General features: G+C 70.5%; 875 protein-coding genes, 16 tRNA genes, 1 other RNA gene, 6 pseudogenes, 2 riboswitches and 1 other annotated feature (2 of these 901 only partly in view). Of the genes and pseudogenes, 548 read left to right on the top strand and 350 right to left on the bottom strand.

Going from position 1 to position 896403, the window contains the following annotated elements; genetic code table 11:
- The 4 genes from EXE58_RS08585 to EXE58_RS08570 all read right to left on the bottom strand — a co-directional run.
- Window positions 1–54: the beginning of a sulfotransferase family protein gene (locus EXE58_RS08585; protein WP_135267493.1), read on the bottom strand. The gene continues 969 nt to the left of window position 1, outside the view; only the first 54 of its 1023 coding nucleotides appear in the window; its start codon is at window positions 52–54; its stop codon lies off the left edge, out of view.
- Between the two features lie 241 nt (window positions 55–295).
- Window positions 296–1681, bottom strand: coding sequence for a GH1 family beta-glucosidase (locus EXE58_RS08580; RefSeq protein ID WP_135267492.1), 1386 nt, complete (start codon window positions 1679–1681; stop codon window positions 296–298).
- Window positions 1678–2142, bottom strand: coding sequence for an LIC_13387 family protein (locus tag EXE58_RS08575; protein WP_135267491.1), 465 nt, complete (start codon window positions 2140–2142; stop codon window positions 1678–1680). The genes EXE58_RS08580 and EXE58_RS08575 overlap by 4 nt, the downstream gene beginning before the upstream one ends.
- Complete coding sequence (locus tag EXE58_RS08570; RefSeq protein ID WP_135267490.1) at window positions 2139–3302, bottom strand: FAD-dependent monooxygenase; 1164 nt, start codon at window positions 3300–3302, stop codon at window positions 2139–2141. Before EXE58_RS08570 ends, EXE58_RS08575 begins: the two co-directional genes overlap by 4 nt.
- A gap of 59 nt (window positions 3303–3361) precedes the next feature.
- Here EXE58_RS08570 and EXE58_RS08565 point away from each other — a divergent pair, with 59 nt between their 5' ends.
- The 3 genes from EXE58_RS08565 (at window position 3362) to EXE58_RS08555 (ending at window position 5414) form a co-directional block, all read left to right on the top strand.
- Window positions 3362–3958 carry a TetR/AcrR family transcriptional regulator gene (locus tag EXE58_RS08565; RefSeq protein ID WP_135267489.1) on the top strand — a complete coding sequence of 199 codons (597 nt, stop codon included), beginning with the start codon at window positions 3362–3364 and terminating at the stop codon, window positions 3956–3958.
- Window positions 3955–4635 (top strand): pirin family protein, encoded by a 681-nt coding sequence (locus EXE58_RS08560; protein ID WP_135267488.1) that lies wholly within the window; start codon window positions 3955–3957, stop codon window positions 4633–4635. The genes EXE58_RS08565 and EXE58_RS08560 overlap by 4 nt, the downstream gene beginning before the upstream one ends.
- Window positions 4636–4847: 212 nt before the next feature.
- A complete protein-coding gene (locus tag EXE58_RS08555) occupies window positions 4848–5414 on the top strand; it encodes a YceI family protein (RefSeq protein ID WP_135267487.1) in 567 nt (188 codons plus the stop codon).
- Between the two features lie 233 nt (window positions 5415–5647).
- Here the strand turns inward: EXE58_RS08555 and EXE58_RS08550 are convergent, their stop codons facing one another.
- Window positions 5648–7378, bottom strand: coding sequence for a DEAD/DEAH box helicase (locus tag EXE58_RS08550; protein WP_244242495.1), 1731 nt, complete (start codon window positions 7376–7378; stop codon window positions 5648–5650).
- A 115-nt stretch (window positions 7379–7493) separates the two neighbouring features.
- Here EXE58_RS08550 and EXE58_RS08545 point away from each other — a divergent pair, with 115 nt between their 5' ends.
- The 4 genes from EXE58_RS08545 (at window position 7494) to EXE58_RS08530 (ending at window position 11663) form a co-directional block, all read left to right on the top strand.
- Window positions 7494–8414 carry a GNAT family N-acetyltransferase gene (locus tag EXE58_RS08545; RefSeq protein WP_135267485.1) on the top strand — a complete coding sequence of 307 codons (921 nt, stop codon included), beginning with the start codon at window positions 7494–7496 and terminating at the stop codon, window positions 8412–8414.
- A gap of 128 nt (window positions 8415–8542) precedes the next feature.
- Window positions 8543–9355, top strand: coding sequence for a response regulator transcription factor (locus EXE58_RS08540; protein ID WP_135267484.1), 813 nt, complete (start codon window positions 8543–8545; stop codon window positions 9353–9355).
- A 134-nt stretch (window positions 9356–9489) separates the two neighbouring features.
- A complete protein-coding gene (locus EXE58_RS08535; protein WP_208544177.1) occupies window positions 9490–11007 on the top strand; it encodes an SDR family NAD(P)-dependent oxidoreductase in 1518 nt (505 codons plus the stop codon).
- A gap of 17 nt (window positions 11008–11024) precedes the next feature.
- Entirely contained in the window at window positions 11025–11663 is a 639-nt protein-coding gene (locus tag EXE58_RS08530) for an HIT family protein (protein ID WP_135267483.1), read from the top strand.
- Between the two features lie 33 nt (window positions 11664–11696).
- On the opposite strand, the gene EXE58_RS08525 is transcribed toward EXE58_RS08530, so the two are convergent.
- From EXE58_RS08525 to EXE58_RS08515, 3 genes are read right to left on the bottom strand one after another with little or no spacing between them, the layout of a single operon-like run.
- Window positions 11697–12077, bottom strand: coding sequence for a PRC-barrel domain containing protein (locus EXE58_RS08525; RefSeq protein WP_135267482.1), 381 nt, complete (start codon window positions 12075–12077; stop codon window positions 11697–11699).
- Between the two features lie 44 nt (window positions 12078–12121).
- The gene (locus EXE58_RS08520; RefSeq protein WP_135267481.1) at window positions 12122–12763 is read right to left on the bottom strand and encodes a LuxR C-terminal-related transcriptional regulator; all 642 of its coding nucleotides are present in this window, start codon (window positions 12761–12763) and stop codon (window positions 12122–12124) included.
- Window positions 12715–13863: a sensor histidine kinase gene (locus EXE58_RS08515; RefSeq protein WP_167288753.1), complete on the bottom strand. Its 1149-nt coding sequence runs from the start codon at window positions 13861–13863 to the stop codon at window positions 12715–12717. Before EXE58_RS08515 ends, EXE58_RS08520 begins: the two co-directional genes overlap by 49 nt.
- Window positions 13864–13999: 136 nt before the next feature.
- Between EXE58_RS08515 and EXE58_RS08510 the strand changes: the two genes are divergently transcribed.
- The gene (locus EXE58_RS08510; protein WP_135267479.1) at window positions 14000–16144 is read left to right on the top strand and encodes an MMPL family transporter; all 2145 of its coding nucleotides are present in this window, start codon (window positions 14000–14002) and stop codon (window positions 16142–16144) included.
- A 142-nt stretch (window positions 16145–16286) separates the two neighbouring features.
- Here the strand turns inward: EXE58_RS08510 and EXE58_RS08505 are convergent, their stop codons facing one another.
- The 3 genes from EXE58_RS08505 to EXE58_RS08495 form a co-directional block, all read right to left on the bottom strand.
- On the bottom strand, window positions 16287–16703 hold the full coding sequence (locus EXE58_RS08505; RefSeq protein WP_135267478.1) for a VOC family protein: 417 nt from the start codon (window positions 16701–16703) through the stop codon (window positions 16287–16289).
- A gap of 130 nt (window positions 16704–16833) precedes the next feature.
- Entirely contained in the window at window positions 16834–17490 is a 657-nt protein-coding gene (locus tag EXE58_RS08500; RefSeq protein WP_135267477.1) for an FMN reductase, read from the bottom strand.
- Window positions 17487–18611 (bottom strand): LLM class flavin-dependent oxidoreductase, encoded by a 1125-nt coding sequence (locus tag EXE58_RS08495; RefSeq protein ID WP_135267476.1) that lies wholly within the window; start codon window positions 18609–18611, stop codon window positions 17487–17489. The genes EXE58_RS08500 and EXE58_RS08495 overlap by 4 nt, the downstream gene beginning before the upstream one ends.
- A gap of 148 nt (window positions 18612–18759) precedes the next feature.
- Between EXE58_RS08495 and EXE58_RS08490 the strand changes: the two genes are divergently transcribed.
- From EXE58_RS08490 to EXE58_RS08460, 7 genes are read left to right on the top strand one after another with little or no spacing between them, the layout of a single operon-like run.
- Window positions 18760–19146: a tetratricopeptide repeat protein gene (locus EXE58_RS08490; RefSeq protein ID WP_208544176.1), complete on the top strand. Its 387-nt coding sequence runs from the start codon at window positions 18760–18762 to the stop codon at window positions 19144–19146.
- 37 nt (window positions 19147–19183) lie between these two features.
- Window positions 19184–19489: a metal-sensitive transcriptional regulator gene (locus tag EXE58_RS08485; protein ID WP_135267475.1), complete on the top strand. Its 306-nt coding sequence runs from the start codon at window positions 19184–19186 to the stop codon at window positions 19487–19489.
- A gap of 25 nt (window positions 19490–19514) precedes the next feature.
- Complete coding sequence (locus EXE58_RS08480) at window positions 19515–19718, top strand: heavy-metal-associated domain-containing protein (RefSeq protein ID WP_135267474.1); 204 nt, start codon at window positions 19515–19517, stop codon at window positions 19716–19718.
- The gene (locus EXE58_RS08475; protein ID WP_135267473.1) at window positions 19715–20605 is read left to right on the top strand and encodes a hypothetical protein; all 891 of its coding nucleotides are present in this window, start codon (window positions 19715–19717) and stop codon (window positions 20603–20605) included. Before EXE58_RS08480 ends, EXE58_RS08475 begins: the two co-directional genes overlap by 4 nt.
- Window positions 20595–22823: a heavy metal translocating P-type ATPase gene (locus EXE58_RS08470; RefSeq protein ID WP_135267472.1), complete on the top strand. Its 2229-nt coding sequence runs from the start codon at window positions 20595–20597 to the stop codon at window positions 22821–22823. Before EXE58_RS08475 ends, EXE58_RS08470 begins: the two co-directional genes overlap by 11 nt.
- 22 nt (window positions 22824–22845) lie before the next feature.
- Entirely contained in the window at window positions 22846–23205 is a 360-nt protein-coding gene (locus EXE58_RS08465) for a hypothetical protein (protein ID WP_135267471.1), read from the top strand.
- A complete protein-coding gene (locus tag EXE58_RS08460) occupies window positions 23202–23609 on the top strand; it encodes a hypothetical protein (RefSeq protein WP_341869543.1) in 408 nt (135 codons plus the stop codon). The genes EXE58_RS08465 and EXE58_RS08460 overlap by 4 nt, the downstream gene beginning before the upstream one ends.
- Here EXE58_RS08460 and EXE58_RS08455 read toward each other — a convergent pair.
- The gene (locus tag EXE58_RS08455) at window positions 23603–24643 is read right to left on the bottom strand and encodes a DNA polymerase IV (RefSeq protein ID WP_208544175.1); all 1041 of its coding nucleotides are present in this window, start codon (window positions 24641–24643) and stop codon (window positions 23603–23605) included. The two genes, EXE58_RS08460 and EXE58_RS08455, sit on opposite strands and share 7 nt — an antisense overlap.
- Before the next feature lie 46 nt (window positions 24644–24689).
- Between EXE58_RS08455 and EXE58_RS08450 the strand changes: the two genes are divergently transcribed.
- Window positions 24690–24905 (top strand): hypothetical protein, encoded by a 216-nt coding sequence (locus EXE58_RS08450; protein WP_135267469.1) that lies wholly within the window; start codon window positions 24690–24692, stop codon window positions 24903–24905.
- Between the two features lie 24 nt (window positions 24906–24929).
- Here the strand turns inward: EXE58_RS08450 and EXE58_RS08445 are convergent, their stop codons facing one another.
- The gene (locus tag EXE58_RS08445) at window positions 24930–26120 is read right to left on the bottom strand and encodes a RimK family alpha-L-glutamate ligase (protein ID WP_135267468.1); all 1191 of its coding nucleotides are present in this window, start codon (window positions 26118–26120) and stop codon (window positions 24930–24932) included.
- 54 nt (window positions 26121–26174) lie between these two features.
- On the opposite strand from EXE58_RS08445, the gene EXE58_RS08440 reads away from it, so the two are divergent.
- The 3 genes from EXE58_RS08440 to EXE58_RS08430 all read left to right on the top strand — a co-directional run bounded on the left by EXE58_RS08440 (window position 26175) and on the right by EXE58_RS08430 (window position 28232).
- The gene (locus EXE58_RS08440; RefSeq protein ID WP_135267467.1) at window positions 26175–27227 is read left to right on the top strand and encodes a glucose 1-dehydrogenase; all 1053 of its coding nucleotides are present in this window, start codon (window positions 26175–26177) and stop codon (window positions 27225–27227) included.
- A 127-nt stretch (window positions 27228–27354) separates the two neighbouring features.
- Window positions 27355–27738: an ArsR/SmtB family transcription factor gene (locus EXE58_RS08435; RefSeq protein WP_135267466.1), complete on the top strand. Its 384-nt coding sequence runs from the start codon at window positions 27355–27357 to the stop codon at window positions 27736–27738.
- A 5-nt stretch (window positions 27739–27743) separates the two neighbouring features.
- Complete coding sequence (locus EXE58_RS08430) at window positions 27744–28232, top strand: SRPBCC family protein (protein WP_135267465.1); 489 nt, start codon at window positions 27744–27746, stop codon at window positions 28230–28232.
- Here the strand turns inward: EXE58_RS08430 and EXE58_RS08425 are convergent, their stop codons facing one another.
- Entirely contained in the window at window positions 28233–29243 is a 1011-nt protein-coding gene (locus tag EXE58_RS08425) for an aldo/keto reductase family protein (RefSeq protein ID WP_135267464.1), read from the bottom strand. It abuts the gene before it with no gap.
- A gap of 40 nt (window positions 29244–29283) precedes the next feature.
- On the opposite strand from EXE58_RS08425, the gene EXE58_RS08420 reads away from it, so the two are divergent.
- Both EXE58_RS08420 and EXE58_RS08415 read left to right on the top strand, forming a co-directional pair.
- The gene (locus EXE58_RS08420) at window positions 29284–29781 is read left to right on the top strand and encodes an ATP-dependent zinc protease family protein (RefSeq protein WP_135267463.1); all 498 of its coding nucleotides are present in this window, start codon (window positions 29284–29286) and stop codon (window positions 29779–29781) included.
- On the top strand, window positions 29781–30728 hold the full coding sequence (locus EXE58_RS08415; RefSeq protein WP_135267462.1) for a succinylglutamate desuccinylase/aspartoacylase family protein: 948 nt from the start codon (window positions 29781–29783) through the stop codon (window positions 30726–30728). The genes EXE58_RS08420 and EXE58_RS08415 overlap by 1 nt, the downstream gene beginning before the upstream one ends.
- A 29-nt stretch (window positions 30729–30757) precedes the next feature.
- On the opposite strand, the gene EXE58_RS08410 is transcribed toward EXE58_RS08415, so the two are convergent.
- Both EXE58_RS08410 and EXE58_RS08405 read right to left on the bottom strand, forming a co-directional pair.
- A complete protein-coding gene (locus EXE58_RS08410) occupies window positions 30758–33535 on the bottom strand; it encodes an ABC transporter permease (protein ID WP_135267461.1) in 2778 nt (925 codons plus the stop codon).
- A 4-nt stretch (window positions 33536–33539) separates the two neighbouring features.
- The gene (locus EXE58_RS08405; protein ID WP_135267460.1) at window positions 33540–34328 is read right to left on the bottom strand and encodes an ABC transporter ATP-binding protein; all 789 of its coding nucleotides are present in this window, start codon (window positions 34326–34328) and stop codon (window positions 33540–33542) included.
- Between the two features lie 91 nt (window positions 34329–34419).
- On the opposite strand from EXE58_RS08405, the gene EXE58_RS08400 reads away from it, so the two are divergent.
- Window positions 34420–35019, top strand: a complete 600-nt coding sequence (locus EXE58_RS08400) for a LysE/ArgO family amino acid transporter (protein ID WP_244242494.1) — start codon at window positions 34420–34422, stop codon at window positions 35017–35019.
- Here EXE58_RS08400 and EXE58_RS08395 read toward each other — a convergent pair.
- Entirely contained in the window at window positions 34939–35181 is a 243-nt protein-coding gene (locus tag EXE58_RS08395) for a hypothetical protein (RefSeq protein WP_135267459.1), read from the bottom strand. The two genes, EXE58_RS08400 and EXE58_RS08395, sit on opposite strands and share 81 nt — an antisense overlap.
- A 29-nt stretch (window positions 35182–35210) precedes the next feature.
- Here EXE58_RS08395 and EXE58_RS08390 point away from each other — a divergent pair, with 29 nt between their 5' ends.
- Window positions 35211–35876 carry a hypothetical protein gene (locus EXE58_RS08390; RefSeq protein ID WP_135267458.1) on the top strand — a complete coding sequence of 222 codons (666 nt, stop codon included), beginning with the start codon at window positions 35211–35213 and terminating at the stop codon, window positions 35874–35876.
- Here the strand turns inward: EXE58_RS08390 and EXE58_RS08385 are convergent.
- Window positions 35845–37143 carry an SGNH/GDSL hydrolase family protein gene (locus EXE58_RS08385; protein WP_135267457.1) on the bottom strand — a complete coding sequence of 433 codons (1299 nt, stop codon included), beginning with the start codon at window positions 37141–37143 and terminating at the stop codon, window positions 35845–35847. The two genes, EXE58_RS08390 and EXE58_RS08385, sit on opposite strands and share 32 nt — an antisense overlap.
- A 130-nt stretch (window positions 37144–37273) precedes the next feature.
- Here EXE58_RS08385 and EXE58_RS08380 point away from each other — a divergent pair, with 130 nt between their 5' ends.
- Complete coding sequence (locus EXE58_RS08380) at window positions 37274–38107, top strand: mechanosensitive ion channel family protein (RefSeq protein WP_135267456.1); 834 nt, start codon at window positions 37274–37276, stop codon at window positions 38105–38107.
- Window positions 38108–38179: 72 nt separating this feature from the next.
- On the opposite strand, the gene EXE58_RS08375 is transcribed toward EXE58_RS08380, so the two are convergent.
- Complete coding sequence (locus EXE58_RS08375) at window positions 38180–38647, bottom strand: GNAT family N-acetyltransferase (RefSeq protein WP_135267455.1); 468 nt, start codon at window positions 38645–38647, stop codon at window positions 38180–38182.
- Between the two features lie 54 nt (window positions 38648–38701).
- Here EXE58_RS08375 and EXE58_RS08370 point away from each other — a divergent pair, with 54 nt between their 5' ends.
- A complete protein-coding gene (locus EXE58_RS08370; protein WP_244242493.1) occupies window positions 38702–39292 on the top strand; it encodes a dienelactone hydrolase family protein in 591 nt (196 codons plus the stop codon).
- A 24-nt stretch (window positions 39293–39316) separates the two neighbouring features.
- On the opposite strand, the gene EXE58_RS08365 is transcribed toward EXE58_RS08370, so the two are convergent.
- Complete coding sequence (locus tag EXE58_RS08365) at window positions 39317–39952, bottom strand: DUF4396 domain-containing protein (protein WP_244242492.1); 636 nt, start codon at window positions 39950–39952, stop codon at window positions 39317–39319.
- Window positions 39953–40000: 48 nt separating this feature from the next.
- The gene (locus tag EXE58_RS08360) at window positions 40001–40642 is read right to left on the bottom strand and encodes a hypothetical protein (RefSeq protein ID WP_135267454.1); all 642 of its coding nucleotides are present in this window, start codon (window positions 40640–40642) and stop codon (window positions 40001–40003) included.
- A gap of 48 nt (window positions 40643–40690) precedes the next feature.
- Between EXE58_RS08360 and EXE58_RS08355 the strand changes: the two genes are divergently transcribed.
- Together EXE58_RS08355 and EXE58_RS08350 are read left to right on the top strand one after the other, a co-directional pair.
- The gene (locus tag EXE58_RS08355; protein WP_135267453.1) at window positions 40691–40927 is read left to right on the top strand and encodes a nuclear transport factor 2 family protein; all 237 of its coding nucleotides are present in this window, start codon (window positions 40691–40693) and stop codon (window positions 40925–40927) included.
- Between the two features lie 3 nt (window positions 40928–40930).
- The gene (locus EXE58_RS08350) at window positions 40931–41581 is read left to right on the top strand and encodes a hypothetical protein (protein ID WP_135267452.1); all 651 of its coding nucleotides are present in this window, start codon (window positions 40931–40933) and stop codon (window positions 41579–41581) included.
- A 1-nt stretch (window position 41582) separates the two neighbouring features.
- On the opposite strand, the gene EXE58_RS08345 is transcribed toward EXE58_RS08350, so the two are convergent.
- On the bottom strand, window positions 41583–42350 hold the full coding sequence (locus tag EXE58_RS08345) for a TetR/AcrR family transcriptional regulator (protein ID WP_135267451.1): 768 nt from the start codon (window positions 42348–42350) through the stop codon (window positions 41583–41585).
- A gap of 79 nt (window positions 42351–42429) precedes the next feature.
- Between EXE58_RS08345 and EXE58_RS08340 the strand changes: the two genes are divergently transcribed.
- Complete coding sequence (locus EXE58_RS08340; protein WP_135267450.1) at window positions 42430–42843, top strand: VOC family protein; 414 nt, start codon at window positions 42430–42432, stop codon at window positions 42841–42843.
- 27 nt (window positions 42844–42870) lie between these two features.
- On the opposite strand, the gene map is transcribed toward EXE58_RS08340, so the two are convergent.
- Both map and EXE58_RS08330 read right to left on the bottom strand, forming a co-directional pair.
- Window positions 42871–43641 carry a type I methionyl aminopeptidase gene (map, locus tag EXE58_RS08335; RefSeq protein ID WP_135267449.1) on the bottom strand — a complete coding sequence of 257 codons (771 nt, stop codon included), beginning with the start codon at window positions 43639–43641 and terminating at the stop codon, window positions 42871–42873.
- Between the two features lie 10 nt (window positions 43642–43651).
- Window positions 43652–45109 carry an FAD-dependent monooxygenase gene (locus EXE58_RS08330; protein ID WP_135267448.1) on the bottom strand — a complete coding sequence of 486 codons (1458 nt, stop codon included), beginning with the start codon at window positions 45107–45109 and terminating at the stop codon, window positions 43652–43654.
- Window positions 45110–45219: 110 nt separating this feature from the next.
- Here EXE58_RS08330 and EXE58_RS08325 point away from each other — a divergent pair, with 110 nt between their 5' ends.
- The 4 genes from EXE58_RS08325 (at window position 45220) to EXE58_RS08310 (ending at window position 49800) form a co-directional block, all read left to right on the top strand.
- Window positions 45220–46296: an alpha/beta hydrolase family protein gene (locus EXE58_RS08325; RefSeq protein ID WP_244242491.1), complete on the top strand. Its 1077-nt coding sequence runs from the start codon at window positions 45220–45222 to the stop codon at window positions 46294–46296.
- Between the two features lie 59 nt (window positions 46297–46355).
- Entirely contained in the window at window positions 46356–47162 is an 807-nt protein-coding gene (locus EXE58_RS08320; protein ID WP_135267447.1) for a hypothetical protein, read from the top strand.
- A gap of 86 nt (window positions 47163–47248) precedes the next feature.
- A complete protein-coding gene (locus EXE58_RS08315; protein ID WP_135267446.1) occupies window positions 47249–47893 on the top strand; it encodes a fasciclin domain-containing protein in 645 nt (214 codons plus the stop codon).
- Between the two features lie 248 nt (window positions 47894–48141).
- Window positions 48142–49800, top strand: a complete 1659-nt coding sequence (locus tag EXE58_RS08310) for a PP2C family protein-serine/threonine phosphatase (RefSeq protein WP_135267445.1) — start codon at window positions 48142–48144, stop codon at window positions 49798–49800.
- Window positions 49801–50175: 375 nt separating this feature from the next.
- Here EXE58_RS08310 and EXE58_RS08305 read toward each other — a convergent pair whose 3' ends face one another.
- Both EXE58_RS08305 and EXE58_RS08300 read right to left on the bottom strand, forming a co-directional pair.
- Window positions 50176–51039, bottom strand: a complete 864-nt coding sequence (locus EXE58_RS08305) for a DODA-type extradiol aromatic ring-opening family dioxygenase (RefSeq protein WP_135267444.1) — start codon at window positions 51037–51039, stop codon at window positions 50176–50178.
- A gap of 7 nt (window positions 51040–51046) precedes the next feature.
- Window positions 51047–51298 carry a DoxX family protein gene (locus EXE58_RS08300; protein WP_208544173.1) on the bottom strand — a complete coding sequence of 84 codons (252 nt, stop codon included), beginning with the start codon at window positions 51296–51298 and terminating at the stop codon, window positions 51047–51049.
- Here EXE58_RS08300 and EXE58_RS08295 point away from each other — a divergent pair.
- A complete protein-coding gene (locus EXE58_RS08295) occupies window positions 51253–51639 on the top strand; it encodes a MarR family winged helix-turn-helix transcriptional regulator (RefSeq protein WP_244242490.1) in 387 nt (128 codons plus the stop codon). The two genes, EXE58_RS08300 and EXE58_RS08295, sit on opposite strands and share 46 nt — an antisense overlap.
- On the opposite strand, the gene EXE58_RS08290 is transcribed toward EXE58_RS08295, so the two are convergent.
- Window positions 51636–51992, bottom strand: coding sequence for a winged helix-turn-helix transcriptional regulator (locus tag EXE58_RS08290; protein WP_135267443.1), 357 nt, complete (start codon window positions 51990–51992; stop codon window positions 51636–51638). The two genes, EXE58_RS08295 and EXE58_RS08290, sit on opposite strands and share 4 nt — an antisense overlap.
- Before the next feature lie 117 nt (window positions 51993–52109).
- Between EXE58_RS08290 and EXE58_RS08285 the strand changes: the two genes are divergently transcribed.
- Window positions 52110–52964, top strand: coding sequence for an SDR family oxidoreductase (locus EXE58_RS08285; RefSeq protein ID WP_135267442.1), 855 nt, complete (start codon window positions 52110–52112; stop codon window positions 52962–52964).
- Between the two features lie 231 nt (window positions 52965–53195).
- Here the strand turns inward: EXE58_RS08285 and EXE58_RS08280 are convergent, their stop codons facing one another.
- The 5 genes and pseudogenes from EXE58_RS08280 to EXE58_RS08260 all read right to left on the bottom strand — a co-directional run bounded on the left by EXE58_RS08280 (window position 53196) and on the right by EXE58_RS08260 (window position 60413).
- Window positions 53196–54482: a Fic family protein gene (locus EXE58_RS08280; protein ID WP_167288751.1), complete on the bottom strand. Its 1287-nt coding sequence runs from the start codon at window positions 54480–54482 to the stop codon at window positions 53196–53198.
- Between the two features lie 94 nt (window positions 54483–54576).
- Window positions 54577–55816, bottom strand: a pseudogene (locus tag EXE58_RS08275) (IS3 family transposase).
- Window positions 55407–55535 (bottom strand) — a sequence feature (AL1L pseudoknot). (Overlaps the previous pseudogene by 129 nt.)
- A gap of 1111 nt (window positions 55817–56927) precedes the next feature.
- Window positions 56928–57248 carry a hypothetical protein gene (locus EXE58_RS08270; protein WP_135267440.1) on the bottom strand — a complete coding sequence of 107 codons (321 nt, stop codon included), beginning with the start codon at window positions 57246–57248 and terminating at the stop codon, window positions 56928–56930.
- A 79-nt stretch (window positions 57249–57327) separates the two neighbouring features.
- Window positions 57328–58557: a hypothetical protein gene (locus EXE58_RS08265; RefSeq protein WP_135267439.1), complete on the bottom strand. Its 1230-nt coding sequence runs from the start codon at window positions 58555–58557 to the stop codon at window positions 57328–57330.
- Window positions 58554–60413, bottom strand: coding sequence for an AAA family ATPase (locus EXE58_RS08260; RefSeq protein ID WP_135267438.1), 1860 nt, complete (start codon window positions 60411–60413; stop codon window positions 58554–58556). Before EXE58_RS08260 ends, EXE58_RS08265 begins: the two co-directional genes overlap by 4 nt.
- 72 nt (window positions 60414–60485) lie before the next feature.
- On the opposite strand from EXE58_RS08260, the gene EXE58_RS08255 reads away from it, so the two are divergent.
- From EXE58_RS08255 to EXE58_RS08245, 3 genes are read left to right on the top strand one after another with little or no spacing between them, the layout of a single operon-like run.
- Window positions 60486–62540, top strand: coding sequence for an Eco57I restriction-modification methylase domain-containing protein (locus EXE58_RS08255; protein ID WP_135267437.1), 2055 nt, complete (start codon window positions 60486–60488; stop codon window positions 62538–62540).
- The gene (locus EXE58_RS08250) at window positions 62537–63394 is read left to right on the top strand and encodes a site-specific DNA-methyltransferase (RefSeq protein WP_135267436.1); all 858 of its coding nucleotides are present in this window, start codon (window positions 62537–62539) and stop codon (window positions 63392–63394) included. The genes EXE58_RS08255 and EXE58_RS08250 overlap by 4 nt, the downstream gene beginning before the upstream one ends.
- A gap of 2 nt (window positions 63395–63396) precedes the next feature.
- A complete protein-coding gene (locus tag EXE58_RS08245; protein WP_135267435.1) occupies window positions 63397–63888 on the top strand; it encodes a hypothetical protein in 492 nt (163 codons plus the stop codon).
- Between the two features lie 533 nt (window positions 63889–64421).
- On the opposite strand, the gene EXE58_RS08240 is transcribed toward EXE58_RS08245, so the two are convergent.
- The 5 genes from EXE58_RS08240 to dnaB all read right to left on the bottom strand — a co-directional run bounded on the left by EXE58_RS08240 (window position 64422) and on the right by dnaB (window position 68336).
- The gene (locus EXE58_RS08240) at window positions 64422–64652 is read right to left on the bottom strand and encodes a hypothetical protein (RefSeq protein ID WP_135267434.1); all 231 of its coding nucleotides are present in this window, start codon (window positions 64650–64652) and stop codon (window positions 64422–64424) included.
- Window positions 64653–64868: 216 nt separating this feature from the next.
- Window positions 64869–65096: a helix-turn-helix domain-containing protein gene (locus EXE58_RS08235; protein WP_135267433.1), complete on the bottom strand. Its 228-nt coding sequence runs from the start codon at window positions 65094–65096 to the stop codon at window positions 64869–64871.
- 110 nt (window positions 65097–65206) lie between these two features.
- Window positions 65207–66331: a DUF4062 domain-containing protein gene (locus EXE58_RS08230; protein WP_135267432.1), complete on the bottom strand. Its 1125-nt coding sequence runs from the start codon at window positions 66329–66331 to the stop codon at window positions 65207–65209.
- On the bottom strand, window positions 66328–66627 hold the full coding sequence (locus EXE58_RS08225; protein WP_135267431.1) for a hypothetical protein: 300 nt from the start codon (window positions 66625–66627) through the stop codon (window positions 66328–66330). The genes EXE58_RS08230 and EXE58_RS08225 overlap by 4 nt, the downstream gene beginning before the upstream one ends.
- A gap of 296 nt (window positions 66628–66923) precedes the next feature.
- Complete coding sequence (dnaB, locus tag EXE58_RS08220) at window positions 66924–68336, bottom strand: replicative DNA helicase (RefSeq protein ID WP_135267430.1); 1413 nt, start codon at window positions 68334–68336, stop codon at window positions 66924–66926.
- A gap of 427 nt (window positions 68337–68763) precedes the next feature.
- On the opposite strand from dnaB, the gene EXE58_RS08215 reads away from it, so the two are divergent.
- The 3 genes from EXE58_RS08215 (at window position 68764) to EXE58_RS08205 (ending at window position 75736) form a co-directional block, all read left to right on the top strand.
- A complete protein-coding gene (locus tag EXE58_RS08215; protein WP_244242489.1) occupies window positions 68764–70113 on the top strand; it encodes an MATE family efflux transporter in 1350 nt (449 codons plus the stop codon).
- A gap of 177 nt (window positions 70114–70290) precedes the next feature.
- Complete coding sequence (locus EXE58_RS08210; protein ID WP_135267428.1) at window positions 70291–75288, top strand: S8 family serine peptidase; 4998 nt, start codon at window positions 70291–70293, stop codon at window positions 75286–75288.
- 85 nt (window positions 75289–75373) lie between these two features.
- Window positions 75374–75736 (top strand): hypothetical protein, encoded by a 363-nt coding sequence (locus tag EXE58_RS08205; RefSeq protein WP_135267427.1) that lies wholly within the window; start codon window positions 75374–75376, stop codon window positions 75734–75736.
- Window positions 75737–75797: 61 nt separating this feature from the next.
- Here the strand turns inward: EXE58_RS08205 and rplI are convergent, their stop codons facing one another.
- From rplI to EXE58_RS08180, 5 genes are all read right to left on the bottom strand, one after another.
- Window positions 75798–76244 carry a 50S ribosomal protein L9 gene (gene rplI, locus EXE58_RS08200; RefSeq protein ID WP_135267426.1) on the bottom strand — a complete coding sequence of 149 codons (447 nt, stop codon included), beginning with the start codon at window positions 76242–76244 and terminating at the stop codon, window positions 75798–75800.
- 17 nt (window positions 76245–76261) lie between these two features.
- Entirely contained in the window at window positions 76262–76498 is a 237-nt protein-coding gene (rpsR, locus tag EXE58_RS08195) for a 30S ribosomal protein S18 (protein ID WP_057322350.1), read from the bottom strand.
- Between the two features lie 83 nt (window positions 76499–76581).
- Window positions 76582–77187 (bottom strand): single-stranded DNA-binding protein, encoded by a 606-nt coding sequence (locus EXE58_RS08190; RefSeq protein ID WP_135267425.1) that lies wholly within the window; start codon window positions 77185–77187, stop codon window positions 76582–76584.
- 105 nt (window positions 77188–77292) lie between these two features.
- On the bottom strand, window positions 77293–77583 hold the full coding sequence (rpsF, locus tag EXE58_RS08185; protein ID WP_135267424.1) for a 30S ribosomal protein S6: 291 nt from the start codon (window positions 77581–77583) through the stop codon (window positions 77293–77295).
- Between the two features lie 140 nt (window positions 77584–77723).
- Window positions 77724–78239, bottom strand: coding sequence for a hypothetical protein (locus tag EXE58_RS08180; protein WP_135267423.1), 516 nt, complete (start codon window positions 78237–78239; stop codon window positions 77724–77726).
- A 160-nt stretch (window positions 78240–78399) separates the two neighbouring features.
- Here EXE58_RS08180 and EXE58_RS08175 point away from each other — a divergent pair, with 160 nt between their 5' ends.
- Window positions 78400–79341, top strand: a complete 942-nt coding sequence (locus EXE58_RS08175; RefSeq protein WP_244242488.1) for a serine/threonine-protein kinase — start codon at window positions 78400–78402, stop codon at window positions 79339–79341.
- 33 nt (window positions 79342–79374) lie between these two features.
- Window positions 79375–80169: a deoxyribonuclease IV gene (locus tag EXE58_RS08170; RefSeq protein ID WP_135267421.1), complete on the top strand. Its 795-nt coding sequence runs from the start codon at window positions 79375–79377 to the stop codon at window positions 80167–80169.
- 18 nt (window positions 80170–80187) lie between these two features.
- Here the strand turns inward: EXE58_RS08170 and EXE58_RS08165 are convergent, their stop codons facing one another.
- A complete protein-coding gene (locus EXE58_RS08165; protein WP_244242487.1) occupies window positions 80188–80823 on the bottom strand; it encodes a class F sortase in 636 nt (211 codons plus the stop codon).
- Window positions 80816–81868 carry a hypothetical protein gene (locus EXE58_RS08160; RefSeq protein ID WP_135267420.1) on the bottom strand — a complete coding sequence of 351 codons (1053 nt, stop codon included), beginning with the start codon at window positions 81866–81868 and terminating at the stop codon, window positions 80816–80818. Before EXE58_RS08160 ends, EXE58_RS08165 begins: the two co-directional genes overlap by 8 nt.
- A gap of 290 nt (window positions 81869–82158) precedes the next feature.
- On the opposite strand from EXE58_RS08160, the gene EXE58_RS08155 reads away from it, so the two are divergent.
- Window positions 82159–83340 carry a lipid II:glycine glycyltransferase FemX gene (locus EXE58_RS08155; protein ID WP_279638266.1) on the top strand — a complete coding sequence of 394 codons (1182 nt, stop codon included), beginning with the start codon at window positions 82159–82161 and terminating at the stop codon, window positions 83338–83340.
- Entirely contained in the window at window positions 83337–84419 is a 1083-nt protein-coding gene (locus EXE58_RS08150) for an alanine racemase (RefSeq protein ID WP_135267419.1), read from the top strand. Before EXE58_RS08155 ends, EXE58_RS08150 begins: the two co-directional genes overlap by 4 nt.
- Window positions 84420–84459: 40 nt before the next feature.
- On the opposite strand, the gene EXE58_RS08145 is transcribed toward EXE58_RS08150, so the two are convergent.
- Window positions 84460–85536, bottom strand: coding sequence for a hypothetical protein (locus EXE58_RS08145; protein WP_135267418.1), 1077 nt, complete (start codon window positions 85534–85536; stop codon window positions 84460–84462).
- A gap of 16 nt (window positions 85537–85552) precedes the next feature.
- Window positions 85553–87967 carry a transglycosylase domain-containing protein gene (locus EXE58_RS08140; protein ID WP_167288749.1) on the bottom strand — a complete coding sequence of 805 codons (2415 nt, stop codon included), beginning with the start codon at window positions 87965–87967 and terminating at the stop codon, window positions 85553–85555.
- Window positions 87968–88052: 85 nt separating this feature from the next.
- Between EXE58_RS08140 and EXE58_RS08135 the strand changes: the two genes are divergently transcribed.
- Both EXE58_RS08135 and EXE58_RS08130 read left to right on the top strand, forming a co-directional pair.
- Window positions 88053–88622: a PadR family transcriptional regulator gene (locus EXE58_RS08135; RefSeq protein ID WP_135267416.1), complete on the top strand. Its 570-nt coding sequence runs from the start codon at window positions 88053–88055 to the stop codon at window positions 88620–88622.
- A gap of 74 nt (window positions 88623–88696) precedes the next feature.
- Window positions 88697–89782, top strand: a complete 1086-nt coding sequence (locus EXE58_RS08130; RefSeq protein WP_135267415.1) for an inositol-3-phosphate synthase — start codon at window positions 88697–88699, stop codon at window positions 89780–89782.
- A 117-nt stretch (window positions 89783–89899) separates the two neighbouring features.
- Here the strand turns inward: EXE58_RS08130 and EXE58_RS08125 are convergent, their stop codons facing one another.
- Window positions 89900–90433 (bottom strand): SRPBCC family protein, encoded by a 534-nt coding sequence (locus EXE58_RS08125; RefSeq protein WP_135267414.1) that lies wholly within the window; start codon window positions 90431–90433, stop codon window positions 89900–89902.
- Window positions 90434–90493: 60 nt separating this feature from the next.
- Window positions 90494–91969 carry a CCA tRNA nucleotidyltransferase gene (locus tag EXE58_RS08120; protein ID WP_425271674.1) on the bottom strand — a complete coding sequence of 492 codons (1476 nt, stop codon included), beginning with the start codon at window positions 91967–91969 and terminating at the stop codon, window positions 90494–90496.
- 60 nt (window positions 91970–92029) lie between these two features.
- On the opposite strand from EXE58_RS08120, the gene EXE58_RS08115 reads away from it, so the two are divergent.
- From EXE58_RS08115 to trxB, 6 genes are all read left to right on the top strand, one after another.
- Window positions 92030–94210, top strand: coding sequence for a DUF6049 family protein (locus EXE58_RS08115; protein WP_135267413.1), 2181 nt, complete (start codon window positions 92030–92032; stop codon window positions 94208–94210).
- Window positions 94207–95841 carry a murein biosynthesis integral membrane protein MurJ gene (gene murJ, locus EXE58_RS08110; RefSeq protein ID WP_244242486.1) on the top strand — a complete coding sequence of 545 codons (1635 nt, stop codon included), beginning with the start codon at window positions 94207–94209 and terminating at the stop codon, window positions 95839–95841. Before EXE58_RS08115 ends, murJ begins: the two co-directional genes overlap by 4 nt.
- 49 nt (window positions 95842–95890) lie before the next feature.
- Window positions 95891–97774 (top strand): protein kinase family protein, encoded by a 1884-nt coding sequence (locus tag EXE58_RS08105; RefSeq protein ID WP_135267412.1) that lies wholly within the window; start codon window positions 95891–95893, stop codon window positions 97772–97774.
- 10 nt (window positions 97775–97784) lie between these two features.
- Window positions 97785–98462, top strand: coding sequence for an RNA polymerase sigma factor SigM (gene sigM / locus EXE58_RS08100; protein ID WP_135267411.1), 678 nt, complete (start codon window positions 97785–97787; stop codon window positions 98460–98462).
- Between the two features lie 49 nt (window positions 98463–98511).
- Window positions 98512–99204 (top strand): hypothetical protein, encoded by a 693-nt coding sequence (locus EXE58_RS08095; RefSeq protein ID WP_135267410.1) that lies wholly within the window; start codon window positions 98512–98514, stop codon window positions 99202–99204.
- 85 nt (window positions 99205–99289) lie between these two features.
- Window positions 99290–100318, top strand: a complete 1029-nt coding sequence (trxB, locus tag EXE58_RS08090) for a thioredoxin-disulfide reductase (RefSeq protein ID WP_135267409.1) — start codon at window positions 99290–99292, stop codon at window positions 100316–100318.
- On the opposite strand, the gene EXE58_RS08085 is transcribed toward trxB, so the two are convergent.
- The gene (locus EXE58_RS08085; RefSeq protein WP_135267408.1) at window positions 100287–100922 is read right to left on the bottom strand and encodes a hypothetical protein; all 636 of its coding nucleotides are present in this window, start codon (window positions 100920–100922) and stop codon (window positions 100287–100289) included. The two genes, trxB and EXE58_RS08085, sit on opposite strands and share 32 nt — an antisense overlap.
- The gene (locus EXE58_RS08080; RefSeq protein WP_135267407.1) at window positions 100919–101368 is read right to left on the bottom strand and encodes a MarR family winged helix-turn-helix transcriptional regulator; all 450 of its coding nucleotides are present in this window, start codon (window positions 101366–101368) and stop codon (window positions 100919–100921) included. The genes EXE58_RS08085 and EXE58_RS08080 overlap by 4 nt, the downstream gene beginning before the upstream one ends.
- Before the next feature lie 145 nt (window positions 101369–101513).
- Between EXE58_RS08080 and trxA the strand changes: the two genes are divergently transcribed.
- On the top strand, window positions 101514–101837 hold the full coding sequence (gene trxA, locus EXE58_RS08075) for a thioredoxin (protein ID WP_135267406.1): 324 nt from the start codon (window positions 101514–101516) through the stop codon (window positions 101835–101837).
- A 10-nt stretch (window positions 101838–101847) separates the two neighbouring features.
- Here trxA and EXE58_RS08070 read toward each other — a convergent pair whose 3' ends face one another.
- The gene (locus tag EXE58_RS08070) at window positions 101848–102504 is read right to left on the bottom strand and encodes a GNAT family N-acetyltransferase (protein ID WP_135267405.1); all 657 of its coding nucleotides are present in this window, start codon (window positions 102502–102504) and stop codon (window positions 101848–101850) included.
- A gap of 43 nt (window positions 102505–102547) precedes the next feature.
- Between EXE58_RS08070 and EXE58_RS08065 the strand changes: the two genes are divergently transcribed.
- The gene (locus EXE58_RS08065) at window positions 102548–103762 is read left to right on the top strand and encodes a pyridoxal phosphate-dependent aminotransferase (RefSeq protein ID WP_135267404.1); all 1215 of its coding nucleotides are present in this window, start codon (window positions 102548–102550) and stop codon (window positions 103760–103762) included.
- A gap of 22 nt (window positions 103763–103784) precedes the next feature.
- A complete protein-coding gene (locus EXE58_RS08060) occupies window positions 103785–104555 on the top strand; it encodes a lysophospholipid acyltransferase family protein (RefSeq protein ID WP_135267403.1) in 771 nt (256 codons plus the stop codon).
- A 113-nt stretch (window positions 104556–104668) separates the two neighbouring features.
- Here EXE58_RS08060 and EXE58_RS08055 read toward each other — a convergent pair whose 3' ends face one another.
- The 8 genes from EXE58_RS08055 to rpmH form a co-directional block, all read right to left on the bottom strand.
- Entirely contained in the window at window positions 104669–105685 is a 1017-nt protein-coding gene (locus EXE58_RS08055) for a ParB/RepB/Spo0J family partition protein (protein WP_135267402.1), read from the bottom strand.
- Window positions 105682–106473, bottom strand: a complete 792-nt coding sequence (locus tag EXE58_RS08050; RefSeq protein WP_167288747.1) for a ParA family protein — start codon at window positions 106471–106473, stop codon at window positions 105682–105684. The genes EXE58_RS08055 and EXE58_RS08050 overlap by 4 nt, the downstream gene beginning before the upstream one ends.
- Window positions 106474–106848: 375 nt before the next feature.
- Window positions 106849–107535, bottom strand: a complete 687-nt coding sequence (gene rsmG / locus EXE58_RS08045) for a 16S rRNA (guanine(527)-N(7))-methyltransferase RsmG (RefSeq protein WP_135267401.1) — start codon at window positions 107533–107535, stop codon at window positions 106849–106851.
- Window positions 107536–107612: 77 nt separating this feature from the next.
- Complete coding sequence (locus EXE58_RS08040; protein ID WP_425271673.1) at window positions 107613–108131, bottom strand: Jag family protein; 519 nt, start codon at window positions 108129–108131, stop codon at window positions 107613–107615.
- A gap of 68 nt (window positions 108132–108199) precedes the next feature.
- Window positions 108200–109129 carry a membrane protein insertase YidC gene (yidC, locus tag EXE58_RS08035; protein ID WP_244242532.1) on the bottom strand — a complete coding sequence of 310 codons (930 nt, stop codon included), beginning with the start codon at window positions 109127–109129 and terminating at the stop codon, window positions 108200–108202.
- A gap of 36 nt (window positions 109130–109165) precedes the next feature.
- The gene (gene yidD, locus EXE58_RS08030; RefSeq protein WP_135267398.1) at window positions 109166–109420 is read right to left on the bottom strand and encodes a membrane protein insertion efficiency factor YidD; all 255 of its coding nucleotides are present in this window, start codon (window positions 109418–109420) and stop codon (window positions 109166–109168) included.
- The gene (gene rnpA, locus EXE58_RS08025; protein WP_135267397.1) at window positions 109417–109782 is read right to left on the bottom strand and encodes a ribonuclease P protein component; all 366 of its coding nucleotides are present in this window, start codon (window positions 109780–109782) and stop codon (window positions 109417–109419) included. Before rnpA ends, yidD begins: the two co-directional genes overlap by 4 nt.
- Window positions 109783–109806: 24 nt before the next feature.
- On the bottom strand, window positions 109807–109944 hold the full coding sequence (gene rpmH, locus EXE58_RS08020; protein WP_135267396.1) for a 50S ribosomal protein L34: 138 nt from the start codon (window positions 109942–109944) through the stop codon (window positions 109807–109809).
- A 545-nt stretch (window positions 109945–110489) separates the two neighbouring features.
- Here rpmH and dnaA point away from each other — a divergent pair.
- The 12 genes from dnaA (at window position 110490) to EXE58_RS07965 (ending at window position 122653) form a co-directional block, all read left to right on the top strand.
- On the top strand, window positions 110490–111983 hold the full coding sequence (gene dnaA, locus EXE58_RS08015) for a chromosomal replication initiator protein DnaA (RefSeq protein ID WP_135267395.1): 1494 nt from the start codon (window positions 110490–110492) through the stop codon (window positions 111981–111983).
- 371 nt (window positions 111984–112354) lie between these two features.
- Complete coding sequence (dnaN, locus tag EXE58_RS08010) at window positions 112355–113488, top strand: DNA polymerase III subunit beta (protein WP_135267394.1); 1134 nt, start codon at window positions 112355–112357, stop codon at window positions 113486–113488.
- Window positions 113489–113589: 101 nt separating this feature from the next.
- The gene (gnd, locus tag EXE58_RS08005; RefSeq protein ID WP_135267393.1) at window positions 113590–114588 is read left to right on the top strand and encodes a phosphogluconate dehydrogenase (NAD(+)-dependent, decarboxylating); all 999 of its coding nucleotides are present in this window, start codon (window positions 113590–113592) and stop codon (window positions 114586–114588) included.
- 7 nt (window positions 114589–114595) lie between these two features.
- The gene (recF, locus tag EXE58_RS08000) at window positions 114596–115756 is read left to right on the top strand and encodes a DNA replication/repair protein RecF (RefSeq protein ID WP_135267392.1); all 1161 of its coding nucleotides are present in this window, start codon (window positions 114596–114598) and stop codon (window positions 115754–115756) included.
- Complete coding sequence (locus EXE58_RS07995) at window positions 115749–116324, top strand: DciA family protein (protein ID WP_135267391.1); 576 nt, start codon at window positions 115749–115751, stop codon at window positions 116322–116324. Before recF ends, EXE58_RS07995 begins: the two co-directional genes overlap by 8 nt.
- 287 nt (window positions 116325–116611) lie before the next feature.
- Entirely contained in the window at window positions 116612–118687 is a 2076-nt protein-coding gene (gene gyrB, locus EXE58_RS07990; RefSeq protein WP_135267390.1) for a DNA topoisomerase (ATP-hydrolyzing) subunit B, read from the top strand.
- 50 nt (window positions 118688–118737) lie between these two features.
- A complete protein-coding gene (gyrA, locus tag EXE58_RS07985) occupies window positions 118738–121452 on the top strand; it encodes a DNA gyrase subunit A (protein ID WP_135267389.1) in 2715 nt (904 codons plus the stop codon).
- 3 nt (window positions 121453–121455) lie between these two features.
- Window positions 121456–121989, top strand: coding sequence for a DUF3566 domain-containing protein (locus EXE58_RS07980; protein ID WP_135267388.1), 534 nt, complete (start codon window positions 121456–121458; stop codon window positions 121987–121989).
- An 84-nt stretch (window positions 121990–122073) separates the two neighbouring features.
- Window positions 122074–122147, top strand: a tRNA-Ile gene (locus EXE58_RS07975).
- A gap of 26 nt (window positions 122148–122173) precedes the next feature.
- Window positions 122174–122299 carry a DLW-39 family protein gene (locus EXE58_RS20005; protein WP_244242483.1) on the top strand — a complete coding sequence of 42 codons (126 nt, stop codon included), beginning with the start codon at window positions 122174–122176 and terminating at the stop codon, window positions 122297–122299.
- A gap of 13 nt (window positions 122300–122312) precedes the next feature.
- Window positions 122313–122388: transfer RNA gene (locus EXE58_RS07970), tRNA-Ala, on the top strand.
- A 49-nt stretch (window positions 122389–122437) separates the two neighbouring features.
- Window positions 122438–122653 (top strand): hypothetical protein, encoded by a 216-nt coding sequence (locus EXE58_RS07965; protein ID WP_135267387.1) that lies wholly within the window; start codon window positions 122438–122440, stop codon window positions 122651–122653.
- 35 nt (window positions 122654–122688) lie between these two features.
- Here EXE58_RS07965 and EXE58_RS07960 read toward each other — a convergent pair whose 3' ends face one another.
- From EXE58_RS07960 to EXE58_RS07950, 3 genes are all read right to left on the bottom strand, one after another.
- Entirely contained in the window at window positions 122689–122916 is a 228-nt protein-coding gene (locus EXE58_RS07960) for a biotin/lipoyl-binding carrier protein (RefSeq protein ID WP_135267386.1), read from the bottom strand.
- Between the two features lie 163 nt (window positions 122917–123079).
- Window positions 123080–124069 (bottom strand): hypothetical protein, encoded by a 990-nt coding sequence (locus EXE58_RS07955; RefSeq protein ID WP_244242482.1) that lies wholly within the window; start codon window positions 124067–124069, stop codon window positions 123080–123082.
- A gap of 161 nt (window positions 124070–124230) precedes the next feature.
- Window positions 124231–125007 carry a carbon-nitrogen hydrolase family protein gene (locus EXE58_RS07950; protein ID WP_135267384.1) on the bottom strand — a complete coding sequence of 259 codons (777 nt, stop codon included), beginning with the start codon at window positions 125005–125007 and terminating at the stop codon, window positions 124231–124233.
- 56 nt (window positions 125008–125063) lie between these two features.
- On the opposite strand from EXE58_RS07950, the gene mobA reads away from it, so the two are divergent.
- Genes mobA through EXE58_RS07930 form a run of 4 tightly spaced genes read left to right on the top strand, consistent with a single transcriptional unit; the run spans window position 125064 to window position 127641 of the window.
- Window positions 125064–125642 carry a molybdenum cofactor guanylyltransferase gene (mobA, locus tag EXE58_RS07945; protein WP_135267383.1) on the top strand — a complete coding sequence of 193 codons (579 nt, stop codon included), beginning with the start codon at window positions 125064–125066 and terminating at the stop codon, window positions 125640–125642.
- A gap of 46 nt (window positions 125643–125688) precedes the next feature.
- Window positions 125689–126015, top strand: coding sequence for a DUF6457 domain-containing protein (locus EXE58_RS07940; RefSeq protein WP_135267382.1), 327 nt, complete (start codon window positions 125689–125691; stop codon window positions 126013–126015).
- A gap of 2 nt (window positions 126016–126017) precedes the next feature.
- On the top strand, window positions 126018–126986 hold the full coding sequence (locus tag EXE58_RS07935; RefSeq protein WP_135267381.1) for an NAD(P)H-quinone oxidoreductase: 969 nt from the start codon (window positions 126018–126020) through the stop codon (window positions 126984–126986).
- Between the two features lie 10 nt (window positions 126987–126996).
- A complete protein-coding gene (locus EXE58_RS07930; RefSeq protein WP_135267380.1) occupies window positions 126997–127641 on the top strand; it encodes a bacterial proteasome activator family protein in 645 nt (214 codons plus the stop codon).
- Between the two features lie 64 nt (window positions 127642–127705).
- Here the strand turns inward: EXE58_RS07930 and EXE58_RS07925 are convergent, their stop codons facing one another.
- From EXE58_RS07925 to serS, 4 genes are read right to left on the bottom strand one after another with little or no spacing between them, the layout of a single operon-like run.
- The gene (locus tag EXE58_RS07925; protein WP_135267379.1) at window positions 127706–128302 is read right to left on the bottom strand and encodes a hypothetical protein; all 597 of its coding nucleotides are present in this window, start codon (window positions 128300–128302) and stop codon (window positions 127706–127708) included.
- Window positions 128303–128331: 29 nt separating this feature from the next.
- Window positions 128332–129159, bottom strand: a complete 828-nt coding sequence (locus EXE58_RS07920; RefSeq protein WP_135267378.1) for a Cof-type HAD-IIB family hydrolase — start codon at window positions 129157–129159, stop codon at window positions 128332–128334.
- A 10-nt stretch (window positions 129160–129169) separates the two neighbouring features.
- Entirely contained in the window at window positions 129170–130012 is an 843-nt protein-coding gene (locus tag EXE58_RS07915; protein ID WP_135267377.1) for an HAD family hydrolase, read from the bottom strand.
- Window positions 130005–131273 (bottom strand): serine--tRNA ligase, encoded by a 1269-nt coding sequence (gene serS / locus EXE58_RS07910; RefSeq protein ID WP_135267376.1) that lies wholly within the window; start codon window positions 131271–131273, stop codon window positions 130005–130007. Before serS ends, EXE58_RS07915 begins: the two co-directional genes overlap by 8 nt.
- A 43-nt stretch (window positions 131274–131316) precedes the next feature.
- Between serS and EXE58_RS07905 the strand changes: the two genes are divergently transcribed.
- Entirely contained in the window at window positions 131317–132891 is a 1575-nt protein-coding gene (locus EXE58_RS07905) for a bifunctional phosphatase PAP2/diacylglycerol kinase family protein (RefSeq protein ID WP_244242481.1), read from the top strand.
- A gap of 40 nt (window positions 132892–132931) precedes the next feature.
- Window positions 132932–133273 carry a DUF2200 domain-containing protein gene (locus EXE58_RS07900; protein WP_135267374.1) on the top strand — a complete coding sequence of 114 codons (342 nt, stop codon included), beginning with the start codon at window positions 132932–132934 and terminating at the stop codon, window positions 133271–133273.
- Between the two features lie 16 nt (window positions 133274–133289).
- On the opposite strand, the gene EXE58_RS07895 is transcribed toward EXE58_RS07900, so the two are convergent.
- Window positions 133290–133691, bottom strand: coding sequence for a DUF4446 family protein (locus EXE58_RS07895; RefSeq protein ID WP_244242480.1), 402 nt, complete (start codon window positions 133689–133691; stop codon window positions 133290–133292).
- 70 nt (window positions 133692–133761) lie between these two features.
- Between EXE58_RS07895 and EXE58_RS07890 the strand changes: the two genes are divergently transcribed.
- From EXE58_RS07890 to EXE58_RS07850, 9 genes are all read left to right on the top strand, one after another.
- Window positions 133762–134619 carry a prephenate dehydratase gene (locus EXE58_RS07890; protein ID WP_135267373.1) on the top strand — a complete coding sequence of 286 codons (858 nt, stop codon included), beginning with the start codon at window positions 133762–133764 and terminating at the stop codon, window positions 134617–134619.
- 18 nt (window positions 134620–134637) lie between these two features.
- A complete protein-coding gene (gene larB / locus EXE58_RS07885; RefSeq protein ID WP_244242479.1) occupies window positions 134638–135348 on the top strand; it encodes a nickel pincer cofactor biosynthesis protein LarB in 711 nt (236 codons plus the stop codon).
- Window positions 135345–136535: a nickel pincer cofactor biosynthesis protein LarC gene (gene larC, locus EXE58_RS07880; RefSeq protein ID WP_244242478.1), complete on the top strand. Its 1191-nt coding sequence runs from the start codon at window positions 135345–135347 to the stop codon at window positions 136533–136535. Before larB ends, larC begins: the two co-directional genes overlap by 4 nt.
- Window positions 136536–136547: 12 nt before the next feature.
- Entirely contained in the window at window positions 136548–137153 is a 606-nt protein-coding gene (locus tag EXE58_RS07875; RefSeq protein ID WP_135267372.1) for a TMEM165/GDT1 family protein, read from the top strand.
- The gene (locus tag EXE58_RS19705) at window positions 137135–138304 is read left to right on the top strand and encodes a GNAT family N-acetyltransferase (RefSeq protein ID WP_208544171.1); all 1170 of its coding nucleotides are present in this window, start codon (window positions 137135–137137) and stop codon (window positions 138302–138304) included. Before EXE58_RS07875 ends, EXE58_RS19705 begins: the two co-directional genes overlap by 19 nt.
- Window positions 138305–138314: 10 nt before the next feature.
- A complete protein-coding gene (locus EXE58_RS07865) occupies window positions 138315–139538 on the top strand; it encodes an arginine deiminase (RefSeq protein ID WP_135267371.1) in 1224 nt (407 codons plus the stop codon).
- Window positions 139539–139637: 99 nt separating this feature from the next.
- On the top strand, window positions 139638–140006 hold the full coding sequence (locus EXE58_RS07860; protein WP_135267370.1) for a Crp/Fnr family transcriptional regulator: 369 nt from the start codon (window positions 139638–139640) through the stop codon (window positions 140004–140006).
- Window positions 140007–140010: 4 nt separating this feature from the next.
- A complete protein-coding gene (locus EXE58_RS07855; protein ID WP_135267369.1) occupies window positions 140011–141003 on the top strand; it encodes an adenylate/guanylate cyclase domain-containing protein in 993 nt (330 codons plus the stop codon).
- Window positions 141003–141317, top strand: coding sequence for a DMT family transporter (locus tag EXE58_RS07850; RefSeq protein ID WP_135267368.1), 315 nt, complete (start codon window positions 141003–141005; stop codon window positions 141315–141317). The genes EXE58_RS07855 and EXE58_RS07850 overlap by 1 nt, the downstream gene beginning before the upstream one ends.
- A gap of 165 nt (window positions 141318–141482) precedes the next feature.
- Here the strand turns inward: EXE58_RS07850 and EXE58_RS07845 are convergent, their stop codons facing one another.
- Window positions 141483–142922: a SulP family inorganic anion transporter gene (locus tag EXE58_RS07845; RefSeq protein ID WP_208544170.1), complete on the bottom strand. Its 1440-nt coding sequence runs from the start codon at window positions 142920–142922 to the stop codon at window positions 141483–141485.
- 323 nt (window positions 142923–143245) lie between these two features.
- Between EXE58_RS07845 and EXE58_RS07840 the strand changes: the two genes are divergently transcribed.
- Both EXE58_RS07840 and EXE58_RS07835 read left to right on the top strand, forming a co-directional pair.
- Window positions 143246–143611 carry a MerR family transcriptional regulator gene (locus EXE58_RS07840; protein ID WP_135267366.1) on the top strand — a complete coding sequence of 122 codons (366 nt, stop codon included), beginning with the start codon at window positions 143246–143248 and terminating at the stop codon, window positions 143609–143611.
- A 274-nt stretch (window positions 143612–143885) separates the two neighbouring features.
- A complete protein-coding gene (locus EXE58_RS07835) occupies window positions 143886–145595 on the top strand; it encodes a hypothetical protein (RefSeq protein ID WP_135267365.1) in 1710 nt (569 codons plus the stop codon).
- A 308-nt stretch (window positions 145596–145903) separates the two neighbouring features.
- Here the strand turns inward: EXE58_RS07835 and EXE58_RS07830 are convergent, their stop codons facing one another.
- The 6 genes from EXE58_RS07830 to EXE58_RS07805 all read right to left on the bottom strand — a co-directional run bounded on the left by EXE58_RS07830 (window position 145904) and on the right by EXE58_RS07805 (window position 150559).
- Entirely contained in the window at window positions 145904–146833 is a 930-nt protein-coding gene (locus EXE58_RS07830) for a DUF5926 family protein (protein ID WP_135267364.1), read from the bottom strand.
- Between the two features lie 47 nt (window positions 146834–146880).
- A complete protein-coding gene (locus tag EXE58_RS07825; protein ID WP_135267363.1) occupies window positions 146881–147699 on the bottom strand; it encodes a glycerophosphodiester phosphodiesterase in 819 nt (272 codons plus the stop codon).
- A 2-nt stretch (window positions 147700–147701) separates the two neighbouring features.
- A complete protein-coding gene (locus tag EXE58_RS07820) occupies window positions 147702–148373 on the bottom strand; it encodes a PilZ domain-containing protein (protein ID WP_135267362.1) in 672 nt (223 codons plus the stop codon).
- Between the two features lie 123 nt (window positions 148374–148496).
- Window positions 148497–148838, bottom strand: coding sequence for a UBP-type zinc finger domain-containing protein (locus EXE58_RS07815; RefSeq protein WP_135267361.1), 342 nt, complete (start codon window positions 148836–148838; stop codon window positions 148497–148499).
- A gap of 68 nt (window positions 148839–148906) precedes the next feature.
- Window positions 148907–150112, bottom strand: a complete 1206-nt coding sequence (locus EXE58_RS07810; protein ID WP_135267360.1) for an ATP-binding protein — start codon at window positions 150110–150112, stop codon at window positions 148907–148909.
- A 189-nt stretch (window positions 150113–150301) separates the two neighbouring features.
- Window positions 150302–150559 (bottom strand): hypothetical protein, encoded by a 258-nt coding sequence (locus EXE58_RS07805; RefSeq protein WP_208544169.1) that lies wholly within the window; start codon window positions 150557–150559, stop codon window positions 150302–150304.
- A 136-nt stretch (window positions 150560–150695) separates the two neighbouring features.
- Between EXE58_RS07805 and EXE58_RS07800 the strand changes: the two genes are divergently transcribed.
- Window positions 150696–152111 (top strand): choice-of-anchor L domain-containing protein, encoded by a 1416-nt coding sequence (locus EXE58_RS07800; protein ID WP_135267358.1) that lies wholly within the window; start codon window positions 150696–150698, stop codon window positions 152109–152111.
- A gap of 38 nt (window positions 152112–152149) precedes the next feature.
- A complete protein-coding gene (locus EXE58_RS07795; protein WP_135267357.1) occupies window positions 152150–153031 on the top strand; it encodes an Fpg/Nei family DNA glycosylase in 882 nt (293 codons plus the stop codon).
- A gap of 134 nt (window positions 153032–153165) precedes the next feature.
- On the opposite strand, the gene EXE58_RS07790 is transcribed toward EXE58_RS07795, so the two are convergent.
- Window positions 153166–153630 (bottom strand): hypothetical protein, encoded by a 465-nt coding sequence (locus tag EXE58_RS07790; RefSeq protein ID WP_135267356.1) that lies wholly within the window; start codon window positions 153628–153630, stop codon window positions 153166–153168.
- A 9-nt stretch (window positions 153631–153639) separates the two neighbouring features.
- Complete coding sequence (gene aat / locus EXE58_RS07785; RefSeq protein ID WP_135267355.1) at window positions 153640–154326, bottom strand: leucyl/phenylalanyl-tRNA--protein transferase; 687 nt, start codon at window positions 154324–154326, stop codon at window positions 153640–153642.
- Window positions 154327–154486: 160 nt separating this feature from the next.
- Between aat and EXE58_RS07780 the strand changes: the two genes are divergently transcribed.
- On the top strand, window positions 154487–155167 hold the full coding sequence (locus EXE58_RS07780) for an EcsC family protein (RefSeq protein WP_135267354.1): 681 nt from the start codon (window positions 154487–154489) through the stop codon (window positions 155165–155167).
- Here the strand turns inward: EXE58_RS07780 and EXE58_RS07775 are convergent.
- The 8 genes from EXE58_RS07775 to EXE58_RS07740 form a co-directional block, all read right to left on the bottom strand.
- A complete protein-coding gene (locus EXE58_RS07775) occupies window positions 155128–156330 on the bottom strand; it encodes a hypothetical protein (protein ID WP_135267353.1) in 1203 nt (400 codons plus the stop codon). The genes EXE58_RS07780 and EXE58_RS07775 overlap by 40 nt on opposite strands.
- Window positions 156327–157430, bottom strand: coding sequence for a hypothetical protein (locus EXE58_RS07770; protein WP_135267352.1), 1104 nt, complete (start codon window positions 157428–157430; stop codon window positions 156327–156329). The genes EXE58_RS07775 and EXE58_RS07770 overlap by 4 nt, the downstream gene beginning before the upstream one ends.
- 50 nt (window positions 157431–157480) lie before the next feature.
- Window positions 157481–158569, bottom strand: coding sequence for a hypothetical protein (locus tag EXE58_RS07765; protein ID WP_135267351.1), 1089 nt, complete (start codon window positions 158567–158569; stop codon window positions 157481–157483).
- Complete coding sequence (locus EXE58_RS07760; protein ID WP_135267350.1) at window positions 158566–159537, bottom strand: hydroxymethylglutaryl-CoA lyase; 972 nt, start codon at window positions 159535–159537, stop codon at window positions 158566–158568. Before EXE58_RS07760 ends, EXE58_RS07765 begins: the two co-directional genes overlap by 4 nt.
- Complete coding sequence (locus tag EXE58_RS07755; protein ID WP_135267349.1) at window positions 159534–161369, bottom strand: acetyl/propionyl/methylcrotonyl-CoA carboxylase subunit alpha; 1836 nt, start codon at window positions 161367–161369, stop codon at window positions 159534–159536. Before EXE58_RS07755 ends, EXE58_RS07760 begins: the two co-directional genes overlap by 4 nt.
- A 58-nt stretch (window positions 161370–161427) precedes the next feature.
- Window positions 161428–162975, bottom strand: coding sequence for a carboxyl transferase domain-containing protein (locus EXE58_RS07750; RefSeq protein WP_135269488.1), 1548 nt, complete (start codon window positions 162973–162975; stop codon window positions 161428–161430).
- A gap of 82 nt (window positions 162976–163057) precedes the next feature.
- Window positions 163058–164242, bottom strand: a complete 1185-nt coding sequence (locus EXE58_RS07745) for a sensor histidine kinase (protein WP_135267348.1) — start codon at window positions 164240–164242, stop codon at window positions 163058–163060.
- A gap of 10 nt (window positions 164243–164252) precedes the next feature.
- Window positions 164253–164942 carry a response regulator transcription factor gene (locus tag EXE58_RS07740; protein ID WP_135267347.1) on the bottom strand — a complete coding sequence of 230 codons (690 nt, stop codon included), beginning with the start codon at window positions 164940–164942 and terminating at the stop codon, window positions 164253–164255.
- Between the two features lie 204 nt (window positions 164943–165146).
- Here EXE58_RS07740 and EXE58_RS07735 point away from each other — a divergent pair, with 204 nt between their 5' ends.
- Window positions 165147–165728, top strand: coding sequence for an SACE_7040 family transcriptional regulator (locus EXE58_RS07735; RefSeq protein ID WP_244242476.1), 582 nt, complete (start codon window positions 165147–165149; stop codon window positions 165726–165728).
- Window positions 165725–166234 carry a ferritin gene (locus tag EXE58_RS07730; RefSeq protein ID WP_135267345.1) on the top strand — a complete coding sequence of 170 codons (510 nt, stop codon included), beginning with the start codon at window positions 165725–165727 and terminating at the stop codon, window positions 166232–166234. Before EXE58_RS07735 ends, EXE58_RS07730 begins: the two co-directional genes overlap by 4 nt.
- Window positions 166235–166326: 92 nt before the next feature.
- On the opposite strand, the gene EXE58_RS07725 is transcribed toward EXE58_RS07730, so the two are convergent.
- Both EXE58_RS07725 and EXE58_RS07720 read right to left on the bottom strand, forming a co-directional pair.
- Window positions 166327–167025 carry an SWIM zinc finger family protein gene (locus EXE58_RS07725; RefSeq protein ID WP_244242475.1) on the bottom strand — a complete coding sequence of 233 codons (699 nt, stop codon included), beginning with the start codon at window positions 167023–167025 and terminating at the stop codon, window positions 166327–166329.
- Window positions 167025–169784 (bottom strand): DEAD/DEAH box helicase, encoded by a 2760-nt coding sequence (locus EXE58_RS07720; RefSeq protein ID WP_135267343.1) that lies wholly within the window; start codon window positions 169782–169784, stop codon window positions 167025–167027. The genes EXE58_RS07725 and EXE58_RS07720 overlap by 1 nt, the downstream gene beginning before the upstream one ends.
- Before the next feature lie 123 nt (window positions 169785–169907).
- On the opposite strand from EXE58_RS07720, the gene EXE58_RS07715 reads away from it, so the two are divergent.
- Together EXE58_RS07715 and EXE58_RS07710 are read left to right on the top strand one after the other, a co-directional pair.
- Window positions 169908–171482, top strand: coding sequence for a DHA2 family efflux MFS transporter permease subunit (locus EXE58_RS07715; RefSeq protein ID WP_244242474.1), 1575 nt, complete (start codon window positions 169908–169910; stop codon window positions 171480–171482).
- Between the two features lie 77 nt (window positions 171483–171559).
- Complete coding sequence (locus EXE58_RS07710) at window positions 171560–173143, top strand: DHA2 family efflux MFS transporter permease subunit (RefSeq protein WP_341869541.1); 1584 nt, start codon at window positions 171560–171562, stop codon at window positions 173141–173143.
- A 96-nt stretch (window positions 173144–173239) separates the two neighbouring features.
- Here the strand turns inward: EXE58_RS07710 and EXE58_RS07705 are convergent, their stop codons facing one another.
- Together EXE58_RS07705 and EXE58_RS19475 are read right to left on the bottom strand one after the other, a co-directional pair.
- Window positions 173240–175402, bottom strand: coding sequence for a RecQ family ATP-dependent DNA helicase (locus EXE58_RS07705; RefSeq protein WP_135267342.1), 2163 nt, complete (start codon window positions 175400–175402; stop codon window positions 173240–173242).
- Between the two features lie 77 nt (window positions 175403–175479).
- Window positions 175480–175650, bottom strand: a complete 171-nt coding sequence (locus EXE58_RS19475; RefSeq protein WP_167288745.1) for a hypothetical protein — start codon at window positions 175648–175650, stop codon at window positions 175480–175482.
- Window positions 175651–175817: 167 nt separating this feature from the next.
- Here EXE58_RS19475 and EXE58_RS07700 point away from each other — a divergent pair, with 167 nt between their 5' ends.
- The 4 genes from EXE58_RS07700 to EXE58_RS07685 all read left to right on the top strand — a co-directional run bounded on the left by EXE58_RS07700 (window position 175818) and on the right by EXE58_RS07685 (window position 179497).
- Window positions 175818–176987, top strand: coding sequence for a sensor histidine kinase (locus EXE58_RS07700; protein WP_244242473.1), 1170 nt, complete (start codon window positions 175818–175820; stop codon window positions 176985–176987).
- Entirely contained in the window at window positions 176984–177637 is a 654-nt protein-coding gene (locus tag EXE58_RS07695) for a response regulator (RefSeq protein WP_135267340.1), read from the top strand. Before EXE58_RS07700 ends, EXE58_RS07695 begins: the two co-directional genes overlap by 4 nt.
- A gap of 145 nt (window positions 177638–177782) precedes the next feature.
- Window positions 177783–178703 (top strand): ABC transporter ATP-binding protein, encoded by a 921-nt coding sequence (locus EXE58_RS07690; RefSeq protein WP_135267339.1) that lies wholly within the window; start codon window positions 177783–177785, stop codon window positions 178701–178703.
- Window positions 178700–179497, top strand: coding sequence for an ABC-2 transporter permease (locus tag EXE58_RS07685; RefSeq protein ID WP_135267338.1), 798 nt, complete (start codon window positions 178700–178702; stop codon window positions 179495–179497). The genes EXE58_RS07690 and EXE58_RS07685 overlap by 4 nt, the downstream gene beginning before the upstream one ends.
- A gap of 112 nt (window positions 179498–179609) precedes the next feature.
- Here EXE58_RS07685 and EXE58_RS07680 read toward each other — a convergent pair whose 3' ends face one another.
- The 7 genes from EXE58_RS07680 to EXE58_RS07650 all read right to left on the bottom strand — a co-directional run bounded on the left by EXE58_RS07680 (window position 179610) and on the right by EXE58_RS07650 (window position 188915).
- The gene (locus tag EXE58_RS07680; protein WP_135267337.1) at window positions 179610–180674 is read right to left on the bottom strand and encodes an Ig-like domain-containing protein; all 1065 of its coding nucleotides are present in this window, start codon (window positions 180672–180674) and stop codon (window positions 179610–179612) included.
- A gap of 58 nt (window positions 180675–180732) precedes the next feature.
- Window positions 180733–181254 (bottom strand): GNAT family N-acetyltransferase, encoded by a 522-nt coding sequence (locus EXE58_RS07675; RefSeq protein ID WP_208544168.1) that lies wholly within the window; start codon window positions 181252–181254, stop codon window positions 180733–180735.
- 80 nt (window positions 181255–181334) lie between these two features.
- Window positions 181335–184229, bottom strand: coding sequence for an AfsR/SARP family transcriptional regulator (locus tag EXE58_RS07670; RefSeq protein WP_167288743.1), 2895 nt, complete (start codon window positions 184227–184229; stop codon window positions 181335–181337).
- A gap of 59 nt (window positions 184230–184288) precedes the next feature.
- Complete coding sequence (locus tag EXE58_RS07665; protein WP_244242472.1) at window positions 184289–185074, bottom strand: 2-phosphosulfolactate phosphatase; 786 nt, start codon at window positions 185072–185074, stop codon at window positions 184289–184291.
- 17 nt (window positions 185075–185091) lie between these two features.
- Window positions 185092–185553, bottom strand: a complete 462-nt coding sequence (locus tag EXE58_RS07660; RefSeq protein WP_135267335.1) for a universal stress protein — start codon at window positions 185551–185553, stop codon at window positions 185092–185094.
- A 169-nt stretch (window positions 185554–185722) separates the two neighbouring features.
- Window positions 185723–186754, bottom strand: a complete 1032-nt coding sequence (locus tag EXE58_RS07655) for a hypothetical protein (protein WP_135267334.1) — start codon at window positions 186752–186754, stop codon at window positions 185723–185725.
- A gap of 205 nt (window positions 186755–186959) precedes the next feature.
- Window positions 186960–188915 (bottom strand): M13 family metallopeptidase, encoded by a 1956-nt coding sequence (locus EXE58_RS07650; protein ID WP_135267333.1) that lies wholly within the window; start codon window positions 188913–188915, stop codon window positions 186960–186962.
- A gap of 158 nt (window positions 188916–189073) precedes the next feature.
- Between EXE58_RS07650 and EXE58_RS07645 the strand changes: the two genes are divergently transcribed.
- The 5 genes from EXE58_RS07645 (at window position 189074) to EXE58_RS07625 (ending at window position 199457) form a co-directional block, all read left to right on the top strand.
- Window positions 189074–190483, top strand: coding sequence for a hypothetical protein (locus tag EXE58_RS07645; RefSeq protein WP_135267332.1), 1410 nt, complete (start codon window positions 189074–189076; stop codon window positions 190481–190483).
- Between the two features lie 117 nt (window positions 190484–190600).
- Window positions 190601–195601: an nSTAND1 domain-containing NTPase gene (locus EXE58_RS07640; RefSeq protein WP_135267331.1), complete on the top strand. Its 5001-nt coding sequence runs from the start codon at window positions 190601–190603 to the stop codon at window positions 195599–195601.
- Window positions 195602–195655: 54 nt separating this feature from the next.
- Entirely contained in the window at window positions 195656–197521 is a 1866-nt protein-coding gene (locus EXE58_RS07635) for a DUF11 domain-containing protein (protein ID WP_135267330.1), read from the top strand.
- Between the two features lie 59 nt (window positions 197522–197580).
- Window positions 197581–199065, top strand: coding sequence for a hypothetical protein (locus tag EXE58_RS07630; protein ID WP_135267329.1), 1485 nt, complete (start codon window positions 197581–197583; stop codon window positions 199063–199065).
- Entirely contained in the window at window positions 199062–199457 is a 396-nt protein-coding gene (locus EXE58_RS07625) for a hypothetical protein (protein WP_135267328.1), read from the top strand. The genes EXE58_RS07630 and EXE58_RS07625 overlap by 4 nt, the downstream gene beginning before the upstream one ends.
- On the opposite strand, the gene EXE58_RS07620 is transcribed toward EXE58_RS07625, so the two are convergent.
- Window positions 199454–200434: an NADPH:quinone oxidoreductase family protein gene (locus EXE58_RS07620; protein ID WP_135267327.1), complete on the bottom strand. Its 981-nt coding sequence runs from the start codon at window positions 200432–200434 to the stop codon at window positions 199454–199456. The genes EXE58_RS07625 and EXE58_RS07620 overlap by 4 nt on opposite strands.
- A 92-nt stretch (window positions 200435–200526) precedes the next feature.
- On the opposite strand from EXE58_RS07620, the gene EXE58_RS19470 reads away from it, so the two are divergent.
- Complete coding sequence (locus EXE58_RS19470) at window positions 200527–201168, top strand: hypothetical protein (RefSeq protein WP_167288742.1); 642 nt, start codon at window positions 200527–200529, stop codon at window positions 201166–201168.
- Window positions 201169–201176: 8 nt separating this feature from the next.
- Here EXE58_RS19470 and EXE58_RS07610 read toward each other — a convergent pair whose 3' ends face one another.
- The 3 genes from EXE58_RS07610 to EXE58_RS07600 are packed head-to-tail and all read right to left on the bottom strand — an operon-like array spanning window position 201177 to window position 204350.
- Window positions 201177–202379 carry a M15 family metallopeptidase gene (locus EXE58_RS07610; protein WP_135267326.1) on the bottom strand — a complete coding sequence of 401 codons (1203 nt, stop codon included), beginning with the start codon at window positions 202377–202379 and terminating at the stop codon, window positions 201177–201179.
- A gap of 9 nt (window positions 202380–202388) precedes the next feature.
- Window positions 202389–203771: an MFS transporter gene (locus EXE58_RS07605; RefSeq protein ID WP_135267325.1), complete on the bottom strand. Its 1383-nt coding sequence runs from the start codon at window positions 203769–203771 to the stop codon at window positions 202389–202391.
- A 6-nt stretch (window positions 203772–203777) separates the two neighbouring features.
- Window positions 203778–204350 (bottom strand): TetR/AcrR family transcriptional regulator, encoded by a 573-nt coding sequence (locus EXE58_RS07600; RefSeq protein ID WP_135267324.1) that lies wholly within the window; start codon window positions 204348–204350, stop codon window positions 203778–203780.
- A gap of 136 nt (window positions 204351–204486) precedes the next feature.
- On the opposite strand from EXE58_RS07600, the gene EXE58_RS07595 reads away from it, so the two are divergent.
- The 3 genes from EXE58_RS07595 (at window position 204487) to EXE58_RS07585 (ending at window position 208118) form a co-directional block, all read left to right on the top strand.
- Window positions 204487–205650: a GGDEF domain-containing protein gene (locus tag EXE58_RS07595; protein ID WP_135267323.1), complete on the top strand. Its 1164-nt coding sequence runs from the start codon at window positions 204487–204489 to the stop codon at window positions 205648–205650.
- A gap of 11 nt (window positions 205651–205661) precedes the next feature.
- Window positions 205662–206825, top strand: coding sequence for a GGDEF domain-containing protein (locus tag EXE58_RS07590; RefSeq protein WP_135267322.1), 1164 nt, complete (start codon window positions 205662–205664; stop codon window positions 206823–206825).
- Window positions 206826–206954: 129 nt separating this feature from the next.
- The gene (locus tag EXE58_RS07585; protein WP_135267321.1) at window positions 206955–208118 is read left to right on the top strand and encodes a GGDEF domain-containing protein; all 1164 of its coding nucleotides are present in this window, start codon (window positions 206955–206957) and stop codon (window positions 208116–208118) included.
- Window positions 208119–208157: 39 nt separating this feature from the next.
- Here the strand turns inward: EXE58_RS07585 and EXE58_RS20470 are convergent, their stop codons facing one another.
- Window positions 208158–209633, bottom strand: coding sequence for a fatty acid desaturase (locus tag EXE58_RS20470; RefSeq protein WP_135267320.1), 1476 nt, complete (start codon window positions 209631–209633; stop codon window positions 208158–208160).
- Window positions 209634–209776: 143 nt separating this feature from the next.
- Here EXE58_RS20470 and EXE58_RS07575 point away from each other — a divergent pair, with 143 nt between their 5' ends.
- From EXE58_RS07575 to EXE58_RS07565, 3 genes are read left to right on the top strand one after another with little or no spacing between them, the layout of a single operon-like run.
- Entirely contained in the window at window positions 209777–210514 is a 738-nt protein-coding gene (locus EXE58_RS07575) for an AIM24 family protein (protein ID WP_135267319.1), read from the top strand.
- 17 nt (window positions 210515–210531) lie between these two features.
- Complete coding sequence (gene ppgK / locus EXE58_RS07570; protein ID WP_135267318.1) at window positions 210532–211311, top strand: polyphosphate--glucose phosphotransferase; 780 nt, start codon at window positions 210532–210534, stop codon at window positions 211309–211311.
- Between the two features lie 4 nt (window positions 211312–211315).
- Window positions 211316–213799: a hypothetical protein gene (locus EXE58_RS07565; protein ID WP_135267317.1), complete on the top strand. Its 2484-nt coding sequence runs from the start codon at window positions 211316–211318 to the stop codon at window positions 213797–213799.
- On the opposite strand, the gene EXE58_RS07560 is transcribed toward EXE58_RS07565, so the two are convergent.
- Window positions 213796–214281 (bottom strand): MarR family winged helix-turn-helix transcriptional regulator, encoded by a 486-nt coding sequence (locus tag EXE58_RS07560; RefSeq protein ID WP_208544167.1) that lies wholly within the window; start codon window positions 214279–214281, stop codon window positions 213796–213798. The two genes, EXE58_RS07565 and EXE58_RS07560, sit on opposite strands and share 4 nt — an antisense overlap.
- 111 nt (window positions 214282–214392) lie before the next feature.
- Between EXE58_RS07560 and EXE58_RS07555 the strand changes: the two genes are divergently transcribed.
- On the top strand, window positions 214393–216543 hold the full coding sequence (locus tag EXE58_RS07555; protein WP_135267316.1) for an MMPL family transporter: 2151 nt from the start codon (window positions 214393–214395) through the stop codon (window positions 216541–216543).
- 9 nt (window positions 216544–216552) lie between these two features.
- Here the strand turns inward: EXE58_RS07555 and EXE58_RS07550 are convergent, their stop codons facing one another.
- Window positions 216553–217035: a glutathione peroxidase gene (locus EXE58_RS07550; RefSeq protein ID WP_135267315.1), complete on the bottom strand. Its 483-nt coding sequence runs from the start codon at window positions 217033–217035 to the stop codon at window positions 216553–216555.
- 122 nt (window positions 217036–217157) lie between these two features.
- On the opposite strand from EXE58_RS07550, the gene EXE58_RS20375 reads away from it, so the two are divergent.
- On the top strand, window positions 217158–217733 hold the full coding sequence (locus EXE58_RS20375) for a LysM peptidoglycan-binding domain-containing protein (RefSeq protein WP_208544166.1): 576 nt from the start codon (window positions 217158–217160) through the stop codon (window positions 217731–217733).
- Between the two features lie 29 nt (window positions 217734–217762).
- Here EXE58_RS20375 and EXE58_RS07540 read toward each other — a convergent pair whose 3' ends face one another.
- The 5 genes from EXE58_RS07540 to EXE58_RS07520 form a co-directional block, all read right to left on the bottom strand.
- Window positions 217763–218683: a hypothetical protein gene (locus EXE58_RS07540; protein ID WP_135267314.1), complete on the bottom strand. Its 921-nt coding sequence runs from the start codon at window positions 218681–218683 to the stop codon at window positions 217763–217765.
- A gap of 69 nt (window positions 218684–218752) precedes the next feature.
- Entirely contained in the window at window positions 218753–219433 is a 681-nt protein-coding gene (locus EXE58_RS07535; RefSeq protein ID WP_135267313.1) for an NADPH-dependent F420 reductase, read from the bottom strand.
- A 50-nt stretch (window positions 219434–219483) separates the two neighbouring features.
- Entirely contained in the window at window positions 219484–221169 is a 1686-nt protein-coding gene (locus tag EXE58_RS07530) for a SulP family inorganic anion transporter (protein ID WP_135267312.1), read from the bottom strand.
- A 28-nt stretch (window positions 221170–221197) separates the two neighbouring features.
- Complete coding sequence (locus EXE58_RS07525; protein WP_135267311.1) at window positions 221198–222400, bottom strand: glycoside hydrolase family 16 protein; 1203 nt, start codon at window positions 222398–222400, stop codon at window positions 221198–221200.
- 214 nt (window positions 222401–222614) lie between these two features.
- Window positions 222615–222697: transfer RNA gene (locus EXE58_RS07520), tRNA-Leu, on the bottom strand.
- A gap of 142 nt (window positions 222698–222839) precedes the next feature.
- Here EXE58_RS07520 and EXE58_RS07515 point away from each other — a divergent pair.
- From EXE58_RS07515 to pknB, 7 genes are read left to right on the top strand one after another with little or no spacing between them, the layout of a single operon-like run.
- Entirely contained in the window at window positions 222840–223556 is a 717-nt protein-coding gene (locus tag EXE58_RS07515) for an FhaA domain-containing protein (protein ID WP_135267310.1), read from the top strand.
- Window positions 223549–224022 (top strand): FHA domain-containing protein FhaB/FipA, encoded by a 474-nt coding sequence (locus EXE58_RS07510; protein ID WP_135267309.1) that lies wholly within the window; start codon window positions 223549–223551, stop codon window positions 224020–224022. The genes EXE58_RS07515 and EXE58_RS07510 overlap by 8 nt, the downstream gene beginning before the upstream one ends.
- A 10-nt stretch (window positions 224023–224032) precedes the next feature.
- Complete coding sequence (locus tag EXE58_RS07505; RefSeq protein WP_135267308.1) at window positions 224033–225295, top strand: PP2C family protein-serine/threonine phosphatase; 1263 nt, start codon at window positions 224033–224035, stop codon at window positions 225293–225295.
- A 17-nt stretch (window positions 225296–225312) separates the two neighbouring features.
- Window positions 225313–226722, top strand: a complete 1410-nt coding sequence (locus tag EXE58_RS07500) for an FtsW/RodA/SpoVE family cell cycle protein (protein WP_135267307.1) — start codon at window positions 225313–225315, stop codon at window positions 226720–226722.
- Window positions 226719–228179, top strand: a complete 1461-nt coding sequence (locus tag EXE58_RS07495; RefSeq protein ID WP_135267306.1) for a peptidoglycan D,D-transpeptidase FtsI family protein — start codon at window positions 226719–226721, stop codon at window positions 228177–228179. Before EXE58_RS07500 ends, EXE58_RS07495 begins: the two co-directional genes overlap by 4 nt.
- A complete protein-coding gene (locus EXE58_RS07490; protein WP_135267305.1) occupies window positions 228176–229618 on the top strand; it encodes a serine/threonine-protein kinase in 1443 nt (480 codons plus the stop codon). Before EXE58_RS07495 ends, EXE58_RS07490 begins: the two co-directional genes overlap by 4 nt.
- Window positions 229615–231426: a Stk1 family PASTA domain-containing Ser/Thr kinase gene (gene pknB, locus EXE58_RS07485; protein ID WP_135267304.1), complete on the top strand. Its 1812-nt coding sequence runs from the start codon at window positions 229615–229617 to the stop codon at window positions 231424–231426. Before EXE58_RS07490 ends, pknB begins: the two co-directional genes overlap by 4 nt.
- Before the next feature lie 32 nt (window positions 231427–231458).
- On the opposite strand, the gene EXE58_RS07480 is transcribed toward pknB, so the two are convergent.
- Complete coding sequence (locus EXE58_RS07480) at window positions 231459–232211, bottom strand: DUF881 domain-containing protein (RefSeq protein ID WP_135267303.1); 753 nt, start codon at window positions 232209–232211, stop codon at window positions 231459–231461.
- Between the two features lie 73 nt (window positions 232212–232284).
- On the opposite strand from EXE58_RS07480, the gene EXE58_RS07475 reads away from it, so the two are divergent.
- Complete coding sequence (locus tag EXE58_RS07475) at window positions 232285–232740, top strand: cell division protein CrgA (protein WP_135267302.1); 456 nt, start codon at window positions 232285–232287, stop codon at window positions 232738–232740.
- Between the two features lie 60 nt (window positions 232741–232800).
- Here EXE58_RS07475 and EXE58_RS07470 read toward each other — a convergent pair whose 3' ends face one another.
- Window positions 232801–233736, bottom strand: a complete 936-nt coding sequence (locus tag EXE58_RS07470; RefSeq protein WP_135267301.1) for a rhomboid family intramembrane serine protease — start codon at window positions 233734–233736, stop codon at window positions 232801–232803.
- 1 nt (window position 233737) lies between these two features.
- On the bottom strand, window positions 233738–234250 hold the full coding sequence (locus tag EXE58_RS07465; RefSeq protein WP_135267300.1) for a peptidylprolyl isomerase: 513 nt from the start codon (window positions 234248–234250) through the stop codon (window positions 233738–233740).
- A 124-nt stretch (window positions 234251–234374) separates the two neighbouring features.
- Here EXE58_RS07465 and EXE58_RS07460 point away from each other — a divergent pair, with 124 nt between their 5' ends.
- Entirely contained in the window at window positions 234375–235067 is a 693-nt protein-coding gene (locus EXE58_RS07460; protein ID WP_135267299.1) for a hypothetical protein, read from the top strand.
- Between the two features lie 56 nt (window positions 235068–235123).
- On the opposite strand, the gene EXE58_RS07455 is transcribed toward EXE58_RS07460, so the two are convergent.
- On the bottom strand, window positions 235124–235522 hold the full coding sequence (locus tag EXE58_RS07455) for a DUF3817 domain-containing protein (RefSeq protein ID WP_135267298.1): 399 nt from the start codon (window positions 235520–235522) through the stop codon (window positions 235124–235126).
- A 24-nt stretch (window positions 235523–235546) separates the two neighbouring features.
- Window positions 235547–236284 carry an SURF1 family protein gene (locus EXE58_RS07450; RefSeq protein ID WP_167288740.1) on the bottom strand — a complete coding sequence of 246 codons (738 nt, stop codon included), beginning with the start codon at window positions 236282–236284 and terminating at the stop codon, window positions 235547–235549.
- Between the two features lie 118 nt (window positions 236285–236402).
- Here EXE58_RS07450 and EXE58_RS07445 point away from each other — a divergent pair, with 118 nt between their 5' ends.
- The 3 genes from EXE58_RS07445 to EXE58_RS07435 all read left to right on the top strand — a co-directional run bounded on the left by EXE58_RS07445 (window position 236403) and on the right by EXE58_RS07435 (window position 239560).
- Window positions 236403–237140 (top strand): hypothetical protein, encoded by a 738-nt coding sequence (locus tag EXE58_RS07445; RefSeq protein WP_135267296.1) that lies wholly within the window; start codon window positions 236403–236405, stop codon window positions 237138–237140.
- Window positions 237141–237216: 76 nt separating this feature from the next.
- The gene (locus EXE58_RS07440; RefSeq protein ID WP_167288738.1) at window positions 237217–237927 is read left to right on the top strand and encodes a YcnI family copper-binding membrane protein; all 711 of its coding nucleotides are present in this window, start codon (window positions 237217–237219) and stop codon (window positions 237925–237927) included.
- Between the two features lie 10 nt (window positions 237928–237937).
- The gene (locus EXE58_RS07435; protein WP_135267294.1) at window positions 237938–239560 is read left to right on the top strand and encodes a copper resistance CopC/CopD family protein; all 1623 of its coding nucleotides are present in this window, start codon (window positions 237938–237940) and stop codon (window positions 239558–239560) included.
- A gap of 86 nt (window positions 239561–239646) precedes the next feature.
- On the opposite strand, the gene EXE58_RS07430 is transcribed toward EXE58_RS07435, so the two are convergent.
- The 4 genes from EXE58_RS07430 to EXE58_RS07415 form a co-directional block, all read right to left on the bottom strand.
- Window positions 239647–239733 (bottom strand) — tRNA-Ser (locus EXE58_RS07430).
- 42 nt (window positions 239734–239775) lie between these two features.
- Window positions 239776–241263 carry a M20/M25/M40 family metallo-hydrolase gene (locus EXE58_RS07425; protein WP_208544165.1) on the bottom strand — a complete coding sequence of 496 codons (1488 nt, stop codon included), beginning with the start codon at window positions 241261–241263 and terminating at the stop codon, window positions 239776–239778.
- A 111-nt stretch (window positions 241264–241374) separates the two neighbouring features.
- The gene (locus EXE58_RS07420; RefSeq protein WP_135269480.1) at window positions 241375–241806 is read right to left on the bottom strand and encodes a nucleoside deaminase; all 432 of its coding nucleotides are present in this window, start codon (window positions 241804–241806) and stop codon (window positions 241375–241377) included.
- Between the two features lie 44 nt (window positions 241807–241850).
- On the bottom strand, window positions 241851–242336 hold the full coding sequence (locus EXE58_RS07415; protein ID WP_135267293.1) for a tRNA adenosine deaminase-associated protein: 486 nt from the start codon (window positions 242334–242336) through the stop codon (window positions 241851–241853).
- Between the two features lie 116 nt (window positions 242337–242452).
- On the opposite strand from EXE58_RS07415, the gene upp reads away from it, so the two are divergent.
- From upp to pntB, 5 genes are all read left to right on the top strand, one after another.
- On the top strand, window positions 242453–243094 hold the full coding sequence (gene upp, locus EXE58_RS07410) for a uracil phosphoribosyltransferase (RefSeq protein WP_135267292.1): 642 nt from the start codon (window positions 242453–242455) through the stop codon (window positions 243092–243094).
- Window positions 243095–243149: 55 nt separating this feature from the next.
- A complete protein-coding gene (locus tag EXE58_RS07405; protein ID WP_135267291.1) occupies window positions 243150–243758 on the top strand; it encodes a TetR family transcriptional regulator in 609 nt (202 codons plus the stop codon).
- A 70-nt stretch (window positions 243759–243828) separates the two neighbouring features.
- A complete protein-coding gene (locus tag EXE58_RS07400) occupies window positions 243829–246138 on the top strand; it encodes an MMPL family transporter (protein WP_135267290.1) in 2310 nt (769 codons plus the stop codon).
- A 91-nt stretch (window positions 246139–246229) separates the two neighbouring features.
- Window positions 246230–247756, top strand: a complete 1527-nt coding sequence (locus tag EXE58_RS07395; RefSeq protein WP_135267289.1) for a Re/Si-specific NAD(P)(+) transhydrogenase subunit alpha — start codon at window positions 246230–246232, stop codon at window positions 247754–247756.
- Window positions 247757–247759: 3 nt separating this feature from the next.
- The gene (gene pntB / locus EXE58_RS07390) at window positions 247760–249208 is read left to right on the top strand and encodes a Re/Si-specific NAD(P)(+) transhydrogenase subunit beta (RefSeq protein ID WP_135267288.1); all 1449 of its coding nucleotides are present in this window, start codon (window positions 247760–247762) and stop codon (window positions 249206–249208) included.
- Window positions 249209–249213: 5 nt separating this feature from the next.
- Here the strand turns inward: pntB and EXE58_RS07385 are convergent, their stop codons facing one another.
- Window positions 249214–249942, bottom strand: coding sequence for a VIT1/CCC1 transporter family protein (locus tag EXE58_RS07385; RefSeq protein ID WP_135267287.1), 729 nt, complete (start codon window positions 249940–249942; stop codon window positions 249214–249216).
- A 66-nt stretch (window positions 249943–250008) separates the two neighbouring features.
- On the opposite strand from EXE58_RS07385, the gene EXE58_RS07380 reads away from it, so the two are divergent.
- Window positions 250009–250902: an NAD(P)H-binding protein gene (locus EXE58_RS07380; protein WP_135267286.1), complete on the top strand. Its 894-nt coding sequence runs from the start codon at window positions 250009–250011 to the stop codon at window positions 250900–250902.
- Window positions 250903–250913: 11 nt separating this feature from the next.
- On the opposite strand, the gene EXE58_RS07375 is transcribed toward EXE58_RS07380, so the two are convergent.
- The 3 genes from EXE58_RS07375 to EXE58_RS07365 are packed head-to-tail and all read right to left on the bottom strand — an operon-like array spanning window position 250914 to window position 253328.
- A complete protein-coding gene (locus tag EXE58_RS07375) occupies window positions 250914–251603 on the bottom strand; it encodes a CPBP family intramembrane glutamic endopeptidase (RefSeq protein WP_244242471.1) in 690 nt (229 codons plus the stop codon).
- A 4-nt stretch (window positions 251604–251607) separates the two neighbouring features.
- On the bottom strand, window positions 251608–252186 hold the full coding sequence (gene thpR, locus EXE58_RS07370; RefSeq protein WP_135267285.1) for an RNA 2',3'-cyclic phosphodiesterase: 579 nt from the start codon (window positions 252184–252186) through the stop codon (window positions 251608–251610).
- On the bottom strand, window positions 252183–253328 hold the full coding sequence (locus EXE58_RS07365; protein WP_135267284.1) for an acyl-CoA dehydrogenase family protein: 1146 nt from the start codon (window positions 253326–253328) through the stop codon (window positions 252183–252185). Before EXE58_RS07365 ends, thpR begins: the two co-directional genes overlap by 4 nt.
- A 145-nt stretch (window positions 253329–253473) precedes the next feature.
- Here EXE58_RS07365 and EXE58_RS07360 point away from each other — a divergent pair, with 145 nt between their 5' ends.
- The 3 genes from EXE58_RS07360 to EXE58_RS07350 all read left to right on the top strand — a co-directional run bounded on the left by EXE58_RS07360 (window position 253474) and on the right by EXE58_RS07350 (window position 257985).
- Window positions 253474–255276 (top strand): sensor histidine kinase, encoded by a 1803-nt coding sequence (locus EXE58_RS07360; RefSeq protein ID WP_135267283.1) that lies wholly within the window; start codon window positions 253474–253476, stop codon window positions 255274–255276.
- Between the two features lie 71 nt (window positions 255277–255347).
- The gene (locus EXE58_RS07355; protein ID WP_135267282.1) at window positions 255348–257066 is read left to right on the top strand and encodes a sensor histidine kinase; all 1719 of its coding nucleotides are present in this window, start codon (window positions 255348–255350) and stop codon (window positions 257064–257066) included.
- 52 nt (window positions 257067–257118) lie between these two features.
- A complete protein-coding gene (locus EXE58_RS07350; protein WP_135267281.1) occupies window positions 257119–257985 on the top strand; it encodes a M15 family metallopeptidase in 867 nt (288 codons plus the stop codon).
- A 24-nt stretch (window positions 257986–258009) separates the two neighbouring features.
- On the opposite strand, the gene EXE58_RS07345 is transcribed toward EXE58_RS07350, so the two are convergent.
- The 4 genes from EXE58_RS07345 to EXE58_RS07330 all read right to left on the bottom strand — a co-directional run bounded on the left by EXE58_RS07345 (window position 258010) and on the right by EXE58_RS07330 (window position 261785).
- On the bottom strand, window positions 258010–258744 hold the full coding sequence (locus EXE58_RS07345; RefSeq protein ID WP_135267280.1) for a hypothetical protein: 735 nt from the start codon (window positions 258742–258744) through the stop codon (window positions 258010–258012).
- 85 nt (window positions 258745–258829) lie between these two features.
- Window positions 258830–259591 carry a hypothetical protein gene (locus EXE58_RS07340; RefSeq protein WP_135267279.1) on the bottom strand — a complete coding sequence of 254 codons (762 nt, stop codon included), beginning with the start codon at window positions 259589–259591 and terminating at the stop codon, window positions 258830–258832.
- Window positions 259592–259622: 31 nt separating this feature from the next.
- Entirely contained in the window at window positions 259623–260339 is a 717-nt protein-coding gene (locus EXE58_RS07335; protein ID WP_135267278.1) for a hypothetical protein, read from the bottom strand.
- 108 nt (window positions 260340–260447) lie between these two features.
- Window positions 260448–261785 carry an aminotransferase-like domain-containing protein gene (locus EXE58_RS07330; RefSeq protein ID WP_135267277.1) on the bottom strand — a complete coding sequence of 446 codons (1338 nt, stop codon included), beginning with the start codon at window positions 261783–261785 and terminating at the stop codon, window positions 260448–260450.
- A gap of 111 nt (window positions 261786–261896) precedes the next feature.
- Between EXE58_RS07330 and EXE58_RS07325 the strand changes: the two genes are divergently transcribed.
- Genes EXE58_RS07325 through EXE58_RS07270 form a run of 12 tightly spaced genes read left to right on the top strand, consistent with a single transcriptional unit; the run spans window position 261897 to window position 274897 of the window.
- Window positions 261897–262745 carry a nitrilase-related carbon-nitrogen hydrolase gene (locus tag EXE58_RS07325; RefSeq protein ID WP_135267276.1) on the top strand — a complete coding sequence of 283 codons (849 nt, stop codon included), beginning with the start codon at window positions 261897–261899 and terminating at the stop codon, window positions 262743–262745.
- A gap of 10 nt (window positions 262746–262755) precedes the next feature.
- Complete coding sequence (gene hydA, locus EXE58_RS07320; protein ID WP_135267275.1) at window positions 262756–264186, top strand: dihydropyrimidinase; 1431 nt, start codon at window positions 262756–262758, stop codon at window positions 264184–264186.
- A gap of 26 nt (window positions 264187–264212) precedes the next feature.
- Complete coding sequence (locus EXE58_RS07315; RefSeq protein ID WP_135267274.1) at window positions 264213–265241, top strand: TIGR03842 family LLM class F420-dependent oxidoreductase; 1029 nt, start codon at window positions 264213–264215, stop codon at window positions 265239–265241.
- 32 nt (window positions 265242–265273) lie between these two features.
- Complete coding sequence (locus EXE58_RS07310) at window positions 265274–266119, top strand: ABC transporter permease (protein WP_244242470.1); 846 nt, start codon at window positions 265274–265276, stop codon at window positions 266117–266119.
- A 38-nt stretch (window positions 266120–266157) separates the two neighbouring features.
- Entirely contained in the window at window positions 266158–266994 is an 837-nt protein-coding gene (locus tag EXE58_RS07305) for an ABC transporter ATP-binding protein (protein ID WP_135267273.1), read from the top strand.
- Window positions 266991–267800 (top strand): ABC transporter permease, encoded by an 810-nt coding sequence (locus tag EXE58_RS07300; protein ID WP_135267272.1) that lies wholly within the window; start codon window positions 266991–266993, stop codon window positions 267798–267800. Before EXE58_RS07305 ends, EXE58_RS07300 begins: the two co-directional genes overlap by 4 nt.
- 46 nt (window positions 267801–267846) lie before the next feature.
- Complete coding sequence (locus tag EXE58_RS07295; protein ID WP_135267271.1) at window positions 267847–269013, top strand: ABC transporter substrate-binding protein; 1167 nt, start codon at window positions 267847–267849, stop codon at window positions 269011–269013.
- Between the two features lie 13 nt (window positions 269014–269026).
- A complete protein-coding gene (locus EXE58_RS07290; RefSeq protein WP_135267270.1) occupies window positions 269027–270355 on the top strand; it encodes an aspartate aminotransferase family protein in 1329 nt (442 codons plus the stop codon).
- Window positions 270352–271869, top strand: coding sequence for a CoA-acylating methylmalonate-semialdehyde dehydrogenase (locus tag EXE58_RS07285; RefSeq protein WP_135267269.1), 1518 nt, complete (start codon window positions 270352–270354; stop codon window positions 271867–271869). Before EXE58_RS07290 ends, EXE58_RS07285 begins: the two co-directional genes overlap by 4 nt.
- Window positions 271870–271905: 36 nt before the next feature.
- Window positions 271906–272694 carry an N-formylglutamate amidohydrolase gene (locus tag EXE58_RS07280; protein WP_135267268.1) on the top strand — a complete coding sequence of 263 codons (789 nt, stop codon included), beginning with the start codon at window positions 271906–271908 and terminating at the stop codon, window positions 272692–272694.
- Window positions 272694–273860: a peptidase MATCAP family protein gene (locus EXE58_RS07275; RefSeq protein ID WP_135267267.1), complete on the top strand. Its 1167-nt coding sequence runs from the start codon at window positions 272694–272696 to the stop codon at window positions 273858–273860. Before EXE58_RS07280 ends, EXE58_RS07275 begins: the two co-directional genes overlap by 1 nt.
- Window positions 273857–274897, top strand: a complete 1041-nt coding sequence (locus EXE58_RS07270; protein ID WP_135267266.1) for a glutathione synthetase — start codon at window positions 273857–273859, stop codon at window positions 274895–274897. The genes EXE58_RS07275 and EXE58_RS07270 overlap by 4 nt, the downstream gene beginning before the upstream one ends.
- A 27-nt stretch (window positions 274898–274924) precedes the next feature.
- On the opposite strand, the gene EXE58_RS07265 is transcribed toward EXE58_RS07270, so the two are convergent.
- From EXE58_RS07265 to EXE58_RS07255, 3 genes are all read right to left on the bottom strand, one after another.
- Entirely contained in the window at window positions 274925–275617 is a 693-nt protein-coding gene (locus tag EXE58_RS07265; RefSeq protein WP_135267265.1) for a hypothetical protein, read from the bottom strand.
- A 64-nt stretch (window positions 275618–275681) separates the two neighbouring features.
- Window positions 275682–276365, bottom strand: a complete 684-nt coding sequence (locus tag EXE58_RS07260) for an NAD-dependent deacylase (RefSeq protein ID WP_135267264.1) — start codon at window positions 276363–276365, stop codon at window positions 275682–275684.
- The gene (locus EXE58_RS07255) at window positions 276362–279163 is read right to left on the bottom strand and encodes an FAD/NAD(P)-binding protein (protein ID WP_135267263.1); all 2802 of its coding nucleotides are present in this window, start codon (window positions 279161–279163) and stop codon (window positions 276362–276364) included. Before EXE58_RS07255 ends, EXE58_RS07260 begins: the two co-directional genes overlap by 4 nt.
- 121 nt (window positions 279164–279284) lie before the next feature.
- Between EXE58_RS07255 and EXE58_RS07250 the strand changes: the two genes are divergently transcribed.
- On the top strand, window positions 279285–280439 hold the full coding sequence (locus EXE58_RS07250) for an ROK family protein (protein WP_135267262.1): 1155 nt from the start codon (window positions 279285–279287) through the stop codon (window positions 280437–280439).
- A gap of 32 nt (window positions 280440–280471) precedes the next feature.
- Here EXE58_RS07250 and EXE58_RS07245 read toward each other — a convergent pair whose 3' ends face one another.
- The 8 genes from EXE58_RS07245 to EXE58_RS07210 form a co-directional block, all read right to left on the bottom strand.
- Window positions 280472–280981 carry a flavin reductase family protein gene (locus tag EXE58_RS07245; RefSeq protein ID WP_135267261.1) on the bottom strand — a complete coding sequence of 170 codons (510 nt, stop codon included), beginning with the start codon at window positions 280979–280981 and terminating at the stop codon, window positions 280472–280474.
- Window positions 280978–281502 carry an NADPH-dependent FMN reductase gene (locus EXE58_RS07240; protein ID WP_135267260.1) on the bottom strand — a complete coding sequence of 175 codons (525 nt, stop codon included), beginning with the start codon at window positions 281500–281502 and terminating at the stop codon, window positions 280978–280980. Before EXE58_RS07240 ends, EXE58_RS07245 begins: the two co-directional genes overlap by 4 nt.
- Window positions 281495–282832, bottom strand: coding sequence for an LLM class flavin-dependent oxidoreductase (locus tag EXE58_RS07235; RefSeq protein ID WP_135267259.1), 1338 nt, complete (start codon window positions 282830–282832; stop codon window positions 281495–281497). The genes EXE58_RS07240 and EXE58_RS07235 overlap by 8 nt, the downstream gene beginning before the upstream one ends.
- Before the next feature lie 15 nt (window positions 282833–282847).
- Window positions 282848–284209 (bottom strand): LLM class flavin-dependent oxidoreductase, encoded by a 1362-nt coding sequence (locus tag EXE58_RS07230; protein WP_135267258.1) that lies wholly within the window; start codon window positions 284207–284209, stop codon window positions 282848–282850.
- Between the two features lie 62 nt (window positions 284210–284271).
- On the bottom strand, window positions 284272–285114 hold the full coding sequence (locus tag EXE58_RS07225; RefSeq protein WP_135267257.1) for an ABC transporter permease: 843 nt from the start codon (window positions 285112–285114) through the stop codon (window positions 284272–284274).
- Complete coding sequence (locus EXE58_RS07220) at window positions 285107–285937, bottom strand: ABC transporter ATP-binding protein (RefSeq protein ID WP_135267256.1); 831 nt, start codon at window positions 285935–285937, stop codon at window positions 285107–285109. Before EXE58_RS07220 ends, EXE58_RS07225 begins: the two co-directional genes overlap by 8 nt.
- Window positions 285938–286093: 156 nt before the next feature.
- Entirely contained in the window at window positions 286094–287128 is a 1035-nt protein-coding gene (locus tag EXE58_RS07215) for an ABC transporter substrate-binding protein (protein WP_167288736.1), read from the bottom strand.
- The gene (locus tag EXE58_RS07210) at window positions 287125–288525 is read right to left on the bottom strand and encodes a multidrug effflux MFS transporter (RefSeq protein ID WP_135267254.1); all 1401 of its coding nucleotides are present in this window, start codon (window positions 288523–288525) and stop codon (window positions 287125–287127) included. Before EXE58_RS07210 ends, EXE58_RS07215 begins: the two co-directional genes overlap by 4 nt.
- A 131-nt stretch (window positions 288526–288656) precedes the next feature.
- Here EXE58_RS07210 and EXE58_RS07205 point away from each other — a divergent pair, with 131 nt between their 5' ends.
- Window positions 288657–289064 (top strand): hypothetical protein, encoded by a 408-nt coding sequence (locus EXE58_RS07205; protein WP_135267253.1) that lies wholly within the window; start codon window positions 288657–288659, stop codon window positions 289062–289064.
- 40 nt (window positions 289065–289104) lie between these two features.
- Here EXE58_RS07205 and EXE58_RS07200 read toward each other — a convergent pair whose 3' ends face one another.
- Together EXE58_RS07200 and EXE58_RS07195 are read right to left on the bottom strand one after the other, a co-directional pair.
- Window positions 289105–290049 (bottom strand): 1,4-dihydroxy-2-naphthoyl-CoA synthase, encoded by a 945-nt coding sequence (locus EXE58_RS07200; RefSeq protein WP_135267252.1) that lies wholly within the window; start codon window positions 290047–290049, stop codon window positions 289105–289107.
- A gap of 29 nt (window positions 290050–290078) precedes the next feature.
- Entirely contained in the window at window positions 290079–290969 is an 891-nt protein-coding gene (locus EXE58_RS07195) for a LysR family transcriptional regulator (RefSeq protein WP_135267251.1), read from the bottom strand.
- Between the two features lie 71 nt (window positions 290970–291040).
- Here EXE58_RS07195 and EXE58_RS07190 point away from each other — a divergent pair, with 71 nt between their 5' ends.
- Window positions 291041–291955, top strand: a complete 915-nt coding sequence (locus EXE58_RS07190; protein WP_135267250.1) for an EamA family transporter — start codon at window positions 291041–291043, stop codon at window positions 291953–291955.
- 82 nt (window positions 291956–292037) lie between these two features.
- Window positions 292038–292694 (top strand): response regulator, encoded by a 657-nt coding sequence (locus EXE58_RS07185; protein WP_135267249.1) that lies wholly within the window; start codon window positions 292038–292040, stop codon window positions 292692–292694.
- A 147-nt stretch (window positions 292695–292841) separates the two neighbouring features.
- On the opposite strand, the gene csrA is transcribed toward EXE58_RS07185, so the two are convergent.
- Genes csrA through flgN form a run of 5 tightly spaced genes read right to left on the bottom strand, consistent with a single transcriptional unit; the run spans window position 292842 to window position 296326 of the window.
- Entirely contained in the window at window positions 292842–293090 is a 249-nt protein-coding gene (gene csrA, locus EXE58_RS20305) for a carbon storage regulator CsrA (RefSeq protein ID WP_135267248.1), read from the bottom strand.
- A gap of 33 nt (window positions 293091–293123) precedes the next feature.
- On the bottom strand, window positions 293124–293546 hold the full coding sequence (fliW, locus tag EXE58_RS07175) for a flagellar assembly protein FliW (protein WP_244242469.1): 423 nt from the start codon (window positions 293544–293546) through the stop codon (window positions 293124–293126).
- On the bottom strand, window positions 293543–294439 hold the full coding sequence (gene flgL, locus EXE58_RS07170) for a flagellar hook-associated protein FlgL (RefSeq protein WP_135267245.1): 897 nt from the start codon (window positions 294437–294439) through the stop codon (window positions 293543–293545). Before flgL ends, fliW begins: the two co-directional genes overlap by 4 nt.
- On the bottom strand, window positions 294439–295839 hold the full coding sequence (gene flgK, locus EXE58_RS07165; protein ID WP_135267243.1) for a flagellar hook-associated protein FlgK: 1401 nt from the start codon (window positions 295837–295839) through the stop codon (window positions 294439–294441). Before flgK ends, flgL begins: the two co-directional genes overlap by 1 nt.
- 1 nt (window position 295840) lies before the next feature.
- Window positions 295841–296326, bottom strand: a complete 486-nt coding sequence (flgN, locus tag EXE58_RS07160) for a flagellar export chaperone FlgN (RefSeq protein WP_135267241.1) — start codon at window positions 296324–296326, stop codon at window positions 295841–295843.
- Between the two features lie 254 nt (window positions 296327–296580).
- Between flgN and EXE58_RS07155 the strand changes: the two genes are divergently transcribed.
- From EXE58_RS07155 to EXE58_RS07005, 31 genes are all read left to right on the top strand, one after another.
- Complete coding sequence (locus EXE58_RS07155; protein ID WP_244242468.1) at window positions 296581–297423, top strand: sigma-70 family RNA polymerase sigma factor; 843 nt, start codon at window positions 296581–296583, stop codon at window positions 297421–297423.
- Window positions 297424–297570: 147 nt separating this feature from the next.
- Window positions 297571–298749 carry a flagellin N-terminal helical domain-containing protein gene (locus EXE58_RS07150; protein ID WP_135267238.1) on the top strand — a complete coding sequence of 393 codons (1179 nt, stop codon included), beginning with the start codon at window positions 297571–297573 and terminating at the stop codon, window positions 298747–298749.
- A gap of 115 nt (window positions 298750–298864) precedes the next feature.
- Complete coding sequence (fliD, locus tag EXE58_RS07145) at window positions 298865–300220, top strand: flagellar filament capping protein FliD (protein WP_135267236.1); 1356 nt, start codon at window positions 298865–298867, stop codon at window positions 300218–300220.
- A 12-nt stretch (window positions 300221–300232) separates the two neighbouring features.
- The gene (gene fliS / locus EXE58_RS07140; protein ID WP_135267234.1) at window positions 300233–300610 is read left to right on the top strand and encodes a flagellar export chaperone FliS; all 378 of its coding nucleotides are present in this window, start codon (window positions 300233–300235) and stop codon (window positions 300608–300610) included.
- Complete coding sequence (locus EXE58_RS07135; RefSeq protein ID WP_135267232.1) at window positions 300607–300924, top strand: hypothetical protein; 318 nt, start codon at window positions 300607–300609, stop codon at window positions 300922–300924. The genes fliS and EXE58_RS07135 overlap by 4 nt, the downstream gene beginning before the upstream one ends.
- A gap of 195 nt (window positions 300925–301119) precedes the next feature.
- Window positions 301120–301455 (top strand): flagellar basal body rod protein FlgB, encoded by a 336-nt coding sequence (gene flgB, locus EXE58_RS07130; RefSeq protein WP_244242467.1) that lies wholly within the window; start codon window positions 301120–301122, stop codon window positions 301453–301455.
- Window positions 301455–301850: a flagellar basal body rod protein FlgC gene (locus EXE58_RS07125; protein WP_135267228.1), complete on the top strand. Its 396-nt coding sequence runs from the start codon at window positions 301455–301457 to the stop codon at window positions 301848–301850. The genes flgB and EXE58_RS07125 overlap by 1 nt, the downstream gene beginning before the upstream one ends.
- The gene (fliE, locus tag EXE58_RS07120) at window positions 301847–302164 is read left to right on the top strand and encodes a flagellar hook-basal body complex protein FliE (RefSeq protein ID WP_135267226.1); all 318 of its coding nucleotides are present in this window, start codon (window positions 301847–301849) and stop codon (window positions 302162–302164) included. The genes EXE58_RS07125 and fliE overlap by 4 nt, the downstream gene beginning before the upstream one ends.
- Window positions 302161–303756 carry a flagellar basal-body MS-ring/collar protein FliF gene (gene fliF / locus EXE58_RS07115; RefSeq protein WP_135267224.1) on the top strand — a complete coding sequence of 532 codons (1596 nt, stop codon included), beginning with the start codon at window positions 302161–302163 and terminating at the stop codon, window positions 303754–303756. The genes fliE and fliF overlap by 4 nt, the downstream gene beginning before the upstream one ends.
- Complete coding sequence (fliG, locus tag EXE58_RS07110) at window positions 303753–304766, top strand: flagellar motor switch protein FliG (RefSeq protein WP_135267222.1); 1014 nt, start codon at window positions 303753–303755, stop codon at window positions 304764–304766. The genes fliF and fliG overlap by 4 nt, the downstream gene beginning before the upstream one ends.
- Window positions 304750–305403 carry a FliH/SctL family protein gene (locus EXE58_RS07105; RefSeq protein WP_135267220.1) on the top strand — a complete coding sequence of 218 codons (654 nt, stop codon included), beginning with the start codon at window positions 304750–304752 and terminating at the stop codon, window positions 305401–305403. Before fliG ends, EXE58_RS07105 begins: the two co-directional genes overlap by 17 nt.
- Window positions 305400–306701 (top strand): FliI/YscN family ATPase, encoded by a 1302-nt coding sequence (locus EXE58_RS07100; RefSeq protein WP_135267218.1) that lies wholly within the window; start codon window positions 305400–305402, stop codon window positions 306699–306701. Before EXE58_RS07105 ends, EXE58_RS07100 begins: the two co-directional genes overlap by 4 nt.
- Window positions 306701–307171 carry a flagellar FliJ family protein gene (locus EXE58_RS07095; protein ID WP_135267216.1) on the top strand — a complete coding sequence of 157 codons (471 nt, stop codon included), beginning with the start codon at window positions 306701–306703 and terminating at the stop codon, window positions 307169–307171. The genes EXE58_RS07100 and EXE58_RS07095 overlap by 1 nt, the downstream gene beginning before the upstream one ends.
- The gene (locus EXE58_RS07090) at window positions 307168–308163 is read left to right on the top strand and encodes a transglycosylase SLT domain-containing protein (RefSeq protein WP_244242466.1); all 996 of its coding nucleotides are present in this window, start codon (window positions 307168–307170) and stop codon (window positions 308161–308163) included. Before EXE58_RS07095 ends, EXE58_RS07090 begins: the two co-directional genes overlap by 4 nt.
- A complete protein-coding gene (locus tag EXE58_RS07085; protein ID WP_135267213.1) occupies window positions 308160–309425 on the top strand; it encodes a flagellar hook-length control protein FliK in 1266 nt (421 codons plus the stop codon). The genes EXE58_RS07090 and EXE58_RS07085 overlap by 4 nt, the downstream gene beginning before the upstream one ends.
- A gap of 11 nt (window positions 309426–309436) precedes the next feature.
- Window positions 309437–309937: a flagellar hook assembly protein FlgD gene (locus EXE58_RS07080; RefSeq protein ID WP_167288734.1), complete on the top strand. Its 501-nt coding sequence runs from the start codon at window positions 309437–309439 to the stop codon at window positions 309935–309937.
- Between the two features lie 25 nt (window positions 309938–309962).
- Window positions 309963–310802 carry a flagellar hook-basal body complex protein gene (locus EXE58_RS07075; protein WP_135267210.1) on the top strand — a complete coding sequence of 280 codons (840 nt, stop codon included), beginning with the start codon at window positions 309963–309965 and terminating at the stop codon, window positions 310800–310802.
- 146 nt (window positions 310803–310948) lie between these two features.
- Window positions 310949–311221, top strand: a complete 273-nt coding sequence (locus EXE58_RS07070; RefSeq protein ID WP_135267208.1) for a flagellar FlbD family protein — start codon at window positions 310949–310951, stop codon at window positions 311219–311221.
- A complete protein-coding gene (locus tag EXE58_RS07065; RefSeq protein WP_135267206.1) occupies window positions 311221–311991 on the top strand; it encodes a motility protein A in 771 nt (256 codons plus the stop codon). The genes EXE58_RS07070 and EXE58_RS07065 overlap by 1 nt, the downstream gene beginning before the upstream one ends.
- Window position 311992: 1 nt before the next feature.
- Complete coding sequence (locus EXE58_RS07060; protein WP_135267204.1) at window positions 311993–312892, top strand: OmpA/MotB family protein; 900 nt, start codon at window positions 311993–311995, stop codon at window positions 312890–312892.
- On the top strand, window positions 312889–313329 hold the full coding sequence (locus EXE58_RS07055; RefSeq protein ID WP_244242465.1) for a flagellar basal body-associated FliL family protein: 441 nt from the start codon (window positions 312889–312891) through the stop codon (window positions 313327–313329). The genes EXE58_RS07060 and EXE58_RS07055 overlap by 4 nt, the downstream gene beginning before the upstream one ends.
- 69 nt (window positions 313330–313398) lie before the next feature.
- Window positions 313399–314355, top strand: a complete 957-nt coding sequence (locus EXE58_RS07050; protein ID WP_244242464.1) for a flagellar motor switch protein FliM — start codon at window positions 313399–313401, stop codon at window positions 314353–314355.
- Entirely contained in the window at window positions 314352–315107 is a 756-nt protein-coding gene (fliN, locus tag EXE58_RS07045) for a flagellar motor switch protein FliN (protein WP_135267201.1), read from the top strand. Before EXE58_RS07050 ends, fliN begins: the two co-directional genes overlap by 4 nt.
- Before the next feature lies 1 nt (window position 315108).
- Entirely contained in the window at window positions 315109–315546 is a 438-nt protein-coding gene (locus tag EXE58_RS07040; protein ID WP_135267200.1) for a FliO/MopB family protein, read from the top strand.
- Window positions 315543–316406 carry a flagellar type III secretion system pore protein FliP gene (fliP, locus tag EXE58_RS07035; protein ID WP_244242463.1) on the top strand — a complete coding sequence of 288 codons (864 nt, stop codon included), beginning with the start codon at window positions 315543–315545 and terminating at the stop codon, window positions 316404–316406. The genes EXE58_RS07040 and fliP overlap by 4 nt, the downstream gene beginning before the upstream one ends.
- A gap of 6 nt (window positions 316407–316412) precedes the next feature.
- The gene (fliQ, locus tag EXE58_RS07030; protein ID WP_135267199.1) at window positions 316413–316682 is read left to right on the top strand and encodes a flagellar biosynthesis protein FliQ; all 270 of its coding nucleotides are present in this window, start codon (window positions 316413–316415) and stop codon (window positions 316680–316682) included.
- A gap of 3 nt (window positions 316683–316685) precedes the next feature.
- Complete coding sequence (locus EXE58_RS07025; RefSeq protein WP_244242462.1) at window positions 316686–317459, top strand: flagellar biosynthetic protein FliR; 774 nt, start codon at window positions 316686–316688, stop codon at window positions 317457–317459.
- Between the two features lie 3 nt (window positions 317460–317462).
- Window positions 317463–318665, top strand: coding sequence for an EscU/YscU/HrcU family type III secretion system export apparatus switch protein (locus tag EXE58_RS07020; protein ID WP_135267197.1), 1203 nt, complete (start codon window positions 317463–317465; stop codon window positions 318663–318665).
- A gap of 76 nt (window positions 318666–318741) precedes the next feature.
- The gene (flhA, locus tag EXE58_RS07015; protein WP_135267196.1) at window positions 318742–320787 is read left to right on the top strand and encodes a flagellar biosynthesis protein FlhA; all 2046 of its coding nucleotides are present in this window, start codon (window positions 318742–318744) and stop codon (window positions 320785–320787) included.
- Complete coding sequence (locus EXE58_RS07010; protein ID WP_135267195.1) at window positions 320784–321035, top strand: hypothetical protein; 252 nt, start codon at window positions 320784–320786, stop codon at window positions 321033–321035. Before flhA ends, EXE58_RS07010 begins: the two co-directional genes overlap by 4 nt.
- A 40-nt stretch (window positions 321036–321075) precedes the next feature.
- The gene (locus tag EXE58_RS07005) at window positions 321076–321516 is read left to right on the top strand and encodes a nitroreductase family deazaflavin-dependent oxidoreductase (RefSeq protein ID WP_135267193.1); all 441 of its coding nucleotides are present in this window, start codon (window positions 321076–321078) and stop codon (window positions 321514–321516) included.
- 68 nt (window positions 321517–321584) lie between these two features.
- On the opposite strand, the gene EXE58_RS07000 is transcribed toward EXE58_RS07005, so the two are convergent.
- The 6 genes from EXE58_RS07000 to EXE58_RS06975 form a co-directional block, all read right to left on the bottom strand.
- Window positions 321585–322193, bottom strand: a complete 609-nt coding sequence (locus EXE58_RS07000) for an ACT domain-containing protein (RefSeq protein ID WP_135267192.1) — start codon at window positions 322191–322193, stop codon at window positions 321585–321587.
- A gap of 10 nt (window positions 322194–322203) precedes the next feature.
- Complete coding sequence (recD, locus tag EXE58_RS06995; RefSeq protein WP_135267191.1) at window positions 322204–323982, bottom strand: exodeoxyribonuclease V subunit alpha; 1779 nt, start codon at window positions 323980–323982, stop codon at window positions 322204–322206.
- Window positions 323979–327356 carry a UvrD-helicase domain-containing protein gene (locus tag EXE58_RS06990; RefSeq protein ID WP_135267189.1) on the bottom strand — a complete coding sequence of 1126 codons (3378 nt, stop codon included), beginning with the start codon at window positions 327354–327356 and terminating at the stop codon, window positions 323979–323981. Before EXE58_RS06990 ends, recD begins: the two co-directional genes overlap by 4 nt.
- A complete protein-coding gene (gene recC / locus EXE58_RS06985; RefSeq protein ID WP_135267188.1) occupies window positions 327356–330724 on the bottom strand; it encodes an exodeoxyribonuclease V subunit gamma in 3369 nt (1122 codons plus the stop codon). Before recC ends, EXE58_RS06990 begins: the two co-directional genes overlap by 1 nt.
- A gap of 65 nt (window positions 330725–330789) precedes the next feature.
- Window positions 330790–330963 (bottom strand): CsbD family protein, encoded by a 174-nt coding sequence (locus EXE58_RS06980; protein ID WP_135267187.1) that lies wholly within the window; start codon window positions 330961–330963, stop codon window positions 330790–330792.
- 87 nt (window positions 330964–331050) lie between these two features.
- The gene (locus tag EXE58_RS06975; RefSeq protein WP_135267186.1) at window positions 331051–332769 is read right to left on the bottom strand and encodes an NAD-dependent malic enzyme; all 1719 of its coding nucleotides are present in this window, start codon (window positions 332767–332769) and stop codon (window positions 331051–331053) included.
- A 313-nt stretch (window positions 332770–333082) separates the two neighbouring features.
- Between EXE58_RS06975 and EXE58_RS06970 the strand changes: the two genes are divergently transcribed.
- From EXE58_RS06970 to EXE58_RS06955, 4 genes are all read left to right on the top strand, one after another.
- Window positions 333083–334519: a DUF4389 domain-containing protein gene (locus EXE58_RS06970; protein ID WP_135267185.1), complete on the top strand. Its 1437-nt coding sequence runs from the start codon at window positions 333083–333085 to the stop codon at window positions 334517–334519.
- 59 nt (window positions 334520–334578) lie between these two features.
- A complete protein-coding gene (locus tag EXE58_RS06965; protein ID WP_135267184.1) occupies window positions 334579–335694 on the top strand; it encodes an alpha/beta fold hydrolase in 1116 nt (371 codons plus the stop codon).
- 71 nt (window positions 335695–335765) lie between these two features.
- A complete protein-coding gene (locus EXE58_RS06960) occupies window positions 335766–336575 on the top strand; it encodes a hypothetical protein (protein ID WP_135267183.1) in 810 nt (269 codons plus the stop codon).
- 17 nt (window positions 336576–336592) lie between these two features.
- The gene (locus EXE58_RS06955) at window positions 336593–337090 is read left to right on the top strand and encodes a hypothetical protein (RefSeq protein WP_135267182.1); all 498 of its coding nucleotides are present in this window, start codon (window positions 336593–336595) and stop codon (window positions 337088–337090) included.
- Here EXE58_RS06955 and EXE58_RS19695 read toward each other — a convergent pair.
- Window positions 337044–337600, bottom strand: a pseudogene (locus EXE58_RS19695) (polyphosphate kinase 2 family protein). The gene EXE58_RS06955 and the pseudogene EXE58_RS19695 sit on opposite strands and share 47 nt — an antisense overlap.
- A gap of 232 nt (window positions 337601–337832) precedes the next feature.
- Here EXE58_RS19695 and EXE58_RS06945 point away from each other — a divergent pair.
- Window positions 337833–338288, top strand: a complete 456-nt coding sequence (locus EXE58_RS06945; RefSeq protein ID WP_135267181.1) for a DUF4383 domain-containing protein — start codon at window positions 337833–337835, stop codon at window positions 338286–338288.
- A 199-nt stretch (window positions 338289–338487) separates the two neighbouring features.
- Window positions 338488–339294, top strand: a complete 807-nt coding sequence (locus tag EXE58_RS06940; RefSeq protein ID WP_135267180.1) for a patatin-like phospholipase family protein — start codon at window positions 338488–338490, stop codon at window positions 339292–339294.
- A 12-nt stretch (window positions 339295–339306) separates the two neighbouring features.
- Here the strand turns inward: EXE58_RS06940 and EXE58_RS06935 are convergent, their stop codons facing one another.
- Both EXE58_RS06935 and EXE58_RS06930 read right to left on the bottom strand, forming a co-directional pair.
- The gene (locus tag EXE58_RS06935; RefSeq protein ID WP_135267179.1) at window positions 339307–339510 is read right to left on the bottom strand and encodes a YgaP family membrane protein; all 204 of its coding nucleotides are present in this window, start codon (window positions 339508–339510) and stop codon (window positions 339307–339309) included.
- A gap of 81 nt (window positions 339511–339591) precedes the next feature.
- Complete coding sequence (locus EXE58_RS06930; RefSeq protein WP_135267178.1) at window positions 339592–339774, bottom strand: hypothetical protein; 183 nt, start codon at window positions 339772–339774, stop codon at window positions 339592–339594.
- 139 nt (window positions 339775–339913) lie between these two features.
- Here EXE58_RS06930 and EXE58_RS06925 point away from each other — a divergent pair, with 139 nt between their 5' ends.
- A complete protein-coding gene (locus EXE58_RS06925; RefSeq protein ID WP_135267177.1) occupies window positions 339914–340309 on the top strand; it encodes a hypothetical protein in 396 nt (131 codons plus the stop codon).
- 65 nt (window positions 340310–340374) lie between these two features.
- Here the strand turns inward: EXE58_RS06925 and EXE58_RS06920 are convergent.
- A tRNA-Arg gene (locus EXE58_RS06920) sits at window positions 340375–340447 on the bottom strand.
- 182 nt (window positions 340448–340629) lie between these two features.
- On the opposite strand from EXE58_RS06920, the gene EXE58_RS06915 reads away from it, so the two are divergent.
- The 5 genes from EXE58_RS06915 to EXE58_RS06895 all read left to right on the top strand — a co-directional run bounded on the left by EXE58_RS06915 (window position 340630) and on the right by EXE58_RS06895 (window position 347639).
- A complete protein-coding gene (locus EXE58_RS06915) occupies window positions 340630–342462 on the top strand; it encodes a phosphoenolpyruvate carboxykinase (GTP) (RefSeq protein ID WP_135267176.1) in 1833 nt (610 codons plus the stop codon).
- A gap of 140 nt (window positions 342463–342602) precedes the next feature.
- Window positions 342603–344843 carry a putative bifunctional diguanylate cyclase/phosphodiesterase gene (locus EXE58_RS06910; protein ID WP_167288730.1) on the top strand — a complete coding sequence of 747 codons (2241 nt, stop codon included), beginning with the start codon at window positions 342603–342605 and terminating at the stop codon, window positions 344841–344843.
- Window positions 344844–344900: 57 nt separating this feature from the next.
- Complete coding sequence (locus EXE58_RS06905; RefSeq protein ID WP_135267174.1) at window positions 344901–346328, top strand: glycosyltransferase family 2 protein; 1428 nt, start codon at window positions 344901–344903, stop codon at window positions 346326–346328.
- Complete coding sequence (locus tag EXE58_RS06900; RefSeq protein WP_208544162.1) at window positions 346325–346537, top strand: hypothetical protein; 213 nt, start codon at window positions 346325–346327, stop codon at window positions 346535–346537. Before EXE58_RS06905 ends, EXE58_RS06900 begins: the two co-directional genes overlap by 4 nt.
- An 88-nt stretch (window positions 346538–346625) precedes the next feature.
- Window positions 346626–347639: a TrmB family transcriptional regulator gene (locus EXE58_RS06895; protein WP_135267173.1), complete on the top strand. Its 1014-nt coding sequence runs from the start codon at window positions 346626–346628 to the stop codon at window positions 347637–347639.
- 161 nt (window positions 347640–347800) lie between these two features.
- Here the strand turns inward: EXE58_RS06895 and EXE58_RS20300 are convergent, their stop codons facing one another.
- The 3 genes from EXE58_RS20300 to EXE58_RS06885 all read right to left on the bottom strand — a co-directional run bounded on the left by EXE58_RS20300 (window position 347801) and on the right by EXE58_RS06885 (window position 348744).
- On the bottom strand, window positions 347801–347923 hold the full coding sequence (locus EXE58_RS20300) for a hypothetical protein (protein WP_279638264.1): 123 nt from the start codon (window positions 347921–347923) through the stop codon (window positions 347801–347803).
- Window positions 347924–348129: 206 nt separating this feature from the next.
- A tRNA-Ser gene (locus tag EXE58_RS06890) sits at window positions 348130–348220 on the bottom strand.
- 74 nt (window positions 348221–348294) lie between these two features.
- Window positions 348295–348744 carry a hypothetical protein gene (locus tag EXE58_RS06885; protein WP_135267172.1) on the bottom strand — a complete coding sequence of 150 codons (450 nt, stop codon included), beginning with the start codon at window positions 348742–348744 and terminating at the stop codon, window positions 348295–348297.
- A gap of 224 nt (window positions 348745–348968) precedes the next feature.
- Between EXE58_RS06885 and EXE58_RS06880 the strand changes: the two genes are divergently transcribed.
- The 7 genes from EXE58_RS06880 to EXE58_RS06850 all read left to right on the top strand — a co-directional run bounded on the left by EXE58_RS06880 (window position 348969) and on the right by EXE58_RS06850 (window position 355915).
- On the top strand, window positions 348969–349247 hold the full coding sequence (locus EXE58_RS06880) for a hypothetical protein (RefSeq protein WP_208544161.1): 279 nt from the start codon (window positions 348969–348971) through the stop codon (window positions 349245–349247).
- Between the two features lie 99 nt (window positions 349248–349346).
- Entirely contained in the window at window positions 349347–349871 is a 525-nt protein-coding gene (locus EXE58_RS06875) for an RDD family protein (RefSeq protein ID WP_135267170.1), read from the top strand.
- Entirely contained in the window at window positions 349868–351478 is a 1611-nt protein-coding gene (locus EXE58_RS06870; RefSeq protein WP_135267169.1) for a hypothetical protein, read from the top strand. Before EXE58_RS06875 ends, EXE58_RS06870 begins: the two co-directional genes overlap by 4 nt.
- 10 nt (window positions 351479–351488) lie before the next feature.
- Window positions 351489–353453 carry a calcium-binding protein gene (locus tag EXE58_RS06865; protein WP_135267168.1) on the top strand — a complete coding sequence of 655 codons (1965 nt, stop codon included), beginning with the start codon at window positions 351489–351491 and terminating at the stop codon, window positions 353451–353453.
- 44 nt (window positions 353454–353497) lie between these two features.
- A tRNA-Ser gene (locus EXE58_RS06860) sits at window positions 353498–353585 on the top strand.
- 51 nt (window positions 353586–353636) lie between these two features.
- Complete coding sequence (locus tag EXE58_RS06855) at window positions 353637–354521, top strand: AAA family ATPase (protein WP_135267167.1); 885 nt, start codon at window positions 353637–353639, stop codon at window positions 354519–354521.
- Window positions 354518–355915 (top strand): VWA domain-containing protein, encoded by a 1398-nt coding sequence (locus EXE58_RS06850; RefSeq protein ID WP_135267166.1) that lies wholly within the window; start codon window positions 354518–354520, stop codon window positions 355913–355915. Before EXE58_RS06855 ends, EXE58_RS06850 begins: the two co-directional genes overlap by 4 nt.
- Before the next feature lie 138 nt (window positions 355916–356053).
- Here EXE58_RS06850 and EXE58_RS06845 read toward each other — a convergent pair whose 3' ends face one another.
- Genes EXE58_RS06845 through EXE58_RS06835 form a run of 3 tightly spaced genes read right to left on the bottom strand, consistent with a single transcriptional unit; the run spans window position 356054 to window position 358792 of the window.
- The gene (locus EXE58_RS06845; RefSeq protein WP_135267165.1) at window positions 356054–357427 is read right to left on the bottom strand and encodes a hypothetical protein; all 1374 of its coding nucleotides are present in this window, start codon (window positions 357425–357427) and stop codon (window positions 356054–356056) included.
- Window positions 357424–358356: a hypothetical protein gene (locus EXE58_RS06840; protein ID WP_135267164.1), complete on the bottom strand. Its 933-nt coding sequence runs from the start codon at window positions 358354–358356 to the stop codon at window positions 357424–357426. The genes EXE58_RS06845 and EXE58_RS06840 overlap by 4 nt, the downstream gene beginning before the upstream one ends.
- Window position 358357: 1 nt before the next feature.
- Window positions 358358–358792: a hypothetical protein gene (locus tag EXE58_RS06835; protein WP_208544160.1), complete on the bottom strand. Its 435-nt coding sequence runs from the start codon at window positions 358790–358792 to the stop codon at window positions 358358–358360.
- 148 nt (window positions 358793–358940) lie between these two features.
- Between EXE58_RS06835 and EXE58_RS06830 the strand changes: the two genes are divergently transcribed.
- Complete coding sequence (locus EXE58_RS06830; RefSeq protein ID WP_244242461.1) at window positions 358941–360455, top strand: potassium/proton antiporter; 1515 nt, start codon at window positions 358941–358943, stop codon at window positions 360453–360455.
- Here EXE58_RS06830 and EXE58_RS06825 read toward each other — a convergent pair.
- Both EXE58_RS06825 and EXE58_RS06820 read right to left on the bottom strand, forming a co-directional pair.
- Entirely contained in the window at window positions 360443–360961 is a 519-nt protein-coding gene (locus EXE58_RS06825) for a LytR C-terminal domain-containing protein (protein WP_135267163.1), read from the bottom strand. The genes EXE58_RS06830 and EXE58_RS06825 overlap by 13 nt on opposite strands.
- Window positions 360958–361257 (bottom strand): type II toxin-antitoxin system VapB family antitoxin, encoded by a 300-nt coding sequence (locus tag EXE58_RS06820; protein WP_135267162.1) that lies wholly within the window; start codon window positions 361255–361257, stop codon window positions 360958–360960. The genes EXE58_RS06825 and EXE58_RS06820 overlap by 4 nt, the downstream gene beginning before the upstream one ends.
- A gap of 27 nt (window positions 361258–361284) precedes the next feature.
- Between EXE58_RS06820 and EXE58_RS06815 the strand changes: the two genes are divergently transcribed.
- Window positions 361285–362847 carry a helicase HerA-like domain-containing protein gene (locus tag EXE58_RS06815; RefSeq protein ID WP_135267161.1) on the top strand — a complete coding sequence of 521 codons (1563 nt, stop codon included), beginning with the start codon at window positions 361285–361287 and terminating at the stop codon, window positions 362845–362847.
- A gap of 34 nt (window positions 362848–362881) precedes the next feature.
- On the opposite strand, the gene EXE58_RS06810 is transcribed toward EXE58_RS06815, so the two are convergent.
- Both EXE58_RS06810 and eccCa read right to left on the bottom strand, forming a co-directional pair.
- Window positions 362882–363475 (bottom strand): MOSC domain-containing protein, encoded by a 594-nt coding sequence (locus tag EXE58_RS06810; RefSeq protein WP_135267160.1) that lies wholly within the window; start codon window positions 363473–363475, stop codon window positions 362882–362884.
- A 17-nt stretch (window positions 363476–363492) separates the two neighbouring features.
- Window positions 363493–367497 (bottom strand): type VII secretion protein EccCa, encoded by a 4005-nt coding sequence (gene eccCa / locus EXE58_RS06805; protein WP_244242460.1) that lies wholly within the window; start codon window positions 367495–367497, stop codon window positions 363493–363495.
- Window positions 367498–367561: 64 nt separating this feature from the next.
- Here eccCa and EXE58_RS06800 point away from each other — a divergent pair, with 64 nt between their 5' ends.
- From EXE58_RS06800 to EXE58_RS06765, 8 genes are all read left to right on the top strand, one after another.
- Window positions 367562–368992 (top strand): EsaB/YukD family protein, encoded by a 1431-nt coding sequence (locus EXE58_RS06800; RefSeq protein WP_244242459.1) that lies wholly within the window; start codon window positions 367562–367564, stop codon window positions 368990–368992.
- 125 nt (window positions 368993–369117) lie between these two features.
- Complete coding sequence (locus EXE58_RS06795; protein ID WP_135267157.1) at window positions 369118–369429, top strand: WXG100 family type VII secretion target; 312 nt, start codon at window positions 369118–369120, stop codon at window positions 369427–369429.
- Window positions 369430–369475: 46 nt separating this feature from the next.
- Window positions 369476–369772 carry a WXG100 family type VII secretion target gene (locus EXE58_RS06790; RefSeq protein ID WP_135267156.1) on the top strand — a complete coding sequence of 99 codons (297 nt, stop codon included), beginning with the start codon at window positions 369476–369478 and terminating at the stop codon, window positions 369770–369772.
- Between the two features lie 175 nt (window positions 369773–369947).
- On the top strand, window positions 369948–370343 hold the full coding sequence (locus EXE58_RS06785; protein ID WP_135267155.1) for a hypothetical protein: 396 nt from the start codon (window positions 369948–369950) through the stop codon (window positions 370341–370343).
- A 4-nt stretch (window positions 370344–370347) separates the two neighbouring features.
- Window positions 370348–371775: a splicing factor U2AF large subunit gene (locus tag EXE58_RS19685; RefSeq protein WP_208544159.1), complete on the top strand. Its 1428-nt coding sequence runs from the start codon at window positions 370348–370350 to the stop codon at window positions 371773–371775.
- A 108-nt stretch (window positions 371776–371883) separates the two neighbouring features.
- Entirely contained in the window at window positions 371884–373266 is a 1383-nt protein-coding gene (eccD, locus tag EXE58_RS06775) for a type VII secretion integral membrane protein EccD (RefSeq protein WP_135267154.1), read from the top strand.
- Window positions 373267–373270: 4 nt separating this feature from the next.
- On the top strand, window positions 373271–374701 hold the full coding sequence (locus EXE58_RS06770) for a type VII secretion protein EccB (RefSeq protein ID WP_135267153.1): 1431 nt from the start codon (window positions 373271–373273) through the stop codon (window positions 374699–374701).
- Window positions 374698–375945, top strand: coding sequence for a S8 family serine peptidase (locus EXE58_RS06765; protein WP_135267152.1), 1248 nt, complete (start codon window positions 374698–374700; stop codon window positions 375943–375945). Before EXE58_RS06770 ends, EXE58_RS06765 begins: the two co-directional genes overlap by 4 nt.
- Window positions 375946–376016: 71 nt before the next feature.
- On the opposite strand, the gene EXE58_RS06760 is transcribed toward EXE58_RS06765, so the two are convergent.
- The 5 genes from EXE58_RS06760 to EXE58_RS06740 form a co-directional block, all read right to left on the bottom strand.
- Window positions 376017–376790 (bottom strand): hypothetical protein, encoded by a 774-nt coding sequence (locus tag EXE58_RS06760; RefSeq protein ID WP_135267151.1) that lies wholly within the window; start codon window positions 376788–376790, stop codon window positions 376017–376019.
- Window positions 376774–377955: a hypothetical protein gene (locus tag EXE58_RS06755; RefSeq protein ID WP_135267150.1), complete on the bottom strand. Its 1182-nt coding sequence runs from the start codon at window positions 377953–377955 to the stop codon at window positions 376774–376776. The genes EXE58_RS06760 and EXE58_RS06755 overlap by 17 nt, the downstream gene beginning before the upstream one ends.
- A 4-nt stretch (window positions 377956–377959) precedes the next feature.
- The gene (locus tag EXE58_RS06750) at window positions 377960–378673 is read right to left on the bottom strand and encodes an ABC transporter ATP-binding protein (protein WP_135267149.1); all 714 of its coding nucleotides are present in this window, start codon (window positions 378671–378673) and stop codon (window positions 377960–377962) included.
- Window positions 378670–379785: a hypothetical protein gene (locus tag EXE58_RS06745; RefSeq protein WP_135267148.1), complete on the bottom strand. Its 1116-nt coding sequence runs from the start codon at window positions 379783–379785 to the stop codon at window positions 378670–378672. Before EXE58_RS06745 ends, EXE58_RS06750 begins: the two co-directional genes overlap by 4 nt.
- A gap of 268 nt (window positions 379786–380053) precedes the next feature.
- Window positions 380054–380142 (bottom strand) — tRNA-Ser (locus EXE58_RS06740).
- Between the two features lie 83 nt (window positions 380143–380225).
- On the opposite strand from EXE58_RS06740, the gene ffs reads away from it, so the two are divergent.
- From ffs to EXE58_RS06715, 5 genes are all read left to right on the top strand, one after another.
- Window positions 380226–380315: signal recognition particle sRNA small type (gene ffs, locus EXE58_RS06735), an RNA gene on the top strand.
- 81 nt (window positions 380316–380396) lie between these two features.
- Window positions 380397–382487 carry a DNA polymerase III subunit gamma and tau gene (locus EXE58_RS06730; RefSeq protein WP_135267147.1) on the top strand — a complete coding sequence of 697 codons (2091 nt, stop codon included), beginning with the start codon at window positions 380397–380399 and terminating at the stop codon, window positions 382485–382487.
- A gap of 54 nt (window positions 382488–382541) precedes the next feature.
- Window positions 382542–382892 carry a YbaB/EbfC family nucleoid-associated protein gene (locus EXE58_RS06725; RefSeq protein ID WP_135267146.1) on the top strand — a complete coding sequence of 117 codons (351 nt, stop codon included), beginning with the start codon at window positions 382542–382544 and terminating at the stop codon, window positions 382890–382892.
- Window positions 382893–382901: 9 nt separating this feature from the next.
- Window positions 382902–383501, top strand: a complete 600-nt coding sequence (gene recR, locus EXE58_RS06720) for a recombination mediator RecR (RefSeq protein ID WP_135267145.1) — start codon at window positions 382902–382904, stop codon at window positions 383499–383501.
- Window positions 383494–384087, top strand: coding sequence for a DUF5063 domain-containing protein (locus EXE58_RS06715; RefSeq protein WP_135267144.1), 594 nt, complete (start codon window positions 383494–383496; stop codon window positions 384085–384087). The genes recR and EXE58_RS06715 overlap by 8 nt, the downstream gene beginning before the upstream one ends.
- Here EXE58_RS06715 and EXE58_RS06710 read toward each other — a convergent pair.
- From EXE58_RS06710 to EXE58_RS06700, 3 genes are read right to left on the bottom strand one after another with little or no spacing between them, the layout of a single operon-like run.
- A complete protein-coding gene (locus tag EXE58_RS06710; protein WP_135267143.1) occupies window positions 384084–384854 on the bottom strand; it encodes a MerR family transcriptional regulator in 771 nt (256 codons plus the stop codon). The two genes, EXE58_RS06715 and EXE58_RS06710, sit on opposite strands and share 4 nt — an antisense overlap.
- Before the next feature lie 4 nt (window positions 384855–384858).
- Window positions 384859–385647 (bottom strand): ABC transporter permease, encoded by a 789-nt coding sequence (locus tag EXE58_RS06705; protein WP_135267142.1) that lies wholly within the window; start codon window positions 385645–385647, stop codon window positions 384859–384861.
- Window positions 385644–386423: an ABC transporter ATP-binding protein gene (locus tag EXE58_RS06700; RefSeq protein ID WP_135267141.1), complete on the bottom strand. Its 780-nt coding sequence runs from the start codon at window positions 386421–386423 to the stop codon at window positions 385644–385646. The genes EXE58_RS06705 and EXE58_RS06700 overlap by 4 nt, the downstream gene beginning before the upstream one ends.
- 198 nt (window positions 386424–386621) lie before the next feature.
- Here EXE58_RS06700 and EXE58_RS06695 point away from each other — a divergent pair, with 198 nt between their 5' ends.
- The gene (locus EXE58_RS06695) at window positions 386622–387908 is read left to right on the top strand and encodes an aspartate kinase (protein WP_135267140.1); all 1287 of its coding nucleotides are present in this window, start codon (window positions 386622–386624) and stop codon (window positions 387906–387908) included.
- Window positions 387905–388969, top strand: a complete 1065-nt coding sequence (locus EXE58_RS06690) for an aspartate-semialdehyde dehydrogenase (protein WP_135267139.1) — start codon at window positions 387905–387907, stop codon at window positions 388967–388969. Before EXE58_RS06695 ends, EXE58_RS06690 begins: the two co-directional genes overlap by 4 nt.
- Window positions 388970–388978: 9 nt before the next feature.
- Here EXE58_RS06690 and EXE58_RS06685 read toward each other — a convergent pair whose 3' ends face one another.
- The 4 genes from EXE58_RS06685 to EXE58_RS06670 form a co-directional block, all read right to left on the bottom strand.
- The gene (locus tag EXE58_RS06685; RefSeq protein ID WP_135267138.1) at window positions 388979–389791 is read right to left on the bottom strand and encodes a hypothetical protein; all 813 of its coding nucleotides are present in this window, start codon (window positions 389789–389791) and stop codon (window positions 388979–388981) included.
- A 4-nt stretch (window positions 389792–389795) separates the two neighbouring features.
- Window positions 389796–390434 (bottom strand): hypothetical protein, encoded by a 639-nt coding sequence (locus EXE58_RS19680; protein ID WP_135267137.1) that lies wholly within the window; start codon window positions 390432–390434, stop codon window positions 389796–389798.
- A gap of 204 nt (window positions 390435–390638) precedes the next feature.
- Window positions 390639–390715, bottom strand: a tRNA-Pro gene (locus tag EXE58_RS06675).
- A gap of 98 nt (window positions 390716–390813) precedes the next feature.
- A complete protein-coding gene (locus tag EXE58_RS06670; protein WP_135267136.1) occupies window positions 390814–391752 on the bottom strand; it encodes a metallophosphoesterase in 939 nt (312 codons plus the stop codon).
- Between the two features lie 26 nt (window positions 391753–391778).
- Here EXE58_RS06670 and EXE58_RS06665 point away from each other — a divergent pair, with 26 nt between their 5' ends.
- On the top strand, window positions 391779–392237 hold the full coding sequence (locus tag EXE58_RS06665; protein ID WP_208544158.1) for a GatB/YqeY domain-containing protein: 459 nt from the start codon (window positions 391779–391781) through the stop codon (window positions 392235–392237).
- Here EXE58_RS06665 and EXE58_RS06660 read toward each other — a convergent pair.
- Entirely contained in the window at window positions 392234–394639 is a 2406-nt protein-coding gene (locus EXE58_RS06660; RefSeq protein ID WP_167288728.1) for a transglycosylase domain-containing protein, read from the bottom strand. The two genes, EXE58_RS06665 and EXE58_RS06660, sit on opposite strands and share 4 nt — an antisense overlap.
- A 192-nt stretch (window positions 394640–394831) precedes the next feature.
- Between EXE58_RS06660 and EXE58_RS06655 the strand changes: the two genes are divergently transcribed.
- Window positions 394832–395119, top strand: coding sequence for a WhiB family transcriptional regulator (locus EXE58_RS06655; RefSeq protein WP_135267134.1), 288 nt, complete (start codon window positions 394832–394834; stop codon window positions 395117–395119).
- Here EXE58_RS06655 and bagB read toward each other — a convergent pair.
- From bagB to EXE58_RS06640, 3 genes are read right to left on the bottom strand one after another with little or no spacing between them, the layout of a single operon-like run.
- Window positions 395109–396257, bottom strand: a complete 1149-nt coding sequence (bagB, locus tag EXE58_RS06650) for an ArsA family ATPase (protein WP_208544157.1) — start codon at window positions 396255–396257, stop codon at window positions 395109–395111. The two genes, EXE58_RS06655 and bagB, sit on opposite strands and share 11 nt — an antisense overlap.
- Window positions 396254–397273, bottom strand: coding sequence for an ATPase BagA (gene bagA / locus EXE58_RS06645; protein WP_244242458.1), 1020 nt, complete (start codon window positions 397271–397273; stop codon window positions 396254–396256). The genes bagB and bagA overlap by 4 nt, the downstream gene beginning before the upstream one ends.
- Before the next feature lie 45 nt (window positions 397274–397318).
- The gene (locus EXE58_RS06640; RefSeq protein ID WP_135267133.1) at window positions 397319–398074 is read right to left on the bottom strand and encodes an IclR family transcriptional regulator; all 756 of its coding nucleotides are present in this window, start codon (window positions 398072–398074) and stop codon (window positions 397319–397321) included.
- A gap of 137 nt (window positions 398075–398211) precedes the next feature.
- On the opposite strand from EXE58_RS06640, the gene EXE58_RS06635 reads away from it, so the two are divergent.
- The 3 genes from EXE58_RS06635 to EXE58_RS06625 are packed head-to-tail and all read left to right on the top strand — an operon-like array spanning window position 398212 to window position 400636.
- Complete coding sequence (locus EXE58_RS06635) at window positions 398212–399024, top strand: CoA transferase subunit A (protein WP_135267132.1); 813 nt, start codon at window positions 398212–398214, stop codon at window positions 399022–399024.
- A 1-nt stretch (window position 399025) separates the two neighbouring features.
- Window positions 399026–399694, top strand: coding sequence for a 3-oxoacid CoA-transferase subunit B (locus EXE58_RS06630; RefSeq protein WP_135267131.1), 669 nt, complete (start codon window positions 399026–399028; stop codon window positions 399692–399694).
- Between the two features lie 36 nt (window positions 399695–399730).
- Window positions 399731–400636, top strand: a complete 906-nt coding sequence (locus EXE58_RS06625) for a haloalkane dehalogenase (protein WP_135267130.1) — start codon at window positions 399731–399733, stop codon at window positions 400634–400636.
- A gap of 12 nt (window positions 400637–400648) precedes the next feature.
- Here EXE58_RS06625 and EXE58_RS06620 read toward each other — a convergent pair whose 3' ends face one another.
- The 3 genes from EXE58_RS06620 to EXE58_RS06610 form a co-directional block, all read right to left on the bottom strand.
- Window positions 400649–401263 carry a GyrI-like domain-containing protein gene (locus EXE58_RS06620; RefSeq protein WP_135267129.1) on the bottom strand — a complete coding sequence of 205 codons (615 nt, stop codon included), beginning with the start codon at window positions 401261–401263 and terminating at the stop codon, window positions 400649–400651.
- A 21-nt stretch (window positions 401264–401284) separates the two neighbouring features.
- Window positions 401285–401521 (bottom strand): hypothetical protein, encoded by a 237-nt coding sequence (locus EXE58_RS06615; RefSeq protein ID WP_135267128.1) that lies wholly within the window; start codon window positions 401519–401521, stop codon window positions 401285–401287.
- Between the two features lie 472 nt (window positions 401522–401993).
- A complete protein-coding gene (locus EXE58_RS06610) occupies window positions 401994–403448 on the bottom strand; it encodes a hypothetical protein (RefSeq protein ID WP_135267127.1) in 1455 nt (484 codons plus the stop codon).
- 167 nt (window positions 403449–403615) lie between these two features.
- On the opposite strand from EXE58_RS06610, the gene EXE58_RS06605 reads away from it, so the two are divergent.
- Entirely contained in the window at window positions 403616–405901 is a 2286-nt protein-coding gene (locus EXE58_RS06605) for a putative bifunctional diguanylate cyclase/phosphodiesterase (RefSeq protein WP_135267126.1), read from the top strand.
- A 34-nt stretch (window positions 405902–405935) separates the two neighbouring features.
- Here EXE58_RS06605 and EXE58_RS06600 read toward each other — a convergent pair whose 3' ends face one another.
- Together EXE58_RS06600 and EXE58_RS19675 are read right to left on the bottom strand one after the other, a co-directional pair.
- Window positions 405936–406850: an MFS transporter gene (locus EXE58_RS06600; RefSeq protein ID WP_208544156.1), complete on the bottom strand. Its 915-nt coding sequence runs from the start codon at window positions 406848–406850 to the stop codon at window positions 405936–405938.
- Between the two features lie 83 nt (window positions 406851–406933).
- On the bottom strand, window positions 406934–407296 hold the full coding sequence (locus EXE58_RS19675) for an MFS transporter (RefSeq protein ID WP_208544155.1): 363 nt from the start codon (window positions 407294–407296) through the stop codon (window positions 406934–406936).
- A 107-nt stretch (window positions 407297–407403) separates the two neighbouring features.
- Here EXE58_RS19675 and EXE58_RS06595 point away from each other — a divergent pair, with 107 nt between their 5' ends.
- On the top strand, window positions 407404–408438 hold the full coding sequence (locus EXE58_RS06595) for an LLM class flavin-dependent oxidoreductase (protein ID WP_135267125.1): 1035 nt from the start codon (window positions 407404–407406) through the stop codon (window positions 408436–408438).
- 5 nt (window positions 408439–408443) lie between these two features.
- Here the strand turns inward: EXE58_RS06595 and EXE58_RS06590 are convergent, their stop codons facing one another.
- From EXE58_RS06590 to EXE58_RS06575, 4 genes are all read right to left on the bottom strand, one after another.
- Entirely contained in the window at window positions 408444–410861 is a 2418-nt protein-coding gene (locus EXE58_RS06590; protein ID WP_135267124.1) for an ABC transporter permease, read from the bottom strand.
- Window positions 410861–411628 carry an ABC transporter ATP-binding protein gene (locus EXE58_RS06585; protein ID WP_135267123.1) on the bottom strand — a complete coding sequence of 256 codons (768 nt, stop codon included), beginning with the start codon at window positions 411626–411628 and terminating at the stop codon, window positions 410861–410863. The genes EXE58_RS06590 and EXE58_RS06585 overlap by 1 nt, the downstream gene beginning before the upstream one ends.
- Window positions 411629–411735: 107 nt before the next feature.
- Window positions 411736–412398, bottom strand: coding sequence for a response regulator (locus EXE58_RS06580; protein WP_208544154.1), 663 nt, complete (start codon window positions 412396–412398; stop codon window positions 411736–411738).
- 11 nt (window positions 412399–412409) lie between these two features.
- The gene (locus tag EXE58_RS06575) at window positions 412410–413573 is read right to left on the bottom strand and encodes a sensor histidine kinase (protein WP_135267122.1); all 1164 of its coding nucleotides are present in this window, start codon (window positions 413571–413573) and stop codon (window positions 412410–412412) included.
- A 128-nt stretch (window positions 413574–413701) separates the two neighbouring features.
- Between EXE58_RS06575 and sp36 the strand changes: the two genes are divergently transcribed.
- The 5 genes from sp36 to EXE58_RS06555 are packed head-to-tail and all read left to right on the top strand — an operon-like array spanning window position 413702 to window position 416593.
- Entirely contained in the window at window positions 413702–413860 is a 159-nt protein-coding gene (gene sp36, locus EXE58_RS19460) for a Sp36 family protein (RefSeq protein ID WP_167288726.1), read from the top strand.
- A gap of 1 nt (window position 413861) precedes the next feature.
- On the top strand, window positions 413862–414323 hold the full coding sequence (locus EXE58_RS06570) for a RidA family protein (protein WP_135267121.1): 462 nt from the start codon (window positions 413862–413864) through the stop codon (window positions 414321–414323).
- 6 nt (window positions 414324–414329) lie between these two features.
- Window positions 414330–415205, top strand: coding sequence for an NUDIX hydrolase (locus tag EXE58_RS06565; RefSeq protein WP_135267120.1), 876 nt, complete (start codon window positions 414330–414332; stop codon window positions 415203–415205).
- Window positions 415202–416011: an MBL fold metallo-hydrolase gene (locus EXE58_RS06560; protein ID WP_135267119.1), complete on the top strand. Its 810-nt coding sequence runs from the start codon at window positions 415202–415204 to the stop codon at window positions 416009–416011. The genes EXE58_RS06565 and EXE58_RS06560 overlap by 4 nt, the downstream gene beginning before the upstream one ends.
- 39 nt (window positions 416012–416050) lie before the next feature.
- A complete protein-coding gene (locus EXE58_RS06555; RefSeq protein ID WP_135267118.1) occupies window positions 416051–416593 on the top strand; it encodes a TIGR03086 family metal-binding protein in 543 nt (180 codons plus the stop codon).
- 22 nt (window positions 416594–416615) lie between these two features.
- Here the strand turns inward: EXE58_RS06555 and EXE58_RS06550 are convergent, their stop codons facing one another.
- The 4 genes from EXE58_RS06550 to EXE58_RS06535 all read right to left on the bottom strand — a co-directional run bounded on the left by EXE58_RS06550 (window position 416616) and on the right by EXE58_RS06535 (window position 420180).
- Window positions 416616–417911, bottom strand: coding sequence for a WD40 repeat domain-containing protein (locus EXE58_RS06550; RefSeq protein WP_135267117.1), 1296 nt, complete (start codon window positions 417909–417911; stop codon window positions 416616–416618).
- Window positions 417908–418414 (bottom strand): SigE family RNA polymerase sigma factor, encoded by a 507-nt coding sequence (locus tag EXE58_RS06545; protein ID WP_135267116.1) that lies wholly within the window; start codon window positions 418412–418414, stop codon window positions 417908–417910. The genes EXE58_RS06550 and EXE58_RS06545 overlap by 4 nt, the downstream gene beginning before the upstream one ends.
- Before the next feature lie 72 nt (window positions 418415–418486).
- Window positions 418487–419506, bottom strand: coding sequence for an aminotransferase class V-fold PLP-dependent enzyme (locus tag EXE58_RS06540; protein ID WP_244242457.1), 1020 nt, complete (start codon window positions 419504–419506; stop codon window positions 418487–418489).
- Window positions 419503–420180 carry a Crp/Fnr family transcriptional regulator gene (locus EXE58_RS06535; protein ID WP_135267115.1) on the bottom strand — a complete coding sequence of 226 codons (678 nt, stop codon included), beginning with the start codon at window positions 420178–420180 and terminating at the stop codon, window positions 419503–419505. The genes EXE58_RS06540 and EXE58_RS06535 overlap by 4 nt, the downstream gene beginning before the upstream one ends.
- Window positions 420181–420328: 148 nt before the next feature.
- On the opposite strand from EXE58_RS06535, the gene nth reads away from it, so the two are divergent.
- From nth to EXE58_RS06515, 4 genes are read left to right on the top strand one after another with little or no spacing between them, the layout of a single operon-like run.
- Window positions 420329–421045 (top strand): endonuclease III, encoded by a 717-nt coding sequence (gene nth / locus EXE58_RS06530; protein ID WP_135267114.1) that lies wholly within the window; start codon window positions 420329–420331, stop codon window positions 421043–421045.
- Window positions 421042–421659: a TlpA family protein disulfide reductase gene (locus tag EXE58_RS06525; RefSeq protein ID WP_135267113.1), complete on the top strand. Its 618-nt coding sequence runs from the start codon at window positions 421042–421044 to the stop codon at window positions 421657–421659. Before nth ends, EXE58_RS06525 begins: the two co-directional genes overlap by 4 nt.
- Window positions 421656–422414 carry an NUDIX hydrolase gene (locus EXE58_RS06520; protein ID WP_135267112.1) on the top strand — a complete coding sequence of 253 codons (759 nt, stop codon included), beginning with the start codon at window positions 421656–421658 and terminating at the stop codon, window positions 422412–422414. The genes EXE58_RS06525 and EXE58_RS06520 overlap by 4 nt, the downstream gene beginning before the upstream one ends.
- 55 nt (window positions 422415–422469) lie before the next feature.
- Entirely contained in the window at window positions 422470–423645 is a 1176-nt protein-coding gene (locus EXE58_RS06515; RefSeq protein WP_135267111.1) for a MarP family serine protease, read from the top strand.
- A gap of 7 nt (window positions 423646–423652) precedes the next feature.
- Here EXE58_RS06515 and EXE58_RS06510 read toward each other — a convergent pair whose 3' ends face one another.
- A complete protein-coding gene (locus EXE58_RS06510) occupies window positions 423653–424051 on the bottom strand; it encodes a phage holin family protein (protein WP_135267110.1) in 399 nt (132 codons plus the stop codon).
- Window positions 424052–424163: 112 nt separating this feature from the next.
- Here EXE58_RS06510 and nhaA point away from each other — a divergent pair, with 112 nt between their 5' ends.
- Window positions 424164–425537, top strand: coding sequence for a Na+/H+ antiporter NhaA (gene nhaA / locus EXE58_RS06505; protein ID WP_135267109.1), 1374 nt, complete (start codon window positions 424164–424166; stop codon window positions 425535–425537).
- Here nhaA and acs read toward each other — a convergent pair.
- From acs to EXE58_RS06490, 3 genes are all read right to left on the bottom strand, one after another.
- A complete protein-coding gene (acs, locus tag EXE58_RS06500) occupies window positions 425497–427473 on the bottom strand; it encodes an acetate--CoA ligase (protein WP_135267108.1) in 1977 nt (658 codons plus the stop codon). The two genes, nhaA and acs, sit on opposite strands and share 41 nt — an antisense overlap.
- A 177-nt stretch (window positions 427474–427650) precedes the next feature.
- A complete protein-coding gene (locus EXE58_RS06495; RefSeq protein ID WP_135267107.1) occupies window positions 427651–429258 on the bottom strand; it encodes a solute symporter family protein in 1608 nt (535 codons plus the stop codon).
- Window positions 429258–429635: a DUF485 domain-containing protein gene (locus EXE58_RS06490; RefSeq protein WP_135267106.1), complete on the bottom strand. Its 378-nt coding sequence runs from the start codon at window positions 429633–429635 to the stop codon at window positions 429258–429260. Before EXE58_RS06490 ends, EXE58_RS06495 begins: the two co-directional genes overlap by 1 nt.
- A gap of 246 nt (window positions 429636–429881) precedes the next feature.
- Here EXE58_RS06490 and EXE58_RS06485 point away from each other — a divergent pair, with 246 nt between their 5' ends.
- From EXE58_RS06485 to EXE58_RS06470, 4 genes are read left to right on the top strand one after another with little or no spacing between them, the layout of a single operon-like run.
- On the top strand, window positions 429882–431366 hold the full coding sequence (locus tag EXE58_RS06485) for an MFS transporter (protein ID WP_135267105.1): 1485 nt from the start codon (window positions 429882–429884) through the stop codon (window positions 431364–431366).
- Window positions 431366–433420, top strand: a complete 2055-nt coding sequence (locus EXE58_RS06480; protein ID WP_135267104.1) for a molybdopterin oxidoreductase family protein — start codon at window positions 431366–431368, stop codon at window positions 433418–433420. The genes EXE58_RS06485 and EXE58_RS06480 overlap by 1 nt, the downstream gene beginning before the upstream one ends.
- Complete coding sequence (locus tag EXE58_RS06475; protein ID WP_135267103.1) at window positions 433413–434804, top strand: FAD-dependent oxidoreductase; 1392 nt, start codon at window positions 433413–433415, stop codon at window positions 434802–434804. Before EXE58_RS06480 ends, EXE58_RS06475 begins: the two co-directional genes overlap by 8 nt.
- 16 nt (window positions 434805–434820) lie before the next feature.
- Entirely contained in the window at window positions 434821–435591 is a 771-nt protein-coding gene (locus EXE58_RS06470) for a thioesterase family protein (protein ID WP_135267102.1), read from the top strand.
- Window positions 435592–435671: 80 nt separating this feature from the next.
- On the opposite strand, the gene soxR is transcribed toward EXE58_RS06470, so the two are convergent.
- On the bottom strand, window positions 435672–436148 hold the full coding sequence (soxR, locus tag EXE58_RS06465) for a redox-sensitive transcriptional activator SoxR (RefSeq protein WP_135267101.1): 477 nt from the start codon (window positions 436146–436148) through the stop codon (window positions 435672–435674).
- Window positions 436149–436203: 55 nt separating this feature from the next.
- On the opposite strand from soxR, the gene EXE58_RS06460 reads away from it, so the two are divergent.
- The 7 genes from EXE58_RS06460 to EXE58_RS06435 all read left to right on the top strand — a co-directional run bounded on the left by EXE58_RS06460 (window position 436204) and on the right by EXE58_RS06435 (window position 441269).
- On the top strand, window positions 436204–436887 hold the full coding sequence (locus EXE58_RS06460; protein ID WP_135267100.1) for an SDR family NAD(P)-dependent oxidoreductase: 684 nt from the start codon (window positions 436204–436206) through the stop codon (window positions 436885–436887).
- A complete protein-coding gene (locus tag EXE58_RS06455) occupies window positions 436887–437936 on the top strand; it encodes an S-adenosylmethionine:tRNA ribosyltransferase-isomerase (RefSeq protein ID WP_135267099.1) in 1050 nt (349 codons plus the stop codon). Before EXE58_RS06460 ends, EXE58_RS06455 begins: the two co-directional genes overlap by 1 nt.
- Window positions 437937–437981: 45 nt before the next feature.
- Complete coding sequence (locus tag EXE58_RS19975; protein WP_244242456.1) at window positions 437982–438293, top strand: ArsR/SmtB family transcription factor; 312 nt, start codon at window positions 437982–437984, stop codon at window positions 438291–438293.
- A complete protein-coding gene (locus tag EXE58_RS19970) occupies window positions 438290–438793 on the top strand; it encodes an SRPBCC family protein (RefSeq protein WP_244242455.1) in 504 nt (167 codons plus the stop codon). Before EXE58_RS19975 ends, EXE58_RS19970 begins: the two co-directional genes overlap by 4 nt.
- Window positions 438793–439302: a nucleoside deaminase gene (locus EXE58_RS06445; RefSeq protein WP_135267098.1), complete on the top strand. Its 510-nt coding sequence runs from the start codon at window positions 438793–438795 to the stop codon at window positions 439300–439302. The genes EXE58_RS19970 and EXE58_RS06445 overlap by 1 nt, the downstream gene beginning before the upstream one ends.
- Before the next feature lie 69 nt (window positions 439303–439371).
- The gene (locus EXE58_RS06440; RefSeq protein WP_135267097.1) at window positions 439372–440886 is read left to right on the top strand and encodes a S8 family serine peptidase; all 1515 of its coding nucleotides are present in this window, start codon (window positions 439372–439374) and stop codon (window positions 440884–440886) included.
- 83 nt (window positions 440887–440969) lie between these two features.
- Entirely contained in the window at window positions 440970–441269 is a 300-nt protein-coding gene (locus EXE58_RS06435; protein WP_135267096.1) for a hypothetical protein, read from the top strand.
- Window positions 441270–441275: 6 nt separating this feature from the next.
- On the opposite strand, the gene EXE58_RS19455 is transcribed toward EXE58_RS06435, so the two are convergent.
- Window positions 441276–441419, bottom strand: a complete 144-nt coding sequence (locus EXE58_RS19455; RefSeq protein ID WP_167288724.1) for a hypothetical protein — start codon at window positions 441417–441419, stop codon at window positions 441276–441278.
- Between the two features lie 9 nt (window positions 441420–441428).
- A complete protein-coding gene (locus EXE58_RS06430; RefSeq protein ID WP_135267095.1) occupies window positions 441429–442418 on the bottom strand; it encodes a YihY/virulence factor BrkB family protein in 990 nt (329 codons plus the stop codon).
- Window positions 442419–442538: 120 nt separating this feature from the next.
- Between EXE58_RS06430 and EXE58_RS06425 the strand changes: the two genes are divergently transcribed.
- Genes EXE58_RS06425 through EXE58_RS06415 form a run of 3 tightly spaced genes read left to right on the top strand, consistent with a single transcriptional unit; the run spans window position 442539 to window position 444676 of the window.
- The gene (locus tag EXE58_RS06425) at window positions 442539–443039 is read left to right on the top strand and encodes an anthrone oxygenase family protein (RefSeq protein ID WP_135267094.1); all 501 of its coding nucleotides are present in this window, start codon (window positions 442539–442541) and stop codon (window positions 443037–443039) included.
- A gap of 24 nt (window positions 443040–443063) precedes the next feature.
- A complete protein-coding gene (locus tag EXE58_RS06420) occupies window positions 443064–443684 on the top strand; it encodes an NAD(P)-dependent oxidoreductase (protein ID WP_135267093.1) in 621 nt (206 codons plus the stop codon).
- A 47-nt stretch (window positions 443685–443731) separates the two neighbouring features.
- A complete protein-coding gene (locus EXE58_RS06415) occupies window positions 443732–444676 on the top strand; it encodes an AraC family transcriptional regulator (protein WP_135267092.1) in 945 nt (314 codons plus the stop codon).
- On the opposite strand, the gene EXE58_RS06410 is transcribed toward EXE58_RS06415, so the two are convergent.
- Together EXE58_RS06410 and EXE58_RS06405 are read right to left on the bottom strand one after the other, a co-directional pair.
- Complete coding sequence (locus EXE58_RS06410; RefSeq protein WP_135267091.1) at window positions 444666–445118, bottom strand: GNAT family N-acetyltransferase; 453 nt, start codon at window positions 445116–445118, stop codon at window positions 444666–444668. The genes EXE58_RS06415 and EXE58_RS06410 overlap by 11 nt on opposite strands.
- A 35-nt stretch (window positions 445119–445153) precedes the next feature.
- Window positions 445154–445351 (bottom strand): hypothetical protein, encoded by a 198-nt coding sequence (locus tag EXE58_RS06405; RefSeq protein ID WP_135267090.1) that lies wholly within the window; start codon window positions 445349–445351, stop codon window positions 445154–445156.
- 117 nt (window positions 445352–445468) lie between these two features.
- On the opposite strand from EXE58_RS06405, the gene nirB reads away from it, so the two are divergent.
- Genes nirB through EXE58_RS06390 form a run of 3 tightly spaced genes read left to right on the top strand, consistent with a single transcriptional unit; the run spans window position 445469 to window position 449561 of the window.
- Window positions 445469–448069 carry a nitrite reductase large subunit NirB gene (gene nirB / locus EXE58_RS06400; RefSeq protein WP_208544152.1) on the top strand — a complete coding sequence of 867 codons (2601 nt, stop codon included), beginning with the start codon at window positions 445469–445471 and terminating at the stop codon, window positions 448067–448069.
- Window positions 448066–448455, top strand: coding sequence for a nitrite reductase small subunit NirD (nirD, locus tag EXE58_RS06395; RefSeq protein WP_244242454.1), 390 nt, complete (start codon window positions 448066–448068; stop codon window positions 448453–448455). Before nirB ends, nirD begins: the two co-directional genes overlap by 4 nt.
- Window positions 448452–449561, top strand: a complete 1110-nt coding sequence (locus EXE58_RS06390; protein ID WP_135267089.1) for a uroporphyrinogen-III synthase — start codon at window positions 448452–448454, stop codon at window positions 449559–449561. Before nirD ends, EXE58_RS06390 begins: the two co-directional genes overlap by 4 nt.
- Window positions 449562–449594: 33 nt before the next feature.
- On the opposite strand, the gene EXE58_RS19965 is transcribed toward EXE58_RS06390, so the two are convergent.
- Entirely contained in the window at window positions 449595–450155 is a 561-nt protein-coding gene (locus EXE58_RS19965; RefSeq protein WP_135267088.1) for a GrpB family protein, read from the bottom strand.
- A 117-nt stretch (window positions 450156–450272) separates the two neighbouring features.
- On the opposite strand from EXE58_RS19965, the gene EXE58_RS19960 reads away from it, so the two are divergent.
- The 3 genes from EXE58_RS19960 (at window position 450273) to EXE58_RS06370 (ending at window position 453510) form a co-directional block, all read left to right on the top strand.
- Window positions 450273–451223 (top strand): class II glutamine amidotransferase, encoded by a 951-nt coding sequence (locus EXE58_RS19960; RefSeq protein ID WP_135267087.1) that lies wholly within the window; start codon window positions 450273–450275, stop codon window positions 451221–451223.
- 90 nt (window positions 451224–451313) lie between these two features.
- A complete protein-coding gene (locus tag EXE58_RS06375; RefSeq protein ID WP_135267086.1) occupies window positions 451314–452849 on the top strand; it encodes an alpha/beta hydrolase in 1536 nt (511 codons plus the stop codon).
- Between the two features lie 31 nt (window positions 452850–452880).
- Window positions 452881–453510 (top strand): LysE family translocator, encoded by a 630-nt coding sequence (locus EXE58_RS06370; protein WP_135267085.1) that lies wholly within the window; start codon window positions 452881–452883, stop codon window positions 453508–453510.
- A gap of 276 nt (window positions 453511–453786) precedes the next feature.
- On the opposite strand, the gene EXE58_RS19450 is transcribed toward EXE58_RS06370, so the two are convergent.
- The 5 genes from EXE58_RS19450 to EXE58_RS19445 all read right to left on the bottom strand — a co-directional run bounded on the left by EXE58_RS19450 (window position 453787) and on the right by EXE58_RS19445 (window position 455725).
- On the bottom strand, window positions 453787–453960 hold the full coding sequence (locus EXE58_RS19450) for a hypothetical protein (RefSeq protein WP_167288722.1): 174 nt from the start codon (window positions 453958–453960) through the stop codon (window positions 453787–453789).
- A 96-nt stretch (window positions 453961–454056) separates the two neighbouring features.
- Window positions 454057–454530 (bottom strand): VanZ family protein, encoded by a 474-nt coding sequence (locus EXE58_RS06365; protein ID WP_135267084.1) that lies wholly within the window; start codon window positions 454528–454530, stop codon window positions 454057–454059.
- Window positions 454531–454559: 29 nt separating this feature from the next.
- Window positions 454560–455192 carry a hypothetical protein gene (locus EXE58_RS06360; RefSeq protein ID WP_135267083.1) on the bottom strand — a complete coding sequence of 211 codons (633 nt, stop codon included), beginning with the start codon at window positions 455190–455192 and terminating at the stop codon, window positions 454560–454562.
- A gap of 1 nt (window position 455193) precedes the next feature.
- Window positions 455194–455523: a PadR family transcriptional regulator gene (locus tag EXE58_RS06355; protein WP_208544150.1), complete on the bottom strand. Its 330-nt coding sequence runs from the start codon at window positions 455521–455523 to the stop codon at window positions 455194–455196.
- Between the two features lie 46 nt (window positions 455524–455569).
- Window positions 455570–455725: a hypothetical protein gene (locus EXE58_RS19445; RefSeq protein ID WP_167288720.1), complete on the bottom strand. Its 156-nt coding sequence runs from the start codon at window positions 455723–455725 to the stop codon at window positions 455570–455572.
- 158 nt (window positions 455726–455883) lie between these two features.
- Here EXE58_RS19445 and EXE58_RS06350 point away from each other — a divergent pair, with 158 nt between their 5' ends.
- On the top strand, window positions 455884–456597 hold the full coding sequence (locus EXE58_RS06350) for a DUF72 domain-containing protein (protein ID WP_208544149.1): 714 nt from the start codon (window positions 455884–455886) through the stop codon (window positions 456595–456597).
- 30 nt (window positions 456598–456627) lie between these two features.
- Entirely contained in the window at window positions 456628–457941 is a 1314-nt protein-coding gene (locus EXE58_RS06345; protein WP_135267082.1) for a PP2C family protein-serine/threonine phosphatase, read from the top strand.
- A gap of 11 nt (window positions 457942–457952) precedes the next feature.
- Here EXE58_RS06345 and serA read toward each other — a convergent pair whose 3' ends face one another.
- Both serA and EXE58_RS06335 read right to left on the bottom strand, forming a co-directional pair.
- Window positions 457953–459146, bottom strand: coding sequence for a phosphoglycerate dehydrogenase (serA, locus tag EXE58_RS06340; RefSeq protein ID WP_135267081.1), 1194 nt, complete (start codon window positions 459144–459146; stop codon window positions 457953–457955).
- Between the two features lie 113 nt (window positions 459147–459259).
- Window positions 459260–459790 (bottom strand): 2'-5' RNA ligase family protein, encoded by a 531-nt coding sequence (locus EXE58_RS06335; protein ID WP_135267080.1) that lies wholly within the window; start codon window positions 459788–459790, stop codon window positions 459260–459262.
- Between the two features lie 43 nt (window positions 459791–459833).
- Here EXE58_RS06335 and EXE58_RS06330 point away from each other — a divergent pair, with 43 nt between their 5' ends.
- Window positions 459834–460325, top strand: coding sequence for a DUF427 domain-containing protein (locus EXE58_RS06330; protein ID WP_244242453.1), 492 nt, complete (start codon window positions 459834–459836; stop codon window positions 460323–460325).
- A gap of 39 nt (window positions 460326–460364) precedes the next feature.
- Here the strand turns inward: EXE58_RS06330 and EXE58_RS06325 are convergent, their stop codons facing one another.
- The 5 genes from EXE58_RS06325 to EXE58_RS06305 form a co-directional block, all read right to left on the bottom strand.
- On the bottom strand, window positions 460365–461891 hold the full coding sequence (locus tag EXE58_RS06325) for a sodium/solute symporter (protein ID WP_135267078.1): 1527 nt from the start codon (window positions 461889–461891) through the stop codon (window positions 460365–460367).
- Window positions 461888–462295: a hypothetical protein gene (locus tag EXE58_RS06320; protein WP_135267077.1), complete on the bottom strand. Its 408-nt coding sequence runs from the start codon at window positions 462293–462295 to the stop codon at window positions 461888–461890. The genes EXE58_RS06325 and EXE58_RS06320 overlap by 4 nt, the downstream gene beginning before the upstream one ends.
- A complete protein-coding gene (locus EXE58_RS06315) occupies window positions 462292–463005 on the bottom strand; it encodes a LytR/AlgR family response regulator transcription factor (protein ID WP_135267076.1) in 714 nt (237 codons plus the stop codon). The genes EXE58_RS06320 and EXE58_RS06315 overlap by 4 nt, the downstream gene beginning before the upstream one ends.
- Window positions 463002–464126 carry a sensor histidine kinase gene (locus EXE58_RS06310; protein WP_135267075.1) on the bottom strand — a complete coding sequence of 375 codons (1125 nt, stop codon included), beginning with the start codon at window positions 464124–464126 and terminating at the stop codon, window positions 463002–463004. The genes EXE58_RS06315 and EXE58_RS06310 overlap by 4 nt, the downstream gene beginning before the upstream one ends.
- 99 nt (window positions 464127–464225) lie before the next feature.
- Window positions 464226–465770 carry a calcium-binding protein gene (locus tag EXE58_RS06305; protein ID WP_167288718.1) on the bottom strand — a complete coding sequence of 515 codons (1545 nt, stop codon included), beginning with the start codon at window positions 465768–465770 and terminating at the stop codon, window positions 464226–464228.
- A gap of 156 nt (window positions 465771–465926) precedes the next feature.
- Between EXE58_RS06305 and EXE58_RS06300 the strand changes: the two genes are divergently transcribed.
- Genes EXE58_RS06300 through EXE58_RS06285 form a run of 4 tightly spaced genes read left to right on the top strand, consistent with a single transcriptional unit; the run spans window position 465927 to window position 468553 of the window.
- Window positions 465927–466556: a hypothetical protein gene (locus EXE58_RS06300; protein WP_135267073.1), complete on the top strand. Its 630-nt coding sequence runs from the start codon at window positions 465927–465929 to the stop codon at window positions 466554–466556.
- A gap of 16 nt (window positions 466557–466572) precedes the next feature.
- A complete protein-coding gene (locus EXE58_RS06295; RefSeq protein WP_135267072.1) occupies window positions 466573–466926 on the top strand; it encodes a hypothetical protein in 354 nt (117 codons plus the stop codon).
- On the top strand, window positions 466926–468137 hold the full coding sequence (locus EXE58_RS06290) for a hypothetical protein (protein WP_135267071.1): 1212 nt from the start codon (window positions 466926–466928) through the stop codon (window positions 468135–468137). The genes EXE58_RS06295 and EXE58_RS06290 overlap by 1 nt, the downstream gene beginning before the upstream one ends.
- Window positions 468137–468553 (top strand): hypothetical protein, encoded by a 417-nt coding sequence (locus EXE58_RS06285; RefSeq protein WP_135267070.1) that lies wholly within the window; start codon window positions 468137–468139, stop codon window positions 468551–468553. The genes EXE58_RS06290 and EXE58_RS06285 overlap by 1 nt, the downstream gene beginning before the upstream one ends.
- Before the next feature lie 12 nt (window positions 468554–468565).
- On the opposite strand, the gene EXE58_RS06280 is transcribed toward EXE58_RS06285, so the two are convergent.
- Both EXE58_RS06280 and EXE58_RS06275 read right to left on the bottom strand, forming a co-directional pair.
- Complete coding sequence (locus EXE58_RS06280; protein ID WP_135267069.1) at window positions 468566–469591, bottom strand: glycosyltransferase family 2 protein; 1026 nt, start codon at window positions 469589–469591, stop codon at window positions 468566–468568.
- 21 nt (window positions 469592–469612) lie between these two features.
- Window positions 469613–470482, bottom strand: a complete 870-nt coding sequence (locus EXE58_RS06275; RefSeq protein ID WP_135267068.1) for a class I SAM-dependent methyltransferase — start codon at window positions 470480–470482, stop codon at window positions 469613–469615.
- A 28-nt stretch (window positions 470483–470510) separates the two neighbouring features.
- On the opposite strand from EXE58_RS06275, the gene EXE58_RS06270 reads away from it, so the two are divergent.
- Complete coding sequence (locus tag EXE58_RS06270) at window positions 470511–471230, top strand: Fic family protein (RefSeq protein ID WP_135267067.1); 720 nt, start codon at window positions 470511–470513, stop codon at window positions 471228–471230.
- A gap of 247 nt (window positions 471231–471477) precedes the next feature.
- Here the strand turns inward: EXE58_RS06270 and EXE58_RS06265 are convergent, their stop codons facing one another.
- Complete coding sequence (locus EXE58_RS06265; protein WP_135267066.1) at window positions 471478–472275, bottom strand: HAD family hydrolase; 798 nt, start codon at window positions 472273–472275, stop codon at window positions 471478–471480.
- Between the two features lie 133 nt (window positions 472276–472408).
- Here EXE58_RS06265 and ssd point away from each other — a divergent pair, with 133 nt between their 5' ends.
- The 7 genes from ssd to EXE58_RS06230 all read left to right on the top strand — a co-directional run bounded on the left by ssd (window position 472409) and on the right by EXE58_RS06230 (window position 477082).
- Window positions 472409–473473 carry a septum site-determining protein Ssd gene (gene ssd / locus EXE58_RS06260; protein ID WP_135267065.1) on the top strand — a complete coding sequence of 355 codons (1065 nt, stop codon included), beginning with the start codon at window positions 472409–472411 and terminating at the stop codon, window positions 473471–473473.
- On the top strand, window positions 473470–474624 hold the full coding sequence (locus tag EXE58_RS06255; RefSeq protein WP_135267064.1) for a TadA family conjugal transfer-associated ATPase: 1155 nt from the start codon (window positions 473470–473472) through the stop codon (window positions 474622–474624). Before ssd ends, EXE58_RS06255 begins: the two co-directional genes overlap by 4 nt.
- A complete protein-coding gene (locus EXE58_RS06250) occupies window positions 474621–475328 on the top strand; it encodes a type II secretion system F family protein (RefSeq protein WP_135267063.1) in 708 nt (235 codons plus the stop codon). The genes EXE58_RS06255 and EXE58_RS06250 overlap by 4 nt, the downstream gene beginning before the upstream one ends.
- A 451-nt stretch (window positions 475329–475779) precedes the next feature.
- Window positions 475780–476019 carry a type II secretion system F family protein gene (locus tag EXE58_RS20465; protein WP_167288716.1) on the top strand — a complete coding sequence of 80 codons (240 nt, stop codon included), beginning with the start codon at window positions 475780–475782 and terminating at the stop codon, window positions 476017–476019.
- Between the two features lie 147 nt (window positions 476020–476166).
- Window positions 476167–476346 carry a DUF4244 domain-containing protein gene (locus EXE58_RS06240; RefSeq protein WP_135267061.1) on the top strand — a complete coding sequence of 60 codons (180 nt, stop codon included), beginning with the start codon at window positions 476167–476169 and terminating at the stop codon, window positions 476344–476346.
- Window positions 476346–476720 carry a TadE family type IV pilus minor pilin gene (locus EXE58_RS06235; protein WP_135267060.1) on the top strand — a complete coding sequence of 125 codons (375 nt, stop codon included), beginning with the start codon at window positions 476346–476348 and terminating at the stop codon, window positions 476718–476720. The genes EXE58_RS06240 and EXE58_RS06235 overlap by 1 nt, the downstream gene beginning before the upstream one ends.
- Window positions 476717–477082 carry an Rv3654c family TadE-like protein gene (locus EXE58_RS06230; RefSeq protein ID WP_208544148.1) on the top strand — a complete coding sequence of 122 codons (366 nt, stop codon included), beginning with the start codon at window positions 476717–476719 and terminating at the stop codon, window positions 477080–477082. The genes EXE58_RS06235 and EXE58_RS06230 overlap by 4 nt, the downstream gene beginning before the upstream one ends.
- 12 nt (window positions 477083–477094) lie before the next feature.
- Here the strand turns inward: EXE58_RS06230 and EXE58_RS06225 are convergent, their stop codons facing one another.
- The 3 genes from EXE58_RS06225 to EXE58_RS06215 form a co-directional block, all read right to left on the bottom strand.
- The gene (locus EXE58_RS06225) at window positions 477095–477388 is read right to left on the bottom strand and encodes a LapA family protein (RefSeq protein ID WP_135267059.1); all 294 of its coding nucleotides are present in this window, start codon (window positions 477386–477388) and stop codon (window positions 477095–477097) included.
- A 66-nt stretch (window positions 477389–477454) separates the two neighbouring features.
- Entirely contained in the window at window positions 477455–477862 is a 408-nt protein-coding gene (locus EXE58_RS06220; RefSeq protein WP_135267058.1) for a VOC family protein, read from the bottom strand.
- A 147-nt stretch (window positions 477863–478009) separates the two neighbouring features.
- Window positions 478010–480343, bottom strand: a complete 2334-nt coding sequence (locus EXE58_RS06215) for a DEAD/DEAH box helicase (RefSeq protein ID WP_244242452.1) — start codon at window positions 480341–480343, stop codon at window positions 478010–478012.
- Between the two features lie 170 nt (window positions 480344–480513).
- On the opposite strand from EXE58_RS06215, the gene EXE58_RS06210 reads away from it, so the two are divergent.
- From EXE58_RS06210 to EXE58_RS06180, 7 genes are all read left to right on the top strand, one after another.
- The gene (locus EXE58_RS06210) at window positions 480514–480849 is read left to right on the top strand and encodes an anti-sigma factor antagonist (RefSeq protein ID WP_135267056.1); all 336 of its coding nucleotides are present in this window, start codon (window positions 480514–480516) and stop codon (window positions 480847–480849) included.
- A gap of 125 nt (window positions 480850–480974) precedes the next feature.
- A complete protein-coding gene (locus EXE58_RS06205) occupies window positions 480975–483299 on the top strand; it encodes a sodium-translocating pyrophosphatase (RefSeq protein WP_135267055.1) in 2325 nt (774 codons plus the stop codon).
- A 302-nt stretch (window positions 483300–483601) separates the two neighbouring features.
- The gene (locus EXE58_RS06200) at window positions 483602–488956 is read left to right on the top strand and encodes an Ig-like domain repeat protein (protein ID WP_135267054.1); all 5355 of its coding nucleotides are present in this window, start codon (window positions 483602–483604) and stop codon (window positions 488954–488956) included.
- A gap of 103 nt (window positions 488957–489059) precedes the next feature.
- The gene (locus EXE58_RS06195) at window positions 489060–490535 is read left to right on the top strand and encodes a DUF7059 domain-containing protein (RefSeq protein WP_135267053.1); all 1476 of its coding nucleotides are present in this window, start codon (window positions 489060–489062) and stop codon (window positions 490533–490535) included.
- A 58-nt stretch (window positions 490536–490593) separates the two neighbouring features.
- Window positions 490594–490935 carry a DUF3140 domain-containing protein gene (locus tag EXE58_RS06190; protein ID WP_135267052.1) on the top strand — a complete coding sequence of 114 codons (342 nt, stop codon included), beginning with the start codon at window positions 490594–490596 and terminating at the stop codon, window positions 490933–490935.
- A gap of 160 nt (window positions 490936–491095) precedes the next feature.
- Window positions 491096–493801 (top strand): type I DNA topoisomerase, encoded by a 2706-nt coding sequence (gene topA, locus EXE58_RS06185; RefSeq protein ID WP_135267051.1) that lies wholly within the window; start codon window positions 491096–491098, stop codon window positions 493799–493801.
- Window positions 493802–493838: 37 nt separating this feature from the next.
- Window positions 493839–494558, top strand: a complete 720-nt coding sequence (locus tag EXE58_RS06180) for a hypothetical protein (protein ID WP_135267050.1) — start codon at window positions 493839–493841, stop codon at window positions 494556–494558.
- A gap of 188 nt (window positions 494559–494746) precedes the next feature.
- Here EXE58_RS06180 and EXE58_RS06175 read toward each other — a convergent pair whose 3' ends face one another.
- Window positions 494747–495181: an Hsp20/alpha crystallin family protein gene (locus EXE58_RS06175; RefSeq protein WP_135267049.1), complete on the bottom strand. Its 435-nt coding sequence runs from the start codon at window positions 495179–495181 to the stop codon at window positions 494747–494749.
- 128 nt (window positions 495182–495309) lie between these two features.
- Here EXE58_RS06175 and EXE58_RS06170 point away from each other — a divergent pair, with 128 nt between their 5' ends.
- The 5 genes from EXE58_RS06170 (at window position 495310) to EXE58_RS06150 (ending at window position 500007) form a co-directional block, all read left to right on the top strand.
- Window positions 495310–495579 carry a MerR family transcriptional regulator gene (locus tag EXE58_RS06170; RefSeq protein ID WP_135267048.1) on the top strand — a complete coding sequence of 90 codons (270 nt, stop codon included), beginning with the start codon at window positions 495310–495312 and terminating at the stop codon, window positions 495577–495579.
- 50 nt (window positions 495580–495629) lie between these two features.
- A complete protein-coding gene (locus tag EXE58_RS06165; protein ID WP_135267047.1) occupies window positions 495630–496508 on the top strand; it encodes a GerMN domain-containing protein in 879 nt (292 codons plus the stop codon).
- Window positions 496509–496590: 82 nt separating this feature from the next.
- Window positions 496591–497244 (top strand): dTMP kinase, encoded by a 654-nt coding sequence (gene tmk / locus EXE58_RS06160; RefSeq protein ID WP_135267046.1) that lies wholly within the window; start codon window positions 496591–496593, stop codon window positions 497242–497244.
- On the top strand, window positions 497241–498425 hold the full coding sequence (locus EXE58_RS06155) for a DNA polymerase III subunit delta' (protein ID WP_244242451.1): 1185 nt from the start codon (window positions 497241–497243) through the stop codon (window positions 498423–498425). Before tmk ends, EXE58_RS06155 begins: the two co-directional genes overlap by 4 nt.
- Window positions 498426–498438: 13 nt before the next feature.
- On the top strand, window positions 498439–500007 hold the full coding sequence (locus EXE58_RS06150; protein ID WP_135267045.1) for an alpha/beta hydrolase: 1569 nt from the start codon (window positions 498439–498441) through the stop codon (window positions 500005–500007).
- A gap of 11 nt (window positions 500008–500018) precedes the next feature.
- On the opposite strand, the gene EXE58_RS06145 is transcribed toward EXE58_RS06150, so the two are convergent.
- Complete coding sequence (locus EXE58_RS06145; RefSeq protein ID WP_135267044.1) at window positions 500019–501059, bottom strand: saccharopine dehydrogenase family protein; 1041 nt, start codon at window positions 501057–501059, stop codon at window positions 500019–500021.
- Between the two features lie 71 nt (window positions 501060–501130).
- On the opposite strand from EXE58_RS06145, the gene EXE58_RS06140 reads away from it, so the two are divergent.
- Window positions 501131–502102: a GlxA family transcriptional regulator gene (locus EXE58_RS06140; protein WP_135267043.1), complete on the top strand. Its 972-nt coding sequence runs from the start codon at window positions 501131–501133 to the stop codon at window positions 502100–502102.
- Here the strand turns inward: EXE58_RS06140 and EXE58_RS06135 are convergent.
- On the bottom strand, window positions 502078–502995 hold the full coding sequence (locus EXE58_RS06135) for a LysR family transcriptional regulator (RefSeq protein WP_135267042.1): 918 nt from the start codon (window positions 502993–502995) through the stop codon (window positions 502078–502080). The two genes, EXE58_RS06140 and EXE58_RS06135, sit on opposite strands and share 25 nt — an antisense overlap.
- 91 nt (window positions 502996–503086) lie before the next feature.
- Complete coding sequence (locus EXE58_RS06130) at window positions 503087–503293, bottom strand: hypothetical protein (protein WP_135267041.1); 207 nt, start codon at window positions 503291–503293, stop codon at window positions 503087–503089.
- Between the two features lie 17 nt (window positions 503294–503310).
- Here EXE58_RS06130 and EXE58_RS06125 point away from each other — a divergent pair, with 17 nt between their 5' ends.
- From EXE58_RS06125 to EXE58_RS06115, 3 genes are all read left to right on the top strand, one after another.
- A complete protein-coding gene (locus EXE58_RS06125; RefSeq protein WP_135267040.1) occupies window positions 503311–503520 on the top strand; it encodes a DUF6767 domain-containing protein in 210 nt (69 codons plus the stop codon).
- Between the two features lie 235 nt (window positions 503521–503755).
- Window positions 503756–503828, top strand: a tRNA-Thr gene (locus EXE58_RS06120).
- A 288-nt stretch (window positions 503829–504116) separates the two neighbouring features.
- Window positions 504117–505094, top strand: a complete 978-nt coding sequence (locus EXE58_RS06115) for a hypothetical protein (RefSeq protein ID WP_135267039.1) — start codon at window positions 504117–504119, stop codon at window positions 505092–505094.
- A 445-nt stretch (window positions 505095–505539) separates the two neighbouring features.
- On the opposite strand, the gene EXE58_RS19435 is transcribed toward EXE58_RS06115, so the two are convergent.
- Window positions 505540–506400 carry a site-specific integrase gene (locus tag EXE58_RS19435; RefSeq protein WP_167288714.1) on the bottom strand — a complete coding sequence of 287 codons (861 nt, stop codon included), beginning with the start codon at window positions 506398–506400 and terminating at the stop codon, window positions 505540–505542.
- A 590-nt stretch (window positions 506401–506990) separates the two neighbouring features.
- The gene (locus EXE58_RS06105) at window positions 506991–507176 is read right to left on the bottom strand and encodes a helix-turn-helix transcriptional regulator (protein ID WP_135267037.1); all 186 of its coding nucleotides are present in this window, start codon (window positions 507174–507176) and stop codon (window positions 506991–506993) included.
- A gap of 385 nt (window positions 507177–507561) precedes the next feature.
- Between EXE58_RS06105 and EXE58_RS06100 the strand changes: the two genes are divergently transcribed.
- Window positions 507562–508119 carry a hypothetical protein gene (locus EXE58_RS06100; RefSeq protein ID WP_135267036.1) on the top strand — a complete coding sequence of 186 codons (558 nt, stop codon included), beginning with the start codon at window positions 507562–507564 and terminating at the stop codon, window positions 508117–508119.
- Between the two features lie 2494 nt (window positions 508120–510613).
- Window positions 510614–511576 carry an HNH endonuclease gene (locus tag EXE58_RS06095; protein ID WP_167288712.1) on the top strand — a complete coding sequence of 321 codons (963 nt, stop codon included), beginning with the start codon at window positions 510614–510616 and terminating at the stop codon, window positions 511574–511576.
- Between the two features lie 30 nt (window positions 511577–511606).
- On the opposite strand, the gene EXE58_RS06090 is transcribed toward EXE58_RS06095, so the two are convergent.
- Window positions 511607–512221, bottom strand: a complete 615-nt coding sequence (locus tag EXE58_RS06090; RefSeq protein WP_135267034.1) for a recombinase family protein — start codon at window positions 512219–512221, stop codon at window positions 511607–511609.
- Between the two features lie 42 nt (window positions 512222–512263).
- Window positions 512264–513844 (bottom strand): AlbA family DNA-binding domain-containing protein, encoded by a 1581-nt coding sequence (locus EXE58_RS06085; RefSeq protein WP_135267033.1) that lies wholly within the window; start codon window positions 513842–513844, stop codon window positions 512264–512266.
- Window positions 513845–514031: 187 nt separating this feature from the next.
- Between EXE58_RS06085 and EXE58_RS06080 the strand changes: the two genes are divergently transcribed.
- Window positions 514032–514523, top strand: coding sequence for a hypothetical protein (locus EXE58_RS06080; protein ID WP_135267032.1), 492 nt, complete (start codon window positions 514032–514034; stop codon window positions 514521–514523).
- A 25-nt stretch (window positions 514524–514548) separates the two neighbouring features.
- Here the strand turns inward: EXE58_RS06080 and EXE58_RS06075 are convergent, their stop codons facing one another.
- The 4 genes from EXE58_RS06075 to EXE58_RS06060 all read right to left on the bottom strand — a co-directional run bounded on the left by EXE58_RS06075 (window position 514549) and on the right by EXE58_RS06060 (window position 518242).
- Window positions 514549–516018 (bottom strand): ApeA N-terminal domain 1-containing protein, encoded by a 1470-nt coding sequence (locus EXE58_RS06075; RefSeq protein ID WP_135267031.1) that lies wholly within the window; start codon window positions 516016–516018, stop codon window positions 514549–514551.
- Between the two features lie 34 nt (window positions 516019–516052).
- Window positions 516053–517063 carry a DUF4917 family protein gene (locus EXE58_RS06070; protein ID WP_167288710.1) on the bottom strand — a complete coding sequence of 337 codons (1011 nt, stop codon included), beginning with the start codon at window positions 517061–517063 and terminating at the stop codon, window positions 516053–516055.
- Between the two features lie 174 nt (window positions 517064–517237).
- Window positions 517238–517609 (bottom strand): hypothetical protein, encoded by a 372-nt coding sequence (locus EXE58_RS06065; protein WP_135267029.1) that lies wholly within the window; start codon window positions 517607–517609, stop codon window positions 517238–517240.
- A 318-nt stretch (window positions 517610–517927) separates the two neighbouring features.
- Complete coding sequence (locus EXE58_RS06060; protein WP_135267028.1) at window positions 517928–518242, bottom strand: hypothetical protein; 315 nt, start codon at window positions 518240–518242, stop codon at window positions 517928–517930.
- Between the two features lie 333 nt (window positions 518243–518575).
- Here EXE58_RS06060 and EXE58_RS06055 point away from each other — a divergent pair, with 333 nt between their 5' ends.
- From EXE58_RS06055 to dcm, 5 genes are all read left to right on the top strand, one after another.
- Complete coding sequence (locus EXE58_RS06055) at window positions 518576–519154, top strand: hypothetical protein (protein WP_135267027.1); 579 nt, start codon at window positions 518576–518578, stop codon at window positions 519152–519154.
- Window positions 519155–520440: 1286 nt separating this feature from the next.
- Window positions 520441–521445: a hypothetical protein gene (locus EXE58_RS06050; protein WP_135267026.1), complete on the top strand. Its 1005-nt coding sequence runs from the start codon at window positions 520441–520443 to the stop codon at window positions 521443–521445.
- A 43-nt stretch (window positions 521446–521488) separates the two neighbouring features.
- Window positions 521489–522148: a hypothetical protein gene (locus EXE58_RS06045; RefSeq protein ID WP_135267025.1), complete on the top strand. Its 660-nt coding sequence runs from the start codon at window positions 521489–521491 to the stop codon at window positions 522146–522148.
- Window positions 522149–522537: 389 nt separating this feature from the next.
- The gene (locus tag EXE58_RS20460; protein ID WP_425271672.1) at window positions 522538–522900 is read left to right on the top strand and encodes a nucleotidyltransferase family protein; all 363 of its coding nucleotides are present in this window, start codon (window positions 522538–522540) and stop codon (window positions 522898–522900) included.
- A gap of 78 nt (window positions 522901–522978) precedes the next feature.
- A complete protein-coding gene (gene dcm, locus EXE58_RS06035) occupies window positions 522979–524454 on the top strand; it encodes a DNA (cytosine-5-)-methyltransferase (RefSeq protein WP_135267023.1) in 1476 nt (491 codons plus the stop codon).
- Here dcm and EXE58_RS06030 read toward each other — a convergent pair.
- Window positions 524380–525168 carry an HNH endonuclease gene (locus EXE58_RS06030; RefSeq protein WP_208544146.1) on the bottom strand — a complete coding sequence of 263 codons (789 nt, stop codon included), beginning with the start codon at window positions 525166–525168 and terminating at the stop codon, window positions 524380–524382. The two genes, dcm and EXE58_RS06030, sit on opposite strands and share 75 nt — an antisense overlap.
- Before the next feature lie 52 nt (window positions 525169–525220).
- Between EXE58_RS06030 and EXE58_RS06025 the strand changes: the two genes are divergently transcribed.
- Window positions 525221–525637, top strand: a complete 417-nt coding sequence (locus EXE58_RS06025; RefSeq protein ID WP_135267022.1) for a very short patch repair endonuclease — start codon at window positions 525221–525223, stop codon at window positions 525635–525637.
- On the opposite strand, the gene EXE58_RS06020 is transcribed toward EXE58_RS06025, so the two are convergent.
- Window positions 525634–526887 (bottom strand): hypothetical protein, encoded by a 1254-nt coding sequence (locus EXE58_RS06020; RefSeq protein WP_135267021.1) that lies wholly within the window; start codon window positions 526885–526887, stop codon window positions 525634–525636. The genes EXE58_RS06025 and EXE58_RS06020 overlap by 4 nt on opposite strands.
- A 475-nt stretch (window positions 526888–527362) precedes the next feature.
- Between EXE58_RS06020 and EXE58_RS06015 the strand changes: the two genes are divergently transcribed.
- The 7 genes from EXE58_RS06015 (at window position 527363) to EXE58_RS19430 (ending at window position 531339) form a co-directional block, all read left to right on the top strand.
- Window positions 527363–527860, top strand: a complete 498-nt coding sequence (locus EXE58_RS06015; protein ID WP_208544145.1) for a DUF3846 domain-containing protein — start codon at window positions 527363–527365, stop codon at window positions 527858–527860.
- 292 nt (window positions 527861–528152) lie between these two features.
- Window positions 528153–528362: a hypothetical protein gene (locus EXE58_RS06010; RefSeq protein ID WP_135267020.1), complete on the top strand. Its 210-nt coding sequence runs from the start codon at window positions 528153–528155 to the stop codon at window positions 528360–528362.
- Entirely contained in the window at window positions 528359–528727 is a 369-nt protein-coding gene (locus tag EXE58_RS19955) for a hypothetical protein (RefSeq protein ID WP_244242450.1), read from the top strand. The genes EXE58_RS06010 and EXE58_RS19955 overlap by 4 nt, the downstream gene beginning before the upstream one ends.
- A 351-nt stretch (window positions 528728–529078) precedes the next feature.
- Window positions 529079–529774, top strand: a complete 696-nt coding sequence (locus EXE58_RS06000) for a GAF and ANTAR domain-containing protein (protein ID WP_135267018.1) — start codon at window positions 529079–529081, stop codon at window positions 529772–529774.
- 49 nt (window positions 529775–529823) lie between these two features.
- A complete protein-coding gene (locus EXE58_RS05995; protein ID WP_135267017.1) occupies window positions 529824–530636 on the top strand; it encodes a TspO/MBR family protein in 813 nt (270 codons plus the stop codon).
- A complete protein-coding gene (locus tag EXE58_RS05990; RefSeq protein WP_135267016.1) occupies window positions 530633–531115 on the top strand; it encodes a DUF3253 domain-containing protein in 483 nt (160 codons plus the stop codon). The genes EXE58_RS05995 and EXE58_RS05990 overlap by 4 nt, the downstream gene beginning before the upstream one ends.
- Before the next feature lie 77 nt (window positions 531116–531192).
- Window positions 531193–531339 carry a hypothetical protein gene (locus tag EXE58_RS19430; RefSeq protein ID WP_167288708.1) on the top strand — a complete coding sequence of 49 codons (147 nt, stop codon included), beginning with the start codon at window positions 531193–531195 and terminating at the stop codon, window positions 531337–531339.
- Here the strand turns inward: EXE58_RS19430 and EXE58_RS05985 are convergent, their stop codons facing one another.
- The 3 genes from EXE58_RS05985 to EXE58_RS05975 form a co-directional block, all read right to left on the bottom strand.
- Window positions 531340–531534, bottom strand: coding sequence for a hypothetical protein (locus EXE58_RS05985; protein ID WP_135267015.1), 195 nt, complete (start codon window positions 531532–531534; stop codon window positions 531340–531342).
- A gap of 10 nt (window positions 531535–531544) precedes the next feature.
- Window positions 531545–532030 carry a GNAT family N-acetyltransferase gene (locus tag EXE58_RS05980; protein ID WP_135267014.1) on the bottom strand — a complete coding sequence of 162 codons (486 nt, stop codon included), beginning with the start codon at window positions 532028–532030 and terminating at the stop codon, window positions 531545–531547.
- A gap of 144 nt (window positions 532031–532174) precedes the next feature.
- On the bottom strand, window positions 532175–533386 hold the full coding sequence (locus EXE58_RS05975) for a matrixin family metalloprotease (RefSeq protein ID WP_135267013.1): 1212 nt from the start codon (window positions 533384–533386) through the stop codon (window positions 532175–532177).
- A gap of 135 nt (window positions 533387–533521) precedes the next feature.
- Here EXE58_RS05975 and EXE58_RS05970 point away from each other — a divergent pair, with 135 nt between their 5' ends.
- On the top strand, window positions 533522–534766 hold the full coding sequence (locus EXE58_RS05970; RefSeq protein WP_135267012.1) for an FAD-dependent oxidoreductase: 1245 nt from the start codon (window positions 533522–533524) through the stop codon (window positions 534764–534766).
- Window positions 534767–534781: 15 nt separating this feature from the next.
- On the opposite strand, the gene EXE58_RS05965 is transcribed toward EXE58_RS05970, so the two are convergent.
- The 6 genes from EXE58_RS05965 to EXE58_RS05940 form a co-directional block, all read right to left on the bottom strand.
- Window positions 534782–536029 carry an RNA polymerase sigma factor gene (locus EXE58_RS05965; protein WP_135267011.1) on the bottom strand — a complete coding sequence of 416 codons (1248 nt, stop codon included), beginning with the start codon at window positions 536027–536029 and terminating at the stop codon, window positions 534782–534784.
- Window positions 536026–536412 (bottom strand): YciI family protein, encoded by a 387-nt coding sequence (locus EXE58_RS05960; protein WP_135267010.1) that lies wholly within the window; start codon window positions 536410–536412, stop codon window positions 536026–536028. The genes EXE58_RS05965 and EXE58_RS05960 overlap by 4 nt, the downstream gene beginning before the upstream one ends.
- A gap of 5 nt (window positions 536413–536417) precedes the next feature.
- Window positions 536418–536834, bottom strand: a complete 417-nt coding sequence (locus EXE58_RS05955; RefSeq protein ID WP_135267009.1) for a YciI family protein — start codon at window positions 536832–536834, stop codon at window positions 536418–536420.
- A 98-nt stretch (window positions 536835–536932) separates the two neighbouring features.
- Complete coding sequence (locus EXE58_RS05950; RefSeq protein ID WP_208544144.1) at window positions 536933–537208, bottom strand: hypothetical protein; 276 nt, start codon at window positions 537206–537208, stop codon at window positions 536933–536935.
- Window positions 537205–538488 carry a TFIIB-type zinc ribbon-containing protein gene (locus EXE58_RS05945; RefSeq protein ID WP_135267008.1) on the bottom strand — a complete coding sequence of 428 codons (1284 nt, stop codon included), beginning with the start codon at window positions 538486–538488 and terminating at the stop codon, window positions 537205–537207. Before EXE58_RS05945 ends, EXE58_RS05950 begins: the two co-directional genes overlap by 4 nt.
- A gap of 11 nt (window positions 538489–538499) precedes the next feature.
- Complete coding sequence (locus tag EXE58_RS05940; protein ID WP_135267007.1) at window positions 538500–539693, bottom strand: SHOCT domain-containing protein; 1194 nt, start codon at window positions 539691–539693, stop codon at window positions 538500–538502.
- Window positions 539694–539921: 228 nt separating this feature from the next.
- On the opposite strand from EXE58_RS05940, the gene EXE58_RS05935 reads away from it, so the two are divergent.
- Complete coding sequence (locus EXE58_RS05935) at window positions 539922–540389, top strand: YqeB family protein (protein WP_135267006.1); 468 nt, start codon at window positions 539922–539924, stop codon at window positions 540387–540389.
- 6 nt (window positions 540390–540395) lie between these two features.
- Here EXE58_RS05935 and EXE58_RS05930 read toward each other — a convergent pair whose 3' ends face one another.
- Window positions 540396–541778 (bottom strand): HNH endonuclease signature motif containing protein, encoded by a 1383-nt coding sequence (locus EXE58_RS05930; protein WP_135267005.1) that lies wholly within the window; start codon window positions 541776–541778, stop codon window positions 540396–540398.
- Between the two features lie 126 nt (window positions 541779–541904).
- Between EXE58_RS05930 and EXE58_RS05925 the strand changes: the two genes are divergently transcribed.
- The gene (locus EXE58_RS05925) at window positions 541905–542390 is read left to right on the top strand and encodes a methyltransferase family protein (protein WP_135267004.1); all 486 of its coding nucleotides are present in this window, start codon (window positions 541905–541907) and stop codon (window positions 542388–542390) included.
- On the opposite strand, the gene EXE58_RS05920 is transcribed toward EXE58_RS05925, so the two are convergent.
- The 3 genes from EXE58_RS05920 to EXE58_RS05910 are packed head-to-tail and all read right to left on the bottom strand — an operon-like array spanning window position 542360 to window position 544495.
- Complete coding sequence (locus EXE58_RS05920; protein WP_135267003.1) at window positions 542360–543193, bottom strand: NAD-dependent epimerase/dehydratase family protein; 834 nt, start codon at window positions 543191–543193, stop codon at window positions 542360–542362. The two genes, EXE58_RS05925 and EXE58_RS05920, sit on opposite strands and share 31 nt — an antisense overlap.
- Window positions 543194–543236: 43 nt before the next feature.
- The gene (locus tag EXE58_RS05915; RefSeq protein ID WP_135267002.1) at window positions 543237–543452 is read right to left on the bottom strand and encodes a PLD nuclease N-terminal domain-containing protein; all 216 of its coding nucleotides are present in this window, start codon (window positions 543450–543452) and stop codon (window positions 543237–543239) included.
- A gap of 53 nt (window positions 543453–543505) precedes the next feature.
- Window positions 543506–544495 (bottom strand): NAD(P)-dependent alcohol dehydrogenase, encoded by a 990-nt coding sequence (locus tag EXE58_RS05910; protein WP_208544143.1) that lies wholly within the window; start codon window positions 544493–544495, stop codon window positions 543506–543508.
- 144 nt (window positions 544496–544639) lie between these two features.
- On the opposite strand from EXE58_RS05910, the gene EXE58_RS05905 reads away from it, so the two are divergent.
- The 9 genes from EXE58_RS05905 to EXE58_RS05865 all read left to right on the top strand — a co-directional run bounded on the left by EXE58_RS05905 (window position 544640) and on the right by EXE58_RS05865 (window position 551977).
- The gene (locus EXE58_RS05905) at window positions 544640–545251 is read left to right on the top strand and encodes a rhomboid family intramembrane serine protease (RefSeq protein WP_208544142.1); all 612 of its coding nucleotides are present in this window, start codon (window positions 544640–544642) and stop codon (window positions 545249–545251) included.
- A complete protein-coding gene (locus EXE58_RS05900) occupies window positions 545241–545837 on the top strand; it encodes a DinB family protein (RefSeq protein WP_135267000.1) in 597 nt (198 codons plus the stop codon). The genes EXE58_RS05905 and EXE58_RS05900 overlap by 11 nt, the downstream gene beginning before the upstream one ends.
- A gap of 44 nt (window positions 545838–545881) precedes the next feature.
- Window positions 545882–546877: a hypothetical protein gene (locus EXE58_RS05895; RefSeq protein WP_135266999.1), complete on the top strand. Its 996-nt coding sequence runs from the start codon at window positions 545882–545884 to the stop codon at window positions 546875–546877.
- Window positions 546870–548525 (top strand): hypothetical protein, encoded by a 1656-nt coding sequence (locus tag EXE58_RS05890; protein ID WP_135266998.1) that lies wholly within the window; start codon window positions 546870–546872, stop codon window positions 548523–548525. The genes EXE58_RS05895 and EXE58_RS05890 overlap by 8 nt, the downstream gene beginning before the upstream one ends.
- A 30-nt stretch (window positions 548526–548555) precedes the next feature.
- The gene (locus tag EXE58_RS05885; protein WP_167288706.1) at window positions 548556–548939 is read left to right on the top strand and encodes a hypothetical protein; all 384 of its coding nucleotides are present in this window, start codon (window positions 548556–548558) and stop codon (window positions 548937–548939) included.
- Window positions 548940–549044: 105 nt separating this feature from the next.
- Window positions 549045–549434, top strand: coding sequence for an STAS domain-containing protein (locus tag EXE58_RS05880; RefSeq protein WP_135266996.1), 390 nt, complete (start codon window positions 549045–549047; stop codon window positions 549432–549434).
- Between the two features lie 78 nt (window positions 549435–549512).
- A complete protein-coding gene (locus tag EXE58_RS05875; RefSeq protein WP_244242449.1) occupies window positions 549513–550286 on the top strand; it encodes an alpha/beta fold hydrolase in 774 nt (257 codons plus the stop codon).
- Between the two features lie 242 nt (window positions 550287–550528).
- Window positions 550529–551461: a PP2C family protein-serine/threonine phosphatase gene (locus tag EXE58_RS05870; RefSeq protein WP_135266994.1), complete on the top strand. Its 933-nt coding sequence runs from the start codon at window positions 550529–550531 to the stop codon at window positions 551459–551461.
- A 90-nt stretch (window positions 551462–551551) separates the two neighbouring features.
- Entirely contained in the window at window positions 551552–551977 is a 426-nt protein-coding gene (locus EXE58_RS05865; protein ID WP_135266993.1) for a hypothetical protein, read from the top strand.
- On the opposite strand, the gene EXE58_RS05860 is transcribed toward EXE58_RS05865, so the two are convergent.
- A complete protein-coding gene (locus EXE58_RS05860; protein ID WP_135266992.1) occupies window positions 551967–552965 on the bottom strand; it encodes a hypothetical protein in 999 nt (332 codons plus the stop codon). The two genes, EXE58_RS05865 and EXE58_RS05860, sit on opposite strands and share 11 nt — an antisense overlap.
- 400 nt (window positions 552966–553365) lie before the next feature.
- Here EXE58_RS05860 and EXE58_RS05855 point away from each other — a divergent pair, with 400 nt between their 5' ends.
- Window positions 553366–553806 carry a hypothetical protein gene (locus EXE58_RS05855; RefSeq protein WP_135266991.1) on the top strand — a complete coding sequence of 147 codons (441 nt, stop codon included), beginning with the start codon at window positions 553366–553368 and terminating at the stop codon, window positions 553804–553806.
- A 1-nt stretch (window position 553807) separates the two neighbouring features.
- On the opposite strand, the gene EXE58_RS05850 is transcribed toward EXE58_RS05855, so the two are convergent.
- Together EXE58_RS05850 and gabT are read right to left on the bottom strand one after the other, a co-directional pair.
- Entirely contained in the window at window positions 553808–555262 is a 1455-nt protein-coding gene (locus EXE58_RS05850) for an NAD-dependent succinate-semialdehyde dehydrogenase (protein ID WP_135266990.1), read from the bottom strand.
- A 26-nt stretch (window positions 555263–555288) separates the two neighbouring features.
- Window positions 555289–556683 (bottom strand): 4-aminobutyrate--2-oxoglutarate transaminase, encoded by a 1395-nt coding sequence (gene gabT, locus EXE58_RS05845; RefSeq protein ID WP_244242448.1) that lies wholly within the window; start codon window positions 556681–556683, stop codon window positions 555289–555291.
- Between the two features lie 86 nt (window positions 556684–556769).
- On the opposite strand from gabT, the gene EXE58_RS05840 reads away from it, so the two are divergent.
- The gene (locus tag EXE58_RS05840) at window positions 556770–557672 is read left to right on the top strand and encodes a LysR family transcriptional regulator (RefSeq protein ID WP_135266988.1); all 903 of its coding nucleotides are present in this window, start codon (window positions 556770–556772) and stop codon (window positions 557670–557672) included.
- A gap of 30 nt (window positions 557673–557702) precedes the next feature.
- On the opposite strand, the gene selB is transcribed toward EXE58_RS05840, so the two are convergent.
- The 3 genes from selB to EXE58_RS05825 form a co-directional block, all read right to left on the bottom strand.
- On the bottom strand, window positions 557703–559472 hold the full coding sequence (gene selB / locus EXE58_RS05835; RefSeq protein WP_135266987.1) for a selenocysteine-specific translation elongation factor: 1770 nt from the start codon (window positions 559470–559472) through the stop codon (window positions 557703–557705).
- Window positions 559473–559475: 3 nt separating this feature from the next.
- On the bottom strand, window positions 559476–560846 hold the full coding sequence (gene selA, locus EXE58_RS05830) for an L-seryl-tRNA(Sec) selenium transferase (RefSeq protein ID WP_135266986.1): 1371 nt from the start codon (window positions 560844–560846) through the stop codon (window positions 559476–559478).
- 41 nt (window positions 560847–560887) lie between these two features.
- A tRNA-Sec gene (locus EXE58_RS05825) sits at window positions 560888–560982 on the bottom strand.
- A 44-nt stretch (window positions 560983–561026) separates the two neighbouring features.
- On the opposite strand from EXE58_RS05825, the gene selD reads away from it, so the two are divergent.
- From selD to EXE58_RS05795, 6 genes and pseudogenes are all read left to right on the top strand, one after another.
- Window positions 561027–562070, top strand: a complete 1044-nt coding sequence (gene selD, locus EXE58_RS05820; RefSeq protein ID WP_135266985.1) for a selenide, water dikinase SelD — start codon at window positions 561027–561029, stop codon at window positions 562068–562070.
- A gap of 97 nt (window positions 562071–562167) precedes the next feature.
- On the top strand, window positions 562168–562755 hold the full coding sequence (locus tag EXE58_RS20540; RefSeq protein WP_135266984.1) for a dehydrogenase: 588 nt from the start codon (window positions 562168–562170) through the stop codon (window positions 562753–562755).
- A 12-nt stretch (window positions 562756–562767) separates the two neighbouring features.
- Window positions 562768–565515: pseudogene (gene fdh, locus EXE58_RS05810) on the top strand (formate dehydrogenase); the annotation flags it as partial.
- Entirely contained in the window at window positions 565512–566462 is a 951-nt protein-coding gene (locus EXE58_RS05805; protein ID WP_135266982.1) for a 4Fe-4S dicluster domain-containing protein, read from the top strand. The pseudogene fdh and the gene EXE58_RS05805, both read left to right, overlap by 4 nt.
- A complete protein-coding gene (gene nrfD, locus EXE58_RS05800) occupies window positions 566459–567601 on the top strand; it encodes an NrfD/PsrC family molybdoenzyme membrane anchor subunit (RefSeq protein ID WP_135266981.1) in 1143 nt (380 codons plus the stop codon). Before EXE58_RS05805 ends, nrfD begins: the two co-directional genes overlap by 4 nt.
- Window positions 567601–568881, top strand: a complete 1281-nt coding sequence (locus tag EXE58_RS05795) for an L-lactate MFS transporter (RefSeq protein WP_135266980.1) — start codon at window positions 567601–567603, stop codon at window positions 568879–568881. Before nrfD ends, EXE58_RS05795 begins: the two co-directional genes overlap by 1 nt.
- 21 nt (window positions 568882–568902) lie before the next feature.
- Here the strand turns inward: EXE58_RS05795 and EXE58_RS05790 are convergent, their stop codons facing one another.
- Complete coding sequence (locus EXE58_RS05790; protein ID WP_244242447.1) at window positions 568903–570285, bottom strand: aspartate aminotransferase family protein; 1383 nt, start codon at window positions 570283–570285, stop codon at window positions 568903–568905.
- Between the two features lie 112 nt (window positions 570286–570397).
- On the opposite strand from EXE58_RS05790, the gene EXE58_RS05785 reads away from it, so the two are divergent.
- Together EXE58_RS05785 and EXE58_RS05780 are read left to right on the top strand one after the other, a co-directional pair.
- Window positions 570398–571786, top strand: a complete 1389-nt coding sequence (locus tag EXE58_RS05785) for an NAD(P)/FAD-dependent oxidoreductase (RefSeq protein ID WP_135266978.1) — start codon at window positions 570398–570400, stop codon at window positions 571784–571786.
- Window positions 571787–572261: 475 nt separating this feature from the next.
- Complete coding sequence (locus EXE58_RS05780) at window positions 572262–572750, top strand: pyridoxamine 5'-phosphate oxidase family protein (RefSeq protein ID WP_135266977.1); 489 nt, start codon at window positions 572262–572264, stop codon at window positions 572748–572750.
- Between the two features lie 38 nt (window positions 572751–572788).
- Here the strand turns inward: EXE58_RS05780 and EXE58_RS05775 are convergent, their stop codons facing one another.
- Both EXE58_RS05775 and EXE58_RS05770 read right to left on the bottom strand, forming a co-directional pair.
- Window positions 572789–574147 carry an NAD(P)/FAD-dependent oxidoreductase gene (locus EXE58_RS05775; protein WP_244242446.1) on the bottom strand — a complete coding sequence of 453 codons (1359 nt, stop codon included), beginning with the start codon at window positions 574145–574147 and terminating at the stop codon, window positions 572789–572791.
- Complete coding sequence (locus EXE58_RS05770; RefSeq protein WP_208544141.1) at window positions 574132–574611, bottom strand: Lrp/AsnC family transcriptional regulator; 480 nt, start codon at window positions 574609–574611, stop codon at window positions 574132–574134. Before EXE58_RS05770 ends, EXE58_RS05775 begins: the two co-directional genes overlap by 16 nt.
- A gap of 159 nt (window positions 574612–574770) precedes the next feature.
- Between EXE58_RS05770 and EXE58_RS05765 the strand changes: the two genes are divergently transcribed.
- The 7 genes from EXE58_RS05765 to EXE58_RS05735 all read left to right on the top strand — a co-directional run bounded on the left by EXE58_RS05765 (window position 574771) and on the right by EXE58_RS05735 (window position 583378).
- A complete protein-coding gene (locus tag EXE58_RS05765) occupies window positions 574771–576012 on the top strand; it encodes an ABC transporter substrate-binding protein (RefSeq protein WP_244242445.1) in 1242 nt (413 codons plus the stop codon).
- A gap of 5 nt (window positions 576013–576017) precedes the next feature.
- The gene (locus tag EXE58_RS05760; protein ID WP_135266976.1) at window positions 576018–577175 is read left to right on the top strand and encodes an ABC transporter ATP-binding protein; all 1158 of its coding nucleotides are present in this window, start codon (window positions 576018–576020) and stop codon (window positions 577173–577175) included.
- Complete coding sequence (locus tag EXE58_RS05755; protein ID WP_135266975.1) at window positions 577172–578083, top strand: ABC transporter permease; 912 nt, start codon at window positions 577172–577174, stop codon at window positions 578081–578083. Before EXE58_RS05760 ends, EXE58_RS05755 begins: the two co-directional genes overlap by 4 nt.
- The gene (locus EXE58_RS05750) at window positions 578080–578892 is read left to right on the top strand and encodes an ABC transporter permease (protein WP_135266974.1); all 813 of its coding nucleotides are present in this window, start codon (window positions 578080–578082) and stop codon (window positions 578890–578892) included. Before EXE58_RS05755 ends, EXE58_RS05750 begins: the two co-directional genes overlap by 4 nt.
- Before the next feature lie 7 nt (window positions 578893–578899).
- Window positions 578900–580570: an amidohydrolase gene (locus EXE58_RS05745; RefSeq protein WP_135266973.1), complete on the top strand. Its 1671-nt coding sequence runs from the start codon at window positions 578900–578902 to the stop codon at window positions 580568–580570.
- Between the two features lie 107 nt (window positions 580571–580677).
- The gene (locus EXE58_RS05740) at window positions 580678–582114 is read left to right on the top strand and encodes a gamma-aminobutyraldehyde dehydrogenase (RefSeq protein ID WP_135266972.1); all 1437 of its coding nucleotides are present in this window, start codon (window positions 580678–580680) and stop codon (window positions 582112–582114) included.
- Window positions 582115–582118: 4 nt separating this feature from the next.
- Window positions 582119–583378: a saccharopine dehydrogenase family protein gene (locus tag EXE58_RS05735; RefSeq protein WP_135266971.1), complete on the top strand. Its 1260-nt coding sequence runs from the start codon at window positions 582119–582121 to the stop codon at window positions 583376–583378.
- Window positions 583379–583408: 30 nt separating this feature from the next.
- Here EXE58_RS05735 and EXE58_RS19665 read toward each other — a convergent pair whose 3' ends face one another.
- Window positions 583409–584770, bottom strand: a complete 1362-nt coding sequence (locus EXE58_RS19665; RefSeq protein ID WP_208544140.1) for a TolB family protein — start codon at window positions 584768–584770, stop codon at window positions 583409–583411.
- Window positions 584771–584830: 60 nt separating this feature from the next.
- Window positions 584831–585478, bottom strand: a complete 648-nt coding sequence (locus EXE58_RS05725; RefSeq protein ID WP_135266970.1) for a DUF305 domain-containing protein — start codon at window positions 585476–585478, stop codon at window positions 584831–584833.
- Window positions 585479–585594: 116 nt separating this feature from the next.
- On the opposite strand from EXE58_RS05725, the gene EXE58_RS05720 reads away from it, so the two are divergent.
- On the top strand, window positions 585595–586593 hold the full coding sequence (locus EXE58_RS05720; protein WP_135266969.1) for an NAD-dependent epimerase/dehydratase family protein: 999 nt from the start codon (window positions 585595–585597) through the stop codon (window positions 586591–586593).
- 4 nt (window positions 586594–586597) lie between these two features.
- Here EXE58_RS05720 and EXE58_RS05715 read toward each other — a convergent pair whose 3' ends face one another.
- Window positions 586598–587011: a DUF6632 domain-containing protein gene (locus EXE58_RS05715; protein ID WP_135266968.1), complete on the bottom strand. Its 414-nt coding sequence runs from the start codon at window positions 587009–587011 to the stop codon at window positions 586598–586600.
- Window positions 587012–587049: 38 nt separating this feature from the next.
- Complete coding sequence (locus EXE58_RS19425; RefSeq protein ID WP_167288704.1) at window positions 587050–587775, bottom strand: thermonuclease family protein; 726 nt, start codon at window positions 587773–587775, stop codon at window positions 587050–587052.
- A 90-nt stretch (window positions 587776–587865) separates the two neighbouring features.
- Here EXE58_RS19425 and EXE58_RS05705 point away from each other — a divergent pair, with 90 nt between their 5' ends.
- Both EXE58_RS05705 and EXE58_RS05700 read left to right on the top strand, forming a co-directional pair.
- Window positions 587866–588732 (top strand): putative periplasmic lipoprotein, encoded by an 867-nt coding sequence (locus tag EXE58_RS05705; protein WP_135266967.1) that lies wholly within the window; start codon window positions 587866–587868, stop codon window positions 588730–588732.
- 33 nt (window positions 588733–588765) lie between these two features.
- On the top strand, window positions 588766–589419 hold the full coding sequence (locus tag EXE58_RS05700) for a class I SAM-dependent methyltransferase (RefSeq protein WP_135266966.1): 654 nt from the start codon (window positions 588766–588768) through the stop codon (window positions 589417–589419).
- A 476-nt stretch (window positions 589420–589895) separates the two neighbouring features.
- On the opposite strand, the gene EXE58_RS05695 is transcribed toward EXE58_RS05700, so the two are convergent.
- From EXE58_RS05695 to icmF, 3 genes are all read right to left on the bottom strand, one after another.
- Window positions 589896–591026, bottom strand: a complete 1131-nt coding sequence (locus tag EXE58_RS05695) for a hypothetical protein (protein ID WP_135266965.1) — start codon at window positions 591024–591026, stop codon at window positions 589896–589898.
- A 558-nt stretch (window positions 591027–591584) separates the two neighbouring features.
- Window positions 591585–592958, bottom strand: coding sequence for an HNH endonuclease signature motif containing protein (locus EXE58_RS19950; protein ID WP_135266964.1), 1374 nt, complete (start codon window positions 592956–592958; stop codon window positions 591585–591587).
- 206 nt (window positions 592959–593164) lie between these two features.
- A complete protein-coding gene (gene icmF / locus EXE58_RS05685) occupies window positions 593165–596395 on the bottom strand; it encodes a fused isobutyryl-CoA mutase/GTPase IcmF (RefSeq protein WP_135266963.1) in 3231 nt (1076 codons plus the stop codon).
- Window positions 596396–596549: 154 nt separating this feature from the next.
- Between icmF and EXE58_RS05680 the strand changes: the two genes are divergently transcribed.
- Together EXE58_RS05680 and EXE58_RS05675 are read left to right on the top strand one after the other, a co-directional pair.
- Entirely contained in the window at window positions 596550–597209 is a 660-nt protein-coding gene (locus EXE58_RS05680; RefSeq protein WP_244242444.1) for a nitroreductase, read from the top strand.
- Window positions 597210–597225: 16 nt separating this feature from the next.
- Window positions 597226–598563: a hypothetical protein gene (locus EXE58_RS05675; protein WP_135266961.1), complete on the top strand. Its 1338-nt coding sequence runs from the start codon at window positions 597226–597228 to the stop codon at window positions 598561–598563.
- 22 nt (window positions 598564–598585) lie between these two features.
- On the opposite strand, the gene EXE58_RS05670 is transcribed toward EXE58_RS05675, so the two are convergent.
- A complete protein-coding gene (locus EXE58_RS05670; RefSeq protein ID WP_135266960.1) occupies window positions 598586–599086 on the bottom strand; it encodes a MarR family winged helix-turn-helix transcriptional regulator in 501 nt (166 codons plus the stop codon).
- A gap of 10 nt (window positions 599087–599096) precedes the next feature.
- Window positions 599097–599843 carry a helical backbone metal receptor gene (locus EXE58_RS05665; RefSeq protein ID WP_135266959.1) on the bottom strand — a complete coding sequence of 249 codons (747 nt, stop codon included), beginning with the start codon at window positions 599841–599843 and terminating at the stop codon, window positions 599097–599099.
- A 24-nt stretch (window positions 599844–599867) separates the two neighbouring features.
- Here EXE58_RS05665 and EXE58_RS05660 point away from each other — a divergent pair, with 24 nt between their 5' ends.
- On the top strand, window positions 599868–600521 hold the full coding sequence (locus EXE58_RS05660) for a YdeI/OmpD-associated family protein (RefSeq protein WP_135266958.1): 654 nt from the start codon (window positions 599868–599870) through the stop codon (window positions 600519–600521).
- 3 nt (window positions 600522–600524) lie between these two features.
- Here EXE58_RS05660 and EXE58_RS19420 read toward each other — a convergent pair whose 3' ends face one another.
- Entirely contained in the window at window positions 600525–600674 is a 150-nt protein-coding gene (locus tag EXE58_RS19420; protein WP_167288702.1) for a hypothetical protein, read from the bottom strand.
- 106 nt (window positions 600675–600780) lie between these two features.
- Here EXE58_RS19420 and EXE58_RS05655 point away from each other — a divergent pair, with 106 nt between their 5' ends.
- Together EXE58_RS05655 and EXE58_RS05650 are read left to right on the top strand one after the other, a co-directional pair.
- A complete protein-coding gene (locus tag EXE58_RS05655; protein ID WP_244242443.1) occupies window positions 600781–601323 on the top strand; it encodes a type 1 glutamine amidotransferase domain-containing protein in 543 nt (180 codons plus the stop codon).
- A 54-nt stretch (window positions 601324–601377) separates the two neighbouring features.
- Window positions 601378–602436: an MBL fold metallo-hydrolase gene (locus EXE58_RS05650; RefSeq protein WP_135266956.1), complete on the top strand. Its 1059-nt coding sequence runs from the start codon at window positions 601378–601380 to the stop codon at window positions 602434–602436.
- Here the strand turns inward: EXE58_RS05650 and EXE58_RS05645 are convergent.
- Genes EXE58_RS05645 through EXE58_RS05635 form a run of 3 tightly spaced genes read right to left on the bottom strand, consistent with a single transcriptional unit; the run spans window position 602433 to window position 604467 of the window.
- The gene (locus EXE58_RS05645) at window positions 602433–603080 is read right to left on the bottom strand and encodes a hypothetical protein (protein ID WP_135266955.1); all 648 of its coding nucleotides are present in this window, start codon (window positions 603078–603080) and stop codon (window positions 602433–602435) included. The two genes, EXE58_RS05650 and EXE58_RS05645, sit on opposite strands and share 4 nt — an antisense overlap.
- 41 nt (window positions 603081–603121) lie before the next feature.
- Window positions 603122–603574, bottom strand: a complete 453-nt coding sequence (locus EXE58_RS05640) for a GNAT family N-acetyltransferase (protein ID WP_135266954.1) — start codon at window positions 603572–603574, stop codon at window positions 603122–603124.
- Window positions 603571–604467, bottom strand: a complete 897-nt coding sequence (locus EXE58_RS05635) for an alpha/beta hydrolase (RefSeq protein WP_135266953.1) — start codon at window positions 604465–604467, stop codon at window positions 603571–603573. The genes EXE58_RS05640 and EXE58_RS05635 overlap by 4 nt, the downstream gene beginning before the upstream one ends.
- A 54-nt stretch (window positions 604468–604521) precedes the next feature.
- A riboswitch (TPP riboswitch) is annotated at window positions 604522–604631 on the top strand.
- Here EXE58_RS05635 and EXE58_RS05630 point away from each other — a divergent pair.
- The 5 genes from EXE58_RS05630 (at window position 604621) to EXE58_RS05610 (ending at window position 611225) form a co-directional block, all read left to right on the top strand.
- On the top strand, window positions 604621–605709 hold the full coding sequence (locus EXE58_RS05630; RefSeq protein ID WP_244242442.1) for a thiamine ABC transporter substrate-binding protein: 1089 nt from the start codon (window positions 604621–604623) through the stop codon (window positions 605707–605709). Its footprint overlaps the riboswitch before it by 11 nt.
- Before the next feature lies 1 nt (window position 605710).
- Window positions 605711–607357, top strand: a complete 1647-nt coding sequence (locus EXE58_RS05625; protein ID WP_135266952.1) for an ABC transporter permease — start codon at window positions 605711–605713, stop codon at window positions 607355–607357.
- Window positions 607357–608376: an ABC transporter ATP-binding protein gene (locus tag EXE58_RS05620; RefSeq protein WP_135266951.1), complete on the top strand. Its 1020-nt coding sequence runs from the start codon at window positions 607357–607359 to the stop codon at window positions 608374–608376. Before EXE58_RS05625 ends, EXE58_RS05620 begins: the two co-directional genes overlap by 1 nt.
- Before the next feature lie 21 nt (window positions 608377–608397).
- Window positions 608398–609444 (top strand): phosphatase PAP2 family protein, encoded by a 1047-nt coding sequence (locus EXE58_RS05615; RefSeq protein ID WP_244242441.1) that lies wholly within the window; start codon window positions 608398–608400, stop codon window positions 609442–609444.
- Between the two features lie 230 nt (window positions 609445–609674).
- On the top strand, window positions 609675–611225 hold the full coding sequence (locus EXE58_RS05610; protein WP_135266950.1) for a C40 family peptidase: 1551 nt from the start codon (window positions 609675–609677) through the stop codon (window positions 611223–611225).
- A 64-nt stretch (window positions 611226–611289) separates the two neighbouring features.
- Here EXE58_RS05610 and EXE58_RS05605 read toward each other — a convergent pair whose 3' ends face one another.
- The gene (locus tag EXE58_RS05605; RefSeq protein WP_135266949.1) at window positions 611290–612165 is read right to left on the bottom strand and encodes a sulfotransferase domain-containing protein; all 876 of its coding nucleotides are present in this window, start codon (window positions 612163–612165) and stop codon (window positions 611290–611292) included.
- A gap of 54 nt (window positions 612166–612219) precedes the next feature.
- Between EXE58_RS05605 and EXE58_RS05600 the strand changes: the two genes are divergently transcribed.
- From EXE58_RS05600 to EXE58_RS05580, 5 genes are read left to right on the top strand one after another with little or no spacing between them, the layout of a single operon-like run.
- A complete protein-coding gene (locus tag EXE58_RS05600) occupies window positions 612220–614250 on the top strand; it encodes an acyl-CoA dehydrogenase family protein (RefSeq protein ID WP_135266948.1) in 2031 nt (676 codons plus the stop codon).
- Window positions 614247–614912, top strand: a complete 666-nt coding sequence (locus EXE58_RS05595) for an SDR family NAD(P)-dependent oxidoreductase (protein ID WP_135266947.1) — start codon at window positions 614247–614249, stop codon at window positions 614910–614912. Before EXE58_RS05600 ends, EXE58_RS05595 begins: the two co-directional genes overlap by 4 nt.
- Entirely contained in the window at window positions 614909–615583 is a 675-nt protein-coding gene (locus EXE58_RS05590; RefSeq protein WP_135266946.1) for a class I SAM-dependent methyltransferase, read from the top strand. Before EXE58_RS05595 ends, EXE58_RS05590 begins: the two co-directional genes overlap by 4 nt.
- A 52-nt stretch (window positions 615584–615635) precedes the next feature.
- Window positions 615636–616211 carry a carboxymuconolactone decarboxylase family protein gene (locus EXE58_RS05585; RefSeq protein ID WP_135266945.1) on the top strand — a complete coding sequence of 192 codons (576 nt, stop codon included), beginning with the start codon at window positions 615636–615638 and terminating at the stop codon, window positions 616209–616211.
- Entirely contained in the window at window positions 616208–617098 is an 891-nt protein-coding gene (locus tag EXE58_RS05580) for an RNA polymerase sigma-70 factor (protein WP_135266944.1), read from the top strand. The genes EXE58_RS05585 and EXE58_RS05580 overlap by 4 nt, the downstream gene beginning before the upstream one ends.
- A 10-nt stretch (window positions 617099–617108) precedes the next feature.
- On the opposite strand, the gene EXE58_RS05575 is transcribed toward EXE58_RS05580, so the two are convergent.
- The gene (locus EXE58_RS05575; RefSeq protein WP_244242440.1) at window positions 617109–617621 is read right to left on the bottom strand and encodes an inorganic diphosphatase; all 513 of its coding nucleotides are present in this window, start codon (window positions 617619–617621) and stop codon (window positions 617109–617111) included.
- A gap of 101 nt (window positions 617622–617722) precedes the next feature.
- On the opposite strand from EXE58_RS05575, the gene dacB reads away from it, so the two are divergent.
- The 12 genes from dacB to EXE58_RS05515 all read left to right on the top strand — a co-directional run bounded on the left by dacB (window position 617723) and on the right by EXE58_RS05515 (window position 628714).
- Window positions 617723–619183, top strand: coding sequence for a D-alanyl-D-alanine carboxypeptidase/D-alanyl-D-alanine endopeptidase (dacB, locus tag EXE58_RS05570; RefSeq protein WP_167288700.1), 1461 nt, complete (start codon window positions 617723–617725; stop codon window positions 619181–619183).
- A gap of 32 nt (window positions 619184–619215) precedes the next feature.
- Window positions 619216–620226, top strand: a complete 1011-nt coding sequence (locus tag EXE58_RS05565) for a zinc-dependent metalloprotease (protein WP_135269450.1) — start codon at window positions 619216–619218, stop codon at window positions 620224–620226.
- Window positions 620223–621188, top strand: coding sequence for a tRNA lysidine(34) synthetase TilS (tilS, locus tag EXE58_RS05560; protein ID WP_135266942.1), 966 nt, complete (start codon window positions 620223–620225; stop codon window positions 621186–621188). The genes EXE58_RS05565 and tilS overlap by 4 nt, the downstream gene beginning before the upstream one ends.
- A 164-nt stretch (window positions 621189–621352) precedes the next feature.
- Window positions 621353–621904, top strand: a complete 552-nt coding sequence (gene hpt, locus EXE58_RS05555) for a hypoxanthine phosphoribosyltransferase (RefSeq protein ID WP_135266941.1) — start codon at window positions 621353–621355, stop codon at window positions 621902–621904.
- Between the two features lie 124 nt (window positions 621905–622028).
- Entirely contained in the window at window positions 622029–624086 is a 2058-nt protein-coding gene (gene ftsH / locus EXE58_RS05550) for an ATP-dependent zinc metalloprotease FtsH (RefSeq protein ID WP_341869536.1), read from the top strand.
- Between the two features lie 29 nt (window positions 624087–624115).
- Window positions 624116–624691 (top strand): GTP cyclohydrolase I FolE, encoded by a 576-nt coding sequence (folE, locus tag EXE58_RS05545; RefSeq protein ID WP_244242528.1) that lies wholly within the window; start codon window positions 624116–624118, stop codon window positions 624689–624691.
- Window positions 624691–625548 carry a dihydropteroate synthase gene (folP, locus tag EXE58_RS05540; RefSeq protein ID WP_135266938.1) on the top strand — a complete coding sequence of 286 codons (858 nt, stop codon included), beginning with the start codon at window positions 624691–624693 and terminating at the stop codon, window positions 625546–625548. Before folE ends, folP begins: the two co-directional genes overlap by 1 nt.
- The gene (folB, locus tag EXE58_RS05535) at window positions 625545–625919 is read left to right on the top strand and encodes a dihydroneopterin aldolase (protein WP_135266937.1); all 375 of its coding nucleotides are present in this window, start codon (window positions 625545–625547) and stop codon (window positions 625917–625919) included. The genes folP and folB overlap by 4 nt, the downstream gene beginning before the upstream one ends.
- Window positions 625912–626484 carry a 2-amino-4-hydroxy-6-hydroxymethyldihydropteridine diphosphokinase gene (folK, locus tag EXE58_RS05530; RefSeq protein WP_135266936.1) on the top strand — a complete coding sequence of 191 codons (573 nt, stop codon included), beginning with the start codon at window positions 625912–625914 and terminating at the stop codon, window positions 626482–626484. Before folB ends, folK begins: the two co-directional genes overlap by 8 nt.
- A gap of 10 nt (window positions 626485–626494) precedes the next feature.
- Window positions 626495–626974, top strand: a complete 480-nt coding sequence (locus tag EXE58_RS05525; protein WP_135266935.1) for a DUF3180 domain-containing protein — start codon at window positions 626495–626497, stop codon at window positions 626972–626974.
- 9 nt (window positions 626975–626983) lie between these two features.
- The gene (locus tag EXE58_RS05520) at window positions 626984–627601 is read left to right on the top strand and encodes a hypothetical protein (RefSeq protein WP_135266934.1); all 618 of its coding nucleotides are present in this window, start codon (window positions 626984–626986) and stop codon (window positions 627599–627601) included.
- Window positions 627602–627646: 45 nt separating this feature from the next.
- Complete coding sequence (locus tag EXE58_RS05515) at window positions 627647–628714, top strand: GNAT family N-acetyltransferase (RefSeq protein ID WP_208544139.1); 1068 nt, start codon at window positions 627647–627649, stop codon at window positions 628712–628714.
- Window positions 628715–628716: 2 nt separating this feature from the next.
- Here EXE58_RS05515 and EXE58_RS05510 read toward each other — a convergent pair whose 3' ends face one another.
- On the bottom strand, window positions 628717–629709 hold the full coding sequence (locus EXE58_RS05510; protein ID WP_135266933.1) for an ABC transporter ATP-binding protein: 993 nt from the start codon (window positions 629707–629709) through the stop codon (window positions 628717–628719).
- Between the two features lie 4 nt (window positions 629710–629713).
- Between EXE58_RS05510 and EXE58_RS05505 the strand changes: the two genes are divergently transcribed.
- From EXE58_RS05505 to EXE58_RS05495, 3 genes are read left to right on the top strand one after another with little or no spacing between them, the layout of a single operon-like run.
- Window positions 629714–630424: an ABC transporter permease gene (locus EXE58_RS05505; RefSeq protein ID WP_208544138.1), complete on the top strand. Its 711-nt coding sequence runs from the start codon at window positions 629714–629716 to the stop codon at window positions 630422–630424.
- Entirely contained in the window at window positions 630421–631155 is a 735-nt protein-coding gene (locus EXE58_RS05500; protein ID WP_135266931.1) for an ABC transporter permease, read from the top strand. The genes EXE58_RS05505 and EXE58_RS05500 overlap by 4 nt, the downstream gene beginning before the upstream one ends.
- 54 nt (window positions 631156–631209) lie before the next feature.
- On the top strand, window positions 631210–632154 hold the full coding sequence (locus tag EXE58_RS05495) for an ABC transporter substrate-binding protein (protein WP_135266930.1): 945 nt from the start codon (window positions 631210–631212) through the stop codon (window positions 632152–632154).
- A 6-nt stretch (window positions 632155–632160) separates the two neighbouring features.
- Here the strand turns inward: EXE58_RS05495 and EXE58_RS05490 are convergent, their stop codons facing one another.
- Window positions 632161–633312 (bottom strand): glycosyltransferase family 2 protein, encoded by a 1152-nt coding sequence (locus EXE58_RS05490; RefSeq protein WP_135266929.1) that lies wholly within the window; start codon window positions 633310–633312, stop codon window positions 632161–632163.
- Between the two features lie 115 nt (window positions 633313–633427).
- Here EXE58_RS05490 and EXE58_RS05485 point away from each other — a divergent pair, with 115 nt between their 5' ends.
- From EXE58_RS05485 to EXE58_RS05435, 11 genes are all read left to right on the top strand, one after another.
- Complete coding sequence (locus tag EXE58_RS05485; protein WP_244242439.1) at window positions 633428–634561, top strand: sulfotransferase family protein; 1134 nt, start codon at window positions 633428–633430, stop codon at window positions 634559–634561.
- A 13-nt stretch (window positions 634562–634574) separates the two neighbouring features.
- A complete protein-coding gene (locus EXE58_RS05480; RefSeq protein WP_135266928.1) occupies window positions 634575–635522 on the top strand; it encodes a glycosyltransferase in 948 nt (315 codons plus the stop codon).
- A gap of 295 nt (window positions 635523–635817) precedes the next feature.
- Window positions 635818–636783, top strand: coding sequence for a Rossmann-like and DUF2520 domain-containing protein (locus EXE58_RS05475; RefSeq protein ID WP_135266927.1), 966 nt, complete (start codon window positions 635818–635820; stop codon window positions 636781–636783).
- Entirely contained in the window at window positions 636780–637715 is a 936-nt protein-coding gene (panC, locus tag EXE58_RS05470; RefSeq protein WP_135266926.1) for a pantoate--beta-alanine ligase, read from the top strand. Before EXE58_RS05475 ends, panC begins: the two co-directional genes overlap by 4 nt.
- Window positions 637715–638131 carry an aspartate 1-decarboxylase gene (gene panD, locus EXE58_RS05465; RefSeq protein ID WP_135266925.1) on the top strand — a complete coding sequence of 139 codons (417 nt, stop codon included), beginning with the start codon at window positions 637715–637717 and terminating at the stop codon, window positions 638129–638131. Before panC ends, panD begins: the two co-directional genes overlap by 1 nt.
- 9 nt (window positions 638132–638140) lie before the next feature.
- Entirely contained in the window at window positions 638141–639802 is a 1662-nt protein-coding gene (locus EXE58_RS05460) for an L-aspartate oxidase (protein ID WP_135266924.1), read from the top strand.
- Entirely contained in the window at window positions 639799–640719 is a 921-nt protein-coding gene (nadC, locus tag EXE58_RS05455; protein WP_135266923.1) for a carboxylating nicotinate-nucleotide diphosphorylase, read from the top strand. Before EXE58_RS05460 ends, nadC begins: the two co-directional genes overlap by 4 nt.
- Window positions 640716–641486 (top strand): type III pantothenate kinase, encoded by a 771-nt coding sequence (locus tag EXE58_RS05450; RefSeq protein WP_135266922.1) that lies wholly within the window; start codon window positions 640716–640718, stop codon window positions 641484–641486. Before nadC ends, EXE58_RS05450 begins: the two co-directional genes overlap by 4 nt.
- A gap of 75 nt (window positions 641487–641561) precedes the next feature.
- Window positions 641562–643538: a hypothetical protein gene (locus EXE58_RS05445; protein ID WP_135266921.1), complete on the top strand. Its 1977-nt coding sequence runs from the start codon at window positions 641562–641564 to the stop codon at window positions 643536–643538.
- 150 nt (window positions 643539–643688) lie between these two features.
- Entirely contained in the window at window positions 643689–644024 is a 336-nt protein-coding gene (locus EXE58_RS05440; RefSeq protein WP_135266920.1) for a histone-like nucleoid-structuring protein Lsr2, read from the top strand.
- 222 nt (window positions 644025–644246) lie between these two features.
- Window positions 644247–646820 carry an ATP-dependent Clp protease ATP-binding subunit gene (locus EXE58_RS05435; protein ID WP_135266919.1) on the top strand — a complete coding sequence of 858 codons (2574 nt, stop codon included), beginning with the start codon at window positions 644247–644249 and terminating at the stop codon, window positions 646818–646820.
- A gap of 73 nt (window positions 646821–646893) precedes the next feature.
- Here the strand turns inward: EXE58_RS05435 and EXE58_RS05430 are convergent, their stop codons facing one another.
- On the bottom strand, window positions 646894–647760 hold the full coding sequence (locus EXE58_RS05430; protein WP_244242438.1) for an HhH-GPD family protein: 867 nt from the start codon (window positions 647758–647760) through the stop codon (window positions 646894–646896).
- 152 nt (window positions 647761–647912) lie between these two features.
- Between EXE58_RS05430 and EXE58_RS05425 the strand changes: the two genes are divergently transcribed.
- Window positions 647913–648710: a hypothetical protein gene (locus EXE58_RS05425; protein WP_135266917.1), complete on the top strand. Its 798-nt coding sequence runs from the start codon at window positions 647913–647915 to the stop codon at window positions 648708–648710.
- 71 nt (window positions 648711–648781) lie between these two features.
- Here EXE58_RS05425 and disA read toward each other — a convergent pair whose 3' ends face one another.
- Window positions 648782–649864, bottom strand: a complete 1083-nt coding sequence (gene disA, locus EXE58_RS05420) for a DNA integrity scanning diadenylate cyclase DisA (RefSeq protein WP_135266916.1) — start codon at window positions 649862–649864, stop codon at window positions 648782–648784.
- Between the two features lie 71 nt (window positions 649865–649935).
- Window positions 649936–651327 carry a DNA repair protein RadA gene (gene radA, locus EXE58_RS05415; RefSeq protein WP_135266915.1) on the bottom strand — a complete coding sequence of 464 codons (1392 nt, stop codon included), beginning with the start codon at window positions 651325–651327 and terminating at the stop codon, window positions 649936–649938.
- Window positions 651328–651488: 161 nt separating this feature from the next.
- On the opposite strand from radA, the gene EXE58_RS05410 reads away from it, so the two are divergent.
- Both EXE58_RS05410 and EXE58_RS05405 read left to right on the top strand, forming a co-directional pair.
- Entirely contained in the window at window positions 651489–652004 is a 516-nt protein-coding gene (locus tag EXE58_RS05410) for a SigE family RNA polymerase sigma factor (RefSeq protein ID WP_135266914.1), read from the top strand.
- Window positions 652001–653215: a hypothetical protein gene (locus EXE58_RS05405; RefSeq protein ID WP_135266913.1), complete on the top strand. Its 1215-nt coding sequence runs from the start codon at window positions 652001–652003 to the stop codon at window positions 653213–653215. The genes EXE58_RS05410 and EXE58_RS05405 overlap by 4 nt, the downstream gene beginning before the upstream one ends.
- On the opposite strand, the gene EXE58_RS05400 is transcribed toward EXE58_RS05405, so the two are convergent.
- The 3 genes from EXE58_RS05400 to EXE58_RS05390 all read right to left on the bottom strand — a co-directional run bounded on the left by EXE58_RS05400 (window position 653212) and on the right by EXE58_RS05390 (window position 655376).
- Complete coding sequence (locus tag EXE58_RS05400) at window positions 653212–653910, bottom strand: class I SAM-dependent methyltransferase (protein ID WP_244242437.1); 699 nt, start codon at window positions 653908–653910, stop codon at window positions 653212–653214. The two genes, EXE58_RS05405 and EXE58_RS05400, sit on opposite strands and share 4 nt — an antisense overlap.
- Window positions 653897–654535, bottom strand: a complete 639-nt coding sequence (locus EXE58_RS05395) for a VOC family protein (protein WP_135266912.1) — start codon at window positions 654533–654535, stop codon at window positions 653897–653899. The genes EXE58_RS05400 and EXE58_RS05395 overlap by 14 nt, the downstream gene beginning before the upstream one ends.
- 64 nt (window positions 654536–654599) lie before the next feature.
- Window positions 654600–655376, bottom strand: coding sequence for a DUF3109 family protein (locus EXE58_RS05390; RefSeq protein WP_135266911.1), 777 nt, complete (start codon window positions 655374–655376; stop codon window positions 654600–654602).
- 206 nt (window positions 655377–655582) lie between these two features.
- Here EXE58_RS05390 and EXE58_RS05385 point away from each other — a divergent pair, with 206 nt between their 5' ends.
- The 16 genes from EXE58_RS05385 (at window position 655583) to EXE58_RS05310 (ending at window position 668581) form a co-directional block, all read left to right on the top strand.
- Window positions 655583–656527 (top strand): Ppx/GppA family phosphatase, encoded by a 945-nt coding sequence (locus EXE58_RS05385; RefSeq protein WP_135266910.1) that lies wholly within the window; start codon window positions 655583–655585, stop codon window positions 656525–656527.
- The gene (locus EXE58_RS05380; protein ID WP_135266909.1) at window positions 656524–657312 is read left to right on the top strand and encodes a sugar phosphate isomerase/epimerase family protein; all 789 of its coding nucleotides are present in this window, start codon (window positions 656524–656526) and stop codon (window positions 657310–657312) included. Before EXE58_RS05385 ends, EXE58_RS05380 begins: the two co-directional genes overlap by 4 nt.
- Window positions 657309–657905, top strand: coding sequence for a TetR/AcrR family transcriptional regulator (locus EXE58_RS20290; RefSeq protein ID WP_135266908.1), 597 nt, complete (start codon window positions 657309–657311; stop codon window positions 657903–657905). The genes EXE58_RS05380 and EXE58_RS20290 overlap by 4 nt, the downstream gene beginning before the upstream one ends.
- A 57-nt stretch (window positions 657906–657962) precedes the next feature.
- Window positions 657963–658673 (top strand): ABC transporter ATP-binding protein, encoded by a 711-nt coding sequence (locus tag EXE58_RS05370; protein WP_135266907.1) that lies wholly within the window; start codon window positions 657963–657965, stop codon window positions 658671–658673.
- The gene (locus EXE58_RS05365; RefSeq protein WP_135266906.1) at window positions 658670–659407 is read left to right on the top strand and encodes an ABC transporter permease; all 738 of its coding nucleotides are present in this window, start codon (window positions 658670–658672) and stop codon (window positions 659405–659407) included. Before EXE58_RS05370 ends, EXE58_RS05365 begins: the two co-directional genes overlap by 4 nt.
- Window positions 659408–659446: 39 nt before the next feature.
- Window positions 659447–660106 (top strand): nucleoside/nucleotide kinase family protein, encoded by a 660-nt coding sequence (locus EXE58_RS05360; protein WP_135266905.1) that lies wholly within the window; start codon window positions 659447–659449, stop codon window positions 660104–660106.
- Window positions 660103–660762 (top strand): HAD family hydrolase, encoded by a 660-nt coding sequence (locus EXE58_RS05355; RefSeq protein ID WP_208544137.1) that lies wholly within the window; start codon window positions 660103–660105, stop codon window positions 660760–660762. The genes EXE58_RS05360 and EXE58_RS05355 overlap by 4 nt, the downstream gene beginning before the upstream one ends.
- A 91-nt stretch (window positions 660763–660853) precedes the next feature.
- Window positions 660854–661804 carry a proline dehydrogenase family protein gene (locus EXE58_RS05350; protein ID WP_244242436.1) on the top strand — a complete coding sequence of 317 codons (951 nt, stop codon included), beginning with the start codon at window positions 660854–660856 and terminating at the stop codon, window positions 661802–661804.
- 12 nt (window positions 661805–661816) lie between these two features.
- On the top strand, window positions 661817–662632 hold the full coding sequence (gene proC, locus EXE58_RS05345) for a pyrroline-5-carboxylate reductase (protein WP_135266904.1): 816 nt from the start codon (window positions 661817–661819) through the stop codon (window positions 662630–662632).
- 163 nt (window positions 662633–662795) lie between these two features.
- Entirely contained in the window at window positions 662796–663830 is a 1035-nt protein-coding gene (locus tag EXE58_RS19415; protein WP_167288697.1) for a hypothetical protein, read from the top strand.
- An 18-nt stretch (window positions 663831–663848) separates the two neighbouring features.
- On the top strand, window positions 663849–664508 hold the full coding sequence (locus EXE58_RS05335; RefSeq protein ID WP_135266903.1) for a class F sortase: 660 nt from the start codon (window positions 663849–663851) through the stop codon (window positions 664506–664508).
- A 10-nt stretch (window positions 664509–664518) separates the two neighbouring features.
- Window positions 664519–665700: an acetoin utilization protein AcuC gene (locus EXE58_RS05330; RefSeq protein ID WP_135266902.1), complete on the top strand. Its 1182-nt coding sequence runs from the start codon at window positions 664519–664521 to the stop codon at window positions 665698–665700.
- Between the two features lie 181 nt (window positions 665701–665881).
- A complete protein-coding gene (locus EXE58_RS05325) occupies window positions 665882–666088 on the top strand; it encodes a helix-turn-helix domain-containing protein (RefSeq protein ID WP_135266901.1) in 207 nt (68 codons plus the stop codon).
- A 143-nt stretch (window positions 666089–666231) separates the two neighbouring features.
- A complete protein-coding gene (locus EXE58_RS05320; protein ID WP_008356322.1) occupies window positions 666232–666333 on the top strand; it encodes a 30S ribosomal protein bS22 in 102 nt (33 codons plus the stop codon).
- A 15-nt stretch (window positions 666334–666348) separates the two neighbouring features.
- Window positions 666349–667359, top strand: coding sequence for an SDR family oxidoreductase (locus EXE58_RS05315; protein ID WP_135266900.1), 1011 nt, complete (start codon window positions 666349–666351; stop codon window positions 667357–667359).
- On the top strand, window positions 667352–668581 hold the full coding sequence (locus EXE58_RS05310; RefSeq protein WP_244242435.1) for a lysophospholipid acyltransferase family protein: 1230 nt from the start codon (window positions 667352–667354) through the stop codon (window positions 668579–668581). The genes EXE58_RS05315 and EXE58_RS05310 overlap by 8 nt, the downstream gene beginning before the upstream one ends.
- Window positions 668582–668775: 194 nt before the next feature.
- Here the strand turns inward: EXE58_RS05310 and EXE58_RS05305 are convergent, their stop codons facing one another.
- From EXE58_RS05305 to EXE58_RS05295, 3 genes are all read right to left on the bottom strand, one after another.
- Window positions 668776–670062, bottom strand: coding sequence for a DUF5667 domain-containing protein (locus EXE58_RS05305; protein ID WP_135266899.1), 1287 nt, complete (start codon window positions 670060–670062; stop codon window positions 668776–668778).
- An 88-nt stretch (window positions 670063–670150) separates the two neighbouring features.
- On the bottom strand, window positions 670151–670885 hold the full coding sequence (locus EXE58_RS05300) for a sigma-70 family RNA polymerase sigma factor (protein WP_135266898.1): 735 nt from the start codon (window positions 670883–670885) through the stop codon (window positions 670151–670153).
- A 15-nt stretch (window positions 670886–670900) separates the two neighbouring features.
- Window positions 670901–671788 carry an HAD family hydrolase gene (locus EXE58_RS05295; protein WP_208544136.1) on the bottom strand — a complete coding sequence of 296 codons (888 nt, stop codon included), beginning with the start codon at window positions 671786–671788 and terminating at the stop codon, window positions 670901–670903.
- Window positions 671789–671866: 78 nt separating this feature from the next.
- Here EXE58_RS05295 and EXE58_RS05290 point away from each other — a divergent pair, with 78 nt between their 5' ends.
- The 8 genes from EXE58_RS05290 to hemB all read left to right on the top strand — a co-directional run bounded on the left by EXE58_RS05290 (window position 671867) and on the right by hemB (window position 680118).
- Window positions 671867–673435, top strand: coding sequence for a class I adenylate-forming enzyme family protein (locus EXE58_RS05290; protein WP_135266897.1), 1569 nt, complete (start codon window positions 671867–671869; stop codon window positions 673433–673435).
- A 4-nt stretch (window positions 673436–673439) separates the two neighbouring features.
- The gene (locus EXE58_RS05285; RefSeq protein WP_135266896.1) at window positions 673440–673679 is read left to right on the top strand and encodes a glutaredoxin family protein; all 240 of its coding nucleotides are present in this window, start codon (window positions 673440–673442) and stop codon (window positions 673677–673679) included.
- A complete protein-coding gene (locus EXE58_RS05280; RefSeq protein ID WP_135266895.1) occupies window positions 673676–674368 on the top strand; it encodes a class I SAM-dependent methyltransferase in 693 nt (230 codons plus the stop codon). The genes EXE58_RS05285 and EXE58_RS05280 overlap by 4 nt, the downstream gene beginning before the upstream one ends.
- 178 nt (window positions 674369–674546) lie before the next feature.
- Window positions 674547–675224, top strand: a complete 678-nt coding sequence (locus tag EXE58_RS05275) for a redox-sensing transcriptional repressor Rex (protein ID WP_135266894.1) — start codon at window positions 674547–674549, stop codon at window positions 675222–675224.
- Window positions 675221–676507, top strand: a complete 1287-nt coding sequence (locus tag EXE58_RS05270) for a glutamyl-tRNA reductase (protein WP_135266893.1) — start codon at window positions 675221–675223, stop codon at window positions 676505–676507. The genes EXE58_RS05275 and EXE58_RS05270 overlap by 4 nt, the downstream gene beginning before the upstream one ends.
- Window positions 676504–677466 carry a hydroxymethylbilane synthase gene (gene hemC / locus EXE58_RS05265; protein WP_244242434.1) on the top strand — a complete coding sequence of 321 codons (963 nt, stop codon included), beginning with the start codon at window positions 676504–676506 and terminating at the stop codon, window positions 677464–677466. Before EXE58_RS05270 ends, hemC begins: the two co-directional genes overlap by 4 nt.
- On the top strand, window positions 677463–679106 hold the full coding sequence (locus EXE58_RS05260) for a bifunctional uroporphyrinogen-III C-methyltransferase/uroporphyrinogen-III synthase (protein ID WP_135266892.1): 1644 nt from the start codon (window positions 677463–677465) through the stop codon (window positions 679104–679106). Before hemC ends, EXE58_RS05260 begins: the two co-directional genes overlap by 4 nt.
- Before the next feature lie 10 nt (window positions 679107–679116).
- Window positions 679117–680118 (top strand): porphobilinogen synthase, encoded by a 1002-nt coding sequence (gene hemB / locus EXE58_RS05255; protein ID WP_135266891.1) that lies wholly within the window; start codon window positions 679117–679119, stop codon window positions 680116–680118.
- 118 nt (window positions 680119–680236) lie between these two features.
- On the opposite strand, the gene EXE58_RS20285 is transcribed toward hemB, so the two are convergent.
- Window positions 680237–681442, bottom strand: a complete 1206-nt coding sequence (locus EXE58_RS20285; protein ID WP_135266890.1) for a lytic transglycosylase domain-containing protein — start codon at window positions 681440–681442, stop codon at window positions 680237–680239.
- A 132-nt stretch (window positions 681443–681574) separates the two neighbouring features.
- Here EXE58_RS20285 and hemL point away from each other — a divergent pair, with 132 nt between their 5' ends.
- Genes hemL through EXE58_RS05210 form a run of 7 tightly spaced genes read left to right on the top strand, consistent with a single transcriptional unit; the run spans window position 681575 to window position 688042 of the window.
- A complete protein-coding gene (hemL, locus tag EXE58_RS05245; protein ID WP_208544135.1) occupies window positions 681575–682933 on the top strand; it encodes a glutamate-1-semialdehyde 2,1-aminomutase in 1359 nt (452 codons plus the stop codon).
- A 2-nt stretch (window positions 682934–682935) separates the two neighbouring features.
- Window positions 682936–683616 (top strand): histidine phosphatase family protein, encoded by a 681-nt coding sequence (locus EXE58_RS05240; RefSeq protein WP_135266889.1) that lies wholly within the window; start codon window positions 682936–682938, stop codon window positions 683614–683616.
- Window positions 683617–683618: 2 nt separating this feature from the next.
- Window positions 683619–684197, top strand: coding sequence for a TlpA family protein disulfide reductase (locus EXE58_RS05235; protein ID WP_135266888.1), 579 nt, complete (start codon window positions 683619–683621; stop codon window positions 684195–684197).
- A complete protein-coding gene (locus EXE58_RS05230; protein ID WP_135266887.1) occupies window positions 684190–684954 on the top strand; it encodes a cytochrome c biogenesis CcdA family protein in 765 nt (254 codons plus the stop codon). Before EXE58_RS05235 ends, EXE58_RS05230 begins: the two co-directional genes overlap by 8 nt.
- Window positions 684951–686552, top strand: coding sequence for a cytochrome c biogenesis protein ResB (gene resB / locus EXE58_RS05225; RefSeq protein ID WP_244242433.1), 1602 nt, complete (start codon window positions 684951–684953; stop codon window positions 686550–686552). The genes EXE58_RS05230 and resB overlap by 4 nt, the downstream gene beginning before the upstream one ends.
- Window positions 686549–687769: a c-type cytochrome biogenesis protein CcsB gene (gene ccsB, locus EXE58_RS05220; protein WP_208544134.1), complete on the top strand. Its 1221-nt coding sequence runs from the start codon at window positions 686549–686551 to the stop codon at window positions 687767–687769. The genes resB and ccsB overlap by 4 nt, the downstream gene beginning before the upstream one ends.
- Before the next feature lie 9 nt (window positions 687770–687778).
- Window positions 687779–688042, top strand: a complete 264-nt coding sequence (locus EXE58_RS05210; RefSeq protein WP_135266886.1) for a DUF4229 domain-containing protein — start codon at window positions 687779–687781, stop codon at window positions 688040–688042.
- Here the strand turns inward: EXE58_RS05210 and EXE58_RS05205 are convergent.
- The 7 genes from EXE58_RS05205 to EXE58_RS05175 form a co-directional block, all read right to left on the bottom strand.
- On the bottom strand, window positions 688039–688518 hold the full coding sequence (locus tag EXE58_RS05205; protein ID WP_135266885.1) for a DUF1707 SHOCT-like domain-containing protein: 480 nt from the start codon (window positions 688516–688518) through the stop codon (window positions 688039–688041). The genes EXE58_RS05210 and EXE58_RS05205 overlap by 4 nt on opposite strands.
- A 34-nt stretch (window positions 688519–688552) precedes the next feature.
- Window positions 688553–689821, bottom strand: a complete 1269-nt coding sequence (locus tag EXE58_RS05200) for a GNAT family N-acetyltransferase (protein WP_135266884.1) — start codon at window positions 689819–689821, stop codon at window positions 688553–688555.
- A gap of 9 nt (window positions 689822–689830) precedes the next feature.
- Complete coding sequence (locus EXE58_RS05195) at window positions 689831–690703, bottom strand: 1,4-dihydroxy-2-naphthoate polyprenyltransferase (protein WP_135266883.1); 873 nt, start codon at window positions 690701–690703, stop codon at window positions 689831–689833.
- A gap of 77 nt (window positions 690704–690780) precedes the next feature.
- Window positions 690781–692295: an HNH endonuclease signature motif containing protein gene (locus EXE58_RS05190; RefSeq protein WP_135266882.1), complete on the bottom strand. Its 1515-nt coding sequence runs from the start codon at window positions 692293–692295 to the stop codon at window positions 690781–690783.
- 264 nt (window positions 692296–692559) lie between these two features.
- Window positions 692560–692991 carry an STAS domain-containing protein gene (locus EXE58_RS05185; protein ID WP_135266881.1) on the bottom strand — a complete coding sequence of 144 codons (432 nt, stop codon included), beginning with the start codon at window positions 692989–692991 and terminating at the stop codon, window positions 692560–692562.
- A gap of 85 nt (window positions 692992–693076) precedes the next feature.
- On the bottom strand, window positions 693077–693820 hold the full coding sequence (locus EXE58_RS05180) for a GAF and ANTAR domain-containing protein (protein ID WP_135266880.1): 744 nt from the start codon (window positions 693818–693820) through the stop codon (window positions 693077–693079).
- Window positions 693821–693916: 96 nt separating this feature from the next.
- A complete protein-coding gene (locus EXE58_RS05175) occupies window positions 693917–695284 on the bottom strand; it encodes an MFS transporter (protein ID WP_135266879.1) in 1368 nt (455 codons plus the stop codon).
- 82 nt (window positions 695285–695366) lie between these two features.
- Here EXE58_RS05175 and EXE58_RS05170 point away from each other — a divergent pair, with 82 nt between their 5' ends.
- From EXE58_RS05170 to menD, 3 genes are read left to right on the top strand one after another with little or no spacing between them, the layout of a single operon-like run.
- Entirely contained in the window at window positions 695367–696416 is a 1050-nt protein-coding gene (locus tag EXE58_RS05170) for an AMP-binding protein (protein ID WP_244242432.1), read from the top strand.
- Window positions 696416–697351, top strand: coding sequence for an o-succinylbenzoate synthase (locus EXE58_RS05165; RefSeq protein WP_135269437.1), 936 nt, complete (start codon window positions 696416–696418; stop codon window positions 697349–697351). Before EXE58_RS05170 ends, EXE58_RS05165 begins: the two co-directional genes overlap by 1 nt.
- Window positions 697352–697358: 7 nt before the next feature.
- Complete coding sequence (menD, locus tag EXE58_RS05160; protein WP_135266878.1) at window positions 697359–698963, top strand: 2-succinyl-5-enolpyruvyl-6-hydroxy-3-cyclohexene-1-carboxylic-acid synthase; 1605 nt, start codon at window positions 697359–697361, stop codon at window positions 698961–698963.
- A 15-nt stretch (window positions 698964–698978) separates the two neighbouring features.
- Here the strand turns inward: menD and EXE58_RS05155 are convergent, their stop codons facing one another.
- Window positions 698979–699908, bottom strand: coding sequence for a glycoside hydrolase family 16 protein (locus EXE58_RS05155; RefSeq protein WP_135266877.1), 930 nt, complete (start codon window positions 699906–699908; stop codon window positions 698979–698981).
- 133 nt (window positions 699909–700041) lie between these two features.
- Here EXE58_RS05155 and EXE58_RS05150 point away from each other — a divergent pair, with 133 nt between their 5' ends.
- Complete coding sequence (locus EXE58_RS05150) at window positions 700042–700680, top strand: MBL fold metallo-hydrolase (RefSeq protein ID WP_135266876.1); 639 nt, start codon at window positions 700042–700044, stop codon at window positions 700678–700680.
- 20 nt (window positions 700681–700700) lie between these two features.
- On the opposite strand, the gene EXE58_RS05145 is transcribed toward EXE58_RS05150, so the two are convergent.
- The gene (locus EXE58_RS05145) at window positions 700701–701954 is read right to left on the bottom strand and encodes an isochorismate synthase (protein ID WP_425271671.1); all 1254 of its coding nucleotides are present in this window, start codon (window positions 701952–701954) and stop codon (window positions 700701–700703) included.
- A 37-nt stretch (window positions 701955–701991) separates the two neighbouring features.
- The gene (locus tag EXE58_RS05140) at window positions 701992–703182 is read right to left on the bottom strand and encodes a cytochrome P450 (RefSeq protein WP_135266875.1); all 1191 of its coding nucleotides are present in this window, start codon (window positions 703180–703182) and stop codon (window positions 701992–701994) included.
- 78 nt (window positions 703183–703260) lie between these two features.
- Between EXE58_RS05140 and EXE58_RS05135 the strand changes: the two genes are divergently transcribed.
- From EXE58_RS05135 to EXE58_RS05055, 17 genes are all read left to right on the top strand, one after another.
- Window positions 703261–703950 carry a demethylmenaquinone methyltransferase gene (locus EXE58_RS05135; RefSeq protein ID WP_135266874.1) on the top strand — a complete coding sequence of 230 codons (690 nt, stop codon included), beginning with the start codon at window positions 703261–703263 and terminating at the stop codon, window positions 703948–703950.
- A 171-nt stretch (window positions 703951–704121) separates the two neighbouring features.
- On the top strand, window positions 704122–704481 hold the full coding sequence (locus EXE58_RS05130; RefSeq protein ID WP_135266873.1) for an NADH-quinone oxidoreductase subunit A: 360 nt from the start codon (window positions 704122–704124) through the stop codon (window positions 704479–704481).
- Between the two features lie 12 nt (window positions 704482–704493).
- Window positions 704494–705048, top strand: a complete 555-nt coding sequence (locus EXE58_RS05125; protein ID WP_135266872.1) for a NuoB/complex I 20 kDa subunit family protein — start codon at window positions 704494–704496, stop codon at window positions 705046–705048.
- Window positions 705045–705803 carry an NADH-quinone oxidoreductase subunit C gene (locus tag EXE58_RS05120; protein ID WP_135266871.1) on the top strand — a complete coding sequence of 253 codons (759 nt, stop codon included), beginning with the start codon at window positions 705045–705047 and terminating at the stop codon, window positions 705801–705803. Before EXE58_RS05125 ends, EXE58_RS05120 begins: the two co-directional genes overlap by 4 nt.
- Window positions 705803–707146, top strand: a complete 1344-nt coding sequence (locus tag EXE58_RS05115) for an NADH-quinone oxidoreductase subunit D (RefSeq protein ID WP_135266870.1) — start codon at window positions 705803–705805, stop codon at window positions 707144–707146. Before EXE58_RS05120 ends, EXE58_RS05115 begins: the two co-directional genes overlap by 1 nt.
- Window positions 707143–708057 (top strand): NADH-quinone oxidoreductase subunit NuoE, encoded by a 915-nt coding sequence (gene nuoE, locus EXE58_RS05110; protein WP_135266869.1) that lies wholly within the window; start codon window positions 707143–707145, stop codon window positions 708055–708057. Before EXE58_RS05115 ends, nuoE begins: the two co-directional genes overlap by 4 nt.
- Window positions 708050–709360, top strand: coding sequence for an NADH-quinone oxidoreductase subunit NuoF (gene nuoF / locus EXE58_RS05105; protein WP_135266868.1), 1311 nt, complete (start codon window positions 708050–708052; stop codon window positions 709358–709360). Before nuoE ends, nuoF begins: the two co-directional genes overlap by 8 nt.
- The gene (locus EXE58_RS05100; RefSeq protein ID WP_135266867.1) at window positions 709357–711792 is read left to right on the top strand and encodes an NADH-quinone oxidoreductase subunit G; all 2436 of its coding nucleotides are present in this window, start codon (window positions 709357–709359) and stop codon (window positions 711790–711792) included. The genes nuoF and EXE58_RS05100 overlap by 4 nt, the downstream gene beginning before the upstream one ends.
- 2 nt (window positions 711793–711794) lie before the next feature.
- Window positions 711795–713171, top strand: coding sequence for an NADH-quinone oxidoreductase subunit NuoH (nuoH, locus tag EXE58_RS05095; RefSeq protein WP_244242523.1), 1377 nt, complete (start codon window positions 711795–711797; stop codon window positions 713169–713171).
- Entirely contained in the window at window positions 713168–713722 is a 555-nt protein-coding gene (gene nuoI / locus EXE58_RS05090; protein ID WP_135266866.1) for an NADH-quinone oxidoreductase subunit NuoI, read from the top strand. The genes nuoH and nuoI overlap by 4 nt, the downstream gene beginning before the upstream one ends.
- 23 nt (window positions 713723–713745) lie before the next feature.
- Entirely contained in the window at window positions 713746–714546 is an 801-nt protein-coding gene (locus tag EXE58_RS05085) for an NADH-quinone oxidoreductase subunit J (protein ID WP_135269434.1), read from the top strand.
- Entirely contained in the window at window positions 714543–714836 is a 294-nt protein-coding gene (nuoK, locus tag EXE58_RS05080) for an NADH-quinone oxidoreductase subunit NuoK (RefSeq protein WP_135266865.1), read from the top strand. The genes EXE58_RS05085 and nuoK overlap by 4 nt, the downstream gene beginning before the upstream one ends.
- A 52-nt stretch (window positions 714837–714888) precedes the next feature.
- Window positions 714889–716847, top strand: a complete 1959-nt coding sequence (nuoL, locus tag EXE58_RS05075) for an NADH-quinone oxidoreductase subunit L (RefSeq protein WP_208544225.1) — start codon at window positions 714889–714891, stop codon at window positions 716845–716847.
- Window positions 716844–718388: an NADH-quinone oxidoreductase subunit M gene (locus tag EXE58_RS05070; protein ID WP_135266864.1), complete on the top strand. Its 1545-nt coding sequence runs from the start codon at window positions 716844–716846 to the stop codon at window positions 718386–718388. Before nuoL ends, EXE58_RS05070 begins: the two co-directional genes overlap by 4 nt.
- Window positions 718385–720004, top strand: a complete 1620-nt coding sequence (nuoN, locus tag EXE58_RS05065) for an NADH-quinone oxidoreductase subunit NuoN (RefSeq protein WP_135266863.1) — start codon at window positions 718385–718387, stop codon at window positions 720002–720004. Before EXE58_RS05070 ends, nuoN begins: the two co-directional genes overlap by 4 nt.
- Window positions 720001–721008: a polyprenyl synthetase family protein gene (locus EXE58_RS05060; protein ID WP_135266862.1), complete on the top strand. Its 1008-nt coding sequence runs from the start codon at window positions 720001–720003 to the stop codon at window positions 721006–721008. Before nuoN ends, EXE58_RS05060 begins: the two co-directional genes overlap by 4 nt.
- A gap of 39 nt (window positions 721009–721047) precedes the next feature.
- The gene (locus EXE58_RS05055) at window positions 721048–721623 is read left to right on the top strand and encodes a histidine phosphatase family protein (RefSeq protein WP_135266861.1); all 576 of its coding nucleotides are present in this window, start codon (window positions 721048–721050) and stop codon (window positions 721621–721623) included.
- Between the two features lie 116 nt (window positions 721624–721739).
- On the opposite strand, the gene EXE58_RS05050 is transcribed toward EXE58_RS05055, so the two are convergent.
- Both EXE58_RS05050 and rarD read right to left on the bottom strand, forming a co-directional pair.
- Complete coding sequence (locus tag EXE58_RS05050) at window positions 721740–723221, bottom strand: HNH endonuclease signature motif containing protein (protein ID WP_135266860.1); 1482 nt, start codon at window positions 723219–723221, stop codon at window positions 721740–721742.
- A gap of 259 nt (window positions 723222–723480) precedes the next feature.
- Window positions 723481–724410, bottom strand: coding sequence for an EamA family transporter RarD (rarD, locus tag EXE58_RS05045; protein WP_244242429.1), 930 nt, complete (start codon window positions 724408–724410; stop codon window positions 723481–723483).
- 104 nt (window positions 724411–724514) lie between these two features.
- Here rarD and EXE58_RS05040 point away from each other — a divergent pair, with 104 nt between their 5' ends.
- Window positions 724515–724976: a hypothetical protein gene (locus tag EXE58_RS05040; RefSeq protein WP_135266859.1), complete on the top strand. Its 462-nt coding sequence runs from the start codon at window positions 724515–724517 to the stop codon at window positions 724974–724976.
- 16 nt (window positions 724977–724992) lie between these two features.
- On the opposite strand, the gene EXE58_RS05035 is transcribed toward EXE58_RS05040, so the two are convergent.
- Together EXE58_RS05035 and EXE58_RS05030 are read right to left on the bottom strand one after the other, a co-directional pair.
- The gene (locus EXE58_RS05035) at window positions 724993–726102 is read right to left on the bottom strand and encodes a 2-oxoacid:ferredoxin oxidoreductase subunit beta (RefSeq protein ID WP_135266858.1); all 1110 of its coding nucleotides are present in this window, start codon (window positions 726100–726102) and stop codon (window positions 724993–724995) included.
- On the bottom strand, window positions 726099–728060 hold the full coding sequence (locus EXE58_RS05030; RefSeq protein ID WP_135266857.1) for a 2-oxoacid:acceptor oxidoreductase subunit alpha: 1962 nt from the start codon (window positions 728058–728060) through the stop codon (window positions 726099–726101). Before EXE58_RS05030 ends, EXE58_RS05035 begins: the two co-directional genes overlap by 4 nt.
- 227 nt (window positions 728061–728287) lie before the next feature.
- Between EXE58_RS05030 and EXE58_RS05025 the strand changes: the two genes are divergently transcribed.
- The 6 genes from EXE58_RS05025 to EXE58_RS05000 are packed head-to-tail and all read left to right on the top strand — an operon-like array spanning window position 728288 to window position 733986.
- Window positions 728288–729316 (top strand): sulfate ABC transporter substrate-binding protein, encoded by a 1029-nt coding sequence (locus EXE58_RS05025; RefSeq protein WP_135266856.1) that lies wholly within the window; start codon window positions 728288–728290, stop codon window positions 729314–729316.
- Entirely contained in the window at window positions 729313–730161 is an 849-nt protein-coding gene (gene cysT / locus EXE58_RS05020; RefSeq protein ID WP_135266855.1) for a sulfate ABC transporter permease subunit CysT, read from the top strand. Before EXE58_RS05025 ends, cysT begins: the two co-directional genes overlap by 4 nt.
- Window positions 730154–731020, top strand: coding sequence for a sulfate ABC transporter permease (locus EXE58_RS05015; protein WP_135266854.1), 867 nt, complete (start codon window positions 730154–730156; stop codon window positions 731018–731020). The genes cysT and EXE58_RS05015 overlap by 8 nt, the downstream gene beginning before the upstream one ends.
- A gap of 11 nt (window positions 731021–731031) precedes the next feature.
- The gene (locus EXE58_RS05010; protein ID WP_135266853.1) at window positions 731032–732009 is read left to right on the top strand and encodes a sulfate/molybdate ABC transporter ATP-binding protein; all 978 of its coding nucleotides are present in this window, start codon (window positions 731032–731034) and stop codon (window positions 732007–732009) included.
- A gap of 17 nt (window positions 732010–732026) precedes the next feature.
- Entirely contained in the window at window positions 732027–733310 is a 1284-nt protein-coding gene (gene ilvA / locus EXE58_RS05005) for a threonine ammonia-lyase IlvA (RefSeq protein ID WP_244242428.1), read from the top strand.
- A 46-nt stretch (window positions 733311–733356) separates the two neighbouring features.
- On the top strand, window positions 733357–733986 hold the full coding sequence (locus EXE58_RS05000) for a cobalamin B12-binding domain-containing protein (RefSeq protein ID WP_135266852.1): 630 nt from the start codon (window positions 733357–733359) through the stop codon (window positions 733984–733986).
- Window positions 733987–733989: 3 nt separating this feature from the next.
- On the opposite strand, the gene EXE58_RS04995 is transcribed toward EXE58_RS05000, so the two are convergent.
- Window positions 733990–734892, bottom strand: a complete 903-nt coding sequence (locus tag EXE58_RS04995; protein ID WP_135266851.1) for an SCO6745 family protein — start codon at window positions 734890–734892, stop codon at window positions 733990–733992.
- 168 nt (window positions 734893–735060) lie between these two features.
- On the opposite strand from EXE58_RS04995, the gene EXE58_RS04990 reads away from it, so the two are divergent.
- The gene (locus EXE58_RS04990) at window positions 735061–735414 is read left to right on the top strand and encodes a hypothetical protein (protein ID WP_135266850.1); all 354 of its coding nucleotides are present in this window, start codon (window positions 735061–735063) and stop codon (window positions 735412–735414) included.
- Between the two features lie 11 nt (window positions 735415–735425).
- On the opposite strand, the gene EXE58_RS04985 is transcribed toward EXE58_RS04990, so the two are convergent.
- Window positions 735426–735851, bottom strand: coding sequence for a DUF309 domain-containing protein (locus EXE58_RS04985; protein WP_208544132.1), 426 nt, complete (start codon window positions 735849–735851; stop codon window positions 735426–735428).
- 2 nt (window positions 735852–735853) lie between these two features.
- Complete coding sequence (locus EXE58_RS04980) at window positions 735854–736345, bottom strand: YajQ family cyclic di-GMP-binding protein (RefSeq protein WP_135266849.1); 492 nt, start codon at window positions 736343–736345, stop codon at window positions 735854–735856.
- 104 nt (window positions 736346–736449) lie between these two features.
- On the opposite strand from EXE58_RS04980, the gene EXE58_RS04975 reads away from it, so the two are divergent.
- Window positions 736450–736532 (top strand) — tRNA-Tyr (locus tag EXE58_RS04975).
- A gap of 23 nt (window positions 736533–736555) precedes the next feature.
- Here EXE58_RS04975 and EXE58_RS04970 read toward each other — a convergent pair.
- The gene (locus EXE58_RS04970; protein ID WP_135266848.1) at window positions 736556–738955 is read right to left on the bottom strand and encodes an ATP-binding cassette domain-containing protein; all 2400 of its coding nucleotides are present in this window, start codon (window positions 738953–738955) and stop codon (window positions 736556–736558) included.
- A 53-nt stretch (window positions 738956–739008) separates the two neighbouring features.
- Between EXE58_RS04970 and EXE58_RS04965 the strand changes: the two genes are divergently transcribed.
- Together EXE58_RS04965 and EXE58_RS04960 are read left to right on the top strand one after the other, a co-directional pair.
- On the top strand, window positions 739009–740352 hold the full coding sequence (locus EXE58_RS04965) for an MFS transporter (protein WP_135266847.1): 1344 nt from the start codon (window positions 739009–739011) through the stop codon (window positions 740350–740352).
- Window positions 740353–740354: 2 nt separating this feature from the next.
- Entirely contained in the window at window positions 740355–740993 is a 639-nt protein-coding gene (locus EXE58_RS04960) for a cation efflux transmembrane domain-containing protein (RefSeq protein WP_135266846.1), read from the top strand.
- Window positions 740994–741089: 96 nt separating this feature from the next.
- Here EXE58_RS04960 and EXE58_RS04955 read toward each other — a convergent pair whose 3' ends face one another.
- The 6 genes from EXE58_RS04955 to EXE58_RS04930 form a co-directional block, all read right to left on the bottom strand.
- Window positions 741090–741626 (bottom strand): hypothetical protein, encoded by a 537-nt coding sequence (locus tag EXE58_RS04955; protein ID WP_135266845.1) that lies wholly within the window; start codon window positions 741624–741626, stop codon window positions 741090–741092.
- A gap of 39 nt (window positions 741627–741665) precedes the next feature.
- On the bottom strand, window positions 741666–742424 hold the full coding sequence (locus EXE58_RS04950) for a hypothetical protein (RefSeq protein WP_135266844.1): 759 nt from the start codon (window positions 742422–742424) through the stop codon (window positions 741666–741668).
- A 384-nt stretch (window positions 742425–742808) separates the two neighbouring features.
- A complete protein-coding gene (locus EXE58_RS04945; RefSeq protein WP_135266843.1) occupies window positions 742809–743480 on the bottom strand; it encodes a histidine phosphatase family protein in 672 nt (223 codons plus the stop codon).
- Window position 743481: 1 nt separating this feature from the next.
- Window positions 743482–744402: a metallophosphoesterase gene (locus tag EXE58_RS04940; protein ID WP_135266842.1), complete on the bottom strand. Its 921-nt coding sequence runs from the start codon at window positions 744400–744402 to the stop codon at window positions 743482–743484.
- A 10-nt stretch (window positions 744403–744412) separates the two neighbouring features.
- On the bottom strand, window positions 744413–745594 hold the full coding sequence (gene fahA / locus EXE58_RS04935; RefSeq protein ID WP_135266841.1) for a fumarylacetoacetase: 1182 nt from the start codon (window positions 745592–745594) through the stop codon (window positions 744413–744415).
- Complete coding sequence (locus EXE58_RS04930; RefSeq protein ID WP_135266840.1) at window positions 745591–746439, bottom strand: hypothetical protein; 849 nt, start codon at window positions 746437–746439, stop codon at window positions 745591–745593. The genes fahA and EXE58_RS04930 overlap by 4 nt, the downstream gene beginning before the upstream one ends.
- A gap of 65 nt (window positions 746440–746504) precedes the next feature.
- Between EXE58_RS04930 and EXE58_RS04925 the strand changes: the two genes are divergently transcribed.
- The 3 genes from EXE58_RS04925 to EXE58_RS04915 all read left to right on the top strand — a co-directional run bounded on the left by EXE58_RS04925 (window position 746505) and on the right by EXE58_RS04915 (window position 749819).
- On the top strand, window positions 746505–747737 hold the full coding sequence (locus EXE58_RS04925; RefSeq protein ID WP_135266839.1) for a homogentisate 1,2-dioxygenase: 1233 nt from the start codon (window positions 746505–746507) through the stop codon (window positions 747735–747737).
- 30 nt (window positions 747738–747767) lie between these two features.
- The gene (locus EXE58_RS04920; RefSeq protein ID WP_208544131.1) at window positions 747768–748994 is read left to right on the top strand and encodes a multidrug effflux MFS transporter; all 1227 of its coding nucleotides are present in this window, start codon (window positions 747768–747770) and stop codon (window positions 748992–748994) included.
- A gap of 81 nt (window positions 748995–749075) precedes the next feature.
- Window positions 749076–749819, top strand: coding sequence for an AAA family ATPase (locus EXE58_RS04915; RefSeq protein WP_135266838.1), 744 nt, complete (start codon window positions 749076–749078; stop codon window positions 749817–749819).
- Between the two features lie 22 nt (window positions 749820–749841).
- Here the strand turns inward: EXE58_RS04915 and EXE58_RS20280 are convergent, their stop codons facing one another.
- Complete coding sequence (locus EXE58_RS20280) at window positions 749842–750504, bottom strand: oxidoreductase (protein WP_279638274.1); 663 nt, start codon at window positions 750502–750504, stop codon at window positions 749842–749844.
- Between the two features lie 155 nt (window positions 750505–750659).
- Window positions 750660–750869 (bottom strand): annotated as a pseudogene (locus tag EXE58_RS20275) (oxidoreductase); the annotation flags it as partial.
- Window positions 750870–751070: 201 nt separating this feature from the next.
- Between EXE58_RS20275 and EXE58_RS04905 the strand changes: the two are divergent.
- Together EXE58_RS04905 and EXE58_RS04900 are read left to right on the top strand one after the other, a co-directional pair.
- Window positions 751071–752066, top strand: a complete 996-nt coding sequence (locus tag EXE58_RS04905; protein WP_135266837.1) for a pirin family protein — start codon at window positions 751071–751073, stop codon at window positions 752064–752066.
- 44 nt (window positions 752067–752110) lie between these two features.
- Window positions 752111–752701: a DNA-3-methyladenine glycosylase I gene (locus EXE58_RS04900; RefSeq protein ID WP_208544130.1), complete on the top strand. Its 591-nt coding sequence runs from the start codon at window positions 752111–752113 to the stop codon at window positions 752699–752701.
- Between the two features lie 26 nt (window positions 752702–752727).
- On the opposite strand, the gene EXE58_RS04895 is transcribed toward EXE58_RS04900, so the two are convergent.
- Window positions 752728–753099 carry a hypothetical protein gene (locus tag EXE58_RS04895; protein ID WP_135266835.1) on the bottom strand — a complete coding sequence of 124 codons (372 nt, stop codon included), beginning with the start codon at window positions 753097–753099 and terminating at the stop codon, window positions 752728–752730.
- A gap of 122 nt (window positions 753100–753221) precedes the next feature.
- Between EXE58_RS04895 and EXE58_RS04890 the strand changes: the two genes are divergently transcribed.
- The 7 genes from EXE58_RS04890 (at window position 753222) to EXE58_RS04860 (ending at window position 757008) form a co-directional block, all read left to right on the top strand.
- Window positions 753222–754622, top strand: a complete 1401-nt coding sequence (locus tag EXE58_RS04890; protein WP_135266834.1) for an amidase — start codon at window positions 753222–753224, stop codon at window positions 754620–754622.
- A 69-nt stretch (window positions 754623–754691) separates the two neighbouring features.
- A tRNA-Thr gene (locus tag EXE58_RS04885) sits at window positions 754692–754764 on the top strand.
- Window positions 754765–754807: 43 nt separating this feature from the next.
- Window positions 754808–754881 (top strand) — tRNA-Met (locus tag EXE58_RS04880).
- A gap of 49 nt (window positions 754882–754930) precedes the next feature.
- Complete coding sequence (rpmG, locus tag EXE58_RS04875; RefSeq protein ID WP_135266833.1) at window positions 754931–755101, top strand: 50S ribosomal protein L33; 171 nt, start codon at window positions 754931–754933, stop codon at window positions 755099–755101.
- Between the two features lie 68 nt (window positions 755102–755169).
- A complete protein-coding gene (locus tag EXE58_RS04870) occupies window positions 755170–755565 on the top strand; it encodes an FAS1-like dehydratase domain-containing protein (RefSeq protein ID WP_135266832.1) in 396 nt (131 codons plus the stop codon).
- On the top strand, window positions 755565–755954 hold the full coding sequence (locus tag EXE58_RS04865; RefSeq protein ID WP_135266831.1) for a MaoC/PaaZ C-terminal domain-containing protein: 390 nt from the start codon (window positions 755565–755567) through the stop codon (window positions 755952–755954). Before EXE58_RS04870 ends, EXE58_RS04865 begins: the two co-directional genes overlap by 1 nt.
- On the top strand, window positions 755947–757008 hold the full coding sequence (locus EXE58_RS04860; RefSeq protein WP_135266830.1) for a UDP-N-acetylmuramate dehydrogenase: 1062 nt from the start codon (window positions 755947–755949) through the stop codon (window positions 757006–757008). The genes EXE58_RS04865 and EXE58_RS04860 overlap by 8 nt, the downstream gene beginning before the upstream one ends.
- 59 nt (window positions 757009–757067) lie before the next feature.
- Here the strand turns inward: EXE58_RS04860 and EXE58_RS04855 are convergent, their stop codons facing one another.
- Window positions 757068–758093: an adenosine deaminase gene (locus tag EXE58_RS04855; RefSeq protein WP_135266829.1), complete on the bottom strand. Its 1026-nt coding sequence runs from the start codon at window positions 758091–758093 to the stop codon at window positions 757068–757070.
- Between the two features lie 156 nt (window positions 758094–758249).
- Between EXE58_RS04855 and EXE58_RS04850 the strand changes: the two genes are divergently transcribed.
- From EXE58_RS04850 to EXE58_RS04825, 6 genes are all read left to right on the top strand, one after another.
- Window positions 758250–758322, top strand: a tRNA-Trp gene (locus tag EXE58_RS04850).
- A 49-nt stretch (window positions 758323–758371) separates the two neighbouring features.
- A complete protein-coding gene (gene secE, locus EXE58_RS04845) occupies window positions 758372–758629 on the top strand; it encodes a preprotein translocase subunit SecE (protein WP_135266828.1) in 258 nt (85 codons plus the stop codon).
- On the top strand, window positions 758626–759519 hold the full coding sequence (gene nusG, locus EXE58_RS04840; protein WP_244242427.1) for a transcription termination/antitermination protein NusG: 894 nt from the start codon (window positions 758626–758628) through the stop codon (window positions 759517–759519). Before secE ends, nusG begins: the two co-directional genes overlap by 4 nt.
- A 125-nt stretch (window positions 759520–759644) precedes the next feature.
- Window positions 759645–760073: a 50S ribosomal protein L11 gene (gene rplK, locus EXE58_RS04835; protein WP_135266827.1), complete on the top strand. Its 429-nt coding sequence runs from the start codon at window positions 759645–759647 to the stop codon at window positions 760071–760073.
- Window positions 760074–760135: 62 nt separating this feature from the next.
- The gene (gene rplA / locus EXE58_RS04830; RefSeq protein WP_135266826.1) at window positions 760136–760858 is read left to right on the top strand and encodes a 50S ribosomal protein L1; all 723 of its coding nucleotides are present in this window, start codon (window positions 760136–760138) and stop codon (window positions 760856–760858) included.
- A 166-nt stretch (window positions 760859–761024) separates the two neighbouring features.
- Window positions 761025–761873 (top strand): SCO4651 family lipoprotein, encoded by an 849-nt coding sequence (locus EXE58_RS04825; RefSeq protein ID WP_135266825.1) that lies wholly within the window; start codon window positions 761025–761027, stop codon window positions 761871–761873.
- 81 nt (window positions 761874–761954) lie between these two features.
- Here EXE58_RS04825 and EXE58_RS04820 read toward each other — a convergent pair whose 3' ends face one another.
- Window positions 761955–762947 carry a DnaB-like helicase C-terminal domain-containing protein gene (locus EXE58_RS04820; RefSeq protein WP_135266824.1) on the bottom strand — a complete coding sequence of 331 codons (993 nt, stop codon included), beginning with the start codon at window positions 762945–762947 and terminating at the stop codon, window positions 761955–761957.
- Window positions 762948–763231: 284 nt separating this feature from the next.
- Here EXE58_RS04820 and rplJ point away from each other — a divergent pair, with 284 nt between their 5' ends.
- The 15 genes and pseudogenes from rplJ to EXE58_RS04745 all read left to right on the top strand — a co-directional run bounded on the left by rplJ (window position 763232) and on the right by EXE58_RS04745 (window position 783547).
- Window positions 763232–763906, top strand: a complete 675-nt coding sequence (gene rplJ, locus EXE58_RS04815; RefSeq protein WP_135266823.1) for a 50S ribosomal protein L10 — start codon at window positions 763232–763234, stop codon at window positions 763904–763906.
- Window positions 763907–763985: 79 nt separating this feature from the next.
- Window positions 763986–764378 carry a 50S ribosomal protein L7/L12 gene (gene rplL / locus EXE58_RS04810; protein ID WP_135266822.1) on the top strand — a complete coding sequence of 131 codons (393 nt, stop codon included), beginning with the start codon at window positions 763986–763988 and terminating at the stop codon, window positions 764376–764378.
- 245 nt (window positions 764379–764623) lie between these two features.
- Window positions 764624–765580, top strand: a complete 957-nt coding sequence (locus EXE58_RS04805) for an ABC transporter ATP-binding protein (RefSeq protein WP_135266821.1) — start codon at window positions 764624–764626, stop codon at window positions 765578–765580.
- A 6-nt stretch (window positions 765581–765586) separates the two neighbouring features.
- Complete coding sequence (locus EXE58_RS04800; RefSeq protein WP_135266820.1) at window positions 765587–766372, top strand: MlaE family ABC transporter permease; 786 nt, start codon at window positions 765587–765589, stop codon at window positions 766370–766372.
- A gap of 10 nt (window positions 766373–766382) precedes the next feature.
- A complete protein-coding gene (locus tag EXE58_RS04795) occupies window positions 766383–767201 on the top strand; it encodes an MlaE family ABC transporter permease (protein WP_135266819.1) in 819 nt (272 codons plus the stop codon).
- Between the two features lie 4 nt (window positions 767202–767205).
- A complete protein-coding gene (locus EXE58_RS04790) occupies window positions 767206–768501 on the top strand; it encodes an MCE family protein (protein ID WP_135266818.1) in 1296 nt (431 codons plus the stop codon).
- Entirely contained in the window at window positions 768498–769532 is a 1035-nt protein-coding gene (locus EXE58_RS04785; RefSeq protein ID WP_135266817.1) for an MCE family protein, read from the top strand. The genes EXE58_RS04790 and EXE58_RS04785 overlap by 4 nt, the downstream gene beginning before the upstream one ends.
- On the top strand, window positions 769529–770491 hold the full coding sequence (locus EXE58_RS04780; RefSeq protein WP_135266816.1) for an MCE family protein: 963 nt from the start codon (window positions 769529–769531) through the stop codon (window positions 770489–770491). Before EXE58_RS04785 ends, EXE58_RS04780 begins: the two co-directional genes overlap by 4 nt.
- Window positions 770492–770493: 2 nt before the next feature.
- The gene (locus tag EXE58_RS04775) at window positions 770494–771636 is read left to right on the top strand and encodes an MCE family protein (protein ID WP_135266815.1); all 1143 of its coding nucleotides are present in this window, start codon (window positions 770494–770496) and stop codon (window positions 771634–771636) included.
- The gene (locus EXE58_RS04770; protein ID WP_167288695.1) at window positions 771633–773063 is read left to right on the top strand and encodes an MCE family protein; all 1431 of its coding nucleotides are present in this window, start codon (window positions 771633–771635) and stop codon (window positions 773061–773063) included. The genes EXE58_RS04775 and EXE58_RS04770 overlap by 4 nt, the downstream gene beginning before the upstream one ends.
- A complete protein-coding gene (locus tag EXE58_RS04765) occupies window positions 773060–774349 on the top strand; it encodes an MCE family protein (RefSeq protein WP_135266813.1) in 1290 nt (429 codons plus the stop codon). The genes EXE58_RS04770 and EXE58_RS04765 overlap by 4 nt, the downstream gene beginning before the upstream one ends.
- A complete protein-coding gene (locus tag EXE58_RS04760; RefSeq protein WP_135266812.1) occupies window positions 774313–774930 on the top strand; it encodes a hypothetical protein in 618 nt (205 codons plus the stop codon). The genes EXE58_RS04765 and EXE58_RS04760 overlap by 37 nt, the downstream gene beginning before the upstream one ends.
- Window positions 774927–775721 carry a hypothetical protein gene (locus EXE58_RS04755; protein WP_135266811.1) on the top strand — a complete coding sequence of 265 codons (795 nt, stop codon included), beginning with the start codon at window positions 774927–774929 and terminating at the stop codon, window positions 775719–775721. The genes EXE58_RS04760 and EXE58_RS04755 overlap by 4 nt, the downstream gene beginning before the upstream one ends.
- A gap of 303 nt (window positions 775722–776024) precedes the next feature.
- Window positions 776025–779579 (top strand): annotated as a pseudogene (gene rpoB / locus EXE58_RS04750) (DNA-directed RNA polymerase subunit beta); the annotation flags it as partial.
- A 92-nt stretch (window positions 779580–779671) separates the two neighbouring features.
- Window positions 779672–783547, top strand: coding sequence for a DNA-directed RNA polymerase subunit beta' (locus EXE58_RS04745; RefSeq protein WP_135266809.1), 3876 nt, complete (start codon window positions 779672–779674; stop codon window positions 783545–783547).
- A gap of 66 nt (window positions 783548–783613) precedes the next feature.
- Here EXE58_RS04745 and EXE58_RS04740 read toward each other — a convergent pair whose 3' ends face one another.
- Entirely contained in the window at window positions 783614–784297 is a 684-nt protein-coding gene (locus tag EXE58_RS04740) for a winged helix-turn-helix transcriptional regulator (RefSeq protein WP_135266808.1), read from the bottom strand.
- Window positions 784298–784423: 126 nt separating this feature from the next.
- Between EXE58_RS04740 and EXE58_RS04735 the strand changes: the two genes are divergently transcribed.
- Both EXE58_RS04735 and EXE58_RS04730 read left to right on the top strand, forming a co-directional pair.
- Window positions 784424–784786, top strand: a complete 363-nt coding sequence (locus EXE58_RS04735; RefSeq protein WP_135266807.1) for a DsrE family protein — start codon at window positions 784424–784426, stop codon at window positions 784784–784786.
- Between the two features lie 69 nt (window positions 784787–784855).
- Window positions 784856–786136, top strand: coding sequence for a geranylgeranyl reductase family protein (locus EXE58_RS04730; RefSeq protein ID WP_135266806.1), 1281 nt, complete (start codon window positions 784856–784858; stop codon window positions 786134–786136).
- On the opposite strand, the gene EXE58_RS04725 is transcribed toward EXE58_RS04730, so the two are convergent.
- Window positions 786129–787139: an acyltransferase family protein gene (locus tag EXE58_RS04725; protein ID WP_279638262.1), complete on the bottom strand. Its 1011-nt coding sequence runs from the start codon at window positions 787137–787139 to the stop codon at window positions 786129–786131. The two genes, EXE58_RS04730 and EXE58_RS04725, sit on opposite strands and share 8 nt — an antisense overlap.
- Window positions 787140–787170: 31 nt before the next feature.
- On the opposite strand from EXE58_RS04725, the gene EXE58_RS04720 reads away from it, so the two are divergent.
- The 5 genes from EXE58_RS04720 to EXE58_RS04700 all read left to right on the top strand — a co-directional run bounded on the left by EXE58_RS04720 (window position 787171) and on the right by EXE58_RS04700 (window position 792427).
- Window positions 787171–788100 (top strand): NUDIX hydrolase, encoded by a 930-nt coding sequence (locus EXE58_RS04720; protein ID WP_135266804.1) that lies wholly within the window; start codon window positions 787171–787173, stop codon window positions 788098–788100.
- Window positions 788093–789334, top strand: a complete 1242-nt coding sequence (locus tag EXE58_RS04715) for a hydroxyacid-oxoacid transhydrogenase (RefSeq protein ID WP_244242426.1) — start codon at window positions 788093–788095, stop codon at window positions 789332–789334. Before EXE58_RS04720 ends, EXE58_RS04715 begins: the two co-directional genes overlap by 8 nt.
- Window positions 789335–789561: 227 nt before the next feature.
- Window positions 789562–790224, top strand: coding sequence for a hypothetical protein (locus tag EXE58_RS04710; protein ID WP_135266802.1), 663 nt, complete (start codon window positions 789562–789564; stop codon window positions 790222–790224).
- 84 nt (window positions 790225–790308) lie between these two features.
- Window positions 790309–791565 carry a class I SAM-dependent methyltransferase gene (locus tag EXE58_RS04705; RefSeq protein ID WP_208544129.1) on the top strand — a complete coding sequence of 419 codons (1257 nt, stop codon included), beginning with the start codon at window positions 790309–790311 and terminating at the stop codon, window positions 791563–791565.
- Window positions 791558–792427, top strand: coding sequence for a hypothetical protein (locus EXE58_RS04700; protein ID WP_135266801.1), 870 nt, complete (start codon window positions 791558–791560; stop codon window positions 792425–792427). The genes EXE58_RS04705 and EXE58_RS04700 overlap by 8 nt, the downstream gene beginning before the upstream one ends.
- 3 nt (window positions 792428–792430) lie before the next feature.
- Here the strand turns inward: EXE58_RS04700 and EXE58_RS04695 are convergent, their stop codons facing one another.
- Entirely contained in the window at window positions 792431–793120 is a 690-nt protein-coding gene (locus tag EXE58_RS04695) for an aspartate/glutamate racemase family protein (RefSeq protein ID WP_135266800.1), read from the bottom strand.
- A gap of 35 nt (window positions 793121–793155) precedes the next feature.
- The gene (locus tag EXE58_RS04690) at window positions 793156–793905 is read right to left on the bottom strand and encodes an SDR family NAD(P)-dependent oxidoreductase (RefSeq protein WP_135266799.1); all 750 of its coding nucleotides are present in this window, start codon (window positions 793903–793905) and stop codon (window positions 793156–793158) included.
- 27 nt (window positions 793906–793932) lie between these two features.
- On the opposite strand from EXE58_RS04690, the gene EXE58_RS04685 reads away from it, so the two are divergent.
- From EXE58_RS04685 to EXE58_RS04670, 4 genes are all read left to right on the top strand, one after another.
- Window positions 793933–794823, top strand: coding sequence for a ribonuclease HI family protein (locus EXE58_RS04685; protein ID WP_135266798.1), 891 nt, complete (start codon window positions 793933–793935; stop codon window positions 794821–794823).
- Between the two features lie 49 nt (window positions 794824–794872).
- Window positions 794873–797368, top strand: coding sequence for an AMP-binding protein (locus EXE58_RS04680; RefSeq protein WP_135266797.1), 2496 nt, complete (start codon window positions 794873–794875; stop codon window positions 797366–797368).
- A 64-nt stretch (window positions 797369–797432) separates the two neighbouring features.
- Complete coding sequence (mshA, locus tag EXE58_RS04675; RefSeq protein WP_244242425.1) at window positions 797433–798689, top strand: D-inositol-3-phosphate glycosyltransferase; 1257 nt, start codon at window positions 797433–797435, stop codon at window positions 798687–798689.
- Window positions 798686–799204 (top strand): type III secretion system chaperone family protein, encoded by a 519-nt coding sequence (locus tag EXE58_RS04670; RefSeq protein WP_135266796.1) that lies wholly within the window; start codon window positions 798686–798688, stop codon window positions 799202–799204. Before mshA ends, EXE58_RS04670 begins: the two co-directional genes overlap by 4 nt.
- Here the strand turns inward: EXE58_RS04670 and EXE58_RS04665 are convergent.
- A complete protein-coding gene (locus tag EXE58_RS04665) occupies window positions 799197–800150 on the bottom strand; it encodes a DMT family transporter (RefSeq protein ID WP_244242424.1) in 954 nt (317 codons plus the stop codon). The two genes, EXE58_RS04670 and EXE58_RS04665, sit on opposite strands and share 8 nt — an antisense overlap.
- A gap of 169 nt (window positions 800151–800319) precedes the next feature.
- On the opposite strand from EXE58_RS04665, the gene EXE58_RS04660 reads away from it, so the two are divergent.
- Entirely contained in the window at window positions 800320–800532 is a 213-nt protein-coding gene (locus EXE58_RS04660; protein ID WP_135266794.1) for a hypothetical protein, read from the top strand.
- Window positions 800533–800548: 16 nt separating this feature from the next.
- On the opposite strand, the gene EXE58_RS04655 is transcribed toward EXE58_RS04660, so the two are convergent.
- Together EXE58_RS04655 and EXE58_RS04650 are read right to left on the bottom strand one after the other, a co-directional pair.
- Entirely contained in the window at window positions 800549–801229 is a 681-nt protein-coding gene (locus EXE58_RS04655) for a response regulator transcription factor (protein WP_135266793.1), read from the bottom strand.
- Complete coding sequence (locus tag EXE58_RS04650) at window positions 801226–802392, bottom strand: sensor histidine kinase (RefSeq protein WP_135269425.1); 1167 nt, start codon at window positions 802390–802392, stop codon at window positions 801226–801228. Before EXE58_RS04650 ends, EXE58_RS04655 begins: the two co-directional genes overlap by 4 nt.
- A gap of 129 nt (window positions 802393–802521) precedes the next feature.
- Between EXE58_RS04650 and phoU the strand changes: the two genes are divergently transcribed.
- Complete coding sequence (gene phoU / locus EXE58_RS04645; protein ID WP_135266792.1) at window positions 802522–803172, top strand: phosphate signaling complex protein PhoU; 651 nt, start codon at window positions 802522–802524, stop codon at window positions 803170–803172.
- Window positions 803173–803178: 6 nt separating this feature from the next.
- Here the strand turns inward: phoU and EXE58_RS04640 are convergent, their stop codons facing one another.
- From EXE58_RS04640 to EXE58_RS04630, 3 genes are all read right to left on the bottom strand, one after another.
- Entirely contained in the window at window positions 803179–803922 is a 744-nt protein-coding gene (locus tag EXE58_RS04640) for a phosphoglyceromutase (protein WP_135266791.1), read from the bottom strand.
- The gene (locus tag EXE58_RS04635) at window positions 803919–804410 is read right to left on the bottom strand and encodes a hypothetical protein (RefSeq protein ID WP_135266790.1); all 492 of its coding nucleotides are present in this window, start codon (window positions 804408–804410) and stop codon (window positions 803919–803921) included. Before EXE58_RS04635 ends, EXE58_RS04640 begins: the two co-directional genes overlap by 4 nt.
- 79 nt (window positions 804411–804489) lie before the next feature.
- Window positions 804490–805227, bottom strand: a complete 738-nt coding sequence (locus EXE58_RS04630; protein ID WP_135266789.1) for a UbiA family prenyltransferase — start codon at window positions 805225–805227, stop codon at window positions 804490–804492.
- Window positions 805228–805418: 191 nt separating this feature from the next.
- Here EXE58_RS04630 and EXE58_RS04625 point away from each other — a divergent pair, with 191 nt between their 5' ends.
- Window positions 805419–805904: a CarD family transcriptional regulator gene (locus tag EXE58_RS04625; RefSeq protein WP_135266788.1), complete on the top strand. Its 486-nt coding sequence runs from the start codon at window positions 805419–805421 to the stop codon at window positions 805902–805904.
- A 92-nt stretch (window positions 805905–805996) separates the two neighbouring features.
- Complete coding sequence (locus EXE58_RS04620) at window positions 805997–806503, top strand: 2-C-methyl-D-erythritol 4-phosphate cytidylyltransferase (RefSeq protein ID WP_244242423.1); 507 nt, start codon at window positions 805997–805999, stop codon at window positions 806501–806503.
- Here the strand turns inward: EXE58_RS04620 and EXE58_RS04615 are convergent.
- The gene (locus tag EXE58_RS04615; RefSeq protein WP_135266786.1) at window positions 806490–807185 is read right to left on the bottom strand and encodes an IspD/TarI family cytidylyltransferase; all 696 of its coding nucleotides are present in this window, start codon (window positions 807183–807185) and stop codon (window positions 806490–806492) included. The genes EXE58_RS04620 and EXE58_RS04615 overlap by 14 nt on opposite strands.
- Window positions 807186–807211: 26 nt before the next feature.
- Window positions 807212–807706 (bottom strand): 2-C-methyl-D-erythritol 2,4-cyclodiphosphate synthase, encoded by a 495-nt coding sequence (gene ispF / locus EXE58_RS04610; RefSeq protein ID WP_208544221.1) that lies wholly within the window; start codon window positions 807704–807706, stop codon window positions 807212–807214.
- Window positions 807707–807732: 26 nt separating this feature from the next.
- Between ispF and EXE58_RS04605 the strand changes: the two genes are divergently transcribed.
- A complete protein-coding gene (locus EXE58_RS04605; RefSeq protein ID WP_135266784.1) occupies window positions 807733–809250 on the top strand; it encodes a molybdopterin-dependent oxidoreductase in 1518 nt (505 codons plus the stop codon).
- Between the two features lie 24 nt (window positions 809251–809274).
- Here the strand turns inward: EXE58_RS04605 and EXE58_RS04600 are convergent, their stop codons facing one another.
- Both EXE58_RS04600 and EXE58_RS04595 read right to left on the bottom strand, forming a co-directional pair.
- Window positions 809275–810090 carry an alpha/beta fold hydrolase gene (locus EXE58_RS04600; protein WP_135266783.1) on the bottom strand — a complete coding sequence of 272 codons (816 nt, stop codon included), beginning with the start codon at window positions 810088–810090 and terminating at the stop codon, window positions 809275–809277.
- A gap of 138 nt (window positions 810091–810228) precedes the next feature.
- Window positions 810229–811434, bottom strand: coding sequence for a C39 family peptidase (locus EXE58_RS04595; protein WP_135266782.1), 1206 nt, complete (start codon window positions 811432–811434; stop codon window positions 810229–810231).
- A 111-nt stretch (window positions 811435–811545) separates the two neighbouring features.
- Between EXE58_RS04595 and cysS the strand changes: the two genes are divergently transcribed.
- The 4 genes from cysS to EXE58_RS04575 all read left to right on the top strand — a co-directional run bounded on the left by cysS (window position 811546) and on the right by EXE58_RS04575 (window position 816127).
- Window positions 811546–812955: a cysteine--tRNA ligase gene (cysS, locus tag EXE58_RS04590; RefSeq protein WP_135266781.1), complete on the top strand. Its 1410-nt coding sequence runs from the start codon at window positions 811546–811548 to the stop codon at window positions 812953–812955.
- Window positions 812955–813905 (top strand): 23S rRNA (guanosine(2251)-2'-O)-methyltransferase RlmB, encoded by a 951-nt coding sequence (gene rlmB, locus EXE58_RS04585; RefSeq protein ID WP_135266780.1) that lies wholly within the window; start codon window positions 812955–812957, stop codon window positions 813903–813905. The genes cysS and rlmB overlap by 1 nt, the downstream gene beginning before the upstream one ends.
- Window positions 813906–813924: 19 nt before the next feature.
- Window positions 813925–815400: a metallophosphoesterase family protein gene (locus tag EXE58_RS04580; RefSeq protein ID WP_244242422.1), complete on the top strand. Its 1476-nt coding sequence runs from the start codon at window positions 813925–813927 to the stop codon at window positions 815398–815400.
- Between the two features lie 79 nt (window positions 815401–815479).
- Window positions 815480–816127, top strand: a complete 648-nt coding sequence (locus EXE58_RS04575; RefSeq protein ID WP_135266779.1) for a sensor domain-containing protein — start codon at window positions 815480–815482, stop codon at window positions 816125–816127.
- Between the two features lie 12 nt (window positions 816128–816139).
- Here the strand turns inward: EXE58_RS04575 and EXE58_RS04570 are convergent, their stop codons facing one another.
- Window positions 816140–817348 (bottom strand): DUF4032 domain-containing protein, encoded by a 1209-nt coding sequence (locus EXE58_RS04570; protein WP_135266778.1) that lies wholly within the window; start codon window positions 817346–817348, stop codon window positions 816140–816142.
- A gap of 19 nt (window positions 817349–817367) precedes the next feature.
- A complete protein-coding gene (locus EXE58_RS04565; RefSeq protein WP_135266777.1) occupies window positions 817368–819158 on the bottom strand; it encodes a glycoside hydrolase family 13 protein in 1791 nt (596 codons plus the stop codon).
- Between the two features lie 54 nt (window positions 819159–819212).
- Between EXE58_RS04565 and EXE58_RS04560 the strand changes: the two genes are divergently transcribed.
- From EXE58_RS04560 to EXE58_RS04550, 3 genes are all read left to right on the top strand, one after another.
- A tRNA-Thr gene (locus tag EXE58_RS04560) sits at window positions 819213–819287 on the top strand.
- Between the two features lie 102 nt (window positions 819288–819389).
- Window positions 819390–819707, top strand: coding sequence for an HNH endonuclease signature motif containing protein (locus tag EXE58_RS04555; protein ID WP_208544127.1), 318 nt, complete (start codon window positions 819390–819392; stop codon window positions 819705–819707).
- A gap of 90 nt (window positions 819708–819797) precedes the next feature.
- Window positions 819798–820385 (top strand): hypothetical protein, encoded by a 588-nt coding sequence (locus EXE58_RS04550; RefSeq protein WP_135266776.1) that lies wholly within the window; start codon window positions 819798–819800, stop codon window positions 820383–820385.
- Between the two features lie 5 nt (window positions 820386–820390).
- Here the strand turns inward: EXE58_RS04550 and EXE58_RS04545 are convergent, their stop codons facing one another.
- From EXE58_RS04545 to EXE58_RS04515, 7 genes are read right to left on the bottom strand one after another with little or no spacing between them, the layout of a single operon-like run.
- A complete protein-coding gene (locus EXE58_RS04545; protein ID WP_135266775.1) occupies window positions 820391–820570 on the bottom strand; it encodes a hypothetical protein in 180 nt (59 codons plus the stop codon).
- A 3-nt stretch (window positions 820571–820573) separates the two neighbouring features.
- Window positions 820574–821437 carry a pyridoxal kinase PdxY gene (gene pdxY / locus EXE58_RS04540; RefSeq protein WP_135266774.1) on the bottom strand — a complete coding sequence of 288 codons (864 nt, stop codon included), beginning with the start codon at window positions 821435–821437 and terminating at the stop codon, window positions 820574–820576.
- Between the two features lie 35 nt (window positions 821438–821472).
- Window positions 821473–822261, bottom strand: coding sequence for a dioxygenase family protein (locus EXE58_RS04535; RefSeq protein WP_244242421.1), 789 nt, complete (start codon window positions 822259–822261; stop codon window positions 821473–821475).
- Between the two features lie 26 nt (window positions 822262–822287).
- The gene (locus EXE58_RS04530) at window positions 822288–822980 is read right to left on the bottom strand and encodes a uracil-DNA glycosylase (protein ID WP_135266773.1); all 693 of its coding nucleotides are present in this window, start codon (window positions 822978–822980) and stop codon (window positions 822288–822290) included.
- Entirely contained in the window at window positions 822977–824434 is a 1458-nt protein-coding gene (locus EXE58_RS04525; protein ID WP_135266772.1) for a pyridoxal phosphate-dependent decarboxylase family protein, read from the bottom strand. Before EXE58_RS04525 ends, EXE58_RS04530 begins: the two co-directional genes overlap by 4 nt.
- Window positions 824427–825785, bottom strand: a complete 1359-nt coding sequence (locus EXE58_RS04520; protein ID WP_167288691.1) for an MFS transporter — start codon at window positions 825783–825785, stop codon at window positions 824427–824429. Before EXE58_RS04520 ends, EXE58_RS04525 begins: the two co-directional genes overlap by 8 nt.
- A 38-nt stretch (window positions 825786–825823) precedes the next feature.
- Window positions 825824–827131: an alpha/beta fold hydrolase gene (locus EXE58_RS04515; RefSeq protein ID WP_135266771.1), complete on the bottom strand. Its 1308-nt coding sequence runs from the start codon at window positions 827129–827131 to the stop codon at window positions 825824–825826.
- 128 nt (window positions 827132–827259) lie between these two features.
- Between EXE58_RS04515 and EXE58_RS04510 the strand changes: the two genes are divergently transcribed.
- The 4 genes from EXE58_RS04510 to EXE58_RS04495 are packed head-to-tail and all read left to right on the top strand — an operon-like array spanning window position 827260 to window position 830933.
- Window positions 827260–827898, top strand: a complete 639-nt coding sequence (locus EXE58_RS04510) for a fasciclin domain-containing protein (protein ID WP_135266770.1) — start codon at window positions 827260–827262, stop codon at window positions 827896–827898.
- Window positions 827899–827937: 39 nt separating this feature from the next.
- Window positions 827938–828585: an RNA polymerase sigma factor gene (locus EXE58_RS04505; protein ID WP_135266769.1), complete on the top strand. Its 648-nt coding sequence runs from the start codon at window positions 827938–827940 to the stop codon at window positions 828583–828585.
- Window positions 828572–829318 carry an anti-sigma factor gene (locus EXE58_RS04500; protein WP_135266768.1) on the top strand — a complete coding sequence of 249 codons (747 nt, stop codon included), beginning with the start codon at window positions 828572–828574 and terminating at the stop codon, window positions 829316–829318. Before EXE58_RS04505 ends, EXE58_RS04500 begins: the two co-directional genes overlap by 14 nt.
- A 58-nt stretch (window positions 829319–829376) precedes the next feature.
- On the top strand, window positions 829377–830933 hold the full coding sequence (locus tag EXE58_RS04495) for an FMN-binding glutamate synthase family protein (protein ID WP_208544126.1): 1557 nt from the start codon (window positions 829377–829379) through the stop codon (window positions 830931–830933).
- 21 nt (window positions 830934–830954) lie between these two features.
- Here EXE58_RS04495 and EXE58_RS04490 read toward each other — a convergent pair whose 3' ends face one another.
- On the bottom strand, window positions 830955–832373 hold the full coding sequence (locus tag EXE58_RS04490; protein WP_135266767.1) for an alpha,alpha-trehalose-phosphate synthase (UDP-forming): 1419 nt from the start codon (window positions 832371–832373) through the stop codon (window positions 830955–830957).
- 178 nt (window positions 832374–832551) lie between these two features.
- Between EXE58_RS04490 and EXE58_RS04485 the strand changes: the two genes are divergently transcribed.
- The 5 genes from EXE58_RS04485 (at window position 832552) to EXE58_RS04465 (ending at window position 836029) form a co-directional block, all read left to right on the top strand.
- On the top strand, window positions 832552–832845 hold the full coding sequence (locus EXE58_RS04485) for a nucleoid-associated protein NapA (RefSeq protein ID WP_135266766.1): 294 nt from the start codon (window positions 832552–832554) through the stop codon (window positions 832843–832845).
- A gap of 10 nt (window positions 832846–832855) precedes the next feature.
- Window positions 832856–833329 (top strand): LytR C-terminal domain-containing protein, encoded by a 474-nt coding sequence (locus EXE58_RS04480; RefSeq protein ID WP_135266765.1) that lies wholly within the window; start codon window positions 832856–832858, stop codon window positions 833327–833329.
- Window positions 833330–833352: 23 nt separating this feature from the next.
- The gene (gene otsB / locus EXE58_RS04475; protein ID WP_135266764.1) at window positions 833353–834201 is read left to right on the top strand and encodes a trehalose-phosphatase; all 849 of its coding nucleotides are present in this window, start codon (window positions 833353–833355) and stop codon (window positions 834199–834201) included.
- Window positions 834202–834286: 85 nt separating this feature from the next.
- A riboswitch (SAM riboswitch) is annotated at window positions 834287–834433 on the top strand.
- A gap of 12 nt (window positions 834434–834445) precedes the next feature.
- Window positions 834446–835717 (top strand): threonine synthase, encoded by a 1272-nt coding sequence (thrC, locus tag EXE58_RS04470; protein WP_135266763.1) that lies wholly within the window; start codon window positions 834446–834448, stop codon window positions 835715–835717.
- A 36-nt stretch (window positions 835718–835753) separates the two neighbouring features.
- A complete protein-coding gene (locus EXE58_RS04465; RefSeq protein ID WP_135266762.1) occupies window positions 835754–836029 on the top strand; it encodes a MoaD/ThiS family protein in 276 nt (91 codons plus the stop codon).
- A gap of 1 nt (window position 836030) precedes the next feature.
- On the opposite strand, the gene EXE58_RS04460 is transcribed toward EXE58_RS04465, so the two are convergent.
- Window positions 836031–836519 (bottom strand): GDYXXLXY domain-containing protein, encoded by a 489-nt coding sequence (locus EXE58_RS04460; RefSeq protein WP_135266761.1) that lies wholly within the window; start codon window positions 836517–836519, stop codon window positions 836031–836033.
- The gene (locus tag EXE58_RS04455) at window positions 836516–837739 is read right to left on the bottom strand and encodes a DUF2157 domain-containing protein (protein ID WP_135266760.1); all 1224 of its coding nucleotides are present in this window, start codon (window positions 837737–837739) and stop codon (window positions 836516–836518) included. The genes EXE58_RS04460 and EXE58_RS04455 overlap by 4 nt, the downstream gene beginning before the upstream one ends.
- Window positions 837740–837847: 108 nt before the next feature.
- Here EXE58_RS04455 and EXE58_RS04450 point away from each other — a divergent pair, with 108 nt between their 5' ends.
- The 10 genes from EXE58_RS04450 (at window position 837848) to EXE58_RS04405 (ending at window position 848577) form a co-directional block, all read left to right on the top strand.
- Window positions 837848–838714 (top strand): class I SAM-dependent methyltransferase, encoded by an 867-nt coding sequence (locus EXE58_RS04450; protein ID WP_135266759.1) that lies wholly within the window; start codon window positions 837848–837850, stop codon window positions 838712–838714.
- On the top strand, window positions 838711–839571 hold the full coding sequence (locus EXE58_RS04445) for an ATP-grasp domain-containing protein (RefSeq protein WP_135266758.1): 861 nt from the start codon (window positions 838711–838713) through the stop codon (window positions 839569–839571). Before EXE58_RS04450 ends, EXE58_RS04445 begins: the two co-directional genes overlap by 4 nt.
- Window positions 839572–839636: 65 nt before the next feature.
- Window positions 839637–840152, top strand: coding sequence for a SigE family RNA polymerase sigma factor (locus EXE58_RS04440; RefSeq protein WP_135266757.1), 516 nt, complete (start codon window positions 839637–839639; stop codon window positions 840150–840152).
- Entirely contained in the window at window positions 840149–841321 is a 1173-nt protein-coding gene (locus EXE58_RS04435; RefSeq protein WP_135266756.1) for a hypothetical protein, read from the top strand. Before EXE58_RS04440 ends, EXE58_RS04435 begins: the two co-directional genes overlap by 4 nt.
- A 25-nt stretch (window positions 841322–841346) precedes the next feature.
- A complete protein-coding gene (locus EXE58_RS04430; protein WP_135266755.1) occupies window positions 841347–842390 on the top strand; it encodes a tellurite resistance/C4-dicarboxylate transporter family protein in 1044 nt (347 codons plus the stop codon).
- Window positions 842391–842689: 299 nt separating this feature from the next.
- The gene (locus tag EXE58_RS04425) at window positions 842690–843067 is read left to right on the top strand and encodes a TadE/TadG family type IV pilus assembly protein (RefSeq protein ID WP_167288689.1); all 378 of its coding nucleotides are present in this window, start codon (window positions 842690–842692) and stop codon (window positions 843065–843067) included.
- Complete coding sequence (locus EXE58_RS04420; protein ID WP_135266753.1) at window positions 843067–844518, top strand: VWA domain-containing protein; 1452 nt, start codon at window positions 843067–843069, stop codon at window positions 844516–844518. The genes EXE58_RS04425 and EXE58_RS04420 overlap by 1 nt, the downstream gene beginning before the upstream one ends.
- Before the next feature lie 199 nt (window positions 844519–844717).
- Entirely contained in the window at window positions 844718–846343 is a 1626-nt protein-coding gene (groL, locus tag EXE58_RS04415; RefSeq protein ID WP_135266752.1) for a chaperonin GroEL, read from the top strand.
- A gap of 169 nt (window positions 846344–846512) precedes the next feature.
- Window positions 846513–846947, top strand: coding sequence for a pyridoxamine 5'-phosphate oxidase family protein (locus EXE58_RS04410; protein ID WP_135266751.1), 435 nt, complete (start codon window positions 846513–846515; stop codon window positions 846945–846947).
- 31 nt (window positions 846948–846978) lie between these two features.
- The gene (locus EXE58_RS04405; protein ID WP_135266750.1) at window positions 846979–848577 is read left to right on the top strand and encodes a GAF domain-containing sensor histidine kinase; all 1599 of its coding nucleotides are present in this window, start codon (window positions 846979–846981) and stop codon (window positions 848575–848577) included.
- Window positions 848578–848588: 11 nt separating this feature from the next.
- Here the strand turns inward: EXE58_RS04405 and EXE58_RS04400 are convergent, their stop codons facing one another.
- The 3 genes from EXE58_RS04400 to EXE58_RS04390 form a co-directional block, all read right to left on the bottom strand.
- On the bottom strand, window positions 848589–849233 hold the full coding sequence (locus tag EXE58_RS04400) for a response regulator (protein ID WP_135266749.1): 645 nt from the start codon (window positions 849231–849233) through the stop codon (window positions 848589–848591).
- A gap of 93 nt (window positions 849234–849326) precedes the next feature.
- Window positions 849327–850724 carry an MFS transporter gene (locus tag EXE58_RS04395; protein WP_135266748.1) on the bottom strand — a complete coding sequence of 466 codons (1398 nt, stop codon included), beginning with the start codon at window positions 850722–850724 and terminating at the stop codon, window positions 849327–849329.
- Window positions 850721–852136 carry an MFS transporter gene (locus EXE58_RS04390; RefSeq protein ID WP_135266747.1) on the bottom strand — a complete coding sequence of 472 codons (1416 nt, stop codon included), beginning with the start codon at window positions 852134–852136 and terminating at the stop codon, window positions 850721–850723. The genes EXE58_RS04395 and EXE58_RS04390 overlap by 4 nt, the downstream gene beginning before the upstream one ends.
- 228 nt (window positions 852137–852364) lie before the next feature.
- Here EXE58_RS04390 and EXE58_RS04385 point away from each other — a divergent pair, with 228 nt between their 5' ends.
- From EXE58_RS04385 to EXE58_RS04355, 7 genes are all read left to right on the top strand, one after another.
- Window positions 852365–856066, top strand: coding sequence for a nitrate reductase subunit alpha (locus tag EXE58_RS04385; protein ID WP_135266746.1), 3702 nt, complete (start codon window positions 852365–852367; stop codon window positions 856064–856066).
- A 1-nt stretch (window position 856067) separates the two neighbouring features.
- Window positions 856068–857729 carry a nitrate reductase subunit beta gene (gene narH, locus EXE58_RS04380; protein WP_135266745.1) on the top strand — a complete coding sequence of 554 codons (1662 nt, stop codon included), beginning with the start codon at window positions 856068–856070 and terminating at the stop codon, window positions 857727–857729.
- Window positions 857729–858409: a nitrate reductase molybdenum cofactor assembly chaperone gene (narJ, locus tag EXE58_RS04375; RefSeq protein ID WP_135266744.1), complete on the top strand. Its 681-nt coding sequence runs from the start codon at window positions 857729–857731 to the stop codon at window positions 858407–858409. The genes narH and narJ overlap by 1 nt, the downstream gene beginning before the upstream one ends.
- Window positions 858406–859131, top strand: coding sequence for a respiratory nitrate reductase subunit gamma (gene narI, locus EXE58_RS04370; RefSeq protein ID WP_135266743.1), 726 nt, complete (start codon window positions 858406–858408; stop codon window positions 859129–859131). Before narJ ends, narI begins: the two co-directional genes overlap by 4 nt.
- Entirely contained in the window at window positions 859131–859463 is a 333-nt protein-coding gene (locus EXE58_RS04365; protein ID WP_135266742.1) for a cupin domain-containing protein, read from the top strand. Before narI ends, EXE58_RS04365 begins: the two co-directional genes overlap by 1 nt.
- Before the next feature lie 37 nt (window positions 859464–859500).
- Entirely contained in the window at window positions 859501–860736 is a 1236-nt protein-coding gene (locus EXE58_RS04360; protein WP_208544125.1) for an NAD(P)/FAD-dependent oxidoreductase, read from the top strand.
- Between the two features lie 87 nt (window positions 860737–860823).
- Window positions 860824–861327: a hypothetical protein gene (locus EXE58_RS04355; protein ID WP_135266740.1), complete on the top strand. Its 504-nt coding sequence runs from the start codon at window positions 860824–860826 to the stop codon at window positions 861325–861327.
- A 17-nt stretch (window positions 861328–861344) separates the two neighbouring features.
- On the opposite strand, the gene EXE58_RS04350 is transcribed toward EXE58_RS04355, so the two are convergent.
- Entirely contained in the window at window positions 861345–861962 is a 618-nt protein-coding gene (locus EXE58_RS04350; RefSeq protein WP_135266739.1) for an alpha-ketoglutarate-dependent dioxygenase AlkB, read from the bottom strand.
- 137 nt (window positions 861963–862099) lie between these two features.
- Here EXE58_RS04350 and EXE58_RS04345 point away from each other — a divergent pair, with 137 nt between their 5' ends.
- Window positions 862100–862828, top strand: coding sequence for a GntR family transcriptional regulator (locus EXE58_RS04345; RefSeq protein ID WP_244242420.1), 729 nt, complete (start codon window positions 862100–862102; stop codon window positions 862826–862828).
- Between the two features lie 25 nt (window positions 862829–862853).
- On the opposite strand, the gene EXE58_RS04340 is transcribed toward EXE58_RS04345, so the two are convergent.
- From EXE58_RS04340 to EXE58_RS20455, 3 genes and pseudogenes are all read right to left on the bottom strand, one after another.
- A complete protein-coding gene (locus tag EXE58_RS04340) occupies window positions 862854–863741 on the bottom strand; it encodes an oxygenase MpaB family protein (RefSeq protein ID WP_244242419.1) in 888 nt (295 codons plus the stop codon).
- A gap of 24 nt (window positions 863742–863765) precedes the next feature.
- Window positions 863766–864542, bottom strand: coding sequence for a hypothetical protein (locus EXE58_RS19930; RefSeq protein ID WP_244242418.1), 777 nt, complete (start codon window positions 864540–864542; stop codon window positions 863766–863768).
- Between the two features lie 71 nt (window positions 864543–864613).
- Window positions 864614–865003: pseudogene (locus tag EXE58_RS20455) on the bottom strand (tetratricopeptide repeat protein); the annotation flags it as partial.
- Window positions 865004–865141: 138 nt separating this feature from the next.
- Between EXE58_RS20455 and EXE58_RS20450 the strand changes: the two are divergent.
- Entirely contained in the window at window positions 865142–866104 is a 963-nt protein-coding gene (locus EXE58_RS20450) for an ATP-binding protein (protein WP_135269418.1), read from the top strand.
- Window positions 866105–866110: 6 nt separating this feature from the next.
- Here the strand turns inward: EXE58_RS20450 and EXE58_RS04325 are convergent, their stop codons facing one another.
- Both EXE58_RS04325 and EXE58_RS04320 read right to left on the bottom strand, forming a co-directional pair.
- On the bottom strand, window positions 866111–867775 hold the full coding sequence (locus tag EXE58_RS04325) for a DNA repair helicase XPB (protein ID WP_135266738.1): 1665 nt from the start codon (window positions 867773–867775) through the stop codon (window positions 866111–866113).
- Between the two features lie 23 nt (window positions 867776–867798).
- Window positions 867799–870084, bottom strand: a complete 2286-nt coding sequence (locus EXE58_RS04320; RefSeq protein ID WP_244242416.1) for a helicase-associated domain-containing protein — start codon at window positions 870082–870084, stop codon at window positions 867799–867801.
- Window positions 870085–870176: 92 nt separating this feature from the next.
- On the opposite strand from EXE58_RS04320, the gene EXE58_RS04315 reads away from it, so the two are divergent.
- The 3 genes from EXE58_RS04315 (at window position 870177) to EXE58_RS04305 (ending at window position 873314) form a co-directional block, all read left to right on the top strand.
- Window positions 870177–870992 carry a PP2C family protein-serine/threonine phosphatase gene (locus EXE58_RS04315; RefSeq protein ID WP_135266737.1) on the top strand — a complete coding sequence of 272 codons (816 nt, stop codon included), beginning with the start codon at window positions 870177–870179 and terminating at the stop codon, window positions 870990–870992.
- Complete coding sequence (locus EXE58_RS04310; RefSeq protein WP_135266736.1) at window positions 870989–872116, top strand: FHA domain-containing protein; 1128 nt, start codon at window positions 870989–870991, stop codon at window positions 872114–872116. Before EXE58_RS04315 ends, EXE58_RS04310 begins: the two co-directional genes overlap by 4 nt.
- Window positions 872117–872213: 97 nt before the next feature.
- Window positions 872214–873314: an RDD family protein gene (locus EXE58_RS04305; protein WP_167288683.1), complete on the top strand. Its 1101-nt coding sequence runs from the start codon at window positions 872214–872216 to the stop codon at window positions 873312–873314.
- A 1-nt stretch (window position 873315) separates the two neighbouring features.
- Here EXE58_RS04305 and EXE58_RS04300 read toward each other — a convergent pair whose 3' ends face one another.
- Window positions 873316–875454: a S8 family serine peptidase gene (locus tag EXE58_RS04300; RefSeq protein ID WP_135266734.1), complete on the bottom strand. Its 2139-nt coding sequence runs from the start codon at window positions 875452–875454 to the stop codon at window positions 873316–873318.
- Between the two features lie 60 nt (window positions 875455–875514).
- On the opposite strand from EXE58_RS04300, the gene larE reads away from it, so the two are divergent.
- Window positions 875515–876393, top strand: a complete 879-nt coding sequence (larE, locus tag EXE58_RS04295) for an ATP-dependent sacrificial sulfur transferase LarE (RefSeq protein ID WP_135266733.1) — start codon at window positions 875515–875517, stop codon at window positions 876391–876393.
- 87 nt (window positions 876394–876480) lie between these two features.
- Window positions 876481–876876 (top strand): cold-shock protein, encoded by a 396-nt coding sequence (locus EXE58_RS04290; RefSeq protein ID WP_135266732.1) that lies wholly within the window; start codon window positions 876481–876483, stop codon window positions 876874–876876.
- Window positions 876877–877137: 261 nt separating this feature from the next.
- On the opposite strand, the gene EXE58_RS04285 is transcribed toward EXE58_RS04290, so the two are convergent.
- Window positions 877138–878571, bottom strand: coding sequence for an MFS transporter (locus tag EXE58_RS04285; protein WP_244242415.1), 1434 nt, complete (start codon window positions 878569–878571; stop codon window positions 877138–877140).
- 64 nt (window positions 878572–878635) lie between these two features.
- On the opposite strand from EXE58_RS04285, the gene EXE58_RS04280 reads away from it, so the two are divergent.
- Window positions 878636–879427 (top strand): DUF3027 domain-containing protein, encoded by a 792-nt coding sequence (locus EXE58_RS04280; protein ID WP_244242414.1) that lies wholly within the window; start codon window positions 878636–878638, stop codon window positions 879425–879427.
- Here EXE58_RS04280 and EXE58_RS04275 read toward each other — a convergent pair.
- Together EXE58_RS04275 and EXE58_RS04270 are read right to left on the bottom strand one after the other, a co-directional pair.
- Complete coding sequence (locus tag EXE58_RS04275) at window positions 879424–880044, bottom strand: class I SAM-dependent methyltransferase (RefSeq protein ID WP_135266729.1); 621 nt, start codon at window positions 880042–880044, stop codon at window positions 879424–879426. The two genes, EXE58_RS04280 and EXE58_RS04275, sit on opposite strands and share 4 nt — an antisense overlap.
- Window positions 880041–880325, bottom strand: a complete 285-nt coding sequence (locus EXE58_RS04270; RefSeq protein ID WP_244242413.1) for a DUF2530 domain-containing protein — start codon at window positions 880323–880325, stop codon at window positions 880041–880043. The genes EXE58_RS04275 and EXE58_RS04270 overlap by 4 nt, the downstream gene beginning before the upstream one ends.
- A 68-nt stretch (window positions 880326–880393) precedes the next feature.
- Here EXE58_RS04270 and EXE58_RS04265 point away from each other — a divergent pair, with 68 nt between their 5' ends.
- The 22 genes from EXE58_RS04265 to rplE all read left to right on the top strand — a co-directional run.
- A complete protein-coding gene (locus EXE58_RS04265; protein WP_135266728.1) occupies window positions 880394–881863 on the top strand; it encodes an NCS2 family permease in 1470 nt (489 codons plus the stop codon).
- 75 nt (window positions 881864–881938) lie between these two features.
- A complete protein-coding gene (locus EXE58_RS04260) occupies window positions 881939–882400 on the top strand; it encodes a MarR family winged helix-turn-helix transcriptional regulator (protein WP_135266727.1) in 462 nt (153 codons plus the stop codon).
- Window positions 882324–883727, top strand: a complete 1404-nt coding sequence (locus EXE58_RS04255; protein WP_244242412.1) for an MFS transporter — start codon at window positions 882324–882326, stop codon at window positions 883725–883727. Before EXE58_RS04260 ends, EXE58_RS04255 begins: the two co-directional genes overlap by 77 nt.
- Window positions 883728–883862: 135 nt before the next feature.
- Complete coding sequence (gene rpsL / locus EXE58_RS04250; protein ID WP_135266726.1) at window positions 883863–884234, top strand: 30S ribosomal protein S12; 372 nt, start codon at window positions 883863–883865, stop codon at window positions 884232–884234.
- The gene (gene rpsG / locus EXE58_RS04245) at window positions 884234–884704 is read left to right on the top strand and encodes a 30S ribosomal protein S7 (protein ID WP_135266725.1); all 471 of its coding nucleotides are present in this window, start codon (window positions 884234–884236) and stop codon (window positions 884702–884704) included. Before rpsL ends, rpsG begins: the two co-directional genes overlap by 1 nt.
- A gap of 86 nt (window positions 884705–884790) precedes the next feature.
- Complete coding sequence (gene fusA, locus EXE58_RS04240) at window positions 884791–886908, top strand: elongation factor G (RefSeq protein WP_135266724.1); 2118 nt, start codon at window positions 884791–884793, stop codon at window positions 886906–886908.
- A 76-nt stretch (window positions 886909–886984) separates the two neighbouring features.
- The gene (gene tuf, locus EXE58_RS04235; RefSeq protein ID WP_135266723.1) at window positions 886985–888178 is read left to right on the top strand and encodes an elongation factor Tu; all 1194 of its coding nucleotides are present in this window, start codon (window positions 886985–886987) and stop codon (window positions 888176–888178) included.
- A 115-nt stretch (window positions 888179–888293) separates the two neighbouring features.
- Window positions 888294–889016 (top strand): tRNA (guanine(46)-N(7))-methyltransferase TrmB, encoded by a 723-nt coding sequence (gene trmB / locus EXE58_RS04230; RefSeq protein WP_244242411.1) that lies wholly within the window; start codon window positions 888294–888296, stop codon window positions 889014–889016.
- A gap of 427 nt (window positions 889017–889443) precedes the next feature.
- Window positions 889444–889752, top strand: coding sequence for a 30S ribosomal protein S10 (rpsJ, locus tag EXE58_RS04225; RefSeq protein ID WP_008360994.1), 309 nt, complete (start codon window positions 889444–889446; stop codon window positions 889750–889752).
- A 7-nt stretch (window positions 889753–889759) separates the two neighbouring features.
- Entirely contained in the window at window positions 889760–890437 is a 678-nt protein-coding gene (gene rplC / locus EXE58_RS04220) for a 50S ribosomal protein L3 (RefSeq protein WP_135266722.1), read from the top strand.
- A 2-nt stretch (window positions 890438–890439) separates the two neighbouring features.
- Window positions 890440–891357 (top strand): 50S ribosomal protein L4, sunset domain variant, encoded by a 918-nt coding sequence (gene rplD / locus EXE58_RS04215; protein WP_135266721.1) that lies wholly within the window; start codon window positions 890440–890442, stop codon window positions 891355–891357.
- A complete protein-coding gene (gene rplW, locus EXE58_RS04210) occupies window positions 891354–891656 on the top strand; it encodes a 50S ribosomal protein L23 (protein ID WP_135266720.1) in 303 nt (100 codons plus the stop codon). Before rplD ends, rplW begins: the two co-directional genes overlap by 4 nt.
- A gap of 24 nt (window positions 891657–891680) precedes the next feature.
- Complete coding sequence (gene rplB, locus EXE58_RS04205) at window positions 891681–892517, top strand: 50S ribosomal protein L2 (protein WP_135266719.1); 837 nt, start codon at window positions 891681–891683, stop codon at window positions 892515–892517.
- A 5-nt stretch (window positions 892518–892522) separates the two neighbouring features.
- On the top strand, window positions 892523–892804 hold the full coding sequence (gene rpsS / locus EXE58_RS04200; protein WP_135266718.1) for a 30S ribosomal protein S19: 282 nt from the start codon (window positions 892523–892525) through the stop codon (window positions 892802–892804).
- The gene (gene rplV / locus EXE58_RS04195) at window positions 892801–893214 is read left to right on the top strand and encodes a 50S ribosomal protein L22 (protein WP_135266717.1); all 414 of its coding nucleotides are present in this window, start codon (window positions 892801–892803) and stop codon (window positions 893212–893214) included. The genes rpsS and rplV overlap by 4 nt, the downstream gene beginning before the upstream one ends.
- The gene (rpsC, locus tag EXE58_RS04190) at window positions 893214–894044 is read left to right on the top strand and encodes a 30S ribosomal protein S3 (protein WP_135266716.1); all 831 of its coding nucleotides are present in this window, start codon (window positions 893214–893216) and stop codon (window positions 894042–894044) included. Before rplV ends, rpsC begins: the two co-directional genes overlap by 1 nt.
- Before the next feature lie 3 nt (window positions 894045–894047).
- Complete coding sequence (gene rplP / locus EXE58_RS04185; RefSeq protein WP_135266715.1) at window positions 894048–894467, top strand: 50S ribosomal protein L16; 420 nt, start codon at window positions 894048–894050, stop codon at window positions 894465–894467.
- Entirely contained in the window at window positions 894467–894697 is a 231-nt protein-coding gene (gene rpmC / locus EXE58_RS04180) for a 50S ribosomal protein L29 (protein WP_135266714.1), read from the top strand. Before rplP ends, rpmC begins: the two co-directional genes overlap by 1 nt.
- Window positions 894694–894963, top strand: coding sequence for a 30S ribosomal protein S17 (gene rpsQ, locus EXE58_RS04175; protein WP_135266713.1), 270 nt, complete (start codon window positions 894694–894696; stop codon window positions 894961–894963). The genes rpmC and rpsQ overlap by 4 nt, the downstream gene beginning before the upstream one ends.
- 142 nt (window positions 894964–895105) lie before the next feature.
- Window positions 895106–895474 (top strand): 50S ribosomal protein L14, encoded by a 369-nt coding sequence (gene rplN, locus EXE58_RS04170; RefSeq protein WP_135266712.1) that lies wholly within the window; start codon window positions 895106–895108, stop codon window positions 895472–895474.
- 3 nt (window positions 895475–895477) lie between these two features.
- Window positions 895478–895834 (top strand): 50S ribosomal protein L24, encoded by a 357-nt coding sequence (gene rplX / locus EXE58_RS04165; protein WP_208544122.1) that lies wholly within the window; start codon window positions 895478–895480, stop codon window positions 895832–895834.
- A 1-nt stretch (window position 895835) separates the two neighbouring features.
- Window positions 895836–896403 carry the 5' portion of a 50S ribosomal protein L5 gene (gene rplE / locus EXE58_RS04160; RefSeq protein ID WP_135266710.1) on the top strand. It continues 2 nt past the right edge of the window, so the window shows 568 of its 570 coding nt (coding positions 1–568); the start codon lies at window positions 895836–895838; the stop codon is cut by the window's right edge — 1 of its three bases falls inside, at window position 896403.

The raw sequence follows: 896403 nt of genomic DNA, 5'->3' as shown, positions 1-896403 counted from the left end.
GCTCGTGCCGGACCGGCCCGAGCCGACCACGAAGACGACCCGTCGGCTGCTCATGGGGCGAGCCTATCGGTGCTGCCGCCTCGTCGCCGGGTCACCGTCGGTGCCTCGGACCCATCCCGCAAACGGTCGTCGGCGTGAAATCAAGGTTACTTTCACGACGAGAGGCACGCGCTGGGGTCGGGGGGCCTGCGGGTCCGCAGCCGAGGTCAACACATCGCCGCACGGCAAGGCCTTCGATCAGGGCATGCACCGCCTCGAGTGCACGCGGACTCAGTGACCGGTCTCCCAGGAGCTCTCAGCCCCGCGGCTGCTCCTGCCGGGGCTGGGCGGCGATCATGTCGGCGTACCACTGGAACGACTTCTTGGGAGTCCGCTCCTGGGTGTCGCGGTCGACGTGGACCAGGCCGTAGCGCTGGCTGAGGCCTTCGGACCACTCGAAGGTGTCGAGCAGCGACCAGCAGTAGTAGCCGCGGATGTCGACTCCACGCCTGATCGCCTCGCCGACGGCGCGCAGGTGGGCGTCGATGTAGTCGATGCGCGGCTGGTCGTCGACCGTGCCGTCAGGCCCCGGCTCCATGTTGTAGGCCGCGCCCGACTCGGTGATCATGATCGGCGGCAGCGCGGCGCGGTAGCGCGCGCGGAACATGATGAGCCACTCGCGCAGCGCGTCGGGCACGACGGGCCACCCGCGGTCGGTGGCCGGGTAGCCCAGCACGTCGCAGAAGTCGAAGGGCAGGTCTGCGTCCTCGTGCGCAGCCGCGATGCGCATCGGGTTGTAGTAGTTGACGCCGTAGAAGTCGAGGGGCTGGCGGATGGTGGCCATGTCGCCGGGCTCGGCGAGTCCCTCGAGCAGCGGCATCAGGTCGGCCGGGTAGCGCCCGAGCAGCATCGGCTCGAGGAACATGCCGTTCCACAGCGCGTCGAAGATCTTGCTGGCGCCCACGTCGGCGTCGGCGTCGGTGGCCGGCCACACCGGACCGTGGTTGTTGGCGCAGCCGATGCTGACCTCCCGGTCGGCCGACCCGGCGGTACGACGCAGCTCGATCGCGGCGCGCCCGTGGGCCAGCAGCAGGTGGTGGGCCGCCCACAGCGCGTCGAACATGAGGGTCCGGCCCGGTGCCTGCTGGCCGTTGCCGTAACCGAGGAAGGTGTGGACGTTGGGCTCGTTGACCGGGACCCAGTGCTCGACCCGGTCGCCGAACCGCTCGCCCACGATGGCGGCGTACTCGGCGAAGCAGTCGACGGTCCCCCGGTTGATCCAGCCGCCCTCGTCCTCGAGCGCCTGGGGCAGGTCGGCGTGGTAGAGCGTCACCATGGGGGCGATGTCGTTGCCGAGCAGGGTGTCGATGAGCCGGTCGTAGAACGCGAGGCCGGCCGGGTTGGGACGCCCGCGGCCGGTCGGCTGGATGCGCGACCAGCTCATGGAGAAGCGGTAGCCGCTGGCGCCGAGCTCCTTCATGAGGGCGACGTCCTCGCCGACCCGGTGGTAGTGGTCGGCCGCGACGGCCCCCGTGGTGCCGTCGACGATCCGCCCCGGCTGAGCGCTGAACGTGTCCCAGATGCAGGGACCCCTGCCGTCCTCGGCCACTGCGCCCTCGACCTGGTAGGCCGCGGTGCTGGTGCCGAAACGGAAGCCCGGCGGGAGCAGCGGAAAGCCGCCGGCCGGGGAAGAGGCGCTCACATGTCGAAGATATCCGCAGGAACCGGCTGCTGTACGCGGGTTGGGCGAGGTCGCAGGACCGCGGCGGACACCACCGCCACGGCCGCTGCTCCGAGGAGCACGATCGGCGGAGGCGGCAGCAGAAGCGCGCTGATCGCCCACGCGGGGACGAGCACGAGGGCCAGCAGGACCACCATGCCTCTCGCCACCAGCTCGGGGGCGCGGCGCAGGACGAGGAGCACCAGCGCCCCCAGCCCGACGAGCATCAGGGCCATCATCAGGCTGAAGCCGACGTAGAGGTCCCAGTAGCTGCGCTCCAGGCCCGCGACCGTGACCGGGGCGGCGGCCATCGCGTCACGGATCGCGGTGTCCGCCGGCGAGGTGGTTGCGGCGCTGCTGATCGCGACGAGCGTCGTGTGGCCGACGCCGGTGATGACGAGCAGCCAGCCTGCGACGGTGGCGGCGACGGTCCTGGTCCTCATGCGGGCTCCTGTGCTGTGGGGTGGGTGTGGACGTGCGGGGTGGCCGGCGGCCGCCAGTCATGGGCGGCGGCGGAGGCTCGTCGGGTCGCCCGGTCGGGAGTCATCCGCATCGCCGCGTCCCGCAGGGCGACCAGGTGGGGCTGCGTGAGCCGCGACAGCTGGCCGATGCGCCGGGACTGGCGCGCCAGCGAGGCGACCCGGGGCGCCCGGTGGTCGTCGTACGTCGACAGGGCGCCGGCCACGCTGGGCTCGACGGTCAGGGCGTGGGCCAGCACGACCGCGTCCTCCAGGGCGAGTCCGGCCCCCTGTCCGAGGTTCGGCTCCATCGCGTGGCCGGCATCGCCGACGAGTGAGTACCTGCCCCGGTGCAGGGGCACGCGCCCCGGCGGCAGGTCCGCGACGTCGTGGCGCAGGAGCGTCGAGGGCTCGATCGCCCGCAGCAGGGCGGGGACGGGTGCGTGCCAGTCGGCGAAGCGACGCCGGAGCCAGGCCAGCTCCGTCTCAGCGGTCCGGGCGGGACCGGCGGCGGACAGGGGCGCCGACGCATAGAGATAAGTGCCTCGCCCGCCGAGCGGCACCGTCCCCACGCGGACGCCCGCGCCCCAGGTCTCGCAGAGCTCACGAGGGTCCGCGAGGGGACCGACGCCCGGGGGCACGACGGCACGCCACACCGTGTAGCCACGGCTCGCCGGCTCGACCGCGACGCCCAGCGCGCGTCGCACGGTCGAGCGGAGGCCGTCCGCCCCGACGACGAGGTCGCCCGGCAGCGACTCGATGTCGCTCACGGTCGCGTCGAGGGTCAGCACGCTCGGCTCGAGAGCGCCGGCCAGGGCGTCGACCAGGTCGGCTCGCAGGATCGCCAGCGGACGCCGGGCGCCGGGCTCGGTCACGAGGCTGGAGACCGGGCGTCCGTCGGGCCGTCGGATCGCCACGCCGTCCAGGGCCGTGCCGGCCTGCCGCACGGCGTCCCCCACGCCCAGGAGATCGAGGCAACGCAGCGCGTTGGGCCACAGGACCAGCCCGGCCCCACCGCGATCCAGCGACGTCCGGCGCTCGCGCACCGTCACCTCCCACCCCGTTCGCTGAAGGGCCAGGGCGGTGGCGAGGCCGCCGATACCGCCCCCCACGACGGTGGCGGGGCGTCTCGTGAGCGGGTCCATGCGCCGGACACTACAGGTGTAGAGCCTACCGCGCCACTCTACGCCGGTAGAGTGGCCGGATGGAGCAGCCCGACCGTCGCACCCACATCGCGCGCACGGCACTGCACGTGCTCGCCACCGAGGGAGGGCGCGGCCTGACCCATCGAGCGGTCGACTCCGCCGCCGGCGTCCCAGCGGGGTCTACCTCCTACTACTTCCGCACGCGGGCCGCCCTCCTCAGTGCCTGCCTCGACGACCTCGTCGCCCAGGACCACGACGACCTGGACGTCATGGCACCCCTGCTCACCGCCGACGATGCCGACGGGATGGTCGCGGCGCTGGCCGGGCTCCTCGAGAAGTGGCTGACGAGCGGCCGCGAACGACACCTCGCCCGCTACGAGCTCTCCCTCGAGGCGCTGCGGCGGCCCGAGGTCGCCGCGGTCCTGCACCGTGGCGGCACGGCAGTGCGGGCCCGCGTCGCCGACGTGCTCGCAGGGCTCGGCGTCGAGGACGCGGTCGACAGCGCCGGGTGGCTGGTCGCGGCCCTCGACGGCATCCTGTTCGACCGGCTGGCCGGCGCCAACGCCGCGCTCCCCGTCGACCGAGGCGAGCTGCTCGGCGTCTCGCGCCGCCTCCTCGCAGGGGCGCTCGATCTGCCCCGGGGCGCCACGCCGTGAACGCTCTGCACCGCGGGGCCGCCCGCGCCACCACCACCGCGCCGGGCCGCACGACACGGCACTCCTTCTCCTTCGGGCCCCACCACGACCCGGCCAACCTCGGCTTCGGGCCGATGGTCTGCCACAACGACGACGAGCTGGATCCCGGCGCCGGCTACCCCGACCACCCCCACTCCCACCTGGAGATCGTCACGTGGGTGCTCGAGGGGGCGCTCGTCCACACCTCCTCCGACGGCGCGCGGTCCGTCGTGCAGGCCGGGCAGGCGCAGCTGCTCTCGGCCGGCAGCGGCGTACGCCACTCCGAGATCGCCGACGCGGCCTCGGGGCGCTGCCGGTTCGTCCAGGCCTGGCTTCGGCCCGACGGGCCGGGAGGTACGACGTCATACTCGCTCGGGGAGGCGCCGGCGGGCGCCGACGGCCTGGTCGAGGTGGTCGGCGGGTCCGCCCTCCCGATCCGTGTCACCGGCGCGCGGCTGCTCGTCGCCCGGCTCGCCGCGGGTCAGGCCGTCGCCCTGCCGGAGGCACCGCTGCTGCACGTCTTCGCGGCCACGGGCAGTGCCCGTGTGGGTGGCCTCGACCTGTCCGCCGGCGATGCGGCGCGCCTCTCCGACGACTCCGCGCGCGAGGTCTCGGCCAACGGGCCCAGCGAGCTGCTGGTGTGGTGCTTGCCTCGTTGACCGGGTGATTTCGTCCGGTTCTTCCAAGTTTTCCATCGATCCGCGGACAGGTCGGCGGCCTCATGCGAAGGTTTGCCTCGGCCCCTTGCTGACCCCATGCAGCAAGGGGCCTCGGACTTCTGCGATCTTTTTTCTCCCCCTCGGGAATGTCTGGGCGAGGACCCTCGTTACAGTAGTTGAATCTTCACCCAACTGACTGACCAGGAGTTCACATGAGCGAGTTCGACACCCCCACCACCCTTCTCTCCGACATCGCCGGCGACTACGCCATCGACGCCTCCCACTCACGCTTCGGCTTCGTGGCCCGCCACGCGATGGTGACCAAGGTCCGCGGCCAGTTCAAGGACTTCGAGGGCAAGGCCCACGTCGACACCGCCAACCCGTCGGCCTCGAGCGTCGAGGTCATCCTCGACGTCGCCAGCATCGACACCGGCAGCGCCGACCGCGACGGCCACCTCAAGTCGGCTGACTTCTTCGACGTCGAGAAGTACCCGACCATCAAGTTCGTCGGCACGAACGTCGAGCGCGACGGTGACGACTGGAAGCTCACCGGCGACCTCACCATCAAGGACGTCACCAAGCCCCTCACGATCGAGCTCGAGCAGACCGGCTCGGCCCAGGACCCCTTCGGCAACGTCCGCGTCGGCTTCGAGGGCGACGTCACCGTGAACCGCAAGGACTGGGGCCTGACCTGGAACGCTGCTCTCGAGACCGGCGGCGTGCTCGTCTCCGAGAAGATCAAGCTCGAGTTCGACGTCTCCGCGATCAAGAGCGCCTGACCCCCTGACCGCGAGTCGGCGCCAACCTCCCCCGAGTCGGCGCTGACTTCGCCTCGAGCTGGCGCCAGTCCCTCCCTCAGTCGGCGCCAGCCAACCATCGAGTCGGCGCATCCGTGACCCCCCGTGGCGGATGCGCCGGCTCGGTGCAATTTGGCGCCGACTCAGCGGCACCTTTGCGCCGGCTCGGCGCAATTTCACGCCGACTCGGCGTGATGTTGGCGCCGACTGGGCGATCAGTCCTTGTGGCGGGGCTTCCGTGCGCGCTCGCCACCGGAGTGGGTACGACGCTGCGGCGGGCCGGCGTCGGGACGGATCTCGATCAGCTTGCCCGAGATGCGCGTGCCGGCGAGCCGGTCGAGCGTGCCGGACGGCAGGTCGGCCGGGAGCTCGACCAGGGAGAAGTCGGGCTTGATGGAGATGTAGCCGAAGTCGCCGCGCGAGAGACCGCCCTCGTTGGCCAGCGCGCCCACGATCTGGCGCGGCTCGACCTTGTGGCGCTTGCCGACCGCGATGCGGTAGGTCGCCATCTGCACGTCGGTGCGTCCGGTGCGGGGGGCGCGCTCGCGCTGGGCCTTCCCGCCGTGGGTGGGCCGGTCGTCGAAGCTGCGGGTGGACCGCTCGGGCTCCGGCTCGAGCAGCAGCGGCTGCTCGCCGTGCATGACGGCCGCCAGGGCGGCGGCGACGTCGACCTCGGACACGTCGTGCTCGCTGACGTAGTGGGAGACGACGTCGCGGAAGAAGTCGATGCGCTCGGGCTGGGTCAGCGCCTGCGTGATCTGGTCGTCGAAGCGCGTCAGGCGGGTGGCGTTGACGTCGTCGACGGTGGGCAGCTGCATCTGGGTCAGCGGCTGGCGGGTGGCCTTCTCGATGGCCCGCAGCAGGTGGCGCTCGCGCGGGGTGACGAAGGCGATCGAGTCACCCGTGCGGCCCGCTCGACCGGTGCGGCCGATGCGGTGGACGTAGGACTCGGTGTCGGTGGGGATGTCGTAGTTGACGACGTGGCTGATCCGCTCGACGTCGAGGCCACGGGCGGCGACGTCGGTGGCGACGAGGATGTCGAGCTTGCCCGACTTGAGCTGGTTGATGGTGCGCTCGCGCTGCACCTGCGCGACGTCGCCGTTGATGGCCATCGCGGAGTAGCCGCGGGCACGGAGCTTCTCGGCCAGCGTCTCGGTCTCGTTCTTGGTCCGGACGAAGACGATCATCCCCTCGAAGTTCTCGACCTCGAGGATGCGGGTCAGCGCGTCGACCTTCTGCGGGTAGGACACGATCAGGTAGCGCTGGGTGATGGAGGAGACCGTCGACGTCTTGTTCTTGACGGTGATCTCGACGGGGTCGTGGAGGTACTTCTTCGAGATGCGTCGGATCTGGGGCGGCATGGTGGCCGAGAAGAGCGCCACGTGCTTGGTGTCGGGGGTGTCGGCGAGGATCGTCTCGACGTCCTCGGCGAAGCCCATCTTGAGCATCTCGTCGGCCTCGTCGAGCACGAGGAAGCGCAGCTCCGAGAGGTCGAGCGTGCCCTTCTCGAGGTGGTCCATGATGCGGCCGGGGGTGCCGACGACCACGTGCACGCCGCGGCGCAGGGCCGACAGCTGCACGCCGTACCCCTGGCCGCCGTAGATCGGCAGCACGCGGACGCCCTTGAGGTGGGCGGCGTACTTCTCGAACGCCTCGGAGACCTGCAGCGCGAGCTCGCGGGTCGGGGCGAGCACCAGCGCCTGCGGCGTCTTCTGGGACAGGTCGAGCTGGGAGAGGATCGGCAGGGCGAACGCGGCGGTCTTCCCGGTGCCGGTCTGGGCGAGGCCGACGACGTGGCGGCCCTCGAGCAACGGCGGGATCGTCTGCGCCTGGATGGCCGAGGGCGACTCGTAGCCGACGTCTGAGAGGGCCTTCAGGACCGCAGGGTCGAGCCCCAGCTCGTCGAAGCCCTGGACCTGCTCGTGCGGGGAAGTCGTGTCGCTCACGCCACCACGGTAGATGGCGCGGAGGCGGCGTGGGGATTCCACGCTGCGGCGACGTTGGTCACCACCGGCGGAAACTCCCGCGACAGCCGACCTCCACCTCGGCAGACTCCGGGACATGGAGCTGCCACCGGGTCTCGCCACCCGCCCCGTCCGGCTGGAGGACGCGCCTGCCGTCCACGCCATCATCGCCGCCCAGGAGAGGTACGACATCGGGGTCCCGCAGGTCGAGGAGGCCGACCTGGTCGCCGACTGGACGCGGCCCAGCCATGACCTGGCCGCCCGCTCGGTGTGCGTCCTCGAGGGTGATCGGATCGTCGCCTACGCCGAGCTGATGGGCGCCGACCGTGCCGACGCCGCCGTGCATCCGCAGTGGCGCGGACGCGGCATCGGCACGTGGCTGGCCGCCTGGCTGCGAGCCAAGGGCCGTGAGGTCGGCTCGACCGTGGTGGGCATGCCCGTGCCGCAGGGGTCGGCCGGCGACAGGCTGCTCGAGGGCCTCGGCTACCACGTGCGGTGGACCAGCTGGCTGCTGCAGCTCCCCGCCGGCGTCGACGTTCCTGAGCGACGCCTGCCGCCCGGGTACGCCGTCGGCACGGCGACCGAGTCGCAGCAGGCCGAGGCCCATGCGGTCGTCGAGGACGCGTTCCTGGAGTGGTCGGTGCGGGAGCGTGAGTCGTTCGAGGACTTCCGCGCGTCGGTTCTCCAGCGCCCGGGGTTCGAGCCGTGGAACCTGCGCGTGGTGACCGGTCCCGGCGACGACGTCGTCGCTGCTGCGGTCGTGCTCCTGGGCGAGGACGCAGGGGCGGGTCGGGTCGGCTACGTCTCGCGGTTGGCGACCCGCAGGGACCAGCGCAACCAGGGGCTGGCCCAGGCCCTGCTCGTCGACTCCTTCGCAGCAGCACGCGCCGCGGGTGCCGTGGTCTCCGAGCTCGCCACCGACTCCCGCACGGGAGCGCTCGGTCTCTACGAGAAGGTCGGCATGGTCACGACGTCCGTCTGGGTGAACCGCGCGGTGAATCTCGGACAACCTGTCTAGACCAGCACTCCCAGGTTGTGGAGTACTGGTCGGAAAATTATGGGTACGCCTAAGATCTGCACAACGTTCCGCGAGGGCGTCGCCGGAGCCGGGGGGCTCCGACAGGGGGAGAAACGTGGGGTTGGGACATGGACAGTTCGCGAGCGCTCGTCGTCGAGGACGACGCAGACATCTCCAGCGTGCTCGTGGAGACGCTGCAGGCAGCAGGTTTCAAGGTCGACATCGCGCGTGACGGACGCAGCGCCATCAGCGCGTGCCAGGCCAACGAGCCCGACCTGGTCACCCTCGACCTGACGCTCCCGCAGATGGACGGCATCGAGGTCGCTCGCCGCATCCGCGAGCAGAGCGACTGCTACATCATGATCGTCTCCGCGCGGGCCGACGAGATCGACCGCCTCATCGGCCTCGAGGTCGGCGCCGACGACTACATGCTCAAGCCCTTCTCGCCCCGCGAGCTGCGGGCCCGCGTGGCCGCGCTGTTCCGCCGTCCGCGCACCGGCGTCGAGACCTCCGCCGCCGGCTCCGCCGACTCTCCGGGCGCCTCGCCCGAGACCCGGTCGTTCATCGCGTGCGGTGCGGGTCTGGTGGTCCACCCCGAGCGCCGCGAGGTCGAGATCGCCGGCAACGTCGTCGACCTGACCCGCATCGAGTACGACGTCCTCGAGCTGCTGGCGCGCAACCTCGGCCGCGTCTGCACCCGCGAGGAGATGGTCCGCTCCATCTGGAGCAGCGAGCTCGCCCACGACCAGCACCTCGTCGACGTGCACGTGGCGAACCTGCGCGCCAAGCTGCGCAAGCACGACCCGGTCACCTGGATCCACACCGTCCGCAGCATCGGCTACCGCCTCGACTACGCCGGTGACTCCAACGGGTCCCGCCCCTCCGGCGGCGCCTCCCCCACCGCCCGGCTCGACTGGGCGAAGGAGCAGTTCAGGCCCTGAGGGCCGCACGCCTGCGAAGCAGTGGGCAGTTGGCGGCGTCCCGAGACGCCAGATCCAGCTCCGACTGCCCACTCGCCCTTCTGGCCGGGCTGAACGATGCGGTGACTACTCCCAGCCCGACCTACTCTTCTCCGGTGAGCCAGACCGATCCCCTCCCCGAGTCCTCGGGCGGCATCGACCCTGACGACCTGGCGACGACGCTGCGGGTGCTGCAGACGCTCCACCACCTGCCCGGCGACCACCCGGACCACGTCGCGGTCAAGCGCGCCGCGTCCCACATGTACAAGGCGATCAAGTCGGAGCGGAAGCTCCGCAAGCGTGCCGAGGAGCTCGCGCACGACCGGGCGGTCACCGAGCTCACCGCGACCGGCTCGCCGGTGCGCATCGACGACGAGACCGCCGGCATCCCGCTGGTCTCCACGGCCCCGGGTGCGTTCGCGGGCGAGCTCATCAACCCGCGCGGGTGCTACATCTGCAAGACCGACTACACGCTGGTCGACGCGTTCTACCACTGGCTCTGCCCCAGCTGCGCCGCGATGAGCCACACCAAGCGCGACCAGCGCACCGACCTCACCGGCAAGCGCGCCCTGCTCACCGGTGGCCGCGCCAAGATCGGGATGTACATCGCCTTGCGCCTCCTGCGCGACGGCGCCCACACGACGATCACGACGCGGTTCCCGCGCGACGCCGTACGCCGCTTCTCCTCCCTGCCCGACGCGGGCGACTGGATCGACCGCCTCAAGGTCGTCGGCATCGACCTGCGCGACCCGACGCAGGTGGTCTCGCTGGCAGACGACGTCGCGGCTGCGGGCCCGCTCGACATCGTCATCAACAACGCCTGCCAGACGGTACGACGCTCGCCCGGCGCCTACGCCCCGCTCGTCGAGGGCGAGTCGCAGCCGCTGCCCGAGGGTGTCGCCCTGCCGGAGCTGGTGACCTTCGACCGGATCTCCTCGGCCCACCCGGCGGCGATCGCCGGGGCGCTCGCCGAGACGGCCGTGGCCCACCACCTGGGGGAGAGCGAGGACCACGCCGTCGCGGCCCACAACGCGGCCTCCATGACGGCGCTCGCGCTCAAGGCCGGACACGCCTCCCTCGACGCACACCTCGCCGGCACGGCCGTGGACGCCGGCGGCCTGCTGCCCGACACCCAGACCAACAACTCGTGGACGCAGACCGTCGACGAGGTCGACCCGCTCGAGCTCCTCGAGGTGCAGCTGTGCAACTCGATCGCGCCGTTCCTGCTGGTCTCCCGGCTCCGCCCGGCGATGGCAGCGGCGGCCGCGCAGGCGCCGTCCAACCGTGCCTACGTCGTCAACGTGTCGGCTATGGAGGGCCAGTTCTCGCGGCGCTACAAGGGCGCCGGCCACCCGCACACCAACATGGCCAAGGCCGCTCTCAACATGATGACCCGGACGTCGGCGGGCGAGATGTTCGAGACCGACAGGATCCTGATGACAGCCGTCGACACCGGATGGATCACCGACGAGCGCCCCCACCAGGACAAGCTCCGCATCGCCGCCGAGGGCTGGCACGCACCGCTCGACCTGGTCGACGGCGCAGCCCGTGTCTACGACCCGATCGTGCTCGGCGAGGCCGGCACGGACCTCTACGGCTGCTTCGTGAAGGACTACCAGCCCTCGCCCTGGTGACCTGCAAGACTCCCGACGTGAGCAACCTCGAGACCGCCGAAGAGTTCCACGCCCGGGTCGCGGCAGCGACCGACGCGGAGGGCCGCCTGCCGGTCGCCATCGAGCTGATGCCGGGCTGGGACATCTTCCCGTTCGAGCTCGACGGCCTGCGGATCAAGCCGCTCGAGCCGCTGGCCGACAGCGAGCCGCCTCGCGAGGGCGAGGACCCGGCCGACTGCTTCTGCCGGCAACCCCTCACCGACAAGCAGGCTCTCCGGGTCGCCTGGAGCAACGAGCGGTGGACTCTGAAGCTCCTCGCCATGCGGCTGCCGGTGGCGTTGATGCTCGTCCCTCGCGAGCACTACGACCTCGCCGACCTGCCCGACGACCTGGCCTCGGAGATGGGGCGGCTGACGGTGGCCATCACCGCGGCGGTCGAGGAGCTCCCCAGCGTCGGACGCTGCCACGGCGCCCGGATCGGCGACGGCGGCGCCCACCTGCACCCGTTCTTCTTCGGCCGGCCGGCGCGCATGCCGCAACTGCGGGGGTCCACCCTGCTGGACTGGGAGGAGAACCTTCCCGAGGTCCCCGAGGAGGTGCGTCGAGCCAACGGCGGCCACGTCGGTCGGCGGCTGGTCGAGCGGTTCGGCGGCGACGGCCCTGCGTGGGACGCCTGACGGCCGGCGCTCGTCAGCGCACGGGGCCCAGGCTCAGGACAGCGGTCGTGGCCCGCGGACCTCGTCGTCCTGACCCTCGATGAACTCGCGGTAGTGATCGGCATGGCGACCCTGGATCGCCGCGTCCCACTCGTCGCTGTCGTGGTCGGGGGCCGCCTCGATCGCCGCCTTGCTCATGTTGACGATCACGAGCTCCTTCTCGTGGTCGACCCCCGCGACGGTGCCGGCCGGGATGAGCCGCTTCTTGCCGAAGATCCACATTCCCGTGTCGACGACCAACCAGGAGGCACCCACGTCGGTGCTCATCTCGTGGATCTTGCCGATGGGGCCGTCCTTGGCGTTCACGGTGTAGCCGACCAGGTCGGCGTCCTCGATCCACTCGGAGTTGCGATAGCTCCAGATGATGTCGTTCATGCCTCGGGAGGTACCCACTCGACGCCGGGGCACCCGGTGGTGGCTCAGGAGTCCAGCCAGGCGAGCACGGCGAGGACGCGGCGGTTGTCGTCCGGGGCGAGCGGCAGGTCGAGCTTGGTGAAGATGTTGTTGGCGTGCTTGTCCACGGCCTTCGGCGTGATGAAGAGCGCGGCGGCGATGGCTGCGTTCGAGCGACCCTCGGCCATCAGGCCGAGGACCTCCCGCTCGCGCGGCGACAACCGGTCGACCGCCCTGGCACGCGGGCGCGCCATGATCGCCGACACCACCTCGGGGTCGAGCGCGGTGCCGCCGTCGGCCACGCGGCGTACGGCATCCACGAACTCGCGGACGTTGCCCACGCGGTCCTTCAGCAGGTAGCCCACCCCGCCCGCACCACTGGCCAGCAGCTCGCGGGCGTAGAGGTGCTCGACCCACTGCGAGAGCACCAGGACGGGGAACCCGGGACGGGTGGCACGCACCGCGACGGCGGCGCGCAGCCCTTCGTCGGTGAGCGTGGGCGGGAGGCGCACGTCGAGGATGGCGGCGTCGACCTCGGGGTCGGCGAGCGCCGCGTCGAGGGCAGGGGCGTTGTCGACGGCATGCCTGATCTCGAAGTCGTGCGCGAGCAGGATCCTGGTCAGGCCGTCCCGGAGGAGGGCGTTGTCCTCGGCGAGGACGATTCGCACGGCACCTCCAGGGTCACGAGGGTGGGGCCACCCGCCGGGCTCGACACTCTCACGCTCCCGTCGAACGCCGCCAGCCTCCTCGCCACCCCGTGCAGCCCGGTCCCGGCGCCCGGGTCGGCACCACCACGCCCGTCGTCACCGACCAGAGCCGTGACGACACCGTCTCGGTGGGACAGCTCCACCCACGCGTGATCGGCCTCGGCATGCTTGCCCACGTTGGCCAGGCACTCGACCACGGCGAAGTAGACGGCCGACTCGACGGGCGCGGGCAGCCGACCGAGGTGGTCGTGGGAGACCGTCACCGGGACGGCCAGGTCGAGGGCGAGAGCGTCGACCGCACCTGACAGGCCACGGTCGGCCAGCACGGGCGGGTGGATGCCGCGTACGACGTCGCGGATGTCGCCCAGCGCCGAGCCGGTCGTGGCGGTCGCCTCGGCCAGCAGCGCGCGCGCGGCGTCCGGGTCGGAGTCGACCAGCTCGTGGGCGAGGCCGAGGTTCATCTGCAGCGCCACCAGCCGTGCCTGGGCACCGTCGTGGAGGTCGCGCTCGATGCGCCGCAGCTCGGCCGCGGACCGGTCGACGGAGTCGGCACGAGTCTCCGTCAGGACCTGGACCCGCTCCTCGAGAAGCTCGTGGTGACCGCGGCTCAGCAGTCGGGCGTCGAGGCGGGCGCGCAGGGCCATCAGGTGCGGGGTGGCGTACCACCAGAGGACCCACGTCACGACGGGGAGGAAGAGGATCAGCACCGCCAACGCGATCGCGAGCCCCACGGTCACCGAGGCGACCGCCCAGGCGAGCTCGCGCCAGGTCGCCGGGTCCACCGCCCAGGTCGTCAACCGCTTCGCCACCGACTGCCCCTGTGTGCTGCGGTGGGCGGCCGGCACCTCGTGGCCCAGCGTCGCGGCCGCCATCTGGCGGTGCGCCCCGGAGATCCACCGGAGCATCGGGAGGCCGACCAGCAGGACAGGGATCCCGACCACGAGCAGCGAGGTGGCGCCGCCGACGACGGCAAGGACCAGCGCGACGATCGTGGGCGCGACCAGCAGCAGCTGCACGGCCGCGAAGCCCGTGAGCCGCCAGGGTCCCGCCTTCTCGATCATGCCCCCATCCTCGCCGACGCGCCTCGCCGAGCAGGTGGGGTCAACCCCACTCCTGGGCGGGAGATGCCACCCCTGACGCGCGGTCCCGCCGGCGAGAGCGTGGGAGCAACCCATTCTCGACCGAAGGAGCACGGCGATGGCCGCCGACCTGATCACCCGTATCCCGCAGCGCGCTGCACGCTGGAGCGCCGAGCACCCGTGGCGCGCCATCCTCACCTGGCTGGTCCTCGTGGCGGCCGCGACGAGCCTCGCGGTGCTCGTCCCCACCCACGAGGCGGAGGACGCCGACTACCGCATCGGGGAGTCGGGGCGCGCCGACGCGATGATCGAGGAAGCCGGCCTGGCCGAGCCCGGCAGCGAGATGCTGCTGCTGGAGGGCTCGCCCGCGGAGCTCGCGGCGGCCGCCGCGGACGCGGCGACCCGGCTGGGCGACGTCGAAGGAGTCACGGAAGTCTCGCCGCCGATCTGGAGCGCCGACGAGTCGGCCGTGCTCGTCTCCGCGTCCCTGGCCGACGACGCAGAGGAGGTCGAGCCGTTCGGCGAGGTGCGGGCGGCGGTCTCCGAGGCCCACCCGGACGTCACGGTCCGGCAGACCGGTGACCTCAGCCTCGACGAGGGGATCAACGGCCAGGTGGCGGACGACCTGCGCGCTGCCGAGGGGATCAGCATCCCGGTGACGCTCGTGCTGATGCTCCTGGCCTTCGGTGCCCTCATCGCAGCCGGCATCCCGGTGCTCCTGGCGCTGGGCAGCGTCGCCGCCACCATGGGGGTCTCCGCGGTCCTCTCCCACGTCGTGCCCGCGGAGCCGACGGTCGGATCGATGATCGTGCTGATCGGGATGGCGGTGGGCGTCGACTACTCGCTCTTCTACCTCAAGCGCGAGCGCGAGGAGCGGGCTGCGGGACGTACGACGCTGGACGCGGTCGAGATCGCCGCCAGGACCTCGGGCCACGCGATCCTGGTGTCGGGCTTCGCGGTGATCGCGTCGATGGCCGGGCTCTACCTCGTCCAGTCGGTCACCTTCAGCTCCCTCGCCACGGGGGCGATCGTGGTGGTCGCGGTCGCCGTGGCCGGCTCGATCACGGTCCTGCCGGCGCTGCTGGTCAAGCTCGGCCGCTGGGTCGACCGGCCCCGCGTGCCTCTGCTGTGGCGGCTCAACCGGCGCATCGGGGCGGGTGGCCTGAGCAGCCGCATCCTGGCGCCCGTCGTACGACGTCCCGTCGCCGCGCTCGTCGGCTCGGTGGTGGTCGTCGGTGCCCTCGCGGCACCGGCGCTGACCATGTCGATGCATGCGGCCACGCTGGAGACGCTGCCCGGATCGATCCGCGCGGTCGCCACGATGCGGACCGTCGCCGCGGAGTTCCCCAGCGAGGGGACCACCGTCGCGGTGGCGGCGAAGGGCGACGGCGCCGACGCCGCCCTGGAGCGACTGGCGGCCGGTGCTGCCTCCACCGGCGCGTTCGGCGAGGTGCCCGAGGGGCTCGCGACCTCTGCCGACGGCCAGACGTCCGTCCTGACGCTGTCCCTGCCCTGGAGCGACTCAGACGACCGCACGACCGACGCGATCGTCGACCTCCGCGACCGGGTCGCTCCCGAGGCGCTCGCCGGGCACGACGTCGAGTGGGCGGTCGGCGGCGGGGCCGCGTGGAACCTCGACTTCCGCGACCACCTCGCCAGGTGGATGCCGGCGGTGATCGGGTTCGTCCTGCTGCTCACGCTGGTGATGATGGGGACGGCGTTCCGAAGCATTCCCATCGCCCTCGTCTCGACCACGCTCAACCTGGTCTCCGTGGGGGTGGCCTTCGGGATCCTCACCCTCGTCTTCCAGCACGGCTGGTTCGAGGGGGCGCTCGACTTCACCAGCCCCGGGTTCGTCATCGACTGGATCCCGTTGTTCGTCCTGGTCGTGCTGGTCGGGCTGTCGATGGACTACCACGTGTTCGTGATGAGCCGGATCCGCGAGCTGGTCGGCAGGGGCCTGCCGACGCGGGTGGCCGTGGAGAAGGGCATCACCGACAGCGCCTCGGTGGTCACCAGCGCCGCCGCCGTCATGGTGTCGGTGTTCGCCATCTTCGCGACGCTGAGCATGCTCGAGATGAAGATGATGGGCGTGGCCCTCTCGGCCGCGATCCTCATCGACGCGACGCTGATCCGGCTGGTCATGCTCCCGGCTGCCCTCGTCCTGCTCGGGGACCGGGTGTGGTGGCCGAGCGTGCCCGCACGACCCGTGGGGGGCGTCGTACCGCCGTCGGTCGAGCAGGAGCCCGTGACGGTCGGCTGACCGTCGGCGCCGGCGTCTGACTGGCGGCACACGACATCGGACCCGGCACCCTGGCGGCACACGACATCGGAACCCGCGGCGGTGTCGTCCGCCGCCACCCTCGGGGCGGCGGCGTCGTGTGCCGCCACCCTCGAGGACGCGGTCACTCGCCGGTGATGTTGACCATCCAGCCGATGCCGAACTTGTCGACCAGCATGCCGAACTCGTCACCCCACGGGGCGGGCTCGAGCGGCTGGCGCACCTCGCCTCCCTCGGCGAGTGCGGCGAACCAGCCACGCAGCGACTCGGCCTCGGCCTGGTCGCCGGAGATGCTGATCGAGATGTTGTCGCCCATGGTGACCGAGACCATCTCCGGGGGCGCGTCGGCGATCATGAGGGTGAAGCCTGCCGGCGTCTCGAGCTGGGCGTGCATCACCTGCTCGGCGACTGGGCCCTCGGTGCCCATCTCGCCGAAGGTGCTGATCGCCAGGTCGCCGCCGAGCACCGACTGGTAGAACTCCGCGGCCTCTCGGGCCTTGCCGTCGAGGACGTTGACGTAGGGGTTGAGCTTGCTGGCCATGGCTGCTCCTGCCTTCGGGAAGACCTGACGACCCAAACTAGCCCCGGGAAGCGCCGACTCGGCAGCCCCTTTGCGCCGACTCGGTGGAGCTTTGCGCCGACTGGGCGGGGGGTTTGCGCCGACTCGGGGATCAGCCGGAGTGGCCCTTGAGCAGGTCGGCGAAGGGCGTGACGTCGCTGTCGACCTGGGTGCCGGAGGTACGACGGGGGCGCGCGGCGAGGTCGGGCCCGAAGCCCTCGAGCGCGTAGTCACCCTGCGCCAGCACCGAGGTCGCGAGCTCGGCTGCCGCCCGCGCGATGCGCTCGGCCAGGCCGGAGGAGCCGAAGTCCTCGGTCGCCGCGAACACCGCCGTGGGAGCGACGACTGCGCGCAGGTAGGCGAAGAGCGGTCGCATCGCGTGCTCGAGGACGAGCGAGTGGCGTGCCGTACCGGCCGTGGCGCCGAGGAGCACCGGCATCCCGGAGAGGGACGTGGGGTCGAGGGCGTCGAAAAACATCTTGAACAGCCCGCTGTAGGAGGCGCTGAAGACCGGGGTGACGGCGATCAGGCCGTCGGCGCCGGAGACCTGCTCGCGCACCCGCGTGAGGGTCGGGGTGGGGACGCCGCCGCTCGTCATGAACGTGGCGAGCTCGCCCGCCAGCTCACGGAGCTCGATGACCTCGACCGACACCTCCTCGCCGCGGGCGCTGACCTGGGTGGTCACAGACTCGGCGAGCTGGTCGGCGAGCAGCCGGGTGGAGGACGGGACGGTGAGGCCCGCGGTGACGACCACGATGCGGTGGCTCATGCGTCGACCTTCGGTCGAGCCGGCTCGACCAGGTGGTGGGGGCCGTCGGGGCCGGCCGCGACCAGCGAGGCGTGGGTCGGCGGGTCGCTCGGCACGTGGGCCGGGCGGCGGCGCTCGAACTCCGCGCGCAGCACCGGCACGACCTCCTTGCCGAGGATCTCCATCTGCTCGAGCACGACCTCGACCGGCAGGCCGGCGTGGTCGATGAGGAACAGCTGGCGCTGGTAGTCACCGGCGTAGTCGGCGAAGCCGAGCGTGCGCTCGATGACCTGCTCGGGGGTCCCGACGGTCAGCGGGGTGAGCTCGGAGAAGTCCTCGAGGGAGGGGCCGTGGCCGTAGACGGGCGCGTTGTCGAAGTAGGGGCGGAACTGCCGCTTGGCCTCGGCCTCGGTCGTCCCCATGAAGACCTGCCCGCCCAGGCCGACGATCGCCTGGTCGGCCGCGCCGTGGCCGTAGTGCTCGAAGCGCTGGCGGTAGAGGCGCACCATCTGCTCGGTGTGCTCCTTGTTCCAGAAGATGTGGTTGTGGAAGAACCCGTCGCCGTAGTAGGCCGCCTGCTCGGCGATCTCGGGGCTGCGGATGGAGCCGTGCCAGACGAAGGGCGGCGTGCCGTCGAGCGGCGCGGGCGTGGAGGTGTAGCCCTGCAGGGGAGTGCGGAACTCGCCCTGCCAGTTGACGACCGGCTCGCGCCAGAGCTTGCGCAGGAGGTGGTAGTTCTCGACCGCGAGCTCGATGCCCTTACGGATGTCCTTGCCGAACCACGGGTAGACAGGGCCGGTGTTTCCGCGGCCCATCATCAGGTCGACGCGTCCACCGGAGAGGTGCTGCAGGAAGGCGTAGTCCTCGGCGATCTTGACGGGGTCGTTGGTCGTGATGAGCGTCGTCGCGGTCGAGAGGAGGAGCTTCTCGGTCTTCGCCGCGATGTAGCCCAGGTGCGTGGTGGGCGAGGACGCGACGAACGGCGGGTTGTGGTGCTCGCCGGTCGCGAAGACGTCGAGGCCGACCTCCTCGGCCTTGAGCGCGATCCGGGTCATCGCCTCGATCCGCTCGCCCTCGGTGGGGCGCTTGCCGGTGGTCGGGTCAGCCGTGACGTCGCTGACGCTGAAGATGCCGAACTGCATGGCTGCCATCCTGACTGAACGAGGTGCCGAGACTCTATTGAAGATTGAACTACCTGCCCAACACGCCCTCCTCACAGGGTATTCCGCGGAATCGAGCGGGCGGCGAGGGCGTTCTCGAGGGGACACGAATCAGCAGGCAGGAGGAGCCATGACCGACTTCACCCCGTTCGAGGAGATGCTCCGCGGCCACGCCGGGCTGTTCGAGGACACCGCCCACGACAGGTGGGTCCGCGCGCAGCGGCTCTTCGAGGAGCGCGCCTACCGCGAGGCCGCCGTACTGCTCGCCGAGCTGATCTCCGAGGCCGGCGACGTGGGCCACGAGCTCACCGACGCCCGGCTCCTGCTGGCGCGTGCCTACTTCCACTCCGCCCAGCTCGACAGCGCGATCCGCGTCTCCACCGAGCTGCTCGAGCACGACCCGCACGAGCCCTACGCACACCTGCTCATCGGTCGCGCCCTGCAGCGCCAGGGCAAGCGCGACGAGGCCGCCCGCCACCTCAAGCTGGCCGACCTCCTGGGCGGCTACCGCACCTGACCTTGCGTCTGATACCCCCTAGGGGTATGGTGGCCGCATGAGCGAGCACGAGCACGAGCACAGCTACATCGCCCACGGCACCAAGGACGCCCACCTCAAGCGCCTCAAGCGCATCGAGGGGCAGGTCCGCGGGATCGCCCGGATGGTCGACGAGGAGAAGTACTGCATCGACATCCTCACGCAGGTGTCCGCGGTGACCCGCGCCCTCCAGGCGCTCTCGCTCGGCCTGCTCGACGAGCACATGGAGCACTGCGTCGTCGAGGCGGTCCGTCAGGGCGGCGACGAGCAGGAGCGCAAGCTCAAGGAAGCCAGCGACGCCATCGCTCGCCTCGTGAAGTCCTGATCAACCAACGATCGAAGGAGCACCCATGGACACCCAGACCCTCACCGTCACCGGCATGACCTGCGGCCACTGCGTCGCCTCCGTCACCGAGGAGATCTCCGAGCTCGACGGCGTCGAGAACGTCGACGTCACCCTCGAGACCGGCCAGGTCGTCGTCACCAGCAGCCAGCCCCTCGACCCCGCGGCCGTCAAGGCCGCCGTCGAGGAAGCCGGCTACGCCGTGGCATGAGCACGACAGCCCGCATCGCCGCCTTCGCGGTCGGCCTCCTCGTCGCCTTCGCGGCGGCGTGGGGGGCCGGCGCGGCGGTGGCGCCCGTCCTCGACGAGCCGGTCGCCTCGCACGACATGGGCGACGAGTCCGAGGGCGAGGCCCACACCGACGACGCCCCCCACGCGGCGGAGGAGGCGACGCACCTCCCCGGCGGCCTCCTGGTCAGCCAGGACGGCTACACCCTCGAGCTCCCGGGGACGACGCAGCGCCCGGGTCGCGCGACCCTCCGCTTCACGATCACCGGTCCCGATGGCGCGCCCGTGACGTCGTACGACGTCGAGCACGAGAAGCAGCTCCACCTCATTGCCGTGCGACGCGACTTCAGCGGCTACCAGCACGTCCACCCCACCCTGTCGCAGGACGGCGTGTGGACCACCGACCTCGGCCTCACCCCCGGCAGCTGGCGGGTCTTCGCCGACTTCAGGCCGACCGGGGGCGAGGCCGTCACGCTCGGCACCGACCTCCAGGTCACCGGCCGGTTCCGGCCCGCGTCGCACCCGGGATCCGTCACCTCGAGCGAGGTCGACGGCTACACCGTGGAGCTCATCGGCAGCCTCGACGAGGGCGCCGTCTCGGTCAGGGTGAGCCGCGACGGCGAGCCCGTCACCGACCTCCAGCCCTACCTGGGTGCCTACGGCCACCTGGTCGCGCTGCGGGAGGGCGACCTGGCCTACCTCCACGTGCACCCCGAGGCGACCGACGCCGGCCCTGAGGTCCCCTTCGGCGTCGAGCTCCCCTCTGCGGGCGGCTACCGACTGTTCTTCGACTTCAAGCACGACGGCGTGGTCCGTACGGCGCAGCTCGCCGTGCGTGCCCACGCGGGAGGCGGCAACCATGGCCACTGACATCGAGCTCGCGATCAGCGGCATGACCTGCTCGAGCTGCGCCAACCGCATCGAGCGCAAGCTCAACAAGCTCGACGGGGTCACCGCCACGGTCAACTACTCCACCGAGAAGGCCCGGGTCTCCTACCCCGAAGACGTCTCGACCGACGTGCTGCTGAAGACGGTCGCCGACGCGGGCTACGCCGCCGTTCTTCCGCAGGCCGCGCCCGAGGCTGCGGACGGGGCTGAGGACGACGAGCAGCGCGATCCCTTGCGCGACCGCGTCGTCATCTCCGCGCTGCTGTCCGTGCCCGTCATCGCCATGGGCATGGTGTCGGCCTGGCAGTTCACCTACTGGCAGTGGGCCTCACTGGCCCTCGCGGCCCCCGTGGTCGTGTGGGGTGCCTGGCCGCTGCACCGCGCCGCCCTCGTCAACGCCCGCCACGGCGCCGCGACGATGGACACCCTGGTTTCGGTGGGCGTGCTGTCCGCCTTCGGGTGGTCGCTCTACGCGTTGTTCCTCGGCACGGCCGGCGAGACCGGCATGGTCCACCCCTTCGAGCTCACCATCGACCGGGCCGACGGCGCCTCCAACATCTACCTCGAGGTCGCCGCCGGGGTGACGACCTTCATCCTGCTCGGGCGCTGGCTCGAGGAGCGCGCCAAGCGCCAGTCCGGCGCCGCGCTCCGGGCACTGGCGACCCTGGGCGCCAAGGACGTGGCCGTGCTCCGCGGTCCCGACGGCGACCGCCGCGAGGAGCGCATCCCGGTGGAGCAGCTCGCGGTGGGCGACGTGTTCGTCGTACGCCCCGGCGAGAAGGTCGCCACCGACGGCGTCGTCGTCGAGGGCAGCTCGGCGGTCGACGCGTCCATGCTGACCGGCGAGTCGGTCCCGGTCGAGGTCGGCGTCGGCGACTCCGTGGTCGGCGCGACCGTCAACGCCGGTGGCCGGCTGCTGGTCCGGGCGACGCGGGTCGGGTCCGACACCCAGCTCGCGCAGATGGCGCGACTGGTCGAGGAGGCCCAGCACGGCAAGGCGCAGGTGCAGCGGCTCGCCGACCGCATCTCCGCGGTCTTCGTGCCCACCGTGATGGCGCTGTCCGTCGCCACCCTGGGCTTCTGGCTCGGCAACGACGCGGGGCCGACGGCAGCCTTCACCGCGGCGGTGGCGGTGCTGATCGTCGCCTGCCCGTGCGCCCTGGGCCTGGCCACCCCGACCGCGCTGATGGTCGGCACCGGCCGCGGCGCCCAGCTCGGCATCCTGATCAAGGGACCCGAGGTGCTGGAGTCCACCCGCCGCGTCGACACGGTGGTGCTCGACAAGACCGGCACCGTGACCACCGGCGTGATGACCGTGCAGAAGGTCGTCGCCGCCGAGGGCGAGGACGCCGACGAGGTGCTCCGACTGGCCGGAGCCCTGGAGCACGCCAGCGAGCACCCGATCGCCCGCGCCATCGCGACCGCCGCCGGCGACGAGTTGCCGATGGTCGAGGACTTCACGAACCTCGAGGGGCTCGGGGTCCAGGGGGTCGTCGACGGGTACGCCGTCCTGGTCGGCCGTCCGCGGCTCCTCGCCGAGTGGTCCCAGCACCTCTCCCCCGAGCTCGAGGCCGAGATGACGGCGGCGCAGGCCGAGGGCAGCACCCCCGTGGCGGTCGGCTGGGACGGCAGGGCGCGTGGCCTCGTGGTCGTCGCCGACGCCGTCAAGGACACCTCCGGCGAGGCGATCCGCCGCCTGCGCGACCTCGGCCTCACGCCGGTGCTCCTCACGGGCGACAACGAAGCGGCCGCGAGGCGGGTGGCCGACGAGGTCGGCATCGAGACCGTGATCGCCGACGTCCTGCCCGCCGACAAGGTCGCCGAGGTGCAGCGACTCCAGGCCGAGGGCCGCGTCGTCGCGATGGTCGGTGACGGGGTCAACGACGCTGCGGCGCTCGCGCAGGCCGACCTCGGGCTGGCCATGGGCACCGGCACCGACGTCGCCATCGAGGCCAGCGACCTGACGCTGGTCAGCGGCGACCTGCGGGTGGCGGCCGACGCGATCCGCCTTGCACGCAGGACGCTGGCGACGATCAAGGGCAACCTCTTCTGGGCCTTCGCCTACAACGTGGCCGCGATCCCGCTGGCTGCCGCCGGGCTGCTCAACCCGATGCTGGCCGGTGCCGCCATGGCGTTCTCCAGCGTGTTCGTCGTCACCAACAGCCTGCGACTGCGCGGCTTCCGTTCGTCGCTCACGTAGGCCTCTGCGAGAATCGGCGCTCGTGGACGGACCGCTGCCCCTCGTGCTCATCGCCGGCTCGCTCGTGTTCGCACTGGTGGTGCTGGTCTACGTCGCCCTGGACCGCACCCCCGACTGGGGCCTGCTGGGCCTGGCCGGGCTGGTCGAGGCCGGGGTGCTCGTGATGCTGGTGGTCGCCGCGGTCCAGGTCGGCGGCGCCGACCTCTCGGGTCCCGACGCGATCACACTGTTCGGCTACCTCGTCGCGGCGCTCGCGATCTTGCCGCTCGGCTTCGCCTGGTCGCTGGTCGAGCGCAGCCGCGGCGCGACTGCGGTGCTGGCGGTCGCGGGGCTGACCGAGGCGTTCATGATCGTCCGGGCGCTGCAGATCTGGCAGTCGTGAGCTCGACCAGCAGCGGCGCCGGCCGCCTCCTCGTCGCGGTCTACGGCGTCTTCGCCCTCGCTGCCACGGCGCGCTCCCTCGTCCAGCTCGGCACACGGGCCGGCGAGGCACCCCTGGCCTACGGCCTCTCCGCCATCGCCGGTCTCGTCTACGTCGCCGCCACCCTCGGCCTGGCCGAGGTGGGGCCCGACCCGCGCCGCCTGGCATGGGCGGCGGTCGGCTTCGAGCTGGTCGGCGTGCTGACCGTCGGCACGCTGACGGTCCTCGACCCGGACCTCTTCCCCGACCAGACCGTCTGGTCGGAGTACGGCGCCGGCTACGGCTGGCTGCCCCTGGTGCTGCCGTTCGCCGGCATCGCGTGGCTCTGGCACACCCGCCCGACCGGAGCAGGGACCGCTCAGTAGCCGCCCTCCGGCGGCACCATCTCCCCGCGCACGCCCAGCAGGCGGATCGGCCGGTCGTCGTCCAGGCCACGCAGCAGGTCGAGCGCGGTCGCGGCGACGACCGAGGCGTCGTACGTCGGCTCGGTCAGCTTGCGGATCCGGGTGAAGGTGAAGAACGGCGCGAACCTCACCTTGAGGTGGACGCGCTGGCAGGCCCGGCCCTCCCGGCGCAGGTCGGCGACCACGGCAGCGGCCAGGTCGTGGACCGCCGCCTCGACCTCGGCGACGTCGACGAGGTCGGTCTGGAAGGTCCGCTCGTGGCCGTGAGCGCGCGCCACCCACGGGGTGTCGTCGACCGTCGAGCGCCCGCCGCCTCGGCCCAGGCGGCCGTAGTGCGGCCCCATCGACGGACCGAACCCGCCCACCAGGACGTCCTCCGGGGCTGACGCCAGCTGCGCCACCGTCTCGATGCCGACCGCGGAGAGCCGCGCCGCGATGCGCTTCCCGACACCCCACAACGCCGTCGTGGGGCGGTCGCCCATCACCTCGAGCCAGTTGTCGCGCGTGAGCATGAAGGTGCCCTGCGGCTTGCCGAAGTCGGTGGCGATCTTGGCGCGCACGAGCGTGTCGCCGACGCCCACCGAGCAGTGCAGGTCGGTGGCGGCGAGCACCTCGGCGCGCAGCGCGTGGGCCGTCGCCACCGGGTCGTCGGTCTCGACGCCGACGAACGCCTCGTCCCAGCCGAGCACCTCCACCACCGCACCGGGATGGGCTCGGAGCGTGGCCATCACACGCTCGGAGGCGGCTTCGTAGACCGGGAAGTCGACCGGCAGGAACACCGCGTCCGGACACCGCTTGAGGGCGGTTCGCAGCGGCATGCCGGAGCGCACGCCGAACTCCCGCGCCTCGTACGACGCCGTGCTCACCACCCCGCGCTCGGTCGGGTCGCCGCGACCGCCCACCACGACGGGCATCCCACGCAGCTCCGGCCGGCGCAGGAGCTCGACCGCAGCCAGGAACTGGTCCATGTCGACGTGGAGCACCCAGGCGGTCATGCGTCCATCATGGGTTGAACGCAGCGTCACGGGGTACAGGACGGGCATGGGACGACTCATCAGCCTGCTGCTCGTGATCTGGCTCGTCATCGGAGCCTTCGCCGCCTACCAGCGCGACTACTTCTCCGACGCGAAGACCAACTGCTCCGAGACCAGCGACGCGGTGCTCACCGTCGTCGCCGGCCCGCTCAACTACATGGGCGTCAACCCCAAGGTCGACTGCAAGGACGTCGACGTCGACGTGCCGGAGCCCTCGAAGTAACCGAGCCGTCGCAGGAGGCGCGCCTCACGACCCGTCGATCGGGTTCTTGGGCAGCCGCTTGACCTTGCGGCTGCGCCCGCGGCGCGACGGGATCATCGAGCGCATCTCCTCCAGCTTGCCGAAGCACAGCAGCCGGTCCTCCGGCTCGAGCACGTGGCTGGCGCGGGGGTTAGGGATCACCGTGATCCCCCGGTGGAGCGTGAGGACGCTGATGTCCTTCTCGCGGAGCCCTGACTCACCCAGCGTCTTGCCGACCAGGTCGGCGTCGCCGTGGACGACGATCTCGGCCACGCCGTAGCCCGTGGAGACGCTGAGCCGCTGTCGTACGTCGATCTCCGGGAAGGCCACCTGGTTGTCGATGTAGTCGATGATCGCGCCGGCCACGTCGAGCTTGGTCGCCGTCTCGACACCCTGGAGGCCCGGGGAGGAGTTCACCTCCATCACCTGAGGACCCCTCCGGCCCTCGAGCATGTCGACGCCTGCGACCCGCAGGCCCATGATCTGCGCCGACCGGACCGCGACCCGCTCGAACTCCGGGTCGAGGTCGACGGGCTCCACGGACCCACCGCGGTGGACGTTGGAGCGGAACTCGTCGCCCTGGGCGACCCGCCGCATCGCCGCCACGACCCGGTCGCCGACGACGAGTGCGCGGATGTCACGGCCCTTGCTCTCCTTGACGAAGCGCTGGATCAGCACGTTCTGGCGGGTGCTCTGCAACGTCTCGATGATCGCCTCGGCGACCTTGATCGTCGGCGCGAGGATGACGCCGATGCCCTGGGTGCCCTCGAGCAGCTTGATGACGACGGGCGCCCCACCGACGCGCTCGATCGCCGGGATCACGTCCGCGCGGTCGCGGACGAACGTCGTCGGCGGCATCGGGATCTCGTGGCGCGAGAGGATCTGGGTGGCGCGCAGCTTGTCGCGCGCGCTGGTGATGCCGTAGGCCGTGTTGGGCGTGTAGACGTCCATCTGCTCGAACTGCCGCACGACGGCGGTGCCGAAGTAGGTGATGGAGTTGCCGATGCGCGGGAGCACGGCGTCGTACGTCGACAGCTGCTTGCCACGGAAGAGCAGGTCGGGCTCCTCGCCGGAGAGGTCGATGCCGAAGCGCAGCGTGTTGAGGACCTTGACGTCGTGGCCACGCTGGACGGCGGCGTGGCGCAGTCGCTGGGTGCTGTAGGAGTGCGGGGCCCGGGACAAGATCGCCAGCTTCACGGCGTCACGGTAACCCGGTGGCTCCCTGACGACCGATCGGGTACGTCGGTGGGTGTGCGAGCACTCACCGTGAAGCCCCTGGAGCCCGGAACCGTCCGCGTCGAGGAGCTGCCCGACCCGAGTCCCGGCGACGGCGAGCTGCTGGTGCGCGGCGTCGCCGTGGGCGTGTGCGGCACCGACAAGGAGATCGTCCGTGGCGAGTACGGCTGGGCGCCCCCCTCGAGCGAACGGCTGGTCCTGGGCCACGAGTCCCTCGGACGCGTCGAGCGGGCTCCCGAGGGGAGCGGCTTCAGTGTGGGCGACCTCGTGGCGGGTGTCGTACGACGACCGGACCCCGAGCCCTGCGGGGCGTGCGCGCACGACGAGTGGGACATGTGCCGCAACGGCAGGTACACCGAGCGAGGCATCAAGGAGCTGCACGGCTACGCGAGCGAGCTGTGGACCGTCCCGACCGGCTTCGCCGTGAGGGTCGAGTCCCGACTGGGCCTGGCCGGGGTGCTCACCGAGCCGGCCAGCGTGGTCGCCAAGGCGTGGGAGCAGGTCGACCGGGTGGGTGCGCGCGCGTGGTTCGAGCCGGAGACGGTCCTCGTCACCGGCGCCGGGCCGATCGGCCTGCTGGCCGCGATGATCGGGGTGCAGCGCGGGCTCGACGTGCACGTGCTCGACCTGGTGACCGACGGCCCCAAGCCCGACCTGGTGCGTGACCTCGGGGCGACCTACCACTCGAGCAGCATCGAGGAGATCGCCCGGACGCACCGCCCGGACGTCGTGGTGGAGGCGACGGGGGTCGCCAGCCTGGTGTTCGCCGCGATGGCCGAGACGGCGCCGTACGGCATCGTCTGCCTCACCGGGGTCTCGAGCGGAGGGCGGCACATCCACGTCGACGCCGGCAGCCTCAACCGCGACATCGTGCTCGAGAACGACGCGGTCGTCGGCTCGGTCAACGCGAACCTCCGGCACTACGAGCAGGGCGCTCAGGCGCTCGCCGCCGCCGAGGGCGACTGGCTGGCGCGGCTGGTGACCACGCAGGTCCCGCTCGACGACGCACCTGAGGTCTTCGACCGGGACGGCGGTGACGACGTGAAGGTGGTCATCACCCTCGACTGACTGCCCCCACAACCCCCGATAGTCCGTATCAAGAAGCTCCTCCCCCACGCCTCAGGAGAAGCTTTTTAATACGGAGTATCGGGAGAAGGCTTGACAACGTACAACTGATTGGTTGTACGTTAGTCCCATGAGCGAGCGCGACCGGCACCAGGCCGACGCCCAGGAGGACCGGGCCGACGCCATGTTCCACGCGCTGGCCGACCGCACGCGGCGCGACATCCTGCGCCGGGTGCTGGCCGGGGAGCACTCGGTCTCGACGCTCGCGTCGTCGTACGACATGAGCTTCGCGGCCGTGCAGAAGCACGTCGCCGTGCTCGAGAGGGCAGGCCTCGTCACCAAGCGACGCCAGGGCCGTGAGGCGCTGGCCAGCGGCGACGTCGAGGCCGTCCGCTCGGTGGGCTCGATGCTCACCGAGATCGAGGCCGTCTGGCGCGGCCGCATCGCCCGGATCGACGAGCTCATCGCCGAGCCGGCTCCCACCACTTCAGAGACCCCGAACCGAGAGGAATGAGTGACATGCCCGTCACCGACGTCACGCACGACCTGGACAACCTGACCCTGACCATCGTGGCCGACTTCGCCGCCCCGCCGAAGCGCGTGTGGGAGGTGTACGCCGACCCGCGCCAGCTCGAGCGCGTCTGGGGCCCGCCGACCCACCCCGCAACGTTCGTCGACCACGACCTCGCCCCCGGCGGTCGGATGAACTACTTCATGACCGGCCCCGAGGGCGAGCGCTACTACGGCTACTGGGAGGTCGAGGACGTGGAGGAGCCCGGCCGCTTCACGTTCGTCGACGGGTTCGCCCTCGACGAGCAGTTCACCAAGAACACCAAGCTCCCGGAGGGGCAGAGCACCTTCTCGTTCGCCGAGCACGACGGCGGCACGCGAGCGACCTACACCAGCACCTACGCGTCGGCCGAGGCCCTGCAGAAGGTGCTCGACATGGGCATGGTCGAGGGCGCCACCTCGGCGATCAACCAGATCGACGAGCTGGTCGCTGCCTGATCAGGCCACGCGGCCCTTCGGCGCGGTCTCGGCCGTCTTGCCGGGATCGCGCTCGACCACGTCGCCGAGCGCCTCGTCGATCGCTGACATCACGTCGGCGTCGAGACGCACGCCGGCAGCCTTGACGTTCTCGCCGACCTGCTCGGGGCGGGACGCACCGACGAGCGCCGCGGCGACGTTGTCGTTCTGCAGCACCCAGGCGATCGCGAGCTGGGCCATCGTCAGGCCGGCGTCGTCCGCGATCGGCTTGAGCGCCTGGACGCGGGTGAGCACGTCGTCGCGCATGAACCGCTTGATCATGTCGGCGCCGCCCTTCTCGTCGGTGGCGCGCGAGCCGGCCGGGGGCGCCTCGCCGGGGAGGTACTTGCCGGACAGCACGCCCTGCGCGATCGGGCTCCACACGATCTGGGAGACGCCGAGCTCGGCGGACGTGGGCACGACCTCGTCCTCGATGACGCGCCACAGCATGGAGTACTGGGGCTGGCTCGAGATCAGCTGGAAGCCCATCTCCTTCGACAGTCGCACGCCCTCGCGGATCTGGTCGGCCGTCCACTCCGAGACGCCGATGTAGAGCGCCTTGCCCTGGCGGACGACGTCGGCGAACGCCTGCATCGTCTCCTCCAGCGGGGTCTCGGTGTCGTAGCGGTGGGCCTGGTAGAGGTCGACGTAGTCGGTCTGCAGCCGCTGCAGCGAGCCGTTGACCGACTCCATGATGTGCTTGCGGGAGAGACCGGTGTCGTTCTTGCCGCGCGGGCCGGTCGGCCAGTAGACCTTGGTGAAGATCTCCAGCGACTCGCGCCGCTCGCCCTTGAGGGCCTCGCCGAGCACCGTCTCTGCCGCGGTGTTGGCGTAGACGTCGGCGGTGTCGAAGGTCGAGATGCCCGCGTCCAGGGCCGCCTGCACACACTTGGTGGCGGTCTCGTTCTCCACCTGTGAGCCGTGGGTGAGCCAGTTGCCGTAGGTGATCTCAGAGATCTTCAGTCCGCTGTTGCCGAGGTATCGAAACTCCATGCTTCCCAACCTAGAGGGGAGTCCCTGAGAAGATGGCGCCGTGCCGCCCACCCACGAGAGCTCGTCCCCCACGGTTGCGGGCCAGACGATCGCCGGGTGGCGTGAGTGGGTCTCCCTGCCGGACCTCGGGGTCGAGTGGGTCAAGGCCAAGCTCGACACCGGCGCGCGCTCCTCGGCGATCCACGCCTTCGACCTCACCGAGCTCGAACGGGACGGCCGGTCGTGGGTGCGGTTCTCGATCCACCCGTGGCAGCGGTCGACCGACGACATCGTCGAGGTGGAGCTGCCGGTCCACGACCGCCGGACCATCCGCTCGTCGACCGGCCACGAGCAGGAGCGCTACGTCGTCCTCATGGACGTGCGCCTGCTCGACCGCACCATCCCCGTCGAGATGACCCTGAGCCGCCGCGACGAGATGGGCTTCCGCCTGCTGATCGGCCGCGAGGCGCTGCGCCAGGGCTTCCTGGTCGACAGCTCGCGGTCCTACCTCGGCGGGCGACCCAAGCGTCGTACCCGTCGCAAGAACCGGGGCATGTGATGGCACGGGAGTCCTTCGCGATCGGCACCGTCCGCATCCGACCCGGGTCCGCGCGCGCCCTCGAGCTGCCGATCACGCGGCTGGTCACCGGCGCCGACGTCACGCTGCCGGTGCGCGTCGTGCACGGCCGCGACGACGGCCCGACCGTGTGGCTCGACGCGGCGATCCACGGTGACGAGGTCGTCGGTGTCGACGTCATCCGCCAGGTCATGGGCAGCCTCGATCCCAAGGCCTTCCGGGGCACGCTCGTGGCCGTGCCGATCGTCAACGTCCTCGGCTTCATGACCGGCGACCGCTACCTCCCCGACCGCCGCGACCTCAACCGCTCCTTCCCGGGCTCCGCGCGCGGGTCGCTCGCCGGCCGGATCGCCCACCTCTTCATGACCGAGGTCGTCGCCAAGTGCGAGGTCGGCATCGACCTGCACACCGGCTCCGACAAGCGGTCCAACCTGCCGCAGGTGCGGGCCGACCTCGACGACCCACGCACCCGCGAGCTGGCCGAGGCGTTCGGAGCGCCGGTCATGCTGCACGCCGGCATCCGCGACGGCTCCCTGCGCCACGCCGCCCGTGAGCGCGGCGCGATCGTGCTGGTCTACGAGGCGGGCGAGCCGCTGCGCTTCGACTCCTACGCCGTCGAGGCCGGCGTGATCGGCGTACGACGCGTGCTTGCGACACTGGGCATGACCGACGAGGTCTCCGAGCCTCCTGCGCGGCCGTCGCGGGAGTGCCGCTCGAGCGGGTGGGTGCGGGCGCGTCGTACGGGCATCCTGCACCTCGACGCCCGGCTGGGTCAGGAGGTCGCCGACGGCGAGCGCCTCGGCACTCTCTTCGACTCCTTCGGCAAGACGCTCAACGCGGTCTACGCCAACCGCGACGGGATCGTCGTCGGTCGCACCGAGGCGCCCTTGGTCAACTCCGGCGACGCAGTGGTGCACATCGCCAGCTGATCTGACCCATCGCGTGTCACAACCCAGCCCTACTCCGTCGCGATGGCCTCGAGCACCTTCATCCGGGAGGCTCGCACCGCCGGGATGATCGCCGCGAGGACGCCGAAGACCACCGCCACGAGCAGGAAGAGCCCGAGGCTGCCCCACGGGAGCCCGAGTGCGGTGAGGTCCTCGGACAGCGAGCGCTGCAGGAGCACCCCGATCGTCACGCCCAGCGCCAGGCCGAGCACCGCGCCCATCAGCGAGATCGTCACGGACTCCAGGGTGATCATCCGGCGCAGTCGCCGCCGCGACAGGCCGACCGCGCGCAGCAGGCCGATCTCGCGGGTGCGCTCGATGACGCTGAGGCTGAGCGTGTTGACGATGCCGATGATCGCGATCACGACCGAGAGGGCGAGCAGGCCGTAGACGATGTAGAGCAGCTGGTTGACCTGCCCCTTCAGGGTCTCGGCGAACTCCTCCTTGTCCTGGACGGCCACGATGGGCAGGTCCTCGGCGATCTTGTCGAGCTCCTTCTTGACCGCCGCCTTGTCCGCACCCGGCTCGGTGTTGATGCTGAGGGAGTAGTCGACGCGCGAGGCACCGGCCTGCTCCAGCAGCGACAGCGGGATGTTGATGCCGCCGGTGACGTTGCTGTCCTCGGCGATGCCGACGACCTCGACCTTCAGGGGGTCGACGCCGGGGATGCGCAGCTCGACCTTCGACCCGACCTCGAGCTGGAAGTCCTCGGCCGCCTGCTCGGTGACGAAGGCAGTCCGGCCGGAGATCTGCTGGGTCCCCTCGACCATGGGAAGGTCGTAGATCTCGGCGAACGCGCGGTCGACGCCGAAGATGTACTCGATGTCGTCGAAGCCCTTGACGTTGGCGCCCGAGAGCTGCTGGCGCGAGAGGCGCTCGACGCCGTCGACCTTGCTCATCCGGTCACCCAGGGTCGTGGAGAAGGGCTGGAAGACCGATGACTGCACCAGGAAGTCGGAGGTGAACTCCTCGTCGACGACGTCGTCCAGCGTGGCGCTCATCGACGCGGCGAGGACACCCACCGCCGACACCAGGGTCAGGCCGATCATCAGGGCCGAGGCCGTCGCGCCGGTACGGCGCGGGTTGCGGATCGCGTTGTCGCCGGCCAGCCGGCCCGGCGTGCCGAAGACCTTCGCGAAGACCGCCCTGCAGGCCGCGAGCACCGGACGCCCCAGGACCGCGCTGATCGCTGCCACGGTGAGCACCCAGATGACGGCGCCGACGCCGATCCAGAGCGCGTCGTTGCCGGGGGCGCCCGTCGCTCCGGCTGCGGCGAACCCGGCACCGATGACGAGGAAGATGGTGCCCACGACGGTACGACGACGCAGTCCCCGCTCCGTCATGGTGGGGTCCTCGCGCATCGCCGCCACCGGCGCCACCCGCGCCGCCCGGCGAGCCGGTAGGAACGCCGAGACCATGGTCACGACCAGCCCGATGGCGTAGGCCGCCGCGATCGTGGTGGGGCTCAGGTTGAGGACCGAGCCGTCGATCACGAGCCCGAACTCCCCGAACAGCGCCGCGAGCGCACGGGCCAGGCCGAGGCCGACGAACAGCCCGATCGTCGACCCGATGAGGGCCATCAGCGCTGCCTCGAGCAGGACGGAGCGACGCACCTGACGGCGGCTGGCGCCCAGGGCGCGCAGCAGTGCCAGCTCGCGGACGCGCTGGGCCACCAGGATCGAGAAGGTGTTGGCGATGATGAAGCCGCCCACGATCACCGCGATGACGGCGAAGACGCCCAGGAAGACGGTGATGAAGCCCAGGAGCTCGCCCACGGCGCTGTCGAGCTCCTCGACGACCGCGTCGCCGGTGACGGCCTCGAAGCCCGGGGGGAGCACCCGGCCCGCGGCCTCGGCGAGCTCCTCCTGGGTGACCCCCTCGGCGGCGGTGAGCTGGATCGTGGTGAAGCCGTTGCCTCCGCCCACGAAGAGCTGCTGCGCGCCGTGGGTGTCGAAGACGACCAGGGTCGCCCCGGCGACTCCACCGCCGGCGAAGTTCATGGTGCCGACCAGCTCGAACTCCGTCTGGAGAGTCGGCACGCCGGTCGGTTGCGAAGCGCCCTCGGAACCCTCGGGCCGCTCGGCGCCCTCGGGCACCTCAGCTCCCTCCGACACCTCCGCTCCCTCCGGCACCTCCGCACCCTCCGGCACCTCCACGCCCTCCGGCAGCTCGGCACCCTCCGGCAGCTCGGCCCCTTCAGGAACCTCCGGCGCCTCGCCTCCGTCGCCGGAGCGCTCGCGCTGGTCGGGCCGCAGCGACGCCGGCAGGATCGCCTGGACGGTGTCCCCGACCTCGTAGCCGGCGCGCTCGGCGCTCGCGACGTCGAGGACGATCTCCTTGTCCTCGGTCGGCCAGCGACCGTCCTCCAGCTCCAGGGGCTGCTCCCCCAGCATGTTGGGGGTGTCGGTGTAGTTGAAGGCGATCGTGGGCGCGCCCCCCAGGCCGACGAGCTTGCCGTCCGGGTCGAGGATGGTGAGCGAGACGCCCTCCACCGAACCGTCGGCCTGCGCCACCTCCGGCAGCGCCTCGAGGCGTCGGACGTGCTTGGGTCGCAGCACCCTGTCGGAGCTGGACGTGTCGCCCTGGGTGGGCTGCACGTTGCTGGAGTCGGCGACCCGCGCGACGCCGTCGGGCGTCGACCCGGTGCTGATGCCGTCGAAGGTGCTGGAGAGGCCGCCGCTGAAGGTGAGCACGCCGGCGAGGAATCCGACGCCGAGGATGATGGCCAGCGCACTCATCAGCAGGCGCATCTTGCGCGCCAGCAGGTTGCGCCAGGTCAGGCGGAACACGGCGTCAGCCCGCCTGCGTGGCGCGTGAGAGCGCGGCGTCCTGCAGCGAGCCCATCCGCTCGAGGATCGAGTCGCGGTCGGGGCTGCGCAGCTCGTCGACGATCTTGCCGTCGGCGAGGAACAGGACGCGGTCGGTGTAGGCGGCCGCCACCGGGTCGTGGGTGACCATGACGACCGTCTGGCCGAACTCGTCCACCGAGCGGCGCAGGAACGCCAGCACCTCGGCCGAGCTGGTGGAGTCGAGGTTGCCGGTGGGCTCGTCGGCGAAGACGATCGACGGGCGGCTGACGAGGGCGCGCGCGCAGGCCACGCGCTGCTGCTGGCCGCCGGACATCTCGCTCGGCCGGTGACCGAGCCGGTCGCGCAGCCCGACCGAGTCGACCACCGAGTCGAACCACTCGGGATCGGCCTTGCGGCCGGACAGGCTCAGGGGCAGCAGGATGTTCTCCTGGGCCGTCAGCGTCGGGATGAGGTTGAACGACTGGAAGACGAAGCCGATGCGCTCGCGCCGAAGGGTCGTCAGCGCCTTGTCCTTGAGGCCGCTCAGCGACGTGCCGTCGACGACGGCGTCGCCCGCGGTCGGGGTGTCGAGGGCCGCCAGGCAGTGCATGAGGGTGGACTTCCCGGACCCCGAGGGGCCCATGATCGCGGTGAACTCACCCGCCATCAGGTCGACGGTCACGCCGTCGAGGGCGCGCACCTGCGCCTCGTCCTTGCCGTAGGTCTTCACCAGGTCGTGCGCACTGGCCGCGACCTCATGGTCGACGGTTCCCCCGCCCTCGTTCCGAGTCATGACGAAAGTCTTGCAGGGTCGACCAGACGCGATCCATGGGAGATCGCCCTGGTGGACCCCTGACGGGTGTCAGGGGTCTAGGTTTCGTCGCGTGCTGCACGTCCTGGCCGGCCTGCTGACCGGGTTGTCCCTCATCATCGCCATCGGCGCGCAGAACGCCTTCGTGCTCCGGCAGGGCCTGCATCGCCGCCACGTGGGCGTGGTGGTCGCGATCTGCGCCGTCTCCGACGTGGTCCTCATCGTCGCGGGCGTGGCCGGCATCGGCACGATCGTCGAGCAGGCGGCCTGGCTCCTGGAGGTCATCCGCTGGCTCGGGGTGGCGTTCCTGACTTGGTACGGCGTCAGCTCGCTGCTGCGGGCCCGTGACCCCGAGGCGCTCCGCGCGGAGGCCGCGGCCGAGGGATCGGTGCGGGCGACGGCAGCGCGCGCCGTGGCACTCACCTGGCTCAACCCCCACGTCTACCTCGACACCGTCCTCCTGCTCGGGTCGGTCGCCAGCACCCACGGCACTCCGGGGCGTTGGTGGTTCGCGGTCGGCGCGTGCGCCGGGAGCGTCGCGTGGTTCAGCGGGCTGGGGTACGGCGCCCGGTTGCTGGCTCCGCGGCTCGCGTCACGACGTGCCTGGCAGGTCCTCGACGTGGCGATCGGCGTGGTCATGCTGGGGATCGCGCTCAAGCTCGCCGTCGGCTGAGGCGGGGCGGCCGAGCGCCTCGTCGTACCGCTGGTGCAGGCGGGTCCGGATCTCGTCGGCCGTGTAGTGCTGCCGCTTGCGCTCCTCCCGCGCGATCACGGCACCCGTCGCGGCGACGCCCGTGACCCCGGCGAGGCCGAGGAGCTTCCAGATGATGCGCATGAGGACGAGCCTAAGTGCAGAATTCATCCATGTCGTCGCAGCCGAGCTCCCCGCTGAGCATGGATGAAGCCGTCCACCTGACCCGATCCGGTGACATCTGGCTCTTCCGTGGACGGCGCGCACCCGACCGCGTCATCCGTGCCGCGACCAACGCCCCGGTCAACCACGTGGGCATGGCCGTGGTGGTCGACGACCTGCCGCCGCTGCTCTGGCACGCCGAGCTCGGCAAGCAGCAGCGCGACGTCTGGACGGGTGGCCACCACCGCGGCGCCCAGCTCCACGAGCTTGCCGAGGCGGTCGGCCGCTGGCAGTCCGACTACGACAACCAGGCGTGGTTCCGCCAGCTCCACCCCGAGGTGGGCACGGTCGAGGAGGACGGCATGCTCCACGCCATCGCACGGCTCAACGGTGTCCGCTTCCCCAGCATGCGCCGCTTGGCGGTCAAGTGGCTGCGGGGTCGCGACGGCTACGTCGCCCGACGCAAGCGAGGTGTCCACACGACCCCGGCTGCCGCGTTCTGTGCCGAGGTCGTCGCCCAGACGATGGTGCAGATGGGCGTGCTCCACGACGACCGGCGCGCCACGTGGTACGACCCCGGCAAGTTCTGGAGCGGTGACTACCTCCCGCTCCGGGACCGCTGGGAGCTGGGCAAGGAGATCGCCGTCAGTGCAGGCAGCCGGCGCGCCGGACCTTGAACATCCGGCTCGCGGTCACCTCGCCGTTGCGCACGGTGACCCGGGCCTTCACCCGGCCGTCCAGCTTGGCCATCCTGGCCGCCCGGCGCTCGACGACGAAGGGGGCAGCACGGTCGGTGCCGACCTTCTTCGGGCCGACGCGGAAGACCACGCGGTCGATCATGCCCGCGCCCCGACGCGCCTTGAACCGCACGACGCGAGCGCCCTTGGCGGTGTAGCAGGTCGACCTGGTCACGACCTTGTCGAGCGCGGCCTCGGCCTGGGCGAGCAGCGTCTCCTGCGAGACGGGCGCGGGAGCAGCGGGCGGTGCGGGCGAAGGCGCCGTGGTCGGGCTCGGCTCCGGCGACGGCAGCGGGAGCACTCCCGGCGCGATCGGGTGGATCGGGCTGGCGTCCCAGATGGGCTCGAGCACGCTGAGCACCTGGCCGGCCATCGCGGCCATGCCGGCGGTGGAGGGGTGGAGGGTGGCGCCGTCGCCGTAGGTGTTCAGCCCGCGGATCCACTGGTCGCCGGGGGCCGCGCACGCCGTGTGGTCAGCCGCACCGGGGATCTCGCGCATGTCCACGAACGGCACGCCCTGGGCGGTGGCGACCTCCTCGATCACGTCGGAGAGGGAGTCGATGACGCCCTGCAGGAAGTCGGCCTCAGCCGGGTCCAGGATCGGGAGCGTCGCGGGGCAACCGCCCGGGGGGAGGTAGGTGCCGTAGCCGACCGCGAGGACCACCGCGTCGGGTGCCCGGGTCTTCACCGCTTCGATGCCGGCGGTGAGGCTGGCGCGTGTCGCCTCGACCCGGGCCGCCACCGAGCCGTCGGGGTCGGCGCACACGGCGCCCACGCAGCTGAGGGCCAGGTCGATGAGGCCGACGTCGTTGCCGCCCATCATCCCGAACGTCACGAGCGTGGTGTCCGCGGTGACGGCGTCGAGCTGCGGCGGGTTGGCGCCCTGGGCGTTCGAGAAGTGGGTGGTCCTCGCGCCCGAGCAGCTCGCGTCGATGAACGACTGCACGTCGAGCTCGGTCGCGACGAGGGTCGGGAAGTTGTGGTCGCTGCGCGCGCACGCCTTGGGGCTGGGCTCGGGGCGCGGGTTGAGGATGCCGGGTCCGGCGACGAAGGAGTCGCCGAGGGCGACGTACCGCTCGCCCTCGGGTCCGTTGTCCCAGATCGGGACGTGTCCCGAGTCGGCCGCCTGGCCGGCGGGGATGGGGGCGAGCAACGACAGGCAGAGGGTGGCAGCGGCCGCACCGGCCGCGCTCAGGGTTCGACGCATCCGCGGACGCTAACAGCGACGCGACGGTGGCGTACCGCTTTTCCGTGTGACTGCACTCGTGTCGATGGGGTACCGCCCTGTCCCCCCGCCGCGGCCGTGATGACCGCGGGACCCTGCTTGAGAGGACGTCATGGACATCGAGGAAAGCTTCGAGAACGCATTCGACAGGATCGTGGGGTTCCTCCCGAACCTGCTCGCCTTCCTACTGATCCTTCTGGTCGGCTACATCATCGCCAAGATCGTCGCCGCCGTCGTGGGCAAGCTGCTCGACAAGGTCGGGCTCGACCGCCGCCTCAAGGAGTCCGACTCCGCCCGGCACGTCGACGCCGTCCTGCCCGGCGCATCCGTCTCGCGCGGCATCGCGGCCGTCGTCTTCTGGCTGATCTTCATCTTCTTCATCGTGACTGCTGTCGGAGCGCTCGGCATCGACACGGCCACCGAGTTCATGAACCGTGTACTGGCCTTCCTCCCCAACGTGATCGTGGCGTTGCTGATCTTCGTCATCGCCGCGCTGCTCTCCGGGGCCGTCGCCGGCATGGTCGCCAAGTTCATGGGAGACACCCCGACGGGCAAGGTCGTGGCGACCGTCGTGCCCGCACTCATCATGGTGATCGCGTTCTTCATGATCCTCGAGCAGCTCCAGATCGCTCCCGAGATCGTCCGCATCGCCTTTGCTGCCGTGATGTTCGCCCTCGCACTGGGCCTCGCCCTCGCCTTCGGGCTGGGCGGTCGCGACGTCGCCGCCCGCATGCTCGAGAACGCCGAGGCCAAGGCCGGCGACGCACGCCGTCAGGCCGAGCAGGACATGCGCACCGGCAAGGCTCGCGCCGAGAGCGAGTACGGCGACCACTCGTCGTCGTCGACCGCGGCCACCTCGACCGGCTCGGCCACGACCACCACGAGCGCGCCGACGTCGACGACCGACACCCCGGGCAGCGCGACCCAGCAGTTCCCGCCTGCCTGACCCTCCTCCCTGACGGACCGTCGGACGCCTTCGCGGGCGTCCGGCGGTCCGTCCGCGTGTGCGGTGGCGGTGCTAGCGGGCCAGCTCCCGGATGTAGCAGAGCATCCGGTAGTCCTCGCCCGGCTCGATGTTCACGAAGCCGTGGCGCTCGTAGAACCTTCGGGTGTCGGTGTCGACCTCGTCGACGTTGATGTGCATCTCGGCGCCGCCTCGCTCACGCACGATCCGCACGGCCTCGGTGAGCAGCGCCGTACCGATGCCTCGATCACGGAGCCACGGCACGACGTAGAGCTCTTCGAGCTGCGCGAGCCGACCGTCGTAGTAGGGCGTCGGGCGCAGGGTCAGGTAGGCGAAGCCCGTCCAGGCACCCTCGGAGCCGGCGAGCAGGACGAGCACGTCCTCCCGCTCCAGAAGCGCCCGGAACCGTCGGGCCAGGTCGGCCGCCGGCGGCCCGGCCGTCTCGAACTCGTCGTTGAAGTCCCGCAGCAGCTGGCCGACGACCTCCGCGTGGGAGGGACGGGCGACGAGTAGCGTCTCCATCCTCCGACCGTAGACCCGCTCTGGTCTCTCTGATCGTGCCAAGACATTCGACCCATGACCGAGGAAGCTCCTGACATGGCTGACGTGCTGCTCTACCACCACATCCAGGGCCTCACCGACGGGGTGCGCGCCTTCGCCGACGACCTGCGGCAGGCCGGACACACCGTCCACACACCCGACCTGTTCGACGGGCGCACGTTCGACAGCATCGAGGAAGGATTCGAGTTCGCCCGCCGCACGGGGCTCGACGAGGTACGCGAGCGTGGCGCCGCGGCAGCAGCGGATCTCGGTCCCGGGCTCGTCTACGCCGGCTTCTCCTTCGGCGTGACGATCGCCCAGCGGCTCGCACAGACGCGGCCCGGCGCGCGCGGGGCACTGCTCATGTACTCCTGCATCCCGGTCGCCGAGTTCGGACAGGCATGGCCGGAGGGCGTGCCGGTGCAGATCCACGGGAAGGAGGGCGACGAGTTCTTCGACGAGGACCTGCCGGCCGCCCGCGAGCTCGCCGCCTCCACGACGGCCGCCGAGCTGTTCGTCTATCCCGGCGACCAGCACCTGTTCGCCGACCCCTCGCTCGACGCCTACGACCCCGAGGCGGCCGGGCTGCTCATGGAGCGGGTGCGCGCCTTCCTAGCCTCGGTCTGATCGGCGTGCCCGGATCGGCCGGCGTCAGTGGCCGACCACCGCGACCTCGGGCTCGGTGATCTCGGCCGCGACGGAGACGACCAGCCCGCCGATCATGAACGCAGTGATCGCGGCGACCAGGACGGGAGTGGGCAGGGCCGGGATGAAGCGGCGGAGGCCGGCGGCCTCGCTGGCCTGGCCGTGGAACTCGTGGGTCAGGGCGTGGCCCTTGCCGCGGGCGAGCAGGTAGCGGTTGACGGGGTAGGCCGCGAAGAAGGCGACGGTCAGCGCCAGCATCATCGAGGCCCAGAAGACGGGATTGACCAGCCCGGCCTCCATCGCTCCGGGGATCACCGCCATGACGAGGTTGTCGACGACCTCCATCGTCGCGATGGACAGGGTGTCGGCCGCGAGGACGACGCTCAACGCGGCACCGATCCCGAGGCCGGCCTTGAGGAGGGGCAGCGTCGAGAGCAGGTAGCCGAAGAGGAACGCGAGGCCGACTGCCAGCGCGATCGTCCATCCCGTGCCCAGGCCGATCGCCGTGCCGATCATCAGGCCGAGGATCTCGCCGATCGCACAGCCGGTGAGGCAGTGGAGGGTGGCGCTGACCGCCATCGCGGCCGACGAACCGTGGGAGGTGCCGTGTTCCTGGGTGTGCTCCATGTGCTGGTGGTCCATGTGTGCAACATACCCCTAGGGGGTATGTAGGACAAGGGGTGCAGGAGGTCAAATGTCCTGTTTCTGTCGAGCGGCCCGACCAGCCAGGGCCTCGGCGGCTCGTCGTACGACATCAGCCTGCTCGGGATCGGCGGCCACCTCGTGCGGGACCTCGCCCCCCAGCAGCGCAGCCGGCTCGGTCAGCCACCCCCACACCCGCCACGGGTCCATGCGCGCGGCCAGCAGCGGACGGAGCACCGGCTCGAGCTCGGGCCGCAGCTCGCCGTCGGCCCTCAGCTGGAAGGCGGGTACGACGACCCGCTCGGCGTCGGTGACCACCAGCAGCGCGTGCTGGTCCCGCGCCTTGTGGACGGCGAACCGGGTCGCGTTGAGCGTCGTACCGCGCCGACGGGCCAGCCCTTGGTAGTCAAGCACCTCGCTGTCGAGCAGGCGCTCGCGCACCCGCGCCAGCCGGCGCAGCCGGACCAGCGCCAACGGCACGGCGTGGACCGGGTCATCGCCGTCCTGGTGGAGCAACCGGTCGAGGTCGTCGAGCTGGTCGGGGGTCAGTGGCTCGCCAGTGCCGGGGTCCGTCCACGACACATTTCCGTCCTCGCCGCGGGCGAAGGTGGGGAGCCCCGCGGGGCCGAGCTGCTCGGCGAGACCGAGTCGGTCGATCCAGTTGGCGAGGCCTGTCGCTGTGTCGTCCACGTGACCAATCTTCCACGGTTGGGCTAGACCACCCCCTAGTCTCTTGACATGGCCGAGCAGGTGGCAGCGGTCGGGAACATCCTGACCCATCTCGAACGAGGTGACTGGTCACGCCTGCGCCGCGACCTGTCCCCTGCCGTCCACTGGACGACTGCGGTCGAGGAGGAGCTGCACGGGATCGACGCCGTCCTGGAGTGCCTGGCCCGCGACCCGGTGCCCGGGCCTCCCGCCTACCACGAGGTGCGCGACGGCCTCGTGGTCCGTTGGATCGACAAGGTCGGCTGAGGCATGCAGCTCCAGGCCATCCTCCTGCCGCCACCCGAGGTGATCGACGGGGTTCTCACCGCTGCCAAGAGCGTCGCGATCGCCCGGCCGGCGGACGAGGAAGCCGCCGGCAAGGGTGTGGGCCGGCTCTTCAAGAAGGGCTCTCGCCTCCCGCCGCTGCCGCCGCTGGAGATCGTGCCCATCGCGACGCCGAGCGTGAAGGTCGTCCGGTTCGGCAACGTCACCAACGACGACGCCGAAAGGCTGGGCGAGGCCCTGGCCAAGGCCGCGGGCGAGTGGCGCGCGCTGAATCTCCACGTCGTCGGGATCCGGGTCGAGCAGACGTCCACCCAGTTCCTGCTGACCGCCGAGCTCGGCGGCGACACCGACCTGGCGTGGAGCCTCTTCCGCAGCGTTAACGACGTGGCCCGCACCCAGCGCTTCTTCCTCGACCGCCGCAGCTTCCAACCGGCCTTCGCCTTCGCGAGCATGACGATCGGCGGCGAGCCCAACCCGACCCAGCTGGCGACCGTGCCGGAGTTCGCCCTCGGCGACGCCGAGAGCTACACCGGGCCTCGCTGGCACGCCACCTACCTCGACCTCGTCAGCGTCCCCTTCGCCCCCAACGCCCCGCTGGAAGCGGTGAGCGAGATCCCGCTCGTCACCGACGACTGACTCACCCCTCGATCAGGACGCCCAAGCCGTCGAGTGTCCGCGCCAGCCCGAACTCCCAGGCACGATCTGCGTCCCAGGCACTCCCCTGCGCCTCTCCTGCTGCAGCACCCACACGGACGGCGAGCGGGAACTCCTCGGGGTCGAACACCCTGGCCAGAACCGGCTGGTTGGCAGCCCACCAGTCTGCGTCGCTCATGGCGGAGTCCGTGGTCACCCGCCGGGCGTCGTGGGTCGCCCGGCAGTGGGACTGGACGAAGCCGAGGAGGTGGCTGAGGGCAGCGTCGATGTCGACGTCGCCGAGGCCGGTGTCCACGAACGCCCCGAGCTCGTGCTCGTACTTCGCCATCAGCCCCGGCCCGAGCGGAGGCCGGCTGAGCGCGGCGACCTCGGTGAGCCAGGCTCGGGTGGTCAGCAGCTCGCGGTTGTCCGCGGCAACGGTCGCGGCGCGCTTGCGCCACGACTGCGTGGCCCGCCACGGCGTACGGCGCATGCGCTCGTAGCAGGCGTCGACCATGAGGTCGAGCAGCTCCGGCTTGCCCGGGACGTAGGTGTAGACCGACATCGCGGAGACGCCCACCCGGTCCGCCACGGCGCGCATGGTGACCGCCGCGAGGCCTTCCTCGTCGGCGATCTCGAGGGCGGAGTCCACGACCTGCATGACGCTGACAGATCGCGCCGGCCCCTTGCGCGGGGTGGTGGTTGCCGGCTCGTTCCACAGCAGGGCCAGGGTGCGGCTGGGCTCTCCGGCTCCGGTGCTGTTCGACGTCACGGCCGAATTCTTGCACGGCTTCGTTCTACGCTGTACGGTGTACGCCGTACAGAGTTCGATGATCTTGAGAGGGAACTGCATGCGCATCACCGAGACCGCCATCTCGCTCAACGTGCCTGACGTCGCGGCGTCCGCCGCTTGGGCCTCGAAGCACCTCGGCTTCAGCGAGGTCATGGCCGCCGAGGGATTCAGCTCGTTGGCCCACCCCGACGCCGGGTTCAACCTGATCTACCTCCGCACCGGCCTTCCGACGTTCAAGCCGTCGACGGCGGCGGGTCGCGCGGACGGCCTGCTGGTCGTCTTCACGGTCGAGGACGTCGACGCCGACTATGCCCAGCTGCAGGAGCAGGGGGTCGACATCGTGACGCCGATCGAGACCGAGCCGTGGGGCGAGCGCTACTTCCAGATGACCGACCCCAACGGCGTGGTCTACCAGCTCGTCCAGTGGGTCGAGCCCACTGATCCGCAGTACGCCGCGGGAGATGACGGATGAACGCCGGAGCGTCGAGGGTCGTGACGGCTAGCCGGCGCGGAGGGTGAGGACGATCGGGTCGCCCTCGGTGATGGCGACGGTGTGCTCGGAGTGGGCGGTGCGGCTGCCGTCCTTGCTGCGCAGCGTCCACCCGTCGGGGTCCATGACCAGCTGGTCGGTGCCGTGCATGAACCACGGCTCGATCGCGATCACCAGGCCGGGGCGCAGGCCGTAGCCGCGTCCGGGCCGGCCGGCGTTGGGGATGTGGGGGTCGCCGTGCATCGTGCGCCCGACACCGTGGCCGCCGAACTCGGTGTTGACCGAGAGTCCGGCCTCGGTCGCCACGGTCGAGATCGCGTGGGAGATGTCGCCCACCTTGTTGCCGGCGCGGGCCACGGCGATGGCGGCCTCGAGCGCCCGCTCGGTGACGGCGATCAGCTCGAGGTCCGCCTCGTCGGCCCGGCCCACCACCAGGCTCACCGCGGAGTCGGACACCCAGCCGTCGACGCTCGCGGCGAAGTCGAGGCTCAGCAGGTCCCCGTCGCGCAGGCGGTAGTCGTGCGGGCGACCGTGCAGGACTGCGTCGTTGACCGAGGTGCACAGGACGTTGCCGAACGGTCCACGACCGAACGACGGGGCGTAGTCGATGTAGCAGGACTCCGCCCCGCGCTCGCGGATCAGCTCGTGGGCGAAGGCGTCGAGCTCGAGCAGATTGACCCCCACCGCCGCCCGCTCCTTCAGGGCCGTGAGCGTCGACGCGACGAACTCGCCGGCAGCTCGCATCTGCTCGATCTCGGCGGGGGTGCGCAACTCGATCATGGTCCAAAGGCTAGTCCCGGGCCGGGCCGAACCACGCTTCCAGCGCCTCGCGCAGCCCGGCGTCGGACCCCTCGCCCACCCAGGCCACGTGGCCGTCCGGCCGGACGAGCACGGCGGTGGGCGCCGGCACGATCCCCAGCACCGGCAGCTCCCACGTGCCGTCGTACGACGCCCGCACCAGGTCGACGCGGTCGGCCCACCCGGCGAGGTCGAGACGCCCCTCGACACCGAGGTCGATGAGCAGCGGCCGGGCCGCGTGGAGGAAGGCGTAGGCACGGCGTGGCCCCTCGGGCGTGTCCAGGTCGACGTCGGGCATGCGCCTGCCGAGCAGCGGGTGGCCCGCCCCGAGGTCGTAGTGGACGTCCAGGCCCGAGAGCAGCCCCGTGACGTGACGTCTGGGTTCGTCGAAGGCGGCCAGCTCGCCCACCAGGTCGCGCACGGCGGCGATCCGGCTGTTGCCGCCCTGCAGGCCGGTCTGCGCCATCGTGTGCTGCAGCACGCGCGCGTCGGCCGGGTGTCGCTCGGCGTGGTAGGTGTCGAGCAGGGAGTCGGGGGACGTGCCGCGCACGACCTGGGCGAGCTTCCAGCCCAGGTTGACCGCGTCCTGAACCCCGAGCCCGATGCCCTGCCCGCCCGCAGGGAAGTGCACGTGGGCGGCATCGCCCGCGAGCAGCACGCGCTCGGTCCGGTAGGACTCCGCCTGGCGGGTGGCGTCGGTGAACCTCGAGACCCAGGTCGGGTCGTGGACCCCGAAGTCGGTGCCGAACACCGCGGTCAGGGCCGCGGACAGGTCCTCCAGCGTCGGTTCGGCCGCCGGGCCGACCCTGCCCTCTCCGACCACGACCCGCACAGTCCGCCCGTCCTCCATCAGGTGCAGCCCGTGGATGCCGCGCTCGTCGTGCCGAACGCCACTGGGGATCTCCTCGGCGACCTGGACCTCCGCGATGAGCGCGCTCCGGGTGGCCGACTCACCGGCGAAGACGATGCCGGCAGCACGTCGTACGACGCTGCGCCCGCCGTCGGCACCGACGAGGTAGCGGGCCGGCACCGGGGACCCTCCCTCGACGTGCACCCCGACCCCGCCGTCGTCCTGCTCGAACCCGGTGACCTCGACGCCGCGGCGGATCGGGACACCGAGCTCCTCGACCCAGCCCAGCAGGATCCGCTCGATGTGGTTCTGCCACAGGCCGAGCGTGTAGGGGTGGCGGGTCGGGAAGTCGGTGAGGTCGAGGGCGGTGGCGCCGAGGGCGAGGACCTGCACGGTCTGCCCCTCGTCGAGGAACCGCTCCACGATGCCGCGCTGGTCCAGGACCTCGAGGGTGCGGGCGTGGAAGCCGCCCGCCCGTGACCCGACCAGCTCCGCCGTCTCGCGCCGCTCCAGGACCAGCACGTCCACGCCGGCCAACGCCAGCTCCCCGGCCAGCATGAGTCCCGTCGGGCCGCCGCCCGCGATGACCACGTCGTGCATCTCGTCTCCCCCTCGGCAGGCCGGCAGGGTGCCGGTCGTCTCGCCAGCGGACGAGTGTGGGTCATGCCCGGGGCCTTGCCGCAAGCCCCGGGTCCGGCTATACCTTGGAAGTGGAGAGGCGGACCGGGGCACGCAGCGCGGCCCTGGCGCTCGTCGTCCTCGTCGCAGTCGGCTGCACCGTCGATCCCAGCCCCGAGGCCGCGCCCACCCCGACCTCGGACTCCGCGTCGACGACCGAGCCGACACCCAGCCCGGAACCCACGTCCTCGCCCTCCGAGAGCGCGAGCCCTCCGCCGCACCCGATCTCGATGGCGGCGCTGGCCGCGGCCGAGCTCACCGGCGGCGACCTGCGGCTCGGCCGGGTCCGCGAGCAGACGGCGAGCTTCACGTCGTACGACGTCACCTTCTCCTCGACGACCGCCGGCGCCGGCACGCGCCCGCTGACCATCAGCGGGGTGCTCAACGTCCCCCGTGGGCGCGGCCCGTTCCCCGCCGTCGTGCTGGCCCACGGCTACATCGACCCCGCCTACTACGTGCGCGGCCAGGGCATGACGCGCGAGCGCGGCTTCCTCGCCGACCGGGGGTTCGTGGCCCTGCACGTCGACTACCGCAACCACGCCGAGTCGAGCGACGACCCTCGCGTGAACACCGCCGTGCGCCTGGGCTACGCCGCCGACGTCGTCGCCGCGGTGCACGCGCTGCGGAAGTCGCCCGACGTGGGGGTCGACCCCGACCGGATCGCGCTGTTCGGTCGGTCGATGGGCGGCGGCGTCGTGCAGAAGGTGCTCGCCGCCGAGCCGGGACTCGTGGTCGCCGGCGTGGCCTGGGCGTCGGTGTCGAGCCTGGAGGCCGAGAACTTCCTGCACTTCAACGCCCGTGACGCCGCCGATGCAGAGCTGCGGGCCGAGCTGCGCGACCGCCACGGCCTCCCTGCGGAGGACCCGGAGTTCTGGCGGAACCTCTCGGTCCGTCCGGCCTTCGACGAGATCACCGAGCCGGTGCTGATGGTCCACGGCAGGTACGACGACACCTGCCCGCCCCGCTGGGCGCGCGCCACCCAGCGCGCCATGGTTGAGGCAGGCGTCGACTCCACCCTGGAGTGGTACGACGACGGGCACGCCTTCGGGCCCGCGTTCTTCGCGGCGATGGACCGCACGGTGCGGTTCCTGCGTGCGCGGATGGGCTGAGTAGCGCCGGCGCGGTCACCGCGGGGAAGGTGTGCGTTCCTGTGACAGGGTGACGCCTCGTGACGTGGGACTGGGAGCGCCTGAGCACCGTGCTGCGCCGCCTCAAGCTGCCGGCCGAGGAGTACGCCGTCGGCACCGTGGGTCACGGACTCTCCCGCGATCGTGCGTCGACCGCCGACCGGGTCGAGCTCCTCGTCACCGAGACGGGGTGGCGACGCCTCAAGGAGCGGGCCTGGCGCGAGGCGGCTGGAGGGAGCCTCCTGCGGCATCCGAAGGAGCGCTCCCTGACCGCTCGTCTCGTCCTGCTGGACAGCGTCCGTCACGAGGTCGTCGAGGTGGACGGGATCCCGGTCGTCGGTGTCGAGCCAGACGTCCCGGAGGAGCGCCGCCAGTCGTGGAGCGAGCGGACGGCCACGGCAACGTCCGGTGTCCTGCTCGCGATCGCCATCGGCGCGGTGGTCTACGGCTCGGTGTTCTTCTACCCCACGACCGAGCCCGCGACGATCTGGCAGCACCTCACGTTCCGGACCGAGAAGGTGGAGGCGACCGTCGAGGGTTGGAACGAGGGCAGCACCTGCACCGGCCTGCCGACCTACGACATCTCGCCGCGGATCGGTGTGACCCTCACCTGGACCGACGAGGGGCAGACGCGCTCGGGCTACTACACCGGCTGCGGCGCCTCGGTGGACAGCCCGCAGGACATCTGGGTCACCGCGGAGGGTGAGGTGGCGAGCCAGAGCTCACCCTGGGTCGACCACCTGTGGCCGGCGATCGTGGTCGGGATCGTGCCGTACGCCTTCGTCGTCTGGCCGGTCGTCGATCGCCTGCGAAGTCGCTGGTGGCGTCGACGCACCAGCCGAAGGTAAAGCTTCGACGGCTCTGCATCCACTGGTCTCCATCGGACAGAGAACCCGGTGATCGCACCTCGCGATCACTAGGAGAGGACGAGACCATGAGAATGTTCCGACGCCTGGCACTCACCCTGGCCCTGCCGCTCGCTGTCGTCGCACCCGCGGCGACCGCCTCGGCATCAGTGAGCGAGCCCTCGGGAACCCGCAGCCTCGCGGAGGTCCTGACGGCCGACGGCAACCAGTTCGACCGCAATGCCTACGACTACGACATCGTGACCGAGGCCGTCCTGGCCGTGATCGCCGCAGACACCGACGGCAACAGCCCGGTGCGTCTGCTGGCCGACGGAACCGTGCCGCTCACCGCCTTCATCCCCAACGACCGCGCCTTCCAGGTGCTCGTCAAGGACCTCACCGGACGCTGGGTGCGCGACGAGGCCGCGGTGTTCTCCGCCGTCGCCGGTCTGGGCATCGACACGGTCGAGAACGTCCTGCTCTACCACGTCGTCCCCGGGGCCACCCTCACCTCGCGTGACGCCGTCGGCGCCAACGGCGCCCAGCTCACCACGGCCCTCGGCCCCACCATCGGCGTGCGTGTGCTCAGCCGGTGGCTCCCGATCATCCAGCTCCGCGACCAGGACCCCAGCGACGTCGACCCCTTCGTCAACCCCTTCGCTCTCGACGTGAACCGCGGCAACGCGCAGATCGCGCACGGCATCACGTTCGTGCTGCGCCCGGCCGACCTCTGACCTGACCCACCTCGAGGCCCGGTCCGAGAGGCACCCCGACATCCAGGAACTGCGGCGGCGAGCCGACCTGCCCGCCGGGTCACGCTGCCGCAGTCGCCTCCTACCGTGCCGGGGTCGGTGACTCGCCCGTCATCTCGCGGGCGACTACCTCGGCTTCCCGTGGACCGACTCCGCCGCAGCCACCAAGCCACAACTGTGTGGTCATTGCACCCTCGGCGACGAGCCGGCGAACCTACACTGACGCGACCATGACAGCGAGCGGCGCGGCATCGTTCGAGGCGGCGGGGCCCCTCCAGTCCCACTACAAGGCTGTCGACTGGCAGGCGACGTCGTTGGGACCCGTCGAGGAATGGACACCGGCGTTGCTGGCCACGGTCGACCTCATGCTCAACACCAACTTCCCGATGGCAGTGCTCTGGGGCCCGGATTTCGTCGTGCTCTACAACCAGGGCTACACCGACCTGATCGGGGACAAGCACCCCAGCGCTCTCGGGAGTACAGCGGCACAAGTGTTCCCCGAGGCCATGGACTTCATCGGTCCCATGATGGAAGGGGTCCTGGCCGGTCGGGGCAACCACTGGTACGAGGACGCCGCCGTGCCGCTGCACCGCCGCGGATATCTCGAGGAGTGCTACTTCACCTTCTCCTACTCGCCCGTGAGTGGCGGGGGCGGTGAGGTGGAAGGGGTCCTGATCGTCGCCACCGAGACCTCCGTCCGCGTGGTGACGTCCCGCAGACAGACGCTGTTGGCGCACCTGCTGGAGCGGCTTGTCGGTGTGCGAGACCTCGACGAGCTTGCCGAGCAGACGTGCGCAGCGCTGCGCACCGACGCTGCCGATCTGCCTGTCGTCGACCTGTATCTCGACGGGGTCCGGGCCCGGTCGACAGGCTCCGACCTCTCCCTTGACCCGGTGCCGCCCGCCGGCGCCTCAGGCGAGCGCCTCGTCGCCGACACTCATGACGGCACCACGACTGTCTGGCTCCCCCTGGAGCGGCGCGAGGACGAGCCCTCACTCCCCTCCGACATCGAGAGCCCTCCCAGCGGGATGATGGTGGCGAGGTGCAGCGACCAGCTGCCCTTCACCCCCGGGTACGAGCTGTTTCTCCGGCTCGTGGCAGACGCGGTTGCGCACAGCATGAGTCGGCTGGCCGCTCGCGCCGCCGAAGTCGCCCTCCATGAGCAGGAACACGACTTCTCGACGGCACTGCAGCGCAGCCTGCTGAGCGCTCCACCCCAGTCCGACGACATTCGAGTAGCGGTGCGCTACGAGCCAGCGACTGCGGCGGCTCAAGTGGGGGGCGACTGGCACGACTGCTTCGTACTCCAGGACGGTGCGTTGGCGGTGACCATCGGTGACGTCGCGGGTCACGACCGGGACGCTGCGGCCGGTATGGCACAGGTCCGCAACATGCTGCGCGGTATCGCCTACACGCTGGAGGAGCCCCCCGCGGCCATGATGCGTGCGCTCGACAAGGCGATGGACGGGCTGGGCATGAACACCATCGCCACCGCCATCATGGGTCGCATAGATCGTGAGTCCACCGACGGCCGCCAGCGGCTGGTGCTGCGGTGGACCAACGCCGGGCATCCCCCGCCGGTGCTCATCAGCCCTGAGGGGGAGGTCGAGCTGCTGACCGGCACCCCTGACGTCCTCCTGGGAGTGCTGCCTGAGGGCGATCGCGTCGACCACGCACGAACCTTGGAACCAGGGTCCTCCGTGGTCTTCTACACCGACGGCCTCGTCGACAGACGTTCCCAGGACCTTGACCACGGCTTCGACTGGTTGACCCGCACCTTGTCGCATCACGCGGGCCAGGACCACGAGCAGTTGGCCGACACCCTCCTCGCCGAGCAGATGCCCGACAGCGATGACGACGTGGCCATTCTCGTCCTCCACGTGTCCTGACGACGCTCGGACAGACGGCTGTCGAGACGCAGGAAAGATTGACGAACTCCCCGCGGGGAACCTTGAGGAAGCGGGGTCAATCAGCAATCCCTCGTCAAAGTGCGACCGTCGGCCGTCCGGTCGTCACGGGTGTGCCCCGCGAGACGCTCCCGTCCCGGACAGTGCTCCGGACAGGGCCTACGGGAGGCGAGCATGCCTGTGCGGCCGTCTATCATCGGGGTTCCCGCGTGAGGATGGGCTATCGGTGAGCGCGTCCCGTTTCCCAGACCCCAGCGGAAGCGGGTACGTGCCGCGCCCTCACGGCACTGACCGCGTCCGCACTCGGTTCGTCAACCGGTACGTGCGCTGGCGTTGTGGGGCAAGGGTGTGAGCGGGTCAGGCCACCTGCAGCGATCGGATTGAGTTGCCGAAGGTGATCCGCTCGATCGCGTTGGTGACCCGGTGCGGGGCGGCGGCTCCGAGGGTGAGCAGCAGTGGCACGAAGTGGTCGGCGGTGGGGTGCGCGACGCCGGCGCCGGGTGCCTTGTGCTGGTAGTCGGTGAGCGCGTCGACGTCGCCGCGGGAGAGGGCGTCGGCAGCCCACTCGTCGAAGGCGGTGATGTGGCCGAGCAGCCGCGGGTCGCGCATCACGGCGAAGCTGTGGGTCATGAAGCCCGACCCGATCACCAGCACGCCCTCCTCGCGCAGGTGGCGCAGGCGCTCTCCCAGGGTGAGCAGCGCCACCGGGTCGAGGCTGGGCATGCTGAGCTGGATGACCGGGACGTCGGCGGCGGGGTACATCGCCATCAGCGGGATGAAGGCGCCGTGGTCGAGTCCGCGGTCGACCCAATGGTGCAGGGGCCTCGTGTCGGCCAGTGTCCCGGCCACCTGGTGGGCGAGAGCGGCCGCGTCGGGCGTGGCGTAGGGCAACGTGTAGTAGCGCGGGTGGAAGCCGCCGAAGTCGTAGTAGAGCGGTGTCCCGGCGGCGGAGCCGGAGATGGCCAGTGGTGCGTTGTCCCAGTGGGCGGAGACCACCACGATCGCCCGTGGCTCCGGCATCGACTGGCCCCAGGCGAAGAGGTCGGCGAGCCATTGCGGGTCGTCGAGGGTCGGCGGGGCTCCGTGGCTGACTAACAGCGCCGGCAGCGGCCCGTCGGACGGCTCCCAGGAACGCTGCGCGCGGGCCTGGAGAAGGGCCCGGGCCAGGAGGTCGTCGTACGCGCCGGCCGGGACGGCGGGGTTGAACGGGTCGGTGGTCACTGTGGTGTCACAGGGCCTGGGCGCCGACCGCAACCGTGGCAGCCAACGCGAGCAGGACTACGTTCGGCACGATCTTCTGCTTCTCGCCGCGGCGGAAGTGCACGACAGCGGCCAGCAGCATCGTGATCGCCAGGCCGATCGCAGCCAGGACCGCCAGGACAGGCGCGGTGCCGGTGGCAGCGGGCAGGATCAGGCCGAGGGCGCCAAGGATCGTTGACGCACTTCGAGTACCTCGTGTTGGCGATGCTCTCCGAGGCACCCGAGCACACGTTGCGGATGACGGCTCTGGCGGCCCGCACGAACGCCACCCTGCCTCGGCTCTCCCACGTCGTACGACGATTGGAGGACCGCGGCCTGGTGGCGCGGTTCGCCTGTCCCGATGACGCCCGCGCCACCAACGCGTTTCTGACTCCGGCGGGGTGGGACAAGATCCGCGATACTGCGCCCGGGCACGTTGCCAACGTCCGTGCGCACGTCCTGGACGCGCTAACCACTGAGCAGATCGATCACTTGTCCGCCATTGGCGACGCCATCTTGAGCAGATTGGACCCAGGCGGCAAGCTGACCTCCCGGCTGCCGCCGGGGCAGCAGCGTGGCTAGCCTTCGCGCGCGATGATCCGATCCGCGTTCGCGCCGACCCACTCCATCAGTGGCAGGAGGCGATCGTGGACCTCTTGTCCCGATTCGGTGAGGTTGTACTCGACGTGTGGTGGTACGACGGGCTGGGCGACGCGGCGTACCAGCCCGTCGGCCTCAAGTGTCCTGAGGGTCTGGGCGAGCATCTTTTCGCTGATGCCTTCGATGCGCCGGCGTAGTTCGCTCCAGCGCATCACGTCGACGCCGAGTGCCAGCAGCACCAGCACGCCCCATTTGCTGGTGACGTGATCCAGGAGGGTCCGGCTCGGGCACTGAGCCGGAAAGACGCCGTCCTGCTGGCTCGGAATCTCGATCAACCGTCTAGTACTAACCGTCACGCCAGTACCTTACCTGAAAGTGCGTACTGCGGATTGGGAAGTATCCACGCCGATCGCCAGTTCGAGTAGACGAAAGCATCCACCGAAAGGGAATCCATGTCTTACATCGTCATCGGCGCCACCGGCCACCTCGGCACACTGACTGTGGAATCGCTCCTCGAACGCGACATCGCGGCCACCAACATCGTGGCCGCCGGCCGCAACCCGGATAGGCTCGCGGCGCTGGCAGAACGCGGCGTAAGGACCCAGCGGATCGACCTGGATGATCCGACCAGCCTCGACGGCCTGTTCTCACCCGACGACACCGTGTTGCTGATCTCGGGCAACGAGATCGGTCGGCGAGTGGCACAGCACGGCCATGCGATCGACGCCGCGAAGTCCGCCGGCGTGAAGCGCATCGTCTACACGAGCGCGCCGAACGCCGACACCTCGGCCCTGGTCCTCGCCCCGGAGCACAAGGCCACCGAGGAGCTCATCGCTGCCTCCGGCCTGCCGGCCACGATCCTGCGCAACGGTTGGTACACCGAGAACTACCTCCAGGCCGTGGAGCAGGCGCGCCAGACCGGCACCCTGCTGACCAGCGTCGGGGATGGCCGCGTCGCCAGTGCCAGCCGACATGACTTCGCCGAGGCCGCCGCGGTCGCACTGATCGACGACACCACCACCGGCAAGACCTACGAGCTCTCGGGCGACGAGTCCTGGGACCAGCAGGAGCTCGCCGACGCCATCAGCAAGGCGATCGGCCGTGACGTCAACCTCGCGAACGTCACGTCCGAGGAGCACCAGCGCCTTCTTGTTGCCGCAGGTCTCGACGAAGGCACGGCCGGATTCGTCGTCGCGTTGGACGCCAACGCACGCGACGGCCTCCTCGGCGTCACCAACGGTGAACTGAGCACCCTAATCGGCCGCCCGACAACGCCGCTCATAGATGGACTGCGCGCAGCGGTCTGACGGCCGAACGCCCAGCGGGCGGGGCGCGCGTTTCGCCCGGTAGTGCACATGAGCGAATTTGAAGGCTCACCACTCCGACCTTTAGCGGATCGTCACGCGGAGCGTGACCACAAGCCGATAGACGCATCATCGCGGCATAGGACGTTCGCGTCGCAGGCTGCGGAGCTACGTCGAGCCGTGGGTTCAAACGGCGATGGGAGGAGTCCAGCGGCGACGAGTGCGGTGCGACAATTAGGACGGCCAGCCGATGAGCTGACGATGAGCGCGAGCGAGATGTTCTGCTGCCTTGTTCGCGGCCTCGTGGACTGGATAGCGGTTGACCGCTGCGTTGCGACGGATGAGCACCTCGCCTGTGTCGACGAGTGGATGGAACTCGTAGGCGAAGGACCCTTGGCTGCCGACTGGGAGGTACTGGCGTGCGTCGAGCGGTCGGGTGTTTCTGATGCTCACGAAGATGGACGGGGAGGGCGCGGTGGCGGCGGTGCTGCGGCGCGGTCGGATGGTTGCAGCGGCGACGTGGAGCAGCAGGTCGCGGCTGGTGGCGTCGGTGGCGATCTTGGCGACCCAAGCGTTCTCGAGTCTTCCGCGGCCGATGCGTGTGAGGTCTGCTGCGGTGATGTCGCCGATGAGATACGTGTTGAGACGGTGGAGGAGGAGGTGGGGTGCGAGCTCGGTGAGGAACTCGGTGAGTATGTCGCTCCATCGAGCTTGCACGGACTCGGGACTGGGTTGCGTTTCGGTCTTATAGACCTGCGTTGCGAGCGCGGGGTCGGCAAGGTCTTGTACGCCTCGGCTGAGGACGTCGCGGAAGACGCGGGCGAGGGGGAGGATGTCGCCGCCCTCGTCGGAGGAGGCGAGCGCGTCGAGGTATGCGCCCCGGTCTGAAGCGGCGCTGACGATCAGTGGCGGCATTCCGTTGCGGATGAGGACGAGGTTGGCGAGTAGTCGTGCGACTCGGCCGTTACCGTCGTGAAACGGGTGGATGTGGGTGAGCCAGGCGTGTGCGACGGCGGCACGCCAGAGCGGCGAAAGTTGCGTGTCGGCGAGCCAGGTGACGAGGTGGGACATGGCCGCCGGGGTGTCGGATGGCAGGAGCGGGATGTGGCTTGATCCGCCGATCTCGTTGGTGAAGGCCTTGTAGCTTCCGCCGCGTCGGTCGCCGACGAGGATGAGTTCGTGCAACTCGCGGATGTCGCTGCCGGTGAGAGGCCTGGTCGGGTCGGCGCAGAAGTGTTCGGCGAGTAGTCGTGCCGCGCCGAGGCCGACGACGTCTCTGATCTTCGGCTCGGCGTTGAGGCAGCGCTCGATGGCGCGTTCGGCCGCCCACACGCCGGTCGTCGCCCGCAGCAGGTCGTGGTCGTGCAGGACCTGGTCGGTGGTGGCGAGGTCTGGTCCGAGGCCTTCGATCTTGTTGCTTTCGTAGATCTCGGTCGAGCGGGCGATGCGCTTGAGGCGTGCGGTTCGGGTTGTCGCTATCCGGCTCTGTTCACGTTGCGCACGGAGGGACAGCGCTGCCACGCGTGGGAGGAAGTTAGTGGTGAGGTAGGTGGCTTGCTCGTCCGGGAGGGAGTAGTGAACCGCCCCGGCGTTTCCGGAGGCTGGTTTTGGTGGCTCAGCCGGTCGGCGTGAGCTGGTTTCTTGCAGCGTAGTGAAGTTCTTCGGCCTCGACGGAGGTCAGGTCGTCGATGGCCTCGTGCGGGCGCTCGTTGTTGAAGAAGTCGACCCAGTTGAGGGTCTCGAGTTCGACGTGCTCGACTCCGCGCCAGGGTCCTTCGGGTCGGATGAGCTCGGCCTTGTAGAGCCCGATCTGGGACTCGGCGAGCGCGTTGTCGTATGCGTCCCCAACCGACCCGACGGACGGGTCGACGCCCTCATCGACGAGCCGTTCGGTGAAGGCGAAGCTGACGTACTGCGACCCGGCGTCGGTGTGTGGACCAGCCCGGACAGGTCGGTGATGCCGGCCTGCTGACGGGTCCAGATCGCGTGCTCGAGGGTGTCGAGGACCAGGTCGGTCGTCATCCTCGTCGCTGCCCGCCAGCCCACGATGCGTCGGGAGAAGACGTCGAAGATGAACGCGACGTAGACCGTGCCGGACCAGGTCGCGACGTAGGTGAAGTCAGCGACCCACAGCTGGTTCGGACGCGCGGCCCAGAACTGCCGGTCCACCCGATCCAGTGGCCGCTCGGCCGCGGGGTCGGCGATGGTGGTTCGGACCTTCTTCAGTCGTAGCGCACCTTCCCAGCCCTGCTGACGGTAGAGCCGCTCGACCGTGCACCTGGCGACGTCGTGGCCCTGCCGGCGTAGGTGGAGCCACATCTTGCGTGACCCGAACCGTGCCAGCAGCCGTTGCCGGCTGCGCTCGGCCGCGATCACTGCAACGATCTCGGCGTCGCGCCGCTCGCGTCGAGACGGTCGCCTGGACCTGGCTTCGTAGTAGGTCGACGGGGCGATCTTGATCCCGTGCTCGGTGAGCACGCGGCAGATCGGCTCGATCCCGTAGTCGGCCTTGTTGGTGTCGATGAAGTCGATCAGTACCTGTTGGGGCGGTCGAGCTCCGCCGCGAAGAAAGCCGAGGCGCCCTTCAAGATCTCGTTCGCTCGACGCAGCTCAGCGTTCTCCCGCTTCAGCGCCTTGATCTCGGCCAGCTCCTCGCTGGTCTTCCCAGCCCGGACACCGCCGTCGATCTCGGCCTGCCGGACCCACTTGCGCACCGACTCGGTCGAGGTGATCCCGAGCTTCGCCGCGATCGACCTAATCGCTGCCGCCTCGTGCGGATAGTCCGCACGCGACTCCATCACCATCCGCACCGCGCGCTCACGCAGCTCGGGCGGGTACTTCGAGGGACGTGCCATGAGAGTGATCCTTCCAACGAATCGGCTCTCCGGACATCCCGGGGCGGTTCAAGGAGTTCGTCCAGCGGCAACAGTGCTGGATCTTGCACGACCAGCGGCCCATTCTTGGTCGCAGCGACGATGCGTGGGGGATGTTGCTCCTCATCAGGACGGGCTGCTGGGAGTGGGACAGTCGTGCCCCACCTCGGCCGGGGGCGACGGTGTGCCTGACCCATCGTTCACGCTCAGTGCGGGTGGGCAGGCCGTGGCAGAGGCCCACCCACCCTCGATGCGCGGTCGGCTAGCGGGCATGTTCGCTCAGCGCCGTCCCCTGATAGAGAACGTAGCGAGCGGTCGCCTGGTCGCGTCCGCCTCACGGCACCGCCTGAGTCGCCGTGACGTGCTGGACGACCCGAGGTCGCCCCACCCGTCGGCGAAGTGGCAGGATTGCGCATAGGGCACTCCCGTATTTCCTTGATACTCCGGGAAGTGCCTATGAGAGCGCCTCGACGTCACTCGGGGCGCTCTCGCACTTTCCCATCCTTCTCAGATCCTGCCACCGGATCGCCTGGACTTCAAGTCTTTTCTCAACAGGCAGCCGGGCACTCGACCGGCTTGGCGTCGTCCACCCAAGGACGCATACGCCCTGTCAAGCGTGCCACAGAGGTCGTTCGAGCCATCGGACCATAGGGTATTCCGTGCCGAAGGGGCTATTTTCCAAACATCTATGCAGGTAGCACGTAGAATTGCGAGGATGCCCAGCCTGGAGACGCTCATGGATCAGTTCGTTGGTGAAGTCGCGCGCTCCTGCGCGTGGCCTCGTTGCCAGGAGCGCGCAAGCCAGCGGATTCTTCGCCTGCATCTGGGTGACAACGCGAAGCAAGGACGCCCACGGCTGTACTGCAGTGAGTCCTGCCGGATCGCTGCGCAGAAGCGTCGCCGAACGCTGCGGGCCGCCTTGGACAAGATCGACGACGCACTCGCGACAGGGCGACACCGCGTTCCTCGTTCGCAGGTAGCCCGCTGGCGAGACCTCATCGAGTGGGAACTGGCCGCACTAGAGGTGGCCGCGATCCCAAGGCCCCCAGACCACGCGTAGTCGGTCGACGCTTGGACTCCGTGAGTCGGCCGCTCAGAGTCGGTCGATCCAAGTCTCCTCGTCGCGGTTGTCCCACGCGCTGCCGGTGCTGGCCTCGGTGGTGGTCCTGCGGGCAGACAGTTTCTCGTCAATGGTGCGTGCTTCGACGATCGTGAGGTCTCGAAGCGAGGCGACCGAACGTCCTGCGAGTTCCTCGATAAGCGCCTGTCGTTCTCCCATGGCGACAAGGCCAAGAGCGTCGAGGCCCTTGCGTAGACGGTCAATCTGCCAGTCAGGGAGCGTTTCTCCGGCCGACGGGGTGGGCCGCTGCGGTAGCGGGCGGGGGTCGCCGAACAGTGCTCCGTCCTCGTGCATGCCGAGGATTCTAGATGTCCAAGGTTGGTAGTCGTGCGTGCTCAATGGAGGAGTTCGGGCCTGCGCACTCGGCTAGCCGTTAGAGAGACAGCGCCGCTGTGGCGAGGCTAGACGCAACGTCGTCCGAGGAGACGACCCACAATGCTCTGCCCTCCGACGGACGGGTCACGTAGCCGCCTTCGGGTGGAGCAACCAGCCACCCGGACGCGGGCCAATTCGTGTACGCGGGCCGATCCCGAAGATAGCCCAGCAACTGGGAGAAGCCGCTGCCGAGATACTCCGACGCACTGGACGCCTTCAATTCAAGGACGACGGTCCTGACGGTCGTCCCTTGTTTCAGCAGTTCCACTGTGATGTCGGGTCGGTTTGTGGCCTTGACCCCGTAGTAGGTCGCCGCCTCCCGAAGTTCGGACTTCTCCTTCGTGTCCGGCCACGCCTGATACCAGATACGGACCTCCCGCCCTTCAGGCAAGCGGTGATGTGAGAACTGCCTAGCGTCGAAGTTCGCTCTCCGATGAACGCGCTCCCCAACCCGGTCCAACTCGCAGCAGAGTCGCATCAGTACGCCGATCTCGAACAACTTCCAATCCTGCGTGGGTTCAAAGAACCTGTTGCACAACGCGTCCACCTGGGTCTGAGGACTGGGGTTGTTCAAAACCGCGCGCAGTTGGCGTGCCGTATCGGTGACGCGCGTGCGGTAGAACCCGAGCCGATCAGCGGCGAGCCGTTGGTAGACGGTGTCCCCCGGCCACTTGGCGGGAACGGCTTCAAGCCACGCCGTCCGCTTGCTGGAACGCACCCGCGCTTCTGCTTCCCGTATCTCCTGTGCCCAAGCAGGCAGGGACCCCTCGTGGCTCGGAAGGGCGACCTGGGCGCGGTCCTGCAGTGTCGCGAGCACCCAGGCAAGCGCCTGGTTCTCGGGCAGATCGAACATTCGGTTCGCCGGGCGAGTGACCCACTCGCCGCCCGCCGGGTTAGCCGTGGCTTGATGGCGGACGGTAGCGGCCCAGTCGATTCCTGATGTGACGGTCCGGCCCGCAATCCGTGGACGGATGGACTCTGTCACGGGCCGTCGGATGCCGTTTGGGAGGTCAGCAATGAAGGCCCGCGTCTCATCGGAGAGCATCAGATGGACAGCGAGCGCGCGGTTGAGGGAGGCAGGGGGTATGTCAAGTAGATCGCTCGTCGCGGCAACCGGATCGGCGCGTTCGCGGGTTTCGCTTGAGAGGAATGCCGGAAGGTATGCCTTTACCTCTCCGACGAGTGTCTCTCGAAGACCGGACGACATGCTGGTGTCGATGTGGCTCACTGCAACGCGACGTCCTTCAAGGCGCTCCGCAGCAGCGCGAACTCTTCGTCGTTGACCTTCGGCAGTACGGCCCGCAGTGACTTGGCGAGTTGCTCACCGGACGGCTCCGGCTGGCCCTCGTATTGAGGCACGACGAAGAGTCGGACTGCGGTGAGAAACGCTGTCTCGATGTCTTCGAACGCCTCTGAGTCGGAGGAGGTCTTCGCGATGCCCTGCGCGACGAAGGATGCGATGTCGGCGCTGATGGCAGGACCGATTTGCACGGGTCCCCTTGCCAATCCCATGCCCGCGTCGACCAGGCTGTCATAGCCCGTGATGCCTGCCGCGTCGTACCAGTGCTTCAGGAGGGCACGGTAGTCGCCGTCTTCCGGCAGAGGGACGTCGATCACTGCGAACCGGCGCAGGAATGCGAACGAGAGTCGGAACAGGCTGGCTTTGTCGGACACGTTGAGTGTCCCGATAAGCCGCCACGAGGGGGTGAGCGGGTAGATGTTGGCCTTGTCCTCGACCTTGTCGGTCCATTTGATTGTCACGGGACCGTCGGTGGTTTGGTACGGGAGGACGGAGGTCCGGCCCGCCGCGTCGTCACCGCCGGACAGGACCGTGAACAGTGGTCCGAAGGCTTTGTCGATGTCGGCTCGGTTGACCTCGTCAATGATCAGCCAACCGGCGTTACGCAGTGAACGGAGCACCACACCGGGTGTGAACCGGAGGCCCTTTTCGTCTGGCAGATATCCGCCGATGGTGTCAAACGTCGTCCAGTCAGCCGTAGCGGTGGTGACGTCGTAGTTCAGCCCGACGACCGCTCTGCACAGGGCCTCGGCGAGGGTTGTCTTCCCTGTGCCGGGAGGCCCTCCCAGGAGCAGGTGCTTGCCTGCCCGCAACGCCGTAACGGCAGCGGCGACGACCTCGCGCTGGATCTTGAAGCCGTTGGGTAGTTCTGCGAGCACGGCTTCGACAGTGAGCCCCGCGATGTTAACTGTGTCCGCCGGAGGGGCCGTGGTTGGCGACGATGCCGCATCGCCTTCGGACGGTGTCACTGGGGCTCGGCTGAGCAGTGGCAGCGCGGAGTTGATGGTCTGGAGGATCTTCGTGAATGGGTAGAAGGACGCGTAGTCATCTACCGCCACCACCACCGATTGGTCCTGGAGCGCGACGACCACCTTCTCAAGTGCCTGGATCGCCGGTTCGGGAACGAATACATCGCTCGCAGTCGCGCGGGCTTGCGCGTCGACGAGGATGGTCAGGGCCTCGCCGGGCGAGTGCGCGATCGGCTGGCCTTTCACCACCAGGTCCCCGCTCTGGTTAGCGGTGGCCGTGCCGACCATCGCGGCGTTCGTGAACATGAACACCCCGTCGCCAGGAAGCGGAGCACGTCCGTGATCAGTCAGCAGTTGCGTCGCATCGTTGACGTTCTGCGTCTGCACTAGCGAGAAGCGGCGGAAGACCAATGCGTCGTCTCGGTCCTTCGCTCCAGCGGCGAGGACCAGGCTAGCGAGCGGTGATGACGTCTCCATCATCGCCTTCGGGGGTGTCGTAAGTTGGAACGCCGCTGCGATCGGGTCGTCAAGCCCGCGAAGCCTGAGAAACTCCGCGACGCTCAGCGGCTGCTCCAGGTCGGCCGTGTCGCAGAGAACGGTCACCACCGGATCGCCGTCTTGATTCCCCTCACGGGCAGCATGAGTCACGCGAAGGATGAAGGCGACACCGTCGGAGTCGCCGCCGCTGTGCACGAGTGGGACGATCCTGTCACCTACGGAGACGAGCCGCAGGGTGTCGGCTCTTGGCGTCCCGTCTTTGAAGGTGAGTTTCCCATCCATCACGGGCGCAGCCACGAGCAGGGCATAGTCGGTCACGGAGTCAAGTTACCCGGGGGGCAGGGCGCGCCGAGGCCAAAAGTGTCGGTGCCACGACATACCGTTTGATTCATGACTCGCCGCACAACGCCTCCCGACTGGGTCGCGCTGTCGTCACCGAGACTCAATCGACCACTCGTCCCTTCGGTCGAGCGCATCGCGAAGCCCATTCGGGATTACGCAGAGACGTTGGCCCAGGCCGTTAGCCACGACCGGTTCGAGGACCTGTACGCACCTGACCGCCAGGGACTCGGGTTCACGCTCCAACCCGATGAGCGAGGACGGCGCACCGCATGGGCACTCATCGGTCAGTGGCTCGTCGCCTACAGCGTTGGTCATCCCACAGCAGCCGCGGGCTTGGCCGCCGCGCACGAATGGTTCTGGAACGGCAACGACATCGCGGACACGATCGCGGTCCCCAACGCGGTCGTACCGCTTCCGCCGGACACTCCCGCTGTGGAGGTCCGCGCGCTCCTGCCTTACTTACTCGACTCGATGGCTGCGGCAACTCGTCGCGACGTGCTCAACGCTCGCAGCACCGTCGAGCAGCGCGCAATCCGCAAGAAGGCCGGGGTCTACTACACACCTGGGGACGTTGCGCACCTGATGGTTGACCGTGCGCTATCGGCAACGACCCAGGACCATGAACTGTGGCTGGACCCGGCACACGGCAGCGGGGTGTTCCTGCGCGCCGTCTTGTCCGCGTGCCTCGACGACGGTGTTCGCGACTGCCTGTACGGGGTCGATCTCGACCCGATGGCTGCGGAGACCACGTCATTCGTTCTGACCAGCGAAGACCTGCATCTCCGCACCCAAGGATCAGCACCGTGGCACCGCTGGCATCACTTTAGGCGCAACCTTGCGACTGGGGACGCGCTCCTCATCGACGCGGCCCACATCCGTCATCCTCCCGACTGGGAGAAACCGACTCTCCATGAGCCTGGCCGTCCCCTGGGATACCGGGACCCGTGGAGGCTCGAAGCCGCGTTCCCCGAGATCGCGGGGCGGGGGTTCAGTCGGGTCGTCGCGAATCCGCCATACGCTGCACTGCAGCCCACAGCAAGCACGTTCCACATCCCGTCACTGCATCCCGTGACTGGGGCTTCAACTGCCGCCGACATTTCGCCGATATTCGTCGAACTAGCGGCGGCGGTACTGACCGACGACGGTGCCCTTGCAGTGGTCACACCGCTCTCGGAGGTGACCTCCACGCGTGCTCCGTTTCCCCAACTGCGACAGCATCTGGCAGCGATGCCGGGATCGGTCGAGTTTCTGGCATTTGACCGCGTGCCGGACGCGCTGTTCGGCGATGACATCAAGACCAGGAACGCCATCATCCACGTCGACAAGGCCGCGACTCCAGGAATCGCAGTGAGCCCGCTGTACCGATGGACCAGCAAGACTCGTCATCGTGCCCTCGCGGAGATTCCGACCGTTCCGGTAGCCGACGTTCCCGGTGTCCCTGTCTCGTTGCCGAAGGTCAGCACCGATTGGGAGCACGACCTCTACCTCGCGTGTCTGCGGCACACGCGACGCGTCGACTCGTGGCTCACGCGGAGAACCGCCCAGCCTCTCGACCGGATTCAGCGTCCGGCAGCACACGCAACGTCGGACGTGGTCGCGGTCGCGCCGACGGCGTACAACTTCCTCGGTGTCACCCGCGACCCATATCGCGCGGTGACCGACGGACACGACTCCAAGAACCCTCTGTCTATTCTGCAATTTCGAAGCGAAGCACATGCTTCCGCTGCATACGCCGTGCTCTGCAGCCGCGTCGCCTTCTGGCTGTGGCACGTAACTGGCGATGGGTTCCATGTCACGACTACGCTTACCCGGCTCTGTCCGGTGCCGAACGAAGCGGGTGCGGTCTTCAACGCTCTCGTTGAACTCGGGGACAGGCTCTGGAAGGAAGCCCTGCAACAACCCGCCGTGTCGACGAATCGCGGCCGCACCACCGTGACATATCCAACCTGGGGACACGGCGACCTGCTCGACAGCATCGATGAGCAGGTTCTCAGCCTCGTCGGCTGTCCAAGTACGACATCATTGGCCGATTGGCATGAGTCTCTGGTCGTCGTCGACCCAGACTCTGACCGACGTAACATCATTCGAAGGAACACCCTGTGACGCTTGTTGTAACCCGTGAGCAGCGCGACGCTAGCGCGATCACCAAGGAAGAGTGGCGCGAGTACACCAAGACCGTCTGGAGCATCGCGAACACCTCGGATAGCGACCACCCGGCTGTGTTCCCGCCGGAACTTCCCAAGCGACTCATCAAGATGTTCTCGTTTGTCGATGAGACCGTGCTCGACCCCTTTGGAGGTACTGGCACAACCGGTCGGGTAGCAGCAGAACTCGGTCGCCGTGGCGTCTGCATCGACCAGTCGTCCGTCTACGTGGACCGCATGCTCCGCGACAAGGCAGCCCTGAACGGCTCCGGACATCTGTTCGAGCCCACCTTGGGAGATGCGCGCAGGATCGACCTCCCCGACGATTCGGTCGGCCTGGCGGTGACCTCTCCGCCGTACTGGAACAAGGCTGACTACGGCGACGGCGAGAGCAACTTGGGCAACGTTGAGGGCTACCTGGAGTTCATTGAGTCCCTGCGCCCCGCTTTTGCGGAGGTTTTTCGTGCGCTTGCGCCCGGTCGCAAGTTCTGCGTCAATACCGCGAATGTCAACCAGCACACTGAACACGGCCTGTTGACATTCCCGCTCGCTACTGACCTCGTCATCCTCCTCCGCGAACTCGGGTTCGTTCTTGTAAACGAAATCATCTGGAACAAAGACGGGACAGGGGGAAAGTGGGGGTCAGCGAACGGGCAGCGGCCCATCTTCGGGTCGTACCCTTACCCGCCGAACCTGTTGTTCAAGAATGTGCACGAATACATCATTATCGCGGCCAAGCCGCCGACTAAGAAGTCGACCGGCAAGACCGTCCTGCCGTACGACAACATCATGCGCTTGCCGCAGAAGGTGTAGTGATGACCGCCCTGAAGATGCCTGCATTGCTGACCGGTACTGAACCGGCCCTTGTTGCCGAGGTGCCCGGGGCCGGAGGGCGTTGGAGTCAGGTTCACTTCAACGTTCAGGTGACCCGCAGGTTCTTCGGGCTCACGGAAGGCTCCACGCGCTCCATCACTCTTGAACGGATCGGCAGCACTGGCACCGTTGTGGCACGAATCGCTTCACGACTCGTCATGCCCGAAAGCAACCGAAACTCCCGCATCGAGTTCGACTTTCATCCGCTGCCGAAATACCCGAGCAAGGACACCAAGCCGATCGTAGTGGTGATTGACGCAGGAAACCTCACATACCGCTATCGGCTACTCATGCCTAGTGACAGTGGCTATCAGCCGATGAGGGACCTGCTAGCGGCTGGCCCGTCCGAAGGCCGAGGCGTGAACCGCCGAATCGTCACACTCGATGAGGTCGAGGGCTTCTGGCCTCAGGCCATGCTTCGTGGCGGCCTCTGACTCAGCACCGGTCCTGGTGACCACAACATTATCCGCCGAGGAAACGTGCCACCCAGCGCTTCATCTGCTGTGGGGGATTGGTGACCACGAGGTCAGCGCGTCGCGGCATCGACTCGCGAACGTAGGCCAAGAAGTCCGGTTCATGGAAATGCCGCTGGACTCATGGCCGAACTCTTGAATCGACGTCGTTGATCGTGGCCGGTTCGAGACTGCCTTCGGGGCACTCCCCTTCCGCTCACCCGGCTCGACGATCAATACTGTCAACGTCCGTGAAGGCCCTGGTGCGCGGTGATCAGGTGGACCGGGCCACCGGGCGGGATGGTCGCGAGGGGTGTTGACAGGCTCCTCGACCCAGCCCGAGCAGGTCTGGTTCGCGGTGAACAGGCGAACCAGAGGTTGACGATGTGGCCCGAGCCGTGTTGCAGACGGCTCGGGCCACAGCCACGCCGAGGGTGGCGTGATCCCTTGCGGGTCCCAAGCCGCACCGAGACCTGGGGCGTTGTCCCGTTGCGAGAGAAGTTGCTCGCAGGGTCTCATCCCTCGTTGAGTTCCTCGGCGACCTCGGCTGCTGTTACGCGGCGACCAATCGTGAGCGTGGGCAATCCGCTCACCGCGTCCACGGAAACCGTGGACTGCTCCCTGAGCCCGAGCAAGCCCCTGTTGATGAGGTCGGCGAGCGTGTCCGAGAGCGACTCGCCACGGTTCGAGGACAACCGCGTGGCACGTTCATACACCCCTTGGGGCAGGTCCACGATCGTCCTCATGGTTCGCATTTTGCCTGCATCGAAGTGATCCACGCTAGACATGAACGAGGTCTCGCCGACGACGGCGGCCCTCGGCCCGGCACGAAACGGTCACGTCGGCTGGTGAACAGGCGGACCGGCGATCGACGGCGTGGCCCGAGCCGTACTGACAGACGACTCGGGCCACAGTCGCCTCGGCTCGCTACTCGGTGAGGCCGAGTTCGTTCTGTAAGGACGTCAGGTGATGCATCGCTGCGCGGCTGCGCCGTCGTTCGGCCTGCTGAAAGTGCGGATGGATGAGACCCGGATTCGCTGGTCTCCCGGTCGGCCGGTTTCGGTGAGCAGGCCCTGGTTGACCAGTGCGCGCACCTGCTCGCGACTCAGTCCGAGCATCGTGGCCGCCTCAGCCAGCGTGGCCGTGGCATGCGGGAACGCGGCCTCACTCGACTGTCGTTGGTGGTCCATCCCACCCCCCTCGCCTGCGCCAAGGACGTTACCCGCCCCCGACGGGAGGCGCTTGGTCGTTTACCCGTCGGCGCGCCCTGCGTCCGCGCTCTATGCACGCGGTGTGGCTGTTAGCGGCCGTTGCTGCGCAGCGCGTGTATGAGCCGCGCGGCTAGATCACGGGCAACCTCGTGCAGGTGCGGGGCGAGCGAGGTGGTGGCGATCTGGTCGGCTGGTCCGGCCCGCAGAGCGCTGTCTCTCCCGAATCCCATGTGCCCGGAGTTGCGGTTCCCGACGGTTTGCGGGTCGCCCACGACGACCGTGTCGGCGGGGTCGATGGCAGCCGCTGTGGTGATGCTGGCTGCTTCGGGCAGGTACGGGGTGAGGTGGCGCAGGAGGACGGTCAGGCGCTGGATCAGGTCGGCCTCGTTGACCAGGGAGCCGAGCATGTCGCGCGGAAGGGCTTGGAAGGCGCTCAGGGTGCCGTCGCGTCGGGTGTAGACACCGGCGAAGGGGTCGGTGCTCGCTTCGTTCCAGCCGCTGCGGTGGTTGGGGTCATTGCGGATAGCCCAGGCGTTGTCGGTGTCGGCGTTGATGTCGAGCGCGTCGCCGTGCCCGAAGAAGCCCTGCTGGCGGGCATCGGTTGCCAGCCGGGTAGCCAGGTCGCCCAGTGTTGCGACCGGACGCAGGATGGTCTGCTCGATCGGCACGACGTGCACTTCGAGGACGGCGATGTGGTCTCTCGGCTGCGGCAGCGTTGCCTGCTCACGACGCCACGGCACCTCCACCGCACGGGAGAGTGACTGCTGCGCGAATGGCGGCGCTGGTTCCCGGTGGCCTTGGAGCGCCTTGGTGACCGCGACACCGAGTTCGGCGTTGTCGGCGAACTCGGTCCAGAAGCGGCCCTCCTGGTAGTTCCCCACGCGGGACAGGAACGCCTCCTGCGCCGAGTCGGGGGTGATGTCGCGCTTCTTGAACACGTAGATGGGCAGCCCGCGCCCGGCTGCGGTGTTGAACTCCTCCTCGGTGGCGGACAGGCGAGAGTCATCCATCTCGCCGCCGTAGGTGGGGCCGAGCAGCAGCAGGTACACGTCGGCTTCCTGAACCCCGCCAAGGCAGGCTCCCCTGCTGGTCAGATCCTGGGCCCCGAAGTCCTCGAACCGCAGTGGCTGGTGACCGAGCGCTCGGACTAGGTCCGGAAGGTAATCCCGCTCGGCTTCGAGTCCACGCCGGACAGACGAGATGAACACCTTCATGGGGCCTCCAATCCGCAAAGCAGGGTGACGGCACCCTGCCGTTTCCACTCGGGCAGGTTCCGATGCAGGGAACCCTCGGCCATCTTGGTGAGGTCGTCTCCGTCGACGCGCCACAGGCAGCGGCACTGCTCGCACAGGATGTCGCCGGACCCGTCCTTGGGTACACCGCCGTGGTTGTCATGGTCGCACCGCAGGAAGTCGGGCACTCCGATGCGCACCGGGACGCACATCATGACGGAGTAGCCACACCTTCGGCATTCAAGACGACACTTCACCGCTTGCGGGTTCTTGCTCATCTCAACCCCCGTTGATCGGCTATCGGGACGGCCACGCGGGACGCGCTGGTCTAGTCAGAAGGTAAGTCGGGGCACCGACAACTGGTTGACCGAACATCACCGTTGCGGGTGCTCGATCAACGCCAGCCGTCGGGATTTGGTCAGTTGCCAAGACGCGACCGGACCGAGTTTGGGACGGCGTCCCAAGATCCCCCGGTCACCCCAAATCGACGGACGTCGGCAGGTCTCGGAGGAACTCAGCACCGCGCGATCTGAAACGAAACAGTCTCTGTTTCATCTGTCCGCGAGATTCGCACTCAGCCCTGCGCCATGTCGACGAAGCGGGAGTAGTGGCCCTGGAAGGCGACGGTGAGGTCGCGGGTGGGGCCGTTGCGGTGCTTGGCGACGATGAGGTCGGCCTCGCCGGGGCGGGTCGACTCCTTCTCGTAGACGTCGTCGCGGTGGAGGAGGATCACCATGTCGGCGTCCTGCTCGAGCGAGCCGGACTCGCGCAGGTCGGACATCATCGGCCGCTTGTCGCCGCGCTGCTCGGGGCCACGGTTGAGCTGGGAGAGCGCGATGACCGGGAGCTCGAGCTCCTTGGCGAGGAGCTTGATGTTGCGGGAGAACTCCGAGACCTCGAGCTGGCGGCTCTCGACCTTGCGCCCCGAGGTCATCAGCTGCATGTAGTCGATGACGATGAGCTTGAGGTCGTGGCGCTGCTTGAGCCGGCGCGCCTTGGCCCGGATCTCCATCATCGTCATGTTCGGCGAGTCGTCGATGAACATCGGGGCCCCGGAGACCTGGCCCATCTTGCGCGCCAGCTTGTCCCAGTCCTCGTCGCGCATGGAGCCGTTGCGGATGTGGTTGAGCGGCACCTTCGCCTCGGCAGACAGCAGCCTCATCATGATCTCCGAGCGCGTCATCTCGAGGCTGAAGAAGACGCTGGTGAGGTTGTTGTGGATCGAGGCCGCCCGGCAGAAGTCGAGGGCGAGGGTCGACTTGCCCATGGCGGGGCGCGCGGCGACGATGATCATCTGCCCGGCGTGGAGGCCGTTCGTCAGGTCGTCGAGGTCGGCGAAGCCGGTGGGCACGCCGTAGAGGCCGGCCTCGCGGTTGCCGATCGCCTCGATCTCGTCGAGGACGGGGTTCATGATGTCGGACAGCGGCGCGTAGTCCTCAGACGAGCGCCGGTCGGTGACCTTGTAGACCTCGGCCTGGGCGCTGTCGACCAGCGTGTCGACCTGGCCCTCACCGGCGTAGCCCATGGAGACGATGCGGGTGCCGGCCTCGACGAGGCGGCGCAGGATCGCCTTCTCCCGCACGATCTCGGCGTAGTAGCCGGCGTTGGCGGCGATCGGCACGTTGGCCGAGAGCGTGTGGAGGTAGGGGGCTCCCCCCACCCGCTGGAGCTCGCCGCGGCGCTGGAGCTCGGCCGCCACGGTGATGGGGTCAGCGGGCTCGCCGCGGCCGTAGAGGTCGACGATCGCCTCGTGGATGATCTCGTGGGCGGGGCGGTAGTAGTCGACCGCCGCAACCGCCTCGACGACGTCGGCGATCGCGTCCTTCGAGATGAGCATCGAGCCGAGGACGCTCTGCTCGGCCGCGTTGTCCTGCGGAGGCGTGCGGTCGTTGGGTTGGCGCGGCGCGTCACCGGGCTCGTAGGCCGCCGGGCCGTCACCCCACTCGGGACCGCCGTCGGTGTGGCGGCTCTGCTCGGTGATGCTCACGCGTCTCCCTGCTCGTAGTCCATGCCTTGGTGACGCTAGGTCCCACCACTGACATCGCCCGCGAAAGTACGTCCCGAAGGGGCCTGACCACCAGTCGGTGACACCGAGTTATCCACAGACCCTGGGGATAACCGGGCCTGGCCCGTGGACGACACGCGGCATGGTGTGCACTTGCTGGGGAGCATTCTGTGGACAAGACCTGACAATCTGCCGCCGACCCCCCTCTGACCTGCGGGAATGCGTTCCACACACTGTGGACGAAAACTACTTGGGTCCATCCGTCCGACATCTGGAATCGCGCGGTTGCTTTGTCGACACGGCGGTTTCTCCACGTTGTGCCGCCACAATCCACAAGTCATTCACAGTCACCCGAACGGACCATTTACTCCTGGCGGGTCGGTGCTGTACGGACCACTACGCTGGCGCGGTGCGCTGGAAGGACGTGGACCGGGAGATCCTCCGGCTGGCCGTTCCCGCGTTCCTCGCGCTGATCGCCGAGCCGCTGTTCCTGCTGTCCGACGCCGCCATCGTGGGGCACCTCGGCACCCCCGAGCTCGCCGGTCTGGGCATCGCGGCGGTGGTGCTGCAGACCGCCGTCGGGCTGTGCGTCTTCCTGGCCTACGGCACCACGGCGTCCGTGGCGCGCCTCCTGGGTGCCGGCGACGTGCGTGCAGCCCTCGCCCAGGGCATCGACGGGGTGTGGCTCGCAGTCATCATCGGGGTCGCCACCACCGCCGCGGGCGTCCTGCTCACCGAACCCCTCGTCGGGGCGTTCGGCGCGGGCGCCGAGGTCACCGACCACGGCGTGACCTACCTGCGGATCGCCTTCCTCGGCACGACACCGCTCCTGGTCATGCTCGCGACCACCGGAATCCTGCGCGGGCTCCAGGACACCCGCACCCCACTGGTGGTGGCCGTCCTCGGCAACGCCCTCAACATCGCCCTCAACTTCCTGCTGGTCTACGGCCTCGGCCCGGTCCCCGCACTGGGGATCGCCGGGTCCGCCATCGGCTCGGTCATCGCCCAGGTCGCCTCGGCGGCGGCGCTGCTCCTCGTCGTCGTACGCGCCGCCCGCGCCGAGGGGTCGCCGATGACGCCCGACCTCCACGGCATCCTCGGCGCCGCCCACGCAGCCGTCGCCCTGGTCGTGCGCACCGTGGCGCTGCGCGCCGCACTGCTCGTCAGCACGTACGCCGTCACGGTCGCCGGCCCGGACACCGAGGTCGACCTGGCCGCCCACCAGATCGCCATGACGATCTGGACGTTCCTGGCCTTCGCGCTCGACGCGATCGCCATCGCGGCCCAGGCGCTCACCGGGCGGGCCCTGGGTGCGGGTGATGCGGAGGCGACCCGCGCCCTGACCCGCCGGATGGTGGCGTGGGGGATCGGCAGCGGCGTGGTCACCGGGCTCGGGCTGGCCGCGCTGTCGCCGTACCTCGGGGTGCTGTTCACCCCCGACCAGGACGTGCGCGACCTGCTGGTGCCCGTCCTGCTCGTCGCTGCGCTGGGCCAGCCCGTCGCAGGCGTGGTCTTCGTGCTCGACGGGGTCCTCATCGGTGCCGGCGACGGGACCTACCTGGCCTGGACCGGGCTGGTCGTCCTCGGCGTCTACGCCCCTGCCGCGCTCGTCGCCGCGACGGCCGTGCACGGCCTGGTGGCGGTGTGGGTGGCGATGGCGGTGGTCTTCATGGGAGCCCGGGGCGTGGCCCTGTGGGTCCGCGCCCGGGGCGATCGCTGGTTGCTCACCGGGCGGGGGCCGGAGGTCGTGCGGCGCTGACCCCGACGCCACGGATGACTTGCGGTGAGCGGTCGTTCCCCCGAGCCGATGCATTGACATCGGCACGTCTGTGACTTAGACAACACCCACACCATTTTTCTCATCTCCCTCTCAGCATGCCTCGCGTATCTCGGTCGTCGCTCGGGGGAGCCGACACTCTGTAGGGGAGATCCTCCGTTGATCAGACGCACCCTTGCGGCTGCATGCACAGCCGCGCTCGTCATCGCCCTCGCGCCGTCCACGCCGGCCAGCGCCAAGGACGAGCCGCTTCCTGAGTTCAAGTCGGCGCAGGCCTCCCCGGCCAAGGCGCTGTCGAAGGGCACCGTGCTCGAGCTCGGCACGGCCTCGGGCCCCGAGACCTACATCGTCCAGCTGGACGCGCCCGCTGTGCCGACGCGTTCGACCGCCTCGGATCGTGGCGACCGGATGCCCCAGGGAGCAACCGCCTACGGCAAGGAGCTCAAGTCCGAGCAGGCCGACCTCACCGCCTCCATCGCCCGGGTCACGGGGTCCACCCCCAAGGTCCTGCGCTCCTTCACCCACGCCATCAACGGCATCACGGTGAAGCTGACGCGGAAGCAGGCCCAGCGGGTCGCGCGCATCGACGGCGTCAAGGCCGTCCAGGTCGACTTCAAGCGCCAGCTCGACACCGACAACGGCCCCGAGTGGATCGGTGCGCCGACCATCTGGGACGGCTCGAACGTCCCCGGCGGCGTCGGCAGCCAGGGTGAGGGTGTCATCGTCGGTGTCCTGGACACCGGGCTCAACCCGGCCAACGCGTCGTTCGCCGACGTGGGTGGAGACGGCTACGACCACGACCTCCCGGCCGGCTGGACGGGTCCCGTCGGTGTGTGCGACCCCGAGAACGAGGACTACATCCCCGACTGGGGCTGCAACGACAAGGTCATCGGCTACTGGGACTTCGACGTCGCCAACAACGACGACGGCAACTACGACGACGACGGTCACGGCAGCCACACCGCCAGCACCGCCGCCGGCAACCAGGTCGACGCAACCGCCTACGCAGAGGGTGGCGAGTTCTCGGTCAACCGCACGATCAAGGGCGTGGCCCCCCACGCCAACATCATCGGCTACGACGTCTGCGACGGCGCCGGCTGCCAAGGCTCCTCCATCGTCGCCGCGATCGAGCAGGCCATCGTCGACGGCGTCGACGCCCTCAACTACTCGATCGGTTCGAGCAGCCCCTCCAACCCGTGGAGCGACGCCGACGCGATCGGCTTCCTCAACGCGCGTGCCGCCGGCATCCACGTGGCGACCTCGGCCGGCAACGACGGCCCCGGTGCGTTCACGCTCGGCAGCCCCGGTGACGTGCCGTGGATGACCACGGTCGGCGCCACGACCCACGACCGCAAGTACGTCGCCTCGGTCACCGACATCACCGCGACGGACGCCTCGACCCTTCCCGACATCCCCGGCTCGGGCCTCTCCGGCCCGACGGACGGTTCCTACCCGCTGGTCTACGCCGGCGACGCGCCGTACGACAACCCGACCTGCGAGACCGAGTACGACGAGACGTCCGGGGACCCGCTGTGGACCCCCGACCTCACCGGCCTGATCGTCGTCTGTGACCGCGGCGGCAACGGTCGCGTCGAGAAGGGCGAGATCGTCGCGTTCAACGGTGCCGAGGGCATGATCCTCGCCAACGACGAGGCCAGTGGCGACTCCCTCAACGGCGACGCCCACGCGCTGCCGGCAGCACACATCACCTACGCCGACGGCGTGGTCCTGAAGGACTACATGGAGGCGCACCCCGGTGCGGAGGCTGCCCTCTCCGGTTCGCAGATCGACATCGACCCGGCCAACGGCGACATCATGGCCGCCTTCTCGAGCCGCGGTCCGAACCGGTCCGTGTCCTCGATCAGCCCGTCCGTCTCGGCCCCCGGCGTGGACATCCTCGCAGCGGCCGGCACCGACAACGCCGAGGAGTGGCACTTCATCTCCGGCACCTCGATGGCCAGCCCGCACACGGCTGGTGCCCTGGCGCTGCTGAAGGGCGTGCAGCCCGAGTGGAGCCCGGCCGAGGCGCAGTCGGCGTTGATGACGACCTCCGAGCGAGACATCACCGACTCCGACGGCACCGACGCCGACTGGTTCGACATGGGCTCGGGACGCGTCGAGCTGCGACGCGCTGCCAAGGCCGGTCTCGTCCTCGACGAGGACTTGACGGGCTACCAGGGCGCTGACCCCAGCGCCGGCGGTGACGTGCGTGCCCTCAACACGGCCAGCATGGCCGACGACGAGTGCCTGCAGTCGTGCGAGTGGACCCGGACCTTCACGGGCACCTCGACCGGCGTCGGCTCCTGGACCGTCTCGGTGGAGAACCTCTCCGACGGGCTCACGCTCGACGCCGACGTCGACACCATCGCGCTGACCGACGGCGGTACCGCCGACGTGACCGTCACGGCCGAGATCGCCTCCGGCACGCCGACCGACACCTGGCTCTTCGGCACCCTCGTGCTGACGCCGCCCGACGGTTCCGACGCGCCGGTCGCGCACCTGCCGGTGGGCGTGCTGCCCTCCGCGGGCGTGCTGCCGTCCGAGATCGACATCACGACGCGTCGTGACGCCGGCTCGCAGGTGTCGACCGACCTGGAGGCCATCGAGATCACCGACCTCCAGATCGACGCGAGTGGACTCGTCCCCGAGCAGAGCAAGCAGATCTCGGTCGTCGAGGACTCCACCAACACCAACCCGTTCGACGGCAACGGCGTGCACGTCGAGCAGATCGAGGTGCCCGAGGGCGCCGCGAGCCTGCTCGCCAGCCTGGGCAACCCGACCGCTCCGGACTTCGACCTGTTCGTCGGAACCGGTGAGGTCAGCGAGGCCAACGTCGCCTGCGCAAGCGCCACCGGCGGCTCGGACGAGCACTGCGAGATCGCAGAGCCGGAGGCCGGCACCTGGTGGGTGCTGGTCCAGAACTGGGAGGCCTCGACGGCCGGTGGGTCCGACACCACCGACCTCCGCACGGCCGTCGTGGCCGGCGACAAGGGCAACCTCTGGGCCGAGGGCCCCGAGGGTGCGCTTCCGGCCGCCACCCCGTTCGACATCCGCACGTTCTGGGACGAGCCGGAGCTGGACGCCGGGGAGACCTGGCACGGCGCGCTCACCCTCAGCACGGCTCCAGGTGCCGACGGTGACATCGGTGTGGTCCCGGTGACGGTCCACCGCATCGAGGACGACGTGACCAAGACGGCCGACAAGGAGACCGCGGCTCCCGGTGAGACCATCACCTACACGGTCGAGGTCGCACCCAACGTCACTCCTGAGGACCTCACCTACACCATCGAGGACACCCTCCCCGAGGGCACGACGTACGTCGACGGCTCCGCCACCGACGGCGCCACCTTCGAGGACGGTGTGGTCTCGTGGTCCGGTGAGCTGGTCTCGACCTTCGGGGACGAGGGCAGCTACACCATCACGACGAGTGCTGACGACGACTCCTGCGTGACGCCGTTCGGTCCCGGCTACGTCGACCTCTACGCCGTCTCGAACGGGGCCATCACGCCCCAGGCGACCATCGGCGTCGACGAGGAGACCGGGGACACCGTGACCTACTCGGCGTTCACCAGCACGCAGTTCGGCTTCTCGGGGCAGAACTACAGCGGTCTGGAGTTCAGCGACGACGGATTCCTGGTCTACGGGTCGGGATACGCCGGAGAGCCCTGGACCCCCCAGGACGTCCCTGACACGGCGGCGCCCAACAACCTCGCCGCGATGCTGTGGCAGGACATGCAGTTCCGTTACGACGCCGCCAGCAACTCCGGTGTCTCCCTGGCCACGGCCGGGGGCGGGACGGTCGCCGTCGTGGAGTACGACAACATGCGAATGTACGGCGACGACGCCGGCGCTGCCGGGTCGCTGGACATGGAGGTCTTCGCCGTCGCTGGCAGCAACGACCTCGTCTTCGCCTACGACAACATCGACGCAGGACCCATCCTCGGGAGCGACCCCGGGGCGCCGGTCACGATCGGCACGGAGAACGCCGAGGGCACGGTGGGTGCTGCGCTGGTCAACGCCGGTGACGCCACCACGGTGCTGGAGGACGGGCTGAACGTCTGTGCCAGGTACTCCGAGCCGGAGGCGCCGACGGCCAGCTTCAGCTACCAGGTGACCGTGGACGAGGATGTCCACGAGCGCCAGGAGCTGGTCAACAAGGCCGTGCACACGACCAACGACCCGGGCGCCAAGCCCGAGACGGCATCCGCCATGGTCAAGGTCGCGGGCTCCCTGGAGCGCAGCGAAGTCGCCCTGGCGGTCTCGCCGGACCAGATCGGGACCAACGGCACCACGACCGCCACGGCCACGGTGTTCTCCGCAGGTGAGTCCACTCCGACCGGTCAGGTCGAGTTCTGGGTGGGCGACCGGCTGGCAGGCACCTCGGACCTCGACGCTGACGGCAAGGCCACGGCCACGCTGGGTGGCTTCGACACCGCCGGGACCTTCCCGGTGACGGCGAAGTACCTCGGTGACGCCGCGACCAGGCCGAGCACCTCCGCACCGGTCAACGTCGTGGTCACCAAGCCGGGGACGCCTCCGGTCGAGCCCGTGGACTCGACGACCGGACTCTCGGTCGACCCGTCCCAGTTCGGGGTCGGAGGCACGCCGACGGCCACGGCGACGGTGACGTCCACCGGGGACGCCACCCCGACAGGGGACGTGCAGTTCCTCGTCGGTGACCGGCTTGCCGGCACCGCGCCGGTGGGCGCCGACGGCAAGGCCACGGCCACGCTGACCGGCTTCACCACGGCCGGGACCTTCCCGGTGACGGCGAAGTACCTCGGTGACGCCGCGACCAGGCCCAGCACCTCGACACCGGTCAACGTCGTGGTCACGGGTCCGAAGGTCGACCCGAGCATCATGATCGTCACCGACCGCAACGTCCGAGAGGGCACGCGCCCGAAGGTGAAGATCATCGTCACCGCCCCGGACGTCACCCCCACCGGAACCGTGGAGGTGAAGGTCCGCGGGGCCGTCGAGCGGAACAAGACCTACACGGTCACGCTGGACAGCTTCGGGGTCGCCAAGCTCCGCCTGCCCGAGGCCGACCTGAAGAAGCGCCAGAAGAAGGGCAAGATCAAGGTCAAGGTCTCCTACAGCGGTGACGCTGCGGTGCTCCCCGACAAGGAGAGGGTCACGATCCGCGTGAGGCGCTGACGTCTCACGACAACCTGATGGGGTCGGGGGCCAGCGGTGGCGACACCGCTGGCCCCCGACTTCTCTGCGCTGACACACTGGAGAGATGAAGGCCCTCGTCACGCTCACGCTGCTGCTCGCGCTGGCGGGCTGCGGCGAGCGTGCAGACGACGAGAGGGCCGAGGAGCCGGAGGCGACCATGACCGAGGAGTCCCAGCCCGCCGTCGTGCGCGACGCCATCGCCGACCTCGCCGAGCGTCAGGGGGTCGACGCCTCGGCGATCAGCCTCGTCGCCCGCGAGGAGGTCACCTGGCGCGACGGGAGCCGAGGCTGCGCCCAGCCGGGGATGTCGTACACCCAGGCACTCATCGACGGCAGTCGCATCACCCTGCGCCTCGATGGCAAGGACTACGAGTACCACTCCGGGGGCTCGCAGCCACCGTCCCTGTGCGAGAAGCCCACGCAGTAGAGGCAGAAATGGCGAACGGCCCGCCGCCCCCGGAGGGACGACGAGCCGCGAGCGGGATGCGTCAGGCAGGCACCACGTTGAGCGAGACCGAAGCGGACACGCCCTCGTGCAGCTTGACCGACACGTCGTGCGCGCCGAGCGTCTTGATCGGGTTGGCGACCACGATGGTGCGGCGGTCGACCGACTCGCCCGAGGTGGCGGAGATCGCGTCGGCGATCTCGGCGGTGGTGACGGCGCCGAAGAGGCGACCGCCCGCACCGGCACGGACCTTGACGTTGACCGCGTTGGCCTCGAGCTTGGTCTTGACCTCCTGCGCGTGGCCCTCGTCGCGGACGGCGCGGGCAGCGCGGGCGGACTTGATCGACTCGATGGTCTTCTCGCCGCCGCGCGTCCACTTGATGCCGAGGTTGCGGGGGATGAGGTAGTTGCGGCCGTAGCCGTCCTTGACCTCGACCACGTCGCCGGGGGCGCCGAGTCCGTCGACTTCCTGGGTCAGGATGAGCTTCATGAGTTGTCCTTCCCCTCTCAGCGACCGGTGGAGGTGTAGGGCAGCAGGGCCAGCTCGCGTGCGTTCTTGACGGCGATGGCCACGTCGCGCTGGTGCTGGACGCAGTTGCCGGTCACGCGACGGGCGCGGATCTTGCCCCTGTCGGAGATGAACTTGCGGAGGAGCGTGGTGTCCTTGTAGTCGACACCGGTCGCCTTCTCCTTGCAGAACTGGCAAACCTTCTTCTTCGGCTTGCGAATCACTGCCTTGGCCATTGTGGTGCTCCCTTTCAGTGAGCCCGGCCCTGAAGGCATTCAGGGACGGAATGGATGTGGATGTCTTGCTCTGGAACTTCGGATCAGAACGGGGGCTCTTCGGCGCCGCCGACGCCGGGGGCACCCCACGGGTCGTTGGCGGGCCCGCCCTGGGGCTGACCGCCGCCCTGCTGGCCTCCCCAGCCGCCGCCGCCCTGCGCCGGAGCGCCGGGGGTGGCCCAGGGGTCGTCGGCCGGAGCGGACTGCTGCCCGCCCTGCTGGCCGCCTCCGCCGGCGTAACCGCCACCGCCACCGCCGCCGTAACCGCCGGCACCGCCGCTCTGGCGAGTGGTCTTGGCGACCTTGGCCGTGGCGTACTTCAGCGCGGGACCGATCTCGTCGACGTCGATCTCGAAGACCGTGCGCTTCTCACCCTCGCGGGTTTCGTACTGGCGGGACTTCAACCGGCCCTGGACGATCACCCGCATGCCGCGCTGGAGGGACTCGGCGACGTTCTCCGCCGCCTGGCGCCACACCGAGCAGGAGAGGAACAGCGCGTCGCCGTCCTTCCACTCGTTGGTCTGACGGTCGAAGGTGCGCGGCGTCGACGCGATCCGGAAGTTGGCCACGGGAGCACCCGAGGGGGTGAACCGCAGCTCCGGGTCGTCGACGAGGTTGCCGACCACCGTGATGACTGTCTCGCCTGCCATGTCAGGTCTCCTCAGGTTGATCTGTCCGGGTGCTGTGAGGCTCCATCAAAGCGTGGAGCGCCGACAGCGGGAAGGTCTTTCCACAGGCCCGTGCGGGCCGAGTGGTCAGTGTGCGTCGGGACGCATGACCTTCGTGCGGAGGATCGACTCGTTCAGCCCGAGCTGGCGGGCGAACTCCTTGACCGTGGCGGGCTCGGCCGACAGCGTGATGACGGCGTAGATGCCCTCGGCGTTCTTCTGGATCTCGTAGGCCATCCGGCGACGTCCCCAGACGTCGACGGACTCCACGGAGCCACCGTCCTTGCGGATGACGTTGAGGTACTTGTCGAGCGAAGGCTCGATGGTGCGCTCGTCGAGACTGGGCTCGAGGATGACCATGACTTCATAAGCACGCATAGCGGTCTCCACCTCCTCTGGGCTTGGCGGCCACGGACGTTCCGTGGCAGGAGGGCTGTGCGTCACGGCGCTGCGACATTTGGTCGCGGGCCGTGTGGGTGGAACTCGTTGCCGCGAGGCAACCGGGAAAGACTATCGGCTCACTCCGCGCCACGCCGCATCGCCGCGAGCGCCGTACCGGCACCCACGCTGAGCAGCGCCAGCCAGTAGCCGATGCCGTGGCCCTGGTCGATCATGTCGCACACCGAGTCAGCCATGAACGTGCCGTCGTCGCAGCCGCCCCCTGGGAACACGAAGAGCGCGAGGATCGTGCAGGCGGTGGCGAGGCCGAACAGGCCCAGGACGAGGGTGCGCACCGGCACGGGGAGCGCGATGCCCACGATCTTCAGGACCAGCACGATGGCGGCGGCGAGGGCGCACACGGCACCGAACCACCCGAAGAATCCGTGCCAGGCGGTGGCCGAGTCGCCGCCGAAGCCCTTCACAGACACGGTGTAGTAGGGCATCAGCGAGGCGACGAACGCCACCAGGCCCGCGGCGACGGTCGCGAGGTCGAGCCTGTCAGCACCCTTGAGTGCCTCGGCGGCCCTCGCGGCGTCGGGGGTCGAGCGGGTGCTCGGGTCGGGCGTGGTGGCTTCAGGGTCGTGCTCGGACATCGGGGCTCCCGTCTCGCGGCCCCCGTGGCAGGCGCCGACCAGGGCGAGGATGTCGGACGGCCCGGGGCCCGGCAAGCCAGTGGTCCAGACCGCCCACCGCCTGGGGCCGCCTGTGGATGGGCCGGACGTACGACGCCGCCCCCGGCTAGCGTCGGCGGTCGTGACCACTCCACGCCTCCCGGGTGCCGACGCCTCGCGGCGCCAGGCCGTGGTCGCCGGACGCTACGTGCTGCAGGAGCAGATCGGCATGGGCGGCATGGGGTCGGTGTGGCGGGCACGCGACCAGAGGACCGGGTCCGACGTGGCGGTCAAGGTGCTGGGCCAGCACAGCGGCGCCCTCCTGGCCCGCTTCGTCAGGGAGCAGGCGATCCGCATCCGCCACCCGCACGTCGTGGCACCGACCGGCTGGGCGGCCGAGGACGACCTGGTCGTGCTCGTGATGGACCTCGTCCCCGGGGGCTCGGTCGCCGACCTCCTGCGCGAGCACGGGCCGCTCCCGGCCGGGTACGCAGCCGTGCTCGTCGAGCAGCTGCTGCTGGGCCTGGCCGCGGTGCACGGCGCCGGACTGGTGCACCGTGACGTGAAGCCCGCCAACCTCCTGCTCGAGGCGACGGGCTCAGGTCGGCCACACCTGAGACTGGGCGACTTCGGGGTCGCGGGCCCGATCGCGGACCGCCGGTTCACGACGGTCCCGGGCGCGATCGGCACCGACGGCTACATGGCACCGGAACAGGCTCGGGGCGCCTCACCCGACCCGTGCCAGGACCTCTACGCCGTGGGCCGGGTCGTCCTCCAGATGGTGACCGGGCAGACGGCGACGCGCCAGATCGCGCCCCAGGACGACCCGCTGCCGTCGCATCCGCTGCGCCCGCTCATCGAGCGGCTCCTCGTGCCCGACCCCGAGCACCGGCTGGCGACCGCCGAGGCCGCGCTGCGCCTGCTGCGGCGGCTGGACATCCCCGCGGAGGCCGGGCCAGCGGTGCCCGACCGGCTCGGCACCGCCCCCCGCCGACACACCGACTGGTGGGGCTGGGCGGCGGTGGCGGGTCTCTGCGTCGTCATCGCAGTCAGCCTCGCGGTGCTGGTGGCGGTCGTGCGGTGAGGTGTGTCGGTCTGCGCGCCTATCGTGGGCGCCATGAGCCTCAGCATCGGAGCCCACGTCGACCAGGCCGACCCGGTCGCCCAGGCGCAGGCGCGCCAAGCCCCCTTGGTGCAGTTCTTCCTGGGAGACCCCCAGGGCTACAAGGGTCCAGAGATCAGGTTCCCCGGAGGCGCCGTGGCCCTGCGTGAGGCGGCCGCAGCAGCCGGCGTCGACCTCTACGTCCACGCGCCCTACATCATCAACGTCGCCACGACCAACAACCGCATCCGCATCCCCAGCCGCAAGCTCCTCCAGCAGCACATGGACGCCGCCGCCGAGATCGGCGCCAAGGGTCTCGTCGTCCATGGCGGGCACGTCAACAAGTCCGACGACCCCCAGGTGGGCTTCGACAACTGGCGCAAGGCGGTCGAGGCCACCGATCTCAAGATCCCCCTCCTGATCGAGAACACCGCCGGCGGTGACAACGCCATGGCCCGCCGCCTCGACCGGATCGCCGGGGTGTGGGACGCCATCAGCGCGGCGTCAGGCAGCGAGCAGGTCGGGTTCTGCCTCGACACCTGTCACGCCTGGGCCGGCGGGATCGAGCTCGGCGATGCCGTGGCCCGGGTGCGCTCGATCACCGGTCGGCTCGACCTGGTGCACGCCAACGACTCACGTGACAGCTTCGACTCCGGGGCCGACCGCCACGCCAACTTCGGCGCCGGCAACCTCCCGCCGGACGAGTTCGCCGCCATCGTGCGGGAGGCGGGGGCTCCGGTCATCTGCGAGACGCCGGGTGGTCCCGAGGAGCACCTCGCCGACTTCGCCTGGCTGCGCGAGCGGGTGTGACGGACCAGGAGCGTTCGGTCAGTCGCCCTCGCGCGGCTCGGCCATCACGACCACGCTGCTGAGATAGGTCTCGCCGTCCCAGTCCTCGCACGTGACCAGCATCAGGCGAGGGGCCCCGCCCTGCCTGAAGAGCCGGCGGTGCTGTCGCGCCACCTCGTCGGTGGAGTAGATCCGGACCGAGGTGACGTCGTACGACACCTGCGTGCGACCGTCGGCCACGATGACCTCGTCACCGGGCTGCAGGTCCTCGAGGTCGTCGAGCGCCCCTCCGCCGGTGTGGACGGTGTGCCCGGTGATGACGGCCGTGCCGGGGTCGCCCGGTCGAGCGCCGCCGCGCCACCAGCCGAGGCGCTGCGGGTCGGCCGGCGGGACGATGGTGCGGTCGACCGCCTTGATGGCGTCGACCTGGGCTCGCACGTCGAGGCTCGGGATCAGGACGCGTCGCGGAGCGCCGGGTGGCGGGGGCGTCTCGACCGCGGCTGGAGCGGAGCTGATCGGCTGCAGCCGAGGTGGTGCCGGGACGTCCTCCGCGCGGGGGGCCCCGCCGTCTCCGCGCTGGAGTGCCAGCCCGGAGAGCACGAGAGCGGGCACGGCCGACGCCAGCACCACGTGGGTGAGGCGTCGGCCGCGCCGTGCGCGGGTCAGGTCAGCCACGAGCCTGTCGGTACCAGGCCGCGCCACCGAGGGCGCCGCTGAGGAGCACCAGGAGCATGGCCATCAGCGATCGGGTGGCCTCGTCCTGCTCGGCCAGGGGGCCGGCCGCGACAGCCTCGTCGGCAGCGTCGCTCCCGGCTGCGACTGCGAGCGGCAGGGCAGCGGCGGGTGCCTGGGCAGGAGCACTGGCAGCCTTCTGCGGCTGGGGGGCAGATGCCTGGACGCCGAGCACCTCGGCCTCGGGCGCCTCGACCTGGGGCTGCTCGGCCTCTTCCTCCTCACCCAGCACCTCCGGGGTGGGAGTCGTGGTCGGCGACACGGCGGTCGTCGGCGCCACCTCGGTGGTCGGCGTGACGGACGGCGTGACCTCCGGGGTGACGCTGGGCGTCACGGACGGCGTGACGGAGGGGGTCACCGAGGGGGTCTCGGACGGCTTCTCCGTCGGCTTCTCCGTCGGCTTCTCGGTCGGCTTCTCGGTGGGCGTCTCGGTCGGCGTCTCGGTCGGGGTGGGGGGGTTGCAGCCCTCCACCCAGAAGACCTTGTGCTTGACGTCGGCGCCCTGCGAGCCGGGAGTGTTGATCGTGAGCTTCACGTGGTAGCCCTGCTGTGCGTGGGGCGCGCCGGTGAAGGAGAGCGTGTAGACCTGCGTGCCGTCGTGGCCGGAGTCGGTGCCGGCGCCGCTCTGCGGGTCATCCCCGACGAAGACGGACGAGGGTCCGTTGACGGTCATGCCGACACCGGTGGTGGGTGCCTGCTCCTCGAACGTGACCTGCGAGATGATCCCGGGTCCCTCGTCGAAGCCGTACCACTCGACCTGGAAGACGCATCCCACGTGCGGGGTGTTCTGCGGGATGCCGTCCATCTCGCCGTAGGGGGCGATCTTCACGGTTCCGTTGTTGCCGCGGGGGTCCCCGGCATTGCCGTTGCCGTTGCCGGGCACTGCGAACGCCGGCACGGCGGCTGCGGCGAAGGTAGACCCGAGGACGAGGGCCGCGACAGCAGCCAGGCTGCTGCGGGCTCGAGTGGCGCGATGCGGGGCAGACATGGTGGGGCTCCTCCGTTGGGGCTGACCGACCGGGTTTCGGTGGCAAGGGTGATAAACGACGAGGAGGCGGCTAGGTCACGCCCACGCGTCACGGGAGTATTGCCCGAATGGGGGATGGCACACCCCCCAGATGGGCTATTCCTAGTGGTTCCTAGGGACTATCCCAACCAAAGCAAGACGAAACGTTGTACTTCGACACCGTCGCAACCATTTCCCCGGTCGATGCGTCTCCTGTGTGCAGGGGCCAGACGCGCGCGGGGGGTGCGTCTGGCCCCTTGTAGCCTCGCCCTGTGTCCAGCCCCCGCAAGACCACCCCTTCCCCCATCTCTTCCCCGACCGCCCCACTCACCGTGCGGACCATCTCCACGCAGGAGCACCGCGACTTCGTCGAGAGCCGCCCTTGGGCGAGCTTCCTGCAGACGCCCGCGTGGGCCGAGGTCAAGCCGGAGTGGCGCGCCGAGTCCGTGGGCTGGAGCCGGGACGGCGTGCTCTGCGGCGCCGGGCTCGTGCTGCTCCGCCAGCTGCCGAAGGTCAAGCGCTACCTCGCCTACCTCCCCGAGGGACCCGTCATCGACTGGGACGACCCCGACCTCGGGGCGTGGCTCACCCCGCTGACGGCCCACCTCCGCGCGCGTGGTGCCTTCGCCGTGCGGATGGGTCCGCCCGTCGTCACCCGCCGGTGGTCGGCGGAGCAGGTGAAGGCCGGGATCGCCGACGACTCGGTGCGTCGCCTGGGCGACGTACCTCCCTCGGAGCGGTCGCAGACCGGCGCGCGAGTGGTGTCGCAGCTGCACGAGCTCGGCTGGCGGCCCCAGGCTGTCGAGGGGGGCTTCGCAGCCGGCCAGCCCCAGTTCAACTTCCAGATCCCGCTGGTCGACGGCGACGGCAGCCCCCGCAGCGAGGACGACGTCCTCAAGGGCATGAACCAGCTGTGGCGGCGCAACATCAAGAAGGCCGCCAAGGCAGGGGTTGAGGTGACGCGCGGGAGCCACGCCGACCTCGCCGCGTTCCACGACCTCTACGCCCACACCGCCGAGCGCGACCACTTCACGCCGCGCCCGCGCTCCTACTTCGAGACGATGTACGACGCCCTCAACGGCGAGGCCGACGACCGGCTCACGCTCTGGCTCGCCCACCACGAGGACGACCTGGTGGCCGCCACCATCTCCATCCGTGTCGGGACCCACAGCTGGTACTCCTACGGCGCCTCCTCCACCGAGAAGCGCGAGGTGCGCGGCTCCAACGCGGTCCAGTGGGAGATGATCCGCGACGCGCTCCGGTCCGGCGCCCACGTCTACGACCTGCGCGGCATCACCGAGACCCTCGATCCGGACGACCCCCACATGGGCCTCATCCAGTTCAAGGTCGGCACCGGCGGCGAGGCCGTCGAGTACGCCGGCGAGTGGGACCTCGCCCTCAACAAGCCGCTCTACAAGGCGTTCGAGCTCTACCTCCGGCGGCGGTCGTCGTGACCCTGACCCTGACCGTCGACGGGGAGCGCTGGCGTCGCCACCTGCTCGAGGTGGTCGGCCGCAACCCCGGGATCGTCCCGGTGGCCAAGGGCAACGGCTACGGCTTCGGCGTCGGCCGGCTGGCCCGTCGTACCCAGTGGCTCTCCGAGCACCTCGAGCCCTCCGCGCCTCCGGTCGACCTGCTGGCTGTCGGCACCTACTCCGAGGTCGCCGACGTCGCGACCCGCTTCCACGGCGACGTGCTGGTCCTGACGCCGTGGCGGCCCCGGGGTGCCGCCGAGGACGCGCCCTCGACCGTGGCTGCTCGCCTCGTCCACACGGTCAGCCGGCTGGACGACCTGGTCGAGCTCACCGACCGCGACCCGGGTGCACGCTTCGTGCTCGAGCAGCTCACCTCGATGCGGCGCCACGGGATGACCCGGCGCGAGCTCGAGGAGGCAGTGGGCGTGGTCGCGCAGCGTCGCCTGCGCGGCCTGGTCGGGGTCGCGCAGCACCTGCCGCTGCGCGCCGGGTCCCACGTGGGCGAGGTGACGCGCCTGTTGAACGACGTGGTCGCGACCGGAGCCACCACCCGCACCGTCCTCGTCAGCCACCTCACCCCCGACGAGCTCGCGCGGTTGCGGGCCAGCCACCCCGACTTCACTATCCGGCCGCGGATCGGCACCGACCTGTGGCTGGGCGACCGCGGTGCCCTGCGGGTGACGGCGACGGTCCTCGACGTCCACGCCCTCGAGCGGGGTGAGACGTTCGGGTACCGCGGCCGGTCCGCACCCAAGGGCGGACACCTCGTCGTGGTCAGCGGAGGCACCGCGCACGGCATCGGGCTCGAGGCTCCGACCGGCGACCAGTCGCTGCGCTCCCGCGCGGCCACGATCGCCAGGGGCGGCCTCGACGCCGTGGGCTTCGTGCGGTCGCCGTTCTCGTTGGACGGCAAGCAGCGCCTCTTCGCCGAGCCGCCCCACATGCAGGCCTCGATGCTCTTCCTCCCACAGGGGGCGCGGGTGCCCCAGGTGGGCGAGGACGTCGAGGTGAGGGTGCGGTTCACCGCGACCCACTTCGACAGGGTCGACGTCAAGTAGAGCGACAGGCTCGACGTCAGCCCGCGCGACAGGGTCGACGTCAAGTGGCGCGAGCCCGGAGCGCGGCCACGGCCAGCCAGATCAGGCCGGCGCACCGGATGACGACCGCCACCCAGTAGGCACGGGGGTCACCCCCGTCGCTCGGGGCGAGCAGCCCGGCGAGGTACCACCCCGTGATCGCCCACGACACGAGCTCGCACCCCTGCCACAACAGCAGGTCGCGCCAGCCTAGGTCGGCGGCCGCTGCCAGCGGCAGCAGCAGGAGCGCCGCCTCCGGCGGAGCCGACGGCGCCAGCAGCAGCACCGCGACTGCGGGCACCAGCACCGTCCGGGCGGCGACCGCCGCCCCGTCGAGCTCGTGCCGGCGTACGACGACCCGTGCGGCGACCGCGGCGAGCGCGACGAGGACGGCCATCAGGACGAGTCGCGCCGCCCTGCCCTGCTGCGCACCGGCAGCCTGCTCAAGCACCAGCCACACGGACCCGGTGTCCGGGGTGGAGGTGGTGAGCACCGGATGGGCGAAGGTGACGAGGAGGAACCCGCCCACTGCCGTGGCGAGGAGGGCGGGGGTGCCCCGGTCACGCACGGTCCAGGCCCACAGCACCAGGCACACGCCGAGCGCCGCGACGAGGTCCCAGGAGAGCCAGTGGACCGCGAGCACGGGCGCCGCGGCCCAGCCGGCCGCGGCCCACGGGCTCGAGCCGTCCAGGCGCGCGAGGAGCACGGTCGCCACCAGCGCCAGGGCTGCGAGCAGGAGCCCCAGGACCGCGACCGTGGCGACCTGGTCCCCTCCGGGCAGCGGGGCCGCGAGGCGTTCCGCGGCCCGGGTGAGGCCCGACGCGGGCCACGGCGCGGAGCCCCGGGACGCAGGCACGCCCGCGAGCTCGGTCCAGCACAACCGGGCGTAGGGCTGGGTGTCGCCCGACCACGACGAGGTGGCGCAGGCCGTCCGCGATGCCATCCCCGCGGCGAGCACGACCGCCGTCGTCGCCAGCAGCACCCGCTGGGGGGACCACCAGGGATGGTGCCCCGCGTGGCTGCCGAGAGGCCCGCCGACCACCTCGCTCAGCGTCGCGACGACCGGGTCGACCTGCGTCGGGGCGTCGTCCGCGCGCATGGCGGGAGGCACGGGATCAGTGCCGGTCCGCGCCCGAGCGGGCGGGCGTGGCTGCAGTCGGCGTCGCCGTGGACGTGGGTGTCGGAGTCGGGCTCGACGGAGGCGGCGAGGCCGTGGGGGTGGCGGTCGGCGTCGGCGTCGGCGTGGGCGTCGGTGTGGGCGTCGGCGTGGGCGTCGGTGTGGGCGTCGGGACCACGGTCGGCGGCACGGTCGGCGGGACCGTCGGAGGCACGGTCGGCGGGACCGTCGGGGTCTCGGTCGGGGTCTCCGTCGGGGTCTCCGTCGGCGTCTCGGTGGGGGTGCCGAACGTCGGCGACTTGGTCGGCTTGCTGGGGCGCTTGGTGGGCGAGGGCTGCGACGGCGGCGGGGTGTACTCGTGACCGTCGTCCGGGGCGTCGCCGTCGACGTAGGCCGGCTCGGGGAACTCCTCGACCTCCATGCCCTCCATCACCCGCTGCATGAGCGCCGTCCACGTCTTGGCGGGGTAGTTGCCGCCGAAGTAGCCGGACTTGCCGTCGGAGCTGGTGGGGAGCCAGAGGTCGGCACCGTCGGGTCTCGGCACGTCGAGCGGACCGCGGCCGTTGCCGCGGACGTACATCACCGCCGTCGAGACCTGCGGCGTGTAGCCCACGAACCACGACGACGTCACGTCGCCATCGTCGTTGGTCGCGGTGCCGGTCTTGCCCGCCGCGGGTCGCTCGAGGGCGAGCGCCTCGGTCCCGGAGCCCTCCTCCACCACCTGCTGGAGGGCGTAGGTGACGTCGGAGGTGATGTCCTCGTCGATGGTGCGCTCGCTCGTGTCGGAGACCTCGTAGAGGGTCTCCCCCGACCGGTCGACGACCTTCTGCACCACGTGAACGTCGTTGCGGACGCCGCCGTTGGCCAGCGTGGCGTAGGCGTTGGCCATGTTGATCGGGCTGACCTGGGCCGTGCCCAGGGTGACGCCGACGTTCTCCTGGATGTCCACCGACTTGTCCGGGATGCCGAAGCCGGCAGGCTCTGCTCCGGGGATGCCCATGTCCTCCGCGGCCTGGATGACCTTCTGCGGGCCGTCCTCCATCGAGTCGACCATGTCGACGAAGGCGGTGTTGATGGAGTTCTCGGTCGCGGTGATCATCGAGACGCCCGAGCCGTAGTCGGTGTCGCCCTGGTTCTCGAACTCGGTGCCGGCGATGTCGATGGGGCTGTTGCCCTCGAAGGTGTCGTTGAGCGAGAAGCCGTCGCGGATCGCGGCGACGTCGGTGGCGGCCTTGAAGGTCGACCCGGCCATGCCGCCGGCGACGGCCCAGTTGATCTGCGACTTGAGGTAGTCCTGACCGCCGTAGAAGCCGAGCAGGGCGCCATTGCTGGTGTCGACCGAGGCGGCCGCGACGTGCAGCTCGTCGTTGCCGGGATCACCGGGCATGCCGGCGTCGGGGCGCTGCTCGGTGACCGACTCCTCGACCTCCCGCATCACCTCGGGGTCGAAGGTCGTGGTGATCTGGAGGCCGCCGCCGTCGATCTGGTCCTCGGAGGCGATCCCGCGGTCGAGGATCTCCTTCTTGACCAGGGCGAGCATGTGGCCCTTCTGGCCGCCGTACTGGCTCTGGGCCGCGATCTTGGGGAACTTGGGAAGCCGCTTCGCCGCCTTGGCCCGCTGCTCCTCGGTGATCGACTCCATCTCCGCCATCTGGGTGAGCACGTTGTCGTAGCGGACCCGTAGCTCCTCCTTGGCGTCCTTCCCACCAGCCGGGTCGAACCGGCTGGGGTTGTTGAGGACCGCGGCGAGCACGGCGGACTCACGAAGGTTGAGGTCCTGGGCGTCCTTGTCGAAGTAGGCCTGTGCCGCGGCCTGGATGCCGTAGGCGCCGCGACCGAAGTAGATGGTGTTGAGGTAGCCCTCCAGGACTTCCTTCTTGCTCATCTGCTGCTGGATCTTCAGCGAGACGATGGCTTCCTTGATCTTGCGCTCGTAGCTCTGCTCGCTGGTGAGGTAGAGGATCTTGACGTACTGCTGGGTGATGGTCGAGGCCCCCTGGGTGGTGCCCTGGGAGGCGTTCTGGAACGCCGCGCGGAGGATGCCGCGGGGGTCGATGCCCTTGTCGCTCCAGAAGGTCTGGTTCTCCGCGGCGACCACCGCGTCCTGGATGGTCTGCGGCATCTCGTCGTAAGGGATCGAGACGCGGTTCTGGTCCTCGTAGTAGGTGCCGAGCTGGGTCTTGCCGTCCTGGTAGTAGACGAAGGTCGTCTGCGCCTGGAACGCCGAGTTGGGCTGGGGGATGCCGATCGCCTGGTAGAGCACGACGAGGACGCCGGCCAGCACGAGCACGCCCACGGCACCGAGGACGAGGACCGTCTTGGCAGCGCTGCGCAGGCGCTCCTTGGTCGTACGAGGCTTCTTCGGCCGCCGCTTCACCGGCGGGCCCGACGCCCTGCGCTTCTTGGCACTCACGGCGGCAAGAGTACGCACCATGCGCTCGAACTCATGGTTTCGCCCGGAGTTCACGCTCAGTGGATATATCGCTACGATAGATCGCGTGGCACGCCGTGGAGACACCATCGAGCTCGCAGTCCTCGGACTGCTGCACGAGGGACCCATGCACGGCTACGAGCTGCGCAAGCGGCTCAACCTGATGCTCGGCTGGGGTCGGGTGCTGTCCTACGGCTCCCTCTACCCCGCGCTGAAGAAGATGCTGCGCACCGGGCTGCTGTCCGAGGTCACCACCACGACCGCGGTCACCAGGCGACCCAGGATCGTCTACGAGGTCACCGAGGCAGGCCACGCCGAGTTCGAGAGGCTGATGTCCGAGGTCGGGCCCTCCGCGTGGGAGGACGACAACTTCGACATCCGGTTCGCCTTCTTCGGGCGCACCGACATGGAGATCCGGCTCCGGGTCCTGGAGGGGCGTCGTACCCGCCTCCAGGAGCGGCTCACCCGGGTCCAGGCCGAGCTCGAACGCACCCAGGAAGAGGTCAACCGCTACGCCGCCGAGCTCCAGCGCCACGGAGTCGAGTCGGTCGAGCGGGAGGTCCGCTGGCTCTCTGACCTGATCCAGGCCGAGCGCGGCGAGCGCCCCGCCTCTCCGGAGGCACCAGCACAGTCCTGAGCACGACCTCCACAGTCCTGAGCAAGACCGCAAGACCACACGAAGTTTCCGACACACCAGACAAGGAGACCCCCATGGGTTCCGTACGAGTGGCCGTAGTGGGAGTGGGCAACTGCGCCACCTCCCTGATCCAGGGCGTCGAGTACTACAAGGATGCAGACCCGGCCGGGAGCGTCCCCGGCCTCATGCACGTGGTCTTCGGCGACTACCACGTCAAGGACGTCGAGTTCGTCGCCGCCTTCGACGTCGACGACAAGAAGGTCGGCAAGGACCTCTCCGAGGCCATCAACGCCTCCGAGAACAACACCATCAAGATCACCGACGTGCCGACCCTCGGTGTCGAGGTCCAGCGCGGCCCGACCCTCGACGGCCTCGGCAAGTACTACCGGCTGACCATCGAGGAGTCCTCGGCCGAGCCGGTCGACGTCGTCCAGGTGCTCAAGGACCGCGAGGTCGACGTGCTCGTGTCCTACCTCCCGGTGGGCTCCGAGGAGGCCGACAAGTTCTACGCGCAGTGCGCGATCGACGCGGGCGTCGCCTTCGTCAACGCGCTGCCCGTCTTCATCGCCTCCGACCCCGAGTGGGCCAAGAAGTTCGAGGACGCCGGCGTCCCGATCGTCGGCGACGACATCAAGTCCCAGGTCGGCGCCACCATCACCCACCGCGTGATGGCCAAGCTGTTCGAGGACCGCGGCGTCACCCTCGACCGCACCTACCAGCTCAACGTCGGCGGCAACATGGACTTCAAGAACATGCTCGAGCGCGAGCGCCTGGAGTCAAAGAAGGTCTCCAAGACCCAGGCCGTCACGTCCAACCTCACCGGCGCGCTCGCCGACGTCGGCGCCGATGACCGCAACGTGCATATCGGTCCCTCCGATTACGTCGCCTGGCTCGACGACCGCAAGTGGGCCTACGTCCGCCTCGAGGGTCGCGCCTTCGGCGACGTCCCGCTCAACCTGGAGTACAAGCTCGAGGTCTGGGACTCCCCCAACTCCGCGGGCATCATCATCGACGCCGTGCGCGCCGCCAAGATCGCCAAGGACCGCGGCATCGGCGGCCCGATCCTCGGTGCGTCGGCCTACCTGATGAAGTCCCCGCCCGTGCAGATGGCCGACGACGACGGCCGCGCCGAGCTGGAGAAGTTCATCCGCGGCGAGTGAGTCGCTGGCGGCCGCTGGAGTGGTTCCAGCGAGTCGCCGACGAACTGCGGCCGTACGACGACCCGGAGCGATCCGGGGGCGTCGTACGGCCGCAGTTGCTTTTTGGGGATCCCCCGATCAGGCCTCGGCCTCGGCCTTGATGCGCCCGAGGGTCTGGCTCATGCCCTCACGGAGCTCCTGCTGGAAGATCCGCTGCCCGCCGAGGACCCGGTCGACGAGGACGTGGGAGATCCGCGAGGTGCCGTGCGGCGCCTCCCGCCGCTGCACGAGGCGCGTGCCACCTGCCATCGGCTCGAGCGTGAACGACCACACGGTGTTGTTCTCACGGACCTTGAAGGCGACCTCGACGGCCGGCTCGAACCGCACCACCTTGGTTGACGTCGGCCACAGGAGGAGCCCGCGTCGGTTGAGGTTCACCATCGCCGAGCCCAGCCGCACGGGGCGACCGCCACGGAGGAAGGTGCGCACGACCTGCGGGCTCCACTCCGCCATCCGCGGCAGGTCGGAGACGAGCGACCACACCTTCTCGACAGGCGCCATGATCTCGATGCTGTCCTCGAGCAGGGGCTCGACCTCGTGACCGGCAGCCGGTGACTGGGCCTCGCCGGAGGTCGGAACGGACGGGGGCGGGGTGGCGGTCTGCTCTTCCATGCGCCAGAGACTAGGGGTGGGGCGGCAGGAACTGCGGCCGGGCGACCGCGGCCCGGTCGCTCAGGCCTGGCGGTCGGCCCACCACTGACGCAGCGCGGCCTCGGCCTCGGCGGCTGACTTCGGTCCCTCGTCCATCCTCAGCTCGAGGAGCCAGGAGTAGGCCTCGCCGACCTCGCGGCCGGGACCGATGCCGAGGATCGACATGATCTGGTTACCGTCGAGGTCGGGCCGGATCGCGGCGAGCTCCTCCTCCTCGGACAGGCGCGCGATGCGGGCCTCGAGCTCGTCATAGGTACGACGCAGCCGCGCCGCCTTGCGCTCGTTGCGGGTGGTGCAGTCGGCCCGGGTGAGGATGTGCAGCCGCTCGAGCTGGTCGCCGGCGTCGCGGACGTAACGGCGCACGGCCGAGTCGGTCCACTCTCCGGAGCCGTAGCCGTGGAACCGGAGGTGCAGCTCGACGAGCCTGGCCACGGCGTCGATCTCGGCGTTGGCGAAGCGCAGTGCCCGCATCCGCTTGCGGGTGATCTTGGCGCCGACGACGTCGTGGTGGTGGAAGGTCACCACCCCACCGCTCTCGAAGCGTCGGGTCCGGGGCTTGCCGACGTCGTGCATGAGGGCGGCGAAGCGGGAGACGAAGTCGGGCTCGCCGCCCAGGCGCTCCTCCTGGTCGATCGTCTGCTCGAGGACCGTCAGGGTGTGCTCGTAGACGTCCTTGTGGCGGTGGTGCTCGTCGCGCTCGAGGGCGAGGGCCGGCAGCTCGGGGAGGACGTGCTCGGCGAGGCCGGTCTCGACGAGGAGGGTCAGGCCCAGCCGCGGGTGCGGCGCGCAGACCAGCTTGACCAGCTCGTCGCGCACGCGTTCGGCGGAGATGATCTCGATGCGCCCCGCCATCCGGGTCATCGCGGCCACCACCTCGGGAGCGACGGTGAAGCCGAGCTGGGCGGCGAACCGCGCGGCACGCATCATGCGCAGCGGGTCGTCGGAGAAGGAGTCCTCGGGGCGGCCCGGAGTGCGCAGGGTCCGCTCGGCGAGGTCGAGCAGCCCACCGTGGGGATCCTCGAACACCCGGCCCGGGACGCTGACCGCCATGGCGTTGACCGTGAAGTCACGGCGACCGAGGTCACCGGCGAGCGAGTCGCCGAAGTCGACGTCGGGCTTGCGGGAGGAGGGGTCGTAGCTCTCGGAACGGTAGGTGGTGATCTCGACCTGCCAGGGGCCGAACCGTGCGCCGATGGTGCCGAAGTCCCGGCCCATGTCCCAGATCGCGTCGGCCCATCCCTTGAGGAGGCGCTCGGTGACGTCCGGCCTCGCGCTCGTGGCGAAGTCGAGGTCGTTCTGGAGGCGACCCAGCATGGCGTCGCGCACGGGACCCCCGACCAGGGCGAGCTCCTCGCCGGCGTCGGCGAACCGGGCCCCCAGCTCGTCGATGACGGGGCCGAGGCGGTCCAGCTCGGCGGCGACCCGGCGCTGGACCTCCGCCAGCTGGAGAGGCGGGTGGAGCGGAGGCTGCGGAGAGGGATGGGGCGCGTCGGACACGACGAGCGAGTCTACGTGCCGGGCCGGGGGGTACTGCCAGGGAGCAACTAGAGTCGCCCCGTGCCTGACCCGTCCTCGCTGCGCCGTGCCCTGGCGGGGGTGGTGACGTCGCTGGTGGTGCTGGTCACGGCCGCGACCGGAGCCACGGCTCACGGGCAGCCGGGCGCCGCCGAGGACGCCGATCTCCTGGTGGTCCACCTGGACACGATCACGCCCGTGGCTCGCGAGGGCCGCAGCGTCCGGATGACCGGGACGGTCACCAACACGACGGCGGAGCCGTGGACACGGGTCAACCTCCACGCCTTCGGCTCAGAGTCCCCGATCCTCGACGCCTCGCAGCTGGCCGTCTCCGCCGAGACCGATCCGCACGCGGACGTCGGTCCCCGCGTCACCGAGCCGGGCACGTTCGACACCGTCGACGTGCTCGAGGCCGGGCAGACCGCGGAGTTCTCGCTCTCGGTCCCGGTTGCGGAGCTGGGCTTCGAGTCGAGCGGCGTCTACTGGGTCGGCGTCCACGCGTTGGGCGACAGCTCGGTGCCTCGCGACACCGCTGCGGACGGTCGCGCGCGCACCTTCATCCCGTTCCTGTCGCGACCACGGGCGACCGTGCCGGTGTCGGTGGTTCTCACCCTGCGCGGGCCGGTGCGGCACTCGCCCGACGGGAGGCTGGCCGGCACCGGACGCTGGAGCCGTGCTCTCGCCGAGGGCGGGCGGTACGACGCACTCCTCGACGCGGCCGAGCAGGCCGGCGCCACTCCCCACAGCATGGTGGTGGATCCCGCGGTCCTCGTCGCCATCAGCCGCCTGACCATCGGCAACCCGCCCCGCACGCTGGCCCCCGACCCCACCGTGCCGGGCCAGGAACCCCCGCCTCCGGAGGAGGAGGGGACCGGAGGCACGCCGGTCGTGCCCCCGGTCGCGACGACGACCCCTCCCACCCCGGACTCCGAGCTGGGTGAGGAGGAGCTCGCGCTGGCCAACCTCGCGCGGACGTGGATGGCCCGGTTCCTCCAGGAGGCCCGCACCGCTGACGTGCTGGCGCTGCCGTTCGGCGACCTCGACGTCGCCGCGGCGGCGCGGCTCGCCCCGGACCGCTACACCCAGGCCGTCGAGCGCAGCCGCGCCGTGATGGAGTCGCTCGAGCTGGCGCACCTCCCCGTCGTCGCACCGGTGAACGGCTTGATGAGTCCCGAGGGCCTTGCGGTGGTCGAGCCCGGCACCACCGTGATGCTCGGCGACACGGCGTTCTCCGTCCCCCCTGAGTCCGACACCTCGCTGGTCCGGCTGCTCGGCCATCGCGTGCTCGTCACCAGCACCGGCGCCGCCACCGGCGGCCCCGGACCCACCGACGGCGCCGACCCGCTCGCCGTACGCCAGCGCCTGGTGAGCGAGGCAGCGCTCCGCCTGCCGGAGGCCGGAGCGGACCGCACCGGTCAGCCACTCGTGCTGGTCCTCCCCCCGTCATGGCGGGCTGAGCAGGCCGGCACGCTGCTCGACGCGCTCGAGCAGCCGTGGATCGAGCCGGTGACGGCGACGGAGCTGGCCAGCGGGCAGGCCACCGCGTCGTCCGCGGCCTCCCTGGTCTACACCGAGGAGGACGCGGCCGCCGAGCTCGACGCCGACAACTTCGCCCGCGCCGAGGACCTCACCGACGCCGCGTCGGTGATGGAGGCGGTCCTCACCCTCGAGACCACGGTCGAGCAGCAGGTGCTCGACGAAGCACTCACGACGCTCTCCCTCCAGCGTCGTCGGCGACCACGTGAGGCCGCCCGTTCGGCGGCCGCGATCGAGGAGTTCCTGCGCGACGAGCTGGACAGCATCCGGATCGACACCCGCTACCCCACGGCCGTGACGCTGTCGAGCGACAGCGGTCCGTTCGGGGTCACCCTCACCAACGGGCTCGACCAGCCCGTCACGGTGGCCCTCCGGGTCGCGTCCGACGACGAGATCAGCCTCGACGGGACCGGCGTACGCCAGCTCGCGGCCGGCTCGCGCACCCAGGCCAGGCTCCAGGCCAGGACGACGCGTCCGGGTGTCCACACCGTGCGGCTGTTCCTCACCAGCGAGGAGGGCACGCCCCTCGGCTCCTCGCGTGAGCTGCCGATCCGGGCCGCCCAGGTGAGTGGCCTCATCTGGCTCGCCATGGCCGTGGGAGCGGTCCTGCTCTTCGGCGCCATCGCGCTGCGCCTGTGGCGACGGGTGCGTCGGGCCGCCCGCGAAGCACGGTCGGCGCACGCGTGACCGACCAGCGCATCCTCAGGTCCTCGGCGGTGATGGCCGCCGGCACGGTGGTCTCCCGGCTGTCGGGCTTCCTGCGCAGCGTCCTGCTCGTGGCGGCCCTGGGTGGCGTGCTCCGCGCCGATCTGTTCTCGATCGCCAACACCCTGCCCAACATGGTCTACATCCTGCTGGCCGGCGGAATCTTCAACGCGGTGCTGGTCCCGCAGCTGGTCCGCCGCATCAAGGACGACCTGGACGGAGGTGACGCCTACGCCAGCAGGGTGATCACCCTGTCGGCGCTCTTCCTGGGCGTCGTCACGATCCTCCTCGTCGTGGTCGCACCGGTGCTGCTGCGGCTCTATCTCGACTCCGCGTTCCTCGAACCCGACCGGGCCGACCACCTGGAGTCGATCGTCGACCTCACCCGCTGGTGCCTGCCACAGGTTTTCTTCTACGGGATGTTCGTCCTGGTCGGCCAGATCCTCAACGCGCGCGGCAGCTTCGGCCCGATGATGTGGGCGCCGATCGCCAACAACGTCATCGCCGTGGCGATGCTCCTGACCTATCTGCTGGTCTACGGCACGGCGACCGAGGAGACCCGGTACGACGCCCTCGACACCGGGCCCGAGGTGCTGCTGGGTCTCGGCTCCACGCTGGGGATCGTCGCCCAGCTCCTCGTCCTGCTGCCCTACCTGCGCCGCGCGGGGTTCACCTACCGTCCACGGTTCGACTTCCGCGACCCCGAGCTCAAGCACACGCTCTCCCTCGGGGTGTGGACGGTCCTGTTCGTGGTGGTGACCCAGCTGGCCTACCTCGTCGTCGTCAAGCTCGCCTCGAGCGGGACCGCCGCGGGGGGCGAGGGAACGGGCTACACCGTCTACTCCAGCGGCATGCTCCTGATGATGGTCCCGCACTCCGTGGTGACCGTCTCGTTGGCGACCGCGGTCCTGCCCCGGCTCTCCCGCCTCGCCCACGACGGCGAGCTCGGTGAGGTCGGCGCGATCCTGGCGTCGACGATGCGTACGGCGCTGGCGCTGGTGCTGCCGTTCGCCGTGCTGCTTCCGCTGCTCGCCCCCGACGTGGCCACCGCGCTCTTCGGCTGGGGCGCGGGCGAGGGTGATCTCTTCGCCCCCACCATCGCGATGTTCGGACCCGCCCTGGTCTTCTTCACCGTCCACTACCTCATGCTGCGCGGCTTCTACGCGCTCGAGCAGACCCGCCGGGTGTTCTTCATCCAGGTGGCGGTGTCGGTGACCAACGTGACGGTCGCGCTGGCGCTGGTGCCTTCGCGGCCTCCTGCCGAGACCGCCCCCCTGCTGGTCGTGGCCTACCTGTCGTCGTACGTCGTCGGCTCGGCCATCAGCTTCTGGGTGCTGCGTCGCACCCTCGGCGGCCTGCACGTGCGACGCCTGGTCCGCTTCCTGGTGCGGATGGCGGTCGTGCTCGCCCTCGCCGCCGGCGCGACGTGGGTCGCGTTGTGGGCGATGGCCGGCCTCGGGGAGGACCCGCACCCCGCCGTGGCGATGCTGCGCGCTGGCGTCGCGGGCCTCGTCGGTGGAGTCGTCGTGCTCCTGGGCGCTCGCACCCTGCACGTCCGCGAGGTCACCAGTCTTCTCGACACCGTCGCGGCACGCCTCTCGCGAGCGCGATAGTCCCTACGATGGTCGAAGGGGGCCGCGGTGCGCGGCCTGGGGTAGCGAAGTGAGGTGGGCGGTGCCGGGAGCCATGCAGGCCGGCGAGCTCCTTGCCGACCGCTACCGCCTCGAAGACCTGTTGACGGAGAGTCGCGGCGGGCGGTTCTGGCGCGCCACCGACACCGTGCTCGACCGGCCGGTCGCAGTCCACGTGATCCCCCGGGACGACGAACGGGCCGACGGCCTGGTGGAGGCGGCGCGGCTGGTCGGCCCGCTCTCCGACCGGCGGATCCTGCGCGTGCTCGACGCCGAGGTCGCCGACGACGCGTGCTACGTCGTCAACGAGTGGGGCCAGGGCGTCTCGCTCGACATCCTGATCCAGCGCGAGGGCCCCCAGCCGCCGCGCAAGGTCGCCTGGCTGGTGTCCGAGGTCGCCGAGGCGCTCGCGCACGCCCACCACAAGGGCCTCGCACACGGCCGTCTGGTGCCTGAGAACGTGCTGATCGACGACCACGGCCACGTGCGCATCATCGGCTTCGGGGTGGACGCGGCGCTGATGGGCCTTCCTCCGGGTCGACGCTCCGCGGACGTCACCGACCTGGTCTCGCTGCTCTACTTCTCCCTGACCGGCAAGTGGCCCGGGGTCTCGAAGTCCGCCATGCCACCCGCGCCCCTGGCCCACGGACACGTGCTTCGGCCGCGTCAGGTCCGGGCCGGGATCCCCCGTCCCCTGGACGCCCTGTGCGACCAGGTGCTCAACCCCGTCGGCCTCGCCCGCTCCCCGAAGTTCGAGCAGGACCTGACGACGGCCCTCGGCATCTGCGAGGTGCTGCTGGAGTTCCTGGGCGACCCGACGCCCGTCGGCAACGGCACGGCCCACGGCACCGCCGTCCCGCCGACCGACCCCCCGACCGATGCGCAGCAGCAGACGACCTTCGTGGGACCGGTGGAGCCGCCCGCCCCCGCGAAGGCGCCGCCCCAGGCGCCCACCCCGGCCGCCAGCGCGGACCTGCCGACCCAGGCGGGCATGCCCGTGTTCCACGACGACTCCGACGACGTCGAGTGGCTGCGCGCCCGGAGCGAGAAGCCTGCTCCCCCGCCGCCGCTCGAGGAGATCCCCGCCAAGCCGCTCTTCGCACCCGAGCCCCCGGAGGGTCAGCCGCAACGCAGGCCGCGGCCCGGGGCTCGTGCGGCCCCAGCGGACTCGGGGTTCTGGCCCTGGGACTCCTCCAGCGCCGGACAGTCCTCCTCGGGCATCCACGCGGCCGGCCACACGGGGTCGTGGGGCACGGGGTCGTGGGGCACCGGGTCATGGGGCGTCGAGGAGACCTTCGACGAGCCCGATGACCGCGTGCCCGGCCGTTCCTGGATCCGGCTGGCGATGATCGTCGGCCTGCTCGCGCTCATCCTGGTCGCCGCGGTCGCCGCCTACCAGTTCGGACTGCCCGACCCCGATCCCGAACCGCCCGCGCCCAGCACCGGCACCTCGCAGAGCCCTGCGTCGCCGCAGCCCTTCACCGACATCACCGCCACCGACTTCGACCCCCAGGGCGATCCGCCGCGCGAGGAGTACCCCGAGCTGGTGCCGCTGGCCCTCGACGGTGACCCGAGCACGGTCTGGCGGACCTCGACCTACAAGCAGGACTTCGGCCCCGCCGGCCTGAAGACGGGCGTCGGCCTCGTCCTCGACCTCGGGGCGACCAAGGGCGTCAGGGAGATCGAGGTGACCACGGTCGGTGGCGAGACCGCGGTCGCCGTCTACGTCACGGGCACGCCGCCGACGGGCGTGGCAGACCTGACTCCCGTCGGGACGGCCCTGGGAGAGGGTGTCCTCACCGTCGCGCTCGACGAGGCGGTCTCCGGGCGCTACGTCACCGTCTGGCTCACCTCGCTCCCCGAGGTGGACGGTGGCTTCCGCGGCACGATCGCCGAGGTGCAGGTCCGCGGGTGAGGCCGACCCCATGGACACCGACCCCATGAGCAGCGAGCCGCATCCCAGCGACGTCGAGCTCCTGAGGGCCCACGTCGCCGGCGACCCCGACGCCTTCGGCGAGCTGTTCGGGCGCCATCGCGACCGGCTGTGGGCCGTGGCGCTCCGCACGATGGGCAACCCCGAGGACGCCGCCGACGGTCTCCAGGACGCCATGATCGCCGCATTCCGGCGCGCCGGGTCCTTCCGCGGCGACTCCGCGGTCACCACCTGGCTGCACCGCATCGTCGTGAACGCCTGCCTCGACCGGCACCGTGCCGCCAAGGTCCGACGCGTCGAGGCACTGCCCGAGGACGTCGAGGACCGCGGCAGTCTCGTCGCAGCGGCGACCCCGGCCGACGGCCCCGAGGCCACCGCACTGGACCGCGAGCGACGGCAGCGGGTCCTCGACGCGCTGGCGACGCTGCCCGTCGAGCAGCGCGCGGCGCTGGTGCTCGTCGACATGGAGGGACACAGCGTCGCCGAGGCCGCCGAGATGCTGGGTTGCGCCTCCGGCACCGTGAAGTCCAGGTGCTCGCGCGGACGCGCCAGGCTCGCTCCCCTCCTGCTCGACCTCGACGCGACCCCCAGCGCGCCCGGTCCCGGGAACCCGCCGGGGCCCGGCACCGTCCAATCCCCGAGGTCACCTCGCGGACCACCCGCGTCCTGATGCCCCTGCGCCCGAACCCCGACCGTCTCCACACCTCGAGGAGGTGACCATGACCCGCCCCGACCACGACGCCGAGCAGGATGCCGTACGCCGTCTGCTCGCCGAGTCGCGCCACGACGCCCCGCTGCCCGACGACGTCCGCGCCCGCCTCGACGACGTGCTGGCCGGGCTCACCGCCGAGAGACGGGAGCTGCGTGCCACGGAGCCGGTGGTCGACCTCTCTGCCCGCCGGCGCCAGCGGCGTCGCGGTGCCCTGCTTGCCGCAGCGGCCGTCGTCGTCGCCGGCGTCGGGCTCGGACAGGTCCTCGAGGGCTTCGGCGGGTCGGACCAGATGGCCGGCGACGCGAGCTCCGCCACGGACGGTTCCGGAGCCAGCGAGAAGCGTGCCGAGGAAGGGTCCTCGGCGGCCGACCCGGAGGCGCCGTCGGCGATGACCGAGTCGCGCAGCCTCGGCGCCGAGAGCGACGCCGCGCTCCCCACGGTGCGGTCCACGCACCTCAGGGAGGACCTGCGACGGCTCCGGACGGATGCACTGTCTGCGCGACAGTCCACCCCCGACCTGCTGGCCGGCCGCGCCTGCTCGGTGACGCTGACCGGTCCCGGCCGGCAGGTCCAGGTCACCCTCGACGGGGACCCGGCCCTGGCAGTGTTCCGTCCGGCCATCAGCGGTCGACAGGCGGTCGAGGTCTACGCGTGCGCGGACGGCGAGGAGACCCACCGCCTGCGGCTGCGCGTGCGCTGAGCCACGGCGGCCACGGGAACACTGCTGGCCTACGATCGGTTGAGACGGGCACACCCACGATCGATCACCAGGAGCCACCGAAGCCATGAGCGAGACGACCGCCCCGACCGACGCGACGACCCGCAACGTGATCATCATCGGCTCCGGCCCCTCTGGCTACACTGCCGCCGTCTACGCCGCCCGGGCCGCGCTCGAGCCCCTGGTCTTCGAGGGCTCGGTCACCGCAGGCGGTGCGCTGATGAACACCACCGAGGTCGAGAACTTCCCCGGCTTCCGTGACGGGATCATGGGTCCCGCGCTGATGGACGAGATGCGCGCCCAGGCCGAGCGGTTCGGCGCCGAGCTCGTGTCCGACGACGTCCTCGAGGTCGACCTCACCGGTGACGTCAAGGTCGTGAAGACCGCCACCGACACCTACACCGCGCGCTCGGTGATCCTTGCGACCGGCTCGGGCTACCGCAAGCTCGGGCTGCCCCGCGAGGAGGAGCTCTCCGGCCGCGGCGTCTCGTGGTGCGCGACCTGCGACGGCTTCTTCTTCCGCGAGCAGGCCATCGCTGTCGTCGGCGGCGGCGACTCCGCGATCGAGGAGGCCACCTTCCTCACCCGTTTCGGCTCGAGGGTCTACCTGATCCACCGCCGCGACGAGCTGCGCGCGTCCAAGATCATGCAGGAGCGCGCCTTCGCCGACCCGAAGCTCGAGATGGTCTGGAACTCCGAGGTCGCCGCCATCAACGGCGACGAGCGCGTCGAGTCCATCACGCTGCGCGACACCGTCACCGGCGACGAGCGAGAGCTCGCGGTCACCGGCCTGTTCATCGCCATCGGCCACGACCCCCGCTCCGAGCTGCTCACCGGTCAGGTCGACCTCGACGACGACGGCTACGTCCTGGTCAACCACCCCTCGACCGCCACCAACCTCCCGGGCGTCTTCGCGGCGGGTGACCTGGTCGACCACCACTACCGCCAGGCGATCACCGCCGCCGGCACCGGCTGCGCGGCCGCGCTGGACGCGGAGCGCTACATCGCCGCCCTCGACCACGCTGCCTCCACCGCGGGCTCCGCCGAGGCGACGGCCGAGGTCATCACCGAGACGGTGCAGACCGCCGGAGCCTGAGGGTTGCGGCGACCCCCCGCGGGTCGTCCACCCACACGGCGACCCGAGTGGCGGTGACGGCGCCTCCCGAGGTCTCGAGGACCGTGGGGCCGCTGAGCACGAGCTCGAGGTTGGTCTGTGAGCTGACCCCCACGAGGACGAGACCCTCCTCGACGTGGAGCGACCTGATCACCCCCGGCAGCTCGTGCTCCACCGTCCGGGTGGACTCGACCGCCCCGAGGGGTACGACGACGCGGGTGCGTGCCCCGCTGCGGGCGATGAGCCGGTCGTCCAGGAGCAGGTGCGGCCGCACCCGGTAGGACGCAAGCATCCCCAGCATCCACAGCACTCCCCACACGCCCAGCACGAGCAGCGGCGTGCGCAGGGCCGAGGTGACCGGGTTGTCCCAGTGGCGCATCAGCACCTCGACGACGATCACCTCGGTCGCCGAGCCGAAGATCCACAGCCACATCATCGGCGCCGCGAGCTGTCCGTAGCCCACCGGCGTCGCGCCGGCCGGTACGTCCGGTCGGCGCGCCAGCCATCGGGCCAGGGAGCGGTAGAGAGCCACCTCGAGGAGCAAGGCCTCCCTCGCGGGCGCCAACAGTCGTCGTACGCCGGTCATGGTGCGTGATCGCCCATCAGGCTGGTGAAGGTCTCGATGGTCTGGTCGAGGGTGGCGGAGAACGCCGCCAGGCGCGTCGCGGGCAGGTCGCCGAAGAGCTCATGGGCCAGCTCGGCGTGGCTTGAGACGAGGTCGACGATCACCCGGGCGCCGTCCTCCGTCGGTGTGACCAGGGTTGCCCGCCGGTCGGTCGGGTGCGGCTCGCGTGTCACGTGGCCGCTGCTTACGAGCCCGTCGACCAGGCCGGTGACGTTGCGCGGAGTCACCCCCAGAGCAGCTGACAGCCGCTGCTGCGTCGTGGGGCCCGTCTCCCCGAGGACCCACAGCAGGTGCACCCGGGGCGTCGTGAGACCCGACTCCCTCTCGAAGCGCGACAGGTCGCGCTGGACCAGCGCCGCGAGGTGCAGCACCCTGTCCAACGCAGCGGTCTCCTCCGGACTGTGCATGTAGTGAAGGTACTACACTGTTTGCTGGGTTCACGAGTTCACCGTCGGACGCGACGCTTCCCCGCGTCGGCGCGTGGGGAATACAGCGTCCGAGGCGTGGTGTTCACTTGTCACAGACCCACCACCCGAGTTGAAAGGTCCCGCCGTGGCCAACATCGCCGCAGTGACCGACGCCGAGTTCGAGGCGCAGGTCCTCAAGTCCGACAAGCCCGTCCTGGTCGACTTCTGGGCGGAGTGGTGCGGCCCCTGCCGCCAGGTCGCCCCCATCCTCGACGAGATCAACGCCGAGCACGGCGAGAAGATCACGCTGCTCAAGATGAACGTCGACGAGAACCCCGTCACGCCCTCGTCCTACCGCGTGACCGGCATCCCGACGATCAACGTCTACCAGGGCGGCGAGGTCGTGAAGTCGATCGTCGGCGCCAAGCCCAAGGCCGCGCTCCTCAAGGAGCTCGCCGACTTCATCTGAGCCGCGTGGCTCAGCCACCAGGCTTCGAGGCGGTCCGCACCGATCCACCGATCGGGCGGGCCGCCTTCTGCTTGGCCGGGCGTACGACGCCCCACACCTTCTCCAGCGCCAGCTCGACCTCGTCCTTCCACGAGATCGCCGACCGCAGCTCCATCCGCATCCGGGGTGTCGTCGCGTGGGCGCGCTGGGTCTTGAACCCCACGCTCCCCCAGAAGTCCGAGGGCAGGACGCACCCCGAGGTGCGGCCGCGCGTGTCGCCGTACGTCTCCACCGCGGTGAAGCCCCGCTCCACCAGGTCCGCCGCCACGCCCTGCACGAGCAGCCTGCCGATCCCGCCTCCTCGGGCGAAGGGCTCGACGTAGACCGACGCCAGGACCACCGCGTCGGGCGTGCTCGGCGACGTGGGCAGACTCGCGGCACCCGGCAGCCAGGACGCGGGTGCGTAGATGGCATGGCCCAGCTGGCGCCCGTCGGCCATCGCGACGCGTCCGCAGGATCCCCACTCGCGCAGGACGGCGGAGACCCAGCGCTCCTTCTCCACCGCGCGCTCCTCGGCGTCGAGGCGGCCGGCGTCGACCGGCGTGAGCTGCCAGTAGACGCACGAACGTTGCGGCTCGGCCATCTCCTGGAGGTGGTCGACCGTCAGGCGGACGGTCTTGCGTGACACATATTGGATGTTAGCCACTGCAGCGGCCTGCGAGGATGAGGCCATGCGCCAGATCCGCCAGAGCCAGAAGCTTCGAGGTGTCCGCTACGACGTGCGGGGGCCGATCCTGGTCGAGGCACAGCGGCTCGAGGCCGAGGGACACCGGATCCTCAAGCTCAACATCGGCAACACCGCGCCGTTCGGCTTCGACGCCCCCGAGCAGATCCTGGCCGACATGATCCACCACCTCCCGGAGTCCCAGGGCTACAGCGACTCCCAGGGCATCTGGTCGGCCCGCACCGCCGTCATGCACTACTACCAGTCGCACGGGCTCCGTGAGGTCGGCGTCGAGGACATCTACATCGGCAACGGGGTGTCCGAGCTGATCTCGATGGTCCTGCAGGCCTTCGTCGACGACGGCAACGAGATCCTCATCCCGGCGCCCGACTACCCGCTGTGGACCGGGGCGGTGACCCTGGCGGGCGGCACGCCGGTCCACTACCTGTGCGACGAGTCCAACGACTGGAACCCCGACCTCGCCGACGTCGAGGCCAAGATCACCGAGAACACCCACGCGATCGTGATCATCAACCCCAACAACCCCACCGGAGCGGTCTACAGCGAGGAGACCGTGCGGGCTCTCGTCGACATCGCTCGACGGCACCGGCTCGTGGTGATGGCGGACGAGATCTACGAGAAGATCCTCTTCGAGGACGCAGTGCACCACCACGCGGCCACCTTCGCCGGCAACGACGTGCTGTGCCTGACCTTCTCAGGTCTGTCGAAGGCCTACCGGGTGTGCGGCTATCGCGCAGGGTGGGTGATGATCTCGGGCCCCAAGGAGATCGCCACCGACTTCCTCGAGGGGCTCACCCTCATCGCCAACATGCGGATGTGCGCCAACGTCCCGGCGCAGCACGCGATCCAGACCGCCCTGGGCGGCTATCAGTCCATCGAGGAGCTCATCGGTCCAGGCGGACGCTTCTACGAGCAGTCGATGCTCGCCCACCGACTGCTGAACGAGATCCCCGGGGTCACCTCCGTGAAGCCCTCCGGGGCGCTCTACTGCTTTCCGCGCCTCGACCCCGACGTCTACGCGATCGAGGACGACCAGGACTTCGTGATCGAGCTGCTGCGCGCGAAGAAGATCCTCGTCACCCACGGCACCGGCTTCAACTGGCCCGCGCCCGATCACTTCCGGCTGGTCACCCTTCCCGAGGCGGCTGTCCTCGAGGAGGCCATCGGCCGGATCGGTGAGTTCCTCGCGACGAGGCGCTAGCGACGCTGGCTAGGCTGCGCGCATGCGCGACCTGACCTACCCCGCGATCATCCGCACTGCCCTGGCCGGCTTCAAGCTGCTGGGCCAGCGGTTCGAGATGACGGGGACCGAGCACGTGCCCACCCACGGTGGTGTGCTCCTGGTCTGCAACCACGTGGGCTACCTCGACTTCATCTACGGCGGGCTCGCGGCCCACCCCTCGCGACGGTTGGTGCGCTTCATGGCCAAGCGCGAGGTCTTCGACCACGCCGTGGGTGGTCCGGTGATGCGCTCGATGCACCACATCTCCGTGGACCGCGGCGAGGGTCTCCAGTCCTTCCAGGACGCGGTGTCGTACCTCCGCTCGGGCGAGGCGGTCGGAATCTTTCCCGAGGCGACCATCTCGCGGTCCTTCGAGCTCAAGGAGTTCAAGACCGGTGCGGTGCGGATCGCCGCCGAGGCCGGGGTGCCCCTCGTGCCCGTGGTCCTGTGGGGCACGCAGCGCCTGTTCACCAAGGACCATCCCCGGGACTTCTCCCGCGGCAAGACCATCGCCATCTCGGTCGGTGAGCCCCTGCACCCGACGGGGGCCGATCCGGTCGCCGAGACCGCCGAGCTGAAGTCGCGGATGGCCGTGCTCCTCGACGAGACGATCGCTCGCTACCCGGCCGAGGAGCAGCCCGCCGGTTCGTGGTGGCTACCCGCACGGCACGGTGGCACCGCACCCACCCTCGAGCGTGCGGCCGAGCTCGACGCCGAGGAGAAGGCCGAGCGGGCGCGCCGGCGCGCTGCGCGGGCTGCAGGCGACTCGTAGCTAGATCGCTTCGTCGCTATATGGCTTTATCTCTTTGTCGACTTATTCGGGTGTTGGCTCCCCCTCGCGCGCCAAGCGTCCGAACGTCCGTTCCGGTGATCGCAACCTCTCCGTCAGATGGGCCGGTCGTCGCGGTTGCGGGGGTCCATGACGTCCACGATGCGGCGGAGGTCCTCGAGGCTGGCGAACTCCACGGTGATCTTGCCCTTGGACTTCCCCAGGTCGACCTTGACGCGGGTCTCGAGCCGGTCGGAGAGCCGCTCCGCGAGGTCGGCGAGCCCGGGAGCGGTCGGCTTGCTGCGCTGGAGCCTGGTGGGCCGCTCGGGTTCGGTGCCGAGGGAGACGATCTCCTCGAGGCCGCGGACGCTGATCCCCTCGGCCGTCACGCGGCCGGCGAGACGGTCCTGGACATCGGGATCGTCGACGCTGAGCAGGGCGCGAGCGTGGCCGGCGGAGAGGACGCCCGCGGCCACGCGGCGCTGAACCGCGGGTGAGAGCTTGAGCAGGCGAAGGGTGTTGGAGATCTGGGGACGCGAGCGCCCGATGCGCTGGGCGAGCTCCTCGTGGGTGCAGCCGAAGTCCTCGAGCAGCTGACCGTAGGCGGCGGCCTCCTCGAGGGGGTTGAGCTGGGAGCGGTGGAGGTTCTCCAGGAGGGCGTCGCGCAGCATGTCGACGTCGTCGGTGTCGCGCACGATCGCGGGGATCGTGTCCCGGCCGGCTTCCTGCGACGCCCGCCAGCGCCGCTCCCCCATGATGAGCTCATAGTCGTCGTCACCGCGCTTGCGTACGACGACCGGCTGCAGCAGTCCGACCTCCTTGATGGAGTGCACCAGCTCGGCCAGCGCCTCCTCCTCGAACACCTGTCGAGGCTGGCGGGCGTTCGGGCGGATCGAGCCGATGGGCAGCTCAGCGAACCAGGCTCCGTCGATGGTCGCCGGCGAGCCCGGACCCTCGACCGTCGTCCCGGGTGCTGGGTGCGGGGCTCCCTCGCCCCGAGATGGGGACTCCCCCTCGGTACCAGTACCGGTCGGTGCCGTGCCGGCACCGTCGCGGGTCTGCGCGGGTGCGGTCGGGATCAGTGAGCCCAGGCCCCTGCCCAGACCGCGGCGTGGCGGGTTGGTGGCGTTCATGCGGGGGCTCCCTTGCTGGCGATCTCACGAGCCGCCTCGAGGTAGGAGAGCGCGCCCGGAGAAGCGGGGTCGTAGGTCATCACGGTCTGTCCGTAGGACGGAGCCTCGGACACGCGCACCGATCGGGGCACGGCCGTCTTGAGCACCTCGTCTCCGAAGTGGCCTCGCACCTCCTCGGCGACGCCGGCTGCGAGCCGGGTGCGGGCGTCGTACATCGTCAGGAGGATGGTGGAGACCACCAGGCGAGGGTTGAGGTGCTGGCGCACCATCTCGACAGTCTCGAGGAGCTGTCCAAGACCCTCGAGGGCGTAGTACTCGGCCTGGATCGGGATGAACATCTCCCGACCGGCCACCAGGGCGTTCAGGGTCAGGAGCCCCAGTGATGGCGGGCAGTCGATGAAGACGTAGTCGAAGCGGTCGTCGCCGACGTCCTCGGCGCGTCCCACGAGGGGGTGTGCCTCGATCGCCCGGTTGAGCCTGTTCTCGCGTGCCACGACACTGACGAGCTCGATCTCCGCGCCGGCGAGGTCGATGGTGGCGGGGACCACCCAGAGGCCGGGAAGATCAGGTGATTCGGTGACGACGTCGGCGAGAGGTGAGCCCTCCACCAGCATGTCGTAGGTCGACGGCACGCCGCGGTGGTGCGGCACGCTCAGCGCCGTGGAGGCGTTGCCCTGGGGATCGAGGTCGATGACCAGGACCCGCTGTCCTAGCTGGGCCAGGCCCGCAGCGACGTTGACTGTGGACGTGGTCTTGCCGACCCCGCCCTTCTGGTTGGCCACGACCATCACCCTGGTGCGATCAGGACGAGGGACTCCCTGGCGCCGCAACCCACCACTGCGCGCGAGGACTGAGTGCTCGGCGGCTTGGGCCAACGGAGTGCTGTGGTCGACCAGGGGCGACTCCGCGTCGGCCAGGTCACCAGCCGTGCGGACCTGCCAGCCTGGGGTCGGCGCATCCGTTTCACGTGAAACATCGTCCTGCGATTCGGTTTCACGTGAAACAGCGATAGTTTCCCCATCCTGTGGAGAGAGAGCACCATCCTGTGGATAACCCCGCTCAGGGAGCGGCGCGTCACCGGTGGATAAGGGTGGGGAGAACGGGTCCGACGAGCCGCTGGTCGGACGTTCGAGGTGGTCCTCGGACACGGGCAAACCTTCCAGTCAGGAGTCGCGTGGGCGTCGGGAGCCCTTCTTGCCGGACTTACGGGCCGAGGCGCGCGACGTCGACGCAAGAGGCCAACCTACCTGCGTCGGATCCGCCCAGGCCACCCGTACGACCCGGGTAGGGGGATCGACGACCTCCGCGCCCAAGGTCAGTACCTCAGGTTCGCCACACCTGTAACGCTTCAGCACGGGTCCGGCCTCGACGATCTCGTCCTCGACGGACTGCCCCTTCATGGCCAGCAGCGCACCTGATGGACCCACCAGGGGCATCGACCACTCGAGCAGACGAGTCAGGGGAGCCACTGCGCGCGAGGTGACCACGTCGTAGGCGCGCTCGCCGTGAAGTGAGTCGGCACGGCCTCGCACGACCTCGACCTGGTCGAGACCGAGCTGTCCCGCCACCTCGTCCAGGAAGGTGGTACGTCGCAGCAGGGGCTCCACGAGAGTCACGCGGAGGTCAGGACGTGCGATCGCCAACGCCAGGCCGGGGAGGCCCGCACCGCTACCGATGTCGCAGACGGTCGAACCCTCAGGGATGGCCTCGCTCAGCACCGCAGAGTTCAACAGGTGGCGCTCCCACAACCGCGGAACCTCACGAGGCCCGATGAGCCCGCGAAGCACCCCCTCGGTGGCGAGGAGTGCGGCGTACTCCTCGATCGCGGTCAGGGCATCAGACGAGAACACCCTCCGCGCCGCAGCCGGCGCGGAGGGTGCTGTTTCACGTGAAACGTCGGCACGGGGCGCCGACTCGTGCTGGTCCCTCACGCCGGGAGGATCACCACGTGACGGTGGGGCTCGGTGCCCTCGGACTCAGACGTCAGCCCGGCAGCGGCGACTGCGTCGTGCACGACCTTCCGCTCGAAGGACGTCATCGCCTCGAGCGAGAGGCTCTCGCCACTGGCCCGCACTTCCTCGATGGACTTCTCGGCCAGCGCGACGAGGCGACGGCGCTGCTCCGCGCGGTGCCCGCCGATGTCGAGCATGAGCCGCGATCGCTCACCCGTCTCCCGGTAGACCGCCAGCCGGGTGAGTTCCTGCAGCGCGTCGAGCACCTCGCCCTTGGCGCCGATGAGCTGGCTCAGGTCAGCGCCGACGATGGACACGCTCGCGCGGTCCCCGTCGACGTCCATGTCGAGGTCGCCGTCGAGATCAGCGATGTCGAGGAGCTCCTCGAGGTAGTCGGCAGCGATGTCGCCCTCCTGCTCGAGGCGCTCTACCTTGCTCGGTCGATCGGTCTGCGGTGCGTCGAGGGCCGGGTCGTGCTTCAAGTCTTCGCTCACGTGCATCTCCTGCTGGTCGTGGGGGAGCTCCCCTCACGGGGAGCAAGAAACTGTGGGGCCCGAACGGGCTAGCGCTTCTTCTTCTTGTTCTTGCTGCGCTGGGAGCGGGGCTGTCGCTGCGGCTGTTGCCGCGCCGGACGCAAAGGCTCCGCGGCGGCGATCTCGGCCTGGGCGACCTCCGCCTCGGGGAGCTTGCCCTTGCGGATGGCCTTCGCCCTGTCGCGGTCGGCCTTGGCCTTCGCAGCGGGGGTACCGGGCGCGGGGTTGTTGCGGATCACGTAGAACTGCTGGCCCATGGTCCAGATGTTCGAGGTGGTCCAGTAGAAGAGGACTCCGACCGGGAAGGCGATGCCGCCGACCGCGAAGACCAGGGGAAGCACGTAGAGGAGCAGCTTCTGCTGCTGGGCGTAGGGGCCGGAAAGGGCGTCGGCCGGCATGTTCTTGCTCATCAGCTGGCGCTGGGTGAGGAAGGTCGTGACCGTCATCGCGACGACCAGTGCTGCAGCAAGCACCCGCACGCTGAGGTCGTTGGTGTCCAGGAACGTGTCGGAGATCTTCGCACCGAGGAAGACGGCGTCACCGAACTGCTCGTTGAGCTTGACCGTCATGAGGCCGCGCACGTCCTCGGGGTGCTTGGCAGCCTGGTCGATGAGCCGGAAAAGGGCCAGGAAGATCGGCATCTGCAGCAGGATCGGCAAGCACGAGGCGAACGGGTTGCTGCCCGACTCGCGGTAGAGCTTCATGGTCTCCTGGGCCAGCTTCTCCCGGTCGTGACCGTACTTCTTCTGGAGCTCGCGGACCTTGGGCTGGATCAGCTGCATGTTGCGGCTGGACTTGATCTGCTTGACGAACAGCGGGATGAGGGCCGCGCGGATCACGAGGGTCAGGCCGACGATCGACGCCACCCAGGCGATCCCGCTGGCGGGGCCGAAGATGTCGCCGAAGAGCTTGTGGAAGCCCAGCAGCACCGCAGAGATGACGTAGTAGAGCGGAGCCATGATGGCGCCGCCGATGTCACCGAAGAAGTCGAGCACTCAAGCTCCTCGTGTCGGGGTGGGTTTCGCGGCCGTGTCGGCACGCGAGGGAACGGGGTCGTAGCCACCAGCAGCCCACGGGTGGCACCGCGACAGCCTGCGGAGAGCCAGCCAGCCCCCGCGAGCCGCACCGTACTGGGTGACTGCATCGAGCGCGTAGGCCGAGCACGTCGGGTGGTAGCGACAGACCTGCCCGTAGAGCGGACTGATGGCGAAGCGCCACGCACGCAGCAGGGCGATCACCACGTGCTTCACGCCGGCACCCGCGCACCGAGCAGGCGGCCGAGGCTGTGCTGCAGGTCGTTGCCGAGCTCGGCGCTGGTCGCGGTCGCCGACGCGGGCAGAGCCCTGACCACCATGGTGACTCGACCCGGCAGCTCCTCGAGCGTGCTGAGGTGCTCCCTGGTCAGGTGGCGGAGCCGGCGCTTCACCCGGTTGCGCACGACGGCGTTGCCCACTGCCTTGCTGACGGTGAACCCCACCTGCGCGGGCTGTTGGTCCGCAGATTCCTCCACGAGCAGGTGGACCACCAGCAGACGGGTCCCGGCACGACGGCCCGACCGCACAGTGAGGCGGAACGCGTCGCTGTCGGTGAGTCGGTGGGCGGCAGGCAGCACGGCAGGCGCCGTGAGCTCAGACCGTCAGACGGCCAGGCTCTTGCGGCCCTTGCGGCGCCGAGCCGACAGGATCGAGCGACCCGCGCGGGTGCGCATGCGGAGTCGGAAGCCGTGCACCTTGTGGCGACGACGGTTGTTCGGCTGGTAAGTGCGCTTGCTCACGGCTTTGTCTCCGTTGGGTATTCGAGGGTGTCCACTCCACGACAGGGGATGGTGTCCTGTGCCCGTGGTCTGTGAACCAGGGGCTGGCCTTCGGCCGGCACCGCCCACCCACGAGGCACCATCGAGGTGATGGATCGTGGACATGCGGCAACCGTCGACACGGAGTGACCGGTCAACGGTACGCGGTGCCCGGGAGACCGGTCAAACCAGCGAGGCCGGCACGAGGGCTACCCTGTGGATGAAGTGTTGCTCGGTGCTCTTCATGCTTGTTAGGTTCAGGCTTCCAGCAGGCGTCCGTACGGCCGTCGCCACCAGGTTCCAGAGGGCTGTGAGACCCACGTCACATCTCCGGAAAACCGGCTCTGACCTGCACGAACTCGGGGCGGGGGACGACGTCGGACACCGGCGGCGGACCAGATGGACCATCTGGACGCCACCGTTCACAACATGTGGAAAAGTCTGTGGACACGTTTCACCGGTCCGACCTGACCGGACCGTGGCAGCGCCGAACCACCCGTGAAACCCAGTGAAAGCGAGCATGGCCTGTGGACGACCTCAACGACACCGGCCACCGCCCACCCGGAGCCGACGGGCTGCCGGGCGAGGCCGACCTCGGCCAGGTGTGGCGTGCGATCGTCGAGGACCTCCAGCCGAACCAGCGCGCCTGGCTCAGGGCCAGCGAGCCCGTGACGCTCCACGAGAGCACCGCGATCATCGCGGTCCCCAACGACTTCACCCGAGGGCAGCTCGAAGGGCGCCTGCGCGGCCAGCTGGAGGACTCCCTCAGTGAGCGCTTCGGCCGCGAGATCCGGATGGCCGTCAGCGTCAATCCCTCCCTCGAGGACACCGCGCCCCCAGCTCTCGACGAAGAGACAAGTCAACTTGTCGACATATCGACTGCAGGGCTGGACACTCCACCGGAGTCCACGGTCCAACCCGATCTCGTGGCACCGACGCGCGACGTCGACGCGTCGAGCAGCGAGCGGCGCGGGTCTGCGCTCGAGACCAGGCTGAACCCCAAGTACACCTTCGAGACCTTCGTCATCGGCTCCTCCAACCGGTTCCCGCACGCGGCCGCCGTCGCCGTCGCCGAGGCTCCCGGCAAGGCCTACAACCCTCTGCTGGTCTACGGCGAGTCCGGGCTCGGCAAGACGCACCTGCTCCACGCCATCGGCCACTACGTGCGCAGCCTCTACAGCAATGCCAAGGTGCGCTACGTCTCGAGCGAGGAGTTCACCAACGAGTTCATCAATGCGATCCGCGACGACCGGCAGGACCGGTTCAAGCGGCGCTACCGCGACGTCGACGTCCTGCTCATCGACGACATCCAGTTCCTCGAGGGCAAGACGCAGACGCAGGAGGAGTTCTTCCACACCTTCAACACCCTGCACAACGCCAACAAGCAGATCGTCCTCACCTCCGACCGGGCGCCCAAGCGCCTGGAGGCCCTCGAGGATCGACTCCGCAACCGGTTCGAGTGGGGGCTCATCACCGACGTCCAGCCTCCCGACCTCGAGACCCGCATCGCGATCCTGCGCAAGAAGGCTGCGATGGACCGCCTCACCGCCCCACCGGACGTCCTGGAGTTCATCGCCTCCAAGATCCAGACCAACATCCGTGAGCTCGAGGGTGCCCTGATTCGCGTCACGGCGTTCGCCAACCTCAACCGCCAGGAGGTCGACATGACCCTGGCCGAGATCGTGCTGAAGGACCTGATCCCCGAGGGTGGCGAGCCCGAGATCACCCCGGCCCTCATCATCGCCCAGACCGCCGCCTACTTCGGGGTCTCCATCGAGGACCTCACCGGCCCCTCCCGAGGACGCCACCTCGTCATGGCACGCCAGATCGGCATGTACCTGTGCCGCGAGCTCACGCAGCTCTCGCTTCCCAAGATCGGCGCTCAGTTCGGCAACCGCGACCACACGACGGTGATGTACGCCGACCGCAAGATCAACCAGCTGCTCGCCGAGCGGCGCGCGGTGTTCAACCAGGTGAGCGAGCTGACCAACCGCATCAAGATGCACTCGCGCCAGGGCTGACACCACTCCGCCTCAAGGCCGCACACCCTGTGGAGAACGTGTGGTTCGAGACGGAGTGTCGTCAACAGGGCCTGTGCGCCACGAGCGACACAATGCGCCGGCGCGGTCGTCGTACACAACGGAGTGCGAGTTTCCGACAGCTCGTCCACAACCCCTGTGCACGACGAGTCCGGCGGCTGACCTGCGAGAACGCGAGTTGTGCACAGACTCCACACACCCTATGACTACGACGGACCTCCATATGTCCCTCGAATCCCACAACCTCTGAACATCCGACCTTCTGGGGACAACCCGCGCGGTTCGTGGCGGCGTGGCAGGATGCACTTCCCGAACCACACCCTCATGCAGTTCTTCAAGCACAGGAGCGCCTTGTGAAGTTCCGCGTCGATCGCGACGTCTTCGCCGATGCTGTCGCCTGGGCGGCTCGCAGCCTGCCGGTCCGTCCCAGCTCACCGGTCCTGGCAGGGCTCCTCATCGAGGCGAGCGACGAAGGCCTGGTCCTGTCCTCCTTCGACTACGAGACGTCTGCACGCGCGACGCTCAAGGCCGAGGTGAGTGCCGAGGGGAAGGCCCTGGTCAGCGGTCGGCTGCTCGCAGACATCTGCCGCAGCCTGCCGGCCAAGCCGGTCGAGGTCACCCTCGAGGGCCCGCGTGCCTCGCTGGTCTGCGGCTCGGCGCGCTTCAGCCTCCAGACCATGCCGGTCGAGGACTACCCGACGCTGCCACAGATGCCGGCCGCCACCGGCACGGTGTCGAGCTCGGAGTTCGCCCACGCCGTGGCCCAGGCGGTCACCGCCGCCGGACGCGACGACATGCTCCCCGTGCTCACCGGTGTGCGCATCGAGATCGACGGGTCCTCGATGGCGCTGCTGGCCACCGACCGCTTCCGCCTCTCCCACCGCGAGCTGACCTGGAACCCGCGCACCCCCGACGAGTCCGTCGCCGCACTGGTGCCCGCGAAGGTCCTCGGCGACACCGCCAAGTCGCTCACCTCCGGCGAGGAGGTCACCATCGCGCTCAGCGCCGGCGGAACCGGCGAGGGCCTGATCGGCTTCGAGGGCAGCGGCCTCGGGGGTGTTCGCCGTACGACCACCCGTCTCCTCGACGGCGAGTTCCCCAAGGTCCGCTCCCTGTTCCCGTCCGAGCACCTGACCGTCGCCAAGGTCAACAAGGCCGAGCTCGTCGAGACCGTCAAGCGCGTGGCGCTGGTGGCCGAGCGCAACACCGCGGTGCAGCTGAGGTTCGAGGACAACTCGCTCGTCCTCGACGCAGGCTCGGGCGACGAGGCCCAGGCGACCGAGGTCATCGAGGCCGACCTGCAGGGCGAGGGACTGACCACGGGCTTCAACCCGCAGTTCCTCCTCGACGGCCTGACCGCGATCGACGGCGAGATGGTCGACCTCGCCTTCACGCAGGCGACCAAGCCCGTGGTCATCTCCGGCACCGATGCCGACGACGGCAGCTCCTTCCGCTACCTCCTGATGCCCAGGCGCCTCCTGAGCTGAGCTCGCCTCGCCTGCCGCCCGAGGCGTGCACCACTTCCACCCCTGACCGCCGGGATGGTTGAGTGGAGGCACCGCACACCACGACACCAGGAGCTGCTGGCATGCACATCGGACTCGTCGGACTGGGCAAGATGGGCGGCAACATGCGCGAGCGGATGCGGCGCGCCGACCTCACCGTCACCGGCTACGACCGCAACCCCGACGTCAGCGACGTCGACTCGCTCAGCGCCCTGGTCGAGGCGCTCCCGAGCCCCAAGGTCGTCTGGGTGATGGTCCCCGCGGGCGACGCGACCCGCAGCACGGTCGAGGAGCTCGCCGAGCTCCTCGGCGAGGGCGATGTCGTGGTCGACGGCGGCAACTCCCGCTGGACCGATGACCTCGCCAACGCCGAGCTCCTCGCGAGGAAGAAGATCGGCTACGTCGACTGCGGCGTCTCCGGCGGCGTCTGGGGCCTGGAGAACGGCTATGCCCTGATGTACGGCGGCGACGCGGCCGACGTCGAGAAGGTCCAGCCGGCCTTCGACGCGCTCAAGCCGCACGAGACCGACGAGGGCCAGTTCGGCGCCGTCCATGCCGGCAAGGTCGGCGCGGGCCACTTCTCCAAGATGGTCCACAACGGCATCGAGTACGCCATGATGCAGGCCTATGCCGAGGGCTGGGAGCTGCTCGAGAAGGTCGACCTGGTCGACAACGTCACCGAGGTGTTCCGCTCCTGGCGCCAGGGCACCGTCATCCGCTCGTGGTTGCTCGACCTCCTCGTCGAGGCGCTCGACGCAGAGCCCGGCCTGGAGGGGATCCGCGGCTATGCAGAGGACTCCGGCGAGGGCCGCTGGACCGTCGAGGCAGGCATCGAGCACGCGGTCGCGACTCCCGCGATCACCGCTGCGCTCTATGCCAGGTTCGTCTCGCGCCAGGACGACAGCCCGGCCATGAAGGCAGTGGCCGCGATGCGCAACCAGTTCGGCGGCCACGCCATGCAGACCGTCCCCCCCAAGGGTGGAGACGTCGAGGCCGGCGAGTCCGGACAGGGCCGGCCCGAGGAGGCCGGGGCGGCGCGGCAGGCCGGCGTCGGCACCGAGTCCGAGCCCTCGGAGAGCTAGCTGCCCCGTGCACGTCGCCCACCTCACCCTGCACAACTTCCGCTCCTACGCCGACCTCGACGTCGCGCTGGAGCCGGGAGCGACGGCGTTCATCGGCCGCAACGGTCAGGGCAAGACCAACCTGGTCGAGGCGATCGACTACCTTTCGCGGCTCTCCTCCCACCGGGTGGCGACCGATGCACCGCTCGTCCGTGCGGGGACCGACCAGGCGATCGTGCGCGCGGCGGTGGTGAAGGACGGTCGTACGGCGGTGCTCGAGGTCGAGCTGAACCCCGGGCGCGCCAACCGCGCCCGCATCAACAAGTCCCCGCTCTCGCGACCCCGCGAGATCGTGGGACTGGTGCGGACTGTCGTCTTCGCACCCGACGACCTCACGCTGGTCAAGGGCGACCCGTCCGACCGTCGACGCTTCCTCGACGACCTGGCGGTGCTCCGGGCGCCACGCCTGGCTGCGGTCCGCGCCGACTACGACCGGGTGCTGCGCCAGCGCAACAGCCTGCTCAAGACGGCAGCCTTCGCCCGCGGATCTGCCCGCGACTCTGCTCTGGCCACCCTGGTGGTGTGGGACGAGAACCTCGCCCGGGTCGGCGCCGAGCTGCTGGCCGCGCGGCTGCGCCTGGTCGCCGATCTGGGTCCCTACCTCGGCAAGGCCTACGAGGCGGTCGCGCGCGGCGCGAGCCGTGACGACGCCGACCTGGAGTACCGCGCGAGCATCGACCTGGACTTCGAGGAGCAGCCGTCACGGGACCAGCTCGAGCAGGCGCTGCTGACGGCGATCGAGGCCCGGCGCAAGGACGAGCTCGACCGGGGGGTCTCCCTGGTCGGCCCCCACCGCGACGAGCTGCTGCTCACCCTCGGCACGGGCCACCAGGACGGCGACCTCCGCCTGCCGGTGAAGGGCTATGCCAGCCACGGTGAGTCGTGGTCGTTCGCCCTGGCCCTGCGGCTGGCCTCCTACGACCTGCTCCGCGCCGACGGTGACGACCCGATCCTGGTCCTCGACGACGTCTTCGCCGAGCTCGACACCGAGCGTCGGGCCCAGCTGGCCGAGCTCGTCGCCGGAGCAGAGCAGGTCCTGGTCACCGCCGCCGTCGCGGCCGACGTGCCCGAGGCCCTGCAGGGTGTGCGGTTCCTCGTGGCCGACGGGGAGGTGACGCGCGATGCCTGACGAGCCGACGTCTGACGAGCCGATCCCCTCGGACGAGGCAGCTCACCGACCCGACCCGACCCCCACCGAGCACCAGCCCGACGGCCTCGAGCTGGCGCGAGCGGCGGCCAAGGCCGCCGCGGCCGGCCCGGGCCGGGCTCCGAAGTCACGCAGCCGTCAGCAACCGAGGCGTCGTACGACACCGAAGTCGGCAGGCGCACACCCCGACGACCGCGACCCGCAGCTGCTCGAGGCCGGCATGGAGCGCCTGATCGCCAGTCGCGGGTGGGAGCTCGACCTCAAGGTCCAAGGGGTCTTCGGTCGCTGGGCCGAGCTGGTCGGCGACGAGGTGGCGACCCACAGCGTCCCCGAGTCCTTCGCCGACGGGCGTCTGGTCGTGCGCACCCACTCCACCGCCTGGGCGACCCAGCTCAAGCTCCTCGCTCCCTCGATCCTCAAGCGCCTCAACACCGAGCTCGGGCACGGCACCGTGACCGTGATCGAGGTCGTCGGACCCCACCTGCCGACGTGGAAGAAGGGTCGCCTCTCCAGCAGGGACGGCCGCGGGCCGCGCGACACCTACGGCTGATCGTCGCCTGCGGCGGTCTGGCGATCTGGCAGCCGCCCAGCCATATGGGGACACATCTGCCTCCCTGATCGGCGCTCAAGGACGGCCTCTGTGAGCGCTCAGCGGCATCTCTCATCCACAATCCTCCCCCGCTCGAGGGCTGCTGCGTGATCTGAGGCGCTCAGACGGCTATCATGGCCGGTGGGTCGCAGGCTCACATCCGTCGACGGGATTCGACGCGTGCAGTCGCGACCCCTTGCATGTCATCGGCCCCACCCCGACCACCGGCGTGGCCCAACCACCAGAGGATGCGCGTGAGCGACGAGAACCCTGTCGAGAAGCCCAACGGCGTGGAGTACGACGCCTCCGCGATCCAGGTCCTCGAAGGACTCGAAGCGGTCCGCAAGCGCCCGGGCATGTACATCGGGTCCACCGGCGAGCGGGGGCTGCACCACCTCATCTGGGAGATCGTCGACAACTCCGTCGACGAGGCGATGGCGGGCTACTGCGACCGCATCGTCCTGACCCTGCAGGCCGACGGCTCGATCAAGGTCGAGGACAACGGGCGAGGCATCCCCACCGGGACGGCGCCCGGGCAGGAGCTGCCGGCGCTGACGCTCGCCCTCACGGTGCTGCACGCCGGAGGCAAGTTCGGCGGGGGCGGCTACAAGGTCTCCGGTGGTCTCCACGGTGTGGGTGTCTCGGTGGTCAACGCGCTGTCCACGCGACTGGTCGCCGAGGTCCGCAACCGCGACCACCTGTGGCGCCAGACCTTCACCCTCGGCGTGCCCGACGGTGAGCTGGAGCAGGTTCGTCCGCTCGAGGCGGGCGAGCGGACCGGCACGTCCATCACCTGGTGGGCCTCGCAGGACATCTTCGAGACCGTCGACTACAACCTCGAGACGATCACCAACCGCATCCGCGAGATGGCCTTCCTCAACAAGGGCCTCCAGATCGTGGTCCGCGACGAGCGCGAGCACGCCGCCGAGATCGCCGAGGCCGTCGAGGACCCCACGATCGACCCGCAGCTGGACCAGGCGAGCTCCGACGCCATCCAGCGCACCGAGACCGGCCTCGAGCGGGTGTTCAAGTACGACCGCGGCCTCGTCGACTACGTCGAGCACCTCAACCGGCGCAAGGACAAGGCCAACCCGACGGTCATCTCCTTCGAGGCCGAGACCCCGCCCGGGGCCCCCAGCCTGATGAGCCTCGAGGTCGCGATGCAGTGGAACACCAGCTACACCGAGTCGGTCCACACCTTCGCCAACAACATCAACACCCCCGAGGGCGGCACCCACGAGGAGGGCTTCCGTGCGGCGCTCACCTCCTTGGTCAACCACTGGGGCGAGGAGTGGGGCCTGATCAAGAAGAAGGAGGACAGGGTCTCCGGTGACGACATCCGCGAGGGTCTGACCGCCATCATCTCGATCAAGCTCGGCGAGCCGCAGTTCGAGGGCCAGACCAAGTCCAAGCTCGGCAACACCGAGGCCAAGGGCTTCACCCAGCGGGTCGTCAACGACCAGCTCGGTGCCTTCTTCGAGGAGAACCCCGCCGAGGGCAAGGACATCGTCCGCAAGAGCCAGGCCGCCGCGAGTGCGCGCATCGCCGCCCGCAAGGCGCGCGAGCTCGCCCGCGGCCGCAAGGGCCTGCTCGGTGGCGGCAGCCTCCCCGGCAAGCTCAGCGACTGCCAGTCGACCAATCCCGAGGAGTGCGAGGTCTTCATCGTCGAGGGAGACTCGGCCGGCGGATCCGCGCGACAAGGCCGCGACCCCCGCATCCAGGCGATCCTCCCGATCCGGGGCAAGATCCTCAACGTCGAGAAGGCCCGCATCGACAAGGTGCTCGCCAACGCCGAGGTCCAGGCGATCATCTCCGCGCTCGGCACCGGCATCCACGAGGAGTTCAACCTCGAGAAGCTGCGCTACCACAAGATCGTGATGATGGCCGACGCCGACGTCGACGGCCACCACATCAACACCCTCCTGCTGACCCTGCTGTTCCGCTTCATGAAGCCGCTGATCGAGCACGGCTTCGTCTACATGGCGCAGCCGCCCCTCTACCGCCTGCGCTGGAACAAGCCCCACGAGCACGAGTTCGTCTACTCCGACGCCGAGCGCGACGCCCTGATGAAGGACGGCCTGGCCCAGGGCAAGAAACTCCCCAAGGAGAACCCCGTCCAGCGCTACAAGGGTCTCGGCGAGATGAATGCCGACGAGCTGTGGGAGACCACCATGGACCCCTCCCAGCGCCTGATGCTCCAGGTGGGGCTCGAGGACGCGGCGCAGGCCGACGAGATCTTCTCGATCCTCATGGGCGAGGACGTCGAGCAACGCCGCTCCTTCATCCAGCGCAACGCCAAGGACGTCCGATTCCTCGATATCTAGGTGTATCGCACCAGTCCTAGACATCGATAGATTCGCAGAGAGAGCCCCAGATGACCGAGATCCCCACCACCACCACAGACGGCGGAGACGGCGGCGACCCGCGCGTCCAGGCAGTCGAGCTGCAGACGGTGATGCAGCAGTCCTACATCGACTACGCGATGACCGTCATCGTGGGACGCGCCCTGCCCGACGTGCGCGACGGCCTCAAGCCCGTGCACCGTCGCATCCTCTACGCGATGTACGACGGCGGCTACCGCCCCGACCGCGGGTTCTCCAAGTGCAGCCGCGTCGTCGGTGACGTCATGGGTCAGTACCACCCCCACGGCGACACCGCGATCTACGACACCATGGTGCGCCTGGCCCAGCCGTGGGTGCTGCGAGCGCCGCTCATCAACGGCCAGGGCAACTTCGGCTCGCCGGGCAACGACTCGGCCGCGGCGATGCGTTACACCGAGTGCCGCATGGCGCCGCTGGCCATGGAGATGGTCCGCGACATCGACGAGGACACCGTCAACTTCCAGCCCAACTACGACGGCCGCTCCCAGGAGCCAACGATCCTGCCCGCCAGGTTCCCCAACCTGCTGGTCAACGGCTCCGCCGGCATCGCGGTCGGCATGGCCACCAACATCCCGCCCCACAACCTGCGCGAGGTGGCCGAGGGCGCGACCTGGGCGCTCGAGCACCCCGAAGCCACTCGCGAGGAGCTGCTCGACGCGCTGCTCGAGCGGATCAAGGGCCCCGACTTCCCGATGGGCTCGCTGATCGTCGGCCGCCAGGGCATCGAGCAGGCCTACCGCACCGGGCGCGGCTCGATCAGCCAGCGCGCTGTCGTCGAGATCGACGAGGACAACAAGGGCCGCACGGTGCTCGTCATCTCCGAGCTGCCCTACATGGTCAACCCCGACAACCTGGCGCTCAAGATCGCCGAGCTCGCCGACACCGGCCGTATCCAGGGCATCGCCGACGTCCGCGACGACACCTCCTCGCGGACCGGTCAGCGGCTGGTCGTGGTGCTCAAGCGCGACGCCGTGGCCCGAGTCGTGCTCAACAACCTCTTCAAGCACACCGAGCTGCAGACCAACTTCTCGGCCAACATGCTCGCGCTCGTCGACGGCGTGCCCAGGACGCTCTCGATCGACCAGTTCATCAGCAACTGGGTCGCCCACCAGATCGAGGTCATCCAGCGCCGGACGCGCTACCGCCTGGCCGAGGCCGAGAAGCGCGCCCACATCCTGCGTGGTCTTGCGAAGGCGCTCGACCAGCTCGACGAGGTCATCGCCCTGATCCGGCGCTCGCCCGACGTCAACGAGGCCCGCACCGGCCTCATCGCGTTGCTCGACATCGACGAGATCCAGGCGACCGCGATCCTCGACATGCAGCTGCGTCAGCTCGCCGCGCTGCAGCGCCAGAAGATCATCGACGACCTGACCGCCATCGAGGTGCGCATCGCCGACCTCGAGGACATCCTCGCCAACGAGATGCGACAGCGACAGATCGTCATCGACGAGCTGGCGGAGGTGGTGGCCAAGCACGGGAACGACCGCCGTACCCAGATCATCGCGGCCGACGGCGACCTCTCGATGGAGGACCTCATCCCCGACGAGGACCTGGTCGTCTCCATCACGCGCGGCGGCTACGCCAAGCGCACCCGGGCCGACCAGTACCGCCTCCAGAAGCGCGGCGGCAAGGGCGTGCGCGGTGCGACGCTGCGTGGCGACGACGTCGTACAACACTTCATCGCGACCACCAACCACCACTGGCTGCTGTTCTTCACCACGGCCGGACGGGTCTACCGCACCAAGGCCTACAACCTCCCCGAGGCCGCGCGCGACGCCAAGGGCGGCCACGTCGCCGGGCTGCTGTCCTTCCAGCCCGACGAGGACATCGCCCAGGTGCTCGCGATCCGCGACTACGAGCAGGCGCCCTACCTGGTGCTGGCCACCAAGAAGGGCCTGGTCAAGAAGACCCGCCTGGGCGACTACAACAGCCCGCGCCAGGCCGGCGTCATCGCGATCAACTTCCGCGACGAGGACGACGAGCTGATCGGCGCCGAGCTGGTGAGCTCCGAGGACCACATCCTGCTCGTCTCCCGCAAGGGCCAGGCGATCCGGTTCCCCGCCGACGACTCGCAGCTTCGGCCGATGGGCCGGGCCACGTCTGGCGTCACCGGGATGAAGTTCCGCGACGGCGACTCCGTGCTGTCGATGTCGGTCATCCGCGCCGCCCAGGTGGCCGCGGAGGAGGAGGCCGAGGAGGCGACCGAGGGCGAGGTCGCGGACAGCGAGATGACGCAGCTGTTCGGCGTCCACCCGCAGTACGTCTTCACCATCACCGACGGCGGCTTCGCCAAACGGACCCGCATCACCGACTACCGCACCCAGTCCCGCGGCGGCCTGGGAATCAAGGCGATGTCGCTCTCCAACGAGGACCGCGGCGGCCTGGTCGGCGCCTTCATCGTCGAGGAGGGTGACGAGGTCCTCTCGATCACCGAGATGGGCCAGGTCGTGCGCAGCCCGATCAACGACCACTTCCGCGCGACCGGCCGCTCCACGATGGGCGTGAAGTTCGTGACGCCCAAGAAGGGCGACTCCGTCGCCGTGGTGGCCAGATCGGTCGAGGCAGCGGTGGAGGCCGAGGTCGAGGAGGCCGCCGAGGCAGCGGAGACCCCGACCGCGGAGCCGCAGGCCGACGATTCCGCCGAGTCGCCGGAGGTTGCCGAGGGTGCAACAATCGAGGCTCCGACCACCGACGACGCGGAGGAGTGATCCATGGCGGAGCGCACCACGACCTCCCGGTCGTCGACCGGACGTGACGACTCGAAGCCCTCGTTCGGGGAGCGGGTCCAGGCGACGCTGACCAACGCCGCCCAGGAGCACCGCGCCAGCTCCGACTCGGCACCGGTTCGCAAGAGCCGCCCGGCGAAGGCTCCCCGGCGCGCGCGGTTGCGACTGACCCGCATCGACCCCTGGTCGGTGATGAAGACGTCGTTCCTGCTCTCGGTCGCCTTCGGCGTTGTCACGTTCGTGGCGATCTTCATGGTGTGGTCGGTGCTCGGAGCAGCCGGTGTCTGGGACTCCATCAACTCCGCGGTCGCCAGCGTCGTCGAGGGCGACAACAACACCAGCGAGTTCGACATCACCGCCTATGTGGGGATGTCGCGGGTCCTCGGGTTCACGCTGCTGGTCTCCGTCCTCGACGTCATCCTGCTGACCGCGCTAGCCACGCTCTCGGCGTTCCTCTACAACCTCGCCGCCGCCCTGCTCGGCGGCATCGAGGTGACCCTCTCCGAGGACGAGCACTGAGCCAGACCCACCTCGATTGGCTCCCCCTCGGGCGGGTCAGGTAATCTTCGGCGTCGCCGCACGTCGCGGCGCCAGCACCACCCCGGGCCTATAGCTCAGACGGTTAGAGCGCTTCCCTGATAAGGAAGAGGTCAGAGGTTCAAGTCCTCTTAGGCCCACCCAGCTCGCTCCAAGGAGAAGTCCATTGAAGAAGATCCTGATGGTCCTGCTCACTGCCGCCGGCGCAGCCTTCGCCAAGAAGAAGCTGGAGCAGAGCAAGAACGAGCAGGCCCTCTGGGCCGAGGCCACGGACAACGTCCACAAGGCCTGAAGCTCCACCACCGGGGGCCTTGGCGCAATTGGTAGCGCACCTGCTTTGCAAGCAGGGGGTTAGGGGTTCGAGTCCCCTAGGCTCCACCACTCTTCGGACTCCATGGACGCCGTGGCATCGCCGGTGAATGATGGGTTCATGTTCTGGCTGTCTGTCGGCTCGGTCCTCGGCGCGATCCTGTTCGCCGGCTGGCGAGTCGACCAGCGCCGGAAGCGCAGCCCCTACGTGCACGGATCCCACGCCGGCGGCGGCGACCCCAGCGTCGGGGCGATGTACTTCCAGGCGATGCAGGGGCCGGGAGGACACGATCCCTACACGGCCGCGAGCCTCGACCGCAAGAAGAGCACCGACTGAGCGAGCTCAGATCTCGCGGTTGGGCCTGGTGGCGTTCAGTCGAGCACGACGAGCACGTCGCCGTCCTGCACGACGTCGCCGACGGTGACCTTGATCGCCGACACGCGCCCGGCTCGCTCGGCGAGCATCGGGATCTCCATCTTCATCGACTCCAGCAGCACGACGGTCTGACCGGCCTCGACCTCGTCGCCGACCGCGCACTCCAGGGAGAGGACGTTCGCGACGAGCTCGGACACGATCTCGAGAGGACGGTGGCGGGCCATGGTCCTCGACGCTAACGGTTACCGATCCGTAGGCCTCGATCGCTGGGAGCTGGGTCTCGTGACAGGACTTCGTCCTTCCTCGACCAGCGGGGACGGGGAAATCGTTGCGCGACGAGCGGGGATGCGAATTCTTGCGTGACCCGCGGGAGGGCGTCGGGGTACGTCAGAGCTCGGCGAAGCGGGACGGCTCGGGCCGCAGCGCCTCGGCCTCCTCGGCCCGCCGCGCCCCGGCCCCGCGGGACCCGGTGAGGGCCAGGTCTGCGCGGATCACCAGGTAGCCAAGGCCCAGGCCCAGCAGCAGGGAGTAGGCGGCACGCAGGGCGGCCTCGAGGTAGGAGCTGTCGGCGGCCACCAGCCCGGCCGCCATCGGGACGGTCGCCGCGACACCGAAGGTGCACACCCACCAGCCCTGCCGCCGCCGGGCGCGCAGGTGGGTGCCCCACACGAGGGCGGGGATGCCGAGCAGCACGACGAGCGGGCGGGGGAAGGCGATGATCCGGTCGCGGGTGGCGTCGACGAAGTCGAGGACCGTGGTGATCATGTCCTGGCTGCCATAACGCTGCAGGAGCTCGGCGTAGGCCACCGTCGCGACCATCACCCCGAGCGCGAAGGCGACCGCGATCAGGCCGCGCCGCCCCAGGCCGTGCAGGCCCGCGCCGAGCCGGAAGACGATCGCGACGGCGAGGACGAGCGCGAGCAGCACCGAGGCGATGTCGTACCGCTCGACCGAGACCGACGGCTCGAAGCCGACCGCCGCGAGCGCGGTGATCACCGAGATCCCCGAGGCGATCAGCGTCTCCCGCACGGCCCGGCCGAAGGTCACGGCAGGCACGGTCGCCATCACGGCGTAGACGCCCCCGACCACGCACGTCATCAGCGACGCCCCGGAGAGCAGCACCTCGCCGCCGACGACCACAGCGGTCGTCGCGAGCCCGAGCGCGACGAGCGCCGAGACGAAGGCACGACCGGCCGCACGCGTGGCGAGCAGCCACGAGAAGGCAGTCACCACGCCGACCGAGGCGGCGCTCGACATCCACGCCGGACCGACGTCGAACGCACTCAGCAGCAGGGCGACGGTCCCCGCGCCGATGACGACCCACCACGCGGTGAGCAGCCACGCCGGTGGCGTATAGGCCTCGGCCGGCTGGGTCACTCCTGGCGCGGTCTCGGTGGCTGCAGCCGGTGCGGCCTCTGTCGGCCGAGGTGAACGGCGGGGGGCGGCCGGTCGGACGCGGGTCAGTCGAGAAGGGGGTCGTTCCGCCGCGCGCTTGCCGCGAGCGCGGTCTGCGGGACGGGGGGACACGAGGATGGAGGCTACAGCCGGCGGTTGGCCAGGGAGGGGTTGGTGCGGCGCGCCCCGGCGAGGGCTTCGCGGCTCAGCGTGGCCTCCAGCGCGGTCTCCTCGGCTCCGGCCTCGGCCAGCACCTCGCCGAGCGGCGAGAGCACGAGCGAGTGGCCGCAGTAGCGGGGGGCAGGCTGTGCGGCTCCCACGACGTAGACGGTGTTCTCGATCGCTCGAGCCGTCAGGAGGGTGCGCCAGTGGTCGACCTTGAGCGGACCCGGCAACCACGCGGCGGGTACGACGAGCACCTCGGCGCCGTGGTCGACCAGCCGCCGCGCCAGCTCTGGGAAGCGCAGGTCGTAGCAGGTCATCAGCCCCACCCGCCAGCCCTCGACCTCCACCACCACGGGGTCGAGGGCGCCCCCTGTGAGCCGGTCGGACTCCCGGTAGCCGAAGGAGTCGTAGAGGTGGATCTTGCGGTAGTCCGCCTCGGCGCCGCCGCGGACGACCAGCGTGTTGAACGGCCGGGCGGGGTCGTCGCTGGTCTCGAACATGCCGGCCACGACGGTCGTGCCGCCCTGGCCCGCGAGCCGGCCGACCTCGGCGGCGAAGGGGCCGTCCAGCGGCTCGGCGAACTCGCTGACGTCCGAGCCGGCCTCGCCGAAGTCGCGGGCGAACGCCTCGGGGAAGACCACCAGGTCCGCGTCCCGCGACCCGTTGGTCACGCCGTCGGAGAGGCGCGCTCGGTTGACCGCTGGATCAAGCCCACTCGCCCACTGGAGCACGCGCACGCGGAGGTCGTCGGTCATGGCACCAGCCTGCCACCTGAAACCCCGCCCGCGAGCCGGGTGGGAGGATCACCGGCATGAGCGTTGACATGTCGGCGGCCGGATTCTGCGGCGTGATCCTCGCGGGCGGCACCGCGGCCCGGATGGACGGCATCGACAAGTCGAGCATCGAGCTCGACGGGCGCACCCTCCTCGAGCTGGCCATCGACGCGTTCCTCGACGCGGACGAGGTCGTGGTCGTGGGGCCCGAGCCCGTGCGCACCATCCGCCCGGTGACGACCGTCCGGGAGGACCCGCCGCGCGGCGGCCCGGTCGCCGGACTGCTCACCGGCGTCGACGCGCTGCTGCGCAGGCCGCGCCTGGTCGGCGTCCTCGCGGTCGACATGCCGCGGGTGACACCCCACACCTTCAGGCGGCTGCGCGAGGCGAGCGTCGGGTGCGACGGGGCGTTCCTCGTCGACCACGACGGGCGACGGCAGCTGGCCGGCGTGCTCGACGCCCAGCGCCTGCGACTCGAGCGGCCGGGTCTCGAGGAGCAGCACGGGATGAGCCTGCGGAGCCTGCTGGAACCCCTCGACCTTGCCGACGTCCCGTGCGTGGGCGAGGAGGGCATCGACATCGACACCTGGTCGGACCTGCGCGACCTCTCCCAATGAGCGGACCCGGTTGCGGACTTGCCGCAGGTGATGAAGATTGGGCCTTGTGAACCTCCACGACTGGATCGACGAGCTCTGCGACACGCTCGACATCGAGGCCGAGATCGACGAGGCGCTCGTCCTCGACCTCGCACGGGTGGCGGCCCACAACGTCGAACGGCCCGCGGCGCCGATCACGACCTACCTCCTCGGAATCGCAGCGGGTCAGAAGTCGGCCAGCCCGGAGCGGATCGAGGGACTCGCCGCGAAGGCGCAGTTCCTCGCCGAGAACTGGGACCGACCGGCTGACGCGCCCGATCCCGACGACATCGACGACGACGTCCCCGACGACTCCGAGGTCGACCACACGCTCGACGCCCTCGAAGAGGAATGAGCATGCGCGCTGTCGTGGTCTCCGGCACCGGAGGCCCCGAGGTCCTGGGCGTCACCGACCTCCCGGCCCCCGAGCCCGGCCCCGGCGAGGTCCTGATCGACGTCGTGGCCACCGCGGTCAACCGGGCCGACACGCTGCAGCGACGCGGCTTCTACCCCCCACCGCCGGGGGCGAGCGACATCATCGGGCTCGAGTGCAGCGGTCGCGTCGCCGGGCTCGGCCCGGGCGTCGATGCATGGAAGGTCGGCGACGAGGTGTGCGCCCTCCTTGCCGGAGGCGGGTACGCCGAGCGGGTCGTCGTACCCTCCGGACAGGTGATGCCGCTGCCCGGCGGGGTGTCCCTGGTCGAGGCGGCCGCTCTGCCCGAGGTCGCGGCGACGGTGTGGTCGAACGTGTTCATGACCGCCCACCTCCGCGACGGGGAGCGGTTCCTCGTGCACGGGGGTGCCGGCGGCATCGGCACGATGGCCATCCAGCTCGCGACGGCGCGTGGCGCCGAGGTCTACGCCACGGCCGGGTCGCCCGACAAGCTCGCACTGTGCCGGGAGCTGGGGGCAGTGGCGGCCATCGACTACCGCGAGGAGGACTTCGTCGCGGTGCTGACGGAGGCCGGCGGTGCCGACGTCGTCCTCGACAACATGGGCGCCAAGTACCTCACCCGCAACGTCGACGCCCTGGCCACCGGCGGGCGGCTCGTCGTGATCGGCATGCAGGGCGGCACCAAGGGCGAGCTCGACATCAGCACCCTGCTGCGCAAGCGCGGGTCGGTGACCGCCACCTCGCTCCGGGCGCGCCCGGTCACCGAGAAGACCGCCATCTGCTGCGGCGTCGTCGAGAACGTCTGGCCACGGGTCGCCGACGGGTCGGTCAAGCCCGTCATCCACGAGACGATGCCGATCGAGGACGTCGCCCGCGCGCACCAGCTGATGGAGGACGGCGCCCACACCGGCAAGCTGGTGCTCACCTTCTAGGGTGGGGACCATGACGTCCCCCCAGCAGCCCGGCCCCCAGCAGCCCGAGCAGGCTCCCGAGGAGCAGGTCGTCGTGGTCGGCCCTGACGGCCAGCCCGTCGGCACCATCCCGGCGAGCGCGCTCCCCGGGATGATGGAGAGCTCCGGCGAGGGTGACGCGGAGGACGGCGACGGCGAGCGCCACGTGACCGACCTGGTCGAGCAGCCCGCCAAGGTGATGCGGATCGGGTCGATGATCCGCCAGCTCCTCGAGGAGGTGAAGGCCGCGCCCCTCGACGAGGCCAGCCGTGCTCGCCTCAAGGAGATCCACGCAGCCTCCATCAAGGAGCTCGAGACGGGTCTGGCGCCCGAGCTGGTCGAGGAGCTGGAGCGGCTCTCGCTGCCCTTCACCGAGGACGGCACGCCGTCCGAGGGTGAGCTGCGCATCGCCCAGGCCCAGCTCGTCGGATGGCTCGAGGGCCTCTTCCACGGCATCCAGACGGCCATCTACGCCCAGCAGATCGCGGCCCGCAGCCAGCTCGAGGAGATGCGCCGGGCGCTGCCGATGGGCGGCGGGCACGGCATGCAGCAGCCCGGGCCGGGCCGGCACGCCCAGCCCCAGGACGGACCGGGTGACGAGACGGCACCCGGTGGCTCCGGGGGGATGTACCTCTAGCCCCCGGATACTCCGTATCAAGAAGCTCCCGCGAGGCAGGCCCGAGCGAGCCGTTTGATACGGACTATCGGGCGCGGCGGGCCATGCGGCGTACGACGAGCAGGCCGAGCAGGCCGACCAGCACGGCCGCCGCTCCGGGCGCGGCCGCCCGTGCCAGCCCGATCGGCGGGTCCTCCTCGACCTTGGTGCGCACGGCCTTCGGAGGCGGTGGAGGCTCGATGGCCGTGCCTGCCCCGACGACCGCCTCGACGGCGGTGACGCGCTTGGTGATGGCGGGGCCGCTCCCACCGCACGCATTGGCGTCGAAGGGCGCGGCGCTGCCGGCCGCGAGGAAGACGTAGTCGCGGCCGACCTGGAGGGCACCCAGCCCGCAGGCGCTGGTCTGCTGCAGCGAGGTCACGCTGGTCTCGCGCTCGACCTCGCCCTTGTAGGTCCGGGAGGCCGTGATGTCGTAGACGAAGCGACGACCCTCCTCGGCGATCGCGTCGACGCTGCCGACGAAGACGACGTCAGCCTGGTCGACGAGCTTCTTGACGTCGACGCGGGCGCAGCTGCACGCGAGCGCGGGGCTCTGGGTGGTGAGCACCAGCCCGAGCGAGACCACGACGAGCGCCAGGACGGCGCCCAGCAGACGGCCGAGCGAACGGCGGAGGCGAAGCATGCCGGTCAGCCTAGCGAGCGGCCCGACACTCACTCGCCCAGCCCGAAGACCTCGGTGAGCACCGAGGCGACGCCGTCCTCGTCGTGCGGCGGAGCCACGTGCTCGGCGAGGTCGAGGACGCTCTGGTGGGCGTTGGCCATGGCGTAGGACGTGCCGGCCCACTGGAGCATGGCCAGGTCGTTGGGCATGTCGCCGAAGGCGATGACCTCGTCGGGGCCGACGCCCATCTCGGCCGCGAGCATCGCCAGCGTCGTCGCCTTGGTGACGCCGGCGGCGCTGATCTCGACCAGGGCGAAGGTCGAGGACCACGTCGTGGTCACGACCTCGCCGACCGTGGCCTCGACCTGGCGCCAGAACTCCTCGGGGTCCATCGACCGGTGGACGGCGAGCAGCTTGGCGACGTCGTCGCGGTAGATGTCGGCCAGGCTGCCCTGGGGCCGCTCGGTGTGGTCGTCGGGATGACTCGGGAAGCCGGGCTCGGTGGCCCAGCCCTCCGCGTGCTCGATGGCGAAGGTCGTGCCCGGGATCGCTGACCTGACCTGCTCGGCCACGGTGAGTGCGGCCTGACGGGGCACGGCCCGGACGTCACGCACCCGCCGCTGCGCGACGTCGTACACGATCCCGCCGTTGGAGCAGATCGCGAGGCCGTGGCCGCCGACGTGGTCCCACAGCTCCTCCATCCAGCGGACGGGGCGACCGGTGGTGAACACGACGGGTACGCCGAGGGCGTCGAGCTCGGCTAGCACCGCGCGGCTGCGGTCGGTCACGGTCCCGTCGGAGTGGAGCAGCGTGCCGTCGAGGTCGGTGGCGACCAGGCGAGGCCGGCCGGTGGTCGAGGAAGGACGAAGTCCTGTCACGAGATCGTCCTCACGCGGGGAACCATCGCTCCATCTCCACCGCGGCACCCTCGTCGTGGACGGTGGCGGTGACGTCGTCGGCAGCGTCGATGACCTCCTGCACGGCCTGCCCCATCGCCACGCCACGACCGGCCCAGCCCAGCATCTCGATGTCGTTGCGGCCGTCGCCGATCGCGAGGACGTCGGCAGCGGTGAGCCCCAGCTGGTCGCAGACGTGCTGCACGCCGGACGCCTTGGAGACGCCCACCGGCGCGAGGTCGAGCCACGCCGTCCAGCCGACGACGTAGTCGGTGCCGTGGAGGCCAAGGCGGGCAGCCAGCTCGACGAAGTCCTCGGCGGTGGCGTCCGGGTCGCGGATGACGACGCGGCTGACGGGCTCGCCGATGATGTCGGCGACGTCGGTGATGACCTGCTCACCCGAGAGCTCGCCCTCGGGGAAGTGGCGGTTGACGAGGTAGCCGGCGATCCCGCGCTCCTCGACGGCGACGAGCGCCTGCGGGTGGTGCTCGAGGACGGCCGCGACCGCCGGGGCCGCGTCGAAGGTCTCCTCGTGGACGACCTCCATCGGCGGGTAGCGGAAGATCACCGCACCGTTGGACGCGACGATCCACAGCCGGTCGGCGCCGTCACGGGGGATGTCGAGGAGGTCGGCGATGCCGGTCATGCCGTGCGGCGACCGCCCGCTGGCGAGCACGATGTGCGCCCCCGCGTCGAGCGCGCGGTGGACCGCGTCGTAGATGCGAGGCGGGATGGTCTCGTAGGGCGCGCTCTGGCCGTCGACCCACTTCAGCAGGGTGCCGTCGATGTCGAGGGCGACGACCCGGGGTCGCCAGCCTGCGTCAGTCTCAGCCACCGACGGGCTCCAGGACCTCCAGGCCGCCGAGGTAGGGGCGCAGCGCCGCGGGCACGGTGACCGAGCCGTCGGCGTTCTGGTGGGTCTCGAGGATCGCCACGATGGCGCGCGTGATGGCGGTCAGGGTGCCGTTGAGGGTGGCCACCGGGACGGTCCGCTCGTCGACGCGGGTGCGGATGTCGAGGCGCCGGCTCTGGAACTCGGTGCAGTTGGAGGTCGAGGTGAGCTCGCGGTACTTGCCCTGGGTGGGGATCCACACCTCGCAGTCGAACTTGCGCTGGGCGCTGAGCCCGAGGTCGCCGGCGGCGACGTCGATGACCCGGTAGGCGACCTCGAGCTTGTCCAGGAACTCCTTCTCCCAGCCGAGCAGCCGCTGGTGCTCGGCGTAGGACTCCTCGAGCGTGGTGTAGACGAACATCTCGACCTTGTCGAACCAGTGGACCCGGATGATGCCCTTGGTGTCCTTGCCGTGGGAGCCGGCCTCCTTGCGGAAGCACGGGCTGAACGCGGCATAGCGACGAGGGAGCTCGGCGGCCTCCAGGATCTCGTCGGAGTGGTAGGCCGCCATGGCGACCTCGCTGGTGCCGACGAGGTAGAGGTCCTCGCCCTCGATGCGGTAGACGTCGTCGGCGGCCTGGCCGAGGAAGCCGGTGCCCTCCATCGCCCGCGGCTTGACCAGCGACGGAGCGATCACCTGGGTGAAGCCGGCGTTGCGCGCCTGGTCCATCGCCATGTTGACCAGGGCGAGCTCGAGCTGGGCGCCGACCCCGGTGAGGAAGTAGAACCGCGAGCCGCTCACCTTGGCACCGCGCTCGAGGTCGATCGCGCCGAGCATCCGGCCGAGCTCGACGTGGTCGCGCGGCTCGAAGTCGAACTCGCGGGGAGTGCCGACGTGCTCCAGCACGACGAAGTCGTCCTCACCGCCCGGCGGCGCCTCGTCGGCCGCGACGTTGGGGATGGCCCGGATCGCCTCGTCCCACTCGGCCTCGGCGGCGTTGCGCGCGGCCTCTGCCTCCTTGACGCCGGCGGCGAGCTGCTTGACCTGTGCCAGGAGGGCCTGCTTCTCCTCGCCCTGCGCCTTGGCGACCAGCGCGCCGCTGGACTTCTGCTCTGCCCGCCGGGCCTCGAACGTGGCGATCGCCCCGCGCCGCGCCTCGTCCGCCGCAAGAGCCCGGTCGACCACGTCGTCGGACAGGCCGCGCTTGGCCTGGGCCGCCCTCACGCGGTCGGGATCGTCACGGAGCAGGCGGGGATCGATCATGCGGTCAGGCTATCCGCTGCGACCGGCAGGCATACTTCTCGGCGTGCTGGACGCCCCTCGCCGAGTTCCCCTGCAGTGGGCCGCGCTGTGCCTGCTCGTCTTCGCCGCGCTCACCTGGGCGGTGACCGGTGACCGGTCCCCGCTCGACGGCTTCGACCAGTGGGGACGCCGCAGCGAGGACTGGGCCGACGAGAACGCCCCCCTCGTCGAGGTGCTCCGCGCGATCGAGCTGGGCTTCAACACGATCGGGATGACGGTCCTGACCTCGCTGGCCGCCGTCTGGCTGTTCGTCCGCGGGCAGCGCCGGGCCGCGGCCTTCGCCGTCTTCGTCATGGTGGTGACGGCGCTGGCGACCACCGTGCTCAAGCTCTGGCTCGGTCGCGACCGCCCCCAGTGGCAGGACACCGTCGGGCTCCACGACACCCACAGCTTCCCGTCGGGCCACGCGTCGTCCGCGGCCGCGTTCGCCGGCATCCTCATCGTCCTCGCACTGCTCTTCGTACGCCGCTCCCAGCTGCGCCGCCTCGCCACCGGCGTGGCGCTGCTGTGGTGGCTCCTGGTCTGCGCCGACCGCGTCTTCCTGGGCCGACACTTCCCCAGCGACGTCGTGGGTGGGTCGCTGCTGGGTGCGGCCGTCGTGCTCCTCGGGCTCGCGGTCCTCGACCCGCGCCCGCGCTCGATCGCGGCACGCAACCAGCCCCTGCCGGAGGTCTTCGTCTCCCAGCGGCGCCTCGCGGTGGTGCTCAACCCGATCAAGGTCGAGGACGTCGGTCAGTTCCGCGCGATCGTCGGTGACCTCGCCCGTGAGTCGGGCTGGTCGGAGCCGGTCTGGCACTACACGACCGTCGAGGACCCCGGGACCGGCATGGCGGAGAAGGCGTCGGTCGAGGGCGCCGACCTCGTCATGGTTTGCGGCGGCGACGGCACCGTCCGCGAGGTCTGCGCGGAGCTCGCCGGCACGGGCATTCCGGTCGGGATCGTGCCGGCCGGCACCGGCAACCTCCTCGCACGCAACCTGGGCATCCCGCTCTACATCCGCTCCGCCATCGACGTCGCCCTCAACGGCCAGGACCGCGCCATCGACCTGGTCGAGGTCAGCGGCGACGGCATCGAGAAGACCCACTTCATGGTGATGGCGGGGATGGGCTTCGACGCCGCGATCATGGAGGGAGTCAACGACGACATCAAGAAGCGGATCGGCTGGGTGGCCTACGTCCTGTCCGGGCTGAAGTCCCTGATGTTCCCGGCGGTGAAGGTCGAGATCGCCATCGACGACGAGGAGCCGACGATCCACCGCGCCCGCACCGTCGTGGTCGGCAACGTCGGCTACCTGCAGGCGGGGATGCCCCTCCTCCCGGACGCTGCCATCGACGACGGCCTCCTCGACGTGGTGATCCTCCACCCCAAGAAGTTCCTGTCCTGGATCCCGCTCGCCACCCGGGTGCTGGCCCGCAGCACGCGGGTCGACGAGCTGATCGACCGCCGCACCGGCCAGCGCGTGGTCCTGCGCGCCCACACGGACACCCCGCGCCAGCTCGACGGCGACTCGATCGGGCCGGGCCGCGAGCTGCGCATGGAGTGCATCCACGGGCGACTGCTCGTGCGGGTGCCGCGCTGAGCCCTGTCCCGCGGCACGAGCCACGCGTAGGCTCCTACGGGTGCACCGCATCTTCGACGTCAGCGTCGCCTCGGTCTACCCCCACTACGTCACCAAGGTCGAGAAGAAGGGCCGCAGCAAGGCCGAGCTCCACCAGGTCATCTGCTGGCTCACCGGCTACGACGAGACCGAGCTCGCACGCCACCTCGCCAACGAGACGACCTTCGCCGACTTCTTCACCCAGGCGCGGCTGAACCCCCGCGTCGACCAGATCACCGGCAGCGTGTGCGGGGTGAAGGTGCAGGACGTCGAGGACCCGCTGATGCGCCGGATCCGCTACCTCGACAAGCTCGTCGACGAGCTCGCCCGTGGCAAGGCCATGGAGAAGGTCCTGCGGTCCTGACTCTCCTGCCGGGTCGTCACGCAGGCCGGGCGTGCTCGATCGCCTCCTCCTCCTCGGGCGAGAGGGGCTGCTCGCACGCCCAGCCGCTGATCGACTTGGCGTAGGTGCGGGCCTCGCTGCGCCCGTGGATGGAGGTGAGCACGACTCCGTGCCCGGCGTCGTCGAGCATCGCCAGGCTCCAGCTGAGGTGGCCGCCGACGTCGCCGAAGGCGTCGTACCTCACCACCGACAGGTGGCGCAGGGCGTCGGCGTTCTCGGCCTGGAGGGCGGCGACCTCCTGACGCAGGCCCACGACGTCCTCGGGGAGGGCGTCGGCACTGCCGCGCGCAGGCGGCTGCTGGGCACGGCGCAGGGCGACGGCGGCCATCGCTGCGGCGGCCAGGGCGACGGCCAGGGCGAGGAGGGCGACGATCAGCACGTCGCGACCCTATGACCGATCACCGGGCGGGGGCGGGTGGACGCGGCCGGGCGTGCCAAACTCGACGACCGTGAGCGGGACGACGAACTCCGCGACCGGGAGGATCGCCTACCAGGGCGAGCCCGGCGCCAACAGCCACCTGGTGTGCCAGCAGGCCTACCCGGAGTGGGAAGCCGTCCCGTGCGCATCGTTCGAGGACGTCTTCGCCGTCGTCGAGAACGGCGACGCCGACCTCGCGATGATCCCGATCGACAACTCCCTCGCGGGGCGGGTGGCCGACATCCACCACTTCCTGCCAGCCTCGAGCCTGCACATCGTGGGCGAGCGGTTCCTCCGCATCCAGTTCGCGCTGATGGGCCTGCCGGGCACCGACGTCTCCCAGCTGCGCACGGTGCACAGCCACGTGCACGCCCTCGGCCAGTGCCGTCGGGTGATCCGAGAGCTCGGGCTGGTCCCGGTCGTCGCGGGCGATACCGCCGGGGCGGCTCGCGAGGTCGCCGAGGCCGGCGACCCGACCCAGGCCGCGATCTCGCCGCCGCTTGCCGCCGAGATCTACGGCCTCGAGGTCCTGCGCGACGAGGTCGAGGACGAGGACCACAACACGACGCGCTTCATCGTGCTCTCGCGCGACTTCGACAAGGCTCCCCGTGGCAACGGCCCGGTGGTCACCTCGTTCATCTTCAACGTCCGCAACCTCCCGGCCGCGCTCTACAAGGCGCTCGGCGGGTTCGCGACCAACGGCGTCAACATGACCAAGCTCGAGAGCTACATGGTCGGCGGTCACTTCACGGCCACCCAGTTCCTTGCCGAGGTCGACGGCCACCCCGACGACCCGGCGGTGCGCAACGCGCTCGAGGAGCTCGCCTTCTTCACCACCGAGGTCAAGGTGCTCGGCGTCTACCCGGCCGACGAGTTCCGGAGCGCCTGACCGGGGTAGGTTCGGAGCGTGACCGACGACCGCATCGCCGACCTCGGCTTCGCGCGCGTCGACCTCGACCGCGAGGCGCGGACGGGTGACCCCGAGGTCGTCTACGGCGCCGGCAAGACACCCGAGCAGGTGGCCGCGATCCTCACCGCGCTGCACGCCAAGCACCCGGAGCGTGCGGTCCTGGCGACCCGGCTCTCGCCGGAGGCGATGGCGGCCGCGCGCGCAGTCGGGGCCGAGGTCCACGAGGTGGCGCGGGCCGCCACGCTCGGCCCGACTCCTGAGCACCACGGCCGCGTCGGCATCATCAGCGCCGGCACCTCCGACGCGCCGGTCGCGGCCGAGGCCGCCCTCACCGTCGCCACCCACGGCGCCGCACCCGTCGAGATCCGGGACGTCGGCGTCGCCGGGCTCCACCGCCTCCTCGCCGTGCGCGACGAGCTCGCCACCCTCGACTGCGTCATCGTGGTCGCCGGCATGGAGGGCGCGCTGCCCTCGGTGGTCGGCGGGCTGATCGGCGTGCCCCTGATCGCCGTGCCGACCAGCGTCGGCTACGGCGCCTCGTTCGGCGGCCTGGCGGCGCTGCTGGGAATGCTCAACTCCTGCGCGCCGGGCATCACCGTGGTCAACATCGACAACGGGTACGGCGCCGGCGTGGCCGCCGCGCGCATCGTGCGGGTGTCCCAGCGGGTGTCCGAGCGGCTGTCCGAGCGGGACGCGACCGGCCGGTGACCATCTGGGTGGATGCCTCCGGGGGCGCCAGCGGCGACATGCTGCTCGGTGCGCTGCTCGGTGCCGGGGCGGATCTCTCCGTGATCCAGGCGGCCGTCGACGCGATCGCGCCCGAGCCCGTGTCGCTGCGGGTCGAGCAGGTCCAGCGCAACGGCTTCGCCGCGACCCGCTGCCACGTGGAGATCGAAGACTCCGAGCACCACCGCACCTGGCGCGACATCCGCACGCGCCTGCTGGCCGCCGAGCTCCACGAGGACGTCCGGGCCCTCGCGCTGCGGGTCTTCGAGCGGCTCGCCGCCGCCGAGGCCCGGGTCCACGGCGCAGACCCCCTCGACGTCGCCTTCCACGAGGTGGGTGCCCTCGACGCGATCGCCGACGTCGTCGGGGCGTGCGCTGGCTTCGTCGAGCTCCGGCGAGCCGCCGGGAGCACGATCACCGTGTCGCCCGTCGCGGTGGGCTCGGGCACCGTCCGCGGCGCCCACGGCCTGTTGCCCGTCCCCCCACCGGCCGTGGCCGAGCTGCTGCGCGGCGTGCCCTCGCTGGCGGGACCGGGCGAGACCGAGTCGTGCACGCCCACCGGCGCCGCGCTCCTGACGACGCTGGCCGACACCTGGGGGCCCCAGCCGGAGATGACCGTGCGCGAGGTCGGCGTGGGTGCGGGCGGCCGCGACCCCGACACCCACGCCAACGTCCTGCGGATCCTCGTGGGCGAGCCGGTGGGCGCCGACGTCGACCGGCGCCAGCCGTTGCTGATCGAGTCCAACATCGACGACCTCGACCCGCGGGTGTGGCCCAGCGTGATCGCGGCGCTGCTCGAGGCGGGTGCCAGCGATGCCTGGCTCACCCCGATCCTGATGAAGAAGGGTCGCCCTGCCCACACGCTCTCGGTGCTGGTCTCGGCTGCGGACGCCGAACGGGTGCGGGCGGCCATCTGGCGTCACACCTCCACCATCGGGGTGCGTGAGGTCCCGCTCGGCAAGCATGCGCTCGACCGCGAGATGGTCGCCGTCGAGGTCGACGGCCACGGCATCGACGTCAAGCTCGCCCGTCACGAGGGCGAGATCGTCAACGCCCAGCCGGAGTGGGACGACGTCGCGCGAGCTGCGAGCGCCCTGGGCCGACCCGCCAACGACGTCCTCGCCGAGGCGGTCGCAGCGACCCGGGCCCTTCTGCGCGAGCGCGGCTGAGAGGATGGGTCGGTGCTCGATCTGGTGGTGGTGGTCCTGACGTTCGGCTCGATCTTCGTCGTCGAGCTGCCCGACAAGACCTTCATCGCGACGCTGGTCATGTCGACCAAGATGCGCCCGCTGTTCGTCTGGATCGGTGTCGGGCTCGCGTTCCTGGCCCAGACCCTTGTCGCCGTGGGGCTCGGCAAGGCGGCGTCCTTCCTCCCCGACGACGCCGTCCACGTCGCCGCCGCGGTGATGTTCTCCATCGGCGCGGTGATCCTCGTCCGCGAGGCCCGGTCGGCAGATGCGCACGAGCCCGAGCAGGAGTCGGAGTACGCCGAGAAGGCCGACCCCACCGCCCACGGACTCAAGGTGGTGCTGACCAGCTTCCTGGTGCTCTTCGCCGCCGAGTGGGGCGACCTCTCCCAGCTGCTCACGATCTCCCTCGTCGCCAAGTACGACGACCCGGTGAGCGTCTTCCTGGGTGCCTGGGGCGCGCTGCTCGCGGTGTCCGGGCTCGCGGTCATCGTCGGGCGCGTTCTCCTCAACCACGTCCGCCTCTCGGTGCTCCATTACGTGGGTGCGACCGTGTGCGTCCTGATGGCAGGGTTGACCCTGTGGGAGCTGATGACCTGACGCCGCTGGATCCCGACCTCCTGGCGGACGTGCGCCGGCGCTACGTCGCGACCAACGGCGAGCACGCGATGACGGCCGGTGACGACGCCTACGTGCGCGAGCACTTCGTCGAGGTGGGCAGCGACGCCGTGCTGCGCGACATGCTGGCCGGCCGCCTGCCGCTGCCGTCGTACCTCCTCTCCGACGGCACCCCCATGGTGCCCGCTGACCACGCCCGGCTCGCCGAGGTAGCGGGTGGGACCGATCGGCTGCACGACTGGTTCGTGTCCTTCTGGCCCGACGACCCTGCCACCGCTGAGGACGAGTGGGGCCATTACCTCTCCGGCCGCTACGTCTGCCTGCGTGACGTCACGCCGGTGCGCATCACGCAGAAGGCCGCACGGGTGGCCCAGGCTCAGGCCGCCGTCGACGCGCTGCGCCGCGATCGACGCGACCCGGTCGCGCGCGGGATGCTGGGTGAGGCGGTCAACGGGGTCGTGGGCGTGCTCGGCCTCGACGAGCTCCTGCTGCCGATGACCGACCACGACCGACTGCGGTTCGGTGGACCGACCGTGCGGGAGACCTGGGTGGAGGCGCCCCGGCGTGAGTTCCTGACGCCGGTGGCCCCCGACGTCCGGATCCGCACCGAACGCCTCGTGCTGCGCCCGTTGCAGTACGGCGACGAGGCCGCGTTCTTCGAGGCGTGGGCCTCGGAGGAGTGGAGCAGCCTGCTGCTCAGCCTGCCCATGAACCCGGCCGAGGTGACCGCGTGGGTGCGCCGCAACGTCGAGGAGCCGGACCCCTTCTTCCTCCGCCTCGTCGCCGAGACCGTCGCGGACGGGACGGTCGTCGGCGACGTGATCCTGATCCTCGGCGGCACGGGGCTCACCGAGGGTGAGATCGGGTGGACCATCGTCCCGGGGCAGGGCGGCCACGGCTACGCCACCGAGGCAGCCCGCGCAGTGCTCGAGATCGCCTTCGAGCACTACGGCCTGCGGCGGGTCGTCGCCAACCTCGACGCCCGCAACGACCGGTCGGCGGCGCTCTGCGAGCGCCTCGGGATGCGGCGTGAGTCGCACCGGATCGGCGACTTCTGGTCCAAGGGCCGATGGACCGACTCCCTCGACTACGCCCTGCTCGCCGACGAGTGGCGCGCGGGGCGGGGACGTTAGAGTCGACGCCATGTCCACCCCGCACGGCGCCGACAGCGAGGTCGGCCGCCTGACCACAGTGATGCTCCACCGGCCGGGCAACGAGCTCAAGAGGCTCACCCCGCGCAACAACGACAAGCTCCTCTTCGACGGGATCCCGTGGGTCAACCGGGCCCAGGAGGAGCACGACGCGTTCGCCGAGACCCTGCGCGGTCGGGGGGTGGAGGTGCTCTACCTGAGCGAGCTCCTCACCGAGACCCTCGAGAGCGAGCTGGCGCGCAACCACGCGATCACCAGCGCGCTGAGCGGGCTCCACCTCGGCGACACGATGCGGCGCTACCTCGCGACCGCGCTGCGCGACAAGAGCCCGGTCGAGCTCACCGAGATCCTCATCGCCGGGATCCGCAACGACGAGGTGCGCGGCGGCCACGGCCTGGTCACCAGCCTCCTCGACCCCCACGACTTCCTGGTCGACCCGCTCCCCAACCTGCTGTTCACGCGCGACTCCAGCGTCTGGATCCGCGACCGGGTGGCCGTCACGAGCCTGGCGATGCCGGCCCGCAAGCGGGAGACCCAGCTGACCGAGCTGATCTACACCGAGCACCCGCGTTTCGCCGGCACCCGCCGGATCCACGGCTGGCACAACGAGCACGTGGAGGGTGGCGACGTCCTGCTGCTCGCCCCGGGCGTCGTCGCGGTCGGCGTCGGGGAGCGTACGACGCCCGCAGGCGTCGAGCGGCTGGCCCGCCAGGTCTTCCACGCCGACCTGGCCCACACGGTCCTCGCGGTGCCGATCGCCCAGGAGCGGGCCACCATGCACCTCGACACCATCTGCACGATGGTCGACGTCGACAAGGTGGTGATGTACCCCAACATCGCCCACACCCTCGAGGCCGTCACGGTCACCGTCGCTGATCACGGGTCCGACGAGAACGACCTGGTGCTCGACGTCAGCCAGCACGCGCCGTTCCTCGTCGCTGCCGCCAAGGCGATGCAGATCGACACCCTCCACCAGATCGACACCGGCCTCGACCCGGTCACCGCCGAGCGGGAGCAGTGGGACGACGGCAACAACACCCTGGCCCTCGCACCGCGCGTCGCGGTCGCCTACGAGCGCAACGACGAGACCAACGAGCGCCTCGAGGAGGCCGGCATCGAGGTCGTCCGCGTCGCCGGGTCCGAGCTGGGTTCCGGTCGGGGCGGCCCGCGCTGCATGAGCTGCCCGATCTCCAGGGACCCGCTGCCGCAGGACTGACCGCTCAGGTGCTGGCCGCTCGTGGACTGGGCATCACGCACGGCCACCCCGATCGTTGGACAGACTGTCCCCACCACCACCGAGCACCAAGGACCCTTCATGGCCGAGATCCTCGACTCCCTCGATCCCCAGGACGCCAAGCGCGTACTGGCCGCCGGCACCAGACTGACGCTCCCGCAGGGGTGGTCGCCGATCGGCGAGGGCACCCCCGCCGACAAGGCCTACCTGATCCTCGAGGGCGAGGTCTCGGTGCGCCGTCACGGCGAGGAGGTCGCGCGGCTCGGGGCCGGCAACGTCGTCGGCGAGTCCGCCATCGTCAACCACACGCTGCGCTCGGCCTCGGTCGTCTCGCTCACGCCGCTCAAGGTCGTCCACTTCACCAGCGAGCAGCTCGAGCGCCTTGCCGACGACGTCCCCGCCTTCGGTGAGGCACTGCGCTCCGCGGCCGCGGAGCGGATCGAGGGCTGACGTCTTGGGTGACCTCTCCCGCACGGTCGAGGACCTCGAGGCGTTCCTCCTCGGCGAGTCGCCGAGCCTGACCAGGGTCGAGGTCTCCGAGCGTGCCGGGGTTCCCCTCGACCTCGCCGAGGAGCTGTGGCACCACCTCGGGTTCCCCCACCACAGCGACGAGGACATCGCCTTCGCCCCCAGCGACGTCGAGGCCCTGAAGACCTCCGTCGAGCTCGTCGCGCTGGGCATCCTCAGCGGTGACTCGCAGGCTGCGCTGGTGCGCACGTGGGGTCGCAGCTACGCACGCCTGGCCGACTGGCAGGTCAGCCTGCTGGCCGGCATCGCAGTGGAGGGGCCCGACCCCGACGCACGGCTCACCGAGCTCGCGTTGGAGGCGCTGCCCCGTGTCGAGCAGCTCCAGGCCTACGTCTGGCGACGCCATCTCGCCAGTGCGGCCAGCCGGCTGCTCAGCGAGACCGACTCGCTGGTCGAGGGCGAGGCCCGGATGGCCGTGTGCTTCGTCGACATCGTCGGCTACACCGCACAGAGCAAGGCGCTCGACGAGCACGAGCTGGTCACCTGGATCGAGAACTTCGAGCGTGAGACGACCGCCACGGTGGTCGACCACGGTGGCCGTGTCATCAAGACCATCGGCGACGAGGTGCTGTTCACCGTCGACGACCCGGCGGCCGCCGTGGACGTGGCTCTCGAGCTCACCCGCCGCGGTGCCGACGACGACGACCTCTTCCCCCAGGTGCGCGCCGGCATCGCCTACGGCCCCGTCGTACGACGCCTCGGCGACGTCTACGGCTCGACCGTCAACGTCGCTGCGCGCCTGACCTCGGTCGCCCGTCCCGGGGCGGTCGTGGTCGACCACGGCACCCACGACGCGATGGTCGACGAGACCGAGGACAAGGACGAGGAAGGCCCGCGCTGGCGGCGGCTCCGGCGGGTCTCCGTCAAGGGCTTCTCGAAGCTCGAGGCCTGGGTGGTCAGAAGCCCCGGGGGCCAGTGATGCCGTGGTTGGTGCTCGTCCTGTCGGGCGTCCTCGAGGCAGTGTGGGCCACGGCGCTGGGTCGCTCCGAGGGGTTCACGCGGGTGGGACCGTCGGTCACCTTCGTGGTGGCGCTGGTGCTGAGCATGGGCGGCCTGGCCTACGCGATGCGCGACCTCCCCGTCGGCACGTCGTACGCCGTGTGGGTCGGTATCGGCGCCTCCCTCACGGTCGCCTTCGCGATGCTGACCGGCGACGAGCCGGTCTCGGTGGCGAAGGTGCTCCTCGTGCTGGGCATCATCGGCTGCGTCGTGGGGCTCAAGGTCATCCACTGACCCCTGGTGGCTGAGCGCCCTGGAAATGTAAGAAGACCTACGTGGAAAACCTCAAAGGCCGAGGTCAGCGACGCGCGTCTTTCGGAGCGGTAACGCGTACGTCGGTTCGCAGTAACGCGGACGACGAGCGAAAGGGACACCGCCGCCCCCACGAAGGTTGAGTGGTCAGTGAGACGACAACTGCCCAGTGAGCCGCTCGTGGCGTTCTGCGCTGGCGTCGTTGAGGCCGACGATGTCGACGGTCTTGCCCTTGCGCTCGTACTTGTTGGTGATGGCGTCGAGGGAGGCGACGGTGGAGGCGTCCCAGATGTGGGACTGGGTGAGGTCGATGACGACCTGCTGAGGGTCGTCGGCGTACTCGAACTGGGTGTAGAGGTCGTTGGAGGAGGCGAAGAACAGTTCGCCGGTGACGTGGTAGACGGCGGTCGCGACGCCGTTGCGGTCCTCGACCAACTCGCGGCGGGTCTCAGTGAGGTGCGCGACCCGGCGAGCGAACAGGGTCATCGCGACGAGGACGCCCACCACGACGCCGATGGCGAGGTTGTGGGTGGCGACGGTGACGCCAACGGTGGCGACCATGACGATGGTCTCTGACTTCGGCATCCGGCGCAGGGTGGCGGGCTGGATGGAGTGCCAGTCAAAGGTGCCAACGGCGACGATGATCATGACCGCGACCAGTGCAGCCATCGGGATGATGGCGACAACGTCGCCGAACCCGACGACGAGGATGAGCAGGAAGACACCGGCGAGGAACGTGGAGATACGGGTGCGGGCACCCGAGACGTTCACGTTGATGAGGGTCTGCCCAATCATGGCGCAGCCGCCCATGCCGCCGAAGAACCCGGTGATGACGTTCGCTACGCCTTGACCCCACGACTCGCGGGTCTTGTTCGAGTGTGTGTCAGTGATGTCGTCGACCAACTTGGCGGTCAGGAGCGACTCCAGCAGACCCACCAACGCCATCGCCAGGGCGTAGGGGGCAATGATTTCGAGGGTGTTCAGGTTCAACGGCACGTTGGGGATGAACAGGGACGGGAGGCTGTCGGGCAGTTCGCCTTCGTCGCCGACGTTGGGGACGGTGAGTGCCGCGAGAACGGTGAACCCGGTGAGGGCAACAATGGCAACCAACGGGGCGGGGACGACCCTCGTGACGCGCGGGAGGCCAACCATGATGGCGATGCCGACGGCAATCATCGGGTAGACCAGCCACGGCACGTTGACCATGTACGGGATCTGCGCCATAAAGATGAGGATGGCGAGGGCGTTGACGAACCCGACCATGACCGAGCGGGGAATGAATCGCATCAACTTGCCGAAGCCGCCCAGCCCGAGCGCGACCTGAATGAGGCCACCGAGGAGCACGGTCGCAATGAGGTAGTCGTAGCCGTAGTCGCGCATCACCGGTGCGATGACGAGTGCGATGGCACCGGTCGCAGCAGAAATCATTGCCGGACGTCCGCCGAGGAACGCGATGGACACCGCCATCGTGAACGACGCGAACAGCCCGACCCGGGGGTCCACTCCGGCGATGATGGAGAACGAGATGGCCTCAGGGATGAGAGCCAACGCGACGACGAGGCCAGCCAGGACCTCGGTGCGCAGCATCTTGGGTGACCGCAACGCTTCGCGAACCGATGGTTCACGGTGGGTCACCGGCGCATGCGTGGTGGGCGTGCTCAAAGAAGGGCTCCGTTCAAGGGGGAGCCGGTGGGGCCTGTCGCTGCGTGAGGACAGGCCCGACCGACTTGGCTGAGGGGGTTGATGGTGCGCACCATGACGGTTGCGCGTGCTGGCGTCGTCGCCAGCGGAAGTCTGAAAACAACCGTACCCTCACATCGCGTTAGGGTTGCAATCCGTCCGGAGTGAGAGGGGCCACTGTGCCGAACGAAGCAGCGCCCGGTGCCCGCCCAGGAGGCGAGCCGCCCGCCATGCACATCGGTGAAGTCGCCGCCCGTACCGAACTGTCGCTCCGCAGCCTGCGCCACTGGGAAGAGGTCGGCCTACTCCGCCCTTCCGGTCGCACCGACGGCGGCTTCCGGCTATACACCGAAGCCGACGTCGACAAGATTCTCCTCATCCGCCGCATGAAGCCGCTCGGGTTCTCCCTCGACCAGATGAGCGCAGCCATGCGCGACATCGAAACCCTCCAGCAAGCCAGTACGCCCGACTCTGAGCACGCCCGAGAGCGGCTGACCGGGGTTCTCGGTGAGGCTGCCGGACGACGCGAACAACTGGTCCGTCAACTCGCCATGGCGGATGAGTTCATCCACCTGCTGGGCGAGCGACTCGCTTGAAGGGTCTCCTCGACGGATGCCTCTAGCAACGGGCCGTTCAGGCGGCTCGTGGCAAGTACATGATGGTCGCCTCTTCCGTTGAACCGGCTCGGCGATCAACACTGTCGACGTGCGGGTGGGCTGGTACGCGAGCCGACACCGGAAGCCTTGAAGAAGTTGCCCGCCGCCTTGGCATGTCGAGCCTTGACGGTGCTGCCCACGTCGTCGGTCACAACTGGCTCATCTCCGACGACCCTGACCACCAGCCGCCCGCCCACCGTGTCGGGGACCAGTCATGACTGCGCTCCGGGTCACGCCCGACGACCGGTTCGCGTCCATCCCCACCGAGAAGGTCAACGAAGCACTCTCAGGGTGGGAAGACCCCGAGGCCCTGTTCGCGATGCGTCAGACCCGCGACGGTGAGGAACTCCAAGGCGTCGCCATGAGCGCCCAGGTGCGTGCCCTCTACTGCAGCGACTGGTTCTGGTTCTTCTGCGAACAGGTCTTCCCCCACAACAACCTGTTCGCTGACGAACAGCGTGGCAGCGGCGCTCCGCAGCACTTCCCGGACTGGTTCCTGTTCCTCCTCGTCTGCGCATCCGGAATCGCCGGGAACGCCTCCGTCAAGAGGGCCGTCGACCACATCAGCGACGAACGCAACCGGAAAGACTTCGTTGCTGACGTCGACGCCTACGTTCCAGAGAACATGACGCTGCTGCGCGACCTCCCTTGTCGTAAGCCCGGCGCGCAGCGCCAGCCGATGGCGAAGCCCGGAACGCAGAAGTCAGAGCGCACGAAGGCGCGCCAACGCAACCTCAACGTTGTTGTCCCTCTCCGTCCCCGCCCGCACAGCGACGCCCCCAGCAGGCACCACCTCGACCACTTCAAACTCCGCTGGCGCGGCATCGAGAAGAAGGGCAAGTACCGGGGACCCATCCCCGTCGGGCACCCCGACTACGGCATGCGCGACAAGGCGTTCCACGCCTTCCGCCGCCTCGGCATCGACCAGGCCCACGCCATGGGCATCCTGCACCCCGAAGCCGTGTGGGCGTTCCGTCGACCGGACCGCAACTCGTGCGCGGCTGGCGATGGTGTCGTCTTCCCCTTCTCACGGAAGTACGTCATCGGCTCCGCCGACAAGCACTTCACCGGCGACAAGCGGGAGGTCTACGGCTCCAAGTTCACGATCATGTCTGCCCGCATCAACGGTCAGTACCTGTCCCGGCTCATCCTCGACCTGATTCACACCCACAAGGACCTCCCCGGCTCCGCGAACGACGAAAGCGCGGCGGTCCTCGACTCCCTGCCCGAACTGGCCGACCTCGCCAAGGGCGGCATCCGAGGGCTCCTGTTCGACTCCGCCATCCGAGGCAACGCCGTCACCAAATTGCAGCGCGACGGCATCCACGTCATCAACTACCCGCACGCCGCCAGCAACCCCGACGGCGGAGCAGGCAAGCGCCTCAACCCCTCCCGCAAGGAGAAGAGCAAACTCCGCCACATCCACACCCACACCGACCAGTTCGGGTTCCAGTGCGAGCACCCCATCTACGCCGTCGGCGGTGAACTCATCGAAGTCATCACCAAGGCAGACGGCGAAGACGCACCCCGACTCCTCATCGCCGACGGATACGAACGACGCGGCAAGCCCGGCAAGTACCGCGACTACCTCCTTGTGACGCTCGACTGCCAACGCGAACAGGTCAAGGTCCGCGTCCCCCTGTTCCACACCGACGGCCCGAGCACCAGCCCCGGCAACACCAACTGGGGCGAGGTGTCGCGCGTCTACTCGCCCGGCTCACCCCAGTTCAAGTACCTCTACGGTGCCCGCAACGACACCGAAGCCCGGCACGCCGACCTCAAGGCACGCGTCAAGTACCTGCCCCGCGACGTGCTCGGACAAGAACTGCGGCTTCTCGCATCAAGCATCGCGATCAACGCAGCGGCTTGGCAGGTACACCTCCAAGCGCACGGTGAACCCAACGTCATCGACGACACCGCGTAGCGCCCCCGCGTCCCGGCCCACCGCCTCGGCTCCCAGCCCTTCGGCGGTTACAGCCATGCCCGCACACCGAAATCCGGCCTGAACAGGTCCGTAAGCGACGCGATTCTGGCCCGGATGCGCCTCGACTGGCCCCCGGAACGCCAAAACCGGCCCGCTCGGGGCCGGTCTGGGGTTTTCCGCACGGTTTTCACCGTAGGTCTGTAAGAACCCGGCCGTTGTCGACGGGGGAGACAACAACGACCGGGCTGGGCGCAATCTACCCGCCGTAGTCGGTCCTTCCAAGCCCGGACCAGTCTGTGACACCGATCTCACCGAATCGTGACCTGACGGTTCGCCAGCCCGGCGCGGGCCGACCGCTCGGCTGCGGTGAGCTCGCCACCCTCGAATGCCTCGGCGAGGTCGGCGGCGAAGCGCGCAGCCGGCTCCTCCAGCACCTCGGCGCCGGTGCCGAGGGGGAGGTCCCAGACCGGGGCGAGCAGGCCGTGGGCGCGGAACATCCCCACGAAGCGGGACCCGTCGGCGAGGGAGTCCTGGCCGGCAGCGTGCAGCCGCGCGAGCGCGTCGAGGAGCTCGTCCTCGGCGTGCGGCATCACCCAGCGCAGGTGCTCCTTGGTGGAGACGTCGGTCCAGTAGGCCGCCTCCACCGACTCCAGCCGACGGGTCGGGAACGCCGCACCGTTGGCCTGGTCGAGGGCCGCCTCCATGGTGGCGTCGCGCTCGGCGACGTCGGCCAGCCAGAAGCCGAAGCCGTCGTGCACCGTGATGTCGAGCGAGTCGTTGCTGATCAGGTCCTGCAGCCTGGGGCCCTCGCCCGGCTCGACGGTCAGCCCGATGTGACCCGGCTCCTCGGTGGCCAGTGCAGCCTGCAGCACGGCGCCGAGGTCGCGGGCCGGGTCGCCGTACTGGTGGTGGACCTGGAGGCCGAGCCAGACCTCGCCGCTGTCACGGACCAGGGCGGGCGCCGCGCCGGGCAGCAGGGTGCAGAGCTGGACGGTGCGATCGCCGTCCTTGAGGCTCAGGGGCGCGGTCGCGGCCGGCACCAGCTCGCGCAGCGCGATGACGTCGCACTCGCTCGGCATGCCCTCGAAGGGGCGGGCCACGAAGGTCGGGGCGCCACCGGCAGAGCCGTGGCACGCCTTGTAGCGCTTGCCCGAGCCGCACGGGCAGGGCTGGCGGGGGCCGACCTCTCCGTCGGCGGCGGGCGTCGTCTGGTTGCGCGTGCGTGACTTCTTGGCCATGCGCGGGAGCCTATCCGGGGGGTTTCGAGACCGGACTCCGTCCTTCCTCAACCAGCGGAGTCCAGCAGCTCGAGCATGTGCGCCGGATGGTCGCTGATCACCGCGGTCACGTCGAGGTCCAGGCACAGCTGCAGGTCGTCGGCGGTGTTGACGGTCCACACGTGGATCTCGCGGTCCGCCTTGCGCAGGTGCTTGCCGAGCCCGGGGTGGTCGCGCAGCTCCTTGATGCCCGGCCCGATGATCCAGTCGGGGCCGACGACCGGCCGCAGCAGCGGCCAGTGGTGGGCCTTCTCCACCAGCATGACGACGCGCAGGTCGGGCGCCAGGCGCTGCACCCGGTTGATGGCGTTGTAGGAGAAGCTCATGACCCGCGCGGGCGACTTCTTGCCGCTCCAGCCGAAGTCGTCGAGCAGCTCCACGAGGCGGCGCTCGACCAGGCCGCCGTACCTGGTGGGGTGCTTGGTCTCGATCGCGAGCTCGACGCGGCGGTCGAAGTCGGCGACCGTCTCGAGGAGCTTGCGCAGCGTGAGCACCTTCCCGGTCTCCGGATCCACCTCGGGCGCCTCGTCGTCGAGGTCGGCCCACGGGTTCTTCCACGACGCGAAGTCGAGCTCGTCGAGCTCGGCGAGGTTCATCGTGGAGACGGCGCCGCGGGTGGACGCCGTACGGCGCAGGTCGCGGTCGTGGACGCAGACGAGGTGCCCGTCGGCGGTCAGCCGCACGTCGCACTCCAACCCCTCGGCACCGACCTCGAGCGCCCGCAGGTAGGCGCCGAGAGTGTGCTCGGCCGTGTCGTGACTGCTGCCACGGTGGGCCACGACCTGGGGCCTCGGTGCCGAGCCTCTCAGGCGCACGGTGCCGGCCATGGTCAGTCGATCCGGCGGGCCAGCTGGGTGCGCAGCTGCACGAACACCTGGGCTCGCACCCGGTCGGCGTCCTTCTCGGAGAGCCCGACGAACTTGAACGTCACCTCGGGGCGGTGGTCGGGGCGCTGCTGGAACCGGCGGACGACCTCCGCCCGACAGGTCATCTCGCCCTCGTCGAAGCCCAGGCGCACCGTGACCGGGTCGCCCGGCTCGAGGTCCTGGACGAAGATGCTGTCCGCGTCCTCCACGTCGGTGGGGGTCGCGAAGACCCCGCGAGCGCCGCCCTCGCTGACGTCGATCGTCGTGCCGGCCGCCTCGTCGGTCTTGAAGCGCAGCGAGAACGGCACGGCCAGCTCGGCGCGGACCGCTGATCGGCGCTGACCCCGGCTGGACGGGCCCACGGGCCGCAGCTGCCACAGCGGCGTCTCGCCTGGCAGCAGGGCGACGATCTCCACCGGGAGGGACCGGAGGTCCTCGGGACCCTTCCAGACCAGCTCGAGCCGCTCACCGACGGGCAGCGGCAGCCGACGCTGGTGACGCGTCTCGCCGACCGTCACCACGATGTCGGCGTCGGCGCCGGTCTCCACACGGCTCAGCAGCACCTCGCCGCGCCCGGGAACCATGACGTCGACCACGTCCCGCGCCTCGGGGAAGTCGACACCCGGCACACCCACGTCGGGCCCTTCCTGGTCTGGTGAACACGGAGCGGTCCTCGGACCGAGGCCACCGTAACCCGCCGGCGGACGACGAGGAGGCAAGACCCGGGCCTTCGTCGGTGGGGGACTGCCGCGGGGGTCTCAGCGAACGTGGTCGCGCCAGTCCTCCGGGAGGCGTTCCGCGGGACCGGGTGCCGATTGCTCGTCAGGGTGACCCTGCGGGTCGCTCAGTCGAGGACCCTCGACGACGGACTCCGAGGGGTAGTCCCAGAACCAGTCCTCACCGGGCTCGTAGCTCTGCACCACCGGGTGGCCGGTCTCCTCGAAGTGGCGCGTCGCGTGCCGACCTGGGCTGGAGTCACAGCAGCCGACATGGCCGCACTGGGCGCACCGACGCAGGTGCACCCACCATTCTCCGGCGGCTTCGCACTCCACACAGCCTGGCCCCGAGGGGGCGACGCTGGGGTCGATTCCTGTGGTCATGTGACCACTCAACGCCTCGGGTCGTCCCGCGGCAAGGCCCTTCACCTCGCCCCGAGGTCCCCGTGGTGTCAGCCGCGCTCGCGCAGGTAGCGGCCGAAGTGAGGGACGGTGAAGGCGATCCGGCCGCGCTCGCCGGAGTAGATCAGGCCCTTCTTCAGCAAGGCGTCCCGGGCCGGACTGAGGGACTGCGGCTTCTTGCCGAGCGCGGCCGCCACGTCGGCGGTGGGTACGGCGTCGGCGTCGGCGCCGTCCGCCGGCTCGGCCGCAGCCGCCACGTCCGCCATCGCCATCAGGTAGTCGCGCTCCCCGGGCGTGGCCCGCTCGTAGCGCGACCCGAAGAACCCGACAGCCAGCTCCGACTCCGCCTCCGGCGCCGCGACGGCGACGTCGTCGGCGGTGATGGGGCTGCGGGGAGCGCGGTCCCACACCGCCTTGCCGTAGGCCTGGATGAAGTAGGGGTAGCCGCCCGTGGCGTCGTACATCGCAGCCAGGGCGGCATCCTCGTAGGACGCGCCCTCGTCGTCGGCGGGGGCGCTGAGTGCGCGGTCGGCGGCCTCGCGCGAGAGCCGGTCGATGCGCTGGTAGCGGAAGAGCCGCTCGGAGTAGGACTTGCTCGCCGACAGCACGGCTGGGAGGTGCGGCAGGCCCGCGCCCACCACGATGACGGGCAGCCCGCTCTGGCTGAGCTCGTGGCACGCGGCGCAGAGTGCGGAGACGTCGTCGGGGCCGAGGTCCTGCATCTCGTCGATGAAGACCGCGACGCCCTTGCCGACGTCGGCGGCGAGCCCGCCGAGGTCGGTGAACAGCTCGACCAGGTCGATCTCGATGTCACCCGAGTCGGCGCGTCCGCGCACCGCTGGCGCGTCGATGCCCGGGCTCCACTGGTCCTTGAGCCTCGCGCCCGCGCCTGCGTCGCGCTGGGCGAAGGAACGGACCACGCCGAGGACGTGGTCGACGGACTCCTCGTCGCGGTGGCCGAGCTCGCGCACCGCCTGGTGGAGCGCGCTGCTCAGCGGTCGCCGCAGGCCTTGGTCGGGACGCGCCTCCAGCTTGCCGGTGCCCCAGCCCTTGCGCACGGCGGTACCGCGCAGTGCGTTGAGCAGCACGGTCTTGCCGACGCCGCGCAGCCCGGTGAGGACGAGCGAGCGCTCCGGTCGCCCCTTCGCCACGCGCTCGAGGACGATGTCGAAGGCGGCCAGCTGCTCGTCACGACCGGCGAGCTCGGGCGGGCGCTGGCCCGCACCGGGCGCGTAGGGATTACGGATCGGGTCCACGATCCGACGGTATCGGCCGGTCTAGGAACTTCCCTAGACACCCCGATACTCCGCGAGTCCGCGCGGACGGGAGAGTCACCGGATATCACCCAGCTCTCCCGCCTTGCACCCAATGCTTCGGCCACAAAGCGGGAGAGTCACCGGATATCCCCCAAGTCAGGAGAGGGGGAGAGGGGGAGAGGGGATCGGTCAGCCGGCCTGGCTGCCCTCCGCACGGTCGCGTCGCCGACGGGCGATGTCGTACGACGTGTCGAGACCCGACCGCAGCAGGGCGATCAGGTCGGGCACCTCGTCGAGGGCGAGGCGGAAGGTGCCGGTGCAGACGTTGTCGCGCCACAGCGAGAGCACCACGAGGTCCGCCTCGCTGTGCCAGGACACGCGCAAGGATCGTTCCTCGCCCCGCGGGTCGAGGAACACGCCCCCGGTGCGGGGCAGCGGCCGTGCCATCGCCATCCCCCATTGTGGCCCCGACGGACTGCACTGGTCTAGAGCACCTTGAGCACCAAGGTGACGTGTGCTTCGCCGACGCCTAGCGTTTGTCGCCGGCCGTGACTGCCACGGCCTCTGAACACGGGGTTGACACATGAAGAGAATCACCAGACTGGGCATCGTCGGAACTGCCTCCGCGGCACTGGCACTGAGCGGCACCGCCGCCTTCGCCGCCGTGACACCGACACCTGACGCCGGCACCTTCACCGACGCGATCCTGGGCAACGCCTCGAGGACGGCCGCATCGTTCGTCCAGAGCAGCGCCTGCGAAGAGGACTCCGACGGGTCCACGGCCTGTCCGACCGGCGTGGCGACCACGCCCTTCGCCGGGTTCCCGACCGCAGGCGACACGTTCGGCGTGCTGACCTCCGGCAGCGCCGTCTACGCCGACCGGCCCAACGACGACGGCAGCACCAGCTACGACTACGGCACCGAGTCGCCCATCGCCCCGCAGGTCAACGACGAGCAGACCGTTCGCATCGACCTCGGTGCGGCGAGCGCGTCGTGCCTGGCCTTCGACTTCCGCTTCCTCTCCGAGGAGTTCCCCGAGTTCGTCAACTCGGGCTTCAACGACGCGTTCGTGGCGCAGCTCAACACAAACTCGATCAGCGTCGACGGGGCGACCCAGCAGATCGTCGCTCCCGGCAACTTCGCCGCGGGCGCCGGTGACCAGGTCTCGGTCGACGGGGCTGGTCCCAGCGCGATGAACCCCGCCAACGCCGCCGGCACGACCTACGACGGTGCGACCCTGCCGCTCGTGGCCCGCACCCCGGTGGCACCCGGTTCGACCAACACGCTCTACCTCACGGTCTTCGACCAGGGCGATGGCATCCTGGACTCCGCGGTGTTCCTCGACAACCTCCGCTACGAGGAGCTGCCCGCCGGGCAGTGCAAGTCGCTCGCTCTCGACCCCGACGAGGGGACGACCAGCGTGACGCTCGCGGCACCAGCGGCCCTCACGGCCACCGGAGTCACCCTGCCGATCGCGTGCAACCTGCCGCCCGGCCCGATCGGTTGCGAGGCCAACGTCTCCATCGTCGCCAACCCGACGCTGGCTTCCGGGCGCACCCCGGCGCGCTCGGCTGACCCGAGGGCCGACCTCGTCCCGACGCAGATCGCGGCGGGCAGCTTCGCCGTCCCGCCCGGCACCGTCACCCACGTGTCGATCCCGATGACGGCCGCAGGTGCGGCGTTCCTGGCCGAGGCCCGGGCGCTCCCCGGCCAGCTGCGGGCCACCGCGAAGACCAAGCTGAAGAAGGCCAAGAAGCTGAAGAAGAAGGCCAAGAAGCTCCTCAAGAAGGCCGCCAACGCCAACGGCAAGAAGGCCAAGAAGCTGAAGAAGAAGGCCAAGAAGCTCCTCAAGAAGGCCAAGAAGCTCGTCAAGCAGGCCCGTGTCCTGCGCGCCCAGGCCGACGCCCTCGAGACGAAGCCGCTGGCCACCGCGACGATCACCTTCGCCAACCCGCGCAACGGGGCGACGAGCGTGGCGTCGATGACCATCCCGCGCTGAGCCGGGACCGGGAGCTCGGGCACGCCTAGACTCTGGGCGTGCCCGAGCTTCCCGAGGTCCAGGCCCTCGCCGCGGACCTCAAGCAGCGCCTGGTCGACCGCGCGATCACGCGGATCGACCTGGCGGCGTTCAGCGCCCTGAAGACCTTCGACCCCCCGCTGCACTCGCTGCACGGGACCCTGGTCGAGGACGTCACGCGACACGGCAAGTTCCTCGACATCACCGCCAGCGGCACCCACTTCATCGTCCACCTCGCCCGCGCCGGGTGGATCCGGTGGCGCGACGAGGTGCCGGCCCTCCCTGCACGGCCCAACAGCAAGAACCCGCTCGCGGCGCGCGTCGTGATCGACGACCCCGAGACAGACAGGCAGGCCGGCCTCGACATCACCGAGGCCGGGACCAAGAAGAGCCTGGCGATCTACGTCGTCCGCGACCCCCGCGAGGTGGAGGGGATCGCCCGCCTGGGCCCCGATCCCCTCGCCGACGAGTTCACCATCGACGCCCTGAAAGCCATCCTCGAGGCCGAGGGCCGCAAGCAGATCAAGGGCGTCCTGCGCCACCAGGGCACCATCGCCGGGATCGGCAACGCCTACTCCGACGAGATCCTCCACGCCGCTCGCATGTCGCCGTTCAAGCCGGCCAGCAGCCTGGAGGAGGCCGACGTGCAGACGCTGTACGACGCCATCCGCGACACCCTCGGCGACGCGGTGGCCCGCTCCTCCGGGCTCGCCGCCAGTGAGCTGAAGGGGGAGAAGAAGAGCCACCTCGCGGTGCACGGCCGCACCGGTCAGGCCTGCCCGGTCTGCGGCGACGTCGTGCGCGAGGTGTCCTTCGCCGACTCGAGCCTGCAGTACTGCCCGACCTGCCAGACCGGGGGCAAGCCGCTGGCCGACCGGCGGATGTCGCGCCTGCTGAAGTAGCCCGCGAAGCTCCGTGAAATCGAAGACACCGCCCTGGCGTCTCGGGTCACCAGGGCGGCGTCAAGGACAAGGTTGCCCCAGCCGCGGCCCGGTGTCAGCGGAATCGACGAAAAGGCATCCAGTTTCTTGGGGTCTCACGGGTTCTCGGAGAGCTCCGGCACCTCGGGCAGGTCGAGGTCACCGAACACGTCACCGCACGTCTCGCCGACGTAGCGGTTGAACGCCTCGGCCTGCTTCTCGGCCTCGCCCGAGAGGTCCTCGCCGAGCTTGTCGAGGTTGTCCTGCTCGAGGTCCTCGGCGGAGATGTCGCGGGCCTGCTCGAGCGTGGTCTCGAAGCCCGCCCGGGCGTCCTCGGGGATGTCGTCGGGGGTGCCGATCTCCTCGACCTCGTCGGCCCAGTCCTGGATCAGCTCGGCCAGCTCGGTCGGCTCGGGCGTCTTCTGGGCACTCGTCGCCAGGTCCTGCATGAGGCTGGACTGTCCCTCGCAGAAGTCCTTGTCGGAGGCGTTCGTGGGTGCGTCGTCGCTGCCGCCGCAGGCGACGGCCGTCGCAGCCAGGAGGACGCCGACGAGCGGCAGGGCGAGGTGGCGACGGCTCATGCACGCACCCTACCGAGCAGGTGCGACGAGCCCCAGCGGCTCCGGGAGCTCCAGCGCACGTCGGAGCGAGGCGAGGTACGACGCCCGCGACCGCGCGACGACGCCGAGGGTGGCCAGGTGCGGGGTCACCCACTGCACGTCCAGGACCCGGTCGGCGGCGTGCTCGTCGGAGAGCAGGTCGACCAGCCCCACCAGCGCCACCTTGGAGGCGTCGCGCTCGGTGTGGAACATCGACTCGCCCGCGAACAGCCCGCCAACGGCGACGCCGTACAGCCCGCCGGCCAGTCGCCCGTCGCGCCACGCCTCCACCGAGTGGGCCCACCCCATCCGGTGGAGCAGCCCGTAGGCCTCGCGGAACTCGGGGGTGATCCAGCCGTCGGGCCGGTCGGGGTGGCCGCACTCGGCGACCACCTGGTCGAACGCGGTGTCGACGCGGATCTCGAAGGTGCGCGCCGAGCGGCGCAGCGAACGCGTCACGCGGAGGTTGTCGAGCGGCAGCACGCCGCGGCGGGTCGGGGAGAACCAGCCCATCGCCTCGCCGTCGAAGTCGGTCGGCATGGGGAACAGACCGGCGCGGTAGGCCGCCAGCAGCGTGCCGGGAGCCAGGTCGGCGCCCAGGGCGACCAGGTCGTCGCTGGGATCCCAGCGATCGGGGGGAGGGAACGCCCACGGCGTGGGGTCGGGCTCGACGGGCACGATGGCACGCTAGACCACGATCCCGCCGGCGATCGTCGTCGAGAGCCGAGCTACCGAACAGTCGCGGGGTCCGCGGCGCCCATCGGCCCCCGTACCGTTCGGTAGCGGCCGTGGCGGGAAGAGCGAGGGGCCGCTGGGAGCAACCCCTAGGATCGGATGCATGGGAATCAAGGCGACCGTCGCACGTCAGCTGGCACCCAGGATCCAGGACCTGGCACCGGGGATGACCACCGGATTCGTCCGCGAGGCGCTCAACCGCGCGATCGACGGGGTGGGTCCGCTGCCGGGCGCAGCCAAGGCGGCCGACAAGCAGCTCGCCGAGCAGCACGGTGACGTCGATCGGGCTATCCACGAGGTCATCGAGAACAACGTCCGCATCGCCGGCGCTCAGGGTTTCATCACCAACATCGGCGGCCTGGTCACCGCGGCCGTCACGATCCCGGCCAACGTTGCCGGCCTCGCGGTGATCCAGTGCCGCATGGTGGCCGGCATCGCCCACCTGCGGGGCTACGACCTCGCCGACCCGCGCGTGCGCAACGCCATCCTCGCGCTGCTGCTCGGCGAGGACGAGGTCGACGGCCTCATCAAGCAGAAGAAGCTCCCCGCGCGGCCGCTGGCCCTGGCCACCGCCCCCGAGGCCGACGCCCGGTGGGACGAGGCGATCGCCGCCGTCGTGGCCACCCAGCTCATCACCCGCGTCGCCGGCAAGCGCCTGGCGGTCACCATCGGCCGCAAGGTCCCGGTCGTCGGTGGCGTCGTCGGCGCGAGCGCCGACGGCATCGCGACCTGGCGGATCGGGCGCTACGCCGACCGCGAGCTCCTGCCCCGCAACCGCCGGTAGAAGTCGAGCGCTCCTCGCCCCGCCGCGCTGCCCTCCAGCGACGCGACGACCTTGCGCCGCAGGCGGTGGGACACCGTCTGCCGGGCCCGGTCGAGCTCACCCCTCAGCTCCCGGATCTCGCCGTGGAGCCGCTCCTCGACGTCGCGCAGCCGGGCGCCCTCCACCAGCAGCGCCCCGATCGCGTCCACGGCCGGCGGGAGGAGGTCCCTGGCTGCCACGGCATCGGGGTCGTTCCACTCCCCGGCCGGGGCGCCGATCAGGTCGGTGAGGTCACCGACGACGTCGTACCCTTGGCGTTCGATCTCGGCGATCCAGCTGCGGGAGAGGTCCTGGGCCCACTCGTGGGCGAGCGGCGGCAGCGTGAGCCGGGCGGCGCTCTCACGGTGCGACAGCGTCTGGTGGGCGAGCACCTCGCGCACCAGGTGGCGGTAGTCGGGCGGCGCCACGATCGAGGTGAACCGCGCGTTGACGCGGCGCAGCAGCGCCGTCTCCGGGACACCGAGCGAGGGGTTGGCCCGCTCGGGGGTCAGGTCCAGCGGCAGGTCGTCGAGCCCGAAGGTGCGGCTGAAGCGACGCCACAGCTCGTCGCGCTCGGCGCCGGGCGGCGGCACGGTGACGACGTGGACCCGCTCCGGTGGCAGCGACGACCCCCACCGGGCCAGGATGTCGGGCACCTCCTGGGCGCCCCAGAACCACGAGCCGATCCGCGTCTCGCGACCGGGGTCGCGGATCTGCTCGAGGAACCGCGCGTAGGTGACGTGGCTGCGGTGCTTGACGTTCTCCTGCCACTCGGCGGGGATCTGGCGCACGAGGTCCCGCGCAGACAGCACCAGGTGGACCTCGGCGTCGCCGAGCGAGTCGATCGCCTGCTGGGCCTGGGTGGCCGAGGCGACCGCCAGGATCTCGTGGCTGATGATGGACGTGCCCGGCCAGTCGCGCACCTGGTCGGCCAGTCGCTCCCAGGCACCGACGGCCTGCGTCTCCAGGCCGCCCCACGGAAGCTTCATCAGGTCGAGAGCGGCCAGGAAGTGGGCGTCGAAGCGATCTGCGGGGTAGAGGATGCCGTGGTCGCGCAGGAGGTGCTGGTGGCGGAAGAGCACGTCCTGGAGGTGGGAGGTGCCGGTCTTGGGGGAGCCGACGTGCAGCAGCACCTTGCGCGTCATCGGCCCTCCCTCCCCTCGGTGTTGCCCTCGATCAGCATGCGCACGGCCAGGTCGAGCACGCGGCCGTCGAGCTCTCGCGGATCGAGCCCAGCGTCCGTGACGGACGTGGCCGAGAAGCGCGGCGCGAGGTCGGCCAGGTCGCCCACGACAGGGTAGCCAGCGCGGCGCACCTGACGAGCCACCCGGTCCGCCGCCCGCTCGATCCACTCGCGCTCGCCGGGGGGTACGACGACCGGCGCGGTGTCGGTGGGCGGGATCCGGGGGAGCCACGTCCGCGACATCAGCGCGGGCCGCCGGTCGGCGGGCACGAGCAGCCCCACCAGGGCGGCGACCCTGCGGGAGAGCTCGGCGGCATCGGCGCCGGGGAGGGTCACCGGCGGGACGCGCCGCACGCCCAGCTCGCTGGCCAGGCGGGAGCGGTCGGTCACGATGCGCACCTGCCGGGGCTGGTGGGTCCAGCGGGCGGCGGCGGTGGCGAGGTCGAGCCGCGGCGGCAGCTGGTCGCGCTCGCGCCAGTAGCGCAGCCAGTCGAGCCACGGCATGGTGCCGTGCTCGAAGCACCGCTGGGTCCAGGTGTGCGCGAGCAGCTCGTCCATCGGTCCGGCCGCGACCACGACGTGGGGGAGCGGCCCGCCCTGCGGACGACCGCGGGCCTTGAGCACCGGGGTCAGGCGCCCGACGACGAAGGGGTCGCCGATGAGCCGGTGGCGTCGCCGCCACGGCCTGCCGAGCGGCTCGCGCTCGGGGGCCACGCCGAGCGCCACGAGGTCCTCGGCGAGCAGCGTCGTCGCGACGCGGACCAGCTCCCGGGCAGGGAGCTCCCCGGGATCGACCGGGCGGGGGCCGAAGTCGTGGGTGCCCACGCCGGCGAGGGCGAGGTCGGGCTTGCCCCGGCCGGCGGCGGGGGCGCTCAGCACCCTGTCGGCGAGCCGCGTCGATGCCTCGGTGGACGCGTCCGCGGCGTGGCCGGTCGCCAGCGACTCGTTGACGCGGCGGAGCAGCTCGAGCTGCTGGGCGCCGGGCAGCACGCGCCCGGCAGCAGCTGCCTCGCCGCTCCACCGCGACCAGGGTGTCGTACCTCCGGAGCGCAGGTGGGCCACCCAGCCCCATGCCCGAGTCGCACCGGCTGCTCGGACGGCTGTCGGGCCGGTCAACGGTCGCGCAGCCGGCGGGCGGTGTCGCGCAGCCGACCGCCGAGGCCGTCCTCGGACCGGCTTGCCGCGGCCTCCTGGGTCATCACCGTCAGGGCGTCGAGGGCGGCGCCGAGCTCGAGCTTGGCGCGCACCCGGTCGGGGTTGTGCCACTTCTCCTCGGGGCCGGGCCGGCGCGGGCGCAGGTCCTCGGGGTCGCCGATGACGTCGACACCGCTGCCCTTGATCCACTCGATCCAGTGCTCGGCGCGCTCCTCGGCGAAGTCGTAGCGGTCAGGGGGCAGGCGCACCGGCAGGGTGTTGCGGGCGACCAGCACCTCCTGGGCGAGCAGCTCGCGGATCAGCGAGTCGTAGACCGGCTCGCGCCAGACGCCGAGCTCCAGGCGTCGGTTGAGCCGGCGCAGCAGGGACGTCTCGGCGATGCCGAGGGAGCGGTTGTCGCGCTCGGAGTCGAGCGGCGCCCAGGCGGGGTCGATGCCGAAGGCGCGGCAGAACCGAAGCCACAGCTCGTTGCCGGTGGGGCCGCGGTCGTGGGGCACGGTGACGACGTGGATGCGCTCGGGAGGCAGCTTGGCCCCCCACTGGGAGAGGACGTTGGGGAGGTCCATCGCCCGGCTGAACCACGGGCTCGATCGCTCGACCTTGTTGAGGAAGCGGGCGAACGACCACTTGCGGCCCTGCTTGATGGACTCCTGCCAGGCGGCGGGGAGCTGACGACCGAGGTCGCGCGCGGAGTAGACGATGTGGATCTCGTTGCCGGCGAGGTCGTTCATCGCCTTGGCGATCTTGTCGGGCTTGGCGGGGGCGAGGATCTCGTGGCTGATCACGACCGAGCCGCGGGCCCGGTTGACGCGCTTGACCATGGCGTCCCAGGCCCCGCGGGCGTGCCCGGGCGGACCGCCCCAGTCCTGGTCGAGGAGGTCGAGCGCCGCGCGGAAGTGGAACAGGTCGGCATCGACGAACCGGTTGGGTGCGGGGATCACGAGGCCGTGCTGGGCGAGCGTGGGGGCGTTGAGCCTCAGCCTGTCCTGCAGGTAGGTCGTCCCGGTCTTGGGAGCGCCGATGTGGAGGTGGACGACGCGGCTCATGCGGGTGAGTCTAGGGGCGCGCCTCCGAGGGCACGTACGACGGCGCTGGGGCTCGGGCGGCCGAGCTCACCGGCCATCCACACGCTCGTCTCCACCACGGCGCCGAGGTCGACGCCGTGGTCGATCCCGAGCCCGTCGAGCATCCACACGAGGTCCTCGGTGGCGAGGTTGCCGGTCGCGCTCTTGGCATAGGGACAACCGCCCAGGCCGCCGGCGCTCGCGTCGTAGGTCGTGACTCCCGACCGGAGGGCGGAGTAGGTGTTGGCCAGCGCCTGCCCGTAGGTGTCGTGGAAGTGCATGGCCAGCCGGTCGCAGCCGATCCCGGCGTCGCCGAACGCCTCGAGCAGGGCCGTCACGTGGCCGGGGGTGGCCACACCGATCGTGTCGCCGAGGCTGAGCTGGCTGGCGCCGAGGTCGAGGAGCCGCTTGCCGACCGTGACGACCTGCTCGACCGGGACCGCTCCCTCCCAGGGGTCGCCGAAGCACATGGAGACGTAGGCGCGGACGTCCATCCCGGCCTCGAGTGCCCGGGCGACGGTCGGCTCGAACATCTCGAGCTGGCCGTCGAGGCTGCGGTTGAGGTTCTTCTGGGCGAAGGTCTCGGTGGCGCTGCCGAAGATCGCGATGCGCTCCATGCCCAGCTCGAGGGCGCGGTCGAGGCCGCGCTCGTTGGGCACGAGCACCGGGCAGGCACGACCACCGGAGCCGAGCATCGGGATGAGCTCGGCGGCATCGGCGAGCTGCGGCACCCACTTCGGGTGCACGAAGCTCGTCGCCTCCACGACCGGCAGCCCGGCCGAGAGCAGGCGAGCGACGAACTCGGCCTTGACCTCGACCGGGACGATCGTCTTCTCGTTCTGCAGGCCGTCGCGCGGGCCGACCTCGTAGATCGTGACGCTGGTCGGCAGCCCCTGGGCCGGGACGGTCATGGGCAGTGGGCGCGATCCGTCATGCGATGTCGAGCTCATAGCTCACCTTCTGCATGACGGAAGTCGGCCGGCTCCACCACGAACAGGGCCGCGCCGAGCTTGACCTGGTCACCCGCGGCGGCGCCGACCTCGGTGACGGTGCCGGCGAAGGGAGCCTTGAGCGCGAGCTCCATCTTCATCGCCTCCATGGCCCCCAGCGTCTCACCCTCGGCCACGTCCTGCCCGACCTCGACGGCCACGGACAGCACGGTGCCGGGCATCGGCGCGGTGATCCTCCCGTCGCCCACCCCCGCCGCGGTGTCGGCAAAGGGGTCGTGACGGTCGAAGACGAAGCGGTGGCCGGCGTCGATGACCTCGACCGCGGCCGACGTCACCGCGACGTACTGGTGGGGCCCGGGGCCGGTGCGGGAGACCTCCACGAGCTCGTCGCCGACCACGACCATGACCGGCGCCGGGTCACTGCCCAGCCGCCACCCGTCTGCCTGCCACGGACCCGCTTGCACGGACGGGAGCAGCGCGGCCGCCGCTGCCATCCGGGCCTGCGCGTCGTCGGGCGGGGGTACGTCGTGGTGGTCGAGCCAGGCGGTGTCGATCCTTGCGTCGCGGAACTCCTCGGAGCTTGCCAGCACCCGCAGGAAGCCGGTGTTGGTCGTCAGGCCCGCGATCTCCGTGCGGTGGAGGGCGCGAACCAGCGTGCGTCGGGCGATCTCCCGGTCCTCGCCCCACGCGATCACCTTCCCGAGCATCGGGTCGTAGGACGTCGACACGTCCTGGCCGGTCTCCAGGGCGTGGTCGACACGGACACCCGAGCCCTGCGGCCAGGCCACGTGCGTGGCCCGGCCGGCCTGCGGCAGGAAGCCGTTGAAGGAGTCCTCGGCGTAGACGCGCGCCTCGATGGCGTGGCCCTCGAGAGTGATGTCGTCCTGCGTCATCGGCAGGGCCTCACCGGTCGCGACCAGCAGCTGGAGCTCGACGAGGTCGACGCGCTCGCCGCGGGCCCGGGCGACCTCCTCGGTGACCGGGTGCTCGACCTGGAGGCGGGTGTTCATCTCCAGGAAGTAGAACTCGCCGGTGGCGTTGTCGAGGAGGAACTCGACGGTGCCCGCGTTGGTGTAGCCGGCCTGCTGGGCGAGCGCTACGGCGGCGCGCGTGATCTCGCCGCGCTGCTCCTCGGTGATCGTCGGCGCGGGTGCCTCCTCGAGCACCTTCTGGTGGCGCCGCTGCGTGGAGCAGTCGCGCTCGAAGAAGTGCAGGACGGTGCCGTGGGAGTCACCCATGACCTGGACCTCGATGTGGCGGCCGGACTCGACGTACTTCTCGATCAGCAGGGTGTCGTCGCCGAAGGAGCTGGCGGCCTCGCGGGCCGCGGCGGCCTTGGCGTCGGCGAGGTCGGCGGCGCCGCGCACGACGCGCATCCCCTTGCCCCCGCCCCCCGCCGCTGCCTTCACCAGGACCGGATAGGCGAGAGACGCCGCGTCGTCGTCGAGGGAGTACGACGGCACGACGGGGACGCCGGCTGCGACGGCGATCTCGCGGGCGGCGTCCTTGCGTCCCATCGCGTCCATCACGTCCGCGCTGGGCCCGACGAGGGTGATCCCGGCGTCGGCCAGCGCGCGGGCGAAGGGTGAGCGCTCGGACAGGAACCCGTAGCCGGGGTGCACGTGGCCGGCCCCGGACTCGCGGGCGGCGGCGACGACCTCGTCGACGTCGAGGTAGGAGCCGACGCGCACCGCGCGGTCGGCCTCCTGCACGTGCAGCGCCGCGACGTCGAGGTCGGTGTGGATCGCGACCGTCTGCCAGCCGAGGCGGCGAGCGGTGTGGATGACGCGGCGCGCGATCTCGCCACGGTTGGCGATGAGGACGGTGTTCAAGCGGAGCTCCTTGTCCGGTGGTCGAGGAAGGACGAAGTCCTGTCACGAGACCGAGGTACTACATGCGGAAGATGCCGTAGGAGGGCTCGGGCACGGGGACGGTGGACGTCACCGTCAGCGCCATGCCGAGGACCCGGCGGGTGTCGGCGGGGTCGATGACGCCGTCGTCCCACAGCCGCGCGGTGGCGTAGTAGGGGTTGCCCTGGGTCTCGTACTGCTCGCGGATCGGCGCCTTGAACTCCTCGTCGTCCTCGCGGCCCGCGACGGTCGACAGCACGCCGGCGGCCTGCTCGCCGCCCATCACCGAGATCCGCGCGTTGGGCCACATCCATAGGAACCGCGGGTCGTAGGCGCGACCGCACATGCCGTAGTTGCCGGCGCCGAACGAGCCGCCGATGACGATGGTGAACTTGGGTACGACGCTGCACGCCACCGCGGTGACCAGCTTGGCGCCGTCGCGGGCGATGCCCTTGTTCTCGTACTCGCGGCCGACCATGAAGCCGGTGATGTTCTGCAGGAAGACCAGCGGGATCTTGCGCTGGTTGCACAGCTCGACGAAGTGGGCGCCCTTGAGCGCGGACTCGCTGAACAGGATCCCGTTGTTGGCCACGATGCCGACCTCGTGGCCGTGGATCCGCGCGAAGCCGCACACCAGGGTGTCGCCGTACAGCTTCTTGAACTCGTGGAACCGGCTGCCGTCGACGACGCGGCGGATGACCTCGCGCACGTCGTACGGCGTGCGGGTGTCGGCGGGCACGACGTCGTAGAGCGACTCCGGCGGCTCGTGGGGCTCCTCGACGTCGCCCCCGATGGTCGAGGAAGGACGAAGTCCTGTCACGAGACCCCGGGCGGGGAGCGTGTCGATGACGCTGCGCAGGATGGCGAGCGCGTGGGCGTCGTCCTCGGCGAGGTGGTCGACGACCCCGGAGGTGCGGGCGTGGACGTCGCCGCCGCCCAGCTCCTCGGCCGTGACGACCTCGCCGGTCGCGGCCTTCACCAGTGGCGGGCCTCCGAGGAAGATCGTGCCCTGGTTGCGGACGATGACCGTCTCGTCCGACATCGCCGGCACGTAGGCGCCGCCGGCCGTGCAGGAGCCCATCACGGCAGCGAGCTGCGGCACACCCTTGGCAGAGAGGTTGGCCTGGTTGAAGAAGATGCGCCCGAAGTGCTCGCGATCGGGGAAGACCTCGTCCTGCATCGGCAGGAACGCCCCGCCTGAGTCGACCAGGGCGATGCAGGGAAGGTGGTTCTCCGCCGCGATCGTCTGCGCCCGGAGGTGCTTCTTGACCGTCATCGGGTAGTAGGTGCCGCCCTTGACGGTGGCGTCGTTGGCGATGACCATCACGGGTCTGCCGTGGACGAGCCCGATGCCGGTGACGATGCTCGCGCTGGGGACGGCGTAGTCGTCAGCGGCGTCCTTGCCGTACATCCCGAACGCCGCGAGCGGGCTCAGCTCGAGGAAGGGGCTGCCGGGGTCGAGGAGGCGGTCGACGCGGTCGCGGACCAGGAGCTTGCCCCGGTCGGTGTGCTTGCGCCGCGCGCTCTCGGAGCCACCGAGGCGTGCTCGCTCAAGGCGGGCGCGCAGGTCGTCGACGAGCTCGCGCATCGTGGGGGGAAGGGTGTCGGCCACACCGTCAGGTTAGCGATCGTTAACCTCACCGTCCAGATCGATCAGCCGTCCAGGTGGGTCAAGCGTCCAGGTCAGCCGGGAAGCGTCCGTGCAGCGTCGTGCCCCTGCCCGGCGCGGACATGACGTGCAGCACCCCCTGGACCGCCTCCATCCTCGCCTCCATGCCCAGCAGGCCGTTGGGGGTCGACACCGCGGCCGGGTCGAAGCCACGGCCGTCGTCGGCGACGAAGAACTCCAGGCCCGGGTCGGCACGCAGCGTGATGACCACCTCGGTGGCGCTGGAGTGCTTGATGGCGTTGGTCAGCGCCTCGAGGATGCAGAAGTAGGCGGCGTTCTCCACTGCCATCGGGGGCCGTTCGAAGTCGTCGGCGTGCAGGGTGACCGGCAGCGCGGCGCGCCGGGCCGCAGACTGCAGCGCGGCCACCAGGCCGCGCTCGGCGAGCAGGGGCGGGTAGATGCCGCGCGCGAGCTCTCGCAGCTCGCGCGTGGTCTCGTGGTTGTCGTCGGCGAGCTGGCTGATCAGCACGGCGGCGTCCTCGGTCTGTCCGGCGGCAACCGCCTTGCGGGCGCGCTCGATCGTGACGCTCATCGCCAGCAGGCGCTGCTGGGCGCCGTCGTGCAGGTCGCGCTCCATGCTCCGCCTCGCCGCGTCCGCCACCTCCCCGACTCGGCGGCGGGACTCGCGCAGCTGTTCGGACTGGCTGTTCAACCGGTGGAAGGTGTCGCGGACCAGGAACACCACGATCAGCGACGCGCTGGGCATGAAGGTGCCGATGACGACCGCGCCCACCAGCCAGGTGTCGGTGGGCATCGCGTCGCGGCGCCACTCGGCCAGTGCGGCCACGGCGGCCCCGCCGAGCACGGCATGGACCATGAGTCCGTTGATCCAGCGCCGCGACAGGTGGTTCACAGCCACCAGGAGCGGCAGCAGCATGATCATCACGCACAGGGGGCTCAGGTAGGGGCTGGCCCACGTGGCCGCCACGGAGAACAGCGTCGCTGCCACCGTCAGCCCCAGCACCGTGATGCCCGGCCCCCACCGCTTGGCGACCAGCAGCGTGCTGAGCATCACCACGACCGAGGCCGCCAGGGCGAAGATGTCGTTGCGCACCGAGCCGTGCCGGTAGCCGCCGGAGTAGACGAGCACGAGGATCGCGAGCGACACCGTCATCGCGGTGAGGTTCCAGCGCAGGATCCGCTGGAGCGAGGGCTCGAGGGTGCTCCATCCCGAGAGCACCGTCATCGGGGCCCCTTCACAGGAGCCGGTTCCTGCCGCCGACTCCCGCCTCGCTGAGGAACACGAGCGTCGCTGCCACCCTGCGGTGCACCGGGGAGTCCGCCGGGAGGTCGAGCTTGCTGAAGATCGAGTTGATGTGCTTCTCGACCGAGCGCTCGCTGATCACCAGCGCTGCGGCGATCGAGCCGTTGGTCATCCCGCGCGCGACCATCGCGAGGACCTCGAGCTCGCGCTTGGTCAACCGGTCGAGGACGGAGTCGTGCCGCCGGGTGCTGGTGGCGACCAGCGCGTCGACGACGAGCTGGTCGATGACCGATCCACCCGCGGCGACCGTGCGGATGGCGGCGACGAGCTCGTCAACGGCGGCGACCCGTTCCTTGAGGAGGTAGCCGCGACCGTCGCTGCCGTCGCGCACGAGGTCCAGGGCGTACTCGACGTCGCTGTACTGCGTCAGGGCGATGACGCCGGTGCCCGGATGGGTCTGGCGGAGCTGGTTCGCGGCACGGATGCCCTCGTCGGTGAAGTCGGGAGGCATCCGGATGTCCGTGAGCACGACGTCCGGCTCGTGCTCGGCGACGGCCGAGAGCAGCTCCGGCAGGCTGGTGGCGGTGGCGACGATCTCGAGGTCCTCGTAGGACTCCAGGAGCGCCAGGATGCCCGCACGCAGCAGGTCGCCGTCCTCGGCGAGCACCAGTCGGATCCCCATGGCCGGAGCCTAGTGCGCCCGTCGTCTCCCGAGCGTTGGTGCTGGCACCACCGTGGAACAGGTGGCTGCACCGCTGCAGACCCCGCCGCACGGCCGCACACTGTCTGCGGGGCATTTGTGGGGTGAAGCATGATTCCGTTTCCGCGTCTCGATCACGGGACACAGGGCCAGCACTTGAGGTTAGTGACCACTAACCTCAGTGGGGTGACCCGTCGTCAGCAGATCCTCGACATCGCCGCCGAGCTCTTCGCCGAGCGCGGCTTCCACGGCGTGTCGGTGGCCGACCTCGGCGCTGCCTGCGGCGTCAGCGGGCCCGCGCTCTACAAGCACTTCCCGTCCAAGGACGCGATGCTGGCCGACATGCTCGTCTCGATCAGCGAGGAGCTGCTCAGCGAGGGTCGCGTGCGGGTCCGGGAGTCCACGAGCCCGGTCGAGGCCCTCGAGGCGCTGATCGACTGGCACATCGAGTTCGCCCTCGGCCACCGCGCGCTCATCGTCGTCCAGGACCGCGACTGGGCATCCCTGCCGGCGCCGGCCCGCGAGCGGGTGCGGGCCCTCCAGCGCGACTACGTCGACGTGTGGGCGAGCCAGCTGCGTCGCGTCGACCTGTCGCTCCGTCCCGAGACCGCACGGGCCACCGCCCACATCGCGTTCGGCCTGATCAACTCCACCCCCCACAGCGGGCTGCTCCCGGACGACCAGATGCGCGAGCTGCTCCGCACGACCGCGCTGCGTGCGATGGGGGTCCCGACTGATCCGAGGGTGTCGCTACGCTCGGAGTCATGAAGCTCTCCGCCACTCTCGAGGACGCGTTCAACGACCAGATCACCCTGGAGTTCGAGGCTTCGCTGGTCTACCGGCAGCTCGCGATCGAGCTGGAGCTGCGGGACCTCCCCGGGATGGCGGCCTGGCTGCGCCACCAGGCGGACGAGGAGATCGTCCACGCCAACAAGTTCATCGACCACCTCGCCGACCGCGACAACCACCCCAGGATCGGGGCCATGAACGCTCCGCAGGTGACGGTGACCTCTGTCCTGGACGCCTTCAGCGCGGCCCTCCAGCACGAGCAGCGGGTCTCCGAGTCGATCCGCAACCTCTACCGTGCCGCCGAGGCCGAGGGCGACCTCGACGCCCGACCGCTCCTCAACTGGTTCCTGGAGGAGCAGGTCGAGGAGGAGGCCACCGTCCGCGAGATCGTCGGACGCGTGGAGATGATCAACGACGACGGTCCCGGCCTGCTGCGCCTCGACGAGGAGCTCGGCGCCCGCCCGCTCGCCACCACCGAGGCCTGAGCCTCGTGCGGGACGTCTGACGATCCGGCGGCCCGGGCAGCCGAGACAGCACACGTCCTGAACGACGTACGACGATCCGGTCGTCGCGCGGCCTAGAGGGTGAGGTCGTCGGCGCGGCCCTGCTCGAACAGCTCCACCGCCCGGGCCGCGCGGTCCGCGGCGTCGACGGCGACCGCGAGGTCGTCGTCGGTGCGACCCAGTGCCTCGTCGGATCCCGTGGCCGCGCCGTCGCCCGGTCGGAGCGTCATGTCGTGGAGCCGTTGCAGCACCACCTCGCGGGAGAGCCCGCGCAGGTGCGTCAGCACGAACGGCTCGGCCTGGATCAGCCAGGCCACCTGGGTGAGCACCGCCAGCGCGTGGGGGCAGGGGTCGAGCCAGGCGTCGCAGGTGCAGGCGGCACCGAGCTCGCCGCCGTACGGCAGCAGCTCGACGCCGGCCTCCTCGATCGCCTCGACGAACGGGTGCGGCAGCTGACCGGCGAGCAGCGCGCCGATCCGGCCGGACTCGGCAGCAACGACCTCGACGAAGGTCGCGGCCCCGACGTCGTCGAGCACCGGGACCGTGACGGTCACCGTGAAGGTGTCGTCGCGCTCGTGCACCGCGGCCACGGCGCTGCCCTCGGTGACGGAGATGCTGCCGACGGCACCGGCGCGGGCGAGCGCGCGGCCGCGCTTGAGGTCGGTCTGCGAGAAGGCGGCCTCCTCGACGGCACGCAGCACCGCCTTGCTCCACCACGTGCCGCCGGTCGCCGACCGGCGGGGTGCGAGGCGGGGATGGCTCACCGAGCCCATCAGCGGCCGCCGGCCGGATCGGGTCGCAGCTCCACCAGGTCGCGCAGGTCGTCGTTGCTGAGCTCGGTGAGCGCCGTCTCCCCGCGAGCCAGCACGGAGTCGGCGATCGACCGCTTGCGGGTCAGCAGCGCCGCGATCCGCTCCTCGATGGTGCCCTGCGTGACGAACCGGTGCACCTGCACCGGCCGGGTCTGCCCGATGCGGTAGGCGCGATCGGTCGCCTGGTCCTCGACGGCGGGGTTCCACCAGCGGTCGAAATGGATGACGTGGTCAGCCTGGGTGAGGTTGAGCCCGGTGCCACCGGCCTTGAGGGACAGCAGGAAGACCGGCACGTGCGCCGGGTCGCCCGGCCCCGCCTGGAACCGCGCGACCATCGCCTCGCGCTCGCGCACCGGGGTGCCGCCGTGGAGCAGCTGGTGCGGGATGCCGGCGGCGGCGAGGTGGTGCTCGAGCAGGCGAGCCATGGCGACGTACTGAGTGAAGACGAGGACGGCGCCGTCCTCGGCGAGCACGGTGCCGAGGAGCTCGTCGAGCAGGTCGAGCTTCTCGGAGCGGCCGCGCAGCCGTGGGTTGGCCTGACGCAGGTAGTGGGCCGGGTGGTTGCAGATCTGCTTGAGCCCCGTCAACAGCTTGAGGACCAGACCGCGACGCGTCTCCTCGTCGGCCTCCTCGATGCGCCGCATGGAGTCGCGGACCAACGTCTCGTAGAGGACGACCTGCTCACGGGTGAGCCCGATCAGGTGATCGGTCTCGGTCTTGGCCGGGAGCTCAGGCGCGATGCCGGGGTCGGACTTGCGGCGACGCAGCAGGAAGGGGTCGATCAGGGCAGCGAACTGCCGAGCCTTCGCCGGGTCGACGCCCGCCTCGATCGGCGCCGCCCACGCCTTGCGGAAGGCAGCGCGGCTGCCGAGCAGTCCGGGGATCGCCCAGTCGAGGATCGACCAGAGCTCGGAGAGGTCGTTCTCGACGGGTGTCCCGGTCAACGCCACCCGGGCCCGACTCGGGATGGTGCGCAGCGCGCGCGCAGCCGCGGACCGGGAGTTCTTCACGTGCTGTGCCTCGTCGGCGACGACGAGGTCCCACGGCACCTCGGCCAGCAGTGCCGCGTCGTTGCGCATGGTGCCGTAGGTGGTCAGCACGAACCCGAGCTCGGCGCCGTCGAGGTCGCGGGCCGAACCGTGGTGACGGCGCACGGGCACGCCGGGAGCGAACCTGCGGATCTCGGCCTCCCAGTTGCCGAGCAGCGAGGCAGGGCACACCACCAGCGTCGGTCCGCCTCCTGTCTCGAGACCCCGCCGGTGCAGGTGGAGCGCGATCACGGTGATGGTCTTGCCGAGTCCCATGTCGTCGGCGAGGCACGCGCCCAGCCCGAGCGAGGTGAGCTCGGCGAGCCAGGTGAGGCCGTGACGCTGGTAGTCGCGCAATGTCGCCTGCAGCCCCGGCGGCACGTCGACGGGCTCGTTCGTCGCGGACGTGAGGAGGCGGTCGCGCACCCTGAGCAGGCTCGCGCCCACCACCGCCTGGTAGCTGCCGTCCTCGACCTCGACGACCTCGGTGAGCGCCGCCGCCAGCGCCTGCGCCGGGGTGACCGTGCGGAGCAGGCGCTTGCGCGCACGCTTGAGGACACCGGAGTCGACCGCGACCCAGTTGTCGCGGAGCTTGATGATCGGCGCCGTGCTGTGGGCGAGGGCATCCATCTCGTCCTCGGTGAGGGGATCGCCGTGCAGGGAGAGCTGCCACCGGAAGCCGAAGAGCGCCTGCGGCCCGAAGAGACCCTCCTGCAGGGGCTCCTCGCGACCGCTCTGTGCCCGGGTGCTCGGCGCAGCACCCAGCTCCACGCGCTGGGTGACGTCGCGGTCGAGGTAGCGCGGCCACAGCACCGGGCAGCCGGCAGCCTCCAGCGCCACCGCGCCCGAGTCGAGGAGCGAGAGGAGCTCGTCGGAGTCGAGCGTGATCTGGTCGGGGACACGCAGGTCGAGGAGGCGGTCGAGCACCGGCCACGCGTCGGCGGCGGCGCGCAGGGCGATCGCCGCGTGGGTGCGGGCGCGCTCACCGAACCCGTGGGTGGCCTCGGGTCCCGCCTCGGCCCAGAGGACGGCTGCGTCAGCGAGGTGGGAGGGATTGTCGAGCGCGTGCACCTGCAGGACCAGGCGGACGGCTCCGGCGACCAGCTCCTCCTCGTCGGCCTCGACCCGCAGCGAGAGCGACACCAGGTGTGGCCGGTCGTCGCTGTGGCGGGCACGCATCCGCGCCAGGCGCTGCTGGAGCTGGTGGCTGAACTCGTCGGGCTCGGCGGGAGCGGCGGTGACCAGTCGCAGCCGCGGCGCTGCGCGGGGTGTCGTACGTCGAGCGGCGAGGGGGGCGGTGCGGGGAACGGTGTCGACGATCGCGTCGAGCAGCGCCCGCACCACGCCCTCGGCGGTGGCGACGTCGAAGCCGTCGTGGGACCGGGCGGTGGCCAGGTCGAGGATGCGCTGCTCGTCGGCGGGCTCGAGGCCGGCGACGCGCCAGTGGTCGCCGCCGGGGTCAGGGGCGAACCGGCCGGCCGCGACGAGCTGGAGGCCGAGCAGTGCGGTGCCGGCCATCAGGGCCACCGACGGGTGGGCGTCGAGGTCTCCCCGCGCCCCGGCCAGCACCGGCAGGGCGCCACGCACCGGCAGCACGATCCGGCGCCGGTCGTCACTGAACTCGATGGCCCCCTCGCGAGGAGGCTCGGCCGCGATGAATCTCGCGGGTCCGGTCACCGGGACGAAACCCATGCAGCACACCCTCCCTCGACCGACCTCGAACCTAACGCGGAGCACCCACAGCGAGTTCCCGGCATCGCCAGCCCGCCGCGAGACGGACCGGCCGGTGGCCTGTCGCGCCAATAGCCTCCATCGGTGACCACCACCGACGCGACCCCCGCCGAGCACACCCCGGAGCGCCCGCCGGAGCACAGCGACCGGCTCGACAAGCCGGTGCTGCTCGTGGCCGGCGTCGTCGTCCTGGGAGCCATCATGTCGATCCTCGACATCACGGTCGTGTCGGTGGCGCTGGAGACCTTCCAGAACGAGTTCGAGGCGACGTCCGCCCAGGTCGCCTGGACCATGACCGGCTACACCCTCGCCCTGGCGTCGGTGATCCCGCTGACGGGATGGGCGGCCGACCGCTTCGGGACCAAGCGCCTCTACCTCCTGGCGGTGTTCCTCTTCACGGTCGGCTCCGTGCTGTGCGCCCTCGCCGACTCGCTGCAGGTGCTCGTCATGTTCCGGGTGCTGCAGGGCCTCGGGGGCGGCATGCTGCTGCCGCTCGGGATGACGATCCTGACCCGGGCTGCCGGACCGAACCGCATCGGGCGGGTGATGGCGGTGCTGGGCATCCCGATGCTGCTCGGCCCGATCTTCGGGCCCATCCTGGGCGGCTGGCTCATCGAGACCGCGTCGTGGCCGTGGATCTTCCTGATCAACCTGCCGATCGGGGTCATCGCGCTGGGCTACGCGATGGTCGTCCTGCCCGAGGATCACGTCGAGCCGTCGGAGACCTTCGACTGGATCGGCATGCTGCTGCTCTCGCCCGGGCTCGCACTCTTCCTCTACGGCGTCTCCTCCATCCCCGAGCACGGCACTTTCCTGCACCGCGAGGTGGGCCTGCCTGCCACGCTGGGCCTGGTGCTCGTCGTCGCCTTCGTGCCGTGGGCACTGAGCGGGCGCAACATCCGGCCACTCGTCGAGCTGCGGCTGCTCCAGAACCTCAAGATGGCGGTGGCCGTGATCGCCATGGCGCTGTTCGCGATGGCGTTCTTCGGTGCATCGCTGCTCTTCCCGCTCTACTTCCAGCAGGTCCGTGGGGAGGATGCCCTCGGCGCCGGTCTGCTCCTCGCCCCCCAGGGCCTGGGGGCCATGATCACGATGCCCGTCGCCGGGCTCCTCGCCGACAGGAAGGGGCCCGGGAAGGTCGTGATGGTCGGCGTCACCCTGGTCACGATCGGGATGGCGATGTTCACCCAGCTCGAGGCCGACACGTCCTACGGCTTCATGCTCGGCGCGCTGTTCGTCATGGGCCTGGGCATGGGCTCCACGATGATGCCGATCATGAGCTCGGCGCTCCAGACGCTCGCCGACCACGACATCGCCCGCGGCACGGCACTGATGAACATCACCAACCAGCTCGCCGGAGCGATCGGCACGGCGCTCCTCTCGGTCGTGCTGACCCACCAGGTCAAGGGCAGCGAGACCGCCGGCACCTACCAGGCCGTCAAGGGGATGCTCTCCCAGGCCAGCGGAGCGAAGGCCGCCGAGCTCAGGGCCCAGCTCGATGCGCTCGCGCCCGCGGCGCTGCCGGAGCTCGCCGACGGGTTCGCGATGGTCTTCGTCGTCGCCACGGCCCTGGTGGGCTGCGTCCTCGTCCCGGCTTTCTTCCTGCCGCGCAATCCGCCCGAGGGCCCGGTCGATCCGAGCGCCGGGGTCAGGCACTGACCTCGCGCTCCGCACGTGACCCAGCCCACCGCGATAATGATTGGTCGGTTGTCAGCGGCAACCAATAACCTTCACGGGTGACACACACCGACATCCACGAGGGCGAGACCGCGCCCCAGCACACCGACAAGCTCGACAAGAGCGTCCTGATGGTCGCCGGCGTCGTCGTCCTCGGCGCGATCATGTCCATCCTCGACATCACGGTCGTCTCGGTGGCGCTCAACACCTTCCAGGAGGAGTTCGACGCGACCGCGGCCGACGTCGCCTGGACCATGACCGGCTACACGCTGGCACTCGCCAGCGTCATTCCGCTGACGGGCTGGGCGGCCGACCGCTTCGGCACCAAGCGGCTCTACCTGGTGGCCGTCACGCTGTTCACCGCCGGCTCGGTGCTGTGCGCCATGGCCACCTCGCTCGAGCTGCTCGTGATCTACCGCGTCCTGCAGGGCCTCGGCGGTGGCATGCTGATGCCGCTCGGCATGACGATCCTGACCCACGCGGCCGGCCCCGAGCGCATCGGGCGCGTCATGGCCATCATGGGCATCCCCATGCTGCTCGGCCCGATCTTCGGGCCCATCATCGGCGGTGCCCTCATCGACAACGCCTCGTGGCAGTGGATCTTCCTGATCAACCTGCCCATCGGCGTCGCCGCGCTCGTCTACGCCGCCGTCGTCCTTCCCAAGGACGAGGTCGAGCCGTCGGAGACCTTCGACTGGATCGGCATGCTGCTGCTCTCGCCGGGTCTCGCCGCGTTCCTGTACGGCGTCAGCTCCATCCCCGAGCACGGCACCTTCTTCGCCAAGGAGGTCGGGATCCCGGCTACGGTGGGCCTCCTGCTGATCGTCGCGTTCGTCCCGTGGGCGCTCAACCGCAACAACATCCACCCGCTCGTCGAGCTCCGTCTGTTCGTCAACAAGAACATGACGGTGGCCGTGATCGCGATGATGCTCTTCGCCATCGCCTTCTTCGGTGCCTCGCTGCTCTTCCCGCTCTACTTCATCCAGGTGCGCGGGGAGGACGCTCTCGGCGCGGGCCTGCTCCTGGCCCCGCAGGGCGTGGGCGCGATGCTCACCATGCCGATCGCCGGCATCCTGGCCGACCGCATCGGTCCCGGCAAGATCGTCCTGGTCGGCATCTCGGTGATCACCGCCGGCCTGGGGATGTTCACCCAGATCGGCGCCGACACGTCCTACGCCTACATGCTGTCGGCGCTCTTCGTCATGGGGCTGGGGCTCGGCGCCACGATGATGCCGATCATGACGGCCGCGCTTGCCACGCTGACCGAGCACAACGTCGCCCGCGGCTCGACCCTGCTCAACATCACCCAGCAGGTCGCGGCCTCGATCGGGACGGCGCTCTTCTCGGTGATCCTGACCAACGAGCTCAAGAAGAGCGATGCGGTCGCGCAGGCCACGGCGCTCAACGAGGCGACCGACGGCAACGAGGACCCCTCGGTCGTCGCCCAGGCCGCGCAGGCGCTCGGTATCGACCCGGCCGCACTCCCGGGGATCTTCACGCAGGCGACCCAGGACATGGCCGACTCGTTCGCGACAGTGTTCGTCGTCGCCACGATCCTGGTTGCCTGCTGCCTGATCCCGGCGGCCTTCCTCCCGCGTAAGCGGGTCGAGCCGGTGGATCCCGCCGCGCTGATGGGTCACTGACCCCGCGAGTCCAGCACGCGCGATTGGCCCCCGCTCCGTTTCCGAACGGATCGGGGGCCTCGTGCCTGCGCAGACCCCGCGACCGTTCGGTAGCGGTCAGGTCTGGGTGCCGAGTGCGAGCGGCAGCACGGCGCCCGCGCCTGCCTCGCGAAGCGCGCGGGCCGCGAGGGTGAGCGTCCACCCCGAGACGACGAGGTCGTCGACCAGCAGCACGCTCGCCGCGGCTGGGACCTCCGCCTGCAGCGCGAAGCGACGGCTGACGGCGGCGACCCGCTGGGCGGAGTTGGCCTGACCGGCGCCGGGCGGGACGTCGGGGTCGACGAGGGCCCACGACCCGGCCACGGGGATCTGCATGACCCGGGCCAGCCCGTCGGCCAGGTCTCGTGTCAGGGCGGGCCGGCGAGCCGACTCGACCGCGACGATGACGTCAGGACGGGCCGACCACGTGGTCGACCAGTCCTTCATCACCGTCAGCAAGGCCTGGGCCAGCCGCGGCGGCACCGGGCCGTCGACGGTGGACTCGCGGAAGAGCTCGCGCAACGCCTGGCCGTGGCCGAGGTCGGTCAGCCGGGCGATGGCGCGACCTTCCTCGGCACCTTCCTTGATCTTGCCGCTCAGGGACAGGCCGAGGCCGGAGAGGGCCGTGGGCCACATCTTGCGCGGCTCGATCGCCACGCCGGGCCGTGCCAGTCGCTCACCAGCCTGGGCGACGGCAGCCTCTGACACCGACGTGGACAGCGACAGCCCGCCACAGTTGTCGCACCGCCCGCAGTCGGCACTCGTCGGGTCGTCGAGCTGGTGGCGGAGGTAGCGCATCCGGCACTCGGTGGTGCGGAGGTAGTCGAGCATCGCCTGCTGCTCGCGCTCCCGGGCCTGGGCGACCCTGGCGTAGCGCTCGGCGTCGTAGGTCCAGGGCTCGCCCGTCGCGACCCAGCCGCCCTGGACGCGGCGCACGGCCCCGTCGACGTCGAGCACCTTGAGCATCGTCTCGAGGCGGTTGCGGCTGAGGTCGACGCTGGTCTCGAGGGCAGGAGTCGACAGCGGGCGGCCGGCGCCGGCCAGCACGTCGAGCGTCGTGCGCACCTGCTCCTCGCCGGGGAAGGCGAGGGAGGCGAAGTAGGCCCAGATGTCGCGGTCCTCGATCTGGGGCAGGAGCACCACGCTCGCCTCGTCGGTGCCACGCCCGGCCCGGCCGACCTGCTGGTAGTAGGCCACCGGCGACTGGGGCGCACCCAGGTTGATGACGAAGCCCAAGGTGGCGTCGAATCCCATCCCCAGCGCGCTGGTGGCGACCAGCGCCTTGATCCGTCCCTCGACCAGGGCCTCCTCGAGGGCCTGTCGCTCGGTGGTCTCGGTCTGGCCGGAGTAGGCCCGGACCTCGTGACCGCGCTCGCGGAGGTAGGCGGCGACCTCCTGGGTCGCCGCGACGGTGAGGCAGTAGATGATGCCGGAGCCCGGCTGTTCGGTGAGGTGGTCGGCGAGCCAGGCCAGGCGCTGCTCGGGGGTCTTGAGCTGCACGACGCCGAGCCGCAGCGACTCACGGTCGAGCGAGCCGCGCAGCACGAGGACGTGGTCTCGTGACGGGCCCGGGGGGCCCTCCTCGACCAGCGAAGTCGACTCGGGCGGAGCGAGCTGCTCGGCCACGTCGGCGGTCACCCGGGCATTGGCGGTGGCGGTGGTGGCGAGCACGGGGATGCCCTCGGGCAGCTCGCCGAGCAGGGTGCGGATGCGGCGGTAGTCGGGGCGGAAGTCGTGACCCCAGTCGGAGATGCAGTGGGCCTCGTCGATGACGAGGAGCCCGGCGGTGGCGGCCAGCCGAGGCAGCACCTCGTCCCGGAAGCCCGGGTTGTTGAGCCGCTCGGGACTCACGAGCAGCACGTCGACCTCGCCGGCTCGGATCGAGTCGTGGATGGGCTGCCACGCCTCGATGTTGGTGGAGTTGATCGTGACGGCTCGGATGCCGGCGCGCTCGGCGGCGGCGATCTGGTTGCGCATCAGCGCCAGCAGGGGCGAGATGATCACCGTCGGCCCGGCTCCCTGGGCTCGCAGCAGCAGGGTCGCCACGAAGTAGACGGCCGACTTGCCCCACCCGGTGCGCTGGACCACCAGCGCCCGGCGCCGGTCGACTGCCAGCGCCTCGATGGCTGACCACTGGTCCTCGCGCAGGACCGCGTCGTCGCGGCCGACCAGCGCCCGCAGGTGCTCCTCGGCAGCGGCACGCGCCTGGTGTCGTACGTCGTCGCTCGCCTGTGGGGTCATGCGCACTGTCTACCAACAGGCGCCGACGACCCGCCGCCGCCATCCACAGGCGGCGGCGGGAAGGACGTGCGGTGGGTTCACAGGGGCGGCGTCCAGGGCGGACGATGCATGTCCATGATCATCTGCAGGGTCTCGGGTGACGTGGGCCGCGCGTGGCGGAAGTCGCCTGCGTAGTAGCCGTTGTGGAGGTGGCGGGGTCGGGGGACGTAGGTGCCCTGCTCGTGCTCGATGGTGCGTGAGGTGCTCATCTCGGTCTCCTCGGTGCGATGGGGTGCTGCGGGACGTCTCCGACGCTAGGAGCGCTCGCGCCGCCGCGCGTCGTCGGAAGGCCGCGTCCTGGGGGGTACCGAGCGGCGAGTCGATGTCCTCCCTTTGGTGGACGCCGTCGGGAACGCACTCGCCGTACGTTGACGGGGTGAGCCGCGCCGGGCCGTTCGCCGCCAGACTTGGCCTCGACCTCCTGGTCGTGGTCACGGCGGTGGTGACCGCGACGACGACCGTGCTGCGTGACGACCTGCTGCACCCGACCGGGCCGCGCTTCGTGCTCGGGGTCATCGGCATCACCGGCGCGGTGCTGGTGCTGCTGGCCCGCCACAGGTTCCCGTTCGCGGCGCCCGCGTGCACGTGGGTCATGTGCTCCGCCCTGTCCTTCCTCGACGGGCAGCTGATCGTCAACGGGGGCGCCATCCTCATCGCGGGGATGGGTGCCGCGGTGCTCCTCGGCAGCCACCGCAACGCGGCGCTGTCCCGCCTGGGGCTGGTGATCGTGCTGACCGGCTCGGTGGCGGTCGTGCGCAACGGACCAGACTCCTCGGCCGACGACCTGCTCTCCGTGCCGCTGATGTTCGCGATCGGCTGGTTGGTCGGCTGGGCCCTGCGCGAGAGGACCGAGCGCACCGAGGCCGCCGAGGGCAGGGCCGTCCGTGCCGAGCGGGAGCGCGAGGCCGCGGCCAGGATCGCCGTCGCCGAGGAGCGCGGCCGGATCGCCCGCGAGCTCCACGACGTGGTCGCCCACGCCGTGAGCGTGATCGTGCTCCAGGTCGGAGCCGTACGCCACCGCCTGCCCGAGGACGCCGAGGCGGAGCGTGAGGCCCTGCGAAACGTGGAGGAGGCCGGACGTACGGCGCTCGCCGAGATGCGCCGACTCCTCACCGCCATGCGCGAGGAGGGGGACGAGGCCGAGCTGCTGCCGCGTCCCGGACTGGGCGACCTCGCCCGCCTCGTGCACGACGTCGACGCCGCGGGACTGAGGGTCGACGTGCACGTGCGCGGCGAGCCGGTGCCGCTGCCCCCAGGGCTCGACCTGTCGGCCTACCGCATCGTCCAGGAGGGACTCACCAACAGCCTGCGGCACTCCGGCGCTGGACGGGCCGAGGTGACGGTGGACTACGCACCCGACGAGCTGCTGCTCGAGGTCCGGGACCACGGAGCCGGGGACCCGGGAGCCAGCGGTGGCCACGGCCACGGTCTCGTGGGCATCCGCGAACGGGTCAAGCTCTTCGGCGGCGAGATGTCGGCCGGGCCCGCCCCCGGAGGCGGCTTCCTCGTCCGCGCCCGCCTGCCGCGGGAGGTCGAGCGGCCATGACGATCCGCGTGCTCGTGGTGGACGACCAGGCCATGGTCCGCGCCGGGTTCCGGATGCTGCTGTCCGACGAGCCCGGCATCGAGGTCGTGGCGGAGGCCGCCACGGGCCGGGAGGCCGTGGCACACGCGGCCCGCCTGCACCCGGACGTGATCCTGATGGACATCCGGATGCCCGAGCTCGACGGTCTGGAGGCGACGCGGCGCATCCTCGCCACCGACAGCGACGCCCGGGTGCTGATCCTGACGACCTTCGACCTCGACGACTACGTGTTCGAGGCACTGCGCGCCGGCGCGAGCGGCTTCGTGCTGAAGGACGACCCGCCCGAGCAGCTGCTGGCAGCCGTGCGGACGGTCGCGTCCGGCGAGGCGCTGCTCTCCCCGACGGTCACCCGGCGGGTGATCCGCCACTTCGCCGGCACCCGCCACCAGGCGCCGCCCCCCGGGATCGCCGACCTGACCTCCAGGGAGCTCGAGGTCTTCGAGCTGATCACCCGAGGGCTCTCCAACGCCGAGATCGGCGAGGAGCTGTTCATCAGCGACACGACGGTCAAGACACACGTCACCCGCCTGCTGCAGAAGCTGGGGCTGCGCGACCGTGCCCAGGCGATCGTCCTCGCCTACCAGTCCGGGCTCTTCCAGCACGAGGCCTGAGCAGCCCCCTGCCCGACCAGGGTCCTACTTCCGGAGGACCGGCCTCCTCGCTTGGTCGCAGCGGGCTCGCGACCTCTCGACGACGCGCGCCCGCGGCGCCGTACCTAGCGTCGAGAACCAGTCATCACCCACGAAAGGAGTCCTCGTGATCACCATCGAGAACCTCACCAAGAAGTACGGCCACAACCTCGTCGTCGACGACGTCAGCTTCGTGGCCGAGCCGGGCCGTGTCACCGGTTTCCTCGGTCCCAACGGCGCGGGGAAGTCCACCACCATGCGGATGGTCGTCGGCCTGACGAAGCCGACCTCGGGCACGACGACCGTGGCCGGACGTTCCTTCCGCGACCTGCCGAACCCCGGGCGTGAGGTCGGCGTCATGCTCGACGCATCGGCCCAGCACGCCGGCCGTACCGGCCGGGAGATCCTCACGATCGCCCAACGCACCATGGGGGTGCCGGCCGGACGCGTCGAGGAGATGCTCGAGCTGGTCAGCCTCACCGGCGACGAGCCGGACCGCCGGGTGGGCAACTACTCCCTCGGGATGCGGCAACGCCTCGGGATCGCCGCTGCCCTGATCGGCAACCCGGGTGCGCTCATCCTCGACGAGCCGGCGAACGGTCTCGACCCCGCGGGGATCCGCTGGATGCGCGACCTGCTCCGCGACTTCGCCGACCGTGGCGGCGCCGTCCTGCTCTCCTCGCACCTCCTTCGTGAGGTGGAGGTCATCGCGGACGACATCGTGATGATCGGCGCGGGTCGAACCGTGTGCCAGGGGAGCAAGGCCGACCTGCTGCGGGGAGTGGGCAGCGTCGTGCGGGCAGAGGACCCACGGGTGCTGCTCGGGGCCCTGCAGGCGACCGGGGCCGACACCACCCTCCTCCATGACGGCGTCATCAGCACCGACGCCGACCCGGCCGACGTGGGACGGGTTGCCCTCCGGGCCGGGGTCGTCGTCACGGACCTGCGTCCCACCGACAGTGGCCTCGAGGACATGTTCCTCCAGCTCACCGCCGACACCCAGCGAGACAACAAGCGACACACCAAGAGTGAGAGGAGAGCAGCATGACCACCACGGCCACCCTCGTCCGAGACGTGCAGGCAGTGCGCGTGGCGCCCGTCCCCCTGGGACGTGTCGTCCGCGTGGAGCTTCGCAAGATGTTCGACACCCGATCGGGGTTCTGGCTGATGGCCAGCATCGTGATCTTCGCCTTGCTGACCATGATCGGGGTGGTCCTCTTCGCGCCCGACGAGGACCTGACCTTCTACACGTTCGCCAAGGCTCTCGGCTTCCCCATGACGCTCGTGCTGCCGATGATCGCGGCGCTCTCCATCACCGGGGAGTGGAGCCAGCGCACCGGGCTGTCCACGTTCACGATGGTCCCCGACCGCAGCCGGGTCCTGCTGGCCAAGACCATCTCCTCGGTGGTCGTCGGCGTCGTCGCGATGTTCTTCGCCCTCGCCGTCGGTGTGGTCGGGAACCTGGTGGGTACGGCGATCGCCGGCACCGACCTGGTCTGGGACGTCTCGGCCGTCGAGGTCTTCAACATCGTGCTGGGCAGCCTGCTGTGCCTGCTCACCGGCACGATGCTGGGAATGGTCTTCCGGAGCTCGGCCGGCGCGCTGGTGGCGTACCTCGTGCTCGCCCTGGTGCTCCCGGCCATCGCCGGGATCCTGAGCGCCAGCGAGCCTGGGTTCGTCGACATCCAGCCGTGGGTGGACGCGAACTGGGCGCGGTCGTTCCTCTTCGAGGGGACGCCGAGCGCGGAGCAGTGGGCACAGATCGGGGTGACCACCTCGTTCTGGCTCGTGCTGCCGGCCCTGCTCGGGCTGAGGCTCGTCCTGCGGTCCGAGGTCAAGTAGTCCCGAACGCGCCAGTGGCCCTGCCGTGTCCACGGCAGGGCCACTGGTGTGCGAGACCACGGCCGCACCGCCGGGGGGAGCGACGGTGCGGCCGTGAGAGGGAGGGCGCGGGTCAGCGGAGCCGGACCACCCGCTTGGGGGAGACCGAGGCGGCCACGGTGGACGAGCCTCGGAACTGCGCGACGAGCACGTGCTTGCCCTTGCGCAGCCGGGGGAGCTTGATGACCACCCGGCCGTTGTCGGTCGCCTTGAGCGTCGCCTTGGCCAGGGTGCGGCCCTTGTCCTTGACGATCACGCCGCCCACCGGAGCGGCACCCGAGGTGACCGTGATGGTGGCCTTGCCCTTGCCGGCCTTGGTGATCTTCCACTTCGCCGACGTGCTCGACGCCGCCTGGCCCGCGGCCGAGCCGGGGGCAGGGGCCGGTGCCGGGGTGGTGCCGGGGGTCGGCGTGGTGCCGGGACCGGGCACCGGGTTCGTCGTCGGCGGCGTGGTCGGCGGCGGCGTGCTGCCGTCGGTCGCGAAGAGCCCGACGAACGGCGTGACGTACCACCGGTCGCCACCGTGGCCGTTGGTCAGGAAGGCGACCTGGAAGTGGTCACCGGACTGGCTGATCGGGCACGGTGCGTCCCCGTCGATGCGCGACTGGCACTGGGGCTGCTGGGTGGCCGGGCCCTTGAGCTCGCGGGTGGCACGCACCGGGAACTGGAACTCCAGGATCTCGCCCTGCCTGAGCTTGAAGGGGGTCTCGTCGGCGTTGCCGATCATGATCCCGCCGTTCTGTCCGTTGGGGTCGGCGCTGATCGGGTCCTCGGTGAGGACTTGCTCACCCGGCTTGCTGATGTCCCAACGGACCTCGCCCTCGGCGAACTCGATCCCGTCGGGGACCATGATCTCGGGGATGATGTTGGTGCCGCTGCTGCACGGCATTCCGACGAGCCCGGCATAGCCGCGCAGCCAGAACACCTCACCGACCTTCGGCACTGCGCCGGTCGGCGACATCCAGCCGACGTTGGCGCTCACGCCGGTCGTCACCTGGCCGGTAGCGCAGCTGACCATCTGGTCCTCGTACTGGAACCCGTCGTTCCAGGTGCCCGCACTGGCGCTTGCGCCTCCGGGTGCGAGCAGGCCTGCGACGATGGCGGTCATCGCGGTCAGGGCCAGGGGGAGCTTCTTCATGGCGGTGCCTTTCGTGGTGTCTTGCGAGTGGTGATGGTTGGAGTGATGGGTCGATCTGTCAGGGGAGTGGTGGGACGTCCTCGGGGAGGTCGAGCCAGTCGTCCCAGGTGAGGTCGCGCCCGACGTAGCGGGGCCGGGCCAGGGGCCACTCGGCGGCGACCCAGGTGGGCACGAAGGTCGCGAGAAGTGCCTCCAACTCGCTGCCGACCAGTGCGTCGACGACCCACCAGGAGATGTCGGCATCGGCGCCGGTCTTGGGCGTCGGGTCCAGGTGCACGCACCCGAGCAGCGCCGTCTCGTCGCGGTCGAACAGGCCGTAGTCGAAGGACTCGTGGGCCGCGATCTCGGCCTCGGCCCGGGTGAGCTCCACGAGCTCCTGCTCCCGGGTGAGGCCCGCCGGCGGCCAGCCCCAGGCGCGGCCGTAGATCGACCACAGCCGGACCCGGGAGGACGATACGGCGGCGGTGGCAAGATCCAGGTCGGTCGCCCGGAGGGGCCGCAGGTGGTGGTCCCGGCCCATCGGGACGTGGACGGGGTGCGACCACTCCTCGGGGAGCCAGGTGATGACGTCGGTGCTCATGGCGACAACGTTCGCCGGGCGGTCTTGCGGGTCGCCTGCGGCTGGCTGCGATGCTGCGGCTGGTTGCGGGCTCGGCGGGATCAGGCCTGCGGCTGGCCGGTGGCGAGGGCGACCACGCCCTCGATGGTCAGGGCGCGGCCGCGGGCGACCACGTCGTCGTACGACGGACCGAGCTCGGCGCGCGCCCTGCCCAGGGCGTCGGCCAGCAGCTGCTCGTCCGGCTGGTAGTAGCCGTAGATGTTGGCGCCCACGGTCTCGCGCAGGCGGCCCGCGGCGCCGTGGAGCATCAGGACGTGCTCGTGGCGACCCTCCTGGGACTCGACCACGGCGAGCGCCTCGAGGAAGTAGGCGAGGTTGGCCATGTCGCCGGTCTCGAGGCTCAGCCCGACGCCCTCGTGGAGCTGCGTCCTGGCAGTCGCCAGGTCACCGAGGGAGAGCGCGACCTGGACCGAGGTGAACAGGGCGATGTAGATGCCCGGCGGGTCGTCACGGCGCCGGGCTGCCTCGAGGGCGCCCTCGAGGAGTGGGACGGCTGCCTCCGGAGAGCCCTGCAGCAGGCGGACGGTGCCGAGCCACACGTGGGCGAGCGTCCACAGCCACTCGCCGGCCAGGTCGACGCTCTCGCACAGCTCGATGGTCGCCACGAAGCGCTCCTCGGCCTCGACCAGGTGATCCTCGGCCAACGCGATCAGCCCCTCGCCGGCGACGTTGTGGGCCTCGCCCTCCTGGTCGCCGATGCTCCGTCCCAGCGTGGCCCCGCGGCACCAGTGGCGGGCCAGCACGGTGTCACCCTGCGCGAAGGCCATCGCGCCCATCACCGCGTGGGCCCGGACCGCGACGGGACCGCTGGGGTCCAGGTCGAGGCACCCCTGGGCCAGGCGGCGTCCCACGATCAGGTGGCCGCGCAGCCACCAGTAGAGCCACATCGCCCACACCATGCGCCCGGCAAGATCGCCCTCGCCGGCGTCGAGCGCCCACTCGGCGGCCGCGACGTGGTTGGCGTGCTCGCGCTGGGTCACCGCGAGGGCCGCGCGGGTGCTGCCCATGCTCCGGTAGGAGGTGGCGGACTCCTCGGCCAGCTCCAGGAAGTGCTGCAGGTGGGCGTTGCGGACGGCTCGCTCCTCGTCACCGACGAGGCACGAGGCGGCGAACTGGCTGACCGGCTCGAGCATCCGGAACCTCACCACCTCGGGGTTGTCGTGGTCGCGGAGCACCAGCGAGTGAGCCACCAGGGACTCCAGGAGCCCGAAGACGTCGAGGTGCTCGTCGGGAAAGGCGGCCGTCTGCACGGCCTCGACGGCGTCGAGGGTGAAGCCGTCGGCGAAGACGGCCAGGAGCCGGAAGAGCCGCTGCTCGTCGGGCTCCAGCAGCTGGTAGCTCCAGTCGAGCGCTGCCCTCATCGTGCGCTGGCGCGCGGGCAGGTCACGGGCGCCGGAGGCCGCCATCACCTGGTCGATGCGCTCGAGGATGTCAGCGGGCCGCAGCAGGTGGGCGCGGGCAGCCGCGAGCTCCAGTGCCAGCGGGATGCCCGCGAGCCGACGACAGATGCCGGCCACGGCCGCGGCGTTGGTGTCGTCGAGCGCGAACCCCGGCTCCACGAGCCCGGCACGCTCCACGAACAGCGCGGCCGCGGCGGAGTCCGAGACGACCCCAGGGTCGGCGTCCTCGGTGCCCGGGAGTGCGAGAGGCGCGAGCTGGTAGTGCAGCTCTCCGCGCACCTGCAGGCTGGTCCGGCTCGTGGCGAGCACGGTCAATCGCGGACACATGGCCACCAGCTGGGCCAGCGAGGCAGAGGCGCCGAGGACGTGCTCGAAGTTGTCGAGCACCAGCAGCACCCGACGTGTCCGGAGCTGTTGGACGACAGCGTCGAGCGGGTCGAGGCCCTCGACTCCGCTCAGCCCGGCCGCGCGACCGATCGCCGGGAGCACCAGGTCGGGGTCGGCGAGCGGGACCAGGGAGACGATCATGACGCCGTCGGGGAACGCCTCCCGCGAGGCCTGCGCGACGGCATAGGCCAGCCGCGTCTTGCCGACACCTCCCACGCCGGTGACCGTGACCAGTCGTTGCGGGGAGGCGGTGAGGAGGTCGCGGAGGTACTCCACGTCGTGCTCGCGACCGACCAGGTCGTCGGCGGGGACCACGATCTCGGAGTGCCAGGGCGACGCGGCGGGCTGAGGGTGGTCCGCGGCCACGCCGGACCGCGGCGTCGGGGCCGGCGCCTCGGCGGGCGTGGCCAGGAGGTCCTCGTCCTGTTCGAGGATCCGCTGGTGGAGCTCCTGCAGCGGCGGAGCCGGGTCGATCCCCAGCTCGTCGGCCAGCAGCTCGCGCACCTGGGCGAAGACCTCCAGGGCCTCGGCCTGTCGGCCCGAGCGGTAGAGCGCCAGCATCTGCTGGCGACGGAACGCCTCCCGCAGGGGCTGCTCGCCCACCAGGGCCGGGAGCCGCTCGAGCGCCGCCCCGGTCTTGCCCAGACGCAGCTCGACGTCGACCATCAGCTCGCACGCTGCGAGCCGCTGGCCCTCGAGCCGCGCCGCCTCGACCTCGGCGAACGGCAGCGAGATGTCGCCGTACGCCGGTCCGCGCCACAGCGCGAGCGCCTCCTCGAGGTCGGTGTGCGCGTCGGCGAGGTCGCCGGCGGCGTACGACGACCGCGCGCGAGCGAGGAGGTCGGCGAAGACGAGCGCGTCCACGGCACCGTCGGCCTCGAGGCGGTAGCCGGGCGAGGCCGTGGCGATCCGGACGCCTTCGCCGGCCGCCTCGAGCCGCCCCCGCAGCCGCGAGATGACGGCGTGCAGGTTGGAGGTGCTCGCGCCACGGCGCGCATCCCCCCACACCCGCTCGAGGAGCGCGTCGCTGGAGACGACCCGGCCGACGTCCACCACGAGTGCGGCCAGCACCTCGCGGTGGCGTGGCGAGCCGACGTCGACGACGCCACCGTCGCCACGGACCTGCAGCGGTCCCAGGACCTCGATCACTCCGCTCCCCCTCATTCTGCCGGGGAGGAGCCTAGGCGTGCTCGCGCCCGGGCGCAGTGCTATTCGGCCGGATCGCGGCGCGTCGCCGGGACGAAGGAGGCGCCCGTCAGCAGCGGGACGACGTCGCTGACATCCACCGCACCCGCCACGGCGACATCGTCCTGGAACCCGGCCGCGGCGAGCTCGACCGCGCTCGCCACCTCGCTGAGGTCATCGGGGAGGCGCGCCGCCCGGAACGCGTGCTCCGCCACCCGCGCCTCGGGGCTGAGCCCCTCGATGCCGTGGTCGACCAGGCCGGCGAGCACCGCGCCGGCGCCCCACAGGTCTTCTACGGCGGGTCGCAGGGTGTCGTCGGGCCACCGCTCGCCGGCAGGTACGACGGCCACACTGGCGCCGGCGGCCACCCGCGCGGCGAGCCACCGCGCCACCGCACCGGCGTTGCGGAGGCTGGCACCCAGGACGGTGGCCCCGGCCTCGGCGAGCCCGAAGGCGATCGTCGAGCCGTTGGGGCTCGGCAGCACGAGGCGCTCGATCCCCTCGGCGGCCGCGATGCTGGCGGGGGACAGCGAGATGTGACGGGCGTCGGCCCGGCCCAGCGCCTCGAAGCGCCCCACCGCGAGCGTCGCGCCGTGTCGTACGGCGTGCTCGGCGGCGCGGGCGTCCTTCCACGAGAAGGGGAAGACCTCGATCCCCGCCTCGAGCGCCACGGTCAGCGTGGTCGTGAACGACAGGACGTCGACCACGACTGCGTAGTCGGAGCCGATCGCTGCCGCGCCGGTGGGTCCCCACTCACAGCGCACACGGTGGCGCGCCTGGTCGTGCCCCGGCCTGGCGTCGATCGTCACGTGGGTCAGGAGCCGGCTCAGTCGCGGCTGGCGGGGACGACGACGACCGGGACGGGCGAGTTGCGCACGACCTGGTCGGCGGTGGAGCCGAACCCCAGGCCCCGGAAGCCACCGGCGCCGCGCGCACCGACCACGAGCATGTCGGCCCCGTGGGCGGCCTCGAGCAGCCTGTGCGAGGACTGCCCGCGGGCGGCGTGCAGCTCGACCTCGCACTCCGTCGGCAGGTCCAGCGCGTCGATGTCGTGGGCGAGTGCGGCGAGGACGGCCTTCTCGAAGTCCTCGGGCGGCGGGACGTAGCCGAGCTCCATCGTCTCGGGCTTCGGTGCCGTGGTCAGGCTCCACGCACGCAGGACGTGCAGGGGATGGCCGAGCCGGACGGCAAGGTCGGCTGCCCACGCCACGGCCCGACCCGACGCGGCGGACCCGTCGTGGCCCACCAGTATCCCGCCGTCGATCACCACTGAGCTGCGCTCCGTCATGACCTCAGCCTAGCGAGGCGGGCGTGCTCCGAGAGGGGCCGAAGGTCCCGGTGCTCGGCGGCACGAGGCCGCCCCGCCCGGGCACGCCGAGAGTTACCGAACAGTCCGGGGGTCTCAGGCCTGGTTCGACCCTGCGACTGTTCGGTAAGTGCCGAAGGACTTCCTGGAATCAACCAGAGAGCTGCTCAGGCGGGTGCTCCCAGAGCATCGCGGTGGCCTCTCGCGCGCACAGCCACGCGTCGAGGTCGAAGGTCTCCGGCGCCAGCCGCCAACGCCGAGGTCCTGGCCTACGCGACTGCGCCCGACGTCGTACGGCGACGAGGCGGGCCGCGAGAGCCAACGGGTCCAACGCCTGGTGACCCGTCGCCCGGGTCACCTCGAACCCGGCCTGACGCAGGGCTTCCTCCTTGGTGATGTCCCGTGCCTGGCGTCGCCCGTCCCGGTGGTCCGCACCGTCCACCTCGATGGCGGCCTCCATGCCGGCCTCGACGAGGTCGACCTCGCCGATGCGCCGGCCCTGCCCGTCGATGACCACGCGGTTGACCATCAACCGTGACCAACCGGCGTCCTCCTCGGCGACGGTGCGCACGCGGACCTCCATGGGCGACCGGGCACGCCCCCGAGCCCTCGGCAGGGCCCACATCACCACCGCCGACCGCCTGGCAGAGCGATGCGTGCTCGCGTAGGCGGTGAGCCGCTCGAGGGAGGTGATCCGCCCGGCGAGCGCGGACTCCAGCACCACCAAGGCCTCGCGCTCGCCGTGACGACGCATCTCGTCGAACACGGCTCGCTCGGGACGCGTGACCCTCACGCCGTACCGCGTCCACACCTCCCACTCGGGCAGCCGCTCGAAGGACACGGCGATCCCGGCGTGTCGTCGTACGCCCCCGCGAGGGCCTACGGCAACGCCCACGGGCAGCCTCGAGACGCCGTCGGTGCCGAGGCCGTCGAACCAGGCGGCTCCGTGGAGGAGGCAGGACGCCCATCCGGTGACGGCGGCGTGGGGAGGCAGCCGCGCGGACTCCTCGACGATGCGCTGCTGGGCAGGGCCACGATCAGTGCCGACGGGGACGTAGAGGCCACAGGCCGTCCTCACCCATCGGCCGCCACGAGCCTGGTCTGGAGTCAGCCCCTCGCCGACGCGTCGAGGGTGGACCACCCGCACGCGCGGCGCGATCGGGTCCCAACGATGGCGAGGCACCGACCCAGCGTCGCGGAGTCAGGGCGTCTGCTGCTCTCGTCCTCCACAGGACCCCCCGGCCGCGGCGTCGCAGGAGCTGGTCCGACCGCCTTACCGAACAGTCGGGGGGCTCGGAGGCCTCATCCGCCCCGCGACTGTTCGGTAACCCGACACGGATGCGAAGGCAGCAGCTGAGGGGAGTACGACGACCGACCCGGCGCCGGCCTCACCAGATCCGGACGCGGTCCTCGGTGTCGAGCCAGAGCCCGTCGTCGGGCTGGGTCTCGAAGACCTCGTGGAACTCGTCGAGGTTGCGCACGATGTTGGCGCGGAACTCGGCCGGGCTGTGCGGGTCGACCGTCAGGTACTGGAGCTCCTGCTCCTTGCGGCGCTTGGTGCGCCAGACGTGCGCCCAGTTGAGGAAGAGAGTGCGTCGGTCGTCGTCGGAGGCCTCGCCGCCCTCGCTGATGACGAAGGCCTTGTGGGCGATGGTCAGCCCGCCGAGGTCGCCGATGTTCTCGCCGACGGTGAGGGCACCGTTGACGTGCTCGCCGGGCAGGTTGCGCGGCTCGAAGGCGTCGTACTGCTCGATGAGCTTCTTGGACTTGGCCTCGAAGGCGGCCTTGTCGTCGGCCGTCCACCAGTCGTGGAGGTTGCCGTCGCCGTCGTACTGGGCGCCCTGGTCGTCGAAGCCGTGGCCGATCTCGTGGCCGATGACTGCGCCGATGCCGCCGTAGTTCTCCGCGGACTCTGCCTCGGGGCTGAAGAAGGGCGGCTGCAGGATCGCGGCGGGGAAGCAGATCTCGTTGGTGCCGGGGTGGTAGTAGGCGTTGACCGTCTGGGGGAGCATCAGCCACTCGTCGCGGTCGACGGGCTGGCCCACCTTGGCGAGCTCGCGGTCGGTCTCGAAGGCGGCCGAGGCCAGGGCGTTGCCGAGGAGGTCGTCGGCGCTCACCGCGAGTGCGGAGTAGTCGCGGAACTCGGTGGGGTAGCCGATCTTGGGGTAGAACTTCTCGAGCTTGTCGTAGGCCTTCTGCTTGGTGTCCTCGCCCATCCAGTCGAGCGCCTCGATCGAGACGCGGTAGGCCTTGACGAGGTTGTCGACGAGCTCGTCCATCATCTGCTTGGACGCCGGCGGGAAGTGCTGGGAGACGTAGACCTTGCCGACCGCCTCGCCGATCGCACCCTCGACGAAGGCGACCCCGCGCTTCCAGCGCTCACGCAGCTCGGGGGTGCCGTTGAGGGTGCGGCCGTAGAAGTCGAAGTTGGCCTCGACGAACTCGTCGGAGAGGTAGGAGGCGAAGCTGCGGACGATCTTGGCCTGGAGGACGTCACGGAGGTCCTCGACCGACGTCTCCGCCAGCACGCTGGAGAGGTGCTCGAAGAAGTCGGGCTGCATCACGACCGTGCGAGCGAGGGTCTCGGCGGACCCGCCGAGCGCGTCGGCGTAGGCGGTGAAGTCGAAGGCGGGACAGCTCGCCTGCAGCTCCTCGAGCGTCAGGTGGTTGGTCGTCCGCTGGACGTCGCGGGTGTCGGCCGCCTCCCAGTGACCCTTGGCGAGCCGGGTCTCGAAGGCCATGACGGTGTCGGCGGCGGTCGAGGGGGACGGGTGGTCCGCGAGGGTGAGGAGGTGGGTGAGGTAGGCGAGGTACTTGCCGCGGATCTCGGCGAACTTCTCCTCGCGGTAGTAGGACTCGTCGGGCAGGCCCAGGCCGCCCTGCATGAGGTAGACGATGTTGCGTGAGGCGTCACCGCGGTCCGGGGTGACGTAGGAACCGAAGAACCCGCCTCCGCCGGAACGCTCGAACCGACCGAGGAACGTGGCCAGGCCCCCCAGGTCCTCGAGGGCGGCGACCTCGTCAAGCATCCCCTGAAGCGGGCTGATGCCGAGGGCGTTGATGCGCTCGGTGTCCATGAACGAGGCGTAGAGGTCGCCGATCTTGCGCTCGTCACCCGACTCGTCGCCGTCGAGCTCGTCAGCGGACTTCTCCGCGAGGGTGGTGATGATCTCGCGGACCTGCTGCTCGGCGTCGTCGGCGAGCGCGATGAACGCGCCCCACGCGGACTTGTCGGCCGGGATCTCCGCCTCGTCGAGCCAGCGTCCGTTGACGTGGCCGAACAGGTCGTCCTGGGGGCGGATGTCGGGGTTCATGCCCTCGCGGGCCGCGTCGAGGATGCTCACGGCCACGACACTAACCCCGAAGGCCCACAGATTTGATCGCCCCGTCGGTCACCGACCGGTCCAGACCACTCGTGACGGGGTCCTCGCGCAGTGCCACTCTTGGCTGTCGCCATCCGTCGCCGGCGTGTGGCACCGACGATCTCTGGGGGACCCACGCCATGCACCTGCGCCGACTCACTGCCGTGCTCGCGGCTTCGACGACCATGCTGCTGCCGACGGCCGTCACGCCGACGGCAAGCGCCGGGCAGCTCGAGGGGCGGGTGTCCACCGGCTCCTGGGCGCCGCTGACGCCGAGCCTGTCCGTCAACTTCGCCGATGCGACGGTCGCCCGCGCGGCGGACGGCACCCAGCACGTGGTGTGGATGGTCGACAACCCCGACCGCACCCACAACTACGAGCACACCACGATCTCGCCGAGCGGGGCGCAGGGTCCGGTGAGCAAGGTGCTCCCGACGAACTGGTCCCAGCTGGGCACGCCAGTGGACCTCGGCGTGAACCCCGACGGCAGCCTGCGCCTGGCCTTCCGCGGCTCCATCGACGGCAGCACCGCCGACTTCTTCTCCTACAAGGGCGTCTACACCGCAGTCTCGGGCGACGGCGGCCTCACCTGGGCGGTGCCCAGGGAGGTCCTCGTGAAGACCCACACCATCGGTGGCGTCACCATGGCCTACACCGCCACCGGCGCTCCGATCACTGGCTTCGGCGACACCGGAGGCTTCCACTGGAGCATCGGGTCCACGCCCGAAGCAGCCCTGTCCTCGGCGGTCGTCGCGGAGTTCACCGACCACGACGCCATGGGTGCCTCCCTGGTGAGCTCGGGAGGGGTCGTCCACGTCGTCTACCAGAGCAGCCGGCTCAACGCGGTCTTCGCCCGCCAGGTGTGGCCCACCCTGGGCGCACCCGTCCAGGCGCCGGGCACCCACACGATCCCCCACCAGCCGATCTCGGTCGTCGACCGTCCCGGCGTGGGCCCGGTCGCGGCCCTGGTGGTCGCCGGCAAGGTCGTGCTCTGGGACATCTCCTCCAACAGCACCCACCCGGTGCGGGGCATGGACGGCGCCAGCAACGCCTCGCTGGCCGCACTGCCCGACGGGCACCTGTGGGTCGCGGCGCAGGGCCCCATCGGCTACACCCCGCGCGCCTCCCGGGTCGCGGCGAGCGGCTGGGACGTCGACCGGCGCCCCACCGAGCTCGACGACCTCTACAGCACCTTCGGCGTCGTGGTCAGCAGCGTCGACGCGTTGCGCGCCGAGCTGGTCGTGCCCGGCGCCGAGTCGGGCGACCCGGTGCGCATGCATGCGCAGTCGGTCGAGGCACAGATGAGCGTCAAGGCCTCGCCCGGTCGCTGGCGTGCTGGCCGGGCTCAGAAGGTGGTCTTCAAGGTCACCGACGTCGATGGCGGCGTCTCCGGTGCCAAGGTGCGCGCCGCCGGCAAGCGGTGCACCACGAACGGCGCCGGCAAGTGCAAGATCAAGTTCCGTGCCTACCCCCGCCCGCGGAAGATCACGGTCAAGGTGACCAGGGACGGCTACGTGCCGGTCAAGCTCAAGCTCAAGGTCAAGAGGTAGGCCTGGCCCCGGCGGGCGAACGCGACCGGGCCGCGACCGGGCCGCGACCGGAACGGCACATGCTCAGGGCATGAGGAGAACGGTGTCGTCGTGAGCGCCTGGACCTACCCTCCCCGCATGGAGTTCGGTGTGCTCGGGCCGTTGCTGGTCACGGGTGACGACGCTGCCGTGGAGATCAGGGGCGTCAAGGAGCGGACCCTGCTCTCCCACCTGGTCGCGCACGTGGGTCGCACAGTGCCCGTGCCGGACCTGGTGGACGCACTCTGGGGGGAGGAGCCCCCACGGTCCGCCGCGAAGTCCGTCCAGACCTTCGTCCTGCGGGTGCGCCAGGCGATCGACCCGGACCGGGGCCCCTCCGCCTCGGTGCTTGTGACCGACCCCGGCGGCTACCGCCTCGCGGTGCCTGCGGACAGCGTCGACGCGCACCGCTTCGAACGTCTCGCCGGGCTCGGGCACGACGCGCTCGAGCAGGGCCGGCACTCGAGCTGCGTCGCCACCTTGCGCGAGGCGCTCGACCTCTGGCGTGGACCCGCCTATGCCGGGCTCGAGCACACCCGCTTCGGCGCGGCGGAGGCGCGCAGGCTGGAGGAGCTGCGGCTCGCAGCGCTGGAGGACCGGTGGCGGGCCGAGCTCGAGGTCGGCCACGAGGCTGCCGCAGTCGCCCAGCTCGAGCAGCTCGTGGACGAGCACCCCTACCGAGAACGACTCTGGGCCGTCCTCATGCTCGCGCTCTACCGCGCGGATCGGCAGGGCGATGCGCTGGCGGCGTACGACAGGGCCCGGCACGTGCTCGACGAGCAGCTCGGGGTCGAGCCCGGCGAGGAATTGCGGGCCATGCACGCCCGCGTCCTCCACCAGGACGTCACGCTGCTGCGGTCGCGGCCGTCGGTCCCAGCCTCACTCGTCCCGCCCCGCCGTCCGATGGTCGGCCGGGACGAGGAGCTGGGGCTTCTGACGTCGGCGTGGCAGCGCGCGAGCGCGGGTGAGGCGGTCACCGTCGTGGTGCGCGGCCCTGTGGGTGCGGGGGCCACCAGGCTCGCCCAGGAGCTCGCCTCGGTCGTCACGCGCGCCGCCCGACCCGTCGCCTTCGCCGCCGGCACCGAGGGCGTCGCCCCGACGGGTGGCCTGCTCGTGTCCGACCACCCGGTGCGGCCGGCCGAGCCGGGCTCGATGGTGCTGCAGCTGGCCCGGCCCGACGCGACCGTGCCGCCCGGCGGACTCGGGCTCGACCTCGAGCCCCTCGACGCAGGCGCTGTGCGGGAGATCGTCTCGGCCTACGCTGCGTCCGCCGACGTCGACAGCGCGACGGCGTTCGTCCTCGCCGCCGGGCCGGCGTGGCCGGGGCCGGTGCACGACGCCGCCCTGAGCTGGGTGCGCGACACCGCCCGGGCACGGGTGGCGGCGGGGGCCGGCCGCCTGGACGAGGCGGCCTCCCAGCTCGACGCCGCCCGCGCGGAGATCGTGGAAGGGGTCGTGACGCTCGGCACGGCCGCGACGACCCCGTCTGCCGTGACGGACGCATGCCCCTGGCGCGGTCTCGCGTCGTACGACGTCTCCGACGCACCCTGGTTCGTCGGACGCGAACGGCTGGTCGCCGAGCTCCTGGCCCGGGTTGCCGCGGGTCGGCTCCTGGCCGTCGTGGGCGCCAGCGGCAGTGGCAAGTCGTCGTTGCTGCGCGCGGGCCTGCTGGCCGGCCTCGCCGCGGGCCGGCTGCCCGGCAGCGAGTCGTGGCCCACCATGGTGATGCGCCCGGGAGACCACCCGGTCCGTGAGCTCGCCCGCTCCGCCCTCGGGATGGCGGGCCGCACCCCTGACGCCGGCGACGTCCTGGCGCGTCTTCTCGACGACCATCCGATGTCGTCGAGGTCGGTCCTCGTCGTCGACCAGCTCGAGGAGGCATGGACGTCGTGCGACGACGAGGACGAGCGTGCACGTTTCCTCGACCTGCTCGCAGACCTGGTCCACAACCCACAGGCGGAGATCACCGTCGTGGTGGCGATCCGCGCCGACTACGTCGCGCAGCTGGCGGAGCACCCACGGCTGGCCCGTGCGCTGGCCGACGACACCGTCCTGGTCGGCTCGCCCACCGAGGCCGAGGTCGAGCGCACGATCCACCTGCCGGCAGCAGCCGCCGGCCTCGAGCTCGAGCTGGGGTTGGCCGATGCGATCGTCTCCGACGCGGGGGACGAGCCGGGTCTGCTCCCGCTCCTGTCGGTGGCGCTCACCCAGCTGTGGGAAGCGCGCGAGGAGCGTCGTCTCACGCTCTCGGCCTACGTCGGGATGGGCGGGCTCGCCGGCGCCATCGTCCATCTCGCCGAGCAGGCCTACCTCGCGCTGCCTCCCGACCGGCAGACGACCGCGCGCAGCCTGCTGCTCCGGCTCACCGGCCCCGGTGAGGGCACGGGCGTCGTACGACGGCGCGTGCCCGACGCCGAGGTCGCTGCGCTCCCCGACCCGGCAAGCATCGAGGTCGTCCAGCACTTCACCGACGCCCGTCTGCTCAGCCGCAGCGACGGCCACGTCGAGGTGGCCCACGAGTCGCTCTTCCGCGAGTGGCCGCGCCTCGCAGGGTGGATCCGTGAGGACGCCGACGCGCGTGGCGTGCGGCACCGGCTCGCCGAAGCGGCGCGTGAGTGGGACGCCGACGGTCGTGACCCCGCTGACCTCTGGCGCGGGGTTCGGTTGGACTCGGCGGTCGAGATCGGCGACGAGGCAAGCCTCACCGCTCTCGAGCACGACTTCCTCGACGCCGGCACCCGGGCGGTCGAGGCGGAGACCCGCAAGGCGGAGGAGCGAGCCGAGAGCGCCGTACGACAGAACCGCCGCCTGCGCACCCTTCTCGCCGGCCTGGCGGCCCTCCTGGTCCTGGCCCTCGTCGCGGGTGCGGTGGCCCTCATCGCCCGGCAGAAGGCGGCCGACGCCACCGATCGGGCCGAGGCCTCGGCGCGGGCGGCGGACGCGAAGCGGCTCGCGGCCCAGGCGCTCAACGAGGACTTCCTCGACACCGCTCTCCTGGAGGCCGTCGAGGCGGTCCGCTTGGAGCAGAGCCCCGAGACCTACGGGGCGCTGCTGAGCCTGCTGGGGCGCAGCCCCCATCTCGTGGGCATGGTCCGTACCGAGAAGGCGCGCTTCCTCAACGCCGCCACCTCGATCGACGGGCGCACGGTGTTCCTGGCCGACCAGGGGCAGCTTTGGGCCTTGGACGCCCGGTCGGGGGAGGAGCTGTGGCGCAGGTCGTTCGAGATCGACGGGGAGACCGGGCAGCCGGGTGACATGGCGGTCGGTGGCGCAGGCATCGCGGTCCCGGTGGGGACGGTGTCGCACAACATGCTCGCGCTCCTCGACCCGGCGACCGGCGAGGAGCGCTGGCGGCTGGACTCGCGGGACGTGCCCTGGGGGAGCCTGGCCGGTCCGCCGGCCGCGGAGCCGCGCCTGGTCGGGTTCGAGGCGGCGTGGCTGCCGGGCGGTCGCCTCGTGACCACCGCGGCCGACAAGCTGCTGGTGCTCGACGCGAGAGGCGCGGTGCGCGACAGCGAGCACCTGGGCGCGTTCGGCGATTTCCTGCGTCCGTGGCCCGACGGCCGGGTGAGCGTGTCGGTCGAGCCCGGTCGCGGCATGCTCGTGGATCCGTCGCTCGGTCGACCGTCGCGCCGGCTCCCCCACCTGCCGGTCGCGGTCGCGCCTGCGGGCGCCAGGCTCGTCACGGTGAGGGAGACACCGAGCCAGTTCTTCCTGCAGCTCCGCGACCTGGACTTCCGTCCGGTCGGCGAGGAGCTGCTCGTGCCCTCCTTCGTGCAACGCGTGGCCTTCAGCTCCGACGGCGAGCGCTTCGCTGTCCTTCTCGACGAGGAGGTGCAGGTCCGGGACGCCGCTCGAGGCCAGCTCCTCACCACGCTCGACGGTGTCCACAGCGGCGCCACCATCGACGCGACCTTCGCCGCGGGGGGCGACCTCCTGTGGGTCGCGGGCCGGGAGGGACTGGGCACCGCGTGGGACCTCGGTCGTCCCCAGGGGGTCTTCAGCGAGGAGCCCGTGCGTGTCGAGCCGCACGTCGCAGGCCCGGTCCGCGGCCGGCTTACCGCCTACATCCGTTACAACAGCGTCGAGCTCAACGGAGCCGCCGTGGCCGACCTGGCGAGCGGACGCGACTCGGTCCAGGAGCTCGAGCAGGTGGACGGCTGCTCCTGCCAGATCGGCTCCGTCACGATGGCCCCGGACGACAGGACCGTCCTCGGCGCGATCCACGAGTGGAAGCCCGACTTCTCCGGCATCCACCACGACCGGGGCAGGCTGGCGTGGTGGTCGGCCGAGGACGGCAGGCTCGAGCAGACCCTCGAGCTGCCGTGGTACCCCCGGTGGATCGACACCACCCCGGACGGGTCCCACGCCGTGGTCAACGGCTCGCTAGGTTGGGCCGTCGTCGACCTCGAGACCCGCAGCATCGTCGGGGAGCCGATCGACGCAGACCCGCTCCTGGGGGACACCGAGCCCGACGGCCAGGTCCGCGTCTCCCCGCGCGGTGACGAGGCCGCGTTGATGCGCAACAGCACCGTCGTCGTGGTCGACGCGCGCACCGGCCGCGAGCTGCGACGTGGCGAGATCACCGACGAGCCCCGGGACGGGACCGGCACCGCCGACGAACCGGACTACTCCCTCACCAGCGCTGCGTGGACGGAGGACGGTGACACGCTTGCGATCGGCACGTTCGAGGGGTCCGTCCACTTCCTCGACGCCCACACGTTCGAGCCGGTGGCTCCCGCACGACTGGAGATCGACGGGTGGGTCCTGCAGACAGAGATGAGCCCCGACGGACGCTGGCTGGCGACGATGGGAACCGACGGAGACGTCGTGCTCTGGGACGCCGAGACCTGGTCCCCGGTGGGGAACGCCGTCATGGAGGACGGGTCGTGGGGGGTGCTCCGGTTCGCCGAGGACTCAGGGTCGCTCACGGCGTGGTTCGAGCAGGTCGAGCAGGACCGCAGGGGCGTCGTCCGCACGATCAGCCTCGACCCCGGGGACTGGGTGGCCCGGGCCTGCCGCCTCGCCAACCGACAGCTGACGCGTGACGAGTGGGCCGTGATCCATCCGGGCCTGGAGTGGCGCGAGACCTGCTCGTAGGGACCGCGACCGTAGCGCGACCAAGGCTCGACCGGGCCGCCCCAGCCTTGCCCCATGAGACCCTTCAGTGCACCCGTCACCACGGCCGCAGTCCTGGTGGCATCCGCGATCGTCGTCCCCAGCGCCCTGGCCCAGGACACCGACCAGCTCACGCTCGGCGACCCCGTCCCGGGCTTCGCCGCGACCACGCACGCCGGCGGCGCCGGCGCGCCGCCACCCGTGCTGTTCTCGGCGATCGGGGTCCAGTCCACGGGCAAGCTCGTGATCGCCGAGGAGACCGCGTCCGGCACCGTCCTGCACCGCCTCCATGCCGACGGGACGCCGGACCACTCGTGGGGCAGCGACGGGCAGGGACCCGACATGCCGGGCTACGTCGGCCACCTCCTGGTGCTCCCCGACGACCGGGTGGTGGTCGCCGCTGGGGACGTGCGGCAGTACACCGCCGACGGGCGCTCGGACAGCACGTTCAGTGGCGACGGCGTCGCTCGCCTCGCCGCCAGCAGCAGCTACTCGACGCCGTACGCCGAGGCGCTGTTCCGCGAGCCCGACGGACACCTCGTCGTGACGGGGGAGAGTCGGTACCTCGACTCCGACGTGGACGTCTTCGCCGCTCGGCTGACGCCTGACGGCACCGAGGACCCGCTCTACCGTGCCGGCGGACGCGAGTACTGCGCGCACGACTGTGCCGCCGACAACCGGACGCTCGGAGCGCTGGCCGGCCCGGGGGGTGCCTACCACCTGGTCGGCACGTCGAAGGTGGGGTCGGAGCCTGCGCCTCCCCGAAGCTGGCGGCTCTCGCCCCAGCAGCACCTCGACGGCGCTCCGGCTCCACTCCCGCTGCCCAGCGGTGGGCTCCTGGCGCTGATCCCGGGTCGACAGCCGAGCACCGCCCTCGTCGCGGGTTACTCGGACACGGCCTCCTACCTCGCGAGGCTGGAGGTGACCCAGGCCGGGGACGTAGTGCTCGACCCGTCGTGGGGTGCCGGGGGCGTCGTGACCATGGAGCGCGCGGCAGCACCCCGTGCCGGGGTGGTCCAGCCGGACGGGAAGGTCGTGGTGTCCACGACCCGCGGCCTCGTCCGGCTGCACCCGGACGGGACCGTCGACCCAGCCTTCCGCTCTGCTCCCGACGCCCAGAACCAGTCGGGACACGCGGTCGCGCTCACCGCCGACGGCGGCATAGTGCAGGGCGGGTCGGAGCGCCGCGACGGCCAGGTCCACACCAGCACCTTCCTCCGCAAGTTCATCGGAAGGCTCGCCCGGGTCAGGACCAGCATGGTGCACACCCCTGCTGCGGGGCTGACCCAGACCGCGAGGATCACCTACCGCAATGACGGCCCTGACGAGGCCGCCCACGCCCAGGTGCTCGTCGCCGTGCCGCCGGGTATGTCGCCCCAGCTGTCCTCCTCGCGCGGCTCGTGCACGGGCGCAGGCTCGGAGTGGGCCTGCCACCTCGGGACCCTGGGCTCCGGTGAGCAGGCTGCCATCGACGTGACGCTCAGCTCGGCCACCCCGGCGACGGGAAGCCTGGTCGCCACCGGCTCCAGCACGACGTACGACGCCCACCTCGCCGACCAGAGCAGCTCGGCGACCATCACCACGAGTGCGGCCGCCGTGACGACCTCGCCACCCGCGACCTCCGGCGTGACGAGGGTGACCCTGGTGAAGCGCCCCGTCATCAAGGGCACGACCGGGGTCCGGGGCCGGCTGAGGGCCACGACCGGCACCTGGAGCCCGAAGCCCACGACCTACGAGTACCGCTGGCTGCGCAACGGCAAGGCCATCAAGAAGGCCACCCGGCGTACCTACCGCCTGACGCGCAAGGACGTCGGGAGGAAGATCGCCGTACAGGTCACCGCGGTCAGGACGGGACACGCCAGCGGGGTCGCCACCTCCCGAAAGATCCGGGTGCGGCGATGAGAAGCGGGGCACGACCGGACCGCGACCGCACCGCGACCGCGTGTCCGCAGGGTCGGGGCATGACGACCAGCACCGGCCGACGAGCCCGCACCCGCACCACCGCGATCACCACCATGACGGCGACCCTCGCGCTCTCCGTCCCGGCGTCGGCGCTCCCCGGCGCCCAGGCCACGGACGCCCGGCCGCCCTCCGGCGCAGGGGACAGCTCGACCACGACGTCCCTGCGAGGCCTCGTCTCGGGCATCCCGCCCACCCTCACGACCGGCAGCGTCCCGATCACCGACCGTCCGGGACTGCTGCGCACTCCCGACGGCGTGCTGCACGTGTCGTACACCCGACAGACGAGCCCGGGCCACGTGCAGGCCGCTCACGTCGCCGTCAGCCCCGCCGGTCGTGTGGTGCGACGCAGCGACATCACCGCGCCCTGGATGTTCCTCACGGCCAGCGCCATCGTGCCGGCCCCGGGAGGCATGCGGGTGCTCCTGAACGGCTACACGCCCGATGCCCCGACGCCGTTCGCGTGGGGCGGGGCCTACAGCGCGCTCGGGGACGGCGCCGGCGCGTGGACCGTCCCGGCGGAGAGACTGAACAGGTTCGACGGGGAGTCGGACCTGGCGACGCTGCCCGACGGCTCCCCGCTCTCGGCGGTGCTGCACTGGTCGGGGATGCACGCGCACGTGGGCGCCTTCACCCAGGACAACACAGGCGCTCCCAGCCACCAGCAGGTCGCGGGAGGCGGCGGCTACAACCTCAACCTCGAGCGCGTCGGCGACGAGGTCTACGTCGGCTGGAACGTCCTCGCCGGCTCCGGGAGCCCCGGCACCTTCGTGCAGCGCGTCCACCCGACCCTGGGCCCCGTGCTGGCGGCACCGGGGAGCTCGGGCTCGGCCGACGCGGTCGGCTCGAGCAACCGCAGCGCGCTGGCGGTGAGCACCACGGGTCACCTCTACTCCGCCTACTGCGCAGGAGGCACCGAGCTCGCCTGCGACCACATCTCCCTGTGGAACGTCTCGACCGGTCACGTCACCCGTGTCCCTCGGTCGGGAGGGGCCACCCGGGCGATCACGCTGTCGGCGGCACCGGAGGGCCGCATGTGGATCACCTGGCGCAGCGCACCTGCCGAGCTCACGGGAGTGCGCACCAACCGCACGGGCACGGCGGTCGGCACCCCCACCGTGCGCCCGCTCGGAGACGCCTTCGGCTTTCCGCACAGCGCCGCCGAGTCCTCGCTCGGCTTCGCCGACGTGGTCCTGACGGTGTCGGGGAAGCACGTGCTGGCGCGCCTGCTGCCGGCGTTGTCGGTGAGTGCCTCACCGCGGCGCTGGGGGGTCGGCAGGGCGCAACGCCTCACCTTCCGTGTCGTCGACGCGGGCGAGGCCGTCGGTGGGGCGCGGGTGAGGCTCGCCGGGAAGAGCTGCCGCACCAGCGCGGCCGGCAGGTGCTCCGTGCGCCTGCGGCCGTCGGCCGGTCCGCGCAGGCTCACCGCGAAGATCTCGGCCACGGGGTACGACGCCTCCGCCGTCCTGCTCAGGATCACGCGATGAGCGCGCGGCACAGGACCGGCGTCGCGGCGCTCGTCGTGGCGGCGAGCCTCGCGACAGCCCCGGTCCCCGGCAGCTCGGCGCAGCCGGCGGAGCCGCCGGTTCGCGGACGGTTCATCGCTTCACCGGGTGAGGTCTCGCCCCGGCAGGCGATCCTGCTCACGGGCCTCGCCGGCGGCCACCTCCCGCGTCCGGTCGTGCTGCAGCTGCGCACCCCGGACGGATGGACGCCGCTGCAGCGCAAGCTCACCCGCGAGGGCGGGCTCTTCCGGTTCACCCACCGGGCGCCCCGCACGACGGGGATGCTGGTCTTCCGCGTGCGGGTGCCTGCGGCGCCGCACATCGGGGGCGACGCCTCGGTCACCCCGACGCGACGGGTGCGAGTGACGGCCTAGCGGACGCGGACGACCGACTTGCCGAGGGTGCGGCGCTCCTCCATCTCGGTCAGTGCCTGCCCGAAGTCCTCCAGGCGGTAGGTCTCGCCGATGGGCGGGTCGACGACACCGGACTCGATCATCGGCATCAGCTCGATCCACTGGCGTTGCATGTAGCCGGGCTTGGTCATCGCCCACGCACCCCAGCCGACGCCGCGCACGTCGATGTTGTTGAGGAGCAGGCGGTTGACCTTGACCTCGGGGATGCCCTGGCCCGAGGCGAAGCCGACCACCAGGAGGCGTCCGCCCTCGGCCAGGCAGCGCAGGTAGTCGGTGAACGCGTCACCGCCTGCGACGTCGAGCATGAGGTCGGCCCCGCGCCCGCCGGTGAGGTCCTTGACGGCCGTGCGCACGTCGTCGCTGCCGACCACGACGTCGTCGGCACCTGCTCGGCGGGCCATCTCGGCCTTTTCCTCGCTGGAGACCAGGGCGATCGTGCGCGCACCGTAGCCCTTGGCCACTTGGACGGTGGCGGTGCCGACACCACCGGCGGCGCCGTTCACCAGCACCGTCTCGCCCTCGCGGATCCCGCCCCGCTCCTTGAGCGCGAACTGGGCGGTGAGGTAGTTCATCGGCAGTGCCGCGCCGGCGTCGTACGACACCGAGTCGGGCAGCGGGAAGGTGAAGATCACCGGGTTGGCGACCTGCTCGGCCGCGCCCCCGTGGCTGTTGACGCCGCACACGCGCTGTCCGACCTCGAAGCCGCTCGACTCCGCCGCCCCGGGGTCGAGCACGACGCCGGCGAAGTCCACGCCGAGGGTGAAGGGCGGCTCGGGCTTGAGCTGGTACTCCCCCTTGCTGAGCAGGAGGTCGGGGAAGGAGACCCCGACGCTGTGCACCTCGACGAGCACGTCGTGGGCCGTGGGGGTGGGCTCCTGGACGTCACGTACGACGACGTCGGCGGGGCCGGTGGGGGCGAGGACCTGGGCGGCGCGCATGGAGGCACGCTATCGGCGACCCGCACTCCCTGGTCGCGGCCTGGTCTGGACCGGTCTTCCGTCGCGGGGACCCCGTACCTCAGGGTCTGCCCATGGACACTCCTTCCTCGACCAGGTGGGCCCGACTCACGCTGCCCACCGTGATCTCCCTGCTCGCGTTGGTGATCGCGTTGTCCTCCGCCGCGACGGCGGCCCTGGTGGTCACGGGCAAGCAGATCAAGGACGGGACCGTCACCGGGAAGGACGTCGCAAACCGCTCCCTGGGCGCCAAGGACCTGTCACCGGCTGCCCGGTCGTCGCTCCAGGGGCCGCCCGGCACCGCGGGTCCGGCCGGCCCCACCGGCCCACCCGGAGCGCCGGGCGCCGCCGGTCCGGCCGGACCGGCCGGTCCCATCGGCCCAGCTGGGAAGGACGGGGCGCCCAGTGCCCCCGGTCTCAGCGGCTACACCAACGTCGTGGCCAGCGCCGACCTGCTCCCGGGTGTGTCGCAGGGGCTCACGGCAGAGTGCCCCGACGGCTCGGTCGCGCTCGGCGGGGGCGCTCGCTTCATGAACATCAGCAACATCGAGACGCTGGTCGTGATGTCCGCGCCCACCCACGTCACTGCCGCAGGAGCCCACCACGTGCCGTCGGCGGCGGAGCCCGCCAATGCGTGGTACGCCTTCGTGCGCAACACCGAGTCGTCCACCAACGCCGTGTGGCTCACCGTCACGTGCGCGGACGTCGCTGACTGAAGCTGCACTCAGCCCGGGCGCTTGAGCGAGCTCAGCTCGAAGTGCATCGGGTCGGTGAACTTCCAGTCGCCGCCCCACGCGAAGCCCCACTTCTTGAAGATGGCGACGACGGCGCGGTTCATCTCGCCAACCGATCCGCGGAGGTTGCCCGGCACGTTGAGGTCGAGCGCCAGCCCGAAGGAGTGATTCGACAGGCTGGTCGTGCCGGCGATGAAGCGCGGGTAGTAGCACCCGGCGAACTCGCCCGGGTTGATCTCGTCGGCGAGGTGGGAGGAGACGACCTCGAGCAGCGCGGCCCGCAGCTGTGGGAAGAGCTCGCGGTGGCACGTGACGGCACCCAGGATCGGGACCACCTCGGTGCGGATGTTGGAGGCGACCCAGCGCGGCTCCGGCGCGATGCGCCCGCCTCCGAGGGAGTGGTAGCGGAAGGTGCCGACGAGGCTCCCGATGGTGCCTCCGGCCGGGATCGCGGTGAGGGTGGCGCCGGGGTCGAGGCCGATGCGCGAGGCGATGTCGAGCATCTGCACCGAGGCCTTCCGGCCGACGATGCGCATGAGCGGCTTGCGGATGCGGGCCGGGGTGATCGAGTCGGTGGAGATGAGCAGGCCGTTGTCGTCGTCCATGCCGATGTCGTCGGCCCACGCCTTGTTGACGACCAGGTCGATGGTGGGCACCTGGGGCGTGTAGGCGCCGACGTGGATGGTCGGCGCCTCCGACTCGCCGCCCGCTCCGAGGGTGATGTTGCCGTCCTCGTCCTGGAGCCGGCGCGCCACGCGACGGCTCGTCGCCAGCTCGCCGCCCGCCACCCGCTCCCACGCCTCGTCGAGGTCGGCGACGTCGGCGCGGTTGAACAGGCGGTAGTCGCCGGGATCGACGGCGGCGACGGTGAGCACGCGGTTCTCGATGCTCACCTGGCCCAGCCCGATCCGCTCGGTGCGGGCGACCCCCTTGAGGCGGTCGATCCGGCGGACCACCTCGTCGCTGAGCGGCTCGTCCCACTGCACCAGGACGTCGGCGCTCCACAGTCGGCCTTCGCGTGGCCCGGGTGGAGCGACCGCGTGCGAGGTGTTGCCCGCGGTGGTGGTGCTGGGGCTGCCGGCACTGGTCGGGCCGTCGGTGCCGGGCTCGGTGCCGGGCTGGGTCCCCGTGCAGCCGGAGAGCGCGAGCGCTGCAGCGGCAAGCCACGCCGCGGGCGCTCGTCGTACGACCATGGACAGACTCTAGGCAGGCTCGGGGAGCCGTTGCGGGATCAGCACCCAGGACAGGACTCCGCCGAGTGCGAGGAGGCCGGCGCACGCGAGCATCGCGGAGGTGTACGACGACTGGAAGGCGGTCGGGTCCCGGTAGTCCTCGCCCGAGAGGCCCACGGCGACCGGCAGCGCGGCGACCGCCAGCAACGATCCTGCGCGGGCGACTGCGTTGTTGATTCCGCTGGCGATCCCGGCCCTGTCGTCGGGCGCAGCGGCGAGCACGGTGGCGGTCAACGGCGCGACCATGAGCGCGAGGCCGAGACCGAACACGGTCAGCCCGGGCAGCACGTCGCGCCACCAGTTGACATCGGGCCCCACCGCCAGGAGCAGCAGCGTGCCGGCGGCCATGACCAGCGGCCCCACGGTCATCGGGACCCGGGGGCCGATCCGCTGGCCGAGTGCACCGCCTCGGGAGGCGAGGAGCAGCATGCACACGGTGACCGGCAGCGTCGCGACCCCCGCCTCGAGCGCGCCGTAGCCCCCCACAGTCTGCAGCTCGATGACCAGGAAGAACATCAGGGCGCCGAGCGCGGCGTAGACGACCAGGGTCATCGCGTTGGCGGCACTGAACGTGCGGTCGTCGAACAGCCCCAGGGGCACCATCGGCTCCCGTGCACGCCGTTCGCGTACGACGAACGCGACGGCGCCGGCGAGCCCGGTCGCGGCCGCCAGAGGCATCAGGCCGCCCTCCCACTCGATCAGCGCGAACGTGACGGCGGCCAGTGACAGCGTCGCCAGGGAGGCCCCGGACACGTCGAACCGGCCGAGGGCGCGTGGGTCGCGAGTCTCGGGGACCCACCGCGTCAGCACGACGGTGAGCACGGCCAGCGGCAGGTTGATGAGGAAGATCCACCGCCAGGAGGCGTGGTCGATCAGCAGGCCGCCGACGAGGGGCCCGACGGCGGTGGCGATGCCGCTCACCCCCGACCACGCACCGATCGCACGACCGCGGTCCTCGGTGACGAAGGCTCCCTGGATCATCGCCAGGCTGCCCGGGGTCAGGAGCGCGCCGCCGATCCCTTGGAGCACCCTGGCCGCGATCAGCACCTCGGCGGTCGGAGCCAGCCCGCACAGGAGCGAGGCGGCGGCGAACCAGAGCGTGCCGACCACGAACACCCGCCGGCGGCCGTAGCGGTCGCCCAGCGAGCCGCCGAGCAGGATCAGTGAGGCCAGCGAGAGGAAGTAGCCGTTGACCACCCACTGGAGCTGGGAGAGCGAGGCGTCCAGGTCGGCGCCGATCGTCGGCAGCGCCACGTTGACGACCGTGCCGTCGAGGAGCGTCAGGCCGGACCCGAGCGCGGCCGCGGCGATGACGGCCCGGCCCTGCGACGTGCCCCACCGGACTGTGCTCATGCGGGCCTAGAGACCCAGCACCCGCCGGGCGATCCCGGCCATCGCTGCCGCCGACTCCGCGGGCGGACCGGACGGCGCCATCACGTGGCTGAGCACCACGCGCACGATGGCGTCGATGCCGGCGTCCAGCTCGTCGCGGGTGACTGCGATCCCTCCCTCTGCTGCGTAGGGCTCGACCCTCGCGGCCACCACAGCCTTGGCGGTCTGGAGCAGCATGTCGGAGTGGGTGGTGAGCAGCGGGAGGAGCTCGGTGTCCGCCCCGTGGGTGGCGCTGACGACGGCGTGCAGGAGGGCGTTGCCGCGCGCGTGCTCGAGCACCTCGCGCACGCCGGTCTCGATCGCGGTCACCAGGTCCGGGGAGTCGTCGAAGGCCTTCTCGACGATGCCGAGGAACCGCGCCAGCTCGTCGAGCACCATGGCCTCGGCCAGGGCAGTCTTGCTGCCGACCTCGTTGTAGACGGTCTGCCTGCTCACCCCGACCCGGTCGGCGAGCTTGGCCATGGTGACGCTCGCCCAGCCGCCGGTGGTCGTCATCTCCACGGCAGCGCTGAGGAGCTGCTCTCGCAGGGGGGCGGCCATGCCGGAAGTCTAGGTGTGACCTCGGGGGCGGCTTCGCGTTGTTCCAACTGGCCTCGCCGAAACCGCTTTTACTTTACCGTTGCACAAGGACCATGCCCCCTGCACAGGTCGACCAGAAAGCAGACCCTCGACCCCCATGCTCGACAACACCAGCCTGCGCGCCGCCCTGGCGCTCTTGATGTGCACCCTGCTGGTGCTCTTCTACTTCATCACCTACCGCACCAGCCGGTCGGCGTTCGCTGGTTGGTGGTGCGTCACGCTCGCCACCCTGATGGGGGGCTCGCTCGCCTACCTCACGGTCGACTCCGCGCATGCCCGGTGGACCATCCCGCTCGGACACGCGTCCAACCTCGTAGGTGTCGGCTGCATCTGGGCTGCCGGCCGCTCGCTGCGGTTCCGGCACACCCCGTTGTGGTGGCTGGCCGTCGCGCCCGTCGTGGTGGCTCCGCTGGCGGCGCTCGACAACCCGGGCCACACCATCATGCCCGCGGGCGAGATCTTCCTCCTGGCCCTCGGGCTGATGCTCATCGGCGCTGCCGTGGAGATGGGTTTCGCCGCCCGGGCGGTGCTCGCCGGCGGCACGGCCGACATCGTGGCCTACCGGCGCTCGCTGTGGTCACTGGTCGCGGCCTCGGCGATGGCCGGCGGGTTCTACTTCGCCCGCTGGGTGGCCTACGTCCTCGTGGGTCCCGACCAGGCGCCCTACTCGACGGTCTTCGGCAACGAGTCGACGTCAGTGGTCCTGATCGTGGTCATGACGACGGTGGCGTTCAGCATGTCGACCCTGAGCGACGAGCAGCACAAGCTGGAGCTGCGCGACCTTGCCGCGCGCGACGGCCTGACCGGGTTGCTCAACCGCACCGGGTTCCTCCGGCTCGCCGACGAGCACCTCGCCCGCCACGACGGTGAGGAGAGCCAGGTGATCATGGCCGACCTCGACCACTTCAAGGCGATCAACGACGAGCACGGCCACGCTGCCGGCGACCACGCGATCATCACGTTCGCGGCGGTCTGCACGGCCTCGGTCCGGGTGACCGACCTGGTGGGGCGCTACGGCGGTGAGGAGTTCATCCTCCTGCTCTCGGGGGCGAGCCTCGAGCGTGCCAGCGACGTGACCGAGTCCATCCGCACGGAGATGGCCAAGCTGGCCTCGGTCGAGGGGGCGGTCCTGCCGACCGTGAGCTTCGGCGTCTGCAGCGTCGACGGCTCGCTCGAGACCGCGATCGAGCGCGCTGACGCTGCGCTCTACAAGGCCAAGGAGGCCGGCCGCAACAGGACGGTCCACCACGCCGAGGTGTGAGGAGCTCCCACGTGCTCCACACCCCCAGCCTCTACATCGCCCTGGCAGTCCTCATGGCGACGGTCTTCGTACTGTTCTACTTCGTCACCTACCGGTCGAGCCGGGCCCCGTACGCCGGGTGGTGGTGTGCCAGCCTGGGGTTGCAGGCTCTGGCGAGAGTGTTCTACCTGTGGGACGGAACCCCGCAGCGGGTGTGGGCCAACCCCGTCGCCATCACGCTCGACGCCCTGGGCATGGGCTGCATCTGGGCGGCGAGCCGCTCGCTGCGCGGTCGACGTACCCCCTGGTGGTGGCTGGCCGTCGCCCCGCTCCTCGTCGGGATCCTCGCAGTGATGGACGACCCCGCCACGACTCCCTGGCCGGCGGGCGCCGCTCAGCTCGCCTCGATCTGGATCCTGCTGGCGCTGGCCTCGGTGGACCTGTGGTTCCTCGCGAGGTCCGTGCCGCCGACACGCACGTCGGACCAACGCGTCTACCGGCAGGCCGTCTGGGGGCTGTTCGCCGCGTGCGCCGGTGCCGCGCTCTTCTACGTCGGCCGCTGGACGGCGTTCATCGCCGTCGGGCCCGAGCGGCCCCCGTTCACGACGGTGTTCGGGGAGAACCTGTCCACGCTGATGCTGGTCGTGCTGATGACTGCGGTGGCGTTCAACATGTCCACGGTCTGTGACGAGCAGCAGAAGCGGACGCTGCGCGACCTCGCCGCGCACGACGGCCTCACCGGGCTGCTCAACCGCAAGGGCTTCCTGCACCTGGCCGAGGACGCGCTGCTGCGCCACCGCGGTGGCGGCCAGCTCATCCTGGCCGACCTCGACCACTTCAAGACGATCAACGACACGCACGGGCACGCTGCCGGCGACCGGGCCATCGTGACCTTCGCGGGGGTGTGCCAGTCGCTGGTCCGCTCCACCGACCTGGTGGGTCGCTACGGCGGCGAGGAGTTCATCCTGCTCCTGCCAGGCGCGAGCCCGGAGCGGGCCGACGACGTGGTGGAGACCATCAGCCTGGCCATGGCGCGGCGCGCCCGCACCGGCAGCACCGTCCTCCCGACCGTCAGCTTCGGCATCGCCCCGGCCGAGATGCCGCTCGCGGAGGCCATCGAGCACGCGGACCAGGCTCTCTACGTGGCCAAGGAGACCGGTCGCGACCGCGCGATCCACTACGCCAGGACGGCCTGAGCGCCCCCTCCCAGTTGCCCGGATTTACCCCTCGGCTGACAACATCGCAAAGCAAAGACGTGACGCGATACACGCGCTTACGGTTCTTCCACGGCTGCTACTCCGCAGTCCCGTAGCGAAGGATCCGCGATGTTCGACCTCGCCAGCCTGCAGGCGTCGTACATCATGCTCATGTGCCTCGTCCTGGTGCTGTCGTACGGCATCACCTACCGCACCAACCGGACGTCGTACGCCGGCTGGTGGTGCCTGTCCGTGGCGTTGTGCCTCGGCGGAGCCATGTCGTACATGCTCATCGGAACGGTGCACCAGGTCTGGGCCAACCCGCTGGGCAACATGCTCTACATCGCCGGAGTCGGCTGCGTCTGGGCCGCCAGCCGGACCCTGCGTGGTCGCACCCTGCCGTGGTGGTGCATCGCCGCCGGGCCGCTATTGGTCGGAGTGACGGCCGCGTTCGACGACCCCGGGACCAAGCTGTGGCCGGCCGGCGGGTGGTTCCTCGCGGCGACTTGGATCCTGCTGTCCCTCGCGGCGCGGGAGCAGTGGCTCGTGGCGCGCCCTCTGGGGTGGGAAGGCCCCGCTGAGGGACTGGGCCATCGCAGGTCCCTGTGGGCCCTGTTCGGGTGCTGTGCCGTCGTCGCGGCGCTCTACGCAGTGCGGTGGCTGGCCTACCTCGCGGTGGGTCCGGACGCGCCGCCCTTCACGACGTACCTGGGCAGCGAGCTCGCGACGTTCGCCCTCACCGGCCTCGCCGTCGCGATCGCATTCACCATGTCGACCCTGAGCGAGGAGCAGCAGAAGCAGGCGCTGCGCGACCTCGCTGCGCATGACGGGCTCACCGGCCTGCTCAACCGCGGTGGCTTCCTCCGCCTGGCCGAGCAGGAGATCGCCAGCAACCCGGAGGTCGGCGGCCACATCATCCTCGCGGACCTGGACCACTTCAAGAAGATCAACGACGAGCTCGGGCACTCTGCGGGCGACCTGGCGATCATGACCTTCGCCGAGGTCTGCCGCTCGCTGGTCCGCGAGACCGACCTGGTGGGCCGCTGGGGCGGCGAGGAGTTCATCCTCCTGCTGCCGGGGGCGACCCGCGAGCGGGCCGATGCAGTGGTGGAGAACATCAGCGGGGCCATGGCCAAGCGAGCGCTGGTCGGCACCACGATGCTCCCGACGATCAGCTACGGAATCGCGCCGGTGGCGCTGCCGCTCGTGGCGACCATCGAGCGTGCCGACCAGGCGCTCTACCGGGCCAAGGCCGCGGGCAGGGACCGCGCGGTCCACCACGCCGACGCCTGAGCGAGGCCCGGCGCCGGCGTGGTGCGGAGCGGGTGCGAGTCAGCGGGCCGCCGGCTCCACCGGTACGAAGTCGACCTTCTCGCGCACCCCGCAGTCCGGGCAGCACCAGTCGTCGGGGATGTCGGCCCACGCGGTGCCCGCGGCGAAGCCCTCGTGCTCGTCACCGGCGGCGACCTCGTAGACGTACTCGCAGCCCGGGCACCGCGCGGCGAGCACCTCGGTGGCGGCACCGGGCAGGGCCTGGGCGGCCGCCTCGGCGCGGGCGCGTTCCGCGGCGGCGTGCTGGGCGCCATACCTCTGCAGGTACTTCTCACGCTTGCGGGGACTGATGTTGGCCAGTGACACGTCACCGCCGAAGTGGTCGACGACGCGTTGGTCCATCACCCGGCGCCAGACCGGCGGGACGGCAGCGAGCACGATCATCCCGGCGTAGCCGGTCGGCAGCACGGGGCTCTCCTCGAAGTCGCGCAGCGTCTGGTAGCGCCGGGTCGGGTTGGCGTGGTGGTCGCTGTGGCGCTGGAGGTGGTAGAGCAGCACGTTGGTCGCGATGTTGTTGGAGTTCCAGCTGTGGCTCGGCAGCACGCGCTCGTACCGCTGGCGGTCGCCGACGCCGACCTTCTGGCGCAGCATGCCGTAGTGCTCCATGTAGTTGACCACCTCGAGCAACGAGAAGCCCACGACCGCCTGGAGCAGGAGGTACGGCGCGATGCCGATGCCGAGCCAGGCGATGAGCGCGCCCCAGAGGACCGCGGTCATCAACCAGGCGTTGAGCACGTCGTTGCCGAGCCGGAAGGGGTGCAGCTTCTTGCGCGCGTAGCGGCGCTTCTCCAGCCGCCAGGCGGACTTGAGCGAGCCGAGCACGGTGCGTGGCCAGAACTGGTAGAAGTTCTCGCCCAGCCGGCTCGATGCGGGGTCCTCCGGCGTGGCCACGCGGACGTGGTGACCGCGGTTGTGCTCGATGTAGAAGTGGCCGTACGCCACCTGGGCGAGCGCGATCTTGGACAGCCAGCGCTCGTTGGCCTCCTTCTTGTGGCCCAGCTCGTGGGCGGTGTTGATGCCGATGCCGCCGATGGAGCCGATGGACACGGCGATGCCGATCTTGTCGATCAGGCTGATGTCACCGGCGATGCCGAAGGGGTCGTAGCCGGCGATCACCGCCATCGCGCCGATGAAGCCGGCGTACTGGATCGGCAGGAACAGGTAGGTGATCCAGCGGTAGTAGCGGTCGGCCTCGAGGGCCTCGATGACGTCGTCGGGCGGGTTGGACCGGTCGAGGCCCGCGATCAGGTCGATCGCCGGGACCACGATCAGGATCACGATCGGGCCGAGCCAGAACCACACGCCCCAACCGGTGAGGGCATGGCCTGCGAGAGCGACGAAGGCGAGGCTGGGCACCACGAGACCGATCAGCCAGAGGTAGCGCTTGCGGTCCTTCCACAGCGCGGTGGTGCCCTCGGGGACGGTGCCGCTGGGGGAGAGACGGTCGGGGACGGAACGGGTGGGATAGCCGGGCATGGCTCCTCCTCGGGAGTCTGGGCCGGAAGTCAGGTTTACAAGACCATAGGATCTGTAAAGCAGGTTGACAAGAGCGTCTTGCCTGTCAAGCGACGATCGGGTTCGCTCGTTACAGCGCAAGCGGGTTCTGGCAGGCTGGCGGCGTGCAGAGCGAACTCTTCGACCAGGGCAACCTCGAGATCCCCGACGGCCAGCGTTTCGGCCTCCAGAACGACCAGCTGTTGCGCGTCTCGCTCGGCCCCGACGTCCTGGCGGTGAAGGGAGCGATGGTCGCCTACCAGGGCCAGGTCCGCTTCGACCACGAGAAGGCCGGCGGCATGGGCAAGCTGCTGAAGAAGATGGTCACCAGCGAGGACATGCCGCTGATGCGTGTGTCCGGGCAGGGCGAGGTGTTCTTCGCCAACGAGGCAGGCTACGTCTACCTGATCCAGCTCGACGGCGGCATCCAGGGCGGCGGCGACGGGATTTCCGTCAACGGCCGCAACCTGCTCGCCTTCGACTCCACCCTCGAGTGGGACATCAACCGCACCAAGGGCGCCGGCATGATGGCTGGTGGCCTCTTCAACACGACCGTCAAGGGGTCCGGCACCGTCGCCCTGTGCACCGTCGGCAAGCCGGTGGTCCTCGACTGCAGCCAGCAGCCCACCTATGTCGACGTCAACGCCTGCGTCGCCTGGTCGGCGAACCTCGTCCCCAGCGTCGTCAGCAGCATGAACATGAAGTCCATGCTGCGTGGCGGGTCCGGCGAGGCGTTCCAGTACTCCTTCCACGGTCCCGGCTTCGTCGTCGTACAGCCCAGCGAGTGGACCGCTTCCACGCAGGGCGGGCAGAAGAGCGGCGGCGGGGGCGGCGGCATCATCGGCGACCTGCTCGGCAGCTGACCGTTAGGTTGGGTGCCATGACGGACCACCCCTTCGGCATCGACTTCGGCGGCACCGGCATCAAGGGCGCGCCGGTCGACCTCGACAAGGGCGACTTCGCCGCTGACCGGGTGCGAATCGCCACGCCCCGACCCGCCACGCCCGACGCGGTCGCCGACGTGTTCCGCGAGATCGTCGGCAGGTTCCCGGAGTCGACGACCCCCGTCGGGGTGACGGTGCCAGGAGTGATCCGACGCGGGGTGGTGCTCTCCGCCGCCAACATCGACCAGTCGTGGATCGGCGTCGACGCCGACGCCGTCTTCACCGAGGCGCTGGGGCGTGACGTCCACGTCATCAACGACGCCGACGCCGCGGGCCTGGCCGAGGTCACGTTCGGTGCGGCGAAGGGCCACCAAGGCCTGGTGCTGCTGACCACCCTGGGCACCGGCATCGGCTCCGCCCTCATCAACGACGGGGTCCTGGTGCCCAACTCCGAGCTGGGGCACCTCTTCCTCGACGGCGAGGTGGCCGAGAAGCGCGCCGCCACCAGCGCCCGCGAGCGCGAGGGGCTGTCGTGGGAGGAGTGGGCCGTGAGGCTCACCGCCTACTACCGCCACCTCGAGCGGCTCTTCACCCCCGACCTCTTCGTCGTCGGCGGCGGGGTGAGCAAGGCCTGGGCCGACTTCGGCCACCTCATCGACATCGAGACGCGCATCATCCCCGCCGAGCTGCAGAACCGCGCCGGCATCGTGGGGGCTGCCCTGGCGGGAGTGAGCGACAGTGAGGGGCGAGCCTCCGGCTCTAGGCACGATCGCTGATCGGATGGAGACCGGGGGCGAGCAGGACGTGGAGGAACGGCTTCGAGCTCTCCTGGCGGCGGGCGACGCGGCCGCCCTCATCACCTGGGTGAGGGACCTGTCTCGGGCTGACGAGGCCATTGCCCAGGCTCTCTTGGAGGAGGCGCTGGCCTCCGGCGGCACGGCTGACGCCGCAGTTGCCCTCCCGGTCGTCCTGGATCGCGCCACCTCCAAGGAGGAGCTCGCGGAGCTCGCCGCCGCTGTCGCGGATCGTCCGGAGAAGTCGCTGCGCCGCGCGTTCCTGAAGAGGCTCGTCCCTTACGGTGACGGGGGATACTTCGATCACAACGAGCTGCTCGTCGCGCTGGACGTCTTGGCCGCGAGGGAGACGGATCCCGGACTCCTCGTGTCGATAGACAGAAAGCGCGGCATGGCCGGCGCGCCTCCACCGCTGATCGACCCCAGCATCGACCAAGGGCCGAGTGGGCTCTGGGGCCTGCGGCCGATGGCCGTGCCGGGGCTGCCCGAGCGGCCCTTCGCCTACGACTCCTTACGTCACCGCTGGATGTCCCATCTCAGCACCAGACCCGGTGTGCCGGACGAGCGCCTAACCGAGAAGGTCCTCACGGCCCTGGCTGAGGGCGACCTCGAGGCCCGCGACCTCCTCACCGTCTCGCACGAGCTCCTGGTCACCGGCAGCCTGAACCTCGAGCGTGCTGCTCGCTACTTCGGGGCGCTCGTCCTGGGCGGGGCCATGAGCCAGGTGTGGCCGGTGGCGATGGGGACTGCGGAAGCGTCCGTGGCGCGTTCGTCGACGACGCCGGGTCTGTCGGCGTTCCTGCGGATGCTCGCCCACTACGCCGCCGAGACGCCCGGGCCGAGCGACCTGCCTCCTTTACTCGCCCAGCTGGCCAGGGACGGGCACACGGACGCGGGACGACAGGCGCACGAGCTCGGTGCGCGGCTGGCTCGCACACCCCCCGATGACTACGACCCCGGCCCAGCTGCTGCCGCCGAGCCGGTGCCCGATCACCTGGGGCTGTGGGTCGAACGCACCGAGTCGGACCCCCAGCGGTTGTCGCTGCCCGTGAGGCGTGATCTCGAGAGCCTTCCCAAGCGGCTGAACCGCGTCAAGCACGAGAGCCAGCCTCGTTCCGTAACGCGGAAGCAGTTCCTGCTCGATGAGCTCGCGGCGCTCATCCGCCTTCACGGCGCAGCCAACGTGCGCGAGGCGATGTCGGGATTCCGCGCCCTGAACCCCGAGTGCACGACGACCCGTGCCATCGAGGCGTGGGTGTCGGGCGTCGTGACGCCGGAGGTCTACTGGCGGGTCGCCGCCCGCGGCATCTCGACCGTAGAAGTGCGTGAGATCTGGGCCGAGACGATGACGTACGCCGAGTCCGGCGAGAGGTTCCGGCGGGAGACCCCGGCCTCGCTGCTCGACCAGGACCCGCCGGTGATCGGGAGATGGTGGGCGGCCTCCCTGGGGACCCGGATCCGTCTCGAGATGCTGCACACCCTGGAGGTGCTTCTGGTCGCGGAGGCCGGGGGGAGCATGGTCAGCGCCCCCTGCAAGTCGGACGGGACGCTGTGCGTCAATGACCTCCTCAGCCGCCTCGCCGAGGCCACCTGTGTCGGCCCCGTGGACGTGCTCGTCGCACTCCACCGGCTGCGCAACGGCACACCTGCGGATGCCGCCCGCGTGGCCGGTGAGGTGCCCACAGCGGCAACGGTGACCACTCCGGGGGGTGCCCTCACCACGTCGGCCTCGGCCACCGTCCGGTCGTGGCTCGCGGGCACCCTCGACGTCACCCTTGTGGACGAGCCGTCCGACCCGGTTCGGGTGTCGCCGCCGGTGCCCTGGGAGTCCTGCGACGCCGTGGCGACCAGGCCGGGGTTCGCGGCCGCGCTGACTCGCGGGGAGCACGGCGCCTTCGCGCCCTACCTGCTGCCCGGCCGCCCCCTGCTGGTGCTCGGTCATGGTTTCCGGTCGCAGGGCCGCAACCACACGCTCGCCGACGTCGGTGGTCCCCTGGACCCGGCCGTGTGGGCCCACGTCCTCGAGGCACTCAGGGGGGAGCCCGACAAGTACGTCCACCAGGAGATGACGTCGTACGACCTCGAGGTCCTGGCACGCCTGAGCGCGCAGGGTCGTCTCGACGGGACCGCCGCCGTGACAGCGTGCGAGGCCGGCTGGGACGACCGTGCCCGGGTCCTCGGTGACGGCCGCGGCTGGGAGCACGCGTTCCTTCGCGGCGCCATGGTCGGTCTGTGGCCGGTGGCGATCCAGATCCTCGACTCGGGCCTGAGGAGGGCCGACCCACCTGCTGAGCTGGGCGGACTCGTCGAGGTGCTCGCTCGGCGAGTGCACGAGGTGCCGGAGCCGGTCATCCCGGACGCGGTGGTCGCCTTCGCCGCGGAGGCCTCGGACTCCCCTCTCCACCGTGCCGTGCGGTCCTTCGCCGCAGCCGGTGACCGGGCACGACGCTCCCGGGGGTCACGTCACTAGACGGTCGGCCGCTCCGAGCCTTCGGCCAGCACCGCTTGGTAGGCCCCTGTCACGCCCCGGAGGTAGCGCGCCACCACCTCCCGCTCCTCGGGGCTGAAGGACCGGTCGAGCCGGTCGAGAGCGACGAACATCGGCAGCAGGTGGGCCACGACCTCTCCTCGGCCGGACTCGGTGATGACCAGCTCGGTACGACGACGGTCCCCGGCGTGCGGGCGCCGCTCGACGTGGCCGCGGGCGACCAGCCGGTCGACGATGCCGGTCGCAGCCGCGGTCGAGACGTCGAGCCGACGCGCCACCTCGGCCGGGCCGATCTGCTCGCGACTGAGGTGGGACAGGGTCACCAGCTCGCTCTCGCCGAGCTGTGCCCGGCGCGCGACCACACGGTTGATGCGCTCGCTCACGGCGATCATCTCGCGCAGCGCCAGGAGGCTCTCGGTCTCCGCCCAGCCGGTCGGCATGGCTGGTCCGGACTCGTGGCTCATCTCACCCCCCGGGTCAGGACTTGTTGACTCCTTGACCGTATTGCTAACTTCATTAGCAATCAAGTTCCTTGACCACATTCCCGGCTCGCTTGTCCCCCGTCGGAGGCCACGATGTCTGCATTCACCCGCTTCGTCACCGGACGCCGTACGGCGTGGCTGGTGGCGCTGATTCCCCTCATCCTCGCCGTGCTCGTCGTCGGCGGGGTGGCAGAGGGGGAGCGCGACATCAAGCCGACCGACTCACGGCCGGCGGGTGCCGACAGCACCAAGGCGATCGAGCTGGCCGAGTCGCTGCCCAAGTCCGACGGCATGGTGGCCATCGTGCTGTGGTCCTCCGAGGACGGCGAGCCCCTGGGCGAGGACCGGGTGGGCGTGCTGACCGAGCAGACGGTCGGACTGCTCTCCGAGGCGACTGCCGGTGCCACGGACGGCGGGCAGGGACAGCCCGGCTCCGAGGGCGGCATGCCGGGGGCCGAGGGCGGCCAGCCGGGGGCGGAGGGCGGCCCGCCCGGCGAGGGCGCCGAGTCCCCGCTGACGGTGGCCGAGGACGGCTCCGCGGCGTACGCCGTGCTGCCGGTCGCCTCGAAGTCCAACACCGAGAACATCGACAAGGTCACCGACCTGCGCGAACAGCTGCGCGAGGAGGCCCCCGAGGGAGTCGACGTCCAGGTCACGGGCCCCGCGGGAATCCAGGCCGACATCGGCCAGGTCTTCGACGGTGCCAACCTGCGCCTGCTTCTCTCCACCGCCGGGGTGGTCGCGTTCCTGCTGATCCTGACCTACCGCAGCCCGGTGCTGTGGCTGATCCCGCTGACGGTGGTCGGCATCGCCGACCGCTTCGCCGCGATCGTCGCGACCAACGTCCTGGAGCGGCTGCAGGGGCCTCTCAACCTCTCGTGGGACGAGTCGACGGTCGGGATCCAGAGCGTGCTCGTCTTCGGCGCCGGCACCAACTACGCCTTGTTGCTGATCTCGCGCTACCGCGACGAGCTCAAGGGCACCGAGTCGCGCCACGAGGCCATGGCCGTCGCCCTGCGCCGCACCATCGAGCCCGTCACCGCGAGCGCCACCACGGTGTTCCTGGGCCTGCTCACCCTCGTGCTCTCCGCCATCCCCGCCACGCGTGGTCTCGGGGTCGCGAACGCGATCGGCATCGTGATCGCCGCGACGTTCGTCCTGGTCGTGCTGCCTGCGGTGCTGGTGCTCTTCGGCAGGTGGGTCTTCTGGCCCAAGCGTCCCCAGGTGGGTGACCCGCGGATGGTCGACAGCGGGGGCATCTTCAACCGCGTCGGCCGGGGGGTGGCCGCCCGCCCGCGCACCTTCGTGGCTGCCACCCTCGTCGGCCTGGCCCTGCTGGCCACCGGCAACGTCTTCATCGACACCGGCCTGCGCCCGGCAGACCAGTTCCTGGAGAAGCCCGAGGCCATCGCAGCCTCCGAGCGGCTCGCCGAGTCGTTCCCCGCCGGCATCAGCGACCCGGTCCAGGTGGTGACCCGCGCGGACGCCACCGAGGTCACGGACACCGTCAGCCGAGTCGAAGGGGTCCAGACCGCCCGCGTCACCAACCAGGGCGACGGAGTCACCCGCATCGACGCCGTGCTCGCGGACGCTCCCGGGTCGCCGGCCGCCTTCGACGCCATCGAGGACATTCGCGCCTCGGTCGACGACTACACCGACACCTACGTCGGCGGTGGCGACGCCGAGGCGCTCGACGACCGCACCTGGGCCCAGCGCGACCGGCTGGTCATCCTTCCGGTCATCCTGCTCCTGGTGGTGCTCGCGCTGGTCGTGCTGCTGCGCTCGGTGGCGACCCCGTTGCTGCTGGTCGCGACGGTCGTCGCGTCGTACGCCGCCAGCATGGGTGCCGCGTGGTGGTTGTTCACGGGCGTCTTCGGGTTCGCGGCGATGGATGTCGGGGTGCCGCTGCTTGCCTTCCTCTTCCTGGTCGCGCTCGGCGTCGACTACAACATCTTCCTGGTCACCCGGGCCCGCGAGGAGGCCAAGGAGCACGGCACACGCGAGGGGATGCTGCGTGCGCTGACCGCCACCGGCGGCGTCATCACCAGCGCGGGTGTGCTGCTGGCGGCCGTGTTCGCCGTGCTCGGCGTGCTTCCGCTGGTGGTGCTGGCCCAGCTGGGCGCGGTGATCTGCGTCGGCGTGCTGATCGACACCCTGGTCGTGCGCACCGTGCTGGTGCCGGCCCTCGCGCTGACCCTGGGCGACCGCTTCTGGTGGCCGCGCAAGGTCGGGCCGGCGCAGTAGGAGCAGGGTCTAGGGGGCCAGCGCCTTCTCGATGTCACCGGCCAGCTTGGCGGGCTCGGTGGTCGGGGCGTAGCGGTCGATCACCTGACCGTCGCGACCGACCAGGAACTTGGTGAAGTTCCACTTGATCGAGCCGCCGAGGATGCCGCCCTTGGTGTCCTTGAGCCACTTCCACAGCGGGTGGGCACCCTTGCCGTTGACGTCGACCTTGGCGAACATCGGGAACTCCACGCCGTAGTTGCGCTCGCAGAACTCCGCGATCTCCGCCTCGTCCCCCGGCTCCTGGTTCCTGAACTGGTCGCACGGGAACCCCAGCACCACGAGCCCCTGGTCGGCGTAGGTCTCGTGCAGCTCCTGCAGGCCCTGGTACTGCGGGGTCAGGCCGCACTGCGACGCAGTGTTGACGACCAGCACCACCTTGCCGTCGTACGACGACAGGTCGGCCTCGGTGCCGTCGATCGCGGTGGCCTTGAAGTCGCTGAGTGAGGTCATGCGACCAAGCCTGACAGGTGACGGCCACCGGTGATCCGGGCGTCCGCCGGTGAGCCTTGCGCCCGTGGGTACAGCCCCCCAGCACCGGGAGCACCCGCTGCACCCCGATGAGAGGAACCAGCATGTCTTTGTGGGACAAGATCAAGGACGCCGTCACCACCGACGACGCGGAGGCCGCCGAGGAGGCGCGCCAGGAGGCCGAGGCCGCCCAGGCAGAGGCCGACAAGGCCAAGGTCGAGGCCCAGGCCCGCGCCGACGAGGCGCGCCGCAAGGCTGACGAGGCAGCCGAGAAGGCCGGTCTCCCGACAGCCAGCGACGAGGAGAAGGCCCAGGCCGACCAGGCCCGCAAGGACGCCGAGGCCGAGGCCGTCAAGGCTCAGGAGGAGGCCCAGGAGGCCGACCGCAAGGCCGACGAGCGCGCCCAGAAGGCGATCGAGAAGGCCAACAAGCGTCGCGAGAAGCGTCAGGAGGAGCGCCAGGAGGCGCGGGAGGAGCGCCGCGAGGAGCGGCAGGATGCCCGGCAGGAGGCGCGCCGCGAGGCGAACGAGCCCGACACCTACACGGTGAAGTCGGGGGACACGCTCTCCGAGATCGGCGCCCGTTTCGGGGTCGACTGGCGCGAGATCGCCCGGGTCAACAACATCGAGAATCCCGACCTGATCCACCCGGGGCAGAAGTTCACGATCCCCAAGCGCTGACCTTGGCGCGGCGGGAACGCCGCGCGTGATCAGCCGAGGGGGACGCTGAGCGCGATCTGGTGGAGGTAGGCCTCGCGGGTGTCGGTCCCGCGGCCCGCCTCCGCCGCGTGCTGCCGCGCGAGCTGCTTGCTCGCCCGCAGCGACGCCCGGGCGAAGCCGATGTCCCGGGTGTACGCGTCCTCGGCCAGGAAGGTCCGCCAGGTGGCGGCGAGGCCCGTCTCGGTCGCCGCGATCGCCAGCTGTGCCTCGCGGGCTGCCTTGATCCCGGCGACGCGAGCTTCATGACGCGTCGCGGCGAGCCTGAGCTCGGCGGCGCGCTTCTTCCTCACCTGGGCCTTGCTGAGCGGCTTGGCGAGTCGCGTGGTCGTCCACGCCTGGCTGTAGAGGTCGATGCGGTACGTCGAGAGCTCGAGCGTGGCGTCGTGGCCGGCGAGGCCCGCGAGGGCCGGCGGCAGGAACTCCGCGTCCTCGGGGGAGATGCGCTCCGTCTCCGTGACCGCCATGACCTGGGCCATGACCTGCGAGCGGCCGGTGGCTCCGCCCAGGCCGGACATCGCATCGTTGAGGGGAAGGACCTCACCGGTGTCGAGGACGACGCGGCCGTCGGTGCGGGAGAGGTAGCCGACGGAGTGGTCGCTCGATCGGCGTGCCTTCCGCGGCACCTTGGCGCCGACGGTCCTGGTGACGACGCACCGATCGGCCGAGCCCGCGACGCTGTACACCCAGGCGCTGGCCTTCGAGGTGAGCCCACCCGACGACTCCGCCGCCGACGCCGAGGACACCTGCGTCATCGCAGCGGCGTTCGCCAGGCCGGCGTCGGTGCACTCCTTGACGTGCGAGGACGGTACCGCGGCGCTCCCTGCCGTCGCGGGAGCGGCAACAACCGTGGCGGAGCCGGCGACCAGGGCCACGACGGGCAGCACGGCACGGAGCGGGAGAGGCTTCAGCATGCGCGGAGTCTGGCAGTCCACACGCGCCTCCGTGCGCCGAATGGACGAAGGCCTCGGACGGATGTCGGATCAGCGGACGACCTTCACGTTGAAACGGGCGGTGCCGAGCGAGCCCATGAGCCGCAACCAGAGCGGGAGCCACATCTCGGCTCCCCGGGCAGTCTCGAGGCCACCGAGGTCGATGACGTCGCCGTGGCCGAAGCCCTCCAACAGCTCCACCACGGTGGCCTTGGCGGCGGCGTCGTCGCCCGAGACGAAGACGGTGCTGGACTCCCCCAGTGACTGCGGCTCCACCATGAGCGAGGCGGTGAGTGTGTTGAGGCTCTTGACGACCCGGGCCTCCGGGAACGCACGCTGGACCTGCTCAGCCAGTGAGTCGGTGTCCTTGACCGCGAGGGTGGGCGGGAAGCCCGCAGAGAAGTCCAGGGGGTTCGAGACGTCGAGGAGCACCTTCCCGGCGAGGTTGTCCGCACCGGCGAGGCCGAGCACGTCGAGCGTGGCCGCACCCGAGGAGGCGTTGACCACGACCTCCGAGCGGGACGCAGCATCCGCGAACGTCGCCAGCTCGATGTCGGGACGGGCGCTGAGCCAGGCCGAGAACGGTGCGTCGCCCATCTGGTCCGGCTCGACGCGGGCCAGTGTCGCTCCCGGGTCACGGGTCCCGACCACGACGTCGTGCCCGAGCGCGGCCAGACGGCCGGCGAGTGCTTGACCGACCGTGCCGGTGCCGAGAACAGCGATGTTCGTCATGCTGGGTCCTGGAGGGTGGGAGATGGTGGGCAGACCAGTCTCTCCCCGGATCAGCGCTCCCGGTAGGCCCTCACCGCGGCGTTGATCGTGGGATAGCTGTGCAGCGCGCCTTCAGGCTCCAGCAGCTCGGCCGCGCGCAGGCGGCGTACGACGTCGACGTGGGCGCGGGCGACCGACACCCGGTGCAGCCCGAGGTGCTGGAGGCGTTCGACGAAGTCGGCGAGCGCGTCGAGGGCAGTGGCGTCGAGCGATCCGATGCCCTCGAAGTCCAGCACCAGCCACTCCTCGCGACCAGGGTTGGACTCGAGCACCTCCTCCACCCGGGCGCGGAACCGGTCGGCGTTGAGGAAGAACAGCGGTGCGTCGAAGCGGTAGACGAGCAGGCCCGGCTCCGCCGTCGCCTCGGGATAGGCGTCGACCTCCACCCAGCCGTCGAGTCCGGGCAGGTCACCCAACACGGCGTCGTGGGGACGCGCGATGCGGCCCAGCGCCACGAGGACCGACAGGGTGACCGCGACCAGGACGCCGACGAGCACGTCGAAGACGATGACCCCGAGGGCGGCCACCGCAGCGAGCAGAGCCTCCTGGCGGCTCACCCGCCACAGGCTCCGGTAGCCCGGCACGTCGATGATGGAGAGCGCTGCGGCGATGATCACCGCCGCGAGGGCCGTGCGCGGGATCTGGCCCAGCACGGGGCTGAGCACGACGAGCGTGGCCACCACGAGCGCCGCCGCGACCAGCGAGACGAGCTGGGTGCGACTGCCGAGGGCAGCGGGTACGGCAGTGCGGCTGGCGCTGGAGGAGACCGGGAAGCCCTGCGACACCCCGGCTCCGAGGTTGGTCAGCCCGAGCGCGAGCAGCTCCTGGTTGGGGTCGATGCGATAGCCGTGGCGCGCGGCGATCGAGCGCGCGGTCAGGACGTTGTCGGTGAAGCCGACGAGGAGGATGCCGGCCGCCACGGGGAGCAGCGCCACGAAGTCGTCGAGCGTGACGTGCGGGAGCGCCGGGGTCGGCAGCCCCTCGGGGATGTCGCCGACGACGGCGACGACCGGCTCAGCGCCCGGGAGCGCCCACACGAGAAGGGTCGCCGCTGCGACCCCGATCAGTGACCCCGGCACGGCGGGGCTGCGCCAGCGCACCACCATGATCAGCGCCAGCGTCGCTCCGCCGAGCCCGAGGGTCACCGGGTCGACGGCGCCGACCTCTCGGGCCAGCTCCGCGACACGGGGGAAGAAGCGGTCGGCCGCGATCGGGGCCCCGGTGAACGCGGAGATCTGGCTGCTCAGCAGGGTCAGCCCGACCCCGGTGATGTAGCCGACGAGCACCGGCTTGGACAGGACGGAGGCGATGAAGCCCAGCCGGGCCGCAGCCCCGAGCACGCCCAGCGCACCCACGAGCAGGGCCAGCGCCGCCATCAGGGTGACGTAGCGAGAGCCGTCCCCCGCAGCCAGGGCGCCGACGCCGGTCGCCGCCAGGATCGCCGTACCCGGCTCGGGTCCCACACCGAGGTGGCGGCTGGTGCCGACGACGGCGTAGATGACGAGCGGGGCGACGACGGCGTAGAAGCCGTACTCCGGCGGCATGCCCGCCAGCTCGGCGTAGGCCATGGACTGGGGGATGAGCATCGCACCGACCGTCAGTCCGGCCACCAGGTCAGGTCGCAGCCAGCTGCGTTCGTAGCCGCGGAGCACGCCCACGCCCGGCAGCAGTGCGGCCAGCCGCGTCGTGGCGCTCACGTGCCGAGGCTATCGGTGCGGGAGCAGCTCAGGAGCCGGTCTCCCAGACGCGGATCCAGTCGACGTACATGTGCTGCGGGAGCTGCCTGCCCTTCATCTTCGGTATCTCGTAGTCCGAGGAGAGCAGGCTCAGGATGGGGAACTGCGGGACGCTGGAGATGCCGCCGCTGATGCGGGTGGTCTCCTTGCCGTCGATGCGGAAGATCAGGGTCTGTGGTGTCCACTCCACCGAGAACACGTGGTAGTTCTTCGACCAGCCGTCACGCTTGTTCCTGAGGAACGACCGGATGTCCGTGATCCGAGCCCCGGTCTTGACGACCCGGCTGCCCTCGTAGCGGTGGATGAAGGTGGTCAGACCGCCCTTGCGGTGGTTGTCGCCGAAGTACTCGATGACGTCGATCTCATGACCGGTGCCGCCGGGATACATGCCTCCCACCGCCTGCATCCAGAAGCTGCCGTGCTGCCCGCGCGTGCGGTGGAACTTCATGCGCGCCGCGGCGATGCCGTACTTGAACGAGAAGGCGCCTTCGGTGCCGATGTGGCCGTTGAGGCGGTGGGCGTACCTGCCGGCGAACTCATCGCGGACGCGGACCTTGCACCTGGTGGTCTGGCTGCGGTCCTTCATGACGCTGAGCCGCACGGCACCGTCGCCGACCTCGACCGCCTTCGGGTCGCCCCTGGAGCACCGGCGAAGGCTCTTGACGTCGAAGTGCTGCCCGCGGTGGTGCCACGTGGGAGAGAGCGCGGAGCCGGTGAACTCGTCGGTCCAGGTCGGGGACAGCCAGCGCGCGGTGCTGACGGTGTCGCTCGTGATCGCCTCGAGGCCCTCGAAGGCAGCGGCCCTGACACGGTAGGTCAGCGGCCGACCACTGCTGGTGGCAGGAGCGGCGAACTGGGCGCGGCCCTTGGCGTTCTGCCGGACCGTGGCCACGGACTCCCAGTGGGAGTCGCGCTCGACCTCGAGCCTGACCTTCCGACCGGCCTCGACCGGCCTGATGGTGGCCGTGATGGCCGCCTTCGCTGCGTCGGGGCTGGCGACCCGGGCACCCTGCTGGACGATCTGCGGCAGCGCCTGCAGGTGTACCCACTGCGTGGCGGTGGTGCGTAAGGATGCGCTCGCCGCTCCTCCTTCAGCGCTCTCGGTGGCCGAGTGGGACGGGAGTCCGAGCAGCAGGGATGCGGGCAGCACCAGAGCGAGGGCGCTGCCTGCGAGTACGCGACGTGGGGACATGGGCCGGCTTTCCGGGTCGTGGATGCGGTGTGCAGGGCCAGCAGCCTCGCCCCGACGTGACGCGGCGAGGACACTCGGCTGCCGTCATTCCCGGGTATGACGCCGCAACCGCCGTCTTAGTTGCCCCAGCATGTAGAGGTGTGCCCACCCGACGACTCCGCGGACGGCCCGAAATCGACGAAGCCCCGGATCATCGATCCGGGGCCTTCATCTGTGCGCGAGGGGGGATTTGAACCCCCACGCCCTTTCGGACACTGGCACCTGAAGCCAGCGCGTCTGCCGTTCCGCCACTCGCGCAGAGAAGCGGGGTCAGGCTACCCCAAGGCGGCAGCGCGCTCCCAATCGAGTCGGCAGCGCGGTTGCCGCTCAGGACACCAGTAGCATCAACGCGACCGACTGTCCCGGATCACTTGGGTGACGTACGACGAGAGGAGGCCGGATGAACGCGTTGCAGCGCTTCGAGCACAAGCTGGAGCAGATGATCTCCGGAGTCTTCGCGAGAGCCTTCCGCAGTGCCGTGCAGCCCGTCGAGATCGCCGCGGCCCTCCAGCGCGAGTGCGACAACAACGCCCAGGTGCTGAGCCGGCAGCGCCGGGTCGTCCCCAACGAGTTCCACGTCGAGCTCTCCGCCACCGACCTCGAGCGGCTCGTCGACCTGGGCCCCACCCTCACCGACGACCTCACCACCCAGCTGCAGGACCACGCCGACGCCCAGGGCTACGTCTTCACCGGCCCGGTGACGATCGACCTCGAGCCCGCCGACGACCTCACGACCGGCAGGTTCCGGATCCGCAGCAAGTCCGTCGCCAGCGTCGCCGACAACGACACCCGCACGCGCAGTCGCAGCTCCCACGCGATGCTCGAGATCAACGGCACCCGACACCCCTTGCGTCCGCCCGGCCTCGTCATCGGACGTGGCACCGAGGCCGACCTGCGCATCAACGACCCCGGCGTGAGCCGCCGTCACCTCGAGCTCGAGGTCAGCGTCGACGGCGTCGAGGCGGTCGACCTGGGGTCGACCAACGGGATCGTGGTCGACGGGTCCAAGGTCGCCCGGGCCCGGCTCCACGACGGCGCCACGATCAAGATCGGGAACACCGAGATGGTGGTCCGCGTCGACGGCGGTCGCGACCAGGCGGGAGGCTTCAATGTCTGAGCTCACGCTGTTCCTGATCCGCATGGCCTACCTGGCGATCTTGTGGATCTTCGTGCTCTCGGCGATCTCGGTGATCCGTTCCGACATGTTCGGCGCGCGCATCCCGGAGACTGCCCGCGGGAGTGCGGCACCGGCCGCCAAGCCCAAGGGTCGGCCGCGACGGGCCCGCCGCGGAGACCCCACCCACCTGATCGTGGTCGAGGGCGACAACGTGGGGGCTCGCGCTGAGCTCGCTGAAGCGCCGCTGCTGATCGGTCGCGGCACGGACGCCGCCATCCGTCTCGACGACGACTACGTCTCCACGCGGCACGCGCGCGTCGCCGCCAGCGGTGACGAGTGGTTCGTCGAGGACCTCGGCTCCACCAACGGCACCTACGTCGGATCCGTGCGCATCACCCAGCCCACGACCATCGGGCCGGGCGTCCAGGTGCGGGTGGGCAAGACGATCCTCGAGCTGCGGAAGTGAGCCGCCCTCGATGACCTTCCACCTCCACTACTCCGCCATCTCCGATGTCGGACGGGTCCGTCGCGACAACCAGGACTCCGGATACGCCGGCCCCTGGCTGCTCACCGTCTGCGACGGAGTCGGCGGAGCGGTGCGCGGTGACCTGGCCTCGAGCACCGCGGTGCAGCAGCTCCGCAAGCTGGACCAGCCACCCGCGGACGACCTGCTCGGTCAGGTGGCCGGCGCCATCCACCGCGCCGACGACCGCATCGCCGAGCTGGTGGAGGAGGACCCCGCCCTCAGCGGCACGTCCACGACCCTCACGGTCGCGCTCTTCGACGGCGAGAAGCTCGCGATGGGCCACCTGGGCGACAGCCGCGCCTACCTCCTGCGCGAGGGCGAGATCAGCCAGCTGACCCAGGACCACACCTTCGTCCAGACGCTGATCGACGAGGGTCGCATCACCGAGGAGGAGTCGCGGACCCATCCCCACCGCAACCTCATCCTCAAGGCTCTCGACGGCATCCGGCACGAGGAGCCCGACCTCTTCGAGGTCCCGCTCCAGCTGGGCGACCGGGTGCTGGTGTGCAGCGACGGCGCCAGCGGCGTCCTCTCCCCTGAGCGCATGGCCGACATCCTCGGCAGCGGCACCCCGGACTTCGCAGCCGTCGAGCTGGTGCGCGCGAGCCTCGAGGCCGGCAGCACAGACAACGTCACCTGCGTGGTGGCCGAGGTGTCCGGGACCGAACCGGACGCCACGCTCCAGCCGCTCCTGGTCGGGGCCGCTGCCGACCTGCCGCGCCGCGCGCCCCTCGCCGGCGCCGGGCGCGGGCTGTTCCGCGGGCACCGCTCGGGCGACACGGGCGAGATCGAGCCGGTGACCGACGTGGAGCTGGGCGAGGACATCCCGGCAGGGGCGATTCCTGCCGACCCCATCGACCCCGAGGCCGCCCGCTACGCCCCCCGGCCGCCTTCGCAGCACACCGGGCTGCGACGGCTCCTCGCCGCCCTCGTGCTCCTGGGCCTGGCCTGGATCGCGCTCGCGGTCGCCTGGTCCTGGAGCCAGCAGCAGTTCTACGTCGCCGAGCACGACGGCAGGGTCACCATCTTCCGCGGGCTCAACGCCGACCTGCCCGGCATCGAGCTCTCCCACCCCTACGAGACCACCGACGTGGAGATGGCGGCGCTGAGCGACATCGAGGGCGAGCAGGTGCGCGAAGGACTCGAGGCCGACAACCTCGCCGACGCCCACACGATCGTCGACAACTACGCCGCCCGCCAGGCGAGCGGCTGACGGGCCGGGCTGATCCGATGAACCAGTCCGGAGCCTCCCTCATGGACTTCGTGCACCGCCGTCGCCGGGGCGCGGAGCTGTTGCTCCTCATCCTCGCCCTGGTCGTGGGCATCGGTGCCTACGCCGCCGTGGGCCTGGGCGTCGAGGGGCACGTCCCCGCCGACCTCGTGGGGTACGGCGGCTGGCTCACCGCCCTGATCGTGGTCGCCCACGTGGCGATCCGGGTGGTCGCGCCCTACGCCGACCCTGTCCTGCTCCCGCTGGTCGCCGCACTCAACGGGCTCGGGCTCGCCGTCATCCACCGCCTCGACCTCGACCCCACGAGCTTCTGCTCCGACAACGGCACCTTCGCGCGCCAGCAGCTCACCTGGATGACCCTGGGCGTGGTGCTGTTCGTGGCGACGTTGTTCCTGCTGCGCGACCACCGGCTGCTCCAGCGGTTCACCTACACCTCGGGCCTGGTGGCGATCGCCCTGCTGCTGCTGCCGATGATGCCGCTGATCGGCAACACCATCAACGGCGCCAAGATCTGGATCAACGTCGGTCCCTTCAGCTTCCAGCCCGGCGAGGTCGCCAAGGTCCTGCTCGTCATCACCTTCGCCGGATACCTCGTGCTCCACCGTGACGCGCTGGCCCTCGCCGGTCGCCGGGTCCTCTTCATCGACCTGCCGCGCGGCCGTGACCTGGGGCCCCTGCTGGTGATGTTCGCGGTCAGCATGTTCATCCTGGTGTTCCAGCGCGACCTCGGCTCGAGCCTGCTGTTCTTCGGCATCTTCCTGGTCATGCTCTACGTCGCCACCGAGCGCCCGGGGTGGCTCGTCGTGGGTGGGGCCCTCTTCGCGGTGGGTGCCGCCCTGGGGTGGCAGGCCTTCGGCCACGTCCAGAACCGCGTCAACATCTGGCTCGACCCGATGGCCTACTACGACGAGACACCCGGCTCGGGCCAGCTCGTCGAGGGCCTGTTCGGCATGGGATGGGGTGGACTGATCGGTCGCGGCTTCGGCGAGGGCGACCCGTGCCGCATCCCCTACGCCGAGTCCGACTTCATCGTCGCTGCCATCGGCGAGGAGCTCGGCCTGACCGCGGTCATGGCGGTGGTGGTCTGCTACGGCCTGATCGTCGAGCGTGCCCTGCGCATCGCGCTGATCTCGCGTGACGGCTTCGGCAAGCTGCTCGCGACCGGCCTCGGCGCCATCTTCGCCCTCCAGGTCTTCGTGGTGATCGGCGGCGTGACCGGCCTGATCCCGCTCACCGGTCTGACGACGCCGTTCCTGTCGTACGGCGGGTCCTCGCTCGTCGCCAACTGGGTCGTGATCGCCCTGCTGCTCCGCATCTCCGACCAGGCTCGACGCCCCGTCCCGCGACTGGACCCCGACGGCCCCTCGTGGTCCGACAGCGAGACCACCCAGGTGGTGAAGCTCAAGTGAACAAGCCCATCCGCGTGGTCGCGGTCTTCTGCCTGCTGCTGTTCGTGGCGCTCCTCCTCAACTCCTCCTACCTGATGTACTTCCGCGCCGGCGACCTCGGCGAGGACCCGCGCAACCGCCGCATCATCAACAACGCCTTCTCGCGCGAGCGCGGGGCGATCCTGGTCGGCAAGGATGCGGTGGCGCGCAGCGTGCCCTCCGACGACAAGTACGAGTTCCAGCGCACCTACCCCCAGCCCCTCAAGTACGCCCCCGTGACGGGCCACTTCTCCTTCTTCACCCAGACCGGTGTGGAGCGGTCCCAGAACGACGTCCTCTCCGGTGAGGACTCCCGGCTGTTCGTGACGCGCCTGGTCGACCTCCTCAAGAACGCCGAGCCGAAGGGCGGCAACGTCCAGCTGACCCTCGACCCCGCGGCGCAGGACGCAGCCTGGGCAGGCCTCGAGGCACTGCCCGGGGACGCCAAGGGTGCGGTCGTGGCGCTCGAGCCCTCGACCGGTCGCGTGCTCGCGATGGCGTCCACCCCGACCTATGACCCCAACGGCATGGCGTCCCACGACTTCGGCTCCGTGGCCGAGCTCACCGAGCGTCTGCAGGCCGACCCCGACGACCCCCTGATCAACCGGGCGATCGGCACGACCCTGCCGCCGGGCTCCACGTTCAAGCTCGTGACCGCCACGGCCGCGATCGAGTCGGGCGACTACGACGCCGACTCGATGGTGCCCGGCGGGTTCGCGTTCCAGCTGCCGCAGTCGGAGACCAAGATCAAGAACCACGACGGCGGTGACTGCGGCGGCAAGCGGATCAGCCTCACCCGCGCGCTCGAGGTCTCGTGCAACGTCAGCTTCCTCAGCCTCGCCGACGAGCTCGGCAACGACGCGATGGCCGACCAGGCCGAGAAGTTCGGCTTCAACTCCACCTCGCTGCAGGACCTGCCGGGCCAGGCGAAGTCGCTCTACCCGCGTGACATGGACGAGCCGCAGACGGCGATGTCCGGCATCGGGCAGTCCAGCGTCACCGCGACACCGCTCCAGATGGCGATGGTGGCGGCAGCGATCGCCAACGGCGGCGACGTGATGCGGCCCTACGTCGTCAACGAGGTGCGCGCGCCCGATCTCTCCGTGCTCGGCCAGACCGATCCCGAGCGGATCAGCGAGGCCATGTCGAGCTCGACCGCCTCCGAGCTGACCCGCATGCTGGTGTCGACCGTCGCGCAGGGCACCGCCACCCCCGCAGCGATCCCCGGCATCGACGTGGCCGGCAAGACCGGCACGGCGCAGTCGACGCCGGACCGTCCCCCCTACGCCTGGTTCGTCTCCTTCGCTCCTGCCGACGACCCCCAGATCGCGGTGGCCGTGATGGTGGAGTCGAGCGACACCTCGCGTGACGAGATCGCCGGCGGACGGCTCGGCGGACCGATCGCCAAGGCGGTCATGGAGGCGGTGATCGCACCGTGACGACGCTCGTCCCGGGCGGGCACGCCGACGACGCCGGTCGCTACGTCCTCGACTCGCGCATCGCGACCGGGGGGATGGGCGAGGTCTGGCGAGCGCGCGACACCGTGCTGGACAGGCCGGTCGCGGTGAAGGTGCTGAAGACCGAGTACGCCGACGACGCGTTGTTCCGTGCCCGGTTCGAGACCGAGGCCAGGAACGCCGCGTCGCTGCACCACCCCGGCATCGCCTCCGTCTTCGACTTCGGGCAGGCCGCGGCCGCCGACGGCTCGCCCACCCCGAGGCCCTACCTCGTGATGGAGCTGGTCGAGGGGCAGCCGCTCTCCGAGCTCCTGCGACCCGGGAGCCCGCTCGACGCGGCGGTCGCCCGCGACCTGCTGGCCCAGGCCGCGGAGGCGCTGGGCGCCGCCCACCGGCAGGGCATCGTCCACCGCGACGTCAAGCCCGCCAATCTCCTGGTCACCCCGGACCGCAGGGTCAAGGTCACCGACTTCGGCATCGCCCGCGCAGCGGAGGGGATGTCCCTCACCGAGACCGGTCAGGTCCTCGGCACACCCGCCTACATCTCGCCCGAGCAGGCCGAGGGCAGCCCCGCCTCGGCCGCCTCCGACGTCTACTCCCTCGGCGTGGTCGCCTTCGAGGGCCTCGCCGGCAGGAAGCCCTTCGTCGCCGACACCCCGGTCGCCACCGCGATCGCCCACCTGCGCAGCCCGGTGCCGCCGCTGCCCGACTCCGTGCCGGACGATCTCGCGGCCGTCGTACGACGCGCGCTCTCCAAGGACCCCGCCGAGCGTTACGCCGACGGGGCTGCCTTCGCCCAGGCGCTGCGCGAGGGCGACACGGCCCCCACGGCAGCCACGGCGGTCGTGCCGGCGGCCGCCGCTGCCGCCGACGCGCCGGCGACGCAGGTCTTCCCAGCGGCGCCCCCTGCGGAGGCTGCGCCCGAGCGGCGCCGTACGACATCCGCCGGTGTCCCGTGGCCGTGGGTCGTGGGGCTCCTCGTCCTGGTCGCAGCGCTCGTGCTGGCGCTGTGGCTCGCGAGCCGCGCCGGCGACGAGCCGGAGCAGGAGCAGGAGCAGCGCCCGACCCCCACCGAGACACAGACAGGGTCGCCGACCGACACTCCCACGGAGACCCCCACTGAGCCCCCGACGGAGGAGCCGGAGCCGTCCGAGACACCGACGGAGACCGAGGCCGCCGAGACGGTCGAGGTGGACCCCGCGGCCTACGTCGGCCGTGACCACAAGGACGTCGAGAAGGAGCTGCGCGAGCTCGGCCTCGAGCCGGTCAAGGTGGAGCTGGAGAACGCCGGCGACCAGGGGGAGGGCATCGTGGCGGAGGTGTCGCCCACCGGCACGGTCGGGGTCGGTGACACCGTGGAGGTGCGCTTCTGGGGCAAGGCGCCCAAGGAGCCAGGCAACGGAGAGGGCAACGAGGGATGACGCACGAGCCGACCGTGATCGGCGGCCGATACCAGCTCAGCGAGCTGCTGGGGCGTGGCGGGATGGCCGAGGTCCGCAAGGGCACCGACCTGCGCCTGGGGCGGACCGTCGCCGTCAAGCGCCTGCGCACTGACCTCGCCAGCGACGCGACCTTCCAGGCTCGCTTCCGTCGCGAGGCCCAGTCGTCGGCATCCCTCAACCACCCCTCGATCGTCTCGGTCTACGACACCGGCGAGGAGATGGCCAGCGACGGCTCCGGAGTCGCCCAGCCCTACATCGTCATGGAGTGCGTCCAGGGACGCACGCTGCGCGACATCCTTCGCGAGGGACGCAAGATCCTCCCCGAGCGCGCCCTCGAGATCACCAGCGGCGTCCTGGCAGCGCTGGACTACAGCCACCGAGCCGGCATCATCCACCGCGACATCAAGCCCGGCAACGTCATGCTGACCCCGGCCGGCGACGTGAAGGTGATGGACTTCGGCATCGCACGCGCCATCTCCGACGCCTCCTCCAACATGACGCAGACCGCTGCCGTGGTCGGCACCGCCCAGTACCTCTCCCCCGAGCAGGCGCGCGGCGAGACCGTCGACTCCCGCTCCGACGTCTACTCCACCGGCTGCCTGCTCTACGAGCTGCTGACCGGCCGCCCGCCCTTCGTGGGCGACAGCCCCGTCGCGGTGGCCTACCAGCACGTGCGCGAGCCGGCCACGCCACCGTCCGACCTCGACGACCAGCTCGACCCCGAGATCGACCGGATCGTCATGAAGTCCCTGGCCAAGCGGGTCGAGGACCGCTACCAGAGCGCGGCTGCGATGCGGGCCGACATCGAGCGCTACCTCGCAGGCCACCCGGTGCAGGCGCCGGCCGTCGCGCCGGTCGCGGCCCCGGACGAGCCGCCGACCGCCGTGACGACGACGATGCGCACCGCCACCGGCGTGGCGGCCGCGCCCCCGCCGACCCGCGCGCAGGACGACGACAACCGTGGCCGGACCGGCCTCTGGATCCTCATGGGGCTCCTCCTCCTCGGGCTCGTCGCGGCGGGCGCCTTCCTGCTGCCCCGGATGTTCGACACCGCCTCCGAGGAGGTGCAGGTGCCCGCGCTGGTGGGGCTCACCGAGGACGAAGCCCGGCTCGCCATCGTCGACGCCGGGCTGACGGTGGGCCGCGTCGACCCCCGCACCTCCCCCAGCGTCGAGTCGGGCCTCGTCATGGAGCAGTCACCCAACCGCGACCTCTACGTCGCCCCCGACACCGATGTCGACATCGTCGTCTCGCTCGGCAAGCCCGAGGTCGAGGTGCCCTACGTCATCGGCCAGACCAAGGACCAGGCCAGGTCGACGCTCGTGGACGCCGGCCTCAAGGTGCGCCTCCAGAAGGAGGACTCCGACGAGCCGCGAGACCAGGTGCTGAGCACCGACCCCGCACCCGGCACCGCGATCGCCGACGGCAGCCTGGTGACCGTCGTCTGGTCCGACGGACCACAGGAGATCCCCAACGTCGTGGGCATGACCCAGCAGGAGGCGGAGAAGGCGATCACGAGGGCCGGGTTCGTGCCGGACGCCGTGCCCTACGGCGGGGAGACGACCGAGCCCAAGGGCACCGTCGTACGCCAGAGCCCCGCCAGCGGCACGGCCGACGAGGGCGACACCATCACGATCTCGATCTCCACCTACGAGGAGCCGACGGAGGAGCCGACGCCGACGGAGACGCCGACCGTGCCGACCGAGACGCCGACCGTGCCGACCGAGACGCCCACGGTCCCGCCTGTCCCCACCGAGACCCCGACCGGACGGCGCGGACCGGGCTGAGCCGTCCGGGGTGAGCCGCCCGGTCCAGCGGCTCAGCCGTCGACCGGCTGTGCCCAGGTGAGGTCGAGCAGGCCGTCGTACGCCGGTGCCGTGGCCTCGGCGAGGTCCTCGACGGCGTAGGAGACGCCGCCGGTCGGGATGGTGGTGTACTCGCGGTAGATCTCGAGGTCCTCGTCGAGCGCCACGGACAGCGCGATCTCGCTGGGGTTGCCGATGCCGACGATGACGTAGGGAGGCGCGTAGGGCACGCCGTGGAGCGTGACCGTGCTGCCCTCGCACTTGATGCCCGTGGTCGAGATGATGCGCTGTCCCTGGATGGTGACCGCCTCGGCCCCGGCCCGCCACATCGCGTTGACCGTGGCCTGGATGTCCTGCTGGTGGACCACGAGGTCGTTGGGGTCGCCCTCGTAGACCTCCCGCGCCTCCGGGGTCGCGTCGTCGAGCGTGACCTGGAACGCAGGGCCGGTCACGGGGGTGAGACCGGCCGGGTCGGCGAGGTCGGCGACCCGGTCCTGGGCGCGCTGCACCGAGGTGTCGCCGATCTCGGCGCTGAGCTCCTCGATCTCGGTGTTGAGCCGGGCGACACGCTCGGTGAGCTCGGTCGTGGTGCGGCTCTCTGCCTCCACGACCGAGGCCATGTCGGTGAAGCGGCCGGAACGCAGGTCGGTGCCGTCGCTCGTCTGCGCGCTCACCCCGAAGAGCAGGCCGCTGAGGAGCAGCACGCTCGGCGTGGCGAACCGCCACGCGGGGTGACGGTCGGGGCGCTCGCGGGGACCGGGGGACACGACGACTACGCTAACCCCTCGGTGGGCGCCTCGCCCGCTCGTCGAACGCAGTCCAGATCAATCAGGAGCAGCTGTGACCAAGTCCGAGTCGGCCCAGATCCAGGAGCCGCGCGTCCGGTTGTGGAGCGTGAGGTTCCTGGTCGCCCTGGTCCTGATCATCGCAGGCATCGCCTGGATGACGTGGTACTACGTCGCGGTCCGGCCGGACCCGACGGTCCTCCCGCCCGCCGAGGGGTCCCCCAAGGCGATCGCCGACCTCGAGCGCTGGAACTACGTCATCGGCTTCGGCCTGCTGCTGCTCGGCCTGATGGTCTCCGCGCACCGCTCGACGCCGCTGGGCCGCGGCCGCGGTGTGGTCGTCGGGATGCTCGGCAGCTTCCTCATCGGCCTGCTGTGGATCTGCACGTTCTACGTCTTCGCCGACGACCTCAGCGACATCCCCGTCTTCAACGACCTCGGCCAGTGGAACCTCGTGGTCGGCATCGCGTTCATGGCGGTGGGCTTCAGCTTCGCCACCAAGTGGGAGTGACTCCCGAGGGAGTTACAACGGTGTAGTTATCCACAGCTTTTGCACAGCTGGGGAGAACTTTCAGGCGAGCGCGGCCACACGCACCAGCGCGAGCGCGAGGAGTACGACGAGCACGGCAGCGATGCCGGCCCACTGGACCGCGCTGCGACGGGCCTTCGGCGCGAAGACGACCAGGCCGGCGGTGGCGAGGCCGGCGAGAAGGCCGCCGAGGTGTCCCTGCCACGAGATGAAGCGCCACCCCACCACGGTGATCACGACACCGAGCACGAGGTTCTGCGTCACCCACTGGCGGTCGACGTGCCCCTTGACCGACATCACGACGAGTGCGCCCAGGAGTCCGAAGAGTGCACCGGAGGCTCCGACCCCGCTGGAGCCGGGAGAGGCGAGCCACAGGGCGCACACGGAGCCGCCCAGCCCGCCTGCGAGGTAGATCGCCAGGAAGCGGGTGCGGCCGAAGGCGGCCTCCACGATCGGCCCCAGGACGAACAGCGCGAGCATGTTGGTGGCGATGTGCCAGATCTCGACGTGGGTGAAGACCGGGCTCAGGAGCTTCCACCAGGCGCCGTCGACGATGCCCGGGATCCAGGTGCCGGCGGTGTCGCAGACCGCCTCGGTGCGGATGTCCGGGAAGTACATCCCCGCCTCGGGGGCGTTGCACCTTCCGCGCGGCATGAAGGCGAGCAGGTCGACCAGCCGGGAGTTGTTGCCACCGGTGGCCATGATCGCCATCCAGATGGCGGCGTTGATGCCGATCAGCACGAACGAGGTCAGGCGGGGGTCGGCGCTGCGCCGGCCGCCGTACAGCGAAAGGCCCTGGCGCGTCTCCTTGGCGCCCTGCTTGACGCAGTCGGGGCACTGGAAGCCGACCGCGGCATCGCGCATGCAGTCGGGGCAGATCGGGCGGTCGCAGCGCTGGCAGCGGATCCATGTCTCCCGGTCGGGGTGCCGGTAGCAGACCGGCGCCCCGCCGGGGACGGACCCTGGGTGGTCGCTCAAGTCAGCGGGTGATCTCGACCGACTCGATCACGACGGGCTCGGCGGGGCGGTCCATCGGACCGGTGCGGGTCGTGGCGATCGCGTCGACGACGTCGCGGCTGGCCTGGTCGGCCACCTCGCCGAAGATCGTGTGCTTGCGGTTGAGGTGGGGCGTCGGGGTCACGGTGATGAAGAACTGCGAGCCGTTGGTGCCGGGACCGGCGTTGGCCATCGCGAGGAGGTAGGGCTTGTCGAAGACGAGCTCGGGGTGGATCTCGTCCTTGAACGTGTAGCCCGGGCCGCCGGTGCCGGTGCCCAGCGGGCAGCCACCCTGGATCATGAAGCCGTCGATCACGCGGTGGAAGCCGAGGCCGTCGTAGAACTTCTCGCCGCTGCGGCCGGCGTCGTCGTTGTAGTCCTTGGTGCCCTCGGCGAGGCCGGTGAAGTTGTCGACCGTCTCAGGCGCGTGGTTGGGGAACAGGTTCAGCACGATGTCGCCACGGTTGGTCTTGAGGGTCGCCTGCGGGTCCGCCATGGGTATGCCTCTTTCGTCGGAGGTTCTGGTGTCGGACTCGATCCTGCCACGGCCCCGGGACGGGTCTGGTGGCCGCCTTGTGCGACGTGGTGTGATGGAGACACACCTGACTAGGAGGTCACGCATGCACTTCGGCAGAAGGAAGACCCTGATCGACCGCGCGCACGACTACGTCGACCAGGTCTCGGACACGGTCATCCCGCAGCTCGAGGCGGCTCTCGTCCAGGCGAGGGAGAAGGCAGGGCCGGCCCTCCACGACGCTCGTGACCGCGCCCGACCGCTGATCGCCGAGGGCAAGGCGCGCGCCACCGAGACGGCCACGATCGGCGCCGCCCTGGCGGCCGAGAAGGCCCACGCCGGCGCGCAGATCGCAGCCGAGCGCGCAGCGATGGGTCGCGACCTGGCTGCGGCCAAGGCCGCCGAGCTCACCGGCAAGCCCGAGCCCAAGGGGAGCAAGCTCAAGAAGCTCCTGCTCATCGGGGGACTGGCTGCCCTGGGCGGCTTCCTCTTCACCAAGCTCAAGGGCAAGCAGTCCGACAGCTCCAACTGGCAGTCGTCCTACCAGCCGTCGGCGCCCGCGCCGGCGCGGACCCCCGCGTCGGGCGCCGGTTCCACCGCGACCCCCACGGGCACCGCCGCGATGGCCGCCACGGCGGACCCGCTCGGGGCGACACGCACGAGCGACGACGTCGGCGGCGGTGCGCCCGGCGAGGCGATCAGCGACTCGGTCGAGGAGCCGCATGGCTCGACGACTCCCGACCGCCCGGCCGAGGTCATCGACGTGGACGACGTCCCCGAGGGGTCGGACAAGTCCTGACCCATGCGTCGTCCACGCACTGGCCCGACGGAGTGATCCGTCGGGCCAGTGCTTTGTCAGACGAGGTCCGGGTGGTCGGCGCGCACGCGTCGGGTGGCCCGGTGCTCGGCCCAGAACGAGAGGACGGGGACCGTGCCGCACACCAGGGTGACCAGGGTGAAGGGCAGGTCCCAGCCGGCCCTGCGTGAGAGCAGGAACGCGCTGATCAGGAACAGCATGTAGAGCCAGCCGTGGGCGACCCCGAGGTACTCCGTGAGCAGCTCGCCGAAGTGCTGGACGTCCGATCCGGGCAGGAACCAGGTGGGAGTGCTGTCGAAGGCGCACCGGCCCTCCTCCAGGCACCACATCTCGGTGCCGTCGAAGCTGCCGAGCGGGACGCCGACGAAGAAGAGGATGACCAGGAGCACGCCCACCACGAAGGCCATGACGCGGTAGGCGGTGAGGTTCTTGCGCACGGGCGCCAACCTATCCGTCGGGCACTAAGCGGCGTACGACGCCTCCTCGTCACGGGCGTCCTGCCGCCACCGCCACCACACGAAGGCCGCGAACGCTCCGAACACCCACCACTCGATGGCGTAGAGCAGGTTCTTCAGCGCCGTGAAGCGACCCACCTCGGGCAGTGAGGCAAGGTCGGCGGGCGCGAGGTCTCCGGTGACGTCGGCGCTGCGCGCGGGGTCGGCCACGACGTAGGCGCTGTAGAGGTCGGTGTCGACACGCTGGACGGCGTCGGCGACGCGGATCTCCGGGAAGATGTCGTCGCTGGCATCGTCGTCGGTCACCGTGCCGCCCTCAGGAGGTTGCAGCCAGCCGGTCACCTCGGCCGTGCCGGTGGGGGCAGGGCCCTGCGGCGACTCCGCCCATCCCTGGACGACCAGGACTGCGGGGGTGCCAGCCTCGCCCAGCCGCAGCGGGGTGACGGCCCAGTAGCCGTCGCGGCCGTCGTGCTGCCGATCCGAGACCCAGAACCTGCCCTCGGGCAGCCAGGTCCCCTCGACGGTCACGGGCCGGCCCACGTCCGGCGCCGGGAAGGGATCGTCGGGACCGAGCACGTCGGTCATCGCGACCGGCGGGTTCTGGGTCAGGTCGCGCGCCTCGGCGGCACGGCGGGCCTGCCAGGCCCCGAGCTGCCACCAGCCCAGTCCGGCGGCGATACCGACGAGCACGACGGTGAGGAGGAGCGCACCCATCTCCTGCAGGATCGATGGGCGCCGGCTCACCCCCCGAGTGTCCCGCATGGGCCCAGAGTGTGTGCAGTCGTGGGTGCCCGGTCCGTGCGGCTCTACGCTGTCGACCGCGGCGGGGACCTCGCCGGTGACCCCTATCCCGGAGGGCTACATGTCTCGGTCAATCAGCTCGCCTGTGCGGCGGCAGACGATGCTGCGAGTCTCGATGCTCACCGGAGCCGTGGCCCTCGTGGCCACCGCGGGCACCGGGTGGTTCGCCTCCGCGTCCGGCGACCCGATGCCCGCGTCCTGCCCTCCCCACACGTTGGAGCTGTGGCCCTCGTTCACCCTTCCGCCGCTCGCGGAGGGCAAGGTCGTCACGCCGGGCACGGTCCTCGACGGGACGACCCACCGCGACATCACGACCCAGCCGACGGGGTGGGGGTCGGTCCCTGCCAGCGCGTTGCGGATCGAGTGGCAGCGCGACGGCATCCCGCGCGGCGGCGGTGACACGTACGAGGTGGGCGTCCGTGACATCGGGCACACCGTGACCCAGGTGGCGGCGGTGCAGTCGACGGACGTGTGCCGCAGGCAGACCGTCCTCGCATCCGCCCCGACGGTCCGTGTCGCCGCCCCCACCGAGGTGGCGGTGAAGCAGGTCCGGCCCGGTCTCCTCCGTGTCCGCGTCGACCAGGTGGGTGGAGCGCCCCCGACCGGGTTCGTGCGGGTCAGGTGGACGGGCACGCGCCGGGGGAGCGACGTCGTGGAGCTACGCCGATCCGCCGAGGGACGCGTCAATGTGCGCATGCCGATGGGGCGCCCGGGCAAGTATGCGGTCACGGCGTCCTTCGTCGACACCTCCGGCACCGCCCTCGACTCCCGCAACAGTCGGCTGTTCCCCGCGCCGTAGAGGCAGTCCCCCGATGTCCCAGAAGGCGACCCGACCACGACTGAACGGATCCACGATGCAGAGTGCACCCAGGCCGATGACCGGCGCTTCGAACCGTGGGTTCCGCCGAGCCCAGCGGACGCTCCTGGCAGGGCTTGCGCTCGGTGCGATGGTGCTCCCGTCGACGGCTTGGGCGCACGTCACGGTGCAGCCGGGCGAGGTCGAGGGCGGCGGGTTCTCGGTCGTGTCGTTCCGGGTGCCGACCGAGCGTGACGACGCGAGCACCACCAAGGTCCAGGTGCTGCTGCCGGAGGACCAGCCGATCGGTTCGGTGCGGACCCGGCCGGTGCCCGGCTGGAAGGTCACGACGAAGAACCGGACCCTCGACGAGCCCATCGACATGTTCGGCGAGGAGGTCGACTCGGTCGTGTCCGAGGTGACGTGGACCGCGACGGGTGAGGGCATCGCGCCGAACCAGTTCGAGGACTTCGACGTGAGCATGGGCCAGCTGCCTGAGTCCGGCGAGATGGTGTTCACCGCCATCCAGACCTACTCCTCGGGTGAGGTCGTGAAGTGGAACGAGGTCGCCGTCGACGAGCAGTCCGAGCCCGAGCACCCGGCACCGGTCCTGACGATCACCGCCCCGGAAGCCGCCGACGCCGAGGCCGCGACCGAGGCCGAGGCTGCTGGCGCCACGGCGTCCGAGGACGACGGTGACGGTTCGACGGTCGTGCCGGTCGTGCTGTCGGGGCTGGCCCTGCTGGCCGCGATGGGTGCCCTGTTCGTTGCGCTGAGGCGTCGGGCGTGACCGCTCTCCCATGACCTTGCTCCGTCGCGTCGCGGCCCTGCTCGCGGCTCTGGCTGTGCTCACCCTCGCGCAGGTGGTCGCTGCCGGCCCGGCGACTGCGCACGCCGAGCTCGTCTCGACCAACCCCCTCAACGGTGCCCAGCTGGCCGACGCACCTGGGGAGGTGGTGCTGGAGTTCACCGAGTCCGTGGCACTGCTCGACGACGGCATCCGGTTGCTCGGCGCCGGCGGGGACGCCGTACCCACACCAGCTCCTGTGACAGACGGAAGCACCGTCCGGTGGGCGATGCCCCGGGATCTTCCCGACGGTGCGTACGTCGTCAGTTGGCGTGTCGTCTCAGGCGACAGTCACCCCGTCACCGGAGCGTTCTCCTTCGGTGTCGGGGAGGGCGTCACGGTCAACCCCGTCGAGGCGGAACAGGGACCAGCGGTGGACGCCCCCGTGCAGGTCGTCGCAGCACGGTTCGTCGGCTACCTCGGCTTCGTCCTCGTCACGGGGGCAGTTGTCTTCGCGCTGTGCTGCTGGCGACCCGCCCGGCGACACCCGCGCACCCACGTGCTGCTCCGCACCGGCCTGGTCCTCGCCGCAACGGCGGCCGTGCTGGCACTGCTCTTCCAGGGCCCATACGTGACGGCACGACCGCTCTCTGACCTGTTCGACCGGGCGCTGCTGTCCGAGACCACGCACTCGTCCTTCGGGGCGTGGACCCAGGTGCGTCTCTTCATCCTCCTCGCCATGGGTGCCATCCTCTGGCCACGGGGAGCACTCGAGAACAAGGTGAACCGGTGGATCGCGGTCACAGGTGTGGCGGGCGTCGCCATCACCTTCTCCGGCACCGCCCATGCCGCAGCCTCGGGTGCTGTCACCGAACGTGCCGTCGACGCCGCGCACGTGCTCGCCGCCGGCATCTGGGTCGGTGGCCTGGTCGCCCTCACCGCTGCCGCCAGCGGACGTGGCGAGAAGCCAGACACCCACGCGATCCGGGCGTTCTCGAGGGTCGCGCTGCTCTCCGTCCTCCTCCTCGTCGCCACGGGCACCGTGAACTCCCTGTACCGACTCGACGCCCTCGACTCGTTGTGGCGCTCCGACTACGGGCGACTCCTGGCCGTCAAGATCCTCGTGGTCGGGACGGCCGTCGCCGTGGCTGCCGTGTCGAGGCGACGAGCTCGTCAAGGTGCAGACCAAGTCCGAGGCTCGGTCCGCGTCGAAGTGGTGACGACCGTGCTCGTGCTTGCTCTCACCGCTGTCCTGGCCACGGTGACCCCGCCGGCCACCACGGACCCGGCCCCGGCTGAGAGCACCGCCACGGGACCCGTCAGCGTCGACATGGACCTCGCCGCCGGAGCATCCGCGCAGCTGGAGGTCGACCCCGCGACCGTCGCAGGGAGCCGCCTCGCGGTGGAGCTCGTGGACTCCGAGGGAGGACCTCTCGACGCCAGGCAGGTCCGGCTCACGGCGACGCTCCCCGAGGAGGGCATCGGACCCCTCGACATCACCCTCGGCGGCGCCGCCCCCGGCCACTGGCACGGAGCCTTCACCTTCCCCTACGCCGGGGAGTGGAGGCTGACCCTCACCGTCGAGGACCGACGGCAGGCCGCGGTCGTCACCAGCGGGACCGTCGACATCAGGTGAGCACGCGCCTGGCGGGCGGCGGGCCGAAATCAGATCGTGGAGCTTCCGCGTCACGTTGTGACACCGAAGCTCCACGATCCAATCTGCGGTGGCGGTGGGATTTGAACCCACGGTGGGTTTGACCCCACACATCATTTCGAGTGATGCACCTTCGGCCGCTCGGACACGCCACCGCGGGAGAGATTACCGCCCGAGCGGCCGAGGCGCTAAATCACTCAGCGGAGGTGGTGCGCCACGTGCTCCATCACGACGACGTCGGGACCCGGCTTCCCGGACTTGCCCCGGCTGCGCTTGTTGTTGATGTCGCTGGTGTCCTGCGCCAGCAAGATGGCCGAAGCCGCGATGGCGTCGCTCATGACGTCGAGGGCGTCGACGTTGAGGTTGGAGATGTCGTCCTCGGGCGTGTGGTAGTTCGGGTCGAGGATGATCCCGGCGGTGCCACCGAACAGGTCCTCCTGCTCCTCGGTCTTGACGTCGTCGGCCCCGGTGAACAGGCCCGAGGACGGGATGCCCGCGTCGATGAAGGCGGCGTAGTCGGACCGGCCGCTGAACGGGGTGTCGACCCACGCCTGGTCCTGGCTGTCGAACCAGTCGGTCAGGACGTCCTCGGTCTCGGCGGAGCCCTCGGGCACGTCGACGTCGGCCTCGTAGGTCGACTGGTCGGCGTCGTAGACACCGATGATGTGGTTGGGCGAGCCCACCATGTCGAAGTTGAGGTAGGTCGCGATGTCCTCCAGCGCGGCCGGGTCGTTCTCCTTCAGGTCGGCGACGTAGTGCTCCGAGCCGAGCAGGCCGTGCTCCTCCGCGCCCCACCAGGCGAAGCGGAGCTTGTTGTTGAGCTTGTTGGCCTTCGCCAGCTGGACCGCCGTCTCGAGGAGGGCGGCCGAACCGGTGCCGTTGTCGTTGATGCCGGGTCCGTCGTTCACGGAGTCGAGGTGGGCGCCCATCATGACGACGTTGTCGTCGCGGCCCTTGTCGGTCTCGGCGAGGACGTTGAAGGTGCTGCGCTCCTCGAGCACGGTCTGGGCCTCGAACGTGGTGGTCTCGCCCAGCCGGGCCAGCAGCGCCTTGCCGTCGGCCTGCGTGATGCCGGTGGCGGGCGCGTAGTCGCCGGGGCCGCCGAGCGTGCCGTGGAGCTCCCCCTCCTCGTTGTTGTAGACGACCGCGGCAACCGCGCCGGCGGTCTTGGCGTTGGCGGCCTTCACCCCGAACGCGCAGGCGCCGCGGCTGATCAGTGCGACCGACCCAGCGGGGAAGCCGGCCCAGTCGCCGGCCGCGCAGCCGGTCGCGACGGCCGGTGCGGCGAGCGGTCCGGTGACGCCGCCGACGGGAGTCGAGGGGCTGTAGGACATGACGTTCTCGTCGATCGGGCTGCCCCCCACGGTGAGGCTGGAGGAGACGACCTCGAAGTAGGTGAAGTCGAACCACTGGCGCTGGGTGTCGTAGCCGGCGGCTCGGAGGGTGTCCTCGACATAGGCCCCCGACGCGTCGTAGCCGGAGGTGCCGGCGCCGCGGTTTCCGTCGTGGGAGTCGGCGATGTCCTGGAACGCCTCGAGGTGGTCCATGACGTCGGCGACCTCGACCGCCTTGGCCATCTTCTCGGGGTTGTTGGGGTTGGGGGCGCCTTGGGCAGGCATGGTCAGCAGCGCAAGTGCCGTGGTGGTGGCAGCAGCGACGGCCAACGTCTTCCGGTGTGAGTGCATGGTTGATGCAGACCTTCCGTGTCGGCGGGGGGCTCCATCCGAGTCGGCCCCTCCGTGCCAGCGACTGTAACCTGCGTCACATTCGGGGACGAGCCGCCCCTGTGGCCGGCCTCAGCGGTGGCGTGCGAAGAACCCGTCGAGCAGCTCCTGCGACTCCTCCGCCAGCACCCCGGCCACCACCTCGGGCCGGTGGTTGAGCCTGCGGTCGCGGACGACGTCCCACAGCGAGCCCGCGGCGCCGAGCCGGTCGTCGTACGCCCCGAAGACGAGGCGGTCGACGCGGGAGAGGACCACGGCGCCCGCGCACATCGTGCAGGGCTCGAGGGTGACGACGAGCGTGCAGCCGGTGAGCCGCCACTCGCCACGTGCTGCGGCGGCAGCACGCAACGCCACCACTTCGGCGTGGGCGGTGGGGTCGGCGGTGGCCTCGCGCAGGTTGTGGCCGGTGCCGATCAGCTCGCCGGAGGGGTCTAGGACGACCGCGCCGACGGGTACGTCGTCGGCGGCGCCCGCCGCGGCTGCCTCCGCCAGCGCGAGTCGCATGGCGCCGGCCCACACCGAGGCGGCCGGCTCAGCAAGAGGTGAGGTCATGCAGTGGTCAGCCCGATGGCGTCGTCGAAGAGCTCGCCGAACCCGAGGCGCCGGGCGACGTCGGAGAGCATCTCGTCGGGGTAGAGGTCGGCCTCGTCGAGCAGGGCTCCCATGTCGGCGGCGGGCAGGCCCAGGTCGCCGAGGATGTCGAGGTCGCCGGCCGGCACCGGGTCGCCGTCGTCCTCGTGGGCGGGGAGGCCGAGGAAGTCGATGGCGGACTGTGCGAGCTCCCACTCGTCGGCTGCGGTCACGTCGGAGAGCAGCACCCTGGCGCCCGAGCCAGAGACCCTGACGAGGACGAAGAAGTCCTCGTCGACGGCGATCATGCCCAGCGCGCCGCCGTCGGCGTCGAGCCTGCGCAGGGCGTGGGTCAACGTGTCCACGGACTCGCAGGCAGTCGCCGCGATCCTGCTGACCTGCCAGCGGCCGTCCTGACGGATGGCAGCCACGGCGAAGTCGATGCCGTCGCTCTGCTCGGGCATGATCGCTCCCTCCGTGGACCAGTGCTCGTCGACGCTCGATCCCTGACGCTCCAATCTCCCAGAAACCAGCACGGCCGCCAACCCCTTTGGCACGGCCTCCGCATAGGCTTCGCCACATGCGTCTGCACGTCGTCGACCACCCGCTCGTCTCCCACAAGCTCACGGTGCTCCGAGACACCGGGACCGACTCGCCGACGTTCCGCCGCCTCACCGACGAGCTGGTGACCCTGCTCGCCTACGAGGCCACCCGCGAGGTGCGCGTCGAGCCCCACAAGATCTCGACTCCGGTGGCCCCCACGACGGGTGTCCACCTGGCTTCCCCCAAGCCGTTGGTCGTGCCGATCCTGCGCGCCGGGCTGGGCATGCTCGACGGCATGATGCGCCTGCTTCCGACCGCCGAGGTCGGCTTCCTGGGCATGGTGCGCAACGAGGAGACGCTCGAGGCCTCCACCTACGCCGAGCGGCTCCCCGAGGACCTCTCCGGGCGCCAGTGCTACGTGCTCGACCCGATGCTCGCGACCGGGGGCACGCTGGCCGCGGCGATCCGTTTCCTGACCGATCGCGGTGCCGACGACATCACCGCCATCTGCCTGCTCGTCGCGCCCGAGGGCGTCGCCAACCTCGAGGCGGGGCTCCAGGGGCTCGAGGTTCCCGTGACCGTGGTGACGGCCGCGCAGGACGAGCGCCTCAACGAGCACGGCTACATCGTGCCCGGCCTGGGTGACGCCGGCGACCGGCTCTACGGCCTGGCCCACTGACCCTGGCCCTCCGCCGATTGGGCGACTCTTTGCACTGAGTGCAATACTGCACTCCATGTTCGATAGTGCAACCTCGTTGCGCGCCTCCAAGCGCATGGAGACGGCGCGCCGCATCATGCGAGCGGCCAACGAGCTGACCCTGGCCCACGGCCTCGACGGTTGGACGATGGACGACCTGGCAGAGGCGAGCGACGTCTCGCGGCGCACGCTCTTCAACTACTTCCCCGCCAAGCTCGACGCGGTGCTCGGCCCGCTGCCGACCCTCGAGGGGGAGGCGATCGAGACGTTCCTGGCCCAGGGGCCGACGGGGGAGCTGCTCGAGGACTGCCGCGTCCTGGCCCACCGGATCCTCGACGAGGAGCAGTACGACCGCAGCCAGCTGGAGCTTCACCGCGCCGTCATCGTCACCAACCCGCGACTGCTGCTCGAGGTGCACGGGCGCTTCGAGCAGGTCACCGCGTCGCTCGTCGGACACATCCTGCAGCGCGAGGGTGAGTCGTTCGGCGCCGACCGCGCCGTCATCCTCGTCCGCCTCATGGTGGCGCTGTTCGACTGCTCCCTCGGGTCCCTGGTGCCCGGTGCCGAGGCGCCGGCCGCGCCGGACCGACCGCTCACCGAGCTCTTCGACGCCGCCCTCGACACGGCGCGCGAGCTGTTCGCCTGACCCTCCGCACCTCCCCGGGCCTCGCCCGGGGACCCGCCCGCATTTCCGATCCGTCCCAGGAGATCCCCGCATGGCAACCCTGCTCCACCGACTCGGCCGCACCGCCTACCGCCGCTGGCCGTTCTTCCTGCTGGCCTGGGCGATCGCGTTCGGCGCGGTGGTCGGCTTCGCGGCCACCAACGCCAAGCCGATGAGTGACGCCGTCACGATCCCCGGCATCGAGTCGGAGCAGGCCGCCGACCTCCAGGAGGAGCTGTTCCCCGAGAGCATCGACGCCTTCTCGCGGGCCACCGTCAACGTCGTGCTCGTCGCTCCCGAGGGTGACCGGCTCGCCGACGAGGAGTACGCCGCCCCGATCGACGCCCTCACCGCAGGGATCGCGGAGCTGCCCCAGGTCGCACGCGACCTCGAGCTGGTGAGCCCTGTGGCCGCGGCCCAGGGCCAGGAGCAGGCCATGCTGGACGCGGCGAAGGAGAGCGGGCAGCCGCTCGACGTCGCCCGCGCCAACGCCGACGTCCTCTCGCCGCTCTCCGAGGACGGTCGCGTCGGCATCCTGTCCTTCGACTGGGACGTCGAGTCGCCGACCGAGGTCGACCCCGAGACCCTCGACGCCCTCGAGGAGCTGATGGCCGACGTCGCGGAGGAGAGCGGGCTCCGCCTCGAGGCCAACGGCTCGGGCATGAGCGCCATCACCGAGCTGGGGCTGACGTCCGAGGCGATCGGCGTGGCCGTCGCCCTCGTGGTCCTGCTCATCACCTTCGGCTCGCTCGTGGCGGCCGGGATGCCGATCGTGATCGCCCTCGTGGCGGTGGCCCTGACGAACGTCGGCATCATCGCGATGACCTACTTCACCGACATCGGCAGCACCACCCCGATGCTGGCGACGATGATCGGGCTCGCGGTCGGCATCGACTACACGCTGTTCATCCTGGCGCGCTATCGGTCCGAGCTGCACCACACCGACGACCGGCGCGAGGCCGTCGCGATCGCCGTCGGAACCGCCGGGTCGGCGGTCGTCTTCGCCGGCCTCACCGTCGTCATCGCCCTTGCCGCGCTGATCGTCGTGCAGATCCCGTTCCTCACCTCGATGGGCTTCGCCGCGGCGACCGGTGTGACGCTGGCCGTGCTGGCCGCGCTCACGCTCCTGCCCGCGATGCTGGGCATGCTGAAGTCCAAGGCCTTCGGCGGCCAGGTCATCAGGCACGCCCCCGCGCGGGAGGCCGACGGGCTCGTCCTCAACAACGGCGTGCGCTGGGCCCGGCTCGTCGGCAAGGCGCCGGCCGTGTTCGCCGTGCTGGTCGTCGTACTGCTCGGGGTCCTGGCCTTCCCGGTCAAGGACCTGCACCTCGCGTTCCCCACCGACGGCACCAAGCCGACCTCGACAACCCAGCGCCAGGCCACCGACCTGATCGCCCAGTCCTTCGGCCCCGGCCGCGAGGGGCCGCTGGTGGTCGTGGTCGACGCTCGCGACGTCCCCGAGGACGAGCGCGGCCCGGCCTTCGGGCAGGTGGCCGAGTGGGCCGCCGGGCAGGACGGCGTCGCCAACGCCCAGGTCGTGATGACCAACGAGGACGGCACCGGTGCGCAGGTCCTGGTCACCCCGACCACCGGACCCGACGAGGTCGCGACCGAGGAGCTGCTCGCCGACCTGCGCGAGGGCCAGGCTGGCATCGAGGCGGAGTCGGGCGCCACGACCGGGGTCACCGGTCTGACCGCGATCACCTCCGACGTGTCCGAGCGCCTCAGCGACGCGCTGCCGGTCTACCTGGCCGTGGTCATCGGGCTGGCGTTCGTGCTGCTGGTGCTGGTCTTCCGATCCATCCTGGTGCCGCTGACCGCCACCCTGGGCTTCCTGCTCTCCGTGCTGGCGACCCTCGGCACGACCGTGCTGGTGTTCCAGGACGGAGCGCTGGGCATCGTCGAGGGCCAGCCGATCGTCTCCTTCATGCCGATCATCCTGATCGGGATGGTCTTCGGGCTGGCGATGGACTACCAGGTGTTCCTGGTGACCCGGATGCGTGAGGCCCACGTGCACGGCATGTCGACGAGGGACGCTGTCGTCGACGGCTTCCGCAACAGTGCGCGCGTGGTGACCGCGGCCGCGGCGATCATGATCGCGGTGTTCGCGGCCTTCATCCTGCAGACCGAGCCGATCATCCAGTCGATGGGCTTCGCGCTCGCGGCCGCCATCGTCCTGGACGCCTTCGTGGTGCGGCTGGTGCTGATCCCGGCGGTGCTCTACCTGCTCGGCGAGAAGGCGTGGTGGATCCCGGCGTGGCTCGACCGCGTCCTGCCGAACGTCGACGTCGAGGGCGAGAAGCTCGAGCGGCCGCACCTGCGTCCCGACCAGGTGCTGGAGCCGGAGGACGCGTTCGTCTGAGCGAGGGCGTGACGGAGGCCACCTGAGACGAAGTCGGGTGCGAGAAGGGCGCGTGTAACTTGAGGCCCGCTCACACCTTCAGGAGGCACCCGTGCGCATCGGCATCCCCCGCGAGTCCCGTCCCGGCGAGACACTGGTCGCTGCGACCCCCAAGACCGCCGAACAGCTGACCAAGCTGGGCTACGACGTCGTCGTCGAGGCCGGGGCAGGCGAGGCCGCGGCCGCGCCGGACCAGGCGTTCACCGACGCGGGCATCACGGTGGGCGACGCCGAGCAGGTGTGGTCCAGCGACATCATCGTCAAGGTCAACGCCCCCACCGACGAGGAGATCGGGCGGCTCCGCCGGGGCGCCACCGTCATCTCCCTGATGGCGCCCGCCCGTAGCCCTGAGCTCGTCGAGCGGCTGGCTGCGGCGGGCGTGACCGCGCTCGCGATGGACGCCGTCCCGCGCATCTCGCGTGCCCAGTCCATGGACGTGCTGTCCTCGATGGCCAACGTCGCGGGCTACCGCGCGGTCATCGAGGCCGCCCACGAGTTCGGCCAGATGTTCACCGGCCAGGTGACCGCTGCCGGCAAGACCAACCCGGCCCGCGTCTTCGTCGTGGGTGCCGGCGTGGCCGGCCTGGCCGCGATCGGCGCGGCCTCGTCGATGGGCGCGATCGTGCGCGCCTTCGACGTACGCCCCGAGGTGGCCGAGCAGGTCGAGTCCATGGGTGCGGAGTTCGTGCGCGTCGAGATGGAGCAGGAGGTCAGCTCCGACGGCTACGCCAAGGAGATGACGGCCGAGCAGGAGGCCGCGACCGCGCTGATGTACGACGAGGAGGCCCGCGCTGCCGACATCGTCATCACGACCGCGCTGATCCCCGGTCGGCCGGCGCCCAAGCTGATCACCCCCGAGACGATCGCCGGCATGCGCGACGGCAGCGTCATCGTCGACATGGCCGCGGCCAACGGCGGCAACGCCGCCGCGACGGTCAAGGACGAGCGGATCGTGACCGACAACGGCGTGGTCGTGCTCGGCTACACCGACCTCGCCGGCCGCCTCGCCGCGCAGACGAGCCAGCTCTTCGGCACCAACGTCGTCAACCTCCTCAAGCTGCTGACCCCCGAGAAGGACGGTCAGCTCGTCCTCGACATGGACGACGTGGTCCAGCGCGGCATCGCGGTGACCCGTGAGGGGGAGGTGATGTGGCCACCGCCGCCGGTCCAGGTGAGCGCTGCCCCCACGGCACCGGCCGCCGCGCAGCCGGAGCCGGAGCCGAAGAAGCCCGCCGACCCGAGGAGGAAGGTCTTCGCCGGCGCGCTGGCTGCGGTCCTCTTCGCCGTGCTCGCGATGTACTCGCCTGCGGAGTTCCTGGGCCACTTCACCGTCTTCGCCCTCGCGGTCTTCGTCGGCTACTACGTGATCTCCAACGTCGCGCACGCCCTGCACACGCCCCTGATGAGCGAGACCAATGCCATCTCGGGGATCATCCTGGTCGGCGGCATCCTCCAGGTCGGCAGCGACAACGCAGTCGTGACCGCGCTCGCGCTCGTCGCCGTGCTGGTGGCCAGCATCAACATCTTCGGCGGGTTCCTCGTGACCCTCCGGATGCTCGAGATGTTCCGGAAGGACTGACCCATGACCGACATCCTGAGCTCCGAGCGGATCCCCGGCCTGGTCCAGGCCTCCTACATCATCGCCGGCGTCCTGTTCATCGTGGCGCTCGCCGGCCTGAGCAAGCACGAGACCGCCAAGCGCGGCAACATCGCCGGCATGGTCGGCATGGCCATCGCCCTGCTGGCGACCCTGCTGCTGGCCGCGCGCAACGCGTCGTACGACAGCAGTGGCCGCGTCGTCGAGGTCCTCGGCATGGTCTTCGCGGCGATGCTCGTCGGCGGCCTGATCGGTGCCTGGAAGGCGCGCACGGTCGAGATGACCGGCATGCCCGAGCTGATCGCGATGCTCCACAGCTTCGTCGGCCTCGCCGCGGTGCTGGTGGGCTACAACTCGTTCCTCGAGGTGGCCGACCACTCCGGTCTGGGCGGCTCCGACAAGGTGCACGCCGTCGAGGTCTTCCTTGGCGTCTTCATCGGTGCGGTGACCTTCACCGGCTCGATCGTGGCCAACCTCAAGCTCAGCGCGAAGATGAAGTCCGCTCCGCTGGTGCTGCCGGCGCGCCACCTGCTCAACCTGCTGATCCTGCTCGCCTCGGCCGGGCTGATGGTGTGGTTCATGCTCGACCAGGACGAGTCCGGCCTGCTGCCGCTGGGGATCATGACGGTCCTGGCGCTCTTCCTCGGCTTCCACCTCGTCGCCGCGATCGGCGGCGGCGACATGCCGGTGGTCGTCTCGATGCTCAACTCCTACTCCGGCTGGGCCGCGGCGGCCGCCGGGTTCATGCTGAGCAACGACCTGTTGATCATCACCGGCTCGCTGGTCGGTTCCTCCGGTGCGATCCTCAGCTACATCATGTGCCAGGCGATGAACCGCTCGTTCATCTCAGTCATCGCCGGTGGGTTCGGCTCCGACGGCACGGTCTCCGGCGAGGAGCGCGACTACGGCGAGCACCGCGAGGTGCAGGCCGACGAGGTCGCCGAGCTGCTCGCAGGCGCCAAGTCGGTCGTGATCACCCCCGGCTACGGCATGGCCGTCGCGCAGGCGCAGTACCCCGTCGCCGAGATGACCCGCAAGCTGCGCGAGAAGGGCGTCGACGTCCGCTTCGGCATCCACCCCGTCGCGGGTCGACTGCCCGGCCACATGAACGTCCTGCTCGCCGAGGCCAAGGTTCCCTACGACGTCGTCCTCGAGATGGACGAGATCAACGACGACTTCCCCGACACCGACGTCGTGCTCGTCATCGGTGCCAACGACACCGTCAACCCCGCTGCGATGGAGGAGCCCGGCTCGCCCATCGCTGGCATGCCGGTCCTCGAGGTCTGGAACGCCAAGGAGGTCATCGTCTTCAAGCGGTCGATGGCCACCGGCTACGCCGGCGTCCAGAACCCGCTGTTCTTCAAGGACAACTCCCGCATGCTCTTCGGTGACGCCAAGGACCGCGTCGAGGACATCAACCGCGCCCTGGGCTGACGAGGTCAGAGCTGGGTGCCGGCGGCCATGCCGATGAGGTAGGTGACCCCCATTGCCAGCAGGCCTCCGGCCACGGTGCGGAGGATGGCGCGCACCCGCGGGCTGAAGCCGAGCCCCGCGCTGACGTAGCCGGTGAGGGCGAGCGCGAGGGTGACCGAGACGACGGTGGCCAGCACCCGGACCGACTCTGGCGCGAAGGCGATCATCAGCAGCGGCAGCAGCGCGCCCACCGTGAAGGCGACCATCGAGGCCCAGGCGGCGTGCCATGGGTTGGTGAGCGCGTCCGGGTCGATCCCGAACTCGATGTCGGCGTGAGCGCGCAGCGCGTCGTGGAGGGTCATCTCCTCGGCGGCCAGGGCCGCAGTCTCGGCGGAGAGGCCCTTGTCCTCGAGCATCAGCGCCAGCTCGCGCTGCTCGGTCTCGGGCATCTTCTCCAGCTCCATCGCCTCGAGCGTGAGGATGGACCTCTCGGAGTCGCGCTGGGTGCTGACGGAGACGTACTCGCCTGCGCCCATGCTGAGGGCGCCGGCCACGAGGGCGGCGATGCCGGCCAGGAGGATGGCGCCGTGGTCGTCGGTGGCCCCGGCCACCCCCACCACGACACCCGCGGTGGAGACGATCCCGTCGTTGGCGCCGAGGACTCCGGCCCGGAGCCAGTTGAGGCGACCGCTCATGTCCCCGAAGTCGTCGTGGAAGTGCTGCGGGTCCTCGTCGGTGCCGATCTCCATGCTCATGGGGGGATCCTCGCCACTGGCGGCGGATGATTCAACGAAGGTGAGGCTGGGCTTAAGGTCGCACGCATGGCCCTCATCCTCGTCACCGGCGCATCCGGCTTCATCGGCCGACGTCTCGTCCCGGCCCTGGTCGAGGAGGGGCACGAGGTGCGGGCCATGACCCGCACTCCCGAGGAGTACGCCGGCCTCGGTGACCCGGTCTTCGGCAACGTGCACGACCCTGACTCGCTGGTCGGCGCCCTGGCGGGCGTGGAGATCGCCTACTACCTCGTCCACTCGCTCGACAGTGACGACTTCGAGCGCAAGGACGCGGATGCGGCGCGGGCCTTCGGCCGGGTCGCTGCCGAGGCGGGGGTCCGCCAGATCATCTACATGGGCGGACTCGGCTCCGACGACCAGGACCTCTCGGCCCACCTCCGCTCGCGCCGGGAGGTCGAGGGACTCCTCGCCGAGGGCGGCGTCCCGGTGACCGTGCTCCGGGCGGCGGTGGTGGTGGGTGCGGGCGGCATCTCGTGGGAGATCACCCGCCAGCTCGTCAAGAACCTCCCCGCCATGGTCGTGCCGCGCTGGGCGAAGACCCGGACCCAGCCGATCGCGCTGGACGACGTCATCCGCTACCTCGTCGGCGTGGCCGACAACCCGGACGCCCTGGGCCGCACCTTCGAGATCGGCGGTCCCGACCAGCTGACGTACGTCGAGATGCTGCAGGTGGTCGCCGAGGTCCGCGGCGGCTCCCCCATCCCGCTGACCACCGTGCCGGTGTTCACGCCGCGTCTGTCGTCGTACTGGCTGGCCCTGGTCACCGACGTCGACGCCACCACGGGCCGCAACCTCATCGACTCCATGGGCACCGAGGTCCTCGTCACCGACCACTCGATCAGGGACGTCGTGCCCGGTGAGCCGCTGAGCTACATCGAGGCGGTGCGGATCGCATTGGCCGAGACCGATGAGCGTGCCTGACCGGCCAACGCCTAGACCACCAGGGGCAGCGCCAGCAGCATGGCCAGCGACCAGGTGATGTGGGTCAGGATCGGCGCAAGGACACCGCCGCTGGCGCGGCGCTGCAGTCCCACCACGACCCCGAGCAGCAGCGCCGCGAACGACAGCATCGGGTTGCCGGTGACGGTGGTCGCGAGCACGTAGGCCAGCGTCGTCCAGACCACGGGATGGCGGGGGATCGCGGCGTAGACCGCGCCGCGGAAGAACAGCTCCTCGCCGATCCCGTTGACGGCGGTGATCACCACGAGCAGGGCGAGCGGCCCCTCGTCGGCGTACTCCAGCACGTCCTGGGTGCGGTCGGCCAGGAACGGGATCTCGCGCACCACCAGTGCCCCCACGACGAACACCCCGGCCAGGGCCAGCCCGAGCGCGATCGGCGGCCAGACGGGGCGGCGGGGCACGTCCCCGATGCGGCCGAGGTGGAGCTGGCCGGAGGCGAAGGCGCCCACGGTCCACACCGCGGCGAGCGCCGACGTGGCGGGGTAGAAGAGCGGGTTGCCCGGCTCGATGCGCAGCGACCACGCCAGGGTCACCGCACCGACCAGCACGGTCAGCACGCACACCACCTGGCGCCGCCGGAGACCCGCGGGGGTGTCGCGGTGGTCGCGTGGGACGCGCTCCACCAGCGAGTGGCGCAGGCTGCGCAGGATCGGCCGGTGCACCCGCTCAGGCTAGGGGGTAGGTGCCGATGACCTCGTGTCGCGGCCGACGCCGGGGGCCCTCCCCGAGGTACGACGCCACCAGCGCCACCTCGTCCAGCGTCCAGGTCGGCCCCTGGTAGGCGTCGAGGACCCGGACGAACGACGTGACGTTGTCGGGGTGGCCCAGCCGCGCCAGGGTCAGGTGGGCCCGGAAGCGCTGGCCGTCGACCTGGGCGCCGGCCTTGCCGAGCGCCGCCCGGGCGCCGGTGGCCATGCGGTCGAGCTCGACCCGGTCGTCCTCGCTGGCCAGCAGGCCGGACCAGAGGACCTTCGCCCGGTCGGGGTGCGGGAAGGCGCCGCCGCCGGCGAAGCTCAGCTCGACCGGGCGCCGCTTGCGGGCCGCTCGCTCCAGGCGTGCCTCCAGGTCATCGAGCGCGCGGTCAGGCACCTCGGACGAGAAGGCGAGCGTGAGGTGCCACTGGGACGGGTCGGTCCAGCGGTAGTGCCGACCGCTCAGCGCGGCCGCTTCCCGCCGGGAGGACAGGAAGGCGTCGAGGTGCTCCACCGCCTCCGGTGGTGGGAGCGCCGCGACGAACGCCCTCACAGGCCCAGGTCGCGCCCGATCAGCATCTTCATGATCTCGTTGGAGCCCGCCCAGATCTTGGTGACCCGGGCGTCGCGCCAGGCGCGGGCGACGCGGTACTCGTTCATGTAGCCGTAGCCGCCGTGCACCTGCACGCAGTGGTCGAGCACGTCGTTCTGCACCTGCGAGGTCCACCACTTGGCCTTGGCGGCGTCGACGGGGGTGAGCTCCTTCTTGGTGTGCGCGATGACGCACTGGTCGACGTAGGCCTGCGTGACGTCGATGCGCGTGACCAGGTCGGCGAGGAGGAACTGGGTGTTCTGGAAGGCCCCGATCGGCTGGCCGAACGCCTGACGGTCCTTGGCGTACTGGATGGTCTCCTCGAGGATCTGCTTGGCGTGCGCGAGGTTGGTGACCGCGCTGCCGAGCCGCTCCTGGGGCAGGAACTGCATCATCGAGATGAAGCCGGTGTCGAGAGGGCCGACCAGGTCGTCGTTGCTGACGCGGACGTTCTCGAAGGCGAGCTCGGCGGTGTCGGACTCGTCCTGGCCGACCTTGTCGAGGACGCGACCCACGGAGAAGCCGTCGAGGGTGGTGTCGACCGCGAAGAGCGAGATGCCCTTGGCCTTCTTCTCCGGGCTGGTGCGTGCCGCGACCAGGACCAGGTCGGCCGAGCCGCCGTTGGTGATGAAGGTCTTGGAGCCGTTGAGGATCCAGTCGTCGCCGTCGCGGACGGCGGTGGTCTTGAGGTTGGCGAGGTCGGAGCCGCCGCCCGGCTCGGTCATCCCGATCGCGGTGACGAGCTCACCGCTGGCGGCCTTGGGGAGCCAGCGCTTGCGCTGCTCGTCGTTGGTCAGGTGGACCAGGTAGGGCACGGTGATGTCGGCGTGGATCCCGACGCAGCTCGGCAGGGTCATGTTGACCTTGGCGAGCTCCTCGGTGAGGACCGCGTTGAAGCGGTAGTCGCCAGCCTCGGAGCCACCGAACTCGTCGGGGATCTCGAGGCCGAGGAAGCCCTGGCGGCCGGCAGCCAGCCAGAAGTCGCGGTCGAGGCCGTGGCCCTCCGCGTAGGACTCGAGGTTGGGGACGACCTCACGGTCGAGGAACTCCTTGACGGAGCTCCGGAATGCCTCGTGGTCCTCGTCGTAGATCTCGCGCTTCATGGCATGGATGTTACTCGCTGGTCACACCCCGGGACGCGTCACATCCGGGTGACCTCAAATTCTGCAAACAGCCTCCAGATCTGTGCTGTGGTGCGACCCTCGAGGTGGGGCAGCACAGCGTCGTTCGTGGGGAAGGTCGCGTGGGATGAACGTGGAGTGGCAGCGACCCCGCGCGCACGCGTGGGGAGGAGATCCGGAGCGGGCAGCACTCCTGGCGATAGCCGAGGACATCCGCTCCCGGGCGGGCTTCAAGGTGTGCGCCGTGGAGGTGCTCCGCGCCGACCGCATGCTGGAGTTCGTCGCCATCGCCGGTGCGGACGACGAGGGCAGGGACCTCCTGGGCCAGGCCTCCCCGGTGGACGCGATGCACGCGGCGCTCAGCCTCGGCGCCGACTACGGCGCCTTCACTTTCGTCGCCGGCGAGTGGATGACGGACGAGGCCAGTGAGCTGATGGCGAGGTACGGCCACGTGCCGGAGCTCCCGCCGGCGAACGAGCCCGACGCGTGGCTCGCCACGGATATGCTGGCCGCCCGGATCGTCGACGCGCAGGAGAGGCTGCGTGGCATCGTCTACCTGGACGAGCCGCTCTCGGGACGCCGACCCACGCCCGAGCAGATCAGCGAGCTCGGCTCGATGCTCGCCCTCCAGCTGCGCGCGATCCTGACCCACTTCGACCGCGAGCAGCTCGAGGGCCAGCTGCGAGTCGCGCGCTCGGCCAGCGCCGCGATCAGATCCATGTCCAGCGAACGCGACCTGGGCGGTTTCCTCAAGAAGGCCCGCCACCACCTGAAGGAGGGTTTCCGCGCCTCCGACCTCCAGATCCGCCTGTTCGACGGCGGGCACGAGCTCAATCTCTCCCGGAGGAGCGAGCAGGACGTCGATCCGCGGCACCATCGGCTGCTGGACGAGGCCGCACAGCGGGCGTGGAGCGCCCAGACAGCGCTGATCGTCGAGCCCGGACACGTCTGGGGGGACGAGATCCTGGCGCGCGAGGGCGGCGAGGACCTCGACCTCTACCTCGCCCGGCTCGGCGCGGCGGCCGTGGTGCTGGTGCCCATCGGTGCGGCCGACGAGGCACTCGGCTACGTCTGGGTGGTCCGTCATGACGTGAGGTGGACCGAGGCCGAGTCGATCGCGGCCCTCTCCGCCGGCCACGACCTAGGCCGCGCCGTGGTCAACGCCCGGGCCTTCGCCCGGGAGGAGCAGCTCGTCGGCGAGCTCCAGCGGCTCGACCAGTACCGCACCCAGCTCATCGCCACCATCACCCACGAGATGAAGAACCCGATCGGCGCGCTCGCGGGACACCTCGAGCTGATCGACATGCAGCTCGAGGACGGTCTGCAGGTGCCCGAGGCGATCGTGCGCTCGCTCTCGACCATGAGTCGCAGCGTGGACCGCCTGTCCGCGCTCGCGTCGAGCCTTCTGGAGCTCACCAGGCTCGGACAGTCCGACACCCCGCTCGTGCGCCGACCGGTGGACCTGGGTGATCTCGTGGCCGAGGTGGCGGCCCTCTTCGAGGCGCAGGCACGCGCCGCCGGAGTGGAGCTCACCTTCGACGCCGACTCGGGCTCGGTGGTCACCGGCGATGCCGCCGAGCTGGAGATGCTGGTCACCAACCTGGTCTCGAACGCCGTGAAGTACACCGAGCCCGGCGGCAGCGCCGACGTGACGGTACGACGTGACGGGGACCGGGCAGTCCTCACGTGCGCGGACTCGGGGATCGGTATCACCCCGGCGGACCAGGATCTGGTCTTCGGCGAGTTCCACCGCTCGGGGGATCCCCGTGCGCGCCAGCGCCCGGGCTCCGGACTGGGCCTGTCGATCGCCAAGCGGATCGTGGAGCGCCACCGGGGCACCATCTCCGTGACGTCAGAGCACGGGAATGGCAGCGTCTTCACGGTCCGTCTCCCGCTCGCGGGGCCCGAGGACCACCCCGGCCCGACCTGAGACCGACCGCCCGACGGCTGGTCGATGACCTCCGGGGGAGCTGGGACCTACGATCAGGGCAGGGAGGTCCCGTGGACGGACGAGTCGCACACCAGGACGGTGGGGCGGACCGATCGCGCGTCCAGGCCTGGGGCGACGAGCAGACCCGGGAGCTCGTCCAGAAGGTGACCCTCGACATCCCTGCGCGCGCGGGGGTCGAGTCCTGCGTCGTGGAGGTGGTGCGGCCCGACGGTCACGTCGAGCTCGTCACGGTCGCCGGAGACTCCCCCGAGGACGTGCTGCGCGACACCGAGGAGCTCCGCCAGCGGGTGCGGGTCGACCTCGACGAGGGGGAGCCCGACGGGGACGACGTCTGGTTCAGGGCCGAGGGCCCGGGGTGCGGTGAGCTGCTGGTGCGGGCGGTCCGCGACGAGGACGGCGACCTGCGCGCGATCGTCTACCTCGGTCCCGCGCGTTCGGCGGAGGGCGGTCCAGCGGTGCCCGAGCAGGTCGACGAGGCCCTGCGGCTCTCCCTGCGGTGCCTGCTCATCATCGTGGAGCACGAGCGGCTCGCCCAGAGCGTGCGGATGACCTCCGTCGTACGCCGGCTCCTGCACACCCCGGACGTCCGCCACGACGAGGAGGCTCTGGTGAGCCGGGCCGTCGAAGAGCTGGGAGGCGCGTTCGACGCGACTGCGTTCGAGGTGCACGTCTTCGGGGCGGGGTGGACCGGGCCGATGAGCCGCTGCCTGTCCCCGGAAGAGTGCGACGCCCTGGCTGACGCCGCGGAGCGCGCCTGCTCCTCGCACCATGTGGTGGTGGTCGAACCCGGCGAGGTCTGGGGCGACGACGAGCTGCGCTCGATCGGGGCGGCCCTGGACGCCATGCTGGACGATGTCGACGCTCGCACGGTCGTGCTCGCCCCGGTCGGGGCATCGGGCACCGCCCTGGGGCTCATGCTGATCGCGCGAGGGTGGGAGGGCCGGCGCTGGACCGACGCGGAGAGCGAGGCAGTCCTCGACTTCGGCCACGACCTGGGGCGCAAGATCGTCGACGCCCGGGCCACCCACCGAGAGCGCGACCTGCTCGAGCAGCTCAACTGGCACGAGGAGCTGCGCCGGTCGTTCCACAACACCATCACCCACGAGCTCAAGACGCCGCTCACGATCATCCGGGCCAACGCCGAGCTGCTGGCGATGGCCGACGGCCTCCCCGCGGAGGCGGCACAGCGGCTCGAGGCCATCGAGCGCGGTGTCGTACGCATGATGGGCATGGTCAACGACCTCACGACCCTGGCCCGGGTCAGCGATCCCGACCGCGACCAGTTCCGCGTCACCGTCGACGTGGGGACCCTGGTGCAGGAGGTGACCAACGCCATGGAGGCGGTGGCGTCCCGCGCTGGGGTGACCCTCGAGATGGACGAGCCGGCGACGGTCTGCCTGACCCGCGGCGATCCCGACCAGCTGAGCGGCGCCCTGACCAACGTCGTGGACAACGCGGTGAAGTACTCCGACCCGGGTGGCCACGTGTCCGTCTCGCTGCGACGGGAGGGGCCGTGGCTCGTCCTCGCCTGTCGTGACGAAGGGCTCGGCATCTCCGTGGACGACCAGGCCGCCCTGTTCACGCCCTTCTTCCGCTCGTCCAACCCCGAGGCACTCGCCCGGCCGGGGACCGGGCTCGGCCTCGACATCGTCAAGGGGGTGGTGGAGCGCCACGAGGGTCAGGTCAGCGTCGAGTCCGAGCTGGGCAGGGGCACCACCGTGCGCCTGATGTTCCCGGCCATGGACGACCGGCGTCGCACCCCACGCTGACGCTGATGTGGTCGCGCCTCCCTGACCAACCCTTCCGGCGTACGTTGGGGTGATGGCTCTGTCTGCGGCGCTCGCCGGCCTGCTCGTGCAGGCCGTCACGCTGTCCCTGGGCGCGCCCGCACCTGTCGTGACAGGTGCACGCGAGTACGCCCGCACCGTCCTGCAGCCGCGCACCGACGGCACGCTCGTGGCACCCAGCTCGGGACTCGGCAGCAGGCCGCCGTCGTGGCTGGGCACCCGCGAGCTCCCGGTCGACCCTGCGACCGGCTACGGCGAGGTACGACGCACGCCCCCTGCCCTGCGGACCCGGGGGTGGACGCTGCCCGACCGGCTGCCTGCGCTGCCCGGCGAGGGCTACGCCGCTCGTGTCGTCGTACCCGCACCCCGGCACGTGATCCGCCGCTCGACCTGGCGGCCCGGCTGCCCGGTGGGGCGCCGCGATCTCGCCTGGGTGCGACTGGCGTTCTGGGGGTTCGACGCCCGACGCCACACCGGGGAGCTGCTCGTCCACCGCACGGTGGCCCGGGACGTCGCGAAGGTGTTCGGCCGGCTCTACCGCGCGCGCTTCCCCATGGAGCAGGTCGTCGTGGTGCCGACGTGGGACCCCGAAGCACCGCCCACGGGCGACGGCAACGGGACGGGCGCGTTCGTGTGCCGGGCATCGACCGGGACGTCGTACTTCTCCCAGCACGCCTACGGGCTCGCCATCGACGTCAACACGTTCCAGAACCCGTACGCGAAGGGACAGGTCCTGCTGCCGGAGCTGGCGTCGTCCTACCTGCGGCGCGACGAGGTGCGTCCCGGCATGATCACCGCCGACGGGCCGGTCGTCGAGGCGTTCGCCTCGATCGGCTGGGAGTGGGGCGGCGACTGGCGCCGCTCACTGGACTACCAGCACTTCAGCCGCAACGGGTTGTGAGCGCGTCGGTGACGAAGGTGCTGCTCACACGACGCGCTCGGGCGCGTCGCCCCTGAGGTCCACGACGACGTCCTCGTCGGGCGGGGTGATGTCGAGCTCGCGGTCGAACTCGCTGAACTCGACCCTCCCCGGGTCGTCGCCCGAAGGGGTGATCATCTTGACGACCCTGTGGGGCTCGGCGACCGAGATCCAGATGGTGGTCCAGATGCCGAAGGACTTCTCCTTGACGGGGACGGTCTCGACGTCCCCGACCACCTCGACGTCGCCCTGGCTCACCGATCCGTCGTCGAAGAGCTTCGGGTCGAAGGTGTCGAGGACCTGGTCGAAGTCGCACAGCGGCCCGAGCATGGCGTCCGAAGGTGGCCTGGCCCACTTCGAGCCCACCAGCGCGATGACGACCCGGGCCTCCTTGGGGGTGTCGAGGGTCGCCCGCCAGAACCGCTCGTCACCCTTGATCCAGGCCCCTTGGTCGTCCTTGACGAACCTCGCGGTGCCGCGACCCATCTCGAACTCGCCCTCGCACTGGCCGTCGGACCGAATGCGGACGTCCATCGCGATGACGCCGTCGGCGGTCGTGAACGTGCCCGCCATCCTGAGCGACTCGAGCTCGCGCATCTCGTCGAAGGCGTCGAGGGCGAGGGCTCGTGGGTCCTGCGGAACCGGCTCCTCGCGGGTGGCGTCAGTGCTCGCCGAGCACGCGGCCAGCAGCAGGGGGGCGGACGCGGCCAGCACCGCGACTGCCAGTCCCGAGACGGTCATGGTGGTCTCCCTCGTCCGCGCCATTCCACCAGAGTCCACGGGGGGACGTCCATGAGCGGACTCCAGCGGCGTCAGCAGCGAATTGTCAGGCCTGCGCGCCGGGGCGGTCTCCGAGGTCGAGGACCTCCGTGTGCGGTGGGGTGTCGAACTCGGCCGGGAGGTCGAAGTCGGAGAGCACCACCTGCACCCGCGCGTGCGCGTCCTCCTGAACCATCTTGACGAAGTAGTGAGGCTCTTCGAGGGAGACCCACGCGTCCGTCACGCTGTCCTCGTCAGTCACCTGCAGCCTGACCGCCTTCTCACCCGCCGCCTCGCCGAGCCCTTCGTTCACCAGCACGAGGTTGCTCGGCGGCTCGCCCTCGTCGACGGCTGACTGCTCCTCCTCGGTGAGTAGGTCGGCCATGAGCCGGCACAGTGGTACGGGGTCCAGCGGCACGGTGTCGGACTTCTTGACCCAGCGTCCCTCCAGGACTCGAGACCGTGCGGGCATCGGCTGTTCCGTGAGCAGGCTCAGCTTCTGCCAGCTCCACGCGCTGCCCCTCAGGAACGATCCGTCCGGCGTGGTGAGGACGTCGAACGACGCAGTGTCCAGGCTGACCTCGCCGCTGCAGTGCCCCCCGGTGCCCGTCATGAGGCTGAAGTCGATGGTCGCCTTGCCCTTGCCCTCGGGGTCGACGAAGCCGGAGACGCGCAGTGTGCGGGTGTCGGAGGTGGCCGACGCGGCGTCGACGAAGATCGCGCCCGCGTCCTCGCCGGCGTAGGGGTATCGGAGGTCGTCGACCACCGCGCAGCCGCTCAACGTCATCACCGCGATCGCGCCGGCCAGCCTTGGTCGTACGCCCTGCACGTTCCTGCCTCTCGTCCGGCACCCCCGCCTGTCAGGGGGTGTAGATCTCCTTGGAGGCCGGCTTCGTCACGACGACCTCCTCGTTGAACTCGGAGAAGGCGAAGGTGCCCCTTTGGCGAGCCTCGTCGGTGGATGCCTTGAGGATGTAGTGCGGTGCCTCGCTGGAGACCCAGATGCGCTCGGTGTAGGCCCCACCGGGGGTGGAGCTCATCTCGACGGCTGCGCGGCCGTCGAGGTCGACCTCGTCCCCGACCGTGACACCGTCGACGTCCGTCAGCGTGTCCACGTCCTTGAACAGCTTGTCGAGGTCGCAGAACTTGCTGAACGCCTTGCGGCTGGCGGCGTCGTCCAGGGCCACCCAGTGCGTGCTCAGCTTCTCCAGCGCTGCGCGCGGCACCTGGCTCTTCCCGACCATGTTGAAGAAGCCGGTGTCACCCTTGAACCAGATCTTCTCGTCGACGCGCCGGACGTCGACGTTGTTGCCGCTCTCGCGCAAGGTGCCCCGGCAGTCGCCGGACCGACTCACCCACATGTCGAGGAAGAGCTCCCGTCCGTTCTCCTGGTGCGGGCCGGTGAGCCTGACCGTCTCGATGTCCTTGATGGCCTTGACCGCCGACTGGGCGATCGCCTCGGGCTCCTGCTTGGCGAAGTCGCTCTTGGTGAGCTCCTCGATGGTCCCGCACGAGGACAGGACGGCCCCCAGCACTCCCACGGCGATGGCACGCCGTGCCCCCTTGTTGCCCAGCACAGTGAATCCCTCTGTTCGTCCGACGGCTCCGGACATTCGACCACGCCTGCCGGCGCACCACAGCGGAGTTGGCGAGTTTGCCGAGATGCACCTGCATGGCGGCCGGCGTCACCCAGCCCTCGTCGCGCCCACCAGCGCGGCGGCCACGGTGGCGGCATGCTCCGGCGCCACGAGCCCGGACGTGACCCTGACATGGGGAGGGGCCGCCGGGCCGGGGAAGAAGGGGCTGCCGGGGGCCGCACGGATCCCCGCAGCGGCGAGGTGGGCCAGGGCAGCGCGCTCGTCACGGACCGGGAGCCACAGGTTGATGCCGTCGGGCGCGGGCAGGTGCAGTCCGAGCTCGGCGAGATGTGCGACCAGGTCGCGTTGGCGACCGAAGTACTGTCGCCTCGCCTCGCTGACCTCGTCGAGCGAGCGTGCCTCGGTGAGCAGGTCGTGCAGGATGGTCTGGAGCATCCGGGAGGTCCACCCGGGGCCGAGCATCCGCCGTCCGACGAGGGAGTCCACCAAGGAGGCGGGACCGCCCAGGGCCGCGATCCGGAGGTCGGGTCCGTGGGACTTGGAGAAACTGCGCACGTGCACCGTGCGGTCGGGAAGGTGGTTGCCCAGCGAGACGTCGGGCCTGGTGCTGATGGACCCCGAGTGGTCGTCCTCGACGATCCAGGGACATGCGGGGGCCCTCCGGAGCACGCCGGCCAGCGTCTGCGCGCGGACGCCGGTCATCGCGACGCCGGTGGGGTTGTGGGCCCGGGGCTGCAGCACGACGGCGACCGGCGACGCCTCCAGGGCCGTCCGCAGGGATGTCGGCCGGATCCCGTGGCGGTCCAGCTCCACTGGGATGATCTCGGCGCCCAGTGACTCGACGAGGTCGTAGAACATCGGGTAGCCGGGTGACTCCAGCACCACCCGGTCGCCCAGCCGGACCACCAGCTCGAGCGTGCGGTTGATCCCGTCCATCGCGCCGTTCACGACCGTCAGCGCCTCGACCGGGCTGGGCCAGCTGCCCAGCAGCAGCTGGCGCAGGGCCGGCAGGACCGGCTCGTCCTGGTAGACCCCGGTGAAGGCCGGCGTGGACACCCGGCCCAACGCGGGACCGAGGGCTGGGAGCAGCGTGGGATCGGGCGTGCCGCGGGAGAGGTCCAGCCGGACCTGCTCGGTCGGACCCGCCACGAGTCCCTGCTGGCGCGGGGTGAGCCAGGTGCGGGGGGTGTCGAGCACGAAGGTGCCCGACCGCCCACGGGAGACGACCACCCCGGTGCGCCGCAGCGCCTGCCACGCGGCGCTGACCGTGGCGGGACTGACCCCCAGCTCGGCCGCCACCGCGCGGACGGTCGGCAACCGGTCGCCGGGGACCAGCTCGCCGGAGCGCACCGCCCGCGCGAAGGTGCCCGCGATGCCCTGGGGAGTGCGGTCCTCGAGCGCCGAGAGGTCGGGGGAGCTGGCCACGAGAGTCCTGTCTAGCGCAGAGAAGGAAGTCCGGGGAAAGGGCTCGCTAAATGTTCAAGTCACAGGATAACGTTCCAATGAGACCTGCGTCACACCCCGAGGGAGACCGTCATGACGACCGTGCGGGCAGCGATCAGCCAGACCACGTGGACCGGCGACAAGGAGTCCATGCTCGACAAGCACGAGCAGTTCGCCCGCGATGCCAAGGCGCAGGGGGCTCAGGTCATCTGCTTCCAGGAGCTGTTCTACGGGCCCTACTTCGGGATCACCCAGGACCAGAAGTACTACCGCTACGCCGAGCCGGCCGACGGCCCCATCGTGCAACGCTTCGCGGCGCTGGCCAAGGAGCTCGAGATGGTGATGATCCTGCCGATCTACGAGGAGGCGCAGACGGGCGTCTACTACAACACCGCGGTCGTGGTGGACGCCGACGGCACGATCCTGGGCAGCTACCGCAAGAACCACATCCCCAACCTCGAGAAGTTCTGGGAGAAGTTCTACTTCCGCCCCGGCAACCTCGGCTACCCGGTCTTCGACACCGCCGTCGGCAAGGTCGGGGTCTACATCTGCTACGACCGCCACTTCCCCGAGGGGTGGCGCGAGCTGGGGCTCCGCGGGGCACACATGGTCTTCAACCCCAACGCCACCAAGCCCGGCCTCTCCAACCGCCTCTGGGAGGTCGAGGGCCCGTGCGCCGCTGTCGCCAACGGCTACTTCGTGCTCCAGCCCAACCGGGTGGGGCTCGAGGACAACGAGTACGGCGACGAGGCCGTCGACTTCTACGGCACGAGCCAGGTCATCGACCCCCGCGGCAACTTCGTCGGCGACCGCGGAGCCGATGACAAGGAGGAGCTGATGGTCCGCGACATCGACCTCGACATGGTCCAGCAGATGCGCGACGACTGGCAGTTCTACCGCGACCGGCGGCCCGACAGCTACACCACGATCGCCGAGGCCTGAGGGGGACGGGATGAGCACGTTGCTGATCAGCGGAGGCACTGTCGTCAGTGCCACCGGCCGGACCCGCGCCGACGTGCTGGTCGACGGGGAGAGGATCGTCGCACTGGTCGAGCCGGGGTCCACCGCGCTCGGCGCCGACCTCGCCTCCTCGGTGGACCGCGTGGTCGACGCGACGGACAAGTACGTCATCCCGGGTGGCATCGACGCCCACACCCACATGGAGCTGCCCTTCGGCGGCACCCAGGCCAGCGACACCTTCGAGACCGGCACCACCGCAGCGGCCTGGGGCGGCACGACCTCGATCATCGACTTCGCGGTGCAGAAGTACGGCGAGGCCGTGGAGACCGGACTGGCTGCCTGGCACGAGAAGGCGGGCGGCAACTGCGCGGTCGACTACGGCTTCCACCAGATCATCGGCGGCGTGGACGAGCAGTCGCTCAAGGCGATGGAGACCCTCGTCGACGAGGGCATCACCAGCTACAAGCTGTTCATGGCCTACCCCGGGGTCTTCTACTCCGACGACGCGCAGATCCTCAAGGCGATGCAGAAGGCCGCCGAGCTCGGCCTGATGACGATGATGCACGCCGAGAACGGCCCGGCCATCGACGTCCTCGCCGAGCAGCTCTACAACCAGGGCAAGACCGGCCCCTACTTCCACGGCATCGCCCGCGCCTGGCAGATGGAGGAGGAGGCCACGCACCGCGCGATCATGCTGGCCGACCTCACCAACGCTCCGCTCTACGTCGTGCACGTCAGCGCCAAGCAGGCCGTCGCCCAGCTCGCAGCGGCCCGCGACCGCGGGAAGAACGTCTTCGGCGAGACCTGTCCGCAATACCTCTACCTCTCCCTCGAGGAGCAGCTCGGGGCCGGCGGCGAGGACGGCTTCGAGGGCGCCAAATGGGTCTGCTCCACGCCGTTGCGCTCCCGCGCCGAGGGCCACCAGGACGCCATGTGGGCGGGCCTGCGCACCAACGACCTGCAGATGGTCTCGACCGACCACTGCCCCTTCTGCATGAAGGACCAGAAGGAGCTGGGCCGTGGAGACTTCCGCGCGATCCCCAACGGCATCGGGTCCATCGAGCACCGCATGGACCTGCTCTACCAGGGCGTCGTCACCGGTGAGCTGACCCTCGAACGCTGGGTCGAGCTCACCTCGACCACTCCGGCCCGCATGTTCGGGCTCCACGGCACCAAGGGAGTCATCGCGCCCGGCGCGGACGCAGACATCGTCGTCTACGACCCGAACGGCCACACCTCGATCGGCTACGAGCAGACGCACCACATGAACATGGACCACTCCGCGTGGGAGGGGTTCGAGATCGACGGGCACGTGGACGTCGTCATCTCTCGCGGCTCGGTCGTCGTCTCGGACGGTGCCTTCCACGGCCGCGCCGGCCACGGCAAGTTCCTCAAGCGCGGTCTGACGCAGTACCTCTCCTAGCCCACCCCGTCCAGAAGGAGCCCGAGATGGACTTCGGCGTCGTACTGCAGACCAATCCGCCGGCCTGGCGCACCGTGGGCCTGGCCCAGCAGGCGGAGGAGCACGGCTTCGACCACGTGTGGACCTTCGACTCCCACCTGCTCTGGCAGGAGCCCTACGTCATCTACTCCGCGATCCTGGCTGCCACCCACCGGGTGACGGTCGGTCCGATGGTCACCAACCCGGCAACTCGTGACTGGACGGTGACGGCCTCGGTCTTCGCGACCCTCAACGAGATGTACGGCAACCGGACCGTCTGCGGCATCGGCCGCGGCGACTCGGCGGTGCGGGTGCTCAACGGCAAGCCGACCACGCTCAAGGAGGTCCGCGAGGCGACCCACGTCATCCGCGAGCTGGCCAACTGCCGCCCCGTCGAGCTCAACGGCACGACCCTGCAGTTCCCGTGGGCGCGCACCTCCTCCCTCGAGGTCTGGGTGGCGGCCTACGGACCGCTCGCGCTCAAGGCGGCCGGCGAGGTCGGCGACGGCTTCATCCTGCAGCTCGCCGACGTCGACATCGCGAAGTGGATGATCGGGTCGGTGCGCGATGCCGCCGAGAAGGCGGGCCGCGACCCCGACGCCATCACGTTCTGCGTCGCGGCGCCGATGTACGTCGGTGAGGACACCCCGGAGTCGTGGGAGCACATGCGCGAGCAGAGTCGCTGGTTCGGCGGCATGGTCGGCAACCACGTGGCCGACATCGTGGCCAAGTACGGCGACTCCGGGACCGTCCCCCAGGCGCTCACCGACTACATCAAGGGCCGGGAAGGCTACGACTACAACGAGCACGGGCAGGCCGGCAACACCCACACCGATTTCGTCCCAGACGAGATCGTCGACCGCTTCTGCGTCCTCGGCACCGCCGAGGACCACGTCGCCAAGCTCAAGGAGCTCAAGGACATCGGCGTCGACCAGTTCGCGGGGTATCTCCAGCACGACAACAAGGAGGAGACCCTCCGTGTCTATGGCGAGACGATCGTGCCGGCCCTGCGCGAGCACGTGACCGCGAAGGCGTGACGCGGATGCGGGGTCGGCTGCGGGCAGCAGGGATGGGACTCCTCGGAGTCCTCCTGCTCGCCGCCGCATGGGACCTCTACAAGGCCTTCGGTCCCGCGGAGGGGCTGCGTGTCGGCGAGCGACTGCTGGTCCTGCCGCGGGCGACCGACCTCGCGATGCCTCACTCGTGGGAGATGGTCCAGCGCCTGTTCGAGCCGGCGACCGGCGCCCCCGGTGCCCCGTCCGCGCTCGGCGCCGTCACCGAGGCCAGCCTCTTCACGCTGGGCATCGCCACCCGCGGGTGGTTGATCGGCGTCGTCGTGGGCCTGCTGCTGGCGCTGCTGATGAGCCGCTTCCGCCTGGCCGAGTCGGGGCTGCTGCCCTGGATCGTCCTGAGCCAGACGGTTCCGCTGATCGCGATCGCCCCCCTCGTGAGGCGGTGGGGCTCGGGTCTGAGCCTCGGCTCGTTCAGCTGGGAGAACGAGCACTCTGTCGCGCTGATCGCCGCCTACCTCGCCTTCTTCCCGGTCGCGGTCGGGGCACTGCGAGGGCTGAAGTCCCCGGCCCGCACGCACCTCGAGCTCATGCACGTCTACGGCGTGGGCTGGTGGCGGTCCCTGGCGACCCTGCGGCTTCCGGCGAGCGTGCCGTTCCTGCTGCCCGCCCTCCGGCTCGGAGCCGCGAGCGCCGTGATCGGCACAGTCGTCGCGGAGGTGTCCATCGGCCTGCGGGGCGGCATCGGCCGGATGGTCGTCGAGTACGCCCAGTCGGCAGGCGGAGACCCCGCCAAGGCCTGGGCCCCCATCTTCGGCGCCGTGGCCGTCGGCCTCGTGGCCGCTGGCGCGGTCGGCCTCCTCGGCCTCGGGCTGCGCCCCTTCCGGATGACCGGGAGCAGCTGATGCCGAGACCTTCCAGGGCACCCACCGAGAGCGAGTCGATGAGTCGGTCCCCCGCCCCGCGCACGTCCACCGCGCACGCGATCGAGATCACCGGGGTCGACCGGGTGTTCACCACCCGCCGCAACGACGTCGTGGCGCTCAGCGGCATCGACCTGACGGTCGAGGCGGGTGAGTTCGTGTCGCTGATCGGGCCGAGCGGGTGCGGCAAGAGCACCCTGCTGCGGCTGGTCGCCGACCTGGACACGCCGACCGCCGGCACGGTCGAGGTCTTCGGCAAGACGGCGCGCCAGGCTCGGCTCGACCAGGACTACGGCATCGCCTTCCAGCAGGCCGGGCTCCTGCCGTGGCGCACGGTGGCTGCCAACATCGAGCTGCCGCTGAAGCTCCACGGGGTGGCGAGCGACGAGAGGCGCCGTCGCTGCGCCGAGCTGCTCGAGCTGGTGGGGCTCGAGGACTTCCCCAAGGCCTATCCCGAGCAGCTCTCGGGAGGCATGCAGCAGCGCGTCGCCATCGCCCGCGCGCTGGCGGAGAGCCCGCGGCTGCTGCTGATGGACGAGCCGTTCGGCGCCCTCGACGAGATCACCCGCGAACGGATGCAGAACGAGCTCGTGCGGATCTGCCGGGAGACCGGTGCCGCCGTCCTGTTCGTCACCCACTCGATCCCCGAGGCGGTCTTCCTGTCCGACCGGGTGGTCGTCATGTCCCCACGGCCCGGCCGGGTCGTCGACGTCGTACGGGCGGGCGGCGACCAGATGGGGACCTCCCACGACCGCACCGACGACGTCCGTGACGTCCCCGACTTCTTCCACACCGTCGCCAGGGTGCGCGAGCACCTGCACGGCTCCCCGCAGCCGCGAGGCGGTGAGACCCGATGAGCGACTCCGCAACCACGCGCGACACCCGGCGGGCCCTCCCGCTGCCCGAGGTCCGCGTCGGCACGGTGGTCGCACCGCTGGTGGTCGGCGTTGCCTCCCTCGGCCTGTGGCAGGTCGCCGTGACCGGTCTGGAGATCGACCCCTACATCGTCCCGGCCCCCTCGGCCATCTGGGACCAGCTGGTCGCGGCGCGCGAGTCCATCGTCAGCGGCATGGTGGTCACCGGTCGCAACGCGCTGATCGGCATGCTCCTCGGGGCCGTCGTCGGCATCCTCGGAGCAGTCCTGGCCAGCGCCAGCAAGGTGGCCGACCAGATGGCCGTGCCGGTCGTCGCCGCGCTCTCGGTCGTGCCGATCGTCGCCCTGGCACCGGTGCTCTACACGATGTTCGGCGCAGCCGTGGACACCGGCCGGATCATCATCGCCGCCCTCGCGGTCTGCATCCCCGTTTACCTCAACACCCTGCGCGGGCTGCGCCAGGTGTCGTCGGTCCACCGTGAGCTGATGGCCGCCTACGCCGCGACTCCGACGCAGGTCGCGCGCACGGTCACGCTGCCCACGGCGACGCCGTACGTCTTCACGGGCCTGCGCGTCGCCTCCTCGCTGGCGGTCATCTCGGCCCTGATCGCGGAGTACTTCGGCGGGCCCGTCGGCGGCCTGGGAAAGTCGATCACCACCGCCGCCTCCAGCAGCAACTACGCGCTCGCCTGGGCCTACGTCGTCGGGTCGATCGTCCTGGGTCTCTCCTTCTACGTCGCCACGCTGCTCGTGGAGCTCTGGGCCTCCCGGCACACGCCCACGTCCTGACACCTGAACGCCCACAACATCCGCACGCCCACCCTGAGGAGAACACATGAGAGCCACACGACGACCCGGGACCCGCTCCCGGTTCCGCCTCGCTGCCGGCGTCGCGACCCTGGCCCTGGTCCTCGCGGGCTGCTCGGGGGGCGACGACGACGGTTCGGCCGGCGAGGGAGAAGGCGGCGACGGAGACCTCACCCCCGTCTCGCTCCAGCTGCAGTGGGTCGCGCAGGCCCAGTTCGCGGGCTACTACGCCGCGGTCGAGCAGGGCTTCTACGAGGACGAGGGCCTTGACGTGACCATCGAGGAGGGCGGCCCCGACATCGTTCCGCAGGACGTCCTCGCGGCCGGCGACGTCGACTACGCCATCTCGTGGGTCCCCAAGGTGCTCGGCTCGATCGAGCAGGGTGCCGGCATCACCAACGTCGCCCAGATCTTCGAGCGGAGTGCGACCACCCAGATCTCCTTCAAGGAGCAGGGCATCGAGACCCCCGAGGACCTCGCCGGCAAGAACGTCGGCAGCTGGGGCTTCGGCAACGAGTGGGAGCTCTTCGCCGGGATGCAGCAGGCCGGCGTCCAGCTCGAGGACATCAACCTGGTCCAGCAGGCCTTCGACATGAACGCCTTCCTCGCCGGTGACATCGACGCGGCCCAGGCGATGACCTACAACGAGTACGCCCAGGTCCTCGAGAGCGTCAACCCCGACACGGGCGAGCTCTACCAGCCCGAGGACCTCAACGTCATCGACTGGAACGAGGTGGGCACCGCCATGCTCCAGGACGCCATCTGGGCCTCCACCGACCAGCTCGAGGACGAGGCCTACCAGGAGCAGACGGTCGCCTTCATCAAGGCCTCCATCAAGGGCTGGGAGTTCGTCAGGGACGACCCGCAGGCCGGAGCCGACGCCGTCACCGCGGCCGGGTCACAGCTCGGGACGAGCCACCAGCTGTGGATGACCAACGAGGTCAACAAGCTGATCTGGCCCTCGACCAACGGCGTCGGGGTCATCGACCAGGCGGCCTGGGACCAGACGGTCGACATCGCGCTGAACACCGAGAACGAGACGGGCGCGACGATCATCAGCGAGGAGCCGCCGGAGACGGCGTACACCAACGAGTACGTCGAGCAGGCGCTCGAGGAGCTCCGTGAGGAGGACGTCGACGTGGATGGTGCCGACTACGAACCCATCGAGGTCACCCTCAACGAGGCCGGCGAGTAGAAGGAGAGCAGCGATGACAGAGCCAGTGCCGGGGGACCTCGACGGCCACACCGTCGAGCTCGACCGGGCCCACGTCTTCCACTCGTGGTCGGCGCAGGCAGCCCTCTCCCCGATGGTGGTGGCCGGTGGCCTCGGCTGCCGCGTGTGGAACCACGCGGGTCGCGAGTGGCTGGACTTCTCCAGCCAGCTCGTCAACGTCAACATCGGACACCAGCACCCGCGGATCGTCGCGGCCATCCAGGAGCAGGCGGCGCTCCTGACGACGATCTCCCCGCCCACCGCCAACCTCGCCCGCGGCGAGGCGGCACGCCGGATCGTCGACCTGGCCCCGGACGGCTTCACCAAGGTGTTCTTCACCAACGGCGGCGCCGACGCCAACGAGAACGCCATCCGGATGGCCCGGCAGTTCACCGGGCGCGACAAGGTCGTCTCGACCTATCGCAGCTATCACGGCAACACCGGCGCGGCGGTCGTGGCGACGGGCGACTGGCGGCGGGTGCCCAACGAGTACGCCCGCGGGCACGTGCACGTGTTCGGCCCCTATCTCTACCGCTCGGAGTTCTGGGCGACCACGCCGGAGGAGGAGAGCGAGCGGGCGCTGCGCCACCTGACGCGTGTCGTCGAGTCCGAGGGCCCTGCCTCCGTCGCCGCGATCCTCCTCGAGACGGTGCCCGGCACCGCCGGGGTGCTGATGCCGCCGCCGGGCTACCTCGAGGGGGTGCGGGCCCTCGCTGACAAGCACGGGATCATGCTCATCCTCGACGAGGTGATGGCCGGGTTCGGCCGCACGGGCCAGTGGTTCGCCTTCGACGCCTACGACGTCGTCCCCGACCTGATCACGTTCGCGAAGGGCGTCAACTCCGGGTACGTCCCGGTCGGTGGCGTGGTCATCAGCGACCCGATCGCGGCCCACTTCGACGACATCGTGTTCCCGGGCGGACTCACCTACAGCGGGCATCCGCTCGCGATGGCCTCGATCGTCGCCTCGATCGACGCGATGGCCGACGAGGGCATCGTCGACAACGCCGCACGCATCGGTCGCGACGTGCTCGGACCCGGTCTCGCCGAGCTGGCCGAGAAGCACGACCTGGTCGGGGAGGCTCGGGGCGCCGGCGTCTTCTGGGCGCTCGAGCTGGTCTCCGATCCCGAGTCCCGGGAGCCGGTGGCCCCGGCGGTCGTCGGCCGCGCCAAGGCCCTGCTGCTCGAGCGTGGCCTGCTGCCCTTCGTGGCCGACAACCGCATCCACGTGGTGCCACCTTGCGTGGTCACCGACGACGAGGCCGGAACTGCTCTGGCCATCTACGACGACGCACTCACCCTGCTCACCAAGGAGCTCTCATGACGACCCCCAGCACGACCAGCGACCTGCCCGTCCTCGACCACTGGATCGACGGCGTCCCCAGCGCCGGCAGCTCCGAGCGGACGGGTGACGTCTTCGACCCCGCCCGCGGGGTCGTCCAGCGACACGTCCGGCTCGGCTCGGCCGCCGACGTCGACACGGCGGTCGGCGTGGCCAAGAAGGCCTTCTCCTCCTGGGGGCAGGCCTCCATCGCCAAGCGGCAGTCGGTGATGTTCGCCTTCCGCGAGCTGCTCGCCAGCAGACAGGGGGAGCTCGCCGAGATCCTCACCTCCGAGCACGGCAAGGTCCTCTCCGACGCGGGTGGCGAGATCGCCCGCGGCCTCGAGGTGGTCGAGTTCGCCTGCTCGCTGCCCCACCTCATCAAGGGCTCGATGTCGGAGAACGTCTCGACCGACGTCGACGTGTTCTCTCTCAAGCAGCCGCTCGGGGTCGTCGGGATCATCAGCCCCTTCAACTTCCCCGCCATGGTGCCGATGTGGTTCTTCCCCATCGCCATCGCGACCGGCAACTGCGTCGTGCTCAAGCCGAGCGAGAAGGACCCCTCGGCTGCCAACTGGATGGCGGAGCTGATGACCGAGGCGGGCCTGCCACCCGGCGTCTTCAACGTCGTCCACGGCGACAAGGAGGCCGTCGACGCCCTCCTGGTGCACCCCGACGTCGCCTCGATCTCCTTCGTCGGGTCGACCCCGATCGCCCGCTACGTCTACGAGACCGGAACTGCCCACGGCAAGCGGGTCCAGGCCCTCGGCGGCGCCAAGAACCACATGCTCGTCCTGCCGGACGCCGACCTCGACCTGGTCGCCGACTCAGCCGTCAACGCCGGCTTCGGCTCGGCCGGGGAGCGCTGCATGGCCGTGAGCGTCGTGCTCGCGGTGGACACGGTGGCCGACCCGCTCATCGAGAAGATCCGCGAGCGGATGGCCACCTTGAAGGTCGGCGACGGCCGGCGCGGGTGCGACATGGGCCCGCTGATCACCCGCGAGCACCGCGACAAGGTGGCGTCGTACGTCGACGTGGCTTCCGCCGACGGTGCGAGCGTCGTGGTCGACGGCAGGGGGGACGAGGTGGACGGCGATTCGGAGGGCTTCTGGATGGGCCCGACCCTGCTGGACAAGGTGCCGACCTCGTCGAGCGCCTACACCGACGAGATCTTCGGCCCGGTGCTGTCGGTCGTGCGGGTGTCCGGCTACCCCGAGGGAATCGAGCTCATCAACTCCGGTCCCTACGGCAACGGCAGCGCCATCTTCACCAACGACGGTGGTGCCGCGCGGCGCTTCCAGCGTGAGGTCGAGGCCGGCATGGTCGGTATCAACGTGCCGATCCCGGTGCCCGTCGCCTACCACTCCTTCGGCGGCTGGAAGGCCTCGCTGTTCGGGGACGCCAAGGCCTACGGACCGCACGGGGTGGACTTCTTCACCCGCGAGAAGGCCATCACCCAGCGTTGGCTCGACCCCAGCCACGGCGGTCTCAACCTCGGCTTCCCTCAGCACAGCTGAGTTGTGAACCAACCACCCATCGGCTAGGCAAGAGACATGGCTGACGACGAGATTGTCCAGTTCCTCGGCGACTGGACAGGGCAGGTCGTGGCCACCTCGGTCCACGCAGGGCACGAGGTGCGCCCCGACCTCGCCGAGCTGATGGTGCTCGACGAGGCCGAGCGGCTGCGCGAGGAGGACCCCCACACCGACCGCATCGCCGACGTCGTGCCCGACCGCGTCGTGACGCACCGCTCGCGGTTCGAGTGCGACCTCAACCGTCCCCGCCGGGAAGCGATCTACCGCATCCCCGAGGACTGCTGGGGGCTGAAGGTGTGGCGCGGCGGCGAGCTGCCGGACGAGCAGTACGAGCAGAGCCTGGCCACCTACGACACCTTCTACGACCAGCTCGCCGCCCGCCTCGACGAGGTCGCTGCGCGCGGCCCCTTCGTCCTCCTCGACGTGCACTCCTACAACCACCGCCGTGACGGCGCGGACCAGCCGCCGGCGCCGGTTGAGGAGAACCCCGAGGTCAACGTCGGCACCGGGAGCGTCGACCTCGACGTCTTCGAGCCCCTGGTGGAGAGATTCGTCGCCGACCTGTGCGCGGCCCACCTGGGCGCCGGGTCGGTGGACGCCCGGGAGAACGTCGTCTTCGAGGGTCGGGGGCTTGCCTGGTGGGTGCACGACCGCTACCCGCGGGTCGGGTGCGTCCTGGCCCTGGAGTTCAAGAAGACGTTCATGGACGAGTGGACCGGCGAGGTCGACGAGGCCGCCCTCGACCGCGCCCGGGCGGCGCTCGCCGCGACCCTGCCGGGACTGCACGAGGAGTTGGGCCGGCTCTGATGGGCTCTTCGGTGCTCAGTGCCGGCGATCGGGCGGTGGACCACGCGCTCGCCCAGCTCTCGGCAAGCATGCGGTTCCTCCTCGAGATCACGCCCGTCGACGCCGAGGACGTCCGCGAGGACTTCCTCGGCGGCGACGTCGAGGAGCCGGAGTTCGCCTATCGCAGCCTCGAGGTCGACCCGGACGTGGTGGCCGCGGAGCTGGAGAGGATCGACGTCGGCTCCGTCGAGGACACCACCCTGGCGCACCTGCTGCGGGCCAAGCACCGCGAGATGGAGCTCCAGGTGGAGATGCTGCGCGCCCGCGACACCGACGACTTCCTCGGCCTCAGCATCGAGCTGTACGGCGGCGTCTCGCCCGCGCTGAACCGTCAGGCCGAGGCGCTGCTGGCGGCCGTGCCCGCCTCGGAACCGGCCGGTGACGTCCTCGACGCCGAGGACTTCCTCCAGCTCGCGCTCGACGAGATCGACCGCTACCGGGAGCAGGACCCCGAGATCGAGATGCACGCCGAGATCCGGCCGGACGTCAACGGGGTCATGGTCTCCGGCGACACGCTCCTGGTGGGGCCCGAGTCGGCCGTCCAGCGGGTCCGGGCCGAGGCGCTGCTCCACCACGAGGTCGGCACCCACCTCGTCACCCAGGTCAACGGCTCCGCCCAGCAGGTGAAGGTGCTCGGCGCCGGGCTGGCGGGCTACGACGAGACCCAGGAGGGGATGGCCGTGCTCGCCGAGATCGCCTGCGGCGGTCTCACGGCCTTCCGCCTGCGCCAGCTCGCGGGTCGCGTGCTCACGGTGCACCGGCTGGTGTCGGGCGCGACGTTCGCCGAGGCGCACGACGCCCTGGTGGATGCGGGCTTCCCCGAGCACAGCGCCTTCACGACCGTCATGCGCGCCTACCGCTCGGGAGGGGTCACGAAGGACGCCATCTACCTGCGGGGCCTGGTGGACCTGCTCGAGCACGTGCGCGGCGGCGGGAGTCTGGAACTGCTCTGCCTGGGTAAGTTCTCACTGGCAGACCTGCCCCTGGTGACCGAGCTGGACGAGAAGGGTGTGCTCGAGCCCGCCCGCATCTCGCCGCGCTACCTGACAGACCCCGCCGCGCTCGACCGGATCGCGGCGGCGGCCGACACCGATGAGCTCGACCAGCTCCTGGAAGGGACACCATGAAGATCGGCTTCGTCGTCAACGACATCGCCACCGAGGACCCGCGCTACACCACCAACCGGCTGGCGATGGCCGCCCGGAGCATGGGCCACGAGGCGTGGTTCATGGGCATCGGCGACTTCTCCTACGAGCCCGACGGCAGCCTGAGCGCCCACGCCCGCATGGCGCAGGGCAAGAACTACCGCTCGCTCAAGCGCCACCTCGACGACGTGCAGAAGCCCGACTGCGAGCAGCACATCGGATTGGAGGAGTTCGACGTCGTCATGCTCCGCAACGACCCTGCCGACGACGCCGAGTCCGCACCCTGGGCCAACAACGCCGGTGTGGCCTTCGGGCAGCTGATCGCCAGCGCGGGTGTGCTCGTCGTCAACGACCCGACCAGCCTGGCCAACGCGCTGTCGAAGGCCTACTTCCAGCACTTCCCCGAGGTGGTGCGCCCACGCACCCTCATCTCCCGCGACGAGGCGCTCATCACCTCGTTCGTGGACGACCTCGGCGGCAGGGCCGTGCTCAAGCCGCTGCAGGGCTCGGGCGGCAGCGGGGTCTTCCTGATCAACCGCAAGGAGAGCCCCAACCTCAACCAGATCATCGAGGCGATCTCCCGCGACGGCTACATCGTCGCCCAGGAGTACCTCCCCGAGGCCAAGAAGGGCGACACCCGGCTCTTCGTGATGAACGGGGAGCCGCTCGAGCACGAGGGTGCCTACGCCGCCTTCCGTCGTACGCCCGGCTCCGACGACGTGCGCTCGAACATGTCGGCCGGCGGCAAGGCGGTCAAGGTCGCCGTCACCGACGCCATGCTCGCGATGGTCGAGGCCGTGCGACCCAAGCTCGTCGCCGACGGGATGTTCCTGGTCGGTCTCGACATCGTCGGCGACAAGCTCATGGAGATCAACGTCTTCAGCCCCGGTGGGCTGGGCAGCGCCAAGGAGCTCACCGAAGTCGACTTCGCGCCGGTGATCATCGGCGAGCTCGAGCGCAAGGTCCGGATCCGGCAGCACTACCCCGAGATCGACAACGCGCGCCTCGCCACGAGCTGAGATCGGCGCTGGGCGACCTCCTGGAGCTCAGTCGACGATGTAGGGGTAGATGAGCGTCGGGCCGGCGTAGACCTCTTGGCCCCCCGGATCGAGGGCCGCGGCGAAACCGATGGTGTCGATGAAAATGGAGCCCTCCGTGGTGAGGGTGGCCGTCCACGAACCGGGGAAGGTGAGGAAGGAGCCGTAGTCTGCGGTGGGCGTCTCCCACGCTGTCTCGCCACGCGCTGTCAGGAGGATGTCGCCCTCCGCCGGGACCGGCTGCCAGATCGTGAGCTCTGCCGTGCGACTTCCGGGCGCCACCACGTCCCCGGCGACGGTGAAGTTGTGGACCATCGAACCGCGAACTTCGGCCACCCCGAAGGCGCGCAGGAGGTCGATCCCCTCCGGGGACATCGTCATCTCGACGACCCACCGGTGCAGGCTCAAGTCGTCTGGCGGGAAGGTGCGGAACGTCCCGGGGGAGGTGTGGACGGTCCAGATCCCGAGGTCCACAGTCCCCGGTGGCGTGGTGTAGGGCGGGCCGGGCTGGGACGGGAGCGGCACCACGCCGTTGGGCTTGGCCCAGACGCGGTAGGTCAGCAGGCGGCTGCCGACGAACGGAGGAAGCGACGGACTCGCCGCGAAGGCGGGCGCTGCCGTGATGACTCCGACCGCGGGCACGCTCCACGCGGCCGCCTTGGTCACGGCCCGGCGGGGGACGGTGTTCGAGGGCTCCGGCATGGGGAGAGCCTGCCGGACAACACAGGTGTTGCACCAGCCTGTCGACGCACATTTGAACAACGAGTTACGCAGAGCCAAGCAGCTCGTCGACCCACGCCGGGACCAGCTCGGTCGCGGGGCCGCGCCGAGCCTGCGCGAAGTCGCTGCTCGTGCTGCTAGCGTCGAGGTTGAGCTCGAGGGTGTCGTGGCGCGCCCAGTGGACGAACGCGGCCGCCGGATAGACCTGGCCTGAGGTGCCGATGGCGACGAAGAGGTCGCACTCCCACAGCGCCTCCTCCACAGCGTCCATGCCGTAGGGGATCTCGCCGAACCACACGACGTCCGGGCGCAGCGACGCTGATCCGCAGGCGGGGCACGGCGGCCGGTCGCCCAGCGTCTCCTCCCAGTCGTGCCGCTCGCCGCAGGCGACGCACCACGCAGAACGCAGCCGTCCGTGCATGTGGTGCACGCGCTCGCTGCCGGCGCGCTCGTGCAGGTCGTCGACGTTCTGGGTGACGACGAGCAGGTCGTCGCCGACGGACGCCTCCAGCCGGGCCAGCGCCCGGTGGGCGGCGTTCGGCTCGACGCGGGCCAGCCGGGCGCGGCGCTGGTCGTAGAACCGGTGGACGAGATCCGGCTCGGCGGCGAAGGCCTCCGGCGTGGCCACCCTCATCGGGTCGTGCCCCTCCCAGAGGCCGTCGGCGTCGCGGAAGGTCGCGAGCCCGCTCTCGGCCGAGATGCCGGCTCCGGTGAGTACGACGATCTTCATGGGGCCATTGTCACCTCGGCCCGGTCCGACTGCTCGAGCACGACCCGCCGCCGTTCGTCGAGGGGCGAGGGGCGCCTGTCGAGCCGGGCGTCCACGAGGGCGGACGCGCGATCGAAACGACCACTGCGCGCCAGCGCGAGCACCAGGGTCTCCTCGACGATCTCGCGTTGCGCTGCCGACCCGCCGACGGTGACCAGGTGCGGCAGCGCCGCCTCCAGCGCGTCCACCGCGTCGTCCCAGCGCTTCTCGCCGGCGGCGACCAGTGCGCCGCACACCGGGCCGACCACCTCGCGGGTGGGCGCCTCGTCGGCGGCGCGGCAGCGGACCTCGAGCCGGGACAGCCGGTCGAGGTCGCCCGAAGCCGCGTGGGCGAGGGCGGCGTGGAGGCCGACGAACGGGCTGGCCGGGTGGTCCAGGAGGTCGTCGTCGACGGCAGCCAGCACCGGTTCGACCGGTGGAGGCGCCGACTCTGTGTCGAACCAGTCGGTGGTCGTGACCTGCCAGCGCCACAGCAGGGACGCCGAGTCGACGAGTGCTCGCACGCCGTCCACCGCCGGGGGCGCGAGCTGGGAGTAGTAGCGACGTCGTACGCCCTCGCTGTCTCCGAGAGCGAGGTCGTGGAGTGCCGCGTGCCAGGAGAAGTGGGCGCGATGACTGGCAGACCGGCCGCTCTCGGCGATCCAGTGCTCGAGCCACTCGCGTCCAGTCTCGTGCTGCCCGGTCTCGTAGAGCACGTGCGTGAGAGCGTGCACGGCGTGGCCGGAGGACGGCTCGCAGGACAGTGCGCTCTCCGCGAGCAGGCCGGCCTCGTCGAAGCGGCCCTGGTCCTGCCTGGTGAAGGCGAGCAGGGAGATGAACCACCAGTGGTCGCCGTAGGACGGGGCGAGCCGCTCGACGAGGTCCCATGCGTCCTGCTGCACGTCGATGATCCCGGAGAAGGCGATGGTGGGTACGGCGGCCGACACCGCGAGCACGTCTCGCGGGTGGTCCGCGATGTGCCCCAGAAGGGCCTGGGCGCCGGCGTTGCGAGCGTCGGCGACCCTGAGGTTCACGACGTCGACCATGCTGCGCTCGCGTTCGTCGCCTCGTCGGGTGATGGCGTTGCGGGCGGCCGCGAGGGAGGCCCGCACGTCGCCTGCGGCGCCCGCCTCGTGGGCGAGCATCGCCAGGGCGGCGTGGGCGAGTGCGAAGTCGGGGTCGAGCTCGGTCGCCTCACGGATCAGCTTCTCGCCCCCGTCCTGCAGGAGCATCACGCGCTCCAGCCCCTGGTTGTAGACGGCAGCGGCCTCGGCCGTGGTGGAGAGCGCCAGGCCCAGCGGGTCGCGCGGTCGGGCGACCGGGTGGGTGCCGGGGACCAGGCGGCCGTTCTCCAGGCGCCGGGGCAGGGGGGCGACCGTGTCGAGCACGTCGGTGGCGAGCGCGAGGGCCTGCGAGCGGATCTCGGGAACGGCCGTGGACTCCCACAGCTCTCCACGCCTCAGCGCACCCAGCGTCCACAGCGGTGCTGCGGTCGAGCCGTGCTCGTCGACGAGACGGCCGTTGACAGTGCGCACGCCCAACCCAGAGGTCGCGAGGGTTGCCAGGGCACCGTCCTCGCGTGGGCGGAGCAGGTCGTCGAGGAGCGGGTTGCCGAGCGTGCGGATGTCGCCTCGGGGCCCGGTGCAGTTGACCACCCACCCCACGTCGTGCGCGCTTCCGTCGGCGAGGGTGACGCGCAGGCCGCCCCGGGGGAGGGGCTCCGCGTCCTGCACCTGGCCGCTCTCGACGTGGAGCCGGCCGGCACGGGAGAGCTCGCGGAGCACGACACGGCTGGAGGGTGCCGCCCGGTGGCGAAGGACGTTCCAGCGGCCCGCGTCCTGGGCGAGGAACAGCTCGCGGTCGCTCTCGCTGAGTCGCTCCCACAGCTGGGCCACCTGGAATCGGAGCCCGTCGACTGCCGGCCGCCAGTCCCCGGTGGCGCTCTGGACACCCGCGATGTGCTCGACGGAGCGGGCGCGGATCTCCTCCAGGGTGTGGCCCCAGTCTCGGATGTCGGGGATCGCGGCCGGCTTGAGCGTCGGCGCGTGGGTTGCGGGAACCCGGCCGCTGCGGGAGATCGCGCGCACGACGCGGTCCGGGCGGGTGGTCTCGTCGGTGAGGCTCAGGGTGACGTCGACCATGGTGAGTCCCGTGCCGACGACCAGGACGTCGCCCGGCCCGACCCGGTCGCGGCGCACGACGTCGAGGGCTCCCGGCGCCCACGGGTCGGGGACGAAGAACGCCGAGGTGCGGAGCGGGTCGGGTGCCCACTCGTGTCCCGCCGCGGGCAGTCCCGGGGCGATCACCACGGCGTCGGCGACGAGCTCGTGGCCGTCGGCGGTGATGACGACGGCACGGGCCTCGTCCTCCGCGAGCCTGCGACAGGAGACCGCCCGCGTGCGGTGGTGAGCGACGGACACCTCGCCCTCTGCCTGGCGCAGCGCCGCGGTCAAGGTCTCGTCGAGGTAGCGGCCGAAGTCCCGTCGGGGCGCGAAGCTGTAGGCCTCGGCACCCATCCCGTGGTTGCGGCGCCAGGTGACGAAGTGGCTGGGGTCCTGCGGCAACGCGCTCATGCCGGCGGCCGGGACGTTGAGCAGGTGCTGCTCGTCGGTCGTGCCGAAGGCGGTGCCGCGCGCCCAGCGGTCGGCCGTGTCGACCAGCACGATCTCCAACGACGTCGTACGACGGCTCGCCTCACGTGTGAGGTGGAGCGCGGCAAGGGAGCCGGCCGCTCCCGCCCCGATGACGACGACACGCGGATTGTGGTGAGACGTGTCCACGAACGACCTCTTTCTCTTCTATCTTAACTGAATCACTAGACTATCAGTCGTCCGACCGGGACAGAGGAGGGCGCTGCCCGCCGCGCCCGGGGAGGCTCAAGGGAGAGGAAGGCAGGTGTGCGTGCGCCCATCGCCGATGATCACCGTCACTCGCGGCAGCCTCGGCTCGACGGCGGCCCAGGTGCTCGAGCAGGTCCGCGCCGGAGGGGTCGTGCACCGCGACGAGATCGCCGTGCGGACCGCGCTCAGCGTGGCGACCGTCGGCCGCGTGGTCGGCCAGCTCGCCGAGGTCGGCATCCTGCGCGAGAGGCCCGACCGCACCCGACTCGGCGGGGTGGGGCGGCCGGGGGTGCCGGTCGAGGTGAACCCCGACCGGTTCGTGACGATAGGGGTGCACCTCGGGCGCCGGATCGCGACGGTCGCCCTCGGAGACCTGACCGGACGCGTGCTCGACAGCCAGACGCACGAGCGGCGCAGCGGTGAGAGCCCCGACCTGCTGGAGCTGAGCCGGAGCGCTGCCCGGCTCCTGGGGCGCGCCCCCGGCCGCACACCGCTCTCGGCCGGGCTGGTCGCTCCGTTCCGCGAGCTCGGGCTGGACCACGAGTCGCTCGGGGCGGCGCTGCACGACCTCACCGGCCTCGACGTCGCCACGGCCGACCACATCGCCGCAGTGGCTGCCAGCGAGTTCCTGCACCGACGGCACGGGACGCCGGGCGTGACGCTCTACGTCTACGCCCGGGACACCGTGGGCTTCGCGGTGGCCGTCGACAAGGGCGTGCAGACGGAGGTCTCCCGGGTCGGGAGCCTCACCCACTTCCCGACCGGGTCGTCCGAGCGCTGTTCCTGCGGTCGCACCGGCTGCCTCGAGGCGGCTGCCGGCGACGCCTCGGTGGTCGCGGCGGCCGCCGCGACCGGGCTGGTGTCCGCGCCCACGATCGACGCCGTCTACGCCGCCGTCGCAGAGCCCGGGATCAGGGCACTGCTGCGCGCTCGTGCGCGGGCTCTCGGTGAGGTCGCTGCCGCGGTCCGGGACATGATCGCTCCCGACCGGGTGGTCCTCGTCGGTCAGGCCTTCACCGGGTGTGCCGCGGTCCTGGAGGACATCACGCGGGCCTTCCACGAGGCGACCGCGCTGGGGGAGGTGCCCCTGTCGTTCACACGGTTCGGGTCGGGGATCCAGGCCATCGCAGCGTGCACGATCGCTCTCGGCCCGGTGTACGACGACCCGCTGGCGGCTGCCACACATGCCACGGTGCCCTCTCCTGTCACGAGCTGACAGGCGAGGGCACCGCGTGGGTCGGTCGAGGATCAGATGGCCGGGGCCAGGGTCCCGAACTGGCTTCGGTGGAACACCAGCGGCGAGAGCGAGCTGCTGCCGTGGTCGACGGCGTGAAGCTCCAGCAGCACCAGTACGTGGTCACCGGCGTCGACCTCGCGGTAGACCGTCGTGTCGAAGCCCGCGAGCCCGTCGTCGATGATCACCGCGCCCTCGGGCGTGACGGTGTGAGCCACGTCGGTGAACCGTTGGTCGACCGGTCCCGCGAGCTGGCGGCACAACGGGCCGTGGTGGTCGGCGAGGACGGTGAGCCCGAGGTGGGCGGCTCGCCGCAGGTCGGGCCAGGTCTTCGAGGTGGTGGCGAGGTTGATCGACACCAGCGCCGGTTCGAGGCTGACGCTGGTGAAGCTGCTGGCCGCGAGGCCGAGGAGCTGTCCGTCCACCTCGGCGGCCACCGCGACGACACCGGTCGGGAACGACCCGAACGCCTCGCGCAGTCGCATCGGGTCGAGGTCCTGGTTGGTGGGGAACGCGAGGGTCATCGGAGCTCCTGCTTCAGTAGGGAGGACACGATCGGGCGGGTGGCGGCGAGCCAGTCGGCGTAGGCGGCCGGGTCGTCGTACTGCTTGTCGAGGACGTAGAGCGCCCGGCCCGGGACGGTCGCACCGATCTCGGTGAGCACCGGACGCAGGGTGAGCTCGGGCGCGAGCGCATGGGCGGGAGAAGCGCCGAGCAGCAGGGGTACGGCGACCCCGGTGAGCCCGGTGCCACCGGCGAACCGGTCGAGGAACAGCTTCAGCAGCCCGGTGTAGGTGCCCTTGTAGGTGGGCGAGGCGACCACGACGAGTCCGGCCTTGCCCACGAGGTCGACGAGCCTCCCCGTCTCCGGGTCGGCCCAGTCGAGCACGCCCGGCCCGAGCGTGGCGAGGTCGACGACCAGGTCGGGCTCGCGTCCGGCGAGCTCGCGCGCCACGTGCGTTGCGGCGTCCAGCGTGCGGGAGGCAGGCTTGGGGTTGCCGACGACGACAGCCACGGTGCCTGGAGTGGCGGGGCTCTCAGGCATTGGCCACCTCGACGTCGAACTGGTTGACCGGTCGCGGCAGGCCGTAGTTCTCCCGCAGCGTCGTGCCGGAGTACTCGCTGCGGAAGAGCCCGCGCTCGCGCAGGATCGGCACCACCGTCTCGACGAACGCCTCGAGCCCCGAGGGCAGCGACGCGCCCATGACGTTGAAGCCGTCGGCAGCCCCCTTGGTGAACCAGGTCTCCATCTGGTCGGCGATCTGCTCGGGCGTGCCGATGACGACGTTGTGGCCACGGCCGCCGCCGAGCCGGCCGAGCAGCTGGCGCACCGTGAGGTTCTCCCGGTGGGCCAGGTCGATGACCAGCCGGGCGCGGGAGTCGAAGCCCTCGCGGACCTCCTGCTCGACGACCTCGCGCGGCAGTGGTGCGTCGAGGTCGATCGTTGCCGCGTCGATGTCGAGGAACGTGGCGAGCTGACGTAGGCCGTACTCGGGGATCCGCAGGTCGTCGAGCTCCTGGGCCATGACGGTCGCCTCGGCCTCGGTGGCACCGAGGATCGGGACCAGCCCCGGGAGCACGAGGACGTGGTCGGGGTTGCGGCCCTCGGCGGCGACCCGCGCCTTGATGTCGGCGTAGAACGCCTGCCCCTGCTCGAGGGTCTGGTGGGCGACGAAGATCGCCTCGGCGTGCTTGGCGGCGAACGCCTTGCCCTGCTCCGACGCGCCGGCCTGCACCAGGAGCGGGTAGCCCTGGACCGGGCGGGGGACGTTGAGCGGGCCGGCGACGCGGAAGTGCGTGCCCACGTGGTCGATCGCCCGCAGCTGCGCGGGATCGCCCCAGCGGCCGCCCTCCTTGTCCCCGAGGAAGTGCCCGTCACCCCACGAGTCCCAGAGCTTCTTGGCCACCGTCAGGAACTCGTCCGCGCGCTCGTAGCGTGTGGCCTGCAGGGGTCGCTCGGCCAGAGAGAAGTTCGCGGCCTCCTCGTGGGTGGCGGAGGTGACGATGTTCCAGCCGGCGCGACCCTTGGAGACGTGGTCGACCGACGCGAGGCGCCGCGCCAGCGCGTAGGGCTCGTTGTAGGTCGTCGACGCCGTCGCGATCAGGCCGATCCGCTCGGTCGCCCCGGCGATGGCCGTGAGGATGGTCAGCGGCTCGAACTGGCCCGACGCCCGGAACTCACCGGTGCCCATGGCGACCGAGCCGTCGGCCAGGAAGATCGAGTCGAACTTCGCCGCCTCGGCGATCTGGGCGAGTCGCACGTAGTGCTGGACGTCGAGCGCGGCACCGGGATCGGAGTCCGGCAACCGCCACGACGCCTCGTGGTGACCGCTGTCCATGAGGAACGCGTTGAGGTGAAGCTGCTTCTGGGTCATCTCTGGGTTCTCCTGTCAGGCGGTCGCGACGGCGTCGGAGCGGCCGGCCGCGTCTGAGTAGATGGAATCGGGACGGGGCAGGCCGTAGTGCTCGCGCAGCGTGGAGCCGGCGTACTCGGTCCGGAAGATGCCGCGCTCCTGCAGGATCGGAACGACCCCGTCGGTGAACGCGTCGAGGAGCTGCGGGTAGAGCGGCGGCATCACGTTGAAGCCGTCGGCGGCACCGCCCTCGAACCACTCGGTGATGACGTCGGCGACCTGGACCGGCGTGCCGGCCACGACGTTGTGGCCGCGGGCGCCAGCGAGCCGGTGCAGCAGCTGGCGCAGGGTGGGCCGGTCGCGCTCGACGATGTTGGCCACCACCTGGAGCCGGCTGCGGTTGTTGTCGAGCACGTCGCCGCTGCCCGCGAACAGCTCGACCGGGACGGCCTCGTCGAGCTCGAGGTGGCGCAGCGAGACGCCGGCGATGCCCTCGAGCTGGCCCAGGCCGTACGCCGGCACGGTGAGCGAGTCGACGTACTCCTGGAGCTCCCTGGCCTCGGCCTCGGTGTCGCCCAGGAACGGGCTGATGCCGGGCAGGATCTTCACGTGGTCGGGGTTTCGGCCGAACGTCCGGGTGCGGCTCTTGATGTCGTCGTAGAACGCCTTTGCGTCCTCGATGGTCTGGTGCGCGGTGAAGATCGCCTCGGCGTTGCGTGCGGCGAACACCCTGCCGTCGTTGGAGGAGCCCGCCTGCACGTAGACGGGGCGACCCTGCGGTGAGCGCGGCGCCGCGAGCGCCCCCTCGACCTGGTGGTGCCTCCCGACGTGGTTGATCGCGTGCACCTTCTCGGGGTCGAAGTAGAGACCCGACTCCCGGTCGGCGAGGATCGCGTCGTCCTCCCAGCTGTCCCACAGCTTGGTGACGACGTCCAGGAACTCCTGCGCACGCTGGTAGCGCTCCTCCGCGCTCGGGATCTCCTTGAGGCTGAAGTTGCGCGCCACGGCGTCGGACTGGGTGGTCACGATGTTCCAGCCGGCCCGTCCCCGCGAGAGGATGTCGAGGCCGGAGAAGAGCCGGGCCAGGTTGTAGGGCTCGTAGAACGTCGTCGAGGCGGTCGCGATCAGGCCGATCCGCTCGGTCCGCGCCGCGATGGCGGCGAGCCGCGTGATCGGCTCGAGGTGGGCAGTGGGGCGGTAGGGGGTCGCCGCCCACATCCCCGGGACGTCGGCGAAGAAGATGCCGTCGAGCTTGGCGGCCTCCGCCTTCTGGGCGATCTCGATGTAGAAGTCGATGTCGTGGGCGCGTTCGACCGAGGAGTCGGGGTGGCGCCACGAGGCCTCGTGGTGGCCGGTGTCGTGGAGGAACGCGTTGAGGCTGAGCTGGCGGTGGGACATGGGTGTCTCCTGGTGGTGTCGGAGGGGCGTACGGCAGTCGGGTGCGGGAGGAGGCGTCCGGGTCACTCCGGGCGCCAGCGCGAGAAGCGGCGCTCGAGGGCGACGAGCCCGTAGTTGACGCCGACGCCGATGGCCGAGGTGGTGATGATCGCGGCGTACATCTTGGGGATCAGGAAGTTGTACTGGGCGTAGTTGATGAGGAACCCGAGGCCGGCGGTGGCGCCGATCATCTCGGCGGCGATGAGCACGAGGATCGCCGCGGCGCCGGAGATCCGGACCCCGGTGAAGATGGTCGGGATCGCTGCGGGGAACACCACCTTGCGGAACGTCGCGACGGGGGAGAGCCCGAGCACCCGTGCCGACCGCAGGAGCTGCGGGTCGACGTTCGCGACGCCGGTGACCGTCGAGAGCAGGATCGGGAAGAAGCAGGCGTAGAGGACGATCGCGATCTTCGAGGTCTCCCCGATGCCGAGCACGAGCATGAAGACCGGCAGCAGCGCGAGCGCAGCGGTGTTGCGGAAGATCTCCAGCACCGGTGTGAAGAACTCGCGCACCGGGCGGTACCAGGCGATCGCCGCTCCCAGCGGGATCGCGACGGCGATCGCGAGCCCGAAGCCGATCACCGAGCGCACCAGGCTGGCTCGGATGTGCTTCCACAGCTCGCCGTCGAGTGCCATCGACCACCACTCCTGCAGGACGACGTGCAGCGGGGGGATGAAGTAGGGGTCCACGAGCTGGAGGCGAGGGGCGACCTCCCAGACGAGGGCGAGCGCCAGGAGGCCGGCCAGGCCACGGGCGAGCGTCACCGCCCGTCCCTTCTTCAGCGAGACCCCCTTCGCCTTGGCAGCCTCTTCCTGGCGGGGGTTGGGGCGTGCCTCGGTCTTCTCGGCGATCAGGCTAGGCATGTGCGAGCTCCTCGGTCGTGGTCTCGTCGGTCTCGTGGTGCAGCTGGCGCAGCAGCGACCAGATGTGGTGGCGGTAGGTCGCGAAGTCGCGTGAGGCACGCACGTCGGTCTCCCCGCTGGGGTCGCGGTCGAGGTCGATGGCGATGACCTCCTTGATCCGACCCGGCCGCGCGCTCATCACCGCGACGCGCTGGCCGAGGAACACGGCCTCGTCGATGTCGTGGGTGATGAAGATGACCGTCGTGCCCGTACGGCTCCAGATGCCGATCAGCTCCTCCTGGAGGCGCTCGCGGGTCTGGGCGTCCAGCGCGCCGAACGGCTCGTCCATGAGGAGCACCTCGGGCTCGTAGGACAGGCTGCGGGCGATCGCGACGCGCTGCTTCATGCCGCCGGACAGCTCGTGGGGGTAGCGGTTGGCGAACTCCGTCAGCCCGACCAGGTCCAGGTAGTCGCGGGCGCGCTCGGCGCGCTGCTTCTTGCTCATCCCGCCCTTGGCCTCGAGTGCGAACTCGATGTTCGCCGCCGCCGTGCGCCAGGGGAGGAGGGTGTACTGCTGGAACACGACGCTGCGGTCGAGGCCGGGTCCGGTGATCGGCTTGCCGTCGACGGTGAGCCGGCCGGAGCTGGGCTCGGCGAGCCCGGCAACCAGGTCGAGGACGGTGGACTTGCCGCAGCCGGAGGGGCCGACGACGGTGAGGAACTCACCGGCCGCGACCTCCAGGTTGAGGTCGTCGAGGGCGACGAACTCGCGCAGCTGCTTGTCTTCGTCGCCGCGGACCCAGAACGTCTGTCCTACGTGGCTCAGCTCGATGCGTGAACTCATGCTGCTCTCCTGAGGTGGTGTCAGTGGTGCAGGACGTGATGCCCGGGGCCGGCCGTCTGCTGCGTGAGCAGGCGACCGGTCCCCGTCCCCGGGCGGTACGAGGGCCGGGCGTGAGGCCCGGCAGGGGGCCCCGGCGAGGCAGCCGGGGCGGGAGGGTCAGGCGTTCGGGTTGAACTCGTTGGTGTAGACGTCGCTGACGTCGAGCTCGCCTCCGTCGATGTCGCCCCGGCTGTCGAGCCAGTCGACCCAGCGCTGGATGTCCTCGTCGGCGATCGCGGGCTTCGGCTCCAGGCCCAGGGTGCCTGGGAAGTTCGCCTCGATCGCCGGGATGTAGTCGGCGAACCCCTGCTCCTCGAGGTAGGGGAAGTAGACGTCGAAGAGCTCCTCGGGCGAGTGGGTCTCGATGAACTCGATGGCCGTCGCGACGCCCTCCACCAGCTGTTGCGAGGTCTCGGGGTTGCGCTCGATGAACTCGTTGCGAAGGGTCAGGGCGCCTCCGGTGTAGGGCCCACCGACGACCTCGACGTCGGAGGTGAGCTCTACGACGTCGTACTGCGCGACGGTCGCCTTGTAGCTGATGAAGGACAGGACCGCGGCGTCGACCTGCCCCTTGCCGAGCGCCTCAGGGGTGTTGAGCGGCGGCAGCGGCACCAGGGTGATCTGGTCCTGCTCCTCCTCGCTCAGGCCCTCCTGGTCGAACCACGTGTCGAGCACGGCCTCGTTGTTGGCGCCGAGGGTGTTGACCGCGACCTTCTTGCCGATGAGGTCCTTGGCCGTCTTGATGCCCGAGTCCTTGAGGGCGACGATCTTGGAGTTGCTCTTCTCGTTGGAGCCGTACGACGGCACGACGGCCTTGATCGGTGCGCCGGTGCCGACGAGCTGGGCGATGGCGCCGTAGAACGCGGAGCCGCCGATGTCGGTCTGCTTGGAGACCAGCGCCTGCAGCGCCTGCGGTCCGCCGGTGATGTCGCCGACGCGCTCGAGGGTGAGGCCCTCGAACTCGCCGAGGGCGTCTGCGAGGAGGAAGGGGTCGACCGCGCCGGCGTAGCTCTGGTAGCGGATGGTGGTCTGCTCCTCGCCGCCGTCGCCTCCAGCAGCCGCGCTGCACGAGGTCAGCCCGACCACGGCAGCGAGAAGCAGTGCGACGAGGGCGGTGGGCCGGCGGCGGGATCCGGGGCTGGCGATCTTCATGGACCTGGTGTCTCCTGACGTGCAAGGGCGGTTGGCGGTGGTTGGTGCGGGGAGCGGTGGAGGAACGATGTCCTCCATAAAGACGATAGACTTACTGGACATTGAGGTGGTGAGTTCTGCGCACGGCGATCCGATGCCTCACGCGAAGGCGGCCTCTCGCTGGCGGGGTCGCGGTTGACCACGCGACGTCCGACCACGAACGACGCGCTCGCGCACAACGCCATGACAGTCATCACGACACCCATGGGAACTGCCGAGTCGACGCCTCCCACCAGGCCCGAGATCGGGGTGACGACGGCGCTGATCCCGAACATGAAGAGGCCGAGCATGGCCGACCCCGCTCCCTGCATGCCGCGCGCCTGCTCCATCGCCAGGCCCATGCAGTTGCCCATCACGAGGTTGCTGAAGAACGTGGTGCCGAACATGGGGACGACGAGCAGCACCGGCCAGGGCGAGAGGGCCGCGCCCACCACCAGCAGGCAGCAGACGACCATGCTCGGCAGTGCCACGCCGACCGTTCGCGCCGGGTGCACGTGCCCGCGTGCGAGCCTCGCGGACAGCAGCCCGCCGGCGACCATGCCGAAGGCGTTCAGAGTGAACGTGATCCCGAAGGCGAGCGGCGCAAAGCCCAGGACGTCCTGGTAGACGAACGACGCGCTCGCGATGTACGCCATCATCGTGGCCACGGCGAAGCCAAGCGTGAGGGCGTAGGTGAAGTACCCCGTCCGGGCGAGCACTCGCGCGAGACCTCCGAGGTGGACCCGGTCTGATCTTCGCTGGGGCGGAAGCGTCTCGGGAACGAGCAGGATCGTGACGACGAGCTGCACGGTCACGACCACCGTGAGCACGGCGAGCACGCCTCGCCACGGCGCGAACGTCGCCAGCACCCCTCCGATGGCCGGCGCGACGACGGGCGTGATGCCGTGGATCGTCATCATCAGGGCGAGGGCGCGAACGCCGGCGTACCCCTGCGCCAGGTCCGCGACCATGGCCCGGGCGATGACCATCCCCGACGCGGCCGAGAGCGCCTGCACGAAGCGGGCCGCGACGAGCACCTCGATCGTCGGGGCCAGCACGACGAGGAACGACGACGCGACCGTGATCGCGTTGCTGACCAGCAGTGTCGAGCGGCGACCGAACCGGTCCGAGACGGGCCCCCACAACGGCTGGCCGATCGAGATGCCGACGAGATACGACGTCAGCGTCAGCTGGACCATGCCCGGGGTCGTGGCCAGGTCGCGCTGGATCGCGGGGAAGCTCGCGAGGTAGAGGTCGATCGCCAGAGGCGACGCAGCGGCGATGAACGCCAGAAGCAGGAGCAGTCGGAGGCCGACCGGGCTCTCGTCCTCGTGGGCGTGAGCGGCTACTGCGGCGGGTGCGGATGTCGTGGTGGCCACGAGTCAGTCCAACTGACGTCGTCCCGCCGGTGTTTCAGTTCGGATCAGCGTGAGCCGATGTCGAACCTCGGAACCACCGGCCCCGACATATCCAGTCGCCCGTCGGGGCACTGTGACGCGAGAATGTCGGCATGGGTGAGCAGGTCTTCCGGTGCGCGGTCTGCGATCGCGCACTGACGAGATCGATGACCCAGCTCCCGACCCTTCCGGTGGCGAAGCCGGTCGACGAGGTCAGCTACGAACCCACGCTCGAGGTCGGCACATGGGCGATCGACCCGGGACCGAGGCTCCTGACCGCGGACGGTGCACCGGCAGGCACACTCGGCTGCCTGGTCACCAACCCCCTGGATGCGCCTGATCTCGAGCCTCACCCCGAGCCTCGCCGGAACAGCGGCTGCTGCGGTCACGACGGGTGCGATGGCCCGAACCGCGTCTGCCCCGGGTGCGATGCTGCTGTGGCGACGCTGTCCGACGACTGCTGGACGCTCGTGGAGCTGCGGTTCGAGCCCGACGCGGTCCGCGTCGTCGCACAGGAGTGATCTTCGCCACCAGGCTCCTGGCCCGCGCCAGAGCCTCAGATCAGTAGTACCAGGGGTAGGGCGACCAGTCCGGCTCGCGCTTCTCGAGGAACTGGTCGCGACCCTCCTGCGCCTCGTCGGTCATGTAGGCCAGCCGCGTGGTCTCACCGGCGAAGAGCTGCTGGCCGACGAGTCCGTCGTCGAGGAGGTTGAAGGAGTACTTCAGCATCCGCTGGGCGGTCGGGCTCTTGCCGTTGATCTTGCGCCCCCAGTCGAGAGCGACCCTCTCGAGCTCGGCGTGCTCGACCACCCGGTTGACCGCACCCATGCGGTGCATCGTGTCGGCGTCGTACTCCTCGGCGAGGAAGAAGATCTCGCGGGCGAACTTCTGCCCGACCTGGCGGGCGAGGTAGGCCGAGCCGTAGCCGCCGTCGAAGGAGCCGACGTCGGCGTCGGTCTGCTTGAAGCGGGCGTGCTCGCGCGAGGCGAGGGTCAGGTCGCACACGACGTGGAGGCTGTGCCCCCCGCCGGCGGCCCAGCCGGGCACGACGCAGATGACGACCTTGGGCATGAAGCGGATGAGGCGCTGGCACTCGAGGATGTGCAGGCGCGCGAGCCTGGCCTTGTCGATGACGCTCGGCTCCTCTGCGCCGGTGTCGTCGGCCCCGATGGCCTTGTCCTCGTACTGGTAGCCGGCCCTGCCGCGGATGCGCTGGTCGCCGCCGGTGCAGAAGGCCCACTTGCCGTTCTTGGCGCTGGGGCCGTTGCCGGTGAGGATCACGCACCCGACGTCGGCGCTCATGCGGGCGTGGTCGAGGGTGCGGAGCAGCTCGTCGACCGTGTGCGGGCGGAAGGCGTTGAGCACGTCGGGGCGGTCGAAGGCGATGCGGACCGTGCCGTGCTCGCGGGCCCGGTGGTAGGTCAGGTCGGTCAGGTCCTCGAAGCCGGGTACGACGTCCCAGGCCTCGGGGTCGAAGATCTCGCTGACTCCCTCGATGGCGCTCATGGCCGCGAGGGTAGTGCAGTGGCTCCGGCTCAGAGGCCGCCGCCGATGGCGACGAGCTCGTCTACGACGTGTCGTACGGCGAGACGGGCGTGGCGGTCGGGGCGGCACAGCGCCGAGATCGTGCGCTCGGCGCGCACGCCGAGCAGCGGGCGGGTGGTGAGCCCGTCGCCGAGCGGCGTCGTGAAGCGGGGCAGCAGCGCCAGCCCCGCCCCCTGCCGGACGAGCGCCTCGATGATCCGGTTGTCGCGCAGCCGCACCCACCTCTCCAGGCGCTCGCCGTTCGCGCGCTCCACGGCTTGGAGGATCGTGTCGAAGGGGTAGCCGACCGGCACCCCGATCCACGTGGTGCCGTGCAGGTGCTCGGGTCGCAGCCGGTCGTGGGCGGCGAGGGGATGGTCCGACGGCATGGCGACGTCGATGGGCTCGTGGGCCAGCACCCTGCAGGTGAGGTGGTCTGTCCCGGGAGGGAAGCGGCCGGTGAGGCTGTGGGCGATGACGATGTCGACGTCGAGCGTCCGAGCTGCGTAGTCGGCCTCCGCAAGGTCGAAGTCGTCCAGGTCGACCTCGATCTCCGAGCCCGCCAGCCGCTCGAGGAGCGGCGGCAGCAGAGCGGTGCCCGCCGAGGGCAACGTGCCGATCCGCACCGTGCCGCGTGGTTGCCCGATGGCTGCGTCGAGCCGCCCCTGCACCTGCGCGATCACGGCCGTCACCTCGTCGGCGCTGTCGGCGAGTAGCCGACCCTCGGCGGTCAACCGGAGCCCGCGGCCGACGGGCTCGACCAGCGCCACGCCCAGCTCGCGCTCGGCGGTGCGCAGCTGTTGGGACAGCGCGGACGGGGTCCGCTGGGTGGCAGCGGCCACGGCGGCGAGGCTGCCGCGGGCGGCGAGCTCGCGCAGGAGCTCGAGGTGCGCCACGTTCATGTAGGCAGCCTAATCAATGCCTTCGGAAGAATTCGATGGACGTGAAGAGTAGTCACGCTAAGCCTTGACCCATGCCCTTGCGCCACGTCCTGCTCGCGGTCCTCGTGTCCGTCCTGTGGGGGCTCAATTTCATGGCGATCCACGCCTCGCTCCAGCAGTTCCCGCCGCTGTTCCTGGTCGGGCTCCGCTTCCTCGTGATCGCGGTCCCCGCGGTCCTGCTCATCCCACGTCCCGACGTGCCCCTGCGCTGGCTGGTGGGGTACGGCCTGGGCTTCGGGACCCTCCAGTTCATTGGGCTCTACCTCGGGATGGCCGCCGGCTTCCCGGCCGGCCTCGCGTCCCTCGTGCTGCAGGCCTCGGCTCCCTTCACGGTCGCCCTCGGGGCCGCGCTGCTTCGTGAGCGCATCACGCCCCGGCAGGTCCTCGGCGTCGTCGTGGCCGTCGCGGGGCTCGCGCTGGTCGGGGTGTCCCGCGCCAGCGCCACGAGCTGGTGGCCCTTCCTGCTGGTCGTGCTGGGCGGCCTGGGCTGGGCCTTCGGCAACCTGGCCAGCCGCCAGGCGGCGGCGCCCAACCCTCTCCACCTCACGCTGTGGATGTCAGTCGTGCCGCCGGTGCCGATGTTCGCGCTGTCGCTCGTGGTCGAAGGACCCCAGCAGATCGGCGACGCACTCGCCTCCTCTGTCTCCCCCGCCGCCGTGCTGGCGTGGCTCGGGCTGGCCTACACGGTGGTGGCCGGCACGGTCGTGGGCTCGGGCATCTGGGTCTGGCTGATGGCACGCCACGCCGCCGGTGTGGTCGCGCCCTTCTCGATGCTCGTCCCCGTCACCGGGATCCTCGCCGGCTGGGTGCTGCTCGACCAGTCGCCCACGCTGCTCGAGCTGGCCGGTGGGGTGCTCGTGGTCGGCGGCGTCCTCTGGGCGACCGTACGACGACGCCCCACCGTCGTCGTACCCGTGCCGGCGGCGGAGCCGGCACGCACACTTTGAGCGGCTTCGGGGGATCGACCACGCATCTTGCCGCCGGACTTTAAGGTAAAGAACCAGTCTTGTCGGGAAGAGTCGGGTGTCGATGCCGCAGAGCGCAGTGAAGGACACGATCCGTGTCTACCTGCTCGACGACCACGTGATGATCCGTCGTGGTGTCCGGTCCTTCCTCGAGGCCGAGCAGGACCTCCAGGTCGCCGGCGAGTCGGGACGGGTCTCCGAGGCGTTGACCGAGGTCCTCGAGCTGTCGCCCGACGTCGCGGTCCTCGACGTCGAGCTGCCCGACGGCAACGGCATCGACCTGTGCCGTCAGATCCGCTCGCTGGACCCCACGATCAAGGTCGTCGTCCACGGCGAGGAGGACGACGAGGACATGATGGTGAGCGCCTACCTCGCCGGCGCCAGCGGCTACCTCCACAAGCAGTCGTCGGTGGAGGACCTCGTCAAGGGCGTGCGCTGGGTGGGCCAGGGCTGGTCGCTGATCCAGCCCCACATCGCGATGCGCGTCATCGAGCTGCGCAAGATCGAGCAGGCGGCAGCGCCCGACGCCATGGCCTCGCTCACCGCCACGCAGGCCGCGATCCTCGAGCTGATCACCGACGGCCTGACCAACAAGCAGATCGGCGAGCGGCTCTACCTCGCCGAGAAGACCGTGAAGAACCACGTCACGACGCTGTTCGCCAAGCTGGGCGTCCAGGGGCGCACCCAGGCCGCGGTGCTCGCCTCCCGCTATCGCGGCTGACCGCGCGGGCTGGCCCCGCGGGGCGTTCTTGTGGGTCGCAATCACCGGTTACCCGGTGGTCGCCGCGCTTCCAGCCCGTTGCAACGGTCGATAACCCGGTGGGTCACCGGGTAACCGGTGATTCCGCCGGAGGGCCCAAGCCGCCGGTCAGGAGTCGGCGGAGCCGTTCCGGCTGCGGAGGGCCTCGAGGAGCGAGTCGACGGCGTTGGTGCTCGGCGAGGCGGCCTCCTTGTTGGACTGCTCGAGCTGCGCGAGCAGCTCGGCGCGGTGGACCGCCACTGACCGTGGTGCGTCGATGCCGATGCGGACGACGTCGCCACGCACCTCGAGCACCGAGATGGTCACGTCGTCACCGATCACGACACTCTCGCCTGCGCGGCGACTCAAGACCAGCATGCGGTCACGGTACCCGTCGGGCGTTGCTCGCGCTCACGCGATGAGCGGCGTGGCGACCGAGAGTGCCGGGTCGTCGAGCACGACCTGGACGGCACGGTGGTTCGCGGTGTCGACCACGACGGGGGCTGCGAGGTTGGCCGTGGTCGTCGCCAGGGACTCCCCGGCGGTGAGGACGCAGAGGACGACCAGGTCGTCGACCGACTCGGAGCCGAGCTCGCTGAGCACCGCCTCCTCGACCTCGGGGGTGTAGTCGGGGAAGAACGCCGCAGGGGGTACGACGAGGAAGCGCAGGCCGGGCTGGTCGAGCGAGGTGAGGCTGCACAGGACGCCGGCGTCGTCGACCTGGACAAGGGCGAAGCGGGCCAGGTCGGGGAAGCCGGGCATGGGCTGCACCAGCTCGATGACGGGGATCTCCTGCATGACGCTCCTGGTGGGTCTGTGCATCGTGGCGATCATCGCAGGAAGTCCACCAGGCTCGGCTGCAGCACACGCGCTGTCGCTGCGAGGGAGGCCTGGTAGGCCACCTCCTGCATCTTCAGGTCGACCACGGTACGCGGCAGGTCGGCGTTCTCGATCTCGGCCAACGCATTGGTGAGGGACAGCTCGGAATCGCCCGCGCGCGTGGTGGCCTGCTCGACGCGCACGGTGCGTGCGCCGATGTCGGCCCGGGCGACGACGACCTGCTTCTCGTCGGCCGCGAGGGCGTCGATCCCGGTGGAGATACCGGCGGTGTCACCGGCGCGGAGTGCCGCCGAGAGGGCGCTGAGGTGCGCGAACACGTTGTCGGCGTCGGTGCCGAACGCGGCCGTCCCCTCCTGGGCGACGTTGACGACGACGCCGTCCGCCACGGTGCGGTTGACCGGGTTGGAGTCGCCGGTGAACGTGACGACCCCCGCGTTGTCGGTGAAGGCCACGTTGCCCATCGTCGTGCCGCCGAACACGGGCCGCCCCAGGTAGGTGGTGTTGGCCGTGGACAGCAGTCCGGCGCGGATCTGGTCGACCTCGGTGGCGAGCGCCTCGCGAGCCTGGGGCCCGCCGGCGGCGTTGGCGCCCTGCAGCGCGAGCTCACGCGCACGTCGTACGGAGTCGCCCGCGGTCTGCAGTGACGAGTCGATCGTGTTGAGCCAGCCGAGGCCGTCGTCGGCGTTGCGGGCGTGCTGCTGCTCTGCGCGCAGCGACGACCGCAGCCGCATGGCGGAGCCGGCGTCGGCCGGGTTGTCGGAGGGGCGGTTGAGGACCCGCCCGGTCGAGAGGTGCTCCTGGAGGTCGGCGAGACGCTTGAGACCACTCTGGAGGTTGGCCATCGACCGGTCCCCGAGCATCGACTGGGTCACGCGGTTGACGTTCATCAGCGCACCAGCCCGGTCCGGTTGATCAGGGTGTCGAGCACCGAGTCGAGCGTGGTCATCACGCGCGCGGCAGCCTCGTAGCTCCGCTGGGCCTGCATCATGGTCACCATCTCCTCGTCGAGGTTCACCCCGGAGAGCTGCTCACGGGCGCCGTCGACCTGGGTGGTCAGGTTCTGCTGGGTCGCCGCCTGCTGGCGGGTGGACGCCACGGCGACACCGAACCCGGTGACCAGCTGCTGATAGGCGCGTTCGGGTCCTGAGAGCGAGGTGGCCAGGGCCTTGGCGTTGCCACCGTCACGGTTGGGGCCGCCGCCGATGCCGGAGGCCGCCAGCGCCTGCGGGTCGGAGACCAGCAGCACCAGCGGTCCACCCGGAGCGGCCGGGTCGACGCCGAAGAGGGGTACGCCAGCCGCACCAGCGGCGTCGAAACCGGCCTGGTGGGCGGCGTTGACACTGTCGGCGAGCTGCTGCGCGAAGCCCTGGAGGTCGGCGCGCAGACCGGGCAGGGTGACGGTGAGCAGCGTGACCTCGCCGCCGATCTCGCCGCGCAGGCCGGTGACCGCGGTGGGCGAACCACCGGGGGCGGTGGCGGTGAGCACGAGGGGGCCGCCATCGGCGGTGCCGTCGGGCGCGACCCCGGACGCCACGTCGATGCGTCCGGCCTTGTTGCCCGTCACCAGGTCGACGCCACCGACGGTCACGTCGAGGCCGCCCTTGCCGTTCTCCTTGGCGGTGCCGCCGGTGAGGTCGGCCAGGCGCAGGGCCATCGAGTCCCGGGCGTCGAGCAATGCCGAGGCATCCGTGCCGGAGAGGCGTGCGGCGTTGATCGCCTCGTTGGTCGCGGCGAGGTCCTTGGCGAGGGCGTTGGTCTCGTCGATGTCGGCGAGCAGCGCCATCCGCTGGTCGCCCTCCTCAGCCTCGATGTTGCGGCGCTGGACCGCGACCGCGTCGGCGAGGCCCTGGGCGTTGGCGAGCACCTGGGTGCGCACCGAGCTGGTGTCGGGGTGGTTGGAGAGGTCGTGCAGGGAGGCGCCGAACTCGGCGATGGCAGCGGAGATGCCTTCGCCGGCGGGCTCGCCGAGGCCGGTCTCGATCCGGGCGAGGGAGGCGGCCCGCGTGTCGAGGAAGCTCTGGTTGCCGTGCTCGCGACGTGCCCGCAGGTCGAGCAGCGGGTCGACCATCCGGTCGAGGGAGCCGACGCGGACGCCGTCGCCGTGGCCGTCGTAGCGACTCCACATGGCGGGCTTGTCGGGTGCGCCGACGGACTCGCCGATGACTCGGCGGCGGGCGTACCCGTCGGTGGCGACGTTGGCGATGTTGCCGCTCGCGACGTCCATCACGACCTGGTTGTAGCGCAGCGCGCTCAGGGCCGAGGAGACCGAGCTGAAGGTGCCGGTCACGTCACAGGCTCCGGTCCACGAGGCGGTAGCGCATCGGCTCCGCGGTGGCGGTGCCGGCGGCGTCGTAGCCGTCGGTCGAGTCGCCCAGGGAGAGCAGGGTCTCGCGGGCGGAGCGGTAGCCCGCCGAGACGAGGTGGCGGTTGGAGTCGGCCAGCGTGGTGATCTCGGCGGTCACCGCCACGAACGCCTGACGGTGCTCGTCGAGGATCGTGGACCACGGCTCGTCCGCGGCCTCGGCCAGCGCGGCCAGGCTCGGGTTGTCGGCCATGCCCACCGAGGCGGCGGCGGCGTCGGCGGCAACGGCGCGCAGGACCTCGGTCTCGCGGATCTTGGCCAGCAGGCTGTCGATGTCACGGGCGGCGTGCGCCAGCCACGTGCTGCGGCCGCTCGAGAGCACGAGCTGCTCGACTTCCAGCCGGAAGTGCAGGTCCTCCAGGAGCTCGCGCTCACGCCAGAGCACCAGGGAGAGCCTCTCGATCGCCTCCATGGCGGAGCCTCCTCTCTCTGTGCCCGAGCGGGCAGCGTCGCTGACTGTCACGAGATCCCCATCGGACGCCGGGGACGACACCTGAGGGGTTGGTCCCCACGGTCTGGACCACGTCGGGGAACAGGTCTGGACCACCCGGCATGGCCCGTTCGGGTCATGGTCCCCCGGGACCCCGGTCCCCAGTTGGTCCGCGGGGCCTGGGAAATCAAAGGTTTCATCAACTTTGTGTAAAGAAGGACCCAAGTATCTGTCTTGTGCAGCCGACAGACAGCCCTCGCGACATCACCGTCGACGACCTGGTGACCTCCAACATCCCGCTCGTGGGACACCTCGTGCGAGAGACCCTCGCCAGGGTCCCCGGCCACGTCGACCGCGACGACCTGACCTCCGCCGGTCTCACGGCGCTGGTCCAGGCCGCCCAGGCCTACGACGCCGAGCGCGGGGTGCCGTTCGCCCGCTACGCCGCCACCCGGGTGCGCGGTGCATTGCTCGACGAGCTGCGCGGCGTGGACTGGGCCACAAGGGGAGTACGACGTCGTGCTCGCGACCTGGACGAGACCCGCACGAGGCTCACCTACTCGCTCGGCCGCACCCCTACCGACAAGGAGGTCGCCGGTGCGCTCGGCATGCCCCTCGAGGAGGTTCTCGCCAACAAGGAGGACATCGCCCGGGCCCAGGTCCTCTCCCTGGAGGCCGGCGAGGAGCAGGGCTCCTTCGCCGAGGTCCTCCCGTCGCGGACCCCGACCCCCGAGCAGGCGCTCGAGCACGACGAGCTGCTGAGCTACCTCGGTGACGCCGTGGCCGAGCTCCCCGCGAAGCTGCGCATCGTCGTCGAGGGCTACTTCCTCGCAGAGCGCCCGATGGCCGAGCTGGCCGCCGAGCTCGGCGTGAGCGAGTCCAGGGTCTCCCAGCTGCGTGCCGAGGCCATGGTCCTGCTGCGCGACGGCATCAACTCCCAGCTCGACCCGCACCTCGTGCAGCGTCACGAGCGCCCGGAGGGCGTCGCCGCCCGCCGCCGCGAGGCCTACTACGCGGCCGTCGCCGAGCGCCACGCCGTGGTGCGCCCCGCCGCTGCACGCTTCGCCACCAGCGCCTGATCCACACCACCCGAAGAGGGCGGAACGAAGTCCGCAAAGAAGTTCTGCCGAAATCCTCAGACCAATGAGGGGCTGACCGATCAGCACCTCGACGGAGTCCACGGACGGACTCCAGCTCCATCAGACTCCCTAGGAAAGGAATCCATCATGGGTCTCCGCATCAACCAGAACATCGACGCCTTCAACTCGTACCGCAACCTGTCGGTCACGCAGGGCCAGATGTCCAAGTCGCTCGAGAAGCTGTCGAGCGGATTCCGCATCAACCGGGCCGCCGACGACGCCGCCGGCCTGGCCATCTCCGAGGGCCTGCGCTCGCAGGTCGGTGGCCTCAAGGTCGCCGCCCGCAACGCGCAGGACGGCATCTCGGTCGTCCAGACCGCAGAAGGTGCGCTGACCGAGGTCCACTCGATCCTGCAGCGTCTGCGTGACCTGGGTGTCCAGGGCGCCAACGACAGCAACAACACCGAGGCTCGCGCCAACATCAAGACCGAGGCCGACAGCCTCGTCAAGGAGCTCGGTCGGATCGGCGACTCGACCAACTTCAACGGTGCCAAGCTGCTCGACGGCTCCGCCGGCACGATGCACTTCCAGGTCGGTGCCGACGGCGACGCCAACAGCCGCATCTCGGTCGACCTGTCCGGTGCGAACGTCAAGGGCATCTCCAACACCCTGAGCGCTCCCACCACCGGTGCCACCATGGACGTCCTCACCCCGACCGACGTGACCGGCACGATGACGTTCAGCACCCGCAGTGTCGTGGGCGGCAACAACGTCGACACCACCATCACCACCGCCAACCTGGGTGCCGCTGGCACCTACAAGACGGTCGGTGAGCTGGCTGACGCCCTCAACAAGGACGCCGCGTTCTCCGGGGAGCTCAGCGCCTCGGTGAACAAGGACAACCAGCTGGTCGTCACCGCCAAGGACGGCGCGGCCGTGTTCGGTGGCGCCGCCGCCGGCACCCACGCCGCCGCAGGTACGGGCGCCGCGGCGTCCACCGCGGTCGTCGCAGGTCCCGGCACCGGACTGGACTTCAGCACCGCTGACGGAGCCCAGGCCGCGATCAAGACGGTCGACGCGCAGATCAAGAACGTCTCCACCGCTCGCGCCGGCCTGGGTGCCATGCAGAACCGGTTCGAGCACACCATCAACAACCTCAACGTGGCCGTCGAGAACCTGTCGGCCTCCGAGAGCCGGATCCGCGACACCGACATGGCTCAGGAGATGATGAGCTTCACTCGGGCGCAGATCCTGTCGCAGGCGGGCACCGCGATGCTCGCCCAGGCCAACCAGGCCCCCCAGGGTGTGCTGTCTCTGCTCCGCTGACGACTAGCCAGCTAGAGCAACCAGCATCCCCCGTGGACGACGGGTGGGCCCCCTCCCCCCTGGCCCGCCCGTCGTCCGTCCGGGACGCATGTCCCGTCAGTCCTGAGGAGGCATCATGAGCGGATCCGCGAGCATCGGCGGACTGGCGAGCGGACTCGACACCGTCTCGATCGTCAACCAGCTCATGCAGCTCGAGGCCGTGCCCCAGTCGCGCATGCAGACCCGGGTGAGCACCGAGCAGCGCGCCGTCAACGCGATGCAGACCCTCAACAGCCGCCTCGCCTCGCTGGCCACCACGGCCGCCGACCTCGCCAAGCCGACTGCGTGGAGCAAGCTCACCGCGACCTCCTCCCTCAAGGACGTCACCGTCACCGTCGGGGCCAGCGCCGCGGCGGGGGCGTTCAGCGTCCAGGTCGACCGCACGGCTCTGAGCCACCGGCTCGAGCACGCCAGCGCCGTGGGCTACGACGCTCCTGGCACGGTTCCGACGTCGGTCAGGATCGACCGGCTCGACGGGACGGTGGCGCAGGACCTGACCACCGACGGCACCCTCCGCGGCCTGGTCACCGCGATCAACGACCCCGCCAACAAGACCGGCCTTCGGGCCACCGCCGTACGAGTCGGTGCCGACGCCTCCGGCCAGGACCAGTTCCGCCTCGTCGTCGAGTCGGTCGCCACCGGTGCCTCGTCAGACTTCACACTCCGCGACGCCGCCGACGGGACCTCACCGATCCTCGGTGGGGCGAGCACCCGGGTCGGCCGCGACGCCCAGGTCACCGTGGGCGGTGGCATCGTCGCCACCTCGGCGACCAACACGTTCAAGGACCTGGTGCCCGGCGTCGACATCACCCTCGGCGCAGCCGCCACCGGCCTCGCCGACATCGAGCTGAAACTGGATCCGGCCGCCACCATCCGGTCGGTGAAGTCCGCCGTCGACGCCATCAACTCCGTGCTCACGGAGATCGACTCGCTCACCTCCTACAACCCTGCGACCAAGGCCAAGGGCATGCTGGCCGGTGACTCCAGCGTCCGCGAGCTGCGCGGCCGCCTCCTCGACACCGTCTTCCCGACCGACGGCACCAGCCTCTCCACCCTGGGGATCCAGACCGACAAGAACGGCCGTCTGGTCCTCGACGAGGCCAAGCTGAGCGAGGCCTACAAGGCCGACCCGGACGCCGTGCAGCGGCGGCTCACCGCCGACGGGACGGGGTTCCTCGACCGGGTCGCCGAGGTGGCCACCGCCGCCAGCGACAAGGCGACCGGGACGCTCACCCAGGCCATCACCGGCCGCACCAGCACGATCGAGAGGCTCAACGACGGCATCGAGGCCTGGGACCTGCGACTGGAGCTGCGACGGACCGCACTCACTCGCCAGTTCACCGCCCTCGAGACCGCGCTGAGCCAGATGAACAGCCAGTCCTCGTGGCTGGCCGGCCAGATCTCCAGCCTCGCGTCATCATCGGGAAGCTAAGGAAGGCACCCCATGAACACCACCACGAACCCCTACCTGCAGGCCTCGGTGCAGACCGCGAGCCCCTCGCGACTGCTCGTGATGCTGTACGACAGGCTGGTCCTGGACTGCCGCCGGGCCCTCGAGGCCCAGGAGGCCGGCAACCACCCGGCCGCCCATGGTGCCCTCACCCACGCCCAGGACATCGTGGCCGAGCTGCAGGGCAGCCTGCGACCCGAACTGTGGGACGGCGCGGAGATGCTGAACAGCCTCTACTCCCACCTCCTCGTCCAGCTCGTGCAGGCCAACGTGCAGCGCGACGCCGCGCTGACCACCCACTGCCTCGACCTGGTCACCGGTCTGGCGGACGCCTGGCGCCAGGCGGCCATGGACAACGCGAAGTCCGCGTGAACCCCGAGCACCGCACCTGGACGCAGGCGCTCGAGCTCCTCGAGCGCGACCTCGACGACGCCGTCCGGCTCCTCGAGCGCGGCGTCGATCCCACGCACGACCCGCGTGCCCTGAGGTGGCGACCGCCCGTCGTCCGGGGACCGCTCCCCGACGACCTCCTCGAGCGGGCGCAACGCCTCGTCGAGCGCCAGCAGCTCGTGAGGGCCCAGCTGGAGCGCGCGGCCGCGACCGCGAAGGCCGAGCTGGACGGCTCGCCGTACCCCCGCGCCTCCCAGCCGATGGGGCTGCCGGCGTACTTCGACGTCTCGGCCTAGTCACCTCGTATAGCCCGATCGGGTGGTGCGGGTCCCGACCATGGTCCCGACCTCGAAGAACACGGCGGGTTTCCCTCAGCCACGTCAACGGGACGCCGATTCGGACCGAGAGCAAGGAACGCTCGCACCCCCCCGCCGAAGGACCGGCACTGATCTCCTGGAGGAGACCCCGTGTCCTTTGGCATGCCAGATGCCGTGTCGTCCGTCCTTGCGACGACCCTCGACGGCCTCGCGACCCGTCAGAGCGTGATCGCCGACAACATCGCGAACGTCGACACCCCCGGCTTCCGGGCGGTCAGCGTCGACTTCGAGTCGAGCCTGAGCGCGGCCCTCCAGCGCGGCGAGATGCCCACCTCCGGGGTGAGCGCGTCGACGCTTCCGTCCAACGCCCCGGCCGGCACCGACGGCAACAACGTCGACCTGCGCCAGGAGACGCTCTCGGCGGTCCAGACGCAGTTCCAGTACCAGATGATGACGCGCGCGGTGTCCGACCGCTTCTCGCTGGTCCGGACCGCAGCAGGTGCGGCCTGATGGGCGCCTTCGACATGCTGCGCATCGCCAACAGCAGCCTGGGCATGCACCAGACCTGGCTCGACTCGCTGGCCCACAACATCTCCAACGCGAACACGGTCACCTCGACCGCTGAGGACGCGTTCCAGGGCCAGATGGTGGTCGCGACCGCCCGTCCCGAGGGCGGCGTCGACGTCAGCGGCATCCGCCTCAGCGACGCCGAGGGCGTGCTGACCCACGCCCCCGACCACCCGCTGGCGGACGCCGACGGAATGGTCCGCCGGCCCGACATCGACATGACCGTCCAGATGAGCTCGCTCATCCAGGCCCAGCGCGGCTTCCAGGCCTCGGTCACCGTCACCAAGACCGCCCAGGACACCTACTCGGCAGCGATCCAGATCGGACAGGGACGATGAGCGTCAGCGGCATCGAGAGCATCGGGTTCACCCCCTACGTCGCACCCGTCGCGACGCCGTCGGCGGCGCCCGCGGCGACCAGCGGCCCCAGCAGCGAGTTCGGCAGCATGCTGGTCGACGGCATCGAGCGCCTGGAGGGCCTGCAGGACAAGGCTGACTCGCTGGCCGTCCAGGCCGCCTCCGGCACCCTGCCCAACATCCACGACTACACCCTCGCCGCGACCGAGGCCGAGGTCGCCACCAAGCTGACCGTCGCCGTGCGCAACAAGGCCATCGAGGCGTTCACCGAGATCATGCGGATGCAGGTCGGATGAGAACCGGAGTCACGCGCGCGCTCGAGGGGCCCCTCAGCTCCTTCAAGGCCTTCAGCGCCGGCCAGAAGGTCGTTGCCGTCGTCGGGACCCTGGCCCTGCTGCTCGCCGCCTTCATGGTGTTCCGCTGGGCGTCGGCACCGTCCTACGCCCCTCTCTACACGAACCTGTCGTCCGAGGACGCCGCCGCGGTCGTCGAGCAGCTCGACGCCGACGGCGTGCCGTACGAGATCGGTGGTGGTGGCGGCACGATCTCGGTGCCGCGCAAGGACGTCTACTCCACCCGGATCGCCCTCAGCGGCGAGGGGCTGCCCTCCGAGAGCAGCGAGGGTGGCTACGCCCTGCTCGACGGCCAGGACATCTCGACCTCGCAGTTCAAGGAGCAGACCGACTTCAAGCGCGCGATGGAGGGCGAGCTCGCCGCCACGGTCGAGGCAATCGACGGCGTCGACACCGCCGTGGTCCACCTCGCCCTGCCGCCCAAGCAGGTCTTCGCCGAGGAGCAGGAGCCGGCCACGGCCTCGATCCTCGTCGACACCCACGCCGGCACCGAGCTCGGCGCCGACCAGGTCCAGGGCGTCGTCCACCTGGTCGCCTCCAGCATCGACGGGCTCGACCCCTCGAAGGTCACCGTGACCGACTCGGCCGGCCGCGTGCTGACCGACGGCGAGGGAGCCAACGGCTCCGCGAGCGGTCAGTACCGTCAGGTCCAGGAGTACCAGGACCAGCTCAACGGCAAGGTGCAGTCGATGCTCGACCGGGTCTTCGGCCCCGGCAACAGCACCGTCCAGGTCACCGCGGTGCTCGACTTCGACCGCAAGGTCACCGAGTCCACGACCTACGGCCGGCAGCAGCGGGTCCCCACCCTGGCTGAGTCGAAGCAGAAGGAGACCTACTCGGGCGGGGCCGGTGCCGGGCAGGCGAGCGGCGTCGTCGGGCCCGACGCCCAGCTGGAGACCAACGGCGGGGGCGCTGACGGCAGCTACAACAACTCCGCCACGGTGCGCGAGAACGGCGTGGACAAGGTCGTGGAGCAGGCCGAGGCCGCCCCGGGCTCGGTCGAGAACCTCCACGCGGCCGTCGTCGTCGACACCAACGCCGAGGTCGCTGTCGACCCGGCCGAGATCGAGGACCTGGTCGCCGCGGCGATCGGGCTCGACACCGAGCGCGGCGACTCCATCCAGACCTCCGTCGTGCCCTTCGACAACTCCGTCGAGGAGGCCAACCTGGCAGCCCTCGCGGCGGCCAAGGAGGCCGACGCGGCTGCAGCCCGCAACACCTGGATCCGCAACGGCGTGCTGGGTGGCGTCGTGCTCCTGCTCCTGGGGCTCGTCTGGCGCCGTTCGCGCAAGAACAGCAGCGCCCGCGAGGAGGCGACGTCCTACGTCGTCGAGCAGCTTCGCCAGGAGCAGGCCGACCGTGCCGCCCTCGCTGCCCAGCAGCGCCTCGACGCCGAGGCAGCGCTGCAGCTCTCCTCCGCACCCGTCCCGTCGAGCGCCGAGACGGAGATGCGCGAGGAGCTCGCCGCCCTGGTCGAGCGCCAGCCGGATGAAGTCGCTGCCCTCCTGCGCGGCTGGCTGGTGGAGCGGTCGTGACGTCGGTGGTGGCCGGGCTCGGCGCCCGGAAGGCGGCGATCGTGCTCGTCAAGCTCGGCAAGGAGAATGCCGCGAAGGTCCTCGCTCACATGAGCGAGGAGGAGGTCGAGTCGATCTCCGCCGAGATCGCCCAGCTCGCCGCGGTGGAGGCGGACGAGATCCGCCAGGTGATGGGGGAGTTCGGCGCGTTGCTGAGCGCGCGGGAGCACATGCTCCAGGGCGGCATCGAGTACGCCCGTGAGCTGCTGCGCGCCTCGCTCGGCGAGGACCGGGCCGAGGAGGCGCTGCAACGCCTCAACGCCATGGCCATCCAGCTGCCGTTCCAGTTCCTCCAGCGGGCCGACCCGGCGCAGCTGCGCTCCTTCATCCGCGACGAGCACCCGCAGGTCATCGCCCTGGTCCTCGCGCACATGTCCGCCGAGAAGGCGTCCCTGGTGCTGTCGGGCCTCTCCCCGGAGCTGCAGGCCGAGATCGCCCACCGCATCGCGGTGATGGATCGCGCCAACCCCGACACGGTGGGCGTCGTGGAGACGGTGCTCGAGCGGCGCCTGTCCTCGGTGCTGCACCCGTCCTCGTCGTCGCGCGTGGGTGGTGTGGGGCCGCTGGTGAACATCATCAACCGCGCCGACCGCTCGACCGAGCGGCAGATCGTCGAGGGCCTCGAGGCGCTCGACGCCGCCCTCGCCGAGGAGGTCCGCAGCCGGATGTTCATGTTCGAGGACATCGTGAGCCTCGGCGACCGTGACGTGCAGCTGGTGCTGCGCAAGGTGGACAGCGCCGAGCTGGCCCTCGCGCTCAAGGGAGTCGGCGAGGCCGTGCGCGACAAGATCACGACCAACCTCTCCGAGCGGGCCGCGCAGAACGTCCTCGAGGAGGTCGACATGCTCGGCTCCGTCCGGCTCTCGCAGGTCGAGGAGGCGCAGCAGGCGATCATCCGCACCATCCGCACGCTCGAGGAGAGCGGCGAGATCGTGGTCAGGCGAGGAGGCGACGATGAGTTCGTCGAGTGACACCCTCGTGCTGCGCGACCCCGGCGCGGCCGGGGTGACGGACCTCCGCATGCCCGACCTGCGGTACGACACCGCCGGTCACGACGGCGGTCGCAGTGGCAGCGCCGACCCCTTCCTCGAGGAGCTCGCCGACTCGGTCAGCAACGCTGCTCGGGCGCAGGGCTACGCGACCGGATGGGCCCAGGGACACCGTGACGCCGAGGTCGCCCTCGAGCTGGAGACCGAGGCCGCCGCGGAGCGTGAGCGGACTCGTGCCGCGGAGCACGCCGAGTGCCTGGCGGCGCTGCGTCGTGCCGCCGAGGTCGCGCAGCAGGAGCTGGCGCACGTATGCCGTCGTGTGGACGAGCAGGCCCTGGAGCTGGCGCTGGAGCTGACCCGCGAGCTCGTGGGGTCCGTCGTGCCCGACCCCGCGCACGTCGTCGACCGGGTCGCAGGCCTCCTCCCCGAGCACGACGTGTGCTCGGTGCGCCTGCACCCCGACGTGGCGCTCGCCGCCGACGAGCTCCGGGAGCTGGGGGTCACCGTCGTGGCGGACCCCACCCTCGAGCGCGCCGACGCGGTCGCCCAGGCCGACGACCACGTCGTCGACCTGCGGGTCGAAGGCGTCCTGGAGCGGTTGCGCGAGGTCCTGTCGTGACCCTCCTGACCGACGAGACGAGGGCCCGTGCCCTCGCAGCGACCGCACCCGTGGTGCTGGGCCAGGTGGCCGAGCTGCTCGGGCTGCAGGTCCGGGTCACCGGCCTGCGCGCGGCCGTGGGCGACCTGGTCGCCATTCAGGGCAGCACCCAGGTGCTCGCCGAGGTCGCGGCCAGCGGCCCGGCCGGCCTCACGTGCCTCCCGCTGGGTGCCACCGCCGGGCTCTGCGTCAGCGACGTCGTACGCCACACCGGTGGCCCGCTGCGGGTCCGCGTCGGCGACAGCCTGCGCGGGCGCGTCCTCGACGGCCTCGGCCGCCCGATCGACGGCGGCCCGCCGATCGACCACCTCTCGCTGGTCAGCGTCACCAACTCGGCCCCGCCCGCGCTGAGCCGTCCCCGCATCGACCACCAGCTCGGACTGGGCGTGCGCGCCCTGGACGCCATGACGCCGGTCGGCCGCGGACAGCGCATCGGCATCATGGCCGGCTCGGGCGTCGGCAAGTCGAGCCTGCTCTCCATGGTCGCGCGCGGCACCGACGCCGAGGTCTCGGTGATCGCCCTGGTGGGCGAGCGCGGCCGCGAGGTGCGCGAGTTCATCGAGAACGACATCGGCCCCGAGGGCCTCGCCCGATCCGTCGTGGTCGTCGCGACCTCCGACGCGCCGCCGGTCGAGCGGCTCCGTGCCGCCTCGGTCGCCACCCGCATCGCGGAGTGGTTCCGCGACGACGGGCGCCACGTCGTCCTGATGATGGACAGCCTCACCCGCGTCGCCATGGCCCAGCGCGAGATCGGCCTGTCCGCGGGGGAGCCGCCGGCCACCCGCGGCTACCCGCCGAGCGTGTTCACCCTCATGCCCCAGCTGCTCGAGCGGGCCGGCACCTCCGACCGCGGCAGCATCACCGGCCTCTACACCGTCCTCGTGGAGGGCGACGACATGCAGGACCCGATCGGCGACACCGCGCGGTCGATCCTCGACGGGCACATCGTCCTCTCGCGGCGGCTGGCCACGGCTGGCCACTTCCCCAGCATCGACGTGCTCGAGTCGATCTCCCGCTGCACCACCGCCGTCACCGGCCAGGAGCAGCGCGCCGACGCCACCCGGCTGCGTCGCCTGATGGCGGCCCACCGATCCGTGCGCGAGCTCGTCGAGATCGGCGCCTACGTCCCGGGGGCCGACCCCGACGCCGACGTCGCACTGGCCCGCAGGGCCGGCATCGACTCGTTCCTCCGCCAGGACATGGACGACCAGACGTCGCTCGCGGACACGTGGCGACTCCTCGGTGAGCTGGTGGCGTGATGGCCCGGACCCGAGACAACGACCCGGACGCCGGCATGCGCGCCGTCGCCCGTGTGCGCTCCGTGCGCGAGCAGGACAGCCGGCTGGGCCTGGGCCGGGCCGCCGCCGACGAGCGGGAGGCAGCGCGTCGACTGGACGCCGTACGCACCCGGCTCGCCCAGACGACCCTCCCCGAGACGGTCGACCCGGCCCGGTTCGCGCTCGGACGCCTCGGCGTCGCCGCCATGGCCGGCGAGGTGACCCTCGCTGACAAGGCCCTCGCCACCGCCGGCACCGTGACCACGGCCGCCCGGGCCCACTGGCAGCACGACAAGACCCGGCTCTCCGCCGTCGAGCTCCTGCTGGAGCGGCGCGAGGCCGAGCGCCGCGCCGAGCGGGACCGGCGCGAGACCGCCGAGGTCGACGACCTGGTCGCCAGCCGCTGGCTGCGCGACCGCCGCACCCTCATCGACCAGGAAGGTACGTCGTGACCGTCACCGACGTGACCGCCCGGATCGCACAGATCCAGGCTCAGATCGCACTCCTGCCCGGCTCGAGCTCGACCACGGTCGGCACTACGTCGTTCTCCGGTGTCCTCTCCCGGACGGCCGTCGGCGCACCCGCGGCCGGCGACGCGCTCGGCGGACTGCCCGCCGGAGGCGCCGGTGGCGAGATGGGGCAGCAGGTCGTCGCCAACGCCAAGGAGATGCTCGGCCTGCCCTACGTCTGGGGCGGCAACGACCCCCAGCGCGGTGTCGACTGCTCCGGCCTGGTGCAGCAGGCCTTCAAGGCGGTCGGCATCGAGCTCCCGCGGCTCTCCGCCGACCAGGCGCGCTCCGGCACCGCAGTCCCGAGCATGGCGCAGGCCCAGCCCGGCGACCTCATCGCGTGGGACAACTCCAGCCGCAACGTCGGAGCCGACCACATCGCGATCTACATCGGCAACGGCCAGATGATCGAGGCGCCCCGTCCCGGCGGGCACGTCCAGGTCGTCCCCGTGACGAATCCCCCGGACTACATCCGGCGGGTGCTGCCCGAGGGTGCCTCGGCGCCGACCGGCGCAGTCGCCGCCGCGGGCGCGGTCAGCGGCCGCGTCTCCGCCGACACCCCCTACGCCGCGCTCTTCGAGGCAGCCGGTGCGACGCACGGGGTCGACCCGACGCTGCTGGCCGCGGTCGCGCGGCAGGAGTCGGCCTTCGACGCCGACGCGGTCAGCCCGGCAGGGGCCCAGGGCCTGATGCAGCTGATGCCCGGCACCGCCGCCGGACTCGGCGTCGCCAACCCCTTCGACCCGCCCCAGGCCGTCGACGGCGCCGCCCGCCTCCTCAACGACCTGCTCACGAGGTTCGGCCAGGTCGACCTCGCCCTGGCCGCCTACAACGCCGGACCCGGAGCCGTCATGCGCTACGACGGCGTCCCGCCCTACCCCGAGACCCGCAACTACGTCCAGTCGGTCATGGCCAGCTGGGGAGGAGCCGCATGAGCATCACCCCCATGACGACGGCGTCCACCGTCGCACCCGCCACGTCGACCGGTGAGGCCGGTGCGGCCGAGGGCGGCCCGGCCGACGGCACGTTCGCCGCGCTGGTCTCGAGCCTCCTGGGCGAGGGGCAGCCCACCCCGGCCGGCACCGGTGCCGCCGAGGCGGTCGTCGTACCCCCCGTCGTGTCCGAGGGGGAGACGGTCGAACCGACTGCCGCCGAGGGCACGCCCGCCGCAGGAGACGAGCAGGTCGTGGCTCCCGTCGCGACGCCCCTCTGGGCCACGCTCGCCACCCCGCTGGTGCCCACGCCCGTCACCGCCGCCCCGAGCGGTCTCCCGTCAGCCGACGAGTCGGTCGACTCGGGCACGGTCGCGGCCGAGGGCACTGTGGCCGGGGACCCGCTCGCGACCGCCCGCGCGCAGACACAGTCCACCTCGACGACAGCCACCCCGGCCGTCGTCGCAGCCGCCGGTCAGCCCGGTCTGCCGGGCACGGACCAGGGCGCCGCAGTCGAGGGCCCGTCCACGAGCACCCCCGGCTCCACCACGGACGTCGCGGCACCGGCGTCCGCCGACACGTCGCAGCGCGAGCCCGGCGACCAGCCGCCCGCCGCCGCGGCCCCCGCACGGGCGTCGGAGAACGAGGCGGCACCCGCGCCGGCGCCGGCTCCCACCGGAGTCGCACCGGCCGCCGCCGCGTCCGCGCCGGCGACGACTCCGACCACCACGTCCGGCACCGATGCCGCCCGCCCGGTCCCGGTCGTCTCCCAGCTCGCGCCGGAGGTCACCCGGATGGTGTCGCGCGGCAACGGCGTCCACCACGTCACCATGCTCCTGCAGCCCGAGGCGCTCGGCGAGGTGCGGGTCACCCTGACCGTCCGCAACGGCGAGGTGCTCGTCCGGCTCGCGGCCGGCGACGACGCCCAGCGGGCGCTCCTCGAGGGTGCCCCCGAGCTGCGACGGGTCCTCGAGCTCGCCGGCACCGGCGACGCGCGCGTCGTCGTGCGCGACCTCCCGAGCGCCACGCCGGGCAGCCAGCAGGGCTGGCCGTCGCCCGAGCGCTCCGCCCACCCCGACTCCTCCGGTGCCTTCGGCAGCGGCGGCGACACGAACGCGTCCGGCCGAGGCCGGACCGACGACCAGGACCAGCACGCACGGACGCGTGGTGGATCGACGGCCAGGGACGGCCTCACCGACGGAGCACACCCGCTCCGTCCCAACCCGGTCACCGATGCCTCGCGAGGCATCGACCTGACCATGTGAGGAGGGATCCCGTGAGCATCTCGGCAACAGAGGCGTTGACCCAGTCCAACGCGTTCGCCAGTGCCACCCCGTCGGCGACGGAGGCGCAGGAGGACAAGCAGATGTTCCTCGAGCTCATGGTGGCGCAGCTGCGCTACCAGGACCCGTTGAACCCCACCGACTCCGGGGAGTTCCTCGCCCAGTCGGCGCAGTTCACCGCCCTGGAGAAGATGCAGGACGTCGCCGACGGTGTCGGCGCGCTGCTCGGCACCCAGATGGCGTTCGGCGCCGGCGCGATGGTCGGCAAGCCCGTCAGCTGGGTCGACGCCGACGGCGTCACGACCCACACCGGAACCATCGACAACGTCACCTTCGGTGCCGAGGGCCCCGTCTTCGGGATCGGCGGTGTCGAGGTCAAGCTCGCGCAGCTCCTCTCCGTCGGCAGCCCCTCCACCGGCACTCCCGCCACACCCACCGAGTCCGTCCCGACCGACCCCACCGACCCCGCTGGCACTGCCGGCACCGCGGCCTGACGCCGCGACTGAAAGGACCACCGACATGCTCCGCTCACTCTTCTCCGGCATCAGCGGCCTTCGCGCCAACCAGACGATGCTCGACGTCACCGGCAACAACATCGCCAACGCCAACACCGTCGGCTTCAAGGCCAGCACCACCGTCTTCCAGGACACCCTGAGCCAGGTCATGCGCGGCGCCGCCGGCGCCAACGCGACCGAGGGCGGCACCAACCCGCTGCAGGTCGGCCTCGGCGTGCAGGTGGCCGCGACGCGTGGCAACTTCACCCAGGGCTCGGCCCAGGTCACCGGCAGCTCGACCGACCTCATGCTCCAGGGCGACGGGATGTTCGTCCTCGGGTCGGGCGCCGAGCGCGTCTACACCCGGGCCGGTGCGTTCAACTGGGACGAGTCCGGCAACCTGGTCGCCCCCAGCGGCAAGAAGGTCCAGGGCTACGCGCCCGGCGACCCCGGCGGCGCCCTCGTCGACATCAACATCGACGCCATCGCCGGCACCCTGCCCGCCGGCGTCGAGATGACGTCGTACTCCATCGGCAGCGACGGCGTCCTGCGCGGCACGTTCACCGACGACGTCCAGCGCGACATCGCCATCGTCGCGGTGGCCGACTTCACCAACCCGGCCGGCCTGGAGAAGGTCGGCGAGACGGCCTTCCGCGCCAGCGCCAACTCCGGGAACCCCGAGCTCGGCGTGGCCGGCGAGGGCGCCCGGGGCAGCCTGCTGGGTGGTGCCCTGGAGATGTCGAACGTCGACCTCGCCGCCGAGTTCACCAACCTGATCCTCGCCCAGCGCGGGTTCCAGGCGAGCTCGCGCGTGATCACGACCTCCGACCAGGTCCTCGAGGAGCTCGTCAACATCAAGCGCTGACCCGCGCACGGACGCCCCGCCGGAAGAGTCCGGTCGGGGCGTCCGGCATTTCTGCGGCGTTCCCTCAGGTCGCCGCGACCACGACCGATGAAGAGACACGAGACCCATGGACGGGTCTCGTCACACCGCACAGGGATGGTGCCGAAATGATCTTGTTGACCCGACTCTCAGGGACGGCGTTCGTGCTGAACGCCGACCTGATCGAGCGACTCGACAGCACCCCGGACACGATCGTCACGCTCGTGGACGACAAGAAGTACGTCGTCATGGAGCCGATGGACGAGATCGTCTCGCGTGTGTGCGCCTGGCGCAGCCGCATCATCGCGGGCAGCACCCAGCCCGACGACGCACGCCCCGCGGCCGGCCGCTCGCACCTCTCCGCAGTCTCCGCCGACTCGACGCCCGAGGGGGTTCACTGATGGATCCGGCAACCCTGATCGGCATCATCCTCGCCTTCGTCGTCATCGTCGCCTCCAACATGATGGAGGGCGGCGACCCGATGTCGCTGCTCCTGCTCCCGCCGATGCTGCTGGTCTTCGGAGCCACCCTGGCCATCTGCTTCGCGGGAGGGACGGTCGCCGACGGCAAGGCGGCGATCGGCTCCCTCAAGCGGGCGTTCACCGCCAAGGCAGCCAACTCCGCCGAGCTGGTCCCGGTCATCGTCAAGCTGGCAGAGCGAGCACGCCGCGAGGGCCTGCTGGCGCTGGAGGACGAGCTGAAGAACGTCGACGACCCCTTCCTGGTGAAGGGGATGACGATGGCGATCGACGGCACCGACCCCGACGACGTGCGGGAGATCCTCGAGGCCGAGGTCCACGCCAAGAAGCTGCACGACAAGCAGGCGGCGAAGTTCTTCGCCGACGCCGGCGCCTACGCGCCCACCATCGGCATCGTCGGAACGGTCATGGGGCTGGTCCACGTGCTCGAGAACCTCGCCCAGCCCGAGGAGCTCGGGCACCTGATCGCCGCGGCGTTCCTCGCCACGCTGTGGGGCGTCTGCTCGGCCAACGCGCTCTGGCTGCCCATCAGCGCCCGGCTCAAGCGGCTCAGCGACCTCGAGACCACCCGGATGGAGCTGGCCATCGAGGGGATCGCCGCCATCCAGGCAGGCTCCAACTCCCGCATCATCGCCCAGAAGCTGACCTCCCTGCTCCCAGTTGCCCAGCAGGCCCACGCCGAGGCCGCCTGACATGGGAGCCAGGAAGCGGCCCGAGATCCATGAGGAGCACGAGAACCACGAGCGGTGGCTGGTCACCTACGCCGACATGGTGACGCTGCTGATGGTGCTCTTCATCGTCATGTTCGCCATGAGCGCGGTGGACGAGAAGAAGTTCAACGAGCTCAAGTCGGGGCTCGCCGCGGGCTTCGGGCAGTCGACCTCGGTGATGCAGGGATCGAGCTCGACCATGGACCACCCCGGCTCCTCGGCGGTCGCTCCTGTGCGCGCCGAGAACTTCGGCGGCTCGACCACCCTCGCCGAGCAGGCGAAGAAGGCCCTGGCCGCCCAGCGGAGGGTGGAGGCCGACGCCAAGACAGAGCGCGACCGGCTCGAGCAGCTGGGCCAGGAGCTCGACACCGCCCTGCGGCGCGCCGGCCTGCAGGACGACGTGACGCGCCTCATCGACGAGCGCGGTCTCGTCCTGAGCCTCACCTCGCGGCACGTGGTCTTCGAGCCCAACCGGGCCGAGCTGAGCAGTCGTGGCCGTCGGGTCCTGGACGTGATCACGCCCGTGCTCTCGCGCGCCGACGAGGACCTGCGCATCGACGGCCACACCAACCAGGTGCCCGTGAAGCCCAAGTACTTCGCCACCGACTGGGACCTCTCCTCGGCGCGGGCGATCGAGGTGCTGCGCCACCTCAACGAGAGGGGCGGCATCCCCGGCAAGCGGCTCAGCGCCTCCGCCTTCGGCCACGAGGTCCCGCTCGTCGACCCCGCGAAGCCCGGCTCCCAGCGGGTGAACAAGCGCGTGGACATCGTCGTCCTCTCCGACCTGCCGGCTGCTGCCCGCGAGCTCCTGGACGACGCCCCCGCGGGCGGGCCGGTCATCATCCCCAGCATCCAGCCAGAGATCGACGGAGGAATGTCATGAGCACCACGATGACCCGCCCAGCGGAGCCGGAGACGGCGGACGAGGCGAAGGGCGGCAAGAAGAAGAAGCTCATCATCATCGTCGTCGCGCTGCTCGTCGCCGGGGCGGCGGGCTGGTGGTTCTTCCTCAAGCCGAGCGGAGCTGCCGCCGAGCCGGTCGCGGGCGAGGTCGTCACCCTGGAGGCGATCCAGGTCAACCTGGCCGGCGGCCACTACCTCCGGATCGGAGTGGCCCTCCAGCTCACGGCCGACGCGCACGAGGTCGACGGCAGCGCGGCGCTCGACACGGTGATCGACCTGTTCAGCGGCGCCGACCACGCCGACCTGGTCAAGTCGGACACCCGCGAGGAGTACAAGCACAAGCTGGAGAAGGCTCTGCACGAGGACTACCACGGCGACGTGATGGAGGTGTACTTCACCGACTTCGTCACCCAGTGACGCCACTCACCCGTCCGGTTCGGGGCGCGGATCCCTCAGGTCCATGCCGCCGCGGCCGATACGGGACTCGTGACGCTCCTCGACTCCTCCCGCCGCACGTCGTACGGCGACGCCCGAGCACGCCGCCGCGCCGGCTCGGGTGCGGAGCCGACCCCCTATGACTTCCGGCGCCCCATCCAGCTCTCCCGCGAGCACTCCCGCACGCTCCAGGTGACGCTGGACAGCTTCGCGCGCCAGTCGGCGACCGTCTTCACGGCCGCGCTCCGCACCGTCTGCACGACCCAGCTCCTCGGCGTCGCCCAGCAGCAGTACGCGGAGTACGTCGACACGCTCGACCCGACCACCTACCTGGTGAAGTTCTCGGCCGAGCCGATCGCCGGCCTCGGGCTGCTCAACCTGCCGCTGCCCGCGGTGATGAGCACCATCGACCACATGCTCGGAGGGCCGGGCGCGGACGAGCAGCCGCTGCGCCCCCTCACCGACATCGAGAGCGCCGTCGTGCAGAGCCTGCTCGACCGTGTCCTCGGCGAGCTGCAGTACAGCCTCGCCGCCATCGTCGAGGCCGACGCCCAGCGCATCGGGGTCGAGTACAGCCCGCAGCTGGCCCAGGTCGCCGGCCCGTCCGACACGATGGTCGTGGCGTCCTTCGACCTGGTCATCAAGGAGCGCAGCCACCGCGTGACGCTGGCCCTGCCCTTCACCGGCCTGCACCCGCACCTGGTCCGCTCGGCTGCCCCCTCGCCCGTCTCGTCGCGCGAGCGTGACCAGCGTGCGCTGGCCGCCGAGCAGGTGGACCGGCGCTTCCGCGGCGTCCCTGTCGAGGCCGCCGTCCGCTTCCGCCCGACCCGCCTGGACCCCGACACCCTGAGCAGCCTCGCCGTCGGCGACGTGCTGCGGCTCTCCCACCCGTCGACCGCGCCCCTGGACGTCATGGTCGGCGACACCACCTTTGCCCACGCCACCCCCGGCACCCACGGCACGCGGCTGGCGGCGCTCGTCGTCAGCACGTCCAAGGAGAACGCATGACCACCACCCTCCCCGAGTCCGTCACCAGCGCAGCGGCCGAGGCCGTCGCGGCGGTGCTCCCCGCGCCGACCCAGCTGGTGGCCGGCGCGCCCGTCGTGGGCGACGCCGCTGCTGTCGCCGAGTACGCCGGTGCTGCCGTGGCCGAGCTGCTCCTGCCGGGTGCCCCCCGCGTGGCGGTCCTCGTCGGCGCCGAGCTCGTCGAGGCGCTGGCGGCCAGCCCGATGGGCGGTCTCGACCTGGCGGCCGCCACCCAGCCTGCCCTCGATGCGGCTGCCGCGGCCCTCGGAGCCTCGTGCGGCACCGCTCGCGAAGTCTCCCTCGACCAGGTGGGCGCCGAGATCGGCGGCTCGTTCGCGCTGGTCCCGCTCCTCGGCGGCGGTACGCCCGCCGGCGCGCTGCTGGTCTCCGACGCCGCGACCGCCTCGGCGGCAGCCGTCGAGTCCGGCGGCGTCCCCCCCGTGCTGCAGTCGCCCGCGATGGGCTCGGCCCAGGGCATGGCGGCCAGCCGCGGCATCGAGATGCTGCACGGCGTCGACATGGAGGTCACCGTCGAGCTCGGCCGGACCCACCTCACGGTCCGCGAGCTCCTCGCCCTCTCCCCGGGTGCCGTCCTCGAGCTCGACCGCGCGGCCGGCAGTCCCGCCGACCTCCTCGTCAACGGTCGCCTGATCGCACGTGGTGAGGTCGTCGTCGTCGACGAGAACTTCGGTCTGCGGGTGACCGAGATCCTCGACGAGACAGCTGTCGGCTGACGTGCTCGAGCTGATCATCCGACTGGTCGCCTCCCTGGCGGTCGTCGTCGGCCTGATGCTGCTGCTCGCCCGCTTCATGGGCAAGCGGTACGGCGGCCGCGCCGGCGCTCCGGTGCAGGTGCTGCACCGCCAGCCGCTCTCCCGCAGCTCCTCGGTCGCCGTCATCACCGTCGGCAGCCGCGTGCTCGTCGTGGGCACCACCGACCACCAGGTCAGCCTGCTGACCGAGCTGGACCCCGACGAGCTGGAGCTCACGACGGTGGCTCTCGAGACCGAGGACGTCGCCCTCGAGGACGACGCGATCCAGGTCCCGCTCGCGAACAGCCGCAAGCCGGTCGGCTCGGGCGCCGGCGCCCAGGCCGGACCCCTCAACGGCTCCCTGCTCTCACCCCAGACCTGGCGGCAGGCGTTGGCCGCAGCCAAGGACCGAGCCTCGTGAACCGCCTCCTCTCGGGTCTCCTCGTCGCGCTCTTCGCCGGCCTGTTCCTCTCGCTCGGTCCCCTGGCGACCCCCGCCCAGGCCGCGCCGGCCGGCTCGTCCGTCGCGGTCGTCGTACACCCCAGCGCCTCCGACCTCGTGGGTCCGGACGGTCCGCGTGGCCCCCGGGGGCCACGGACTCCGGGCACGGGCGGGGACAGCTCGGTGACCATCGAGCTGGACGGCCTGACCGACAAGCCCGGAACGCCGGTCACGGTGATCCTCGCGCTCTCGCTGCTGTCGCTGCTGCCCGCGATCCTGCTCACCTGCACCAGCTTCACCAAGGTGCTCATCGTGCTGGGCCTGACCCGCAACGCGCTCGGCCTCCAGGGCATCCCGCCCAACCAGGTGCTCGCCGGCCTCGCGCTGTTCCTCTCGCTGTTCATCATGGCGCCGGTGCTCGGCGAGGTGAACGACAAGGGCGTGCAGCCCTTCCTCGACGGTGACAAGACCGCGTCGCGGGCCTACGACTCCGGGGTCGAGCCGCTGCGCGACTTCATGCTTGGCCAGACCGGCGACGAGGAGCTGCGGCTGCTGACCAACGTCGCCGAGCGCGAGCTCCCCGAGAACCGGGAGGACGTGTCGATGGCGACCCTCGTGCCGGCGTTCATCCTGAGCGAGCTCAAGCAGGCGTTCATCATCGGCTTCGTCATCTTCATCCCCTTCCTGGTGATCGACATCGTCATCAGCGGTGCCCTGATGGCGCTCGGCATGATGATGATGCCGCCGGTCATGGTGTCGCTGCCCTTCAAGCTGCTCCTCTTCGTGCTGGTCGACGGGTGGGGACTTGTCATCACCTCCGTCGTCTCCAGCTATCAGTAGGCCGCGATGACCGACACCACCGTCATCAACATCGCCCTGCAGACCATGCTGGTCGCGCTGAAGCTGTCCGCGCCGATCCTCGTGACGTCGCTGGTCATCGGCTTCACCATCTCGCTCTTCCAGTCGATGACGCAGATCCAGGAGTTCACCCTCGCCTTCGTGCCCAAGCTCGTCGGCGTGGGTATCGCCCTGCTGATCTCGGGGAGCTGGATGCTGCGGACCCTGGTCGACTTCACCCAGGACCTCTTCGCCCTGCTCCCGACCCTGCTGGGCTGACCCGTGGGCCTGACCCTGAGCATCGCCGGCGAGCCGCTGCTGGCCTACCTGCTGGCCTCGGTGCGGATCGGCGCCTGGCTCGCCCTGGTGCCGCCCTTCGCCGGTCGGTCGGTTCCGCTGCCGGCGAAGGTGGTGCTCTCCCTGGGACTGGCGTTCGCGGTGGTGCCCTCGGTCGAGGGTGGCTCGATCCCGACCGGGACCGGCGAGCTCCTGGTCACGACGCTGACCCAGGTCGTCATCGGGTCCGCCCTGGGCCTGGTGACGTACATGCTGCTCGCCGCCATCGCCACTGCCGGCTCCCTGGTGGACACGTTCGGCGGCTTCCAGCTCGCCCAGGGCTTCGACCCGCTCTCGATGAACATGAACACCGTCTTCGGGAAGATGCACCAGATGCTGGCGGTGATGCTGCTCTTCGCCTCCGGCGGCCACCTCCTCGTGCTCGGTGGCCTGCTGCGGACCTTCGACCTGATGCCACTGGGGGAGTCGCCCGAGATCGAGGGTGCGGCCCACGTGATGATCACGGCGTTCGGGATGTTCTTCCTCACCGCCGTGCAGATCGCGCTGCCGCTGGTGGCGGTCCTCTTCGTCGCCGACCTCGGGCTGGCGATGCTCACCAAGGTGGCGCCCCAGCTCAACGCCATCAACGTGATGTTTCCCGCCAAGATCGGGCTCACGCTGCTCCTGCTGGGGCTGTCGTTCCCGGTGCTCCCGGAGGCCGTCGCCCGTCTCGTCGACCTGGCCAACGAGGCCCAGTGGACGCTCGTGGGCGGGGGGTGAGCGATGTCCGAGGAGAAGACCGAGAAGCCCACGGCCAAGAAGCGCAAGGAGTCCCGCAAGGAGGGACAGGTCGCGCGCACCCAGGAGTTCGGGGGCTGGGCGGCGCTGCTCGCGTTCGCGATGGCGCTCCCGCCGCTGATGAGGCACGAGCTGACCGCGCTCGCCGAGCTCATGCGCGACTGCTTCACCGTGCAGGGGGACGTCGAGGTGGCAGACGCCACGGCTCTCCTCGGACGGGGCTTCGAGCACGTGATGCTCACGCTCGTCATCCTCGGCTCGGGTGTGATGGTCCTCGGCGTCTCGGCGGCCCTGGCGCAGGGCGGCTTCTACGTCGCGTCCAAGAGTGCCAAGCCGTCGTTGAAGAGCTTGAACCTCTTCAAGGGTGCCAAGAGGGCCTTCGGCGGCCACGCCCTGTGGGAGGGCGCCAAGGTGCTGATCAAGAGCGCGGTGGTGGGTCTGGTGGTGTACGCCGCCATCCGGTCGATGGTGCCGCTCATCGGGGGGCTGGTCCCCATCTCGGCAGTGCTCGACGTCGTCCAGGACGAGGTGTTCGCGCTCATCCGCAACGTGGCGTTCGCAGGGATCCTGATGGCCGCGGCCGACTACGCGGTGATGCGCCGCCGCACCGGCAAGCAGACCCGGATGACCAAGGACGAGGTCAAGCGCGAGCACAAGCAGACCGAGGGCGACCCGCTGATCAAGGGCGCGATCCGCGCGCGGCAGCTCGCCGCCGCCCGCAGCCGCATGATGGCCGACATCCCCACCGCGGACGTGGTCCTCGTCAACCCCACCCACGTCGCGGTGGCCCTGCGCTACGAGGCCGAGAACGGCGCCCCCCGCGTGGTCGCCCGGGGTGCCGGCGCGGTGGCGCAGAGCATCCGTGAGCGGGCTACGGAGCACGGGGTGCCGCTGGTGCGCGACGTGCCCCTCGCGCGAGCCCTGCACCGCTCGACCGTCGTGGGCCAGGAGATCCCGGCCGAGCTCTACGCCGCGGTCGCGCAGGTCCTCGCGTTCGTCATCTCCCGGCGCAACGCCGGAGCGAAGGGCGGGCAGCACAGCACTCCCCGCCGGGGGGACGACCTGCCCGAGGTCGCACTGGCCGCCCGCCGCCGTCGCCAGGCTGCGCGCCCCGCCGTACGCCCCGCGGCACGCCCCGCGGCACTGCCGGCCACGAAACCCTCAGGACCCGGCGCGACCAGCCGATGAATCCCCTGATGCCAGGACGGCGTCAGCCGGTGCCATGGAGGGCGCCCAGTGCGACTGACCCTCCGAAAGGCACCACGTGGAAGCCAAGCGCCTGACCCAGCTGGGGATCCCGGCCGGTGTCGTGCTCATCATCGCGATGCTGGTGGTCCCGCTCCCGGCGGTCGTGCTCGACATGCTCATCGCGCTCAACATCGTCGGCGCGATCCTGGTGCTCATGGTGGCGATGCTCGTCCACCGGCCCCTCGACTTCAACGCGTTCCCCGCCGTCATCCTCGTGATGACGCTGTTCCGGCTGGCCCTCAACATCAGCGCCACCCGTCTGGTGCTGCTCGACGGCTACGCAGGCAAGGTCATCGACACCTTCGGCCACTTCGTCGTCGGCGGCTCGCTGGTCGTCGGCCTCATCGTCTTCGCGATCCTGCTGATCATCCAGTTCTTCGTCATCACCAAGGGTGCCGAGCGCGTGGCCGAGGTGGGCGCCCGCTTCACCCTCGACGCGATGCCCGGCAAGCAGATGGCGATCGACGCCGACCTCAACTCCGGCCTCATCGACGAGGACCAGGCGCGGATCCGGCGGATGGAGGTGCACGCGGAGGCAGACTTCTACGGCGCCATGGACGGTGCGTCCAAGTTCGTGAAGGGCGACGCGATCGCCGCGATCGTGATCACCCTGGTCAACCTGATCGGCGGCTTCGCCGTGGGCATGGCCCAGAAGGGGATGTCCTTCGGCGACGCCATCTCCACCTACAGCCTGCTGTCGGTCGGCGACGGCCTCGTCTCCCAGATCCCGGCGCTCCTCCTCTCGGTCGCCACCGGCCTCATCGTCACCCGGTCCACCAGCGACGCCGACATGGGCTCCGACATCCTGCGCCAGGTCGGCCGCCAGCGGCTCCCGCTCCAGGTCGCCGGCTTCTCGGCCCTCTTCATCTGCCTCATCCCGGGCCTGCCCAAGCTGCCCTTCATGATCGCCGGGGGCATCATGCTGCTCGCCTCGAGCCGCGTGCCGAAACCCGAGGTCGAACCCGAGCAGGTCCTCGAGGGTCATGCCGTCGAGATCCCGACCGACACCCCGGAGCTGCTGGCCGCGGAGATCCAGGTCGACCCGCTGGGCCTCGAGCTGGCGCCCGACATCATCGACCTCGTCGACGCTGCCAACGGCGGCGACCTGCTCGACCGCGTCAAGGCGTTGCGCCGCAAGGTCGCCGGCGACCTGGGCATCATCGTCCCGCCGGTCCGCACCCGCGACAACCTGGACCTCCCAGCCAGGACCTACGCCATCCGGCTCTTCGGCATCGAGGTCGCCCGCGGCGAGGCACCGCGCGGCACCGTGCTGGCGATCGGCGACACCCTCGGCGCGCTCCCCGGCGAGTCGACCACCGAGCCGGTCTTCGGCCTCGAGGCACGATGGATCCCCGCGGAGCTGCGAGTCCAGGCCGAGCTGAGCGGCGCCACGGTCGTGGACCGTGCCTCGGTCATCACCACCCACCTCGCCGAGGTCGTCGCCTCGCACGCCGGCCGCCTGCTCGGGCGTGAGGACGTCAAGACGCTCACCGACCTCGTCCAGCGCCAGCACCCCGTCGTGGTGGAGGAGCTGACTCCGGCCCAGCTGAGCCTCGGCGAGGTCCAGCGGGTGCTGCAGAGCCTCCTGGACGAGCAGGTCTCCGTGCGGGACCTGGTCCGCATCTACGAGTCCCTGTCGCTGAAGGCGCAGGTCACCAAGGACCCCGACGCGCTGGTGGAGGCGGCCCGTGCCGCGCTCGGTCCGGCGATCGTCGCCCCGCACCTCTCGCAGGGCACGGTCCACGTGCTCAGCTTCGACCCGATGCTGGAGCAGCGGATGCTCGAGGCCATGCGTCCCGGCGAGCAGGGCCCGATGATCGCCCTCGACCCGCTCACCGGCCAGACCGTGCTCGCCGAGCTCGCCGACCTGCGCACCGCTGCGGAGGAACGGGGGATCAGGCCGGTCCTCGTCTGCGCGCCCCAGCTGCGCTCCGCCGTACGACGCATGGTCCTCCCGGCCCTGCCCGGCACCCCCGTGCTGTCCTACACCGAGCTCGGCGGCGCCGCTCAGGTCACCTCGGTCGGCCTCGTCTCCGGTGAGCGGCAGGCGGTGAGCGCATGAAGCCCCTGTCCGGACTGGTCCTCGTCGTCGCGGCACTGCTGACGTCGCCGGCTCTCGCAGGTGCGGCGGCGGGGGAGATGGCGTTCGACGTCGCGCTGACCCGCTACCTCCTCGCCGTGGGCGTGTGCTGGGTCCTGCTGACCGTCGCCTCGGAGTGGTTCTGGAGCGAGCCCGGTGTCGACCTCGCGCCGGCCAAGGACGACGCGGCCGACGACGTCGTACCCGCCTCGGAGCCCGAGGTCGGGTAATCGCTGGAATCGCTGGGCGACCCGTGTTGTTGTGGGGGGCATGGCACTCACAGGTGAGTACGCACCCAGCGCGAGCAAGTGGGTCCGCGACAACGTCGAGGTCTACGAGGCCACCGACGGCGTCGAGGGCGGCACGCTCCCCGGCACCAACTATCCGGTCGTGGTGATCACCTCGATCGGCTGGCGCTCGGGCAAGCTGCGCAAGAACCCCGTGATGCGGGTCGAGCACGAGGGGAGCTACCTCGCGGTGGCCTCCATGGGCGGGGCGCCCGAGGACCCGGAGTGGGCCGCGAACTTCCGGCACCACCCCGAGGTCGACCTGCAGGACGGCGCCGACAAGGCGACGTACGACGTCCGCGAGCTCAGCGGCGAGGAGCGCGAGGTCTGGTGGCAGCGTGCCGTCGAGACCTGGCCGACCTATGCGTCGTACGCGAAGAAGACCGAGCGCCAGATCCCGCTGTTCCTGCTCGAGCGCCGCTGACTCCCCCGATAGTCCGTATCAAATGGGTGGTGTCAGGCGCCCACACAGGAGCTTCTTGATACGGAGTATCAGGAGCGGCTGATGGTGTGGGCCAGGCCGAGCAGGTGGCCGAGCCGCGCCAGCTCGGAGTCGAGGAACTCCGGACCGCCGCGGCGCCCCATCCGGACCACGTCGTCCCCGAAGGGCGCCGCGCACTCGACGTAGACGGCGTCGCCCGGCAGCCGGGTCGGAACGGCGACCTCGACCCAGGGGAGGGTGCGCGGAGCAGCCTCCGTGGCGTGGACGACGTGACAGTCCGCGCCCTCACCGGGTCGCACGGAGGCGGCCCAGTCGACGCGGAACGCAACCGGCATCATCTCGATGACGCGGTCGCGGGCCGAGGACGGATCCTCGGTGAGGGCCTCGACCACCTCCAGGTCGAGGAAGATGTTGCCGCCGGCGGCGTAGTGGTTGATCCACAGCACGCTGACGCCGTCGAGGATGCTGCAGGCCGAGACGATCGAGTCGGGCATCGTGCCGTGCGGGATCTCGAGGAGCACGTCGTCGACTGCGTAGTCGCCGTCCTTCTCGACGATCTCGATCGCCTCGATGTCGCCCCCCGCCTCACCGATCGCGCTCGCCACGCGACCGAGGGAGCCGGGGACGTCGGGCAGGCGCAGACGCAGGAGGTAGGGCACGGAAGTCAGGCTAGTCGCCTGTCGTGTCGCCCAGGTTTCGCCGTTCGGGGGTGGTCGCTCCCAGCCGGACGGCAAGACCGGAGGCCCGCTGTGCCCGACGACTGATGGCGGCCCGGATCCAGGACTCCTCTCCGACGACCGTCACGACCTGCTTGGCGCGGGTGATCGCGGTGTAGAAGAGCTCGCGTGTGAGCAGCCGGGACTCCTCGTCCGGGAGGAGGACCGTGACGTGCTCGGCCTGGCTGCCCTGCGCCTTGTGGATCGTCAGCGCGTGCATGGTCTCGGCGTCGCCGAGCCGCGAGGGGGCGAACAGGCGCGGTCCGTCGGGGCCGGGCAGCGCGACACGGCGCCCCTCGGCCGTCTCGACGACCACACCGGAGTCACCGTTGTGGACGCCGAGCGTGTAGTCGTTGCTCGTCACCAGGACGGGTCGGCCGGGGTAGCTGTGGTCGTGCAGGGGGTCGGCCGTCTCGGCGGTGAGCCACTGCTCGACCCGCCGGTTCCAGAAGCGCACCCCGTAAGGACCGTCGCGGTGCGCGCACAGCAGCCGGTGGCGCTCGAGGGCGACGAGGGCGTCGTCGACGATGCCGCGCGTGGCAGCATCACGCAGCGCGAGCGCGGCGTCGACGGTGAGGGCGCGCAGCTGGGGCGAGCGGGCGTCGGTCAGCCACTGGACGGACTCGTCGCCGGCTGAGAGGACCGCCAGGGCGCGATCGGCGTCGCCCTCGCGGACGGCGCGGGCGAGGTCGCCGATGTGCTCGCCGAACCGGTGGGTCCGGGTGAGGGAGACGATCGGCGAGTCGGGGCGCTCGGCATAGCCGCGCACCACGTCGCTCAGCACCGCCCCGGCCTCCACCGAGGACAGCTGGTCGGGATCGCCCACCAGCACCAGGCGGGCGTCGGTGCGCACCGCCTCGAGGAGGCGTGCCATCAGCGTCAGCGACACCATGGACGTCTCGTCGACGACCACGAGGTCGTGAGGGAGCCGGTTGCCGCGGTGGTGCCTGAATCGGCTCGAGCTGCCGGGGTCGCGCTGCAGCAGCCGGTGGATCGTCATCGCCTCGACGCCCTCGACCCGCGAACGGTCGGCCGGGTCGAGCCGTGCGGTGTCGAGCGCCTCCTGCAACCTGGCAGCGGCCTTGCCGGTGGGCGCCACCAGAGCCACCCGCAGCGTCTCTCCTCGCGCTGTGAACTGGTCGTGGAGGGCCACCAGCAGCCCCGCCACGGCCGTGGTCTTGCCGGTGCCGGGGCCGCCGATCACGACGGTCGTCCACTCGCGTGCAGCCTGCAAGCACGCGGCGCGCTGCTCGTCGTAGCCCGCCTCGTCGAAGACCCGGGCCAGGGACCTTGCCATGAGGTCGGGATCGTGCGGCGGCGAGGTCTGCGCACGCAGGGCCAGGTCGCGCAGGATCTGGGTCTCCTGCTCGTGGTAGCGGTCGAGGTAGAGGAGACCGGACTCCCACCGCAGCACCCCCTGGGCCACCAGGGGCGACGCGGCGACGGCGGAGCGCCAGGCGTCCGGGTCCGGCCACGGCAGGTCGGGGGCGACGTCGCGGTCGACGGCGGCGAGGTCGAGGCACACCGACCCCGCACGGAGCACACGGCAGGCGAGGGCCGTGGCCAGCAGGACGGTGTCGTCGCGCTCACCGGCGAGAGCCCCGAGCGCCCGGGCGACGTGGATGTCGGCAGCGGTCAGGACCCCGGCGGTGTTGAAGCGCCCCAGCAGACCGGTGGCGCCCAGGGCCAGGTCGCGGTCGGCGGCGTCGACGGGCTCGAAGACCTCGGTCATGCCCTCACCGCCCCGGCCAGCCGACCCTGGAGGCGTCCGTCCAGCAGGTCCGAGAGCTCGGTGACCAGCGCGACTGGCGGACGCCACGAGAAGACGCCGCAGGGCGACCCGTCGACCAGAGGTGTCTCGGGACCGCACATGCCGCGGAGGTAGAGGTAGAGGACGCCGCCGAGATGGGCCTCGGGGTCGTAGTCGGCCAGGCGCCAGCGCAGGAACCGGTGCAGCACGACGGTGTAGAGGAGTGCCTGCAACGGGTAGTCGCTGTGGCCCATCGCCTCGTCGAGCACGGCCGGGCGGTAGTCGTGGGCGGTGAGCGGCGCCCCGACCTCACCCAGCCAGTTGGTCTTGTAGTCGACGGTGAGGAAACGGGTGGCTCCGTCGACCTCACGTCGCATGACGACGTCGATGGAGCCGGTGAGGTAGCCCCGCAGCACCTGCGCAGCCAGCACCGGGTCGGCGTCGAGGGTGTCGGCGTAGGAGCGCACCGGGTCGCCCTCGGGCAGGTGGCGCCGGAGCAGGACCGCGACATCGCCCAGCACGGCCGAGCCGGGCGTCGCATCCGCGTCGTCGCCACCGGCGAGCGGGAGCTCGAAGTCGAGCTCCTCCAGGCGGTCGGCCCGCGTGACGTCACGCAGGGTCGCGCCTCCTGCCAGTGGTCCGAGCGGACTGTCGCAGACCGCGACGAGCGCGTCGGCGAGCTCCTCGACGTCGAGGCCGGGCACCGCCCACCACTCGACCTGCTCCTGGATCCTCGTGACGAGCTCGGCGCGGAGGTCGGTCGCTGTCACGTCGGCGTGCTCGAGGACCGCGTGGACCAGGGACCCGAAGGTCGCGCCGACGGGCAGCCCGGCCATGGGCGAGGGGACGGCGGCCAGGTCTGCGCCGGTCTCGTCGGCGCTCTCCTCGGGGGTGGGCAGGGGCTCCTCGACCTCCAGCCCCGGAACCTCCTCCGGCTCCGACAGCGTGGTTGCGTCACCGATCGCCGAGGTGCCTGCGGCTGCCGACAGCGAGGAGTAGGACGTGCGCCGCCACGCGGTGTCGATCTCCCGGTCGAAGACGCGCACCGAGAGGGCGTCCTGCGACGGTTCGAGCGGCCGCACGTCGGGGGCGACGAGCGTCGCGAGCTCCGGCTGCGGGCCGCCGGCGTGCTTCCAGTGGCCCAGGACAGTGACGATCTTGTCGTCGTCGGGGAGCGGGGCCGAGTCGGGCACCGCCGCACCTCCGGGGAGGCGACCGAACAGCATCCGGTGGAGAGGGGAGCCGGCCGTGTTGTTGGTGGGGGCGTACCAGGCGACGACCTGCGACTGGGCGCGGGTGAGAGCGACGTAGAGCAGTCGGAGGGACTCGCCGGCGTCCTCGGTCCAGTGGCGCTGGAGGTGCTCCTTTCGCGCCGGGCTCGGGCCGCCGATGTCGCGGCAACGACGACCCTGGTCGTCGTGGAAGAGCAGCACGTCGGGGTCGCGCCCGGTCCAGCGGTCCCACAGCGTGGGCGCGTAGACCACGGGGTACTGGAGGCCCTTGCTGCCGTGGATGGTCACCAGCTGGACGGCGTCCGCGTCGGAGTCGAGCCGCCGGGTGCGCTCCCCGGCCACCTCCTTCTTCTCGTCGGCGACCTGCTGCCGCAGCCATGCCAGCAGGCCGACGGGCCCCAGCCGCTCGTCGACCGACACCCGGTGGAGCGCCTCCCCGATGTGGTGGAGGTCGGTCAGCGTGCGCTCACCGCCGAGCCGCGACAGCACCCGGTCGGTCAGCCCGTCGATGACCGTCGCCTCCAGCACCGCGGCGACCCCGCGGGTGGCGAGGATGTCGGACAGGGCCCGGAGCCGCTCGGTGAGGGAGTTGGTGAGGTCGGGGCCGCCGGCGTCCAGGGCGGCGGCATCCAGGCCGACGAACGAGGTCAGCGCGGCTGCCCGCACCCGCGCCGTGCGGTGAGGCTGCTCGAGCGCCTCGAGCAGCACGAGCCACTCGGTGGCTGCCGGGGTGTGGAAGACAGACCCCCCGGCGTTGATGACCGAGCGCACCCCGACCGCCGCGAGCGCCTCCTGGGCTGCGGTCAGGTCACTGCGTCGCGCCGCCAGCACGGCGACGTCGCTGGGCTCGAGGTCGCGACCGCAGAACTTCGCGCCACTCAGGAGCAGCCGCTTGATGTCCTGGGCCAGGTCGGTGGTGACGTGGCGGCGCCACACGTCGACGCGCGGCGGCTTTGCCTTGGGCCCGAGACCGAGGCCGAGCTCGGCACGGCGTACGACGCGCAGCCGGAACGGTGGACCGGCACCCTCGAGGCGCGAGCTGTCGCGGTCTGCCGCGACGGGCAGCACGACGATCTCGTCGCTGCCGAGGCGCGCGTCCCGCATGAGTGCCTGCAGCGAGGCGAGGACCGGGCCGTCGGCCCGCCAGTTGACGCCGAGGGTCTGCCGGGTGGTCGCGACCTCCGCCGCCCTGAGGTAGGTGACGACGTCGCCGCCCCGGAACGCGTAGATCGCCTGCTTGGGGTCGCCGATGAGCACCAGGGTCGAGTGGGCGTGGAAGGCACGCTCGAACACCTGCCACTGGACGGGGTCGGTGTCCTGGAACTCGTCGATCAGGGCGACCTTCCACCGTCGGCGCATGCGGGCGCGCGCGTCGGAGCGGGGGTCGTCGAGGGCGTCGGCCAGCTGGCTGAGCAGGTCGTCGTAGCTGAGGACACCCAGACGGCGCTTGCGGCGCTCGACCTCGGCGAGGACCTCGGTGCCGAACCGGACCCTGGCGGCGGCGGTCGAGTCGGGGGCCTCCGTGAGAGCCGCACGGGGCTCGATGGCGGCGCGGGGGTCGTCGACGACGGCCCGACCGATCTGGAGGGCGACGTCGTGGGACCACGGGGGCGCGGGCAGGTCGGCGAAGCTTGCCAGGAAGAGGTCGTCGACGACCTCGTGGGTCAGCTGCTCGAGGTCCTCGACGAGACGAGCGTCGGTGTCGGTGTCACCGGCGACCCCGAGGCTGCGCAGGACCAGCTGGCAGAACTGGTGGATGGTGGCGATCGTCGCCGCGTCGAAGTCGGTGAGCGCGGCGGTCAGGCGTGCGAGCCGCCGCGCCCGCTCGCTCTCGTCGGCGTCGAGGAGCCACTCGACCATCGCATCGGCGGGGGGTGACTGCGAGTCGCCGGCGAGGGCGTCGCGGGCCGTCGTGAGCTGGGCGCGGACGCGCTCGCGCAGCTCCTGGCTGGCCGCCCTGGTGAAGGTGACGACCAGCAGCTCGTCGAGCCGGGCCACGCCCTCGGCGACGTAGCGCGTCACCAGTGCGGCGATGGTCCAGGTCTTGCCGGTGCCGGCGCTGGCCTCGAGCAGGGTCGTGGTCGGACCCTGGGGGAGCGGGGCGGTGATGTCGAAGACGTCCATCACACTGCCCCCAGGATCTCGTGCCGGTCGGAGAGGAGCGGGCCCCAGACGCGCCAGGCGTAGTGGGCCAGTCGGTGGGGTCCGCCCGACTCGTCGGCGCGAAGGGGAGCGGCCAGGGCGGAGTAGGGCGCCGAGTCACCGAAGGCGCGCACGTGCCACGGGTCGGCGTCCTCCTTGGGGAAGCCGGTGTCGCTGAACCGGGGGGTGGTCCACTCGTCGGCCGCCCGCGCGTCCGGGTCGCCCTGGCCGCCACGCTCCAGCAGCGACCAGTCGGTGGCGAAGGCGAGCGAGGTCTTCAGCGGCAGGGGCAGCGGCTCTCGGAGGCCTCGCTCGCGGACGTCTACCAGGGTGCGCAGCCAGTCGCGTGCCTCGTGCTCGGCCAGGGGGCCCACGAGCGCGCGCTGGGCGCCGCTGCGGTGCTTGCCCAGGGTGTGGACCGTCCAGTTGTGGTCGGGGTGCCCGGCAGCCAGGGCCACGGCGTCGAGCCAGCCGCCGATGCGGTGCTTGGCACCGAGGTTGGAGAACGTGACGGTGACCAGTGCGTTGCCGAAGAGGTCGCCGACCGTGCCGGTCACGCGTCGGTCTCCCAGGTCGATGTCGACGTCGACGCTGTGGGCGCGGCCGGTGCGCAGCCGCTGGGCCGCCTCCACGAGCGGCTGGGCCCTGCGGCAGATGTCCTCCAGGACGGAGCGCCCCAGCTGGCGGGGCGGGAGCAGGCCGCGCAGCTGCTCGGCCGTCATCGCCTCGACGGGGTCGGCGCCGGCCAGCACGTCGCGGACGAGACGGTCGCCGACGTCCCACTTCTCCAGGGCGTCGAGCGTGATGGGAATGTCGTCTCGGGCCTCGTCGGGGCTGTAGGGGGTGGAGATGTCGAGCCTGGACCTGAGGAACGCCTTGACCGGGTGCTTGAAGAAGTCGTGGAGGTCGGCGAGGGAGACGTCCGTGACGGGGTCACCCGCGGGGAGGGGCGACCTCACGAGCTCGCGGACCTCGGTTGGAGGCTGGCGCCGGGCTGCCTGCGCGCCGGCCAGCGCGCTGACGTCGAAGGTGAAGGGCTCGGTGCCTGCGAGCCCACCGGGGACGAGGTTCGCCTCGTCGAAGGGCTGGAGCGGGTGGTGGGTCAACACATCACCGCGCACCGGAGCTGCCGTGGTCGCGTCGAGCGCGTCGAGGAGCTCGCCGAGGGGGACCGCCGGGGGCCGGGCCGCGCCGGTGTGCTCACCGCGGCCGGTGTAGGTGATGACGAGGGTCTCGGTCGCGGCGTTGACGGCGTCGAGCAGCAGCTGGCGGTCCTCGGAGCGGGCGTCGCGCTCGCCGGTTCGGGGTCGTCGGGCCAGCACGTCGTCACCGTCGACCGCGGTCGAGCGCGGGAAGACGCCGTCGTCCAGCCCGACCAGGCACACGACGCGGTGGGGCACAGAGCGCATCGGCACCATCGTGCACACGGTGAGGGTGCCGGTGCGGAAGTTGGAGCGGGTGGGTCGTCCACGCAGGCGGTGGGCGAGGAGGGACCTCACGTCCGCGTGGCGCATGGTGGTGGTGCCCGCGCCGGTGCCGGCGGCGATGTGGCCGATCTCGCGCTCGAACTGGGCGAGCTGCCAGGCCGACTCCAGGGGTGTGGAGGTCAGCCCGCGCACGGCCTCGTGCAGGGCGTCGGCCCACTCGGCAGCCGTGGCGGCGCGCAGGGCGCGGTCCAGGAAGCGGTGCAGGCGATCGACGAACTCGGCGAAGTGACCGACCAGCTCCAGCTGTCCGTCGCCCATGTCGTCGACCGGGAGGGTGCCGCCGACCACGCGGTGTCCCTGCCCCGAGACGGCGGCGCCGAGCAGGATGCGGCGCATGCCCTGCAGCCAGGTGTTGTCGGGGAGGCCGAGCCCGAAGGTGGCGCGGTGGTCGGCGTCATAGCCCCAGCGGATGGCGGCCTGGCCCACCCATCGCCCCAGCTGCTCGAGCTCGTCGTCGTCCCAGCCCCAGCGCAGTCGGACGGGCTCGGCGCCCGCCAGGTCCAGCACCTGACTCGCGGTCAACCGCCCTTCGGCGATCTCGACCAGCGTCGAGGCGAGCGAGAGCAGGGGATTGGTGGCGCCGGGTGAGCGGTCGGCCAGCCGGACGCGGAGCTGGTGGGCTGGGTGGCCGGAGCCGCCCTGGGTCAGGTCGGCCAGGCCGAACCCCGCGGAGACGAGGGGCGCGTAGCTCTCGATGTCGGGGCACATCACCAGGATGTCGCGCGGCTCGAGGGTCGGGTCGTCCTGGAGGAGGCCCACCAGCACCTCACGCAGGACGTCGACCTGCCGCGCGGCGCCGTGGCAGGCGTGCACCTGGACCGAGCGGTCGAGACGGTCGTGGCGGCGGGTCGCTCGGGTCTCCGCGTCGGGGACGGAGTTGGCTCGCAGGTCGTGCTGGAGCCAGCCGAGCAGGCTGTCGGGGGTCGGGATGGAGCCGTCGACGGGCTCGTCGACGGCCTCGACAGCGTTGAGGGTGCGGCGGAGCTCGCGGGCGTCCCGGCCGAGCGAGGCGAGCAGGGGGTGTCCCACCGCGGTGGCGGAGCTGTCGAGCTCGCGGAGGACCGGCCCGTCGGAGGTCGCCCGCCCGAGCTCTCGCCAGAGGGAGGCCGAGGCCTGCGGCAGCCACAGGTGCACCTCGCGCAGGGCCCCGAGGGCGGCCAGCAGCTCGACCTCGGTGACGGGCAGCCTGGTGTGGCCGAAGAGCGAGAGGCGAGGCGGCAGGTCGAGGTCTCGGCCTCCGGAACGAAGCGCCTCGAGGGTGGTCGCATGGCGCTCGTCTGGGGGTGGCACGTCCATCCGGGCGACCAGGCGGCGCCACAGCTCGGCCTGCCAGTGCAGGTCGGGGTCGAGGGGGCCGTCCGCACCGTCGGTGTCGTGCCCCCGGCGCCAGTCGGAGACCAGGCTCGGGCGCTGGCGGGCATAGGAGGTGAAGAGGCCGGCGAGGCGTCGGGTGACGGAGTAGCGCCGCGCGCGCTTGATCTCGCCGAGCTCGCTGGTGTCGTCGTGACCGAGGTGTCGCGAGAGCGACTCGAAGCCCGGGGTGCCCAGCGCCTCGTCGATCACGTCGAGCAGGGGCCAGACGACCTGGTCGGGGTCCCACGGGTCGACGCGGTCCCGGTCGAGGAGCAGCGAGACGAGCGAGTGGGGCGTGAGGAAGTCGACCCCGGCGCAGACACCGTCACCGCCGGCCGGGCCGACCCCGAGGCGGTGGGAGAGTCGCTGCGTGAGCCACCGCTCCACACCTCGCGCCGGGACGACCACGGCCTCCCGGGCGAAGGGGTCCGCCAGGGGATTCGCGAGCATCGCCGCCAGGCCGTCGGCCAGGGCGTCGGTCCTCTCGGCGGTGTGGAGGTGCAACGTCACGGGTGCAGCCTGCCACCCCCCGCCGACAGCCGGGCGCGGTCAGCGCCCGGCCGGCTGGCGGCAGGTCACTTCTTGAAGGCGTCCTTGACCTTCTCGCCCGCGTCCTTGAGGTTGGCGCCCATCTGGTCGCCCTTGCCCTCGGCCTCGAGGCTCTCGTCGTCGGTGGCCTTCCCGGCGTGCTCCTTGGCCTTGCCGGTGAGGTCCTCGGTCTTGTTCTGGATCTTGTCGTCGAGTCCCATGAGGGGTCCTTTCGTCGGGACGCCCCTGGACTGGGCGTCACCGTCTCAGTGCCCATCCGCGCGCTGAGTAGACGTCGGGACCCGGTCTCAGATGGCCTCGATGTCGGGATAGCGCGGTTGCCACATGCGCCCGTAGACCTGCTGGATCGGGTCGCCCAGGGACTTCTCGGCCACGCCCTCGAGGGCGGCCTGCTGGGCCACGGCGATCGCCACGGTGGCAGAGACCAGTCGCAGCTCGCCCACGCCCGGCAGCAGCGGGGCGCCGGGGCGCCACGCGTTCACCATCCCGGCGAGTGACTCGGAGGCCGCCGCGATCATGCCCGCAGTGACCCGTCGAGCGCCGCTCGCGGCCACCCCGAGTCCCAGGCCCGGGAAGATCAGCGCGTTGTTGGACTGGGCGATGACGTGTCGTACGCCGTCGTGGTCGACCGGCGGGAACGGGCTCCCGGTCGCGACGAGCGCCTGGCCGTCGGTCCACTCGAGCAGGTCGGCCGGGGTGGCCTCGGCCCTGCTCGTCGGGTTGGAGAGCGGGAAGATGATGGGCCGCGTGCAGTGGCGGGCCATCTCCTCCACGACCTCTCGCGAGAAGGCACCGCCGCGCGTGGACGTGCCGATCAGGATCGTCGGCCGGACGTGGCGCACGACGTCCATCAGTCCCACGTGCCCGGGCTTCTCGAGCTCCCAGCCGGCCACGTCGTCGCGGCTGCGCGCGTAGGGACGCTGGAAGTCGAGGAGCGAGGTGTCGTCGTCGAGGTAGAGGCCCTGGATGCCGATCGGCCAGAAGCGGGCGTAGGCCTCCTCCTCGGACTCCAGCCGGCCGCTGCGCAGCATCGTGTCGCGCACGAGGTTGGCGATGCCCATGCCCGCGCTGCCCGCACCGAAGACCACGATGCGGTGGTCCTCGAGGTCGCCGCCGGTGACGTCGACGGCGGCGAGGATGGCGGCGAGCACGACCGCCGCGGTCCCCTGGATGTCGTCGTTGAACGTGCACACCTCGTCCTGGTAGCGGTGGAGGATCCGGTGGGCGTTGGCGGTTCCGACGTCCTCCCAGTGGATCATCGCCTTGGGGAAGAGCTGCTGGACCGTGGTGACGAACTCGTCGATGAAGTCGTCGTACTTCTCCCCGCGGACACGGCTGTGGCGCTCGCCGAGGTAGAGGTCGTTGCTCAGCAGGCCGAGGTTGTCGGTGCCGACGTCCAGCACGACGGGGATGGTGCGGCGTGGGTGGATGCCCGCGGCCGCGGTGTAGACCGACAGCTTGCCGATGGCGATCTGGATGCCACCGATGCCCTGGTCGCCGATGCCGAGGATGCCCTCGGAGTCGGTGACGCAGACCAGGTCGACGTCATCGGCGCCCAGGCCGTAGTTGCGCAGCGAGTCGGCGATCTGGTCGGGGCGGTCGACCGACAGGAAGACGCCGCGGGGGCGGTTGTAGGTGTGGCTGAACCGCTCGATCGCCTCCCCGATGGTCGGGGTGTAGATGACCGGGAGCATCTCCTCGAGGTGGTTGGTGAGCAGGTGGTAGAAGAGCACCTCGTTGCGGTCGCGCAGCGCGTTGAGGGTGAGGAACTTGCCGAGCATCGTCCCGGTGTTGCGGAACTGCTCGTAGACGCGGCGGGTCTGGTTCTCCAGGGTGGTGAACCCGGTGGGCACCAGTCCGTGGATGCCGAGGACGGTGCGCTCCTCGTCGGTGAAGGCCGTCCCTCGGTTGGTCATCGGGTTCGACAGCACCGCGCGACCGCGTGCCCTGATGCGGAGCACTCCGTCGGCGACCGTGGTGTCCTGCTCGTAGTCCCGCTCGGCCATGCCCCCCACCCTCGCCCCTGCCCACCCTCGGGGACAAGCCGTCGGGGTCGGCCGAGCCGCCTGGCCGGGACCTTCGCCTCTGGGCGCGACCCCGCTGCTGGCGAGACACTTGAAGGGCAGAAAGGGGGCGCGATCGTCATGACGACGGTCCGAACGGGCGACACGGCCCTCCTCCATGCTGCCAGGCCACCGCGGCCCCGGCCGACTCGCGCCATTCCCGGCCCTGACGTCGCCGCCACGGTCCCCTGCCCACCCACCTCACCCCCTCGTCCGTCTCGAACGTGGGGGTCTCGCGCTTGAGGAAGTGACGAAGATGAGCACCTCGACGATTCCCGTCGTCTACCCCGTCCATGTCGATGCCGAGCTCGATCCGCAGCTCAGCCGCGGTCTCTGGCTCGTGAAGTGGCTCCTGGCGATCCCGCACTACATCGTGCTGGCATTTCTGTGGGCCGCATTCCTGGTCAGCAGCGTGGTGGCGTTCTTCGCCATCCTGTTCACCGCGCGCTACCCACGCGCTCTCTTCGACTTCAACGTTGGCGTGATGCGATGGAGCTGGCGCGTGAGCTACTACGCGTACGGCGCCCTCGGTACCGACCGCTACCCGCCGTTCACCCTGGCCGAGGTGCCTGACTACCCCGCCCACCTCAGCGTCGACTACCCCGAGCGACTCAGTCGGGGCCTGGTGCTGGTGAAGTGGTGGCTGCTGGCCATCCCGCACTACCTGATCATCGGCCTGTTCGCCGGGGGCCTGGGCTACGGCATCCGTGACGCCGACGAGAGCGCCTGGGTCGGGTTCAGCCTGATCGGGCTCCTCGTCCTGGTCGCCGCCGTGGTCCTGCTCTTCTCGGGCCGCTATCCCAAGCCGATCTTCGACCTCGTCATCGGCCTGAATCGCTGGGTCCTCCGCGTCGCCGGCTACGTCGCACTGATGACCGACCGCTACCCACCGTTCAGCCTCGACCAGGGTGGCCACGAGTCGCCGATCGAGCCGCGCGGGGGTGTCGGCACCCTGCCGCCCGAGACGACGTACGCCGCCCCACCGCCGTCAGGTCCCCCGACAACACCCGGTCGCACCGGCTGGTCCACCGGCCGCGTCGTCTCGCTCGTCCTCGGTTCGCTGCTCGTGCTGGGCGGGCTCGGCATGGCGGGCGGGGGTCTGACCCTCGTCGCAGCCGACCAGATGGCGCGTGACACCGACGGCTTCATGATGAGTCCGCAGGAGCAGCTGTCCAGCGACGGTTTCGCCGTCGTGTCCGAGGACTCCCGTATCCACACCGACGGCGCGCCGGAGTGGTTCCCCGAGGACCTGATCGGGGACGTGCGCCTCGCTGCCGAGTCGACAGGGGGCCAGGCGCTCTTCGTGGGCGTGGGTCCCAGCGACGCCGTGCAGGACTACCTGACCGGGGTGGAGCACGACACATTGCTCGAGATCCCGGCCCCGGGTCCGGTCTACGACAACACCGAGGGTGGCGCCCCCGAGGCACCGCCCGCCGAGCAGGACTTCTGGGTGGCACAGGCGACCGGCGACGAGCCGGAGCTGACCTGGTCCCTCGAGGACGGTGACTGGACCGCCGTGCTGATGAACGCCGACGGGTCCGACGCCGTCGCCGCAGATGTCTCGGTCGGCGCGGAGGTCCCCGCCATCGGAGTCCTCATCGCGACCCTGCTCGTGCTCGCCGGAGCGTTCCTCCTGATCGGCGCCCTGCTGATCGCCGTACCCGTCCGGGCTGCAAGCAGGGCGACGTCATGAGGACGGCGGTGCAGCGGCGCGACATCGTGTAGCCGCCGAACGGCAGCAAGGAGCCGAAGATGTCCGCCACGACCAGGACCGGGCGGCGCCGTGGGGCGTGGGTGCTCCTCGTGGCGTTCGGCCTGCTGGCACTGGCCGCGGGAGTCGGGCTGGGTCCTCGGCACTACGCCGAGGAGGGCCTGACCTCGGTCGCCACGACCGGGCTGGTGCTGCTCGTCGTCGGAGCCGCCCTCGCGGCTTGGGGGACGTTCGGCGTCCTGGCCGGGACCCGCCGTCGCTGGTGGGCCCTGGTGCTGCCGCTCGTGCTGGTGGCGACGTACCTGTCGCTCTGGACGCTGGGCCAGGCGGTCGCGGCGTCGTACCCCCCGCGCCCGGAGCTGGGTGGTCGCACCCCGGCGGACGTGGGACTGACCTACCGCGAGGTGGCGTTCCCCAGCGGTGACGGGGTGAGGCTCAGCGGCTGGTACGTGCCTGGCAGCAACGGCTCGGCGCTCGTACTCATGCACGGGGCCGGGTCGACACGCTCGGCAGAGCTCGACCACGCCTCGGTGCTGGCCGCGCACGGCTACGCGGTGCTGCTGTTCGATGCCCGCGGCCACGGTGAGAGCGAGGGTCGGGGCATGGACTTCGGATGGTACGGCGAGGCCGACGCCGAGGGGGCCGTCGACTTCCTCGTCGAGCAGCCCGGCGTCGACCCCGAGCGCATCGGGCTCGTCGGTACGTCCATGGGCGGTGAGCAGGCGATCGGCGCCGCCGGTGCGGACGACCGTGTCGCGGCCGTCGTGGCAGAAGGTGCCACCAACCGGGTCGCGGCCGACAAGGGGTACCTGGAGGATGCCTACGGCACGCGCGGCCAAGTGCAGCAACGTATCGACGCCCTGACCTACTGGTTCACCGACCTGCTGACCGAGGCTCCTCGGCCGAGCGCGCTGCGCGACTCCGTCGCGGCCGCCACCGGCCGCCCCGATCACCCTGCCTTCCTGGTCATCGCTGCGGGAGAACGGCCGGACGAGGCACTGGTCGCTGACTACCTGCAGGAGCGGGGCAACGGCCTCGTGCAGACCTGGACGGTGCCGGGCGCCGGCCACACCCAAGCCATGAAGACGGCGCCCGATGAATGGGAGTCACGGGTGCTCGCCTTCCTCGACGACTCGTTGGAAGGAGAAGGAAGATGAAGCTCGGAACCGAGCCTCTCCGCACGCCACCGACCACGACGGCCACGGCGGATCATGTGAGGCCAGTGGGCATGAGCCCTGCGGTCCGACGCCTCTCCGTCGCGGTGGCGGTGACGGCGATGGTTGCGGCCGGTCTGGGCCTGGCGTTCGGCGGGCTGTACGGCGACGACGAGGCGGCCGTGCAGATGCTGCGCGGCTTCGACGCCGTGACGCTGGTCGTGGCCGGACCCGCCTTGCTGCTGGCGATCAGGTCGGACCAGCACGGAGCGCCGTTGGGTCGGCTGATGGTGGCGAGCTGGTTGGCGTACCTCGGCTACACCTTCGCCTACCACCTGCTGGGCGCCGGCATGACAGACCTGTTGCTGCTGCACGCCGTGCTCGTCACCACGACCCTGGTGGCGTTGGGGTTCACCTTGAGCGGGGTGGTGGCCGATCCACTGGCCGACCGGGTCGGGCACGTCGCCGTACGCCTTCCCGGCGTGGTGCTGGGTCTGCTCAGCGTGGCGCTGGGTGCGATGTGGGCCTACGGCTGCATCGCCTACGCGGTCGACGGCACGGTGCCCGCCGGCAGCTCGCTCGTCGAGTCGGACGCCATCGTGCACCTGGGCATCGTGCTCGACCTGACGATCCTGGTGCCGTTGTACGCCACGGCCGCGGTCCTGCTGTGGCGTCGACTTCCGTGGGGCTTCGTGCTCGCCGCCCTGGCTCTCGTGCCCGGCACCCTGCACCAGGTCAGCTACGTCGTGTCGCTGCTCTTCCAGAGCGCCGCCGACGTGCCTGGGGCGGTGTGGATGGACCCGTTCGAACCGGTGATCCTGCTGCTCTACCTCGTCGCCACCGCCGCGCTCCTGCGGCGTCCCGCTGCCCGGCGTCCCGGGTGAAGTGAGAGGAGAGTGTGATGGTGCAGATCATGTGGCTCGTGCTGGGCGGCACGGCCCTCGTCGCGGCCCTGCGGGCCGGTCGGAGCGCGCGTGCCCTCCTGGTCGGGCGCTGGGCGGTGGGCATCCTGTTCATCGTGTTCGGTGCCCTGGTCAATGCGGTCTGGCTCGCGGCCGACCACGCCTACTACGGCGAGTTCGCGGAGCCGTCACCGTTCCCCTTCGTGCGCGACACCTGGGCGTCGCTCGTCGTACCCCACCTGTGGTTGTTCATCGGCCTGCTGATCGTCTGTGAGCTGCTCGCAGGGGCGCTCATCCTGGCCGGCGGCAGGTGGGCCCAGGCGGGGCTTGTTGCCCTGATCGCCTTCCACGTCGGGCAGCTGGCGTTCGGGGGCGTGCTGTGGGTGTGGGCCCCGCTGATGATCCTCACGCTCTCGCTCATGCTGCGTGCCGAGCGCAGAGCGGGGACGGCTAGAACAGCCGGGGCACGAACGTCTGCTCGTGCACCGGTGGCCTGACGTAGGGGATGTCGCGCACCTCGGGCAGCTCGACCGGCGGCGGGGCAACGTCCTCGTAGTCGAACCGCGAGAGCAGGTGGTTGATGCAGTTGAGCCGGGCGGCACGCTTGTCGTCGGACGGGACGACGTACCAAGGCGCCTGCTTGATGTCGGAGAGCTTCCACCGCTTGAGAGGCTCGGCGTTGCGGGCTTCGAAGCGACGCTGCTGCTCCTCGACGCTCACGGAGAACCAGTACTTCAGCACCACGATCCCCGACCGGACGAGCATGCGGTCGAACTCCGGGCAGCTCCGCAGGAACTCCTGGTGCTCCTCCTCGGTGCAGAAGCCCATGACCCACTCGACGTTCGAGCGGTTGTACCAGCTGCGGTCGAACAGCACCATCTCGCCGGCGGCGGGCAGGTGCTCGACGTGCCGGCCGACCCCCGACCCTCGAAGATCACCAGGACCTTCAGGCCCTGGGTCTGGATCCAGTACTGCAGCAGGACCAGCTGCTCCTGGAGGCGCGCCATCTCGGCGTCGTAGACCGACGACCTCAGGCGTCCGCTCGAGCCGTACCTGGCGCTGCGTTGGCCGTCGGTCATGTCGCCTCCTGTCGGGGCTCCCATCCTGTGGCTCGGGCGGAGTAGGCGGCAAGGGGCACCCCAGTACCTCGTTCCCGCGGAGTGACCGGCGGTACTGCATGAACGCGCAGGACCGGGGTACGGCATCGAGGTCAACACACAGCCACGAGGAGGAGCAGCCATGACAGATCACCTGCACGGAACCGGTCGCGGAGACCGGTCGCCCCTCCGGATGGCAGCCGCAGCAGTGGGCGCCGTCTTCCTGCTCGTCGGCATCCTGGGGTTCATCCCCGGCATCACGTCCGACTACGACAGCATGGAGTTCGCCGGCCACGAGTCGAACGCCATGCTCCTCGGGATCTTCAAGGTCTCGATCCTGCACAACATCGTCCACCTGCTCTTCGGTGTCGCCGGCCTTGCCATGTCCCGCGCCGACTCCACCGCCAAGGCGTTCCTCATCGGTGGTGGCGCCATCTACCTGGTGCTGTGGCTCTACGGACTCCTCATCGACAAGGACTCCGAGGCCAACTTCGTGCCACTCAACACCGCCGACGACTGGCTGCACTTCGTCCTCGGGATCGGCATGATCGGCCTCGGTGTCGCCCTGGGCCGCCGCGAGGTAAGCCGGACCCACTGACACACCACCCTCTGACACACCACGACACGGGAGCCCCCGGCCGGGCCGGCCGGGGGCTCTCGCGTCGTACGGATGACGTGTCCGGGCCACTGCTGACCACCCGTTCGGGTGGTTCGAGTTGCCAACCACGCAGGTCGGCCCCGCCGCGGCCGCAGTGGGGAACAAGATGACGCACCGACGACCGGAGAGGAGCTGACCTGTGCGCAACGTGTTCGTGCTCTCAGGAGGCGGCTCCCGCGGAGCGGCCCAGATCGGGATGCTCCGCGCGCTGATCGGCGCAGGCATCGTCCCGGACGCGATGGTCGGAGCCTCAGTCGGGGCCCTGAACGGCTGCTGCGTGGCCGCCGACCCCACGCCCGACCGGGTGGAGGCGCTGGCCGACGGCTGGATGCAGATGAGCGAGAAGTCGCTGATCGGGTCCCGCCGCTCTGCCGCGCTGAACGTCGTACGGCGCCGGCCCTATCTCTTCGGCTCCCAGCGGCTCCGCGACCTCATCTCCGACTGGGTGCCGGTCGAGCGGCTCGAGGACCTCGCCATCCCGGTCCGTGTCGCCACCACCGACCTCGGAACCGGCCGCTCCGTCCACCACGACTCCGGCCCGGTCCTCGACCTGATCGCCGCCTCCACCGCGCTCCCGGCACTCTTCCCGCCGGTCACCCTCGACGGCCGCGTCCACGTGGACGCGGGTGTGTCGGAGAACCTGCCGGTGTCGGCCGCGGCCCGGATGGTGCGTCCCGGCGACAGGGTCTGGCTCCTCGACGTGAGCAAGCAGAACGCCGCTCGCGGACTCCACTCCCCGCTGCACGTCCTCGTCGCCGCACTGGCCGGCTCGATCACGAACCGCCCCACCGCTGCGTTCGCACCCGACACCGAGGTGGTCCAGTGCAAGCTGGACGAGACCTTCGACTGCGGCCCCGTGTTCGACTTCGGGCACACCGGCACGCTCTTCAGGCTGGGGGAGCAGACGGCTCTCGCGGCGCTCGATTCGGTCGCGACCCAGCGCTAGGGGAAGTGGGTCCTAGCGGAAGGCGCAGCCGGCGTCTATGCCGAAGCGGCGGGCGACCGCTGCGGCCGGGCAGAAGCCCGTCACGCTGGCCTGGAGCAGGTTGAGCCCGACGAACGCGGTGAGCAGCAACCACCACGTGGAGACGAAAGCAGCCAGTACGACGCTCGCGACGGTCATGGTGCCGGCGAGGCCGAGGACGGCGCGGTCGAGGTTCACGTCAGGTCCTTCAGGGGGAGGGAGGAGGCGGGAGCGCGCACGGGGGAGGACGCGCCCCCGCCAGTCAGGGGGGTGGAAAGGTCAGCGGCCGAAGAGCTTGGACACGAAGCCGCGGTCGGAGCCGGCGGCAGCCTTCTCAGCCGGGGTGTGCTTGCCGTTGCACCAGTCCTTGGCAGCGACTCCTGCCTTGACCTGGTTGACGTGCTGGCCGCAACCGGCCCAGGTGGTCTTGCCACAGGTCTTGCAGCGGGTTGCTCGGCACATGCGGCGCTCCGTCTTGAGAAGAAGAGTATACCCTGCGGGGTATCAACAAGATATAGCATAAACACACCCCCGGGGGTATTCAAATTCCTGGAGCGGGCAGTCCCCTAGGGTGGGTTCACACCATTGCCCTAGAAGGAAGGTGCGAACGTTGCTCTCGCTCCAGACGGCCCTTCCGATCCTCAAGAGGGCGCTGCCTGCAATGGCCAAGCAGCTGCCCAAGCTCTGGCCGCTGCTGCTCGAGGCGAAGAACCGCGAGAAGGTCATGTCACTGCTGCGCGACCTGGCCAGTGCGTCGCCGAAGCGCAAGCTCGCCGCACGCATGGACCTGACCGAGCTCCTTGCGCAGCGGCTGAGCGAGGAGGCGCAGAGCGAACCCGAGCGTGCGCAGGCAGCCGAGTGGCGGTCGCGTGCTCAGAAGCTCAGAGCGCGCGTGGACATGCCGGTTGAGGGGAGCAGGGCGCGCCGAGCGCACCGGGCCGCACTCCACGCTGACTTGCAGTCACTGCACAGGGAGATGAACGAGGCGCTTCGATAGACGACTCGCCCTGAAATCGACAAAAACCGCAGGTGCCTGCGTGAGTCACCTGCGGTTTCGATCTGCGCGCCTGTAGGGATTCGAACCCCAAACCTTCTGATCCGTAGTCAGATGCTCTATCCGTTGAGCTACAGGCGCCCGTCCGGTCCGTGCTGGGCACGAGCAGACTCCGAGAGAATAGCCGACCGGTCGAGGCGCGACGAAATCAGCGTCACAGTGGGCACCCGTCGGCAGACCCCCCAGCGTGCCATATGGTGCTGGGCACGAGTCGCACCACCGTGGCGGAAGCCCGCCACGTCATATGAGAGGCAGCGCTGGCGATGGCAGCAGATGTTCAGGGAGTCCTGGAAGCAGCGGGACTGACGAACCCCCAGGTTCAGGAGTTCGTCAAGGAGTACGCCGAGCTGACCGGCGCCGAGCGCATCGAGGTGGTCAACACCTCCGACGACGCCCGCCTGATCCAGGAGGCGCTCGAGGCAGGAGAGCTGCTGCCCGCAGGCGAGGGGCTCTACTACTCCCGGTCCTACTACAAGGACACCGCGCGCGCCGAGGAGCGCACGATCGTCGCGACGAGCGACGAGCGCGACAAGGGCACCTACAACAACTGGCACCCCTCCTCCGAGATGAAGCCCAAGCTGCACGACCTGATGCGGGGCGCCTCCGAGGGCAAGACGATGTACGTCATCCCCTACCTGATGGCTCCGGCCGGCGGTCCGCTCGACAAGTTCGCAGCCGGCGTCGAGCTCACCGACAACCGCAACGTCGTCATGCAGATGATCCGCATGGCCCGCGTGGGCGTCGACTACATCAACCACCTCGGCAACGACTTCGTGCGCGCCGTCCACGTGACCGGCGACCTGGAGAACCTCGGCCAGGGCACCCCCGACGACAAGCGCTACTTCGTCACCGTCGCCGACGAGCGCACCATCCTGCACTTCGGGTCGTCGTACGGCGGCAACGCGCTGCTCGGCAAGATCGCCCACGGGCTGCGCCAGGGTTCCTACGACGGCTGGAAGAACGGCTTCCTCGTGGAGCAGTTCATGCTGCTCGGCATCACCGACAAGGAGACCGGCAAGAAGTACAACATCGCCGGCGGCTTCCCGAGCGCCTCGGGCAAGACCAACCTCGCGATGACGCTGGCCCCCGACGCCCTCGGTGACCGTTACTACGTCGAGTTCTACGGCGACGACATCGCCTGGATCTGGGTCGACGAGGACGGCAAGCTCCGCGGCTTCAACCCCGAGAACGGCGTCTTCGGTGTCGCGAAGGACACCAACGAGAAGACCAACCCGACCGCGATCGAGTCGATCCTTCCCAACTCCGGCGCGATCTTCACCAACGTCGCCTACAACGAGAAGACCCACGAGGTCTGGTGGGAGGGCAAGGGCGACAAGCCCGCCGACCTCGACGGCTGGATGGACTGGAAGGGCGACCGGATCGCCGACCGCGCCGAGGCGCACGTCGACGACCCGTGGGCCCACCCCAACTCGCGCTTCACCACGCAGCTGGGCAACGTCCCCAACGTGGCGGCCGACTACGACGACTACCGGGGCGTGGAGATCCACGGCATCATCTTCGGTGGCCGTGCCCGCGACCGTGAGCCGCTGATCCGCGCGATCCACGACGTGGCCGAGGGCGTCTACGACGGCCTCACCCTGGGCGCGGAGGCGACCGCCGCCGCCGACGGGCTGGAGGGCGTCCTGCGCTACGACCCCATGTCGATGCGCCCGTTCCTCTCCTACCCCGAGGCCGACTACGCCGCCAACTGGCTCAAGGTCATCGGTCAGGCCAAGGACAAGCCGCTCTTCGCCCACGTCAACTGGTTCCAGCGCGGCGACGACGGCCGGTTCCTGTGGCCGGGCTACCGCGAGAACCTCCGCCCGCTCCTGTGGCTGATGCAGCTCAAGAACGGCGAGGTCAAGGGCCGCGAGACCGCTGTCGGCATCATCCCGACCCGCGAGGAGCTCAACCTCGACGGTCTCGACGAGCAGACCCTCTCCGACCTCGACTCCGTGCTGGCCATCGACAAGGCGCGCTGGCAGCAGGAGATCGGCTACCGCGAGGAGCACCTCAAGCAGTTCGACGGTCTGCCCGAGGAGATCTGGGAGGCCCACCGCCGCGTGGCGAAGGCGCTCGAGGACGAGCAGGCCTGACCCGCACCGCGTCACCAGCACCTCGCTGACCCGCCCGGGACCCCGGGCGGGTCAGTGCATTTCCGGGCCCCGGACCGGGTGGGCACCACTCTTTACCTTTCGGTCCGCGGATGCTCGCGAGTAGTTACGCTCGTTGCACCATGTCATTCGTCGAACGCGCGCTCGCGGCCGGGGACGGGTTCAATCGAACCCGTCCCTCGCTGCGACTCATGCGTCCGTTCGGGGTGGTCCTGGGCATTGGGCTGCTCGTCGTGCTCGTTCCTCCGCACCCGACGTCGACCCTCATGCTGCTGGTCACGACGCTCGTCTACGAGCTCGTGCTGCTGGCCTACATCTTCAGCGCCCGCAGCGAGGAGCGCACCTGGCTCGCACCGACCGCCGTCCTGCTGACGTTCGTGTACATCGCCCTGCTGCGCGACGCCAGCGGCGGTGCGGAGTCCCCGGTCCTGCCCCTCCTCATCGGCCCCGTCCTGTGGCTGGCCATCACGGGTCGCAGGCAGGAGATGTACGCCTCAGTGGCCCTGGTGGGCGTCGTCATCATGGCTCCGGTCCTCCTCATCGGCGGTGAGAAGTACCCCTGGGACAGCTGGCGGCTCGCGGCGGTCTACGTGCCGATCGCCCACGTGCTGGGGCGCGTGGTGCAGCGGATCGTGATGCGTCTCGAGCGCGAGAGCAGGACCGCGCGTTCAGCGACCGAGCGCAGTGCCCGTCTCTTCATCGACGCGCCGTACGGCGTCGCCGTGCTCGACCAGGACGGGCGCATCGTCCTGGCCAACCGGGCGCTCGGCGCCATGGTGGGCCTGCGGGGCCGGGACATGGTCGGCCGCTTTCTCACCGAGTTCAGCGCCGCGAGTGACGAGTGCGTCGAGCAGAACGTCAGCCGCGTCCTGGAGACCGACCAGACTGCGGTGGCCACCGACTGCGTCCTGCGCAACTCCTCCGGCCAGGACGTCCACGTCTCGTTGAGCAGCCGGATGCTGCGCCACGCCGACGTCACCGAGCCCGACATCCTCCTGGTCAACATCGTCGACGTCTCCGAGAGCCGTCGCTACCAGGACCGCCTCGCACACCTCGTCGACCACGACGTCCTCACCGGGCTCGGCAACCGTCGTCTCTTCGACGACGAGCTGCAACGCCACCTCGAGCGCTGCCGCCGCTACGGCCCCTCGGGCTCCGTGGTGCTCCTCGACCTCGACAACTTCAAGCAGGTCAACGACACCCTCGGCCACAACGCCGGCGACCAGCTGCTGGTCGTCATCGCCGGGGTGCTGCGGCGTGCGGTGCGGTCCACCGACGTGGTGGCGCGGCTCGGCGGCGACGAGTTCGGCATCATCGTCACCGACGGTGACGAAGGGGCGGCCGAGCGCGTCGCGCAGGACATCGTCGACCAGGTGAGCGAGCACGCCGCGACCCTCGACGGCGTGAGCCGCCGGGTCACGGCCAGCGTCGGCGCGGTCACCTTCAAGGCTGCCAGCGAGCAGGCCGTCGACATCCTGGCCCTGGCCGACATGACGATGTACGACGCCAAGGAGGCCGGACGCAACCAGATCGCGATGCTGCGTGAGGGGGAGATGCGCCCGCCCCGCCTGTCGGCCCGCCTTCAGTGGCAGGACCGGATCGAGGAGGCCCTCGAGAACGACCGGTTCGAGCTCCACCTGCAACCCATCCTCGACGTGACGAACGGTCACATCGACTCCGCCGAGGCGCTGCTGCGCCTGCGCGGCGACGATGGTGAGCTGGTGCCGCCCGGACGGTTCGTCTACATCGCCGAGCGGTCCGGGCTGATGCCCCGCGTCGACGCCTGGGTCATCGAGCGCAGCATCGCCATGCTGGCCGACCTCCGCACGATCAGGCCCGACTTCTGCCTCGAGGTCAACATCTCGGGGCACTCCATCGGAGACGCCCAGGTCGAGCAGACGATCCGCGACTCGCTCGTGCGCCACGACGTCGACCCGCGTGCCCTGATCCTCGAGATCACCGAGACCGCGGCCGTGGCCGACGTGGCGCTGGCCCGCGAGTTCGCCCAGCGTCTGGCCCGGGTGGGCTGCCGGTTCGCCCTCGATGACTTCGGCGCAGGATTCGGCTCCTTCTACTACCTCAAGCACCTCTTGTTCGACTACGTGAAGATCGACGGCGAGTTCGTGGCCAACTCGCACGTCTCGCGGGTCGACCGCACCATCCTGCGCTCGATCGTCGGCATCGCCCGTGACCTCGGCAAGGAGACGGTGGCCGAGTTCGTCTCCAGCCCCGAGGTGCTCGAGGTGGTCCGTGCCGAGGGCGTCGACTACGCGCAGGGCTACCTCATCGGCAAGCCCATCCCGGTCGACGAGTTCGTGGCCGAGTTCCTGCAGCCCGAGGCCAGCAGCAGTTTCGTCCGCTGAAACAAGGGGTACCGCCCCTTTCCGCGCGCCGAACTGCCAAGGAGGTCCCTGGTCCACATGCGTTGGCTGCAACGTTCCGTCGGTCTGGCGATCCTCGGTACGGCGACCTTGGGCGCCGTACTGCTGTGGGTCGGCGTGGCCGCCAGCGACCCTGACCCGGGGCAACGGCCGCAGCAGGGCCTGCTGTTCGGCGTGTGGCGGGTGTTCTACGACACCGCCATGCCATCGGGACGGGTGCTCGTGGCCGCTGCCGGGGTGGGCTTGCTGCTCGCTGCGGCCGTCGCGGCACTGGAGCGCCGCATCACCAACCGGGCCCGACGCAGCGAGAACCCCCACCGGACTCCTCTTGCTCCCAAGCTGGTGATGGCGCAGACCCGCGGTGAGTACGCCGGCCCGGTGACCGTGACCGTGCTGATCCCGGCGCACAACGAGGAGGCCGCCATCGGTGCCACGCTGCGCTCACTGCTCGCGCAGTCCGTCCCGCCTGCGCGCATCGTGGTCGTGGCGGACAACTGCACGGACCAGACGGTGCCGCTCGCTCGTGCGGTCGGCGTCGACATCTTCGAGACGGTCGGCAACACCAAGAAGAAGGCGGGCGCCCTCAACCAGGCGCTGCGCGAGGTCCTGCCGGGGCAGGGCGACAACGACCTGGTGATGGTCATGGACGCGGACACCACCCTGGACCAGGGTTTCCTCGCCGGCGCTGCCCGGCGGATGACCGAGGACCGGGCGCTGATGGCGGTCGGCGGGTTGTTCTACGGCGAGGAGGGCGCGGGGCTGATCGGCCAGTTCCAGCGCAACGAGTACATCCGCTACCAGCGCGAGCTCAAGAGGCGACGGGGCCGTGTCTTCGTCCTCACCGGCACCGCGTCGGTGTTCAGGCCGCGAGCGCTCCGGGCGGTGGCCGCCGAACGTGGTGAGACCCTGCCCGGTGTCCCCGGCGACGTCTACGACACGATCGCGCTGACCGAGGACAACGAGCTGACGATGGCGCTGAAGAGCCTGGGTGCGCTGATGATCTCGCCCCCCGAGTGCACGGTCGTCACCGAGGTGATGCCGAGCTGGGGGGCGCTGTGGGCCCAGCGGCTGCGCTGGCAGCGGGGTGCCCTGGAGAACCTCGGCGCCTACGGCATGCGCCCCTCGACCTTCCGCAACTGGATGCAGCAGCTCGGCATCGGCTACGGCGTCATCGCGCTGAGTGCCTACGTGCTGCTCATCTTGATGATGGTGCTGGCGACCGCCAACTGGGTGTGGTTCCCCTTCTGGCTCGGGGTCGGTGGGGTGTTCGTGGTGGAGCGTGTCGTCACGGTGTGGCGAGGCGGGTGGCGGGCTCGTCTGCTCGGCCTCTCGCTCTTCCCCGAGCTCTTCTACGCGATGTTCCTCAACGTCGTCTACGTCAAGGGCGTGTGGGACCTCTCGCTGGCCAGGCAGGCGTCGTGGAAGCACGTGGTCCAGACCCGCGAGGGCATCGAGGTGGAGAGATGACCGTGCTCCCACTGGGGATCCTGCTGCCCGAGGACCTGCTCGCCAACGAGTTCGTGGCCGTGCTGGCTGCCTTCGTGGCCATCAACACCATCGTCTACGTGACGCTGGCAGTCTCCAAGGTCCTGCCCAAGCTCTACCTCTCCGACCTCGTGGACGGGCGCAACCGCCGGGGGGAGACGCGCAGCATCCACCCGGACGACGCCCCGTGAGGCCCGCCTGAGCCCCTTCGCGCCGGCGTGCCTTGCCGGATGTGGGAGCATCCAGACAGGCATGTTTGGGGGCACTTGGGGAGGGGCCATGAGTTTCGATTCGGATCATCGGGCTCTGTTCGAGTCCGAGGCGAGCCCGCTCTACGAGGAGATCGTCCTGACGGGGCGCCTCTCTGCCGGCGATGCGCGCATCGTGCCGGGGGGAGAGCTCGCCGCCGCCTTCGAGCTCCTGCGCGAGATCGGGCTCGTGACACGTCGTGACGACTCCGACGACTGGGTGGCGGTCGACCCCGCCGCCGTGCAGGCGCAGGTCGTGGCCCCCCTGGGCCAGCAGGGCGCCGAGCTCATCGCCGAGTCGGCCCACTGGGCGCAGGCGTTCACCACGCTGACCCACGCCTGGCGACGCTCCCCCAACACCTCGGGCGAGCAGTTCACCAGCATCCGCGGGGGCGAGACGATCTCGGGGTTCGTGGCCTCGCTGGTGTCCGAGGCCGAGGAGGAGCTGCTGACCGCCCAGCCCCAGAACCGGCGCAACATCAAGGGGCTCGCCGACGTGGTCAACCGCGAGATCAGTGTCCTGCGACGGGGGGTGAGGATGCGCACGCTCTACCAGCATGCTGCGCGCCGCAGCTCCGACACCCGCAAGTACGTCGTGCTCGTCTCGGCCGAGGGCGCCGAGGTGCGCACTCTTGACGAGTTCTTCAACCGCCTCATCGTCGTCGACCGGCGCATCGCCGTGATTCCGAGCCACGAAGGATTGGACACGGCGACGGTCATCCGGGAGCCGTCGATGGTGGCCTACCTCGTCGACATGTTCGAGCGTCACTGGGAGCGCGCCCGGCCCTTCGCCAGCGGCGAGTCCTCACTCACCCAGGACATCGCGGCCGAGCAGCGTGCGATGACGATCAGGATGCTGCTGGAGGGTCGCCCGGACCCCGCGGGCGCCACCCGGCTGGGCGTCAGTCCGCGCACCTACGCCGGCTATGTCGCTGACCTGAAGGCGGAGTTCGACGCCGAGACGCGCTTCCAGCTCGGCTACGCGATGGGCAAGCTGGGGATCTCCGGCCGCGAGATCGAGCAGCTCCCTCGCCGGGCCCGTTGAGCTCGGCACCTCCCGGACACCAGACGAGGGCAGCGACTCGATCGCTGCCCTCGTGAGAGACGGGCCTTGGGGGGAAGGCACTCGGATCAGGACTCGTGGGGGGTGAGAGGATCCGCGTCTCTGATTCTGGGGATTAGTGCTGCGTGACCGTGTGGGGACGGTCAGCGGCGGATGCTTGTGCCCCACGTGGTGTCGGCGTTGGCCGGGGTGGCCGCGACGGCAACGGCACCGAAGCCGAACGCGGTGACCAGGGCTGCTGCGGCGAGGCGACGAACAGGCTTCATGGGGATCACCTTCGGGTGCGGGGGGCGATTGGTCCCACCATTGTCGCGCACACTTCGGGCCCCGTCCCATGACTTGGGGTGCAGGTCGTTGCAATGCATGTTGTTGCACTTCTTGTTCCAAGCGCGTCCGCGGGCTCACCCGGGCGTGTCCAAGGAGGGTTCGAGATGCAGAAGGGGAGCGGCTCGGTCGAGCCGCTCCCCAGCAGCGGAGGCGGAGGGATTTGAACCCTCGATGGGGTTGTAGCCCCAAACCCGCTTAGCAGGCGGGCGCCATAGACCGGACTAGGCGACGCCTCCACGCCCGGCGTGAACCAGGCGTCGACAGGTTACAAGGCCACCTGTCCGATGGACCAATCAGGTCCGCCCTCGGTTCAGAGCGGCCGCAGGCCCTGGCCGCGCTGGAGGTGCTCCACGACGTCGCGTGCGAACGAGTCACGGTCGGCGGCCACCATCTCGACCGGGATGGTGGTGGTGCGCCCGTCCCGCAGGCGCAGGACCAGGACCGGCGAACCCGCCACCTCGGTGGTGACCGCGTCCTCGACGTCCTTCCACCGGGCTGCCGCAACGCCCGCGCCGCGGACCCACTGGACGCGATAGCCCTCGTCGGAGAGCCGGACGACCCACCCCCGGCGCTGGTGGACCACGGCTGCCCCCACCAGGACAGCGAGCCCGAGCACGAGGGGCACGGTCAGCACGAGGCTGTGCAGGTCGAGGAAGGCGACCAGGAGCGTGGTGAGCAGCATGAGGAGCGCGATGGAGACCACCACGAGGCCCACGACCCGCGCAGTCACGGCGGGGGAGAGTCGATAGTCGGACGGCACGGGAGGATTTCACCACGAGAGGGGTCGCGCCGACGCGGTGGCCCTTGTCGCACACCGCCGGGCGGGGTCACACTCGAAGGCACCGTCAGGCCCCCCACGGTCCGGAGGTCGTCATGACCCTCTCCCCCACTGTCCACGCACCCCCTCTCCACGCGTTGGTGGAGCTCCGACGGGTGCTTCGTCGTCCGCCCGAAGGGGCGGAGCTGGGCCGGTGGAGGTGGACCGTGCGCCAACGGATGTCCGGGGTCCGCGACCTGCTCCTGCACGAGGCGGTGACTCCCGAGAGCGGGTGGCTGGAGCCGCGTCACGGCGTCGCGCTGCGCGAGCGTCGCACCCTCCTGCGAAGGCTCAGCGCGCTCGGCCCACGTGTGCTGGAGGCGCCCGACGTCGAGGCGGTGCGGCTCGACGCACTCCGCCTGGTCGACGACGTACGACACCACCTGCAGCGTCGCAACGACCTCGCCTGGGACGACGTCGAGGGGGAGCTCGGCGGCTCCGACTGAGCCGGACGGCGTCGGCGCGGGGCGCAAGGCGGGTGCAAGCGAGCCGCAAGCGTCTCTCGCTTCGATCGAGGGGTTCACGACCTCGAGAAGGAGACGCCCATGTCCGCCACCACCGACCCCCACTTCTACCAGCGTGAGGGCGCCGGCCCCGCCATCGCAGAGGCGGAGGTCTGGCAGCGGGCCGTCGCCCGCCTGGTCGACCATGTCGGCGTCGCCGTGGTCCTGATGGTCGTGCTCCTCCCGCTCGGGCTCGGCGCTGCCGTCCTGGGGGGAGCCGCCGGCTTCCTGGCGGGGGTCGTCTCCGCCGTGGTGTCCGCGGGGGTGACCCTCGGCTACTTCGCCGTGCTGGAGTCACGCGACGGGCAGACGCTCGGCAAGCGACTGCTGGGGCTGCGGGTCGTCGACGAGGTCGGCGGCACGCCCTCGCTCAGCGCGACCCTGCGCCGCAACTGCTGGACAGCGCTGGGAGTCCTGGCGGTCGTGCCGGTCGTCGGCGGACTGGTGGGCAGCGTGGCCATGTTGGTTGCCGTCGTCACGATCCTGCTCGGGATCACGCAGGACTCCGTGACCCGTCGCGGCTGGCACGACACGCTCGCCGGCACCCGGGTGGTGAGGGCGCGATGATCCGCCTCTTCGCCGCGGTAGCGGCGCTGCTCGCACCGGTCGGCCTCGTGGCCGCCCTCCCCGCACCGGCACACGCAGGCCAGGTAGGGGTCACCGTCGGCATCGAGGGCGCCGGCTCCGTCCGGGTCGTCGAGGGCACCCTCGAGGACCTCGCGCCCTCGACCTGCAGCCGATACGACAACCAGGACCACCGCGTCACCGTGTGGTGCAGCCGGTTCCGCAACGAAGAACCCTTCGAGGCGTGGGTGTGGCTGCGCCCCACGCCCTCGCCCTCCCCCGCGGGGCAGTGGCAGTTCTCCGGCTGGACCGGCTGCGACACGACCCGCACCACGAACGGTGTGACCGAGTGCGCGGTGCACTCGGGTGCCTTCGGCTCGGTCGAGAAGTCCCCGGTCGCGCACTTCCAGGACGTCGGGGTCCCGACCGTCACCGTGAGTGCCACGCAGGTGGTGGCCGACGACCGCACCTTCCAGTTCGACTTCACCGCGACCGACGGCGCCACCCTGTGCCGGATCGAGGGGGAGGCGTCGTTCTCGCCGTGCACCTCCCCGGTCCGCCGGTCCGTGCCCGAGGGCAGGCGCGTGTTCCAGGTGCGTGCCGTGGACGGCTCGGGGAACGCAGGGGCGGCCCAGGTCGACATCGTCTCGATCGACACCGAGATGACGTTCGGGCCGATGGCCGTCTCGCGCGACCGGACCGCGGTCATCGGCCTCGCGACCATCGGCGGGGAGAAGTTCTGGTGCTCCCTCGACGGCGAGCCCTTCACGTGCTGCGGGTCGGGACCGCGTCGGTCGGTCGTCCTGGAGTACCTCGACGACGGCTTCCACCGCTTGCGTGTCTACGCAAGCACCGGGGACTGGGTCGACCCCATCCCGGCGGAGTGGTGGTGGACCGTCGACTCGACCGGTCCGACCACCCCCACCGTCGTGACCTCCGACGTGCGCGGCAACAGTGCGACGTTCACCTTCACCAATCCGGAGGCGACGTCGTTCCGCTGCCGCATCGACAGCCCCGCCGGGAACGGCATGTGGGGCTCGTGCAGCTCACCGGTGGTCCTCGGTGACCTCGAGCAGGGTGTCCACCGCCTGGCGGTGCAGGGGATGGACAGTGCCGGCAACATCGAGTCGCCGGGTGCGTCGTACGAGTGGACCGTGGACACCACCGGTGAGCCAGAGCCAGAGCCGGAGCCGGAGCCGGAGCCAGGACCCGGCCCGGTTCCCGGCCCCGGTCCGGAGCCGGAGCCGGAGCCGACGAGCGCGCCGGTGCCCACCTCGGGACCGGCACCGGTCCCGTCCCCGACCGCTGCTCCGTTGCCGGTCGTCGGCCAGGTGACGTCCTCCACCTCCGCGAGGTGGAAGCTGGTCCCCGGTCGGCGGGGCAAGGTCGCCGTGAGGGTCCTGGCCGCTGCCGTTCCCACCGGCAGGGTCGTGGTCCGGGACCGGGGCAAGGTGATCGCCAGGGGCCGGCTCACCGCGGCGCGGAGCGGCCGGCTCACGCTGGTGCTGCCCAGACTCCGGCCCGGCCGGCACACGCTGGTCGTCGCCTACCTCGGGTCCGAGCCGGTGTCCGCAAGCCGCTCGCAAGCGGTGCGCAAGAGGACCCGGTGAGGCTGGCACCATGCGACAAGAACTCAGCCCGCAGGGGCCGCGCCGTGACAGGCGCGTCATCAACAACCTCACGGCGCTCCTGGGCGTCACGGCCGTGCTCTCCGCGTCGGCCCTCCTGGTCCCCGCTGCGGCGTCCGCCAAGGTGCCCAAGTGCGAGGGCCGCAAGGCGACCATCGTCGGCACCAAGGGCAAGGACGTCATCAAGGGGACCGGCGGCCGTGACGTCATCGTCGCCCTGGGCGGTGCCGACCGGATCAAGGGCGGCGGTGGCAAGGACCTGATCTGCGCCGGCGGCGGCAACGACCGGGTGCACGGCGGTGGCGGCCTCGACATGATCAACGGCGAGGGCGGTGACGACGACATCTTCTCCGGCAGCGGGGAGAGCGGGATCCTCGACGGCGGCCCCGGCAAGGACCAGATCCGGGCGGAGGCCGATGGAGTCGGCGCCTTCGGCCGCGGCGGGGACGACATCCTCGTCTCCGAGGCCAAGCACGTCCTGCTGTCCGGCGACGGCGGCGCGGACGACCTGTTCGGCAGCGACTTCGCCGACCACCTCGACGGCGGTGAGGGCGACGACTTCATCACCGCCGAGGCGGGCAACGACGAGGACGTCGACGGCGGCCCGGGCAACGACCGCATCGAGGGCGGTCCGGGTCTCGACATCCTCCACGGGGGCGAGGGCAACGACCACCTCACCTCGGGGACCGGAGTGGCCGGGCTGCTGTACGGCGACGGGGGCAACGACCGCGTGGTCGCCGAGGACGCCGGCATCGGCCTCTACGGCGGCACGGGTGACGACACTCTCAGCACGGTCCACGAGGGCACGCTCCTCCAGGGCGATGCGGGACGCGACACGATCACCGGGGGTCCCCACGCGGACACCATCGACGGCGGCGCGGACGATGACACCATCGCTGCAGGCGCGGGGAACGACGAGGACGTCGACGGGGGCGCCGGCAACGACCGGATCGACGGTGGACCGGGTCTGGACATCCTGCACGGGGGCGAGGGCGACGACCACGTCAGCTCGGGGACCGGCGTGGCCGGGTTGCTGTACGGCGACGGGGGCAACGACCGTGTGGTCGCCGAGGACGCCGGCATCGGCCTCTACGGCGGCACGGGCGATGACACCCTCAGCACGGTCCACGAGGGGACGCTCCTCCAGGGCGACGCCGGTGCGGACAAGCTCGAGGGTGGTCCGCACGCAGACGTGATGAGTGGCGGCGACGGCAACGACGTACTCCTCGCAGCCGGCGGCAACGACGTCCAGGTCGAGGGCGGCGACGGCGACGACTCGCTGGACGGTGGTGCCGGAGACGACTTCCTGCGCGCCGAGGGCGGCACCGACACGTGCTCAGGGGGCGACGGGGCCGACGTCTGCCACGGCGGAACCCCCGGCACCGAGGAGAACACACCGCAGGACCCCGACAGGTGCGACGACACCACCGAGACGAAGATCTCCTGTCACGAGCAGGGCATCCCGGCCAGGTTCGTCGGGGAGTTCGAGGGTGTCTCCACGTGGAAGTGGGGCGACTCGGTCTCCACGGTGAAGTGGAGCTTCCGCACGGTCTCGGAGTACCAGTACTCCGTCACCGACTGCAAGGGACCCGAGGACTGCAACTACACCCGGGCCATCTATCGCGCCAACGACGGCACGGGCTCGTGGACGGGCACCGGCGGCGGCGAGAGCTGCACCTACTCCGCAGGTGAGCCGTTCGACTTCATGAGCACCCACGTCCAGATCGAGGAGGACGGTGGTCCCTGGTACTTCCTGGAGGCCGCCGGGTCGGAGCTGGCGGAGGTGACGTGGGTCTGCCCGGAGAGCAGCCACCAGGGCGTCATCCCGGTCGTGGGCCCGCTGCGGTCCGAGGCGGAGTGGAACCCAGAGACCGGAGTGCTGTCGGGCTCCGGCTTCCGCGACGACGGCGACGGGTCCGGCGTCCAGTGGACCTTCCGCCTCACCGCGGAGTACTGACCTCCTAGACTCCTCCGTGTGCCATGCCCTGCGGTGTGGCACACGGAGGGGTGCCGGAGTGGCCTATCGGAACCGCCTTGAAAGCGGTCGTAGGGAGACCTACCGCGGGTTCGAATCCCGCCCCCTCTGCCACGTGGACGAGCGAGTCCGGGGCAGGGCCGCCGTCTGGCCTAGGCTCGCTCCGTGAGCGACACCTGGTTCTCCTCCTCCGACGATGCTGCCTCGCGCCTGGGCCAGGCCGGTTACCTCGCCGACCCGGCCACCGCACTGACGGCCTACCTCGCCGGGGTGCTCGAGAAGCCCCTCCTGATCGAGGGGCCGGCCGGCGTGGGCAAGACAGAGCTCGCCAAGGCGGTGGCCCGGGCGACAGGGGCCGGGCTCGTACGCCTGCAGTGCTACGAGGGGCTCGACGAGGCGCGGGCGCTCTACGAGTGGAACTACAAGAAGCAGCTCCTCCGCATCCAGGCCAGCGGCTCGGACCAGGAGTGGAGCGAGACCCACGACGACATCTTCACCGAGGAGTTCCTGCTCACCCGGCCGCTGCTGACCGCGATCCGTCGCGAGGAGCCGACCGTGCTGCTGATCGACGAGGTCGACAAGACCGACGTCGAGGTCGAGGGCCTGCTGCTCGAGCTCCTCAGTGACTTCGCCGTGACCATCCCCGAGCTCGGCACCGTCTCCGCCGTGCGTCGACCGTTCGTCGTACTCACCTCCAACGCCACGCGCGAGCTCTCCGAGGCAGTGAAGCGGCGTTGCCTCTTCCTCCACCTCGACTACCCCGATGCCGACCGCGAGCGCGCCATTGTCACCAGCCAGGTGCCTGGTCTCGACGACCGGGTCGCGGCGCAGCTCGTCGACGTCGTCTCCCGCCTGCGCGAGCTCGAGCTCAAGAAGGCCCCCTCGATCGCGGAGTCGGTCGACTGGGCCCGCACCCTGATCGCCCTCCAGACCGACGACCTCGACGAGCAGACGGTCGCGGCCACCCTCGGCGTCATCCTCAAGCACTCCTCCGACCAGGCGCGCGCGGTCAAGGAGCTGAAGCTCGCGACGACCCGGGGCGCCGGGTGAGCCTGCTCGACACCCACATCGGCTTCGTGGAGGCGTTGCGCTCCGCGGGCCTGCCGGTGTCGCTGGCGGAGGGGCTCGACGCGATCGCGGCCCTCGAACGACTCTCGTGGGCTGACCGGGAGACGGTGCGGTCTGCCTACGCCGCGACCCTGGTGAAGCGCCAGCCCCAACGCGTCACCTTCGACGCCGTGTTCGACCTCTACTACCCGCGCATGGTCGGGGACGGCGTCGCCGCGAGCCGTACGCCGGACGCGTCGGGCGACGGCGTGCAGGAGGGCGTCCGCGACGGCGGACCCGAGCTGGGCCGTTTCCGCGAGGACCTCGCCGAGGCGCTGGAGTCCCAGGAACGGCGGGCCCGCGACGGCCGAACGCTGCAGGACCTGGCCTCGGAGGCGGTGGGGCGGTTCGGCGCGATGCCCGGCCGCGGGCCCGGACTCTCGAGCTGGTCGGCCTACACGACGCTGCAACGGGTCAGCCCCCACGAGCTCATCGAGCGCCTCGTGCAGGCCCTGCTCGCCGAGGGCATGGACGCCGAGCGAGCCGAGCGCGTGGCCGGTCAGCGGGTGGGCGCGTTCACCGCCCTGGTCGAGGGGGACGCGCGACGTCGCATCGTGGAGGAGAAGGGTCCCCAGCACGTCGTCGACGTCACGGTGCGTCCGACGATCGACCGGCTCGACTTCGCGGCGGCGCGGCGCGCCGACCTGGTCGAGATGCGCCGCGAGATCCTGCCGCTGGCGCGACGCCTCGCGGTCCGCCTCACCAAGGAGCAGCACGCCCGTCGCCGCGGCCCCCTCGACATGCGTCGCACCGTCCGGGCCTCCATCTCGACCGGTGGGGTCCCCCTGACGACCCACCACCGGCCCAAGCGGCCCCACCGCACGGACCTCGTGGTGCTGTGCGACGTGAGCGGGTCGGTGGCGAGCTTCGCCCAGTTCACGCTGATGCTCGTCTACGCGCTGCGCGAGGAGTTCACCGGCGTACGCGCCTTCACCTTCGTCGACGACGTGGTCGAGGTGAGCGACCGGTTCCGTCGGGGCTCCGACCCGGTCGAGGTGATGGAGGCGCTGGCGGCGAGCACGGCACACGCTGCGCGTTTCGGGCGCACCAACTACGGGCGGGCCTTCACCCGCTTCGCCGAGTCCCACGCCGACGCCCTCGGGCCCCGGTCCTCGCTGCTCGTGCTGGGCGATGCCCGGTCCAACTACAGCGACCTCGGGCTGCCGGTCCTGCGTGAGCTCGTCAGCGGGGTGAGGCAGTCGTGGTGGCTCAACCCCGAGCACCGACGCCACTGGGGGAGCGGAGACAGTGCTGCGGACACCTACGCCGAGGTGATCCCCATGAGCGAGTGCCGCAACCTCACCCAGCTGGGGGAGTTCGTCCACGACCTCGTGTGAGTCGGTGACCCTGGCGGCGTACGACATCCGCGGCGCCACCCTGGCGGCGTACGACATCGAAACGGCGCCGCGGGCTGTTGTGTGCCGCCACCTTGGCGGGAGCGATGTCGGGTGCCGCCACCCTGGAGGGCGCGACGATCAGCTGACGAGGAAGCCCAGGTCGTGGATGCGCCGGATCTCGGCCTGGAGATCGGGATGCTGAGCGGCGTCGGCCGCGCGACCCCCGGCGACGTAGACGTCCCCGCCGTCGCCGGCGGAGCCGTCGAAGACGACGGTGACGCGGTTGGACAGGGGCGCGTTGATCAGCGAGCCGAGCAGGGCGATCGGGTCGGCCCGGTCCTCGAAGGACAGCATCCGCGTCGTGTCGGGGATGACCGGCACCTGAGCCGCGGGCGCCCCCGCGGTGATCACCTGGTCGACGACGAACTTCTCGGAGGTGACCGAGCCGGCGATCTCGGCGGCGACGGTGCCGCCGCTGGCGGAGCCGACGAGCATGACCCGGGCGCCTTCGTCGCCTTCGGCGATGGCCGCCTCGATGGCTCGCACGACGGGCTCGACCTGGCTGGACGGACTGGCGCCGACCAGCCTCAGGCGACCGTTCTCCGGGCCGAGGTGACCCGGGAGGTAGGCGATGTAGCGTCCGGCGCTGACACGCTGCACGCTGATGCGGCGCTCCGCCGTGGAGAGGTGAGACATGAGCTCCTCGAGGGAGCGCGGTGCGTCGGCCTCGGCCCGCTCGGGGTCGTGGGCTGCCTCCGCGACGTCGACGAACGTCCCGGCGGAGTCGCGGAACGCCGACACGGAGTCGGTCGGGAACGCCTCGACGCCGATCGCCCGCATCCCCGCGCGCGCCGCAGCCGCCCCGTGCTCGGAGGCGAGTGCTCCAGCGGTCAGCAGGGAGCGCATGTGGAGTCCGTCGAGCAGGCCGCCACCACCGGCCATGTGGTCCATCAGCTCGGGATTGCTCTCGGCCAGCTCGTTGAGGTAGGCGGTCACGCCCTCGCGGTCGAGGGTGTCGGTCTCGATGAGGCCAGCGCTCACGATGGCCCCGCCGAGTGCGACCTCCGGTGCGAGGTAGCCGATGGCACGGCCGGCGATCGACCCCAACGTCTGGTAGGCCGCCTGCTGGAGCTCGTCGATCCACTGGTAGGTCAGCACAGTGGCTCGTACGACGAGCGCGTCGGCGTCGAGCTCCACGGACCTGGTGAGGAGGCCGTGCTTGCCCGTCGTGGCGGCCCGGAGGTCCTCCTCGAGCTGGGCGAAGGTGGCCTTGGACAGGGGCTCGGAGTCGGCGACGTCGTCGTCGGCGAGGATCTCAGCGCCCAGCCGAGCGCGCTCACGCATGTCGTCGCCGCTGGAGTCGAACAGGTCGGCCAGCGCCAGCATCTGGTCGTACTTGTCGGTGCTGACGGCGGCGTCGCTGCGGAGGTTCGTGCCGGCCTGCGGAGCAGCCGCGTCGGGGGTCGGGACCCGTCCCAGGTCGTCGCTGAGGCGGTCGTGGGCGTCGTTCATGAGGTCACCTGTGCCAGGACGGGCGCGAGCTCGGTCGCGAGGTCCGCGGGGTCCACCCGGCGCACGCACACGCGCGCACCGTCGTCGGCGTGGCGCGGCGTCAGCGAGTGCCAGCCGTCGGAGAGGAGGACCCAGGACACCACCCCGACATCGGTCGTCTGGTCGTGAGACACCTCGGCTGCCAGGATCCGCAGGCGGCCGCGCCCTTCGGTGTGGACGGCGGAGAGCGCTGCTGAGGCCTCGGGAGCACCGAGTGTCTCGTCGTCGGCCAGCACGGGCGAGTCGGCGTGGGACATCAGGACCGGGACCAGGTCCTGGCGGCCGGAGCGAACAGCCTCGCCCACGGCGTCGACGAGCTGGTAGGGGACATCGAGGAGCTCAGGCACCGCCGAGGTGCTGAGCGTCAGCTCCTCGGGGACTGCGGTGACGCGCGCAAGCTCGTTGGTCCAGTGGCCGACAGGGAACCAGGCGAGCTCGAAGACGATGCCGTCACGGGTGGACAGCGTGGCGACCGCTCCCTCGGAGTGGCGGTGCCAGGCCTTCACGTGGTGGCTGCCCGTGGCGACGTCGATGTCGAGGGCGAGCTGGGGCGTCGCCAGCAGTCCGATGGCACCGACGACGCCGGGGTCGGCGCCCGCGTCGGTGACCAGTCCGCGGCGTCGCAGGGAGTCCTCGGCATCGTGGAGGGAGGAGATGGCGGCTGCGTAGGCCGTGGCCTCCGCGGACTCCCTGCTCGCGCCCAACCGGTCGGAGAGACCGTCGGAACCGGTGCCGCCAGCCTCCACGACGTGCTCGAACGGCAGCGGCGCCCCACCGGCGAGCTCCGCGGCGTGACGCAGCTCGGGCAGGGTCATCGCGAGGCGCCGGGGCAGCCCGTCGAGGAAGTTCTTCGCCGGCGGGGGCGGGGTGGTCAGGTCGATGGTCACCATGTCAGAGCCCTGGGAGTTCGGCGGTGAGCCAGTCGAGGTGACCGGCAGGGGGCGGGGAGAAGGCCAGCAGTGCGCGCTCCTCGTCGTCTTCGGTCGCGTCCGGGGTGGGTGCGCGCCCGTCCTGGGCGGCGCGGGCGCGGGCGTCCTCGACCAGGCTGTTCGCCTTGCGCTCGCGGACCTCGATCGCGTCCTTGAGCCGATCGACCTCGCCGAGGTGGCGGGCCAAGGAGTCTGCTGCCGTGTCGTGGGCGGCGGCGGCCGTGCGGAGGTGGGCGGCGCGTTCCTTGATGCGCGCACGCATCGACTCGGCCGCGCGACCGTGCCAGGGGACCGACTCGGCGCTGGCCACGAGACGGTCGGCGGTGGCGCGGATGTCGCCGGCCTGCTCGCGCAGCTGACCGACGCGCTTGCGCGCTGCCGTGCTGTCGCCGTACATCGATCACGCCCCTCTCGTCCCCACGACTACCCGCTGGATGGTCCGGTCAAACATCGCAGTCCACGCCGGTCGGCGCGAATCCCGCCATCGGTGCTGCCGCTCGGCGCCCGTTAAGATCCATTCAACCGCAGAAGGGACGAGGTTCGGTGTGAGCTTTGACGTCCATCAGCTAGATGTCTTCCTGCTGGTCGGCTCGTTGGTGCTCATCGGTGCGATCCTCTCAGCCCGGCTGGCGCTCGGCGCAGGCCTTCCCTCGCTGCTGATCTTCCTCCTCATCGGGCTCCTCCTCGGTGAGGCAGGTCCGTTGGCGATCAACTTCGACGATGCCCAGCTCGCCCACGCCCTGGGGTTCGGTGCGCTCGCGCTCATCCTGGCCGAAGGTGGTCTCACCACCGAGTGGCACGAGATGAGACCGACGCTGCGGCTGGGCGTCGCGCTCTCGACCGTCGGTGTCGCGATCTCGGTGGCCATCGTGGCGGTCGGGACGCACTACCTCCTCGGCCTGCCCTGGCCGCTGGCGATCCTCCTGGGCGCCATCTGCTCACCCACCGACGCGGCGGCCGTCTTCTCCGTGCTGCGCACGGTGCCCCTGCCGCGGCGACTCACCAGCTCCCTGGAGACCGAGTCCGGCCTCAACGACGCCCCCACCGTGGTGCTCGTGACGGTCATCTCCTCGGGCGCGTTCGAGGAGGACGGCGTGCTCGGGGTCGCCTCGCTGATCCTCTACGAGCTGGCGGCCGGCGTGGTGCTGGGCGCCGTCATCGGCGTCGCCGGTGCCTGGGTCATGCGACGCATCGCCCTGCCCGCCTCAGGCCTCTATCCCATCGCCGTGCTCTCACTGTCCTTCGTGGCCTACGGCGCGTCCGCCGCCGTGCACGCTTCGGGGTTCGCCGCGATCTACGTCGCCGCACTGATCCTCGGCAACAGCGAGCTGCCCCACCGGGTCGCCACCCGGTCGTTCGCCGAGGGCATCGCCTGGCTCGCCCAGATCGGGCTGTTCGTGATGCTGGGCCTGCTGATGCCGGTGGACCGCATCCAGTCGATCGAGATCACCTTCGCCGTGGTCACCGGGCTGCTGCTCACCTTCGTGGCCCGTCCCGTGTCGGTCTGGGTGAGCAGCAGGGTCCAGCCCATGCCCGTCCGAGAGCTGGCGTTCATCTCGTGGGCGGGACTGCGCGGAGCCGTGCCGATCGTCCTCGCGACGATCCCCCTCGCAGCCGACGTGGAGGGCGCCTACCGCGTCTTCGACATCGTGTTCGTGATGGTCGTGATCTACACCGTCGTCACGGGCCCGACCCTCCCGTGGGTGGCGCGGCTGCTGGGCGTCTCGCGACCCGCTGAGCCTCGCTACCTGGAGGTGGAGGCTGCACCTCTCGAGCGGGTGGCGGCAGACCTCCTGCAGGTCGCCATCGCGCCTGGCTCGCGGATGCACGGCGTCGAGGTGGGCGAGCTGAGGCTTCCCCACGGGGCATCGGTCTCACTGGTCATCCGAGGCGGCGAGGCACTGGTGCCCGAGCGCCGCACTGTCCTGCGCCACGGGGACGACCTGGTCGTGGTGACTCCGCGGAAGTCTCGCGAGCAGACCGAGGAGCGCCTGCGACGCGTCTCCACCACGGGGCGCCTGGCCCACTGGCTCGACGGCGTCGCGCCTCAGCCGGACTGAGGGCTGTCGGCGCCCGGAGCGGCGCAGAAGGCAGCGGCGTCCTCGGCCACCACCGACTCGACCTTCTTCTTGCGCAGGGCCTTGAACTTCTCGCCGACCACGACGGTGACCCCCGGCCCGAGGCCGTTGGCGAGCACGACCTCGGCGCCCTTGAACTGTGCCTTGACCAGCGCGACCGCAGGGTTCGCCGGGTCAGGGGAGAGGATCTGGGTCTTTGCGGTCCGCTCCGGAGCGTTGCCGGAGTCACCTGCGACGAAGCCCCTCTGGGTCAGCAGCGCCATCGTCTCGGCGGCGAGCCGAGAGCGCTGGCTGCCGTTGTAGACGCTCACGACCACCTGGTCGCGGAAGACCTGCTCGCCGGCCGCGACCTGGGTGTCGACGCAGTCGGGCGGTGTCTCGTTCGCGGGGAAGGGCTTGGTGGCGGCGGACCAACCCCACAGGGCGGCCACCATCACCAGGGCCAGCAGCCCGGCCAGGGTCGCTGCGGTACGGGCGCCGGCGCTCACGTGCCCGCCACCTTGTGCACCCGGGCGTGCAGCACGCTGCGCTGGTGGAGTGCGGCGCGCAGCGCCCGGTGGAGCCCGTCCTCGAGGTAGAGGTCGCCGCGCCACTCCACGACGTGCGCGAACAGGTCCCCGTAGAACGTGGAGTCCTCGTCGAGCAGCGCGTCGAGCTGGAGGGTGTCCTTGGTCGTCACCAGGTCACCCAGGCGCACCTGCCGGGGCGGGATGTCCGCCCAGTCACGCGCCTTCAGTCCGTGGTCGGGGTAGGGACGGCCCACGCCCACGCGCTTGAAGATCACGTGCGTGACTATAACTAGGGTGTTCTCATGACCGACTCGATCGCCGCAGCCGTCGCCCCGGGTTACGAGTTCGAGGGGGCGGCCCTCGAGCTGGGCGGGCTGATGCTCGACGCCACCGAGCTCGCCGACGTCGGCATCCGCATCCCGCTCGCCATGCTCAACCGGCACGGGCTGGTCGCCGGTGCCACGGGAACCGGCAAGACCAAGACCCTGCAGCTCCTGGCAGAGCAGCTCAGCGCCCAGGGGGTGCCGGTCTTCGCAGCCGACATCAAGGGCGACCTCTCGGGCCTCTCCGTGCCCGGCGAGGAGGGTGCGAAGATCACCGAGCGGGCCGCGAGCGTGGGCCAGACGTGGACCGCGACCGGCTACCCGACCGAGTTCTTCGCCATCGGCGGCGAGGGCGTCGGGACGCCCGTGCGCGTCACGATGAGTGCCTTCGGCCCCACGCTCCTGTCCAAGGTCCTCGGGCTGAACGAGACCCAGGAGTCCTCCCTCGAGCTGGTCTTCTACTACTGCGACCAGAACGGCCTCCCGCTGCTCGACCTCGCCGACCTGCGCGCGGTCCTCCAGTACCTCACCGGCGACGAGTCCGGGAAGGCCGAGCTCAAGACCATCGGCGGCCTCTCCTCCCAGACCGCGGGAGTCATCCTGCGCGAGCTGGTGGGCTTCGAGGCCCAGGGCGCGGGGGTCTTCTTCGGTGAGCCGGAGTTCGAGACCAAGGACTTCCTCCGGACGACCGAGGACGGTGCGGGCGTCATCAGCCTGCTGGAGCTGCCCAACCTCCAGGACCGCCCCGCGTTGTTCTCCACGTTCCTGATGTGGCTGCTCGCCGACCTGTTCCACGACCTGCCCGAGGAAGGCGACCTCGACAAGCCCAAGCTGGTCTTCTTCTTCGACGAGGCACACCTGCTCTTCCGCGACGCCTCGAAGGGTTTCCTCGACCAGATCGCCCAGACCGTGCGGCTGATCCGCTCCAAGGGCGTCGGGGTCTTCTTCGTGACCCAGTCACCGACCGACGTCCCCGACGAGGTTCTCGCCCAGCTCGGGTCTCGCGTCCAGCACCAGCTCCGCGCCCACACCCCCAACGACGCCAAGGCGCTGAAGGCCACCGTCGACACCTACCCCCACAGCGCGTACGACGACCTCGGCGAGGTCATCACGTCCCTCGGCATCGGCGAGGCGGTCGTGACGGTGATGAACGAACGCGGAGCACCCACCCCGGTGGCCTGGACCCGCCTTCGCGCGCCGCAGTCGTTGATGGACCCCGCGCCCGCCGCCGACATGGAGGCTGCTGTGCAGGCCTCGCCGCTCCACGCGAAGTACGCGGAGGCCATCGACCGCGACTCGGCCCGCGAGCATCTCGCCCGCAAGCTCGAGGAGGGCGCCCGCAAGGCCGCAGAGGACGCCCTGGTCAAGGAGATGGCGCGCGAGCAGAAGAACGACCGTGTCCGTGACAAATCCGCCGAGAAGGTGCGCAAGGAGGACGACGGCATGCTCGAGACCGTCGTGAAGTCCCCTGCGTTCAAGGACTTCATGCGCACGGCGGCCCGCGAGATCGCCCGGGGGATGTTCAAGTCGGGGCGCCGCTAGGGGCCACTGCGTCGTACCTGCCCGTGGACGAGGCTCAGACAGGCACCAGAGCTGTGTGGGGCCCCGGGGGCAGGGTCACGGTGATCGGCTGGTGGGGCACGACGTCGCCGCCGTACTCGACGACCGCCATCACGCCGGCCTTGCGGATGAGCCTCGCCGTCGTGATCTCCGGCGAGCCGGTCGAGGGGGCCGGCTCGTCGGTGGGGGTCCCGTCCTCCCGGGCCAGCACCACCTTGAGGAGCCCCGGCCTGAAGTCGTTGATCTGGACGCACGGGTTGCGGAGCCCCGTGAGTCGTACGACGGGCCCCCCGAGATCGAGCAGGGTGCCCGTGGGCAGGCCGAGCAGGTCCAGGTCTGCGGTCAGGACGTTCTCTCCCAGGTCGCCCGGTGCGAGCTCGTAGCCCAGGGCCCGGGCGTCGTCGAAGAGCTCCGAGTGGATGAGGTGCACCTGTCGCAGGTTGGGCTGGTTGGGGTCGCGGCGCACTCGCGACCGGTGCTGCACCAGGGTCCCGGCGTGGGCGTCGCCGAGCACACCGAGACCGGCGACGAGGGTGATCGAGTCTGCGGGGAGTTTGCTGAACCGGTGGGTCTCGTCACGGCTGACGGCGACGACTCGAGGCCTGGGCATGCGGTCTCCGTCCGGGCTCACATCGTCGGGTCGGTCCAGGCGAGCTGAGCCGTCTCGGTGCCCCGGTCACGGGTGACGACACGGGCACGGCCCGGTGGCGCCGTCTGGGGGCGCAGGTTGCCGATGAGCACGCCCTCGTCACGGGGTCCCGAGAGCATGACGCCCGGCATGGCGAGGTCGCGCAGGGACTGGATGACGGGGTCGTAGAGCGCGCGCGAGGCCCCGCCGGTGCGGCGGGCCACCACGACGTGCAGGCCGACGTCGCGAGCCTGTGCCATGAGCGGCTGCAGCGCTGCGACCGGTGAGGACTGCTGGGTGGCGACCAGGTCGTAGTCGTCGACGACCACGAAGACCTCCGCGCCGGTCCACCAGGAGCGGTTGCGCAGCTGCTCAGGCGTGACGTCAGGTCCCGGGATGCGTCCCTGGAGGTAGTCGGCGATGTCCTTGAGCGTGGGCGTGGCCTGGGTGGCGGAGGTGAGGTAGTTGAGGAGGTACTCCTCGGGGATCTCGCCCAGCATCGAGCGTCGGTAGTCGACGACGACGATCTGGGCCTCCTTCGCGCTGCGCGTCCGCATGACCTCCTGGACGTAGGCCCGCAGGAGGGCGCTCTTGCCGGACTGGCCATCTCCGAAGATCAACATGTGCGGCTCGGCGTCGACGTCGAGCGCGACCGGGGCCAGCTCCTTCTCGTTGATGCCGAGGAGCAGGTTCCTCGGGGGGAGACCACGGCGTTCGGCGTCCTCGCGGATCTGGTGGAGGGTGACCTTCTCCGGGAGCAGCCGGAGCTTCGGACCGGCGGGCCCGTGCCAGGCGGCGGCCATCCGATCGATGAGGTCGTCCACACCGTCGCCGAGCGACTCCGGCTCGGGCCGGCCGTCGATGCGCGGTAGCGCGCCGAGGAAGTGGAGCTTGCTGGGGACCAGGCCGCGACCCGCTCGGCCGGCCGGGACCAGCGTGGCCACCTTGCGGTCGATCTCGGAGTCGAGGGGGTCGCCGAGGCGGAGCTCGAGCTTGGAGCCGAACACGTCGCGCATCGCCGCCCGGAAGTCGGCCCAGCGGGTGGAGGCGGTGACGAGGTGAAGGCCGAACGTCAGGCCGCGCGCGGCGAGCTGCTGGATCTCCATCTCCAGGTCGTCGAACTCGGCGCGCAGGGTGCTCCAGCCGTCGATCACGAGGAAGACGTCGCCCCAGCCGTCGTCGGCGGCTCCGTTGGCACGACGCGACCGGTAGGTCTCGATGGAGTCGATGCCCTGCGCGCGGAAGTAGGCCTCACGCCGGTCGACGATGCCCTCGACCTCGGCCATCACGCGTCGTACGACGTCGGGCTCGGAGCGGGTCGCGACACCGGAGACGTGCGGCAGCCGGGTGAGGGGCGCGAACGTGCCGCCACCGAAGTCGAGCACGAAGAACTGCGACTCGAGGGGCGTGGTGACGAGCGACATGCTGGTGACGATCGTGCGCAGCAGGGTGCTCTTGCCCGAGCGGGGTCCGCCCACGACGGCCACGTGGCCGGAGGCGCCGGTCAGGTTGAGCGTCATGGTGTCGCGACGCTGCTCGCGCGGACGGTCGACGGTCCCGAGCGGGATCACCAGGCCGTTGAGCTGGCGCCACTGCGGGGAGACCAGGCCGAGGTTGGGGTCCTCGACGAGGTCGGGCATCAGCTCGTCGAGGGTGTCCGGGACGTCGAGGGGCGGCAGCCACACCTGGTGTGCCTCGGGGCCCTTGCCGATCATCCGCTGCACGGCGACGTCGAGGAGGGAGGGCTGCTCGCCCTGGGGCTGGGGTGCGGGGACGGCGACGTCGTCGGGCTCGGTGTCGGTCTCGAGCGTCTGCACCTCGGAGATCGTGAAGGGCAGGATGCCTCGGATCGCGCCGCCCTCGTCGCGTGCGACGCGGACGCGGCTCGAGGGCGGGCCGGAGACGTAGGCGGCCTTGAACCTCAGCAGCGTCGACTGGTCGGGCTTGAGGAAGCCGAGTCCTGGAACGGCGGGAAGCTCGTAGGCGTCGGGCACGCCGAGGACCGCCCGGGACTCGCCCGCCGAGAAGGTGCGCAGTCCCACCCGGTAGGAGAGGTGGGACTCCAGCCCGCGCAGGCGGCCCTCCTCCAACCGCTGCGAGGCGAGCAGGAGATGGAGCCCCAGCGATCGACCGAGCCGGCCGATGGCGACGAAGAGGTCGATGAACTCCGGCTTGGCCGACAGCATCTCGGAGAACTCGTCGACCACGATGAACAGCGACGGCATCGGCTCGAGGGGCTCACCGTTGGCCCGAGCCTTCTCGTAGTCGCGGATGGAGGCGTAGTTGCCGGCCTCGCGCAGAAGCTCCTGGCGCCGCGTCATCTCGCCCGACAGGGCGTCCTGCATGCGGTCCACGAGCGTGAGCTCGTTGGCGAGGTTGGTGATGACGGCCGAGACGTGGGGCATGTCGGCCATCCCCGCGAACGTCGCGCCGCCCTTGAAGTCGACGAGCACCAGGTTGAGCTGCTCGGAGGAGTGGGTCATCACCAGGCCGAGCACGAGGGTGCGCAGGAACTCCGACTTTCCGGACCCGGTGGCGCCGATCACGAGGCCGTGCGGACCCATCCCCTGCTGCGCGGACTCCTTGATGTCGAGGTGGATGAGCCCGCCCGAGTCGCCGATGCCGATCGGCACGCGCAGCCGGTCGCGGGCGGGGCGCGGCCGCCACGCGGTGGCCGGGTCGTAGGTGTGGATGTCGCCGAGCCCGAGGAGCTCCATGTGGTCCGGCGTGGTGGCGGTGATGTCGATGGTGCCGCCGCTGCTGGACGACGCCTCGGCGCTGGCGGTCTTCAGCGGTGCCATCCGCCGTGCGAACGCCTCGGCCGTCGCGAGGTCGCACTGGTCGGCGAGCGCCTTGACCGGCTCGCCGCGCAGACGCAGGGCCAGGATCGGCTCCTTGCCGGACTCGGCCGGCGCATCGGTGAACTGGAGCCGGAGCCGGGTCGGGTCCTCGAGCTCGTCCCAGCGGGCGGGGAGGTCGAGCAGGGTCACGCCGTGCAGGCCGTCGGGAGGCACGACGTGGTTGCCGGGCGGAAGGTGCCCGCCGTCGATGACCAGCAGGATGTGCGGCGTGGCCGCCCGCTCGTCGGCGCCGAAGCGAGGCCGGTCGCTCAGCTCGGCGGGCAGCAGGCTTCCGAGGTCGTCGAGGGAGGTCGACACCAGACGCATCGGGCCGACAGCGTCGGCCTCGCGGCCGGAGTGTGCGTGCGGGAGCCACTTGACCCAGTCCCAGTGGGTGAGGTTCTGCTCCGAGCTCAGCACGGCGATGACGAGCTGCTCGGGGTTGTGGAAGGCGGCCGCGGAGCACATCATCGCGCGTGCCGCGGCTCGCGCCTGCTCCTCGCCGCCGCAGAGCTCGATGCGGTCGAAGGCTCGCAGGTCGATGGAGGCCGGCAGGTTGGGCTGGAGCCGGTGCACCACGAGGAGGCGGTGCAGTGCCGAAGCAGCAGCGGGGTCGACCTGGTCGACCGGCGCGCTCTCCGGGGGGATCAGCTCGAGGGACAGCGGCTGGGAGCAGAGCCCGTAGCGCACGTGGAGGAAGTTGGCGTCGGTCGGCCCGTGCTCCCACAGTCGGGTGCGCTCCTCGGCGAGGGCAGGGAGGGCGGAGGGATCGGGGTGGTGCCAGTTGAGGGCGCGGCGCTGCTGGTCGCCGGCCTGGCGGGCGACCTTGCGGATGTTGGAGAGGTAGCGGAGGTACTCGGTGCGCGACCCCGTGACCTGCTGGGCGCGCTGCTTACGCTGGCGGTCGATCTGCACGATGATGAAGCCCAGCGTCGCGAAGAGGAACATGCCCGCGGCGAGGAAGCTCCGTCCCCGGTTGGCACCTCCGCCCATGGTCGCCACGAGCACGATCGAGCCGAGGCTCCCGAGCATCGGGATGGCGTTCATCAGGACGCCGCTGGCGCCTTCGCTCTCCTGGATCTCCGGGGGCGGCTGGAGCACGATCTGGCCGGTGGGCAGCTCGGGCTCGTCCAGCCGGTGGCCACCGCGCAGTGCAGTGCTCACGCATCCCCCTCCGCCGTGCCCGTTCCGTCGGGCCCTCGCTGGTCGCGACGATGATAGGTGTCCGGTGATCGGGGCGACTACCCTGCTGCACCACGCAGCATCCAGCGACGAGGGGGGACAGAAGGTGTCGGAGGCCGGTACCCGCCCACCTTCGGCGAGCGCGACCCTGGCAGTGAGCGTCCACGGCCCCGCGGGGGTGCTCGACCTGGTCGTCCCTGTCGGCGCCAGCTCGGTCGACGTCGCCAGGGAGTACTCCCAGCAGACCGGCATCGCCGGCATCCCCCTGCTCCAGACACCGCTGGGCGAGCTGGTCGATGCCGGGCGGACGCTCGTCGAGGCCGGCGTGCAGACGGGCGACGTCCTGGTGGCCGCGACCGGTCTGTCCCGTTCACGTACGACGCCCGCAGTCGCCACCGCCGACGCCGACACCGACCACCCCGCCGTCGCAGCCCTGGTCGCCGGGCTCGGTGTCGGATTCGCCCTGCTCGCCGCGTGGTACGCCGCTCGCGCGGGCGACGACGTCGTACGCACCGTCGTGGTCGCCGTCCTGGTGGCCTGTGCCCTCGTGGGTTCACTGCCCGTGGGGCGGCACGCGCGGCAGCGCGCAGTGGCAGCGCCCGCCTTCGGTGCGTCAGCCGCGCTCGGTGCGCTCTACGTCCCCGGTGACCACCTGCTCCCGGCCATCGTGGCCTCGGCCGGCCTGACCGCGGCGGTGGTGGCCGGCACCGGGCGGGCGATGGCGGAGGAGCCGGACGAGGTGAGCACGGTGTGGATCGCCGCCGGGCTCACCGTCTGTGCCGTCTGCTCGCTCAGTCCCCTGCTGGGGTGGGACGCACGCGTGTCGTGGAGCCTGTTGGTCGTCCTGGCCATGCTGGCGGCGCGCTTCGTGCCGTCGATGGCGGTCGACGTCCCCGACGAGGCCCTCCTCGACCTCGACCGCCTCGCGGTGACCGCATGGTCGGCCCGCGACACCAGCCGCAAGGGCCGGCGGGGGCGCATCGTCGTGGCTGGTGCCGCCATGGCGCGTCTGGTGCAGAGCGCCTCCCGCACGGTCACTGCCGGGTGCGCTGCGATCCTCGTGGTCGGGGCGGGTGCCAGTCCACTGCTCCTGCGCAGCGCAGACGCCGACCTGGACCTGATCGGCTCGCGTTGCCTGGTCTTCTTCGCAGGAGCCTCGCTGCTGCTGGCCGCACGCTCCTACCGGCACCGGGCGGCGCGCGGGATGCTGCGCGCCACCGGCCTCCTGGCCTGGACGGCACTGTCGGTCGAGCTCGTCTCGTCCGGGTTCACGACCCACCTGTTCGTCTTCTTCTGCGTGACGGTGCTGCTCGGTGCCGCGGCGCTGGCCGCTGCGGTCGCGAGCGGCCGCGGCTGGCGTTCGGTGTGGTGGTCGCGACGGGCCGAGCTCGCCGAGTCGTTGAGCGGGAGCCTGGCGATCGGCTCGGCCGTGGTGGCCGCGGGGATCTTCCGTGCCCTGTGGGAAATCACTTCGTGAGGTTTACGGCCCCGGTGGCGGGGTAGACGCTCCTCGACGCCGGATGGGACGCCTCCGGAAGCAGGACTTCGACACACACCACTGAATACTCGGTCGGTTTCGCCGCCGGGGGAGAAGGAATCGACATGAACGAAGTGTTCGGCCAGACAGAGAAGGCGCTCAGCAAGGCGGCTGACCTCGTGACCCAGGCCCGGACCGAGGTCAAGGGCAAGGCTGACCGGATGGGTGACGAGGTCGCCCAGATGCTCACCGGCTGGGGAGGCCAGGGCGCCACGTCGTTCAGCCACCTCATGGTCGCCTGGCGCGACAAGCAGGAGATCATCCTCAAGGCCCTCGACGACCTGTCCACGGCGCTCATCGAGACCGAGAAGGACAACGTCGCGACCGACGAGCAGCAGTCGAGCAACAACGCCAACCTCCGCGGCCGCCTCGGCTGACCCGCGCCCCACACTTCCCGACACCACTCCCCAGAAGGAGAACACCATGACTTTCGACGGAATCCAGGTCCAGCACGGCAAGCTCGAGACGGGTGCCGCAGACGTCATCCGCGCAGCTCGCGACATCGAGGCCCGGCTCAACACCCTCGAGGACGAGCTCAACCCCCTCAAGAGCGACTGGCACGGTGGCGCCAAGCTCGCCTACGACGACGCCAAGAAGAAGTGGGACGCCGCGATGACCGACATGATCACCCTGCTGACGCAGGCCGGTCAGGGCGTCGACACCTCCAACGCCGAGTACAAGAGCGCCGACAGCCGCGGCGCCGGCCGCTTCCCGGGCTGAGCAGCATCACACCAAGCCGAGGCCGGTCACCGTGTGGTGGCCGGCCTCGCTGCTCGTGTGTCCACATCTTCGGCCGGGTCGCTGTGGCGAGCGCTCCGGTCCGACAGAATCGGGTCAGACGGCATCGGCACTCGCCGGTGCGATCGACAGACATCAGGTCTGAGGGGGAATCACGGTGGGGAAGGACATTCGTGTCGACGCGGAGCTGATCCGCGACCTGGCACGCGCACTGCGGTCGGCGTCGGAGAATCTCGATCCCGAGGCGGACCGCCACGGACGCGAGGACGTCGTCCAGGCCATGACGGGGCGACACCGCAACATCGACACGTTGGCCGGGAGCCAGACCGGTCGCGCCAACTTCGGCGACTTCCACGAGGGTCGCAGCCTGCGCGAGGTCTACGGCTGGGCCCAGGACAAGGCTGTCGACAGCACCCTCGCCTCCGCCGCTGCGGTCCGCCGCTACGCGCGCGATCTCGAGGACTGCCTGGGCGACCTCGAGGACACCGACGAGCTCTCGCGCGAGCACTTCCGGGCGCTGGGCCGGCTGGCCCTCGACGTGGACAGGGGCTGAGACGATGACCGGGCCACACGAGGCTCGCCTCCGAGCCGCCGTCGCCAACGTCCGCGACGCCGACATCCTCGCCGAGATGGCCGTCGGCTGGCGCACCGCCATCGGCAGGATCAAGACCTCCGAGAAGCACCTCCAGCAGGTGCTCACCGGGTTGGAGGAGCACGAGCAGCTGGGCCCGCGCACCCGCGAGGCCGCTGCCGCGTCACTGACCGGCATGGCCGAGCACCTCCGCGAGCAGCGGCGCGTCCTGCGTGGCACGGCCCGGGCGCTGGATGCGGCCAGCGCTGCGATGGGCACTGCCGTGCGGCTCGTCGAGAGCTGGGACCGCGGGGGAGCCCCGGTCGACCCTGGGCCGGCGCCCCAGCCGGATCCGCAGGCCGCCGACCAGACCCCCTACCTCACCGCCCTGAGTGCGCACACCAGCGCGACCACCAGCTACAACGAGGCAGTCGCCCAGCGCGAGGACGCCGCCCGCCGCGAGATGGAGAACCTCCAGCAGACGTTCTCCCACGCCGAGCAGCAGATCCGGGTCCACCACGACATCCCTGAGTCCCGGCTCACGCAGGAGCAGCAGAAGGAGCTCCGCCGGCAAGAGCTGGAGCGACTGCGTGAGCTGGAACGGCAGCGCGAGCTGGAGCGGCAGCGGGAGATCGAGCGGCAGCGCGAGCTGGAGCGGCAGCGCGAGCTCGACCGCCAGCGCGAGCTGGAGCGGCAGCGCGAGCTCGACCGCCAGCGCGAGCTGGAGCGACAGCGCGAGATCGAACGCCAGCGTGAGCTGGAGCGGCAGCGTGAGCTGGAGCGGCAGCGCGAGGGCGTCCTCGAGGAGCCGGGCAGGCCGCCCTCCTGGGACCCTCCGGTCAGGCGCGACTACGCCGCCGGGGTGCCGGCGTCGACCCACGCGAGCCCCTCCCACCTTGCCGGCTCGAGTGGTCCCGCCCTGATCACCAGTGTCTCCGCCGAGGCACAGAGCGGACTCGCGCTGTCCGGTCCGGCTCCGCAGTCCGGTGCCACAGCTGGGCTCTCCGGCGGCACCGGCCCTTCCAGCGGGGCGGCCTCGATCCCAGGCGGGCTGATGGCTGGGCCTTCCGTCGCCGCCGGGGGTGCCCTCGGGAGCACGCCCCTGGGGGGCGCTGCGGGTGGGACAGCGCGGGCCGTCGGCTCCGGCCCTGCTGGCTCGGCGGCGTCCTCCGCGGCTGCGCCGGCCCGGGGCGCAGGGGCTCGCGGTCCCGCCGGTGGTGCAGCGGCAGCCGGTCAGGCGGGCCGCAGTGGTGCTCGAGGTGGCGCGGCGGGTGCGCGTGCGGGAGGCGCGGCGGTCCCCCAGGGACGCCGAGACCGCCGAGGGAAGGACGAGAACCGCGAGAGGCAGGACCTGATGGCCCCCGACAGCGAGTGGGTCGGCGAGGACGACGCCGCACCGGGCGTCCTCGGATGACCGGTCAGGTCCGCGTCCGTGCCTCGTCCGGCCTGTCGCCTAGGCTGCTCCTCGTTCGTGGGAGCGAAGACACAGCGGGAGTGAGATGACCATGCGGGGGAGCAGGCCATGACCCAGGGCTCGTCGGTCGCTTCCGGCCTGATCCGGGTCACCGTGGCGTCGGGGTCCCGGCGGGTCGACCTGGTGCTTCCCGGAGCCATCCCGGTCGCCGAGCTCGTTCCCGAGCTGGCTCGCTCGGTGGGCCTGCTCGACGCCTCCACGGTCTACGGCGGCTACCGCTTGGTCACCCAGGACGGCCGGGTCCTCGCCAACGACGCGAGCCTGACCATCCAGGGAGTCGAGGACGGTGGTCTGCTCACCGTCACGGCCGGTGTCGACGACACCCCGCCGCGGGTCTACGACGACGTGGTCGAGGCGATGGCCGACGTGGTCGAGCGTGAGCTCCAGCCCTGGCAGCCCGCCGACGGGCGTCGCACTGCGCTCGGCGCCGGAGCCATCCTCCTGGCCCTCGGTGCCGTGGCGCTCCTCCTCCAGGGGGACAACCTGCTCGGCGGGGTCGCCGCTGCGGTGATCGCGGCGCTGCTGGTGGTGGGCGGAGTCGTGCTGGCGCGCGCCCAGGACGAGCCCGAGGCCGGCGTCGCCGTCTCCCTGATCGCTGCTCTCCATGCCGCCGTCGCAGGGCTGCTGCTGGCGCCGGGGCCGCTGGCCGAGTGGACCTGGCCGCTCGCCGACTCGTTCTTCGAGGCGCCGGTGGCGTGCGCCGGAGCAGGCGTCCTGCTCGTCGGCCTCGTCGCGGTCGTGGGCCTCCAGGACGGCCGGACCCTGATGATCCCGGCCATCGTGGTCGGGGCGGTGCTGCTGGCCTCGGGCCTCGTGCTGCAGGTGGTGTCGCTGGAGCCCGGAGTCCTGTTCACCGTCCTGATGACGCTGGTCGTCCTGGCCGGCAGCGTCTTCCCATGGCTCGCCCTGGGCATGACAGGCACCCGGGTGGAACAGATCTACTCGCTCCAGGACGTCACCGCCGATCCCGACGAGATCGACCCCGTCGAGGTGGGGCACGACGCCCGGGTGGGCCACGAGATCCTGCTGGCGGTCTCCGCCACCGTCGGCTCCCTGCTGGTGCTGTTCGCGCCCCTCGCCGTCGACCGCGGTGCCTTCGGCACGGTCCTGGCCGTCGTGTGCTGTCTCGCGGTGATGTTCCGGACCCGCCAGTTCCGCACCGGCAGCGAGGTGCTCGCCGGCCTCGTGTCCGGGGTTCTCGGGCTGGTGTCGGTCGCTGTCTCCATGCTGCTCATCCACGACGGCTGGCGTGCCGGAGCGGCGATCGTGCTGGCAGGTGTCGGTGCCGTCCTGCTGCTCCTCACGCTGGTCCCGACCTCGGCGTCGGTCAGGCGTGGCCGGGCCGGTGACGTGGTCGAGTCGCTGACGCTGCTGTCGCTGCTGCCGCTCATGGTCCTGGCGGCGGGCTTCGTCTCCGCGGTGGCGGGCTGACCCGATGGCCACCAAGAAGGACCTGGTCGAGGCGCACGCCTTCAGTCGCCGGCGGCTCGTGACCGCCTTCGTGTCCGGTGCGCCCGGCGGCCGTGAGGTCGAGCCCGTCCGGCCCGGCCGAGTGCTCATCGGTGGCGTGGCCTTGTCGGTCCTGCTCCTTGCGGGGGCCGCGATCGCCGGCTTCCTGATAGGTCGTCCGCCCGCCGGCTGGCTCGACAAGGGCAGCTTCATCATTTCCAAGGACACCGGCGAGCAGTACGTCGTGCTGCACGGCGGTGACGACCCGACGCTCCAGCGGGTGCCCAACTACGTCTCGGCGCAGCTGCTGCTCGGCGAGCCGGAGCTCGCCCCGGCGACGGTGCGCGACAAGTACATCCGCGAGGTGCGCCTGGGCGAGGACCTCGGCATCGAGGGGGCTCCCGCGAGCCTGCCGGCCGAGGGTGCGCTCGTCGACGACGGGTGGACGGCCTGCACCGCCGCCGGCTCGGGGATCAAGCTCGTGCTCGAGCAGGAGCCGCACGTGGAGGAGGTGGCCGACTCGGCTTTCCTCGTGACGTCTGCCTCGCGGCTGTGGCTCATCACCACCGCTCCGGGTGTGGGCGGGGTGCCGGGACCCGGCTACCGGTTCGAGATGCCCACCGACGTTGTCGAGTCCGGCACCGTCGCCGACCGCCTCGGCTTCGGAGCCACCGACCTGGCCCCGCGCGTCAGCGAGGCCTGGCTCAACCTCTTCCGGGCGGGGTCGCCCTTGGCCTTCGACGAGTTCGGGATCACCAGGAAGGGCCAGCCGGCTCGCTACTCCGGCACGTCGACCGACCTCTCCGACTACCGCATCGGCGACCTCCTGGTCGACCCCGCGACGGGCGACCACTACCTCCTCGGCGACAACAAGCCCCAGGCGCTCAGCGACTTCGCGGCGCTCGTCTACGACGCGGTGGGCGAGAGCGCCGTTCCTCTCGAGGGCGGTCTGCGTTCGGCCCAGGACGCTCCGGACTACCCCGCTGAGTGGCCCCGCGAGGTCCCCCAGGCGCAGATCGGCGGTGAGATGTGCGCGGTGCTCCACCCCTCCCCGGACGAGCAGGCTCGGGTTGCCCTGGCCATCAACCCGACCGGACCGGCGTCGTCCGCCGATGTCCCGCGCGGGCGGCACGAGGTCGACGTCGCACCGAGCGGTGGTGCCTACGTGTTGTCTGGTTCGGAGGACTCCGTCGGCGAGGGGTCGCCGTACGTCATCGACACCAAGGGCCAGAAGTACGCCCTGTTCGGCTCGGTCGTGCCTGACTACATCGGCTACGGCGAGGTCGACCCGCCGGTCGTGCCGAGCACCTGGCTGGAGTTCTTCGAGCGCGGGGTCGTGCTGTCGACCAATGCAGCTCGCCGACTGCCCGAGGACGCGGCGCCGCCGTCCGACGACGAGGAGGCCGCGGAGTCATGAGGCGGGCCGGCCTTGCAGTGGCGGGCCTCCCGCTGGTCCTCGTCCCGGCGTGGGCGACCTCGTCGGTCGCCGCCGGGGTCACCGTGATGACCGGTGCCACTGCCGAGCAGCCCCTGTGCGACCCCGCCACGGTGCCGACCTCCGAGGCCCTCGCCGACGCCACCGTCAGGGTCAACCCGGCACACCAGCGGATGAACGTCGACGAGGCTCACGCGATGGCTACCGGCAAGGGCGTCAAGGTCGCCGTGGTCGACAGCGGCATCGCCACCGTCGACGACTTCGCCCGCATCCCCCTCTACGCGCTTCCCGGCACCGGGCCCGAGATGCTCTCGGGACACGGGACGATCGTCGCCGGGCTGATCGCAGGCAAGGACGGCGTCGCACCCGACGCGGTCCTCTACGACGTCAAGGTCTTCGACGGCGAGGGTGCCGACGAGACCGAGGGCCAGAAGCGCCTCACCTCCGCCGGCATGGTCGCCGGCATCCGCGCTGTCATCGACGCCATGCCGCGGGAGAGGTTCGGCGTCGTCAACATCTCGCTGTCGACGTCCCAGCACGACCCCGCGCTCGAGGCCGCGATCGCCGACCTGGTGGCGCGCGACGTCGTCGTGGTCGCCGCCGCCGGCAACAAGGCCCTCACGACGAGCTCCGAGGACTTCGAGGGCACTCCTGGCAACGACGCCCCGGTCTACCCCGCCGACTACGACGGCGTGCTCGCTGTGAGTGCCACGCCCCCGGACAACCAGGACCCCGCCGGCTACGTCCTGCCCAACCTCGACACCGACGTCGCCGCACCCACTGCCGGTGCGATCTCGGTGAACGCCACGGGTGGCCGCTGCGTGGTCGACGAGGTGGCGACGTCGTGGGCCGCGGCCGAGGTGAGCGGGCTCGTGGCACTGCTCCGCGAGCGCTTCCCCCGTGAGACGCCTCGGCAGATCGTGGCTCGGCTGCAGGCCACGACGGAGGGAGCGGGAGCTGCCGCCGGCAAGGAGAGGGTGGAGAACCCCTGGACCGGCGCCGGAGTGGTGCAGGCCAACGACGCGCTCACCCGACAGCTGTCGATCGGTCCCGACGGCACTCTCAGGAGCACGGTCCGCTCGACCCGGTCCGACGCCCAGGCCCCGCCTGCCCCCGAGAAGGTCGACCTCTTCGGCTCCTCGCGCGCGCTCCTGCTGTGGTTCGGCCTACTCGGCGGCGCGCTGCTCGCGCTCGTCTTCCTGCTGCGTCCCCTGCTGCGGCGCTGAACCATCGGTCAGCGACTGTTTGGAACGGTCGCGACACGGCCGGTGAGTCACCGGTCGGCGGGGCGGCGTGGCTAGGCGCGTCTGATTCCACGAACGCCCAGGGGGACGAGGAGGAGAGCCCAGCCGATGCTCGCGCCGATGAACCAGGATGTCGGAGCGTGGACCGGCTGAGCCACGGGGGAGATCGCCTGCCAGAGCGAGGCGGCAGGGAGGAGGGCGAGCCACGGAGGTCTGTCGATGAGCATGGTGAGCGGCAGGGCGTAGGAGCCGATGGCCGCGATGATCACCAGTGCGGCCCGCTTGCCGGAGCCTGCCGCGTGGACCAGGAGCGCCGCGACGAGGGTGGCGCCGACTGCGCAGATCAGGAGAAGGGGCACGGTCTCGGCGGCGGATTCGGTGGCGACCACCGAGGCAGGAGGTCCGAGCAGCGCCCTGGCGGCCTGGTCTGCGAGGCCGGCGAGCGTGGTGGCGGCGCCGATCAGGATCGAGGTGAGCATGACGACGCCAACCGCAGCCAGCGTCTGGGCCACGCTGAGCGAGGCCACGTCGGTGCCGGCCAGGTGTCGCGCGCGACGGGTGCCTCGGTCGAAGTCGAGACCCGTAGAGACCAGTACCGTGGTCGGGCCGAGGACGCACCCGGTGGCGCAGCCGAGCTGAAGGCCGAGCCACCATCCTCCGGCACCCACAGTCTCGGGGTCACCGAAGAGCCCCACGGGCGTGAGGGCCACGGCGACAGCAGCGAGACCGATGAGAGCGGCCCCGGCGCGTGCACGCGATCGGGTGAGCATCAGGCGGGCCTCGGTGGCCACCAGGGCGCCGAGCCGTCGGTCAATGAGCGCACCCACCACGACGGGTCACCTCCTCCACCAGCCACTGGCCGGGCCGGCGGATCAGACAGACACTGAAGTCCAAGCCTCCTCCGCTGCCGTCGACCTGTGCCCGGCGAATGCTGCGGCTCCCCGCCGGTGTGAGGGTCACCTGCTGGGCGCCGAGCAGGACAGGTACGCCGACGAACGTACGGGCGGTGTCGTGGCTGACGGTGAGCTTGGCCGCGCTGCTCGTGTCACCGCCGTTGGTGAGCCTGAAGAACGACGTCGCAGCATCACGGGGCGACTCTCGGCGCTGCTCCTGCACGATCGTGCTGAGACGTCGGTCAGCCGGCACGGACTCGGCAAGAGAGGGCAATGTCGCGGCGCCGAGCGCGATCCCTGACGCGACGAGGGCTCCGGTACGCCAGGCCCCGGAGCGGGTGGTGAGTCGCCGCGCCCTGGCTGGTCGCGGCGCTGGCCGAGACCTCTCGCCGGAGGAGCCAGGGTCGGACCCCGGTGCACCGATCGACGTGAGCGCCGCGACGACCATGGTGGCGAGCAATGAAACGACCGCCAGTCCCGCGAAGGGTCCGCCGAGGGCAACGACGGCGGCCGCGGTGGTGGGCCAGGCGGCTCGCACCAGGTCGATGGCTGGGAGCGGCTTGCCGAGTAGCAACAACAGATGGACCGAGACCAGCGCAGCGGCTCCGAGAAGCGCGTCGACAGTGCTTCGGTGCAAGGCAAGGGCCATGCTGCATCCGAAGGAGGCAAGGAGGGTCAGCACGGGGCGCGCGACATCGCCCAGACCCATGGTCGCAGGCTCAAGAGGCATGAATCGCGGCACAGCGTCAGCCCGGCTCGTGGCGACGCACACGGCCCAGACCAGGACAAGCCCGAGCACGATCGTTCCCAGTAGCAGGACCAGCACCTGAAGCCGGGCTCGCCGGGGAGAATGGCCGGTCAGGTGCAGGGTCTCCTCGAATCGCGCGTCGTTCAACGTGCCGAGGACCAGCGCGAGAGTGATGGGAACCAACACGACGGCGACGTCATCAAGGGTGTCCAGGGTCCCCGGCAGTCTCGACTCACCGATCGGGTGGCTGCTGCGTCCGATCCCGATCAGGGCGGCAAGGACGAACGCGCCCGCACAGACCTGCCAGGCTCGGGTCCGGACCAGGGTGCTGGCCAGCCCGCGGATCGTCATGCACTCACTCCACGTGATCCAGACTCGAGAAGTAGAGCTCCTCCAGCGTGGTGATCGCGCCGAGCTCGGCGATCGCTCCAGCGACCAGGGGCCGGCCGTCGGCGACCATCAGGTAGTGGTCGGCGACCACCTGGACGTCGTGCAGCTGGTGTGAGGACAAGATCACGGCCCGGCCCTCCGCCCGGGTCATGTCACGTACGAGGTCGAGCAGCCAACGGATGCCGATCGGATCGAGTCCGTTGGTGGGCTCGTCCAGGACGATCAGTCCTGCGTCGGTCAGCAGCACCCGGGCCAGGGCCAGCCGCTGACGCATGCCCAGACTGAAGGCCGCCGCCGGCTGTCGCCCTACCTCGCCCAGCCCGACACGGCGCAGAGCCTCCGATGTCTCGTGGTTGCCGAGCCGACGGGATGGGAAGGCGGCCCGGAGGTTGTCGGCGGCGGAGAGTGACCCGAAAAGGGCCGGGTGCTCAAGCATGCCGGTGACTCCCGGCGTGGGTCGGCCTCGTCTGACCGGGTTGCCGGCGACGCTGATGGTACCGCCGTCGAGGGGCTCCAGGCCGAGGATCATCCGCATCAGCGTCGACTTGCCTGCGCCGTTGCTGCCGACCAGCCCGAGGCATTGACCCTCCCTGACGTCCAGCTGGAACGGCCCGATCTCCGTACCGTTGCGATAACGGCGGATCGCTCCGGTCACTGACAGCGCGTGGGTGGTGCTCATGAACGATCCTCGGGGACCCCTCGGGGGCGCTCCGGAGGCTGGACCCAGCGGACACCGGCGTCGGCGTCGAGCAGGACGATGTCACCGCGCTCGTCGAACACGGCCTCGGTGATGTCGTCCCAGTGATCGATCTCGTTCCCCGACAGGTCGAGGAGGGATGCTCGTCGGACAGTCCTGGTGGGGTCCGTCAGCAACATGCGCTCCGAAGTGGGCGAGGCCGCCAGCAGCAGTTGAGCCTTCCGTTCCGTCGACCACGTCAGGCGGCCGGCTTGGTCGTGCACCGACACCACCGTCACAAGGCCATCGGCCGTCCTGGCGCGCACAACCGCCACCACATGCCGCGGCGACCACGAGCAGGTCGCGCCCGGGAGCGGTGGACTGACCTCCGCCTCCTCGCCGTTCACGCTGATCCGATCGACGCCGTTGAACCGTGCAGCTCCGTCGGCTGACAGGCATCCTGGCGCGTGTGGTCGGTCGGGGTCCTCCTCCTCAACCGGGGACTCCGGCATCTGGATGGGCCGCCATCCCGAGGAGGTCCGTACGACGGACTGGTAGCGGCTGCCGAGACCAAGGACCCCGCTGGTGCCGGATGCAGCTCGCGAGTACCACTCCAGGGACACGTTCTCGGCTGGCCACGAGGTGGTCCCGGCGGGTGTCCAGCTCTGAATGACGGCATTCCCGTCCGTGCGCGTCCACAGCCGCAGCGCGGCGTCGCGGTCGACGGCGAGGATCTCGTTGAACCCTGAACCCTGCGTCTTCCACGCCTTCGGGATCCGCGCTCCGCCGAGGAGTTCCGGCCTCGGGTCAGCGGTGAGATCCTGGAGGTCGCCGCTCAACACCGCCGCAGGGCACCGCGGAGCACACACGGCTGACAGCTGGCCCGTGTCGTCGCGCTGCCACACGACCCGACCCGATCGGTCGAGACCCCGGAACTGCTGACCGACATGAACGATCGCACCGTGGGAGTCTGCGGCGAACAGTCGCGGCTGGCTGTCCAGGTAGGTCGCGTCCACGCTCGTCACGGAGTGGTTGGTCCCGCCGAGATACCAGACCGCGACAGCCACGAGCCCGACGGCCACGAGAGCCGCCGCCGCCGCCCGATGCGCGTTCACAGTCGGCAGTTCTCGCGACTCAGTACGACGTCTGGGTCGGGCAGTTCGAGTCGAGGCGAGTCATGTCTTCTCCGAGGTTGGGCGGTGTCCGCAGGGTGCGCCGGGGCGGACACTAGCGTCCGGGACAAGGAGATGCCCGGTGGTCTATACCTCGCAGTCAGACAGCCAGTTACGGCTGTCATGCGCCGACGGCACCCAGGACCACGGGTGAGACCACCGGTGTCAGACAACTGACCCGGGCCACGAAGGCCCGGGTCAGTGGTGCCGCTGGCGGAGGTAGGGGGATTCGAACCCCCGAGGGCTATTAACCCAACCCGCTTTCCAAGCGAGCGCCATAGGCCACTAGGCGATACCTCCGCGGAGGAGGCTACCGGTCGTCTCGCCAGCCGGTGAAATCGCCCGCTTTGGTCCGGTACGACGCCTCCCCTAGACTCACCGCCAACCCCCCACGCGGCGTCACCTCGCCCAATCCCCCAGGGCCGGAAGGCAGCAAGGGCAAGTGAGCTCTGATGGGTGCGTGGGGGGCCTCTTCATGTCCGGGCCCACCCTGTGTCCCGGCCGGGCATCCCGGCGGGTGTCGACTGTGGGTGGGCACGGTTAGGGTTCACGACGTGGAGTCACCCCTCGCGCTCTATCGCCGCTACCGGCCCGAGACCTTCCAGGAGGTCATCGGGCAGGACCACGTGACCGAGCCGCTGCGTGCGGCGCTCGCCGGCAACCGGGTCAACCACGCCTACCTCTTCTCCGGTCCGCGCGGCTGCGGCAAGACCACGAGCGCCCGCATCCTCGCCCGGGCGCTCAACTGCGTGCAGGCGCCGGTGGCCGATCCGTGCGGTGAGTGCGACAGCTGTCGTGACCTGGCTCGCGGCGGGCCCGGCTCGATCGACGTCATCGAGATCGACGCGGCCTCCCACGGAGGCGTCGACGACGCGCGCGACCTGCGTGAGAAGGCCTTCTTCGCCCCCGTGCGAGACCGTTACAAGGTCTACATCATCGACGAGGCCCACATGGTCTCCACCCAGGGCTTCAACGCGCTGCTCAAGCTGGTGGAGGAGCCGCCTCCCCACCTCCGCTTCATCTTCGCCACGACCGAGCCTGACAAGGTGCTGCCGACGATCCGGTCCCGCACCCACCACTACCCCTTCCGGCTGATTCCGCCCAAGCTGCTCAGCGACTACCTCTCGACCCTGTGTGCCGAGGAGGGTGTGTCGATCGAGCCTGCGGCCCTCCCGCTGGTGGTGCGTGCCGGTGGTGGCTCCGCCCGCGACACCCTGTCGGTCCTCGACCAGCTGCTCGGCGGTGCCGGCGACGCGGGGGTGACCCACCAGCTGGCGACCGACCTGCTCGGCTTCACCCCCGACTCGTTGCTCGACGAGGTCGTCGAGGCGTTCGCCGCCCGCGACGGCGCGGCGGTGTTCGGGGTCGTCGACAAGGTCGTCGAGACGGGCCAGGACCCGCGTCGCTTCACCGAGGACCTCCTGCGCCGCCTTCGTGACCTCGTCATCGTGATGGCCGTGCCGGACGCCCCTGCGACTGGCCTCATCGACGTCGCCGAGGACGCCGGTGAGCGGCTGGTCGCCCAGTCCGCCCGCTTCGGAGCCCACGAGCTCAGTCGTGCCGCCGACATCGTCGCCGCCGGCCTCACCGAGATGCGCGGGGCCACCGCGCCACGCCTGCTGCTCGAGCTGGTCTGCGCCAAGGTGCTGCTGCCCGGCGCCGACCACACGTCCGAGGGCGTCATGGCCAGGCTCGACCGTCTCGAGCGGCGGATGGACGTCACCGGCGGTCCACACTCCTCGGCGTCGAGCACCCCGCCGCAGGCCGCGCCAGCGTCCCGTGCGCCGGCCAGCGCGCCCGAGGCGCCCGCCCCCGAGGGGCCTGCGCCCGAGGCGTCGCGTCCGTCGGCGGCCGCGCCCACCCCGTCCCCGGCAGCAGACCCCGGTCCTCCGCCGCCTCCGCCCCCGCCGTCCTCGACGCAGTGGTCGGAGCCATCGGAGGAGCCGGCTCCGGTGACTGCGGAGCCGAGCCCCGAGCCGTCAGGTGCCGGGGTCGTGGCCTCCCAGCCCGCCGGCCCGCAGGGTGGCCTCAGCCTGGTCGACGTCCGCCGCCTGTGGCCCGACGTCCTCGAGGCGCTCAAGACACGTCGGCGGCTGGTGTGGATGGTCCTCTCCCAGAACGCCCACGTCGTCGGGGTCGACACCACGACGCTCACGATCGGCTTCAACTCCGAAGGCCCGCGCGAGTCCTTCCTGCGTGGCGGCGGCGACGAGGTGCTGCGGCAGACGGCGATCGACGTCATCGGCATGGACTGGCGGATCGACTCGATCGTCGACCCGAGCCACGCCGGCGATGCCCCGACCATCACCAAGCACTCCACCGCACCGGCCGCGGCGCCCGCCGCACCGACGGGCCAGCCGCAGGACGCGCCCCAGCCGCAGGCCCCGGCTGACGCGGCACCGGCATGGGCCAGCGACGAGACGGCTGCCGCCAGCACCGAGGGTGCCGGCCTGGCCGCGGCACGCGAGGCGCTCCAGCAGGCCCGGGCCAACGAGCCTGGCGAGGCCGACGCCGCCCCCGTGCGGTCCGCCGACGACGACGTCGACCCCGACGACCTCGATGCCGAGACAGCCGGGCTCGACAGCGAGGCGCTGCTGAGCCAGACGCTCGGCGCGCGACTCATCGAGGAGATCAAGCACGACTGACGCGGCCGCCCACCGGCCGCGACACCGACCACACACCCGGATGCGAGGAACACCATGAGCCAGAACCCCTTCGACGCCCTCGGCGGCGGCGGCTTCGACATGAACGCCCTGCTCGAGCAGGCCCAGCAGATGCAGGAGCAGCTCACCCAGGCCCAGGCCGACCTCGTCGAGCAGAGGGTCGACGGCACCGTCGCCGGCGGAGCCGTCCAGGTCACCGCCAACGGTGTGGGAGAGCTCGTCTCCGTCACCATCCGGGCGGGCGAGTTCGACGGCAGCGACCCCGACGACCTCTCCGACCTCTCCGACATGATCGTGGCCGCCTACCGCGACGCCAAGGCCAAGGCGGAGGCACTGGCCAGCGAGGCCATGGGCCCGCTGGCCGGCGGCATGCCCGGCCTGGGCTGAGGACCCGAGTTGTACGAAGGCGTCGTCCAGGACCTCATCGACGAGCTCGGGCGGTTGCCCGGGGTCGGCCCCAAGAGCGCGCAGCGGATCGCGTTCCACCTGCTGCAGGCCGAGCCTGCCGACGTACGCCGTCTCGCCGACGTCCTCATCGAGGTCAAGGCCAAGGTGAAGTTCTGCTCGGTCTGCTTCAACGTCAGCGAGGACGAGCAGTGCCGGATCTGCCGTGACCCGCGCCGCGACCCGAGCGTCCTGTGCGTCGTCGAGGAGTACAAGGACGTCGTGGCGATCGAGCGCACCCGCGAGTTCAAGGGCCGCTACCACGTGCTTGGCGGGGCGATCTCCCCCATCGACGGCATCGGTCCCGACCAGCTCCACGTGCGCGAGCTGATGACCCGGCTGGCCGACGGAGCCGTCTCCGAGGTCATCCTGGCCACCGACCCCAACCTCGAGGGCGAGGCCACCGCGACCTATCTCACGAGATTCCTCCAGCCGATGGGGTTGCGCGTGACACGTTTGGCGAGTGGACTGCCCGTAGGCGGTGACCTGGAGTACGCCGACGAGGTCACTCTGGGCCGGGCATTCGCCGGAAGGAGATCAGCCGATGACTGAGGAATCCGGTGGCGCGGCCGTCGACCGCTACGAGTTCGCCGCACAGATCGCCGACCAGGTCGAGAGCTTCCTGCTCGCGCTGCGGGCGGTTGCTCGCGAGGGCAACGGCGCCCGCGCGGTGTCCCTGCTGCTCCTCGAGATCAGCCAGGTCCTGCTCGCCGGTGCGCGACTCGGCGCCCAGCTCGACTTCACCCCGCGCGAGGAGTTCCAGCCCGACGTCGGCCCCGAGCCCGACATCGACGAGCTGCGCCTGCGCCTGGCCGAGATGCTCGGGGGGATCGACACCTACAGCTTCGTCTTCGACCCCTACGTCCCCGAGGTCGTCCAGAGCCACCTCTCCGACGACCTCGCCTCCATCGCCATCGACCTCGACAACGGCCTGCGCCACTTCCGCGTCGGCGACATCGAGGAGGCGCTGTGGTGGTGGCAGTTCTCCTACGTCAACAACTGGGGCAACCTCGCCGGCGCCGCCCTCAACGCCTTGCTGACGGTGGTGGCGCACGACAGGTTCGACACCGACTTCGAGGAGAACGCCCAGGCGGTCACCGTCGCCAACGAGATCCTCGGCGGGGTCACGCCGGCCTAACCCTCTGAGCGCTCGATCCTGGTCCAGCCGGTCCACCCTCGTTCCGCCATCAGCTCCTGGAGCCTCTCGACGATGGGGTGGGCGTCGAACGCGTAGGAGTCGATGAGGCCGACGACGGCGTCGTCCGACAGCTCCGCGTTCTGCTGCTCGAGCTCGCCGCGCTCCGCTGCCTCATCCGCGATCTCGGCCATCAGGTCGGCTGCCTCGGTGAGCCGTGCGTCGTCGAGGCCGTCCTCGGCCAGCTCGGTGATGAGGCGGTAGAGCCGCACCGTGCGCGGGTCGTCCAGCTGGGCGTTCTTCTGCTCCATGAGAGCCGGGATCTTCTCCGGCCATCGTGCTGCCAGCAGGATCCAGCCGTCGCGCTCGCCCTCGATCATGGCCTCCGACGTGCCCGCAGCCCGTAGCCGCTCGAGGTAGGCGACCACCTGTGGGGGCAGCGCCAGCGAGTCGCCGTCGGCGAGACGGGCGATGCGCCGACGGTGCTCCTGGAGCTCGCGGATCCGCGCCCTCAGGTCGGCGTCGATCTGGGCGACCGCCTCGGAGAAGTCCCTCGTCGAGGCGTCGAGCAGCTCCTCTACTCGCGCCAGCGGCACTCCCGCCTCTGCGAGCGTCCGGATCCGGATCAGGCGTACGACGTCCGTCGCGCCGTAGGTGCGGTAGCCCGAGCCGTCCCGAGCAGGCTCCGGCAACAACCCGACCTGGTGGTAGTGGCGCACGGCGCGCACGGTGACCCCGGCGTGCGCCGCGAGCTGGCTGATGGTGAGCATGGACTCAGACTGCCCGAGCCCGACTGAAGAGCCGCAGGGCCCACCGCGAGCAGAGCGCCGTGATCACCACGCACCAGCCGACGGCCCACCACGCGTCCGTGCCCGGGCTGGTGCCCTCCAGGCTGGCGCGCAGCATGTCGATGATCGGGGTGAACGGCTGGTTCTCCGCGACCCAGGCGAGTCCTGCGGGCATGGAGTCGGTCGGCACGAACGCGCTCGAGAGGAACGGCAGCAGCATCAGGAACATCGGGGTGTTGCTCGCGGTCTCGACACTGTCGGCGGCGAGGCCGAGTGCGACGCAGAGCCAGGTCAGCGCGATCGTGAGGAGCGTCAGGATGCCGAGCGCACCGAGCCAGCCGACGGCGTCGGCTTCGGGGCGGTAGCCGATCAGGACGGCGACGAGGAGCACGATGGCCACGGCGGCTGCCGTCTGCGCCAGTGCGGCAAGGACGTGGCCGGTCAGCACCGACGACCTGGCGATGGGCATCGTCCGGAAGCGGTCGATGATCCCCTCGGTGGAGTCCTTGGCCACGTGGATCGCCACGCTGAGAGCCACGGAGGACACGGTGATGATCAAGATGGCCGGGGCGATGTAGGTGAGGTACTCGCGCCTTCCGCCACCCCCGGAGAGGCCTGCGCCCATCGTGCCGCCGAAGACGTAGACGAACAGCAGCAGGAAGAGCACGGGCTGGGCGATGAGCATCAAGGTCAGCGAGGGGTATCGCATGATGTGCCTGACGTTGCGTCGCCACATCGTGACCGAGTCGCGTGCGGTGAGGGTGATCGTGCTCATCGGGCTGTCTCCTTGTCAGCGGTGTCCTCGTCAGCGGTGGCGGGGTGGCCGGTGAGCGCGAGGAACACGTCGTCGAGCGTCTGGCCTCCCGTCCTCGCCTTGAGCTCGGCGGGTGTGCCGGTGGCGACCAGGCGGCCGCCGTCGAGCAGGCCGACGGTGTCCGCGAGCTGGTCAGCCTCCTCGAGGTACTGCGTGGTGAGGAAGATCGTCACCCCGTCGGCCAGCAGCTCCCGCACGACCTGCCACAGGTCGCGGCGGCTGCGCGGGTCCAGCCCGGTCGTCGGCTCGTCGAGGAAGATCACCTGAGGCCGCCCGACCAGCGTCATGGCGAGGTCGAGCCGGCGCTTCATCCCCCCGGAGTACGTCGCTGCGCGGCGGTCGGCGGCATCGGTGAGGCCGAACCTCTCCAGCAGCTCGTCGACCCGCGCGCGGGCGTCCGGGCGGGAGAGGTGGAGGAGGTCCGCCATCAGCCGGAGGTTCTCCCGGCCGGTGAGCAGCTCGTCGATCGCCGAGAACTGGCCGGTGACGCCGATGCTGCGTCGTACGGCGTCAGCCTCGGTCCGGACATCGGCTCCGGCGACGCGGGCCTCGCCGCCGTCGGCGCTGACGAGCGTGGTGAGGATGCGGACCGTGGTCGTCTTCCCGGCCCCGTTGGGCCCCAGGAGGGCGTAGACGGTGCCGGGCGGGACGGTGAGGTGGAGGTCATGGAGGACGGGTTGGTCGCCGTAGGACTTGGTGAGTCCGACCGCCTCGATGGTGGGTGTCTGTGTCGTCATGCGGACAGCGTGGAGGGTTGACGCTGCGTCAAGGTCAAGCCGACACGTGCCGCGCTCCGGAACCACCGCCGGGCACCGACGTGAGATACCGGCGGGACGGGCCTGGCGGCGCCCGTAGAATCGAGGGAGCCCGGGGGCTGGCGGACAACGCCGCTGCCCCCGCGTCGTACACCCGACCCAACGATCCGAGGACGCACCGTGGGCATTGTCGTGCAGAAGTACGGCGGCTCGTCGCTTGCCGACGCCGACGCCATCAAGCGGGTCGCCCGACGGATCGTGGAGATCAAGAAGTCCGGCCACGACGTCGTGGTCGCCGTCTCCGCGATGGGTGACACCACCGACGACCTGCTCGACCTCGCCAACGGCGTCTCGCCGCTGCCGCCGGCGCGCGAGATGGACATGCTCCTGACCGCGGGCGAGCGGATCTCGATGGCGCTGGTCGCGATGGCGATCAGCGACCTGGGCTACACCGCGCGCTCGTTCACCGGCTCTCAGGCCGGCGTCATCACCGACGCGGTGCACGGCAAGGCCAAGATCATCGACGTCACCCCGGGCCGCATCACCAGCGCGCTGGAGGAGGGCCACATCGTCATCGTGGCCGGCTTCCAGGGGGTCAGTGCCGACACCAAGGAGATCACCACGCTGGGCCGCGGCGGCACCGACACCACCGCCGTCGCCCTGGCCGCGGCGCTCGACGCCGACGTGTGCGAGATCTACACCGATGTCGACGGCGTCTTCACCGCCGACCCGCGCATCGTCCCGACCGCCCGCAAGCTCAGCAGGATCTCCTACGAGGAGATGCTCGAGATGGCCGCCTGCGGCGCCAAGATCCTCCACCTGCGCTGCGTGGAGTACGGCCGCCGCCACGGGATCCCCATCCACGTCCGATCGTCCTTCAGCCAGCTCCAAGGCACCTGGGTCGTCGACGACACCCAACTCCATGCACAGAGCGAGGGAGACACCATGGAACAGCCCATCATCGCCGGAGTCGCCCACGACCGCAGCGAGGCCAAGATCACCGTGGTCGGGGTCCCCGACAAGGTCGGTGAGGCCGCGCGCATCTTCGAGGCCCTCGCCGAGGCGCAGATCAACCTCGACATGATCGTGCAGAACGTCTCGGCGGCGGCGACGAGCCTGACCGACATCTCCTTCACCCTGCCGCGCGCCGACGGACAGACCGCGATGGCGGCCCTCGCGAGGATCCAGGCCGAGGTGGGCTACGACAAGCTCCTCTACGACGACAAGATCGGCAAGCTTTCGCTGATCGGAGCAGGCATGCGCTCCCACCCGGGCGTGACCTCCAAGTTCTTCGCCTCGCTGGCCGCCGCCGGGGTCAACATCGGGATGATCTCCACCTCCGAGATCCGCATCTCGGTGATCGTCGACGAGAACGACGTCGACGACGCCGTGCGTGCCACGCACTCGGCGTTCGACCTCGACGCCGACGAGGTGGAGGCCGTGGTCTACGGCGGGACCGGGCGATGAGCGACGTGTCGCCGGCCCGCCCCGTCAACATCGGCATCGTCGGCGCCACCGGTCAGGTGGGCGTCGCCATGCGCCAGATCCTCCTCGAGCGCAGCTTCCCCGTGGGCGAGGTGCGCTTCTTCGCCTCCGCCCGGTCCGCGGGCACGGTCCTGCCCTTCGGGGACCGCGAGGTCACCGTCGAGGATGCGGCGACTGCTGACCCGTCGGGACTGGACATCGCCCTGTTCTCCGCCGGCGCGACCACCTCCCGTGAGCTGGCACCCAGGTTCGCGGCCGCGGGAGTGATCGTGGTCGACAACTCCTCGGCGTTCCGCAAGGACCCCGACATCCCGCTGGTCGTCTCGGAGGTCAACCCTGACGCGATGGGTGAGGTGATCGAGGCTCGCCACGGAATCATCGCCAACCCCAACTGCACGACCATGGCCGCCATGCCGGTCCTCAAGCCGCTCCACGAGGCGGCAGGCCTGCAGCGTCTCGTCGTGTCCTCCTACCAGGCGGTCTCGGGCTCCGGCGTCGCCGGCGTCGACGAGCTGGCCAACGGGGTCGCTGCAGCGGGCGACAAGGCCCGCGAGCTCGCCTACGACGGCTCCGCGATCACCTTCCCCGAGCCCGACAAGTACGTCGCACCGATCGCCCACAACGTCATCCCGCTGGCCGGTTCGATCGTCGAGGACGGCCTCAACGAGACCGACGAGGAGCAGAAGCTCCGCAACGAGTCGCGCAAGATCCTCGGCCTTCCCGACCTGCTCGTCTCGGGCATATGCGTGCGGGTCCCGGTCTTCACGGGGCACTCGCTGGCGATCAATGCCGAGTTCGAGCAGGCGATGACGCCCGAGCGTGCGCGGGAGATCCTGGCCGAGGCACCGGGCGTGGAGCTCGTGGACGTCCCCACCCCACTCCAGGCGGCAGGCAAGGACCCGTCCTACGTCGGTCGCCTGCGGCAGGACCCCGGAGTGCCGGGCGATCGTGGCCTCGCGCTCTTCATCAGCAACGACAACCTGCGCAAGGGTGCGGCCCTCAACACCGTGCAGCTCGCCGAGCTGATCGCCGCCCGCCTCTGACGGCGGGGGCTAGGTGGCCTTCTCGTACTCCATCTCGTAGGACAGCAGCTCTCCGGGCGAGGAGTCGTCGAGGACAACGGTGAGACCGTCGATCAGGCGGACGCTGACGGTGTACTCCACAGGTTGCCCCGGCTCGGGCGTCACCTCCGCCTCGCACGTGACCTCGCCTGCGTCGCAGGTGATGTCCTGCAGGGCACCGATGGGTGGCTTCCCATCCGCTCCTCGGAGCCAACCGGGATCGCGGAGCCAGGCCTCCATGTCCGCCGCGGTGATCGCCGCCGGGACGGCGTACTGACCGCGGTAGACCGCGTTGGGGCCCTCGCGGTAGACGCTCTGGTAGAAGGAGTCCCTGTGGAACTCCCATCCGCGGGGGATGGGGGCGCGCTCGGCGTAGGAAACGAGCGCCTTGGTCTCGGGATCCGTGATCCGCTCGAGGTTGGCCGCCTCCTCGGCCTCGCCGGCGACGAGGGCAACCAGGATGAGCGAGCCGAACTGCATCAGGACCCGCCACCAGCCGAGGGCAAACCCCGCCAGCGGCCGAAAGGTCTCCACGTACTCCTCGCCGAAGTCGAGCTGGGCGAACCATCCCCCGAACTTGAGCGTGAGGGCGACGACGAGGCCCATTCCGAGCACCAGGCTGAGCAGTCCGACGAGCCCCGAGCTGTCGCCGAGGAGCCGCCTGCCCTCCGCCGTGCCGCCCGCCCACGCCACCGCGACCGGCACCGAGTAGGCCGCGAGGAGCACGACGGCCGCGAGCCCGGCTCGACGTCCGGTGAGGTCGGCGAGGAAGCCGGGCTGGGGTGTCTCGCCCGAAGAGTCCAAGGCCTCAGTCGTCCGTGGCCAGCTGGTGGGTGACCCACCAGGCCAGGGTGTACCCGGCCATGGTGACCACGGGGGCCACGACCACCATCCACACCTCGTCGAAGGACTGGCTGAAGAACGCCAGCAGCACGACGACAGCGGTGCCGAGCCCCAGGAAGCTCGTGCTGCCGGCCTCGAGCAGCCCGAAGCCGCGCAGCATCCAGCCGCCGAGGTAGGCCAGCAGGAGCACCGTCGCCACGAGGATCACCAGACCCGGGCCCCCGCCACAGGAGCTCGTACCGCGGGCGGCCTCGCAGGCTGTCGCGGAGAGCCAGACCGAGGCCACTGCCAGGAGACCCACGACGGCTCCGGTGACGAGCGCGGCAGCGATGCCGGGAAGCTGGGGGAGGCGTACGACGTCGCGTGCCGGGCGGCGTACGGGCTCAGGCCTGGGCTCGGGCCCTGGCCGAGGTGCCGCAGGGGCCACGGGCGGGGGCGCAGACTGCCGGGTCGCGACGGGCTCGGGCTCAGGGTGCGGCTCGGGTGCCGGCTGCTCCGCCTTGCCCTTCTTGCGTCGCAGGGACAGGGACGGCATCCCGAGCGAGGGCATCTCCAGGGAGGGCTCGTCCTGCTCCGCTCGGTCGTCGTCCCGGTCGTCCGCCATTCCCGCAGTCTGCCACGGCTGAACTTCCACTCGACGGAGTGGAAGTTCGGCGAAGGGTATGCGTGAGGCCCGCGGTACTGCGGTGAAGATCCACTCGTGCGAGTGGAAATTCATCTGGTGGCGTCGCGTGTGCGGTGGCGGGAAGCACGAAGCCGGACCTGCTGTGCAGGTCCGGCTCGGTGGTGGAGCTCGGGAGGCTCCGCGTGGTCGGGCTGACAGGATTTGAACCTGCGGCCTCCTCGTCCCGAACGAGGCGCGCTACCAAGCTGCGCCACAGCCCGATCCGCCCCGTGGATGGTCACCCAGCCACAGAGCACGGCGAGCATACCGGAGCAGTTTGCGGGTGCCGAAATCGCCCGCGGTCTGTCGGCTTGGAGCCTCAGACCCGCGGCACCAGCGTCAGCAGGGTCGCCTCGGGCCGGCAGGCGACGCGGAGCCGGACGTAGGGGTTGGTGCCCAGCCCGGCCGAGACGTGCAGCCACGAGGTGCCGGGGTCGCCGGGAGCCGAGGCCGCCGGGTGACGGTGGAGGCCTCGGGCGCGGGCGGTCTCCAGGTCGCAGTTGGTCGTCAGCGCCCGACCGCCCCTGCCACCGAGCCGGGGCAGGCACACCTGTCCGCCGTGCGTGTGGCCGGCGATGATCGCGTCGTAGCCGTCGCGGGCGAACTGGTCGAGGACCCGCAGGTAGGGCGCGTGGGTCACCGCGAGCCGGACGTCGGCGGAGGCGTCGGCGGGACCGGCGACCCGGTCGAGGTCGTCGTACTCGAGGTGGGGGTCGTCGACGCCGGCGAACGCGATCCTCGTGCCGCGCACGGTGAGCTCGCCGAAGCCGTTGGTCAGGTCGATCCAGCCGGATTCGTCGAAGTGCCGCTTCATCTCCGGCCAGGGGAGCTGGCCCTGGCTCGTGTGGCGGATCCCCGTGTCGGGCAGCAGGTAGGCGAGCGGGTTGCGCATGGTGGGCGCCCAGTAGTCGTTGGAGCCGAGCACGTAGGCCCCAGGGACGTCCAGCAGTCCGCCGAGGGCCTCGGCCAGGAGCGGCACGGAGCGCGCGTGGGCGAGGTTGTCACCCGTGTCGATCACCAGGTCCGGCTCGCAGGCGGCCAGGCCGCTCAACCACTCCCTCTTCGCCCGCTGGTCGGGAGCCAGGTGGATGTCGCTGATGTGGAGCACCCGCAGCGGGTCGTGGCCAGGAGGCAGGAGCGGCACGGTCTCCTCGCGCAGGGTGTACTGCCTCGCCTCCCGGGCGGCGTAGGCGGTGAGGCCCAGGCCCGCCGCGACGCCGAGCCCTGCCGTGCGCCGGAGAATCGGGAGGAGTGCCACGCCGCAAGGCTGCCACAATGGACCACATGAGTGCTCTCAAGGACCGTCTCCGAGCCGACCTGACCGCTTCGATGAAGGCACGCGACGAGATGCGGTCGTCGACCTTGCGGATGGTGCTCACCGCCATCACCAACGCCGAGGTGTCCGGCAAGGTAGCGCGCGAGCTCACCGACGACGACGTGCTGACCGTCCTCACCAGCGAGGCCAAGAAGCGCCGCGAGGCAGCCACCGCGTTCGCCGAGGGGGGCCGCCCGGAGATGGCGGCCAAGGAGGCCGCCGAGGGCGAGGTCATCGCCGACTACCTGCCGACCCCCCTGACCGAGGCAGAGATCGCCGAGCTGGTCACCGCCGCGATCGCAGAGACCGGCGCCGCTGAGGAGGGCATGCGGGCGATGGGCAAGGTCATGGGCGTCGTGACCCCCCAGGTCAAGGGCAGGGCCGACGGCGGCGCCGTGGCTGCGGAGGTACGACGCCAGCTCGGCTAGTCGTTGCCCCTGCCGTTCCCGTTGCCGTTGCCCCCGCCGTTGCCGCGCCCGCGCCCGCGGTTGCCGTTGCCGCCACCTCCGTCCCCGCCGCCGCCGCCGTCGGTGGTGGGCGGGGGTGGGACGTAGCCGGTGGAGGTGTAGATGACCACCGTGTCGCCGCTGCTGAGCCCCGAGCCGGCCGGCGGCGAGGAGTAGGCCACCGAGCCCTGGGCCACGCTGGAGTTGACGTCGCCACCCGGGACGACGTTGAAGCCCGCGCCCTCGAGGGTCGTGGTCGCCTGCTTGACGCTCATGCCGCTCACCTCGGGCACCGTCGTGAGCACGCCGGCGATCTCGTCGCCCGCCGGCGGCTGGAAGTCCTCGTAGGGGAGCTTCGCGGAGATCGCGGCCATCGCGTCGCCCCAGATCGGCCCGGCGACCGTTGAGCCGAAGGCCTCGTAGATGGGGCTGCCGCCGACGAGCTGGCCGTTCAGCGAGACCCAGTGACCCAGTGAGTTGGCTCCGGCCACCATCGCGGCCGTGGCGATCTTGGGGGTGTAGCCCACGAACCACACCGACATGTTGCTGTTGTTGGTGCCGGTCTTGCCGGCCGACGGCTTGTCGATCGCGATGCTCTGGCCGAACCCGCCGGGCTCCATGACGCCGCGCAGGATGTCGTTGACCGCGTCGGCAGTGGCTCCGGGCATGACCTGCTCGCAGGACGAGGGGTACTCGTTCAGGGGGGCGCCGCTGGAGTCGAGGATCGCCCGGACGGGCCGTGCGTCGCAGTGGAGGCCGCGGGCGGCGAACGTGGCATAGGCCTGCGCCATCTCCAGCGGGTTGCTGTCGGAGACGCCCAGGATCCAGGAGGGCACCTGCTGGGGCTTGGGCACCCGGACGCCCATGTCCTTGGCCAGCTGGAGGGGCTCGCACATGCCGGTCTCCATCTCCAGCTGGGCGAAGAAGGTGTTCACCGACTTCTGGGTCCCGGTGTAGAGGTTGTAGGAGCCCGAGCCGGTGGAGTTGGCGACGTCCCACCCCATGCCGTCTCCGGCGTAGGGGCCCTCGCAGGTCTCGAACTCGGCGTCAGGGATGTTCATCTCCTGTGGCGCGGAGATGGTGGTGCTCAGCGGGATGCCCTGGTTGATGGCGGAGGCGAGGACGAACACCTTGAACGTCGAGCCCGCCTGGAACCCGTTGGCGTCGCCGTACTTCTCGGGGACGACGTAGTTGAGGTGGGTCTGGCCCTGCGCCTTGTTGGTGCCCATCGGTCGCGACTGGGCCAGGGCCCGGACCTCGCCGGTGCCGGGCTCGACCATCGCCAGGCCGCCGATCGCCTGGTCGGTCGGGAAGACGTGGGCGCGAACGGCTTCGTCGGCCGCCTTCTGCATGTCGAGGTCGAGCGTGGTCTGGATCGTCAGCCCGCCGTTGCGGATGAGGTTCTTGCGCTCCTTCTTGGTCTCGCCGAGCGACTTGTCCTGCATGAGCCACTGGACGACATAGTCGCAGAAGAACTGGGCCTGCGACTGCTGGCAGCCGTTGGGAGCCCTCTCCAGCTTGAGTCCGAGCCCCTTGCCCTTGAGCTTCTCGGCCTTCTGCTCGCTGATCACGCCGAGGTTGGCCATCCGCTCGAGGACGACGTTGCGCCGCTCCTTGGCGCGCTCCGGGGACTCGGTGGGGTCGTAGCCGCCGGGGTTCTTCACGAGCCCGGCGAGCAGCGCGGCCTGCACGAATGAGAGGTCCTTGGCGTTCTTGGAGAAGAAGTGGCGCGCGGCGGACTGGACGCCGAAGGCGCCGTCGCCGAAGTAGGCGATGTTGAGGTAGCGCTCGAGGATCCAGTCCTTGGTGTGGTTCTTCTCGAAGGCGATGGCGTAGCGCAGCTCGCGCACCTTGCGGGCGTAGGTCTCCTCGGTGGCCGCCTTGCGCTCCGCGTCGCTCTCGGCCTGGTAGAGCAACGTCTGCTTGACCATCTGCTGGGTGATCGAGGACCCGCCCTGGGTGGTACCCCCGGCGGCCTGGTTGGTCAGGAAGGCGCGCAGGGTGCCCTTGAGGTCGAGCGCGCCGTGCTCGTAGAACCGGGAGTCCTCGATCGCGACGATCGCCTTGACCATGCGCCGCGAGATCTGCGTGAGAGGGACGTTGATGCGGTTCTGGTCGTAGATGGAGGCGATGAGGTTGCCGTTGGCGTCGTAGATGCGGGTCTTCTGCGCCAGGTCCTTGGCCTCGAGCTCCTCGGGGAGGTTGACCATGCCCTCGCTGGCGTCCTTGGTCGCCACGCCCAGCACCCCGGCGAAGGGGATGACCAGACAGGCGGCGAGCACTCCCATGACGACCGCGACGGCGCCCATGACGGTGAGGTGCGCAGCCACCCGCCCGGCGTCGGGGCCGGAGCGGTCGGGCGTGGAGCGGTCGGGAGAGGACATGGTGGAGAGAATACGGGAGCGTTCGATACCACTTCCATTTGTCGACCGTGGTCATCTAGTCACATCGGACTATGGGATTTGGGCCACATGGCCTCTGTGTTGATGCAGGAGTTTCGTTTAGTTTTTTCGCATCGGGTCGGAGTTGGCCGCTATGGGGGCGGCCAATCAGCCCGGAGACTGTGGGGAAACAACATGTGGGTCGAGGACTGGGCGTCGCGAGCGGCGTGCAAGGCAGATACTCCGGACGCGCTCTTCGTTCGAGGTGCGGAGCAGAACAAGGCCAAGGCCGTTTGCGCGGGTTGCCCCGTGCGGACCGAGTGCCTGGCCGAGGCGCTCGACAACCAGATCGAGTGGGGTGTCTGGGGCGGCATGACCGAGCGTGAGCGCCGGGCCCTCCTGAAGCGCCGTCCGGCCGCGTCCTGGCGCTCCATCCTGGAGACCGCTCGCGCCGAGCAGTCCCAGAAGCCCGTCACCGTCTGACTGAGACGTCGTCGGCCAGCAGGTCGCCGATGAGTCGCAGGCCCTCGAGGTCGTGGACGTCGGTGGACAGCGCCGGCACCACCGCCGTCGGCACCTGCGGGTGGGCCGCGGCGAACCGGCTGCGAAGGTGCGTCTCGCGCTCCACGATCCGCATGCGGTCGGCGTGCAGCCGCAGCATCCCGGCGGTGAGCGAGGACTGGTCGCGCTGGACGAGGCGGTCGGCACCCGCCACCGCCTCCTCTGCCGACAGGTCCGTCATGGGCGTCGGGCTCGCGCGGTTGACCACCAGGCCCCCCAGCGGCATGTCGTCGTCGGTCAGCCGCTCGACGAAGTAGGCCGCCTCACGCAGCGCGTCAGCCTCGGGCGCGGCCACCACGAGGAACGTCGTACGCTCGTCCTGGAGCAGCGCGAACGTCTTCTCGGCCCGCTGGCGGAACCCCCCGAAGAGCGTGTCGAAGGCCGCGACGAACGTCTGCATGTCGCGCAGCACCTGCGCCCCCAGGATCTTGGTCAGCGCGTTGGTCACCACCGACAGTCCCGCAGTCATCAGCCGGGCCGGGCCGCGCGCAGGCGCGAGGAGGAGCCGGATGAAGCGACCGTCGAGGAAGCTGGAGAGCCGCTCGGGCGCGTCGAGGAAGTCGAGCGCCGAGCGCGAGGGCGGTGTGTCGACGACGATGAGGTCGTAGGTGCCGTCCTTCTGCGCCTGGCGGTGCAGCTGGCCGAGCTTCTCCATCGCCATGTACTCCTGGGTGCCGGCGAAGGAGCTCGACAGGGCCACGTAGAACGGGTTCTCCAGGATCTGACGTGCCTTCTCAGGGCTGGCCTGGCTCTCGACCACCTCGTCGAAGGTGCGCTTCATGTCGAGCATCATGGCGTCGAGCGATCCGGGAGACGCCACGCCCGGGACCGGTCGCGGCGTGTTGTCGAGCCTCTCGATGCCCATGGCCTGGGCGAGGCGCCGGGCGGGGTCGATGGTCAGGACGACGACGTGCCTGCCGCGTTCTGCGGCGCGCAGCGCCAGCGCCGCCGAGGTCGTGGTCTTGCCCACGCCGCCCGAGCCGCAGCACACGATGATGCCGGTGCCGGGGTCGTCGAGCAGTGCGTCGACGTCGAGGGTGGGGATGTCGTGCTCGCTCATGCCAGTCCCTGCTCCCGCATCGCCTCGGCGAGCTCGAGCAGCCCTCCCCGGTCGACCCCACCGGCCAGGCGGGCGAGCTCGTAGGTCGGGACACCCAGCTCGGCGACGACCTTGCGCTGGGAGTCCTCGAGCGCACGGCGCTCCGCGTGGGCGCCCGCCTCGGCGACCAGGGCCCCGACCAGGTCGTCGTCGGCCTCGATCCCGGCACGGCCCAGGTCGGCGGCGATGCGGGGACGGTCGACCTTGCCGCGGCGGATCGACGCCAGGGCAGCCTCGTCGAGGTCGCGTGGACGGACCATGTTGACCACGACGCCGCCGACCGGGAGTCCGTTGTTCCTCAGCTCGGTGATGCCGTCGCTGGTCTCCTGGACGGGCATCTCTTCCAGGACGGTCACCAGGTGCACGGCGGTCTGCGGTGACTTCAGCAGGGCCATGACCTTGTCGGCCTGCGTCTTGATCGGTCCCACGCGCGCGAGGCCCGCCAGCTCGGAGTTGACCCCGAGGAACTGGGCGATCCGGCCGGTCGGCGGGGCGTCCAGGACGACCGCGTCGTAGATGATCGCGCCCTTGTGGCGGGAGTTGCGCTGGACCGCCTCGTAGACCTTCCCGGTGAGGAGCACGTCGCGCACGCCGGGCGCGATCGTCGTGGCGAAGTCGATGACGCCGAAGCGGTCCAGCGCCTTCCCGGCGCGTCCGAGCTTGTAGTACATCGCGAGGTACTCCAGCAGCGCCGACTCCGGATCGATGTGGAGCGCGTGGACCTGCCCGGCGCGACCGGACTCGTCCGGCACGCCCTTGGCGAGTCGCCGCTCCTCGTAGGGCAGCGGGTCGACGTCGAACATCCGGGCGATCCCCTGGCGGCCCTCGACCTCGCAGAGGAGGACGTTCTTGCCCGTGGTGGCCAGCGCCATCGCCAGGGCCGCGGCGACCGTGGACTTGCCGGTCCCGCCCTTGCCGGTGACCACGTGCAGACGGACCTGTGGCCAGTCCGAGCCGATGTCTGCGTGGAGGGTCACCTTGGCGAGGATAGCCAGCCCGACGGGAACAAGGGTTGCCGCAGGTCAGCCGCGCATCGCCTTCCCCAGCTCGTGCGCCTCGTGCATGAGCATCGCCCCGAGCTCGCGCTGCCTCGCCGAGCGGAAGCGCTGCTCGATCCCGGTGAGGCTCAGCGCGCCGACGGGCCGCTCGTCGGCGTCGAACACCGCGGCCGCCATCCCCCAGCTGCCCTCGACGATGAGCCCGGGGTTGACGGCGTAGCCGCGCCGACGCGTCGCGGCGATCCGTTCGCGGACCGCCGCGGCCGCGTGGGCGGCGCCGTACGACGCCTCGAGGTCGGCGCGCGCGAGCCAGCCATCGATCTCGTTGTCGTCGAGGAACGCCAGGATCGCCAGGCCCGCCGAGGCGACACCGAGGGGGAACCGGATGCCCTCGTGCAGCACGTGCGAGCGGATCGGGAAGCTGCCGTCCTCGCGGAGCAGGCAGATCGTCTCGTCCCCCCGGCGCGCGGAGAAGAACGCACTCTCGCCGGTGGCGACGCTGAGACGCCGCACCACGGGCTGGGCCAGCGAGGTGACGTCGTACCTCGCCGACGCCGCACTGCCGAGGAAGTAGAGCTCGGGGCCGAGAACCCACAGGCCTGCGCCGTCGCGCTCGACGAGCCCGACGGCCGCGAGGTGGGTGAGCAGCCGGTGGGCGGTGGGTCGGGCGAGGCCGGCGGTGCGGGCGGCGTCGGAGGTGGTGGATCCCGCAGGCTCGTGCTCGGAGACTGCTCGGAGCAGGCGCGAGACCCGCCCCACGACGTCCACAGGTGCGTCCACTGAGTGGACACTACCTGACCGTGCTTTCCGTCCAACGACTGATTCGCGTCCTCTGGATGGTCGGGCGTTGACGACACGGTCCGGGTTGCCTTGAATCGAGGGGACTCGTGCACCCGCTGAACACCCGTGGAGGACTCATGGACAAGGTCGTCGCCAGCGCGGCGGAAGCGGTCGCGGACATCCCGGACGGCGCGACCCTCGCGGTCGGCGGCTTCGGGCTCTGCGGCATCCCGTCGGTCCTCATCGACGCGCTGCTGGACGCCGGCACCACCGACCTCGAGGCCGTCTCCAACAACTGCGGCGTCGACGACTGGGGACTGGGCAAGCTGCTCATGGAGAAGCGGCTGCGCCGGATGGTGTCGTCCTACGTCGGCGAGAACAAGGAGTTCGCCCGGCAGTACCTCTCCGGCGAGCTGGAGGTGGAGCTGACGCCCCAGGGCACGCTCGCCGAGCGGATGCGCGCCGGTGGCTCCGGCATCCCCGGCTTCTACACGATCACCGGCGCCGGCACCCAGGTCGCCGAGGGCGGCCTGCCGTGGAAGTACGACGCCGACGGCAACGTCGAGATCGCCTCGCCGCCCAAGGAGACCAAGGTCTTCGAGGTCAAGGAGGGCGCGGACGTGACGGTCGAGAAGGAGTTCGTCCTCGAGAGGGCGATCGTCGCCGACTTCGGCCTGGTGCGTGCCTGGAAGGGCGACCGCCACGGCAACCTCGTCTTCCGCGACTCCGCCCGCAACTTCAACCCGCTCGCCGCCATGTGCGGCCGGGTGACGATCGCCGAGGTCGAGGAGCTCGTCGAGCCCGGCGAGCTCGACCCGAACGACGTCCACACGCCCGGCGTCTACGTCGCGCGCGTCGTGGCGCTGACGCCCGAGCAGGCCGCCGACAAGCGCATCGAGCGCGTGACGACGCGGCCCCGCCCGACCGCTTCGACGCAGGAGGACAACTGACATGGGCTGGACTCGTGAGGAGATGGCCGCCCGCGCCGCCTCGGAGCTGACCGACGGCTCCTACGTGAACCTCGGCATCGGTCTCCCGACGCTGGTGCCCAACTACGTCGCCGACGACGTCGAGCTGGTGCTGCAGTCCGAGAACGGCATCCTCGGAGTCGGCCCCTACCCCTTCGAGGGTGAGGAGGACCCCGACCTCATCAACGCCGGCAAGGAGACCGTGACGCTGCGCAAGGGTGCGTCGTTCTTCGACTCCGCGACGTCCTTCGGGATGATCCGCGGCGGCAAGATCGACGCCGCGATCCTCGGCGCCATGCAGGTCTCGGTGAACGGCGACATCTCCAACTGGATGATCCCCGGCAAGATGGTCAAGGGCATGGGCGGCGCTATGGACCTCGTGCACGGCGCCAAGCGCGTGATCGTGCTGATGGAGCACACCGCCAAGGACGGCTCGCTGAAGATCCTCAACGAGAACAACCTGCCCTACACCGGCAGGCGCATCGTCCAGCGGATCATCACCGACCTGGCCGTCATCGACGTGATCGACCCCGCCACCGGTGAGGTCGCGCCCTCCGGCACGCCGGGGGACCGGGCGCTGAAGCTCGTGGAGCTGGCGCCGGGCGTCACCGAGGACGAGGTGCGGGAGAAGACCGAGCCCGAGCTGGTCTGAGGCCTGCCGGTATCGCGGCCTGCAAGACTGGCCGGCATGGAGGTCTACCGAACCCCGGACGCCGCTTTCGACCACTGCCCCGACTTCCCCTGGGAGCCGGCCTACGCCGAGGTGGGTGACCCGGACGGCGGCACCCTGCGGATGGCGTACGTCGACGCGGGTCCCGCCGACGGTCCGGTCGCACTGCTGCTGCACGGCGAGCCGTCGTGGTCGTTCCTCTACCGGCACACGATCAGGGAGCTCACCGAGCGAGGTGTCCGCTGCGTCGCGCCCGACCTGATCGGCTTCGGCCGCTCCGACAAGCCGCTGGCCCAAGGTGACTACTCCTACGCCCGGCTGGTCGAGTGGACGCGTGAGCTGGTCTTCGACCATCTCGACCTGCGTGACGTGACCCTCGTCGGTCAGGACTGGGGCGGGCTGATCGGTCTGCGTCTACTGGCCGAGCACCCGGACCGCTTCGCCCGGGTGGTCGCGGCCAACACGGGACTGCCGACCGGAGACTTCAACATGCCGGAGATCTGGTGGGAGTTCCGTCGCGCTGTCGAGACGGCCGAGGTCCTCGACATCGGTCGTCTGGTCGCCAGCGGCTGCGTTCGTCCGATGGGCGACGACGTCCGGGCTGCCTACGACGCACCGTTCCCCGAGGAGCGCTCCAAGGCAGGCCCCCGAGTGATGCCGACCCTGGTCCCGACGCGCCCCGACGACCCGGCCAGCGAGGCGAACCGCGCCGCGTGGGAGGTGCTCTCGGCCAGCGAGACGCCGTTCCTGCTGGCTTTCAGCGACCGCGACCCCATCACCGGGGCGATGGCACCGATCATGCGCAAGTTGATCCCCGGCACGCGCGGCCTCGACCACCCCATCATCGAGAACGCCGGCCACTTCCTCCAGGAGGACGCCGGCGCGGAGCTCGGCCGGATTGTCGCGGACTTCATGCTGGGCTGACCGTCCCGGGCGCTACGAGACCTCGACCGGCTGACGCAGGATCGTGCGCAGCTTCGCAGGCTCGACCCGCCGGGCGTCGTTGAGGTAGATCTCGTGGTGCTTCCCCGACATCCGGAGTCCTGTCTCCGGGATGAAGCGGTCGTGCATGTCGGCGAGGACGGCGGCCTCGTCGTCGTAAGGGCCGATGTGCAGCGTCTGGACGCAGCGCCCTTCGTCGAGGGTCTCGAGCCGCACCTTGCCCAGGCTGGCCGGGCGATCCTTCGCCGCCACGGTTCCCACAGCGTCGCGGTACAGCTGTGAGTCGATCCAGTCGGGCGTCATGAGCATCAACGTCCAGCTCCACTGTGACTTGTCGCGCGCGGAGGTGAAGACGGTCATGTCCGTCGCCCACCACAGGGCCTCCAGCGGAGGGACCACGTAGTCGCGTTCGAGCTCCCGCTTGCTGGAGAACTTCAGCGTGTAGGCGACCGGGTAGAGCGCTGCGAGCGCGTCGGCATAGTCCTGCGAGGTGTTGGGATCGCCGTGCCCGTCCACCATGAGGTACTGCATCACCGGGACGTCGAGGACCCGGAACTCCCCGCTTCGCGCTCGGTAGGAGTCGTACGACTTCTTGAAGTCGATCTTCACGCCATCAGTCTGGCGTGTGCGTCAACGGTCCGGGGTGACGGCCTCGACGACATAGGCGTCGTGGTCGGAGAGGCGGGTCTGTCCCACCAAGGCAGGGTGCCGCTGCGCGGCACGGACGCTCCAGGACCTGGGGATGGCGATGTGATCGATCGTGAGCAGTTCTTCGATCTGATGGGGCAGGGCGGCGGTTGGCACCTGGAGTTCCAGACGTTCCACAGCTGCGAGCAACGACTTCGACCCGCGATTGAGCCGGTCCACCCCTGCCGGACAGGGCGTGATTCCAGTCGCCACCCCAGATCGACGGCGCGGTGGACTCTACGGCGGCCACGGCGGCACCGGTCTTTTCTGCGCTGGTGTCCCCGACCCAGGGCTCGCGACTGCCGCAGGAGCGCCAGGGCAGGATCGAGGAACACACGCGCATCTCCTCCAGCTCGACCATGGCCGAGGCGCCATGGGGGTCTGGTTGAGGAGACATGGGCAACCGGGAGGCGACGGCGGCCCACCGTCGCTTGGGTGCCATGAGTAATCGGGTCAGGTGCACGTCATACCCAGGAAGACTCAGGCGTTCGGAGACCTCCGTGAGAAGCAGCACGTCACAATCCATCGCTTCGAGCACGTGGAGGTGTCGAGCGTCCCAGCGTCCAGCGAGGTTCCACGTACCGATGAGCACGGGTGCAGTCTCGCGGGCGTTTCGCCATGACCCGTCGGATGCTCACGATGTGAGGGGGCACTACACGGGGTAGATGTCCACCCCGGCCGGTGCGTCCAAGATCATCCGCGCCCTCTCGGGATGGATGCGGTGGGTGCCCGCGTGATCGACGAGGAAGCCGAGCCCGTGGGGGGTCAGCCAGACGTAGCGACCCTCGCCGCACTGGCGTGATCGGTATCCCGCGTGGGTCTTCCAGCGGTGATGTCGTCGACCCAGTGGGCCGGAGTTGTGGGAGCCGGTCTGGTCCGGCGGGGGATCTCGACCGTCGTCGCCGTGGTTGAACGACGTCGGGTGGTCGAGGTCGACCTTGCGGCTGGTGGAAGCGGCGTAGGGCCAGTAGTCGCCGCCGGTGACGAGGTGGACCTGGTCGCGTAGCGACTCGGGGTGCTCGTAGGCGGTGTAGCGCACTCTGTCGGAGAGGTCCTTGACCGGCTGGATCCTCAGGTCGGTGCGGCCCAGCAGGTCGGAGAGACGGGCCAGCGTGGTCGGTCCGAAGCCCTCGACCCGCGCCACGCCCGGAGTGCCGTGGAGCGCCGCCTCGTGCAGGTGGACGTGCAGCACGGCCCTGGTGGCCAGCGGGCTCAGGTCGACGTCGCGCAGCGCTGCCAGCAGATCGGCGGGGAACGCCAAGGCACGAGCCGCCGCGGGCTGCTCAGACTCCTCGGCGGCGTCGAGACCGAGGTCGAGCTCGGGATTCACTGCCGACTCGGCGTGCTCCAGCAGGAGCGTGAGCAGTTCGGCCGGCCGCGCCAGCCAGGCGAACGCGAGCGCGCGGAGCTCGTCGCCCTGTGCCTCGGGGTGCAGCGGCTCGATGATCTCGGCGACCCGGCAGAGCGTGGCCTCCACGGCGACAGCGTCGCCCGCGTCGAGACGGGCGATCAGCATCCGCAGGCCGAACTCGTCGGCGCGCCCCAGGCTCGCGAAGCGGCGACGCCGTTCGGCCTCGCACCTGTCCTCGTGGGCCTCAGGGTCTGCCTCGATGACCTTGGCCTCGGCCACCTGCAGGACCCGGCCCGCGGACTCGGTGGCGATCATCCGCGAGATGGCGGAGTCGACGACCCCGACCTTGTCTGCAGGCAGGGAGCGCGACAGCTTGGCGACTCGCCGAGCCACCCACGCCTCGCACTCACCGCGCAGGCACACCCCCCACATGAGCGGGAGCCGGTGCTGCAGGTCGAGGACGTCTGCCAACGCATTGCTGGTGGCGGTCACGCCAGTGCCACGCGCCAGGGCGATCTCGCCCAGACAGAAGTCCTGGACCCCGGGAGTGCCGTCCCCGCCGACCTGCACCAGCACGTCTCCCAAGAGCTTGGCCGCACTGCCGTCAGGGCCCTGGGTCGGGTCGTCAGAGTGGATCGCGGCCCACTGGGCGAGGACCTCGAGGTCGCGGACCTCGGCGAGGCGCCGCTCGTGCACGACATCGGCAGCGGCAGCAAGGAGTGCTGCTGCGTCGAGCTCGTCCAAGCAGTCGATCATGTGTTCGATTCTAGAGCGCCCCACTGACACTGCGCGGCCGGTCGAGCGTGAGAAATGGAGGCCATCTCCATAGATGCAGCGAAACCGCCACGAGGTCGAACGTTCCAAGGCAAAATCGGCCCTCCGACACAACACGTGCGTGTCGACGAGAATGCAAGGAGCCACACGTGCCGGGTCGGTGGTGGCAGACGTACCTCGCTGGGAGCATTCCAGCCCTGGTGCTCTACCTGACCTTGCCCTCTGGCATCCCACAGGACCTCGTGTACGTGCTGATCGGGGGCTCCAGCGTCGTGGCGATCATGGTCGGGGTGCGTCTGCACCGCCCCAGCACCAGGGTGCCGTGGACCCTCATGGCACTGGGCCTGCTGGCGTGGGTCGCCGCCGACGTGCTGTGGATCTGGTACGAGGACGTGCTCGGGATCGATCCGTTCCCCTCGTTCGCGGACGTGCTCTACCTGGCCGGCTACCCCCTCCTCCTCGCCGGGCTGGCCGTGCTCATCCTCGCCCGCCGGCGCGCAGGATCCGATGCGGCCGGGCGCATCGACAGCTCGATCGTCTCGATCGCCTTCGGGTTGTTCGTGTGGGCCTCCCTGGCCGGCCCGATCCTCGACGAGGCCGCCGGACCGTTGTCCCACCGGCTCATCGCCTTCGCCTACCCGGTGCTCGACATCCTGCTGCTGGGTTTCATGGTGCGCCTGCTCAGCACCCCCGGCCTCCGCACCGCTGCCTTCCGTTTCCTCATCGGGGCGGTCCTGCTGCTCGTCGCCGCGGACACGATGTTCGCGGCGCCGTACTTCCAGGACCACTACACCGTGGTGATGGACGTCCTGTGGCTCGCTTCCTACGTGCTGTGGGGGGCGGCTGCACTGCATCCGTCGATGTCGCGCGTGTGCGAGCCGACCGACGAAGAGTCCCGAGCGTTCAGCCGGACACGCACGTTCGGGCTCACGCTCGCCGTTCTGGTCGCCCCGCTGACGCTCGCCGTCCAGCTGCTCATCGGCGTGACCCCGAACGTGTGGGCGGTGGTCGTCTGCTCCATGGTGCTCTTCCTGCTCGTCGTCGCCCGGATGACCATCGCCATCAGGGAGGTGGTCGCGACGGCCTCGCAGCGCGACCGGTTGCAGCGCGTGCTCTCCCACGAGGTCGCCCACGACTCGCTCACCGGACTGGCGAACCGAGCCTCGGTGCTCGAGCAGGTCGAGAGCGCGCTGCACCGGGGACAGCGCGCCGGCACGCTCTCCGCCCTCCTGTTCGTGGACCTCGACAGGTTCAAGGTCATCAACGACAAGCTCGGGCACCGCGCTGGTGACGCGGTCCTGTGCGAGGCGGCACGCAGGATTCGCGAGTCGGTCCGCGAGGGCGACACGGTCGGCCGGCTCGGGGGTGACGAGTTCGTCGTACTGCTGGAGGTGCTGGGGTCGGAGGCCGAGGCGCTCGACCTCGCCGATCACATCGTCCGTGCGCTGGCCGCCCCGTTCATCGTCGGCGGCACGAGCATGACCCCGGGCGCCAGCATCGGGATCGCCTTCAGCGTGGATGCGCGCACGAACGCCCGCCAGCTGCTCCACGAGGCGGACGTCGCAAGCGCGCGGGCCAAGGCGGCCGGAGGCGGGCGCACCCACGTGTTCGGCAAGGCGCTGCGGCTCGAGCTCGACCAGCAGGCAGCCCTGGAGGCAGCGCTCGGCACCGCTCTCACGCAGGGTGAGTTCGCACTCCACTACCAGCCAGTGGTCGCCACCGAGACGGACGTCATCGAGGGCTACGAGGCCTTGATCCGGTGGCACCGCCCCGGGTTCGGTCCGCAGCCGCCCGACACCTTCATCCCGGTCGCCGAGAAGTCCGACCTGATCTGTGAGATCGGCCGCTGGGTGCTCCGGGAGGCGACCGGCCAGCTGTCCAGGTGGACTGCGCGCGAACCGGAGCGCTACGGAGAAATCACCGTCGCGGTCAACATCTCCGGCAGGCACCTCGCAGAGGCAGGCATCGTCGCGGACGTCGAGAACGCACTGGCCCGCTCGGGACTGCCTGCCGAGCGCCTCGTGCTGGAGATCACCGAGTCCGTGCTCGTCGACGTGCCCACCGCGGCGACCCACCTGCTCGCCCTGAAGGAGCTGGGTGTCTCGATCAGCATCGACGACTTCGGCACCGGCTACACCTCCATCGGCCAGCTCCAGCGGATGCCGGCCGACACTCTCAAGATCGACAAGCAGTTCGTCACCTTCACGACGCCCGCAGACCGCGACCTGGTGACGCTCATGGTCAGGGCGGCGCACAGCTGTGGGATGCAGGTCGTGGCCGAGGGCGTCGAGACCCAGGACCAGCTGGAGGAGCTGCGCGCCCTCGCGGCGGACTCGGTCCAGGGCTACCTGTTCGCTCGACCCCTGCCCGCGGAGGCGGTGGAGGGGCCGCCGGGCGTGAGCCGCGAGGTCCCCCGCGCGGCCGACGTCGTCTAGCTCGCTCCGGGCACGTCCACCTCGACGGGCACCGTCAGTCGGCGCGCGTCCTGGCCGCGACGGCGACACCCAGCAGGCCGCCTGTCGCAGCGAGGGAGAACACCACCAGGAAGGGGTCTGCTCCCTGGCGTTCGGCGATGGCGAAGGCGATGCCCGAGAGCGAGAGGGCGAGCGCTGCGCCGAGCGAGTCGGCCACCGACAGCGCAGCGGAGTTGAAGCCGCGGTCGCGGTCGGTGGAGACCTCGAGCATGGCCACGCTGGTGCGCGGGTAGGCGAACCCCATCCCGGCGCCGGCGAGCACGTAGGTCGCCGCGGGCACCCATGCCGGAAGCGTTGCCCCCGAGTCGAGCGACGCGACAGTGACGGCGAGGCCGGCCGTCCCGACCAGGACCACGGTCGTGCCGGCGAGCATGGCACGGGGATGGGAGATGCGGGCGCCGAGGCGGGACTGCGCCTGGCTCGAGACCGCCCAGACGAGGCCGACCACGGTCAGGGCGATGCCGGCCCGGGTCGGGGTGAGGTGCCAGTGGTCCTGCAGGACGTAGACGATGTAGGCCTCGACGGCGAAGAAGACCCCGCTCAGCAGGCCGCGAGTGGCGATGACGGCCGGCAGTCCGCGGCGGCCCACCAAGGTTCCGGGCGGGAGCAGGCGCACCAGCGCGACGAGCACGACGACCAGCGCGGCCACCGCTGCCAGGGCGAGGACGAGCCGGGCGGAGGAGCCGAGGAGTTCGAGGACGAGCACGGCGACGGCCCCGGTCACCGCCCACCAGAGCCGGGACGCAGGAGTGTCGGTGGCTTCCGCGTGCGGGCTCAGCCCCCGCAGTGCCGGCGTCAGCAGGACCAGCGCCACGGCGACCGGCGCGACCACCCCGACGAACACCCAGCGCCAGCTCCACTGCTCGGCGACGAGCGCGGCCAGCCACGGGCCGAAGAGCGAGGGCAGCACCCAGGCCGCCGCGAAGGTCGCGAAGATGGCTGGCTGCAGCAGCGAGGGGTAGACGAGCCCGACGAGGACGTAGAGCCCGACGATCAGCGCGCCTCCCCCAGGCCCTGGACCACCCTCCCGACGAGGAGCACCTCCATCGTCGGCGCCAGGCCGCAGATGAGCAGCCCGAGGGAGAACAGGCCGAGCGAGGCGAGCAGCGGCACGGCCGGACCTGTGCGATCGCTCCACATCCCGGCGACCACCATGCCCACGACCCCACTGGCCAGCGGGGCGCCGAAGGAGAGGGCGAAGAGGTCGAAGCCGTCCAGGTCGCGGGCGACGGTGGGCATCACCGTCGCGACGGCCATCGCCTCGAACGCCACGAACATGATGAGGGAGAAGGCAGCCGCCGTGGTGGCGAGATAGGCAGGCGCGAGGATGCCCTCCCGCTTCCCCGTCGTGTTCACGTCCCGGACGCTACGACCGTCCTGCCCCCGCTCGGAAATCGCTGCCACCCTGGAGCAACCGCGCCGCGCCTCGGAATACTCCCGCCCCGTCCCGTGCTGGGCCTGGCGTGACCTCCCCTGCCCTCTCCGTCCTCGACCTCGTGCCCGTGCGCAGCGACCAGCGCACCAGCGACGCCCTCACTGCCTCGCGCTCCCTCGCGCAGGTGGCCGACGAGCTGGGCTACCGCCGCTACTGGGTCGCCGAGCACCACAACATGCCGGCCGTCGCGGCGACCAACCCGCCGGTGCTGATCGCGATGCTGGCCGGGGCGACCGAGCGGATCCGTGTCGGGTCCGGCGGTGTGATGCTGCCCAACCATCCTCCGCTCGTGGTCGCCGAGCAGTTCGCGCTGCTCGAGGCGGCGTTCCCCGGCCGGATCGACCTCGGTATCGGCCGCGCCCCCGGCACCGACCCGCTCACCCGCTACGTCCTGCGCGGCGGCAGCGCCGAGTCGGCTGACGACGCCGTCGCCCGCTTCCCGGAGTACGTCGACGATGTCCGGCTGCTGATGGCCCCCGACGGAGTCGAGATGCAGGTGGGTGGTCGCCGTCAGCCCTTGCGTGCGACGCCCAACGCCGCCTCCGTGCCGGACGTGTGGCTGCTCGGGTCGTCCGACTACAGCGCGCGGCTCGCGGCGTCGCGCGGCCTGCCGTACGTCTTCGCCCATCACTTCGCCGGGCAGGGGACCGCCGAGGCGATCGCGCTCTACCGCTCGACCTACCAGCCCTCGCCCGAGCACCCGGAGCCGCAGACGTTCCTCACCGTGAACGCCGCCGTGGCCGACACCCGCGAGGAGGCGGAGCGGCTCGCGCTGCCCCAGGTGCAGGCCATGCTGGCCCTGCGCTCGGGCGGGCCGCTGCTGCCCCAGCGCCTCGTCGAGGAGGCGGAGGCAGACCGGCCCGCCCAGCAGGAGCCCCTCGTGCGCAGGATGCTGGACAAGTGGGTCGTCGACGCCGCCGGGCCCGCCCGCGAGCGCATCGACGCGCTGGCCCAGGAGTTCGGCGTCGACGAGGTGATGGTGCACCCCGTCGCCGCCGCCCTCGCCGGCACGCCTGCCCACGAGTCCCCGGCTCGTGAGCAGACGCTGCGCCTCCTGGCCTGACCCGGCTACTCCACCGCGAGGCCTGCGGCCGGGGTGACGCGCGCTGCGCGCCGGGCGGGTACGACGCACGCCAGCAGCCCCGCGAGTGCTGCCACCGCGACGACCAGCGCGAGCTGTCCGAGCGGGATGGTCATGGCGGCGTCCGGCACGCCGGGACTCACCAGGACGTCCACGCCGACCCAGGCGAACGCGACGCCCAGTGCCGTCCCCAGCACCGTGGCCACCAGCGAGAGGAGCAGGCCCTCCACCGCCATCGCATGCCGCAGCTGCTGCCGCGTCAGCCCCATCGCCCGGAGGAGCGCGTTCTCCCGCGCGCGCTCGAGGACGGACAGGCCGAGGGTGTTGGCGATTCCGATCAGGGCGATCACGATCGCGATGGCGAGCAGTCCCACGACCGCGCCGGTGAGGATGTCGACCTGCAGGTCGACGTACTCGCGATTGCCGTAGCCCCCGTCGGTGCCCGCGCCGGCCGCTCCGGCCAGGGCAGCGAGGTCACCCTCGAGGTCCTCGGCGTCGGCGCCCGTCCTCGCGCGGGCCCAGACCGCCATCGGCTCAACGGTCTCGGTGAGCCCGGCCATCGTCGCGGCCGACACCAGGCCGGCACGGCCCCAGCCGTCCCCCTGCCGGACGCGCAGCGTCTGCTCGCGGTCGCCGACCCGGACGACGACCTCGCGGTCCCGCGACAGCGAGCGTGCGGCTTGGCCGGTCAGCTCCTCCTCGGTGACCGACCACGGCAGTCGCAGCACCCCGTCCCGCACGGTCAGGTCGTCCTCGCCGCGGACCACCGATGCTCGTTCGGCGACCGCGACCAGCGGCACCTCCACGTCGCCGATCCGGGCGACCACCCCGTCGAGCCCTACCGCGTCGGCCACACCGTCCAGCGCTCGCACGCGGTCGGAGAGGTCGGCGGGCAGTGCGCGGGTGGTGGCGGTGATGGTGCTGTCGAGCGGGTAGGACGCGTCCATCTCCTCGTCGATGGACGTGCGGGACGTGTCGAGCCCGGTGAGCACCGCGGTCGTGAGGGTCACGCCGACGAGCAGGGATGCTGCGGTGGTCGCCGTGCGGCGGGGGTTGCGCACGGCGTTGCCGGCGGCGAGGCGTCGTACTGGGCCGTCGCCCGTCAGGCGACCGGCGACGCGGATCAGTGCGGGCACCAGGACCGGGCCGAGCAGCAGGACCCCGACGAAGACCGCGGCACCGCCGGCGATCATCTGGAGCGGCTCGTGGCTCTCCATCGACACCGCGAGGAGGCCGGTGCCTCCGACGATCGCGAGCGCCGCCGTGCCCATCCGAAGAAGGCCGGCGCTGCTGCGCACCGAGACGCCGGTGTCGGGTCGCAGGGCCGCGAGCGGAGTGACGTGGGTGACCGCACGGGTCGGGAGCCACGCGGCGCCCAGGGTCACGAGCGTGCCCAGTGCGACCGCCCCGAGGATCCACGCCGGACTCAGGGACGCGTCGCCCATGTCTGACCACCAGTGGCCGACCCCCCTGACCAGTCCCAGGCCTGCGAGCGCGCCGAACGCCACGCCGAGGACGGAGGCCGCCAGGCCGAGGGCCAGGGCCTCGAGCCGGACCGACCTGCGCAGCTGGCGCCGTGTGACGCCGACGCACCGCAGCAGTGCGAAGTCGCGCATGCGCTGGGCGAAGAGGATCGAGAAGGTGTTGGCGATCACGAGCGTCGCGACGAACAGCGAGATCGCCACGAAGAGCAGCGCCATGATGGCGATGACGTCGACGCCGCGGGAGACCTCTGCCTGCACCGAGGCGACCCAGTCGTCGGCGCTCCGCACGTCGGCTCCCGGCGAGACGCGGTCGGCCAGCTCGGCAGTGCCGCCCCAGGTGAGCGCCTGCACCCACAGGGACCGGTCGAGCTGGTGCAGGTCCTCCCACGGGACCCACAGGTCCGCCCCGGCGACCGGGGGACTGTCGACCATGCCGACGACCGTGGTCTCGACGACCTGGTTCCCGGTGCCCACGGTCACCACGTCACCCACCTCGACCTGGCTGCTCTTGGCGGCGTTGACGTCCGCCAGTGCCTCGCCGGGCCTCGTCGGGTGGCGGCCCTCCTCGAGCTCGAGCCAGCGCTGTGCCGGGTCGAGAGGAACCTCGCTGATCGTCGCCGAGTCGGTCAGCTGGATGCCGTGGCGGGCGACGGGCTCGGTCGCGTAGCCGATCGCGGTGGCGGGGACCCCCTTGTCGTCTGCAGCCTCCTTGAGAGGCCCGACCTGCTCGTTGTCGTCGATGACGACGACGAGCCCGGCGGCGTCGTACGGCGCGCCCGCATCGGCCGTCAGCCCGTCGCGGGTGGCGCCGGTCAGGGTGTTGAGCACGATCACGAAGCCGACGCCGATCACGACGGCGAGCGTGGCCGCGACGTACCTCCGGGTGTTGCGGCGCAGCGACGCCAGCAGCACGGTGCGCATCAGGCCACGACCTTGCGGCGCAGCGCCGCCACCAGCTCGTCCTGGCCGGGATCGGTCAGGTGGGCGCTGATCGCGCCGTCGTGGATGACCACGACGTCGTCGGCGTAGGCCGCCGCGTCCAGCTCGTGGGTCACCATCACCACCGTCATCCCCAGCTCGCGAACTGAGCGACGCAGGTGGCCGAGGACCTCGGCGCTGGCCTCGCTGTCGAGGTTGCCCGTGGGCTCGTCGGCGAAGACGATGTCGGGCTGCGTCACCAGCGCGCGGGCGATCGCGACGCGCTGCTGCTGCCCGCCGGACAGCTCGCTGGGGAGGTGGCCGAGCCGGTCGGCGATGCCGAGGATGCCGACGACGTGCTCGTAGCGCCCGCGGTCGACCCGACGCCCGGCGAGCTCGAGCGGGAGCAGGATGTTCTGCCCGGCCGTGAGCATCGGCAGGAGGTTGAAGGCCTGGAAGACGAACCCGATGTGCTGGCGGCGGAAGAGCGTGAGGGCGGTGTCGTCCATCCCGGCGAGGTCGCGGCCCGCGACCGTGATGCTGCCGCTGGTGGCGGCGTCGAGTCCGGCGAGGCAGTGCATCAGCGTCGACTTGCCCGACCCGGACGGGCCCATGATCGCGGTGAACCGGCCCTGCCTGATGTCGAGGTCGACGCCGCGCAGGGCGTGGACGGCCCCGTCGCCGCGGCCGTAGGTCCTGGTGAGGTCGCGCGCGCTGGCGGCGGTCCCGGTGGTCTCGTTCGGAGCGGGTGTGGTGGTGGCTGTCGTCATGGCTCCACGCTCCCGCGGGGAGCAGGGTGCGGTCGTCGGCCCGGGGGAGGGAGTCGTCGTACGACCTGGGGAGGACGGGGTCCGCCGCTCTCCGCCCCCCGGAGGACTCAGCGGTCGGCGAGCCCTGACTCGTAGGCCAGCACGACGAGCTGGACGCGGTCGCGGGAGCCGGTCTTGGCCAGGAGCCTTCCCACGTGGGTCTTCACGGTGGTCTCCGCGACCACGAGCCGCTCGGCGATCTCGGTGTTGGAGAGCCCTTGAGCGATCAGTCCGAGCACCTCGGCCTCGCGGTCGGTGAGGGTGTCGAGGCGAGCGTCCGGGGACGGTCGGCGCTCGGGGTCGGGCAGGGCCGCGAAGTGGTCCAGGAGCCGGCGGGTGGTGCTCGGCGCGACCACCGCGTCGCCGGCGTGGACCGAACGGATCGCTCCGAGGAGCTCGGGCGGGGTGGCGTCCTTGAGGAGGAACGCCGAGGCGCCGGCGCGGATCGCGGCGAAGGCGTACTCGTCGAGGTCGAACGTCGTGAGCACCAGCACCCGCGGAGGGTCCGGCCGCTCGAGCAGGCGCCGGGTCGCCTCGACACCGTCCATGCGGGGCATCCGCACGTCCATCAGCACGACGTCGGCGCCGGTCACCGCCAGCCGCTCCAGCGCCTCGCCGCCGTCGCCCGCCTCGCCCACCACGGTGAGGTCGTCCTGGCTCTCCACGAGCATCCGGAAGCCGGCGCGCACCATCTGCTGGTCGTCGACCAGGAACACGCGGATCTGGCTCACGGGCGCAACGCTCACAGCGGCAGCCTCGCAGACACCGCGAACCCGCCCCCGGTGGCCGGGCCGGCGCTCACCGTGCCACCGTGGAGGGCGGCCCGCTCCCGCATGCCGACGAGTCCGTGGCCGCGCCCGTCGTCGTACGACGACGCCCCCCGGCCGTCGTCGACCACCTCGACCTCGATGTCGCTCCCGACCTGGACCCGCAACCGCACCGCGGCGCCGGGGCCGGCGTGCTTGCGCACGTTCGTGAGGGCCTCCTGGACGATGCGGTAGGCCGCGAGCCCGACACCCTCGGGCACGTCGGGCACCGGGTCGGGGAGGTCGGCGTCGAGCGACATGCCCACCGCGCGTGCCTCCTCGACCAGGTGGGGGAGGTCGACGAGGCCGGGCTGGGGCCGGACGCCGGTGTCGCCGGAGCGCAGCAGGCCGAGCAGCCGCCGCATCTCGGTGAGGGCGCCTCGACCGGTGTCGGCGATCGTGGCGAGGGTCTCGACGGCGAGCTCAGGGTCCTTCTCCGCGGCGTAGCGGGCGCCGTCGGCCTGGACGACCATGACCGACAGCCCGTGGGCGACGACGTCGTGCATCTCGCGGGCGATGCGCGCCCGCTCGTCCTGGGCGGCGAGCTCGATCTCGCGCGCAGCCATCCGCTCGGCCTGCTCGGCTCGCTCGACGAGTCCGGCGACGTAGCGCTCACGCGTCTGGGCCGCCGTGCCGAGCGCCCACGCGGTCGTGACGATGGCGGTGATGGTGACGACGTACGGCACCACCGCATCCCAGGTGATCTCAGGGGCGCCGAAGCCGCCGATCCAGCTCCAGCTCGCGACCAGCGCGCCGACGCAGCCGACGAGCAGTGCGCCGACGCCGTGCCAGCGTGGACTCCACCGCGCGACCGAGTAGGTCGCGATGGGGAACGCCACCTGGCCCGCGACGGGGAGGTCGTGGACGAGCGCCTGCGCCGCGCTGGCGCCCGCGACGAGCACGAAGACCAGGCTGGGGTGTGACCGGCGCACGACCAGTGGCGCCACCTGGACCGCCGTGAACAGCATCCCGGGGGCGTCGCCGACCACCAGGTGACCGCCCACGCCGAGCACGAACAGACCGCCGGCCAGGAGCACGTCGAACACCCGGCGGTTGCCCTCGCTGAGCCGCCAGGGCGGGCGCTGCTGCGGAGGTGGCATGCCGCGGACGATAGACGGCCCGGTCCACGAATGCGTCCGCCCCCGGGAGGACCTTGACCCTGGCGGGACACGACAGCCCAGCCGCCAGGGTGGAGGGCGGGACCGAGCGGCCGAGTAGGGTGCCGAGCATGAACAAGTGGGAGTACCAGGTGGCGCCGATTCCGCTCCACAACGAGGCCTTGATGCTCAACAACTTCGGCCAGGACGGCTGGGAGCTCGTGGCCATCCACCGCAACGACCAGGGCGGGCTCGTGGCCTTCCTCAAGCGCCCCGGCTCGGAGGCCTGAGATGGGTGCAGAGGCGAAGCTCGCCGAGCTCGGCATCGAGATCCCCCAGGTCGTGCCGCCGCTGGCGGCCTACGTCCCGGCCCTGCGCACGGGCAACCTCGTCTTCACCGCCGGCCAGCTGCCAGCGCGTGACGGCGAGATGATCGCGATCGGCAAGGTCGGCGGCGGGGTCACCGAGGAGCAGGGCTACGAGTGCGCGCGGCAGTGCGCCCTCAACGCGCTGGCGGCCATCAAGGCCGAGATCGGCTCCCTCGACGACATCACCCGCGTGGTCAAGGCGGTCGTCTTCGTGGCCTCCACCCCCGACTTCACCGGGCAGCCCAAGGTCGCCAACGGGGCCTCTGAGTTCCTCGCGGAGGTGTTCGGCGACGCCGGCAAGCACGCCAGGTCGGCCGTGGGCGTGACGGCCCTGCCCCTCGACGTCCCCGTCGAGGTCGAGCTCATCGTCGAGGTCAAGGGCTGAGTCGACTTGCAACGGCTGCCCCTGCCGGACCGGCTGATCGAGCAGGCGCGTTCCTACGCCAGCGGTGAGGCGACGCCGGCCGAGCCTCGCAACGCCGCGACCGTCGTGCTCCTGAGGGACTCGGCGGCCGGGCCGGAGGCCTACCTGCTCGTACGCCAGAGCTCGATGGCCTTCGCCGGCGGCATGTGCGTCTTCCCGGGCGGCGGCGTCGACCCGCGCGACTTCGACGACGAGCTCGAGGACCGCGGCCTGTGGGCCGGCCCGACCCCGGCGGCCTGGGCCGAGCGGCTCGGCTGCGACGAGGCGATGGCGCGGGCGCTGGTGTGCGCTGCCGTACGCGAGACCTTCGAGGAGTCCGGCGTGCTGCTCGCCGGCCCCGACGACTCCTCCGTGGTCGCCGACACGACCGGTGACGACTGGGAGGCCCAGCGGGTGGCGCTGGAGTCACGCGAGCTCTCGTTGACGGCCTTCCTCGAGGACCGCGGACTGGTCCTGCGCTCCGACCTGCTCGGCGCCTGGGCGGGCTGGTTGACGCCGGTCTTCGAGCCGCGGCGCTTCCGCACCTGGTTCTTCGTCGCGCGCCTCCCCGAGGGGCAGGTCACGCGCGACGTCTCGACCGAGGCGTCCTCGGTGACGTGGCGACCCGTGCTCGACGCGGTGCGCGCCGCCGAGGGACAGGAGATCATGATGATGCCGCCGACGTGGCTGACCTGCCTCGACGTCGGGCAGTACGACGACGTCGACGCGGTGCTCGCCGAAGGATCCGGCCGGACCGTGGAGATGTTCACGCCCGAGGTCGTCGCCGACGGCGAGGAGTTCGTGCTCTCCAGCCCGCCGCAGTACGCCGACCTCCTGGCCTCCCACGAGCCCCACGCCGGATGACCTGGACGGGCGGCACGTTCGGCGAGGTCGGCACGTGCGTGCTGGCCCCCAACGCCAACTTCATGACCCTCGACGGCACCAACACGTGGGTGCTGCGCGACTCCGGCTCCGGCCGCTCGGTCGTGGTCGACCCCGGGCCGTCGATCGAGTCCCACCTCGACGCGGTCGGTGAGGCCGGTGGCGACGTCGTCTCCGTGCTGCTGACCCACCACCACGCCGACCACAGCGAGGCCGCCCGCGAGTTCGCGGAGCGGCACGGGTGCGGGGTGCGTGCGCTCGACCCGGCCTACCGGCTGGGCTCGGAGGGCCTGGGCGAGGGCGACGTCGTCGCGGTCGGCGACCTGGAGGTGCACGTCGTCGCGACTCCCGGACACACGGCCGACTCGCTGTCCTTCGTGGTGCCGAGCGAGCGCGCGGTGCTCACCGGCGACACGGTGCTCGGCCGAGGCACGACCGTCGTGGCGCACCCCGACGGCGAGCTCGGCGCCTACCTCTCCTCGCTCGAGCGGCTGCACGCGCTGTGCGACTCCCGCGCCGTCACCAGCGTCTGGCCGGGTCACGGCCCGGTGATCGAGGACGCCCTCGGTGCGCTCGACTTCTACCTCGCCCACCGCCGCGAGCGGCTGGAGCAGGTGCGCGAGGCGCTGCGGTCCCTCCACGCGGGGGCACGCGAAGGCGGCGACTTCCCGCACGACGACCTGCCCAGGGCGATCGTCGAGATCGTCTACGCCGACGTCGACCCGGTGCTGTGGGGAGCGGCCGAGCTGTCCGTGCGCGCCCAGCTGGCCCACCTGACCAAGGGCTGACCACTTCCCACGACGTCGCGGTCGTCCTACCGTGAGGTGATGGACAACCCGCGCCAGCCCGTCGTCGTACTCTCCCGCGCCCTCGACCAGGCAGGCGACGTGCTGGCGGCGGTCCACGCCGACGACCTCGGGAAGCCGACGCCGTGCGCCGACTGGACCGTGCGGGACCTGGCAGACCACCTGGTTGCTGCGCCGAGGCACTTCCTCCAGCAGGCGCGCGGGGAGGACGACGACTGGTCGGCGTCGCCTGGCGTGGAGGAAGGTGCGTGGGCCACCACCTTCCGCGCCGACGCCGACGACCTGATCCACCACTGGCACGCCCAGGGGGACGACGCGCTCGCCAAGGCCGACTGGCAGAGCGCAGAGCTGGGCGTCCACACCTGGGACCTGCAACGTGCCCTGGGCCGTACGACGCCCCTCGTCGACGAGGTCGCCGAGCGTGGCCTTGCCTTCATGCAGCAGGGTCTGACCGAGGAGAACCGCGGGGAGGCCTTCGGGGCGCCGGTCGAGGTGGGTGACGACGCGTCGCCGTACGACAGGTTGGCCGCCTTCGCGGGCCGTGACCCGGGCTGGTCGGCCTGACCCTCGGTCGGCGACCGCTAGCTCAGAGCCCCCGGTCCCGGGACCAGCGCCAGAGCCGCCGGGCCCCCATGAGTACGGCGATCGCTGCCGCGACGCCGAGCCCGATCATCCACGAGATGTCGCGCTCGCCGGTTCCCTCGGGCTCGCCGAAGTCGTGGGTGAGCTGCTGGCTGGACGAGCCGTCGAGGTCGGGGACCAGGTCGACGGCGAGGCTGAGGGTGTCAGCGACGTCGGGGTCGACCGACCCGACGCGGCGTCGCCACGTGCTCTGCTCGTCCACCTGCGGCGTGGTGACGACCAGCTCCGCGTCCGCGCCGTCCGTGGGGGTCACCAGCAACAGCTGGAGACGGTTGTCGAGCCAGCCCAGCGGTCGGGAGACCGCGGTGGGGATGGTGTCGGCGGGGAACGGGTGCTCGAGCACGCGCTGCCGTACGACGTCGAAGGTGTGCGAGGCCTTGCCCGGCGACGACTGCATGGCCATCTGCGAGCCGTCGGGGGAGAACGGTCCCGGGAACCCCTCGGCCCTTGGCAGTCGGCGACGACTGCCTGCCTGTTCGAGCACGACGCGCCCCGCTTCGGTCCCGACTGCGAGCGCCCCGTCGTTCGAGACGGACACGCCGCTCTGTCGGACCCGGACGCCGAGGGGCGCGTGCAGCGCACCCGTTGCGGTGGAGACGTCCACCCGACCGAACCAGTCCTGACCGGCACCCAGCTCGGTGATGCTGTGGCCCAGCACGGCGACGTGCTCGGAGTTGGGTGACCACGACAGTGTGCGGAGGACGACCTCCCCGCCACCTCCGAGCTGAACCTGGGTGACGTCTCCGGTCACTAGGTCGAGCAACGCCACCTTCGGGACCGGGTCGCCGCTGATCCGCGGCTGCCAGGCGAGCTGCAGGCCATCAGGGGAGAGGGCCAGAGTGGGCGTCTCGCGAGCCCAGTCCAACAGGTCGAGCACGTGCGGTTTCCCGTCAGTGGCCCCGATGACGACCGGGTCACCGGCCGCGCTCACGAACGCCGCAGATCCCCGCCCGATCGCGAGGTCGGTCTCCGACTCGAGCCCGTCAGACACCTGCTCGATCCGGCTCGGGATGGCCCCACCCGGTACGACGTCCTGGTCGGCCGGGGCGAGCCCCGCCGGAGTACCTGTCACGAGCGCGCCGACACCGGCGACGACCGCGACCACCCCGAGGGCTGCAGCCCCGGCCACGATGCGCGAGCGACGACGGGCTCGCCGGCCGCGGTCCCAGGCGTCGGGGCCGGGACGGAACTCCTGGCCCTCGGCCAGGTCGTGAAGAGCATTCCGCAGGTCGGCGTTCATGCGTCGGCTCCCATCAGGTCGGCGAGCTCGGGGGCGAGGGTGCGGAGGCGGCCCAGCGCGTGCCGGCTGGTCGACTTCACGGTGCCCGGCGAGATGCCGAGCACGGCTGCTGTCTGCACCTCGGTGAGGTCCTCGTAGAACCGCAGGACGAGCACGGTCCGTTGCTTGACGGTGAGCTGTCGCAGAGCCTCGGCGAGGGTGAGCCGCAGGTCGGGGTCGCGGGGCGACGAGGCGTCGTCGTACCCGTCCAGCCGCGTCTCCGCGAACCGGCGTCGCCGCCACCAGGAGATGTTCTGGTGGTAGAGCGTCCGGCGGACGAAGGCCTCGGGCGAGGTGTGGATGCGCTCCCAGTGCTGGGCTGTCTTCATCAGGGCCGTCTGGAGGAGGTCCTCGGCGAGGTGGTGGTCGCCGGTCAGGAGGTACGCCGTGCGCGCCAGGGCCGGCCCGCGGGCGTGCACGAACTCGTCGAAGGCGGACCGGTCGGTCCCGGGTGCATGCGACATGGGCACCTCCTCTCACCTCCTACGACGCGACGACCCGCATCCTCGGGGGTCAGACGGCGGCAGCTTTCTCGGTCACCCCAGGACGCGGAGGGCGGTCTCGACGTCGGCGACGGAGTTGTAGAGATGGAAGGACAGCCGCATTCGTCCGGCGCGTACGGCGGCCTGGACCCCCGCCTCGGCCAGCCGCGCGGGCGTGTCGGGAGCACAGGGCAGCGACACGATCGCGGAGTTGCCGGGTCCCAGGCCGCGGCCGTCGCGGAAGGCGTTGGCCAGGCCCACGTCGTGGGCGTGGATCCGGTCGATCCCGACCTCGAGGAGCAGGTCGAGCGCAGGAGCGTGACCGACCCAGCAGCCCCAGGCGGGTGAGACGTCGTAGCGCCGGGCATCGCTCGCAAGGCGGAGCGGGGGACCGTAGATCGAGTCCCAGCGGTCATCGCCGGCGTACCACCCCGCGGCCAGCGCGGGAAGGGCCGGCGCCGAGGGGTCGACGGCCAGGAAGCACGTGCCGCGCGGGCCGAGCAGCCACTTGTAGCCGGCGCCGACGACGTAGTCGGCACGCAGCGTGTCGACGGGCAGCCAGCCCGCCGCCTGGGTGACGTCGACCAGCGTCAGCGCGTCGGCGGCGGCAGCAGCCTCGACGAGCGCCTCGAGGTCGAGCACGCGGCCGTCGGCGGACTGCACCGCCGAGACCGCCACCAGGTCGACGCTCTCGGTGACCGACTCGGTGAGGCGGTCGAGCGGGACGAGCCTGACGTCGAGGTCGGCCTGCAGGAACGGGAACAGCACCGAGGTGAAGTCCTCCTCGGCGGCGAGCACGACGCTTCGGGCCGGCAGCGAGGCCGCGACCAGCCCGACGAACTGGCTCGTCTGGGAGCCGACCGCCACGTCGGAGGCCGGTCGCCCCACCATCGCGGCGAAGGCAGCACGACCGCGCTCGACGAAGGCGTCGACGCCCCCGGCGTCGACCGTGCCCGACTGGCGCTGCTCCTCGAAGTCGCGCATCGCCTCGACGCTGCGCAGGGGGGCCAGGCCCAGGGTCGCAGAGTTGAGGAAGATCCCCGACGGTGCGAACTCGTCGGGTGCCAGGGTCACCGCGCGCGCTTGCCGAGCCGCTCGATGTCCATGATCACGACCGAGCGGGGCTCGAGCCGCAGCCAGCCGCGGGAAGCGAAGTCGGCCAGCGCCTTGTTGACGGTCTCGCGGGAGGCGCCGACGAGCTGGGCCAGCTCCTCCTGGGTGAGGTCGTGGTGGACGTGGACGCCGTCGTCGGCGGTGCGGCCGAAGCGGTCGGCGAGGTCGAGCAGCGCCTTGGCGACACGACCCGGGACGTCGGAGAAGACCAGGTCGGCGACGACGTCGTTGGACTTGCGCAGCCGGGCGGCGAGCTGGGAGAGCAGGCCCCGAGCCACCAGCGGGCGGCCGTCGAGCCACTTGAGGAGGTCGTCGTGGGAGAGCGAGGCGAAGGTGACGTCGGTGACGGCGGTGACGGTGGCCGAGCGCGGGCCGGGGTCGAAGAGCGAGAGCTCGCCGAACATCTGGCCGGGGCCCATGATCGCAAGGAGGTTCTCGCGGCCGTCGGAGGAGGAGCGTCCGACCTTGACCTTGCCCTCGGTGACGACGTAGAGCCGGTCGCCGGAGTCTCCCTCGTGGAAGAGCACGTCGCCGCGGCGCAGCCTGGTCTCGCTCATCGAGCTGCCCAGGGCGGAGGCCGCCTCGTCATCGAGCGAGCTGAACAGCGGTGCCTGTCGCAGCACGTCGTTGTCCACGTCAATCCTCCAAAGCGTCGGCGGCACCCGTGGGTTGGTGGTCATGCTGGGCGGTACGGGTCCGTGGCGATCCTAGCCGTGTCGTGAGTCACATGCCGACACAACCGCCCAGATCGGGCTGTCGTACGCGCCACGTAGGCTGATCGGCGTGTCCGCACCCGACGCCTCTGTGAAGCCCGAGACCTCCCTGGTGCGCCGGGCGCGCAAGATCAACCGGATCCTCGCCGAGACCTATCCCGACGCCCGGCCCGAGCTCGACTTCACCAACCCGTTCGAGTGCCTGGTCGTCACGGTCCTCTCCGCCCAGACCACCGATCGCCGCGTCAACGCCGCGAGTCCAGCGCTCTTCGCGGCCTATCCCACGCCCCAGGCCATGGCGGCCGCGCCGCGCGAGCACCTCGAGCAGCTCATCGGGCCGCTGGGCTTCTTCCGTGCCAAGACCGACGCGGTGCTCAAGCTCAGCCAGGCGCTCCTGGAGAAGTACGACGGCGAGGTCCCGCGCCGTCTCGAGGACCTCGTGTCACTGCCCGGGGTGGGGCGCAAGACCGCCAACGTCGTGCTGGGCAACGCCTTCGGGCTGCCTGGGATCACCGTCGACACCCACTTCGGTCGTCTCGCGCGCCGCTTCGGCTGGACCGAGGAGACCGACCCGGTCAAGGTCGAGCACGCGGTGGGGGCGCTGTTCCCCAAGCGCGACTGGACGATGCTCAGCCACCACGTGATCTGGCACGGCCGACGCCGCTGCCACGCCAAGAAGCCTGCCTGCGGTGCCTGTCCGGTGGCGAAGCTGTGCCCGTCCTTCGGCATCGGTCCCACCGACCCGGTGGAGGCGGAGAAGCTCGTCACGACGCAGGGGCCGGCATGACGCGGCTCCTGACGGCCCTGCTGCTGGTGCTGGGCATAACCGCCTGCTCGCCCGAGGTCACCGACGACGGCGTGATCAGGGTCAACCCGCCCGATGTCACGCTCGACAGCCCCGAGCTGCGCGAGGCCAAGGAGCGCATCGGCATGGACGACTGCCGACCGGGGACCGGCGAGCCCGTCGACGGCGGCCTCCCTGCATTGAGCCTGCCCTGCCTGGGGGGTGGCCCCGAGGTCGAACTGTCGTCCCTGCGCGGTCCGATGGTGATCAACCTGTGGGCGTCCTGGTGCGGGCCGTGCCGCAAGGAGATGCCCGCGCTCGAGGCGTTCCACCAGCACCACGGCGACCGCGTCGCAGTGCTGGGCATCGACGTCAACGACGTCAACCCCGACAAGGCGCTCGAGCTCGCGGAGGAGACCGGCGCGACCTATCCCTCCCTGGCCGATCCGGGCGGGGAGATCTTCGGCGAGGAGGCGTTCCGCTTCTCCCGCAGAGGGCTTCCGGGGTTCGTCTTCGTCGCCGAGGACGGCACGCTGTCGGGCCGCGCCCTCGGCGGCGTCGACACCGAGGCCGAGGTGGTCGGCCTGGTGGAGGAGCACCTCGGGGTGGACCTGTGAGCGACCTGGACTCCCGCGACCTGCCGCGCTGGCTCGACCCGGTGGTCGAGGCGTGCCGCACCATCAGCGTCCACGAGCTCACCCGGTTCATGCCGCCGGAGGACGGCGACCCCAGGCGTGGAGCCGTGCTGATGGTCTTCGCCGACCGCGAGGCGGACACCGCGAGCGACGTACCCACGCCCGACGACCTCGCCCACCGCGGCGAGCTCCTGCTCACCGAGCGGGCCCACCACATGCGCTCCCACCCGGGGCAGGTGTCCTTCCCCGGGGGCTCGCTCGACCCGGGTGAGACACCGGTCGACGGGGCGCTGCGGGAGGCCTGGGAGGAGATCGGCCTCGACCCGGGCTCGGTGGACGTCTTCGGCGAGCTCCCGGAGCTGTGGCTGCCACCGAGCAACTTCGCGGTGACGCCGGTCCTCGGCTACTGGCGCGAGCGCGGCGACGTCACGGTGGCGAGCCCCGACGAGGTGCACGCGATCCACCACGTGCCGATCTCCGAGCTGATGGACCCCGAGATGCGCATCAACGTGCGTCACCCCTCCGGCTGGGTCGGGCCTGGCTTCCTGATCGGCCCCGACCACGGGCTGATCCTGTGGGGCTTCACCGCGGGGATCATCGCCCGTCTCTTCGACTACCTCGGCTGGTCCACCGACTGGGACCGGGCGCGGGTGCGTGACCTGCCGGCCCACATGCTGCAGGGTGAGCCTCGCCAGACCGACCTGGCGCCCAACACGCGGCTGCAGGCCGACATCTGAGTGCCCGGCACGAGGACCGTCGACCGGTCCACCACCTCAAGGACGGAGTGAGCGCATGAACGTCCTCGACTGGTGTCTCGTCGCGGTGGTGGCCGTCTATGCGCTGTCCGGCTACTGGCAGGGCTTCGTGACGGGCGCCTGCGCCACCGCGGGCCTGCTTCTCGGCGGCCTCTTCGGCGTCTGGGTGGCGCCCGTCGCGCTCGGTGACGCCGAGCCGTCGCTCTGGGTGTCGTTGGGCGCGCTCTTCATCGTGATCGTCGCTGCCTCACTCGGCCAGGCGCTCTTCCAGTTCGTCGGAGCCAAGCTGCGCGACCGCATCACCTGGCAGCCCGTCAGGGCGGTCGACGCCATCGGCGGGGCGGCCCTCAGCGCCCTGGCCGTGCTCGTGGTCGCCTGGGCCCTCGGCGTGGCCGTCTCCGGATCCCAGATCGGGTCGATCACCCCGGCCGTGCGTGAGTCGGCCGTGCTCGCCAAGGTCGACTCCTCGTTGCCACGCGGCGCCGACCGGGTGCTCGACGCCTTCAACAACGTCGTGGGCACCACCTTCTTCCCTCGCTACCTCGAGCCCTTCGCACCCGAGCGCATCGTCGAGGTGGAGGCCGGCGACCGGCGGGTCCTGGCCGACCCCGACGTCGCCGCCGCGCGGGCGAGCGTGGTGAAGGTGCGCGGGGTCAACGGCTGCGGGGGAGGAGTCGAGGGCAGCGGGTTCTTCTACGCGCCCGGCCGGCTGATGACCAACGCCCACGTGGTGGCGGGGGTGACACGGCCCGAGGTGGAGGTGGGCGACTCCTCGGTCGTCGCCAAGGTCGTGGTCTACGACCCCGACCTCGACCTGGCCGTGCTGGCGCTCGACGACACCTCGCAGCCTCACCTGAGGTTCGACAAGACGGCGAAGGCCCGCGACAGCGTCGCCATCGCCGGCTACCCCGAGGACGGCCCCTACGACGTCAAGGCCGGGCGCATCCGCAGCGAGCAGCGGCTTCGCTCACCCGACATCTACGGCGACGGCACGGTCATCCGCGAGGTCCTCTCGCTGCGCGGCACGATCCTGCCCGGCAACTCCGGCGGGCCGGTGATCACCTCGCAGGGAGAGGTGGCGGGGGTGGTGTTCGCGGCCTCGGTCAGCGACCGCTCGACGGGCTACGCCCTCACCGCAGACCAGGTCGCCGCCGTGGCGGCGGCCGGCGTCACCAGCAGCGCCCCGGTCGCCACCGGGACCTGTCTGGCCTGAGGAGCCGTCAGGCCCGGCCCTTCAGGGCACGTGGGATCGACTTGCCCTGGCTGATCGCCCGCTCCGGCGCCTTGACCTGCTTGACCTGCTTGTAGCCGATCAGGCCCAGCACGGCTGCGATCAGCACGTAGAGGAAGAAGACGATCAGGAACGCCCAGTGGAGGCCGAGGCCCGCCCAGTGGATGAAGTAGGCGATCGACACCGACAGCATGATGATCGCGAGCAGCCCGATGAACGCCGCCCCGGCGAAGAGGCCGAGCCCGGCGCCGCCGTGCTTGAAGCTCACCTTCAGCTCGGACTTGGCCAGCTCGATCTCCTTGGAGATCAGCGTCGAGATGTCGCGGGAGACGTCGAGGACGAGTGCGCCGAGGGTCGGATCGGTGTCCTTGACCGGTTCGGATGCCATGGCGCGACACTACACAACCCCTACACTGGCCCCAGGTGAGCCGGGAAGTCTGGTCGGCCCGCGTCGGATGTGACGCGGAGAGACGCTGACGACCTCCGAGAGGCATGCCTTGATGGCCAACAACCCCCACCGCGACCCGCCGGCCGACGACGACCTCTGGGCGCTGGGCCCGTCCTACCTCGCCAGCGAGAAGCCGCTGGCCAGGCTCGTGGCCCGTCCCATGCGCGAGTTCCTGCGCATCGAGGCCGCCGGCTCGCTGCTGCTGCTCGTGGCGGCCACGGTGGCGCTGGTGTGGGCCAACAGCCCGTGGGCTGCGTCGTACGACGCCCTGTGGTCGACGCACCTGACGCTCGACGTCGGGCCGCTCCACCTCGACGAGTCGCTCCAGCACTGGGTCAACGACGCGTTGATGGTCATCTTCTTCTTCGTCGTGGGGCTCGAGATCAAGTACGAGCTGGTCCACGGCGACCTGCGTGACCCGAAGACCGCCGCGCTGCCGATCGTCGCCGCGGTCGGGGGCATGGCGGTGCCGGCAGGGCTCTACGTGCTGGTCAACGGCCCGGGATCCGCCGGCGCCTCGGGGTGGGGCATCCCGATGGCCACCGACATCGCCTTCGCGGTCGGTGCGCTCGGCCTGCTCGGACGACGCATCCCCGCGCCGGCACGCCTCTTCCTGCTGACCCTGGCCATCGTCGACGACATCGGGGCGATCCTGGTCATCGCGATCTTCTACACCGCCGAGCTCTCGCTCGGCTGGCTGGCGTTGGCCCTGGCGCTGCTGGCGGCGATGGCGGTGGCCAAGCAGCTGCGGATCTGGGCGATCACCGTCTACGTGGTGCTGGGCGTCGGGGTGTGGTTCGCGCTGCTGGAGTCGGGCGTGCACGCGACCCTCGCCGGCGTCGCCATCGGGCTCCTCGCTCCCGCGAGCGCGCTGCTCCGCGAGGACGTCGCGCGCGGCTACGCCGAGGACGCGCTGCGGGACCGCTCGCTCGACCACGACGAGCTGGCCCGCCTGAGGTTCCTGCTCAAGGAGTCCGTGCCGGTCGTGGACCGTCTCCAGGCGACGCTGCACCCGGTGTCGTCGTACGTCGTCCTGCCCGTCTTCGCCCTCGCCAACGCGGGGGTCTCCTTCGGCGGCTTCGGCGAAGCCGTCACCTCGAGCGTGGGCGTGGGTATCATGCTCGGCCTCGTGGTCGGCAAGCCCCTCGGCATCCTGCTCGCCTCGTGGCTGGCGGTGCGGTTCGGACTCGGGCGGCTCCCCGGCGGCACCACGTGGCCGATGATCCTCGGACTCGGAGCGGTCGGGGGCATCGGCTTCACGGTGTCGCTGTTCATCGCCGGGCTGTCCTTCCCCGGCGCCGAGGTGCTCACCGACGACGCCAAGATCGGCATCCTCCTCGGCTCGCTGGCCTCGGCGGTCGTCGGTGTCGTCGTGCTGCTCGCGGCTACTCGTCGGCAGACGTCGTCGTCGACTCCTGCTGCTTGATGAGGTCCATCACCGAGGAGTCGGCGAGCGTGGTCACGTCGCCGACCTCGCGGTGCTCGGCGACGTCCTTGAGCAGGCGCCGCATGATCTTGCCCGAGCGGGTCTTGGGCAGCTCGGGGACGATCATGATCGAGCGCGGCTTGGCGATCGGGCCGATCTCGTGGGCGACGTGGGCACGCAGCTCGGCGACCAGGTCGGAGCCCTCGCCCTGCTCGTCGGCCTCCGCCACCGCCGACTCGCGCAGGATCACGAACGCGACCACGGCCTGGCCGGTGGTGTCGTCGGTCGCGCCGACCACGGCCGCCTCGGCGACCTTGGGGTGGGAGACCAGCGCCGACTCGATCTCGGTCGTCGAGAGCCGGTGGCCCGACACGTTCATCACGTCGTCGACGCGGCCCAGCAGCCAGATGTCGCCGTCGTCGTCCTTCTTGGCGCCGTCGCCGGCGAAGTAGAGCCCCGGCCAGCGCGACCAGTAGGTGTCCTTGAAGCGCTGGTCGTCGCCCCACAGCGTGCGCAGCATCGCCGGCCAGGGCTCGGTCAGCACGAGGTAGCCGCCGGACCCGTTGGGCACCGGCTTGGCCTCGTCGTCGACGACGTCGGCGGCGATGCCCGGCAACGCCCGCATGGCCGAGCCCGGCTTGCCGGCCGTGACACCCGGGAGCGGGCTGATCATGATCTGGCCGGTCTCGGTCTGCCACCAGGTGTCGACGACGGGGCAGCGGTTGCCACCGATCACCTCGCGGTACCAGATGTAGGCCTCAGGGTTGATGGGCTCGCCGACCGAGCCGAGGATCCGGAGCGAGGACATGTCGTAGCCGTCGGGGATCTCGCGTCCCTGCTTCATGAACGTCCGGATGGCCGTGGGCGCGGTGTAGAAGATCGAGACCTTGTAGTCCTCGATCACCTTCCACCAGCTGCCCTTCTCGGGCGTTCCCTCGAACATCACCTGGGTGGTGCCGTTGGCGAGCGGGCCGTAGACCATGTAGGAGTGGCCGGTGATCCAGCCGACGTCGGCGGTGCACCAGTAGACGTCGTCGTCCTTGAGGTCGAAGACGGCCCAGTGGGTGAACGACGTGCCGGTGAGGTAGCCGCCGGTGGTGTGCAGGATTCCCTTGGGCTTGCCGGTCGAGCCGGAGGTGTACATGACGAAGAGCGGGTGCTCGCTGTCGTGCATCTCGGCCTCGTGCTCGGTGGGCTGCCGGTCCACGACGTCGTGCCACCACACGTCGCGACCCTCCTGCCACTCGACGTCCTGGCCGGTGCGGCGTACGACGAGGACCTTCTCGATCTTGTCGACCTCGGACTTCAGCAGGGCCTCGTCGACGGCGGGCTTGAGCGCCGAGGCCGACCCGCGGCGGAAGCCGCCGTCCGCGGTGATGACCAGCTTGGCCTCGCAGTCGACGATGCGGGAGGCCAGCGCGTCGGCGGAGAACCCGCCGAACACGACCGTGTGGATGGCACCGACCCGTGCACAGGCCAGCATCGCCACGGCGACCTCGGGGATCATCGGCATGTAGATCGCGACCCGGTCGCCCTTGCCGACCCCGAGCTCGGTGAGCGCGTTGGCGGCCTGGCACACGAGGTCGGTGAGCTCGGCGTAGGTGATGTCGCGGCGGTCCCCCTCGGGCTCGCCGACCCAGTGCAGGGCGACCTTGTCGCCTCGCCCGGCCGCGACGTGGCGGTCGGCGCAGTTGACCGCGGCGTTGAGCGTGCCGCCGACGAACCACTTCGCGAAGGGCGGGTTGGACCAGTCGAGGACCTGGTCCCACTTCTGTCCCCAGTCGAGCCGGTCGGCCGCCTCGGCCCAGTAGGCCTCGCTGTCGGACGCCGCCCGGTCGTAGGCCTCCTCGGTGACGTTGGCCTGGGCCGCGAGGTCTGCGGGCGGCTCGAACCGGCGGGTCTCGGTGCTGAGGTTGGACAGGGTCTGCTCGGACACGGTGATCTCCAGAGTGGGGGTGGTTCGGAAAGCTTCGGCCCACCACTGAACCTACTCGGCGGCGGTGGAGGGGTCGAGGGCTGTAACGCCGGGTCAGTGCTTGTAGTGCCCCAGGTACAACGGGGTGGGTACAGCTACTAACCCGGCGTTACAGCGCAAAGGGGGTGGAGCGGTGGATCAGTGGTGCACGGCGCTCTCGGCGCCGGCCCCGGTGAGGGCCCGGACCTCGAGCTCGGTGAAGCGGTCCTCGGCCGCCGGCTCGCGGCCGGAGACGGTGCCGATGTAGCCGAGGAGGAAGCCCAGCGGGATCGAGATGATGCCGGGGTTGTTGAGCGGGAAGTAGGACCAGTCGGAGTCGGGGAACAACGACGTCGGCGCCCCTGACATGACTGGCGAGAAGAACACCAGGCCCACGGCGGCGAGGAGGCCGCCGTAGATGCTCCACGTGGCACCGCGCGTGTTGAAGCGCCGCCAGAACATGTTGTAGATGATCGCCGGCAGGTTGGCGGACGCCGCGACGGCGAAGGCCAGGGCGACCAGGAACGCGATGTTGAGCCGCTGGGCCGGGATGGAGAGCGCGATCGCGATCGCTCCGATCGCGAAGGCCGCGATCCGGGCGACCCGGACCTCGTCCTTCTCGCTGACCTCCTGGTCCTTCTTGAAGACCCCCTTGTAGAGGTCGTGGGCCACCGAGGAGGAGCTGGCCAGGGTCAGGCCCGCCACCACCGCGAGGATGGTCGCGAAGGCGACCGCGGCGATGAGCGCGAGCAGGATCGCACCGCCGGTGGACCCTTCACCGCCACCCACTGCCTCGGCGAGCAGCGGTGATGCGAGGTTCTGGTTGCCGCCCTCCACCGGGTCGACCTGGTCGCGGTCGAGCATCGCAGCCGCGCCGAAGCCCAGGACCAGCGTCATCAGGTAGAAGGCGCCGATGAGGCCGATCGCCCAGAGCACCGACTTCCGCGCGTCCCGAGCGGTCGGCACGGTGTAGAAGCGGATCAGGATGTGCGGCAGGCCGGCCGTGCCGAGGACCAGTGCCAGGCCCAGGGACAGGAAGTCGATCTGGGACGTCAGGCTGCTGCCGTACTGCAGGCCCGGCTGCAGGAACGGCTCGCCCTTGCCGGAGTTCTCGGCCGCCTCGCCGAGCAGGGACGAGAGGTTGAAGTTGAACTCCAGCAGCACCAGGAACACGATCACCGCGGAGCCGATCATGAGCATCACGGCCTTGACGATCTGGACGTAGGTGGTGCCCTTCATGCCGCCGACGGTGACGTAGAAGATCATCAGGATGCCGACGCCCACGATGGTGAGGTTCTTGAGCGCCTCGCTGTCCACGCCGAGCAGCAGCGCGACCAGCGTGCCCGCGCCGACCATCTGGGCCAGCAGGTAGAAGATCGAGACAACGACGGTGGAGAGCGACGCCGCGGTGCGCACCTTGCGCTGGTTCATGCGGAACGCCAGCTGGTCGGCCATCGTGTAGCGGCCCGCGTTGCGCAGCATCTCGGCCACGAGCAGGAGGGCCACCAGCCACGCGACGAGGAACCCGATGGAGTAGAGGAAGCCGTCGTAGCCGTAGAGGGCGATGGCGCCCGAGATGCCGAGGAACGACGCGGCCGACATGTAGTCGCCGCCGATGGCGAGGCCGTTCTGGAAGCCCGAGAACGAGCGACCACCCGAGTAGTAGTCGGTCGCCGTCTTGGTCTGCCGGCTGGCCCAGAAGGTGATGCCGATCGTCAGCGCGACGACGGAGAGGAAGAGGATCGTGGTCAGGGTCTGGTCGTCCATCACTGGCCTCGTCTTCCGTCGTTTCCGGCACTGTCTCGGTAGGCCTGCTCGAGGTCGCGGGCCAGGGGGTCGAGCCTGGAGGTGGAGAACTTGCTGTAGTACCAGGCCAGTCCGAAGGTCGTCACGAACTGGAGGAGCCCGAAGATCAGGGCCACGTTGATGTTGCCGACCACCTCGGTGTTCATGAACCCGGACGCCCAGTTCGACATGACGACGTAGAGCAGGTACCAGACCAGGAAGGCGATGGTGGCGGGGATGACGAATCCGCGGTAGCGCTTGCGCAGCTCGGCGAACTCGGGGCGGGCCGCGAGGTCGTCGTACACGGGATCGTGCCGCGCCGCCTGTCCTGGCGGCTCGTGGACGGGATTGGTTGCCACGGTCGTGTCCCTTTCGGCGTTGACTCGGTCACCGGGTGTGACCACGATCACGGTGGCACCGGCGGCGCCCACCGCGGGAGTACGCCGCGCGCCGGGGTCGCCGGGCGGCCGCCACCTGTCGCCGGACGGTCGGATCGGCACGACGAGCGGTCGGCGGGCCGGCCTGTGAGGACGTGAGGAAGAGTTGACGGTCAGGCCATCGCGCTGGACCGCCGGGGGACACACGGCTCGCCGAGAGTACGGCTCATGAGCACGCAGACCACGCACCCGATGCAGAGCCGGACCAAGCGTTGGATCGACGACTGGCGACCGGAGGACCAGGACTTCTGGGAAGGCGGTGGGCGCCAGGTGGCGCGCCGCAACCTCGTCTGGTCGATCTTCGCCGAGCACGTCGGCTTCTCCGTCTGGCTGATCTGGAGCGTCTCGTCGGCGTTCCTGCTCTCCCAGGGCTTCGAGTTCACCCCGCAGCAGCTGTTCCTGCTCGTGGCCCTGCCCAACCTGGTCGGGTCGCTGCTGCGCCTGCCCTACACGTTCGCCGTGCCGCTGTTCGGCGGCCGCAACTGGACCGTCGTCAGCGCCGGGCTGCTGCTCGTCCCGACGCTGCTGTTCGCCTACGCCGTGCAGCGCCCCGAGACGCCGTACTGGGTGTTCTGCGTGATCGCGGCCACCGCCGGCTTCGGCGGCGGGAACTTCGCCAGCTCGATGGCCAACATCAACTTCTTCTACCCCGCGGACAAGAAGGGCGCCGCGCTCGGGCTCAACGCGGCCGGCGGCAACGCGGGCGTCGCGCTCATCCAGCTGCTCCTCCCGGTCGTGGTGGGTGGGGCCGGGATCTTCGGCCTCGTCCAGGCGTCCGGCTCCGGGATCCACCTCGAGCGCGCCGCCTGGTTCTACGCCGGTCTCGCCCTGCTCGCCACGCTCGCGGCGTGGCTGCGGATGGACAACCTGACGAGCGCCGTGTCGTCCCCGCGCGAGCAGCTGGGCGTGCTGCGCAACCGCCAGACCTGGGTGATGTCGTTCCTCTACATCGGCACCTTCGGCTCCTTCATCGGCTACTCCGCAGCGATGCCGCTGCTCATCAAGCTCAACTTCTGGGTGCCTGACCCCGCGCCGCTGGGAACGGGCATCTTCTTCGCCTACTACGCCTTCCTGGGCGCCGGCATCGGGTCGCTGACGCGTCCCCTCGGCGGTTGGCTGGCGGACCGGGTGGGCGGTGCGAAGGTGACGCTCGGCGCGTTCGTCGCCATGGTCGTCTTCACCCTCGCCGTGATCGCGGTGCTGCAGCGGGTGACCCCCAACCCCACTGCCGACCCGGCGATCGCCACGTCCAACAGCGCGCTCTTCCCGTGGTTCCTCGGGTTCTTCCTCTGCATCTTCGCCGCCACCGGCATCGGAAACGGCTCGACCTACAAGATGATCCCGTCGATCTGGCGGACGCAGGCCCAGCGGGCGACCCCGGACGGCACCCCCGAACGCGTGGCGGCCCTCACCCGCGCGACGCGGCAGTCCTCGGCGGCACTCGGCGTCATCGGCGCGGTGGGCGCCATGGGCGGCTTCCTGATCCCGCTGGCGTTCTCCGCCCCGTGGGTCGAGGACCCGGTGTCGGCCACCAAGGGCGCCTTCGCGGTCTTCACCGCCTACTACGTGCTGTGCGCCGGCGTGACCTGGGCCGCGTACCTGCGTCGCCCCCACCCGGCCAGGGCCCACGCCCTGGCCGGTGCGGAGATCTGATGACGGCAGCTTCGACGTCCACGACCACGACGCACTGCCCCTACTGCTCCCTGCAGTGCGGGATGCGGCTGACCGGCCAGAGGCTGCCGACGGTGTCGGCATGGGAGGAGTTCCCCGTCAACCAGGGGGCCCTGTGCCGCAAGGGCTGGACGGCGGCAGGCCTCTACGGCGGTCGCGAGCGACTCACCTCCCCGCTGGTGCGCGACCGACGTACCGGCGAGTGGACGGCCGTCGGCTGGGACGAGGCACTCGACCTCGTCGCGTCCCGGTTGCGCGAGATCCAGGCCGCCCGGGGCAAGGACGCCGTCGCCGTCTTCGGCGGCGGCGGGCTGACCAACGAGAAGGCCTACTCGCTCGGCAAGTTCGCGCGGGTCGCGCTCGGCACCTCGCAGATCGACTACAACGGCCGCTGGTGCATGTCGTCGGCAGCGTCTGCCGGGATCCGGGCCTTCGGCGTCGACCGGGGGCTCCCCTTCCCCCTCGCCGACGTCGAGGAGACCGAAGTGCTCGTGCTCGTCGGCTCCAACCTCGCCGAGACGATGCCGCCTGCGGCGCGGCACCTCGACGCCCTGCGCCAGCGCGGTGGCAGGGTCGTCGTCATCGACCCGCGGCGTACGGCCACCGCGCTGCGCGCCGACCTCGTCGTCCAGCCCGTGCCCGGCACCGACCTGGCCCTCGCGCTGGGCGTGCTGCACCTGCTGGTCGCCGCGGGTGCCGTGGACGAGGACTACCTGGCCGCGCGGACCACCGGCTGGGCGCAGGTCCGGGAGTCGGTCGCTGCGTGGTGGCCCGAGCGGGTGGAGCGGGTGACGGGGGTGCCGGCCGAGGAGGTGCGGGCGTTGGCGGGGCTCCTGGGGGCACCGAAGGTGATGGTGCTGACCGCGCGGGGAGCCGAGCAGCACTCCACAGGCACGGACACGGTCCTGGCGTGGATCAACGTGACGCTGGCGCTCGGGATGGTGGGGGTGCGGGGCGCGGGCTACGGCTGCCTCACCGGCCAGGGCAACGGCCAGGGTGGGCGTGAGCACGGGCAGAAGGCCGACCAGCTGCCCGGCTACCGGCGAATCGACGACCCGGCTGCCCGTGCCCACGTCGCCGGCGTGTGGGGCATCGACCCCGACTCGCTGCCCGGCCCCGGCAGGTCCGCCTACGAGATGCTCGACGCACTCGGGACGCCGGAGGGCTCCTCCGCCCTGCTGGTCCTGGGCTCGAACATCGTGGTGAGCGCCCCCCGGTCGACCCACGTGACCGAGCGGCTCGAGGCGCTGGACCTGCTGGTGGTGTGCGACCTCGTGATGTCCGAGACGGCAGCGATCGCGGACGTCGTGCTGCCGGTGACGCAGTGGGCGGAGGAGACCGGCACGATGACGAACCTCGAGGGCCGGGTGGTGCTGCGGCAGCAGGCCGTGCGGGCACCTGCCGGGGTGCGCTCCGACCTGGAGGTGATCGCAGCGCTGGCCGAACGGCTGGGGTCCCCGGTGGAGTTCGCGACCGACCCGGAGGAGGTCTTCGCCGAGCTCGGGCGTGCGTCGTCGGGCGGGTCGGCCGACTACTCCGAGATCACCTATGACCGGATCCGTGACGAGGGCGGGGTGTTCTGGGGCGGTGAGCGGCTCTTCGCGGAGACGTTCGCGCACCCGGACGGACGGGCGCGCATGGTCGCGGTCGAGCACCGCGGAGCCGCGGAGCAGCCGTGCGCGGACTACCCGGTCCACCTGACGACAGGCAGGGTGCTCGCCCAGTACCAGTCCGGGGCCCAGACGCGACGGGTGCGCGAGCTGCCGGACTCGGGGGCGTTCGTCGAGGTCCACCCGATGTTGGCCGCCCGGCTCGGCCTCGTGGACGGTGAGCCGGCTCGCGTGACGACGCGACGCGGCTCGATGGCGGCACCGGCGCGGGTGGTGGACTCGATCCGGGCGGACACCGTGTTCGTGCCTTTCCACTGGGTCGGGGCCAACCGGCTCACGCACGACGCTCTCGACCCTTCCTCGCGGATGCCGGAGTTCAAGGTGTGCGCGGCCCGGGTCACCGCGGCCGGGGGCGGGCATGGGTGAACGGCTCGTCGTCGTCGGCGGCGGCATGGCGGCGGTGCGGCTCGTGGAGGGGCTCGTCGGCTCGCCGTGGCACGTCACGGTCCTGTCCGAGGAGGACCATCCGCCCTACAACCGCATCCTGCTCTCGGCCGTGCTCGAGGGCGCGCACGCGCCCGACGCCCTGACCCTGCGGTCGCAGGAGTGGTTCGACGAGCACGGGGTCGACCTACGCCTCGGCACGAGGGTCGAAGAGGTGGACCGGACTGCGCACGAGGTCGTGCTCGTCGGAGGCGCGCGGGTCCCCTACGACCGCCTGGTCCTGGCGACCGGAGCCATCCCGACTCTCCCGCCGATCCGTGGCCTGGTGCGACCGGACGGGACCCTCCACCCCTCCGTCCACCCCTTCCGCTCCTTGGCGGACTGCCGCCGTCTCGACGCCGCGGTCGCTGCTGGCCGCCGGGCCGTCGTCGTCGGCGGCGGACTGCTGGGCCTGCAGGTCGCCCGGGCCCTCGCCGTGCGGGGCGTGGACACGGAGGTGGTCGAGGGGGCCGAGCACCTGCTCGCCAGCCAGGTCGACCCTGCCGGAGGGGAGATCCTGGCGCGCGACCTGCGCCGCCTCGGCACGGAGGTCTACGCCGGTGCGCGCGCGGTGCGGCTGCACCCGCGCGAGACAGGCGGCGCCGGCCTCCGGCTCGACAACGGCCACGTCCTGGAGACCGATCTCGTGGTCCTGACCGCCGGGGGCCGGCCCTCCACCGCCCTTGCACGCCGGGCCGGGTTGATGGTGCGACGCGGGGTGGTGGTCGACAGCACCCTCGCCTCGGTCACCGACGCGCGCATCCACGCGATCGGGGACTGCGCCTCACACCGTGGGCGGGTGACCGGCTTCGTCCCGCCGGCGTGGGAGCAGGCTGGCGTGCTCGCCGCCGTGCTGCGTGGTGAGGAGGCGTCGTACGACGGCTCCCGCAGTGTTGCCCGACTGCGCGCCACCGGGTTGGACGTCGCCGTCCTGGGCGAGCCCACCCGTGCCACCGGCCAGGTGGTCGAGATGTCCAACCCGGTGACGGGATCGCACCGGCGGCTCGTCGTCGACGGTGGCCGCATCGTCGCCGCGGCGCTGGTCGGCGACCTGTCGCGGGTCGGCCTGATCACGCAGCTCTACGACCGCGGGACGATCCTGGGGAACGCCGAGCCCGGCGCACTGCTCGCGCCCGAGCGCGTCGACCTCGACCCCGCGGCTGTCGTACTGCCCGACGAGGCCGAGGTGTGTGCGTGCGCAGGCGTCACTGCGGGCGCGGTCCGGGCCTGTGCGTCGTACGACGACTGCCGTGAGAGGACACGTGCCACCACGGGGTGCGGCGGGTGCGTCTCCGTGGTGAGGTCCCTGCTCACCGCGTCAGCATGAACGGCACAATGCCGGTGTGGCCTACTTTCAGCAGACCGGGCCGGCGACCTACCTGCCCACCGAGCACGTCGGCGGCGCTTGGGATCCCGACGAGCAGCACATCGCCCCGGCGCTCGGCCTCCTCGCGCACGTGGTCGAGCAGGACCGCGACCTCCGTCGCGACGACCGGCTACTGCCCGCGCGGTTGTCGTACGACATCTGGGGCACCGTCCCCATGGAGGAGGTCGAGACCTCGGTCCGCGTGTTGCGACCCGGGCGAACCATCGAGCTGGTCGAGGCGACGCTCAGTCATGGGCGACGGACCATCGTCACGCTGCGCGCCTGGCTGATGAGCACGACTGACACCTCGCAGATCGCCGGCACCCACGTGCCGGCTGCCGGGCAACCCACCGATGTTGAGAAATGGGACCCGACCACCGTGTGGCCCGGGGGCTTCATCGCCGCTGCCCACGTGCGCCGCTCGGAGATCGAGCCCGGCCGCGCCACCTTCTGGGTCCGCACCGACGAGACGCTCGTCGAAGGTCAGCAGGCCAGCTCCCTGGCCCGGGCGGCCGGGCTGCTCGACATCAGCAACGGCATGACCGTGCGCGTTGACCCGCGGACGGTCGCGTTCCCCAACCTTGACCTCACCGCCCATCTGATGCGCGAACCCGTGGGCGACTGGCTCGGCTTCGACACCTCGGTCTCGTTCGGTGCCCAGGGCGTCGGCGTGACCAGCACCGTGCTGCACGACGAGACCGGACTCCTCGGAACGATGTCGCAGATCCTGACGATCCGTCCGGGGTGAGTGGACAGTTCGTGTTCGCCGCCAGGTGTGCGGGAGTGGTGTGGGGACCAGATGCCTGGGTTCAGGTGCCTGGCGGGGCTTCAGCGGCGACTCGGGTGGGGCTTGCGGAGGGAGTCCGGGAGCAGCACGGCGCCGGGGGCCTTGGGGGAGGAGGCCGCGACGTCGCCGGGGTTCGAGAAGGCACAGGTGCGAAGGCTCAGGCAGCCGCAGCCGATGCACGACTCCAGGCCGTCCCGGAGACGCTCGAGGGCGGCGATCCGCTGGTCGAGGCGGCTGCGCCAGGAGCGGGAGATGCGGTGCCAGTCGGCCTTGGTCGGCGTGCGGTTCGAGGGGAGCCGCCCGAGCTCCTCCTTGATCTCGTCGAGGGTCAGGCCGACGTTGGACGCGGCCCGGATGAACCCCAGCCGGCGCAGGACGCTGCGCTCGAACCGGCGCTGGCCAGAGCCGGACCGGTGCGCCTGGATCAGCCCTTCGGACTCGTAGAACCGGAGCGCCGAGGCCGCGAAGCCGCTCCGTTGGACGACAGCCCCGATCGTCAGCAGGTCGTGCTTGTCCAACTTCTTCCTCCAGAGGGCTTGAACTCAAGTTCACTTGAACTTCAATGATGACCGCATGAAAACCACCACGCAAGCACCCGTCGCGCTCATCACCGGGGGGACCGCAGGCCTCGGGCTCGCCCTCACGAGGGCGCTGGCCGCCCAGGGCTGGTGGGTGATCACCGACGGACGCAACGAGGGGCGCGTCAAGGAGGCCGACCTTCCCGAGAACGTCACCGTGATCGTCGGCGACATCACCGATGCCGAGCACCGGGCAGGCCTCGTCAACACCGTTGCCGCGCTGGGTCGACTGGACCTCCTGGTCCACAACGCCAGCACCCTGGGGCCTCTCCCGATGCGCCCGCTCCCCGAGGTCGGGATCCCCGACCTCCAGCAGGTGTGGCGCACGAACATCGGCGCACCGCTGGTCCTGACCGGGCGACTCCTGCCACGCCTGCTGGGCAGCGACGGCGTCCTGCTGTCGATCAGCTCCGACGCGGCGGTCCACCACTACGAGACATGGGGGCTGTACGGCGCCAGCAAGGCCGCGCTCGACCACGTCACCCTCACCTTCGCTGCCGAGACCGGGGTGACGGCGTACGCCGTCGATCCCGGGGACATGCGGACCCAGATGCACCAGGACGCGTTCCCCGGGCAGGACATCTCCGACCGGCCGCTGCCGGAGAACGTCGTCCCGCACCTTCTGCGCCTCCTCGAGGCGAGGCCGGCGTCGGGTCGCTACCGGGCGGAGGACTTCTGATGGCCGTCCTGGCAGAGGAGCCCCAGGTGCGCTTCGAGCCGTCGTCCTTCGCGTCCAGCCCGCCCGAGTGGCGAGGGCTCGCGCGGGACGAGGTCCGGTTGCTGGTCGGAACACGAGAGGGGATCGTGCACACGCACTTCCGCAGGATCGCGGACCACCTGCGTCCGGGCGACGTGCTGGTCGTGAACCGGTCCGCCACCATCGCGGGGGAGGTGGACGCGGCCCACGAGGGACGGCCCATCGTCCTGCACGTCGGCGCGGAGCTCGAGCAGGGGCGTCGGGTCGTGGAGCTCCGTACCGCCCCGGACGCCGGTCGTGCGGTCCTCGACGCGTCACCCGGAGACGTGGTCGAGGCGGGGAGGGCGCAGCTGCGGCTGGTCGAGCCGTGGCCGACGGGGCGACCGTCCTCACCCACGGGCGTCGGCAACCGCTTGTGGCAGGCGAGCGTGGAGGGGGACCTGACGGCGGCCCTGCGACGGCACGGACGGCCGATCGCCTACGGCTACCTCGACCGGCGCTTCCCGCTCGCGGCCTACCAGACCGTCTTCGCGTCCGTCCCGGGCAGTGCGGAGATGGCGTCGGCGGGTCGACCGTTCACCCACGAGCTGGTCACCGACCTGGTCGCTGGGGGAGTGCTGTTCGCGCCGATCACGTTGCACACCGGTTTCTCCTCCCAGGAGGCCGGCGAGGCGCCGGGGCCCGAGTGGTTCGAGGTCCCGGCATCCTCAGCGCGTCTGGTCAACGAAGCTCGAGCGGCCGGGGCGCGGGTGATCGCTGTCGGCACCACCGCCACCCGCGCGATCGAGTCCGCGGTGCGCGGCGGTCGGGTCACCGCAGCCTCCGGCTGGACGGAGCGGGTCGTGACTCCGGCCGACCCGCCGCGCGCGGTCGACGGGCTGGTCACCGGGTGGCACGACCCGCACGCCTCCCACCTGCTGCTGGTGGAGTCCGTCGCCGGCGGCGCCCTGGTGCAGTCGTCGTACGACGAAGCGGTGGCGCACGGATACCTGTGGCACGAGTTCGGCGACTCGGCGCTGCTCATCGGCTGACCACGACCGTTGACATGTGACCATATGGTCACCTATGGTCGTCACGTGGACGAGGTGTTCAAGGCACTGGCCGACCAGACCCGGCGGGACCTTCTCGACGCCCTCTTCGCCCAGGACGGCCAGACCCTGACCGCCCTCGAGGAGCGGGTGCCGATGACGCGCTTCGGGGTGATGAAGCACCTCAAGGTCCTGGAGGAGGCCGGGCTCGTGGTGACCCGCAAGCGCGGCCGCGAGAAGCTCCACTTCCTCAACCCCGTCCCGATCCGGCTCATCCACGACCGCTGGGTGAGCAAGTACTCCGAGCCGTGGGCCGCCGCGCTCACCGAGCTCAAGACACAGCTGGAGGACGAGTCATGACCACCCAAGGCGACACCGTCTCCTGGACCCGGGGCACCGCCCCGGTCGGGGACACCGCAGTGTTCGAGATCTACATCAAGACCACGCCCGAGCGGCTCTGGGAGGCGATCACCGATCCCGCGATGCGCGCGAAGTACAGCTTCGGCATCGGGACGGAGTCCGACTGGACGAACGGCTCCACCTACCGCGCTGAAGGCCCGGGCGGCGTGACGGTCTCCGAGGGGGAGAACCTCGTCGTCGAGCCACCACGCCTGCTGGTGCAGTCGTTCAACGCCCTGTGGAGCGACGAGGTCAGGGCCCAGGGGACCACTCGTGTCACGTGGGAGATCGAGCCGGTCGGCGACTCCTGCCGGCTCACCGTCGTGCACGACCAGCTCCCCGCGTCGGCGAACGCCGAGCTCTACGGCGGCTGGCCGATGATCCTCTCCGGGCTCAAGACGCTGCTCGAGACCGGCGAGCTGCTCACCACGCCGGGCTCCCAGATGTACGGCGAGGGCTGATGGGCGAGTCGGTGGAGGAGCTGACGCCTGAGGACCTCGTGCACCTCCGCCGTTGCGTGGACCTCGCCCGCGAGGCACTCGACGACGGCGACGAGCCCTTCGGGTCGGTGCTGGTCGGCCCCGACGGGGTCGTGCTCCACGAGGACCGCAACCGCACCGCCGGTGGCGACCAGACACGCCACCCCGAGCTTGAGCTGGCCCGCTGGGCGGCGGCGAACGTGGCGCCGCAGGTGCGGCCCGAGTGCACCGTCTACACGTCGGGCGAGCACTGCCCGATGTGCGCGGCCGGCCACGCCTGGGTGGGGCTGGGCCGGATCGTCTACGCAGCCTCCACGGCACAGCTCACCGAGTGGCGAAGCGGTTGGGACCTGCCGGACGGCCCGGTGGCGGCGCTGCCCATCAACGCGGTGGCGCCCGGAGTGCCCGTCGCCGGGCCCGCGCCCGAGCTGGCCGACGAGCTGCGCGCACTGCACCGGCAGCACGCCGACCGGGCCTCGAGGCAGCAGTAGGGAGCATGCATAACCCTTCGCATCGGCGAGTCGTTGAAGCCCCAGACACTCGTCCCCCGGAGGTTGACCATGAAGCGCGGAACGACTCGACGACTGGTGGCACTGACCGCTGCCCTCGCAACGGCGAGCACCGGAGCCCTGATGGCACCGGGATCCGCGGGGGCGAGCCCAGAGCTGGCCCCGACCTCGTTGGCGACTCCCACCGCGGTGCCCACCGACGAAGCGGGGAACGGCAAGGTCATCGTCGCCTTCGCCGATGGTGTGGTCCCGGCCGGCGCACTCGGGGTGCTGCGCGACCTCGGGGTCGAGCGCGCGATCGAGCTGCCGTCGATCGGCGCCGTGGCGGTGACGGCGGACCTGCCGGTCGTCGACCTGCTGGCGGCGGTTCCGGGGGTCGTCGCCGTGGAGCCGCAACGGCGGCTGGTGTCGTACCTCTATGCCTCCAAGGAGCAGATCAACGCGAACGGCCTCGACCAGCCGGCGGGCTACACGACCCGCGTCGGCCGCCGGCGCGTCGCCGGCACGCGACCTGGGGTCACCGGCGAGGGGGTGACGGTCGCGGTGCTCGACTCGGGCATCTTCGCGGGGCACCCGGACTTCGGTGACCGCGTGGTGAAGGGACTCAACTTCTCCTACTCCGAGGTGTCCCAGCAGGCCGGCTTCTCGGCCGAGCAGTGGGACACCTACGCCGAGTCGACCGGCACGCTGGCGCTGCAGGACGAGATCGGGCACGGCACCCATGTCGCGAGCACTGTCGGCGGCGACGGCAGCATGTCCGCGGCCCAGGGTGGTCCCGACCTCGCGGGTGTCGCGCCCGACGCCTCCTTCATCTCGATGAGGGTGGCCACCCCAGGTTTCGGGACGGTTGACGACATCGACTGGGAGGAGGCCGCGCTCGCCGCCTTCGACTGGACCATCCGGCACCGCGACGAGCACGGCATCGACATCACCCAGAACTCCTGGGGTCTGCTGCCGACCGAGCCCAACTGTCTCGGCCTGGACTGCGGTGAGCCGACCGACTTCGACGCGATGTCGCGCATGATCGCCTCGGTCGTCGACAGTGGCGTCCACGTCGTGTTCTCGGCCGGGAACGACGGACCCGAGCCGGGCACGATCGGCGGCTACCACGATCCCGCCAACGGCGCGGTCCTCGTGGGCGCTGCCTGCAAGTCCGTCGACTCCTCCGGGTGTGTAGAAGGCCAGCAGATGACGGACTTCTCCAGCCGTGGCGTCGCCGACGGCACGGGCCCGCAGGTCGACGTCGTCGCGCCCGGCGACACCATCATGGCCGCCCTGTCGCCGTCGGTGCTCGCTCCGCTGACGGAGTGCGCGGAGATCCAGACGCCCGGCTACTTCTGCATCTCCGGCACGTCGATGGCGTCGCCGCACGTCTCGGGCGTCGTGGCGCTCATGCTCGAGGCCAACCCTCAGGCGACGCCGGCCCAGGTGAAGGACTGTCTGCTCTCGACCGCGGTCGACATGATGTCCACAGGGTTCGACATCCACTCCGGTCAGGGCATGGTCGACGCGGAGGCAGCCGTCACCTGTGCCCACGCGCACACGGTGACGAAGACGCGAGGCTGACTCAGGGCAGCTCGGGGCCTTCCTGTCTGGACCTGTGGACCTGTGGGTCAGGGTGACGCCGTCAGCGCGATACCTTCTGGCCCATGAGCCCTGCTGTGCAACGAGCCCTCGGCGTGCTGGTGCTGCTTGTCACCGGCATCTTCAGCCTGCCGCTGGCCGCGACCTTCCTCGACGGCGAGGGCACCGAGAACTGGATCGTCCCCGTCCAGCTGCTTGTCATGGCGGCGATCGGCGCTGGGGTCACCGTCGCTCTTCCCGCACTCGCCCGGGGCGGGGCGGGCACCGAGCGCCGTGCCCTCACCGGGGCGTGGTGGGGCCTGCTCGCCGCCTTCGTGGGCGTGCTGGTGTTCTGGCTGCTGATCAGCGGGTTCGAGGGCGCGTGAGCGCAGTCAGCGTCGGCGCTTCTTCTCCTCCGCGCGCGTCCTGACCTTGTCGACGGTCTCCTTGATCCGGCGCTGGTTCTCCGGCTTCTGGGCCTCGTCGTAGAGCTTCTTGGCTGCGCCCAGCACGACGGCGCTCTTGAACAGCTTCATGACACAGGTCTACCTGTCGGACCCAAGCCCCTCGTCGACCGTCTTGCGGTGCGGGCGACCCGGGTCGTCGTACGCCGGATCCGGCTGACCGGCCCGCAAGGCCTCGAGCTGCGCGCAGATCGCGATGCCGTAGAACAGCGAGATCGACGAGAGCAGGCTCCACAGCAGCAGCGCGAAGACGCCGGCGAGCGGCCCGTAGGTGCTGCTGAACGAGCCGCTGGCATTGACGTACGCCGCCAGCCCGGCCGCCGCGGTCATGCTCAGCACCACGGCCACGCCCGACCCGAGGGCGAGCCAGGACAACGCCGGCTGGTGACGGCGGGGGGCGTGGTTGAAGAGCACGGCGATGGTGACGACGAGGGTGAGCAGTCCCAGCGGCCAGCGGCCCCACTGCCAGAGCGCGTGCGTGCGGTCCGACCACCCGTACTCGGTGACCATCGCGTCGCCGAACGCCCCGCCGGCGACCAGCACCAGGAAGCCCAGCCCGACCGGCACGGCGAAGACGGCGGTGAGGACCGCGGCCCGGCCGTACTTGAACAACGCGGGCCGGTCGCGGCGGATGCCGTAGATCCGGTTGCTGCCGCGCTCGATCTGCGCCATCGCGGTCGTCATCGACAGGGCTGCGAAGAAGAGGCCGAGGAAGAGCGCGACCTCGCCGACGCCCTCCGATCCTCCCGCCAGCGCCTCGACGATCGCGTCGTCGTCCCCGCTGGCCGGGGAGACGGCGTTGACCGTCGCCGCCACGACACGCGCCGGGCGGTCGTCGTCGATGTCGGCGGCCAACCCCATGACGGCGAGCAGGAACGGCACCACCGCCAGGCATGCCTGGAGCGCGAGGGCGCGGCTGTTGGTGAAGCCGTCGCCATAGCGGAAGCGCACGAACGAGCCGACCAGGACCGTCCGGAGGCCATGGCGGCGGGCGACGTGCCACGCGTCCTCGGCGTCGAGCTCGTCGCCGTCCATCTCCGTGGTCACGGGGACGGTGCGGGCGGTCGTCATGGCCGCACCCTATGCGCGGTCTGCGGGTCTGTGGGCGTCACCGGGCACTGAGCGTCTGACGCATGCGCACGAGCGCCAGGGCCATGGCCGGGGAGACCGGTCCGACGGTCGAATGTGGACATGACGACGACCACCACTCTCGGCGTCGTGACCCTGATGGGCGCGACGATCACGACCGCCATGGCCGCCGGGTTGCTCTTCTGCTTCGCGCACTCGGTGATGCCAGGGCTCGGGACGCTGGACGACCGCGCGTTCCTCACGGGGTTCCAGCGGATCGACGCAGCGATCTCGAACCGCTGGATGGGCCTGACCTTCCTCGGCAGTCCGGTGCTGATCCTCGCCTCGTTGCTCCTGCACCTGCCCGGGCGCGGTCCGGTCCTGGCCTGGTTGGCCGCAGCGATGGCGCTCGTCGTGGCGACCTTCGTGATCACCGGGGTGGTCAACGTCCCGTTGAACACGGCGGTCCAGGAGGCGGCCCCGGAGATGGCTGACGCCGCTGGGCTGCGGGGCCGCTTCGAGGAGCGCTGGGTGCTCTGGAACATCGTGCGCACCGCGACGTCGACCGGTTCGCTCGCGGCCCTCTGCTGGGCCCTCTTCCTCACCGGTCGATCGGCCGGCTGACACACCGACACACAGGAGATCTCGATGAACATCACCATCTTCGGAGCCACCGGCACGATCGGCCGCCTGCTGGTCGAGCAGGCCCTGGCCGCCGGTCACGACGTCATCGCCTTCACCCGCGACGCCTCGCGGGTCCCCGTCCGGCACGACAGGCTCCAGGTCGCCGAGGGCGACGTGACGGATCCCGCCGCGTGCCTGCCGGTCGTCAAGGACGCCGATGCGGTCGTGGTCGCGCTCGGCGCGGGGCGCAAGGGCGTGGTGCGCGAGGCGGGCACCCGCGCCGTCGTACGAGCCATGGAGCAGTCCGGTGGAGGGCGGCTCGTGTGCCAGTCCACCATCGGCGTCGGGTCGAGCCGGGCCAACCTCGACCTGTGGTGGAAGTACGTCATGTTCGGGGCACTGCTGCGGCCGGCGTACGGCGACCACGTGCGGCAGGAGCGCGTGGTAGAGGCGAGCGACCTCGCGTGGACCATCGTGCGTCCCTCCGCCTTCGCCGACCAGAGCCCGGGACCGGTACGACACGGCTTCGGTCCCGGCGAGGACGGACTGCGGCTGAAGATCGGCCGGGACGACGTCGCAGCCTTCCTGCTCGCGCAGGTGGATGACGCCACCTACCTGCATCGGGCGGTGTCGGTCTCGTCGTGACCGTCGCGCGGGGCTCCGAGCCGGCCGGGACGACTAGCCTGCTTCGTGTGGACGTGCTGGAGGCGCTGCTCGACGGCCCGCGGGCGCGAGGCGCCTTCCTGCTGCGCGCCCTGCTGGACCCGCCCTGGTCCCTGCGGATCGAGGACGAGGCCCCGCTGACGGTCCTCGCTGTCCTGCGGGGGGAGGCCTGGCTCACGCTCGACGACCAGCCCCCGCGGCACATGGAGACCGGGCAGGTGGCCATCGTCCGCGGACCCGGCCACTACACGGTCGCCGATGCCCCGGAGACGCCGCCGAGCGTCGTGGTCTACCCGGGTGGTCGATGCACCAGTGCGGCCGACGGGCGACCCCTCTGGGACGAGTGGTCGCTCGGTGTCAGGACCTGGGGGGAGGACCCGGCCGGTGACTGCGTGCTCCTGGTCGGCACCTACGAGGGCAAGAGTGAGGCCAGCCGTCCCCTCATCACGGCGCTCCCCGAGGTCGTCCTCCTCAGTCAGGAGGAGGCGGCGTCCCCGCTTCTCGGCGTGCTCGAGGCGGAGATGCAGATCGAGGCCCCGGGCCAGCGGGCGCTGCTCGACCGCCTGCTCGACGTGCTGTTGATCTCGTCCCTTCGGACGTGGTTCGCAGCGCGTCAGGACGAGGGTCCCGGGTGGTTCCGTGCGCAGCACGACCGTGCCGTGGGTCCGGCACTGGCGCTGCTCCACGAGGACGTCGCGCATCCCTGGACGGTGGAGGAGCTGGCCTCGCGCGTCGGGGTGTCGAGGGCAGTCCTCGCCCGTCGGTTCACGGCTCTCCTCGGGGAGCCGCCGATGGCCTACCTCTCGGCTTGGCGTCTCGCCCTGGCCGCCGACCTGCTGGTCTCCAGCGACGCGACGGTCGCCGCCATCGCTCGTCAGGTCGGGTACGGCACGCCATTCTCGCTGAGCGCCGCGTTCAAGAGGGTGCACGGCACGAGTCCGCAGCAGTACCGCCTCGGCAGCGTCAGCGCCTAGCGCCCTCCGCGCTCTGCCCCGCCGCCTTCACCCAGCGACTCCAGTCCTCCTGCCGGGTGTAGCCGGCCGCGCGCCACAGGGCCGTGCCGAGGTCGTTGTCGTCGAGCACCATCGCGCAGAAGCGCTCTGCTCCCAGGCCACGCAGCCGGTCCTCGGCCTGTTCCAGCATGCGGCGGCCCAGGCCTCGGCCACGTAGGTCAGGGGCGACAGCGAGGCGGTAGAGGTTGGCCCGCCACCCGTCCCACCCGCAGATGATCGTGGCAACGATCCTGTCCGCCGCAGTGGCAAGGAGGATCGCCTCGGGGTCTCGGTCGATGAGGCGGCCCACGGCCTCGGGTCGGTCCGCGGGGCGTGAGCCGTTCTCGCCGGCGGCTGCCCAGAACTCCAGCAGTGCGCGGACATCACCGTGCCCAGCACTGCGCATGACGAGGTCGTCCACCATCAGCCTCTCCTCCCCCGGGGAGGAGAGGCTAGCGGTCAGTGGGTGTCCTCGTCCCGGTGCGGGTTGGCGTTCGGGCCGGCCTCCGGCTCCGGCTCCTGGGCGTCGCCGCTCTCGCTCGCGGGGTAGCCCGCGGTGGAGTCGCCGTCCGCGAGCGGGGTGTCCGCCTTCTCCTCGTCGAGGCTGCCGACCTCCGAGACCTGACTGTCGGGACCTGACTCGTTCTGTGGGGTCATGGAACAGCGGTACCCGTGCGCGCCCACGCGCATGCCCACCGACGACCGTGCGGAAGGGTTTTCCTCCCCGAAACATGACGGAACACCGAGAAAACATGGGCTGCCTAGCGTCACCGCATGACCCACATGCGCCCCAGGATCGTCGTCGTCGGCCACGGCATGGTCGGCCACCGCTTCGTCGAGGCCGCCGTCGAGCGCGGTGTCACCGAGACCCACGACATCGTCGTCCTCGGTGAGGAACCCCGCCCGGCCTACGATCGCGTCGCCCTCACCAGCTTCTTCGCCGCGGAGAGCGCCGACGAGCTGTCGCTGCTGCCCCAGGGTCGGTACGACGACCCGCGCGTGCGCCTGCTCCTCGACACGGCCGTGACCGAGATCGACCGTTCCACGCGCACGGTCACGACGGTCACCCCGGCCGTCGCGGCGCAGGGCGATCCGCTCAGCAGCCCGGGCGCCGTCGAGCTGATCCAGTACGACGTCCTGGTGCTGGCCACCGGCGCCGCACCGTTCGTGCCACCGGTCGAGGGTCGCGGCAAGGCCGGCTGCTTCGTCTACCGCACCATCGAGGACCTCGAGGCGATTCGTGCTGCCAGCGACGGCGCGACCAGCGGCGTCGTGATCGGCGGCGGGCTGCTGGGGCTCGAGGCCGCCAACGCCCTCGTGCAGCTGGGGCTGGAGACGCACGTCGTCGAGATGGCACCGAGGCTGATGCCCGTCCAGCTCGACGGCGACGGCGGGGCGACGCTGGTCCGTCACATCGAGAAGCTCGGCGTGACCGTCCACGCCGGCGTGGTGACCGAGGAGATCGTCGGGAACGACCGGGTCGAGGCGGTTCGGGTCAGCGGAGAGGAGATCGACGCGCAGGTGGTCGTGTTCTCCGCCGGGATCCGCCCGCGTGACGCGCTGGCCCGCGAGTGCGACCTCCCGGTCGCGGAGCGGGGCGGGATCCTCGTCGACGAGCAGTGCCGCACGAGCGACCCCAGGGTCTTCGCCATCGGCGAGTGCGCGGCCCCGGGCGGCACGATGTACGGCCTGGTCGCCCCCGGGTACGCCATGGCGGAGGTCGTGGTCGACGCGCTGGTCGAGGGTCCCGGAACCTTCACCGGCGCCGACATGTCGACCAAGCTCAAGCTCCTCGGCGTCGACGTGGCGAGCTTCGGTGACGCGTTCGCGACCACGGAGGGTGCGCTCGAGCTCACCTACTCCGACGCGGTGGCCGGCGTCTACAAGAAGCTCGTGGTGGCCCCGTCCGCCGAGGCGGACGACTCCTTCGTGCTGCGCGGCGGGATCCTCGTCGGCGACGCGTCGTCGTACGGCATCCTCCGCCCGATGGTGTCCAGCGGGCTGGCGCTGCCCCCGAACCCCGAGCAGCTGATCCTGCCGGCCGCCACCGGCGTCCCGATGACGATGCCCGACGAGGCGCAGGTCTGCTCGTGCAACGACGTCACCAAGGGCGAGATCCTGACGGCTGTCGGGGAGAGTGGCACCTGCGAGGACGCCGCGTGCGTGAAGGCGTGCACGAAGGCCGGCGCGACCTGTGGCTCCTGCTTCTCGACGGTGAAGAACATCATCGAGGAGCACTTCGTGGCGGCCGGCAAGGTCGTCGACAAGGGCTTGTGCGAGCACTTCCGCCTCACCCGCCAGGAGCTCTTCGACGTCGTCGCGGTCCACGGCTACCGACGCTTCGACGACATCGTCGAGGCGCACGGCACGGGCCGCGGCTGCGACGTGTGCAAGCCGGTGGTCGCGAGCATCCTGGCGAGCCAGACGAGCACCCACATCCTCGAGCCGGAGACCGCCAAGCTCCAGGACACCAACGACGCCTTCCTCGCCAACATCCAGCGGAACGGCACCTACTCGGTCGTCCCGCGCATCCCCGGCGGGGAGATCACCCCGGACGGCCTGATCGTCATCGGCGAGGTGGCCCGCGACTTCGGGCTCTACACCAAGATCACCGGCGGCCAGCGCATCGACCTGTTCGGTGCGCGCATGGAGGAGCTGCCGGCGATCTGGCGACGCCTGGTCGACGCCGGCTTCGAGTCGGGGCACGCCTACGGCAAGTCGCTGCGCACGGTGAAGTCGTGCGTGGGGTCGACCTGGTGCCGCTACGGCGTGCAGGACAGCGTCGGACTGGCGATCGCGCTGGAGCTGCGCTACCGCGGCCTGCGCAGTCCCCACAAGCTCAAGGGCGGCGTCAGTGGCTGTGCTCGCGAGTGCGCGGAGGCGCGCGGCAAGGACTTCGGCGTCATCGCCACCGAGAAGGGATGGAACCTCTACGTCGGCGGCAACGGGGGCGCCACCCCTGCCCACGCCCGGCTGCTGGCCGGCGACCTCGACACCGAGACGCTGGTGTCGTACCTCGACCGCTTCCTCATGTACTACATCCGCACCGCCGACCGGCTCCAGCGCACCGCCACCTGGATCGACCGGCTCGAGGGAGGCCTCGACCGGGTGCGTGAGGTCGTCGTGGACGACTCGCTCGGTCTCGGTGCCGAGCTGGAGGCCGACATGGCTCGCCACGTCGGCGGCTACGTCGACGAGTGGCGCGCCACCCTCGAGGACGAGGACAAGCTCTCGCGATTCGTCTCCTTCGTGAACGCGCCGGGCACACCCGACCCTCACATCGCGTTCACCACCGAGCGCGGCCAGATCCAGCCGGTTGAGCCGAGCGGGCCGGTGGAGCTGGGCACACGGATCCCGGTGGGAGCGCCGGCGTGAGCGCCGGGTCGAGCGCTGGGGCGGGCGGCGAGCTGGCGTCGTACCTCAAGGTCTGCCCCGTGGACGCCATCGACCGCGAGACGGGAGTCGTGGCGCTCGTCCACGGCCGCGCGGTCGCGATCTTCCGGACCCACGACGGCGAGGTCCACGCGCTCGCCAACTACGACCCGTCCAGCCGGGCGTCCGTGCTGGCGCGCGGCATCGTGGGCAGCCGCAACGACGTCCCCGTGGTCGCCTCGCCGATGTACAAGCACGCCTTCGACCTCCGCACCGGTGCCTGCCTGGACGACACGTCCTTGCGAGTTCCCGTCTTCGAGGTCGCCGTGGTGGACTCGGAGGTGTGGATCGGACCGGAACGCCGCACGGAGCGGGAGCGAGGCGGATGAGCGGCACGCTCGCCGGCTTCCGCATCGGCGTGACCGCGGCCCGCAAGGCCGAGGAGCAGATCGAGATGTTCGTGCGCCGCGGCGCCGACGTCGAGTGGGCGGCGGCGCTGTCACGCGAGCCCAACACCGTCGACGACGCCGAGCTCGAGCGGACGACCAAGGACGTGCTCGCCCAGCCTGTCGACCTGTTCCTCGCGACGACCGGCATCGGCATGAAGACCTGGCTCGAGGCCGCGAGGCGCTGGGGGCTGTACGACGACCTGGTCGCCGCGCTCGGCCAGGCGCAGATCCTGGCGCGCGGCCCCAAGAGCGTCGGCGTCCTGCGCCGCAACGGGCTCCGCGAGCTGTGGTCGCCCCAGTCCGAAGCCTTCGAGGACGTGCTCGCCCACCTCCGGGGCCGTGACCTGGCGGGCCTGCGGATCGTGGTGCAGGAGCACGGGCAGTCGCTCTCGATGGCCGCCCACGCCCTGCGACGCCGGGGAGCCGACGTGGTGACGGTGCCGGTCTACCGGGTGGAGAGCGCCGAGGACCCCGAGCCGGTCTTCGGCCTGGTCGACCGGATCGCCGACCGCACCCTGGACGCGGTGACCTTCACGTCGGCGCCGGCCGTCGCCGCCCTCATGGACGCGGCCACGTCGACCGGGCGTCGCGACGACGTGGTCGCTGCCTTCCAGTCCGACGTGGTGGCGGCGTGCGTCGGGCCGGTCACAGCGGCCGCCTTCGAGATGTGGGGCGTGCCGACGGTGTTTCCCGACCGCTCCCGCCTGGCCGCGATGGTCCACCTGCTCGAGGCGGAGCTGCCGTCGCGCCGTGACGGGCTGGGAGTCGAGCTGGCCGACGGCCGCCTCCTCCTCGTCCACGGTGAGGACGTCCTGCTCGACGGAGTCGCCGTGACGCTGTCCCCAGCACCGGCCGCGGTGCTCGCCGCCCTGTTGGCGGAGCCGGGACGTGTGGTCTCCCGGCGCTCGTTGCTGGCCGCTCTCCCGTCCGGCCAGGCCAGGTCGGAGCACGCGGTCGAGATGGCGGTCGCCCGCGTCCGCGCAGAGCTCGGGACCAGCGCCGTGCAGACGGTCGTGAAGCGTGGCTATCGCCTGGCCGTCGGGTGACGGGTCGGGCGACACTGGAGCATGGGGCCGGACCTAGCGGCCCGGAGCTCCACCGTCCGGATCGTTGAGCCGCAGGATCTGGAGCCGCTCCTCCTCGGTGAGGTCGCTGGCGGCCAGGACCTCCTGGAGCACGGCTGACTTGCGCGCGATGTAGGTGTCGATGTCCATGCCGGGGTCGGCGGCCAGGGACAGCTTGACTGCGGCGTACTCGTCCCGCAGGTCCGGCCGGGCGCGGAGCACGTCGCGCACGGCGAGGTGGTTGCGGACGTTGAGGGTGTCGCGCAGGCAGACGTAGACGTGGCGGCGGGGCTGGTCGTCGGGCGCCGTGAAGGCCTCCCGGCCGGTCACCCCCAGGTCGCCCCGGTGGACGTAGCCGATCGACTCGAGCGCCGCCGTGGCTGCCGGTGCGTCCTCGGGCTCGACGATCACGTCGATGTCGAGGACCGGCTTGGCGGCCAGGCCAGGGACCGACGTCGACCCGACGTGCTCCACCGCTGCGGACGGCACGTGCGCCACTGCGGCCCGGAGGTCCGCCGCGACCCGGTCGAACTGTCCTGGCCAGTCGGCGGAGTAGGGGACGACTTCCACGGGCACGGGGCCACCGTACTTCGATCGGCACCGCTCTCCCCGGGCGCGTGGACAGCGGGGGCCTAGTCTGGCGTCGCTCGCGATGGTCGGGCGGCAGGTCGACAGCGTCAGTGAGGGAAACGTATGTGCCGAGTGCTCGCCTACATCGGTCCGGAGACACCTGTGGAGGGCTTGCTGCTGAAGCCCCCGAACAGTCTCGTCAACCAGTCGCTCGACCCGGAGCTCTATCCCGAGCTCCAGCTCGCAGGCTGGGGATTCGGAGTGTGGAGCGAGAGCCTGCTCAAGCCGGAGGATCCCTTGATCTACCGCCGGCCGGTGGCTGCGTTCTACGACGACAACGCCCGGCACATCATCCCCAGCCTCAAGGGCAGCACGATCCTGGCCCACGTACGAGCAGCCACCTACGACTCGACGGTCGTCCTGGCCGATGAGAACTGCCATCCCTTCTCCTTCGAGGGGACGAGCTGGATCGTGGCGCAGAACGGCAACCTGCCGGCCTGGCAGCTCCTGCAGCGGGAGCTGCTCCAGCACTGCAAGGACCAGTACCTGAAGCAGATGCGAGGCACGACCGACACTGAGTTCCTCTACGTCCTCCTCCTGTCCCTGCTGGAGAGCGACAGCGACGAGGCTGTCCAGGCCGCGATCGAGGAGATGCTGCGTCTCATCGCCAAGGCCATGCAGAACCTCCAGCTGTCAGCACTGACCAAGCTGAAGATGGCCCTGGTCTCGCCCGACCGGATCATCGGCGTGAACTGGGGTCTCGGGCACGAGGGTGAGACCGATCCGGCCGGGGACTGGCGCGAGCTGCGGAAGTCCGGCCCGCACACCGACGACTTCGCCCTCTCCATGCTCCTGGAGCCGATGTACATGCTGCTCGGTCGCAACTTCGAGCACGACGAGACGAGCTACGACTTCGAGGAGTGCACCGAGGACGAGGCCACGGCGGCGATCTTCGCCTCCGAGCCGTTGACCGAGAACCACGACGGCTGGTTGACGCTGGAGTTCGGCGAGATCGTGTTCCTGGAGAAGAAGGGCGAGCGCATCACGCGAAGCGTCTCCGAGCTGACGGTGTAGGCGCGTCTCGCCAGCGCTCCTTCGCGTGCGTAGCCGCGGGATCGGTTGCTCGTTGAACAGGTGACCCCAGTCACCCGAGAGGCCGCCCGCATGTTCCGACTCCTGACCACCGCCGTGCTCGGCGTCGCCGCAGCCACGACCGCTCCGCTGCTCGCGATGCCCGCGACCGCAGCGACCGCCACCACGACCGACGGGTGCGTGCAGAGCATCCCGGACCCGGGTACGACGACCCCGGTCGACATCTGCTTCACGCTCTTCCGCCCCGCCGGGGCGACCAAGCAGCACCCGGTTCCGATGGTGCTGCACAGCCACGGGTGGGGCGGCAGCCGCACCAGCGACCCGGCCTCGTTCCAGTACCTGACCGACGCCGGGTTCGGGGTGCTGAGCTTCGACCAGCGCGGCTTCGGCGAGAGCGGTGGCCAGGCCTACATCGAGAACCCCGACGTCGAGGGCAAGGACGTCCAGCGGATCGTCGACCTGGTGGCAGCGCAGGACTGGGTCGAGAAGGAGCGGCGCAAGGACCCGGTGCTCGGGGCGATCGGCGGGTCGTACGGCGGCGGCTACCAGTTCGTCGGCGCGTTCAGCGAGCTGCGCGACAAGGGGGAGACGCGCTTCGACGCGCTCGTCCCGGAGATCACGTGGTTCAGCCTGACCGAGAGCCTCTTCCCGCAGGGGGTGCCGCGCACCGAGTGGGCGACGGCGCTCACCGCCGCCGCCCAGGCGTCGAACGCGCTGCCACCCGTGGTGGTCCAGGGCTTCGTGGAGGCGGCCGCGACGGGCAACGTGCCGCCGTACCTCTTCGACTTCCTCGACAGGAACGGACCCGAGTGGCACGTACGGCAGGGCCGCAGGCTCGACATCCCGGTGCTCTTCGGCCAGGGCGCGACCGACAACCTCTTCCCCCTCGACCAGGGGCTGAAGAACTTCGAGCGTGCGCTGACCGACGACGCGCGGGCGCAGAGCATCTTCGTGGGCTACAACGGCGGCCACACGCTGCCGTCGGTGATGCCGATCGGCACCAACGGCGAGCTGAATGCGACCACGCCGGAGGACGCCTGCTCGCCGACGCTCGGCAGCCCGACGTTCAAGGACCTGGGGCTGCGCTTCCTGCAGCAGAACCTGCAGGGAGAGGAGACCGGGCTCACGGGGTTCGGTGAGTTCCACCTGACGACCGCAGGCGGTCGGTGCGTGAACGTCCCGGCCGTCTCCGCCAACACCGACGTGGCACTGGGCGACGTCGTCAGCACCGTCGGCGTGGGGGTGCCGATCGCCTACCCGATCGCGCAAGGCCCGATCACCATCGCGGGGACGCCCACCCTCGACGCCTTGGTCACGACCGTCGGCGTGGACAACCGCGCCTTCCTGGCCCTGTCGGTGGGGACGAGCCCACTCGACGCGAAGATCGTGCAGAACAACATGCTGCCGATCCGGGAGAACGGCATCGCGCTCAACAAGCCACGCACCGGGGTGGAGCTGCCCTCGGTGGCCGTCGACGTCCCGGCTGGGCAGACGTTGTTCCTCACCGTCTCGCCGATCTCGGACATGTCGGTCGGCTTCGGCAGTCGCGTGGTCGGTGCCATGACGATGCGCCAGGTCCAGATGCACCTGCCGGTGGTCCCGAACTGACAGGCGCGCTGCTAGCGGCGACAATGCGGACGTGCCGTCGTCGAGCCAGTGGCTGGCCTTCCTGATCGCCTCGATCCTGTTCATCCAGGTGCCGGGCCCCAGCCTGCTGTTCACGATCGGCCGTGCCCTCACGGTGGGCCGGCGCGAGGCGCTGCTCTCTGTCGTCGGGAACGCGCTGGGCCTGGTCGTCCAGGTGGTGCTGGTGGCGATCGGGCTGGGCGCGGTCGTGGCTGCGAGCGCGGCGGCGTTCACCGCTCTGAAGCTGGTCGGCGCGGCGTACGTCGTCTGGCTGGGCATCGCGGCGATCCGGCACCGAGGCGACGCGCGGGTGGCGCTCGAAAACCCGGGACTGGTCCCTGCGACGCACGGTCACGCCGTGCGCACCGGCTTCGTCGTCGGCGTCACCAACCCCAAGACCATCGTGTTCTTCGCGGCGTTCCTGCCGCAGTTCACCAGCGCCTCGGGGCCCGCCGCACCGCAGCTGCTCCTGCTGGGGGTGGTGTTCGGGGTGCTGGCGGTGTGCTCGGACAGCCTGTGGGCGCTCGGTGCCGGCAAGGCACGGAGCTGGTTCGCGCGGGAGCCGCGCCGGCTCGACCACCTGAGTGCAGCCGGCGGCGGCATGATGATCGCGCTCGGCGTCACCCTCGCGGCGAGCGAGTAGACGCGCGCGACTCTGCTCGGTCGCAGTCCGCGACCAGACGCTCTCGGTGCTCGTCACCCTCACCGCCTCCTGTGGAAGCGGTAGTGCCAACGCTGCCGCGAGACTGATCGCGTCGGCCAGCTCCGCCATGTCGACCGTGCCCACGGGCACCGCACCTGCCTCGGCGACCGACTCTCGCGCTGACTCCAGCAACCCCGTCACCCGGGCCGGGGAGTGGAGCTGGGAGATCGACATGAGAAGAGTCAACCGGAGCCCACTGGCAGGGCAGGGTCGATGTCAGGGATGGCGTTCCTTGTGGATGTCCATGCCCCATGCCACTCCTTGGGCGACGGCGCCCACGATGAGCAGGGCCAGACCTGCAGACCACACCGCCCATGCCCAGCCGATGTCGCCCTCGGCGACGCCCCAGAGTCCGAACCCCAGCATCAAGGTTCCCGGGAACCAGAACATCGTCGGCGAAGGTGAGCGCCGAGGGGTTGTCTCTGGACCTGCCACCGTGTCGCGATCTGCATTCACGAGCCGCAGTATGCCGTCGTGCTCATGCGGTCATCGCCAACGATCCCATCGAATCGCCAGGGCCGCGAGCGCCGCACCGAGCGCCGCCCCGAGGGTGTTTGCGAGCCAGTCGTTGGTCGAGCACGAGCGGCCGAGTGCGGGAACGAGCGCTTGGGTCGCCTCGATGAGGCAGGAGACCACGCTGGCCACGAGCCAGACGACCCAAGGCCGCCGGATGGCAACGCCGAGCAGGAGGACCGGGGGGACGAACAGCACCACGTTCGCCATCAGCTCGACTGCGCCGAAGGTCGGGAAGTCCCACTCCACTGCACAACCCATGCGGAGATCGCGGGAAGCAGGGATGAACGTCAGAGCAGCCACCGGGAGCAGGCTGGCTCCTCCCAGCCACATGGCCACCCGTGGGCGCACCGCCAACATGTAGCCGAGCAGAGGTCCGACGACGACCGCGGTCGCGAAGGCGACGGTCGTGATCCAAGGATGCGTGACGAGGAAGGTGGTGATCACGGTTGAGGGCTCGTTCTCCAGACTGAGGGTCAGTGGCTGCGGTTCGAGACCCGGTCAGAGCGGTTGCCGGCCCGGAGTCGCCACACCCGGGCGCCCAGCAGGAACGGGACCAGCAGCAGCACGAGTGCCACGAGCTGCAGCTCGACAGCGAAGGTCGAGGAGCCGCTCGGTGCGGTCGAGGCTGTCATCGTCACGAACAAGGTGGACCAGGTGGCGTCGCCCCCGGATGCGACCGAGTCCACACCGGCGAGGAAGGCGCTGGTGCTGGTGGCCAGCACGAGCGCCGCGACACCCACGGCGATCGCCAGCCAGAGCGTGCCGCGCGACCACGACGGGACCATCCGGGCGCCGGCGACCTCGGAGGCGAGCACCCGCGGCGGACCGAGCCGGTGGATGGCGGCGGCCACCCCACCGTCGGCGGCGGACTCCGCGAGGTTGGCCCGGAGCTCGTCGACCCGCGCCCGGCGCTCACGGCTGCGCAGGCCGTGGTACTCGAGCGCGGCGTCGTACTGGGTCAGGTAGGCGACGGCCCGCAGGCCGTCGAGAACGCCCAGGCCGGGCACCCGGTTCTTCAGGTGCAGGGCGAGGAGCCCGCCGGCCATGGTGAAGGTGAGGATGCCGAGGAAGCTGAAGCCGAACAGGGGAGTCAGGTCGAACGACATCTCAGGTTCCCTTCGAGGTGATGCTCGAGACCAGCCCGGACAGGTGGTTCCACGAGCTGAGCGAACGGGTCAGCTCGTCACTGCCGGCCTTGGTGAGGCGGTAGTACTTGCGAGCCGGCCCCCGCTCGGAGGGGACGTAGTGCGGCTCCACCCAGCCGGCCCGCTCGCAGCGCGCCAGCGCGGGGTAGACCGTGCCCTCGGCGATGTCGGTGAGGCCGGATTCGTGCAGACGCACGACCAGGGCGTAGCCGTAGTCCTCGCGTTCGTCCACCAGCCAGAGCAGCAGGAGCGTGATCAGCCCCTTGAGCATCTGGGGATCGATGGCCGACACACTACCAAGTTATGTGCAGTACTGTGCGTCGTCAAGTAGCGCCGACCTACCAGGTTCGCACCCACACGCATTGCTCGGAGGCCTGCAGGTCGGCGATGGCCTCGGCGGAGAGCGGATCAGAGGCGTCTGTGATCGCGTAGCCGAGGTGGTCGCGGGTCGAGAGGTGCTGGCCGATGACGTTGTCGCCGGCGTCGGCGAACACGGTGTCAAGACCCGCACCTCGGCTTCTTGGCACTGTGCGGAAGTGCTCCTGGTGCCGAAGCGATGCCCGAGGCCCATGACGAGGATGGGTGCCGAAGTCGCCTCGCTCCAGCGCACTTCACACTCTCCGCGGCAGGCCCATGAGGGAGACTCGGTTCCATGGCTGTGCGCATCGGGCTCTGTGGCTGGACGGTGTCGCAGGCGTCGTACGTGCGTCGCTTCCCGGTCGTCGAGGTGCAGCACACGTTCTACGAACCACCGGCTGATGCCTTGCTTGCGCGCTGGCGGGCGCAGGTGCCGGCCGGCTTCGAGTTCACGATCAAGGCCTGGCAGGTCGTCACCCACGAGTCCAACAGCCCCACCTACCGGCGCATGAAGCTGCCGCTCCTTGAGAGTGCCCGTGGACAGGTCGGGGGTTTCCGTACAACGCCTCCCGTCCTCGCAGGCTGGCAGCGAACCCTCGAGTGTGCTCGGGTCCTGCGGGCCACCGCCGTCCTGCTCCAGTGCCCGAGGAGCTTCCGCCCGACTGCCGACAACGTCGAGCGGCTACGAAGCTTCGTGTCGCAGGTGGAGCGGCCGGCCGGGAGACTGTTGTGGGAGCCGCGCGGTGACTGGCCCACGCAGCTGCTCACCGAGCTCTGCGCCGAGCTGGACCTCGTCCACGTGGTCGACCCCATGCAGACCGAGACGGTCACGCCCGAGCGGACCTACTACCGGCTGCACGGCACCACGGGCTCGCGGCACGTCCACACCGATGACGAGCTGCGGCGGCTGCGGGACCTGGTCGACGGCCGCCCGTCGCCGTACGTCATGTTCAACAACCTGCCTCGCACTGGCGACGCTGAACGGTTCCGCGCCCTGCTCCCGCCCTGAGCCTCGACGGCCCGCGTCTATGCCTCGCCGATGGTGTCCGTCCGTGGTGTGGATTTCGGACGGCTGCTCGCGGCTGCAGAGTCCCAGTCACCCGTGGAGGCCGTGGAGGCCGTTGCCCGAGAGCTCGGCGCCGCCTTCGACGCGGCGGCAGTGTCGTTCCATGTCGCGGACCTGTCAGGACGTGCTTTGGTGCGCCTCGCACACGTGCCCCTGGTCGAGTCGCGCGATGACTCCGGCACACCGTGGGGTCCCGGAGAGCGACGCGACCTCGAGGAGTCCGCGACCGTCCTGCCCTTCGGAGGTGGTCCCTCCGAGCAGGCGGTGCGCACGCAGACGGTCCAGGTGCTGGAGCCGGACCCAGCACGAGCGCAGGACGGCGCACACGGGTGGTGGCGCATGCTGGCGCCGGTGACCGAGCGTGGAGAGTCCATCGGGCTGCTCGAGGTGCACGTCGCCGAGGACCCGGGCTCCGAGATGGTCGCCCAGGTCGGGCAGGTCGCACATCTCCTCGCGTTCGTCGTGATCGCCAATGAACGACACACCGATCTCTACGAGTGGGGCCAGCGCAGCCGGTCGTTCAGCCTGTCTGCCGAGATTCAGCAAAGGCTGCTCCCTGGCCCTCGGACCTGCGAGGCGTCCGCATTCACCCTTGCCGGCTGGTTGGAACCAGCAGCGAGCATCGGAGGGGACACCTTCGACTACAGCGTGGATCGCGACGTGCTGCACATGTCGCTGACCGACGCGATGGGCCACGGCGTGGGCGCCGCACTCACGGCGTCGGTGTGCCTGGGCAGCCTGCGCGGTGCCCGGCGCAGCGGAATGACGCTGCTGGAGCAGGCCACGGAGACGAACGTGGCGCTGTCCGGACAGGCAAGGACCCAAGACATCGATGACTTCGTCACCGGGCTGCTCGTCCGCGTCGATCTGCGAACCGGCGCCGCCGAGGTCGTCAATGCCGGGCACGTCGCGCCCTACCTCGCCCGGGGCGGCGACGTGACGGCGCTCGAGCTGCCGGTGGACCTCCCCCTCGGGCTCTTTCCCGACTCCCACTATCGCGGCACCGTGATCGGGCTACGTCCCGGTGACCGGATGGTCCTGGTCACCGACGGCATGCTGGAACGCGCCGTCGGAGCGGTCGATCTGCTCCACACCATCGGCACGACCCGGGAGCTGCACCCACGCGAGGTCGTCCGGGCACTGGCCGACAGCGCGCTCGAGGCCACGGGCCATCAGCTCAGCGACGACGCCACCATCCTCTGCCTGGACTGGCACGGGACCCACGACGAGGACAGGTCTGCCGTGTCCGGGGCCGATCCCGGCCGCGCGAGCGACTCGCTCGCCTGACGGACCTGGTCCTACCAGGTCCGCACCCACACGCAGTGCTCGGAGGCCTCCAGCTCTGCGATGGCCTCAGGGGAGAGAGGCTCGGAGGCGTCGGTGATGGCGTAACCGAGGTGGTCCCTCGTCGAGAGGTGCTGGCCGATGACGTTGTCGCCGGCGTCGGCGAACACCGCGTTGAGCCTCGCCAGCTCGCCGGGGACGTTGTGGTGGAGGAAGCCCAGGCGGTGCCCGGCCTCCAGGGTGGGCGGGAGCACCTGTGGCAGGTTGGCCGACAGGGCGGTGCTGCCCTCGAGCACGAAGCCGACGAGCTTCTCGGCCACGAACCGACCGATCTCCTCCTGTGCCTCCTGGGTCGAGCCGCCGACGTGAGGCGTCAGGATGACGTTGTCGAGACCACGGAGGGTGGACTCGAAGGCATCGCCCTGGGCCTTCGGCTCCACCGGGAAGACGTCGACGGCCGCGCCGGCGATGTGCCCGGAGACGATGTGGCTGCGCAGCGAGTCGTAGTCGACCACCATGCCGCGCGAGGCGTTGATGAAGAGGGCACGCGGCTTCATGGCCGCGAACTCCTCGGCCCCGAAGAAGCCGGCGTTGCCGGGCCTCCCGTCGACGTGGAGGCTGACCACGTCGGCGGTCTCGAGGAGCTCCGTGAGAGAGGCGGCGCGGCGGGCGTTGCCGTGCGCCGGACGATCTGCCTTGTCGTAGAACACGACGCGCATCCCCATCGCCTCGGCGACGTTGGACAGCTGCGTGCCGATGTTGCCGTACCCCACGATCCCCAGGGTCCGGCCGCGCACCTCGTGGCTGCCCTTGGCCGACTTGTCCCAGACGCCGTCGTGCATTCGCTGGGTCTTCTCGGTGAGCCGCCGCGCGAGGGCGATGATCTCGCCGATCACCAGCTCGACGACGCTGCGCGTGTTGGAGTAGGGAGCGTTGAAGACACCGACGCCACGGTTCGCGGCGGCGGACAGGTCGACCTGGTTGGTGCCGATGCAGAAGCAGCCCACCGCCTGCAGGACGGGTGCCGCCTCCAGGACCCGCTCGGTCACCGTCGTGTTGGAGCGGATGCCCAGGAGGTTGACGTCGCCGAGCCCCTCGACCAGCTCGGACTCGCTCATCGCCCCGGCGCGCACCTCCACCTCGTAGCCGCGGGACTTCAGCACGTCCACGGCGCTCTGGTGGATGTTCTCGAGGATCAAGGCCTTCATGCCGCCACGGTATGCCAGTCCAGGCCGGCCGCTCGCGCATGCCTGTCACCGCGGACGTCAGCGACGCGGAGTGCGCCCTCGCCACGGAGCATTCGGCACTGTGAGCGTGCCTCTCAGGGGACAGACGACCGGCCGGCGACCGCGACGTCCTCGATGATGTCGTGCTCCGGATCCCACCGTCGGAGGCGGTGGCAGACCAGCTCCCGTGGGTCGTCGGTGGCATGCAGGACCTCGAGCACCGCCGGGACCATCGACCTCCGGACTCGCCGCGCCACGGTGACGTGGGGAGTCCAGACCGGGTGACGCAGCCCCGGGACGAGCGCTCGGACCCGGGCTGCGGCGGCCGCCAGCGCGTGGTCGGGCTCGACCAGGTGGGCGATGGTCACCCGAGGTCCCTGGCCGAACAGGACCACACCCCGCAGGACGACGCGTGCGGGAAGCAGTGGTCCGACCGTCTCGCTTGCCATCTGCACGGCCGCGTTCTCGATGGCGACGGCCGCCACCAACGTGAGGTGCGGCGCATTGGTCATCGACCGGTGGTCGGCCTGCGACGGGAGGCCGGCAGCCTTGAGCGCCTCCCACTGGGCCTCCACTGCGCTCATGGAGGAGGGCTCGAAGGTGAGCTCGAGGGCATGGTCGGGCACGGATCGAGGGTATGCGTTTGCGGCACTGGGCGATCATGGACCTGTGAGCGACGATGTCGACGGGGTGAGAGCCGAGTCGGTATGGGACTACCCCCGGCCGCCGATCGTGGTCCCGTCGCCCGAGCGCGTGGTCATCGAGGTGGACGGCCAGCTCGTCGCGGACACCCGGCGATCGCTCCGGGTGCTGGAGACGAGCCACCCTCCGGTCTACTACGTCCCTGCCGAGGCCATCACGCCCGGCCTGCTCACACCGGTCTCCGGGACGACCTGGTGCGAGTTCAAGGGATCTGCCTCGTACTTCGACGTGGCCTGCTCGAGCGGTCGGGTGGTTCCGCGGGCGGCTTGGCACTACCCGCAGCCCAGTGCAGGTTACGAGGCGCTCGTCGACCACGTCGCCTTCTATCCCGGTCGGATGGACCTGTGCACGGTCGATGACGAGACGGTCGTCGCCCAGCCTGGCGACTTCTACGGCGGCTGGATCACCAGCAGGGTGACTGGCCCCTTCAAAGGGGTACCCGGATCCCGCGGCTGGTAAGCCGGGCGGGGCCCGGAGCCGCCGCCGTCCGACGCCGCGTCAGCGCTTGAGCTCGACCGCCTCCGGCGTGTGCAGCCGCACCATGAACCGCCCGGCGTGCGCCGGCACGGAGCCGCGGGTCAGCAGGCTGACGACGACCATCGTGGCGAGCGCGGCAGGGACGCTCCAGGCGGCGGGCTGCCCGAGGAGGGTGTCCGCCCAGCCGGTGGTGCGGTCGGTTGCCAGCGTCCACCCGACGGCCGCTCCTGAGCCGATCCCACCCACGAGCAGCCCGGCCACCGCGCCGGCAGGGGTCAGTCGCCGCCACCAGATGCCGAGCATGAGCAGGGGCGCGAACGTCGACGCGGTCACGGCAAAGGCGAATCCCACGGTCCGCGCCAGCGAGACGTCGTTGGCGGCCAGCGACAGCAGGAGGGGTACGACGACAGCGACGGCCGCCGCGACACGGAAGGCAGCCACCCCGCCGAGCCGGTGCTCGCCCCACCGACGGCCCGTCACGTCCTGGGACAGCACGCCCGCTACGGCGATGGTCAGGCCCGAGGCCGTGGACAGGAACGCCGCGAACGCGCCGGCCGTCACCAGCCCCGTCAGCACCTCGCCCAGCGGCCCGGGGACCATCAGCCGCGGCAGCTCCAGCACCAGGACGTCGGCGCGGTCGGGTGCGAGGTGTGCGGCATAGATCCTGCCGAGCCCGGCGTAGAGCGGCGGCAGCACGTAGAAGGCGCCCAGCAGCACCAGCACCGCGAGCGTCGTACGACGAGCGGCCCGGCCGTCGGGGTTGGTGTAGAACCGCACCACCACGTGCGGCAGGCCCATGGTGCCGAGGAAGGTCGCCACGATCAGCGAGTAGGTGCCGTACAGCCCCTGGCCGTCGGACTCGCCGTAGCCCGACCCGCCCAGCGGCAACGACCACCCGGGGGGAGCGGCGGCGGTGGGATCGGCCGCGCCGTCGCCCTGCCAGACGACGAGCAGCACGCAGATCGGCACGAGCAGCGCGGTGAGCTTGAGCCAGAACTGGAACGCCTGCACGAAGGTGATCGAGCGCATCCCGCCGGGGCTCACCGAGGCGAGCACCACGACCGCGACCACGAGCGACCCGACCCACGTGGGAGCGTCGAGCGTCGAGCGCAGCGTCACTCCCGCGCCCTGGAACTGGGGCAGCAGGTAGAGCCAGCCGATGCCGACGACCAGCACCGAGCACAGCGAGCGCACGCCACGGGAGCCCAGCCGTGCCTCGGCGAAGTCCGGCAACGTGTAGGCGCCAGAGCGGCGCAGCGGCGCCGCGACGAGCACCAGCAGCACGAGGTAGCCGGCGGTCCAGCCGACGGGGTACCACAGCATCTCGGCGCCGAAGGTGAGCAGCAGCCCGGCGGCGCCGAGGAAGGAGGCGGCGGAGAGGTACTCGCCGCCGATCGCGCTGGCGTTCAGACGCGGTCGCACGGTGCGCGAGGCGACGAAGAAGTCACTCGTCGTGCGAGAGATCCGCAGCCCCCACGTGCCGATCGTGATGGTGGCGACCGAGACCAGGACGACGGCGATGAGGCCCGGCAGTGCGTCCTGGCTCACGGACGCTCCCGACCCTCGCCGGCGTCCCCGGCGGCGTCGAGCAGCGCGGCGAAGTCGCTCTCGTTGGCCTCCGCCCGACGCACGTAGACCCACCCCAGGAACACCATCCACGGATAGGCGAGCACACCCAGCACCACCCACGACACCGGCACCCCGAGCACCCGGACGTCAGCGAGGTCGGGCGCCAGGTGGAACACCAACGGCAGCACGCCGAGGGTGAGGGCCAGCGCGACGAGCGCCGCGGCAGCGAGTCTCAGCTGCTCGCGCAGCAGCGACCGCATGAAGACCTCGCCCAGGGCGGTCTCGGAGTCGATCTCACGCGCACCCGCGTGTCGTGAGGCGAGTGCCCGGCGCCGCGGGGGACCGGTCACCCGCACGCGCGGGGGCGGCCCGGAGTCGCTCACGAGTCCTTCTGGATCAGCACCGAGCGGACCGCCCGCGCGTGGCGGCGGCTGACCGCCAGCTCCTGCCCGCCGACCACGACGCTGACCCGCCCGTCGACGGTCCGCACCTCCTCGACGTGGGGGAGCGCGACCAGCATCGAGCGATGGATCCGGACGAAACCAGCGGGCGCCCACTGCTCGGCCAGCGACGAGAGCGGCGTCCGGACGAGGTGGGACCCCTCGGCGGTGTGCAGCCGGGCGTAGTCGCCCTGCGCCTCCACGTGGGTGATGGCAGAGCGGTTGACGAACCGGGTCACCCCGCCGCGCTCGACCGGGATCTGCACGTCGCCCGACGGCGCCGGACCGCCGGCCTCGACCACGCGGCGTACGGCCTCGGCGAGCCGCTCCTCGCGCACCGGTTTGAGGACGTAGTCGACGGCACGCAGCTCGAACGCCGCGACAGCGTGCTCCTCGTGGGCGGTCACGAACACCACCGGTGGCGGAGCCTTGAACCGCGACAGCACCTGGGCCAGGTCCAGCCCGGTGAGGCCCGGCATCTGGATGTCGAGGAACACCGCGTCCACCTCGGTGTCCTGCAGGACGCGCAGGGCCTCGGTCGCGGAGTCGCAGGCGAGGATCTCGCCGACGCGTGGTTCACGTCGGAGCAGGAAGGTGAGCTCGTCGAGGGCCGGTCGCTCGTCGTCGATGACGAGGACCTTGAGGCCGGTCACACCTGCACCCCCGGGGCGAACTTGGGCACGCGGACGATCACCTTCGTGCCGGCTCCCGGTGCGGTCTCCACGACGAGACCGTAGTCGTCGCCGTAGGCGTTGCGAAGCCTCGCGTCCACGTTGCCGAGGCCGACGGAGTCCATGGACGCGTCGCCGGCGAGCGCTCGTCGTACGCGCTCGGGGTCCTCGCCGGAGCCGTCGTCCTCGACCTCGATGACGCAGTCGGCGCCCATGTCGCGCGCCATGATGGAGAGGTGGCCGGTGCCGTCGGGCTTGTCGGGGCTGGCCTCGAGACCGTGGCGCACGGCGTTCTCGACGAGCGGCTGGATGCACAGGAACGGCACGGCGACGGGCAGCACCTCGGGCGCGATCTGCAGGGTCACCTGCAACCGGTCACCGAAGCGGGCCTGCTCGAGGAGCAGGTAGCGCTCGACGGACCGCAGCTCCTCCGCCAACGTCGTGTAGTCGCCATGGCGCCGGAAGGAGTAGCGGGTGAAGTCCGCGAACTCCAGCAGCAGCTCGCGAGCACGGTCGGGATCAGTCCGCACGAAGCTGGCGATCGCACCGAGGGAGTTGTAGATGAAGTGGGGGCTGATCTGGGCCCGCAGCGCCCGCACCTCCGCCTCCATGAGCCGGGTGCGTGAGGCATCGAGCTCGGCGAGCTCCAGCTGTCCGCTCACCCAGGAGGCCACCTCGTCGGCGGCGCGCACCAGGCCGCCCGTGGTGTGCGTCGTCCCCACCACGAGTGCACCGACGAGCGTCTCCTCGACGACGAGCGGGCTCACGATCGCCTGACGCACCTCGCAACCGAGGTCGTCACAGACCAGGGTCCGCTCGTCGACGATCAGCGTGCGACCGGTCTCGGCGACCTCCCGGACCGTCGCCGGGAGCTGGCTGCGGTGGTGGCCGCCGAGACCGTCCCAGGCCAGCAGCCCGCTCGTGTCGGCGAGCCCGGCCGCGGGAGTGCCGAGCAGCGCCCGGAGGTGCCGGACGCTGCGCTCGGCGCTGCCGCTCGTCAGTCCCTCCCGCAGCGGCGGGCTCGCGAGCGAGGCGTTGTGGAGCGTGCGGAACGTCGCCCGGTCGGCCTCGCCGCCGAGGTGCGTACGACGCCAGCGCCACATGCTGGTGACCCTAGTCGCGCCCGCTGGCCTGCCGGGTTACCGAACAGTCCGGGGGTGTTCGATCGAGGAGATGCCCCGGACTGTTCGGTAACAGTGGCGTCAGCGCTCGCAGCGTCGGACGCGCTCGGCAGCACGGCATCGGTCGCGGCGTCCCGGCCCGCCGTCGGCCCGGTCGTGCCCCTTGCCCGCGAGCAGCCGGTCGTTGCCCATGTTGCCGCGTAGGTCGTCGTCCTCGCCGCCGCCCCACAGCCGGTCGTCGTCCATGCCGCCGCGCAGGTCGTCCTCCCCGCCGTGGCCCCACAGACGGTCGGGGCCCTTGCCGCCGCGCAGGTCGTCATCGTCGGCGTGGCCGTAGAGGGTGTCGTGGCCCTTGCCGCCGCGCAGGACGTCGCTCGAGTTGCGCCCCCTCAAGGAGTCGCGGCCGCTGCCACCACTCAGCCGATCCGCACCGGGTCCGCCGAAGAGCCGGTCGGCACCCGAACCGCCGTTCATGGTGGCGGTCTCCAGGCAGTCGAAGCGGTAGCGGTGGAAGTCGTTGTCGCTCGTGCCGTACAGCTCGTCACGGCCGGCTCCACCTCGCATCGTGGCCTCGCATCCCACGTAGCCGAGGAGGTTGTCGGCCCTGTCCCCGACCAGCTTGACCTGGGGCGCCATGAGCAGCGCGTGCTCCATGCTGTCGGCGACGACGCTCGTGTCGTCGATCTCCAACTGGTCCTTCTTCAGGTGGAGTGCGAGCCGCCCGGTGTGACTGGCTGCGACGAGCTCGTCCCGCCCCGACCCGGCCTCGATCCGGCTCGCTGCGGAGATGTCAGCGGGCTCGATCACGATCTCGTCGGCTCCGCCCTTGGTCGCGACGTCGAGGGTGGGCGTCGCGCCGCGGGGATGGATGCCCAGCACGTCGTCCGACCGGGTGCCGGCGTAGGTCACCGTGCCGTTCGAGTGCGTGTTCAGCGCGACCTCGTCCACCGAGGAGAAGGTGGCATTGCCGGCGGTGGTGCGCATGACGCCGGGGGCCATGTCGAACGAGACGTCGCCCGACGCGATCTCCACCTGCAGGACGTCGTCACCCTCCCCGGCCGCGAGCACTGCGTCGGCGCCGAACGAGGTGGAGGTCAGCTGGATCACGTCGCTGTCGGAGCCCGTGTCCACCACGTCGTGGCTGGCGCCGTTCTGGGCGCCGGTGATCACGCGGTCGTAGAAGTCGCCGGTCCTGACGGTGTCGGTGTCGTCGTCGACCAGGTCGGTGCGGTTGCCCGTGGTGACCTCGTCCTGGCCACCGCCGCCGACGTAGGTGTCCGCGCCGACACCGAGGACGACCGTGAACACTCCGGGGGTAGGCCTGCCCGCGGACGTGTCCACGACGTCGTCGCCGGGGCCAGCGTCGACGTCCACCCTGGTGGGGACCCATTCGTCGCCCGAGCTCGGCACGACGCAGACGAGGTCGTCCCCGCCGAGGGTGTCGATGTCCGTGGCTCCGTTGGTCACCACGACGTCGCGTCCCTCGGTGCCCGTGATCGTGGGGCCGGTGCCCACGATGGTCGCGGCCTCGCCTCGACAGGTCTCGGCAGCAGCGCTCGCGGTCGTCATGGGACTGAGCAGCGCCAGGCCCAGCAGGCCGGCGGCGGTCTGGGTCGTCGTACGCATCAGTTCGCTTCCTTCCGTGGATGGAATCGTTCTGGGGTGTGACTCACCGACCGGCCGACAAGTTGTCGCTGCCTGGAGATCGTTCGGCCCGCCGACTGACGAGACTAGCCACCGCGTGAGGTTTGCCGGTCGGGTCATCGGGGGAGTGTGAGGTCCATGCGACGACTCCTACTTCCGTGCTCGCTCCTGCTCGTGGGGGCGATGTCGGCGGGATGCACGGACGAGCCGGAGCCGACTGAAGGGTCCGACAAGTCGAGCGCGTCCTCGAGCGAGACGCCGAGCGAGACGCCGAGCAAGAGCGAGACGCCCAACGAGGGCGAGACGACCGGCGAGGGGCCCGTCGCAGGAGCAGGGGCCGGGCTGTCGCCGGAGAACGCGAAGGAGTGGTGCGGCGTCATCACTCCCGAGCAGCTGAGCGCCCTGACGGGCTACGAGGTCACCGGGGTCTGGGGTCGACGCGAGGGAGTCAACACCTGCTCCACGGAGCTGCCCGGCCTCGAGCTCAACATCACCTGGGGCTCGGAGCCGACGAAGAAGTCCTTCGAGCAGTACGCCGCCGGGTGGGACCGCCCCGCCGGCGTCTTCGACGTGGCCGAGGTGGAGCTTCCGAACGGACGTCCCGCCGTCGTGGCCACCCAACCGGTGCCGGAGACCGGTCACGCCGGGGCCGTGGTCGACGGTCGAGTGATCCAGGTCCTCGTGAGCGAGGTGATCCCCGACGAGGCGTCGACCGTCGAGGACCTCGGCGCGATGGCCCGACAGATTCTCGCGGTCTACGCGGGCTGAGGGGGAGGGAACAGGCATGGGACAGGCAACAGAGGCCGCCGGTGAGGTGGTCGTCAGGTGGGGCAACCTGAAGAAGTACTTCGAGGACCTCGAGACCGTGGCCGGTCAGGCCGCCGACATCGAGAAGTACGCCAAGGAGGAGGTCTTCAACCGGTCGGGCTTCGCCTACCGGCTCTGCGTCCTCCAGCCGCTCGCGGACATGATGGACACGTGCGGTGAGGTCTTCGGCGACCTCCGCTCGACGTTCGACGAGAGCTGGGAGGACCTGATCGCGTCGCTGGCCCTCACTGCCGAGGAGATCCAGGAGGCGGACGGCATCCAGGGGCAGGCCTACCTGAAGGCCTTCATCGACCTGGCAGGCGACAGCTGATGGCCTTCAAGCTGGGAGACCTCAACGACGTGGCCTCCGTCCTGACCGCGCCGCCGGACGGCAAGCAGCAGGTCAAGGGCCACGACAAGACCTACGGGGAGATCCGCGACGGCTTCGACACCGTGCGCGACAAGTGCAACGAAGGGATCGACAAGGTCAACGGCTGGCTCGAGCAGGCCGGTCGCAGCGAACGGCTCCCGAGGCTGACGGAGCTGAGCCTCGACCACTACGTCGTCTTCCCGCTCTCCGGCGACTACTACCGGATCCAGCAGAACGGCGCCGCCTGCAAGATCCTCAAGAAGGGCATGAGCGACTGGGGCGACAACTTCTCCAGGCTCTCGGTCACGTCGGTCCTCGCCTTCGAGGGCAAGGCCAACCTGGCGTTCGCGGGACAGCTCAACGTCTACAACGTGGTGATGAAGGCGGTCGGCGGTGCCGTCAGCGCCGGCTCTGCGGTCTTCGACTCCATCGCGAAGGTCTCGGAGAAGATCGCGATCCGCGTCGAGAAGGCCCTCATCCAGATGGGCAAGAAGCTGCTCAAGCTCGCCAAGGTGGTGGGCAAGCGGTTCCTCGGCGGCTGGGCATCGGCTGCGCTGCTGATCAAGGACCTCGCCCAGCACGGCCTCTCCGTGATCACCGACGTCGTCGACGACGTCAAGTGGTGCATCACGGCCATCGACAAGTGCTTCGAGATGAAGGACGAGATCGAGACCTGGGCGCAGACGCAGGCCGACCGGCTCGAGGCCTTCAAGCAGGTCACCGAGATGGTCAAGCAGCTCCCCAAGGTCGACCTCAGCGTCCCGCTGGACAGCATCGAGGTGCCCGACCTCAGCAGCATCAAGGACGTCCTCGACTCGGCCGCCCCCGACTTCTCCGAGACCGAGGAGGGCAAGGAGGCCGAGAAGGGCGTCGACGACGCCGGGGAGGAGCTCATCGGCGACAGCGGCTACGTCCACCCCTCGTGGGCAGAGGCCTGCGTGACACCACCGCCGGGAATGGGACACCTGCCCTACATCCCGGGTGACCCGGCGCTCAACGTCCCTCGCGACCCCATCACCGGCCAGCCCGACTACACCAAGAACCGGATGGAGCCACCGGAGCCCGGGGTCTCGAGCAAGCGCTACTACGACGCATACGAGCGCTGGCGCAACTCGTTGCCGCCGCCCTACTGGGCTCCGCCCGCCGAGGGCAAGCCGCGAGGAGCCGAGTGATGGACACCTTCGACGCTTCCGACCCCTCGCCGCAGCTCGAGACCAGCAAGCTGCTCCGCACGATGACTGCTGACGACTCCGAGCTCCGCATGCTCGCCTTCCTCGACGAGCTCGACCACCTGATCGAGGAGGACCGTGAGCGGGAGCGCGAGGAGGGTCTCGACCCGTCGATCGCCGTGCTCCTCGAGTCGATCACCGGAGCCGACGACGCGCCGCTGGAGTTCCGCTCGCTCAACCGGCGGGTCGCCGACGGGCTGACCAGCTGGGAGGAGTTCTGGGTCGCCCCCGAGGAGACACCCGGCGGGCACCGGCTCGTCAACGTGGCGATGAAGGCCGCGGGAGCCGAGCTCGACGCCGCCATGCAGCGCTTCGACGACCGGCCGCCGCCGACCCACGGGGGCGTGCTGGGGCGTTGAGCCCGTTCGGCGTCAGTCGAGTGCAGCGAGCAGCTGGGCCGTGGACACACCCGGGAAGAGGAGCCTCTTGGGGATCCCGGCGAGGAGTGTCAGCTCCTCTGCCAGGGCAGCCACCCGCGTCGCGTCGAGCCGAGCGGGCTCGTGGGTGCGCAGGTCGAGGTCGACCCGGGTCAGCACCCCGAGCCGCTCCAGGGGCTCTGCGTCCTCGCGGACGTGCTCGTCGTACAGCTCGAGCGCCAGTCGCTCCCTCTCCTCGGGCGCGAGACCGGGCATCCGACGGAAGCCGTCGAGGATCTGACGTCTCCAGGTCAACAGCGCGATGTCGGAGCCGGACTCGGCCAGGGCCGTCCACTTCCGGACGAACTCCTCCGGCGAGGGGGACTCGAAGTGGAGGTGGCGCAGTCGCGGATGCTCGAACCGTGGCAGCTTCTCGCCCTCCTCGTCCGTGGCCGTGTGCACGTGGAACCGCACGTCCATGGCGGGCCGGACGGCGATCTTGCCGGTGGCGTGCCCGTGGAAGTACGACGCGTTGGTCGCCTCGCCGATGAGCCCCGCCTGCTCGAGCTGCCGCAGCCTGCGTGTGGGAAGCCGCTTCTTGAACAGGCCGTCGCCGGCGCGGGAGTCGCTGACGGCCTCGAGGGGGAACAGCCTGAACGCACGATGCTCCGCGGGAATCGACTCCACGACGTCGCGATCCAGCAGGGCCACCTCGTCACCGTCGAGGAAGACCAGCCAGTCCGCCCATCCGAGCCGGGTCAACGCCACGCGGGCCAGGTTCGCGACCACTCGCTGACGCCGGTTCAGCCGTTCGGGTCGCTGATCGCCCCACCATTCGGCGTCGAGTCGCACGACCGTCACCAGGCCTGGGTCCGAGGAACAGGTCGGAAGAGGGTTGTCCGGGTCGTCGAGGAAGACGATCAGGTGGTCGAGGCCCTTGCGGAGATTGAGGGTGATGAAGCGCTCGAGGTTCTCGGCACTGTCGAGGACCAGGGCGCAGCCGACCACGAAGGAGTCCCCGCCGTGGTTTGTCGTACCCATGCTCCTCCGAACCGAGCGTCGTCAGCGGAAGTCGATGAGCAACATGTGGGTGTCGGTCCCGTCGCTCACGATCTTCTGCTCGTCTGATGCCTCGTCCTCGCCACGGGGTGCAGGCTCGTCTGGGTCGACCACCTTCGCCCGGAAGCACTCCGTCCGGTAGGGCAGCTGCATGCCGTCGTGGCCGCGGCCGTACTCGTCGTAGAGCGCACGCACTGCGTCAAGCACGGCCTCACGCTCATGGCCGGGGAGCACCGCGACGTAGGAGCGCGACGCGACGATGTCGACCAGCGACTCGCGGTCGACGTCCTGCCAGTGGGCGAAGTCCTTGCGCTCGACCTCGTCGAACAGGTCGCTCTCCTCCAGCACGGAGTGCGAGGCCGAGCTGTCACCGTGCTCGCCGATCAGGTCGGCGAGCCTGCGCACCCACGGGATGCGTCGGTCGAAGACGTTCCAGGCCAAGGCCACGTGGCCGCCGGGCTTGAGCACGCGCGCCATCTCGGCGAGCGCGCGCTCGTGGTCGAACCAGTGGAACGCCTGGGCGGCGACCACGACGTCGACGGAGCGGTCGTTGGCGGGGATCTCCTCGGCGCCGGCGACCTTGGCGCTGCAGCCCGGGACACGCTCGACGAGGAGCTCGTGCATCCGCTCGTCGGGCTCTGTGGCGTAGACCGCGTGCCCCTGCTCCACGAGCTCGGCGGTGAGCTTGCCGGTGCCTGCGCCGAGCTCGAGCACGGTCAGCGCCTCGCCGTCGACCAGCCACGACACAGCCTCGGCGGGATACCCGGGGCGCCCGCGGTCGTAGGCGTCCGCGACCGAGCCGAAGGACAGCGCCTCCTCGGCCTGCGCCTGCGTCGGGGCGCTCGGGTCGGTCGTGGGCTGCTCGTCGCTCATCGCCCCGAGGCTACTAGCGTCTGTTCCCGTGACCACCGACCCGCTGGCCTGGCTCGCCGAACTCGAGGGTGTGCCGTCTGCCTACGCCGCCACCCGTGACGGCATCGACGTGCTGCTGCGCGACCGCGGCCTTCGTCGTACGACACCCGAGACGACCGCCGAGTCGCTCCTGCTGGGCGCCCACGCCTCAGCGGTGCTCGAGGGATCGGCCTCCTCGCTGGAAGAGGTCCGCGCCGGTGCCGGCGACCAGGTCGCGAACGACGCGGTGCGACTGTCGTCCTCGATGCTGGGCCTCGCGCCGCTGCTCAAGACCGCCCCGCTGCAGGCGATCGCCCGGCTGCACGCCGTCGTCGGTTCGTCCTCCCTCGCGCCTGACGAGCTCGGGCGGCCACGCGACGCCGCTTCGGCGGACCGTCTGCGCGGGGTGTCCGAGCTGTTGCTGAGCGACACGTCGGCGCCGGCGCTGCTCGTCGCGGCGGTCGCGCACGCCGACGTCGCGACGGCGGCACCCTTCGCCTCCCACAACGGCATCGTCGCGCGCGCCCTGGAGCGGCTGGTGCTGGTCTCGCGGGGGGTCGACGCCAAGTCGCTCGTGGTTCCCGAGGCGGGTCACCTGGCCCTGCGGAAGGAGTACGAGTCCAACCTGCGTGCCTACCGCGACGGCGGGCCGAGCGGCGTGCACGCCTGGGCGCTCTATGCGGCCGAGGCCTTCGCAGCCGGGGCGGACGCCTCGCCGCTGCGCACGTGACATGCGAACGGCACCCGCTCGCGTGGATCGGGTGCCGTCGCGAACACGTGAGACGTGCGGGCTACCAAGCGTGCTCTTCTCAATTGCTGCCTCGGGCAGATCCCGACGACAAGCGCCCCATCGGATGGGTGGATCGCCGCGTGGGTACCCGGCTCACGTGCTGCACTGTGGAGTTCTGACACCAGTTCTAGCCCGGCCCCGCAGCACCTTCAAGGGTTGACTTTCCCCCTGCTGGCTGGGTGTCCGGTCAGACCCCGGCCTGGTTGCGGCGCCTGTTCGCCCACAGGACACCGCCCGCGGCGACGGCGCCGCCGACCGCCAGGGCAGCGAGGGTTGGACGGGCCGGGGGCAGCTGGAACCTCGTGCGCAGGGCGACCGGCCGCACGAACCCCAGCACCGACCAACCCCGCTCGGCGGCGATGCGGCGCAGCTCCTTGTCTGGGTTGACCGCGAAGGGATGACCGACCACCTCGAGCATGTGGACGTCGGTGATGGAGTCGCTGTAGGCGAAGCAGTCGGCGAGGTCGTAGCCGCGCTCTCGAGCGAGCTGCTCGATGGCGCGGGCCTTCTCCTCCGCATAGGCGTAGTAGTCGATCTGGCCGGTGTAGTGGCCGTCGACGATCTCCATGCGCGTCGCGATGACGTGGTCCGCGCCAAGCATCTCCCCGATGGGGCCGACGACCTCGGCACCGCTCGCACTCACGATCACGATCTCGCGGCCGGCGAGACGGTGCTCCTCGATGAGGTTGACCGCCTCTGCGTAGACCAGCGGCTCGACGACGTTGAGCAAGGTGTCGGTGACGATCTCGCGGACGGTCGCGACGTCCCAGCCGGCACACATCTGCGACATGAACTGCCGCATCCGTTCCATCTGGTCGTGGTCCGCGCCGCCGACCGCGAAGACGAACTGCGCGTAGGCCGCCCGGAGCATCGCGGCGCGCGTGATCAGGCCTCCCGCCTGGAACGGCTTGGAGAAGGCGAGCGTGCTCGACTTGGCGATGATCGTCTTGTCGAGATCGAAGAACGCCGCGGTGGGGCGGGACATGTCACCATCGTAGGTCGCGAACCCCCGGATTTTCGGGCCTTTTGTCGTCCACAGCGCGCGTCGACCGCAAGTTCTCCACAGCGTCGTACGACGCCCCTCGGTGTTGTCGTCACTCTGCGGGAGCCTCGGCGGCATGACCGCACTGCTCCTGACCCGATGCCCCGCCCTTCACGCCGAGGTCAGCCGACTGGCCGCTGCGGCCGGCATCGAGCCGCGCGTGCTCGACGACCCGGTCGATGCCCTCGCGGAGTGGTCGTCGGCCCAGGTGGTGCTGGTCGGCGACGACGTCGCCGACGACCTGGCGGCCGTGGGGCCGGGTCGTCGCGGTGACGTGCACGTCGTGGGCATCTCGCCTCCGGACGCGGTGTTCCGCGCTGCCGTGTGGCTCGGGGCCGAGTCGGTGCTCGACGTGGCCGCGGCGGGAGACCACCTGGTCGAGCTGCTCACCGACGTGGGCGAGCCGGCCGCCGACGGCCGCCTCGTCGGCGTCGTCGGCGGGGCCGGCGGCGTGGGTGCCACGACCCTGGCCTGCGCCCTCGCCCAGGCGGGCGGCGAGCGCAGTCCGACGCTGCTCGTGGACACCGATCCCCTGGGCCCGGGCCTGGACCGGCTGCTGGGGTTGGAGGAGTGTCCCGGCGTCCGGTGGGACGAGCTGCACGCGACGAGCGGTCGGCTGGGGGCGCGGGCCCTGCGCGAGTCGGTGCCGCGCGGCGACGGACCCGGCGTGCTCACCTGGTCCGGCGCGAGGGGTTCGCTGGACCCGACGACGCTGCGAGAGACCTTGTCGGCGGCCCGGCGTGGCCACGACCTCGTCGTGGTCGACCTGGCCCGCCATGGCGGGGCCACCACCATCGAGCTGGTGGGCCGGTGCGACGCCGTGCTCGTCGTGGCCCCGGCGACGCTCGCCGGCGTGGCGTCCACCGCGCGGCTGGTCGCTGCTCTCGGAGGCCTCGACGCACCCGCCGGCCTGGTCCTGCGGCCGGGGGACGTGAGCCACCACGACGCCGCCGCGGCGACCGGGCTCGAGGTCGTCCACGAGCTCGGTCACCAACGTGGCATCGCGCAGTCCGTCGACCTCGGGCTCGGTCCGCTGACGTCCCGGCGCGGTCCGCTCGCGCGCGCGGTCCGCATCCTCCTGCCCTGGACCACACCGCGTGCTCCTCGCCGAGGGACCGCTCGAACGGGTGCCGCGGCGTGACCCAGGTGGCGGCACACGTGCTGGACGAGGTGCGGTCGCGACTGGCGGTCGGATCAGGAGAGCTCACCCCGCACCGGGTGGCCGAAGCCCTGCGAGCAGCCGGGAGGCCGGTGGGCGACGCCACCGTGCTGGCGGTCCACGACGCGCTCCGCCGCGACGTGCTGGGCGCCGGTCCCCTCGAGCCGCTGCTCAGGATGCCCGACGTCACCGACGTCCTCGTCAACGGGCCCGACCAGGTCTGGGTGGAGAGGCCGACAGGGCTGGAGCTCACCGAGGTGCGATTCCCCGACGACGATGCAGTGCGGCGGCTCGCGCAACGACTGGCCGCCACCGGCGGGCGCCGGATCGACGACGCCACGCCCCACTGCGACGTCCGGCTGCCCGACGGGACCCGCTTCCACGCGGTGCTCGCTCCGACCTCCCGCCCCGGCACGGTCATCTCGCTGCGACTCGTGCGCGACCGCGGGTTCACCCTCGACGACCTGGTCGACTCCGGCGCCCTGCCCCCCGACGGCGCCAGGCTCCTGGCCAAGGTGGTCGCGGCCCGGCTCGCATTCCTCGTCACCGGCGGCACCGGAACCGGCAAGACCACGCTCCTGTCCGCACTGCTGTCGACGACCGACCCACGGGAGCGGCTCGTCCTGGTCGAGGACTCCAGCGAGCTGCGCCCCGACCACCCCCACGTCGTCGGGCTCGAAGCCCGCCCGGCCAATGTCGAGGGCGCCGGAGAGATCACCCTGCGCACCCTCGTGCGCCAAGCGCTGCGGATGCGTCCTGACCGACTCGTCGTGGGAGAGGTGCGCGGGGGCGAGGTCGTCGAGCTGCTGGCGGCCCTCAACACGGGGCATGCGGGAGGCTGCGGCACGCTCCACGCCAACTCCGCGGCCGACGTGCCGGCCCGGGTCGAGGCGCTTGCCCTCGCCGCCGGTCTCCCGCGCGAGGCCGCGCACAGCCAGCTCGGCGCGGCGCTCGACGTCGTCGTCCACCTGGGCCGAGACCGGGACGGCCGACGCCGGGTTCGCGAGCTGGCGGTGCCCGTGCGGTCCGCCGACGGGCTGGTCTCGATGGTGACCGCGGTGACCATCGGGCAGTCCCTCGGCGAGGGGCCCGGCGCCGACCTGCTCGCCACCGCCATCGCCGAGCGAGCGTGAGCGACCTGGTGGTCGCCGCCCTGGCCGCGAGCGCCGCGGCCCTGTGGTGGGGGCCGCGTCCATCCAGGCTGCGTCCTGCCGGGCCGGGTCGGTCGCCGATGCGCCTGCCGACAGGTCCGGAGCCGTCGTCGCTCCAGCGGGCGCGGTCTCTGCTGCGCGGTCGTCGTACCTCCGCGGAGGCCGCACGTGCCGTGCTCGACGTCTGCGACCTGTTGGCAGCCGAGCTGACGGCCGGTCGACCCCCCGGTGCGGCGCTCGTCCTGGCCAGTGGCCGGTGGCCTCCCTTGGCGCCGGTCTCCGAGGCCTTCGTCCTCGGGGGCGACGTGCCCACGGCGCTGCGACGGGTGGCGGCAACCGTGCCGGGAGCGGGCGACCTGCGGGTCGTCGCCGCCGCCTGGCAGGTCGCCCACCACTCCGGCCACGGACTCGCGCGCGCGCTCGAGCGCGTGGCGCGCGGCATCCGTGCACGGCGTCGCACGCGCCGGGTCGTGGAGTCCGAGCTCGCCTCTGCCCGAGCGACGGCCCGCCTGGTCGCAGTGCTGCCGGTGGCCGTTCTCGCGATGGGCTCGGGCGCCGGTGGCGATCCGTGGGCGTTCCTGCTCACCACCCCGGTGGGGATCGGCTGCCTGGTCGCCGGCGGCCTCCTCACAGCCCTCGGGCTGGGCTGGATCGAGCTGATCGCCGAGCGGGCGGTCCCGTGGTGACCGCGGCGGCCGTCATGTGCGCATGCCTTGCGACCTGGCTGGCCGTTCCGGCTCCCGGGCGGCCACCCTTGCCCGTGCGGCCCGTCGTCCCGAGGGCAGGCGCGTCCCGGCTGCGCCCCGTCGTGGCCCTCGCGGCCGGCGCCGGAGCGTGGGTCGTGGCCGGAGGGGTGGTGGGGATCATCGGCGCCGTCGGCAGCACCGTCGTCGCCTGGACCATCCTGGCCAGGGCGGAGCCCGCTGGTGCGCGGCGCGAACGCGAGGCCGCCGTGAGGGAGCTGCCCCACCTCGTCGACCTGCTCGCTGCGACCCTCCGCTCCGGCGCCGACCCGCTCACCGGGCTGCGCACGGTCCGTGCGGGCTGCCGGGTGCGGCCGCGCGACGCCTGGCGCCCGTCGAGGCGCACGCCCACCTCGGGGCCGCGGACGCTTGGCGACTGGTCGTCGATGACGAGGTGCTCGGCCCGCTCGGTCAGGCCCTGGTCCGCTCCCAGCGCACCGGTGCCTCGGTCGCGGAGACCGTCGAGCGCCTCGCCGACGAGCTGGAGCGCGAGGCGGCCGCCACCGCCGAGGACCGCGCCCGTCGGGTCGGGGTGGTCGCTGCCGTGCCACTCGGCCTGTGCCTGCTGCCCGCGTTCATGCTCCTGGGCATCGTGCCGAGCGTGGCCGCTCTGCTCGCCTCGATCACGACGTGAGCGGCGGGGCGGGTCCACAACCGTCCACAGGTGGGCGCTCTAGAGCGTGGTCCACAGCCCCAGCGGCTGCCGCTCGCGCTCACCCAGGCTTCCCGTGAGAGTCGTCGCGTCGACGCCACCAGGGCGTCGTACGTGACAGGAGACGACATGCGCCACCTCACCCCCACACGCCCTGAGCAGGGCATCACCACGGCCGAGTACGCCGTCGGCACCGCCGCAGGTGCCGGCTTCGCCGGACTGCTCTACAAGCTGCTGACCGGCGGTTTCGGCGACCAGCTGCTCAACACCCTGTTCGACCACGTGCTGTCGTTGCTCGGCATCAGCTGATGCGTGCCGCGCCGGCTGCCGGCCGCGGTGCAGGTGAGCGCGGCGCCGTCACCGCCGAGCTCGCCCTTGGCCTGCCACTGCTGTTGGCAGTCGCGCTCGGCATGGTCTGGCTCCTGGCGGCCGGTGCCGCGCAGGTGCAGGTGATCGACGCGTCCCGCGAGGCGGCGCGAGCGATCGCGCGCGGCGACGACCAGGTCGCTGCGGTCGTCGTCGCGCAGCGAGTCGCCCCTGAGGGTACGGACGTCGAGGTGAGCCTCGAGGGCGGTCGAGTCGTGGTCACGGCGTCGGCGAAGGTGAAGGGCCCCGGTGGGCTGTTCTCCCACCTTCCCGAAGTCAGGGTCAGTGCCGATGCGGTGGCGCTGGTGGAGGAGTGACCCCGGGCCTCAGCGACCGCACGTCAGGGGGCGAGGCGGGTGCTGCGACGGTCCTGGTCCTGGCCATGGTGGGCCTGCTGTGCTTCGTGGTGGTCGGTCTGGCCGCGAGCGTGGGGCTGGTGCGGAGCCAGCGCGTCGCCCAGTCTGGCGCCGACCTCGCGGCACTGGCGGGGGCGACGGCGCTGGGCGACGGGTTCTCCGCGTGCGACGCCGCCGCGGAGGTTGCGGGAGCCAACGGGACCGACCTCACCGAGTGCGTGGTCGCCGGCCGACAGGTGCGGGTGGCCGTGCGAGTGCCCGGCGCCCAGTGGCTCGGGCGCGAGGTCGACGTCGTGGCTGGGGCCAGGGCGGGTCCGGCCTGAGCACAGACGGGATCAGGCGCCGTCGTCCTCGCGCTTGCGGTCGGCCTCGACCCGCTCGAGCTTCTCGTTGAGCTCGTTGAGCTCCTTGCGCTCGCGGCGGTGGGCCAAGCTCCGCTTCGTGCCCCACTTGAGGATCGAGAACCCCCACAGGATCAGGGCACCGGCCACGACACCGACGAGGAACGCCTCCAGCGTCGTCACACCGAAACCGAGGATCTCCCCGCCGTTGCCGGGGTCGTTCGACGACACGGTCGCCAAGATGACGACGGAACCCACGAGGATGAGGACGAGCCCGATGATCACCATGTCGGGCAATCTAGCCCTCGCAGGTGACCTGGCGCGACGACGGAGGTGGCCAGCGGTGGCCGGGGGTCATCCGCCGCCGAGGGCCGCCTGGACGTCCTCGTGGCTCATCGTGATCGCGGTCCCGACGATCCACTGGTGGCCGAACGGGTCGCGGAAGCGACCCTGACGGGCACCGTAGGGCTGGTCTGCGACGGGGAAGACCTCCTCGGCTCCCGAGGCCAGGGCCCGGGCCATCACCTCGTCCGGGTCGTCGCAGAGCACGTCCACGATCACGCCCCTGCCGGGTGTGTCGGTCTGGTCGGCGTCCTTGACCTGGACCACCGCACCGTCACCGACCCGGACGTCGGCGAAGACGACCCTGCCCTGGTGCTCGAACCGCGAGCCGACACGCCCGCCGAGCACCTCGCAGTAGAACGCGAGGGCGCTGTCGGCACCCTCGACCACCAGCTTCGGACAGATGCTCTGCACGCTCATCGCTCCACCGTGGCACCGCGGCGGCGGCGCGGCAACCTCGTCGGACGTCGTACGTCGACCCCCCGCGCGGCCGCAGTTTCTCCAAGGGGGTCGGGGCGCGCAGGACAATGCTTCCCATCCCGGGAGTCGAACCAGGCTGTCCCAGCCTCAGGAGCGAGGCGCTCCCGCCAGCAGCACGTCGAGCAGCCGGATGGCGCCCTCCTTGTCGAGGGGGTTGTTCTGGTTACCGCACTTGGGCGACTGGATGCATGAGGGGCAGCCGCTCGGGCACTCGCAGCTCGCGATCGCCTCGCGGGTCGCCGCGAGCCACTCGCGGGCAGCGTGGAAGCCGCGCTCGGCGAACCCCGCCCCACCCGGGTGGCCGTCGTAGACGAAGACGGTGAGGACGCCGGTGTCGGCGTGCCTCGCCGTCGAGACGCCGCCGATGTCCCATCGGTCGCAGGTGGCGAAGAGCGGAAGCAGGCCGATCGAGCAGTGCTCGGCCGCGTGGGCCGCACCGGGCAGGTCGAGCTGCGCCAGGCCCGCCTCCGCGAGCAGGTCGTCGGGAACCGTCCACCACACGGCCGAGGTGTGGAGCGCCCGCTCGGGGAGGTCGAGCGGCTCCTCGCCGATCACCTCGCCCCCGGGTTGACGGCGCTTGAGGAACGACACGACCTGGTGGGAGACGTCCACCTCACCGAGCGCGAGCTCGCACCCACCCCAGGACCGGCGCTCACGGGTGGCGGTGATGGTGATGTCGGTGACCTCGCGAGCCGTCGTCGAGTAGGGCGGGTCGGCGCGCTGGATCACGGCGACGCCGTGCTCGAGGTCGAGCGACTCGACCAGCCAGGTCTCGCCGCGGTGGACGTAGACCGCGCCGGGATGGGCGGTGTTGTGGGCAGCGCCGGACTCGACCGTCCCGATGACGCGACCTGTCCCCGACTCGATGATCTGCACCGTCGACCCTGCGGACCGGATGTCGGCGAGCTCGCTCGCCCGCCTACGGTCGGTCCAGAACCAGCCGCGCGGACGACGGCGCAGCAGGCCGAGCTCGGTGAGCTCGTGGAGGACCTCACCGGCGTTGGGCCCGAAGAGCGGCAGGTCGGCCTCGACGAGTGGGGACTCCTGGGCAGCCGCGCACAGGTGGGGACCGAGGACGTGACGGTTGGCGGGATCGAACACGGCCGCCTCGACCGGGGCACCGATCAGCGACTCGGGATGCGTCACGAGGTAGGTGTCGAGCGGGTCGTCGCGGGCCACGAGGATCCCGAGGGCGTCCTGAGCGCCGCGCCCGGCCCGGCCCACCTGCTGCCAGAACGCTGCACGAGTGCCGGGGAAGCCGGCGATGACGACGGCGTCCAGGCCGCTGATGTCGATGCCGAGCTCGAGGGCGTTGGTGGCCGCCAGCCCGAGCAGGTCGCCGCGCCTCAGGGCTGCCTCGAGGGCGCGGCGTTCCTCGGGGAGGTAGCCGCCACGGTAGGCCGCGACCTTGTCGGGCAGGGACGCGTCGACCTCGCCGAGGTGCTCGCGTGCGGTGAGCGCCACCTGCTCCGCACCGCGCCGGGACCGGATGAACGCCAGGGTCCGCACGTCCTCCGCGACGAGGTCGGCCAGCAGGTCGGCGACCTCTGAGGAGGCGGCGCGGCGCACGGGCGCGCCGTTCTCGCCGGAGTGGGAGGTGAAAGGGGGCTCCCACAGCATCAGCGAGACCTGACCGCGTGGGGAGTCGTCGCCGGAGAGCGGCAGCACGTCGAGCCCGGTCAGCCGGGAGGCGGTGGTCGCGGGCTCGGCCACGGTGGCGGAGGCGAGCACGAAGGTCGGGTGGGCGTCGTACATCGCGCAGAGGCGGCGAAGGCGCCGCAGCACGTGCGACACGTGGGCGCCGAACACGCCGCGGTAGTGGTGGCACTCGTCGACCACGACGTAGCGCAGCGACCCGAGGAAGGAGGCCCAACGGGCGTGGCCGGGCAGGAGCGAGTGGTGGAGCATGTCGGGGTTGGTGAGGACGTACTCGCCGAAGTCGCGGGTCCAGTCGCGCTCCTCGCGCGAGCTGTCGCCGTCGTGGGCGGCGAACCGCACGTCGAGGCCGAGCGAGCGCAGCCCCGCCAGCTGGTCGTGGGCCAGGGCCTTGGTCGGCGACAGGTAGAGCACGCCGGCGCCGCGCTCGCCCCGACGTCCGCGCGAGGACCGGATCGCCGAGATCGCCGGCAGCTGGTAGGTGAGGGACTTGCCGGACGCCGTGCCGGTGGAGATGACAACGTGCTGACCGGCATGGGCTGCCTCGGCCGCGACGACCTGGTGCCGCCAGGGTTGTACGACGCCCGCTCGCCGGTAGGCGTCTCGCACGTCGTCCGGCACCCATGCGGGCCAGTCGGCGGTCGTGGCCGTGCGTGGCGGCAGCACCTCGAGGTGCTGAAGCCGCCCCTCCCGCCCGGGAACCGCGGTGAGGCGGTCCACCAGCGTCGCCACCGGGCGTGGCGAGCGTGCGTGGGAGTCGGTCACTCGGCGAAGTGTCGCAAACGGCCCCGACACCGTCGCGGGTACCGCGACGGTCCATACCTGTGCGGACGCCTGCGAAGCCCGGCCACTCGTGGTTTGATACATCTGCGATCATTAGCCGCTCGGGCGGTACACACACATGCAGCAATCACATTCGGGGACCTGGAGCAGACGTGGATCTGACGCTTGCCACTCGTGAGGTGGACGGCCGCGCCGTCGTGGCGGTCGGCGGCGAGATCGACGTCTACACCGCGCCCAACCTCCGCGACTGCATCACCGAGCTCGTCAGCAAGGGCTCCTACGACATCGTGATCGACCTCGAGGGTGTCGAGTTCCTCGACTCCACCGGCCTCGGCGTGCTCGTCGGGGGTCTCAAGAAGGTCCGCGCGCACGACGGCTCCCTCGAGCTGATCTGCACCCAGGAGCGCCTCCTGAAGATCTTCCGCATCACCGGCCTGGCGAAGGTCTTCGTCATCCGGGACTCGGTCGACTCCGCGCCTGCCGGCTGATCTCCTCCGGCTCGCGAGCGAGCAGCGCCACGCCGTGTGACCTACGTCACAGGGTCCGTGTGGCCCGCGTCACGTCTGCGTAGACTCCGGCGCACTGCTCGCTGACTCAACCTTGGAGGCCGTACATGACGGGGATCCTGCCCGCAGTCGTGGAGCCCGAGCTCGCAGGCACCAACCTGGTCCTGGTCATCGTCGTCGCCGTGATCGCGCTCGCCGCGCTCGGCATGGCTGCGATGTTCCGGTCCCAGGTGATGGCTGCTGGCGAGGGCACCGACAACATGAGGACCATCGCCCAAGCGGTGCAGGAGGGCGCCAACGCCTACCTGACACGCCAGTTCCGCACGCTCGGCATCTTCGCGGCGGTCGCGTTCTTCGCGCTGCTCGTGCTGCCGGCCGACGACATGACCGTGCGGATCTTCCGCTCGGTGTTCTTCCTCGTCGGGGCGGGCTTCTCCGCCGCAGTGGGCTATCTCGGCATGAACCTCGCCGTGCGAGCCAACCTGCGCGTCGCAGCCGCCGCAGAGACAACCGGCCGGGAGCCGGCGATGACGATCGGGCTGCGCACCGGAGCCATGGTCGGCATGCTGACCGTCGGCCTCGGCCTGCTGGGCGCGAGCCTCGTCGTGCTGTTCTTCCAGGACGAGGCGGCCCACGTGCTCGAGGGCTTCGGCTTCGGTGCCGCGCTGCTGGCGATGTTCATGCGAGTCGGCGGCGGCATCTTCACCAAGGCCGCGGACGTCGGTGCCGACCTCGTCGGCAAGGTCGAGCAGAACATCCCCGAGGACGACCCCCGCAACGCCGCGACCATCGCCGACAACGTGGGCGACAACGTGGGCGACTGCGCCGGCATGGCGGCCGACCTCTTCGAGTCCTACGCCGTCACCCTGGTCGCCGCGCTGATCCTCGGCTCGCAGGCCTTCGGCGACAAGGGCCTGGTCTTCCCGCTGCTGATCCCGGCGATCGGCGCCCTCACGGCCGTGGCCGGGGTCTACCTCACCAAGCCCAAGGCGACCGAGAACGGCCTCACGACCATCAACAAGGCGTTCTACCTCTCCTCGGCCATCGCTGCCGTGGCGAGCGTCGTCCTGGCCTACGTCTACCTGCCGAGCAGCTTCTCCGAGTTCACCAACATCGCCGAGGACCTGGCCGGGGCAGAGGGTGACCCGCGGTTCATCGCGTCGGCGGCCGTCGTCATCGGCATCGTGATGTCGGCGGGCATCCTGGCGCTCACCGGCTACTACACCGGCACCGAGCACCGCCCCGTCAAGGACGTCGGCAAGACCTCGATCACCGGTGCGGCCACGGTCATCCTGTCCGGACTGTCGGTCGGGTTCGAGTCCGCGGTCTACACGACGCTGGTCATCGGTGCGGCCGTCTTCGGTGCCTACCTCCTGGGTGGCGCCGCCCTGACGGTGTCGCTGTTCGCGGTGGCACTGGCTGGTTGCGGTCTGCTGACCACCGTCGGAGTGATCGTCGCGATGGACACCTTCGGGCCCGTCTCCGACAACGCCCAGGGCATCGCCGAGATGTCGGGCGACGTCAGCCCCGAGGGCGCGCAGATCCTCACCGAGCTCGACGCCGTCGGCAACACCACCAAGGCGATCACCAAGGGCATCGCGATCGCGACCGCCGTGCTCGCTGCGACCGCGCTGTTCGGCTCCTACGCCACCTCGGTGTTCGAGTCGCTGGAGGAGGCCAACGTCGGTCTCGACGAGGCCTACCTCCTCGACTTCAGCGTCTTCAACCCGGCGGTCATCGTCGGTGTGCTGCTAGGTGCCGCCGCGGTGTTCCTCTTCTCCGGCCTGGCGATCAACGCCGTCGCCCGGGCTGCCGGCGCCGTGGTGATGGAGGTCCGCCGCCAGTTCCGCGAGATCCCCGGGATCATGGAGGGCACCGGTCGTCCCGAGTACGGCAAGGTGGTCGACATCGTCACCAAGGACTCGCTGCGCGAGCTGGTGACGCCCGGCATCCTGGCCGTGTTCGCACCGATCGCCGTCGGCTTCGGGCTCGGCGCGACTGCGCTGGCAGGGTTCCTCGCCGGGGCGATCGGCGCCGGCACCCTGATGGCGGTCTTCCTGGCCAACTCGGGCGGTGCCTGGGACAACGCCAAGAAGCTCGTCGAGGACGGGCACCACGGCGGCAAGGGCTCGGCCGCCCACGAGGCGACCATCATCGGTGACACCGTCGGCGACCCCTTCAAGGACACCGCCGGCCCGGCCATCAACCCGCTGATCAAGGTGATGAACCTCGTCTCGCTGCTCATCGCCAGCGCGGTGGTCTCCCTCAGCGTCGGTGAGGACCAGAACGACGTCCTGCGCATCGTCATCGCGCTGGTCGCGACGGCGATCATCGTGGGCGCCGTGATGATCTCGAAGCGACGCGAGACGGTCATCGCCGACGACGGGGACAACACCGGCTCGTCGTCGATGCAGAGGACGCACCCGGCCTGACGCCGTACCCACCTCCGGGCTGGATTTCCACTCACACGAGTGGAAGTCCAGCCCGGTTCGGCGTCTGTGAGCGTGGTGGCCAGTGAACTCCCACTCGAGGGAGTGGAAATCCATCGGGCGGCGCACCCGACCGGACTAGGCGGGATGGCCCGTTGGGGTGGTTCTTCACCTGTAGAACGGGCGACACTGCCAAGCCGCCACGGCGCATGCCCTGGCGCCGCTAGGTTTCGCGGCGTGGCCGGCCCAGTGGGGGCAGGCACCGACTGACGGGGTTCGTGTTGTCCTTGCTGCGCCGCGCCTTCATGCGTTCTCTGGCCCTGTTGCTCCTGCTCTCCGGCATGGCGGTGGTGCTGGCTGCAGCACCGTCGAGCGCGAGGGCGTTGGACGAGCCGGTCACCCTCGACCCGATGGTCCAGGGGATCGATCCGGCGGCCGAGGCGAACGCCACGATCAGCGGGCTCGTGCGCGGACCCCAGGGCCACCTGATCGACAACGTCCAGGTCGAGGCGGTCCCCGCCTCCGACCCGCTCGCCGAGCCGCTGGCGTCCGCGCTCACCTACGCCGGTGGAGCCCACAGGCACGGCCACTACTCGCTCAAGGTCCCGGCCGGCAGCTACCTCGTGCGGTTCTCCAGCCCCGAGGACGCCTACCGTGTGTTCTCCACCCGCTACCACGGCGGTGGGGCCGGTACGCCGGTGTCGGTGGCCGATGGCGCGACCGAGCAGCTGGACGACTTCACCATGGTCGACGCCGCCGAGGTCGAGGTGACCGGGCGCCTGCTCAGTGACGCCGGTGCACCCATGGGCTACAGCTTCGTGCAGCTCTACCGCCGCACGGGCGAGGGGACGTGGCGCCAGATCGACCACGCCCAGACCGACGCCAGCGGCCGCTACCGCTTCGACAACGCCGTGCGTGACCGGCAGCTCACCGTCATGGCGAACAGCTACGCCACCATCGAGGGGCAGGCGCCTCTCATGGCGACCTGGCTCGGCGATGTCACTGACCAGGCCGAGGCTGCCTCGGTCGTCGTGCCGACCGGCCAGGACTCGCTGGCCGTCGCCGACATCCGCATGCGCCGCGGCGCGATGATCACCGGTCTCGTCAGCGACGGTACGGCGCCCGTGTCGCGAGTGACTGTCACGACGGTGGAGCATCTCGCCGACGGCACCTTGGTGGAGCGCGAGTCCTACTGGTGGCCCGGCAGCACCGACAGCCAGGCCGGCAGGTTCCAGCTCGGGCCGGTGCTGCCCGGGACCGAGCTGACGCTGAAGTTCTACTCCGAAGGTCGCTTCGCCACCGCCTACCTCGGCGGAGGCACCGAGCTCGCGAGCGCTCGACGGGTCACCGCGACCACCGGAGTCATCCACGACGTCGGCACGACCACACTGGTCCGTACGTCATCCCGCGCGACGGGTCGAGTGCTCGACGAGGCGGGACGGCCGGTCGCCGACGCACATGTCAGCGTGTTCCAGCGCGTCACCGAGGACGGAAGCTCCTGGTGGAGCCGCCGGGACCGCGTCATCACCGACGACGACGGCGTCTACCGCGCCGATCTGCCCTGGGGGCACGCCTACACCCTGAGTGCGAGCCAGGACATGGTGACCCGTTTCCTCGGTGGATCCAGCACCCGCGCGGAGGCGGCCGACTTCTCGGTCGCCAGCGGCAGTGCGACGACTGTCGTCGACGACGTCGTGCTCCCCGTTCCGACCAGCGCGTCCGTGTCCGGCAAGGTCGTCCACCCCGACGGTGTGCCGGCACAGGGCAGCGTGACCGTGTGGCGGTGGGACGCGGCGCTCGAGAACTGGCAGGGCGTGAGCGGCACCACGCTCGCTCCCGGCGGGACCTACCGCGTCGGTCGGCTTGCCCCGGGCGCCGTCTACACGGTCTCGGCGCAATCGTCCCTGGGTGGGTTCCAGACCTGGCTGGGCAACGTCACCGACATGTCCGCGGCGGACCGCATCACCCTTCCGGTCGAGGGCGGCCCGACGAAGGTGCCGGACCTCGTCCTCCAGCCCCTTCCCGACAGCCCTGGTGGGGTCATCTCCGGGACCATCCGACCCGCTGCCGGGCAGGTGCTCGACGAGCATGTCAACGTCACCCTCGCCCGATGGACCGACTATCCGGGCGGGTCGTACCTCAACTCCTACTCCTACACACCTGGCTCCCGGTCGTACTCAGGTGGTCCGCTGACGTACCGGTTCACCGGCGTCCAGCCCGGCGCCTACGCGGTGCTGGTGACTCCCTCCGTGATCTCCGGGCCCTCGGGACAGGTGCCGCCCAAGCACGCCGCGACGTGGCTCGGTGGAGCTGCGCCGACCTCCCCGGCGAGCGGCAACGTCATCAACCTCGCCCAGGACCAGAAGGTCACGACCGCGGACGTCACCCTCCAGCGCGGCGTGCTCATCAGCGGCAAGGTCACCGAAGCAGGTGGTGCACCCGTGGCCGGGGCCAACGTCGGCTTCTCGATCCAGGGCACGCCGTTCGGCACCGTCTCCACGACCGATGCCGCAGGCGGCTATGCGCTACGGACCAGCGCCAACAGCGTGGGAACGCTGTCGGTGTCCGGCTCTTGGCTGACGTATTCGCAGCAGGCACTCACGACGGACGCCACCGACCTCGTCCGCGACCTCGTCGCCACGCGCGACTGGGGAAGTGTCGGCGCGGTCGCCGGCGAGAGGGACTCCGCCTGCCTGGGGAGCCTCCCCAACGGCAACCTGATCACGGTCGGCGGCCAGCAGCTCGCTGCAGGCTCGGGGGTCATCGGCCGATCCCAGGACGTCTACGGCGGCCAGCCCCTGCAGCTCGGCGGCCCCCCCATGCTGGCGCCGCTCCACGAAGGCAACATGGGCAACTTCTGGATGCCGACGGGCGGGAAGGCCGCGGACGGACGCTCCTGCGTCATGTGGCGGTTCTCCCACGGTTCCGGCAACTCCTTCGTCCAGGTGTGGCTCGAGCCCACCAGCGACGGAGGGATCGACGTCACCTACAACTACGACAAGGTGGCGACCGGGCTCACGGCCCGGGCCGGGTGGAACGACGGCTCCGGGACTCCTGAGGGACTCCACGTCTTCACCGGAGCCGGAGTGTCGGGCGCCTACAGCGACGACAACACCGAGACCGGTCTGATCCACCACAAGCTCAACTCCGAGAAGCTGGGGCAGTACACGTTCCACTTCACCGGCTTCCGACCGCTCAAGGCCGCGCCCAGGGTCCAGCGTCACCCCGCGATCAGCGGTGACCTGTGGCCCGGCGGGACGGTCACCGTGGACGAAGGCACCTGGGCACTCGACGGCGAGCTCGCGACCGGGCTGACCCACACGTACAACTGGCTGTGCTGGAACGGTCTAGGGACGCTGGGCGGCACCCCGACGGTGACGCTGCCGCCCGACTGCACCCGAGGGATGGTCGAGGTCACCGCCACCAAGCCGGGCCACGAGACCGCGCGCTACCCGCGCTACTTCTCCACGCTCATCGGGCCTTCGGCCGGGACCAACACGGTTGCCCCTGCCATCTCCCCGGAGACGCCCGAGGTCGGGCAGACCCTCACGGTCGACCCGGGTCAGTGGGACGTGCCGGGCGGCACCGTCGACGACCTGGTGTTCACCACCCAGTGGTGGCGCAACGGTCGTCGCCTCGTCGGCACCGGCGACACCTACACGGTGATCCCGGCAGACGGCGGCAACAAGATCACGGCTCGCGTCACGGCCACCCGTGCGGGTCACGAGCCGGTCGAGGCACGCTCCGCTGCCGTGCTGGTGGCCGCCACGACCGACCTGGCCCAGGCCACGCCGCCGACGATCAGCGGCACGCCGCAGGTCGGGCACACCCTCACCGCAGTCCCCGGCGCCGTCACCCCGGCCGACGCCGACCCGGTCTTCAGCTACGTGTGGCGCGTCGCTGGTGTCGTACGCCAGTCCGACCCCGACGCTCCGGACCGGCTGACCCTCAAGCCGGAGGACGCCGGCGCGTTCGTCAGCGTCAGGGTCTTCGCGACCGACGACCTCTACCGCCGCGTCTCGTCCGTGGCCACGGTCGGCCCGGTGCTCGACGGCAGCGTCACGCGGGTGGCGCTGGACGGAGTCGCCAAGCGCGCCGACGGGACTCCGCTCCCCGGACTCGTGTGGTTCGCGTGCGAGCAGGCGACCTACACCTGCCTGCCGGGCGGACGTACGGCCGCAGACGGCACCTTCACGGGCTGGGCGCTGCCGAGCACGAGGTACGACGTCACGGTGCTCTCGGCGACCGATGACCTCCAGGACGCCACCGTCCAGGTCGTCACTCCGGCCTCGGGCTCGGCCACGGCGACCGTCGTGCTCACTGCGGCACCCACGCCGCCACCCAACGTGGAGATGCCCGGTTCCATCGGCACCCATGACGACCGCATCACCCTGACCCCGCGGACCACCCAGACCCTCGAGGTCACGGGCTGTGCCACGGCCGACCCCCGCTGGCGGGTCAGGTTCGCGAGCGGCTTCGGTGACATGGCCGGGACGATGACGGTCAAGGAGACCCTCTCCGACGAGCGGGTCGTCTACGTCGCCGAGATTCCTGCCTTCGCCAACCGCACCGGCGAGGCGACCATCCTCACCAACATCGCCCCGCAGTGCGGTCAGCCGCCCACCGAGGTCCTCGTCTACATCGACCCCTCGGGCGTGGTCACCGACCAGTACGGCCGTCCGCTCGACGACGTCACCGTGACCCTGCTGCGGGCGACCACGTCGGACAGTCCCTTCGAGGCCGTGCCGAACGGCTCCACGATCATGTCCGCGGACAACCGCACCAACCCGTCGATCACCGACGAGTCGGGCGGCTTCCGCTGGGACGTGACCGCCGGCTGGTACAAGGTGCGCGCCGAGAAGGACGGCTGCAGCTCGGCGGTGTCGCCGGCCATGCAGGTGAACCCGCCGCGAGTGGACCTGCTGCTGACGCTGGACTGCGCCGACAACGCCGCCAGGCCGAAGCTGTCCGGGACCGCAGAGGTCGGGTCTGAGCTGTCCGTGGAGGGCGAGGTCTTCGCTCCGTTCGCCGCCACCACGACGTGGCTGCGCAATGGTGAGCCGATCAGCGGCGCGACCGGCACGTCGTACCGGTTGACGGCCGCCGACGCCGGGAAGGTCATCAGCGTGCGCCAGGTGGCCAAGCGTGGCGACTACGTCCAGGAGGAGGGCCGTGGCGCGCCCGTGACGTTCGAGCAGCTGAGCGGCACCTCCGACGGCATGACAGTGGCAGGGCTGCCGCCGACGACCCCGCCGACGACCACGCCGCCGACCACGCCGCCGACCACGCCGCCGACGACCCCGCCGACGACGACGCAGCCTCCGGCACCTGTTCCCACGTCGCCCGTCCCCCCGGCGCCTGCTCCTGCTCCGGTTGCCGTCAGCTCCACCACGAAGGTCACGGGCAAGAAGAAGCAGCGTGCGGGCAAGGTCGTCGTGGTGGTCAAGGTGAGCGCCTCGATGCTCGCCACGGGCAGCGTGACGATCTACGACGGCAAGAAGGCCGTGGCCAAGGTCAAGCTCGCGCCCAGCAGCAAGGGCGTGCTCAAGGTGAAGCTCAAGAAGCTGAAGAAGGGCACGCACAAGCTCAAGGCCGTCTTCGCGGGATCCGCTTCCGTCAAGGGCTCGACGTCGAAGGTGCTCACGCTCAAGGTCGTCTGATCGTCATCCCCGGAGGGTCGGTGTGGCACCGGCCCTCCGGGTGGCGGGCATCCGGACCAGTGCGGCAGCCCTCGGCATCCCCGCATCGTGGAAGGCTGGGTCCATGGACCCCGCTCATGCCGACTGGGCCGCGCGCCTGAGGGCCGCCCTGGTCGCTGCCGACTTCACCTACGAGACGGTGGCCGCGGCGTTGGGGGAGGACGCCCACCGGGCGCTCGGGCGCAACGAGACCCTCCCCGGGCTGCGTCGTACGACCTCCGGCTCGCCGCTCGACACCCTGGTCCGGCTCTTCCTGCTCCAGGCCCCCGTGACGCACGAGGCCGCGGAGGGAGCCCTCCCCGGGCTGGTGGACCGGCTGTGCAACGCCGGCGTGCTGGAGCAGAGCGTCGGCGAGGTCGCGGCTCGACTGGACTGCCGACCCTACGAGGCCGACGACACCGACCTGTGGGTCGTCTCCGACCTGACGCCGGGGCTCGACGGAGCACCCGTGCGCGTGGGTGCCGAACACGTCCTCGGCATCTCCAGCGCCTCGACGAGCCTGGCCCAGCTCACGATGCGGGAGCCGGTCGGCCGTGCGCTCGACCTCGGGACCGGCTGCGGTGTCCAGGCGCTCCACCTGGCCGGTCACGCGGCCTCGGTCGTGGCCACCGACGTCAACCCGCGCGCGCTGTGGATGACGCGGCTCAACGCCGCCCTCAACGAGGTCGACGTCGACGTCCGCGACGGGTCGTTCTTCGATCCCGTGGCCGGTGAGCGGTTCGACCTGATCGCCACCAACCCGCCCTTCGTGATCTCGCCGGCCACCGGGGAGCGGCTGGTCTACCGCGACTCCGGCCTGCCCGGTGATCGCGTCGTCGAGCACATCGTGCGCACCGGCCCCGACCACCTGACCGACGGCGGCTGGCTGCAGGTGCTCGCCAACTGGGCGATCGTCGAGGGCCGGCCCTGGGACGAGCGGCTCGGCTCGTGGCTGCGCGCCGACTGCGACGCGCTCGTGGTGCAGCGCGAGACCCTGGACCCGGCGTCCTACGTCGAGCTGTGGCTCAAGGACTCGGGCCACCACGGCGGGCCCGACTACGCCGAGCGCTACGACACCTGGCTCTCCTGGCTCGAGGAGACCGGCATCGAGGGCGTGGGGTTCGGCTGGATCAACGTCCGGCTGGGCGGGTCCGGGCGACACGACCTCCTGGAGTGGCCCTACGACGTCGAGCAGCCGATCGGTCCGGCGATCCACGACTGGGGCGAGGCGGTCACGACCCTGGCCCGCACCTCCGACGACGCGCTGCTGGCCGCCCACCCCGTCGTACGCCCCGACGTCCGGCAGGAGACCCTCGGCGCGCCCGGTGAGGCGGATCCCGAGGTGATCGTGCTGAGGCAGCAGCGCGGCTTCCGCAGGGCGCGCACGGCCGACACGGTCGAGGCGGGCTTCGTCGGTGCGTCCGACGGCGACCTCTCCACCGGCCAGCTGCTGGGGGCGCTGGCAGGCCTCCTCGAGCGGGACGAGGCCGACCTGCGGGGGACCTACCTGCCGGTCGTGCGCGAGCTGGTCGGAGACGGATTCCTCGACATCGAGGGCTAGGGGTGCAGCCCACGTCGCAGTGGGTACCCCGCAGCCACGCGAACAGAAAGGACACGACATGGCCCAGTCCATCGTCAGCGACGACCTGTGGCAGGAGTTCCACACGGTCGTCAACATGACCTCGCGCGAGCTCTCGGAGTGGCTGCGCACCGAGGCCGCCGGTGAGGACACCGAGCCCGGCGCGGACCTGCCGGAGCTCGAGCTGGGCCAGCACGTCCACGACATCCTGGGCAAGCGCCGGACCGACCTCACCGACGACGACGTCGCCACGATGCAGGAGGTCGTCGACCAGGTCCGCACGCTGCGGGGCGAGGAGCTGGAGCCGGCGGCGCTCGACGACGACGTACGCCACCTGTTGATGTCACTGGGCCACGACCCCCTCAAGCCCCCGGAGGCCTGAGTCGACCGACGTTCCCGGAGCACCTCCCAGGGGGCCGGTCTAGCCCTCTGGGGCACCCGCTGCGGTGGAGAACTGCTCCGGGAGCGCTACGGTTGCCGCGTCCCAGCCCTGTAGCAAGGCAGCAGGAGGGGGCACCTCAACCGTCGCAGCAGGAGTGGAAGTGGCAAAGCTCGTCATCGTCGAGTCGCCGGCCAAGGCACGCACCATCGGCGGCTACCTCGGCAAGGACTACGTGGTCGAGTCCTCGATCGGCCACATCCGTGACCTGCCCAACAACGCGGCGGACACCCCGGCCAAGATCAAGGACAAGCCGTGGGGGCGCCTCGCCGTCGACGTCGACAACGGCTTCGAGCCCTACTACGTCGTGCCGCGCGACAAGAAGAGCCACATCGCCAAGCTGAAGAAGCTGGTCAAGGAGGCCGACGCCCTCTACCTCGCCACCGATGAGGACCGCGAGGGAGAGGCGATCGCCTGGCACCTGCTCGACGAGCTCAACCCGCCGAAGGGCCTGCCGGTCCACCGGATGGTCTTCCACGAGATCACCAAGCCCGCGATCCTCGCCGCCGTCGAGAACCCCCGCGACATCAACGACGACCTCGTCGAGGCGCAGGAGGCGCGCCGCATCCTCGACCGCCTCTACGGCTACGAGGTCTCGCCGGTGCTGTGGAAGAAGGTCATGTCCGGCCTGTCCGCCGGCCGCGTCCAGTCGGTGGCGACCCGGCTCGTGGTCGACCGCGAGCGCGAGCGCATCAAGTTCAAGGTCTCCTCCTACTGGGACCTCGACGCCACCTTCGACGCCGGCACCGGCCACGACCCGCGGATGTTCCCCGCCAAGCTCCACAGCGTCGACGACGTCCGCGTGGCCCGCGGCGCCGACTTCGACAACACCGGCGAGCTCAAGGGCAAGGCCGAGCGACTCCACCTGACCCGCGCCGACGCCGAGGCACTCGCGGCCGGCCTGACCGACACGTCGTACGACGTCCGCTCGGTGGAGTCCAAGCCCTACCGCCGCTCTCCCTACGCGCCGTTCCGCACCACGACCCTCCAGCAGGAGGCCAGCCGCAAGCTCGGCATGAGCGCGAGCGTCACGATGTCGGTGGCGCAGCGGCTCTACGAGAACGGATTCATCACCTACATGCGCACCGACTCCACGACGCTCTCGGGCGCGGCGGTCGGCGCGGCACGGGCGCAGGTGCAGGAGCTCTACGGCGCCGAATACCTCCCCGACGCTCCGCGCACCTACGCCTCCAAGGTCAAGAACGCCCAGGAGGCGCACGAGGCGATCCGGCCCGCGGGCGACTCGTTCCGCACCCCTGCCCAGACGGGTCTGAGCGGTGAGCAGTTCCGCCTCTACGAGCTGATCTGGATGCGCACCGTCGCCTCCCAGATGAAGGACGCCGTCGGCAACACCGTGACGATCCGGCTCGGCGGCGCTGCTTCCGACGGGCGTGACGTGGTGTTCAGCTCGAGCGGCCGCACGATCACCTTCCACGGCTTCCTCAAGGCCTACGTCGAGGACATCGACGACGCGTCCAAGCGGCGCGACGACGCCGAGACGCGACTTCCCGCGCTCACCGAGGGCGCCGCGGTGTCCGCCGCCTCCATCACCCCCGAGGGCCACGAGACGAAGCCTCCCTCGCGCTACACCGAGGCGACCCTGATCAAGGAGCTCGAGGAGCGCGAGATCGGGCGCCCGTCGACCTACGCCTCGATCATCGGCACGATCCTCAACCGCGGCTACGTCTACAAGAAGGGCACGGCCCTGGTGCCGGCCTGGCTGGCGTTCTCGGTCGTCCGGCTCCTCGAGGAGCACTTCCCCCGGCAGGTCTCCTACGAGTTCACCGCCACCATGGAGGACGTCCTCGACGACATCGCCGGCGGCCGGCGTGACCGGGCGACCGAGCTGGGTGAGTTCTACTTCGGCGGCGGCGACGTGGTCGGCCTCAAGACCCTCGTCACCGAGCTCGGCGACATCGACGCCAAGGCGATGGCGACCTTCCCGGTCGGCAACCCCGAGGACGGCATCAACCTGCGAGTGGGTCGCTACGGCCCCTACGTGGAGGGGCCCGACGACGAGGGCAACCCGGCCGCCGTACGCGCCAACGTCCCCGACGACCTGCCGCCCGACGAGCTCACCGTCGCCAAGGCGCGCGAGCTGCTCGCCAACCCCGCCGGCGAGGAGCAGGTGGTCGGCACCCATCCCGACACCGGCCTGCAGATCGTCGCCAAGAACGGCCGTTTCGGTCCCTACGTCACCGAGGTCCTTCCCGAGGACGCACCCAAGTCCGCCAAGCCGCGGACGGGCTCGCTCTTCAAGTCGATGACCCTCGACACGGTGACGCTGGAGCAGGCGATCAAGCTCCTCGACCTGCCGCGCGTAGTCGGCGTCGACGAGGACGGCACCGAGATCACCGCCCAGAACGGCCGCTACGGGCCCTACCTCAAGAAGGGCAGCGACTCACGGTCGCTGACGTCGGAGGACCAGATCTTCGACATCACCCTCGACCAGGCCAAGGCGATCTACGCCCAGCCCAAGGCCCGCGGGCGCGGCGCTGCCACGCCGCCGCTCAAGGAGCTCGGCAACGACCCCGTCTCCGGCCAGCCGGTCGTCGTGAAGGCCGGTCGCTTCGGCGAGTACGTCACCGACGGCGAGTACAACGCCACTCTCCGCAAGGACGACACGGTCGAGTCGATCACCCTCGAGCGCGCTGCCGAGCTCCTCGAGGAGCGGCGCCAGAAGGGCCCGGCCAAGAAGACGGCCAAGAAGGGCGCGAAGAAGACGGCCAAGAAGTCGCCGGCCAAGAAGACCGCGAAGAAGTCGCCGGCGAAGAAGACCGCCAAGAAGGCTGCCGCCAAGAAGTCCTGAAGCCCTAGGCTCGACCCACGGACGAGCGGGGGCTGACATGGCGATCGACGCGCCGCAGGTGGGAAGACCCACCCAGCAGCACGACGGCTGGCTCGACCGCCGCTGGCGCCTCTCGTGCCGGCTGCTCCTGCTGCTCTGGCTCGCGGTGCTGCTCGCCGCTGGGCTCGTCGGTGAGAAGGAGTCGTCCTTCCACGACCTCGAGGCAGCACTGGCGGAGGGCTCGGTGTCCGCGGTTGAGGTCACCGGCCTGCCCGGACCGGGGTCGACCGGACACTCGTTGGCGACGCTTCGCTGGGAGGGCCGCTTCGTCGACCGCTTCGCCGAGGTGGCTGTGGTGCAGGGGGCGGGCGACGGCTCGGTGCAGACGTGGGCGGAGGAACTGCCCAGCTACCGCGCGGAGGCGCTGGTGGAGTGGTTGCGCGCTCTCGACCCGGACGTACGACTGACCTACGTCGACCACCGGGGCGGAGGCGTGTGGCACTTCCTGTCCTGGGAGGTGCCGCAGTGGGTGGCAGTCACCGGCCTGGCTGCCTGGCTGTCCACCGTCATGCTCGCTGCCGGTGGTCCGGAGCCGTGGCGCGCCACTCGTGCGGCCTGGCTCTGGCTGGTGCTGCTGGGCGGGTGGGGCGGGGTCACGGCCTTCCTCGTGCTCGGCGGGCCGCTGGGAACAGGGCGTCCGCGCGAGGGGAGCCGTCGCCTGACCGGCGGCTGGGCCTTCCTGCTCGCGCTGGTGATCGCCGGCGGCTCCCGGGCCTGAGGCGCAGGGAGTCGTACCTCCCCCTGAACTGCCACTCGCTCGAGTGGAACTTCATCCGAGGCTGAGCGTGGACGGCCTGATCAGCGCCTGAACTTCCACTCCTGCGAGTGGAAGTTCAGGACCGGGGTGTCGCGGGAGCCGCGCTCGCTGCGTAAGGGCGTGGCTCCCGCGCCCCTCGGATGAGCCGCTCAGGCCGAGATCTCGGCCGGGCGGTCGCCGTCGGTGCCCGAGCTGCTGATCTCGATCTTGCGGGGCTTGGCGCGCTCGGCGACGGGGACGACCAGTCGCAGGACGCCCTCCTCGTAGGTCGCCTCGATGCGATCCAGGTCGAGGTTGTCGCCGAGGACGAGCTGGCGGCTGAACACGCCCTTGGGTCGCTCAGAGGCGAGCGGTTCCCAGTCGCCGTTGCGGGCCACCCGCTCGGCGCGCACCGTCAGGACGTTGCGCTCGACGTCGAGGTCGACGCTCTCCTTGGAGACCCCGGGCAGGTCGAACTCGATGACGAACTCGTCCCCCTGCCGCCAAGCGTCCATCGGCATCACCGCAGGACGGTTCGTGGTGCCGAGAAGCTGCTGGCCAAGGCGTTCGAACTCGCGGAACGGATCGGTGGTTCGGATCAACATCACTGTCCTCCTGGGTCTGTGTCCGGGTGGACCGGCCGGTCCACGACCTGTACTGTTCGTTACAGTTTTCTTATAGCCCACAGTTCAAGATCACGCAAGTCCGGTGGTGTCGCGGAAGGAGGGTGGCGATGGCGAGCAACGCCCGAGGGGTCTTCGCCATCTCGGTAGCGGCCGAGATGGCGTCCATGGAGATCCAGAACCTTCGCGTCTACGAGCGCCGCGGTCTCATCCAGCCCGACCGCACTGCCGGCGGCACCCGGCTCTACAGCCCCGACGACGTCGACCGCCTGCGTCGCATCGGCGACCTGCTCGAGGAGGGCCTCAACCTCGTCGGCATCCGGCACGTCCTGGCGCTGGAGGAGGAGGTCGCCCACCTCAGGCGCAAGCTGGGGCGATAGCCCTCGAGGAGGTCGTCGCGCGCGAGGTTCCGCGGTGGCACCATGGGGGCGTGGACAGCTTCCGCCTGGCGTGTGCGGCGTTCCTCGTGGCCGGTGCGTTGGCGCCTGCCGCTGCCCCGGGAGGTGCGGCTGCGCCGGAATCCCTGCCCCAGCTGGTCGACGTACGCACCGTGCATCGTGCCGGCGTGGACCGCGTGATCTTCCAGTTCGACTCCGGGGTGCCCTCGACGTCGAACGCCCGGTACGTCCGTCGGTTGCGGGGTGACGGTTCGGGGCTGCCCATCCGGATCGCGGGTCAGGCGGTCCTCCAGGTCAGCATGCACACCACGGAGACGTCCGCGGTCGGCACCGCCCCCGTCCGGCGGGCGTTCTCCTCTCCCAACGTGATGAACGTCGTCCGTTCCGGCCTGTTCGAGGGCGTGACCAGCTACGGCATCGGACTGGCGAGGAAGACGACGTACGACGTGGTCGAGCAGCCGGGGCGCAGCCGCGTCGTGGTCGCCGTACGCGCTGCCTTCCCGACGGTCGACCGCAAGGTGTACTTCCTCGACGAGGACAGGTTCGTCGACAACCGCGAGCCGTTCTTCGTCCCCCGGCGCAGGCGGGTTCCCCTCACCACTCCCGCGACCGGGGTGATGGACCGGGTCTTCGCCGGTCCGACGCGGCGCGAACGGCGCCAGGGCCTGCGCCTGGTCAGGTCCGGGGCCAAGTCCTACGAGGGCCTCACGGTGTCCGGGGGCGTCGCCCGGGTCAGGCTGCGTGGCGGGTGCGACAGCGGGGGCTCCACCGTCACCGTCGCGGGCTCGATCACGCCTTCGCTACGACAGTTCGACGGCGTGGAGTGGGTGAAGATCCTGCCGCCAGGGGGCGGGATCCCTGCCGGTGCAGTCGGACCCGGCGACTACTTCCCCGACTGCCTCAACCCCTGACGTCAGAGGCCCCGGGCAGGCGGTGGTGTGCCTCGGCATGCACGTGCGTGGTGCTGTCGGGGCGCCCCCGTAGGGTGTGCGCGTGAGCGCCCCAGGGTCCGGCGGAGGAGTCTTCGCAGAGCAGGGCCTCTTCGTGTGCTTCGAGGGCGGCGAGGGGGCCGGCAAGTCGACCCAGTCGCGCCTGCTCGCCGAGTGGCTCGAGCAGCAGGGCCTGACGGTGCTGCTGACCTTCGAGCCCGGTGACACCGGGGTCGGCAAGGAGCTGCGCCGCATCGTCCTGGACCCCGCGACGGGTGAGCTCTCCGCCCGCACCGAGGCCCTGATCTACGCCGCCGACAAGGCCGAGCACGTCGACCACGTCGTGCTGCCGGCGCTCGCCCGGGGCGAGGTCGTCATCACCGACCGCTACGTCGACTCCGCGCTCGCCTACCAGGGCGCCGGGCGCACGCTCGAGGTGAGCGAGGTCGAGCAGGTCAACCGCTGGGCGACCGGCGACCTCCGACCCCACGTCACCGTCGTGCTCGACCTCGAGCCGCAGGCGGGTCTCGGCCGGTTCACCGAGAGGGACCGGATCGAGGGCCAGTCGCTGGAGTTCCACCAGCGCGTCCGGCAGGGATTCCTCAGGCTGGCCGGCGCCGACCCCGACCACTACCTCGTCCTCGACGCCCGGCAGCCTGTCGACGCCATTGCCGCCGCGATCAGGGCACGCGTCGCGCCCCTGCTGGAGCAGCGTTGAGCGGCGCAGGGCTGACCGTCTGGGACGACCTCGTCGGCCAGCGTCCCGTCATCGAGACGCTGCGCCGGGCCAGCGGCGGCGGCGGCATGACCCACGCCTGGCTCTTCACCGGTCCGCCGGGGTCAGGGCGCTCCAACGCGGCGCTCGCGTTCGCCGCGGCGCTGCAGTGCGAGTCCGGCACCGGCTGCGGGACCTGCCACCAGTGCCACACGGTCAAGATGGGCAGCCACGCGGACGTCAACGTCGTACGCACCGAGAAGCTCTCGATCGGGGTCGACGAGATCCGCACGCTCGTGCGTCAGTCAGCCCTCGCGCCCGCCGGGGTCAAGTGGCAGGTGCTCCTCGTCGAGGACTCCGACCGACTCACCGACCAAGCCTGCAACGCCCTGCTCAAGGCGATCGAGGAGCCGACCGCCCGCACCGTGTGGCTGCTGTGCGCCCCCACGGTGGAGGACGTGCTGCCCACGATCCGCTCACGGTGCAGGCTGGTCACGCTCACCACTCCCACGGCCGCCGACGTCGCCGAGTTCCTGGTCCGCACGATGGAGGTGCCGCCACCCTTGGCGGCCCACGCGGCGCGCGCCAGCCAGGGCCACATCGGCCGCGCCCGGGCGCTGGCCACCGACGAGGACACCCGCAACCGACGCAGCGAGATCGTCAAGCTCCCTGCCCGGCTGAAGTCACTGGGTGCCGCCATGGCCGCGGCGACGTTCCTCCACGACGTGGCCAAGGAGGAGGCCGAGGCGATCACCGGCGAGCTCGACGCCCGCGAGAAGGCCGACCTCGACGTCGCCTTCGGCGTGGAGCAGCGAGGGCGACGCCCGCGTGAGTACGCCCCCGCGCTGGCGGCCCTCGCCAAGAACCAGAAGACCCGTGGCAAGCGGCGGGTGCTCGACGTCGTGGACCGGGCGCTGATGGACCTGGTGTCGGTCTACCGCGACGCGATTGCGCTCGGCGTCGGCGCGCCGGGGCAGCTCGTCAACGAGGAGATCCGCGGTGACGTGGCGACGCTCGCGCGCGCCGCGACACCGGAGCAGCTGTTGCGCATGATCGACGCGATCTTCACCGCGCGCGAGCAGATGCTCGAGTTCAACGTGCCGCCACAGCTGGCGCTCGAGTCGATGGCGGTCGCGCTGCGGCTGCCCAGTCCCGCCGGCGCGCGTGCCTCGGCCCGGTCCTGAGGGGGACATCTCGATGAAGAAGGTCGTGGCGGCCGTTGCCGTCCTGGCACTGCTCCTGGTGACGGTGGTGGCCGTCGGCATGGTCGTGGTCGAGAGCCTCGGAGCCGACGACGACGGTCAGGACGGCGCCGACCGCGTCGTCCGCACCCCCTCGGCCTCACCTGAGCCCTCGGTGACGGCGCCGCCCGAGCCCGAGCTGGAGCGCTTCTACTCTCAGTCGATCGAGTGGGCGCCGTGCAGGTCCAACGACAGTCACGACTGCGCCGGGCTCGAGGTGCCCGTCGACTACCGCGATCCTGCCGGCGAGACGTTCGAGCTGGCCCTGCTGCGGGTTCCCGCGGGCGGCAAGCCGGTGGGTTCCCTCGTGGTGAACCCCGGCGGTCCGGGCGCCCCGGGCACGACCTACGCCGCCGCGGGTGGGCTGGTCTTCCGCCGTCCGCTGCTCGAGCGCTTCGACATCGTCGGCTTCGACCCCCGCGGCACGGGCAGCTCCAGTCCGGTCGACTGCTTCAGCGACGCCGAGCTCGACGACTACGTCGCCCTCGATCCCGAGCCTGACACCGCCGCCGAGGAGCAGCAGGTAATCCGCTCGGTCGAGGAGTTCGGCGAGGGCTGCGCCGAGAACACCGGCGAGCTGCTGGCCCATGTGACCACGATCGAGACCGCGCGCGACATGGACGTGCTGCGTGCTGCCCTGGGCGAGGAGCAGCTGACCTACCTCGGGGCGTCGTACGGCACCCAGCTCGGCGCCACCTATGCCGAGCTCTTCCCTGAGCGGGTCGGTCGGTTCGTGCTCGACGGGGCGGTCGACGTGTCGCTCGACTTCCGCACCAAGGCGCTCGAGCAGGCCGCGGGCTTCGAGACGGCGCTGCGTGCCTACGTCCAGCACTGCCTCGACTCGACCGACCGGTGCTTCCTGGGCGACTCGGTCGAGGAGGGGCTCGAGCGCATCAGCGACTTCCTCGACCAGGTCGACGCGGAGCCGCTGAAGGCCGGGGACCGCGAGCTTCGGGTCGGCAACGCGTTCTACGGCATCGTCACCCCGCTCTACAGCCGCGACTCGTGGTTCTTCCTCAGCACCGCGCTGACGTCGGCGTTCGACGGCAACGGCGCCGCGCTGATGCAGCTCTCCGACTACTACGCATCGCGCGGCTCCGACGGCTACGAGAACAACAGCATGGAGGCGATCTACGCGATCAACTGCCTCGACGACCCGAGCGCGATCCCCGCCTCCGAGGTGCCGGACGAGTTCGCCGCCTTCGAGAAGGCCTCGCCCACCTTCGGCAGGGTGTTCGCCTGGGGCCTGATGGGCTGCAGCGGGATCCAGGTCGAGTCCACCGAGGAGCCGCTGGAGATCCGCGGCGAGGGCGCCGCCCCGATCCTCGTCCTCGGCACCACCCGCGATCCGGCGACGCCGATGAAGTGGGCGGTCGCGCTTGCCGACCAGCTCGAGTCGGCGGTGCTCGTCCGTCGCGACGGCGACGGCCACACCGCCTACAACTCCGGCAACGAGTGCATCGACTCCCTCGTCGAGGACTACCTCATCGAAGGGACAGTCCCCGACAACCCCACCAGCTGCTGACGGGCGGCAGATCAGCTGCGTGAGGCCGCGCGCGACGTCGTGGTGACGGTGAGGTCGGCATGCCGCTCCAACGCGGTCAGCACGTCCGCGGCGTCGAACACCTCACCCGGGGCGCCGGCTCCGGCGCCACGGTGTCGGCCGGCCAGGAGCCGCGCCGCGCCCTCCGCCACGATCGGCGCGCTCACCGCGTAGATGTCGCGCCCAGCTGCGTGGAGTCGGCGCGTCTCGGTGCCGGTTCGCACGACGACCTCGACGACGAACTGCTGGTCGGAGCGACCCCGCTCGTCGGTGGCCGTCGGCGGGGGTGTGGAGCTGTCGCGGAGCTCGTGCAGCGGTGCGGTGTTGAGGTGCGAGCGGAGCTCGCCGACGCGCAGGTGGCGAGCGATGGTGATCACCTCGGAGAACGGCAGCTGCACCACCGACTGCGTTCCCAGGGGAGCGGGGTAGGACCACGTGCTCGTCGGGGTCGGCTCCTCGAGTGCGGTCAGTGCCCCACCTCGGATGACCAGGCGGGTGGCGGTGTTGCGTTCCCCGGTGATCCGGGTGCCGGCCGTGGGCCACCATCGGTCCAGCCCGATCGCGACGTCGACCTCGTCCGCCTCTTCCGACCCGTCCAGCGCAGCGGTGACGAGCAGGTCTGCGAGCCCGCCGTAGAAGGCCATGGCGGGCACGACGGCTACACCAGCCTCACGGGCCGGGTCTTCCAGCTCCCGGTAGAGCGCCTGGACCACGGGCTGCTCGGCGGTGACGTCCAGGTAGTGGGCGCCGGACCGGACCGCAGCCCGGGCGAGGGGCAGGGCGGTGTCGATGAACGGTCCGGCACAGTTGATGACGGCGCCGACGCCCGTCAGTGCCGCACCGACCAGGTCCGCGTCGTCGATGCCGAAGACCCGGCGTTCGAGCCCTGCGTGCCGGGTGGGGCCTGCTCCGAGGCGTTCAGCGCTGCGGCCCGCCAGCACGGGAACGAGGCCCCGGCGCAGCAGCTCGTCGACGACGAATCGCCCCGTGTGTCCGCTGGCGCCGTAGACGAGGACGTGGTCAGAAGTGGTCATGCCGTGAATCCTGGGCGATCGGGCGCGGTCGGACGAGCGTCTGAAACGACACCTGTCGTACAGTTTGCGACATGCACCGCGTCGCCCTCGTCATGCACGGCGCGGCGATGCTCTACGAGGTGGCGATCGCCTCCGAGATCTTCGCCGTGGACCGCGCCGAGCTCTCCTCGACCGGTGAGTGGTACGACGTCGTGGCGTGCACGGCGGACGGGCTGGCCCACCCGTGGCTGCCGCACGTGAGGACGGCGAACTACGCCGAGATCGCTCGTGCCGACAGTGTCGTGGTGCCCTCCTCCGACGACCTGGACGACAACCCGGACCCGCTCCTCCTGGAGGCGTTGCGTGCGGCGCACGAGGGCGGAGCGCGCATCGCGGCCCTGTGCACGGGGGCGTTCGTGCTCGCGGCCGCCGGTCTGCTCGACGGTCGGGTCGCGACGACCCACTGGATGCACGCCGACGAGCTCGCCCGGCGCTATCCCCAGGTCGAGGTCAGACCGGACGTCCTCTACGTCGACGAGGGCGACGTGCTGACCTCCGCCGGCAAGACAGCGGCACTCGATCTGTGCGTCCACCTCGTGCGCCGTGACCTGGGTGCCGCGGCGGCCAACGGCATCGCCAGGCGGCTGGTGGTCCCTGCGCATCGCAACGGCGGGCAGGCCCAGTTCATCGCTCCTCCTCCGGAGCCGCGCGCGGCGGACGGTCTCGCGCCCACGCTGGATTGGGCTCGGAGCCGACTGGACCGACCACTGACGGTGGCGGACCTGGCGGGCCACGCTCATCTCAGCACCCGTCAGCTCGCACGTCGGATGCAGGCCGAGCTCGACGTGGCGCCGCTCGAGTGGTTGCACCACCAACGGATCGCCCGTGCCCAGGAGCTGCTCGAGCGCACCGATGCCTCCATCGACCAGATCGCGGCCGGCTGCGGCATGGGAACCGCCACCACCCTGCGCCGGCACTTCCACCGCGCCCTGGGCGTGGCACCCACGACCTACCGGGCGTCCTTTCGGGCAGCGCCTCGTCAGACCGGCTCGGCAATCGCCTGAATCCGCCTGGTGGCCAGGTCGATCATCAGCCGTGCGGCCGGCGACAGGGTGGCGTTGGCGCGGTGCACGATGGCGATGGTGTCGTACTGCCTGGGCCGCAGCGACACCATGCCGGCCTGCGGCGCGAGGCGCGGCAGCAGCTCGCGGGCGGCGCCCCGCGGGATCACCGAGTCGGCCAGGCCCATCCCCACCAGCTCGACCGCGGTCTCGACGTCCTCGACCTCGATGCGGGTCTGTGGGTTGACGCCGGTCTCGTGGAGCATCCGCCGCAGCAGCCGGCGGGTGGAGTCCTCCGCGCGCCAGGTCGTCTCGGGCATGACCAGCTGCGCGCGGCCGAGCTGGGTCGCGGTGACTGGCGTGCGCAGCGCGTCAGGGTTGGTGCTGATGTAGACCAGCTCGTCGTGCGCGACGGGCGTGACGTCCATGCCCTCGCTGCGCGCTTGGGGGGTCGCGATCATGGCTGCCTCGATGTATCCCCGCCGCAGGTGCTCCTGCACGTCGCTGGAGTTCTGGCCCACGAGCTCGACCCTGACTCCCGGGTGCCGTTCGAGGACGTCCGCGATCAGCTGGGCTCCGGCGTAGAGCCGCGCCGTACCGAACATGCCGAAGCGGATCGTGCCGGTCTCCAGCTGGCGCACCGATGTCACGGCCTGCTGCGCCGCCTCGGCGGCGGCCAGGACCTGCTCGGCATGCGGGCGGAACGTCTCGCCGACGGTGGTGGGTACGACGCCGCGCCCGGCGCGGCGGAACAGCGCGACGCCCAGCGACTTCTCCAGCGAGCGGATCTGCTCGCTCACGCTCGGTTGTGCGTAGCCCAGCTGCTGTGCGGCACCGGTGATGGACCCGGTCTCGTAGGTCGCCATGAAGCACGCGAGCTGGTGCAGCGAGAACATTCCTCAACGATATAGGCGATCCCTAGAGATGTCAGAGGAAAGATCGGCTACCACTATTAGTTCGACGTCGAGATACTGGTGGTGTCGTCAATCAGATCCCGAGGGAGGCCCCGATGTTCACCCACCACTGCAGTGCCTGTGACCGCACCCAGCTGATCTTCTTCAGCCAGATGACCTCGGTGGTCGGCGCCGACGGCAGCGCCAAGGCGACCTTCACCTGCTGGTGCGGCGCCGAGCAGTCGTCGGAGATCTCGTTGCTCTCGACCGCGTCGGCTCCCGTCTCCCCGGTTCTCGTCACCGCCTGAGCTGACGCAGGTGGCGGGTCGCGAGCCTCGACACCACCACGCCGTACCGAAGTGCCCGGTGCGTCCTGGTGACGCATGCTCGCTCTGCGTCCCAGGTGCCACCGGTCCCAAGGACTGCCAGCTCGTGGTCCTGGTGATGTCGGATCCCGACCTGCGCGAGCAGCTCGCCGAGCTGCGGCGGGAGGCCGCTGCCGAGGCCGCCGCTCGGGCTGCGCGCTGACCCTGGCGGCACCTGACATCGGCCCGCTGACCCTGGCGGCACACGACATCGAAATCACCCGGACCGATGCTGTCTGCCGCCATCCTCGTCGTACGGCATGTCGTGCGCCGCCACCGTCAGGCGCCGGAGGTCAGGGGGATCACCCATCACCGGCCACCGGATTACGCGCGTATCCGACACGTCGGATATCCTCCCTCCGTTGCCCGGCGAGTCCACAAGACAAGCCGGGCAGCGCGCCGCCTTAGCTCAGTCGGTAGAGCGAGTCACTCGTAATGACTAGGTCGTCGGTTCGATTCCGACAGGCGGCTCCGCCTCCCCCGGGGACCCGAGACCCCGGGGGACTCTTCAATTTCCTCCCTGCAGGCTCCTGACCTGCGGTTACGCAAACTGGGCCGCCCTGCCGTGAAACTCGTCGTCGTCCTGCCGCGGCCTTCGGATCGCCTCCCCGCGGCCCTCCGATCTCGCCAATCCCGGTGTTATCCCGGTGATTGGTTGCTGACGGTGCAGGCCGAGAGTCCCGCTGTTTGACCCAGCGAGGCCGAATGGCTACCTAGACTCGCGGCGACGCAGTGCAGACCGATAGGCAGGTGGGGGCGGTGCAGCAGCCGCTGTTGAAGTACGGGACCGAGGTCGGCTCGGTCTTCGACTTGCTAGGCCGCGGCGAGGTCGACCTGACTGCCGCGTTGGGCTGGACCCTGACGGTGTCGCCCGCCCTACGCGCCAGTCTTTGGCGGGGGCTGGGGATGCCCGGCAACCCGGATGACGTGTCCGTGTCCCTGGAGTCCGCTGACGCGGAAGGTCGCACCGACCTCGAACTGCAACTCGGTTCTCAGGCACTGGTCGTTGTGGAGGCCAAGAAGGGCTGGCTCCAGCCGGGTGAGACCCAACTGGGGAAGTACGTGGGGCGGTTCAGCGGTGTCGAGAGAGCACTCCTGGTGTCCCTGTCTGACTCGTCGCTGGACTGGGCGGCACGTGAACTCCCGACCGAAGTGGGCGGGGCCCCCGTCGTGCACCTCCCGTGGGACGCCGTTCGCGAGTCACTGCGCGCAATCCGGCGTGACAAGTCGGCCAGAGGTCACACCGAGCGGTTGTGGCTGACACAGTTCACTGACTACCTGAAGGGAGCGACCGCCGTGCGGCAGTACGACTCGCAGTGGGTCTACGTGGTCTCGATCTCCAAGACCCGGCTGGGGTCCCTCACGTTCCGTGAGTACGTCCTCGACGAGGAGGTCTACTTCCATCCCTTCGGGAAGAACTGGCCGCGACGGCCGCCAATCCTGATGGGCTTCCGATGGGACGGCAAACTCCAACAGGTCAACCGCGTCGAGACGGCCACGGTGCTTCCTGCTCTCCAAGACCGATGGCCCGACATCCCACTAGGACCAGAGAAGGGAGAATCGTACGGACCGCACGCTGTCTACGACCTGGGCCCGAAACTGCGCGTCCCCGAGATTCCGAGCGGCAACATCGTTATGGCCCGCCGCGCGTGGGTGCTGCTAGACCAACTCCTCACCGAGCCGACGATTGAGGCGGCGGAGAAGTCAAGCAAGGCGCTGCAGGAGGCAGCACGGTGACGAACGTCGACGACACGGACTGGCGGCCCCTGTCGGTGCATTCGACCCCGTATGCCCACAACCTGTCGTCACGGTGGATCCTCCCGCCAGCAGGCCGCGCCGAGTACTCGACGAGGGTGTTCCATTCGGCACTTGACTGTCCAGCAATTCGTCACGCCGTCGAGTCACCCCGCGAACGCGAGACCCTCCGCGAGGTAAACGAGGACACCGCCTTCGCGGCGCGCTGGACTTTCGACAGCGCGCAGGGGTGGACGCGGTTCGCCACGGAGGAGACCTGGACTTGGTATCCAGAGGAGTGGGTTGCCTGTGAACGATGCGGCACGACACCCCTAGTCCCTGTCGCGGTGTGTGGCCGGTGCTGGCTAACTGTGTGTGACTGCGACGTGTAGGACACGACGACGGCGCCAGAACCCTGTGTCGGATGTCTGGCGCCGCCGTTGTTGACTCAGGAGGCCGGGAAGGCGAGTACGGCCGCCAGTCCGTCTCCCTCGTCTTCGCCCGGCCACGGCTCGAAGAAGAGGTCCAGGACCTCGCGGCAGTCCGGTGCGCAGTTACGTGAGGCGACGTAGTGCCGGTCAGTGATCGTCGTCGGGGCGTCAAGGGCTCCCTTGTGACCCAGTTGCGCTCCTGCAACGTCGGAGTTGATCTCGTGGGCGAGCAGCGTCGCCACCGTGCGCCGCAGGGTGTGCGGCGTTGTGCCCTTGAGTTCCGGGATGTCCGCGACAGCGGTCCTGAGCGTGGTGCGCAGGTTCGATGGCTGGCGCAGCGTGCCCTTGGCGGTGGCGAAGACCGTCTCCGACGGATGGGGTGGTGTCCCTCGCTTCGCGGTGATGCGCTGGTGGCGCAACCGCAGCATCTCGACCACGGGCTCTGGAAGGACGAGCCGTCGTGGCTTCTTGCCCTTCGGCCACGGCTGTCGAATCAGGACTGGCACGTGTGGCGGTCGAGGCTCCAGCAGGGTGCCGCAGATCGCCACGGTTGGGTTTGGGCCGTCTAGCGCGAGGTCCATCCAGCGCACCGCGAGGATCTCGCCGCAACGTGCCGCCGTGCCGAGCGCGAAGGCCACGATCTCTGAAAGGTCAGGGGAGGGCTTACGACGGCCGGGGATGCGACGGAAGTCCGGGTCGACGATGGTGCAGAGATGCTGCGCCTGCGTGAGGGTCAGTGCCTCAACCTCGTGAGGGTCGCGACGTGAGGGGGCCACCAGGTTCATCGGGTTCGCCACCAGTGCGCCGCGGCGTACTGCAAGGTCGAACATCTGTGAAAGGACAGCACGGATCTGCTCGGTGGACCGGTACTCCTCCAAGTCGGAGAGCCAGGTCTGCAACCTGGCGCCGGTGGCCTCGACGAGTCGCAGTTGTGCGATGCCGTCGGAGTGACGACGCAGGACCCACTCGCCACTCTCGTAGACCTTGCGGTCGCCGAGGATGCCAGTGCGGACCGCTGCTTCCATCTGTGCGAGCGACGACACTCCGAGGTCGCCCTTTGTCTTGAGGAGTCCGGTCTGGCGTCGGTAGGTGAGCCAGTGGTCCGCGAGTTTCTCGATGGTCCAGTCCCCGCGGATCGTGTCCCCACCGTTACCGTTGGTCGCCTTCCACGTCTCCAGCGCCTTGCTCAGGATTCGACGGGCAGCCTCCTTACCGTCGCCCTGTCGCTGAAGTTCGCTCGTACGACCTCTCGCGGACCGCACACGCACGCGGGCTACGAAGAACGACTGGCCGCGGCCGGGGGTCTCGCCCGCGCGGACGCGACGCTTCACTCCTGCCTCCACTGCGGGAAGCGCTCGCACCGTCCCGGTCTCCGTGACGGTAGACGCCGCCGGGGCGCACCCCGCGCGCCACCACTGCTCAAACCAGGGCTCACCGTGTGCGCCCGGCTCCAACGCCACCCGCGCCATCAGGACCACCCCTCCGATGCGGCAGTGCCCGCCGCCTGGTCGTCGATCCACTGCTGGACATCCACGCGGCGGTAGGCAACGCGCGAGCCCATGTAGGTCGGTCGCGGTCCTTGGCGCAGGTGGCGCCAGTTGGTGAGGGTTTTGGGCTTCAGGCCGAGGACTTCGGCGACGTTCTGAGCGGTCATCAGGGGTTCCATCGGGGTGTGCTCCCAGCGGTGTGGCCCCGCGGTTCGGGGCCGGACCAACCCGCTATCGGCATCCGAGCGCCTGGACGCTACCGTCCCGATCCAGCAGCGGAGCGAGCATCGATGCGACCCCATGGGGCTTGAGATGTAGGCCCGTCTCAAATGCCGCGCTGGGTGGGTAGAACTCGTCGCTGGCGGGGCCCACAGGTCGCCCGTAGTGCCATAAGGCGACTGGCGACTGTCTGGCTTTCACGGAGCCTCGTTGCAGCAGGACACGCAGCCGTGGGCCATCAACGAGCCTGACTGCGGGTGGCCGGTCGCACCTCATCTGAACATGCCGATACCACCACCGACAGGTAGCGCCGCGACGCGGACGCTACATCGCGTGACCTACAAGGAGCACAAGGTGTGTGGAGATACTCAAACAACAGAGTCAAGTAGATCTGGTCCGGGCGCTGACAGCCCGACGATCAGTTCCATGGCCCGGTCACACGTGGTCGCGGGTGTAGGTGACGGCTTACGACAGGTTGTCGACACAAGCCGGTTCGACTGCATTGAGGGGGTCGCCGAAGTTGTCTTCGACGGGTTCCGCTTCCGAGCGGTCCAGCAGCCTCTGCTTCAGCCCTGGGGGAGCGGCATTCGCGTCAAGGTCGATGCGGTGGTGGACTTCGAGTACCTCGATCGGAGCGCGCGCCCGGCGCCCCGCCCGCGTTGGGCGGGACTCACCCCGAACGGCTGGGATGTCGTGGCCGAGGCGGGAGTGCGGACTTGCGATCCGCAGGACCACCTGCATTGCACTGTCGTTGTCGAGAACGTGATGACGGCCAGACGCCTCTACTACCGAGGCGTCAGGAAAGGCGACCTCTGGGAGATTCACTACCTCGCGTGGGCTACTGGCGTCTTGATGCCAGGCGCCGGTTCTGACAAGCCGCCGTCATGCTGAGCGCCGCACAGCGAGCGGCACAGGCCGCGTTGCACCGCGAGTCGGTTTGGTTCAGCCACGATGACGCTCGGTCTCTTCTCAAGTTGCGTCCCGAGCGACTGCTTCCGGTCGTGGCCGCCCGTGACGGTGCCGACAATGCGACTGGCGAGTTCGCCTGGGAGAAGGCCGCACTGATCCGCAGAACCGGAGGTGGGTCGCTTGGTCGGCTCGACAGCCGAGTCGTGCATGGCGACGAAGGTCGACGTGTGGTGCCATCGGCGCTCACGCAGTACGCAGACGCTGGGCTACTCGCTGTCTCTCCACCTGCCACGAATGGACTCCCTTTCACTGCCGTCTTCGCGAAGGTGCCGACTAACAAGCGAACGGTGATCCCGCTGTCCTGCGTGTGGGAGTCCCGATGGGACCGGACAACTCGCGACGTGAGTGCCCTTCGACATGGTCCGGATACCGCAGTTGTCATCCGCGCGTTGCTCGTGGAGATCCTGACCGGCCAATGGTCCGATGGTGGGCTGACGGTCACGAATAGTCGGACACAGGCGGACAAGGCCGAACGTGTTGGGGTGGCCCTTCGGACCTATCAGCGCGACTGGTCAACTCTTCTGCAGGTTGCGCCTGGCTACTTCGAGGCGACCCAGGTCCTCCGCCCCGATCTCGGTCTGGACCGTTACGAAGTCACCATTCGTTGGGACCGTCGGTACTCGCTCGGAGGAGCCGCCAGGCGCTCTGCCCGAGGTGGAAGGCGCGAGGTGCGCATCGGCCCCAAGGCTGAGCGGACCCCGTCCACATCTGGCGTGGGGACCCCAGTGACATGTGGCGGAGGGGGCGCCCTCACTTCTGGCGGCCGCACCCCCAGCGCTTATGACGGATCTCTGAAGGAGGTAGGTCCTGATACAGATACTGGGACAGGTGCTTCCCCCCAGGCGGAGCCACGCGCAGTCAGGTCGCAGCCCCAAGGCATTGATCGTTTCGAGGGGGGAAGCCAGCCTCACATCACCACCCTGTCGAAGCGGCTGACCACCGCGCTAACGACAGGGTCAGTTGCGGCGGATGGGCAGACAGCAGGCGGTGTCCATGACTTCGACACCTGGGTCTGCGCGGTCGCCTCTCACCTGGCCGAGATCGATGGTCCCAAGAGACTGGACTTGGCCGTAAGCGACATCATTGCGAACGAGGCAGGCTTCAGAGCGGCTCACGCTGCTGGATGGCAAGCCAGTCGCCTGGCGTCTGCCTTGTGCATTCTCGACGGTGGAGACAGTGTCATCTTCCCAGGGCGTGTGCTTCGCACGCGGCTCGCGTCGCTCCCGCGTGCTGTGAACCATGTCCCGGCCCTCCGAACTTGGCGGGAGCAGCGCGAGTCCGCGGACTACGCGGATCGGGCGGCTTCTCGAAGCGCCGACAAGTACACAGTGCGGACCCTCTGACAGTTCGGGGGGGTCGAGGTGCTCGGGTTGCCTCGCCAGGCGCGCCCGGGGGTGTGCCAGGCGGCCTCGCGTGGCTGGGGCGGGCTCGGCCCCCCATCAAGAGTGTCCTCGGGCGCCAGGGCGCGCGAGCCATCGACGGGTTCACCCACGGCAGCAGTCGCGCTCCAACCGAGACGACGCGCGGGACGCGGATCTGGGCGACGGTCATCACGTGGCACGGACCGATGGCGGGGCCCAAGCAATCCCTTCTGACACGGGCGAGAAGGCACGTGCGCCACCCGTCGCCTTTGCGGATTAGCCCTAGCCCCCTTAAGGGGGCTAGGGCTAGGTCGCGAGACACGATGCATAGGTCGGCCTGCTCAGGGTTCGCAGCGTGAACCCTTCGCAGTCACCAGGCTCATCCATGGCGGGGCTCGCACTGCGAACCTCTTATGAGGTCGTCAAAGCAGCAGGGTGACGGCTGGCGTTACGGCGAGTCGGTGCCGCGCCGACTACATATCTATGAAGCACATCGAACGGCAGTCCGACGGTCAGGCGGGTCTAGAGGGATGCGCCACAAATCCAGACCATCTGGAGTGGCACAAACTAGTCGGGCTAGATCCGAGAGCGCATGCCGTTCTGCTGGAAGCATGGGAGGGTCGGGACCCACCGTACGAGGCAGCACTCCGCGCCGCGGCGACTCTCGCGGCCTTGCGCGGTCCAGGAATGTGGGGTGGTCCGATTGAGGACCACCTCATCGGGTTAGATCCGAAGTGGACCGACGTCCTCGGAACTCCTGTGTCCACATCTGTAGACATCAAAGATTGGCGGCCGATGCTCAGCACCGGCTGGGGCGGAGTCGCTCGTCACCAGCCTGAAGGTCACTGGCTTGTTTACGAACTACGCCTACTCGGAGAACGACTTGCCTCCGTAGGCGTCACGGACGTGGACCTAGGGGCCGCTGGAGGCGCGATGACCACCAGCACTCGTAGGAGCCTTGGCCTCCCGCCTGCGCTGACCCCTGACCCCTGACAAGCGGGACTGATACTGATGTTCGTCAGCATCTCAGGCTGTCCTCGTGTTGGGTGGTTGTTGTGCCACTCGTCGACCTTGCCGATCTCACCCCACTCCACGCCGAGAGACTCCAATGGTTTCTGGACCGGGAGGACGAGACGACCGGGTTCCCGCCGCCGTTGCGCGCCGACATTCACCTTTCAAGTAGGCCGAAGGGCATCTTCAAGCCTCGCGATCTCGACTACGCACTCAGCATTCGGATCAACCTTGACAGCCCTTACCCGGACGGCGACGTCTACGACCGCGACGACGGCACCTGGTTCTTCGCCTACCACCAGGAGAACTCCGACCCGGCTCAGCGCGATCGTGAGTACACGAACCTCGGTTTGCTCCGTTGCATCGAGGACCGCATCCCGGTCGGCGTGCTGCGCGAGCGGGTGCCGGACACCAACAACCGAGACAAGTACGACATTCTCGGTCTCGCAGTCCCGACGGGCTGGGCGGACGGCTTCTTCTCGTTTGAGGGAGTGCGGCCCGATGGCTTCTGGGCTGCCACGGCGACGGCAGTCGAGGTGTTGCTCGCAGACGCAGAAGAGTCGCTCGACTCGGAGCCAGAGGAAGTGCCCGACGATGACTACGACGCGCGCCGACGCGTCAGTCGTCAGATCGTCGCACGGCGAGGTCAGAGCCAGTTTCGTGCCGCGCTGCTCTCCGCGTACGGCGGCGCGTGTGCAGTTACAGGCACTGCCGCCACGGCCGTGCTCGAAGCGGCGCACATCCGGCCCTACAGGGGACCGGCCTCCAACACGGTGCCCAACGGGCTGCTCCTGCGGGCCGACATTCACACCTTGTTCGACCTGGCTCTGATAGCCGTCGACCCTATGACTCGACGCATCAAGGTGTCTGAGGAGTTGGCCGGAACTCCTTATGACGAGGTTGATGGGACTCAACTGAGGGAGCCGAAGGACAGTTCGCTGGCGGCTTCAGTCGATGCCCTCTCGACGGCATGGGCCTTCTTCTTGGCGGCAGAGCAGGCTCGCTGACGCGATTCGCGTGCAAGGCGCTGCGAATGGCTAAAGCGCTTCACCCCTATGTGCGCTCCGGTATCTATCCCGGGCGCGGTAGACACTCGCCCTGCTGAGGCCCCCCATCAAGGCGCCGATCTCGGCGACGGTGTGTTCGCCTGAGTCGAGCATCGACGCGATTAGTGCGTCTTGGGCAGGTGTGGTCTTGGGCTGCTTCCCGCGGAGGCGTCCCTGCGCACGGGCAACCTCCAAGCCCTGCCGTGTGCGGGCGACGATGAGCGAGTGCTCGAATTCCCCGATGAGACCGAGCATTTGCCAGAGAAGCACCCCAACGGGGTCGGCGGGATCGTAGATGGTGGCGCCGACCTGCAACTTCACGCCGCGCTCGTGCAGTGTCTCCGAGATCGCTAGCAGGTCTTTCAGCGATCTGGCCAGCCGATCCATCGAGTGGACGGCGAGTACGTCGCCGCTGCGAACCGCAGCGAGTGCCTGGGCGAGTCCAGGGCGGTCACGATTCGTGCCCGTGTAGCCGTGGTCGGTGTAGATGCGGTCCTCGGGGATGGAGAGGTCAGCCGCGTAGGCCAGTTGACGGGAGAGGTCTTGTGCCGCCGTGGACACACGTGCGTAAAAGCAGGTGATCGATGCCGGTGTCTCGGTGGTCATACGACAATTGATACTGGTGACCGCCGACACCGCCTGCGACGACTATTTGTAGTTGATGTGCTCGGCGACCCAGGCGGTGACTCGTGGGTTCTCATCGATGCCAACCCAGAACCCGCCGTAGTTCTGCGACTCGCGCACCGACACTTCGACCACCACGGCTAGCGCGGTTGCGGTGGTCAGATCTGGCACCCCCGGGAAGGCCAGTTGTCGCGCTTCTTCATTCAGCGCGATTGCGTCGATCGCTGGCTGCGATCGGTACTGATGGAACGCTGCGCACGAGGGGTAGAAGATGCCGCCGTGGAAGCCGTCGGCTTCGGTGCTAGCGCGTGCGAGGACGCACCACCAGACGTCGAACTGGCACAGCGAGTTGAGGATCCAGTCGTCTGAGGCAAGGTCCTCGGCTGGCGGGAGCGCAACGTCGACGGCGTAGTCCGGTCGTAAGGGAGCGCGCCCCGCGATCAACGCTCGTGCCAGAGACAGGGCCTGCCCGCCGCGGTGTCTTCCTTCGTCGCCTTGCAGAAGGTCGACTCTCGCGGCGTACACAAGTCCGTGTCGTAGCCACGAGGCATACCCGTAGGTGGGGGACACGTCGACGCTTCGAAGGACGAGCGACGTTAGATAGCCCCAGCGCTTCTCTCGCACTACGAGTGCGCCGACGGCGTAGACCCGGAGGATCACCGCGAGTAGGTGTTCTCCGGTGTCCCTGTCTGCCCCGGTAGAGAGCACGTGTTGAGGGCTCGACCCTCCCGCGTTGTACACGCGCCAGAGGGCTTCGATGGCGGCGTTGTATGTGTCCTTCTGGTCGTAGAGGACGGCCTGGCAGGCGATCAGACCAAGGGCGTCGAGCGCTCGATCACGATCGGCGTTGTTGCGAGGCGTTGAAGCCGTCGCTCGAACCGTGTTGAGGAACCGGCGCATCTGCACGGTGGCTCCAGCCTCGAATAGAGCGCCGACAGCGGTGATCAGCGCCTCGCCACTCATTGCCTCATCGAGCGGGATCTCTGTCTTGCCTCCGGGCTGGGCGGCATCTAGTGACTGGACCACGCGGTTGACCAGTGCATCGGCATCGTGCCGTGCCTCATCTCTGGCCTGCTGCCTGTACCTCGCGAGCAACGTGTTCCAGTGGGAATAGCGGAGCCGCACGTTGGTTGGGCCTTCACGCAGTAGGACCTCGCCCTGCCGGAAAACCGTCCGCATCTTGCCGTCGGCGGTCGGTGCCTCCGCGGTCTTGGAGGCGGGTACAGGGAGCCCGTCCGGGTTCGGGAAGACGTAGATGAGTACGACGTTGCGGCCTTCGACGTCGTGCTGCGCAGAGGTGATGTTGACCGGCGCCTCACACCAGTTCTTCACGTGGTCGCGCAGTTTGCTCGGGTCGTACGGGCGGCCAGTCAGGTCGAGCGGATCGTCATTGACAGCGAGGGTGCCGTCGTCTTTGACGCCGAGCACGATGTAGCCGCCTTCGGGGAGATTGCCCATCGAGAGGGCGTCCTTCACGAAGTCGAGACGTGCTCCGGTGTCCGCGAGGTCGAGAGTCGCCTTGAAGTCGAGGGCTTCCTGCTCGCCGCCCGCCGCCAGCAGTTCGAGAACTTTCTCTCGGTCGATCCGGCCGTCAACAACGATCACGTGGTCTCCCCCTTGTGGTGCTCACGAGGAAGGCTATGGCAGAGCCGACCGCGACGGGCAAGCGCCGCGCGATACGCCGAACGCCCATTCGAGGGATCGACAAGGCCGATACTCTGGGCGACCGGGATGAGCGGGTATGCGATACCCTATGGGTCCGGTTTCACCAAGTCTCGACCAGGAGCACGCAATGCTGCAGATCACCCTCACGCAGAAGGGCCACAACAAGCCCGTCACCGCGATGACCGCTGACGAACTCTACGAAGCGGGACGCTACGCCTGGGTCCTCGGCGCCAAAGCCGACAAGGAACAGCACGCACTCATCGTCTTCAACAACACCGTCCTACAGGCCATCGAGATCGACTCGCTCGAAGACGTCACCGTGACGAACGCCAAGGGCGAACAGCAGGCACGCCGTGCCATCCACGGCGCGATCCTGAAGCCCGGCCACCCGGTCCACGACGCGCTCGTCGGCAAGCAGGCCCCAATGCCATCCACGCAGAACCCGATCAAGTACGTCGACCACCCGCTCGACCTCACCAACTGTAAGTGCGGATGCGGCCAGCCCGTCCGAGCCGACTTCCTCCCCGGCCACGACCAGCGCGCCATCCACGACCGCATCGCCAAGATCGGAACCGTCGCTCAGTTCATCGAATGGTTCGACACAACCTTCGACGAGTAGATCGCGTTAAGGACGCTGCTCACGCTCACTCGTCCAAGACCCGCTCCAAGACAAAGTCCGGGCAACCCAACAGCCGCAGAGCGTGTGCTCGAACCACCTCTTCCGATACGGACACGACCTGGTTGATATCTGAGGTGTCGAAGCCTCGAACCCCGTGGGCGAGGAGATGCCGCAGCCTCGCAGCCGCGGCGAAAGGCGTCATCCCCGATGGCCCCTCGTCCATCAGTTGTCTGATTAGCGCCGTACGAGAGAGCGCATCCGTGCGATCTACCGGCAGGTCAGTGAAGGTGGCCCTTAACGCCGACTCCAGACTGCGGAACGGCTGTTTGAGTAGGTACTTCTTGATGTACTTGAAGTGTTCCGTGCTCACGCTTGCCTTGATCTCGGCTAACACTTCGGCGCGCATCGCGGAGTGGTTACTGGCCAGCCCCTCGAACTCGGTCTGCGTCTCGTGCCCGTGCATCCCTTCGAGAGACTGCACGAGCAGCAGGAAGCGCGATCGAGGGTGTTGGTCGCGAGCGTGCAGCATCGCTGCGTACGTCTCGACGAGCGGGTGGTGGTCAGCCGCCAAGCCTTGCCACTTTTGTACGAGTTCGAGCAGGTCGACGGCGTCGGCCACGCACAGCAACGCGGAGTTCGCTTTACGCACAGACTCGGCGTTTGAGTCGAACGGATCTTGGCTGATGCCCGACCCGAACACCTGCCAACGGTGCGCCTCGCCGTCAGTCACGTTCGACTCAACGGCCAAGTAGGTCAGGGGCTCGCTGGTGCCGGTCGCGATGGAAGCAATCGCCTGAACCGGCGTAACCCAGTCGTCCACGAGCCTACGAAGGCTGAGCGGATGCGCAGAAGAGGCCGTGATCACCGGACTGTGCCGCACCGAAAATGAATAGGGGTCGGCGATGCTCGCGCTGCCCCGGTAATGGGCTTCAAGAACGTCTTCGCCTGATGTCCATCGAACGGCGGTCTCGTCTGCTTCCGTTGCCGCCCAAGTCCGCTCACCATCCTCGCCCGGCTTCGGGAATCTCATCGTCTTGAGTGGGGCGAAGCCTAGAACTGCGTCCAGTGCCCCGACCTGGAATCGGACGCGGTCGAACACAAGGTGATCGTCACCGTCGGGTACTTCGGGGACGTCACTGTGCTGCCACGGAAAGAGAGTGCTCTTTCGCCGGAGCAGTGCCGCGCTGCCGCGGATGTTGCCGTGACTCATCCACCAGGTGATGGTCGAGTCAAGCACCAAGACTTCGCCACCATTTGCGAGTGTTGCGTGCGTTGCAGGCGATGCGCTCCTCTGCGGAAAGGCGAACGACGTCTCGCCGTGCCTCGTGTCGGAGGTGAGCGGGATGTTGCCGTAGATGATCCCCCTCGGCGGAGCCATCGGTGAGACCTCGATAGCGCCCGACAGGTTACGAACGGCTCCTGCGCCATCCCGAATGTGCCAGGTGCACAGATACTCGTCCGGCTCGAAGTCGAGGCTCAGCACTGGCTTCTTCAACACCGCTCCTGCAGGTCGTTGCGGATCTTGAGGTTCAGCCGATGTTAAGTGTGCGGTCGCCGAGGGGGTGCGTCGTCGAATCGAAGAACAAGATCGTGTGGCCGGGTAGCGCCTCGATGATGCGGCTCTTGGTGGCGATGATCGCGTCAGCCCTCGACGAGGGGCGTAGGGCAACGGCGATCTTTTTGCGCTTGCCGTCCAAGAGCGCCTCAATGATGTGCTCATCTTGCGTGGACAGGCTGTGTCCGAACACGACGGTGTTCTGCTCATCGTCGCGTAGCCGGTCGAGGCAGAACGACAGGTAGGCGGAGCGGCTGATGGTTCGAACCTTCGAGGCTGAGTTCCCCTCGCTGACGAACAGCGGCCGCTTGTCGCTGGTCGCGGAGTAGTTCCGCAGCACGCGCGTTAGGTTGCCGCCGTCGGCGTTGGTCCATTTGCCGTCAATGCCGGTGCTGTCGCTCTGCCAGAGGTGGAGCGCGCCGTGCAAGTAGTGGATGAGGGTCGTTCCGGCGGTGGCGTTGGTGTTGGCTGGGTCGAAGTCGTGGCCGGGGTTCCAGAAGTAGTCCTTGGTGTTCACGGAGGGATCTGACTGAAGCAGGGACCAGTACACGCAGAGGTCGTAGTTCGTGGTGAACACGTTGTCGTGCTCGGCGATGCTGGTAGCGATGGCCGTGTGAGTCGGGACGGGAAAGTCGTTCCAGTCAACATGGGCGGCGCTGACGGCCGACAGAAGTGCGTCGCGCACCTCGCCGTAGGTCGCTTCCACTTCAGCGACGTCATCACCGAGAGCCTTGAGGACGATCCTGGCGTGGTGAAGGCATTCGAGGACTGTCTCGAAGTTTGTGGTGTCCAGTTCGTCGAAGATGCTCTCAGCAGGTCCTGCAAGGTCTCCTTGGTCGCTGGCTTCGCTGAACAGACTGTCGTAGGCGAAGCCGGACCAAAGGTTGATACTCAAGCCGTTCCCTATGAGCAGGGTTGGCCACTCATCGGACGAGTAGGTCTGCCAGTCCGGCAGTTCGTCCGTGACCCTCTTCTCAGCCCGCAAATCGTCCCCCTGGTCACCGAGCCATCTCGGAGACCATTGTCTCGTAGGGACAACCTGAGTGAGACAACTTTTGCGGACTGGTCTTGCGAGACCCGAGGTCGCGCTCACCGGGGAGTGCTGATCCCCGCGCGGTCGGTGTCGCGTTCGACGATGGTCTGCGAACACATCAGTCGGTCAGCCCTCGGAGAGGATGCAGCGACATTCGTGGCCGAACCGGTAACACCCTGAGTCGTGAATACGCATACCCTCCGCCCGCAGAGCCGCAACCAGTCGGTTACCTTCTGGAGAGTTGAAGGCCTCGGGCGAGTTGATGACGTGGAACTCCGCGAACCTTGAGGTGATCCATCGCAGGGCGCTCTTTGCGTGGCCTTGTCCCCTTGCTTCCGGCAGCGTCTCGACGTGTGCAAGTTCGAGGCGGCGGCTGTCAGGCTCGCAGTTGAACTGTGCCCACGCGACCCGGTTGCCGTGGACGTCGACGCGCAGGTGCTTGTCGCGCTCGTCGCCAGTGAGGACGAAGGTTCGTTCGACGTTGTTCGTACAGCCCACCGAGTCATTGAAGCGTGCAAGAGCGTTCTGCAGCCTCGAACACGCTGAGAATGGCTCGGGTCCTCTCGATAGGTGAGGAACCACACGGGCTGGCTAAGCAGGCCGACAATCGGGGCGTATGCCCGCCACCGCATAAGGGTGACGGTCGAGGACTTCCGTTGCCGTGGTCAACCCTTTGTCCCGACAGCCAACTGGTGGGCGTCGAAACGCCACAGGCGGACCTCTTTGGTGATGTATCGGATGGGGCTGACCTCCTGGCTCCGTTCTGACACAACATGTGCCGCCCGACCGAACACCACCGGGCGGCACATGTTGCAGTCACTTCTTCGGAGGGAACCACCACGGCAGCAGCAAGCGGCGACCGGCCCACGTCCCCGCCGCTATCAACGCGATGAAGAGAACGGCGGACGCGGCATCCACTTGGTTGGTGGTGTCGTCGGCGAGAAGTGACGAGAGCAGCAGGTCCTGCCCCTGTTCGCCGGTTTCGGACGCCGCGCCGTAGACGACCACGGCGGAGGCCATGGCTGCGCACACCTTCCTGCCAGGACTGCGCGGCGGTGTCTTGTCGTCCTGCTTTGGGGTCGTGTCGTTCTGCTTGTCCGGGGTCGCGGTCTCTTGGTCGTTCGTCGTCATGGGTGTCGGCTTCTTCGGCCGTGTCGTGCTGGCTGGTGTTGGACTGAGCGGTGCTCGTGAGAGGGGGTGTCCGGCGAGGTGTGCCGCTTGCTCAGCCACCGTCCACGCCGCCTGATGTTCGGCAGTTGCTGCTCGGGTCTGACTTGTGTTCTCGCTTCGCTCTGTTCACGAGGCCCTATGCCTCCACCAGCCCGGCGCTGTGCTGGTCTGCACGTGAGTCATCGCGCCACCCACGAGGTCGAAAGGTCAGCAAGAACGGAGAGTGGCTGTCGGTGGTCTTCCGCATACTCGTCCGACTGCGCACTGTGCGTGGTTGGCTGCGAGGAGGCACTGATGGCGAAGCCCACCAACACCCGGGCTCTGGGTCTGTCGCTCGACCAGGCGGAGTGGGAGGAAGACAAGCAGGCCGCGGCGCACGTGGTGGTCGTGGACCACCCGGACGGGCGTCACTCTGCCGTCGGACCGTTTCCGACCCAACAGGAGGCAGGGGAGTGGTCGGCGGCTGCGATGCGTCGCGCGCGAGAGCAGGGCATCACCTTCACGGGCATTGGAGTTGCCGCTGTGCACCAGTCGTGTGGGCAGCCGCTCCCCGGTGCCGCAGTCGCGCAGGCGGACGCGATGCTCGCTGACATCGCTGACGCCTTCAACGTGCCCGAGCCGACCGGTCCTCGCCCTGTCACCGCTACGACTGCCCACGTGGTGCTCGTCGAGTGGGACTCAGGCGCGCGCACCGTGGTCGGCATCTTCTTCGAGGGCCAGGAAGCCGTGGACTGGGGCGAGATTGCTGCCGGGGCCGCGGAGCGGGGGGAGGCGCCCATCTATTACCTCGCTGCTGCACCGGTGTTCACCCCGAGTGGGGTCCCTCTTGACGGGCACATCTACACCGACGTCCTCGACAACTTCCTCACCTAACCGCGAGCACAAGCGCAGCAAGGGCCGCAACCCAAATGTCGTTGCGGCCCTTGCTGCGTCTCCGAGGAGTGAGAGTCAGGCGCCGTCTCTCCAGAGCGACGCGAGGACCTCAACTTCCTTACAGGCCATAAACACGTCCTCTAGTGCACCCCACTTGACCTCCTCACCGTCTACTCCCGAAGTGAGGCGGCTTCGTGCCGTGCGGGTCAAACGCTCTACGGCCCGCAGGAGGTCTTCCACCTCGTCGAAGGCTGGGTCCCGTCGCCTTGGGCGCGGGGAGGCACGGGGCCTGATGAAGTCGAGGTGCGCGGACCGACGTTGGCGGCATTCCTGACAGGCTCGCTGGCTGCCCGTCAGGATGGTCTGGCAGTACGGACACCATCGGGTTCCGTCGGCGGCACGTCGAGTCAGCCCACGGCCGCGACGCACTGGTGTCCCATCTGGATGCTCCATCGTCTCGATGGCAAACGGCTCCAACGGCTCAGGATGACGGTCTATTCGCAGCCGCAGTACTTCGGAGGTGGCATAGCGCCGTGTTGTTGTCACGGGCGGCGTCCTTGCAGCGTGCGGGCTGTCTTCGTGACCTCGTCGAGCCGGTCGATGGCGTCGACCCAGTCGCGCATCGTGCGGTCTCCATAAGCGAGCATTCCGCGGTTGTTCTGTGACGTGGCCCGGCTCAGAGCCAGCATCACGCCGTCGATAGCGCCGAGCAGGTCTTCAATGGCGCGCTCTGTGGACAGGCGTTCGGTCTGACCTTGAGCGTTGGTCCTTTCTCGGGCTTGCGCCTCGGTGGCCCTGTGAGCGGCGCGTCGACGGTCTCGACAGTCATCGCACGCACCCGCACGGCCGGTCAGAGTGGTTTGGCAGAAGGGACACCACCGGGTCCCGTCTGGTGACTTCCGGACGAGCGACCGACCCTGCCCCGGTGCCGACGCGTCTATCTGGTGCGGCTCCAGTGGGTCGGGCTGGAGACCAGATGACATGGCGCGCACTCGGGAGGGCGGGTAGCGACGGCCGGGCGAGAGAGACACGGGGATGGCGGCTTTCGACGGATAGTTCGTGGGTGACAACCACTCACTCCGCAGATGTTCCGCACGGCTTTGACCTGCGGAAACACCTCAAAGGCGAGGGGTTCACCTAATTCTGGAGCACGACAGCCGTCGACAACTCCGGCTTGCGGATACTTCCCCGGATTCGTGACCAGCACCACTCGGCCGAGGCACCTTTCTCCTCGTCACCAGGCAAGCAACCAGCCAGCCAGGGACACCACGAGAAGGAGACGCAAGATGTCCAAGAACAAGACCCGCGAGCGGAACAAGTTCGGCATGAACACCAACGTGATGGCGCGGGCCGCCGCTGACGGTCGACGTCGATTGGTCCGTACCCTGCAGGGCTCCACCGGGGTGCTCGCTGGATATGGCGTACTGGGACTCAACCCGTGGCTGCCTGAGTCACGTGAGCAAGCGGCCTTGTGGGCCAACACGGATGAGCAGGCACTCGCCGCCGCCCAACTGTTCGTCGCCGACGCTTCGATGGTGTCGCTGATTGATGCTGCGGCGCCGACGATGCCTGACCAGCCCCTTCGCGCAACAGACATCCCGACTGGTCCCGAACCAGGCGTGCTGTGGTTCGAGACGCCTCTTCCGGACCGCAGCGACATCGCGCCGCACGCGCCGATTCAGGCGCTGGCGTGGCAAACCCTCCCTGCTGGCCATCCCCTGCTCCGTGACGGGAGGGGGGCCTCGGTCGTGCTCACCGCGTGGGTCCGTACCAACGACTTCGCAGAGGCCATTGGTAACGCGGCGCCCGATGACGCCCCACGGCTTACGCCCTTCACGACAGTGGCGTGGGAAGTCGACACGCTGATTGGCACCGTGCACGGCGAAGTCCCAGTGGACGCCGGGAGTGTGCCCCTGTTCTTCCAGCGCGTGGCTGCGGCGTTCTGGACCCTTCTCTCGCAGCCCACGGTCACATCAAGCCGCAGGGAGCAGCCTCTGTCGTCTAGCGACCGGCGTCGGCATCGGCGCGCCGGGGTTGTCGACCCGAGCGCGGGGGTGCGTGTCATCACGCTGGCCACCCAGCAGCGTGCAGAGTCGGGAGGCACGGGACGTGCCCTCGTCAACCGTCACATCGTTCGTGGTCATTGGCGGAGGCAGTGGTACGCGTCGCTCGAAGAGCATCGCCACGTCTGGATTCACGCGTTCGTCAAGGGCCCTGCAGGGGCTCCCCTCTTGGGTGGCGAACGGGTCTTCGCTGCCCGCGGGAGTTCACGTTCGGCCACCGTCGCCTGACCTACCCACAACCACCGCTCCCTCCAGTAGAAGGACATCACTCGTGACCACCTCCACGCCCATCGTTCCCATGACCCACCATGTCTCGGGCTCCTGCTCCGCCGCCGAAAATGCGGTGGTAGTCCTCGTCAACGCCAGCACGGGACGGGAGGTTTTCGGGCCCTTCCCCACACTCACCCAGGCACAGACGTTTGCCCATAGGTCGCTTCCCAATCTTCCTGAGGAGGCCATCACGTTCCCTTGCCCTCGTGACTATGACAATGCGAAGTTCGCGTCGTGGCAGGTCGCCAGTGCCTGGGCTGTCGTTGATGGCGTACTCGATAAGTCCAGCAGTGGAGAGGGGGCCGCACACGTCGTGGTCGTGACCGCCCGCGACGGGACGGGGGCAGTTCGCGGACCGTTCCCCAGCCGCGGCAAAGCCCAGGCGTTCGCCGACAGCGTCGAGGCGGCACTTGACGGTCACGAAGGCGTCGTCGTGCCGCTACGCGACCGGAATGGCGACCGGATGGCTGGTGCAGCGTTCTGTGCCATCCTGACGGCTCTCGCCGACTGCGGCTGGCTGCTGCGTAGCGCTGTGCTGGGCATCGAGGGCCTCGCTATCAACGATGTCGGCGACATCGAGTGCACGGAGTGCGAGTACCTGCCCCTCATCGGCGTCTACGGCCACTTCTGCGGGAACGAGTACCGCGACCACTGGTGCTGAGGCAGTCAGTCACATGCCCACCAGTACCGGGTGTCCCTCGGGACGCCGGTGACCTACCCGCGAGCGAACAAGCCCCACCCAAACTGCTTGGGGGTGGGGCTTGTTCACGTCGCCGAGGCTTCGTTCGCGCAGCCAGTCCACCCGAGACAATCTCGGTGCCCCTGCCACCACGGGCAGTACACCAATTGGCGGACGTGCTCCGCTGGAAACGAATCAAGGCGGCTCTCACCCGGCCGAGACGCGTAGGAAACCATCCCCCACCAGTTGCCGCCATCGTCCTGCCGCCACGAACGCAACACACCAAACCGCCAGGCGTTCTCGACGAGCACCTCGACCTCTGACGACTGCCCAACCCTCACCACGCCACCCTAGGCTTTCGTCGAACATATGTGCGAAGGCGCTGTGCTGCCACTGGTGTCGGCGGCTGTGTTCACACTCAGCGTCTTCCACACCCCAGTCGCACTTCGTTCACGTCACAGGTGCGTGTGGCGGGCCGCGATGCGTTCGCGCAACACGGAGCCACACGAGTTCGGCTGGACGGTTCGTACGCACGAGGAGCCGCCACCCCGGACAGTGATGTGGACTTCCTTGCAGACCCTGCCCGCCGGGTTCTCGTTCTTCGACATGATGGCTCTCGTAGACGAACCTTGAAGAGGTGCTCGGCCTCCGGGTGGATGTCATCCACGACGACCCCCCTTGGCGGTGAAGTGCTCGACCGGCCACGCGCTTCAGGCGTGCCATTCCAAGGGTGACAAGATTGATCACCTCGAACACGCGTTCGACGGCGCGGCTCATGTAATCCGGCACTCTGGACCTATAATCTCGCTCTTGTGACCGCCTCCTTCACCTTCGCTGACCTCTTCGCTGGCGTGGGTGGCTTCCACGCGGCACTCGGCGCAATGGGAGGCAACCTCTGGTTCGCGTCAGAAATCGACAAGAACGCCAAGGCGGTTTACGACCACAACTGGGTTCGCCCCCTCCGTGACGGAGGCTCCGACGATGGCGCGAAGAAGGTCGAAGGCGACATCGTCCCCCTGACTGACCAGGGGCGAATGGAAGTGCCGCCTGTGGATGTCCTCGCCGCAGGGTTCCCGTGCCAGCCCTTCTCCAAGTCAGGTTTCCAGCGCGGAATGGACGAGACCCGCGGCACCCTCTTCTGGAACATCGCCAACGTCCTCAAGGAGCGCAGCCCTTCGGTCGTGCTGCTGGAGAACGTCCGCAACCTCGCTGGTCCCAACCATCAGGACACTTGGGAGACCATCCTCCGCAACCTCCGCGACCTCGGATACCGCGTCGCTGACAAGCCCGCCGTGTTCTCGCCGCACCTGCTCCCGCCACACCTCGGTGGTCGTCCGCAGGTGCGAGAGCGGGTATTCATCCTCGCCCACAAGGTGCGACCGGGTGTCGCTAAGCGGGGAGACGACCCCATCGCGCTCCCGCGACCCGTGGACGGGTGGAACCCGCAGTCGTGGGACCTCCGCAAGCACCTGCTCCTGCCCGACGACGAGATTGAGCACCCCGAGCGGTACATCCTCGACAAGGCCGAGGTCGACATCATCAACGCCTGGGACACGCTGCTCCACCAGGTGGCGGAGAGGCTAGAGCCAAATGAGCGACTCCCGGGGTTCCCCATCTGGGCGAACGAGTTCCGCACTGTCGAAGAGGCAGAAGACCTCATCGAGGCCGCCCGGCTCGAAGGCGACGAGATTCCGAAGTGGAAGGCCGACTTCTACCGAAAGAACGCCGTCTTCTATGAGCGTCATCGGTCTGTAATTGACCCGTGGCTCCCGAGCATCAAAGGTTTCACCGCGTCCCGACAGAAGTTCGAATGGCAGGCGCAGGACCACGTGCCCCTCGACGACACCGTGATGCACTTCCGGCCATCTGGTGTGCGCGCCAAGCGCCCCACCTATGTGCCCGCGCTCGTCGCCATCACGCAGACCAGCATCATCGGGAAGCGTCGCAGGCTCACGCCACGTGAAGCGGCTCGACTCCAAGGGCTGCCGGACTGGTTCGAGTTCAAGCAGGAGAGGGCGGACGGGTCCATCGTGGAGCAGTCCGACCCCGCCTCGTACAAGCAGATGGGCAACGGCGTCAACGTCGGCGCGGCGTACTACGTCTTCCGTGAGTACGTGCTTACGCACAAGGACGAAATCGCTCACTTCGCCCCGCACTTGGTCGAAGCGGTCCTCGCCTCGTCGCCCAACCCCGACGAGGAGTTGGAGAAGCCGCTACACGAGGCCCGCCCACTCACGGTGGGACCGGAGGGCAGCAGTCGAGGGACGCTCACTGCGGCGGCGCGGTAGGCGCAGGGCAGCCTTAGACAACGGCGCGTAAGCAGTGACCATCAAGTTGGCCCGGACCAGCACATGATGGCTAGTCTCATGGATGGCGATGCCCCCTCGGTCGAACAACTTGTGGATGTCCGCTCTCAGGAGAAGTCCATTCGTCACGTGGTTGGTCGCCGGTCCTCGGTACGGGTAAATGTGGGCCGCTTCCAGGGTGTCGACGGCGTCGTACCCGGTCACCGCACACTTGCCGTCGTAGGCGTCGAGCAATCTGTTCCGGAACTGGTTCTGACCCTCACGAACTGCCATCTCGATGAGCCGACGGTCCCGTGCGTCCTTGAAGTCTTCGAAGTCGATGCCGAGGGCCGCGGCTTCCGCGACCAGTTCGGGCTCGACGTCAGGCATCTGAGGTCGCCCGACAACACCGTTGCGGGTGATGCCGTCAATGATGATCTGGAGTGCTTCGTTGGTGACTGTTCCCCCACGTGAAAGCAAGCCCGGGTCCATCGGTTCCTGGGTGGCTGCCTCCACTACCGCAGTAAGGACGTCGTCCTTGGTCTCCAGTGCGGCGATTGTCGTCTCAGGGAGGCCAAGCCCTTTCCCCACTGCCTGGAGGAAGTCCTTGCGTACCTTGGAGCCGCGCGACGTGGTGAAGTGCTCAATGCCGAGCAGGTCTGAGATGACACCCATCAACGGGCGCTCAGGAAAATGCCTGCCGTAGACCTTGGCCACCCAGGCAGGCTAGGGGACACCACGTAGTTCGTAACGGAAGACGCGCGAGACCATGGCAAGCCAGCAGTGGACCAGGACACCGAAGAGCGCACACCTGTCGGGCCGCACCAAGACCAACACGCATCCCGAGGTGCTGCTGCGACGCGCCCTGCACGCGGCCGGGGCGCGTTTCCGTCTACACCGCAGAATCGCGAAAGGGTGCACGCCTGACGTCGTGTTGCCTGGGCGTCACGTCGCGGTCTTCGTGGACGGCTGCTATTGGCACTCCTGTCCCGAGCACGGCCGAAGGACCCCATTCACCGGCCCCAACGCAGGGCTTTGGGAGGATAAGATGCGTCGAAACCGCGAACGGGACCTCCGGGCCACAGCACTTGCCGAAGAGGCAGGCTGGACAGTGGTCCGGGTCTGGGAGCACGAGGTGACGCGAGATGCAGCCGCTGCGGCCAGAAGGGTGCTCGCTTCTGGCTAGATGACGACCTGTCCGGGGTCGGCGTCGGCGATGGACTCCTCGGTCTCGAAGAGGCCACGCGTCGGTTGGAGTGCATCGGGCAGATCACCCGCCGTGGGCTGCTGAGCGGTATCCCAGGGCGCCACCCAGCCGAGGCGCTGGGACTGGTCAAAGAACGCGAAGTTCGTGTGCACAGCGTCGAGCGAGGCTCGCAGATGCGCCTTGTACTTCTCGACCCGCTCGTCAGTGCTGGCACCGGCTGGTAGACCCGAGGTGAGAAGTTTCCCTGCCTTGGTCAGTTGGACCGGCGTCCACTTGGCGAGGTTTTCGGCTCCGCCGCGGAACGGGTCCGGCCAACCTGAAAGGCTGCTAATCCAGCGCACGACTGGTGCAATGTCGGTGAGTGACTGCGTGCGGAGGTTCCACGAGTCGTCGAGGTGGCCCGCGGGGGACCCCGCCACCAAGTGGCCTTCAGCGCGGAGCCGGTTCACGGTGTCGACGAACTCTGTCGGTCGCTGGGTCGCAGCGACTTGGTAGATCTGTTCGCTGATGGAGGCGGGGCCGACTGCGGCGGCCAGGCATCCCCACCACATCGGCACGTTGTGCGGGTAGTCGCGGATGGTCTTCAGGCCGCCGTCGCAGTTCGCGATTAGCCAAGGAAGGTACTCACGGTCGAAGAGTTTGGGAGACCGACCCGTCACTTCGAGCATCGCGAGCAGGACCTGGGCTGTGCCAAGGGGATACCGGTAGCCCGCCGCCCGGTATCGCTTTCCGGCTTCCCCGTAGGACCCTTCGATGCCAGCCCATAACGACGGCGTGGCGAGCAGTGTGCTTTTGGACCGGGCAATCACCTCGGTGTCGTAAGCCTGAGCGGCAGCAAGTGCCTCCGCCGAGCCGCCTGCCTTCTTCCCGCCCCACAACGCCACGTGGTTCGACACGTTTGGGATGTACGTCGAGTACACGTCCACACCGAAGCAGTCAGCAAGGTTGAGGCCACCCACAACGTCGGGGTGAAGGTAGACCATGCCGGACTTCACGATGAGCGCGACCGCATCCCATGTGGGAGCCGCCTGGCGGAGCATCGAGGCAGAGACCAGCCCGTCAATATCTCCAGACACAATCATTGGCCGCGGTGTCGGGGTGACGATCAACTCATCCAGACGGGACGCCGCCGACAACGTGTCGCGCGGGTCGAGTTCCCTGGATAACGCAGCGATGATGTTCTCGCGGCGTGGGCCAGCAGTGATGCGACGCTCGTCGTCTACGGCCACGCCGACTCCCGCTGGTGGACACCATGTATGCGGGGGTCATTCAACCAGGGAAGCGCTACCGACTGGGGAACACTGTCCCGACAGGGACAGCAGCCGCTGGCGGGTTAGCGGTCGAAGGTGAGGTCTGGCGTGCTCGCCATAATCCAGAAGCCGTCCTCGAACTGGACCTCCCACAGTGCCCCGTCGGGGTCCGGTGTCCGCGTCTCTAGACAGTTCGCCGCCACGAACCTGCTGTCGTGCCGGGCCGCCGCCTGCCCATCACGGGTCACAACGGCACGGAACACGCCCTGTCCTGATTCAGCCACGTGCCATAGTGCAACAGAGGGCACCGACACCCTGGGCGACTGTCGGTGGTGGACGGGACCCTGGCGCACGGTCAAAACACTCAGGGGGGTTCGGTGAACGTCGGACCGCCTCATCACCACACTCATCATCCCGGCACAAGAGCCGCCCTCTCGCCAGACCGGAACCGTCAGTGGAGACGCCGCACGCAGCCGTCGATGGCCGTATCGAGACCGTGGCACTCCCCCGCAGACGACCGCTGTCAGTGGCGGACGCGACCCTGGCCCATTCAACGCACCCTTGGAGAGCCAAAATCGTCAACTGCATCATCGCCGCACTCGTCATCCCCGCCGACGCGCCGCCCTACATCGCCGCCATCACCCCTGACCTCGACACCTTGCAGTCCGTTGTGGGTGGCTGTATCGAGGTCGTGAGGCTCGCCGACGGCATCCTCTACTGCAATGAGGAAGGCAGACTGCTCGGCCTGCCTTTCAACGAGGCAGCGACCACACTGGCGCGGACCACCACGCCTGACTCGATGAACCGACAGGACGTCTTCGCCGGAACCTGTCTCGTCGTCGGCGTCCTCGACCCCGCCACCGGCGAGCCGTCAGAGGAAGAGCAGGACGTCTCCGACGTGCTCGTCGGACTCCTCGAAAGGCAGGGTTGGCCACTCCGCCAGCCCGACTAAGCCGCCGTCTGTCAGTGAGCGGCCCTACACCTACAAGTGTGGGGCCACCTGGATAGAGGCGAAGTTGGCACATACAGAAATCGCGAGTACCGGAATGGGTTTGCAGTGAAAGGCGGGTCAGCGCTCTAGTTTGCTGCGAGACGAGGCCATCAGGAGTGCCCGGCCCTCTAGTATCCCGTTCGTGACAGGCGAGGCAGGGCCGGAATCGGCCCGTGAGTCCCGGTGGGCTCTCCCTCCGGACGTCGCCCGCGTGCTTCGCCACGGACGATTCTTGGTCTTGCTCCTTCTGTCAGTGGTAATCGACGGGCTCTTCCTGCTCGGCACCTTCTATTGGGCGTCGTTAATCAACGGCCTGATGGATCAGGAGTTATCTGACCCTGTCGAGAACTTCCTGTTCGTCGCCGTTCGGCTCGCCCTGACTGTCCCGCCTGCCGTGATCGTCATCTTCTACACGATGTGTGACTTGGCCGGGGCGCTTCGTCGTGTTTGGAGCACGCGGTGACCGACGACACGACGCGGAATGAAGCGGCACTCAAGGCGGACCGATGGTTCTGGCAAGAGAACTACCTGCACCCCGTTGAGAGAGGCTTCTCTGGGTTCGTAGAGGAGTGGGCGCTCCGGCTTCGAGACATCGCAATCTGGACAATCAGCCTGGCGCTCACCCCGCCTGTCCTCGCCCTCGGGCTGTCCGTCGCGCTTGCTATCGGCTTGGTGTTTCTCGCTCTGCTCCAAGCGGGTCTGATTGGGCCCACCGATGACTCTGGTCAAGAGCAGCCAGCACAGTCGATGGTCGTAGTCATTGTTCCGATCGACCACAGCGACGCGTCTCCCGGTTCGGTCGAGCGTCCCGGTATCCACCGAAAGTGAACCGGCACGGTTCCACCACCCACGTGAGAAGCCGGTAGGGCAAAGGCCGCGTTGCGCATCCCCGGTGTTTGCCCCGGTGTTTCGCAGGGATAAGCCGGGATTCACGGAGAGGCATCGGGATGCGCCGGGACAGCGAGCAGTTGTGATGACCTGCGGAAACCCGCTCTGCTGAGCGCGAATCGGCGGAATCAAACCGAGAAGACTAGGTCGTCGGTTCGATTCCGACAGGCGGCTCCGCCTCAAGCCCCTGACCTGCCCGCTCCTCACCGAGGCCGAGCAACGTCGGTAGGGGAGCCGGGCCCAGAAGACCATCGTGCTGATGGACGGGGGAGAAACGAGTAGGTTCGGCAGGTGGACAAGCAGGAGTACCTCGAGCTGAGCCGCCGTCTGCGAGCGACTCTCACCCCAGCCGACCTCGACAGCACGCTGGCCCAGATCACCGCGGCGGCCGTGGAAGCCCTCCCAGACGTCGATCACGCCAGCATCACCATCAAGCACGACGACGACCGCCTGCAGACCGTGGCACCCACCGACGACCTCATCTGGGACCTCGACGCTGCCCAGTACGAGTTCCATGAAGGCCCGTGCTACGAGGCGGCCACGCACACCGTCCACGAGACCAGCCCGGATCTCAGCACCGAGTCCCGGTGGCCTCGGTACGCGCCGGTCGCATTGAGCGCCGGCATCCGCGCCCAAGCTGCCGTTCGACTCTTCGATGCAACCGACTCCAACGGCGCCCTGAACCTCTACTCCCTCCGGCAGGGTGCCTTCGCGGACCTTGACGGCCTTGACGAGCTCTTCGCGCACCAGGCCGCGACCGCCATCGAGTACGCCCGCGAGATCTCACAGCTCAAGCAAGCAGTCGAGACCCGTACCGTCATCGGCCGCGCGGTCGGAATCGTCATGCACAAGTACAGCCTGGACGACGCTCGCGCATTCGCGTTCCTTGCGCGGATGTCGTCGACAAGCAACACCAAGCTGCGGTTGGTCGCGGACGAGGTCATCAACGACGCGACGGCGAACCGCGACAACGTTCTGAGCCAGTAGGCGGCTGGGTGCAGGGCGCCATGCACACCGACGTGTCAGGGTGGCATGCATGACTGATGTTGATCGCGGCAGCACCAGCTCCGGCTCCTCACGTGCACTGACCTTCCTGCCAGCCCTCGCCATGGTGGTGACGGTGTTCGGCATCCTCGTCGGCAATGGCGTGATCCTCGAGAGCGGCGGAGTCGGCGACGGCGACTCGATCGCGGACACCGCCACGTTCATCGCCCCGGCCGGCCCGGCCTTCTCGATCTGGTCGCTGATCTATGCGTTCCTGGTGGCCTACGTCGTGTGGCAGGCCTTGCCGGCCGGGGCGGGGAGCGCCCGGGCGCGGGGGATCTTGTGGCCCGCCGTCGCCTCCCTCGTGCTCAACGCCGCCTGGATCCTGGTGGTGGAGCAGCTCGAGTCGGCATGGGGCAGCGTGGTCGTGATGCTCCTGCTGCTCGGCAGCCTCATCGCGGTGCACCGGGTCCTGAAGGCCACGCCGCCCGAGTCGACGGTGGAGCGCTGGGTCGTCGACATCGGGTTCGGGCTCTACCTGGGCTGGGTCAACGTGGCGACCGCTGCCAACATCACCTTCGCGCTGGTGCTCGCGGGTGTGGACCCGCCTCGCGACGTCGCCGTACCGATCGCCGTCGTGGTCGTGCTCCTGCTGGTCGGTGTGGCCGCCCTCAAGCTGCCACGGGTGAGCGAGCCGCTGGCCGTGGGCGCTGCGATGAGCTGGGGCCTGGCGTGGATCTGTGTCGGGCGGCTCAGCACGGCGCCCGAGTCGGTCGTGGTCGCAGTCGCGGCCGCCGTGGCCGCACTGCTCACCGTCGGCCTCGCCTTGCGCACGGCAGCGCGGGCGCCGAGCATGGCCCGGTGACCCGGGGACCAGAGAAGGACGACGAGCGGTGGATCGTCGTCGACGGCCGTCGGTGGCGGGCCACTGATCCGCACATCCCCGACAGGCTCAAGACCGAGCTCGTCGCGGAGCTGATGTCGGCCCGCCGCGCGGTCAAGACCGACGGCGACGCTGTGCGTCACCGCGTCCAGGACGCGAAGGTGGCCCTGGGCGAGCGCGGTGACCCGTGGTGGGAGCCCACCGAGAAGGGCCAGCACGCACGCCTGGTTGCGGCCTATCGCACCCTCCTGCGACACCGACCCGAGGGCACGGTCTGCCCCAGCGAGCCCGCCCGGATCGTCGGCGGCGAGCAGTGGCGCCGCCTCTCGCCCGTCTCCCGCGCCGTGGCCTGGGAGCTCGCCGAGGAGGGCTCGCTCGAGGTACGACAGCGCGGCGAGCGGGTCGAGGCGGGTGCTCGCGGGGCGATCCGCGTGGCCAGGGGACCGCGGTTCGTCCCGTGATCGGTGCTGAGGGAGTCAGCCCGGTTTCACCTCTGCGCGCCTCTGCCAGGCCCTAGTCTCGCCGCAGAGGAGGTCCGATGCGACGAAACCCACTGCGCGGGGTAGTCCTGATGCTGTCCCTGATCGCGCTGATCGTGCTGCTCAACCAGTGCTCGGGATGGTGGGACGAGACCTTCGGGCCCACGTCCACCGGCCCCAGGACAGCCCAGCCCTCAACCCGCTGATCACCCCGGGCGGCGGTGCGGCTCGTAGACCCGCAGGGCCACCCCGGCCTGCTCTGCCGTCTCACCTGTGTCGAAGTAGGTGATGGAGCCGCCGCCCTCGTCCTCGTACGGCATCGGCTCGCCGAGCTCTGGGAGCCGGCGGACCTCGCCGTCGGCTGGCCCACCGCGCAGGATGACGTTCGGCTCGTTGTCCATGCCCTCGATGCTAGGGCCGCGGCGCACTCGACAGCGACCGCGTCATGAAGACGCTGTTCGGGTCCTCGGCGTAGCTCCCGAACGGGGGACACTCCTCGAAGCCGGACGTGCGGTAGAGCGCGCGGGCCGGCGCGAAGAACGCCATGCTGCCCGTCTCCAGAGAGATCCGTACGACGCCTCGCGCACGGGCGTCCGCGACAAGGTGGTCGAGCAGCCGACGAGCGATCCCCCGGCCGCGGGATCGCGGTTCGGTGCGCATGCTCTTCAGCTCCTCGTGGCCCGGCTCGAGCTCGGCGAGGGCCGCGGTGCCCAAGATGTCCTCACCGCTTCGCGCGACCCAGACCCGGACGCCCGGTGACCTCAGCCCGCCGAGGTCCAGGGCGTGACGGCTCTCGGACGGGGCAGTCGGTTCCATCGCGGCGAGGTGGTCGCGCAGGAAGGCGGCGAGGGAAGGTTCGTCGAGGTCGGCTCGACCGATCGTGACGCGGTGACGCATGTCGCCATCGTGCCGGTCGCAGGTTTCGCCGACGTTTCCCAGGTGGCGGCACCCGACATCGGCCCTGGCCACGGTGGCGGCGCCCGACATCGGATCGGTCGATTCTGGGGTCGTGTGCCGCCAGGGTGGGCCGATCAGGTCAGGTCAGCTCAGGTCGCCCAACCGGTCGTGGACGAGCACCTCGCCGCCGCCTTCTGCACCGGGTGCGGGGTCGGCGTACTGGCTGCTCGAGAGGCAGCCCCGCGACGAGCCGACGTTGTAGAGACCGGTGTGGTCGCCGGCCCCCAGGAACAGCGCTCCCGTCGAGGGGTACATGATCTGCTCGCGGCCGGCCGCGTGGCCGAGACCGACAGCATGCATGAGCTCGTGGACCATGACCTGGCCCCACGCAGCTCCACCCGTGGTGGCGTGACCGGGGGACAGCGGTGACTCGCGGTCGAGCACGACGCGGCCACCGGTGATGAGCATGCTGACGCCGTCGTTGGCGTCCGGGTCGATGTAGCGGTACGACGGCCCGCCGAAGCCGACGACGCTTCCTGCCAGTCTGGGTTGCGCCGCCGCATCCGACCACGAGACGTCGATCGCGCCGTCGGTGCCGGCGTACTCGAACGAGAGGCCGCTGCGCTGGGCCACGAGGTCGAAGGCACGCGCCCAGTCGTCCCGAGCCCCGGCGTACTCACCCGCAGGGGAGTAGCCCCACGTGATCACCGAGCACGAGTTCCAGGCGATCGCCTCGGTGCCGCCCGTGATGTAGGACCAGTCGGCGGCGTTCCCGGCGCCCGACGTGGGCACGGGGACAGGCGGTGCGGTGGGCGTGGGCGTCGTCGTGGGCACGGGCGTCCACGTGGCCACGGGCGTGGCGGTCGGCAGTGCCGTGGGCTCCTCCGTGGGCCACCCTGTCGGGCCGGTGGCGCGGGGCACTGCGCTGACGCGGAAGGAGGCGGTGGCGTCGTGCCCGCGGCGCGGGGACACGACGACCCTGAAGCGGTGCTCGCCCTCCCTCGTCACCACCTCACTGGTCCGGAAGGTGCCGTGGGCGCTGGTGCGCGTCCGGTCGATGCGCCGCCACCTTCCGGACTGGTTCACCTGCAAGCGGACCAGGGCACGCCGCAGCGAGGTCCGGCCGGTGACGAGGAGCTCGTCCCCGACCGTGACCATCCCCGAGGTCCTGATGGACAGGCGTCGCTTGGTGAGTGTGCGCGTGCCCGCGGCGGAGCTCATCGCGGACTCGACCGATGCTGCCTGGGCCTGTGAGGTCGAGGAGTACGACGCCTCGCCCGTCGCGGGCGCGACCACGGCGGCCGCCACAGCGGCGGCAGCGGCGAGGCTCGTGGCAAGGCGGTGTGAGGTCTTCATGGCAGCGCCAGTCTCTGGCTCGATCGGCGCGCGCGCCGGGCTTCCGGCAAGGACCGACCGGTCGGGTGAGGGCGCCTAGTCCGACCGGGTGGTCAGGGTGGTGGCACACTCGACCGGACACAGACGGGAGCACCCATGGACACGGACGTGGTGGTCGTCGGAGCAGGCCTGTCGGGCCTCAGCGCCGCCCAGGCCCTGCTCACCCACGGGCTGAGCGTGACCGTGCTCGAGCGGGAGCAGGTCGTCGGCGGTCGCCAGCACACGGACACGGTCGACGGGTTCCTCCTCGACCGCGGGTTCCAGGTGCTGAACCCCGCCTATCCCGCACTGGCCCACGGGGTGGACGTCGCCGCGCTGGGGCTGCAGCGCTTCGGTGCGGGGGTCGTCGTACGACGCGAGACCGGCCTGGCGACGCTGGCCCACCCGCTCCGACATCCGCGTCTCGTCCCGGCGGGCCTGCGGAGCGGCCTGCTGCGGCCCCGCGAGCTGGCCGCCCTGGCCAGGTGGGTGGGGCCGACGATCGCGAGCCCGAAGCGTGCTGAGCTCGCGGGTCCCGACGTGACTGTCGAGGCGGGCTGGGCGCGCTCGGGTGTCGACGGCGTGCTGCGTCGCGAGGTGCTGGAGCCCTTCCTCGCCGGGGTCGTCGTCGAGGACGGGCTCGAGACCTCCGACAGCTTCGCGCGCCTGCTCGTCCGCATGTTCGCGCTGGGTGTCCCCGGCCTCCCGCGCGACGGGATGCAGGCACTGCCAGCCCAGCTGCGTGGTCGCGTGGAGGCCGCGGGCGGGACGGTCCGCACCGGGACTCCGGTCGCGGCCGTACGACCCGGCGGCAGCGGGGTGACGCTCCAGGACGGGACGTTCGTGGCCGCGCGCGCGGTCGTGGTGGCTGTGAGCCCGGAGGTGGTCAGTGACCTCGTCGACGCCGAGCGCGTCACCATGCACGGGCTCACGACCTGGTGGTTCGCGACGGCCGAGGCGCCCTCCTCGTCCGACATGCTCGCGGTCGACGGCACCCGCTCCGGCCCGCTCGTCAACACGACCGTGGTGAGCAACGCCGCGCCGTCGTACGCGCCACCGGGTCGTCACCTCGTCGAGGCGACGGCCCTGATCCACCCCGGCAGCCACGTGGGCGACGACGAGGCGCGCGAGCACGCGGGGCGGATCTGGGGGGCGTCGACGAGCGGGTGGGAGCTGCTCACACGCCACGACGTCCCGCACGCGCTGCCCGCCCAGCCTGCACCCCTGCGGCTGACCTCCCCACCGCGCCTCGGTTCTGGTGCCTACGTCTGCGGCGACCACCGCGACACCGCCTCGATCCAGGGTGCGATCGTCTCCGGGCGTCGGGTCGCGCAAGCCGTAGTGGCCGACCTGGCGGGTTGAGTCGCTCGCGGAGGTCTACTCGCCGGTCAGCTGGTCGCGGCGCCGCTCGAGGTAGGTGCGCTCCGCCGGGTTGGCCGCCAGCTCGATGGCCCTGTCGTACGACGCCCGCGCAGCCGCGCTGCGTCCGAGGCGGCGCAGCAGGTCTGCCCGGGTGACGTGGAGCGCGTGGTAGCCGTCGAGGGCCTCGGCGAGCCGGTCGACCTCGGCCAGCGCCACGTGGGGACCGTCGAGCTCGGCGAGGGCGACGGCGCGGTTGAGCCGCACGATCGGGGAGGGGTCGAGCGCGACGAGCCGGTCGTAGAGGGCGACGACCTGGGACCAGTCGGTGTCGCGGGCCGCCGGGGCGGCGGTGTGGACGGCGTTGATCGCGGCCAGCAGCTGGTAGCGGCCCGGCGCCGGCCCACCGGCCGCGACCGCGGACAGGCGCTCACGGACCAGGGCATGCCCCTCCTCGATGAGCCGCCGGTCCCACACGCCGCGGTCCTGCTCCTCGAGCGTCACCAGCTCGCCCGAGCGTGAGACGCGAGCAGCTCGTCTGGCGTCGGTGAGCAGCATCAGCGCTAGCAGCCCGGTGACCTCGCCGTCGTCGGGCACGAGCGTGCGCAGCAGGCGGCAGAGCCGGATCGCCTCGTCGCTGAGGTCGATCCGCACGGCGTGGGTGCCGCCGCTGGCGAGGTAGCCCTCGTTGAAGACGAGGTAGAGGACGGCCAGCACACCGGCCAGCCGCTCTCGCACGTCGCCCGCGGACGGCACGGCGTAGGGGATGTGGGCGGCCTTGATCTTGGCCTTCGCACGGGTGATGCGCTGGGCCAGCGTCGTCTCCGGCACGAGGAAGGCATGGGCGATCTCGGCGACGGTGAGACCGCCGAGGAGGCGCAGGGTGAGGGCCGTGCGTGCCTCCATGGCAAGCGCAGGGTGACAGCAGGTGAACATCAGCCGCAGCCGGTCGTCCTCGACCGGCCCGGTCGGCTCGGGAGGACTGTCGTCGAGGAGCATGTGGGCCGCCTGGTGCTTGACGTCTCGCTTGGACTCCCGCCGCAGCCGGTCGATCGCCCTGCGGGTCGCGGTGGTGGTGAGCCAGCCGCCCGGGTTGGGGGGCACGCCGTCGACGGGCCACCGCTCGGCGGCGGTCGCGAAGGCTTCCGCCGCGGCCTCCTCGGCGACGTCGAGGTCACCGAAGCGCCGGGCCAGGCCGGCGACCACCCGCCCCCACTCGTCGTGGTGGGCGCGGGCGAGCGCCTCGTCGTACGGCGCCTCGGTCACGGACCCAGCATGTCCTTGAACGACTCCTCGGTCTGGAACGGGCGCACCTCGACCTTGCCGCGGCACGCCTTGGAGCCCTCGGCCGCCAGTGTCAGGGCAACGTCGAGGTCGGGGGCGTCGATGACCCAGAAGCCGCCGAGGTACTCCTTGGTCTCGACGTAGGGGCCGTCGGTGAGGACAGGCGTCTCACCCTGCCCGTCGACGGTGGTGGCGGTCGTGGCGGCCTCGAGGCCGTCGGCGAACACGAAGTAGCCCTCGCGCTCGAGCTTCTCGTTGAAGGCGCCGGTGTCGGCGAAGGCCTGCAGCATGGCCTCCTTGTCGGGGTAGCCGCCGAACTCGGGGCGCTCGGCGGGACCGTAGACCGACAACATGTATCTGGGCATGGTGATCACTTCTCCTGAACGTGGGTGGTGGTGCCGGAGTGGGCGGCCTCGAGCCTCTGCCTGGCCTGCTCACTGGGGCTGGGCGGGAAGCGGTGGACCTCCTGCGGCCAGTCGAGGGCGACCGCGACGCGGCCGGCCCAGTCGCGTGCCGCCTCGTCGTCGGGCACGTCGATCACGCAGAAGCCGCCGAGGTGCTCCTTGGTCTCGACGTAGGGGCCGTCGCTGAAGACCGGCGCGCCGTCCTCGGCCACGACGCTGCACACGAGCGTCGAGGCGTCGATGCCGCCGTTGCCGAAGACCCAGATCCCCGCGTCGTGCATCTCCTGCACCACCGCCGAGACCGCCTCGTCCTTGGCGAGGAGCTCCTCGTCGGTGTGCGGCTGCACCCACTCGTCGTTGAAGGCGATGATGTACTGGCCCATTCGTGGATCCTCTCGGTCGTGGAGAGAGCCCGGCCGGCTCCTTCCCTCACCCACTCCACGAACGGTAGGGCGCGGATACGACAAGCGCACCGCCCCGATCAGCCCAGCCGCTCCACGCGGACCCGGTGCTTGGAGCTGTTGTCGCCGTCGATGTCGCTGTCGCGGGTCTTGGAGATGTGGTCGACCTTCTCCTCGCTGCCCTGCACCGGCTGCGCCTGGATGAGGGTGTCGCGCTCGTAGGCGTGCGACTTGTCGGTGTTGCGGTAGTAGCGGTAGAGCGCCCAGTAGGTGGCGACGGCGCCGGCGGGTCCGGCGGCAAGGATCCACAGGGGCGCGTTGTCGCCCGAGGTGGCCATCACGACCTCGGAGATCATGCTGTGCCCACCAGGATCGCGCCGGCGATGCCCTCGAGGAACGTGCCCACCGTCAGGGCGGCAGCGATGAGCCGCGGCTGGGAGACCGGGACGCTGCCCATCGTCTCCCCGGTGCGGGCGTTGACCGCGATGTAGTGCAGCATCTTGGTGTTCTCCTGGTAGTAGGAGTAGAGCCACACCGGCAGGTACATCGAGACCCACCGCGAGCCGCCCACGTCGATCCGCTCCTGCTCCCAGCGCACCCCGCGGTCGAACATCTCGAGCGAGTCGTGCACCTGGGCGCGGCCGATCGAGAGCAGCTGGTCCTCCAGCACCGGGTGCAGGTCGTCGACGTCGAGGTCGCGCTTCTCGCTGGTGAACCCGACGAGGTAGCTGGAGTTCCACTTCACGGCGTTCTTGGTGTCGAACGGCAGGACCGTGTTGACGATGTTGTTGGTGGTGCTGGAGTCGAACCGGGCACGGTCTGCCGCGCCCTCGATCGTCAGGTCGTCGACGGTGAACGCCACCTCGCGGTCGACGCGGTAGACGTCCGCGGCGTAGTAGGTGGTCGAGGTGTCGCCGTGCTTCTCGGTCCAGCGACGTGTCTGCACCTCTCCCCTGCCGGCGTACGACGCCTCGGCGCGGGCGTCGATGACGAGGTAGGGCAGGTAGACCCCGAGGACGTTCTCGGGGACGAACTCCTTCTTGAACCTCGGGTGGGCGAAGAGCCTGCGCTTCGAGGCGAACTCGCGGATCCTCTCCACGGCCTCGCCGTGGGTCAGCTTGAACGGCAGCACGGCGTCGGGGACGGCGCCGTTGGGGGTGCGCTCGTTGATGTTGAGCGTGTGGCGGCACCAGTGGCACCGGGCGTTGAGGGCGTGGGCGGTGTCGACCACGACGTCGGCGCCGCAGCCGCCGCAGGTGAGCGTGACGACGTCCTCGGCATCGGCCGCGATCTCGTCGGCGCCGCCCGCCACGACCGTGCCCTGGAGGTCGTCGATGCCGACGCCGAGACCGAACTCCTCCTCGACCCGCGCCTCGTGCCACTCGTGGCGGCAGAACAGGCAGACCAGGTTGCCCGTGGAGCCGCGCAGCCGGACGTCCGTGGACCCGCACTTGGGGCAGCGGTTGAGGCCGTCGGCGAGGGACTCGTTGATCGTGTCGATGTCAGGGCCGGGCTCCGGCTCGGCGCGCGCAGCCGCGAGCTCCTCGTCCAGCGAGAGCGGCGGGCCGTCGAAGGGAGAGCTGCCCGGCTCTCGCGACGAGCTCGGCTCACGGGGCGGGGTGGCGTCCTGGGTCATGGCAGGGCCCCTCAGAGACCGAGGGCCTTGGCCTTCGCGGCGTCGTAGTCCTCCTGGGTGATCAAGCCGGCGTCGAGCATCTCCTTGGCGCGCCTGAGCACCGCCACGGGGTCCTCGGCAGCAGGCTCCGCCGCGGGCGCCGCGGGCGCCGCGGCAGGGGCGGGGGCGGCGGGGGCCTGCTGGGTCGGCTGCTGGAGACCGCCCAGGCCCATGCCACCGGCTGCCATGCCCATGCCGATCAGTCCACCGGGCCCGGCGTTCTCGCCGGCGGACTCGATGCCGGCAGCGACGGAGGCCTGGAGGTTGGAGTTGCCGCGGGAGCCGGAGAGGGCGTCGGCACGCTGGACGTTCTTGAGCAGCTCGCGGGTGTTCTCGTCGTACTCGATGGAGATGATCGCCGTCTTCACGATCTCGAGACCACGGTCAGTGCGCCACTTGTAGTTGTCCTCCACGGCGGCCGACAGCGACTGCGCGAAGCCGACGGAGTCCTGCTGGAGGCGGCTGATGCGGTTCCCCTTGGCGGGGTCGTTGGTGTACATCGAGAAGGCGGGGGCCAAAGAGCCGACGACCTCGTTGAACAGCTGCTCACCGGCGGGGTTGTCGATGTCGGTGAAGTCGAAGATCGCCTTGCCCTCGATGACAGCGGCGGGGACGAAGTTGCGGATGAAGGTCAGGGGGTCGGTGATTCGCAACGTGTAGGTGCCGCGGGTGATCGCGCCGACCTGGGTGTTGAGGAACGCGTCGTCCCAGTAGATCTCCGACTGCGTGCCGAACCGGTTGTTCGGGAGCTCCTTGAGGGAGACGAACACCGCGGTCTGCTGCGAGCCAGGACGCCCACCGAACTTGAACCGCTCCCAGCTCTGCCGGATGACCGACTCGTAGACCCCGTCGCCGGCGAAGATCGACTGCGAGGCGGGCTCCTCGGAGTTCCAGACGTAGCCCCCGGGCTCGGCAGCGAAGCCGGTGAAGGCGCCGTCCTGGAGCAGCACCAGGCCGTAGCCCTCAGGCACGATGATCTTCGAGCCGTTGCTGATGACGTTGTCGGAGGCGCCGTCGTTGCTCCCTCGGCCGGCGTTCTCGCCCTTGCGCACTGCCGGGAACAGCGCGGCGGTGGACGGCAGCCCGTCCGGCACGCCGAAGAAGTCGAGCCACTGGTCGGTGAGCGTGCCGCCGATGGCGCCGGTCACAGCCTGGAAGAGTCCCATTTCCGATTTCCCCCCACTTGTTCAGCCGTGCGACGAATGCCCACGACGCGACCTCCTGCCCGGTGGTCGGCGGCCCAAACCCTAGCGCTCGCCGGCCCTCCATGCCGAGGACCTGGGCCCCAGAACCCCAGCCTGGGGGTAGGTCGAGGGAGACCGGCGCGCGCACGTGCCTCGCTAAGGACGGTGGGCATGACCCCACCTGAGCCTCCAGTGCCGCCACGCCTGAGCGTGGGCGGCTTCGATCGCTCAGGCAGATTGTGGGTCCTGGTTCTGTTCGGCCTCGGCGGAGCGGCGCTGGGAGCCCTGCTTCCACTCGTCGCCAACTGGGTTAGCCGGCTGCCCTGGGTCCCGTTCCAAGGCCCGCTCGAACTCCTGGGATCCTTCGATCAACCGTGGCTGACGGTGGGCCGTCCCCTCATCGGGCTCGCGGCCGGACTCGCCTTCGCGGTGTGGATCATCCTCGACTCCCCCGTTCTGGACTTCCACGACGAAGAGATCCACGTCCGGCGTCGTGGAGCGGTCGAGCGAGTCATTCAGCGCTCCAAGGTGGACTCCGTCTACCGCCGCGGATCCAAGATCGTGATCGAGACCGCACATGGCCGCAAGCTGTTCGAGGACGAGATCGAAGGCGAGAAGGACGCGATCCGGAGCGCTTTCCTCAGGCACGGCTTCCCGTGGGAAGGCCCGCGGGACTGAGTGCGCTCAGCCTGAGGGCAGGGTGATGGTGCCGGTAGGGGTGACGATCGCGGTGAGTCCGGCGGGGCCGGTCCAGAGATAGGTGCCGGGTGCGGTGCGCTGGTAGCTCCAGCCGCCTGCTGTCTTGGCGCGGTGGTGTCTTCGACACAGCGGCGCGAGGGCGGCTGAGTTGGTCTGGCCCGGTGGTCCACCTTCGTCGGGGTCCTCGTAGGGCTCGATGTGGTCGAGGTCTGCGTGCCGTGACGGGTGGGAGCACCACGGGAACACGCAGGTCGGGTCTCGGAGAACGGCTTGTTCGGCCATTCGTGGTGGCGGGTCGTGGCGGTCGACGGACCAGGTGTCCTCGCTCGCGACGTGGAGCACGGGCTGGATGCTGAGGCGTGAGCGGCCGGCCCACTCCTTGATCTGGTCGAGGGTGACCGGGCCGAGGCCTTCGACGGTGCCGACCCCGCCAGGCCCGCCCGACCAGCCTGCGGCGACGTCAGCGAGGGAGGCGTGGAGGTAGAGCCGGACCTTGGCGTCGCGGCGCTCGATGAGGCGACGGCGGACTGCGGCTCGGTCGTCGCCGCTGGTGTCAGCGCCGAGGAGGCTGGTGAGGTCGAGGCGGGCTTGGGCGTCGGCGATCACACCGAGCGCCTTGGCCTTGCGGACCTCGAACGTGTCGCCGTCACCCAGGGACCCGAGTGCTTCTGCTTCGGCGCAGACGATGTCGTGGAAGCGGGTCAGGTCGAGGGTGTCGCCGATCGCGTGGATCTCTGAGGTGGCGCCGCCCTGACTCGGGTCGCGGTGCTTGAGCTTCACGTCCCACTCGCTGCGGCCGCGCTTCTCCTTCTCGGCCAGGTCCTCGCCGTCGACGCGGGCGGCAGCCTCGGCGATCAGCCGGTCCAGTGCCCCGAGGCTGAGGGATCCGACCCTGCCGGCGGTGTGCCGGTCCACCCACAGGGCAGCGTCCAGGGACAAGTCACGGGTCCGGAAGGCGACCCGGCGCGCCTTCCACACCGCAACCAGCTCGGCCTGGGTCTGCTGCCAGAGCACCGGGAGCCGGTGGTGGAGGTCCAGCGCGTCCGCGAGCAGCGCCGTCGCAGCAGTGGGTGCGATGCCGCAGGCGACGGCGAGCGGCTCGGCGGTGAACGCCGCCACCGCCGGCGTCCCTGCACCGCCCAGCGTCTCCGGGGCTTCCAGGACCGAAGGCAGCACCGGACCGCGAGCGGTCTCGGCTGCGTCGAGCACGGGGTGGGAGATCGCCCACTCGTAGGCGACGCGAAGCTGGTGCACCGCTGCCTCGCGCAGCACGCTCTCGCACTCGGCCGCCTGCTCCAGCAGGCCACGCACGCTCGCGTCCGCGAGGTCCACGCCCTCCGGATCGGAGTCCTGCTGGGTGCTGGTCATGGGCATACTCAACCAGTCACCACCGACAGTCCAAGGCCCGAGAACGCCCATTCCACAGGGGTTTCGAGACAGGAGTCCGTCCTTCCTCAACCACCGAAGAGTCGGGTTCGTGACTACCGTGGACCCATGCGCCCACCACCGCCCCTCCTCGCGCTGGCCGCAGGGTTCGCGCAACGCGCCCTGGACCGGCGGGGGCGTCCCCCGACGAAGTCACGGAACGCGGCGGCCGCGCTGACTGCAGCAGCCTCGCTGGCCCTGGCGGGGGCATCGGCTGCGCAGTTCCACCGCAGCGGCACGACCGTGGAGCCGTTCGAGCCATCCAAGTCCACCGCCCTCGTGACGGGCGGGGTCAACCAGCTGACACGCAACCCGATGTACGTCGGCATGGCTGGGTTGCTGGTGGCCGACTCACTGCGGCGCGGGTCTCTCGTCGGCCTCGCGCCTGTTGCTGGGTTCGTCGCTGTGATGAACGCGTTCCAGGTGGCCGTCGAGGAGCACGCGCTCCAGGAGAAGTTCGGCAACGACTACGAGGCCTACTGCGCGTCGGTGCCGAGGTGGATCGGCATCCGGTCGTTCGCGCGTCAGCGCTCGGGCGGCGCCAGGCGCGCGTAGCCCTCCCGATAGGTCGGCATGGTCGGCACCCACCCGGTCGCACGCAGTCGCGCGTTGGAGAGTCGCTTGCCGTGACCGGCGGAGGGGTCCGCGGGCGGCGGCGTGGGGACGCCCAGCAGGTCGGCCAGGTAGGACGCCACGTCACCGAGCTGGGCCGGCTCGTCGTCCGTGCCGACGTAGAGCGGCTCGGGCTCCTCCTCCATGGTCAGCAGGTGCGCCACGGCGGCCGCCGCGTCCTCGCGATGGATCCGGTTGGTCCATGCGTGGGGGTCGTCGATCCGGCCCTCGCGCACCTTGTCGAGCAGCCTCGTGCTGCGGCCGCCGTACAGCCCGGAGAAGCGCAGCACGGTCCCGTGGGGGAGCCGGTCGTGGAACAGCCGCTCCGCCTCCAGAAGTGTCCGAGCGGGCCCGTCCTTCGGAGCGGGTGGCGTCGACTCGTCCTGCAGCGGGGGGTGCTGCGAGGCGCCGTGCACGGCTGTCGACGAGACGAGGACGGCCCGCTCGGGCACGTGCTCCGTGGCGGCCACAGCCTCGAGCGCCCGGCCCATGCCGTCGACGTACGTCGCGCGGTAGGCGTCCTCCGTCCGAGGTCGCGCGGTCAACGCCACGACCACGAAGCGGGCTCGGACGTCGTGCAGGTCGGGTGTCTCGCGGGTGAGGTCGACCGCCCGACCACGCAGCGGCGGGGGTACGGCGCCCGCGTTGCGCCGCAGGGCGAGGACGTCGTGCCCCAGGCCGGCCAGGCGCAGGCCGATCGCCGCTCCCAGGTCGCCGCAGCCCACCAGGAGCACGTCGGACGTCATGCCCGCACGCTACGGCAGAGGAGAGTGCCTGCTCGCCCGTGCGTCAGCGCTTGCGACCCCAGCCCAGGTAGGCCAGCGGACCGACGGGCTGGACCGTCAGGGCGGCGAGCCAGACCGGCTTGGGCCCGCGCAGCTCGTCGGCGGGGCGTCGTACGAGATCCCTGAGGCAGTAGGCCGTCAGGGCGACCTCGAGGGTGCCGCCCACCACGGTGAGCCGGCGCTGGGTGGGGGAGAGCTCGCTCCACTTCTTCTTCGCCATGCCCTCGACGCTAGCCGGGGTCGGCGCGGGGTGAACAGGGCCGTTGGGCCCGGTCACGGGTCGGGCAGGGTCACTACGACGTTGCCCACCTTGCGCCCGGAGTCGACGTAGGCATGGGCGGCTCGCAGGTCCTCGAACGCATAGGTCCGGTCGATCAGGGGGCGGTAGGCGCCCCGGTCCATGAGCCCGGCGATGTGTGCGGCGAGGTCGGCACCTGCGTGGGGGAACGGGAACTTGACCCGGCGGCGACCGAGTCCGCGGGCCACCGGCCCGACAGCAGCCAGCAGGAGGTTGTGACCCCCGCGACCGAGCTCGGAGGAGACGTAGCTGCCGCCGGGCTCCAGCAGCCGTCGGGCGGCGGCGAACGAGAGGTGGCCGGTCGCTGCGAACACCACGTCGAAACCGACACCGACCGAGTCGAGCGGGGTGCCTTCGCTCAGGTCCACCGCGTGGGCAGCACCGAGCGAGGTCAACAGGTCGCGGCGATCCGTCGGCAGCCGATCGCACACGGCGGTCACCTCCACCCCCTCGGCGTGGAGGAGCTGCACGGCGGCCGACCCGATGCCACCCGTGGCGCCGTGGACGAGCACGCGATCATCGGCGCTGACCCCTGTCGCCCGCAGCGTCGCGTGCGCGTAGTGAGCCCCCTCCATGCCGGCTGCGGCCTCCGCGAACTCCCACCCCTCGGGGATGCGGGCGACCAGACCCTTCACCGGTACGACGACCATCTCGGCGTGGGCGCCAGGACGGCCGTCGACGAACCCGAACACGCGGTCACCCACGTCGTACGACTCGACCCCGTCGCCGACGTCGACCACCACGCCGGCGTACTCCGAGCCCAGGACGTGGTTCCGCGGGCGGGGCCAACCACAGACGGCCCGGTTGATCCAGGGCCGGCCCGAGCGGTAGGCCGTGTCGGTGCGGTTCACCGTCGTGGCGTGCACGCGCACGAGCATCTCGCCTTCGCCCGGCACCGGGTCAGGGATCTCGTCGAAGGTCAGGACCTCCGGGCCGCCGTACTGCTTCCGCATCGCCGCGCGCACGCCATCAGTATGTCCGTCCTCTCGCACCCAGGTCTCCCGCCTTGCACCCGATACATCGGGGACCAAGCGGGAGAGTCCCCGGATATCACCCAAGTCCTGCGGCGGTGAGGTGGAGGCTCAGGTCCGGCAGGCAACAATGTGCACGTGGACCAGACGACCCAGCTCCGCTCCTGGCAGCAGGCCGGGCTGCTCGCGGGCGGGTTCGTCGTGCTGCTGTGGGTCCTGGAGATCGTGGATGTCGTCTCCGGCAACCAGCTCGACGAGTACGGCGTCCGGCCGCGCACCGACGAGGGGCTGGTCGGCGTGGTGCTGGCACCGGTGCTGCACTTCGGCTGGGACCACCTCGTCGGCAACACCGTGCCGGTCCTCGTCCTGGGGTTCCTCGCCCTGGTGTCCGGCCTTGCCCGTGGCCTGCTCGCGACGGCGGTGATCTGGGTCGTCGCCGGGCTCGGTGTGTGGCTCTTCGCTGGCGACGGGTCGATCCACCTCGGGGCCTCGTCGCTGATCTTCGGCTGGATCGCCTACCTCGTCGTGCGCGGCTTCCTGACCGGGCACCCGATGGAGATCCTGGTGGGAGTCGCCGTGTTCCTGCTCTACGGCAGCACCTTGCTGGGGGTGCTGCCGGGCCAGCCCGGCATCTCGTGGCAGGGGCACCTGTTCGGCGCGCTGGGTGGCCTGCTGGCTGCCCGGCTCCTCTCCGTGGCGCGAGGATCGCAACGTCGGGCGACTGCGGCAGGGTGGACCCATGGCGGATGACGTGAAGGCTGGCCTCCACCACTACCTCCGTTCGACGCGCGAGGCGCTGTGGTGGAAGGTCGACGGCCTGGGCGAGCGGGAGCTGCGGTGGCCGCGCACCGCCACCGGGACCAACCTGCTGGGCATCGTGCGGCACTGCGCCAACGTCGAGCTCGGCTACTTCGGACCGACCTTCGGCCGGGAGTGGCCCGACCCCGAGGCGCCCGGCTACGTCGCCGACGACGCCTACGACACCGATCCCCAGGCCGACTGGTGGGTCGACGCGGACACCCCGGCCGATGACGTCCTCGCCTTCCACCGCCGCGTGGCCGACTTCGCCGACGAGACGATCTCCTCCCTCCCGCTCGACGCCCGCGGGCGCGTGCCGTGGTGGCCTGAGGAGCGGGCCGAGGTCACGCTGCACCAGGTGCTGGTGCACGTCCTTACCGACCTGGCCCGCCACGCGGGCCATGCCGACATCCTCCGCGAGGAGGTGGACGGCGCCGCCGGGATGCGTGAGGGAAACAGCAACGTGCCCGACGGCGTCGAGTGGTCGTCGTACGTCGACCGGCTGCGCGGCGTGGCCGAGCGCTTCCCCCGCACCTGACGAGACGAGGTTTGGCCCGGCCGCGGCTGCGGGAGAATGCTTCCATGAGCTCGAGGCGGGGGGCCGCGGCAGCGGCAGCGATGGTGGTCATGGCTGCGCTCGGCGGCTGCGGCTCGGACAGCCCGGGGCCCATCGATGAAGACGCCGCCTGGCTCACCAGCTCCGACCCCGTGGACACCAGTCCCGTGGTCTGGGCAGCCGATGGAGTCGTCCACCTGGCTGACGGGACCGAGATCGACCTGGGCGCCCAGCCAGCGTCGTACGTCGTGGCGGGGGACGGCGTGTTCTTCGTGCCGGCCGACAATCCCCAGCAGGCCGAGACAGGGTCCGATGCCAGTGCGGCAGTGCACTTCGTCGAGCCCGAGGGAGACCCGGTCGAGACGGGTCTCCGGCTGAGAGCAGACTCGGTGCGGGCATCGCCCGACGGGCGATACCTCCTCGGGGTCGACGTGGAGTCGGGTCCCGAGGACGACTACGGCACACCCCTGGCCGAGCTGGTCGTGCTCGACCTCACCGAGGGTCGGGAGGTGCTTCGCACCTCCGAGAACTTCGGCGACCTCGACGGCGACCTGGCGGACCTCTACGGGGAGATCCAGGTCTCGGTGCTCGACGTCACCCCGACGACCGCCGAGGTCCTGGGTACCGACGGGCCCTTCTTGGTGGACCTCGCCACCGGCGCGATCAGCGACCCCGAGGAGACAGAGGAGACTGGGGAGCCGTGGAGGTCGGGGGTGATCGAGAGCCCCGACGGCAGGTGGCGGATCACGACGACGGGCAAGGTGTCCCAGGTGGTCGACAGCGAGGGTGTCGCCGTGCCCCTCGAGATCGACGCCGTGCGCTGGCTGCTGGAGTGGTGGGCCGACGCGACGACGGTGGTCGGGATCGCGGGTGCGGAGGACGGCTCGTCGGCGTTGGTCACCTGCGTCGTCCCCGACGGTCGTTGCGAGGTCTACGAGGCCACCCGAGGGGAGACGATCCGCTACCCGAACGGGTCCACCTATCCACTCGTGGCGAGCCTCCTGGACGCTCACGATGACTGACCCCGAGATCGAGCACGCGAGGCTCACCTCCGGGGACGCAGCCGTGATCGCCACCGCGGCAGGGTCGGTGGACGAGGCGCTCCGCCGCACGGACCGGGCGCAGGAAGACCTCGCCGGCTGCACGGTTCGCGACTGGAGCGGCCTCGCCGCCGACGCCTATGCAGCGCGCCTCACCAGGCTGCGGGTCGGCGTGGCCCGCACCCACGTCGCACTCGCCAGGGCGCACGCCGCGCTGGCGACCTGCGAGGAGGCCTACACGTGGTGCGTGGACACCGCCGACTACTTCATCGGCTTCTGGCGCAGGCGCCCCACCGGCCTGCCGGACGTGGTGGAGGAGCTCTTCGCCCGCCTCGTCAACGGGCTGCTGCTCGCCACCGGGACGACGTACAACGAGCGTCTTGCGGTGGTGTCCGCGATGCTCACGGGCGACGAGACAAGCCTGGACGAGCTCAGCGACGAGGCCCGTGAGTGGGTCGAGGAGGGCCTGGCCAGGAACCAGGAGTGGCTCGACGACTACGGCAGCGAGCTCGGCCCACCCATCCCGAGCATCGGCGCCTGGGGTGACGGCCGCGGCCTCATCCCCCAGGGCCTCGGCTACGACCCGGCGACGGGGCTTCTGCTGCAGGGCTACTACGACCACGACCAGGGCGACCCGTCGGTGCTGGCACTCATCGACCAGATCACCGGCGAGAAGGTCGGGGAGGTGAACCTCGGTGGTCTGCCACGCGACCAGAACGACGTCAAGAACCCCGACGGCCACGGGACACCCAGTCATGCCGGCGGCGTCAGCGTCGACGGTGACAACGTCTACGTCACCGACTACCTGGACGGGCAGGCCAAGGTCTACACCTACTCCCTGTCGGAGATGCGCTCCGCCGGCCGCGGCGCGACCGTGCAGCCCCAGACGGTGCAGACCCTGCCCCACGGCGGCTCCTACTCGGCCGTCCGCAACGGGCTGCTCTACCTCGGAGTCTTCGACGACACGAAGGAAGGGACGCTGCACGTCTACCGACCTGACGGCAAGGGCGGGTGGATCGAGATGCCCGAGCGTGCGGTGTCCACACCGCCGCAGTGCCAGGGGGTGATCGTGCGCGACGGCGAGTACGTCTTCAGCACCTCGTGGGGACGCGGCAACGAGAGCTCGCTCGTGGTGCAGGACCACGATGGTTCGCGCGAGACCTACACCTTCCCCAACATGTCCCAGGGCATCGTCGAGGTCGACGGCAACGTGCTCGCCACCTACGAGTCCGGGGCCACGGAGTTCAGCGACGGCGACGACGACCTGTGGCCCAACCAGACGATGACCAGCACCCCCCTGGCCGGGCTGGGTCTCACCGGCGAGCTGGTGATCGGCCCCGAGTCGCTGCAGCTCACCGCGGCCGAGCTCGAGACGACGGGCAACCGCATGCGCAAGGCGTCAGAGGACACCGCGGCGGTCCAGCTGCCGGGCACCGCGTTCGGCCGGGTGCCGCAGGCGTCCGACCTCGCCAAGACCCTGCGCCGCGTCATCACCAGCATCACCGACGGACTGCGTGCCCACGACAAGGCCGTCGACCACGCCGCCGACAGCCTCCGGATGGTCGCGCTCGACGCCGAGCGGGTCGACCACGCGGTGCACAGCGGCTTCGACCGGGCTCGCCTCGACTGACGCCGCACCCCCTTGCGGCATCCTTGTCCCATGCGCTTCACCGAGCACGAGCTGACGGTCGCGGTGACGACGGCCGCCAAGTCGGTCGCCACCGCCAAGGCGCGGCGACGCAAGGATGCCGAAGAGGTCTGGGAGTCGACGAGCAAGATCGACCGCTACCACCTGATCGACGGTGTCGGCAGCCAGGTCCTCCCCGTGCTCCTCGCCCTGCCCGACGTCGAGGTCGCCCCGGGCACTCCCGCAACCTTCACCGACGAGCAGGTGAAACAGGCCGTCGAGCAGGCGGTCGGCGACGGCAAGGGCATCCGCCGCCGGGTCGAGGTCGCCGCCCGGACCGCCCTGGTGAGGCTGGCGCTCGCAGCGCTGCCACCGAGGCAGGACCCCGACGGGCTCGTCGTACCCGACTCCCTCTGAGCAGAACGGGCACGTCCTGGCCCGAGAACGCCTATCCTGTCCCGGACCGACCTGTCCCGAACGCGTCCTCGACGCAGACCGCGATCCTTCGGGAGGACGCACGCGATGGACCTGAACGTGGAGACACGTTTCGAGAACGGCTATGCCGTCGTGAGACCCAGTGGCGAGATCGACCTGAGCACGGTCGAGCAGTTCCGCGAGGTGCTCCGGGAGCTGATCATCCGGGGACACGCGCATGTCCTCGTCGACATGGACGACATCGACTTCATCGACTCCCTGGGATTCGGCGTGCTGGTCGCCGCCCGGCGCAAGGCCCGGGCGTTCAACGGTTCTCTCGGGATCGTCTGCTCGGCCGAACGGGTCCTGAGGCTCTTCAAGGTCACCGCCCTGGACCGCGTGTTCACCATCACCGCGTCGGTCTCCGAGCAGCCTGCTCTCCCCGGTGCCGAGCTGATGCGCACCGAGTCGCCCGCGGAGGACGACGCCTCGGCCTGAGCGCGCGCGGAAGCCCTCCTGGTGCCGGGGTGACGTAACGTGGCGCGGGTGGATGTCGAGCGGGCGCACAACGTGCGAGTGAGCGGACCCGATGGCGGGCGGGTGCTCATGCTCTCCCACGGGTTCGGGTGCGACCAGAACATGTGGCGCTTCGTGGCGCCCCACTTCGAGGCCGACCACCGCGTCGTCCTGTTCGACCACGTGGGTGCGGGCCACGCCGAGGCCCTCTACGACCCGGACCGCTACGCCACCCTCGACGGCTATGCCGACGACGTCGTACGCATCTGCGAGGAGCTCGACCTCCGAGACGTCGTCTTCGTGGGTCACTCGGTCTCGTCGATGATCGGCGTGCTGGCACACCTGCGCGCCCCGGACCGGATCACCGCCCTCGCGCTCGTCAGCCCGTCGCCGCGCTACGTCAACGACGAGGGATACACCGGGGGGTTCGAGCGCGAGGACATCGACGAGATGCTGACCGCGCTGTCGAGCAACTACCTCGGATGGTCCAGCGCCATGGCTCCGGTGATCGTCGGCAACGCCGAGCGCCCCGAGCTCGGCGACGAGCTCACCCAGAGCTTCTGCCGGGCCGACCCGGACATCGCCGAGCGCTTCGCGCGCGCCACCTTCCTCTCCGACAACCGCGCCGACCTCCCCCGCGTCACCGCCCCGACCCTGGTGATGCAGTGTCGCGACGACCTGATCGCCCCGATGGAGGTGGGTCAGCACGTCGCGGACGCGATTCCCGACAGCGTGCTCGTCGTGCTCGACGCCACCGGGCACTGTCCCAACCTCAGCGCACCGGACGAGGTCATCGGAGCACTCGAGCCCTTCCTGGCCGGGCTGGGTGGCTGAGTGGCGACCTTCGCGGCCATCGAGGCCTTCCAGGCGGCGCTGCTCGACGACGACCCGGCAGCTCTCTACGACAGGGCGCCCTGCGGCTACCTCTCGACAGGTCCGGACGGCACGGTCGCCAAGGTCAACGCGACGTTCTTGATCTGGACCGGCTACGACGTGGCCGACCTCGTGGGAAAGCGGCGGCTGGTGGACCTGCTCACGCCGGGGGCAGGATCTACCACGAGACCCATGTCAGCCCGATGCTGCACGGTCACGGCGAGGTCAAGGAGATCGCGCTCGACCTGGTCGTCGCCGGCGGTGGTCGGATGCCGGTCCTGCTCAACGCGGTCCTCGAGCGCGGCAGCGGGGGCGAGCCGCGGATCACCCGCTACGCCGTCTTCGACGCGAGCGATCGCCGTCGCTACGAGCAGGAGCTGCTGCTGGCCAAGCAACGCGCGGAGGAGTCCGAGCGGCGTGCTGTCCGGCTGGCCCAGACACTGCAGCAGACGCTCATCCCGCCGGCAGATCCCGATGTTCCCGGTCTGGAGCTGGCCACGGCCTACCGACCTGCAGGCCGCGGCGACGAGGTGGGCGGCGACTTCTACGACGTCTTCCAGGTCGCCGACGACGACTGGGTGGTGGCGCTGGGCGACGTGTGCGGCAAGGGAGTCGAGGCCGCGGTGGTGACCTCGCTCGTACGACACTCGGTCCGCGCACTCGCAGTGCTGGAGACGTCTCCCAAGGCGCTGCTGCACGAGCTCAACGCGCTCCTGCTCGCGAGCGAGAGCGAACGCTTCTGCACGCTGGTCGTCATGCGCCTGCGGCGGGAGCCCGGCGGGTGGCGGGTGACCAGCAGCGCCGGCGGTCACCCCATGCCGCTCCTCTTGTCCCCGGGTCGGAAACCCGAGCCCCTCGGCCAGCCGGGGACCTTCGTCGGCGCGTTCGACGACGCCTACTTCGACGAGGCGTCGATGCTGCTGACCGCGGGGCAGTCGCTCTTCGTCCACACCGACGGCGTGACGGAGGCGCGGCAGGGAGCCGAGTTCTTCGGCGAGGCCCGCCTGCTCTCGGCGCTGGCCGAGCCCGCGTCGGTCGACGAGCTGGTGCAGCGTGTGCTGGAACGAGTGCTGGAGTTCCAGGGCCAGCTCCCCAGTGACGACGTCGCGCTGCTGGCTCTTCGCGTCCCCGCTTGAGGGTCGCCGTCGACCGGGGTGAGGACAGTCACGCCCCCAGTCTTCACAAACCGTGAGTATGTTGATGTCGAACTACCTACCATCGCCGCTATGCGCGCCTACGTCCTCGCCCTCGTCCTCGCCCTCCCCGCCCTCGCTGCCTGCTCCGGTGGCGAGGACACCGCCGCCGAGAGTGCGAAGCTCTCCACGCAGGACGTGGACACGAAGTGGCAGGCGGACGCCGAGGAGGCACTGGGTGCCGAGGTCGACCTCGAGACCCTCAAGCGCCAGGCCGCCGTCGACTGTCAGCGCACCGACGTCGCCAACTGGGTCGTGACGCTCGGGACCTCCGGCGACACCGCCACCTCCGCCGTCACCCGTGTTGGCCTGCAGCAGCTGTGCCCGCAGGTGGAGGACGTGTTCGCCGAGGCGCTTGTGGAGATCGAGGGAGCAGCCGACGTGAACGCGCTGGTCTGCTCACAGCCCGTCGCGAAGCTCGACTCCGAGGAGCGGATGAAGCTCGACTTCATCTGCTGATGACCTGGGCCGAGTCGGGGTCGACCATCAGCGACGAGGTGTCCACCGCCTCGAACTCCGAGGCGGGGATCGTCTTCAGCTCCTCGATGAGCCTGCTCGGCCAGCGCCGGTGCTGCTCGCCCTGGAAGAACCACGACGATCCGTTGTCGGCGAGCACCAGCCCGTAGGTCTGCATCGCCTCGATCACCGACCTGGCATGGGCGCCGTACCCCTGCGTGGGGAAGTCGTCGGAGAGCCGGAAGCGCGCGCCCATCGGCGGGTAGTCCCGGGAGTCCGTCGACCCGGCGTCGTGCCGGGCGGGCCAGAGGTGGTGGCGGCTCGTCGCGGGGACGGTGAACCGGATCGCGTGGTCGATGGCCCCCAGATCGTTGGCAGCGTCACGGACCTCCCGCCAGCGCAGCAGCCCCGGCAGGATCGGCAGCCCGGCCGCGTCGGCGGAGGTCCAGCCGTCGGGGCGCAGGGCGTTGGAGCGCAGCGACCACGTCGCACCTGATCCCGCGCGCCACGTCCCGCGCTCCTTGCGGGTGGCGAAGGTCTCGTAGAGGCGGCAGGTACGACGATCCACGACGATCGCGTGCCTGTCACCGTCGCTGCGCCGACCGCCCTCGATGCGGGTGTCCCGGCCCAGCGGGTAGCGCACCCGGTCGCTCTCAGAGGCGTAGTCGAAGCGGACCCGGACCAAGCGGTGCTTGCCGACCACTGTGACGGGGATGCCGTAGTCGGGCCCGTCGCCGTAGGACGGTCCGAAGTCGGGGTGCAGGTCGACGTCGGTGTCCATGTGCGAGAGCCACTCGCTGGACTCTGCGTGCACCGGCAGGGAGCTGATGTCGGCGTGCCACCAGTTGTCGTCGGGGAACACCGGGCAGGCGGCGGCGCCCGCGCGGACCGCGGCCGGCGCCGGGGTCTCGGCAGTCCCGCCCGAGGCGGCGAGCGGCGCGATCGTCAGGGCCGCTGCTGCGACGGCGAGGAGGACGCGCGACGTGGTCATCCCTGCACGCTAGCGCCGTCGTGGTATTCATTCACGTGAATGAACACCGGGCTCCTCTGGTCCGAGACGTGCTCGCGGCACACCCGCGCAGATCTGATCGGCATAGGCTCTGCGGGTGGCGCCGAATCCAGTGAACCGGTCGCGGTGGTCGGGACACACCACGCCGAGGCGCTGCATAATCGCCGCGTTCGTCCTGCTCGTCCCGGTGCCGTTCTTTGCGGCTGACCTGCCGCGCAGCATCGCTGAGCACAGGGCGCTGCAGTCGGGCGCGTTGTGCTCCGAGCTGCGACCGACGTGCCTTGTCTCCGAGGAGGTCGCTCTCAGCGGGCCTCACGACAGTCGACGGGGACCAGACGAGTGGTGGGCGACCGACGGCGTCGGACGGACCGACACGTTCGGCATGACGCCCACCTGGGGTGAGGCCGTGCCGCTGTCGGCCGGCCGGGGGACGGTGTATCGCCTGGACGGCAGGGTCGTTGCGGCTTCCAGCGGCGACGACCTCGTGCCGACCGCCCTGTCGGGCTCCCACGCGGTGACCCTCGACATCTTCGCGCTGATCGCGCTGCTCGGGTTCTCCAGCGTGTTCTTCCTCGCCGTGCGGCGGAGTCGCAGCGCAGGGGCACGGTGGTCGGACGAGATCGCCCCGCTGACCCAGGGATGGGGGTTCGCCAGTGCCGCCTCGTTCGTGGGATCCGTGGGCGCGCTGACCACGTTCACCCTCGGAGTGGGGGTGGTGCCGTGGGTGGTGATGGGAGTGGTCTGGGGCGCGGTGCTTCTGTACGCCGTCCATCTCCGTCAGATGCGAAGACGCCGGGGCGTCGGCGGGCATGCGGCCTGGTAGGTCAGGGGGCGATGCCGACGTACTTCACGGAGAGGTACTCCTCGATCCCCTCGGGTCCGCCCTCGCGGCCGAAGCCGGAGTGCTTGACCCCGCCGAAGGGGGCGGCAGGGTTGGAGACGATGCCCTGGTTGATGCCGACCATGCCGAACTCCAGGGCCTCGCTGACGCGGATCGTGCGCGAGAGGTCCTGGGTGAAGGCGTAGGCGACCAGGCCGAAGGGCGTGGAGTTGGCGAGCCGGAGCGCCTCGTCGTCGGAGGTGAAGGTGGTGATCGGGGCGACCGGCCCGAAGATCTCCTCCTGGTTGAGCTCGGCCTCCGCAGGCACGTCGGTGAGCACCGTCGGCTCGAAGAAGTAGCCCGCCTCGCCGGTGGTCGAACCGCCCGTCACGACCGTGGCGCCCTTGCTCACAGCGTCGTCGACGAGCTCGGCCACCTTGCCCTGTGCCTTCCGGTCGATCAGTGGGCCGACCGTGACGCCATCCTCGGTGCCACGGCCGACACGCTCGGCGGCCATCCGCTCGCCGAACCGGCGGCCGAACTCCTCCGCCACGTCGGCGTGGACGAGGAACCGGTTCGCGGCGGTGCACGCCTCGCCCATGTTGCGCATCTTGGCCAGCATCGCGCCGTCGACCGCCCGGTCGAGGTCGGCGTCGGGGAAGACCAGGAACGGCGCGTTGCCGCCGAGCTCCATCGAGACCCGCAGCAGCTGGTCCGCGGACTGCTTCACCAGCATCTGACCCACCGGGGTCGAGCCGGTGAAGGTGAGCTTGCGCAGGCGCGGGTCGCCGATGAGCGGCTCCATCACGTCGGACGTGTCGTGAGTGGACACCACGTTCACGACGCCGGGCGGCACACCCACCTCGCGCAGCAGGTCGGCCAGGGCCAGCATCGTCAGCGGCGTCTGCTGCGCCGGCTTGACCACCATCGTGCAGCCGGCGGCGATCGCAGGCCCGATCTTGCGGGTGCCCATCGCGAGCGGGAAGTTCCACGGAGTGATCATCAGCACCGGGCCCACCGGCTGCTTCATCGTGAGGAGCCGGGTGTTGCCGTCGGGGCTGGCCGACCAGCGACCGGCGATGCGCACGACCTCCTCGGAGAACCATCGGAAGAACTCCGCGCCGTAGGTCACCTCGCCCTTGGACTGCGCCAGCGGCTTGCCCATCTCCAGCGTCATCAGCATCGCGAACTCGTCGGCACGCTCGGTGAGCAGGTCGAAGGCCGATCGAAGCAGCTCGGCCCGCTCGCGAGGCGGAGTCGCCGCCCATTCACCCTGGACTGCGACCGCAGCGTCGAGCGCCGCACGGCCGTCGTCGGCGGCGGCGGAGGCGACGGTCGCGAGGGTCTTGCCGGTCGCGGGGTCCTCGACGTCGGTGGTGCCTCCGCCCGTGGCGTCCCGCCACTCGCCGGCGATGAACAGCCCCGTCGGGACCTTGCCGAGCACAGCCTTCTCGTTCATGGGGGGCGGTTCCTCTCGAGTCGTCCTCAGCCGAGGACCCGGGCGAAGGCGTCCTCGATGATGTCCAGCCCATCCTCGAGCAGGTGGTCGGGGCTGACCAGCGGCGGGAGGAAGCGCAGGACGTTCCCGAACGTACCCGCTGTCAGCGTGACGAGGCCCTGGGAGTGGCAGTGCTTGTTGATCACCGCGGTGGCCGTGGCGTGGGGCGTCAGGTCGCCTGGCCCCGCGGTCAGCTCGACGGCGAGCATCGCTCCGCGTCCGCGGACCTCTGCGATGACGGGGTACTTCTCCTGCAGAGCCTCGAGACGAGGGCGGAGGATCGCCTCGATCCGGCGGGCGCGGCCGACCAGGTCGTGGCTGCGCATGGTCTCGATCGCGCCGAGGGCGGCGGCGCACGCGACCGGGTTGCCGCCGTACGTCCCGCCCAGCCCGCCGGCGTGAACCGAGTCCATCACCTCGGCTCGTCCCGTCACCGCGGCCAGCGGCAGACCGCCGGCCATTCCCTTCGCCGTGGTGATCAGGTCGGGCACGACCCCCTCGTGGTCGCAGGCGAACCAGTCGCCGGTGCGGCAGAAGCCGGTCTGGATCTCGTCGGCGATGAGCAGGATGCCGTGCTCGGCGCAGAAGTCGGCGACCCCGCGCAGCCATCCCGCAGGGGGTACGACGAAGCCGCCCTCGCCCTGGATCGGCTCGACGATCACGGCAGCGGTGTTGGACTCGCCGACCTGGGTGCGGATGGTGCTGACGAAGGCGTCGAGCGCCTCGGCCGCGATCTGCTCCTCGGTCTTCTCCGCGGCGCCGGGCCACCGCAACGGGTAGGCCATCGGAGCCCGGTGGACCTCGCCGGCGAACGGACCGAACCCCTGCTTGTAGGGCATGTTCTTGGCAGTCAGCGCCATCGTGAGGTTGGTGCGACCGTGGTAGGCGTGGTCGAGGGCGACGACCGCCTGGCGCCCGGTGTGGGTGCGCGCGATCTTGACGGCGTTCTCGACCGCCTCGGCGCCTGAGTTGAAGAGCGCGCTGCGCTTCACGTGCTCTCCCGGCGTGAGCTCCGCCAGTGCCTCGCACACCGCGACGTAGCCCTCGTAGGGGGTGACCATGAAGCAGGTGTGGGTGAAGTCGGCGACCTGTGCCTGCACCCGCGCCACCACCTCGGGTGCCGCGTTGCCGACGCTGGTCACGGCGATGCCCGAGCCGAAGTCGATCAGGTGGTTGCCGTCCACGTCGACCAGCACGCCCCCACCAGCGCGGGCGACGTAGGCCGGGAGCCCGACGCCGACGCCGGCCGACACCGCGGCCGAGCGGCGCGAGTCGAGCTCGCGGGAGCGCGGACCGGGGACCTCGGTGACGAGGCGCCGCACCTGCTCGACGCCGTGCTGCTCGACGCCGTCCTGTTCGATCGGGGCCGGGGAGTCGTTCACGTGCCAAGCGTCGGCGCTCGGTGGCATGCTGTCCAATACCTGTTCGTGTGAAGAACCATGCCTGTCAGGCATGGGAAGGATGACCCGTGGACCTGCGCCTGCTGCGGTACTTCGTCGCCGTGGCCGAGACCGGCTCGGTGAGCGCCGCGGCGCGCGCCGTGCGGGTCGCCCAACCCTCGTTGTCCCGCCAGCTCAGTGGGTTGGAGCGCCAGCTGGGGTTGACGCTCTTCGACCGTGGTGAGGGCCGTCGGCTCTCGCTCTCCTCCGCCGGCCGTCACTTCCTGCCGGTCGCCAAGGAGCTGCTCGTCCGGGCCGAGCTCGCGGGCCGGGCGGCGGACGCGTTGCGTGAAGGTGCCCTGCGCGATCTCACCATCAGCTGTCCGGCCACCACGTTGACCGACGTGATCGCACCGTTCCTGAGCACGTGGGGGCCGGACGACCCGATGCCCACCGTGTGGGCGAAGCTGCCGGCCGACATCTACCCGTCGCTGGACGCAGGCGCCGACCTGGCGGTGGGCACCACGGCGCCACCCGGATCCCTCGCCTCCCTGCCGCTGGCCTCGCTCCCGGTCTGGGCCTACGTCCGCGCCGACCACCCGTGGGCGGAGCGAGGCTCGCCGGGGTCGGTCGACCTGGCCGAGATGACCGGTGAGCCACTGTTGCTGCTCAGCCCCGAGCAGCACTCCCGGCAGGCGCTCGACGCAGCGCTCCTCGGTGCCGGTGTCGGGCTGGACGCCGTCACCGAGCTGACCACGGCCGAGGTCGCCCAGGCCCTCGCGGCGGCCGGACGGGGGGTCGCGATCGTCTCCGACGACCCCCGCTTCGGGCTGGTCCCCCTGCGGATCACCCAGGGCGGTGAACGCGGCGCGACGCTGACGATCAGCCTGCACGCCGCCTGGCGGCGCGACCACCACGCCGCCGGAGTGCTCCAGGACCTGGCGCGCCGGCTGAACGCCTTCTGCGAGTCGCGCTACGAGCACGTGGAGTGAGCCTGCGTCGGGCCGGCCCCACGGACGCCGTCAGACGACCTCGCGCCGGTCGTCGTCGTGCCGCCGGGTCAACCCGGTCCGGTCGAGGTGGGCCAGCAGGGGCAGCACGACCCGGCGCGTGCTCCCCAGGCGCTGTCGCGCCTCGCTGGTGGTGAAGGGCTGGGCCAGCTCCGCCAGCTCCTCGACCGCTCGGGCCGGGGCGTCCGGCAGGAGCACGATCCCGTCGCCGAGGTCGATCAGCCGGCCGGCCCGCGCAGCCGCGCCGACTGACCTGCGGTCCAGGCCGAGCTCGCGCATCCGGTCTGCCGTGGGCGCTCCGAACGGAGCGTCCGAGAGATCGGAGGCGAGAGCCGACAGCGACCGCTCCAGGTCGGCGGGCAGGCCTCGGTCGGGGGTGGAGGCGGTCACTCGTCCACCGGTCACCCGCAGGGGCGGCGCGACCAGGTCGAGCGTCACCTGGAGGTCGGGCAGCGCCAGCACCCGGGTCAGGGCCGGGACCGGCATGCCGGGATCGAGCGGGTGCTCGGCGTCGTGACGGTCCACCACCTCGCGCATCCGCCGGCGAAGGGCGTCGCCGGCCGCCTCGTCGACCAGCCACCCGGCGCCGGGTCCTACGGCCACCCCGAGCATCCGCAACCGGTCGGCGTGCACGACGCCGCGCCGGCGTACCTCACCGGACAGCTCCGGCACGCCTGGGTGGGCGCCGAGCAGCTCCGCCCGCCTGCGTCCGGACCCGCGTCGCCGTAGCCGTGGTGGGGCCGGGTCCAGCACCCCCACTCCCCACATGCGGCGGCTGCCCGGGTCGCGGAGCACGGCCCGGTCGCCGATGCGCAGGGGCACGGGATGGTCGAGGGTGAGCCTGACGTGCCGGTCGTCGAAGGGACGGACGCGGACCGGGACGTCCAGCGTCCCCACGTGCAGGACGGACCGCTCGGGCGGCGGGGCTTCGAGCGCATCGTGCCCAGCGGGGCTCAGGCGCACGTCGACGGCCCCTGTGAAGAGCCAGGCGCCCGGGGTGACCAGGACGGCGTGCCGCGACACGTCGGCGCGGTCGTCGGCCACGATGTTGAGTGCCACGCGGGCCACCCCACTCACCGTCTCGCGATCGGTCCCGAGCGCCTGGAGCCCACGGACCCGGACCGGTCCGGCGTGGTCACCGGCCGAGAGCCGGTCACCGACCCGCACCATGCCGGATGCCAGCGTCCCGGTGACGACCGTGCCGGCGCCGCGCACGTGGAAGGAACGGTCCACCCACAGCCGCACGTCCGCAGCGCTGTCGGGAGCCGGCAGCGACGCGACCATCGAGGCGATCGCCCGGCGCAGGTCGTCGAGACCCGCCCCGGTGACAGCGCTGACCGGGACGACGGCGGCCCCGCGCATCGGCGTGCGGTCGATCTCGGTGCGGGCGCGCGCGGCGGTCGCACTCGGGTCTGTCAGGTCGGTGCGGGAGACCGCGACGACGGCGTGCTCGACCCCCAGGGCGGCGAGCGCAGCGAGGTGCTCGGCGGCCTGGGGCATCCACGGGTCATCGGCCGCCACCACGAGCAGGGCGGCGGGCACCGGTCCGACCCCGGAGAGCATGGTGCGCAGGAACCGCTCGTGGCCGGGTACGTCGACGAACGCGACCTCCTGCTCCGTCGCGCCGTCCGGGCCGGGCAGGGTCGTCCACGCATAGCCCAGCTCGATGGTCAGGCCCCGCCTGCGCTCCTCCTCGAGCCGGTCGGGCTCGGTGCCGGTGAGCGCCTTGACCAGCGTCGACTTCCCGTGGTCGACGTGGCCCGCGGTCGCGACGACGTGCACCGGTCAACCCTGGTCCGCGCGGCCGGCAGCGGCGACCACGGCGCTGACGACGGCGGTGACCAGCGTGGCGTCGTCCTCGGGCGCGACCGTCAGGAGGTCGAGCAGCAGCCGGCCGTCACGCACCCGTCCGACCACCGGTGGGTCGCCCTGCCTCAGCAGTGTGGCCAGCGAGGCGGGCAGCGAGACGGCGGCGCTCGCCAGCTCGACGCCGGGTGCCCCGCCGCCCCCGACGGCGGCGGTGGACGGGACGGCGATCGCCCAACCGGTGTCGTCGTCGAGCTCGTGCGCCAGTGACTCGGCCACCGCCCTGGCCCGCGCCAGGAGCGCCCCCGCATCGGCGCGCAGCGCCGCGGCGACCGGTGTCTCCGGCCCGGTCAGCGTGGCCTCGAGCGCGGCCAGCGTCAGCTTGTCGACGCGCAGCGCACGGGCGAACGGGTGGCGACGCAGCTGCTCGACGAGCCCTGCGTCACCGAGGAGCAGCCCCGCCTGTGGTCCGCCGAGCAGCTTGTCGCCGGACGCGGTGACCAGGTCGGCGCCGTCGCGCAGCACCGTGGTCGCGTCCGGCTCGTCGGGCAGTCGGGGGTGTGATCTCAGCAGCCCGGAGCCGATGTCCACCACGAGCGGTACGACGTTCTCGCCGGGCAGGCCGGCGAGCAGACCGGCGAGCTCCTTGACGGAGACCGTCGAGGTGAAGCCGCGCACCTCGAAGTTCGAGGGGTGGACCTTCAGCACGAACGCCGTCCGGGGACCGATCGCCGCCTCGTAGTCGGCGAGCCGCACGCGGTTGGTGGTGCCGACCTCGCGCAGCCGCGCGCCGACGGACTCCACGAGCTCGGGGATGCGGAAGCCGTCACCGATCTCCACCATCTCGCCGCGGGCCACCACGACCTCGCGTCCCGCCGCGAGCGCCAGGGAGGCCAGCGCCAGGGCGGCGGCGCCGTTGTTCACCACGTGCACCCCGCCGGCAGCCGGCACCGCGTCGGCCAGGGCCGCGAGGGTGCCGCGGCCGCGCCGGTCCCGCCGGCCGCTGGCGAGGGAGAGCTCGACGTCGGTGGCTCCGGCCGCCAGGACCATCGCCTCGACGGCGGCGGCCGACAGCGGTGCGCGGCCGAGGTTGGTGTGGACCACCACGCCGGTCGCGTTCACGACCGGTCGCAGGGTCGTCGCGGTGGCGGGCAGGGCGGCGAGGGCGGCCTCGGTGACGACGTCGGGGTCGGGGGCGAGGAACCCGGCACGGCAGCGTGCGAGCGTGGCGACGACGACCCTCTTCACCAGGCCCTGGCCGAGCCGCTCGGCCGCGGTCAGGAGCCGCGGGTCGGCGAGCACGAGGTCGGTGCGGGGCACCCGGCGGCGGGGGTCCTGGGGCTCCTCCACCGGCCGCCTCCCGTCGTACCCGTCCACGATGTCAGCGCGCGTGGCGGAGGCGGACGGGAATCGAACCCGCCTGACCGAGATGCTCGGCCACAACGGTGTTGAGGACCGCGCCCGTCACCAGACGAGGAACGCCTCCACGCGCAGGTTCACCCTAGCCACCTGGAGGCCTAGGTTGGGAGCATGAGCACCGAGGCGCCCGACCAGACGTCCCGGCCGACGGGTGCCGCGATCCGGCTCACCCAGTTCGCTGCCGGTGGTGGCTGTGCGTGCAAGGTGCCGCCCGGCGAGCTGGAGGCGATCGTGCGCGACCTCCCCGGCAGTCGTGCCGGTGGCGACCTGCTGGTGGGCCTCGACGACGGCGACGACGCGGCGGCGGTGCGGATCGACCCGGCCCCCGACGGCACCGGCCGGGCGGTCATCGCGACCGCCGACTTCTTCACCCCGGTGGTGGACGACCCCTACGAGTGGGGCCGGATCGCCGCCGCCAACGCGCTCTCCGACGTCTACGCCATGGGCGGCACGCCGGTGGTGGCGGTCAACCTGCTCGGCTGGCCCCGCGACCGGATCCCCTTCGAGCTGGCTGCCGAGGTCCTGCGCGGCGGCGGCGAGGTGTGCAGCGAGGCGGGCGCCTACCTCGCGGGCGGTCACAGCATCGACGACCCCGAGCCGAAGTACGGGCTGGCAGTCACCGGCCTCGGCGACCCCGACCGGCTGCTGCGCAACGACGCCGCCCGCCCCGGGATCCCGCTGACGCTGACCAAGCCGCTGGGGCTCGGCGTCCTCAACAACCGGCACAAGGCCACGGGGGAGTGGTTCGCCGAGGCGGTCGCGGTGATGACGACGCTCAACCGCGAGGCGAGCGTCTTCGCCGTCGGTGCCGGCCTGCGCGCCGCCACCGACGTGACCGGCTTCGGGCTGCTTGGCCACCTGTTCAAGATGTGCCGTGCCAGCGGCGTGACCGCGGTCGTCGACGCCGCTGCGGTGCCGTACGTCGACGGGGCGCGCCGCTCGCTGGCCGAGGGGTTCGTGCCAGGCGGGAGCAGGCGCAACCTCGACTGGGTGCGCCCCCATGTCGGGGCGGGATCGGGCATCGACGAGGACGAGCTCCTCCTGCTGGCCGACGCGCAGACCTCAGGTGGGCTGCTGGTGGCGGGCGAGGTCCCCGGGCACCCCGTGGTCGGAGAGCTGGTCCCAGCCCAGGAGCACGCGATCGTCGTGAGATGACCTGACCTCGCAGGTGTGTTGACCGTCACAGTGGGTACGCCTACGGTCGACGTGCCGGGAAGAGCCGGGGTGCTGCGCGAGCCAGGAGGTGGACGCCATGGCCTCTCAGGGGAGCGGTGGAGCTCGCCGGTCCCTGCTCCCGTGGCCCGTCCTGCGCCAGCTGACCGGCGGCGACTTCCTCGGACGCGGCGCCGCGGTGCGCTCGCGGCGTACCGACGAGGTGCAGCCTCGCACCAGCACCGCCGACCGCGTGGCGCGCAGTGTCTGCCCCTACTGCGCAGTGGGCTGTGCCCAGAACATCTACGTCAAGGACGAGCAGATCGTCCAGATCGAGGGTGACCCGGAGTCCCCGGTCAACCGCGGCCGGCTCTGCCCCAAGGGATCCGCCAGCAAGAACCTGGTGACCAGCGACCAGCGCGTCACCACGGTGAAGTACCGGCGGCCCTACGGCACCGAGTGGGAGGACCTCGACGCCGACACCGCCATGGAGATGCTCACCGACCGGGTCCTCAGGACCCGGCGCCAGTTCTGGCAGGACAAGGACGAGGAGGGCCGGTGGCTGCGGCGCACGATGGGCATCGCGAGCCTCGGCGGCGCCACGCTGGACAACGAGGAGAACTACCTCATCAAGAAGCTCTTCACCGCGATGGGCGCCATCCAGATCGAGAACCAGGCTCGTATTTGACACTCCGCCACCGTCCCCGGTCTGGGGACCAGCTTCGGTCGCGGCGGCGCCACCGGGTTCCAGCAGGACCTCGCCAACGCTGACTGCATCGTCATCCAGGGCTCGAACATGGCCGAGGCCCACCCGGTGGGCTTCCAGTGGGTCGTGGAGGCGAAGAAGCGCGGCGCCCGGGTGATCCACGTCGACCCACGGTTCACCCGCACGAGCGCGCTGGCCGACACGTTCGTGCCGATCCGCGTCGGCAGCGACATCGCCTTCCTCGGGGGGATCGTCAACTACGTGCTGACCCACGAGCTCGACTTCCGCGAGTACGTCGTCAACTACACCAACGCGGCGAACATCGTCAGCGAGAACTACGCCGACACCGACGACCTCGACGGGCTCTTCTCCGGCTTCGACGCCGAGACGCGCACCTACGACCCGACCAGCTGGCAGTACGCGTCCGAGGACACCGACGCCGAGCTGGGCGAGGCGCAGGCCGACGACTCCGAGGACACCGAGGAGCAGCGGGAGACCGCCGCGGGCATGCAGAACGAGTCGCACGGCATGCAGGTGACCGCGAACCCACCGCGTGACCCCAGCCTCCAGCACCCTCGCTGCGTCTACCAGATCCTCAAGCGCCACTTCTCGCGCTACACGCCCGAGATGGTCGAGCAGACCTGCGGCATCTCCGAGGCAGACTTCCTCGAGGTGTGCCGCGCCTGGACGGAGAACTCCGGCCGCGAGCGCACCACGGCCCTCGTCTACAGCGTCGGCTGGACCCAGCACAGCGTCGGTGTGCAGTACATCCGCACCGGCTCCATCCTGCAGCTGCTGCTGGGCAACATGGGACGGCCCGGCGGCGGCATCATGGCGCTGCGCGGACACGCCAGCATCCAGGGCTCGACCGACATCCCGACGCTGTTCAACCTGCTGCCCGGCTACCTCCCCATGCCGAACGCCGAGTCCCACCAGAGCCTGGACGAGTGGATCGACAGCGTCCGCAACCCCGGCAGCAAGGGCTTCTGGTCGCTCTCGCGGGCCTATGCGGTCAACCTGCTCAAGGCCTACTGGGGCGACAAGGCGACGCCCGAGAACGACTTCTGCTTCGACCACCTGCCGAAGATCACGGGTGACCACGGGACCTACCGCACCACCCTCGACATGATCGACGGGAAGGTGAAGGGCTACTTCCTCCTCGGCCAGAACCCTGCCGTCGGCTCCGCACACGGACGTGCGCAGCGCCTGGGCATGGCCAACCTCGACTGGCTGGTCGTGCGCGACCTGTTCGAGATCGAGTCGGCGACCTTCTGGAAGGACTCCCCCGAGGTGGAGACCGGGGAGATCGTCCCCGAGGAGTGCGCGACCGAGGTCTTCCTGTTCCCCGCCGCGTCGTACGCCGAGAAGGAGGGCACCTTCACCCAGACCCAGCGGATGCTCCAGTGGCGCGAGAGGGCGGTCGAGCCGCCGGGTGACGCCAGGTCCGACCTGTGGTTCTTCTACCACCTGGGCCGGATGATGCGGGAACGGCTGGCGGACTCCACCGACGAGCGGGACCGTCCACTGCTCGACCTCGCCTGGGACTACCCGGTGCACGGCCAGCACGACGAGCCTTCCGCCGAGGCGGTGCTGCAGGAGATCAACGGCTACGAGGTCGCCACCGGCCGTCCGCTCTCGTCGTTCACCGAGATGAAGGACGACGGGTCGACGCTCGGCGGTTGCTGGATCTACACCGGCGTCTACGCCGACGGCGTCAACCAGGCGGCGCGCCGCAAGTCGCGCCACGACCAGTCCTACGTCGCCCCCGAGTGGGGCTGGGTCTGGCCCATGAACCGGCGGATCCTCTACAACCGCGCGTCGGCCGACCCCGAGGGGAGGCCCTGGAGCGAGCGCAAGGCCTACGTCTGGTGGGACGACGAGAAGCGCGAGTGGACCGGTGCCGACGTCCCCGACTTCGAGAAGACCAAGCCGCCGTCGTACCGCGCGCCCGAGGGGTCCGACGGCGTCGCGGCCATCGAGGGGATCGACCCCTTCATCATGCAGGGCGACGGGAAGGGCGCGCTGTTCGCGCCGCAGGGGCTCATCGACGGACCGCTGCCCACCCACTACGAGCCGGTCGAGTCGCCGTTCCGCAACCCGCTCTACGGACAGCAGTCCAACCCCACCCGCAAGGAGTACAACCGCTCCGCCAACCGGATGAATCCCTCGCCGCCGGAGGGCGACGACGGCGTCTTCCCCTTCATCTTCACCACGAGCCGGCTCACCGAGCACCACACCGCCGGGGGGATGAGCCGCTTCCTCGAGCACCTCGCCGAGCTGCAGCCGGAGATGTTCGTCGAGGTCTCCCCGGAGCTTGCCGAGGAGCGCGGCCTGGAGCACATGGGCTGGTGCCACGTCATCACCGCCCGCTCGGCGATCGAGGGCCGCGTCCTGGTCACCGACCGCCTGCGCCCCCTCCGCGTGGAGGGCCGGAGGGTCCACCAGGTGTGGATGCCGTACCACTGGGGACAGGGCGGACTCGTGAGCGGCGACTCGACCAACGACCTGTTCGGGATCACCCTCGACCCCAACGTGCTGATCCAGGAGTCGAAGGTCGGCACCTGCGACGTCCAGCCCGGCCGCCGGCCGCGAGGACCTGAGCTCCGCGACTACGTCAGGGGCTACCGCGAGCGCTCGGGCGTGGTCGAGGACGTCTACCCGTCAGCCGTCACGGCGTCGGCAGCGGCCCAGGCCGCCTCGGCGGCCCTGCAGGACGACTCCGAGGAGGATGAGGACGGATGATCGGGCGCAACAGCCTCTTCGGGCCGGTGGACCCGGCCGCGGACGCGGGATATGCCGACCCCCCGGCACGGAAGGGCTTCTTCACCGACACCTCCGTGTGCATCGGGTGCAAGGCCTGCGAGGTGGCGTGCAAGGAGTGGAACGACGTCCCGGAGAACCTCTTCGAGATGCTCGGCACCTCCTACGACAACAGCCACTCGCTCAACGCCAACCAGTGGCGCCACGTGGCGTTCATCGAGCGCCCCGGGCCGGCAGGCGGCACCGCCGGCCAACCGGGCCAGCAGGCCGACCTGCCGCGGCCGGCCGTCGACCTGGGCATGCCGGAGATGGGTGCCCCGGTCGTCCCCGACGAGGCGAAGCCGGACTTCCGCTGGCTGATGGAGTCCGACGTGTGCAAGCACTGCACCCACGCAGCGTGCCTGGACGTCTGCCCGACAGGCTCGCTGTTCCGCACCGAGTTCGGCACGGTCGTGGTGCAGGACGACATCTGCAACGGCTGCGGCTACTGCGTCGCGGCCTGCCCGTTCGGGGTGATCGACCGGCGTCGCGGACCCGACGGTGCCGAGAACATCGGCATCGCGCAGAAGTGCACGCTCTGCTACGACCGGCTCACCGACGGCCAGCGTCCGGCCTGCGCCAACGCGTGCCCCACCGAGTCCATCCAGTACGGCGACGTCGACGAGCTGCGTCGCCGCGCCGACGAGCGGGTGGCGGCGCTCCACGAGCAGGGCATCATGGACGCCCGCCTCTACGGAAACGACCCCAACGACGGCGTGGGCGGGACCGGCGCCTTCTTCCTCCTGCTCGACGAGCCGGAGGTCTACGGGCTGCCGCCCGACCCCGTGGTGACCACGAAGGACCTGCCGCGCATGTTCAACCGCGCGGGCGTCGCCGCCCTGGCGATGCTGGCCGGCGCGGCGGTCTCGTTCCTCGGGAGGCGTGCATGAGCAAGCCCCCTGACAACCGGGTGGTCGACACCAGCACGCGGCAGCAGCCGGCCGAGTGGTCCGAGCCCACCCACGGCGGCAGTCCGTCGCGACGGGCCGGGCGTGGTGCTCGCGGCGGCCGGGACGCCCGCGGCCAGCGGCGCCGTGAGGGCGTCGGCGACGTGATGGTCCCGGACGCTGAGTTCACCTCCTACTACGGCCGCCAGGTCGTGAAGCCCGCGCCGTGGGAGCACGACATCGCCGCCTACCTCTTCACCGGCGGGGTGGCGGCCGGGTCGGCGATGCTCGCGGCCGGGGCGGACCTGACCGGTCGTCCCGCCCTTCGGCGGGTGGCGAGGTTCGGCTCGATCGGCGGCCTCGGGCTCAGCGTCGGCTTCCTCGTCCACGACCTCGGGAGGCCCAGTCGCTTCCTCAACATGATGCGCGTCGTCAAGCTCACCTCGCCGATGTCGGTCGGCACGTGGATCCTCACGTTGCACGGGCCCTTCGCGGGGCTCGCCTTCGCCGCGGAGGTCGCCGACATGCTGCCCGAGCCCGTGCGGAGGGGGCGGTGGGCCCCGTTGGTCGGGCTGCTCTCGAGGCTGGGCACCCCCGCGGGGCTGGTCTCCGGGCTGACGGCGCCGCCGGTCGCGGCCTACACGGCCGTGCTGCTCTCCGACACGGCCACGCCGTCGTGGCACTCCGCCCACGAGGAGCTGCCCTTCGTGTTCTGCGGCTCGGCTGCCGCGGCGTCCGCGGGCCTGGCGATGGTCGGCACCCCGACGTCCCAAGCCGGGCCGGCGCGCACCTACGCCGTCGGCGGCGCCGTCGTCGAGCTGCTCGCGGAGCGGAAGATGGAGCAGTCCATGGGGCTGATGGCCGAGCCGTTGCACCAGGGCATCGCCGGACGGCTCATGCGCGCCAGCAAGGTGCTGACCGCGGCGGGAGCGGTCGGGGCGCTCGTCGGCGGACGCAGCCGGGCGGTGTCGGTGGTGTCCGGTGCTGCGCTCATGGCGGGATCCCTGTGCACCCGGTTCGGCGTCTTCGAGGCCGGCATCGCGTCAGCGAAGGACCCGAAGTACACCGTCGTGCCGCAGCGGGAGCGGCTCGACCGAGGTGAGCCGGTGCGCTACGCGCCCCCCGACCGGAGAGGCCAGTGATGACCAGCAACCAGGACACCACCCACGGTCGGACCGACGACGCGGTGCCCTCAGGCGGCTTCCGCTGGCTGCTGGTCGCCGGCGGCCTGCTGCTGCAGTTCTCGATCGGCGCGGTCTACGCCTGGAGCGTCTTCGGCGGCGCTCTGGAGAACGCCCCGTCGTGGGAGCTGAGCAAGGTACGCGCGTCCATGCCGTTCACCGTCACCATCGGCATGATCTTCGTCGGCAGCTACGTCGGCGGCCGACTGCAGGACGCCAAGGGCCCGAGACTGGTGGCGCTCCTCGGCGGCGTCATCTACGCCGCCGGGATCCTGCTCGCCTCGATGACGAACGGCGCCGACGACTACTGGCTGCTGATCCTGGGCTACGGCGTCATCAGCGGCTTCGGCCTCGGCTTCGCCTACATCGTGCCGATCGCGATGCTGCAGAAGTGGTTCCCCGACAAGAAGGGCCTGATCACCGGCCTCGCGGTGGGCGGGTTCGGCTTCGGTGCGGTGCTCACCTCGCCGGTGGCGCAGTGGCTCATCGACCGCGACCCCGACGACCCCACCGGCGCCTTCCTGCCGCTGGGCATCGCCTACCTCGTGATGTCCCTGGTGGGAGCCTCGATCTTCCGCAACCCGCCGGCGGACTACGCGGTGCCCGGGCACGAGTCCGCCTCGGGGGGCGGCGCCGTCGACCAGCGCAAGGACTACACCCAGGGTGAGGCGTTGCGCACCCCCCAGTGGTACCTCCTGACCGCGATCCTCACGCTCAGCGTCTCGGCCGGTATCTCGCTGATCTCGCAGGCCAAGCTGAGCGCGACCGACATCGCCGGGTACTCCGTGGGCGGGGCCGCGACGCTGGTGGGCGTGCTGGCGATCTTCAACGGCGGCGGCCGCATCGTGTGGGCCGCGATCTCGGACAGGATCGGCCGGATGAAGACGTTCGCCGCCATCCTGGGGCTCCAGGGGATCTGCCTGATCCTGTTGCCCCAGGCGAGCAACGAGGTGCTGTTCGCCGTGCTGGCCGCGGTGATCTACCTCTGCTACGGCGGCACCTTCGGCACCATGCCCGCGACGGCAGGCGACTTCTTCGGCGTGAAGTTCGCGGGCGCGATCTACGGCCTGATGCTGATCGGCTGGAGCCTGGGCGGCATCATCGGCCCGATCATCGCCTCGGCCCTGATCGGCGAGGAGAAGGCGTACACGCTGGCCTACACCACGATCGGCGTCATCGCCCTGGCCGCGGTGGCGCTCACGTTCGTCGCCAAGCCCCCGGCGGATCGTCGGACCACGTAGTCCCCCGCGAGGCGGCCAGCGTCAGAGCAGCGCGTGTGCCTTGTCGAGGACCACGCGCAGGATCTGCTCGATCTCGTCGAAGTGCGACTGGTCGCAGATCAGCGGCGGGGCGAGCTGCACGACCGGGTCGCCGCGGTCGTCGGCGCGGCAGTAGAGACCCTCCTCGAAGAGTCCCTTGGACACCGCGCCGAACAGGATCCGCTCGCACTCCTCGTCGCTGAAGGTCTCCTTGGTGTCCTTGTCCTTGACGAGCTCGATCCCGTAGAAGTAGCCCTCGCCGCGCACGTCGCCGACGATCGGCAGGTCCTTGAGCCGCTCGAGCGTGGCGCGGAAGGCACCCTCGTTGTCGCGGACGTGCTCCAGGACGTTCTCGCTCTCGAAGATGTCGAGGTTGGCCAGGGCGACCGCGGTCGACACCGGGTGGCCGCCGAAGGTGTAGCCGTGGGCGAACATCGCGCCGTCCTCGAGGAAGGGCTCCATCAGCCGGTCCGAGGCGATCATCGCGCCCAGGGGTGCGTAGCCCGAGGTGATGCCCTTGGCGCAGGTGATGATGTCGGGCTGGTAGCCGAAGCGGTCGGCGCCGAACATGTGGCCGAGCCGGCCGAAGGCGCAGATGACCTCGTCGGAGACGAGCAGGACGTCGTACTGGTCGCAGATCTCGCGCACCCGGTCGAAGTAGCCGGGCGGGGGAGGGAAGCACCCGCCGGCGTTCTGGACGGGCTCGAGGAAGACCGCCGCGACCGTGTCAGGGCCCTCGTTCTCGATGGCGATGGCGATCTGGTCGGCGGCCCAGCGCCCGAACTGCTCGGGAGTCAGCCCCTCGGGGGAGCCGTGCTCGGTCGCGCGGTAGTAGTTGGTGTTGGGCACCCGGAACGTCGAGGGCACCAACGGCTCGAACTGCTGCTTGAGGAAGGGCAGCCCCGTGATCGAGAGCGCACCCTGGGTGGTGCCGTGGTAGGCGATGGCCCTGCTGATCACCTTGTGCTTCATCGGCCGGCCGGTGAGCTTGTAGTAGTTCTTGGCCAGCTTCCACGCGGTCTCGACGGCCTCGCCGCCGCCGCTGGTGAAGAAGACCCGGTTGAGGTCACCGGGGGCGTAGGCAGCCACCCGCTCGGCCAGCTCGATCGCCGGTGGGTGCGCGTAGGACCACAGCGGCATGAACGCCAGCTCCTTGGCCTGCTTGGCCGCGGCCTCGGCAAGCTCGGTGCGACCGTGGCCCAGCTGCGAGACGAAGAGTCCGGCCAGCCCGTCGAGGTAGCGCCGACCCTTGTCGTCGTAGATGTAGGCGCCCTCGCCGCGCACGATGACCGGCACGTCGTGGTCCGCGTAGCCGCCCTGCCGGGTGAAGTGCATCCAGAGGTTGTCCTTGGCGGCGCGCTGCTGAGCATCCGAATCGAGAGCCATGGGCCCCATCATGGGCTGGTATCCCCCTTCTGGCAAGCCGAACACCAACGATTCCGAAGGTGCAAGCCCGTCTGGACAACGGGATGCGAAGAAGATGGTCTAGGGTGCCGACATGAGCTCGGACGCCACGGTCGACGCGAGCTGGGCCGGCTCGGCCCTCGTTCCCCTGTGGCTCGACAGCGCCGATCGTCCGGACCCCAGGCCGCCGGTCACCGAGGGCTGCGAGGTCGACCTCCTGGTCGTGGGCGGCGGATTCACCGGGCTGTGGACCGCCCTGCGCGCCCTCGAGCGCGACCCGACCCTCAGCGTGCTCCTCGTCGAGGGCGACCGCATCGCCGAGCACGCCACCGGTCGCAACGGCGGCTTCTGCGAGGCCAGCCTCACCCACGGTGAGGCCAACGGTCGCGCCCGCTGGCCCGAGGAGTACGACACCATCCACGCCCTCGGCCTGCGCAACCTCGACGAGATCGAGGAGACAGTCGACCGCTACGGCATCGAGTGCGGCTTCGTCCGCGGCGGCCAGCTGTCGGTGGCTCGGACCCCGCACGAGGTGGCGGCCCACGAGCCGGACCAGCCCGGCTTCCTCACGACCGAGGCCGTGCGCGAGATGGTCGACTCCCCGACCTACCTGGCGGGGCGCTTCGACGCAGAGGGGTGCGCGCTCGTCGACCCTGCACGACTGGCCTGGGGGCTGGCTCGGGCGGCGGAGGGACTCGGTGCCCGGATCGCGGAGGGCACCCGCGTCGAGGCGCTGCGCGAGACGTCGTACGGCGTCGAGGCGCGCGTGCGCGGCGGGGGGACGAGGTCGGTGGTGCACGCGCAGTCGGTGGTGCTGGCGACGAACGCCTTCCAGGGCCTCGTGCCACGACTGCGCTGGTCGGTGGTGCCGGTCTACGACTACGTGCTGGCGACCGAGCCGTTGACCGCCGAGCAGCTGGCGTCGCTGCGCTGGGACCCGGCGATCGGCGTCGCAGACTCCGGCAACCAGTTCCACTACTACCGGATCACGCCCGACCGGCGGATCCTGTGGGGCGGCTACGAGGCGGTCTACCACTACGGGCGCTCGGTCGCCCCGGGCAACTACGACCGCCCCCAGACCTTCGACCTGCTGGCCCGCAACTTCGCCGAGACGTTCCCCCAGCTCGACGGCATCCGCTTCACCCACCGCTGGTCCGGGGTGATCGACACGTGCACGCGGTTCTGCGCGTTCTGGGGGACCGCCCACAAGGGGCGGACCGCCTACGCGCTCGGCTTCACCGGGCTCGGCGTCGGGGCGTCGCGGTTCGCGGCCGACGTGCTGCTCGACCTGGTGACCGGTGAGGAGACCGAGCGGACACGGCTGCGCATGGTGCGCGAGACGCCGCTGCCGTTCCCTCCCGAGCCGTTCGCCTGGGTGGGGATCACCCTCACCCGCTGGGCCTTCGCCCGCGAGGACCGGACTGGCCGAAGGAACCTGTGGCTGCGCACGCTCGACCGGCTGGGCGTGGGCTTCGACTTCTAGGGGTGACCACTGCACCTAGGTCGCGCGTTGCTCGTACCAGGTACGAGTGATCAGCGACCCAGGTCATACACCCCGGATGAGGAGCCGCCGCTCGAAGTCCTCGAAGAGCTGCAGGAGGCGGGCATCTGCCGGCATCACCGCGAGAACGACTCGGTCAGCGTCAGCTTCACCGCGCAGAGTGGGCGCCGATACGCCTGACGCGATCGTCCCGCGACTGCAGGGCTCATCACGGCCGCACCGGGGTACGGGGGTCCTCGAGAGGTGGTGGGTCCATGAGTCCGGTACGTGTGAGGCCGCTGGGCGGCGCGATGGGGTGTCTGGTGATGATCGCGGTGTCGGTCGCGGCGTCGGTGCTGCTGACCCTCCTGCTGAACATGGACTGATCGCAGCGAGCGCCAGCCAGCCGTCCGGCTAGGTGCCGGGTGAAGTGGGCACATCCACGTCGACCTGCCCTCACTCGGAGAAGGAGCACAGCATGCCTGACCAGGACCCTCGAGAGCTCGTTGCCGAGATCATGGAGAAGACGCGGATCGCAGTCCTCACCTATGTCGACGACGTCGGCCGGCTCGTGTCCGTGCCGCTCGGGACCCAGGACTTCGACGACCCGGGCACGGTGTGGTTCATCACCGAGCTCGACACCGACAAGGTTGCCGCGATCAGGCAGCGCCCGGCCGTCAACGTCGCCTACGCCAGCGACAAGGGCTGGGTCTCGCTGGCCGGCAACGCCGAGGTGAGCGAGGACCGCGCCAAGCTCGAGGAGCTGTGGGACCCGTCGGTGTCGGCCTTCATGAAGGGCGATGCCCAGGACCCCAACAACGGCCTGATCAAGGTGACCGCGGACACCGCGGAGTACTGGGAGAACCCGGGCAAGGCCGCGATGGTGGTCAAGCTCGTCAAGGGGCTCGTGAGCGACGACAAGGCCGAGGACGAGGACGACGACAGTAGCGGCGTCGTACAGCTCTGACCCGCATCTGAATCCCCGGCCGGCCGGTGATTCCCAGATCAGTGCGTCAACCGGTCCAGGGCTGAGGCAACGACGCTGGGCCGTCGCGTGATCCGCTCCTCGAGGTCGGCGAGCGAGGCGGCGCGCAGGCCCGCGTTGATGCCGGCCCACCGCAGCGGCTCGCGCTCCCAGTCGGGGGACCGGTGGTCGACCCAGGGAAGCTCGGTGAGCGGCGTCGTACGACCCAGGACCAGATCTCGCAGGGTGCGGCCGGCGAGGTTGGTCGTGCTCACGCCGTCGCCGACGTAGCCGCCGGCCCAGGCCAGCCCGGTGTCGCGGTCGAGGCCGACGGAGGCGCACCAGTCGCGCGGGATGCCGAGCACTCCGCCCCACCGGTGGGTGACCTCGACGTCGCGCAGCACGGGGAAGAGGTCGACCAGGGTCTCTCGCAGCCTCTCGAAGACCCGGTGGTCGCGGGAGAAGTCGGTCGTGATCCGGGAGCCGAAGCGGTAGGGCGCCCCGCGGCCGCCGAAGACGAGCCGGTCGTCGGCGGTGCGCTGGCCGTAGATGATCAGGTGGCGGTGGTCGGCGAAGGTCTCGCGGCGCGCCAGCCCGACCTCGTCCCACTGGCTCGTGCTGAGAGGAGCGGTGGCGAGCACCAGCGAGTGGACCGGGGCGACGGCGCGCTCCTGCCCGGTCAGCCGCGGGGTGTAGCCCTCCGTCGCCCGCACCACGAAGTCGGCGGTGACGGTGCCGTGGTCGGTCTCGACCCGGTGGGGAGAGATCGTGCGGACCCTGGTGCGTTCGTGGACCGCGACACCTCGTCGCTCGACCGCGTCGGCGAGCCCGCGCACCAGGCGAGCGGGATGGATGGCCGCGCAGTCGGGTGTGTAGGTGGCGCCGAGTGTCCCGGTCGCCCGCAGGACGGCGTCCGCGGCAGCCTTGTCGAGCAGGGCCAGGTCGTCCTCGCCGCGACCCCGGCTCCGAGCCTCGTCCACCTCGGCGCGCGCCCGCGAGAGCTGGGCACGGGTGCGCGCGAGGGTGATGGTGCCGCCCTTGGCGAGGTGGGCGTCGATGCCCTCGGCGGTCGCGGCGCGCGCCACCTCGTCGACCGTCTCGCGCATCGCCCGGTGCTGGGCGGCGTCGAAGGGCGAGGGGAAGAGCGCCGAGCACCAGCCGCCGTTGCGCCCCGAGGCGCCGTACCCCGCGACCTCCGCCTCCAGCACCACGATGCGCAGGCCCGGGGCGGCCTCGGCGAGGTAGTGGGCGGTCCACAGCCCGGTGTAGCCCGCACCCACGATGGCGACGTCGGCCCGGGTCGACGCAGGCAGCGACGGGCGAGGGGTCCAGTCGGTCCCGGCCGTCTCGTGCCAGAAGGAGAGCCCGGACCAGCGGGAGCCGGTCAGCGCACACCCCACGAGTAGGTCTGCTTGCGCAGCTGGAGGTACATGAACGTCTCGGTGCCGGTCACACCCTCGATGCGACGGATCTTCTGCGAGACCAGCTCGAGCAGCTCCTCGTCGCTGGAGCACACCGCCTCTGCGAGGAGGTCGTAGGAGCCAGCGGTGATCACGACGTAGTCGACCTCGTCCAGCTCGGTGAGCCTGTCGGCCACCGGCTCCAGCGGTCCGGTCACGCGGATGCCGATCATCGCCTGGCGGGCGAAGCCGAGCTGGAGGGGGTCGGTGACCGCGACGACCTGCATCACCCCGCTGTCGGTCAGGCGCTGCACGCGCTGTCGTACGGCGGCCTCGGAGAGCCCGACCACCTTGCCGATAGCGGCATAGGACCGGCGCCCGTCCTGCTGGAGCTGCTCGATGATCGCCTTGGAGACGTCGTCGAGCTGGACGGGGGCGGAGTCGCGATGAGGCCGAGTCGTCACCGGCGAATCGTGGCACTCGCTGGCGATCCGCACAACTACCGTGCCCAGACCTCTGGAATTCGTTGCAGGTGCGTCGTGGTTCGACGGATTCCCTTGTCCGAGAATCTGATGCGTGGCACGATCCGTCCACCGAGTGTGAACCCCCCGAGGAGGATCCGCATGAGCAGGTGGACGAGCACGAACGGGCCCTACCGAGGCGACGACAGCGCGGCGGACCGGCTGGCACGGCAGCTGGCCCGCGAGATGATGTCCCGCCGCAACGTGCTGCGCGGCGTCGGGCTCGGTGCCCTGGGTCTCTCCTCGGCCAACCTCCTCGCAGCCTGCGGCACCTCGGGCACGCAGCAGAGCGCCGAGGAGTGCAAGAGCGAGGACCTCAGCGACACCGAGGCGAAGCTGGTGTTCTCCAACTGGCCGCTCTACATCGACGAGAAGGGCAAGCGGCTCCCGACCCTGGAGGACTTCGAGAAGCAGTCCGGGATCGACGTCACCTACAACACCGACATCAACGACAACAACCAGTTCTTCGCCAAGGTCCGCAACCAGCTCGGCGCCTGCGAGCCGGTCGACCGCGACATCATCGTGATGACCGACTGGATGGCTGCTCGCATGATCGGCCTCGGCTGGATGCAGGAGCTCGACATGTCGGCCATGCCGAACGTCGAGGCCAACATGGTGGAGTCGCTGCGCAGTCCCGCCTGGGACGAGGACCGCAAGCACTCCGTGCCGTGGCAGAGCGGCCTGACCGGCATCGCCTACAACTCCAAGTACACCGGCGAGATCGCCAGCTGGGAGGAGTTCTGCACCCGTCCCGACCTCAAGGGCAAGATCAGCATGCTCTCCGAGATGGGCGACACGATGGCCTTCTTCCTCAAGACCACCGGGGCCGACCCCGAGGACTTCGACGACGAGGACTGGGCCGCCGCGATCGAGCGGCTGAGGGAGGTCGTCGACTCCGGCCAGGTGCGCCGCTTCACCGGCAACGACTACACCGGGCCGCTCAACAAGGGCGACCTCGTCGCGGCGGAGGCCTGGTCGGGCGACGTCATCGTCATGCAGTACGACAACCCCGACATCAAGTTCATCGCCCCCGAGGAAGGCCTCGGTCTCTGGAGCGACAACATGATGGTGCCCAACAAGGCCGACCACCGCGCCAACGCGATGAAGCTGATGGACTACTACTACGAGCCCGAGGTGGCGGCCCGTGTCGCGGCGTGGGTCAACTACATCTGTCCCGTGCAGGGGGCGGAGGAGGAGATGGCGAAGATCGACAAGTCGCTGGTCGGCAACCCGCTCATCTTCCCGACCGAGGACGACCTCGCCGGCACCTTCTCCTTCATGAACCTCGACACCAAGGTGCGCGAGGAGTACGACAAGGAGTTCAACCAGGTGATCGGCGCCTGACCGCGATGGACGCTGAGATCACCGAGCCGGGCTCCGGCGGCGACCTGGTCCTGTCGGGACTGACGAAGCGGTTCGGCTCGTTCACGGCCGTCGACGACCTCGACCTGACCGTCCCCGAGGGCCAGTTCTTCGCCCTGCTCGGGCCCTCGGGCTGCGGCAAGACGACCACGCTGCGGATGGTCGCGGGCCTGGAGGACCCCACCGCCGGGACCATCCGGCTCGGGGAGGACGAGATCACCCACCACAAGCCCTACCGCCGCCCGGTCAACACCGTCTTCCAGAGCTATGCGCTGTTCCCCCACCTGACCATCTTCGAGAACGTCGCGTTCGGGCTGCGCCGGCAGAAGCGCAAGGACGTGAAGGGTCCCGTGCGCGACATGCTCGAGCTCGTCGAGCTCGGGGAGTACGCCGACCGCAAGCCCGCGCAGCTCTCGGGCGGGCAGCAGCAACGGGTCGCACTGGCCCGTGCGCTGATCAACCGGCCGAAGGTGCTGCTGCTCGACGAGCCGCTCGGTGCCCTCGACCTCAAGCTGCGCCGCCAGATGCAGCTGGAGCTCAAGCGCATCCAGACCGAGGTCGGGCTGACCTTCGTGCACGTGACCCACGACCAGGAGGAGGCCATGACGATGGCCGACACCGTCGCGGTCATGAACGGCGGCCACATCGAGCAGCTCGGCTCGCCGGTGGAGCTCTACGAGCGGCCCTCCACCACGTTCGTCGCCAACTTCCTCGGCCAGTCCAACCTGTTGCGCGGCAGCGTCTTCGGGTCCGACCCGCACAGCGTCGGCGTCGAGGTCGAGGGCGCCCGGCTGCACGCCCGGCGGGCGGAGGGCTCCGACGCAGGTGCCGCCGAGGGTGCAGTCTGGGTCGGGGTCCGCCCCGAGAAGATCTACCTCGCCACCGCCGGCAGCGACCCCGGCGACGACTCCAACACGCTGCGTGACGGTGTCGTGTCCGACGTGAGCTTCATCGGCGTCAGCACCCAGTACGTCGTACGCATGCCGTGGGGCCAGCAGCTCACGGTCTTCGAGCAGAACACCGGGGCACGCGAGCGGTTCCGTTCAGACGACAAGGTCGACCTGCACTGGATGCCCGACCACTCGTTCCTGCTCGACGCCTCCCAGGACGCCAACGCGGGAGTCGAGCACGAGGAGGGCGCGTGAGCCTTGCCCACGGGATCGCGCCGGGCGGTGCCCCGGGGGCGGTGGCCGACCCGCCGGAGCGTGGCCGGCGCAGCACGCGCACGGCCGTCCTGCTCCTGACCCTGCCCCTGGCATGGCTCCTGGTCTTCTTCATCGTGCCGCTCTTCTCCCTGGTCGGCACCTCGCTCTACGACCCTGCCGGGTCGCTGGAGACCGGCTACGCCATGACCGGCGAGGTGGCCAACTACTTCAACGTCCTCGGCGACTACCGCGAGCAGCTGGTCAGGTCGCTGGTCTACGCCGGCATCGCGACGCTCGCCTGCATCGCGCTGGCCTATCCCCTCGCCTACGCGATCGCGTTCAAGGCCGGGAGGTGGAAGAACCTGATGCTGGTCGCGGTGATCGCGCCGTTCTTCACCTCGTTCCTGATCCGCACCCTGTCGTGGCAGCTGATCCTCGGTGACCAGGCCTGGATCGCGGACGGCCTGCGCTGGCTCCAGGTGCTCGACCCGGACGGACGGCTGCTGTCCACCCCCTTCGCGGTGGTGACCGGGCTGACGTACAACTTCCTGCCGTTCATGGTGCTGCCGCTCTACGCCTCCCTCGAGAAGGTCGACCCACGGCTGATGGAGGCCGGCGCCGACCTCTATGCCTCGCCCTTCACGACATTCCGCAAGGTCACGCTGCCGCTGTCGCTCCCGGGCCTGGTGGCGGGCACGCTGCTCACCTTCATCCCAGCAGCCGGCGACTACATCAACGCCGAGCTGCTGGGCAATCCCCAGACGCAGATGATCGGCAACGTCATCCAGAACCTCTTCGAGGGCGGCTCCTACCCGGAGGCAGCGGCTCTCTCGGTGACCCTGATGCTCCTGATCACCGCGATGGTGTTGTTCTACATCCGTCGCGCGGGCACCGAGGAGCTCGTATGACCAGGCTCGGACGGTGGCTCGGCGACCACCTGGTGCTCGGCGTCGGGGTGCTGGTGCTGCTCTACCTCCTCACGCCGGTCTTCGTCGTGATCCTGATGTCGTTCAACGACCAGGCCTCGCGCATCAGCTACCAGTTCGACGGGTTCACCCTCGACAACTGGCGAGCCCCGTGCGAGCCCAACGGGCTGTGCGACTCTGTCTCGCTGTCGATCCGCATCGCCCTGCTGGCCACGCTGGTCGCGACGGCGCTGGCGACGCTGATGGCATTCGCGCTCGCGCGCCATCGCTTCCGCGGCCGGTCCGGCGTCAACGTGCTGACCTTCCTGCCGATGGCCTCGCCCGAGATCGTGATGGGCTCCTCGCTGCTGGCGCTCTTCGTGACGACCGGCTTCGCCGGCTCCTTGGGCTTCTGGACGATCCTGATCGCGCACATCCTGTTCTGCCTCAGCTTCGCGGTGGTGACGATCAAGGCGCGGCTGGCCGGCCTCGACCCACGGCTGGAGCAGGCGGCGATGGACCTCTACGCCAATGAGGTCCAGACCTTCCGGAAGGTGACGTTCCCGCTGGTGTTCCCAGGCATCCTGGCGGCCGCCCTGCTGAGCTTCTCGTTGTCCTTCGACGACTTCATCATCACCAACCTCAACGCCGGGCAGCGGGTCACCTTCCCGATGTACGTGTGGGGAGCCGCCCAGCGTGGCGTGCCGCCGCAGATCAACGTCATCGGCACGGTGATGTTCTTCGCCGCCCTGGCGCTGGTGGTCCTCGGTGAGCTCAACAGCCGCCGGCGTTCGCGCGTCGCGGCGGGCTGAGCGACAGGTGCGCACACTCTTCCGCGGTGGTGGGCTCTTCGACGGCCACCGGCACCTGTCCGATCACGCGCTCCTGGTCGAGGACGACCGAGTCGCGGCGGTGCTGCCCGAGGGCGACGCATCCGACGCCGCCGCCGGCGCCGACCGGGTGGTGGACCTCGACGGTGGCCTGGTCGCGCCGGGCTTCATCGACGCCCACGTGCACGTCGTGCAGGGCGGGCTGGAGCGCATCCGCTGCGACCTGTCCGGGGTCTCGTCGCGCGAGGCGTACGTCGAGGCGGTCGCCGCCTATGGGGCCGCGCACCCGGAGGCGGACTGGATCCTCGGCGGCGGCTGGGAGATGGCAGCCTTCCCGGGCGGCAACCCGACGGCCGCCGACCTCGACGCCGTCGTGCCCGACCGGCCGGCCTTCCTGCCCAACCGCGACCACCACGGCGCGTGGGTGAACAGCCGTGCGTTGACGCTGGCCGGCATCCACGCGGGCACCCCTGACCCGCCAGACGGTCGCATCGAGCGAGACAACTCGGGAGCGCCGACCGGCACCCTGCACGAGGGCGCGATGGCAATGGTGTCGCGGCTCCTGCCGCCCACCACGGACGAGGAGCTCCGACAAGGCCTGCTCGCGGGCCAGGCCCATCTGCACGAGTCCGGAGTGACGGCCTGGCAGGACGCCATCCTCGGCACCTACGCAGGGATGGACGACCCGTCCGAGACCTACCTGAGGGCCGCGCAGTCGGGAGACCTCACGGCGACCGTCGTCGGGGCCCTGTGGTGGGACCGCTCGGCCGGGGTGGACGGTGTCGCGGCGCAGGTGGCCGACCTCGTCGCACGCCGAGAGGCCTACACGCACGGGCGACTGCGGGCGACCTCGGTGAAGATCATGCAGGACGGCGTCGCCGAGAACGGCACGGCCGCGATGCTGGATCCCTACCTCGATCGCTGTGGCCACGCCACGGCCAACCGTGGTCACAGCTTCGTGCCGGCCGCTGTTCTCCGGCAGGCCGTGCTGGCGCTGCACACGGAGGGCTTCCAGGTCCACGTACACACGATCGGCGACCGCGGTGTGCGCGAGGCGCTCGACGCGTTCGCCGGCACCGCGGGTGTCGTACCCCGGGCGGGACATCGCGAGCCGCGCCACCAGCTGGCGCACGTCCAGCTGGTCCACCCCGACGACGTGCCGCGCTTCGCCGAGCTCGGCGTCGCCGCCAACCTGCAGATGCTCTGGGCCTGCCACGACGATCAGATGGTCGACCTGACGCTGCCCGTCCTCGGGCCCGAGCGGTCACGCTGGCAGTACCCCTTCGCCGACCTCGACCGCGCCGGCGCCCCCTTGGCGTGCGGCAGCGACTGGCCGGTGTCGTCCCCCGACCCGCTGGCCGCCATCCACGTCGGCGTCAACCGCACGGCGTACGACACCCCCGGCCGCGAGGGGGAGGACCCGTTCCTGCCCGAGCAGGCCCTCACCCTCGAGCGCGCCTTCGCGGCCTACACGTCGGGCTCTGCACGGATCAACCACCAGGACGGCGATCGGGCGGCAGGGGAGCTGCACCCCGGTGCGGTCGCCGACCTGGTGGTCCTCGACCGAGACCCCTTCGCCGGGCCCGTCGAGGAGATCGGCGCGACGCGGGTGCGGTCGACGTGGGTCGCCGGGCGCGTGGTGGCCGAGCCGCTGCCGTGAGCGACCTGGTGGGGATTCAGTCGGCCCGGGTTGTCGTGAGTGGCGGATTCATCAGCATTTCCGGGCGAGACCTACAGATTCCGCAGCAGACTGGCTAGTCTCCCTGCATGGCAGACAAGACGTTCCGCAACGTGGTCAACGGCGAGCTGGTCGACTCGGTGTCGGGGGAGACCTACGACGTCATCGACCCCACCACCGGCGAGGTCTACGCCCAGGCGCCGAAGTCCGGCGCCGAGGACGTCGACCGGGCCTACCGGGCGGCGGCCACAGCGTTCGAGACGTGGGGCGAGACGACGCCCCAGGACCGCAGCAACGCGCTGCTCAAGCTCGCCGACGCGATCGAGTCGCGGGTGGAGGAGATCAACCAGGTCGAGTGCCGCGACACCGGCAAGCCGCTCGGGCTCACGATGGCCGAGGAGATGCCGTACGCCTCCGACCACTTCCGCTTCTTCGCCGGTGCCGCGCGGGTGCTCGAGGGGAAGTCCGCTGGGGAGTACATGGCAGACCACACTTCGTGGGTGCGACGCGAGCCCATCGGCGTCGTCGGCCAGGTGACGCCGTGGAACTACCCGCTGCTCATGATGATCTGGAAGATCGCCCCGGCGCTCGCCGCCGGCAACACCATCGTGCTCAAGCCCAGCGACACCACGCCGGCCAGCTCCACGCTGCTGGCGGAGATCGCCCAGGAGTTCCTGCCGCCCGGCGTGCTCAACGTCGTCACCGGCGACCGCGACACAGGGCGCGAGCTCGTCGCCCACAAGATCCCGCAGATGGTCGCCATCACCGGGTCGGTGCGCGCCGGCATGGAGGTGGCCGGCTCGGCGGCCGCCGACCTGAAGAAGGTCCACCTCGAGCTCGGCGGCAAGGCCCCGGTGATCGTCTTCGACGACGCCGACATCGAGAAGGCCGCCGAGGGCATCGCCGGCGCCGGCCTCTTCAACGCCGGCCAGGACTGCACCGCCGCCACCCGCATCCTCGCCGGTCCGGGGGTGCACGACGAGTTCGTCGCGGCGCTCGCCGAGCAGGCCCGGGGGATGCCGACCGGCGACCCGGCGAACGAGGACACCTACTACGGCCCGCTCAACAACGCCGACCAGCTCTCCCGCGTCTCGGGCATGGTCGACCGGCTCCCCGACCACGCGAAGGTCGAGACCGGCGGCACCCGCCAGGGCAGCGTCGGCTACTTCTACGAGCCGACCGTGCTGTCGGGGCTGCAGCAGGACGACGAGCAGATCCAGACCGAGATCTTCGGGCCGGTGATGACCGTGCAGAAGTTCAGCGACGAGGCCGAGGCGCTGCGCTGGGCCAACGGCGTGCAGTACGGCCTGGCCTCCAGCGTCTGGACCAAGGACCACGCCCGAGCCCTGCGGATGTCCAAGCGCCTCGACTTCGGCTGCGTGTGGATCAACACCCACATCCCCTTCATCTCCGAGATGCCCCACGGCGGGTTCAAGCACTCGGGCTACGGCAAGGACCTCTCCATGTACGGCCTCGAGGACTATACGAGGATCAAGCACGTGATGAGCTACATCGGTCAGGACTGACGCGATGCGCATCCTGCTGGTGGGCGCCGGCGGCGTGGGGTCGGCCTTCTGTGCCATCGCCGCCCGTCGGGACTTCTTCGAGAGCGTCGTGGTCGCCGACTACGACGAGGGACGGGCCAACCGGGCGGCGGAGGCTGATCCGCGCTTCAGGGGTGCGCGCGTCGACGCGTCCTCCGCCGACTCGGTGGCCGCCCTGTGCCGCGAGCACGACATCACCCACGTGATGAACGCCGTCGACCCGCGATTCGTGATGCCCATCTTCGAGGGTGCGTTCGCGGCAGGGGCCGACTACCTCGACATGGCGATGTCGCTCTCGCGGCGGCATCCGGAGGTGCCCTACGAGAAGGTCGGGGTGAAGCTCGGTGACCTGCAGTTCGCCAAGTCCGGCGAGTGGGAGGCGGCCGGGCGGCTCGCGCTCTGCGGGATGGGCGTCGAGCCGGGGCTGTCCGACGTGTTCGCGCGCTACGCCGCCGACCACCTGTTCTCCGAGATCGAGGAGCTCGGCACCCGCGACGGCGCCAACCTCGCGGTCCATGACGAGGACGGCAACGAGATCTTCGCGCCGTCGTTCTCGATCTGGACCACGATCGAGGAGTGCCTCAACCCGCCGGTGATCTGGGAGCGGTCGCGCAAGGACGCCGACGGCGGGTGGTTCACGACCGAGCCGTTCAGCGAGCCGGAGGTCTTCGACTTCCCCGAGGGGATCGGGCCGGTCGAGTGCGTCAACGTCGAGCATGAGGAGGTGCTCCTGATGCCGCGCTGGATCGACGCCCAGCGGGTGACGTTCAAGTACGGCCTCGGCGAGGAGTTCATCGGCGTGCTCCGCACCCTCCACGCGCTCGGGCTCGACAGCACGCACCCCGTCCGGGTGCCGTCGGCCAAGGGTGCCGTCGAGGTCTCGCCGCGCGACGTGGTGGCGGCAGTGCTGCCCGACCCGGCCTCGGTCGGCCCGCGGATGACCGGCAAGACGTGTGCCGGGCTCTGGGTGACGGGCACCGGCAAGGACGAGCAGGGCAACCCGACGGGGCCGAGGTCGTCGTACCTCTATCACGTGGTCGACAACGAGTGGTCCATGCGCGAGTACGGCCACCAGTGCGTGGTCTGGCAGACCGCGGTGAACCCCGTCGTCGCCCTGGAGCTGCTAGCTCGTGGTGACTGGAAGGGCTCCGGCGTGCTGGGCCCGGAGGCCTTCGACGCGGTGCCGTTCCTCGACCTGCTCAGGGAGTACGGCAGCCCGTGGGGGCTGCGCGACGACCAGGTCTGACCGGTCCTCGCCGGCGGGACGGAAGGTCCGTCAGCGTCGCCGGACCTTGACCTTCTTGCGGACCGTCGGCTTGTCGGCCCCCTCGGTCGTGAGGGTGATGCGCGCCTTGCGCACCTTGCCCTTGGGTAGTGCGTTGAGTCCCTTGCGGGTCAGGGTGAGCTTGACCTTCGTGGTCCTGCCTGCGGCCATCCGGTAGCTGCGCGCCTTGCTCAGCGCCCTGTCCTTCTTCTGGGTCCGCAGCTGGGCCAGACCTGCGCAGCCGGCCTCGGCGGACGCAGGGCAGGCGACCTTGACGGTCAGCTTCTTCCCCTTCGCCTTCAGCGGCTTGCGGCCGACCTTCACCGTGCCGGCCTCCACCGGGGCGGCCTCGAGCGGCGGCGGGGCGGTCACCGGGGCAGTGATCGAGCCGCCGCCCCACGTGGGTTGAGTCCCCTGCACGAGCTGACGGGGCGTGCCACCCTGCGCCCCCACGACGTAGAGCCAGCCGTCACGCCCCTGGAAGACGATGCGCGTGCCGTCGGGAGAGAAGGAGGGGTTCAGCCCTTCGCCGACCTGGGTGATCTTCGCGCCGCTCGCCGCGTCGTAGACGTTGACGACCTGCTCCTCCCCCACCGGATTGTCGGCCAGGGCACCGGCGGCCTCGGGTTGCAGGCCGAGCGCGGCCGCGACGAGGGTGCCGTCTGGAGACCCGGTCGGGTGGGAGAAGACCACGTCGCGACCGCCGGGCGCCTGCGGCGAGGGCTCGCGGACCCGGGTGACGCACGTGTCGGCGTCGTCGGTGGGGTTCGCGACGACGCACAGCTGCTCCTCGGGGCCGAAGTCGCCCTCGCCGAGGTCACGGCTCACCAAACCGCTGCCCAGGAAGCCGACCCCGGTCGTGCCGGAGTGGTTGACCGGGGTCGCCCCGGCGCTCGGCCAGTACCTCGCAGCGCGGTAGTGGACCACCTGGAGGCACATGCCGCCGCACACGTAGGTGTAGCGAAGCTCGAGCTTGGTGTACCAGAACGTCGCGGCCACGGCTGACCCGTCGGGCGAGATCGCCACCTCGTTGAGCCCCTCGACGCCGGTCGCCCACTGCTCGGGGAGGTTGCTGCCGTAGGGGCCGGCGATGACGTCCCAGCCCCGCGCGGCGGCGATGCGGTTGCCGTCGAGGGAGACGCTGGGGTGCTGGTAGCCGGCCGAGTCGCTGGTGATCCTGGCGCTGGCACCGCTGTCGGGGTCGACCGCGCAGAGGTCCATCCCGCAGACGTAGACGATGCGCCCGGCCGTGGCCTGGGCCTGGGCCTGCGCGGGACCCCGGTCAGGAGCGGCGGTTGCCGGAGCGCCCGGCGACAACGCTGCCACGAGCGCGATCAACGCACTGATCAGGACCTGAGCTGGACGACCGCGCACGACGTGTTCCTTCCCCCGGGTGACTTGCCGCTCGTCACCCTAGGGGAACCACATCGCGTCTCACCACCACTCGCGCAGCCATCCCTGCATCATGAAGATCTCGACGTGCTGCTCGTCGCGGATGGACTCAGCCAGCTCGGCGACCTCGTCGTGCTCGACGAGCTCCTGCATCAGCAGCTGCTGCGACATCATGACCGCCGCCATGTGGTGCCCGACCATGTCCTCGAGGAAGACCCGGTCGAGCTGGTCGCCCGACAGGTCGGCCAGGTCGCGCATCATGGGGTCGTAGGTCGGCGCCTCGCCCCGGTCGGGGTACCAGTCGTCGAGCCACCCCTCCATCAGGGCGATCTGGGCCGTCTGGGACGCGACGATGTCCTTTCCGAGCTGTCGCATCTCAGGTCGCTCCGAGCGCTGGAGCTCCTCTGCCGCGGCGACCGCCTCCTCGTGGTGGAGGACCATCTCGGACAGGTAGCCGACCTCGTCGGTCACCTGCATGTCACCGTGCATGCCGTGCTCCGACATGTCTCCGGATGACATGCCTCCGTGCATGCCGCCGTGGCCGGTCGCGCCATGACCTCCGTACGACATCATGACGCCGTCGCGGTCGGGCCGCGGGTCGTCGTCGGCAACACTCATCGCCGCCACGGTGGCCAGGCTCGCGACCACGGCGGTCGCGGCGGCTGCACCCAGTGCCAGGCTGCGCCTCATCACCCCTCCTACGTCTCGGGTGCTTCCAGCCTCCCGCTGCGGGACCTGTGCCACCAGAGTCGAAAGACCCCTCGAGGGGGTCGCATCCACTCCGGGGACGGGGGTACACCCCTCGCATGAGAGTCGCCGTCACGGGAGCGTCCGGCAACATCGGCAGCGCGGTGCTGCGCGAGCTCACGAGCGGGGGCGAGCACGAGGTGGTCGCGGTCGCGCGCCGCAATCCCGGCCAGCCGCCCGACCCGGACCCCTCGGTCCGCTGGGTCAGCGCCGACGTCGGGCTCGACGACCTCACCGACCTGCTCGCGAAGTGCGACGCGCTGGTGCACCTGGCATGGAAGTTCCAGCCGACGCACGAACCTCAGGTGACGTGGACGACCAACGCCGTGGGGAGCCGGCGGGTGCTCGGCGCCGCGGCGCGGGCAGGCATCGGGAAGGTCATCGTGTCCTCCTCGATCGCCGCCTACTCGCCCGTCGTGCACGACGAGCCCGTGCGCGAGGACTGGCACACCGACGGCGCCTCGGAGGCGGCGTACTGTCGTGAGAAGGCCTACGTCGAGCGGGTGCTCGACACCTTCGAGGCCGAGAACCCCGACATCGACGTCGTACGGATGCGACCGGCGTTCGTCTTCCAGCGGTCGGCCGCCAGCGAGCAGCGACGCATCTTCGGCGGCGCGCTCGCCAGGCCGTCGCTGCTGGACCGACGCCGCATCCCGGTGCTGCCCGTGCCGGCCGGTCTCAGGTTCCAGGCGGTGCACAGCGGAGACGTCGCGCGAGCCGTGGCCGCGATGCTGCGCAGTGGTGCCCGCGGTGCCTTCAACCTCGCCGCCGAAGGGGTCCTCGGCCGGCACGAGCTGGGTGAGCTGATGGGGGCGCGGACCTTCGAGGTGTCACCGACCCTGACCCGGCACGCCCTCGACGCCGCGTGGCACGCGCGGGTCCTGCCGGTCCCGGGCAGCCTGTTCGCGGCGCTGCAGATGCTGCCGCTGATGGACTCCACCCGCGCTCGCACCGAGCTGGGTTGGACGCCGCGTCACGATGCCGCCAGCGCGGTCGAGGCCGTGCTGCTCGGTATGCCCGAGCGGGCCGGGAGCCAGATGCCGCCGCTGCACCCTTGACGGGTCAGCGGCGAGTCGCCTCGCCCGGGCGGTCGGGCCCGAGGTCCGCCGCCCGCACGAGCACGGCCAGCACCACCGCCGCCAGCAGCAACGCGGGTACGTCACCCCAGAGGTGTCCGCGGTGATCCTCGGCCCCGAGGGCCTGCACGCCCATGATCACCGCATGGACGGCGCTGGACCACACAGCGAACCAGATCAGGCTGAGATGGGCCGATGGGTTGCGAGCCGCGTTGACGAGGAAGGCGCCCAGGGTGAGGTAGAGGCCCACGATCATCATGAAGTAGCGGGAGTCGTGGGGAGCGCCTTCGTGCCAGGCCCACCCCGAGGGCCACACGGCACTGATCGGGTAGAGCAGGAGCATCAGCAGGCCGACCGCGACCAGCGCGCTCCGCAGAAGAAGCATGCGAGAGGTCGCCATGCGGGCTCCGATCGTGATCTACCGGAGCCAGTATGCAGTCACCAGCAGCGGTTCCACAGCCCCCGGGCGTGGGTCTGCGCCGCGCGCTCGGCGCTGCGGTACCAAGCAGTCCTGGTGAAGGGGTCGTCGCGGTAGACGTAGACCTGCGCGTGCCCGGTGATCACCTGCCGCCGTCCCACGTCGCGGCCGTTGCGGATGACGTAGCGCAGCAGCCGGCCGTAGCGGTCGACGGCCGCCTGCGACGGGTCCGAGCGCAGCACGACCCGCGAACCCACGGGTGCCTCCTGGTGCATGGCCGAGGTCGCGAGCTCGCCGCCGCACTCACGCCGGCCGTACTTCTCGGGGGTGTCGATGCCGAGCAGCCTGACGTCACGGATGCCGACTCCTCGGATCCGCACCTTGAGGGTGTCGCCGTCGGTGACCTTGACGACGTTGCCGACGTCGCGTCGTACCGGACCGCTGTTGCCGGAGCCCTCGGGGTTGGTGGTCGGCGAGGGGGAGGGGGAGCTCGTCGGGCTGGTGCCGGCGAACGGCTGGGGGGCCTGGCCCGTGCTGCACGGGCACGGGTTGCTCTCGCAGACGACGCGGTCCCAGTCGGAGTCGAGCCGGTGCGGGTCACCCGGTCCCGCGCTCACGAAGAACGCCTGCGCCGCGGCCTGGGTCGCGAAGTCGCCACAGTCGCGGTCGGAGGCCTGCGCCGGGGACTGGCCGATCAGCACCAGGAGCGGGAGGGCGAGGGCGAGGACGAAGACACGGAGGACCATCGATCCAGACTGCGCCGATGACGATCGCCAGGGGCCGGATCAGCCCCAAATGACTCGAACGGGCCACCTCGCCACCGCCATGATGGAGGGATGAAGCGACTGGTCGGGCTCGCCCTCGCCGTCGTCCTGGGTACGACAGCGTGCTCGGCCTCGCGGACCGACCCCGCCGCCCGTCCGGCCCAGCAGCCCAGCCCCGGCCACCGGACCATCACGCTGGCGCCCGAGACCGTTCCGCCCGGCGTCGGCGTGTCCTTCATCCAGTCACGCTTCGACGAGGGCACCCGCCGCGCCCAGGTCAGGGTCTCCAACGGCACCGTCCGGGTGTTGCCCGTGCAGGCCGTCGGCGTGGACTGGGCCGGCTTCCCCGGCGACGTGCAGCCCGCGGACTACGACGTGCCCGCCCAGTCGATCGTCGACCTGCGCTACCGGCTGTCACGACCCGACTGCGGTCCGGACGTGGGTGCGGCCCCCATGCGCGGCGTTGTCGTGACGCGAGCGCGCACCTACCGCGCCGACATGCCCGCGGACGGTCGGCGGTTCCTCGAGCGGCTGCACGCGACCGCCTGCGCCGAGCAGGACATCGCCGACGCGGTCGACGTCCGGTGGGACGTCGCCGGCGAGGCCGGTGACGGCCTCGTGCTCAGCAGGACGGGACGGGCCGACCCCGACCCGATCGCCGTCGAGCAGGTGCAGGGCTCGGTGCTCTTCGACCTCGCGGTCGGAGCCGGCGCCGGCCTGGCCGCCGAGGACGAGAAGGTCGTCGTACCCGTCCAGCTGTCAGCGGGCCGGTGCGACGAGCACGCACGCAGCCAGAGCACGCAGACCTTCATCTGGCGCGTGTGGCTGCGCCTGGGCGACGGACCGCTGCTGCCCCTGGTGCTCGAACCGCCACGGCGTGACCACGCGGACCTGCTCGCGTGGCTCGACCGTGAGTGCGCCGGGTACACGGGCCACTGACCGGGACCACTGACCGGGGCTAGGGTCGAGCGCATGCACGGACACGACCACGAGCCGCACCCGCACCGCCACGACGACTTCGACGACGCAGCGGCGACGTGGGACGACGACCCCAGTCACGAGGAACGTCAACAGGCGGTGGCCCGCGCGATCCGCGAGGCCGTGCGGCTCGAGCCCGGGACGCGAGCCCTCGACGTCGGGGCGGGGACGGGTCGCCTCAGCATCCTTCTGGCCGACCACGTCGGCACGATCACGATCACGGACCCCTCGGCCGGCATGGTCCAGGTCGCCCAGGAGAGCATCGAGGCCGCGGGGCTCGCGGACCGGGCGAAGGCGCTGCAGGTCGACCTGACGCGCGACACCATCGACGGCGAGTACGACGTCGCCTGGAGCTCGATGGCGCTCCACCACGTGCGCGACCTCGACGCGATGCTCGCGGCCGTGCGCCGCCTGCTCGTGGACGGCGGCCGGCTCGCCATCGCCGACCTGGAGCAGGACCCCGACGGGGCGTTCCATGCCAACAAGGTCGACTTCGACGGTCACCACGGCTTCGACCGGGACGAGCTCCGCCAGCGGCTGACCAGCGCAGGGTTCGGAGACGTCGCGTTCGTCGACGCCACCAGCATCACCAAGGAGGACCGGGACTTCGGCGTCTTCCTGTGCACCGCGACGAAGCTCGCCGACTGACCCACGTCCTCACCGAAAGCCACGACCCGGGCGGACGAACCGCGGCGGGACAGGTCCAGCCGCGTCCACGCGCTCCGCGGCCGCAGTTCGTCGTCCGGTGTCGACCAGTCTCGGCGCCGCGAGCTCACTGGGTGTGTCCCTAGTGACGACGCCGGTTGCCGGATCTGGTCCTGGGTCAATGGAACAAGCGGCCGAGATCCGGATCGTGATGCTGCCGTTGACGCCGTCGGCGATCTACCCTGATCAACGTGCAGGTCCCCCGTCGCCGACTCACCGGGCGCGACGGCCTGATGACAAGCCCACAAGTGTGGACGTCTGGCCGTATCCGGCCGAAACCCTGACAGGCACCCTCGACGTGTCCGAGGAAGGCTGTGCGGTCCTGCGTCGGCCAAGCGGTGACGTTCTGCTCATCGCCGAACATGGTTCTCGTGTGCTTGACGGCGGAACGCGCGTGGACGTCTGTCGCGTCGGTACGTTCACCCTGGGTGAACCGAGGGCGCTTCAGAAGGCAGGATCATGTCCCCGAAATCGGAACGTGCCTTACCGACGAGTTCGGCCGGGGGCGGTCCCATCATGTGCTCCGCCTGAGGGTGTGGTGAGGGAGCGACAAGCCAGGGGTCAAGCTCGCGTGCGCTGACGAGGTGGCGTCCCGGGGCGATCTCCTCGATAGACCAGTCACTGAGGTCGTTGGCGCGTGCCAAGTGCGCGTCAGTGAGAACCTGAACGCCGAACGCATCTGGTACGTACGAGGACAGTAGTGAGCGACGTTCCCGAAGGTCGGGCTCGCTCAGCCCATGGGGTAGGAAGTAATGGACATATTGCCCCCACCACACGTTCTCCGCCCCGCCAGGCTCGAAGGTGATGAACGCATAGTCCAATGCTGCCGGCTGCCACCGGATGCACTCCTCGAGCAGGTCGAGCTGTTCCCGTGTGCTGTGCGTCGGGTCCACGTCTTGGCAGGCGATCCGACCTTCTCGTTCGAACACAACCGCCCGATGGCGCACCGGACCTGTGCGCAAGGATTGAAGATTCGTGGAGGCGTACGGCTCGGCGATGGCTTCCACCAGGCTCCGAAGAGGGGGGATCCCGAGGGTGGGGGTTGACCACACGATGGTGTGCTCGCTGTGGGTGTAGTACGTGGTCGCGCCCTCAAGTTCCAGCCACGCCGCCGCGCGGCGAGCCAGCTCATGCGTGACTTCGATCGGGACCGCCCACGTCCGTCCCTTGTCGTCAGGCGCAAGCACCGAGAGGTCATTGGTGGTGTAGGCGGCGCCCAGGGTGAGTGTCGAGCGGGGATCACGGTGCCTCGAGTAGCGCTTGCGAGGTCGAGGTTGAACGACGGCCTGGTCGGCCCACCTTCCGGCGAATGCCTCGAACCACGCCATAGCGCGGTCCGGCTCGGCGACCGCTTCCAGCTTCGCCGCCCAACCCTTGTCAGTGGGGATCCACTGACCGGCTCTGGGTGCTCCCCCAAGATCAGACGTCGTCTCCTCAGCGATTCGAAGCGTCCGCTCGTAGTCAGTCGCGACCGCCGATGGTGACGATGGGTCACTGACGACGAAGTACCAATCATCGCGCCGGATCGTCTGCTCACGACTGACCGTCACCGCACAACCCTCCGAACGTGTCATTTTCGTCTCCACCTCCAACGACGTCGCCTGGGCTTGCGCTTCTGATCTGTTCGCAGCGACACAGCTGCCACGCCGGGCGCACGGATGCCGATGAGCAGGCGACGGAAGTCGCAGTAGGGCAGTCGCCTTCGTGCGTATCGACGGCCCGTTGCCCTTCCACGGTACGTAGTGTGGCTTACGCGCGAGCAGGGCGGCCGCGACACGGGGCCACCGCCGACGCCTCCCGAGCAGGACTATGCGGCCACGGGCTTCGTCCCTCCGGCGAACGCGACCACCGGGTTGGCGTCCGTTGTCCTTCGCGTGCAGGACCGCACGGCTTGGCGCTCGCAAACTGACGCTGCATGGCTGTTCGTTGACAACGTGCCACCGCACGGGGTGACTGAGGGTGACGTCATCGTTGTCACCGAAGGTCGCCGTGAGGTTGCCTACTTCCACGTTGAGTCGATGGATCCCGCCGTCTGACGGTCGCACTCACCTGCCGCATTCGGCGCGGTCGGAGTCCACAGGCGCTCAGGCTGCGCCCGCCACGATCCGTCAGCGTGTGGTCACGCTGGTCGTGCCGGTGGGGGTGACGAGGGCGGTGAGGGCGGCGGGTCCGGTCCACAGGTAGGTGCCGGGTGCGGTGCGTTGGTAGCTCCAGGCGTCTGCTGTCTTGGCGCGGTGGTGTCTTCGGCACAAGGGAGCTAGTTGTTCGGGACTCGTCTGGCCGGGCGGTCCGCCCTCGTCAGGGTTGACGTAGGGCTCGATGTGGTCGAGGTCGGCGTGGCGTGCTGGGTGTTTGCACCACGGGAACACGCACGCGCCGTCGCGGAGAACGACTTGCTCGGCCATTCGGGGTGGTGGGTCGTGCCGGTCGACGGACCAGGGGTCGTCGCCTGCGACGTGGAGCACCGGCTGGATGGTGACTCGGGAGCGTCCGGCCCAGTCCTTGATCAGGTCGAGGGTGACCGAACCGAGGCCTTCGACGGTGCCGACCGCGCCGGACGAACCAGCGGCGACGTCGGCCAGGGAGGCGTGGAGGTAGAGCCGTACCTTGGCGTCGCGGCGCTCGATGAGCCGGCGGCGGACCTTGGCCTGCTCCTCCGGGCTGGCGTCGTCGCCGATCAGGCTGGTGAGGTCGAGGCGGGCCTGGGCGTCGGCGATCACACCGAGGGCCTTGGCCTTGCGGACCTCGAACGAGTCTCCATCGCCCAGGGCGCCGAGTGCTTCTGCTTCGGCGCAGACGATGTCGTGGAACCGGGTCAGGTCGAGGGTGTCGCCGACGGCGTGGATCTCGGAGGTGGCGCCACCCTCTCGCGGGTCGCGGTGGGTGAGCCGCACGTCCCACTGCGACCGGCCGGACTTCTCCTTCTCCGACAAGTCCGCGCCGTCGACGCGTGCCGCGGCCTCGGCGATCAGCCGGTCCAACGCCGCCTTGCTCAACGCCCCGACTCGGCCTGCGGTCTGCCGGTCCACCCACAACGCAGCGTCCAGGGACAGGTCGCGGGTGCGGGCCGCAACCCGACGCGCCTTCCACACCGCCACGGACCCGGCCCGGGTCTGGTCCCACAGCACCGGCAACCGGTGGTGGAGATCCAGGGCATCGGCGAGCAGCGCGGTCGCCGACGACGGCGCGATGCCGCAGGCGACCGCGAGCGGCTCGGCGGTGAACGCCGCCACCGCCGGCGTCCCGGCACCACCCAACGTCTCCGGGGCCCCGAGAACCGAAGGCAGCACCGGACCGCGAACTGTCTCGGCTGCGTCGATGACGGGGTGGGAGATCGCCCATTCGTAGGCGATCCGCAGCTGGTGGACCGCTGCCTCCCGCAGCACCGCCTCGCACTCTGCTGCCTGCTCCAGCAGGCCGACCACGCTCGCGTCCGCGAGGTCACAGACCTCGGGATCGGAGTGATGAGCGGTGCTGGTCATGGGCACTACTCAACCAGTCAGCACTGACACTCGACGGCCCTGAAGGGCCCATTCCATGGGGGGTTTCGGTCATCGTGACCTGATCGTGATCGGGGTTTCGAGACGAGACTCCGTCCCTCCTCAACCACCGAAGGGCCTGCTTCTCAACCACCGGTGGGCTCGCGGACTCGGGTACACCGCTGCGGAACTCGCGGTCGTCCGCGTGGTCAGACGTTGCGGCGGTACTGCCCGCCGACCTCGAAGAACGCCTCGGTGACCTGCTGCAGCGAGCAGACCCGCGCGGCGTCCATCAGGACGGCGAAGACGTTCTCCCCGGAGACGGCCGCCTCCTTGAGACGCGCGATCGCCTCGGTCGCCTCGGTGGAGTGCGCCTGCTGGAAGGACCGCACGCGCTGGAGCTGGGAGGACTTCTCCTCCTCGGTCGCGCGGGCGAGCTCGACCTCCTTGGGCTGGGCGTCCGCTGCCGACTCCTTGACGAACGTGTTGACCCCGACGATCGGCAGCGAGCCGTCGTGCTTGCGGTGCTCGTAGAGCATCGACTCGTCTTGGATCCGGCCGCGCTGGTAGCCCGTCTCCATGGCGCCGAGCACGCCGCCGCGCTCGTTGATGCGGTCGAACTCCTCGAGCACCTGCGCCTCGACGAGGTCGGTGAGCTCGTCGATGATGAAGGACCCCTGGAGCGGGTTCTCGTTCATCGCCAGCCCCCACTCGCGGTTGATGATCAGCTGGATCGCGAGCGCGCGACGCACGGAGTCCTCGGTCGGGGTGGTGACGGCCTCGTCGTAGGCGTTGGTGTGGAGGCTGTTGGCGTTGTCGTAGATCGCGATCAGCGCCTGCAGCGTGGTGCGGATGTCGTTGAAGTCCATCTCCTGCGCGTGCAGCGAGCGGCCGGAGGTCTGCACGTGGTACTTCAGCTTCTGGCTGCGCTCGCTGGCGCCGTACCTCTCCTTCATCGCCACCGCCCAGATGCGGCGGGCGACGCGACCCAGGACGGAGTACTCGGGGTCCATGCCGTTGGAGAAGAAGAACGACAGGTTCGGCGCGAAGTCGTCGATGTCCATGCCGCGTGCGAGGTAGGCCTCGACGTAGGTGAAGCCGTTGGCCAGGGTGAACGCGAGCTGGCTGATGGGGTTCGCCCCGGCCTCGGCGATGTGGTAGCCGGAGATCGACACGGAGTAGAAGTTGCGCACCCCCTGCTCGATGAACCACTCCTGGATGTCGGCCATCATCCGCAGCGAGAACTCCGTGGAGAACAGGCAGGTGTTCTGCCCCTGGTCCTCCTTGAGGATGTCGGCCTGGACCGTGCCGCGGACCGACTGGAGGGCGTACGACGCCAGCTCGGCGCGCTCCGACTCGTTCGGCTCGCGGCCCTCCCGCTCCCGGAACGCGCCGACCTGCTGGTCGATGACGGTGTTGAGGAAGAAGGCGAGGACCGTCGGGGCGGGGCCGTTGATGGTCATGCTCACCGACGTGGTCGGCGAGACGAGGTCGAAGCCGTCGTAGAGCACCTTCATGTCGTCGAGCGTCGCCACCGAGACGCCGGAGGTGCCGACCTTGCCGTAGATGTCGGGGCGCTCGTCGGGGTCGCGGCCGTAGAGGGTGACCGAGTCGAAGGCGGTGGACAGGCGGGTCGCGTCGTTGCCGTGGGAGAGGATCTTGAAGCGGCGGTTGGTGCGCGCCGGGTCACCCTCGCCGGCGAACATGCGGGCGGGGTCCTCGTTGTCACGCTTGAACGGGAAGACGCCGGCGGTGAAGGGGAAGAAGCCGGGGAGGTTCTCGTTGCGCCAGAACCTCACGAGCTCGCCGTGGTCGGTGAAGCGCGGCAGTGCCACGCGACGGACCTTGTTGCCCGAGAGGGACTCGCGGGTCAGCTTGGTGTGGATCTCCTTGTCGCGGATCTTCACGACCTGCTCGTCGCCGGAGTAGGACTCCACGATCGAGGGCCAGCGCTCGATCTGGTCGGCCACCTCGTGCGGCAGGTCGCGCTGCGCCGACTCGAGGAGGTCCTCGACGCCGGCGGTCTCCTTGTCGGCGGAGACGAGCTCGCCCTGCACCACGTTCAGCCGCTGGACGCGCCGGGCCGCCTCGGCGAGGCGCTCGGTCTGCGCGTGGTAGCCGCGGACGGTCTCGGTGATCTCGGCGAGGTAGCGCACGCGGTCGGCGGGCACGACCTGGCGGATGCCGGAGGAGTGACGCACGTCGACGGGGGCCAGCGTCCCCTCGGCGACCTCGAGGCCCTCGCCGGCCAGCTCGGCACGCAGGTGCTGGTAGAGCGCGGTGACGCCGTCGTCGTTGAAGGTCGCGGCACTGGTGCCGAAGACCGGCATGTCGGCCGGCTGCTTGCCGAAGGCCTCGCGGTTGCGGACCAGCTGCTTGCCGACGTCGCGCAGGGCGTCCTTGGCGCCGCGGCGCTCGAACTTGTTGATCGCGACGGTGTCGGCGAAGTCGAGCATGTCGATCTTCTCGAGCTGGGACGCGGCGCCGAACTCCGGCGTCATGACGTAGAGCGAGTGGTCCACCAGCGGCACGATGCCGGCGTCCCCCTGGCCGATGCCGGGCGTCTCGATGACGACCAGGTCGAAGCCGGCTGCCTTGAGCACGTCGATGACGTCGGGCAGGTGCTCGGGCACCTCGTGCGCGCCGCGGGTCGCCAGCGACCGGAAGAACACGCGGTCGCCGTCCAGGGAGTTGGCGCGGATGCGGTCGCCGAGCAGCGCGCCACCGCCCTTGCGGCGGGTGGGGTCGATGGCCACGACGGCGATCCGGAGCTTGTCCTGCTGGTCGACACGGAAGCGACGGACGAGCTCGTCGGTGAGGCTGGACTTCCCGGAGCCGCCGGTGCCGGTGATGCCGAGGACGGGCACCACGCGGCGCGCCGACGCCGTACGGACCTCGTCCATCATGGCCTCGTCGAGCGCGGCCGCCTCGGCGCCGGTGATGGCGCGGGCGATGGCGTGGCGGTCGCCGGAGAGGACCTGCTCGGCGGTGACCGGGCCGGTCTCCCACAGGTCGAAGTCGCAGTCGGCGACGACGGAGTTGATCATCCCGCCGAGGCCGAGCTTCTGGCCGTCCTCGGGGGAGAAGATGTGGACGCCCGACTCGCGCAGCCGGGTGATCTCCTTGGGCACGATGACGCCGCCACCGCCGCCGACGACCTTGACGTGGCCGGCCCCTACGGCGCGGAGCGACTCGACGAGGTACTCGAAGTACTCGACGTGCCCGCCCTGGTACGACGACACCGCGACGCCCTGCACGTCCTCCTCGACGGCTGCGTCGACGACCTCCTGGACCGAGCGGTTGTGCCCGAGGTGGATCACCTCGCAGCCCTGGCTCATGAAGATCCGCCGCATGATGTTGATCGAGGCGTCGTGGCCGTCGAACAGCGCTGACGCGGTGACGATGCGGACGGGGTGGGAAGGGACGTGCAGATCGGCCATCCCTCGATACTAGGACATCCTAGTATTACTCGCGAGTCACCTGCCCCAGCCCACCCTGTAACGCCGGGTTGGTCGCTGTACCCACCCCCGTGCACCAGGGTGGGTACAACGACCAACCCGGCGTTACAGGGCGATGTCGGGGACAATGGCCGGCGTGCACCTCGACCAGCTCCTCGCCGACCGTTACAGCTGCCGCGCGTTCCTGCCCGATCCCGTGTCCGACGACGTCATCGACCGGCTCTTCGCCCTGGCGCAGCGCACGCCGTCGTGGTGCAACACCCAGCCGTGGCAGGTGCACCTGCTCGGCGGTGAGGCCCTGGCCCGCTTCGGCAAGGGCATCGGCGAGCGGGTGCTGACCGGTGAGCAGGTCGCCGACCTCGGGCTCCCAACGTACGAGGGGGTCCACGCCGAGCGTCGGCGGGAGTCCGGCTACGGCCTCTACTCCGCGCTCGACATCGCACGTGAGGACCGCGAGGCGCGCGGCCTCCAGATGTTCAAGAACTTCTCGTTCTTCGGTGCGCCGCACACTGCGATCGTGACCACCGACAAGGCGCTGGGGACCTACGGCGTCCTCGACTGCGGCGGCTACGTCAACACCTTGATGCTCGCCGCGCAGTCGCTCGGTCTGGGCGTCATCGCCCAGGGCGCGATCGCGATGTACAGCGACTACGTCCGCGACTTTCTCGACCTGCCCGAGGACCGGCTCGTCGTGTGCGCGGTGTCGTTCGGGCATGCCGACGAGTCCGACCCGGCCAACGCGTTCCGCACGTCCCGTGCGGACGTGGCCTCGGTCGTCCGACGGATCGACTCCTAGCGGATATCGTCCGTGCATGATGCGTCGCCTGGCCGCTCCGGCCTGCGCCCTCCTGGTGGCGGTCGCCGCGGCGGTGCTCGCCCCGGTGCCGCTGCTCCCGCTGGCAGGCGCCCAGCCAGCAACCGACTCCATCCTCCACGTCACCCCGCGCTTCTCGCCCAACGCTGACGGCCGCCTCGACCAGGCGGTCCTGCGCTACCGACTCGTCGACCCGGCCTCGGTCAGGATCACGGTGAGCGAGGGCCGCTCCACCCACCGCATCGTGCTGCTCGGCCGCCAGCAGGCGGGGGAGCACGTCTGGCGGTGGAACGGGAAGGGTCGCGACGGCAAGGTGCCGAGCTACTGCGGCTGCACGATCACCCTGCGCACGGCCCACCGGGGCTCCTCGAGCGCGGACACGGTCGACAGTGTCGAGACCGTCCTGGACACCCTCGTCTTCGCCGAGGTGTCCCCTCGCACCGACTACGGCCTGCTCGAGGGCAAGGCATTGCCGGTCTACCCACGGTCGACCGACGTGCGGGACAGTGTCGCCCTGCGGCCAATCCTCGACGAGCCGTTCAGGTGGGCCACCCTGCTCATCAAGGGTCCGGACGGTCGCACGGTGCTGCGTCGAGACGTGACGGGCTCGGAGGGCTCCACGGCCTTCGGCGAGCACGGCAAGCCCCAGCCCGACGACGTGGTGTGGACTGCACGCCGCCACGGCAAGCCGCTCGCGCCCGGTCGCTATCGCGCCTTCATCAAGGCGAGGGACATGGCGGGCAACATCGGACGTTCACCCGCATACCGCCTCTGGGTCTCGCGCGACGCGCTGGAGATGGTCGAGCGGGTCCACGTCGTCTCGCCGCAGGAGTCCCTGACGAGCGAGTGTGTGTTCAGCACCGCCAACGGGTGCGGCGAGGTTCCTCTCCGCTGCGGGGAGGTGGTGCCGAGCGCCCTCTACCCGGGAGGTCTCAGCTACAGGTCGCGCGGGTGCTCCACCGACGCCTGGTCCAACGGCGCCCACGGCCTGCACTACCTGCCGCTCCCTCACACCGCCGGCGTCCGCGGGGTGCACAGCGCCAAGGTGTCGTTCACGGGGCGACCGACCGAGGACGCCGCAGCCGACCAGGGCACGATCACGCTGCCCCGGGAGCAGCGCCATGCGCCCGGCGTGAGCGCGACATCGCCGACCGGTGCCGAGACGCCGTGGGTCACTTGCTCGCGGATGTGCCTGGGGCTCGAGCAGTGGGACCGCGACATCCTCGGCGAGGCCCTCGTTCCGGGCGTGGTCTGGTCGTTCGCGACGAGCGGCACCGACTCGTTCGACGTGGAGCGCTTCACCGTCACGGTGCGCCACCTCGTGCCCGCCAGCTGACGGTGCGGGCGGCAGGAGCCCGCTACAGAGCGTCTCCGAGCCCGGCACGCAGCCGCGTCAGCCGCTCCGTCAGGTCGCGCACGTCACTCCCGGGCAGGCCGGGCTCCTCGAAGACGTGGGCGTTGAGCGCGAGCGTCCCCTCCTCGACAGCCTTGCGACCGGCCTCGGTGATGGTGGCGAGCACGACCCGCCGGTCGGCGTCGCCGCGCGTGCGCTCGACGTACTCCTGCCTCTCGAGTCGTGCGACCGCGCTGGACACGCTGGTGGGGTGCACCTGCAGCAGCGAGCCCAGCCGTGTCATCGCCATCGAGCCGCTGCGCGAGAAGGACAGCAGCCGCAGCACCTCGTAGCGCGCGAACGTCAGGTCCAGCGGTCGCAGCGCGGCGTCGATCCGCTCCATCAGCAGCTGCTGAGCCCGGACCAGCGAGGTCACCATCGCCATCCCGTCGGCGGCCTCGGTCCAGCCGTGGGTCACCCACTGCCGGTGGGCCTCGGCGATGGGGTCGCGGCTCGCGTCGGGCATGGCGGTGAGGCTATCCAGTCGGGTCGGTCAGCACGGCGTGCGCCTCGACCATCGCCGGGCCGTACCACGTCAGCAGCCGCCCCGACACCAGCCTCGTCGGCACCGTGAAAGCCTCCGGACCGTCGTCCTCGGTGAAGACGTAGGGCTCGTCAGGCAGCAGCACGACGTCTGCTCCCACCGCCTCGATCGCGGCGACGTCGGTGGCGGGGTAGCGGTCCTCGTGACCGGAGAAGACGTTCTCCAGGCCAGCCCGGGCGAGCAGGTCGGTGGTGTAGTTGCGGGACCCGACCACCATCCACGGATCCCGCCAGATGGGTACGACGACCCGCTCCCTCCGGCCGGCGGCCGGCGCCGCCCACAGCTCGCGCGCCTCCACCAGCCAGGTCGGCTCGGGCGAGCCGAGCGCTTCGGCGAACAGCCGCCCCAGCGAGTCGAGCGCCTCGTCCACGGTCTCGATGCGGGTGACCCAGACCGCGACGCCGGCGTCCCGCAGGCGTCGTACGTCGAGCTCGCGGTTCTCCTCCATGTTGGCGACCACGAGGTCCGGCGCGAGGGACCTCACGGCGGCGAGGTCGGGGTTCTTGGTGCCGCGCACGCGCGCGACGTCGAGCTCGGCCGGGTGCGTGCACCAGTCGGTGGCACCGACGAGGCGCTCGGGGACGCTCGCCGCCAGGGCCTCGGTGATGGAGGGCACCAGGCTGACGACCCGCCGGGCGGGCGCATCGAGCGGGACATCCGCTCCGAGGTCGTCGCGCATGGGACCGACCCTAGGCTGGCTCCCATGATCGGCACCCCGGGGGGCAGCGAGGAGAGGCCGGCGACGTTCTTCGCCGACGCGGCCGAGTGGCGGGCGTGGCTCGAGGCGCACCACGAGACGGAGACCGAGATCTGGATGGGGCTGCGCAAGAAGCACGTCGCGGAGCGCGGACTGACGTGGGAGGAGGCTGTCCCCGTCGCCCTGTGCTTCGGCTGGATCGACTCGGTCGCCCAGCGCATCGACGAGGACACCCGCCGGCAGAGGTGGACACCTCGCAAGCCGGGCTCGGTGTGGAGCGCGGTGAACATCGCCCACGTGGAGCGCCTCACGGCCGAGGGGCTGATGCGGCCGGCGGGGATCGCCGTCTTCGAGCGCCGCAGGCCGGAGCGCTCGGGCTACTCCCACGAGTCGCGGGAGGCGCTCAGCGAGGAGCAGCGCGCACGCATCCTGGCCGACCCCGCGGCGGCAGCCTTCTGGGAGGCGGCGATCCCGTCCTACCGCAAGATCGCGGAGAACTGGGTGGCCTCGGCCAAGAAGGAGGAGACGCGCGAGCGACGTCTGGCCCAGCTCGTCGCGGCCTCGGCCGCCGGCGAGCTGATCCCCTCGCAGCGCTACGGCGAGGTGCCCAGGTGGGTGGAGCGTGCGGCCCTGGCCGCGCGGGAGGCGACTCGGGGCTGAGGCCTAGAGCTGCCAGTCGCCGATCAGTGCCATCGTCCCGAGCACGACGAGGAACAGCAGCAGGACCCCCAGGAGCAGCAGGGGTCGGTTGTTGCGGCTGTTGCCCAGGCCCTCGCTGCGGTGGCCTGGCGTGGAGCGGTCGTGTGGAGGCATGGAGAAGAGGTATCCGTTCGGTCCCGAACCATGCGCCGAATGCGCCTGCGCCGGCTGGGTACGCCATACGGGTGCACGCCAGTCCGCTCATCGAAGGAGAGTCGCAGTGACCGAGAACAAGTACGTCGCCTTCCTCGTGGCAGCCGAGGGGATCGAGCAGGCCGAGCTGACGGAGCCGTGGGAGGCAGTGGAGAAGGCCGGGTGGACGCCCGTGCTCCTCTCACCCGCGTCCGGCGAGGTGCAGGCCTACAACCACCTCGACCCCGCCGACACCTTCCAGGTCGACCGCGCCGTCGCGGACGCCCAGCCGCAGGACTACGCGGCGCTGGTCCTCCCAGGCGGAGTGGCGAACGGCGACCAGCTCCGTACCGACTCCGGAGCCGTCGCGTTCACCCGGTCCTTCCTCGACTCCGGCAAGCCGGTCGCCGCGATCTGCCACGCGATCTGGACGCTGGTGGAGGCCGACGCCGTCAGGGGCCGCGAGCTCACGTCGTGGCCGAGCCTCCAGACCGACGTCCGGAACGCGGGTGGCGAATGGGTCGACCGCGAGGTCGTGGTCGACGGCAACCTCGTCACCAGCCGCAAGCCCGACGACCTGCCCGCCTTCAACGACGCGCTCCTGGGGCTCCTCGGACAGGACGCTCAGTAGTCACCACCGGATCGGTGGGTCGGGGGCACGCCTCCCCGCGTAGGGTCGGCCTCGATGAACGATCAACGACCTGACACCGCGCACGCCGTCTCGCCCGACTCCGGAGTCCACTGGGCCGAGCCCGGCGCCTGGCCGGTGGCTGCGGGAATCCACCGGATCCCGCTGCCACTGCCCATGGACGGCCTCAAGGCGGTCAACGTCTATGCGCTGGAGACCGACGACGGCCTGGCGCTGATCGACGCGGGATGGGCCGTCGACGTCTCGCGCGCGGTCCTCGACAAGTCACTCGCCGAGATCGGCGCGGGCGTCGGCGACATCCGCAGGTTCCTGGTCACGCACGTGCACCGCGACCACTACACGCAGGCGGTCACGATCCGGAGCGAGGTCGGCGCGCACGTCAGCCTCGGTCTCGAGGAGCGGCCCAACCTGGAGATGATCCGGGGGGGAGGGTCCGGGAGCGACCCCTTCGCCGGGCTGTTCCGGGCGGGCGGCGCCGAACGGATCGCCCTCGAGTGGGAGCGCTTCGCCGATGTCGAGACACCGGACCTGGCGCTGTGGGCCGACCCCGACTCCTGGCTCGAGGGGGACACCACCCTCACCGTGGGTGCTCGCAACCTCGACGCCATCCACACGCCGGGCCACACGCAGGGCCACTACGTGTTCGCCGACACCGCCGAGGGACTGCTGTTCTCGGGCGACCACGTGCTGCCGACGATCACCCCCTCGATCGGCTTCGAGCCGGCACTGGCCGAGCAGCCGCTGGGCGACTTCATGGCGTCCCTGGCGCGGATGCGCGACCTTCCGGACCTCAGGCTGCTCCCGGCCCACGGCCCGGTCGCCGACTCCACCCACGCCCGCGTCGACGAGCTGCTCGACCACCACGAGGAACGGCTGGCGCTGAGCCTGGCAGCCGTCGACGGCGGTGCGCGCTCGGCCTACGAGGTGGCCGGCGAGCTGCCCTGGACCCGCCACGAGCGCCGGCTGCCCGAGCTCGACGTGTTCAACGCCGCCATGGCGACGATGGAGACCCGGGCACACCTCGAGCTGCTCCGCGCCCGCGGCCAGGTGGCGACGAACGACGTCGACGGCGTCGTGCACTACGTGTCGGCCTAGGAGCTGGCTGGCTGGGGCTCCTCGGGCTGGGGCTGCTCAGGCTGCGGCTCCTCCACCGCGTCCCGGGGCCGGGTGCCGCGTGGCAGCACCGAGCCGATCAGCACGCCCACCAGGAGCGCGAGCCCGAACCGGAACCACGGGAACCCTCCAGAGGCGGCCGCTTCGGTCCCCTCCTCCACCTCCATGCCGAACTGGCCCGCGGCGATGTCCTCACCGTCGGCCCGGAAGGCCAGCCGGATCATGTAGGGCCCCGAGAGGGGATAAGTGAAGGTCGCCCTCGATTCGCGCGTGGGCAGCATCTCGAGGGTCTCCTCGTGGAGGAGGGTCTCCCCGCGCAGGGTGAGGTCGCTCCGGGTGCCCTGCACGTGCACCTCGAACACGACCTCGTCGTAGGTGAGCTGGGAGCCGTCCTGGTCGAGGAGCCGGACGTTGTGCTCGATGTCCACGCCAGCAGCCGGGGTGTCGGTGTTGAGGGTGAGGAGGAGCGCGTGCGTGCCGGTGCGGTAGGTCAGCTCGTTGTAGCGCGCAGGAGGAAGAGCGTCGTCGGAGAGGGCAGGCGCAGGACAGCCGAGCACGAGGAGCCCGAGCAGAGTGGTCAACAACCCTCGGGTGACGTGGCTCGCCCTGGGCGCCTTGCCGGTCATGGAGCGAAAGTAGCGGCCGAACGTGCCGCGGGACGGGCGTCTCAATCCGTGCGCGGACCACCGGTCCGGCGCGTCATCGGGACATGCGCGACGCCGTCCTCGACGAACTCCGGCCCCGACACCTCGAAGCCGTACGCCTCGTAGAACGCCGTCAGACCCGTCTGGGCGTCGAGACGCACCTCGCGCCCCGCGCAGCGCGCGACCGCCTCGTCCATGAGCAGCCGGGCCAGCCCGCGACCGCGCGCCTGTGCAGCGACGACGACGCGACCGATCCGCCACGCGTCACCGTCGTCGACCAGCCGCAGGCAGCCGACCAACGTGCCCTCCTCCTCGAGGAGCACGTGCCGCGTCGCCGGCTCGAGGTCGCGGCCGTCCAGGTCGGGATAGGGAGAGCCCTGCTCCACGACGAACACCTGCTGCCGCAGCCGCCACAGGTCGTACGACAGCCGGGTGTCCAGGTCGTCGAAGCCCACGACGCGGGTGGTGGGCCTCACCGGAGGAACTCCACCACCTGGTCGAAGGCGCGACGCGCCTCGGGGATGAACGGCATCAGCCCGTAGACGTGGATGAGGTCTGGCTCCTCGATCGCGGTGAGGTCCCAGCCGGCCTCCGCGGCCCGTCGGACGAGCAGCCGGCACCCGGGGGCGAGCAGGTCGCGCGTGCCGTAGAGCATCAGGGTCGGGGGCAGGCCCGACAGGTCGGCGAGCGCCGGGGAGACCTCCGGCCGCCCGAGGTCCTCGGGGGACCCGGCCCACCAGTCGGCGTAGGCGGTGACCTTGCTGAGGAACAGCCACGGGTCGACGGCGTCGGCCTCCACCGTCTCCGGCGTCGAGGTCGTCAGGTCGACCCAGGGCGCGTGCAGGACCAGCCGGGTCGGCTGGTCGAGCCCGCGGTCGCGCAGGGAGAGCGCCATGGCCAGCGCCAGACCACCCCCGGCGGAGTCGCCGGCCAGGACGAGGTCGCCCTCGGACGCCTTCCGTGCGGCGTCCTCGACGAGCGCGTCGTGGCTGTCGCGCCAGGTGTGCGCAGGGGCCAGCGGGTAGTCCGGCATCACGATCCGCGCGCCCACGGCATCGGCCAGTCGCGTCGCGTAGCGCACGTGGAACGGGTCGGTCGGGGCCATGAAGCCGCCGCCGTGCACGTAGTAGAGCGTGCGGGACCAGGGACGGTTGCGCGGGGTCAGGACGTGGGAGGGGAACCCGAGGTCCTCGGTCGTGACCGACCAGCGCGAGCCGAACCGCGGCACCAGCCGGGTCGGCAGGGAGCGGTCGAGGCCGGCGTGCCACTCCTCGACCCGCGCGCGCTCCGCGGGCTCGGAGTCGAGCTCTCCGCTCCCGCGCAGCCTGGGGATCAGCACGGCCAGGGCGTCGTGACGTCTGCTCGGCATGAGCGGATCGTATGGCCCCCACCCCTCTGCGCTGCGCGCGGCAGTACGCTGGCCGGACACAGACAGGGGAGCACGAGCAGTCGTGCTGAGAGTGCGGACCAGCCGCAGACCCTCCGAACCTGATCCGGCTAGCACCGGCGATAGGGAGTCCAGATGAACCACGTGCGCATGCGCGCCGTCGCAGCGGTCCTGCTCACCACCTCGTTGGGCGCCTGCAGCCTGATGGGCACCGAGGACGACGGCACGGCCACGGAGTCGCCGGCCACCAGCAGCGGCGAGACGACGAGCGAGGCCGCCGGCACCGTCGTGCTGGTCACGCACGAGTCGTTCAGCCTGCCCAAGAAGCTCGTCAAGGCGTTCGAGGAGGAGACCGGTTACGACCTCGAGGTCCGCGCGGCCGGCGACGCGGGCACGCTTGCCACCAAGCTCAGCCTGACGGCCGACAACCCGATCGGCGACGCTGCCTTCGGTGTCGACAACACGTTCGCGTCGAGGCCCATCGAGGCGGGCGCGTTCGCGGCCTTCGAGCCGGAGCTGCCCGAGGGTGCCGAGGAGTACGCGCTCGAGGAGGGCGCCGACAGGCTCACCCCGATCGACAACGCCAGCGTCTGCGTCAACATCGACAAGGCGTGGTTCGCCGCCCAGGGCATCGAGCCGCCGCAGACGCTGGAAGACCTCGCCGACCCGGCGTTCAAGGACCTCTTCGTGACGCCGGGAGCCACGACCAGCAGCCCCGGAATGGCGTTCTTCCTCGCCACCCTGGCTGCCTTCGGCGAGTCGTGGCGCGACTACTGGACCCAGCTCCTCGACAACGGCACCAAGGTCGTCGACGGGTGGGAGGACGCCTACTACGGCGACTTCACGGCCGGCAGCGACAAGGGCACCCGCCCGATCGTGGTGTCGTACGACTCCTCCCCGGCCTTCACGGTCGAGGGCGGCGAGTCCACGACGGCAGCGCTGCTCGACACCTGCTTCCGCCAGGTGGAGTACGCCGGCGTGCTCGAGGGGGCCGACAACCCCGACGGGGCGGAGGCGCTGATCGAGTGGATGCTCACCGACGAGGTGCAGAGCGCGCTGCCCGAGTCGATGTACGTCTTCCCCGTCAGCGAGTCCGCGACCGTCCCCGAGGACTGGGCGAAGTTCGCCGTGCAGCCGGCGCACCCCTACGAGGTCGCGCCGGGATCGATCGCCGAGAACCGCGAGCAGTGGCTGACCGAGTGGACCGACGTCATCACGCGATGACATGAGACGCATCATCGGCCTGCTGGCCCTGGCCGCCGCGCCGGTGGCGGTGCTGGGCGTGCTGTTCGTGCTCCCGGTCACCGGCATGGTGGCCGAGGGGTTCTGGGTCGACGGCGACTTCGACCCCCGCGGGGTGCTCGACGTGCTGGCCAGGCCGCGGGTGCACCGGGTGGCGTGGTTCACGCTCTGGTCCTCGGGGGCTGCCACGCTGCTGTCCGTCCTGCTCGGGCTCCCCCTGGCCTTCGCGCTGCACCGACTGGCGCTGCCCGGCCGAGGTGCGATCCGGGCTGCGCTGCTGGTGCCCTTCGTCCTGCCGACCGTCGTGGTCGGCGTCGCGTTCCGCCAGCTGCTGGGCGAGGGTGGCCTGCTGGGCTTCCTCGGCCTCGACGGCACTCCCGTCGCGATCGTCGCCGGGCTGGTGTTCTTCAACGTCGCCGTCGTGGTCCGCGCAGTCGGCGCAGCCTGGGAGTCGCTCGACCCGCGCCCGGCAGAAGCCGCGGCGGCGCTTGGGGCAAGCCCGGTGCAGGTGCTGCGCACCGTGACGCTCCCCGCGCTCCGGCCGGCGATCGTCGGTGCGGCCAGCATCGTCTTCCTCTTCTGCGCCACGGCCTTCGGCATCGTCCTGACCCTGGGCGGGGTGCGGTACGCCACGGTGGAGACCGAGATCTACCTACTCACCACCACGGTCTTCGACCTGCAGGCCGCGGCTGCGCTGTCGGTGCTGCAACTCGTCGTCGTGGTCGGGCTCCTCGCGGTCTCCGCCAGGCTGCGGTTCGTCCCCGACGCCACGACCCAGCGCACCACCGCCCGGCCGCGCCGCATCCGTCCTGGGGACTGGCCGGTCCTGCTCTTCACCGCTGCCCTGCTCGCCATCCTGGCCCTGCCGATCGTCGGACTGGTCGCCGGCTCGTTCCAGGTCGACGGAGCCTGGAGCTTGGCCAACTACCGCGCGCTCGGCGGTGACGGTGAGAGCCGGGACGGCACGGGGGCCCTGCTCGTCCCGGTCACGACGGCGCTCGGGGTGAGCCTGCGGACCGCGGTCGACGCGACCTGGATGGCCCTGGCGATGGGCCTGGCTGTCTCCCTCATCGTGACGCGGCGCTCGCACACGCCGGCCGAGCGACGGGTGCGCTCGGTGCTCGACGGCTTCTTCATGCTGCCGCTCGGGGTCAGCGCGGTGACCCTCGGCTTCGGCTTCCTGATCACCCTCGACCGGCCCCCGGTCGACCTGCGCGACTCCGCGCTGCTGGTGCCGATGGCGCAGGCCCTCGTCGCGCTGCCGCTCGTCGTACGCACCATCGCCCCGGTCCTTGCCGGCATCGACGACCGGCAGAGACAGGCAGCGGCGTCGCTCGGCGCGCCCCCGTGGCGGGCCCTGCTGACCGTCGACCTGCCGGTGGTGTGGAAGCCGCTGCTGGCTGCGAGCGGGTTCGCGTTCGCCGCGTCGCTGGGAGAGTTCGGCGCCACCTCCTTCCTCGCCCGTGACGACAACCCGACCGTGCCCGTGGTGATCTTCCGCCTGCTCGGCCACCCCGGCGAGATGAACTACGGCATGGCCCTCGCGGCTTCGGTGGTGCTGGCGACCACGACCGCGGTGGTGATGCTGGCCGTCGAGCGGCTGCGCGTCCCCTCCGTAGGCTCCTTCTGATGCTGACCCTGCGCGACGTCTCGGTGAAGTACGGCGACGCCCTCGCCGTCGACGACGTGAGCCTCGACCTGCCCGCCGGCGACGTCCTCGCCGTGCTCGGGCCCTCGGGGTGCGGCAAGTCCACGCTGCTGCGCGCGGTCGCCGGCCTCGAGCCCTTGACCAGCGGCGGATCGATCGAGCTCGACGGCCGCGACCTCGCGGGCGTGCCCACCCACCGTCGCGGCTTCGCGCTGATGTTCCAGGACGGCCAGCTCTTCGTCCACCTGACCGTCGCGCGCAACGTCGCCTACGCGCTCAGGCTCCGCCGCACCCCTGCCGCCCGGGTGCGCGGCCGGGTGGCAGAGCTGCTGGAGCTCGTCGGCCTGCAGGGCTACGACGACCGCCACCCGGGCACCCTGTCGGGAGGCGAGCGACAGCGCGTCGCCCTGGCCCGAGCCCTGGCCGTCGAGCCCAGCCTGCTGCTGCTCGACGAGCCGCTCTCGGCGCTGGACCGCTCGCTGCGCGAGCACCTCGCCGGCGAGCTCCGCGAGATCCTCGTCGCCGCCCGCACCACCGCGCTGCTGGTCACCCACGACCACGAGGAGGCGTTCGCGCTGGCCGACCGGCTGGCTGTCATGAGGGCCGGCCGGGTCGTGCAGTCGGGCGGGATCGACGAGGTGTGGCGGGCGCCGGTCGACGAGGAGACCGCGCTGTTCCTCGGCTACGCCCGGGTGCTCCGTGGGTCGGCGGCTCGGCAGCTGCTCGCTGCCGCGGGGACGGAGGTGCCCGGGCAGTCCGACGCCGCCGCGGTCGCCGTACGCCGGTCCGCTCTTGTCGTCGACGCCTCCGGACCGCTCCACGGCTCCGTCCTCTCGGCGCGGGTGACGCCCGAGCAGGTGCGCCTGGTGGTGGACGTCGAGGGACTGGGCGCGCTCGACGCGGTGGCGGCGCTGGGCAGCCGCGTGGCCGCCGGTGACGACACCCGCTTGCGGGTGGATGTGACGAGGCTCGCGATCGTCTCCGATCGTCGTGGCGCTTGACCCGTCCCTAGACTGACCCGCGTGTATCGACCGGCCTACGCTCTGCTGATCGGGACGGCCGCGCTGATGGGCGTGCTCGCCCTGATCGCATCCATCTCCCTGGACCGTCCGCTGGTCGACCCCGAGGGCTTCCTCGGCCCCTCCTGGCTCCGGCTGCCGCTGCTCGTCTTCGGGGCGTTCCTGCTCGACATCCTGCCCCGCACGCTGTGGGCCTCGCGGTTCCGGGTGAAGGACATGCCGGCCGTCGCCACCGAGCGCATCCGGACCCACTGGGACCGCGAGCGGATCACCCTGGTGGTGCTCGGGCTCGTGTGCTTCTACGTGACCTACGTCTGCTACCGCAACCTCAAGTCGTTCCTGCCGTTCATCATGGGCGAGGACAAGTACGACCGTGAGCTGCACCTGATCGACCGGGCGCTGTTCTTCGGCAACGAGCCCGCCACGGTCCTCCACGAGATCTTCGGCACCGGCATCTCCGCGCACGTGCTGTCCTCGATCTACCTGTGGTTCCTGCCCCTGGTGCCCCTGGCGCTGGCAGCGTGGCTGGTGTGGTCGCGCAACATCACCTTCGGCTACTGGTTCGCCACCTCCCAGTGCATCGCCTGGTCGCTCGGCACCGCCTCCTACTACGCCCTCCCGACGCTCGGCCCCGGCTTCCAGTACTCCTACCTCTACACCGACCTCCCCGAGACCGGGACGAGTGCCCTGATGGAGGGGCTCTTCTACGGCCGCAAGGGAGTGCTCCGCGACGGGGTCGAGGGAGCCGTGCAGTCGGTGGCGGGGTTCGCGTCCCTCCACGTCGCCATCACCCTGCTCGTGGCCCTGATGGTGCAGTACACCCTCCGCAACCGCTGGATCCACTGGATCTTCTGGATCAACTTCGCCATCACCGTCGTCGCCACCCTCTACTTCGGCTGGCACTACATCGCCGACGACTTCGCCGGCGTGGTCATCGCGCTGGTCGCGTTCTGGGTGGGCGGTCTGGCAAGTGGTCAGAAGTTCGACCGGCACGGACTCTCCTCACATCCCACCTCGACGACCTCCCAGGTGCCCGTCGAGGTCGACTGAGCGTCGTACGACCTCGCTCTCGCCCCTCCCCGCCTCGCTAGCCGGGGATTCCAATGGACGCGCTGGCGAATTACAAGGTTGTAGTTCGTCAAGCCGACACGCCGGTGGCCGGTGAAAAAGTTGAGAAAAGTGTTCCCCTTGTGACGAATGAGCACTAGCGTGCCGAGAGTTGCCTGCGTGATTGGGAAGTCATGAGGCAGCTCCGAGACGTCTGAGCAAGGGGAAACTTCGTGCGAGCACTGCCGCAGCGACCACGCGGGGGCCCCGTGCGCTCCTGGCGTACGACACCGCTTCCGGGCGCGCGCTCCGCCGCGACGGCCGTGCTGAGCGTGTCGCTCGTGCTCGCAGGAGGCCTCGGCTCGGCGTTCGCCGACGAGCCGGAGGACAGCTCCACGGTCCCGAGCGAGGCAGACGTCGCCGCGGCCCAGGACGACGCCCATGCGAAGGCGCGCGACGTCGCCGCCGTCCAGGCGGACCTGGTGAGGGCATCGATCGCACTCGACGAGGCCGGCATCACCGCCGCCCAGGCGGCCGAGGCCTACAACGGCGCGCTCTGGCAGGCCGACGAGGCTCGCAGGTCGGCGCGCGCGGCCGCAGCGTCGGCACGCGACGCGGACCGCGAGCTGGAGCAGCGGCGCGAGCTCTACGCCCGGACGGTGGTCGCCGACTACGAGGGCGGGGCACAGGTCCAGGGCCTGACTGCGCTCGTCGCCTCCGACGGCATCGACGCACTGCTCGACCGCACCGTCACGATGGGCAATACCTCCGAGGCGCTGGACAGCCAGTACGACGCCTTCGCCGCCGCCACCGCCCTCGCAGAGGTCGCCGTCACCCGCGCCGACGATGCGCTGACCCGCGCGCGGGAGGCCGAGCAGCAGGCGGTCGCTGCTCGTGACGCTGCTGCGGCTGCCGAAGCAGCCGCCGGCGCCGAGGCCGCCACGATCGCACGCACCAGGAAGGCGCTGATCGCAGAGCTCGCCGAGCTCCAGGGCATCAGCGTGAGCCTGGCCGCCGAGCGTCAGTCCGCCCTGGAGGAGGCAGCCGCCGAGGCTGCGGCCGCGGCCGCCGCGAAGCAGGCGGAGGAGGCGGCCAGGCAGGCCGAGGAGGAGCGGAAGGCTGCCGAGAAGGCGGCCCAGGAGGCGGCGGAGAAGGCCGCCCAGGAGGAGCGCGAGCGGCAGGAGCAGGCGAAGAAGGAGAAGGAGAAGGAGGCCACGACGGTCGCCACCCCGACCGCCACCCCCACCTCCAAGCCGACCCCGACCCCCACCCCCACGTCCAAGCCGACCCCCACCGCCACGGCCACACCGACCGCGACGCCCACTGCGACGCCGACCACGACGACGCCCGCCCCGGTCGCTCCCGTCAACCCGGTCGCGCCCGTCACGCCGCCCCCGGCGACCACCCCGCCGCCCGCCAGTGGAGGCGCAGCGGCCGCCATCGCCTTCGCCCGGTCCCAGATCGGCAAGCCCTACAAGTACGGCGCCAGCGGTCCCGGGTCCTGGGACTGCTCGGGCCTGACCTCGGCGGCCTGGGCGGCCGGCGGGAAGTCGCTGCCGCACTACTCCGTGGCGCAGTACACCGGCTCCACCGCGATCACCTCGAGCGACCTCCTGCCCGGCGACCTCGTGTTCTGGGGTTCGTCGAGCAAGTCGTCCTCGATCTACCACGTCGCGATCTACGTCGGCGACGGCAGGATCGTCCACGCCCCGCGCACCGGACGCGACGTCACCGAGGAGTCGATGTACGCCTGGCGCGCCCCCGACTTCTTCGCCCGCCCCTGACGACGTTCGCTGGTTGAGGAAGGACTTCGTCCTTCCTCAACCACCGGGGGGAGCGCGTCCTTCGTCAACCGGCGGGTGGCGGGGCGACCTTGGTGGCGAACCGCGCGGCCAGCTCGGCCGGGTCCAGGCGACCGTCGAGGATCTGACGCGTCGGCCAGGCCGAGGTGTCCAGGCCGGACAGCTGCTCGAAGACGGCGAGGTCGGTTGAGTAGAGCTGGGCCAGGCCCGACAGGTCCGCCGCCGTGGGCGGCGTGCCGGGGATGACGTCCGCGCCGGCGTGCCAGTTCTTCAGGGGTGGGACGCGCTCGAAGCGAGGCAGCCCGAGATGATCGGTCGTGGCGTTCACGGCCGCCGGGAAGTCCGCGAGCATCGACCGCATCTCGAGCAGCAGCCACTGCTCGCGGTCGAAGAGCCGGAAGCCGCGGGTGAGCTGCTCGCCGTAGAACCCCCGGGCCAGGCCGGTCATGTGCCGCCACCGCATGGTCCGCACCTCGGTGGCCGGAGGCACCTCATCGGGCAGCGAAGTGTGCGGCCACTCGGTGAGGAAGCCGGGCCAGTCGGGCCAGGCGAGGTTGCGCGAGCGGAGCATGACCCAGTGGGAGAAGAGTCGCTCAAGCGGGTCGCGGAACACCGCGACCAGCGGCATGGCCGGGTCGTAGGCGCGCATCCGCTCGAGTGCGTGCGGCCAGTAGAGGTAGGTCGGCGTGGCGTCGCCGACCATGCGGTGGACCGGGGAGCGGCGCGGAGCGGTGTAGTCGCGCTCGTAGTCCGGCCACGACCAGTCGTAGTCCTCCTCGTCGAAGAAGTGCGCCTCCTTGGTGGGCGGCTGGCACACGAGCCGGTGCTGGTTCAGCGTCACCGCAAGGGTCGAGGTCCCGCCCTTCTGCACGCCGACGATCGCGTAGTTGTAGGGCATCTGCCCCTCTGCCGGCGGAGTCATCGCGGCGAACCTAGCACCGCCCGGACGGCTGGTGGATCGGGTTAGGTTTGGCCCATGTCCACCGCAGAGGTCCCCGTGACGTCAGACGACCAGGCCGAGCACGCCGACTCCCCGGGCTACACCCAGCCCGTCGTCGACGTCGAGGCGCTGGGCCTTCTCCTCGACGGGAGGTACCACGAGATCCGACAGCTGGTGCGTGACAACCTCGCCGAGCACGCCGGGATCCTCGTCGACGCCGAAGAGCTGAGCCGCGCCGACTTCCGCGAGCGCGTCAAGGACGTCGTGGTCCAGATGGCCGGGACCGGGCAGACCGGCATGGGCTTCCCCGAGGAGTACGGCGGCGGTGCCGACATCGGCGCGTCCGTCGCCGCCTTCGAGACGATGGGCTTCGGCGACCTCTCGGTCCTGGTCAAGATCGGCGTGCAGTTCGGCCTGTTCGGCGGCGCGATCCTGCAGCTCGGCACCAAGCGCCACCACGACGCCCACCTTCGCGACCTGATCTCAGGCCGCACGATGGGGTGCTTCGCCATGACGGAGTTCGGCCACGGCTCCAACGTGCAGGCTCTCGGGACGACGGCGACCTACGACGCCGACACCCAGGAGTTCGTGATCCACACGCCTGACGACGCCAGCCGCAAGGACTACATCGGCAACTCCGCCGTCCACGGCGAGCTGGCCGTGGTGTTCGCGCAGCTGGAGGTGGCGGGGGAGAGCCACGGCGTCCACGCGCTCGTCGTACCCCTCCGCAAGGACGGCCAGGTCGTCGACGGTGTCCGGATCGAGGACTGCGGCCGCAAGATGGGGCTCAACGGCGTCGACAACGGCCACATCTGGTTCGACCAGGTCCGCGTCCCGCGCGAGGCCTTGCTCAACCAGTTCGCCGACGTCACGCCCGAGGGGGTCTACGAGTCGGCGATCGAGAACCCCAACCGGCGGTTCTTCACCATGCTCGGCACCCTCGTGCAAGGCCGGGTGTGCGTCGGGGGAGCGGCGATCAACGCCGCCAAGGTCGCACTCGCCATCGCCGTCCGCTACGCCGACCGGCGGCGCCAGTTCGAGGCGTCGACCGACGGCGAGGAGACGCTGCTGCTCGACTACGGCATGCACCAGCGCCGCTTGTTCCCGCTGCTGGCCCGCACCTACGCCCTGCACTTCGCCCAGGACGTCGTCTCGCAGCAGCTGCACGACGTCTTCTCGGGTCCGGGCCCGAACGAGGCCGGAGGCGAGAGCGAGCAGGAGCGGCGCAAGCTCGAGGCCCGGGCCGCCGGCACCAAGGCGCTCGGCACGTGGCACGCCACCGAGACGATCCAGGAGTGTCGCGAGGCGTGCGGCGGGGCCGGCTACATCAGTGAGAACCGCTTCGACGCGCTCAAGGCCGACACTGACGTCTTCACCACCTTCGAAGGTGACAACCACGTGCTGCTGCAGCTGGTGGCCAAGGGGCTGCTCACCGACTACTCCTCCGAGTTCGAGGACATGGACCAGTTCGGGATGGTCCGGTTCGTCGCGGGGATCGCCGTCGAGACCGTGGTCGAGCGCACTGCGGTCCACAAGCTGTTCCAGTCGCTGCGCGACCTGCTGCCCGGCGGTGACCAGTGGGACCAGGAGGCGGGGCTGCTCGATCCCAACTACCAGCTCGCGATGCTGCGCTTCCGCGAGGAGCACATGCTCGCCGGTGTCGCCAGGCGGCTCAAGCGCGGCATCGACGAGGGCCTCAACCCCGGCGACGTCTTCTCCCGCGTCCAGGACCACGTGATCGCGACCGCTCGCGCCCACACCGAGCGGTTGGTGCTCGAGGCGTTCGTCGCGAGGGCGGCGGAGCTCGAGGACGGCGACCTCAAGGTCGCGCTCAACCTGCTGTGCGACCTCTACGCCCTCACCACGATCGAGACCGACCGGGGCTGGTTCATGGAGCACGGCCGGCTCTCCTCGGCCCGCTCCAAGGCGATCAGCCGCGAGGTCAACGACCTCTGCCGCAAGATCCGCCCGATCGCGGTCGACCTCGTGGACGCGTTCGGGGTACCGCCCGAGATGCTGCGGGCCGCCGACCTGGTGGGCGGTCCCGGCCGGGACGCTGTCTCGTGACCTCCCCCCTCTACGTCGTCCTGGGCGCCGGGCCCGGCCTCGGGCTGGCGACGGCACGCAGGTTCGGGCGCGAGGGGTACGACGTCGTGCTCGTGGGGCGGAGCGCCGAGCAGATGGCGCCCCTCGCCGAGACGCTCGCGTCCGAGGGAGTCTCCGCCGACGCGGAGGGGGTCGACCTCACCGACGAGGCGGCGGTCCGCGCGCTCATGGTCGACATCGGGAGCCGCCACGGCCGCATCGACGTGCTCCACTTCAACCCGAGTGCGTGGCGTGAGGCCGACGTCCTCCACCTGACGCCGGACGAGCTCTTCGAGGACCTCGCCCTGGGCGTCGCGCCGCTCCTGCCGGCGTTGCAGGCAGCGATCGACTTCATGCCCCCAGGGGGCCGGGTGCTCGTTACGGGCAGCATGGCCGCCGAGAGGCCATCGCCCGCGGCGCCCAGCCTCGGTGTCCAGAAGGCCGCCGTGCGCAATCTCGTCACGAGCGTCGACGCGACGCTCGCCGAGCGCGGTGTGCGGGCAGTGGCGGTCCAGGTCAACGGCGCCCTCGCCAAGGAGGGGCCCTTCGCGCCGCCGGCGGTCGCTCAGGCGCTGTACGCCGCCGCCACTCGGCCCCAGGAGGGCTGGACGCCCCACGTCGGCTACGACGGCGACGGGTCATGAGGTTCCCGCTGGTCGGCGGATGGGACCAGGATCCTGCCTGGGCGAAGGTCTACCCGCTGCTCGTCGAGCATCCGGTACTGGGGGCGCCGCTGTGGAGGCTCGGGCTGGACAGCGACATCGCTCTGCTCTACCGCGCCGCCGAGGAGATCGGCGAGCTGCCTGCTGGAGCGCGGGTGCTCGACGTGCCCGTGGGTGGCGGCGTCGCCCTGCGCGGCCTGCGCCCCGGCGGCGGGCTCGACTACGTCGCCGCCGACATCTCGCCCACGATGCTCCGACGAGCCGAGGCAGCCGCCCGCAGGCACGACGTCGCCGACCAGGTGACCACCGCCCTGGCCGACGTCGGGGACCTGCCTTTCGCCGACGGCTCGTTCGACATGGTGGTCTCCTTCACCGGGCTGCACGTCTTCCCCGACCCGCGCCGAGCGATCCACGAGATGGTGCGGGTGCTCGCTCGCGGTGGCGTGCTCACCGGCAGCGCCCTGTTCTCCGGTGACTTCCGGGGCCTCCAGCGGCGCTACGCCCTCGTGCACGCATTCGGCCGGATGAGCCAGGTGCTCGGACCGATGTGCACGGCGGCCGAGGCGCGGGCCTGGCTCCTCGAGGCGGGTGCGGACGAGGTCCACCTGGAGATGAGCGGCGGCCTCGGCTACTTCCGCGCCACCAAGGACTGACTCTCCTCGGGTCCGCCTGTCACAGATCTGCACCGGCCGGTGTCTCCATGGCATGACCAGCAGATTCAGAGTCCCCAAGGCAGAGCTGAGCGGCGGCTACGGCGCCGCCCTCAGGACGATCGCGAAGCGGATGTGGGGCGAGGTGCCCGACAACGCCTACGTGCTCTTCCACAACAAGCCGGTGATGAGGGCGACCTTCTCCCACGAGCAGAAGGTCGCGAGGTGGAAGCAGCTCGACCCTGACCTGAAGACCTACGCCGTGATGGCCAGTGCGGGAGTCATCGGGTGCTCGTGGTGCCTCGACTTCGGCTACTTCATGGCCCGCGAGGACGGCCTCGACCTGGCCAAGGTGCGGGAGGTGCCGCGCTGGCGTGAGTCAGCGGTCTTCACCGACCTCGAGCGCGAGGTGATGGAGTACGCCGAGGCGATGACCGCGACCCCGCCCACCGTCACCGACGAGATGGTCGCCCGGCTCGACCAACAGCTCGGCCACGCGGCAGTGGTGGAGCTGACGATGATGGTGGCCATCGAGAACGAGCGGTCCCGCTTCAACTCCGCCATGGGCCTGGCGTCGCAGGGCTACAGCGACGTGTGCGAGCTGCCCCTGGCCCTACCCTCGGACGCGTGAGCACAACCGACTCGCCGACCGACGACTTCGTCGCCCATCGCAACCTGCTCTTCACGGTCGCCTACGAGATGCTCGGCTCCGCGGCCGATGCCGAGGACGTCCTGCAGGAGACCTGGCTGCGATGGGCGGACGTCGCGCGCGAGGAGGTGCGCGACCCGCGCGCCTACCTCGTGCGCGTCGTCACCCGGCAGTCGCTCAACAAGCTTCGCGGCAATGCCAGGCGTCGGGAGGACTACGTCGGCCCGTGGCTGCCGGAGCCGCTGCTGACGGCCCCGGACGTGGCCGACGACGTCGTGCTCGCCGACAGCGTCTCGACGGCGATGCTGCTCGTCCTGGAGACGCTGCCGCCGGTCGAGCGTGCGGTGTTCGTGCTGCGCGAGGTCTTCGCGGTGGAGTACGACGAGATCGCGGCCGCCGTCGACAAGTCACCCGCCGCGGTGCGCCAGATCGCCCACCGGGCGCGCTCGCACGTGGAGGCACGACGGCCTCGGAACGAGGTGTCGCGGGACTTCGCGGAGCAGGTCTTCCAGCGGTTCATCGCTGCTGCGGCGACCGGCGACCTCCAGGGACTGATGGACGTGCTGGCACCGGACGTCGTGCTCATCACCGACGGTGGCGGCAAGAAGAGCTCGGCGTTGCGCCCGATCGTGGGCGCGGAGAAGGTGCTGCGCTTCCTGGCCGGCGTCTACGACCTGTCCAGCAAGGTCGACGTCGTCACCGTCAACGGCACGCCCGCGCTGCGGCTGGAGCTGGCCGGCGAGCTGGAGGCGGTCGTGACCTTCACGGTCAACGGCGGTGTGATCACCGACGCCTACGTCGTGCGCAACCCCGACAAGCTGGGGCGGCTGGGAGCGGCGGTGGAGCTGGCACGCGAAGTCACGCGCTAGCGCCCCGGGCTCAGTGGCCGTTCTTGGCGCGCTCGAAGGAGGCGTGGACCTCGGCGATCGCCTCGTGGCGCCCGACCCAGTTGGCGCCCTCGACGGACTTGCCGGGCTCGAGGTCCTTGTAGACCTCGAAGAAGTGCTGGATCTCGAGACGGTCGAACTCGGACACGTCGGTGATGTCCTGGAGGTGGGTCATGCGCGGGTCGTGGGTGGGGACGCACAGCACCTTGTCGTCGCCGCCGGCCTCGTCGGTCATGCGGAACATGCCGATCGCGCGGCACTTGATGTGGCAGCCGGGGAAGGTCGGCACCTGGAGGATGACCAGGGCGTCGAGCGGGTCGCCGTCGAGGCCGAGGGTGTTCTCGATGAAGCCGTAGTCCTCGGGGTAGGCCGTGGACGTGAAGAGCATCCGGTCGAGATAGATCTTGCCCGACTCGTGGTCGATCTCGTACTTGTTGCGAGAGCCCTTGGGGATCTCGATGACCACGTCGAACTCGAAGAACTCCTCGATGTCCTGCTGCGTCACGGCTTACCTCCACCTCGTCCGGCCCGGGTGCCCGGGCGCAGTGCCGTGGAACAGTGTCCCGCACAATGGCCCGTGAGCGCGAAGCGAGGAGGGATCTGGACGTGCGAGGTGACGTACGCCACTACACCGGTCCTGGTCGCGTGGCGCACTGGTTGCCGGTGCTGCTCGTGCTCGCACTCCTGGGCGGCTCGGTCGCCGCCTACCGCTACGACCTCGGTCCGCGCTACCTGCCGTGGCTCTCCGCCGACCCCGAGACCGAGCCCGCTGCCGTCGCGCCGCCGCCCGGCCTGGACCTGCCCGAGTGGACCGCACCCGTGATCGCCCCAGCCCTCCCCACGACCGGGCGCATCGACCCGGTGGCGGTCGCGGCCGCGCTGGGGCCCCTGCTCGACGACCCCGACCTCGGGAAGCACGTCGTGGCCGCCGTGGGCGACCTGACCTTCGGCAGCGAGTGGACGTCGGTCGAGAAGCCCGACACCTATCTGCCGGCCTCGACCACCAAGCTGCTCACCGTGGCCGCGGCGCTCGAGCACCTCGGCCCCGAGGCGCGCTTCACCACGCGCGTGGTGAGCGGCACCTCGCCGCGCGAGGTCGTGCTCGTGGGTGGGGGCGACCCCTACCTGGCCAGCAAGCCCCTCACCCCGGACGGAGCGGCCACGGCCTTCCCGCCCCGCGTCGACGTCGTCACTCTGGCGCGCGAGGCCGCCGAGGCCCTCGGCGGCAGCGGCCGGGTGCGGGTGAGCTACGACGACGGCCTCTTCACCGGCCCGACCGCGAGTGCCGGGTGGCGCTCCGACTACGTCCCCGACGACATCGTCAGCCCGATCACGGCCCTGATGGTCGACGGGGGTCGCGAGGCCGACGGCTACGCACGCGCCGACGACCCGTCCCTGCAGGCGGCCCGCGCGTTCGCCGACGGTCTCGCCCAGGCCGGCATGAAGGTTCGCGGCAAGGTGGCGCGCGTCGTCGTACCCCCCGACGCCGCCGAGCTCGCCGCGGTGGAGAGCGCCAGGCTCGGTGACATCGCCGAGCGCGTCCTCGACGTCAGCGACAACGAGGGTGCCGAGGTCCTCGGTCACCACGTCGGGCTCGCCACCTCGGGCACCGGCTCGTTCGCGGCCGGTGCGGCCGGGGTCGGGACCACCCTGCAGGGCTGGGGCATCGACACGTCCGGGCTGCGGCTGTACGACGGCTCCGGGCTGTCGCGCCAGAACCGCGTGTCCGCCGCGACCGTCCTCGCCGTGCTCCGCCGGGTGGCCGGCAGCGAGGGTGGGCCGCTCCGCAGCGCTGTGACCGGCCTACCGGTCGCGGCCTTCACCGGCTCGCTGACCTACCGGTTCGACGAGGGGCCGAAGGCCGCGCGGGGCGTGGTGCGCGCCAAGACCGGCACCCTCACCGGCGTGCACGCGCTCGCCGGGCTGGCCACCGGGCGCGACGGGGTGGTGATGGCCTTCGTGGTCGCGGCCGACAAGGTCGCCGAGGCCGACGGCCTCGACGCCCAGGAGGCGATCGACCAGGCCGCTGCCGCGCTCGCCGCCTGCCGCTGCGCCGCCTCCGGATAGGGCCCCCGGGCTAGGTTGGCTCAATGACGAAGATGGTCGACTGGGACTTCGCCGTGTCGCTCGCCTCCCGCATCGCCGGTGACGGCCCCGACACGACCAGCGCCGAGGCGGCCGCCGTGGTCGCCGAGCTCCGCGAGGGCGCGGCTCGGTCGACGGGGCTCGTGCGCGACTTCACCGGGCTGGTCGCCCCCGAGGACACCGCACCCGTGCTCGTCGTAGACCGCGCGGGCTGGGTGCAGGCCAACGCAGACGGCTTCGCCCGGATCCTCGAGCCGATCATCGAGAAGCTCGCTGCGCGCAAGGGGGTCCCGCAGGGCCTCTCCAGCGCCATCGGCTCACGCGTCACAGGCGCCGAGATCGGCTTCCTGCTGGGGTTCCTCGGCAGCAAGGTGCTGGGGCAGTTCGACCCCTTCCACGACCCTGCCGGACGGCTGCTGCTCGTGGCTCCCAACGTCGTCCACGTCCAGCGGGAGATCTCCGCCGATCCCCACGACTTCCGGCTCTGGGTCTGCCTGCACGAGGAGACCCACCGCGTGCAGTTCACCGCCAACCCGTGGCTGCGCGGCCACCTCACCGACCTGATGCAGTCGATGGCCGACGCGATCGAGCCGCGCGCGTTCCTGGAGGAGGGTCCCCGCAAGATCGGCGAGATCATCCGGGGAGACACGAGCATCGTCGAGATCCTCTCCAGCCCCGAGCAGCGCGAGGTCCTCGACCGGGTCACCGGCGTCATGTCGTTGCTCGAGGGTCACGCCGACGTCGTCATGGACGGCGTGGGCCCGTCGGTGATCCCGAGCGTCGAGTCCATCCGCGCCAGCTTCAACCAGCGCCGAGGCGGTGTCGGCACGCTCGACCGCATCCTGCGGCGGCTGCTCGGCCTCGACGCCAAGATGGCCCAGTACCGCGAGGGTGCGGTGTTCGTGCGCCACGTCGTCGACAAGGTCGGCATGACCGAGTTCAACACCGTCTGGTCGGGACCCGACACCCTGCCGAGCAGGGCCGAGATCCTCGACCCGGACGCCTGGATCGCCCGCGTCCTGTGACCCTCCACCCCTCCGTCGCCGCCGTGCGCCTCGGTGTGCGGCGGGTGCTGGCCACTCACGGTCCCGGCGCGGTCGTGGTGGTCGCGTGCAGCGGCGGAGCCGACTCGACAGCCCTGCTCTCGGCCGCCGTCTTCGAGGGACACAAGCTGGGCCAGCGGATCGTCGGGGTCACCGTTGACCACGGGCTGCAACCGGGGTCCGCCGACACGGCCCGCCTCGTGGTCGAGCGGATGGTGGCGATCGGGGCCGACGAGACCGTGACCGCAGCCGTGCAGGTCCAGGCCGTCGGGCTGGGCCCAGAGGCCGCCGCTCGTCAGGCTCGGCACGCCGTGCTCGAGGAGGTCGCCGAACGCCTCGGTGCCACCGTGGTCCTGCTCGGCCACACCCTCGACGACCAGGCCGAGACCGTGCTGCTCGGCCTCACCCGCGGGTCCGGCGGCCGCTCGCTGGCGGGGATGCGGGCGTCGTACGACGTCTTCGCCAGGCCGCTGCTCGGCGTGCGCCGCGACGACACCGTCACGGCCTGCCAGGTGGAGGGACTGGACGTGTGGCAGGACCCCCACAACGACGACCCCGGCTACACGCGCGTGCGGGTGCGGCACCGGGTGCTGCCGGTGCTCGAGGAGGAGCTCGGGCCGGGCATCGCCGAGGCGCTCGCCCGGACCGCCGAGCAGCTGCGCGAGGACACCGAGCTCCTCGACGCGACCGCCGCCGACGCCCTGGAGCGGATGGCCCGTCCGCTGCCGGTGGCCGACCTCGCGGCACTGCCCGACGCGCTGCGTCGCAGGGTGCTGCACCGTGCTGCCCTCGAGGCCGGCGCGCCTCCCGGCGAGCTGTTCCGCGAGCACGTTGTCGCCGTCGACTCGCTCGTCACCGACTGGCGCGGGCAGAAGTGGGTGGACCTCCCCGGACACCTCCGCGCCCTGCGCCGCGGCGACGCCCTGGTGCTCGAGCGCGCCTGACCTTCCCCGCGCGCTCCCCCAGCCTGGATTTCCACTCGTACGAGTGGAAGTCCATCGGCCCCTGAGCGTGGATCGTCTGAGAAGGGCTGAACTTCCACGCGTGCGAGTGGAACTTCATCAGGGGAGGCGAGGTGGGAGGACCCGGCACGACCTAGGCTGTCGCCATGGACTCGTCCCACGTGGAGCACGACCTCGTCAACGTCCTGTTCACCGAGGCGCAGATCCACGATCGGCTCGGTGAGATGGCCCAGCAGATCAGCGCCGACTACGAGGGCCACGACCTGTTGATGGTCGGCGTGCTGCGTGGTGCGGTGATGGTCATGGCCGACCTCTCCCGGGCGATGCCCGGCCACCTCGAGATGGACTGGATGGCGGTGACGTCCTACGGGTCCGGCACCAAGTCCAGCGGGGTCGTGCGCATCCTCAAGGACCTCGACACCGACATCTCCGGTCGCCACGTGCTCATCGTCGACGAGATCATCGACACCGGCCTCACCCTGAGCTGGCTGGTCAACAACCTCAGCAGCCGCCGGCCGGCCAGCGTCGAGATCGCGACCCTGCTCCGCAAGCCCGAGGCGCTGCAGATGCCGGTGGAGCCCAAGTACGTCGGATGGGACATCCCCAACGAGTTCGTCGTCGGCTACGGCCTCGACTACAAGGAGCGCTACCGCAACCTGCGAGACATCGGGACGCTGGCCCCCCACGTCTACTCCTGAGCGACGCGCTCGGGCCCTCCGGAGAGCCTTGGGGTCGCCAGCGCTTCACCCCGCCTGAAACAATGGTGGTCCGGGTGACGTGTAGCGTCACCACATTCCGACTCGACTCTGGTGAAAGTTGCTCGTGAAGCGCATATTCAAGGGCCCGTGGCTCTGGATCGTCCTGGCCACGTTCGGCGTGCTGCTCGCCATCCAGCTCTTTGCTCCCGGTGACGGCTACGACGAGGTCGAGACGTCCCGCATGTCCCAGTACATCGCCGAGGGCGAGGTCGACGAGATCACCTTCGTCGACGGCGACCAGGAGATCCGCGCCACCCTCGACGAGGGCGCGCGCAAGGGCAGCGACAAGGTCGTCACCCACTACATCGACGGGCAGCAGGAGTCGATCCTCGCCGCGGTCGACGAGCAGGTGGAGGCCGGCACGATCGAGAAGGCCAACTCCGAGAACCCCCAGCCCAGCTTCCTCGGGTCGATCCTCGCGACGCTGCTGCCGTTCGCGCTGATCATCTTGCTGTTCGTCTTCTTGATGAACCAGGCGCAAGGCGGCGGCCGGGGTGTCATGCAGTTCGCCAAGAGCAAGGCCAAGCTGATCACCAAGGACATGCCCAAGACGACGTTCTCCGACGTCGCGGGGTCCGAGGAGGCCGTCGAGGAGCTCGGCGAGATCAAGGAGTTCCTGCAGGAGCCGGCCAAGTTCCAGGCCGTGGGGGCAAAGATCCCCAAGGGCGTGCTGCTCTACGGCCCGCCAGGCACGGGCAAGACGCTGCTGGCACGCGCGGTGGCGGGCGAGGCCGGCGTGCCCTTCTACTCCATCTCCGGCTCCGACTTCGTCGAGATGTTCGTCGGTGTCGGCGCCAGCCGGGTGCGCGACCTGTTCGAGCAGGCCAAGGAGAACGCCCCGGCGATCGTCTTCATCGACGAGATCGACGCCGTCGGCCGTCACCGCGGCGCGGGCATGGGCGGCGGGCACGACGAGCGCGAGCAGACCCTCAACCAGCTCCTCGTCGAGATGGACGGCTTCGACGTCCGCGGCGGCGTGATCCTGATCGCCGCGACCAACCGTCCCGACGTCCTGGACCCCGCGCTGCTGCGTCCGGGTCGCTTCGACCGGCAGATCCAGGTCGACGCCCCCGACCTCAATGGGCGCCACCAGATCCTGAAGGTCCACTCGCGCGGCAAGCCCATGGCAGGCGAGATCGACCTGCTCAGCGTGGCGCGCCGCACGCCCGGCTTCACCGGCGCAGACCTGGCCAACGTCCTCAACGAGGCCGCGTTGCTGACCGCGCGCGGCAACGCCAAGCTGATCACCGACGGCGCCCTCGACGAGGCCATCGACCGCGTGATCGCCGGGCCACAGCGCCGGACCCGCCTGATGAGCGAGAAGGAGAAGCTCATCACGGCCTACCACGAGGGCGGGCACGCCCTGGTGGCCGCGGCGCTCCCGGGCACCGACCCCGTCCACAAGGTGACGATCCTCCCGCGCGGGCGCGCGCTGGGCTACACGATGGTGCTGCCCGACGAGGACAAGTACAGCCAGACCCGCTCCGAGATGCTCGACAAGCTCGCCTACATGCTCGGCGGCATGGCGGCGGAGGCGCTGATCTTCCACGACGTGACCAGCGGCGCCGGCAACGACATCGAGAAGGCCACCGGCCTGGCTCGCGCGATGGTGACCCAGTACGGCATGAGCGAGCGGTTGGGTGCCATCAAGCTGGGCGACAACAGCTCCGAGCCCTTCCTGGGGCGCGACATGGGCCACCAGCGCAACTACTCCGAGGAGGTCGCCGCGGTGATCGACTCCGAGGTCAAGACGCTGCTCGGCAACGCCCACCAGGAGGCCTACGACATCCTCGAGCAGAACCGCGACGTCCTCGACGCGCTCGTGCTCGAGCTCCTCGACAAGGAGACCCTCGACAAGGCCGAGATCGCCGCGATCTTCGAGCCCCTGCGCCTCCACCCGACCCGCCCGGCGTGGACCGGGTCGGACCTGCGCGTTCCCTCGACGGTCCCGCCCGTGCAGATCCCCCAGGAGATCCGCGACCGCATCAACGGCGCGGTCGCAGACCAGCACAACGAGGGCGGAGCCATCATCACCCCGCCCGGCGCGGGCGGCGACCTGCACGGCGACCCGGCGGTGGGGGGCCACGGCGAGGCCCCGCAGCCGCCCGGACCCTCGACGTGACCGATCCGATCAGCATCTCGGACCGGCAGGTGCCCGAGTTCGACCACGCCCGGGCCGAGGCGGCCGTCCGCGAGCTGCTCCTCGCGATCGGCGAGGATCCCGATCGCGAGGGCCTGCTGCAGACCCCCGCACGGGTGGCGCGGGCCTACGCCGAGCTCACCTCCGGCCTGCGCCAGGAGCCCGAGGACGTCCTGACCACGACGTTCGACATCGGTCACGACGAGATGGTGCTGGTGCGCGACATCGAGCTGTGGTCCATGTGCGAGCACCACCTGGTGCCGTTCACCGGCGTGGCCCACGTCGGCTACATCCCGGCCGAGACGGGCAAGATCACCGGCCTGTCCAAGCTCGCCCGCCTGGTCGACGTCTACGCCAAGCGGCCCCAGGTGCAGGAGCGCCTCACCACCCAGGTCGCCGACTCGTTGATGGAGATCCTCGACGCGCGCGGGGTGATCGTGGTCATCGAGGCGGAGCACCTGTGCATGACCATGCGGGGCGTCCGCAAGGCGGGGGCGCGCACGATCACCTCGGCGGTTCGCGGCGCCATGCTCACCAACCAGGCCACTCGCGCCGAGGCGATGGCGCTGATCCACAGCAGGCGCTGATGCCGGTGCGTCCGCGCGTGATGGGGATCGTCAACGTCACCCCTGACTCGTTCTCGGACGGCGGGCGGTACGACGACACCGAGCGCGCCGTGGCCCATGGCCGGGCCCTGCTGGCCGAGGGAGCCGACATCCTCGACATCGGCGGCGAGTCCACCCGCCCGGGCGCGACCCGTCCCCTCGTCGCCGAGGAGCTCGACCGCGTGGTCCCGGTCATCCGCGAGCTGGCCGCGGCGGGGGCCGTCGTCTCGGTCGACACCATGCGTTCGGAGGTCGCCGAGGCGGCTCTCGCGGCGGGCGCCACGATCGTCAACGACGTCTCCGGGGGGCTGGCCGACCCGCGCATCCTCGAGGTCGTGGCGGCGACCGAGGCGTCGTACGTCGCCATGCACTGGCGTGCCCACAGCGACCGCATGCGCGACTTCGCGGTCTACCCGGACGGCGTCGTCGAGACGGTGTGCCGCGAGCTCGCCGAGCGCCTCGAGGCGACGGAGGCGGCGGGCATCGCGCCCCACCGCGTCGCGCTCGACCCGGGCCTCGGCTTCGCCAAGAAGCCGCGCCACAACTGGGAGCTGCTCGCCGCCCTCGAGGCGCTGCGTGTGCTGGGTCGTCCGCTGCTAGTCGGCGCGAGCCGGAAGTCATTCCTGGGGTCGCTGCTCGGCGTGGCGGGCCGGCCCCGGCCGGTCGACGAGCGCGAGCACGCCCACGTGGCCCTGGTCGCACTCCTCGCCGAGAGGGGGGTGGACTGCCTGCGCGTGCACGACGTCCGCGCCACGGCCGACGCGCTGGCGGTGGTGGCGGCCATGGGCGCCACGACGGACGCGGGTGCGATGTGGCCACCCGGTCGGGAGGACCCGTGACCGACGAGCTGGCGATCCACGGCATCGAGTGCTTCGCCCACCACGGGGTCTTCGACTTCGAGCGGCGCGAGGGGCAGGTCTTCGTGGTCGACCTGGTGCTGGGGCTGGACACAGCGCCCGCGGCGCGGTCCGGGGAGTTGAAGGACACCGTCCACTACGGCACCCTCGTGGAGGCAGTGAAGTCTGCGGTCGAGCGGGACCCTGTCGACCTGGTCGAGACGGTGGCGCAGCGCATCGCCGATGTGTGCCTGGAGGACCGTCGTGTTGAATGGGCACGCATCACGCTCCACAAACCTGACGCACCAATCGAGGCGACGTTTCGCGACGTCGCCCTGACGATCACCAGAACGCGAGGTCCCGCAGATGACTGAGACCCCCAACCCCAACATCGTCGACGCCGACTCGATCACCGGAGAGATGCACCCGATCCGTCGCGTCGTGGTGGCGTTGGGCGCCAACCTGGGTGAGCGGTTCGCCGCGCTGCAGGGGGCTGTCAACGCGCTCGCCGACACACCCGACTTCTTCGTCACCGGGGTCTCGCCCGTCTACGAGTCCGACCCCGTCGGCTCTCCCGTCGAGGACGCGCCCAAGTTCCTCAACGCGATCGTGCTCGCAGACACCACGCTGCCGGCCGCGCGACTGATGGAGCGTGCCCTGGCCATCGAGGACGCCTTCGACCGTGAGCGCAGCGAGGTCCGCAACGCCCCCCGCACGCTCGACGTCGACCTGATCGTGGTGGGTGACCGCCGCTCGAACGAGGACTTCCTGCGCCTGCCGCACCCGCGCGCCCACGAGCGCTCCTTCGTCCTGCAGCCGTGGCACGACCTGGAGCCCGACGCGACGCTTCCCGACCACGGACCCATCGCCGACCTGCTCCAGGGCTCCGACTCCTCTGGCCTCACCCGGCGCGAGGACCTCGCGCTCGAGGTCGAGTGAGGGCTCCTGGGTGAGCGATCCCGAGGACGAGCCGCGCGGCTCGCTGCGCCCCACCTCGGGTCGTGCCCTGGCGATCAGCGCCGTCGTGGGCCTTGCCCTCGGGTGGGGGCTGCATCCGCTCGGCCGAGCAGCGACAGGGGAGGCGCCGCGAGTCTCCTGGCTGCAACCCCTGGCGCTGACCCTCGTGGCGGTGATCCTGGCGTTCCTCGCCTGGCACACGTGGCGCACGGTGCAGGTGCAGGGTCATCGACTGGACCCGCAGCACGCCGTCAACCGGCTCGTCCTGGCCCGTGCGTGCGCACTCGTGGGCGCGCTGGTCGCCGCGGCATACGTCGGGTTCGCGGTCGGCTGGATTGGTGACGCGTCCGTGCTGGCGGATCGCTGGACCACGCGCTCGCTGGTCGCTGCCGCCGCGTCGGCGGGTGTGATGGGCGCATCCCTCGCGCTGGAGAGCGCGTGTCGCACCCCACCGGGAGACGGTCACCCCTAGTCTGACCCCATGTCTTCCCCTCAGCCCCAGCAGTCACACGCGCCACGCACGAGCGCCCGACGACGCCAGCGCAGCACGCGCTTGACCGTCGCGGCTGCGCTCCTGGTCCTCTCCGCGCTCCTGGTGGGCTGGGCGGTCGTCGACGGCACCGCGTGGCTGCAGGGCGTGGCTGCGGTCGTCGCCGTAGTGCTCGGGGCTGCCGCCACCCGCATCACCCACTCCGAGCTCCTCGCGGAGCGCCGCACCGCTGCGCGCGACCGCGCCGTGCAGGCGATGCAGTACCGCGAGATCACCGCGCAGCGGACGGCCGAGAACGAAGCCTTCGCTGCCGACATGCGCCGCAAGATCATCGACCGGCAGGAGGCCATCTCCGTCCTCGAGGTCGCCCTCTCCAAGGCGCAGCGCCTGGCCGCGGACCAGACCCTCAAGCTGGGCAACGAAGCGCGCCGTGCCGACGGTGCCGAGCGCGCGGTCGCCGGGCTGGGTCGAGCCTTGGAGGCGGCGGAGTCGCGCGCCTCCGAGGCCGCCGTCCGCGTCGTCGAGCTCGAGGCCGAGATCGACGTGCTGAAGGCAGACCTGGCCTCCCTGAAGTCGGCGCACGCCGCCCGTTCCACCCGTTCGGCCTGACCGCTCCCGTCACCCCCACGTGGGTGTACGGCACAATGTCGTGACGTGATCCCCGAGGACAACAGGTTCGAGAGCGACCCGGCCGGCGTCCTGCCGGAGGATCCCGGACTGCCCGAGGGCTGGTCCGCCGCCGCCCCTGACGGCTCCGACCCCGCGACCGTCGCCGAGCTGACCGAGCTCCTGCGCAACCACGAGCGAGCAGGCCGTGGGTGGGCCGGTGCGAGCGAGGACGACGTCCTGGTCGAGGTGTCCGAGCGAGGCCTGTCGATGCGCGAGAACCTCGTCGTCCGCGACGAGTCCGACCGGATCCGTGCGTGGGGGAGCGTGCACGACCGGGCGGTCGGCCGGATGCTCTTCGTCCACGTCGTCGCGCGCGACCTCGAGCACGCCCTGGCCACCCGCTGCTCGCGCGTGCTCCTCGCGTGGGCCGAGGCCCAGGCCAGGGCGGTCGGCGCCGCCCGCGGCCTGGAGGTCCAGCAGATCGACACCGGCACCTTCGCCGACGACGAGCGGCTGGCGGGCTGGCTGACCGCGGCCGGCTTCGAGAAGGTGCGCACCTGGTGGCAGATGAGCCGCTCGGTGGTCCCCGAGGAGGCCGAGCTCGTTCCCGACCCCGCGCGCTGGGAGCTTGACGGCGTGGTCTTCCGGCGTGTCGAGCAGCAGGGCGACGGCATGCCCGAGGACGGCGACCTCCGCGCGGTCCACGACGTCCTCGAGGGTGCCTTCACCGACCACTTCAACTCCGCCGAGGAGACCTTCGACGAGTTCATCCACCGGCTGCGGGAGGACCCCGGCCACCGCTGGGACCACTGGTGGCTCGCCGAGGTCGACGGCGAGCCCGCGGGTGCCCTGGTGGGGACGGTCAGCGAGTCGGTCAGCGGTCCCGACGGGTCCTACGTCTCCTACCTCGGGGTGCTCGGGTCGGCCCGGGGCCGGGGCGTCGCCAAGGGGCTGCTCCACACGATCATCGCCGACGCCGCCGAGCAGGGCCGCGACCGCGTGGGCCTCGAGGTCGACGCCGACTCGCCGACCGGCGCCGACGGGATGTACGTCGCGATGGGCTGGGGCACCAAGTACGTCACGCAGTCATGGCACAAGGACGTGCGGGTCTGACCTCAGCGCAGCGACTCCCGCAGCGCCCGGTGCACGCCGGCGGGGGTGAGGACGCCCACGAAGCGTGCGCCGTCCTTCACCCCGATCATCGGCTTGTCGTCGCGCAGCAGGGCTGCCAGCGCCTCCTCGAGCGAGGAGTCGAGGTCGATCGCTGAGCCCAGCGCGCCTCCCGTGACCCCGTCGAGGGGCTCGAGGTGCTCCTCGCGCAGGGGGGTGACGGCCAGGCGACGCAGCCCTCGCGTCGACCCGACGAAGTCGGCGACGAAGTCGTCAGCGGGGCGGGCGAGCAGCTCGGTGGGAGTGGCGTACTGCGCGAGCCGACCGCCTGCGGCGAAGATCGCGACCCGGTTGCCCATCCGGACGGCCTCGTCGATGTCGTGCGTCACGAGCACGACGGTCTTGCCGAGGTCCCGTTGCAGTCGCATGAACTCGTCCTGCAGGCGGGTGCGGACCACGGGGTCCACGGCGCCGAACGGCTCGTCCATGAGGAGCACCGGCGGGTTGGCGGCGAGCGCTCGCGCCACGCCCACCCGCTGGCGCTGGCCTCCCGAGAGCTGGTGGGGGTAGCGGTCGGCGTACTGGTCGGGGTCCAGGCCGACGGTGTCGAGGAGCTCACGCGCCCGCTCGCGCGCGGTGGCCTTCGACTCGCCGTAGAGCAGCGGCACGGTCATGACGTTGTTGATGATCCGCTGGTGGGGGAAGAGCCCGACCTGCTGGATGACGTAGCCGATGCCGCGGCGCAGCTCGACCGGGTCGGCGTCGGTGACGTCCTGGCCGTCGAGGAAGATCCGCCCGGTGGTCGGCTCGATCAGCCGGTTGATCATCTTCAGGGTCGTGGACTTGCCGCAGCCCGACGGGCCGACCAGGCAGACCATCTCGCCGGCCGCGACGTCGAGGTCGACCTCCTGGACCGCCACGGTCCCGTCGTCGTAGGTCTTGCCCACGCCCGAGAGCCGGATCATGGGCTCGCCGGGGCCCGAAGCGGTAGCGTCCATGCGCGTGACCCTACTCGCGAGCTCGGTCGCGGCCGTGGATCCGAGCTGCTACAACCGCACCGTCAACGAGTGGTGGTGCACCGCCTACTTCTCCGACTACCGCTCCGAGCTGGTCGAGGCCACGACCCAGCACCTGGTGATCACGCTGGCGGCGATCGTCCTGGGCATCGTGGTCGCGTTCCCGTTGGCTCTGGTGGCGCGACGGGTGCCGCGACTCGAGTCGGCGATCCTCGGCGGCTCCACCGCGCTCTACACGATCCCCTCGCTCGCGCTCTTCCCTCTGCTGGTGCCCTTCACCGGCATCACCGCCACGACCGTGGTCATCGGGCTCGCGCTCTACGCGCTGACGATCTTGGTGCGCAGCATGCTCGACGGGCTGCGCGCGGTCCCCGACGAGGTGCGCGAGTCGGCCCGGGGACTGGGCTACGGCGCCACCGCCCAGCTCTATCGCATCGAGCTGCCCCTCGCCCTCCCGGTGATGATGGCGGGCCTGAGGGTGGCGACGGTGTCGACCGTCGCGCTGACCACGGTCGGGGCGCTCGTCGCCAACGGCGGCCTCGGCAACCTCATCGCCCACGGCGTCTCCACCGACTTCCGGGCCGAGCTGCTCGCGGCCTGCCTGCTGTGCGTCGTCATCGCCGTGCTGCTCGACGTGCTCATCGTGGCCGCCCAGCGGGTGCTCACGCCGTGGACCCGGACGGGAGGCGTCTCATGAGGGTCTTCCGTGACACGTGGGCCTACCTGTCCGACCCGGCCAGCTGGACCGGCAACGGCGGGATCCTCGAGCTCCTCGTGCAGCAGCTGCTGCTGACGGCCACCGCGCTGGGGCTGGCTCTCGCGCTCGGCCTCCCGCTCGCGCTCTGGCTCGGGCACCTCGGGCGAGGCGGCTTCCTGGCGATCAACATCTCCAACGTCGGGCGGGCGGTGCCCACGTTCGCGCTCCTGGCCCTGCTCGTCACCGCCGACTGGCCCGGCATCTCGACGATCGGCCCTTACGGACGCGGCGGCATCGCGACGCTCCTCGCTCTCACGCTGTTCGCGCTGCCGCCGATCATCACCAACGCCTACGTCGCCGTGCGCGAGGTCGCGCCCGACGTCAAGGAGGCGGCCACCGGCATGGGGATGACGCCCTGGCAGCTGTTCGGCCGCGTGGAGCTGCCGCTGGCGCTGCCGCTGGTCGCTGCTGGCGTGCGGCTGGCACTCGTCCAGGTGTGGGCGACCGCCACGATCGCCGCCATGGTCGCCGGCCCCGGGCTCGGCCGGATCATCACCGACGGCTTCGCCAACAGCGACTACGGGAAGGGAATCGCCGGGGCCGTGGTTGTCGCCGTCGTGGCGATGGTCCTCGAGGGCCTGGCGGCGCTCGCGCAGCGTGCCGCCGACCCCGTCCCGCACACCGCCAGCTCAACTGCACACACGGAAGCACCCCTGCCCACGACGACGTGAGCAGGACCGGACACGCGTGGCCGCCACGGCCACGGGACACAGAAGGTGAGTGACATGCAGCTACGACGAATCGCCGCGGGGGCCCTGGCCCTCAGCACGGTCCTCCTCGGCGCGGCCTGCGCCGGCGACGACCTCGCCAACGACGACACCGCCGCGGACGGGGGCGACAAGGGCTCGGTGAAGATCTCCGGCCAGGACTTCGGCGAGGTCCAGATCGTCGCCGCGATGTACGAGCAGCTCCTCGACGCCGAGGGGTACGACGCCTCGGTCCAGCTGGTCGGCACCCGCGACGTCTACATGGCCGAGGGCCAGTTCCCGGGCTCCATCCAGTTGGTGCCTGAGTACGTCGGCGGCATCGTCGACTACCTCAACACCACCGTCAACGGCCCCGACGCGGAGCCGCTCACGACCCCCGACGCCGAGGAGTCGATCGAGGCGGCCGAGTCCCTCCTGGAGGACAAGGGCATCACCCTGCTCGATCCCTCCGCCGCCATTGACACCAACGCGTTCTTCGTGACGCAGGAGTACTCCGAGTCCGAGGGCGTCACCAAGCTCTCGGACCTCGAGGGCAAGAAGGTCGTCGTCGCCGCGGCCGAGGACTGCGCCGACCGCGCCGACTGCGGAGCCGGCCTCACCAAGGAGTACGGCATCGACGTCACCGAGTTCCTGCCGCTGGGCTTCGCCTCGCCGGCGGTGTTCAAGTCCGTGGCCGACGGGGAGGCCCAGCTCGGCCTGACCTCGACCACCGACGGCACCCTGGAGTCGCAGGGCATGGTGCTGCTCGAGGACGACAAGCAGATCCAGCCGGCGCAGAACCTCATCCCGGCCGTCTCCTCGGAGTGGCTGGCCGACAACGAGGAGGTCGAGGACATCCTCAACGACCTGATGGCCGCCCTCACCACCGAGAAGCTCACCGAGCTCAACGGCAAGATCTCCGTCGACCGCGAGAAGCCGGCCGACATCGCCCAGGAGTTCCTCGAGTCCGAGGGCCTTCTCTGAGCGCCGTTACAGCGGGCGCGTGACCTCGTGGTCCCGCAGCGCCAGCGCTGCGGGATCCACGGTGGTCTCGTCGAGCACCGAGGGTGGTACGACGATCCGCCAGGCACCGGTGGCGACGTCCTGGCCGCGTGGGGCGGGCTGCCCGTCGAGCGAGGACACCCACGTCATCAGCGCGGCGACGTCGGCGCGGCGGTCCTGCTCGACCAGCCAGCCTGCCAGCCGGTGGACCGGTGGGAGCCCTGAGTGCACGAGCGAGCGCTGCCCCCAGAACTCCAGCACCCCCGCGCGCAGCAGGCCCCACCACTCGGGTGAGCAGTCGGGGACCAGCAGGAAGTAGCGCCACAGGTCGCCGGCGAGGACGCGGTCGACGTACACCTCCTCGACCTCGGCCGAGCCGTGCTCCCGCACCGACTCCAGCGACATCCGCTTGGTCTCCCAGCGGTCGCGCAGGTCCTCGATCGACGCGCGGGTCTGGGTGATGGAGCCCTCGCGGATGCGCCACAGGTAGGTGCTCTCGGTGAGCACGTCGAACGTGCCGGCCAGGAACGCCCGGGTGGTCGTGGGCTGGTCCTCGTAGCGGGTGCCCTCGGGCCAGGCGAGGCGCTGCGCGTCCCACCACGAGCGGCGGAAGAGCTTGTTCCACGCGAAGACGTCACCGAGGAGCTCGGGCCGCTGCTCGATCCGCGCAGAGCGCAGGGGCGGCTGGTGGAGTCGCCTCATCCATGGGGGCTCCACGAGGCTGTCCTCGTCGATGGCGCCGTCGGGCTCTCCTGAGTGCCACTGCAGGACCGAGGCGGTGGCGAAGTCGGACCCGGACTCCTCGAGCGACCCGACCAGGGTGGCGAGGGCGGTGGGCCGGAGCACGTCGTCGGAGTCGAGGAACGCCAGGTAGTCGCCGCGGACGTGGCCGACCCCGACGTTGCGGGCGGCGCCCAGGCCGGCGTTGGGCGTGTGCACCACGCGGATCCGGCTCTCCCGGCGCGCCCACTCGTCGGCGATCTCGCCGGTCCGGTCGGTCGAGCCGTCGTCGACGACGACGGCCTCCCACCGGGCGTGCTCCTGCCGGACGAGGGAGCGCAGGCATTCGTCGAGGTAGCGCTCGACGCCCCACGCGGGGACGACCACGCCGACCAGGGGGGACCGGGAGAACCACTTCATGACCGGCGAGCCTAGGCCCGACGAACCGCGGCCGTACGACGCGCCGGTCGGTCGGATCGCCGCCGCCCGGCCGCAGTTCGTCGGGCCGGCAGCGCCGGCCGGTAGGCTCCCAGCCGTGACTGAGCAGGCCCCGTCCGAGAAGCCGCACGCCCAGGCGAGGGCGATCGACGAGATCAACCCCGACGGCGTCCCGCGCAAGGTCCTCTTCGTCGCCGGGGCCGGCCGCAGCGGCACCAGCACGCTCGCCGGGATCGTCTCCCGGCTCGGCATGCACGTGCCGCTGCCGGAGGTGCCGCCCGACGACTCCAACCCGCGCGGCTTCAGCGAGCCGCAGTGGGTCGTCGACGTGCACGACGAGTGGCTCGCCGAGGCGCTTGTGCAGGTCAGCGACAGCCGGCCCAGCGCGTGGTTCGACACCGGCAGGATCTGCAGCCGCGAGCCCGCCCGCATCCGGGTGAGCGAGTGGCTCGAGCCCCACTTCGACGTCCACCCCGAGCTGGTCGTGAAGGACCCGCGGCTGAGCTGGTTCCTGGGCCTGTGGCGGGTGGCCGCCATCCGCACGGGTGCGACGCCCGTCTTCGCCACGATGCTGCGCCCGCCCGCGGAGGTGGTGGGGTCCAAGCAGAAGTACTACGCCAACAAGCTCGGCTCGGCCCACCTGGCGGCCAGCTGGGTCAACATGCTGCTCCACACCGAACGCGCCACCCGGCCCACCGAGGGTGCCGGCAGCCGGGTCTTCGTGCGCTACGAGGACCTGCTGACCGACTGGGTGAAGACCACGATGGCGCTGGGCCACGCCCTGGACCTGCAGACGATCGTCCACACCCGCAGCGACCAGATCCGCGAGGTGCACCGCTTCATCGACCCCAACCTGCGCCGGGTCAACCAGACGCTCGCCGACCTCGGCCTGCCGACGCGGTTGCACGAGCTGACTGCCGAGACCTGGGAGCAGCTCACCAGGCTGGCCGACCCCGACCAGGGTGCGGACTCGGCGGAGATCCACGAGACCTTCGACCAGCTCCGGGCCGCCTACACCGACCTCTACGAGGAAGCCGAGGCGATCAGCCGCTCGACCGAGGTGCACGCCCGCCTCCAGGGCAAGCGGCAGCTTCTCGCCGAGCTCGAGGACGACACCCACGGCCGCAGGTTCGCCGACATGGTCCCCCATGAGGTCCGGGCCGCGATCCCTCCGTCGGTACGTCGCGGTGTGCGCAAGGCGCTCGGCCGCGAACGCGCCGACGGCCAGTGACCGGGGGAGACCGGTGACGATCCCGATCGGCTCTGGCCACGGCCTGACCAACCTCGAGGGCCACACCGACTTCGACATCGTCTGGCCCTGGAACGCCGGGCCGCTGCGGCGCGGCGCGACGGCCGTGCTGCGGGTCAAGAACGAGGCACCCGGGCTGCGCTTCGTGCTCCCGCCGCTGCTGCGGGCCTGCGACCACGTCCTGCTGGTCGACAACGGCTCCGACGACGGCACGGGTGAGGAGGCGCTGCGCGTCGCGGCCGAGTCGGGTCTCGGCCACAAGTTCACCCTGAAGGCCTACCCGTTCCAGGTCGCCCGGGCCGGAGCCGAGCACCTCGCCGTCAACGAGCGGTCGGTCCACTCGCTGGCCTACTTCTACAACTGGTGCTTCTCCCACGTCCGCACCCGCTACTCCTGGAAGTGGGACGGCGACATGGTGCTGACCACCGAGGGCGAGATCTCCATGGCCGACCTGTCCTGGCAGGTGGGCATGGCCGATGCGGTCATCAGGTTCCCGCGCCACGGTCTCTACATCGAGTCCGAGTCGAAGGCCTACCTCGACCTCGGCCTGCGCAACATCGAGGAGTGGGGCTTCCCGATGAGCCCCGACTTCGTCTACGCCAAGGCACCCGAGTGGGAGATCCGCACGACGCCGGACCGCATCGAGCAGTTCGCGCTCCCGCAGGGGCTGTGTGTCGAGCTGAAGTGGCTCGACGGCGACGAGTTCGCCCACTGGACCAACCCCGAGTCGTTCGCCACGTCGATCCGCAACCGCCGCAAGCGCCGTGAGTGGACCGTGTGGAACGCCTTGCACGCCGGCGACGTCCCGGAGGGAGTGGTCGAGATCGAGGCACCGGCCGGTGAGCACGTGGTCGACCACGTCACCCACACCTGGCTGCCCCGCGCACCCCGCCCCTTCGTCGTCGACGACCCCGACCACGCCAAGCTGCACCTGCGCGCCTGAACGATCGGGTTGTCGTACCCCCTCCTGCCAGGCTGGCGGCGGACGACATCTCCGGGCTCACCCTGGCGGCGGACGACATCGATCGGGGTTCGGCGTTGTCGTGTGCCGCCACCCTCACCACGGGACGTGTCGTGTGCCGCCACCCTCGTAGCGCGCACGGACCTACTGACGGGTAGCGATTTCGGTGGTGTTCGTCACGTCCCGGAGCAGTTCCCAGGCCGGAATCCGTCGGCGTAGGCTCGATGTTGATCGCAGTAGATCGGTACCCGCGAGGGACTGAAACGAAGAGGTCGACATGACGAAGTCCGTTGCTGGGTTGCGCGTGGGTGTGGTCGGCGCCGGCCGTGTCGGTGCCGTGCTGGCTGCCGCTCTCCGCGCTGCTGGGTACGACGTCGTGGGCGCCGCCGGCGAGTCCGACGCGTCCCGCCGCCGCATCGCCGCACTGCTCCCCGGGGTCGAGGTCGCGAAGCCGTCCGACGTGGCCCGCGGCTGCGACCTCCTGCTGCTGACGGTCCCCGACGACATGCTCTCCAACGTCGTCACCATGATGAGCGCGAGCGGCGCCATCCACGAGGGGCAGGTCGTCGCCCACACGTCGGGTCGCCACGGCCTCGCCGTGCTGGAGCCGGCACGCGCGGCGGGGGCTCGCACGATCGCCCTCCACCCGGCGATGACGTTCACCGGCACCGAGGTCGACCTGCCGCGCCTGGCCGGGTGCGTCTTCGGCGTCACCGCCGCCGACGAGGACCGTGAGCTCACCGAGGCCCTCGTCGCCGACCTGGGCGGACGCCCCACGTGGATCCGCGAGGAGCTGCGCACGCTCTACCACGCGGGCCTGGCCCACGGCGCCAACCACCTCGTCACGCTGGTCACCGAGGCGATGGAGATCCTCTCCGCGACCGGGACGGTCGATCCCGCAGCCACCCTGCGACCGCTGCTGACGGCCGCCCTGGACAACGCCCTCGAGCAGGGCGACGCCGCTCTCACCGGACCCATCGTGCGCGGCGACGTCGAGACCGTCCGCGCCCACCTGGCCGACCTGGCCGCCAAGGCGCCCGACACGTTGCCGTCCTACCTCGCGATGGCCCGCGCCACGCTCGACCGTGCCGTGACCGACGGCCGGGTGCTCCCGATCCGGGCGGCCAAGATGCTGCAGGTCCTCGAGGCCGCCGAGTCGGCGCAAACCTCCCGCCGAGCCGGCGCCAACCACGTGCCGAGTCGGCGCGTGCCTCCTGCCGAGTCGGCGCCAACCCGTCGATGACGCGTCTCGCACACACCCGCGAGGAGCTGGACGACCTTCTCGACGACGCCCGTCACGAGGGTGCCCGCATCGCCTTCGTCCCCACCATGGGCGCCCTCCACGAGGGCCACGCCAGCCTGATGCGCGGGGCGCGCCAGCGCACACGCGGCCCGCTCGTGGTGAGCATCTTCGTCAACCCCATGCAGTTCGCCCCGACCGAAGACCTCGACCGCTACCCGCGCACCCTGGACGCCGACCTCGAGGTGTGCGAGGCCGAGGGTGTCGACATCGTCTTCGCGCCCTCGGTCGAGGAGGTCTACCCCGGCGGCTTCAGCCACGAGGACGTGCGCCGCGGCGTGACGGTGGCGCCGGGCGCCCTCGCAGAGATCCTCGACGGCGCCTCTCGTCCCGGCCACTTCGACGGCGTCCTCACCGTCGTCGCCAAGCTCTTCGGCCTGGTGCGGCCCGACGTCGCTGTCTTCGGCCAGAAGGACTACCAGCAGCTCGTGCTCATCCGCCGGATGGTGGCCGACCTCTGCATGGGCATCGACGTCGTCGGCGCCGAGACGGTCCGCGAGCCCGACGGCCTCGCCCTCTCCAGCCGCAACCGCTACCTCGACGCCGAGCAGCGCCGGACGGCGACCGCCCTGAGCCGGGCGCTGCGAGCGGCGCAGGATCGGGCGTCGTACGGCGTCCCTGCCGCGCGCTGGGCGGCCATGTCGGTGCTGAAGGCCGAGCCCGGCCTCGAGCTCGACTACCTCGCGCTCACCTCACCCGACCTGGGGGAACCCCCGGAGACCGGCGAGGGCCGGATCCTCGTCGCCGCCCGGGTCGGGACCACGCGGCTGATCGACAACATGCCGATCACCTTCGACCGGACGGACCCCGGTCAGACCACCCCCGAGGCGGGCACCGCACCAGCGGGCTCGACCGCACTGGAGAGGAGCAGCTGATGCTGCGCACCATGATGAAGTCCAAGATCCACCGGGCCACCGTGACCCAGGCGGACCTCCACTACGTCGGGTCGGTGACGGTCGACAAGGACCTGCTCGAGGCGGCCGACCTGCTGCCCGGCGAGCTGGTCCACATCGTCGACGTCACCAACGGCGCGCGACTCGAGACCTACACGATCGCCGGCGAGCGCGGCTCGGGCGTCATCGGCATCAACGGAGCCGCGGCGCGCCTCGTGCATCCCGGCGACGTCGTGATCCTGATCGGCTACGGCCAGATGGAGACCGCCGAGGCCAAGGAGCACCAGCCGCACGTGGTCTTCGTCGACGCCGACAACAAGGTGATGGCGACCGGCTACGACCCTGCCGAGACGTTCGGCGACCCCACGCTCCAGCGTGGCGACCTCGTCACTCGCTAGCCTGCCCGGATGCCCGTCCCGCAGCGTCTGGCTGCTCCCGCACCCGGTTGGGTCACGCGCGCCGACGTCGTGGTCGTCGGTTCCGGCATCGCGGGGCTGACTGCAGCCCTGCGCATCGACGCTGCCGATCCGTCGCTGCGCGTGCTCGTGGTGACCAAGGACGTCCTCAACGCGGGCTCGACCCAGTGGGCGCAGGGAGGCATCGCCGCGGCGCTCGGCCCGGGCGACACCCCCGAGCAGCACGAGCGGGACACCCTCGTCGCAGGGGCTGGTGCCTGCGACGTCGAGGCGGTGCACGCGCTGGTGACCGAGGGCCCGGACGCGGTCCACGAGCTGATCGCCCTCGGCACGCAGTTCGACCACCACCCCGACGGAGAGCTGTCGCTGACCCGCGAGGGGGGCCACCACCGCGACCGCATCGCCCATGCCGGAGGGGATGCCACCGGTGCCGAGATCCAGCGCGCGCTGATCGCGGCGGTGGAGCGGTCGCCCGAGATCGAGGTCATCCAGCACGCGCTGGCCGTCGACCTCCTGAGGTCCGCCGACGGAGGAGTCGCCGGGCTGACCCTCCACGTGCTCGGCGAAGGCCAGCGAGATGGCGTCGGCGCAGTCCACTGCCGCGCAGTCGTGCTCGCCAGCGGCGGGCTCGGACAGGTGTTCTCGCAGTCCACCAACCCGAGCGTCTCCACCGGCGACGGCATGGCGCTGGCGATGCGGGCGGGTGCCCGCCTCCGCGACCTGGAGTTCGTGCAGTTCCACCCCACCGTGATGTGGCTGGGACCCGATTCCCAGGGCCAGCAGCCGCTGATCTCCGAGGCGGTGCGCGGTGAGGGTGCCTTCCTCGTCGACTGGGAGGGACAGCGCTTCATGCAGGGCGAGCACGAGCTCGCCGACCTCGCGCCGCGCGACGTCGTCGCCAAGGCCATCACCCGCCGGATGATCGAGACCGGCCAGCCCCACATGTGGCTCGACGCCCGTCATCTGGGCGCCGACTTCTGGGCACGGCGCTTCCCCACGATCCTCAAGGTCTGCCGCGAGCACGGTGTGGACCCGGTCACCGAGCTGATCCCGGTCGCCCCCGCCCAGCACTACGCCTCCGGCGGTGTCGCCACCGACCTGTGGGGCCGCTCCAGCGTGCCGGGCCTCTACGCGACCGGCGAGGTCGCCTGCTCGGGCGTCCACGGCGCCAACCGGCTCGCGTCCAACTCGCTGCTCGAGGGCCTGGTCTTCTCCCGCCGAATCGCCGAGGTACTTCCGGGCGAGCTCCGCCCCTGGGCCGACCCGGTCGCCGACGAGCGGCCCGCGTGGCTCGTCAGCGGCCGGCGTCGTCGTACCCTCCAGGACACGATGACGGCCCGGGCCGGGGTCCTGCGCACCCAGGACGGGCTCGCCGAGGCGCTTGCCGTCCTCGCCGAGCTGGGCGCCGAGGAGGCCGCCCCCGGCGTCGACACGTGGGAGACCTCCAACCTGCTCACGATCAGCACCGCGTTGGCGCAGGCAGCGCTGGTCCGCACCGAGACCCGTGGCTCGCACTGGCGCGAGGACCACCCCGACCGCGACGACAGCAGGGCAGGCCACATCGACTCGTGGCTCGACGAGGACGGCCGCGTGACCAGCGAGTGGACGCATGCTCCCTCGACCGATCCCTCCACCACAGGAGCGCCAGCATGAGCAGCCTCGCCGCGGTGCCGACCGATCTGATCAACGAGCTCGTCGACGCAGGCCTTGACCCCGACCAGGTCCGGGACACCATCGACCTGGCCCTGCGCGAGGACCTGCCGGACGGCCCCCCGGACCCGACCAGCTGGGCGACCATCGGTTCCGACGAGCGTGGTGAGGCGGTCTTCGCGGCCCGCGAGCCGGGCGTCGTCGCGGGTCTCGGGGTGGCCGCGGCGGTGTTCCACGCGGTGCACGGTCGCGACGTCGACATCAGCGAGCGCCTGGCGGACGGCACCCGCGTCGAGAGGGGCGACGTCGTCATGCGCGTCGCCGGGCACACCCGACAGCTCCTCGTGGCCGAACGGGTCGCCCTCAACCTCGCCTGCCACCTCTCCGGCATCGCCACCGCCACCGCCCGCTGGGTCGACGCTCTCGAGGGCTCTCCCACGAGGGTCCTCGACACCCGCAAGACGCTGCCCGGGCTGCGCGCGCTCCAGAAGTACGCCGTCCGCTGCGGGGGCGGCGTCAACCACCGGTTCGGCCTGTTCGACATGGCGATGGTCAAGGACAACCACGTCCTCGCGGCCGGGGGAGTGGTGCCGGCGCTCGACGCCATCCGCGAGCAGCACCCCGACCTCCCGGTCGAGGTCGAGGTGACGACCCTGGACCAGCTCGACGAGCTGCTGGCGCTGGACAGGCTCCCCGACCGCATCCTGCTCGACAACATGAGCGACGAGCTGATGGCCGACGCCGTACGCCGCACCGCCGGCCGGGTGCCGCTCGAGGCGAGCGGCGGCATCACGCTGGAGCGTGCCTCCCGGATCGGAGCGACGGGTGTCGACTTCGTCTCCGTCGGTGCGCTCACCCACTCGGTGGTGGTCTTCGACATCGGGATGGACCTGCTCCCGGGACGGGCCTCGCAGTCGTGAGCCTGCTCGCCGCCGACATCGGCAACAGCCACACCTCCCTCGGGCTCCTGGACGGTGACCGGGTCACCGCCGACTGGCGGGTCGCCACCGAGGAGCGCCGCACGGCCGACGAGTGGGCGGTGCTCATCCGGGGCCTGCTCGACGACCGGGCCGGCGACGTCGACGGCATCGCGATCTGCTCGACCGTGCCGGCCGTCCTGCACGAGTGGCGCGAGATGGTGGTGCGGCACTTCGAGGGAGTGCCCTGCGTCGTGGTGGAGCCGGGCGTGCGGACCGGGATCCCTGTGCTGATGGACAACCCGCGCGAGGTGGGAGCCGACCGCATCGTGAACTCCCTGGCAGCAGCGACGATCCACGGCGGGCCCGCCATCGTCGTGGACTTCGGGACCGCCACCACGTTCGACGTCGTCAATGCGGCAGGCCAATATGTCGGCGGAGCAATTTCCCCAGGAATAGAGATCTCCCTCGAAGCACTCGGCAGGCGCGGCGCCCAATTGCGCAAGGTCGAATTGATGAGGCCCCGCACGGTGATCGCCAAGAACACGGTCGAGGCATTGCAGTCGGGAATGCTCTTCGGGGTCGCCGCCCAGGTCGAAGGACTGGTCGACCGCATGATCGCCGAGCTCGGTGTGCCGGTCGACGACGTCACCGTGATCGCCACCGGGCACCTCGCGCCGCTGCTGCTCGAGGAGTGTGACTGCTTCACCGAGCACTCCCCGTGGCTGACCCTGCAAGGCCTGCGACTGGTGTTCGAGCGGAACGCCTGAGGGTGGCGGCTCCGGGGGCCGGCGGGCCGCGTAGCATCGGCGGCGTCCACCACGATCAGCCGGGAGTTTGTCGACGTGACGTCTGCGTTTCCGGACGCCCTCACGCAGCACGGCGGTGAGCGGGGCGGCCGCCGTACCCGAACGGACGCCTCCGTGCCGCCGTCGCGGTCAGAGCCGTCGGGCTCGCTGCGATGGTTGGTCGGTGCGGCTGCCGCCGCGTTGGTCGGGTCCTGCGTCCTCGTGGTCCTGGGTGGCACCCCGGCCCCGCTCCTGGTGCTCGCCGTCGCCCTGGCGACGCTGGCGCTGCGCTCGTGGCTCACCACCCCGGTCGCGCTGGCAGCTGTCCTGGTGGGCGCTCTCGGCCTGCTGACCGTGAGCATGAGGCTGTGGCCGGCGCTCGGTGCCTCCCTCGGGTGGCTGCTGGTCCTGCCCGCTCTCGTCGGGGGCGCCTCCTTGGCGTCCTTGTGGCGTTCGCGTGCTACGACGCTCGCGATGTCCCGCGCGGACCTGGTGCTGGGTGCCGGCCTCGCCCTGCTGTCCCTGGTGCAGGTGCTGGCCGTGCCGGCGGCTCGGTGGCTGTCGGGGCGCCCCAAGCTCGCCTGGATGATGAACAACGACAGCCCGTGGAACCTGATCTCCGCCCGCTACATCGTCGAGGACGGAGGGCTGGATCCGGGCTCCCACCGCAACCCCGCGCCCCTGGCCAACGAGCTCGTCGCGCTCTTCCTCGTCCCCGGGCGGTCCGACGTCGACCCGACGGCGCTCCTGTCCCACGACCTCCTGCGTACGTCCCAGGCACTGCTGCTCCTGGTGGGGGCTGTCAGCCTGCTCGGGGGTGTGCTGGTCGCCGCGACGATCGGCGCATCCCGGCCCTGGTGTCGCGCCGTCCTCGCGGCCGTGGCGGCGGTGATCCCCTGGACCTGGTCGTTGGCAGGCCACGTGTTCGTCTACGGCTTCTGGAACTCCCTTCCGACCGCGGTCCTCCTCCTGGCGGCGTGGACAGCCTGGATGGCGTCCGAGCGCTCACCGGTGGTGGGCTCCGGCCTGCTCGCGCTGTCAGGAGTCGGCCTCCTGGCTGCGTGGGCACCGCTGGCCCTGGTGCCCGTCTGCCTCGCCCTCGCCGTCGTGGGGTGGCGCTGGCGCCGGCACCTCGCCCTGCGCGGGTGGGTGCTGATCGTCTGGCTCGCGCCCTGGGCCGTCCTCGCGTCGTACGCCGTGATCGTCACCCGGGCCGACTTCGCGGCATCCTCGGAGGGGCTGGCCATGGAGGGAAGCTTCCCTGCCTTCGGCGAGCACCTGCCGCCGGTCTTCTGGCTGGTTCCGCTCGGCGTCCTCCTCCTGTCGCGGTGGGGCTCGCTCCACCTCGATCTGGTGGGGGTGCTGGTCCTGGGAGTCGCGGGAGCGGCGGGGATCCTCTACCTGATGGAGCAACGCTCAGGCGCGCCCGGCGGCCCGTGGGGCTACTACCCGCAGAAGTTCGCGTGGAGCCTGTCGTTGCTCGCACCGATCGTGCTGCTGGGGTCTGTCCGAAGCTGGCTTGGCGAGGCGCTCGGTCGAGTGCAGAGCGGTGCTGCCGTGCTCGGGACGATGCTGCTCACGGGAGCGCTGCTGCTGCAGGTGCCGCCGTTCGACCTCAGGCCGCTGGCCGCCCTCTCCTATCCCATCGCCCATCGCACGCCCGACTACCGGGTGACCTCGGTGCTGCCGACGGTCTCGATCATGTTCCCCGACCGGGCCAGCGCGATGGATCCGGCGGCTCGCTCGCTCCTCGCGCTCGAGGACGCGGACCGCAAGGTCGTGGCGTCACGGTGGTCTCCGGATCCCGGGGCCAACGGGTTCATCAACTACTGGCTTCTCCAGCTGCCCGTCGACCAGGTGGGTGACCAGCCCCGTGCCTACGCCTACGGGCTCGACAGCTTCGACCCTGCCCAGCTGTGCAACCTGGTGCGCGACTGGGGGAGCGGTGTCCTCATCCAGACGCGCGACCCCAAGCTCCGCGGCGAGGTCGAGCGGGCCTGCCCCGAGCTCGACTTCGAGGTCCGCGTGCACTGACCTGCACAGCACGACGGCGTGTCCTCGCATTCACCGCGCTTTTCGACATTCCCGGTGGTGCCAATTCTTGGTCGAATTGCCACGTCACCCCATTTTCAGTCATCATGACGTCGGCGATCTAATTCCGTTTCCCGAAAGAGGTCAATAGAAATGGCACAAAAGGTCAATATCGTTCTGGTCGACGACCTGGACGGGTCCGAGGCCACGCAGACCGTGTCGTTCGCGATCGACGGCACGTCCTACGAGATGGACCTCAACGACGCCAACGCCGCCTCCCTGCGCGAGGCGCTCGCGGGATACATCGGCCACGCCCGCAAGGTCACCGGCGGCACGCGGCGCGGCAGCGGTCGTCGTACCTCCTCGGGCTCGGGCTCGGGCGGCAACACCAAGGCCGTTCGCGAGTGGGCCAAGTCGCAGGGCATGGAGGTCTCCGAGCGGGGCCGCATCTCCGCCGACGTGCAGCAGGCCTACGACGCCGCTCACTGAACCGTACTGCCACCTGTAACGCCGGGTTAGGCGCACCAACCACCCCCGTGCACCAGGGTGGGAACAGCGATTAACCCGGCGTTGCAGCACTTGATGTTCGCCCTCAGCGGACGGACTCGGCATGTGGGTGGGAACACGTAGGGTGGAGTCGGGCGTTGAGCCCATTGTCCGCGGCGATCCCTCGGGGTGTGACTGTGGACCCGAAGACGTAGAGGAGCGCACATGTTCGAGCGGTTCACCGACCGAGCCCGGCGAGTTGTCGTGCTGGCCCAGGAAGAGGCCCGCATGCTCTCCCACAACTACATCGGCACCGAGCACATCCTGCTCGGGCTCATCCACGAGGGCGAGGGCGTCGCAGCCAAGGCGCTGGAGTCCCTCGACATCTCCCTGGAGGCAGTGCGCGCCCAGGTCGAGGAGATCATCGGCCAGGGCCAGCAGGCGCCCTCGGGCCACATCCCCTTCACGCCGCGCGCCAAGAAGGTCCTCGAGCTGTCCCTGCGCGAGGCGCTGCAGCTCGGCCACTCCTACATCGGCACCGAGCACATCCTGCTCGGCCTGATCCGCGAGGGCGAGGGCGTCGCCGCCCAGGTGCTGCAGAAGCTCGGCGCCGACCTCAACCGTGTGCGCCAGCAGGTCATCCAGCTGCTCAGCGGGTTCCAGGGCAAGGAGTCGGCGAGCGCCGGCGCCCAGGCCGGCGGCTCTGGCGGCGAGGCGCCGTCGAGCTCTCTGGTGCTCGACCAGTTCGGCCAGAACCTCACCCAGGCCGCCCGCGAGGGCAAGCTCGACCCGGTGATCGGTCGCGAGCCCGAGATCGAGCGCGTCATGCAGATCCTGTCGCGCCGCACCAAGAACAACCCCGTCCTCATCGGCGAGCCCGGCGTCGGCAAGACCACGATCGTGGCCGGCCTGGCCCAGGACATCGTCAAGGGCAGCGTCCCCGAGACGCTCAAGGACAAGCAGATCTACACCCTCGACCTCGGTGCGCTCGTCGCCGGGTCGCGCTACCGCGGTGACTTCGAGGAGCGCCTGAAGAAGGTCCTCAAGGAGATCAAGACGCGCGGCGACATCGTGCTCTTCATCGACGAGATCCACACCCTCGTCGGTGCCGGCGCGGCCGAGGGTGCCATCGACGCCGCCTCCATCCTCAAGCCGATGCTGGCACGCGGCGAGCTGCAGACCATCGGCGCCACCACGCTCGACGAATACCGCAAGTACCTCGAGAAGGACGCCGCGCTCGAGCGTCGCTTCCAGCCCATCCAGGTGCAGGAGCCCTCGATCGCCCACACGATCGAGATGCTCAAGGGGCTGCGCGACCGCTACGAGGCGCACCACCGGGTGACCATCACCGACGAGGCGCTGGTCTCGGCGGCCACCCTGGCCGACCGCTACATCTCCGACCGGTTCCTGCCCGACAAGGCGATCGACCTCATCGACGAGGCCGGCTCACGCCTGCGCATCCGCCGGATGACCGCGCCGCCGGACCTTCGCGAGTACGACGACAAGATCGCCGACGTGCGCACCCGCAAGGAGGCCGCGATCGACGGCCAGGACTTCGAGGCCGCCGCGCGCCTGCGTGACGAGGAGAAGCAACTCACCGCCCAGAAGGCCGAGCGCGAGAAGCAGTGGCGTGCCGGTGACCTCGACGAGATCGCCGAGGTCGACGAGGAGCTGATCGCCGAGGTGCTCGCCGTCGCGACGGGCATCCCGATCGTGAAGCTGTCGGAGGAGGAGTCCACCCGTCTGCTCAAGATGGAGGACGAGCTCCACAAGCGGGTCATCGGCCAGGAGGAGGCCGTCAAGGCCCTGTCCCGCGCCATCCGACGCACCCGCGCCGGCCTCAAGGACCCCAAGCGTCCTGGTGGCTCGTTCATCTTCGCCGGTCCGTCCGGCGTCGGGAAGACGTGGCTGTCCAAGACGCTCGCGGAGTTCCTCTTCGGTGACGAGGACGCCCTCATCCAGCTCGACATGAGCGAGTTCTCCGAGAAGCACACCGTCTCCCGGCTGTTCGGCTCGCCTCCCGGCTACGTCGGCTACGAGGAGGGCGGCCAGCTCACCGAGAAGGTCCGGCGCAAGCCGTTCTCGGTCGTGCTCTTCGACGAGGTCGAGAAGGCCCACCCCGACATCTTCAACAGCCTGCTGCAGATCCTGGAGGAAGGTCGCCTGACCGACTCCCAGGGCCGGGTGGTCGACTTCAAGAACACCGTCATCATCATGACCACCAACCTCGGCACCCGCGACATCGCCAAGGGCGTCAACCTCGGCTTCCAGCAGTCGGGCGAGGCCGGCTCCTACGACCGCATGAAGAACAAGGTCTCCGAGGAGCTCAAGCAGCACTTCCGGCCCGAGTTCCTCAACCGCGTGGACGAGATCATCGTCTTCCCGCCGTTGTCGAAGGAGCAGATCGTCGCGATGGTCGACAACATGATCGCCGCGGTCGAGCTGCGCCTGAAGGACCGCGACATGTCGCTGGAGCTGACGCAGGACGCCAAGGACCTGCTGGCGACCCGCGGCTTCGACCCGGTGCTGGGTGCTCGCCCGCTGCGACGCACCATCCAGCGCGAGATCGAGGACGTGCTGGCCGAGAAGATGCTCTTCGGCGAGGTCGGTCCCGGCCAGATCGTGCTGGTGGGTGTCGAGGGCGAGGGTCCGACCGCGACCTTCACCTTCAAGGGCCAGAAGAACTCCACCGTCCCCGACATGCCGCCGCTGGAGACCGTGGTCGAGGGGTCGACCGGCAGTGGCCCGGACGACTCCACCGGCCCGGCCGACGTGCCGAAGGCCGCCGGCGAGGAGTGACGTGACGACGAGGGCCCGACCGATCACCCGGTCGGGCCCTCGTCCGTCTCTGCGGGACGCCGCTCCCTGAGCGTCAGGGCAGCGCCCAGGTGGTCGGCGAGACCTGCACGACGAGCCGGTCGTGGGTCAGCGAGGCGAGGCAGCGCTCGCGCTGCTCGGCGTCGGGCCAGACGGCCTCGATCCGGGTGGCGTGCACCGGCTCGTCGCTCCCGCGCAGCACCGCCATGATCCGTCCGCGACACTGTCGGTCGGTGCCGTCCCACGCCTGTCCGCGCCGGGGTGGTCCGTCGTACGCCGGGTAGCCGGCGGCCCGCCACGAGCACTGTCCCGCGATCGGACACTCCTCGCACGCGGGCGTACGCGCCGTGCACACCAGCGCCCCCAGCTCCATCACCGCGACCGACCAGGAGGCTGCGGTGGCCGGGTCGTCGGGCAGGAGCTGCTCGGCGTCCCGGCGCTCGTGCGCCCGCACGCTGTCGGAGGGAAACTCAGTTCCTCGCAGCACCCGTTGGTGCACCCGCCGCACGTTGGTGTCGAGCACCGGCAGTGCCTGCCCGAACGCGAAGGCGGCGATCGCCGAGGCGGTGTAGTCGCCGACGCCGGGCAGCTCGCGCAGCGCGTCGTACGACGACGGCACCTCGCCGTCATGGTCCGCCACGATCGCGGTGGCTGCGGCATGCAGCCGCAGGGCGCGGCGCGGGTAGCCCAGCCGTCCCCACAGGCGCACCGCCTCGCCGGTCGTCTCCGCCGCCAGGTCGGCCGGGGACGGCCAGCGCTCGAGCCAGGCCGCGTGGACCGGGAGGACCCGCGCGACCGGGGTCTGCTGCAGCATGAACTCCGAGACCATGACCGACCAGGCGGACGCCTCGGGTCGGCGCCAGGGCAGGTCGCGCGCGTGGGCGTCGTACCACCGCAGGATCGGATCGAGCAGGGCGTTCACGCCTCCATCCCAGCACCATGGCGGCAGCTCGCCGCATCGGCTCCCGTCGTGAGCGCGGATTGCCCGGACTGCAGCCCCAACTGCCGACATGATGCTGAAGTCGGTCGGTGCGCCTCAGCCAGGTGGTGCCTTCGGCTGCCTATCGTGGCGACATGTCGCCGTCCGCTCGCCCTCGCGGGCCGCTTCCGGCCCGGGTCTACTGGGTCCGGCGTGCGATCGTGCTGGGGATCCCGCTCGTGCTCGTCGTCGTGCTGGCGCGGGTGCTCGGCGGCTCGGCGGACGGCAAGGACCCCGAGCAGGCGACCCGAGCCTCAGCTCCCACGACCCCGTCGGCCGGGTCGAGCGCGCCCTCTCTCGCCGGGCCCACGGCGCCGGCCGCGGCGACCGGGCGCAAGGGCAGGAAGAAGGCCAAGCCCGCGCCGCCTCCCGAGCCGGTTCTTGCAGAGCCGACTGGTCCGTGCACGCACGACGACATCGTGATCACGCCCACCCTCACCACGGCCGCCGGTGGTGCCGACGTCCCCATCACGCTCAACGTTCGCACCCAGGAGACCGAGGCCTGCACCTGGCAGGCGTCCGCCGACACCATGGCCGTGACGATCACCTCGGGCAGCGACCACATCTGGAGCCTTCGCGAGTGCCCCACCTCGATCGCGGCCAGCGATGTCGTTGTGCGTCGGGCCGTGGACGCTCTGGTCACCGTGACCTGGAACGCCCGCCGATCCGAGGAGGGCTGTTCCTCCCCGAGCGCGGAATGGGCCATGCCGGGCTGGTACCACATCGAGGCGGCGGCCCTGGCCGGTGAGCCGACGGACGTCCAGTTCGAGCTGGTCGCGCCGTCGGCGCCGGTCGTGACGAAGACCGTCGAGCCGAAGCCCAAGAAGGGCAAGCGTGGCGAGCGCCGCGAGCACCGCGCCGGCGACGACGGCGGCGGCAACTCCGACGGCTGAGCGCGCGTCGGCAGGGCTCGCTGGTTGAGGTGCGAGGAGCACCGGCGACGAGCCGAGAAACCTGCGTGCTCTCAGATGTAGCGCTCGGTGATGCTCGACTCGGCCAGCCTCGACAGACCTTCACGAACGCTCCGCGCGCGGAGCTCGCCGACGCCGTCGACAGCCTGCAGGTCGTCGATCCCGGCGGAGAGCAGCTGCTGGAGGCCGCCGAAGTGCTCGACGAGGCGGTCGACCACGGTGCTGGGCAGCCGGGGGACCTTGGCGAGGAGGCGGTAGCCGCGCGGCGCGACGGCGCCGTCGAGGTGCTCGCCGGTGCCGAGCCCGATCGCCCGCGCGACGGAGCCGGGGTCGACGAGGTCGGTGGGGGAGAGCGCCTCGAGCTCGGAGAGCAGAGCCTCGGGCTTGGCCTGGCGCTTCTTGCCGGTGGGGAGATAGTCGCGTACGACGAGCTCGCGCTCGGCGTCGACGCCGGTGATGAGCTCCTCGAGCTGGAGCGAGAGGAGGCGCCCGTCGGTGCCGAGCTCGAGGACGTAGTCCTCGATCTCGCGAGCGATCCGGGTGACCATCTCGAGCCGCTGTGCCACGACCGCGACGTCGCGGACGGTGACGAGGTCCTCGATCTCGAGGGCGGAGAGGGTGGCGGCGACCTCGTCGAGGCGCAGCTTGTAGCGCTCGAGGGTGGCCAGCGCCTGGTTGGCGCGGGAGAGGATGAGCCCGGACTCCTCGAGGACGTGGCGGATGTCGCCGACGTAGGCGGCGATGATCTGCATCGACTGCGACACCGAGATCACCGGGAAGCCGGTCTGCTTGGCGACCCGCTCGGCGGTGCGGTGACGCGTGCCGGTCTCCTCCGAGGGGATCGTGTGGTCCGGCATGAGGTGGACGGCGGCGCGGTGGATCCGGGTGATGTCCTTGTCGACGATGATCCCGCCGTCCATCTTGGCCAGCTCTCGCAGCCCGGTGGCGGTGAACGGCACGTCGAGGGTGAAGCCGCCGGTCGCGATCGAGTCGAGGGCCTTGTCCTGGCCGATGACGATGAGTGCGCCGGTGCGGCCGCGCAGGATGCGCTCGAGGCCGTCACGCAGGGCGGTCCCCGGGGCGATCGAGGCCAGCGTGGCGCGCAGGCGCAGCTGGTCGTCGGTCCGCTCTGGCACTTCTCCCCCAGGGTCGTTTCGTGGGCCTTGCCGCGTGGCAGTGCCTCGCGGTTAGTGAGTCTAGGGGTGAATCAGCGGCCGCGCGTGAGTCTGAGGGTCAGCAGGGCACTGTGGACGTCGTCGACCTCGATGACCTCGAGCCCGTCGACGAAGCGTGAACGCGCCTGCCCCGGATCGTGCGAGGAGCGGTCGCGAGGCACGACGGCAACCTTGAACCCCAGCCGTGCGGCCTCGGCGACGCGCTGCGGCAGGTCGCGGACCCTGCGCAGCTCACCGGCCAGCCCGATCTCGCCGATCGCGATGGCGCCGCGCGGCGCTGGCACGCCCAGGTGGGAGCTGGCCAGGGCCACGGCCAGGGCGAGGTCGGCGGCGGGATCCTGCAGCCTGGCCCCGCCCACCGTCGCGGCGAAGACGTCGTAGGACTGGAGCGGCAGCGCGCAGTGGCGGAAGAGCACGGCGAGGACCAGGTCGACGCGGGAGCCGTCGACGCCCGAGACAGTGCGGCGGGGGCGGTCGAGCGGCGCCGGCGAGACGAGCGCCTGCACCTCGGCGAGCAGGGGGCGCCTGCCCTCCATGGTCACCGCCACGCAGGTGCCGGCGACCTCCTGGGCGTGGTGCTCGATGAACAGGCCCGTCGGGTCGGTGACGGCGGCGATGCCGTCGGAGGAGAGGTCGAAGCAGCCGACCTCGTCAACGGGGCCGAAGCGGTTCTTCATCGCGCGCACCATGCGGAAGCGGGAGTTGCGGTCACCCTCGAAGTGGAGCACCACGTCGACGAGGTGCTCCAGCACGCGCGGGCCGGCGATCGATCCGTCCTTGGTGACGTGTCCGACGATGACCGTGGTGATGTTGCGCAGCTTGGCGACCCTGATGAGCGCGGCCGCGACCTCCTTGACCTGGGTGACACCGCCCGGCACACCCTCGATGCCGGAGGCGCCGATGGTCTGGATCGAGTCGACGACCAGCAGGGTGGGGCGCACCTCCTCGATGTGTGTCAGCACTGCGCCGAGGTCGGTCTCGGCGGCGAGGAAGAGGTCGTCGTGGACCCCACCGGTGCGGTCGGCGCGCAGCCGCACCTGGCTGGCGGACTCCTCGCCGGTGACGTAGAGGGTGCGGTGGTGGACGCGGGCGGTCTGGGCCGCGACCTCGAGCAGGAGCGTGCTCTTCCCGACCCCGGGCTCGCCGGCCAGCAGGATCGCGGCCCCGGGCACCAGCCCGCCTCCCAGCACGCGATCGAGCTCCGGGACACCGCTGGAGCGGGCGATCGACTCGGTGACCGAGACCTGCCCGATGGGGACCGCCGGCGACGAGACCGGTGCCGCTGCCGTGCGGAGCGTCGGTGTGCCAGCCTCGGCGACCGAGCCCCAGGCCTGGCACTCGCCGCAGCGCCCGACCCACTTGCCCGTCTCCCACCCGCACTCCGAGCACCGGTAGGTGGAACGGACCTTCGCCTGCTTCGACATGGCCGCAACGCTAGGCGACGACACCGACATCGGCCGCCACGCCGAGTGCGACACTGGGCCGCGTCGAGATCACCGTCGAGATCATCGGGCCTCGTCGTCAACCGGGACGGCCGCTGCGGCGTCTGTGCAGGAAGAGGATCGACCAACCAGGAGGCTGACCGGTGTCCCACCGAGACGACGACTTCGTCGCCTACGTCGACGCCCGCGGCGCGACGCTGCTTCGCATCGCGCGGTTGCTGACCGCGGGGGACAGGCACGCCGCCGAGGACCTGGTGCAGACGACCTTGGAGAAGGCCTACGTCGCGTGGCCGCGCATCAAGCGCCACGACACGCAGGACGCCTACGTCCGCTCGATCATGACCCGGTCGGCCATCGACCGGACGCGCCGTCGACAACGCCGCGGGGAGGTCCTCACCGACACGGTGCCCGAGTCCGCCCACGCCCCGGACGGACCCGAGGAGCGCGATGCGGTGTGGTCGGTGCTGGCCGCGCTGTCGGCACGCCAGCGTGCCGTGCTGGTGCTCCGCTACTACGAGGACCTCAGCGAGGCCCAGATCGCCGATGCCCTGGGCTGCAGCCCGGGCACGGTCAAGGCGCACGCCTCCCGCGGGGTCGCGCTCATGCGCGAGCTCCTCGCGGATCCTTCCGACCTCGACGCGACGGGACCGAACCGATGACCCTCGAGCCAGAAATCCGCGAGCGCCTCCACGCTGCCGTCGACCAGGACGCCGCGCCGCCCGGCCTGTCCCAGCTCGCTGTACGCCGTGGACGTCGGCGCCGGGCGAGGAGGTACGCCGTCGCGGGGCTCGCGGCTGCCGTCGTGGTCGGCGCGACGAGCGCCGCGGTGCTGCTCCCGGGCAGGTCGGAGAAGCGCAGTGCCGATGTGGCGGCCACCCACGAGTCCGCGCTGGCCTGGGCACGGTCGCTGCCGCAGGGGCCTCCCCCCGACCTTCCCTACTTCGTCGAGGGGGTCCTGCACGACGGCGACCAGGTCGTGCCTGTGCCGGACACCGTGATCACCGGGTCGCCGACGATGGGTCCCCATCGGGTGACCGGCGGGTGGCTGGTGTTCCTGGGAGTCGCCGCAGAGCTGGAGCCGGCGGTGCTGTCGTCCGACGGCTCGATGCGTGCGCTGCCTCCCTGGCAGTACCCCGAGGGCTCCAACGACCCCACTGCGGTCGTCTCCGACGACGGGACTCAGGTGGCGTACGGCGACGGGGTCCTCGACCTGCGGACTGGCGCCAGGACGCCCATACCGAAGCGGCGGACCCAGGTTGTCCGGCTCATGGGCTTCGGTGAGGAGGGGCTGGTCTACCAGCTGACGACTGCTCGAGGAGACGACTCCGCCACCTGGCTGCTGCGTCCCGACGGCGCGGCGACCGAGGTCACCCTCCCTGGGGGCCCTGACGGCGCCTACCTGACACCGTCCCGGCCCGCGGACGTGGCCCTGTCCGCTCCTGAGCCGGAGGGCGGGTGCCTGGTCTCCTGGAAGCTGCTCGAGGGCGAGTGGGTGGAGCGAGCGCCTGGTTGTGTGGATGGAACGCCCGGCGAGACGGCTGATGTGTCGCCGGACGGACGCTGGGTGATCACCGAGGACCTGCCCGAGGTGTGGGACCTGGTCGACGGGGGGTTCAAGGCGGTCGACCTGCCACGTGACACCTGGGAGCTGTGGGGGTACCCGCTGTTCGGGTTCTCGGCCTGGGAGTCCCCGGACACCTTCCTGATGGCGGCGATGCCACGCCGCGCTGACGGCGGAGTCGTTGAAGGGGCCGACTCGGCGGTGCAGCTGGTCAGGTGCCACGTGTCGTCCGGGGACTGCGAGAGGGCTGGCGAGGAGCTGGTCGTCGGGTCGGGGGAGATGCTGCCCGCGATCCAGGGCTCGGGCTAGGACCCGAAGGTCCGCCACCACAGGTTGACGGCGTAGTCGACCTCGGTGCCGGAGTGCTCGGCGAGGGCGGCCTCGGCGGCGTCGCGCGGGAGCTCGATCCGCACCACGGCCTCGAGGTCGGCGCGGGAGGAGAAGGACCAGCCCATGTCCACCGGGACCCGCGTCCAGCCGCGCATCGACCAGAAGCGCTCGACGGCCACCGGGTCGACCTCGGGGTAGCCTCGCCTGAACCACGAGCCGAACGTCGAGCGGGTCGGGTCGTTGTCGATGACGAAGGCGGTGCCGCCGCGTCGTACGACACGGTCCAGCTCGGCGAGCCCGGGCTCACAACCGGGACCGAAGAAGTAAGCCCACCGCGCGTGCACCACGTCGACCGACGCGTCGGGCAGCGGCAGCGACTGGGCCGTGCCGTCGAGCACGGTGACCTGGGGCAGGCGACGGGTGCGACGCCGCGCCAACGCAGCCAGCGGAGGGTGCGGCTCGACGCCGATCACCGCAGCGGCCTGCTCTGCCCATCGCGGCAGGTGGAAGCCCGTGCCGCAGCCCACGTCGAGGAGCGTGCGTCCCTCCCACGAGGCGATCGAGCGCATGGCGGCATCGAGACGGCCGTGTGGGTCGGCCGCGTGGTTCTCGAGCTCGTAGGTCTCGGGGTGGTGCCAGATGTTCGGGCTGGGCCGAACCTCAGATCCGGACAAGCCCCGAGGGTGTCTGGATCTGCGCGGCGACGATGCCGGGGGTGCCGTTGGGCGCGACCCACTCGACCTTGAAGTCCTCGAGCGGGGCCTCGACGTTCTCCCCGAGCCACTCGCTCACGCGGTGGGGGTCGCCGGCGATCTCGAGGCAGTCGAGGGAGTACTCGCCGCTGGCGCCGGCGCCGGGGTGCATGTCGTCGCCGGTCTCCCACTCGATGAAGAACGGCAGCTGCGGGTCGGCGAGCAGCCCGTTGACGCCGATCTGCCTCCAGCGGAGCTCCTGGCCGTCGGGACGGTGGCGGTTGCCGGTCGCGGCCTCGCGGCCCAGCCGTGTCTCGATCGCGGCGATGTCGTCGACGCGGACGACCCACCCCAGCCAGCCACCGCCGAGTGCGGACCTGGCCCGGACCGCCTGGCCGAACGGCGCCTTGTCGCTCGCCGGGTGGTCGAGCACCTCCACGATCTCGAAGTAGGTGCCGTCTGCGAGGGGCAGGATCATGTTGCGGGTGCCGAAGCGTGGGTGCACCCCGCCGGTGACGAACTCGGTTCCGAGCAGCTGACCGATGCGCTGCGCGGTGCTGGCAAGACCGTCAGGTCCCGCGGCGAAGCTGATGTGATCCAGGCGCATGCTCCGATTCTGCCGGTGGCCGTCCCACCCGTGACACCGGGGTCCGATCTCTTGACGTCGAGAGTCAGCGCGGGTCGGCCGGATGGAGCGCCAGGGCCGACCGCGACCGCACGTGCGCCTCGCAGTGGCCGACCAGGGCGTCGTACCCCGAGACACCCATGAGCTCGGTGAGCTCGGCGCGGTGCGTGAGGTAGACCGGCTCCATCGCGACGTGTGCCTCGGTGTTGCCCGAGCAGTACCAGTCGAGGTCATGGCCGCCGGGGCCCCAGCCGCGCCGGTCGTACTCGCCGATGGAGACCTCGGTGTAGGCCTCGCCGTCGGTGAGCTCGACCTCGCGGAACTGCCTGCGGATCGGCAGCTGCCAGCACACGTCGGGCTTGGTCTCGAGCGGGTTGCGGCCCTGCTTGAGCGCGAGCCCGTGCAGAGCGCAGCCGGAGCCGCCGGGGCCGGCGCTCGGTGCGAAGTCGGCACGGTTGTGGAAGACGCACGCCGACTGGCCGGCGTACTCGTGGGCGAGGGTCTTGCGCTCGCCGTCATCGTCGGTCTCGATCCAGTCGCCCTTCCTGACGGCGCGCCCGGGGTGGAACTGCCAGTCGTCGGGGGTGAGCTGCTTGACGTACGACGCCACTCGCCGCTCGTCGTCGGCGTCGGCGAAGTGGGCCCCGAGGGTGCAGCAGCCGACGTCGGGGGAGTCGGCGTAGATGCCCGGGCACCCCTGCCCGAAGATGCACGTGTAGCTCGACGTCAGCCAGGTCAGGTCGCACCGGAAGACCTGGGAGGCGTCGGCCGGGTCGGGGAACTCGACCCAGGCGCGGGGGAAGACCAGGTCGACTTCGGGCACCACAGAAGCCTACGCGGCTGAGCCCGGCACCTGGGTGTCGGGCGTGATGACCCTGGCGGCACACGACATCCGCGCCCGGACCCTGGCGGCACACGACACGAGAAGTCGGCGGATCGGTGTCGTGTGCCGCCACCGTGAGGGACGGCACGGTGAGATCGCCGTGCTCCACGGCGGGATTCGCTGACACCGCTAGTAGTTTGGGGCGCATGCGCCTGGGCGTCCTCGACATCGGTTCCAACACCGGCCACCTGCTGGTGGTGGACGCCCATGGCGGGGCGGCGCCGCTGCCGGCGTTCTCGCACAAGGAGCCCTTGCGGCTGGCCGAGCACCTCGACGAGTCGGGTGCGGTCAACCAGGCAGGTGTCGACGCGCTGACCGAGTTCTGCGCCTCGGCTGTCCGTGTCGCCGATGACAAGGGCTGCGAGGACATGCTCGGCTTCGCCACGTCCGCCGTGCGCGACGCGGTCAACTCCGACGACGTGCTCGCCCACGTCGAGCGCCACACCGGCGTCGACCTCGCCGTCCTCTCCGGCGAGGACGAGGCACGGCTGACGTTCCTCGCCGTGCGTCGCTGGTTCGGCTGGTCGGCCGGTCGACTCGCCGTCTTCGACATCGGCGGGGGGTCGCTGGAGATCGCATCGGGCGCCGACGAGGCTCCCGACGTCGCCTGGTCCCTGCCGTTGGGGGCAGGTCGCCTGTCGCGCCGCTTCTTCGGTGGGCGGTCGGTCGACGACGACGCGATCCGTCACCTCCGCAAGGAGATCCGCGCCGAGATCGCGCGCGACGCCGGCAGCCTGCTGCGCGCCGGCCGTCCCGACCGTGCCGCCGCGACCTCCAAGACGTTCCGCTCCCTGGCCCGCATCTGCGGCGCGGCCCCCAGCGGTGAGGGACCGCTCGTCCGCCGGGTGCTGGAGCGCCAGGCCCTCGCGGAGTGGATCCCCAAGCTCAGCGCACTCTCGACCGACGAGCTGGCCGGCCTGCCCGGCGTCTCCCCCAGCCGCGCCCACCAGATCCTCCCCGGGGCCCTGGTCGCCGAGGCGTGCATGGACATCTTCGACCTCGAGGTGCTCGAGGTCTGCCCGTGGGCACTTCGCGAGGGCGTGATCCTCGAGCGGCTCGACCACATCTCCGTCCTGGGTGGTGACCAGTGACCCTGATCGGGCTCTCCACCGCCTCCGTCTACCCCGAGTCGACCGCGCACGCCTTCGGGTGGGCGGCGAGCGTGGGCTACGACGCCGTCGAGGTGATGGTCGGCATCGACGCCCTCAGCCAGCAGGTCAGTGCCGTCAAGCAGCTCAGCGACCACCACGAGATGCCGATCTGCGCGGTCCACGCGCCCTGCCTGCTGTTCACCCAACGGGTGTGGGGCACTGACCCCTGGGGCAAGCTCGAGCGCTCGGCGGAGATGGCCCAGGAGGTCGGCGCCGACGTGGTCGTCGTGCACCCGCCGTTCAGGTGGCAGAAGGAGTACGCCGCCGGCTTCGTCGATGGCATCGCGGCGCTGGAGGCCTCGACCGGGATCGCGTTCGCGGTCGAGAACATGTACCCCTGGCGGGCGTCGTCGCGGCGCGGCATGGAGATGTACCTCCCCGGCTGGGACCCCTCCACCGAGAGCTATGCCAACACCACCATCGACCTCTCCCATGCGGCGATCGCGCGCAGCGACGTCGTGGCGATGGCCGACCGGATGGGCAGCAGCCTGCGCCACATCCACCTGACCGACGGGTCGGGGTCCGCCAAGGACGAGCACCTCGTCCCGGGGCGCGGGGTGATGCGCGCCGAGCGGTTCCTCAGGCACCTCGCCGACATCGAGTTCTCCGGGCACGTGGTGCTCGAGATCAACACCCGTCGCTGCAGCACCCGCGCGGAGCGTGAGACCGACCTGCGCGAGTCGCTTGAGTTCGCGCGCGAGCACCTCGGCGCAGTGACGCCGTGAGCCAGGCTCGCCCCTCGCGCGGGCGCCGACCGGGTGCCCCCGACACGCGCGCCGAGGTGCTGGCGGCGGCGCGTGACTCCTTCGCCGCGAAGGGCTTCGCCGGTACGACGATCCGCGCGGTCGCCGCGGCGGCCGGTGTCGACCCGGCCCTCGTCCACCACTACTTCGGCAGCAAGGACGACCTCTTCCTGGCGGCCCTGGCCCTGCCGGTCGACCCGCGCGAGGTGCTCGCCCCGGTGGTGGCACAGGGACCGGACGGTGCCGGCGAACGGCTGCTTCGGGCGTTCCTGTCGGTCTGGGAGGACCCGGAGATGCAGGCGCCGCTGCTGGCGGTGGCGAGGTCGGCGATCGGACCGGACGGTGGTCGCCTGGTGTCCCAGGGATTCATCCCGGTGGTGGTCGGCCCGGTCCTGGGCAGCCTGGTCCGCGACCGGGCCGACGTACGCGTCCCGCTGGTCGCCAGCCAGGTGCTCGGGTTGATCCTCACGCGCTACGTGCTGCGCGTCCCCGCCATGGTGGCGATCCCCGCCGACGACCTGGTCGCCCAGATGGGCCCGGTGCTGCAGCACTACCTGACCGGCGACCTCGACTGATCGCCGGACCCCTCGGACGTCTTGACGGGAAGGTCCTGCGCGAGCACAATTCAACACATGATGAATAACCAGATCGAGGTACGGGACCTCGTGGTAGTGCGCGGGGGACGGGAGGTGCTGCCCGGTATCTCCCTCGACGTGGGAGCAGGAGTCACCGGCCTGCTGGGCCCGAGCGGGTGCGGCAAGTCGACGCTGCTGCGCGCCATCGTCGGAGTGCAGCAGGTGAGGTCGGGATCGGTCACCGTCGGCGGCGAGCCGGCCGGCAGCCGGGGGCTGCGCGATCGCATCGGCTACGTCACCCAGGCGGCGAGCGTGTACGACGACCTCTCGGTCGTCGAGAACCTGAAGTTCTTCGCGCGCGTGCTCGGCACCCCCGGCCGCGGCGTGGACGACGTCATCGACGCGGTCGACCTCGGAGACCACCGCGACGCAGTCGTCGGCAACCTCTCCGGCGGCCAGCGCTCGCGGGCGAGCCTTGCGGTGGCGCTGCTCGGCGAGCCCGACCTCCTCGTCCTGGACGAGCCGACCGTCGGGTTGGACCCGGTGCTGCGGCGCGACCTGTGGGCGCTCTTCCACCGCCTCGCCGACGACGGCACCGCCGTGCTCGTGTCGAGCCACGTGATGGACGAGGCCGACCGCTGCGACCGGCTGCTCCTCATGCGCGAGGGCCGGATCATCGCCGACGGCGCGCCCGACGAGATCCGCCGGCGCACGGCCGCCGCCGACATCGAGCAGGCGTTCCTGGCGATCGTCGAGGAGTCGGCATGAACGCGCGGACCACGCTCGCCGTCACCGGCCGCGTCCTCACCCAGGTCCGTCGCGATCACCGCACCCTCGCGATGCTGCTGGTGGTGCCCTGCGTGCTGATGAGCCTGCTCTGGTGGATGTTCGGGGAGCTGCCGGGCGACCTGTTCGACAGGTTCGGGCCGGGCCTGCTGTCGATGTTCCCGTTCATCGTGATGTTCGTGGTCACCAGCGTCACGACGCTGCGGGAGCGCTCGAGCGGGACCCTCGAGCGACTGCTCGCCATGCCGATGGGCAAGGTCGACTTCCTCCTGGGCTACGCCCTCGCCTTCGGCCTGCTGGCCGCGGTCCAGTCGGCGCTGGCCGTCGGGGTGAGCGTCGGCCTCCTGGGCCTCGACGTGGCGGGGTCGGTCTGGCTCCTCGGCGTGGTCGCCATCCTCGACGCCGTGCTCGGCGCCGCGCTGGGGCTCTTCGTCAGCGCCTTCGCGACCACGGAGTTCCAGGCCGTGCAGTTCATGCCGCTGTTCGTGCTGCCGCAGGTGCTCCTGTGCGGCCTCTTCGTCCCCAGGAGCTCCATGCCCGATGTTCTCGAGGCGATCAGCTCGGTGCTGCCGCTCTCCTACGCGGTCGACGCCATGCAGGGGCTGGTGGCCGGCGCCGACTCCTCAGAGGTCTGGCGCGACCTCGGGGTCGTCGTCGTCTTCGCCGCCGTGGCACTCGCGCTGGGCGCCGCGACACTGCGTCGTCGTACTCCCTGACCGTGCGATCCCCTGCGCGTGGCTGGTTGACTTGTTGGCGTGACGAACCTGGTGCGCGTGGTCGCAGAGGCACTAGTCCGCGAGCAGACGGGGGCTCCGTTGCGCGTCGGTGTGGACGGGATCTGCGGGGCGGGGAAGTCGACGTTCACGCGCGCCCTGGTCAAGGAGGTCGAGTCATCGGGACGGCCCGCCATCCACGTCGACTCCGATGGCTTCCACCACGTACGTGACAGGAGGCGCCGCAACACCGTGGACCAGGCGCGCGGCTACTACGAGGACGCCTACGACTTCGACGCCCTGGCCGAGCTGGTCCTGCGGCCCTTGGGACCCGGCGGGTCGCGTCGCTATGCCAGGAGAGTGCACGACCTCGTCACCGACGCGGTCATCACCGACGACACCGCGACAGCGCCTCCGGACGCGGTCGTCCTCTTCGACGCGACCTTTCTGCAGCAACCTCGGCTCGAGGGCCTCTGGGACCTGGTCATCTACCTGCACTCCGACGAGGAGGCCGCCGTCGAACGCGGTGTCGACCGGGATGCCGACGCGCTTGGCGGCCGCGAGTCGGCCCGCGCCGCGTACGACGCCCGCTACATGGCTGCCTGTCGGATCTATCTCGCCGAACGCCAGCCCCGTGAGCGGGCCTCGATGGTCGTCGACAACTCCGACCCGCGGGCGCCCGTCATGGTGCGGCTGCCGTGACGGCCAGCCTGGTGGTCTTCGACTGCGACGGCGTGCTTGTCGACACCGAGGTGATCATGCAGCGGGTCGACCTCGACATGGTCCCCCGTCTGGGCTGGCCCATCACCTTGGAGGAGGTGCACGAGCACTTCCTTGGTCGCAAGAGCGTCCAGGTCGTCGCGGCGATCGAGGATCGTCTCGGGACACCGGTCCCGGACGGCTGGGCGGACGAGCGGAGGTCGGCCTACCGTGCTGCCTGCGCGAGCGACCTCCGGGCCGTGCCGGGGGTCGTCGAAGCGGTCGCCGCCATCCACGAGCGCGGCGTGCTGACCTGTGTGGCTTCGTCCGGCAGCCACCAGGCGATACGCCACTCGCTCGGCCTCACCGGGCTGTGGCCGACGTTCGAGGGCCGGGTGTTCAGTGCGCACGACGTCGCCCGACCCAAGCCGGCCCCGGACGTGTTCCTCCATGCCGCCGCCACCCTCGGGATCGAGCCCAGCAGCTGCGTCGTGGTCGAGGACAGCCCTGTCGGTGTGCGTGCCGCCAAGGCGGCAGGCATGCGCGTGATCGGCTACGCGGGACGTACTCCGGAGGTGTTGCTAGACGGCGCCGACGAGGTGATTCGCGAGATGGCCGCACTGCTGGGCGCACTTGGCGCCGACTCGGCAGATGGTTAGAGCCGACTCGGCGGCAAGGTTGCGCCGACTCGGCGGGTAGGGGGCGCCGCCGCGTGACGGGCGCCACAGCGCCCCGCGTAACCTGTGCGGCATGCCACTGCTCCGCCAGCCGATCCTCATGCTCGCCCGCAGCCAGCGCGTCAAGAGCCTCGTGTCCGCCATGCCCGTGTCCTCCGGCATCGTCGCCAACCACGTCCCGGGCGAGACCACTGCCGATGCGGTGAGGGCCACCTCCGAGCTCCAGGAGGACGGTCTCTACGTGACGCTCGACTACCTCGGCGAGGACACCACCGACGCGGCGCAGGCCGACGCGACGGTCGCGGCCTACAAGGAGCTGCTGGCCGAGCTCGCTGCCCAGGGCCTTGCCGCCAAGGCCGAGGTGTCGGTCAAGCTCAGCGCGATCGGCCAGTTCCTGCCCGAGAGCGCAGGCTTCGGCGGAGGCCACAAGATCGCCCTCGAGAACGCCCGCGACATCTGCCGGGCCGCCCGCAACGCCGGCACCACCGTGACCCTCGACATGGAGGACCACACGACGACCGACTCGACGCTCTCGATCCTGCGCGAGCTCCGCAAGGACTTCCCCGAGACGGGCGCCGTGCTCCAGGCGATGCTCCACCGCACCGAGGCAGACTGCCGGGCGCTGGCCCACGAGGGCTCGCGGGTGCGCCTGTGCAAGGGCGCCTACCTCGAGCCCGAGGATGTCGCCTTCACCGACAAGACCGACATCGACAAGTCCTACGTGCGCTGCCTGAAGGTCCTCATGGCCGGGCAGGGCTACCCCATGATCGCCACCCACGACCCGCGGATGGTCCAGATCGCCTCGTCGCTGGCCAGCCGTCACGGTCGCAGCCCCGGCACCTACGAGTTCCAGATGCTCTACGGCATCCGACCCGAGGAGCAGCGGCGGCTCGCGGCCGCGGGGGAGACGATGCGTGTCTACATCCCCTACGGCACCGAGTGGTACGGCTACCTCATGAGACGTCTGGCCGAGAAGCCGCAGAACCTGACATTCTTCCTGCGCTCGCTGATCTCCAAGAAGTAGCTAGGGGCGCACATGACCGAGAGCGGGGGCCAGACCGCCATCATCGGCGCTGGCGTGATGGGCGAGACGCTCCTCTCCGGGCTCGTGCGCGCCGGTCGCCGCGTCGACACCCTGCTCATCGGGGAGAGGCACGCCGAGCGCGCCAAGGAGCTCGAGGAGCGGTACGGCGTCTCGGTCGTCAGCAACCGCGAGGCGACCGCCAGGGCCGACACGGTGGCCCTGGTCATCAAGCCCCAGGACATGGCGGACCTCCTCGCCGAGATCGCTCCGGAGCTGCGCCCGGGCCAGCTGCTCATCTCGGTGGCAGCCGGCATCACCACCGACTTCATCGAGTCCAGGGTTCCCGAGGGTGTGGCCGTCGTGCGTGCGATGCCCAACACTCCTGCACTGGTCGACGAGGGCATGGCCGCCATCTCGCCCGGGACCCACTGCGACGAGTCCCACCTCGCCGAGGCCGAGGCCCTGATGGGCTCCACCGGCAAGGTGCTGCGAGTTCCCGAGAAGCAGATGGACGCCGTCACCGCCATCTCGGGATCAGGTCCCGCCTACATCTTCTTCGTCGTCGAGTCGATGATCGAGGCAGGCGTCCACCTGGGTCTTCCGCGTGCCTCCGCGACCGAGCTCGTGGTCCAGACCCTCGTGGGCTCGGCCAAGATGCTGCGCGAGACCGGCACCCATCCGACCGTGCTCCGAGAGCAGGTGACCAGCCCCGGCGGCACCACCGCGTCGGCGCTGCGCGAGCTCGAGGTCCACAAGGTCCGGGCCGCCTTCCTGGCCGCCATGGAGGCTGCGCGCAACCGTTCGCGCGAGCTCGCCGAAGGGTCCTGAGCACACACCCTGGCGGGGCTAGGCGCAAGTGCCGAAAAGCCCCTTCTGGCTGTGATCTTCAGACCTCGTTCCGTGGGTCTCAAACCCTTTCATCCCACTCTGCAGCGGCACATACTGAGAGTATGTAAAGGGGTCTCGGGCTGAGCTCAGAGAGGTGAGGGTCATGTCCGGGGCAACAGCTGCACGGCGTTTGGTGAGGACCGCGCTGGCATGGGGGGTCGCCGGACTGCTGGCGATGTTCAGCGGCGGACTCGTGCTCGCCTTCGAGGGCACCGCACAGGCCGATCCGGTCTGCGTGCCGTCGGCGGCCTGGACCGAGACGGTCGTCGTCTCGGAGGCAGTGCCGGCGACTTCCGACTCGTGGACGGCTTGGGCCGGCGCGGGCGACGAGGTGCGCACCGAGGAGAAGCAAGCGCCAGGCGAGGACACCGACACGGTGCGCTACGTGTACGTCGGCGAGACCGAGGTCGAGGTCGTCGAGGAGGCCGTCGAGGAGGCCTGGGCCAACTTCGCCCCCAACAACCAGCAGGGGACGTTCATCGGCCCTCCCGTCGCCCCGACGCAGAACGACGACGGCACGTGGAACACCGACACCGATGAGCGGGGCACCTGGAACATGCACAAGACGCTGCCCGGAGGTCACGAGGACGAGCCCGACGGCGTGTACGCGCAGGGCGACCCCAGCAAGGGCGGCAACTGGTTCTACAAGCGTTCCGCCAAGGACGCCGTGACCGACGTGGACCACCTGTGGCAGAAGCAGACCCGCGAGCTGGTGCCGGGCACGCCCGAGGTGCCTGCCGTGACGAAGCAGGTCCAGCACCCGGCCGTGGAGTGCCCCACTCCCACGGACCCGCCGACCACCGCAGCGCCGACCGAGACGCCGGCCACGACCGCGCCGCCCGAGGTGCTGCCGTCGACGGCGACCGCGACACCCGAGCCGACGGACCAGCCGACTGCCCAGCCTGTCGAGGAGGGACAGGAGGTCGATGAGCCCGAGGTCCTGCCCGCCGAGGCGTCCGCGCCCCTGAAGGCGCCACAGCCCCAGAAGGCGCAGCAGCCCGCGCAGGTGCCGCAGGTGGTCGCAGCCGGGTACGCCGGATGGACCGACGCGGAGCTCCTGGGTGCGGCGCTGGTGGGAGGTGGGCTGGCGATGCTGGTCTCCTCCGGGACCGTCCTCGTCGTCGCCCGCCGCGAATGAGTGGGTGGAGGTGGAACGGTGCGCCTCCCGGACATGGTCGGCGTCGCCCGCAAGTGGATGCTTGCGGGCGGCGTCGCCCTGCTCGTCGGGCTCGCACTGGTCTCGCCCCGCCTGGCAGACGAGCCTGCGGATCCGGCCATCGACCACTCGTTGACCCTCCCGGCCCCCGTCACGACGACCGGTGCCGATGCCGCCGCAGACGTCCCGAGCGGTCCCGACCCAGCCCGGGGAAGGCCTGCGCGGGTGAGCATCCCGGGGATCGGGGTCGACGCGTCCGTCGAAGGAATCGGGCTCGGTGAGGGAGGGCTGCTGGTGCCGCCCGCTGATCAACGACGGGTCGGCTGGTGGAACGGCGGGGCGGAGCCCGGCAGTCCGCGTGGGGCCGTCGTGCTGGCCGGACACACGGTGCGGCTCGGTGACGGGGTGTTCGACGACCTCCCTGCTCTCCATGAGGGCGACCGGGTCGAGGTCACGACCGAACGCGGTGTGGTCACCTACCGCGTGGACGAGGTGGCGGCGCTCGACAAGGAGGAGCTCGCCCAGGTGTCCACGCGGCTCATCAGCCGTACGGGAACGGCCCGGCTGGTGCTGATCACCTGTGGCGACTACGCCCATGGCGAGTACCACGGCAACGTCGTGGTGACGGCCCTCCCCGAACCCGGCCGGGCGCGGGAGTAACGTCCCCGTCATGGAGTGCCCCGGACCGGCATCGGTCGTCTTCGACAAGAGCCTGACGGAGTACGACTTCGGGCCCAGCCACCCGATGTCGCCGCTGCGGGTCGACCTGACGATGCGACTGGCCGAGGAGCTGGGGGTGCTCGACGGGCTCACCGTCGTGCCTGCCCCCGTCGCCACCCGCGAACAGATCGCGACGGTCCACGACGAGGCCCTGATAGACGCGGTGACCAAGGCCGGTACGACACCGGGCTGGGTCGACCTCGAGCGCGGCCTCGGGACCGACGACGACCCGGTCTTCAAGGACATGCACCTGGCCTCCGCCCACGTCGTGGGTGCCAGCATCGAGGCGTTCCGGCAGGTCTGGAGCGGCGAGTCCCTGCACAGCGCGAACGTCTCCGGCGGCCTCCACCACGCCATGCGCGACCGCGCCAGCGGCTTCTGCATCTACAACGACATCGCGGTGGGGATCCAGTCGCTTCTCGACGCCGGCGCCGAGCGCATCGCCTACGTCGACGTCGACGTCCACCACGGCGACGGCGTCGAACGCATCTTCTGGGACGACCCACGCGTGCTCACGATCTCCCTGCACGAGACCGGGCAGATGCTTTTCCCGGGCACCGGCTTCCCGGCTGACCACGGTGGGGTGGGAGCCGAGGGCTTCGCGGTCAACGTCGCCCTCCCGCCCGGCACCGGCGACGGCGGCTGGCTGCGCGCCTTCCACGCCGTCGTGCCCCCTCTCCTGCGCGACTTCGCGCCCGAGGTGCTGGTCACCCAGCACGGGTGCGACTCCCACATGGACGACCCCCTGGCCCACATGATGCTCAGCGTCGACGGCCAGCGGGCCGCCTACCTCGCCCTGCACGAGCTCGCCCACGAGGTGTCGGACGGACGCTGGGTCGCCACCGGCGGAGGCGGTTACGCCGTGGTCGAGGTGGTGCCGCGGGCGTGGACCCACCTGCTCGCGATCGTGTCGGGGCAGCCGCTCGACCCGGCGACCCCGACCCCGCCGGGGTGGCGGGCCCACATCTCCGAGCTGCTCGGTCGCACGGCTCCCCAGCGGATGACCGACGGCCGCACGCCTGCCTATCGCGACTGGGGCGAGGGCTACGACCCGGAGACGTGGCTCGACCGATCGATCCACGCCACCCGGATGGCGATCTTCCCGCTGCACGGCCTCGATCCGCTCCCCTGAGCACGCTCCAGCGCGACGGGACCCAAGTAAAATTCAACGCGACACGCCGCGAGTCCCACAAGTTTCTCTAGTTTTCCTCTTCCCCACAGGTCACGCTAGCCCTATTCTCACGACAAGTGGCGCGCCTGTGACGCCGGCGGGGAAGCCGGCGCCGTGCCACGAGAAGGATCGGTGCAAGATCATGGCTGCGAACACCCCCGGTGATGTCTCCGACTCCCAGTTCCTGACGATCGCGGAAGTCGCAGCGAAGATGCGGGTCTCCAAGATGACCGTCTACCGCCTCGTCCACGGTGGTGACCTCCCCGCCGTGCGCGTCGGTCGCTCCTTCCGGGTCACCGAGGACGACGTCAACGAGTACCTCCGGAACAGCTTCTACAACGCGGGCTGATTCTCGACCCCCGCGGACTCGATTCCACGCGATCCCGTCGGGCCGATAGGCTGTCGTAGTCGTGTCGAGGAGTCTTCGGCACGTCACGCACGGCCACCGGCCGGGCGTGCCGCACGTACTCCACCGAACTAGAGGGTCATTTCGTGGGTTCTGTCATCAAGAAGCGCCGCAAGCGCATGGCGAAGAAGAAGCACCGCAAGCTGCTCAAGAAGACGCGCGTCCAGCGCCGCAAGCTCGGCAAGTAGTCAGGCCCCCTTCGCATGGGACGGGTCGTGCTCGTGACGGGGATCTCCCGTGACATCGGCCGGCGCTTCGCGCGCGCCGCGGCCGGCGACCCGTCCATCGACAGGGTGATCGGCGTCGACGTCGTCCCACCGCGGGGCGACATCGACAACGTCTCGTTCGTCCGCGCAGACATTCGCAACCCCGTGATCGCGAAGGTCATCGCCAAGGAGGACGTCGACACCGTCGTCCACATGAGCGTCATCGCGACCCCTGGCTCCGCCGGTGGTCGCGGCACCATGAAGGAGCTCAACGTCATCGGGACGATGCAGCTCCTGGCGGCCTGCCAGAAGGCTCCCGGTCTCGAGCGCCTGGTCGTGAAGTCCACCACCACCGTCTACGGCGCGGGTCCCCGCGATCCCGCGATGTTCACCGAGGACATGGGCCCCAAGCGGGTGCCGTCCTCGGGCTATGCCAAGGACGTCTTCGAGGTGGAGGCCTACGTGCGCGGGTTCGCCCGCCGCCGCCCCGACGTCGAGGTCACCACGATCCGGGCGGCGAACGTGATCGGCCCCCACGTGGTCAGCCCGATCACCAGCTACTTCCGTCTCCCGGTGATCCCGAGGGTCCTCGGCTACGACCCGCGCCTGCAGTTCCTCCACGAGGACGACCTCCTCGAGGTGTTGCGCCGCGCCGCCGTGAACGGCCCCGCCGGCACCTTCAACGTGGCCGGCGACGGGGTGCTGACGTTGAGCCAGGCCGTACGCCGCCTCGGTCGTCCGTCGACGTCCCTGCCCTCCTTCGCCGTGGGCCGCCTCGGGTCGACGTTGAGGCAGGCTCGTGTGTCCGACTTCTCGCCCGAGCAGCTCAGCTTCCTGACCTACGGACGTGGTGTGGACACGACGCGGATGCGCACCGAGCTCGGGTTCGAGCCGAGGTTCACGACCGCCAGCGCGTTCGCCGACTTCTGCAGGTCGATGGGCGCTGGACCGGTGCCGGCACCCGAGCCGAGCCCACAGCCCGCAACCTCAGGAGGCCAGAGTGTCTGACGCCGAGGTCATCCCGATCGGCACCCGTGGCCGCCCGGGCCGCGGTAGCGGCCGAGCACGCCCCTCCGCAGCCGCGCGCAACCTCGCCGGCGACCGAGTGAAGCCTGCCGCCTCGTCAGGCGCGAAGAAGGCAGCAGCTGCCCCGAACTCAGCCAAGAAGGCAGCGGCGAAGAAGGCCGCGCCGAACAAGGCGGAGAAGAGGCCGGCACGCAAGTCGACACCCAAGAAGCCGATGCCGGCGAGGTCCGAGGCCCAGGGACCCACGCCGGGCCGACCCCGGGCAGCCGCAGCCTCGTCCACGACCGCGCACGACCGTCACCCGCTGGGGGACATCCCGGTCACCGAGTGGCTCGCCGCCCTGCATGGGGCCGGCCTGGAGGTCTTCGGCGAGGACTGGGAGCGCAAGCTGGCCGAGCTCATGGCCTTCTGGCGTCGCCGGCTCGAGGGCGACTACGTGGTCGACGAGTACGGCTTCGACCGAGAGCTCACCGACCGCTTCCTCATGGCCGCACTGCGACCCATCTCGGAGAAGTGGTTCCGCGTCGAGGTCCGTGGCATCGAGAACATCCCCGCGGAGGGTGGCGCACTCGTGGTGTCCAACCACTCGGGCACGGTTCCCGTCGACGGCCTGATGACGATGCTCGCCGTGCACGACCGGGCCGACCGCTTCCTGCGTCCTCTCGGTGCCGACCTGGTGTTCCGACTCCCGTTCGTCAGTTCACTCGCCCGCAAGAGCGGCGCCACCCTCGCGTGCACCGAGGACGCCGAGCGCATGCTCTCCCGCGGTGAGCTGGTGGGAGTCTGGCCCGAGGGGTTCAAGGGGATCGGCAAGCCCTTCAGCGAGCGCTACAAGCTGCAGCGGTTCGGCCGGGGAGGGTTCGTGTCGGCGGCGCTGCGGACCGGTGTCCCGATCGTGCCGCTGTCCGTCGTCGGCGCCGAGGAGATCTACCCGCTCGTGGGCAACGTCCCCTCGCTCGCGCGACTGCTCGGGCTCCCTTACCTCCCGATCACCCCGTTCTTCCCGCTCCTCGGCCCCCTGGGGATGATCCCGCTCCCCTCGAAGTGGCTCATGGAGTTCGGAGAGCCGATCCGCACCGACGCCTACACCCCGGCGGAGGCCGAGGACCCGATGCTGGTCTTCAACGTCACCGACCAGGTCCGCGAGACCATCCAGCACACGCTCTACGACCTGCTGCGGCAGCGCGAGAGCGTCTTCGGCTGAGGGTTCGCGCTACCGCCCTGCCATCCATCTCCTGCATTTCCACTCGCACGAGTGGAATTTCATCGGAGCTCCACGCTCAGGGTGCGCCAGGAGGCCTGAACTTCCACTCGCACGAGTGGAACTTCATCGGGGGACAACTGCCGGCGCCGGTAGCAGCCGAGGTACGACGGCCGGGGAGGTACGACGACCCCGAGTCAGGGGAGCGGGCTGTCCGGCAGGGAAGTGTCCGGCAGGACCTCCTCGGTGAGCCCGCCACCTGAAGGCTGGCCTCCACCGTTGAGGTAGTCGAGCCACCTGGTGACGTCGTTGATGGTTCCCTCGGTGACCTCGCCGACACCACCGACCGAGCCGGTGACGCCGTTGGTGAGCTCCTCGACCGCGCCGGTGGTGCCGTCAGTGATGGTCTCGCCGGTCCCCTTCAGCGTCTCCTCGGTGCCCTTGAGCGTCTCCTCGACCTTGCCCGTGGTCCCGGCCAGGACCTCACCGGGCGTCTTGGTGCCGGTCGGGGAGGGCGTCGGGCTCAGGGGCAGGGGGAGAGTGGGGGCCTCACCGTCGGTCGGCTCCTCGACGGGAGGTACGACGAGCTCAGGAACCACGATCCCGTCGATCTCCTGACCGACTCCGGTCGTGCCCGGGAGGGTCCTCGTGGGGCGGACGGCGCCGAGGCCGAGGTCGTCGGTGGACGACACCTGCGAGAGTCCGCCACTGCACACCGGGCAGGCGTTGGCGGCCCGCACGTCGAGATCGAGGAGCACCTCAGCGGCTGCGGACAGTGCATCGGTGGTGTCGGTGGGCAGCGCCTCCTCGAGCGCGCCCAGCCGACTCATGCTCGAGACGTTGAAGTCGTGGACCTCTTCGACCAGGTTGCGGTCGTCGGTCTCGGCGTAGGCCTGGAGCAAGAGCTCGCCGCCCTCGTCCGCCTGATCGGTGAACGACTCGAGCGTGTCGGCTGCCAACGTCGCCATACGGGCGTCGTCGTCCTCGGCCGAGAGGGCCTCGAGCTCGGTGAGCCGGTCGGCCGCGTTGGCGAGCTGCGCGCGCCCGCGGTCGGGACCGGAGACGAGCTGGAGCTGCGCAGACTCGATGCCGCGCTTGACCGGGTAGAGCGACTCGCCCGGCAGAGCGGTCTGGGCGGCGACGGCGACCGTGGCCGTCGCGCCCACCAGGGCGGCACCGCCGAGCAGCACCGAGAATCGGCGCTGGCGCCGGGGGGACCGGAGCGGGGTTGGCGCGCGTGCATCCCGGGCGGGGTCGCTGGCCGGGACGAGCGCGGTGTCGGCGGCTGCCATCAGCTGCTCACGCAGGTCGCCGACGAACTCAGGCCTGGCGGTGACCTCGGGGACGGCCCGGAGGTCCTCGACGACGGCCAGGAGGGCCGCGAAGTCGCGGGCGTCGCGCTCGGTCAGGGGAGTGTGGTCGCTCCTCGAGACGAGTGCCTCGAAATCGTCGGCGCGCCGTCGGGCCGAGAAGGCGGGTGTCATCGCGAGCGTCCTGTCTGGTGCGGGTGGAGTCCTCCCACCAAGAGGAACGAGCGGACCCCTCGTGGGGTTACGCGGCAAGTGGCCCTCATCAGTCGCGGACCCCCTCGGGGAGCAGCTTGGCGAGGTTGCGCACCCCGCGCAGCTGCAGCTGCTTGACGGCACCGTCGCTGCGCTGCAGCACCTTGGCGGTCTCGGCGATGCTCATGCCCTGGAGGAACCGCATGACCAGGCAGTCGCGCTGCTCGGTCGGCAGCTCGGTGAGGGCCTGCAGCAGCACCTCGTTGGTGAGTCCGGCGAGGACGGCGCCCTCGGGCCCCACCTCGGTGCCGTCATGAGGCGTCATGTCCTCGGTGGTCATCTCCAGGCGGGTGCGGCCTGCCTTGAAGTGGTCGGTCGTGAGGTTGCGTGCGATGGTCATCAGCCACGCCCCGAAGTCACGGCCCTGCCACCTGAAGCTGTCCATGCTGCGCAGCGCGCGGAAGAAGGTGTCCGACGTCAGGTCCTCGGCCAGGGTCGCCGAGCGGGTGCGGTAGTAGAGGAACCGGTAGACCGACGGCTGGTAGTGGTCGTAGAGGAGCCCGAAGGCCTCCTTGTCACCGGCGCGCGCCAGCTCGACCAGGGCGATGAGTCGCTCGCGCTCGGCCGCGTCGACCTCCGACGACGCGGCCTGGTCGTGGTCGCCGAAGGAGCCGCGGGGGCCAGATCCTGACGCCGGGGCTCCGGAGGAGACCGTCATCAGGGCCAGGTCGGGGCCGACCAGGGCCTGCGCCACGGCACGGCGCAGCGCGTCGAGCCCGCACTCCACCCTGGTCCGTCCCACCATGGCTACCAGAGTAGGTCAGGAATGGCGGTAGTGCCCCCTGATGCCTGCCCCGGCCGCGACCGCGCCCGATGCGGCCCCGGCGACGGCCGCCGCGACCAGGCCCGCGCGTGCCGCCTTGCGACCGGTCCGGTAGTCGCGGATGCGCCACCCGTGGGCCTTCGCGTAGGACCGCAGCCGGGAGTCCGGGTTGATCGCGCAGGGGTCGCCCACCAGGGAGAGCATCGGCAGGTCGTTGCTCGAGTCCGAGTAGGCGGAGCAGCGGTCCAGGTCGAGCCCTTCGCGCTCGGCGAGGGCGCGCACGGCCTCCGCCTTGGCGGGGCCGTGGAGGAGGTCGCCGACGAGGCGGCCGGTGTAGACGCCGTTCTCGTGCTCGGCGACGGTGCCCAGCGCTCCGGTGAGCCCGAGCCGGCGGGCGATGATGCTGGCGATCTCGATGGGCGCGGCGGTGACGAGCCACACCCGCTGCCCCTCGTCGAGGTGCATCTGGGCCAGCGCGCGGGTGCCGGGCCAGATGCGGTGGGCCATGCCCTCGTCGAAGATCTCCTCGACCAGTGACTCGAGCTCGCTGACGTGCTGCCCGGCGATGAAGGAGAGCGCCGAGTTGCGGGCCTCGGCGACGTGCTCGGGGTCCTCCACCCCGATCACCCGGAAGTAGGCCTGCTTCCACGCGGCGCCGAGGATGTCCCGCGTGGTGAAGAACTTGCGGCGGTAGAGCCCGCGGGCCAGGTGGAAGATGCTCGCGCCCTGCATCACGGTGTTGTCGACGTCGAAGAACGCCCCGGCCGTGGGGTCGGCGGGCTGGCTCAGCGCCGTCTCGACCTCAGCGGCGGCCGCGGCCGCCTCCCCCGCGAGGGCCGAACGCTGCTGCAGGTTGAGCCGTCTCGGTCGCTCTGCACGGGTCACGGGGTTCAGGGTAGTGCGCGAGCGGGAGCGTGGGCAGGTTCGCCTGTGCGCGGCGCGCGCCTGTGGAAGGATCGCGACATGGAGCGGACCGACATCTCCGTGCTCGTGACCGAGGCCGCGCTCGATGTTCCCGAGCGCCGGGCCCTGGTCGAGAGCAGCGGCCGGGCCCTGACCTGGGCCGAGCTCGAGGACCAGGTCGCGCGCATCTCCACCGGCCTGGGAGCCCTCGGGCTGCTCGCCGGTCACCGGGTCATGATCGTCTTGGGGAATCGCATCGAGTTCGTCACGACCTACCTCGGCGTGCTGAGGGCCCAGGCCGTCGCGGTGCCGGTCAATCCGCGCTCGACGTCCGACGAGCTGTCCCGCATGATCGCCGACTCGGGGAGCCGGCTCGTCGTCGTGGACGCCGCGGCAGCGGATGTCGTACGACGCGCACTCGCCGACCTCGGGAGCGCGGACGCCCCGAGGGTCGCCGTCGTGGACGGCCCGACGCAGGGGGACGAGCTGGCCTTCGAGGCGCTGCTGGCCGACGTCGCCCGGGCGGTGCCGCCACTGCCCGACGGGGAGAAGCTCGCGGCGCTGCTCTACACCAGCGGCACGTCCGGGCGTCCCCGCGCAGCCATGCTCAGCCATCGGGCCCTGCTGGCCAACATCGAGCAGGTCGCATCGGTGGAGCCACCGATGATGCACGGCGACGACGTCGTTCTCGGTGCACTGCCCCTCTTCCACGTCTACGGCCTCAACGCGGTCCTCGGAGGGGTCCTCCGCCACCGCGCCCGACTGCTCCTGGTCGACCGCTGGGACCCGCAGGCGGCGCTCGACCTGATCGATGACGAGGCGTGCAGCGTGCTCCCCCTGGCGCCGCCGGTCTTCGCCCACTGGCTCCCCGACGAGCACCTCAAGGAGCGCCTCGGTCCCGTGCGGCTGGTGCTCTCGGGATCGGCCCCGCTGGCGGCCGAGGTGATCCGTTCCTTCACCGACATCACCGGGATCCCGGTCCACCAGGGCTACGGCCTGACAGAGGCCTCACCCGTGGTCACCAGCACGCTGTGCAGCCGGTCCGCGCCGAGTGAGGACGACAAGCTGCTCGCGTCGGTCGGGGCGGCCCTTCCCGGTGTCGAGCTGAGGCTGGTCGACGAGTCGGGTGCGGTCATCACCGACGAGGACCCCGGCCGGATCCAGGTCCGCGGCGACAACCTCTTCAGCGGCTACTGGCCCGACGGCGCCGACGGTCCCGACGCGGAAGGCTGGTGGTCGACGGGGGACGTCGGGTTCCTCGACGCCGGCGGCGACCTGTTCCTGGTCGACCGGGTCAAGGAGCTGGTCATCGTCAGCGGCTTCAACGTCTACCCCACCGAGGTCGAGGACGTCCTCCGTGAGGTCGACGGGGTCGAGGAGGCTGCGGTGATCGGCGTGCCGGACGAGATGACGGGCGAGGCGGTGGTGGCCTACGTCGTCTCGGACTCCCTCGACCCCGCCGCAGTAGTCGAGGCCGTCGAGGAGCACATCAGCACGCGGCTCGCGCGGTTCAAGCGGCCCACGCGCATCGAGGTCGTCGACGAGCTGCCCGTCACGGTGACGGGCAAGGTGCAGAAGGGCCGGCTGCGCGGCATGGAGCGGCGCCGTCACCTTGGGCTCCTCGAGTGAGCCGATGACCTCCAGGATCACGCTCTACTCGCGACCGGGCTGTCACCTGTGCGACGACGCCCGCACCGTGATCGAGCGCGTGTGCGCCGAGACGGGGGAGTCGTTCGTCGAGGTCGACATCGACGCTGACGAGGACCTGATCGACCGCTTCGGCGAGGAGATCCCGGTGACGTTCGTCGACGGCAGGCAGCACGACTTCTGGCGCGTGGACGAGACGAGACTCAAGGAGGCGCTGCGCAGATGATCACCCCCAGCGAGGCCGAGGCCTACCTCGGCGTGGACGAGGCGACGTACCCCCTCGAGGCCGTGCGGCCGGCTCCTGCGCGGGTGCTCGAGGTGGGTGCGGGTCCCGGGCTCGGCACCCTGCGCATCGCCGAGGCCTTCCCGCAGGCCACCGTGGTGGCCCTCGAGCCCGACGACCCGGCCCGGAGCGCGCTCGCGTGGCGTCTCGCGGGCGCCCCGGAGCTGCAGGCCAGGGTCTCGGTCCTGCCGTTGAGCATCTTCGAGGTCGACTTCCTCGGCACGTTCGACTTGGTGGTCGCCCGCCACCTGCTGTGCCGCACGCCGCCCGACGCACGGGGCGCCGTGCTGATGAGGCTGTCGCGGCGCATGGGCTACGACGGCTCCACGATCATCGACGACTGCTTCGGCGCCGAGACCGACGCCAGCGAGCCCCGCCGGCTGGTGGCGGAGCGACGCATCGGCGACTTCACCTGCTCACACTGGTCCACGGCCGAGAACTCCGGTCGGGGCGAGCGGACCGTGGTGGACGAGTACACCCTCACGGACCGACGCGGCGACGTCGTCCAGCAGGCCCAGCACCAACGGGTCGAGTGGGTGACCGACCGAGACTTCCTGCTCGGGTCCATCCGGGCTGCCGGCATGGCGCCCACCGCGATCGCGGAGGGGTGGATGCGCCTCAGCACCCCCTAGGGCGCTCGCCGAGGCAACCCCCGGCGGGGTGCTGCTTCTCACATGTGCTAGCCGCAGACCGGACTCGTTTTGTTCTCCCGTTCACAAACTCCTACAGTGACCGGGTCATGGCGACCTGACCAGGCCCTCCGGAAATCCGATCCACCGGGCCGGTTCGACGTGGCTGGAGAGAAGACGCATGACCGCACGGAACCCCGATGCCGCCCGGGACATCCCCGAGGCGACCGTCGCGCGGCTGCCCGTCTACCTGCGTGCCCTCACGACGCTGGCAGACGCGGGCACCGCGACCTGCTCCAGCGAGGAGCTCGCGGCTGCTGCTGGCGTCAACAGCGCCAAGCTGCGCAAGGACCTCTCCTACCTCGGCAGCTACGGCACCCGCGGCGTCGGCTACGACGTCGAGTACCTCACCTACCAGATCGCCCGCGAGATCGGCGTCACCCAGGACTGGCCCGTGGTCATCGTGGGGATCGGCAACCTCGGTCACGCGCTCGCCAACTACTCCGGCTTCCGCAGCCGTGGCTTCCGTGTCGTGGCCCTGCTCGACGCCGACCCGAGGCGCCACGACGAGCTCGTCGCCGGCATCGAGGTGCGTCCCTTCGACGAGCTCGAGCACATCGTGGTCGAGAGCGGCGTCGCGATCGGCGTCATCGCCACTCCCGCGGTCGCGGCCCAGGCGGTGGCGGACAGGATGGTCGCCGCCGGCATCACGAGCATCCTCAACTTCGCCCCCGGCGTGATCTCCGTGCCCGACGGCGTCGACGTGCGCAAGGTCGACCTCTCCATCGAGCTGCAGATCCTGGCCTACCACGAGCAGCGCAAGGCCGCCGGAGCCGACGCCCGGGAGGTCGTGCGATGAGCGTCCTGGTCGTGGGCATCTCCCACCGGTCGGCGCCGGTCGCGGTGCTGGAGCGCCTCGCCCTCGACAGGGACGCCGTCGTCAAGCTGCTCGGCGAGGTCGTCGAGGGCACCCACGTCACCGAGGCGACCGCGATCGCGACCTGCAACCGGCTCGAGGTCTACGCAGACGTCGACCGCTTCCACGACACCGTCGACGAGGTCTCCCGCCTGCTCACGGTGCGAGCGCAGGCGGGCAGCGAGGAGCTGTTGCCCCACCTCTACGTCCACTACGACGAGGGCGCGGTCGCCCACCTGTTCAACGTCGCCGCCGGCCTCGACTCGATGGTGCTCGGCGAGGGCCAGATCTTGGGCCAGACGCGTGAGGCCCTGCGTCTGGGGCAGGAGACCGGCACCGTCGGCCCTGCGCTCAACGTGCTGTTCCAGCAGGCGCTGCGCGTCGGCAAGCGCTCCCGCGCCGAGACCGACATCGACCGTGCGGCTCCCTCTCTGGTGAGCACAGCCCTCGAGCGCTCGGCGGTCCCTGTCGACGGGGCACGGGTCGTCGTGCTCGGCGCAGGCGCCATGGCCTCGCTCGCGGTCGCGACCGTCTCCCGGCGCGGCGCCCGCGACATCGTCGTCCTCAACCGCACCTCGTCCAACGCCGTCCGCCTCGCCGAGGAGTACGACGCCCGCTCGGCGCCGCTCTCCGAGCTCTCGGCCGAGCTCCGGTCGGCCGACCTGGTGGTGGCCTGCACCGGCGCGGCCGGGGTGCTCATCACCCAGGAGGCGCTCGCCGCCGCACGCACCGGGGTGTCCCGGCCGCTCTCGGTGATCGACCTGGCCCTGCCCCACGACGTCGACCCCACGGTCGTCGACCTGCCCGGAGTGGAGCTCATCGGCCTGGCCGGGCTCGCCCAGGAGCTGCGCGACACGGCCGCAGCCAGCGGTGTCGAGGACGTCCGCGACATCGTGGCGCAGGAGATCGCGGCGTTCCTGGCGGTGCGTCGCCAGGCCGCGGTCACCCCCACCGTGGTGGCGCTGCGCTCGATGGCGACGTCGGTCGTCGACGCCGAGATGTCCCGCCTGGCAGCTCGCCTGCCAGACCTGGACGAGGCGACACGGGCCGAGGTGCTCCACACCGTCCGCAGGGTCGCCGACAAGCTGCTCCACGAGCCGACCGTCCGGGTCAAGGAGCTCGCCGGCGAGGAAGGCGCGGTCTCCTACGCCACCGCCCTCGCAGACCTCTTCCGCCTCGACCCAGAGGCGGTCGAGGCAGTGACCAGGGCGGAGGGACCCCAGTGACCGTAGCCACGAGCACGCTGCGCCTGGGCACCCGGGCCTCCGAGCTGGCCACGACCCAGTCCGGGCACGTCGCCGACATGATCCGCGAGCTCGGCCGCGAGGTCGAGCTGGTGGAGATCAGCACCGAGGGCGACACGAGCACCGCCCCGCTCACGACGTTCGGCGGCACCGGCATCTTCGTCAGCGCCCTGCGCGATGCCCTGCTCCGGGGCGACTGTGACCTGGCGGTGCACTCCCTCAAGGACATCCCGACCTACCCCCACGAAGGCATCACGCTGGCGGCCACGCCGCCCCGGGAGGACGCCCGCGACGTCCTCGTCGCCCGTGACGGCCTCACGCTGGGCGAGCTGCCACCGGGCAGCCGAGTCGGCACCGGCTCCCCGCGTCGCGTCAGCCAGCTGGCGGCGCTGGGCCTGGGCCTCGACCTGGTCGACATCCGCGGCAACGTCGACTCGCGCATCCGCAAGCTCAGGGCCGGCGACTACGACGCCATCGTGCTGGCCCGCGCAGGCCTGGCCCGCCTGGGCAGGCTCGACGAGGCGACCGAGGTGCTCGACCCGATCCAGGTGCTGCCCGCTCCCGGGCAGGGCGCGCTCGCGATCGAGTGCCGCTCCGAGGACGCCGAGCTCGTCGCCTTGCTGGGCTCTCTCGACCACGGCCCGACCCGAGCGGCCGTGACTGCCGAGCGAGCGGTGCTGGCAGCACTCGAGGCCGGCTGCTCGGCGCCCCTGGGCACCCTCGCCGAGGTGGTCGAGGGGGACGACGGCGACGAGCTCTGGATCCGCGCCGCCGCGCTCTCGCTCGACGGCGCCCTCTCCGTGCGCAAGAGCGCAACCGGCCCGGTCGACCAGGCCGAGGCCATCGGACTCCGCCTCGCGAGCGAGATGCTCGACGACGGAGCAGCAGACCTGATTCCACCCACCCCGCAAGCACCACCAGTGAGGAAGCAGCAGGCATGACGCGAGCACAGGACAGCGCCACCACCAGCAGGACCGCCACGCTCCCCGGTTGGGTGTCGTTCGTCGGGAGCGGACCGGGCGACCCCGGGCTCCTCACCGTGCGCGCCGTCGAGCTGCTCCGCAGTGCCGAGGTCGTCGTGACCGAGGTCCCCGAGCACGTCGAGCTCGTCCGGACCGTCCTCGGCCTCACCGAGGACAGCGAGTCCGGCCCGCAGTTCGTCGACGGCGGCTTCGGCGAGGACGGCCAGCCGCTGACGCACGCCGCGCGCGGGCGCGTCGTCGTACGCCACGGCAAGAAGCAGCGCGTCGTGCGGCTGATGACCGGCGACCCGTTCCTCTACGCCTCGGGTCCCGAGGAGGCCCAGGCCTGCGTCAAGGCCGGGGTCGGTTTCGAGATCGTGCCCGGCGTCTCGTCGGTCAGCGCTGTCCCGGCCTACGCCGGCATCCCGCTCACCACGAAGGCCCACCGGGAGATGGCCGTGGTGACCTGCGGCGAGAAGGTCGACTGGAGCCTCTACGCCGACGACCGCACGCTGGTCCTGCTCTCCGGGGTCGGCACCATCACCGAGTGCGCCAAGGCCCTGATCGCCGCCGGTCGTTCGGCCGAGACGCCGGTGGCGGTGACCCGCGTCGGCACGACCACCGACCAGGACACCCTCATCTCGACGCTGGGCGAGGTCGGCGCGGCCGTCCGCGCGGCCCGCACCCAGCCGCCTGCGATCATCGTGATCGGCGATGTCGTCGACCTGCGCCAGACCCTGTCGTGGTTCGAGACCAAGCCGCTCTTCGGGTGGCGGGTGCTCGTCCCGCGCACCAAGGACCAGGCCGGCGCGCTCTCACGCAGCCTGCGCGAGTACGGCGCCGTCCCCGACGAGGTCCCGACCATCTCCGTCGAGCCCCCGCGCAACCCCCTCCAGATGGACAAGGCCGTCCGCGGCCTCGTGGAGGGACGCTACGAGTGGATCGCCTTCACCTCCGTCAACGCCGTCAAGGCGGTGCGCGAGAAGTTCGAGGAGTACGGCCTCGACGCGCGCGCGTTCTCCGGGCTCAAGATCGCCGCGGTCGGCGACAAGACGGCCGAGGCGATCGCCGCCTGGGGCCTGCGGGCCGACCTCGTGCCGACCGGTGAGCAGTCCGCGGCCGGCCTGCTCGCCGAGTGGCCGCCGTACGACGAGGTGCTCGACCCGATCAACCGCGTCTTCCTGCCTCGAGCCGACATCGCCACCGAGAACCTCGTCGCCGGGCTCGTCGACCTCGGCTGGGAGTGCGACGACGTCACGGCCTACCGCACCGTGCGGGCCACGCCGCCGCCGGCGCCGACCCGCGACGCCATCAAGACCGGCAAGTTCGACGCGGTGGTCTTCACCTCCTCCTCGACCGTGCGCAACCTGGTCGGCATCGCCGGCAAGCCGCACCCCTCGACGGTCATCGCGGTGATCGGGCCTGCCACGGCCAAGACCGCCGAGGAGCACGGCCTGCGGGTCGACGTCCTGGCCCCGAAGCCCGACATCGACGTCCTGGTCGACGCCCTCGCCGACTTCGGTGCCGCCCGCCGCCTGGCGATGATCGAGGCGGGGGAGGCCGTGACCCGGCCGAGCCAGCGCACCCCTGCCGGTCGCCGGAAGATCCGAGCCAAGTGAGCGTCGGGCAGTGAGCGAGGACCAGAACCAGGCGGTCACCACCCCCACGCTGCGGCCGCGACGGCTCCGTCGTACCCCCGCGCTGCGGCGGATGGTCGCCGAGACCTCCCTGGAGGCGCGCCAGCTCGTGCTGCCGCTCTTCGTCAGGGAGGGGCTGGACGAGCCGCGTCCCATCTCGTCCATGCCCGGCGTCGTCCAGCACTCCCGCGACAGCCTGCGGCGTGCCGTCGCCGAGGCCGCCGAGCTCGGCCTGGGCGGGGTGATGCTCTTCGGCATCCCCCTCGAGAAGGACGCCGTCGGCTCGGGCGGCATCGACCCTGCCGGGGTCCTCAACCTCGCCATCACCGACGTGGTCGCCGAGGTCGGCGACCAGCTCACGGTGATGAGCGACCTGTGCCTCGACGAGTTCACCGACCACGGCCACTGCGGGCTGCTGACCCCGGACGGGGAGGTCGACAACGACAAGACCCTCGCCGCCTACGCCCAGATGGCCCTGGCCCAGGCCGAGGCGGGCGTCGACATGGTCGGGCCCAGCGGGATGATGGACGGCCAGGTGCGGGTCATCCGCGAAGCGCTCGACGCCGCCGAGCACAGCGGGGTCTCGATCCTCGCCTACTCCGCCAAGTACGCCTCCGCCTTCTTCGGTCCCTTCCGCGAGGCGGTGGACTCCTCGCTCGAGGGTGACCGCCGCACCTACCAGCAGGACCCCGCCAACGGCGCCGAGGGCGTCCGCGAGGCCCTCCTCGACGTCGCCGAGGGGGCCGACATCGTCATGGTGAAGCCCGCGCTCGCCTACCTCGACGTCGTACGCCGCGTGCGTGACGCCGTCGACGTCCCGGTCGCGGCCTACAACATCTCCGGCGAGTACGCCATGGTCGAGGCGGCCGCTGCCAACGGCTGGATCGACCGCGAGGCGGCGATCCTGGAGACGTTGACGTCGATCCGGCGCGCCGGCGCCGACGTCGTCCTCACCTACTGGGCCGCCGAGGCCGCCCGCCTCCTCGCTCGCTGAGCCCTCCGTCGCGATCACCGGCTACCCGGTGACTGACACGGTTCCTGCCCGTTGCAACGGTCGATATCCCGAGGAACCACCGGGTAGCCGGTGACTCCGACGGGCGGGGACTGGGACCCTAGGGGTTCATCAGGCCGTCGATGCAGACGCTGAGCTCGTTGACCGACGTGAGCGGGTTGTCGACCACACCCTGGGCGAGACACCTGGCCTGGGCCTCCAGCTGGGTGAGCGGCTGCGGGATGGTGGCCGTGGGCAGCGGCGGCAGAGTCGTGGACGGCAGGAGCGTGGGCAGCGTCGTCGACGGGAGGGTCGTCGGGACCGAGGGAGAGCTGGTGGGCTCGGGTGTGCGCGTGGCGGTGGGGGATGAGGTCGGCGTCTGTGTGGGCGTGGCGGTGGGCGTCGCCGTGGGCTTCGCCGTCGGGGTGGGAGTCGGCTTGGTGGTCTTGGTCCCCTTGCCACCTTCCTTGCCGCCTCCCTTGGAGCCGGAGCCGCCGCCCTTGACCTTGGCGGGGCCGCCCTTGCCGCCACCAGTGCGGACGGGCTCGGGAAGCAGCTGACCGGCGGCCGTGGGCACCGAGCTGAAGTCGCCGTCCATGTAGGCCCGCATGAACGCCAGCACCAGCTCGACGTAGTCGTTGGAGTGGTTGTAGCGGTAGACCGAGGCGCGCTGCCCCTGCTCGGCGGAGAGGTCGTCCTCTCCCGAGCAGAGGTAGACGGCGGCGGCCAGCGCCGAGTCGTCGATGTCCTGGGGGTTGCGCCGGCCGTCGTTGTCGCCGTCGACGCCCACGACGGCCCAGGTCGAGGGGATGAACTGCATCGGGCCGACGGCCCGGTCGAAGCGGGTGTCGTCGTCGTACTGGCCGGCGTCGGTGTCGGTGATGCGCTGGGTCCCGCGCTGGCCCTTGAGGGGCACGCCGTAGATCCCCGGGCGGGCGACCCCGTTGGTGTCGAGCTCGTTGCCCCCGAAGCGCCCGTGGTCGGACTCGACGCGACCGATCGCCGCGATCAGCTCCCACGGCACGCGGCAGCCCGGGTCGGCCTCGTTGATGACGGCCTGCGCGCGCTGGTAGGCGGCGAGCGCGGCCTGCGGGATGCCGCTGGCGTCGGTGCCCGTGGGCAGCCCCACACGGCCGTTGGCCGGTCGGGAGACGCTGGCCGGGGCCTCGACCGCCTCTGCCGGCAGGCTGGTGCCGTCGGGGAGGGTGCCGCCGCGGTCGTCGTCGGCACTGGCCGTGGTCGTCCCCACCCCGGCGAGGCTGACGGTCCAGGCGGCCGAGATGAGGGCAAGCGGGACGATGGCAGTGGCGCGGTGAGCGTGAGCCATGAGCGGCATGTGATGGTCTCCCCAGGGTGGTCTACCTACACACAACGAATGTTTTCACAGTTGGTCACGCGGTGAAACCTCTCCCGCGGGGGCGGATTGGGTGCGCTTGGGCGGCTACGCGACAATGAGGCGGTGAAACCCGTGTCCACCGAGCAGAGCGCGGCCCTCTTCGAGCGGGCGCGGACCGTGACGCCGGGAGGCGTCAACTCCCCGGTGCGCGCCTTCGCGGCGGTCGGGGGCACGCCCCGGTTCATGCGCTCGGCGAGCGGGGCCTGGCTGACCGACGTCGACGGCCACGACTACGTCGACCTCGTCTGCTCGTGGGGGCCGATGCTGCTGGGCCACGCACATCCCGAGGTCCAGGCGGCCATCGCCGCGGCGATCGCGCGCGGGACGTCGTACGGCACCCCCACCGAGCCCGAGGTCGAGCTCGCCGAGGAGATCGTCTCCAGGACCCCGGCCGAGCAGGTGCGCTTCGTCTCCTCCGGCACCGAGGCGACGATGTCCGCGATACGGCTGGCGCGCGGGTTCACCGGGCGCGACGTCGTGGTGAAGTTCGCCGGCTGCTACCACGGTCACGTCGACTCGCTGCTGGCCAGCGCGGGTTCCGGCGTCGCCACCCTTCGCGGCTCGCAGGCCCACACGCCGGGACGACCTCTGTCGGTCCCTGGCACCGCCGGCGTCCCCGCCGGGAGCGCGGCCGAGACCATCGTGCTGCCCTACAACGACCGCGATGCGGTGACCGAGGCGTTCGCCCAGTACGGCACCCGCATCGCCTGCCTGGTGACCGAGGCGGTCCCCGGCAACATGGGCGTCGTCCCGCCGGCACCGGGCTTCAACTCCTTCCTCGCGCAGACGTGCCGCGAGCACGGCGCGCTCTTCATCAGCGACGAGGTCATGACCGGGTTCCGCGCCACCCGCGAGGGCGGCTGGGGCCTCGACGGCGCCATCGAGGGCTGGGTGCCCGACCTGATGACCTTCGGCAAGGTGATGGGCGGCGGCTTCCCGGCGGCAGCCTTCGGCGGTCGCTCCGACGTCATGGCGCACCTCGCGCCCGAGGGCCCCGTCTACCAGGCCGGCACCCTCTCGGGGAACCCGATCGCCACCACCGCCGGGCTGGCGACGCTGCAGCTGGCCACCGACGAGGTCTACGAGCGCCTCGACGCCACCGCCGCCACCATCCGTTCCGCAGTCGCGGAGGCTCTCACCGCGGCCGGGGTGCCCCACGTCGTGCAGCACGCGGGCACGATGTTCTCGGTGTTCTTCCGCGAGGGAGCTGTCCGCGACTACTCCGAGGCAGGGGCCCAGGACACCGCGACCTACGCCGCGTTCTTCCACTCGATGCTCGACCAGGGCGTCTACCTGCCGCCGTCGGCCTTCGAGTGCTGGTTCGTGTCGGCTGCCCACGACGACCGCGCGGTGTCTGCGATCCTCGACGCCCTGCCCTCTGCCGCCACGGCGGCCGCGACCGCCCGCACCACAGGAGCCTGACCATGTCGCAGACCGAGACCATCGTGCACCTGCTGCGCCACGGTGAGGTGCACAACCCCCAAGGCGTTCTCTACGGTCGCCGCGACGGCTTCCACCTCTCCGACCTCGGCAACAAGATGGCCCAGCGGGTCGCCGCCGAGGTCGGTGACCGCGAGATCGTCCACATGCGCAGCTCCCCGCTGGAGCGTGCCCAGGAGACCGCCGCGCCGCTGGCCGAGGCCCGCGGGCTCAGTCCGGTGCTCGACCCCCGCGTGCTCGAGTCGAGCAACGTCTTCGAGGGTCTGAGCTTCGGCGAGGGCGCTTGGACGATCGTCAAGCGGCCCCACCTGTGGCACCACCTGCGCAACCCGCTGAAGCCGTCGTGGGGGGAGCCCTACGACGAGATCGCCGCGCGCATGATGGCCGCCGTCCACGACGCGCGCGAGGCAGCCGAGGGCGCCGAGGCCGTGATCGTGTCGCACCAGCTGCCCATCTGGACCACGCGGCTCTTCCTCGAGAAGCGCAGCTACCTCCACCACCCCAAGACCCGCCAGTGCACCCTGTGCTCGCTCACCTCGATCGTGTTCGAGGGCGACCGCGTCAAGCAGGTGCGCTACTCCGAGCCCGCCGGTGACCTGATCCCGGTGGGAGACCGCTCCGCGCCGTTCTCGGCCGGGGGAGCGGCCGAGGAGGAGCGGCCCTGATCATGTCCATCCCCACGGGCCTGCGGGCCCTCGTCGTTGCCGCCTGCCTGCTCGCGCTGGTGGGGTGCAGCGATCTCTCGGGGACCGGGAGCCAGGGCTACCTCACCGGTGACGGTGTCCCCAGGGAGATCGCAGTGGCCGACCGCGGCGACCCGGTGGAGCTCGAGGGCGAGGACCTCGAGGGCGCCGCTGTCGACCTGGCCGACCTGCGCGGCAAGCCCGTCGTCGTGAACGCCTGGGCGTCGTGGTGCCCGCCGTGCCGCGTCGAGCAGCCCGAGCTCAACGAGGCGGCCGAGGAGCTCGGGGACCAGGTGACCTTCCTCGGCATCAACATCCGTGACCCCGACGTCGCGCCGGCACAGGCCTACGTCCGCAGCTACGACGTGCCCTACAGCTCGATCCACTCGCCCGACGGCCAGGCCCTGCTGCCGTTCTCGATCCCGCCCCGTTCGATCCCGAGCACGATCGTGCTCGACGCGCAGGGTCGCATCGCGGCGACGATCATGGGTCGGGTGCCGAGCAAGCTGACGCTGACCTCGATCGTCGAGACGGTGCTCTCCGAAGGTGGCACCGGTGAGTGAGTGGTTCCAGGAGACCGCGCTCTCCGGGTCGCTCGTCCTCGCGCTGCCCGTCGCCCTCGTCGCCGGCCTCGTGTCCTTCTTCAGCCCCTGCGTCATCCCGCTCCTGCCCGGCTACCTCTCCTACGCCACCGGCCTCTCGGGCGCCGACCTGGCCGAGGGTGAGTTCTCGGCGGGCCAGCGCGGACGGATGGTGCTGGGTGCGAGCCTGTTCGTGCTCGGCTTCTCGACCGTCTTCGTGCTCCTCGGCCTCGCCACCGGGCAGGTCGGCTCCTGGCTGGTGACCCACCAGCGCGAGCTCAACGTCGTGCTCGGTGTGCTGGCCGTGCTGCTGGGGCTCGCCTTCATGGGCGCGCTGCCCGTGCTGCAGCGCGACTGGCGGGTGCACGCGGTGCCGTCCGTCGGGCTCGCGGCCGCACCGGTGCTGGGCTTCCTCTTCGGGGTCGGCTGGACGCCCTGCATCGGCCCGACCCTGGCCGTCATCACCAGCCTCTCCATCAACGAGGGCACCGCCGCCCGCGGCGCCCTGCTCTCGGGCGTCTACGCGCTGGGGCTCGGGCTGCCGTTCATCCTCGCCGCGCTCGCCTACCGCCGCGCGCTCTCCGCCTTTGCCGTCATCCGCCGCCACCAGAAGTGGGTGATGCGGGCCGGCGGCCTGATGCTGGTCGCGGTGGGCGTGCTCCTGCTCACGGGCTGGTGGGACGTCATGGTGCAGTGGATCCAGGTCCAGCTGGTCAGCGAGTTCGAGGTGGCGGTGTGACCGGCGGCGAGGACCGGCAGGCGCCTGCTCTGCCCAGCGCGATGACAGCGCGCGAGCTCGCGCGCTGGGCGTGGCGCCAGCTCACGTCGATGCGCACGGCCCTCGTCCTGCTCCTGCTCCTCGCGCTGGCCGCCATCCCGGGCTCGGTGTTCCCCCAGGAGGACATCGACTCCCTCGCGGTCACGCAGTGGAAGGACGCCCACCCGAAGCTCACCCCCATCTGGGAGAGCCTCGACCTCTTCTCGGTCTACTCCTCGGTCTGGTTCTCGGCGATCTACATCCTGCTGATGGTCTCGCTGGTGGGCTGCATCATCCCGCGCACCGGCGTCTACTGGCGTGCCCTGCGAGCGCGCCCGCCCCGGGCCCCCCGTCACCTGTCCCGCCTCCCCGAGCACGCGTCGTACGACACCGAGGAGGCGCCCGAGGTCGTCCTCGAGCGAGCTGCGGCCGTCCTGAAGAAGCGTGGCTACCGGGTCGAGGCGAGTGACGGCGCCGTCGCCGCCGAGCGCGGCTACCTGCGGGAGGCCGGAAACCTGCTCTTCCACCTCGCCGTCCTCGTCGTCCTCGTCGGCTTCGCCGTGGGTGGGCTGTTCGGCTACAAGGGCGGCGTCATCCTGCTGGTGGGCAACGGCTTCTCCAACAACCTCACGCAGTACGACGACTTCGCCCCCGGGTCGCTGTTCGACCCCTCGACCATGGAGGACTTCCACTTCAGCGTCGACGAGTTCGACGTCACCTGGCTCACCGAGGGGCTCAGCGCCGGGCAGGCGCGCGACTTCAAGGCCCACCTGACCTACACCGAGACCCAGGGCGGCGAGACCAAGGAGCACGCCCTGCGCGTGAACCACCCGCTCACCATCGGCGGCACCGACGTGTTCCTGATCGGCCACGGCTACGCCCCCGTCATCACGATCCGCGACGGCGAGGGCGAGATCGCGACCGGCGGTCCCACCGTGTTCCTGCCCACTGACCAGTCGTTCGCCTCGTTCGGCGTCGTCAAGGCGCCTGATGCCTCCCCGAACCAGATCGGGCTCGAGGGCACCTTCTACCCGACGTTCGCGATGGGGCAGGACGAGGACGGCAACCTGACCATGCCCTACTCCGCCTGGGGCGACGCGCTCGACCCGCTGGTCTCCATGCTCGTCTACACCGGCGACCTCGGTCTCAACGACGGCTCCGCCTCGTCGGTCTACGTGCTCGACAAGGCCGATGCCGAGCCGGTGCTGAACGACGAGGGCCGCCCCCTGCGGCTGGACCTGCGTCCCGGTGACACGGTCGAGCTCCCCGACGACATGGGCTCGGTGACCTTCGAGGGGGTCGAGCGCTGGAACAAGATCCAGATCTCGCGCACCCCTGGCAAGTTCCTCGCCCTCGGCGGCGTCGTGCTGGCCCTGATCGGCCTGTTCGGCTCGCTGTTCGTGCGGCCTCGCCGGGTCTGGGTGCGTGCGCGCCGTGACCCCGAGGGCCGCACCCTGGTCGAGGCAGCGCGCCTCGACCGTTCCTCGGGTGCAGACCCGGAGACGGGCGCCGAGGAGATGGGTGCCATTCTCGATTCGCTGGGCCGTCCGGCCCGCGCAGCTGAAGGAGGAGCGTCGTGACCGACGCACAGTGGGAGATCCTGAGCTACCAGGCGGTCATCGCCGGTGCGGTGCTCTACTTCCTCGCCATGCTCGCCTACTTCGTGGAGTGGGCCGGGCTGCGCAAGGTCGCCCCTTCCGAGGCGGTCCCCGACCTCGTGGCCGCCGGAGTCGGTGGCACTGGCCGCGGCACCGCGGCGGAAGGGCCGGACGTCGACGATGAGCCGGGTCGCCGTACCCAGATGGCCGGGCGGCTCGGCCTCGTGCTCACCGCCTTCGGCGGTGCCGTCCACCTCGCATCGCTCGTCACCCGAGGCCTCGCGGCAGACCCCAACCGCGTGCCGTGGGGCAACATGTACGAGTTCACCCTGGCCGGGACGTTCATGGTCACCCTCACCTTCCTGCTGGTGGGGCTCAGGCGCGACGTCTCGTGGCTCGGCCCGATCGTGGTGCCGGTGGTGCTGGCCTCGCTGATGGCGGCGTTCCTGGGTCTCGACGACGCCGTGCTGCCGCTGCCAGACGCGCTCAACTCGCCCTGGCTGGTGATCCACGTGATCTCGGCGATCATCGCCACCGGCGTCTTCACGATCGGCGGCATCCTCTCGGTGCTCTACCTGCTCAAGGCGCGCTCGGACTCCAGTCGCGGCTACCTCGCGCGGGTGCCCGACCTCGCGCGGCTCGACCGGCTCTCCTACCAGCTGCACGCCTACGGGTTCCTCGTGTGGACCTTCGCCGTCCTCATCACCGGCCCCATCTGGGCCCACCAGGCCTGGGGCTCCTACTGGAACTGGGACCCCAAGGAGGTCTGGGCGTTCATCACCTGGGTCGTCTACGCGACCTACCTCCACGCCCGCGCGACCGTCGGGTGGCGGGGCAAGGGCGCAGCCTGGCTCGCGCTGGTCGGCCTGGCCACGCTGTGGTTCAACTTCATCGGGATCAACTTCTTCAGCAGCTCCAGCCAGCACTCCTACGCCGGCGCGGAGTCGTCCACCGTCACGACCTCAGTCGCTGCCGTCCCGCTGCTCGCGTCGGCGACGTCGCTCGAGCTCTCGCAGGAACTCCGGGTCGTCGTCAGGCCCGGTGACCCGGGGCGGGGGCTGGCGACGGCGGGGAGCGCCGCCGACGGCGCCGGGGCCGCGGCGGTCGAGCAGACGGACGACAACCCACACGACGAGCGCGATCGCGGCGACGGTGAGCAGGACCTTGAGCATGCTTCCAATGTAGTCGGTCGAGTCTAGGGTGGCAGCGTGAAGGAGTTCGTCGTCTACACGGTCATGAGGATCCTGCTCTTCCTCGGGTCCCTCGCGGTGATCACCGGTATCTGGGCGCTGCTCAACGACGGCCGCGTGCACCTGCTGTTCTCGGTCGTGCTGGCCTTCCTGGTGTCCGGGATCGCGTCCTACTTCCTGCTCAGCGGTCCGCGCGAGGCGTTCGCGCGACGCGTCGAGGACCGCGCGTCGCGGGCGTCGGCGGCCTTCGAGGAGCGCAAGGCCCGCGAGGACGCCGACTAGCGGGAGGGCCAGGCCCAGCGCCACACGATCAGCAGGGGCGGCACGAGGACGCCGAGGAAGACCACGCCGAAGACTCGGTCGCCACCGTCCGAGCCGGCGAGAAGTGCGAGCAGGCCGACCAGCAGGAACGGCGCCATGAACAACAGCATGACGCCGGCGACGATGAACCGGACGGGGCTCTTCGCCGCGGCCGGGGGAAGGACGAGGCCCTCGAGGGCCTCGTCGAGATCCCCGTGCGTCCGGGCAGCGAGTGTCTGCGTCGTGCGTTGTGACAGCTCGGCCGAGGTGAGCCGGCCCTGGGCGAAGGCGTCGTTCAGGACCGAGGTGACGGCGTCCCGCTCGGCGTCGGAGGCGAGGGAGCTCGCCCGCGCAGCCCTGCGACGCGCATGTGCGGCCTGTCGCCGCGCTTCGGCGGCGGCCAGGTGCGCCTGCACGACCGAGTCGAATGTGTCGGGCTCGTCGGCGGGCTGGCTCACGCGGGCAGTCTAGGGAGTTTGCGGCGCCCTGCTCCTAGAAACCCGTGAGGTTGTACGGCGGCACGGCGAGGTCCGCCATCGCGGCGAACCGCGCCACCGCCACGTCGGTGCCGTCGACGCGGCCGGCGCGCCGCAGCGTCGTCACGTGGGCACCGCCGAGGTAGAGCGACCCGAGCGTCTCCGCGGTCACCCGGACCTCGGGTGCGTCCTCGGTGCGCTCGACCACCGCGCGACCTCCCCGGGTGACCACGCGGTAGTGGCCGGCGGCGTGACGCTGGTCGTCCACGACCTCGAGCACGACGTCGCCGTCGGCAGCCCAGGGCCGGGCCACCAGGGCTCGCGGCACGTCGAGCACCCGGATCCAGAGGAACTCCTGGAGGGCGGTGTAGGAGACCGAGTTGATGTCCGTGAGCGCCCAGCGCAGCGGGTCGTCGGGGTGGGCGAGGGAGAAGGTCACGTGGTTGACCAGGTCGAGGTGGCCGAGGAAGTCCCACAGTGCGAGCGTCGCCGTGGTGGACAAGGCCATCATCTCGACGACCCTCACCTTGCGCTTGGCCCCGTCCTCGCCGTCGTACTTGTAGAGCACGACGCCGTCGACGGTCCCCTCGGCATCGAGGTGGACCACCCCACGCAACAACTTGTCCGGCGCGGCAGCATCGAAGTCGTAGGCACCGGTGAGGATCTGCTCGTACTGGCTCGGCCAGGCCACCGATCCGCGGGTCTGCGCGTGGAACTGCTCGAAGACGCCCTTCACCAGCGACCACGACTCGGGGGGCTCGATGAGCTCGACGCGACCGGGGTCGGTGAAGGCGCGCAGCCCGAAGCGCGGGCCGGTGTCGACCTCGACCTTCTGGGCGAAGGTGGCAGCACCGAAGCCCCATCGTCCGTAGATCGTGGCCTCGCTCGCGGTGAGCGCCGCGACCGGGATCCCCTGGGCCACGGCGTCCGCCAGGTCGTCCTCCATGAGTCGCCGGATCAGCCCGCGACGGCGGTGGGCAGGACTCGTCGTGACCGCCGTGATCATCCGCAGGGGCAGCAGCTCCAGGCCGGCGTTGAGGGTCTTGTCGAAGCTGGTGAAGGTCGCGACCGGAACAGCCCCCGCCCCGAACTCGCCCGGGGGGAGCCAGGCGCCGGAGCACACCGCCTGGTCCGCGCGGGATGTGGCGAGCCAGTGCTTCTCGAAGTCCTCGTCGGCCCGGCCTTCGTGGAACCCACGCACCACCGCCTGCAGGAAACCCTGTCGACGAGCGACCGCCTCGTCGGACTCGTCAACGAGGTCAAGACGCGCGAATTCGTAGTCCACCCCTCGACGCTAGCCAGCGAAGAGTGGCACGGCCACCGATATTGCCCAGACGACCTCGGCGATGCCGGTGGCAGCGAGGACCGGGATCAGGTCGGGACCCGCGGCACCGGCCAGCACCGCGCGGGTGGGGGCGGCGGCACGCGCCAGGAACACCAGGCCGAGGAGCGCCCACCACGTCGTGGCGGCCGCGACGGCGACGACCGCGGCGGCAGCCACGAGGACGAGGAACGCGAAGAGGTAGCGGGTGCGCTCGTCGCCCAGCCGGACGGCCAGCGTGGTCTTGCCGGCCACTCGATCGGTGGGGATGTCGCGCAGGTTGTTGGCGACGAGGATGGCGCAGGCCAGGGCGCCGATGCCGATGCCCGCGTAGAGGGCGGGCCACTCCCACGTCAGCGTCTGGACGTACGTCGTGCCGATCACGGCGACGAGCCCGAAGAAGACGAACACCATGACCTCGCCCAGGCCGAGGTAGCCGTAGGGCCTGTCCCCGCCGGTGTAGAACCAGGCTGCCAGCACGCACACCACGCCGACCGCGACCAACCACCAGACCGTGGTCGCAGCCAGGACGAGACCCGCGACGGCTGCGACGCCGAACGCGACGAAGGCGGCGAGCCTCACCGCCCCTGGAGTCGCACGGCCGGATCCGACCAGGCGCATCGGCCCGACCCGGTCCGCGTCGGTGCCGCGGATCCCGTCGGAGTAGTCGTTGGCGTAGTTGACACCCACCTGGAGCGCCAGGCTCACGACGAGCGCGAGCGCCGCCTTCCACCACACCGCCTCGTCGACGTACGACGCCACCCCGGTGCCGGCGAGGACGGGAGCGACAGCGGCGGGGAGGGTGCGTGGGCGGGCTCCGGCCAGCCAGTCAGAGGGTGATGCCACCGGGGGATTGTGTCAGCCCGGCCGGGGACGCCCCGCAGCCCCTGCCGAGTGCTGCTGCGGCAGGGTGCGGGGCGGGGTCAATGTCGTTGACCCTCGCTGGTTGAGGAAGGACGGCGACGTTCGGTGGTTGAGGAAGGACGAAGTCCTGTCTCGAAACCAGACTCGGCGAGCGCGGTCGTGCCGTCGTGTTCGCGGAGGTAGCGGTGGCCGTGGGGGCTGGTCCACTCGAAGACCCCGGGCTCGACCATGGTGTAGCGCCAGCCGGTGTGGGTCTTGAGCCGGTGGTGGAAGGTGCACAACGTCGCGAGGTTCGCTGTCTCGGTTGGCCCGGGTTGGGGTCTGCCCTCTGACACGGCGTCGTGGTCGTAGGGGATGATGTGGTCGACCTGGCAGCGCCGGGCTGGCCTGGTGCAGTGAGGGAACACGCAGGTCCGGTCCCGGAGAACGACGCGTTCGCGAATCCGGTCGGGAATCGCGTAGCCGTCGGCTCGCAACGGCTGATTGAGGTCGATGACGGGCTTGAGGACCACCTTGGTGTGAGAGTCGGCGCACCAGGACCTGACCTGGTCGAGGAGGAGGAGTCGCATGCCTTCCTCCATCCGACCGAGGTGATCGAAGACGATCCCGCCGCCGACTGCGGCTGCGGTGAGGTGGATATGGAGGACGAGCTGCCGGGCCGCGGGGGTTTCGAGACGGCGCTGGCGCGCCTCCTCAGCCACCGAACTCGGCTCAACCACGGAAGTTGGCTGGCCGTCCTCAACCACCGAACCCCGCTCAGCCGCCGAGGAGTCGTGACCGAGGAGGCCTGCGAGGTCGAGGCTGGTCTGGGTGCGGGCGAGGTGGCCGAGGGCGGTGGCGCGGCGGGCGTCGAGGGACTCGGTTGAGCCGAGTGCCTTCAGTGTGGCGGCGTGGTGGGTGAGGGTGTGGTCGAGGTCGAGGGCATCGATCAGGTCGAGGGAGGCGTTGACCGAGATGGTGCCGCACCGGGAGACGATGTCCTTCTCGATGGTGACGTGCCGGTTCTCTCCCGGTGACCTCTCGTCGTCGGGGTCGGTGGTGTCGAGCTGGAACCGGGTGATCGCCTCGGTGACCAGCCGGTCGAGCTGCGCGGCACCGACCTTGCCGGCCACCGCGGCGACCTGAGCGTCGACCCAACCGGCTGCCTCGATCGGCAGGGCCGGGGAGGCGTGGGCGGTGGCCTCTGCCACCAAGCGTGCCCGCCACGCCGGCACCTGACCGGACTGGACGGCCTTCCAGAGTCGGGGGAGGCGGTGCCTGAGCTCGAGGGCGTTGCCGATCAGCCGCTTCGCCGCCGTGGTCGAGACGCCCAGGACGGCGCCGAGCTCGGCGCAGCAGAACTCCGCGACCAGCGGGGTGCCGGGTCCGGCGAGGGGTTCTTCGTGCTCGCAGCCCGGCACAGTGAACCCGGCGGCGTGGTGGATCGACTCCGGTGGGTGCAGGCCAGCCCACTCCGCAGCCAAGGTCAACTGCCGGGCAGCCGCGGCCTGCTCGACAACGCGCTCGGCCTTCACGGCCGCCAGCAACGCAGCAGCAGAACCCGGCTGCGTGGTGGTGGCGGTGGTGGCTGGCATGACTCAATCCAACCTGAGACCACTGACAGTCGGAGGCCTCGGAAAGCCCCATTCCACAGGGGTTTCGAGACAGGACTGCGTCCTTCCTCAACCAGCGAGGGACGTGGTTTCGATACAGGACTCCGTCCTTCCTCAACCAACGTGAGCGGGTGGTTTCGAGACGGCATGGAACAGCCCCCCGCCTGCGTGAGGCGGGGGGCTGTCGGTCAAGACCGCCCGACCTCCCGGTCCGCGGAACCGGCGGGTCGAGCGGCCAGCCTGGGGTCAGCCGCGGGGTCGTGGTGGTCGAGGCGGCGCCGGGTTGCGGGCCCGGTCGATCTGTCGCGCCCGCGCGCAGGCGACACCGAGGGAGCCGAAGCACGGGAGGTGCGGGCTCAGGTGGGCGGCGTTGACGAGGCGGACGAACTGACGGTCCGGTGATGCGATCACCACCGGGTGGCCGTGCTGCATGCCGAGCCGCCGGCAGCGCAGCAGCATGCCGAGGGATCCGATGGAGAAGAACGGCACGTCGTGGAGGTCGACCACGACCGCCCCGTCGACCAGGGCGTCACAGATGGCGCCCTCGAGCTCATGCTCGGTGCCGATGTCGACCTCGCCGGCGACGGTGAGGACCTTGACCGACCTGAACACGCAGGTGTCGATGCGAAGGCTCTCGGAGCCGTTCGGCAGTGAATGGGTGTCTTGCAGTGAGGACATCGTAGGTACTTCCGAGTTCCACGATGCGACCGCGATACGTGCTGCGACGGCCTTTGGCTCGACCGTGGGCACAGTGTAACTCACGTCACGCGGAGGGGTCCACCATGCCGTCACGGTCGCCGAGGTGGGCGTACTGGGAGTTGAGCGTGTCCACGAACTTGCGGGCAACCTCCCTCAGCTTGAGGTTGCTGGTGGAGGAGGCGCGGACGAGGAACTGGAAGGCCCGGTCCTCGGGGATCTTGTAGCGCTCCATCAGGATCCCGAGGGCCTGGCCGATCTCCTTGCGGGTCGCGATCGCGTCGTTGAGCTGGTGCTCGGTGCGTGACCTGCCGAGCGCGAGGGCTGCATGGACCGCGAACAGCTGGGCGATGTTCACCGCGTCGTCGGAGATGGTCTCGGAACGGGTGGAGTAGAGGTTCAGGCCGCCGAGGCTCTTGTCGTCGCGGTACAGGCCGACGGCCAGCTGGGCCTTGAGACCTCGTTTCAGGGCCTCGGGCATGTAGCGGGGCCACCGCGTCTCCTGGGCGGCGTGCGGCACACGGTTGATGTCGCCGTCGCGGATCGCGTCGTAGCACGGCCCCTCGCGCAGGGTGTACTGGATCGTGTCCAGGTCCCAGACCAGCTGATCGGTGCCGGCGAGCGTCTCGATCTCGCCGTTGCTGTGGGTCACCGAGATCCCGACGTGGTCGAAGCCGGGAACGGTGTCCAGGGTGCACCTCACGATGGCCTCCAGCGTGTCCTCGAGCGAGGCGGGGGCATGCATCGTGGCGGCTGCCTGGGTGATGATGGCTGCGATGTCGTGGGTGGCGTCTTGGGTGGTGTCGGTCATGGCTCGCTCCTGCTGCAGTTGTCCGGAGGGTACCTCGCGCCGGACCGCTGGTGGGGTCCCCCGGAGAACGAGCGCGACCCGGTCGGGAGGGAGGGCTCAGACGACAGGAACGCCGGGGTGGACGCCACCGGGCTCGGCAGGCTGCTCGACCGTCGGCGGGCCGACGGGCGGCGCGTGGTCCTCGGCCTCCCCGGCGGCCGCGTCGGCCAGCACGTCTGCAGGGACGTGGCGCTCCAAGAAGGACCTGGCCATCCGCGTGGAGGGGTGCAGCGCCGCCGCCGCGACCGTGATGAGGCCCGCGATGGTGAGCCAGCCGACCGCGCCCCAGTTCATCGCGAGGAAGGTGAACGCAGCGGGGGCCCAGACCCGGCCGAGGGTGCCGGCGAGCTCGGAGGCGCCCTGGTACTCACCGCGACGGCGCGGGTCCATCAGCTCGGCCTCGAAGGTCCAGCTGGCTGCGGAGAGGTAGAGCTCGGCGCCGGTGAGGGTCACGTGGCCGAAGAAGAAGAGGGCGATGGTCATCCAACCGACCGAGTCGTGCGTCGAGAGCGTGATGACGCACGACACGATGAAGAACACCGTGGAGACGCGGATCGCGCGCAGCGCCGTACGGGTGTCCCTGATCCCGCGCGCCGCAGCCATCGGCAGGAAGATGCACATCACGGTGTTGGTGCCGAAGAGCAGCGCCAGGACGACCCAGGGGGCGTCCGTGCGCTGGACGAGCCACAGCGGGATGACGAGGTTGAGGATGACCTGGTTGGTCCACAGGGCGCCGGTGAAGAAGCAGGTCGCCAGCCAGCCGAAGTTGCGCATCGGGCCGGGGCCCGGCAGCTTCACCCTGCGTTCCTCCGCGGTCTTCTCGTCGTGCGGCGCCTTGGGAAGTCGAGTCGCCACGTTGAACGCGTTGACCAGGAACACCGCCGCGGTGAAGAACGGCACCACCTGCAGGAGCGTGAGTGACTCGAAGGCCAGGGCGATGCCGCCGACCAGGGAGCCGAGCGTGAAGCCGACGTTCAGGGCGGAGTACATGTAGGCGCGCGACGTCACCCGCTCCTTCGGAGGCAGGACGTCGATCGTGTATGCGCCGTGGGCGGTCCCACCGAGCGCGCCGATGACCTCCATGGCGACGGCCATGGCGACGTAGCCCGTGAAGTCATCGATGAACGGCCACACGGCGAACATCGCCGCCTGGCCCGTCGAGCTGATCGCCCAGCACCGCTTGGGGCCGATGCGGTCGACGAGCAGGCCCATCGGGTAGGCGGCGAGGAAGGCAGCAGCTCCGGCGATGGTCAGGCCCAGCCCGACCTGCGCCATGGTGAGCCCGACGATCTGGGTGAAGAAGACGGCCGACCCGGCCATGAACGTCCCCTCGCCGAGGGCGAAGAGGAGCGACTGCGTGGCGAGGCGACCCGCCAGGGGCGAGGGTGGCGTGGCCTGGGTCTTCACGGTCGTCACGATGCTCATCGCGGATGATTCTCCCGCCCGGCCGAGGCCCCTGTCGCGCGGTTTTCGGACGGCATCGTCGCGAGGACTAGCGTGACGACTCGTGAGCCCCCTGCGCGTCGCCGACGAACCCGGCCGTGCCGTCGTCCAGTTGCGCCAGTGGCTCGACGCGACGAGCCCGGCCCAGCTGCTCATCGAGACCTCCGGCTCTACCGGGAGTCCGAAGCGTGTCCTGCTCTCACGCGACGCCGTGCTGGCGAGCGTCGAGGCGAGTGCGCGCCGCCTCGGGGCGAGCGGTCGCTGGCTGCTGGCGCTGCCGCCGTCGTACGTCGCCGGGGTCCAGGTGGTCGTGCGGTCCCTGGTGGCCGGGCACGAGCCTGTGGTGGTGCAGGGTCTCGGCTTCGAGACGGCACTCCGCACCCAGGGACACGACGACGGCCCGCTCTTCACGTCCCTCGTGCCGACGCAGCTGCACCGGCTGCTCGAGGACGAGGCCGAGACGGAGGCTCTGGCGCGTCTCCACACGGTCCTGCTCGGCGGGGGGCCGATCGACCCGGATCTGCGTCGGCGGGCCGAGTCCGCGGGGATCCGCGTCGTGGCGACCTACGGAGCGTCGGAGACCGCGGGTGGCTGTGTCTACGACGGCGTGCCGCTCGACGGCGTGGCGATCGCGCTGGGGTCGGACGGACGGATCCGGCTGGGCGGTCCGACGATCTTCGACGGCTACGACGGCGATCCCGGGCTGACGGCCGAGGTCCTCGTGGATGGGTGGTACCTCACCAGCGACGCGGGCCGCCTCGACGACGACGGCCGCCTGCAGGTGCTCGGCCGTCTCGACGACGTGGTCGTCAGCGGGGGAGTGAACGTCCCACTACCGGCCGTCGCCAGGCGCCTTCGCGAGCACCCCGAGGTCGAGCTCGCGGAGCTGGTCGGGGTCACCGACCCGGAGTGGGGGCAGCGGGTCGTCGCGTTCGTCGTCGGAGAGGGTCTCGAGTCCCGCGCCGCTCGCACCTCGACCACCGAGGTCCTGCGCGACTGGGTCGCCGGCGTCCATCCGCGCTCGTGGGCCCCGCGACAGGTCGTGGTGCTGCCGGAGCTCCCCCTGCTGCCCAACGGCAAGGTCGACCGGCGACGTCTCGAGGAGCTGGCGTGATCCGCGTCTTCTCGATCCCGCTGCGCACCCCGTTCCGCGGCATCACGGTCCGCGAGGGCGTCCTCCTGCAGGGTCCGGCGGGCTGGGGGGAGTGGTCGCCGTTCCTCGAGTACGACGCCTCCACCGCACGTCCGTGGCTCGCGGCCGCCGAGGAGGCCGCGGCGGGCGACTGGCCCGAGCCGTTGCGCAACGAGGTCCCCGTCAACGTCACCGTGCCGGCCTGCGACCCCGAGCGGGCCCACGAGATCGTGCGGGCGGGCGGGTGCGCCACCGCCAAGGTCAAGGTCGCCGAGCGGGGACAGACCCTGGCCGACGACCAGGCCCGTCTCGAGGCGGTGCGTGACGCGCTCGGCCCGACCGGGCTGGTCCGCATCGACGCCAACGGCGGTTGGGACGTCGACGGGGCCGTCCGGGCGATCACCGTGCTCGACCGCGCGGCCGGCGGGCTGGAGTATGTCGAGCAGCCCGTGGCCGCAGTCGAGGACCTGGCGGTCGTACGTCGCAGGGTCGAGGTCCGCATCGCCGCCGACGAGTCGATCCGGCGAGCCGACGACCCCTACCTCGTCCGGGACCTGGAGGCCGCCGACATCGCGGTGCTCAAGGTCCAGCCGCTGGGGGGTGTCCGCGCCTGCCTGCGGATCGCCGAGGACATCGGCCTCCCGGTGGTCGTCTCCAGCGCGGTCGAGTCCAGCGTGGGCATCGCGGCGGGCGTCGCGCTCGCGGCTGCCCTGCCAGAACTGCCCCACGCGTGCGGCCTCGCGACGGTCCAGCTGCTCACCGACGACGTGGCGGTCGAGCCGCTGCTCCCCGTGGGTGGGATGCTGCCGGTGCGCACGCCCCAGGTGGACGCGGCGGCCCTCGAGCGGCTCGCCGCACCGGCTGACCGGGTGGCGCACTGGGAACAGCGGCTCGCCGACGTGAAGGAGCAGGGGTGACCCAGCGATGAGCGACTCGACGCGGCTGGCGCGCAACCTCGTCGGAGCCATGGTCGGAGCCGGTGTGCACGACGTCGTCCTCGCGCCGGGCTCCCGCAACGCCCCGCTGGCGTTCGCTCTCCACGACGCCGCCGACGCCGGGCTGCTCCGCCTGCACACGCGCCTGGACGAGCGGTCAGCCGCCTTCCTCGCCCTCGGCCTGACCAAGGTGGGAGCCACCGCGGCCGTCGTGTGCACCTCCGGCACCGCCGTCGCCAACCTCCACCCCGCGGTCCTGGAGGCAGCGCACGCCGGGCTCGGCCTCGTCGTCGTCACCGCCGACCGGCCCGCCGCGCTGCGCGGCACGGGCGCCTCGCAGACCACCGACCAGGTGCGCATCTTCGGCGGCGCCGCGGTCTTCCACGACGTGGCCACCGACGCCGACCTGGCCGACGTACGACACTCCCTCGCCGACCTGCCGTGGGCCGAGGGTCCCCTGCACGTCAACGTCCAGCTCTCCCCGCCGCTGGTCCCCGAGGACCGGTGGCAGGCGACTGCGACGACCGTCGAGTCCCCGTTCGTGCGGAAGGGTCGCAAGGCCCCGCACCAGTTCGAGCTCGCCCCCGGGCCGCGCACCGTCGTCGTGGCGGGTGACGACGCCGGGCCCCGGGCGAGGGTGCTCGCGCAGGCCGGCGGGTGGCCGCTGCTCGCGGAGCCGACGTCCGGATCCCGCACCGGCGACAACCCGATCCGTTGCTACCGGCTCCTCCTCGACTCCGCCCTCGGCGGGCGCATCGAGCGGGTCGTGGTGGCAGGACACCCCACCCTGTCGCGGCCCGTCACGAGGCTGCTGGAGAGGGAGGACGTCGAGGTCGTGTCCGTGCGTCCGCGCGGCACCTGGGCCGAGCGGCCGTTCGCGGTGTCCCGCACCGTCGAGGCGGTCCGGGTGGCCACCAGCGACGGCGGTGAGTGGCTCGACGAGTGGCGTGCGGCCGACAGGGACGTCTCCCGTGCGCTGGACCGCCTGCTGGCCGAGGAGCCCGACCTCACGCCCTACGAGGTGGCCGGTGCGGTGAGCCGCGCGCTGCCGCCTGGCGGGCTGCTGTTCGTCGGCGCCTCGAGCCCGATCCGCGACCTCGACCTCATGGTGGCCCCCTACGGCGTGGGCGACCGCCGCAAGGTCATCGCCAACCGTGGGCTGGCAGGCATCGACGGCACGGTCTCCAGCGCCGTCGGCGCCGCCCTGGGGCGCCCGGACTCCTCGCGGGCGCTCGCCCTGATGGGCGACGTGACGTTCCTGCACGACATGACCGGCCTCGTCCTGGGCCCGCGCGAGGAGCGTCCCGACCTCACGATCGTCGTGGTCAACGACGACGGCGGCTCGATCTTCTCGATGCTCGAGCAGGGCGCGCAGGGCTACGCCGACCGGTACGACACCCTGTTCGGGACGCCGCACGGGGTGGACGTGGCGAGCCTCTGCGCGGCGACTCGGACGCCCCACCTCCGGGTCGGCTCCCTGCCCGAGCTCGAGCAGGCCCTCTCAATGCCGAACGGCGGCCTCGAGGTGATCGAGGCCGCCGTCAGACGGGACAACCGGCGCGAGCTCGACGCTCGCATCCGCGCGCTGGTGTGAGTCACCCACCAACGATCAGGGAGTGTCCTCCCAGACGCGGATCCAGTCGACGTACATGTGCTGCGGGAGCTTCTTGTCCTTCATCTCCGACAGCTCGTAGTCGGAGGCGAGCAGGCTCAGGATGGGGTACTGGGCAGCCTGCGAGACCGCCGTGCGGGTGCGCCACGACTCCTTGCCGTCGATGCGGAAGATCAGGAGGTTGGGCTTCCACTCGACCGAGAAGACGTGGAAGTTCTTCGACCAGCCGTCGCGCTTGTTCTTGAGGAACTTGTGGGACTTCTTGATCCAGGAGCCGGTCTTGATGGACTTCTTGCCCTTGTACCAGTGGATGAAGCTGGTCAGGCCGCCCTGGGGGTGCTTGTCGCCGAAGTACTCGATGACGTCCATCTCGTTGCCACCGGTCGCCTCGGCGGGCTGCATCCAGAAGCTGCCGTGCTGGCCGCGCGACTTCTGGAACTTGATGCGGGCCGCGATGGTGCCGTACTTGAACGAGAACTGGTTCTCGGTGCCGATGTGGCCGTTGAGGCGGTAGGCGAACTTGCCGACGACCTTGCCACGCTCACGGGCCTTGCACTTGCCCTTGCGCTTGCGGTCCTTGATCACGCTGATGCGGACCTTGCCCCCCTTGACCTTGACGGCGCTCGGGTCGCCCTTGGAGCAGAGGCGCTTGCTGTCCTTCTCGTAGTCCTGGCCGCGGTGGCTCCAGTGGGGAGCCAGCGAGGAGCCGGAGAACTCGTCGGCCCACGTCGGGGTCGTCGACGGCAGGGGCGTGACCTTGCCCTTGCGCTTCTTGCGTGCCGAGGTGGTGGCGGCGAACGTCTTGGCAGCGGTGTGCGAGGACACCGTGCTGACCGGGTTGGCGGAGCTGGTCTGGGTGGACAGGAGCAACGAGGCGGGCATCAACAGCGCAATGGCGCTGGCGACGAGCACGCGGCGTGCAGACATGGGTTCTCTCTTACGTGTCGGAGTGAATTGCTGGCCCCCCCAGGCCGTCGACCGATCGAGGGCCCGCCCACGATAACCAGAACTCCCGCGGAAACCGATTCGAACGGCCAATTGCGCGGCCTAGTCTGGAGAGATGCGCATCACGAAGCTCGGTCACGCCTGTGTCCGCCTCGAGCACGACGACTCGGTCGTCGTCATCGACCCGGGAGTCTTCACCGACCGCGCCGCGCTCGACGGGGCGGGCGCGGTGCTCATCACCCACGAGCACCCCGACCACTACGACGCCGACAACCTGCGCGCCTCCGCTGCCCCGATCTGGACCGTCGCGGACGTGGCAGAGCTCATCGCCCGGGACGCGCCGGACCTCCGGGAGCGCGTGCGGGTGGTGGGTCCCGACCAGGAGTTCGACGGCGGCGTGCCGGTCAGGGCGGTGGGGGAGCAGCATGCCGTGATCCATCCCGAGCTGCCCAGGGTCCACAACAGCGGCTACGTGCTGCGCCTGGGCGACCTCTCGGTCTACCACCCCGGCGATGCCCTGACCCTCCCCGAGGAGGACGTCGACCTGCTCTGCCTGCCGGTCAGCGCTCCGTGGCTGAAGGTGTCCGAGGCGATCGACTTCGCCCGCTCGGTCGGTGCCCCCCGCAACCTCGCGATCCACGACCGGGTCTACTCCGATGCCGGGCTCGGCATCGTCGACGGCCACTTCGACCGGTTCCTCTCAGCGGCCGGGCAGGACTACACGCGGCTGAAGGACGGATCTGACCTGGACTGACGCGCGGGGCGCGCCGCGAGTCAGGGGCCGGAGAGCGCGTCCCGCACGGGCACGAACTTCGCCTGGGACTCCGCGAGCTCGGCCTCGGGGTCGGAGTCGCCCACGATCCCGCAGCCGGCGAAGAGCCGCACCGTGTCCCCTGACACCAGTGCGGAGCGCAGCGCGATCCCCCACTCGCCGTCACCGCTCGCGTCCATCCAGCCCACCGGGCCTGCGTAGCGGTCGCGGTCCATGCCCTCGATCGCACCGATCAGCTCCGTCGCCACGTCGGTGGGGGTCCCGCCGACGGCAGCCGACGGGTGCAGGGCCTCGGCGAGCTGGAGCGCGGTGGCGTCGTCGTGGACGACGCCGTTCACGTCGGTGGCCAGGTGCATGACGTTGGGGAGGTGGAGGACGAACGGGGCCTCGGGCACGTTCATGGAGGAGCAGTGCGGCTCGAGGGCGTCGGCGACGGAGCGCACGGCGTACTCGTGCTCCTCGAGGTCCTTGGAGGACCGGGCGAGCGTCGCGGCCAGCGCGAGGTCGCGGTCGTCGTGACCGGTACGACGGATCGTGCCGGCGAGGACGCGCGAGGTGACGAGGCCGCGCTCGCGGCGTACGAGCATCTCGGGCGTCGCACCGAACATGCCGTCGACGTGGAAGGTCCAGCACATCTCGTAGTCGTCAGCCAGTCGCGCCAGCGGCCCGCGGACGTCCAGCGGCTCGTCGGTCGTGGCCACCAGGTCGCGGGCCAGGACGACCTTCTCCAGGTGGCCCGACCCGATCCGGCCCACGGCATCGGCCACGACCGACATCCACTCGTCGCTGTTGAGGGCGCCGTCGGAGAACACCAGGCCGGTGCTCGGCTGGGGCGGTTGCGCGTTGACCAGCGCCGGTGCGTCGGCGTCGACGGTCGTCAGCCAGGTGCGGTCGCCTCGGCGTCCGACGACGTAGCGCGGCACGACCAGGACCGAGTCGCCGGGCTCGTCGGCGAACGCGAAGGAGCCGAAGCAGACCAGGCCCGTGCCCGGCTCGGCCACGTCGTCGCGCACGTCGCTGCGCGCGACCGTCTCGGACCACCACTTCACCGCGTCGCTGAAGCGGGTCGGGCCGTGGGTGCGGACCAGGGCTGCGACGCCCCACCCGACGAGCCCTTCTCCGCGGCGCAGCCAGGTGACCGGGTGGTCGTCGGGGACGAGGTCGAGCAGCGACCGGTCGGCGGCGACCTCGGGGTCGACGGCGACGGTCCGCACGGCCAGGGGCCCGGCGGTCCGACCGTGGGGAGACGACGTCACGACTCGGGAGCCTACGCCGGGCGTCCGCGGTCGCCCGTCAGTGCCCGGGAGAGAACCGCACCGGGAACTCCAGCGCTCCGGTGTTGCCTGACACGGGGAGCCAGCGCCCCGGGCCGTCCGGTACGGCATCGGGCATCCGCGCGGCGAGCAGCGGCAGCGCGACCGCCATGTCGGTGCGCGCGACGAAGTGGCCCAGGCAGTGGTGGACCCCCGACCCGAAGCCGAGATGGGGCGGGCGCACCTCGCGGATGTCGAACGAGGGGTCCGGCATCGCGAGGGGATCCGTGCCGGCGGAGTGGGAGAGCACCTGCACGATGCCGCCCTTGGGGATGTGGAGGTCGCCCAGGTCGACGTCCTCCCGGGCCTCGCGGGTCACCCAGGTGACGGTCGGATTGACGCGCATCACCTCCTCGACCGCCTGCTCGCCCAGCTCCGGACGCTCACCCAGGAGGCGCCACTGGTCGGGATGCTGCAGCAGGGTCTGGAGTGCGAGGCCGAGCTGGTTGCGCGTGGTCTCCATCCCTGCGAAGGCCAGGAACACCACTGCGACCGAGAGCTCCTCGCGGGTCAGCCTGCCGTCCTCGGCGGTGGAGGCCGCGATGAGGGTGCTGACCAGGTCATCGGCGGGCTCCTCGAGGCGGCGGGCGACCAGCTCGTCGACGAAACCGTAGAGGCCGTCGAGGGCTGCCTCGATGCGGGGCAGGTCGTCGCGGATGGCGATGCCGAACGACTTGCCCAGGTCGTCGGCCCAGTGGGCGAGCTGGCGCCAGTCCGCCTCGGGCAGGCCGATCAGCTGGCACAGGATCCGGGCCGCGTAGGGCTCGGCGAACTCCGAGATGAACTCCACCTCACCCCGAGGTGCGAAGTCGTCGACCAGCTCGTGGGCGAGTGCCTGGAACTGTGGCCGCATGGCCGCGATGACCTTGCTGCGGAACGCCGGCATGAGCAGTCGGCGGATGCGTCGGTGGTCGTCGCCCTCGAGGGAGAGGAGGGTCTCCTTCCACCAGCCCGCGAACCTGCCGGAGTAGATGCCGTTCTGCTCCGGCCACTTGGCGTTGCCCTGCTGGAACCGACGGTCTGCGAGCAGCGCCGCGGACTCCTCGTACCGCAGGAGCGCCCAGCCGAGGTTGGTCTCGACCCACCACCGTTGGGCACGGGCCGCGTGCACGACGTCCGAGGTGACGTCGAAGGTCGGGTCCGACAGGTCGAAGCGCACGGGAGCGGCCATGGCTCATGGTGGCCCATCCCCCGTCGTTCCGCGACCTCCGGGTGGGCGTGCCCCTGCCGGGCCGCCTACGCTCGCCACGTGGCCCGCGCTGAACTCGACAAGCAGCCCTCCGACGTCCGTCGCATGTTCGACACCGTCGCCAGGCGCTATGACCTCACCAACGACCTGATGACGGCAGGGATCCAGCGCAGCTGGCGCCGCTCGATGGTGAGGGCCGTCGGGCCGCGGCCGGGTGACCTGGTGCTGGACCTGGCGGCGGGGACCGGCTGCTCCAGCGAGCCGTTCGCGCAGCACGGCGCCATCGCGGTGGCCTGCGACTTCTCGGTCGGGATGCTGCGCCAGGGCAGGATCGACCGGCCTGCCGTGCCGTTCGTGGCAGGGGATGGCACTCGCCTGCCCTTCCTCGACGACACCTTCGACTCGGTGACGATCTCCTACGGGCTTCGCAACTTCGTCGATCCTCTCGTCGGGCTCCGGGAGATGCGACGCGTCGTCCGACCGGGCGGACGGCTGGTGGTCTGCGAGTTCAGCACGCCCACCAACCCGGCGTTCCGGGCGCTCTACCTCGACGGCTTCATGAGGGCACTCCCCGCCATCGCGTCGGTGACCGCCAGCGCCGCGGACGCCTACACCTACCTCGCCGAGTCGATCCGGGCCTGGCCCGACCAGGAGGGGCTGGCAACGCTGATCGCGGAGGCGGGCTGGCACGACCCGGAGTGGCGCAACCTGACCGGCGGCATCGTGGCCCTCCATCGGGCGACGGCATGACAATTAAGGCAGGCACCTGTGAGTTAAATCCGCAGGTGAGCGCGCCTATCGTGGCTGTGGCACCCCGACGTGACGAAGGGCACGCGCCGTCCTAGACTGGCCCTCGCGTCACTCGTGAACTCGTTCACAAAGTCACATGGACCTCTCGGAACATGACGGAAGGATCGCAGGATGGACCTCTACACGCCGGTGCTGGCGCTGGCCCTCCTGGCGGCAGGCTTCGCGGTCTTCTCGGTGCTCATGAGCGCCTTCATCGGGCCCAAGCGCTACAACCGCGCCAAGCTCGACTCCTACGAGTGCGGCATCGAGCCCACGCCGCACGCAGTGGGCGGTGGGCGGTTCCCCATCAAGTACTTCATCACCGCGATGCTCTTCATCGTCTTCGACATCGAGATCATCTTCCTCTACCCGTGGGCGGTGCACTTCGACGCCATGGAGGTCTTCGGCCTCATCGAGATGGTGCTCTTCATCGGCACGGTGTTCATCGCCTACGCATATGTGTGGCGACGCGGCGGCTTGGACTGGGACTGAGGTTCTTAAGACATGGGAATTGAAGAGAAGCTGCCCAGCGGCGTGCTCCTGACCACGGTCGAGGGCGTCGCGGGCTACATGCGCAAGGCCTCGTTCTGGCCCGCAACGTTCGGCCTGGCCTGCTGCGCCATCGAGATGATGACCACCGGCGGTCCCAAGTACGACCTCGGACGATTCGGCATGGAGGTCTTCCGGGCGAGCCCGCGCCAGGCCGACCTGATGATCGTCGCCGGCCGCGTCAGCCAGAAGATGGCTCCGGTGCTGCGCCAGATCTACGACCAGATGCCCGAGCCCAAGTGGGTCCTCGCGATGGGCGTGTGCGCCAGCTCCGGCGGCATGTTCAACAACTACGCGATCGTCCAGGGGGTCGACCACGTCGTCCCGGTCGACATGTATCTCCCGGGCTGCCCCCCGCGCCCCGAGATGCTGATGGACGCGATCCTCAAGCTCCACGACCAGGTCCAGAACACCAAGCTCGGTGCCAACCGCCGGGCTGAGGTCGAGGAGCTCGAGACCAACGCCCTGCGCGCCCTGCCCACCAGCGAGATGAAGGGGCTGCTCAGGTGAGCGAGGACAAGAACGTCGACGGCAAGGGCAAGCACGAGAAGGCCGTCGAGCAGCCGGCCGTCGACCAGTCCCCGGAGAACATCGCCCCATCCCAGGGTGAGGTGCGCTCCGTCGGCGTGCGGCACGGCATGTTCGGCGTCAGCGGCACCGGCGACACCTCCGGCTTCGGAGGGCTCGTCAGGCCGGTGATCTATCCCGGCGCCAAGCAGCGGCCCTACGGCGGCTGGTTCGACGAGGTGGCCGACGCCCTCGAGGCCCGACTCGACCAGACCGACCTGGGCGCCGCGATCGAGAGCGTCGTCGTGCACCGTGGCGAGATCACCTTCCACGTCCGCCGCCAGGACCTCCCGTTCGTGGCCCAGATGCTCCGCGACGACGAGGCGCTGCGCTTCGAGTTCTGTGCCGGCGTCAGCGGCGTCCACTACCCCGAGGACGCCGGGCGTGAGCTCCACGCGGTCTACCACCTGCTGTCGATGACCCACAACCGCCGCATCCGGCTCGAGGTGAGCGCGCCCGACAGCGACCCGCACATCCCGAGCCTCGTGAGCATCTACCCGACCAACGACTGGCACGAGCGCGAGGTGTGGGACATGTTCGGCATCCAGTTCGACGGCCACCCGGCGCTCGCACGCATCCTCATGCCCGACGACTGGCCGGGCCACCCCCAGCGCAAGGACTACCCACTGGGTGGCATCCCTGTCGAGTACAAGGGCGGCAGCATCCCGCCGCCGGACCAGCGGAGGTCCTACAACTGATGGACGAGACACAGCAGGACGTCTACGCCGACCCGAGCGAGACGAGTCAGGGGCGGGTGTTCACCGTCACCGGCCAGGACTGGGACTCGGTGACCCAGAGCATCGGCGACGCCGCCGACGAGCGGGTCGTCGTCAACATGGGCCCCCAGCACCCGTCCACCCACGGGGTGCTGCGCCTCATCCTCGAGCTGGAGGGCGAGACGGTGACCGAGGCCCGCTGCGGCATCGGCTACCTCCACACCGGCATCGAGAAGAACATGGAGTTCCGCTCCTGGGTCCAGGGCGTCACGTTCTGCACCCGCATGGACTACCTCTCACCGTTCTTCAACGAGGCGACCTACTGCCTGGGCGTGGAGCGGCTGCTCGACATCGAGGACGACATCCCTGAGAAGGCCCAGGTCATGCGGGTGCTCCTCATGGAGCTCAACCGCATCTCCTCCCACCTCGTCGCGATCGCGACCGGTGGCATGGAGATCGGGGCCCTCACCGTGATGACGATCGGCTTCCGCGAGCGCGAGCTCGTGCTCGACCTCTTCGAGCTCATCACCGGCCTGCGGATGAACCACGCGTTCATCCGTCCCGGCGGCGTGGCCCAGGACCTTCCCCCGGGCGCCCTCGACGAGATCCGCGACTTCGTCGTCCTGATGAAGAAGCGCCTCCCCGAGTACGCCGATCTCTGCAACGCCAACCCGATCTTCAGGCGGCGCCTCGAGGGCGTCGGGCACCTCGACCTGGCCGGGTGCCTGGCCCTGGGCATCACCGGCCCCGTCCTGCGCTCCACCGGCTACGCCTGGGACCTCCGCAAGTCCGAGCCCTACTCCGGCTACGAGGACTACGACTTCGACGTCCAGACCTGGGACACCTCCGACTCCTACGGGCGGTTCCGCATCCGGCTCAACGAGATGTGGGAGTCCCTCAAGATCGTCGAGCAGTGCGCTGAGAGGCTCGCAGGACTCGAGGGTGCCCCGGTGATGATCGGCGACAAGAAGATCGCCTGGCCGAGCCAGCTCGCGATCGGCAGCGACGGCATGGGCAACTCCCTCGACCACATCCGTCACATCATGGGCGAGTCCATGGAGGCCCTCATCCACCACTTCAAGCTGGTCACCGAGGGCTTCCGCGTCCCCGCCGGCCAGGCCTACGTGCCGGTGGAGTCGCCGCGAGGCGAGCTCGGAGCCCACGTCGTCTCCGACGGCGGCACCCGACCGGTCAGGGCGCACTTCCGCGACCCCTCGTTCACCAACCTGCAGGCGACGAGCGTGATGAGCGAAGGTGGGATGGTCGCCGACGTCATCGTCGCGATCGCGTCCATCGACCCCGTGATGGGAGGCGTTGACAGATGAGCGAGCCGAACGACGGGCGCACCAACGACAAGCAGTGGGTGGCCGGCGAGAGCCCCACCGAGGCGAGCGAGGAGCTCCTGACCGAGCGCGGCGTCCGCGCCACCGTGCCGGACCCCTTCGACGAGAACACCACCGCGCTCAGCGCGGAGACCTGGGCCGAGCTGCGCGAGATCGCCGCGCGCTACCCCCAGGCTCGCTCGGGCCTGCTGCCGATGCTCCACCTGGTCCAGTCCGTCGAGGGACGCGTCACCCCCGAGGGCATCGAGGCGTGCGCGCAGATCCTCGGGATCACCCCGGCCGAGGTCCACGGCGTCGCGACCTTCTACACGATGTACAAGCGCAAGCCGGTGGGCGACTACCACGTCGGGGTCTGCACCAACACCCTGTGCGCAGTCATGGGCGGCGACCTGATCTTCGAGCGTCTCAAGGACCACCTCGGCGTCGGCAACGACGAGACGACGCCGGCCGAGGAGGGCAGGTCCTCCATCACGCTCGAGCACGTCGAGTGCAACGCCGCCTGCGACTACGCGCCGGTGATGATGGTCAACTGGGAGTTCATGGACAACCAGACGCCCGAGTCGGCCGTCCAGGTGGTCGACGACCTGCGCGCCGGCAACGAGGTCCACTCCACGCGAGGACCCAGGCTCTGCACGTGGCGGGAGGCCGAGCGCGTGCTGGCCGGCTTCCCCGACGACCTCGCCGACGAGGGTCCGGCCGCCGGACCTGCCTCGCTCGTGGGGCTGAAAATCGCTCGCGAGAAGGGCTGGACCGCGCCCTCCTCCGAGAAGTCCGGGGGCGCAGACCTCCCCGACAGCAAGACCGAGGCCGTCCACGACGCCGACACCTCGCGTGCCGAGTCCGAGACGACCGTCGAGCAGACCTCGGGCAAGGAGGGCACCTCGGATGACTGACATGCTGACCCCGGTCCTGACGGACAACTGGGACGACGAGCGCGCCTGGACCCTCGCCTCCTACGAGGCGCGCGGCGGCTACGCCGGCGTCGACGCGGCGTTCGCCATGGAGCCCGACGCCGTCATCGAGGCGGTCAAGGAGTCGGGCCTGCGCGGTCGTGGCGGTGCCGGTTTCCCCACGGGGATGAAGTGGGGCTTCATCCCCCAGGACAACCCCAAGCCCAAGTACCTCGTGGTCAACGCGGACGAGTCCGAGCCGGGCACCTGCAAGGACATCCCGCTGATGATGGCGAGCCCGCACACCCTCATCGAGGGCGTGATCATCAGCTCCTACGCCATCCGCGCAGAGCACGCGTTCATCTACGTGCGCGGTGAGGTGCTCCACGTCATCCGCCGCCTCCAGCGCGCCGTGCAGGAGGCCTACCTGGCCGGCCACCTCGGTGCCAACATCCACGGCTCGGGCTACAACCTCGACCTGGTCGTCCACGCCGGTGCAGGGGCCTACATCTGTGGTGAGGAGACTGCGCTGCTCGAGGGCCTGGAAGGACGCCGTGGCCAGCCTCGCCTGCGGCCGCCGTTCCCGGCCGTGGCCGGGCTCTACGCCAGTCCGACCGTGATCAACAACGTCGAGTCGATCGCGTCGGTCCCCAGCATCATCAACAACGGCGCCGACTGGTTCGCCTCGATGGGCACCGAGAAGTCCCAGGGCTACGGCATCTTCAGTCTCTCTGGCCACGTCACCAACCCCGGCCAGTACGAAGCCCCGCTCGGCATCACCCTGCGCGAGCTGATCGACCTGGCCGGAGGCATCCGCTCGGGCCACGAGCTGAAGTTCTGGACGCCCGGCGGCTCCAGCACCCCGCTGCTGACGCCCGAGCACCTCGACACGCCCCTGGACTTCGAGGCGGTCGGTGCGGCGGGGTCGATGCTCGGCACCCGCGCGCTGCAGATCTTCGACGAGACCACGTGCGTCGTACGCGCGGTCCTGCGCTGGACCGAGTTCTACAAGCACGAGTCCTGTGGCAAGTGCACGCCGTGTCGCGAGGGCACGTGGTGGCTGGTGCAGTGCCTGACCCGTCTCGAGGCCGGACAGGGCACCGAGGACGACCTGGAGCTGGTCCTGGACCAGTGCGACAACATCCTGGGCCGCTCCTTCTGCGCCCTCGCCGACGGGGCGGTGAGCCCGATCGCGAGCTCGATCAAGTACTTCCGTGAGGAGTACCTCGCCCACCTCACCCACGGCGGCTGCCCGTTCGACCCGACCGCCTCCGCCCTCTTCTCCGTTGAGGGAGCAACTGCATGACCACCCAGAAGTCCGACGCCGCATCCACCGTCGAGAAGTCCGACCTCGTCACCCTGACGATCGACGGGGTCGAGGTCAGCGTGGCCAAGGACACCCTGGTCATCAGGGCTGCCGAGCAGATCGGCGTCCAGGTCCCGCGGTTCTGCGACCACCCGCTGCTCGCGCCCGTCGGGGCCTGCCGCCAGTGCCTGGTGGACGTCCCCGACGCCGGCAACGGCCGTGGCTTCCCCAAGCCACAGGCGTCGTGCACCCTGCCGGTCGCCGAGGGGATGGTCGTCAACACCCAGGCCACCAGCCCGGTCGCCGACAAGGCGCAGCAGGGGATGATGGAGTTCCTGCTCATCAACCACCCGCTCGACTGCCCGGTGTGCGACAAGGGCGGCGAGTGCCCCCTCCAGAACCAGGCGATGAGCAACGGCCGCGGTGAGTCCCGGTTCTCCGCCACGGGCGGCGTCAAGCGCACCTTCCCCAAGCCGATCAACATCTCGCCCCAGATCCTGCTCGACCGCGAGCGCTGCATCGTGTGCCAGCGCTGCACCCGCTTCGCCAACGAGATCGCGGGCGACCCGTTCATCGCGCTCGTCGAACGAGGTGCGCAGCAGCAGATCGGCATCGCAGAAGATGCGCCGTTCCTGTCCTACTTCGCGGGCAACACCATCCAGATCTGCCCGGTCGGTGCGCTGACGTCGGAGGACTACCGCTTCCGGTCGCGTCCCTTCGACCTCGTCTCCAACCAGAGCGTCGCCGAGCACGACGCCTGCGGCGCCGCGATCCGCGTCGACCACCGTCGCGGCAAGGTCATGCGTCGACTGGCCAGCGACGACCCGGCCGTCAACGAGGAGTGGATCAGCGACAAGGACCGCTTCGGCTTCCACTACCCGATGCAGGCCGACCGGCTCACCTATCCGCAGGTCCGCGAGAACGGCGTGCTCCGTCCGGCGTCGTGGCCCGAGGCGTTCGCCGTGGCTGCGCGTGGGCTCCGCGAGGCCGGCGCCAGCGGTGTGCTGACGGGTGGTCGACTGACGGCGGAGGACGCCTACGCCTACGCCAAGTTCGCCCGGGTCTCGCTCGGCACCAACGACATCGACTTCCGTGCCCGTCCCCACACCGCCGAGGAGGCCGACTTCCTGGCGGCCCACGTGGCGCTCTCGGGTGACGTCGAGTACTCCGACCTGGAGAACGCGCCCCTGGTCGTGCTCGTGGGGCTGGAGCCCGAGGACGAGGCGGCCACGATCTTCCTGCGGCTGCGCAAGGCGTCACGACACGGCACCCAGGTGGTTGCCGTCGCGCCCTTCGCCACCCGCGGCCTCGGCAAGATGAACGGCCGCCTGATCCAGACCGCCCCCGGCGGCGAGGCCGAGGCGATCACCGCGCTGAAGGACCACACCGAGATCAGCATCGGCAAGGACACCGTCATCCTCGTCGGCGAGCGCCTCGCGGGCGTCCACGGCGGCCTGACCGCCGTGGCCGACCTCGCCCGCACCACGGGGGCCCGAGCAGCCTGGGTCCCGCGACGAGCCGGCGACCGCGGAGCCGTCGAGGCCGGGGCGCTGCCCAACCTGCTGCCCGGGGGTCGGCCCGTGGCCGACGCCGCGGCGCGCGTCGACCTCGCCGCTGCGTGGGGCGTGGACTCGCTGCCGGACAAGGTCGGACGAGACGGGGACACCATCGTCGCCGCCCTTGCCAAGGGCGAGCTCGGCGGCCTGGTCGTGGCCGGCGTCGACCCGGACGACACGCGCGACCCCGCGGGCTTCCGTGCGGCTCTCGAGGCTGCCTCGTTCGTGGTCAGCCTCGAGCTGCGCGCCACCGATGTCACCCGCGTCGCCGACGTCGTGCTCCCGGTGGCGCCGGTGACCGACAAGGCAGGCACGTTCGTCACCTGGGAGGGTCGTCCGCGGCCCTTCGATGCCGTGTTCACCAACCCCGCGTCACTTCCTGACCTGCGCATCCTCTCCGGCATCGCCGACGAGCTCGCTGCGCTCGGTGCAGCTGGCACGCTGGGCATCCGGACCGTCTCCGAGGCCCGGGCCGAGATGGAGGCCCTCGGGCCCTGGGACGGCCCGCGAGCCCAGCTCACCCTCGGCAAGCCGCCGCGTGCCAGCAAGCCCAAGGCCGGCTCGATGGTGCTCTCCACGTGGAAGCAGCTGATCGACCAGGGTGTGATGCAGGACGGCGAGCCCCACCTGCGCGCCACGGCCCGGCCGGCGGTCGCGCGGGTGAGCCAGTCGTCGTACGACGCCCTCTTCGGCATGCTCGAGGGCCCGGCCGAGGCGACCCTCACCGGCGACAGGGGCTCGGTGACGCTGCCCGTGGAGGTGGCCGAGATGCCTGACGGCGTCGTGTGGGTGCCTGCCAACTCGTTCGGTCGGGGGGTGCTCGCCGACCTCGCGTCCCCGGGCAGCTCGGTGATCGTGAAGGGAGCACGCAAGTGAACCTGTCGCTCATCGACGCGCTGCCCCTGGTGGCGATCCCCGACGGCGGTCTCGCTGCCTTCGGCAAGGACCCTTGGTGGGTCATCCTGGTCAAGGCGCTGCTGATCTTCGTGGTGCTCGTGCTCCTCACGCTCTTCAACATCTGGCTGGAGCGACGCGTGGTGGCCCGGATGCAGCACCGCATCGGGCCCAACGTCAACGGCCCCTTCGGCCTGCTGCAGTCGCTGGCCGACGGCGTGAAGCTGGCGCTGAAGGAGGACATCATCCCCAAGGCCGCCGACAAGGTGGTCTTCCTGCTCGCGCCCGTACTGGCCGTCGTGCCGGCGTTCGTGACCTGGGCGGTGATCCCGTTCGGCCCCGAGGTCAGCTTCTTCGGCGAGCGGACCCCCCTGCAGCTCACCGACATGCCGGTCGCCGTGCTCTTCCTGCTGGCGATCGCCTCGATCGGGATCTACGGCATCGTCCTGGGAGGCTGGTCCTCCGGCTCGACCTACTCCCTGCTCGGCGGGCTCCGCTCGAGCGCCCAGATGATCTCCTACGAGGTCGCCATGGGTCTGGCGCTGGTCGCGGTGTTCCTCTACGCCGGCTCGATGTCGACCTCCGAGATCGTCGCCGCGCAGGACGAGCTCTGGTTCGGCCTGATCCTGGCACCCTCGTTCATCATCTACATGATCTCGATGGTGGGGGAGACCAACCGCGCCCCCTTCGACCTCCCCGAGGCAGAGGGTGAGCTGGTCGGCGGCTTCCACACCGAGTACTCCAGCCTGAAGTTCGCGCTGTTCTTCCTCGCCGAGTACATCAACATGGCCACCGTGTCGGCCATCGCCACGACGCTGTTCCTCGGCGGCTGGGCCGCACCGTGGGGCATCGAGCACATCTGGCCCGGCGCCAACGAGGGCTACTGGCCGCTGCTGTGGTTCTTCGGCAAGGTCTTCCTCTTCATCTTCATGTTCATCTGGCTGCGCGGCTCGCTGCCCCGCCTGCGCTACGACCAGTTCATGGCGCTGGGGTGGAAGGTCCTGATCCCGCTGTCCCTGCTGTGGATCATCGCGGTCGCGACCATCCGGGTGCTCTCGCTCGACGGCGGCATCGACCGGACCTACCTCGTCGCAGCCTTCGCGGTGGCGCTGGTGCTGGCCATCGGGCTGATGTTCATGGGCGACGGCGAGGACGACGACACGTCGCAGCCCGAGGCGTCCGAGGAGCCCCACGACGCCTTCGCGGGCGGCTTCCCGGTTCCGCCGATGCCTGCCGGCGGTGCGGTCCGGGGCGCGGCTGCCCCGGTCACCTTCGCCGCCAGCCGCACCGTCACCGGCTCGGCCACCACCGATCCGACCGCCACCGATCCGACCGCCACCGAGGGGGATGAAGACCGATGAGCGAGTCCAAGGGCTTCAAGGAGCAGTTCTGGGACCCCGTCGCGGGGTTCGGCGTCACCTTCCGCACGATGTTCCGGAAGGTCGTCACCGAGCAGTACCCCTTCGAGAAGCTGCCGACCGCGCCGCGCTTCCACGGACGACACCAGCTCAACCGCTGGCCCGACGGCCTGGAGAAGTGCATCGGCTGCGAGCTGTGCGCCTGGGCGTGCCCTGCGGACGCGATCTACGTCGAGGGTGCTGACAACAGCGAGGACGAGCGGTTCAGCCCTGGGGAGCGCTACGGCCGCGTCTACCAGATCAACTACCTGCGCTGCATCCTGTGCGGCCTGTGCATCGAGGCCTGTCCCACGCGCGCCCTCACGATGACCAACGAGTACGAGCTGGCCGACACCAGTCGTGCCGATCTCATCTACGAGAAGTCCGACCTGCTCGCCCCGCTCCTTCCGGGCATGGAGCAGCCGCCGCACCCCATGCGACTGGGTGACGACGAGAAGGACTACTACCGCGGCACCTACAGCGCACCCGCTCCCACCGAGGGAGGGGCCCGGTGACCTTCTGGATCCTCGCGCCCCTGATGGTCGCCGCCGCCCTGGGCATCCTCTTCGTCCGCAAGGCCGTCCACGCGGCCCTCCTGCTGGCCGTGGTGATGATGGGGCTGGCGGTGCTCTACCTCGCACTCGGCGGGCCGTTCCTCTTCGCCGTGCAGATCATCGTCTACACCGGCGCGATCTTGATGCTCTTCCTCTTCGTCATGATGCTCATCGGCGTCGATGCCTCCGACTCGCTCGTGGAGACGATCCGGGGCCAGCGCGTCCTGGCCGTCCTGCTCGGCGTGGCGCTGGGCATCGTGCTCGTCCTGGCGCTCGGCCAGGTCACCCTCGGTGCCGTCCAGGGGCTGGGCGAGGCCAACGCCGGGGGCAACGTCCCGGCACTCGCGAACATCCTCTTCTCGCGCTACGTCTTCGCCTTCGAGGCGACCAGCGCCCTGCTCATCACCGCCGCGATGGGTGCGATGGTCCTGGCCCACCGCGAGAGGCTCACGCCGCGCGCGGGCCAGCGTGCCCAGGCCGCGCGGCGCATGCGCGACTACGCCGAGCACGGCAAGCACCCCGGTCCGCTCCCTGCCCCGGGCGTCTACGCCCGCCACAACGCGGTCGACACGCCTGCCCTGCTCCCTGACGGCTCGCCGTCGGAGGCGTCGGTCTCCCGCGTGCTCGCCGCTCGTGGCACGGTGCGGTCCGCCCCGGCCATGGCCGAGGACATCGAGGAGGTGCGCCGACAGCTCGCCGGGCTCGACCAGCACAGCGATCCCAGCGAGATGCCGGAGACCTCGGGCAAGTCGGGCACCCCGGCCAACACGGAGGAGGACAAGTGACCGAGTACGTCGTCCTCTCGGCGATCCTGTTCACCATCGGGTGCGTCGGCGTGCTCACGCGTCGCAACGCGCTCGTGGTCTTCATGTGCGTCGAGCTGATGCTCAACGCCTGCAACCTCGCCTTCGTCGCGTTCGCCCACCAGCACGGGAACCTCGACGGCCAGGTCGCGGCCTTCTTCGTGATGGTGGTGGCCGCAGCCGAGGTCGTCATCGGCCTGGCGATCATCATGACCATCTTCCGCACGCGACGCTCGGCCTCGGTCGACGACGCCAGCCTGCTGAAGTACTGAGGGAGCTGTCGTGACTTCACTTGTGTCCCCCATGCCGTTCGTGGGGCTGTCGATGAGCGAGGGCTCATCGGTCCCGTTGGTGTCGCCCGACACCGGTGCGGGCGGCGTGTTCGACCTGCTGTGGCTGGTCGTCGCCCTGCCGGCGCTCGGCGCGATCGTCCTGCTGGTCGGCGGGCCTCTCGCGCGCGGCGCGATGGACAAGTGGGGGCACTGGATCGGTACCGCCGCCGCCGCGGCCTCCTTCGTCCTGAGCCTCGTCCTCTTCATCGCGCTCCTCGGCCGCGGCGAGGAGGAGCGCCAGATCGGCCAGCACCTCTTCACCTGGTTCGAGAGCGGTTCCCTCGAGGTCGGGATGGACCTCCTCTACGACCAGCTCTCCGCGCTGTTCCTGCTGCTGATCACCGGCGTGGGCACGCTGATCCACGTCTACTCCATCGGCTACATGGAGCACGACGCGCGCCGCCGCCGGTTCTTCGGCTACCTCAACCTCTTCGTCGCCGCGATGCTGACCGTCGTCCTGGCGGGCAACTTCGTCGTGCTGTTCCTCGGGTGGGAGGGTGTCGGCCTGGCGTCCTACCTCCTCATCGGCTTCTGGCAGCACAAGCCCACGGCTGCAGCCGCCGCCAAGAAGGCCTTCGTGATGAACCGCGTCGGTGACATCGGGCTCTCACTCGGCATCGCGCTGCTGATGGCGACCTTCGGCACCACCGACTTCGGCCGCGTCAGCGAGATGACGTCGGAGGCCACGTCGGGCACGATGACCGCGATCGGGCTCCTGCTGCTGCTCGCCGCGTGCGCCAAGTCGGCGCAGGTCCCGCTCCAGGGCTGGCTGCTCGACGCGATGGAGGGCCCCACGCCCGTCTCGGCGCTGATCCATGCCGCCACCATGGTCACCGCCGGTGTCTACCTGGTCGTCCGCTCCAACTTCGTCTTCGAGTACTCCGAGGTGGCGCAGACGGCCGTCGTCGTGGTCGCCGTCGTCACGCTCCTCTTCGGTGCGGTCATCGGTTGTGCGAAGGACGACATCAAGCGCGTGCTGGCCGGGTCGACGATGAGCCAGATCGGCTACATGATGCTCGCGGCCGGTCTCGGGCCCGTCGGCTACCCGTTCGCGATCTTCCACCTGCTGACCCACGGCTTCTTCAAGGCCAACATGTTCCTGGGCGCTGGCTCGGTCATGCACGGGATGAACGACGAGGTCGACATGCGCCGCTACGGCGCACTCGCCAAGGTCATGCCGATCACCTTCATCACCTTCGCGATGGGCTACCTGGCGATCATCGGGTTCCCGCTCTTCTCCGGGTTCTGGTCCAAGGACAAGATCATCGAGAGCGCGCTCGCCGAGAACCTCTTCGTGGGGCTGCTCGCGCTGCTGGGTGCCGGCATCACCGGCTACTACATGACGCGCCTGATGCTGATGACCTTCTTCGGCCCCACCCGCGCCAACGGCACGGGCGTGCGCTGGGCCGACGACGCCCACCCGCACGAGTCGCCGTCGGTGATGACCGGCCCGCTGGTCGCGCTGGCCGCCCTCTCGGTGCTGGGCGGGGTGCTGCTGCTCGGCAACTGGATCGTCGACTGGCTCACTCCGGTGACCGGGCACGCCGAGCACCACGAGCCGCCGCTGCCGGCGATCGTCATCACCATGATCATCGTGGCCGTCGTCGCGCTCGGCGTGGCTGCCGCCTGGTTCCTGGTCGGCAAGCGCGACGTGCCTCGCGTCGCCCCTCGCGACGTCTCCTGGGCCACCCGGGCCGCTCGGGCCGACCTCTACGGTGACGCCGTCAACGATGCGGTGGTGGTCCGACCGACCGGGGCGCTCACGCGCGGCCTGGCGACGTTCGACCGCCGCGGCGTCGACGGAGTCGTCGAGGGCAGCGCTGCCGCAGCCGGTGGCTTGTCGCAGACGATGCGCAAGGCCCAGAACGGGTTCGTCCGCTCCTACGCCCTGTCCATTCTCGGCGGCGCCCTCGTGGTCGTCCTGGCCCTCCTGGCGGTGAACCTCGGATGAACGAGCTCCCCATCCTCTCGATCCTGATCGCGCTGCCCCTTCTGGGTGCTGTCGCGACGGCCTTCCTCCCGGGAGCCACGGCACGCCTGGTCGGCATCGCGTTCGCCGGAGCGACCCTGGTGCTCGCCGCGGTCACCGCGCTGACGTCGTACGACGTCGGTGGCGGGATGCAGCTCACCGAGACGCACACCTGGATCGAGGCACTGGGCGTCCACTACGCGCTCGGCGTCGACGGCCTGGGCCTGCTCATGGTGCTGCTGACCGCTCTGCTCGTCCCCATCGTCCTGGTGGCCTCCTGGCGTGAGGCAGACGACGAGGGCAACGGCGGCAGCAGCGCCTTCGTGGCCTGGACCCTGGCGCTCGAGGCCCTCTCGCTCGCGGTGTTCACGGCGACCGACGTCTTCTTGTTCTACGTCGTCTTCGAGGCGACGCTGATCCCCGCCTACTTCCTCATCGGCGGCTTCGGTCGCGCGGGACGTGGCCGTGCGGCGACGAAGTTCCTGATCTACCAGCTCGCCGGTGGACTGGTGATGCTCGCGTCGGTGATCGGGCTCTACGTCGTCTCGGCCGACAACGGCACCCCGAGCTTCCTGCTGTCCGACCTGGCGGCACTCGACATCGACGAGACCACCCAGCGGTGGCTCTTCGTGGGCTTCTTCATCGCGTTCGCCGCCAAGGCGCCGATGTTCCCCCTGCACACCTGGCTGGCCGACACGACCGAGAAGGCCACCACCGGCACCTCGGTGCTGCTGGTGTGCATCCTGGACAAGATCGGCACCTTCGGCATGCTGCGCTTCTGCCTGGGGCTGCTGCCGGAGGCGTCGCAGTGGGCCACGCCCGTGGTCGTGGTGCTCGCCCTCATCTCGATCATCTACGGCGCGCTCGTGGCCATCGGCCAGGACGACGTGCTCAGGCTGATCGGTCTGACGTCGCTGTCCCACTTCGGCTTCATCGTGCTCGGCATCTTCGTCTTCAGCAGCACCGGAGGCGCTGGCGCGATCCTCTACATGGTCAACCACGGCATCGCGACGGCGCTGATGTTCCTGGTGGCGGGCTTCCTCATCCGCCGCACCGGCACTGCCTCGATCCGTCAGATGGGCGGTGTCGAGCGGACCGCGCCGGTGCTGGCCGGTCTCTTCCTGGTCGGTGGCCTCGCGGCGGCAGGGCTGCCGGGCCTCGCGCCGTTCGTGTCCGAGCTGATGGTGATCATCGCGGCCTTCCAGCACCACTGGCTCGTCGGCGCCGTCGCCGTGCTCGCCATCGTGCTGGCAGCGGTCTACGCCCTCTGGATGTACCAACGCACGATGACCGGGGAGGGCGGCGTCGATGCGACACCTGTGCCCGACCTCGACCGCCGCGAGGTCGGGGTACTGGCCCCGCTGGTGCTCGGCCTGCTGCTCTTCGGCTTCTACCCGATGCCGTTGCTCGACACGATCAACCCGTACGTCCACGACACCCTGGCGCAGGTCGGCGTGACCGACCCGGCGCCGACGGTGGAAGGGACCACGCCCCACACGACCACTGAGGGGGGTCACCAGTGACCGACTTCGTCAAGCCCAGCGTCGACTACTTCGAGCTGTGGCCGCTGCTGGCGGTGTTCGCGGTCGCGTGCCTCGGGGTGGTCGTCGAGGCCTTCGTGCCGCGCGCCTGGCGCTACCTCTCGCAGGTGCTGCTGACCATGGTCGGCCTCGGTGCCGCTCTCGTCGGTGTCGTCGCGGTCGCCGCTCGCTACGGCGCCGACGACGCGGCGGAGGAGGGCCTGGCCCACGCCGACGGTGCCGCCTACGGCCTTCTCGCCATGGGCGGGACCATCGCGGTCGACGGCCCCACGCTCTTCATCTGGGGCCTGGTCCTGCTGCTCGCGCTCGTGGGCACGCTGCTCTTCGCCGAGCGCCACCTCGACGGTGGCGTGAGCGCCTTCGCAGGCCAGGCGGCGGCCCTGCCCGGGACCGACGCCGAGCGCGAGGCCTACGCCGCCAACCGCGAGCACACCGAGGTCTACCCGCTCTTCATGTTCGCGGTCTTCGGGATGATGATCTTCCCCGCGGCCAACGACCTGCTCACGATGTTCGTGGGCCTGGAGATCCTCTCCCTGCCTCTCTACCTGCTGAGTGCGCTGGCCCGGCGTCGTCGCCTCCTGAGCCAGGAAGCGGCCCTGAAGTACTTCCTGCTGGGGTCGTTCTCCTCGGCCTTCTTCCTCTACGGCGCGGCCCTGATCTACGGCTTCTCCGGTTCGATGTACTTCGCCGACATCAACGAGGCCGTGCGCAACGACGTCGGCAGCTCGGCCATGCTGCTCATCGGCACCGGCTTCCTCTCCGTCGGGCTGCTCTTCAAGGTCGGGGCGGTGCCGTTCCAGGCCTGGACCCCCGACGTCTACCAGGGAGCGCCCACGCCGGTCACGGCCTTCATGGCAGCCGGCACCAAGGTCGCCGCCTTCGGCGCGATCATGCGTCTCTTCTACGTCGCCCTCGGCGCCGACCGTGCCTCGTGGCAGCCCATGCTGTGGATCATCGCGATCCTCTCGATGTTCGTCGGAGCGGCGCTGGCGATCACCCAGAGCGACATCAAGCGGCTGCTGGCCTACTCGTCGGTGGCCCACACCGGGTTCATCCTCACCGGGGTGCTCGGCGTGCAGGCGACCAGCGACCTTGCTGTGGGCGAGATCAGCTCGCTGCAGGCGGTGCTCTTCTACCTCGTCACCTACGGGTTCGCGACCCTCGGCGCCTTCGCGGTCGTCAGCCTGGTGCGCGACTCCGGCGGCGAGGCGACGGCCATCGAGCGCTGGTCCGGCCTCGGCAAGGAGTCGCCGGTCGTGGCCGGTGTCTTCGCCTTCTTCCTGCTCGCCATGGCAGGCATCCCGCTGACCTCCGGCTTCGTCGGCAAGCTGGCCGTCTTCTCCGTCGCCCTGGCGGCCGGAGCGTGGCCCGTGGTCGTCGCGGCCGTGCTGGCGAGTGCCCTTGCGGCCTACCTCTACGTCCGGGTGATCAAGGCCATGTACTTCGACGAGCCCGTCGGTCAGGGGCCCACGGTGGTCTACCCCTCCGTCCTGACGGCCACGACGATCGCGATCGGTGCCGCGGTGACCCTGGTCCTCGGCGTCCTGCCAGGCCCGATGCTCGACCTGGCCGGACTTGCGGGAGAATTCATCAGGTGACCGTCCCCCCGGCCCCGGACCTGGCTCTCCCCGTCGTCGACGAGGAGCTGGAGAGGCGCCTCGCCCGGCGTCTCGCCGCGGTCGAGGAGCAGCTCATCGGTCACTGCCGCGGCCGCACCGACTACGTCTCCACCGCGGCCGCGCACTTGATGGCCGCGGGCGGCAAGCGCTTCCGCCCGTTGCTGGTGCTGCTGGCTGCCGAGACCGGCCCGAAGCCGGACGCACCGGAGGTCCTCACCGCGGCGTGCGTCGTCGAGCTCACCCACGTGGCCTCCCTCTACCACGACGACGTCATGGACGAGGCGGCCCTGCGCCGCGGCGCCGACACCGCCAACGCTCGCTGGGACAACCACGTCGCGATCCTCACCGGTGACTTCCTCTTCGGGAAGTCCTCCGAGCTGACCGCCGACCTCGGGCCGGACGCCGTACGCATCCAGGCCAGGACCTTCACGCGCCTGGTCGAGGGGCAGATCCTCGAGACCGTCGAGCCCGGTCCCGGTGAGGACCCGCTGGCCCACTACCTCGAGGTCGTCGCCGGCAAGACGGGCTCGCTGATCGCGACGTCGGCCCGCTACGGCGCCATGTTCGGCGGCGCGTCCGCCGAGGTGGTCGAGGCGCTGAGCCAGTACGGCGAGATCGTCGGCTCGGCCTTCCAGCTCTCCGATGACATCCTCGACATCGCGTCCGAGTCGGGCGAGTCGGGCAAGACGCCAGGCACCGACCTTCGTGAGGGCGTTCCCACGCTGCCGATCCTGATGGCCAAGGCGTCCACCGATCCTGCGGATGCGCGGCTCCTGGAGCTGCTCTCCGCCGACCTCACCGACGACGCGTTGCACGCCGAGGCCCTCGACCTGCTCCGCAAGCACTCGGCCATGCAAGAGGCCCGCGCCTTCGTGGTGGCCCGCGCTGAGGAGGCGAAGGCCCTCCTCTCGGTGCTCGACCCCGGGTCCGTGCGCACCGCCCTGGAGTCGTTCGCCGACGTCGTCGCGAGTCGCACGGCCTAGCCCCGTCCCTCGGGCACCTTCCCGGGCAGGATTGCTCCCATGACGGCTCGGTGCCTCTTCCTGACCCATCCTGAAGTCGTGGTTGATCCGTCCACACCCGTCACGCGATGGAGCCTTTCGGACGTCGGACGGGCGCGAGCGCACACGTTTGCGCGCGTGCTGGTGGGCCAGGGCTGGGAGCTCATTGTGTCGAGCGAGGAGCAGAAGGCTGTGGAGACGGCCGAGATCCTGGGCGAGGCCCTCGGGCTCCCCGTCGCGAACGACCCTGAGCTCGGGGAGAACGACCGCTCCGCGACTGGCTTCCTGCCGCCGGAGGAGTTCGAACGGACCGCTGACCGCTTCTTCGCTCGGCCCGATGAGGCGGTGCGCGGCTGGGAAACGGCGGCATCAGCGCAAAGGCGGATCGTCGCCGCAGTCCGCCGTGTCTCCGCCGCGGCGCCGGGTCGGCGCATCGTCTTCGTCGGGCACGGAGCGGTCGGAGGCCTGTTGCTCGGCGATCTGACGGACCTCCCGATCAGCCGTGAGCTAGACCAGCCGAGACAGGGCTCCTGGTTCGCGTTCGACCCCACGACCTGGTCGACGAATGACTCATGGCGCGCGCTACCCGAGGGCTGACGTCGGTGTAGTCGCACGTCCTCGGCAAAGCGGGGACGTGCGCCGGCGGCCGGGAGCCAGGGTCCCGACATGCCTGTATCCCCGCCGCAGGATCGTCGGCGGGGTGTGGGGCGGGGTCAATGTCGTAGGTCGTCGGTGGTTGAGGAAGGACGGAGTCCTGTCTCGAAACCAGACTCGGCGAGCGCGGTCGTGCCGTCGTGGTCGCGGAGGTAGCGGTGGCCGTGAGGGCTGGTCCACTCGAAGATTCCCGGCTCGACCATGGTGTAGCGCCAGCCGGTGTGGGTCTTGAGTCGGTGGTGGAAGGTGCACAACGCGGCGAGGTTCGCTGTCTCGGTTGGCCCGGGTTGGGGTCTGCCTTCTGCTTGGGCGTCGTGGTCGTAGGGCTCGATGTGGTCGACCTGGCAGCGCCGCGCGGGTCGTGTGCAATGCGGGAACACGCAGGTCCGGTCCCGCAGGGCGACGTGCTCGCGGATCCGGTCGGGGATCGCGTAGCCGTTGGCTCGCAACGGCTGGTTGAGGTCGATGACTGGCTTGAGGACCACCTTGGTGTGGGAGTTACCGCACCAGGTCTTGACCTGATCGAGCAGGAGGAGACGCATACCTTCCTCCATGCGGCCGAGGTGGTCGAAGGAGATCCCACCGTCACCGACCGCGGCAGCGGTGAGGTGGATGTGGAGGACGAGCTGACGGGCCGCGGGGAGCCGCGGGGTGGGGGTTGTCGGGGTTTCGTGACGGGCCTGGCGGCCCTCCTCAACCACCGAAGGTGGCTGGCCGTCGTCAGCCGCTGAGGACTCGTGGCCGAGGAGGCCGGCGAGGTCGAGGCTGGTCTGGGTGCGGGCGAGGTGGCCGAGGGCGAGGGCGCGGCGGGCATCCAACGACTCGGTGGACCCGAGCGCCTTCAACGCGGCGGCGTGGTGGGTGAGGGTGTGATCGAGGTCGAGGGCATCGATCAGGTCGAGGGAGGCGTTGACCGAGATGGTGCCGCACCGGGAGACGATGTCCTTCTCGATGGTGACGTGCCGGGTCTCGCGCGGTGACCTCTCGTCGTCGGGGTCGGTGGTGTCGAGCTGGAACCGGGTGATGGCCTCGGTGACCAGCCGGTCGAGCTGCGCGGCGCCGACCTTGCCGGCCACGGCGGCGACCTGGGCGTCGATCCACCCGGCGGCCTCGAGGGTCAGGGCGGGGGAGGCGTGGGCGGTGGCCTCGGCCACCAGCCGGGCACGCCACGCCGGGACCCGTCCGGACTGGACGGCCTTCCAGAGTCTGGGGAGGCGATGCCTGAGTTCGAGGGCGTTGCCGATCAGTCTCTTCGCCGCGGTGGTGGAGACGCCCAGGACGGCGCCGAGCTCGGCGCAGCAGAACTCCGCCACCAGCGGTGTGCCCGGGCCGGCGAGGGGTTCTTCGTGTTCACAGCCCGGGATCGAGAACCCGGCGGCGTGGTGGATCGACTCCGGTGGGTGCAGGTCAGCCCACTCCGCAGCCAGGGTCAGGACATCCGCGGCGGCCCTGTTCTCGATCGCTCGTCGTTCCTTCACCGCCGCCAGCAATGCAGCGGCCGAACCCGGCTGCGTCATGGTGGTGGCGGTGGTGGTGGGCATGACTCAATCCAACAGGGGACCACCGACAGTCGGCGGTCGAGGAAAGCGCCATTCCACAGGGGTTTCGAGACAGGACTCCGTCCTTCCTCAGCCAGCGAGCGGGGCGTGGTTTCGAGACAGGACCCTTCGAGACGGCCGCGGGTGGTTTCGAGACAGGACTCCGTCCTTCCTCAACCAGCGAGGTGGGGCGTGGTTTCGAGACAGGACTCCGTCCTTCCTCGACCGGCGGGCGCAGCGGTGGACCACACCCGGTGCCCGATCAGCAGGCAGAGGCCTCGGCCACGAGCCGGAGCTGGCGACGGCGATGGTTGAGGGCCTCGACGGTGAACACGACCAGCGCCAGCCAGACCAGCGCGAACCCGATCCAGCGTCCGGCAGGCATGTCCTCGCGGAAGAGGGCGACTCCGAGGATGAACTGGATGATCGGAGCGAGGTACTGGAGGAGCCCGAGCGTCACCATCGGGACCCTGGTGGCAGCTGCCCCGAAGAGCATCAGCGGGATCGCGGTGACGATGCCGGCGGTGGTGATGAGCAGGGCGTGGCCGGGGCCCTCACTGATGAAGTGGGAGCTGCCGGTCGCGGCCAGCCACGCGAGGTAGACGCCCGCCAGTGGGGCGAGCATGAGGGTCTCCACGGTCAGGGACTCGACGGCGCCGACCCCGGCCTGCTTCTTGGCCAGCCCGTAGGTGCCGAAGGAGCAGGCGAGCACGAGTGCGACCCACGGAGGTCGGCCGTAGTCCACGGTCAGGACCACGACGGCCAGCGTGGCGACCGCCATGGCGACCCACTGCAGGCGTCGCAGGCGCTCACCGAGGATGAACACTCCCATCAGCACCGTGACCAGCGGGTTGATGAAGTAGCCCAGCGACGCCTCGACGACCCGGCCGTTGTTGACCCCCCAGATGTAGACCGCCCAGTTCACCGAGATGACCACGGCCGCCAGCGCGAGCAGCCACATCACCCTCCGGTCGGCGACAACCGCACGCAACGACGGCGTACGACGCCACAGCGCCACGATCGCGACCATGGTGATCGCCGACCAGACGATCCGGTGCGCCAGGATCTCGACCGCGCCGGCCGGCTCCAGCAGGGGCCAGTAGAGGGGGAAGGCACCCCACAGGCCGTAGGCGAGAGTTCCGTAGAGCAGCCCGCGACCGGACGCGAGGACGACGGGAGGGCGGGCTGGCACGAAAAGCAGGATAGGTGTGGGGGTTGAACTACTATGACGTGGTCTCTGCACGTAGCCCCGCCCGTCGGGTCCCGGGGTTGTCGAAGTCTTCTAGGGGGAGTCTCATGCGGTTGTTCCGCAACGTCCTGTCCGCGCTGCTGGTGGCCGTCCTCGGCCTCGGTGTGGCGGCCACCGTGCCGACCGCCGCAGTGGCGGCCTCGGAGCCCAAGCGGCTCATCGAGGAGGAGGACCCCAACGACAACCGTGTCGGCTTCAACGCCTTCAAGCTCAAGGGAGTCATCACCCAGGCCGTGCTGGACCCGCTCACCGGGCAGCCGGCCATCGACCCGCTCACCGGGCTCGAGACCTACGTCCCCTACGCGGACGGCAAGGTCAAGCTGCAGAAGAAGAAGTGCAAGAAGTGCTCGTGGAAGAACGTCAAGAAGCTCCGGACCAACGACAGCGGCAAGTTCAAGACCCGGATCTACGCCCCTCGTCAGGGCCGGTGGAAGTGGCGGGTCTACGTCAAGGCGTCCGACGGCTACGGCACCACCATCGGCAAGCGCTGGACCGCCGCCTTCCGCTGAGCCAGTTCTCCCGGGGTCAGACCACCGTCCAGGTGTCGCCGCCGCCGATCAGCGCTGCCAGTCGGGTGGCGCGGTCGGCGTCCAGGCCCTCGGCCGCCTCGGCGACCTGGGCTCGCGCCTGGTCGTCGTAGGTGGGGCGCTCGACCTGGCGGAAGATCCCGATCGGCGACTGGTTGAGGTAGCCGGAGTCGGTGAGCCGCGAGATCGCGAACGCCAGCGACGGGTCGGGGTTGTGGGCGTCGTGCACGAGGACCTGGTCCTCGGGAACGTCTGCCGCGAGGGCCGCACGCACGCCACCGGTTACCTGGTCGCGGACCAGGACCTTGGTGCCGCGGCCGTCCTCACCGTGCGGTCCGAACCGCACCTGCGCTCCGTGCACCAGCGGGATGATCGCGTCGGCCTTGGTGTCGGGCGACTTGATCGCGTCGAAGGCGCCGTCGTTGAAGATCGGGCAGTTCTGGTAGATCTCCACGAGCGAGGTGCCGCGGTGGGCGGCAGCCGCTGAGAGGACCGAGGTCAGGTGGGCGCGGTCCGAGTCGATCGTGCGGGCCACGAAGGACGCCTCGGCCCCCAGCGCCAGGGACACCGGGTTGAACGGGTGGTCGAGTGACCCCATGGGCGTCGACTTGGTGACCTTGCCGGTCTCGGAGGTGGGGGAGTACTGGCCCTTGGTCAAGCCGTAGATCCGGTTGTTGAACAGCAGGATCGTCATGTTGACGTTGCGGCGCAGCGCGTGGATGAGGTGGTTGCCGCCGATGGAGAGCGCATCGCCGTCTCCGGTTACCACCCACACCGACAGGTCCTCGCGTGCCGTCGCGATGCCGGTGGCGATGGAGGGGGCGCGGCCGTGGATCGAGTGCATGCCGAACGTGTCGAGGTAGTAGGGGAACCTCGAGGAGCACCCGATACCCGAGACGAAGACGATGTTCTCGCGCTTGAGGCCCAGGTCGGGCAGGAAGGACTGCACGGCCTTCAGCACGGCGTAGTCGCCACACCCGGGGCACCAGCGGACCTCCTGGTCGGAGGTGAAGTCCTTGCCGGTCTGCGGCTGCTCGCCCTCGCCCAGCGTCGGGACGCCGTCCGTGCCGGAACGCAGACCGGGGATGCCGAGGTCGCTGGTCGTCACTGGTGGTCCTCCTTGGTGCTGGCGCTGAGGTCGACGGTGATGCCCTCCGCCTCAGCGACGAGCTCGCCGATGACCCCGGCGAGGGTGGCGGCCTTCAGGGGCAGGCCGCGGACCTCGTTGTAGCCGACGACGTCGACCAGGAACTTCGCGCGCAGCAGCATCGAGAGCTGGCCGAGGTTCATCTCGGGGACCAGCACCCTGTCGTAGCGGGCGAGGACCTCACCGAGGTCCTTCGGGAACGGGTTGAGGTGGCGCAGGTGCGCCTGGGCGACGTGGTAGCCCGCCTTGCGCACGCGTCGTACGCCGGCTCCGATGGGGCCGTAGGTGGAACCCCATCCGAGCACCAGCACGCGTGCCTGGCCACCGGGGTCGTCGACCTCCAGAGGCGGCAGGGAGTCGGCGATGCGCTCGACCTTCGCCGCGCGCGTGCGGACCATGAAGTCGTGGTTGGCGGGGTCGTAGGAGATGTTGCCGTGACCGTCGGCCTTCTCGAGGCCGCCGATGCGGTGCTCGAGCCCGGCAGTCCCGGGGATCGCCCACGCCCGGGCCAGGGTCGCCTCGTCGCGGGTGTAGGGCCAGAACTCCTGCACGGCCTCGCCCTTGGCGTTGGTGGTCTCGTGGTTCGGCGCGGTGGCGAAGTCGGGGTCGATGCTCGGCAGGTCGGCGACGTCAGGGATCCGCCAGGGCTCCGATCCGTTGGCGAGGTAACCGTCGGAGAGGAGCATCACCGGAGTGCGGTAGGTGATCGCGATGCGGGTGGCCTCGACCGCCGCGTCGAAGCAGTCGCCCGGCGACTGCGGGGCGATGATCGGCAGGGGTGCCTCGCCGTTGCGGCCGAACATCGCCTGCAGCAGGTCGGCCTGCTCGGTCTTGGTGGGCAGTCCGGTGGAGGGGCCGCCGCGCTGCACGTCGACGACGATGAGCGGGAGCTCGGTCATGACGGCCAGACCGATCGCCTCGGACTTCAGCGCGATGCCCGGACCCGAGGTGGTCGTGACGCCGAGGTGGCCGGCGAAGGAGGCGCCGATCGCCGAGCCGACCCCCGCGATCTCGTCCTCGGCCTGGAACGTCGTGACACCGAAGGACTTGTGCTTGCTGAGCTCGTGGAGGATGTCGGAGGCCGGGGTGATCGGGTAGGAGCCGAGGAACACCGGCAGGCCCGACTGCACGCCGCCGGCGATGAGGCCGTAGGCCAGCGCCAGGTTGCCGGTGATGTTGCGGTAGGTGCCCGACGCCATGGGCGCCGCCTTGACCTCGTAGCGGACGATGAAGGTCTCGGTCGTCTCGCCGAAGTTCCAGCCGGACTTGAAGGCCGTGATGTTGGCGTCGCGGATGGCGGGGACCTTGGCGAACCGCTTCTCCAGGAACGCGGTCGTCGGCTCGGTGGGACGGCCGTACATCCACGAGAGCAGACCGAGCGCGAACATGTTCTTCGCCCGCGAGGCGTCCTTGCGCGAGAGGCCGAACTCCTTGACGGCCTCGACGGTCATCCCGGTCAGGTCGACGCGGTGGAGGGCGTACTCGTCGAGCTCGTCGCCCTCGAGCGGGTTGGCTGTGTAGCCCGCCTTGCTGAGGTTGCGCGTGGTGAAGTCGTGGGTGTCGACGATGATCGTCGCGCCCTTGGGCAGGTCGCCGAGGTTGGCGCGCAGGGCGGCGGGGTTCATCGCCACGAGCACGTCGGGGGCGTCCCCGGCGGTGAGGATGTCGTGGTCGGCGAAGTGCACCTGGAACGACGAGACCCCCGGCAGGGTCCCCTGGGGAGCGCGGATCTCTGCGGGGAAGTTGGGCAGCGTCACCAGGTCGTTGCCGAAGACGGCCGACTCCTGGGTGAAGCGGTCGCCGGTCAGCTGCATGCCGTCGCCGGAGTCGCCGGCGAACCGGATGATCACCCGGTCGAGCTGCTTGACCTGCTTGCTCGGCACCGGGTGGTCGGTGCCGGTCTCGGTCGTGTGAGACACCTCTGCCTGCTTCCTCTCGTGCGCATGGGTGGGTCCCCCAGCGGTTCCACGATAGCCCCGGACCCGTCGTGGGGAGGCGGCTCCTCGGCCTCTGGACGGCCGACGTGAGCCACGACACGCCGACCATGGTGCGCTATCTCTACAAAGTCATGTAAGTTACGCGACATTGTTCAGATCAACCCGACACCTCCTCGGTCCGCCCGGGGGGTGATGAAAGCGAGACCGCAATGACGATTCGCCTGCGGGCGGCCACGGCCGCCTCACTCACCGGCCTGCTGGCGCTCGCTGCCTGCTCGGCCGGCGCCGACTCCTCCACCGACGCGGAGACGATCAAGATCGTCGGGTTCGCCGTGCCCGAGGCCGCCAACAAGAACATCGCCGCGGAGTTCAACAAGACCGACGAGGGCAAGGGCGTCTCGTTCGAGACGTCGTACGGCGCCTCGGGCGACCAGAGCCGTGCGGTCGAGGCCGGCCTGGAGGCTGACTACGTCCACTTCTCGGTGCCCACCGACGTCACTCGGCTGGTGGACGCCGGTCTCGTCGCCGACGACTGGGACTCCGGCGAGAACAAGGGCGTCGTGTCGACCTCGGTGGTGGTCTTCGGTGTCCGCGACGGCAACCCGAAGAACATCGAGACCTGGGACGACCTGATCAAGCCGGGGGTGGAGATCGTGACCCCGAACCCCGCCTCCTCAGGTGCCGCGCGCTGGAACGCGTTGGCGGCCTACGGCCAGGTGATCAGCGGCGGCGGCACCGAGGAGGAGGCCACCGACTACACCGACAAGTTCTTCGAGAACGTCGTCTCGCTCCCGGGCAGCGGCCGCGACGCCACCACCGCCTTCCTCGGCGGCACAGGTGACGTGCTGATGGCCTACGAGAACGAGGCCATCCTGGCCGCCCAGAACGGCGAGGGCTTCGAGTACGTCATCCCGGAGACCACGCTCAAGATCGAGAACGCGGGCGCCATCCTCGAGGACGCCTCGGAGCCCTCGCAGGCCTGGCTCGACTTCGTCCTGAGCGATGAGGGGCAGCGTCAGTTCGCGCTCACCGGCTTCCGGCCCATTCGTGACGACGTCGACTACGGCGGCACGGTCCAGGGCGCCAAGGACCCGTCCGACCCGTTCCCGGCAGTGCCCACCCTGCTCACGGTCGACAACGACTTCGGGGGCTGGGACGAGGTCTCCGACAAGTTCTTCGACGAGGAGGACGGCCTCGTCATGAAGGCCATCGTCGCCGCAGGGCACTCCCTCGAATGACCTCGATCGACATCTCGCAGGCCCGACCGGCGAGCACGCCTCGCCGGTCGGGCCCGCGCTCGACCCTGACCCGGTCCTCAGGCCTGGGGCTCGGCATCGCCATGACCTGGTTCAGCCTGCTGGTCCTGATCCCGCTCGCCGCCGTCGTGGTCACCGCCGCCGAGGGCGGCTGGGGAGCCTTCTGGTCGACGATCACCAATCCGCAGACCGCCGCAGCCATCAAGCTCACCGTCTACACGGCGCTCGGCGTCACCGCCGTCAACGTGGTGATGGGCCCGCTCATCGCCTGGGTGCTCGTCCGCGACCGCTTCTGGGGCAAGTCGGTGCTGGAGGTCATGATCGACATCCCGTTCGCCCTGCCGACGATCGTCGCCGGGCTGGTGCTCCTCTCCCTCTACGGCAACGACAGCCCGCTCGGCGTCAACGTCGCCAATCAGCGCTCGGCGGTGTTCCTGGCGTTCCTCTTCGTGACGCTGCCCTTCGTGGTCCGCATGGTGCAGCCCGTGCTGGAGGAGCTCGACCAGGACGTCGAGGAGGCAGCGGCGTCCCTGGGCGCCAGCCGCCTCACCACCTTCCGGCGGGTGATCCTGCCCAGCCTCGCTCCCGCCATCGCCGCGGGCGCGGCGCTCTCCTTCGCCCGGGGAGTCAGCGAGTACGGCTCGCTGGTGCTCCTCTCGGGCAACCTTCCCTTCAAGACCGAGGTGACCTCAGTGCGGATCCTGAGCAGCATCGAGAACGACAACGTCGCGGCCGCCGCCTCGGTCGCGACGATCCTGCTGATGATCTCGCTCGCGGTGATCGTGCTCCTCGACGTGATCCAGAGGCGGGTGTCGGCCCGTGACTGACACGCTCGTCCGCCCGGTCGACGAGCCTGCGCGGGCGCCGGAGCGCACCCGACGGCCGCGGCCGACCGCGACGGCGTACGTCCTGCGACTCGTCGCCACGACCTATCTCTTCCTCCTCGTCGCCTGGCCGGTGTCCCTGGTGGTGCTGAACACCTTCGACGGTGGCCTGGCTTCGGTGCAGGGGCTCTTCGACGACCCCGACGTCGTGTCCGCCCTCCGGCTGAGCGCCTACGTGGCCGTGGTGTCGGTGGTGGTCAACACCCTGTTCGGCGTCGGGGTCTCCCTGCTCCTGGTGCGCCAGGAGTTCCCGGGGAAGCGGGTCCTCAACGCCCTGCTCGACCTCCCCCTGTCCGTCTCGCCCATCGTGGTCGGGCTCGCGCTCGTCCTCGTGTACGGCGGTCGCAACGGGTGGTTCGGCCCGACGCTCCAGGGCTGGGGCTTCACGGTCATCTTCTCCACCCCGGGGATCATCATGGCGACCACGTTCGTCGCCCTGCCGCTGATGATCCGCGAGGTCGTGCCGGTGCTGGAGGAGATAGGCACCGAGCAGGAGCAGGCGGCCGAGAGCCTCGGCGCCAGCGCCGGACAACGGTTCTGGCGCATCACCCTGCCGTCCATCAAGTGGGGGGTGATCTACGGCGTCGTGCTCACGCTCGCGCGGTCGCTCGGTGAGTTCGGGGCGGTCAAGGTGGTCTCGGGCAACGTCCTGGGCCAGACCCGGACGGCGACGCTCGTGGTGGAGGAGAAGTACCTCAACTTCGACCAGCAGGGCGCCTACGCGACCGCATTCCTCCTGGCGATGGTCTCCGTCGCCTGCATCGTCGTCGTGGCGATCATCCGTCCCAAGAACCAGCACTGAAAGGTCCACGCATGAGCATCGAGGTCTCCGGCCTGAACAAGTCCTTCGGCGACTTCGTCGCCCTCGACGACGTCAACGTCTCCCTCCCGACCGGTCAGCTCACGGCCCTCCTGGGCCCCAGCGGCGGTGGGAAGTCCACCCTGCTGCGCATCATCGCGGGCCTCGAGAAGGCCGACAGCGGGGCGGTCACCATCGAGGGCGTCGACGCCACCCACCTCCCCGCGCAGAAGCGCAACGTGGGCTTCGTCTTCCAGCACTACGCGGTCTTCAAGCACATGACCGTCGCCAAGAACGTCGCCTTCGGCCTCGAGATCCGCAAGCGGCCCAAGGCGGAGGTCACCCGTCGCGTCGACGAGCTGCTGGAGCTCGTCCACCTCTCGCAGTTCGGCCACCGGCTCCCCTCCCAGCTCTCCGGCGGCCAGCGCCAGCGGATGGCGCTGGCCCGGGCGCTCGCCGTGGAGCCCACGGTCCTGCTGCTCGACGAGCCGTTCGGGGCCCTGGACGCCAAGGTCCGCCGCGAGCTGCGCGACTGGCTGCGGCGGCTCCACGACGAGGTGCACGTGACCACCGTCTTCGTGACCCACGACCAGGAGGAGGCCCTCGAGGTCGCCGACGAGATCGTGGTCATCAACGAGGGCCGGGTCGAGCAGGTGGGAACCCCTGACCAGCTCTACGACGAGCCTGCCAACGACTTCGTGATGTCGTTCCTCGGCGAGGTCACCCACCTCGGGGGCGTGACGCTGCGGCCCCACGACGTCGACGTCTCCCTGGCGTCCAGCACCGCGGGGGCCGTCGAGGCGACGATCACCCGGTTGCTGCGGGTCGGCTTCGAGGTGCGGATCACCGCCCGGACCGTCACCGGCGAGGACGTCGCCGTCGTCATGACCCGCACCCACGCCCGGGCGCTGGGACTCGCCGAGGGTGCGCGCGTCTGGCTCACGCCCACGCCGGGGGCCAAGGTGGTACGACGCATGGAGCTCGTCGGCTGACCCCTATCGTTTGACGGGTGCCAGACCTGCCAGCCGGTGAGCCCGTCGTGACCGCTGCCGACGTCGACGACGCCGCCGCTCGACTCGTGGGAGTCGTGGAGACGACGCCGCTCCACCGCAACCAGCGACTCTCCGCGGCCTACGGCTGCGAGGTGCTGCTCAAGCGCGAGGACCTGCAGCAGGTCAGGTCCTACAAGGTGCGCGGCGCCCACAACCTCATCCTCCAGCTCGACGACGAGGCACGGTCGCGCGGAGTGGTGTGCGCCAGCGCCGGCAACCACGCCCAGGGATTCGCGGTCGCCTGCGCGAGCCTCGGCGTCGACGGCACCGTCTTCGTCCCTGCGACCACGCCACGCCAGAAGCGCGAGCGGATCGCGGTGCTGGGTGGCGACCGGGTCGTCGTACGCATCGTGGGGGACACCTACGACGACGCGTCCGAGGCCGCCGTGCGGCATGCGGCCGACACCGGCGCGACGCTCGTGCACGCCTTCGACGACCCGCGCACGGTCGCGGGGCAGGGCACCGTGGTCGCCGAGGCGTTCGCCCAGCTCGGTCGCGCGCCCGACGTGGTCGTCGTACCCGTCGGCGGGGGCGGCCTGCTCGCCGGCGTGGTCGCCTGGCTGGCCGGCCACCACCCGCAGGTCGAGGTCGTCGCGGTCGAACCCGGAGGAGCCGCCTCGCTCGCAGCGGCGCTCGCCGCCGGCGGGCCGGTCGACCTTCCCGAGGTCGACACCTTCGTCGACGGTGCTGCCGTGCGCCGCGCCGGGCGGACGCCGTACGACGTCATCGCCGGCGCTGTCCCGGGAAGCCCGCCGCTCACCGTCGTGTCCGTGCCCGAGGGGCGCGTGTGCCAGGAGATGCTGGCGCTCTACCAGTCCGACGGGATCATCGCCGAGCCTGCCGGGGCACTGCCGACTGCCGCCCTCGGCCACGCGTGGACGCCTGAGCCCGGCGCCGAGGTGCTGTGCATCCTCTCGGGCGGCAACAACGACGTGTCGCGCTACGCCGACGTCCTCGAGCGCGCGCTGCTCTGGGAGGGTCGCAAGCACTACTTCCTCGTGGAGTTCCCGCAGGAGCCGGGCGCGCTGCGCCGCTTCCTCGACGACGTGCTCGGGCCCGACGACGACATCACCCTCTTCGAGTACGTCAAGCGCTCCAACCGCGAGGTCGGGCCCGCCCTGGTCGGCATCGAGCTCGGCGACCCCGCCGACCTGCCGGCGCTGTTGGCGCGCATGGAGGCCGCGCCTCCCAAGATCGAGCGGGTCCCGCCTGACTCGCCGCTGTTCACCTTCTTGGTGTGAGGTCCGGTGATTCCACGCGCGGGGCGGCCGCAGGTAGCCTGCCGAGGTGACGATCACTGACCCCGCGGTCAGCCTGTGGGACGGTGTCGAGTCCTTCGACGCCGAGGCCGTCGACGAGGCCCTCGCCGACCTGCTTCGGGACCTGCCGCTGCAGCGGGCGGTGTCCGAGGTGATCCTGCCGTTCCTCCAGGAGATCGGCGACCGGTGGGAGAGCGGCACGCTGTCGGTGGCGCACGAGCACTTCTTCACCAGCCTGCTGACCCGACGTCTCACGACCCTCGCCACCTCCTCGGCCACGAGGCGGGTCGGCGCCCCGGTGGTCATCCTCGGCTGCCCGCCGGGTGAGCGGCACGAGATCGCGCTGCTCTGCTTCGGCTTGCTGCTCGGCGAGCAGGGCTGTCGGGTGCGCTACCTCGGGGCGGACACGCCGGTCACGGCGATCGTGGGGGCCGCGCGCACCTCGGCCGCGGACGCCGTGGTGCTGGCGGCCACGCGTCGTACGGCGCTCACGGCGCACGCCTCGGCCCTGCGCAAGCTCGGCGAGCGGCACACGGTCTACGTCGCCGGGCGGGGGGCCGACCACGAGGTCGCCCATCTCGTCGGCGCGCAGCTCCTCCCGCCCGACCCGGTGGCCGCGGTCGGTGCGCTGGCCGTCCGTGGCACGCCTCAGGGGTGAGCCTCAGCCCGAGGGGGCAGGAGCGCGGGCTGCGGCCGAGTCGGTGAGGTCGAGACCCATCGGAGAATGCGTCGGTATCTCCCCCGCGGCAACCACCGCCGCCGTGATCGGGCGCAGTGCCCCGAGCAGCTCATCGACCCGCGCTTCTCCCAGGTGGTCGAACGCCGTCCACGCCAGTGCGTCCGTCCGGTCCTCGATCGTCTGCTTGGTGGCGGCTCCCGACTCGGTGAGGCCACCGGAGCCGGCAACGAGTCCGCGCTCCTGCAGGCGGTCGAGGATGCTCCTCCACTCCTCGGCGCCGAGGTTGCGTGCGGTGACGTACACCTCCTCCGAGGTGCCGCTGTGGAGCGCATGGAGCACGTGGGACTCGCGACCGCTGATCCCGGCAGCGACGAGCGCAGCGACGTGGGCGTCCCCTCGGTGCTCCCGCAGCAACGTGGCGGCGTGCCACAACCGGGCGAGCGGCTTCTCCGGCTCGGGGATCGTCCGGTTCGCAGCGAAGAGCGGTCGACCCTCCATCGGCGCCGACGAGGCAGCCGCACTGGCGATCTCGGCGGCCCGAGCGACAGCCGGTGCCTGCGCGAGGTCGCCGAGATGGCGAGTCAGCGCAGCGACGGAACCCGCCTCCCGGGCCTCCAGCGCGGCTCCTGGCGGAGCGAACGCCCAGGCGTCGGGAAGCGCGCGACTCACGTGCTCGAACGCGAAGTTGTAGAACAGCGCGTGCACCAGCTCTGCGGACACCGGCCCGAGCGGCGCTGCCCGGCCCGCGAAGTAGCCCATCCAGAAACCGCGATAGCCCGCGTGCTTCAGCGCAGCCAAGGGCTCGGGCGAGAAGTAGGTGACCGCGTGGATGGGTTCGAGCAGCAGCCACAGCTCTCGCGCTCTTCGAGGGCCGGGGTGGGGCATGGGGCCGGTCTACTCGCTACCGGACGCTGTGGTCCAGCGAGTGCGTTCGGGGTCACACGCCACGAGCGGGCTGGTGGGTGCCTGAGTACGGGTACCGATGCCACCCGTGCCGTCCCTCACGAGGCTGGGAGTGCTCGCCGACTCATCACTCGCTCCAGGAGGCACCCCGTGGCTGATCGCACGTTTCCTGTCCAGCACGAGAAAGGCCCGAGGTCGCTGGGGCTCCTGACATGGCTGGGTGTCGCGTTCGTCGCGCTGGTTGTCGTCCTCGCCGGCGTCGGCGCCCTCGAGCTGCTCCGTGGTGCGCGCGAGTCGGCCGAAGAAGACCCGATGGGCGGTATGGGCATGTGGGGCGTCATCGCGCTGGCGGTCGTCGGGGGAGTCCCCGCGATCCTGACGACGCTGGGTCTTGCGGTCTCGTGGTGGTGGCCCAGGGCCACGACCGTCCTCGTCGCGTCGAGTGCAGCCTGGATCGTCGTGTGCGGCCTGTTCTGGATCCAGCGCGTCGGCATCCCGATCTGACCAGCGGGACGTCAGTCGGCGCCGGCCTCGCGGTGGATCCGCGACCGGAACTGCGCCAGGTCCAGTCCGTAGGTCGGGCCGCCGGCGGCGGCGTAGCGCTCGAGCCGGCCGTTGCCACGCTCGAGCAGCCGCCGGGCGCCGGTGGTGTTGCCGCGCAGCGCGTGGGTCAGCCCGACGCACAGCTGGGCCAGTCCCTGCCAGAGATCGTGCTCGACCGCGGGAGCGTTCTTCCAGCGGGCCTCGAAGACCTCGTGGGCCGAGAACGGCCGCCCCCGGTCGAGCAGCTCGAGGGCGAACCGCACCGTCTCCAGCGGCGGCAACGGGTCCTCCGAGACCGGCTCCACCCCCGTGGCGTCGTACGGCAGGGGTCGGCCGAGCTCGTCGCGGGGCCTGGCCTGGCGCGGCCGGCCCTGCTCGTCGCGGTCCCTGGCCACCATGATCAGCGGTAGTTGGTGAACTGGACCGCGAAGTCGAGGTCCTGCTCCTTGACGAGCTTCTGGACCGCCTGGAGGTCGTCGCGCTTCTTGGAGGAGATGCGCAGCTCGTCGCCCTGGATCTGCGCCTTCACGCCCTTGGGGCCCTCGTCGCGGATGAGCTTGGAGATCTTCTTGGCGTCCTCGGAGGTGATGCCCTCCTTGAGCGTGATGTCGATCTTGGAGACCTGGCCCGACTGCCGCGGCTCGGAGGCGTCGAGGATCTTCAGGCTCTGGTTGCGCTTGATCAGCTTGTCCTTGAAGACGTCGAGCACGGCGCTGGCCCGGTCGTCGGCGCTGGCGCTGATCTCGATCGCCTGCTCGCCCTTCCACTCGATGGTGGCCCCGGTGCCCTTGAAGTCGAAGCGGGTCGCGACCTCGCGAGCGGCTTGTCCGAGCGCGTTGTCGACCTCCTGCCGGTCGAGTTTGCTCACGATGTCGAAGCTCGAGTCAGCCATGTCTACCTCCCGGCCGGGTCCCCCCGGCGATTCGATCCGGTGTGGTGCCTGCGCTATTCTTCCGTCTTGTTCTCAGCCCCCTCAACGGGGGTCGAGCACAACATGGCAGATTGCCCGAGCGGCCAATGGGAGCGGACTGTAAATCCGTCGGCTTACGCCTTCGAAGGTTCGAATCCTTCATCTGCCACTGAGCCCCGCCCGGTGCGGGGCTCAGGTCATTTCGGGGTGGCTCAGTCCTTGCGGAGCCATCTTGCTGAGCCGTTGTGCGAGGTACGGCGCCGTCGCGCTGCCTTCGACCAGCGCGACCTCGGCCGGTGTCCCGGTGGCGATCACCTGCCCGCCCGCGTCCCCTCCTCCTGGCCCGAGGTCGATGACCCAGTCGGCGGTGGCGATGGCGTCGAGGTTGTGCTCGACGAGCACCACCGTGTTGCCGGCGTCGACGAGCCGGTGCAGCTGGCGCAGCAGCAGCGCGACGTCGGAGGGGTGCAGCCCCGTGGTCGGCTCGTCGAGGAGGTAGAGCGCGTGGCCGCGGCGTGCCCGCTGGAGCTCGGTGGCGAGCTTGATGCGCTGAGCCTCTCCACCGCTGAGCTCGGTCGCGGGCTGGCCCAGTCGCAGGTAGCCCAGTCCCACGTCGCGCAGCGTCTCGAGGCTGCGCGCCGCGGCCGGCACGTCGGCAAGGAACGTCGCGGCCAGGTCAACCGGCATGGCCAGCAGCTCTGCGACGTTCGTGCCGCGGTAGGTGATCTCGAGGGTCTCGGCGTTGTAGCGGGCGCCGTGGCACGTCGGGCACGGGGCGTAGGTGCCGGGCAGGAAGAGCAGCTCGACCGCGACGAAGCCCTCGCCCTGGCAGGTCTCGCAGCGTCCCTCGGGCACGTTGAAGGAGAAGCGCCCAGCGCCGTAGCCACGGGCCCGGGCCGCGTCGGTGGCGGCGTACAGCTTGCGCACCGCGTCGAACATCCCGGTGTAGGTCGCGAGGTTCGACCGCGGCGTGCGGCCGATCGGACGCTGGTCGACGAGCACCAGCCGATCGAACGACTCGAGGGCTTTCGGGTCGTCGGCGAGCACCTGGCTGACCAGGGTGGACTTGCCGGAGCCTGACACCCCCGTGACGGCGGTCAGGACACAGAGGGGGATCTCGACGGACACGTCGCGCAGGTTGTGGCGGGACACTCCGGTCAGCTCCAGCCAGCCCTGCGGGGTGCGGACGTCGTGAGCCAGCTCCTCGGCGCGTCCGAAGAGATGCGCGCTGGTCGCGGACTCGGCGACGTCCTCGAGCCCCGCGACAGGACCGCTGTAGAGCACCCGGCCCCCGGCCTCGCCCGCACCCGGGCCGATGTCGACGACCCAGTCGGCGCGGCGTACGACGTCGAGGTCGTGCTCCACGACGAAGAGCGAGTTGCCGGACGCCGTCAGCCGATCGAGAACGTCGAGGAGTGGCTGGGCATCCGCGGGGTGCAGGCCAGCGGACGGCTCGTCCAGGACGTAGACGACCCCGAACAGCCCGGAGCGCAGCTGGGTGGCGATCCGCAGACGTTGCGCCTCGCCCGGCGAGAGCGTCGTCGAGCTGCGTCCGAGGCTGAGGTAGCCCAGCCCCAGGTGCAGGAGCACCTCCACCCGGGCCAGCAGGTCGGCACAGATCCGGACCGCGACCTCCCCCATCTCCTCCGGGGCGGCCGCGATGGGCCGGAGCATCTCGACGAGGTCGACGAAGGGGAGCTGGTTGACCTCGGCTATGGATCGGCCGGCGAAGCTGACCGCGATGGCCTCGGGACGCAGCCCACTGCCGCGGCAGTCGGGGCAGGGCGCGTCCTCGACGTACCGAAGGGCACGCTCGCGCATCCGCTCGCTCTTGGAGTCGGCGAGCGTGTGCATGACGTGCTTGCGCGCGCTCCAGAACTTGCCGTAGTAGCCGTGGTCGATCCGGTCGCGCTGGGGCTTGATCAGGACGGAGGGCTGCTCGTCGGTGAAGAGCAGCCAGTCGCGGTCCTTCTTGTTCAGCCTGCTCCACGGCCGGTCGATGTCGATGCCCAGACCGGTGACGATGCTGCGCAGGTTGGCGCCCTGCCAGGCCCCGGGCCATGCGGCGATGGCCCCGTCGCGGATGCTCAGCGACCGGTCCGGGACGAGCAGCTCCTCGGTGACGTCGTGCACGACACCCAGGCCGTGGCAGCGTGGGCAGGCGCCAGCGACAGTGTTGGGGGAGAACGCCTCAGCTGCGAGGTGGTCCGCACCCGGCGGGTAGTCGCCCGCCCGGGAGTAGAGCATCCGCAGGAGGTTGGAGAGCGTGGTGATGGTTCCCACCGACGATCGGGACGTCGCCGCTCCGCGACGCTGCTGGAGGGCCACGGCAGGTGGGAGCCCGGTGATCTCCTGGACGTGCGGCGCACCGACCTGCTGCAGCAGTCGTCGTGCGTAGGGCGCCACGGACTCGAAGTAGCGGCGCTGTGCCTCGGCGTACAACGTGCCGAACGCCAGCGAGGACTTGCCCGAGCCGGAGACACCGGTGAACGCGACCATGGCGTCGCGGGGGATGTCGACGTCGACGTTGCGCAGGTTGTGCTCGCTGGCGCCGCGGACGCGAACGAAGGGGTCGCCCGGGTCAGTGGTCATCGGTCCTCCGTACCCAGCCGGGCACGGTCGACCCACCGTGACATCCTGACCCGGTGACGGCCGCCCAGCTCCACGACATCGGCAAGCGCCGGGCCTGGGTGATCTGGCTCGTGGCGCTCTCGGTCTACGCCCTCGCCGTCTTCCACCGCAGCTCCCTCGGAGTCGCCGGCATCATGGCCAGCGAGCGTTTCGACATCAACGCCACGAGTCTGGCGCTGTTCACCGTGCTGCAGCTCGTGGTCTACGCGGGGATGCAGGTCCCGGTCGGGGTGATGCTGGACAGGTTCGGTTCGCGGGCGATGCTGCTCGGCGGCCTGGTGCTGATGACAGCGGGTCAGCTCGTCTTCGCCTGGAGCACGTCCTTCAGCGGGGCCGTGCTCGCCCGGGCGGTGCTCGGGGCCGGTGACGCGATGGTCTTCGTCAGTGTGATCCGGCTGGTCACGTCGTGGTTCCTGGTCCGGCAGGCGCCGATGGTGACGCAGCTGACGGGACTCACCGGCCAGCTCGGTGCGATCGTGGCCGCAGCCCCGCTCGCGCTGCTCCTCGACGCGCTCGGCTGGACAGGAGCCTTCGCAGCGGCGTCCTCCGTGGGAGTGGTCCTGCTGGTCGCCGTCCTGGTGTTCGTCAAGGACTCGCCCTACGCCCGCGACGACCAGGTCGTGATCATCAAGCTGCGCGCGCTGGCCCAGTCGGTGCGCACCGTCTGGGGCAACCCGGGCACCCGGTTGGGCATGTGGTCCCACTTCACCTCGCAGTTCTCCGCGACGGTCTTCGGACTGCTGTGGGGCTTCCCGTTCCTGGTGGCGGGGCTCGGCTGGTCCGAGAAGTCGGCGAGCACGTTGCTGATGGCGATGGTGGCGTGGGCGGCGGCCAGCGGCCTGGGTGTCGCCCGCCTGGTGCTGCGCCTGCCCTACTGGCGCTCCATGATCGTGATCGTCGTCGTCGCCGTGATGGCGACCCTCTGGGCGCTGGTGCTGCTCTGGCCCGGCGCTCCGCCCGACTGGGTCGTCGTCATGACGGTCTTCGCCACGGCCACCGGGGGACCGGCCTCCATGGTGGCGTTCGACCTGGCCCGCTCCTTCACGCCGGTGCAGGAGATGGGGCGGGCCAACGGCCTCGTCAACATCGGCGGGTTCACCGCCTCGCTGCTCGCCATGGCGATCATCGGCGTCGTCCTCGATCTCGTGGAGCCGCGGGGGATGGCGTCGTACACCCTCGACGACTTCCGGCTCGCCTTCGCGACGCAGTACCTCTTCTGGGGTTTCGGCATCGTCCAGGTGCTGCGCTACAGACGGCGCGGCATCGAGCACCTCGAGCGGGTGCACCCGGGAGCCGTCGAGCAGCTCAGGGCCGGCGAGCAGTTCGTGCACCCCGGCATCGGCACCGAGGGAGTCTGATCATGGGAGCGTACGACGAGGGCGGCGACGAGGCACTGGACCGGCGACGTCTGCGCCGGGTCGTCCTGGTCGTGGCCGGGCTGAACCTCGCCTACTTCTTCGTGGAGTTCTCGGTCGCGCAGGTGGCGGGATCGATCTCGCTGCTGGCCGACAGCGTCGACTTCCTCGAGGACGCCTCGGTCAACCTGTTGATCTTCGCCGCCCTGGGGTGGCCGCTGGCCCGGCGCGCGGCGATGGGGAAGCTTATGGCGGTCGTCATCCTGGGCCCGGCGGCCCTGGCCGGGTGGGAGGCGGCCCACCGGTTCGCCGATCCGGTCGCTCCCGACGTGGTGCCGGTCGTGGTGGTCTCGCTCGGCGCCATCGTGGTCAACGGCACCAGCGCATGGCTGCTGGCCCGGGTGCGCCACCACGGCGGCTCGCTGGGCAGGGCGGCCTTCCTGTCCGCCCGCAACGACGTGCTCATCAACGCCGCCATCATCGCCATGGCCCTGGTGACGTCCTGGACGTCCTCGGGCTGGCCCGACCTGCTCCTCGGGTGCCTGATCATCGGGCTCGCGCTGCACGCCGCCCACGAGGTGTGGGAGATCAGCGAGGAGGAGCGACTGGACGCCAAGGCGCTCGCCGGGGAGCCGATCGACTGAGCCGGAGCTAGCTTGCGTCGTCCTCTAGCAACTCAGGGCAGGCGAGCGATTCGTGCATCCCAGAATCGGCACCGAGGGAGCCTGACCCTTGCGCTGCTAAAGCGGAACGTCCGAGCGCTGGGCCAGTGGGCGCACGACTGCGTACTCGTTCGCCAGTGACGCAAGGACCGCAAAACCCCAGACGCCGAGGACCCGGACTGGATGGAGGTCGGACACCGTGAGAGCAAGTGCGGCAACGATCACGGTCGGTACCAGGTAGAGCAACGCAAAGCGGATGACGACACTGGCGATGATCAGCGGCGAGGCGATAGCCACGATGAAAACCCCAGCCGGGGTGAACCGCTTCTTCTCGGCCGTGGCCCCCTTCTGTCCAAGGAGGTCACCCCGAGACGGGTCGAAGCCCAGGAGATTCACCTCGTTGCCTGCCGGCCGCGTGGGAAGCAACCGCAGGACTTGGAGGGCTGTCGCGGCGACCAGCCCGGCGAGCACACCCCATCCGATTGCAGCTGCTGGACTCAGCCCGAGCAGAAGGATGCAGGCCGCGAACACGGCCGTAGACGCCTCGACCGCAGCGACCTCGCTACGCAGATGTAGGCGTATCGTGCGTTGGCGACTCGTGAGCGTCGTCATCACGCATGCTCCTCAAGCTCGGGCTGAATCGGTCCGCAGGGATCAGTCGGGCCAGCAGCGCAACACGAGGTCGTTGACGCCCGAAGCAGACCCTAGCCATGCCGCAAGCGCTCGGCTGGCTTGGCTCACACTGGGGAACTGACCCAAGTAGCGCACCAAGGTGTACGTCGACTTGAGGATGGTGCCTGCCCTGGCGAGCTTGGCTGGGGTGAGGTTCTGGGCAATGAAGAGCGTGAGTGCGGCTCCGCACTTCGCCCAGAAGTACCAGCTCGGGTCGGCGACGATGCCATATGCGTAGTCACCACCACGGTGGTCAACCGTCTGGATCAACGTGGTCCCATCAACCTCGAAGCGAGTCGGCACCGACACGCCGTTGGCGTCAATGGCCCAGGGAGCAGGCGCGGTCGCCACGACGTGGCCTTCAGCGTCGAGTGCGGCGGCTCCGCCGTCAGCGGTCAGCTTAATCTCGGCGACATCGCCGCCGATCGGGAACTGGAACCGCTCCGGTGCCTCGATGGAGTCGATGTGGACGAGCGCACGAAGTCCAGACTCTGTGCGCTGAACGGCCACCGCAGTGTCAGTCGCAGACCCGTCTAGGAGGGTGATCGAGTCATCCCCTTGAGCAAGGTCGCGGCCCTGGGCGGGCACCTCCATGGTGAGCACGCCAGCGGGCGTCGTGGCCACAGCCGCCTGGCTCGCGGCGCCCGGAAGCTGGACGTCGACACCGCTGCCGTCTTCAGCGGTCACCGTGGTCGGTGTGGCACCTACTTCGATGAGAGCTTCCTCCATGTTCGCGAGCACGTTCGCAGGCGCCTCCACGCGGACGTCACTCGCGGTTGCCACGCCAGCGCTCTGAAGTACCACGGCTCCCGCAGTCAGAGCGGCGACGGCGAAGGTCACAGCTCTGGAACGCGGAGACCGTTCCCTTTGAGTGGAGCCAGATTCTGCACGCATGGTGAATCCTTCCGAGATGTGGACACAGACTCGTGTGTCCGAGTCGCGCGGGGTCCACCCGCTCCGACGGTCTGTTGTCGGAGCTCGCTAGCCGTGCCCCCGCCGACGGAACTCAATCGGTGTTCTCGGCACCCACACAAGCCGCATATGGGGTATGTGCCCGCAGGGAACGTGCCGCGTGTCGCGATCGCAGTACGACGTGTCGCCGGCTGGCGGTCGAGAAAGCGGCCCCTACTGGTCGACGGCGTCGTCCAGGTCGCCGGTGGGGTCGAGCGCCGACTCGTCGTCGAGGAAGCGCCCGCCACAGGCCTCGCCGTGCCAGGACACCAGCGACCAGCCGGCCTCGAAGTCGCCCTCGAGGATGATGAGGGCGGTGTTGTGGAGGGGCTCGGTGGCCGCGGGAGCACCCTGGTCGGGGAGCAGGCGCAGCGACGTCCAGGTGCGGAGGGCGGCGCCGTGGCTGACGATCAACGCGGCGTCGTGACCGGCATCGACGATGGTGCGGACCGCGGCGTCGTACCGCTCGAGGAACTCGTGGGCCGTCTCGCCGCCGGGCATCCGACGGTCGTGGTCGCCCTCGATCCAGGCGGCCACCGTCGAGATGTAGCCGTGCACGGAGTCGTGGTCGGACTGCATCTCGAAGTCGCCGGCCGCGATCTCGTGGAGGCCGTCGAGCTGGACGGGCGTCAACGACCGCGCCCGTGCCGTGGGGGTGGCGGTCTGGTGGGTGCGGACGCGGCTGGACACGTAGATCGCGTCGAGGTGCTCGTCGAGCAGCGCCTGCGCCGCCGCGGTCGCCTGGGTGTGGCCCAGGTCGGTGAGCTCGAGGCCGGGGTGGGCGGTGTCGAGCTCGCCCGAGACGTTGGCGTGCGTCTGCCCGTGACGCATCAGGAGCAGTCGCACCTCAGACCTCGCCCACGTTGAACGGGGAGGCCTTGGAGGAGGCGAGCTCGTGGATCTGGTCGAGCTCGAGGTCCTCCATCGGGGCGACTGTCCCGAGCGTGACGTGGGTGACCTCGGCACCCTGCTCCAGGGGAACGATGGTGTGGACGAGCCGGTCGTCGTAGGCGTGCACCATCGTGAAGGCCTGGTTGGCGTCCACGCCGGACACGAAGCGGTCGGGTCTCGGGACAGGGTCGGAGGTGTAGCAGCTCGCGCTGGCCACCGAGACCGGCACCCCTGCGAAGGTGGACCAGGTCGAGAAGTGCAGGTGGCCGGCCAGGATCCCGCGCACGTCGGTGCCCTCCACGACCGCAGCGAGACGGTCCTGGTCGAGCAGCTCGATCAGCTCGGCTGCGGGCAGCATCGGGAGCGGGAGCGGCGGGTGGTGCATGGCGAGGATCGTGCCGTGGGGCGCCGGCTCGGCGAGCACGTCACGCAGCCACGCCAGCTGGTCGTGGGTGAGGTCGCCGTGGTGGTAGCCCGGGACGCTGGTGTCGAGCGAGACGATGCGGAGGCCGTCGACCTCGTGCACCCGGTCCTGGGGCCGGTCGCCGGACTCGCCGAACAGCCCGCGGGCGTAGGGCTCGCGCTCGTCGTGGTTGCCCATGGTCCACACGACCTCGGCGCCCATCGCCTCGGCGGCCGGCTCGACGATCTCGCGGAGCCTGCGGTAGGCGTCGGGCTCGGCCCTGTCGGCCAGGTCGCCGGTGAAGACCAGGGCGTGGGGGCGCGGATCCACCTCGGCGAGGCGCTCCAGCACGCGAGCCAGCCCGGCCTCGGTGTCCACGACGCCGTACTGCCGGACGTTGCCGGCCAGCAGGTGCGGGTCGGAGAGGTGGGCGAGGACGTGCCTCGGCGGAGGGTACTGACCGAGCTGTCTCACGCGGGCCAGCCTAGAGGCGCGCCGTGCGTGCGGGGGCGATTCGGCCTACCACCTCGCCGAGCGAGAGCCGTCCGCCTCCGGTCGAGGGCGCGGTGTAGCGGAGCGTCACCTCGTCGCCGTCCTCGAGGAAGGTGCGCTCGCGACCGGCCACGGTGAACGGCTCCTTGCCTCCCCAGCTCAGCTCGAGGAGCGAGCCGCGCTCGTCGCGGCCCGGTCCGGAGATGGTCCCCGACCCCCAGAGGTCGCCGGTGCGGACCGTGGCGCCGTTGACGGTGGTGTGGGCGAGCATCTGGGCCGGCGACCAGTACATCGTGCGGTAGGGAGGACGTGACACGACCTCGCCGTCGAGCACCACCTCCACGTCGATGTCGAGACCGGCCGGACCGTCGACCCGGAGGTAGTCGAGCACCTCCGGGTCGTCCTGGCCCGGCAGCTCGGTCCAGGCCGCGTCGAGAGCGGCCAGCGGGGTGACCCAGTGGCTGATGGAGGTGGCGAAGGACTTGCCGAGGAACGGCCCCAGCGGGACGTACTCCCACGCCTGGATGTCGCGTGCGGACCAGTCGTTGAGCCCGACCACGCCGAAGGTGTGCCTGACGAAGTCGGCGGTGCTGACCGGCTCGCCCAGGCGGGAGGGGGTGCCGACCACGAAGCCGAGCTCGGCCTCGATGTCGAGGCGCTGGCTCGGGCCGAACGTCGGGGCCGTCGCGTCGGGCGCCTTGCGCTGCCCCTGCGGCCGGATGATCTCGGTGCCGCTCGCGACGACCGTGCCCGAACGCCCGTGGTAGCCCACCGGCAGGTGCTTCCAGTTGGGCAGCAGCGGCTCCTGGTCGGGCCGGAAGATGCGCCCGACGTTGGAGGCGTGGTGCTCGGAGGCGTAGAAGTCGACGTAGTCGCCGACCTCGATCGGCAGGTGGAGCTCGACGTCGGCGAGTCGGTGCTGGTGGTCGCCGGTCCCCAGGAGGCCGGGCAGCGAGTCGCGCAGCTCCTGCCACGCGTCGTGACCGAGCGCCATGAAGTCGTTGAGCGAGGGGCGGGCGAGCTCCGCACGTCCGGTCGCGGCCGCGAGGTCGAGCACGCGGTCCTCCAGCCGGACGCCCACGCGACGCGGGCCGTCGGCGGTCGAGAAGATGCCGTACGGCAGGTGGTCGAGGCCGAAGCCCGACGAGGACTGGGCGGTGGTCACTGAGCTCATGGCTGGGGCATCTCCAGGAGGCCGAGGGCGGTCAGGTCATCGAGCGGCTCGGTCACCGAGCACGACCCGAAGGAGGTGAACCAGCGACGGGCCGCGGACAGGTCGGTGGCCGCGAGGGTCGCCCCGTCGCGCTGCTCGAGAACCTGGGCGGCCTCTGCGGCGGAGCCGCCGTCCCAGAGGGCCTGGGTGGCGGCCATGACGTTGAGGAAGCCGTGCGCCCCGCCGCCCTCGGGGTCGTGACGGACCGCGCGGTGCAGGCCGGCCGTGGCCTTGAAGCGGGTCTCGCGGTCGAGCGCCGCGTCGATCCAGGCGGCGACCGTGCCCGAGTCAGGGACGAGGTCGTGGTCGAGGTTGCCCAGGCGGAGCTTGAGCCGGTGGTCGCAGGCCGCCACCTCGTCGGCTGCGGCGAGCCAGGCCGCCGTGGCGGGTCCGGGGATCTCGATGAAGACGGGGGCGTCGACCTCGACCGCCCGCACGGCCGCGTCGACGCGTCGCACGTTGCCGGCCAGGTCCTGCAGGTCGTTCAGCGCCAGCTCCAGCCCGGCCAGCCTGAGCCCCCGCTTCGCGGCCTGTCGTACGACGCCCTCGACGGCGCCGGCCCCGGTGCTGAGCACGACCGAGACGGGGATCGACGCCGGAACCGACCCCAGGTCGGTGTCTCGGACCACGAAGGACCCGACGAGTTCGGCGAACCACTCCTCCTGCCGCGCCTCGAACGCCGAGAGGGCGTCGTCCAGCGGCGCGTTGCCAGGAGGGAAGACCGCGGCGTCGTCGACGAGGGCGCGCCAGGGCTCCGGGAGGCTAGCGTGGGGGAGGTCTGCGGACGGTGGTGTGTCAGCGCTCACGCGTCTACTCTAGCCACCAGATAACGGACAGGCGTCCCCGATTATCGAACACTGGAGTCGCACGCATGCCTTACTACCGAGCCGTCGGAGCGTTGCCGAGGCAGCGCCACACCCAGCTGCGCACCGAGGGCGGTGACCTCCTCCGGGAGGAGCTGATGGGGGAGGAGGGGTTCTCCTCCGACTCCTCCCTGCTCTACCACCGCGGCGTCCCGAGCGCGATCACCGACAGCCAGGTGTGGGCCCTGCCCGACCAGAGCCGCACGCCCAACCACCCGCTCAAGCCGCGGCACCTCCGGCTGCAGGACCTCTTCACCGGAGAAGGCGCCGGAGCGTGCCCGGTGGAGGGTCGCCGGCTGGTCCTGGGCAACAACGACGTGCGCATCAGCTACGTCCGCACCGGGACGGAGCCCTCGCCGATCTACCGCAACGCGATCGGTGACGAGTGCGTGTTCGTGGAGGCCGGCTCGGGGACGGTCGAGACGGTCTTCGGAGTGATCGCCTACCGGGCCGGTGACTACGTCGTCGTACCCCGCTCGACCGACCACCGCTGGGTGCCCGCCGAGCCGAGCCGCCTCTACGCCATCGAGGCCAACTCCCACATCCATCCCCCGAAGCGCTACCTCTCGAGGTTCGGGCAGCTCCTCGAGCACGCGCCCTACTGCGAGCGCGACCTGCACGGCCCGACACAGACCCACGTGGTCGACGGCCAGGACGTCGACGTGCTGGTCAAGCACCGCACCAGCGCCGGTGTCGTGGGCACCCGCCTGACCTACGCCACGCACCCGTTCGACGTGGTCGGGTGGGACGGGTGCCTCTACCCCTACACCTTCAACATCGAGGACTACATGCCGATCACCGGCAAGGTGCACCAGCCGCCGCCGGTCCACCAGGTCTTCGAGGGCCACAACTTCGTGGTGTGCAACTTCCTGCCGCGCAAGGTCGACTACCACGAGCTCGCCATCCCGGTCCCCTATTACCACTCCAACGTCGACTCCGACGAGGTCATGTTCTACGTCGGCGGCGACTACGAGGCCCGCAAGGGCTCCGGCATCGGCATCGGGTCGATCAGCCTGCACCCCGGCGGCCACGCGCACGGCCCGCAGCCCAGCGCGATCGAGGCCTCGCTCGGGGTGGACTACTTCGCCGAGTCGGCCGTCATGGTCGACACCTTCGCCCCGCTCGAGCTCGGTGAGGGTGGTCTCGCGGTCGAGGACCCGTCCTACGCCTGGTCGTGGGCCGGCCGTGGCCCCGACGCCCCCGGTGACGACGGCGGCCCGGCGGTGTTCAGCAATTCCTGATCCGCGGCCAGTGGAGAGCAGACTGCGCTCGTGACGACCGACCTCGACCGCAGCTCGCGCCGGGCACTGGTCGGGATCCCGGTCGTCCTGGCGATGCTCGCAATGATCGGGCCGTTCAGCATCGACACGCCCTTCCCGGCCTTCGACTCGATGGAGCGCGACTTCTCCGTGGGGTCCGGCGAGATGCAGCTCGTCGTCACGACCTACATGCTCGCCTTCGCCGCGGTGAGCATCTTCCACGGGCCGCTCTCCGACGCGATCGGTCGACGGCCCGTCATCGTCGGGTCGCTGGCGGTCTACGCGCTCGCCTCCATCGCCTGCGCCTTCGCGCCGTCGCTCGCCTGGCTGCTGGTGGGCCGGGCGGTCCAGGGCGTCGCGGCGGGTGGGTCGACGATCGTGAGCCGGACCGTGATCCGCGACCTCTTCGACGGCCACGAGGCGCAGCGCCTGATGAGCCGCGTCGCGGTGATCTTCGGCCTGGCACCGGCGATCGCGCCGATCCTGGGAGGCGTGCTCCTCCAGCTCGGCCCGTGGCCCCTGGTGTTCTGGTTCATGGGGTTGCTGGGTGCCGTGCTGATCGCGGCGACGCTGCTCGTGCTTCCCGAGTCCCACCCGCCGGAGGACCGCGTGCCGCTGCGGGTGGGCGAGGTCGTCGCAGGGTTGCTGGAGGTCGGTCGCCTGGCGGCGTTCCATCGCATCGCCTGGGCCGGGACGTTCGTGTTCGCCGCGCAGTTCCTCTACATCGGCGGCGCTGCGATCTTCGTGGGCGACGTCCTGGGGATGGGTGAGCTCGACTACTGGAAGCTCTTCGTCCCGATGATCGGGGCGATGATGATCGGCTCCACCATCAGCGGCCGGACCGCCGGCGTGGTCGATCCGCACCGACTCATCGGCATCGGCTTCGGCCTGGCCATCGCCGGCGGGGCGCTCGGGGTGGCGACTGCGCTGACCCCGTGGGGCGCCTCGATGCCGTGGCCGCTGCTCGGCGTGACTGTCCTGGCCCTGGGCAACGGCCTTGCCTACCCGAACATCCAGCTGATGATGCTGGACCTGCTGCCCCGCCGACGAGGTGCCGTCATGTCGGGCGCGACCTTCGTGACGCTCTCCTTCAACGCGATCGCGGCGTTCGCCATCACGCCGTACGCCGGCACGTCGGTGCTGGGCTTCGCGCTCACCGCGCTCGCGATGGTGACCTGCGGCTACCTCCTGTGGTGGCGCCACTCCACGGTCACCCGCTCCCTCGCGGACGTCGGCTGAGGAAGGCCTGCCCCCGCTCCAGTGATCCCCGGTCAGCCGGGGCCACGAGCACGCCGCTGTCCGGCTGTAGCGTCGCGTCCCATGACGTCCGACAGGTGGTTGCGCGATCGCCGGCCGGTACGTCGCGTGGTCGCCGACGAGTCCGCACCAGAGGATCGCCGAGCCTGGCCGGCGTCCGTCCCGGCGGTCGCCCAGGTGCTGGACGAGGGGCTCGAGCTCGCCCCGGGAGTCACCCTCCTGGTCGGGGAGAACGGCAGCGGGAAGTCGACCCTCGTGGAGGCGGTCGCGATGGCGTTCGGCCTTGCTGCCGAGGGTGGCACCCGCAACGTGCAGGAGGGCACCCGCGCCACGGAGTCGCCGCTGCACGGGTGGATCAGGCTGGAACGATCGCCGGGCGCGCCCCGGTGGGGGTTCTTCCTGCGCGCCGAGACCATGCACGGCTACTTCACCCGGCAGGAGTCGTTCAGCACCGAGAATGACCCGCAGTTCCACGAGATGAGCCACGGCGAGTCGTTCCTGGAGGTCCTGCGCACGCGCTTCGACTCTCCCGGCCTCTACTGCCTCGACGAGCCGGAGGCAGCGCTGTCGTTCAGCGCCCAGATCGCCCTGGTCGGGACGCTCCACGACCTGGCTGCGGCCGGGGCGCAGGTGCTCTGCGCCACCCACTCACCGCTGCTGGCAGCCCTGCCCGGGGCGCGGATCCTCGAGATCGGGCCGTGGGGCGTCCGTGAGGCTGTCTGGGAAGAGCTCGAGCTCGTCGCCCACTGGCGGCGCTACCTCGAGCACCCCATGCGATACCTGCGCCACGTCATCGACCCCGTGTGACGGCGGCAAGATCGAGCGCCCGTCAGTCGATGCTGGCGTAGTCGGTGTAGCCCTCGGCGTCGCCGCCGTAGAAGGTGTCCGGCACGGGCTCGTTGAGGGGCAGGTTCTTCTCGAGCCGACGCGGCAGGTCGGGGTTGGCGATGAAGGAACGGCCGAAGGCTGCCGCGTCGATGAACCCCGCGTCGAGCAGGCGCCTGGCCTTGTCCAGGTCGTAGCTGCCGGCGCCGACGATCGGACCGGGGTGGGCCTCGCGCAGCGCCGCCCGGAAGTCGTCGTCGAGCGCGGGGCCGCCCGCCCAGTCGGGCTCCGAGAGGTGCAGGAAGGCCAGGTCGCGGCCGGCGAGCTCGCGGGCGACGTAGAGCCCAGCCTGCTCGCCCTCGGGGTCCTCGAGGCCGTTGAAGCGACCGATGGGGGAGATCCTGATGCCGACGCGGTCAGGCGACCACTCGTCGACCACCGCGTCGACGACCTCGAGCATCAGCCGGGCGCGGTTCTCGCGGGGGCCGCCGTACAGGTCGGTGCGCTGGTTGCTGTCGGCTGCGAGGAACTGGTGCAGCAGGTAGCCGTGGGCGCCGTGGATCTCGACGAGGTCGAAGCCGGCCTCGCGGGCGTTGACCGTGGCCCTGCGGTAGTCCTCGACGACTCGTGCGACCTCGTCGGTGTCGAGTGCGCGGGGGTGGGGCAGTCGACGCGAGTGGGTCGGCCGTCCTCACCGCGCACGCTCGTCCGGTTGCGGTACGACACCGCGCTCGCCGAGACCGGCAGGTCACCACCGTGGAACGACTCGTGCGACACCCGCCCCACGTGCCACAGCTGGGCGGCGATCAGCCCGCCGGCGTCGTGCACGGCGTCGGTGATCCGGCGCCAGCCTGCGACCTGCTCCTCGCTGTGGATGCCGGGGGTGTCCATGTAGCCCTTGCCCTCCGGGCTGATCTGCGTGCCCTCGGAGACGATCAGGCCGGCGCTGGCCCGCTGGACGTAGTAGTCCCGCATCAGGTCGTTGGGGACGTCTCCGGGGACGGTCGCACGCATCCGGGTGAGAGGCGCCATGAAGACGCGGTTGGCGGTCTTGACCGCGCCGAGGGCCAGGGGCTCGAAGAGAGAGGTCACGCCTGGCCGCAACCGTGCGGGGGAGGGTGCTATTCCTGCCAGCAGGCCGGGATCGTCGCATCCGTCGGCGCACCCGGTTGAGCGGCGGCCTACTATCCAAGGACGAACCCTCTCCAGTCCGGAGCCGAGGCAGCTGAGCTGATGACCAACCCCGACCGTCGCCCCGACGAGGTCACCCTGTCCTCCGGTGACGAGCCGCGCGGGGTCCAGGTGATGACTCCCCGCGAGGTCCCGTTGGGGGGCCCGCGGGCGATGCACGTACGACGCACGCTGCCGCAGCGCTCCCGGTCGCTGATCGGTGCCTGGTGCTTCATCGACCACTACGGCCCGGACGACGTCGAGGAGACCGGGGGCATGAGCGTGGCGCCCCACCCGCACACGGGCCTGCAGACGGTGAGCTGGCTCTTCGAGGGTGAGGTCGAGCACCGCGACTCCGCCGGCAACCACGCGATGGTGCGTCCCGGCGAGCTCAACCTGATGACGGGTGGCCGGGGCATCAGCCACTCCGAGGTGTCCCCGCCGTCGACCTCCGTCCTGCACGGGGTCCAGCTCTGGGTGGCGCTCCCTGACGCGAGCCGGCACACGCCCCCGACGTTCGACCACTACGTGCCGCCCGCGGTGCGTGGACCCCGCTGGGAGGCACGGGTGTTCCTCGGTTCGGCCCTGGGGTCGACGTCCCCGGTGCCGACCCACTCGCCGCTCCTGGGCGCGGAGATCATGCTCGCCACGGGCGGGTCCCTGACGGTCGATGTCGACGACTCCTTCGAGCACGGCGTCCTGCTCGACGTCGGCCTCATCAGCGTCGACGGCGAGGAGCTCAAGCCGGGCGAGCTCGCCTACCTCGCGCCCGGACGCTCCGTGATCGAGGTGGCGGCCGGCGAGGAGGCCCGGCTGGTCCTGGTGGGCGGCCCGCCCTTCGGCGAGGAGATCGTCATGTGGTGGAACTTCGTCGGCCGCAGCCACGAGGAGATCGTCGGCTACCGCGCCGAGTGGCAGGACCAGATCACCCGCGACGGCGAGATCGTGTCCGACAGCCGCGAGGTGTCCGACGGCAGGTTCGGCGTCGTGGCCGACCAGCCGCTGCCCCCCATCCCGGCTCCGGCCCTCCCCAACGTCAGGCTCAAGCTCAGGCGCTGAGGCAGGACCGTCGAGTGTCACCGTCGTGCGCGAGGATGACGCGCATGACCCAGCCAGTGATCGGCGAGGACGGCCTCGCACGCTGCCCGTGGGCGGCCGGCGACCCCGTCAACATGGCCTACCACGACGAGGAGTGGGGGATGCCGGTCGAGGGAGAGGCGGCCCATCTCGAGCGCCTGACGCTCGAGGCGTTCCAGTCCGGGCTGTCGTGGTTGACGATCCTCAACAAGCGTCCCGCGTTCCGCGAGGTCTTCGCGGGCTTCGACGCCGACACCGTGGCGTCGTACGACGTCCACGACATCGAGCGCCTGATGGCGGAGACGCGCATCGTGCGCAACCGCCGCAAGATCGAGGCGGCCGTGGCCAACGCGCGCGCCACGGTCGCGCTGCGCGAGCGCGGCGGCCTGGTCGACCTGCTCTGGTCGTTCCGCCCCGCCGAGTCTCCGGCACCGCGGGGCACCAGCGAGCAGGTCGCCTCCACCGTCGAGAGCACGGCGCTGAGCAAGGCGCTGAAGGAGGCCGGCTTCGCACACGTCGGACCGACCACGATGCATGCGCTGATGCAGGCGGTCGGGATCATCGACGACCACCTGGTGGGTTGCCACCGTCGTGGCTGCGCCTCCCTACCGCGCTGAGCGCCGTCCCGCCCGGAGCAGGGAGCTCAGGTGGTCGAGAGGACGTCGCGGACCATCACCACGACGGGCACCAGCGTGATGACGGCGGCCGCGCTGTGCGGCCAGCCGATCTGCCAGACGAGCCACGCCGTGAGAACCAGGCCGACCACTGCGAGGACACCCATGCCGGCGCGCACGACCGGCCGTCCTTCGGGTCCGTCTCCGTCGAGGTAGCGAACGAATCCGATCAGGGTCGCCATCGCGAGCAGCAGCGCGAACATCGCAAGCACGAAGGCGCCGGCGACCTGGACGTCGTCCCCGCCGATCTCGGCGACGAGCAGGGCGCCGACGAGGAACAGTGCGGTGAGCGCCGCCCCCAACGTCGCGGCGAGCAGCAGGCGGCCCTGTGGCTCGTCCATCCAGTGTCTCCCAGAGGTTTCGGGTAGCGGGCGAAGGGATCGTAGGCCACGGAGCGAGTCGTTGTTCGACCCCTCTGCGTGCCGCGAGGTCGCTGCCGATCCCGGGCCCTAGATTCACGCCCATGACCCGTGTGCACGCATTCGCCGAAGACGCCCTCGCCGAGCTCGACGCCGTCGGCCTCCACGATGCCTACCGCGACGGGCTCTCGGTGGCCGACGTCGTCGAGGCGGCGATCGCGCGTGCCGACGCGGTCGACGAGAAGCTCGGCGCCATCGCCCACCGCGCCTTCGACCGGGCCCGCGAGGAGGCCGCCCACCCACGCGGCGGGTTCTTCTCCGGGGTCCCGACGTTCCTCAAGGACAACGTCGACGTGGCCGGCATGCCCACCCAGCACGGCACCGACGCCTTCGTCGCCCGACCGGCGAGTGCCGACGGCGACTTCGCCCGCATGTACCTCGCCACCGGTCTGCTGCCGCTGGGCAAGACGCGGCTGAGCGAGTTCGGCTTCAGTGGCGCTGTGGACCACCTGCGTCAGGGGCCGGTGCGCTCGCCCTGGCACCTCGACCACTACGCCGGCGCCTCGTCGGCCGGCTCCGCCGCCCTCGTCGCGGCCGGTGTCGTACCTCTCGCCCACGCCAACGACGGGGGCGGCTCCATCCGCATCCCGGCCTCCGTCAACGGGCTCGTCGGCCTCAAGCCCACCCGAGGGCGGCTGGCCCAGGACGCCATGATGCGCGAGATGCCGGTGCGGATCGTGAGCGACGGCGTGGTCAGCAGGAGCGTGCGAGACACGGCGGCGTTCTACCGCGAGGCCGAGAAGGTCTGGCGGAACCCGCGCCTGGCCCCGGTCGGCGACATCACCCGGCCCGGCCGGGCCCGGCTCAGGATCGCGCTGGTCACCCAGGGCGTGGGGCGTGACTCGACCCCGGAGGTGCGGGAGCTCACCCTCAAGACCGGCGCGCTGCTGGAGTCGCTCGGGCACAGGGTCGAGGAGATCGACAACCCGGTCCCCGGGTTCTTCGCCGACCACTTCGTCCTCTACTGGTCGATGCTCGCCCTCGCGATCACCGCGCGCGGCCGCAAGGACTTCGGACCCACCTGGGATCCCGGCAAGCTCGACAACCTCACCGTCGGGCTGTCCCGCCACTGCCGTCGCAACCTCCACAAGCTCCCGCTGGCGATGGCCACGCTGGCGAGCAGCAAGCATCTCGCGGCCCGCCACCACCAGCAGTACGACGTCACCCTGACGCCGACCCTGGCCACCGAGACGCCCCTCGTCGGACACCTCAGGCCCGACCAGGACTACGACCAGATCATGGACCGGCTGATGGACTGGGTGGCCTTCACGCCGCTCGCCAACGCCACCGGTGAGCCCGCGATCTCGCTGCCGCTGGCGACCACCGCACAGGGCCTTCCCCAAGGCATGATGCTCAACGCCGGGCGCGGTCGCGAGGCTCGGCTGCTCGAGCTCGCCTACGAGCTGGAGCAGGCCGTTCCCTGGCAGCAGATCCACGTGGACTGAGGCCTGCGAAGCCCTTGCGCAGTCCGATTTCTCACCGGAGCGACCGCGCGTGTATGGTTGCGCGGCGTTGCCCCTTTAGCTCAGTCGGCAGAGCGTCTCCATGGTAAGGAGAAGGTCTACGGTTCGATTCCGTAAAGGGGCTCTGGGTTCGATCACTCCGTATGCTGGGGTGGCCTGTTCCCGGCGGCGGGGTAGCTCAGGTGGTTAGAGCACACGGCTCATAATCGTGGTGTCGCGGGTTCGAGTCCCGCCCCCGCTACCGCTGCTCCAGATCACCACAACCTCAGCAACTCGACGAAGGACTTCCCGTGGCCAGCAAGAGCTCTGACGTTCGCCCCAAGATCACGCTTGCGTGCGTGGACTGCAAGGAGCGCAACTACATCACCAAGAAGAACCGTCGCAACGACCCCGACCGCATCGAGCTGGCGAAGTTCTGCCCGCGCTGCCGCAAGCACACGGCGCACAAGGAAACCCGCTGACGCTTCTTCACCGACCGTTGCGACCCGCCAGGACTCCTGGCGGGTCGCGGTGATTTAGTCTCGTCGGCATGCCTGTCGACCCCTCGCTGCTGGAGCGCGACCGTCCGGCCACCGCGCCCACGACGGTGACCGAGGAGGGGGTCCGGGCGTTCGCCGCGGCGATCGGGTCGTCGTACGACGGCACCGTGCCGCCCACCTGGCCGATCACGCTCGCCTTCGACGCGATGATGGCCTTCCTCGAGGACGAGCAGATCGACCTGCACCGCATCGTCCACGGGGAGCAGCGGTTCACCTACGAGCGGCCGATCGTCGTCGGAGACGTGCTGACCGCGCGCCTGCGCGTCGTGGGGCTGCGGCAGATCGGCGGCGCCGACATCATCGGGACCACCTCGGAGATCCGCGACGCAGACGACGAGCTGGTGTGCCTGGGGCGCGCGACCCTGGTCCACGGGGGAGGAGCCTGATGACGCCCGGAGACGTCCTGGCGCCCCAGGTGTTCGCCGTCACCCGTGCCGACCTCGTCCGTTACGCAGAGGCCAGCGGCGACCACAACCCCATCCACCAGGACGACGACGTCGCTCGAAGCGTCGGCCTGCCCGGCGTGATCGCCCACGGCATGTACACGTTGGCGCTGGTCGGCCGTGCCGTCGCCGGGTGGACCGGCGGGGCGGAGGTGGTCGAGCTCGGCGCCAAGTTCATCGCCCCGGTCGTGGTGCCGGCCGAGGGTGCGGCCGAGGTGGTGGTGTCGGGGACCGTCAAGTCGGCCGGCGAGAGCCTCGTGACGCTGGCGCTCGAGGTGCGCTGCGGCGACGCGAAGGTGCTCGGCATGCCCAAGGCGGTCGTGCGTGCCTGAGCTGTTGCGCGACCACACCAGCCTGCGGCTCGGTGGACCGGCGCGCGAGTGGGTCCGCGCGACCACGGAGGCAGGGCTGGTCGAGGCGGTGCGCGAGGCGGACGCCGCCGGCACGCCCGTGCTGCTCCTCAGCGGGGGGTCCAACCTCGTCGTCGCGGACGAGGGCTTCGACGGGCGGGTCGTCGAGGTGGCGACCAGCGGGGTGCACGTCGACACCGATGCGTGCGAGGCCGACACCCTGGCCGCCTGTGGCGGCGTCGTCCTCACGGTGGCGGCCGGCGAGGGCTGGGACGCCCTCGTCGACCGGGCGGTGGCCTCGGGGTGGGCCGGTGTCGAGGCGCTCTCGGGCATCCCGGGCGCAGTGGGGTCCACTCCCATCCAGAACGTCGGTGCCTACGGCCAGGAGGTCGCCCAGACGATCGCCCGCGTCCGCACCTGGGACCGTGTGGCAGGAGCTCAGCGCACCTTCGCGGCGGCCGAGTGCGGGTTCTCCTACCGCGGCTCGCGCTTCAAGGCCGACCCGGCAAGGTACGTCGTCCTCGAGGTCACCTTCCAGCTCCGCCAGGGCACCATGTCGGAGCCGGTGGCCTATGCCGAGCTCGCGCGCGCCCTCGAGGTCGGTCCCGGTGAGCGTGCGCCGCTGGCGGCGGTGCGCGAGAGCGTGCTGCAGCTGCGCTCGCGCAAGGGGATGGTGCTCGACGACGCCGACCACGACACCTGGAGCGCCGGGTCCTTCTTCACCAACCCGATCCTCGAGCCGGGCCAGTCGACCGCCCTGCCCGCGGAGGCCCCACGGTGGGAGCAGGGCGACGGCCGGGTGAAGACCAGCGCCGCCTGGCTCATCGAGCGGGCCGGCTTCACCAAGGGCCACACCAGCCCGTCGGCCGGCCCTCGTGTCTCGCTCTCGACCAAGCACACGCTCGCCCTGACCAACCGGGGCGGCGCGACCACGGCTGAGCTGCTCACCCTGGCGCGCGAGGTGCGCGACGGCGTGGAGGACGCGTTCGGGGTGCGGCTCGTCAACGAGCCGGTGACGGTCGGCTGCTCGCTCTGACGTCTGAGGACGTGGTGGACGGATCCACGGCCCCTTTCCGTCCAGGGTGTCCTCAGATGTCAGGCGACGGGAGCGGCCAGCCAGGCGTCGATGTCGGCGAGCGCGGCCGCCTTGACGCCCGCAGGGGCGCGTGACGCCTCGAAGGACATCCGGGCCAGCCGAGCGAGGTCGCTGTCCGTCAGGTCGTGGGCGGCCCGCATCGTGGCGTACTGCCCGGCCAGCCGCGACCCGAACAGCAGCGGGTCGTCCGCACCCAGGGCGACCGTGGCGCCGGCCGTGAGCAGCTCGGGCAGCGGCACCGACGTCAGGTCGGAGTAGACGCCGAGAGCCACGTTGGAGACCGGACACACCTCGAGCGCGATGCCGGCCTGCACGACGCGGTCGAGCAGGTCGGGGTCCTCGGCGCAGCGCACCCCATGGCCGAGCCGTTGGGGGCCGAGGGCGTCGAGGACCTGGCGGATGTGGTCCGGCCCACGCAGCTCACCGGCGTGGGGTGCGAGGAGCAGCCCGGCGCGCTCGGCGATGCGGAAGGCTCCCGCGAAGTCGTCGGTGCTGCCCCGCCTCTCGTCGTTGGAGAGCCCGAACCCCACCACGCCACGCCCGGCGTACTGCGAGGCGAGCCGGGCCAGGGTGCGGGCGTCGAGGGGGTGGCGGGTGCGGTTGGCCGCGATCACCACGGCGATGCCGAGGCCGGTCCGCCGGGTGGCGTCGCGGACGCAGTCGAGCACCAGGTCGGTGAAGGCGGTGATGCCGCCGAAGCGCGCGGCGTAGCCGCTGGGGTCCACCTGGATCTCCATCCACCTGCCGCCGTCGGCCACGTCGTCCTCGGCTGCCTCGAGCACCAGGCGTCGTACGTCGTCAGGGGTGCGCAGCACCGAGCGCGCTACGTCGTAGAGGCGCTGGAAGCGGAACCAGCCCTTCTCGTCGGCGGCGCTCAGCTCGGGGGGCCAGTCGGTGACGAGGGAGTCCGGCAGGGAGATCCCGTCACGAGCCGCCAGGTCGAGGAGCGTGCCGTGGCGCATGGAGCCGGTGAAGTGCAGGTGCAGGTGGGCCTTGGGGAGCCCGACGATCTCCCGGTGACCCATGTCGGTCACTGTAAGGGGCAGCAGCGGGTCGGCTCGCGTGGGTGACCTCGGTTCGACGCGGTCTCGGTGGGCCACGTATGCTCTTCGTCTGGTGGTCCAGCCACATGCTTCGGCCTGCCCCGGCATCGGGGATCCTCAGTGTGTGTCGCCCACCGAAGGGCACTAGCTCAACTGGCAGAGCATCGGTCTCCAAAACCGAAGGTTGGGGGTTCAAGTCCCTCGTGCCCTGCAAGACAGCACCAGATCAAGAATTCCTGTTCCAGGAGAGGTGACAGACCGTGTCGGACGGCAGCGCAGTGCGCGACCCGCAGCGTGACTCGCGAGACGAGGGACGCAAGCGGGCCAGCCCGGCCACGTTCCTGCGCCAGGTCATCGCCGAGCTGCGGAAGGTCGTCTGGCCCACCCAGCAGCAGCTGGTGACCTACTTCTTCGTGGTCCTGGTCTTCGTGATCGTGGTGATGAGCTTCGTCGCGGCGCTCGACCTGGCGTTCTTCCGCCTCGTCTACTGGACGTTCACAGGTGGCAGCCAGCAGTGACCGACCAGCCCGCAGAGACCCAGCCCGCAGCAGCCGAGACCGCTGACGCGGCGGCAGCCCACGACGTGACGGAGCAAGACGTGCCCGAGAGCTTTGACCCCGACCAGCCCGACCAGGTCGAGGTCTCCACGGAGGCGCCCGAGTCGGAGGCCGACGCGCCTGAGGCGCCCGAGGCTGGCGCGCCCGAGGCGGCGGAGAGCGACGAGGCAGGAGCTGCCGGCGACGCCGACCAGGCCCCGACCGAGGAGTCCGTCGAGGACGAGCCCGTCGAGGACGACCCGCTCGAGCAGTTCCGGCGCGAGCTCTACGCCAAGCCGGGCGACTGGTTCGTCGTGCACACCTACTCCGGCATGGAGAAGCGGGTCAAGCACAACCTCGAGAACCGCATCGTCTCCCTCAACATGGAGGACTACATCCACGAGATCGTGGTCCCGACCGAGGAAGTCGCCGAGATCAAGAACGGCCAGCGCAAGATGGTCACGCGCACCGTCCTGCCGGGCTACGTCCTGGTGCGCATGGACCTGACCGACGAGTCCTGGTCGACCGTGCGTCACACGCCCTCTGTCACCGGCTTCGTCGGTCACAGCCACCAGCCGGTGCCGCTGAGCATGCGCGAGGTCGAGGACATGCTCGCCCCGGCCGTCGTGGCCGAGTCCGAGGCAGCGGCCGCGTCCAGCGAGAAGGGGTCGAGCACGACCCCGCGCAAGCAGGTCGAGGTCGCCGACTTCGAGGTCTCCGACTCCGTGATGGTCGTGGACGGCCCGTTCGCCACGCTCCACGCGACGATCACCGAGATCAACGCCGAGTCCCAGCGGGTCAAGGCCCTGGTCGAGATCTTCGGCCGCGAGACCCCGGTCGAGCTCTCGTTCTCCCAGATCCAGCGCGTCTGACCCCAGCGCGTCCGCGGCCCAGCGAATTGGCGCCGCACGGGCCCTCGGCCCACAATTGCCTGAGCAACACCCGTGGCAGGGGGCGACCGCCCTCGTCATGACCACATGAGAACAGGAAGAGGAACATGCCTCCCAAGAAGAAGATTGCTGCCCTGGTCAAGGTGCAGCTGCAGGCTGGCGCAGCAACTCCGGCTCCTCCGGTGGGTACCGCCCTGGGTCCCCACGGTGTGAACATCATGGACTTCTGCAAGGCCTACAACGCGCAGACCGAGTCGATGCGCGGCAACGTGATCCCGGTCGAGATCACCATCTACGAGGACCGGTCCTTCGACTTCATCACGAAGACGCCTCCGGCTGCCGAGCTGATCAAGAAGGCCGCAGGCCTGCAGAAGGGCTCCGGCGTCCCGCACAAGGACAAGGTCGGCAAGCTGACCAAGGACCAGGTGCGCGAGATCGCGCAGACCAAGCTCCCCGACCTCAACGCCAACAGCGTCGAGGCCGCCATGAAGATCGTCGAGGGCACCGCCCGCTCGATGGGCGTCACGACCGACTGAACCCGTGGGAGGGCCGCGCTGGCCCGCTGACCACGTCCTTTCCAGCAGAGAAGAGAAAGCTCATGCAGCGCAGCAAGACCTACCGCGCGGCGGCGGAGACGTTCGACCAGAACGAGCTCCACGCCCCGCTCACGGCGATCAAGATCGCCAAGTCCAGCAGCAAGAAGAAGTTCGACGAGACCGTGGACGTCGTCATGCGTCTCGGCGTCGACCCCCGCAAGGCCGACCAGATGGTGCGCGGCACCGTCAACCTGCCCCACGGCACCGGCAAGACCGCCCGCGTGCTCGTGTTCGCCAACGCCGAGAAGGCCGAGGCCGCCCGTGAGGCCGGCGCCGACTTCGTCGGTGGCGACGAGCTGATCGAGAAGGTCAACGGTGGCTGGCTCGACTTCGACGCCGTCGTCGCGACCCCCGACATGATGGGCAAGGTCGGTCGCCTGGGTCGCGTCCTGGGTCCGCGGTCCCTGATGCCGAACCCCAAGACCGGCACCGTCACCCCTGACGTCGCGAAGGCGGTCACCGACATCAAGGGCGGGAAGATCGAGTTCCGCGTCGACCGCCACTCCAACCTGCACTTCATCATCGGCAAGGCCTCCTTCTCCGAGGCTGCGCTCGCGGAGAACTACGCCGCGGCGCTCGAGGAGGTGCTCCGGCTCAAGCCGGCCAGCTCCAAGGGTCGCTACATCAAGAAGGTCACCGTCTCCACGACGATGGGCCCGGGGGTCCAGGTCGACCCCAACCGCACCAAGAACGTCACCTCCGAGGACGAGGGCCAGCAGGACTGACCCCCGCCTCCCCGGCAACCAGGATCCGGTCCCCCCGCTCGGCGGGGCGGCCGGATCCTGCGCATCTGGTGGACTTCTCAGGTTGCGCTTGGCCGAGTGTGGTTTCGTGTGGCCTGCGTCGGGGAGGAACGCCGGGGCACACACCACTCGTGAAGGAGCACAACACATGCGCGTGAGGACCCTGTCCCGTCGGCTCGGCTCGACGGCCCTCGTCATCGCGTTGGGACTGAGCGTGGCCGCCTGCGGCTCCGACGGATCCGACGACAACACCCCGGACGGCTCGGACGAGACGAGCCAGACCGACACCGGCGAGGAGGCCGAGGGCGAGGAGCTCTCCGAGCTGGCCGCAGCAGACTTCTACCCGGCGGTGACCGCTGCGCTCAAGGACGCGGAGACGTTCAAGTACACCGCGACCAGCACCGCGGCCGGGGCCGAGTCGACGATGACGGGCGAGGCCCGATACACCGACTCCGGCGTCGAGATGCGGGCCACCAGCGACGGCGCCCAGGCGATGGAGATGGTCATGCTCGACCAGGTCGTCTACATGAAGAGCCCCGACATGGGCATGGGCGACAAGTGGCTCAAGATCGACCTCAAGACCGCCGGTGACTCGCTCTTCGGAATGCTCGCCAAGGCCACCGACCCCGAGGCGATGTTCAAGGCCATGGAGGCTCCGAAGAAGGTCGAGCTCCTCGGCCAGGAGGAGATCGACGGAGTCGAGACCAACCACTACCGGGTCACGATCGACCCCACGAACTACATGGAGGCCATGGGCTTCCCCGCCGAGATGGCCACCTACATGCCCAAGGAGCTCGTGACGGACATGTGGGTCGACGGCGACAACCTGCCGCGCAAGTACGCCCAGGACGTCTCGACTCCCGCCGCCGGCGGACAGCCTGCCTCGAAGTCGAGCACCGAGGGCTTCTACACCGACTTCGGCACCGACGTCGAGATCGAGGCCCCGCCGGCCAGCGAGGTCACCGACCAGATCCCCGGCATGCCGGGCGCCGCCTGAGTCGTCGTACGCCGCTCCTCACCGTGGACGAACGACGGGCCGCTCCCCGAGGGGGAGCGGCCCGTCGCGTGCATCACGGGGTCACTCGCGGAAGACCCGCTCGTCGAGGAGCTGCTCCTTGACGGGCTCGCCCTCGGGCAGGAAGCGCCCTTGGTCGAAGCGGGTCCTGAACTGCAGCACCACGCTGTCCTTGCCGAAGCGGTTCTTCTCCACGCTGAGGACGGCCCACTCGCGGAAGCGCTCGCTGTTGCCGAGGTCGTAGGTCAGGTGGTGGCGGGCGACGATGTCGAACTTGTTGTTGAGCACCAGCACGATGTCGGCCTCGTAGGCCAGCGAGCTCGAGCCTCGCAGGTGGTTGGTGCGCATGCGCTTGCCCGTCTGCAGCGCTGCCTTGTCGGCGGCTGCGATCGCCAGGATCGGCGCGTTGAGGTCGATGGCGAGGTCCTTGAGGCCTTCCACCACGTGGGTCGTGCGCTCGTCCTCGTCGCCGCCGGCGGGGACCCTGACCTTCTGGAGGTAGTCCACGACGACGAAGGGCGTGGCGCCGGTGAGCTCCCGCACAGCCTGGATGGCGGCCTGGATGGCGCCGAGGTCGGTGCGCGTGCCGGTGGAGCGGTGCAGGAAGAGCAGCTCGGAGTACTGGGCGATGCGCTGGAGGGCGGCGACGCCGGAGGGCACCGACTCGAGGCGGCGCTCCAGGGAGCTCACCCACAGGTCGTCGAACGCCGAGCGGATGGCGGTCAGCCTGACCTGGTCGGACTCGTCCAGCTCGCCGGACTCCATGGCCAGCAGCTTCTGGGTGAGGTCCTCGGGGTCGTGCTCGTAGGAGAAGTAGACGACGGGGCGGCCCGAGGCGGCGACGTTGCGCGCGATCTGGAGCGCGAAGGTGGACTTGCCGAGGCCCTGAGGGCCGGCGAGCAGGATCAGCGAGCCACCTCGCATGCCTCCACCGATGGCGGGGTCGAGGCCGCCGAACCCGGTCTTCCACACTCGGCCGGCTGCATTGCGTCCTGAGATCATGCGTTCGTCACTGCGCGCGATGGCGGCGCCGACGGTCGTGAGTTGTTGGTCCACGGCCCTATCGAACCAGTTGACGACCGATTCAGGAGCGTTTCCCTGATTGCCGATTTGTGGCCGAGGTGCCCCCCGCGTAGAGTCCTCTCCTGAAACCAGAGACCGCCGGTGGTCACGGGCTCATTGCCCACGACCGAAGGTTCCTCCAGCAGGACGGCCAGCGCAGGTGGGAAGAGCTAGCGGCTTCGCCGCACCAAAGCCCTGAACCCTGTGCTCCTGAGCCAGAAGTTCAGGGCTTTCGCCGTTGTGGGGGCCAGCCGGTGGTCGACCCCGGAAGGAGACCCATGGCGCGGCCAGAGAAGACTGCCGCCGTAGCGGAGATCGTTGAGTCCTTCAACGAGTCCGCCGGCGCTGTGCTGACCGAGTACCGCGGGCTCACCGTCAAGGAGCTGCAGGACCTGCGCCGCTCCCTCGGCGAGAACGCAACCTACGCCGTGGTCAAGAACACGCTGGCCAAGCTTGCGGCCAACGAGGTCGGCATCGACGGCTTCGACGACCTGCTGACCGGCCCCACCGCCATCGCTTTCATCAGCGGTGACGTCGTGGAAGCCGCCAAGGGTCTGCGTGACTTTGCCAAGGCAAACCCCGCCCTCGTCATCAAGGGCGGCGTCCTGGACGGCAACACCCTCGACGCGTCCGAGGTGGCCAAGCTGGCCGACCTCGAGTCGCGCGAGGTGCTCATGGGCAAGCTGGCCGGCGCAATGCTGGCCTCGCTCTCCCAGGCCGTCTACCTGCTCAACGCCCCCCTCTCCCAGGCTGCCCGGCTCGCCGGCGCCCTGGAGGCCAAGGCGCAGCAGGACCCCTCGATCCTCGCAGGTGGTGCTTCCCAGGAAGACAGCACTGGGCCGGCCGCTGCCGAGGAGACGAAGGTCGTCGACGAGGCGCCTGCAGCGGAGGAGGCCCCCGAGGCACCCGCCGCCGAGGCGTCCGAGGAGACGACCGAGTCCACCGACGCCTGAGCCCAGGCCGACGTACACCACCTGAAACCCGGCGCCCTGCACCTCGCGGGTGCGCCACACACGGAAGGAAACGCCAACCATGGCGAAGCTCAGCACCGACGAGCTCCTTGAGGCCTTCAAGGAGATGACCCTGATCGAGCTCTCCGAGTTCGTGAAGCAGTTCGAGGACACCTTCGGCGTCACCGCCGCCGCGCCGGTCGCCGCTGCGGCCCCTGCTGCCGCCGGTGGCGCTCCCGCCGCGGGCGACGAGGCTGCTGCCCAGGACGAGTTCGACGTCGTCCTCGAGGCCGCTGGTGACAAGAAGATCAACGTCATCAAGGAGGTGCGCGCCCTGACCTCCCTCGGCCTGAAGGAGGCCAAGGACCTGGTCGAGGCCGCTCCCAAGGCCATCCTCGAGAAGGTCGACAAGGCTGCGGCCGACAAGGCGAAGGAAGCCCTCGAGGGCGCCGGCGCCACCGTCTCGGTCAAGTGATCTGACGCCAAGGGCGGTCACTCCACTCGGAGTGGCCGCCCTTTGGCGTGCCTCGGCCCGCACGGGCCTGCCTCGTCCCTGCCCCGCCCCACCGCTGCCCCATCCCGTGGACAGTGCGCTGACGTCGATCCTCCCCACCGCGTAACCTCACCGCAGTCCGCGCGTTGAACCAACCGGGTCGTGCGCTGAACAGGGAGAACCGGACCGATGTCCACGCGGTCGGGTAGGGAAGGGGCAAGAACGCCATGGGCGTCGAGATCGAGGTCAACAACCTCACCAAGTCATTCGGCAAGCAGCTGATCTGGGGTGACGTCAGCCTGACGGTGCCGGCAGGTGAGATCTGCGTGATGCTGGGCCCGTCGGGGACGGGCAAGTCGGTCTTCCTGAAGACCCTCATCGGCCTGCTCAAGCCCGACCAGGGCTCGATCATCATCGAGGGCACCGACATCGCCAGCTGTTCGGAGAAGGACCTCTACGAGATCCGCAAGCTGTTCGGTGTCCTCTTCCAGGACGGCGCGATGTTCGGGTCGATGAACCTCTACGACAACGTCGCCTTCCCGCTGCGCGAGCACACCAAGAAGACCGAGTCGCAGGTTCGCGACATCGTCATGGAGAAGATGGACCTCGTCGGTCTCATCGGAGCCGAGGACAAGCTGCCGGGAGAGATCTCGGGCGGCATGCGCAAGCGGGCCGGCCTGGCGCGGGCGCTGGTGCTCGATCCGGAGATCGTCCTCTTCGACGAGCCCGACTCGGGTCTCGACCCGGTCCGCACCGCCTTCCTGAACCAGCTGATCGTCGACCTCAACGCCCAGATCGAGGCGACGTTCCTGATCGTCACCCACGACATCAACACCGCGCGCACGGTGCCCGACAACATCGGCCTGCTCTACCACAAGCACCTGGCCATGTTCGGGCCCCGCGAGCAGCTGCTCAGCTCCGAGGAGCCGGTGGTGCGCCAGTTCCTCAACGCCCAGCGCGTCGGGCCCATCGGCATGTCCGAGGAGAAGGACGCCGACGAGCTCGAGGCCGAGAAGGACCAGGAGCTGCCCCCGCTGCCCCCGATCCCGCTGCAGCTCGACCCGTCCAACGGCATCCCGCGCCGCGGGCAGCGCCCCGCCGGCGAGTGGTGCCGTGAGCACGGCGTGACGCCGCCCCCGGGCTCGTTCGAGTCCGCCAACGCCGGTCTGGCACCGGGGGTCTAGCTGGCCGTGGCCACCACCGTCACCTCCCGAGCCCTCGCGCCGATCGGGGTCGCAGGCAATCTCTTCGCCTTCGCCCTCGACGTCGCCCGGGGACTGTTCAGGCGCCCCTTCCAGCTCCGGGAGTTCCTGCAGCAGTCGTGGTTCATCGCCTCGGTGACGATCATCCCCACGGCGTTGGTGGCCATCCCCTTCGGGGCCGTGATCGCGCTGCAGGTCGGCGGGCTCATCAAGCAGTTCGGTGCGCAGTCGTTCACCGGCTCGGCGTCGGTGCTGGCCGTGATCCAGCAGGCTGCACCGATCGGAACGGCGCTGCTCATCGCAGGTGCCGGGGGGTCCGCGATCGCCGCCGACCTCGGTGCTCGCAAGATCCGCGAGGAGCTCGACGCCATGATGGTGCTGGGGATCGACCCCATCCAGCGCCTGGTGGTGCCGCGGGTGCTGGCCTGCATGCTCGTCGCGTTCTTCCTCAACGGGCTGGTCAGCGTGGTCGGCGTGGTCGGTGGCTACGTGTTCAACGTGGTGCTCCAGGACGGCACGCCGGGCGCCTACCTGGCGAGCTTCACCGCCCTCGCGCAGCTTCCCGACCTGTGGGTGGGACTCATCAAGGCGCTGGTCTTCGGGCTCATCGCCGCGATCGTGGCGTCCTACAAGGGGATGAACGCCGCAGGCGGGCCCAAGGGCGTGGGGGACGCCGTCAACGAGTCCGTCGTCATCACGTTCCTGCTCCTGTTCGTGGCCAACTTCGTCCTCAGCATGATCTACCTCCAAGTCGTGCCGCCGAAGACGGGGTGAGCCGGTGTCCATGAAGAGCATCTACGAGAAGCCGCTCGCCTCCCTCGACACACTGGGGGAGCAGCTCGCCTTCCACCTGGGCGTGCTGAAGGCCGCTCCGCGCTCCATCTCCCGCTACCCGCGCGAGATCATGCGGATCCTGGCCGAGGTGACGCTCGGCTCGGGCGCGCTCGCGGTCATCGGCGGGACGGTCGGCGTGATCATCGGGATGACCTTCTTCACCGGTGCCCAGGTGGGGCTCTCGGGCTATGCCGCCCTCAACCAGCTGGGCACTGCCGCGTTCTCGGGCTTCGTCTCGGCCTACTTCAACACCCGCGAGATCGCGCCGCTCGTCGCGGGCATCGCCCTCGCCGCGACGGTCGGTTGCGGCTTCACCGCGCAGCTCGGCGCGATGCGGATCTCCGAGGAGGTCGACGCCCTCGAGGTGATGGCGATCCCCTCGATGCCCTTCCTCGTCGCGACCCGGGTCATCGGCGGGCTCATCGCGATCATCCCGCTGTACGTCGTCGGCCTGCTGTCGTCGTACTTCGCGAGCAGGCTGGTGGTCACCCAGATCTACGGCCAGTCCACCGGGACCTACGACCACTACTTCAATGCGTTCCTGCCCGCCGAGGACGTGCTGTGGTCCTTCGGCAAGGTGCTGGTCTTCGCCGTCACCGTGATCCTCATCCACTGCTACCACGGCTACACCGCGAGCGGCGGTCCTGCGGGCGTGGGTCTCGCGGTGGGTCGGGCGGTCCGCACGAGCATCGTGGCGATCAACGTGATCGACCTCTTCCTGTCCATGGCGATCTGGGGCGCGGCGACGACCGTGCGGCTGGCGGGGTGAGCGCGTGCCCAAGTCGGTGACCAACAAGCTGCTCGGAACCCTCTTCCTCGCCCTGATCGTCGCGGGGGCCGGACTGTCCTACGGCGTCTTCACCCACCAGTTCAGCACCTACGACGAGGTCACGCTGCGCGCCTCGAAGATCGGCCTGCAGCTCCCTGCCCGGGCCGACGTGAAGATCCGGGGAGTCATCGTCGGCGAGGTCATCGAGGTCGAGCCCACCGCTGACGGCGCCGAGCTGACCCTCGGGCTCTACGAGGACCGGACGACCGCGATCCCGGCCGAGGTGACCGCCTCCATCGTCCCCAAGACGTTGTTCGGCGAGAAGTACGTCGCCCTGGTCGTGCCCGAGGGCGGCTCCGCGCGGACGATCCGGGCCGGGGACACCATCGAGCGGACCGAGCTGTCCATCGAGGTCGAGCAGGTGCTCAGCGACCTCTACCCCCTGCTCCGGGCGGTCCAGCCCGCAGACCTCAACATGACCCTCAACGCCATCGCCACCGCACTGGAGGGGAGGGGCGAGCAGCTGGGAGCCAGCCTCGAGACGCTCGACGGCTACCTCCGCAAGTTCAACCCCGAGCTGCCCGCGCTGGTCGAGGACCTGCGCCTGGCGTCGCGTGTGTCCGACACCTACTCCGACGTCCTCCCCGAGGTGGCCTCGATCCTGCGCGACACGATCCGGACGACCACGACCCTGGAAGGTCGCGAGGAGCGCCTCAAGGCGCTGTTCAACGACGTGACGAGGTTCGCCGACGTCGCCGAGGGGTTCACCCGGGCCAACGGCGACAACATCGTGCGCCTCGGCGAGCTGGGAGCAGCCCAGCTCGAGGTCTTCGCCAAGTACTCCCCGGAGTACCCCTGCCTCCTCGAGGGCATCGTGCAGGCCGGCAAGCTGCAGGCCGAGGTCTTCCGCGGGTTCACCCTGCACATCGTCCTGGAGATGTTGCCCAACCAGCCGCGCGGCTACGGGCCGGCAGACACCCCGGTCTACGGCGACAAGCGGGGCCCCTACTGCGGCCAGCTGCCTGCCCCCTCCTACAGCCAGAGCAACCCCGCCCCCGTCCCGGACTTCGCCGACGGGGTCGAGACCCCCACGGGCAAGGGGACCCAGCGCGTCGCGCCCAGCTGGTCGGCGCGGAGCTGGTCGGGTTCGGGAGCCGGCTACGCCGGCGGGTCCGAGGAGGCCGCCCTCCTCAAGTCGCTGCTCGCACCCGGCCTCGGCCTCACGCGCTCCGAGGTGCCCGACCTCGGGGTCCTCCTGGTCGGCCCGATGGCCCGGGGCGCGGAGGTGTCGCTGCGATGAGCGTGCTCGACAAGCGCACGACCGCTGACCTGGTCAAGCTCCTGGTGTTCATCCTGGTGACCACCCTGGCCACAGGCGTCCTCGTGGTCACGATCGGCAACCTCGGCTTCGGCGAGACGCGCAGCTACCGCGCCGAGTTCTCCGACGCCACGGGCGTGGTCGACGGCGACGACATCCGGGTCGCCGGGGTCAAGGTGGGCGTCGTCGACGACATCGAGATCGTCGACCGCACACGCGCCCTGGTGACGTTCAGCGTCGACAAGGACGTCCAGGTCAACGGCGGCACCTTCGCCTCCATCCGCTACCGCAACCTCATCGGACAGCGCTACATCTCCCTCACCCAGCAGGTCGGTGACCTCGAGAGGCTGCCCGAGGACGGCACCATTCCGCTCGCGCGCACCCAGCCGGCGCTCGACCTCACGGTGCTGTTCAACGGCTTCAAGCCGTTGTTCCAGGCACTCTCGCCCGACGACATCAACCAGCTCTCCTACGAGCTGATCCAGGTGTTCCAGGGTGAGAGCGGCACGCTCGAGGGGCTCCTCGGCCACACCGCCTCGGTGACCAACACCCTGGCCGACCGCGACCAGGTCCTGGGCGAGCTCATCGACAACCTGTCCCTCGTCCTGGACCACGTGGCCGACCGGGACGAGCAGCTCACCCGGCTGATCACGTCCTTCCGCACACTCGTCTCGGGCCTGAAGAAGGACCGCAACGCGATCCTGGGCTCCCTCGAGGACGTCTCCGCGCTGTCGGTGGAGACGGCCTCGCTGATCGACGGCATCCGCGAGCCCTTCGTCAAGGACATCGCCGAGCTTCGCAAGGTCGCGGGCTCGGTCGATGCCAACAAGGCAGAGCTCGACCGGGCCCTGCAGGTCCTGCCGATCAAGCTGAACAAGATCGGCCGCACCGCGATCTACGGCTCGTTCTTCAACTTCTACCTCTGCGAGTTCCAGGGACGGGTCACCCTCCCCGGCGGTCGTGCCATCCCCGTCAGCTACCAGACCGGATCCGACAGGTGTGATCTCGGATGAAGCCGTTCCGTGAGCGCAATCCCGTGGTCGTGGGTGCCATCAGCCTGGTCACCCTGGCCATGGTCGTGATGATGGCGCTGCGCGCCGACGACCTGCCCGTGATCGGAGGGGGCGACACCTACCACGCGATGTTCTCCGAGGCAGGTGGCCTCAAGGCCAACGACGAGGTGCGCATCGCCGGGGTCCGCGTGGGCAAGGTCGACGAGATCGCGCTCGAGGGCGACCAGGTCAAGGTCTCGTTCAAGGTGGAGGACGAGGCGGCGTTCGGGCCAGACTCGCGGGCGGCGATCCGCGTCAAGACGATCCTCGGGTCGATGTTCCTCGCGATCGACCCGGCCGGTGCCGGCCAGCTCGAGGAGGGCGGGACTATCCCAGCCGACCGCACCTCCTCGCCCTACGACGTCGTGGAGGCCTTCGAGGGGCTGGCCTCCACCTCCGAGGACATCGACACCGACCAGCTCGCCACGTCCCTGACGACCCTGGCCGACCTGTCGCGCAACACTCCCGAGGAGTTCCGCGGTGCGCTGCAGGGTCTCAGCAGGCTCTCGGCCAACGTGGCCGAGAAGGACGAGGAGATCAACCTCCTGCTGACCAACCTCGAGCGTGTCTCGCGGGTGCTCGACGAGCGCGACGAGGACATCGTCGCGCTCATGCGCGACAGCGACGTCCTGTTCCGAGCGCTCGTCGCGCGACGCCAGGCCGTGCACGACCTGCTGGTCTCCAGCACCACCCTGTCCAAGGAGCTGACGAAGCTCGTGCGTCAGTCGCGTGCCGACCTCAAGCCGGCCCTCGCCCACCTAGAGAACGTCGTGGCCGTTCTCAACAAGAACGAGGACAACCTCGACAGCAGCCTCCGGCTGATGGCGCCGTTCTACCGCGTCTTCGCCAACACGCTGGGCACCGGGCCGTGGTTCGACACGTGGATCTCCAACTTCCCCCCAGTTCCGCAGGTGGGCTGACCATGGACCTTCTCAAGCGACTCCTCGTACCCCTCGTGCTCGTGGCGCTCGTGGTCGCCGCCGCCGTCACCTTCCTGCAGGGGGACACCGGCCGCACGGTCGTGGCGCACTTCCCCCGTTCGATCTCGGTCTACGAGGGCAGCGAGGTGCGCGTCCTCGGAGTGCCCGTCGGCGAGGTCACCTCGGTCGAGCCGACCGGCACCGACGTCGAGGTCACCATGACGTACGACGACTCGGTCAAGGTCCCGGCGGACGCGCGAGCGGTCATCGTGGCGCCGTCGGTCGTCGGCGACCGGTTCGTCCAGCTGACGCCTGCCTACTCCGGCGGAGACACGCTGCCCGACGGCGCCGAGCTCTCCGTCGACCAGACGTCGGAGCCGCTCGAGCTCGACGACATCTACCAGAGCCTCGACGACCTCAACGTCGCCCTCGGCCCGCGGGGGGCCAACCGCTCCGGTGCCCTCTCGGACCTGCTGGCAGTCACGGCCGACAACTTCGGCGGGCAGGGCACCACCTTCCGGCAGACCGTCAAGGACGTCGCCCGTCTCAGCGACACGCTGTCAGCCAACTCCGAGGAGCTCTTCGGGTCGACCGAGGCACTGGGGAAGTTCATGAGGACCCTGGCCGAGAACGACCAGACGGTGCGCCGGTTCAACCAGTCCCTGGCCGACGTGTCGACGATGCTCGCGGGGGAGCGCCAGGAGCTCGTCAGCGCGACGAAGAACCTTGCCGTGGCCCTCACCGAGGTGAAGGAGTTCGTGGCCGAGAACCGCGACTCCCTGGGCCGCAACATCACCGGCCTCAACCGGGTCGCCAAGGTGCTCGTACGACAGCGTGGTGCCCTGGACGAGATCCTCCGGGTCGCGCCCGGCGCGCTCAACAACCTGGCCCTCACCTACAACCCGCAGGCCGGGACCCTCGACACCCGCGCCAACCTCGGCGAGTCGATCAACCAGCTCGAGGCGAGTCCTGCCGCCCTGCTGTGCGGGTTCGTCGGCCAGGTCGACCGCTCCGACAAGATCTGCCAGCAGATCACCAAGGTGCTGGACAGGCCGCGCCCGGGCGCGCTGGACGAGACGGCCACGATCCCGGCGCGCGAGCAGTTCGACCCCACCCTCGGCGGCCTCGTGGAGGTGGAGCGGTGAAGCGCCTCCTGTCCGGCTTCCTGGCCGTGGTCCTCGCGCTGGTCGTGTCGGGCTGCGACTTCGACGTCTACGAGCTGCCCCTGCCCGGGGGTGCGGACACCGGCGACGACCCCATCCGGGTCAAGGTGGAGTTCGCCGACGTCCTCGACCTCGTGCCCCACTCGACGGTCAAGGTCAACGACGTCACGGTCGGCAAGGTCACCGACATCACCCTCGACGACTACCACGCAGTGGTCGGCCTGGAGCTGCGCCGCGACGTCGAGCTGCCGGCCAACGCCGTCGCCGAGCTGCGCCAGACCAGCCTCCTCGGCGAGAAGTTCGTGTCCCTGGAGGCTCCTGCCGAAGGGGCAGCCACGGGCCGGCTGGGTGACGGCGACCGCATCCCGCTGGCTCGCTCGGGGCGCAACCCCGAGGTCGAGGAGGTGCTCGGGGCGCTGAGCCTGATCCTCAACGGCGGTGGCGTCGCCCAGCTCAACACGATCACCAAGGAGCTCAACCGTGCGCTCGAGGGACGCGAGGACTCCGCGCGCTCGGTGCTGCGCCAGCTGCGCGTCTTCATGGGCGAGCTCGACGACAACAAGGGCGAGATCATCGACGCGATCGAGGCCCTCAACCGTCTCGCGATCTCGGCCGAGAAGCAGCTGCCCACCATCGACGCGGCGCTCGACGAGCTTCCCAGCGCCTTGGAGTCCATCGACCGCCAGCGCGACGACCTCGTGGAGATGCTTGCCGCACTCGACCGCCTCAGCTCGGTCGCGGTCGACGTCATCGCCCGGTCCAAGGGCGCCACCATCGCCTCGCTCGAGCGCCTCGACCCGGTGCTCACCCAGCTGGCCGCTGCAGGCGACGACTTCACCAACGCCTTCCACGTCTTCTTGACCTACCCCTTCGTCGACGAGACGGTCGGTCGCGACCCGCAGGTCGCGCGCAACCTCCACATGGGCGACTTCACCAACCTGTCGATCACCCTCGACCTGGAGCTGCCGAAGCTGCCGACCACCCTGCCGACGCTCCCCACCAACCTCCCCTCGGTCATCAACCCGACGGTGATCGTCGACAACGTCCTCGCCTGCCTGCGCAGTGGCTCGCTGACCAGCGAGGCGTGCAAGCGCGTGCTGGCCACGCCGGCCGAGCTGCTGAGGCTGCGCGAGGAGTGCCAGAAGGAGGAGAACCGCACCAAGGACGTCTGCAAGGAGCTCAACGCCCTGCCGCTCCCGGGCCTGCCGACCCTCTCGCCGCCCTCGCCGCTGCCGAGCACGCTGCCCACGTTGCCCGTGCCCACGACCGGCCTCCCGACCCTCGGGCTCCCCAGGGCCGCCGCGGGTGACCGTCGTCGTACGCCCGGAGGACCGCGGGTCGCCGACCTCATGGAGCACTACGACCCCGACCTGGTCGCGCTCCTCCTGCCCGGGATGGTGATCCGATGATCACGCGCCGCACGCGTCTCCAGCTGCTGGTGTTCGCGATCATCACGCTCGTCGGCGTGAGCTACGTCGGGGCGAGGTACGCCCGCCTCGATCGTGCGTTCGTGGACCAGAGCTACACCGTGGTCGCCCACTTCGCAGAGTCCGGCGGCTCCTTCGCGGGTTCCGAGGTGACCTACCGCGGCGTCCGGGTCGGTGTGGTCGACGAGCTCGTGCTCGTCGACGACGGCGTCGACCTCCACCTGGCCATCGACAACGAGTTCGACGACATCCCCGCCGACGCGCGGGCAGTGGTGGGCAACAGGTCGGCGGTCGGGGAGCAGTACGTCGAGCTCCAGCCGCAGTCGAAGGGCGAGCCCTTCCTCCGGGAGGACTCCGAGATCGCCCAGGACCTCACCGAGACGCCGATCGCCACCGAGGTCTTCCTCACCCACCTCTCCGAGACCGTGCGGAGCGTCGACGAGGACGACCTCCGCACCGTCAACAGCGAGCTGGGTGCGGCGTTCGCCGGCTCGGCCGAGGACCTCCAGTCGATCATCGACGGGACCAACCAGTTCATCGGCCTGGCCGACGAGAACTTCGAGGTCACCGTCGACCTGATCCGCGACAGCAACACCGTGCTGCGCGGCCAGATCGCCTCCGAGAGCGCCTTCCGCCGCTTCGCGCGCGACATGTCGAAGTTCTCGAGCACGGTGGCCGCCCACGACAAGGACCTGCGCACCCTCATCGACGACGGCTCCGCCGGTGCCAACGAGCTGCGCACCTTCCTGGAGCAGAACGAGGTCGAGCTCGGCGAGCTCATCAACAACCTCGTCACCACCGGCGAGGTCGTGGTCAAGCACCTCGACGGCATCGAGCAGCTCCTGGTGCTCTATCCCTACGTCGTCGAGGGCGGCTTCACCGTCGTGTCCAAGTCGCCCTCGACGGGGCTCTACGACGCCCACTTCGGCATGGTGCTCACGCAGGACCCGCACATCTGCAGCGGCGGCTACGAGGGCACCGACCGACGCTCGCCGCTGGACGGCAGCAACCGCGCGATGAACGAGGCAGCACAGTGCACGGAGCCGCCCTCGAAGAGCAACGCCCGCGGCTCGCAGAACGTCCCCGCTCCGCGCGCGGCGACCGGCTGGGGCACCCCCGACTTCGCCTACGATCCCGAGACCGGCAAGGTGACCTCGGGGCCCGCCCGCGTGGCCGAACTGGTCGGCCGGGACCGCTCAGCCCCCCGAACCCTCGGACAGGAGACCTGGAAGTGGCTCTACCTCCAGCCGATGACGGCCGGGCGGTGACGTCCCGGCTCCGCCCCGCGCTGGCGACGGGCCTGGCCCTGGTCTCCCTCGTGTGCGCGGGGATCCTGGTGTGGGTGCTCGCCTTCGACGGCGGCCCGGACCGGGCGTCCGGAGCGCTCGAGGAGCCCGAGGCCCGGGAGCGAGTGATGAGCCTGGGCGACCAGTTCGTCCGCCGCCTGGGCACCTACGGCCCCGACCTCCTCGACGACTCCGGCCAGATGCCCGACTACCGCGAGCGGATGCACGAGGTGATCACGCCGAAGTTCAGGTCGGGCTTCGACAGCCAGGTCTCCGCTGTCGAGCAGCTCGTCGCGCAGGCAGGCGTCGAGCGATCCACCGAGGTCTTCGCCACAGCCGTGTCGAGGATCGACGACGACGCCGCCCAGGTGCTCGTCGCCGGTGCGTTCAACGACACCTACACCGCCGCGCCGGCCAAGGGCCCGGACGAGGAGCGCACGGTCGCCCAGGAGCCGCTGCCCTTCCGTTTCACCGTGGAGCTGGTCAGCGTCGACGGGGAGTGGCTGGTCGACGACTTCGCCCCGGTGGGTGGCACCGACCCGCTGGAGGGAGACACGCCATGACCCCGACGTGGTACGACCTGCTGGGCGTCGACCGTGCCGCCGACCCCGCCGCGATCCGTGCGGCCTGGAAGGCCGGCATCGCCGACCTCGAGCCCGGTGACAGACGCTTCGAGACGCTCAACCGCGCAGCCAAGGTTCTCCTCGACCCTGCCGCCCGGGCGGAGTACGACGCCTCCCTCGCCCCCGAGCAGGAGTCAGAGCCGGCAGTGGTCGAGGAGGCGCCCTCCTCGACCAGCGATGCGGGGGCGCCCTCCTCAACCAGCGATGCGGGGGCATCCTCCGCGACCAGCGGGGCGGGTCGGGAGGTGCCGGCCAGGCTGCTTGCCGCCCTGGCGGTGCTGGCCCTGGTGCTGGTCGCCGCCACGACGTGGGCCTGGCTCGGGGCCGGTGACGCGGGAGCCGACGAGTCAGCGGCGCGTGAGGCGCAGCAGGCGGCCGAGGAGGCCGTCGTACCCGTCCTGTCCTACGACCATCGCCGGCTGGAGCAGGACCAGGAGCGGGCCCAGGCGTTGATGACCGGCGGCTACCGGGAGGACTACGACAAGATCTTCGCGGTCATCGAGGAGAACGCCCCCCGGTTGCGGACGAAGGTGGACGTCTCCGTCGTCGCCTCCGGGATCGTGCGCGCCAGCGAGGACCGGGTGCAGGTGCTGGTGTTCGTGGACCGGCCCACCACCAACAAGGAGCAGCGCGAGCCGGTCGTCTACAAGGACCAGGTCACGCTCACGATGCAGCGCGTCGACGGCGAGTGGCTCGTCGACGGCATGGTCACCTCGCCCGTGCCGCAGTGACCTCCCTCCGCTGAGCCGCACGCGCGGCGGCCGGGCGTGCGGAAACGGTCTCGGTTCGGCCCAGTCGCTTGACCCGGGGCGTCCGCCAAGTCATCATCTTCACGCCACACGCGTGCGTTTCCCCACTTCGGGGCCGGCTCGTGTTGAGACGCACGTCCCGATGCGTTAGGCTCAGTCGTTGCGCCTGCCCTCAGATGCCCGACGCCTGCCCGGAAGGCCGTCACGGTGGTCGGCTGGCGCATGGGATCGCCTGATCATTCGTGAGGACACCTCTTGGCCGCGCGCAGCACCGCTGGTAACCACCGTCGCACCTCTTTCGCAAAGATCACCGAACCTCTCGAGGTTCCCCCTCTCATCTCGCTCCAGACAGACAGCTTCGAATGGCTCGTCGGCGGAGAGCAGTGGGAGGAGAAGGTGGCGGCCCGTCGGGCCGCCGGTGAGGACGTCTCCGAGAAGTCCGGTCTGCAGGAGATCTTCGAGGAGATCTCCCCGATCGAGGACTTCTCCGAGACGATGATGCTCTCCTTCGACAACCCCGTCTTCCTCGACGAGAAGTACACCGAGGAGGAGTGCAAGGAGAAGGACTTCACCTACTCCCGCCCGCTCTACGTCTCCGCGGAGTTCATGAACCACGAGACGGGTGAGATCAAGGGTCAGACCGTCTTCATGGGCGACTTCCCGATGATGACCAAGAAGGGCACGTTCATCATCAACGGCACCGAGCGGGTCGTCGTGTCCCAGCTCGTGCGGTCCCCCGGCGTCTACTTCGAGCGGACGCCCGACAAGACCTCCGACAAGGACATCTACACCGCCAAGGTCATCCCGAGCCGCGGTGCGTGGCTGGAGTTCGAGATCGACAAGCGCGACCTGGTCGGCGTGCGCCTGGACCGCAAGCGCAAGCAGAACGTCACCGTGCTGCTCAAGGCGCTCGGCTGGACGACCGAGCAGATTCGCCAGGAGTTCGGCCAGTACGAGTCGATGATGCTGACCCTCGAGAAGGACAGCGTCCGCTACGACGTCGTCTTCGAGGACCTGAAGAAGAAGTCGCGCACCGAAGAGGGCCCGACGGCCGAGATGGTCGACGCCGAGGTGACCCGGCTCGCGCTGCTCGACATCTACCGCAAGCTGCGCCCGGGCGAGCCGCCCACGGCCGAGGCCGCGCAGACGCTGCTCAACAACTACTACTTCAACCCCAAGCGCTACGACCTGGCCAAGGTCGGCCGTTACAAGATCAACAAGAAGCTGGGGCTGACCGAGGCGTTCGACCAGCAGACGCTGACGATCGACGACGTCGTGGCCGCGATCCGCTACATCGTCCAGCTGCACGACGCCGGCCTCTCGCAGGACGCCCCCGACCTGGTGGACGTCGCGGGCAACGTCGTGACCGGCCCCGACGGGTCGCCGATCAAGCTGCAGTCCGACGACATCGACCACTTCGGCAACCGCCGCATGCGCACGGTCGGCGAGCTGATCCAGAACCAGCTGCGCACCGGCCTCGCCCGCATGGAGCGAGTGGTCCGCGAGCGGATGACCACCCAGGACGTCGAGGCCATCACGCCGCAGTCCCTGATCAACATCCGCCCGGTCGTCGCTGCGCTGAAGGAGTTCTTCGGGACCTCCCAGCTCTCGCAGTTCATGGACCAGACCAACCCGATCTCGGGCCTGACGCACAAGCGTCGTCTGTCCGCGCTCGGCCCGGGGGGTCTGTCCCGCGACCGCGCCGGCATGGAGGTCCGTGACGTCCACCCGTCGCACTACGGCCGCATGTGCCCGATCGAGACGCCTGAAGGCCCCAACATCGGTCTCATCGGGTCGCTGGCCTCCTACGGCCGCATCAACCCGTTCGGGTTCGTCGAGACGCCCTACCGCCGCGTGGTCAAGGGTGTCGTCACCGACGAGGTCGACTACCTGACCGCCGATGACGAGGACCGTTACGTCATCGCGCAGGCCAACGCGCCGCTCGACGCAAACAACAAGTTCGTCGAGGACCGCGTGCTGGTGCGCCAGCAGCGTGGCGAGGTCGACGCGATCCTCGCCGAAGAGGTCGACTACATGGACGTGTCGCCGCGCCAGATGGTGTCGGTCGCCACGGCGCTGATCCCGTTCCTCGAGCACGACGACGCCAACCGCGCGCTCATGGGCGCCAACATGCAGCGCCAGGCGGTGCCGCTCGTGGTGAGCGACAGCCCGCTGGTCGGCACCGGCATGGAGTACCGCGCCGCGGTCGACGCCGGCGACGTGGTCGTGGCCGAGAACGCCGGTGTGGTCAAGGAGGTGTCGGCCGACTCCATCGAGACGATGAACGACGACGGCACCTACCAGACCTACAGGCTGGCCAAGTTCAAGCGCTCGAACCAGGGCACCTGCATCAACCAGCGCCCGCTGGTGAGCACCGGTGACCGCCTCGAGGTCGGCACGCCGATCGCGGACGGCCCCTGCACCGACGATGCCGAGATGGCGCTGGGCACCAACCTGCTCGTCGCCTTCATGCCGTGGAACGGCCACAACTACGAGGACGCCATCATCCTCAGCCAGCGGCTGGTCCAGGAGGACGTCCTCACCTCGATCCACATCGAGGAGCACGAGGTCGACGCGCGCGACACCAAGCTCGGCCCCGAGGAGATCACGCGGGACATCCCCAACATCTCCGAGGAGGGCCTGGCCGACCTCGACGAGCGCGGCATCATCCGCATCGGCGCCGAGGTCACCACCGGCGACATCCTGGTCGGCAAGGTCACGCCCAAGGGCGAGACCGAGCTCACCCCCGAGGAGCGCCTGCTCCGCGCGATCTTCGGCGAGAAGGCGCGCGAGGTGCGCGACACCTCGATGAAGGTCCCCCACGGTGAGTCCGGGACCGTCATCGGCGTCCGCGTGTTCGAGCGCGAGGCCGGCGACGAGCTGCCGCCCGGTGTCAACCAGCTGGTGCGCGTCTACGTCGCCCAGAAGCGGAAGATCTCGGTGGGTGACAAGCTCGCCGGTCGTCACGGCAACAAGGGCGTCATCGCCAAGATCCTCCCGGTCGAGGACATGCCCTTCATGGAGGACGGCACCCCCGTCGACGTCGTGCTCAACCCGCTCGGCGTGCCGCGACGCATGAACATCGGGCAGATCCTCGAGCTCCACCTCGGGTGGCTGGCCAAGCAGGGCTGGGACCTCAACCTGTCCGGCGAGAAGGGCAACGCCGACTGGAAGAAGCGCCTCATCGCCATCGGCGCCGACAAGGCCGACCCGAACACCAAGGTCGCGACCCCGGTGTTCGACGGTGCGCGCGAGGACGAGATCACCGGCCTGCTCGGGTCGACCCTCCCCAACCGCGACGGTGAGCGGATGGTCAAGGAGGACGGCAAGGCACGCCTCTTCGACGGTCGCTCCGGCGAGCCGTTCCCGGAGCCGGTCTCGGTGGGCTACATGTACATCCTCAAGCTCCACCACCTGGTCGACGACAAGATCCACGCACGCTCCACCGGCCCCTACTCGATGATCACGCAGCAGCCCCTGGGCGGGAAGGCCCAGTTCGGCGGCCAGCGGTTCGGCGAGATGGAGGTCTGGGCGATGGAGGCCTACGGCGCCGCCTACGCGCTGCAGGAGCTGCTCACGATCAAGTCCGACGACGTGCCGGGACGCGTGAAGGTCTACGAGGCCATCGTCAAGGGCGAGAACATCCCCGACTCCGGCATCCCCGAGTCGTTCAAGGTGCTCATCAAGGAGATGCAGTCGCTGTGCCTCAACGTGGAGGTGCTGTCCCAGGACGGCTCCACCATCGAGCTCAAGGACGCCGAGGAAGACGTCTTCCGGGCAGCCGAGGAGCTCGGCATCGACTTGTCGCGTCGCGAGCCCAGCTCCGTCGAAGAAGTGTGATCGACGCGGTACGGCGGCCGGCAGCGGCCGCCGTACCCGATCACTCCCCAAGCCTCACTGACTCAAGAAACAACTGAAGGGTTGCAGCCATCGTGCTCGACGTGAACTTCTTCGACCAGCTTCAGATCGGCCTGGCCACCGCGGACGAGATCCGTACGTGGAGCCACGGCGAGGTCAAGAAGCCGGAGACCATCAACTACCGCACGCTCAAGCCCGAGCGTGACGGCCTCTTCTGCGAGAAGATCTTCGGTCCCACCCGGGACTGGGAGTGCTACTGCGGCAAGTACAAGCGCGTGCGCTTCAAGGGCATCATCTGTGAGCGCTGCGGCGTCGAGGTGACCCGCTCCAAGGTGCGTCGCGAGCGCATGGGCCACATCGAGCTCGCCGCTCCCGTGACCCACATCTGGTACTTCAAGGGCGTCCCCTCGCGGCTGGGCTACCTGCTCGACCTCGCTCCGAAGGACCTCGAGAAGGTCATCTACTTCGCCGCCTACATGATCACCTCCGTCGACGAGGACGCGCGCCACCGCGACATGGAGACCTTGGAGAACAAGGTCGGCCTGGAGCGCGAGCGCCTCGAGAAGCGTCGCGACCTCGCTGTCGAGGACCGCGCCAAGAAGGAGGAGGAGGACCTCGCCGCCCTCGAGGCGGAGGGTGCCAAGTCCGACGTCAAGCGCAAGGTCCGTGACGCCGCCGAGCGTGAGCGCACGCAGATCCGCGACCGCAGCAACCGCGAGATCGCCCGTCTCGAGGAGGTCTGGGAGACCTTCAAGTCGCTCAAGGTCCAGGAGCTGCTCGGCGACGAGATGCTCTACCGCGAGATGAAGAACTGGTTCGGCAAGTACTTCGAGGGCCACATGGGCGCCACGGCGATCCAGAAGCGGCTCCAGGACTTCGACGTCAACGCCGAGGTGGAGTCGCTGCGCGACACCATCGCCAACGGCAAGGGCCAGAAGAAGGTCCGCGCCCTCAAGCGCCTCAAGGTCGTCGACGCGTTCCGCAAGACCGGCAACCAGCCGATCGGCATGGTCCTCGACGCCGTCCCGGTCATCCCGCCGGACCTGCGCCCGATGGTGCAGCTCGACGGTGGCCGGTTCGCCACCTCCGACCTCAACGACCTCTACCGCCGGGTCATCAACCGCAACAACCGCCTCAAGCGACTGCTCGACCTCGGCGCGCCCGAGATCATCGTCAACAACGAGAAGCGGATGCTGCAGGAGGCGGTCGACAGCCTCTTCGACAACGGCCGTCGCGGCCGCCCCGTCACAGGTCCGGGCAACCGTCCGTTGAAGTCGCTGTCCGACATGCTCAAGGGCAAGCAGGGGCGCTTCCGCCAGAACCTCCTCGGCAAGCGCGTGGACTACTCGGGCCGCTCGGTCATCGTGTCGGGTCCGCAGCTCAAGCTGCACCAGTGCGGACTGCCCAAGCAGATGGCGCTCGAGCTCTTCAAGCCCTTCGTCATGAAGCGGCTCGTCGACCTCTCGCACGCCCAGAACATCAAGTCCGCCAAGCGCATGGTCGAGCGGGCACGTCCGGTGGTGTGGGACGTCCTGGAAGAGGTCATCACCGAGCACCCCGTGCTCCTCAACCGTGCTCCCACCCTGCACCGACTCGGCATCCAGGCCTTCGAGCCGCAGCTGATCGAGGGCAAGGCCATCCAGATCCACCCGCTGGTGTGCGGCGCGTTCAACGCCGACTTCGACGGTGACCAGATGGCGGTGCACCTGCCCCTGTCGGCGGAGGCCCAGGCCGAGGCGCGCATCCTGATGCTCTCGACCAACAACATCCTCAAGCCGTCCGACGGCCGTCCGGTGACCATGCCCTCGCAGGACATGATCATCGGCCTGTTCTGGCTCACGACCGACCGTGAGGACCAGGTCGGCGAGGGTCGCGTGTTCTCCACGCCGTCCGAGGCCATCATGGCCTTCGACCGGGGCGAGATCACCCTGCAGAGCAAGGTGCGCATCCGGCTCGACGACATCATCCCGCCGCTGGACCTCGAGCTGGGCAGCGACTGGGAGGAGCGCACCGCGATCATCCTCGAGACGACGCTGGGCCGCGTGTTCTTCAACGACACGCTCCCGGCCGACTACCCCTTCGTGAACGAGGAGGTCGGCAAGCGCCGTCTCGGTGCGATCGTCAACGACCTGGCCGAGCGCTACACCAAGGTCGAGGTCGCTGCGTCCCTGGACGCCCTGAAGGACGCCGGCTTCCACTGGGCGACCCGCTCGGGTGTGACCGTGTCGATCGACGACGTGACCACGCCTGACTCCAAGGCCGCGATCCTCGAGGACTACGAGAAGCAGGCCGAGAAGGTCCAGAAGAACTACGAGCGCGGTGTGATGACCGACGACGAGCGTCGTCAGGAGCTCATCGAGCTGTGGACCCAGGCTGCTGCCGATGTCGGGAAGGCGATGGAGGCCAACTTCGACCGGTCGAACCCCATCTACATGATGGTCGACTCCGGCGCCTCCGGAAACATGAACCAGATCCGCCAGGTCGCGGCCATGCGTGGTCTGGTGGCCAACCCGAAGGGCGAGATCATCCCGCGCCCGATCAAGGCCAACTTCCGTGAGGGCCTCTCGGTCCTGGAGTACTTCATCTCCACCCACGGTGCCCGCAAGGGTCTGGCCGACACCGCGCTGCGCACGGCCGACTCGGGCTACCTGACCCGTCGTCTGGTGGACGTGTCGCAGGACGTCATCATCCGCGAGGACGACTGCGGCACCGAGCGCGGCCTGCCCAAGCTGATCGGTGAGCGTCTCGAGGACGGCACCGTCGTCAAGCACGAGCACGTCGAGACCTCGGCCTACGCCCGCGCGGCGGCGGTCGAGATCACCCACCCGGAGTCCGGCGAGGTGCTCGCCGCTGCTGGTGAGGACCTCGGCGACGTCAAGATCGGCGAGCTCGTGGCGGCCGGCGTGGTCGAGGTCAAGGTCCGCTCGGTCCTGACCTGTGACGCCAAGACCGGCACCTGCGCCAAGTGCTACGGACGGTCGCTGGCCACCGGCAAGCTCGTCGACATCGGCGAGGCGGTCGGCATCATCGCCGCCCAGTCGATCGGTGAGCCCGGCACGCAGCTGACCATGCGTACCTTCCACACCGGTGGTGTGGCCTCCGCGGACGACATCACGCAGGGTCTGCCCCGCGTGGTCGAGCTCTTCGAGGCTCGCTCGCCCAAGGGCCGCACCCCGATCTCCGAGGCCGCCGGCCGGGTGGAGATCGAGGAGACCGACAAGGCACGCGTCGTGAAGGTCACCCCCGACGACGGCTCCGAGGTGCTGGAGATCCCGGTCTCCAAGCGCTCGCGCCTCAACGTCGAGGACGGCCAGCACATCGAGGTGGGTCACCACATCACCTCCGGTACGCCCGACCCGCAGGACGTCCTGCGCATCCTGGGTGTCCGCAAGGCGCAGGAGCACCTCGTGGACGAGGTCCAGGAGGTCTACCGGTCCCAGGGCGTGTCCATCCACGACAAGCACATCGAGATCATCGTCCGGCAGATGCTGCGCCGGGTGACGGTCATCGAGTCGGGTGCGACCAACCTGCTCCCGTCCGACCTGGTCGACCGGGTGCGCTTCGAGGAGGAGAACCGCCGTGTGGTCTCCGAGGGCGAGAAGCCCGCCTCGGGTCGTCCGGTCCTCATGGGCATCACCAAGGCATCGCTCGCGACCGAGTCGTGGCTCTCGGCGGCCTCCTTCCAGGAGACCACCCGGGTGCTCACCGACGCCGCGATCAACGGCCGCTCCGACAGCCTCCGTGGCCTGAAGGAGAACGTGATCATCGGCAAGCTGATCCCCGCGGGCACCGGCCTGGAGCGCTACCGCAACATCCGGGTGGAGCCCACCGAGGAGGCGCGCGCCGCGGCCTACTCGGTGACCGGCTACGACTCCTACGACTACGACTTCGGTCCGTCGTCGCAGGCTGTCGCGCTCGACGACTTCGACTTCGGGTCCTACCAGAACTAGGTCGAGCACACGTGGCCCCGGTCTCCTCGCGGAGACCGGGGCTTCGTGCGTCTCCGGGGGTGCGTCTCAGGGACTGCCTGCGCGCTCGACACCGCCGAGCACGGGGTGGCGGCCGAGCCAGGCGGGGAAGCGGTCGACGAGAGCCGGCGCCCCGAGCAGCTCGATCCGGCCCTGCGTCAGGCACTCGCGCATGGTGAGGTCGCCCATCCACACCTGCGTGAGGGCCCGGAGCTCCGCGTTGACCCTCAGGTCCACGTCCTGGCCGGGATCGGCCAGGCACAGGTCCACGTCATCGTCCACGACCAGCCAGTACGTCGTCCTGCGCGGCGGCGCGTCGCGGATCCAGAACTCGACGACCGTCCTGCGGTCCGCCAGCCCCGAGGGCTGCAGCATCCGGTGCATGTCCCACATGAGGAGGCTGGGGTCGAGCTCGTCGGGCCCGTACTCGCTGCGCACCCACCGCTGCCCCCAGGTGCCCATCGCCTCGATGAGCGGGTAGAGCTCCCACCCTGCCTCGGTCAGGGCATAGGCGCCGCCCGGAGTCGACGTCGTACGCTCCACGACCCCTGCGGCGACCAGCTGGCGGAGTCGCTTCGAGAGGAGCGCCGGCGAGATGGTGGGGACGCCCCGCTGGATCTCGGAGAAGCGGCTGCTGCCGCACATGAGCTCGCGCAGGACCAGTGGCATCCAGCGCTCGCAGAGGAGCTCGGACGTCTTCGCCACCGGACAGAACTGGCCGTAGCCGGGCATGGGGGGAACGTACGCCGACCGAGTCCTCCGCGTCACTACAGAACGTGAAGTGCGCTGGACCAGTCAGGCGCGGTGGCATGGGGCATGCCTTCGAGGGTCGAAGGTCCATGACGGAGGGGTAGAACGATGGGCAAGGCAGTCATCTCACTCACCACGGGTCTGGAGGACGCGGAGAAGGTCACGGTGGCCTTCCTGGTCGCCGTCGGCGCCGCCGAGTCCGGGCGCCCGACACTGATGTTCCTCACCAAGGAGGCGGTCCGCCTCGCCGTCGAGGGCGTGGCGACGGCAGTCGCCTGTCAGGGCTGTCCCTCGCTGGAGAGCCTGATGGAGCGCTACGTCGCTGCCGGAGGCGCTTACATGGTGTGCGGGGTCTGCGTGGACGCCAAGAAGCTGACCGAGGCCACCTGGATCGAGGGTGCGCAGAAGGGCGGCACCGTGCCGATGTGGGAGTGGATCGGCGACGAGGGCGCGACCACCTTCAGCTACTGACGTGCCCTCGAGGACGTCGGGGACGGCGCCGGTTTCGTGGGTCGCCGGTTCGGAGGGGACAATCGAGGGGTGAGCCTCCCCTCCTCCACCGACGTCCTCGTCGTCGGCGCCGGCCCAGCCGGATCGGCCGCGGCCGCCTGGGCGGCCCGAGCCGGCCTCGACGTGGTGCTGGTGGACGCGGCCGTGTTCCCGCGCGACAAGACCTGCGGCGACGGCCTGACCCCGCGTGCGATCGGCGAGCTGCAGCGACTGGGCCTCGAGGACTGGCTGCGTGCACACACGGTCAGCAAGGGCCTGCGGGCCCACGGCTTCGGTCAGACGCTCCACCTGCCCTGGGCCGTGCCCGGCAGCTCGCTGCCCGACTGGGGGTCCGCGGTGGCCCGCACCGAGCTCGACGACCACCTGCGCACCACGGCCATCAAGAGCGGCGCGCAGGCCATCGACGGTGCGCGCGCCGTCGGCGTACGCATGGAGGGCGAGCGGGTCGCGGCGGTGGAGTTTCGAGGCTCGCAAGCTCGCACCTCAACCAGCGAGGGCAGGGGCCCGGACTCCGACACGTTCGAGATCGCCTGCCGGCGGCTGGTCGTCGCCGACGGCGTGAGGTCCCCGCTGGGCAAGATGCTGGGGCGCGAGTGGCACCGCGACACCGTCTACGCGGTGGCAGGACGGTCCTACGTCGACTCCACGATGTCCGACGACCCCTGGATCAGCTCCCACCTGGAGCTGCGCGACGAGCACGGAGACATGGTCTCCGGCTACGGCTGGGTCTTCCCGCTGGGCAACGGCACGGTCAACCTCGGAGCCGGCACCCTGGCCACCAGCCGGCGTCCGGCCGAGGTGGCCATCAAGCCGCTCATGCAGACCTATGCCGACACCATCGGTGACGACTTCGGGCTCTCCGGCGAGCTCCGCATGCCCACCTCGGCGCTGCTGCCCATGGGCGGGGCGGTGTCAGGTGTCGCAGGGCCCAACTGGGCGCTGGTCGGGGACGCGGCAGCCTGCGTCAACCCGCTCAACGGCGAGGGCATCGACTACGGGCTCGAGACCGGACGGTTGGTGGCCGAGATGCTGGCCTCCCAGGAGCACCTGGGCGAGGCCTGGCGCTCGACCCTCGTCGAGCACTATGGCGAGGCCTTCTCGATCGCGCGTCGCCTCGCCGGGATCGCCACGGTGCCGCGTGTGGTGAGCGCGCTCGGCCCGGCTGGCATGCGCTCGGACTGGCTGATGACCCTGGCCTTGCGCTGGATGGGCAACCTCGTCGACGAGGCGGACCGCGACCGCGCCGCCCGGGTGTGGCGCTGGGCAGGTCGCCGGTCGATGGCCCGCGACGCGCGGCCGCCCTTCAGCTGAGGGCACTCCTGCGTCGCGACCAGCGGCTGCCCAGCGGGTTGGTGAGCGGCTCGAGGAGCCAGCGCACCGGGGGAGAGGCAAGGACCAGCGTGAGGGCGATCGCTCCGAGCGTCGTCAGGACGAAGCCGATCCCGATGTGGTCGGCGGTCCACTCGGTCCATCCCAGGGCCTTGGCGGTCTTCACGGCGAAGCCGTGGAAGAGGTAGACGACCATCGTGCCGGTGCCCATCGCGGTGAACCAGCCGAGGGAGCGGCGCGGGACCAGGGCCAGCACCGAGAAGGCGCCGATGAGCCCGAACATCATCACGGTCAGCCGGGTCTGGAAGACGATCTCGTTGTCGATCGGGATCTCGTCGTAGCCGGCGTCGTACCAGAGGAGGGCGGTCTTGGCCCAGGTGTCGGTGTAGCGCGCCATCGCTCCGATCCCGAGGAGCGCCGGGATGGCCGCAGCACGCACCCACACGTCGTCGAGTCGTGCGAGGTGGCGTGGCTTGAGGTGCAGGCCCAGGACGAAGAACGGAAGCAGGCCCAGGAACCTCGGGATCATCAGCAGGTCGGTGTTCCACAACCCGCCCACCAGGCTGACGACGACCGACGCCGGGAGGAACAGCCAGTGGAGCTTGAGGATCGGGGTGGCCAGCCGCCACATCAGGAGCACCACGAGGTACCACATCGTCCAGTGCGGGTTGAGCCACAGCAGGCCGGGCTCGGTCTCGTCGACCACGTGGACGCGGTAGTAGTAGAGCGCAGGCTCGAAGAGGAGGTAGGGGATCAGCAGCACGCTGACCAGGCTCTTGAAGCGGCGCCGGTCCCACTCGAAGGACTTGGACAGGTAGCCGCTGACGAAGACGAACGCCGGGATGTGCCACAGGTAGAGGAAGTCGTAGGCCCAGTGGGTGCCGTCGGTGCCCTCGAGCAGTCCCCACGAGTGGCCGACGACGACCGTCGTGATGAGCACGGTCTTCACGTTGTCCAGCCAAGGATCTCGGGAGGTCTGCGACACGGCGGTCACCGTACTTCACTAGGTTGGTGGCATGGGATCCCTGCCGAGGCGCCAGCGCGTGGCGGCCTATGCAGTGGTCCTGCGGGAGCACGAGGGTCGCACCGAGCTGCTGTTGAGCCGCCTCGCGCCCCGGATCAGCCGTCACGAGCTCTGGACGCTGCCCGGCGGCGGCCTGGACCACGGCGAGGACCCACGGGCCGCCCTCGTGCGCGAGGTCCACGAGGAGGCCGGGCTCCACGCCACCGTCGGTGAGACGGCGCGCGTCTACAGCGCGCACCTGCCCCGCTCGTCCCGCGACGGCCAGCTGGTCGACTTCCACGCGCTGCGCATCGTCTACGACGCCTGGGTCCCTGCGGATGCCCCCCCGCCGCGCGTGGTCGAGGTCAACGGGTCGACGGTCGAGGCCGCCTGGCACCCCCTGGCCGACGTGCTGTGGGGCAAGGTGCCCGTCGTCGCGATGGTCAGCGAGGCACTGCGCGACCACGGGCCGTTCCGGCAGCAGCGGGTGGCCGCCTACGCCGTCGTCAGGCGGGGTCTCGAGACAGGACTCCGCCCTTCCTCGACCAGCGGTGGCGGGGACATCCTCCTCACGCGACTCTCGGCGAGCGCCGCCCACCCGGGCCGGTGGACGTTGCCGGGCGGCGGGGTGGACCACGGCGAGCGACCCGCGGACGCCTTGGCCCGGGAGGTCGAGGAGGAGTGCGGGCTCTCCTGCGAGGTGGGCGCACTGCTCGACGTGCACGACACCCACTTCTCCGGCACCGCTCCTTCTGGCCGGCTGGAGGACTACCACGGAGTGCACCTGCTGTTCGCGGCGACCGTGGGCGACGGCGAGCCGCGCGTCACCGAGGTCGACGGCACGACTGACGCGGTTGCCTGGGTCCCCCTCGCTGACGTCGCGTCTGGCAGGGTCGAGGTGCTCGACGTCGTCACGCATGCTTTGGAGGTTGTCAGTGAGTGAGCAGGTCTTCACCTATGCCGCACCGGGGTTGAAGTTCGGACGGGGGGCGAGCAGCGAGATCGGCTGGGACGTCGCCAACCTCGGAGCCCGGCGGATCCTGCTGGTGACCGATCCCGGCGTGGCAGCCACGGGCCACCCGGCCCGGATCGCCGAGCAGGTGCGTGCCAGCGGCATCGACGTGGTGACCTACGAGCGGACCCACGTGGAGCCGACCGACGCGTCGATGGAGGACGCGATCGACTTCGGTCGCGCCGAGGGCCCCTTCGACGCCGTGGTGGCAGTCGGTGGTGGCTCGGTGATCGACACGGCCAAGGCGGTCAACCTGTTGCTCACCAACGACGGCGAGCTCATGGACTACGTGAACGCGCCGGTGGGAGGCGGCCGTGCCCCGGCACAGCCCTTGCTTCCGCTGATCGCTGTCCCGACCACGACCGGCACGGGCTCCGAGTCGACGACCATCTGCGTGCTCGACGTGCTGGCCCTGAAGGTGAAGACCGGCATCTCGCACGCGCGGCTGCGGCCCACCCTCGCGGTCGTCGACCCCGACCTCACCACGTCCCAACCCGCGATGGTGACCGCGTCATGCGGCATGGACATCCTCTGCCACGCGCTCGAGAGCTACACCGCTCGCTGGTACGCCGACTTCGATGCGAAGCAGCCCGGCCAGCGGGTGCCCTACTGCGGAGCGAACCCCATCGCCGACATGTGGTCGGAGAAGTCGTTGTCCCTGCTCGCCGGCTCCTTCCGCACGGCCGTGCGCGACGGGGAGGACCCCGACGCCCGGGAGCAGATGGCCCTGGCAGCCACCTTCGCCGGCCTCGGCTTCGGCAACGCCGGTGTGCACATTCCTCACGCGTGCGCCTACCCGATCGCCGGGAGGGTGCGCGACTACCGCCCGGCCGGCTACCCGCAGGACGAGGCGATGGTGCCCCACGGCATGGCCGTGGTCATGACGGCGCCGGCGGCCTTCGCCCTGACCTTCGAGGCCTCGCCGGAGCGCCACCGGCGGGCGGCCGAGCTGCTGGGTGGGGACGACCTGCCATCGGTGCTGCGCGAGCTGATGCGCGACGTCGGGCTGCCCAGCGGGCTGGCGGAGCTGGGCTACGGCGAGGGCGACGTCGACGACCTCGTCGAGGGAGCCCTGAAGCAGCAGCGGCTCCTGGCCACCGCACCCCTCCTCGTGCAGGCCGAAGACCTCGCTGGAGTGTTCCGGGGGTCGCTCGAGCACTGGTGAGGAGGTCCATGGCCGCCAGGGTCAGCTTCACCGGAGGGCACGACACAGCGGCGCCAGTTCGCGCGCTTCGTGTTCCCCGCCACGTGTACGGAGGTCCTGGCCGACACTCCAGTACAGGTGGAGTCGAACAAGTACTGTTCACCCGGGGTCCTGAAAAGCGCTCGCTCGTTGACATCCACCTGTGGAGAACCACCCTCGCGGCTCGCCGTGCTCCTAGCGTCGTCACGGTGAGCGACGACAATCCTGAGCGGCACCACGGACCCGAGCTGTGGACCGAGCGTCAAGCCACCGAGTACCTCAGGCTGCGGTGGACCGGACGGGACGCGACGCGCGCCGCGCTCAAGGCGGGCGTGGCGGGTGCGCCGATCAGGGTGCGCAACGCGCTTCTCTACCGGGCCGACGAGGTCCGCGCAGCGCTCGACCGAACGGCTCACCCCTGCGAGATCGCAGCGAGGGTGGACCGTCCGGTCTTTGTCGCACGGATGGCGCCGCGTGAAGCCGACCCGGAGAGCTCGTGGCGGACGTGGAGAGGTGCCGACGTCCTCGCCCCGCGCAACGAGCAGGTCGACGCAGCCCGGGCGTGGTGGCACCTGGGCGACAGGCTCTACGCGCTCGTCCGGGCACTGGCGAGCGCCAAGGGAATGCCGTTCGTGGTGAACTGCGGAGGAATCGTGGTGCTCGGCGCGGAGATCGTCGGAATGGACAGGGAGCTGGAGGCCGAGGGGATGGCGATCTCGAGGGCCCGACGCGATCAGGCAAGTTCGCGGCAGCCCTACACGCGGCTCGCGTCGGCATTCGTGTTGAGGGAGCCGGGACCGTGGTTCGAGGGCCAGTACGGTCGGCGCTGGAAGACCGGAGCCGGTGGTCCCTTCCGGGTCGTGGGACGATAGGGGCATGAATCCCCGCCACCGCAGACTCGTCATCCCGGTGGCACTGGGGGCGCTGATCCTCATCGTCGTCCTGGCCGCAGTCCTGTGACCACGGGAGCCGACGACGAGGCGTCAGTCGACCCGCTGGAGCCCGTGCGGGCGGCGTTGCTCGACGGCGACCGCCTCGTCCGGGCCCGAGCCTCCGGCCGTCGCCGGGGCGCGGAGGTGCCGATCGTCGCCGGTCGCGAGGTGCGCGGCATCGAGCTGCGGGTCGTCGACCTGAAGGCCGGTCGGCACCTGCAGGTCGAGTCCTTCGACGACACCCAGGCCCACACCGCCAACCATCTCCTCGGCCCGGCTGCCGCGACGCTCGTCGATGCGCTGCTCGCCGAGCCCTTCGCAAGCTGGCACGTGGAGACGACCACCCACGTCCACCAGGTGCGCGTCACGAAGAAGGGGCGGGCCCTGGTCTCGAGCCGGGCTCGGGCCTCGACCGCAGAGGTCGATCGCACCCACGACCGGGAGAAGGAGCGACTGCTGCCCGCGGGCCATCCCGTCCTGCGCGCCCTCGGCATCAGCGACGGCCAGGGGCGGATCAAGCCCACGCGGCAGGCGAAGCTCCGACAGGTCGAGGAGTTCCTCCGGCTGCTCGACGCGGCGCTCGGCGACGCGCTCGCGAAGGGACACCTCCGCACGCCGACGGCCGACGACCCGCTCCGCATCGTGGACCTCGGCTGCGGCAACGCCTACCTCACCTTCGCAGCGCATGCCCACCTCACCGGTGACCCCGCCGAGGGCGGCCTCGGGCTGCCGGTGCGCATGTCCGGTGTCGACGTGAAGCAGCAGTCGGCAGACCACAACGCCGACGTGGCCCGCGAGCTCGGCATCGAGGCCGACTTCGTCGTCGGCACCATCGGTGAGGCCTCGCTCGACCGCGACCCGGACGTCGTGCTCGCCCTCCATGCCTGCGACACCGCCACCGACGACGCTCTGGCGCGTGCAGTCGGGTGGAATGCCTCGCTCGTCCTGGCGGCACCCTGCTGCCACCACGACATCGCCGCCCAGCTGCGCGGGTCCCCACCGCCGGCTCCCTACTCGATGCTCACCCGTGACGGCATCCTGCGCGAGCGGTTCGCCGACACCCTCACCGATGCGCTGCGGGCGGCGTTGCTGCGACGCCGTGGCTACCGCGTCGACGTGGTGGAGTTCGTCGAGAGCGCGCACACCCCGCGCAACACGCTGCTGCGCGCCACCCGCGTGGGCCGCGGCCCGGCTGGCGCGGGCGCCGACGAGGAGTACGACGACCTGGTGGCCGCCTGGGCCGTGCGGCCACGCCTGGGGCAGCTGCTCGGCGATGGTTGACCTGAGGGCGGCCCTCGCGACGGCCGTGCTGGCAGCGCCCTTCGTGGCTGGGGCCGCCACGGGCGCGGAGTCACCGACGTCCGAGGTGGCATTCACGTTCACCGACCCCGCCATCGTGGAGTCGAGCGGGCTGGCGGTCCTGGGCGACTCGGTCGTAACGACCAATGACTCAGGCGACTCCGCCCGTGTCTTCGTGGTCGATCCCGCCACCGGTCGGACGACGGCACAGGTCACGTGGGACGCGGACCCATCCGACGTCGAGGCCCTGGCGCCCGCGGGCCGCGGCAGCGTCTGGGTGGGCGACATCGGCGACAACCGCGATGCCCGGCCCTCCGTCAGCGTGACCCGTCTGGACGTGACCGGAGGTGGTGGTGCGACGTCCTACGAGCTGCGCCATCCCGAGCACCCGTACGACGCCGAGGCGCTGCTCACCCATCCGGTCACCGGACAGCTGTTCGTGGTGACCAAGGGGACGTTCGCCGGGATGGTGCTGAAGGCGCCGCTCGAGCTGGACGAGGACGGCGTCAACGACCTCACGGAAGTGGGCCGGACCCCGGGGATCGTGACCGACGCAGCCTTCCTCCCGGGTGGGGGAGCCGTCGTCGTGCGGACCTACTCGCGTGCTGTGGTGCTGGCCTACCCGTCCTGGCAGGTGGTCGAGGGGTGGGACCTCCCCGACCAGGACCAGGGCGAGGGCCTCGCCGTCGACGGCGCTGACCTGCTGATCTCGAGCGAGGGCCTGCGCTCCGACGTCCTCCGGGTGCCGTTGCCCGCCGCAGCGCTGGCCGCCGACGTGGCGGGAAGCCCCTTCTGGGCGGTGTGGCGAGTGGTGCGGATCGCCGTCCCAGCCCTCGCTGGTTGAGGCTCAGTCGAGGGCGCGGTCGAGCGCAGCCTGCACGTGCAGTGTGGTGCACGGGAAGACTGGCAGCTCCACGTCGGCCTGCTTGACCAGCAGCTCCAGCTCGGTGCAGCCCAGCAGCACGCCGCCGGCGCCGGCGTCCCACAGCTCCTCGATGATCGAGACGACGCGGCTGCGGGTGCGGGGGAGGACCAGGCCGTGGACGAGCTCCTCGTAGATCGCGTCGTTGAGGAAGTCGTGGTGTCGCTCGTCGGGAACGATGACCTCGAGCTCGTGGGTGGCGAGCCGGTCGATGAAGAAGGACTCCGACATCGCCACCTTGGTGCCGATGAGGCCGACCTTGCTCATGCCCTGCTCGCGGCACGCGTCTGCGACGACGTCGGCCAGGTGCAGCAGCGGGATGTCCACCGCGGCCGCGACCTGGTCGGCGACCTTGTGGAACGTCGTGGTGCACAGCAGCAGGAAGTCGGCACCCGCGCGCTCCACGCTCCTGCCGGCCTCGGCCAGCAGCACGCCGATCTGGTCCCACCTCTCGTCGTCCTCGAGGTCGGTCAGCTCGGCGAAGTCGACGGTGGTGAGAGCGAGCTTGGGGGAGGAGAGGCCCCCGAGCCGCTCCTGCACGCCGATGTTGAGGTCGCGGTAGTAGACCGCGCTGCTCTCCCAGCTCATGCCGCCGATGAGGCCGATCGTCTTCACGTCGGAATCCTCGCACAGCCCGGCAGGCGGCAGCCTCAGGTGCGGTGGACCTTGTGGGCCGCGGCCTGGGCGCGAGGCTTGATGACCAGCTCGTCGATGTCGACGTGGGAGGGGCGGGTGGCGATCCAGGCGATGGCGTCGGCCACGTCCTCGGCGAGCAGTGGCTGGTCGACCCCGGCGTAGACCGCTTCGGCCCTCTCCCGGTCGCCCTCGAAGCGCACCAGCGAGAACTCCTCGGTGTGCACCATCCCGGGCGCCACCTCCGAGACCCGGATGGGCTCGCCGTTGAGCTCGAGGCGCAGGGTCTCGGTGAGGACCCGCAGGGCGTGCTTGGCGGCGGTGTAGCCGCCACCGCCCTCGTAGGCCCAGCGCCCGGCGGTCGAGCCGAGGTTGACGACCAGCCCATCGCCGCTGGCGCGCAGCGCGGGGAGCAGCGCCTGGGTGACCTGGACGACTCCGATGACGTTGACGTCGTACATGCGCCGCCACGCCTGCGGGTCCGACTCCTCCACCGTCTCGCTCCCGAACGCGCCGCCGGCGTTGTTGACCAGCACGTGGCACGTCTCGACCGCCGCGGCCAGGGCGGACAGGGAACGCGGGTCGGTGACGTCGCAGGTGACGGCGGTGCCGTCGATCTCGGCGGCGAGCGCCTCGATCCGGTCGGTGCGGCGTGCCGCGCACACGACGTGGAAGCCCTGCCCGGCGAGGGCGCGGGCGGTGGCGGCGCCGATGCCGCTCGAGGCGCCGGTGACGACGGCAGTACGACGAGGCTGCTGAGTGGTCATGGGGACATCGTGGCAGGATCCCCGACCGTGACGATCATCGCCGCCGCGGACGGATCCGCCCTGGGCAACCCCGGCCCTGCCGGTTGGGGCTGGTACGTCGACGACGCCCGCTGGGCGTCGGGCGGATGGGCCCACGGCACCAACAACATGGGCGAGCTGATGGCGGTCCTCGACCTGCTCCAGCAGAGCGCCCACCTCGACGACGACCTCCTCGTGTTCTGCGACAGCCGCTACGTCATCGACGCGATCACCAAGTGGATGCCGGGCTGGAAGCGCAACGGCTGGGTGAAGAAGGACCGCAAGCCGGTGCTCAACGTCGAGCTCATGAAGGCGCTCGACGAGGCTATGCAGGGCCGGCGGGACAGGGTCCGCTTCGAGTGGGTCAAGGGCCACGCCGGCCATGAGCTCAATGAGGCAGCCGACCGGCTCGCCAACGCCGCGGCGCTGGCGTTCAAGGAGGGGCGAGAGCCCGAGGCCGGCCCCGGCTTCGCCGGCAGCACGACGTCCCACCCGGCGGCTGCGGTCGGGCAGGTCGTCACCGAGCCCGACCTCTTCAGCGACCTCGACGAGGAACAGGTCCCGAGCGACGAGGAGCAGGTGATCGCGCTCGAACGCGCGCTGCTCACCGACGAGGTGCGTTCGGACCGGGCCAGCGTGGCCGCACTGCTGCACCCCCAGTGGCAGGAGGTGGGGGCCTCCGGCGTGCTCTGGGAGCGCGAGGCGCTCCTCGAGCGGATCGGGCCGTTGCCCTCGCCGGTCACCCTCGACGTCCTCACCGTCTCCAAGCCCGCACCGGACCTTGTGCTGCTCGTGTGGCGGGCCTCCACCGACGAGCGCACCACGCTGCGCAGCTCGCTGTGGACCCGCGGCCGCGGGGGGTGGCAGCAGCTCTTCCACCAGGGCACGCACGAGGCCTGAGTTCCGCGTCACGTTGGCTCAGGTAAGGCTAACCTTCTAAGATCGGTCGGTGACCACTCTCCCCGACCTGCTGCGCGGCCATGCGCTGGTCGAGCACCTGACGCGCCAAGGTGCTCACCCGGCCCTGCGCCAGGGGAAGGAGTCGGTGACGTACGCCGACCTGGCCGACCGTGTCTCCGACGTGGCCGAGGCCTATGCCGGCGGGCGCCGACTGGTGCTCCTGACCCCGCGCAACGACGTCGCCTCGGTCGTGGAGTACCTCGGGGCGATGGCTGCGGGGCAGGTCGTCCTCATGTGCGCCCCGGCGTCCCGCGACGCCCTCGTGGCGGCGTACGACCCCGACGTGGTCGCCAGTGGCGTTGCGCGCGAGTGGCGCCGCGAGGGCAGTGTCCACGACCTGCACCCCGACCTTGCTCTCCTGCTGTCCACGAGCGGTTCCACGGGATCGCCCAAGCTCGTCCGGCTCTCCCGTGACGGGCTGGTGGCCAACGCGCGTGCCATCGCCGCGAGCCTGCACGTGCGCGAGGACGACCTCGCGGCGCTCAACCTGCCGCTCCACTACTGCTACGGCCTGTCGGTGCTCCACAGCCACCTGCTCCGGGGCGCCGCGCTCCTGCTCAGCGAGGCGTCGGTGACCGACGAGGACTTCTGGCAACAGGCGCGCGACGTCACCACCCTGGCCGGCGTGCCCCACACCTTCGACCTCCTCGAGCGTGGCGGCTTCGCGGAGCGGGACCTCCCGCGACTGCGCTACCTCACCCAGGCAGGTGGCCGCCTCGCCCCGGAGCGCGTGCGGGCGTGGGCCGAACTCGGACGCGAGCGGGGGTGGGACTTCGTGGTGATGTACGGCCAGACCGAGGCCACCTCACGCCTCTCCGTCCTGCCTCCCGACCGGGTCCTCGACGCCCCCACCAGCATCGGGCTCCCCATCGACGAGGTGACCTTCACCCTCGCCCCGGCCGACCACCCCGACGCCGACGTCGGCGAGCTCGTGGCGCGCGGACCGGGCGTCATGCTCGGCTACGCGGAGTCCCCCGCCGACCTGGCCCTGGGCCGGACGACGCACGCCCTCCACACCGGCGACCTCGCCCGCCGTCGTGACGACGGGCTGTGGGAGATCGTCGGACGTCGCAGCCGCTTCGCCAAGGTGTGCGGGTTGCGGATCGACCTCGACCACGTCGAGCGGAGCCTCGCTGCGGAGGGTTTCGTGACGGCCGCCGCCGACGGGGGCGACCGGGTCGTCCTGGGCGTCGCCTGCGAAGCACGCGCGGTCGACGTAGCGGCCGTCGAGGCTGCGGCGACCCGCGTGTGCGGTCTGGCGCCGACCGGGGTCTGCGTCGTCACCGTGCCGGACCTGCCGCGACTGGCCAACGACAAGGTCGACTACCGCGGGGTGCTGGCCGCCGTCGCGGTGCCCGCGCAGCGATCCTCGAAACCGAGGATGTCGCCCGCCACCGCCGCCGACATCGTGGGGCTCTACGCCCGGCTCCTGCGGCGCCCCGACGCCCGGCCGACCGACTCGTTCGTCTCCCTCGGGGGCGACTCGTTGTCCTACGTCGAGGTGTCGCTGCGCCTCGAGGCGCTCCTCGGCGACCTGCCGGCAGGATGGCCCCACACGCCGGCCGCAGCGCTGGCCGACGCGCCGCTCGCGCGGCGCCGGCGCGGGACCCTCGTCGAGACCAACGTCGTCATGCGGGCCCTGGCGATCCTCACCATCGTGGCGACCCACGCCAACGCGTTCGGCCTGCTCGGTGGCGCCCACCTCCTGATCGCCATCGCCGGCTTCAACCTGGCCCGGTTCCAGCTCACCGGCGCCTCGCGCCCACAGCGGACGCGACGGATCCTCACCTCGGCCGCGCGGGTCGCCGTACCCTCCGCCCTCGTGATCGGCGTCTTCTCGCTCGTCGGCCTCTGGGCCGAGGGGCTGACCTGGCGGCAGGTGCTGCTGGTCAACGGCCTCACGTCGGCCAGCTGGAGCGAGCCCGGCTGGTACTTCTGGTTCATCGAGGCGCTCGTGCACACGCTCGTGCTCCTCGCGCTGTTCCTCTCGATCCCCCGGGTGGACGCGCTGGAACGGGCCCGCCCGTTCGCCTTCCCGATGGGACTCGTGGCGGTGGCGATGCTGACCCGCTACGACGTGATCAACGTCCCCGGGGACGCCGAGCACCGCGCCCACGTGATCTTCTGGCTCTTCGCGCTCGGGTGGGCGGCCGCGCGGGCGGGCTCCACCCGCCAACGCCTGCTGGTCAGCGTGGTCACCGTCGTCACCATGGTCGGTGCCTTCCCCCAGTGGGAGCGCGACGCCTACGTGGCGCTGGGGATGCTGGCGCTGGTGTGGGTGCCGCGCGTGCGGGTCCCGCGGGCGGTCGCGGGAGTCGCGGGGGTCCTCGCTGCGGCCTCCCTGTGGATCTACCTCACCCACTGGCAGGTCTACCCCCACCTGGAGGGTTCGTGGCCGTGGCTGGCCCTGGCCCTCTCGCTCCTCGTGGGCGTGGTGCTCTCCGGAGCGGCCACGCGGCTCGAGCGCCTGGTGCTGCGCCGCTGACGGGAATGACTTCGATGCTGCAGGACGTTGAGCCCTGCGGTGCCGTCGACAGCGAGGAGTCCACGTGGGTGACAGGGTTGCCATGATCAGCCTGCACACCTCGCCACTGGACCAGCCCGGCACCGGTGATGCGGGCGGGATGAACGTCTACGTCGTCGAGCTCTCACGCAGGCTCGCCCAGCGTGGCATCAGCGTCGACGTCTTCACCCGGGCGACCTCGTCGAGGCTGCCCCCAGTGGTCGAGGCCGCCGAGGGCGTGCTCGTGCGTCACGTGGCCGCAGGCCCCTTCGAAGGACTCACCAAGGGCGAGCTCCCCGGTCAGCTGTGCACGTTCGCGCGGGAGGTGCTGCGTGCCGAGGTGTCCCACCCGGTGGGCCACTACGACGTCGTCCACTCGCACTACTGGCTCTCCGGCCAGGTCGGCGCGCTGGCGCGTGACCGCTGGCAGGTCCCGCTCGTGCACTCGATGCACACCATGGCCAAGGTCAAGAACGCCGCGCTCGCCGAGGGTGACACCCCGGAGCCGGCCGCACGGCTGATCGGCGAGGAGCAGGTCGTCGAGGCGGCCGACCTCCTGGTCGCCAACACCGCGCTCGAGCGCCAGCAGCTCGTCGACCTCTACGACGCCGACCCGGCCCGCGTGGCCGTCGTGCACCCGGGGGTCGACCTGTCGGTGTTCCGGCCGCGGGACCGGTCAGAGACCCGGCGCGAGCTGGGCCTGCCCGAGGACGCGGTGGTCCTCCTCTTCGCCGGCCGCATCCAGCCGTTGAAGGCGCCTGACGTGCTGCTCCGGGCCGTGGCGGTGCTGCTCGACGACGACCCGTCGTTGCGCCAGCGGATCGTCGTACCCGTGGTGGGCGGACCTTCGGGCACCGGCCTGGAGCACCCCGACTCGCTGGCCGAGCTCGCCGCCGAGCTGGGCATCAGCGACGTCGTGCGCTTCATCCCTCCGGTCACCCAGCCCGATCTGGCGACGTGGTGTGCCGCAGCCACCGCGGTCGCCGTTCCGTCCTACAACGAGTCGTTCGGCCTGGTGGCCGTCGAGGCGCAGGCCACCGGCACCCCGGTGGTCGCCGCGGCCGTCGGCGGCCTGACGACGGTCGTGTCCGACGGTGAGAGCGGGCTCCTCGTCGAGGGCCACGACCCCCGTGACTGGGCGGCGGCGCTGCGACGGCTCGTCGACGAGCCCGACCTGCTCGCCCGCCTGCAGCGGGGGGCGCGGGTGCAGGCGGCGGAGTTCTCGTGGGAGCGCACCGCCACCCGGACCCTCGCGGCCTACGAGGCGGCCCACCACCTGATGCGTGCTGAGATGGCCTCATGACGACGGTGGAGACGGTGCGCGGCTACCTCACCGACAACGAGATCGAGTTCGAGGAGACACAGGCCGGAGCAGGCGGCGACGTGAGCTTCTCGCTGGCGCTGCCGGGCGAGAAGAAGCTGCAGACCCCCGTCCGGCTCGACGTGGGGGCGCACGCCCTGGGCGTGCACGCCTTCGTGTGCCGCAACCCCGACGAGAACCACCACCGGGTCTACCGCTGGCTGCTCGAGCGGAACCTGCGGATGTACGCCGTCTCCTTCGCCGTCGACCGCACCGGCGACATCTACCTGGAGGCCCGTCTGCCGCTCGCCTCGGTCACCCCCGATGAGCTCGACCGGATCCTCGGCTCGGTCCTCGCCAACGCCGACGAGTCCTTCAACGCCATCCTCGAGCTGGGCTTCGCCACCTCCATCCGCAAGGAGTGGGAGTGGCGGGTCTCCCGAGGTGAGTCCACGCGCAACCTCGAGGCCTTCCGGGGCTGGCTCGAGGCGGGCGTGGACCCCGATCCCCCTAGCTGACCGGCCGCGGCGTGCGGCGGGCCAGCAGCACTCCTGCGATGCACATGACCCCGCCGACGAAGGCCAGCGGCGGCGGCACCTCGTCCAGGAGCAGCCACGCCATCAACGAGGCGATGAATGGCACGAGGAACGTCGACTGCGCGAACTTGCCCGCGTCGGCGTGGGAGAGGGCATAGGCCCACGCCACGAACGCCACGGCCGACGGCAGCACGCCGAGGTAGAGGATCCAGCCGAGAGTGTCGTACGACGCCTCGCCGAGGACGTCGTAGGCCTCACCGGCCCAGGGCAGGCAGACGACCGTGCCCACGACGGCGTACCAGAACGTCAGCTCCAACGGCCGCATCGTGGCGAGCAGCTTCTTCTGGGTGAGCACCCCGATCGCGAAGGTCAGTGCCGCGACGACCGAGAGCAGCACCCCGACGAGGTCGCCGTTCTCGCCCTGTGACGAACCGGTCCCGATGACGGCGACGCCGGCGAACCCGACCGCCATGCCGATCAGCAGCCAGCGGGTCATGCGCTCGCCCAGCAGGATGGTGGCCAGGAGCCCGACCAGGATCGGTCCGATCTGGATGATCAGTGCCGCGGTGCCGGCGTCGATCCGGCGCTCGGACTCGTTGAGCGCCAGGTTGTAGACCCCGAACCAGCTCGCCCCGCCGGCCAGCACGAGGGGCCACTCCCGGCGGCTCGGCACGCGGGGGAGTCGCCCCTTGAGCAGCGCGAGCAGGGCAGCGGCCATCACCAGCAGGCGCGCCAGGGAGAGGGTGCCGGGCGGGACGGTCTCGCCGAGGTGCCTGATGCCGACGAACGCGCTCGCCCACAGCACCAGCGTGAGGGCCACCGCAGCGAGGGGGAGCCAGGTGCGCGACGGAGGGGCGATCGTCCTTGAAGGCGTGGCCGCCGGCTCGGGCGCGGGCCCGGCGCCGGTGGGGGTGTCAGTCGTCGTCACGACCCAAGCGTAGGGACGGCGATGACAGACGGCGAGCGGATTTCGGACACCCAAGGCCGACATCCCGCCGAGTGGTGGCCCGGGATGGGTCGAAAGGACTATTGCCGTCGACCATCAATAAACAACAAGATAGTCCGTGTAAATAATCTCGAGCGTGGGGAGCAAGGTCATGTCAGGACATCAGTGGGTGGGGGCCGCGCTGGTCGGCATGGGCGTCGGACAGACCCGGCGCGCGGAGCACGCGGCGCGGACAGGACGGCACGTGCTGCCCGCCTCGACGAAGATCAAGGTCCTCGAGGTCTACTGCGGCAGCTGCCGGGTGCGCTACGACGCGCAGACCCAGGACCAGGAGTGCCGGGTCACGCTGCCGAGGTCGGCCTGAGCCCTGAGCCCCGGACTCAGAGGTCGAGCTTGTAGCCCAGGCCCCGCACGGTCACCAGGTGGACCGGAGTGCTCGGCTCGGGCTCGAGCTTGGCCCGCAGGCGCTTCACGTGCACGTCGAGGGTCTTGGTGTCGCCCACGTAGTCGGACCCCCACACCCGGTCGATCAGCTGGCCGCGTGTCAGCACGCGCCCCGGGTTGCGCAGGAACATCTCGAGCAGCTCGAACTCCTTCAGGGGCAGCCGCTGCTCGACTCCCGAGACCGTCACGACGTGGCGCTCGACATCCATGCGGACCGGCCCTGCCTCGAGGACGTCATCGTCCAGGGATGCCTCCGCGGCGCCGCGACGGAGCACGGCACGGATGCGGGCGACGAGCTCTCGCGGCGAGTAGGGCTTGGTGACGTAGTCGTCGGCGCCGAGCTCGAGCCCGACCACCTTGTCGACCTCGTCGTCCTTGGCGCTGACCATGATCACCGGGACGCTGGAGGTCTGGCGGATGGCGCGGCAGACCTCCGTGCCGGGCAACCCGGGCAGCATCAGGTCGAGCAGCACGATGTCGGCGCCGTGGCGCTCGAACTCGGCGAGCGCGGCGTGGCCGTCGGCCGCGATGGCCACCTCGTAGCCCTCCTTGCGGAGCATGTAGGCGAGGGCGTCGCTGTAGCTCTCCTCATCCTCGACGACGAGAACCCGGGTCACTTGTCTACCTCCTGCTTGTGGGTCGGCTGCGGCCCTGCGATCCGGGAGGAGGCGTGGCCGCCTCGGGGAAGGGTGAGGGTGAACGTGGAGCCCTGGCCCTCGACGGACCAGACGCTGACGTCTCCGCCGTGCGTCGCGGCGACGTGCTTGACGATGGAGAGCCCGAGCCCGGTGCCTCCTGTCGAGCGGTGGCGAGCGGGATCGACCCGGTAGAACCGCTCGAAGATCCGGTCGATCTCGACCGCCGGGATCCCGATGCCCTGGTCGAGGACCGAGACCTGCACCTGCTCGCCCACAGCCTTGGTCGTGACCACGACCCTGGAGCCCTCGGAGGAGTAGGCCACGGCGTTGGCGACCAGGTTGCTCACTGCGGCACCGATCTGCTCGGAGGAGCCGAAGACCTGCAGGCCGGCTTCGCCGTTGGTCACGACCTCGATCGACTTCGCTGCTGCCTCCATGGCGCTCGTGTCGACGGCAGTGGCGACGACCGCATCGAGCTCGACCATGACCGGGGTCTCGAGGGGGTCGTGGGCCTGGAGCCGCGACAGCTCGATGATCTGCTGCACCAGGTGGGTCAGCCGGTCACTCTCGGTGAGCATCCTGGAGGCGAACCGCTGGACGGCCTCGGGATCGTCGGACGCGTCGTCGACGGCCTCCGCCAGCAGGCGGATCGCGCCGACGGGGGTCTTGAGCTCGTGGCTGACGTTGGCGACGAAGTCGCGTCGCACGGCCTCCACGCGCTTCTCCCGGGTCCGGTCCTCGACCAGGCACAGGACCAGGCGCGATCCGAGGGGCGCCACCCGGGCGCTGACCGTTCGTGCCGCCGCCGGGTCGTTGCCCCGCAGCTCGAGCTCGCACTCGCGGATCTGGCCGTCACGGCGTACGTCGCTCACGAGCGTGCGGAGCTCCTGGACGAGCAGCTCCTGGCCGCGGACCAGGCCGAGGGCGTAGGCGGGAGCCGAGGCCTTGAGGACGCGCTCGTGCTCGTCGACCACGACCGCGCTCGAGCGCAGCACGCTCAGGACCGCGGCGACACCGGGGGGCACCGGAGGCTCGACCGACTGGGGGATCCGGCTGCGCTGCCGCTCGCTGATCCACCAGGCCAGCAACGCGGCGCCGGCGACGACCGCCCCCACGAGCGCGGCGAGAGCGCTCTGGGTCATCAGGTCCACGCGGCAATCGTACGCAGCGGAACCGTCGGGTCGTCCCCGCGAGGAGCGTCCTCGCCCACTGTTCACGTGGCGTTCACCCAGGACGGCGATCTGGTCACCTGGCGACCGTAGGGTCGCTGCATGCGCGAGGCATTCCACGACCAGCTCGATGCGATCTTCACCGACCTTGCCGAGATCTGCGGCCAGGTGGAGGTCGCCGTCCACCAGGCGACGGAGTCGCTGCTCACCGGCGACGCGTCGATCGCCGAGGCGGTGATCAGTGCCGACGCCGTGATCGACGCCAACCGCGAGCGTGTCGAGGACAACGCCTTCGCGCTGCTCTCGCTCCAGCAGCCCGTTGCGGGCGACCTCCGGACCGTGGTCTCCGCACTGCGCATGGTGAGCGAGCTGGAGCGGATGGGCGACCTGTCGGTGCACGTCGCCAAGATCGCCCGCCTCCGGGTGCCCAACATCGCAGTGCCCGACTCCGTCCTCGGCACCATCGTCAAGATGGCAGAGGTGGCCGAGGACATGGTGCGCCGCGTGAAGTCGATCATCTCCCGGCGCGACGTCGAGGCTGCCATCGAGCTGGGCCGTGACGACGAGGTCATGGACCAGCTGCGCCGCCGCAGCTTTGCCGAGCTCCTCAGTGACGACTGGAACCACGGGGTGGAGGCGGCCGTGGACATCGCCCTGCTGGGTCGCTACTACGAGCGCATCGCCGACCACGCGGTGTCGGTCGCCAACCGGGTCGTGTTCGTCGTCACCGGGGAGCAGCCCCAGCGGGGGTGAGGTGCGTCAGCGCCCCTGGTTGGCGACGGCTGCCGCGGCCGCTGCGGCAGCCTCGGGGTCGAGGTAGCGACCGCCCTTGACGGTGGGTCGCATCGACTCGTCGAGCTCGTAGAGCAGCGGCATCCCGGTGGGGATGTTGAGCCCCGCGATGTCGTCGTCGCTGATCTGGTCGAGGTGCTTGACCAGGGCGCGCAGGCTGTTGCCGTGGGCGGCCACGAGGACGGTGTGTCCGGCCTCCAGGTCGGGCACGATCTCGCTGTCCCAGTAGGGGAGGAACCGGGCGATGACGTCCTTGAGGCACTCGGTGCGCGGCAGGTCGTCGCCCAGGTCCGCGTAGCGCGGGTCCTCGGTCTGCGACCACTCGGAGTCGTCGGCCAGCGGCGGGGGCGGGGTGTCGAAGGAGCGGCGCCAGAGCATGAACTGCTCCTCGCCGTACTCGTCGCGCACCTGCGCCTTGTCCTTGCCCTGGAGTGCGCCGTAGTGGCGCTCGTTGAGGCGCCAGGAGCGCTTCACCGGGATCCAGTGCCGGTCAGCGGCGTCGAGGGCGAGGCAGGCGGTGTTGATGGCCCTGCGCTGCAGGGAGGTGTGGACGACGTCGGGCAGGAGCCCGGCCTCGCGGAGCAGCTCGCCACCGCGCACGGCCTCGGCGCGACCCTTCTCGGTCAGCGCCACGTCGACCCAGCCGGTGAAGAGGTTCTTGGCGTTCCACTCGCTCTCGCCGTGACGCAGGAGGACCAGGGTGCGGCTCATGCGGAGCCTCCGCTGACGTCGAGGCCCTCCCAGACCCCGGTGTCGTTGGGAACCGTGGGCACGTTGAGCTCGGCACGCTCGCCGGAGTCGAAGGCCAGGGTGAGCGTGACGAAGTCACCGGACTCGAAGTCGCCCTCGACGGTGATGCCGGCGGCGGGGTCGGCCAGGTTGACGAGGGCGCCCGGCTCTATCCGGACGGGCTCGAACTCGGCGACCGTGACGTCATCGGTCTCGCCGGTGATCGAGGTGAGGGTCCTGGTCTCGTCGTCCTCGAGCAGGTTGTTGGACAGCGAGGCGACGAACGTGCCCGATCCCTCCTGGCCCGAGACGATGACCGCGGAGAGGACGTCGACGTCGCCGTCGCGGTTGTTGGCGCCTGCGGCGGGGGTGTACTCACGCGCCGTGGCGTAGTCGAAGCCGCACGAGGTGAGGGGTGCGGCCAGCGCGAGGACCGCGGTGATGGTCGCAAGGGTGCGTCGGAGCTGCATGTTTCCTGGCCTTCGCAGGTCGGGTGAGTCGGCGCACGCGACTCCACCGGTCCCGTGCGGCACACAGCCTAGCGTCGGCTCAGGTCAGCCCGAGCGTGCGGCCCACGATCAGCATTCCGGCCACGACGAGGGCGGTGAAGAGGCCCGCCACGAGGAGGAGGCGTGGCGTGCCCCAGCGCAGCGCCAGCCGCAGCGGCAGGGAGCGCTCGCCCTCCGCGTGGTCGTCGACCAGGCCCGGCAGCGCCCGAAGCACGTGCACCCCCAGCCCGAGCAGGGCGGCCAGCACGGTCATCGCGAGGGTCGGTGCGCTGGTCTCGCCCACGCCGCCCCACCCGCCGTAGGCGAGGAACGCGGGATAGAGCGCGAAGCTCGCCATCCACGGCAGCGGCGAGAGCGCCGTCGCGTGGAGAAACCGGTCTCCCACGAGTGCCAGCACGAGCGAGGCCAGGTAGGCCCCTGCGGCCCGGGGTCCGTGCGCCACGGAGAGGGGTACGACGACCAGCAGCGCCACGGTGAAGGCGAACCAGACCGATCCCGGCTCGATCCGTCCCGTGGCCACCGGCTTGGTGTCGGGCGACCTACGCGCGTCACGCGAACGGTCCGCCAGGTCGTCGGCCCATCCCAGCATGACCTGGCCGACGAGCACCGTCAGGGCCACCAGGCCCACCTCGCGCAGTGGTCGTCCGGAGAGGGCGGCGGCGAGCGCCAGGCCGAGCGCGGTGGACACCGCCTGTCGCGGGTGCGTCGTACCCAACCAGGCGAGTGGCGTCCACGTGCGGACCCGGGGTCGCTCGCCGTGCTCCAGGGTCCTCGCCATGCGAGCAGTATCGCCACACCGGCGCCCGTCGAGCGGCTCTTCGACACGTGCGGCCGCTGGTGTCGTCCCCCTCGCCACCACATGGACGACCCTCCTGTCAAGCCAGCATGTGCCTCCTGACCTGCACAAACGCGGATGGAGTGCTTTCGAACCCGTGTTAGAATGGTCACCTAGGAAAGGGAACTGAACACATGACTTTCACCGTCGGCGAAACGGTTGTCTATCCCAATCACGGGGCCGCAGTCATCGAGGACATCGAGATGCGGAAGATCAAGGGGGAGGACCGTCAGTACCTCGTTCTGAGGATCGTCGCCCAGCAGGACCTGGTCGTGCGCGTCCCGGCCTGCAACCTCGACCTGGTCGGCGTCCGCGACGTCGTCGACAAGGACGGACTCGACAAGGTCTTCGACATCCTTCGTGCCGCGCAGGTGGAGGAGCCCACCAACTGGTCGCGTCGCTACAAGGCCAACCTCGAGAAGCTCCACTCCGGCGACGTCAACAAGGTGGCCGAGGTCGTGCGCGACCTGTGGCGCCGTGAGCGCGACCGAGGCCTGTCCGCGGGCGAGAAGCGGATGCTGGCCAAGGCGCGCCAGATCCTGGTCTCCGAGCTCGCGCTGGCCGAGAAGACCAACGAGGACAAGGCCGAGGCCATCCTCGACGAGGTCCTGGCGTCCTGAGCGACGGCTTGACCGAGAACCACGCAGACCGAGGCCCTTGGGAAGAAGCTCCCAGGGGCCTCGGTCTCGTTCTGGATGCCGGGCGCGGGTCCTTGCCCTACGCGCTCATCCACGGGGAGGCGCTGGTGGCGTGTGCTGCCTGGGCCCTGGGCGAGGCGGGTGCGACGCTGCTCGACGCCTCCGTCGAGTGGGAAGCCCTGGCCGGGACGGCCGCCGAAACGGGTGACCCCGTCGTGCTCCACGACTCCCTCTGCCCCATGACGCCGCCCGACTTCATCGTCGCGTGCGTGCAACGGTCGCTGGCCGAGGACGCCGTCGTGGTCGCGACGCGGCCGGTGACCGACACCGTCAAGGTCGTCAGTCACGGACTGGTCGGCGAGACCGTCGACCGCGACCGGCTGCGCTCGGTCGCCTCACCGGTGGTGCTGCCGCCCTCCGTGGTCGCAGCCCTGCCTACCGCCCCGGGCCCCGATCTCGTCGCAGCGGTCATCGACCTGGCGCGCTCGCACCTCGTGGTCCAGGTGGAGGCCCCCGCGACTGCCCGCCGTGTCGGTTCCGCCGACGACATCACGCTGCTGGCTGCCCTCACCGCTGGCTGAGCAGTCGCTCGGCCACGGCCACGTCCTCGGCGAAGGTGATCTTCAGGTTGGTCGCGCTGCCATGCACCGCCACCACGGAGACGTCGGTGCCGGTGCGCGCTGCCCAGTGCTCGAGCACCGCTGCGGTGTCGGTGCCCTCGAACCCGGTCGCGGCCGCCTCGCGATGGGCGGCGAGGACGTCGGCGGCACGGAAGGCCTGCGGTGTCTGCACGGCGCCGAGCTCACCCTCGACGGCTGCCGACCCGGTCGTGACGACGTCGCGGACCGGAAGGACGGGGATGGCACCACCGTGGTCACGGGCAGCAGCCAGCGCGGACTCGAAGAGCGCCACCCCAGCCAGTGGCCTGGCGCCGTCGTGGATCGCCACCAGGTCGACGTCTCCTGCCTCGATCGCCGGTGCCAGGAGCCGCAGGGCGGCCCACTCCGACTGGTGACGGGTGGCTCCTCCGTCGACGAGCAGGACCTCTGCCTCGCCGAGGTGCGGAGTCAGCGCCTCGGCGACCGCGGGCCGGTCCTGGGGGCGTACGACGACCACGACGGCGTGCAGGTCGGCGACCGCGAGCGCGTCACGCACCGACCAGGCGAGGACAGCCCGGTCGAGCAGGGGGAGGAGCACCTTGTTGACTCCTGCGCCCACGCGCGTGCCCGACCCGGCGGCGACGATGACGACGGCTGTGGACATGGGCGAGAGCGTAGGAGGCAGACGGCTCAGCCGGCGGAGGAGGTTGTCAGCAGGGCGGTGGCGACCGCGGCCACCCCTTCGCCGCGACCGGTGAGACCGAGACCGTCGGTCGTCGTGGCCGACACCGTGACCGGCGCCCCCGCAGCCTGCGACAGGGCGGCCTCGGCCTCCGCGCGCCGTGGGCCGAGCCGGGGCTCGTTCCCGATCACCTGGATGGCGACGTTGCCGATGTCGAACCCAGCCTCGCGAACCCTGCGCGTGGTCTCGGCCAGCAAGGTGGCGCCCGAGGCCCCGGCCCACTCCGGCTCGGAGGTGCCGAAGTTGCTGCCCAGGTCGCCGAGCCCGGCAGCGGAGAGAAGGGCGTCACAGGCGGCGTGCGCCGCGACGTCGGCGTCGGAATGCCCCTCCAGGCCGCGAGGCGCGTCGGGCCAGGCGAGGCCGGCGAGGTGCAGCGGCACGCCCGCCACGAGCCGGTGGACGTCGGTGCCGATGCCGATGCGCGGGGTGGTCACATCCGGCATCATGCCGGGTCGGCCACAATGGCGTGGTGAGCACCAGCCGAATGCCCTGGGTCGCCGCGGGCATCGTGGCCGGCCTCGCGGGCCTGGCGACCAGCTACGCCGCGGCGATGGTGCTCACCATCCGTGCGTCGCCCTTCGTCGCCGTCGCCGACCTGGTGGTCCGCCACGCCCCCGGGTCCGTGACCGAGCGGGCGATCGACCTGCTGGGCAGCGCCGACAAGCCGGTGCTGGTCATCGGGATGCTCGCCCTCCTGCTCGGTGCCTTCGCGTGGGCGGGACTGCTCGCGCGCGGCTCCTGGTGGAAGCCGGTGATCCTCTGGTTCGTCCTGGCCGGCGTGGGGCTCGTCGCGGTCCTGCTCCAGCGAGGTGCCGGGCCCGCCGAGGTGCTGCCCGTGGCGGCCGGGCTCATCACGTGGATCACGCTCCAGTCGGCGCTGACTGACCCGTTGCGACGTGCCGTCCGGCGGCCCGACCTGGAGTCGCGTGAGCGCCGCGTGTTCCTCCTGGTGGCGGGTGCGGTCGCGGTCGCCGGCACCGGCATCGCCATCGGCGGCCGCGTGGTCGGCTCGGCCCGACGGCACGTCGAGACCAGTCGTCGACTGCTCCGCATCGACGGCGTGACGCGTCGTCCCAGCCCCGCTTCCGCGACGATCGGTGTGCGCGGGGTCAGTCCGTGGCAGACCCCCAACGACGACTTCTACCGCATCGACACCGCGATCTCGGTGCCCACGATCGAGCCTGCCGAGTGGTCGCTGCGCATCCACGGGCTCGTCGACCGGGAGCTCGTCATCGGCTTCGACGAGCTCGTCTCACGCAAGCTGACCGAGTCGTGGGTGACGCTGAGCTGCGTGAGCAACCCGGTGGGTGGGGACCTCGTCGGCAACGCCCGCTGGAGCGGGGTCCGCATCGCCGACCTGCTGGCCGAGGCGGGTGTGCGAGAAGGGGCGGACTGCGTCCGGCAGACGTCCCACGACGGCTGGGACTGCGCGACGCCGCTGGCCGCACTGACCGACGACCGCGACGCGATGCTGGCGGTGGCGATGAACGGCCGACCGCTGCCGATCGAGCACGGCTTCCCGGTGCGCTCGATCGTGCCCGGTCTCTACGGCTACGTCTCCGCGACCAAGTGGGTCGTCGACTTCGAGGTGACGCGCTTCGCCGACGTGGACACCTTCTGGACCGTCAAGGGGTGGGCCGAGCAGGGACCGGCCAAGATCGCCTCCCGCATCGACGTGCCCCGGTCGGGAGCGGACGTGCCGGCGGGGCAGGTGACGTTCGGCGGTGTGGCGTGGCACCAGCACACCGGGATCGACGGCGTGGAGGTCTCCCTCGACGGTCGGTCCTGGGAGCGCGCGGAGCTGGCGGAGGTGCCGTCGGTCGACACCTGGGTCCAGTGGGCGCTCACCCTGGACGTGCCGGCCGGGGACCACGGCGTGCGTGTCCGGGCGATCGGTGCGGACGGTGAGACGCAGACCGGCGTGCGCCAGGACGTCGTACCCGACGGCGCCACCGGGTGGCACACGGTCGAGTTCACAGCCACGTGACGGCGACGGACGGCGGCGCGGCAGTCAGGCCGAGGTCGTCAGCTCGCCCTCCTGAGCCCGAGCGACGGTCTGGTCGATCAGCTCGATGATGCGGTCCGGGGCGTCCACCATCGGCACGTGCCCGGCGCCCACGAGCGGCACGTGCACGGCACCGGGGAGGCGTGACGCCGCGATCCCGGACTGGACGTAGGGCAGGATCCGGTCGGCCGTCCCCCAGGCGATCGTGGTGGGCACCTCGACCGTCCGGTCGAACTCGTAGCGGGCGCCGGCGCGCGCGACACCGGCGAACGCGCGGCAGTGCTTGAGGGCCTGTGCGTCGCCGTAGACCGCGTCGAAGTCGTGACGCTCGGGGTGGGCGAAGAGCGTGAAGCCGATGAGCCGGCGGCCCCACGACGACCTCGCCACCGCGCGGAGGACGGCGTCGGGAGCCTGGCTGGTGAGCCGCAGGAAGCCCAGGATCGCGAGGGCGCGGAGGAAGTCGAAGCGCCGGAAGAAGCCTGCCGGGCTCAGGGCAGTGACCGAGGAGACCAGGCCGCGTGAGGCAAGCTCGAGAGCGATCGCGCCGCCGAGCGAGTTGCCCACGACGTGCGGGCGCTCGATGCCCCACTCGGCGAAGTTCGCGGTGAGGTCGCGGCAGGCGTTCTCCATGTCATAGGGGATCCCGGGGGCGTAGGGAGGGGAGTCGCCGAAGCCTGCGAGGTCGACGGCGATGACGTCGTAGCGCTCGCTGAGCCGGTCGAAGATCGGGTACCACGCCTGGCGGCGATGCCCGATCCCGTGGATCAGGACCACGGTCTCGCCGGCGCCCTTCCGGTCGAGGACGAGCTGTGAGAGCGGCATGGCCGAACCTCCGGGAATCGGTCTGTCGTGACGTGCGGGCATCGGTGAGGTGTCGAACTGTTTGACACATCGCACGCTACTGTCAAGCGACCGGGGGCTCTCGTGCCGCCCATCAGTCGGGCAGGCCGTGTGGAGACCTCAGCTGTTGCGGATCACGTAGGCAGTGCCGCCGGAGGCGGTGAGCCACAGGCGCTCGAACTGGGCGCGGTCGTAGACCCGCCTGACCTCGCCGTTCGTCGCACCGGCCGGGTCGTTGACGACCACGTCGCCGTCGGCCTCGAAGCCGACGACCACGAGGAGGTGGCCGTTGCTGGCCGAGATGGGCGCGCCGCTGAGCTGGTTGCGGCCGAACGCGACCGACACGACCAGCGGGACGCCGGCTGCGATGTGGTCCTCGGCCTCGCGCAGGTCGCGCAGCCGGGTGACGTAGGAGTCGCCGGCGACGAGCGTGGCCGCGTAGGCGGTGTTGAAGGCCCAGTTGCCGGTGCCGTCGTAGCCGTGGTCGAAGACCTTCTTCGCGGTGTGGTCGACGACGGCGTCGACGTGCCCGGCGGTGATCCCGCGGGGCTCGGGCAGCAGGCCGTAGTAGCCCAGGACCATCGCGGTCGACGCCGCCGAGCACCACGCCTCACCGCCGCCGCCCCACTGCGGGTAGTGCCCCTCGTGCGCCATCTGGGAGTACGACGGCACGTCCAGGACCGTGCCGACCCCCGGGCCCGGGAGCGAGGTGGCGCCCGCGGGACCGGTCGTGCTGGCCACGCCACCGATCCGCTGGATGCTGACTGCGTGGGCCTTGCCCGGCTTGCGCAGGAGTGTCGCCCGGACCTGCCAGGCGGTGACCGGGGTCGTGGCCATCCAGGTGTCGACGCTGACGCGGCCGAGGTCGTCGGCCTGGCCGGAGTGGGTGGTGCGCATCGTCGGGCTGTTGCGGGTGGACCAGTCGGCGACCGTGTCCCAGCTGCCGATCGCGCCGTCGGCGGCGCGTCCGCGCACCTCGATCCGGACCATGCTCCGTCCGGGGGTGGTGGCCTCCCAGCTGGGGATCACCGAGGTGGCGGGGAAGCCGGTCTCGGCCCAGGGCGAGGTCCAGCGCGCCGAGTCCCACGTGCGTCCTGCGACCTGGGCGGGTCGAGGCGTCTTGATCCACAGCGCGCCCTGGGAGGCCTTGGCGCCTCGGCGCTTGCCTGCCTTGAAGTCGCCGTAGGTCGACCACGAGGCCAGCTGCACCTGCGAAGCGGCACGGCGTCCGTCCGTCGCCTGCGTGGCCGCCGCCGTCGGGGCGACCTGCACGAGGGGCGCGGCGGTGAGGGCCAGGACCAGGGCGGGGAGAAGTCGTCGTACCACCGAAGGACGATAACCCGCAAAGTCCCATCCGTCACAGTAGTCACACAATCGGGGTCGGTGCCGTGCAGCGGGGAATCGGGTGCGCCGTCCCCGCGCCCCTAGACTTGCCGGGTGACCCTGCGCCTCCACGACACCGCGACCCGCGAAGTCCGTGACTTCGTGCCCCTCGAGGAGGGGAAGGCCGGCATCTACGTCTGCGGGCTGACGGTCCAGTCGGAGCCGCACGTCGGGCACGTGCGCTCGGCCGTCAACTTCGACGTGCTGCGTCGCTGGCTCGAGGCCAGCGGCTACGACGTCGACCTCATCCGCAACGTCACCGACATCGACGACAAGATCCTGACCAAGGCTGCAGACCAGGGAGTCCACTGGTACGCCCTGGCCCAACGCATGCACCGCGAGCTCGACAAGTCCCTTGCGGCGATCAACGTCCTGCCCCCGACCTACGAGCCGGGCGCCACCGGGCACGTCCCGGAGATCGTCGAGCTCATCGAGGAGCTGATCTCGCGCGGCCACGCCTACGCCGCCGAGGACGGCAGCGGCGACGTCTACTTCGACGTCCGCTCGTGGTCGTCCTACGGCGAGCTGACCAGGCAGCGCGTCGAGGACATGGAGCCCGCCGGCGACGCTGACCCGCGCGGCAAGCGCGATCCCCGAGACTTCGCCCTGTGGAAGGGGCACAAGGCGACCGAGCCGGCCACCGCGTCGTGGCCCTCGCCATGGGGTCGTGGTCGTCCCGGCTGGCACATCGAGTGCTCCGCCATGGCCGGCAAGTACCTCGGCGCGGCCTTCGACATCCACGGCGGAGGCGTCGACCTGCGCTTCCCGCACCACGAGAACGAGCAGGCCCAGTCGCGCGCGGCCGGACGGCCCTTCGCGTCCTACTGGCTCCACAACGCGTGGATCACCACGGCCGGCGAGAAGATGAGCAAGTCGCTCGGCAACTCCCTCCTCGTCCCCTCGGTGCTGGAGCGCGTCCGCGGCATCGAGCTGCGCTACTACATGGTCAGCGCCCACTACCGGTCCCACGTGGAGTTCTCCTTCGAGGCGCTCGACGAGGCGGCGAAGGCCTTCCAGCGCATCGAGTCGTTCCTCGACCGCGCTGCCGGACACGTCGCCGAGTGGTTCGCCTCCCTCCCGGACGCCTTCGTCCAGGCGATGGATGACGACCTCGGCACGGCTGCCGCCGTGGCGGTGATCCACGACGTCGTCCGCGAGGGCAACCGGCTCCTCGCCGACGGGACGGACGTGGCGGCCCAGTTCGGACAGGTCGTGGCCATGCTCGACGTCCTCGGGCTCAACCCCGCCGACCCCGCGTGGGGCGACGCCGGGTCGGGCAGCGACGAGCTCACCGCCGTCGTCGACGCCCTGGTCGCCGGCCTCCTGGAGGACCGCCAGGCGGCCCGCGAGACCAAGGACTGGGCACGGGCAGACGCCATCCGCGACCGCATCAAGGCGGCCGGCATCGAGATCGAGGACACCCCGGCTGGTCCGCGGTGGTCGATCGAGCAGGGGAGTGTGTGATGGCTGGTAATTCGCAGCGCAAGGGCGCGATCAAGAAGTCCGGCAAGGGCAACCCCACCGCCGGGTCCGGCGGTCGCGTACGCCGAGGGCTCGAGGGCCGCGGCCCGACACCCAAGGCCAAGGACCGGCCCTACCACCAGGCCCACAAGGCCGCCAAGCGCGCCGAGCGTTCTGCGGAGACCCGGCCCAAGCGGCGGGTCACGAAGTCGACCGAGGCCGAGTGGGTCGCCGGCCGCAACTCCGTCGTCGAGGCGCTGAGGGCCGGCATCCCCATCACCGGCGTCTACGTCGCGGAGGGCGCGGAGCGCGACGGCCGGCTGCGTGAGGCGTTCAAGCTGGCCGCCGAGCAGGGGCACTCCCTGCTCGAGGTCACCCGCAACGAGCTCGACCGGATGACCGGGGGCGCGGTGCACCAGGGGCTCGCCGCCCGGCTGCCGTCCTTCGACTACGCCCACCCCGACGACCTGCTCGACCGGGCTGCCGAGCTGGGCGAGCCGGCCCTGATCGTCGCGCTCGACTCGGTGACCGACCCGCGCAACCTCGGTGCGGTCATCCGCTCGGCGTCCGGGTTCGGCGCCCACGGCGTCCTCATCCCGGAGCGTCGTGCCGCCGGCATGACGGCGGCCGCGTGGAAGACCAGCGCCGGCGCCGCGGCCCGGATCCCCATCGCGCAGGCGGTCAACCTCACCCGCCAGCTCAAGGCCTACCAGGAGGCGGGCTGCATGGTGGTCGGCCTGGCTGCCGACGGCGAGGTGAGCCTGCCCGACCTCGACCTGGCCGACGGGCCGCTCGTGGTGGTCGTCGGGTCCGAGGGCAAGGGGCTGGGCAGGCTCGTGTCCGAGACCTGCGACCAGCTCGTCTCGATCCCCATGGGCAACCAGCTCGAGTCGCTCAACGCCGGTGTGGCGGCGTCGGTGGCGCTCTATGCGATCGCGCAAGCCCGCGCCTGACACGAGCCGCTCCTGGCGCGTGCTGACCAGCACCGCGCTGGTCGTCGTCGCGCTCGCAGTGTTCCTGGCTGCTTTCCTGTGGCTGTTCCTGGGTGGGAGCCGCACCGTGGTCCTCGCCAGCCACGACGCCGAGGTCCGCCCGACCCTCGGGGGAGCGGCGGTCGTCCACACCGGACCGCTCCTCCCGGACTTCAGGCTCTCGACCGGCAACGCCGTCGGGGTCGACATCACGCTCGGGAAGACCGAGGCCAACTCTCCCGAGGAGCTCATCCAGCGGTACGCCTTCATCGCCAGCGACCCGACGGCCCAGCTCGCGAAGATCGAGGCCGTGGTGCGCGACATGGCGCTCACCGCCGGGATCCGCGCCACTGCGCTCGCGCTCGTACCCGTCGCGGTGTGGCTCCTGCTCGGGCCGCACCGTCGCGGCGAGCTCTTCCGCGGGCTGCGCACCCGGCGCGGCCTGATCGGCTTCACGATGCTCGCACTCCTGCCGATGCTGCTGTGGCAGCCCTGGGAGAGAGGTGAGGACACCCAGGAGCAGCAACGCGGCTGGGTGCCGCTCGACGCGTTCCTGTCGGGCTTCTCCCTTCCGGACGGGGCCGACGCGGTCGAGATCCGCAACAGCCCGACCACGCTCGGTACCAAGCGGCTGCTCCAGAGCGCCTTGGACACCTACGAGAAGAGCAAGGACTTCTACGACGAGGCCGAGGCGGACGCAGCTGACCTCGACCTTCGCCAGCCGGAGGAGGACGAGACGGTCGCGCTCCTCGTGAGCGATCGGCACGACAACATCGGCATGGACCGGGTCGCTCGCGCGATCGGCGACGCCGGCGGCGCGAGCGTCGTCCTGGACGCGGGTGACGACACCTCGACCGGAGAGCCTTGGGAGGCCTTCAGCCTCGACTCGCTGAACCGCAGCTTCGACGACTACGAACGCATCGGTGTCGCGGGCAACCACGACCACGGTCCGTTCGTCGTCGACTACCTCGCCGACCTCGGCTGGACGATGCTGGACGGAGAGACCGCCGACGTCGACGGACTGGGTCCGGTGCTGGGCGTCCACGACCCACGCAGCAGCGGGCTGGGGGACTGGCGCGACCAGACGGGCCTGACCTTCGCCGAGGTGGAGCAACGGCTTGCGGACCAGGCATGTGACGCCGAGGACCGGATCTCGACCCTGCTCGTCCATGACACCAACATCGCGAGCGAGGCGCTGGACCGTGGTTGCGTGGACCTCGTGGTCGGCGGCCACACCCACGTGCAGTCAGGGCCCGACCCGGTCGTCGGCCCCGACGGCGAGGTGGGTTACACCTTCATCAACGGCACCACCGGCGGTGCGGCGTACGCCATCGCCGTCGGCAGCAAGCCCCGCCGCGACGCCTCGATCTCGTTGGTCACCTACCGCGACGACCGACCGGCCGGTATCCAGTGGGTGCGCCTGCGCACCGACGGGCGGTTCGTCGTCAGCGACTACCTGCCGCTCGTGCTGGAGTGATCCGCGGGAACGGCCACCGCCAGGTCGTTGACAGCGGTGGCTCCCCGGCCTTTGGATGATGCGTCGAAAGGGACCGGACATGAAGAGACCCCTCACCGCGATTCTCACGAGCGGAGCGCTCGCCGCGTCGGTCATGGCAGCCGCGGCACCCGCGTCGGCCGGACCCGTGACGGGACCCGAGATGCTCACGGTGAGCGAGGTGGCCGTGGTCTACCCGGAGCTCGCCGACGCCGAGCGCATCCGGAGCAGCGGCGGGATCACCGCTCCGCGCGCGGTGATGCAGGACGGGCGCCTGCGGTGCGACCGCTACCGGTCCTTCCGCGGCACGAGTCGTCGGCACACCCTCTTCTTCGAGACCATCAGCGAGAAGTCGGTGACCTTGGGGCAGCACGTCGTGCGCATGTCCGGCGTGGCTGACGCCAAGGGCGTGCTGCGGCACTACCGCCGCTACGTGTCGGCGTGCGAGGGGAGCCATGCGACCACCGACGGTGAGGGCGGCCGCGCCAGGATGGTGGTCCGCGCGTGGCAGGCACCCCGCGTCGGCGACGGCTCGGTGGGGCTGCTGGTGGCCTTCGCGCAGCACGGCACCACCACGTGGCGCCGCACCCTGGTCGCCCGCGTCGGACGGAGCATCACGGCGCAGGAGGTCGAGCCCTACTCCGGCACGGGGAGCGCCGACCGCCTGGTGACGCTGTCGCAGCTGGCGGTCGCCAGGCTGTCCGGCTAGGGGGTCGTCGACTCACTCGTCCGCCGCGAGGGCCTCATCGGGGCGCGACGTGAGCACCGTGTCGATGTAGTCGCGTGCGGTCTCGAAGATGTCGACCTCGCGTCCTGCCCGCTCGGAGAGGTACCACCGGTGCACGAGGATCTCGTGGAACACCTCGGCCGGCTCGAGCTTGCCGCGTGCCTCCGGCGGGATCATCGCCACGATCGGCTCGTAGACCTGCGTGTGCCACCTGTTGGCGACGACCTGGCGGTCCTCGCGTCCGAGGTCGTGGTGTGCGGTGTAGGCCGCCAGGTCGTTGAGCAGCCGTCGCGCCTGGTTGTCCTCGACACTCATCCCGGTGAGGTCCTGCAGCTCCCGGCGGTGGTGGCCCAGCTCGACGACCTTGGGCTGGATGCGCACGGTGTCGCCGCCCCAGTCGGTGACGATGTCGAGCTCGTCGACGTCGAAGCCGAGGTCGTTGAGCCGCTCCACGCGCTGCTCGATGCGCCACATCTCGTCGGCGCGGAACTCCTCGACGCCGGTCAGCTCGCCCCACAGGGCGTCGTACTGGGTGCGCAGGTGCTCGATGACCTCGAGTCCGTCGATGGGCCTCGGGACCGCTCCGCTGGCGGAGAGGTCCATGATCTCGGCGAAGATGTTCTCGCACCCGACGGTGATGTCGTGCTCGCGCATGCGATCGCCGACGGTGTCGTGGAGCTCACCGGTCTCGGCGTCGACGAGGTAGGCCGAGAAGGCGCCGGCGTTGCGGCGGAACAGCACGTTCGACAGCGAGACGTCACCCCAGAAGAACCCAGCGAGGTGCAGCCGCACGATCAGCACCACCATGGCGTCGATGAGGCTCGGCACGTCGTCGGGGGAGAGGCCGTGGGTGAACAGGCTGCGGTAGGGCAGCGAGAAGCGCAGGTGCTCCGTCATCAGGGCCGCGGGCAGCTCCTCACCCGCGTCGTCGGTCCTGCCGGCGACGACGCCCTGCGGGACCACCGACGGCAGGCCCATCCGCTGCAGGTCGCGCAGCAGGCGGTACTCCCGGAAGGCGATGTCCTCCTGGGTCTCCTTGATGGCATAGGTCCGCTCGCCGAGCCGGACGATCCGCACGACGTGGCGTGAGAGCCCGCGCGGGAGGGGTACGACGACGTCGTCGGGCCACTCCTCCAGGGGGAGTGACCACGGCAGGCCGACGATCGCCGGGTCCGGCCGGTTCGCCACGATCCGCAGGGCCATGGGGCGACGCTACTCCCGCTCAGCCCAGCGTCCACACGTCCAGCCGCGGCCCGACTTCGTCGGGATGACCCGGCTCCGTGCCGAGCAGGTGCTCGCCGAGCGTGAGGCCGGGGATCTCGACCCCGGGGGCCGACGTCCGCCTCGCCACGACGAGCACCGACTCGACAGGGTGCTCGCGGACGAAGGCGATGACGTCGTCGTCGACGTGCGCCCAGCGCAGGCCGCCGCGGCGGAGGGCGACGTGACCGCGGCGCAGCGCCGCGAGCTCACCGTAGGTCGCCAGGGTGGCCAGGTCCCAGGCGTCCTCGTCGTCCCACGGCATCGGCCGTCGGGCGTCCTCCCCGTTGACCCCCTCGAGCCCGATCTCGTCGCCAGCGAAGAGCATGGGCACGCCGGGCAGGGTGAACTGCAGGCCGGCAGCGACGCGGTGGACGGCCGCGTCCCCACCGACGAGGGTGCGGATGCGGGCCGAGTCGTGGGAGCCGAGGATGTTCCAGCTCGACGAGACGGCCCGCCAGCCGAGGGCGCCGTGCCAGGCCCGGATGGTGTCGACCACCTCGCCGCCGGTTCGTCGTGGCACGGGCACGGGCCGGCCGAACGGCCGGGCAGGGGAAGCCGGGTCGCGCACCCACGCCCACACCGGCCACGAGAAGCCGGAGTAGTTCATGGTGCCGTGCCAGCCGTCCCCGTCGACGTCGCCGGTCGCGTCGTGGTTGTGCTCACCGATGACCAGCGGGTCGGCGCGCAGTGCCTCGGCCGTGCGGCGCACGGCCCGCGCGACCTCGTGGGTGACGTCGACCGCCCCGAGCCGGCCGGTCATGTTGGCGACATCGATCCGCCAGCCGTCGACGTCGAAGGGCGGCTGCAACCAGCGCCCGACGATCGAGTCGGGTCCCTCCACCATGGCCGCGCGCAGGTTGCGATCGGCGTGGTTGACCTTGGGGAGCGTGTGGTGGCCCATCCAGCTCTCGTAGGAGCCGTCGGCGTCGAAGCTGTAGAAGCTGCGGTGGGGGTCGTCGGGGTCGGCGTGCGCGGCCCGGAACCACTCGTGGGTGTCGCCGGTGTGGTTGGTCGTGAGGTCACCGAGGATCCGCCAGCCCCGCGCGTGCACCGCCCCGCTCAGGCGCTCGTAGGCGTCGTTGCCGCCGAGCAGCGGGTCGACCTGCGTGAAGGTGGTGGCGTTGTAGCGGTGGTTGCTCTCGCCGGGGAAGACCGGGGTCGTGTAGAGGATGTCGGCGCCGGTCGCCTCGACGTGGTCGAGGTGCTCGACGATGCCGTCGAGGTCGCCGCCGAAGAGCTGCAGCGGCGTGCGCGGGTCGGTGCCCTCGAACACCACCTCGTCCTCCCACGCCGCGGGGACGGCCCACTCGGGCGTGGGACGGTCGTCGGCCGCGGCCGAGCGGGCGAAGCGGTCGGGGAACACCTGGTAGACCACGCCGTCCCGCGCCCAGTCGGGCGCCTGCGGGAAGGCGGCGAGGCGGAAGTCGGCAGCGTCCGGGACGTCGTACGACACCACCCCGGCGCCGGTGAGCCACTCCTGCTCCTCGCCACGCACGACCAGGAAGCGGTAGTGGGTGACCGGGTTGCGGACCGGCAGCCCGGCCTCCCACCACACCACCCGGTCCCGCTCGAGTCTCGCGGTCGGGTGGTAGACCGGCTCGGCGTCGTAGGTGGTCCGCAGCCACACCTCGTCGATCGGGTCGCCGGCGACGGAGCGCATCCGCACGCGGACTGTCTCGCCCAGCCCAGGCGCCTCGTCGTCGACGTAGAGAGGCGAACCGTCGTGGTGCGGCTGGTCGAGCAGGCTCATGGCACCAGTGTTCCAGTCGCTCGCCTAGGATGGCCGCCGCGCCTCCGGGCGCACGCCGCGTTAGCTCAGGGGTAGAGCACCAATCTTGTAAATTGGGTTGCGAGAGTTCGAATCTCTCACGCGGCTCCACTGTCGGTGGTCGGCCCTACGTTCGACGTGTGACATGCCTGGGATGTGGCGTCGTTCTCATCAAGAGGCACCAGAAGGTCTTCTGCAGCAATCGGTGCCAGCGTGCCAAGGAGCGTCGCCAGGTGGCTGGCCACCGGCGAAGCATCGGCAGTCTCCGGCCATGGCCACTTCGTCAGGACCCACATCCTCCAGGAGCAGGGGGAGGTGTGCGCGATCTGCGGTGGCCCCACGACGTGGAACGGTCAACCCATGCGGCTGGTCCTCGACCACGTCGACGGCGACTCCACCAACAACCGTCGTGCGAATCTTCGGCTGATATGCCCCAACTGCGACTCGCAGCTTCCGACCTTCAAGGCGCGAAACCGCGGCCGCGGACGAGCATGGCGCCGCCAACGCTACGCCGACGGGAAGTCCTACTAGAGCGACCGTTACGGCCTGCCGCCGACTCCGAGGTTTCCCGGCTCCTCGCCCGGGTAGGACGTGTGGAGTCGAACTCCAGTGAGGAAATGTATGAAGCTCCGCATCGCTCTCGTCTCCGCCCTGCTCGCCGGCACGGCTCTTGCCGGCCCGGGCGCCCAGTCCGCGGCTCCGACGCTCATGCAGACGGCGACCACGGGGACCCTCGGCACGTGGAACTACGCGGTGCAGTTCGGCGAGGGGACCCCCGACCACGGCGTTGGCAAGGGGTTCTGCTCGGACGTGGTCACCGACAACGTGGCTGACGACTACCCGGCCGATCCCAACCCCTACTGCTCGGAGTACACCGACATGCGCCCGGGCAAGCGCGAGCTGAAGGGCCTGGTCTTCGTCGCGTCCTCGAGCGCCGACACCATGGTCTACGTCGACACCTGGGTCACGCGTCCCCACGTCGAGCGGCTGCAGATCAAGTACTCCGGCGGCTCGAAGCGCATCCTGAAGAAGCAGACCAGCTCCAGCGTGCTCAGCCTCTACGGCGACCGCGGTCGCTACTGGTTCCGCGTCTACGATGCCGCCGACCCGAACCGGACCAAGTCGATCGTGGGCCAGGACAAGCAGTGCGAGAAGGTGCGCGGCAAGCGGCGTTGTCGCTGGGTGACGGTGGCCACCGAGCGGAGCTGACCCGCTCAGCGCTTCGTCGGGCACTCCGGGTTGGTGCACACGCGCTCGTCGGGGGTGGCATCCGCCTCGCCCACCACCCCGTCAGCGGGGCCGACGGGGTGGTCAGGACGCGTGTCGGTCGACTCGTGAGCACGCAGCTCGACGTCGGAGCCGCAGACCTCGCAGGGGGCGCTGTCGAAGTACACCGATCACCTCACCTGCTCGACGTCGAACTCGCACCGCGGCGCGGCGATGGCGTCCTGGGCGGCGACGAGGCGCAGCTCGCGCTCGCCCGATCGGAGGGTCTCGTCCAGCACCGCGAAGACCGACGATGCCGTCCGCCCCAGTGCGTCGGCGGGAGAGCCCGTCTCGTGCAGGTGGGCGGTGAACAGGGCGGCGGTGATGTCGCCCGAGCCGTTGGCCTTCATCGGCAGGCGGGGCGTCTGCACGATCCAGGCTCCCTCGCCGGTGACGGCGAGCATCTCGATGACGTCCGCGGCGGCGTCCTCACGGTCGACGGAGGTGACGAGCACGGTCGTCGGACCCATGTCGCGTACGACGTCCGCTGCCGCCAGCACATCGGCGAGGGCGGACGGGCCGCCCAGCTCCTCGCGCCCGGTGATGAAGCCGAGCTCGAACTGGTTGGGGGTGAGGATGTCGGCCACGGGGATGACGGTGTCGATGTACTTCGGCGGGATCGCGGGGTTCACGAAGCAGCCGGAGGTGGCGTTGCCCATCACCGGGTCGCAGGTGTAGGTCGCCCGCGGGTTCGCGGCCTTCACCTTCGCCACCGCCTCGACGACGACGTCGGAGATCTCGGGCGAGCCCTGGTAGCCCGAGAGCACGGCGTCACACGTGGGCAGCACCCCGCGCTCCTCGATGCCGGCCACGACGTCACGCACGTCGGCCGCCGGGATCAGCGGCCCGCGCCAGGCGCCGTACCCGGTGTGGTTGGAGAAGTTGACCGTCAGGACGGGCCACACCTCGTGGCCCAGCCGCTGGAGCGGGAAGACCGCGGCGGAGTTGCCGACGTGGCCGTAGGCGACGTGGGACTGGATCGACAGGATGCGCACCCGCCCACACTAGGGCCGGGCGGGGGCCTCCCGGCTCAGGCGACCTGCAGCGACCGCTTGGACAGGCCCATCCAGAAGCCGTCGACGACCTGGTTGCCCGGCTCGTCGGCCGTGGAGGCGGCGCCGAGGGTGACGAAGAGCGGGGTGTAGTGCTCGACGGTCGGGTGGGCGTAGGGCATGCCCGGTGCCTTGGAACGGTAGGCCGCGAGCTCGTCGACGTCGCCACGTGCCAGGGCCTCGCCCGCCCACGCGTCGAACTCGCGGGACCAGCCCGGGGCCTTGGCCTCGATGCTCCAGTCGGTGAGGAACGGCAGGCCGTGGGTGAGGAAGCCCGAGCCGATGATCAGCACGCCCTCGTCGCGCAGGGGCCGCAGGCGCTCGCCGAGCTTCATGAGCTTGTAGGGGTCGTCGGTGGGCAGCGACATCTGGAGGACCGGGACGTCGGCCTCGGGATACATGATCTTGAGGGGGACCCAGGCACCGTGGTCCAGCCCGCGGCTGTGGTGCTGGTGGACGGGCTCGGTGCTGGGCATCATCGCGGCGATGCGCTTGGCCAGGCTCGTGGCGTCGGGCGTCTCGTAGGTCATCTGGTAGTACTTCGGCGCGAATCCGCCGAAGTCGTAGACCAGCGGAGCGCCGCTGGCGGTCAGGCTGACCGGCGCGGACTCCCAGTGAGCGCTGACGATCAGGATCGCCTTCGGCCGGGGGAGGTCAGCCGCCCAGCTGGAGAGCTGTCCGGACCACACCGGGTCGTCGAGGAGTGGGGGAGCTCCGTGGCCGATGTAGAGCGCCGGCATGCGCCCCGTGGTGTCGAGGTCAGTCATGTCCAGCATAATAGTTCAATCCTCAACTATATTCCCGGCAGCTGCCACTCCACCGGCGGAGCTCCCTGCTCGGCCAGCATGGCATTGATCCGTGAGAACGGGCGGGACCCGAAGAAACCGCGGGAGGCGGAGAGCGGCGAGGGATGCGCGGACTCGACCCACGGGAGGGGTCCGAGGAGGGGCTTGGCCGTCTGGGCGTCGCGCCCCCACAGGATGGCCGTGCATGGGCCGCCTCGCGCGGCCAACGCCCGGATCGCGCAGTCGGTCACCACCTCCCAGCCCTTGCCACGGTGCGAGGCGGCCTCGCCCGGGCGCACCGTGAGCACGCGGTTCAGCAGCATGACGCCCTGGTCGGACCACGCGGTGAGGTCGCCATGTGCCACGGGTGCGACGCCGAGGTCGTCGGCGAGCTCGCGGTAGATGTTGGACAGCGACCGAGGAATGGGTTGCACGTCGGGTGCGACCGCGAAGGAGAGCCCGATGGGATGGCCGGGAGTGGGGTAGGGGTCCTGGCCGAGCACCAGCACCCGCACCTCGGTGAGCGGGCGCTGGAACGCGCGCAGGATGTGGTCCCCCGCGGGCAGGTACTCACGGCCGGCTGCAAGCTCCGCCCTCAGGAACCGGCCCATGGACGAGATCTGCTCGTCCACCGGTGCCAGTGCCTCGGCCCAGTCGGGAGCGACCAGTCCCCGCTCGACAAGTCGCTCCAGGGCGCTCACGCCTCCCTCCCCGGCGCGTGGGGACGGACCGGCCGCTGCAGCCGGTCCAGGAATGCGATGAGGAGCGCCTCGCGCATCGCCGGGGACGCGACGTCGAGCATGGCGTTGACCTCGGCCATCCGCGCCGGGAGCGCGAGGGCACCGTCCTCGGACGTGCCCACCAGTCCGGAGGCCGCCAGCAGGCCGTCGAAGTCGTCGCCGGACAGCGCCGCGGGGTCCAGGGCGTCGATGAAGGCGACGACTTCGGGATCGACGCGCACCGGGCCTGCGGCCCGGGCGGCCGCGACCGCCTCGCCGAGCGTGGTGCGGAGCTCTTCGGCGTGGGCGAGGGTCGCGGCACTGACGGAGAGGTGGATGCTCGGCCCCCGACCCGCGAAGGAGAGCTGCGGCTGGACGTACCACCCGCGCGCGAGCATCTCGTCGGTCACGGTGAACGGGTCGCACGTGTCGTCGGTCTCCAGCGCGACCAGCGTCGAGTCCGGAGCGACGACCAGCGAGATGCCCGGCTGGGCGGCAACGGTCGCCACCACGGCGTCGACAGCCTCGAAGACCTCCCGCGCGAGCCGCAGGTAGCCCTCGTCACCGAGGTGCTGGACCACGGCCCACGTGCCGGCCACCGGCCCGCCCGACCGCGTCGACTGCATCGTGGAGTTGAGCATCGTGTAGCCGGGCCAGTCGGCGGATGCGAAGAACTGCGGGCGGCGCAGCTCTGCTGTCCGGTGGAGCAGGATCGAGGTGCCCTTGGGGGCGTAGGCGTACTTGTGGGTGTCGAGGGAGATCGAGGTGACGCCCTCGACCGCGAAGCTCCACGGTGGGATCGCGCGTCCCAGCCGGGCGGCGTACGGCAGCACCCAGCCGCCGATGCACGCGTCGACGTGGCAGCGGATCCCCCGCGCGTGTGCCGCGGCCGCGATCTCACCCACCGGGTCCACGACCCCGTGGGCGTACGACGGAGCGCTGGCCACCGCGAGCACGGTGGTCTCGTCGAGCGCCTGCTCCATGGCGGCGGCGTCGGCACGGAAGTCGGGACCGACAGGCACGACCACGGACCGTACGCCGAAGTAGTGGGCAGCCTTGTGGAAGGCGGCGTGTGCCGTCGCGGGCAGCACCATGCTCGGCCGGTCGATGTCGGGCCGGCTGTCGCGAGCTGCCTGCACGGCGAGCAGCACCGACTCGGTGCCACCGGAGGTGACCGTGCCGACAGCCCCCTCGGGGGCGTCGACCAGGTTGCAGGCGAAGCCGACGAGGTCGTTCTCCATGGTGAGGAGCGAGGGGAACGCGGTCGGGTCCAGCGCGTTGGAGGCGGCGTAGGCAGCCACCGCCTCGCGGGCCAGCCTGTCGACCTCCGGCAGGCCGGAGTCGAACACGTAGGCCAGCGTGCGCCCTCCGTGGACGGGCAGGTCGCCCGCCTGCAAGGCACGCAGGCGAGTCAACGGGTCAGAGCGATCAGTCAACGAGGACTCCTTCGGAGCGGGCCACGGCGGCGGCGTCGAGGGTGTAGCGGCGCAGCCACCACAGGCTCAGCAGGATGAGGAGGGCGGGCAGCACGGAGAACCCCAGGGTGATCGCGAGCTGGGCGGACTCAGGCTGCTCGACGGCACCGCCGGTGCTGGAGACGTAGCCGCCCAGCGCGAGCACGAGCGCGAACACACCCGGGCCGAGGGCGAGTCCGAGGGTCTCCCCGGCGGTCCACACACCGGTGTAGACGCCGATGCGGTTCTCCCCGGTCCTGGCGGCGTCGACGGCAGCGGCGTCGGGGAGCATGGCCATCGGGAACACCTGGCATCCCGCATAGCCGACGCCGACCAGTGCCGTCCCGGCCATCGTCCAGACGTCGTTGCTCCCGAGGGCGAGCAGCGTGAGGGACGCTCCAGCGGCGAGAACCAGTGAGGCCACCACGTAGCCTCGCTTCTTCCCGACCTTCTCGCCCCAGCGCGCCCAGAGGGGCGTCAGCACCAGGGCGGGACCCACGAAGCACACGAACAGGATCGTGGACAGGCCCTGACGGCCCAGCACGTCGCCCGCGAGGTAGTCGACACCGGCCAGCATGCACCCCGTCGCCAGGGCCTGGAGAACGAACGTGGTGAGCAGCACACGGAAGTCACGCGCCGCCGCCACGGTCCGCAGCTGCTCGCGCAGCGACCCCGCCCCGGGCGCGACCCTGCCGATCGGAGCCCGTCGGGTGCCGTGCCACGCACTCACGGCGCCGACGGCGATCAGGCACGCCATCACGACTCCCATCACCCGGTACCCCTCGCGCCCGCCCACGGCGTCGCGAATGATCGGAGCAGTCGCACCGGCGAGCATGATCGTGAACGCCAGGATCGCCACGCGCCACGTCATCAGCCGGGTGCGCTCGTCGTACGACGCCGTAATCTCGGCGGGCATCGAGACGTAGGGCACCTGGAAGAACGCGTAGGCGGTGGCGGCCAGCACGAAGAAGACCAGCACCCACGCGGCCTCGGCCACCCTCGATCCGAGGTCGGGTGCGGCGAAGACCAGCGCGAACGCGCCCGCGAGCATCACGCCCGCTCGGAGCAGCCAGGGTCGTCGCGGGCCGGAGGGGTCGACCGTGCGGTCGCTCAACCGTCCGGCGATGGGGTTGAGCACCACGTCCCACGCCTTCGGGAGGAACACGATGAGCCCGGCCCACAGCGCGGCCACGCCCAGCTCGTCGGTGAGGTAGGGCAGCAGCATCAGGCCCGGCACGGTCCCGAACGCGCCGGTCGCCACCGACCCCGAGCCGTAGCCGATCCTGACGCTGCGCGGCAGCGTGCGCGCCGTGTCCGTCGGGTCGGCCGTCATGCGGGCACTCTAGGGCGGCCCGGGCGCGGGGATCGACGTCATCGCGCCAGGGCGCGCGATCCCCCTGATCCGTGCCGGCGCTGCGGGTTGGCGCCGATCGCCTCGGGACCTGCCGGCTTCTTGGCGGACGCCTTCTTCCTCGTGGCCGTCTTCTTGGCGGGCTTCTTCACCGCAGCCTTCTTCACCGCAGCCTTCTTCGCGGCGGACTTCTTGGCAGGAGGCTTCTTGGCAGCAGGCTTCTTGACCGGGGCGTTTCCGGCGACCGGCTTCCTCGGCTCGGGGCTCGACCACTGCTCGATCCACTCGTCCATCACGCGCCAGGTGGTGTCGCGCGCGGCCCGGCCCGTGAGCATGCCCAGGTGTCCGCCGGGCACGATCTCGAACCGGGTCTCCGGTGCCCCGGTCACCATGTCGATGAACGGCCGGACGGCGGCGATCGGCGCGATCCCGTCGGTCGCGCCACCGAAGGCCAGCACGGGCACGGCGATGTCGGCCAGCGAGATGACCCGATCGCCGAAGTCCATGGAACCGTGCGAGAGGGCGTTGTTGCGCACCATCCGGTGGTAGACCTGCCCGAACGAGCGACCGGGGTAGGCGATCATGTTGGCCATGAACCGGTCGACCGCCTCGAGCTGGGCGAGGAAGTCGGTGTCGTCGAGGTGGGTGAGGACCGCCAGCGGCTTCGTGACGATCTTCTGCACGCTCGCGAGCTGGAAGGCCCACTTCACGATCGGCTGGGGAGCACCGCCCAGGGCGCGGTAGGCGCCGGCGACCACGCCGCCGCCCTCGGTGAGGTTCAGGAGGGGCCGCACCGGTGCCACCAACGGCACCTTGCTCGTGTCGACCGGGGAGCCCACGACCGTGAGCGAGGCGAGGGGGAGGTCGGGTCGGTCCGCGGCCGTGAGCATCGCGAAGATGCCACCGAGGCTCCACCCGACCAGGTGGACCGGGCGACCGCCGGAGTGCTCGGACGCCGCCGTGATCGCCGCCGGCAGCACCTCGTCCACCCAGTGCTCCATCCCCAGCGAGCGGTTGCGGAAGGAGACCTGGCCGTACTCCACGAGGTAGGTGCGGCGACCCAGCGAGACGAAGTGCTCGACGAGTGAGCAGCCGCGACGCAGGTCGAAGCACAGGGAGGGCGCCGCCAGGGGGGTGACGAGCAGGACCGGATCGCCCGACTCGACCATCCCGGGGGCCGGTCGGTAGTGGTAGACCTCGCGCAGCTCGCCCTCGTCGATGAGGGCGCGCGGCATGGGGCGCAGGTCGGCCAGCCCGCCGTACAGCAGGCTGTGCGCCACGTTGTTCGCAGCGGTGACCAGCTGGTCTCGCTTGGGGATCAGGTCCATGGAGCGAAATCTACGCGTCCCTGAGCGTGCCGCAGAAAAAGTTCCAGCCGGGTGCATCCGCAGGGGTGCTGGTGGCCGAGAAGAAGTCGACGGGCGCGACACGGCGCCCCCGACGAAAGGCTCCTCCCATGAAGCGCAGTGCCCGTATCGTCATCGGCTCCCTGGCTCTCGCCGTCGGAGCGGTTCCGGCCACCATGACCACCGCCTCGGCCCAGGTGGCCCCGGGCGAGACCAGCCTCGCCGAGGTCCTCACCTCCGACGGCAACAAGTTCGACAAGAACGCCAAGGACTTCGACATCGTGACCGAGGCCGCGCTCGCGGTGATCGGCGCCAAGCCGGACACCCCGGTGGCCCTGCTCGCGGACGGCTCGACGCGCCTGACGGCGTTCGCCCCGACCGACCAGGCCTTCCGCCTGCTGGCCAAGGACCTGACCGGCAAGACCATCAGGAGCGAGAAGAAGGTCTTCAGCACCCTGGTCGAGGCCGCGGGCGTCGACACCATCGAGACCGTCCTGCTCTACCACGTCGTCGCGGGCAAGACGCTGACCAGCAACAAGGTGCTCAAGGCCGACGGTGCGCGCCTGAAGACCGCCGCGGGCGCCACCGTGAAGGTCAAGATCCGCCAGCACCCGCTGACGATCACGCTCAAGGACCGCGACCGTGACGACCGCGACGCGCGGGTCGTCCTCAAGGCCATCGACGTCAACAAGGGCAACAAGCAGGTCGCCCACGGCGTCGACCGCGTCCTGCGGCCGATCAACCTCTGACGGTCCGAGGACCCGAGGCGAGACCGGGGTGGGGAGCAGATGGGCATCCTGCTGCTCCCCACCCAGCGTGCTCGCGGGTACGGTGGCGCCGTGGTCAGAGCGGCGTCAACGGTCGACGAGGAGACGGACGACTCCGTCCGCTCGTTGTCCGCGCGCCTGGTCGCCGGTGACGAGTCGGTCCTGGCGGAGGTCTTCGACCGATGGTCGGCGTTGGTCCACTCGTTCGCCCTCCGGGCCCTCAACGACGTCCACGACGCCGAGGAGGTCACCCAGCAGGTGTTCGTCGCCGCGTGGCGGAGTCGTCACACGCTGACGCCGAGCCCGAGCGCACTGCCGGCATGGCTCCTCGGGATCGCCCGCAACAAGATCGCCGACGTCAGGGCACTCCGCGCGCGTGACGCCCGACGTGTCGCTGCTGTCGCTGCCACACCGGATCCTGCCACCACCGACCTGCGCAAGTCCGACCCGGACTCCGACGTCGCCGAGCGCCTCGTGCTGCGACAGGCCGTCCAGGAGCTCCCGGAGCCGCGCCGCACCATCATGTTCCTGGCGTTCTGGGAGGAGCTCTCCCACGCCGAGATCGCGACCTCCACCGGTCTGCCGCTCGGCACCGTCAAGAGCCACGTGCGCCGTGGCCTCATCCAGCTCCACGACCACCTCCAGGGGGTGCGCCATGAGTCACGTTGACATCGAGGACCTGGCCGTCCTCGCCCTCGACGACGCCACGACGGAGGTGCCCGACCACCTGCGCGAGCACCTGCTCGACTGCGCCGACTGTGCGGCCCTGCTCGCCTCCCTGGCCGACGTACGCCGACTGGCCGGTGCCGAGCCGCTGGTGGCCCCTCCTGCCGGTCTGCGCGAGCGGGTGCTCGCCGAGGCGCTGGGTGACGTGGGCGAGAGCGACCCGGAGTCCTCGACCCGGGCCACTCGCTCCACCGACGACCTGGAGGAGCGCAGGGAGGCCCGGTCCGTACGACGCCGAGGCATTCCGCTGTGGGCGGCGGGCCTGGCTGCCGCAGCCGCCCTCGTCGTCGGCGTGGGCGTGGGCAACGTGATCAGTGAGGAGGCGGCTCCGACGGACGAGGTTGAGGTGCTGGCCTCGGCCGAGCTCACCACCGTCGAGGGCAGCGACCCGCGGGGCGGGGCGCGCGTCGAGGAGTCGGACGGCGTGGTGACCGTCCACGTGGAGGCGAGCTCGCTGGAGGAGGCGGAGGACCAGCTGCGGGAGGTGTGGCTGCTCAACCTCGACGGCACCCGGATGGTGTCACTGGGCTTCCTCGCCAGCGGCGACGAGGGTGACTTCGAGGTGCCGGCCCGCCTGCTCGAGGAGGGCTACCGCATCCTCGACATCTCGGTCGAGCCCGACGACGGCGACCCCACCCACTCCGGGGTCAGCGTGGCGCGCGGCGAGCTCGTCTGAGCCGTCGGCCGGCCCGCGTGCCTCGACATCGTCATCGCGGGGGACTAGACCTGTTCCCATGATGAAGGCGCTGGCAGCACTCGGAGCCGCAGTGGTCGGGGCGGTGGCGGCGCGAGACCTCGCCCAGAAGGAGCACGCGCTCAAGCGCAACTTCCCGGTGATCGCCAACTTCCGCTACCTGCTGGAGTCGGTCGGTCCTGAGCTCCGCCAGTACATCGTCACGAGCAACGACGAGGAGCGACCGTTCAGCCGCGACCAGCGTCGCTGGGTCTACGCCTCGGCCAAGCTGCAGAACAACTACTTCGGGTTCGGCACGGACAACGACCTCGAGACCCAGAGCGGCTACCCGATCATCAAGCACCGCACCTTCGCCCAGGTCGCGCCGCCGACCTCGTCGCACGCCGGCGAGGAGACGCCGCTGCCGGTGGCCAAGGTCGTGGGTGGACCCCGGAAGCGTGCCGGGGCCTTCCGCCCGGACTCGGTCGTGAACCTCTCGGGGATGAGCTTCGGGTCGTTGTCCAGCAACGCCATCGTCGCGCTCAACGAGGGCGCGCGCCTGGCGGGGTGCATGCAGAACACCGGCGAGGGCGCACTCTCGCCCCACCACCGCCAAGGCGGCGACCTCGTCTTCCAGATCGGCACGGCCTACTTCGGCTGCCGCGACGCCGACGGGAACTTCGACCTCGCGCGACTCAAGGACCTGGTCGCGTCGGCACCGGTGAAGATGATCGAGATCAAGCTCTCCCAGGGGGCCAAGCCCGGGCTCGGCGGGATGCTGCCGGCCGCCAAGGTCACCCAGGAGATCGCCGAGATCAGGGGCATCCAGCCCGGCGTCGACTGCGCGTCGCCCTCGCGGCACCGGGTCTTCAGCGACGTCGACTCCATGCTCGACTTCGTCGAGATGGTGGCCACCGAGACGGGACTGCCGGTCGGGATCAAGTCCGCGGTCGGCAACATGGACTTCTGGGACGACCTGATCGCGGCGATGGGGCCCGAGCGCATGGTCGACTTCATCAACATCGACGGCGGCGAGGGCGGCACGGGCGCAGCGCCCCTGGTCTTCGCCGACTCCGTGGCCTTCCCGTTCCGGGTCGCGTTCTCGAAGGTCTACAAGCGTTTCGCCGACGCCGGGCTGTGCGACGACATCACCTTCATCGGCGCGGGGAAGCTGGGACTCCCCGACAACGCGCTGGTGGCGTTCGCCCTCGGCTGCGACATGATCAACGTCGGCCGGGAGGCGATGCTCGCGATCGGCTGCATCCAGGCGCAGAAGTGCCACACCGACAAGTGCCCCACCGGGGTGGCCACCCAGGACGCGTGGCTCATGAGGGGACTGGACCCCCAGCTGAAGGCCGCCCGGTGCGCCAACTACGTCAAGACCCTGCGTCGCGACCTCCTGAAGGTCTCCGAGGCCGTCGGCGTCGCCCACCCCGGCCTGATCACCGCCGACGACATCGACCTCATCGACGGGCTCCAGTCGAGCCGGCCCCTGCGGGACGTCTTCGGCTACGGGCGCAAGTGGGGCACGGTGTCGCCCGCGCTGGCGGAGGAGATCACCGAGATCATGCTGAACGTCGGCCCCCAGGAGGCCCGCACCCCGGCCGCTCGCGGCTGACCTCGGCGTGCGCCGCTGCGGCTACGCCCTGCCCCTGAGGGAGTCGGCCTCCTCGAGGCACGAGAGGAACGACGCCGCCCACTCGGCGACGTCGTGCTCGACGATCGTCTTGCGCATGGCACGCATCCGCTTGGTCTGCTCCTTCGCGTCGGAGTGGAAGGCGGCCATCAGCGCGTCCTTGATGCCGTTGATGTCGTAGGGGTTGATCAGCCAGGCCTGCTTGAGCTCGTCGGCGGCGCCGGCGAACTCGGAGAGGACCAGCGCCCCGTCGTTCTCGAAGCGGCAGGCGACGTACTCCTTGGCCACGAGGTTCATGCCGTCCCGGTAGGGGGTGACGACCATGATGTCGGCGGCGCGGTAGAGCGCGGCCATCTCCTCACGGGGGTAGGAGGAGTGCATGTAGGAGATCGCCGGCCGGCCGATCCTGCCGAGGTCGCCGTTGATCTGCCCCACCAGTCGGTCGATGTCGTCACGCAGGATGCGGTACTGCTCCACGCGCTCGCGCGAAGGAGTCGCCACCTGGACGAACACGGCGTCCTCGACATCGAGCCTTCCATCGCGGATGAGCTCGCCGAACGCCTTGAGCCGGGCGTAGATGCCCTTGGTGTAGTCGAGCCGGTCGATGCCGAGGAAGATCTTGCGCGGGCTGCCCAGGGCCCGGCGGATCTCCTCGGCCCGCCTCGTCACGCCCTCGGACCGCGCCAGCTCCTCGAAGCCGGCGGAGTCGATCGAGATCGGGAAGGCCGCAGCCCGCACCACGCGTCCCTCGGGCAGCGTGATGGTGTCGCGGTGGGTCTTGTGGCCGACGCGGCTGCGGACGAGCCTGACGAAGTTGGCCGCCGCGCCGGTGCGCTGGAAGCCGATCAGGTCGGCGCCGAGGAGGCCCTCGAGGATCTGCCGGCGCCACGGCAGCTGGGAGAACAGCTCCGCGGGAGGGAACGGGATGTGGAGGTAGAAGCCGATCGAGAGGTCGGAGCGCAGGTCGCGCAGCATCTGCGGCACGAGCTGGAGCTGGTAGTCCTGCACCCACACGGTCGCACCCTTGGCCGCGACCGAGGCCACGCGCTCGGCGAAGCGCCGGTTGACCGTGACGTAGGCGTCCCACCACTCGCGGTGGAACTCAGGCTTGGCGACGACGTCGTGGTAGAGCGGCCATAGGGTCCCGTTGGAGAACCCCTCGTAGAACTCTTCGACCTCCTGGGCGCTGAGGTGGACGGGGACCAGCTGCATGCCGTCCTCGACGAAGGGCTCCAGGTCGTCGTCCGGTGAGCCGGGCCAACCGATCCAGGCGCCGTCCCCGGAACGCATCACCGGCTCCAGGGCGGTGACCAGCCCTCCGGGGGAGCGCCTCCACTCGTGGCTGCCGTCGGGGAGCCGGAACCGGTCCACGGGCAGACGGTTGGCCACGATGACGAGGTCTGCCTTGTCCTGGGCGCTCACGGGACCACCCTACGTGTCCGGGGTGTTGCACATCACGCACGACCACGCGGCATGCCCGTGCGGACGGTCAAATGTCCAGACGACTCGCCGGAGGCGAATGACATCGTTGTGGTTCGTCGCCTAGAGTGGGGCCTGCCCGCTGACGGCGGGCCCGGGTCGATCGGGAGGAGACAGGCACATGGACGCCGCGAAGCAGTTCGTCGTCGAGCAGGACGGCGAGGCCGCGCTGAGTCAGCGTGACCGCGAGATCCTCGAGTTCGAGCGCCACTGGTGGAAGTACGCCGGTGCCAAGGAGCAGGCGGTCCGCGAGAAGTTCGACATGTCCTCCACCCGCTACTACCAGGTCCTCAACGCCCTGATCGACCGCCCTGAGGCCCTCGAGGCAGACCCACTGCTCGTGCGGCGGCTGCGCCGGCTCCGTACCTCTCGGCAGCGACAGCGCTCTGCGCGCCGCCTCGGCTTCGAGCTCTGAGAGCGTTTCGATGGCGTCTGTCCCTTCCCCGATCGTGATGCTCTCCGCCATCGCGGTCGCCATGGCCAGCATCACCTTCTTCGCCACCCGCTCCGAGGAGCCGACCGAGCGTCGGGTCGACCAGGCCACGGTCGCCAGCGCCGAGCCGACCACCCCCGCGCACGAGGCCACACCGACGGCCACCAAGAAGCCTGAGCCGCGGGTCAACCGCGGCGAGGTCTACGTCGAGGTCTTCAACAACTCCGGCATCAAGGGTCTCGCCGCCAGGACCGCCTCCCGGGCCACCCAGGTCGGGTGGCAGGTCGTGGGCGAGGACAACTGGTACGGCGCCATCCCTGCCTCGACCGTCTACTACCCCGCGCGTCTCAAGGCGGCGGGCAAGCAGCTCGCGCTCGACCTGGGACTCGGTCGCACCGCCCTCGCCGTCTCACCCATGAAGATGGACCGCCTCACCGTCGTGCTCACCGCGGACGCGGCTGGCTGAAGCCCTCGTGCGAAGGTGGACTCATGGAGTTCACCTCCGCGCAGGCCCGCTCGCGCTTCGACGCCGTGGTCGCCGTGGCTGCCTCGACGGTCGTCGGCCTCGACTTCGACGGCACCCTCGCCCCGATCGTCGACGACCCGGAGGCTGCGCGCATCCATGCCGACGCCAGCGACGTGCTGGCTGACGTCTCCCAGGTGGTGCGTGCGATCGCGATCGTGACCGGGCGCCCCGCGCGGCAGGCGGTGGACATGGGTGCACTGGACGAGCTCGGGCGTGCCATGGCCGAGCACGGCACGTCGCTCTCCGTCTTCGGGCAGTACGGCAACGAGCGCTGGTCCGCAGGTGAGCGCAGGGTGGTCTCCCCGCGCCCACCGCGCGGCCTGGCCAGCTTCGAGCGCGAGCTGCCCGCCGTCCTGCGCAGTGCCGGCGCAGCCGACGCCTTCGTCGAGGAGAAGGGGCTGGCCGTGGGCATCCACACCAGGCGCATGCCCGACCCGGCAGGAGCCTTCGAGCGCCTGCTGGAACCCCTCCGTCAGCTCGCCGAGCGCCATGGACTCACCATCGAGCCCGGACGACACGTGATCGAGGTGCGGTCGGGGGACACCACGAAGGGCGATGCGGTGCGTGTCCTCGTGGAGGAGCACCAGGCCGGTGGGTTCGTCTTCGCGGGCGACGACCTCGGGGACGTCGAGGCCTTCGAGGCCCTGCACGAGCTGCGACGCGACGGCATGCCGACCCTTGCGGTGTGCTCGGCGACCGAGCAGGCCGAGGTGGCCAGGCTCGCCGACCTGGTGGTCCCCGGGCCAGACGGCGTCATGGAGCTCCTGCGCGAGCTCGCCGTCGCTGCCCGGGCGTCCCAACGCACCCACTGAGCGACACACGCTGGGTGGCACAGCCATGTCCACGATGTGGATGCGATGTGCACATGTTGAGACGGCACGCCTAGGGTTGGCCCCGAACTCATCACGAGGGACTGAGGGAACGGCCCGTTGAAGTCCCGGCAACCGCCACGAACCTCCCGTCCGTGCCCGTCCAAGGGCGCGGCCGGTCGCGGAAACGGTGCCAAATCCGACCCGTGCGACGGCCGCCCGGGACAGATGAGAAGGAGGATCTCGCATGAGTGCTGCAGTGACCGAGAAGACCGCTCCATCCCTGCGGACCGGTGCCTTCGGCAACGCCCGCGCCCTGGCATGCCGCGAGTGCGGCAACGAGGTGGAGCTCGGCCCGTCGTACGCCTGTCCTGACTGCTTCGGCCCGCTCGAGGTGGCCTACGACTTCCCCGTGGTCACCCGCGAGGAGATCGAGGCCGGACCCCCCAACATCTGGCGCTACAAGGCACTGCTGCCGGTGCCGGTCGACATCGAGCAGAGCCCCAACACCGAGCCGGGCTTCACCCGGCTGCTCCGGGCCGACAACCTGGCCCGCGAGCTCGGGCTCGAGAAGCTGTGGGTCAAGGACGACTCGACCAACCCCACGAACTCCTTCAAGGACCGCGTGGTGGCCTGTGCGCTGAGCGCCGCCCGCGAGCTGGATGCCAAGGTCTTCGCGTGCCCCAGCACCGGCAACCTCGCCAACGCCGTCGCCGCCGCGGGCGCCCGCGCCGGCATCCGGACCGTCGTCTTCATCCCGAGCGACCTCGAGCACCCCAAGCAGGTCAACTCCGCCGTCTACACCGACAAGCTGGTGGCTGTCGACGGCAACTACGACGACGTCAACAGGCTCGCCTCCGAGATCGCCGGCGAGGAGGACGGCTGGGCCTTCGTCAACGTCAACGTCCGACCGTTCTACGCGGAGGGGTCGAAGACGCTGGGCTACGAGATCGCCGAGCAGCTGGGCTGGCGCCTCCCGGACCAGATCGTGATCCCGGTCGCCTCGGGCTCGCAGCTGACCAAGGTCGACAAGGCCTTCCAGGAGCTCATCGCACTGGGCCTGGTCGACGACAGGCCCTACCGGATCTTCGGTGCCCAGGCCACGGGCTGCTCGCCGGTGAGCGTCGCCTACAAGGCCGACACCGACGCAATCCGCCCCGTCAAGCCCGACACCATCGCCAAGAGCCTGGCGATCGGCAATCCCGCTGACGGCATCTACGTGCTCGACATCTGCCGACGTACCGGCGGCGCAGTCGAGGACATCACCGACGACGAGGTCCGCGACGCGATCGTGCTGCTCGCCCGCACCGAGGGCATCTTCACCGAGACCGCGGGCGGCACCACGGTCGGCGTCCTGAAGAAGCTCGTCGAGTCCGGTCAGCTCGACACCTCGCTCGAGACCGTGGTGATCAACACCGGCCACGGTCTCAAGACCCTCGACGCCGTCTCGGACCGGGTCGGCGCCGCGGCCACCATCGCCCCCACCTACGACGCCTTCGTCGCCTCCGGCATCCTCTGAGCGACGCTCATCAACACACCAGCAAAGGAACCAGCCATGGCAGTCTCGGTCCGCGTCCCCACGATCCTGCGCACCTACACCGGCGGCGAGTCCGAGGTGTCAGCGAACGGCGCGACCCTGGCCGACGTGCTCGATGACCTCGACGCGACCTACCCCGGTATCAAGGGGCGCATCCTCGACGAGAGCGGCCAGCTGCGCCGGTTCGTGAACGTCTACGTCGGCAACGACGACGTCCGCTTCCTCGACGAGCTGGCCACCGCCACGCCGGACGGAGTCCAGGTCTCGGTCATCCCCGCCGTGGCGGGCGGCTGACTCAAGGAGCCCGTACGTCGACCAGTGCGGCGTGGCCGCGTCCGTCGATCCTGACCTCGGCGATCGCCCCGTCTCGCAGGACGTCCTCCATGCTCGCGGCCTCGTCCTGGGGGAGGAACCAGCTCTCGATCCCGCACCGGACGTCCCACCCGCGATCGGTGCATGAGAGGTAGGGGCCGGCGTCGGGACGGTCGCGCGTCCACCGGTCGGCGACCATGACGTCGCCCTGCTCCACGAGGGTCACGAAGACGTCGCCGCGCTCGTCGTCGCGCAGGGGACGGCCCTCACCCCCGTCTCGACGACTGAGGTCGAGATCGGGGTAGTCGAGGGTGACGTAGGCCCCCCTGAACGGATCTATCGGGTCCAGCGGAGCGACCCGGAGCTGGTAGGTGTCTCCAGTGAGCCGGGCAGACAGCTGCGGCGCCACCGCGAGCCCGACCAGCACTGCCTGCACGAGCGCCACGAGGGCGAGGGTCTGGACCTTGTTCATCGGCCTGCTCCTTCGGTTCCGTTGTCGCGGGGTTCCTGGGTCGCGCTCGTGCCCTCCAGCGAGGCGGCGATCTCGCGCCGCGCCCTGTCGAACAGGAAGCCGGTGGCGAGGAAGACCACGCCGAGGGTGAGGAAGAGCCAGGCTCCCTGCACGATCGCGGCGAAGACCGCGAACGCCTGGAACGTGGTGAAGACGACGAGGCCGACCATCGCGACCACGGTGAGGGCAGGGTTGTCCCGCAGGGTGCCGGCTGCCACGAGTGCAACCGCCAGGGCGACGAACGAGATCACCCCGACAGCCGCGTGGACCCAGTCGGCGGGTTCGACGCTCGAGGTGTCGGTGCCCGTGTCCCACCACGTCATCAGCACGGCCACGCCGAGGACGGCGACCGCTGCCAGCGGTTCGAGACGGGCGACTCCACGGGCCACCACCACCGCGGCCACGAGGGCCAGACCGGCGACCACGAGGCACGCCACGAGCCACAGGTCCCACTCGAAGCCCTCGGTCGTCGTGTAGGGCACCGCGGCGATGAAGAGGGTGACCATGGCGAGCAGCGCGCCGACCGATCGCCAGACCTGCCCGAAGGGAGTCAGGCCGCGGTCGTGCACGACCGCCAGCGAGATGGCGACCACGGCCGCCGTACCGATCGAGAGGACGGTCGCCGCGACGCTTCCCGCAGTCCAGAGCGGTTGCCACACCCACCAGACGACACCGGTCGCGACGCCCAGGACCAGGGGCGCCAGGGCTCGAGCGGCGTAGGCATGGGCGAGTGCACCAGCAGCCCAGAGGCCGACGAGTGCGGGGGAGTAGGCCGGGACCTGTAGCGACTGGGCCGCCTGGAAGATCACGGCCCCGAAGGCCAGTGCCGCCATGAGGCGCAACGCCCCGCGCACCGGCCGCGTCGGAGTGAGCAGCTCGGCTGCCGTCAGGAGGGCCAGCCAGATCACCGCGATGACCGCGAAGCGAACCAGGGGAGGCAGCTGGTCGAGGTTGGCGGCGACGAGCCAGATGAGGCCGACTCCCACGAAGGTGGCGCCGAGCGACAGCAGGAGGCGACCAAGCGTGAATCGACGTTGCCGGTCGCCGGCGTCGACGTAGCGAGCGGCGATCGCCCGGGCGGTGACCGGGTCGATGAGGCCGTCGGCCTGCCAGTCCCGCAGCTCGTGCGTGAGCCAGCGGTGCCGGTCGCTGCTGACCGGATGGGGAGTGAGGGTGTCCATGTCGCCATCGTGGCCCTCGGTAGCGGGTCGCGCTTGAGTATTCGTCCCCAGATCGCGCGGCTTCGGTCGCGGTGTGCCGACGGGTGCGGGTCAGGTTAGGGTTCGCGGGTGCGTACCACTGCTCGGCGGGCCGGCCACGCCGTCAAGAATGCCGCCCGTAGGGCCGGTCTCCCGCCGTCCACGTCGCAGGACGCCGAGGGCGACCGGGTGGCCGGGGATCCCACGAAGGCCGAGAAGCGCGCTGAGCGGCGCAGGCGTCTGCTGGCGAGCAACCTGACCGAGCTCGCCGTCGAGTTCGGCACCGACAAGTGGGGCGTGCACAAGTACACCCCCCACTACGAGCGCCACCTCGAGCACCTGCGCGGCGAGGAGTTCGTGCTGCTCGAGCTGGGGATCGGCGGCTACAAGAAGCGCCGACGCAGCGGCGCCTCGATGCGGATGTGGCGATGGTTCTTCCCCAGGGCGACCATCGTGGGCCTCGACATCGAGGACAAGTCCTGGCTGTCCAAGGGGCACATCCGCACCTACCAGGGAGACCAGACCGATCCCGGGATCCTGCACCGCATCATCGAGGAGCACGGCGCGCCGACCGTGGTGGTCGACGACGGCAGCCACATCCCCGAGCACGTGCGCGAGTCCTTCAAGATCCTGTTCCCCCTGCTCCCGGACGGCGCGGTCTACTGCATCGAGGACACCCAGACGTCCTACTGGCCCGCCTGGGGTGGCCAGGTCGACCCCAAGGCCAGCGGCACCTCGATGGACCTCGTCAAGGACCTGGTCGACGGCCTCAACCACGAGGAGTTCCTGCTCGAGGACTACGAGCCCAGCTACACCGACCAGTGGGTGAAGGCCGTGCACTGCTACCACAACCTCGTGATCATCGAGAAGGGTGACAACCGCGAGGGCACCAACCGCGACCACTCCGCCCACACCTTCCACGGCGGCTCGGAGCTCCCGGAGTCCTCGGGCGCATGACGGTCCTGCTCGCCACCTCGGGCAGCTGGCCCGAGGGCGAACCCGGTGCTGCCGCTCTCGGATCCGCGCTGGCCGAGCGGGGCGTCGCGTCGCGCTGGGCGGTGTGGAACGACCCCGACGTCGACTGGGACGAGGCGGCGCTGGTCGCCGTGCGCTCGACCTGGGACTACATCGGCCAGGTCGACGACTTCGTGGCATGGGCGCGCTCGCTCGACCAGCGCAGGCTGCTCAACGGCGCCGAGTGCTTCGCCTGGAACGTCGACAAGGCCTACCTGCTCCGCGACATGGGCGACGTCCCCGTGGTGCCGACGGTGCTGGCCGGCACCCTCGAGGAGCTCCGCGAGGGCGTACGACGCTGGGACACCGCAGTCGTCAAGCCCCGCGTCGGTGCCGGCGGCGCGGGGCTGCTCGTCGTCACAGACCCGCAGGACCCACGCCTGGGGACCTCGTTCGTGGACCATCCCGGTCTGCCCGTCGCACGCGGCCCGTGGGTGGTCCAGCCGCTGGTCGAGTCCATCGGGACACGAGGTGAGACCTCGGTCTTCGTGCTGGACGGCGTGGCCGTCAGCCAGGTCGACAAGCTCCCCGCTGCGGGTGAGGTGCGCGTGCACGAGCACTTCGGGGGCGCCTCGCGCCCCGTGGCGCTGGATCCGGCGGCTGCGGAGCTCGCCGAAGCAGCCGTGCTGCAGGCCGGCACCGTCGTGGGAAGGCCGCTCGACTACGGGCGCATCGACATGGTCGAGCTGGACGGCCGTCTCGTCGTGAGTGAGGTCGAGGCCACCGAGCCGGGCCTCTACCTCGACGTCCTGCCCGCCAACGCCGCCCCGTTCGCGGAGCTGGTCGCCGCGCGTCTCTAGAGGTCTGGGCGGGCAGCTTCTGGTCAGCCTCCAACCACACAGGGCACCATGGCGTTGAGGTGGTCATGGAGGAACGGACGAGCGATCGCGAGTCGTTCACGGCGTGGGCGACGGCGTGCCGTCCCCGACTGCTCCGGACTGCGACCTTCCTGACCGGCGATCGCGGTCGCGCCGAAGACCTCGTGCAGGAGGCGCTGACCAAGGTGGCGCAGCGCTGGCCTCGCCTGCGCGCGGGCAACCCGGACGCCTACGCCCGGCAGATCCTGGTGCGCGACAACGTCTCGTGGTGGCGCCGGAACCGGCTCGAGCTCGTCTCCGAGGTGTCGGACCCGGGGCGGACGCCGTCGGGCGACACCGGCGTCGAGCGCCGGCTCCTGTTGCTCGATGCCCTGCGACGACTCACCGAGCGACAACGAGCCGTCCTGGTCCTGCGCTACTTCGACGACCTCAGCGAGGCAGAGATCGCCGTCGCCCTCGGTGTCTCACCCGGCACCGTCAAGAGCACCGCCCACCTGGCCCTGCGCCGGCTGCGCGAGCTCGCGCCCGAGCTCAGCGAGCTGTTGACCCTGGAGTCCCCATGACAGACACAGACCTGCGCGACCTGTTCCTCTCCGCGGCCATGGATCCCGAGCCGCACGACCCGACCGCCGTCGACCGAGCCTGGCGCGACGGCAGTCGGCGCCGCGTCGGTGCCCGGGCTGCCGTGGTCGGGTCGATCGCCGCGGCGGCTGCCGTCGTGAGCGGCGTGACGATGCTGGACCTGGGCGACCCGGCCAGCACACCGGACGAGGCGCCGGCCGACTCGTCGGTCTCGTCGCCGACCTCGGCCCCGACCGTCACCTCGAGCGAGCCGCCGGCTGCTGAGCGCGCCGGCACGTATGCCGGTGCGATCGTGTGGGGATCGCCCTCGCCGGTCGAGGAGTCGTCCCTGCCCGTCCTGTCGGTCCCGGCCCTGCCCCCGGTGATGGATCTCGACGAAGCACGGGTGGAACGCGTCGGCGAGCCGGTGCTGGCGCTCTTCTCGGGGCGGAACGACCGGGGCTACGCGCTGACGGAGAGCCAGCGACTCGTCGAGCTCGACCTCGCGGGGCTGGACGCGGTCAGCGACGAGGCAGGGAACCGCAGGAGCCCGCTCTCCTCCTACAGCCTGTCCCCGGACCGCCGTCGGGCGTTCTTCATCCAGGAGAGCTCGCTCGACGTCCTCGACTTCGTGACGGGGAGGTGGACGACGATCGACACCCCGGACTGGCTGGCCGAGGGTGCACGCTGGGTGACGCCGGACGAGGTGTGGGTGCCGGAGCGTCTCGGTGAGGAGTCGAGCGGAACCGTCCACGGCCTGGACGGCGGATCGTCCTCCGCCGAGGTCGACTGGGTGCGCGGGTGGACCGGACCCGGCGACGAGCCCTGGGGACCGGTGGCCCCCACCCGGAACGGCACGGCGCAGGTGGCCTTCACCCAGATGGTCCTGCCCCAACGCATCAGCTACCCGCAAGCGCTCATGGTCGAACGGCACCAGGAGCGATTCGTGCTGGGGCTCGACCACCTCGACAGCGGCGGGTCGGGCACGCGTTACAAGGGATGCTGCCTGGCGCTCGGGTGGCTCGATGCCGACACCGTCCTGTTCTCCTCGTCCAGCACCACGGGCCAGCGCATCCTCGCCTGGCAGGTCGGGACAGCGAGGGTGCTCCGGGTGAGCGAGATCCTCGGACGGGGCGGCATCGCCCAGCTCGCCGACATGTCAGCCTCGTAGGCGAGGGGGCCGATACGCTCGCTAGGTGCCTGCCCTCGACCAGCTGCGCGAGAGCGTCCGCACCCTGACTCCCGGCTACTTCGCGCTGGTGATGGCCAGCGGGATCGTCTCGATCGGCCTGGAGCAACGGGGCCTGACGGTGCTCTCCCGCCTGCTCTTCGGCGTCGCCGTCGTGTCGTACGTCGTGCTGGTGCTCCTCAACGCCTGGCGCTTCGTCTCGTTCCGAGCCGACATCGTCGGCGACTTCCGCGCACCTCGCCGCGCCTTCGGCTTCTTCACCTTCGTCGCCGGGACGAACGTCCTGGGCACGCGGGCCGCCGGCGAGGGCTGGTACGCCGCCACCGCGGTGCTCCTCGCAGTCGCGGCAACGGTCTGGCTGGTGCTCGGGTACGTCATCCCGTGGAGCGCCGTGCTGAGCGCCTCGGAGCGCCCGGTCGTGGCCCTGGCCAACGGGACGTGGTTCATCTGGGTCGTGGCGAGCCAGTCGGTCGCGGTGGCCGCCACCACCTTGGAGAACGAGTTCGTCGGAGCGCGTCAGGAGCTCGCCATCCTGGCGGTGCTGTCGTGGTCGGTCGGGGTGTTCCTCTACGCAGCCTCGGCGATCATCGTCTCCCTGCGGATCATGCTCTACCCCCTGGCGCCCGAGGAGCTCGATCCGCCCTACTGGGTGTCGATGGGCGCGGTGGCGATCACCGTGGTCGCCGGAGCCCAGATCGCAGGCATGGAGTCGGCCCCGATGGTCGACGCGACCCGTGCCCTGATCGCTGGTCTCTCGGTGGTGTTCTGGGCCTTCGCCACGTGGTTGATACCCGTCCTCGTGGCGGCCGGCGTCTGGCGCCACCACGTGCGACGGGTCCCACTGCGTTACGTCGCCACGTTGTGGAGCATCGTCTTCCCGCTCGGCATGTACTCCGTCGCCGGCATGTACCTCGGCCGGGTCGACGACCTGCCCATCGTCGAAGCCATCGGCAGCGCGTGGCTCTGGGTCGCCGTTGCGGCATGGGTCGTCGTGGGAATCTCCATGCTTCGTCACGTCATGCTCGGCCTGGTCGGCCGTCTCGACCAGTGACGGACGGTGAGCACGCCGCCCGGCACGACGCCCTGCCCCGCTGAGCGGACGTCAAGTCTGGACCAGGACTGGTCAAGACCATGGCCTGTTCGTGCCACGGAACCTCACCCGGTCGGAGTATTACCCGCGGGTAGGCCAAGCCCCTACGGTCGGGCGATCAACTGGTCACGCCCCGGTCGCTCGTGTCTTCGACGCCGCGTGAACATCCACATGTCGTCTTGCCGGGGGGCTCGATGCAACACTCATGTCATCGCTCATGCCAACGCTCATGCCGTCGGACCGAACGCGGGGCGGCCGCGGTGGAGTTCGCGCTCGTCGTGCCGCTCCTGCTCGCGATCCTGTTCTCCATCATCGATCTCGGCTTCGCCATCAACCGGTACACCGTCCTCAACAACGCGACGCGTGAGGGTGTCCGAGCCGCCAGCCTGAGTCACTCCACCGAGGACATCCGAGCGGTGGTCGAAGGCTCCCTGGCCGACATGAGCGGTGAGGTGGACGTCGACGTCACGTGCCTCGACGCCGCGGGGGGCAGCTGCTCGAGCTGGGACGGCGGCCACCAGAGCGGGGGCACGGCGCTCGTCACGGTGAGCTACGAGCACTCCTGGCTCACGCCCATGGGGGACGCCGTCTCGGACAGCCTCAAGATCACCAAGACCAGCCGCATGAGGATCGAGTGATGGGCCGCCGGCTTCGCCGCGAGGAGCGCGGTGCCATGGTCCCGCTCGTCGCACTGCTCACCCTCGTGATGTTCGGATGTGCCGCGCTCGCCGTGGACATCACGTCCCTGGCCATGGAGAGGCAGCGACTCCACGACCATGTCGACTCCGCAGCCCACGCGGGCGCCTTCGAGCTTCCCCAGAACGGCGTGAACGCCGTCGCCGAGGCCGTCGAGATGGCGAAGGCCCAGGATCCCGAGATCAACCCCGACGTCGACCTCTTCTGCATCGTCTCGTCGACGGGGCAGTCGCAACGCGTCAAGAGCGACCAGATCCCGAGCACGTGCAACCCCGGGTCGCCGCCGTACAACTCGGGGCACTACCCGGGACTGCGCTGCAACACGAAGATCTGCGCCATCCCCTGCCACCCGGCACAGGGCGACCAGTGCAACTCGGTACGGGTCACCGACTCCAAGGACGTCGACTACGGGTTCGCGCCAGTGATCGGCATCCACGAGGGGAGCACGGGGGCGGTGTCCAGCACGGCGTGCAAGGGCTCCTGCGGTGACGAGGTGCCCAACCCCATGGACGTGGTGATCCTCGCCGACCGCACTCCGAGCATGGCTGACGACGACCGCGAGGACATGAAGGACGCCATCCTCGACTCCCTCGACACGATGAACCCCCTGATGCACTACGTGGCCTTCGGCACCATCCACAAGAGCAAGACGAACAACTTCGACACGTGGTGCCGTACCGAGGACACCACCAGCGCGCAGGGGCCCAGCGGGGGAACATGGATCCCGCTGCAGTTCAGCAACGACTACCGGATCATGGATGCCTCGCCGAGGCGCAACGACTCCAGCGACCTCGTCAGGGGGATCGACTGCCTGCCGGGGTCCAAGCGCGGCGGGTACGGCACGCACCTCGCCGCTCCGCTCAAGGCTGCCGTGCGCTACCTCACCAATCGCTCCGCGAACAACCTCAGCCACCTCCCCAAGCGACCGGGCACGGCCACCAAGCTCGTCATCCTCGAGACCGATGGGCGTCCCGAGGAGACCATCGTGGGCAACTACTCCGGGCTCGACAGCTCCAGCGAGATGGGCAAGGACTACCGTCAGAGCGGCGCAGGGCAGGTCGGCTGTGACAACTTCACCAAGATCGCGGACGAGGCGAAGAAGGACGACGTCGTCATCATGACCATCGGCTTCGGCAACGCCAACACCTTCACGTGCAACACGAACGGGACCGGCAGCAAGGTCCGCGACGTGCTGGCCTCGGCAGCCTCCCCGAACCCTGTCACGGGAGTCTCCAGCTCGGCCTCGGACTGTGGGAGCGGCAGCGGCCGGACTGCGGAGAACGCCGACGGTGACTACTTCTTCTGCGCGGCGAGCGGGGCGGACCTCAAGGACCTCTTCAAGGTGGCGCTCATCCAGGCGACCACGTCCATCCGACTCGTGGAGATGCCCTGACCGGCGTTTGCACTCTCCCCATGCGAGTGCTAAACATGAGGCTGGCACTCTCGACATGAGAGTGACAACTCGGCACGGGTGACGCTGAGGTGCGCAACGCCGGCGGGAATGGTCTGCCGGGCCGTCGCACCGTCCGTCGCGGGCAGCCCATCCGCCGCCGTACACACACTTGACTCATGACGAAGGAAGTTCACGAGTTATGGCAAAGCTGATTGCTTTCAACGAAGAGGCCCGCCGCGGCCTCGAGCGCGGGATGAACACCCTCGCCGACGCGGTCAAGGTCACCCTCGGCCCCAAGGGGCGCAACGTCGTCCTGGAGAAGAAGTGGGGCGCGCCCACGATCACCAACGACGGCGTCTCCATCGCCAAGGAGATCGAGCTCGAGGACCCCTACGAGAAGATCGGCGCCGAGCTGGTCAAGGAGGTCGCCAAGAAGACCGACGACGTCGCGGGTGACGGCACCACCACCGCCACCGTGCTGGCCCAGGCCATGGTCCGCGAGGGCCTGCGCAACGTGGCCGCCGGCGCCAACCCCATGGGTCTCAAGCGAGGCATCGAGGCCGCCGTCGCGTCCGTCTCCGAGCAGCTGCTCTCGATGGCCAAGGACGTCGAGACCAAGGAGCAGATCGCGTCCACCGCGTCGATCTCCGCTGCTGACACCACCGTCGGCGAGATCATCGCCGAGGCCATGGACAAGGTCGGCAAGGAAGGCGTCATCACGGTCGAGGAGTCCAACACCTTCGGGCTGGACCTCGAGCTGACCGAGGGCATGCGCTTCGACAAGGGCTACATCTCGGCCTACTTCGCCACCGACCTCGAGCGCATGGAGGCGGTCCTCGAGGACCCCTACATCCTCATCGCCAACTCCAAGGTCTCCACGGTCAAGGACCTCCTCCCGCTGCTGGAGAAGGTCATGCAGTCCGGCAAGCCGCTGGTCATCATCGCCGAGGACGTCGACGGCGAGGCCCTCTCGACCCTGGTGGTCAACAAGATCAAGGGCACCTTCAAGTCGGTCGCCGTCAAGGCTCCCGGCTTCGGTGACCGTCGCAAGGCCATGCTCCAGGACATCGCGATCCTCACCGGCGGCCAGGTCATCTCCGAGGAGGTCGGCCTCAAGCTCGAGTCGGCCGGCATCGAGCTCCTCGGCCAGGCCCGCAAGGTCGTCATCACCAAGGACGAGACCACCATCGTCGAGGGTGCCGGCGACGCCGGTCAGATCGAGGGCAGGGTCAACCAGATCCGCGCCGAGATCGAGAAGTCCGACTCCGACTACGACCGCGAGAAGCTGCAGGAGCGCCTGGCCAAGCTGGCCGGCGGTGTCGCGGTCATCAAGGTCGGCGCGGCCACCGAGGTCGAGCTCAAGGAGCGCAAGCACCGCATCGAGGACGCCGTCCGCAACGCGAAGGCGGCTGTCGAGGAGGGCATCGTCGCCGGAGGTGGCGTGGCGCTCGTGCAGGCCGGTGCCCAGGCGTTCGACAAGCTCGAGCTCACCGGTGACGAGGCGACCGGCGCCAACATCGTGAAGGTCGCGATCGAGGCCCCCCTCAAGCAGATCGCGATCAACGCCGGTCTCGAGGGCGGCGTGGTGGCCGAGAAGGTCCGCAACCTCGAGCCGGGTCACGGCCTGAACGCCGCGACCGGTGACTACGTCGACATGATCGCCGAGGGCATCATCGACCCGGCCAAGGTCACCCGCTCGGCCCTCCAGAACGCCGCTTCCATCGCGGCGCTGTTCCTCACCACCGAGGCCGTCGTGGCCGACAAGCCGGAGAAGGCCGCCCCGATGGGCGACCCGACCGGTGGCATGGGTGGCATGGACTTCTGATCCGAGTCGATCCAGAGCACGACCAGCAGGGCCCCGGTCTTCGGACCGGGGCCCTGCTGCCGTCCTCCCTGTCGACGACCACGCGGTGGACTCGTCGAACAAGGGACCAAGGACCCGTGCCACCCCGGCCGGGGGCGGAGACACTGGAGGCGACAAGAAGGAGGCCGACATGTCCGAACCGGTGGAGCTCACCCAGCGTGAGTGCCTGGACCTGCTGACCGGCGGGGTGATGGGCCGAATCGCCGTCACCACCCCGGGTGGCCCCCGGATCGTGCCGGTCAACTACGCCGTGAACGACGGCGCGATCTTCATCCGCACCTCTCCCTACAGCGAGCTCGCGACCTACGGTCCGCGCAACGAGGCTGCGTTCGAGATCGACCACTTCGACTACGACCGACACCAGGGGTGGAGCGTCGTGGCGCTGGGGAGGCTGGCCGTCCTGGGGCCGGAGGAGCTCGAGGACGTACGACGGATCTGGGAGCCGCGTCCCTGGGCAGGAGGTCATCGCAACCTCTATCTCCGGCTGCCGTGGCGCGAGGTGTCCGGACGTCGAGTGGGCGGCAGCGCGGTAGGTATGTCCGCCCCGGTCCACCGGGTGCTCTGAACCGCTTCCCCGCTGGCCTACGCTCATCACCGTGAGCGATGCAGCCGACCTCGACCTGGTGCGGCCGAGTGACGCGCGGGCGTTGCTCGACGCGGTGATGGCGATCGGCGCCGACCTCGACCTCCACGCGGTGCTCAAGCGCATCGTCGAGTCCGCCTGCCGCATCACCGGAGCCAGGTACGGCGCGCTCGGCGTGCTGGACGACACGAGCCCGACGCTCTCCGACTTCGTCACCTACGGGATGTCGGAGGAGGAGCACCGCGCCATCGGTGCGCTGCCGAAGGGGCGCGGGCTGCTGGGCGTGCTGATCGACTCCCCGGAGCCCGTGCGACTGGCACACCTGGCGGACCACCCGAAGTCCTTCGGGTTCCCGCCCAACCACCCTCCGATGGAGAGCTTCCTCGGTGTGCCGGTGCGGATCCGCGGGACGGTGTTCGGCAACCTCTACCTCACCGAGAAGCAGGCTCCCGGTGGCTTCACCGCGCAGGACGAGACGCTGGTGCAGGTGTTCGCCTCGGCGGCCGGCTTCGTCATCGAGAATGCCCGGTCCTACACGCAGAGCGAGCGCCGGCGGCGCTGGCTGGAGGCGTCCGCCCAGATCACCGAGACCCTGCAGCCTCCTGCCGACCTCGAGGCTGCGGTGCGCCAGATCGTGATCGGCGCTCGCCGCGTCGCCCGGGCGGAGATGGTCGCGCTCGTACGACGGCGCCCGGACGCCGTACGCGATGTCGTGGCCACCGACGGCGAGGACACCGATGGCGTTCGGGGCCTCCTCGCCCAGCTCGGCGACCGGGTCGACGAGGCCGAGGAGAACGGTCGGGTCGCCGTCGTGCCCGCCACCGACCGGGGCGCGGTCGTCGTGGTGCCGCTGCGTGCCCACATCGCCGAGGGCGGGGTGCTGCTCGTCGTCGTCGAGCAGGGTCGTTCGGGCCTGGAGGCCGAGGAGGTGGAGCTCCTCATGTCGCTGGCAGACCAGGCCTCACTGGCGCTGGACCGGGTCCAGGCGATCGCCGAGCGCCAAGAGCTGCTCCTCGTCGCCGACCGGGACCGCATCGCCCGGGACCTCCACGACCTGGTGATCCAGCGGCTCTTCGCCACGGGGCTGCAGCTGCAGGGTGCGCGTCGGATGGCCCCCAACGACGAGGTGCGCGAGCGCCTGGACGCCGCTGTCGCCGACCTCGACACCACGATCAGTGACATCCGGTCGACCATCTTCGAGCTGCAGCGGGCCGGCGATCGCTCCCTGCGCGCAGAGGTCAGCGACCTGGTCAAGGAGTACGTCCCAGTGCTGGGGTTCACGCCCGTGCTGCGCACCGCCGGTCCCGTCGACGCAGCAGTGCCCGGCGACCTGGGCGAGCAGGTGCTCGCCGTGCTGCGCGAGGCTCTGTCCAACGCCGCTCGACATGCGAGCGCGAGCTCCGCCACGGTCGAGCTCAAGGTCACCGGCGGCGAGGTGGTGCTGTGCGTCACCGACGACGGTCGGGGCCTCCCGGCCGAACGAAGCGACAGCGGCCTGCGCAACGTGCGCCGTCGCGCGACCGAGCGGGGCGGCGCGCTCCGGTTGCTGCCGGGTGAGCCACAGGGCACCCGGCTGGAGTGGTCGGCCCCGCTCGAGCGCCCGGGAGCCTGAGCCGGCAGCCCTCAGGGGCGGAGCAGTCTCGACGCGAGCACAGCCGCTTGGGTACGCCGTTCGAGGCCCAGCTTGGACAGGATGCTCGAGACGTAGTTCTTGACCGTCTTCTCGGCCAGGAACATCTGCTCGCCGATCTGGCGGTTGGTCATGCCCTCGGCGATGAGCGAGAGGATCCGGGTCTCCTGCTCGGTGAGGGAGGCCAGCTCGGGGTGCTGGGGCGGACCGTTGCGCACCCGGTCCAGCACCCGGGCGATCAGCTGGGGGTCGATGAGGCTCTGACCCTGGGACACGCGGCGGATGCTGTCGACGAGCTCGTCGGCCCTGATCTGCTTGAGGACGTATCCGGCGGCCCCGGCCATGATGGCTGCGAAGAGCGCCTCGTCGTCGTCGTAGCTGGTGAGGATGAGCGCCTTGATGGTGGGATCGATGGAGCGGACGTCGCGACAGACGTCGATGCCGCTGCCGTCCGGCAGCCGGGCGTCCAGCACCGCCACGTCGGGCTTCAGCGCGGGAATGCGGGCGGTCGCCTCGCGGGCGGTGCCGGCCTCGCCGACGACCTCGATGTCGCCCTCGCCCTCGAGCAGGTCGCGCAGGCCGCGGCGCACGACCTCGTGGTCGTCCAGCAGGAAGACTCGGATCGGTGCGTTGTCCATGGGTTGTTTCTACCGGATGAGCCGAAAGGAGGCTCGGGACGGTGTCCCGAGCCTCCTTTCGGCAAGGCCTGCTGGGTCGTTCAGCTGGGTCGTTCAGCTGGGTCGCGGAGCACCCTTGCGTGCGTAGCGCACCCACGTGATGACCACGCACATCACGGCCCAGGCGATGCCGATGGCGTAGAAGGTCGTCGGCCCGAGCGTGGTGACGCCGATCCCGAAGAAGAACGGTCCGAAGGCCGCGATCGCCGCGGTCCATCCGATGACACCGCCGGCCTGCCGCTTCTCGAAGATCATCGGCATCTGCTTGAAGGTGGAGGCGTTGCCGATCCCCGCGAACAGGAAGATCGCGAGCATGCCCCACAGGAACTGGTCGAACCCTGCGTTGAGGGTGTCGGCAGACGTGGGGTCCGGGGTGAGCGCGGGGAGCGTGAAGGCGATGGAGAAGATCAGGCCCACGCCGGAGACCAGTGTCCAGATGGCGCCACCCATGCGGTCGGTCAACGGCGAGAACAGCACCCGGGCGCCTGCTCCGACGAGCGGCCCCAGGAAGACGAACTTGACGACGTCAGGGACCTCGTAGCCCTCGACCAGCACGGTGGCGGCAGCGCCGGTGCCCTTGACGATGTCGGGGTTGCTGATGCCGTAGAGGTCGGCCATCAGCAGGCCGAACTGGGCCGCGAGCCCGGAGAAGGTGCCGAACGTCATGATGTAGAGCAGGGTCATCAACCAGGTGTCGGTGTTGCCGAAGATGTCGAACTGCTGGCGGACGTTGGCCTTGATGGGCACCGACTTCAGCATGGTCCAGGCCATAACCGCGGAGATGACCATGAGGGGGAGCCAGATGAAGGCCGCGTTCTGGTACCACACCTCCTGGGCGGGCTTTCCGGGCATGGAGATGGACTGGGAGCCCCCGAAGAAGGCCAGCCAGGAGAAGCCGATCAGGTAGGGCGTGAGCAGCTGGACGGCGGAGACGCCGAAGTTGCCGATGCCGGCCTGCAGCCCGAGAGCGGTGCCCTGCTTGGACTTGGGGAAGAAGTACGACGTGCTGGGCATGAAGCCGGAGAACGCGCCGCCGCCGATGCCGGCGAGGAACGCGAGCACCATCAGCTCCCAGTAGGGGGCGGTCGGCTCCTGGACGCGCACACCCCACCCGAGGGTGGAGAACACCAGCAGCAGGCTGGTGAGCGCGACCATCTTGCGGGTCCCGAGGATGGGCGGGAGGACCATCCAGATCAGCCGGAACAGGCCGGCCGAGAGGCCCGGCATCGCCGCCATCCAGTAGAGCTGGGTCGTGGAGAAGGAGTAGCCCAGCGGGTTGAGCTTGGGGATCAGGGCACTGGGCAGGAACCAGGCGATGAAGGCGAGGAAGAGGGCGAAGGTCGTGACCCACAGGGTCTTCCAGGCCCGCTTGGAGTCCCAGGTCTCCTCGTTCTCCGGATCCCAGTCCTCCAGCCATTCCCCACTCTTGCGTGCGGTCGTGGCGTCGGTCATGCGCGTGCCTCCTCGGGCAGGTTGTCAGTCGGCTCGGCGCCGACCGTTCGGTCGCGGGTAGCGGACTCGTCGAGAGGGTGGTCACCGGCCGGGCTCTCCATGCGGTGGGCCAGCTGGGGCGACTCGTCGTGGAGCATGCGGACCACCGTGAGGTGCATCCACACCGCGCAGATCAAGGTCAGCACGAAGAGCACGAAGAAGGTGCTCGTGGGGAATCCCGACCATGCCTTGGTGTAGGCGAAGAGCGGCGGCAGGAAGAAGCCACCGAGTCCTCCGAGCATGCCCACGAGGCCGCCGACCGCGCCGACGTTCTTCGGGAAGTACTCCGGGATGTGCTTGAACACCGCGGCCTTGCCGACCCCCATCGCACATCCGAGCAGGAAGACCAGGATCGCGAACGGGACCAGCCCGAGCGAGTACGCCAGGTGCTCGGTCTCGCGACCGTCGGCGTGGGCGATGACGATGTGACCGTTGGGCATCATCAGGAGGCCGGTGGTGAGGAGCATTGCGCCGAACGTCCAGTACATCACCCGGCGCGCGCCGTAGCGGTCGGAGAGGTGGCCGCCGTAGGGACGCAGGAGCGAGGCGGGGAAGATGTAGGTCGCCGTCAGGAGCGCTGCCGTCTGCAGCGTGACGTCGAAGTTGTCGATGTAGTAGGTGGGCAGCCACGCGGCCAGGGCGACGTAGGCGCCGAAGACCGCCACGTAGTAGAGGCTGAAGCGCCACACGCGGATGCTGCGCAGCGGCTTGACCTGCTCGCGCAGGGGCTGTCCGGTGCCCGGGGCCATGTCCTGGCTGGGCGTCCCGAACCAGATGGCAGCGGCCATGACAAGCAACAGCACCGAGTAGACGACGGGCACCAGGCGCCAGCCGCCGTCCACGATCCCGAAGTAGGTGGCGCCGGCGGTCCCGGTGATGATGGGGGGGCCGATGAACTTGGTGACCGAGGCGCCCACGTTGCCGGCGCCGAAGAGCCCCAGCGCGAAGCCCTGGCGCTCGCGCGGCTGCCAGGCGGAGTTCCATGCGATGCCGGCCGAGAAGGAGTTGCCGGCGAAGCCGACGAGGAAGGCCAGCACGATCAGCATCGCGTAGGAGTCGACGCGGGAGACCAGGTAGGCGGGGACGGCCGTGGCGACCAGGAGGAACGTCAGCACCTTCCGCCCGCCGATGCGGTCGGTGATCATGCCGGTGGGCAGTCGCCACAGCGAGCCGTTGAGGGCAGCGGCCGCCACGACCCACGACAGCTGGACCTCGGTGAGGCCGAACTCCTTCTGGATGGGCTTGCCCAGGATCCCGAACATGAGCCACACGGCGAACATCAGCGTGAAGGCAGTCGTCGAGAGCCACAGCACGCTGGTGCTCCCGGTGCGCGCAGGTGCGGCGTTCGCGGTGGCGTCGGGCGGGGGTGTCATCCGGTGCTCCTCGGTGCTCGGGACTGGGGCGTCCTCCATGAACCTTGGCGGAATCTAGGGTCGTGCGAAACAGCTCGTGGCATCTGCGGGACTTAGGTCCCTACATAAGGGCCGTTCTCCTGCAGCAGGCTAGGGGTTGGTGGCTGCGGCTGACTTTGCTGCTCTATGGTCGACAGGGAAGCGGCGCGCCAGCACTGCAGTTCCCCCTACCGCGTTCCGGAGGCCCGGATGAGTCTTGAAACCCCGCTGTCGTCGGCCCTGATCGGCTCTCGCAGGTTCTTCACGAAGGCGGAGGTGAGCAATGACCTGCGAACCCTCCACAAGGAGGGCGGCCGCGAGGGAGACGCGTTCTACCGCGACCGGTGGAGCCACGACAAGGTGGTGCGGTCGACCCACGGAGTGAACTGCACCGGCTCGTGCTCGTGGAAGGTCTACGTCAAGGACGGGATCATCACCTGGGAGGCACAGCAGACCGACTACCCCTCGACGGGTGCCGACAAGCCGGAGTACGAGCCCCGCGGCTGTCCTCGCGGTGCTGCCTTCAGCTGGTACACCTACAGCCCGACCCGGGTGCGCTACCCCTACGTCCGCGGCGTGCTGCTCGAGCAGTTCCGCGCCGCCAAGGCCCATTACGGCGACCCGGTCGTCGCCTGGGGCTCCATCGTCCAGGACGAGGAGCAGTCCCGTGCCTACAAGCAGGCGCGCGGCAAGGGCGGTCTGGTGCGTGCCTCCTGGGACGAGGTCGCCGAGATCATCGCGGCCGCCCACGTCTACACCGTCAAGCGCTGGGGTCCTGACCGGATCGCCGGCTTCTCGCCGATTCCCGCGATGTCGCCGGTCTCCTACACCTCCGGAGCCCGCTTCCTCGAGCTCATCGGCGCGCCGATGCTCTCCTTCTACGACTGGTACGCCGACCTGCCCAACGCGTCGCCGCAGATGTTCGGCGACCAGACCGACGTCCCCGAGTCCGGCGACTGGTGGGACGCCGGCTACCTCATCATGTGGGGCTCCAACGTCCCGACGACCCGCACCCCCGACGCCCACTGGATGACCGAGGCGCGCTACCGCGGGCAGAAGGTCCTCGCGGTCGCGCCCGACTACGCCGAGAACGTCAAGTTCGCCGACGAGTGGCTCACGACCGCCCCGGGCACCGACGGAGCCCTCGCGATGGGGATGGGCCACGTCATCCTGAAGGAGTATTTCGTCGACCGGCAGGTGCCGTTCTTCGAGGACTACAACAAGCGCTTCACCGACCTGCCCTACCTCGTCACCCTGGACCAGGTGGACGACGGCAGCGGCACTCCCGTCTGGCGTCCCGGCAAGTACCTCGTGGCCGGCGACATCGACCACCCCGAGGGCGGCTCCGAGAACGCCATGTGGAAGCCCGCCGTGATCGACGCCTCCACCGGCGAGGTCCGCATCCCCAAGGGCGCGATCGGCCACCGCTACGGCGACGAGGGCCTGGGCCAGTGGAACCTCGAGCTGGGCGACATCGACCCCGCCCTGACGATGTACGACGGCGTCCGCGAGTCCGTCGAGGTCGAGCTGCCCCGCTTCGACGCCACGGACGGCAAGGTCGCTCACGAGCGCCGCGGCGTCCCCGTGGCCAAGGTCGGTGACCGCCTCGTCACCACGGTCCTCGACCTGGTCCTCGCCCAGTACGGCGTGGCCCGCGAGGGGCTCCCCGGTGCGTGGCCGACGTCGTACGACGACACCTCGGTGCCGGCGACGCCCTCGTGGCAGGAGCAGCACACCGGCGTGCCCGCCGCACAGGTGACCCGCCTGGCCAGGGAGTGGGCGCAGAACGCCATCGACACCGAGGGCCGCGGCATGATCCTGCTCGGGGCCGGCGTCAACCACTGGTTCCACTCCGACCAGATCTACCGCGCGATCCTGCTCCTCACGACGATCACGGGAACGCAGGGCCGCAACGGTGGCGGCTGGGCGCACTACGTCGGCCAGGAGAAGGTGCGCCCGATCATGGGCTTCCAGCACATGGCGTTCGCGCTCGACTGGCACCGCCCGCCGCGGCACATGAACCAGACCGCCTACTGGTACGTCAACACCTCCCAGTACCGCTACGACACCTTCAGCGCCGACGACCTCGACTCCGGCACCGGGATCTTCGCGGGCAAGTCCGTCATGGACCTGCTGTCCCAGTCGGTGCGCCTGGGCTGGAGCCCGAGCTACCCGACCTTCGACCGCAGCTCCCTCACCCTCGCCGACGATGCCGAGGCCGCCGGGATGGACGCCCCGGCCTACGTCGCCCAGGAGCTGAAGGAGGGGCGGCTCAAGTTCGCCGTCGAGGATCCCGAGGCGGAGGAGAACCACCCCCGGGTCCTGTCGTTGTGGCGGTCCAACCTGCTGGGCTCCTCGGCCAAGGGCAACGAGTACTTCCTGCGTCACCTCCTCGGGACCGACAGTGCGGCGACCGCCGTCGAGGCCCCACCGGAGCAACGGCCTGCCGGCGTGGTCTGGCCGGAGCAGGCCCCCGAGGGCAAGCTCGACCTGCTCATGACGATCGACTTCCGGATGACGAGCTCGACGATCCTCAGCGACGTCGTGCTGCCGGCGGCGACCTGGTACGAGAAGCACGACCTGTCCACCACCGACATGCACCCCTTCATCCACTCCTTCAACCCGGCGATCGCGCCCCCGTGGCAGACGAAGTCGGACTGGGAGGCGTGGAAGGTCATCGCCAAGCGGTTCAGCGAGCTGGCCGCCGACCACCTCGGGACCCGCAAGGACGTCGTCGCCAAGCCGCTGTGGCACGACACCCCGGAGGCGATGGCGTCCGAGCACGGGGTCGTCAAGGACTGGCGCCTCGGTGCCGACCACCCCGACGGGTGCGAGCCGATCCCCGGCAAGACGATGCCCGTGATCGCCGTCGCCGAGCGCGACTACGCCGCGGTCTACGACAAGATGACCTCCATCGGGCCCCTGATGGAGAAGGTCGGCATGCTGACCAAGGGCGTCGCCTACGAGGTCAAGCGCGAGATCGACATCCTGCGCGAGCGCAACGGCGTCACCCATGGCGGAGCCGGCGACGGCCAGCCTCGCGTCGAGACCGACGTGCAGATGGCTGATGCGATCCTGCACCTCGCCGGGGTGTCCAACGGACACCTCGCGACCCAGGGGTTCAAGTTCCTGGAGAAGCGCACCGGCACGCAGCTGCACGACCTCGCGGCCGAGCACGAGGGCAAGCAGATCACCTTCGCGGACACCCAGGTCTCGCCGGTGCCGGTCATCACCTCACCCGAGTGGTCCGGGTCCGAGTCCGGCGGCCGCCGCTACTCGCCCTTCACGATCAACATCGAGCGCAGCAAGCCGTTCCACACCCTGACCGGGCGCCAGCAGTTCTACGTCGACCACGACTGGTTCATCGGCATGGGGGAGGCGTTGCCCGTCTACCGACCGCCGCTGAACATGTCGACGCTGTTCGGGGAGGCCCCGATCGGGGAGGAGAACGAACTCGGTGTCTCCGTCCGCTACCTCACGCCGCACAACAAGTGGTCCATCCACTCCGAGTACCAGGACAACCTGTTCATGCTCTCGCTCTCCCGCGGTGGACAGTCGGTGTGGGTGTCCGACCGGGACGCCTCCAAGATCGGCATCAAGGACAACGACTGGATCGAGATGGTCAACCGCAACGGTGTCGTGGCCGCGCGGGCCATCGTCAGCCACCGGATGCCCGAGGGCACGGTGTTCATGCACCACGCCCAGGACCGCCTCATCGACGTGCCACTCACCGAGCGCGACCGCAAGCGCGGCGGGATCCACAACTCGCTCACCAGGATCCTGATGAAGCCCAACCACATGGTCGGCGGCTACGCGCAGCTGGCCTACTTCTTCAACTACATAGGGCCGATCGGCAACAACCGTGACGAAGTGACGATGATCCGCAAGCGGACGGCGAAGGTGGAGTACTGACATGCGCGTCATGGCTCAGATGGCGATGGTCATGAACCTCGACAAGTGCATCGGGTGTCACACGTGCTCGGTGACCTGCAAGCAGGCATGGACCAACCGCACCGGCATGGAGTACGTCTGGTTCAACAACGTCGAGACGCGTCCGGGCCTCGGCTATCCCCGGACCTACGAGGACCAGGAGGAGTGGCAGGGCGGTTGGGTCCGCAAGAAGAACGGGCGCCTGGAGCTACGGGCCGGCGGGCGCGTGAAGAAGCTGTTCACCATCTTCTCCAACCCCAAGCTGCCCTCGATCCAGGACTACTACGAGCCCTGGACCTACGACTACGAGACGCTCCTCAACTCCCCGGCCACCGACAACTTCCCGGTGGCGCGACCCAAGAGCCTGCTCACGGGCAAGAACATGCAGGTGCAGTGGTCGGCCAACTGGGACGACGACCTCGGCGGGTCCAAGGAGCACGCCGCCCGCGACGTGATGCTGAAGGGCATCGAGGACAAGGTCCGCCTCGAGTTCGAGGACACCTTCATGTTCTACCTGCCGCGCATCTGCGAGCACTGCCTCAATCCCTCCTGCGCGGCATCGTGCCCCTCGGGTGCGATCTACAAGCGCGCCGAGGACGGCATCGTCCTCGTCGACCAGGACAAGTGCCGCGGTTGGCGGATGTGTGTCTCCGGCTGCCCCTACAAGAAGGTCTACTTCAACCACAAGACCGGCAAGGCCGAGAAGTGCACGTTCTGCTACCCGCGCATCGAGGTGGGCATCCCGACCGTCTGCGCCGAGACCTGTGTCGGCCGCCTGCGCTACATCGGCCTCATGCTCTATGACGCGGACGCGGTGCTCGACGCGGCCAGCGTGGAGGACGACCACGACCTCTATGAGGCCCAGTGCAAGGTCTTCCTGGACCCCAACGACCCGGCGGTCGCGCGGGAGGCCGAGAAGGCCGGCATCCCCGGTGACTGGATCGAGGCCGCCAAGAAGTCGCCCGTGCGGCGCCTCATCCAGGACTACAAGGTCGCGCTCCCGCTCCACCCGGAGTACCGCACCATGCCCATGGTCTGGTACATCCCGCCGCTGTCGCCCGTGGTGGACGTCATCAAGGACACCGGTCACGACGCCGAGGACAAGGGCAACCTCTTCGCAGCGATCGACACCCTCCGGATCCCGGTCGAGTACCTCGCCAACCTCTTCACCGCCGGTGACCCCGAGCCGGTGAGCGACGTGCTCAAGAAGCTCGCGGCGATGCGCTCCTACATGCGCGACATCAACCTCGGCCGGGACCCCGACGACTCCATCCCGGAGGCGGTCGGCATGAGCGGTGAGGAGATGTACGAGATGTTCCGCCTGCTGGCGATCGCCAAGTACGAGGACCGCTACGTCATCCCCACGGCCCACGCCGAGCAGGCCCACTCGCTGGAGGAGCTGGCCACCGACTGTGCCGTCGACTTCGACGCGGCCGGTTCCTTCTACGACCAGGAGCTGTTGGGTGAAGGGTCTGGCTATCCCACCCCGGTCGCGGTGGAGAACTTCCAGATGCTCAAGAGTCGACAGATGTCGGACACGCTGGCCTCTCCCGACAACAAGTCGGCTCGGGTCAACCTGCTCAACTGGGATGGCAAGGGCAGCCCCCAGGGGCTTTTCCCCCCGAAGTCGGAGGGTGAGGACTGATGTTCCGGTTCTCTCGCAGGCACGTCCGTCCGCCCGACGTCCAGGCCGTGTGGGCGGCGTGTGCGGCCCTGCTCGACTACCCCACCCAGGAGCTGCTCGACTCGCTCGATGCGATCGAGGGGCTGGTGCCCGACAACGAGCCGCTCGTCGCGCTGGTCGCGCACCTGCGCCGGGGAGAGCTGCGGGAGCGTCAGGAGGAGTACGTCCAGACCTTCGACCACACCCGCAAGTGCGCCCTCTACCTCACCTACTTCTCCTACGGCGACACCAGGCGCAGGGGAGTCGCACTGGTCCAGTTCAAGCAGGCCTACCGCAAGGGCGGCGTCGAGTGGGACGAGGAGTCGGGCGAGCTGCCCGACCACCTCTGCGCCGTGCTGCAGTTCGGAGCGACCGTCGACGCCGACGGTGCGTGGAAGCTGTTGAACGACCATCGTGCCGGTGTGGAGATGCTCCGGCTCGCGCTCTCCGGCTGGCGCAACGACGACGGCACGACCGGCTCGCCGTGGGGCAACGCCCTCGACGCGCTGTGCGCCACCCTGCCCACCCTGCAGGGCGACGAGGCCGATGCCGTACGCCGGCTGGTCGAGGAGGGCCCTCCGGCCGAGGAGGTCGGTCTCGAGGGCTACGGGACCGACCCGTTGATCGCACCCGCCACCATCCCCGTAGGAGCACCGAGATGAGCACCTTCCTCTGGGTCATCGTGCCCTACCTTTGCCTGGCGACCTTCGTGGTCGGACACGTGTGGCGCTACCGCTACGACAAGTTCGGCTGGACGACGCGCTCCTCCCAGCTCTACGAGGACCGGATGCTGCGCCTGGGCTCCCCGCTGTTCCACTTCGGGATGCTCGGAGTGGTCGGAGGCCATGTCGTGGGCCTGCTGATCCCGCAGTCGTGGACGGACGCGGTCGGCATCGATGAGCACATGTATCACTACGCCGCGGTCATCGGCGGGCTGATCGCCGGGTTCATGGCGTTGGTGGGCATGGCGATCCTGATCTACCGTCGCCGCACTGTCGGGCCGGTGTTCTCCGCCACGACGGTGATGGACAAGGTGATGTACGTCTTCCTCGGCCTGGCCATCGTGCTGGGGATGTGGAACACCATCGCCGGCTCCATCTTCACCATCGGCGGTGAGTACAACTACCGCGAGGGCGTGTCGGTCTGGTACCGGGGGTTCCTCGCCTTCAACCCCGAGCCGGCGTTGATGTCGGAGGCTCCGCTGGGGTTCCAGCTCCACGCGCTGGTCGCGTTCGGACTCTTCGCCCTGTGGCCCTTCACGCGACTGGTGCACGTCTTCAGCGCACCCGTCGGCTACCTCACCCGCCCCTACATCGTCTATCGCAGCCGCGACGACCGGATGGGCAGCCAGCGTCCCAAGCGCGGCTGGGAGCGGGTGCAGTGATGCAGGGCGAGTCCCTCACGCGACTCGGCGAGGAGAAGCTCGCGGCGGCCAGGGCGGCAAGCAGCGGCCGGGCTGCGGTCACTGTGCACGGTGGCCACGAGCACGACCTGCGGCAGACCCTGATCGCGTTGGTCGCGGGACGGGCGCTGGGCGAGCACGAGTCGCCGGGCGAGGCCAGCCTGCTGGTGCTGTCCGGGAGCGTGCGCCTCACCGCAGGCGAGGAGGTCTGGGAGGGTGGCGCGGGCGACTACGTGGTCATCCCGCCCCTGCGCCACGACCTGCACGCGGAGACCGACGCGGTCGTGATGCTGACGGTGGCAACCCGGGCCTGATGTGGCACCCGTCACACCGATGGGGCATGCTGCGGCCATGACGCATGAGACACCGCAGAACGTCGCAGTCATCGGTGCCGGGATGGTCGGCCTCGCCACGGCGTGGTTCCTGCAGGAGCACGGCGTCAAGGTCACGGTTCTCGACCGCACCGGCATCGCCGCAGGCTCGTCCTGGGGCAACGCCGGGTGGCTCACCCCCGGCCTGGCGACGCCGCTTCCCGAGCCCGCCGTCCTCAAGTACGGCATCCGTGCGGTCGTCTCGCCCAGCTCCCCGGTCTACGTCCCGATCACGACCAACCGACGGCTCCTGTCCTTCCTCGTCCGCTTCGCACGCAACTCCACGATGCCGCGCTGGCGCGAGGCCATGGCGGCGCTGGTCCCCATCAACTCGCTGGCACTGAGCGCCTTCGACACGCTCAAGGACGGCGGCGTCTCGGAGCCGACGGTGGCGGCCGACTCGTTCATCGCCGCCTACCGCACGACCGAGGAGCGAGAGGTGCTGCTCGAGGAGATCGAGCACATCCGTGCCAGCGGTCAGCCGCTGGAGTTCGACGTGCTGACCGGCGACGAGGCGCGCAGTGTCGAGCCCTCCCTCTCACCGGCGATCGGTGCTGCGATCCGCCTCCACGACCAGCGCTTCATCACCCCCAGCCTCTACGTCGACTCCCTCGCCGAGGCGGTGCGTCAACGCGGGGCACGGATCATCAGTGGGGTGCGTGTCTCCTCGGTCAAGGACCGTGGTCACGTCGTCTCGGTCGCCGGGGAGGACTACGACGCGGCGGTCATCGCCTCGGGCGCGTGGCTCAACGACCTGGCCGGTCCGTTCGGTGTGAAGCTTCCGGTCCAGGCCGGGCGCGGCTACAGCTTCACCGTGCCGATCGACCCGGTCCCGCGGGGCCCGGTCTACTTCCCGGCCCAGCGGGTCGCCTGCACTCCTGCCGGGGACCGGCTGCGCATCGCCGGCATGATGGAGTTCCGCCCCGCGGACGCTGGGCTGGACACCCGGCGGATCGAGGCCATCGTCAACGAGGCGCGACCCCTCCTCCTCGGCGCTGAGCTGGGTTCCCGGCGCGACGAGTGGGTGGGCGCCCGACCCTGCACGCCCGACGGTCTGCCCGTCATCGGTCCGACGAAGTCGCCGCGGGTCTACGTCGCCGGCGGCCACGGGATGTGGGGCGTCACGCTCGGCCCGGCGACCGGGCAGCTGCTGGCCGAGCGCATGGTGACCGGCCGCCTCCCCGTCCAGCTGCGCCCGTTCGACCCCCTGCGCTGACCGACCTCCCGGTTCGGGAACCGATTCGCTCCCGCTCACGTCCCACGGGTGTGGCACGGTGTGCCAGGTGATGGCAGGAGGCTCGACATGATGACCCGGAGAACTCTCCACCCGCTCGTCGTCGGAGTGCTGCCGTGGGCCCTGGTCCTGGGTCTTGCGGGGTGCTCCTCGGACCCGGAGGTCGAGGGCGACGGTGCTCCGGCGTCCAGCAGCCCGTCCGAGATCATGACGACCTCGTCTGAAACCCTGGAGCTGACCGTCGAGCCGCCGCCCGGCCAGCCCAAGTGCATGGTGCCCAACGTCGAGGCGCTGTCGACCCAGGACACCGCGTTCGAGGGAACGGTGACCGAGGTCGCCGACGGCGTGGCCACCCTCTCGGTGCAGGAGTGGTACTCCGAGGACGCCGGTCCGGAGACCGTCTCGGTCTCGACCCCCAGCGAGCAGCTGCAGGACCTCCTGGTCGCGGTGGACTTCCAGGAGGGGCGGACCTACCTGGTGAGCTCGCTGGACGGCAGGGTCTCGCTGTGCGGCTTCACCGCCGAGTCGAACCCCCGGCTCGAGGCGCTCTACGCCGCGGCCTTCGTGGGCTGATCCTGCACCGCCCCGGCTCAGAACACGTGGCGCGGGCGGAACTGGACCGAGAGGCGCGGCCCCGCGTGGGCGACCTTGGGCACCGCGTGCTCCCACGTGCGCTGGCAGGATCCGCCCATGACCACGAGGTCGCCGTGGCCCATGGTGATCGAGATGGAGGACCCACCCCCGCGGGGGCGCAGCATCAGTCGGCGTGGGTCTCCGACGCTGACGATCGCGACCATCGTGTCCTGGGTGCGGCCACGTCCGATCGTGTCCCCGTGCCAGGCGACGGAGTCCGAGCCGTCGCGGTAGTAGCAGCACCCGGCGGTCACGAACGGCTCGCCCAGCTCGGGGGCGTAGTGGCGGCTGAGGGCCTCGCGCGCCTGCGTGAGCACGGGGTGGGGAAGCGGGGCGCCGACCTGGTAGGTGTGCACGAGCCGTGGCACGTCGACCACGCGGTCGTACATCTCGCGGCGCTCAGCGCGCCACGGGACGTCGGTGACCAGGGTCGCGAAGACGTCGTCGGGCGAGGGCAGCCAGTCCTGCTGCACGTCGACCCACGCGCCGCGGGTCAACAGTCGCCGCTGAGGGGCCGGCGTGAGGACAGTGGCCGAGGGTCCTTCCTCGGCGAAGAGCGTCGCCTGGAACTCCATCGGTACAGTGTAGCGGAGTAGTCGCACACCCGTTCGAACGCAACTTGACCATTCCTTGACGGTCGCTGCGAGAACTCTTTAACACAGCGTCGAGCAATCCGGAGACGCCACTCTCGAATGAGGCCTATGTTTTGCTCGTGGAGGAGACGGAGCTGCTGGTACCCCGACAACGTGCGTTGAAGCACGTGCAGGTCCGCGAGCACGTGCGCGCCGAGATCGAGCTCCTCGCTCCGGGCTCGGCAGCACCCTCCGAGCGCGAGCTGGTCGCCCGCTTCGGTGTCGCCCGCATGACGGTCCGCCAGGCGCTGGACGCCCTCGTGGCAGAAGGCCGGCTCGAGCGGATTCCCGGCCGCGGCACCTTCGTCGCGCAGCCCGCGAGCGCCCCCAGCCGGATCACCTCCTTCACCGAGGAGATGCGTCGCCGCGGACTCCTCTCCGAGTCCTCGACCCTCCTGGGTCGCATCGAGCAGGCCGGTCCCGGCGTGGCACGCGCCCTCGACATCTCTCCCGGCGACCCCGTGGTCCACTGGAAGCGCCTGCGTCGTGCCGACCAGCAGGTCATCTGCGTCGAGGACGCCTACCTCAACGAGGTGCTGCTGCCCGGCTTCCTCCAGAGCGGCATGCCCACGAGCCTCTACGACGCCCTCGAGGCGCGAGGCCTGCGTCCCACCTGGGCCGAGGACTCCATCTCCGCCGACCGGGCCACCGCCGAGGAGGCCACCCACCTCGCGATCGACGAGGGCGACCCGGTGCTTCGCCACTCCCGCCGGGCCATGGCCGACGCGCGCATCGTCGAGGTCTCGCGCACGGCGTTCCGCCACGACCGCTACAACCTCTACGTCCAGCTGGGCGAGACCGCTCGCTGAGCATGTCGGTCCCGAGGCGCGCGGCTCACGAGCCGGCTGCCTGCTGCAACCGACGGGCGTGCGCGTGACCCGGTGACATCGCCCACCGGACGAGGCGGGTGGCGCCGCCCCCCACTGCTGTCGCCGTACGGTCGGTGATCCGGCGCGGCGGGGCCAGCGCGAGCTCGGCGCGCGTCCAGGCCGGCATCAGGGCGACGGCGGCACCGACGAGCGAGAGGTAGGGGGGCCGCGCGGCCAGCGGTAGGTCGGGTTCGCGGATCAGGAACCGGATCGCGTCGCGCGCATGGTCGGTGCCCGCCAGCTCGGGGCGGTACGTCGCAAGGGTGGCATCCAGGGACGCCCTGCTCGTGGGCGGCTCGGTGACCCCCAGACGTCGGGCCACCCGTGCGGTCTGCTCGACGTAGGCGTCCTGCTCGGCGGCTGTGAGGGGTCGGTGCCCGTGCACCTCGTGCGCGAGCAGGAAGCTCTCGACCTCGGCGGCATGCACCCACCCGAGGAGGTGGGGGTCGTTGGCCTCGTAGGGGGTGCCGTCGGGCATCGTGCCCGTCACCGACTCGTGCGCGCGGCGCACCGCGGCGATGGCCTGCTCGGCGTGGCGCTCGGTGCCGAAGGTCGTGATCGCGATGAAGTTGGCGATCTGGGCCAGTCGGCCCCACATGTCCCCGCGGTAGCCGGAATGCTCGGCCACCCCCTGCATCGCCGCGGGGTGGAGGGACTGCAGCATGATCGCGCGGATGCCGCCGACGAACATGGAGGCGTCGCCGTGAACCCGCCCGATGGGTGAGTCGGGGTCGAACCACCGTGGCCCGGGCGACCCGTGCACGAACTCGCGCCGCCGCTGCCCGTCCGGGCCGGCCACGAGGCGGAAGAGCTCCTCGCCGACCCGGTCACGCACGCTCTCGATGGCGCTCACACGAAGACCATATCCGTCCGGGTGTCACGCGAGGGCGGTGAACCAGGTCATCGCCATGCCGGTCAGCACGAGCGCAAGCGCCATCGGGCCGGCCGTGCCGAGGAGGGCCGTCACGACGGTGGCGGCGGCAAGCGCAGCGCCGCATGCGTGGAGGCCGATGGCGAGCCGGCGACGGACCATGTCGATCAGGTGCACCTGGCCGACCGAGATCCCCCAGAGCCCGAGGCCGAACGCAGTGAACAGCAGGAGTCCTTCGTCGGTCGTCACCCCGGCAATGCCGATGCACACCGCCGCAGCCATGTAGGCGAGGAAGGCGGTGGTGGCGTACCGCGTGATCGCGGGCAGGAGACCGCGCCCGTGGCGCGAGGTCATCAGGAGGGCATTCATCACCGGCTCGAGGGTCCACGACAGCACCACCAGTGCGAGCAGGATCCCCAGCAGGAGCTGTGCCCACAACGCGTCCATGAACGGGCGGAGCAGACGACTGAGCAGGAAGGGGGCGAGCACGAACGCCCATCGGGCGCCGCTCGGGAGGGCGTCGAGCAGGTCGCCGAAACGGAGCAGCAGGCCGAACAACGGATTGCGCGACTTCCGCGCCAGGGCATGGAGCTCGCGGCTCGCCTCGTCGTTGGGATCCAGCCGCATGAGCTCCCGGGTCGAGGCGACGGCGTGACGGCCGCCTCCTCGAGCCAGGGCGAACTGGCTGCGCACGCTGTGTGCGTCCGTGCTGGTCGGGTCGAGGGCGAGGGCACGCGCCAGGGCGGCATCGGCGTCGTCGCGGCGCCTGAGAGCATGGAGCACGCGCGCCAGCGTCGACCAGCTAGTGAGTCCTCCGGGTCGAGTCGGAGGGCGTGCTCGAGGCAGGCGAGTGCCTCCTGGGGCCGCTTGCGCATCAGGAGCAGTGCCCCGCGCTGCCGGTGCAGCCCGGGCAGGTCGGGAGCGAGCTGGAGAGCTCGGTCCACCGTGTCGAGGGCCGCGTCCCACTGGCTGAGCCCGGCCAGGGCGGAGCTCAGCGTGAGGAGGGCGCCGAGATGTCCGGGGTCCAGGGCCAGAGCGTTCCGTGCAGCAGCCAGGGAGTCCTCATGTCGGTCCTGCGCATGCAGGGCACGAGCCAGGTGCGCCAGGACATCCGCCGAGGTGGGGTCCTGCGCGAGGGCGTCGCGGAAGTGGTTCTCGGCCTCGGCGGCCCGCCCGAGCTCGAGGAGGCTGAGTCCCCGCGCGACCGACTGCGGGTCGTGGGGGTGTGCTGGTCCGGTGCTCACGGCCACAACCACGAGGAGGCCCTCACCGAGGCGGTCGCGGTGCTGGCCGTCCGTCCCGACCACACGCAGGTCCTGCGCGTCGCCGAGCGTGCGGCGGCCGGATCTGGTGACGCCGCCCGGGGCGCCGCCTACCGCCGCATGGCCGAAGCCCTCGAAGGCGACGCGGCCCAGGAGGACCAGCAGCCGCCCGAGAGTCGCGACTCGCCCGGCGCGGCCTTCGCGAGCCCGGTTCCTGAGACCGCTGACGAGCTGATCGACGGTTGGTCGGCGGCCGATGCGCCCCAGGAGCCCGAGATCGGGCACCTGAGTCGACCGAAGGTGACCCTCGCGGACGTCGGTGGACTCGCCGAGGTCAAGCAACGCCTGCAGGCGTCCTTCCTGACCCCCATGCGCAACCCCGAGCTCCGACTGCAGTTCGGCAAGTCCCTGCGCGGCGGTCTCCTGCTGTGGGGGCCGCCCGGTTGCGGCAAGACGTTCATCGCACGGGCGATCGCGGGCGAGCTGGGGGCAGGCTTCTCAGCCCGCCGCAACCGCCCCTGCCTGCTGTTCTTCGACGAGATCGACGCCCTGGGCCAGAAGCGGTCGCAGCTGCGCCACAGTGGCGCCATGCGAGGCGTGGTCAACCAGATGCTGGCCGAGCTCGACGGGGCCGCTTCCGACAACGAGGGCCTCTTCGTCCTTGCGGCGAGCAACCATCCGTGGGACATCGATTCCGCCCTGCTTCGACCTGGACGCTTCGACCGGACCTTGCTGGTCCTGCCCCCCGACGCGGCGGCACGCGAAGCCATTCTCGCCTACCACCTTCGCGATCGGCCGACGCAGCACCTCGACCTGGCAAAGCTGGCCAAGATCACCGACGGCTTCTCCGGTGCTGACCTGGCCCTCGCGTGCGAGCAGGCCACGGAGACGGCCATGGAAGTCTCGATGAAGGCCGGCGAGGTGCGTCCTATCGGTCAGCAGCAGCTGGTCGACGCGGTGCGCTCGATCCGACCGAGCATCGGGGAGTGGATGCAGGTGGCGCAGAACTACGCGCTCTACGGCAACGAGTCAGGAGCCTACGACGAGCTGGCGGCCTACATGCGCCTGCGCCGTCGCCGCTGAGCTGCTTCACGCCTGACCGGTCTCAGCCGGCCCGGCCTCCAGGTCCCCGGCGTCGATGATCCGGTAGGCGTACCCCTGCTCGGCGAGGAAGCGCTGACGGTTCTGCGCGAAGTCGGCGTCGACGGTGTCGCGGGAGACGATCGTGTAGAAGTGCGCGGTGCGCCCCTCGGTCTTGGGGCGGAGCAGCCGTCCCAGCCGTTGGGCCTCCTCCTGGCGCGACCCGAAGGACCCGCTCACCTGGATGGCCACCTCCGCGGAAGGCAGGTCGATGGAGAAGTTGGCCACCTTGCTCACCACCAGCAGGTCGATCTCGCCGGAGCGGAAGGCCTCGAAGAGCCGCTGGCGCTCCTTGACCGTCGTCTCGCCCTTGATCACCGGCGCGTCCAGGGCCTCGCTGAGCTCGTCGAGCTGGTCGATGTACTGCCCGATGACCAGGGTGGGCTGCCCGGCGTGCTGCTCGACCAGGCGTCGTACGACGTCGAGCTTGGCGTGCGTGCACGCGGCCAGGCGGTAGCGGGTCTCCGGGTCGGCGGTGGCGTAGGCGATCCGCTCGCCCTCCGGCAGGCTCACCCTGACCTCGACACAGTCCGCCGGGGCGATGTAGCCCTGTGCCTCGATGTCCTTCCAGGGCGCGTCGTAGCGCTTGGGCCCGATCAGCGAGAACACCTCGCCCTCCCGTCCGTCCTCGCGCACGAGCGTTGCGGTGAGGCCGAGCCGGCGCCGGGCCTGGAGGTCGGCGGTCATCCGGAAGATGGGGGCGGGGAGCAGGTGGACCTCGTCGTAGACGATGAGTCCCCAGTCGCGGGCGTCGAGCAGCTCGAGGTGGGGGTAGACGCCCTTCCGCTTCGTCGTCAGCACCTGGTAGGTGGCGATCGTGACGGGGCGGACCTCCTTCAGCGCGCCGGAGTACTCGCCGATCTCCTCGGCCGTGAGCGTCGTCCGCCGGACCAGCTCGTCCTTCCACTGTCGCGCGCTGACCGTGTTGGTCACCAGGATCAGGGTCGTCGCGCCGGCGTGCGCCATCGCGGCCGCACCGACCAGGGTCTTGCCGGCCCCGCACGGGAGCACGACCACGCCGGAACCGCCGTCCCAGAAGGACTGGGCGGCCTCGCTCTGGTAGGGCCGCAGCGTCCAGCTGGACTGGTCGAGGTCGATCTGGTGCGCCTCCCCGTCCACGTAGCCCGCGTAGTCCTCGGCCGGCCAGCCCAGCTTGAGCAGCGCCTGCTTGAGGTTGCCGCGCTCGCTCGGGTGCACCGCGACCGAGTCGTCGTCGAGCCTGGCGCCGAGCATCCCGGAGATCTTCTTGGCGCGCAGCACCTCCTCCAGCACCGGCCGGTCGGTCGAGGAGAGCACGAGCCCGTGGACGGGGTGCTTCTCGAGGCGGAGTCGTCCGTAGCGGCCCATCGTCTCGGCGACGTCGACCAGCAGCGCATGGGGGACGGCGTAGCGGCTGTGCGTGAGCAGGGCGTCGACCACCTGCTCGGCGTCGTGGCCGGCAGCACGGGCGTTCCAGAGCCCGAGGGGTGTGAGGCGATAGGTGTGGATGTGCTCGGGGGAGCGCTCCAGCTCGGCGAACGGTGCGATCGCCTTGCGCGCCTCGGCCGCCCGCGGGTGGTCCACCTCGAGCAGGAGGGTCTTGTCGCTCTGGACGATGAGGGGGCCGTCGGTCACTCCCACACTCTACGGAGCCTCCGTCACCCGGCTGGCGTGCCGCCTGTCGCGGGTCGGACCGTGGTGATGCGGTGCACGGTGAACTCGCGGGTGATGTCGGCGCGGTGGTCCCGAGCAGTGAGTCGGCCGCCGTCCAGGCGCAGCGGGTCGACGACTCGCTCGCTGGACGTGCCGTGGTTGTCGACGTAGCCGATGACGACGGTGCCCCCGGCCTCGATCGCCTCCCTGAGCGCGCTCAGGGCCCCGGTCGGGGTGGTGGCCTCGACGAGCGCCGGCCGGGTGGCGCTGGCGACGTCCCCGGCGCGGATCGCGGTCACCACGGCGTGGACCTGGGCCTCCTTGCGTGCCTCGAGCGCGCCGGCCGCCTGGCGTCCTCGCCGTCGTCGCGCCCGCTTGAGGTCAGGGCGTGCGACCCGGACGGTGCCGTCGGGGGCCTCGACCACCGGGGCCGTGCCGAGCTCCCGCAGGCGGGGGAGCAGCACGTCGAGAGGGGCGGTGCTGACGACGACGGTGGGGGCCAGCAGCCGCAGGCCGAGGGACGCGGCCCGAGGGTCGTGCACGAGCGCGGCCAGCGCGGCCTCGTCGTCGGCGCGCAGGAAGGCCTCGGCGTGGCCCACCCGGATGTTCCCGAAGGTGCGGGCGACGTCGTCGACGAGGTAGGTCAACGGCTGCGGCACCGGCGTGCGCGAGACCGAGGCGACGAAGTCGTGCACCTGCACCGCGGCCCAGCCGGCATCGAAGGCTCGTCGCACGGAGTCCTGCGTGAACCGGTAGACGGTGGCGCCCCCGCGGGACTCCACATCGGCGAGGAAGTGCAGCTGGCGCGCCAGCTCGGCCTCGAGCGGACCGGGGGCGACAGCCGTCAGGTCGGCCTGGAGCAGCACGTGGTCGACCGGCCGGGGCAGCTCCTCCGCGATGGCTCGTGCTGCCTCGCCCATCTCTCCCTCGGCGACCAGCCTGCCCGCCCGGGACAGGCCGCCCGCGCCGGTGACGCCCAGCGCGGCTGCCTCCTCGACCGTCGCCGCGACGAGGTCGTCGTGCACGGCCGGCCTGCGGGGGCGCAACCACCTGGCATGGGCGACCACCGACGGGGTGCCGGTCCCGGTAGCCAGGGTCTCCCCGGGCGCGAGCTCCGCGAGGATCGCGAGGGTGAGGCGTCGAGCCGGCTCGGCCAACCCGCTCGCGAGGTCGGGTGCCAGTGCGTTCCACGACCGTCCGGCCTGGTCGCGGCCGCCGACCAGGGAAGGGACACGGCTGCTGGTGAGCCACCCCGACACCAGGGCGGCCCAGCGCTCGGCCGTCGGGCGTGCCGTCCATGCGTCGAACTCGTCGGTGGGCACCCACGCGAGCTCTCCCTCGGTACCGGGACTCTCGGCCAGCAGTTCCGCTCCCGCGGCGAGCTCGACCAGGAAGGCGGCCTGTGACTCGTCGACGTGCAGGTCGCGCGCCACTGCCTTGAGGTCGCGGACGGCGAGGCCCCCACTGCGGAGGACTCCCGGCGGTGCCACTCCCCACCGGTCCAGCAGCAGCTCCACACGTCGTACGGCGTCGAATGCAGCGCCGGCGGCCGCACGCTCGACGAGGGCCGGCTCGCGGGAGGTGGTGGCCACCTCCGGCACGGCGTCGACGGGCTCGACCGTGGTGCGTCCGCCTCGCAGCACGACCCCGACCTCGCCGGGCAGGACGAGAGTGCCTGTGTCGCGCGGGATGAGCAGCCGGTGGGCGATGAGCTCCTCGACCGGGGTGCTGGCATCCGCCGGCGAGACAGTACGACGAGCACTCCCGGTGGTGCCCTCGCCGCCGTGGGCGTCCACGTGCTCGAGCAACGCACGAGCACCCGGTGAGAGGGCATCGAGCCGCTGGGAGATGGCGGCGGCGTCGGCCGGGTCCGCCGAGAAGGGGCGTAGCCCGCTGGTCCCTGCATGGGTGCCCAACGCCTCGCCCACGCCGCTGAGCGCGCGCAGGCCGCCGGGTGCCTCCCAGGCCAGGGCGAGCCCGAGGAGCCGGTCGAGCGCTCCGGACACCGTCCCGGGATCCGCGCGGACAAGGGAGATCACCTGCTCGGACGTGGTTTGACCTGCCACCAGGAGGGCATCTAGGACGGAGAGCTCCAGGTGGGTCAGTCCATCGAGGGCGCGGTGGATCGAGGAGCGGGTGGCGGCCCGGGAGGCCAGCTGCGAGGAGTCGTGAGGAGCAGGCGTGGCGAGGTCGGGACGGTCGCGGAGCAGCGCGACGAGACGCTCGTCGGGCCAGCGGCGCAGCTGCTCGGCGAGGGTTCGGGCGGGCGCCTCCCGCATGGGACTGGACATCCCTTCTACGCTACTCGCCAGTCCCGGACGCGGAGCCATCCAGAGCACGAAGAGGTCAGCATGAGCATGACGTGTCGTCACGAGTGGCGCGCATGAGGCCGGTCGACCTCCACCACGGCTCGGCGAGCGACGTGGGTCTGGTCCGCAAGGTCAACGAGGACTCCCTTCTCGTGGCGCCGCCGGTCTTCGTCGTCGCCGATGGCATGGGGGGTCATTCCGGCGGCGACGTGGCAAGCCGGCTCGTGGTGGAGGAGTTCGAGCGGTTGAGCCACGAGTACGACCCCACCCGCGGCGCCGAGCAGGTAGCCGACGCGTTCGTGCGGGCCCAGGCCCGCATCGTGGAGTACACCCAGGCCCAACGCGCCACCGCGCCCGGCTGGCACGCCGGCACGACGGCGGTCGTGGCGGCCCTCGCCGAGGACGACGGTGAGACCAAGTGGTTGCTCGCCAACCTCGGCGACTCGCGCATCTACCGGCTGCGCGACGGGGAGCTCGACCAGGTCAGCGTGGACCACTCCGTCGTGCAGGAGCTGCTCGACGCCGGCGAGATCAGCAGTGACGAGGCGGCCAGCCATCCCGAGCGCCACGTGATCACCCGGGCGTTGGGCAGCCCCGAGGGGATCGACCCCGACTTCTTCCTGCTCCCGCTGGCAGCGGCGGAGCGACTGCTGCTGTGCAGTGACGGCGTGAGCGGCATGATCGACGACGGCGCCATCGAGCACATCCTCAACACCGTCGCCGACCCGCGTGATGCCGCCGACGCGCTGGTCCGCGCCGCTCTCGAGGCAGGCGGCCGCGACAACGCGACGGCGGTCGTCGTCGATGTGGTGGGATTGGTGCGCGACACGACCTACGACGCCGCGCGTCAGCGCGAGAGTCTCGAGAGCAAGCTTGGGGGACGACAGTGAGTGCACCTGCCCGCGACCGGCGGTTCTCGCCGGGGGAGTGGTACGCCGTCTGCGGCGAGGCCGTGACCTTGGTGCTCCCTCCCTCGGCGCGTTCGCGGGTGGCTGCGTTGTGGGAGCTCGCCGATGGCGGGGCCGGTGCCGACGAGCTCCTCGACGCCGTCGTGGCCGGCGGTGTCCGCACGCTGAGCGACCTGGCGATGGTCAGCGAGTCCGACGGTGCCGCCCGCGTCCTCGTGCGGGGGGCGGTCACTGCCCTCGTGAGCACTCCTGGGTCCGAGGTCACCGTCGCAGCCGTCCCGGGCACCACCTGGAACGAGCAGCTGATCACCGGCGCGACCGGGGTCCGGCTGCAGGTGGCTGACGGTGCGTCGGCCCTCGTCGACTCGTCCCTCACCTCCGGCATCGCCCGCATCTCGGTGGTCGAGGTCGGCGCCTGCAACGCTGCCTCCGGAGTGGAGGCGGCCGAGGAGGAGCCCGAGCAGCAGCACGTCACCGATGGCCCGCACAGCTCCGAACCGGCGGAGCCGTCGCCGCGCGCCGAGGAGCACGTTCCAGTGGTCAGCCCCGCCCCTGTCGTCGAGTCCGAGCCTGTCGTGGCGTCGGCCCCTGTCGAGGAGCCAAGCCCCGCAGGGGAGCCGGCCCCCGTCGACGAGCCACACCCCCACGACGACTTGTCCGACCGTGACGGGGAGACCCGCGCAGGGGCTCCGGCCCAGGAGTTCACCCGGCCGCCCGTCCCCGGCCAGGAGGTTGCTCCCGCCGTCCTCTCCCGACCGGTGGCCAAGCTCGTGTTCTCGACCGGCGACGTCGTGGACGTCGACCGGGTCATCCTGGCCGGCCGTGCACCTGAGGCCCGACGTTTCGCCTCGCACGACCAGCCGAGGCTGCTCACGCTCCCCAGCCCCAACCAGGAGATCTCCTCCACGCACCTGGAGGTCCGCCCCGGCGCCGGTGCCGACCACGGCATGGCCATCGTCACCGACCTGGGGTCCACCAACGGCACCGTGCTGATGCAGCCGGGGCTGCCCCCGGAGGACCTCCGGCCCGGGATCGCCGTGAGCCTGGTGCCCGGGGCCGTCCTCGACCTCGGCGACGGGGTGACCATCCAGGTCACCAACCCCTGATCGACCCGAGCGGACGACTGCAGACGTGAGCCTTCCTCCCACCCCCCGCCCCTATGGCCCTCGGCCGGATTGGCAGCCACCGCTGACGCAGCTCCCGGTGGCACAGCTGGAGCGGCGCTTCCAGGCGTTCGCCATCGATCGCCTGTTCTCGTGGGGAATCCCGGCACTGGTCGGCGTCCTCACCTGGGTGGCGCTCGGTGACGAGCCGTGGTCGATCGTGGCAGCCGTCGTCATCGCGCTCGTCGTGGTCTGGCTCGCCATGGCCATCGCGATCGGCGTCAACGGCAGCTCGCCGGGCAAGGCCGCGCGTGGCCTGCGCGTCGTCCACCACGGCACCGGCACCCCCATCGGGGCAGGTCCGGCGCTGGTGCGCTCGCTGGTCCTGGCGCTGTCCGGGCTGCCGACCTTCGGGATCGGGGTCGCGACCCTCGCCTGGACCGCGGTGGAGGACCGCGGCAGCCAGCGTCGCGGGTGGCACGACCACCTGGCCGGCTCGGTGGTCGTGGACGTCCGCCCCGCTCCCGAGGTGCAGGAGGAGGGGCAGCAGGACGCTCCTCGTCACATCGTCAACCTCACTGCGATGCGGCTCGTCCCAGCACCGCCGGTGGAGGCCCTGGTTCCGCCGACCCGGTCCGTGGAGCACTCGATGCGTCGTCAGGCGCCGGCCCAGTCGGTGCCCCGGCCGATGCCCCAGTCGGCGCCCCAGCCGACGTCGCCGCCGATGCCCCAGCCGGCGCCACAGCACGCAGCGCCTCCACCGATGTCCGCGCCGATGCCTGCCCCGATGCAGGTACCGCCGTCGGCCCCACGGCACGCAGCACCCCCGCCGGCGAGCCAGCACCTGGCCCCCGGGTCCCCTCCAGCACCGCGGTGGCGGGTGCGCTTCGACGACGGCCAGAGCTTCACCGTGGACGGCGTGGTGCTGGTGGGACGTCGGCCCGAGCCGCGTGCCGGTGAGGACGTCTCCCGACTGGTCCCCCTCGCCTCGGCCGACATGTCGGTGTCCAAGACCCATGCGCAGTTCGGGCCCGCTGCCGACGGTGCCCTCGTCGTCATGGACCGCGGGTCGACCAACGGCAGCACCCTCGTCCGGCAGGGCGTCTCGCGCCAGCTCTCCCCGGGCCGGGCCGCGACGCTGGTCGACGGCGACACGGTGGTCTTCGGTGACCGGCACATGGTGGTCTCGCGCGAGGGCTGACTCAGCGGGTCACCGCGACGGGGATCCTGGTGGTCCCACCCCGCGCGCCGAGCCAGGTGATCTCCCCGTCGTCGGGACCGACGCCCGGACGGGTGCGGCTGACGGTCACGCGGAACGTCGCCGACTCGCCCGGTGCGAGGCGCAGCGCCAGCGGTCGCACGACCACGCGGTGCGAGGTGAAGCCTCGAGCCGTCACCGAGAAGTACTCCGCCCTGGAACCCACGTTGGTGACCGTCCTGGTCGCGGTGCCTCTCACGTCGGGCAGCAGCAGCGAGGGGACGTTGAGCCGCTCCCAGTGCCCGGACTCGAGAGCGCGTCGCCACGCGCGGCGTGAGACCTCGAGCCCGAGGTGGGAGGTGTCGGGTTCTGCGGTGAGGGTTCCTGCACCCCGGTCGAAGACCGAGCTGCTGCGCACCGGTCTGGTGGAGGAGGACAGCACGGAGCGGACCGTCGAGGCGGACCAGTCGTGCCGGGAGCGGAGCACCGCGGCTGTCCCCGTCACGTGGGCCGCGGCGGCCGAGCTCCCGGAGAAGACCCCCCAGCTCCCGTCCGGGGAGTCGGGGGTCGCCGCGAGGACCGACTCGGCGGGCGCGACGAGATCCGGCTTGAGCACCGGCCCGCGGGGGTCCCCGGCAGCGCTCCAGGAGGGCAGGCGTCGTACGTCGGTGGCGCCGGGTGATCGCAGCAGCTTGACCCGGGTCGTGTCGTGGGTGCGCAGCCAGCGGCGCAAGGTGCGGCCGTCGTCGACGGAGAGGTGGACCGTGGGGACCTCGTGGAAGTCGGCGGACACGCCTCCGGGGCGGATGTTGACCAGGACCATGCCGACACCGTCGGCCTGGCTGACCGCCTCGGACTTGGCGACGCGGGCCAGGCCGCCTCGCTCGCACACGACTACGCGACCCGCCACCTTCCTCGCGTCGAGGGAGCCGGGGAGGCACAACCGTGCGTCGCGCCGCGATGCCCCACGGGCGCGCGCGTCGGCCCCCTGGACGACTGGGCCGGCCACGTCGTCGAGGCGGCCTCCTCCCACCAGGTCAGGCCCGCCGACGATGCGCAGGGTCCCCCGAGCCAGCTTGCCGACGGTCGAGCCCACGGTGGTGACCCACGGTGCCGGGTGGGCGGCGTAGGAGTCACGACCTTCGTTGCCTGCAGCCCCCACCGTGACGATGTCTGCCTCGGCCGCGCCCAGCAGGGCTCTCTGGAGGGTGTCGATGCCCGATCCACCCGCGATCGCGAGGTTCAGGACGTCGACGCCGTCGCGGACCGCCTGGTCGACGGCGGCCACCACGTCAGCGGTGGCACAGCCGTCGTCTGCCGGGTCCGGGGCGCCCCAGCAGGCCTTGTAGGCGGCGACCCGGGCCTGGGGGGCCACCCCGCCGAACTGGCCCGCGTCGCGTCCGTCGACCCGGACACTGACGCGGGCGTTGCCCGCAGCCACCGAGGCGACCTGGGTGCCGTGGCCGAGGGTGTCCCGGGCGGAGAGCACCTCGGAGGATCGGATCCGCTCGGCTCCGAACCCGTCGACGAACCACTGGGCGCCGACGAGCTTGCGGTTGCAGGAGCCGGCCGACCATTCCTCCCCGCCGCGGCAGGTGCCGCGGAAGCCGCCCGGGTCGCGACCCAGCCCCGGGACGGCCGCGAACACCGGGGAGCCGGTGTCGATCCCGGTGTCGACCAGGCCGATGACCACTCCTGCGCCCCCGCGCATCCTCGGTGCGGACGACAGGGCGCGCTCGGCCGATGCCGTGGTGGCGCTGGCGAGCGGGCGCACCTCGTTGTCCTCGACCAGCGACACCTGGGGGTCCCCCTCGAGGGCAGCGCGCTGGTCAGGTGTGAGCTCGACGGCGAAGCCGTTCAGGGCCGTCGTCCAGCGGTAGACGGGGTCGGGACCGCCGATGCGCGAGAGCACGGCGTCCTGGCGTGCCAGCAGGTCGGCGGCGCTGCCACGGTCCCCGGTGGCCGCGGTGCCCGGGCCGGTCAGCGTGACGAGCGACAGGCCGGGCGGCGGGGTCTCCGTCGAGGCGCCGGCGCCAGCGCCAGCAGGTGCGTGGGGGAGGGTCACGAGGGCGAGCAGGGCCGAGCAGCCGACCAGCCACCGGCCGGCCGACCGGCAGCAGCGGTCGAGCCTCACGAACCCCACGTCGCCATGCTGGCAGCAGCCCGGCACGAAAAGCAAAGGGTCCGGTCCTAGGCTGGGAGGATGGGCACGCAGGCGGACGTCGAGGCGGACGTCGAGGGACGACTCGATGAGCGGGCTCTCGCGCTCGAGAGCAGGCTCCGCGAGCTCGGGTCGGTCGTCGTGGCCTTCAGCGGGGGAGCCGACTCGGCCCTCCTCCTGGCAGCGGCGGTGCGAGTGCTCGGCGCCGGTCGCGTCGTGGCGGCCACCGGCTACTCCCACTCCCTCCCGCTGGTCGAGCGGGACCCGGGAAGGGCCTTCGCCGAATCGCTGGGCGTGCGCCTGGTGACGCCTCAGACACATGAGATCGAGCGCGAGGGCTACCGCTCCAACTCCGGCGACCGGTGCTACTTCTGCAAGGCGGAGCTGATCGAGACGCTCCAGCCGCTCGCCGCGTCGCTCGGCATCGAGCACGTCGCCACCGGCACCAACGCCGACGATGCGGTCGCGGGCTTCAGGCCCGGCATCAGGGCCGCTGCCGAGCGTGGCGCAGTCACGCCGCTGCTCGACGCCGGGCTGACCAAGGACGACGTGCGTCTGCTGTCGCGGAGGTGGGCGTTGCCGACGTGGGACAAGCCTGCAGCTGCTTGCCTGAGCTCGCGCATCGCCTACGGCATCGAGGTCACGTCCCACCGCCTGGCGCGGGTGGAGCGTGCAGAGCTGGCCGCCCGCGAGGCACTGGGCGCCCACGGGGTCGCCGTGCGCGACCTGCGGGTGCGCGACCTCGGTGAGGAGGCGCGCATCGAGCTCGACCGGGGCCTCCTGACGTCCGAGGTCGCCGAGGGCACCGCTGCTGCCGAGGCCGTCTGCGCGGCCGTGCTGAGCGCGGGATTCTCCAGCGCACGGCTCGACCCACGGGGATTCCGGTCAGGTTCGTTGAACGAAGGTCTCGCCCCGACCTGACACGCACTATCCTTGCGGCGCGCGTGGCCCGGCCAGGCCCTCGCGCAGACCCGGCGTGGCGCAGAACGACCAGAGCGGAGTGGACCCGTGCCCAGTGGCAAGGTGAAGTGGTACGACGCGGAGAAGGGCTTCGGCTTCCTGTCGCAGAGCGACGGCCCGGACGTCTACGTCCACGCTGACGCGCTGCCCGAGGGCGTGACCACTCTCAAGCCCGGCGCCCGCGTCGAGTTCGGGATCGCGCAGGGCCGGCGCGGCGAGCAGGCCCTGCAGGTGAAGGTGCTCGACGCCCCGGCGTCGATCTCGCGCAACCGCCGCCAGGCGCAGCGCAAGAGCCCTGAGGCGATGACCACCATCGTCGAGGACCTCATCCGGCTGCTCGACGACGTCGGCGAGACCTACCGCCACGGGCGTCACCCCGATGCCAGGACCGCGCGACCGACCGCCAAGCTGCTGCGGGCACTCGCCGACGAGCTCGACCTGTAGCCGCTCGCGTCGCCCCCGAGGGTGGCGGCACCCGACATGCCCCTCCCGAGGGTGGCGGCGCACGACATGTCCCTCCCCAGGGTGGCGGCGCACGACATCGCGGCGACGGATCTCCATGTCGTACGCCGCCAGGGTGACGAGGGCGGATGCCGTACGCCGCCAGGGTGACCGGGCGGATGTCGTACGCCGCCACGGTGACCGGGCCGAGCGTGGGCGAGGATCCACGGGGCCGGGCCGTGCTGGAGCGGGCCGGCAGGTGAGTCAGGCAGCGCCGGCCGGTGTGGGTCCGAGGCGCCGCGGTCGGGTGGCGAGCACGAAGAAGCCCCACGCGACGAGCACGGCACAGGCGACACCGAGGCCCAGCCTGGGCACCAGCGGCATGGCGATGCCCACGAACCCTCCGACCACCCATGCGAGCTGGAGGGTGGTGTCGGAGCGGGCGAAGGCACTGGCCTGGATGCGGTCCGGGACGTCTCGCTGGATCGTGGAGTCCAAGGAGAGCTTGGCCAGCGACTGGGCGAGCCCCGCGGTGAGACCGAGCAGCAGCAGCGGCACCAGGCCGTAGAACAGTGCGGCGACGAGTGCGATGGCTGCGTCGGCGAGCAGCGCGAGCGCGACTGTCAAGGCCGGGTCGATGCGCTTGAGCACCGACCCCAGCCCGATGCCCAGGGTGTTGCCGAGCCCGGCTGCGCCGATGACCAGGCCCAGCAGCACCTCGGGCTCCCAGTCGCCGATGGGGTTGTCGCGCAGCAGGAACGCCATGAACATCGTGAGGAACCCGGAGAGCCACCGGGGGCCACAGTTGGCCCGGAGCGCGAACGCCACCGCCGAGGGGATTCGAGCGCGCAGGCGGCGACCCGGCGGCGTGGCCGCCCCCGCGCTCGGACCCGACATGAGCACGAGGGTGCCCTCGCCGGCGCTGGAGTCCACGCGCTCGGGGAGGCGGATGGCCAGGATCGTGGCGACGACGAAGACGGCGAACGCATAGCGCAACGACCACTCCGAGCCCGCCAACGAGGCGAGGACGGCCAGCGGCGCCGACACGGCAGCCCCCACCGTGCCCGCCAGCGACACGCGGGCATTGGCCTTGACGAGCGTGAGGGAGGGAGGAAGCAGGCGGGGCACCGCTGCTGCTCGGGTCACGCCGTAGGCCTTGGACGCGACCAGCACCCCCAGGGCGGCGGGGAAGAGCCAGTGGGACCCGGTGACGACGGCGGTCCCCAGCACCCAGCACAGGAACGCCCGGATCGCCATCGTGGCACCGATCGCCCAGCGCCGGCCGTGGCTGAAGCGGTCCAGGAACGGGCCGATCAGCGGGGCGACGATGGCGAACGGCAGCATGGTGAGCCCGAGGAACAGCGCCACCTGGCCGCGTGCCTCGCCCGTGGGCACCTGGAAGAACAGCGTCCCGGCGAGCGAGATCGCGACGGCGGCGTCCCCGGCGGCGTTGAACGCGTGCAGCCCGATCAGCCGGGAGAGCCCCGAGTCGCCAGCCCCCTCCGCACGGGCGGCCCGGCGCGCCTGACGCACGGTGTAGCCACCGGCGCGCCCGGCCCCGCGACCCACCACCCGAAGGCCGCGCCCGGCAGCACGCGTGCCTCGGCCGGCGCCCGCGAGCGCGCGTCGCATGGACGCGGGTCGCTCGGCGCGCGGGCGCGGTGCGCCCGGGGGCGCTGCCGGGTGCTCATCGGTCACGGGCACCATCTTGGCCGACGCCCCCGACGAGACAGACGTCGCACACGTTTGTCATGCTGTGCGTGTGTTCGCACTCCCCTCCCGCACCGACCGGGCCGACGCCAAGCCGGACTCCACCCTGGCCAAGGCCGTCGAGGTTGCCCGGACGGCGCTGGTCGAGGCCACCGGTGACGACGGGATCGGCGAGCACCGCGGTGCCGTCGCCGAGGGCGAGCGGGTCGTCACGCACCGCTTCGCCTGTTCCCGACCCGGTTACGTCGGCTGGGTGTGGTCGGTCACCCTCACCCGGGCCAAGCGGTCCAAGGAGCCGACCGTCAACGAGCTGGTGCTCCTGCCGGGGGACGACGCGATCGTCGCGCCGGCCTGGGTCCCCTACAAGGAGCGCCTGCAGCCCGGTGACCTCTCCCCGGGCGACCTGCTCCCGGTCGAGGACGAGGACGCGCGTCTGGTCCCGACCTACCTCGTCGGTGACGACCCGCTCGATCCCGAGGGCACGGCGCAGGTGCGCCGAGTCGCCACGGAGCTCGGGCTGGGGCGCGTCCGCACGCTGAGCATCGAGGGCATCGACATGGCGGCCGAGCGCTGGTACGCCGGCCCCGGGGGCCCCGAGGCACCGATCGCCAAGAGCGCGCCGGACGAGTGCACCAGCTGTGCCTTCCTCGTGCGCCTCGCAGGCCCCCTCTCCGAGCTCTTCGGCGTCTGCGCCAACGGCAACGCCAACGACGACGGCCGCGTCGTGTCCTTCGACCACGGCTGTGGCGCCCACTCCGAGGTGAAGCTCGCCCGCCGCCAGCAGCCGATCCCCGTGCCCGACCACGTCCACGACACGCTCAGCGACGAGTTCGAGCCCTTCTAGCCGCTCGGCCGGCGGTCATGGCCGGCCTCCAGCACCCACACTGCGTAGTCGTCGTTCGGCCCGTGGAGCTCGTAGCTGCCGAACCGCCAGGTGGCGGTGAGCCCCGACGCAGCCGCGTCGGCGAGGAAGTCCTCGGCAGGGTAGACCCGGCTTCCGGACTTCGGGCCCCTGAGCTCGAACCCCGCCAGGATGCGCCCGCCGGGGGCGAGCAGCGACCGCAGGCGTCGCAGCACCTGCCGTTCGGTGTCCTCGCCCAGGAAGACCATCACGTTGCCCACCACGACCACCAGGTCGAAGACTCCGACGTCGACAGGGTCCAGGTCGAGAGCCTCGTGGGGCAGGACGGCCAGGTCCGGATAGGTCGCGCGCGACTGCGCCCGCAGGGCGGCGTCCGGCTCGGTCGCGACCACCTCGTGCCCCCGGGCCACCAGCGCGGCCGCGACGCGTCCCATGCCGGACCCGACGTCGAGCACCCTGGCGCCTCGGGGTGCGAGCGCGTCCGCCAGCCTGGCCTCCCCCTCGATGTCGGAGCCGCTGGCCCGGAGCTCGGCGAAGTGCCTGCCGTAGCCGCGGTTGTCCTCACCCGCCAGCTGCCAGCGGGTGGGTGGGTTGGTCACCGGGCTGCGCGGTCGGCGCGCGCCTTGCGACGCCGGCGACAGTGGTCGACGCCGAACAGCCCCAGCCCCAGGCCTGCCAGGCAGGTCCACAGCCACCAGGTCCGGCCTGTCTCGACCAGCGTCCCGTAGAACGGGACCATGCCGACGAAGGCGACGAGCCAGAGCGCGGTGCCGACCTCGAGCGTGCGGACCCCGTCGACGTCGAGCGGGGAGACGTCGGCCACGAGGTAGCTGCGGTTGCCGATCTCGTGGGTCATCGGCTGGTCGTCGTCGAGCTCCACGCAGGCCACGCTACCGCGCGCGGGACCGGTCTACTCATCGGGCCGCAACGTCTGTCACACTGCGGCGCGTGACCGACGAGACCACGACTGCGCCCCGCCCCGCGAGCCCCTCGGGGCTGGACGGCTTCTTCAAGATCACCGAGCGCGGCAGCACGGTCGGCCGAGAGGTCCGTGGCGGTGTCGTCACGTTCCTCACGATGGCCTACATCATCGTGCTGAACCCGCTGATCCTCGGCTTCGTGCCCGACTCCGAGGGCGCCTTCCTCGGTGGTGGCGCAGGCGACGGTTCCAACCTGCCCGTCATCGCGGCCGGCACCGCCCTGGTGGCTGGCGTCCTGACGATCCTGATGGGTGCGGTGGCCAACTTCCCGCTCGCCCTCGCCACCGGCCTCGGGCTCAACGCCTTCGTGGCGGTGGCCATCGCCACCCAGTCGACCTGGGCCGACGCCATGGGACTGGTGGTCCTGGAGGGCCTGGTGATCCTGGTGCTCGTGCTCACCGGGTTCCGCACCGCGGTCTTCCACGCCGTGCCGCAGCAGCTCAAGGTCGCGATCTCGGTCGGCATCGGCCTGTTCATCGCCCTGATCGGCTTCGTCGACGCCGGGTTCGTCACGCGCATCCCCGACGCAGCCCAGACGACGGTGCCGGTCCAGCTCGGGTCCGGCGGCCAGCTGTCGGGGTGGCCGGTGCTGGTGTTCGCCCTCGGACTGGTGCTGCTCGTCGGCCTGTGGGTGCGCCACGTCAAGGGCGCGATCCTCATCGGGATCCTCGTCACCACCGTGCTGGCCTTCGTGGTCGAGGCGGTGCTGGGGGACGACGACAACGGACTCGGCTGGGTGCTGAGCATCCCGCAGCTTCCCAGCGACTTCGTCGGAGTTCCCGACTTCGGCACCGTCGGCGACGTCTCGCTCTTCGGAGCATTCTCGTCCATCGGCGTCGTCGCAGCGGTGCTCCTCGTCTTCTCGCTCATGCTGGCCGACTTCTTCGACACGATGGGCACGATGACCGCGATCGGCGCAGAGGCCGGCCTCAACGACGAGGAGGGCGTCCCGCCGCACACGCAGCGGATCCTCGTCGTCGACTCCCTCGCCGCCATCGCGGGAGGGGCCGCCGGCGTCTCCAGCAACACCTCCTACATCGAGTCGGCGTCGGGCGTGGGCGAGGGTGCCCGCACAGGCCTGGCCTCGATCGTGACGGGCGTGCTCTTCCTTCTCGCGACCTTCCTGACCCCGGTGGTCGAGGCGATCCCGTCCGAGGCGGCCGTCCCGGCCCTCGTGCTCGTCGGCTTCCTGATGATGCAGCAGGTCACGGGCATCGACTGGGACGACCTCGAGATCGCCATCCCTGCGTTCCTGACCATTGTGCTGATGCCCTTCACCTACTCGATCACCGTCGGGATCGGCGCCGGGTTCCTGGCCTTCGTCCTCATCAAGATCGTCCTGGGCAAGGTGCGCGAGGTGCACCCGCTCATGTGGGTCGTCGCGGCGCTGTTCGTCGTCTACTTCGCGATCGACCCGCTCACCTCCTTGCTCACCTGAGTCCCGCGAGCCCACCGTCGGGCACCGGATTCTTCGGGGAATGCTTAGCGAGGGTAATGAGTTACGCTAAGTACCATGACCACCACAGCCGTTCCTGAGCGTCGGACAGCCCGTACCGACGCGGGACTCGCCTCCGAGCTCCGGCACTCCGTCATGAGGTTGCGCCGGAGGCTGGCGGCCGAGCGTCACCCCGACAACGAGCTCAGCATCGGCCAGATGGTCGTCCTGGGACTGCTGCTGCGCGACGGCGACCAGTCGGTGGGCGACCTGGCCCGCGCTGAACGGGTGCAGCCGCCCTCGATGACCCGAACCGTCAACTGCCTCGAGGCCGGCGGCTTCGTCGTACGCCGCCCCCACGAGACCGACGGCCGGCAGGTCGTGGTCTCCCTGACCGGCCCGGGGCGCGACGCGGTCCTCGCCGACCGCCGGCGTCGCGACGCATGGCTCGCCCGTCGGCTGCGTGACCTCACGCACGACGAGCGCGACGTCCTGCGCGCCGCGGCGCCCATCCTGGCCAGCCTCGCCCTGGCCGACTGACCACCTCCCGAACCTGACAGGAGTCACCACGAGCCCCACCTTCCGCTCCCTCGCCAACCCCAACTACCGGCTCTACGCCGCCGGCGGTGTCGTGTCCAACACCGGCACCTGGATGCAACGCGTCGCCCAGGACTGGCTGGTCCTCCAGCTCGCCGGCTCAGCCGGCGGGACCGCCCTGGGCATCACGACCGGCCTGCAGTTCCTGCCCTTCCTGATCTTCACGCCGCTCGCCGGCGTCGTCGCCGACCGGATGCCCAAGCAACGCCTCCTCCAGCTCACCAACCTGGGCATGGCAGTGCCCGCCGTCGCGCTGGCAGGGCTGGCCCTCACCGGTGCGGCCGAGCTCTGGCACGTCTACGTCCTGGCGTTCCTGCTCGGGACAGCCTCCGCGTTCGACGCCCCGGCCAGGCAGTCGTTCGTCTCCGAGCTCGTCGACCCCACCGACCTGAGCAACGCGGTGGGCCTCAACTCCGCCAGCTTCAACGCTGCACGGCTGGTGGGTCCCGGCCTTGCCGGACTCCTCATCGCCGCGTTGGGCGGGGGAGTGAGCGCCACCGGCTGGGTCATCGCCTTCAACGCCGTGTCGTACGCCGCTCCCATCTGGACCCTGCGCCGGCTCGACGCCGGCCTCCTCGACTCGCCGGCGCTGGTCGAACGGCGCCGCGGGGCTGTGCTCGAGGGCGTGGCCTACGTCCGTGCGAGGCCCGACCTCGTGCTCGTCCTCGCGATCGTGTTCTTCGCCGGGACCTTCGGCCTCAACTTCCAGATCACCTCGGCCCTGATGGCCACCGAGGTGTTCGGCAAGGGGGCGGGGGAGTTCGGCCTGCTGGGATCCTTCCTGGCGATCGGGTCCCTGACAGGAGCGTTGCTCGCTGCCCGCCGGCCGGTGGTGCGCCTGCGCCTGGTCGTCGGCTCCGCGCTGGTGTTCGGCGCGACAGTCTTCCTCGCCGGCACCATGCCGACCTACGTGACCTTCGCCGTCCTGACCCCGCTCACGGGGCTCAGCGCGTTGACCCTCATCACCAGCGCCAACACCTACATGCAGCTCAACACCGAGGCAGGCGTGCGCGGGAGGGTCATGGCGCTCTACCTCATGGTCTTCATGGGCGGAACTCCGGTCGGAGCACCCCTGATCGGGTGGATCGGTGAGGAGTGGGGAGCCCGGTGGACCCTCCTCGGTGGCGGACTGCTCACCATCGGCGGAGTGGCGCTCGCCGGACTCGCGTTCCTGGGCCGCGGTCGGCTCACTTTGACCGCCGTTCCGGCGCCGAGTAGTCTCGTTCCTCGTGTCTGGGACGACCAGGCCATCGCGCGTGCACAGAAGTAGCCAGCCGCCCCGGCTCTTGGGGGCGAGCGGCCCGGGCCGCGCGCAGCACCATTCCGCACCACCCGCTCCGCCGCAACATCATCGTGCCCGGCAAGGCGTCAGGTACTGAGAGCAGAAAAGAAAGGGAACCACCAGGTGCCCACCATCAACCAGCTGGTCCGCAAGGGCCGCCAGGACAAGGTGTCGAAGTCCAAGACGCCTGCCCTGAAGGGATCACCGCAGCGCCGTGGAGTGTGCACGCGCGTCTACACCACCACCCCGAAGAAGCCGAACTCCGCCCTCCGCAAGGTCGCCCGCGTGCGCCTCAGCAGTGGCGTCGAGGTCACCGCTTACATCCCGGGTGTCGGCCACAACCTCCAGGAGCACTCGATCGTGCTCGTGCGCGGCGGCCGTGTGAAGGACCTTCCCGGTGTCCGCTACAAGATCATCCGCGGCTCGCTCGACACCCAGGGTGTCAAGAACCGCAAGCAGGCCCGCAGCCGCTACGGCGCGAAGAAGGAGAAGTAATGCCTCGCAAGGGTCCCGCTCCCAAGCGCCCCCTCGTCGTCGACCCGGTCTACGGCTCCCAGATCGTCACCCAGCTCGTCAGCAAGGTCCTCCAGGACGGCAAGAAGGCCGTTGCCCAGCGCATCGTCTACACCGCCCTCGAGGGCTGCCGCGAGAAGACCGGCACCGACCCGGTCGTCACCCTCAAGCGCGCGCTCGACAACGTCAAGCCGGCCATCGAGGTCAAGTCCCGCCGCGTCGGCGGCGCGACCTACCAGGTCCCCGTCGAGGTCAAGGCCAACCGCAGCACGACCCTCGCGCTGCGCTGGCTCGTGGGCTACGCCGCCGACCGCCGTGAGAAGACCATGGCCGAGCGCCTGATGAACGAGATCCTCGACGCCAGCAACGGCCTGGGTGCCGCTGTGAAGAAGCGCGAGGACACGCACAAGATGGCCGAGTCCAACAAGGCCTTCGCCCACTACCGCTGGTGACCTCCACGGCGTACGACACCCCCACCAGGGCGTCGTACGCCGTGACCCACCGCCCCCACCAACTTCCGAGGGACTGAGACACAGACGTGGCCGTCGACATCACCACCGACCTCAACAAGGTCCGCAACATCGGCATCATGGCGCACATCGACGCCGGCAAGACCACCACCACCGAGCGCATCCTCTTCTACACCGGCATCACCTACAAGATCGGTGAGGTCCACGAGGGTGGCGCCACGATGGACTGGATGGAGCAGGAGCAGGAGCGCGGCATCACCATCACGTCCGCCGCGACGACCTGCTGGTGGAAGGACCACCAGATCAACATCATCGACACCCCCGGCCACGTCGACTTCACCGCCGAGGTCGAGCGCTCGCTGCGCGTCCTCGACGGGGCCGTCGCCGTCTTCGACGGTGTCGCCGGTGTCGAGCCCCAGACCATGACGGTGTGGCGCCAGGCCAACAAGTACTCCGTCCCCCGCATGTGCTTCGTCAACAAGCTCGACCGCACCGGTGCCGACTTCTTCCGTTGCGTCGACATGATGGTCGAGCGCCTCAACTCCACGCCGCTGGTCCTCCAGCTGCCGATCGGTGCCGAGTCCGACTTCCTGGGCGTCGTCGACCTGGTGGGCATGCGCGCGCTCACCTGGCGCGGTGAGACCAAGATGGGCGAGGACTACGAGATCGAGGAGATCCCGGCCGAGCTCGCCGACAAGGCCGCCGAGTACCGCGAGAAGTTCATCGAGACCCTCGCCGAGGCCGACGACACCATCATGGAGAAGTACCTCGACGAGGGTGATGAGAACTTCACCGTCGAGGAGCTCCACGCCGCCATCCGCCGCGCCACGCTGGCCGACAAGCTCAACCCGGTCCTGTGCGGCACCGCCTTCAAGAACAAGGGCGTCCAGCCCCTGCTCGACGCGGTCGTCAACTACCTGCCCTCCCCGCTCGACATCGACGCGATCGAGGGTCACGACCCCCGCGACGAGGAGAAGGCCGTCCTGCGCAAGCCGTCGGACGACGAGCCGTTCTCCGGCCTCGCCTACAAGATCGCGTCCGACCCCCACCTCGGCAAGCTGATCTACGTCCGGGTCTACTCCGGCAAGCTCGAGGCCGGCTCGACCGTGGTCAACTCGGTCAACGGCCGCAAGGAGCGGATCGGCAAGGTCTACCAGATGCACGCCAACAAGCGTGAGGAGATCGCGTCGGTCGGCGCCGGCCAGATCGTGGCCGTCATGGGCCTCAAGGACACCAAGACCGGACACACCCTGTGTGACCCGTCCAACCAGGTCGTCCTCGAGTCGATGACGTTCCCGGCGCCGGTGATCGAGGTCGCCATCGAGCCCAAGACCAAGGGTGACCAGGAGAAGCTCGGCACCGCGATCCAGCGCCTCTCCGACGAGGACCCGACCTTCACGGTCAAGGCCGACGAAGAGACCGGCCAGACGATCATCGCCGGCATGGGCGAGCTCCACCTCGAGATCCTCGTCGACCGCATGAAGCGCGAGTTCCGCGTCGAGGCGACCGTCGGCAAGCCCCAGGTGGCCTACCGCGAGACCATCCGCAACACGGTGGAGAAGCACTCCTACACCCACAAGAAGCAGACCGGTGGCTCGGGTCAGTTCGCGAAGGTCGTGGTCAACCTCGGCCCCAACATCGACCCCGAGACCGGCACCGGCGCCGGCTACGAGTTCGTCAACAACGTCACCGGCGGTCGTGTCCCCAAGGAGTACATCCCCTCGGTCGACCAGGGCGGCCAGGAGGCCATGGAGTTCGGCGTGCTCGCCGGCTACCCGATGGTCGACGTGAAGTTCTCGCTCGAGGACGGCGCCTACCACGACGTCGACTCCTCCGAGCTGGCCTTCAAGATCGCCGGCAACCAGGCCTTCAAGGAAGCCGCCCGCAAGGCCCGGCCGGTCCTGCTCGAGCCGATGTTCGCCGTGGAGGTGACCACGCCGGAGAGCTTCCTCGGCACGGTCATCGGCGACATCAACTCGCGCCGCGGGCAGATTCAAGCGCAGGAGGAGCGTCACGGCGACATGGTCGTGTCAGCCCTCGTGCCGCTGTCAGAGATGTTCGGGTACGTTGGCGACCTGAGGTCCAAGACCTCTGGTCAGGCGTCGTACTCGATGGAGTTCGACTCGTACGCCGAGGTTCCCACGAACATCGCCGACGAGATCATCAAGAAGGTTCGCGGCGAGTAGTCCTCGCCTCGGATCCTCGGCACACGCACCACCCCCAACCACGAGTCAAGCAAGTAACCAACCAGGAGGAGCCCCAGTGGCTAAGGCGAAGTTCGAGCGGACCAAGCCGCACGTCAACATCGGCACGATCGGTCACATCGACCACGGCAAGACGACGCTGACCGCGGCGATCACCAAGGTGCTGCACGACAAGTACCCGGACCTCAACGAGGCTTCGGCGTTCGACCAGATCGACAAGGCTCCCGAGGAGCGCCAGCGCGGTATCACCATCTCGATCGCGCACGTCGAGTACCAGACCGAGGCGCGTCACTACGCACACGTCGACTGCCCCGGTCACGCGGACTACATCAAGAACATGATCACCGGCGCGGCCCAGATGGACGGCGCGATCCTCGTGGTCGCCGCCACCGACGGCCCGATGCCGCAGACCCGCGAGCACGTGCTGCTCGCCCGCCAGGTCGGCGTGCCCGCCCTGGTCGTGGCGCTCAACAAGTGCGACATGGTCGACGACGAGGAGCTCATCGAGCTCGTCGAGATGGAGGTGCGCGAGCTCCTCTCCGAGTACGAGTTCCCGGGCGACGACATCCCCGTGGTCCGCGTTGCCGCCTTCCCGGCGCTGCAGGGCGACGCCAAGTGGGGCGACTCGGTTGCCGAGCTCATGCAGGCGGTCGACGACTACATCCCGACCCCCGAGCGTGAGACCGACAAGCCGTTCCTCATGCCCGTCGAGGACGTCTTCACGATCACCGGTCGTGGCACCGTCATCACCGGTCGTATCGAGCGCGGCATCGTCAAGGTCAACGAGGAGGTCGAGATCATCGGCATCCGCGACGTGGCCCAGAAGAGCACCGTGACCGGTGTCGAGATGTTCCGCAAGCTTCTCGACGAGGGCCAGGCCGGCGAGAACGTCGGGCTCCTGCTCCGTGGCACCAAGCGCGAGGACATCGAGCGCGGCATGGTCGTGATCAAGCCGGGCACGACCACCCCGCACACCAACTTCGAGGCCTCGGTCTACATCCTCTCGAAGGACGAGGGCGGCCGTCACACGCCGTTCTTCAACAACTACCGTCCGCAGTTCTACTTCCGTACGACTGACGTGACCGGTGTTGTGACCCTGCCCGAGGGCACCGAGATGGTCATGCCGGGTGACAACACCGAGATGTCGGTCGAGCTCATCCAGCCCATCGCCATGGACGAGGGCCTGCGGTTCGCCATCCGTGAGGGTGGCCGCACCGTCGGCGCCGGCCGCGTCACCAAGATCACCAAGTGATCTAGCGCTTCACCCACCAGGCCCCGTCTCCCACGCTGGGAGGCGGGGCCTCGTGCTGTTCCGGACCTCGCGTCTCGATGCGGGAAGTGGGGACGAGATGGCACAGGATGGAGTCGTGAACGAGCCTGTCCGCCCCGCCCGGCCCCACCACAAGCTGACCGAGGACGGCCGCCGCATGCGCGAGGTGCTGTCCTACTCGCGGCGTGGGAGCCGGTTCACGCCCTCCCAGCAGGAGGCATGGGACGCCCACTCCGCCGACTGGGTCATCCCCGACGAGGTGGTCGACGAGAGCGGTTTCCGACTGGCCGACTGGTTCGGTCGCGAGGCACCCCTCATCGTCGAGATCGGGCCCGGCGTGGGGGAGGCCACCGGTGCCCTGGCCGCCACCCGCCCCCAGGTGAACGTCCTGGCGCTGGAGGTGTGGCGGCCGGGCGTGGCGGCCAGCCTGGCCGAGGTGGCGGCCGCCGGCGCCGAGAACGTCCGCTTCTGCTCGGTCGATGCCGCGTGGATGATCGAGCACGTGGTGGGCCCCGGGGAGCTCGTGGGCCTCTGGACCTTCTTCCCCGACCCATGGCCGAAGAAGAAGCACCACAAGCGCAGGCTCGTGGATGCCCGCTTCGCGGCATTGGCCGCCAGCCGGTTGGCGGTCGGTGCCGAGTGGCGGCTGGCGACGGACTGGGCCGACTACGCCGACCAGATGCGCGCGGTCCTGGGCGCCGAACCGCTGCTCGCGGGCGGTCCCGTGCCGCGGTGGGAGGAGCGTCCGGTCACCAAGTTCGAGCGCAAGGGCGTCGAGGTGGGGCGAGAAATCCACGACTTCGCCTATCACCGCGTCTGAGCCGCGCGGCCGTTCCCGGAGCCGTACGGCGGGCACGATTTGGCGTGCCGCACACCCGTCTGTCAGTATTGTCCGGTTGCTCCGGCGGGTGCCGGGGTGCGGCACACATTGACTTCTGAATCGCGTCTCCTTGATCGATGCCAGTGGTTCGCGTGCGCCGCGCCGAACCAGAGTCCGAGACCTCGGACAGGCTGGTCCGAGACCCGACCAGATCCGAAGAACCTTCGGAGACACCCAACACGCTCCACCACCCGGTGAGAAATCACCGGGCATCGCGAGAAACCAGCGCGACACGCCCGACCTCGGGGGTGGGAGCGGGTGGGAGAGAACAGGCGGCACCAGCCCACCCGGGCAGGAGCCGAGACCAGACCAGCACGCGGTACACCCCATCGGGGCCGTACGAGATCGAAGAGGACGAGAGAGACCTATGGCGGGACAGAAGATCCGCATCAGGCTCAAGGCCTATGACCACGAGGTGATCGACACCTCGGCGCGGAAGATCGTGGACACAGTCACCCGCACGGGTGCGAAGGTCGCCGGCCCTGTGCCGCTGCCGACCGAGAAGAACGTCTACTGCGTCATCCGCTCGCCCCACAAGTACAAGGACTCCCGCGAGCACTTCGAGATGCGCACCCACAAGCGCCTCATCGACATCATCGACCCGACGCCCAAGACCGTCGACTCGTTGATGCGCCTGGACCTTCCTGCCGGTGTCGACATCGAGATCAAGCTCTGAGGCTGAGATGGCAAAGACTTTCGAACGCAACGTGAAGGGGCTGCTGGGCACCAAGCTCGGCATGACCCAGCTCTGGGACGAGAACAACCGTGTCGTCCCCGTCACCGTGATCGCGGCCAGCACCAACGTGGTGACCCAGGTCCGTCAGCCCGAGACCGATGGCTACAACGCCATCCAGGTCGGGTTCGGCGAGATCGAGGCCCGCAAGGTCAACCAGCCCGAGGCCGGTCACTTCTCCAAGGCAGGGGTCACGCCCCGTCGCCACGTCGCGGAGATCCGCACCGCTGACGCCTCCACCTACACCGTGGGCCAGGAGCTCGGCGTCGACACCTTCGCCGCCGGCGAGGAGATCGACGTCACCGGCACCAGCAAGGGCAAGGGCTTCGCCGGCACGATGAAGCGTCACGGCTTCTCCGGCGTGGGCGCCTCCCACGGTGCGCACCGCAACCACCGCAAGCCTGGTTCCATCGGTGCCTGCGCCACCCCGGGCCGCGTGTTCAAGGGCACGCGCATGTCCGGTCGGATGGGTCACGACACGATCACCACGCAGAACATCACCGTGCACGCGATCGACGCCGAGAAGGGCCTGATCCTCCTCAAGGGTGCCGTTCCCGGCCCCCGGGGCGGCCTCGTGGTCCTGCGCTCCGCCGCCAAGAACACCCTCACCACCGGCAAGGAGGCCTGAGCATGGCTGTCAAGACCGTCAAGGTGGACCTGCCCTCCGAGATCTTCGACGTCGAGGTCAACGTCCCCCTGATCCACCAGGTGGTCGTCGCCCAGCAGGCCGCCGCGCGCCAGGGCACGCACTCCACCAAGACCCGCGGCGAGGTCCGCGGCGGTGGTCGCAAGCCCTACAAGCAGAAGGGCACCGGCCGCGCCCGACAGGGCTCGACCCGCGCGCCCCAGTTCGCCGGCGGTGGCACGGTCCACGGACCGCAGCCGCGCAGCTACGACCAGCGCACCCCCAAGAAGATGAAGGCTGCCGCCCTGCGCGGCGCCCTCTCCGACCGGGCCCGCAACGACCGCGTTCACGTGGTGGACGGACTGGTCTCGGGCGACAAGCCCTCGACCAAGGCCGCTCTGGCGTCCCTCACGACGCTGACCGACCGGTCGCGCTACCTCGTGGTGCTCGAGCGCTCCGACTCGCTGACCTGGCTCTCGCTGCGCAACGCGCCGCAGGTGCACATCGTCGCTGTCGACCAGCTCAACACCTACGACGTGCTCGCCTCTGACGACGTGGTGTTCACCAAGGGCGCCTACGACGTCTTCGTCAACGGCGTCAGCGCAGCCCCGGCCAAGACTGCCAAGGCCCCTGCGGCCGAGGCCACCGAGGTCAAGGCCTTCGCCGAGGTTCCGGCCGAGGACACCGCCACGACCACCGAGGCCGTCGAGCTGCCCAAGGGCGCCAAGGCCCCGCTCAAGAGCGGCAAGGCCCCCAAGGGCTACGAGATCAAGGGCAACGCCGACTCCGGCCTTTACCACGAGCCTGACGGCCAGTGGTACGACGCCACCGAGGCCGAGTTCTGGTTCAAGAGCGCCGAGGACGCCGAGGCCGCCGGCTTCACGCGTGCCGGTGGCTCTGCCGCGAAGGAGGACGACAAGTGAGCACCCTGCACAAGGACCACCGCGACATCCTGATCGCGCCGGTCGTCTCCGAGAAGAGCTACGGCCTGCTCGACGCCAACAAGTACACCTTCATCGTCCACCCGGACGCCAACAAGACCGAGATCAAGATCGCGGTCGAGAAGGTCTTCAACGTCAAGGTCACCTCTGTCAACACGATCAACCGCCAGGGCAAGACGCGTCGCACCCGCTACGGCATCGGCAAGCGTGCCAACACCAAGCGGGCCATCGTCAGCCTCGCCGAGGGCGACCGCATCGACATCTTCGGCCAGGTCGGCTGAGCGCCGGAATAGGACTGATTGAACATGGCTATCCGCAAGTACAAGCCGACCACCCCGGGCCGTCGTGGCTCCTCGGTGGCCGACTTCGTCGAGATCACCCGGACCACGCCGGAGAAGTCGCTGACGCGTCCGCTGCCCAAGAAGGGCGGCCGCAACAACCAGGGCCGGATCACCACCCGGCACCACGGTGGCGGTCACAAGCGTGCCTACCGCATCATCGACTTCCGTCGCTACGACAAGGACGGCGTGCCGGCCAAGGTCGCTCACATCGAGTACGACCCCAACCGCACGGCTCGCATCGCGCTGCTGCACTACGCAGACGGCGAGAAGCGCTACATCGTCGCGCCGAAGGACCTGACCCAGGGCACGCCCGTGGAGTCCGGCCCCAACGCCGACATCAAGCCCGGCAACAACCTGCCGCTGCGCAACATCCCGGTCGGTACCACCATCCACTGCGTGGAGCTGCGTCCCGGTGGCGGGGCCAAGCTGGCCCGCTCCGCGGGGATGTCGGCCCAGCTGGTCGCTCGTGAGGGAAGCCGCGCCACCCTGCGTCTGCCCTCCGGCGAGATGCGCTACGTCGACGTGCGCTGCCGCGCCACGGTCGGCGAGGTCGGCAACGCCGAGCAGTCGAACATCAACTGGGGCAAGGCCGGCCGCATGCGCTGGAAGGGCCGCCGTCCGACCGTCCGCGGTGTCGTCATGAACCCGGTCGACCACCCGCACGGTGGTGGTGAGGGCAAGACGTCCGGTGGTCGTCACCCCGTCTCGCCCTGGGGCAAGCCCGAGGGCCGCACGCGCAAGCGCAAGGCCTCCGACTCCCAGATCATCCGTCGTCGCAAGTCCGGCAAGGGTAGGAAGTAACCGACATGCCACGCAGCCTGAAGAAGGGCCCCTTCATCGACGACCACCTTCAGAAGAAGGTGGACGCCGAGAACGAGAAGGGCAGCCACAACGTCATCAAGACCTGGTCGCGCCGGTCGATGATCGTGCCCGACATGATCGGACACACCATCGCCGTGCACGACGGTCGCAAGCACGTCCCTGTCTTCGTGACCGACTCCATGGTCGGCCACAAGCTCGGGGAGTTCGCACCCACCCGCACCTACCGCGGGCACGTGAAGGAAGACCGGAAGGGGAAGCGTCGATGAGTGTCGAGGAGCGCCGGCGCACCAGCGCCCGCCGCGAGACGCTGCTCGGTGACCAGCCGGGCGCCTTCGCGAGCGCCCGCTACGTGCGGATCACCCCCATGAAGGCTCGCCGTGTCGTCGACATGGTCCGCGGTCTTCCCGTCGACGAGGCCCTGGCGCTGCTGCAGTTCGCGCCGCAGGCCGCCTCCGAGACCGTCTACAAGGTGCTGGAGAGCGCCATCGCCAACGCCGAGACCACCGAGGGGCTCAACCGGGCCGACCTCGTCGTGTCGGTCGCGATGGTCGACGAAGGCCCCACCATGAAGCGCTGGCGTCCGCGTGCGCAGGGTCGGGCGACCCGTATCAACAAGCGCACCAGCCACATCACGCTCGTGGTGCAGCCGGCCAACCTGAACGGAAAGGGTGCCTGATGGGCCAGAAGATCAACCCGAACGGCTTCCGTCTCGGAATCTCCATCGACCACAAGAGCCGTTGGTACGCCGACAAGCTCTACAAGAGCTACGTGGGCGAGGACGTCGCCATCCGCAAGCTGCTCTCCAAGGGCATGGAGCGGGCCGGTATCTCCAAGGTGGAGATCGAGCGGACGCGTGACCGCGTGCGCGTCGACATCCACACCGCGCGCCCGGGCATCGTCATCGGTCGCCGCGGCGCCGAGGCCGACCGCATCCGTGGCGAGCTCGAGAAGCTCACCGGCAAGCAGGTGCAGCTCAACATCCTCGAGGTGAAGAGCCCCGAGGTCGACGCACAGCTCGTCGCCCAGGGCGTTGCCGAGCAGCTCGCCGGCCGCGTCCAGTTCCGTCGGGCCATGCGCAAGGCGATGCAGACCTCGATGCGCTCGGGTGCCAAGGGCATCCGGATCCAGTGCTCGGGTCGGCTCAACGGCGCTGAGATGTCGCGCACCGAGTTCTACCGCGAGGGTCGCGTGCCCCTGCACACGCTGCGTGCGGACATCGACTACGGCTTCTACGAGGCCAAGACGACCTTCGGCCGGATCGGCGTGAAGGTCTGGATCTACAAGGGCGAGGTCGCCGGCACCCGTGCCGAGCGCCAGGCCCAGCAGGCCGCTCGCGCCGGCGCCCCCGGTCGTGGCGGCAACCGTCCGACCCGTGGCGGCGAGCGCCCGAGCCGTGGCTCGCGTGGCGACCGCGCCCCGCGAACCGACGCGCCCGCGGTCACCGAGGCTCCGGCCGGTGGCGACACCGCGGTGGCCGCGGCTCCCGCAGAGAACCAGGAGGGCTGACCCATGTTGATGCCCCGTCGCGTCAAGCACCGCAAGCAGCACCACCCCAAGCGGCGTGGTGCGGCCAAGGGCGGCACCTCGCTGGCCTTCGGCGACTTCGGGATCCAGGCAGTCGAGGGTCACTACGTGACCAACCGACAGATCGAGTCGGCCCGTATCGCCATGACCCGTCACATCAAGCGAGGCGGAAAGGTCTGGATCAACATCTACCCCGACCGCCCGCTGACCAAGAAGCCTGCCGAGACCCGCATGGGTTCGGGCAAGGGTTCTCCCGAGTGGTGGGTCGCCAACGTCAAGCCCGGCCGCGTCATGTTCGAACTCTCCGGTGTCGACGAGGAGACCGCTCGCGAGGCCATGCGCCGAGCGATGCACAAGCTCCCGATGAAGTGCCGGTTCATTTCCCGCGAGGCAGGTGAATTCTGATGGCAACCAAGCTGAACGCCTTCGAGCTCGACGAGCTCAACGCGGCTGACCTCGAGGGCAAGCTGCGCGAGGCCAAGGAGGAGCTCTTCAACCTCCGCTTCCAGGCGGCCACCGGCCAGCTGGAGAGCCACGGCCGTCTCCGCACGGTCAAGAAGGACATCGCCCGCATCTACACCGTGCTGCGCGAGCGTGAGCTCGGCATTCGCAGCACCCCGGAGGCCAACGCATGAGCACCAACTCCACCGAGCGCAACACGCGCAAGGTCCGCGAGGGCCTGGTCGTCAGCGACAAGATGGACAAGACCATCGTCGTCGCGGTCGAGGACCGCGTGAAGCACGCCCTCTACGGCAAGGTCCTGCGCAAGACCTCGCGACTGAAGGCGCACGACGAGCAGAACGAGTGTGGCATCGGCGACCGGGTCGTCATCATGGAGACCCGTCCGCTGTCGGCCACCAAGCGCTGGCGCCTGATCGAGGTCCTCGAGAAGGCCAAGTGACCGACGTGCCGTCGGTCTGGGCAGCAGCCCGCTCGACGGCACGCTCAGTTCGCCCGGCGCTCGCGCCGGACCACCCCACCAGTTCGGCCAGGCTCGTCTCCCTGACGGGAACGAGAACCAGCTCGACAACCAGGAGAAACCAATGATCCAGCAGGAGTCGCGACTCAAGGTCGCCGACAACACCGGTGCGAAGGAGATCCTCTGCATCCGTGTTCTCGGTGGCTCTGGCCGTCGCTACGCCGGCATCGGTGACGTCATCGTCGCCACCGTCAAGGACGCCATCCCCGGTGGCAACGTCAAGAAGGGCGACGTCGTCAAGGCCGTGATCGTGCGCACCGTCAAGGAGCGTCGCCGCGCAGATGGTTCCTACATCCGCTTCGACGAGAACGCCGCCGTCATCCTCAAGTCCGACGGCGAGCCCCGCGGCACTCGCATCTTCGGCCCCGTCGGCCGTGAGCTGCGCGAGAAGCGCTTCATGAAGATCATCTCGCTCGCCCCGGAGGTGTTGTGAGAGATGGGTAAGGGAATGAGCATCAAGAAGGGCGACACCGTCAAGGTCATCGCCGGCAAGGACAAGGGCGCCCAGGGCAAGGTCATCTCGGTGCACCGCGAGGAGCAGCGCGTGGTCGTCGAGGGTGTCAACCGCGTCAAGCGGCACACGAAGGCCACCCAGCAGGCCGGCGCCAACAGCGGCGGCATCATCAACGTCGAGGCACCGATCCACGTCTCCAACGTGATGCTGGTCGAGGGTGACGGCGTCACCCGTGTCGGGTTCCGCCGTGACGAGGTCACCAAGCGCCGTCCCGACGGCTCGACCTACGCCGCGACGCGCTCGACCCGCGTGTCGCGCAAGACCGGCAAGGAGATCTGAGATGGCTGAGACGACCGAGACGACCAGTGGACCTCGGCTCAAGGCGCGTTACCGCGAGGAGATCCTCCCGGCGCTTCGCACCGAGTTCGACATCAAGAACGTCATGCAGGTCCCGGGCCTGACCAAGATCGTCGTCAACATGGGTGTCGGCGAGGCAGCTCGCGACTCCAAGCTGATCGAGGGTGCCATCAAGGACCTCACCGCGATCACCGGCCAGAAGCCCTCGGTGACCAAGGCCCGCAAGTCGATCGCCCAGTTCAAGCTGCGCGAGGGAATGCCGATCGGCGCCCACGTCACGCTGCGGGGCGACCGGATGTGGGAGTTCCTCGACCGCCTCCTGTCCCTGGCGCTGCCCCGCATCCGCGACTTCCGTGGGCTCTCGCCCAAGCAGTTCGACGGCCGCGGCAACTACACCTTCGGTCTCACCGAGCAGGTCATGTTCCACGAGATCGACCAGGACAAGATCGACCGCTCGCGAGGCATGGACATCACGATCGTCACCACTGCGACCAACGACGACGAGGGCCGCGCGCTGCTGAAGCAGCTCGGCTTCCCGTTCAAGGAGAACT

The sequence above is a fragment of the Nocardioides seonyuensis genome (assembly GCF_004683965.1).
Classification (GTDB): Bacteria; Actinomycetota; Actinomycetes; order Propionibacteriales; family Nocardioidaceae; genus Nocardioides; species Nocardioides seonyuensis.
The sequence above is the reverse complement of the archived record's forward strand: the minus strand, read 5'-3'. Positions and strand labels throughout refer to the sequence as shown.

What these genes read in the sequence shown, in the direction of transcription:
- EXE58_RS08575 (WP_135267491.1), bottom strand. Translation starts at nt 2,142, where the DNA reads ATGAGGACCAGGACCGTCGCCGCCACCGTCGCAGGCTGGCTGCTCGTC.
- EXE58_RS08570 (WP_135267490.1), bottom strand. Translation starts at nt 3,302, where the DNA reads ATGGACCCGCTCACGAGACGCCCCGCCACCGTCGTGGGGGGCGGTATC.
- EXE58_RS08565 (WP_135267489.1), top strand. Translation starts at nt 3,362, where the DNA reads ATGGAGCAGCCCGACCGTCGCACCCACATCGCGCGCACGGCACTGCAC.
- EXE58_RS08555 (WP_135267487.1), top strand. Translation starts at nt 4,848, where the DNA reads ATGAGCGAGTTCGACACCCCCACCACCCTTCTCTCCGACATCGCCGGC.
- EXE58_RS08545 (WP_135267485.1), top strand. Translation starts at nt 7,494, where the DNA reads ATGGAGCTGCCACCGGGTCTCGCCACCCGCCCCGTCCGGCTGGAGGAC.
- EXE58_RS08540 (WP_135267484.1), top strand. Translation starts at nt 8,543, where the DNA reads ATGGACAGTTCGCGAGCGCTCGTCGTCGAGGACGACGCAGACATCTCC.
- EXE58_RS08525 (WP_135267482.1), bottom strand. Translation starts at nt 12,077, where the DNA reads ATGAACGACATCATCTGGAGCTATCGCAACTCCGAGTGGATCGAGGAC.
- EXE58_RS08515 (WP_167288753.1), bottom strand. Translation starts at nt 13,863, where the DNA reads ATGATCGAGAAGGCGGGACCCTGGCGGCTCACGGGCTTCGCGGCCGTG.
- EXE58_RS08510 (WP_135267479.1), top strand. Translation starts at nt 14,000, where the DNA reads ATGGCCGCCGACCTGATCACCCGTATCCCGCAGCGCGCTGCACGCTGG.
- EXE58_RS08505 (WP_135267478.1), bottom strand. Translation starts at nt 16,703, where the DNA reads ATGGCCAGCAAGCTCAACCCCTACGTCAACGTCCTCGACGGCAAGGCC.
- EXE58_RS08500 (WP_135267477.1), bottom strand. Translation starts at nt 17,490, where the DNA reads ATGAGCCACCGCATCGTGGTCGTCACCGCGGGCCTCACCGTCCCGTCC.
- EXE58_RS08495 (WP_135267476.1), bottom strand. Translation starts at nt 18,611, where the DNA reads ATGCAGTTCGGCATCTTCAGCGTCAGCGACGTCACGGCTGACCCGACC.
- EXE58_RS08490 (WP_208544176.1), top strand. Translation starts at nt 18,760, where the DNA reads ATGACCGACTTCACCCCGTTCGAGGAGATGCTCCGCGGCCACGCCGGG.
- EXE58_RS08485 (WP_135267475.1), top strand. Translation starts at nt 19,184, where the DNA reads ATGAGCGAGCACGAGCACGAGCACAGCTACATCGCCCACGGCACCAAG.
- EXE58_RS08480 (WP_135267474.1), top strand. Translation starts at nt 19,515, where the DNA reads ATGGACACCCAGACCCTCACCGTCACCGGCATGACCTGCGGCCACTGC.
- EXE58_RS08475 (WP_135267473.1), top strand. Translation starts at nt 19,715, where the DNA reads ATGAGCACGACAGCCCGCATCGCCGCCTTCGCGGTCGGCCTCCTCGTC.
- EXE58_RS08470 (WP_135267472.1), top strand. Translation starts at nt 20,595, where the DNA reads ATGGCCACTGACATCGAGCTCGCGATCAGCGGCATGACCTGCTCGAGC.
- EXE58_RS08455 (WP_208544175.1), bottom strand. Translation starts at nt 24,643, where the DNA reads ATGACCGCCTGGGTGCTCCACGTCGACATGGACCAGTTCCTGGCTGCG.
- EXE58_RS08450 (WP_135267469.1), top strand. Translation starts at nt 24,690, where the DNA reads ATGGGACGACTCATCAGCCTGCTGCTCGTGATCTGGCTCGTCATCGGA.
- EXE58_RS08435 (WP_135267466.1), top strand. Translation starts at nt 27,355, where the DNA reads ATGAGCGAGCGCGACCGGCACCAGGCCGACGCCCAGGAGGACCGGGCC.
- EXE58_RS08430 (WP_135267465.1), top strand. Translation starts at nt 27,744, where the DNA reads ATGCCCGTCACCGACGTCACGCACGACCTGGACAACCTGACCCTGACC.
- EXE58_RS08425 (WP_135267464.1), bottom strand. Translation starts at nt 29,243, where the DNA reads ATGGAGTTTCGATACCTCGGCAACAGCGGACTGAAGATCTCTGAGATC.
- EXE58_RS08415 (WP_135267462.1), top strand. Translation starts at nt 29,781, where the DNA reads ATGGCACGGGAGTCCTTCGCGATCGGCACCGTCCGCATCCGACCCGGG.
- EXE58_RS08405 (WP_135267460.1), bottom strand. Translation starts at nt 34,328, where the DNA reads ATGACTCGGAACGAGGGCGGGGGAACCGTCGACCATGAGGTCGCGGCC.
- EXE58_RS08395 (WP_135267459.1), bottom strand. Translation starts at nt 35,181, where the DNA reads ATGCGCATCATCTGGAAGCTCCTCGGCCTCGCCGGGGTCACGGGCGTC.
- EXE58_RS08390 (WP_135267458.1), top strand. Translation starts at nt 35,211, where the DNA reads ATGTCGTCGCAGCCGAGCTCCCCGCTGAGCATGGATGAAGCCGTCCAC.
- EXE58_RS08385 (WP_135267457.1), bottom strand. Translation starts at nt 37,143, where the DNA reads ATGCGTCGAACCCTGAGCGCGGCCGGTGCGGCCGCTGCCACCCTCTGC.
- EXE58_RS08380 (WP_135267456.1), top strand. Translation starts at nt 37,274, where the DNA reads ATGGACATCGAGGAAAGCTTCGAGAACGCATTCGACAGGATCGTGGGG.
- EXE58_RS08375 (WP_135267455.1), bottom strand. Translation starts at nt 38,647, where the DNA reads ATGGAGACGCTACTCGTCGCCCGTCCCTCCCACGCGGAGGTCGTCGGC.
- EXE58_RS08370 (WP_244242493.1), top strand. Translation starts at nt 38,702, where the DNA reads ATGACCGAGGAAGCTCCTGACATGGCTGACGTGCTGCTCTACCACCAC.
- EXE58_RS08365 (WP_244242492.1), bottom strand. Translation starts at nt 39,952, where the DNA reads ATGGACCACCAGCACATGGAGCACACCCAGGAACACGGCACCTCCCAC.
- EXE58_RS08355 (WP_135267453.1), top strand. Translation starts at nt 40,691, where the DNA reads ATGGCCGAGCAGGTGGCAGCGGTCGGGAACATCCTGACCCATCTCGAA.
- EXE58_RS08350 (WP_135267452.1), top strand. Translation starts at nt 40,931, where the DNA reads ATGCAGCTCCAGGCCATCCTCCTGCCGCCACCCGAGGTGATCGACGGG.
- EXE58_RS08340 (WP_135267450.1), top strand. Translation starts at nt 42,430, where the DNA reads ATGCGCATCACCGAGACCGCCATCTCGCTCAACGTGCCTGACGTCGCG.
- map (WP_135267449.1), bottom strand. Translation starts at nt 43,641, where the DNA reads ATGATCGAGTTGCGCACCCCCGCCGAGATCGAGCAGATGCGAGCTGCC.
- EXE58_RS08330 (WP_135267448.1), bottom strand. Translation starts at nt 45,109, where the DNA reads ATGCACGACGTGGTCATCGCGGGCGGCGGCCCGACGGGACTCATGCTG.
- EXE58_RS08315 (WP_135267446.1), top strand. Translation starts at nt 47,249, where the DNA reads ATGAGAATGTTCCGACGCCTGGCACTCACCCTGGCCCTGCCGCTCGCT.
- EXE58_RS08310 (WP_135267445.1), top strand. Translation starts at nt 48,142, where the DNA reads ATGACAGCGAGCGGCGCGGCATCGTTCGAGGCGGCGGGGCCCCTCCAG.
- EXE58_RS08285 (WP_135267442.1), top strand. Translation starts at nt 52,110, where the DNA reads ATGTCTTACATCGTCATCGGCGCCACCGGCCACCTCGGCACACTGACT.
- EXE58_RS08270 (WP_135267440.1), bottom strand. Translation starts at nt 57,248, where the DNA reads ATGCACGAGGACGGAGCACTGTTCGGCGACCCCCGCCCGCTACCGCAG.
- EXE58_RS08255 (WP_135267437.1), top strand. Translation starts at nt 60,486, where the DNA reads ATGACTCGCCGCACAACGCCTCCCGACTGGGTCGCGCTGTCGTCACCG.
- EXE58_RS08245 (WP_135267435.1), top strand. Translation starts at nt 63,397, where the DNA reads ATGACCGCCCTGAAGATGCCTGCATTGCTGACCGGTACTGAACCGGCC.
- EXE58_RS08240 (WP_135267434.1), bottom strand. Translation starts at nt 64,652, where the DNA reads ATGAGGACGATCGTGGACCTGCCCCAAGGGGTGTATGAACGTGCCACG.
- EXE58_RS08235 (WP_135267433.1), bottom strand. Translation starts at nt 65,096, where the DNA reads ATGGACCACCAACGACAGTCGAGTGAGGCCGCGTTCCCGCATGCCACG.
- EXE58_RS08230 (WP_135267432.1), bottom strand. Translation starts at nt 66,331, where the DNA reads ATGAAGGTGTTCATCTCGTCTGTCCGGCGTGGACTCGAAGCCGAGCGG.
- EXE58_RS08225 (WP_135267431.1), bottom strand. Translation starts at nt 66,627, where the DNA reads ATGAGCAAGAACCCGCAAGCGGTGAAGTGTCGTCTTGAATGCCGAAGG.
- EXE58_RS08205 (WP_135267427.1), top strand. Translation starts at nt 75,374, where the DNA reads ATGAAGGCCCTCGTCACGCTCACGCTGCTGCTCGCGCTGGCGGGCTGC.
- rplI (WP_135267426.1), bottom strand. Translation starts at nt 76,244, where the DNA reads ATGAAGCTCATCCTGACCCAGGAAGTCGACGGACTCGGCGCCCCCGGC.
- rpsR (WP_057322350.1), bottom strand. Translation starts at nt 76,498, where the DNA reads ATGGCCAAGGCAGTGATTCGCAAGCCGAAGAAGAAGGTTTGCCAGTTC.
- EXE58_RS08190 (WP_135267425.1), bottom strand. Translation starts at nt 77,187, where the DNA reads ATGGCAGGCGAGACAGTCATCACGGTGGTCGGCAACCTCGTCGACGAC.
- rpsF (WP_135267424.1), bottom strand. Translation starts at nt 77,583, where the DNA reads ATGCGTGCTTATGAAGTCATGGTCATCCTCGAGCCCAGTCTCGACGAG.
- EXE58_RS08180 (WP_135267423.1), bottom strand. Translation starts at nt 78,239, where the DNA reads ATGTCCGAGCACGACCCTGAAGCCACCACGCCCGACCCGAGCACCCGC.
- EXE58_RS08170 (WP_135267421.1), top strand. Translation starts at nt 79,375, where the DNA reads ATGAGCCTCAGCATCGGAGCCCACGTCGACCAGGCCGACCCGGTCGCC.
- EXE58_RS08160 (WP_135267420.1), bottom strand. Translation starts at nt 81,868, where the DNA reads ATGTCTGCCCCGCATCGCGCCACTCGAGCCCGCAGCAGCCTGGCTGCT.
- EXE58_RS08145 (WP_135267418.1), bottom strand. Translation starts at nt 85,536, where the DNA reads ATGCGCGCGGACGACGCCCCGACGCAGGTCGACCCGGTCGTCGCGACG.
- EXE58_RS08130 (WP_135267415.1), top strand. Translation starts at nt 88,697, where the DNA reads ATGGGTTCCGTACGAGTGGCCGTAGTGGGAGTGGGCAACTGCGCCACC.
- EXE58_RS08125 (WP_135267414.1), bottom strand. Translation starts at nt 90,433, where the DNA reads ATGGAAGAGCAGACCGCCACCCCGCCCCCGTCCGTTCCGACCTCCGGC.
- sigM (WP_135267411.1), top strand. Translation starts at nt 97,785, where the DNA reads ATGGACACCGACCCCATGAGCAGCGAGCCGCATCCCAGCGACGTCGAG.
- EXE58_RS08095 (WP_135267410.1), top strand. Translation starts at nt 98,512, where the DNA reads ATGACCCGCCCCGACCACGACGCCGAGCAGGATGCCGTACGCCGTCTG.
- trxB (WP_135267409.1), top strand. Translation starts at nt 99,290, where the DNA reads ATGAGCGAGACGACCGCCCCGACCGACGCGACGACCCGCAACGTGATC.
- EXE58_RS08085 (WP_135267408.1), bottom strand. Translation starts at nt 100,922, where the DNA reads ATGACCGGCGTACGACGACTGTTGGCGCCCGCGAGGGAGGCCTTGCTC.
- EXE58_RS08080 (WP_135267407.1), bottom strand. Translation starts at nt 101,368, where the DNA reads ATGCACAGTCCGGAGGAGACCGCTGCGTTGGACAGGGTGCTGCACCTC.
- EXE58_RS08065 (WP_135267404.1), top strand. Translation starts at nt 102,548, where the DNA reads ATGCGCCAGATCCGCCAGAGCCAGAAGCTTCGAGGTGTCCGCTACGAC.
- EXE58_RS08060 (WP_135267403.1), top strand. Translation starts at nt 103,785, where the DNA reads ATGCGCGACCTGACCTACCCCGCGATCATCCGCACTGCCCTGGCCGGC.
- EXE58_RS08055 (WP_135267402.1), bottom strand. Translation starts at nt 105,685, where the DNA reads ATGAACGCCACCAACCCGCCACGCCGCGGTCTGGGCAGGGGCCTGGGC.
- EXE58_RS08050 (WP_167288747.1), bottom strand. Translation starts at nt 106,473, where the DNA reads ATGGTCGTGGCCAACCAGAAGGGCGGGGTCGGCAAGACCACGTCCACA.
- yidC (WP_244242532.1), bottom strand. Translation starts at nt 109,129, where the DNA reads ATGGCTCCGCTCTACTACGTCATCTCTGCGGTGCTGCTGGGCTTCCAC.
- gnd (WP_135267393.1), top strand. Translation starts at nt 113,590, where the DNA reads ATGCACATCGGACTCGTCGGACTGGGCAAGATGGGCGGCAACATGCGC.
- EXE58_RS07995 (WP_135267391.1), top strand. Translation starts at nt 115,749, where the DNA reads ATGCCTGACGAGCCGACGTCTGACGAGCCGATCCCCTCGGACGAGGCA.
- gyrB (WP_135267390.1), top strand. Translation starts at nt 116,612, where the DNA reads ATGCGCGTGAGCGACGAGAACCCTGTCGAGAAGCCCAACGGCGTGGAG.
- gyrA (WP_135267389.1), top strand. Translation starts at nt 118,738, where the DNA reads ATGACCGAGATCCCCACCACCACCACAGACGGCGGAGACGGCGGCGAC.
- EXE58_RS07980 (WP_135267388.1), top strand. Translation starts at nt 121,456, where the DNA reads ATGGCGGAGCGCACCACGACCTCCCGGTCGTCGACCGGACGTGACGAC.
- EXE58_RS07965 (WP_135267387.1), top strand. Translation starts at nt 122,438, where the DNA reads ATGTTCTGGCTGTCTGTCGGCTCGGTCCTCGGCGCGATCCTGTTCGCC.
- EXE58_RS07960 (WP_135267386.1), bottom strand. Translation starts at nt 122,916, where the DNA reads ATGGCCCGCCACCGTCCTCTCGAGATCGTGTCCGAGCTCGTCGCGAAC.
- EXE58_RS07950 (WP_135267384.1), bottom strand. Translation starts at nt 125,007, where the DNA reads ATGACCGACGACCTCCGCGTGCGCGTGCTCCAGTGGGCGAGTGGGCTT.
- mobA (WP_135267383.1), top strand. Translation starts at nt 125,064, where the DNA reads ATGAGCGTTGACATGTCGGCGGCCGGATTCTGCGGCGTGATCCTCGCG.
- EXE58_RS07935 (WP_135267381.1), top strand. Translation starts at nt 126,018, where the DNA reads ATGCGCGCTGTCGTGGTCTCCGGCACCGGAGGCCCCGAGGTCCTGGGC.
- EXE58_RS07930 (WP_135267380.1), top strand. Translation starts at nt 126,997, where the DNA reads ATGACGTCCCCCCAGCAGCCCGGCCCCCAGCAGCCCGAGCAGGCTCCC.
- EXE58_RS07925 (WP_135267379.1), bottom strand. Translation starts at nt 128,302, where the DNA reads ATGCTTCGCCTCCGCCGTTCGCTCGGCCGTCTGCTGGGCGCCGTCCTG.
- serS (WP_135267376.1), bottom strand. Translation starts at nt 131,273, where the DNA reads ATGATCGATCCCCGCCTGCTCCGTGACGATCCCGACCGCGTGAGGGCG.
- EXE58_RS07865 (WP_135267371.1), top strand. Translation starts at nt 138,315, where the DNA reads ATGTCCACCCCGCACGGCGCCGACAGCGAGGTCGGCCGCCTGACCACA.
- EXE58_RS07860 (WP_135267370.1), top strand. Translation starts at nt 139,638, where the DNA reads ATGGCCGAGATCCTCGACTCCCTCGATCCCCAGGACGCCAAGCGCGTA.
- EXE58_RS07850 (WP_135267368.1), top strand. Translation starts at nt 141,003, where the DNA reads ATGCCGTGGTTGGTGCTCGTCCTGTCGGGCGTCCTCGAGGCAGTGTGG.
- EXE58_RS07845 (WP_208544170.1), bottom strand. Translation starts at nt 142,922, where the DNA reads ATGCTGCGCACCGAGGTCCTGGCTGGCCTCGTCGTCGCGTTGGCTCTC.
- EXE58_RS07840 (WP_135267366.1), top strand. Translation starts at nt 143,246, where the DNA reads ATGCACATCGGTGAAGTCGCCGCCCGTACCGAACTGTCGCTCCGCAGC.
- EXE58_RS07835 (WP_135267365.1), top strand. Translation starts at nt 143,886, where the DNA reads ATGACTGCGCTCCGGGTCACGCCCGACGACCGGTTCGCGTCCATCCCC.
- EXE58_RS07830 (WP_135267364.1), bottom strand. Translation starts at nt 146,833, where the DNA reads ATGGCCAAGAAGTCACGCACGCGCAACCAGACGACGCCCGCCGCCGAC.
- EXE58_RS07825 (WP_135267363.1), bottom strand. Translation starts at nt 147,699, where the DNA reads ATGGCCGGCACCGTGCGCCTGAGAGGCTCGGCACCGAGGCCCCAGGTC.
- EXE58_RS07815 (WP_135267361.1), bottom strand. Translation starts at nt 148,838, where the DNA reads ATGACCACAGGAATCGACCCCAGCGTCGCCCCCTCGGGGCCAGGCTGT.
- EXE58_RS07805 (WP_208544169.1), bottom strand. Translation starts at nt 150,559, where the DNA reads ATGGCACGGCCGCTGCCCCGCACCGGGGGCGTGTTCCTCGACCCGCGG.
- EXE58_RS07800 (WP_135267358.1), top strand. Translation starts at nt 150,696, where the DNA reads ATGAAGAGAATCACCAGACTGGGCATCGTCGGAACTGCCTCCGCGGCA.
- EXE58_RS07790 (WP_135267356.1), bottom strand. Translation starts at nt 153,630, where the DNA reads ATGAGCCGTCGCCACCTCGCCCTGCCGCTCGTCGGCGTCCTCCTGGCT.
- EXE58_RS07780 (WP_135267354.1), top strand. Translation starts at nt 154,487, where the DNA reads ATGGGAATCAAGGCGACCGTCGCACGTCAGCTGGCACCCAGGATCCAG.
- EXE58_RS07775 (WP_135267353.1), bottom strand. Translation starts at nt 156,330, where the DNA reads ATGACGCGCAAGGTGCTGCTGCACGTCGGCTCCCCCAAGACCGGCACC.
- EXE58_RS07765 (WP_135267351.1), bottom strand. Translation starts at nt 158,569, where the DNA reads ATGAGCCGCGTCGTCCACCTCCACATCGGCGCTCCCAAGACCGGGACG.
- EXE58_RS07760 (WP_135267350.1), bottom strand. Translation starts at nt 159,537, where the DNA reads ATGAGCTCGACATCGCATGACGGATCGCGCCCACTGCCCATGACCGTC.
- EXE58_RS07750 (WP_135269488.1), bottom strand. Translation starts at nt 162,975, where the DNA reads ATGCGCGAGCTCGTCGACGACCTGCGCGCCCGCCTTGAGCGAGCACGC.
- EXE58_RS07745 (WP_135267348.1), bottom strand. Translation starts at nt 164,242, where the DNA reads ATGACGGTGCTCTCGGGATGGAGCACCCTCGAGCCCTCGCTCCAGCGG.
- EXE58_RS07740 (WP_135267347.1), bottom strand. Translation starts at nt 164,942, where the DNA reads ATGGGGATCCGACTGGTGCTCGCCGAGGACGGCGACCTGCTGCGTGCG.
- EXE58_RS07730 (WP_135267345.1), top strand. Translation starts at nt 165,725, where the DNA reads ATGAAGCTCTCCGCCACTCTCGAGGACGCGTTCAACGACCAGATCACC.
- EXE58_RS07725 (WP_244242475.1), bottom strand. Translation starts at nt 167,025, where the DNA reads ATGGGCTCGGTGAGCCATCCCCGCCTCGCACCCCGCCGGTCGGCGACC.
- EXE58_RS07720 (WP_135267343.1), bottom strand. Translation starts at nt 169,784, where the DNA reads ATGGGTTTCGTCCCGGTGACCGGACCCGCGAGATTCATCGCGGCCGAG.
- EXE58_RS07705 (WP_135267342.1), bottom strand. Translation starts at nt 175,402, where the DNA reads ATGACCCCACAGGCGAGCGACGACGTACGACACCAGGCGCGTGCCGCT.
- EXE58_RS19475 (WP_167288745.1), bottom strand. Translation starts at nt 175,650, where the DNA reads ATGAGCACCTCACGCACCATCGAGCACGAGCAGGGCACCTACGTCCCC.
- EXE58_RS07695 (WP_135267340.1), top strand. Translation starts at nt 176,984, where the DNA reads ATGACGATCCGCGTGCTCGTGGTGGACGACCAGGCCATGGTCCGCGCC.
- EXE58_RS07685 (WP_135267338.1), top strand. Translation starts at nt 178,700, where the DNA reads ATGACCACCACGGCCACCCTCGTCCGAGACGTGCAGGCAGTGCGCGTG.
- EXE58_RS07680 (WP_135267337.1), bottom strand. Translation starts at nt 180,674, where the DNA reads ATGAAGAAGCTCCCCCTGGCCCTGACCGCGATGACCGCCATCGTCGCA.
- EXE58_RS07675 (WP_208544168.1), bottom strand. Translation starts at nt 181,254, where the DNA reads ATGAGCACCGACGTCATCACCTGGCTCCCCGAGGAGTGGTCGCACCCC.
- EXE58_RS07660 (WP_135267335.1), bottom strand. Translation starts at nt 185,553, where the DNA reads ATGACGGAGCGCAGCTCAGTGGTGATCGACGGCGGGATACTGGTGGGC.
- EXE58_RS07645 (WP_135267332.1), top strand. Translation starts at nt 189,074, where the DNA reads ATGCACCTGCGCCGACTCACTGCCGTGCTCGCGGCTTCGACGACCATG.
- EXE58_RS07640 (WP_135267331.1), top strand. Translation starts at nt 190,601, where the DNA reads ATGGAGTTCGGTGTGCTCGGGCCGTTGCTGGTCACGGGTGACGACGCT.
- EXE58_RS07635 (WP_135267330.1), top strand. Translation starts at nt 195,656, where the DNA reads ATGAGACCCTTCAGTGCACCCGTCACCACGGCCGCAGTCCTGGTGGCA.
- EXE58_RS07630 (WP_135267329.1), top strand. Translation starts at nt 197,581, where the DNA reads ATGACGACCAGCACCGGCCGACGAGCCCGCACCCGCACCACCGCGATC.
- EXE58_RS07625 (WP_135267328.1), top strand. Translation starts at nt 199,062, where the DNA reads ATGAGCGCGCGGCACAGGACCGGCGTCGCGGCGCTCGTCGTGGCGGCG.
- EXE58_RS07620 (WP_135267327.1), bottom strand. Translation starts at nt 200,434, where the DNA reads ATGCGCGCCGCCCAGGTCCTCGCCCCCACCGGCCCCGCCGACGTCGTC.
- EXE58_RS19470 (WP_167288742.1), top strand. Translation starts at nt 200,527, where the DNA reads ATGGACACTCCTTCCTCGACCAGGTGGGCCCGACTCACGCTGCCCACC.
- EXE58_RS07610 (WP_135267326.1), bottom strand. Translation starts at nt 202,379, where the DNA reads ATGGTCGTACGACGAGCGCCCGCGGCGTGGCTTGCCGCTGCAGCGCTC.
- EXE58_RS07605 (WP_135267325.1), bottom strand. Translation starts at nt 203,771, where the DNA reads ATGAGCACAGTCCGGTGGGGCACGTCGCAGGGCCGGGCCGTCATCGCC.
- EXE58_RS07600 (WP_135267324.1), bottom strand. Translation starts at nt 204,350, where the DNA reads ATGGCCGCCCCCCTGCGAGAGCAGCTCCTCAGCGCTGCCGTGGAGATG.
- EXE58_RS07595 (WP_135267323.1), top strand. Translation starts at nt 204,487, where the DNA reads ATGCTCGACAACACCAGCCTGCGCGCCGCCCTGGCGCTCTTGATGTGC.
- EXE58_RS07585 (WP_135267321.1), top strand. Translation starts at nt 206,955, where the DNA reads ATGTTCGACCTCGCCAGCCTGCAGGCGTCGTACATCATGCTCATGTGC.
- EXE58_RS20470 (WP_135267320.1), bottom strand. Translation starts at nt 209,633, where the DNA reads ATGCCCGGCTATCCCACCCGTTCCGTCCCCGACCGTCTCTCCCCCAGC.
- ppgK (WP_135267318.1), top strand. Translation starts at nt 210,532, where the DNA reads ATGACGGACCACCCCTTCGGCATCGACTTCGGCGGCACCGGCATCAAG.
- EXE58_RS07565 (WP_135267317.1), top strand. Translation starts at nt 211,316, where the DNA reads ATGGAGACCGGGGGCGAGCAGGACGTGGAGGAACGGCTTCGAGCTCTC.
- EXE58_RS07560 (WP_208544167.1), bottom strand. Translation starts at nt 214,281, where the DNA reads ATGAGCCACGAGTCCGGACCAGCCATGCCGACCGGCTGGGCGGAGACC.
- EXE58_RS07555 (WP_135267316.1), top strand. Translation starts at nt 214,393, where the DNA reads ATGTCTGCATTCACCCGCTTCGTCACCGGACGCCGTACGGCGTGGCTG.
- EXE58_RS07550 (WP_135267315.1), bottom strand. Translation starts at nt 217,035, where the DNA reads ATGACCTCACTCAGCGACTTCAAGGCCACCGCGATCGACGGCACCGAG.
- EXE58_RS20375 (WP_208544166.1), top strand. Translation starts at nt 217,158, where the DNA reads ATGTCTTTGTGGGACAAGATCAAGGACGCCGTCACCACCGACGACGCG.
- EXE58_RS07540 (WP_135267314.1), bottom strand. Translation starts at nt 218,683, where the DNA reads ATGCTGAAGCCTCTCCCGCTCCGTGCCGTGCTGCCCGTCGTGGCCCTG.
- EXE58_RS07535 (WP_135267313.1), bottom strand. Translation starts at nt 219,433, where the DNA reads ATGACGAACATCGCTGTTCTCGGCACCGGCACGGTCGGTCAAGCACTC.
- EXE58_RS07525 (WP_135267311.1), bottom strand. Translation starts at nt 222,400, where the DNA reads ATGTCCCCACGTCGCGTACTCGCAGGCAGCGCCCTCGCTCTGGTGCTG.
- EXE58_RS07515 (WP_135267310.1), top strand. Translation starts at nt 222,840, where the DNA reads ATGAACGCGTTGCAGCGCTTCGAGCACAAGCTGGAGCAGATGATCTCC.
- EXE58_RS07510 (WP_135267309.1), top strand. Translation starts at nt 223,549, where the DNA reads ATGTCTGAGCTCACGCTGTTCCTGATCCGCATGGCCTACCTGGCGATC.
- EXE58_RS07505 (WP_135267308.1), top strand. Translation starts at nt 224,033, where the DNA reads ATGACCTTCCACCTCCACTACTCCGCCATCTCCGATGTCGGACGGGTC.
- EXE58_RS07500 (WP_135267307.1), top strand. Translation starts at nt 225,313, where the DNA reads ATGAACCAGTCCGGAGCCTCCCTCATGGACTTCGTGCACCGCCGTCGC.
- pknB (WP_135267304.1), top strand. Translation starts at nt 229,615, where the DNA reads ATGACGCACGAGCCGACCGTGATCGGCGGCCGATACCAGCTCAGCGAG.
- EXE58_RS07465 (WP_135267300.1), bottom strand. Translation starts at nt 234,250, where the DNA reads ATGGCGGACCCGCAGGCGACCCTCAAGACCAACCGTGGCGACATCGTG.
- EXE58_RS07460 (WP_135267299.1), top strand. Translation starts at nt 234,375, where the DNA reads ATGCACTTCGGCAGAAGGAAGACCCTGATCGACCGCGCGCACGACTAC.
- EXE58_RS07445 (WP_135267296.1), top strand. Translation starts at nt 236,403, where the DNA reads ATGTCTCGGTCAATCAGCTCGCCTGTGCGGCGGCAGACGATGCTGCGA.
- EXE58_RS07440 (WP_167288738.1), top strand. Translation starts at nt 237,217, where the DNA reads ATGACCGGCGCTTCGAACCGTGGGTTCCGCCGAGCCCAGCGGACGCTC.
- EXE58_RS07435 (WP_135267294.1), top strand. Translation starts at nt 237,938, where the DNA reads ATGACCTTGCTCCGTCGCGTCGCGGCCCTGCTCGCGGCTCTGGCTGTG.
- EXE58_RS07425 (WP_208544165.1), bottom strand. Translation starts at nt 241,263, where the DNA reads ATGCACTCACACCGGAAGACGTTGGCCGTCGCTGCTGCCACCACCACG.
- EXE58_RS07420 (WP_135269480.1), bottom strand. Translation starts at nt 241,806, where the DNA reads ATGCGACTCGCGCTGGCGGAGGCAGCCGCGGCGGGCGCCGCCGACGAC.
- EXE58_RS07415 (WP_135267293.1), bottom strand. Translation starts at nt 242,336, where the DNA reads ATGCCCGAGCAGAGCGACGGCATCGACTTCGCCGTGGCTGCCATCCGT.
- upp (WP_135267292.1), top strand. Translation starts at nt 242,453, where the DNA reads ATGCGTCTGCACGTCGTCGACCACCCGCTCGTCTCCCACAAGCTCACG.
- EXE58_RS07405 (WP_135267291.1), top strand. Translation starts at nt 243,150, where the DNA reads ATGTTCGATAGTGCAACCTCGTTGCGCGCCTCCAAGCGCATGGAGACG.
- EXE58_RS07400 (WP_135267290.1), top strand. Translation starts at nt 243,829, where the DNA reads ATGGCAACCCTGCTCCACCGACTCGGCCGCACCGCCTACCGCCGCTGG.
- pntB (WP_135267288.1), top strand. Translation starts at nt 247,760, where the DNA reads ATGACCGACATCCTGAGCTCCGAGCGGATCCCCGGCCTGGTCCAGGCC.
- EXE58_RS07385 (WP_135267287.1), bottom strand. Translation starts at nt 249,942, where the DNA reads ATGAGCATGGAGATCGGCACCGACGAGGACCCGCAGCACTTCCACGAC.
- EXE58_RS07380 (WP_135267286.1), top strand. Translation starts at nt 250,009, where the DNA reads ATGGCCCTCATCCTCGTCACCGGCGCATCCGGCTTCATCGGCCGACGT.
- EXE58_RS07365 (WP_135267284.1), bottom strand. Translation starts at nt 253,328, where the DNA reads ATGAAGCGCGAGATCTACGACGAGGACCACGAGGCATTCCGGAGCTCC.
- EXE58_RS07360 (WP_135267283.1), top strand. Translation starts at nt 253,474, where the DNA reads ATGAACGTGGAGTGGCAGCGACCCCGCGCGCACGCGTGGGGAGGAGAT.
- EXE58_RS07350 (WP_135267281.1), top strand. Translation starts at nt 257,119, where the DNA reads ATGGCTCTGTCTGCGGCGCTCGCCGGCCTGCTCGTGCAGGCCGTCACG.
- EXE58_RS07345 (WP_135267280.1), bottom strand. Translation starts at nt 258,744, where the DNA reads ATGACCGTCTCGGGACTGGCAGTCGCGGTGCTGGCCGCGTCCGCCCCC.
- EXE58_RS07325 (WP_135267276.1), top strand. Translation starts at nt 261,897, where the DNA reads ATGACGACCGTGCGGGCAGCGATCAGCCAGACCACGTGGACCGGCGAC.
- hydA (WP_135267275.1), top strand. Translation starts at nt 262,756, where the DNA reads ATGAGCACGTTGCTGATCAGCGGAGGCACTGTCGTCAGTGCCACCGGC.
- EXE58_RS07315 (WP_135267274.1), top strand. Translation starts at nt 264,213, where the DNA reads ATGGACTTCGGCGTCGTACTGCAGACCAATCCGCCGGCCTGGCGCACC.
- EXE58_RS07310 (WP_244242470.1), top strand. Translation starts at nt 265,274, where the DNA reads ATGGGACTCCTCGGAGTCCTCCTGCTCGCCGCCGCATGGGACCTCTAC.
- EXE58_RS07305 (WP_135267273.1), top strand. Translation starts at nt 266,158, where the DNA reads ATGAGTCGGTCCCCCGCCCCGCGCACGTCCACCGCGCACGCGATCGAG.
- EXE58_RS07300 (WP_135267272.1), top strand. Translation starts at nt 266,991, where the DNA reads ATGAGCGACTCCGCAACCACGCGCGACACCCGGCGGGCCCTCCCGCTG.
- EXE58_RS07295 (WP_135267271.1), top strand. Translation starts at nt 267,847, where the DNA reads ATGAGAGCCACACGACGACCCGGGACCCGCTCCCGGTTCCGCCTCGCT.
- EXE58_RS07290 (WP_135267270.1), top strand. Translation starts at nt 269,027, where the DNA reads ATGACAGAGCCAGTGCCGGGGGACCTCGACGGCCACACCGTCGAGCTC.
- EXE58_RS07285 (WP_135267269.1), top strand. Translation starts at nt 270,352, where the DNA reads ATGACGACCCCCAGCACGACCAGCGACCTGCCCGTCCTCGACCACTGG.
- EXE58_RS07280 (WP_135267268.1), top strand. Translation starts at nt 271,906, where the DNA reads ATGGCTGACGACGAGATTGTCCAGTTCCTCGGCGACTGGACAGGGCAG.
- EXE58_RS07275 (WP_135267267.1), top strand. Translation starts at nt 272,694, where the DNA reads ATGGGCTCTTCGGTGCTCAGTGCCGGCGATCGGGCGGTGGACCACGCG.
- EXE58_RS07270 (WP_135267266.1), top strand. Translation starts at nt 273,857, where the DNA reads ATGAAGATCGGCTTCGTCGTCAACGACATCGCCACCGAGGACCCGCGC.
- EXE58_RS07265 (WP_135267265.1), bottom strand. Translation starts at nt 275,617, where the DNA reads ATGCCGGAGCCCTCGAACACCGTCCCCCGCCGGGCCGTGACCAAGGCG.
- EXE58_RS07260 (WP_135267264.1), bottom strand. Translation starts at nt 276,365, where the DNA reads ATGAAGATCGTCGTACTCACCGGAGCCGGCATCTCGGCCGAGAGCGGG.
- EXE58_RS07245 (WP_135267261.1), bottom strand. Translation starts at nt 280,981, where the DNA reads ATGACCCTCGCGTTCCCCACCAACCAGGACCTCGACCCGATGCGACTG.
- EXE58_RS07240 (WP_135267260.1), bottom strand. Translation starts at nt 281,502, where the DNA reads ATGCCTGAGAGCCCCGCCACTCCAGGCACCGTGGCTGTCGTCGTCGGC.
- EXE58_RS07235 (WP_135267259.1), bottom strand. Translation starts at nt 282,832, where the DNA reads ATGACCCAGAAGCAGCTTCACCTCAACGCGTTCCTCATGGACAGCGGT.
- EXE58_RS07230 (WP_135267258.1), bottom strand. Translation starts at nt 284,209, where the DNA reads ATGTCCCACCGCCAGCTCAGCCTCAACGCGTTCCTCCACGACACCGGC.
- EXE58_RS07225 (WP_135267257.1), bottom strand. Translation starts at nt 285,114, where the DNA reads ATGCCTAGCCTGATCGCCGAGAAGACCGAGGCACGCCCCAACCCCCGC.
- EXE58_RS07220 (WP_135267256.1), bottom strand. Translation starts at nt 285,937, where the DNA reads ATGAGTTCACGCATCGAGCTGAGCCACGTAGGACAGACGTTCTGGGTC.
- EXE58_RS07215 (WP_167288736.1), bottom strand. Translation starts at nt 287,128, where the DNA reads ATGAAGATCGCCAGCCCCGGATCCCGCCGCCGGCCCACCGCCCTCGTC.
- EXE58_RS07205 (WP_135267253.1), top strand. Translation starts at nt 288,657, where the DNA reads ATGGGTGAGCAGGTCTTCCGGTGCGCGGTCTGCGATCGCGCACTGACG.
- EXE58_RS07200 (WP_135267252.1), bottom strand. Translation starts at nt 290,049, where the DNA reads ATGAGCGCCATCGAGGGAGTCAGCGAGATCTTCGACCCCGAGGCCTGG.
- EXE58_RS07195 (WP_135267251.1), bottom strand. Translation starts at nt 290,969, where the DNA reads ATGAACGTGGCGCACCTCGAGCTCCTGCGCGAGCTCGCCGCCCGCGGC.
- EXE58_RS07190 (WP_135267250.1), top strand. Translation starts at nt 291,041, where the DNA reads ATGCCCTTGCGCCACGTCCTGCTCGCGGTCCTCGTGTCCGTCCTGTGG.
- EXE58_RS07185 (WP_135267249.1), top strand. Translation starts at nt 292,038, where the DNA reads ATGCCGCAGAGCGCAGTGAAGGACACGATCCGTGTCTACCTGCTCGAC.
- csrA (WP_135267248.1), bottom strand. Translation starts at nt 293,090, where the DNA reads ATGCTGGTCTTGAGTCGCCGCGCAGGCGAGAGTGTCGTGATCGGTGAC.
- fliW (WP_244242469.1), bottom strand. Translation starts at nt 293,546, where the DNA reads ATGATCGCCACGATGCACAGACCCACCAGGAGCGTCATGCAGGAGATC.
- flgL (WP_135267245.1), bottom strand. Translation starts at nt 294,439, where the DNA reads ATGAACGTCAACCGCGTGACCCAGTCGATGCTCGGGGACCGGTCGATG.
- flgN (WP_135267241.1), bottom strand. Translation starts at nt 296,326, where the DNA reads ATGGAGGCGATCGAGAGGCTCTCCCTGGTGCTCTGGCGTGAGCGCGAG.
- EXE58_RS07150 (WP_135267238.1), top strand. Translation starts at nt 297,571, where the DNA reads ATGGGTCTCCGCATCAACCAGAACATCGACGCCTTCAACTCGTACCGC.
- fliD (WP_135267236.1), top strand. Translation starts at nt 298,865, where the DNA reads ATGAGCGGATCCGCGAGCATCGGCGGACTGGCGAGCGGACTCGACACC.
- fliS (WP_135267234.1), top strand. Translation starts at nt 300,233, where the DNA reads ATGAACACCACCACGAACCCCTACCTGCAGGCCTCGGTGCAGACCGCG.
- EXE58_RS07125 (WP_135267228.1), top strand. Translation starts at nt 301,455, where the DNA reads ATGGGCGCCTTCGACATGCTGCGCATCGCCAACAGCAGCCTGGGCATG.
- fliE (WP_135267226.1), top strand. Translation starts at nt 301,847, where the DNA reads ATGAGCGTCAGCGGCATCGAGAGCATCGGGTTCACCCCCTACGTCGCA.
- fliF (WP_135267224.1), top strand. Translation starts at nt 302,161, where the DNA reads ATGAGAACCGGAGTCACGCGCGCGCTCGAGGGGCCCCTCAGCTCCTTC.
- EXE58_RS07105 (WP_135267220.1), top strand. Translation starts at nt 304,750, where the DNA reads ATGAGTTCGTCGAGTGACACCCTCGTGCTGCGCGACCCCGGCGCGGCC.
- EXE58_RS07095 (WP_135267216.1), top strand. Translation starts at nt 306,701, where the DNA reads ATGGCCCGGACCCGAGACAACGACCCGGACGCCGGCATGCGCGCCGTC.
- EXE58_RS07085 (WP_135267213.1), top strand. Translation starts at nt 308,160, where the DNA reads ATGAGCATCACCCCCATGACGACGGCGTCCACCGTCGCACCCGCCACG.
- EXE58_RS07075 (WP_135267210.1), top strand. Translation starts at nt 309,963, where the DNA reads ATGCTCCGCTCACTCTTCTCCGGCATCAGCGGCCTTCGCGCCAACCAG.
- EXE58_RS07070 (WP_135267208.1), top strand. Translation starts at nt 310,949, where the DNA reads ATGATCTTGTTGACCCGACTCTCAGGGACGGCGTTCGTGCTGAACGCC.
- EXE58_RS07065 (WP_135267206.1), top strand. Translation starts at nt 311,221, where the DNA reads ATGGATCCGGCAACCCTGATCGGCATCATCCTCGCCTTCGTCGTCATC.
- EXE58_RS07060 (WP_135267204.1), top strand. Translation starts at nt 311,993, where the DNA reads ATGGGAGCCAGGAAGCGGCCCGAGATCCATGAGGAGCACGAGAACCAC.
- EXE58_RS07055 (WP_244242465.1), top strand. Translation starts at nt 312,889, where the DNA reads ATGAGCACCACGATGACCCGCCCAGCGGAGCCGGAGACGGCGGACGAG.
- fliN (WP_135267201.1), top strand. Translation starts at nt 314,352, where the DNA reads ATGACCACCACCCTCCCCGAGTCCGTCACCAGCGCAGCGGCCGAGGCC.
- fliQ (WP_135267199.1), top strand. Translation starts at nt 316,413, where the DNA reads ATGACCGACACCACCGTCATCAACATCGCCCTGCAGACCATGCTGGTC.
- EXE58_RS07020 (WP_135267197.1), top strand. Translation starts at nt 317,463, where the DNA reads ATGTCCGAGGAGAAGACCGAGAAGCCCACGGCCAAGAAGCGCAAGGAG.
- EXE58_RS07010 (WP_135267195.1), top strand. Translation starts at nt 320,784, where the DNA reads ATGAAGCCCCTGTCCGGACTGGTCCTCGTCGTCGCGGCACTGCTGACG.
- EXE58_RS07005 (WP_135267193.1), top strand. Translation starts at nt 321,076, where the DNA reads ATGGCACTCACAGGTGAGTACGCACCCAGCGCGAGCAAGTGGGTCCGC.
- recD (WP_135267191.1), bottom strand. Translation starts at nt 323,982, where the DNA reads ATGACCGAGGTCTTCGAGCCCGTCGACGCCGCCGACCGCGACCTGGCC.
- EXE58_RS06990 (WP_135267189.1), bottom strand. Translation starts at nt 327,356, where the DNA reads ATGGACGTCTTCGACATCACCGCCCCGCTCCCCCAGGGTCCGACCACG.
- EXE58_RS06980 (WP_135267187.1), bottom strand. Translation starts at nt 330,963, where the DNA reads ATGGGACTCGACGACAAGATCCAGAACAAGACCGAGGACCTCACCGGC.
- EXE58_RS06975 (WP_135267186.1), bottom strand. Translation starts at nt 332,769, where the DNA reads ATGGCCGAGCGGGACTACGAGCAGGACACCACGGTCGCCGACGGAGTG.
- EXE58_RS06970 (WP_135267185.1), top strand. Translation starts at nt 333,083, where the DNA reads ATGAGCACCTCGACGATTCCCGTCGTCTACCCCGTCCATGTCGATGCC.
- EXE58_RS06965 (WP_135267184.1), top strand. Translation starts at nt 334,579, where the DNA reads ATGTCCGCCACGACCAGGACCGGGCGGCGCCGTGGGGCGTGGGTGCTC.
- EXE58_RS06960 (WP_135267183.1), top strand. Translation starts at nt 335,766, where the DNA reads ATGAGCCCTGCGGTCCGACGCCTCTCCGTCGCGGTGGCGGTGACGGCG.
- EXE58_RS06955 (WP_135267182.1), top strand. Translation starts at nt 336,593, where the DNA reads ATGGTGCAGATCATGTGGCTCGTGCTGGGCGGCACGGCCCTCGTCGCG.
- EXE58_RS06945 (WP_135267181.1), top strand. Translation starts at nt 337,833, where the DNA reads ATGACAGATCACCTGCACGGAACCGGTCGCGGAGACCGGTCGCCCCTC.
- EXE58_RS06930 (WP_135267178.1), bottom strand. Translation starts at nt 339,774, where the DNA reads ATGTGCCGAGCAACCCGCTGCAAGACCTGTGGCAAGACCACCTGGGCC.
- EXE58_RS06915 (WP_135267176.1), top strand. Translation starts at nt 340,630, where the DNA reads ATGGCAGCAGATGTTCAGGGAGTCCTGGAAGCAGCGGGACTGACGAAC.
- EXE58_RS06910 (WP_167288730.1), top strand. Translation starts at nt 342,603, where the DNA reads ATGTCATTCGTCGAACGCGCGCTCGCGGCCGGGGACGGGTTCAATCGA.
- EXE58_RS06905 (WP_135267174.1), top strand. Translation starts at nt 344,901, where the DNA reads ATGCGTTGGCTGCAACGTTCCGTCGGTCTGGCGATCCTCGGTACGGCG.
- EXE58_RS06900 (WP_208544162.1), top strand. Translation starts at nt 346,325, where the DNA reads ATGACCGTGCTCCCACTGGGGATCCTGCTGCCCGAGGACCTGCTCGCC.
- EXE58_RS06895 (WP_135267173.1), top strand. Translation starts at nt 346,626, where the DNA reads ATGAGTTTCGATTCGGATCATCGGGCTCTGTTCGAGTCCGAGGCGAGC.
- EXE58_RS20300 (WP_279638264.1), bottom strand. Translation starts at nt 347,923, where the DNA reads ATGAAGCCTGTTCGTCGCCTCGCCGCAGCAGCCCTGGTCACCGCGTTC.
- EXE58_RS06875 (WP_135267170.1), top strand. Translation starts at nt 349,347, where the DNA reads ATGTCCGCCACCACCGACCCCCACTTCTACCAGCGTGAGGGCGCCGGC.
- EXE58_RS06870 (WP_135267169.1), top strand. Translation starts at nt 349,868, where the DNA reads ATGATCCGCCTCTTCGCCGCGGTAGCGGCGCTGCTCGCACCGGTCGGC.
- EXE58_RS06865 (WP_135267168.1), top strand. Translation starts at nt 351,489, where the DNA reads ATGCGACAAGAACTCAGCCCGCAGGGGCCGCGCCGTGACAGGCGCGTC.
- EXE58_RS06845 (WP_135267165.1), bottom strand. Translation starts at nt 357,427, where the DNA reads ATGAACGACGCCCACGACCGCCTCAGCGACGACCTGGGACGGGTCCCG.
- EXE58_RS06840 (WP_135267164.1), bottom strand. Translation starts at nt 358,356, where the DNA reads ATGGTGACCATCGACCTGACCACCCCGCCCCCGCCGGCGAAGAACTTC.
- EXE58_RS06835 (WP_208544160.1), bottom strand. Translation starts at nt 358,792, where the DNA reads ATGTACGGCGACAGCACGGCAGCGCGCAAGCGCGTCGGTCAGCTGCGC.
- EXE58_RS06815 (WP_135267161.1), top strand. Translation starts at nt 361,285, where the DNA reads ATGACCGACTCGATCGCCGCAGCCGTCGCCCCGGGTTACGAGTTCGAG.
- EXE58_RS06810 (WP_135267160.1), bottom strand. Translation starts at nt 363,475, where the DNA reads ATGCCCAGGCCTCGAGTCGTCGCCGTCAGCCGTGACGAGACCCACCGG.
- EXE58_RS06795 (WP_135267157.1), top strand. Translation starts at nt 369,118, where the DNA reads ATGAACGAAGTGTTCGGCCAGACAGAGAAGGCGCTCAGCAAGGCGGCT.
- EXE58_RS06790 (WP_135267156.1), top strand. Translation starts at nt 369,476, where the DNA reads ATGACTTTCGACGGAATCCAGGTCCAGCACGGCAAGCTCGAGACGGGT.
- EXE58_RS19685 (WP_208544159.1), top strand. Translation starts at nt 370,348, where the DNA reads ATGACCGGGCCACACGAGGCTCGCCTCCGAGCCGCCGTCGCCAACGTC.
- eccD (WP_135267154.1), top strand. Translation starts at nt 371,884, where the DNA reads ATGACCCAGGGCTCGTCGGTCGCTTCCGGCCTGATCCGGGTCACCGTG.
- EXE58_RS06770 (WP_135267153.1), top strand. Translation starts at nt 373,271, where the DNA reads ATGGCCACCAAGAAGGACCTGGTCGAGGCGCACGCCTTCAGTCGCCGG.
- EXE58_RS06765 (WP_135267152.1), top strand. Translation starts at nt 374,698, where the DNA reads ATGAGGCGGGCCGGCCTTGCAGTGGCGGGCCTCCCGCTGGTCCTCGTC.
- EXE58_RS06755 (WP_135267150.1), bottom strand. Translation starts at nt 377,955, where the DNA reads ATGACGATCCGCGGGCTGGCCAGCACCCTGGTCCGGACCCGAGCCTGG.
- EXE58_RS06750 (WP_135267149.1), bottom strand. Translation starts at nt 378,673, where the DNA reads ATGAGCACCACCCACGCGCTGTCAGTGACCGGAGCGATCCGCCGTTAT.
- EXE58_RS06725 (WP_135267146.1), top strand. Translation starts at nt 382,542, where the DNA reads ATGAGCCAGAACCCCTTCGACGCCCTCGGCGGCGGCGGCTTCGACATG.
- EXE58_RS06715 (WP_135267144.1), top strand. Translation starts at nt 383,494, where the DNA reads ATGACTGAGGAATCCGGTGGCGCGGCCGTCGACCGCTACGAGTTCGCC.
- EXE58_RS06710 (WP_135267143.1), bottom strand. Translation starts at nt 384,854, where the DNA reads ATGCTCACCATCAGCCAGCTCGCGGCGCACGCCGGGGTCACCGTGCGC.
- EXE58_RS06705 (WP_135267142.1), bottom strand. Translation starts at nt 385,647, where the DNA reads ATGAGCACGATCACCCTCACCGCACGCGACTCGGTCACGATGTGGCGA.
- EXE58_RS06700 (WP_135267141.1), bottom strand. Translation starts at nt 386,423, where the DNA reads ATGACGACACAGACACCCACCATCGAGGCGGTCGGACTCACCAAGTCC.
- EXE58_RS06690 (WP_135267139.1), top strand. Translation starts at nt 387,905, where the DNA reads ATGAGCGACGTGTCGCCGGCCCGCCCCGTCAACATCGGCATCGTCGGC.
- EXE58_RS19680 (WP_135267137.1), bottom strand. Translation starts at nt 390,434, where the DNA reads ATGGCGGACGACCGGGACGACGACCGAGCGGAGCAGGACGAGCCCTCC.
- EXE58_RS06665 (WP_208544158.1), top strand. Translation starts at nt 391,779, where the DNA reads ATGAGTGCTCTCAAGGACCGTCTCCGAGCCGACCTGACCGCTTCGATG.
- EXE58_RS06660 (WP_167288728.1), bottom strand. Translation starts at nt 394,639, where the DNA reads ATGTCCTCTCCCGACCGCTCCACGCCCGACCGCTCCGGCCCCGACGCC.
- EXE58_RS06655 (WP_135267134.1), top strand. Translation starts at nt 394,832, where the DNA reads ATGTGGGTCGAGGACTGGGCGTCGCGAGCGGCGTGCAAGGCAGATACT.
- bagB (WP_208544157.1), bottom strand. Translation starts at nt 396,257, where the DNA reads ATGAGCGAGCACGACATCCCCACCCTCGACGTCGACGCACTGCTCGAC.
- EXE58_RS06635 (WP_135267132.1), top strand. Translation starts at nt 398,212, where the DNA reads ATGGACAAGGTCGTCGCCAGCGCGGCGGAAGCGGTCGCGGACATCCCG.
- EXE58_RS06630 (WP_135267131.1), top strand. Translation starts at nt 399,026, where the DNA reads ATGGGCTGGACTCGTGAGGAGATGGCCGCCCGCGCCGCCTCGGAGCTG.
- EXE58_RS06625 (WP_135267130.1), top strand. Translation starts at nt 399,731, where the DNA reads ATGGAGGTCTACCGAACCCCGGACGCCGCTTTCGACCACTGCCCCGAC.
- EXE58_RS06610 (WP_135267127.1), bottom strand. Translation starts at nt 403,448, where the DNA reads ATGATCGACTGCTTGGACGAGCTCGACGCAGCAGCACTCCTTGCTGCC.
- EXE58_RS06590 (WP_135267124.1), bottom strand. Translation starts at nt 410,861, where the DNA reads ATGCGCACCGTGCTGCTGGCGTCGCTGCGCCGCAACACCCGGAGGTAC.
- EXE58_RS06585 (WP_135267123.1), bottom strand. Translation starts at nt 411,628, where the DNA reads ATGACGACAGCCACCACCACACCCGCTCCGAACGAGACCACCGGGACC.
- EXE58_RS06575 (WP_135267122.1), bottom strand. Translation starts at nt 413,573, where the DNA reads ATGCCACCTCCGCAGCAGCGCCCGCCCTGGCGGCTCAGCGAGGGCAAC.
- sp36 (WP_167288726.1), top strand. Translation starts at nt 413,702, where the DNA reads ATGAACAAGTGGGAGTACCAGGTGGCGCCGATTCCGCTCCACAACGAG.
- EXE58_RS06570 (WP_135267121.1), top strand. Translation starts at nt 413,862, where the DNA reads ATGGGTGCAGAGGCGAAGCTCGCCGAGCTCGGCATCGAGATCCCCCAG.
- EXE58_RS06560 (WP_135267119.1), top strand. Translation starts at nt 415,202, where the DNA reads ATGACCTGGACGGGCGGCACGTTCGGCGAGGTCGGCACGTGCGTGCTG.
- EXE58_RS06555 (WP_135267118.1), top strand. Translation starts at nt 416,051, where the DNA reads ATGGACAACCCGCGCCAGCCCGTCGTCGTACTCTCCCGCGCCCTCGAC.
- EXE58_RS06550 (WP_135267117.1), bottom strand. Translation starts at nt 417,911, where the DNA reads ATGAACGCCGACCTGCGGAATGCTCTTCACGACCTGGCCGAGGGCCAG.
- EXE58_RS06545 (WP_135267116.1), bottom strand. Translation starts at nt 418,414, where the DNA reads ATGTCGCATGCACCCGGGACCGACCGGTCCGCCTTCGACGAGTTCGTG.
- EXE58_RS06525 (WP_135267113.1), top strand. Translation starts at nt 421,042, where the DNA reads ATGACGCGGCTCCTGACGGCCCTGCTGCTGGTGCTGGGCATAACCGCC.
- EXE58_RS06515 (WP_135267111.1), top strand. Translation starts at nt 422,470, where the DNA reads ATGAACGTCCTCGACTGGTGTCTCGTCGCGGTGGTGGCCGTCTATGCG.
- EXE58_RS06510 (WP_135267110.1), bottom strand. Translation starts at nt 424,051, where the DNA reads ATGGCATCCGAACCGGTCAAGGACACCGATCCGACCCTCGGCGCACTC.
- nhaA (WP_135267109.1), top strand. Translation starts at nt 424,164, where the DNA reads ATGGCCAACAACCCCCACCGCGACCCGCCGGCCGACGACGACCTCTGG.
- EXE58_RS06495 (WP_135267107.1), bottom strand. Translation starts at nt 429,258, where the DNA reads ATGGACGACCAGACCCTGACCACGATCCTCTTCCTCTCCGTCGTCGCG.
- EXE58_RS06485 (WP_135267105.1), top strand. Translation starts at nt 429,882, where the DNA reads ATGAGCACGCAGACCACGCACCCGATGCAGAGCCGGACCAAGCGTTGG.
- EXE58_RS06480 (WP_135267104.1), top strand. Translation starts at nt 431,366, where the DNA reads ATGACGGCAGCTTCGACGTCCACGACCACGACGCACTGCCCCTACTGC.
- EXE58_RS06475 (WP_135267103.1), top strand. Translation starts at nt 433,413, where the DNA reads ATGGGTGAACGGCTCGTCGTCGTCGGCGGCGGCATGGCGGCGGTGCGG.
- EXE58_RS06460 (WP_135267100.1), top strand. Translation starts at nt 436,204, where the DNA reads ATGAAAACCACCACGCAAGCACCCGTCGCGCTCATCACCGGGGGGACC.
- EXE58_RS06455 (WP_135267099.1), top strand. Translation starts at nt 436,887, where the DNA reads ATGGCCGTCCTGGCAGAGGAGCCCCAGGTGCGCTTCGAGCCGTCGTCC.
- EXE58_RS19970 (WP_244242455.1), top strand. Translation starts at nt 438,290, where the DNA reads ATGACCACCCAAGGCGACACCGTCTCCTGGACCCGGGGCACCGCCCCG.
- EXE58_RS06445 (WP_135267098.1), top strand. Translation starts at nt 438,793, where the DNA reads ATGGGCGAGTCGGTGGAGGAGCTGACGCCTGAGGACCTCGTGCACCTC.
- EXE58_RS06440 (WP_135267097.1), top strand. Translation starts at nt 439,372, where the DNA reads ATGAAGCGCGGAACGACTCGACGACTGGTGGCACTGACCGCTGCCCTC.
- EXE58_RS06435 (WP_135267096.1), top strand. Translation starts at nt 440,970, where the DNA reads ATGAGCCCTGCTGTGCAACGAGCCCTCGGCGTGCTGGTGCTGCTTGTC.
- EXE58_RS19455 (WP_167288724.1), bottom strand. Translation starts at nt 441,419, where the DNA reads ATGAAGCTGTTCAAGAGCGCCGTCGTGCTGGGCGCAGCCAAGAAGCTC.
- EXE58_RS06430 (WP_135267095.1), bottom strand. Translation starts at nt 442,418, where the DNA reads ATGACGACCGCCCGCACCGTCCCCGTGACCACGGAGATGGACGGCGAC.
- EXE58_RS06425 (WP_135267094.1), top strand. Translation starts at nt 442,539, where the DNA reads ATGACGACGACCACCACTCTCGGCGTCGTGACCCTGATGGGCGCGACG.
- EXE58_RS06420 (WP_135267093.1), top strand. Translation starts at nt 443,064, where the DNA reads ATGAACATCACCATCTTCGGAGCCACCGGCACGATCGGCCGCCTGCTG.
- EXE58_RS06410 (WP_135267091.1), bottom strand. Translation starts at nt 445,118, where the DNA reads ATGGTGGACGACCTCGTCATGCGCAGTGCTGGGCACGGTGATGTCCGC.
- EXE58_RS06405 (WP_135267090.1), bottom strand. Translation starts at nt 445,351, where the DNA reads ATGACCCCACAGAACGAGTCAGGTCCCGACAGTCAGGTCTCGGAGGTC.
- nirB (WP_208544152.1), top strand. Translation starts at nt 445,469, where the DNA reads ATGACCCACATGCGCCCCAGGATCGTCGTCGTCGGCCACGGCATGGTC.
- EXE58_RS06390 (WP_135267089.1), top strand. Translation starts at nt 448,452, where the DNA reads ATGAGCGGCACGCTCGCCGGCTTCCGCATCGGCGTGACCGCGGCCCGC.
- EXE58_RS19960 (WP_135267087.1), top strand. Translation starts at nt 450,273, where the DNA reads ATGTGCCGAGTGCTCGCCTACATCGGTCCGGAGACACCTGTGGAGGGC.
- EXE58_RS06375 (WP_135267086.1), top strand. Translation starts at nt 451,314, where the DNA reads ATGTTCCGACTCCTGACCACCGCCGTGCTCGGCGTCGCCGCAGCCACG.
- EXE58_RS19450 (WP_167288722.1), bottom strand. Translation starts at nt 453,960, where the DNA reads ATGTTCTGGTTCCCGGGAACCTTGATGCTGGGGTTCGGACTCTGGGGC.
- EXE58_RS06360 (WP_135267083.1), bottom strand. Translation starts at nt 455,192, where the DNA reads ATGTCGTTCGACCTGACTCCCCTGTTCGGCTTCAGCTTCCTCGGCATC.
- EXE58_RS06350 (WP_208544149.1), top strand. Translation starts at nt 455,884, where the DNA reads ATGGCTGTGCGCATCGGGCTCTGTGGCTGGACGGTGTCGCAGGCGTCG.
- EXE58_RS06345 (WP_135267082.1), top strand. Translation starts at nt 456,628, where the DNA reads ATGGTGTCCGTCCGTGGTGTGGATTTCGGACGGCTGCTCGCGGCTGCA.
- serA (WP_135267081.1), bottom strand. Translation starts at nt 459,146, where the DNA reads ATGAAGGCCTTGATCCTCGAGAACATCCACCAGAGCGCCGTGGACGTG.
- EXE58_RS06310 (WP_135267075.1), bottom strand. Translation starts at nt 464,126, where the DNA reads ATGTGGCGCTGGCGTCGTACGCACCTCGGCGGCGAGGCCGACCGGGCG.
- EXE58_RS06305 (WP_167288718.1), bottom strand. Translation starts at nt 465,770, where the DNA reads ATGCGTACGACGACCCAGACCGCCGCCGGCCTGCTGGGCCTGGCGCTG.
- EXE58_RS06300 (WP_135267073.1), top strand. Translation starts at nt 465,927, where the DNA reads ATGCGACGACTCCTACTTCCGTGCTCGCTCCTGCTCGTGGGGGCGATG.
- EXE58_RS06295 (WP_135267072.1), top strand. Translation starts at nt 466,573, where the DNA reads ATGGGACAGGCAACAGAGGCCGCCGGTGAGGTGGTCGTCAGGTGGGGC.
- EXE58_RS06290 (WP_135267071.1), top strand. Translation starts at nt 466,926, where the DNA reads ATGGCCTTCAAGCTGGGAGACCTCAACGACGTGGCCTCCGTCCTGACC.
- EXE58_RS06285 (WP_135267070.1), top strand. Translation starts at nt 468,137, where the DNA reads ATGGACACCTTCGACGCTTCCGACCCCTCGCCGCAGCTCGAGACCAGC.
- EXE58_RS06280 (WP_135267069.1), bottom strand. Translation starts at nt 469,591, where the DNA reads ATGGGTACGACAAACCACGGCGGGGACTCCTTCGTGGTCGGCTGCGCC.
- EXE58_RS06275 (WP_135267068.1), bottom strand. Translation starts at nt 470,482, where the DNA reads ATGAGCGACGAGCAGCCCACGACCGACCCGAGCGCCCCGACGCAGGCG.
- EXE58_RS06265 (WP_135267066.1), bottom strand. Translation starts at nt 472,275, where the DNA reads ATGTCCCGCCCCACCGCGGCGTTCTTCGATCTCGACAAGACGATCATC.
- ssd (WP_135267065.1), top strand. Translation starts at nt 472,409, where the DNA reads ATGACCGCACTGCTCCTGACCCGATGCCCCGCCCTTCACGCCGAGGTC.
- EXE58_RS06240 (WP_135267061.1), top strand. Translation starts at nt 476,167, where the DNA reads ATGCGCCACCTCACCCCCACACGCCCTGAGCAGGGCATCACCACGGCC.
- EXE58_RS06235 (WP_135267060.1), top strand. Translation starts at nt 476,346, where the DNA reads ATGCGTGCCGCGCCGGCTGCCGGCCGCGGTGCAGGTGAGCGCGGCGCC.
- EXE58_RS06225 (WP_135267059.1), bottom strand. Translation starts at nt 477,388, where the DNA reads ATGGTGATCATCGGGCTCGTCCTCATCCTCGTGGGTTCCGTCGTCATC.
- EXE58_RS06220 (WP_135267058.1), bottom strand. Translation starts at nt 477,862, where the DNA reads ATGAGCGTGCAGAGCATCTGTCCGAAGCTGGTGGTCGAGGGTGCCGAC.
- EXE58_RS06205 (WP_135267055.1), top strand. Translation starts at nt 480,975, where the DNA reads ATGACGGGGATCCTGCCCGCAGTCGTGGAGCCCGAGCTCGCAGGCACC.
- EXE58_RS06200 (WP_135267054.1), top strand. Translation starts at nt 483,602, where the DNA reads ATGCGTTCTCTGGCCCTGTTGCTCCTGCTCTCCGGCATGGCGGTGGTG.
- EXE58_RS06195 (WP_135267053.1), top strand. Translation starts at nt 489,060, where the DNA reads ATGGACCCCGCTCATGCCGACTGGGCCGCGCGCCTGAGGGCCGCCCTG.
- EXE58_RS06190 (WP_135267052.1), top strand. Translation starts at nt 490,594, where the DNA reads ATGGCCCAGTCCATCGTCAGCGACGACCTGTGGCAGGAGTTCCACACG.
- EXE58_RS06180 (WP_135267050.1), top strand. Translation starts at nt 493,839, where the DNA reads ATGGCGATCGACGCGCCGCAGGTGGGAAGACCCACCCAGCAGCACGAC.
- EXE58_RS06175 (WP_135267049.1), bottom strand. Translation starts at nt 495,181, where the DNA reads ATGTTGATCCGAACCACCGATCCGTTCCGCGAGTTCGAACGCCTTGGC.
- EXE58_RS06170 (WP_135267048.1), top strand. Translation starts at nt 495,310, where the DNA reads ATGGCGAGCAACGCCCGAGGGGTCTTCGCCATCTCGGTAGCGGCCGAG.
- EXE58_RS06150 (WP_135267045.1), top strand. Translation starts at nt 498,439, where the DNA reads ATGAAGAAGGTCGTGGCGGCCGTTGCCGTCCTGGCACTGCTCCTGGTG.
- EXE58_RS06145 (WP_135267044.1), bottom strand. Translation starts at nt 501,059, where the DNA reads ATGACCACTTCTGACCACGTCCTCGTCTACGGCGCCAGCGGACACACG.
- EXE58_RS06140 (WP_135267043.1), top strand. Translation starts at nt 501,131, where the DNA reads ATGCACCGCGTCGCCCTCGTCATGCACGGCGCGGCGATGCTCTACGAG.
- EXE58_RS06135 (WP_135267042.1), bottom strand. Translation starts at nt 502,995, where the DNA reads ATGTTCTCGCTGCACCAGCTCGCGTGCTTCATGGCGACCTACGAGACC.
- EXE58_RS06105 (WP_135267037.1), bottom strand. Translation starts at nt 507,176, where the DNA reads ATGACCGCTCAGAACGTCGCCGAAGTCCTCGGCCTGAAGCCCAAAACC.
- EXE58_RS06090 (WP_135267034.1), bottom strand. Translation starts at nt 512,221, where the DNA reads ATGACCACCGAGACACCGGCATCGATCACCTGCTTTTACGCACGTGTG.
- EXE58_RS06080 (WP_135267032.1), top strand. Translation starts at nt 514,032, where the DNA reads ATGCTGCAGATCACCCTCACGCAGAAGGGCCACAACAAGCCCGTCACC.
- EXE58_RS06060 (WP_135267028.1), bottom strand. Translation starts at nt 518,242, where the DNA reads ATGACGACGAACGACCAAGAGACCGCGACCCCGGACAAGCAGAACGAC.
- EXE58_RS06055 (WP_135267027.1), top strand. Translation starts at nt 518,576, where the DNA reads ATGGCGAAGCCCACCAACACCCGGGCTCTGGGTCTGTCGCTCGACCAG.
- EXE58_RS06050 (WP_135267026.1), top strand. Translation starts at nt 520,441, where the DNA reads ATGTCCAAGAACAAGACCCGCGAGCGGAACAAGTTCGGCATGAACACC.
- EXE58_RS06025 (WP_135267022.1), top strand. Translation starts at nt 525,221, where the DNA reads ATGGCAAGCCAGCAGTGGACCAGGACACCGAAGAGCGCACACCTGTCG.
- EXE58_RS05995 (WP_135267017.1), top strand. Translation starts at nt 529,824, where the DNA reads ATGACTGATGTTGATCGCGGCAGCACCAGCTCCGGCTCCTCACGTGCA.
- EXE58_RS19430 (WP_167288708.1), top strand. Translation starts at nt 531,193, where the DNA reads ATGCGACGAAACCCACTGCGCGGGGTAGTCCTGATGCTGTCCCTGATC.
- EXE58_RS05985 (WP_135267015.1), bottom strand. Translation starts at nt 531,534, where the DNA reads ATGGACAACGAGCCGAACGTCATCCTGCGCGGTGGGCCAGCCGACGGC.
- EXE58_RS05980 (WP_135267014.1), bottom strand. Translation starts at nt 532,030, where the DNA reads ATGCGTCACCGCGTCACGATCGGTCGAGCCGACCTCGACGAACCTTCC.
- EXE58_RS05975 (WP_135267013.1), bottom strand. Translation starts at nt 533,386, where the DNA reads ATGAAGACCTCACACCGCCTTGCCACGAGCCTCGCCGCTGCCGCCGCT.
- EXE58_RS05970 (WP_135267012.1), top strand. Translation starts at nt 533,522, where the DNA reads ATGGACACGGACGTGGTGGTCGTCGGAGCAGGCCTGTCGGGCCTCAGC.
- EXE58_RS05960 (WP_135267010.1), bottom strand. Translation starts at nt 536,412, where the DNA reads ATGCCCAGATACATGTTGTCGGTCTACGGTCCCGCCGAGCGCCCCGAG.
- EXE58_RS05955 (WP_135267009.1), bottom strand. Translation starts at nt 536,834, where the DNA reads ATGGGCCAGTACATCATCGCCTTCAACGACGAGTGGGTGCAGCCGCAC.
- EXE58_RS05950 (WP_208544144.1), bottom strand. Translation starts at nt 537,208, where the DNA reads ATGATCTCCGAGGTCGTGATGGCCACCTCGGGCGACAACGCGCCCCTG.
- EXE58_RS05945 (WP_135267008.1), bottom strand. Translation starts at nt 538,488, where the DNA reads ATGACCCAGGACGCCACCCCGCCCCGTGAGCCGAGCTCGTCGCGAGAG.
- EXE58_RS05940 (WP_135267007.1), bottom strand. Translation starts at nt 539,693, where the DNA reads ATGGGACTCTTCCAGGCTGTGACCGGCGCCATCGGCGGCACGCTCACC.
- EXE58_RS05930 (WP_135267005.1), bottom strand. Translation starts at nt 541,778, where the DNA reads ATGACCAGCACCCAGCAGGACTCCGATCCGGAGGGCGTGGACCTCGCG.
- EXE58_RS05925 (WP_135267004.1), top strand. Translation starts at nt 541,905, where the DNA reads ATGCGCCCACCACCGCCCCTCCTCGCGCTGGCCGCAGGGTTCGCGCAA.
- EXE58_RS05920 (WP_135267003.1), bottom strand. Translation starts at nt 543,193, where the DNA reads ATGACGTCCGACGTGCTCCTGGTGGGCTGCGGCGACCTGGGAGCGGCG.
- EXE58_RS05915 (WP_135267002.1), bottom strand. Translation starts at nt 543,452, where the DNA reads ATGGCGAAGAAGAAGTGGAGCGAGCTCTCCCCCACCCAGCGCCGGCTC.
- EXE58_RS05900 (WP_135267000.1), top strand. Translation starts at nt 545,241, where the DNA reads ATGGCGGATGACGTGAAGGCTGGCCTCCACCACTACCTCCGTTCGACG.
- EXE58_RS05895 (WP_135266999.1), top strand. Translation starts at nt 545,882, where the DNA reads ATGAGCTCGAGGCGGGGGGCCGCGGCAGCGGCAGCGATGGTGGTCATG.
- EXE58_RS05890 (WP_135266998.1), top strand. Translation starts at nt 546,870, where the DNA reads ATGACTGACCCCGAGATCGAGCACGCGAGGCTCACCTCCGGGGACGCA.
- EXE58_RS05885 (WP_167288706.1), top strand. Translation starts at nt 548,556, where the DNA reads ATGCGCTTCACCGAGCACGAGCTGACGGTCGCGGTGACGACGGCCGCC.
- EXE58_RS05880 (WP_135266996.1), top strand. Translation starts at nt 549,045, where the DNA reads ATGGACCTGAACGTGGAGACACGTTTCGAGAACGGCTATGCCGTCGTG.
- EXE58_RS05870 (WP_135266994.1), top strand. Translation starts at nt 550,529, where the DNA reads ATGCTGCACGGTCACGGCGAGGTCAAGGAGATCGCGCTCGACCTGGTC.
- EXE58_RS05865 (WP_135266993.1), top strand. Translation starts at nt 551,552, where the DNA reads ATGCGCGCCTACGTCCTCGCCCTCGTCCTCGCCCTCCCCGCCCTCGCT.
- EXE58_RS05860 (WP_135266992.1), bottom strand. Translation starts at nt 552,965, where the DNA reads ATGACCACGTCGCGCGTCCTCCTCGCCGTCGCAGCAGCGGCCCTGACG.
- EXE58_RS05855 (WP_135266991.1), top strand. Translation starts at nt 553,366, where the DNA reads ATGACGCCCACCTGGGGTGAGGCCGTGCCGCTGTCGGCCGGCCGGGGG.
- EXE58_RS05850 (WP_135266990.1), bottom strand. Translation starts at nt 555,262, where the DNA reads ATGAACGAGAAGGCTGTGCTCGGCAAGGTCCCGACGGGGCTGTTCATC.
- selD (WP_135266985.1), top strand. Translation starts at nt 561,027, where the DNA reads ATGAGCACCGAGGCGCCCGACCAGACGTCCCGGCCGACGGGTGCCGCG.
- EXE58_RS20540 (WP_135266984.1), top strand. Translation starts at nt 562,168, where the DNA reads ATGGCCTCTCAGGGGAGCGGTGGAGCTCGCCGGTCCCTGCTCCCGTGG.
- EXE58_RS05805 (WP_135266982.1), top strand. Translation starts at nt 565,512, where the DNA reads ATGATCGGGCGCAACAGCCTCTTCGGGCCGGTGGACCCGGCCGCGGAC.
- nrfD (WP_135266981.1), top strand. Translation starts at nt 566,459, where the DNA reads ATGAGCAAGCCCCCTGACAACCGGGTGGTCGACACCAGCACGCGGCAG.
- EXE58_RS05795 (WP_135266980.1), top strand. Translation starts at nt 567,601, where the DNA reads ATGACCAGCAACCAGGACACCACCCACGGTCGGACCGACGACGCGGTG.
- EXE58_RS05790 (WP_244242447.1), bottom strand. Translation starts at nt 570,285, where the DNA reads ATGGCTCTCGATTCGGATGCTCAGCAGCGCGCCGCCAAGGACAACCTC.
- EXE58_RS05785 (WP_135266978.1), top strand. Translation starts at nt 570,398, where the DNA reads ATGAGCTCGGACGCCACGGTCGACGCGAGCTGGGCCGGCTCGGCCCTC.
- EXE58_RS05780 (WP_135266977.1), top strand. Translation starts at nt 572,262, where the DNA reads ATGCCTGACCAGGACCCTCGAGAGCTCGTTGCCGAGATCATGGAGAAG.
- EXE58_RS05765 (WP_244242445.1), top strand. Translation starts at nt 574,771, where the DNA reads ATGAGCAGGTGGACGAGCACGAACGGGCCCTACCGAGGCGACGACAGC.
- EXE58_RS05760 (WP_135266976.1), top strand. Translation starts at nt 576,018, where the DNA reads ATGGACGCTGAGATCACCGAGCCGGGCTCCGGCGGCGACCTGGTCCTG.
- EXE58_RS05750 (WP_135266974.1), top strand. Translation starts at nt 578,080, where the DNA reads ATGACCAGGCTCGGACGGTGGCTCGGCGACCACCTGGTGCTCGGCGTC.
- EXE58_RS05740 (WP_135266972.1), top strand. Translation starts at nt 580,678, where the DNA reads ATGGCAGACAAGACGTTCCGCAACGTGGTCAACGGCGAGCTGGTCGAC.
- EXE58_RS05735 (WP_135266971.1), top strand. Translation starts at nt 582,119, where the DNA reads ATGCGCATCCTGCTGGTGGGCGCCGGCGGCGTGGGGTCGGCCTTCTGT.
- EXE58_RS05725 (WP_135266970.1), bottom strand. Translation starts at nt 585,478, where the DNA reads ATGAGGCGCAGCCTGGCACTGGGTGCAGCCGCCGCGACCGCCGTGGTC.
- EXE58_RS05720 (WP_135266969.1), top strand. Translation starts at nt 585,595, where the DNA reads ATGAGAGTCGCCGTCACGGGAGCGTCCGGCAACATCGGCAGCGCGGTG.
- EXE58_RS05715 (WP_135266968.1), bottom strand. Translation starts at nt 587,011, where the DNA reads ATGGCGACCTCTCGCATGCTTCTTCTGCGGAGCGCGCTGGTCGCGGTC.
- EXE58_RS19425 (WP_167288704.1), bottom strand. Translation starts at nt 587,775, where the DNA reads ATGGTCCTCCGTGTCTTCGTCCTCGCCCTCGCCCTCCCGCTCCTGGTG.
- EXE58_RS05705 (WP_135266967.1), top strand. Translation starts at nt 587,866, where the DNA reads ATGAAGCGACTGGTCGGGCTCGCCCTCGCCGTCGTCCTGGGTACGACA.
- EXE58_RS05700 (WP_135266966.1), top strand. Translation starts at nt 588,766, where the DNA reads ATGCACGGACACGACCACGAGCCGCACCCGCACCGCCACGACGACTTC.
- EXE58_RS19950 (WP_135266964.1), bottom strand. Translation starts at nt 592,958, where the DNA reads ATGACCAGCACCGCTCATCACTCCGATCCCGAGGTCTGTGACCTCGCG.
- icmF (WP_135266963.1), bottom strand. Translation starts at nt 596,395, where the DNA reads ATGGCCGATCTGCACGTCCCTTCCCACCCCGTCCGCATCGTCACCGCG.
- EXE58_RS05675 (WP_135266961.1), top strand. Translation starts at nt 597,226, where the DNA reads ATGATGCGTCGCCTGGCCGCTCCGGCCTGCGCCCTCCTGGTGGCGGTC.
- EXE58_RS05670 (WP_135266960.1), bottom strand. Translation starts at nt 599,086, where the DNA reads ATGCCCGACGCGAGCCGCGACCCCATCGCCGAGGCCCACCGGCAGTGG.
- EXE58_RS05665 (WP_135266959.1), bottom strand. Translation starts at nt 599,843, where the DNA reads ATGCGCGACGACCTCGGAGCGGATGTCCCGCTCGATGCGCCCGCCCGG.
- EXE58_RS05660 (WP_135266958.1), top strand. Translation starts at nt 599,868, where the DNA reads ATGATCGGCACCCCGGGGGGCAGCGAGGAGAGGCCGGCGACGTTCTTC.
- EXE58_RS19420 (WP_167288702.1), bottom strand. Translation starts at nt 600,674, where the DNA reads ATGCCTCCACACGACCGCTCCACGCCAGGCCACCGCAGCGAGGGCCTG.
- EXE58_RS05650 (WP_135266956.1), top strand. Translation starts at nt 601,378, where the DNA reads ATGAACGATCAACGACCTGACACCGCGCACGCCGTCTCGCCCGACTCC.
- EXE58_RS05645 (WP_135266955.1), bottom strand. Translation starts at nt 603,080, where the DNA reads ATGACCGGCAAGGCGCCCAGGGCGAGCCACGTCACCCGAGGGTTGTTG.
- EXE58_RS05635 (WP_135266953.1), bottom strand. Translation starts at nt 604,467, where the DNA reads ATGCCGAGCAGACGTCACGACGCCCTGGCCGTGCTGATCCCCAGGCTG.
- EXE58_RS05630 (WP_244242442.1), top strand. Translation starts at nt 604,621, where the DNA reads ATGAACCACGTGCGCATGCGCGCCGTCGCAGCGGTCCTGCTCACCACC.
- EXE58_RS05625 (WP_135266952.1), top strand. Translation starts at nt 605,711, where the DNA reads ATGAGACGCATCATCGGCCTGCTGGCCCTGGCCGCCGCGCCGGTGGCG.
- EXE58_RS05620 (WP_135266951.1), top strand. Translation starts at nt 607,357, where the DNA reads ATGCTGACCCTGCGCGACGTCTCGGTGAAGTACGGCGACGCCCTCGCC.
- EXE58_RS05605 (WP_135266949.1), bottom strand. Translation starts at nt 612,165, where the DNA reads ATGACTCCGCCGGCAGAGGGGCAGATGCCCTACAACTACGCGATCGTC.
- EXE58_RS05600 (WP_135266948.1), top strand. Translation starts at nt 612,220, where the DNA reads ATGTCCACCGCAGAGGTCCCCGTGACGTCAGACGACCAGGCCGAGCAC.
- EXE58_RS05590 (WP_135266946.1), top strand. Translation starts at nt 614,909, where the DNA reads ATGAGGTTCCCGCTGGTCGGCGGATGGGACCAGGATCCTGCCTGGGCG.
- EXE58_RS05585 (WP_135266945.1), top strand. Translation starts at nt 615,636, where the DNA reads ATGACCAGCAGATTCAGAGTCCCCAAGGCAGAGCTGAGCGGCGGCTAC.
- EXE58_RS05565 (WP_135269450.1), top strand. Translation starts at nt 619,216, where the DNA reads ATGGTCGACTGGGACTTCGCCGTGTCGCTCGCCTCCCGCATCGCCGGT.
- hpt (WP_135266941.1), top strand. Translation starts at nt 621,353, where the DNA reads ATGGACTCGTCCCACGTGGAGCACGACCTCGTCAACGTCCTGTTCACC.
- folP (WP_135266938.1), top strand. Translation starts at nt 624,691, where the DNA reads ATGCCGGTGCGTCCGCGCGTGATGGGGATCGTCAACGTCACCCCTGAC.
- folK (WP_135266936.1), top strand. Translation starts at nt 625,912, where the DNA reads ATGACTGAGACCCCCAACCCCAACATCGTCGACGCCGACTCGATCACC.
- EXE58_RS05520 (WP_135266934.1), top strand. Translation starts at nt 626,984, where the DNA reads ATGTCTTCCCCTCAGCCCCAGCAGTCACACGCGCCACGCACGAGCGCC.
- EXE58_RS05510 (WP_135266933.1), bottom strand. Translation starts at nt 629,709, where the DNA reads ATGGACGCTACCGCTTCGGGCCCCGGCGAGCCCATGATCCGGCTCTCG.
- EXE58_RS05500 (WP_135266931.1), top strand. Translation starts at nt 630,421, where the DNA reads ATGAGGGTCTTCCGTGACACGTGGGCCTACCTGTCCGACCCGGCCAGC.
- EXE58_RS05495 (WP_135266930.1), top strand. Translation starts at nt 631,210, where the DNA reads ATGCAGCTACGACGAATCGCCGCGGGGGCCCTGGCCCTCAGCACGGTC.
- EXE58_RS05490 (WP_135266929.1), bottom strand. Translation starts at nt 633,312, where the DNA reads ATGAAGTGGTTCTCCCGGTCCCCCCTGGTCGGCGTGGTCGTCCCCGCG.
- EXE58_RS05475 (WP_135266927.1), top strand. Translation starts at nt 635,818, where the DNA reads ATGACGAAGTCCGTTGCTGGGTTGCGCGTGGGTGTGGTCGGCGCCGGC.
- panC (WP_135266926.1), top strand. Translation starts at nt 636,780, where the DNA reads ATGACGCGTCTCGCACACACCCGCGAGGAGCTGGACGACCTTCTCGAC.
- panD (WP_135266925.1), top strand. Translation starts at nt 637,715, where the DNA reads ATGCTGCGCACCATGATGAAGTCCAAGATCCACCGGGCCACCGTGACC.
- EXE58_RS05460 (WP_135266924.1), top strand. Translation starts at nt 638,141, where the DNA reads ATGCCCGTCCCGCAGCGTCTGGCTGCTCCCGCACCCGGTTGGGTCACG.
- nadC (WP_135266923.1), top strand. Translation starts at nt 639,799, where the DNA reads ATGAGCAGCCTCGCCGCGGTGCCGACCGATCTGATCAACGAGCTCGTC.
- EXE58_RS05440 (WP_135266920.1), top strand. Translation starts at nt 643,689, where the DNA reads ATGGCACAAAAGGTCAATATCGTTCTGGTCGACGACCTGGACGGGTCC.
- EXE58_RS05435 (WP_135266919.1), top strand. Translation starts at nt 644,247, where the DNA reads ATGTTCGAGCGGTTCACCGACCGAGCCCGGCGAGTTGTCGTGCTGGCC.
- EXE58_RS05425 (WP_135266917.1), top strand. Translation starts at nt 647,913, where the DNA reads ATGTCGCCGTCCGCTCGCCCTCGCGGGCCGCTTCCGGCCCGGGTCTAC.
- radA (WP_135266915.1), bottom strand. Translation starts at nt 651,327, where the DNA reads ATGTCGAAGCAGGCGAAGGTCCGTTCCACCTACCGGTGCTCGGAGTGC.
- EXE58_RS05405 (WP_135266913.1), top strand. Translation starts at nt 652,001, where the DNA reads ATGACCCTCGAGCCAGAAATCCGCGAGCGCCTCCACGCTGCCGTCGAC.
- EXE58_RS05395 (WP_135266912.1), bottom strand. Translation starts at nt 654,535, where the DNA reads ATGCGCCTGGATCACATCAGCTTCGCCGCGGGACCTGACGGTCTTGCC.
- EXE58_RS05385 (WP_135266910.1), top strand. Translation starts at nt 655,583, where the DNA reads ATGCGCCTGGGCGTCCTCGACATCGGTTCCAACACCGGCCACCTGCTG.
- EXE58_RS05370 (WP_135266907.1), top strand. Translation starts at nt 657,963, where the DNA reads ATGATGAATAACCAGATCGAGGTACGGGACCTCGTGGTAGTGCGCGGG.
- EXE58_RS05365 (WP_135266906.1), top strand. Translation starts at nt 658,670, where the DNA reads ATGAACGCGCGGACCACGCTCGCCGTCACCGGCCGCGTCCTCACCCAG.
- EXE58_RS05350 (WP_244242436.1), top strand. Translation starts at nt 660,854, where the DNA reads ATGCCACTGCTCCGCCAGCCGATCCTCATGCTCGCCCGCAGCCAGCGC.
- proC (WP_135266904.1), top strand. Translation starts at nt 661,817, where the DNA reads ATGACCGAGAGCGGGGGCCAGACCGCCATCATCGGCGCTGGCGTGATG.
- EXE58_RS19415 (WP_167288697.1), top strand. Translation starts at nt 662,796, where the DNA reads ATGTCCGGGGCAACAGCTGCACGGCGTTTGGTGAGGACCGCGCTGGCA.
- EXE58_RS05330 (WP_135266902.1), top strand. Translation starts at nt 664,519, where the DNA reads ATGGAGTGCCCCGGACCGGCATCGGTCGTCTTCGACAAGAGCCTGACG.
- EXE58_RS05325 (WP_135266901.1), top strand. Translation starts at nt 665,882, where the DNA reads ATGGCTGCGAACACCCCCGGTGATGTCTCCGACTCCCAGTTCCTGACG.
- EXE58_RS05315 (WP_135266900.1), top strand. Translation starts at nt 666,349, where the DNA reads ATGGGACGGGTCGTGCTCGTGACGGGGATCTCCCGTGACATCGGCCGG.
- EXE58_RS05305 (WP_135266899.1), bottom strand. Translation starts at nt 670,062, where the DNA reads ATGACACCCGCCTTCTCGGCCCGACGGCGCGCCGACGATTTCGAGGCA.
- EXE58_RS05300 (WP_135266898.1), bottom strand. Translation starts at nt 670,885, where the DNA reads ATGGTGGGACGGACCAGGGTGGAGTGCGGGCTCGACGCGCTGCGCCGT.
- EXE58_RS05290 (WP_135266897.1), top strand. Translation starts at nt 671,867, where the DNA reads ATGGAGCGGACCGACATCTCCGTGCTCGTGACCGAGGCCGCGCTCGAT.
- EXE58_RS05285 (WP_135266896.1), top strand. Translation starts at nt 673,440, where the DNA reads ATGACCTCCAGGATCACGCTCTACTCGCGACCGGGCTGTCACCTGTGC.
- EXE58_RS05280 (WP_135266895.1), top strand. Translation starts at nt 673,676, where the DNA reads ATGATCACCCCCAGCGAGGCCGAGGCCTACCTCGGCGTGGACGAGGCG.
- EXE58_RS05275 (WP_135266894.1), top strand. Translation starts at nt 674,547, where the DNA reads ATGACCGCACGGAACCCCGATGCCGCCCGGGACATCCCCGAGGCGACC.
- EXE58_RS05270 (WP_135266893.1), top strand. Translation starts at nt 675,221, where the DNA reads ATGAGCGTCCTGGTCGTGGGCATCTCCCACCGGTCGGCGCCGGTCGCG.
- EXE58_RS05260 (WP_135266892.1), top strand. Translation starts at nt 677,463, where the DNA reads ATGACGCGAGCACAGGACAGCGCCACCACCAGCAGGACCGCCACGCTC.
- EXE58_RS20285 (WP_135266890.1), bottom strand. Translation starts at nt 681,442, where the DNA reads ATGGCTCACGCTCACCGCGCCACTGCCATCGTCCCGCTTGCCCTCATC.
- EXE58_RS05240 (WP_135266889.1), top strand. Translation starts at nt 682,936, where the DNA reads ATGTCGCAGACCGAGACCATCGTGCACCTGCTGCGCCACGGTGAGGTG.
- EXE58_RS05235 (WP_135266888.1), top strand. Translation starts at nt 683,619, where the DNA reads ATGTCCATCCCCACGGGCCTGCGGGCCCTCGTCGTTGCCGCCTGCCTG.
- EXE58_RS05190 (WP_135266882.1), bottom strand. Translation starts at nt 692,295, where the DNA reads ATGCCAGCCACCACCGCCACCACCACGCAGCCGGGTTCTGCTGCTGCG.
- EXE58_RS05185 (WP_135266881.1), bottom strand. Translation starts at nt 692,991, where the DNA reads ATGTCCTCACTGCAAGACACCCATTCACTGCCGAACGGCTCCGAGAGC.
- EXE58_RS05180 (WP_135266880.1), bottom strand. Translation starts at nt 693,820, where the DNA reads ATGACCGACACCACCCAAGACGCCACCCACGACATCGCAGCCATCATC.
- EXE58_RS05175 (WP_135266879.1), bottom strand. Translation starts at nt 695,284, where the DNA reads ATGAGCATCGTGACGACCGTGAAGACCCAGGCCACGCCACCCTCGCCC.
- menD (WP_135266878.1), top strand. Translation starts at nt 697,359, where the DNA reads ATGAGCGACTCGACGCGGCTGGCGCGCAACCTCGTCGGAGCCATGGTC.
- EXE58_RS05155 (WP_135266877.1), bottom strand. Translation starts at nt 699,908, where the DNA reads ATGTCTGCACGCCGCGTGCTCGTCGCCAGCGCCATTGCGCTGTTGATG.
- EXE58_RS05150 (WP_135266876.1), top strand. Translation starts at nt 700,042, where the DNA reads ATGCGCATCACGAAGCTCGGTCACGCCTGTGTCCGCCTCGAGCACGAC.
- EXE58_RS05140 (WP_135266875.1), bottom strand. Translation starts at nt 703,182, where the DNA reads ATGGCCGCTCCCGTGCGCTTCGACCTGTCGGACCCGACCTTCGACGTC.
- EXE58_RS05130 (WP_135266873.1), top strand. Translation starts at nt 704,122, where the DNA reads ATGGACCTCTACACGCCGGTGCTGGCGCTGGCCCTCCTGGCGGCAGGC.
- EXE58_RS05125 (WP_135266872.1), top strand. Translation starts at nt 704,494, where the DNA reads ATGGGAATTGAAGAGAAGCTGCCCAGCGGCGTGCTCCTGACCACGGTC.
- EXE58_RS05115 (WP_135266870.1), top strand. Translation starts at nt 705,803, where the DNA reads ATGGACGAGACACAGCAGGACGTCTACGCCGACCCGAGCGAGACGAGT.
- nuoE (WP_135266869.1), top strand. Translation starts at nt 707,143, where the DNA reads ATGAGCGAGCCGAACGACGGGCGCACCAACGACAAGCAGTGGGTGGCC.
- nuoF (WP_135266868.1), top strand. Translation starts at nt 708,050, where the DNA reads ATGACTGACATGCTGACCCCGGTCCTGACGGACAACTGGGACGACGAG.
- EXE58_RS05100 (WP_135266867.1), top strand. Translation starts at nt 709,357, where the DNA reads ATGACCACCCAGAAGTCCGACGCCGCATCCACCGTCGAGAAGTCCGAC.
- nuoI (WP_135266866.1), top strand. Translation starts at nt 713,168, where the DNA reads ATGAGCGAGTCCAAGGGCTTCAAGGAGCAGTTCTGGGACCCCGTCGCG.
- EXE58_RS05085 (WP_135269434.1), top strand. Translation starts at nt 713,746, where the DNA reads ATGGTCGCCGCCGCCCTGGGCATCCTCTTCGTCCGCAAGGCCGTCCAC.
- nuoL (WP_208544225.1), top strand. Translation starts at nt 714,889, where the DNA reads ATGAGCGAGGGCTCATCGGTCCCGTTGGTGTCGCCCGACACCGGTGCG.
- EXE58_RS05070 (WP_135266864.1), top strand. Translation starts at nt 716,844, where the DNA reads ATGAACGAGCTCCCCATCCTCTCGATCCTGATCGCGCTGCCCCTTCTG.
- EXE58_RS05055 (WP_135266861.1), top strand. Translation starts at nt 721,048, where the DNA reads ATGACGGCTCGGTGCCTCTTCCTGACCCATCCTGAAGTCGTGGTTGAT.
- EXE58_RS05050 (WP_135266860.1), bottom strand. Translation starts at nt 723,221, where the DNA reads ATGCCCACCACCACCGCCACCACCATGACGCAGCCGGGTTCGGCCGCT.
- EXE58_RS05040 (WP_135266859.1), top strand. Translation starts at nt 724,515, where the DNA reads ATGCGGTTGTTCCGCAACGTCCTGTCCGCGCTGCTGGTGGCCGTCCTC.
- EXE58_RS05025 (WP_135266856.1), top strand. Translation starts at nt 728,288, where the DNA reads ATGACGATTCGCCTGCGGGCGGCCACGGCCGCCTCACTCACCGGCCTG.
- cysT (WP_135266855.1), top strand. Translation starts at nt 729,313, where the DNA reads ATGACCTCGATCGACATCTCGCAGGCCCGACCGGCGAGCACGCCTCGC.
- EXE58_RS05010 (WP_135266853.1), top strand. Translation starts at nt 731,032, where the DNA reads ATGAGCATCGAGGTCTCCGGCCTGAACAAGTCCTTCGGCGACTTCGTC.
- EXE58_RS04995 (WP_135266851.1), bottom strand. Translation starts at nt 734,892, where the DNA reads ATGCCCCACCCCGGCCCTCGAAGAGCGCGAGAGCTGTGGCTGCTGCTC.
- EXE58_RS04985 (WP_208544132.1), bottom strand. Translation starts at nt 735,851, where the DNA reads ATGGTGGCCAGGGACCGCGACGAGCAGGGCCGGCCGCGCCAGGCCAGG.
- EXE58_RS04980 (WP_135266849.1), bottom strand. Translation starts at nt 736,345, where the DNA reads ATGGCTGACTCGAGCTTCGACATCGTGAGCAAACTCGACCGGCAGGAG.
- EXE58_RS04970 (WP_135266848.1), bottom strand. Translation starts at nt 738,955, where the DNA reads ATGACCACTGACCCGGGCGACCCCTTCGTTCGCGTCCGCGGCGCCAGC.
- EXE58_RS04960 (WP_135266846.1), top strand. Translation starts at nt 740,355, where the DNA reads ATGGGAGCGTACGACGAGGGCGGCGACGAGGCACTGGACCGGCGACGT.
- fahA (WP_135266841.1), bottom strand. Translation starts at nt 745,594, where the DNA reads ATGAGCTCAGTGACCACCGCCCAGTCCTCGTCGGGCTTCGGCCTCGAC.
- EXE58_RS04925 (WP_135266839.1), top strand. Translation starts at nt 746,505, where the DNA reads ATGCCTTACTACCGAGCCGTCGGAGCGTTGCCGAGGCAGCGCCACACC.
- EXE58_RS04915 (WP_135266838.1), top strand. Translation starts at nt 749,076, where the DNA reads ATGACGTCCGACAGGTGGTTGCGCGATCGCCGGCCGGTACGTCGCGTG.
- EXE58_RS04905 (WP_135266837.1), top strand. Translation starts at nt 751,071, where the DNA reads ATGACCAACCCCGACCGTCGCCCCGACGAGGTCACCCTGTCCTCCGGT.
- EXE58_RS04900 (WP_208544130.1), top strand. Translation starts at nt 752,111, where the DNA reads ATGACCCAGCCAGTGATCGGCGAGGACGGCCTCGCACGCTGCCCGTGG.
- EXE58_RS04895 (WP_135266835.1), bottom strand. Translation starts at nt 753,099, where the DNA reads ATGGACGAGCCACAGGGCCGCCTGCTGCTCGCCGCGACGTTGGGGGCG.
- EXE58_RS04890 (WP_135266834.1), top strand. Translation starts at nt 753,222, where the DNA reads ATGACCCGTGTGCACGCATTCGCCGAAGACGCCCTCGCCGAGCTCGAC.
- EXE58_RS04870 (WP_135266832.1), top strand. Translation starts at nt 755,170, where the DNA reads ATGCCTGTCGACCCCTCGCTGCTGGAGCGCGACCGTCCGGCCACCGCG.
- EXE58_RS04865 (WP_135266831.1), top strand. Translation starts at nt 755,565, where the DNA reads ATGACGCCCGGAGACGTCCTGGCGCCCCAGGTGTTCGCCGTCACCCGT.
- EXE58_RS04855 (WP_135266829.1), bottom strand. Translation starts at nt 758,093, where the DNA reads ATGGGTCACCGGGAGATCGTCGGGCTCCCCAAGGCCCACCTGCACCTG.
- rplK (WP_135266827.1), top strand. Translation starts at nt 759,645, where the DNA reads ATGCCTCCCAAGAAGAAGATTGCTGCCCTGGTCAAGGTGCAGCTGCAG.
- rplA (WP_135266826.1), top strand. Translation starts at nt 760,136, where the DNA reads ATGCAGCGCAGCAAGACCTACCGCGCGGCGGCGGAGACGTTCGACCAG.
- EXE58_RS04825 (WP_135266825.1), top strand. Translation starts at nt 761,025, where the DNA reads ATGCGCGTGAGGACCCTGTCCCGTCGGCTCGGCTCGACGGCCCTCGTC.
- rplJ (WP_135266823.1), top strand. Translation starts at nt 763,232, where the DNA reads ATGGCGCGGCCAGAGAAGACTGCCGCCGTAGCGGAGATCGTTGAGTCC.
- rplL (WP_135266822.1), top strand. Translation starts at nt 763,986, where the DNA reads ATGGCGAAGCTCAGCACCGACGAGCTCCTTGAGGCCTTCAAGGAGATG.
- EXE58_RS04805 (WP_135266821.1), top strand. Translation starts at nt 764,624, where the DNA reads ATGGGCGTCGAGATCGAGGTCAACAACCTCACCAAGTCATTCGGCAAG.
- EXE58_RS04795 (WP_135266819.1), top strand. Translation starts at nt 766,383, where the DNA reads ATGAAGAGCATCTACGAGAAGCCGCTCGCCTCCCTCGACACACTGGGG.
- EXE58_RS04785 (WP_135266817.1), top strand. Translation starts at nt 768,498, where the DNA reads ATGAGCGTGCTCGACAAGCGCACGACCGCTGACCTGGTCAAGCTCCTG.
- EXE58_RS04780 (WP_135266816.1), top strand. Translation starts at nt 769,529, where the DNA reads ATGAAGCCGTTCCGTGAGCGCAATCCCGTGGTCGTGGGTGCCATCAGC.
- EXE58_RS04775 (WP_135266815.1), top strand. Translation starts at nt 770,494, where the DNA reads ATGGACCTTCTCAAGCGACTCCTCGTACCCCTCGTGCTCGTGGCGCTC.
- EXE58_RS04765 (WP_135266813.1), top strand. Translation starts at nt 773,060, where the DNA reads ATGATCACGCGCCGCACGCGTCTCCAGCTGCTGGTGTTCGCGATCATC.
- EXE58_RS04755 (WP_135266811.1), top strand. Translation starts at nt 774,927, where the DNA reads ATGACCCCGACGTGGTACGACCTGCTGGGCGTCGACCGTGCCGCCGAC.
- EXE58_RS04740 (WP_135266808.1), bottom strand. Translation starts at nt 784,297, where the DNA reads ATGCCCGGCTACGGCCAGTTCTGTCCGGTGGCGAAGACGTCCGAGCTC.
- EXE58_RS04735 (WP_135266807.1), top strand. Translation starts at nt 784,424, where the DNA reads ATGGGCAAGGCAGTCATCTCACTCACCACGGGTCTGGAGGACGCGGAG.
- EXE58_RS04720 (WP_135266804.1), top strand. Translation starts at nt 787,171, where the DNA reads ATGGGATCCCTGCCGAGGCGCCAGCGCGTGGCGGCCTATGCAGTGGTC.
- EXE58_RS04700 (WP_135266801.1), top strand. Translation starts at nt 791,558, where the DNA reads ATGGTTGACCTGAGGGCGGCCCTCGCGACGGCCGTGCTGGCAGCGCCC.
- EXE58_RS04690 (WP_135266799.1), bottom strand. Translation starts at nt 793,905, where the DNA reads ATGACCACTCAGCAGCCTCGTCGTACTGCCGTCGTCACCGGCGCCTCG.
- EXE58_RS04670 (WP_135266796.1), top strand. Translation starts at nt 798,686, where the DNA reads ATGACGACGGTGGAGACGGTGCGCGGCTACCTCACCGACAACGAGATC.
- EXE58_RS04660 (WP_135266794.1), top strand. Translation starts at nt 800,320, where the DNA reads ATGTCAGGACATCAGTGGGTGGGGGCCGCGCTGGTCGGCATGGGCGTC.
- EXE58_RS04650 (WP_135269425.1), bottom strand. Translation starts at nt 802,392, where the DNA reads ATGACCCAGAGCGCTCTCGCCGCGCTCGTGGGGGCGGTCGTCGCCGGC.
- phoU (WP_135266792.1), top strand. Translation starts at nt 802,522, where the DNA reads ATGCGCGAGGCATTCCACGACCAGCTCGATGCGATCTTCACCGACCTT.
- EXE58_RS04640 (WP_135266791.1), bottom strand. Translation starts at nt 803,922, where the DNA reads ATGAGCCGCACCCTGGTCCTCCTGCGTCACGGCGAGAGCGAGTGGAAC.
- EXE58_RS04635 (WP_135266790.1), bottom strand. Translation starts at nt 804,410, where the DNA reads ATGCAGCTCCGACGCACCCTTGCGACCATCACCGCGGTCCTCGCGCTG.
- EXE58_RS04630 (WP_135266789.1), bottom strand. Translation starts at nt 805,227, where the DNA reads ATGGCGAGGACCCTGGAGCACGGCGAGCGACCCCGGGTCCGCACGTGG.
- EXE58_RS04625 (WP_135266788.1), top strand. Translation starts at nt 805,419, where the DNA reads ATGACTTTCACCGTCGGCGAAACGGTTGTCTATCCCAATCACGGGGCC.
- EXE58_RS04615 (WP_135266786.1), bottom strand. Translation starts at nt 807,185, where the DNA reads ATGTCCACAGCCGTCGTCATCGTCGCCGCCGGGTCGGGCACGCGCGTG.
- ispF (WP_208544221.1), bottom strand. Translation starts at nt 807,706, where the DNA reads ATGCCGGATGTGACCACCCCGCGCATCGGCATCGGCACCGACGTCCAC.
- EXE58_RS04600 (WP_135266783.1), bottom strand. Translation starts at nt 810,090, where the DNA reads ATGCCGCTCTCACAGCTCGTCCTCGACCGGAAGGGCGCCGGCGAGACC.
- rlmB (WP_135266780.1), top strand. Translation starts at nt 812,955, where the DNA reads ATGGCTGGTAATTCGCAGCGCAAGGGCGCGATCAAGAAGTCCGGCAAG.
- EXE58_RS04575 (WP_135266779.1), top strand. Translation starts at nt 815,480, where the DNA reads ATGAAGAGACCCCTCACCGCGATTCTCACGAGCGGAGCGCTCGCCGCG.
- EXE58_RS04570 (WP_135266778.1), bottom strand. Translation starts at nt 817,348, where the DNA reads ATGGCCCTGCGGATCGTGGCGAACCGGCCGGACCCGGCGATCGTCGGC.
- EXE58_RS04565 (WP_135266777.1), bottom strand. Translation starts at nt 819,158, where the DNA reads ATGAGCCTGCTCGACCAGCCGCACCACGACGGTTCGCCTCTCTACGTC.
- EXE58_RS04550 (WP_135266776.1), top strand. Translation starts at nt 819,798, where the DNA reads ATGAAGCTCCGCATCGCTCTCGTCTCCGCCCTGCTCGCCGGCACGGCT.
- EXE58_RS04535 (WP_244242421.1), bottom strand. Translation starts at nt 822,261, where the DNA reads ATGACTGACCTCGACACCACGGGGCGCATGCCGGCGCTCTACATCGGC.
- EXE58_RS04520 (WP_167288691.1), bottom strand. Translation starts at nt 825,785, where the DNA reads ATGACGGCCGACCCGACGGACACGGCGCGCACGCTGCCGCGCAGCGTC.
- EXE58_RS04515 (WP_135266771.1), bottom strand. Translation starts at nt 827,131, where the DNA reads ATGGACCTGATCCCCAAGCGAGACCAGCTGGTCACCGCTGCGAACAAC.
- EXE58_RS04510 (WP_135266770.1), top strand. Translation starts at nt 827,260, where the DNA reads ATGAAGCGCAGTGCCCGTATCGTCATCGGCTCCCTGGCTCTCGCCGTC.
- EXE58_RS04505 (WP_135266769.1), top strand. Translation starts at nt 827,938, where the DNA reads ATGGGCATCCTGCTGCTCCCCACCCAGCGTGCTCGCGGGTACGGTGGC.
- EXE58_RS04500 (WP_135266768.1), top strand. Translation starts at nt 828,572, where the DNA reads ATGAGTCACGTTGACATCGAGGACCTGGCCGTCCTCGCCCTCGACGAC.
- EXE58_RS04495 (WP_208544126.1), top strand. Translation starts at nt 829,377, where the DNA reads ATGATGAAGGCGCTGGCAGCACTCGGAGCCGCAGTGGTCGGGGCGGTG.
- EXE58_RS04485 (WP_135266766.1), top strand. Translation starts at nt 832,552, where the DNA reads ATGGACGCCGCGAAGCAGTTCGTCGTCGAGCAGGACGGCGAGGCCGCG.
- EXE58_RS04480 (WP_135266765.1), top strand. Translation starts at nt 832,856, where the DNA reads ATGGCGTCTGTCCCTTCCCCGATCGTGATGCTCTCCGCCATCGCGGTC.
- otsB (WP_135266764.1), top strand. Translation starts at nt 833,353, where the DNA reads ATGGAGTTCACCTCCGCGCAGGCCCGCTCGCGCTTCGACGCCGTGGTC.
- thrC (WP_135266763.1), top strand. Translation starts at nt 834,446, where the DNA reads ATGAGTGCTGCAGTGACCGAGAAGACCGCTCCATCCCTGCGGACCGGT.
- EXE58_RS04465 (WP_135266762.1), top strand. Translation starts at nt 835,754, where the DNA reads ATGGCAGTCTCGGTCCGCGTCCCCACGATCCTGCGCACCTACACCGGC.
- EXE58_RS04460 (WP_135266761.1), bottom strand. Translation starts at nt 836,519, where the DNA reads ATGAACAAGGTCCAGACCCTCGCCCTCGTGGCGCTCGTGCAGGCAGTG.
- EXE58_RS04455 (WP_135266760.1), bottom strand. Translation starts at nt 837,739, where the DNA reads ATGGACACCCTCACTCCCCATCCGGTCAGCAGCGACCGGCACCGCTGG.
- EXE58_RS04445 (WP_135266758.1), top strand. Translation starts at nt 838,711, where the DNA reads ATGACGGTCCTGCTCGCCACCTCGGGCAGCTGGCCCGAGGGCGAACCC.
- EXE58_RS04440 (WP_135266757.1), top strand. Translation starts at nt 839,637, where the DNA reads ATGGAGGAACGGACGAGCGATCGCGAGTCGTTCACGGCGTGGGCGACG.
- EXE58_RS04435 (WP_135266756.1), top strand. Translation starts at nt 840,149, where the DNA reads ATGACAGACACAGACCTGCGCGACCTGTTCCTCTCCGCGGCCATGGAT.
- EXE58_RS04420 (WP_135266753.1), top strand. Translation starts at nt 843,067, where the DNA reads ATGGGCCGCCGGCTTCGCCGCGAGGAGCGCGGTGCCATGGTCCCGCTC.
- groL (WP_135266752.1), top strand. Translation starts at nt 844,718, where the DNA reads ATGGCAAAGCTGATTGCTTTCAACGAAGAGGCCCGCCGCGGCCTCGAG.
- EXE58_RS04410 (WP_135266751.1), top strand. Translation starts at nt 846,513, where the DNA reads ATGTCCGAACCGGTGGAGCTCACCCAGCGTGAGTGCCTGGACCTGCTG.
- EXE58_RS04400 (WP_135266749.1), bottom strand. Translation starts at nt 849,233, where the DNA reads ATGGACAACGCACCGATCCGAGTCTTCCTGCTGGACGACCACGAGGTC.
- EXE58_RS04395 (WP_135266748.1), bottom strand. Translation starts at nt 850,724, where the DNA reads ATGACCGACGCCACGACCGCACGCAAGAGTGGGGAATGGCTGGAGGAC.
- EXE58_RS04390 (WP_135266747.1), bottom strand. Translation starts at nt 852,136, where the DNA reads ATGACACCCCCGCCCGACGCCACCGCGAACGCCGCACCTGCGCGCACC.
- EXE58_RS04385 (WP_135266746.1), top strand. Translation starts at nt 852,365, where the DNA reads ATGAGTCTTGAAACCCCGCTGTCGTCGGCCCTGATCGGCTCTCGCAGG.
- narH (WP_135266745.1), top strand. Translation starts at nt 856,068, where the DNA reads ATGCGCGTCATGGCTCAGATGGCGATGGTCATGAACCTCGACAAGTGC.
- narJ (WP_135266744.1), top strand. Translation starts at nt 857,729, where the DNA reads ATGTTCCGGTTCTCTCGCAGGCACGTCCGTCCGCCCGACGTCCAGGCC.
- narI (WP_135266743.1), top strand. Translation starts at nt 858,406, where the DNA reads ATGAGCACCTTCCTCTGGGTCATCGTGCCCTACCTTTGCCTGGCGACC.
- EXE58_RS04365 (WP_135266742.1), top strand. Translation starts at nt 859,131, where the DNA reads ATGCAGGGCGAGTCCCTCACGCGACTCGGCGAGGAGAAGCTCGCGGCG.
- EXE58_RS04360 (WP_208544125.1), top strand. Translation starts at nt 859,501, where the DNA reads ATGACGCATGAGACACCGCAGAACGTCGCAGTCATCGGTGCCGGGATG.
- EXE58_RS04355 (WP_135266740.1), top strand. Translation starts at nt 860,824, where the DNA reads ATGATGACCCGGAGAACTCTCCACCCGCTCGTCGTCGGAGTGCTGCCG.
- EXE58_RS04350 (WP_135266739.1), bottom strand. Translation starts at nt 861,962, where the DNA reads ATGGAGTTCCAGGCGACGCTCTTCGCCGAGGAAGGACCCTCGGCCACT.
- EXE58_RS20450 (WP_135269418.1), top strand. Translation starts at nt 865,142, where the DNA reads ATGGCCGAAGCCCTCGAAGGCGACGCGGCCCAGGAGGACCAGCAGCCG.
- EXE58_RS04320 (WP_244242416.1), bottom strand. Translation starts at nt 870,084, where the DNA reads ATGTCCAGTCCCATGCGGGAGGCGCCCGCCCGAACCCTCGCCGAGCAG.
- EXE58_RS04315 (WP_135266737.1), top strand. Translation starts at nt 870,177, where the DNA reads ATGAGGCCGGTCGACCTCCACCACGGCTCGGCGAGCGACGTGGGTCTG.
- larE (WP_135266733.1), top strand. Translation starts at nt 875,515, where the DNA reads ATGGGCACGCAGGCGGACGTCGAGGCGGACGTCGAGGGACGACTCGAT.
- EXE58_RS04260 (WP_135266727.1), top strand. Translation starts at nt 881,939, where the DNA reads ATGACCACCACAGCCGTTCCTGAGCGTCGGACAGCCCGTACCGACGCG.
- rpsG (WP_135266725.1), top strand. Translation starts at nt 884,234, where the DNA reads ATGCCTCGCAAGGGTCCCGCTCCCAAGCGCCCCCTCGTCGTCGACCCG.
- rpsJ (WP_008360994.1), top strand. Translation starts at nt 889,444, where the DNA reads ATGGCGGGACAGAAGATCCGCATCAGGCTCAAGGCCTATGACCACGAG.
- rplC (WP_135266722.1), top strand. Translation starts at nt 889,760, where the DNA reads ATGGCAAAGACTTTCGAACGCAACGTGAAGGGGCTGCTGGGCACCAAG.
- rplD (WP_135266721.1), top strand. Translation starts at nt 890,440, where the DNA reads ATGGCTGTCAAGACCGTCAAGGTGGACCTGCCCTCCGAGATCTTCGAC.
- rplB (WP_135266719.1), top strand. Translation starts at nt 891,681, where the DNA reads ATGGCTATCCGCAAGTACAAGCCGACCACCCCGGGCCGTCGTGGCTCC.
- rpsS (WP_135266718.1), top strand. Translation starts at nt 892,523, where the DNA reads ATGCCACGCAGCCTGAAGAAGGGCCCCTTCATCGACGACCACCTTCAG.
- rplV (WP_135266717.1), top strand. Translation starts at nt 892,801, where the DNA reads ATGAGTGTCGAGGAGCGCCGGCGCACCAGCGCCCGCCGCGAGACGCTG.
- rpsC (WP_135266716.1), top strand. Translation starts at nt 893,214, where the DNA reads ATGGGCCAGAAGATCAACCCGAACGGCTTCCGTCTCGGAATCTCCATC.
- rplP (WP_135266715.1), top strand. Translation starts at nt 894,048, where the DNA reads ATGTTGATGCCCCGTCGCGTCAAGCACCGCAAGCAGCACCACCCCAAG.
- rpmC (WP_135266714.1), top strand. Translation starts at nt 894,467, where the DNA reads ATGGCAACCAAGCTGAACGCCTTCGAGCTCGACGAGCTCAACGCGGCT.
- rpsQ (WP_135266713.1), top strand. Translation starts at nt 894,694, where the DNA reads ATGAGCACCAACTCCACCGAGCGCAACACGCGCAAGGTCCGCGAGGGC.
- rplN (WP_135266712.1), top strand. Translation starts at nt 895,106, where the DNA reads ATGATCCAGCAGGAGTCGCGACTCAAGGTCGCCGACAACACCGGTGCG.
- rplX (WP_208544122.1), top strand. Translation starts at nt 895,478, where the DNA reads ATGGGTAAGGGAATGAGCATCAAGAAGGGCGACACCGTCAAGGTCATC.